We start from the raw sequence: 647,900 nt of genomic DNA, 5'->3' as shown, positions 1-647,900 counted from the left end.
GCACTCACCCCAGCCGAAGGCGTCAGCAGAGCCTCGATGTCTCTGCGTCGGAACTTCAGCCGTCCGGACGGGTAGCGCACGCATGCGACCCATCCTTCGCGCGCCCAGCGGCGCAGCGTCTGTGCGGTGAAGTCTGCTTCTGGGAACGCTTCTACGACCTCTGACGCGGTCAATAGCACGTCATCATGATCGTGTCGTGAAGTTACGGTCATATCGCTATCGTCGCGCGCGACGATCAGAGTGTCAACAACTACTTGTAACGTGTCGCTACGTTCGTTATGCTCTTTGCATGAGCAGTCAGAGCCCTACCGTCCCGGCCCTCTCTGGGTTTGACGGTGCCGTGGGATTTACGGTGCAACAGCACCTGTTTGCGCATGGGATTACGCGTGCGCGTCTGGGTGAACTCCTTGGCATCCCTGGACCTAGCGTGTCCAACCGGTTGCGTGGCAAGGTCCGCTGGACCGCTGGTGATCTCGCCATCACTGCGGCAGCCTGCGGAGTCGACGTCGCCGACCTGTACCCGACCCGTACGGCGGACGGGTGGCAGCCAGCGCCGTACGTGCCCGCCAAGGTACCCCCTGTGGGGCTCGAACCCACGACCTTCGGATTAAAAGTCCGCAGCTCTGACCAGCTGAGCTAAGGGGGCGTGCCGCAAGCGGCGGGCCCTAGCATAGCCATACTCGCGCCCCTTCGCCTTACCACCAAGCTGGCGCTGCTGACTGTGCGACTCGACGTCGTCGCCCGCGCCCGCCATAAAACCCTGCAATTGCGCGAATCGGCGCTCCTGGCAGCCTCCGCCAGGCCGCACGCACGCCGTCAACAGTGAGAAAAGCCGCCCCGCCGTCGCTCAGGCGAGCACGCTTTAATGGCCCTATGCGCCAGTTCCACCGTCCCGCCCGCCTGAACCCCGAGCTCGCGGAGTCCATTGAAGGCGCAGCCGACATCGCCGCCACCTCTGAACTCGCCCACCGCACCGCCCAGCTCCTCATCGGTGCCGACGCCGCCCCCGCGCCCACCAACACTGCTTCCACCACCAACCCCACCCCTAATAACGCCGACCACGAGCCCCTGGCCGTGACCCGCGCTGGGGTCGTCGCCGTCGCCTCCCAGGGCGTGGATGAGGTGGCCGAACTCTGGGCCGACAGCCCAGCTGGCACCCTCCCCGGCACCCTGTGGCGCCTATTCCTGCTGCGCGAGTGGATCCGCCGCGACCCAAAACTCGTCGCCTCCCGCTACGCCACCACCATCGACCTGCGCAACCAACCCGCCGACTCCCCAGCCCTCGCCCGCCTAGACGCCGCCATCTGCGAAGCCCACCGCGTCCCCGCCCCCGAGCAACTCCGCGAGCGCATCGACGCCCTCATGCGCGGCGAAGCCAATGGCGTGCAGGCCGTCGGCCCCGTCTGCCTGCTGGCTGCCGGATTCTTGCGCGCGCTCGCCGCCGGTTCCCAAGACACTTGGATTGAAGACGACGCCGATGAGCTGGCCGACCGCGTCACCCGCCGCGACTCCGCCCTGCTAGCCACCGCTGCTGAGCTTGCCGACGCCGCCCGCCGTGTGCAGGTCGGGGCGCTCAACTAGGCGGGTCACGTGCCAACTGCCCGGTCACCTAGGCCAGCCGGGCTTAAGTCTGGTGTTGGCGGGGAAGACTGGTCTCCGTGGACGCTCCCCGGGTCAGCCTGCTTTGAGGCCGGTTCGCAAGGACTTTCGTCTCCACTGGCCCCCAAAACTTCACCTGGACGTGCCACGATTGGAGTATGACGAGCTCCGACGCCAACACCACGCCCAACTTGCCTGAACCTTCGGGCACTGCCGAACCAGCGGCCCAGCGGCCTGGCGTCGCCGGTGACTGGCTGGGCGCATACAAACGGGCGGTTGCGCAGGTGCGTTCGCCGCGCAGCACAGCGGCCAGTGCGGCCAGTGTGCCGCCCGCTGCGCAGGCTGCCGAAGCTCTGGCTGCCGCCCAGAGTGCGGCGACAGCGAAGACCGTCAAGCTTCTCCCCGAGGAACTCCAAGCCTCCGGGAAGTCGGAGGCGGCAGCGCCCGCCACCCCAGAGAGCGAGACCCTGCAGGGCGAGACCCCGCAGAACCAGCCGCCGCAGAGCGTCACCCCGCAGGGCGAGGTCTTGCAGAGCGAAGCCTTGGACGCCGTCGCCGCCGGAGCCGGAGTGCTAAAAGGGGACATAAGCGTGGTTGATCCTGAGGCCGACCCAGCCACCATTGAGGTGGAGCCCGCTGGCACCCCCGCCTTCACTGAGCCGCTCGCCGAGGAGCCCGTGGTGGAGGAGCACATTATTGAGTCCTTCGACCCGCGCGACTTCACCGATGACTCGGGTCCGCAGTACGAGGACGAGGACTTTGCAGAGCCCAAGGAGGAGGGTGAGCCCAACCGCGAGGTGGCCGCCCCCTCCCCGGTCGCCAGCCTGGGCACTCCCACACCCCCTAGCGGCATTCCCGCTAACAGCGACCGCCCACGGCCCACCCTGCTGGACGGCCCCCTGGATGACGAGCCTTTCAACCCGCGTTTGGCCTTTTCTGGCGGCGGCGCGCTGGTCGTTCCCGGCCGCCCCGTGGTTTTCAGCCGGGCCGCTGCTCGCGCGCAGCTCACTGCCGCCGACGGCGCCGCCAGCATCGATGACGTCTTGGCTGCCGCCAGCGCCGGGCAAGACATTCGGGACCCACAAGCACAGGCCCCCGCCGCCGCCCGCCCCAGCTTTGCCCTGGCTGAGGGGGTAGCTGCCGAGTCGACTGAGAACTCCGACGCCGCAGGCCCGGACGGCGCCCAGGCGAGCGCCGAGGTTGAGGCCGCAGGACCGGCGGGCTTTGTGCCCCGCATTGAGGAGAGCCAATACCTGGCCGAGCTGGCCCCTGAGGCCGACGCAGAGGTTGAGGAGACTGGAGTTACCGGCGCGGCGGCGGAGTCCGCTGCCTCCCTGAGGGAGACCCCTGCGACCGCCCTCGCGTCGGAGGCCGAAGCTGAGAGCGTCACGGCCGAGGGGGAGACGCCGGTGGAGGTTGAGTCCACCGCTCAGGCCGAGGGCGCAGCTCTGGCCGCTGGGCTGGCTGAGCCCACTGAGCCTGCGGCGGCGATGTCTGCTGCGCTGGTCGAGCCCACCGGGCCTGCCGCGCAGCTTGAGGCGGTTGGGCCTATGGCTGCCGAGGCCACTGAAAACACAGAGTCCACCGACTCCGCTGTGCAGGCCGAGGGCACCACGCCGACTAAGGACGCCGCACCTGCGCGAAACGGTCAGGCTAAGGGCGCCGAGGACGCCCAGCCCACTCGGCCTACTGCTTCCGGCGTCTGTACTGCCGCGCCGACCGAGGACATGGCGCTTGCCGCCACGCCCGGCGTCGCCACCTCACCGGAGACCGTTTCCACCGCAACTGCGCACACCGCACCCGGCGCCACTACATCTGCCGCCACGCCCGGCGTCGCCACCCCGCCGTCGCTGCCGCCGCTGGAGTCCTTCAAACAGCGCTTCACCGACCGTGAGCTCACCTGGATGGACTTCAACGAGCGCGTCCTAGAGCAAGCCGAAGACCCCGACCTGCCACTGCTGGAGCGTGCCTGGTTCGCCGCAATCTTCTCCTCCAACCTGGACGAGTTCTATATGGTGCGCGTAGCCGGGCTGAAGCGGCGCATTGCCGCAGGCATCACCCCCGTACGCGCCTCCGGCCTCAACGGCCACCAGGTCCTGGCCCGCCTGACGGAACGCGCCCAAGAACTCACCGCCCGCCAGGCTGCCCTAGTACGCGACGAGATCCGCCCCGCCCTGGCCAGCCACGGCATCAAGATCATCGGTTGGGAAGACCTAGATATTGAGCTCAGCGACCGCCTAACCCGCTACTTCCGCAACCAGATCTACCCCGTGCTCACGCCCCTGGCGGTAGACCCCTCCCACCCCTTCCCCTACATCTCCGGCCTCTCCCTAAACCTGGCCGTAATCGTGCGCAACCCCCAGAGCGGCAAAGAGCACTTCGCGCGCGTGAAAGTTCCCCAGTCTCTGCCTCGCCTCATCCCCGTGCCCGTCCCGGAGGGCGTAAAGGATCTGGAAGGGCAGGCCTTTATCCCCCTGGAGGTGGTGATTGCGCAGCACCTAGACCACCTCTTCCCTGGCATGGAGGTGATTGAACACCACACCTTCCGCGTCACCCGCAACGAAAACCTGGAAGTGGAGGAGGACGATGCCGAGAACCTCCTAAAGGCCATGGAGAAGGAACTGGAGCGACGCCGCTTCGGTGCCGTGGTCCGCGTGGAGGTAGAGGACACCATCAGTTCCTTCGCCCGCCGCTATCTGGTGCGCGCCCTAGGCCTGAATGACTCAGATGTATTCGCCCTGCCCGCCCCCCTGGACCTCAAATGCCTGAATATCCTGCACGACCTGGACGCCCCTGAACTGAAGTACCCGCGCTTCGTGCCGGTCACCGCCTCAGGCCTGGCCGCCCATGAGTCCGCCAGCGCCGGGGATATCTTCGCGGAGGTGCGTGAGCACGACGTCTTGTTGCACCACCCCTACGACTCCTTCTCCACCTCCGTGCAGGAGTTCATTGCGCAAGCCGCCGCCGACCCCGCCGTCCTAGCCATCAAGCAGACCCTCTACCGCACCAGTGGTGACTCGCCGATCGTTGACGCCCTCATCGAGGCCGCCGACGCCGGCAAGCAGGTGGTCGCAATCGTGGAGATCAAGGCCCGCTTTGACGAGGAAAACAACATCGGCTGGGCCCGCAAACTGGAACGCTCCGGGGTGCACGTCGTCTACGGCATGGTGGGCCTAAAAACGCACTGCAAGCTGAGCCTGGTGGTGCGCCAGGAGGAGGATGGGCTGCGCCGCTACTGCCACGTTGGCACCGGCAACTACCACCCCAAAACCGCCCGCGGCTACGAGGACCTAGGCCTGCTCACCGCTGACCGTCATGTGGCTCAAGACCTGACCACGCTGTTCAACCAGCTCTCCGGCTACGCCCCACGCGCCCGCTTCCGCCGCCTGCTAGTGGCGCCGCGCTCCCTGCGCGACGGCCTGCTGGAGCTGATCGAGCAGGAGATTGCCAATAAGCAGGCTGGCAAGGACGCCTGGGTACGCATCAAGGTCAACTCCATCATTGACGAGCGCCTAATCGACGCCCTCTACCGCGCCAGCCGCGCCGGAGTGCCTGTGGATATTGTGGTGCGCGGTATTTGTGGGATCCGTGCCGGAGTACCAGGCCTGAGCGAGAACATCAAAGTTCGCTCCATCCTGGGTCGCTACCTGGAGCACTCCCGCATTTACGCCTTTTGCAACGACGGCGACACCACCCTCTATATCGGCTCCGCAGACCTCATGCACCGCAATTTGGATCGCCGCGTGGAGGCCCTGGTGCGCATTACCGATCCCACCATGTTGCGGGAACTGGAATGGCTGGTCACCCATGCAGCCTCCGACGCCGTCTCCTCCTGGCACCTGGAGCCCGACGGCTCCTGGAAGCGCGTCTCCCATGACGCCGCAGGCCAACCTCTGGAGGACATCCAGATGACCCTCATGTCGCAGGCCCGCCGCCGCGTCGCCGACGCTCGCTGAGCCCACCTTGTCAAACAAACACAACGGAGGAGGCGCCACCCCGGTGGCCGAAGCCGCTCCGGTAGCCGAGCTGCCAGGCGGTGGCCAGTTGCTGCGCGCTCGCTCCGTCGTCGCCCCAGTGTCGCGCAGCAAGCAGTTGGTGCTGGCTGCCGGAGCGCTGGTGTGGCGGGAGACCGCTGACGAGCTAGAGGTGCTGCTAGTGCACCGCCCCCGCTACCAGGACTGGTCCTTCCCCAAAGGCAAGCTGGATAAGCGTGAGTCCCTGCGCAGCTGTGCTGTGCGGGAGGTGGCTGAGGAAACCGGAATACAGATCGTCCTAGGCCCGCCCCTGGACACCGCCCGCTACCCGCTGGCTGATGGGCGCCGCAAAGAAGTCCGCTACTGGGCTGCCCAAGAGCTCCCCGCTGGCCACCCGGCGCGGCAGGCCCGTGCGGCTTTCAAACCGGCCTCCACCAAGGAGATCGACGGCGTCGAGTGGATGGGTGTCAAGGAGGCCCGGGCGCGGCTCAGCCACCCAGCCGACCGGGAGCTCCTGGGACAGCTAGTAGATCTGTGGGAGGACTCCAAGTTGGCTACGCGCGCCCTGGTGCTGGTACGCCACGCCCGGGCCGTCAAACGTCCCGTGTGGAACCGGCCCAAGAAACGCGCGGTGAAGGAGGCGCAGGAGCGTGAACCCACCCGCCCACTGACTGAGCAGGGCGTGGAGCGGGCCCGCGCCCTAGTGCCGGTGTTGGCGGCCTACGGCGTCGCCCGCGTAATCACCAGCCCTTGGCGGCGTTGCCTGGACACGGTGGAACCTTATGCGCAGGCCGCTGGGCTGGAAGCTGAGCTGCAGGAGCAGCTGACCGAACAGGCGCATGCGGCAGCCCCGGAGGCGGTGGGCGCCTTGCTGGAGGAGCTTGTCGACGGCGCGGGGCAGGCAGTGGCGGTCTGCCTGCATCGGCCGAGTTTGCCGACCGTGATGGAAGTGGTGGCTGAGCACGCTCCGGGGCGGCTGCTGCGGGTGGTGCCGGACCTGGACCCGTGGTTGAAAACCGGTGAGGTGATGGTGCTGCATCTGGCCCGCAGTGCCCGGGGGCGGATGCGGGCCGTGGCGATTGAGAAACAGCGCCCGGTGCTCCCAGAGTCCCGCTGAGGACCCGGCGCCGCTGCTTTCCCCGTGGAACCTGCGTTTTTGCGCCAGGGCTGTGCTGCCACCGCGCCCTGCGTGCGAAAACGCCACTTTGGAGGGGGCAGGGGGCTGCGCGGGGAGAAGGTTGAGGACGTCGGGCCGGAGAGCGCCAGTCGGCGCGAATGCCGCTCGCGGCGGCTTTATTTGGAGCCCGGGGCCCGTCACGACCCGACGTCGTCGCCAATTGTACGGCCCGCCGGTTGTGCTTGCGCCCCGGCCCCACCTGAGGCTGCTCCGCCCGCCAACAGCGCCTACGCTATGGAGCTGCGTGCAGACGCTTAATTCCCCTAATCCCCAGGCGGGTCCAGCCGGTAACCCACGTTGCGCACAGTGCCAATTAGGTCGTGATCCATCTCCAGTTTGGCGCGCAGACGCCGAATGTGGACGTCCACTGTGCGCGCCCCACCGATGTAGTCCTCACCCCACACCTCGTCCAGCAGCGTCTCGCGGGTGAGCACGTGCCCCTGGTGCAACACCAGGTACTTCAGCAGCTCAAACTCCTTATAAGTCAGGTCAATGACCTGACCGCGCAACCGCGCCGTGTAGGCATTCACGTCAATCACCAGGTCCCCGACCTCCAGGCGGTTGCCATTGGCGGCAGGCGGCTCAGTGACGACGGCGGGGCGCAGCAGGCGCAGGCGCGCAGCAAGCTCAGCAGGCCCGGCCCCAGACATGATGAAATCCGCTGCACCCCAGTCCATTTGCACAGCCGCCGCGCCGCCGTCGTCAAGCACCAGCAGGATTGGGGGGCACTCGATGGGGCCGGCGAGCAGCTGGCACAGGGCACGGGCGCGGGCTAGGTCCTGGCGGGCGTCCACCAGCACGACGTCGGCCTCCTCCGTGGCGGTGTAAGAGGCGGGAATTGGGGGCAGACAGGTGACGGGGGAGTCCAGGAAGGAGGCCGCAGGTAGGACTGAGGAGGTGTCGGCATCACGGGTGAGCATGATGATGCGCACGGCCGCTCCTTTGTCTATTCCTGGCCGGTCCAAGCGGTATATGGACCAGTGAACCACAATCGTTGCGTCAGCGTATGCGACGATGCGGCATGTGGACATGAAGCAGCCGACCCCAGCCGAGCCCGACGCCGCCAAGCCCCCGGCCTCTGCGGCCCGCCCGGTCTCAGCGGCGCGCCCGGACCCTGCGGCTCGCCAGGACCCTGCGGCTCGCGGCGCCGCTGCGGCCAGTTCGGTCCGCCTGGTACGGAAAGCCGGTGCGGCAAGTGCGTCTAGCGCAGCGAGTGCCTCTAGTGCAGCGAGTGCGGCCTCTAAGGTAGGTGCTGCGCGCCCGGCCAGTGACGCCTCGCGCCCAGCCAGTGGCGCCCCTGCGGTCGGCGAGGTGCGGCCGGTTAGGTCATCTCGCCGGGTTAGCTCACCCCGCGATCCCAAGCCCGCTCGCTTAGTTACCGCAGCGGACCACGGCACCCGGCGCGGTGCCGCCCGCGCCCCCGAGCCGGGAATCGTGGACCCTGCCTGGACTCGGCTGGCCTTCGCCGGGATCGCCCCCATGCTTTTGGCGGCTACTTCCGCCCTGCCCGGGTGGGTCCGTTCGGGCCTGGTAATCCTGCTGGTGCTGCTGGCCGCACAGGGCTGGTCTGCGCTTACCCGCACCCGCCACGACCTGCGCTCGGTGATTCTGCTGGCGGGCACTGGCGGGGTGGCCGTCATCGCGGTGACCTTCACTGGGGACTTCGGTATAGCGGGGCTGGTTATGGCCCTGTCGGTGCTGGCGGCCTTCGTGGCGCAGATGACCAGGGGGAATGGCCGGGAGGAGCTGGTGGAGGACCTGTCCGCGAATGTGACCGGCTGCCTGATTATGACGCTTGGAGCTGGCTGGGCCGCCTTAGCTGAGGGGCTGGCCGACCCCTCTGTGATCGTGCCCTGCGCCATCTGCCTCCTGCTGGGTGCGCTGCTGACTTTGCTGGAGGTGCGCGCCGTGGTGTTGGAAATCCTGACCGTGGTGGTGCCAACCATCGCAGCTGCCGTTATGGGCGGTGTGCTGGCAGTTACCGGCTTCTTTGGACCGGCGCATGTGGCGACGGCGGAGGCAATGCAGACCGCGGCGGCCTGCCTGGTGGTGGGCTTTACCGCGGGGATTCTTATGGCAGCTGCCAATCGCATCCTGTGGACGCACCGTTGGGTTCCAGGCGGGCGGGCTGCGGTTGCTAGCGCGGTGGTGCCGGTGCTGGTCACAGGTGCCCCGGCTTATGCGATTGCCCGGCTCATGGGCTCCTTCATCGCTGGCTGAGGCCGGATAGTGCTTTTGGGGCGCTGCGAGCACCGATGGCGCCGGGAGACTGGCGGGTGCGCGGCGTCGTCGTTGAATGTGCGGTGAGTTCTGGGCGGGTGCGTGGCAGATCAGGCTGGTGCCCGGGGCAACGCAGGGGTTGGCGTTGGTTCGTGTCAGTGCCTGCCGATAGCCTGAGCGCATGGCCTTCACTCTTGACACGGAACTGCCCCCGGAGATCTACCCACTTGCCTGGCTGATCGGCACCTGGCGGGGCTATGGCATCCTCACTTACGGGGAGGCGGTGCCCGAGCAGGCCGTATACCAGGAGATGGTCTTTGATCACGACGGCGGCCCCTATATGCGCCAAAGCACCACTATCTGGACGGTGGATGCCAGCCGCTCAGAGAATCTGGACTTTGAGATGCCGGGCCTGGAGGGAGCGGGCAAACTGGCGCGCGCCCAGATTTGGTCCACGGAGACGGCCTATTGGCGGCCCGTCGGGCAGAAGCAGCCCGACCCAGATGACGCGGACACCAAGACGCCCATCACCTCTCTGGAACTCGTGAGCACTGACCCGGCTGGGCATGTGGCCGTGTGGGAGGGCTGGATTCAGGGGCCGCGCGCGCAGGTGGGCACGCAGGCTGTGGGCCGTACCCGCACTGCTGCGGAGGTGCGCGAGATGACCCGTATGTTCGGGTTGGTGGCTGGGGACCTGATGTGGACCCAGGATTTGGCGGCCTTCGGCACGGAGGAGTTGAGCACCTACGCTTCTGGGCGCCTGGGACGGGTGGAGACTGCCGAGGCAGGTGCCAGCAACTGGGCTAGCAGGGGGAAGGCCTCTGGGGCTGAACCTGCTGACAGGACGGCCGCGGGAACCAGGGCGGGAACAACTGCCGGGGCGGGCAACGCCCCCACCGCCTGATGCGCCGCTCAGCTCTGCTGGACTGGCCCGGGGCCATAGCCGCCCCCAATGCCGAGGGCCTGGCTGACGCCGCCGTCCCGACGCATTTTGGCTCCCCGCTGCGCGAGCAGGCGGCGCTGCTGGAGGGGCGCGCAGTGACCGCTTTGGCTTGCGACGTCGTCGCTGTGAGCGGCCCTGACCGCCTCAGCTGGCTGACCACCTTGAGCAGTCAAGTGCACACTGCGCTCCACCCCGAGCACCCGGGCGTAGAAGCGCTGATCCTGGACGCCCAGGGGCGGATTCGCCACGCCTACGCCGCCCTAGATGACGGCACCGCCACCTACCTGCTCACCGACGCTGGGCGCGGACCGGGCCTGGCAGATTTCCTGGACTCCATGCGCTTCATGCTGCGCGTGGAGGTCCTGCCCCGCGAGGACTTAGCCGTCCTGGGGTCCATGGGCCAGGGGCGGCAGGCGCTCGAGTCGGCGGCGCTTGTGGTCGGTGCTTTGGTCGGCACCTGGCAGGACCCCTGGCCGGGTGTGGTTGAGGGGGGCACTGCCTACGACGTCGGCCTGGGCAGTCCCGAGCGGCCCTTCAAACACCCCGGCGAGGGTTGGGCTGCTGGGCTTGTGCTGGTGCGCGCGGACGCTGTGCTTGAGGTGGCTCAGGCTTTCCTGCATGGGGCTGGAACAGCGCCCAGTGCTGCGAGCGCTGGCGTGGCGGCAGAGGCTGAGCGTGGTGAGGCGTGTACTGGGGTGTCTGCTGCCGGTGGTACCGCGGCTGCTGGGATGCCGGCGGTACCGCAGCCCACGACACCTTCCACTGGCAGGCGTGGTTTGGCGGGAGCCTTAGCCTGGGAAGCGCTGCGCCTTGAGGCGGGGCGGCCTCGGCTGGCCCAAGAAGTGGACGAGCGGGCCATCCCCAATGAGCTTGACTGGCTGCGCACAGCCGTGCACCTCTCCAAGGGCTGCTACCCCGGGCAGGAGACGGTGGCTCGCACCCTGAATCTGGGGCGGCCACCGCGCCGCCTGAGCATCCTGCAACTCGACGGCCTGGGGGGCGAGCTACCTGCTGCGGGGGCCACTGTCCGCTTGGGGGAGCGGACAGTTGGGGTGGTCACCAGCGTGGCGCAGCACCACGAACTGGGGCCCATCGCCCTAGCCCTGCTGCGTCGCAACACACCCCTGGAGGCCGAGTTGCTGGTGGAGGTGGCGCCGGCTGGCGCGGAAGCGGGCGGTGCGAAGGACGGTGGGGCTGCTAGGGATGAGCCCGTGCCGGGGGTGGCTGTGGGGCTCGTGGTTGCTGCTGCGCAGGAGCCACTGGTTTCGGTGGAGGGCAAGGCCAGAGTTTCCCCACAGGAGCGCCCGGGTGCGGGACTGCGCCCGGTAGCCGCCACCCGCCCGGGCCTGTTGCGCTGAGCGGCTTTGAGTGGCCTGCGGGGCAGGAGAAACCCCGGGCGGTTGCGGACTTTCCGGGGGCTTGACTCAGTTGGCTTGCCACAAGCAGTCAGTGGGGGCGTGGGTGTGGTCCCTGCCAGGCACACGGTCACGACCTATAGAGTGAGCGCGTGAGCATCCTCAACCTCATTGCCTACTGGGTCGCTGTAGCAGTCGGCTATATCTGGTCCGGCGTAAGCCTGGCCGCGATTGGCCTGGGCCTGTGGGCGCTGATTGACGCCGCGATGCGCCCCGCCGCGCACTTTGTGGCAGCGGATAAGCGCACTAAAACCTTCTGGGTGGCGGTCACCGCGGCAGGTTTGGCGGTGTGTGCCCTGACCGGTTTCAGCTCCATGTTTGGGCTGTTTGGCTGTGTGGCCTCCGCCGTCTACCTCACTGACGTGCGCCCCGCCCTAAAGTTCTATGCCCCGGTGAAGGTGCGCGGCTCGATCCGCCCGATTCGTCGCGACGGGCAGTCCCGCCCCGACGACCGCGGCTGGCGGCGCTAATGCGCGCAGTGCTGCAGCGGGTTAACCACGCCGCCGTCCTGGTCGCTGGGGAGGTGGTGGGGGAGATCACCCGCCCGGGGCTGCTAGCCCTGGTGGGCGCCACGCACGATGACGGCCCCGAGCAGGTGGCCACGGTGGCCCGCAAGATTGCTGAGCTGCGTCTCTTTGACGGCCCGGGGCCCGACGGGGACCAGCCGGGGCATGAAGCAAGTGTCACTGATCTGGGGGCGCCGGTTTTGGTGGTCTCCCAGTTCACGCTTTATGCCGATGTGCGCAAGGGGCGTCGTCCCTCCTGGAACCAGGCGGCTCCGGGCCCAGTGGCGGAACCGCTGGTGGAGGCAGTGGTGGCGGCGCTACGTGAGCGGGGCCTGGAAGTGGCGACGGGGCGCTTCGGCGCCGAAATGCGCATTGCCATGGAGGCCGACGGCCCGGTCACGATCCTGGTGGAAGCTTAATCTGTCCCAAAATGCAGCACTTTGAGCTGCCCGGCTCGGACCTCCCGCAGTAAAACGTTGGAATTGCAAGGCCTCGTCAGCCAGATCAACGTGCGCGAGCTTCAAAGTGCTGCATTTCGTGCCACTTTCCTCAACTGCCTGGAGCGGCTGGCCGGTCTGGACATCCACAATGCGCAGCGGATTGAACCCCGCTGGCAGCACCTCAAGACTGGCGATCAGGTCTTCCTGGCCCCGGAGGTGGCGCTCGGTGTGGCCCGCATGGAACCCGACCATTGCCTGGTCCTCTCCTCTGAGGGCGGACAGACAGCCCCCGCAGCCACCATGGACTTCGACTTCAGCTGGGCTTTTGTGCTCGCACCCAGCGCTGAAACTGGCTGCCGACTGCTGGTACGTGAGCGCTACCAACCCCGCAGTCGCCTGGCGGCAGCATCGGTGTGGGCCGCCCGGCCGGTGGCGCGGCTGATGAGTCATGGCATGCTGCGGGGCCTGTGCCAGCGCGCAGAAAACCCCCAATAGACCTGAGTTTCCAAGGCTCAACCCGGGCTCACGCCCACTGCGAACAGCGGCATGGTCCAAACAAGCTCCCGGTTAGCCTAGGCAGCACGTGCTTAGCGGGTGCTTGGGCTTCCCAGGCCCCTCCCCACACCCCACGGACCGCACGTGCCAAGGAGAAACCAGTGTTTGAACGCTTTACCGACCGCGCCCGCCGAGTTGTCGTCCTGGCCCAGGACGAGGCGCGCGCGCTCAGCCACAACTACATCGGCACGGAGCACCTCCTTCTTGGCTTGATCCACGAGGGTGAGGGCGTGGCCGCCAAGGCCCTGGAGTCGATGGATATCTCCCTGGACGCCACTCGCGCCCAGGTCATTGAGATCATTGGCGAAGGCCAGTCCGCCCCCACCGGACACATCCCCTTCACCCCGCGCGCCAAGAAAGTCCTAGAGCTTTCTCTGCGCGAAGCCCTGCAGCTGTCCCACAACTACATCGGCACCGAGCACATCTTGCTGGGCCTGCTGCGCGAGGGTGAGGGCGTGGCCGCTCAGGTTCTGACCAACCTGGGCGCGGACCTGTCCTCCGTCCGCCAGACCGTTATGCAGATGCTTTCCGGCTACGAAGGCAAAGAGACCGTCAACGCCGGTGGCCCTTCCAAAGAAGGCACACCCTCCGGCTCGGCAATTCTGGACCAGTTTGGCCGCAACCTCACCGCCGCAGCCCGTGAGGGCAAACTGGACCCGGTGATTGGCCGCTTTGAGGAGCGGGAGCGGGTTATGCAGATCCTGTCCCGCCGCACCAAGAACAACCCGGTGCTGATTGGTGAGCCTGGCGTCGGTAAGACCGCCGTCGTCGAGGGACTGGCTCAGGCGATTGTCCACGGCGATGTTCCGGAGACCCTGCGTGACAAGCACCTGTATTCCCTGGATATGGGCTCCCTGGTGGCGGGCTCCCGCTACCGCGGTGACTTTGAGGAGCGCCTCAAGAAGGTGCTCAAGGAGGTGCGCACTCGCGGTGACATCATCCTGTTCATCGACGAGATCCACACCCTGGTAGGCGCCGGGGCCGCCGAGGGCGCCGTGGACGCCGCCTCCATTCTCAAGCCCATGCTGGCGCGCGGTGAACTGCAGACCATCGGTGCGACCACCCTGGATGAGTACCGCAAGATTGAGAAGGACGCCGCCTTGGAACGCCGCTTCCAGCCGGTGACCGTCAACCAGCCCACCATTGAGGAGACCATTGCGATCCTCAAGGGGCTGCGTGACCGCTATGAGGCATTCCACCGCGTCGTCATCACCGACGAGGCCATCGACTCCGCCGCTAAGCTCGCGGACCGCTACATCAATGACCGCTTCCTGCCGGATAAGGCCATTGACCTGATCGATGAGGCGGGTGCCCGGCTACGCATCCGCCGCATGACCGCCCCGCCGGAGCTGCGCGAAATCGACGACCAGATCGCCGCCGTCAAGCGGGAGAAGGAATCCGCGATTGACGATCAGGACTTTGAGCGCGCCGCTGCCCTACGTGACGACGAGCATCGCCTGAACGAGCAGCGTGCCGCCAAGGAGAAAGCTTGGAAGGACGGGGATCTGGACCAGGTCGCCGAGGTGGACGAGAACCTGATCGCTGAGGTTTTGGCCATGAGCACCGGCATCCCGGTGGTCAAGCTGACTGAGGCTGAGTCCGCCAAGCTGCTCAATATGGAGGTTGAGCTCCACAAACGCATTATTGGGCAGGACAAGGCCATTGAGGCGCTGTCCAAGTCCATCCGCCGCACCCGCGCAGGCTTGAAGGACCCCAAGCGCCCAGGCGGCTCCTTTATCTTCGCTGGCCCCACCGGTGTGGGTAAGACGGAGTTGGCTAAGGCTCTCGCAGAGTTCCTTTTCGACGACGAGGCCGCGCTTATCCAGATGGATATGTCCGAGTTCGCGGAGAAGCACACTGTTTCCCGGCTCTTCGGGGCGCCCCCCGGCTACGTGGGCTATGACGAGGGTGGCCAGTTGACCGAGAAGGTACGCCGTCGTCCCTTCTCCGTGGTCCTCTTTGATGAGGTGGAGAAGGCCCACCCGGATATCTTCAACTCGCTGTTGCAGATCCTGGAGGACGGGCACCTGTCTGATGCGCAGGGCCGCGTGGTGGACTTCAAGAACACCGTCATCATCATGACGACGAACCTCGGTTCTAAGGACATCGGCAAGTCTGTGGCCACTGGTTTCCAGTCCACCCAGGGTGGGACCATGGACTACGAGGAGATGAAGAACCACGTCAACCGTGAGCTCAAGCAGCAGTTCCGCCCGGAGTTCCTCAACCGTGTGGACGAACTGATCGTCTTCCCGCAGCTGACCAAGCCGGAGGTGCGCCAGATCGTCGACCTGATGATCGCGCGCCTGGACCAGCGCCTGGCAGAGCAGGAAATGACCATCGCCCTGACCGACGCCGCCAAAGAGCTGCTGGCCGAACGCGGCTTTGACCCGGTGCTGGGCGCCCGCCCATTGCGCCGTGCCATCCAGCGCGACATTGAGGATGCCCTGAGCGAGAAGATTCTCTTCGGGGAGATCGAGCGGGGCCAGAAGGTCACGGTCGACGCTCAGGGTGAGGGCCTGCTCGGGGAGTTCATCTTCAAAGGCGAGCCCTGGACGGACCGCATGAAGGCTGATGACGCTGCGGTTGCTGCCGCTGAGGCCGCGGTCGCCGCCGTAGACGAGGCCCAGGGGGGCAGTGGCGGCAGTGCCGACGGCGGGGCTGGTGCGGCTGAAGGCACTGGTGACGTCCAGGCCGCCGCGGCGGAGGTAACTGAGCCGGCGGCACCTGCTGAGCCCGCAGCGTCCATTGAGCCTGCCACCGGCCTACCTGAGGGCGGTGCGCAGCCGGGCGCCTGAGCGACCTCAAGCTGATTAGGGCTAGAGGGGCTGACCCAAACGGGTCAGCCCCTCACCTTTGCCCTTGGAGATGGGACCTCCGACACATACAGTGGGTCATGTGCGCCTGCGCGGCGCCGTTCTGCCTGTTCCACACGAACACCGAACAGAAAGAGGCAAAGATGCCCAAGTACGTGTACCGCTTCAGCGAGGGAGACAAGGACCAGAAGGACCTCCTGGGTGGCAAGGGAGCCAACCTGGCCGAGATGACCAGGCTCGGCTTGCCCGTCCCGCCCGGCTTCACCATCACCACGGACGCCTGCCGCGCCTACCTGGCTTCCGGCTCCGTGCCTGATGAGCTAGCCGTGCAAGTCACCACCGCGATGCGGCAGGTAGAGGAAGAACTTGGCCGCCAGCTCGGCGCCGCCAGCGACCCGCTGCTGGTTTCCGTGCGCTCCGGTGCCAAGTTCTCCATGCCCGGCATGATGGAAACCGTCTTGAACATCGGCCTGAACGATGAGTCCGTCAAGGGTCTAGCCGCCGCCTCCGGTGATGAGCGCTTCGCCTGGGACTCCTACCGCCGCCTGATCCAGATGTTCGGCAAGACCGTGCTGGATATCGACGGCGACCACTTCTCCACAGCCCTAGAAGCCAAGAAGGCTGCCCGGGGCGTCTCCATGGACTATGAGATCCCCGTGGACGCCCTCCAGGAACTGGTGGAGGAATACAAGGCCATCGTCAAGGAGCACGCTGGCATTGACTTCCCGCAGGACCCCCGCGCCCAGCTGGACCTAGCCACTGAGGCCGTTTTCCGCTCCTGGAACACTGAGCGCGCCCACATCTACCGGCGTCGCGAGAAGATCCCGCACGACCTGGGCACCGCCGTAAACGTCTGCACCATGGTCTTTGGGAACATGGGGGAGACCTCCGGCACAGGCGTGTGCTTCACCCGCGACCCCTCCACCGGCCGCTCCGGCGTCTACGGCGACTACCTGGTCAACGCCCAGGGCGAGGACGTGGTGGCCGGTATCCGCAACACCCTGTCCCTCGCGGACCTGGAAAGCCTGGACAAGACCAGCTACGACGAGCTACGCGCCACCATGCACCGCCTGGAAACCCACTACCGGGACCTGTGCGACATTGAGTTCACCATCGAGCGCGGCAAACTCTGGCTCCTGCAGACCCGCGTCGGCAAGCGCACCGCCGCCGCCGCTTTCCGCGTGGCCACCCAGCTGGTGGACGAACGCCTCATCACCATGGACGAGGCCCTCACCCGCGTCACCGGCGACCAACTCAACCAGCTCATGTTCCCCCAGTTCGGCCAGTCCGCAGGCCGTGACCTGCTGACCCGCGCCATGCCCGCCTCCCCGGGCGCCGCCGTCGGCCACATCGCCTTTGACAATGAGGAGGCCACCCGCCGCGCCGCCGCTGGAGAATCCGTGATCCTGGTGCGCCGCGAGACCAACCCCGACGACCTGCCCGGCATGGTGGCCGCCGCCGGCGTGCTTACAGCGCGTGGCGGCAAGACCAGCCATGCAGCCGTCGTCGCCCGCGGCATGGGCAAGACCTGCGTATGTGGCGCCGACAAGCTGGAGGTGGATGCCGCTGCCAAGACCGTGCGTGTGGCCGGCCGCGAGGAGGTCCTCACCTCCGACTCAGTCATTGCCATCGACGGGCAGACCGGTGAGGTCTTCCTGGGTGAGGTGCCGGTGGTGGACTCCCCGGTTATGACCTACCTGCGTGCTGGCCTGGAGGAGGCCCTCGCCACTGCTGCCGACGACGACACCCGCGAGCTAGTCACTGCCGTGGACCGCCTCATTAAGCACGCCGACGAACGCCGTCGCCTGCGCGTGCGCGCCAACGCTGACACCCCCGACGACGCCCGCCACGCCATCCACCGCGGCGCTGAGGGCATCGGCCTGTGCCGCACCGAGCACATGTTCTTGGGTGAACGCAAGCAGTTCGTGCAGAACCTGATCCTCGCCAGTTCCGCCGCCGAGCAGGAGGCTGCCCTGGATGCCCTGCTGCCACTGCAAAAGGGCGACTTTGTGCAGATGTTCGAGACCATGGATGGAAAGCCCATGACCATCCGGCTCATCGACCCGCCGCTGCACGAGTTCCTCCCCGACCTCACCGAACTCAGCGTCAAGGTGGCGGTGGACCGGGAACGCGGCCAGCTGGACCCGGCTGACGAAGCCCTACTCGCGGTGGTGCGCAAGAGCCACGAGTCCAACCCGATGCTGGGTCTGCGCGGCGTCCGCCTGCTGCTGACCCTGCGGGGGCTGATCGAACTGCAGGTGCGGGCCATCGCCGAGGCCGCCGTCGAGCGGCTTAAGGCTGGCGGGGACCCACGCCCGGAGATCATGATCCCGCTGATCGGTTCCGTACGTGAACTGCAGATTGCCCGCGAGCGCGCTGAGAAGGTGCTTGTGGAGGTGGGGCAGGAGGCTGGCCTGGAGCTGGACTTCCCGATCGGCTGCATGATTGAGCTGCCGCGCGCTGCCATCACCAGTGGCCATGTGGCGGAGGAGGCAGATTTCTTCTCCTTCGGCACCAACGACCTGACTCAGACCACCTGGGGCTTCTCGCGCGACGACGTGGAGGCCTCCTTCGTCAGTGACTATGTGGATGAGGCAATTTTTGGGACCTCACCCTTTGAGTCGATTGACGTCGACGGCGTAGGCGGCATGGTCCGCCTTGGGGTTGAAGGTGGTCGGCGTACCAAGCCCGATATGAAGATGGGGGTTTGTGGGGAGCATGGTGGTGATCCTGACTCGATTGCCTTCTTCCATCAGGTGGGCCTGACCTACGTGTCCTGCTCGCCCTTCCGGGTGCCGGTGGCCCGGTTGGAGGCTGGCCGCGCCGCCATCATGCAGGGCGAGAGCTGAGCCTGCTGGAATCTGGCGGAGCGACGGCGTAGAGCGCGCCCTCCTCCCGCTGGGCTGAATGAGCTGCGCGGGGCCGGTGGACCGACCACTGGCCCCGCGCGCTGCCTGGGCCTGGGGCGCGCTGCTTGGGTCTGGGGCGCACCGCGGCGCGCCGCTGGGACGGCGGTAAAAAAGCGCAAGGTGGCGCAATGTGCCCGCAATTACTGCACATTTGTGAGCAGAGGTGCATTGCGGGGGCTGAGCCTCGGCAGGTGCTTAGGGGCTCGACGTGAGAGTATGGGCAGGTCACCCTTAGGCCCGCCGAGCTCCCCAGGCAGCCCTAGGTGAAACCGCAGACTAGGAGGACGTGGAAATGGCTTTGTTCGAGCTCCACGACGGAGGCTTGGCTCCAGCGCGTCTCGGACACGAGGCTGGAGAGGCTGCCCGTCGTGAGGCCCTGGACCAGGTGCGCCATCACATTGTGGAGATCCTCTCCGCCCCGCTATTTCCTGTCTGTTGGAACGACGCCGGAACCGTCCTGACAGCCCTTGACCCAGCCGGGCAGGTGGTGGCGGTGGAGGTCATTGAGGAGCTTGACCCTTCCGTGATTGTCGCCTCTATGGCGCATCTGGCCACCGTGGCTTCTGCTGGCTGGGCGGACCTAGCTAAGCGTTACCCCGGCGGTTTGCAGACCTTCCGGGAAGACTGGAACGAGTTCCGCGAGTCCATGCCCGGGCGGGTGGAACCGGGGCCGCGTCTGATCATCGTGGCCACCCGGATTACTGACTCGGTGCGTTCTTCCCTGGCGGTTCTGGCCACTTCAGGGGTGGAGTTGCGGCTGCTGTCCGTGCGGGAGTTCTCTTCCGGGCGGCGGTTGGTGGACCTGCAGCGGGTGGAGCCGCAGGTCTTCTCCCAGTCGGCGCGACTGTTGGCCTCCCGTCGGGCTGCGCGCCCGGTGATCGCCGGGGACACCTCCGTGGTGAATGAAGAGCCAGAGGCGCAGGGGGACAACGTCGTCGCCTCAACTCAATCGACGCCGACGCCGACGCCTGACACTGCGCAGACGCCCGTTACCCCCGCCCAGGGGATCCAGGGCGGTGGCCAGGCTGCGGCGCCTGCCTCCAGCCTGCCTGCGCCGGTCAAGTCAGCGCGGGTGGCGCCCAATCCCCCCGCAGACCAGTCCCCTGACGAGGACATCGAGATCACGCTGGACGCCCCCACTGTCTCAAATGTGGGCGGAACTACGGGTGTTTCCGCGGACTCCCCCGAGGCTGCCCAGCCTGCGCCACCAACCGCGCCTTCGCACGGTGACGCCCCCACTCCGGTGGAGGGCTTCACCCGCATGAGCGAGACGGAAGCCACGGCTGCCCTGCAAATAGTTGGCACCGTGCTCGAACGGGACACAGCCATTGTCTGGCAGCGTCTGCGCCGGGGCATCTTCCACGAGGCGACGCTCTCCCCGCAAGGCGTCATTACCCTGGCTGATGGGCGCACTTTCACCGACCCCAGTGCTGCCGCCGATGCCGCTCAAGGCACCCAGGATGCTGACGGCTGGCATGTGTGGCGCTTCGGGGTGCGTGGTCCGAGTCTGCGCGAAGCCCTCGATGAGGTCACAAAAACACAGGGCACTGAGCAGCAGGCCACCGACGGCGCGGCTGGCGCTGCCGACAGTAGGCGCAGTCGTCGCGAGCAGCGCTGAGCTACCGCCCACTTTGCTCGCCGACTGTTCGCGAATCTTGCTTGACCACTAGTAGGGCGTGCGGGACGGTGCTCGGCGGGCGCTGCGGCGTGGGTTCGGGCAGGTGCCCAGGCCTGGGCGCAAGCGTCAGACGCCCGCCAGGAAGCCGGAGAGGATGCGGCTCATCTGCTCGGATTCGATCAGGAAACCGTCGTGCCCATACAGGGAGTGCACGGTGGCGCGCTGCGCCCCGGGAATGCAGTGCTCTAGCTGGTCGGCCTGAGGTGTTAGGAAGAGGCGGTCAGAGTCCACGTCCACCACCAAGGTGCGCGCCGTGACTCGTCCCAAAGCCGCCTGGGTGCCGCCGCGCCCAATGCCGACATCGTGAACCATCATGGAGTGGGTGACGATCAGGTAGGTGTTGGCGTCAAAGCGGCCCAGGAGCTTGCCCGCGTGATAGTCCAAGTAAGACTCAACCTGGTAGCGGCCACCCACGGCTGGGTCTTCACTGCCCTGGTGGGCCCGGCCAAAGCGTGCGTCCAGCTCGGCTGCAGAGCGGTAAGTGGTGTGGGCGATGGCGCGAGCCAAGCCCAGTCCGCGGATAGGGCCGGTGGGGTGAGAGTAGTAATCCCCTCCCTGGAAGGCCGCGTCCCCGACGATGGCGAGCTCCTGCAAGTGGCACCAGGCCAGCTGGTCTGCGGTGGTGGAAGCGCCGGTGGCTACCAGCACTAGGTTGCGGACTCGCTCAGGGTAAGTCACGGCCCACTCAATGGCGCGGTGTCCGCCTAGGGAAGCGCCAATTACGACGGCGAAGGCCTCAATCCCCAGGGCGTCAGCCAGGAGTCGCTCGGCTTCCACTTGGTCGCGGGTGGTCAGCCAGGGGAAGCGGGAGCCCCAGGGGCGCCCGTCGGGGGCGGTGGAGGAGGGGCCGGTGGTGCCCTGGCAGCCGCCCAGGATATTGGCGGCCACCACGAAGAAGCGTTCAGTGTCCACAGCCTTGCCGGGGCCTACGACGTCGGCCCACCAGCCGGGGGTGGGGTGGCCGGGTCCAGCTTCACCGGTGACGTGGGAGTCGCCGGTCAGGGCATGTAGGACTAGGACGGCGTTGTCGCGGGCAGGGCTGAGTTCACCCCAGGTTTCGAAGGCGAGCACAGTGTCGGGCAGGGTCTCTCCGGAAGCCAGTGGGAGGTCGCCGATCTCTAGGAATTGGCGTTCGCCGGGGTCTGCGCCAGGGCGCCAAGCGCCGGTGGGGCTGCCCGCTGCCCGTTGCCTGAGTTTTAGGGAGGCGGAGGAGACAGCGGGCACGGGGGCGTCTGGGCTGCTCGTCATGCTCAAGATTCTGACGTAAACGCCCGTTTGTGACGAGTTCGCCCGCACTGCAGGCGTTTACGTCACAAACGGGCGAATTGGTCAGCTTTGGGTGCCATGGCTAAAGCTGGGGTGCCGTCTCCCACTCCTTAGAGCTTGGCGACGGCGTCGAGGGCCTGCTCCAGATCCGCGAGGATGTCATCAATATGCTCGATGCCGATGCTCAGGCGCACTGTCCCAGGGGTGATCCCGGCCCGGGCTAGGCCGGCGTCGTCAAGCTGGGAGTGCGTGGTGCTGGCCGGATGCACGCACAGGGAACGCACGTCGCCAATATTCGCCAGGTTAGAAAAGAGCGTGAGGTGATCCATGAAGGCCTCCCCGGCCTCACGCCCGCCAGCCAAGTCAAAGGCAAAGACGCTGCCAGCCCCACGCGGGCAGTACTTGCGGTGCAACTGGTAGTAGGGGCTGGACTCCAGGCCGGAGTAGCGCACCTCAGCCACCTCCGGGCGCGCCTCCAACCAGCGAGCCACCGCCAGGGTGTTGTCCACGTGCCGCTCCATGCGCAAGGAGAGGGTCTCCACGCCCTGGGCCACCAGGAAAGCATTCATAGGGGAGGCGGCAAAGCCCATATCCCGCTGGCCCTCGGTGACGGCTTTCAGGATGAAGGCCAAGTTGGCGCCCAGCGCCCCGCCTACACCAAGGTCACGGGCATATACGAGCCCGTTGTAGGAGGGAGTGGGAGTGTTGAAGCCGGAGAATCGTTCAGGATACTTAGCAAAGTCAAAGTTTCCGGCGTCTACGATCGCGCCCAGCACGGAAGAACCGTGCCCGCCCAAGAACTTGGTGGCGGACTCCACCACAATATCCGCGCCCCATTCAATGGGGCGGATCAGGTACGGGGAAGCCATGGTGTTGTCCACTACCAGGGGGATGCCTTGGGCGTGGGCGGTGGCCGCGATGGGCTCAATATCCAGGATGTCGCCCTTGGGGTTGGGAATGGACTCGCCAAAGAAGCAGATAGTGCGCTCATCGGCCAGGGCTGCCCAGGCGGCGGGGTCGCTGGGCTCCGTCACAAAACGGGTCTCAATGCCCAGGCGCGGCAGTGTGTAGGTGAGCAGGTTGGTGGTGCCGCCATACAGGGAAGGGGAGGCCACGATATTGGAGCCTTGCCCGCCCAGAGTCAGGAAGGTCAGGGTCTCGGCGGCCAGGCCAGAGGCCACCAGCAGCGCCCCCACGCCTCCCTCTAGCGCGGCGATGCGCTGGGCCACGATCTGGTTGGTGGGGTTGTCCAGCCGCGTGTAGATGGGGCCTAGGGATTTGAGGGCAAAGCGGTCGGCGGCCTCCTGGGCGTCGGGGAAGACGAAGGAGGTGGACTGGTAGATCGGGATGGCGCGGGCGCCGGTGTCGGCGTCGGGGATATGACCGGCTTGGACTTGCTTGGTCTCAAAGCGCCAGCCGGTGGGGTTGGCGGCGGTGGGCAGGGTGGGGGCGGCGTCGTGGTTTTCAGGCATGCCTGGACGATAACTGGCGGGGTGCGGCGTGGAGGAGGGCTGCCCGCGTAGTGGGCGGTTCGACCATAACGACGACGGCGCCGGGCTGCCGGTGGGTGTGATCGCCGCGCGACCACGCCGTCATCAAAATGACGCCTGTGACTAATGTGAAAGGTGTTCCCTCATGATGTTCCTGTTGTTAGCGTGACCTCGTGATTTCATCCGACTCATTGGCATTAATTAAACGCCGGTACGGTCTGAGGGCAGCCGCCGTCGCGCTCGTGCTGGCGCTCGCGGGAGCACTCAGCCCAGCCGCCGGAGCCGATGAAGTCACCGAAGCCCAGGTTCAACAAGCCAAATCTGCCGAGCAGACCACCACCGCCTCCATCGGTGCACTCGAAGCCTCCCTGGCCCAGCTCACCGCTGACACCCAAGCCGCCGAGCTTCAAGCCGAGCGCGCCAATCAGGACTACCTGCGCAGCCACGACGACCTCAGCACCGCCCAGTCCACGGCCGCCAGCGCCACCCAAGCAGCAGACCAGGCCGCTCAAGCCACCAAAGAGGCTCGCGGCGCTCTGGCCGACGTCGTCGTTGCCACCTATCAGCAGGGCTCCGACCCCCTACAGTTCCTAGCTCCCTACTTTGGCGCCTCCACTTTCACAGAGGTTGCCGAAGCCAAGGCGCACCTGGACCGGATGGCGGAAAACACCGATGCCGAACTGCAACAGGTAGAGGCAATGCAGACCGTTGCCAACACCATGCGCGCCGTCGCTAACCGCCAGCAGGCAGCCCAGCAGACTGCCGCCACTCAGGCCGACACCGCCAAAACTCAGGCAGACACCGCCGCCCAGACCGCACGCACCGCCGTCCAGCTAGCGCAAGGGCGCCGAAGCGAATTGATTGCGCAGCTTGCCGCCCAGCGCCACACCACCGTGGAACTGGAGACCCAGCGGCAAGACCAGCTTCAGGCCACTCGCCAACAGGCTCAGGAAGAGGCTGCGCGCCGCAGCCTGGAAGCTGGGGCGGTGCAGGACGCGGCAGGTCAAGCAGCGCAGCAGAGCGCCAGCAGCCCGGCCCTGGCGAACTCGCAGGCAAATGCGGCAGCCGCACCCCAACCGGCAACAGGAGCCGCCGAAGCCACCGGAGCCCCGGCGCCCACCGCAGAACCGCCGAGTTGGAACCCGCCTGCGCCTAGAAACCCCGCGCCAGCGCCAGCGCCAGCGCCCGCTCCGGCACCAGCGCCCGCTTCGGCGTCGGGATCAGGACTAGGGGCGCAGGCCGTGCAGATCGCCTTGCAATACCAGGGGGTGCCCTACGTTTGGGGTGGTGCCTCAGATTCGGGCGTGGACTGCTCGGGCCTGATGATGGTGGTGTGGGCCAAGCTTGGCATCAAATTGCCGCATTTTGCCGCCTACCAGTACAACCGAGGCACCAAAGTGCCTGTCAGCCAGGTGCAACCCGGCGACATGCTCTTCTTCTCCTACGGCGGCACAGCCGACATCCACCACGTCGCCATGTACGTCGGCAACGGCCAGATGATCGACGCGCCCCGGCCCGGCCAGTCAGTACGGGTCGGGCCGATGCGCTACAGCCAGCTCATGCCCTACGCCGTCCGCCTATGAGCTAGCCCCAGCGGGCCTGCCTCAGTGGCCCTCGTGCTTGAGGCGCTCAGCCTCACGCTCGTAGGAGCGGCGGATCTCCTCCTCAGCTTCCTCGCGGCCCACCCAGTGGGCGCCCTCAACGCTCTTGCCGGGCTCTAGATCCTTGTACACCTCAAAGAAGTGCTGGATTTCCAGACGGTGGAACTCGGAGACATCCTCGATGTCTGTACGCCAGGAGGCGCGCTGATCCGCGGCGGGCACGCACAAGACCTTGTCATCCCCGCCTTTCTCATCACGCATGCGGAACATGCCCAGGGCGCGGCAGCGGATCAGGCAGCCCGGGAAGGTGGGCTCCTCCAGCAGCACCAGCGCGTCCAGCGGGTCACCGTCCTCACCCAAGGTGCCGTCGATGTAGCCGTAGTCGTCGGGGTAGCGCGTGGAGGTGAAGAGCATGCGGTCCAGGCGGATGCGCCCCGACTCGTGGTCGACCTCGTACTTGTTGCGGTTCCCCTTGGGGATCTCAATGGTGACGTCGAACTCCACGGATGCTCCTTGTCTTGTGCCGTGCATATGCAGGTGGGCGGTGCCCGGGGTTGCCGCCGACGCGGAGCGCCGAAACAGCCAGAAGGCTGGGCCGGAGTCCCCACCGCCGGGCGGCGTGGCGGTTGCGTATGGCACTAGTGTGGACTACGAGCGCCGTTCGCGGGAGCAGCTGGCTGAACCGGCACGGCGGCGACGGCGTCGTGCCACCGGGTAAATCCGCCGTCGCAGCCGCCCAGACCGCCATCAAACCGCCATGACGCCGCCCGGCCCGCGGGACCCGCCTACCTGCGCGCCGTCACCAAGCTGCGGGCGACCAACACCGGGAGGGACCATGCGCCAGCGCACCGTCAGGGCCTTGACTGCCGCTAGTGTGGTGGTCGCTGTCGGCTTCTACGGGCTGGCTGACGCCCTAGACCTGGTGCCCGGTCCCCTGACTGCCGCCGGTGAGCGCCTTGAGGCCGCACCTTTCCCCGCCTTCACGCCTCCCGCTGCTGACCCCCAGCCAGCCGCGGGAGTGACCGACGCGCCCTTGCCGGAAGCCGATGCCGTTGCCGCACTGGGTCGCACCCTGGCTGCCGACCCCAAGCTCTCCGGCGCCCACGCGGGGCTGAGCGTTATCGACGTCTCCACTGGCAAAGAGTTGGTCAACCAGTCTGCTGCCACCGCGATGTCCCCGGCCTCCTCCATCAAACTGCTCACCGCCTGGGCGGCCTTGTCGCTTATGGGCGGCGACCACCGCCTGGAAACCAAGACCACCCTGTCTGGCACCACCGTCACCCTGGTGGGCGGAGGTGATGTGCTGCTTGCTGAAGACCAGGGCGATCCGACCGCCACCGCGGGGCACGCAGGCCTAGGCGACCTGGCGCGCGCCACTGCAGAACAGCTCAAGGCGCAGGGCCTTACCACCGTCAGCGTGGCCCTGGACGACACGCTTTTCACTGGCCCGGACTGGAGTCCCGAGTGGGAGGCGGCGCGCACTGTCTACGTCACCAAGGTCCACCCGATCATGGTGAATATCAGCGCCCGCCCCTACGGCGGCTATCCCGCTGACCCCGGCCTGCAGGCCGGGCAGACTTTTGCCAAGCAGCTGGCCGCCGCCGGAATCACCGTGCAGGGGGAAACCACCCGCGCCGCCTCGCCCGCAAACGCCAGCCAACTTGCCTCGGTCAGCTCCGCACCCCTGGCTGATGTGCTGAGCATTTCTCTCAAGAAGTCCGAGAACACCATGACGGAGGTCGAGGCGCGGCTAGTGGCCCTGGCCAAGGGGGAGGAGCCGACCTTCGCCGGGGGCATGCGGGCGGTGCTGGCGCAGCTCAAGGAGCAGGGCTTTGACCTTTCCAGCGTCACCATGAAGGACGCCTGCGGGCTGGCCAAAGGCAACCGGGTCTCGCCGCTGCTGCTGGCGCAGATGGTGGCGCGCGGCGCCGGGGGTGAAGGTGGCACCGTAGGGCGCTCACTCGTGGCTGATCTGCCCGTGGCGGGCTTGGAAGGCACTTTGCACAACCGGTATCTGGAGACCGGGGCCGCCGGGGTGGTGCGTGCGAAGACTGGATCGCTGGAGGAAGCCATGTCCTTCAGTGGGATCGTGGTCACCAAGAGCGGGCGGTTATTAGCCTTTGCAGTGATTATCGAGGGTTTTAAGAATGAGGACTTCATGACTGTCCGCTCCGCAATGGATGAGGACCTAGTCATTCCGCTGGCGGCACTGTGACGGTGCCAAAACTGTCCTGAAATGCAGCACTTTGAAGCTGGGCTCTGGAATCGGCCCAAGCAAATCGTTGCAATGACGCCAAGCGATGGAGGCCGCAGAGCCTGCCGCCGGTCAAAGTACTGCATTCTGTGCCAGTTGCCAGCTGTGGCAGGCTTGGGCTGACGCCGGGTGGCGTCCCAACCAGAAGGAGAGCGGCAGGATGCAGGCAGCAGACATGGGTGACGACCTCCAGCAGGTGCTGATCACTGAGGAGCAGATCGGGCACCGCCTGGACGAGATGGCCCAGCAGATCGACGCGGATTATGAGGGCAAGGATGTCCTCCTGGTAGGCGTGCTTAAAGGCGCTGTTTACGTCATGGCGGATCTCTCTCGCCGCCTGCGCCGCTCCGCCCCCATGGACTGGATGGCTGTGTCCTCCTATGGTTCCGGCACCAAGTCCTCCGGTGTGGTGCGCATCCTCAAAGATCTGGACGCTGACCTCACTGGCCGCCACGTCCTGATCGTGGAGGACATCATCGATTCCGGCCTGACCCTGTCCTGGCTGCTGGGCAACCTCTCGAGCCGCGGCGCCGCGAGCGTGGAGATCGCCACGCTGCTGCGCAAACCGGAGGCCATGAAGGTGGAGGTGGATGTGCGCTACGTGGGCTTTGATATCCCCACGGAGTTCGTGGTCGGCTACGGCTTGGACTACGCCGAGCGCTACCGCAACCTGCCCTTCATCGGCACGCTGGCCCCCCACGTTTACGAGCACTGACAACGCCGTGGGCGCGGCGCAGGGCGGATGGGGCCTTGCGCCGTTCAGTGGGCGACCAGGTCTAGTTCCTGACAGGCTTTGCGGTATGCCGGATTACTGGCCTCGATCCGGACAACACCGGCAGAACACCACTCGGTGCCGTCGAAGATGGCCCAGCACTCATGCTCCCCGCCACATCGGACCGTTTGGGGTGGCGTGCATCCAGGTCTCACTGGGTTTGGAATGACCGTGCGGCTGCGAGGGTCTCCTTGAAGCGGTCAGCTGCCAGGGCCTCGCAGGGGGAGTCGTCGCCGAGCTCAGGGTTGGCGCCCATGAACCAGGCGCGCACGGTGTGTGGCGAGTCCGTATCCACGAGTTCGAGGTAAATGCGGTAGGCCTCGCGCATACGTCGCTCGTTGGCCTCGCGCGGGCTGGAGGAGGTGCCCTTGGCCCAGCGTGCGACGGTCTCTGGGGAGACGCTGACGATCAGGGCCACCAATCCGGAACCTAGAGCGTCAACCAGGGTGTTGGTGACGGTACGCCAGTCAGTTGTAGTGGTTCTCCGGTGGGCACTACGAGCCTGCACAAGTGATGATGCCGCCATGAAGTCAATGATATGTCGCCTAAATGCCGGTTTCAATGCCGGTCTGTGTCGCTGAAGAAGATGTTTCATGGGGCGCCCACCGTCTAAGGCCCTTGTTCGCGTCAACTGCCTTCGGTCGCCTTGAATACCTAAGCTAGAGAAAAGCCCGAGGTAAGAGCGAAGGCGCTCGGCAAGCTCAGCGCCCCCGCCTCACTCCCCGGTGTTCCGGTGCCGGGTCATGAGTCCAACCACCCTGACCAACCCCGCCCCGCAGTACCACCCCGCCCCATTTGACTATCAGTTAGCTTGGATGCGACACCCTGCCCGCCGAGAGGAGCACCTCGTGCGCAGCCCTATTTTTGATCAGTCCCACGCCGAGCAGCAGAGCCAGGAACGCTGGACCCTCCAGTCCAAGAAGATGCTTCGCGTCCTCCTTGGCCCGGAGGTCGTAGCCGCCCAGGGCGCGATGGTCGCCTATCAAGGCAACATTGACTTCAGCTACAAGGGCGCTGGCTCCCTGGGCGGCATGCTTAAGAAGGCGGTCTCTGGTGAGGGCGGCAACCTCATGCGTGTCGCCGGTCAGGGGGAGGTGTTTTTTGCGCGTTCTGCCCAGCAGATTTTCCTGCTGCAGCTCGAGGGGGATGCCATCACCATCAACACCCGCTCCCTGTTGGCTTTTGACGCCACTCTCCAGTACGACATCCGCATGATGAGTAATGCTGGATTCCTCGCTGGTGGCTTGTTCAACCTGCTTTTGCAGGGGTTTGGGGTAGCTGCGATCTCCTCCGATGGCACACCGATGGTTTTGGACTGCTCCCAGCAGCCGACTTTCGTGGATCCACAGGCGGCGGTGTGTTGGTCGGCCAATTTGCAGCCGCAGATCAAGTCGACTTTCAAGATGGGTTCGCTCATTGGTCGCGGTTCTGGCGAGTCCTTCCAGCTGGGCTTCCACGGGCCGGGCTTTGTGGTGGTTCAGCCCTCTGAAGGCATTCCGGTGGTCGGCCCTTCCTGAGCTGCTGCTTGACGACGGCGGAGCCCGGCAGTGGTCTCAGCGCAGTGCTTACCCAGGGCCTCCGAGCGGGTCTTCCGCTAGCCCGCGCTGCCGCTCCCGGCCCATCACCGGTGGGCCTTAATGAGACTCACACATTGAGACCTTCCTGTGACTTCCGCATATTCCCGCCACGCCGGGCGCGAAAACTACTCCCTGTGGCAGCGCACGCCCCCCGGCGTCGACTAGCGTTCACTGGCAGGAAGCCAGAAGGGACACAGGACACCACTATGAAGAACGAGAAGCCCTCGCAGGACTCCCGTCGCAAGGAGCCCGGTAAGGACCGCCCAGATCTACGCAAACGGCGTGGCCCCCTGGGAAGTCCACTTTTCTGGCTCCTCCCAGTGATCCTGATCGCCACCCTCACCTGGCTGCTGGTCGGTTCCCTGGGCGGCTTCCGCGCCATCGACACCTCCGACGGTCTGGCCCTCCTCAAGGAGAACAAGACCATCGAGTCGGTCACCGTGGTGGATGGCAATCAGGCCGTGGAGCTCACCCTCACCGAGCCATACACCGCCAAGCCCAAGAAGGAAGGGCAGACCGAGCAGGTCCTAGGCAAGAAGGTCAAGTTCTCCTACTCCTTGGCTCAGGCCAAGCAGGTAGATGAGCTGATTCAGGCCGCCAACCCCACCGGTGGCTTCAACACCGTGGTGCCCACCAACTCCTGGTGGGGCTCCATGCTGCAGCTCTTGATTCCCACGGTTTTGCTGGTGGGTCTGATGTGGTGGATGTTCCGCTCCATGCAGGGAGGCCGCTCCGGCGCGCTGGGCTTTGGCAAGTCCAAAGCCAAGGTGGGTTCCAAGGAGATGCCTGACGTTACCTTCGACGACGTCGCTGGCGAAGACGAGGCCGTGGAAGAGTTGGAGGAGATCCGCGAGTTCCTCTCCGAGCCCAATAAGTTCCTGGCCGTGGGCGCCAAGATCCCTAAGGGCGTGCTGCTTTACGGCCCGCCCGGCACCGGTAAGACTCTTCTGGCTAAGGCTGTGGCCGGTGAGGCGGGTGTGCCCTTCTATTCCATGAGCGGTTCAGAGTTCGTGGAGATGTTCGTGGGTGTGGGTGCCTCGCGTGTGCGTGACCTGTTCGAACAGGCCAAGGAGAACGCCCCCGCGATTATCTTTGTGGATGAGATCGACGCCGTTGGTCGTCACCGTGGCTCCGGTATGGGCGGTGGGCACGACGAGCGCGAGCAGACCCTCAACCAGCTCCTGGTGGAGATGGACGGCTTCGACGCCACCACCAATGTCATTCTTATCGCCGCCACCAACCGTCCCGACGTGCTGGACCCGGCCCTGCTGCGCCCCGGCCGCTTCGACCGGCAGGTGGCCGTGGAGGCCCCGGATATGAATGGTCGCGCCGCCATTTTGCGAGTGCATGCCAAGGGCAAGCCCATGACCAATGACGTGGACTTGGACCTAGTGGCCAAGCGCACCCCCGGCTTCACTGGCGCGGACCTGGCCAACGTCCTGAACGAAGCCGCCCTGCTGACCGCCCGCTCCAACGCCCAGTTGATTGACAACCGCGCCCTGGACGAGGCCATTGACCGCGTGATCGCTGGCCCACAGAAGCGCACTCGGGTCATGAACGAGCACGAGAAAGCCGTCACCGCCTACCACGAGGCAGGCCATGCCCTGTGCGCCGCCGCCGGGGCCTACTCGGATCCGGTCACTAAGGTGACGATTCTGCCGCGCGGCAAAGCCCTGGGTTACACCATGGTCATGCCTGCGGATGACAAGTACTCCACCACTCGCAACGAGCTGCTGGACCAACTGGTCTACGCCATGGGTGGGCGCGTGGCTGAGGAACTCGTTTTCCGCGACCCCACCACCGGTGCCTCCAATGACATTGAGAAGGCCACCGCCACCGCTCGCAAGATGGTCATGGACTTTGGCATGAGCCGCTCCGTGGGCGCCGTCAAGCTGGGCACCACCGAGAATGAGACGGTGCTTGGCCTCTCCGCCACCAACCGGGACTTCTCCGAGCAGGTTGCGGCCACAGTTGACGCTGAGGTCCGCGAACTGATCGACGTCGCTCACCGTGAGGCTTGGGAGATTCTCACCCGCAACCGCGCGGTGCTGGAGGAGCTCGCCACGCAGCTGCTCGCCAAGGAAACCCTGCTGGAGAAGGAACTGGAGCGCATTTTCGCTACTGTCGTCAAGCAGCCAGAGCGGCCTCTGTGGCACTCCGACGACGCCCTGGTGCTGGACCCGGCGCTGGCTGCCGGTGACTACTTTGCTGGTTCCCGCACCCCGCGCCGGGCGCCTAAGCCGACGGCGGCGGAGGAGGTATACGGCCTGCCTGCTGGCGGTGCTAACGTGCAGCCGGAGCAGGTATGAGCGACGGCGTCGCCGGGCAGGAGCCTGAAGGGAGTAGGCCCGTGACTGCCGCTGTGCCCACCTGCCCCCCGCGCCCTTATGACGCTGAGGGGGTGCGGCGTGCGGTGCGCGACCTGCTGGTCGCCGTCGGGGAGGATCCGGACCGTGATGGTCTGCGCGAGACCCCTGACCGCATGGCACGCGCCTATGCAGAGATGTTCTCCGGGCTGGCGGAAGATCCCGGTGAGCATTTAGAGCGGGTTTTTGACGTCGGGCACGAGGAGATGATCCTGGTGCGTGACATCCCTCTGTATTCCGTATGTGAGCACCATCTGTTGCCCTTTCACGGGGTGGCGCATGTCGCCTATATCCCGAATGAAGAGGGGCGCGTAACGGGATTGAGCAAAATTGCGCGCATGGTGGATGGTTACGCGCGTCGCCCGCAGGTGCAGGAGCGGCTTACCGCGCAGGTGGCTGACGCGGTGGTGGAGCATTTGGGGGCGCGGGGTGTGCTGGCGGTGGTTGAAGCCGAGCACCTGTGCATGTCTATGCGGGGCGTGCGCAAGCCTGGCTCCAATACGGTTACCAGTGCGGTGCGCGGCCAGATGCGTAAGGCGGCAACCCGTTCGGAGGCCATGAGCCTGATCTTGGGTCGCCGGTCCTGAACCGCTAGCGGCCGCGGCGACTAGAGCGCGGTTGCGGTACTTGCAGCTTTGGGACGGCTCGGAGCATGAAAGCATCGAAGTCGGGCACCGTAAAAGCTGCGTACCCATGCTGTGGTGTATACAGGAGTCCCATGTCTATGAGTTGGGAACGGATAGGAGCTACCTGAGGCGATTCGCGTCCCATGAGAGCGGCAACGTCGGCGGCTTTCTGTGGCTCCGGTCCAAGCTCGGCCATTGCCCGCATATAGGCTATTTGCAGCGGAGTGGCGCGGTCGAGGCGGACTTTGAAGAACGAATTGTCGAGTTTAACTTCGTAGGCTTCGCGGGCAGCGAGGATATCGGCTCGCTCAATGCGGGCGTCTTTTGCGATGATCCAGGCTTGGTAGCCGAGTTCCTGGAGGAAATAGGGATATCCGTGGGTGATGCTTACCGCAAGAGCGGCAGCATCCTCGGTGAAAACTACCCCCTCGGCGTGTGCAGGCTCGATGAGGGCCCGTCGCGCATCCGCGGGGCCGAGCGAGTCGATGCGCGGGAAAGTAAAGAGCCGCTCGGCGTAAGACTTAGCATCCCCCGCGAGTTCGGCGATCTGTGGCAGTCCGGCACCGACCAAGGTGATGGGAAGGTTTTTCTGCACCGCCTTGTGCACGGCTTGGATTAAGGACTCGAGCTGGCTGGTCGTGAGGAACTGAACCTCATCAATTAGCAGGACGATACCGGTCTTTTTCTCCTTCGCCACCGCCCCGACGGCCAGGAATATGTCTGTGAGGTCCAGACCTAGGTCTCCGTGGTCGCCGTAGCCATCCGAGGGTGGAACATCCCAGCTGACTGAGAAAGTTCCCTCCTGGTTCATAGACAGGGCGAAGGAACTCAGGACTGCAGCTGCATGGCGTGCCCGGTCGGTCCAGCGCTGGCGTGGTGAGAGGTGGAGTAAGGCGGTGCGAAACTTGGAAAAGATCGCTTGGCGGAAGGCGTGCTCGTCATGTTTGGAGGCTTCAAGGTCAATGACCTCCCAGCCAGCATCTTCTGCGAGGTTGCTGAATTTGTTTAGCAGGACGGTCTTGCCGACTCCGCGCAGGCCGGTGATGATCATGGACTGCTCGGTCCGTCCTCGGCGCAGGCGTTCAAGCAGCACAATGAAGGCTTCTGTCTGGCCGTCTCGTCCGATGAGGGCCTCTGGGGTAGCGCCCGCGTTCGGGGTGTATGGGTTGTGTACGTTGTCCACAGGACGAGTTTAATTACTTTACTCGGCTTTATCTACGGCTAATAAAGTTGGCTGCGGTAGAGCGCGCCCCGGTGTGCGCCGGAAATCGACCGGCAGCCGGGAGTCCTGGCTGTGCGCTAGGCGCGGAACGGTACGCCGTCGTTACGGTCCACCAGCCTGTTAGTCCGTTAGCCTGTGGTTGTGTCAACGAATGTCATAGCCGCACCGACGCCGCTGCCCGCACAGCTGACCCAAGCCAGCGCAGCCGGACGCACCCTGCTCATGGGCATTCTGAATGTCACCCCAGATTCTTTCTCTGATGGTGGCCGCTGGGCGACGCCGCCGGCCGCCCTGGCACACGGGCTTGAATTAGCTGAGCAGGGCGCGGACATTATCGACGTCGGCGGTGAGTCCACGCGGCCCGGTTCCCAACGCGTCACCCCCGCTGAAGAGACGGCCCGTGTGGAGCAGGTCGTGCGTGGTCTGGCAGACGCTGGCCTGGTGGTCTCTATTGACACGATTCACGCGGAGACAGCCCTCGCCGCAGTCAAGGCCGGTGCCCTGATTATCAACGACGTCTCTGGTGGCTTGGCCGATCCACAGATGCACCAAGTGGTGGCGCAAACCGGCGTCGTCTACATCTGCCAGCACTGGCGTGGCACCCCCGAGACCATGGATCAGCTCACCGACTACCCGGGCGGCGTCGTCGCAGGAGTGGAGGCAGAGCTCAACCAGCGGCTGGCTGAGCTCGACGCAGCCGGGGTCGCCCGCAGCCAAGTGGTCCTTGACCCCGGTCTAGGCTTCGCCAAGACCCACCCGCAGTCTTGGGAACTGCTTGCCGCCACCGCTCGCCTCCAAAGGGATCTGGGCCTGCCGGTGCTGATCGGCGCTTCCCGCAAACGCTTCCTGGCCGCTGCCCTGAAGGCGGCTGGGACTGGTGCTCCGACGGAGCCGACGGCGCGTGACGCCGTCACCGCCGCCACCACTGCCCTGGCTGCCGCCGTTGGCGCCTGGGCCGTCCGCGTTCACGACGTTCCGTCCAACCTGGACGCGGTACGAACCTCCGCTCTTTGGAAGGAGCACAGCTGATGAGTGTCAACCTCTCCGGAGCCGCTGACAGGATCTGCTTGAAGGGCCTGTCCGCGCGCGGGCGCCATGGGGTCCTGCCGATGGAGCGTGAAGAAGCACAGCTCTTTGTGGTGGACCTAACCATGGGCTTGGGGCCGCAAGGCGTGCGCGCCGCTGGTACCAGCGACCAGTTGGCGGACTCAGTTGACTACTCCGCCGTGGCCAGCGCCGTCATCACCGTGATCGAGGGGCCCAGCGTCAACCTGATCGAGACGCTAGCTGCCCGCGTGGCTGATGTGGTGCTGAGCTTCCCGCAAGTGCGCTCCGTGGAGGTCACGGTGCACAAGCCTGAGGCGCCCCTGGACGTAGCTTTTGACGACGTCGCCGTGACCATCACTCGCGGTGAACTGGCGGTCCAGCTGGCGCCGACCCCGGCCACCGCGGCTGCCGAGGCATCTGCCAGGCCTAGCGCTGTGCCTGCTGCGGCGCCCGCCTCCGAGTCGGACTACGCCCCGCCCGCCGCTGGCGCGGCTGCGGTTGGTGCAGCTGGGGCTGCCGAGGCCTTTGCTGCCGCACAGAGCCCGGCACCAGTTGCAGACGCCGTAGCCCCGGCCTTCCCGGAGCCGTCCGCTCCCGCTGCTGAGGCGGAGATGCCAGCCTTTGACGCCAGTACCAGCCCCTTTGACAGTGCCGCTGCTGCCGAGGCGCCAATAGACCCCGAGTTAGCCGCCGCGCTGGCCGCACCGGCCCCGGCCCCCTTTGACGTGAGCAGCTTCGAGTCTGAGCCTGCTGACTCGGCCACCGAAGCTGAGTACGAGGTGCCTGGCGTGCAGGCGCCCGAGTTCCCAGATGCCGCTGCTGGCAAGGCCGAGATTCCCGGCGGCCACTTTGGTGCCGATATGGCTGGCGCCGCCGCCCACGCCGTCGGGGGCGCAGCTGATGACGCCGCCGGCCTGGGTGCGGATCTGCTTAGCGCCGCAGGGGCCGGTGCACTCGGGGCAGGTGCTCTGGGGGCTGGGGCGGCTGCCGCTGAAGGTATGGCTGCGGCTGCCGCTGGCAGCGCTGCCACGGGTGCCGCCGCAGAAGGCGTCGACGCCCTAATCGCTGACGCCCATGCTGCTGAAGCCGCTCTGGCGCGGGACTTCGGCGAGGCTACGGACTACGCCCCCGGCCTGGAGCCCGTCCCAGGTGGCGACCCCGCCATGGGCCTGGACCCCGCCATGGGGGGCGCGGTCGCCGCTGAGGGCTTTGCCGCTGACGCTGAGGCGGCCGCAGAGGGCTTTGCGCCTACCGGGACGCCTTCCTTGGGCATGCCAGCCGCCGCCGTCGCCGCCGATGCCGCCGCGGCTGCTGAAGTGCCGGCTGCTCAGGTTGACCAGGCAGCGCCCGCAGCTCCGGTCGACCCGCTGCGGACCCGCCCGGCCCAGCCCACTGCCTTCGTCCTAGCCTTGGGAGGCAACGTCGGCGCGGTGCTGCCCAATCTGCGCAAGGCTGTCGCCAGCCTGCGCGACACCGTGGGCCTGGAGATCATGCAGGTGGCGCCGCTGGCCCGTACCGCCGCCGTCACCGACCCGGGCTCCGGCCCCCAGCCCGACTACCTGAACACAGTGGTCCTAGGCATGACAGTGCTCTCGCCCATGGAACTGCTGGAGGTGGTCCGCAGCCTAGAGGCAGACGCTGGCCGTGTCCGCACGCAGGTTCACGGCCCGCGCACCCTGGACCTTGACATCATCGACTACGTCGGCGTCGTCTCCTCCGATCCTGAGCTAACCATCCCGCACCCGCGCGCCATGCAGCGGGCCTTCGTGCTGGCGCCCTGGGCGGAGGTAGATGACCTCGCGGAGATCGGCGGCCAGTCAGTGGCCATGCTCGCGGAGAACGCCCCCGACCGCGACGGCGTGCGTTGGCTCGCCCTGGACTGGGAGGAATCCGACAGCCTCCCGGCCCTGCCCACCGGCCAGTACGTGGCGCCGCCGCTGGTGGCCGACGAGGTTCTCTCCAGCGGCTCCGCCAACGAGGCACCGGTGGCCCCCGCTCCGGCCCCCCTACCGGAGGACGAGGCGGCAGCCCAGGCCGCCGTGCTGGCCGCCAATCCAGGAAACGGCCTGATCGAGGAGGTGCCTGCGGCGGGCACCCCGATGGCCTCCGCCCCTGAGCTGGCTGACGCCCCCGAAGATGCTGATGAAGCTGGCTGGGGTGCTCCTGTCGCTTGGAAGGACGTCCTGGGCGGCAACCAGGGAGCGGAATGACCCGTACGCGGTGGACCAGTGTCCTCGCCTGCTTCCTCGGTTCGGGAGTAGTTGCTTGGACACTGCTTGACCTAGTGCTGCTTTACCAGGGGTGGGTGCCTGCACTCACCGCCTGGGGGGCGGTGCTGGCGGTGCTCGTGGCCGCCGTCGTGCTTTGGCGCGGCCTGGCCGTGCGGCGCCTGCGGGCACGCGAACGCACCTGGATCACGCCGATCGGCGCCGCCTGGACCGCGGTCGCCGCCCAAGCCTCCGCAATCGTGGGCGCCGTGGTCGGGGGCGTCTACGCCGCCGAGCTGGTGATCGCCCTGAGCGCCGACGACTCCCCGGCCATGAGCTCACTGGCCTGGACCTCCGGCATCTGCCTGATTGCCTGCCTCCTGTGGTGCGGCGTGGGCTTACTGGTGGAGTTTTGGTGCGCGATTCGTGAAGGTGACGACGACGATCCCGGTGCAGGCGCACCTGGCAGTGAGTCCCCCGACGCTGCGCGCGGCGCTGCCCGCACGGCGTCGCCGCCGCGCAAGCAGCGCTGAACTCCGGCCAGCGGCGACGGCGTGACCGGTGCAGTTCAGGACGCCGAACCCTTCTGCAGGAGGATGCTCGGGCCGCTGCGCACCGCGAAGATTAGCCAGAGAATCCTTAGGAGAGCGCATGACACCCACCTCGGCCAACCCCAGCCGCAGCGCCGACCCCTTCGCGCCAGAAGCGGTCACCTTCCACCCCATCTCCCCACGCTTAGCCACCGCCCGCCTAATCCCCGCAGTGGTGCTGGACCTGGCCTGCATCGTGGGCTTTGCCGTGGCCGGCGTGCTGGTGAACCCCTGGTTCTACGCGGGTGCTGTACTCGGTGCGCTGAGCTTACTGTGGGAGCTGTGGCTGATCCCCCGCCAGGTGCGAGCCATGGGTTACGCCCTAGCCGACGACCACCTGCTGTGGCGCAAAGGCATTATGTTCCGCCGTATCTGCGTGATCCCCTACGGGCGCATGCAGTTTGTGGACACCTCCCAGGGGCCGCTGGCCCGCTACCTGGGCATCGCGGAAGTCAAGTTGCACACCGCTTCTGCCTCCACTGACGCCACCATCAACGGGCTCCCAGTAGCGGAGGCCGAACACCTGCGCCAGCTGCTGTCCGAGCGCGGCGAACAGCGAATGGCCGGACTGTGAACGGCGGGCTTATAAGCGGCGGGGCTGAGCCGTCGGCCCGCAAAGGTCGAGGTGATGTGCAAGAGCGGCGCATCGCCCTGCCCACCGACGTCCAATGGCACCGAGTCCACCCGATTACGCCCCTGCTAGAAGGCTGGAAGTTCATCACCGCGATCTTCGCCTTGATCGTGTTCCAGAACATCCAGGCGGCCTCCAAGGTCTACGAGGCTATACAGGACAGCGACTCGAATACCTTCTCGCGAAGTCTGCCTTGGGTGGCGGTGGGTGCCCTGGCCGTTTTCGTCACGCTGGCCCTGAGCCTCTGGCTGTCCTGGCGGATGCGTTCCTACGCCGTAGACCGCGACGCCGTCTACCTGCGCACCGGCGTGTTCAACAAGCAACTGCGTACTGCCCGCCTACCTCGCATCCAGTCCGTCGACGTAGTCCACCCCCTGCTGGGACGCATCTTCGGTCTGGGGCGGCTCACCGTGGAGGTAGCTGGGGGCGCAGACTCCCACGTAATCATCGGTTTCTTGCGCAGCCGCGAACTTACTGCCCTGCGCGACCAGATCCTGTCACTGGCAGCCGGCCAGGAGCTGCGCGGCGACGCCGTCGTCGGCACTGCTGGCGCCAGCAGGCCAGATGCGGGAGCGCTTCCACAGAAACCACTGCTCAGTGACGGCGCAGCTGCGGTGCCGGCAGGCGCCGCGGCGGGCAGCAGTGTGGCTGCGCCGCGCGGTTTTGAGGATGCTTTGGGGGCGCAGCGGCTGCGCACGGGGCTGGTGGAATCTAATGAGCACTACCTCTACGAGGTGAACACCAAGGTCCTGATCCTCTCCATGCTGCGCTCCGGGGCGACGGTATCTGTGTTGATCCTGATTGCGGTCAGCCTGGGCTTCACCGTGGCCGGGTTTGTCTTTGGGGAAGGAAGCGGTGCCGCAGCCGCTGGACTGTCTGCGCTGCTGCCGGCCCTAGCTGCCCCCCTGGCGCTCGGCGGCTACGTCTGGTCCCTTTTTGACAAGGGCTGGCGCTTCCGGGCCGCCGCCACCCCGGCGGGAATCCGTATGCGTTTCGGCTTGACTTCCGAGACCTCCTCCACGCTGCCGCCCGGGCGTGTACACGGCGTCAAGCTTTCCCAGGGGCCGTTTTGGCGGGGGCCGGACTGGTGGCGGGTGGAGACCAGTGTCGCCGGGAGGCAGGCCGCGGAGCCCAGTAGCAGCGGGGTGGAGTACACGGGGGTGAACGTGTTGCTGCCGGTGGGGGAGCGGGATACTGCCCTGCGCGCGCTATGGCTGGTGGTGCCCAAGTTGGGGGTCCCCGATCCTGACGCCTTCCTGGCTGAAGCTCTCGGTGATGGGCTTACGCACCCTGCCTCCGGAGGTGCTGACGGCGTCGGCGCTGGTGCATCAGCCCCTCGCTTTATGGGCATCTCCCCGCGGGGGCGCATATTCTCTCCGATCGCTTGGCGACGCGAGGGAATTGCCCTGACGGACACCTGTGTGGTGCTGCGTCTGGGGCGTTTTTGGCGGCGCACCAGCGTGATTCCCTTTGAACGCATTCAGTCCTTGCGGGTCGCTCAGGGGCCTTTTGCACGTCGGCGTGGTCTGGCGGCGATTCACCTGGACATGGTGGACGCTGTAATGGTCCGCTCGCTAAGCAATCTGAGCCTGGCCGACGCCGCTCTCCTGGCCCAGGTGATCTCCGAGCGGGCGCTGATCCGCCGCAGCGAGGAGCAGCTGGACCGCTGGCTGGCCCGAGCCACCGCCTAAGCTCAGGAGAGCCAGCGGCGCAGCGACTGCTTCGCGCTGAGAGCGCCGCGCCGCGAGATCACCCCTGCCACGCCACCTCACTGGGCCACCACGCCGCATGGCCGCTCGCCTTCGCCACTGAGAACGCTGCTGCCCCCGGGATAGGGTCAAGCCATGAGTGCAGGCAACTCTTCCCGCCCGGGGCGCCTCGGCGTCGGCATCATCTCAGCTGGGCGCGTTGGCGCCGTCCTGGGTTCAGCCTTGCGGGCCGCCGGGCACCAAGTGGTTGGCGTGCACGCCGTCTCAGCTGCAAGTCAGGAGCGCGCCGAAGTTCTGCTGCCAGGCGTGCCACTGCTGGAAGTCCCCGAGATCCTGCGCCGCGCAGAACTGGTTTTACTGGCTGTCCCCGACGACGCCCTCGGGCCGCTAATTCAAGGCGCCGCAGACCTCGGCCATTGGCAGGCCGGACAACTGGTGGTGCATACCTCAGGCCGCTACGGCACCGCCGTCCTAGAGCCTGCGCGTCAAGCCGGAGCTATTCCTCTGGCGATCCACCCCGCTATGACCTTTGGTGGCTTTTCTACCGACGTCGCCCGCCTGGTCGGCTGCCCCATGGCCGTCACCGCACCCGCGGCGGTGCTGCCAATCGCTCAGGCACTTGCGGTGGAGCTGGGGGGCGAGCCTTTTGTGCTGGAAGAATCAGCCCGCCCTGCCTATCACGCGGCCCTGGCGCACGGCGCTAACCACTTGGTGACGCTGGTGGGGCAGGCGGTGCGAGTGCTGGCCGCCGTGGGAGTTGAAGACGGCGCCGCTACCTTGCGCCCGCTGCTTGCGGCAGCGCTGGAGCGGGCCCTGTCTGAGGGCGAGGCGGGGCTGACCGGCCCAGTCTCGCGCGGCGACGCCGGGACGGTGGCCGCACATCTAGAGGCTTTGCAGGAATTGCGCGACGCTGAAGGGCAGGCGCTGGGCGACGTCGTCGCCACCTATCGGGTGCTGGCTGCAGCGACGGCGCAGCGCTGTGAGGCGAGCGGGCGGATCAGCGGTGAGCAGGCCCAGGCGGTGCGCGAGGTCTTGGAGGAGCCTGACTCGCGCGACTGAGAGCCTGGCCGGTGCAGCACAGTCAACGGGGGAGGTTTTGGCTCTGCCTGCTTGAGTTGAGCTTGCCGTAAAGCAGGTCGGGGCGCTCGCGGCGATGCCTGCTTGAATTGAGCAAGCCGGGACGTTCGCGGCGATGCCTGCTTGAGTTGAACGCGCCGCCAAGCAAAGGCGGGCGGTTTCGGCGGTGCCAGTGGGCGGACTAATTTGGCTGTATGACCACCGAGTCCAACCAGCCCACCGCCCCTGCAACCGCCGCGACCTCCCCGGCAACCCCTGCAGCCTCTGCCGACGCCGCCAGCGCCGCCCGTGCGGCCCGCAAGGCCGCCGCTCTCCCGCCTGCGGCCCTCCCTCCCGCCGCCACGCTGGCCCGCAGCCGCGCTGAGCTAGCCGCCGCCCTCAGTACTGACACCGCCCCACGGGCCGTCGTCATGACCATGGGTGCCCTTCACCAGGGGCACTTCGACCTGGTTGCGGAGGCAGCCCGCCGCGTCGGTGACCAGGGCACCGTCGTCGTCACGATTTTTGTCAACCCGCTGCAATTTGCTGCCGGGGAGGACTTGGAGGCCTACCCCCGCACCTTAGAGGCCGACGTCGCCGGCCTAACCGCCACCCTCACCGCTCCCGACGGCGCCTTGCGCGTGGGCCGCCTGGTGGTCTTTGCCCCCACCCCGGAGGTCATGTACCCAGACGGCGACCCCGCCGTGCGTATCGACCCCGGCCCGATCGCCACCGTCCTGGAGGGCAAGACCCGCCCCACGCACTTTGGTGGCGTGTGTCAGGTGGTCCTAAGCCTCATGCACCTGACCAGCCCGCAGTGGGCACTGTTTGGCCGCAAGGACGCCCAGCAACTCGCCATTGTGCGCGCCATGGTCCGCGACCTCTCCGTCCCCCTGGAGATCGTGCCGGTAGAGATCCGCCGCGAGCGGGACGGCCTGGCCATGAGCTCGCGCAACGCCTACCTTTCCGCTACCGAACGCCAACAGGCGCTCGCTCTCTCCCAGGCGCTTGCGGTTGGACTTGAGGCTGCTGCTAAGGGGGCCGACGCCGTCGCCGTGCGTGCTGCCGCGCTTAAGCATCTGCAGGCTGCCCCCGGCGTGGAGGTCGACTATGTGGCGCTGGTAGACCCGGATTCCTTTGTGGATCTGGCTGGCGCTGGCCTCGGACTGCCCGCCGACGCCGCTGCCCCCGTGCCGGCTGTTGGCTTGTTGGCTCTGGCCGCCAAGGTCGGCAAGACCCGCCTGATCGACAACGCCATCGTCAAGCTCAGCTGAGGCCCAGCCCGTCTTCTCCTTTTCGGACAACCAAACGCCAAACGGACAACCTACGACCAGGTGCATGGTTGTCCGTTTGGCGTTTGGTTGTCCGAACGAGGGTGGGGCGGGGGGCGAGGCGAGGGCAGCCTGTCTGCTCTGCCACTTTCCCGCGCCGCCACTTCAATGCTCCGAGCTCCCGGCCATAGGCTGGAGTCGATGAGCACCCGCCTGCGGACGATGATGACGTCCAAGATTCACCGCGCCACCGTGACCCAAGCTGACCTGGACTACGTCGGCTCCATCACCGTGGACGCAGAGCTGCTAGACGCCGCCGGCTTCCTGCCCGGCGAGCGCGTAGACATCTGCGACTGCACCAACGGCAACCGCCTGTCCACCTACGTGATCCCCGGCAAGCGCGGCGCCGGCGAGATCTGCATCAACGGCGCCGCCGCCCACCTGGTGCAGCCTGGCGACGTCGTTATCCTCATCGGCTACTCACAGCTGGATGACGCCAGCGCGCGCAGCTACCTGCCACAGGTGGTCTTTGTGGACGCGGAAAACCACATCGTGGAGCGTGGCACTGAACCCGGGCAGGTGCCCGAAGACTCGGAGGTCGCCCGCCTGCAGGGCCTCAAATCCTCCGGCACTAAGCTGACTGAAGCTCGCCGCTGACCAGGTAGGGGCCTCGCCCCGGTAGGATCAGCTCGTGACTGACGCGCAGAACCAGCCCGAGAACACTCCCCTCCCTGCCGAGGCAAAGGCCGCCGCCCCCCAGGCTGAGCAGTCCGGCAAGCCCAAGCAGACTGACCAGGCCCCTAAAGCACCCAAGGCTGACCCCGGCCCCGGCGAGCAGTTCGAGGTCCGCGCCGCCAAACGCGAGCGCCTGCGCGCGGAAGGCTGGGAGCCCTACCCTGTCCAACTGCCTATCACCACCACCATCGCCAAGGTCCGCGCCGCCTACTCCCACCTGGAAGCGGGCGAGGAGACGCAGGAGGAAGTAGGCCTGGCTGGCCGGGTGGTCTTCCTGCGCAACAGCGGCAAGCTCTGCTTTGTGACGCTGCAGGACGGCGCGGGCGCCACCATTCAGGCCATGCTCTCCGCCAAGTCCCTGCCCGGCCAGGGGCACACCAGCCTGGCAGCCTTCAAAGCGGACGTAGACCTAGGGGATCACCTCTTTGTCCACGGCCGCGTGATCTCCTCGCGCCGCGGTGAGCTTTCTGTCTTCGCGGAGACTGCCCTGGTAGACGGCGCCGACCCGGCTGCGCTGCCCGAGCTCGGTGACGACGCCGTCGCCACCCCCGCTTGGCGCATTGCCTCTAAGGCGCTGCGGCCCCTGCCCAAAACCTGGACCAATGAGGCAGGCGAGGCCGTCACCCTGTCTGAGGACAACCGGGTGCGCCGCCGTGAACTGGATTTGCTGACGCGCCCGGCGGCCCGCGACATGGTGCGCACGCGTGCCGCCGTGGTCCGCTCCCTGCGGGAGAACTTCCACCGCCGCGAGTACGTGGAGTTGGAGACCCCCATGTTGCAGGTCATCCACGGTGGTGCCGCCGCACGCCCCTTCACCACCCATATGAACGCCTTTGACCTGGACCTCTACCTGCGCATCGCCACGGAGATCTACCTCAAGCGCGCGGTGGTGGGCGGTGTGGACCGCGTCTTTGAGATCAACCGGAACTTCCGCAACGAAGGCGCCGACTCCTCCCACTCCCCAGAGTTCACCGCCCTGGAGGCCTATGAGGCCTACTCGGACTACAACGGCATGGCGGACCTGACCCGCAATCTAGTGCAGCAGGCCGCCCGCGATGCCTTCGGTCTGGAGGAGGGCCAGGAGGTCGTCACCCTGGCTGACGGCACTGAATACGACCTGTCCGGCCAGTGGCGCAAGATTGACCTCTACACCGCGGTCTCTGAGGGCGTGGGGGAGGAGATCACCGTGGAGACTCCACGGGAGAAGCTCGTCAAGCTGGCGGAAAAGCTGGATCTGGAGGTGGATGACTACGCCGTCGCCGGGAAGATCGTGGAGGACATCTTTGAGGTCACGGTGGGCGATGACCTGTGGGAGCCGACCTTTGTATATGACTTCCCGGAGGACACCTCCCCGCTGACCCGCTACCACCGCTCAAAGCCGGGCCTGACTGAGAAGTGGGACCTGTACATTCGTGGTTTCGAGACTGCCACTGCCTACTCTGAGTTGGCTGACCCGGTGGTGCAGCGTCAGCGTTTTGAGGCGCAGGCTTTGGCTGCCGCTAACGGTGACCCGGAGGCCATGGTGCTGGATGAGGACTTCCTGGTGGCCATGGAGCAGGGCTTCCCGCCCTGTGGCGGCATGGGCATGGGCATTGATCGACTGCTGATGGCCCTGACCGGCCAGGGCATTCGCGAGACCATCACCTTCCCGCTGGTCAGGCGTTCCTAAGTGCGTCGGCGGGCGCACTGGTCAGTCTCGCCTCACCCGACCCGCCTCATGGGCAGGTGCCTGTAGCAGTAAGAGGCACCTGCCCATGAGCTGGAAGCTCACTCGCACCGCCCCGGGTATTCATGACGAGGCCGAGGCGGTCAGCTGGCGGTGATCAGCGGGAGACGGCGTCTGCTGCGGCCTTGACCTGCGGGCGCACCGGCACCAGCCGGGTCAGCTGGGTGACATGGCGCGGCTCGAGTTCCTCAAGGCTGGAGACGCCCAGGAGCCTCATGGTGCGCACGAGTTCCTCGCGCAGGATCGCGATGGTCCGGTCCACGCCGGCGCGACCACCGGCCATGAGCCCGTAGAGGTAGGCGCGTCCAATGAGGGAGAACTTGGCGCCCAGTGCCGTGGCGGCCACGATGTCGGCGCCGTTCATGATCCCGGTGTCGATCATGACTGTGGCGTCGTCTCCGACCTCCCGCACCAGCTCGGGCAGCAGGCGGAAGGGCACCGGGGCCCGGTCCAGTTGGCGCCCGCCGTGGTTGGACAGGATGATGCCGTCCACGCCCAGGTCCAGCAGTCGCTTGGCGTCGGGGATGTTCTGGACGCCCTTGATGACGATGTTGCCGTTCCACATTCCCCGGATGACCTCAAGGTCCTCGTAGCTGATGGTGGGGTCCATGGCGGAGTTGAGCAGCTCGCCCACGGTGCCGCCCGTCGAGCTGAGTGAGGCGAACTCGAGTTTGGGTGTGGTCAGGAAGTCGAACCACCACCAGGGGCGGGGGATGGCGTTGAGGACGGTTCCCGCCGTGATTTGGGGCGGGATGGAGAAGCCGTTGCGCTTGTCGCGCAGGCGAGCGCCGGCCACGGGGGTGTCTACCGTGAACATGAGGGTGTCGAAGTCGGCCGCTGCGGCGCGTTCGACCAGCCCGTAGGAGATCTCGCGCTGACGCATGACGTAGAGCTGGAACCAGTTGCGGCCGTGGGGGTTGGCGGCGCGCACGTCCTCAATGGAGGTGGTGCCCAGGGTTGAGAGGGTGAAGGGGATGCCGACGGCTCCGGCGGCGCCGGCCCCGGCTATCTCCCCTTCGGTTTGCATCAGTCGCGTGAAGCCGGTGGGGGCGATGCCGAAGGGCATGGCCGAGGGGCCGCCGAGGATCTGGCAGGAGGTGTCGACGTCGACCGCCGGCCGCAGGATGTCGGGGTGGAACTCCACGTCGCGGAAGGCCTGGCGGGCGCGTCGCAGTGAGATTTCGCCCTCGGCGGCGCCGTCGGTGTAGTCGAAGGCGGCGGCGGGGGTGCGCCGCTTGGCGATGGCACGCAGGTCCCAGATGGTTTGGGCGGCAGTGAGGCGACGGCGGCGGGCGTTGAAGTCGGGTGTCTTGAAGTGGAGGAGCTCGAAGATTTCAGACGGATTGGGGAGCTGACGTTTGACCATAGTGACCGATTTCGTTGTTGACGGACAGTGCTGAAGTGGGCTGGGAGTACGTATGGAGGGCAGTCCCGGATGCCCGCACTGAGACTAAGGTCAGGCATACCTAAGTGCAAGATGGTGTATAGCCCGAGACTGATCCGTCCCTACGCCGCCGCGCTTGCGGCGCAAGAACCAGCGCGTGGGGCCCAGCGCTCGGGTCTCAGGCGCAGGCCTTGGCCTCATACTCGGCCAGCGTCCGGGCGACGTCGTCCAGGAAGGCGTTGACTTCATTGGGCTCGTAGCCGGTGTGGAACATGGTGCGTTGGAAGCCGAGTTTGCGCACGTCAGTGGAGGTGAGCATCCCAAAGGGACCGCCCACCCAGGTGCCTGTCTCGCGGGCGCGCAGGGTCAGGGTGATCTTGTCCCGCACGGTGTCCACCTGCTCGCGGTCGTAACCCTCCTGGAGCTTTACGGTGGTGAAGGCCAGGTGGCTGACGTCCTCTGCGGTCAGTGGGCGGCCCTCGGTGGAGCCGGCGGCGCTGGCGGTGGCGCGGGCCTCGTAGTGCTGCAGGGTGCGCACTACCTCGTCTAGGAAATCGTCGATTTGCTCCACGGAGTAGCCCTCCTCGTCCACCGCGGTGGTCACTGGGAAGACGACGTCGTTGACATCCTGGGCCCGCAGAATGGCCTGTCCGGTGTCACCGCTGGCGCCGACTTCCCAGGCTCGCAGCGTGTTGGCGATCTGGTCCAGGTAGGTGTCCACGGAGTGGATGTCGTAGCCGTCAACCAGCTCAGTGGCGGGGAACCGCGATTCTGTCACTTGGGTGGAGGTCAGCAGCATGTCAGGGTCCTCGATGTGGTGCTGTGGTGGTGCGGCCGCCAGGGGGCGGGCACCGGGGATTTCGCGCGGTGGCACCAACCGGTGCGCCCAGGCCGTATGACCTCAGGCTGCAGGGGCAGGTGCGCGAGGCGTTTCAATTATCCGGTGCAGGTCCGGTGATTCAAGATCTAGTTTCAGGTCCAGGATCGACGCCGATCCCGGGACAGGGCGGTGGCGGACATCAACCTAGCCCTGGGGCTGTGGGCTGCCATCCACCTTGAACAGCAAAGAGGCTAGCAGCCCTCTAGTGTCTAAGGCGCGTGCTGGCGCGAGAGTGCGGGCCGCAGCGCCACCACGCAGGCCTAGCAAAGAGCCGCACAGCGGCGGGCCTACAAGTCTCCCAAAGACGCCTCGCCCCGCCGACTTATGCAGCCGACGGGGCGAGGTGCTAATCAGTGACGCTACGGCTTTTCCGCAGTGCCACTAGCAAAGTGGCGCTCAGTGCGCGATGACCACCCTGAGGTTTCGCGGGCCGTGCACACCGTTGACGCGCACCAGCTCGATGTCACTGGTGGCGGAACCACCGGCGATCCAGGTGGTGGGGCGAGTGGGGTTCTGACCCAGCACGTCCACCGCCTCCGGGACGGTGGGCATGATCATCTCCCGCTCCAGGACCACCACATGCGTGTCTGGAACCAGGGTGATGGCGCGGCGGCCCTGGTCCGGTTCGCCATCTAGGCAGATGGTGCCGGACAGGGCGATGCCCACCCGCGAGCAGGTCACGACGGCGTCGATCGTGTCCAGTTCCAAGGTGGGGATCGGCGTCTCCCGGGAGTCCTCGTGGACGGTGCGGCCCGCGCGCGCGGCGGCCTGCTTGTAGGCCTCCGGCAGGCCGGTGGGCACTACGACGCTCTTGGCGCCAGCCTCATCCAAGAAGGCAGCGATAGCGTCGGCTACCTCGGCCTCCTTGACGGCCTGGGTCACTTTCGCGGAGTAGTCCTCCAGCTTCTCCACCATATCGGCGACGACGGGCTCGGAGCCGGGCGCGTGCTCACCCTTGCGGATGTAGTCGCGTGGAATCTCCCGGACGGGACGGCCCTCCTGAGAGCGGGCGATGGCGTCACGGGCACGAGTGAGGATTGTGGTCTTGGCATCCATCTCAGGCCTCCGGCTGGTCGTTGGTGCGGGTGGTCATGCCCTCAGCGCTGGCCAGTGGCAAGCCACGGGCAGGAGCGTCGGTACGGGGGGCGTTGGCATCCGAACCCGGGTGGGTGCGGTGCCACCACTGGCGGAAGGTCTCCTTGGGGGTGACCGGGATGTCGCGCGCAGCCGTCCAGCCCTTGATAACCGGTGCGGGTATATGGCCGATCCGGCCCTTCTTCCTACCTACCAGGCGGGTGGCCTTAGCCCCTTGCGCCAGGGCGCCCCAAAGCAGCTTGTTGCTCATGGCAGGGCTGGTGGCGCTCATGGCTAGGTCCCACACATCCGGGATTAGCCGCCGCTTAACGTCCACGCTGCGGGCGCGCAGGTGGATAAGAATCGTGGGGATGTCGATCTTGACGGGGCAGACCTCACCGCAAGCCCCACACAGTGAAGAGGCGAAGGGCAGGGTGTGCACCGGATCCTTGTCCGCCAGGCCCTGCGTGAGCTGGGGCGTGAGGATTGCGCCAATGGGGCCGGGGTACACCGAGCCGTAGGCGTGACCGGAGGTGTGCTGGTACACGGGGCAGATATTCATGCAGGAGCCGCAGCGGATGCAGGCCAGGGCCTGGCGGCCGATCGGGTCCGTGAGGACCTTGGTGCGGCCATTGTCCATGAGGATTAGGTGGAACTCCTTGGGGCCGTCACCAGGGGTGACGCCGGTCCACATGGAGGTGTAGGGGTTCATGCGCTCGCCGGTGGCGGAGCGCGGCAGCAGCTGGGCGAAGATCTCCGCGTCCTGGTAGCGGGGCACCAGCTTCTCGATACCCATCAGGGTGATGAGCGTATCCGGCAGGGTCAGGCACATGCGGCCGTTGCCCTCAGACTCAAAGATGGATACGGTGCCGGTTTCGGCAATACCCATATTGGTGCCGGAGATGGCCACCGGGGCGTGCAGGAACTTCTTGCGCAGGTGGGCGCGGGCGGCACCGGCCAGTTCTTCGGGTTTGTCGGAGAGGTCCTTGGGGGCGTCATCCATGCGGTCCAGGAAGATGCCGCGGACCTCGGAGCGGTTGCGGTGGATCGCGGGAACCACGATGTGGGAGGGCATGTCGTCGGCCAGCTGAACGATCATCTCGGCCAGGTCGGTCTCGTGGGCGGTGATGCCCTCGGACTTCAGGTGCTCGTTGAGGTTGGTTTCCTGGGTGGCCATGGATTTGACCTTGACGACGTCGTCGCAGCCCTTGGACTTCAGGATTTCCGTGACGATCGCGTTGGCCTCGGCGGCGTCGCGTGCCCAGTGAACGATGCCACCGTGGGCGGTGACATTGCGTTCAAACTGCTCTAGAAGCTCGGGGAGGCGGGAGGCCACCTCGAATTTGACGGCCTCGGCGGCGTCGCGGAGCTGCTCCCAGTCGGGCATCTCATCCACGCGCTGCTGGCGCTTGCCACGGATCGTGCGGGTGGCGTGGCCCAGGTTGCGGCGCATCTGAGTGTTGGCCAGGGTTTTGCGCGCCCCCTCCTGGAAGGTGGGGCCCCAGCGCAGGGTGTCTTCCGGGATGGTGACGTTGGTGCGCCAACCGCCGGTGTGGACCTCGTTCGGGTCGGCTGCCTGAGGCATGCCGAGGTATGTCTGCGTCATCGTGACACCACCTGTGAGCTAGCGGGGGCGAAGGAGATATTGCCGGCAAAAGGCGCGTCCTTGGTGCAGGCCAGGATCTCGGCCAGGTGCATCACGCGCACACCGGACTTAAGGCGGGACAGGCCGCCGCCAATGTTCATCAGGCAGGAGTAGTCGCCGGTGCACAGCACCTCAGCGCGGGTGCTAAGCACATTGGAGACCTTGTCCGCAAGCATGGCGGTGGAAACATCCGAGTTCTTCACGGAGAAGGTGCCGCCGAAGCCGCAGCAGACGTTCTGCTCAGGCAGCTCAATGTAGGTCAGGCCCTCCACCGCTTTGAGCAGGCGGTAGGGGCGGTCCCCAACCTTGGCTACGCGCATGGAGTGGCAGGTGGGGTGGTAGGTGACGGTGTGGGGGAAGTAGGCGCCGACGTCCTCCAGGCCGAGCACATCCACCAGCAGCTCGGATAGGTCGTAGGTGTGGGCGCCGATGCGCTCAACTTGCTTGGCTAGATCGTCGTCGCCAACGTGCTTGGCTACGATCTCCTGCTCGTGGCGCGCAGCTCCGGTGCAGGAGCCGGAGGGGACCACGATGGCGTCCCACTCGCCGTCGAGGACTGGGGCGAAGGTTTTGATGTGATTGCGGGTGATGGCTGCTGCCTGTTTGAAGTAGCCGGTGTTCGCGTGCATCTGACCGCAGCACACCTGCCCCTCAGGGAAGACGACTTCGTGTCCGAGTCGCTCCAGAATGCTTACGGTTGCTTGCGCTGCCTGCGGGAACATGGTGTCGGCTAGGCAGGTCGCGAAGAGTGCAATGCGCACGGTTACCTCCACGGCGTCGTTGACGGGTCGGGCTCAGAATATTGACGCCGTAGACCGCTTTCGTACGGGCGCCTGCGCCACAGCGCGCTCACTAGGACGAAAGGCCGTGATGGTGCGGAAAAGTCTTGCGACGGTGGGAGATATGTGGGCGTCTGGGAAGCTAGAAAGTCCGGCTGCCGCAGAGGTATTGCGCAAGCCTCGGCTTGGGTTTTGTTACTGAGGCCCGGCAGAGGCTAGACCCAGGCCGTGGTGAGGTCCTGCCTGGCGGTAAAAGCGCAGGTGGGTTCGCCCCATGAAGAAAGTGGCGCCGGAGAGCCCAAAGGCCCACCGGCGCCACTGTCCTACCTGGCTTAAGGCACCAGCGCAGAAATGCCTACGGCATATAGCTGCCCAACCATCCCTGCGAGGCGATGAACACCAGCGTGCACAGCACCAGCAGCAGGCCGATGGAGTATGGCGCAGCCTTCTTCAGGATCTCCGCATCCGTGCCGGGCGCGTTCACCGCGGTGGCCGCGATTGCCAGGTTCTGCGGGGAGACGATCTTGCCGATACCGCCACCAATCGTGTTGGCAGCCAGCAGGATCTGCGGGTCCAGCCCAGCGCCTGCTGCGGCGGTGGCCTGCAGGTTGGCGAAGAGCGCACCAGCGGAGGTAGCCGAGCCCGCCACGGCCGTGCCCACATAACCGAGCATCGGAGACAAGAAGCCGAAGGCGGCGCCCGTGGTGGCCAGGGCTGCGCCGATGGAGGTGGTCTGGCCGGAGAAGTTCATGACGTAGGCCAGGGCCATCACCATGGAGATGGTCAGGATCGCCAGCCGCAGGTTGTAGATGGTCTTGGGCAGCACCGCGAACATCTTGCCCACGCTGGTCTGGTAGCGCCCGCCGGAGGAGTTCAGGCCATAGACGATCGCCACGATGATGGCGGTGACGAAGATCCAGGTACCCGGGTTGGACAGGATCTGCAAGTTGTAGATCGCGGAACCTGAGGGCTCGCCTTTGGCGTTTAGCAGGTCACCGTAGACGCCCGGCCATTTGATCTTGATATCTGTGGCGGACAGAGCCTTGGACAAGCTCTTGAACAGCTTGGTGATCGCGATAATCACCACCACGAGCACATAGGGCAGCAGGGCCAAGGCCACGCGCTGGCCGTTGGGCTTGTCTTCAGCGGCAACTTCAGTGCGGTACTCCTCCGGGGTGGTGGGGGTCCACACGAGCAGGAACACGTAACAGGCGGCCAAGCCCAGCAAGGAGGCGACGACGGCGGTGAGCTCGTAGGAAATCTCGGGGATGAAGAAGTGGCCGGCGGCGGTGGCAAAGCCAGAAACCAGGGCGAGGGGCCAAAGCTGCTTGATGCCGCGAGAGCCGTCCAGGATGAACAGCAGAATCAGCGGGATAAAGGTGGCGATGATCCAGGAGATATGCCCCATATTCTGTGCCACCAGGGTGGGATCCTGGCCACCGAGTTTGCCTGCCGTCGTCGTCGGGATAGCTATGGCGCCAAAGCCCACGTTGATGGCATTACCCACGATGGTGACGATGGCGGCCTTTACCGGCGGCAGGCCCAGGGCGACCAGCATGGCGCAGGTAATAGCCACCGGAGCGCCGAAGCCCGCTAGGCCCTCCATCAGGCCGCAGAAGGAGAAGGCCACGATCAGGGCCTGGGCGCGCTGGTCACCCTTGCCGATGGTGTTGAAAACGGCCTTGAGGTCCTGGCTGCGCCCAGAGGTCTCCGTGAGGTTGTAGAGCCACACGGCCGCGATGATGATGTAGATGATCGGCACGAAGCCCAGGGCCAGGCCCTGGGTGCCGGACATGATCGTCATCCCGGCAGGCATCTTGAAGGCGAATATCGCGATCAGCGCTGACAGCGCAAAGGAGATGATCGCGCACCAATGCGTCTTCACCTTGAAGGCGCCCATGAGGACGAAGAACACCACCAGTGGCAGCAGGCCGACGGCGGCGGTGGCAAAGACATTGCCGCCCACTGACGTCGTCGACGGGGTAAAGGTGGCCGAAGGAAGGGCCTGGTGAAGGCCCGACAAGGCTGCAAGAGTCATAACTGCTCCGTGGATAGGGCTAGGCGGGGGCATCGTCGCTGCCGCCAGTTGCCCGCACATACTGGCACAGACGTGACCATGGTTACGACCCATCTCAGGACTAAAGTCTTCCTATATACCCCGGGGGGTATAAGCTTGGGGTGGTCAGGTGCCTATCCGGGCACCGCAATCTGACCCAGCATCAACTGTGAGATGGAGAGTCATATGTGCCGTCCCGTCACCTGCAAGCAATGCGGAAAGACCACCTGGGCTGGCTGCGGCCAGCACGTCGACCGCGTCAAAGCCTCCGTGCCCAAGGGCCAGTGGTGCACCTGTGACCGCAACGCCCCCAAAGTGGATGCTAACTCCGCAGCCTCCGGTGGTTTCCTGTCCCGCCTGCTCGGAGGTCGCTGAGCCATGACCGCCGCCGCAGAGTTAGCCAACTCGGCCTCCGTCCCCAGCCGCCGCGTAGTCGTCATTGGTGGCGTGGCTGCCGGAATGAGCGCCGCCACCCGCCTGCGTCGCTTGGATGAGCGCGCCCAGATCACCGTCCTGGAGCGCGGCGAGCATGTCTCCTTTGCCAACTGCGGCCTGCCGTATTTCGTGGGTGGGGTCATTCCCCAGCGCGAGGACCTGCTGCTGCAGACCCCCGAATCCTTGGCTGCCCGCTTCAACCTGGACGTGCGCGTGCGCACCGAAGCCCTGGCCATCGACCGCAGCGCCCGCACCGTCCAGCTGCGCACCACCAGTCCCGACGGCACCACCACCGAGGCCGAACTACCCTACGACGCCCTAGTCCTCGCCCCCGGCGCCCAGCCCTTCGTGCCCCCAATCCCCGGCATTGAGCGGGCCCTGAGCCTGCGCGACGTGCGCGACGCCGACGCCCTCGCTGCCGCCGTCGCCACCGGGGGAGTCGACGGCGGCCCCGCCCGCAGTGCCGTCGTCCTAGGGGCCGGTTTCATTGGCCTAGAAATGGCCGAGAACCTCCACCACCGCGGCCTAGCCGTCACCCTCGTGGAGCTCGCCGAGCACGTCCTGCCGCCACTAGACCCAGAGATGGCCGCCCCCGTAGCCGCCCGCCTAACCGGCGTCGGCATTGACGTGCGCACCGCCACCTCTATTTCCCAACTCACCGAGCGCGAAGCTCAGCTCACTGACGGCACTACCGTGCCCGCAGACATCGTGGTGGCCGCCGTCGGCGTGCGCCCCGACACCGAACTCGCCCGCGCCGCCGGGCTGGAAGTCAATGAGCGCGGCGGGATCGTCGTCGACGCCCAGCAACGCAGCTCCGACCCCCATATCTGGGCCGCCGGAGACGCCGCCGTCAAAACCGGAGCCATCGACGGCGCCCCAACCCTGGTGCCCCTGGCACAGGTAGCCAACCGCCACGGTCGCTTAGTGGCCGACTCCATCATGGGCCGCCCCGTGCAGGCCCTACCCACCATCGCCACCGCCATCGTGGGTGTGCTGGGACTGCAGGTAGCCATGACCGGCTGGTCTGAAACCCGCGCCCGCGCCGCCGGCCTTGACGTCGTCGTCATCCACAACCACCCCGCCGACCACGCCGGCTACTACCCCGGGGCCAAAGGCATGAGCCTCAAACTCGTGGCGGAAGCGGGCAGTGGGCGCATCCTCGGCGCCCAAGGCCTGGGGGAATCTGGCGTGGACAAGCGCATAGACATCATCTCCACGGCCATCCGTGCCGGCCTGAGCGCCACCGACCTAGCCGACCTGGAGACCACCTACGCACCGTCCTTCGGCGCGGCCAAAGACCCTGTGCATATGCTCGGGCTGATCGCTGACAATGTGCTCTCCGGCCTCACCGACACCTTGCAGTGGCATGAACTCGACGCCGCCGTCGCCCAGGGAGCCACCGTGGTGGATGTGCGCAGCGCCGCCGAATACCAGCGCGGGCACATCCCCGGCGCCGTCAATATCAGTGTGGACGGCCTGCGGGAACACCTAGACCAGCTCCCCGAAGGCCCCCTGGTGGTGTCCTGCCAGGTTGGCTTGCGCGGGCACGTGGCCGCCAGAGTGCTCAGCCAGCTGGGTCGCCAAGTGCGCAATCTCGACGGCGGCTACCGCACCTGGTCAGCTGTGAACGGCACCGGTGTGGTCGGCGCCGAGCCCGGCCAGTCAGAGCTGGGTTGAGCCGTGGCCGTCAACCTTGATCCGGCAGAGTTACGCCCCACTATCACGCGCCTCAAGCGCGCCCGCGGGCAACTCGACGCCGTAATCCGCATGTTGGAAGAGGGGCGAGATTGCGAAGAGGTGGTTACGCAGATCGCGGCAGTTTCTAAGGCTGTGGACCGGGCGGGTTTCACGGTGATCGCCACCGGCATGCGCGCCTGCCTGTCTGCGGAACCGAAGGATCAAAGCTTGGACGTCAGCCGCCTGGAGAAGATGTTTCTCGCCCTGTCCTAAGGTTTGCTGGCGCCCGCCAAAGTGAAATTTTCGCGCGGGGGCTGCGGTGTTAACGCAGCCCCCGCGCGAAAACGCAGGTTTAGAAGAGATATACCTCAGCAGTTAGTGCCTCAGCGCACGTCCTCGTCTACCCAGTCGAAGGTCCGGGTCACTGCCTTCTTCCACAGGCGGTAGGTGCGGTCACGCTCGGCGGTGTCCATCGACGGCGTCCAGCGCTTCCCCTCCTGCCAGTTGGCGACGACGTCGTCAGTGCCCTTCCAGAAGCCCACCGCCATACCGGCGGCGTAGGCCGCACCCAGGGCGGTGGTCTCAATGACCTTAGGCCGCACCACGTCCACGCCGCACAGATCCGCCTGGAACTGCATGACCAGATCGTCGTGCGTCATACCGCCGTCGACCTTGAGCTCCTTGAGCGGCACACCGGAGTCGGCGTTCATCGCGTCCAGCACCTCAGCGGACTGGAAGGCGGTGGACTCCTCCACGGCACGGGCGATATGTCCCTTGTTGACGTAACGGGTTAGGCCCACGATGGCGCCACGGGCGTCGTCGCGCCAATAGGGGGCGAACAGTCCCGAGAAGGCCGGGACGAAGTACACCCCGCCGTTGTCCTGGACGGTTGCAGCCAACTCGCCAATATCCGAGGACTTGACGATCATGCCCAGGTTGTCGCGCAGCCACTGCACCAGAGAGCCGGCCACAGCGATCGAGCCCTCCAGGGCGTACACGGGAGCCTGGTCGCCGATCTTGTAGGCCACAGTGGTGAGCAGGCCGTTGTCTGAGAACACCGGGGCGGTGCCGGTGTTCATCAGCATGAAGCAGCCGGTGCCGTAAGTGTTCTTGGCCATGCCCTTCTCAAAACAGGCCTGCCCGAAGGTCGCGGCCTGCTGGTCGCCCAGAATGCCGGAGATCGGAGTGTCGATCAGCAGACTGTTCTTGTGGCCGTAACCGTAGACCTCCGAGGAAGACTTGATTTCCGGCAGCATGGAAATGGGCACCCCGAAGGCCTCACAGACGTCCTCCCGCCACTGCAGCGTGCGGATATCCATCAGCATGGTGCGCGAAGCGTTGGTGACGTCCGTGGCGTGCACGCCGCCGTCGACACCACCGGTCAGGTTCCACAAGACCCAGGAGTCCGTGTTGCCGAAGTACAGGTCCCCGGCCTCTGCTCGCTCGCGGGCGCCGGGAACATTGTCCAGAATCCAGCGGATCTTGGTGCCGGAGAAGTAGGGGGACAGGCCTAGGCCGCAGATGTCGCGGAAGCGGTTGGGGCCGACCTCGCCCTCCAGCTCGCGGCAAATCGGGGCGGTACGGGTGTCCTGCCAGACAATCGCGTTGTAGACCGGCTCGCCGGTGTGCTTGTCCCACACGACGGTGGTCTCGCGCTGGTTGGTGATACCGACGGCGGCCAGGGCGTGGCGGTTGATATCTGCCTTCTGGAGGGCCTCGGCGACGACGGAGCGCACGGACTCCCAGATCTCCTGCGGGTCGTGCTCCACCCAGCCGGGGTTGGGGAAGATCTGGGTGAACTCCTTCTGCCCAATGGAGACGATCTCACCGGCATGGTTGAAAATAATCGCGCGAGAAGAGGTGGTGCCCTGGTCGATTGCCAGGACGTAATGCTTTTCAGACATGGATGGGTCCTTTCACATCATTGTGGCTGGATAGCGGGGCTCACGGTCTGGACGCGAGCCATGGTTCTGGCTGGGCCGGTCTGCTCAGTACAGGCCAGCCATATTCGGGATGAGCAGGCCAGCGATTACGGCGCCGACCAGCGGGCCCACCACCGGCACCCAGGCGTAGCCCCAGTCCGACTCGCCCTTGCCCTTGATGGGGAGGAAGGCGTGGGCAATGCGGGGACCGAGGTCACGGGCCGGGTTAATGGCGTAGCCGGTGGGGCCACCCAGGGACAGACCGATGGCGACGATTACGAAGGCGACCGCCAGCGGGCCGATCTGGGAGGGGGACTTGCCGTTGTAAAGCACCCAGGCGATCAGGGCGAAGGTGCCGATGGCCTCAGTTACTACGTTCCAACCGTAGGAGCGGATGGCCGGGCCGGTGGCAAAGCAGCCGAGCTTGGAGGCGGCAGGGGCTTCCTCGTCGAAGTGCTTCTTGTATGCCAGCCAGGCGCCGACGGCTCCCAGGATCGCGCCCAGCATCTGGGCAATGCAGTAGACCAGCACGTTGGTGGCGGTGGCGGGTACCCCGCTGGCCAGGTCCTTCCCTGCTACTGCGAGCCCCAGGGTTACCGCCGGGTTGAGGTGGCCACCGGTGGCGTAGGCGGCGTAGACGCCCATGAAGACCGCCAGACCCCAGCCGAAGGTGATGACGATCCAGCCGGATGCGTTCGCCTTGGATTTGGGGAGGGTGACGGCGGCACATACGCCGGCACCAAAGAGGATCAGGATGAAGGTTCCGAAGAACTCAGACAGGAAGATCTGGGTCAGGCTCATTACAAGCTCACTTTCTACACGCCTTTGTGCGTGATGCTCGTGGGGGTGCCGAGGGCTGGTCCCTGCTTGACCTGAGGTGGGTTCCGGCTGGGAGTCCGACGGCAGCCCTGAAAGTACGTGATGCAAGTTGCTCTAGTGGGCATTTCGAGTGGCTTTGCGGCCTTGCGGTGGCGCAATAGAGCAGGTGTCACATCAGGACTTAATACTGTAATAACGAGAAGGTGTCACCGGTAAACCTTCGGGGTGTCAGGAAAAAGTGCGGGGTGTTGCCGCCAGGTGTGAACCTTTGCCCAAGTGGGGTGCACGATTTCCAGACAGCGTGTAGTTCTTGTTAGGCAGCAAAGGCGCAGCACTAGGCGCCGACCGCTTTCCCCACATCGCGGCTACCCAGGAGGTCCGGTTTGAAAACCATGGATGCTGATCTAGTGGTGGTCGGTGGTGGAGCTACCGGCGTCGGCGCCGCCCGCGATGCGGCTATGCGCGGCCTAAAAGTGGTGCTGCTTGAGCGAGCCGACCTAGCCCAAGGCACCTCTGGCCGCTTCCACGGGCTGCTGCACTCAGGCGGCCGCTACGTGGTCTCCGACCCCATCTCGGCCCGCGAATGCGCTGAAGAAAACCTCATCATGAGCCGCATCCACGCCGATGCCATCGAGCGCACCGGCGGGCTCTTTGTGGTCACCCCCGAGGATGACCTGGACTTCTCCGACCGTTTCCTGGCCGGAGCCGGCGATGCGGGAGTGGCCTGCGAGGAAATCAGCATTGCTGAAGCCCTGCGCATGGAGCCGCGCCTCAACCCGGGGATCAAACGGGCCTTCGCCGTCAATGACGCCTCCGTAGACGGCTGGAAGATGGTCTGGGGCGCCGCCCGCTCCGCGCAGGAGCACGGCGTAAGCATCCTGACCTACCACAAGGTCACCGACGTCGTCGTGGAGGGCAACGGCGACGAGCGGCACGTCACGGCGGTGCGCGCCAGAGGCGTCAAAACCGGCGAGGAACTGACCATTAACTGCCCCATGGTTATCAACGCCGCCGGGCCCTGGGGCGGCCAGCTCGCAGAGATGATCGGCTCCCAAAGCGTGGAGATCGTGGCCGGGGCGGGCGTCATGGTGGCGGTCAACCACCGGCTGGTCAACCACGTCATCAACCGCTGCGTCAAACCTGCCGACGGCGACATCATCGTCCCCAACCACACCATCAGCGTGATTGGCACCACCGACCGGCGGGTTCCCGACCCCGATCAAATCCTCATCTCCCGTGAAGAAGTCGGCCAGATGCTAGACAAGGGCGACGTGCTGCTCCCCGGCTTCCGGCACAGCCGCGTCCTGCGGGCCTGGGCCGGGGCGCGCCCGCTCGTGCTGGACAAGAGCGTCGCCGGCGACGACACCCGCAATATGAGCCGCGGCATGACCGTCATCAGCCACAAACAGGCCGACGGCGTCGCCGGCATGCTCACCGTGGCTGGCGGCAAGCTCACCACCTACCGCCTTATGGCTAAGAAGGCCGTGGACGCCGCCTGCGCTGAACTGGGAGTAACCACCCCCTGCCTGACGGAAACCGAGTCCGTCCCCGGCTCCAAAGAGGGGCGCAACTATGTGCTCACCAAGCGCCTCGCCGCTGCTGAGGCCAAGCGTGGGGAAGAGCAGACCATCTGCGAATGCGAACTGGTGCCCCGCAAAGCCATCACCGCGCTTATGGAGGAGCAGCCGGACGCCTCCTTCGATGACCTGCGCCGCCAGCTGCGCATCGGCATGGGCCCCTGCCAAGGCGGATTCTGTGCCGCCCGGGTGGCCGGGCTGCACACCTCTTGCGAGCGGCAAGACTCCGCAGGCGCCACCGAGATGCTGCGCAGCTTCCTGCGCCACCGTTGGCTAGGCATCTGGCCGGTGCTGCAAGGCCAGCAGCTGCGCGAGGCGGCGCTGGACTTCTGGATGCTGCAAGGCACCCTCGCCGTACAGGACCTGCCCGTCGCCGCCACCCTGCCAGCCCCCGTGGCCACCTCCATCGAGGGCGTGGAGGACGGCGTGGCCCTGCCCGAAGAATTGGAACTAGCCACACAGGCACTGGCCGGTCCACCGGTGGTAGCCGCAGAAAGCGGACTGCCAGCCCTAGTGAAGGTTGTTGAGACGCAGGAGGTTCGCGCATGAGCAGCGACGTCGTCGTCATTGGGGCCGGAATTGCCGGCTACGCTGCCGCCCTGCGCCTGCGGCGGGCCGGGGCCAGCGTCACCCTGGTCAGCAAAGGCGTGGGCGGACTGCCTCTGTCCACCGGAAACCTGGACGTACTTGGACGCCTAGGCGGCGCCGCTGGCCCCACTGGGCCGGGAGCAGATGCCACCGAGGCTGAGCGCTGGGAACGGCGCGCAGTAACCCACCCCTACGCCACCATCGCTGATGGCAGCCTGCTGCCTGAGGGGCACCCCTACCACCGCATCGGCGTCGAGCACACGGCCGCCGGAATCACCGGACTGTGCGAGCTGGTAGGCCCCGAGCTGCTGCCCGCCCCGACAGTGGCCGAGGGCCTCACCAGCGCGGAGGGCCCCGCCAACAAGTGGCTGCCCACTGCCGTTGGCGCAATCCGCCCCAGCCTGGTGCTTCAGCCCTCCATGGCTGCCTCCGCACTGCGCGACGGCGGGCAATACCTGGTGGTGGGGCTATCCCGCCTCAAAGACCTGACCGCCCAACTGGTGGCCGGGAACCTCAACCGCAGCGAACTGCCAGGCGGGGGGCGCGTACAGGCCCGAGCCCTAACCATTGACTTTGAGGCCCGCCCCGGTGAGGCGGATACCAATGCCGTCGGCCACGCCCGCGCCCTGGACACCGCTGCCGGCCGGGAGCAACTGCTCCGCCTGCTGGACGGGCAAGTACGCCCCGGAGAGACGGTGTTGCTGCCCGCCGTGCTTGGTCTGGAGCAGCCTGGCGTCCAGCGAGAGCTGGAGGAGCGCCTGGGGACGCCCGTCGGGGAGATTCCCCTGGTGCCGCCCTCCGTTCCCGGCCTGCGCCTAGAGCACCGCCTAGAGCAGCTGGCTATGACCGAGCGCGTGCGCGTAGTGATGGGTGGGCGGGTGGTCTCCAGTCGGGTGGAGCACGGGCGGCTGGTGGCTGTCACCAGTGCCGCCTCCGGGCGCCCCCGAGAGCACCGTGCGGCAGCCTTTGTGCTAGCGGCCGGGGGCTTCGAGTCCGGGGCACTAGCCATGGACTCCTACGGGAATGTCACGGAGACGATTCTCGGCCTGCCGCTGGCCGGAGTGGTCCCCGAGGGGGCCGAGAACCTGCGCCGTCTGATCCACCGCGACTACTGGGGCATGCCTCAGGGGATTTTCCGGGTGGGCGTGGCGGTAGACCAGCAGATGCGGCCCCTGGGAGCTGATGGGGAGCCCGCCATGGAAGGCGTGTACGCCGCCGGAAGTGTTCTGGCCGGGGCGGTCCGCTGGGCTGAAATGTCCGGCGAGGGCATCGCCCTGGGCTCAGCCCATGCCGCCGCTGACGCCGTCCTGGCCTCTCTGGGCCAGGAGCACCAGTCCACCGCCAACTCGGCCCCCGCGCCCGCACTAGAGCACAACGAGGAGCACTGATGTTCAACCTGGACACCCTGGCCAAGCGCTGGGACCTGCCTCTTCCCGGCGCCGGTGGCCGCGAGGTGCGCTCCGGCTCCGCCGCCCTGGAGACCGCCGGGCACAACCTAGCCCGCGCCAGCCTGGACTGCTGCATTAAGTGCACCATCTGCGAGACCATGTGCCCGGTTATGGCCGTCACAGAACTCTTCCCCGGCCCCAAATTTGTGGGCCCCCAGGCGGAGCGCTACCGCAACGGCGCCACCGTGGACCACTCCATCGACTACTGCTCCTCCTGCGGCACTTGCACCCGGGTATGCCCCCAGGGCGTCAAGGTGGCTGAGCTCAACAACCAGGCCCGTGCCGTCATGCGCGCCCAGACCGGCGCCGTGCCCCTGCGCGACCGCATGATTACCCAGACCACCCTTATGGGCAAAGCTATGACCCCGGTGGCGCCCATTGCTAACGCCGCCCTGGACAACCGGCTCGTGCGGGTAGCCATGGAGAAAACCATCGGCGTGCACCGCGATGCCCCCATGCCCAAAGCCGAGCGCCACTCCCTGTGCCACTGGCTTAAGCACCGCCGCAAGCTCACTGACACCGCCGTGCCCGCGGGATCACGCGGCCCAATTGTCTTCTTCCACGGCTGCGCTGGCGGCTACTTCGAGGTGGAGACCTCCAAGCGCGCCATTGAGGTGCTGGAGCATATTGGCTACGACGTCGTGGTGCCGCCGCAGGGCTGCTGCGGGCTAGCCGCCCAATCTAATGGCCTGTACGGGCAAGCTAGCGCCTCGGTGGTGCGCCTGTGCGAACAGCTGCGCGCGGCGGGCAAAGACCTGACGATTGTCTCTTCGGCAGGCTCCTGCGCCGGAATGCTCAAGCATGAGGCGCACGAGATCATGGGCGTGGAGGCGGAGGCGCTGGCGGACGTGTCCGCACGCACCGTCGAACTTTCGGAACTGCTGCGGGACTTGGACGAGGCTGGGCAGCTGCCGCATACCTTCCGGCGCATCGAGGCGACCGTGGCCTATCACCCACCCTGCCAGCTGCGCGGGCAGAACATGGGGCTGCCCGCCATCGAGGTCATGGAGCTGGTGCCAGGATTCCAGGTGGTGGAATCCGGCAAGGCCTGCTGCGGTATGGCTGGCACCTATGGGCTCAAGAAGGAGAAGTACCAGGTGGCGCAGGCAGTGGGGGAGCCTCTGTTTGAGCTGGTGCGTGAGGTCAACCCGGCCTTGGCTGTCTGTGACACCGAGACCTGCCGTTGGCAGATCCAGAAGTCTTCTGGGGTGCGCACCGTCCACCCCATCTGGGTGATTCACGCTGGCTATGGCCTGTCCCGTCTGCCGGGCCTGGAGGAGGACTGAGCGACTGCGGGGCCGCGCGCTTGCGGGGGGGGCCGTGCGGTCCGAGCGCTTGCCTTTGCGGCAGGCTGCTGTGGCGCGTCGTCCCAGCGGTTTGCTGCGCCAGTTTGCACCTGCGTGCTGTGGGAACGGCTGCGGCGGGCACGCAGGCTTTCCGGGAAAGTGTGTCCGCTCCACCACCTATATGCGATCATGGTCAGCAGTCCTGAACAGACGTGCAAAGCATAGGGGGTGGGTGTGATGCCTGTTGAGCCACCCAGGAACCGCGCGCAGTGCTACGAGGCTGCCTCCATGTACTACGTCCAAGGCGAGACCATGGAGGTCATTGCCCGTCACCTTGGGACGTCTCGCTCCACCGTCTCTCGACTGTTGGCTCGTGCCCGCGAGGAAGGCATCGTTCGCATCACCCTGGCTGAGCCTGGCGGGCGCGGCAGCTTAGAGTCTGAGCTGCGCGAAGCCTTTGGCGTGGATGTGCGCATCGTGCCGGTGCGGGAGGGCACCACAGAGATTCACCGCCTGGAACAGGTGGCAGCGGTAGCCGCCCGCAGACTGATCGAATTGGCTCCCACCGACGGGGTGATTGGCACCGCCTGGGGCACCACCATGAGCGAAGTCTGCGCCGCCCTGCCAGCAAATGCCGTGCCCGGCCTAACCGTAGTCCAGCTCAACGGTGCTTCAGATCCCGACGGCGTCGGCCCTAGCGCCGGAGAGGTATTGGCTGCTTTCCATGAGCGGCTGGGTGCACGCACCGTGGCTTTCCCGGTGCCAGCTTTCTTCGACCACGCCTCAACCCGGGAGGCCATGTGGTCAGAACGCTCCGTGCGCCGCGTGCTGATGCTGGCCCAGAAGGCGGATTTGGCGGTCTTTGGGGTGGGGACGGCGCCCGTGCCAGGCCGAGTCCACGGCGCCACCCTGCCCAGTCAGGTCTACGCCGGAGGGCATTTGACTGACGCAGATCGGCTACTGCTGCAGCATGAGGATGTGGTGGGTGACGTTTGCACCGTGATGCTGCGGGCGGACGGTTCCTGGCGGGATATTCCTTTGAACCGGCGCGCCACCGGGCCCACGCCTGAGCAGCTAGCCAAAGTGCCCCGGCGTCTCTGCGTGGTGGCCGGCACTGGCAAGGCTCGGGCGCTGCTGGCAGCTTTGCGCGCCCGGGTGGCTACCGACCTGGTGGTGGATGAGGCGACGGCGCGGGCGATTATTGCGCTGCCCGATTATCGCCAGGGGCGGACCCGCCGCAGCCGTTGAGACCGCGCCAGATAAGCGGTGGTGGGGCCACCTGGTGGTGCAGGTAGGGGCCTGGAGACCCGGCGCTAGGTCGGGCGCTGCTGGTGGGGCGGCCAGCGGGGGAGCGGTGGAAGTCGCGGTGATGGATCTGTGCATTTGTCCTGGGCCGTGCCTCCCGGGTGGGGCCAGCACGGGCCGGTACAGTGCAGAGCATGGCAGCGGGCAGTGGGAGGCAGGGCAGGGGGCCCGACTGGGTCCCTATCCAGCGTGGCGCCCAACAAGCCCGAGCCCGCAAGGCTGCAGCCCGCGCCGCTGGCGAGCCGGAGACCTCCGGTCCCTCTCGCTTGGAACGTGTGGCCGCTGCCGGTCGGAGCCGTGGACTGATCGGCAGAATTAAGCCGAAAGCTGCCGCGAAGGGGGCCGCTAAGGGGACTGCGCAGGCCGCTCCAAAGACCGCAGCTCAGGGTCCGAGCAGGGGTGCAGGTGGCACCGTTGCTGGTGGAAGTCAGCCGCGCAGCGGCGCAGCACCTAAAACTCCAGCGCGCTCCGGTACTACTCGCATCGTTAAGGGCAAGCAGGTTCGGCCCGCCGCCAGCGGTGCTCGGGCAGGGGCGGCTGGTACCAGAGCTGGTGAGCCTACGGCAGCGGGCCCTCAGCAAAGGCCGGGCGGTACCCGGGTCAACTCAAGGAATGGCGCGGCTCGGGGCGCAGCCGGAGGAACGTCTAGCGGTGCCTCAGCAGCTCAGCGCCGAACTGGCGCGGCAGAGCAGCGCGGGGCTGGGGCTGCAGGACAGCGGGCCGCAGGCAGGCCAGCTGCGGGCTCCCCGGGGGCTCGGGCGCAGGCCGGAGGTGCCTCGGGCGCAGCTTCCGCCGGAGCTCGTGGCCGCGGCACTTCAGCTCAAAGCCAGGCAGGTGCTGCCCGCGGTGGTCGGGGGCAGGTGCGCCGGGGCGCCGGAGCTTCGCAAACTGGGGCTCGCCAGCCCCGATCGACGGCGCAGGCCCGTCTAGGTGATGAGCGAGCCAGATCTGCCGGCGGTGGGGGGCGCCGTCAAGCCCAGAGCGCCAGGCCAGCGCCGCAGCACCGCCCCGGGCAGTCGCAGCGGGGCTTAGCGGCACGTCCACGGCGGGTCCTCTCCGCGCAGGAGAAGCGCTATCTCAAGCATGCCGGGATTGCAGTGCTGGTGGTGCTAGTGGCGGTCGGCCTGATTGCGGGACTCATTGAAGGCACCAAGGCGCTGCGGGAACAGATTCACCAGCAGAACGCAGAGGCGGCTGCTTTAGCGCAAAAGACCGTTTATCCAGCCCCCTCCAACTGCAAGCTGGAGAATCTGGACGTTAAAGCCACTATGCCGGACACGGTTTCTGCTGGGGCGGGTTTGACGGTGAGCTTGGAACTGAGAAACCGGGGCAGTGAGGCGTGCCTGCTGGATACTTCCAAGGCCTCCTTGAACATGCTGGTGACCACTGGCGGTCAGACCGTGTGGGACTCCAAAACCTGCCCGGCAGGTGACCCGGGTGGGGTGCTCCTGCTGCCAGGCACGGATACGGCCAAAGTGGACCCGGGAGCTTCAAAGACCCCGGCGGCAGCAGGCTTAGCTGCGGACACCACGGTATCCATGAAATGGGATGGAAAGACCGCAGCCTCCGACTGTGCAGCGGATAAAGCGACCGTCTCCACCGCCGGCACCTACCACCTGAGCATGAGCCTGGACGGTGCCGACCTGCTGGGGGATAAGGTCTTCGTGGTCCGCTGAAGCCAGCGCGTGGCAGCGCAGCACCTGAGGCGGCTGGCGCCTTGACCACGGAGTTACCCCCGGGGCAGGGCGGCGCCCATCGCCTCACCCACGTGACTGACCGGCAGGAAGGTCATGCCTTTAACCGGACGCAATTCCTTACTGCCTGCCAGCGGCACGATCGCTCGGTCAAAACCCAGCCGCGCCGCCTCCGCCAGCCGCCGCTGAATACCCACCGTGGCCCGCACCTCCCCGGTCAACCCGACCTCCCCAAAAGCCACCAAGCCTGGGGGAGTAGGTAGGTTCCGGGCAGCACTAACCACCGCAATAGCCACCGCCAAATCCGTGGCAGGCTCCACCGCCCGGGCCCCGCCAACCGTAGAGACATACACATCCGCCGTCGAGGTATTCACACGCAAGCGTGCAGCCAACACCGCCAAAGACATAGCCACTCGCGAGTGATCCACCCCCGAGGTGGTACGCCGCGGCGAAGCTGCGCCCGTGGTGGCAACAAGCGCCTGCACCTCCACCGGCATAGGGCGCCGCCCCTCCAAAGTGACGGTGGCGCAGGTGCCAGGCACCTCACTGCGGGCAGCAGACAGGAACAGGCCCGAGGGATCAGCCAGGCCCACAATGCCGCGCTCACCTAGGTCAAAGCAGCCAACCTCATCAGTGGGCCCGTAGCGATTCTTCACCGCGCGCAGCAGCCTCAGGCGAGCATGACGATCCCCCTCAAATTGGCAGACCACATCCACCAGATGCTCCAGCACCCGGGGGCCCGCAATCCCGCCGTCCTTAGTCACATGCCCCACCAATAACACCGGGATACTGCGGGCCTTGGCCACCGCAATCAGGGCTGAGGTCACTGCCCGCACCTGCGTGACACCCCCGGCACTGCCCTCTACCTGAGCGGAGGCAATGGTCTGCACTGAGTCCACCACCAGCAAAGAGGGATTAGCAGCCTCCACATGACCCAACAGCACCCCCAGCTCAGTCTCAGCGGCGAGCAAGAGAGCCGGGTCAATGGCGCCGATACGCTCTGCCCGCAGCCGCACCTGGCTGGCGGACTCCTCCCCGGTCACATACAGCACCGGCCCGACCTCTTGCTGGTGAGAAACCGCCGCAGCTTTGGCAGCTACATCCAGCAACAGCGTGGACTTGCCGACCCCAGGCTCCCCAGCTAACAGCACCACCGCCCCAGGCACGATGCCTCCACCGAGCACCCGGTCCAGCTCACCGACGCCGGTGGAACGCGCCTGCGCTGCCTCCGCACTGACCTGCCCAATCGGGAGCGCCGCCGCCAGCGGTCGCACCGTGGTGGCCTGGGCCAAGGCGGCGCCGTCGGCAGCTGCGGTGGCAGCCGCGCCGGGCTCGTGGAACTCCTCCAAGGTGCCCCACTCCTTGCACTCACGGCACTGGCCAAGCCATTTGGGGCTGGACCAGCCGCACTCTGAGCACAGATAACTGAGCCGGGCCCTAGCGGCTCTGCCGCCGGGCTTGCCGCCAGACCCAGATCTGCTGCCAGGCCTGCTGCCGGGGCCGGTACTAGCTGAGGTGCGGGTGGGGCTTACTGCTGGAGACATGCCCCCAAGCTATTTCAGACCACTGACACGAATCCCGGCACACCGCACAGACATTTGCTAAGCCGCCAGAACGCTGCCCTGCCGCAGGCCGCACCCGTCCCACGCCTGTGGGTCAGCGCCCAGCGGCCTCCAATGCCGCCTGCGCCACGCTCGCCACCTTTTCAGCCGTGAAACCGTAGCGCTCAAAGAGCTCCGCAGCAGGCGCCGAAGCCCCAAAGTGATCCAGGGACACGATGGCGCCGTCGTCGCCCACGTATTCACGCCAACCCAGGCCGATGCCCGCCTCCACACTGACCTTTACAGCCTCACGCGGCAACACAGCGGCGCGGTAGGCCTCATCCTGCTCAGCGAACCACTCCAAGCAAGGGGCAGAGACCACGCGCGTGGGCACCCCCTGGGCCTGCAGAAGCTCGCGCGCCCCCAAGGCCACAGCCAACTCAGAGCCAGTAGCCACCAGCACCAGGCGCGGCACGCTAGCACCCGGCAGGCCAGCGCCCGCCGGGCCGCCAGCTGCACCTGCAACCGTGCCTTCCACGGCGCCTACGCCGTCGCCCCCCGTGGCCTCAGCCACCACATAGGCCCCCTTGTGCACGCCCGCGCGCGCGGCGGCAGGCTCCACCACCACTGGCAGGTTTTGGCGCGTCAGGATCATGCCCGCTGGGCCACCGCGACGCCGCAGCACCTCTGCCCAGGCAGCCACCGTCTCATTGGCGTCACCGGGGCGCACCACATCCAGCCCCGGGATAGCCCGCAGACTGGCCAAATGCTCCACCGGCTGGTGGGTGGGGCCGTCCTCACCCACACCAATCGAGTCATGCGACCACACAAAGATAGAAGGCACTCGCATCAGCGCCGCCAAGCGCACAGGCGCGCGCATATAGTCCGCGAACACCAAGAAAGTTCCGCCGTAGGGGCGAGTCAGGCCCTCCAGGGCGATGCCGTTGAGGATCGAACCCATCGCGTGCTCGCGCACCCCAAAGTGGAGAGTCCGCCCGTAGGGGCCATCACCCTCCCGCTGCGCCAACTCAGTGGGCAGGAAAGAAGGCTCCCCCGCCATAGTGGTGTTGTTGGAACCGCCCAGATCTGCGGAACCACCCCACAGTTCAGGCATAACGGGAGCCAAAGCAGCCAGGGTTTTGCCGGAGACCGAGCGGGTTGCCAGGCTCGTACCCAATTCAAAAGTCGGCAGGGCCGCGTCGAAGCCCTCGGGCAGCTCCCCGGCCCGCAGGCGCTCCAGCAAGGTGGCCCGCTCAGGATTGGCGCTGCGCCAGGCCGCAAAACGGGCATCCCAGTCCGCCCGGAGAACAGCAGCGCGCTCAGCGGCGTGGCTCCGCTGGGCGGCCAGCAAGCCCTCGGGCACCGCGAAGCTCTGCTCCGGATCCAAACCCAGCTCGCGTTTAAGCCCTGCGACCTCCTCCGCACCCAGCTTGGCACCATGAGAAGCAGCGCTACCAGCTTTGGTGGGGCAAGGCCAGGCGATGATCGTGTGCAGCCTAATCAGGCTGGGACGCTTAGTCTCGGCCCGGGCAGCCACCAACGCCTCGTGCAGAGCCTGCAGATCCTCGGCGTAGCCCCCGGGCCCCCGACGCCAGTCGACGTCGAGAACCTGCCAGCCGTAGGCCGCAAACTCGGCGCTGGTGTCCGCCGTGTAGGCAATATTGGTGGAGCCCTCAATGGAAATGTCGTTGTCGTCGTAAATGGCGATCAGGTTGCCCAGCTGCTGGGTGCCGGCCAGGGAAGCAGCCTCCGCAGTCACGCCCTCCTGCATACAGCCGTCACCCAAGATCGTGTACACAAAGTGGTCAAAAACCGACTCACCGGGGGCCGCCTGCGGATCCAGGAGACCATGCTGGCGGCGTGCAGCTATAGCCATGCCTACGGCGTTGGAGAAGCCAGCGCCGAGCGGGCCCGTCGTCGTCTCCACCCCGGCGGTGTGACCGTACTCAGGGTGGGCCGGCAGGGGGGAACCCCACTGGCGCAGGGTCTTGAAGTCATCCGGCTCCAGACCAAAGCCCGCCATAAGCAGCGCACAGTACTGCAGCAAGGAGGCGTGCCCGATAGACAGGATGAAACGGTCGCGCCCCAGCCAAGCCGGGTCCGCCGGATCCACGCGCAGCTCGTGCTGGTAGAGCAGATGAGCCACAGCTGCCAGAGAGATAGCGGCGCCCGGGTGGCCCGAGCCAGCCTTCTCGACGGCGTCGGCAGTCAGGGCCTTGGCGGTAGCAATCGCTTGAAGGTCGAGATCCGTGAGCTTCAGGGCCTCGGTGGGCATAGCGTCTCCTTTACGGCGGCACTGCGGGCCGCCTGGGGTGGGTGCCTCCGAATTGTGCCTCGCTGCTGAGGGGGCGGCAAGATTGCTCCCCGCCCCAAACAGGACGACGGCGTCGGCGGTCCGCCCGGTGCCCAAGCGTGACGTAGCGTTGGGGTCAAGCGCACCAGGAGGACACCATGCTTAACGGAGAACTCATCACCCTGACAGCCGGCGACTACCAGGCGGAAGTGGCTTCCTGCGGCGGCATGCTGGTCTCTCTGAGCCGCCAGGGCCGCGACCTCATCGTGCCTTTCGACGCCGAGGCCACTCTGCCCTCCGGCTGGCAAGGCAAGACCATGCTGCCTTGGCCCAATCGCATCGCCGGGTCCACCTACACCCGCGGTGGGCGCACCTTCCAGGTGGCCTGCAATGAGCCCGAGCGGGGCGCCGCCAACCACGGCCTGGTCTCCTGGACCGACTGGGAAGTCACAGAAGTATCTGCCGACGCCGCCAGCTTTGAGACCCTACTGCCCGCCTCCTATGGCTACCCCTGGGCCCTGTTGGTCACCACCACTTATAGGCTGCACCCCGTCTCGGGCCTATCCGTAACCACCCAGGCGATCTGTGTGGGGGCGGCGCTGGCGACCGTAGACGCAGTGGGTGCCCCGGAGGACCTGGCCACCGGGGCGCTCGCGGCTGCGCCCTATGGGGTTGCGGCCCACCCGTACCTGAGCCGGGGGGTGAAGATTGACGACTGCGTGTTGACCCTGCCCGGTGCCAAGGTGTTGGAGACGGATGCGCAGCTGACCCCCACTGAGCTGCGGGATGTGGCGGGCACGGAGCAAGACTGGCGTGCGGGTAAGCGGATCGGCGCCACTCTGGCGGATAACGCCTTCACCGGGCTGCCGCAGGGCGTGTGGGAGATTCGCCTGGCTTGCGCCGCAGGCGGCCCCGCCGTCGTGCTGTCAGCCGATACCCCCTGGGCGCAGATTTACACGGCTGACCATATGGGCCGTCGGGGCCTGGCGGTAGAGCCCATGACCTGCCCGGCGAATGCCTTTAACACCGGTGAAAGTCTGATTGAGCTGGAGCTTGGCGCCGAGCACACCCTGGCCTGGAACCTGCGCGAGGAAGACTGAACCGAGCGGGCCCGCCGCAGCCAATTCGCCCGTTTGTGACGAAAACGCCCGCAGTGCAGGCGTTTTCGTCACAAACAGGCGTTCTCGACAGAAAGGGGTGCCGTCGCCAGTGCTAGTTGCGGTTAGCGAAGCGCTCCAGCAAGGTGGCGTCACCGCCGACCACCAGCACGTCGTCAGCGCTGACCAGGGTGTCTGCTTTGGCGTACTCGAAGGGCTCCCCAGGGCTCATCAGACCGAATACCGTCACCCCGTAGCGGGAGCGGATCTTGGCGTCACCAATGGTGAAGCCGTGTAGCTCAGCTGGCGGGTGCATCTTCACAATCGTGAAGCCGCCCTTTTCCATCTCGATGTAGTCCAGCATGCGTCCCGAGACCAGGTGCGCGGCGCGCTGGCCGGCGTCAAACTCCGGGTAGACGACGTGATGCGCCCCGATGCGCCGCAAAATGCGCCCGTGGGAGCGGCTGGTGGCTTTGGCCCAAATCTGTGGGGTGCCCAGGTCCACCAGGTTTCCGGTGATGAGCACGGAGGCCTCCAGCGAGGAGGACAGGCCCACAACGGCGGTGCCGAACTCGGTGGCGCCTAGCTGCTCTAGGGCTTCCATATCGGTGGCGTCAGCCTCCACCAGGGGGATGCGTCCGGACCATTGGCGGACGATGGCCGGGTCATGCTCCACCGCCAGCACCTCGCGGCCCAGGCGGTCCAAGGTGGCGGCCATGGCGGAGCCGAAACGGCCTAGCCCGATCACAAGGGTCGAGTCGTTGTAAACGCTCGGGTCTGGCATGAGGGCTCCTCGTTTGGTGGTGGATGGGCTGGTGGTGGGCTGTCGGCTGAGCTTTGTTGGCGACGCCGTCGGTCTGGCCGTGGTGGCCGTGATGGCTGGTGTGCCAGCGCCACTGCGGTGCCGCCACGACCGCGTGCGACGGTTTGCTGTAGGGCGGCCTGCTGCCAGGCGGCGGGCCGCTTGGCAACGGCCTACACGGTAGCGGTTTAACCGATCATTGGGCGCCCCTCGGGCATCCGGATCACGCGCCGCCGCTCGCGCAGGGCCAGGGCAGAGGCCATAGTCATGGTGCCCACACGCCCGATGTACATCAGGGCTACCAGCACATATTTGGCGGAGTCGGGCAGGGTGGGGGTCACCCCAGTGGACAGTCCCACGGTGGCGAAGGCACTGATGGTCTCAAACAGGATGTGGTCCAAGTCCAGGTCGGTGAGCTGGAGGAGCAGGAGGGTGGCTGCGCCTACCGCCGTCGCCCCAATGAAGACCACGGCAACGCATAGGCGTACGGTGGATAGGCCAATGCGGCGCCCGTAGGCCTCAATATCCTGGTCGCCGCGCGCCTCCGCAATAATCGCCAGCACCAGCACCGCAAAGGTGGTCACCTTGATGCCGCCAGCAGTGGAGGCTGAGCCGCCGCCAATGAACATGAGGAAGTCCTGCAGGAACCAGGTGGTCTCGTACATCTCCGAGGTCGGCGTGGTGGCCAGGCCGGAGGAGCGGGCGTTGACTGAACTGACCAGGGAGGAGAGCACTTTTCCGTGCAGTGGCATTGTGCCGAGGGTCCGGGGGTTATTCCATTCCAGTGCCCCGACGCTGACGGCGGCTACCAGGCTTAGCAGGGAATAGGTGGCCAGCGTGAGTTTGGTGTGCAGGGTCCAGGCGCGGGGGCGGTGGCGACGGCGCACGATGTCCAGGATCACAGGGAAGCCCACCGCCCCTAGGAAGGTGCCGATGACGATCGGCATGCACATCCACCAGTCGGTGGCGTGCGGCTCCAGCCCCTCCGGCATGATGACGAATCCGGCGTTGTTGAAGATGGACAGCGCCATGAACACGGAGTACCAGGAGGCTTCGGATACTGGGAGTCCCAGAGTCAGGAATCGGGGCAGCAGGGCGGCGGTCAGGAGGATTTCTACGCCTAGGGAGGTGCCGATGACGGCGCGCAGTAGGGAACCGACGTCGCCCAGGGAAGACTGGGTCTCGGAGGCGGTGAGCATGCGCTGCGTCAGGCCCACGTGGCGGGAGACGGCTAGGGACAGCAGTGAGGCCAGGGTCATGACGCCTAGGCCGCCGATGGCGGAGCCCACGATGATGCTGGCCTGCCCGAAAGTGGACCAGTAGGTGGCAGTGTCCACGGTGGTTAGGCCGGTGACACAGACGGCGGAGGTGGCTTGGAACAGGGCCTCCACGAAGGGTGCGGCATGTCCGCTGGCGGTGGCGATTGGCAGGCAGAGCAGGCCGGTGATGCAGGCGATGATCGTGGCGAAGACCAGCAGGGCTAGGCGGGCGGGGGAGGTGCGGGCGGCCCGGTTCACGTAGCCGCGCGGGTTGAGTTTGGCGACGGCGGCGCGCCAGCCGGTCGGTACAGCTGCGCGTGCGACCAGCCGAGAGCCTTGGCTGTCATTGCCATCTCGGTTGGTGGAAGGCGTCAGCTCTTCTGTCGTGGCGGGCACGCGCCTATTGTGGTCCATCGGCGCAAGTACCTGGGCCTGGTGGGGTGGCACTTGGGTGGCGGAGGGCGACGACGTCGGTGCGATTGCGCAGGATGTGCACTATGTGACAAAAAAGTACCTGTGTGGTGTGCGTGACTGGGCTATATTGGCACGGTGTCAGGAAGTTGACCGCCGGTCGACTGTCCTGGCCGCTCAAGTTCGCATCTATTCGCCCATGACGACGGGAAATCTGCCCATGCCTTCGGGTCTGCCTACTTCAGCAGCCGGCGCCGGCGCCGCTCCTGCCTTCTACACCGTGGCCGAGGTGGCCGCGATTCTGCGCGTCTCCAAGATGACCGTGTACCGCATGGTTCACTCCGGTGAACTGGTGGCTATGCAGGTCGGGCGCTCTTTCCGGGTGCCGCAGCGCGCCATCGAGGAGTACCTGTCTGCTGGACTAGGTGACTGGGGACACGAGGATCAGGCAGTCGCCGGCTCCTGAGAACCGTTAGAATCGCCCGGTCACTGTGTGGCCGGTGCTTGCGTGCGCCAGCGCGCCGCCGGTTGACACCCCGATAAGACCACGGCCGGACCGGCACGGGCCAACCGGGCGCTAGCTCACCACGACTACGAGGAGATCTCATGGGATCCGTCATCAAGAAGCGCCGCAAGCGCATGGCCAAGAAGAAGCACCGCAAGCTTCTGCGCAAGACCCGTCACCAGCGCCGTAACAAGAAGTGACGCGCGCACTCGCGTGATTGCAGGGCCCCGAGCAGAGCCAAGTCTCCAGCCGGGGCCCTTCGCATGCCCCAGCGCAAGCCAGCGCACCTGTCGCATGCCCCAGCGCAGGCCAGCTCACCCGTGCCGCCTGGCTACCCCGCCCCCGGTGCTGTCTGACTCGGCCCCTGCGGTTCCCCGCCGCAGCCGAAGCAAAGCGCAGTAGCCGCGGGGATGACCGCCTGACGCCGTCGCCCCGATATCCTGGCAGCAGCACCAACCCCACCAACAGGAACCCAGATGACCCAGTCTCCCCGCCAGCAGCCAGATGCCCATCCCCAGGCTTCCAGCAGCCTGCCGGCCCACGCCGACGCCGCCTCCTGTGAACTGCCCATGACGGAGGGCCCCGCCGCCCCCGCCACCTGGCCCCCCGCCGTCGAGGCCCTAGCCCACCCACTGGGCAGCAGCCCCGCCCCCACCACCCTGGCTGAACTCACCACCTTGCGCGTGGGTGGGCCGGTGCGCGAATACCTGGAGGCCAGCACCGAGGCGGAAATCATCGACGCCGTGCGGGGCGTCGACGCGGCGGGCACCCCCGTCCTCGTCATCGGTGGGGGCTCCAATATTCTGGCTGCGGACGCAGGCTTTGACGGCCTGGTCATCCGCGACGCCCGCACGCAGGTGCGCCTCCTGTCCGACGACCGCTGCGGCGGCGTCGAAGTGCAGGCCACCGCTGGCACCACCTGGGACGAGCTGGTGCGTGAAGCCGTAGCCAGCCAATGGGGCGGATTCGCACCGCTCTCCGGCATCCCCGGCACCGTGGGCGCCGCCCCGGTGCAAAACATTGGGGCCTACGGCGCTGAGGTCGCCGAGCTGATCGCCTTTGTGCGCGCCTGGGACCGTGCGCTGAACCAGCCGGTTCACCTGCCTTTGAGCGAGCTGGCCCTCAGCTACCGTGACTCCGCCCTTAAACGCTCCCTGACCGACGCCAGCGTGGGTGGCGGGCGCATCTGGGGGCCCACTGGCCGCTGGGTGGTGCTACAGGTGGTCTTCGCCGTCCGGCAGGCCACGCTTTCCGCCCCCATCGCCTACAAGCAGCTGGCACAGGCGCTCGGCGTGGAGCTGGGGGAGCGCGCGCCCATGCGCGAGGTGCGTGAGGCAGTGTTGGCGCTGCGCCGTTCAAAGGGCATGGTGCTGGACTCCGCCGACCACGACACCTGGAGCGCCGGCTCCTTCTTCACCAACCCCATCCTGACTGCCGCCGAAGCTGCGGCCCTGCCCGCCGAAGCCCCCCGCTTCCCCGTGGCAGACCACTCCCGCACCACCAGCGCCAGCGGCGTGCCCCGGATGGAGGGACTGGTGAAGACCTCCGCCGCCTGGCTAATCGACCACGCAGGCTTCAGCAGAGGCTGGGCTCTTAACGGCGACGCCGGGGCCGGGGGAACTGGCTCTCAGGCTGCCGCGCCCGCCGGGGCTGGCGCTGGGCCCACCGGGGGTAAGGCCGGGCCTGCCGCCAGCCTGTCCACCAAGCATGTGCTGGCCCTAACTAACCGTGGTGGTGCCACCGCCGCCGAACTGGCCGCCCTGCGCGACGCCGTCGTTGCCGGGGTGCGCGAGAGCTACGGCGTCACCCTGGTGCCCGAGCCCGTGCACGTCGGCTGGTGAGCGCCACCAGCCTGGAGCCCGGGGGCGTCGAGTCGGCGGGCGCCACCCCGATCCCGCACCTGGGCGCCGATATGCAGGCCATTACCGACACGCAGACCAGCGCTGAGGCGACCTCAGCCAAGGCCAAGACTCCGCCTAACGGCGAAACCACCGCAGCCGATGCTGCGCCACTGTTTGATCGGGAGGCGCCGGTTAGTTTCGAGCCCACAGCCAGCGGCGAGCCCATCCAAGCCAACCGCCGGGTGCAGCCCTCCGCTGCCTCCCAACTTGCGCCCGCAGTAGTGCTGATTGTGGTGGCTGCTGCCTGGGGCGCCTCTTTCCCCCTCACCAAGGACCTGCTGGTGCGCATGCCCGTGTTGGACTTCTTGGGCCTGCGCTTCGCGATTGCCGGTGCGGTGGGGGCGGTGGTTTTGGCCCCGCAGCTGTGGCGTGCCGACTGGGGCACCTGGTGGCGAGGCGTGGCCCTGGGCGCCGTCTACGCCCTCTCCCAAATCCTTCAGACCTATGGACTGGACCGCGCTTCGGCGTCGGTATCTGGCTTTCTGACCGCCCTGTACGTGGTGGGCACACCGGTGGTGGCCTGGTTGCTGTGGCGGGTGCGGCTGGCCCGCTCGACGCTGCTCGCGGTGCTGCTGGCGTTCGCGGGGGCTGCGGTGCTCGGTCTGGCGGGTTTGCATGTCGGTGCGGGTGAGTTGCTGCTGGTCAGCGGCGCCGTCGGCTATTCCTTCCACGTGGTGTTGCTGGGGCGGTGGAGCGTGGGGCGCAATGCGCTGGCGCTGGGCGCTATCCAGATGATTGCGCTGGCCGTGATTCATGCGCCGCTTGCCTTGGAAGGCGGGCTGGTGCTGCCGCAGGGGGCCCGACAGTGGGGCGTCATGGTGTTCCTGGCAGTGATCGGTGGGCTCGTGGCACTGCTGGGGCAAACCTGGGCGCAGGCGCGCATGGATGCGGCGCGGGCGGCAGTCATCATGGCCATGGAACCGGTGTTCTCCGCAGTTTTTGCAGTGCTATTGGTTGGGGAACTGGTGACCTTGCGGCTGCTGGTGGGTGGCTCGTTGATCTTTGCCGGCTCGGTGGTGGCGGAGCTCGAGCCTTTGCTGCGACGACGTCGATTGGTTGCGGTACTGCGCAAGTCCTAGCCGCCGCTCGGTCCAGTGCTGCCTCAGGCCTCGACGTCGAAAACGCCCGTTCGTGACCAAAACGCCCGCAGTGCGGGCGAACTCGTCACAAACGGGCGTTTTCGACACAAACGGGCGCTCCCGCCCTATGAACCAGAGCTAGCCAGCCAGTCATCCACCTCAGCCAGCCACCGTGCCTTGGACCCTTCACTAGCCAAGGAAGCCCGGATCGAGCCACGCGCCAACTCAGCCAGTGCCGCGTCATCCATACCCTGCGCCCGTGCGATCTCGTACTGGTCCACCAGCCGCGACTGGAACAACAGCGGGTCGTCCGCCCCCAAAGCCACCTGCGCCCCGTGCGCCAGCAGGGTCCCGAGTGGCACATCACCAGGCTCGCGGTACACCCCCAGGCAGACATTGGAAGCCGGGCACACCTCCAGACTGATTCCCGCTGCCGCCACCGCCTCTAACAGCGCCGGGTCCTCACTGAGCCGCACCCCATGCCCCAGGCGCGTCGGCCCCAAAGCCGACACCACCTCCCGCACATGCTTCGGCCCCAGCAACTCCCCGCCATGGGGCAGCGAAGCCAGCCCGGCGCGCCGCGCAATCGCGAAGGCCGGTCCCCAAGACGCCGTGTCCCCAGCCCGCTCGTCGTTGGACAGCCCAAAGCCCACCACCTGGCCTGCACCGTCGCCCGCATGCCGCACCGCCAGCCGCGCCAGCGTCCGCGCATCCAAGGGGTGCCGCATGCGGGATGCCGCCACCACCACCGCCACCTCCACGCCAGTGAGCACAGTGGCCTGCTTAGCGGCATCCAGAATGATCTCCAGCGCCGGAGTTATCCCACCCACATAGGGCGCATACGACGTCGGGTCCACCTGAATCTCCAGGCGCCGAGAGCCCTCAGCAGCGTCATCCAAGGCAGCCTCCAGCACCAGACGGCGCATCACCTCCTCGCTGCGGACGAGCGCGCGGGCGGTGTCATAGGAGCGTTGGAAACGAAACCAGCCGCGGTGGTCGGCGGGTACGTGCAGTGGGTCGCCGTCGATAAACGAGGAGGGCAGCCGGGTGCGCGTGGCGGAAGCCAACTCCACCAGCGTGTCCAGGCGCATCGAACCCGTGAAGTGCAGGTGCAGGTGCGCCTTGGGCAGCTTGGCTAGGTTGCGCATGGGCGGGATTGTGCCACGTCACCCGCCGGTCAATTCGCCAAGCGCGTACTCGCGCCAATCCGCGGGCTGCACGGGGATGAGAGCCCATGCATGTGCCGCGCATTTGCCTGCACGTAGGGCAGACTGGTGCCCATGGACAACGCACTGGCCGGTCGGGAGGCTGAAGACGTCTCCCTGCTCACGGGACCACGTGCGGCATCAGTGCTGGCGGCGGCCCTCGCCCCTTCCCGCCAGACCCTCGTCTCCTGGCGGGTGCACTCCGTGCATCACCGCCCCGGCGCCGGCGTTTCCGTGGGCTACACGGCCCTGGTGGACTTTCCGGAGGGTTACCGCGCCACCGAATACCTATTTGCAACGACGGCGCGCCTGTCCAACCCGAACTCACCCCATTTGGTGCGGGTGGCCCCCACCGGCGGCTCGGGTCCCACCATCCACGTGTGGCGCCACCCGGCCGACCCGGAATTGCCCGCCCTGACGGTGGCTTGTACCCCGTCGGCTCTGGGGCAGCGCCTGGGGGCCCAGGTGAGTGTGGAGGTGGTGGTCTACCGACCCACCCGCCGGGCTGTCCTGCGCGTCACCTACCCGGACCACTCCACGGCCTATGCCAAGGTGCTGCGCCCCTCCCAAGCGCGTCCTTTCGTGCAGCGGCACCGACTCCTGGAGATCGCCAAGGTTCCGGCGCCACGCATCCTGCGGGAGGATCAGGACGGTTTCGTGCTGATCTCCACCGGTCTGGGCTCGCCCCTCTCCGGCTTGCTGGCAGCTGGCATGGATGAGGCCAAAGCCACCCGGGTGTTTGGGGCCCTCACCAAATTGTTGGATTCCCTGCCCGCTGACGCCGTCCAGCTGCCGCGGCGACCCGCCTGGTCTGAGCGGGTGCGCCACTACGCGCATGCCGCTGCCACCGTCCTGCCGCAGTGCGCGGCCCGCACGCGGGCGGTGGCCGACGGCGTCGTGGAACTCATGGCGCGCACGGATCCGGGGCCGGTGGTGCCGGTGCACGGTGACTTCTATGAGGCGAATGTGCTGATGGACGGGGAGCAGGTGGCCTGCCTGCTGGACGTTGACTCCCTGGGGCCGGGGCATCGCGTGGATGACCTAGCTTGCCTGCTGGGGCACGTCAGCATACTGGACCACTTGGCGCCCGCCTCCTACCCCTACCTGCGCCCGGCTGTTGATACCTGGACGCGCCTGGCAGACCTGCAAGCGGATCCGGTGGCTTTGCGCGCGCGTTGCGCGGGCGTGGTGCTTTCCTTGGTGGCTGGGGCCCGCCGTGAGGACGGTGGTGCCTGGCGGGCCGACGCCGAAGGTCGCTTGGCACGCGCCGAGCTGTGGCTGGCTGAGGCTCGCGAGATCGATACGCGCCGTGCCCCTCACTCCGCGCCGGTGGTCTGAGCAGCGCTCTGCGCCGGGGTTCTGCGCGGCGGTCCAAGCTGGCGCTTTAAGCAGCGCTCTGGGCCGGGCCAGCCGCCCTGCTGCGCGGGTGAACAGTAAAACCATTGGCGGTTAGCTACCCCGCTGAACCGGCAGCATTCGCGCTATAAATGCGTCACCCGCCGGGGTCGGTTAGCCTCGGCGGGTGACGTCGTCGTGAGCGGCTCAGCGCAGCTCAGCTAGGAGTTGCTGCATGCGGCTCACACCCTCGGTGATGGCCTCGTCGCTGGTTGCGTAGGACAGGCGCAAGTATCCGGAGCGCCCGAAGGCCTCACCAGGCACCACTGCAACCTCAACGTGTTCGAGAATCGCGTCAGCCAGGGTGATGGAAGAGTCGATCACCCGGCCGCGCAGAGTCTTGCCCACCAGTCCCTCAATGCTCGGGTAGGCGTAGAAGGCGCCCTGCGGCCTCGGCACCACCAAGTGCTCAATGCTGGAGAGCATCTCCACCATTAGCTTGCGGCGCCGGTCAAAGGCCTCCCGCATCTGGGCGACGGCGGACAGGTCACCACTGACGGCGGCCAGCGCCGCCCGCTGGGAGACGTTGGCGACGTTGCTGGTCATATGCGACTGGAGATTGGTGGCGGCCTTGAGGACATCTGAGGGGCCCAACATCCAGCCCACCCGCCAACCGGTCATGGCGTAGGTCTTGGCTACTCCGTTCAGCACCACGGTCTGGTCTGCCAGCTCAGGCACCAGCTTGACGATGTGGGCAGGCTCGGCACCGTCGTAGAGCAGGTGTTCGTAGATTTCGTCAGAGATCACCCAGATGCCATGTTCTAGGGCCCACTGGCCGATGGCGGTCAGCTCGGCGGGTGTGTAGACGGAGCCGGTGGGGTTGGAGGGGGAGCAGAGCAGCAACGCTTTGGTGCGTTCGGTGCGGGCGGCCTCCAACTGCTCCAGCGTGACCTTGTAGTCCTGGTCTGCGCCGGCAAAGACCTCCACGGGGGTGCCGCCAGCCAGGCGGACGCACTCTGGGTAGGTGACCCAGTAGGGGGCGGGCAGGATGACCTCGTCACCTGGGTCTACCAGGGCGACAAAAGCCGCGAACACGGCTTGTTTGCCACCGTTGGTGACGATGATGTCATCCGGGCAGACCTCATAGCCGGAGTCCCGCAGGGTCTTGGCGGCGATGGCCTCGCGCAGGGCTGGCAGGCCCTTGGCGGGGGTGTACTTGTGGTTGACCGGGTCCTTGGCGGCGGCTACGGCGGCTTCGACAATGTAATCGGGGGTCGCGAAATCTGGCTCACCAGCGCCAAAGCCAATGACCGGGCGGCCGGCGGCCTTAAGCGCTTTGGCTTTGGAATCGACAACCAGGGTGGCGGAAGGGGCGATTGCGGCTAGCCGGGCTGAAACTCGCTTCTTTGGTGTGCTCACGGCCCCATGCTCCCATGGTGCGCTGTCATCTGCCTGACTTGTGGCACAAAATGCAGCACTTTGAGCTTGTCCACCTCTCCGCCGACTCATCGAGTCGTTGGAATCATGCGGTTTTACGCTGGTCAGCCCGGCAGCAGCTGCTCAAAGTGCTGCAAACTGTGCCACTTCTGTGGCGTCCAGGATGTTGCGCACAAAGCGAAGGCGGGTAGCGAGGTCAACGTCGGGCACCTGGCACTTTGCGCCGATATAGGCGGCCGGGGCGGCTTGTGCCAGCGCGGCGGGGCTGCCAGCAGCGCTCAGAACCGCTGCCTCAGTAGCCAGGGCGGCCACTGTGCACTCGCGCACCTGGGCGGCTCCCATCGCAGAGCCAGGCTCATCCACGTCTAATGGCAGGTGTCCGTCCATCCAGGCCTTGGCGTACTGCGTATCTGCTGGACCGGCGCCAGAGAACATGACGCCCTCCAAGAGCCCAGCCGCCCGCACCTGGCGCACGTGCTGGGCCGCCACGGCGGCATCCCGCGCTTCCAGGGCAGAACGGCCCCAGTTCAAGGTCATGCGAATCTCGGGGCGGCCCAGCTCGGCCAGCACCGCCAACTCATCGTCCAAGCTCATGAGGCGCTTTTCGCCGCGGTCAGGGGCTACGAAGGCATCGCAGTGCTCCACTAGCAGCGGGGCCCCGCCCCAGTCGTAGTCCACGATTTCTGCCAGGGATTCGCCGAAGGCCTCGGGGCAGTGGGCTACGCCATGCTCGCCGGAGGGGGCGGAGTGGATTTCCACACCGGCCACTACGTCACGCCCGCAGGCTTCGCGCAGGGCTTCCACCGCGTCGCGCAGCTCGCGGGTGAAGGCTAGAGCGGCAGTGCGGCCCTCCGCGGAGGTGGAGGCCAGGCCGAAGGTGCCGGTGTCCCAGACGCGCACCATGGTGCCGCCCACGCCGGTGACGATATTGCGGTCCCAGTGGGGAGCTAGCTGGGCCGCCAACCAGGGGAGGTCGCCCAGGCCATGCACGTAGGGGATTTCTAGGCCACGGACGCCGGGTATCTGGGCGAGGAGCCGGTAGTACTCCTCCTGCTCCGCCTGGTCTGCTGGCAGTGATGCGTAGGCGCCGATGAGACCGTAGGTCATATCTGCTCGTCTCTCCTCGTTGAGCTCGTCCCGGCAGGACGTCTGATGTCTCGATACTAGCCCTCACCAGCGGGACGTGTCGCAGGCCACCTCAGGATATTTCGCGATCAGGGGGGCCTTGTGCGAGTATTGAGTCTCGCTGAAGGGCAGTGGCGCAATTGGTAGCGCACCGGTCTCCAAAACCGGCGGTTGTGGGTTCGAGTCCCGCCTGCCCTGCTGAGACGGCGGATCTGCCGGGAGGTCCCGTCGGTTTCGTCTTCTCGCCCTAATGGGTAGTGAACGAACCGCCGAGCCTGAGGACCGTGATTATGAGCGAGAGCGCCGCTGTTGAGCAGCGTAAGAAGCGTGGCCTATTCGCCCGTATTGCGCTGTTCCTGCGCCAGGTGGTTGATGAGCTCAAGAAGGTCGTCTGGCCGACCCGCAATGAGTTGAGCACCTATTTCATCGTGGTGGTCGTCTTCATCCTGGCGATTATGGCTTTCACCGGTGCGCTCGACTTCGTCTTCAACCAGATTGTCAACTGGGTCTTTGTCTGACCCGGCACGGGTGAGCCGAGTTCATGAGCGCCGCCCCGCCCATCACCAAGCCATTTAGCTGAAAGCAGGTACATCGTGTCTGAGGAGATCGTGTCCGAGGAGCCCGTAACCGAGGCCGCCGACGCCGCTGAGGACTCCGCCGCCGCTGACACCACCCCCGTCGTCGACCCGCTGGAGGCCTTCCGCAAGGAGATGTCCGGCCTGCCCGGCGAGTGGTACGTCCTGCACACCTACTCCGGCTATGAGCGCCGCGTGGCCACGGATATCCGCACCCGCGCGGAAAACTTCGAGATTGAGGACTATGTCTTCGACGCCGTCGTCCCGATGGAAACTGTCATCGAGATTAAGAACGGCAACAAGAAAAAGGAGGTCTCGCGGGTCCGCATTCCTGGCTACGTGTTTGTGCGCATGGACCTGGATGACCCGGAGACTTCTGACCGCGTGTGGCGCACCATCAAGGACACTCCGGCTGTCACCGGCTTTGTAGGTGACCGCTACAACCCCGTCCCGCTGACCTTTGAGGAGGCGGTCTCTCAGCTCGGCCCCACCCCGGAGGAGGTGGCTGCCAAGCAGGCCGAGGCTGCCAATGCTGCCCCGGAGGAGGGTGCCAAGACGCAGGTGGCTGCCGGCGGCCAGGTTTACGAGGTGGCCTTCGAGGTGGGCGAGTCTGTGATTGTCACGGATGGTCCCTTCGAGTCTCTGCCCGCCACGATTGCGGAGATTCACCCCGAGACGCAGAAGGTGCAGGTGCTTATCTCGCTGTTTGGCCGTGACACTCCTGCCGAGCTTTCTTTCAGTCAGGTCGCCAAGATCTGAAGCGCGTAGCAGTGCTGTGACGCCCGCCGCAGCTGGCCTTGAGTCAGCTCGGCGGGCGTCCTGCATCACAGCGTTTTGGCCTGTGATCCCGCGCACCGCGGTCGTTAGTAGGGCTTGGCTGGGGCTAGGATTGGCGTTCGTGCGTGTGCCTTGGCGCTTCGCCTGGGTGTGCGCGCAACCGTTGCACGGCAGGCGTGCAGCGTTTCCGGACAAGAAAGAGATCCATCCACCATGGCTCCCAAGAAGAAGGTCGCCGGGCTCATCAAGCTCCAGATCCAGGCCGGCGCAGCCAACCCCGCCCCGCCGATCGGCCCCGCGCTCGGTCAGCATGGCGTCAACATCATGGAGTTCTGCAAGGCCTACAACGCGGCCACAGAGTCTCAGCGCGGCAACGTCATCCCCGTTGAGATCACGGTCTACGAGGACCGCTCCTTCACCTTCGTCACCAAGACGCCCCCGGCCGCGGAGATGATCAAGAAGGCCGCTGGCGTGCCCAAGGGTTCCGCCACTCCTCACACCGCCAAGGTTGGTTCGCTGACCATGGACCAGGTAAAGGAGATCGCCCAGACCAAGATGGCCGACCTCAACGCCAATGACATTGACGCCGCCGCGAAGATCATCGCTGGCACCGCCCGCTCCATGGGCATCACCGTCGAGGCCTGAGCCTCAACCCCCACAGACAAACCCCCGTGGAAGGGCCTGCGCGGCCCGTTCACCACGACTGCAAGGAGAAGCAGATGACCAAGCGCAGCAAGGCCTACCGCGCCGCCGCTGAGAAGATCCAGTCCGGGATCATCTACACCCCGGCCGAGGCCGTCCACCTGGCCAAGGAAACCACCGTTACGAAGTTCGACTCCACTGTGGACGTCGTCTTCCGCCTCGGTGTGGACCCCCGCAAGGCCGACCAGATGGTGCGTGGCACCGTGTCCCTGCCGCACGGTACTGGTAAGACCGCCCGCGTCATCGTCTTTGCCCAGGGTGAGCGTGCCGAGCAGGCCCTCGCTGCTGGCGCTGACGAGGTCGGCGGCGACGAGCTCATTGAGAAGGTCGCCAAGGGCTACACGGACTTTGACGCCGCCGTCGCCACCCCGGACCTCATGGGCAAGGTTGGCCGCCTGGGCCGCGTGCTCGGTCCCCGTGGCCTCATGCCCAACCCCAAGACGGGCACCGTGACCATGGACGTGGCCAAGGCCGTCACCGACATTAAGGGTGGCCGCATCGAGTTCCGTGTGGACCGTGCCGCCAACCTGAACTTCATCATCGGCAAGACCTCCTTCACTGAGGAGCAGCTGGTGGAGAACCTGCGCGCCGCCCTGGATGAGGTCCTGCGCCTCAAGCCGGCCACCTCCAAGGGCCGCTACATCCTGAAGGCCACCATGGCCACCACCATGGGCCCCGGCATTCCGATGGATGTCACTAAGGCCTGAGCACGAACTGCGTCGTTGAGTCGACGCCGTCGCTGCCCCTGACGCCGACTGCCTCATGCGGGTGGTCGGCGTCAGGCGCTTTTGGCACCTCGACGGCGTGGCCGGGCGCTACCACCGCGCCGCGCCTTATGCCGAGTTCCTGGGCCATACCGGCAGGCAGCTCTAACACGGCGTGGGCCTTAAAACGGGGCATGCCGATGCTTCCGGGGCGCATCCGCCCCACGTCTATCACGGTGCCGTTTCTGGTGACGTGAACGACGTCGATCGGGTAGCTCATGCCGATGCAGTGCACGGCATTGCAGGCGGTGATCCAGACGCCACCGGAGAGGCCTTTGGTGCCGCGCAGTCCTTGCAGGCGTTCTTGTCGCCGACGGGCTAGCCACAGGGGCAGGCCGGTGGGGCGGCCATTGACTAGCAGGAGGGTGGGCGCGGGCCATTCCGCCCAGACCGGGACCGTGTTGCTCACCTGCTAAGCGTCCGCGGCGGGGCGCAATGTTACAAGGGTCAATTCAGTCAGCATTTCGGTGGGACCAGTTGGGGGAGTCTCCAATTGCGCGATGGTGCGGGCGGCGGGTCGGGCCTCGCGCTTGCTTGCGCCCCACTACCCGGGGAGAACCTGGGCAGGCGGGCGGGTCTGCCCGGTGACGATGCCCTGATCAACAATTACCCTAGGGCTGCGGGGCCATGAATGCTGGGCCGGACAGTGCTGTTTGCGGGCCTTGTTCCAGGTCCGCATACCTGCGTCAAAGCCCCGTTATTCTCTAGCAAATGGACCGAAAGCTCTGCCCTGGGCGGTAGGTTCAGTGCAGCCCCAACTTAAGACCGGTTATCGATCACCCGGAGCAAGCAATGACCACTTCTGCCTCCTCTCCCTCTTCTGGGGCGCTGCGGCGCCTTGGCAGTGCCTACCTTCTGCTGGAGCGGATCGGCACTGGCGCCCAGGGTGAGGTCTGGCGGGCAAAGCATAGCCCGGAAGCCACTGGAACCTGGGACCCGGTTGAGGAGGAGACCAGCGCCCCTCACGTCGATGAGGAACTGGCGGCCAAGATCCTGCGCGCGGAGATCGCCTCCCAGCCGGGTGTGCTGGAGCGTTTTCTGGCGGAGCGGGCCACCCTCATGCGGGTGCGCTCCCGGTCAGTGGTGGCAGTGCGTGACCTGGTGGTTGAGGGCGGCACCTTTGCGATTGTCATGGACCTGGTTGACGGCGGTGACCTGCGCGGCTACCTGACGAAGGTCGGCAACCTGCCGCCCTCGGAGGTGGCCCGGATTGGTGCCTTGATCGCAGATGGTCTGGCTGCCGTGCATGAGGGCGGGGTGCTGCACCGGGACATCAAGCCGGCCAACGTGCTGTTGGAACGCCACGGTGAGGGTGAGCCAGTCATTCCCCGCCTGGCTGACTTTGGGGTGGCGCGGATTTGTGAGGCGGTGGGTGCCACCACCTCCACCAGTGCCATTGGCACGCCGCTCTACATGGCCCCGGAGGTGCTTACCGGCAAGGTGCCTCCCATGACCGCAGATGTCTACTCGCTGGGCACCATGCTCTATGAGCTAGCCTGCGGCGTGGCACCGTTTGTTGGCAGCACGCCGCAGGTTCTGGCCAGCCATGCGCGGCGCAGTCCTGGCCGCCCAGAAGGCATCCCGGAAGCGCTCTGGGAGCTGCTGGAGTTGATGCAGTCCAAGCAGGCCGCTGAGCGCCCCTCTGCTGCGGAGGCGGCGGAGCGCCTGCGCGCTCTGGAGCCCTCCCTGCGTGGCCTGCCTGCAGCTCCTCGCCTGAGCAAACCTCCGGCCAATCGCCCCGCAGCGCGGCCTTTTGAGTGGGATGATCCCGGGGAGAAGCCGGACTCTAAAGCTGGCAGCGCCGCAAAGGGGGGCCGGTCTGGTGCCGCGGCAAATGGCTACGGCGTCCAGCCTTCAGCGAACTCCCCGCAGGGGCTCTACGGGCAGGTGCCTGCGCAGGCGCCGGTGGGTTATGGCCTGGCTGTGGCTGGCACAGCCGGTACGCAGCTGCTGGCGGGAGGTGCGACCACTTCTGTGCTGGCACCTCCCGGTGCGGGCGGCCCTGTTCCGGCTGCCTTCACATATGGGGGTGGGTCTGCGCCCGCCAGCTTGGTACCTCAGGCGCCCAAGCCGCGCCGCCGGAAGTTGGTGGCCGCTGGCGTGGCTGCCTCCCTAGCTTTGCTTGGCTTGGGGGGAGGCGGCTTGTGGTGGTATCTGAGCAGCGATACGGGGGCCACCTTTAGTGCTGTGCCTTTGCAGGCCACCGTGCAGGAGCGGCAGCGGATAGCTGACGTTTCCGATAAACGAATGTCTCGGGATAACCGGATGCTGGCGACGCGCAGCGGCAGTGAGTGGTCCCTGCGTGACCTCAACAGCTCCAACCATGCTCCGGTTTGGACGGGTGAATGTTGGGAAGGCTATTTCTTCAACAATGAGATCTTCCTTTGTAAGAACGCCAATAACGACCGCAAGTTTATTGGGATTGACGGTCAGCCCAAGCAGATCAACCTGGCGAAGGAAGCCGATGTCTTGGGCAATATTGGTGAGCTAGCGATCATTCGCGAAGGCAACTATGAAGGCTCGCTGCTAGCTATGGACTCTTCCGGCAAGCAAAAATGGCGCGTGGACGGTGGATACACCAAGGCAGAAATCACCTCGAAGTTCATCTTGACCTATGAGAGTGGCTCCAAGCGGATGCAGGTCCTGAGTGCCGCTGACGGCACGATTCTTCTGTCGCATCCGGTGGAACGGCAGCCTGATTGGGATAAGCCCCAACCTGGCGGCATTGATATCAATATTGGCGACGCAGGTTTCCTAGTTCAGGGCAATCCCGCAGTGGTTTACGACGCCAAGGGCAAGTCCTTGGGGCAGGTCGCTTCAGCAGCGGGCGCTCCCACCAAGTGGGGGGTTCCGGAGCCCACTGAGGCGGCAGAGTTTAAGCGGGCGCTTGAGTCAGTGCCGGAGAGCTCTGACCGCTATGAGCGGCAGTTGCTGGCCAAGGGCACGGATTCGGCAGTGCTGGCTCTGGACACGAATGCCTGCGCTGCGAAACTGGTAGGTCAGGAGGTCAGCTTTGCGGCGCCCACCCGCACTGAGGGTGAGCCTTGTGCGCTGCATCCTGCGGGGCTGATTGACAGCGGCGCTGGCATCTTGTTCACCATGGGGGAGCCCTCGTCTAACTCCAAGGCCGTGGGCGACCAGGTGGTTGCCTATAACCGTAAGACCGGTGAGCAGACTTGGCAGGTAAAAGGCAGCCTGCTGCATGTGTTGCCACCACAGCCTGGAGCTAAGGGTGACCAGGCTGGGGCGCCTCGCCTATTAGTGCAAGAGGGTGGAAATTACGGAGACCTGGTGATTTACGCGGTGATTGGCAACTGAATGACCGCCGTCGAACTGCCGCGAACCCGCCCTCGCGCTTTTGTGCGCGCCCGTGGTTTGCTGAGTTAAGGAGCGATCCAAAGTGAGCACTGTTTCTCGTCGCAGGATCATGTTGGCGACCTTTGCCGCAGCTGGTCTGCCCGTGCTGGCAGCCTGTGGCAAGGCCGACGGAAAAGGCGGTGGCAGTGCGACGGCGTCGCCCGCTGCAGGCGGTGCGAGCCCAGGCGCTGCAGCGGCCATCAAGCTCCGCACTGCCTTAAATGGTGCTTCCTGGGACGTGACGGTGGGACCAGCGGCGGTGCGCGATGGCCTTACTGTGCTGCGAGTGGCCTATAGCCCGGTTGCTGGGGAGGATCACAAGCTGGGCTTCGGTCAGTTTAGCGGTGGGGACACCGGGAACCTGGGCGGCTTCAGGCTCCTTTCTTTGGCTAATGACGTGATGTACCCCGTGATTGGCGGTGACGCTTCGCCCTTATTTGACGGAGTGAAAGCGGGGGAGTGGATCGAGCTGTACCCGGTGTTTAGTGCCTTGCCGGAGACGATTAACAGCGTGGAGGTGCTGCTGCCACATTCTGGCGTGGTGCTTGGGGTGCCGGTGGTGGGGCCCGGCCAGGCTGGCTTTGACCTGGATAAAGCGCTTGAAAACGCAGACGCTGACCGCACGGCTGAGGGCACCAACCGGATCGTTACCAGCTCAGTGGTCTCGGATGGCTCTGCGGATACGAAGGAGGATGAGGGAGTCACCACGGTTACCATCAACGGTGACGTCACCTTTGATTCTGGCTCCGCCACTTTGTCCGCCCAGGCTGACGCCATCTTGGCTTCTGTGGTGCAGCAACTGCAGCGCTTCCCCTCTGGTGGCAGCATGCAGGTGACTGGGCACACCGACGACGTGCTCGACGACGCCTCCAATCAGACTCTTTCCGAACAGCGGGCCAAAGCGGTGGCTGACCGCCTGGGGCAACTGACCAGCTTGAATGCTTGGCAGCAAACCGTGGCGGGTAAGGGAGAGTCGCAGCCGCGCGTGCCAAATGACTCTGATGAGAACCGGCAGGCAAACCGAAGAGTTGAAGTGGTTTTAACTCCTACCAACCCCAAGGAGGGGCAGGAGGCCAAGCCCACAGCTCCGCCGTCTTTAGCTCCGGGGCAGATGCCGACTGCCAAAGGCCCGGTAGGCGCCGGCAAGGACGGCGTGGACGTGCAGTATCAGGGCCAGACCATTCACGTTTGGATGGAGAAGGTCATCCGCACCCAGGGCTACCTGGTGGGAGAGGTGCTTATGCGCTCCACCGCTGATGTGGAGTTCCCCTACGGCGCTTTCAACCTGCCGCGGGCCTTCAAAGCAGTTGACTGGTACCAGGACAGCTTTCGGGTGGACAACCTGACCTTGCTCAAGGGCAACACTTATTTGCCGGTGGCGGGTTACCTGGTGGGCGGTGAGGACGCCAAGCCCTTGGCGGATGTGATGCGGGTGGAGCTTAAGGGCGGTGGAGAGCCCTTGCACCTGCCTGCTGTCTGGCCGGATACAGGGGAGGACAAGGTGGTGCTGGACCTGCCTGCAGGCGATGAGAGTGAAAGCTCTACGCCGGTGCTGACCTTGCGGCTGACTGATATTCCGGTGGAGCAGGGCTGAGGCCTGAGGGCGGCGGGCTGCGCTAGCGCGGGCTGGCAGGCCGCGCACGCTTGCGCCTAGCGCTTGACGTGACCGATCGCACCGCTGCTTGGCGGGCCTTTGGCTTGCGTCGGGTGCTGGCTGGCGGGTTAGGGTTGCACCGCCAAAGACCGCAGGTCCCCCCTTGATCGGGGCCAAGTCCGACGTCGTCGGAGCCAGCGCAGGTGAGTTTTAGGAGATCCTTCCGCTTTGCGGACTGCGAGCCCCGTGCCCACCGGCGCGGGGCTCTGTTCATTCGGGGCCCGCGGATGACCACGGAAGGAGGGCCCATGGCAAGGCCTGACAAGGAAGCAGCGGTTGCTGAGATTGCGGACAGGTTCCGCGGTGCCAGCGCTGTCCTGCTGACTGAGTACCGGGGGATGAGCGTCGCCCAGCTCAAGGAGCTGCGTCGTTCCCTTGCCGGTAACGCCGAGTACGCCGTGGTGAAGAACACGCTTGCTGCGATCGCTGCCCGCCAGACTGGGCTGGAGGCTTTCGCGGAGGACCTCAAGGGCCCCACGGCTCTGGCTTTCGTCACCGGTGAGCCGGTTGAGGCTGCCAAGGCGCTGCGTGACTTCGCCAAGGAGAACCAGCAGCTCGTTATCAAGGGTGGCTTCATGGACGGCAAGGTCCTGGCCCCGGTTGATGTTGAGAAGCTGGCTTCGCTCGAGACCCGCGAGGTGCTGCTGGCCAAGGCTGCGGGCGCTATGAAGGCGTCCCTGTCCAAGGCTGCTTACCTCTTCGTTGCGCCTGCCTCCAAGGCGGTCCGCACTGTCGACGCCCTGCGCGAGAAGCAGGAGCAGGCGGCCTGAGCGCCACCCGCGTCAAACCCCAACAACTCACCCTGTGCTGAGATTCAGACAGTGCAGGCCCCCATTTCCAGGAAGGAACGCCCATCATGGCGAAGCTGACCACTGACGAGCTCATTGAGGCTTTCAAGGAGCTCACCCTCATCGAGCTGTCCGAGTTCGTGAAGGCCTTCGAGGAGACCTTCGACGTTACCGCTGCTGCCCCGGCCGCCGTTGCCGTTGCTGCTGCCCCCGGCGCGGCCGGTGAGGCCGCCGCCGCTGAGGAGAAGGACGAGTTCGACGTCATCCTCGAGGCCGCTGGCGACAAGAAGATCCAGGTCATCAAGGAGGTGCGCGCCCTGACCTCCCTCGGTCTGAAGGAGGCCAAGGAGCTCGTCGACGGCGCTCCCAAGCCCGTCCTCGAGGGCGCCAACAAGGAGACCGCCGAGAAGGCCAAGGCTCAGCTCGAGGGCGCTGGCGCCACCGTCACCCTCAAGTGAGTCATTTCCCGACGCCGTTGGCTGGCTCCTAGGAGCGGCTTGACGGTAAGGGAGCTAGCTCAAACCTCGCCCCGCTCACCTCTGGTGGGCGGGGCGAGGTGCGCTTTGGGCAGTCGTCTTGGAGCGCAGCCCCAGGCGGACCGCAGCTGGCTGTAACGGATTGGATGCGGGGGTAACGGAGCAATTGTGGTCAGCCTGCGGGTTGAACGCTGGTCGATTGAGGTACATTCCCGGTAATGTCAGGGTTGATGCTCCCTACCCTGACCAAGGAGACCTCTATGAGGATGCGCCTCAATCCCAAAATGCATCGAATCGGTAACGGTTCGCATATGGCTAAGTTGAACCGATTCGGGAGGGGGCTAGGCCTAGCCTTCCTTGCTGGTGCTCTAGCACTTGGCGCCCCGACTGTCGCAGTTGCGGAAGAGCCAGGCGCGAGCAGTAACGGCAGTGACTGCCCTGGGGGCACCTTCTGCATTGACTCCACGAACAAGACTGTGGTGAACAACGTGGGGGAGTGGAACCTGGGTGACGGGCAGACCGGCCTGCTGGCGATGGTTCCGGGCGATAGGATTCGCGGCGATTTCTCAGTGATGAACACGGGCGGTCAGCCAGCAAAAGTCGTGGTGACCATGTCTTGGGCGAATGACCGCTGCGTAGGAGCCTCCTTCGCGAATGACCCCTTCCTGACGAGTCTGCCGCATCCCGGTGGGACTACTAGGTTCTACTCGCCGGGGATGAAAATTAACACCACCTACAGTGGTGGCAGCCTGGCTACGGACAGCCTGCGATGCAACGGCGCTGAAGAGACCGGCGTACTCACGGTAGCGCCCGGAGAAAAAATCGACTTTAGTGCGCTAATCGACTTCCCTTTTATGGCTAACGGGAATGACACCCAAAGGGAAAAGGTGTCTATAGCCTTCGGGATTAAGTTTGAAACCGAAGAGCCGGTAGAGGTGTCTGTGCCGACGCCTGAGGTTGACGATCCTTGTGGCCCTGATAACGCCAGGTGGCGGGTGCCTGCTGACACTGAGCAGTTGGCTTGGACACTTGGCGCTGATGGCTCCTTGAGTGTGGCTACTAAGCCCGGTTACGTGTTTAGCACGGGCGAGGCCAGTCATTCCTTTGGTAAGGCTCCGGATTCCGGTGAGGCTTGCCCGGAGCCCACTCCCACGCCTACGGCCACGACGCCAGCCCCGACACCGACTGCCGCGCCGACCACTCCGGCTCCCACACCGACGGCTGCGCCCACGACTCCGGCTCCCACGCCAACGGTCGCACCCACGACTCCGGCTCCCACGCCAACGGTCGCACCCACGACTCCGGCCCCGACGCCCACGGTCGCACCGACCACTCCGGCACCCACACCGACGGTCGCACCCACGACTCCGGCCCCCACACCGACGGCTGCGCCCACGACTCCGGCTCCCACGCCCACGGACACGCCCGTGCCGCCGGTCGAGACTGATACGCCCGTGCCGCCGGTCGAGACCCCGGAGCCTGCGCCAAGTCCAACGCCGCTTAAGCCGAGCAGCGCTCCGAGCAGCCCGGCAACCCAGCAGGCACCCGACCCGCAGGTCAGTGCGCAGCCGACCCCCGCAGTGCCCGCTCCGGCTGCACCCGGCAAGAACCTGCCGAGTCGGCCCGGAGGCAAGGGCCTGTCTGCAACCGGTGTGAACCTCACCGCTGCGGCTGTGGGAATCGGCGGGCTGGTAATCGCCGGAGGCTTGCTCCTCCTAGTCCGCCGCCGCAACCGTCGGGGCTGAGAACACACCAGCGCCCTGACAGCAAGCTAAACCCGATGCTTTCGGCCGCCTCCTAAGGGCAGCCGGATAGCAAGGGAACTAGCTCAAGCCTCGCCCTGGCCACCACCCGTGGCCAGGGCGAGGCGCTGTCTAGGAGCCGATTGCAAACTGCAGGCCGAGAAGATCCGCATATGACTGCACCTGAGAGATTGCGGGTATAACGAAGCAATTGCGGTCCCATGTACTACGGAACAATGGTTGAATGCGGACATTCCCTCATGGCGTCAACGGAGGCGCCGCCCCTCCCTGCCCCAGGAGGCTGTCATGCTGACGCAGCAAAGCCGGTTTTTGCGACGCCATAGCAACGATTCTGTGAACCCCAAGTCACGTTTCATCATGCTGCTGGCCGCACCCCTGCTGCTCGGTGGGCTAGTACTTGGCTCCGTGGCCGCAGCTCAAGGAGGCCCCCAGGGGCCCTGCACATCCGGCCAGCTCTGCGTGAACGCCAACACCGACCCCGGCAGCATCACGGACCTAGTTGAAGACATAACGCTTGAGAACCTGGCGCCTCAGTGCGAGGGCGCTGCCACAGATGCAGTCCTCCCCGGCGCCCTGGCAGCCGACGAGGTCACCCACACCACCTTCGAACTGCGCAACACCGGTGACCAGCCAGTTGACGTGGGCCTAACGCTCGGCTGGCAGAACACCCGGGTGCAAGGCGCGGCAATAGACCTCAATGCCGACCCCATCCTGGCAGGCAGAATCATCCCCACAGGCACCTATAGCTCCCCGGGAATGGCTGGTTACCTCCTGCTCGCCGACGACGTCGGCCACCGGCCCGTGCTGGTGGCTGAGAGCCTGCGTGGTAGCGGCACACGCACGCAGGACCCGCTGATGCGTTTAGCGCCGCACTCCACCACCCAGATCGTCCTAGCGGTGGGCTTCAACTGTGCAGCCAACAGGAATGACACCCAGGCTGAAAAGGTGGCCGTCAACCTCGGCGTCAAGGCCGCTGCCGCCGTGACGCCCACACCACCGGCAACCGCGCAACCAACGCCCGGCGCGCCCACACCACCGGCAACCGCGCAGCCGACCCCCGGCGCCCCCGCGCCGTCGGCGAGCACCCAGCCGACCCCCGCGGCCTCTGCTCCAGCAACCCCCGGCAAGAACGCGCCGAGCCAGCCCGGAGGCAAGGGCCTGTCCTCAACCGGCGTGAACCTCACCGCTGCGGCTGTGGGCGTCAGCGGACTGGTAGTCACGGGAGGCCTGCTGCTCCTGGTCCGCCGTCGCAACCGCCGTGGCTGAGGCCGGGGCGCCGTGGCTGCGCGAAAGCTCCGCAGTATCCACGACTGTGGTGGGAATCGCAACCACTGGCACGCCTACGAGATAGACCTGCACATAGGCCCCGTGTAGGCTAGCGCTTCGCGTGCATTGTGTGGATTGCTATCTAGTGACGGCCCAGCCAACGCTCAGAAACGCGCCACCTCACGCACTCTAAGCCCCGCTCTTGAGGGAAGGGAAACTGTTGGCTGCCTCGCGCACCTTTGCACCCACTGCAGAAGAAATCGCCGCCCGTACCGCGTCTCGGCGAATCAATTTCGCGAAGATCCCGGAGCCTATGCAGGCTCCAAACCTACTCGCCCTCCAGACTGAGTCCTTTGACTGGCTCATGGGCAATGAGAAGTGGCGGACCCGGACGGAGGCTGCCAACGCTGCCCACCCCGGCTCGCTGCCTGAGACCTCCGGTCTAGAGGAGATCTTTGACGAGATCTCCCCAATCGAGGACTTCGCCGAGACCATGGCGCTCTCCTTCCACGACCACCGCTTCGAGGAGGCCAAGTACACGGCCGAGGAGTGCAAGGAGAAGGACCTCACCTACGCCGCCCCGCTCTACGTGCAGGCGGACTTTGAGAACTTCCAGACCGGCGAGATCAAGTCGCAGACCGTATTCATGGGTGACTTCCCGCTCATGACTGAGCGCGGCACCTTTATTATCAACGGCACCGAGCGCGTCGTCGTCTCCCAGCTGGTCCGCTCCCCGGGCGTCTACTTTGAGCGCACCACCGAGAAGACCACCGACAAATTCCTCTACAACGCCAAGTTCATCCCCTCGCGCGGTGCCTGGCTGGAGTTCGAGGTAGACAAATCCGACCGCGTCGCCGTGCGCATCGACCGCAAGCGCAAGCAGGACATCACCATCTTCCTGCTGGCCCTGGGCATGGACGAGGCCGAGATCCGCGAAACCTTCAAGGACTACCCGGCCCTGCTCGTCTCCCTGGACGAGGACCGCAAGGTCACCACTCAGGACGAGGCCCTGCTGGACATCTACAAGAAGATTCGCCCCGGTGAGCCGCCGAGCGTTGAAGCGGGCCGCGCCCTCCTGGAGAACTTCTACTTCAACCCCAAGCGCTATGACCTGGCCAAGGTTGGCCGCTACAAGATCAACAAGAAGCTTGGTCTGGACGCCAAACTAGACGAGTCCGTCCTGCGCATCGCCGACGTCGTCTCCGCCATCAAATACCTGCTCGCCCTGCACTCTGGCGCGCCCACCGTTGAGGGCATGCGGGCCGGCGAGATCATCGACGTCGCCGTCGAGTACGACGACATCGACCACCTGGGCAACCGCCGTATTCGCGCCGTGGGTGAGCTCATCCAGGCTCAGGTGCGCACCGGTATGGGCCGTATGGAGCGTCAGGTGCGCGAGCGCATGACCACCCAGGACGTGGAGGCCATCACCCCCAACACCCTGATCAACATTCGGCCCGTCACGGCCGCGATCAAGGAGTTCTTCGGCACCTCCCAGCTGTCCCAGTTCATGGACCAGAACAACCCGCTGGCCGGCATGACGCACAAGCGCCGCCTCTCGGCCCTGGGCCCCGGCGGTCTGTCCCGTGAGCGCGCCTCCATGGACGTGCGTGACGTCCACACCTCCCACTACGGGCGCATGTGCCCCATCGAGTCCCCTGAAGGCCCCAACATTGGTCTGATCGGCTCGCTGGCCACCTTCGCGCGCATCAACCCCTTCGGCTTCATCGAGACCCCCTACCGCGTGGTCAAGAACGGCAAGATCACCGATGAGGTCCACTACCTGACCGCCGACGACGAGGACCGCCACACCATCGCGCAGGCGAATGTGGTCCTCACCGAGGATGGCCGCCACTTCGCTGAAGACCACGTCCTGTGCCGCGTCACCGGCGGTGAGCCCGCCCTGGTGGCCGCCAGCCAGGTGGACCTCATGGACGTGTCCCCGCGCCAGATGGTGTCCGTCGGCACCTCGCTGATCCCCTTCCTGGAGCACGACGACGCTAACCGCGCGCTGATGGGCGCCAATATGCAGCGCCAGGCCGTGCCCCTGCTGCGCCCCGACGCCCCACTGGTGGGCACCGGCATGGAGCGGCGCACCGCCGTCGACGCCGGTGACGTGCTCGTGGCCACCAAGGCTGGTGTGGTCAGTGAGGTTTGCGGTGACTTCGTGCGAGTCGCCAACGACGACGCCACCGAGACCGTCTACAAGGTCGCAAAGTTCTGCCGCTCCAACCAGGGCAACTGCTACAACCAGCGCGTGGTCGCCTCTGAGGGCGAGCGCGTGGAAGTTGGCACCGTCCTGGCGGACGGCCCGGCCACCAACGAGGGCGACCTGGCCCTAGGTCAGAACCTCCTGGTTGCCTTCATGACCTGGGAAGGCCTGAACTACGAGGACGCCATCATCGTGTCCCAGCGCGTGGTGGCCGAGGATCTGCTGACCTCCATCCACATCATGGAGCACGACGTCGACGCCCGCGACACCAAGCTGGGCGCCGAGGAGATCACCCGCGACATCCCCAATGTCTCCGAGGAGACCCTGGCCAACCTGGACGAGCGCGGCATTATCCGCATCGGCGCCGAGGTCCGCTCCGGCGACATCCTGGTCGGCAAGGTCACCCCCAAGGGCGAGACCGAGCTGACCAGCGAGGAGCGCCTGCTGCGCGCCATCTTCGGTGAGAAGGCCCGCGAGGTGCGTGACACCTCCCTGCGCGTGCCCCACGGCGAGTACGGCATCGTCACCGGCGTGCGAGAGATCGACGCCTCCAGTGAGGACGCTGAGCTGCCCGCCGGCGTGAACCGCATGGTGCGTGTTTTCATCGCCCAGCGCCGCAAGATCACCGTGGGTGACAAGCTCTCCGGCCGCCACGGCAACAAGGGTGTTATCTCCAAGATCAACCCGATTGAGGACATGCCCTTCCTGGCTGACGGCACCCCGGTGGATGTCATCCTCAACCCGCTGGGTGTGCCCAGCCGTATGAACGTCGGCCAGGTGCTTGAACTGCACCTGGGCTGGGTGGCCTCCCGCGGTTGGGACGCCACCAAGGCCCGTGAGTCTGGCGAGGACTGGGCCCTGCGCCTGCCCGAGAACGGCGTGAAGGCGGAGCCCCGCACTCCGGTGGCCTCCCCGGTGTTCGACGGTGTGCGTGACGACGAGCTCATGGGTCTGCTGGACTCCACCATCCCGAATGCTGACGGCTTCGAACTGGTGCAGCCCAACGGCAAAGCCCGCCTCTTCGATGGCCGCTCCGGTGAGCCTTTCCCGTACCCGATCTCGGTCGGCTACATGTACATCCTCAAGCTCCACCACCTGGTGGATGACAAGATCCACGCCCGCTCCACCGGCCCCTACTCCATGATTACGCAGCAGCCGCTGGGTGGTAAGGCACAGTTCGGTGGCCAGCGCTTTGGTGAGATGGAGGTGTGGGCTCTGGAGGCCTACGGCGCCGCCCACGCCCTCCAGGAGATCCTCACCGTTAAGTCCGACGACGTGAATGGCCGCGTGAAGGTTTACGAGGCCATCGTCAAGGGCGAGGACATCCCCGAGCCAGGCATCCCCGAGTCCTTCAAGGTGCTTATGAAGGAGATGCAGTCACTGTGCTTGAACGTGGAGGCGCTGGACGCTGAGGGCAACACCATTGCCCTTGACGACAACGACGACGACCGCCGCGTCGGCGAGGAGTTGGGCTTCGACCTGGGCCGCCGCCCCGGAGCCCCCGCCTCGATAGACGAGATCTGACACCCAGGGGCTGGCCGGTTGAGGAGCCCAAACTCCTCCCGGCAAGCCCCCACGGGCCCGCCTGCACCCTGGAAACGTGCAGACGACGCCCCCAAGAACCAACCGATTCAATGACCAATCGGAAGTAGGAACTGTGCTCGACGCCAACGTCTTCGATCGCATCCAGCTGGGCCTGGCCACCTCCTCGGACATCAAGAGCTGGTCCCACGGCCAGGTCAAGAAGCCTGAGACCATCAACTACCGCACCCTCAAGCCCGAGAAGGACGGCCTCTTCTGCGAGAAGATCTTCGGCCCCACCCGGGACTGGGAATGCTCCTGCGGCAAGTACAAGCGCGTGCGCTACAAGGGCATCGTCTGCGAGCGCTGTGGCGTGGAGGTCACCCGCTCCAAGGTGCGCCGTGAGCGCATGGCCCACATTGAGCTGGCCGCCCCCGTCACCCACATCTGGTATTTCAAGGGCGTGCCCTCCCGCCTGGGCTACCTGCTGAACGTGGCCCCCAAGGACCTGGAGAAGGTCATCTACTTCGCAGCCTATATGGTCACTGAGGTAGATGAGGAAGGCCGCCACGACGACCTGCCCTCACTGCGCAACGAGTTTGAGGTCAAGAAGCAGCACGTCGAGCAGGCTGGCCTGGCCGACGTCGAGGCCCGCCAGCAGCGCCTTGAGTCTGAGCTCGCCCAGCTGGAGGCTGAGGGCGCAGAGCAGTCTCAGCGCGAGAAGCTCCGCAAGGCCGCCGAGCGTGACATGGCTGCCCTGCGCCGCAAGTCCACCAAGACCCTGGAACACATGGACAAGGTCTGGGACCGCTTCGTGGGCCTCAAGGTCGGTGACCTGGAGGGCGACGAGGTCCTCTACCGCGACATGCAGGCCGACTACGGCATCTACTTCAAGGGCGCCATGGGCGCGGAGGCCATTCAGGCCCGCCTGCGCAGCTTCGACCTGGAGGCTGAGGCCCAGTCCTTGGCCGAGGTGGTGGAGAACGGCACCGGCCAGCGCAAGGTCCGCGCCATCAAGCGTCTCAAGGTCATCAACGCCTTCCGCATGACCGGCACCGCCCCGGAGTCCATGGTCTTGGACTTCATCCCGGTGATCCCCCCGGACCTGCGCCCCATGGTGCAACTGGACGGTGGCCGCTTCGCGACCTCCGACCTCAACGACCTGTACCGCCGCGTCATCAACCGCAACAACCGCCTGGACCGACTCAAGAAGCTCGGCGCCCCGACGATCATTGTCAACAACGAGAAGCGCATGCTGCAGGACGCTGTGGACGCGCTCTTCGACAACGGTCGCCGTGGCCGCCCGGTTACCGGTGTGGGCAACCGTCCGCTTAAGTCCCTGTCCGACATGCTTAAGGGCAAGCAGGGCCGCTTCCGCCAGAACCTCCTGGGTAAGCGCGTGGACTACTCCGGCCGTTCCGTGATTGTGGTCGGCCCCCAGCTCAAGCTGCACCAGTGCGGTCTGCCCAGCCAGATGGCCCTGGAGCTCTTCAAGCCCTTCGTCATGAAGCGCCTAGTGGAGCTCAAGGAAGCGCAGAACGTCAAGGCCGCTAAGCGCATGGTTGAGCGCGCCAACCCCAAGGTTTGGGACGTGCTGGCTGAGGTCATCCGGGAGCACCCCGTGCTGCTTAACCGCGCCCCCACCCTGCACCGCCTGGGTATTCAGGCCTTCGAGCCCCAGCTGATTGAGGGCAAGGCCATCCAGCTGCACCCGCTGGTGTGTGGTGCCTTCAACGCTGACTTCGACGGCGACCAGATGGCGGTGCACCTGCCCCTGGGGGCGGAGGCACAGGCTGAGGCCCGCGTGCTGATGCTCTCCAGCAACAACATCCTCAAGCCTTCTGACGGTCGCCCCGTGACCATGCCCTCTCAGGACATGATCATCGGCACCTACTACCTGACCCAGGAGCCTGACCCCGCCGTCGCCGTGGAGAAGGACCAGCAGGGCCACGAGATCGTGCCTTCTTTCTCCTCTTTCGCAGAGGCCGTGATGGCCTACGACTTCGGCAAGCTCCAGGTCAACGCCACCTGTGACATCCGCTTCGAGGAGGGCATTTGCGCCCCCGAGGGCTGGCAGGCCCCGGAGGGTTGGGAAGAGGGTGAGCCGATCACCCTGCGCACCTCCCTGGGCCGCGCGCTGTTCAACACGGCACTGCCCGAGACCTTCCCCTACGTGAACTACACGGTGGATAAGAAGCAGCTGGGGAATATCATCAACACCTTGGCCGAGTCCTATCCACGCGTGGATGTGGCCGCGTCCCTGGACGCTCTCAAGGCCAACGGCTTCCACTGGTCCACTTGGTCCGGCATCACCGTGGCCTTCGCCGACGTCGTCTCCCCGGAGGCCAAGGCGGAGATCCTCGCTCGCCACGAGGCTGAGGCCGCTGAGGTTGAAGACCAGTTCGACATGGGTGCTCTCACCGAGGAGGACCGCTACTCCTCGCTGATCGACATTTGGACCAAGGCCACCAATGAGGTTGCTGAGGCCATGCGGGAGAGCTTCCCGGAGCGCAACACCGTCTATCAGATGGTGGTTTCTGGGGCTCGTGGTAACTGGGACCAGATCCGCCAGCTCGCCGGTATGCGTGGCCTGGTGGCTGACCCCAAGCAGCGCCTCATTGAGCGCCCCATTAAGTCGAACTACCGCGAGGGCCTGTCCGTCCTTGAGTACTTCATCGCTACCCACGGCGCCCGCAAGGGTCTGGCTGACACGGCTCTGCGTACCGCCGACTCCGGCTACCTGACCCGGCGTCTGGTGGATGTCTCCCAGGATGTGATTGTCCGCGAGGAGGACTGTGGCACCCGCAAGGGGCTGAACAAGCGGATCTTCTCCTGGAAGGAGATCGACGGCGAGCGCCTCAAGGAGCCCAGCGACATCCTGGGGACCACGGTCTTTGGCACCACCTTGGCTCGCGACGCCGTGGACGCTGACGGCCAGGTCATCATCAAGGCTGGCTCTGACCTGGGTGATGAGCAGATCCAGGCGGCCATTGCCGCCGGCATTGAGGAGCTCGTCTGCCGGTCCGTGCTGACCTGCGAGTCTGCCGTCGGCACCTGCGCCGCCTGCTATGGCCGCTCCCTGGCCTCCGGCAAGCGCGTGGACATTGGTGAGGCCGTCGGTATCATCGCCGCCCAGTCCATTGGTGAGCCCGGCACGCAGCTGACCATGCGTACCTTCCACACCGGTGGTGCTGCTGGTGCCGCCGACATCACCCAGGGTCTGCCCCGTGTGCAGGAGCTCTTCGAGGCCCGCACCCCCAAGGGTGAGGCGGCCGTCGCGGAGGCTGCTGGCCGCGTCAAGATTGAGGACGACGTCGACGGCAAGCGCATCGTCATCACTCGTGACGACGGCGAGGAGGACCTGGTGGTTCCGGTCTCGCGGCGGCAGAAGCTCCTGGTGGAGGACCGCTGCTCGGTGGAGCCCGGCCAGCCGCTCACCGAAGGCCCGATCGACCCCAAGAAGATGCTGCGCCTGCGCAGCGTGGGCGCCACACAGCGCCAGCTGGTGGACGAGGTGCAGGGCGTGTACCGCTCCCAGGGCGTGGACATCCACTCCAAGCACATTGAGGTTATTGTGCGCCAGATGCTGCGCCGCGTAACCGTGCTGGACCCGGGTGACACCACCCTCCTGCAGGGTGACCTGGTGGATGTCATGCACTACCGCAAGGAGAACCGTCGCGTGATGGCTGAGGGTGGCAAGACCGCCTCTGCCCGCACCGAACTCATGGGAATCACCAAGGCCTCCCTGGCCACTGACTCCTGGCTCTCCGCCGCCTCCTTCCAGGAGACCACGCGGGTGCTCACTGAGGCCGCCATGAATGGCAAGTCAGACCCGCTGTTGGGCCTGAAGGAGAACGTCATCCTGGGTAAGCTCATCCCCGCTGGCACGGGCCTAGCCCGCTACGCCGACATCGAGGTGGAGCCCACCGAGGAGGCCAAGGCCGAGGCCTTCAGCCGCACCAGCGCCTCTCTGGGCTTTGGCCTGGCGGAGTCCGTGGCTTTGGATGACTTCCAGTTCGGTGGCGACTTCCGGGCGGACTTCTCTGACGACTTCCGCACCGGATTCTCTAACCAGGACTACCAGTTCTGAGCTGATTTTGGGTCGCCTGGGCTGATTGCCAGGCGGCATTGAATCACCACACCGGGGCCGGGCAGCTTCCAGCAGGAAGCTGCCCGGACTTAGTGCATGGGGTTCTTTACCCATTGTCTGGTTTCTGGGTTGTCAAAGACTGGTATCGGTTAGATCATGTTGCTGGCCCCGCCGTCACCCAGTTCCCCAGGTGCGGGTTCAGTCCTGACAGGAGCTGTTTTATGAGCTTTATGCCGCTGCGACGTATTGCCGCCAGTGTGGCGGGGACGCTATCGGCGGGAGCCGTCGTCATGGCTCTGCTGCACCCCGGCGTGGTGATCCGCGAGATTGATCTGCACGACGGCGGAGTCTGGGTCACCAACCAGAACCTGCGCGCTGTGGGCCACCTCAACTACCCGGCGCATGTCATCGACGGCGGGCTGCGCGCCGCCTCGGCCAAATTCGACGTCTCCCAGGAAGCTGGCACCGTCTATGTAGCCGACCACGAATCCGGCGCCTTCACCCAAGTGGACGTGGCTAAGAACGTCCTGCTCTCCCCAGTGCAAAACGCCGACAATATGCAGCTTGGTGGAGACCGCCTGGGAATCGCAGACCCCACCAGCGGCTCAATCTGGGTCATGCCAGCCTCGCAACAGAGCACTTTTGAGCCTACCGTCACTGAACCGATTCTCCGGGACGAGAAGGGCGCCGTCCTCGCCATGGGCTTGGAGGGCACCGCCCACATCGTCTCCCCAGAGACCAAGCGAATCACCACCATCACCCCGGCAGGCAGCCAGCAGGACCAAACCACCACCGCGCTACCGGAGTTGGGAGCCAACGCGGACCTACAGGTATCCGCAGTCGGCAAACAGACGGTGGTCCTGGATCGCGCTTCGGGAACCCTTATACGCCAAGACGGCTCCACCGCGAAGCTGAATGGCACCGAACTGCAGCTGCAGGTGCCCGGACCCGACTCTGAGGAAGTCCTCGTGGCTTCTTCTGAGGCGCTGCTGCGCGTGGACCGAGCGGGCAAGGTCACGCCGGTGCCCAAGCACAGCCCCGGCGGCAAACCCGCGCGGCCAGCCCGGATGCGCTCCTGCGTCTACTCCGCCTGGAGCGGCCAAGGCGGTTACCTGCGCGACTGCACCAATGACGCCGACGACCGCAACGAGGACCGGGCAGACCTCAATGCAGCGGACACCGCCGTCTTCCGCATGAACCGCGGAGTAATCGTCCTGAACAACACCCAAGACGGTGGTATCTGGCTGCCTGACGAGGACATGGTCAAGGTCGACAACTGGGACCAGATCAACTCTGATCTCAAGAAGGACGATGAGAAGCAGGACGACACTACCCGCACCGACCAGGAGTCCCCAGCTGAGCGGCGCGATGAAAACACCCCACCTGACGCCATCGACGACGAGTTCGGGGTGCGCCCAGGGCGTTCAGTTAGCCTGCCAGTGATCAGCAATGACACCGATCCTGACGGCGATGTGCTCGTCGCTAAGCCCATTACCCAACCGGAACTCGGTGAAGTGGTGCAGGTACGTGACGGCGCTGCCCTGCAGGCGCGCATCAAAGCGGAGGCCACCGGCACCAGCAGCTTTGTTTATGAGCTTTCCGACGGCGGCAGCACTGATACCGCCAACGTCACGTTGACCGTGCATCCATGGGAGGTAAACGAGGGCCCCAAGCAGACCCGTATCTCCACCATGATCCTGGGGCAGGGGGCCCGCGGTACTACCAATGTTTCCGGGGACTGGATCGATCCTGACGGTGACGCCGTCTATCTGGAATCGGTGGCCTTTCCCGCTGGGCTGGATGTGAGCTGGCGCGCGGATGGCACCGTGACCGTGCATGACCTGGGTCAAGGCACCGGGATCAAAGAACTCACCGTTACCTACTCTGATGGCAAAAAGACCACTGAAGGGCAACTGCGGATTGACGTGCGCGGTGCAGAGAACATCGCCCCCGTGGCCAACGGTGACCACCTGGTGGTGGCACAAGGCCAGACCGCACAACTCGACCCCCGGGCAAATGACACCGACGCCAACGGGGACACCCTGCGGGTCGCTTCCATCTCCCAACCCACCACTGGCATTAGCGCCAGCCTGGACCCAGACCTCTCAATTGTCTCCGTGACCGGGCAAACCGTGGGCACCTACTACCTGGAATACAAAGTCACCGATGGCCCGGCAGCTACCACCGGCTTCATTCGCGTGGACGTGGTGGCTGCCGATTCTCAGGGCCTGCCGGTGGCGCAGGATGACGTGACCACTTTGCCCGCCGGAGGTGAGGCCCTAGTAGACGTGTTGGCCAATGACTCCGATCCAGCCGGTGGCGTGCTGGTGGCGCAGTCTGTGCACCTTCCTGAGGGCTCCCCGCTGGTGGTGGCGCTGCTAGAGCACCACATCCTGCGAATCACCGCACCGGGTGGCTTGACGTCTACCCAACAACTTACCTACACGGTGGCTAATGGTGCAGGTACCTCGGTGGGCCAAGTCATGGTCATTCCGGCCCCACCGGTGTCTGCAACAGAACCCCCGGTGCTCACGGACGACAACCTGGTGGTGCGCGTGGGCGACGTCGGATCTGTGAACGTTCTGGATAACGACCGTTCCCCAGCCGGTCTCAAGCTAACCGTTGACGACAAGCTTCAACACACCTTCGCTGCAGCAACTGCCAGCCCCTTCGTATCCGACGGCGTAGTCCGGGTGCGGGCCGGTGACAAGCCCGGCACCGGAACCCTGGTTTACACGGTGCACGACGCTGCTGGGAATATCGCCTCCGCGCAGGTCACGGTGAGCGTTGTGGCCTTGGATGAGGACACGAATACGGCGCCTCATCCCAAGGACGTCACTGGCTGGGCCGTGGCGGGACAGACCGTGAAGATTCCCGTGCCCCTGACCGGTATTGACTCTGAGGGTGACTCCGTGACCCTGGTAGGAGTGTCCTCCTCACCAAAGTTAGGCACCGTGGAGGTAGATGAAAACAGCCTGAAGTACACGGCAGGCCAGAAGTCCTCGGGCACAGACGTGTTCACCTACACGGTTAAGGACAGGCTGGGGAAGAGCGCCACCGCTACGGTGCGCGTGGGTGTAGCTGCTGCTGCCACCACCAACCAGCGTCCAGTAGCCGTTCCTGACCAGGTAAACGTGCGGCCCGGGAAGAACGTGAGCGTGCCAGTTTTGGGCAACGACGTGGACCCAGACGGCGATCCTCTGGAATTGGTGCCAGGCCTAGTCTCTTCCTCCGACCCCACACTGGTGGTGGAGCCGCGCGGCAAGAGCATCGTCCTAACCACTCCGGCGGCTGAAGGGACCTACACCGTCCAGTACGGCCTGACCGATTCCCGCTCTGAGCCAGTGACCGGCTTGTTGACAGTTGTGGTCTCTGCCGATGCGCCATTGCTTGCCCCCATTGCGAGGGATGACATTGTGGCGACCGCAGACACCGCAAATTCCAGTGCTGTCAGCGTGAACGTGCTGGACAACGACAGCGATCCTGACGGCGACGTCCACTCCGACGAGCTGACCACCACGGATGAAGGTGTGAGCGTCAGTGGTGGCACCTTGACCATCCCGGTCAACGAGACCGCACGGTATGTGCTTTACACCTTGACTGATCCAGATGGCTTGACTGCCTCCGCCGTCGTCTTTGTTCCCGGCTCCAAAGTCAGTGGGCCTGAGATCAATGCGACCAAAGCCCAGGAGTTGCAGGTTAAAGCTGGGGAGAGCGTAAGTATTCCGCTGGCGGACTACGTGATCACCCGTGAGGGCCACTCCGTGCAACTGACGGACGCCGCCAAGGTTTCTGCCTCGCTGGGCTGGGACGGCACTCCGCTGGTCAAGGACGCCACTACCTTGAGCTTTGGGGCGGCCAAGGACTACTCCGGCCCCAGCTCAGTAACCTTTGAAGTCACTGATGGCAAGGACCTCAATGACTCTGATGGGCGAGTAGCCAGCCTAACCCTGCCAATTACCGTGCTGCCAGCAGGCAACCAAGCGCCCACTATCACTCCCACCAATATTGAGGTGGCTGCAGGCGACGCCGCTGTGACGGTGGATGTGAGCAAATGGGTGACTGATCCTGACGGTGAAGAGCCCTCCTCCATGACCTACTCAATCGAGCCCTCACTCAACGGTGCTAGTGCCTCGCTAAGTGGCACCACCTTGTCTGTGAATGCCGATGCCACCACCAAGCAAGGCTCAGCGGGCCAAGTAAATGTCACGGTCAAGGACGCTGGTGGTGCCACCGCCACGGGCACCGCTCAAGTTTCTGTGGTGGCTTCTACTAAGGAACGGATCCAGGTCTCGCCGATCTCAGTGACCACCAACGCCGGTAAGACCGTCAGCGTGGACTTAGCCCAGTCCGCTTCCAACCCCTTCCCGGATACGCCGCTACATGTTGTGGGCACTCCTACGGCTTCAGACGCTGGCAGTGTGACCGTGGAGGGCACCAAGCTGGGCATCACGCCACCGGCGGGAACCAATGGCACCACCACCGTCGCTTTCCGCTTGGGGGACAAGACCAACGATCCCGCACGTGAAGTGGAAGGCAGCGTGCAGGTGACGGTTAAGGACAAGCCCGCCGCGCCCACTGCGGTCACCGCCTCCTCTGCGGCCGCGGGCACAGCCACAGTCACCTGGTCCGCTGGCGCAGCGAATGGCGACCCGATCAGCGGCTTCACGGTCTTTGATGAGACTCAGGGCGATTCCAAAGCCTGCGGGCAGGTCACCACCTGTCTGATCGAGAGCCGTAAGAACGGTGTGGACCACACCTTCCACGTCGTCGCCACGAACGGGGTGGGGGACTCTCCCGCCTCCGCAAGTGCCACCACCAATATTGATGTGGTGCCGGGGGTGGTTACCGCCCCCACTGGCACGCCCGGAGACAACCAAGCCACCTTCAACTGGACCGCCCCAGAAAATGAGGGCTCGGCGATCAGCGGCTACACCGTGTACCTCTCCGGCCCCGACGGCGTGAAAGAACAGACGGTCACCACCACCTCCGCCACCTTCACTGGGCTGAGGAACGGCGCCGCCTACACCGCCACCGTGACCGCCACCAACAAGAAGGGCACCAGCAAGATTTCCGGCGCCTCCAAGGCAGTGACCCCCTATGGCCGTCCTGAAGCTGTGCCTCAGCTGCAGGCACAGGCTGCTTCACTAGGGACCGGTGGCAGCAGTGACCGGGTGAATGTCTCCTGGACTGCTGCGGGCGGCAATGGGCGGGATATTGCCTATTACACGCTGAGCTGGCCGGGCGGCTCCAAACGGGTGGAGAGTGCTACCTCCACGACAATCGAGTCTGTGAACACCTCCAACAGTCAGGTGGTTTTCAAGATCACCGCTACCAATGACACTGCGGCACCCGCGACACACACCTCGGCTGAAACCAGCACCTCCGCCTGGGTGGTGGGCCTGCCGCCGACTCCCAGCGGCAGCGGACTGCAAGCCACCGGGCAGGGCGCATCCATCAATCTGACCGCCACCGCCAAGGAGGGCAATGGCTGGAGTGCCTCCGACCTGACGGTCCAGTGGTCGGCGAACGGCAGCGAATGGAAGGGGATGAATGACCTGACCGGCAACGGGCTGGCCATCGGCAGTGCCGCTTCCATCTCCGTGCGGGCTTGCGGCACCAAGACTGGCTCCACCGTCTGCTCCCAGGCCGCCACAGTCGGCTCGGTCACCCCCTATGAGCCGCCCACCTCCCCGGCAGTGAGCTGCGCTGCAGGCGCTGTGGGGCAGGTACGGTGCAGTTGGAGCGGGGCGAAGGACGGAGGCGCCACCTCCGAACTGGAGGTTGACGCCAACGGCTCCATTGAGCGGATCGGCCTGCAGGACTCCGGGGAGAGAACCTTCAACGTGGGTGAGGGCGGGACCGGCAAGCTCTGCGTCTACGCGGTACGGCCGGGGCAGAACGTAGCGGCCTCCGAGCTCGGGTCCGGCTCCAGGTGCGCCAGCGCCACCGCCCCCAGCTACCCGAGGAAGGTCGGCACCTTCAAAGGTGCATACATGACCTGTAGCTTTGGCGCCTGCAGCGGACGCAAGGCCTGGAGGGTCGGGGTGGACCTGCAGGGCTGGCCCCCCAATACCAACGTGACCTGCAGTGGCGACTGGGCCGGGCATCAGGAGAGCACCACCGTGCCCGTGGACGGCAACGGCAACTATCACGGCGAGCCCAACTGGGACGGCTACTGGAAGGGCAGACTCATGAGCATGGACTCCTCGGACTTCGTGGGTGAGAACTGGTTCACCTGCAGATAGTCCTGCCCTCTCCCACCCTGATAACCGAGCTAATAGAGAGACCAAGCAATATGCCTATGACCCAGGAGAACGCGACCTGGTTCGCTGACACCTTCTCCCGTATTGTTGACAATGTTGGTTTGGCGTTGCTGGGCAAGACGGATATCATCCGTTTGGCGCTGACCACCATGCTGGCTGAAGGCCACCTGCTGTTGGAAGACGCCCCCGGCACCGGTAAAACCGCCTTAGCCCGCGCTTTGGCGGCCACGGTGCAGGGGAGTCATTCGCGTATCCAGTTCACCCCTGACCTGCTGCCCTCAGACATCACGGGTGTGACCATTTATGACCAAAAGACCGGCTCTTGGGACTTCCACCCCGGTCCGGTGTTTGCCTCCATTGTGTTGGCTGATGAGATTAACCGGGCTTCGCCTAAGACCCAGTCAGCGCTGCTGGAGGTCATGGAGGAGTCCAAGGTGACCGTCGATGGGGTGCGCCATGAGGCGGGCCGGCCGTTCATGGTGATCGCTACGCAGAACCCGGTGGAGCAGGCCGGTACTTACAAGCTCCCCGAAGCCCAGTTGGACCGCTTCTTAATGAAAACCTCCATCGGCTACCCGGAAGAAGAAGCTTTCATTGAGGTGCTCGCAGGTTCAGCCGCCCCGGACCGCTCCAAGCAGCTAGGGGCAGTGATCGCCTCCCACGCCGTCGCCTCCATGGCGGACCTAGCTGCCGAGAATCACGTGGAGCGTTCCGTGCTGGCCTATATTGCGCAGCTCGCCCGTGCCACCCGCGAATCCGCCCAGACTCGCATTGGCGTGTCCACCCGCGGCGCCATCGGCATGACTCGGGCCGCCAAAGTCTGGGCTGCCGCCCAAGGCCGCCCCTATGTCCTGCCCTCAGACGTCAAAGACCTGGCTGAGGTGGTCTGGGCGCACCGCCTGGTTATGGACCCCGACGCCGAGTTCGCCGGCAACACCGCCCGTGACGTCGTAGCTCAGGCCATCGCTGAGGTGCCGGCCCCACAGAACCGCGCCTGAACCGGAGCCCCCAGGAACCGCCGGAGCCATGGCCAAGCAGAGCAACAACCATCCCACGCCGCCACGCCGCATACGCGTAGCGCGGCTCAACTGGCTTTCCCAGTTCAAGACGGTGGCACGCAGTCGCCTGAACGTGTTGAGGAGTCGCCTAGCGCAGCAAGTTGCTGCGCTTAGGCAGACAGCAGCGGCCAACCCCGTGGCCGGTCCGGTGCTGCGCTGGCTGGAGCGCGTGGGTGACGTAATCACCCCTCTGGGACGTTGGAGCCTGCTAGCCCTGTTGCTCGCCTTGCCCACGGCCCTTGCCTGCCACTGGCAGGAAGCCTGGGCCCTTTCCCTGGTGCTTGCCACCATGCTGCTGCTAGCTCTGCCCACCGTGATCGGCAGACGCTCCTACGACGTCGGTGTGTCCCTGGCTGCCAACCGGGTCATCGTGGGGGAGGCGGCATTCGGTGAGGTGCGTCTGAGCAATCCCTCCTCGCGCGGCGTTGGCAGTGCCAGCGTGGAGCTGCCGGTGGGCACCGGTCTGGCGGTGTTCAATGTGCCCCGGCTGGCGGGCAAGACCAGCCACCAAGAGGTCTTCACTATCCCCACGCGCCGACGCGGCGTAATCGTCGTCGGCCCAGTGACTTCAGTGCGCGGTGACCCCCTCGGTCTACTGCGCCGAAAGCAGCGTTGGAATGAGCCGGTGGAGCTTTTTGTTCACCCTCGCACCACCACTATCGACGCCGAGGCCATCGGCTTCATCCGAGATAATGAGGGCGCCGTAACCCAGGAGCTGTCCTCCTCCGACGTCGCCTTCCACGCCCTGCGTGACTACACACCAGGTGATGACCGCCGCAACGTCCACTGGCGCTCCACCGCCCGCACCGGCCGCCTCATGGTGCGCCAATTCGAGGAAACCCGCCGCGCCCATCTGCTGGTGGTGCTAGACCTCGATACCGAGGCCTGGCGCAGCGCAGATGAGTTTGAGACTGGCGTGTCTTGCGCCGCCTCCCTGGTGCTTGCCGCCTACCGCGCCGGTCGTGAAGTGAGCCTGGTGACCCAGGCGGGCATGCCTGTGGCGCCCAATGCCATGCGAGCTTTGGACGCCATCACCCGGTTGGAGCAGCTCCGCACCACCAACGACCTCAGTGTTCTGGCGCGCCAGGCCTCCAGAGATGTACCGCAGGCCTCGGTGGTCACCTTGGTCACTGGCGCCGCTTTACCTGCGGTCCAACTGCACCGGGCTCACTGCGAACTGCCCTCTACTGCCTACTCCATTGGGCTACGGATCGAGAAGGACGCAGCGCTTAGCTCCACGCAGGTTGGCGGGCTGCGCTTGTTCACACTTGGTGCCTTGGAGGCCCTGCCTCAGACCATGCGGAGGGCGGCCCTATGACTGCTACGACGCCACCCCTGCGGGAGCCACGCACCCGGCGCATTCACCTCGGTGACTTGGCAGTGGTTACCTGCCTGCTGTTGCTGGCGGGAGCTACTCACGGCCCGGTCTTCGGGGATCACAGTGGTTATCTGGCCGCCACCGGCGGGGTGCTGCTGGGCGCATTAGTAGCTGTTGCGGCGGCGGTTTGGCGCTGGAACCTCCTGGAGACCAGCTTGGGCGTAGTGGTGGTCTACCTGCTCGGTGGAGGCCCGCTGGCTCTGCCCACCACCACGAGCAACCGGGTACTGCCCACTTTGGCCACCCTGCAAGGCCTGGTGGTTGGGGCAACCCAGGCTTGGAAGGACCTGCTAACACTTACCCCACCGGCGGCCACCTTTGCTGGCCCTGCAATCGTGCCCTTCATGTCTGGGCTCCTGGGCTCCGTAGTGGCCATAACTATCGCCCTGCGCAGCCGGCGTCAGGGCTGGGCGCTCGTGCCAGTCGTAGCGCTGGCCCTGATCGGAGTCGCTTGGGGTTCCCAAAACGCCCCCTGGGGCCGGTACCTCGGCACGGCCGCCGCTGTTACCGCCCTGTTGTGGGGTGCCTGGTTGGCGCAGCGACGTCGTAGCGCCGCCGCTGCCGGCATCACCAGTGCAGGAGCGACTGCGGCTACCGCCACCTCAAGGCTGCGCAAGGCCCGGGCCACCGCTGGCGGCGTCGTAGTACTGGCCCTTGCAGCTGGAGTCGGGGCGATGGGGGCAGCGCAGTTGGACCCACAAGGGCACCGGGCGGTGCTGCGTGACCACGTCACCCCGCCGTTGGATTTAAGTAGCTACGCCTCGCCCCTGACCAGCTACCGCTACTGGATGGACGACAAGAAGGACGCCGTCCTGTTCACCGTGGAGGGCTTGCAGAAGGATCAGCGCCTTCGCCTGGCCACCCTGGACACCTACGACGGCGTGGTTATGCGGGTGGGGGACACCGGCAGTGGCGAGGGTTTCCACCGCGTCGGCTCCACCGTTTCTGATGATCCCCTGCCCGACGGCGCCGAGATCACCACCCTGAGCATCGCGGTTAAGGACTACACCGGTTACTGGATCCCGGGCGGTGGCGAATTGCGCAAGCTAGAGGTCACTTCTCCGGGAGCCGCCACGATCAAAGACACCCTCTACTACTCCTCCAAGTTACAGACGGCTCTGACCACCCGCGGGCTCACAAAGGGGGACACCTACACGGTGGAGGCGGTCATGCCAAAGGTGTGGAGCGATTCGCAGCTCACGGGGAAATCTTTCAGCCAGTACGCCGCTCCCGCTGACAAGGAGATTCCTGAGCAAGTGGGCCAGCGCCTGCCGGAGTTCTTAGGTGAGGCCAAAGGTGGAGTGGAGGCCATCCGGGCCATGGCCCAGGCCTTCTCCACCAAGGGTTTCTACTCGGATGGCTCAGACAACCTCTCTTTGGCCAGTCACTCGGCAGCTCGCCTGTCCAAGTTCCTGGACCCGGCTCGGCTCATGGTTGGTGACGATGAGCAGTACGCCGTCGCTATGGCACTGATGGCCCGTCAAGCTGGGTACCCGGCCCGCGTGGTGCTGGGCTTCTACCCGGACAGCTACACCCCAGGGCCCGTAGAGATGACCGGTACCAATGCCCACGCCTGGGTGGAGGTGTCCTTCTCTGGCACCGGCTGGGTGGCCTTTGACCCCACCCCGCCACGTGACAAGAAGCCTCAGACGGAGCTGCCGGAGCCTAAACCCAACCCCCGGCCGCAGGTGATCCAGCCGCCTGTGCCGCCCCAGCATCCTGCGGACCTTAACCCTGATATCGACGACGACCAGCAGGACGAGAAAAAGGAGCCTTATAACTGGTGGCCCTGGGTTCTGCTGGGGCTGAAGGTGGTTGGCGGGACGCTCCTAGTGCTGGCGCCATTCTTGACAGTCATGGCCATTAAGGCTTGGCGACGTCGACGTCGCCGCCGGGCAAAGGAGCCCCTAGCGCGGGTCACCGGAGCTTGGGATGAACTAGTGGATCAGGCCCGAGACCTGCGCCTGAATGTGCCGCTCACCGTGCCGCGCGCTGAGCAAGCCAGCGCCATGGCGGCCTTGAATGGGGAGGCGCTGAAGCCCACTTTCCGGCCAGTGGCCAAGCCCGGCAGTATGGAGGCGCTAGCACAAAATGTAGACGGCGCCGTCTTTTCTGGTGTTGCACCAGCCCCTGCGGAGGCTGAAAACTCCTGGCAGACCATGGAGCAGGTGCTGCGGGGCATGCGTAAGCAGACCACCAGACGTCGTCGCCTTCGTGCGCGGGTCTCCCTGACCTCCTTGCGGCACAGTTCTGGGCGCGGCGTTCAGACGCGGCCTCAAAAGTTGGCTGCGAAGTCCGTGTCTCAGCGCCGTCAGCCTGGCAGTATGGCCGCCAAGAAGAGCAATGCAGGCAAATCCAATAGCTCAAGGTTTGGAGACAAGTGATGGCACGCCGCAAGAGCGCCGCTCCCACGCCTTTGGACGGTACGGTGGCCGCCAGCCCCGGTAAGCGCCTGGGGGCTTTGCTGCTTGACGGCCTGATTATGACCATCGTGCTGGGGGCGGTTACCGCGGCGGCTTGGGCGGGCATCATTCGGCAGTTGTTAGCTGGTACCAAGCCCGAGCGGGTGGACGCTACGCTTTTGCCGGTGCCCGGGCTGGTGGCGTTGGCCTTGTCTTTGGCCTACATCATCTGGCTTTGGTTTAAGGGACAGACTCCTGGCTATGCCCTGCTGGCCACGCGCATGGTCAACCGAGACACTGCCGGGTCCCCCTGTGGGCGCAGCCTCATCTGGTACATACTGGCGGGCCTGATCGGCTCAGCGACGCTGGGTATTGCCACGCTTGTAATCCTGCTGCGTCCCGATGGCCAGGGGCGCAACTGGTATGACCGCACCGCTGGGGTGGTAGTTCTGGACCTGCGTGCTGGCAGGGATCCGCTGGCCAAGAAACTGCCCGAGGCGGAACCTGCGGCCAAGGATGTCGATCCAGACGAGGCCTTGGGGGCAACTATCACGGTACAAGCCCCCGGCATGATCCGGGGCATCCCAATGCCAGCTTCCCAGACGGCTCCCGCTCCGACAGATTCGCCTATGTTCGCGCCTACCAGCAGTGTGACGCCAATGCCCGATAGTTCTGCTACGCCAGGTGCAAGCACCTCTGCGGGAGCGGGCTTGGCAGCTACGGAAGGGATCATCACTGCGGTGCCTTGGAGCACTGGCGGCGAGTCACCGGTGGCTACACCAGAACCGACGGCGCCTGCGGCTGCTGCGGCAGCTCCTGCCGTGACCAGCGCTCCATCGGTTCCTGCGCCAAGCGCGGCACCGAGCACAACTCCTGGCCCGACGGTAGCCCCGCTGCAGCTAGTACTTCGCGTAGACACCGGCCAACAGTTGGTCCTGGGGGAGGGGCGTACCGTCTTGGGCCGTGAGCCGGAGGCACGCGGTCAGTGGGCCGGTGCGGTGACTATGGCGGTGAGTGACCCAGAGCTGAGTATTTCCAAGAGCCACCTGGGAGTGCTGCTTACCGCTGAGAGCGTGACTTTGCTGGACCTGGGTTCAACTAATGGAAGCAAGATGCTCATGCCAGACGGAGCTGAGCTCGAACTTGACCCCAAGGAGGCTGCTCTCCTGTTGGAGGGGGCCATGATCCGCATGGGCGAGCGCCTCATTGCGGTGGAGAGGTGAACACTGTGAACCCTGACCACAGTCAGACGGAGCCCGCTGCTCAGCCGCTTCTGAAAGTTAGGTGGGGGGCGGTGACCAACACTGGTCTTGTGCGGGAGCACAACGAGGACTCCTTTTTGGCGGCCTCTCCGGTGTTCTTGGTAGCTGACGGCATGGGTGGTCACCGCTTTGGCGATCAGGCTTCCAAGCTGGCGTTGTCTGCTTTTGCGTCCCTGGTGGGGCAGGACTTTGTTAGTGCCGGCGAATTGGAGCAGGCCCTGGCTAAGGCGGCTATCTCCGTCGATACCCTAGGGCGGGATTCGGTGGCCCCGGGCTCCACACTGACCGGTTTGGTCCTGTCAACGCAGGGGCAGCGCCCTTGCCTGCGGGTGGTCAATATTGGTGACTCCCGTACCTATCAGCTCTCCCGTGGTGTGCTCTCGCAGGTTACTAAGGACCACTCGCGGGTGCAGGAACTCATTGATGCGGGTTTTATCAGTGTGGAGGCTGCGCGCAATCATCCAGACCGCAGTGTCATCACTCGGGCATTGGGGGCTGGTTCTGGTCCGGTGGTCTGTGTGGACCAGGTGTTGCTGCCAGCCAGCCAGGGTGACCGTTATCTGGTGTGCTCGGATGGTCTCAGTGGCCTGGTGCGGGACGCCGCTTTGGCGGCGGTTCTCAGTGAGCAGGATTCCCCACAGGATGCGGCTGAAAGACTCCTGGTATTGGCGCTTGAAGCCGGCGGTCATGACAACATCACCGTGCTTGTCGTCGACGTCGTGGAAGCCACTCCCAGCTGGGGGACTGAGTTCACGGATGAGAACACCATCCCTAACCAGCGCCCGGATGGGGACACCGTGCCTCGTGAAGCTGTGCTGGCCTTCCTACCTGAGGAGCAACCATGAGTGTGGCGCGCTGGTGGGCAGGTGAGGTCAAGGTTGCCGTCAGCGGTACGGGGGCCTTAGCTTTCGACGGCGCAGGCAAGCTCTTGGAACCGCTGTGGCAGAAACTTGACGCCGGGGCCGGTCTGTCCGAGCTACTGCGGCAACTGGTGCTGGCCTACGACGGCTCAGTGCTGGCCCTGCCGGACTTCCTGCTGGTGGTTGCTCAAGACTGTGGGTGGCGGGCGGTGGCGCGGGGGCGGTTCCGGTTACTGGATGCCAGCGGCACGGTGTTGCTGCACGCGCCTAGCCCGGTCGCCTGGGAAGAAGCGCAGGTGCCCACAGGTACAGAGCTGGTCCTGGACCTGGCTGGCTCAGCTAGCCCGGAGTCAGGGTGGCCGCTGCGCTCAGGCATAGTCCTAGCCAGTCGCCTCAGTCTGAGCGTTGAGAACGCTAACGCTGAAAGCCTCCTTGGGGACTCGCCGGTGAAGGCAGCTGAGGCAGCAGCGGCTGCGGAGGCCGCCGCAGTAGCTGAGCCCGAGCCGTCGGCACCTTCCGGACCAGAGAAGGTGCCCGCACCACAGCAGGAATCTGAGCCGCTTGAACCGGTCGCACCCGCCTCAGAGGCAGATGGATCCAACAGCCAAGGCGCCGCCCCTGGAACTGCGCCTGTACCGGCCACAGCACCAGCGGCAAGCGCCGCTGAGGAGCCGCAGGAGCAGGGGGAGGAACCGAACTCCTCACAGACCCTTGGGCCGGAGCACCTAGACCTTATCGGTGCCGATGAATCCCCAGCCTTTGAACCGCCACCAGAGGAGTTCAGCGCCTACGCCCACCACTACGGAGACCACACCATCGCTGTGAACGTAGCTGAGGCGGCAATACGTACCCCTGACTCAGAGACCGGCATCGTCACCGCAGTGCCTAAAGCTGGCCAGCCAACTCCGACTGCCAGCATCCCCACTGCTGCGGCGCCAGCCGCACCAGTTTCGGCAGCAAGCACTCCACCGCTCGCAACTGCTGCCAATGCGAATCAGCCTGCTTCGCAAGCGTCACCGCCAGCGGAGCCGGTCGTAGTGGACGACGTCGATTGGTTGCATGACGGGCGCACCGTGGCAGCCGCCAAACTGCGTCGCTCCCGCTCGGGCAGCCAGGGGGAGGAGCCAAACCAGCAGGTGGCGGATATTCAGGGGACCGTGCTCGCGGTGCTGTGCCCAGCAGAGCATCCCAACGCCGTCACGGCCCTGACTTGTAGGGTTTGCGGACTGCCGGTGAGCGGCCCCAGCTTGAGGGTCCCGCGGCCAGTTCTGGGACGCCTGCGCACTTCCTCGCAGGAGGAGGTTCTGCTTAGTTCCGACGTCGTCATTGGGCGCGCCCCGCAGGCAACGCCCAGGCCCGGCGAAGAAATGCCCCAGCTGCTCGCAGTGGCCTGCCCAGAAAAAGCCGTCTCCAAGACCCACTGCGCGGTGCGCATCGACGGCTGGGAATTGCTTGTGGAGGACCTTGGGTCCACCAATGGGACCTTCTTGCTGCGTCGCGGAGAGGCTCCCCGCCGTGTCACCCGAGGCACGCCAGAGCCCCTGCTGATTGGGGACGTGCTGGACCTGGCGGACTCAGTAACCATCACGGTGGAGGCCCTCGATGCTTGAGCGTTCTCGCCCAATTCCCCCGGAGATCCCCGGAGCCTCCTATATGCGCTTCCTGGGGGCCGGAGGTTTTGCCGACGTCTTCCTCTACCGTCAGGAAGCTCCGTCACGAGACGTGGCGGTGAAAGTAATCCGGGCCGAGGCGCTACTTGAAGCCAAAGACCGTTTCAAGCGCGAGACCGACATCATGGCGTTGCTGTCCTCCCACCCCTCCGTAGTCTCCGTGTACGACGCCGGACAGACCAAGGACCAGCGCGGCTACATAGTCATGGAGTACTGCCCGCCACCACATCTGGGGCAGCTCTGTAAACAGGAACCGCCTTCCCTAGACCGGGTACTCAAATACGCGATTCAGATCGGCTCCGCTGTGGAGACCATCCACCGCAGCGGTTACCTACACCGGGATATCAAGCCCGCCAATATCCTCATGACCAGCTTTAACCGGCCGGTGCTCACTGACTTTGGCATCGCCGTACCCATTGAAGCACAGGTGGTCGAAGACGACTTTGGTGGCGCCTCCCCACCCTGGGCGCCCTATGAGCAGCAACTCGGTGATGAAGCCCTGACCCCTTCAGCGGACGTATACGCCCTGGGCGCCACCGTCTACACCATGATTACCGGGCATGCCCCGCATGTGGACCAGAGCGCCGGGGCCTCTAATGAACGCACCGACATGCTGCGCCGCGCCCAAATGGGGCTGATCTCCCCGATTACGCGCGCAGACGTGCCCGACCAGCTGCGCCGGGTCCTGCGCACGGCCATGGCCCCACAGCCCGCTGATCGCTACCAAACTGCCTTGGCCTTAGTCCGAGACCTGCAAAAGATCCAGCGGGACCAGAACCTGACCGTCACTGAAGCTGATGTCATGGAGCAAGCGCTGCCAGACACCGGTGGCGCCGGGGAAGCCGACCACACGATCCTGCGGCCAGTAACTGCTATTGACCCCTACCAAGGCACCCAAGATGCCTTGGTGGCCGATGCCACCCGCTTCAAGCCGCGCATTATCATCCCGCTGGCTGAGGTGGCGGAACAGACCAGCGCCGACACGATGCTCGGTAGCCCCGGCCAGCCGCTAACCAACTCAGGCGGGCCACTGGTCCAAACTGGCGGCGCAGGCCTCCTAGCTCCCTCCGGGGAGACCACCGGCTCGCGTTCTAAGACCGATGACTTCCGGCGCGAGACGACGGCGTCGCCGGTGCCAGCTGCCCCTGTCCAGAGCAAAGCTGAAGCAGCCCGGGACACTGAGGACGGCACCCCAACGCAGGACCCTGGCGAGGCACCTCCCTCCCGGCGGCTGGTCCTGGGCATCGTGGCCGCAGCTGTGCTGGCACTAGCGCTTGGAGGCATCGGAGTGTGGTCCTCACAGCGCAACGAGGGCGGCAGCAAAAAGGTCTCCGCCACCGCCACCCCGGAAATCGACGTCGTTGGACCAGGTGGGGAGGTGGCGCAGGACGTCGGAGTCACCAACCTCCAGTTGGCGGTAAACGGCAAGCAGGTGACTGCCACCTGGGACTACGAGAGCGCCGCTGGCGTCACCTTCTTGTACTCGGTGGTTGATCCCGCCAATCAACGTCAGCTCAAAGAAACCAAGGAACACACCGCCACCGTTGACGCCATACCCGGTCGGACCTGTGTCGAGGTAGTGGTGCGCGCCGCTTCCGGCTCCTCCTCCGCCCCCACAACTAAGTGCCAGGAGACACCATGAGTGAGATTCCGTCCCAAACGGGCACACCAGCGGAGCAAGCAGACGAAGTCGGGCAGGCCGCGCCCCTCGTCGTCGACTTCTGCGGAGAGGTGTACCGAGTGCAGCCGGGGGAAGTCTTCCGGGTTGGCCGCGAAGGCGACCTGGCCATCGACGACAACCCTTTCTTGCACCGGCGCTTCCTGGTGCTGGAGCATGCCCACGGCTTGTGGTGGCTATCAAATGTTGGCTCTCGCCTAGCCGCTTCAGTGGCCGAATCAACCGGCTCTTCCGTATCTCATGTGGCCCCCGGATCACGAGTACCACTGGTCTTTCCGGCCATGACCATCGTGTTCTCCGCCGGAGCCACCACCTATGAGATTCTCCTGAAGGTGCCTTGCCCGGCCTATGACGCCAATATGGCTGCCAACGGCAGCACTGACATGGAAACCACTATTGGCGCCGTCAACCTCACCGCCAGCCAGCATCTGCTGATCCTGGCCTTAGCCGAACCTTGGCTGCGGCGGGTCGGCTCTGGACCGGTGGACCTGCCCCGAAATGTGGACGCCGCCGCCCGCCTAGGCTGGAGTCTGACCCGCTTTAACCGCAAGCTGGACAACGTTTGCGACAAGCTAGACCGAGTCGGCATCAAAGGCCTACGTGGGGGCCCTCAAGCCCACGCCTCATTTCGGCGCGTCGCCCTGGTGGACTATGCGCTCGCGGCCCGGCTGGTCACGGCTGAGGATCTACCCCTGCTGGACGCCTCTGCTGCGGCCAGCAAGGAGAACAAATGAAGCTCCGTCTGACTGTCACAGCTCCCTCCGGCGTGGCCCGGAACCTCCAGGTGACGGCAGACGCTACCGCCACGATTGGTGACGTCGCCGCTGGTCTTGCGGGGGCCGGTCCCTCCCGGGCTAGCGCCCCGGTTGACCCACGCTCGGTGACCTTGGAGGTATTGGAAGCTGGCGGCCCCGTATCCACCACCGGGCGGGCTGGTGCCTCTATTGGCGGTGGTGTGCAGGGGCGTCTGCTTGACCCAGCTCTGCACCTTGATGAGTCCGGCCTGCGTTCGGGTGCCATCGTGACGGTTCGCTCCGTCGGGGCGGCCCGGCGTGAGAAAGCACAGGAGGGGGCGGTTGTCACTATCTTGAGTGGCCCGCATGCGGGCGAGTCCTACCCGGTGCCAGTTGGGGCCACTGAAATTGGCCGCTCTTCCCGCTGTGACATTACCTTGGGCAAGGACCCGCTTATTTCCAAGCACCACCTGCGCCTTACCGTAGGGGCAACAGTGGAGGTCAGTGACCTGGGCTCTGCCAATGGGGTGCTGGTGGGGGAGCTAAAGGTCCAGCGCCAAGGCATCTCCAATACGGATGTGGTCACCATTGGCGGCACCACTTTGCGGGTCTCCCGGGTGGTGGCAGCCTCGGAGATTCCCGGCAGCGCTGACACCACGGACCTAGGGCATAACCGCTCCCCGCGCGTGGTGCCGCGCACGCCTGCGATCACCATTGAGTTGCCGAATGCGCCGCGCCCCAAGGACAAGGTGCGGTTCCCGATTCTGGCCATGATGGCTCCCCTGGTCATGGGCACCGCCATGTACTTGATGAGCCGCAATCCTTTGAGTCTGATTTTTGTGGCCCTGAGCCCAATCATCATGATCGGCAACTGGATTGACCAGCGCATTCGGAATAAACGGGCCTACAAACATGAGGTGGAGGTCTTTTCCGAGGCTATTGAGCAGGCTGGTGAGGACCTGGAGGAAGCGCATGAGCGCGAGCGGGCTGCCAGGCTTGCGCAGTATCCCTCCACAGAAGAGGTCATGGCGGATGCCTTGCTGATGGGGCCGATGCTGTGGTCACGCCGCCCCGAGCACCCTGAGTTTTTGCAACTGCGGTTGGGCTTGGGCTCAGATGTGCCGCGCACGGAACTCGATGGCGGCAACGACGCCGACGCAGTGCCGGTGCACAAGGAGATGATTCGGGAAGTGCAGGCTCGCAACGAGCTCATCTCTGAGGTCCCGATTGTCACCAACCTGCGGGAGGACGGCTCTGTGGGCTTGGCTGGCCGCCGGGACCTGCTGGACGGCGTCGCCCAGGCGGTCCTGGCGCAATTAGTGCTGTTGCACTCTCCAGCCGAGTTGGCGCTGGTATGTCTGACTGACAGCCGTGGCAAGGGGCGTTGGGGCTGGTTGGAGTGGCTGCCGCACACCGCCTCGCCGCACTCACCCATTGGCTCCATGCAACTGGCCTGCGACCCGAGCACCGGCACAGCTTTGCTGGCCCGCCTGGAGGAGCTGATCTCTATCCGTGGTGGCTCCGGCACGCCCGGCCTGCGCGGCCCGGCGGAGCATGAAGATGACTCCGGTGACGAGCCCACCGTGCCAGCCGTCGTTGTGTTGGTCGATGGTGCAGGAGTGGACCGGGCGCGCCTAAACCGCGTGGTGGAGCAGGGACCGGACGTGGGTGTGCACATTATCTGGGTGGCGGATCATGTTAAGGATTTGCCGGCAGCCTGCCGCACCTTTGTGGACGTGCAGCCTGAAGGCACCACCGTCGGCTTCGTGCGCCGCTCGCGTTCCAGCAACGACGTCGTGCCCGAGCACCTGAGTTTGGAGCGCAGCCGGGGCCTGGGCCGCGTGCTGGCTCCGATTGTGGACGCGGGCGTGCCCGTGGACGACGAGTCTGACCTGCCGCGCGCCATCTCCTTTGTGACCCTGACGGGGGAGGAGTTGGCGGACTCGCCGGAGGCTCAGGTGATGCGGTGGAAGGCCAACCATTCGGTGATTGACCGCAGCGGCACCTTCCCGCTCAAACACCCGGTTTCCCTATCTGCTCTGGTGGGGCAGGGGGCGGAGGGTCCCATTTCTTTGGACCTGCGGGTACATGGGCCGCACGCTCTGGTGGGTGGCACGACCGGTGCCGGCAAGTCAGAGTTTCTGCAGTCCTGGGTGCTGGGCATGGCTCAGGCCCTATCCCCGGACCGGGTGACTTTCTTATTTGTGGACTACAAGGGCGGTTCTGCTTTTGCTCGCTGCACGGACCTGCCACACGCCGTCGGCATCGTGACGGACCTGTCTCCCGCAATGGTGCGGCGCGCACTTACCTCTTTGCGTGCAGAGCTGCGTTACCGCGAGCACCTGCTGAACGCCAAGGGGGCTAAGGACCTGGTCACCTTGGAGAAAAGCGGTGACCCGGAGTGCCCACCTAGCCTGGTGATTGTGGTGGACGAGTTTGCCGCACTGGTTAGTGAGGTGCCGGAGTTCGTCGACGGCGTGGTGGATGTGGCTCAGCGTGGCCGCTCTTTGGGGCTTCACCTAATCCTGGCAACGCAGCGGCCTGCGGGTGTCATTAAGGACAATTTGCGCGCCAATACGAACCTGCGTGTGGCCTTGCGCATGGCAGATGAGTCAGATTCACAGGACGTGTTGGGGGTCAAAAGCGCTGCGCATTTCCCCCCGGAGATTCCGGGGCGTGGGGCTGCGAAAACCGGGCCAGGGAGGATCAAGCAGTTCCAGTCTGCCTACCCGGGGGCGCGCACAAGCTCAGAGGTGCCGGTGGCGCAGGTGTCCGTGGAGGAGCTGACCTTTGGGGTGCCACGGCCTTGGCAGGTGCCTCGCCACGAGAACCGTGCGGAGGACATTGCCCAGGACATTGACCGCGTGGTGGACACCTTGGCTAAGGCAGCGGACCTGGCTGGGCTGCCGCTGCCCCGCAAGCCTTGGCTGCCGGAGCTGGCCACCAGCTACGACTTGAATCACCTTTCTCAGCGGCGTGACACGGAACTGCTGCTGGGAGTGGTGGATGACCCGGATAACCAGGCGCAGCACTCGGAGTACTACCGCCCGGATGTTGACGGCAATATTGTCTTCTACGGTGCTGGCGGTTCGGGAAAATCAACGGCTTTGCGCACCTTGGCGGTGGCCGCGGCGATCACCCCTAAGTCGGGTCCGGTGGAGGTGTATGGCATCGACGCCGCAGGCGGATCGCTGCAGATGTTGGAGGCATTGCCACATGTGGGGGCAATCGTGGACTCTGACGACTCTGAGCGAGTGCAGCGACTCCTGAAGCTACTCACGCAGATCGTGGATGAGCGCGCTGACCGTTACTCTGCAGCGCACGCGGGCACGATCACCGACTACCGCGAGATCAGCGGCAATATGGCCGAGCCGCGCATCCTGCTGCTGGTGGACGGTATTGGGGCCTGGCGTGGTGAGCTGGAGAAGACTGTGGACGGCATGGCAATCCTGGACGTCTTTGGGCGGCTGCTGGTGGATGGCCGCGCTGTGGGTGTGCATGTGGCGGGCACGGCGGAGCGTCCGCAGGCAGTGACCTCTGCGATGGCCAGTTCTTTCCTCCGCAAGGTAGTGCTGCGTCAGAGTGACGAAGACGGGTATATGTATTTCGGACTGCCTAAGGATGTGCTTAATCCGAATAGCCCGCCAGGGCGAGCCATGCAGGCGGATAACCCGCAGGAGATGCAACTGGCGATCTTAGGCCAGTCCCCGGATGTGCTGGCACAAGCCCGCGAGTTGGAGACTTTTGGCAAATATCTAGAGTCGCGTGGACGGCAGCGGCCACCGGGAATCAAGCGTTTGCCTGCAGATTTGACGGCGAAGGATCTGCATCCGGTGGTGGCGGGCCGCCCGGTGATTGGTATGTCTTCGGATACGCTGGCTCCGCATCCTTTCGAAGCGGTGGGCGTGATGCTGGTGGCGGGTCCTCCGCAGTCTGGCACCACCAATGCGGTGCGTTGGATGGCCACGGCCGTCAAGGGCTGGGATGCCGACGCCGTACGTGTGCATATCGCCTCGCGGCGTTCGCCACTGGCAGGCCTGGAAGACCTTTGGGACCTGTCTGTTTCCGGTGAGGAGCGAATTAAGGAGGCCTTGGAGCGGATTGTGCCGACGCTTGAGCAGGAGGCCCGTCCAGGTCATCCAACGGTGGCTTTGTTCATTGAGGGTTATCCCGAGTTCCTGCAGGGGCCATTGGAAGCCAAGCTCATCGACGCTGTTAAGAAGGCCAAGCGCAACGGACATTTGGTGGTGGCGGAAGGGGAGACCTCGGGCTGGAACTCCTCCTGGCCGCTGCTGCAGGAGATTCGCAGTGCACGCACAGGTTTGCTGCTGCAACCAGACTCTGCTGACGGCGACATGATCCTGCGGACCTCCATCCCCAAGGTGCGGCGCGGGGAAATGCCGATCGGGCGTGGCTACTGGGTGCAGGCCTCTAAAGCCACCAAGGTGCAAGTGCCGCTGATGGAGGCTTAGTCGCAGGATCTGGCCGATGGGGGACGATCCCCATAGTCCGGTGAAGGTCTCAGCCATACGATCGCTTCAGATGCCGGAGCACTGGCTTCGGTCCCCATACCCCGCGTCCCGGCGGTCTGCCGCCTTAATCGCTAGTCCGAGGAGGAAAGAGCATGGCTGGTCCTGATTTGAAGGTAACGGATGCTGACTTTGAGAACGCCATCGAAGGCCTAGCTCGTACGAAGAGCGGCTTTGAGGGCATGAAGTCGGTGGGTGATGAGCTTGCCAAGGCAGTTGGGCACCCAGGCCTGGCTAGCGCCTGCACAGATTTCATCTCTCAATGGTCGGTAAACCGTGATCGGATCCAGCGGGCCATTGACGCGCACCTGAAATTGCTCCGCACCACTAAGGAAGCCTTCGACAAGGTTGAGCAAGAGTCCACCCAAAAGCCAACGGAGAAGGAAACCAACCATCCAAAACCAAAAGATGGTGAACAGCCGAAGCCGGGCGAAGACGGTGGAACTGGCCAGTCCGCTCCGTCGGGTGGCGGCGGCGGTGGCACTGGTGGTGGCGGCGGTACTCCGACCGTTTCCTCTGCGGGCGGCGGCGCTATTCTCGGAGGAACTGAAACTGGTTCCGCTAAGGGAGTGAACCAGGTCAGTGGTGGAGGCGGAGGTGCCAGTCTGGGCGGGACTCAGACGGAGGAGCACCCGGACGCCAACCAGGTTGGTAACGCAGGAACCAAGGCAGACCTAGGCAAAGACCTGCCCCCTGGGACCAAAGACGCCAAGGTTGTTGACGGTACCGGCGACGGCGGTCACCTGGGCGATGCCACTACAGACCCCCACAAGGATCCCAACCGCATTGATGACACCCCAGCTAATGCGGCGATCCAGAAGGAACTCAAGGAAAAGGGTCTGCCGGTTTTCGCCGTCGATGGTCAAGTGCAGCGGCCTCTGGGCAAGGTCGATGGGATCGGCACCTTGCTGGGCTCCCAAGACGAGCCACCGACGATTTCCGCTGTGGTTGATTCCAAGGGCAAAGTGGTGGATATCGCTGACCTTAAGCCGGAGTATGACGAGAAGGGCAACCTCATTGGCTTGAATCAGGTTCCGGTTAAGCCCGGTGACCTGACTGGTTCGCAGGCTGGGCTTAAGGGGGAGGATGGGAAGCTCCCGGGCATCGTGGACGGCTCCGCCCCGAAAGCACCGGCATTAGACAGCCGTACCCAGGAGGCGATGAACAAGGTCAAGGAGCTCTTTGGTGACCTGGTGGATGTGGCGCTCAGTGGCGGTGCGGGCGGCGGTGACCCCACGCTGACCGTTGCTGGGGTTTCCGGTATCGGATTAGCGGCGCTCGCCACGTTGGCTACTTTGAGCCGTTCCGGCGGCACAGATCCTTCTACAGGGGTGAACCTCGCGGACGGTCGAGGCAGTTTGCGTGACTCATTCGGTGATATTGCACCGGAGAACCGAGATGGTTTCGGTCAGCGCCAGGCAACTGACCGAAAGAACCTCATCGACACCTTGTTGAAGGACCTAGACCCAGAGTTAGGGCCTCAAGCACAAAGACCCGAGTCTTCAGGCTCAGAGTTGCGTGAAGCTTTGGCTGGAGCTGGCAAAGATGACAGTAGTAAAGGCCCAGGCTTAGGCACTGGCCTTCCTCTACCTGACGATCTTCCCAGCAAGGCAGGAGAAGAGCTAAGGGCGTCCTTGGCTGCCAGTCCAGGCTCAAAGGGCGATCTTGGAGGCGCGCTGCCCGCTGGAAGCAGTGCGGGACTCGGAGATGCCCTGGGGGTACCGACGGGCAGCACTTCCTCCGGCGGCCCTCTGGACCTGGGAGGTCCGCTGCCCGGAGGCTCCACCCATCAACCTGGAGTGGAGGGACCCAATGGCGCCTCCTCCACCACCGCGGACGCCAGTGCTGCCGTGGCAAAGGAAGAGGTCTCGAAGGAGCGCCGGAATGCTCACATGATGGGCGGCATGGGTATGGCAGCAGGCATGAGTGCTGCCGGTGGCCGGGGTGGCCTGACAGGGGCCGAGGAAGCCCGACGAAACGATGAGGCGCGGCGTTTGCGTGATCGTCTCATGAGCTCGAAGGAGAACAACTGATGACGCGTCCTACTGACTGGTCCCCAATCGGATACGACAGGGACCCAGTGCCCGGTGATCCCTTGACAGTAGCGGGCTCTGCTAAGACCTTTCATGACATTGCCGATGAGATCAGCAAAGCTGAATCTCACCTGCGCAATATCTCCATCAATGGCCAGGGAGAGGCGATCCACAAGATACGACAGAAATGTGATGAGCTAGCGGAAAAGATCAAAAAGGCTCGGACGATCTGTGGTGGGGTGGACGACGCTCTAAATCCCTATGTTGAGGTTCTAGAGGACGCACAAGAGATTTCTCTACAAGAGCTGAATAATGCGCGTATCCACCGGGCCGAAGGTGAAAACGCTCTCCGTCGCCGTGAGATGGTGCGAGAGCAGTACAACGCTTCCCAGGATCCGCAGCAACGCAATGAGTTACGTGCTGAGTTTATGAAGTACGATGGTAAACTCAAGTACGAATACGAGCAGGTGGGTGCCGCTAGGCGCAGGCTGCAAGACGCGATAGATGATCGGAACCGCGCCGCTCAGACGGCGGCGGGCAAACTGCAAGAACTCGTCAATCGAAGTGGCTTGAAGGACTCCTGGTGGGATAAGATCTGTGGTCTTGCTCGTGCCATCGCTGACATATGTGAAAAGATTCTGCCTTTCCTAAATGCGTTGGGGACTATTCTCGCAGTAATCGGATTGATTGTGATGATCTTTGTGCCAGGGGGGCAGATAGCCTTAATAGTTGCAATAGCGGCCTTAACAGTATCAGTGATGACCATGGCGGCTCAAGCTGCTGTGGATGGCAGGGATGTGGCGGACGGTAAGAAGACCTGGGGGGAGTTTTTTACCAAGCTCGCTGTAAATGGTATAGACGTGGCCCTGGCTGCCTTTGGGGTGAAGGGGGCTGCTGCGGCAGCTAAGGCCGCGAAGGCTGCCAAGGCTGCTGACGGTGCTTCTAAGACCGCGTCTGCCAAGTCTGCCTTGGAGCAGGCTTGGGAAAAGAGTACTGGATTGGGTAAGCAAACGGCCAAGGAAGCGGCTAAAAAAGCTGCCGAGGAGGCCGCCAAGGAAGGGGCTACCGAAGCGACCAAACAGGCTGCTAAGGAAGCTGCCAAGAAAGTGACTACTAACCGTATCAAGGACGGTTTGGGGGTGGCGAAGGACGCGCTCAAAGGTGATGTTCCCAGCATTGTGGCCAAGCCTATCCTCGAAAAAGCTAGCAAGTTCTCTAACACCATGAGTTACGACGCGCTGCGGAAGCTTGGTTTTACGGGTGAGGGTGGAGCCACAGTGCTGCGCCTTTCGGACCAGGTAACCAAGACCCTTTACAAGGATCTCACTGGGCTAGGGGTGGACGTGTTCTCGAATAAATATGATCCGAGCAAGGATTACTTCCTGCCGCAGCGTGTTTGGAGTGCTGGTAAGGTGCTCATCGGGCAAGGTGGGAAGAAATGATCCTCGATTTGCCGAATAGAAAGGCTCTGTGATGCGTGAGATCGAGTATGTGCTGCCTGATAATTGGGTTGCGCTGGATCTGTCTGGGTCCCTTGGCCTCCAGGTAGATCAGGTCACCAGGCGGATGTTTGCCGGTGCTCCCACAGAGGCGGAGCGTGCGAGGCGAACAGTGGCTGCCCAGATTCGTAGCAGCCTAGAGCATGCTAAGAGCAATGGGGCCTTGCAGTTTCTAATGGAAGTAGATCCTGTGGCCGGGGTTCGCACCGGCACCTCTTTGACACTGATGCCTTTCCCTGAGAATTGTGATGATCCCATGGAGACCCTGGTGGCGGTAGCGTCCACCACTCCGGGGGCCGTAGTACTAGAGTCGGGCGACCTGGTGGCTTTGCGAACCATGGTGACCGAAGATGCGACGCAGGACCTTCTTGACTCGGTAAATGAGTCATCCCGACAGGTGTCAGAGCTGGCTGATCAGAACCTGGATAATCTAAGTGCTCAGCGGCGCACCTTGACCTATTACGTGGGGCACCCTGACCAGAAGCAGGACTGGATGGTTTTCGTGGGGCAGATCATGTCCAACTCATCCCCGGAGGCACAGGAGATCGCTGACGCGCTGGTGCGCATGTGCGACGCAATCGTGAGTTCGGTGAGGTTCGCATGAAATACGTGATGCAACTAGGAGCCGACTGGCTTCAGCTTCCTACGCCGGCGCTCGCCGCTGACCCTGCCTCTATGGCGTCCTGGCTTAGCGCGGAATGCTCAGACCTGGTCTACACCGAGGCGAAAGACCTAGCTGGATTTCGCGATATCGCGGCCAGCGCCGCCCAGGCTCCGCGTGATCCAGACGCGGTAACTAGACTGTTATTCGTGCCGCTGCTGCGCCTGGTCCCGGTAGTCCTAGACCTACTGGAGTTCGAGGCAGAAGGGGAGGAATCGGAGACCTTGCCTTCGCTAATCCTCGTGGGAAAGAATGAGCGTGGTCCGCATGTCTATGACACAGTGCAGGCCGAGGGTGGGCGCACGATTTATCGGGCTGTCGGTGCGATGAAGACCGCGGATACAGAGGTAGATGGCAGCTTGCCGCTTTTCGCGATGCATGCGATGCGCCTGGGGCCGGTGGATTTGGTTACTCGCACCTGGGTGGGTGACTCCTTCGATTCTCTAGCAGAGGTAATCCCCGCGGTTGAAGATTTGTTGACCACCATCGACGTCGAACCCTAGAGCTTTGTAATCCTGCCACATGGTGCTCAATCCCCATTGAGAGGGAAGGGCAGTCCGGGCAGACTCCATTCCAACAACAAACCACACCCAAGGAGCGGGCACCCCGCCCGATCCACCACCTGAAAGGAAGCCAAAATGGCCAACATTAACGTGACCTACGATGAGATGGACCAGCAGGCCAGCCGCCTTGAGCAGGCTCGCGACTCCATCACCAACCAGCTGCACCAGTCCCAGAACCAGGTCCAGAGCCTGGTCTCCTCCGGATTCGTTACCGACTCCGCCTCCGGGGCCTTCGAGACCACGGTGAACGACTTCGTCCAGAGCGCCAACCGCACCATCGAGACCCTGGGCACCCTGGCCGGCAACCTGCGTAACATGGCCAACGCCTACCGCGAGACCGACCAGCAGATCGCCAGCCAGATGGGCTGACCTGCAGCAACTGCGGCGGCGGCCGACCCCACTGAACGGGGCGGCCGCCGCTGTGTTTTGTCCACCCTCCACTGAGGCACCAGGCTCATAGGACGCTTCGTGGTGCTGGGGCATGGGCGGTCACCGTTTTGGCGATCAGGCTTCCAAGTTGGCGCTTGAGGCTGGCGGTTATGACAACATAACCGTGCTTGTCGTCGACGTCGTGGAGGTCTGCAAGGCCTGAGCCGACTGAAACACTTGGACCTAGCCGCGTGGGTGACCCGCTTGTCCCACGCATCCCCTGAGAATAAGGAAATCAAGCCGAACGCCATGACTGAGATCCCTGAAAACCACCAATGGCCCCTGGGCGGTAGCGTCCCTCCGCCCGTCGTCGATCCGGCCGCGCCGGCATATGATCCAGCGGCTCCTGCTGCCCCGGTGCCGCCTGTGGCTGTACCCGTGATGCCAGCGCAGCCGACAGCTATGCCCCAAGCCGCGCAGGCAGCTATAGCCCAACCGCCCGCCCAGCCGATAGCCCCACCGGCAGCCCCTGCATTCCCCGCAGACCACCCGGTGAACCTAGCCTTCCGCCCCTTCGCCACAACAGCAGCACAGCTGACCACCCTGTTCACCTTCTTAACCGTTCTAGGCGGCGCGATGCTCAGCGGCATCCTGCTGTGCGCTGGTGCATCGTCGGCTAAAAACGCTCCGGGCTTCTCTGACCTGCTGCCGGTGGCCATCGGCATGACGCTCTCAGGAAAGCTCAACACCAAGCAGCAAGCCTTCTTCATCCAGGCTGACGCCAACCTGACTCTTCTAGCAATGGGAACCCTCGGACTGATCGGAGCCGGGATCTTCCTGCTCACCCGCCGTCGTCGGCAGGTGGACGGCTCGCTGGCGCCCTTGAGCGCTGTGGCAATGCGCAGCGGTGCCGAGGCCTTGGCCATCTCCCTGGTTAGCGCGATTCTGCTGGGCCTCCTGAAGTCCTCCGTCAAGAGTGGCGACACCAACATGGAGCTTGCGGGCTCCTTCTTTGGCATCTTCGCGATGGTGTTGCTGCTGGTCTTCCTGGCGCAGTTCCTGGGCCGTGCCGGGGATCTGCTGTTCTCGCGCCTGCCCGCACCTGCTGCCACTCCTCTGCGTGAGCTTGGCGCCATGCTCTGGTCTGTCGGCGTCGTGCTGGCGCCCGTGGCTTTAGTAGGCGATGCTATTTTCCTTATCTCTCAGGACGCCGCTGGCACCATCGCCTTCCTCCCGGTCTACCTGGGCAATCTGATGACGGCGCTGGTGGCGCTAGGGTCATTCGGTGCGCTACGTGTGAACACCAACTCCCTTTCCAATATGTTTGGCGGCGACAACGGTGGCAAGGACATCAGCAAGGCACAGTTCGTCTGGAACCTCATGGGAGGCTGGTCGGTGCTGCTCTTCCTGGTGATGCTGGTCCTGCTGGTGGTCATCGCCGTGCGCGTGGGCACCCGCCGTCAGCGTCTTGCCGTCCCAGACCTGAGCCGCACCTGGCAGCTGCCAGCGCTCGCCTGGGTGGTGGCCCTAGTGTTCATGCACCTGCTTGCGCCCGCGCACCTGGACATCTCCGGGCTGGGACAAGAGCACTCCATGGGAGTCAGCATTACCTGGTGGTCCTCCATGACCTTCGCGCTCCTCATGGCGCTAGCCTCGGTGGCAGCTGAGTACCTCCCAACCTTCCTATACAACACCTCCCCGACGCTGCTGCGCCTGTGCGCAGGCTCAGCTGCCCTTGGCGCATGGGTTCAGGGGACAACGATGGCGCCGGGAGCGGCGCCGACTGGTGGGTTCCCGGTGGCCGCGCAGACCGGTGGTTTCCCGACGACGCCGGGAGTGGCGCCGACCGGTGGGTTCCCAGCAGATGCGCAGGCCGGTGGGTTCCCGGTAGCTGCGCAGACCGGTGGTTTCCCGACGACGCCGGGGGTGGCGCCGACTGGTGGGTTCCCGGGAGCGGCGCCGACCGGTGGGTTCCCGGTGGCTGCGCAGACCGGTGGTTTCCCGACGACGCCCAGTGCCGCAGTCACGCAGCCGGTCACCGCGCCTCTGCCCGAGCCCAAACCCATGGACCCAGCCACCCGCAAGCGCGTCAAACGCATTGGCCTGAGCGCGCTGGTGCTAGGTCTGCTTCTGGCCGGAGCCTTCGGCACCATCACCTACATGAACTCCAAGCGCACTCCGGAGGTGGCAGTGCGGGCCTACCTCCAGCTGATCGCAGACGGCAAGGCCAGCGAGGCCAACGCCGTCGTCGATCCAGGAGTGCCGAACCAACAACGCCTCTTGCTGACCGACGCCGCCTTGCAAGGAGCCAGCAGCCGCATCGTTGTCAACGACGTGAAGCCTTCAAAGATTGAGTCCAAGGACCACCTGGTCACCGCCTCCGTGAGCCTGGACGGCAAGCTCTCAGAATTTGACCTCGAGGTCACTGAAGGCCCCAAGGAGTACGGTTTCCTGCGCACCTGGAAGATCCAGACTCCTGCGATCACCAAATTCAACCTGACCTCTGATGAGGTCAACCAGATCGTAGTGTCAGGTGTGCCGATCGACTTCCCGACCGTTACGGAGCCCGGAAACCTTCAGGTAGTGGAGCAGTACGCTTACTTCGGCATCTACAGCCTGGCCCTGCCGTCGAAGACCGCCACCTATCTTGAGCCGGAGGTGACCAGCTTGAGGTCTGAGCCCAGAGTGCAGACTGGCAAGTTGGCAGGAGAGCCCGTCCACGTGACAACCAAGGGCAACGCCAAGCTTGAGGAGCTCGTGCTTAAGGCCGTGAACGACCAGGCTGCAGCTTGTGTGACCACCCAGCACAACCAGGACAAGCAATGCCCCTACGAACTCCGTCAGACCAAGATGGAGAGCATGTCGGTCCATTCCAAGGCCACCAAGGTCACGATCACCAAAGGCACAAGCTTCACCAGCGGCTCCATTACCTTCAAGTACAAACCGGCGCCCACCACCTGGACGCCCAAGCCCAAGGAGGATAAGGTCAAGTATTTGATGACCGGTGAGATCAAGTTCCCTGCCGATGGTGGTGAACCCGTGGTGGAGGTCAACAAGTCCCAAGCTTCCTGGGGCGATTGACGCACAAGGGCCCCAATGAGTTGGCCGTGGTCCCCAGCACAGCAGAGGACCACGGCCAACTGCTAGCCTGGCATAGAGTCTCCGGGTCGAATATCGCCTGGGGCTCGTTTGTAAGCATGCGTGAGGGCTTAGCCCACCGCCAAAGGAATCCATCCCCAGGGAAGCCATGAGCTCGCAAAACACCCTTAAGTCCTTTGAGGCGCGCGATCCGGCCACCTCCGTGCAGCGGCTTTACGAGATTGCCGCAGCCTCCCCCGAGCTCCACCTTGACGTGCTGTTCAACCCCAGTTGCACCTCTGGGCTCCGCTCCTGGATCGCGCAGGCCAACCCGCAAGCTCTGGCAACTTGGCAGGCGGCACACCTAGGGGCCAGCGCCTCCAGCCCCGCGGCGGCTCCTGCCCAGACAACCCCGCCGGTGGCCGCGCCCACTGCGGATCTAGCGACAGCCGAGACCGCCGACCTCGCATCCGCCGTCTACAACGGGCCTACTGCGGGCTCACCGGCCTTTGCAGCTACCCCCGCTGCGTATTCCACGGCCTGGTCCGGCGCCACCGCCTACGCCCCCATGCCGGATCCAACGCAGCCCTCACCCCACACTGCGGTGCTGCCAGCAATGGACCCGCTGACGGTGCCCACCGCCGAGGCGTCCAGCATGGGTGGTTGGGAAATGTTGCCCGCCGCTGCCTGGACAGCGGCGCCTAGCAGCGGGCTCGGCGGCGTCGTCACCACCGTCAATCCTCAACCCGTGCCGCCACAGCAAAACGGCTCTGCTTGGCGGTGGGTCGCGATTGCGGCTGTGCTGCTGCTGGTGGCTGGGGGAGGCGTCCTGCTGGGCAGCAAACTGCGCGGCGGCGACGACGCCAAGGCAGCCAACCAGCAGGCAGCTGATGCTCCGGCCACCCACCAGGCAGCCACGGAACAGGCGGCGCCCCAGCAGGCCGCCACCAAGGAACCTGCAAGCGCCTCACCCACACCCACCCCAAGCAGCACGCCATCGGGGCGGAAAGTCCGGCCAGCCCCGGACAACGCCTACCATGCGGCACTGTTCGACACCCCGACCCAGAACATCTCCTGCGAACTCAGCGACTACGCCGCCTCATGCTCTATCGCCGAGCGCTCATATGCCCAGAGCGGTCAGCCTGACTGCGCCGGCAGACTGTTCTCAATCTCTGTTGGCAACGAGTCCCCAGCACTGGTTTGCGAGCAGTCATTCTTGGGTTCGCCGGGCCAGTTCGTGCAGCGGGTTTCCGCCAACCAGTTCGCCGCATCCAAGAACTACGCCTGCCTGGTGGAGAACTCCGGCGTCTCCTGCTGGAACCAGTGGACGGGGCATGGCTTCAAGATTGCCCGCGAGGGCTATGAGACCTTCTGATTTAGCGCAGGCCGCTGTTAACTAGGCTATATTGCCTCTAGTTTCTCCCCATTCCCAGCAATTACATCGCGTGGAGGCCAGCATGCTTATCCAAGACCCTAAAGAAGCTCGCCGTTTGGCAAAGGACCCGGCTACCCCTGCGGAGTTGCTGGACCAGTTGGCCGATAACTTCCCAGAGCTGTACGTCGAGTTGATTCACAACCCGAGCTGTCCGCCAGCGACGCGGAACTGGATCTTGAGTCAGAACGATCGGATCAGGAAGCAGTGGGAGGAGGAGCAGGCCAGTCATGAGTCGCCCGGGCAGCCGGTGCCGCGCACCCGTAAGTGGGTGCTCTTAATTGGAGCCTTGCTCATCGTGGCAGTGATCTTATTCGGCGCGCGTTCCTGCTTCCTAGCGGCTTCTAACGCGTTCTCTGGCTCTTCGCATAAAAAGGCAAAATCTGTTCCTGTCGAGACCACGCCTGCGCTAGCAAGTCCTGCGCCAGAAGGTGCCAAGCGTGCAAGACTTATTGACACGCCCTCGCAGAACATTTCTTGTGAATTCCATGAACACGATGTCTCTTGCTCGATTCTCGAGCGACTGTACGCCGAAAACGGTCAAGAGGACTGTGACAGTCAACATTTCTCCATCACCGTGGGAGACGCTGCTCCACAGCTAGCTTGCGCACAGCAGTTCCTTGGCGTACCCGGCCAGCAAGTGACTCGGATTGACTACGGTTCCAGTGCCAAGAATGGTGTCTTCGCCTGTACTTCGCAGACCACGGGATTGACCTGCTGGAACCAGCAGACCGGCCACGGTTTCACCATCTCCCGAGAGCGGTACAGCACCTTCTGACCGCTGCCGGTACCGGTTAAGCTCAGTTTCATGTGAAGGATGCAGGCATCGCGTATCCTGCCGGATGTGTAACCCTCGCCTCACGGCACCGACGCTGTGGTCAGGCCAGCCATGACCACTGGAAGGCACAGATGTTTCCCCCAGGTCCCAGTCAGCATGAGGGTTCCCCGTTCGCTGCCAATGGCTCGTCGGGGCGATCTGGCAGTGCTTACGCATACAGTTCCCCAGGTTGGCAGGACACTGCTCGGCAGCTCGCTCCAGGTTCCGCGGCTCCCACCGCCTCTCCTTTTGCGTCTGCCGCGACGACGCCGTCGCCCTTCCAAGCCGCCCTACCGGCCCCCTACCCTTCCCAACAGACCTCGCCCACCCCGCAGCCGCTGCCGGTGCAGCCGCCATCTGGTCTGGTACCGGCTAAGGTGAAGCAGCGCTCCCGTACGGTGCTGGCGGGTGCCTTGCTGACCATCTGCGCGGTAGTCCTCCTGGCCTGGTCCTCCTACCAGTTGCTTGCCTCTATTCGTATCTTCGCGGTCCTACTTGGGGAATCTGGTCTATTGAACGGTGGAGCTCTGGGAGGCTTCGCACTCGGCGCTCTCCTTGCGCTAGTTGGCTCGGTGACCGCCCTAGTTGGCTTAGTGCGCTCCCGTCCCAGGCTGGTGCCAGCATTGCTGTTCATCGCTGCGATGGTGCTCCCTGCCGTAGCCGCTGCCGAGGGAACTCATCAAGGTGCCCAAGCGCTAGGAGCCCAGACCGTGGCCAGCGTTGACGACTACGCTGCCCGCATTGAGCCGCAGGACGTAAATAAGGTCTATGACGCCCTAGAGGCTTTCGGGATCAAGGTGCCGGGTCGCGAACAGGTCATAGAGGGCTTAAACAAGCTCAAGGGAACTAACAACCCAGCCGCCCCCACACCAACAACTACCCCATAGGCCTACCAGTGCACTGCCAAAGTGCCTAAGCCCCTACAGCCATCCACCTAGACGCAGACGGAAAAACACAGGACGAGAATCCCATGAGTACGCCAGGTTCCTCCCTTCCCCCGATCGGCCCGTGGGGTGCTGCACCAACCGGCAATCCCGGTTCCACAGAGCCCACGTCAGGTGGCCTGGGTGGTTCGTTCCCGACGCTGCAGCCCGCTGTGCCGCAGCCCAGCGCGCCCGCCCCGGCACCTGGCATCTCAACCACTGCCTCCCCTTCACCCTTTCCGGCACCAGTAGCGACAGCGGCAACAGGGGATCTTTGGGGCGGTACCACGAGTTCTAGCGTCCGCGCCTTCACTACGGTTACCGCCCCCACAGGCTTGCTGTACGGCTCGTTGGCGGCTTCCATCGGCGGCCTGGTGCTGGCTGGACTGTTTGAGGAAATCAGCATTAGCGTTCTGGCTTGGGCACTAGCGGCTCTGGTAGGCCTCGGACTAACCGCCGTGTTCCTGGTGCGCAACGCGCGGCGCCAGGCAGCGCCCGGATACTTAAGCAACAGTTGGCACAACTGGTTATACCGGGCTGCGGTGGTCGTGGCTCTGCTGGCGGTCGTGGCAGCAGCAGCGCGCATTGCCCTGTACGTCGGAAGGATGTGAGGCAAGTGCGACACCTTGTTAACGGCACGGGCACCCAGCCCACCGCGGTGTCTCAGAGTGCTATACGGCGTACCCGCCGCCAGGCACGCCGTCGCCTCCTGGGACTCCTTTCTGCCACCTGCATCATGGCCAGCAGCCTGCTTGTGTGGAGTCCCCAATCGCAGGCTGATGAGCAAAAGTCCAATGCCCAGTCAGGCCTAGCCGAGTTCGGTGCCTGTCTGGCAGGCCAGGGCCAGGGGTCCCTGCTCCTGCTCATGGACCAGTCCGGTTCCTTGAACACCACCGACCCGCACAAGAGCCGAGTGACTTCAGCTAAGTACCTCACTGGGAGGCTCAACGAGTTCACCAAGCGGACCGGATTTAAGCTTGACGTGCGGGTGGCTGGCTTTGCCGCCAACTACGCCCCGCAGGGGGACTGGGCCACGCTTAGCGACTCCACCCGTCCCACCGTCGAGTCCGCAATTACCACTGTCGGTGACGATATCAAGGACTATGACACCGACTATTGGACAGCACTGGAAGGGGCCCGGCAGGACCTCTCAGATCACGCGGCCGGTGGTTGCAAGGCCATCACCTGGTTCTCTGATGGCGCCTTCGACCTAGACCTTCGCGACACCGATGCCGCCAAAGACAAGTTCGGCACCACCAAGCCATATGCGCCCGGCGCCTCCCTAACCACTGAGGCCGGGGTGACCGCCGCTGAGCAGCAGGGGACCCAGGACCTATGCCGCTCCACCGGTCTAGCGGACCAGTTGCGCTCCTCAAACATCACCCTCCTGGGCGTTGGTCTATCTACCGGTGGAGCAGACTTTGGCTTGATGCGTCGGGTCGTTTCCGGAGGCGGCGTACAGGCTGCCGAGACTGGCGTGGAGGCCTGCGGTGGCGTCAGCAAACCTCGCGGCTCCTTCTATGAAGTGGCTGACATCGACTCTCTACTACTCGCTTTCGACTCCATCTCGGCCCCCGGGTCACAGGTGTCGCAGAGCCAGGTCAAGATCTGCCAGGGCAAGGTCTGCGAAGAAGGTGAGACGAGCTTCGTGCTGGACGGCACGTTACCTGAAGTGCACGTTCTAGCTACCGCCGATGTTGCAGGCTTGGAAGCACAACTGATCGCACCCGGTGCGAGCTCTCCGCTGGTTCTGCCCTCAGAGACCAAAGGAGCACAGAACCAGCAGGGGGTGCGCTCTGAGTGGCTGACAGATAAGACGCTGCAGATTGACTTAGCGGCTAAAGACGTCACCACTTGGGACGGCCAGTGGCGCCTAGCCTTCGTAGACAAAAAGTCTGGCTCTCAGGGCCAAGAAGTGCATATCAATACCCACTTGTCTTCGCCGCTGACCCTAGCTTGGAAAAACCTTGCAGAGGTGACGCTCAGGCAAGGTGAGAAGACAGAGAATGCGCAGATTGCGTTGCTGGAGCGTTCTGGCGGCGCTGCGCTGGAAGCTTCCCGAGTGAAGGGCTCAGTGACCTACGCCGTCGTGCTGGAAGACTCGCAAGGCACGCAACACAAACTGCTTGAGTCCACGGACTTGTCCCAGCTCAGTCAACCGCAAAGCTTCCAGGTGCCAGCCGAGGCCGCGCTAGGTAAGGGCGCAGTGATCACCTCGGCCACTGTTACCACAGCTGCAGTTAAGGCGAACGGCAAGACTATTGAGGGCACCACCCTGGCCCCCACCCTCGCGTCTGTGCCCGTCACCGTGAACCCCCCACTGGATTTCCCGGTGCTGGGTCAAAAGGTAGACTTTGGCAGGCTGGAGAAACAGAACCAAGCCAGTATGGACCTATCAGTCACGGGGCCTGGCTGCGTGTGGCTGGAGGCCAAGGACGTCACCTTGACAGGCGCCCCGGCTGAGGCTGGCACCATCACCGTCAGCGCGCAGGCCAGTAGCCCAGACACCTGCGTGAGCGTGGATGAGGCTGCTACTGGCAGCCTGCCCCTGACGCTGAGCACTACCAACCACGCCAACGGCGCTGTCACCGGTGCGCTCAAGGTGACGGTGGCGCCAAAGGATCATCCGGAGCGGGCGCAGCAGGTGGAGGTCCCCTTCACGGCTGACATGCGGCGTCCCCTGAACGTCGGTACGGCTTGGTCCACTTTCGTGCTGGTGCTGTTGGCCGGAGTTGCTATCCCCGTGGTACTGCTCTACCTCTTCCGTTTCCTGGCGGGTCGCGTTCCTGCAGGTTCACTGGTCAGCGGTGTGAAGGTAGTGGAGGTGCCTGAGCCAGGCCACGCTGCCAGCATCAGCTTCCAGCCGCAGGAGTTGCAAAGTGGCTCTGTGGCTAAAGCTTCTCGCCAGATCGATGTAAACGGTTACCGCCTGCAAGTACGTCTTGGCTGGTCGCCCACCTCTGTGCCGCGCGTGCGCTTGGTGTCGCCTGAGGCCCTGACTGTCTGTGGCGGCCCTGACGGCTCCAGCACTGGCCGGGACACGCTCCCGCTGGCAGTGCGCGGCAGCTGGATGGCTATTGCTGATCAGCTTGATTCACCTAAACGGGTGAGCCTGCTGGTGCTCTCGGCCTATGGCGACCAGGAGGCCATCGACCGCATCACTGCCGATGCCGCAGAACGCCTTGGTCGGGCCGTAGCGGACGCCTTCCCACAGCCGAATTCGCCAGAGCAGACGGGCAGCCCTGAAGGTCCTACTAACCCCTTTGGCTCCGCTGGCGGCGCCTCCTCGGGCGCAGCTATCCCTGCTGGTAACCCCTTCGCTGCGGGTACGAGTGCCCCGACCCCGAACCCATTCGCTGCGGGCAGCGGCCCCATGCCTAGCCCCTTCGCTGGGGGTGGCACCTCCGGCTGGCCCACTGGCCCAAACCAGACAAACTGACCAAAACACGCAGGCCACAGGTCGCGACGTCGTTAAGGCGGCGGAAAGGAATAAGCGCAGATGTACAAGGTTCTCGTAATTGGATGTGGCGGCTCAGGTGCTAAGACCTTGGCGTACATGATGGATCAGTTGCGTGCTGACCTAGCGGTCCATGGGATTAAGGAGATCCCAGGTTGCTGGCAATTCCTCAACGTGGACACCCCGCTGCAGGAGGAAGAGGGCAAGGCCGTCGGATCTGTAAGCAAACAGGGCGGCGCCTACGTCGCTTGCGGTGTGGCCTCAGGCGATTACGCCGTCGTTGACCAGTATCTCACCGAGCACCTGCAACGCAGTGCCCCAGACGGGCTGCGGCAATTGGCTTCCTGGATGCCCCGAGCACCACGCGACGTCGCCTTCCCCGTCACCGTGGGTGCCGGCCAGTTCCGGGGTATCGGCCGCCTGCTAATGCTGACCAAGATCAGTGATGTCTCCCGGGCGGTGCAGGCCGCCATGGCTCGCATGGCCTCACCCGAGTCCCAGGCGCAAGCAGCCAGAGTCGCTGCCGCGGTGCCTGGCGTCGGCTCGGCCCCAGATACCGCTGCGCCTCCCATGGTTCTGGTGGTTTCCTCCATGGCAGGTGGCTCTGGTGCCTCCATGACCCTGGATGTTTGCCGCCTGGTAGCGGGTGCTAACACCACCCCAGCTATCGACCCGCAAAACATCTCCGTATTCCTCTACACCGCCGAAGCCTTCAACTCCGTGCCCACCCACCTGCGCGCAGGCATGCCCGGCAACACCCTGGCCATGCTGGGGGAGATTGTGGCTGCCCAGGCGGGTGCCGCAGGCACCACCGCCAGTCAGGACGAGGCCCTCTATGCTTCTCTGGGCCTTAACAACCGCGCGCCGCGGGCCTTCAAGCGCGTTACCCCTATAGGTTTGAAGGCCGGTGGCACTGGCGCAGTTTTCGGCGACGGCACCTCAGAAGGCGTATTCCGGGGCATAGGGCGCGGCCTAGCCCGGTACATTTCCTCACCGGCCTTCCGTGACTTCGTAAGCTATGACATCGCGAATATGGTCGTGGTCCCCAACCGTGAGCTGGTGGGCTGGGGCGTAGACCCTACTGATACCGCCTGGTCCTCCTTCGGCTATGCCTCCCTGTCCACCGGTCGTGACCGCTACGCCGAATACGCCGCCCAACGCATTGCCCGCCGCGCTGTGGACCACGCGCTGGATGGCTTCAAACTCCCAGGGGACACCACCGGTGACACTCAGCGCCTGGCCGATCTGTGGGCCAACCGCGCGTCCCTGGAACTGTCCCGCCTGGGCCTGCCACAACCCGCCAGCGGAACTGTTTTAGCTGGCAGTCAGGCGGTGGACCAGGCCACAGTCTCCTGGATCCTTTCCGAGCAGAGCAGCGCCACCGTCAACGAGCGCACCCTGCGTGAGCGCGCCCGCGAGGTGGTCAACGCCCTGTTTAGCCGCAAGATGACCACTATGGGAGGCATCACCCCGGCTGACTGGGCTGACACCAACGAACGCTGGCTTATGAGTCAAGCACCCCAGGTCACCGCGGAACTCAGCCGCATCGCCTCGGTCATGGCCCTTACCTTGGCCCAGGAGCTGGCCCAGCACCTAGCTGAAAACACCCGCCTGGACGTGGCCGAGCTGGGTATTCCTTTCGCCCTGACCGTCCTGACCCATCTGCGCCAAAGTGGCGGCGTGCTGCTCATGCTGGCAGACCATCTCCAGGTCATTGGCGCTGCTGAGCGCACCCAGCCGCTGGCCGCACCCGCAGGCATGATGCAGCGGGTCCGCGCCATGGGTAAGGGCACTCTTGGCTCTGAGGGCTTGCAAGGTCTAGAGAACGAGATGCAGGCCTCGCTGAGCGAGCAGGTCTTCTTCTGGCTGGCCGCCCAGGTGGCGCAGGATCTGGCCCCTGTGGTGCGGGATCTGGCTGCCTCCGGCGTCAAGCCCCTGGAAAACGTCCTTAACGATGCGCGCAAGGTATTGGAGTCCGCTCGCGCTGATAAGCGCAGTGCCTTCGGGGTGGCGGACGTAGCCACTGACCTCTATGCAGCTTGGCCAGAGGAGGCTCAGCCGGGTCAAGGGCAGACCGCTGTGGTGCCCCGGCGCTTCGCCACCGCGCACAATGAGGTGGTGCTCATGGAGGTGGGCACCTACGCGAACAGCTTCTCCATGCATGTCAAGGATGCTGCCCCCGCTGGTGCCCGAGATGAGGTGGCCAAGGCCTACCAGGCAGTGGTGCAGGAGGTTATCACCGGCGTGTGGGAGCAGGGCGCTGGTGATCCCGCTCCCGCAGACCTGCTGACGGTCGCCACTTCCTGGGTGCCTCAGGGCCTACCTGGCGCCACTCAAGGCAGCCTGCCCACTCCCGCTCGCTACGAGCTGCGCCTGCGTCCCGCAGATCTGTTGGGCCGGGCTCGCGCCTTCGTCAGTCGCCGAGGAGAGGCCTTCGAGGCCTTTACTTCCCAGTCCCTGCGTGGCTATTTGAATGATGAGACCGTTGGGGAGCACGAGCGTGAGCAGCGCGCCAAAGCTATTTTGGCGGGGCTGGGGCGCGCCCTGGAGATGGCTCGCCCGCTGGTGGAGATTGACGAGCAGGTCTACGCCCGGTTGCACAACGGGGACTTCCCCCGCCTGACCTTCAATTTCTCTACTATCCCCTTCCGCAACCAGGTGGTGGCTGCGGAGTTCCTAGAGCAACTGCGCCACTCAGACACCTTTGATACCGACCTGGTGACAGCTAGCTTTGAGCGCAACCTTGGGGACGACGACGTCGCGCGTGTGGACGTCTTTGGCTCTTACCCGCGCACCCTGCCAGTGGCTTACTCCGGGCTACTCAAATCCGTGGCGGAGGTGTGGGATGCGGCCTCCAGTTCCGCCGGAGCACGTCAGTCCTTCTGGCAGTTCCGCCGCGCCCGCCCCCTGCCCGGTGGCCTACCCGTGGGCGATGACGAGCGCCGCGCCATGGTGCGCGGTTGGTGGGCTGCGACCCTGGCCGGAGGCATTGCACGTGACCCGTGGAGCCAGGTTGACGACCAGCACCCTGTGCGCATCTGGGACCGGGAGAACCGGGAATGGGCGGAGTTCCCAGCTCCCATGCTCACTCCGCCGTCGCAGATGATTTCTCCTAACGCCTGGCTACCTGCTGTGTTGGAGTCCTCGCTGCTCGCCTACCTGCGGGTGGGCCGCGACGGCCTAGCAGCCTTCCGCCCCTGGGCGGTGCTGCGGCGCTGGGCTGACGACGGCGCCAACGGCCATCAGGAACGCTTTGGCTCCGCCACACCGGTAGAGACCATGCTCGCCACCCTGCTTAGCGACGGCGCCGTAGACGGCCTCACCCCAGTGGTAAACCTGTCGGTCACCACCTCCGCCGAGGAGCGCAGAACCACCCTGCTGGCCTTCGTGGACGCTGTCTGCCAAGACCTAGAGACCAACTACCTACCCGGTCCCGGCAAAGCAGACGAACCGGGTCACTGGACCAACTTCCGCCGTCGTGAATTAGTAGCCACCGCCCCCCTCAGCATTGACCTAGCTCAGGAGATGCTCACCGAGCTAAAAGCTGTGCGTGAGGTCTTGGCCAAGATCACCCCCGCAGGCGCCCCCGCTGCTGCAACCAACCTCGGTGGGATGGAGTACTGAAATGCACCAAAACCAGCCGTCCCAGAACACCGAGGTGCGGGATACCGCCGTCGTCTTCATCGCTCCTCCCAGCCAGCGGCCCCTGCTGGCAGCCTTGACTGATCTCTCTGCTTCGGGAGTGCTTGCCCCCTTCCACTGGATTGAGTCGGTGCCAGAGCCCAGGGATAATCGCTCATTCCATGACCCCAGCACGGTCGCCGTGGTGCAGGGGCGCAGCACTGTCACCAGCTTTGCCCCGGTGGCCAACCGCTACGGCCTGACGCGGGTACGTCTGCTGGTGGTAGTGCCTGTTGGACACCCCTCCCAGGATGCTCTCAGCGCCAACGCAGAGTTGCACTTCCAAGGCCTGGGTATCGCCGGAGGTGCCGTGCGCGAATGCGTGCGAGTGCTGGTGCCCTGGAGCGATCAGCCCCTGCCTGCTGAACTCGGGCACCAGGGCTGGAACAACGTCATGCTCTCCCCAGAATCCACTGCGGACCCCGCCTACAGTGCCAATGGCTGGTGGCAACACCCCGAGTTAGTAGCAGGCGCCGCCGCCGTCGGCCTAGCCGCCCAAGCCGGAATCTGCGGCGCCGTTGAGCGTGCTCCCCAAGAGAACTCTCCGGCGAGTGGTTCCACTTATGTGGAGGTCGCCCGCAGCTTCGTGCGTGTCACAGACGCCCACGCCGTAGAAGACCTGCTACGCGGCCAGGTCACCAAGGTCGGCGCCACCTACCCGCAGCCGATCCGTGGTGAGACTCAGCAGTGGATCAACGCCTTCCCAGACCCGGCTGGGCGCGTTATGGCCGCCGCGCAGACCTGGCATCAGCGCCACACGGCCACCTTGCGCCGCCCCATGGCGGAGCTGCCCGCGTCCGGCGCTGAACGCTCGGTGGGAGCCTGGAAAGCCATCACCTTGTTCTTCTCCTTCCTAGCTAAGGCAATTATGGGAGCGCCCAGTGACTGGCTGCGCTCGCGGGTACGTGCCATGAAGACGACGGTGGCGCGCTCAGTGGCGCAGACCGTCTTTGGTGAGGGCTCGCAAGTGCGGGTGGTTGTGGGCGGAGTTGACGACACGGGACAACCCGTGGGCTGGCGAGAGCTGGCTACCGCCGCTGCCAATGCCAGCGCCACTATGCCTGCTGATTTCCCCAGCTCTGGGCAACACGGTGCCAGGGACTTCGGTGCCTTGTGGAAGGACCTGCTGGACGGCTCGATCTCTTTGCTGTCTGGCTCCAACTGCGAAAGTCTGGGCATTGCAGCCTACGAAGGCTACGTGCCCCAACGCGGTCTGGTGGCCCCCTCCGCCGCTGAGAACTCATATGTTTTGCAGCAGAATCTAGGTGCTTTGCCGGCGGGCACTGCCATTGCCCCCTGGGATGCGCTGGAGGTCGAGCATATCGACCGCGCCTTGCGGCGCGCAGCAGCAGGCTCTGACGCGCAGGCGCAGTCCGCGCGAGAGCAGCTGGGGCGCCTAGAACAGTGGCGCCGCACTTGTGAAGCCAGCTTTATCCCCTTGCTAGGACGTTCTCTGGCCACCACCTTTGAAGCCACTCGCGCAGACATTGCCTTCCTGAGCGCTCAGCTCCAAGAGCTCGTATCTCAGGACCTGGGCCCGGAAACTGAGCGCAAGCAGCGCCGCCTGGCCAAGATCCTGCGCTTGATGCTGCTGGCGCTGCTGGTGGTCGTGGGTGTGCCACTGGTACTGACACTTCTGGGAAGCATCGGCTGGATGCTTATGGCCATCATCTCTGTGGTTGCAATCATTGTCTGGCTGGTGGCCTCGGTTATCACCTTTGTGAAGCGGCAACGAGAAGTATTCCAGTTGCTCTTTAGGGCCGAGGACCAGGAACAGCGGGTACCTCTGCTCACCGCAAACCTGCGCCTAGCGGTGGAGGACCTGGCCGCGCAGGGGGCCGCCTACAGCCAGTTCGAGCAATGGGCCACGATCACCACCACCTTTATTTCTGACCCCTTGGGGGAGCGGGCCACGCAGCGTACCGACCGCGAGCATGAGACCGTGCTGCCTGCAGCTTTGCAGCGGGTCAAGGTTGAAGCTGAGCCGGGCCACGTGGCCGACGTCGCTGCGGAGCTACGCGGACGGGTTTTCCGGGTCGGTTGGCTCAATGACGCCTGGGAGGCCATGTACCGCACCGTCAAGGAAGACCTCACCCCGGAGCAAAGGACCCGCTTCAACAACCGCCAACTGGACTTGCTGACGGAACAGGGCACCCCGGGCTCAGCAATCAGCAACTGGGCTCAGGCACTCGCACTTAAGGGCGTGCGTTCCTCTGCTGGTGCGGAGCACTGGACCCGGTGCTTGGAAGTGTTGGCTAGCCGCTCTGGTATTGAACTAGAGCTGGAGGCGGTGTTGCCGGGCCAGGGACGCCGTCGCCTGCCTGATTACCGCCGTGATTTAGAGTCCGCACAGCCGCGGTCTGTCGTGCCTGATGTCCTGGGCGCGGGAGCGCGCTCGGGCGGTAGGGCACTGACCACCTCGGCTGGGCACTGGTTCGCTGAGTCTAATGAGGGCTTGAGCCAGACCCTGGTGCTGGTGGCATCCACTCAACCCGTGCCAGCCGCTGACTTTTTCTACCCTGAGCCAGCAGGCAATATGCCGAGCTTCCGATTGGAAGAGCCTGAATATAGTGGTTACGGTTCAGCACAGCCGCCAAGCTCCGCCCCGGATGCGGAAAGCTCCGCCCCCAGCTCGCCTTTTGGCAACCTTGAGTACTGAGTCGCCTGTGTTCAGCCTCCTGCCCTAACCATCCCGTGTCCTCGAAGGAACAGATCAATGCCAGTCAGCCTGCGTGATTTCATGAACGCGATGACCCAGTGGGCCAGCGACGTCGCCAGTGAGGAGGCTCGTGCGGAGCTGCCGCCCTCGTCTTGGATGAAGGTGCGCGCTGCTGGCACGGAAGTGCCTGGCGGCACCGTGTTCTCCCCTGCGGTTATTGTGCAGATGGTGTTGGCGGGGCGCATAGAACTCTACGAGACGGTGGCGGCGCCATTGGCACAGTGGCTAAACCAGCGGTTTGGACCCGCGGACTCCGACGGCGTCGCGGCGCAGGCGGGGGCCCAGGCTCTGCCAGGGCAGGATCCAGCCATCACTCAGCAGGCTGCCCCAGAGATTGCCGCTGCAGCCGCCTCAACGGATCGTCCGGCTGTAACGGGGGCACCTTCGGTTCAGTCCGATGCCGATTTCTCAGCCTCTACGCCAGCTGCCGGAGCTGCATCCTCAGCCGAGCCGTCTACAGCGACGGTGCCCCCGGCCTCCGCGCCAGCGTCCACGGCGGCGTCATCCAGCAGTTATCCGGCCCCCATGGAGGAGCCGCAAGAGACCTTCCAGTTCCCCACCTACGACTTTTCGCGCGACGACCTGGACTCCGCTGAGGCGGAGGGGCAGCACATTCCGGTGACCGTGGAACGCTTTGAGGACCGTTTGCGCTATACCTGGCCAGACCCGGGCGAAGGCGAGGTCTATCGCGTCATCGTCTCCGACATGGAGGACCCGTACAGCCCCGACGACTTTGAGGAGGTAGCTGCAACCCGCAGCACTCAAGCCTGGGATTCCACTCCCACTACCACGGCGGTGCGCTTCGTGACGGTCTGGGCGTACCAGTGCATTGGCGATTCCTTAGGGCAGTGCCGCCGGGTTGCCTCCAAGGTGGTTGTGCACGATCTGCAGGACTGGGAATTGAACATGGAGCAGGAGACCGGCTCTGTGGTGGGCAGCTGGGTGCCGCCGGTGGCCCCTGCGGGACTCACCGCCAAGGTCTTGGCTGCCCGCCTACCGCTGGACCAGCCGCCCGGACGCTTCATCCGCAACGCCTCCTGGCTCAGCTACGAGATTCCCAACAATGGCTCCGGCTTCCGGGACTCGGAGGTGGTGGGTGGCAAGAAGTACAACTATGTGGCCGCCGTCGAGGTGACCTCTAATGGCCAGGTACACAGCTCCAAACCGGTGTTGCGCTCGATTGTGCCGGAGGTGGTTGTAGAACGGATTGCTGACCTGACGGCGGTCGAAGTGCCTGACCCAGATGGGCTGCGCCCCTCCACCCTCACTGTCAGCTGGAGCCAAGACCCAAACACCAAAGTGGCTTTGTACCGCACACAGAAACCCGTGTCGGCAGAGGCTCGTTCGCGTGACGAAATCCCCGTGACGAGTCTGGCTGATGCGAACCTCACGGAGGACTCACGGATCAGCACTAAGCTCGCGCAGTTGGCAGAGATCCCTGGTTCCACTAGGTGCCAGTTAACGCTCACTGACGTGCCTTGGCCCGATGGGGAGGACTGGGACGCGGTGTATCTCACCCCGGTCACGCTGCGTTCAGAGGATCTGGCAGTGATCGGCACGCCGCTGCGGCTCAAGCGGGCAGGTGGGGTGCGCAACCTGACCTTGGTACGCCGTCTTAGCTGGGACCTGGTCACCTTCACCTGGCCTGGTGATGCGGCCTCGGTGGAGCTGCGGCACACCCTGCCCGGGCAGACGATGGACCCTGCCACTCCGCCAGTGTTAACCGTCGATAAGGAGCTGTACCGGGACCGTGGCGGCTTTGTACTCTCGCCGGCGCTGCCACCCCAAGGTGGTGCCTTACACCTGAACTCTCTGACTTATCTGGAGGGCAAACAGATCCCCTCGCCGGTGGCCTCCGTGGTGGTGCCTCCGCGTTGGGTCTATGCGTACCAGCTCGATTGGCCTGGCGAGGTATTTGGTCTCAAAGGCTTTGGGCGCGCGGCTGCGGCGGTGCTCCGGCAGACCTATGTGGAGGTGCAGGTGCGGGCCCTACAAGGCTTCACTGACCCTAGGGGGGCCGTCAGCATGGTGCTGCTCCACAACCCTGAGCGCTTGCCATTGAGCCCCGAGGACGGCGAGGCCGTGCCCTTGTACACAGAACGTCCCACCAAGGATGGCGGCCAGCAGACAGTTATATTGGTGGCGCTGCCAGGTGATCAGGGAGCGGTGAATTTGTGGTTTGACCACGCGAAGCTGTCCCCAGGCTATTTGCGCTTAATGATCAACTCCTCGTCCACCTCCCAAATCAATCCTGAATATGGACAGCTGGCCCTGGAGCACTACGCACTGGTGGATCCAGATCTGAACAGCCTGACCAAACGGCGGTGAGGTGATGAGTATCGACTCGGGCCAGGCTGCCGCATCCCGCCAGGGAACTAGAGCGGCAGAGCAGCTCCTTTACTCCAATGTGGACCGGGTGGTTGACGGCCGATCCACCTCCGGGTGGCAGACCATGGAGGTCTCTTCCGGGCTGGATGAGGCTGCTAGCAAGCTCCTGCTCAATCTGGTGGAGCCTATCCTCAACCCGCCCCGCGCCTTGCCTGGCTTTCCCACCCCGGAAGAGGTGGCGACGGCGGAAAGGCGGATGGCGCAAACCCCTTTGGGAATCGGCACGGCCCTGGTGCATACCGCGCCTGCGGGCGTGGACACCACTGGCCGGCCCAATACGATCAGCCACGTGTTGCTCCTGCCGGAGCAGCCTGCGCCCACAGTGCCGACGGCGGCGCTGTGGCGTTCCGCTGGCTGGGTGGTGCCTTTTGGGCCGGAGCAGGTGCGGGAGGCGAGCCTGCCTGATCCCGCCGCCATAGTGCCTGGCATGGCGGTCACTGAGGATACGGTGGCGGCTTTCATCGCTGCTGCGCCACGGGGGCCCGTCCTCGCAGCGCTCGCTGACGCTCTGGAAGAGCGGCTGATTCAGCGCCTGGCAGGTGCGGACTGCTCAGTGCAGCCGACGTCGGTGGTGGCGGTGGCTTGCGATTCCACCGATGAGGCCGCCCTTTGGGTGGCTTGCCTGCAGCTGACCTGCGCGCCTGCGACCACCGGGCGGCTGGGCTTTTCCACGCTGGAGCGAATCGCGGGCTCTAGAGACCTGGAGCGGGTGGCTGGCAAAGGTCTGGACTTGGTGTTCATGCCTAGATCTGACCTAGAGGCTGCGGGTCGTGCCAAGGCGCTAGTCATTGACCCGGCGGCACCCCCTACGGAGTTACCTCGTACGGGATGGGGCCGCTTGGTCTATGCCGTCGCCCAAAACTTGGGTTCCTGGATGGCTGGCACGCAGGCGCAGCGGGATATCCTCAGCTTACTTAGCGACCACCGCACCTTGTCTCCCGGTTGGCCCCTGGCGGTGGCAGAGTGCTGCGATCCGGGGCTGCTGGGTGACATAGCGGGCACCGGCTTAGACGAGTCCATCGAGCATGAACTCGTGGTTTGTTGGCCCGCAGAGCTAAGCAATCAGCCATATCTGGCCCAGGTAATCTCAGCTCGCGTGCTGGGTTCCTCCACCCAGGATCCCGCGCGTTGGTGGAAACGCCTGGAGGCGATCCCAGATAACCAGAGGCTGAACACTGTGGTCGCGGGGTTGGTCTCTAAGTACCTAGAGACCGCTGCTCTTTCCCGTGAATGGCTCTTGGACCCGCAGCGGCAGCCTGACCCGGGCACTCATCGCTTCTTGCGCACCTGGAGCGCGGCCCCAGAGAACGCCTCCGCGTTATCCGGCCTGCTTAGAACCATGCTGCGCACGGTGGAGTCCCAGGGACCGGATCTGCTGCTCCGATTGGTACTTGCTGATCGGCTGATTCGCGACGGTATCCAGCTGCCGGGCGATTACGTGGACGAACTCTTGCAAGGCGTGTGCGCGCTGTTGATTCAGCCGCGTGGCAGGGACTTGGAACGGCTGTTGGCGACGCCGATCAGCCAGTCGACCCGTGCGCTGCTCGCACAGCGGGTGGATGTGATGCTTCAGGCGGAGGCGGTAGCAGCAGCACCTTGGACACTTCCCGCTCATTTACCCGGTCCTCTGGTCTGGGCTGCACAAGACCTTGACCACCTTGGTCCTTGGCTCGGCGGGGAACTGGCAGCTGCGGTGGTTTGCGGCAATCTGGGTGCACGTGCGCTGCCGGAGGGCACCGACGCCGTCGCGGCGCTGATAGACGGTGCCGCCCGCTCGGGACTGCAGCTGCGCTGTACTCCAGAGTTAGTCGAACAGCTGGCGTATCAGCTCACGCCAGAACAGGCACGGCGCCTCCCAGATGGCATGCTTGACCGCGATGAACTGCTCACTGCAGTCGCGCTGGCTCATCCTGATAATGACGCATCGCAGGAGCTGGCGACTTGGTTCCTGCAGCGCCGACGCCACCCGGTTCAGCAGCTTGTATCGGTTCGGATGCAAGGGTTCTCCGTCCATACGGCTCGTTGTGTGGTGACTATGTTCAGTCGCTTCCACCTGCTGGGACTACCGCCGGCTTCCGCGCAGGTCCTGTGCCAAAACGTGCTGGAGGCATTGTCACAGCTAGTTATGGAGGCAAATGGGCCTCGGCGGAGCTCTTTGGGTCGTGCCCGGGACAAGGCATTGGCGGGCCTGCTGCTAAGCGTGTGGCAGCAGCACCCGGTTTCCCAGGTGCCTGCGTGGGTCACACCGGAGCTATTGGCTGGCCTGCCGAGCAGGCTGCAGGAAGACCCGACCTTGGTGTCCCCCGTAAACGCGGCAGAGGTGGAAGCTTGGCTGCAGATGCCCACTGCGCTTTTGTTTTGGTGCTCGAATAAGGACAGGACGCCGGATGAATGGGCGGCCCATGTGGACCATCATCTGCAGACCTTTGACGCCGCAGAAAGAGCCTCTGTGCCCGCACTAGTGGGGCGTGACGATGCGGCGCTAGCAGTCTGCCGAGCTTGTCTGGCCACGCAAAACCAGGACGATCAAGGTGCCTTGGCTGAACGCTTGGTCCAACTGGTAGGTAATCCGCCAGGCTTCAGCAAGTGGTTCAACAAGAGTGTCTTAGCTCCCGCAAACGGGCCGGTATCAGGGCTGCGACGGCTCTTCGGTTCGCGCGGATCATCCACCGGAAAGGAATCCCATGCCTGAAATCCTCAGAAGCGGAGAATGGGAGCGCCAGGTCCTCCCTGAGCTTGGTGCGCTGGAATTGAACTTGCTGGCGCAACGCACCCCAGCACAGTTGGAGGTGTTGGGCACTGCCACCAAGCCCAAGTACTTGGGTGGGGGGCGTAGTACTGTGGCTTTCCCCGTCAAGTCAGTGCTGGCTGGCACTCCGGTGACGGTGCGGGGTATCGCTACCGGTGGGCATCCTTTCGGCGTCGGTGAGACCGTGGACCTAGTGATCTCGGCTGGTGGTGGCCAACAGTCTTGGGTGTTGCGTGGCTTGGATATTGCGGGTCAAGTTGAAAGCGCGTTGGTGCGTTTGGAACGTACTCCGCAGGGCTTGGTCCTCACCCCGGGGGAGGGCGGGAACGCCACTTTGGGCCTGGGCGGTTGGTGCGTGCGCCGTCGTCAGGAGTCGGGGCAGGCTTTTGTTCCCACGATCACCGAACTGGGCCTGGACACTTCCGTATCCATGCGCCCTCACGCCGGTCGTTTGGCTGCTTTACAGCGCTTCATGGAGGAGATGGCGCAGACGGCGGGGGTGCCTGCTCCAACAGTGCGTCGGCTCCCCGTGGGGGGTGCTGAGGCTCAGGGGGTGGGTGCGGTGGATTACCAACGGGGTGGCAGTGAGCGGCCAGTGCTATTGACGGACGCCCCACCCACTTTGGGAGACACAGAATGCCTACTATTTGGTCCTGCTGAGCTGCTTACCGCTTTGCCCACCCCCGGCGCTTTGGCGCTTACAGAGGCGGCCTGGGTTGAGCTGGAGCGGGAGGATCGTGCCTTCGGTACTGCCACGCTTGACGTGCTCACCCCTTTGCTTGACTGGCTTACCCGCCCCACCTCAGAGATCGGAGCCACCCGATGAAATCCGCTTGCCCCTATTGCTTTACGCGTCTTGGCGTTAAAGAGGTGGTTTATCGGTGCACTTCTGGTACCTGTCAGATGGAGCCGGACCGGGCTGCTACTGAGCTTGCGGGCTATGACGTGGCCACCACGCGTATGTTCCGGCAGGTGATCTCGGAGTCGGTGCCTGCTTTGCCTAGCATGATCCCGTGTCGGGTCTGTAACTCAGCCTGTACACAGGAGGTCTGCCCCACTTGCCATCAGGACTTACCGCCACGCTGGCGTGACCGGCGGGTGTTTACCATGGCCGTCACAGGTGCGCGTGGTGCGGGTAAGTCCGTTTATATTGCGGTGGCGGTGGAGATGTTGAGCCGCTACGCCAAGGTTCGGGGCTGGACCGTTAGCCCGGAGACCACCGGCACACAAGAGGTGTACGCCGAGCGTTATTACAAGCCGTTGTTCAAAGAGAACAAAGTCATGGATGGTACCCCGCCTCTCTCCGGCGGTGGTGCGTACCAGCGGGACCCGATGATCTGGACGGTTGCTGGCTTGCCGGAGGGACCGCTGGAGATTGTTATGCGGGATGCAGCTGGTGAGGATCTGGAGAAACTAGCGGGAGCTCGCCCAGACTATTCTTTCATTGATCGGGCAGATCTGGCTATCTTCCTATTTGACCCTATGCTGCTTGACTCTGTGAGTCAGGTGCTGACGGGGATTATTCCGGATGTGGACGATACTCGTCTGGGAGACAAGCCCAGTGAAGTTCTGCCCAAGGTATTGGCTCAGACCCACTCCGGCGTCACCAATTTCGCCTTGGTCATTTCCAAGTTCGACGCTATGCAACAGCTGCCGCAGGCCAAGAATCCCCTTGCGGCGGTGTTCGCCAACCCGGCGGCGCATTTTAACCAGGACGCTACGATGCAGCGCGCGGCTCTGCCTCCCGCGCAGGCGGCGGTGGAATTCGAGGCTGACTCTGTGTTCTTGGATGCGGAAGTGCGCTCTATGTTTGAGCGGATCAATGAGCGGTCCGTGACGCTTTTCGCAGATCAGGCTTTACATGACAGGCGGATCGCCCAGCTGCGGCATTTTGTGTCCTCCGCGGTGGGTGAGTGCCCAATTCACGCCAATCAGCTGACTGAGCGCGGCATTTCTCCCTTCCGTGTGCTTGACCCGATCCTGTGGGGGCTAGGCCTCAAAGGTATCCAGTTCTAAGTCGCCCCGCAGGCTAATAGTTCCAGGGTGGCGGAGCCCACGCCCGTTTAGGCCCCTTCGCCCTGGCGGGGCGGCGCCGTCGCCGTGTAGCCTCTGCTGCGGTGCCCGCTGACCGGGTGCCGTTCTCCAATCCGTTCCCAGCGGCCCCGGCGCTTCTATGCGCGCCGACGTCGTGACGCGGGTCTGCCGCGGCGGGAACCGACGGGTCTCCATGACTGGAGGCTCCGGGCGTGGGCCGTGCGAGCGGACCTGCGGGCCGGCCGCCCCTTGAGGTGATGCGCGTCGCGGACCGGGGGACGGCCCGGGTGGCAGGCAGCAGTTTTGTTCGATGCACTGAAGATGGAGAATCAGTAGTGCCCACCATTCAGCAGCTGGTCCGCAAGGGCCGCTCAACCAAGCGTTCGACGTCCAAGACGCCGGCGCTGAAGGCCAGCCCGCAGCGTCGTGGCGTGTGCACCCGCGTGTACACCACCACGCCAAAGAAGCCGAACTCCGCTCTCCGTAAGGTTGCCCGTGTCCGCCTGTCCACAGGTATTGAGGTCACGGCTTATATCCCCGGTGAGGGCCACAACCTCCAGGAGCACTCGATCGTGCTCGTTCGTGGTGGTCGTGTGAAGGACCTTCCCGGTGTCCGTTACCACATCGTGCGCGGCTCCCTCGACACCCAGGGTGTTAAGGGCCGCCAGCAGGCACGCTCCAAGTACGGCGCCAAGAAGGAGAAGAAGTAATGCCACGTAAGGGTCCCGCACCCAAGCGGCCGCTCGCCGTCGATCCCGTCTACGGCTCCCCGGTCGTCACCCAGCTGGTGAACCGCGTCCTGCTTGACGGCAAGAAGTCCACCGCTGAGCGCATCGTTTACGGCGCCCTGGAGGGCGTGCGCTCCAAGACGGACCAGGACCCGGTCTCCGTGCTCAAGCGCGCCCTGGACAACATTCGCCCTGCGCTGGAGGTCCGCTCCCGCCGCGTCGGTGGTGCCACCTACCAGGTGCCGGTCGAGGTTCGGCCTGGCCGCGCCACCACCCTGGCGCTGCGCTGGCTCGTGGACTACTCCCGGCAGCGCCGCGAGAACACCATGACTGAGCGTCTCACGAACGAGATTCTGGACGCCTCCAACGGTCTTGGTGCTGCGGTTAAGCGTCGCGAGGACATGCACCGCATGGCTGAGTCCAACAAGGCCTTCGCTCACTACCGCTGGTAATTCCAGCTGCACGTCGGTCGGGGCTCGCCCCCGGCGGGAACCGGCCGACGTCGTCAAGACTCACCTCACTAAAGAAGGACACCACCAGTGGCACTTGACGTGCTGACAGACCTCATCAAGGTCCGCAACATCGGCATCATGGCCCACATTGATGCCGGTAAAACCACCGTGACTGAGCGCATCCTGTTCTACACGGGCATTAACTACAAGCTCGGCGAGACGCATGATGGCGCCTCGACGATGGACTGGATGGAGCAGGAGCAGGAGCGCGGTATCACCATTACCTCCGCGGCCACCACCTGCTTCTGGAAGAAGAACCAGATCAACATCATTGACACCCCTGGCCACGTGGACTTCACGGTTGAGGTTGAGCGCTCCCTGCGTGTGCTCGACGGCGCCGTCGCGGTCTTTGACGGTAAGGAGGGTGTGGAGCCGCAGTCGGAGACGGTGTGGCGCCAGGCGGACAAGTACAACGTTCCGCGTATCTGCTACATCAACAAGATGGACAAGCTGGGCGCGAACTTCGACTTCTCCGTCCAGACCATCCGTGACCGCCTCCACGCCACCCCGATCGTGATTAACTTCCCGATCGGTGCGGAGAACGAGTTCTCCGGCCTGGTTGACGTCCTAGAGATGCGGGCCATCCGCTTCCCGGAGAAGGACGCTGACGGTCAGGACACTCGCGGCTCCGTCGTCGAGTACGAGGAGATTCCCGCTGAGCTCCAGGCCAAGGCTGAGGAGCTGCGCGCTGAGCTGGTTGAGACGGTCGCTGAGGCCGATGACGAGCTCATGGAGAAGTACCTGGAAGGTGAGGAGCTCACGGTCGCCGAGCTGAAGGCCGGCATCCGCAAGCTCACCACCGCTGGCAAGGCCTTCCCGGTTCTGGCTGGCTCCGCCTTCAAGAACAAGGGCATTCAGCCGGTGCTGGACGCGGTGCTGGACTTCCTGCCTTCACCGCTGGACGTGCCGGATGTTGAGGGCACCCTGCCCAACGATGAGGAGCAGACCGTCACCCGCAAGGCTGACGAGAACGAGCCCTTCTCCGCCCTGGCTTTCAAGGTGGCCACGCACCCCTTCTACGGCAAGCTCGTGTATGTGCGCGTGTACTCCGGCAAGGTGGCGCAGGGCGAGCAGGTCCTCAACGCCACTAAGGGCAAGAAGGAGCGCATCGGCAAGCTGTTCCAGATGCACTCCAACAAGGAGAACCCGGTGGAGTCGGCTCACGCCGGCCACATTTACGCTTTCATCGGCCTGAAGGATGTCACCACCGGTGACACCCTGTGCGCCCAGAGCGCTCCGGTGATCCTGGAGTCCATGACCTTCCCGGACCCGGTGATCCACGTGGCCATCGAGCCCAAGACCAAGGGTGACCAGGAGAAGCTGGGTGTGGCCATCCAGAAGCTCTCCGAGGAGGACCCAACCTTCACGGTTGAGCTTGATGAGGAGACCGGCCAGACCGTCATCGGCGGTATGGGTGAGCTGCACCTGGACGTCTTTGTTGACCGTATGCGCCGTGAGTTCAAGGTGGAGGCCAACGTCGGTAACCCGATGGTCGCCTACCGTGAGACCATCCGCAAGAAGGTGGACAAGGTCGAGTACACCCACAAGAAGCAGACCGGTGGTTCCGGTCAGTTCGCGAAGGTGCTTATGTCCTTCGAGCCCCTTGAGGTCACTGAGGCCGAGGAAGGTGAGGAGAAGAAGCACTACGAGTTCGTCAACGCCGTCACTGGTGGTCGCGTGCCGCGCGAGTACATCCCTAGCGTCGACGCGGGCGTTAAGGACGCCATGCTGACCGGTGTCCTGGCTGGCTACCCGATGGTGGACGTTAAGGCCACCCTCATTGACGGTGGCTACCACGAGGTCGACTCCTCTGAGATGGCCTTCAAGATTGCTGGCTCGATGGCGTTCAAGGAGGGTGCGAAGAAGGCCTCTCCGGTCCTCCTTGAGCCCGTGATGGCCGTGGAGGTCCGTACTCCTGAGGAGTACATGGGCGACGTCATTGGTGACCTGAACTCTCGTCGCGGCATGATCCAGTCCATGGAGGACGCCGTGGGTGTGAAGGTTGTCCGCGCCGCTGTGCCGCTGTCCGAGATGTTCGGCTACGTCGGTGACCTGCGTTCTAAGACGCAGGGCCGCGCCGTTTACTCGATGACCTTTGACTCTTACGCGGAGGTTCCTAAGAACGTCGCGGACGAGATCATCGCCAAGGCCAAGGGCGCCTGAGCCCAGCCGTGGTGGGGGAGGGGCCGGTGTGCCCGACCCCTCCCTACCTTGGCGGCCATGGTGTTACGCCTAACGCCGCCGTTCCAGTAAGATTTCCAAAAAACCACCGTAGACACGCTTTGCGTCGGACTCGCTAACATGGGTGAGTCGATACACGACGAAGAGCACTACCCGAGTCCCAGGAGGACACAAGTGGCCAAGGCCAAGTTCGAGCGGACCAAGCCGCACGTCAACATCGGAACGATCGGTCACGTCGACCACGGCAAGACGACGCTGACCGCTGCGATCTCCAAGGTTCTGCACGACGAGTACCCGGAGCTGAACCCCTTCACCCCCTTCGACGAGATCGACAAGGCTCCTGAGGAGCGGCAGCGCGGTATCACGATCAACATCGCGCACGTCGAGTACCAGACTGACAAGCGTCACTACGCCCACGTGGACGCCCCCGGTCACGCCGACTACATCAAGAACATGATCACTGGTGCGGCCCAGATGGATGGCGCCATCCTGGTGGTTGCCGCCACCGACGGCCCTATGGCCCAGACCCGCGAGCACGTGCTGCTTGCCCGTCAGGTCGGCGTGCCGGTCCTGCTGGTCGCCCTGAACAAGTGCGACATGGTTGAGGACGAGGAGCTGCTTGAGCTCGTCGAGATGGAGGTCCGCGAGCTGCTGTCCTCCCAGGAGTACGACGGCGACAACGCCCCCGTGGTGCGCGTCTCCGCTTTCAAGGCTCTGGAGGGTGACGCTGAGTGGACCTCGAAGATCAAGGAGCTCATGGACGCGGTTGACGAGTACATCCCGACTCCTGAGCGTGACATGGACAAGCCCTTCCTCATGCCGATTGAGGATGTTTTCACGATCACTGGTCGTGGCACTGTCGTTACCGGTCGTGTGGAGCGCGGCAAGCTGCCGATCAACTCTGAGGTTGAGATCCTCGGTATCCGTGAGGCTCAGAAGACCACCGTTACCGGTATCGAGATGTTCCACAAGCAGATGGACGAGGCTTGGGCTGGCGAGAACTGTGGTCTGCTGCTGCGCGGCACCAAGCGTGAGGATGTTGAGCGTGGCCAGGTTGTGGCCAAGCCCGGCTCCATCACCCCGCACACCGAGTTCGAGGGCCACGTTTACATCCTGACCAAGGATGAGGGTGGCCGCCACAACCCCTTCTACTCGAACTACCGTCCGCAGTTCTACTTCCGGACCACCGACGTCACCGGCGTCATCACCCTCCCCGAGGGCACCGAGATGGTCATGCCTGGCGACACCACTGAGATGTCCGTCCAGCTGATCCAGCCCATCGCCATGGAGGAGGGCCTCGGCTTCGCTATCCGTGAGGGTGGCCGTACCGTTGGCTCCGGTCGCGTCACCAAGATCATCAAGTGATGATCTGAGGCTTTAGGTCAGGCGCTTAGCGCCGATCCTGCGGGTGTCCCCCGTCTGGCAAGTCCAGGCGGGGGACACTTGTATTTATGTTGCGTTGTCCTCGTATCGGGTTCTCACGCTCTGTCCCAAGCTACGTGTTTTCACACGTAAGGCGTGGTAGTGCTGTCACCTGGGTACAAAAATGTAGATCTGAAAGGGGTAACAAAGTAGCCCCTTGGGTTGCAAGCAGGTATCGAGCATCCCTTTGAGCTGGGTTGATTGTTAGGGTGATCAAAGCGCCTTGTTGCCAATATTCCCACGTGGTGCGCGCAAGGCATCCCAATCTATCCAAGGAGACTCCCCATGACTCGCATTTTTAGCGCAGGTGCACGGTCGCGAGGACTGAAGGCCCTGCTGGCTGTGGGTGCCCTCTGTGTGGCCCTGGTTCCCTCGCTTGAGGCAGTACCGGCTACGGCAAGACCGGTTCAAGCTGTGCCTGCGGCAGTAACGTACCCGCTTGCTCTGCGACAGGGGGAGAAGCTGTCATGTACGGGGGGTGACTACTACACTCTGGACAAGAAGGGGAATGTATACAAAGTACCCTCAACTGCGGGTGAGCCTAGGTATCACGGTGCGGATGGCAACATAGCATTCAAATTCATGAGTGATAGCGGCGAGTCTGATTTCAATGGACTGGCCATTGGCTCTGACGGCGCAGAGGCATGGGCTTTAAACAGGGCAGATAGCGAGACTCACACCAGGATTGGTATCTACAAGTGGGATGCGGCCAGCGGTACTACTAAGATTGTCCACTACGGTAGTCTCCCCTCGGGCAAATATGGTACTGCCAAGATTAACAACCTGGTAGCAGGGGGCATTAACCCTAAGGGCCCTGACGCCAAATATTACTTTGGTGGGTTTATCGATGACGGTTATGGCACTTACTTTGCTACTTACCGCTATGACGGTGGACGCATTATTCTGGTTGGCTACGTGAAGGTGCTGGATGTGTCCAGTAACAAGGGGAACGGCGATCTGGTGTTCTCTGCTTCTGGGGACATGTTCGTGCTTTGGAATGATGGTGACGGTAAGACCCTGGTCGTTCCTGTGCGGCGTGAAGATCTAGCATCTTCCGCTGGAGATCTTATTCCACATGGTAATATCCGCACCCTGAAAACTGGCGAGGGCAGGTATAACGGTTTGGCCTTTGACTCTGATGGTCGCCTCTTTATCCAGTATGGAAAAGACAGCAAGACCAAGAATTACTCTATTGATCCTGATGATGGTGCGACCCTGAGTGACAAGGTCTCCATCGGTATCTCGAATGGAACCGACCTGGCCTCTTGCGCCTCTCCACCCACGCTCTATGTGGAGAAAAACGTCGTAGGCCGCGAGAAGCCGGGTGACCAGTTCAAGATTTCGGTTGAAGGTAAGAACAGGGGTGTGCTGGCCTCAGAGAGCACTTCCGGCAGTGGTACTGGCACACAAGCCTCTGTCGGCGTGTTCATTCTCTACAAGCCGCGCACTTACACCATCAAGGAGACTGCGGCTGGTGGTGCACGTCTGTCCGACTACAATACGACCTTGACCTGCATTGACGAGGTCACGCGTGAGAACCTGGCGGTGTCCAGGGTCTCGGACACGGAGTACACCTTCACGCAGAAGGACGGCTCGAATCATGACGCCATCTGCACCCTGCGTAACGAGCCCAAGCCCAAGACCGGCTCGGTGACCTGGAATAAGGTTGACGCGGGCGGACGTGCGCTTACCGGCTCGGCCTGGCAGATCATCCCCGATGCCGCCGGGCAGGCGACCATTTACGTCACTGACAACAGCGGCCGCGACAAGGACCCGGATGTGGCGGAATTCAGGGTCGATGACCTGCCACTGGGCGGCTATACCCTGCACGAAAGCACGGTGCCCGAAGGCTACGTGGGTGCCTCTGACAAGCACTTCACCATCACCTCAGCTCACGCCACGGCCCCGAACAGCTTGGGGAGCATCACGAACACCCCCATCAAGGGAGTCATCACCTGGACCAAGACCAAGCCGGACGGCTCAGCGCTGGGAGGCTCCACCTGGAGCCTAACCCCCACCAACCCGGTTGGTGCCGTGCGCCAGATCACGGACTGCACCGCTGCGCCCTGCGTCCCTGCCAACGGCGACCGTGACCAGCGGCCCGGCTACTTCAGGCTGGGGGACATGACCTACGGCACTTACAAGCTGACCGAGGCCAGCGCGCCAACCGGCTACGTCAAGAGCACGGAGACCAAGACCGTTAAGGTCACCACTAACGGCGCGACCGTGGACGCCGGCGCCGTCGTCAACCAGCCCATTGCGGGCAGTGCGACCTGGAGCAAGACCGGCATGGACCACAGGCCCTTGGGTGGGTCGGTGTGGGAGCTCGTCCCAGGGCCTGGCGGGGCCGCCAAGCTGGAGGTGACGGACTGCGTCGAGTCGGCTCCGGCACGGTGCACCGGCGCGGACAAGGACCCGGCGGAGGGCGGATTCAGGGTCACCGGCCTGGACTGGGGCCGTTACCTGCTGCATGAGAAGACTCCGCCGCCCGGCTACGCGGCGGGGGCGGACCGGCCCTTCGAGGTCAACGCGGGCAACGCCTCGGTCCCGGTCGTCCTGGGAGAGCAGGTCAACAAGCGCCTGCCCCGGCTCTCCTGGACTAAGACCGACGCCGCTGGGATGCCTGCGGGCGGCTCCGTGTGGACGCTGACCGGTCCGGCTGGGGCGGCGTCGGCCGCAGTGAAGGTTGAGGACTGCGTCCAGGCCAGTGCCGACATGTGCCCCGGCCCGGACCGGGACCACACCGCCGGAGGCTTCCTGCTCCAAGACCTTGCGCTCGGTGACTACACCCTCACGGAAGACACCGCCCCCACCGGCCTGGTTGCGGACCAGACGCCGCACCCGCTGAAGCTGAAGGACACTGACCTGGAGGGAACCGTCCAGGCGGGCTCCTTCAAGAACGAGCCCATCAAGGGAACCGTCACCTGGACCAAGGTGAATGCGGGCCGCAGGCCCCTGGGTGAGTCCACCTGGACCCTGACACCCACCAATCCTGCCGGTCCAGCGCGCACGATCACGGACTGCGTGCTTGCGCCTTGTGCGACTGCCACTGGTGACCGCGACGAGCGCCCCGGGTACTTCAGGCTGGAGGGCGTGGTCTACGGCACCTACACGCTGGTTGAGGATCAGGCGCCGAAGGGCTATGTAAAGAGTGCGGACACCAAGACGGTGCAGGTTTCCACCAACGGGCAGGTCGTGGCCGTCGGGGAGGTGGTCAACCAGGCGCTGCCGCAGGTGGCTTGGACCAAGACCAAGCCGGATGGCACCGCTTTGGGTGGCTCCACCTGGTCCTGGAAGCCCACCTCGCCGGCTGGTGAGGCCGTGGAGGTGGGGGACTGCGAAGCGAGCAGTGCTGACCAGTGCAAGGGCGCGGATAAGGATCCGGCTGCGGGAGCCTTCCTGCTCAAGGGCGTGACTCCGGGGGAGTACGTGTTGACGGAGACCGGGCAGCCTGAGGGTTATGTGCTTGACGCGACGCCGCATGCGGTCACCGTGGCGGGAACTGACATCGGTAAGACCGTGACGGCTGGCGCTTTTGTGAACCAGGAGGCCAAGGGGTCTGTGACCTGGTCCAAGGTGGATGCTGACAATGGCGAGGCCCTGGGCGGATCTGCCTGGAACCTGACGGGCCCGGGTGCGGGCGCTGCCGCGCAGGTTGTTGAGGACTGCGTGGCGGATGACGCCGCAGCCTGCACGGGCCTGGACAAGGACCCGGTGGCGGGTGGCTTCAAGGTGGAGGAACTGGGTCTGGGGGAGTACAAGCTGGTGGAGAAGGTCGCTCCGGCGGGGTACCGGCTGGACTCCAAGACTGAGCACCCATTCAGCGTCACGGCTAAGGCCCCCGCCTATGCCTTTGACAAGCCTTTCGAGAATACCAAGACCGCTGTCCCGGTGTTGCCGCTGACTGGTGGCATGGGTGCCGACACCTTCCTAATGGGCGGTGGTGCCTTCGGTGGGCTGGCTTTGGTTGGTGCCTTCTTACGACGCCGTCGCTCGGCCTGAGGTGCGGACGCGGTCCCAGCTGGGGCTTGGTGTCGTGTAGGCGGGCGTGGCCTGTGCCTTAATGGCATTAGGTGTCGTCAAGGTGGCCCTTCGGTTACGAGGCTGCATCATCCCGCCTTTTCTAGAACCGCGGTTGTTAGGGTCTTCTAAGAACCTTGTTGTGACTCGCTCCCAATAAGGGGGTGGGTTGCTGCCACCGCATGTTGTCCAGGGAGGATCGCAATATGACTCGCTCGATCGGGCTGAGAGCTCACCTATCAGGCCTGAAGGTGCGCCTGCTGCTCGTAGGGCTAGCGCTGTCGCTGCCGCTTGCTGGCTTGTGGGGCGGAGCTGTACCGGCGGTGGTCTTGGGGACTCCGGCGTTCGCGGCCAATGAGGCATTTTCCTGCCAGTCCGGGAACTTCTATTCCCTTTCAGATACTGGGGATGTCTATAAAATTGACTCTGGTGGTAATCTGACGCCCATCTCTAGCGTCCCAGACAGTAATCGGGCGAATGATCACGGGAGCAACAAGAAGAAAAGGCTTGCAAATGCTCTAGGGATCGGCAGAGGGGGGCAAACCGCCTATGCGCTATGGCGACACAGTGACGACAAGGCGTCTGATCTCTACTCTTTCGAGGTGGGGAAAGGGTGGAAATTCCTGCAGACCTTCAACTACTCAAATACGCCGGTGTCGATGGTTGCGGGCGGGGTACAGTTCTCCACCGGCGACTTCTACTTTGGTGGATTTTATAAAGATGGAACTAGGAAATTCCGTCTCTATCGTTACCTGAGTAGAACGGGTGCCGTGGAGTTCGTTGGGCAGTTTAATACGGGTATCCCCGTTGATGGAACGGCTAATGGTGACCTCGCCTTCGACTCGGCGGGAAACCTGTACATCGTCCGACACAAGGGTGGTTCTGAGGCGGTCGTGTACACAGTTGCTAAGGAGGATCTGGAGGCTGCCAACGGCGGGAATCTCAGATTCTCGGAGAATGGTCTCGGGGTACTTGATAATAAGAAGGGCATCAATGGAGCGGCGTTCCGTAGCGACGGTTCTATTGTTTTGGGTGACAGTGCTGTGGCAAAGGCCTATGATCCTGCCGACTTTACTCAGGTAGACTTTGGTTATGAGCCAAAATTAAGCAGTTCATCTGATTTAGCTTCCTGTTCTTCCCCGGCCACCTTTATTTTGAAGAAAGACATTGTTTCTAGGATTAATGATGTTGATCAGTTTAAACTAAAAGTGTCCAAGCAGGGCAGCAATGCTATCGCAACCGGCACTACTTCCGGTCAGACGACGGGGCTGCAGGACAGTCCCTCAGCAACTGCTGGAATCTTCCCGGTAAAGAACAATCAGAAGCTCAACTTCTCTGAAGAGATGGCTAGCGGTTCCCGGTCTAAACTGAGTGAATATCAGACTACTTGGGCTTGTTATGCAGATGGTTCCAAGGTCCCGTTTGAGCAGGGTGTAGGCCAGTCCGGCTCTGTCAATCTTCCCAACACGCTAAGCGTGGTCGTTGAGTGTGTCTTGAAGAATGGTCCACAGGTCAAGGCTGGTTCCGTGACTTGGAAGAAGACTGCGGCAGACACTGGAAAAGAACTGTCTGGCTCTGAGTGGGAACTGCGTCCGAGTGACGGCAGCGCAGTAATCAAGGTTGTAGATAATGGCTCCGGGGATACCAACAACACGCCCGGCGTGCTGAAAGTGGAGAATGTGCCGCTTGGGAACTACAAGCTGGTGGAAACCAAGGCGCCAGAAGGCTACGTGGCCGGTGAGCCCCAAACCATCCAGGTGAAAGAAGCGCATGCGGCGACGCCATTCGACCTCAAGAACATCGATAATACCCGTATCAAGGGGTCCGTTACCTGGGTCAAAGTGGATCGGGATCGCAAGCCCTTGGGGGGCTCCTCCTGGACTCTCACATCTGTTGCTAATGCTGCGGCGCGCTTGATCGATGACTGTCAGGCCAAGCCCTGCGGATCTAGTGGCGATCAGGATGAGCGTCCTGGCTACTTCAAGCTGGAGCAGGTGGAGTACGGCACCTATACGCTGACTGAGACCACCGCACCTAATGGCTACGTCAAGAGCGAGGAAGCCAAGACGGTTGAGGTGACTAAGAATGGCGTGACTGTTGAGGTTGGTCAGGTCGTCAACCAGGCGCTGCCGCAGGTGGCTTGGACCAAGACCAAGCCGGACAATAGCCTTCTCGGCGGCTCCACCTGGTCGTGGCAGCCAAGTAAACCCGGGCAGCAGGCCATTACCGTAACCGACTGTGTGGCTACTGAGGCTAAGGAATGCAAGGATCATGACAAAGACCCTAATGCCGGTAAGTTCCTGCTGACAGCGGTGGAGATTGGCACTTATACGCTTACTGAATCGGCGGCACCCGAGGGTTACGTGAAGGATTCGAATCCGAAAACGGTCACGGTAGCAACTACTGATGTAGGCAAGACCGTTAACGCCGGCTCCTTCGTGAACCAGGAGGCCAAGGGTTTGGTGACCTGGAAAAAGGTTGATGCCGCTAACAACAAGCCTCTGGGTGGTTCCTCATGGACGCTGACCGGCCCCGCCGCAGGCACAAGCGCAGGAGCTGCACAGCTTGTTGATGACTGCGTTGCTTCGGACCCCAAAGACTGCATTGGCCCTGACAAGGACCCGGAACCAGGCCAGTTTAAGGTCGAGGGTCTGTCTTTGGGAAAATACACCCTAGTAGAGAAGGCCGCTCCCGCCGGGTACCGCTTAGACGCTAAAGAGCACCCATTCACCTTGGATGCCGTCCATCCGGCCTTCGAATTCAAGGAAGCTTTTGGTAACCATAAGATCACGGTGCCGGTGCTGCCACTGACCGGCGGGATGGGGGCAGACACCTTCCTGATCGGTGGCAGCGTGTTCGCAGGTCTGGCACTAATCGGGGCCATGCTGCGACGACGTAGGGCGGACTGAGTGCCCCGGGGTATTTCCTGGCCAGATCTGCAATTACCTACCGAGGGTCGATTTGTGCTTCCGCCTGGTGCAGGAATGCAATTTCGGGCGGCCAGCGGAGATGGATACGCAATCGTTAACTGGCCTGGAACCTGAGGCCTTATCGAAATCGCGTGTCAAGTGAAACGTTAGCAATAGCCAATAGAGTTGAAGAGTCTACAGGGCTACCGGAGTGATCCGGGGCCCGTCACCCCAGATTCCCATCCCAAACCAGTAGGAGTTCCCGTGCTTACTCGCAAGAGCCAGCCATACCCCGGGTGCAGCAGTGCTCCGGTGGTGGGGGTGCTCACGGTGGCCGGATGGGGGCGTGGGGGAGCGGACGTCTTCGACGCTGTCGCCGGAGTTGTGAGGAGGTCTGGCTCGCAGATCTATCAGTAAGCAACAGCTCGCTCCCAGCGAGTCAGGTTGCACCTGAGCTCGGGGGTGGGCGAGTGGCCGGGAGGCCGCCGCGTTCCGCAGTGAGCACCTCCTCATTCCCTAAGCCTATCCGCTTTGACATCACCCAGCACGGTGCATTCCGTGCACGATGAAAGGAAAAGTACGAAATGCGTACTACTACTCGCCTAGCTGCGGTCCGCGCCGCCGCGGCCGCCGGCGCACTGGCCGTTGGCCTCGCCGGCCTGGGCCTGGGCGCCACGGCCTACGCCGACCAGGCGAACATTAACGACCAGACTCCGACTTCGCTGACGATTCACAAGCATGTCAAGCCTGGTGCGGGCGACACTACCAAAGGTCGTGTAGACGGCACTACCGCTCCTACGCAGAAGCCTGTGAGCGGCGTGGTGTTCAAGGCTTACAAGATCAAGCTGGATCTTGTGAATGAGGCTGACATGGCGCAATTGAACGCCAACTGGAAGACGCTGAACGACTGGGCAGTCGCTCACCCGAACCTCGCTGCCTCTGTTTGTGATCCCGCAAACCTTGCTGCCAAGACGCTTGATGGGTTGACTCTTGCGGACGATGCAGCTGTCGAGTTCGTGACGGAAGCCAACGGCCAGGTAAAGAAGAACCTGGACAAGGGCGCATACCTGCTCTGTGAGACTGACACCACTAACGCGGCTGTTGACGGCAAAAAGGTCAATATCGTTGATAAGGCGCTGCCTTTCGTTGTCACTCTTCCCTATGCTGACGCTACCGATGGGGCGGCGGCAAGCAAATGGGTGTATTACGTGCATGCCTTCCCGAAGAACACGCCAGTTGACAAGCCTGTAAAGAATGTCAAGGTTCTTGATGGCTCTCACGGTCTCGGTACCGGTAGTCAGATCGAGTATACGATTGACGCGGTCGTGCCGACCATCGCTGGGGATAGCGAGAACTTCAAGTACCTGAACATCTACGACAAGTTCGCCCAGGGTACTACAGACATCAGTGTTAGTTCCGTGCAGGTGGGGGAGATTGGTCCGGATGGTGCCTTCGCTGGCGCTGATGTTCCAGGCGACAAGTACACCAAGACGGATGATTCTCTGAACCGTTTCGCGCAGGTCCACTTCAATACCGTTGAGGGTCTTCAGTATCTTGAGACCATCGGTGGTAAGACCATTCGAGTGACTTTCAGGGCCAAGATCAGCGAACTACCTACTGATGGCAAGATTGAGAACACCGGTAATTACATCGTTGACACTGAGTCTGACCCCAGCAACCCGGGCAAGCCTCCGGTGCCGCCGACTCCGAACAACCCGCCGGTGACCCCGCCGACCAACCCGGACGAGGACCCCAAGCTTCCTCCGACCACCACTAACAACCCCACCAACAAGGTTGTCTCCAACTGGGGTGAGTTGAAGGTTATCAAGCGGGATGCTGCTAATAACAAGCAGCTCCAGGGGGCTACCTTCGAGGTCTACGACGCTACTCCGGAAACCGCATTCCTGCCTGACTGCTCTAATGCTGTCAAGACTGGCAATGCCATCAGCGTGGAAGGCAAGACGACCTTCAAGTCTGACGCCACGGGCACTCTCCGTATCCCCGGTCTATTCATTGACTCGAAGGCAAGTGCTGGTGCTGACGTCACTGAGCCTGATCACACCACCCGATGCTACGTCCTGGTGGAAACTGCTGCCCCTGCCGGTTATGTACTGCCTTCCGGTGATGCCGCTATGACAAAGGTCAAGGTGAGCTCCGGTGAAGTTAAGCCGGATGCGGTGCTCATGGATGTCAAGAACACCAAGTCCAATGTGCCTCAGCTGCCTCTGACCGGTGCTTCCGGCCAGGTGCTGATGATGGCCGGTGGCGCCGCCCTGGTCCTGCTCGCCGGTGGCACCGTGGCGGTGGCCCGTCGTCGTCAGGCCGAGGACTGATCTCAGCGCCTAGGCGCTGACAACCTCAAGGTCAACTGACCCGCGTGGCGGGCAGGCTCCCCGTGAGCCTGCCCGCCACGTCGTCGTCGCCTCTCATCCTCCAAGCGAGCGATTCGACGCTCAGGGTGCGGTCCCAGTGCCGAGGCTGTGTGGAAATGCAACATTGGACCGGCAGGGCAAGTAACCGTAATCGCAATGGCAGATCGCCGAGACTTCCCTGTGATTTCCCACTAGTAAAGTCAATCCAGATAACCCACCTATCAGGCTCGCGCTTGTGTGTGTGAATCGAGGAGGGGATGTTGAATGCCATCCTCACCGAACAGACTTCCTGTGGCCGGTGCTCCAACACTCGGACCAGGATCGACTCGGCGCCATCAGGGCCGAGTCACCCCAACAAGATCCCAACTGAGAGATGGAGAAACCGTGAGCTCACTCATGATCCGTCGCAGCATCGGCCTGACCGCCGCCGCGACGCTCGCCGCGGGAGCGCTAGTCGCTCCTGCGCTGGCCGCACCGAATGCATCCAACGTGGACGGCAACCACGCTTCCACCCTGACCGTGCACAAGTGCGAGCAGACCGACAACAACGGTGTGACCCCGGGTAACGGGAATGCTGAGCCTCCGGCCGACTGCAAAGCCCTTGACGGTGTTGAATTCACCATTACTGAGCTTGACTATGATCTGACTACGCAGAAGGGTTGGGTGGACCTAGCCAAGGCCAACGGTGACGTCAATACGGCCTTGACCCAGAACATTGACGGCGACAACGACCACAAGACCGGCACCAAGGTGTCCATCACTACCGCTAACGGCGGTGTGGCCCAGTTCTCCGACGCGCAGACCACCGCCGGCAAGGCCTACCTGGTCTCCGAAACCAAGACCCCCGCCGGCGTCATCCCCGCAGCCGACTTCATCGTCACCCTGCCCATGACCAACCCGGGCAACACCAGCAGCTGGAACTACGACGTCCACGTCTACCCCAAGAACACCATCAACGGCGTCAAGAAGGAGGTAGAGGACTCCGGTCAGAAGTCCGGCTCCGGCAACGCCCTGACCTACACCATCACCACCTCCATCCCCAAGGTCGGAGACGAGGGCATCAAAAAATACCAGGTCATCGATGTTCTTGACCCGCGCGTCCAGACTGGGCTGACCCCCGAGCAGCTCAACCCCCAGGTCACCATTGAAAACCTGCCTGCCGGGGCCGCTGCGCTTGAAGCAAATGACTACCAGATCGTGGTCAAACCATCAACTCTGCCTAACGACAAGCACAACTACCTGACAGTGGACTTCACCGCAACAGGTCTGAAGAAGCTGGCTGATGCCCGCGCCAAGGGCACCGGCGAGACCAAGGTCAAGATCGTGCTCACTGCCACCTTCCCTGAGGGCACCGACCTCAACGGTGGCATCAGCAACACCGCCTCCCTAATTCCCAACGACTCCCCGAACTACAACTGGGACAAGGACAACCCCAACCCCGGCGGTGATCCGAATAAGCCAACCGTGCCCGGCACCAACACCGACCCGGTGGTCTCCAAGTACGGCCAGGTTGAGTTGACCAAGACCGGCACCGACAACCTGGCCGCCGCCAAGTACAACGGCGCCCAGTTCCAGATCTACGAGTGCTCCGTGTCCGCAGATGACGCTGCGCTGGCTGCAGACAAGGTGGTTTCCAAGAGCGCTGACGGCAAGCCCGTCCTCCTGAAGGACGTGGATGCTGACCTTAAGGGTGCTCCACTGACAATCGCCAACGAGTCCACTTTTGAAACCGGTAAGGCAACCGCGCTGCAGGTTGCGTCCGGTAAGGCAGCTGTGGACGGCAAGGTGGTCATCGGCTCCCTGCGCGCCAACGACTGGGAGAACGGCAAGGCCAAGACGCTCGACAAGAGCAACTGGTACTGCCTGGTGGAGACCAAGGCCCCCACCGGCTACTCCCTGGCCCCCGACCCGATCCCCTTCCGCGTACTGGGGACTGAGGCGGACCAGAAGATCGACACCAAGGTCACCGTCACCGACGTTCCGGCCAACGCTGGCCTGCACCTGCCGCTGACCGGTGCCAACGGCGTCGTGGTGCTCACCACCATCGGCGGCCTGCTGGTGCTGGGCGGCGCTGGGGTGGCCTACTACAACCACCGTCGCCGCAACCAGGACTGAGCCCAGGCACAGTCTGAACGCGCCACCCTCCATCCCAGGAGAGGCCGACTAGCACGACGGCTGTGGGGGAGGCAGGAGCCTCCTGCCTCCCCCACGCAGCCCCGCCAACAGACCCCAAACCCTGCCCTGCTCCAAAATCCCTGAACCCGATCCCTAAACCAAGCAACCCGAGGACGCGCCCTGTGAACCCAGAGCCCAGCAGCCCCATCGACCCCAGCCTCCGGCCCTCCGGTGGACAGGTCGCCAGCGTCCCCACCCCAAGTGGGTCGGCTTCAGCCAATTCCGCTCGGAGTGCCAAGACCGCGCCCCACCTGCCCAGGCGGATCCTCCGTAGCTTCCGCCGCGGTTTCGGGCGACTTGCTGGCGCGCGGGACTCAAAGCGCCGCCGCAGGCTGCGCGTGGCCGCACCCCTGCTGTTAGTGCTACTCGGCGTGCTAGTGCTGCTTTACCCGGTGATCGCCACCCAGCACAACAACGCCGACCAGCAGCGCCTGGCCTCCATGTACTCCGCCCGCCTGGAATCCATGGGACCTGACGTGCTGACCCAGAAGATCAGCGCCGCCGAGGCCTACAACGAACACCTGGAGGCCTCCCCAATCCTTGACCCCTGGCTGGACTCACAGCGCCCCGACACTCCCCGCTACCAGGAGTACCTGAGCCAGCTGGACCTGGATGAGGTCATGGGGCGCGTAACCATTCCGTCCATCCATGCGGACCTGCCCATTTACCACGGCACTCAGCCCTCTACGCTAGCCAAAGGCATCGGGCATCTGTTCGGCACCTCGCTGCCGGTGGGCGGCACCTCCACCCACTCTGTGCTTACCGGCCACACGGGCCTGGGCACTGCCACCATCTTCGACAACCTGGTAGATGTGAAACAGGGCGACGCATTCTATGTGGCAGTGGCCGGGCGCACCCTTAAATACCAGGTGGTGAACATTCAGGTAGTGCTCCCCACTGAGACCAATTCCCTAAATGAAGTGGCAGGACGCGACCTAATTACTCTCATTACCTGCACGCCCTATGGCGTGAATTCCCACCGCCTGCTGGTCACCGGTGAACGCGTCCCGATGGACCCGGCCGCAGCCGCCCAAGATGCCTCCAAGGCACTGCCTGCCCCCATGCAAACCTGGCAGATCGCCATTATCTGGGTGGTTGTGGGCGTGCTGCTGGTGGTAGCGGCAGTGCTGATCTGGGCCTTCCTAGCCGCCCGACGCCGCAGGCGCAAGCAGGTAGCAGAGACTGGTCCGCAGGGCGACGGCGGTGGGGGCGACGGCGGCCTTGACCCCAGGCCCGGCCCACCCGGATCCCCACTTAACGGCGGCGCCCTGGAGAACCGCGAGGAAATTGTGCGCCTAGAGGAGTTGGGTGACGCCGGTCCCCCTCCCAACATTGTGAAACACGATCGCGAGGTCACGGCAATCAGAACGTGACCGTTTATCCAGGCGCCCTTCATAGGCTGTTTTGCAGAAACTGAAGGCAATTTTGTTCGCCTAATAATTACCTGATATTGGAGTTTTGACATGTCCTCCCACAGACCTTTCCGCGCGCTCAAGCGTGTGCATGGTGTGGCGTTAGCTTTAGGACTGAGCACAGCAATGCTGCTGAGCTCGGGCGTGACTGCGCCCGTGGCGCAGGCGGCGCCAGGAGACTTGCCCGCCGTATTCGCCACCGGTGGCACTGGGCGTTACCGGGACATCATCCAGTGGCTGCAGTGGGGTGATTACGATACGCAGTTCAAGGGCAAGGCAAAGCCCGATGTGCCCGTGCTCGACTACGGGGAGACCAAGACTTACAACAATGTGCGCGAGATAGCCCCCGGCACCAAGCTCCGCACTACCTGCACCCTCAGCAACCTGCAGCACCTAGGCCACAAGCCCTTCCGTGACCAACGCAATGATCCGTTGACAGAAGCGCAAGCGAAGGGACCCTTGGTGGCCACTATCCCCGGCGGCTGGGCGGGCGACGTGCTGGACAACCTCTACAACGTGGGCGGACCGGGCAGCTGGAGCAATGGGGAGCAAACCTGGTCCGAGGGAATGACCTATCCGAAGGACTACGTCAACCGCAACCGTATGGTCATCGGCCTGGGCAATGGCTACGCCTACAACGGCATGAACGCTAAGAACAGTGACAAGCCATGGGGCACCCCGGGAACGGACCCCTCTCCCACAGGCTTTTCCTCCAGGCTGAGCTTTGACTACTCCTGCTCCGCGTCACTAGAGACCCCGACTGGAACGCGCAATGTCCCGGTCCAGGGCTTGGTATTTGCTGATGCTGAGGCCTCCTCCAAGCGTTCTGGCAGAATCATCGATGGAGCGCTCTTCGACGAATGGGGTGACGAGTGGGTTCAGGCCTCAACCACGCAAAACGTAACTTGGCGTGTGCTGGACCGCCTGCGCTCTGCGAACTGTGGCGGGGTCACCTCCAATGCGGAGATCAGCAACAATGGCAAGACCCTGAGGCTTATGCCCACCGGCGACGAGTGTGTGTATCAAGAGCCTGGCAAATACACCTCCCCTAACGGCATCGGCGGACCTAGCGCCGTCATGCTGATGGAGGGCGCCACCTCCGCGACTATCTCTCTGCAGGGCGCGGGGTACTCGGCTGTTGCTCTGGGATTAGTGCTGGCCACGGACTTTGGTGACGCCCCCGAGTCTTACGGCAATGCCGGCTCCCTATACGAGCCCGCCTGGCGCGACGGTGCCATTGCCAGCACCACCGACGTCTTCTCCAACAACCTGAGCCTGGCGAGCATGCACGTGAGCCAAGGCACCCCCAGCCTGGGCAAGGAAATCGACGCCGAGCCCTACCAGCAGTATTCCAATGACGCCCTAGGTGACGACATTGACGACCTTTGGTGGTCCGACGACGAAGACGCCATCTCCGGTGAGGTGCGTATCCCGGCGGCACCCGGCCTCACCTGGTCCAAGGAAGTGACCTGCAACGGCGAGGGAGAACTCTACGGTTGGATCGACTGGGACCGAAACGGCAAGTTTGAGGACGCCGAACGCTCCGGATGGACTGACACCAACCACGACGGAAAGCTCCAAGCCGGTGAGCGAGGAGTCGGGCCAGCCTGCTCCGGTGGCAAAGCCACGCTGACTTGGACCATTCCAGAGAACGTGAGCATCGACCAGGCCAATCCGGCGGCTGACGTCAAAACCTTCATGCGCCTGCGCATAACCAATGACCGCGATGCTTCAGGTAAACCCATTGAACCTGCTGCCACCGGTATCACCGGCCACGGTGAGGTGGAAGACTACGCGGTAACCCTCTACACCGAGGCCCTGCTCAAGCTGGTCAAGCAGGTGGACAACAGCGCCGGATACGCGCCCACGCCGCTCAAGCCCGAGCAGTGGACCCTTACCGCCACCCAGAACGGCCAGACCCGCCAAGGCGACGGCGTCTTGGAATCCGCCGCAGTTAAGCCCGGCACGGTTACCTTCTCCGAGGCCGGTAAAACCGCTGAGGCGCGCGAGGGCTACATCTTGACTGACACCGTCTGCGCCAAGCACCCGCAGATGAACACCGCCATGACTTCCGTGCTGAGTGCCGACAAGAAGTCGATTGAACTAAAGAACCGTGAATGGGTGGTCTGCACCCTGATCAACAAGCCCAAGCCCGCCGTCGTGGAATGGAGCAAGGTTGACGCGGCCGGCACCAAGCTTCCTGGTTCCATATGGAAACTGACCGGTCCCAGCCATCCGAGTGGGCTCAACATTAGTGATTGTATCGCTGGAAACTGTGCTGGATCACAGGACAAGGACCCAACTCCCGGACACTTCCGTGTAGAGGTCAATAAGTGGGGCGACTACGCCGTTCAGGAGACCGCTCCCCCCACCGGCTACACCAAGTCGAACACCACCTTCTCCATCAGCACGACTGACGCCACCCACCTCACGGGTACGCCCAAGTCGGCCACAGGAGTTACCGGCGACGGCATCATTAACCAACCTGCTCCCGGCACCCTCGGCTGGAAGAAGGTAGACACCGTCGGTGCCACCATCGCCAGCGCGCCCTCGGCCTGGACCCTTACCGGCCCTCAGGTACCCGCGAACACAATCGTTCAAGACTGCACGGCCGCTAACTGCGCCACGGGCAACTACAAAGACACCAACCCCGCCGTCGGCGAATTCAACGTCACCGTGCCCAAGTGGGGCGAATACAAGATCACCGAGCAAAGCGCACCCGCTGGCTACATTGCCGCAACCGGTGACTTTGCCTTCGACACCATCGACAAAGACCACCTCAGCGTGGGCCTCAAGACCGTCGCAGGCGTGAACAACGGCGGCGTGGTCAACCAGAGCCAAACGGGCTCCGTAACCTGGAACAAAGTGGACGCCGCCAACAAGCAGCCACTATCTGGCTCCAGTTGGAACCTGACCGGTCCCACCGGAGGCACTTCCGCAACCCAAGTAATCGAAGACTGCGTGGTTGCAGACGCCACCGGCTGTGCCAACAAGCTAGACAAGGACCCGGTTGGCGGCACCTTACGAGTAGAAGGCCTAGCCCTTGGTGCCTACACCCTCACGGAGCAGGCTGCCCCAGCGGGATACAAACTGGACTCCAAGACCACCCACAACTTTGAACTGAAGCCCAGCGAGCTGAACTTCACCTTCAAAGACCCATTCACCAACGAGAAGACCTCCGTTCCCACACTGCCCCTAACCGGTGGCCTGGGCGCTGACCTGTTCATTATTGGTGGTGGCATTCTGGGGGTCGCAGCCATGGGCTTTGGGATCATGCGACGCCGTCGCCAGCAGCACGCAACTGTGACGGTGCGGTGAACCAAGAATGGGAACAACCGCACGGCCTGCGACCCCACTGGCGGTAACACCGCCAGGGCCCACCGCGCCCACACCACAGTGGCTTCCCGTCACAAATGAAGCCGGACAACACATACTCGTGGCCCCCAAACGGGCCTCAGTTCCACAGCCCCGCAAATGGCGCCTGTCCTGGTTGGCAGTGATTACCGCCGTCCTGGCCATTGCTGGGATCCTGCTTTTCAGCTATCCGACAGCAGCCGCCTGGATTAGCCAGTACAATCAGTCCAAAATTGTCACTGACTATGCGGCGCAGGTGACCCAGGCCAGACCGGCCGCCGCTGAGCAACTGGCCCGCGCCCACGAGTACAACCAGGCGCTGTCCGTTGGTGCAGTCCTGGAAGCCAACACCAACGTCCCCACCGGTGACGGCACCAGTTCCGACCAGTCGCTCAACTACGACAAGATGCTGGACGCCAACGGCGGAGGCCTAATGGCCCGGCTTCGCATTAATAAGATCGACCTTGACTTGCCGATCTATCACGGCACCAGTGAGGAAACTCTGCTGGCCGGTCTGGGACACCTGGAAGGTACCTCCCTGCCGGTTGGCGGGCCCAGCACTCGCACCGTAGTCACCGGACACCGGGGGCTAGCTAACGCCACCATGTTCACCAACCTGGACAAGGTGGAGGTGGGGGACACCTTCACCATGGAGGTATTCGGCGAGGTACTCACTTACCGGGTCTTTGATAAGAAGGTAGTTGAGCCCGAGGAGACCGAGTCCCTGCGCGCAGTGGAAGGCAAGGACCTGGCCACCTTGGTGACCTGCACACCCCTGGGCATTAACACGCACCGCATCCTGATCACGGGGGAGCGGATTACCCCCACCCCGGCCAAGGATGTGGAAGCCAAAGGTAAGGCACCGGATATTCCTGGCTTCCCTTGGTGGATCGTGTTGGACCTGGCAGGTATCACGCTGGTGTGCGTGTATGTGTGGCGAGCTGGCTACCCGCCCAAGCGTCGCTGTCGCCGTCGGTGAGCCCCCGTGCCCTGCGGCCCCCGAGCCCTCCCAAACGACTCTTACGCACTGAGGCGACGGTGCCACCGCGCCCTGAGTGCGATGTAGTAATTTCGGTGATTTACGTAGGGTTTAGGAGAGTCGCCAAGCTGATGCAGGGGTGTTACTGAAACGTGCGCGGGAGCTAGCGTCCCTACTGTTAGATTCCGATTAACTTCTGCACTTTTAGCATCTGAACGTATCGACGAACGGTTTCATGTATGACGACTCCAGCCCCGCACCCGAGTGAAGCTGCCCCGGTTGCACCCCACAGGTGCAAAGCGCGCAACCCCTGGGGGGTCCGCCGCACCATCGCGGCCATGGCCACGGTCCTGACCCTCGCCCTGGGCGGCGCAGTGCTCGCGCCTTTTGTCATCCCCAGCGCCGAGGCCGCCGGCCCGCTCGTCGTGCCTTTGGGTGACACCTCTGTGGTGCTAAAAAACGTTGAAGCCTCCCACAGGCCGGACAAGCCTTGCTTTCACTACTACGGAGCCGGGAGAGAAACCAATAGCTCCACCGGGATTGTGACAGGCAGTTCTGGCAAGTACGCCGCTGTCAGTTATGGTCAGCCCGAAGCAGACAAGTGCCCAAATAGCTATGGCACAGATCCTATGCAGGGACGCCAAAGCTCCATGTCCCTAAAACCGTCTAAAACAACCACCGTCAACGCTGGCGAACCCTTCCTACTGGGCACCATGCGTCACAACAATCAGCCAATCTTCTCCGGCAACAACACCAGTAAACCTGCAGTATACAGTGGCTCTTTCGAGATCAAGACAGCTGGTACAATCAACTCTGACTTCCCCTGGGCGGAGGAGGATACAGTCAATGACTGTACGGCAGAGCTAGATCAATACGGCCATATGGTCATCGGCTCCAACGGTGGAGGGCACAAGGAACGTGATACGCGAGTTAAAACCAAGTATGCTTTCAACCAGAACCATCAGGTGGGGCGTGTAGGTGGGCAGTATATCTACGACTACAACGGGAAGCCCCTCTACAAGTCCTCCGCTGGTGACTACTACTTCTACTCCGACGACGACAAGGTGACCCTGCACGACGCTTGGGGGCAAGCCTGCTCTGACGACTACCTCAGCATCAGATCAGACCGCTCCCAAACCACCTGGCGTGACCCCGCCACCGGTATCGAGTACCAGCTCAAGATTTGGGGCTTTACCTTCAACGGTGAAAACGAGCAGTGTTCAACCGAGCTAGCGGAAAACGCCTACGTCAACGAGTTCTTCGTGACCCCTGAGAAAAGGACTTCTTATGGCTGCCTCTATGGCTCCATCGAGCAGCTGCGGCCAATCACTTTTCAGACTGACGCCAAAGCAGATGAATCCGTCCGTAACCAATTGGGCAACCCGCCTCGCTTCGACTACAGCAACACCTCAGCACCTGGGTCCTACGGCAAGGAGCACTGGGGTAAAAAACTGGACAGCCTGACCCCCACCAGCTGGGGAGAGGCTGGACGCTCCGCTCAGTCCCAGGTCTACACCCTCCTAGCCCCCAACGACTTGGCCTCAGCCACCCAGGACGCACAAACAAAGCAGGCCAAGGTGCAGGCAGACGGCACCGTCACCATCTCCGGCTGGTACCTCAACGGCATCGACTGCCTATTCACCCACCCGCCCCACGACCCGCTCCTCATGAACGCCAAGCACGGCGGCGGACGCCTGGACCGCTCAAACAACGTTGACCTCACCAACCGCTCCCTGCGCCTGGACCAGAGCGAGCTCGCCGTCAACTTCCAGCAAGCAGCCGTGAACTGCACCTGGCACAACGAGTACATCCTGGCCACTGGCCAGCTTACTCTCAAAAACATAGTCGATTCCGGCAGTGCTTCCCCCACTGAATGGACCCTCACCGCCACCCCCAAAGAAGCCGGACTGTTTGGCCAGAAGATCATCACTGGCGCCGCCAACACCGCTTCAGTCACCAGTCAGAAAACCACAGGAGGCACCTACGTGCTCTCCACCACCGGCGGTCCCAACGGATACGTCCAAAACGGGGACTGGACCTGCACCGGAGCCACCGTCCGCAAGGACAACGGAACCACCTACGCCGTTCTCGGTGAGGGCGCCAACGCCACCTGCACCATCCACCACAAAACCGACACCACCCCAGTAAACGCCACCAAGACCGTTACCGGGGCCACCGACGCCGCCAAACCCACCGAGTACCAACTCTCCTACTCCTGCACCCCGCCCGGAGGCGGACCAGCCGAGACCGGCACAGCCAAGGCCCCCGCCAACGGCACCCCCGTGAACCTCGCCGCCATGAAGGTCGGCGCCACCTGCACCGTCACCGAGCAGCAGCTCACCGACGCCCACCTGAGCACCCCGGCCGCCGACTCCGGAACCCTCACCTGGGGCGCCCCCGCCTTCGCCGTCACCGTCGGCAGGAACGGTGCGAACCAGCCCGTGGCCACCAAACCGGTAGCGGCAGCAGGCGGCAACGGGCCGGGAGTGGAGTTCACCGTCCCCGACACCACCAACGGAGACCTCTCCGTCACCGTCACCAACACCGTCATCCCGCACGCCGGCGTGACCAAGAGCTTCGAGTCCGTGGCCAAGGCCGCCGCCCAAGTGGGCGGGAAGGACACCTTCGACCAGACCTACAAGGTCACCGTCAAGAACCCCTCCACCGCCGCGCCGCTGACCTACACCCTCACGGACACCGTGCAGCTCCCGGCGGGCACCACCGTGAACACCACCACCATCACCCGCGACGACGGCACCGTCGTAGCCGTGCCCGCAGGCACCACCAGCTGGACCATCAGCGACGTCACCCTGCCCGCCGCAGGCACCCACACCTACACGGCGGTCATGAACGTCTCCGCACCCGACCCCGGCCTCCCCGGCCTGGCGGCAGGCGAGACCTGCGACGCCAACGCCGCCACCAACGGCAAGGCCGTGTTCAACACCGCCGGCCTGACCACCAAGGGCGACGCCAACGCCGTCGCCGCCAAGGCCTGCGGCTCCGTGCCCGCCAACCCCAAGTTCTCCGTGAGGAAAGAAGCCGGCGCCGTAACCCGCTCCCTGGACGGAAGCGGATACACCGCCGCCTACACGGTCACCGTCACCAACCACTCCCACGTGGACTCCACCATCATCAACGACGTGCGCGACCAGCTCGGCCTGCCCGCCTCCGCCAAGGTCACTAAGGCGGAGGTGCGCGAGAACGGCAACCTGGTCAAGACCATCACCGGGGCCGAGCTCACCGACCCCAAGGGCTTCGTGCTGGCCGCAGCGGGCTCCGGGCAGCCTCTCGCCCAAGCCCCTGCCGGACAGGCCGACGGCGGCACCCGCGTGCTCGGGGTGCAGGTCCACTTCACCGTGGACCCCTACGCCCCCGGCTTCACCACCGAGGACTACACCTGCGGCAAGACCCGCGCCGACGGCAAACCCGCCGGCCTGGTGAACACCGCCATCATGGCAGGGGACGTCGACGGCACCGACAACGACACCGCCTGCCTGTCCACCACCGCCCTACTGCACTTCAACAAGACGGTCACCACCCGCCCCGGCCCCGGCTCCACCTTCGACGTCGGCTACACCATCACCGTGGAGAACCAGGGCGCCCTGCCCGGCGCCACCGGCACAATCACCGACCGGCCCGCCTTCGCACCCGGCCTGGTGGTCAACAAGGTGACCGTCTCCAAGGACGGGAGCCCCGCCCAGGAAGTGACCGCCGCGAACGGCTCCTACCGGCTGGACAACGGTGAAACCATTCACTCAGGCCGGACCCTCACCTGGGTGGTCACCATGAACGTCACCGTGGACCCCTCCAACCCGAACTACGACGAGTCCGCGCTGGCCTGCAAGACCAACAACGGCGGCGAGTTCGAAGACGGCCACGGCCTGCTCAACAAGCTCATCACCGACCCCGGCAAGGACGTGGCCACCGGCCCCAATCACAACAAGGCCTGCGTGGACGTGGACGCGAACGCCGGCAAGCGCGGCTTCATGGTCATCAAGACCGGCTCTCAGGGGAACCTGGACGGAGCCGCCTTCGACCTGTACTCCACGGACCCCTCAGCTGCGGGGGCCACTCCGGTGCCCCTGGCCGTGACCCCCACGGGGACCAAGGGCGAGTTCAACGTGGCTCCCCAGCTCATCAACCGTGAATACTGGCTGGTGGAGAAAGTGGCCCCGGCCGGGCACACCCTGCTCGCGAACCCCGTGCACGTGAAGGTCACGGCCACCGGTATCCAGGTGCTCAACGGCAACAAGCTGGGTGTCTCCACGGCGACGGCGTCGGCGGTGGCGGACCCGGCGGTGGCGGACACCCTCACCATCAAGGACATTGAGGCGGCACGTCTGCCCCTGTCGGGTGGGGCCGGGTTCCTGCCGCATGTGCTGGCGGCTGCGGTACTGCTGGGAGGGTCCGGCGTGCTGGCTCTGCGCGCCTGGCGGCAAAGCCAGAAGGCCGCCTGAGGGGGACGCCTATTGCCCGCAGCATTCAATCCCCGCCCTTTAGTACTTCCATTGAAAGAAGCGCCAATGAAAATCGCTGTTCGTAGCCTTACCAGGCACGCAGCTGTAGGCATCGGGGCCGCCGCGCTAGCTGCCGCTGGCCTAGGCCTGATCCCCACAACCGCCGCAGCCGAGGGCAGTGCCCTAGGCAATATCAACCACGACGCCGTCGGCTCTCTGGTAATCCACAAGCACGTCAGCGGCAGCCAGGACCGGGCAGGCACCCCCGACGGCAAGACCGAAGTCAAGGCTGAAGGAGTTCAAGGGGTCGTATTCACCGCCTTCCCAATCACCAGCCTGGACCTGCGTACCTCGGCTGCCTGGGACGCTCTCAAGGGCCTTGAGGTGCCGTCCAGCGCCTGCGGCGCAGGCTCCAAGAACCCCGCCCTGAAGCTGCCTGGCGGGCAGGACGCCGTATTCGGGCAGGGGCAAGACTCGCCAGCGACGGACAACCTTGGCCAGGCGACCATCGCCAAACTGCCCGTAGCCGCCTACCTGGTGTGCGAGACCGCCACGCCCGCAAATGTGGTGCAGAAGAGCCTGCCCTTCGTAGCGACCGTCCCCTTCCCCGGCCAAGACGGCCCCTGGATCTACGACGTCAACGTCTACCCCAAGAACCGCCTCGCGGACGCACCCACCAAGACCGTCCGCGTCTCCAACCACGGTCTGGATAACGACGGCCAGCTGAACTACGAGGTGGGCCAGACCATCCCGGTGCTGGACCCCGGATTCAGCTTTAGTCAGTTCATAGTCGTGGACATCATGGGGGAGGGGCAGCCCTACGACTCCGTCACGGTCTCCGACGTGAAGGTTGGGGAAGACACCTTTGCCCGGGACGTGGACTACAAGGTGACCGTCCAGGACGGCAAAATCTACGTGTCCCTGACCAAAAAAGGGCTGACGGAAATCAAGCAGCGCCAGGGCAAGCGACTGGTCGTAACCCTGGTGACCAAGGCAATCCGGGTTGGCGAGGTATCCAACTCGGCTGAGACCCACGTGGACACCCGGCCCGGCGAGAACCCGCCCGACGAGCCTCCCCTGACCCCGCCCCCCGGTGAGGTACCGCAGCCCGCCAAGAAAGTCTTCTCCTCCTGGGGTGGTCTAGCAGCAACCAAGCAGGACAAGGAGGGCGGCAAGAGCCTCGCTGGCGCCAAGTTTGAGGTCTACAACGCCAAGGCCGCCTACGGAAACACCTGCACCCAGGAAACCGACGGCGAGGCCCTGACCGTTGCTGGCGAGAAAACCTTTACCAGCGACGCCGACGGCGTCGTGAGGATCGCGGGACTCTTTGTTGACAAGGGCGAGGCCTCCAAAGCAGCAGGCGCTGCCGAATACGGCGAGAGCGTCTGGGAACACGACAACCACCACCGCTGCTACGTCCTCAAAGAGATTGAAGCGCCGCGGGGATACAAGCTGCCTAGCGGGCGCGACGCACTCACCCCAGTCAAAGTGACTCCCGGTGAGGCGAATAACGCCGCGGAGATCGTCATCCAGAACCAGAAGCGTCCCCGCAACCCTCTGGCCATCACCGGTTTAGCCGGTCAGCTAGTGACTGCCGCAGGTGTCGGCCTTCTGGGCCTAGCCGTAGGACTGGCCATAGTCAGGCGCAGGCGTGAGGACGCTGCCGCCGCCTGAGGCCCAACTCTGCTTTTTCGTGTGAGCGGTGTGGTGTAGCGCCGCACCGCTCACACGAAAACGCGCGCCTGCACCTGAATAAGTCACCCGCCGACGGCATTAGCGGTGACTGGCCCTCCTAGATAACAAATAACCCTGATATAGGACAGCACCAGCAAAATGAGTACTACACAGTTCATATACCGCAGTAAACCCAGAAAACAGCACCGCCTAAGTGTCTTTCTCATTGTCCTTATGACCCAAGCTCTGCTGCTTGGAATCCTCACCGCCCTGCCCCACAGTCCAGTAACTCCGCCCGCAGTTGCCGCCCGCTGAGTTGGCACGATCTCCAACCTGTCCTGAAAGCAGGGAGATCTTAAGAATGGCCTCTTCTACAGCCAGAGCAACGGCTTTGCGCAGCTTCAGTTCTCGTGGAAGAGTGACAAGGATGCGCGTGAGGGAAGCACCTTCACCTTTACTATTCCCTCGGAACTGGTGGTTTACCTGGGTTCGGACAAGTTCTCCCTATACGACGGCAACGAAGAACGGCTCTTCCCAATCAACGGTGTAGGTGTCGTTTGAACCCGTCGGCTTCCAGGAGGCTGCGGGCGATGTAGTGGGTGAGGTTGCGCAAGCCCGGGGCGATGCCGCGCAGGTGTTCCAGGCGGCCGTTGATCGCTTCTGTGGGGCCGTTGGATGTGCCAGGGCGGTCGAAGAACGCGAGCACGTCGTCGGCGCGTCGAGCCAGGGTGCATCCCAGGCGGGCGACCTCGGGCAGCCCGGCCGGGACACCGGTGGCGATGGTGTCGATGAGCGCGGTCATGGTGGCCTTCCCGGTCGCTCGGTCGGGGTCGCGGTAGGCGGCGATCATCCGCTGATAGACGCTCCAGGTGACCTCGACCGCGGTGTGACGCTCATCGGCGAACAAGTCCTGCAGGCGCGTCTTCGCCCGGTCGGTGAGCAGGTCGGCGCCGGTGTGCAGGCTGCGACGGGCCCGGTACAGCGGGTCGCCGGCGCGGCCACGGCGGCCGAAGATGTCCTGCTGGGTGCGACGTCGGCACTCGTCCAGGACATCGGCGGCTAGGTGGACCACGTGGAAGGGGTCCATCACCGTCACCGCCTGTGGGACCTCCTCGACGGCAGCGGTCTTGAAACCCGTGAATCCGTCCATGGCGATGGCCTCGATGCCATCGCGCCAGGCCTGGTCGCGCTGGCCCAGCCAGGTCTTGAACACGGCCTTGGACCGGCCCTCGATCATGTCGAGCAGCCGAGCGGTCCCGGTCCCGTCGCGTACACCGGTGAGGTCGATGATGACGGTGACGTACTTGTCGCCCTTGCGGGTGTGACGCCACACGTGCTCGTCCACGCCGATGACTTTCACGCCCTCGAAGCGGGTGTTGTCGCTGATCAGGACCCTGCGACCCTCGGCCAGGACGGCGGTGTTCGCGGTGTCCCACGCCACCCCGAGCGCCTCGGCGATGCCAGACATGGACAGGTGGGCGACGACGAGCCCTTCCAGCGCCCACGCCAACGCGGTACGGGTGAGCTTGGACCGCGGGGCCGCCGCGCAGGAGAGGTCCTGGCGCCACACCTGCCCGCACCCGGTGCAGCGGTAGCAGCGCAGCCGCACCCGCAGGATCGTGGGGCGCCACCCCAGCGGCGCGTGGGCGAGTTCACGCACGGTGCTGTCCCGCACCCGCCCCTGGCACCCACACCGGCGACACCACCGATCCTGCGCGACGACACGGCAGGCCAGCACCGCCCGATCCTGGTCCACGCGTTGCCCGACGGCCTGCAGGCCCAGGTCATCCAGCCCGGCGAAGGTGGTCACGTCGGGGGTAGTGAAGGTAGCGTCGCGCATGTCGAGGTCTTCCAGATCAGCGGTGTAGGAACCTTCATCTTCGGCAGGCCTCGACCCCTACCCCAGCACCGACGCACCCACCCCCACCGCCCCCGCCGCGGCTCGACCTACACCCTCAACTGAGAAAAGCCAGTTATCTCGGTGGAGTATGCTGTTAATTACTGAAAGCGATAGGAGGAGCAGTGAAGAGAATTGTTGACTGTCATGGCTTGAGCAAGACCTACCGGGCAGGAACGATTGCGCTTGATGGTCTCGATTTTTCCGTGGAAAAGGGTGCTATCCATGGGCTGGTGGGTAGGAATGGTGCTGGTAAGACTACGTTGATGAAGTGCCTATTTAATCTGATTCGCCCCACATCCGGCACCGTTAGCGTGTTCGGTCACCCTGCTGGGCAGATGGCTCACAATGTGGGTGGGTTGATTGAGATGCCGGCTTTCTACAAGCATCTTAGTGGAAGGCAAAATTTGGCCCTATTTGCCGGATATTTCGGTGTGGACGATGCTGAATGCGGGCGCATTCTCGAACTTGTCGGGCTAGCCAATCGAGCTGGAGATAAAGCCTCGCGGTACTCTCTTGGCATGAAGCAGCGGCTTGGAATAGCTATTGCCCTTTTGGGTAAGCCCGAATTGCTGATTCTTGATGAGCCTGTAAATGGTCTGGATCCTCTGGCGATTACGGAAATCAGAGATTTGATGAGGACCCTTCGGGAGTCTGGAACTACAATTTTACTTTCCAGCCATCTGCTTGGCGAGATTGAGCAAGTTTGCGACGCCGTCACCGTCCTGGAGGCTGGCAAACTTGTGGCTACTGGCACGCCAGGGCAGCTTCGTCAACAGTTCAACGGCCAGGCTCCATTCGAGTTGCAGGTGGGGGATCTAGCTAAGGCTTCGCAGCTGTTGACTGGCATGGGCATCAAGGTTGAGGTTGACGGATCAAGTCTTCTGGCCTATCTGCCGGAGGGTGTGACTGCATCAGATTTGGTCAAGGTCCTAGTTAAGGGGGACATCGAGGTCAGGTCCGTCAAACGACGGGACTCCTTAGAGGCCGCCTATCTGTCGATGACTCGGAAGGAGCAGTGAAATGAGTGCTGTTAGTGTTCAGAAAAGCTCGTCAACAGGCTTGTGGCAGATCGTTCGCACAGATATGAAAGCGGCGAGTCTTAAGCCGGCAATTCGGATAGCCGTGCTCATCTGGGTTTTGCAGATCGTGATTTTTGCTTATGTAATTCCGTACATCCTCTACCACACTGCGACCGATGCAATCGGGCTTGAAGCTGCTGAAGCTCTACGGGCAGGCCTCGACTTATCGGTGTTGGGTGAATACGTGACTGCTTCTGTACCTCTATATGGTATTCCTGTTGGCGTGGTCGTGGGAGCCATCCTGGTCTGCAGCGACTACGAGTTAAAGACCTTGGGTGTGCTTTTGGCGAGAATCCCCAAGCGCTGGTGGCTTGGAGTTAGCCGCTTGGTCACCATGGCGGTCGTCTCCTTGATTATGGCTTTGTATTCTTTTATTGCAGCAGCTATTTGCTCCACTATTTTCACTGCTATTCAAGGCACGGGGTTCGGCTTTGATTTCGGCGGAACGATGTTGGGTCTTGGTGCCACAACTCTCGGGCTCTTCTCATATGCAGTTTTGGGGTCTCTGTTCGGGTATCTGACCAGGTCGATCCTAGGTGCTGTGATGCTCGGTCTTGGCTGGACCTTCGGTATTGAAACGCTTGGTATTGGAATGTTGGCCGGATCTTCCAACTTCTTCAAAGTCCTGCACGGGTTCACCTTGACTGGGAATATTGGTTCACTTCCGACCGCGTTGGACAGAACTGAAGTGCTTAGCGCTCTGTCTTCGCCCGGGGTGAACGCGCTGCATTCAGGCTCAGTAGCATTGCTTTTCATAATTTGCTGGCTGGTGGTTTGCGCGTCTTTGGGCACCTTTCTGCTGTGCAGAAGAGACGTATCCTAGCAAATAACTCCCACTTCTGAGTCTGCCCCCTTAAGCGATACTCGCTAACGGAAAGCAAAAACCACACCCCTGAGTGCTAAGAACTACTCGGACTATGGTTTGAGGGCTTTTCTCAGTTGAGGGTGTAGGTCGAGCCGCGGCGGGGGCGGTGGGGGTGGGTGCGTCGGTGCTGGGGTAGGGGTCGAGGCCTGCCGAAGATGAAGGTTCCTACACCGCTGATCTGGAAGACCTCGACATGCGCGACGCTACCTTCACTACCCCCGACGTGACCACCTTCGCCGGGCTGGATGACCTGGGCCTGCAGGCCGTCGGGCAACGCGTGGACCAGGATCGGGCGGTGCTGGCCTGCCGTGTCGTCGCGCAGGATCGGTGGTGTCGCCGGTGTGGGTGCCAGGGGCGGGTGCGGGACAGCACCGTGCGTGAACTCGCCCACGCGCCGCTGGGGTGGCGCCCCACGATCCTGCGGGTGCGGCTGCGCTGCTACCGCTGCACCGGGTGCGGGCAGGTGTGGCGCCAGGACCTCTCCTGCGCGGCGGCCCCGCGGTCCAAGCTCACCCGTACCGCGTTGGCGTGGGCGCTGGAAGGGCTCGTCGTCGCCCACCTGTCCATGTCTGGCATCGCCGAGGCGCTCGGGGTGGCGTGGGACACCGCGAACACCGCCGTCCTGGCCGAGGGTCGCAGGGTCCTGATCAGCGACAACACCCGCTTCGAGGGCGTGAAAGTCATCGGCGTGGACGAGCACGTGTGGCGTCACACCCGCAAGGGCGACAAGTACGTCACCGTCATCATCGACCTCACCGGTGTACGCGACGGGACCGGGACCGCTCGGCTGCTCGACATGATCGAGGGCCGGTCCAAGGCCGTGTTCAAGACCTGGCTGGGCCAGCGCGACCAGGCCTGGCGCGATGGCATCGAGGCCATCGCCATGGACGGATTCACGGGTTTCAAGACCGCTGCCGTCGAGGAGGTCCCACAGGCGGTGACGGTGATGGACCCCTTCCACGTGGTCCACCTAGCCGCCGATGTCCTGGACGAGTGCCGACGTCGCACCCAGCAGGACATCTTCGGCCGCCGTGGCCGCGCCGGCGACCCGCTGTACCGGGCCCGTCGCAGCCTGCACACCGGCGCCGACCTGCTCACCGACCGGGCGAAGACGCGCCTGCAGGACTTGTTCGCCGATGAGCGTCACACCGCGGTCGAGGTCACCTGGAGCGTCTATCAGCGGATGATCGCCGCCTACCGCGACCCCGACCGAGCGACCGGGAAGGCCACCATGACCGCGCTCATCGACACCATCGCCACCGGTGTCCCGGCCGGGCTGCCCGAGGTCGCCCGCCTGGGATGCACCCTGGCTCGACGCGCCGACGACGTGCTCGCGTTCTTCGACCGCCCTGGCACATCCAACGGCCCCACAGAAGCGATCAACGGCCGCCTGGAACACCTGCGCGGCATCGCCCCGGGCTTGCGCAACCTCACCCACTACATCGCCCGCAGCCTCCTGGAAGCCGACGGGTTCAAACGACACCTACACCGTTGATTGGGAAGAGCCCGAAGAAGTGGCCAAAGGTGTGTTTAACGGAAACGTCGGCACCTTCACCCTTACCAGCTACGCCAATACCCACTCAGATATCAAGGGCACGGCCCATATGAGCGTAGGCTGGGCTGAGTCGACCCCCAAGGATCGCAAATACGACCTGGCCTTTGATAGCTGCCGCGGGCGTGTAGGTACACTTAAAGGCCACCTGCTGCCAGACCCACCTTCAGGAGATTTTCAGCGGAGTTTCAAGACGACGGGCTTCATCTGGGAAGAGCAGAACTTGGTCATGTGGGATATTTTTGTCGCCACACCCCTTAAGGGTGACCACCGCCAGCCCGTAGTAATTAAGGACCCCGGAGGGGTTGGTTACTCCCTGTCTTGCCAGGGTGTGAGATTGGTAGATAGAACTCCTGGCCCGACCTACAAGTTGAACTTAGAAGGCAAGGCGCTTAGCTCTGACCGCTTTAGCTGTGAGTCAGACGGCGCCAAAGGCATCATCCTGAAGCTCAAGCCTGATGTCTTCGGTCGGTATATCTATTTCAAAGAGTCCCTGATGTTCTCCTTCTCAGGCCCGGTCCAGCCCTCCTACAAGGATATGGAGAAGCTGCAGAACACCGCTCGTATCACCGATGGCCCTGAGGGCAACGAGACCCTCTCCAATCACGCCACCGTTCCCGGGGCTGGTGGCCAGGGATCTGGCAAGCAGACCAGCTTCACGATCACCAAGGCGGTGGCCGGAGATGCGCCCGCCCTCGGCGGCAAATACACCTTCGAATACAAGTGCCCAAGGGGACGGCTTCACCGCGCTGGAGCCGATCGCAGCGGGCAGCACCACCACAGCCGCCCCCACCCGCACCACAAGCACCTGCACGATCCGGGAGAAAGACCTGCCTGCAGGGGTACAGGTCTCCTACTCCCTAGTGAATACGGGTTCTGGCGCCCAGCTCACCGACGCGGGCAACGGCACCGCCACGCTCAAGTTCGCCGACAACAGCACGAAGGTCGAGGTGAAGGCCACAAATACCTTCACCAAGCCCAGCTTCGCCGTCGAGAAGACGGGCACCGATGGTCCCGCCGAGATCACCTCTAATACCAACAGCCTGGTGCGCAACTACCAGGTGAAGGTAACCAACAAAGGCAAGGCGGAGGCCACCTCCCCGGCAGTCACCGACACCCCAGGCCGGCCGGAGGGCTTCACCATCTCCAAAGTGTTGGTTGACGATGTCCAGGTACCTGCAGCGGGCTCCTCCTACCAGGTCACCGCCGGCGACAAGCTTGCGCCAAATGCCTCCCAGACCCACAAAGTGCAGGTCACCTACGCCGTCGTTCCTTCCAAGATCACTGAGGCCGGGATGGCTGCTCTCGGTCAGTGCGCCGCCACCGGCCCCGCCCCGGACCCCGCCAAAGGCATCTACAACGTGGTCAAAATGGAAGGCGACGTGGACGGCATCGACAACAACGACGCCTGCACCACCGCCACCGACAAGCGCGGCACCCTCACCTGGAACAAAGTGGACACCAATGGCGGCAAGCTCGCCGCCTCCAGCTGGACCCTGACTGGCCCCAAGGAGCCTGCGGCGGGCGTCGTCGTCGCCGACTGTGTCAAGGGGCCCTGCGCCTCGGGGCCTTTTAAGGACGAGGACCCGGCTGAGGGGCAGTTCAAGGTGAGCGGGCTCGCGCCGGGTCAATACTCGATCCAGGAGAAGGACGCTCCCAGAGGGTTCAAGCCCTTGGAAGGAACCCTGGACTTCGAGGAGATCACTGCCGCCAAACCGGACGCGGTCCTGAAGGCAGCAGAAGGGAAGGTCCGGGAGAACGGCGTCATCAACCACCGCCAGGAAGGGTCAGTCACCTGGAACAAGGTGGACGCCGCCAACCGCAAGCCCCTGTCAAGCTCAGTCTGGGAACTCAGCGGGCCGCAGGTGCCGGCTGACACCAAGGTGAGCGACTGTGTGGCCGCCCCGTGTGAGGTCGGCGCTTATAAGGACGCCGACCCTCAGCCGGGGGCCTTCCGGCTCACCGGCCTGGGGCTGGGGGAGTACCGCCTAGTGGAGGCCGCCGCCCCCGCTGGCTACAAGCTGGACAAGACGCCGCGGCCCTTTGAACTCAGCGCCGCCAAGCCCGATTACCAGTTTGCTGAGGCCTTCACCAATGAGAAGACGGCCGTGCCCTTCCTGCCGCTTACCGGTGGGCTGGGTGCAGACAGCTTCCTTATTGGCGGAGGTAGCTTGGCGGTGACTGCGCTGGCCTTCGGCCTCTGGGTGCGACGGCGTTGTGAGGGTGCTGCCACGGCCTGAAACGCCCGAGCCTGTGCGATCGCGTGAGCGGTGCGGGGATACCGCGCCGCTCACGCGGTTTTGTAAGAGGCTTTGTGAGAGGGGGCGGGCGCATGGGGGCCTGGGGGCTTGGGCGCTTGGGGCGCTGGGGCTTGGGGGCGCTGACTGGGGTAGGCAAGCTTGAAAAATGGTGTTACCATAATGCTCGTGCAGTTCGAGTTCTCCTCCGCCGCAGACAAACAGGGAATCCCGCGCACGGACGCTGTGTATGCCGTGCTACATCATGCGGGTTATGCGGTACTTCCGCCTCGGCGCTCAGGTGACAAGAGCTTTATGTTCGTTGGTCTGCCCCATATGCGGGCTCTGCGTTACATTGAAGTAGGCGTCACAATCACATACCGAGGCACCTACAAGATCTTTCACGCCATGGAAGTCACCGACTGTACCGTCACCTGGTCCCGTCGGCCTGATGCCAGAGTCCGCAGTAACGAAGGAAACCAAGGAGACGACATGGTGGCTCAAAGAGATGACGAGGACACCTATTACGACGCCTACGATGAAGACATCGTCGCGGGGCGGGTCAAGCCGCTGCGGAGCTTTCACCGACATGACGCCGGCACTCGCGTAAGCGATGACGAGCTAGAAACGATCTTCCGGGGGCGTCCCAACCTTGGTGAGGTCCGGGCAACCGGCGCCGGGCGGTCTCCAGCCCGCCATGTGCGCTTCAGCCCTGCCACAGATGAAGCCCTGACCAAGTACGTCCAGGCGCGGAGCACAACCGCCAGCGCGGTTATTCGCAAAGCTGTGGAGGAGTACCTGAGGCGAGAAACCCAAGTGGTCGCCTGATCTCAGGTCCATTCGGACAACCTTCTGCCGTTCGGACAACCTTTCGCGCGGTCGTAGGTTGTCTAAAGGGCGGAAGGTTGTCCAAAGACTGTCGTGTTCGCCGGACAGGTTCTACGCCGTGTGTGCTCCGCGGGTTGCGTGGGTCTGCCGTTTGCGCAGGTAGTGGGGGCCTGCAACCGCGTCAGCCGTAGCCCGGTCAGCACGCGCTGCCGTCCGGGGCCTGACAAGAGTGTGTTTGTGGGGCATAATGGTAGGGAGCCACCCGGCTGTAACCCGGATGGCTCCCCGAGGTAGGCGGCTCAGTCGAACCACTTACCGAGGGCATCCAAAAGGACACTGACGGCCCGGATAAGGCGAGCGCTGGAGTTAATGATTGCGCTCACTTTCCGGGCCGTTTCCTTGTCCTGTTGGACTTTCTTGCCCTTGCCCTTGGGTTTGGACATGGCCCTCACCTCCTCCCTGGCTCCTTTCCTCCCCGGCTGGACACTGGGTGATCCGGGGGAAGGTGCCGAAGAAGGCAGCCCAATCGTAACCAAAGGCCTAACGAACATCTTTGGGTCCAGTGGACAACCTTTACCTGTTTGGACAACCGAACGCCCTTTGGACAACCTTTCGCGCGGTCGTGGGTTGTCCGAACGGCAGAAGGTTGTCCGAACGGGGGAAGGTTGTCCGAACTCTGTGGGGGACTTGTCGTGTGGGGCTGCTGTGAGGCTCTAAGGGGAGCGCGGCTGGCAGGCGGGCCCCAGGCAGGTATGCGCAACATGCCCGAGCGCGGGCGGGCCCCAGGCAGGCAGGCGCGACACGCCCAGGCGCGAGCGGCACCCCCCGAGCAGACACACGCGACACGCCCGAGCGCGGGTGTCGGGTGGGCGGTCTCACAGCTTTGCGGCTAACACCCCACCGCCCCCCGCTGATACCGTTGGCTGGCCGAAGCGGAGCAGTCCGCCGAAGCCACCTCCCGGGGTCGTCCTGGGAACCAGTCTGACGGACCCGGTTACCGCCGGGTTTCCGTGTGTCCGGACCGGCCACATCCACCTTCACAGCGGAGCTTGAGTACGTCGCCTCTCGCGACACGCCCGAGCGCGTGGACCGGTCATCGAAAGTAAGAGAGGTTAGGCGCCATGGCGGGACAGAAGATCCGCATCCGGCTCAAGTCCTACGACCACGAGGTCATTGACTCCTCCGCGCGCAAGATCGTTGACACGGTCACTCGCGCCGGTGCGACGGTCGTGGGTCCGGTGCCGCTGCCGACCGAGAAGAACGTGTTCTGCGTCATCCGGTCGCCCCACAAGTACAAGGACAGCCGCGAGCACTTTGAGATGCGCACCCACAAGCGGCTGATTGACATCGTTGACCCGACGCCGAAGGCCGTCGACTCGCTCATGCGTCTCGACCTGCCCGCCGACGTCAACATCGAGATCAAGCTCTGAGGTTCCACGACATGACTACGCACACCACGCCGGCGCCCGCCGCGCCCACCAAGGCGCTGCTTGGCACCAAGCTCGGCATGACGCAGGTCTGGGACGAGAACGGGGTCCTGCGCCCCGTCACCGTTGTCCGCGTCGACAAGAACGTCATCACCCAGATCCGCACCATCGAGACCGATGGCTACGAGGCCCTCCAGCTGGCCTACGGCGAGATCGACGAGCGCAAGCTCACCAAGCCCCTCAAGGGCCACTTCGCCAAGTCCGGTGCCGCCCCCCGCCGCCACGTCGCGGAGGTTCGCACCTCCCTCACCGGCGAGTACGAGGCCGGCCAGGAACTCGGCGCCGACGTCTTTGAGACCGGCCAGCTGGTCGACGTCACCGGCACCACCAAGGGCAAGGGCTTCGCGGGCGTTATGAAGCGTCACGGCTTCGCCGGCGTCTCCGCCTCCCACGGTGCCCACCGCAACCACCGCAAGCCCGGCTCCGTCGGCGCCTGCGCCACCCCCGGACGCATCTTCAAGGGCCTGCGCATGGCTGGCCACATGGGTCACGTCCAGCGCACGGTCCAGAACCTCAAGGTCCGTGGCGTCGACGCCGAGAAGGGCTACCTCCTCGTCAACGGTGCCATCCCCGGCCCCAAGGGCTCTGTGGTCGTCGTCCGCACTGCCGTGAAGGGAGCCTGAGCCCATGTCCGAGGCACTGACCGTCGACGTCGTCGACTCCAAGGGCAAGAAGACCGGCACCGCCGAGCTTCCCGCCGAGATCTTTGACGTTCCCACCAACATCCCGCTGATGCACCAGGTCGTCGTGGCCCAGCTCGCCGCGGCCCGCCAGGGCACCCACGCCACCAAGACCCGCGGCATGGTCCGCGGCGGTGGCAAGAAGCCCTACCGCCAGAAGGGAACCGGCCGCGCCCGCCAGGGCTCCACCCGCGCCCCCCAGTTCGCTGGCGGTGGCACGGTGCACGGCCCCCAGCCGCGCGACTACACCCAGCGCACTCCCAAGAAGATGAAGGCCGCCGCCCTGCGCAGCGCCCTGTCGGACCGCGCCCGCAACGCCCGCGTCCACGTCATCACGGAGTTCCTCACCCAGGACAAGCCCTCCACCAAGTCGGCCCTGTCCGCCCTGCGCAACCTCACTGAGCGCAAAGCCCTGGTGGTCGTAGACCGCGAGGACCTGCTGAGCGCCCTGAGCCTGCGCAACCTGCCTGACGTCCTTGTGACCTGGGCCGACCAGCTCAACACCTACGACGTCCTCCTCAGCGATGACGTCATCTTCACCGCCGAGGCCCTGGACAACTTCCTGGGCAAGCGCGAGGAGGAGGAGTCCAAGTGAGCCTTGAGAAGAGCAAGAACCCCCGCGACGTAATCGTCGCGCCGGTGGTCTCCGAGAAGTCCTACGCCTGCATGGACCGTGGCCAGTACACGTTCATTGTCGCGCCGGGAACCAACAAGACCGAGATCAAGCAGGCCATTGAGGCCATCTTTGACGTCAAGGTCGCCTCGGTGAACACCTCCAACCGCCAGGGCAAGGTGCGTCGCACCCGGACCGGACTGGGGAAGTCGAAGGACACCAAGCGCGCGATTGTCACGCTGCGCGAAGGCTCCATCGACATCTTCGGCGACGCCGAGTGACGCGGAAGGTAGATCGAGATGGGAATCCGTAAGTACAAGCCGACGACGCCGGGTCGCCGCGGCTCCTCCGTGGCCGACTTCGTCGAGATCACGCGCAGCGAGCCCGAGAAGTCCCTCGTCCGTCCGCTGAGCAAGTCCGGTGGCCGCAACAACAGCGGCCGCGTCACCACCCGCCACAAGGGCGGCGGTCACAAGCGTGCCTACCGTGTGATCGACTTCCGTCGCCACGACAAGGACGGCGTGCCCGCCAAGGTCGCTCACATCGAGTACGACCCCAACCGCACCGCCCGCATCGCACTGCTGCACTACGCCGACGGCGAGAAGCGCTACATCATCGCGCCGAACAAGCTCGGCCAGGGTGACGTAGTGGAGTCCGGCCCCAAGGCCGACATCAAGCCCGGCAACAACCTGCCGCTGCGCAACATCCCCACCGGTACCGTCGTGCACGCCGTCGAGCTGCGCCCCGGTGGCGGCGCCAAGATCGCCCGCTCCGCCGGAACCTCGGTGCAGCTGGTGGCCAAGGAGGGCAAGTACGCGCAGCTGCGCATGCCCTCCGGCGAGATCCGCAACGTCGAGGCCGCCTGCCGGGCGACCGTCGGCGAGGTCGGCAACGCCGAGCAGTCCAACATCAACTGGGGTAAGGCTGGCCGCATGCGCTGGAAGGGCGTCCGCCCGACCGTCCGCGGTGTCGTCATGAACCCGGTTGACCACCCGCACGGTGGTGGTGAGGGCCGCACCTCCGGTGGTCGCCACCCCGTCTCTCCGTGGGGCAAGCCCGAGGGCCGTACCCGTCGTCCGAACAAGTCCAGCGACCGCCTCATCGTGCGTCGTCGTCGGACCGGCAAGAAGCGCTGATAGGAGCCTGATATGCCGCGCAGTCTGAAGAAGGGTCCCTTCGTCGACGACCACCTCATGAAGAAGGTGGACGCCCAGAACGAGAAGGGCACCAAGAACGTCATCAAGACCTGGTCCCGTCGTTCGGTTATCACGCCGGACTTCCTCGGACACACCTTCGCCGTCCACGACGGTCGTAAGCACGTCCCGGTCTTCGTCACCGAGTCCATGGTGGGCCACAAGCTCGGCGAGTTCGCCCCGACCCGCACCTTCCGCGGGCACGTCAAGGACGACCGCAAGTCGCGTCGCTGACGCCGTCGGAAGTTAAGAGAGGCAAAGAAGAATGGAAGCCAAGGCGCAGGCCAAGTTCGTGCGCTGCACGCCGATGAAGGCGCGTCGAGTGATCGACGTCGTCCGCGGCAAGCGCGCGGTTGAGGCTGTCAACGTCCTCCGTTTCGCCCCGCAGGCTGCTGCCGTGCCGGTGCGCAAGGTCGTCGAGTCCGCTATTGCTAACGCCCGTGTAAAGGCGGAGAAGGCTGGCGAGCGTTTCGACGAGAACGAGCTGTACATCGTGACCGCGTTCGCTGACGAGGGCCCCACCCTCAAGCGTTTCCGTCCGCGTGCCCAGGGGCGCGCTGGCCGGATCCTCAAGCGGACCAGCCACATCACCGTAATCGTCGGTGAGAAGGCCGACACCAAGAAGAAGGAAGGAGCCCGGTAATGGGGCAGAAGGTCAACCCGACCGGGTTCCGCCTGGGCATCACCACGGACCACCGCTCGCGCTGGTTCGCGGACTCCACGAAGCCCGGTCAGCGTTACCGCGACTTCGTCAAGGAGGACGTCCAGATCCGCCGTCTCATGGAGGACGGCATGGAGCGGGCCGGTATCTCCAAGGTAGACATCGAGCGCACCCGTGACCGCGTCCGCGTGGACCTCCACACGGCCCGCCCGGGCATCGTCATCGGGCGCCGTGGCGCCGAGGCCGAGCGCCTGCGTGGCTCCCTGGAAAAGCTCACCGGCAAGCAGGTCCAGCTGAACATCCTTGAGGTCAAGAACCCGGAGATGGACGCCCAGCTGGTAGCCCAGGGCATCGCCGAGCAGCTCGCCTCCCGTGTGTCCTTCCGGCGCGCCATGCGCAAGGGCATGCAGTCCGCCATCCGCGCTGGCGCCAAGGGCATCCGGGTGCAGTGCTCCGGCCGCCTGGGCGGCGCTGAGATGAGCCGCTCCGAGTTCTACCGTGAGGGCCGCGTGCCGCTGCACACCCTGCGGGCGAATATCGACTACGGCTTCTACGAGGCCAAGACCACCTTCGGACGTCTCGGCGTCAAGGTGTGGATCTACAAGGGCGACCTGACCGAGCGCGAGTTCGCTCGCCAGCAGGCCGAGGCCGGCCAGCGTGGCCGTGGCGGCCGTAGCGACCGCCGTGGTGGCGCCCGCCGCGGTGAGCGCCCGGCGCGTCAGAGCAACGAGCAGCAGGCCGAGCAGACGCCGGCCGCCGAGAACGCTGCCGCTTCCCAAGGATCGGAGGCCTGAGCCCCATGCTCATCCCCCGCCGGACGAAGTTCCGCAAGCAGCACCGCCCGCACCGTTCGGGCCTGTCCAAGGGCGGCAACCAGATCGCCTTCGGTGACTACGCCATCCAGGCTCTTGAGCCCGCGTACATCACCAACCGGCAGATCGAGGCGGCCCGTATCGCCATGACCCGCCACATCAAGCGTGGCGGAAAGGTCTGGATCAACATCTTCCCGGACCGCCCGCTCACCAAGAAGCCCGCCGAAACCCGTATGGGTTCCGGTAAGGGTGCCCCCGAGTGGTGGATCGCCAACGTCAAGCCCGGACGCATCCTGTTCGAGCTGGGCGGCGTGGACGAGGCCCTGGCCCGTGAGGCCATGCGTCGCGCCATGCACAAGCTTCCGATGAAGACCCGTTTCGTAACTCGTGAGGGTGGTGACGTCTGATGGCTATCGGTTCTAAGGATCTGACCCCAACCGACCTGGACGCCATGGACAACGAGCGCCTCGCTGAGGAGCTCTCCAAGGCTAAGTCCGAGCTGTTCAACCTGCGGTTCGCCGCAGCCACGGGCCAGCTGGAGGACCACGGCCGCCTCAAGGCCGTGCGTCGTGACATCGCCCGGATTTACACGATCGTGCGCGAGCGTGAGCTCGGCATCCGTACCGCTCCGAGCACGGAGGAGTCCAAGTGAGCGAGAAGAGCACCCAGGACGTCGTCGCCGAGACTGAGCGCCCCCAGCGCAAGGTCCGCCGCGGCTACGTCGTGTCCGACAAGATGCAGAAGACCATCGTCGTGGAGATCGAGGAGCGCTACAAGCACTCCCTCTACGGCAAGGTGCTGCGCCGTTCCAAGAAGGTCAAGGTCCACGACGAGGCGGAGACCGCCCACGTCGGCGACCTGGTCGAGATTATGGAGACCCGCCCGCTCAGTGCCACCAAGCGCTGGCGCCTGGTCACCATCATCGAGAAGGCCAAGTGACCTGAACTGGTCCTGACCGGGTTTAGACCCGGAATGCTGATGCCGCAGCCGCCCCTTGGGGTTGGCTGCGGCATCAGTGTTTGCGCTGGGCTAGCCGTGGTGCCTGGCTGAGCAGGGCCGTAACGCTTAGCTGAGCTAGCCGACGCCGTCGTCGTGACTTGAAAACCGGTGAGCAAAGGCACAGGCCGGAGCGGGATACCGCGGTTCTCGGGGCTGGCGGCCTGCACTAGGCTATGAGAGTTGCGCGCACCCGGAGTGCGCCCGTCAGAGACCTCGCACGCATGCGTGCCTGTGTCTGGTGGGAGTGACCGGGACCCTCTCAGCCCTGTGGCTGCTTGGGGTGCGTGACTTCAGAAGGAACGTTCGGCCAGGCTCGGCACGCCCGAGAACCGGCTCGACGACAGGAGAACACTCAATGATCCAGCAGGAGTCGCGACTTAAGGTCGCCGACAACACCGGTGCCAAGGAGATCCTTTGCATCCGTGTGCTCGGTGGCTCTGGTCGGCGCTATGCGGGTATCGGCGACACGATCGTCGCTACCGTCAAAGACGCCATCCCTGGCGGCAACGTCAAGAAGGGCGACGTCGTCAAGGCGGTCGTCGTGCGCACTCGCAAGGAGCGCCGTCGTCCCGATGGCTCGTACATCCGCTTCGACGAGAACGCCGCCGTCATCCTCAAGAACGACGGCGAGCCGCGCGGCACGCGCATCTTCGGTCCCGTCGGCCGTGAGCTTCGCGAAAAGAAGTTCATGCGCATCGTCTCACTCGCCCCGGAGGTGATCTGACCATGGCACGCATCAAGAAGGGCGACCAGGTGATCGTCATCGCGGGCAAGGACAAGGGCAAGACCGGCCGTGTCCTCGAAGTCCTCACGGACTCCGACCGCGTCGTGGTTGAGGGCGTCCAGCGCGTCACCAAGCACACCAAGGTTGGCCAGTCCGCTCAGGGCGCTCGCACCGGCGGCATCGAGACCGTAGAGGCCCCGATCCACGCCTCCAACGTCATGCCCGTTGACCCCAAGACCAAGAAGCGCACCCGCGTGGGCTTCCGCGTCGAGGAGGGCCAGCGCCCCAACGGCCGCAAGCGCACCGTCCGCGTGCGTTACGCCAAGAAGTCCGGGGAGGACCTGTGACCATGACTGAGAACACCACCCCCCGCCTCAAGGCCAAGTACCAGGACACCATTGCCCCCGCGCTGGGCAAGGAGTTCGGGCACAGCAACGTCATGGAGGTCGGCCGCATCGTCAAAGTTGTGGTCAACATGGGCGTCGGCGAAGCCGCGCACGACTCCAAGATGATTGAGGGCGCCGTCCGCGACCTGGCTGCGATCACCGGCCAGAAGCCGCAGATCACCAAGGCCCGCAAGTCCATCGCCCAGTTCAAGCTGCGTGAGGGACAGCCCATCGGCGCCCACGTCACCCTCCGCGGTGCACGCATGTGGGAGTTCCTGGACCGCCTCATCTCGATCTCGCTTCCGCGCATCCGCGACTTCCGCGGCCTGTCCCCGAAGCAGTTCGACGGCAACGGCAACTACACCTTCGGTCTCACGGAGCAGTCCGTGTTCCACGAGATCGACGTCGACTCGATTGACCGCGTCCGCGGTATGGACATCACCGTGGTGACCACGGCCAAGACCGACGAGGAGGCTCGCTCGCTGCTCAAGCAGCTCGGCTTCCCCTTCAAGGAGAAGTGACATGGCGAAGACCTCTCTGATCCAGAAGGCCAACCGCAAGCCGAAGTTCGGCGTACGGGCCTACACGCGCTGCCAGCGTTGCGGCCGGCCGCACTCGGTGTACCGCAAGTTCGGCCTGTGCCGTATCTGCCTGCGGGAGATGGCCCTCCGTGGCGAGCTCCCCGGCATCTCGAAGAGCAGCTGGTAAGGAACTACGTCGCAGGTCCGTTGAGGAAACCACGACGAGGAAGGGCTGAGGCCCACTCATGACTATGACAGACCCCATCGCAGACATGCTGACCCGTCTGCGTAACGCAAACCAGGCCTACCACGACACCGTCTCGATGCCGTCGAGCAAGCTCAAGGTCAACATCGCCAAGATGCTGAAGACCGAGGGCTACATCGCGGACTTCGACGTGACGGACGCGGAGGTCGGCAAGACGCTCACCCTGACCCTCAAGTACGGCTCGAACCGCCGCCGCGCCATCCAGGGCGTACAGCGGATCTCCAAGCCTGGTCTGCGCGTCTACGCCAAGTCCACCAACCTGCCTAAGGTCCTCGGCGGCCTGGGCGTGGCGATCCTGTCCACGTCCTCCGGCCTCCTGACCGACAAGCAGGCTGAATCCAAAGGCGTGGGCGGCGAAGTCCTCGCCTACGTCTGGTGAGATAAGGAACGGAGGAACACCATGTCTCGTATTGGACGGCTTCCCGTTCCGGTTCCCGCCGGAGTGGACGTCACCATTGAGGGCAACGACGTGACCGTGAAGGGCCCCAAGGGCACCCTCAAGCGCACGATTTCTGAGCCCCTGTCCGTCACCCGCCAGGAGGACGGCTCCATCCTCGTGACTCGGCCCGACGACGAGCGCAACTCGCGCTCTCTGCACGGCCTGTCCCGCACCCTGATCAACAACATGGTTGTGGGCGTCACCGAGGGCTACACCAAGCGCCTAGAGATCGTCGGCACCGGTTACCGCGCACAGCAGAAGGGCACCGGCGTTGAGCTGTCCCTCGGCTTCTCGCACACCGTGGTCGTTGAGGCTCCTGAGGGCATCACCCTCAAGGTCGACGGCAACCTGAAGATCGATGTCTCTGGCATCTCCAAGGAGCAGGTCGGCGAGGTCGCTGCGAATATCCGCAAGATCCGCCCGCCGGAGCCCTATAAGGGCAAGGGTGTGCGCTACTCCGGCGAGAACGTGCGCCGCAAGGTCGGAAAGGCTGGTAAGTGACCATGGCTTACTCGATCAAGAGGGGCAAGTCCAAGGCGATTGCCCGCAAGATCCGTCACCAGCGCGTGCGCAAGCACGTCAACGGCACGCCCGAGCGTCCCCGCCTGGTTGTCTTCCGCTCCAACCGTCACATGGTGGCGCAGGTTATCGACGACACCGTGGGCCACACCCTGTGCGCTGCCTCCACCCTGGAGGCTGCGGCCAAGGGCGTAGAGGGCCACAAGGTGGGCGCGGCGCACAAGGTCGGCGAGCTGATCGCCGAGCGCGCCAAGGCGCTGGGCATTGAGGCGGTCGTCTTCGACCGCGGTGGCAACAAGTACCACGGTCGTGTAGCGGCTGTGGCTGAGGGCGCCCGTGAGGGCGGGCTCGCTCTGTGAGCCCTGAGACGACGAGAGAACAGAGGAGAATCTGATGGCTGCTGAGCAGCGAAACAGGTCCGCGTCGTCCACCGACTCGGCCACCAGCAACGAGCGGGGCGAGGGCCGCGGCCGTCGCGACCGCAACAATGACCGTCGCGACCGCAACAACGCTCGCGAAAAGTCCGACCAGTACATCGAGCGCGTAGTCACCATTAACCGCGTCTCGAAGGTGGTCAAGGGTGGTCGCCGCTTCACCTTCACGGCGCTGGTCGTCGTCGGTGACGGCGAAGGCACCGTGGGTGTCGGCTACGGCAAGGCGAAGGAGGTTCCCGCCGCGATCGCCAAAGCCGTGGAGTTCGCGAAGAAGAACTTCTTCCACGTGCCGATGATCCGCCGCACCATCCCCCACGTCATCCAGGGTGAGGACTCCGCCGGAGTCGTCCTCCTGCGCCCGGCCTCCCCGGGTACTGGGGTTATCGCCGGTGGTCCGGTGCGCGCCGTCATGGACGCCGCCGGTATCCACGACATCCTGTCCAAGTCGCTCGGCTCCTCGAACGCGATCAACATCGTGCACGCCACGATTGCCGCGCTCAAGCAGCTTGAGCAGCCCGAGGCTGTTGCCGCCCGTCGTGGCCTGCCGCTTGAGGACATCGCCCCGCAGGCTCTGCTGCGGGCGCGTGCCGAGGGCGAGGCTGAGAAGCGCGCAGCCGCCGAGAAGAAGGAGGCCGAGCTGGCCGCCGAAGGAGTGGGTGAGTGATGGCTGAGTCCAAGCCCAAGCAGCTGAAGGTCACGCAGGTTCGTTCTGGCATCGGGGGCACCCACAACCAGCGCGAAACCCTCAAGACTCTCGGCCTGCGCAAGATCCGCCAGTCCGTCGTCCGCGAGGACTCGCCCACCCTCCAGGGGCAGATCCGCACGGTGGCGCACCTCGTGACCGTTGAGGAGGCCTGAGATGGCTGACACCAAGAAGACGGAGGAGACGACCCGCGTCGTCAAGCTCCACCACCTGCGTCCCGCCCGGGAGCTAAGAAGGCCAAGACCCGCGTGGGTCGCGGTGAGGCTTCCAAGGGTAAGACCGCCGGCCGCGGTACCAAGGGCACCAAGGCCCGCTACCAGGTGAAGGCAGGTTTTGAGGGCGGCCAGATGCCGCTGCACATGCGCCTGCCCAAGCTGCGTGGCTTCCGCAACCCCAACCGGGTTGAGTTCCAGCCGGTGAACGTTGGCCGCATCGCCGAGCTCTTCCCCAAGGGCGGCAAGGTCACCGTTGAGGACCTAGTCGAGAAGGGCGCCGTGCGCGGTGGCCAGCTCGTCAAGGTGCTCGGCACCGGTGACGTGAAGGTCAAGCTGGAGATCGTCGCCGACGCTTGGTCTGGCTCCGCCAAGGAGAAGATCGAGGCCGCCGGAGGCTCCATCACCGCTCGTTGAGCCTTGGCTCACGTCCGGTAGACGGCGTCTCGACCGTCTAAACCTGCAAAACCGCGCGAGCGGTGCGGTAACCCCGCATCGCTCGCGCGGTTTCGTGTCTTCAAACAGCTTGGCCAGCAGCGGCGACGTCGTCGTTATGTGATCTGCTTGGAGCCTCGCGAGTTCATCAATACGGCACAGTCGGGGTAGGGTAGCGGCGGCGTGACGTGCGCCTTTTCCCGACTGCCGCAAGCATGCGCAAAACACCGCATGCGGTCGGCAGTACAGCCCAACAGCAGACCACAGGAGTCCGAGTGCTCAGCGCTTTTGTGCAGGCGTTCAAAACGCCCGACCTGAGGAAGAAGCTCCTCTTCACCCTTAGCATCATGGCGTTGTTCCGCCTCGGCTCAGTCGTCCCCACCCCGGGCGTCTCCCTGAAGAACGTCAAGACCTGCATAGGCCAGGCTGAAGATTCTGGGCTGGTCAACCTCATCAATATTTTCTCCGGTGGTGCGCTGCTCCAGCTGAGCGTTTTTGCGCTGGGCATCATGCCCTACATCACCGCCTCCATCATCATCCAGCTGCTGCGCGTGGTGATCCCCCGCTTTGAGGAGCTGCACAAGGAGGGGCAGGCCGGTAACGCCAAACTAACCGAGTACACGCGCTACCTGACCATCGCCCTGGGCTTGCTGCAGTCCTCCACCATCGTGGCCACCGCCACCAGCACCGGCCCCAACGCCCTGTTTGGCGCCTGTAAGGTGCCCGTGGTCCCCAACGCCACCCCGATGACCATGATCCTGATGATCATCACTATGACCGCAGGCACCGGCCTGATCATGTGGCTGGGAGAGATCATCACCGAGCACGGCATCGGCAACGGCATGTCCCTGCTGATCTTCACTTCGATCATCGCCCAGTTCCCCGCCAATATGATCTCCATCGCCGGAGGCAACGGCGGCATCTCCAAGTTCCTGATCGTTGTAGCCGTGGTGCTGGTAGCCACACTCGCCGTCGTCTACGTGGAGCAAGCCACTCGCCGCATCCCGGTGCAGTACGCCAAGCGGATGATCGGGCGCCGCCAGTACGGCGGCTCCACCACCTACATCCCGATCAAGATCAACACCGCCGGCGTTATCCCCGTCATCTTCGCCTCCTCCATCCTGGCCATGCCACAGCTGATCACGCAGTTCGTGGACGGCAACCACAGCTGGACCAACTGGATCGCCAACAATCTGCGGCAGACAGACACGGTCTACCTGGTGGCCTACGCGGTTCTGATCCTGTTCTTCGCCTTCTTCTACACCGCCATCACCTTCAACCCGGAGGAGATCGCAGACAATATGAAGAAGTACGGGGGCTTCATCCCAGGTATCCGCGCCGGAGAGCCCACCGTCCGCTACCTCAGCTACGTCATCAACCGCGTGACAACCGCCGGCTCGCTGTACCTGGTGATCCTGGCCATGATCCCGACCCTGGCCGTCATCTGGCTGGGCCTGTCGCAGGCGCTGCCCTTTGGTGGAACCACGATCTTGATTATGGTTGGCGTTGGTTTGCAGACCGTTAAGGAGATCAACTCCCAGCTGCAGCAGCGCCACTACGAAGGATTCCTCTCATGACCGCACGCATGGTTCTACTCGGCCCTCCCGGGGCTGGCAAGGGCACCCAGGCCGCCCGTATCTCAGAGCGTCTAAGCATTCCCGCGATCTCCACCGGAGACATCTTCCGCGCCAACGTCGCCGGTGCCACCCCGCTGGGCGTGCAGGCCAAGGCCTATATGGACAAGGGCGAATACGTCCCGGACGCCGTCACCAACGCCATGGTCAAGGACCGCATCGCCCAGGACGACGCCGCGGCGGGCTTCCTGCTGGACGGCTACCCGCGCACCGAGGCCCAGGTTCACGAGCTGGACCAGATGCTCGCGGATGCCGGTCAAGCTCTGGACGTGGTTCTGGAGATCACCGCGGACCCTGAAGCCGTGGTGGAGCGCCTCCTCAAACGGGCCACCGAGCAGAACCGGGCCGATGACACCGAGCCCGTCATCCGCCGCCGCCTAGAGGTCTACGCTGAGCAGACCGAGCCGCTGGCTGCCCTCTACGAAGCCAAAGGACTGCTGGTGCGCGTGGATGGCATGGGCGAGATCGACCAGGTCACTGAGCGCATTATGAAGGCCCTGGCAAAGGCTGGGGTAAGCGCCTGAGCACACTGATGGCGGGTCGTTCGCATGGCGGGCGGCCCGTCGTCGTTGTTACTACGAATCCTCCGGCAGGCATTAGCTGAGCGCCCTGAGGAGTACCTGTCCAATAAGACCAACCCTGAAGGAAAAACTGTGCTGGGACGCGAGCAGATTCAGATCAAGACGCCGGAGCAGGTGCGCAAGATGCGCAAAGCTGGGCTCGTCGTCGCCGACATTCACAAAGCCCTGCGCGAGGCCGTGGCCGCCGGAGTGACCACCGCTGAGCTCGACGCCGTCAGCGCCGCCACCATTGAGGCCGCGGGCGCTCGCTCCAACTTCCTGGGCTACTACGACTACCCAGCCACCGTCTGCATTTCCGTCAACGATGAGGTGGTGCACGGCATCCCCGGCCCCCGAGTGCTCCAAAAGGGCGACCTGGTCACCTTTGACTGCGGCGCCTACCTAACCGACCCGGATGGCACGCAGTGGCATGGTGACGCCGCCTTCACCACTGTGGTGGGTGGGCAGTACGCCAACAATTCGGACCGGATTTTAGACACTGCCACCCGGGCCGCCCTGTGGGATGCAATCGCGGCGATTGCCCGCGCCGTCAGCGGGGAGGCCAAGGGGCGTGCTGCCTGCCTGAATGCGGTGGGCGACGCCGTAGAAGCGCGGGTGGAACAGGTGGCTCAGGAGGAAGGCGTGGAGCTGGGAATCCTGGAGGACTACGTGGGGCACGGCATTGGCACCGCCATGCATATGCCGCCCGACGTGCTCAACTACTCCGTCAAGCGCAAGGGTCCCAAACTGCGCCCGGGCATGGTGCTGGCAGTGGAGCCTATGCTTACGGCTGGCAGTGGGAAAGTGCGGGAGCTTCCCGATGGTTGGACGGTAGTAACTGCCGATGGGTCGCGCGCGGCTCAGTGGGAACACACGGTGGCGATTGTGCCCGGGGGAGTGTGGGTGCTCACCGCTCCAGACGGCGGGGTGGAGGGTTTAGCGCCCTATGGCATTGAGCCCAAGCCCTGCTGAGTGCTGCGGTGGGGCTAGGGCCTGGGTCCTGTCGGGCTAACCGGGCTGTAGCGGCCAGACAAGTTTGCGGCTTTTGTGGTCGATCAAGGACCGGCTCAGCTTGTGTCTCGGATCGCTTGCGCGGTAGGTTTACCCCAGTGAACGGCTATGATCGTTCGCACCCCATTCCCATCATAAGGTCGCAAGGAGGCAACCTATGTCCCGCACTTCCCGCGCTCTGATCGCCGGTGGCGCCGCTCTGGCGCTCCTGGCTGGCTCTGGCGCTACCTTCGCTCGCTGGTACGACGAGAAGCCGGTCACCACCGGCACGGTTAACACCGGTAGCCTGCGCATCCTGGACTCAGACAAGCCTGACGTCTGGCTCATCAACACCCAGACCGAGGGCACCGACGCTGAGCCTTCGGCCACCTTCGACCCCGCCAAGGACAAGCTGGTTCCGGGTGACGTCGTGACCCTGACCAAGCACGTCAAGGTGGAGATCGTCGGTAAGAACCTGGTGGCCACCTTTGCTGCGCAGAACTCCGCTGGCACTCTGCCCAAGGGCCTGACCGCCAGCTACGAGACCGACTGCGCTGACGGCGCCAACCTATCCTTCCTGACCGAGGCGCAGAACGGCAAGGAGTGCACCGTCAAGGCCACCTTCGTTTACCACAAGGGCGGCAAGGACGAGGTCGGCGGTGAGAACTCTGGTTCCGCCCTGCCGGAGAACCTGCCCACCGGTCCGACTCATGGTGAAGGCTGGCACAAGCCCTCCGATGGTGAGCAGAACCGGGCTATCCCCTTGGGCGACATCAAGCTGGTGCTCGAGCAGCACGACCGCCCCGGCGCGCCGATCCCCGCGCCCTGAGCCATTCCTTTGAACAACGACTGATCTAAGTCCCTCGGGCCGACGCTCCTGTGAGCGTCGGCCCGAGGCTCGTCTGTAGCCCCGGCAGGCTGAATTGCGGCGCGGCACCTGCGTCAAAGCAGATGCCATTCTGGGGTTGGTGCAGTTCCAGGTATCTTCCATGCTGGGCCGTGAGCCACAGGCGGACAGGCCCATGCCGCAATCACAAGGAGGTGCCCATGCCTGCATCAGCAGGTGATGAGGAGAACCTCCTGCCCTATTACTGGTCCGGTCCTAGGTTGTCCGAAAGTGCACCAAAGCAGCGATTGCGCAGTGCTGCCAGGTGGAGTGGGGTAGGTTCCCCTCGGCGTTACCAGGTCACGCGCGCCAACCGCAGGCACGAGGCGCCAGTGCACAGAGACGCGCTGCACGGCACTGCCACTTCCCTCCGCCCCGCGCCAGCGCCCGGCAAGGCGGCTGCGTCCAGTGCTCCTGCCCCGCGCAGCCTGGCCACCCACGCCACTGAGGGACCACAGTGGCGAAAGGTGGTGCCACTGCCGGGGCGGCCCGAACCCCGCCGTCGGCTACCCCGACCTAAACCCACGGGACCGCTGGCGCTGCTTGTCTCCACGATTGAAATCCTGCTGGGGCTGACGGTGATCGCGGTGATCGGCGCAGTCTCCCTGGTGCCTGCCTTCATGGGCTGGGTGCCTTTGACCGTCCTGACCGGCTCCATGAGTCCCGGTATCCCCCCGGGTTCCCTAATCGCGGTGCGGTCAGTGAGTTTGGAAGAGGCCAGTCACCTACCGCTTGGCACGGTGGTTACCTATCTACCTGAAGCAGGCTCGGATGTGCTGATCACTCACCGCATCGTGGGTCTTCAGGCTGCTGAGGACGGCACCTCCAACTACCGCATCCAGGGCGATGCCAATGGAGCACCAGACCCCGGGTGGATTAAACCCAAGCAGATTCGCGGAATCCTGCGTTACCACCTGCCCTTTTTAGGGCGTGTGTTGGTGTTTTTGGACCCCTCTGCGAAGGCCGCTTGGCGCACGGTTGCAGCTGGGGGACTAGGCCTATACGCCCTGTGGGAGGGCGCCGGAATCCTGGTGGAACGACGGCGACTACGGCGTCGGGAGCAGCGCAGTGTGGCAGGAACCACCGCCTGAGCGCCCCAGTGCAGATGGTGGTGCAGCCAAGCCCTGGCATAGAGTTAGCAGCCGGACGTCTGTCCTTGCTTCGGCGCGCCTGCGCGCTGGTCACTGACCAGCCGGGGGAGTGGCGGGGCAGGTGGACGATCCCCCGGCGGCGTCGTCGCCGGGAAACTCGAGCGAGAAAGTACCGAGAAGGAACATGGCCAAAAAGGACGGCGTCATCGAGGTCGAAGGATCGGTCGTCGAGGCCCTCCCCAACGCGATGTTCCGGGTGGAGCTGAGCAACGGGCACGTAGTGCTCGCGCATATCTCCGGAAAGATGCGGCAGCACTACATCCGTATCCTGCCTGAGGACCGCGTGGTTGTGGAGCTCAGCCCCTACGACCTCACCCGCGGTCGCATCGTCTATCGGTACAAGTGACAAGCCAGTCCCACAGGGCTGGTGGAGGAACATCATGAAGGTCAAGCCGAGCGTCAAGAAGATCTGTGACAGCTGCAAGGTGATTCGTCGCCACAACCGCGTCATGGTCATCTGCACGAACCCGCGGCACAAGCAGCGCCAGGGCTGAACCCCGAGCCTGCAGGCCACCTAGCCAGTGGCCACAACTCAAGCATCCACCCCAGTGAGCCCCGCGCTCACAACCCCCGGTTCTCGGAGGCCGGGGCCGTCTAAAAATAAGGCGGAGGGAGTGGGTGACGACCTCCGGGAGCACACAGGAGAACCACCACCGTGGCACGTATTTCCGGTGTCGACCTCCCCCGTGAGAAGCGGGTCGAGATCGCACTCACCTACATTTTTGGTATCGGCCGCACCCGCGCGGACGAGACCCTCAAGGCAACGGGCGTCAACCCTGACACCCGCGTCAAGGACCTCACCGAGGACGAGCTGGTCAAGCTCCGCACCCACATCGACGCCAACTACCAGGTCGAGGGTGACCTCCGCCGTGAGGTTCAGGCTGACATCCGCCGCAAGGTTGAGATCGGCTGCTACCAGGGCCTGCGCCACCGCCGCCACCTGCCGGTGCACGGCCAGCGCACCAAGACCAATGCGCGCACCCGCAAGGGCCCCAAGCGCACCGTGGCCGGCAAGAAGAAGGCCAAGTAAGCAGTAATCCAGGCGCCGGGCACCTAGCCCCGGCACGGACCGACGACCTCACCACAAGAAGGAAAAATGCCTCCCAAGACTCGCACCGCCGTGCGCAAGCCGCGTCGCAAGGACCGGAAGAACGTCACCCACGGCCACGCCTACATCAAGTCCACCTTCAACAACACCATCGTGTCCCTCACGGACCCGAATGGCGCCGTAATCTCCTGGGCCTCCTCTGGCCAGGTCGGCTTCAAGGGCTCCCGCAAGTCCACCCCCTACGCCGCCCAGCTCGCGGCTGAGGCTGCCGCCCGCCGCGCCCAGGAGCACGGCATGAAGAAGGTTGACGTATTCGTCAAGGGCCCCGGCCCAGGCCGTGAAACCGCGATCCGCTCCCTCCAGGCCGCAGGCCTTGAGGTCGGCTCCATCACGGACGTCACCCCCCAGGCGCACAACGGCTGCCGCCCCACCAAGCGTCGCCACGTCTGAACGACCCAGCCTCGACGGCGTAGCCCGGCCCCGCGCCGAGCTACGCCGTCGGGACAGATACTGCACCGGCGCCTCCCACCGGGAGCCCGCCGGGCCGCCACCCGCATTACGGCGGGGTCGGGGCGGCCAACCTGGACCGGCGTCATATAGCGGGCGCCGAGACGAAAGGAAACCCGAGTGCTGATTGCACAGCGACCCACGCTCACCGAGGAGGTCGTCGAGGAGGACCGTCGCTCACGGTTCATCATCGAGCCCCTGGAGCCCGGCTTCGGCTACACCCTGGGCAACTCCCTGCGCCGCACACTGCTGTCCTCGATTCCCGGCGCCGCCGTCACCTCCATTCGGATCGACGGCGTGCCCCACGAGTTCCGCACCATCGCGGGCGTGAAGGAAGACGTCACCCAGATCATCCTGAACATCAAGGAGATCGTCCTCTCCTCGGAGAATGACGAGCCCGTGGTCATGTACCTGCGCAAGTCCGGCCCCGCCGTCGTGACTGCTGGTGACATCACCCCGCCCGCCGGCGTGGAGATCTACAACCCCGAGCTGGTCATCGCCACCCTCAACGAGAAGGGCAAGCTGGAGATCGAGCTGACTGTGGAGCGTGGCCGCGGCTACGTTTCCGCCAGCCAGAACAAGGACCCCAACGCGGAGATCTCCCGGATCCCAGTTGACTCCATCTACTCCCCGGTTAAGAAGGTTTCCTACGCCGTAGAGGCCACCCGTGTGGAGCAGCGCACCGACTTCGACCGCCTGGTCGTGGACGTGGAGACCAAGTCCTCCATGACCCCGCGTGACGCCCTCGCCTCCGCCGGTAAGACCCTGGTTGAGCTCTTCGGCTTGGCCCGGGAGCTCAATGTGGAGGCAGAAGGCATTGAGGTTGGCCCCTCCCCGATGGACCAGGCCCTGCAGCAGGACCTGGCCCTCATGATCGACGAGCTGGACCTGCAGGCCCGCTCCTCCAACGCCCTCAAGCGCGAGGGCATCCACACCGTAGGCGAGTTGGTGGCCCGCAGCGAGGCTGACCTGCTTGACATCCGTAACTTCGGCGCCAAGTCCATCTCCGAGATCAAGGAGAAGCTGGCAACCCTGGGACTTTCCCTTAAGGGCTCACCGATCGACTACATCGCGGATGACGCCTACGCAAACCCCACCTTCAGCGACGAGCAGGCCTGAGCGCCGCCTCGCATAAACCAAGGAGACAACAATGCCTCGTCCCACTAAGGGTCCCCGCCTGGGCGGCTCCGCCCAGCACGAGCGCCACCTGCTCGCCAACCTGGCTCGTCAGCTTTTCCTGCACGAGTCCATCACGACGACGGAGGCTCGGGCTCGCCGCCTGCGCCCCTATGCCGAGAAGCTCATCTCCAAGGGCAAGCGGGGCGATCTGCACGCCCGCCGCACCGTGCTCCGTAAGATCACGGACAAAGAGGCCGTTTACCGCCTCTTCGAGGTGATTGCCCCCAAGCTTGAGGGCCGCGAGGGCGGTTACACCCGCATCATTAAGACGGCTCCTCGCAAGGGCGACAACGCCCCCATGGCCGTGATCTCCCTGGTGCTGGAACCGGTTGCCAAGAAGGAGATCGTGGACGACGCCGTCGCCACCGCCAAGAAGGCTGCCGCCAAGGCCACCGAGAAGGCTGCGGAGAAGAAGGCCGCTAAGGACGCCGAGAAGGCTGACAAGGCTGCCAAGACCGCCGACAAGGCTGACAAGACCGCCGACAAGACTGAGAAGGCTGACAGCCAGATTGCCGCCCTGGCTGCCCCGGCTGAGGTCAAGGAGTATCAGGGCGCCGTGCGCGTTGCCGAGGGCACCGCAGCTGCACCTGACGCCGACCACCAGATCAAGGGCAACGAGGACTCCATGAAGTACCACGTGCCTGGATCGCGCTGGTACGAGGCCACCATTGCTGAGGTTTGGTTCGCCACCGTTGAGGACGCCGAGGCCGCTGGCTTCGTGCCTGCCGGTGGTGCCGCCGCGCAGCAGGTAGCCAACTGAAACTGAGCCTACTCAGCTAAACCGTCTGGGCTGACTCTCCACCAGGGGAGTCAGCTCAGACGGCCTTAACGCAGACCGTTTAGCACCCGCCCAAGGTCGTCGATGGCCCGGGCAACCACACCTGGGGCATCCAAGGCCACCAAGTGGCCGGCACTGCGCACATGGCGGATTCGCAGGTTGGAGAAGGCATGGTAGGTGTGCCGCACCTCCGCCGCACTGGCCGCCGGGGCTGCCTCCAACAGGATGGTAGGCACCGCAACTGCTGCAACATCGCTTTGCCTGAGGGCAATCAATTCATCCAGCTGCCCCGAGTATGCGAAGAACTCAGCCGCCCGGGCAGCCAGGGCAGTTGGCGGCACCCAGGCCTGCTCCCAAGTCTCCTGGTCAAGCGCCTCAGGACGCCGTAGCTCGTGGCGCACCGCCGTTAGCAGCAAGCCAGATACCGCCTGCCGGACAGGCGAGAGGCGCAGCAGGGTCCGGGTGGCGCTCTGGCAGGCGGCGGCCAACAGCGGTACCCCAGTGCCGGGCAGGCGGCAGGCCGCCATCGGGCGTGGCAGCTTTAGGGCCACCGCCAGTGAGGGGTCCACCAAAACCAGGCCGGCAACGAGCTCGGGCCGCAGCCGAATCACCGCCTCAGCTGCAAAGGCTGCCATCGAGTGGGCGACCAGGAGCAGCGGCAGACCAGCGGCCTCAGGCTGGGCTCGCAAGGAATCGAGGGCGTCAATCAGCTCCTGAGTCTGCTCGCGTAGCAGCGGCACCTTTGCAGAACTGGCCGTCTCCTGGGCCCTGCGGTCCACTGCCACCACCAGGTCTTGAGGCAGCAGCGCAGGCACCTCCTGCCAGAACTCTGCGGGCAGCGCCGCCCCGGGTAGAAGCACCACGAGCATGCGTGCCGGCGCGCCACCTGCAGGGCCGGTGGTAAGCAACCGCAGGCCGCCAAAGCGGCTATCGTCGGCAGCTGGCTCGCTGTTCATAGCTACTCCTTGCAGGGACCCAGGCGAGTAATTATCACCACGAAAAGCGCGTCGTAAACCAGGGTTGCACAGATCTGCGGCCACAGCTGGGCACCTGGGAGTAGAAACTCAAACAGCACCACCAGCACATCGGCAACCACCACTAAGGCCGTTGCCGCCGCAGCCAAGCGGGTAGTTCGGGTCCAGCCCTGTGTAAGCCGCAGCCCCAAGAAAACCGCAGCGAGCATGGTTATAAAACCGGCGCCCGCCAGAACCGAGGAGACCTCATGGAGCCGGGTGGCTAGGGTCGCCGACTTCTGGCAGCTGGCGCTTGCCGCTAGCGAGCAAGGCAGATTCAAAATGGCGTCCAGGAAGGTGGCACCGCCAGCCAAAATGCTTCCGATGACCAGCCCAGGTGCCCAACGGCTCAGCCAGCACCGCCAACGACGTCGCCCCAGCACCGCCACCGCAATCAGGAGAGCACCAGCCAACATGTCCCCACCCCGGAATAGCCACTGCCAGGGCTGATCCTGGGCAGCCAGTTCCGACAGGTAGCCCGGGCGCATCCGCCCCACCCACAGCCAGGGGCCCAGCAGCCAGGCGTTGTAGGGCACCAACACCAGTGCTATGAGCAGACGCCGATAGGTCACCGAGATCGGCGGAACTGGCCTAGTTGCGGGGTCCTTGCCAACCGCCAAATCCTCTGGCGCCACTGTCCGCATGCAGTGCTCCCATCACTGATTTGGCCGGACCAACGGGAATGCGATGGTCTCTCGGATCGTGGCATTGGTGAGCATCATGACCAGGCGATCCAGTCCGACGCCGAGGCCGCCGGTGGGCGGCATGCCCTGCTCTAGAGCCGCCAAGAAGGACTCATCCAACTCCATAGCCTCCGGGTCCCCGCCAGCCGCAGCCAGGGACTGCGCCGTCAAACGCTGCCGCTGGATCACTGGGTCAACCAGCTCAGAGTAGGCGGTGCCCACCTCAGAGCCGAAGATAATCAGATCCCAGCGCTCCGCCAGCATTGGGTCACGCCGGTGTTGGCGGGTCAAAGGAGAGGTCTGTGCAGGGAAGTCCGAGAAGAAGGTCGGCCCCACAGTGGTGTCCTCAGCCAGGTGCTCGTACAGCTCCTGCACCAAAGCGCCCCAACCCCAAGATGGGGCGCAGCTCAGGCCCAGGTGCTCAGCGTGACGGCACAGCTCCTCTACGGAGGTGCCCGTGTCCACCGGCACGCCCAGCCCCTCTGACACGGCGTCGCAGACGCTCACTGTGCGCCACGGCTTAGCCAGGTCAATCTCGTGCTCCACACCCTTAACGGTGCCGCGCACAACCGTGGTCCCCAGGGCCGCCCGAGCAGCAGCCACCACCAGGTCCTGGACGACTCCCTTCATCCCCTCATAGTCGGAGTAGGCCTGATAGGCCTCCAACATGGTGAACTCCGGGTTGTGGGTAGCATCCGCACCCTCGTTGCGGAAGTTTCGCCCGATCTCGAAGACCCGGTCCAGCCCTCCGACCATCAGACGCTTGAGGTAGAGCTCCGGGGCGATACGCAGGTAGAGGTCTAGGTCGTAGGCGTTGATATGGGTACGGAAGGGACGGGCGTTGGCTCCACCATGCACCAACTGGAGCATCGGCGTCTCTACCTCCAGGAAGCCACGCTCCAACAGGGAGGAGCGGACCGCCTGCACCGCCTGCGAGCGAGCTGCCACCATGTGGCGCTGCTCCGGGCTGGTGATCAGGGTCAGGTGGCGCAAGCGCACCCGAGCCTCTGGATCCTGGATGCCGCGACGCTTGTCCGGCAGGGGCCGCAGAGCCTTTGAAGTCATGGTCCAGGAAGTAACCAGCAGGCTGGCGGTACCGGTGCGGGAGGCACCCGCACTACCGGTGAAGGCCACCTGGTCACCAGCACGCACCAACTCCTGGAAGGAACGCAACGCCTCAGCGCCGGTGCCCTCACGGTCCAAGATGACCTGCAGGTCGCCGCTCCAGTCCCGCAGGTCCGCGAATACGACGCCGCCATGGTCACGCAGGGCCACGACGCGCCCAGCCACGGTGCACTCAGTTGCACTTTGCAGCGCCTCCCGGCAGGAGGCGGTTACGGCGACACTGGCTGGGTAGGGCTCCAAGCCGCGGCGCAACATGCGGTCCCGGACCGTAATTCGAGCCTTAACCTCGCGGGGTACCTTCCGCTCCGGCTCGGAGCTGGCAGCCCGGAAGGTCAAAGCGGCCATCTCCCGGGCCAGGGACTCATCTAGCCGCGGCTGGGGTGTATCAGGTTGGCCCAAAGGACCCCCCAGGTGCACAAAGCCCTCCGCGACGCCCATGGCAAGCGCCACCTGTGGCAGAGAGCCAGAGTCCTCGTAGCAGATGAGGCGCGGCACCCATTCGGGGTTGTACTTCGCGTTGGAGCGGTACAGGGACTCAAGCTGCCACCAGCGGGAGGCCAACAGGAGAATCCGGCGCCAAGCGCGCTGAATTGGGCCAGCACCGATGCGCGCCCCGGCGTCGAAAGCACTGCGGAAGACCGCGAAGTTCAGGGATACGCGGACCACGCCGAGCGTACTGGCTTCAGCCATGACGGCGGAGACCATGAGTTCGGTGACGCCGTGGTCGGCCTGCGGGTGGCGCCGCATGACGTTGAGACTCAGACCGTCAGCGCCCCAGGGCACAAAGGACAAGAGCGCCGCTACCTGGCCCCGCTCGTCCCCTTCCGGGAAGAGCGCTTCCACAATGACTGATTCGGCGTCAGATAGGTCATCTGGGGAGCGCCCCAGCGCCATGGAGAAGCCTCGCTCCGGCTCGCCGTCGAGCCAACGGGTGGCCATCTCACCTAGGGCGGTGAGCTCAGCGGTGGGCACAGCGCGTTGACGACGCACCCGGGTCTGGTATCCGGCAGCCGTGACGTGGCGGACCGCCTGGCGCACTTCAGGAAGCTCGTTGAGCCGGAACAGGGAGGGACGCAGCACCGCCTCATCACCAATGTGCAGCGTGTGGAGGCCAGCTTGCACCCAGGCCTGGGCACCGGCCTCAGATGCACCAATCACTGCGGGGGTCAGGCCATAGGAGGCAGCGTGAGTTAGGAAGGCACTGGCGGTGGCCGTCCAGGTGGAGGAGGGGCCTAGCGGATCCCCAGAGACCAGGGCGACGCCGGTGCCCGTGCGGTAGGCGACGCCGCCGTGCTCAGTCAAGAAAGCCGTCTTGTCCCGGCGGGTCGCAAAATAACCTAGGGAATCAGAGGGGTTTTGGGCGAGCAGGGTGCGGACGCGCCGCTCGTCATCGGTGCTCATGCGGGTGGCGAGCTGCTGGGAACGCATGAGGATGCACAAGCCCACAAGCAACGAGAGGGTCAACCCCAGGCCCAGAAGGCTGTCCAGCCACCCGGGCGCCTGCGCCAAGGTCTCCGCGAGGTTGCCGGTGAGCGAGTCTGCGCTGCCACTGAAAAGGTTGGAGGGGTGCAGGGCCACTGCGACAGCCAAGAAGACGAGCGTGACCACGCCCGCTGAAGTCAGGGCCACCAGGACCGCGCGGCGCATATTTCCGGGGCGCATGCGGACGGTGTAGGCCTGCCGTTCGCGCAGCAGGAGGACCAAAAGGAGTACGAGCACGCCCGTGTTGACGGCCAAGAGCTCTAAACTGTGGACCTCGTCTTCCAGCTCAGGGCGCAGGGTGATGGCAACCAGCACAGTCCCAAACAGAGACAGGTTGAAGAGGACCAAGATGAGGGCACCGCGCCAGGCATTGCGCACCCGACGGCGTAGCCCATCCGCCAGAATCAGGATCACCACAGCCGTGAGCCAATCCAGCACGAACAGCGGGATAAACCAGGTGACGATGAAGTCCAGCGGCCGATCCAGGGGCGGGAGGGAACCAAAGACGGTGGCCAGCAGGGAAACCAGGCCGATCGCCAGGAAGACCCGGGGCATCAATATGGTCTTGCGGCTGGCGCCGGGACGGGGAGGACGTTTCATAGTTGGACTGTGCACTTTGCTTGGGGGGATGCGGATCGGCCTGGAGTAGGAGATGGTCCCCACCCCGGGCAGGAGGAGCTGTGGGAACAGCCCGCTTGGAGAACTAAGGGTAGTGGGCTTGGACAGTTGCTAATGGCACTGCGGTAGTTGGGCCAGCTTAGGGACGAGACATATCCCAGCAACGGGCACCCCCCGTCATACCAGCCTCATTGGGCACCACCACGACGTCGTCGCCAATAAGCGTCAGTTGTGCGGCAATAATGCGGCGCGAGTTGCCGCCACCCAGGTAGAGCCGATCCCACAGGTACATGGGGCGCAGTGCCTCAATCACCCGCCGCACGCGACGCGACCAGTGGGCGTCCCCCAGCCGGAGGCGCTCATGCTCACCGATGTAGTCGTCATAGCTCAGGCCCCAGCGGATCGGCCCCTGGGAGATTTCCACGTGGGGGGCCAGTGCGCCATTGTCAAAGACGGCGTTGCCCAGGCCGGTCCCCAGGGTCACGATCATCTCGTAGCCGCGGCCAGTAACCACGCCCGCACCCGCCACCTCGGCGTCGTTGAGCACCAATACCGGCAACTCCAGCGCCCGAGTCAGGGCTGCGCCCATGTCGAAACGCCGCCAGGCCCGTTCTAGCTCAGGAAGCACGCGGGAGCGAGGCCCGTCCTTAGTGATGTAGTGCGGGGTGGCAACCACCACGCCGTGACGGATCATTCCCGGCATGCCCACAGTCACCCGCTCCGCGCGGGGCAGGTGGGAAGCCAGCGCCGTAATGGTCTCCACCAGCAGCTCCGGGGGGAGTGGGTAGGGCGTGGGGGTGCGTACGGCGTCGGAAATGATGGTGCCTTCGTTATCCAGCACGGAGGCTTTGATGCCTCCGCCGCCGCAGTCCACGGACAAGGTGGTTGGGTTGCTCACAGCACGAAGGTACCCGCTGTAGGTGGTGGACAGGATCAAGGGGGTGCGGTGGCATGGTTGACGTATGAAACCCAGCGGCCTTCCCGCCAGTCAGAGCCCTACGCCCGCTTCGGTGCGGGTGCGCTTGGACCTAGCCTATGACGGCACGGCCTTCTCCGGCTGGGCGGCTCAGCCAGGCCTGCGCACGGTTGAAGGGGAGCTGACTGCGGCCCTGGAGACCGTTCTCCGCGTACCGGTGCGCCTGACCGTGGCTGGCCGCACCGACGCCGGAGTGCACGCTGCCGCCCAGGTGGCGCACCTAGATGTACCGATGGCGGCCTGGGCGAGCCTGCCGGGGCGCTCCAGCCGCAGCCCGCAGGAAGCACTGCTGAGCCGGGTCCACGGCCTGCTGGCTCACCGGGTGCAGCAGGCCGGGCGGGGAACACCGCAGGGGCCGCCGGCCCAGCGGCAGCCACAGCTGCCCGCACGCGAAGTGCGCGGCGTCAGCGACGTCGTGGTCCACGGGGTCCAACCGGTGCCAGCGGCTTTTGACGCGCGCTTCAGTGCCCTGGAACGCCGCTACACCTACCGGATCAGTGACGACCCCCAACTGTGGGATCCCGCCCAACGGCGGCGCGTGCTGTGGGTAGACCGGCCCCTCGACGTGGAAGCCATGCGCACCAGCGCCCTGCCCCTGTTGGGGGAACACGACTTCCTGTCCTTTTGCAAGCCCCGCGCAGGCGCTACCACGGTGCGCACCCTCAAGCGTCTGGAATGGCGGCGGGAGGAGGCGGGGCCGGAGGCCGGACTGGTCATGCTAAGCGTGGTGGCTGACGCCTTCTGCCACTCAATGGTGCGCTCCCTGGTGGGGGCCGGGCTGGCTGTAGGACAGGGGCGCCGAAGTGCTGCCTGGCCGGAGCAGTTGCTGGCGGCGCGCTCCCGGCAGGAGGCTGCCCCGGTAGCGCCCCCGCACGGGCTCACCCTTGAGGCCGTGAGCTACCCGCCAGAGGAGTTGCTGGCAGAACAGGCCGCCCGGGCGCGGGTTGTGCGCGCCACCTGCTGCTGAACAGGCGCGTCACCGTGGCAGGATTCACGGTGCAGCATGGGCTTAGGGCTTTGACCCTAGTCCGGGTAAGCCGGTAGTGTGTGAAACCGTCGTGAAGCACATATCTGCTGACTCTTGGTGCCATCCCACTCGCCCAGAACAGCCCGTGCTCCGATCACTCACCTGACCATGGTGGTCTCGCTGTGCCGTGACGCTTCAACTCGGCATCTGCGTGCCCACCCGCCAAAGAGAAACGAAGGCAACGCCCGTGCGCACGTATTCACCGAAGCCCGGCGACGTCGAGAAGAACTGGTACGTCATCGACGCCACCGACGTCGTCCTAGGTCGCCTGGCGGCCCAGGCCGCAACCCTGCTCCGTGGGAAGCACAAGCCCCAGTTCGCGCCTCACGCGGACTGCGGCGACTACGTCATCATCATCAACGCTGACAAGGTCGCCCTCACCAACGGCAAGGCAGACAAGAAGTTTGCTTACCGCCACTCCGGTCACCCGGGTGGCCTCACCGCCGTCCCCTACCGAGAGCTGCTCGCCACGCGCCCCGAGCGCGCCGTCGAGAAGGCCATCAAGGGCATGGTGCCGCACACCAAGCTTGGCCGCGCCCAGCTCAAGAAGCTGAAGGTTTACGCGGGCGCCGAGCACCCGCACGCCTCGCAGAACCCGCAGGCTTTCGAGATCACCCAGGTCGCCCAGTAAGCGCCCGGCACCCGCGACAAGCAAAGGACATATTGTGGCTGAGACCACTGTCGAAATCGACGCGCTGGACGAGGAGAACGCCCCCTCCAGCTTCACCACCGAGACCGAGGCCGCCCAGCAGGGGCGCGGCCAGTCCATCACCGCTCCCGGCAACGGCCTGGGTCGCCGTAAGGAGGCGGTCGCTCGCGTCCGCCTGATCCCCGGCACTGGCAAGTGGACGCTCAACGGTCGCGCCCTGGAGGACTACTTCCCCAACAAGCTGCACCAGCAGCTGGTGCGCGCCCCGTTCACGCTGCTTGACTTGGAGGGACGCTTCGACGTCGTAGCCCGCATCAACGGCGGCGGCATCTCGGGCCAGGCCGGAGCCCTGCGTCTGGGCATCGCCCGCGCCCTAAACGAGATTGACCGCGAGGCCAACCGCCCGGCGCTGAAGAAGGCCGGTTTCCTGACCCGCGACGCTCGCATCGTTGAGCGCAAGAAGGCCGGTCTGCACAAGGCCCGCCGCGCCCCGCAGTACTCCAAGCGCTGACCTCCGGGCCAGCCGCTGGGACTGCCAGCTGCAACCCGACGCCCCGCCCTGCTGTTACCAACAGCAACGGCGGGGCGTCGTCGTGCCGTCTAAAATAAACTAATTACCTCGACTAGCACCGGGAACACCCCCAGGAGGAACTCATGGCACGACTCTTCGGCACCGACGGCGTTCGGGGCCTGGCAAATGACCTGCTCACCCCCTCACTCGCCGTCCAGCTCGGAGAGGCTGCAGCACGTGTCCTCACCACTGAGTCCACCACCTCCCGTACCGGCCGCCCCCGTGCCGTCGTCGGCCGCGACACCCGCGCCAGTGGCGAGTTCCTAGACCACGCCATTAGCTCCGGCCTGGCCTCCTCGGGTGTGGACGTGACTCGCGTCGGCGTGCTGCCCACCCCCGCTATCGCCCACCTGACCGCCACCCAGGACATTGACCTAGGCGTCATGATCTCCGCCTCCCACAACCCCTTCCAAGACAACGGCATCAAGTTCTTTGCCCGCGGTGGCTACAAGCTGGAAGACTCCGTGGAGGATGAGATCGAAGGCCTGCTCGGCAAGATCACCGGCCTGCCCACGGGCGCCGGCGTGGGCCGCGTAATCAAGGGTGAGACCGTCGCCGACCAGAACTACATCAACCACCTGGTTGACTCCGTAGCCACTGACCTCACCGGCCTGCGCATCGTCGTCGATGCCTCCAACGGCGCCGCCTCCACCGTTGGTCCAGCCGCGCTGCGGGCCGCCGGCGCCGAGGTGATCGTCATCAATGCCTCCCCGGATGGCCTCAATATCAACGACGCCTGCGGTTCCACCCACCCGGAGCGCCTCCAAACCTATGTGTGCAATGTGGGCGCGGATATGGGGGTGGCCTACGACGGCGACGCCGACCGCTGCCTGGCCGTGGACGCCGCGGGCAAGCTCGTGGACGGCGACCAGATCATGGGCATGCTGGCCGTGGGCATGAAGGCCGACGGCACGCTGGGCTCCGACACCCTGGTAGTCACGGTCATGAGCAACCTGGGCTTGATCCTGGCCATGAAGGAGCACGGCATCCGCACCATCCAGACCGGCGTGGGTGACCGCTACGTGCTGGAGAAGATGCTCGCCGGAGGGTACACGCTGGGTGGGGAGCAGTCCGGTCACGTGATCGACACCATCCACGCCACCACTGGCGACGGCGTACTCACGTCTTTGCGCGTGGCCGCCCGCGTCAAGCGCAGTGGCAAGTCCCTGGCGGAGCTGGCCGACATCGTGCAGCGCCTCCCGCAGACCCTCATCAACGTCAAGGGCGTAGACAAGGGCGCTGCTGGCACTAACGCTGCCGTGCAGAAAGCCGTGGCGGAGGCAGAGACGCGGCTGGGGGAGACCGGCCGCGTGCTGCTGCGTCCCTCCGGCACTGAGCCGCTGGTGCGCGTGATGGTGGAGGCTGCGACTCAGGCGGAGGCCGACGCCGTCGCCGGTGGCCTGGCCGAGGTGGTCAAGGAGCAGCTCTCGCTCTGAGCCGGTCTGCGCTCTAGGCATGCAAATCTGCTTTTGGTGCTGGTGGTGTGGGTGCACCACCAGCGCCAAAACCCAGGTCTTGCGGGGTGGGGGCGGAGCCTGGACCTTTACCTCAGGACTTGCGCAGCAGGACCCGGCTCATATGGTGATCGCCGTCCTTGCGCAGCACGAGTGTGGCGCGGCCCCGCGTCGGCTCAATGTTCTTGCGCAAGTTAGCCAGGTTCACGGACTCCCAAACCTCATTGGCAGCCATCATGGCGACGTCGTCAGGGATCGCGGCGTAGCGCCGGAAATATGAATCCGGTTCCCGGAAGGCCGTCCGCTTAAGCGTGAGGAAACGGTCCAAGTACCAGCGCCGAATATCCTCCGGGTCCGCATCCACATAGATCGAAAAATCGATGAAGTCACTGACCGCCAAAGCTGAGGCTGGCTCACCCTCCGCCTGCAAGCGACCGCGCGGCGCCGGCTGCAGCACATTCAAGCCCTCCAACACCAGCACATCTGGACGCTCCACCACCACCTGCTCACCGGGCACGACGTCGTAAACCGAGTGCGAGTACACCGGCGCCTTGACCCGCGCTGCCCCGGACTTCACGGAAGCCACAAAATCCAGCAGGGCCCGCCGGTCATAGGACTCCGGGAAACCCTTGCGGGCGGTCAGCCCTCGCGCCTCCAACACGGCGTTGGGCAGCAGGAAACCGTCCGTGGTCACCAAATCCACGCGTGGCGTCGCCGCAAAACGGGAGAGCAGGTGGGCAATCAGCCGGGCGGTGGTGGATTTGCCTACCGCCACAGAGCCCGCCACCGCCACCACAAAAGGCGTGGGAGTCTCCTTTACCCCAAGGAACTCGGCGGTCTGCTGGGCGCGCTCGCGGGTAGTGGAAATGTACTTCTGCAACAGGGCCGTCAGAGGCCGGTAGACCACATCCACCTCAGCCAGATCAATCGGATCCCCCAAGCCCCGCAGCTTCTCCACATCCGCCTGAGTTAGTGGCAGCGGAGAAGTGGAAGCCAACTGGCGCCACTGGTCGCGCCGCAGCTCGATATAAGGGGAGGGAGAGCCCGGGCCCGGTAAGGACGGGCCGGGGTTAACGGTGGTGGCAGGGTTACTGGTCACGGGGGCAGTCTTACCTATTTGCTTGGACTTGCTGGCGGATTTGGCTGCAGAGTGCGTTGCCGCACGCCACCGCGGAAAGGTCTGACAAATGACTTGGCGTGGAGCAGTTGAATGCGCGGTTCGCCCATGGTTCGATCACGCTTATGTGTGGAATCGTTGGCTATGCAGGCCCCCTGAACCTCAGCAACACGGGCACTGAACGCCCCCTGGAAGTCCTCATGGACGGGCTCAGCCGCCTGGAGTACCGCGGCTACGACTCTGCCGGAGTAGCCCTGGTCAGCCCCGCCGGGCTAGAGGTCGTGAAAGCCGCAGGAAAACTAGAGGGCCTGCGCGCCAGCCTGCAACAGACCCCACCTGCGCCCGCCACCGTTGGCATTGGGCACACCCGCTGGGCCACCCACGGTGGGCCCACCACCGCCAACGCCCACCCACACCGCGCCGGAAACCTCGCCATCGTCCACAACGGCATCATCGAGAACTTCCGCCCTCTGCGCGCAGAAGTGGAGGCCGCCGGAGGCACACTGTTGTCCGACACCGATACAGAGGTCGTCGCCCAGCTTCTGGACTTGGAGTTCAGCCAGCGCCTGCAGGCCGCTGGTTATCAGTGTGCAGATAGCACTGGCGAGGGCCTCGCCCCCACCCTCGCTGCAAATGCTGGCGGCAGCTGGCAAAACGACGCTGGCCTCGCCCCCACTGCCGAGCAGGCGCAAAGCCTCCTAGTGGAGACCATGCGCGCCGTCACCAGCCGCCTAGAAGGCACCTTCGCGCTGCTGGCGGTCACGCCCCTGGCCCCCGGCGCCATTGTGGCTGCTCGCCGCTCCAGCCCCCTGGTGATCGGCCTGGGGGAGGGAGAGAACTTCCTGGGCTCAGACGTGGCCGCCTTCGTAGCCTTCACCAAGCGCGCCGCAGAGGTAGACGACAACCAGGTACTGCTCCTGACCGGCGACGCCGTCACCGTGTGGGACGCCGCGGGCCAGCAGGTCCAGCCCCGCACCTGGGAGGTCTCCTGGGACGCTTCCGCCGCCGTCAAAGGCGGCTACGACACCTTCATGGACAAGGAAATACACGAGCAGCCCACCGCCGTGGCTGACACCCTGCGTGGGCGCGTGGACGAGCGCGGTGAACTCACCCTGGACGAAATGCGCATTGACCCCGCACTGCTGCGCAGCATCGACAAAATCATTGTGATCGCCTGCGGGACCGCCGCCTACGCCGGTCACGTTGCCAAATACGCCATCGAACACTGGTGCCGCGTGCCGGTGGAGATCGAGCTGGCCCACGAGTTCCGCTACCGCGACCCCATCGTCTCCGAAAAAACCCTAACCGTGGCCATCTCCCAGTCCGGGGAAACCATGGACACCATCCAAGCGGTCCGCCACGCCCGCGAGCAGGGCTCCAAAGTGCTAGCCATCGTCAACACCTACGGTTCCACCATCGCCCGCGAGGCCGACGCCGTGCTCTACACCCACGCCGGTCCAGAGGTAGCAGTGGCCTCCACCAAAGCCTTCCTGGCGCAGATCACCGCCTGCTACCTGCTGGGCCTCTACCTAGCCCAGCAGCGCGGCAACAAATGGCCCGATGAGGTGGCCGAATACCTGGAGCAGCTAGGCCGCATGCCGGAGAAAATCCAACGCGTGCTTGACGAGCAAGCAGAGCGAGTCAAAGCCCTGGGAGCAGAGCTGGCGGATAAGCAGTCCTTCCTCTTCCTGGGGCGGCATGTGGGCTTCCCAGTGGCCCTGGAGGGGGCCCTAAAGCTCAAGGAACTGGCATATGTGCACGCGGAAGGCTTTGCCGCCGGGGAACTCAAACACGGTCCAATCGCCCTAGTGGAGGAAGGCCTGCCGGTGTTCATCATTGTTCCCACCCCGCGCCGTCCCGTCCTGCACGACAAGGTCATCTCCAATATCCAGGAGGTGCGCGCTCGCGGCGCCCGCACCATCATCATCGCGGAGGAAGATGACGCGGCAGTGGACGCCTTTGCCGACGACGTCCTCCGCATCCCGGCTACGCCCACGCTTATGTGGCCGCTGCTCACGGTGGTGCCGCTGCAGGTCTTTGCTGCCGCCCTGGCCACCGCCAAAGGCCTGGACGTAGACCAGCCCCGCAATCTAGCCAAATCCGTAACCGTGGAGTAGTCCTTGGCTGCCTGTGATCCGGGGCTCCCGGTGGTTCCTGCGGTGGATGGCGCTGGCGCGAGCGGCAGTTAGTCCTCAGCGACGACGTAGGCCAGCGCTGCGCCGCCGTCATGCGCCAAAGACAGGTGCCAACGGCGGATGCCTAAATCGGCTGCCAACTGCGCCACCGCTCCGTGCAACTGCAACAGCGGTGCACAGCCGGGGGCGGTGCTTACCTCAATATCGGTTAAACGCCAGCTATGCGGTTCGGTGGGTATCGCCCTGGGTAGCCCGGCGGGTAGCCCCATGACGGAGGCGCCTGAAGGTGCTGCCGCTGGGTTCGCAGCGACCGCTCCCAGCGACGCCGCCGCGAGCGCTGAGCCCAGGGCCTTGAGCACTGCCTCTTTGGCGGCCAGCCGGGCCGCCAGTGACTCCGCGCGGTGCGCACACAGCTCGCGCTCGCGGGCAGTGAAGAGCCGCGCCGCTAGGGCGGGCAGGCGCATGAGCCGGGCTTGCAGCCTTGCCACCTCCACAAGGTCAGTTCCAATCGCCACTATCACCCGCACAGTGTGCCTGAAGCAGCAGGTCCAGCGCCCGCTGCCACTTCCACTGCGGCCAAGTGGGGGAGACACTGGCGCCATGATCCCAGAGACCACCAGCCCCGCAGACCGGCAATTAGCTGCCCTGCTGCGCGTCCCCGGGGCCCAGGATCACAAGTACACCCGCGGTGTCTTGGGAGTTTGGGCAGGTTCGCAGAGCTATCCCGGGGCAGCTGTGCTCACCTGCGCGGCGGCTGTGCGCAGTGGGGTGGGGATGGTGAGGTTGTTGGCGCCTGAGCGGGTGGTCAACCTGGTGCTGGCAAGCCGCCCGGAAGTCGTGTCGGCACCGGGGCGCTGCCAAGCAGTGGTGATCGGCCCGGGCACCGACCCCGCCGATGCGGCCCGGGCCGCTGAGCTTCAGCAGGCCTTGGCTCTGGCGCTGGGGGAGGAGAAGGTGCCGGTCCCCGCAGTAATCGACGCCGGTGCGTTGCCGCTGCTGGCCGCAGGCTTACGCGCAGGCGGCCGCTGCAATGCCTGGCAGGTGCTTACGCCTCACGCGGGGGAAGCCGCAGCCCTCCTGAGCAACCTGGGACAGGCAAGCAGTCGCGACGAGGTCGAGCAGCAGGCTAAGGCTGCCGCCCTGGAGCTAAGTGCTTTAACTGGTGCCACAGTGCTGCTCAAAGGCACCCCAACCCTGGTGGCTAACCAGGCAGAAGGGGTAATTCTCAGCTTGGATTCCGGGCCCGGCTGGTTAGCCACCGCTGGCAGCGGCGACGTCTTGGCCGGCGTTTTGGGGGCACTGCTGGCCTCAGCCAGCGTGGCCCATGAAGGGGTTGAGAACCTTGGTCATACCTCAGGCGCCGATTTTGCTTGCAGTGATTTGGGCGAAGGCAGCAGGGCTGCTGAACCTCCCACCAAACCGCTACCTGAACGTTATGAAACAGCACTAAAGCCGGCAGTCCTTGCAATTCCAACAAAGGATTGTCATAAGCCGGATTGCCGGGCACAGACGCCATTTAGCAATGCGGGAAGCTCGGCTGCCCTGCTTGCGGCGCTGGCGGTGCGCATTCACGCCCGGTCGGCTGAGATTGCAGCCCAAAGCAGCAATACTTCCCCCGGTCACCCAATCGCCGCCCTCGATCTAGTGCATTGCCTGCCCCAGGTATTGGGAGCCCTGCTAGTGGAGATGCAACAATCAAGGCCGTGATCCCCGAGCAAGCCCGCAGCGCCAGCGCGCCTAGTCAAGTTCACCCGAACTCGACTGTGGGTAGCTTGCCGGGAGCTGCCTCCGCCCAGGCTGTGGTGGACCTGGACGCGATTGCCCACAATGCGCGGGTCTTGGCGCAGGCTGCGGGCACCCCCTGGATGGCGGTGGTTAAGGCTGAGGCCTATGGCCATGGCATTTTCCCGGTTGCCACTACTTGCCTGAAGGCTGGCGCCACCTGGCTGGGCGTGGCCCAACTCGCAGAGGCCCTGCACCTACGTGAACTCCTAGACGCCGACGGCGTCGCCAGACCCACCGGCGCCACCCCCACCCCTGCGGCGCCCCGCCTCCTGAGCTGGATCATGCCGGTATTGAGTGCGGCAGAAGCTGCCGCCGCTGGCTCCCCAATTCGCCGCGCCCTGGACGCTGAGCTCGACCTCTCCGCCTCCACCCTCAGCCAGTTGGAAGCCATCGTGACCGCAGCTCAGGCTCAAGGCCAGGTGGCGCGAATCCATCTGAAGGTGGACACCGGCATGTCTCGCGCCGGTGCGATGCTCGCTGAGCTAGCCCCGCTGGCCCGGGCGGCTAGCCAAGCTCAAGCGGCGGGAGTAGTTCAGGTGGTGGGCCTGTGGAGCCACCTATCCCGCGCCGATGAGCCCAACAGTGGCTCTACTGAGGAGCATCTGCGTCGCTTCCAGGCAGGTGAAGGCATGCTCGCGGAGACAGGCTTGCACCCGCAGGTGCGTCACCTGGCCGCCACCGGCGGGCTGCTGTGGCATCCGGTTGCCCGCCTGGACTTAGTGCGCGTGGGTATCGGCTTGTACGGCTTGAGTCCTGACCCCGCCGTCGCCAGCAGCGCGGAATTGGGGCTGCGGCCCGCTATGCGGCTGGAATCCCGGCTCTTGCAGGTAAAGCGCATCCCCGCGGGGCAGGCGGTTTCCTACGGCGGCATTTGGGTCGCTCCCACAGACCGCTGGGTGGGCCTGGTGCCCGTGGGCTACGCCGACGGCATCCCCCGGGCTGCGGCTTCCCAGGGACCCGTGTGGGCTGCTGGGCGGCGCACCCAGGTGATCGGCAAGGTTTGCATGGACCAGCTTGTCATCGACCTGGGGCCCGCAGAGGCAAACCAAGGCGCTGCACTTGAACCGCCCGCACAGGCCGGAGATCCCGTGGTCCTCTGGGGAGATCCCGCCAGGCTGCCAGGCGTGCCAACAGCTGACGACTGGGCCACCGCCTGCGGCACCATTAACTACGAGATCGTGACCCGCCTAGGTGCGCGCATCCCGCGCGTCTACACCTGTGAAGCCACTGAGGAGGAGCAGGCATGACTGGCCGCCCCCAAGCAGCTGCCGCTGAGATCACCGTGGAAACCACCGGCCCGGACTCCACTTGCGAGCTCGGGGCCCGCCTAGCGTCCCTGCTGCGCGCCGGAGACCTGGTCATGCTCTCCGGTGGACTAGGCGCTGGCAAAACCACTCTGGCCCAAGGAATCGGCGCCGCCATGCAGGTGCGTGGCCGCGTCTCCTCACCCACCTTCATCATTGCGCGCGTGCACCCCGCCCTGGCTGAGGGCCCAGACCTGATTCACGTGGATGCCTACCGCCTGAGCAGCCTGGAAGAAGTCGACGCCCTAGACCTGGACTCCTCGCTGGCTGATTCAGTGACCCTGGTCGAGTGGGGCGAAGACAAGGTGGAGGCCCTGTCCCAAGACCGCCTGGAGGTGACCGTCACCCGGCCCCACGGCGCCGTCGCCACCCTTGCGGAGGAGAGTGACGCCGCCGTCACCGACCTGGCAGCTGTGGATGACTGCCGTCGCAGCGTGCAGTTGCGCGCTATTGGTGAGCGTTGGGACGGCGTCGATCTGTCCGTGCTCCTAGATCAGAGGAGTTGACCGCCCCCTATGACTCCCCGCTCCCCATTCTCCCCACGAGGCGCTGCCTGCCTCCGGCCTACTGCCGCGGTGTTGCTCGCGGCCTTGCTCCTACTAGGGCTAGTTATGCCGACCTCGGCCGCTACAGCGGTGGCGCCTGTGCCGCTGCCGGAGGCAGTGGCGGCATGGATGCGCGCCGAAGCGCCCCAGGTAGTCTCCAATGCCACGCCCGGTGGGGTGGCATCCGGGGCTCTCACTTTTGGCGACGTCGTAAAGGTATCGGCGTGGGATGAGGGCTTCCTGCGCGGTGAGGCTCAAGGTGATGGCCTCAAGGATTCTGCGCACTGGGCTGCCACAGTGCAGGTGCTGGGCCAAACGGTGGGCGCGATTCATATGTGGAGCAGCGCTGAGAACTCCGCCACAAGCGGCCCAACAGCCGCAGGCACCGCCGGAGCCCGGGGCGGAGCCGCCTCCGCTGCCGCCACCGCCGCCACTACGGCGGCCACCAGGGCAGCCTCTGGAATTAGCCAGGTGATAGACGGCGAATACGTCAATGATCCAATGCTGGGTGACGCCTTGGCGCGATACTCCGGCCAGGAGAGCAATGGCGAGGCCAGCATTCAGTGGGTGATCGTCCACGACCCGGTGGACCGCTCCTGGTTCGCCGTGAACCACGGTGTGGTGCGGCCCCTGGGGCAGACCAGCACCTCCGTGCTGGCAGGTGAACTGCCCGTGGCCGTGTACTCGCAAATCGTCCGCGAACGTCGAGCTGAGGTGCCCGTGCAGGACAAGCCAGCATGGAACGGCTGGCTTCCTGGCAACCAGATGATTTGGTTGGCACTTGGCGGGTTCGTAGCACTAGCCCTGGTGGTTGTAATCACCGTGCGCCACGAACGCCAAGCATTTCCCGACTGATCGGGCCGCCGGACCTAGCTGGGCCAGGCGGCGTCACAGCGGTGCAGGAGATAAACCCGCCAAGGCCTAGGCTGGGGCCGTGCGCATAGTCTCCATCGACTCCTCCCTAGGAACCCAGCTGCTCGCCTGCGAGGCCGAGCTAGAGCAAGCGGCCAACGGCAGCAAACTGCGCGTCCTGGCGCGCCAAGAACAGTCCGACTCACGCCACCATGCGGAGTCGCTAGGCCCCATGCTGGCCAGTGTCCTGAACCAGCCAGAGGTCGCTGCGCAGCCGCTGGAAGCGGTAATTGCCGCTACCGGACCGGCTCCATTCACGGGCTTGCGCGCTGGCCTGGTGGCCGCCAGGGTGCTCGGACGCACGCGGGGCGTGCCGGTGCACGGGGTGCCAAGCCTCGACGCCGTGGCCCGCCTAGCGCTGGACCAGCTGCCAGAGGGAGCCACGGTGCTGGTGGCCACCGATGCGCGCCGCAAGGAGGTTTATGCCGCCCGCTATCGGGCAGCTGGGGCCGACGACGTCGAGCGGCTTGAGGATTTTCTGGTGGCGGCCCCCCAGCGGGCGCTGGAGCTGGGGGAGGCCGACGCCGTCGCTGGCTCCGGGGTGACGCTCCACCCAGAGCTCGCTCAGGGGCGCGAAGTGCTGGCGCCGGTCTCCGGTGACGCACTGACCCAGGTGCGGGTGGCGCTGGCTCGTCTAGCTCAGGCGCCCGCAGGCACGGTGCTGGACACAGAACCGCTGTACCTGCGGCACGCGGACGTACAGCTGCCCACCACCCGTAAGCGGGCCCTATGAGCAACTGGCGGCTGCGGCCCATGACACCTGCGGATCTGCCGCAGGTGGCGCAGTTGGAGCAGGAACTCTTCGGCGCGGAGGCCTGGAGTGAGCAGCTGCTGGCAGCTGACCTAGAGGCAGCCGCTGGCACTCAGGGGCCGGCGGATCGCAGTTACCTGGTGGCAGAGGTCGCGTCTTCTGCGGGGCCTGCCGGGCAGGATGCCATTAAGCAAGGCGCCGGCGAGCAGGTAGCTGTCGAGCAAGGCGCCGGCGAGCAGCCCGGAGAACTGATCGGCTATGCGGGCCTTTGGTACGGCGATGGCCGAGGTGACGCGGACCTGCTGACCATCGCGACTGTGCCCGCCTGGCGCCGCAAAGGGATTGGAAGTGCCTTGCTTGACGCCGCCGTCGAGATTGCGCGGCAAGCAGGCTGCAAGCACCTCCTGCTGGAGGTGCGCGAGTCCAACACCGGAGCACAGCGGCTGTACGAGTCCCGTGGTTTCAAAGGGCTAGGCCGACGGCGGAAGTACTACCTGCAGCCAGTTGAGGATGCGTTGGTCATGCGCTTGACGCTAGCTAAGAGCTCTAGGAATTGGCCCACAGCGGCATTACGAAATGGAGCAGAGGTCTGACCTATGCTGACGGCGCTGGAGCGCCTGTCAGAACCAACAAGCCCCGGAAGATTCGGCGTCAGCAATGGGAAACATGGCGGTCAAGGGCCGCAGGTCCGTTTCGTGCAGACAGGCGCGCACAGCAAGGCGCAGCGCTCCGGTTAACCTTCCGCCGTGGCCAAGACACTGACATCCAATAAGAAGAGGACCGCGTTCACCACGACGGTCTTCATGAAGCGCATGATGGCGATCTCCGGATTCGTCTTCCTATTCTTCGTTGCCTTCCACGCCTACGGAAACCTGCACTACTTCCAGGGCGAGGTCGAGTACGACCACTACGCAGTCTTCCTGCGCACCCTGCTGTCCCCGATCCTCCCCTACAGCGGATTCCTCTGGATCCTGCGCGTCGCGCTGCTGCTGTGCCTGGCTGCCCACGTCGGCAGCGCCTACCACCTGTGGGCGCGCAACAAGCGGGCGCGCGGCACCTCCAAGTACGCCGTGAAGGTCTCCAAGGCGGACTCCTACGCCTCCCGCTACGCCATGCGCACCATGCGCTGGGGCGGCACCTACCTGCTCCTGTTCATCATCCTCCACATCCTGCAGTTCACCACCCTGACCTTCACCCCGGGCAAGGAGTACGTGCACGGTCGCGCCTACTTCAACATGTACTGGGCATTCCAGCTGTGGTGGGTCTACCTGATCTACGTCCTAGCCCTCGTGGCCCTGTGCCTGCACCTGTGGCACGGTATTTGGTCAGCTTTGCAGACCCTGGGGGCCATCCGTAAGAACACCATCCCCGGTGTCCGCATCGTCGCCTTCCTGGTGGCTTTCGCGGTGTTCGCCTCCTTCATTGCGGTTCCCACTGCGATTCTGTTCGGCATGGTGGACGCCCCCATGCCCGACGCCACCTACTACCCGCAGCTGTGTGAGGCGGTCGGCTCTGCTGCCGAGCACGTCTCCCACTGCGCTGCGATGACCCACTGATCGAGAGCGAGTGAATGATGACTGAACTCATCGATGGCCTCTATAAGCTGGGCGACAAGGTCGCTGACACTAAAGCCCCCCACGACGTGCCCATCGCCCGCCGCTGGGAGCAGCGCAAGTTCAACGCGAAGCTGGTGAACCCCTCCAACCGCCGCAAGCTGGATGTGATCGTCGTCGGCTCCGGTCTGGCTGGTGGCGCTGCCGCCGCCTCCCTGGGCGAGCAGGGCTACAACGTGAAGTGTTTCTTCTACCAGGACTCCGCCCGCCGCGCCCACTCCATCGCCGCCCAGGGTGGTATCAACGCCGCGAAGAACTACCGCAACGACGGCGACTCCACTTACCGGCTCTTCTACGACACCGTCAAGGGTGGCGACTACCGCGCCCGCGAGGACAATGTCTACCGCCTGGCTGAAGTCAGCGCGAATATCATCGACCAGTGCGTGGCCCAGGGCGTGCCCTTCGCCCGCGAGTACGGCGGCCTGCTGGACAACCGCTCCTTCGGCGGCGTGCAGGTATCCCGTACCTTCTACGCCCGCGGCCAGACCGGCCAGCAGTTGCTGATTGGCGCCTACCAGGCCCTGGAGCGCCAGGTTGCGGCCGGCACCGTTGAGGAGTTCCGCCGTCACGAGATGGTTGAACTGATCCTCGTAGATGGCCGTGCCCGCGGCATCATTGCCCGCGACATGGTCACCGGTGAGTTGGAGACCCACTTGGCCGACGCCGTCATCCTGTGCACTGGCGGTTACGGAAACGTCTTCTTCCTGTCCACCAACGCCATGGGCTGCAACGGCACCGCGATCTGGCGGGCCCACCGCAAGGGCGCGTACTTCGCGAACCCCTGCTACACGCAGATCCACCCCACCTGCATCCCGCAGTCGGGCGACTTCCAGTCCAAGCTCACCCTGATGAGTGAGTCGCTGCGCAATGACGGGCGCATCTGGGTGCCCAAGAAGGCTGAGGACTGCGAGAAGGACCCGCGCACCATCGCCGAGGAGGACCGCGACTACTACCTGGAGCGCATCTACCCGGCCTTCGGAAACCTGGTGCCCCGTGACATCGCTTCGCGCCAGGCGAAGAACATGTGTGACGAGGGCCGCGGCGTCGGCCCCGCCATCAAGGAGCGGGACTCGGACGGCAATGAGCGCATGATGCGTCGGGGCGTCTACCTGGACTTCTCCGAGGCCATCGGCCGCCTGGGCAAGGACGCCGTCTCCGCCCGCTACGGCAACCTGTTCGAGATGTACCAGCGCATTACCGGCGACGACCCCTACGAGGTCCCGATGCGCATCTACCCGGCCGTGCACTACACGATGGGCGGGCTGTGGGTTGACTACGACCTGGAGTCCAATGTCCCGGGCCTGTACGTGGGTGGCGAGGCGAACTTCTCCGACCACGGCGCCAACCGCCTGGGTGCTTCCGCCCTTATGCAGGGCCTGGCCGACGGCTACTTCGTGCTACCGGATACGCTCAACGACTACCTGGCTGACATGCTGCGCCTGGGCAAGGTTGACCCCAATGCGCCGGAAATCGCAGAGGCTGAGGCCGCTGTCCAGGACCGCATCAACCGCCTGATGGCACTGCGCGGTACCCGCTCCGTGGACGACTTCCACATGGCTCTAGGCCGCATCATGTGGGAGTACTGCGGTATGGAGCGCCGTGACTCCGGCCTGCGCAAGGCGATCAAGATGATTCGCGAGCTCAAGGCCGAGTTCTGGCGTGACGGCCGCGTCACCGGTGAGCCGATGGAGCTCAACCAGTCGCTGGAGAAGGCAGGCCGTCTGCTTGACTTCTTCGAGCTGGCCGAGCTCATGTGCATCGACGCGCTGCACCGCCGCGAGTCCTGTGGTGGTCACTTCCGCGCCGAATCCCAGACCCCCGAGGGTGAGGCCCTGCGTCACGACGACGAGTTCCTCTACGTCGCGGCCTGGGAGTGGGGCGGCGAGGACCAGCCCCCGATCCTCCACAAGGAGGACCTCATCTACAACGACATCGAGCTCAAGCAGCGGAGTTACAAGTGAACATCAAGCTGAAGATCTGGCGCCAGAAGAACAAGAACACCAAGGGCCACTTCGAGGAGTACTCGATGTCCGGCGTCGAGGAGCACATGAGCTTCCTCGAGGTCCTGGACCTGCTCAACGAGCAGCTCTTCCAGGCCGGTCAGGAGCCGGTGGCATTCGACTCCGACTGCCGCGAGGGCATCTGCGGTCAGTGCGGTGTGGTCATCAACGGGCAGGCTCACGGGCCGATCCGCTCCACCACCTGCCAGCTGCATATGCGTCACCTGGCGGAGGACCCCTCCTTCAAGGACGGCTCCACCATCACGATCGAGCCCTGGCGCTCCACCGGCTTCCCGGTGCTGCGTGACCTCATCGTGGACCGCTCCGCCCTGGACCGCATCGTCCAGGCCGGTGGCTTCATCTCTGTGAACACGGGGGCTGCCCCGGACGCCCACGCGGCTCCGGTGCAGAAGGACAAGGCCGACGCCGCCTTCGAAGCTGCTGCCTGCATCGGCTGCGGCGCCTGCGTGGCCGCCTGCCCGAACGCCTCCGCCATGCTGTTCACCGGCGCGAAAGTCTCGCACCTGGGCCTGCTGCCGCAGGGCCAGCCCGAGCGCCTCAACCGAGTGGTCAATATGCTCAACCAGCACGACGAGGAAGGCTTCGGTGCCTGCACCAATATTGGTGAATGCGCCGCTGTTTGCCCCAAGTCCGTGCCACTGGAGGTCATCTCGCGCCTCAACCGCGACCTTGGTCGCGCCCTGTGGAAGGGCACCGTGGCGCATTCCTGACAGCAAAGGGCATGAGCCCGCTGCCAAGCAAAAGTTGGGGCGGTCACCGCTTGGTGGCCGCCCCAGCGGCGTCCGGGGCAGGGCAGTTTCAGGGAGTTGGCGCGCTGGGGGAGCTTTGGCCACTGGCCGGGCTGGAACCACTGCGGGCACTGCCAGCACTGCGGGCACTGGCGGCACTGTGGGAGCTAGTCGCGCTGCCGGCGCTGGCCCCGCTGCGGGCACTGCCAGCACTGCGCGCACTGCTGGTGCTGTAGGCACTGGCCGAGCTGGCACTGCGCGAGGCACTGTAGGCACTCTCAGCGGTGTCAGCGGAGCGCGGCACATGCGTGGCGACGCCGTCGATAATGATGCCGATCTTGCGGTGCAGCCAACCCAGCTCAGTCCAGTGGTGGCTGTTGTCCTGCGGATCCGGACTAACCGTCTCAAGCACTGACGCCGGCTTATCAGCGGCCTCTGCGGCTGCGGTCTCCCGCATGATTTCCACCTGCATATGGGTGGCCACCACCGTGTCCGCAATGAAATCCACCATCACCATGGCTTCCTCAGCAGGTAGACCACCCGCCTCCAAAGCGGCGCTAGAAGAAGCGATCGCGGGGGCAAAGGCCTGATAGGCCCACGGCGTCGACATAAGCACCCGAGCTAAACCTGGAGTTTCATCCAGCAACTGCCACATGAGTTCCCCAAAGAGCTGCGCCCCTTCCTCCCAGGGACCAGCCAGCGCATCAAAGTCCGCCAAAGAGTTCATGGCGATCCGCTCCAAGCAGGCTCGCAGCAGATCATCACGCGAGGCGATCACCCGGTACAGGGAAGAAGGCGTAACCCCCAGCTTCCCGGCCACACCCACCAGCGTGAAATCTGTGAGCCCTAGGGACAGCGCAGAATCCACGACCTCCGCCCGGGTCAGGCTGTGCCGAGTGCCGGTCTTGCGGTCTTTTCGCGCCATAAGTTCAATTTACCGGCGCCCCAATCACTTACCGCGCTTTGCAACCCGGGGAGTCGGCGCCCTCATCATGTGAGCCCGCTCAAAGCCAGCGCGGTCATCCCAGGCAGCGGGTGGGACGGGGAGCGCAGAGCGCTAGGCTGAATGCCGTGAGTGAAGCACTAATCCTTGGCATTGAGTCCACCTGTGATGAGACCGGCGTGGCTCTGGTGCACGGGGGCAGGCTGCTGGGAGACACCGTGGCCACCTCCATGGATGAATACGCCCGCTTTGGGGGGATCATCCCGGAGATCGCCTCCCGCGCCCATCTGCAGGCATTCCTGCCCACTCTCGACTCTGCTTTGGCCCAGGCCAGCGTGACTTTAGAACAGGTGGATGCCATAGCGGTATGTGCAGGCCCAGGCCTGATCGGTTCCCTAACCGTGGGCATTACTGCCGCCAAGACCCTGGCAGCTTCACTGGGTAAGCCCATCTACGGGGTCAACCACGTGATCGGCCACCTAGCCGTGGATGAACTGGTGGATGGCCCTCTGCCGGAGAGATTTATCGGCCTGATCGTCTCGGGTGGGCATTCCAATATTCTGTCCGTGGGGGATATCGCTCGCGACGTCGTCGAACTGGGCGGCACCCTAGACGACGCCGCTGGGGAGGCCTTTGACAAGGTGGGCCGACTGCTGGACCTGCCTTACCCGGGCGGCCCCCACGTGGACCGGCTCTCCCAGGCCGGAAACCTACAAGCCATCCGCTTCCCGCGCGGACTGGCAGCAGGCAAAGACAAAGAGCGTCACAAATACGACTTCTCCTTCTCCGGTTTGAAAACCGCCGTGGCCCGCTATGTGGAGGCCCTGCAAGACGCAGGTAAGGAAGTGCCCGCAGCTGACGTCTGCGCCGCCTTCTCCGAAGCCGTCAACGACTCACTAACCGCCAAAGCCGTACGCGCCTGCCAGGACACCGGCTGCAACACCCTAGTGGTGGGGGGTGGCTTCTCCGCCAATTCCCGCCTGCGTTCCCTGGCTGCTGAGCGCTGCGAGGCTGCCGGGATCACCCTGCGCCTGCCCCCACTGCGCTACTGCACGGATAACGGCGCCCAGATTGCCGCCATGGGAGCTGCTGCGCTGCGCTCGGGCGTGGCGCCCAGCCCCCTGGACTTCGCCCCTGACTCCGGCATGCCACTGGACCTGCCCGTCATCCACTGAGGCTTGTCACTGGCGGCGGCTCAGAGACGCCACCGATACCGCAGGCGCAGCAGCCATCGTTGCAATTGCAGTCAATCCTGCTGTGTGTTCAGCGGGTTGCAGGCGTCTATGCCGCCGCGGGTGACAGAACCCGCCGCTAGGCCGACTCCACCACCAGCACCAGGCCCTTGCGGGCAGCGCCAACGCGGGTGAGCACCCAGCTTTCAGTCGGCCCGTTCGCGCCACCGGGCAGACGCAGACTCGCTCGCAGCTGCTCGGGCACCACCTCCACCCCGCGCTTCTTGATATCCAGCCGTCCCAGCCCCAGTTGGCGGGCCCGCGCCTTGAGGGACTTCAGGTGCAGCGGCAGGACCTCGCGGATCCGCCAGGCCTGCAGGAAAGGCGTCAGCCGCTCCGGCAGGGGAGCGCTCCCGGTCAGGTAGGCGATCCTGTCACTCACCGGCTGCGCCTGGGCCTGCTGGCCCAGATGCGCCACCAAGCCCGCCCTAATCGCAGCCCCGTCAGGCTCAAATAGATACTCACCCAGGTGGGCGGGGGAGGCGATGGGCTCTGCCTGTGTGGGGGCCGCCGCAGGGTCTGTGCACTCGGGGTCGCGCAATATATGCGTGCTCGCAGTGTCTGGCTGGCCGTTTTGTCCTGCACCGGCCAGCACTAGCGCACTGCGACCGGGCCCCTCAAGTGCCAGCGGGCCGCACCACAAGCCGGCCTCTACGACGTCGCCCCCGACGCTGACCCACTGTGCATGGCAGTCAGATGGGATGGCGGCATGGTCCAAGCCCGGAGCCACCTTCACGCCGACGGCGGCCACTTGCTCCCGCAATGCCAGCACCTGGGATAGGGGCGGCGCCCACTGCTCAGGATTAGTGATGCGCTTGCCGCCCTGGCGCCTAGCCGGGTCTGCGAATACTGCGTCCACGCCTGCTGCGGCCAGATCCACCGTCAAAGCATCCGCACAGATCGCCTGTGCGTGGGGGAAGGGCATCAGGTTGACGGTGGCTAGGGCCGCAGTGGCCTCATCGCGCTCAACTGCCAGCACCGGCAGGTCCAAACCTGCGAAGGCAACGGATTCCCCGCCGATCCCACAGCCCAGATCGGCGACTTTTTTCACGCCCGCCTGCAAGTAGCGCTGGGCGTGGTGGGCGGCGACGGCGAGCCGGGTGGCTTGCTCCAGGCCATCAGGCGTGAAGAGCATCTTGGAAGCAAAAGGTCCGAATTTGCTTTGAGCGCGAGCCCGCAGCCGTTGCTGGGTCAGCGCTGCCGTGACCAGCTCGGGGGAGTAGCCTTGGGCGCGCAGGGATTCACCCAGGCGCAGCGCGCTGGCCTCGTCATAGGGCGGCAGTGAGTCCAAAAGGGCCCAGCCTTGCGGCGTGAGCAGGGGGGCGAGGGCAGTGGCATCCATCGCTGGCATCATTTCACGGCGGTACGGTTCGTGCTGTGACCACCAGCCCAAGCACTGCGCCCCGCCCGGACGAGAGCAGCGCCCCCAGCGGGAATCGGCGCGCCGCCGGCAATGTGCAGAGCCGGCCCGGCACCCGCCGACTGAGCAAAGCGCTGGGCGTGCTGCTGCTTTGCGGGGCCTTGGTGCTAGCTGGCGTGAATCTCTGGGGATTCTTGGGTTCGGCGGGGCGCATTAGTGAGCTTGGGGCTGCGGATGACACGCGCAGCGCTCCGGTGGCGATTGTGCTGGGGGCAGCGGTGCGCCCCAATGGGACGCCGTCGCCCTGGCTGGCTTATCGGCTGGACGCGGCTGCGCAGCTGTACCGGCAGGGCCGCGTGGAGGCGATTCTGGTCTCGGGGGACAACCGAGCAGTCGACTATGACGAGCCCACCACTATGGCGCGCTACCTGCGGAAGGTAGGGGTGCCGGAGCAGGCCATTGCGTTGGATTACGCGGGCGTTGACACGCGCGCCACCTGTATCCGCGCTAAGCAAGTCTTTGGGGTTGAGTCGGCACTGCTGGTGACTCAGGACTTCCACCTGGGTCGGGCCGTGACGCTGTGCCGCCGCGCCGGGGTGGATGCCTACGGCGTCGCCGATACGCGGGCGCAGGCGAACCGAGCGCAGTGGGTATGGTCTTGGCTGCGGGAGCGCTTGGCGCTGGTGAAGGCGGCCTATGAGGAGCTGCGTGGGGAACCGCCGCTGCTGGGACCACATGAGGTGAGTGTGGAAGAGGCGGTGGCTTGGACGCGGGCGCAGCGCGGCTGAGCTGAGCAGTGGGCGACGTCTAGGCGTGCCAACTAACTCGGCCACAGCGGGCCCGTAGCGCGCCAGGGTGCACGCCTTAGGCGAACCCGACCCCCGGGATTGGCACTCGCGTTGACTGAGTGCTAACCGCGTCGTAGATTTTTCATTAGACGCAGGAGTGCGGGAACCAACCGTAAGCCTGCGGCTTGTGCCCTGTGGCTCTGACTGACCCCCGCGACGGCAGCCGGAAGCTGAGGGGCGCGATCCCAACAGTCGTTACACACGCTAACTAGCGAGAAGGGGAGGTCCGAAGTGTCGGTCTCCATCAAGCCGCTCGAGGACCGCGTCGTCGTCCAGACGGTCGAGGCAGAGCAGACCACCGCATCCGGTCTCGTCATCCCGGGCACCGCCCAGGAGAAGCCCCAGGAGGGCAAGGTCGTGGCCGTGGGCCCCGGCCGCGTTGACGACAACGGCAACCGTGTCCCGGTGGACGTCGCCGAGGGTGACCTGGTCATCTACTCGAAGTACGGTGGCACCGAGGTGAAGTACCTGGGTGAGGAGTACCTCATCCTGTCGGCGCGCGACATTCTCGCCGTCGTCACCAAGTGAAAGCAGAGGGGCAGTTCCAACAGAACTGATCCCCGCAGACAGTCGCCCCGGCCCGGTTGGGCTGGGGCGACTGTGCGTATGGGCTGGGTGGCAAACTCAGGCGGCAGACTCGGCCACGGCGGGGCGAGCGCTGTAACGGTTGGCGGACTGGTCGGCCAAGGCGGCCCGGCGGTCCTCCTCACTCATACCGCCCCAGACGCCGTAGGGCTCGTTGACGCGCAGCGCGTGCTCGCGGCACTGCTCTATTACCGGGCAGTTAGCGCACAGTTGCTTGGCCTGAATATCTCGGTTGCGGCGGGCGGAGCCGCGCTCGCCCTCCGGGTGAAAGAACATCGAAGCGTCAGCACTCCGGCAGGCGCCGCGAACCTGCCACTCCCACAGTTCTGCCACGGGTCCGGGAAGTTGGGCGATCGCCAGCATCGGGATTCCTTTCGTGTGGGGCACCGCAGCGCGCCCCAAGGGTGGGGAGAGGAGAATGACGCAAGCGTAATTCAAGTAACAGCCTAATATCAATGCAGTTACGAACCTGTATGGGTCACGTCTTGTCAGGAGGACGTGGGGGCAGTCCCGTGCTGCTGGTCACTATTTCAATAGTCCTGGAGTGGAATCCTGCCCGCGCCAATGGAGGCGGTTGTCTCTTGGCCGCGGTTAGGCGGCAGTGGCGGCGCACCATACGATGGGCCTGTGAGTGACGCGATCAGCAACCCAGACCTGTACGCCCCCACCGGACTTACCTACGACGACGTGCTCCTGCTGCCCAGGCTCACCGACGTCATCCCCTCAGAAGTAGATACCTCCTCCCGCCTGACCAAGCGCATAACCCTCAAGGTGCCGCTGCTGTCCGCCGCCATGGACACCGTCACGGAATCTGAGATGGCGATCGCCATGGCCCGCCAGGGCGGCATCGGCATCCTGCACCGCAATCTCTCCATTGAGGAGCAGGCCCAACAGGTTCGCCGCGTCAAGCGCTCCGAGTCCGGCATGGTCTCCGACCCGGTCACCGTGGGCCCGGAGGCCACCATTGCCCAACTGGATGAACTGTGCGGCCACTACAAGGTCTCCGGCCTGCCCGTCGTGGACGATTCCAGCAACCTAATCGGCATCATCACCAACCGCGACCTGCGCTTCGTGCCGCCGGAGCAGTGGTCCACCATGACGGTGCGCGAATGCATGACCCCGCGCGAGCGCCTGGTCACCGGCAAGGTGGGCATTTCCCGTGAGGACGCCAAGGCGCTCCTGGCTCAGCACCGTGTGGAGAAGCTACCGATCGTTGACGACGCCGGGCACCTAACCGGTCTGATCACCGTCAAGGACTTTGTTAAGACAGAGCAGTACCCCAGTGCCACCAAGGATTCCCAGGGGCGCCTGGTGGTTGGTGCCGCCGTCGGCTACTGGGGCGACACCTGGGAGCGTGCGGGCGCCCTGGCTGAAGCCGGGGTGGATGTGATCGTGGTGGACACCGCGAACGGTGGCGCCAAGCTGGCCCTGGAGATGATCTCCCGCATTAAGACTGACCCAGCTTTTGCTGGCATTGAGGTGATTGGTGGGAATGTGGCCACCCGTGAGGGCGCGCAGGCGCTCATTGACGCCGGGGTCGACGCCGTGAAGGTGGGGGTGGGCCCGGGCTCCATCTGCACCACCCGCGTAGTTGCTGGCGTAGGCGTACCCCAGGTCACCGCCGTCTACGAGGCTGCCCGAGCCTGCACACCCGCCGGAGTGCCGCTGATCGCCGACGGTGGCCTGCAGTACTCCGGGGACATTGCCAAGGCCATTGTGGCGGGCGCCAGCACAGTGATGCTGGGCTCACTGCTGGCCGGCTGCACCGAATCCCCCGGTGACCTGGTGTTTGTCAACGGCAAGCAGTGGAAGCGATACCGGGGGATGGGATCCCTGGGAGCTATGAGCTCGCGCGGCCGCAAGTCCTACTCCAAGGACCGCTACTTCCAGGCGGATGTCTCCTCAGACTCCAAGATCGTGCCCGAGGGCATTGAGGGGCAGGTCCCCTTCTCCGGCTCGCTGGGGGACGTGGTTTACCAGCTGGTGGGTGGGCTGCACCAGTCCATGTTCTACGTGGGGGCGCGCACCATTGAGGAGCTCAAGGCCAATGGGCAGTTCGTGCGCCTGACTGCGGCCGGCCTCAAGGAGTCTCACCCGCACGATGTGCAGATGACTGTGGAAGCCCCCAACTACTCGGGCCGGGGCTGAGCCTCAAAGCCAGCGCTTAGACGGCCTCGCCCTAGCCTGCACCGGCTGGGGCGAGGCCGTCGTCGTAAAAATTGCGGGCCTAGGGCTTAGAGGTTTTCTGGCAAGGGCCAGGCGGGATCGACGTCGGGCTGGCGGCCCTTGGACTCCAACCAGCGATTGAAGGACTCCGCCCAGGTGCGGTGGGCTTGCGCCTGCCAAGAGACCAGTTCCTCCAGCCGGAGACGACGCAAACTCTGGTGCTTGCGCGCCATCGCCTCCAGCACATCCAAAGTGGCGGCCACATCCACCTCAGCGGTGTGTAGCTCCTCCGGCACGCTTACGCCATAGACCACCGCCAGGTCCGCCAAAGTCCGCTTGCCCTTGCGCCAACGGTCCAGCGCACGGTCTAGCACCAGCGGGTCAGCCACCGGGCCTAGCTCGCGGCCCAAGCGCTCGCGCAGGGTGGGCAGGCCGTGGCGGGCGAGCTCAGATTCCATGATCGTCAGGTCAAAGTAAGTATTGAAGGCGATTACCGGAATGTCTTGCTCCATAGCTGAGACCAAGCGCTCGGCCACCTCCTGCAGCACCTCAATGACTGGGCGTCCCTCGGTCTGCGCCTGTTCAGTGGTGATGCCGTGAATCGCCGAGGCCGAGGCGGGAATCTCCACGCCTGGGTTAGCCAGCCAGGTGCTTACTGTTTCCGCGCGTGTGCCGTCAGCTTGCAAGGGGCCCCGCTCTATTAGGGCGGCTGTCACCAGGCGGTCAGAGAGGGCGTAAACACCAGTGGTTTCCGTGTCGAAGCCAAGCAGAGGGCCGTCGACCCAGGAAGCAGAGGTACCGGAAGGCTGCGCGTCAATGCTCATGGCCTTGAGTCTGCCATCGACCCCTGACAGCTTTCCAAGGAATGGCCCGCATGCCGCCGGCAGGACCTGAGAACAAGGACTTGCTAGGGCTGCAGGGGGAGGGTGAGCGCATACCATCAGCCCATGAGCGGTGAGATTGAGATTGGGCGTTCCAAGCGTGCGCGCCGGGCCTACTCCTTTGACGATATTGCGCTGGTGCCGGCTCGGCGCACCCGTGACACTGAGGAGGTCCGCGTCGGCTGGCAGCTAGATGCCTACCACGTGGATTTGCCCGTCATGGGGGCCCCTGCCGACTCCGTAATGAGCCCCGAGAACGCCATCATTGTTGGCCGTCTGGGCGGTATCGGGGTGTTAGACCTGGAAGGCCTGTGGACTCGTTACGAGGACCCCGCCCCGGCCCTGGAACGCATCCGCGACGCCCGTCCCGAGCAAGCCACCCGCGTGCTCCAGGAGGTGTACTCCGCCCCCATCCAGCCGGAACTCATTACCGCTCGCCTGCAGCAGGTGCGTGAGGCGGGCGTCGTCGTCGCTGGGCGCTTAAGCCCCGCCCAGACCCAACGCCACTGGCGCACCGTGGTGGAGGCGGGAGTGGAACTCTTTGTTATTCGCGGCTCTGTGGTTTCAGCCGAGCATGTTTCTGGCTCCACTGAGCCGCTTAACCTCAAACGCTTCACCTATGAGCTGGACGTGCCGGTGGTGGTTGGCGGCGTCACCACCTACACCGCCGCACTCCACCTCATGCGTTCGGGAGCTGCCGCGGTCCTCGTTGGTCAGGGCGGTGGAGCCTCCTCCTCCATACGCCAGGTACTGGGGCTGCATATGCCCATGGCTACCGCTGTGGCTGACGTCGCCGCTGCCCGCCGCGACTTCCTGGACGAGTCCGGGGGCCGCTATGTGCATGTGGTGGCCGACGGTTCGGTGGGCAACTCTGGCGACGTCGTAAAAGCTATCGCCTGCGGGGCCGACGCCGTCATGCTCGGCGCCGCCCTGGCCCGCGCCAGCGAGGCGCCCGGTGGCGGCTACCACTGGGGCGCCGAAGCCCGCCACGCCAGCCTCCCTCGCGGCTACCGCTCCTACGTGGGCACCGTGGGCACTATGGCGGAGATTCTTACCGGCCCCTCAGACCGGGCTGATGGCACCTTGAACTTAATGGGGGCTCTGCGGCGTACCCTGGCCACCACCGGCTACTCGGACGTGAAGGAGCTGCAGCGCGTGGAAGTGGTGCTGGCTCCCTATGAGGGCACTCGCCCGCATGCCTGAGTGCCGCTTTGGCCCCGCAAGTCATCTCTCAGGCATGCCCGGCACCGGCTACCTTCCGGTAGGGTTAGGCCTGAAAGTTCAATGATGTCCACGAGGCGTCCGGCCCCGTGACAACAGTGGATCGACAACCCGCCGTCCCACACCAGACTCACAAGGAGCAGAACATGGCTCAGGTCAACGCCACCATCGCCTCCAAGGTCGGCCTCCACGCCCGCCCTGCCGCCACCTTCGTCAAGGCCGTTGCCGAGAAGGGCATCAAGGTCACCATTGCCAAGGAGGGCGGCGCTCCGGTTGACGCTTCCTCCATCCTGGGCATCATGACCCTGGGTGCTGGCTTCGGCGACGTCGTCACCCTTTCCTCTGAAGACGCAGGCTGCGAGAAGGGTCTGGAGGAGCTCAAGGCTCTGCTGGAAACCGACCTGGACGCCTGATCCCAGGCCACAAGCGCTAATAGCAAAGGCCGAGGGGCGTGCACCATAGGGTGCGCGCCCCTCGCTGCATCTAGCCTTCAAGGAATGGGGTAGTTGAGGAATCCCCTAGATGTCGGGCATAACAAAGGCGCTCCACCTGACTGTAAGATCTTTAGTGGCAGTACTAGGGGCGTGGCCGCTGCATATCCAGTAGCAGAGGAGAAGGCATGACGACTGTCCAGGTTGATGTCGCACCCGCCCTGCTGCGCTGGGCCGTGAGACGGGCACGTTGGGACGAAGAGACTGCTACCAGTCGCGAGCCCAAGCTCGACGCCTGGATCAACGGGACCTCGCGTCCGACCCTAAAGCAGTTGGAGAAGTTTGCTGCCAAGACCCATACTCCTTTCGGGATGCTCTTCCTGCCTGAGCCTCCGGTCGAGGACATCCCCATCCCAGATATGCGGACCATCCATGACGCTGGAGTGTGCGAGCCGTCGGCCAACCTGCTTGAGACGATCTACCTCTGTCAAAGGCGCCAAGACTGGTATCGCGAGGATGCTTTGGAATCGGGGGCAAGCACGCTCGGCTTTGTAGGGTCCGCAACGTTATCGACTCCGACGGCCGCTGCCGCAAAGCGCATCCGTGACGCGCTAAAGCTGGACGAACGGTCTGTGACCGGCTGGGCCGATGCCATGACCGATCTCATCAAGCGAGCCGAGGCCATCGGTGTCCTGGTTATGGTTAACGGAATCGTTGGCTCGAACACGCATCGCAAGCTCGATCCAGAGGAGTTTCGGGGCTTCGCTCTCGCCGATGACATCGCTCCGCTGGTCTTTGTCAACGGGGCAGACACTAAGGCGGCACAGCTTTTCACGCTCGTCCATGAACTTGCCCACCTGTGGCTAGGGCACAGTGCCTTGTCTGACATTGCCAGCATTGCAGGTAGCGAAAAGCAGGAAGAGCACTGGTGCAATGAGGTGGCTGCTGAGGTGCTCGTACCCTTGGACTCGCTCCGATCGGAGTGGACAGGGACCCTAGGAGAGGATGAACTGAATAGGCTGGCTTCTCACTACAAGGTCAGTACTCTCGTCGTGCTCGCCAGGCTCCGGGACGCCGGGAAGCTTTCTTGGGATGAGTATCTGCTCCGGTATGACGCTGAGCGTCACCGAGTCAGGGAGCTCATACGGCCTTCGATGGGCACAAGGGGCGGGAACCACTACAACAATCAGATCCGGCGGCTCGGGCGACCTTTCACCCGGGCAGTGGTGTTCTCCGCCTTGGAAGGACGGACGACATACCGGGACGCATATCGGCTACTTGGGACGACGACACACTCGACCTTTGAAGGCTTGGCGGAAAAAGTAGGAGTGGCGTGATGTACCTCGTTGACGCCAACGTCCTTATCGAGGCGAAAAACCGCTACTACGCCTTCGACATAGCGCCTGGGTTCTGGGATTGGCTTAGCCAGGCATATGGCGAGGGCAGAGTGTTTAGCATCGACGCCGTCCGCAAGGAGATCCTCCAGGGGGAGGATGAGCTCAGTCAGTGGGCGAAGATACATCGTGAGTTCTTCCATCCACTAGACCAGAAGACCACACCGTTTTTCTCTAAACTCTCCATCTGGACGCAGTCCCAAAACTTCACACCTGCAGCACGTGATGCCTTTACTGCAGAGGCTGCGGACTATCTCCTTGTTGCCTTTGCGGCAGCCCACGCATGCACGGTAGTTACCCATGAAACTGCCGGATCGGGCTCTCGCAAACGAGTGAAGATCCCGGACGCCTGTAAGGCCCTTGACGTCAAGTGTGTCAACACCTTTGAAATGCTTCGCCGTACCGGAGTCAGCCTTGCGTTGGCCTGATACCCACAGAACCCAGTAAAGGGGCCGCGGTTTGTCAGACCGTTAACTGCTCGCAAGCCTGCTGGGGTATTCGGTCAGAAGCTCGTCTGGACCAGCGCCAGTCCACAGCGCCCTTTGTGTCTCAGCGCGCTCTTGGCTCAGGTTATTGCTCTAGCGGCGGTGAGTAGTGCCTCTAGGCGAAGAAACCGTGCTTGCGGAGGTGGTCGTCCGTGTTACCCAGGGCGACACTCGCGATGACGCGGTCGAAGACCTCTACGGTGGTCATCGTGCCCGCTTCTTCGTAAGGTTTGCGGCCCGCAGCCGTCCGATGTCGCTGCTGAGCGGATCAATTGCCTCGACGGCCTGATCGAGCGTGCCGAGGGCGCGCAGAACCTGCATCACGCTGCCAAAACGCACCCCGGGATCGCCTGTCTCGATCTTGCGCAGGGTATCGCGTGTGATATCGGCCCGCTCAGCGACCTGCTGGGCGGTTAGCCCCAGCACCATGCGCCAACCGCGCACATGCTCGCCAAAGCTTTTGAGTTGCCTGTCGAGCTTGTATCCGGCCATGGCACCTCCACTCTCCTGTGGCGACAATATACGCCATATCGCGAAGATGCGGCGAAATTTGTCGTCATTGAGTTTTCGGAGCTACAAGGCTGCTTCGAGCGGCAGCGGCGAGCAGCCAGCCGGGCATCGGGGCCAAGGAGCCCGCGCGGGAATGCCACATTATGGGCATGCAGCTGGTCGGTATGATCCAGGACCATGACGATTATTGCGGCGGCAGATGGCTCCGCCCTAGGCAACCCAGGCCCCGCCGGTTGGGCCTGGTACGTGGATGAGAACTGTTGGGCAGCTGGAGGTTGGCCTGAGTCCACCAATAACCGCGGGGAACTAACCGCTGTCCTGGAACTATTGCAGGCCACCGCTCACACGGGAGAAGACCTCCTGATCCAAGCGGACTCGCAGTACGTCATCAACTCCCTGACCAAATGGCGTCATGGCTGGAAAAAACGCGGCTGGCGCAAAGCTGACGGCAAGCCCGTCCTCAACGATGACCTAATGAAGCAGCTTGACGCTGCCCTGGCCGGACGCGTGGTGCATTTTGAGTGGGTTCGCGGGCATGTGGGGCACCCCATGAATGAGGCCGCAGACACTCGCGCGCGCGGCGCCGCCACCGCCTACCAGCGCGGCCTGGCCGTGCCCAGCGGCCCCGGCTGGACGCGTGGAGGAGGCGGAAGCACCGACCCCAGCCCTAGGAAGGCGACGACGGCGTCGACTCCCGCCAGTCCGGCTAGCAGCCGGCAAGCAGTGGTGCCAGGGGCGACGGCGGCCCGCCGCGCCCAACTACGAGCGCAACAAGAAGCGGCAGGCACGGCGTCGCCACCCCAAGTGGACACGCTGTTCTAAGGGCGCTGTAAAAACGACCGTGTTCCTGTGCCCGCACAGGGAAGGCACAGGAACACGGCCAGTAGGAGCACCAGCAGGAGCAGCTCAGATGAGGGTGAGAGCCTGGCGGGCGATAGCCAGCTCCTCATTGGTGGGCAGCACCGTGACAACCACCGCAGAGTCCGGCGTGGAGATAGTCACCGGGTCGCTGGAGTGCGTGCCATTGGCCGCCTCATCCACCTTGATCCCCAGGAAGGACAGGCGCTCGCACAGTTCGGCACGCAGCCGCTTGTCATTCTCACCAATGCCAGCGGTGAAAGTGATGGCGTCCAGGCCACCCATTACGGCGGTGTAGGCACCCACATACTTCACCAGACGGTGCAGGTAGATATTCATGGCGTCGCGCGCCTGCTGGTCACCGGCGTCGATCAGCTTCCAGACCTCACGCATATCCTGCTGGCCGGTCAGACCCTTCATGCCAGACTCGCGGTTAAACAGGTGGTCGATCTCGTCCACGTTCATGCCGGCCACGCGCACCAGGTGGAAGACAGCAGCCGGGTCGATATCGCCGGTGCGGCCACCCATAACCAGGCCCTCCAGCGGGGTAAGCCCCATGGAAGTGTCGACGGCGTGGCCTCCCACCACGGCGGAAACGGAGGCGCCGTTGCCCAGGTGCAGGACGATCTGCTTGAGGTCATCGCGGCCCAGACGCTTGGAGATCTCCTGGGAGACGAACTGGTGACTGGTGCCGTGCGCGCCGTAACGCCGGATGGAGTACTTGTCCGCGATCTCGCGGTTCAGGCCGTAGCGGGCGGCTTCTTCCGGCAGGTCCTGGAAGAAAGCGGTGTCAAAAACCACCACCTGCGGGATATCCGCCATGAGCTTGCGAGCCACTTCGATGCCCTTGAGGTGGGCGGGGTTGTGCAGCGGGCCTAGCGGCACCAGCTCCTCGATTTTGGCGACGACGTCGTCATTGACCAGGGCCGGGCCGGAGAAGTAACGACCACCCTGCACGACCCGGTGGCCCACCGCCACGATATTCGCCTCAGAGAGCTTGGGGCCCTGCTCCTCGAAGAGACGCAGCACCTCAGACAGGCCGAAGCCATGGTCCGGGACGGGCAGTTCCAGGTAGGTCTTCTCGGTGCCGTGCTTGTGGGTGATCGCGCCGATCGTGTCGCCGATGCGCTCCACCAGGCCGGAGGCCAGGCCCGCACCCGAGTCAGGGTCCACGAGCTGGTACTTAATGGAGGAGGAACCGGAGTTGATGACAAGGACAGTACGTGTGCTCACGCGCTTGGTCTTTCTGCTCTGAGGTGTTCTACGTGTGTTTGAAATTAGTGGCGGGGTTAGCGCCACAGTTAGGCAGCGCCAACCCCGATAGGGCTCAGTTCTGAGCCTGGACGGCGGTGATAGCCACCGTGTTGATGATGTCTTCCACCAGTGCGCCGCGGGAAAGGTCGTTTACCGGCTTGTTTAGGCCCTGCAGCACGGGGCCGACGGCGATGGCGCCGCTGGAACGCTGCACTGCCTTGTAACCGATATTTCCGGAGGACAGGTCCGGGAAGATGAAGACGGTGGCTTTGCCGGCCACTGCCGAGTCGGGGGCCTTCTTGGCAGCAACGGTCGGGTCGATTGCGGCGTCGTACTGGATGGGGCCCTCCACCGCGAGCTCGGGAGCTTTGGTGCGGACGAGCTGCGTGGCCTCACGGACCTTGTCCACATCAGCGCCCTGGCCGGAAGTCCCGGTAGAGAAGGAGAGCATCGCTACGCGCGGCTCCACACCGAACTGGCGGGCAGTTTCAGCGGAAGAGATTGCGATATCAGCGAGTTGCTCGGCGGTGGGCTCAGGGTTGACCGCACAGTCGCCGTAGACCAGTACCCGGTCCTCCAGCAGCATGAGGAACACGGAAGAGACGATGGAGGTGCCCGGCTTGGTCTTGATGATCTGGAAAGATGGGACAATCGTGTGGGCGGTGGTGTGGGCCGCGCCAGAGACCATGCCGTCGGCGTCACCCATATGCACCATCATCGTGCCGAAGTAGGACACATCCTGGACCTTCTCACGGGCCTCCTCCAGCGTGACGCCCTTCTTGGCGCGCAGGCGGGCGAACTCCACGGCGTACTTCTCCAGCAGCTCCGGGTCGGAGGGGGAGACGACGCGAGCATCAGCAATATTCAGGCCCAGCTCGGCAGCACGTGAACGAACCGTGGTCTCCTCACCAAGTAGGACCAGCTGAGCGATGCCGCGGCGCAGGATGGCGTCAGCGGCCTGCAGGACGCGGTCGTCGTCGGGCTCCGGCAAAACGATCGTGGCGGGGCGGGCCTTGGCATGCTCCACCAGCTCGGCTTGGAACATGATGGGGGTGACCACCTTGGAGGGCTCCACTTCCAGGGCCGCCATAAGGGAGGCGACGTCGGCTTCCTGTTCGAAGGCGGTGATGGCCACATCCAGCTTGTGCTTGGAAGCAGTGGCCAGGTAGCCCTTGACAGAACCGGCGGCTGAGGCGGCGGCAAAAGTGTCCAGCGGTGAGGTGATGATGGGCAGAGTGAGGTTTAGGCCCTTGATGATGCTCAGGGCGTGTGGAGGCACGTCGAAGCCACCGTTTAGCACTAGGCCGGAGAGCGTGGGGAAGGTGGAGGAGGCCTGGGCCGCTGCCAGGGAGATCAGGACGGCGGTCCGATCGGCCGGCACGATGACGAGCTGCCCCTCTTTGAGGTGGTCCAGGAGGTGGGAGACATCCATAGCACCGATGAGCACGGACTCCGCTTCGCGTTCCAGCAGGGCCGGGTCACCTGAGATGAGGGTGCCGTCAACCGCGGTGAGGACCTCCCCGACTGCAGGGGCAGAGAGCAAGGGGACCTCGGGGAGAGTGGAGGTGGTGACGCCTGCGATGCCCCCCAGGGCTGTAGCAATGGCCTGGCGGGACTCCAGGGGGCAGCGGTTGGCTAGGACAGCGGCGGTGTGGCCCAGGTTGTCAGAAATCTCCGCCATGGAGACCTCGACGCTGGCGCGCACATCCTCTGGGGTGCCGACGCCGGAGACCACCAGGAGCATGGGGGCCCCAATATTGGCGGCGACCTTGGCGTTGAAGGACAGCTCGGGGTTGCCAGCGACGTCGGTGAAGTCTGAGCCGTCGATAACGACCACGTCATGCTCGCGCGCCACGGCACGGTAAGCCTCGACGATCTTGGGCAGTGCCTCTTCAGGATTGGCGTGGAACTCGTCCCAGGTCACACCTAGGCACTGCTCAGCGGGCAGGGAGGAGCCGGAGCGGGCTAGAAGTAGGTCCAGGAAGCCGTGCTCCGTGCGTGAGTTTACGAAAGGCCGGAAGACACCCACCTTGGCTACGACTTTGGCCAGTACGGTGACCAGGCCTAGGGCCACGGTCGACTTTCCGGTTCCGGCGTTAGGAGAGGCGATGTAGATGCTTCGCGCCACAGTGTGCTTCCTTCTTTTGGCTTCCGGTTTAGGCGGCAGTGCGGGTGCCGGGATCCTCCGGCGGTCCGCATGCCAAGTCTGCCCCCGCAAAGGCAATGGGACCTACGTCTTGAGACATTGACCCTGTGGCAACACGCACATCTAGCTGCCTTGAGGGGATGCTCGGAGGGCACCTGTGGCGGCTTGCTGCCCGGTGGCTCAGGCTGCTGGAGCCATCGTGGAGGAGCGGATTACCAAAGTGGGCTCAAGCATTACGTGCCTATGGGGTGCGCGCCCGCCAGCCACCTGCGAGACCAGTTCCAAGCCTTGCTCAACCAGGGCAGGCACGTTCTGCCGCACAGTCGTTAGTCCCAGGGCCTCACCGGTGGAGCTGCCGCCGCTGCCAGCGTCGTCAAAGCCTGTAACGGAGACCTCCTCCGGCACACGCAGTCCCGCTGAACGTAGCACATGCGTGGCCGCCAGGGCACAGGAGTCATTGGCCGCGAGCAGCACAGTGGGGCGCTGAGGCAGTTTCAGGAAGGCGTGGGCGGCCTGTACGCCCGCCAATCCGTCATAGCTGCCGACCTCCAACTCCACGGCGTCGATTTTGCAGGCGGCAGCGGCTGCAAGCGTGGCTTTGGCTCGCACCTCGCCACTGCGGCGCCCTGCCACCCGCATCACGGCGATCCGCTGGTGGCCCAGTGCCGCCAGGTGGGCCACCAAGCTGCGCATGCCAGCGGCGTCGTCAGTGTGCACAGAGGAGGCGATGTTTTCTGCCATATAGGGTGCGTAGGCACCGATAAAGGCGGCAGGCATGCGCGTCAGCAGGGCTGCCGCCGAGGCATCCACCGGAGCAGAGGAGATCAGGAAGACTGAGCTGACGCGTTGATCCTCAAGGGTGCGCAGAGCGCGAGCCAGCGGCACCATGGGTGAACTCATAGTCAGCACCAAGTCGTGGCCGCGGGACACTACCGCCTCATGGGCGGTCTCCAGCACCTGGGCGGTGAAGGGGTCGTGCCCATCAAAGACCACGCCCACCAGCCCCTCCGTGCCCGCCCGCAGACGCCGGGCGTTTAGGTCCGGGGTGTAACCGAGTTCGGTGGCGGCCGCGAAGACTTTGGCCCGGTTAGCAGGTGAGGCGCCCGGCTTGCCGCGCATGACCAGTGAGACCAGTGCCCGGGAGACGCCAGCGCGACGGGCTACATCCACCATCCTGACGCGGCCAGGTACGGAGGCCCGTCTTGTTTGCTCCGGGCTCTGCGTGGAAGGCAGTGCGCTTGGGGCGTTGGGCCGTGAGGTGGGTCGCTCGTCAGCGGAGTGCTGTAAGGACGACATTTTTACAGACTAACTGGGGGAGGATGCTAAAGCGGTTCAACCTGAGCAGGACCAGCCGATGCGCCGAGGGCCTATTGGCGGAGGGCCTGAGCGCCCCGGCGGGTGCTCAGGCCCTCCGCTATGACCAGGGCTGGCGCTGCAACTCAGCCGAGCTTGACCGGTTGGCCGGTGTGGGCCGACTCGGTGGCAGCTTCCGCCAGAGCAAGGGCAGCGATTGCGTCCGTCATCGTGGTTGGCGTGGGCTGGCCCTGCTCCACGGCCTCAATGAAAGCAGACAGTTCCAGCCGGTAGGCCTCCGCGTAACGCTCCAGGAAGAAGTCCAGGTAGGGTTCCTGGGCGTCTGTGACCTCCGCATTGGATAGGCGCACTGTGGTGGCCCGAATGTTCTCTGCGAATAGGGTGCCCTCGGAGCCGGAGGCCTCTAGGCGCTGGTCGTAGCCGGAGGCGCAGTGGCGGTTGTTGATAATCGTGGCCACTGCACCGCTGGCCGCACGCAGGGTGACGACGGCGGCGTCGAAGTCACCGGCCTCCTTGATGGCGGGGTCCAGGTTCTGGCCGACGGAGTGCACCTCAGTGACATCCCCCAGGAAGAAGCGGGCCATGTCAAAGTCGTGGATAGTCATATCGCGGAAAATGCCGCCAGAGACCTTCACATACTCCACGGGCGGAGCCGCCGGGTCCCGGGAGATGATTGTCAACTGCTCAAGCTGGCCGATTTTGCCTGCTTTCATGGCGGCGTGCACCGCGTTGAAAGAGGGGTCAAAGCGCCGGTTGAAGCCGAACATGACCGGGGTGGTCACGGCATCCAGCTCAGCTTGGGCGGCTTGGACATCCTGCATATCCAAGGCGATGGGCTTCTCACACAGCACGGCTTTGCCAGCTTTGGCAGCAGCTAGCAGGTGGGGGATGTGCAATGGTGTGGGTGAGCCGACGACGACGGCGTCCACCTGTGCGTCAGCAAATACCTCCTCCGCGTCCTTGCAGGCGCGGGCGCCGTACTGGCTGGCGAGGGTCTGAGCGGCGTCGCCCATGGGGTCGCAGACGAGCGTGAGCTTGGCGCCCGGGTGGGCAGCTACGGTTTTGGCGTGTACCTGGCCGATGCGGCCGGCGCCGATGATGGCGATGTTGAGCATTGCTTGGATTCCTGTCTGTGGGTGGGGCGCTCAGGGCTGGGGCATGATGACGTCGCGTACCAGGGCGTCCAGGTCGGCGTCGGCCTGGAGGAAGCCCCGCAGGGTGCGCACGGTGGCACCAAAGGTGTCGAAGTCCTCCACGCTCAGGCCCCCGGGCTCGTAGGCGCGGCGGAACTCGGGGATGGATTCGAGGGTCTGCATGATCTCAGGGGCTACGGGCACGTCGATCTTGGGGACCACCTTGTAGTCAGAGTCATTGATGAGCTTTTGCCACTTGAAGGGTGGGGAGACCACTAGGTCGCCACCAACTAGCTCAGACCAGTGCATGACATTGCGGAATGCTGCAGACAGCAGGCGGGCGCGGATACCCCGGGCCTGGAGCTCCTGGTAGGCGCGCTTCATGGCGGCCACACCCGCCCACTCCAGGTGGCCTGGGTCCAGGAACAGGTTGTCCCGCTTGGCCACGATCTTGATCCAGTCGTCCAGGCGGCCACCCATGAGGGTGATGACCGGGCCCATGGTGGAAATGTCCTGGCCTTCTGCTTCGCGGCGCTTGAGTCCCCGCTCAATGGCCTCACCGGCGGCGAGCACCTGAGAGACGGTGAAGGAGACGGTTACGTTGACTGATACACCCCGGTAGGTGGCGTCTTCAATGGCGGCGATGCCGGTCTTGGTGGCGGGGATCTTGACGACGATATTCGGGGCCAGCTTGGAGAACTCCTCGGCCTGGTCGGCCAGGGCCTTGGCGCTGCGGGCTAGGCGCGGGTCAGTCTGCACTGAGAGGCGGCCGTTGCGGCCCTGGTGCTCCGCGAAAATGTCTTCGTATAGCTTGGCGCCCTCAATTGAGAGCTCGCGTACCACCTGCCAGCCGATCTCCGATTCGGTGGCCTCCGGCATCTCCTCAGCGAGCTCTGCGATGCGCGGCAGCCAGCGCTCCTTCTTCTGGTTGATGCAGGTGAAGGCGATGGCGGGGTTGCAAGTGGCGCCTACGCCGCCGTAGGAGATGGACTGGCGCAGCTCGTCTGGGTCCGCGGAGTCGTTCCACAGGGCTGTCGGCGTGGTGCGGGAGGCCTCTAGTAGGGGGCCGGGGGTGTACTCAATGCTCATCAGCGTGCTCCTGAGTCAGGTCATCCGGTTGGCCTCGTTGCCGCCCGGTCCTGGTCTCAATTGAATCCGCAGCACCCGCCCCTGTCAACTAATTGTCTGGACAAAGTCTATTTGCTTGTGGTGGTGTCAGGCTTTGTTAGGGACTCAGCGTCCGGGGGCAGAGTGGGTGCGAGGCCTTCCGTATTGCGGTCGGCGAGCTGCCGCGTGGTGGGTTGCCGCCATGTCTTTGATAGAACTCAGCACTTGCTGGGATGAGAGCGTCTTGGGCTGCTCCGGGTCCAGTTGGGGCGCTTGCCGTGGGGATTTTTGCTGGGACAGGTCAGATAAGTCTGGGCTCCGGTATGTGCGCGTGTTTCCGTTCCTGTCCACGTGTTCCACCAGGGTGTGTGGGCCCTGTATCCGGTGTACCACCAAGAGGTCAGCCTGCGTGAAGCTCTTTGTGTGTGCAGCGAGCTTGTGGGTGATGCGGGCATTCTGCGTGCACCGGCATACCTCACCATCTTGGGTCTCTTGAAACATGCTCGCCACCGCGTTTCGGGGCGTGAATCGAGCTCTGGAGTCCCCGACAGAACGCGGCCTCGCCCATCTCTGAAAAGCTCCCTGCTCACACGCCTCTCGTGGCGTGTCAGCGGCCACGACTACCACCTGCCCATACCGGGCAGCCTCAAGCTCGCGCAATAGGCGCGGCCCCTGACCCCAGGTTGGGGAATCCATCCACTGCAAGGTCCCCTCGATCTTGATGTCAAACTTGCGCTCAATTAGGTCGATCCGTACCAGGTCGGCGGTGTTGGTTGACATCTGGTGGACCAAGGTCGCCAGCTCTCCTCGAGCCAAGGGTTTTCCGTCGGCTAGGACGCCAGGGGTTTGTGTTTTTACCAACCTGTCCCAGTGTGCTCCAGCCTGCTCCAACAGCATCGGGTCTACCTCAAGCCCTGCAACTCGGTGTCCCAGCAGCACCTGCTTGATATCGTCAGCATCTACGGTGGTGAAACCATGTTCGTCCAGACCCAGGCGCTCAGCTTTTTGCCTGCCAAGCGCTTGCCCAGCGAGCTCGACCGCTCGTGACTTACCAGCCCCTGGTGCCCCGGCCATAATGATCGCCCGTCCATACCGTGAGCCACTAGCCTTAGCCCGCGCCAAGTAAGCGGCCCGTACCGCTTCCTGCAGGTCGTACCAGAAAGTCCGGTGTTCAGGCCGCCGTGGCAGACAACAGCTTTCTGACAGACGATGGACCGTCTTAGACACTTGCTCCCCGGTGCGCCTGAGCACCCGTTCATCTTTGCTTGGATCAGGCATCCCGAGGTTGGCAGGGTTAGGGTGCCCAGAGTTCAGGGCTGTCATAAGGTTCGTCTGTAAGGGTGGGCAGGGTCTCGGCAACCTCGTAAAGCTCGTCGTACTCCTCTGCTGAGATGAATCTGTCGAAACGGAGACTCTCGATATCGTCCCAACTGCCACTCTCGTAACCGTCATAGCCACGCACCTGCCCAAAGGTGTAGGGCCAGGACCGCAGCCGCTCCATCATTTCCTCGGTGCTTATCTGACCTGCGGCGCGCCGCCAACCCAGTTCTTTAGCCGTCACTGGACGGATCTCCTCGCCGCTCTCCAGGTGTTGCTGGACCCCAAGCACAAACCGCAGCTCGGTGCCGACACGTAGCGCCACTTCCTGGGGTGGCAGTCCCTGCTCCAGCAGATCCCTACTAAGGCGATCCTGGTCAATCGGTGTTAACAGCTCAATAGCCCATTCTCGCAAGTCTTCACCATCGCGACCTAACAGAACTAAGCCCTCCTGTGGAACTCGGCTCCTGGTCTCTGGAGCACCATCCATCACGACCTCCCAACTAAATCTGAGGACCCTGCCCCATAAGGTGCTTCCAATGAGTATGTTGCCTCAACAGCCCTTATCCGCATAGGTCTTAGCTCAGACAGCAAAGAGGGTGGTCTCAAAGGAGTAGCGCGAGGCCCGGTAGATATGGGAGCCGAACTCGATCACCCTGCCAGCGGCGTCGTAAGAAGTGCGCTGAGCGGTTAGCAGAGCGGCCCGGCGATGATCGGCCAGTGCCTCGGCCTCCTTCTTAGTGGCATTCCGAGCGCCAATGACCTGCTTGGCGGTCTGCGGCACCGTGCCCCGTTCGCGCAGCAGTTCATATAGACCCTTCTGCGCCAACTCAGCCTCGGTGGGGGCTAGGTCGGCTGGCAGGAGGTTGCGCATCAAGGCAATCGGCTCGCCATCAGCTAGGCGCAGGCGCTCAAGCACCACGATGGCCTCACTGGGCGTGGTCTCCAACTGCTCTGCTTCTTCCGGTGAAGCGGGGCGCTGCTCATAAGTGAGGATCTGGGTGGCCACCTGGTGGCCCGCAGTGGTCAGATCGGAGAGCAAACTGGATAGTTGCATTGGCCGGTGTACGTGGGGGGAAGTCACCACTGTGCCAGCCCCACGACGCCGGGATACCAGACCGCGGTCTGCCAAGGACTGCAAGGCCTGGCGAGTGGTGGGGCGAGACACCTGCAGGCGCCGCGCCATGGACACCTCGTCCTCCATGCGCGTGCCGGGCTGGAGTGTGCCATCCAAGATGAGTTGTGCCAGAGGCTCGGAGATCTGTTGATGCAGGGGAGTGGGGGAGCTGCGGTCGATAGTCACCTCAGGCTGGAATGGGTCTAACTCCTCAGGGTGGCCCTGTGGGGCGGGGGAGGTGCTTGACATGACGCGGCTCCTACTCGTGCTTCTTTCACATCATAGGTGGCTTGGCCCACTTTGGCGGGGTCAGAAGGTAAGACGTATGGGGGATTCTTGGCGAGGTCGGTTCGACAGAACGCCCGGAGTCGTAGCAAGCAAATCGCGATTATGTTCGGACAATGGTTGACGCTGGCGGCACCCTGGGGCACGCTTTCCCTGTGAGGGCGGCCACGCCCAAGTCGCCGCCCGGCCAGCTGCCAGGCACACCACCCGCCCCAAAGACGTGGAAGGGACACAGATGAGCAACTTCAGGCAACAGCTGGACGTCCTGACAATCGGACGCTGCGGCATCGACGTGTACCCACTCCAGACCGGAGTGGGACTGGAACTGGTGGAGACCTTCGGCAAGTTCCTAGGGGGCAGCCCTACCAATGTGGCGGTGGCCGCAGCCAGGTATCGCCACCGCGCCGCCGTCGTCACCGGAGTAGGAGAAGACCCCTTTGGACGCTTCGTGCGCACCGAGATGCGACGGCTCGGCGTCTACGACGACTACGTGGTCACCAAGCCAGAGTTTTCCACTCCGGTCACCTTCTGCGAGATCTTCCCCCCAGACCGATTCCCCCTCTATTTTTACCGCGAACCCTCCGCCCCCGACCTGGAGCTCACCGCCGCAGACCTTCCCCTAGACGCCGTGTGCAGCGCCCGCATCTTCTGGACCTCGGCTACTGGCTTGAGCAAAGAGCCTTCGCGCGCCGCCCACCACACCGCCCTGGACGCTCGCGCCCGTCAGCAATACACGGTGATGGACCTGGATTATCGCGCTAACTTCTGGGACTCTGAGGCAGAGGCCCACCGGCAAGTCAGTGCTGCCCTACCCAAAGTAAATGTGGCTATCGGCAACCGCGAGGAGTGCCGCATCGCCGTCGGAGAATCAGATCCGGAGCGGGCCGCCGACGCCCTCCTAGAGGCGGGCGTAGAGCTGGCGATCGTCAAACAAGGTATGGAAGGCACGCTGGCCAAAACCCGTACCGAACGCATCGCCATGCCCGTAACCCCCGCCCAAACCCTCAACGGCCTAGGGGCTGGCGATGCCTTCGGCGGCGCCATCTGCCACGGCCTACTCTCTGGCTGGTCCCTGGAGAAGACCATTTACGCCGCCTCCACCGCCGGTGCGATCGTCGCCTCCCGCCTAGAGTGCTCCACCGCCATGCCCGCCGAACCAGAGTTGCTGGCCGAGATGCGCAAATTCCGTGACCAGTGCGCCCCTGGACTCAAGGACCTGTGATGGCAGCTGCAGCACCAAGCCTGATTGAACAGCTCTGCCTGATCCGCGCCCACGAGCCCGAGCGGGTAGCCCAGGCACTGGCAGAGCGGCCCGCCGGGCCGCCGATAACCGCGCTAGACCGGCTCATGGTGGTCGCCTGCGACCACAGTGCTCGCGGAGCCTTAGCCGCTGGCGGGGACCCAGTGGCCATGGGCTCTCGCGAAGAGTTGTTGCGCCGCTGCGTAACCGCGCTGGCGCGTCCCGGGGTCAACGGCTTCTTGGGCACTGCCGACCTAGTTGAGGACCTGACCTTGCTGGGAGCCTTGGACGGCAAAGTGGTCTTTGGCTCCATGAATCGAGGTGGCCTGGCCGGTGCCAGCTTTGAGCTAGATGACCGCATGACTGCCTACGACGTCGACGGCCTGGCTGCCGCCCGGCTGGACGGCGGCAAAATGCTGCTGCGCCTGGGCTATGACGACCCCCGCACCGCAGACACCATGGAGGCCTGCGCGCACGCCGTCGACGCCCTGGCACAGCAGGGCCTGACCGCCATGATCGAGCCCTTCGTCTCCCGCCGCTGGGACGGCAAAGTCGTCAACGACCTCAATCCCGACGCCGTCATCACCGCCATTTGTGTGGCTGCCGGACTGGGGCGCACCAGCGCCCACACCTGGCTGAAGATTCCGGCGGTTGCTGACATGGAGCGCGTGGTGGGGGCCTCTACCTTGCCCACCCTCATCCTGGGCGGTGCCGTGCGCGCCAACGCGGAGGCCGCCCGCCGCAGCTGGGCTCAGGCTCTGGCCCTGCCCAATGTTCGGGGGCTGGTGATCGGCCGCTCCCTCCTATTCCCACCCGACGACGACGTCGCCGGGGCCGTTGACAAGACCGTAGGACTGTTCTCATGACACTGCCTTCACACGTCCGCGCCGGCAGCACCGGCCACGACTCCCTCACTGTTGACATCACCCCTGAGCAGGCCGGCTGGTCCTATAGCGGCCTGCGGGTGGCTGTGCTGGCGCCCGGCCAGACGCTCACCCTGGAATCAGGAGAGGCCGAACTGCTGGTCCTGCCCCTGGCTGGAGCTTGCACCGTGGAAGTCGGTGGCCAGGCCTACGAGCTCGCTGGCCGGGAAAGCGTCTTCAAACAGATCACGGACTACCTCTACGTGCCCCGCGCCAGTACCTTCACCATCACCTCAGCTGCCGGGGGACGCTTTGCCCTGCCCAGCGCAGTGGCTGAGGCGGACCTGCCGGTGCGCTACTTCCCCCGCGAGCAGGTGGGCGTATCCATCCGGGGTGCCGGGGACTGCTCCCGTCAGGTCAATAACTACGCCCTGAACAACGACGTGCTCACCTCCCACCTGTTGGTCACCGAGGTGCTCACTCCCGGCGGCAACTGGTCCTCCTACCCTGCGCATAAGCACGAGCAAAAGACTGAGACGGAGCGCGAATTAGAGGAGATCTACTACTTCGAGATCGCCAGCTCGCCGGAGGGTGGCCCGGGCTTTGGGCTGCATCGCACCTACGCTTCCAACCCGGAGCAGCCCATTGATGTGTGCGTGGAGGTTCGCGACGGCGACGTCGCCCTGGTGCCCTACGGCTACCACGGCCCCTGTGTGGCCGCCCCCGGCTACGACATGTACTACCTCAACGTCATGGCCGGGCCAGAAACAGACTTGGTCTGGCTGGCCCCTGACGACCCCGCCCACCACTGGCTGCGCGCCAGCTGGGAGAGCCAAGAGACCGACCCTCGCCTACCCATGGCCCACTGACACCCGCAAACGACTTAAGGAGAAGCAATCGTGAGCAACGAGGCCTACGCAGGCACCATCCGTCTGACGGTCGCCCAGGCGACCATCCGCTTCCTTTCCAACCAATATTCCGAGCGCGACGGCGTAGAGCAGCGACTCATCGAGGGTGCCTTCGGCATCTTCGGGCACGGCAATGTGGCCGGCATCGGGCAGGCCCTCCTGCAAAACGAGGTCGCCCCCGTTGCGGGTGAGAATCCGATGCCCTACATCATGCCGCGCAATGAGCAGGGTGCCGTCCACGCCGCTGCAGCCTTCGCCAAGGTCCGCAACCGCCTATCCACCTATATGGTCACCGCTTCCATCGGTCCTGGCTCCCTGAATATGGTCACCGGCGCCGCCTTGGCCACCACCAACCGCGTCCCCGTGCTGATCTTCCCCTCCGATGTCTTTGCTAACCGCGTCCCGGACCCGGTGCTCCAGCAGCTCGAAGACCCCACGGATATGGACGTCACCGTCAACGACTGCTTCCGACCGGTTTCCCGTTACTTTGACCGCATCAACCGGCCCGAGCAGCTCATTCCCTCCCTGCTGGCCGCCATGCGAGTCTTGACCGACCCAGCCGAGACCGGCGCCGTCGTCATTGCTATGCCGCAGGATGTGCAGGCGGAAGCTCACGACTGGCCCATCGAGTTCTTCCGCAAGCGCGTGTGGCATGTGCGCCGTCCCCTGGCTGAACCAGCCGCCCTGGAGCGGGCCGTTGCCCTAATCAAAGCAGCCAAGCGCCCCATGGTCATTTCCGGCGGTGGCACCATCTATTCTGAGGCTTCCGCGCAACTACGCGCCTTCGCCACCGCCACTGGTATTCCCGTGGCGGATACGCAGGCAGGTAAAGGCGCCATCAACTTTGATCACCCCTGCGCCATTGGGGGAGTGGGTTCCACCGGCGGTGACTCCGGCAACCACATCGCTGACAAAGCGGATTTGGTGATCGGCATCGGCACCCGCTACTCCGACTTCACCACCGCCTCCAAGACCCAGTTCAAGGACCCCGAGGTCAAGTTCATCAACATCAATGTGCGGGCTTTCGACGCCGCCAAGCAGAGCGCGGAGATGGTGGTGGCCGACGCCCGCGAGGCTCTGGAGGCACTCACCAGCGCCTTGGAGGGCTATCACGTAAGCCCGGAGTACAGCGCAGAGATCGCCGCTGAACGCGAGGCCTGGTTTGCCGCCACAAACAAGTGCTACCACCTGGGCCACGGGCCCCTGCCCGCCCAAACAGAAGTTTTTGGTGCCCTGAATGAGCTGCTGGGAGATGAGGACATTCTCATCAATGCGGCCGGCTCTATGCCCGGCGACCTACAGGCCCTATGGCAGGCCAAAACCCCTGTGCAATACCACGTGGAGTATGCCTTCTCCTGCATGGGCTACGAGATTCCAGCAGGTCTGGGTTGCAAACTGGCTCGCCCGGAGTCAGAAGTGGTGGCAATCGTGGGGGACGGCACCTACCAGATGCTCCCCATGGAGCTGGCCACCGTGGTGCAGGAGAACATCAAAGTCATCTACGTGCTGCTGCAAAACTACGGTTTTGCCTCCATTGGGGCACTGTCTGAGTCGCGCGGCTCGCAGCGCTTCGGCACCAAGTTCCGTCAGCGTGGACAGGGCGGTCACCTGCAGGACGAGGCCAAGGTGCCGGGCGTGGACATTGCCGCCAACGCTGAGTCTTGGGGCCTGAAGGTCTACCGGGTTTCCTCCATCGCGGAGTTCAAAGAGGCCTACGCCGCCGCCCACGCGGGTGAGCGCGCCTCCATGATCCACATTGAGACCGACCTGTACGGCCCCAACCCGCCCGGCTCCTCCTGGTGGGATGTGGCGGTCTCCGGCGTCTCTCGCCTGGAGTCCACCCAGCAGGCCTATGAGCGCTACCTGGAGGAGCGCAAACCGCAGCGGCACTACCTGTAACGGCGCCCCCGGTGCTGCACTGGGCTTGAGTGGCTGGATGCTGCTCTCCTACCTGGCAACGGTCCTCTCATCGTACCGCAGGCACCTCCTGTGGGTGACTGCAGGCCAGAAGCGGGCGGATGCTCACTACCGTGCACTGACCGAGTATGAGGTTGACGAGTGCGACGTCCTCGACTCCCTGATCACTCAGGGAGTAGAAATCGACCTCGATGACGGCGTTCTCGTCAGCCGCCTGCGCTTCGGCCATGCCCTCCAGATGGTGGCCTCCCTAGAAAGGAAGTGCACCGACGCCACCACCCGGCTCACCCGCTCCCTCACCTTGGAAAAGTCATGATCACCTTCTTCGAGTCAGGAAACGAGCTGATACTGCACTACTACACTGACTACTGGCCGATAGAGTGGGTTGATAGTCGCTTAAAAGAGGTAGGACGAGTCCATTTCAAGAGAGTATTTCAAGCCGGTCGTGATGACGTCTTCGAGGATCTGGGTGACGCGAACGATGAAGAAGTTGATTTTGACGAGGAGGAGGTCGGCGGCTTCAAAGACTTCCGCATTGGTGTAGTCGACGGGGACTATTGGCGAGTCCGAGCGGATGTATTAGACCTCGAATATGGTCTGCTTCTTTCGTGCTCTATGGCGCTGACGTAGGATGTGTTCGTCGCTGAACGAGATATCTCTGTGTTTCGTAAAATTGAACGCGTATCGCGATGTCAGGGCGGTGGTTGGTGGTGAACGCTCTGATGTTTTCTGGAAGAGAATTTTCGGGTGCTCCTCAAACAGTTTCTCACCTCGGTAGAGTGTAGACTGTATGCGGAATCTAGGGTGGGTAAGATCATCAAGGAGTATTACGAGAAGGCCGGTGAGGTGGAGGGGAGGCTCCAGCGGCATCTGGCGGCTAAGAGTTCTCTCCGTTCCTCTGGGTAGCGTGTCCCGCTCACTATCGGTGAGATTGAGCTCGAGAAATTTGAGTTCATCCGCGGGTGATTCGCTGAAATGTTAGCGGATGCTGAGGTGTACTCCGAGTATGAATGGTAGAATGAGGTGGTGCGGCTGTTCTGTCTGATCTTTCCCAGGTATGTGTGTGCTGGAAGGCGTGAAAATCAGAGAGAGATTCTCGCGTCCAAGTAAAAATGTCCGCCGCTAAGTGGGCATGGTGTTCGTAGGCTCTAGTGGCACGATTGACATCCTTGAGATCAAGAAGCCTTTTGCTGACTGTCTCTTGTCTCGAGGGCGCTACCGTGACAACTATGTGCCCAAGAGAGAGTTGGCAGGAGCCGTTGTCCAGTGTGAGAAGTAGCTGTTCTACCTCAACTGCGGTGGAGCCAGTTCAGAGAAGGTGGTTCAGCGAAGACTTGACGCTGAACTGACGAAGGTCCCTCAAGTCAGGATTGTTAACCCGAGGGCGTATATCCTGGCCGGTCGTGATGACAATTTAACGGCTGAGCAAAGGTTTGACTTTGAGTTCACTCGCAGAGGTGGTATAGGTGTCGTAGACATGATCACTTATGATGACTTATTGCGACATCATGGACACCATGATTGACGCCCCCCGTGAACGTGTAGTGGGCTCGCAGGGGTACGACGATGCGTGTACCATGGTGCGACATGACCGGCTACCTCAGCCTCGGTCCGGATGGCCGGATCATGGATCGGGAAGAGCAAGACCCTGGAGTTTAAGCAGGATCTATCTTCTCCCGGAGGGGCGCTGCGGACTATCGCTGCCTTCGCGAACTCGGCGGGCGGGCGCCTCGTCGTCGGTGTCGAAGACGACGGCACCGTCGTCGGCGTCACCGACCCTCTAGTCGAGGAAGAACGCGTCGCCAGCCTCATCAGCGACAGCATCTCACCCCAGCTCGTCCCCGCCATCGACCTCGTCACGCTCGGCGGCAGGACCGTCCTCGTCGTCGATGTGCCGCTGAGCACCCGCCGCCCCCACTACCTCACCCGACAGGGGCCGGAGGCCGGTGTTTATGTGCGACTGGGCTCCACCACCCGCCAAGCCGATCCGGCTTTGGTGGCCGAGCTTGAACGCAACGCCCGCGGCATCGCCTTCGAGGACCTGCCCGAGCCTCGCGCCAGCCTCGCCGACCTTAACCTTGCCTCACTGGCCGACCTACGCGGACGGTCGACAGCTGTCGACGACCTCCTCGCGCTCGGACTCGCAGTGCGGCAGGGTGACGCCATTGTCCCCACGAACGCAGGCATCCTTGCTGCCTGCCCGGACCCCACCCGCTTCCTGCCCTCGGCCTGGGTTCAGTGTGGACGCCTGCGCGGCCCCCATGGCACTGACATCTTCGATCAGACGGAGATCCACGGTCCCATGCCCCTGGCCGTGGACCAGGCCATGAGCTTCCTCCTCAAGCACGCCTACAAGACCGCGGTCTTCGGTGAGGTCCGCCGCCGCGACGTCTACTCCATTCCCGTCGAACCTGTCCGCGAGGTCATCGTCAATGCCCTTGTTCACGCCTCCTACGCCGAGCGCGGCACGCCCATCCGGATCGGCTTCTACGACGACCGCATCCAGGTAGACAGTCCAGGCCTGCTGCTGCCCGGCATGACCGTGGAGACCATGCGCCGGGTCTCGCGGCTGCGCAACCCGGCGCTAGCGCGCATCTTCCGTGAGGCCGGGATCATGGAGCAGTGGGGCACCGGTGTCCAGCGGGTCTTCACACAGGTCGCTGAGGCCGGTCTGCCTGAGCCGGTGATCGAGGAGGTCCAGGACCGGGTACGGGTGACGATCTACGTGCCCAGCCACGACCCCGGGCAGGTCAGTGAGCATGTGAGCAAGTCACGCGAGAAAGTCGAGTCACTAAGTCAGAGCAGGAAGTCACTAAGTCAAGACACTAAGTCGGCGTCCGAAGACACCAAGTCGACGCGCCCGCCCAAGACCTCAGGCCGCCGAGTGAGTAAGTCGAATGAGCAAGTGAGTAAGTCGAGTGAGCAAGTCATGGTGATCCTCACCGCTGCTGACACTCCCCGATCTCGTTCTGAGCTGCTGGCCACCATTGGGCTTGCCGACGCCTATGGGAACTACCGACGCCATCTGCTCCCCCTCATCGAGTCCGGGCTCGTGGAGCGGACGATCCCCGACAAGCCCAACAGCCGCCTCCAGCGCTACCGTCTTACCGACACTGGTCGCGCCTACCTCGACAGCTTTTCTGGAGACGCCCAATGAGCCCTTTGTCCACCATAAAGCACCAGCTGCGTGAGCGCTTCGCCCGCCCTGGTCAGGCTGGGGGCCTCGTCCCATGGTCCGATCCGGAAGCCCTATGAGCGCTACCTGGAGGAGCGCAAACCGCAGCGGCACTACCTCTAAGGCCAGAGTGCCCCAAGGCAAGGTAGCTGGTGTTCTGTGTGAGAGCGCCAGCCACCTTCGTCTGGAAAATGTACTGACAAAAGCATCGCTTTTGGGGCTTTGAGGGGTTAGGGTTATGCCTGGCCGCGACGTCGGGGCCCAAAGTCCCGGATGTCGCTCCCACAGGCTGTACGCCACCACGAGACTCAGGAGTCAATGACGATGAAGACGATCTCCCACTGGATCAATGGTCAGTACTACGAGGGCACTCCCGGCGGCCGTTTTGCCGTCGAGAACCCCGGCACCGGAGAGGTGGAGGCGGAGCTGCTGGAGGCCTCCGACGCAGACCTAGACCACGCTATCGCCGTGGCCCGCGAAGCTCAGAAGCGGTGGGCCAAGGTCTCCCTGGCCAAGCGCACGGCCATTATGTTTAAGATGCGCCAGCTGGTCTTGGATCACCAGGATGAGATGGCCCGCATGATTGTGGAGGAGCACGGCAAGAACTACTCCGACGCCATCGGCGAGATTCAGCGCGGCCGCGAGACCCTGGACTTCGCCACCGCCATCAACCTGGCCCTCAAAGGGGAGTATTCCTTTGATATCTCCACCGGTGTGGACATCCACACCCTGCGCCAGCCAGTAGGTGTGGTCGCAGGCATCTGCCCCTTTAACTTCCCGGCCATGGTGCCCATGTGGATGCACCCCATCGCTATCGCCACCGGCAACGCCTTTATCCTCAAGCCTGCCTCCGCCACCCCCTCGGCCTCCCTGCTGACCGCCGAGCTTTACAAGGAAGCTGGCCTGCCCGACGGCGTCTTCAATGTGGTTTCCGGCAACCGCAAGATGGTTTCCCGCCTACTGGAGCACCCCGGCATCGACGCCATCTCCTTCGTGGGTTCGACCCCCGTGGCCCATATCGTGCAGGACACTGGAGTCACCCACGGCAAGCGCGTGCAGGCCCTCGGTGGGGCCAATAACCACGCCATCGTTATGCCTGACGCGGACCTGGACTTTGCTGCCCAGCACATTTCCGCCGCCGCATTCGGGGCTGCCGGTGAGCGCTGCATGGCCCTGCCGGTAGTGGTGGCAGTCGGAGGCTGTGGTCCCGAGCTAGCCAAGAAGGTCAAAGCCCATGCGGAGAAGATCAAGGTCGGCTACGGCATGGACGAGGGCGTGGAGATGGGGCCGGTTATCAACGCCAAAGCCAAAGAGTTCATCACCTCACTGATCGACGACGCCGAGGCCAAGGGGGCACAGGTGGTCCTAGATGGCCGCAAGCTGGTCATCCCGGGGCATGAGCAGGGGCACTTCCTAGGCCCCACCGTGGTGGACAAGGTCCCGCTGGACTCCGCCCTCTACTACGAGGAGGTCTTCGGCCCGGTGCTGGCCATCGTGCATGCGGACAACTATGAGGAGGCCATCAAACAGGTCAACTCCTCACCCTTCGGCAATGGCTCAGCGATCTTCACTAACGACGGCGGGGTGGCGCGCCGCTTCACCCTGGACGTGGAGGCCGGCATGGTGGGCGTCAACGTCCCCATCCCGACGCCGGTGGCCTACTACTCCTTCGGCGGTTGGAAGGAATCCCTGCTGGGGGACACCCACATCCACGGGCCGGAGGGTGTGCGCTTCTACACCCGCGCCAAGGCGATTACCAGCCGCTGGCCCTCTGAGAAGAGCTATGCGGCCACGATGTCCTTCCAGCGGGAGGAGTGAGCCTGCCGGGCTCGGCCTGCCGCGAGGCGCGTGGGGGCAAAGCAGCTCCAGGTGTCTCGTGGCGGGCCGTCAGACCCATCGCGTCGCTGGCTCCCTGATTTCTTAATCTCAACTAAATGGTGCTATTGCATGCAAATGTGCGTCTCGGGGAGCGCTCCAGGTAACAAAATGTCCTGACTTCGAGAAAGTAATTGTCGGGACAAACTCCTTCATGTAATCTGCAACATATCCGGCGGCACAAGGTCGTGCCGCCCCATCCTTTCGTTGAAGCGGACGTCAAAGAAGACGGCTAGCCCAAGGAGCAACATATGGTCACAAACAGCGGGGGCACTGTACGCATAGCCCTGTTTGGGGTCGGGCGCATCGGCGTCGGGCACGCGGTAGCCCTAGCGGCCATCCCCGAGGTCAGGCTGACCGTCTGCGACGCCGACCCTGCGCGCGCCACCCAGGTCGCCCAGGAACTGGGCGCTGCGCATGACAAAGCGGTGGTCACCTCCACCGCCCAGGAAGTATTCGCTCACCCCGAGTCCTACGACGGTGTCGTCATTGCCACCCCCACCGCCACACACGAGGAACTCGTGCTGAGCTGCGCCCACGCCGGCCTGCCCTTCTTCTGTGAGAAGCCTGTGGCGATGGACCTAGAGGGCACTCGCCGCTGCATTGAGGCCGTGCATGCCGCCGGCATCGCCTCTCAGATCGGCTTCCAGCGCCGCTTCGACCCTGCCTACCAAGAGGCCCGCCGCCGCGTAAATGCGGGAGAACTGGGGGAGGTCCACCGCATTCATATGCTCACCTGCGACCAAAACCCGCCGCCAGAATCCTTTGTGGCGCACTCCGGGGGCATCTGGCGCGACTGCCTAATCCACGACATTGACGCACTCCGTTGGGTCACCGGCCACGAGGTGGAGGAGGTCTTCGCCTTCGGCGCGGTGCGCGGGGCGGATTACTTTGCCACCCACGACGACGTCGATGAGGGCGTTGCACTCCTGCGTCTGGACGACGAGACCCTGGTGACCGCGCACACTTCCCGCAACAACGGCCAGGGATACGACGTGCGCATGGAGATCTCCGGCACACTGGCCAACGCCACCGTGGGCTTGGAGCCCAAGTTGCCTCTGGTAAGTGTTGAACCCGGAGTCACCTTCCCGGACGACGAGCCCTGGGTGGACTTCATCGCTAGGTTCAAGGACTGCTACGAGACTGAGCTGCGCGCCTTCGTGGAGGTTGCAGCCGGACGAGCCACCAGCCCTTGCACTATCGACGACGCCTTAGAGGCACTGCACGTCGCCCTGGCCATCGGTCAGGCACGCCAAACCGGACGCCCCGTCAAGGTATCCGAGATCCGCGGGAACTAACCCCAACACCACAGAAAGGAGGGGGCTAGGCATGGCAAATGACACCACCAAAATGCCTCTGCTAGAGGCCACAGGGATCACCAAACGGTTCCCGGGCGTGCTGGCACTGGACGACGTCCAATTTATGCTCCGCCCCGGCGAGGTCCACTCGCTGGTGGGTGAGAACGGCGCCGGTAAGTCCACGCTTATGAAGGTCCTGGGAGGGATCCACAAGCCTGACGCAGGCAGCCTGAAGCTGTACGGCCGGGAGACCAACATCGATGGTCCGCTGGATGCCCAGTCCAAGGGCATCTCGATCATCCACCAGGAACTAAACCTGATGCCCGACCTCACGGTTGCGCAGAATATTTTCTTCGGCCGCGAGCAGCACAAAGGCATACGCTTCAACCTTTCTCCCCGCAAGATGCGCCAGGAGACAGACGCTTTGCTCCAGCGGGTGGGGCTGCAGTTGGACCCAGAGGCCCGCGTCGGTGACCTGACCGTGGCCACCCAGCAGATGGTGGAGATCGCCAAGGCCCTGTCCTTCGACGCCAAGATCCTGATCATGGACGAGCCCACCGCAGCGCTAACTGAGCGCGAGACTGAGGCCCTGTTCAAGGTGATGGAGGACTTCGTCAAGCCGGACACCGCGATTGTCTACATCTCCCACCGCATGAACGAGATCAAGCGCGTCTCAGACACCATCACCGTTATGCGCGACGGCCAATGGGTCTCCACCGACCCGGCAGCGGACCTAAGCATTGACGACATCATTGAGAAAATGGTGGGACGGCGCATCGAGTCAAATATCCGCCCCAAAGCCGGTGACTCGAATGCAGATGTCGTCCTCAAGGTCGAAGGCCTGAGCACCAAGAAGCTCCTCAAGGACGTCAGCTTCGAGCTGCGCCGCGGCGAGATTCTGGGCTTCGCGGGGCTGGTCGGCGCCGGCCGCACCGAGACTGCCCGCGCACTGATCGGCGCTGACCCCAAGACCGCGGGCCGAGTTGAAATCGAGGGCCGTGAGGTCAACATCAAGTCCCCGGAGGACGCCGTAAAGCACTCAGTGGCCTACCTTTCCGAGGACCGCAAGCGCTACGGCCTGCTGCTGGACAAGGACCTAGTGCTCAACACCGCCTTGCCGTCCTACCGCATCTGGTCACGAGGCATCATCGTGGACGACTCCAAGGCCGAAGGCACTGCTGCTAACTACATAAGTCGCCTGCGAGTAAAGACGCCGTCCGCACACCAGCGCGCCAAGAACCTCTCTGGTGGCAACCAGCAGAAGGTCGTAATCGGCAAGTGGCTGGCCCGCGACTGCGACATCCTCATCTTTGATGAGCCGACCCGTGGCATCGACGTCGGTGCCAAGGATGAGATCTACGACCTGCTTAATCAGCTGGCTGCCCAAGGCAAGTCCATCATCGTCATCTCCTCTGAAATCCCCGAGGTGCTCCGCCTCGCTCAGAGAATCGTCGTCATGTGGGAGGGCCGGGTAACCGGCACCATCAACAATGACGAGGCCACCCAAAACTCAATCATGGCGCTGGCCACCGGCCAGACCCCCACAAAGACCAAGGAGTCAGCGTGAGCATCACAGCATCCCTTAAGTCGCGCGAAGACGCGGACACTCAGTCCAATGACAGGCAGAGTGGAGGCCTGCAGCGCTTCCTGAAACAGAATGCTTCGCAGGTCCTGGTGGTGGTCTCCGAGTTGGTGCTGATTGCGGTCTTCTCGATCGCCAGCCCCTACTTCTTCCAGATTTCCAACTTCTCTGCTCTGCTGCTAGACGCCTCCGTCTACGTGCTGTTGGCCCTGGGACTGACCTTCGTCATCGCCACCGGTGGTATCGACCTGACCCCCGGCTTCGGCATCGCCTTTACCTCGGTGTGCTTGGCGGTTGCCATGAAATGGGCAGCAGCGCAAGGCATGGGCACTGCGCTGGTCATTGTGATTGGTGTGGTTGTGGGCCTATTGGCCGGGGCTCTGATGGGCACGATCAACGGCTTCCTGGTGGCCTACCTGCGCATGCAGCCCATGATCGCCACCCTGGCCATGATGCTTATCGCCTGGGGTGCAGCCCTGGTAATCTCCGGCACCTCCGCCATCCCGCTGTCTGACTTCCACGCCTTCCTCACACTCGGTCAGGGGCGCACCTTCGGTATCACTAACGCCATGTTCCTGGTGGTGATCGCCGTGATTGTGGCGGCCTACCTGCTCAACCGCACCCTGATTGGCCGCTACGCCCTGGCCATGGGTTCCAATGAGGAGGCGACTCGCCTCTCTGGTGTGAACGTCAAGCGTTGGAAGCTCTACGTCTACACCCTGGGCGGCACCTTCACTGGCCTCGCCGGCATCCTCATGGCCTCCCGCCTGGCCTCCGGCAAGCCCGACGTCGGCCAGTCCTATGAGATGTACGCTATCGCTGCAGCTGTTTTGGGCGGTGCTTCCCTAATGGGTGGCAAGGCTTCAGTGTTTGGCTCGGCGGTTGGCGCCCTGGTGATTGCCACTATCCGCAACGGCGCCGTGCTTATGGGCATCCCCGACCAGTGGCAGAAGGTGCTGCTGGGTGTGGTGGTGCTGGGGGCCGTCTACCTGGACACCCGCCGTACTGACAAATAAGCCCTGACAAGTGACCGGCGCAGCCGCAACAGTCTCCCGGGGAACCTGCCCCGACCTGATTAGCAATCCATCCACCTGATCGAGGTCAGCCTCTAAGCTGAGGCCCCTCACCACACCAAGGAGAGAACAATGAAGTTCAAGAAGGCGCTGGGAGTCGCGGCGGTGCTCGCGATCTCCACTACTGGCCTGGCCGCCTGTGGCGGCGGTGCTGGCGGCTCTGACAGCAAGACCATCGCCGTCGTGGCCAAGGGCTATGCCAGCCCATTCTGGGCGGCGGTGCGCTCTGGAGCCGAGCAGGCCGGAAAGGACCTGGGCTACACCGTCACCTTCAACGGTCCGGACACTGAGACGGATGTGCCCCGCCAGAACGACCAGCTCAACCAGGCTCTGGTGAAGAAGCCTGCGGCTTTAGTCTTTGCTGCCCTGGACTCTGACGCGCAGGGGACAGTGCTTAAGCAGTTCCAGGACGCCTCCGTGCCGGTGGTGGCTTTCGACTCTGGCGTGCCAGGCTCGGATATTCCTAAGACCACTGTGGCCACGGACAATAAGGCCGCTGCGGCAGAGGGTGCCAAGCATATGGCTGACCTGATCGGCAAGAAGGGCAAGGTTGCGATCGTCTGCCACTCGCAGACCTCCGTGACCGGTCAGGACCGGGAGAAGGGCTTCAAGGAGTGGGTGAAGCAGAACGCCCCAGAGGTTGAGGTCGTAGACACCCAGTACAACAACTCTGACCAGGCGGTAGCCCAGCAGCAGTCCTCCGCGATCCTCCAGGCCCACCCAGACCTGGTAGGTATCTTCGCCACTGACGACGACGGTGCAGTGGCTGCCGCCCAGGCCACGGAGACCGCTGGCATGACCAACACCGTGAAGATCGTCGGCTTTGACTCCGGCAAGCCGCAGATGGACCTGATCAACAAGGGCACGATCACCGGATCGGTTACGCAGAACCCCTACCAGATGGGCTACGAGGCCGTTAAGGCAGCGACCAAGGTGGTTAAGGGTGAGACGCTCGACAAGTTCATCGACTCCGGTTACTACTGGTACGACAAGAACAACATGAGCGACGAGAACATCAAGAAGGCCGTCTACGAGTGACAGGCGCTTGAACTCCACTTGCTGATGCCGCGGCCCTGAGCTGCGGACTAGCTAGCAACGGTTGCCCCTGCTCCGGATTGTTCCGGGGGAGGGGCAACCGGCGTTTAGGGGCATGCTGGTGGGGGTGCGGTTGCCGCGCGCTTCTGAGATTTCAGTGCTGCCTAGCGAAAATCCAGGCTATATGTCCTAACAAATATGGAGGTGGTGGCGTTAAAATTGCTTGACCGTGCGGGTGCAAAGGGGCCCCGCCAGAAAGGTGCACGCCAATGACCCAGGAAGCTGTTCAGATCCCGCCCACAATGCGCGCCGCCGTCCTGCGTGACCCCTCTCGGGGTCTGGAGGTGGAGACTCTGCGCACCCCCAAACCACGCTTCGGGGAAGTGCTCATAAAGGTAGCCGCCTGCGGCCTGTGCCACTCTGACCTGCACGTAATCGGCGGAGCCATTGCCTTCCCGCTGCCTGCCGTGCTTGGCCATGAGGTCACCGGCACCGTCGTGGAGCTAGGAGCTGGCAACGAGCACTCTGGCCTGAAGGTGGGCCAGCATGTGGCCGGCGGATTCCTTATGCCCTGCGGCCAGTGCCCCGCCTGCGCTGCCGGGCAAGATGAACTCTGCGGGCCATTCTTTGACCTGAACCGCCTCAAAGGCGTCCTTTACGACGGTGAAACTCGTCTAGCCACCCCTGACGGTGAACTGGTCTATATGTACTCCATGGGCGGTCTGGCCGAGTACGCCGTCGTGCCCGCCACTTCCCTGGCGCCGGTACCTGACTCCGTAGACCTAGTCCCCGCAGCCATCCTCGGCTGCGCCGCCATGACCGGTTTTGGTGCGGTGCGACGCGGCGCCGACCTGCGCTACGGGGAGAGTGTGGCCGTGGTTGCCGTCGGTGGGGTGGGCACCAATATCGTCCAGATCGCCCGCGTCTTTGGGGCCAGCCAGGTAATCGCCATCGACGTCGACGATGAGAAACTCGCCCCCATGGCAGGCTACGGGGCCACCGCCACCATCAACTCCGCCACCCAAGACGCCCGTGCGGAGGTGCTCAAGCTTACCGGCGGCCGCGGCGTCGACGTCGCCTTTGAAGCGCTGGGCATCCCCGCCACCTGGACCACCGCTCTGGACGTCCTGGCCGACGGCGGCCGCATGGTTCCCATCGGGTTGGGGGCGGGCGTGCAAACCGCCGGGGTGGAGATCAACCGCACTGTGCGCCGTTCCCAGAAGGTCCTTGGCTCCTATGGGGCCCGCACCCGCCAAGACCTGCCCGCAGTGGTGGACCTGGCTGCCCGCGGGGTCATCAACTACCGCGACGTCGTCTCTCGCCGCTACCGGCTAGAAGAGGCTGGTCAGGGCTACCAGGCACTGCGGGACCGGCAGATTCAGGGCCGTGCCGTGGTGGATCTGAGTTTGTGAGCAGCTGACCGAAAGCATCGGCGCCCACCACCTAGAGAGAAGAGGTGGTGGGCGCCGAACTGTGCCGCTAGGGCACTAAGGGAGGGGAGTTCAGGCGGTGAAGAGCTGGGACTCGATGTACTCCCGGGCCTTGACCGCGTACTCGTGCGGGTTTGCTACGGCTGGGTCCTGCTCAGCCTCCACCAAAATCCACTTGTCGTAGCCGTGCTCCACCAGGAATTTGTACGGCTGCGTGAAGTCAATGCAACCATCGCCAGGAACCGTGAACATGCCGTTCATGAAGGAGTCCAGGAAGGAGCGCTCAGCCGCCTGGGACTCCGCCATCTTTTCTGGGCGCACGTCCTTGAAATGCACGTGCTTCACCCGATCAATCGTGGCTTCCAGCAAGCCCATGACGTCGCCGTCGCCCACATAGGCGTGGCCAGTGTCAAAGAGCAGGCCCACCTTGGCGGGGTCGGTGAGCTCCATCAGGCGGATGGTTTCCGCCTTGGTCTGCACCACCGTGCCCAGGTGATGGTGATATACGAGCTCTAGGCCGTGCTCTAGTGCAATCTCCCCCAGGCGGTTTAGTCCCTCCGCCAGCACCGGCCACTCCTCTTCCTTCAGGACCGGCTTGTTGGTGAAGATGCAGACGTCACGCTTTCCTTGCATGGAACCGGTTTGCTCTGAGACGACTACGCGCGTGGCCCCCAGGAACTGCAGGTACTCACAGGTGGCCGTGAACTCCGGGATCACCGCCTCGACGCCGTCGCGCACAATGAAGGAGGAGAACCACTGCGCCACGATCTTGATGCCACGTGCTTCCGCCCGCTCCTTGACCACCTCGCGGGCCGGGAAGAATCCGGCGCATTCGGTGCCGCGGTAGCCGACGTCGGCTAGGTCCAGCAGCATGTCTTCAAGCGTGTTGTAGGCACCGACCTCTGGGATGTCGTCGTTGCGCCAAGTGATCGGGTGCATGCCCCAGGTGATGCCGTGGGGGTCGGTGATGGCGGTTGCCGGGTCCAGCCGGAAGGTCATGACAGTCTCCTAGGGTGGGTGGGGCCCGGTCCATCCCGAGCCTCTTTGCTCGTCCAGGAGAGTTTAATTGTCAGGACTAATATGGTCTAGCGTTTGAGAGGACAAATGTGGGGTGGGCTGCCGGGAGTGTTGCTGGGTGTGTTTGGTTTCGCTGGCTGGTGAGTGCGGCTGGCCAATGAGCCCGGTGGTTTGGCTGGGGCTGGCGCCGAGAGTGGGCGCTGTCTCAATTCTGGGTCTAGTCCAGGTCAAAGAGCTGGATCGCGCGGCTGCCCCCAAAGAACAGGGCGCCCAACAGGCCGGCGGTGCCTGCAAAAGTGAGGGCGGAGGTGGTGGTCAGCAGACCTGCTGCCGTCACTGCCAGGGAAATAGCGCTGATCGCCAGTACTGTCAGGAGTAGCTGCCGGATTGCGCCTGCGGGCAGTTCGGTGGCGGGGTTGAAGGCGTCGCGCTCAGAGAAGTCGATGGAGTCGAACACCGACTGGGCGGTAACCAGGGGGGTGTTGGTGGTGGTCATCTGTGCTTGCTCCTGCGCTCGCGGCAAGAGCGGCGGGCCGCGTCCTGCACGGCTCCGTACCAGGACGTCTGACGTCCTGCTTTGACGTGTCAAACCTTAGGAATGGTTGTGCCTTCCTGTCCAGTTCGGGGCCTGTGAACTACCTCCTGAGACGGCGCTCACTTGCGCGGTGACTTTTTGTCGAGAACGCCTGTTTGTGCTGAGAACGCCCGTTTGCGTCGAGAACGCCTGCACTGCGGGCGTTTTGGTCACGATTGGGCGTTTTGGGTGCGAAGGGGTGAACTAGGCTGAAGTGGTTTGCGCGCAGGCCACCCCCGGCTCCGTGCTCGTCGTCGACTTTGGGGCATTCGGGCAGGTTTGTTTCTGACTCGACCTGTTTGCCTATGCGGGCAGGCTATTGCCTCGCCGGTGTTTGTCGGCGAGACAAGCCCCGCTTGTGTTTAGGCTGGCTTGGCTAACTGGCTTACTCGTTGAGGTGAGATCTTAAGAGCGCGGCTAATCTCGCGCTGGCTCATACCTCCGGTACGCAGAATAGCGATCGCACGGCGTCGCTGTGCACCGGCGGCCTCAAGAGCTTCTCTTGCACGCAACTCGTCTTTCTCGGCTGCGGCGAGCATGATCATCGCTTCCTTGGGGAGGTGAACGTTTACTTTGACGGCGACATCGGCCTCATCAATATCAAGGAATGCAGATACAAGAGACCTGGCCACCTCGTCTGCCTCGTCAAGGCGACGTACTTGTCCGGCGATCCCTAAACTCTCAATGGTGAGCACCCACCAGCGGTCCTCGTGGGTGGCCTCTACTTCGTAGGTCTTTTCAGTCATCTCTCGTCTCTCCTCTCCTATTGCCAGTTGTCTGGAATTGCGGGCAGTTGCTTTGCTACCTGACGCAGGACGCCTGCAGAAACCTCGCGATGATGCGCGATTGTCACATTGGCAGGTCCGCCAGGTGGGCCCCATACTTCGTGGTCACCTTTAGCTGTACGTAGTAGGACCCAACCTTGTGCGCGCAGTACCTTCACCACATCTCGGTACTTCTGGGCCTTCATGGCAGCGAGTCTAGGGGGCCCTAGACGTGGAAGCAAGTGGATTGGGGGTGAGGCGCTAGTTCAATGCGGTGACGCTGATATATGTAATGTGATCTGAAATGTCTAATTGAATGGTCATGCATAAAGTGTCCAGCATATGGGGGAGATCATAATGCTCTTGTCGAGAACGCCTGTTTGTGCTGAGAACGCCCATCTGTGCCGAGAACGCCTGCACTGCGGGCGTTTTGGTCACGAGCGGGCGTTTTGGGTGCGAAGGGGTGAACTAGGCTGAAGTGGGGTGCGCGCCGGGGAGCCTGTCTGCGCCGCCCGCTATCCTGGGCTGGTGACAAGCCCAGACACGCCCACCGCCCCCGCGCAGGCCACTCCCGGCCCCGTGCTCGTCGTCGACTTTGGGGCCCAGTACGCCCAACTGATCGCCCGCCGAGTGCGCGAAGCCTCCGTCTACTCGGAGATCGTCCCGCACACCATGCCGGTTGCGCAGATGCTCGCTAAGCAGCCTGCCGCCATCATCCTGTCCGGTGGCCCCTCCTCCGTATACGAGAACGGCGCCCCCAGCATCGACCCCGCTGTTTTCAACGCCGGTGTGCCCGTGCTGGGCATCTGCTACGGCTTCCAAACCATGGCGCAGGCGCTGGGTGGACAGGTGGGGCAGACCGGCACCCGCGAGTACGGACACACGGAGGCCGCCGTCAATGACGACTCCTGCCTGTTCGCAGGCACCCCTGTGGAGCAGGCCGTATGGATGAGCCATGGCGACGCCGTCCAGGCCGCCCCCGCAGGCTTCACCGTCACCGCCTCCACCTCCCAGACTCCGGTGGCCGCCTTTGAGGACCGGGGCCGCCGCCTCTTCGGCCTGCAATGGCACCCCGAAGTGCTCCACTCTCAACACGGTCAGGCCGCCCTAGAGAACTTCCTGCACGTAGGTGCAGGCATTCCCGCCACCTGGACGCCCGGCAACATTATCGAGGAGCAAGTAGAGGCGATCCGCGCACAGGTTGGCGACGCCCACGTCATCTGCGGTCTGTCCGGCGGCGTCGATTCTTCCGTGGCCGCTGCGCTCGTCCACCGGGCCATTGGCGACCAGCTCACCTGCATCTTTGTGGACCACGGGCTCCTGCGCGCCGGCGAACGCGAGCAGGTCGAACAGGACTACGCCAAGGGCATGGGCATCCGCGTCATCACCGTAGACGAGTCTGAGCGCTTCCTCACCGCCCTGGCTGGAGTCACCGAGCCGGAAACCAAGCGCAAAATTATTGGCCGCGAGTTCATCCGCTCCTTCGAGGCGGCCCAGCGTCAAGTCATCAAGCTGGTCGGCGCTGCGGGCGGCGAGATTAAGTTCTTGGTGCAAGGCACGCTCTACCCCGACGTCGTAGAGTCCGGCGGTGGAGAAGGTGCAGCCAATATCAAGAGCCACCACAATGTGGGCGGCCTGCCCGAGGACCTCAACTTCTCTCTGGTGGAGCCTTTGCGTGCGCTCTTCAAGGACGAGGTCCGGGCCATTGGCCGTGAACTGGGTGTGCCGGAGAAGATTGTGGCCCGCCAGCCCTTCCCCGGCCCAGGCCTCGGTATCCGCGTGATTGGTGAAGTCACCCGCGAGAACCTAGAGGTGCTGCGCGCCGCCGATCTAATCGCCCGTGAGGAACTCACCGCCGCTGGCCTGGACGAGGAGATCTGGCAGTGTCCCGTAGTGCTGCTGGCCGGTGTGCGCTCCGTGGGAGTGCAGGGAGACGGGCGCACTTACGGGCACCCCATCGTGCTGCGGCCGGTGAGTTCTGAGGACGCTATGACGGCTGACTGGACCCGCCTGCCCTATGACGTGCTGGCCCGCATCTCCACACGCATCACCAACTCGGTGCCTGAGGTAAACCGCGTCGTGCTCGACTGCACTAGCAAGCCGCCGGGCACCATCGAGTGGGAGTGAATGGGCTGCAACACAGCAGGAGGAGGCCTCATGGCGCAGGAGTCGACGCCGCCTGAACAGCGCCCCGGCACCCTACTCAGCTACGTGCGCCGTCGCCTGGAAACCTTCTCCCAGCGCGGCCTCTGCCCCGTGGACAGCCTGGTCCTGTCCTGCCTGGCCTACACTCAGGTGCCGCCAGAGGCCGAGCTGGCCGGACTGCGTCTTCGCGACTGGGAGGGCGTGCCGCTGCGCGAGCTCTACCGCGCCGAGTACTTCCAGCAGTACTACGCCGGACTGCTAATCGAGCCCTATGGCTTGCGCCTGCTCGCTGCCGCAGCTGCCAGCCCCCGCTTCCGCGACCTACTGGTCCGCGGCTACCGCGAGCACACAGACCATCAGGCGCAAGAGCAATTCGCTGCCGTCACTTTCCAGGTGGAGCCCGGGTTGCACTTCGTGGCCTACCGTGGCACCGACGCCTCCCTGGTGGGTTGGAAGGAGTCCTTCAACCTGTCCTTCTGCTGCCCCGTGCCCGCCCAATCTGACGCCGCCGCTTACCTGGAAGAAGTAGCTCAGCAAGTGGATGGGGAGCTGGTAGTCGGCGGCCACTCCAAGGGCGGGAACCTGGCTGTCTACGCCGCCGCCTGCGCCCCAGGGGCGATCCAAGAGCGGATCAAGCAGGTCTTCTCCCACGACGGGCCCGGTTTTCTGCCCGAGTTTCTAGAGACCGATGCTTACGCGCGGGTGGCCGAGAAGACCAGCAAAACCGTTCCGCAGGCCTCCGTCGTGGGCCTGCTCCTGGAAGACCGAGAACGCCATCAGGTGGTGCGTTCTAAAAATGCCCTCATCTGGCAGCACGACCCCTTCTCCTGGGTGGTGGAGGGCTGTGACTTCGCTTATCTGGACTCGCTAGCCCCCTCGGCTCGCCTGGTGAGCTCCACAGTGAGTGCCTGGCTGCGCAGCCGAAGCGCTGAGGAGCGCGAGCGCTTCATTAACACTCTCTACGCCGTCCTTGAAACGGCCGGGGCGCAAAGCACCCAGGACCTGCGCGAGGGGAGCTGGCGCAACGCCCCCGCCGTCGCCCGAGCCTTCGCTGGCCTGGACCCTGAGACTCGCAGCTTCACCTTGCAGACCCTGGCGGCGCTGCTACCACTGGGCATTAAGGCAGTGCCGGGACTGGGGAAGTCGGCGACTGGCTCTCCGGCGTAACTGCCACCGGCTGGGTCACCTAGCTTGACCGCCCCTGGCATTCAACCGCGTGGTTGTGTCCATTGGGCGACGACGTGGGCGCTACGCGGTGCTGCTTACGTCCAAACCACGCAACGGAACCGGTCCAAACCACGCAACGGAACCGGTCCAAACCACGCAATGAGGTAGACTCTTCGTTGAAATTGCAGGGACCATCAATGGAGGTCTTCCGTGAGCTATATGCCTAGAGTTGTGGACGCGCTGTTGGCGGACACGCTCTCCAGTAGTGGTGCAGTGCATGTCAAAGGGCCGAAGTGGTGCGGTAAGACGGCCTCAGCGCTGCAGCAAGCCGGAAGCGTCGTCTACCTGCAGGACCCGGATCGCTCAGCTTCTTATCTGGCTTTGGCTGATGCGAAGCCCTCTGCCCTGCTCGATGGACCGGTGCCCCGTCTAATAGACGAGTGTCAGATGGCTCCACAACTATGGGATGCAGTCCGTTATGCGGTAGATCGTCGGGGAAACATGGGGCAGTTCATCCTGACGGGCTCATCAACGCCTACGGTCCAAGGGCAGCACTCCGGTGTGGGGCGGATTGCTCCCATAGTCATGAGGACCATGAGCCTGTCAGAGTCCGAGGAATCTACTAAAGAGGTTTCCTTGAACAGGCTCTTTGATGGAGACCTCAACATTGCGGGTCTAGCAAACCTGGATGTTGAAGACCTAGCACGGATCACCTGCCGAGGTGGCTGGCCGGCGGCGGTCACCGCTGCTAGCCAGGCGCAGGCGGGCAAACAGGTCCGCAATTATGTGGAAGGCCTGATCGACTCAGACGTCTCCCGCATGGATGGGGTGTCCAGAAATGCAACCAAGATGCGCGCACTTTTGCGAGCTTATGCCCGCCACGTTTCCTCAATGGCCTCACAGGCGACCATTGCGGCCGATCTTGCCGTCAACGACTCCGGTATGGCCATCAACACTGTGAGTGACTACCTTGACGCGCTTAGCCGCGCCTACGTAATTGATGAGCTACCAGCCTGGAACCCCGCGCTGCGTTCTAAAACTGCCATCCGCACCACCCCCACTCGGCACTTCACCGACCCTTCCATAGGTGCTGCGGTGATGCGCTGGACGGCTGACAGCCTCCTTCAGGACTTCGAGACCTTCGGGCTGCAGTTTGAATCGCTCTGCCTGCGCGACCTACGAGTCTATGCGGAGGCGCTTGACGGGGCCGTTTACCACTACCGGGACAAGACCGGCTTAGAAGCGGATGCCGTAATAGTCCTGGCCGATGGTCGGTGGGCGCCTATGGAGGTCAAACTCGGCGAGCGCCAGGTTGATCAGGCTGCCACGAACCTGTTGCGCTTGCGCGACCGTGTGGACGACGGTCGCATGGGAAAGCCAGCATTCCTCGCCGTTCTAACAGGGGGGACAGCGGCGTACCGCCGAGACGACGGCGTGCTGGTTATCCCCCTTGCCTGTCTGACCGCCTGAATTCTAAGTCGCTATGAAAATAGCCAGGAACTAGCACCTGCGGGTTAGCGAAGCCGGGGAGGTGCTCCATTGCTAGAGAGCCTCCCCGGCATTCGGACTAAGGTGCCAACTCCGTCGTCCTCACAGAGACGCGCGCGCTCGGGTCCGCCCCACCATCAGGGCCACACAGCCAAGCGCCACCGCGAAGAGCGCACACAGCCCACAGTTAACCAACAGGGGCCGCAGGGTAGCCGCGTCCAGTGACAGCGACTCATAGGCGCCCTGGATCGCCGCCGTCGACCAGTAGGCAGGGGTGAACTTAGAGACGGCCACCACCCCGGCGGGCAGGAGGCTAGTGGGCACCCACGCCCCGCCCAGGAAGGAGAACACCATGCCACCGATATTGGCGATGGCATCGGTCCAGTTCTGACTTACTCCTATCCGTCCCATCAGGAAACCTAGCGCCACACCTACCAGCGTGTAGGCCCCCAGTGACAGTCCCACAATGCCCAGCAGTGGCCCCACTTTGGACAATAACGGCAGCCCAAAGACCACCAGCCCCAGCCCATAGATCCACAGCCAGCCCACCACGCCAATCACTAGGCAGGCACCCAGCAACCCCAGCGCCCGCGAACGGGAGGCCTCCGGCGAAGCCAAAGTGCGCGAGCGCACCGCACGTTGATTCAAGGAGGCCATCAGTGTTGCAATGATGACGGAGGTGAAGGCCAATAGGGGATAGGTAGACATCTTCGCGTAGATGACCAGCCCCTCAGGGATCGCACCCGACTGGTTCTTAATGAGTTGCGCCGTAGCCGTCTCTTGAATGTTGCGGTCTGCAGCCGCCACGGCCTGCTCCGGCGTCATAACGCCTGCTGCCAGATAGCCATAGACCTGGTTCAAGTAAATATTAGTGCGCTGATCCATCAGTTGCCCGTCCCCGGAACTTGCGGCAATTGCCGCCTGCAGCTCCGGCAGGGCAGCGCCTGTGGCAGCAGCTTGAGTCAGGCTCTGGCCATAGTTGGCGGACACCACCAGAATGTACTCAGCCCGCTCCTGAGCTATGGCGTCCTGCATAGACGGGCGGTCTTCAGCTACCTGCACTGGCTCACCGGTGGACTCCAGGTAGTGGCGCAGCCCTTGAGAGATGACCGAACCGTCATGGTCAATCACGGCCACCTGGGCATGCTCTTCACTGAGCGTTCCGGAATCCTTAGTGCCCATCGCCAAACCGGTCCACAGGCCGATCTGACTCAGCAGTAACAGGTAAATCAATACATAGAGCCAGTGTCCTGCCACAATCCGCAGCGAGGTCCTAAAGGTGGTCATGACTCATCCTCCTCATGCGCAGCAGGGCAATTGCCAGGAACAGGGCTGACATGCCTATCAGGGCGGCACAATTCCGCAGGAAGGGCCCCAGGGAGTCGTAGTAGAGCAAGCTGTAGAAACCATGCGTGGACTGCCACAGAGGGTTTAGCCAGGACAACACCGGCACGTTGTTCTCAACCGCGTCAGCCAGCCTCTGCGCCCCCGTCCCATACAGGCCCGTGAACAGAGAAAGCAAAGTGACGATGCCGGATACCGCTCCGGCCGGGAAACGAGGCACAGTGCCCAAAGCGGCCCCAGCAGCGCAGGCCATAAGCCCGCTGACCAGGATCACCGCTGGGGCCAAGTAGGCGCGTGGCCCAAAGCTGACCTGGGCCACCTGCTGCATGAACAAGAAAGCGATCCCCATGGAAGCCGTAATGCTGAGCCAGGCCGCCCCCAACACCCCGCCCAGCACTTGCCAGCGGGGAATGCCCGCCATGACGCGCCGCGCCCCCAACTGTCCAGAAGACGCCATCACCTCGCTGACCTTGGTGACAGACAACAGCATGCCCGTTCCGGCGGTAAAAGCCAGCAGGGAGAAGTAGTAGCGAGTAGTCGAACCTACGCCGTCTGGAGTGACCTGCAGTTCGGAAGTAAAGACCCGTTGCTCCGCCAGAGCTGCCAGCTGCTCCGGGCTGGCGCCAGCCGCTAGGAGTTCACGTTGCTGGGCCATAGTCTGCTGGTAGGCGTCAATGGTGCGACGCAGCACCACCGAAGTGATGGAGTTGTTGCCCTTGACAGTCAGGTGAAGGGCTGGCTTGCCGTCCTCCACAGCCAGATAGCCGATCGTCTGTTCGGCTCTGGCGGCTGCCTCCGCCTCTGAGGCTGTCGGGTAAGTGGTCACCTTGGCGTAGTGGTGGTTGCTGTTCGCGTCAGCCAGGCCATCGACCAGCTGCTCTAGGCCGGGGGCGCTCTGGTAGGCAGCGTCCTGCACCACCCCAAGGGGAACGGCCTTGATGTTTATAGCCTCTTCGATCCCGGCAAACATGTTCATGAAGATCACGGTCAAGATCAGCGGGAAAGCCAGAGTCCATACCAACAGGTCTTTTGCCCGCACTAGGCGACGCAGCTCATTAATAAATACGGAGCCCATGGCTCACACCTCATCCCGCAGGTCACGTCCGGTGATTTCCAGGAAGACCTCATTGAGGGTCGGCGGCTCGGAAGTGATGCGCCCCGGGGCCACGTCGGCAGCAGCTAGGACACCTAGCACGTCAGCTAGGTTGTGGGCCCCCGCATGGCACTCCACACGCAGCTCACTGTCTTCAAGCTCTACGGCGCGCACATTGCTCAGGGCCCGCAGCTGGTCTACGACGTCGTCGCCTGACGCCTGCCCAACCACTTCAATACGGATGCGCTCACCGGTGCCGATCATGGCCTTGAGTTCGTCCGGGGTGCCGGTGGCCACCTCTTTGCCGCGGTCCATGATGACCACTCGATCGCAAAGCTCCTCCACTTCCTCCATGTAATGGCTGGTGTAGATGATGGTGACGCCCTGCCGGTTGAGTCGCTTGATGCCTTCCAGAATGGAGGAGCGCGACTGTGGGTCCACGGCCACGGTCGGCTCATCCAGGATGATCAACTCCGGCTCATGGGCGATGCCGCAGGCAATATTCAGACGACGCAGCAGGCCACCGGAGAGTTTCTTGGGGCGGAACTTGGTGAACTTTTCTAAGCCCACAAAGGCAATGGCTTTATCCACCAGTTCACGGCGCCGCGCGCGGTCAGTGACGTAGAGAGCACAGAAAGCCTCCACATTCTCGCGCACCGTCAACTCTTCAAAGACCGCAACCTCCTGGGGCACGATTCCAATGCGGCGCTTGAGTTCGTAGGCGGTGGCGGTCATTGGCTTGCCGAAAACCCGCACCTCGCCTTTGTCATAGCTCAGCAGTTGGAGAATGCAGTTGATCGTGGTGGTCTTACCCGAGCCATTAGGGCCCAGCAAGCCCAGCACTTCACCTTTGCTGATGCGCAGGTTTAGGCCGTCTACGGCCACCAACTCACCGTAGCGCTTTACCAGTGAGTCAACGACGACGGCCTGGCGCGCCTCGGTCGCTTCCGGTGTCATGGCGTCTCCCTTCTGATGCCTGGGCCTCAATGCTCTCCGGGTCTGACCAGCGGCAGAAGTGCCCGCAGTCATGAACTCCAGGCAGGCCCCATGACAGAAGTCATTGCTGCGGCAGCTGACCGGCCTAGCGGATAATCGGCGTGTGAAGGCTCTGGTGGACAAGGCAGTAGTGCTGGCAGTGTGCCTGGTTCTGCTGCTGGTGGGCCTAGGAACTCACAGTGCCAACGCCGTCACCGCCACCAGCTTGGCCTGGCTGCTTGGCGCTGTGGCGCTGTCTGGCCTGTGCGGCGCATTAGACCGGCCTCGCCCGCTGATCGCGCTACCTGCGACCTATCTGCTGGCCGCCTGCTTAAGCCCTTTCTCCCTGGCCGGACTACCGCTAATCGCTTATGACCTGGGGCGAGGCCTGTTAACCACATCTGTACGCCACCGCGCCCTGGCCTTGGTGGCAGCCCTGCCCTTAGCGCTGCGCATCCTGGGGTTTTGGGGTGGAGGCGGGGGTGTGACCGCGAGTAGCGTGCTGCCCGTAGTCGTCGCCGTGATGGCGGGGATGCTGGCCGCCAGCACCGCCCGCCAGGAGCAGGCCCAGATAGAGCGCCACAGACTGCACGATGACCTCAGCGCCAAAGTCCGCGCCCTGGATACCTCCCGGGCTCGACTGCAGGAAGCTCAAGACTTGGAGACCCGCGCCGCCGCCCTGGCTGAACGCACACGCATCGCCCGGGAGATTCACGACGGCGTCGGCCATCAACTCACTCGCCTGCTGTTCCAGGTGCGGGCCCTGCAAGTCATACACCGGGACGAAGCCAAGGTGCTAACAGACCTGGCAGCGGTGGACGCCACCGTGGGCGAGACCCTGGACTCTATGCGCCGCAGCGTCCATCAATTGGCCGATGAGGGCGAGGAACTAGCCACCGCTCTAGGCATGCTTGGTGCACGCTCCGGCCTCGCACAGGTCAGCGTGGACTGTGCCATTGCCCAGCCACCCGCCGAGGTCTCTCGCTGCCTGGTGGCTGTGGCCCGTGAAGCCCTGACCAATGCCGCCAGGCACGGACAGGCCCGCAGCGCGCGCGTCACGGTGGTGGACTTCCCAGCTTTTTGGCGGCTGACGGTGGACAACGACGGCCTGGTACCGCAAGAAGCGGAGTTGGCTGGCGGTGAGGGCCTCGGTTTGCGTTCGATGCGCGAGCGGGCGGAGGCTCTGGGAGGATCATTGCGTTTTAACACCGGGTCCCGCTTCAAGGTCCTGGTAACCATCCCGAAGGAGCACAGATGAAGGTGCTGGTGGTGGACGACGATGCCCTGGTCGCCCAGTCCCTAGCCACGATCCTGTCCGTGGAGCCAGATATTGAGGTGGTGGGCACCGGAAGCAGCGGCCCCGAAGCTGTGGAACTCTACGGCCAGCTACACCCCGACGTGCTGTTGCTGGATATTCAGATGCCCGGCGGGGACGGGCTGGCTGCTGCCGAGCAGGTACTTAGGGCGCAGCCAGAGGCCCGCGTGGTCTTCCTAACTACCTTTTCCGACGACGAATACATCGTGCGGGCCCTGCGCATGGGGGCCCGCGGCTACCTGATTAAGCAAGACATCGCCCAGATAGCTCCAGCCCTGCGTGGCGTTATGGCTGGCGTCAGTGTGCTGGAAGGGCAGGTGCTGGAGCGGGGCGTGCTGCCACGCGGTAGCCATGGTGCCACGGGGAAAGCCAGTGACGGAGAGGCAGAAGCGGCCAGTGAGGCCAGCCGGGCCCAGCGGCGTCGGCAAGTCTTTGGGACGCTTACTGACCGCGAGTTTGAGGTGGTGGAGGCCGTGGCCGAGGGTCTGGACAACGCGGAGGTGGCATCCCGCCTGTGCATGAGTGAGGGCACGGTGCGCAACCACATCAGTGCCATGCTGGCCAAACTCGGCCTACGCAACCGCACCCAGTTGGCCGTCAGGTACTACCGAGGCGAGTCTTGAAGTGGCTGGTCTGCTAGATCCCGGCGGATTAAAGACTAAATCGACGCAGGAAAGGGGCTGCTTGACATGTTGAGCCCGATGCCGGGCCGGAGCGTGATCACCCTGCTCCAGGCCTACGAATCACCACTTGGCCCTATGACACTGGCTGCTGCAGTGGAGGAGAAGGGTGGATTGCCTGGTGAGGCGCAGCTGGCCGACGGCGTGCTGGTAGGCACCTGGTTTGACGGGCAGCGCCACGATCGGGCCGGAATCGGTGGTGACGCGCTCACCGTTTCCGCTGCTGACCTGCCAGAACCCCCGGTGCTAGCCTCCGCCCGCGCCTGGCTGGACCGCTATTTCAGCGGCGCTGAGCCGGGCGAACCGCCTGCGCTCGCGGCCCAAGGCACGGCTTTCCAGAAGCAAGTCTGGAGCCTGCTGCGCCAGATTCCGCGTGGGCAAACCTGCACTTACGGCCAGCTATCCGAGGCGGTAGCTGCTGCCACGGGCAGAGCCTGCTCGGCCCGGGCCGTCGGCGGGGCGGTGGGGCGCAATCCCTTGAGCGTCTTTGTGCCCTGCCACCGAGTGCTCGGCGCCGGCGGGAGCCTCACCGGCTACGCGGGCGGCACCGAACGCAAAACCGCCTTGCTGCGCCTGGAAGGCTGGCACCCAACTGCTTGCTGAAGGGGACTGCGCCGCGTAGCCTGAACCCATCAGGTGTCATGACACCACCCCTGTGAGGAAGGACCACCATGGCGCTCCCCAAACCCCAGCCCACCCCCTGGCAAAACAGCACCGAACTGGACCTCGAACGGGCCGCGCTCATCGTCGTCGACGTGCTAGGCGGCTGCAACGGTGTACCAGAGAACTTGCAGGAGATGGCCGACAACTCGGTCCGCTTAGCCAAAGCGGCGCGCTCCGCCGGCGTGCCAGTTATTTTCACTGACGACAACCACATCCCTGACACAGACCTGGAGTTCACCCTCTGGGGCGCCCACTCCGTGCGCGGCACCGAGGACTCCAAACCGCTGGACGCCTTCGCCGTCACCGACGCCGACTACGTGATCCCCAAGCGCCGCTACTCCGCCTTCTTCTCCACTGACCTAGACATCACCCTGCGTGAACTGGGCCGAGACACACTGATCGTCGTCGGCGCAGACACCAATATTTGCGTGCTGCACACCCTGGCCAGCGCCTACTACCTGGGCTACCGCACCATCGTGCCTGCAGACGCCACCGCCACCTTCCTGGTAGGCACCCAGGAGGATGGCCTGGCCTACTTCTCCCGCGTATTTGACACCCGCGTAGTCACCACCGACGACGTCGTCACCGCGCTCAGCTGAACTCCAGCTGCGCTGGCGGGTGCGGGTATGGTGCCAGCAGACGCCGTCGCCGGGCGGCCTAGCCTAAGGAGGAACCGTGCCCACTCCCGACCAGCTTGCCACCAGCCAGACCGTCGCCTTGATGATCGCCCCCGGGCTGGAAGAGGTGGAGGCTCTGGCTGTCATGGACGTGCTCTACCGCGGCGGTGTGCGCGTGGATCTGCTCTCCATCACCGACTCCCTAGAAGTCACCAGCTCCCACAAACTCACTTTCCGCTGTGACGCCCTGGCGGCGGACACTGACCTGAGCACCTACACCCTGGTGATGCTGCCCGGTGGCCTGCCTGGCACCTCCAATCTCCAGGCCTGCGAGCAGGTCACCACAGAAGTCACCCGCCGGGTGCAGGCCGGAGAGCTAGTCGCGGCGATCTGCGCGGCGCCGTCGATCCTGGCGGAGTTGGGGCTGCTGCGTGGCCGCCAAGCCACCGCCAACCCGGGCTTCATGCCGGCCCTGGAAGCAGGCGGCGCCGCCATTAGCCAGGCGCCGGTGGTGGTTGACGGCGCGGTGCTCACCAGCCGTGGCATGGGCACCGCCATCGAGCTGGGTTTGGAGATCCTGCGCCAGCTTCGCGGTGAGGAGGCCGTGCACCAGGTACAGGCGGGCATCGTCTACCAGGCTTAAGTGCGGGGCTAACCAAAACGCCCATTTCCGACGACGTCGCCCGTTCTTGCCGAAAACGCCTGCACTACGGGCGTTTTCAGCAAGAACGGGCGAATTGGTGATGAAAGGGGACTAGCGAGGCGCTGGAACTAGGCGGCCTCGTCCTTGCGGCGGGGCAGTAGAGCTAGCACTAGCAGGAGCACCCCCAGGCCACCGATCACGCCGATCGAGATCTTGGTCAAGTCCAGGGGCATCCCCACACCGATGGCGATTAGCAGCACGCCGAGCACTGCCAGGAATACCCCCCAAGTCACGGTCCCAGAGCGCATTGTGGTCGACACGGGCACCGGGGCGAGCTGGGTAGGCCGGTTGGCGGACCAGACGCCGTCGCTGACGGAGGCCGCCGGTGAAGCCTTAGGGTTCTTTTCATCTACGGTGGTGGGGTCCGCGAAAGCGCTGAAGGGGCTGGGCGGATCGGCGGTGGTAGCGCTTTTGTCTGGTGTCTGGGGGAGTGGGCTGGTGGACAGGCTGGAGGTGTCCTCCGGAGTGAGGGCGGAGGGGCTGGCTGGGGTGGTGTTCATGGTTAGGTTCCTGTCTGCATGTGGTCTTCAGGTGCTTCGTTGTTAGTTCAGCCCGCGGCGGGGCTGGGAGTAGGGCTAGGTGATTCGACGGCGGGGCTAGGGGTAGCGCTAGCACTGGGAGCCGCGCTAGGAGTGGCGTCGGGCTGAGCCTGGTTGGCAGCTTTGAGGGTTTCAGCCACGCACTGCTTGTAGACCTCGTACTGGTTGCTCTGCAGGAAGAAAGTGTTGTCATTCAAACCTAGAACGGGCTTGTCCACACCGACGCCGTCACGTGAGTCTGTTAGTGCCTGGTCAATGCACTTCTGGGACTGCTGGGCTTTGATAGCGGGATGCTTGGTGCCAGGCACGGGCAGACTCTCGCTGGTTTCCCCTAGATCGTTGTACCAGCGCTGCACCACCCAGGTGCCGTCTTCCAGCACCTGTCCCTGCCAGGTGGTAGTGGCCGGGGTGGTTTCGGTGACCCTAAGCTCACCGATTCCGACCTCTACCTTGAGGTTTAGGCGCGGGCTAGGTGCTGGTGAGCTGAGCAAGACGTCGTCAATGACGCCGTTGGCCTCATAGAAATAGGTGCTGCTCGGTGAACCATCCGAGTTATGGAAGGTGGACACGCTTGCACCAGCCCATCCCTCCGAAGCGCTGATCGGAGTACCGTTTGCGCGCCATTGGGAACTGGTGGAGGCCTGCAGGTTACCAATGCCGACAGAGCCCTCCACCTGCATGGCACGGCCCGCCGGGACCATCACCTCGACCTTGCCAACGCCTAGCTCCAGAGTAAGACTGCTGGGAGCGGCGTCGGCAGGCATGTCGGAGAGGTCAACCAGCACTCGGCCCACTCCAAGCTCGTGGGAGGAGCCGTTCCTGGTGGCAATATCTGCCCAGGTGATGGTGCGGGTATCAGATACTTTGCCGCCATCAAGCGCTCGCAGAGCGCTAATTGGGGCGGTTCCGCCAAACACTAGCGCCGGAATCAAAGCAAAGAGGCTGAGCCCGCCCAGGGCGCTGAGCCAGCCGCCGTGCCGCCCCCTAAAGCCACTGAAGGCGATCCCCAGGCCGAGGATGACGGCCAAGGCACCAAGGCCCACCAGCGGTAGCGCGACTCTGGTGCCGCCCACGTGTGCGGCCCAGCTGCAGCCAGCGATCACCAGCAGCCCCAAGCCCAGCGCGAGCAGACTGACGGTGCGTCCAGGACCCAGCACTCGCGGGCGCGGCGGGCGGACAGGGCGTGGCGGGTGAACAGGGCGTGGCGGCACGCTCCGCTGGCTAGGGCGCTGGTAGGGCGACGCCGGGGCTGGGCTGGCCGGTCCGGCGTAGGGTGCGGCCGCGTAGGCAGCAGTGGGGTAACTGGGTGCAGCAGCACCGCCCAGGGGGACAGCCGGAGCGCTGGGCATGGGGGCCATCGGCTCGGTGGCACCGCGCCTAGCGCCAGTAGCAGCGTCAGCTTCGGGGGTGCCCGCAGCCTCGGACATGGGGGCAGCCGGAGCGCCAGTGGGCGGCGGGTAGCTGCCAGGCATGCCAGGCGCACCAGCCGGAGGAACAGGGCTGCCCGTAGCAGCACTGCCGGGCATAGGGGCGTTGGGGGTCTGCCCCGGCCTGGCGCCGTTGGGGGTGCGGGGGCGGCTCAGCCAAGCCACCAGCACCCAGATGCCAAGCCCCAACAGGAATACAGGCACCAGTCCGAAGAAGAACCACGGTCCCGTGCCATTCAGGTACCAATTCGGGAAGAAACCTTTGTCTGTGGAGAAGCCACCTATGAATGTCCCGGCGCAGGCTCCGGCAAAGCCAGCGCTCACATCACCCTGCAGAGCAGCCTCCAAGTGGATGCGGCCGTCCTCCTCCTCGGGCAGCAGCCCCCAGGCCAGGGAGTACAGGAGCAGGCCCAGGCCCAGGAACAAGGTACCTACAACTACCAGCACCCGTACCAGCACGGGGTCTAGGTCAAAGCGCCGCGCCAGACCGGAGCAGACACCACCGACCCAGCGCTCGCGGCCCCGGAACAGGCCGGTGCGGCGGATCGAGTCAAAGAAGGACCCCAGCGGCGCGCTGCTTGGCGGGTAGGGGCTGCCCGGTGCAGTGGGCCCGCCCGGCGCATAAGCCCCATTCAGAGGCTGCTGGCCGCCGGGGTAGGCGCCGCCGTCGTTCCTGGGCGACTGCGCCCAGTTCTCAGGCTGCGAATAGTCAGGCGCAGGACTAGCGGCGGCCTGACCCGGAGCCTGCGGCTCATCCGGGCCGGGAACTGGCTGGGAAGGGAAGTTGTTGTCCATGCCTCAATGCTCCGGGGAGGGCACTCCTCGCTGCCATCAGGGGACACCCCGAGCCGTCCCTGAACCCCTCTGGCTATCTCCCTGATTTCTGCCCGCAGCACCTTCAGGGGCTCGCTGTGCCATGCCACGATTAGGGCATGACGACGACGCGGCCCCCTGGGGATACTCCTCCCGCCACCTGGCGGCCCGGCGCCCCAGTCTCCGCCCCCGGCAGCCCCGAGGCAGCGGCACCACCAGGCGGTCCGATTGCTCGCCCCCAGCCGGATTACTACGGCGGCCAGTACTCCCGCCCCTTTGCCTATCCGCGAGTCTCAGCTCGCCTGCCTCTGCGGCGCACGCCCAGGCAGGTGAGCACTCCCCCGCTCGCCCCAGCCCGGCCTGGCCGCTGGTTCATGGGGGTTTGTGCCGGTGTCGCCGCCCACCTAGAACTGCCTGTGGTTGCCATTCGGTTGCTAGTGGCTGCGACTGCTTTAATGGGGGGAGCCGGTCTGCTCCTTTACGCCCTGCTGTGGGTTTATATGCCAGCAGGCGACCCCTGGGCTGAAGCTGCCGGAAAGGTGCCTGCAGCCCAAGCCCGACTGGCCACCCGCCTAACTGAGCAGCTCTCCCAACCTGCCCAACTCAGCCCCCGTTCACGCACCCTCCTAGGCGGAGCCGCCCTAGTAGCAGCCGCTCTCCTCCTGGCCCTGTGGCGGGCGGGGCACCTCAATGGCGTATCCGACCTGGTGCCCCTGGCGCTCCTAGCTGCAGGTGTGGCCCTGGCCTGGGCTCAAGCTGGGACCCTCACAGGCCCCTCCCGGGACCTGGGTTCCTTGCTGCGACTGCTGGGGGGAGTGGCTCTGGCCGCCGTCGGCATTCTGGTGTGGCTTAGCCGCGACCTGCCCTCTGCCAACCTCATGTCTGGGGTGGTGGTGGGCGGTGCCCTGGTTCTAGGTATCGGCTTGATCCTGGTGCCTTTGCTGCTGCGCACCAGCCGGGCACTTACCGACACCCGTGCCGCTGAAGCTCGGGCTGCCGAGCGGGCAGATATTGCCGCCCATCTCCACGATTCGGTGCTCCAGACCCTGACCCTGATTCGCAAGCGCGCAGACGAGCCTGAGACCGTCGCCCGCCTGGCGCGTGCCCAAGAGCGCGAGCTGCGCGCCTGGCTCTACACCGACCGCCCGGAGGCAGGCACCTCCGTATCTGATGCCTTCAAGGACTTGGCTGGTGAGGTGGAGGACCGCTACGGACTTGGGATTGACGTCGTCACCGTGGGGGATCGTGCCCCGGATCAGGCCACTGAGGTGGTGGTGGCCGCCGCCCGCGAGGCCCTGTCTAATGCTGTGCGCCACGGCCATCCCCCCGTCAGCCTCTACGTGGAGACCAATGTGGAAGGCATTGAGGTTTTCATCCGAGACCACGGGGAGGGCTTTGAGCTGCAGGAGGTTGCTGCCGATCGCCACGGCGTGCGCGAGTCCATCATTGGCCGCATGGAGCGCCACGGTGGCAGCGCTTGCGTGCACCGCCTAGCCCACGGCACCGAGATTCGCCTGACCTTGCCCACCATCCGGAAGGACACCCATGACTGACCGCCCCAGCCCGTCCACCGCCAAGGCAGAACCACCAGCCTTGCGGGTCCTAGTGGTGGATGACCATGCCCTGGCCCGCGCCGGGGTCCGCACCGAACTGGCTAGCCACGCCCCAGACTTGCAGGTGGTGGCGGAGGCCGACGACGTCGAAGGCGCCATCGCCGCCGTGCATGCGCTTATCCCGGATGTGGTGCTGCTGGACGTGCACCTGCCCGGAGGCAACGGAGGCGGCGGTGCGGAGGTGGTTGCCGCCTGCCATGACGTGCCCAGCAGTCGCTTCCTGGCCCTATCTGTCTCCGACGCTGCCGAAGACGTGGTTTCCGTGATCCGAGCGGGGGCGCGCGGCTATGTCACTAAGGCGATTGGGGCCGAGGATCTAGCCCAGGCAGTGCGCCGGGTGGCTGCCGGAGACGCCGCCTTCTCTCCCCGTCTGGCAGGCTTTGTGCTGGACGCCTTTGGTACGGGGGGCGGTGAGGTGGCAGTGGCGGATACGGAACTGGACCGCCTCTCTAGCCGAGAGCGGGAGGTTATGCGCCTGATTGCGCGGGGGTACACCTACAAGGAGTGCGCCTCCGAACTCTTTATCTCTGTCAAGACCGTTGAGACCCACGTTTCTGCGGTGCTGCGCAAACTCCAGCTGTCTAACCGCAATGAACTCACCCGCTGGGCTGCAGCCCGCCGAATTGTTTGAGTGGACCGTAGATCTGAATGACCTGTGAATCTGAAATGCCTGTGAACCCAGCCTGCTCTAGTTCCGCTGCCTCCTCAGCCACGCCTTGCGTTCGGGTGACGCCACTGGCCCAGTTGCAAGCCTCCGACTTGCCCGGCAGTCCCGCCGGAGCTCTGCGCGTCCCCGCACTCCTAGCCCTGCTTGACGGCACGCTCCTGCTGGTCCACGACCACCGCCCGCCCGTGGCCGCAAGCGGCTGGCAGCGCAGTGGTGGCGCCTTGCCTGGCGACCTGCCCAACCCCAACACCCTGTGGCTGCGCCGCTCCACCGACGCCGGAGCCACCTGGAGCGCCCCGCAGCAGCTCACGCCCGGCCCTGGCTGCAGCCAGGTGCGAGGCCTGTCAGACCCCTCCCTGCTGCTTGGGTCCGACGGCACAATCCACCTATTCGCTGCCGCCGCCACCGACGTCGGGCTGTTCGGGGCGCACTGCCCGACCCGCCCGGCGGTTCCTAATGCTCCTGCCGAGCCCGGCACCCTGCGACTCTTGCACGCTTACAGCCGTGACGCCGGCGCCAGCTGGAATTGGCGGGACCTGAGTGACCTGTGCCTGCCTGGCCCCGGCCAGCCGACTGGGCTGGTGGCTTTCCCTGTCTCTGGGCACGGCCTGAGCCTCACCGGCCCCTGCCAACCCGGTCGCCTGCTGCAACCGCTGGTTACGGCTTTGCCACCTGGGCCAGATGGCAGTCGCCCCGTGCGCGCCCGCGCCCTCCTCTCAGACGATGCCGGCGCCAGCTGGTTCTTGGGCCAAGAGGTACCGCCTCCGGCACAGTCCGCCACCAAGAGCTTGGCTGGGGGAGCAGCCACCAGCGGCGTGGACGAGTGGGCCGTGGCCGAACTGGCGGACGGCACGCTGGTGCTTTCGGCGCGCGATGGCGGTTATGGCGGCACCCGTCTGCAAGCCCATTCCAGCGACGGCGGCCAAAGCTGGAGCCTGCCTGAGGCAGCAACTGAACTGCCGGATCCCGGCTGTAATGCCGCCCTGCTGGCACTGCCCGGCACGCGCGCACTGCTGTGCACCCATGCCAGTGACCCCCGCTCCCGTCAACAAGGACGTCTCAGCCTGAGCCTCGACGGTGGCACCACCTGGCGGCCACTAGCCGCACTGACCGGAGCGCAGGAGCCCTTCGGCTACTCCGAGGCCTGTCTCCTGCCCACCGCTGCAGCTCACCGCACGGCAGCGGGCTACACAGAGCTAGCTGACCGCCCAGAGTTAAGCGACCACACAAAGCTGGCGGCGCCCTGGGGGCAGACCCGCCTCGTCGTCGTCGCTGAACAGCCTTATAACGCCCAGGACGCCGGCCTCCAGGTGTTCGCCGTCGACCTGTGAGAAAGCCGCCGTGACCACTCTTAGCCAAAGGTCCACAGCTGGGCCCTCAGCATCTCATAGACGGCAGCTGCGGCCACGCCAATGGGGTTCTCACGGAACGCCAAGGCCTTCGTGGCAGTATGCGCCCGTGAGCACCTTGCGACCGGAGACCAGCCAGCCCAGCCGGGCGCCGGAGACCCCGCCATCTCCAGTGGTAGGGCTGGAGCAGGCTGTCGCTCACCTGCGCGGCTCCGGGCTACTCATCCTGCCCACCGACACCGTCTACGGGATTGGCGCCACAGCTAGTGACGCCGACGCCGTCACCGCCCTCCTAGCCGCCAAGGGACGCGGACGCCAAATGCCTCCGCCTGTGCTCGTGGCTAGCGCCGCGCAGCTCGACGGCGTAGTTGCCCAGGTGCCTGCTGCCGCCACCGCCCTAATGCAGGCCTTTTGGCCCGGCGCCCTGACCCTCGTGCTCGACGCTCACCCGCAACTTGGCTGGGAACTGGGCGAGACCGGCGGCACCATCGCCGTGCGGATGCCGAACCACCCGCTGGCCCTAGCCTTGCTGGAGCGCACCGGCCCGCTGGCAGTCACCAGCGCCAACCGCACCGGCGAGTCCCCCGCCACCGACGCCGCTGGCGCCACCGCCGCCTTCCCTGGTCGCGTCACCCGTGCGGATGCCGCCAGCGCCACCACCGCTGACATCCTCTTACTCGACGGCGGCCCCACCCCTGGTCCGCTTCCTTCCACCATCGTGTCCCTAGCTGGGGAACAGGCTCAAACGCCCGTCTTCCTGCGCGACGGCGTGCTAAGCCGCCAGCAGGTGCTCGCCGTCGTCAACGCAGCCACGAGCGCTGCCACCAGTGCCACCAGGGAGGTGCCCGCACCGTGAGGGTCTATCTGCTGGTCTTGGCCGTGGCCGCTGCCTGCACCTACCTGGCCGTGCCGATCGTGCGGCATATTGCCCTAATGGCCAATGCCATGGCCCCTGTGCGCAGCCGTGACGTGCACAAAGCTCCCATCCCCCGCCTGGGCGGGGTAGCTATGTTCCTGGGATTCGCCACGGCCATCGCGGTGGCCGACAATATCCCCTTCCTGGAGTCTGTCATCGGTCGCAGCGCCTGGGCGGTGGTGGCTGGGGCCGGACTGGTCTGCGCCCTCGGAGTGGTGGATGACCTGTGGGAACTTGACTGGATGACCAAACTCGTGGGGCAGGTGTTGGCCGCCGGAATTATGGCCTGGCAGGGGGTTCAGCTAATTACCTTCCCCGTGGGTGGGGTAACCATTGGTTCCTCTCGTCTGTCCTTGATCTCCACCGTCCTGGTGGTGGTGGCAGTGATCAATGCCGTCAACTTTGTGGACGGTCTGGATGGCTTAGCAGCTGGGCTGATCGGCATTGGCGCAGTGGCTTTCTTCCTCTACACCTACGTGCTTACCCGCCAGCTGTCCGCCGGGTCTTACGCCTCTTTGGCAGCCACGGTGGTGGCCGCGCTGATCGGCGTTTGCGTAGGATTTTTGCCGCATAACTACCACCCGGCCTCCATCTTCATGGGGGACTCCGGTTCTATGCAGTTGGGCCTAATCTCTGCGGCCGGCACGATTATCGTCACCGGTCAAATTGACCCCGGTGCCCTGGGCGGCTCCCGGGCTTTGCCGGTTTTCTTGCCGGTGCTGCTGCCCTTCGCGGTGCTGCTGCTGCCGCTGACGGATATGACCATGGCGGTTTTCCGACGGATGGGTAAGGGGCTGAGCCCTTTCCACCCTGACCGCATGCATATGCACCACCGGCTCCTTGATGCGGGGCACTCCCACCGGCGGGCGGTGTTGACCATGTACATTTGGGCAGCCGCCGTCTCCTTCCCGGTGGCAGCCATGGCTTTCTTCCCTACAGACAAGGTGTTAATCGGCTTTGTAGTGGCCTTGGCGCTGGCGCTGCTGGCCACTTTGGACCTCATGCCGGGGGTGCGCGTGGCGGTGTCGCGCCACACCGGCGGGGTGGAACGTCACCGGGCCTCTAAGCGCACTGAGCGCAAGCAGGATTCGGCGCAGGTGCCGGGTGACCAGGACGACTGATAGGGAGCAGGACTGAGTGAGGGAGTCGCGATGAGTGTGGAGACCAGTTCCCAGGTGTTTCGCCGAGCTGCCCGCAATGTGTTGGTGGTCGGCGTGGCGGTTACCGTCCTGAGTTTGGGCGCGGGCCTGGCGGTAGGCGGCAAAGTTCTGGCTGGGGCCGCTTGGGGTGCAGGCGCTTGCGTGGCCTTGACGACGGCGTCGGTGGTTTCTTTGGCGCTGCCATGGCACCGTTGGCCGCTGCTGGCAGGTGCAGGGGTGATGGTCTCCATGTTTGCCAAGTTCCTGGTGGCGGGAGTGCTGCTGGCCATTATGTCGGCCCGGCAGGGCAGCTACTCGCCAGCTTGGTTCTTTGCGACCTTCGCTGCTGCAGTGCTGGGGGTCACTTTGGCGGAGGTGGTCACGCTGGCGCGAGGCAGGACGCTGGTGGTAGGTCCCTGAGCTTGCCGCCGACGTCGTATTGATCGGTCAACTGGTTGGGAGCACCGATCTGGGTAGGTTAGGCTGTGCCCATTGCCGCCTTTCCCCTGCGGCAGCTCATCCGAAGGAGGTCAGGTGCTCACGAGCGCGTCCCTCGTCGCCGTGAAGACGGCGGCGATTGTCCCTGCTGCGGCTGAGTACGACGGCTTCCACCCACCGTCGCTTGACGACTTCTACCCGGCCGCCCTGTTCCTGGCTGGAACCCCCTTTGAGATCAACCGGATCATGCTGGTGCGCATTGTTATGACGCTTCTGCTGGTCCTGGTCTTTGGGATCGGTGCTGCTCGCGCCAAGGTAGTGCCCGGTCGCTTCCAGAACGCCCTGGAGTTGATGCTGGGCTTCGTGCGCAAGAACGTCTCCGAGGAGATCCTCGGGCCGGTCTACGGCAAGAAATTCGCGCCCCTGCTCACCACCATCTTCCTAGGTGTGTTCTTCCTGAATATCTCCGGCATCATCCCGGGGCTGCAGATCGCCTCCACCGGTGTGGTGGGCATGCCCCTGGTATTCGCCCTGGTTTCATATATCGCCTTCATCTATGCCGGGTTGCGGGAGAACGGGGTAGTTGGCTATTTCAAGGGCACGGTGATGCCTTCAGGTGTGCCGGGTTTCTTGGCGCCTCTAATCATCCCGATTGAGTTCCTGTCCAACTTGGTGATGCGTCCGCTGACCCTGACCATCCGACTCATGGCCAATATGATCTCAGGGCACCTGCTGCTGGCCCTGTGTTTCGTGGCCACCAATGCCCTGTTTTTCTATGCTTCGGCGCAGCTCAAAGCACTGGGGACGGTAACCCTGCTGCTCGGGCTGGCCTTCGTGCTCTTCGAGGCCTTCGTGGCCGCCCTACAGGCTTATATCTTTGCCCTCCTGACCGCCGTCTACATTGATTCTTCGGTCCATATGCACTGAGCAAATGGACCGCTTGGCTCTGGTAATCCCCGCAGCCAAGCAGTAAACCTCCACACCCCAGCAGACGCCGCAACTGCGACGCCAACACACCAAGGAGAAACCCCATGACCGGCTCCATCGCCACGATCGGCTACGCCCTCGCCACCCTCGGCCCCTCCATCGGCATTGGCCTGCTCGTCGCCAAGACCCAGGAGGGCACTGCCCGTCAGCCTGAGGTTGCCGGCGCCCTGCGCACCAATATGTTCATCGGTGCGGCCCTGATCGAGGCTCTGGGTCTGCTCGGCTTCGCCGCGGGCTTCGTCTTCTGAGGCCGTGACCACAATGACCCTGAGCGCCGCACTGCCCATGGTGCTGGCCGCCGCCGACCACCAGGAGGGCGGAGCGCCAGAGGGCATCTGGCTCTTCGTCCCGCATGTGGCTGACCTCCTTTGGGGCACAGTCTGCTTCGCCGTCATCGCCCTGGTCCTGATTAAATACGCCCTGCCGCGCTTCAACGCGGTTATGGATGAGCGCACCGCCAAGATCGAGGAGGGCCTAGCCCTCACCGAACAGGCCAAGCAGGGGCAAGCGGAGGCTGAAGCCAAGGCCACCAGCCTGGTTGAGGACGCGCGTATCGAGGCTGCTCGCATCCGCGAGAACGCTCAGACTGAGGCCAAACAGATTATTGCTGAGGCCCGCGCTGCCGCCGCCACGGAGGCTGGCAAGGCGCTGTCGGCGGCGCAGCGGCAGATTCAGGCAGATAAGCAGGCCGCCCAGATCTCCCTGCGTTCCGACGTCGGCATGCTGGCTGCGGGCCTGGCGGAGAAGATCGTTGGGGAGCAGTTGCGTGACACCGAGCTGTCCTCTCGGGTGATCGACCGCTTCCTCAACGACCTGGAGGCCCAGTCGGTGCAGTTCAGCGCCGCCGACGTCGCCGCCGCCACCGGATCCCAGGGGCCGCAGTGAACACCGGCAGTGCCGCCACCCAGGCCCAGGCCACCCAGGCCTGGGAGCCCGTCTTACAGCAGGCCGGGGAGCAGGCACTTGAGCTGGGGGAGCAGATCCTCGCGGTGGCCCACCAGATCGCCGCTAACTCGCTGCGTGGCTCACTGACCGACCCGGGCCGCAGCCCGCAGGCCAAGGCCGCCTTGGCTCAGCGCCTCTTTGCCGGGTGCGTTGACGGCCGGGTAGTCGAGTTGCTGGCTGCGCTGGTGCGTGGCCGCTGGTCTAAGCCCTCCGATCTGGTACATGCCCTGCACGATCTGGGTATCCAGGCCATCCTGGCTGGAGCTCGGGCCGGTGGGCGCCTAGACGCGGTGGAGCATGAGGTCTTCTCGGTCTACAACCTGCTGGTTGGCAACCGGGACCTGCGCCTGGCTCTAGAGCCTTCCAATCACACCACTCAGGACGCACGGGTGGCGCTGGCTTACAAGGTGTTGGGCACCAGCCTGTCCTCCTCCGCGATGAGTCTGGTCACCTGGTGCGTGCGCCACGAGACTGAGGGCGGGGTGCCCCGCAACCTGCGGCGTGTCGCTGAGTTAGCAGCTGGGCTGCAAAACCGCACCATCGCTGATGTAACCAGCGCCATCCCGCTCAGCACAGAGCAGGAGGCTCGTCTGGAGCGCATCCTTGAGCAGCGCCTAGGCACCGACGTCGAACTTAACCTAATCGTTGATCCCGAGGTCTTTGGGGGCGTGCGTGTGCGCGTGCGTGACCTGATTATCGACTCCACCGTGCGCAGTTCCCTGGCGGGTGTGCGCACCCAGCTGGTCGGCTGAGCCCGGCCCCACCACCACCAAACTTCACCTGCACGCCCGCAGGAACCCACAAGAAGGAAAGAGACATGGCTGAGCTGACCATCAGGCCGGAGGACATCCGCTCCGCCCTGGATGAGTTCGTCGACTCCTACGAGCCTGCCAAGGTGGCCGCCGAGGAGGTCGGCCACGTCGTATTCGCCGCTGACGGCATCGCCCACGTTGAAGGTTTGCCCGGCGCCATGGCCAACGAGATCCTCACCTTTGAGGATGGCACCGCCGGACTGGCCATGAACCTGGACGAGCGGCAGATCGGTGTGGTCGTCCTGGGCAACTTTGACGCCATTGAAGAGGGGCAGACCGTTCGCCGCACCGGCGAGGTGCTCTCTGTGCCCGTCGGTGACGGCTACCTGGGCCGCGTGGTGGACCCCCTGGGGCGGCCCATCGACGGCTTGGGCCCCATCGCCTCTGAGGGACGCCGTGCCTTGGAACTGCAGGCCCCGGGCGTCATGATGCGCAAATCCGTGCACGAGCCGCTGCAGACCGGGCTGAAGGCCATTGACTCGATGATCCCCGTGGGTCGTGGTCAGCGTCAGCTCATCATCGGTGACCGCAAAACCGGCAAAACCGCCATCGCCCTGGACACGATCCTCAACCAGAAGACCGCTTGGGAGACCGGTGACCCCAAGCAGCAGGTGCGCTGCATTTACGTTGCCACCGGCCAGAAGGGCTCCACCATCGCCTCCGTGCGCCGCACCCTGGAGGAGTCTGGCGCCCTGGAGTACACCACCATTGTGGCTTCCCCCGCCTCTGACCCCGCCGGCTTCAAATACCTGTCCCCCTACACCGGCTCCGCCATCGGCCAGCACTGGATGTACGCCGGCAAGCACGTCCTGATTGTCTTTGACGACCTATCCAAGCAGGCCGAGGCCTACCGCGCAGTCTCCCTGCTGCTGCGCCGTCCGCCGGGCCGCGAGGCCTACCCCGGTGACGTCTTCTACCTGCACTCGCGTCTGCTGGAACGCTGCGCCAAACTCTCCGATGACCTAGGTGGCGGCTCCATGACCGGTCTGCCACTTATCGAGACCAAGGCCAACGACGTCTCCGCCTATATCCCCACCAACGTCATCTCCATCACCGACGGCCAGATCTTCCTGCAGTCAGACCTATTCAACGCTGACCAACGTCCGGCCGTGGACGTGGGTATCTCCGTGTCCCGCGTGGGCGGTTCCGCGCAGATCAAGGCCATGAAGCAGGTTGCTGGCACGCTCAAGATCACCTTGGCGCAGTACCGCTCCATGCAGGCCTTCGCCATGTTCGCCTCTGACCTAGACGCCGCCACCCGCCAGCAGCTCACCCGCGGTGAGCGCCTCATGGAGCTGCTCAAGCAGCCCCAGTTCACCCCCTACCCGGTGGAGGAGCAGGTCGCCAGCGTCTGGACCGGCACCAACGGTTACCTGGATGACATTGACGTGGCTGAGGTGCTGCCCTTTGAGTCCGCCCTGCTGGACCACCTGCGTCGCAACTCCACCGTGCTGGCCACCATCCGCGAGACCGGCAAGCTGGAGGAGGACACCGAGGCACAGTTGCGTGCCGACGTCGAAGCATTCCGCGCCAGCTACCTCTCCGGTGGCCGCATGCTGGGCGCACAGGTCGCCGCTGACGAGGATGAACCCGAGGCTGAGCGCACAAGCGAGCAGATCGTCCTCAAGAGGGGCTGACAGTGTCCGGTAAGCAGCGCGTCTACAAGCAGCGGATCCGTTCCACGGCGACCCTTCAAAAGGTTTTCCGTGCGATGGAGCTCATCGCTGCTTCCCGTATCGGGCAGGCGCGGAATAAGGCCCAGGGCGCGTCCCCTTATGACCACGCCCTGACCCAGGCGGTTGCCGCCGTCGGCACCTACTCACACCTGGACCACCCCATCACAAGGGAGCGCACGGACACCAAACGGGTGGCCGTGCTGGTGGTCACCTCAGACCGGGGTATGGCAGGCGCCTACTCAGCCTCAATCCTGCGCGAGTCCGAGCGGCTCCTGGAGCAGTTGGTGGAGGAGGGGCACGAGCCCGTGCTCTTCACCTTCGGCCGCCGCGCCCAGGCCTTCTATGCCTTTAGGGGCCGCCCCGTGGAGTACTCCTGGATAGGGGAGTCCGACCGGCCTTCAGACAAGGTGATCGACGAAGTCTCTGCGCTACTGCTCGACTACTTCCTGTCCCCACCGGAAGCCGGGGGAGTGGCTGAAGTACATATCGTCTTCACTCGCTTCAAAACCATGGTCACGCAGGTCCCTGAGGTGCGCCGCATGCTCCCGCTGACTGTGGTAGACGTCGATGGGCCCGGTGAACTCAACCGGGCAGATATTGCTGCCGGGCATGAGGCCGAGCTCCCCGAACTCTCCGGCGCACAGCCCCTCTACGAGTTTGAGCCCTCCGCGGAGGCCGTGCTGGGCGCTCTGCTGCCCCGCTACGTCGCCTCCCGCATTCGCAACGCGCTCCTACAGTCTGCGGCCTCCGAGCTGGCTAGCCGCCAGCAGGCTATGCATACGGCCACGGATAACGCCGAGGAGCTCATCAGGAATTACACCCGTCTGGCCAATGCTGCGCGCCAGGGCGAGATCACCCAGGAGATCACGGAGATCGTCTCGGGTGCCGACGCCCTAGGCGCAGGCTGAGACCAACTGCCAAAGCCGCCGCCACCGCACGCACCGAAAGAACGAACCATGACCGACACCCCCAGCACCACTTCCACCGGGCGGATCACCCGGATCATCGGTCCTGTCGTGGACATCGAGTTCCCGCCGGACGCGATCCCGGCCATGTACAACGCCCTGAAAACCACCGTGGACCTGACCGGCCAGGGTGAGGGTGATGGCACCACCGAGATGACCCTGGAGGTGGCACAGCACCTGGGTGACAATATTGTCCGCTCTATCGCGCTGAAGCCCACTGACGGCCTAGTGCGCGGCGCCGTCGTTCGGGACACTGGCGCCCCCATCTCTGTGCCCGTTGGCGACGTCACCAAGGGCCACGTGTTCAACGTGACCGGCGAGGTCCTCAACCTCGCCCCCGGAGAGACTCTTGAAGTCAAGGAACGCTGGCCCATCCACCGCCAGCCTCCGGCCTTCGATGAGCTTGAATCCAAGGAGCAGATGTTCGAGACCGGCATTAAGGTCATCGACCTGCTCACCCCCTACATCCAGGGTGGCAAGATCGGCCTATTCGGTGGTGCCGGTGTGGGCAAGACCGTCCTCATCCAGGAGATGATTCAGCGCGTGGCACAGGACCACGGCGGTGTGTCCGTCTTCGCAGGCGTAGGTGAGCGCACCCGTGAAGGCAATGACCTGATCGTGGAGATGGATGAGGCTGGCGTCTTTGACAAGACCGCCTTGGTCTTTGGCCAGATGGACGAGCCGCCGGGCACACGTCTGCGCGTGGCGCTGTCCGCGCTGACCATGGCCGAGTACTTCCGCGACGTGCAGCACCAGGACGTGCTGCTGTTCATCGACAATATTTTCCGTTTCACTCAGGCCGGTTCTGAGGTCTCCACGCTGCTGGGCCGGATGCCTTCCGCGGTGGGTTACCAGCCCAACCTGGCTGATGAGATGGGCCAGCTTCAGGAGCGCATCACCTCCGCCGGGGGCCACTCCATCACCTCCCTGCAGGCCATTTACGTGCCCGCGGACGACTACACCGACCCGGCCCCGGCCACCACTTTCGCGCACCTGGACGCCACCACGGAACTCTCCCGTGAGATCGCCTCACGCGGTATCTACCCGGCTGTGGACCCGCTGGCCTCCACCTCTCGCCTGCTGGCACCTCAGTACGTGGGGCAGGAGCATTACGACGTCGCCACCCGCGTGAAGTCCATCCTCCAGAAGAACAAGGAGCTGCAGGACATTATCGCGATCCTCGGTGTGGACGAGCTTTCCGAGGAGGACAAGGTCACGGTGGCTCGCGCCCGCCGCATTGAGCAGTTCCTGAGCCAAAACACCTACATGGCAGAGAAGTTCACCGGTGTGCCCGGCTCTACCGTGCCGCTAACTGAGACCATTGAGGCCTTCAAGCGGATCTGTGACGGCCAGTACGACTCCTTCCCGGAGCAGGCGTTCTTTAACATCGGTGGCATTGAGGACCTTGAGCGCAAGGCCGCTGAGATGATGAAGGCCTGATGAGGTCGGCAGCAGGCAAGGGGGAGGTACACGCATGGCACTGAGTGTCGAAGCGGTCTCACGCAGTGGGGCTGGCTCCTGGATGGGGCAGGCTGAGCGCGTCTCCGTGCCGCTGATCGACGGCGAGATGGGCGTGCTGCCTGGACGAGCCCCGGTGCTGGCACTGCTGGGCCGCGGCAAGGTACGGATTACACCGGTCGACGGCGCCGCCGAGGTGATTATCGCGGTAAACGGTGGCTTCTGCTCCGTGGACCATGACGTGGTTACCGTGGCTGCTGACCTCTCCGGTGAAGAGGCCGAGTCTGCGGCAGCCATTGGGGTGGACCAGATGCTGGCTGAGGCCGAGGAGCTGATGCCGGCTGGGGACGGCTTCGAGGACTGACCATGGGGCTGGGGGGCTGGGACTGGGCGGCCATTGTGGCTGGCGTAATACTCTTGGGTTCCCTGGCCTTCCTGTGGCGGCTGCGCTTACTAGCCAGCCGTGTGGGCTCCTTTGAATGCGGCCTGTCCCACCCGGGCAAAGGCGGCTGGTTCTCCGGTATTGGAAGCTTTGGGGGCGAGGAGCTGGTCTGGCACCGGCTCATGTCCATCCGCCTGCGACCGCACTATCGCTTCCAGCGCGAGGACTTGGAGATCGTGGGGGTGCACCCACGCTCCATCAGTGGCCGCGTGGTGGACGTGACCTGCACTTATCGCAGTGAGCACGTGAATCTGGCGATGCCCTCGGAGTCATACAACGCGCTGGTCTCCTGGATGGAAGCTGCCGCCCCCAAGCAGTCCGAACTGTACTGAGCCCCGCCAGCACCGCTGAGGGACGCTAATAAAGCCAAAGGACGGCGCCCGCCGACCGGATGAACCGGTGTGGCGGGCGCCGTCGTCGCTAAGTGGCTGTCGGGATCAGGCGATGGGCTGCGCCTCGATATGCCAAACCTCGCGGGCGTAGTCGCTGATGGTGCGGTCGGAGGAGAAACGGCCGGAGCGAGTGATATTCACCCAGGCTTTGCGCTGCCAGGCGCGCTGGTCGGCGTAGTCGGCCGCCATAGCGTCCTTGGTCTCCCGGTAGGCCGCGAAGTCACCCAGCACGTAGTACACGTCCGCCGGCTCATAGGAGGCCTCTAGGAGACTGCGGCGTAGGTCCGCGAAGCCACCGGTGCCGTGGTCATCCAGGGTGCCGTCAATGAGGGCGTCCAGGGCGCGACGCAGGCCGGGGACCGTCTCGTAGGCGGTGCGCGGGTCGTAGCTCTGGCGCAGGGTAGGCAGTTCGTCTTCCGTGGCGCCAAAGATGTAGGCGTTGTCATCACCCACGGCATCCAGGATCTCCACATTCGCGCCGTCCAGGGTGCCCAGCGTGAGCGCGCCGTTCATCATGAACTTCATATTGGAGGTGCCGGAGGCTTCCTTACCCGCCATGGAGATCTGCTCGGAGACGTCTGCGGCGGGGATGATGTGCTCGGCGGGGGAGACGTTGTAGTTGTGGATGAAGACGACCTTGAGGGTCTGGGAGACCACCGGGTCATTGTTGACTAGCTCGCCAATAGTATTGATGAGCTTGATGACGGCCTTGGCGCGCACGTAGCCGGGGGCAGCCTTAGCACCAAAGATGAAGACCCGCTTAGGCACCACCAGGGTCGGGTCTTCCTTCATGCGGAAGTACAGGTCCAGCACGTACAGGGCGTTGAGGAGCTGGCGCTTGTACTCGTGCAGGCGCTTGATCTGCACATCAAAGACGGCGTCAGGGTCAATCTCCACGCCTTCGCGTTCTTTAACCCAGGCCGCAAAGTCAACCTTATTGGCGCGCTTTACTTCTGCCAGGCGTGCGTAGACGGATTCGTCGACGGCGTCGGTGTGCTGCGCCAGGACGGAGAGGTCCGTTACCCAGGCGTCAGAACCGGTGACCTCGTCCAGCAGGGCGGATAGGCGCGGGTTGCACTGGCGGAGCCAACGGCGAGGGGTGACGCCATTGGTCTTGTTGTTGAAGCGCTCAGGCCAGATGGCGTGCCATTCACCCAGGGTCTCGCGCTTGATGATCTCCGTGTGCAGGGCGGCCACACCGTTGATGGAGTAGGAGGCGTAGCAGGCAATCCAGGCCATGCGCACGGTGTTACCGGAGACCGGAGCCATGTACTCGATGGTTTCAGGCTTGATGCCACGCTCAGCCAGGTCTAGACGGAAGCGGCGGTCGATCTCCCGGACGATCTCCGTGATGCGCGGGAAGAGGCGGTCAAAGATGGATACGTCCCAGGTCTCCAGGGCCTCGGCCAGCACCGTGTGGTTGGTGTAGGCGAAGGTCTTGGTGACGATCTCCCAGGCGGCCTCCCAACCAAGCTTGTGCTCGTCCATGAGCAGGCGCATGAGCTCGGGGATGGCCAGCACCGGGTGGGTGTCATTGAGCTGGACGGCGTTGTACTTGGCGAAGTCACTGAGGTCCTCGCCGTGGTGGGAGATGTAGTTGTCCACGATCTCCTGCAGGGAGGCCGAGCAGAAGAAGTACTGCTGGCGTACGCGCAGGAGCTTGCCTTCGAAGGTGGTGTCGTTGGGGTAGAGGACCCGGGAGATGTCGTTGGTGCGCTCGCGGTCCACAATGGCCTCGGTGAAGCGCTGAGAGTTGAAGGCGTCGTAGTCGAACTCCTGGACCGGCTCGGCGCGCCATAGGCGCAGGGTGCCGACGTTGTGGGTGCCGTAGCCGGTGATCGGCATGTCGTGGGGGACAGCCTTGACGGTTAGGTCGTTGTAGCGGACCAGGCGGGTGGCTTCCTCGCGGCGGATGACGAAGGGGTAGCCCTCTTCCATCCAGGGATCGGGCTGCTCGGTCTGGAAGCCGTCGGAGAAGAGCTGCTTGAACAGGCCGTAGCGGTAGAGGATGCCGTAGCCGGTGACCGGCAACTCCAGGGTGGCGCAGGAGTCCAGGAAGCAGGCGGCCAGGCGGCCGAGGCCGCCGTTGCCCAGGGCGGCGTCGGGCTCCTGTTCCAGCACGGTGGATAGGTCTTGCCCGAAGGCAGACACGGCCTGGCGGGCTTCTTCAACCAGGCCCAGGTTGGTCAGGTTGTTGAGCAGGGCGCGGCCCATGAGGAACTCGGCGGAGAAGTAGTGCTCCTGGCGGCCAGCCCGGTACTTCTCGCTGGTGGCGTGCCAGTCGTCGGCGATCCGCGAGACGATGGCGGAGGACAGGCCTTGCCAGACCTCCATGTGGGTGGAAGCGGTGGCGGGGCGGCCTGAGACCGCACGTACCTGGGAGGGCACGGTGCTAGCCAGGTTCTGCGTCATTCTTCATTCCTTATGTCAAGTGTTGGAGCGGTGCTAGCCGAGAGTTGCACTGATCTTGCAGATCTTACATCGTGATTGCGGGCGAAGGCTGGTGTGGCCTGTCCGGATGAGCCATGTGAACCGGGGGCCCTGCCCAAAAGATAGCGCCCAAGGTGTTGAGGATGGGGCTGAGGGTTGTGGCTTGCCAGGATTAGGTGGCGACTGTGTAGTATCCCGATGCGTTTTCGAAGGTAAGGCAAACCTAAGGCGCAATGCGTCACAATCTGATTTCACTCACCGGGGCAGGCGACCCTGTCTCGGTGTGGGTGAGGAGGGCACGGACCGCTTCCGCACCCTCCTCGGAGCCAGTGGCGCAGACGCTTGCCTTGCCATGAGTAAGACGCACATCCCAGTTAGAACAACCATTGGCAATGGCCAATTTTACAGGATAGGTATGGCCACTCACCCATTGTTCCCAGGACGTCTGGCGGGGGTGACGGGACTCGCGGCTGGCGCCGCGCTGCTACTCGTCGCCGGACCTGCGTCGGCGTCTGTCATCCCTGACAACTACTCCTCAGACCCCTCCCTCAACACCTGCATCAGCAAAGCTGTGGATTCCCAAGGAGGTGAAGCAAAAGATCTCAAAACCCCGGTCTGTGCCGAAGATGAACAGATCGCCGTGCGGGACGGGCTGAATGAGCTACCTGCCCAAGCCCCGGCACCCCCAGTTGCACCGGCAGCACCGGCAGGAGCTCTTGCCCATTGGTATGGCTCTTTGAATGCAGCTGCAGGAGCCTCGCTGTCACAGCACGCCTGTGACGTCACAGGCGATGGGCGTCAAGACATCATTACCAGCGCCTGGCTGCACACTCAGGATAAATACGGCAGGACCGGCGCGCTCTACATCATCCCTAACGGGGCTAAGACCGGAGATCTTGACGACCCTGCAACGGGTGCGATCAAAGTAGAAGGACCACGACGTGCAAACGCGATGGCCGGCATAAACGTGTCCTGCGTGGGAGACGTTAACGGCGACGGCGTAGGCGACATTGGCGTGTCCGACCAGCTTGGGCAGCGCGGTTACGTTGTCTTTGGTTCCGCTGCTGCCTGGCCGAAGCACCTTGATGAGCTTGGTGAGCGCGGGTTTGTCATCGAGGCCACCGGCGACCGACCTACCGGGACTGGCTATGTTGTAACCGGTGCGGGCGACCTAAACAGTGACGGCCTGGCAGATGTTGCCGTCGTCTCGCTGGCTGGTGGGCCGACTCGCGGGGGTGAGGTCACAGTGGTTAGTGGCCGATCCTCAAGCGCGACGGTCAATATCGCTGACGACAGCCAAGTCTTGCTGCGTGTAGTAGGAACACCTGAACAACGCGTATCTGCTTTCACTCCAGCAGGAGACGTGGATGGTGACGGCATCAGCGACTTCCTCTTTGGTGGCTATGTCGCCAAGGCTAATGGTGCTGCCGACGTCGCAACCGGTATGGGGTGGCTCGTCTCCGGTACAGAACGTGGCACGGTTGACCTCACCAAGTCCTTCAAGGGCTTTACCGTCAACGGACCCCTGCGCGGCAAAGATCGGCTAGGTATCTCTGTGGCTGCGCTAGGCGATATCAACGGTGACGGGTTCGCGGATATCCTCTTTGGGGCTGAGCCCCGTACTCGTGATGGTGGAGCAGCAGTAGTTCTCGGCTCAGCCTCCCGCGAGACTGTTAGCACTGACCCTGAGGCCAAATTACCCGTCATCGACAAGGAGGGCAGCCGTGGCTGGTGGCTCTACGACTCTCGTGGTGCCAAAGGCCTGGGGTACAGCATTAGCGCGGTAAAGGCAGCGAAAGGCAGCACGGGAACAATTCTCCTGGGCGCCTACGAGGATGCCAAAGCGCTTGCTATTGATACTTCTGCGCTTACAGGCAGCGCCGATGTGACGGTGCTCCATGCCAAGGGTGGGCGAGTTGACTTAGCTGCCTTGGATGCAGCACTGCTCACCTCTCTTCAAGGTGACGGCAACCGTCTTGGACGTGCGGTCGGAGTGCTCCATGATTTCAACGAACACAAGGGCAAGTTCATGCTTGCCGGGGCGGATAACACTCAGGGGCGCGGCAGCATCGTGCTGGCCAAGCTACCCGCCACACATTCCTTGGCACAGCAGCCGGCACCGGAGCGTCCGGAGGATGGCGGCCAGCAGGCCCCACCGTCTTCCAAGCCGGATAACGGGCAGGAGCAGAATCCGCCTACATCCGGGCCATCTGCAAGTGCTCCGGCGCAGCCACAGCCAGGTGACTTGGGAACCCCTGGTACGCAGGGACAGAACCAAGCAGCTGGGCCAGCAGGTACCAAGCCGTCTGGGGGAGTCCTATCTGCTACAGGTGTGTCGGCCGGAACGGCAGCAGTGACAGTAGCGGTGCTGCTTCTCGTCGGGGGAGTAACCATGGCTTTAGTCCGCGCACGCCGTAGGGCTGATAGCTGATTCCTCAGTCAATACTGGCTGCAAAACGCCAGTAGGGCTGTGGCGAGTCCACAAGCCGAGGGTGTTGCGGCAGGTTGCTTAACCTGCCGCAACACCCTCGGGTCTGCCGCTAACTGAGCGGCAAACATGAGCTTATTACTATTGAGGTGTTGTTTATAGTGACTTATCTGATTTGAGAGTGTGGTTAGGGATTCTAGGGTGGAGCTATGAGGGTGTTCGACGCGTCGATTTAGGGCTTCAGTGAGGCTAATAGTGATGCCGGACTGGGTTGAAGAAATTCAAGATAACGCTCGCGAGGTGTTTCAGGGTGTGGCTAAGCATGTTTCACGTAAAATAGTTGGCAGGATTTGGAGCTTGGAAAAGTTGAGGGCAAAACCTATACAACGGCTCTGTCGCAAATCCTGATGAGCAGCACAGCGGCCATCTACACTCTCATTTGCTACGGGTCTATTGACGCGTTGACGGTGTGTTGCTATACTTGTAAAAGTCTAAGCCCTATCTCCCGTACGTCGGTCGTATCGACAGTAGACATCTAATCTATGTGGGCTGGAGATTATATAGACTCAGTGAGGAGTTATCATATATGACGAATTGACCTGGGATCTGATGGATCTCAGTTCTTATCAGGCTGGCACCTCGAAGATCTTCGCTGCTAATGCAGCGGCGAAATGTTGCTGCAGCTCGAAGTTCTGTTGCTGCACCTCTAAGCTTTGTTGTTGCTGCTGTTGGTGATTGCTGACAGAGTCGTCTCTGCACTGTCTGTGGTTTCCGCACCGATTTTACCCTTCTCGTCGCTCACTTATTGTAAGACTTACGGAGATGCCTATGCCTGATATCACTGTCCCGATAGCTGTAGCCCCTATCCCAGAGTTCCCGCAGATAGCCCCGTGGTATGAGTGTGCGATCGAACGAGACCGGCTTACTCTCCGATATAGTGATAGGGCTGTGGTGTTCCAAGGCCGAGCCGCCTCTGAGTTCTTGCCTACCTTGTTCGACGAACTCGATGGGAAGTGCACCGTGGACGAGATAAGTCAGGTCATTGGTCCCGCGGTGCGACCGGCTTTGGATAACGCTTTGAGTCAGCTTGCTAAGCATGGTCTGCTGGTTCAGGGGCCCGGGCCGGGCTTACCGGAGAATCCGTGGCGCGAACGTGCCGCCACTGCTCTATCTGAGGCCATTGCGAACTCTGTCAACCCCACTGATGTTGCTCAGTTATTGTCTCGTACTCATGCGACCGTTATCGGTGACGGAGCTGTGGCATCCGAGATCGCCCGCCTGTTCATCCGCTCAGGTGTGGCTACAGTTCGCGCTGTCGCGGAGGACGAAGCTGTTGCCGAGTTGGATCATATGGATCTTTCTACCGATTTGCAGCACTTAGTGGTAGTGGCTCCTGGGGGCGTCCACGCACAGGTTCTCGAAAATGTAAATCGGTGGTCCTTACGCTCTGAAATACCATGGACCCAGGTATTACCATATGACGGTACGTACGCCGTTATTGGCCCTACATTCCTCCCCACGGAAACTGGCTGCTATCACTGCTTCCGGCTTCGACGACGCTCTCAACTTGATTTTCTTTCGGAGCAGAGAACCGTCGACGCTGCGGCAGATGCTGGTCTCGTACATCCCATTTCGACATGGAGTGGGGCCGGGCAAGATGCTGCTGTTGCAGGTCTTGCAGTCCATCTCATACTATGGTCCATACTGCCTGTGGCGTTTACTGTTTCTCCACTTGCAGGCCGCTCTTACACACTGAGCTGGGGAGTCAGCGGAATGTCACTTACCGAGCATCGGCTGTTCCGCGTTCCCCGCTGTCGCGACTGCAGTCGGGTGCGTGATTTAGGCGTCCCGCAGCCGTGGTTCGAAGTTGACACCGTGTCGGAGACCAGTTCTTTCCTGCCTCGACACTTGGTCGATGCGGACCAGAAATGTACTTGCGACAGTGCCTGTGATTCGGCCGACCATGCCCGTAAGGGATCTTTTATTCCTGTCTCGAGCCTGGACGTGAAGCACTCCGAGGGTGGAGCATGACCGTGATCGCTAAGCAGGACGTGATGGCGCGACGCCAGGCGATGTTCAGAGGTCCCTGGGTAGATCGTGAGCCGTCCTGCCGGGTACTCGAAGAACTCGCCTCCCCATTCCTTGGGATCGCTACGGATATTGTTGAACTCACATATGACGCTGACGATGTACGCAGCTTCTACGTAGGGGCAGGTGCTTCTGACACGAATGAAACGCTCGGCCATCCGGCCAACAGTGCCAACGGAGGGGGCTCGTTCGACCGCCTTCAGGCTCGTGCATCCGCTATCGGTGAGACGGTGGAGCGCTGCAGTGCCGCCTACCTGCCTACCGAACGCCTTGTCGAGGCCACGTTTGAGCAACTAACCATGCCTGCCGTTGATCCAACCGACATGGCGTTGTTTTCGGCCGAGCAATATGTCGATTCAGCATTTCAGTTTACGCCGTTCGCTCGCAACACCCGGACCCGATGGGTCGACGGGGTTGATTTGATAAGGGCTACCCCGGCGTTGGTCCCAGCCCAGGTTGTTTTCCTCAACAGTCGGCGTAGTCACGGTGAGCCTGCCTTGACCTATTCGACATCAAATGGACTGGCATGTGGGCCGAATCGGCGTGAGGCGATCGTGAGCAGTCTTCTGGAACTCGTCGAGCGTGATGCTCTCATGGTCACGTGGCATGCAGGTCTGTCTATGCCCCTGATCGACATCTCTGCTGATCCTGAACTTGACCGCCTGTGTCGTCGTCACTTCACTCCGACTGGTATCAGCTATGCCGCCGTTGACCTCACAGAGCATCTTGGTGTCCCAACCGCCCTCGGAATCGTTCGCAATCTGTACTCTGACTGGGGAGCTTTAGCACTGGGCGCTGCGGCGCGACCCACATTGGCCGAGGCCGCCATCGAAGCGCTCTTAGAGGCATTCCAGACCCGCACCTGGTGCAAAGCTCAGCAGCGTACCTCGGAGAGGATCACTGACGATGTGCCGTATGGAACCGCGATCAATGGGTTTGATGATCACGTCCGATACTACGGGGAGCGAGATCGCGCCGCTTTGGCTTCCTTCCTTTGGGCTTCTGAAGACTGGGTAGACCCGCGTACCGCGCCGGTGCTGCCTGCCTCAACGCCCGCCGAACTAATCGAGGCAGTGTTAGGCCGACTTGAAGCTCAAGGTGTCGACGTTTACGCAGTCGATGTCACCTCGCCTGATATTGTCGAAGCTGGGCTTTCAGTCGTAAAGACCTACTCACCTCAACTTCAGCCACTCGATGCGGGTTGGAACCGACGATTCCTCGGCGGACGCCGCATCTACGAGAGGCCCCTCGAGCTGGGCTACACCGATCGAGTTTTGGGTCCGGACGACCTGACCCCTTTCCCCCATCCGTTCCCCTGAGGAAGTTCGATTGTGCATACTCCTAACATTACAGATGTGATCTTTGGCGCCTCCGAATTGCCGCTACTAGACCCAGCAGAGGACTTTATTGAGGCGAGTAAACTACATCGACACCTCGGTCCAATGGAGGTCCCGGGTATCTATATGCTCGAGTCATCCCCCTGGCTCGTGGAAGGGACGTCCCGCGCGGGAAAGCAGTTCAGACATCTGCCGAGCTTCCAATTGCCTGACCCAGGCGCATATCGAGACAGCATTACGCTCGGAGATGCTCTTGCTTCCCGTCGCACTCCCATCGGCGAGTTTGCTTCGGGCACGCCCGCGACCGATGTCGAACTTTCGTGGTGGTGTTGGGCTGCCGACGGTTACGTTAGACACGTCAGCGCCTTCCACACCGGTCACACCGCTCCATCGGGGGGTGCGCTGCGCCCCCGGGACCTTTACGTCAGTCTCCGGGATGGCATCGGGCCAAGCGCTGGCCTCTATTATTACGAGCCACAGTCGCATACGCTTTTTCAGGTAGGCACTGCTACCCCGACAGAGCTTGGTTCTGCAACGCCAGAGGAGAAACTGTTCAAGAACGTTGATGCTGTCTTCATTATCTCCGCATTCCCCCTGCGCTCTCGGTTTAAGTATGGGATCCGTGCTACACGATTCGCTCTGATGGAGGCAGGTCACGTCGCTCAAAATCTTCTACTTGGTGTCCTGGCTACTGGCCATGTTGCTCTGCCGATGGGTGGATTTTTTGACGATGAGCTCGCTGACCTCTTGGGGTTGGACGGTGTGCATGAGTTTCCCGTCTATGCGCTTTTAGTAGGGCGCCCAGAAGACGTTGTCGCACTGCACGATGCAAAGGGCGAGGTATCTTGAATCAGAAGAAAGAATTAGTTGCGCCCGATGTTGATGCACAAATAGCTATTGAGGCACTCGACTTACACAAGGCCTATGGCCTCACTCGTGCACTAGACGGCTTGAGCCTCAACATCAATAGTGGAACCATCACTGCTTTACTCGGACCTAACGGGGCTGGTAAAACGACGTTCATGGAGACAATCTGCGGCATGCGAGCGCCGGACTCCGGCAGTATCCGTGTATTCGGTCTCGATCCAGTACGGCATCACCGCGATCTTGCTCTCATCCTTGGTGTTCAGGTTCAGGAATTCAGTCTGCAGGCCACGGTGAAGGTGAGGGAGTCGCTTACCTTCTTCGCGTCTCTATACCCGAATCCGATCCTCGTGGATGAAGCTCTGCATCGGTTCGGGCTCGCGGAAAAGGCAGATGTTCGATTTCCTCGTCTCTCGGGCGGACAGAAGCGTCGGCTCAGCATTGCGCGTGCTCTGATCGGGAACCCGTCCGTGGTGGTTTTGGATGAGCCGACCGCCGGTCTAGATCCGCAGGGCCAGGAGTTTTTACGCGATGAAATCCGGCGATTGCGAGATGAAGGGCGCACGGTGGTCTTATCCACACACGATGTAGATGAGGCAGAGGAACTGGCTGATGAGATTGTCATCATCGACCGCGGCACGGTCATTGCTCAGGGTACCGCTCAGTCCATCCGCTCACGGTCCGGTTACGGGCACCGGCTGTTGATTCGGACTACCTCTCCTCAGCAATTGGCCGACTACCTCGCACCGTCTCCCAGCCTGCCTCGGGTGGATTCCGTTGTGGTTTTTACCGACACTCCGGAGGAACTTCGCCGCCAGCTGGAGGGCCGCGCGAAAGTTATTGATGAGAGGCCAGCATCACTAGAGGATATATTCCTAATTCTCACCGGGAGAGGGCTACGAGAATGACTTCTCAGCAGACTAAATTGATTCGTATTACGCCGGAAAATTCAGAGCGTCGGCCATCCTCATTGCGGCTAGCTCTCGCTGTCGCGCGCCTTGAAATGACTAGCTATACTCGGTCTCCTGTAGGTTTTTTGTTTGCACTCCTAGCTCCGAGCGTGATCTTCCTGATTGCTGTCACATTCTGGTATCCAGAGGAATTTCGAGCAGCAGCCGTACCGGATGTCGCCGCGTTGTCCGTCCTCTCAACTGGCTTATTCTCTATTGGAGTGGCGATCACAGAGCAGCGTAAAGAAGGCACTCTCAAGACCTACTTAGCCTCACCATTGTCTAAGACAACCTATCTTGCCGGGCAGATCATCGACAGGGTTTTAGTGCTCTTCATCGGCAATTTTGTCATGATGTTGGTTGCAGGCTTAAGTTATAACTTATGGCCATCAGGCTCTCCTGTGCTCATAGCATCGGCGTTTCTCCTCGTAATTGCCACTATGCTAGCTCTAGGATTTACGCTCAGTAGCCGCATGCGGAGCGTAGAGACCGCCGGACTATCCTCCACCGTCCTGTTCGGCGTCGGCATGATCGCTGCCGGTTTCTTTCCTCTGGAAGGCAAGGTGCCGGGTTGGGTCCTCACCAGCATGGAGTATTTGCCCTTCTGGCCGATGGTTGGTGTGCTACGGTCTAGTTGGTTCAACAAACTCGATGGACTCGAGACATATTTTTTAGTTCTCATTGTTTGGTTTTTGATCTTGTTTTTGGCGTCGATCTTATTCTTCCGGTGGACCCCGGATGACCAGTGACTTGACCCACTTCGTCTCCGGGGCTGGACTAGCTGTAGCTGCACTATGGTGGGTCTTATGGTCGCTTGTGGCTATGCACTTGAACCGCACTACAGTGTCGTCTCACAAATTATGGGCTTTTTCCTATGAGCTTTGTCTTATAGTAGCTTCGGCTGTTGTGATTCTTATATGGTTACTGATCGGTCTGCCGGGCAATAGCTTGTTTCTAGGGTGCCTTTCCTGGCAATATGCGGTAGGTCTCGGGCTTACACTCGGAGTCCTCTGGTGGATTATTCTCGCCAGACGAGATCAACGGGCTAGCTTAATTGCACATTGTAGGGCTCCTTCCCTATGTGATGCGGCAGTGTCTAGCCTCTATGCACTAGACGCAATGGGTGAGGAAATCGTATTCCGAGGCTTACTTCTGGGCGGACTCACGGGCCTTGGCCTGGGGCCCGGGTGGGCTGTGGCGATCTCTGCCCTCGCCTTTGGAGTGATGCATGTCTTCGTTCTTGGACCCGCAGGTGTGCCTGGCCATATTGTGTTTGGGTTGTTCCTGGGAACGGCGTTTTTGCTCGGCGGTCTACTGGCGTCGATTATTGCCCATGTTGTTTACAACATACTGGTCATCGCATCGCGCGATAATGTGCATATTGCTCAAGACTATCTTTTGAATGACAAACCTACTCTAGGAAAGGATCATTAGTGAAAAACTATGACGCCACAACTTTCGGTAGCTTCGTTGCTGACATCTACGAACAGTTCTATGCCGATCAGACCGAACCGACGGCGAACAAAGTCGACCTGCTTGCCGAGCTAGCCAGAGGTGGTTCAGCACTTGACGTCGGTTGTGGTACCGGCCGAATGGCGCTAGCATTAGCAGAACGAGGCATATCCGTTATCGGTGTGGACTCCTCTCCAGACATGCTTGATGTCCTTCGCGCGCATGATCACCGCGATCTTGTGTCAGCCCGGCTGTGTGACGTCACAAGAGAACCGATCGAAGGTCGATACCGCCTGGCATACCTATTGTTCGAGGTGCTCCTCATGGTGGGTGATTGTGACGCCCAACGGTCGACTCTCGACAACATCGTTGGTGTCTTGGAGCCAGGGGCACACGTGCTCATCGAGATGTCCGTCTTCAATATAGGAGAATGGGCAAAGTTCGTGGACGGTGCTGTGCGGGTCTCTGACATGCAACCCGGACGGGTTGTCATCGGCACCTCTCGCTATGACCATTCCACCAATCGACTTGACTATCAGGACGTACTCATCAGCTCCGACGGGATACGGCTCATTCCGCTAACTATGTACCCGCTCTCTCCCGCTGAGCTCGATACTATGGCTCGAGGTGCAGGTCTTGAGATGGTTGCTACTTGGTCCGACTGGGATCGACGTCCCTATTTCTCCGGCTCCCCGACAATGATCAGTGTTTACCGCTTACCCTAATAATCGTACCTGTAGCTGAGCAGACCGAACAGATGAAGTGCGTTGACTGTTTTGACTCTGGGAGGCCATCTTTGTATTAAGAAGATCAAGACTTTCGAGCTACCACTGACAGAAACATGGGCAAGTGGACGTAGGTACTGAGATACCAGGCCATTTCAATCTCATTGCAGACACGACCATCTCAAGAAATTCGTGGGCTAACCAGCTGTACTATAACATTTTTCAGGACTCATACGTGATCCAGCGGACACATCAGCCTTCTGTATGTATGAACAGAGATATGCCGCCTCGCTCTCACAAGGCCTGACACACCGATTCGATTACTTGGCTCTGTTGGCATGCCTCATTAAGTGGCTGTTAGAGAAACGGTGTATGTGGCTCTATCGGCTGTGAGCGCAGGAGGAGTCATGATGATCGGAGATAAATAACAGCCGCAGTTCATCGGCCAAAGTGGCTCTTCGTGTTTTGGGGTGCGTAGCTGACCGCGGAGCCCGGTTCGGGGTGGGACAACATGTTGGGGGTCCTGGCCGGTACAAGATGGGAGTTACTACGCTTGCATCTGACCGAACCAGGACCCTACTGTGCAGCCTAGTGGCAACCTCGTCGCAGACACCATCTGCCGCACGGCGGAAATCGGTTTGACGATCACCGGAGCCGCCGACGCCGCAACCTTCACCATCATCGACGCCGCCCCGGTCGCTGTCGAGGGGCACTGCCCCGACTGCACCCAAGGCGGGAAACTGCGTGATCACACTGTCTGCCGACTGGTTGACCTGCCGGTCGTGGGGTTTTTCACCCGCCTGCACCTTCGTGTCCCCCGATTCACCTGCACCAATCAACAATGTCCCAGGAAAATCTTCCAAGCCTCCCTCAACTGCGCCAATGACGGGGCCAAGCTCACCCACCGGGTGACCGGCTGGATCCTCCAGCGACTGGCCATCGACCGGATGAGCGTGGCCGCCACCGCCAAGGCCCTCTAGGTGGGTTGGGAACTGGTCAATCAGGTCGCTGTGGACGCCTGCCGACAGCTCGTCTACGACAACCCCTCCCATCTGGACGGGGTGCGCATCCTCGGGGTGGATGAGCACGTGTGGAAGCACACCCGAAAGCCAGGCCAGCCGTCCAACCTGGTGACGATCCTGGTCGACCTCACCCCGCTGGCCGATGGCCGTGGGCCGGCCCGAGTACTGGATATCCGCCCAGGCCGCAGCGCGGACGTGCTGCGCACGTGGCTGCAGGAACGCGACCCTGGTTTTTGCAGCCAGGTGCAGGTGGTGACCATGGACGGCTTCACCGGCTAGGCCACCGCCGTCGACCAGGTACTGCCCCAGGCGAGGAAGGTGATGGATCCGTTCCACGTCGTGCATCTGGCAGCGGACAAGCTCACTGGCTGCCGCCAGAGGCTCCAACGTGAGACCACGGGGCGTCGTGGACGCAAGGATGATCTGCTGTACAAGCACCGGCGGACCTTGCTGACCAGGAGGAACTACCTCACCGAGCGGCAGAACAGGCGGTTGGACCTGTTGTGGGCCACCGATGACGAATACGTGGCACTCGAGGTCACGTGGATGTTCTACCAGGACATGATCCAGGCCTACGGGCACCCGAAGAAATCGGAGGGCAAGAAGTTGATGGAACGGATCATCAACACCCTGCGTATGGGCGTGCCGAAAGGGTTGGAGGAGCTGGCCCAGCTGGGTCGGACGTTGTGGCGTCGGCGCGAGGATGTGCTGGCTTACTTCGACATCGGGGCGTCCAACGGGCCGGTCGAGGCCATCAATGGCCGGCTAGAGCATCTACGGGAAACCGCCCTGGGGTTGCGCAACCTCGACCACTACATCTTGCGGTGCCTGATTCACTCCGGGCAGCTGCACACCCGGATCAACGCACTCTAAATCGTGAAGAGCCCCTTTATCCTGCTGACGGTGGCGCCACCTGCAGCAGTTAATGCATCGCACTTTTTAGAGGTGTATGCTGCGGTCCCAGCGCCAACACCATGAGCAGCCTCCTTTGAGTGGGAAGCGCCTTCAAGAAGCTTGGCCAGAGAATTCCTCACTTCGGTCTCGTCTACCCCATTTCCATACAGGTTCACCAAATGATGAGGGTCATCGTCGCTCTTGATCCCGGTCCTATTTGCCACGTGAATGACTTCTGGTGCGCAGTTGCCCAGGAGGGTGCCGGTGTTGCGTGCGGCTTCCGGGGTCTTGGGGAAGTCCTGGGCTGCGATGATGTTGAGTCCGTTGGCTGTGGCCCAGGAGGCGCGCTCGTCCTTGTCGTTGCCGGGCGCTGGAGTGGCGCGTTCGGAGGAGGCGGCAGCAAACACGGCTGTTAGTCCGGTCATGGCGTTTCGCCCCCAGCTGCGGGTGCGCAGCATCTCCATGCGCTCCAGCAGGGCTGGGATCATCTGTTGGTGGCGGTCACTGCGGGGTTGGGGTGGGCTGCACGGTTGGGAAGGTGCTGGGATAGATGCTGGCCGCGTACCTGAGCAGAGCGACCACGACCGTTTTGCCCTCCTGCTCGGTGACCGCAGGGGTTGAGCTTTGCAGCAATTCAACTTGAAGGGTTCTGCCGTCAGGTGCGAACCACGCAGCGTCCGCCTCCAAGGGATGGTAGACGCTTAGTGGCAGGAAGTAGGCGTGACCGTCCAGTCCCAGGTCAAGCTGCTCAAAGCCTGGTCGCTGCGACCACTTCTCCCGGGTCTGCGCCTCAGACAACAGTCCAGTCCGCCCCTGGGGCAGGTACGGACTGGGATTGTATGAGATCCGCATAGACCCAATTCCCTCAAGGTCAAAGTAACAGACATGATACACATCGAAGTACTCCGGGGCTGTGGCCCCTGATCGACCGGTGGAGGTGATGCGATGGCCTGATACAGCCTCTAGACCAGCCTTTTGCAGACCCCAGCACAAGGCCTCAGGAACGGGATTGTCTGGGCGCTGCTCCCACCAAGTGCACCCGGGTGTCATAAGTACAATCACTGCTGCCACTAGTGTCGCCAGTAAGCGCGCCTCGGCTCGGCTGCCTGTGGAGGTCACCAGTCCTCACCTCCGTTACTCTTCATGAATTCCTCAGCAGTATCGTACGTGCTGCCGCAAGGACTTGAGCCGACTTTTCTCAGCGTGTTGGATATGTCTTTTGATACACCAGAGCTATTCATCCAGGAGTTGAAGTCCTGAAGTGTCTTGTCGTCGCTGATTGAGATCTTCCCTTTCGTGTCATCATAGAAGGACGCATCATTTGGGGGATCTACCATGCCAGCCGCGATCATATTATTCATGTAGGCGGCGCGTAACGACTCTGCTGGGCCTGAAGGGCCATTGTCGTAGAGTCCTGTGCGGCTAGTTGGTGGCCCGCTAAGAGTGAGTCCTGCGTTAATCAGTGTGAAGCCAACGCCGGCCACAGGAACGGCAGACAATGCTTGTGTGGCCGCAAGGGCGCCATTGTAGCGCTGTTGAGCCGCGGAATCATTCTTGTCGATGGCCTCCATCAGGGTCAGGACGTCTGCTGCGCGGTCGTAGTAGTAGCTAATTTCAGCAAGCTCATGACCTGGATTGCTGGTTGCGTGAGTGGAGCCCTTGGCTGCGGCATAGGCAGTCACCCCTTGGGTAACCATAGGTGCCGCGTTTGATGAGCTTGAGGAATTGTACAGCAGTTTAGCCAGTGAGTGCTTTATCTTTTCCTGGTCGCCCCCATTGGCGTCCAATGGCACCAAGTTGCTCGGGTCGTCTTTATCACATGGTGTCAGGTTCTCCTTGTGGACCACCTCCAGCACCTCCTGAGCGCAGTTGCCCAGGAGGGTGCCGGTGTTGCGTGCGGCTTCCGGGGTCTTGGGGAAGTCCTGGGCTGCGATGATGTTGAGTCCGTTGGCTGTGGCCCAGGAGGCGCGCTCGTCCTTGTCGTTGCCGGGCGCTGGAGTGGCGCGTTCGGAGGAGGCGGCAGCAAACACGGCTGTTAGTCCGGTCATGGCGTTTCGCCCCCAGCTGCGGGTGCGCAGCATCTCCATACGCTCCAGAGCCCTGTGGGAAGGGGTCCAATGGTCGTCGCGGTTCTCGGCGCCGTCCATCGCCAGTCCCTCGGGGTCTGGCGGGGCCAGGTAGTCGTTAGCCGCCTGGGGGTTGTACCCCATCGCGTGCAGCACCGCCGCCAAGGGGTCTTTGGTGTAACCCGCCAATAGACCCGGTCTGCGCCTGATTTGGTTGCCCTCACCGATATAAGGGTCAGATGGGGATTCTGAAACCGCGGGGATGTCCTCCACCTTGTCGGCCAGGCCCACCAGGAAGTCGGTGCCGAAGACGATGTGCTCACCGGTGGCGGGATCGGTCGCAGTGAGAATCGCGTCCATAACCGTCGTGCGCCCACCTGAAGAGCCGGCGCGAACCGCCTGATCGATATCACTGCTCAAAGAGTATGCAGCAGAGTCGGAAGCATCTTTCCAGACCCGGGAAAAACGCCACAACATCTTCTGCCGGGATGCCGCATCCAAACCACCGTCCGCCGGGGCCTCCAGCATGCTGTCCACCCCGTAGGCCTTGCAGAACGCCGTCGCGTACACCGGGTCACCCTCGTGGGTCGCCATATCCTGGTACACCTGATCGGCGGATCGTGAAGAACTCCCGTTCTTCAAATCCGCAGCATCCCGACGAGCCTTATTGACCTTATCGACCTGATTATACTTGGTGGCATTGTCTGCAGTGTCATTCTCCCCGTCCGGGATATAATACTGAATCCAACCCTCAGGTGTCTTAGTGGTGATCCCGCCCTCGTTAGCAGCCTTAGCCGCCGCCAGACGCCTCTTCAATTCATCAATACGTGAATCCAACACGCTAAGAGCATTGACCACTGTCACAGGCATGTACAACAAGGTCACCGACCAGCCCTGCCTGTCGCGACAAGACACCACAGACTTGCGCTCACGCTCAGCATTGTCCCTATAGTCATTGAGACCGTCAATCAACTTCTGAACCGCGTCCGGATCCAAAGCTACATACGCCACTGTCGGCTCATCCTCTTGACTTAGCGCGCGGGTCGGTGGGTTCTACCTTCTCAGGCTCCTTGTCGATCAGGCCGTCCAACCAAACACCCTCACTCTCAAAACCACCATCAACTGACTTAACCGCCGCCTGCAAACCCGTCGCCAGCTGGTCTGCCAGGGGTGAACGCCAAACCGACTCCTGTCCCCCAAGCCCACTGGTGAGCTTCGCCGCGTTGGTCTGCACCCCAGCATCCGCGGCTCCCGTGCCAAGGACAAGCTCAGCCTAAGAGACCTGACGGCGCACATCCTCCAGATCCTCACGCTTACGATTAGTCCACCGCACCGACCCGGCCTGGGACGACGAGCTCTGAGCCGGGTAGGGGTTATAGCCACCATAATCAGACAAGCAGGGACGAAAACCACGATAAGACCGCACAAAACCTCCAGGGACCGGGCACCAGCCAGCCCGCGACCCAAGGCAGCCGCAAGCCAGTTCAAACACTGGAACATTACACGAAAATGAGTCACTCCTGGGGTGGTTGGGCTGCTGGATGGTCCGGCCCGGGGCGGGCCGGACCAAGGGCTTCATCCAGCAGGGTATGAGGGGCGACAATATGCGGCACGGTGATCGTGGCAAAGCCGTTCGAGAATACCGCGACAGGTCCCCTCGAAGGACCACATGGCTAACGCGTACCACGGACTCAACCGCTCCGCGCGACCAGGATGGGCCACCCCGAACCCACTACGCCCCTTAAGGAACCGTCACGGCCAAGCGCCAGCCCAAGACCCCGCCCAAGGACCGGGGGGGGGGAGCTCTGCCGGACCCGTAGCGTGAAAGGGCTCAAAGAGGTGCTTGAGGACTTCGAGCTTGAAGCCGTTGATGGGCGTTGTGACAACCGCACCGCCTGGATGAAGGACTGCACGCCGATCGAGCTGACGGGAGAGCTCGAGCGCCGCGCGTTGGACGCACTGCTGATCAATGCCGGTCTCACCCTCCTGGAGAGGGTGCTGGAAACCGCACAGGTGCTCATAGGCTCCCGCCTCAGGCTCCGCCGCCACGGTACAGGCCGAACTGATCCGGGTGGCTGGGAACGTTTGCAGCCGGGGGCTTGGCACGCGTCTTCCTCGCCTCGCAGGTCCGAGCAAGCTCGACCCGACTCGGCTCAGTCGCGCGTGTGCAGCCGGGGGCTTGGCACGCGTCTTCCTCGCCTCGCAGGTCCGAGCAAGCTCGACCCGACTCGGCTCAGTCGCGCGTGGGACGCAGGAAAACCGCGCCCATCGGGGGCACCCGCAGCCGCACCGAGGCCGGGCGACCGTTCCACGGCAACTCCTCCGCTTCCACACGCCCCAGATTGCCCACACCAGAACCACCGTACTCGGGGGCATCGGTGTTAATGACCTCATCCCAAGCACCCGCGAAAGGCAGACCCACACGGTAGCCCTCATGCGGGGTGCCCGCAAAGTTCACGATCGCCACGATCAGGTCATTGCGCCCATCCGGACCAGTGCCCTTGCGCAGGTAGGACAGGACGTTATGGTCGCCGTCGCCGGCCTCGATCCACTCAAAACCACGGTGAGAGAAATCATCAGCCCACAAGGCGGGGGAAGAGGCGTAGAGCTGGTTCAGGTCCTTGACCAGGTGCAGCAGGCCCTGGTGACCCGGGTCGTCCAGAATCCACCAATCCAGGGAGTTGTCCGCATTCCATTCGGCACCCTGACCGAACTCCTGCCCCATGAACAACAGCTGCTTACCTGGGTGAGACCACTGGTAGGCGTACAGGGCACGCAATCCCGCCAACTCCTGCCAGGCATCACCGGGCATCTTGGACAGCAGGGAACCCTTGCCGTGCACGACCTCATCATGGCTCAACGGCAGGATGAACTGCTCCGAGAAGGCATAGACCAGTGAGAAGGTCAGCTCACCATGGTGGTAGCGCCGGTTGATGGGCTGCTCCGCCAAGTAGCGCAGGGTGTCATTCATCCAGCCCATATTCCACTTCAGGCCGAAGCCCAGGCCGCCGTACTCAGTGGGAGCGGTGACTCCCGGCCAGGCGGTGGACTCCTCCGCGATCATCACCGTGCCGGGATGCTTGCGGTAAGCCGTGGCAGTGGCCTCCTGCAGGAAGCTGATCGCCTCCAGGTTCTCGCGGCCACCGTACTGGTTGGGGCGCCACTGCCCGTCCTGGCGCGAGTAGTCCAGGTACAGCATGGAGGCGACGGCGTCCACGCGCAGCCCGTCCAGGTGGAACTCCTCCAACCAGTACAGGGCATTGGCCACCAGGAAGTTGCGCACCTCATTGCGTCCGAAGTTGAAGATGTAGGTGCCCCAGTCCGGATGCTCACCACGCTGCGGATCCGGGTCCTCATACAAAGCAGTGCCGTCAAAGCGGGCCAGGGCCCACTCGTCCTTGGGGAAGTGGGCCGGCACCCAATCCAGGATCACGCCGATGCCCGCCTGATGCAGCTGATCTACCAGGTAGCGGAAGTCATCTGGAGTGCCGAAGCGCGCCGTGGGAGCGTAGTAGCCAGTCACCTGGTAACCCCAGGAGCCGCCAAAGGGATGCTCAGCCACAGGCATGAACTCCACATGCGTGAAGCCCGCCTCCTTGACATACGGCACTAGCTCTTCAGCCAGCCCCCGGTAGCCCAGGCCCTGACGCCAAGAGCCAATGTGCACCTCGTAGATGCTCATGGGACCCGAGTGCGGGTCTTTCTCACTGCGGGCCTCCATCCACTCGGCGTCGCCCCACTGGTGGAAGCGGTCCGTGACCACGGAGGCAGTGGCCGGAGGCACCTCAGTGGCGCGGGCCAGCGGGTCGGCCTTCTGGTGCCAGGAGCCGTCCGCATTGCAGATCTCGAACTTGTAGCGGGCGCCAACACCCACACCCGGCAGGAACAGCTCCCACACCCCGGAGGCGCCCAGGGAGCGCATGGCGGAGGCCGTGCCATCCCAATAGTTAAAGTCACCGACCACGCGCACCGCACGGGCGTTAGGGGCCCATACGGCGAAGGCCGTGCCCTCAACCTCGCCCATAGGGCCTGAGAAGTGCTTGAGATGGGCACCTAAGGCCTCCCACAATTCCTCGTGGCGGCCCTCCGAGATGAGGTAAGTGTCCATCTCCCCAAGAGTGGGCAGGAAGCGGTAGGGGTCGTCCACCGTGGTGGTTTCTTCCCCGTAAGTCACCGCAATCCGATAGTCGGGGACCTGCGTGCCCGGCAGCACCGCCGCCCAGACGCCGTCCTGTTCGTGCACCGCCGGGAAGGTGCCGTCCTGGGTGACCACGGCGACGGCGTCGGCCAGATGACGCACGGTGCGGATGGTGATACTGCCGTCGCCCAGGTGCGCACCTAGCACCTCGTGCGGGTTGTGATAGCGCGCGTACGCGACGTCCGCAAGGACCCAGGGGTCAACGTGAACGGGTGCAGGGATCGGGTCTGGCGAGGTCGCTTCAGTCATGTGTCCAACTGTTCCATGATCGGGCCCCCACGGGGGCGGATTTGGGTGCTTACAGAGTTGCGGGTCAGGGCAGAGCAGAGGCCCGGAAGGGTGAATCAGGCAGTTGGTCCTGGCTCGGCTGGCAGCAGGCGCTCCAAACCAGCCACGGGGATACCCAACCAGGTGGGGCGGTTACGGGCTTCGTAAACCGCCTCATACAGAGCCTTATCCAGTTCCAAGGCAGTCAGGAGGAGCGGGCTGGCACCGGTGGGCACAGCAGCGACTGCCGCCTTCCCCCCGGCGTCCACCCCAGCGGAGGTGCTTGTCAGTCCCTCCATGAAGGCTTGGCGCACCACCGGCAGCCAGTCCGCATGGGAGGCCTGCCCCATGGCGGCCGCATAATCGAAGGAACGCAGCATGCCTGCCACATCACGCAGCGGTTGATCCCGCTCCAGGCGCTGTGTCAGTGGCCGCAGTGGCTCCCCCTCAAAGTCAAGCACGTACCAGCGCTCCGGCGTCTGCTGGGTGGGGTGGGCCAGCAACACTTGGCCCAGGTGGTAGTCACCGTGCACCCGCGTGGCCTCAGGCAGGCGGTTCAGCGCCGCTAACTGCGCATAGACGCCGTCTACCCGCGCGGCGATGCCCGGCAGCCGCTCAGCCAGCTCCGGCACCTCCTTAAGCGCCCAGCGGGCACGCTCCTGCAAGCGCTCAGCTAGCACCACGGGAGCCGGCCCGGCCTGGGTGCCCAAGGCTTGGGCCAAATGCTCGTGCATCTCCGCCGTAGTGACCCCCAGGTCCCGCGCCAGGGCGGTGGCGCGCTCGCGGGAGACCGAACCTGGCCCGGCGTCTTGGGCCGCTAAGGCGCAGAACAGCTCAAAGCCATCGTCTGCCACCGGCACAAAGGCGCAGGCCACCGCAGCATCGGCCTCTAAGCCGCCAGGAAGTGGCAGCGCCGACCAAGCCACTGGACGGCGTACGCGGTCCCAACCGGAGCGGGCCAGGGCTACCGGCACCTCCACATCAGGGTTGCGGCCTGCCTCCAGCACCCGGATCACCTTGACGATCAGGTCACCAGTGGCGGCGTCCTCCGGACCCCCGTCAGGCTCACCGGAGCGGGGGGCTGGCATAACTACCGAGGTGTTGGACTGCTCCCCAGTGGTGACGCGCAGGCGCTCCGCCCGCTGGGCGATGGCCTGGGCGCCCTGCGGCCCCAGCACCGTGTCCGCCTCCAGGGCAGCATGAGCCCAGGCGCGCCAGTAGGCCGGGTGATGGGCTCCCTCTACAAGGGCCACAGCCGGGGGCCGGCCGCTAGCTGCACCATCTGCAGCGCCGACGGCGTCGGCGGGCAGGAGGGTGCCCACATTGCCATCTGCTTCACCGGGCACCGCCAACTCCGTCAGAGCGGAGGCGGCGTCCAGCACAAGCGGCACGTGCAGGAACACCGCCGGGGCGGCTGGGTCATCACCGCGAGGCACGGCCAGCACCAGCTCGCGCACCCCGTCGGCCAAATCCACACAAGTAGCCACCTTGAGCTGGCCCGGCTCGGGTGCCGCCGCCCCCTTGATCGGGAACCAGCGGCGCGCGCGCAGCCACGGATCCAGAGCAGCCAGCAGGGCCTGGTCCTCTGGCCAGTCCGTCAGGGTCACAGTGCCTCCACACAGAACACGTGCGCCGCCTGCCCCGCAAAGGGATCTAGGCGCACAAAGCCGCAGGCGGACCACTCAAAGGAAGCGTCCGTAAGCTCATCGGTGACCCGCATGACTAGCTGGGAACCGTCCCGGCCTCCCAGCCCCAGCTGCTCTAGGTTCAGATACACCTGGCCTTCGTGAGCCGCCCAGGGGTCCAGGTTCACGATGGTCAGCACGACGTCGTCCTTGCCCGTGGGGCTGTGGGCGGCTTCTACTCGCTTGGAGTAGGCGATCAGTTGGTCATCGCTGGTGCCGTGGAACCAAACATCCCGCAGCTGCTGCAAGGCCGGGTGGGCTTTGCGGGCAGCGTTGAGGCGCGTCAGCAGTTCCTCAATTCCGTTGCCCTTGGCGGCCTCAAAATCGCGGGGCTTGAGTTCGTATTTCTCATTGTCGATCTGCTCCTCGTAGCCCGGGCGGGGCACGGACTCGGCCAGCTCGTAACCGGAGTAGATACCCCAGGTGGGGGAGAGGGTTGCGGCCAGCGCGGCCCGCAGCTTGAAGGCCGGCACCTTCCCATGCGTCATGAAGGGGGTCAGGATGTCGTGCGTGGTGGGCCAGAAGGCTGGACGCAGCACATGCGCCGTCTCCTGAGATAGCTCCACCGTGTAATCCGTGAGCTCCTGCTTGGTGTTGCGCCAAGCGAAGTAGGTGTAGGACTGCTGGAAGCCGATCTTGCCTAGGGTGCGCATCATGGCGGGCCGGGTGAAGGCTTCGGCCAAGAACAGCACCTCCGGGTGGTTGCGATGCACCTGTCCCAGCAGCCGCTGCCAGAAGGTCAGTGGCTTGGTGTGCGGGTTGTCCACCCGGAAGATCGTCACGCCCCGCTCGATCCAGGTCTCAATGACCTCATGCACAGCCTCGTAGATGCCCTCTGGGTCGTTATCGAAGTTCAGGGGGTAAATGTCCTGGTACTTCTTGGGCGGGTTTTCCGCGAAGGCGATGCTGCCATCAGCTAGGACCGTGAACCACTCGGGGTGCTCCTTGACCCACGGGTGGTCGGGGGAGCACTGCAGAGCTAGGTCTAGGGCAACTTCCATGCCGAGTTCACGGGAACGAGTCACCAGGGCCGCAAAGTCCTCCACGGTGCCGAGCTCTGGGTGGATCGCCTCATGCCCACCGGCAGCTGAGCCGATGCCATAAGGCGAGCCTGGGTCTTCCGGGCGGGCCGTAAGAGTGTTGTTCCGGCCCTTGCGGTTGGTGGTGCCGATCGGGGAGATAGGCGTCAGGTACAGCACGTCGAAGCCCATGGCCGCGATACGGTCCAGTTGCTCGGTGGCGCTGCGCAGCGTGCCCGTGTGCCAATGACCGTGCTCATCCACCCCAGAGCCCAGGGAACGGGGGAAGATCTCGTACCAAGAGCCGTACAGGGCTGTACGGCGATCCACCTGCAGTGGGTAGGCGCGCGAAGGCGAGACAAAATCACGCAGCGGTAAGCGCTCCAGGGCTGCGTGCACCTCTGAGCTGGTGGCGGCGCTCAGGCGCTCTGACTCAGAACGTGACTCGTCGCGCACCGCCACCACGGCAGCCTCCAGCAGAGCCACGTCAGCTGAGGGGCGGCCCGGCACTGCGGCGGCGCGCTGCAGCACCCGAGCGCCCTCCTCCAACATTAGGGCGACGTCGATTCCCGCCGGCACCTTGATTTGGGCTGCATGCTCCCAGGTGGCGTAGGGGTCGGACCAGCCCTCCACACGGAAGGACCAATCCCCTGGGGCATCTGCTGCCAAGCGGGCCTCGTAGCGATCCAGGCCGGGGCTCACCTCGTACATGCGGGCGCTGGGCCGGTGGTGCCGTCGGGGCGGATCAGCACGGCGGTGGCCCCAAAGCAGTCGTGGCCTTCACGGAAGACGGTGGCACGGATCGGGAAGACCTCTCCGGGCACCGCCTTGACGGGCCAGCGGCCGTCCTCAATCACCGGGAAGACCTCGGTGACGGGGATGCGTCCCACTGGGTGCTCGGGGTGGTATGCGCGCGGGCGCAGCGGCGGCGGCACGGTCTCCTCGGTGGGGCGCTGCGCGGGGGCCGAGTAGGTGGCCATCAGGGTGCTTGAGGCTGTGCTCCAAGGAGTGGAGGCAGAGATGGTCGGGGCAGCTGGGACCACCATGACCGTGGGGGTGGGTGGGACGGTGGCCGTGTCCGGCACCATCTGGGCCGGGGCTAGGCGCTCTGCCTCCTCTGGCGAGGTGATCGGCAGGGGAGAATCGGCTTGCGGCCTGGCTGGGGAGGCGGCAGAACTGCCGCTTTCCGGGTAGGGAGCTGCCGCGGGTGAGGCGGAGGGCGACGGCGTCGACCGTGACGGCGTGGCCGGGGGCACCACGGCTGGCGATGGCGCTGAGGGGGTGGAGGGTGCGCTAGCTGTCAAGTGTCGACTCGCCAGCGGCCAGGTGTTTAAAGGCATCTTGGGAGTGGCGACGGCGGCCGCCCCAGCCTCCACCGACTCTGCTGCCGGTGCAGCTCCCGCCGCACGGGCTTGCGCCGCCAGCTCGGCAGACGTGGGCGGCGGAGGCGGGGGCAGAGGGGCTGCCGACTCCGGCGCGAAGACGATCGCTGGCCTGTCTTGAACCGGCGACGTCGTCGCCTCCGGGGCAGAAGCTGTTACTGCGGCTGGGGGCTCTGACGGCAGGGGTGCTGGTGCCTGAGGCACCGGCGGCACCGCCCGCTTCGCAGAAGGCTTGTAGTCAGGAGAGGCGTGGCGCGGTCGCTTGAAAGGTGTCACAGGCTAAGACTACGGAAGAAAGCGGCGTGAGTCACATAAGCCGACTCTGGGCCTGGGCTGAATTGCTGCAGGCTGACACGGCCAGACCTACTAGCTCTTCGTCCAAGCGGTCAGTAGTCCATGTGCATGGCGGTGCGCACCGCATTCAGGGTTTCATTGGCCACCGCATTAGCCTTCTCATTGCCTGCCCGCAGAACCGCCAGCAGATGATCCTCACTGGCCATAAGCTCGCTACGGCGCGCCCGAATCGGGGCGAAGAACTCGTTCACCGCCTCCGTGGTCACTGCTTTGAGCTGCCCGGCGCCGCCGTCGCCAATCCGCTCCGCAATCTCCTGGGGACTGCCCGCCCCACACAAGGAAGCCAAGAGCAGCAGGTTGGAAACCTCCGGGCGGCCCGCCGGATCGTAGGTGATGACCCGGTCAGAGTCGGTCTTAGCTTTCTTAAGCGCCTTCGCGGTCTCATCTGCCGTCATCCGCAGCTCAATCGTATTGCCGCGCGACTTGCTCATCTTCTCCCCATCCAGGCCCAACAGCAGCGTGGCCTCACCCAGCAGGGCTTCCGGACGGCGGAACACCGCACGCTTTTTATCCGCCCGCCCGTAACGCTTGTCAAAACGCTGAGCGATCAGACGAGCCTGCTCCAAGTGCGGCAGCTGGTCCTTGCCCACCGGCACCAGGTTGGCCTGGCAGAACAAAATATCCGCCGCTTGGTGCACGGGGTAGGTCAGCAACAAGCCACTCATAGCGCGCCCATCCGTGGCCTCCAATTCCGCCTTAACCGTGGGATTGCGGTGCAACTCAGCCTCAGTTACCAAGGACAGGAAGGGCAGCATCAGCTGGTTCAGGGCTGGAATCGCCGAATGCGTGAAGATCGTGGAGCGCTCCGGATCCACGCCCACCGCCAGAGTATCCGCCACCAGAGACAAGACGCGCTCGCGGATCGGGCCTAGCGCGTCCCGGTCAGTAATCACCTGGTAGTCCGCCACCAGAATCCAGGTGTCCACCCCCCGGTTCTGGATGGCAGCCCAAGAGTTCATGGTGCCGAAGAAGTGCCCCAGGTGCATATTGCCGGTGGGGCGTACGCCTGTGAGCATGCGGTAGCGGCCCGGGTTGATGTCTAGGTCGGCCTCAATCTCCTTACTGCGTGCCACGGAGCGAGCTAGTGAAGCCTCGTTGGTGGCATTGGCCAAGGACTCCTCGGCGCTGTTGGGGGCAGAGGTGGCAGGAGAGAGGGGCTGTGTCATAGGGGCCATCCTAGGTCCCCGAGCCCCACTGGCCTGAATGCTGAGGAGCGGCGCCTCTCGGTGCAGTAGCTACAGTGAGGCTGCCGCCAGCGCCCCGAAATGCAGATTTGCAGGGGTCGTCAGCAACAAACCGCTAGGCAGGACTGTGCTCACCGGATAGGTAAATACGCACCGTTAGGGCATCCACTGCGGTCGTGTCCCCTGGTCGGTCATGGCGGCAACCCACAAAGGGCGGCAGCGGGGCGCTACCGGCATCGCGCACTACCGACGCCGTCGCCCGCGGACGGCGCACCCGATGCGCCAAAGCAAAGGCTGAGGAATGTGGGCGAGGCACCGGCCAATTCGAGTCCCACACCAGGTGATAGTCGGCCCCCCGGCCCTGTGGCAGCGTGAAATCCACCTGGTCTAGAGCGCCGTTAATCAGCACCAACAGGTCCTGGTCGCCCACCGGCGCCCCCGAGCGCAGCATCTGCACGCAACGGCAGTAGGGGTCATGCCACGACTCAAGTGACATTTCTGCGCCATCCGAGCGGTACCAGGACAGGTCCGGGATCGTGTCCCCAGGGGCAGGGCTGCCGGTGGCGTAGGTCGCGGGCCGCAGCACCGGATGATGCGCACGCAGACCAATCAGGAAGCGAGTGGTGGCAATCAGATCCCGCTGCCAGGCCTCCAGGCGCCAATCCACCCAGCTGAGCTCGGAATCCTGGCAATAGCAGTTGTTATTGCCCTGCTGGGTGCGGCCCAACTCGTCCCCGCCCAGCAGCATCGGGGTACCTGCGGAGACGAACATCGTGGCCAAGATATTGCGCGCTGAACGACGCCGGAGCACCTCCAGCGGGCCCACATCCAAGCCCTCCTGGGCTAGCCCCTCAAAGCCGTGATTCCAGGAGCGGTTGTCATCGGTGCCGTCGCGGTTGTCCTCGCCGTTGGCCAGATTGTGTTTATGGTCGTAAACCGTCAGGTCACGCAAAGTGAAACCGTCGTGGGCGGTCACAAAGTTCACGGAGGCCAGCGGGCCCCGTCCCCCAGACAAATCCCCGTGGCCAAACAAATCCGCAGATCCTGATAAGCGCGTGGCCAGGTCCCGCAGGTCTGCGCCGGGCCGCCCCTTGGAGATCTCAGCCGCGTCAGCTAGCCAAAAGGAGCGCACTGTGCCCCGATAGCGGTCATTCCAGTCCTGGAAGTGGGAAGGGAACTCTCCGGTGCGCCAGCCGCCGGGTCCCATATCCCAGGGCTCAGCGATCAGAATCTTGCCGGCAAGGATCGGGTCCGTCACCATGCCCACCAGCAGCGGGTGGTGGGATCGAAACTCCATGCCCTCCCGGCCCAGAGTGCTGGCCAGGTCAAAGCGGAAGCCATCCACGCCCATGTCCCCAGCCCAATAGCGCAGGGAGTCCAGGGCTAGCTGAACCGCTCGCGTGTTGCGGAAGTCCACGGTGTTACCGGTGCCAGTGACGTCGTAGTACTGGCCGTGGTGGAAAGGCGCGTGCAGGTAGTAGCCACGGTCATCCAGGCCACGTAGAGAAAGCGTGGGACCCTCAATACCGCCTTCACAGGTGTGGTTGTAGACCACATCCATAATGACCTCAAGGCCAGCCTCGTGCAGCATGGAGATCATGCCGCGCACCTCCGCCAGCACCGCCTGGGCGCCAGCGGCGCGCGCAGACGCCGTCGCGTAGGAAGGCTCCGGCGCGAACCAAGACAGCGTGGAATAACCCCAGTAGTTGCGCTTGCCTTGCAGCTGCAAGAAGGGCTCGGAGAAGGCCGCGTGGATCGGCAGCAACTCAATAGTGGTTACCCCCAGGGAACGCAGATGCGCCACCGTGGCGGGATGCGCCAGACCAGCGTAGGTGCCGCGCAACTCCTCCGGGACCCCCGGCAGGTTGAGGGTGAGGCCTTTGACATGGGCTTCGTAGACCACCCGTTGCTCGCGCGGGATCTGCGGGCCGGGCACCACCGGGAACTGCTCGCCGACCACAACGCCGAACACCATTGAGTCACGTGAGTCAAGGGGGGAAGGGGCGGCAGGCACAAAGGTGGTGGCTAGGTTCTCATCCACCTCATGGCTAAAAAGCGCGGGCTCAAGTTTGGCCTCGCCGTGAAGGGCGCGGGCGTAAGGGTCTAGCACCAGCTTCTGGGGATTGTGCAGCAGGCCTTCGCTGGGGTTCCAGGGGCCGTAGACGCGATAGCCATAGCACTGCCCTGCGCCTACCCCCTCTACATGTGCGCTCCACGTGCCTAGCCGCGGCCCCAACATGCCGACGCGCTTTTCAGAGACGACGGCGCCGCTGCCATCCACCTCCAGCAGGCACAGGTCCACGGCCGTTGCGCGGGGCGCCGCGACCACAAAGTCGGTGCCGCCCGGAACTGGCGTCGCTCCAAGGATGTGAGGGTGGTGCACATCCGTATAGGCAGGCTGTGCCGGTGCCATGGTGGGCTCAGACATGCCAGCAATTGTGATGAATCCGCGTCAGGAACGCCACTTCCGGCCCGCTGTCGTGACCGACCGCTCAACTTCGAGCCTTTTTGCCTGTGGCAGGCTTGGCCTCATGAAGATCGTCGTTGCAGTCAAGCACGTGCCCGATGTGCAGTCCGAACGCCGTCTTGAGGACGGAATCCTGGTGCGCGGTGAGGAGGATGTGCTCAACGAACTTGACGAGAACGCCGTCGAGGCCGCCGTATCTCTGGCTGAAGAACTGGATGGCGAGGTGGTGGCCCTGACCATGGGGCCACTGGATGCTGAAGATGGCCTGCGGCGCGCCTTGCAGATGGGCGCCGACTCCGGGGTGCTCGTGACTGATGACGCCCTGGCTGGCGCTGACGTGCCGACCACTGCCCGCGTGCTCGCCGCCGCCATTGAGCGCATCGGGGAAGTGGACCTGGTAATCACCGGTATGTCCGCTCTGGACTCCATGACTTCCCTGCTACCTGGCGCCCTCGCTGCCTCCCTGCGGCTGCCGGCCCTCACCCTGGCCAACCGCTTAGAGCTGGCCGACGGCGAGGTCACCATTACCCGCACCCTGGGCACGGTCACCGAAACTCTGGCCGCCCCGCTGCCAGCACTGGTTTCCGTCACCGACCAAGCCAACGAACCCCGCTACCCGAACTTCGCTGCCATGCGCGCCGCCAAGAAGAAGCCCGTGGAGCAGTGGGACCTGTCCGAGCTGGGCCTGAGTGGCCTGGCGCCACGGGTCGCCGTCGTCGATGCGCAAGCCCGCCCGCAGCGCGAGGCCGGCACCATCGTCACCGACGCCGGGCAGGCTGGTGCACAGCTCGCCGCCTGGCTCGTGGAAAACCAGCTGGTCTGAGCCACCCCGCTCCCAGCCACACCAACCCAACCCGGCAAGAAAGCCCCAATATGCTTGACACCCCCATCCTTGTGCTCGTCGACTTGGCAGAAGGCTCCGAACCCACCGCTGCTAGCGCGGAGCTGCTCACCACTGCCCGTTCCCTGACCAGCGGCGGCGTCACCGCCCTAGCCCTGGCCCCCGTCACCGACCCCACGGCCCTGGCCGCTTTTGGGGCCACCCGCCTGCTGGTCGCCGAGCTGGGTGAGCCTGCCTGCTTGGCCGGGCTGGCCGCCGACGCCGTCGTAGCCGCAGTGCGCGAGACCGGCCCCGCTGCCGTGCTAGTCACCTCCGACTACCGAGGCAAAGAGATTGCCGGTCGGGCTGCCGTGTTGCTCGGCTCCGCTTGTGTTTCCGACGTCGCCGACATCAAAGCCGTTGACGACTCCCTGCACGCCTCCAAGCTGGTCCTTTCCGGCTCCTGGGACACCACCCTGACGGTGTCCGCCACCAACAGCGTGCCGGTCCTAGCCGTACGCCCCGGCTCCGTGGAGCCCACCGCTTGCCTGGACGCTGCCTCCCTCAGCGCCGAGCCTTTGGCTTTTGAGCCGACGGCGGAGGCCGCAGCTGTGCGCCTGATCTCCCGTGAGATCTCCCAGGCCGCTGGCCCGGAGCTGGCTAGCGCCCGCACCGTGGTGGTTATGGGACGTGGTACTGACGGCGACCTGGAACTCGTGCGTTCTATTGCCGAGCCTTTGGGGGCCGCCATTGGTGCCACTCGGGTGGCCTGCGATGAGGGTTGGATTGACCGCAGCGCCCAAGTGGGGCAGACCGGTGCCTCAATTTCCCCGCGTTTGTACCTGTCTCTAGGGGTTTCAGGCGCCGTACACCACACCAGCGGTATCCAGGGCGCCGGAACCATCGTGGCCATCGACGCGGACTCCGAGGCCCCAATCTTTGAGTTGGCTGACTTCGGCGTGGTGGGGGATGTTGCTGAGGTGGTGCCCCAACTGGTGGCCGAGCTGGAGCGGCTGCGCAGCTGAATCTGCTGACGCTGAATCTGCTGACGCTGCTCTGGCGCAGGGTGGCTGGGACTGGCCAATGCGGCCTGCCTGGCCTCCGCAGTCGATCTTAGATTAGCCTTACCTCGAATCTTGAAGCGATCCGAGGACCTATTCGTGAGCGACTCCGCCCCCGCCCCTATGGCCTACCCCGCCATCGCCTCCCGCCGCATGGCCCGACGCCTGCTGGCAGGCGCCGGAACCGCCGCCATAGCCCCTTATCAGCTGGCGCCCGAGCTGCCGCCCCTGATGGTGATGCATGCCCTGGATGACGGTGGCCGAGTGATTGTGGCTGCGCTGCCTGCCGCCGAACATCCGCTCGCTGCCGTGCCCTGTGGGGAAGCTACTGCGGTGCGCATGGATGTGGAACTGGAGTCGGCTGAGGCGGGGGTGCGTGTGGCCACCGCCAGCTGCCACCTGCTTGGAAATCTCACCTGGCTGGACGACGTCGCCGCCACCCAGCTGCTGGCAGGCAGCTCAGCCGCCTGTCACTGCCCACTAACTGGAGACAGTCCCTTGGTCGCGCTGGCCGAGCTTGCTGGCGCAGCGGGGGGCAGGCTCGGGGTGGTGCTTACCGACCGCGTCACTGTCCACGACCCGATGGGGGTGGGTGGCCACAGTATTGCGCAGGTACTGGATCCTGCCAGCGATGGCGCAGGTGCCCTCCTGTGGTCTCAGGAAGCCACTGCCAGCGCCCAGGAAGAAGTCTGTGCCCTGGGGCAGATCGCCCTGGACCTGTTGGTCTCGGGGGTGAGGTGTGGGCATATTCCTGGCTTCATCTGCTCGGTGCGCCCCTCTTTTGGGCTATGTGCCAAACTCGAAGGGCGAGTGCTCTGCGTGGATGTGTCCCCCTATGGGGTGACACTTATGCGCCTAGGTGCCCTAGAGACTGAGACGGTTCAACTCTTGCTGCCCCCGGGCACCAAACATCCGGCTCAAGTCGGGCAGCATCTGGGTGTATTAGCCTCAGAGGCCGTAGTTGCGGGTTTGTTGGGCGCTTAGAGTTTCAGACTTTGCTCAGATAGCAAACGAGCGGTGGTCCTTGCCGGACCACCGCTCGCTGTTCAGGCCGGGCAGCTTATGTGCCCAGGGGCTTTAAGGGAGGCTCAACGGGCCTCGTAGGTGAGGCAGGAGGCCGTGTCGGCCCCGATCTTGACGGCCTCAGCAGTGCACAGCAGATCTGTGTTGTGCACACACTCCAGGCGCTTGCATGCACCAACCTTGCCCTGGGCGACGGGCAGACCGCCACGGGCGTCAAGAGTGACGAAAGTGGCGCAGGACGGGGTGGTCTCGCCGCTGATAGTGATAGCCAGGGCGGTGCAGCCGTCGTGGTTGTAGGCGCAGGTGGTGGTGGCGCAGGACTTGATCTCGGTGGCGGTCTTCATGGTGGGCTTCCTTTCGGGGGACCGGGTCTCGTTTGCGTCGGTCGTTTCCTAAATCAAGGTAGGGGTTTTGGGGCGGGTGAGGAAGCCGGGGTGCAACTAGCTGTATGGCGAAGAAAAACATGTTGATATTGCAGGGAAAAATCATTGTGGCGTTTTGGTTGTGGGGGTAACGAAGGAATTACGCAAGGCTGTCTTGAGCCTGTTTGTTGTTTCGTAATTCATGCAGGAGGGGGCTAGAGGGGGTGCCGGCGGGTGGCGTCTGTGTTACTGTATTAGTGCAGTAATACAGGTGGTCTGATGAGTCCGCCTGCGCTGCGCTCATGAGCCCACCCGTCCACCTATCCCAGGAGGCCAGATGCAGATCGCAGATACACGACCGATCTGGATCCAGCTGGTCGACGACTTCCGGCAACGGATTGTCAGCGGCCAGTGGCCAGCAGGCAGCCGAATCCCCAGCGTGCGCGAGCTCGCCGTGGACACCGGCGTCAACCCCAACACGGTCCAGCGCGCGCTAGGAGAGCTGGACCGCACCGGCCTGACCTGCGCTGAACGCACCGCCGGGCGCTACGTCACTGCGAAGGCCTCAGTTCTTGACGCCGCCCGCCGCGAACTCGCGGTCAGTGCCACCGACACCTACATCGCCGCCGTGGCCATGCTCGGCATGGACCTTAACCAAGCGTGCCAAGCCCTTGAACAGCGCTGGCCCACGGCAGCACCCAAAGCCACAGGAGAAACCTCATGAGCCCCAACCCCGCCATGACTCAAGCTGACCCAGCCCCAGAAAGCGTGGCCCACCAGGCTCCGGCCCACCAGGGCGCTGGGCCGGAGCCCGGCAGCATTCCCGCCATCGACGGCGCTCCCGCCCTGGTGGAGATCCACCGCCTTAGTAAGAGCTACCGTGGCCTTCCCGCCCTAAGCGACCTCAGCTTGACCCTGCCCGCAGGCCGCATCACCGGCCTCATGGGCGCCAATGGCTGTGGCAAGACCACCTTGCTCAAAATCCTCGCCGGCGTACTAGCCGACTACGAGGGCACCGTGCATGTTGCCGGGCAGGCCCCCGGCCCGGAGTCCAAAGCCGCCGTCTCCTTCCTGCCAGACGCCAGCTTCCTGGACCCGCGACTCAATGCCGCGCGGGCTATCGCCCAATTCACCCGGCTATTCGCCGACTTCGACGCCGCCAAGGCCCGCCGCCTAGTGGAGTTCTTCGATCTGCCCACCGAGCGCAGCGTCAAAGAGATGAGCAAAGGCATGGGGGAGAAGCTGCGCATCGCCTTGGCTATGAGCCGCCGGGCCCGCGTCTACCTGCTCGATGAGCCCATCTCCGGCGTTGACCCAGCTGCCCGAGAGGTCATCCTCAACGGCATCCTCCGGGACTTCGACCCCGAAGCCCTCATGTTGATCTCCACCCACCTCATTGCCGACGTCGAGCCAATCATCGACTCCGCCGTCTTCCTTAAAGAAGGTCGCTTGCTGTTGGCGGGCGACGCCGACGACCTGCGTGAGACCCATGGCATGGGCCTGGACGCCCTGTTCCGGAAGGAGTACCGCTGATGCTGCGCACACTATTCATTGAAGAAGCCCGCACCCAACTGGCCCGCAACGCTGCCGTCCTGGGACTGTGCGCTCTGGTCTTCGCTGGCTTCCTGGGGCTGTGGTGGCTGCTTGCAGACGTCCCCGCCCTAGCTGCCCTCCTACAGACCGGCGCCATGGTGGCCCTGGTAGCTATGCCACTGGTGGTCATGTCTCACCTAGGGGCAGAGTACTGGCAGTCCATGTACGGGGACCGGGGTTACCTCACCCAGATGATCCCGGTGCGCGGCAGGACGCACTTTGCTGCCAAACTCAGCTACGCCTGCCTGGTGGCTTTGGTCGTCGCTGTGTTGACACAGCTGGGCATATTCGCCTGGATGGCGGTTATGGCGCACGCCCAAGGGGTGGCGCTAAGTGAGATATTCGCGTTTTTGCGTGAGCTCTGGGAGACGTTAGGTGCAGGCAAGACCGCAGTGCTGGTGGGCATTGTGACCGTGGGATTGCTGGCCTCGATCATTGAGATAGCTGCCGTGATGAGCATTGGTGCACAGTCGCGCTACAGTCACCTGGGCTTTGGTGCGCCTCTGCTGGGATTCGTGGCGCTGTATGTGGTCAACCAGCTGCTGGGCCTGGCTGCCGTGGCGCTGATTCCGCTGAGCGTTGACGTCGCCACCGGAGACCTCACCGCCAAATGGATGCTGCCGCAGCTAGTGCAGGCGATCCGCACCGGAACTCAACCAACCCTGATCGGAGTGGGCTCCACACTGGTGGGACCGCTGCTGGCCGCCGGGCTGTCCTGGTGGGCGGTGCGCGCCATTGAACGGCATACCTCGCTGCGCTAATAGCTGGCTTAGCCGGGCAGGTATGGGTACCTGCCCGGCTAAGCCGCTTCAGGAAACAGTGGCCTGAGCCAAGACCTGCTGGCCTGCGGCTCCGCCGTAAACCACCACGCTCTGGCCGGCCGCCAAACCTCGCAGGGGTTCATGCAGCACCGCCCGCAGCGTCCCTGCCGCTGGATCCACCGTGACATCCGCAGGCACCGGCCGACCATGTGCCCGCACCTGTACTGCCACGCCTTTCCAACCGCTTCGCTGCCGGTCCGCTCCCTGCGGAACTGCTCCAGCGACGCCGTCGGCGCCGTCGACCGCCTCTGGCTCAGCTAGCAGCACCAGGCCATCGCCTGCGACAATCTCCCGCCGCAGCAACTCCTCGGGACCCACCACCACCTCATTGCTATCCGGGCGCGTCTCCAGCACATAACGTGGCCGCCCATCCTGGGCCGGCTGCCCCAAGCCCAAGCCCTTGCGCTGCCCCACAGTGAAACCAAAGTAGCCCTCATGTGTGCCCAGCACTTCTCCCTCAGGGGAGACCAGCTTCCCCTGGTGCACGCCCAAGGAGCGGGTGAGGAAACCGCGAGTATCGCCGTCGGCAACAAAACAAATGTCATAGGAGTCTGGCTTATCTGCCACCGGCAGGCCCCGCTGCTGCGCCTCAGCCCGCACCGCCGCCTTAGAGGGAGCATCTCCTAGCGGGAACAGCGCCCGCGCTAGGCCCTCCCGACCAGAAACGGCCAGCACATAGGACTGGTCCTTGCTGGTGTCCACCGCGCGTCGCAACACCAGGTTGCCCGTATCCCCTGGGTGTCCGGCAGAGGCTCCACCACTGAGACGCGCGTAATGCCCGGTGGCAACCGCGTCAAAACCCAAGGTCAGGGCCCGTTCCAGCAAAGCGTCAAACTTCACGCGCTCATTGCAGCGCACACAAGGGTTAGGGGTGCGCCCAGCACGGTACTCAGCTAAGAAATCCGCCACCACCCGCGCCTCGAAATCTTCGGACAGATCCCACACATAGAAGGGGATGCCCAGAATCTCTGCGGCCCAACGCGCGTCGGAGGCATCCTCGATAGAGCAACACCCGCGTGAGCCATTGCGAGTGGTAGGTCGGTTGCGGGTTAGGGCCATATGGACCCCCACCACCTCATGTCCGGCCTCCAGGGCGCGGGCGGCAGCTACGGCGGAGTCCACGCCCCCGGACAGGGCGGCTAATACGCGCATGCCAACTCCCCTTCGCCTAAACCAAAGTGCAGCGTCCCATCTTCACATATCCGCGCTCCGACGGCGCAGCCAGGCAACCAGACAGCCAGGCCACCGGCGTCCGCAGGCTCAACGCAGCTTGCGCGCAGTTTCCAAGGCCCTAGGCAGGATCGCCAATAGCCGTTCCACATCCGCCAGTGAGGTCGTAGGCCCAAAAGAGCAGCGCAAAGTCGCCCGCGCAGCCGCCTCACCCAGCCCCATCGCCAGCAGTACGTGGCTGGGGCGTGACACGCCTGCATGACAGGCTGATCCGGCCGAGGCATCCACCCCAGCTAGATCCAAAGCCATGAGCAAAGCCTCACCATCGGCGTCGTCAAACCAAAAATGCGCCGTGCTGGGCAGCTGTGCTACCGCTTTACGCACGGTCGCGTGAGCACCAGGCAGCGCCAGCACGCCTGTTATGAGCCGCTCCCGCAGCGCTGTCAAACGCACGCTCTCCGCCTGCCGCTCAGCCAGCGCCAATTCCACCGCCAGCGCCAGCGCCCGCGCCCCCAGCACATCTTGCGTGCCAGAGCGCAGCGCCCGCTCCTGCCGCCCCCCACCCGAGGGCGCCCGCAGCACCAAGTCACGGCGTGCCACCAATGCCCCAATGCCAACCGGCGCCCCCAGCTTGTGGCCGCTCAAGCTCATCGCATCCAGACCCCAGCCATGGAAGTCCACCGGCATACGACCAAGCGCCGCCACCACATCCGAGTGCACCGGCACATAACCGGGGCGCCCCGGAGTGGACTGCCCGCTGAGCGCCCGCAGCTGAGCGACCAAACCCGCCAGGTCCTGCACCACACCAGTTTCATTGTTGGCTGCCATGAGGCTCACCAAGGCAACCCCACCAGAGGCCAGCGCCTGCTCCAGGGAGGTAGTCACCACCAGGCCATCAGCATCTACCTCCAGCAGACGCAGTTGCACCCCCAGCTCAGCCTGGGCTACACGGGCACTGTCTAACACCGCCGGGTGCTCAATCGGGGAGACCACCAGGGCGGGCGGGCTAGCTTGGCTTGACGGTCTCGGCTGGCCCGGCTGTTTCCTTCGGCCCGCTTGGTTTTCCGGTCTTGTGTGGTTCGCCTGGCTAGTTAGCCCTGCCGACTCCGCGCGGCCCGCGAGCGCCCGCCCAATCACTACCAGTGTGGCCGCCTCAGTGCCGCCACTGGTGAAAATCACCTCGTGCGGATGCACGCCTAGCGCCGTCGCCAAGCGGGCCCGAGCTTCTGAGAGCAGGGCGCCTGCACGCCTGCCCGCCGCGTGCAGAGCTGAAGGATTGGCCCCGGGCAGACCGTCGCGCAGGTCTTGGGTCAGCTGCTCAGCCACCTCTGGGCGCACCGGGCTGGTGGCGGCATGGTCAAGGTAGGTGCGCATGCTGACACCCTAAATGACGCGGCCCGCGGGCCCGCACGCCTGCTGGTAGCTCTCCGGTGACGACGGCGGTGTTAAGGCCACTGGTGCTATCGGGCCTGGGAAAGGTGCCATGGTGGTGCCATGAGCAGCACCGCCGATGCACAACCCAAGCAGGCGCCGAGCCCAGCTTCGCTACGGCCAGCCTCGCCCTCGCCAAGCTGGTTCAGATCCCTGTCCCGCCATGTGACTGACCGCGACGCGACCCGCCGCGATCAGCCTGGTTTGCTCGCTGCGCTAGCCGCCGATTCCGATACCCGAGTGCTGCTGGTGGATGCACGCGGGCGCGTGGCCCTGGCGGCTCAGGCTGGAATTGCGGAGCTGCCCGACGACGGCCTGACGCCGTCTGTTCCCACAGACGCCGACCGGGCCGTATGGCACCAGGGGCCTGCTGCCTCAAGTGGTCCCGGCAGGACGGGCGGATCCGGTGAGCTAGGCGACCTCGGCGGGACGGGCGCTCCCAGCGGCGCAGCTAACCCCCGCAAGCCGCTTAAGCCCGATCACCCCGGCGGCGCCTCTGCAGCCGAGCCACGTCTGGCAACACTGACCGTGGCCGACCTGCCCGCCACGCTGCGCGAGGAGTTGATCCGGGCTGCGCAAGAGCCCAAGCCAGCAGACTCCCGCCTCCAACTCATCTACCTGGGGCAAGAGCCTGGCCCCTGTGGCCCTAAGGCCGGTCAGCGGCCAGCTGCCTGGCTCGGCGTCGTCGTTCCGGCAGAAACCGCCGCCGATGCTACCGCCCTGGCTGCGGGCATCACTCCCGGCACCCCCGCCAGTCCGGTGCCACAAGACGCCGAGGGGGCCGCCCTCCAGGATGCAGGGCTGCTGAAACTGCTGGCCCGCTACCCGCTGACGGCCCTGCGCGCCATTGGGGCTGAATTAGATGCTCACGACGCTGGGCTCGCCACCCCTGCCACAGCCCTAGCCACTTGGCATGCCCGCACCAGCTTCTGCCCCGCCTGTGGCGGCAAACTCGTCCCGGTCCAGGCTGGTTGGGCCCGGGCCTGCCAGGCCTGCGGTGGCCTCCACTTCCCGCGCACCGATCCTGCCGTCATCATGGCCGTCACCGACGTCGCCGACCGCCTCCTGCTGGTCCACGGCGCCACCTGGTCGGCGCGGCGCTACTCCGTTGTGGCTGGCTTTGTGGAGGCCGGTGAAAGCGCAGAGCAGGCGGTTTACCGGGAGGTTTGGGAGGAGACGGGCCTGCGGGTCACCAGCGTGGAACCTTTTGCCACCCAACCTTGGCCTTTCCCGCGCTCGCTCATGCTTGGTTACCGGGCGCGGCTGGCGGCGGGGGAGACCCAGCCGAGGCCGGACGGCCAGGAGGTGACCGAGGCGCTGTGGTTCTCCCGCTGCGAACTGGTGGCAGCCCTACAAGCGGGGCGGATTGGCTTGCCAGGGCCGACGTCAATCGCTCGCGCGCTGATTGAGGACTGGCTGGGCGCCGCCCCACACTGCCACTAACAAGCGCAGAAACGCAGCAGTCGAGGTACCTCACTGCAGCCCGAGTGCGGACCGGAAGCAATAACCAACTTCAGTGTCAGCGCTCCGTGGCAGGCTGTGCTCTGATGCCAGCCAGACCCGCCCCCGCCGCCAAGCCCGGCCGCCGCGCCCCCGGCCCCGAGGAACTCCTCGACGCCCTAGACGCCGACCAGCGGCAGGTGGCCGAGCACCTAGAGGGCGCCGTCAGTGTCCTGGCAGGCCCGGGCTCCGGCAAAACCCGTGCCATCACCTACCGCATTGCCTACGGCGCACAGGTGGGCGCCTATCAGCCCAGTCAAATCCTGGCCCTGTCTTTCACCAAACGGGCCGCCGGGGAGATGCGCTCCCGCCTGGCCTCCCTGGGGGTACCGGGCGTGCAGGCCCGCACCTTTCACTCTGCCGCTCTGCGCCAACTGCGTCATTTCTGGCCCACCGCCGTCGGCGGCTATCTCCCTGAGTTGCTCCCCGGCAAGTTTCCGCTGGTAGCCACTGCTGCCCAACGCCTGGGCATCAGCGTGGATAAGACGGCCCTGCGTGACCTGGCCGCGGAGGTTGAATGGGCCAAAGTCACCCTCACCCTGCCTGAGGACTATGAACAGGTGGCTCAGGCTGCCGGGCGCGTGGGCGTGGCCGATCAACCTCCGGCCCGCATTGCCCAATTGCTCTCCGCCTATGAGGAAGCTAAGTCCGAACGCGGCGTGCTTGACTTTGAAGACACGATGCTGGTGCTAATCGGCATCCTGCTGGACCGCCAAGACATTGCGGAGACGGTGCGCGGCCAATACAAGCACTTCGTGGTGGACGAGTACCAGGATGTCTCTCCGCTCCAGCAGCGCCTGCTGGACGTCTGGCTGGGGCGCCGTCGTCAGCTATGTGTGGTGGGGGATGTCTCCCAAACCATCTACTCCTTTACCGGCGCCACCCCCCGCTTCCTGCGCGAATTCCCCCACCGTTACGCGGGCGCCCGCGTCCTGACCCTTAGCCGCGACTATCGCTCCACCCCACAGGTGGTGGCCATGGCCAACCAGGTGCTGGCCACCCCCATTCGCCCCGGTGGCCCGCGTGGGCTGCCACCGGGGGCCGTGCACCTGGTTTCTCAGCGCCCCTCCGGCCCGGCGCCCCGCTTCCTGGAATATGCCGACGACGTCGCCGAGGCCGAGGCAGTGGCCCAGCAGGTCCTGCGACTGCAGCGCTCCGGGGTGCCACTGTCAGAGATCGCCGTCCTATACCGCACCCATGCCCAGTCCCCAGCCCTGGAACAGGCCCTGAGCGAAGCGAATATCAGTCACGTGGTGCGGGGTGGGGCGCCCTTTTTCCGCCGCGAGGAAGTCAAACAGGCCATGGCTTTCCTGCGGGCCGCCCCGCGCACGGAAGCAGACCGGCTCACCGGTGAGCTACTTGCTGACGTCAAAACCGTCCTAACCCACTGCGGCTGGTCACAGACCGCCCCCGCCGTGGAGGGCGCCGCCCGCGAGCGCTGGGCCTCCCTGGACGCCCTAGTGGCTCTGGCGGAAGAAGAATCCAGCCGGGAAGGGGCGAGCCTGGAGAGCTTTGTGGGGGAGCTGCTGGAACGCGCCCAGAACGAGTACGAGCCCCGGGTGGAATCCGTGACTCTCTCCCCGCTGCATACCGCCAAGGGTCTGGAATGGGATGCGGTCATCATTGTGGGGCTGTCTGATGGGTTGCTGCCCCTGCGGCAGGCCCGCAGCACTGAGGAGCTGGAGGAGGAACGGCGTCTGTTGTACGTGGGCGTTACCCGCCCCCGTGACCACCTCATCTTGTCTTATGCGCGCGCCCGTAACCCGGGTGGCCGCTCCTGCCGGCAGGTTTCTCGCTTCCTGCGCGGTACCTGGCCGGAGGAAGTGCCTGAGCCCAGCCCCTCCCAGCTGCGCAAGGCTCGCGCCCAAGCCTTCCAAGAGGAGGCTGACGCCGCCACCTTGGCCCTGTTCAGCGCCCTCAAGGAGTGGCGCAAAGAAACCGCCACACAAGCCAGCTTGCCCGCCTACACCGTTTTCCCGGATGTCACCCTCCGGGAGATCGCCATTACCCGGCCTGCCAGCCGCCAAGAACTCGCCCAGGTCAAGGGCGTGGGCGGGGTGAAGCTGGAGCGCTACGGGCAGGCAGTGCTGGGCATCGTTGCCGCCCAGCGGAGCTAGGGCTAGCCAGGGTTCGCCAGACCACGCTTAGCTTCGTTAGGGCTGTGGTTGGCACCCTGTCACGGTCAGCGAGTCGTTAGCACCGACGCTAAGCCTCGCCAGCATGGCGGTTGGCGCTGGCGGCCAGGCAACCGCAGTCCGGGTGCGGTTCCCAGCGCCGCTCCAACCCCAGTGGGTCCACCGCGGTTAGTTCAACGCTCGTGCCCCACCAGGCCTTGCCTCGGCCGGTTAAGGCATCCAGCACCATTCGGGCTGCCAGTGCTGCTGCCTGCTCCGCCAACAAAGATTCGACTGCGGGACGCGGCGAGGCCTGCAGCTGCAAAGTGAGCTCAGGCCAGCTCGGGTCTGCTTCCTGGCGCCATTGCTCTAAACACATGCCACACGGCGTTTGGCCCGGCACCACCACCGGCCCCAGTTCCAGGCCAGTTTCCCGCACCGTGACCAGGAGATGCGGCAGGTCTTCTTGCAACAGGCGCCGCTCCTGTACCAGATCAGTGGCCCCAATGGACAAACTCACCGTTAAATCCGGGCGCGTGTCCAGGGGTGCATGCTGCACCAGTGCCGGGTGACGCTGACGCAGCGCCTGCGACGTCGCCCGGTCCCGATGCACCAGCACAGTGCCCACACCAGCGGTTGCCAGATGGCAGGCCAGGGAAAGGACTAGCGGATCCGGCTGGCCGGGCTTGGCCTCCGGCAAAGCCGTCGGCGCTAGCGTGAGCATTGGGGGCTGCGGCTCCGCTGACCGCAGCAGACTTGCCTGAGTGCGGGCTGCTGATCCCAATACCCCCACGATGGCGCGGGCCAGGCGGCGACTGCGCGCTCGCGCATCAAAGACCAAGCCGTCCCAGTACACCTCGTCCGCGTTAACCGGCGTTGGCACCTGATCTGGCGCTAGGACGCCACCGGAAATGAGCGCCTGCGCCAAACGCTTCGCTTCCTTACGTGGCAGCCCAAACCTGCTCGCCATCGCCATAAGGTCTATTGGCTTCGCGCTGTAGGAGAGCTGCTCCAACAGGAGCTGATCGCGGGGCTGCAAATTTGATAAGACGACGGCGCGTCCCGGCGTGGACCCGATCTGAGTAACTCCCGGCTCCCGCCACAGCACGGGAGCACCGGCGCGCAGATGCATGATGACCTCCTTGTCGCAGGCTCAGGGAAAGCGCCTACGACTAGAAGCCTGGCAGCCTAAGGCAGGCCGTGGGCGAGGAGAGTCAAATCTGTGGATAACTCAGTTTGCTGCTCTGACCCAGTCTTTCAGCCTTGTGCCAGCACGGCCTGGCAGGTCTTGAGCCCAGCGGTCTGCCCCTGGCCCACTGCCGTTACGGCTTCCACCGCCTCATGCAGATTGCTGACGGCCACCACCTGCATTCCTTCAGGTTCTTCTCCCACCACTTCCTTGCAGTTGGCCGCTGGTGCCAGGAAGACCTTGGCTCCGTCCCGGGCTGCCCCGCGCATCTTCTGCGCGATGCCGCCAATCGGCCCCACGTTTCCGGAGATATCAATGGTGCCGGTGCCCGCCACGTCCTGGCCTGTGAGCATGGTGCCAGGGGTCAGCTTGTCCACGATCCCCAGCGCAAACATCATCCCTGCACTGGGGCCACCCACGTCCTGTAGCGCGAATTTGGCGTCCACCTCCGAGTCGGCCTTGGCGTGAAGGAACACCCCCAAGACTGAGCCCTGGCGTCCTGAGCCCTGGGGTGCCTGGGTGTTTAGTTCAACGGTGCTGGGCTGCCCGTCTCGCTCGATCCCCAGCACGGCTTTGCTTCCTACCGGAGTCTTGGCTAGCAGGTCACGTAGCTGGCTGAAGGTCGTGATCTTGGTGGTGGTGCCCTCCAAGGTGATCTCGCGCAGCACATCGCCGTCTTTGAAAAGCCCCTGCGTCTGCTCAGAAGCGCCGCCTTTGATAGTCAAAGTCATCGTGGTGGCCGCCCCTGACTCCATGAGTGCCGCCACCACGGCAGCATCTTGGGAACTGGTCATCTGGGCCTGAGACTGCTGGTCAATTTCCTTGCGGCTGAGTTTGGCGGGGCAGACCTGTTCCCGGTCCACGATCTTCTGGTCGGAGGAGAACCAGGCGCCAATGACGTCGAAGGCGGTGATTGGGTGCCCGGGGCAGCCGCTGACGGATACGGTGGTCATGCGCATCTTGCCGGAGGTGGCGTAGGTGGGGGCGCCAGAGACCGTGATTAGGTCGGTGCCAGCCTGCTCGGAGCTGCCCTCGGTGCGGGAGAGCACATCCCAGGTGGGGCCGGGACTCTCAATGACCTTTCCTTGGGGCAGTTGCACCAGCCAAAACACGGCGAGGGCCAAGACCATCACGAGCACCACAAGCCTGCCCACATTCTGCCGCCGCTGGTTTGCGCGCTCAGTTGTACTGAACTCGTAACCCGCAGCTGGGGCGGCGGCTGGCAGTGGGGGCGTGGGGTCCACTTGGGCTGGATTGCGGGGCATGACGTCGTCGGGCTGGTTCACAGGTGCCATCATGGCCTGTGAGCCTGGGAGCTGCCCAGGGGAGTAGACCCCCTGTTTCACCGAGCGCGCATACGGTTGGCCCAGAGCGAGGTCGCTGCAACCGGACCGCCTGGCGTGGCAATATCAATCCGGTATGCACCCGGGCGAGGGCCACACAACGGCCCGCACTAAGGAGGAGCTGTGGCCCCCACTAATGAGGACCCCTTTGAGCAGCTGCAAAGCCTGCTGGCTTCTATGCTCGGTGAGCAGGGTGCTGCCGACGCCGTCGCCGCCCTGCGAGCCTCCGGCATGGATGCTGAGCAACTCACCCAAATGGGAGGCATGCAGGAGCTCTCCCAGATGAGCCCCAGCCAGATTCTGGCCATGCGTGCACAGCTCCAGGAAATGTTCTCCGCCCAGTCTGGGGAGCCCATCAACTGGAAGATCGGCAAGGATCTAGCCCTGCAGCAGGCTCGCGCGGGCGGAGACCTGCCAGTTACGGCGGCTGAGGCGGAGGAGATCCGGCAGGCCCTAATCGTGGCGGATCTGTGGCTGGACTCCTGCACGGATTTTCTGCCAGCACCGGGGCTACGCGAAGCCTGGAGCCGTAGCGACTGGGTGGAGCGCACTCTCCCCGTGTGGCAGGAGGTGTGTGCGCCGGTAGCTGCCGCCGCCACGGAAGCCCTGACCAAGGCCCTCATAAACCAGATCAATGAGCTGCCCGCACAGCTGGGTGAACAAAGCATGCAACTGGGCGCGATTGGCTCCATGATGCGGATGATGGCCGGGACTGCTTTTGCTCTCCAAATGGGCCAGGCCATCGGGCAGCTGGCCACCGAGTCGGTCTCCTCCACCGATGTCGGCCTGCCCCTTTGCAAGCAGCCTGGCACCGCCTTGGTGTCAGCCTCCGTGAAGGCCTTCGCGGAGGGACTAGACGTGCCTGAAGCTGAAGTACGCATGTACCTGGCCGTGCGCGAGGCGGCTGCGGCGCGCCTGTATGCGCATGTGCCTTGGCTGCGCGGGCAGCTGCTGGCGGCTGTCGACGCCTACGCCCGCGAGATTCGCATTGACCACCACGCTGTGGAAGAGGCCGTCTCCCAGGTGGACCCCAACGATCCGCAGGCCCTGCAGCAGGCCCTGCGCTCGGGCATGTTCGCGCCCCAAGAGACTGCCGCCCAACAGGCGGCACTGACGCGCTTGGAGACCTTGCTGGCCGTGGTGGAGGGATGGGTGGAGGTGGTCACCTTCCACGCGGTGGTGGCCCAGCTGCCGCATGCCCCACAGCTCCAGGAAATGGTGCGACGCCGTCGCGCACAGGGCGGGCCAGCGGAGCAGGTTTTCGCACGGCTGATCGGCTTGGCCTTCCGGCCGCGCCGTGCCCGTGACGCCACGCTGCTGTGGGGGCTGCTGAGCACACAGGTTAGCGTCAGTGAGCGCGACGCCTTCTGGAGCCATCCCGACGTCGCCCCTGGTCCTAGAGACCTGGACCTGCCAGGGGACTTCCTGGAGTTGCGGCGCGCCGCCCAAGACCGGGAATCCCAGCTGGACGCAGACCTAGCCTCCCTGCTGGACGGCACCCTAGGTTACGAAGGCGACGCCGAGGAACACTGACGAGGGGCGCAGAGCACCCGGCGCAGTGGCCGGTGGAAGCGCCTGCTGCCTGCATTTAGGCGAAGGTGCCGCGCAAGCCTTCAACGAGTTGAGGCACCAGGTTCTCGCCCTGCAGCAGTTGGCTCTGCCCACGTGTGCGCATCACGCACCAGTTCTCACCACTGCGCATAGCGGCAGCCAAAATCCGCACATCCTGGCGCTCCTGGTGGGCGGCCAAGAAGTCCTGGCGCTCCTGCGGGTCAGTGATGGCCAATGCCTGGGCATCCACCTCCGCGGGCACCACCGTGGACTCAGTGCAGATGGCGGCACCTTCAATATGCTCTGGCCAAGTGAGTTGGCCAAGCAACTCATCCAGGGTGGAGGCTACCGGCAGCTCCTCTTGCAGCACCGCGGTCAGCGCCTCTGGGTTGGCCTGTGCCTCTTCGCAGGCCTCCTGTGGCAGTAGTTTGGCGACGTCAGGGTCGGACTCCAACATGGTCAGCGTGCGCGCCAGGGCAAAGACCAGCACAGGGCGGTCCCAGCCAAGCTGGTCAATATGTGCCTCGATCTCCACTAAGGTGCCCGCCAGGGCCTCCTGCCGGCTTTGGGGCTGGGCGGTGCCGCGCCGGGTGGGGGCGTCAGTGCTGGCATCGGGGCTGTTGGCGACAGAATCAGTCATGAACTAATCATCGCATTGCATGGGCGCTTTTCCCTATGGGGGCGGGTGTGGGAGCATGGGGATAGCAGCATGAAATTACGCCTGGCTACGGAAGATGGAGCGTCCACGTGACTAACCGCCCCGACGACGAGTCCCCCAAGCAAGAACCCGGCGAGCCCACGCCCGATGACGCTCAGGGTAACGACCAGCCCAAGGGCACCGGCCCCACCAGCCGCGATGACGCTGACCGTGCCGACGCGGCCCGTGACGCTACGGCTCGCGACTCCGCAGACCGCCTCCGCCCCCAATCGCATCCAAGGGACCGTCTCGCTGCCGCTCGCAGCGCAGAGGAGTTCCTGGCGGCTGCCGATGAGATCTTCTCCGGGCTGAGTGGCAAGCGTCCCGGCACAGGCCAGGCAGGCGGTTCCGCCCAGGCCCACAGCTCACAACCCCGGGCAGCCAAAGGCGCAGGCCAGCCACCGCGCAGCGGCCGTGGTGGCAGTGGCAGCGCGGACAGAAACCCGCGCTTGCCCGGCCCACTGGCTATGACCGTAGGGATTCTCGGCGGTGTGGCGATCCTCCTGGGTTTCCTGGCTGAGACCTGGACCGAAGTGCTGTGGTTCAACCAGGTTGGCTTCTCCAGGGTGCTCTGGACGCGTTGGGGCGCCAAGGCAGGCCTGTTGCTGTTGGGCATGGTCACCATGGCTGCCGCCCTCGGCCTGACCATGCGCTTGGCACATCGCGCCCGCGTAGACGACCCTACGGACGAAGCTAGTCGCAACCTGGCGGCCTACCGTGATGCGATTGAGCCGCTATGGCGCCTGGTCGTTTGGGTTGTGCCACTGGGGGTGGGAGCGCTAGCCAGCCTGTGGAACCTGGTGCCGCACTGGGACCGGGTGCTTTTGGCTCTACACTCGCAATCCTTTGGCGTCCAGGACCCGCAGTTCGGTATGGACGTGTCTTTCTACGTATTCCAACTACCGCTGCTGCGGCTGGTGCTTAACTTCCTGACCCATATGGTGGTCCTGGCGGGGATCGCCAGCGTAGTAGTCCACTACCTCTACGGCGGCATCTCCCTGACCCGAAAGCCGCATGTGACGCGGCCAGCGCGCCTCCACCTCACCGTGCTGCTGGCCATCTACTCGCTGGTGCGCGGTGCCTCCTACTGGCTGGGACGCTATGAGTCCCTGGCTTCCACCAACTCCAAATTCGACGGCGCCTCCTACACGGATGTCAACGCCGTGCTGCCCGCTCTGGCGATTCTCGCGGCCATCGCTGTGGTGATCTCCGGACTGTTCATCTACTCGCTGCGCACCGAATCCTGGCGCCTGCCGATCATCGGCGTGGTGGTAACCGTGGCCTCCGCCCTGGTGGTTGGTTGGGCCTACCCCGCCGTCGTCCAGCAGTTTGTGGTGGAACCCAACGCCCAGGCGGAAGAAGCCCCCTATATTCAACGCAATATTGACGCCACGCTGCGCGCCTACGGCCTGGATCAGGTAGAGACCCAGCCTTACGACGCCCGCACCACCGTGGAGGCCGGGCAGCTCAAAGCGGATGCGGAATCCACCACCTCCATCCGCCTGCTGGACCCCAATGTCATCGCCCCCACCTTCCAGCAGCTTCAGCAGCAAAAGCAGTACTACTCCTTCACTTCCTCCATGAACGTGGACCGCTACAAGGTGAATGGTGTCAATCGAGACACGGTGGTGGCGGTGCGTGAACTCAACCTGGAAGGCCTGGATGCCCAGCAGCAAACCTGGGTGAACACCCGCACCGTGTACACGCACGGCTTCGGCGTCGTGGCCGCCCACGGCAACACCGCCACCTCCGACGGCTCCCCCTCCTTCTGGGAAGGCGGCATCCCCTCACGCGGTGACCTAGGCGAGTACGAGCCACGGATCTACTTTGGCCGCCAATCACCCAGCTACTCAATCGTCGGAGGGGCCGACGGCGCACTCAACGAACTTGATTATCCCGACGACGCTTCCAATGGCCAGGTGAACACCAGCTTTGCTGGAAACGGCGGCCCGGACGTCGGCAATCTATGGAACAAGCTGCTGTACGCCATCAAGTTCCGCGAGGTGAACATCCTGTTCTCAGGACAGGTCAGGAAAGGCTCCCAGATCCTCTACGACCGAGACCCCGCCCGGCGCGTGGCCAAGGTGGCACCGTGGCTGACGCTGGACGCCAACCCATACCCGGCAGTGGTGGACCATGACGACAACCCCGCCACACCCAAACGCGTGGTGTGGGTGGTGGACGGTTACACCACCTCCAACGAATACCCCTACTCACAGCATGAGTCCCTGGCAGAGGCCGTCACAGATTCCAAGGGGCGCACCTCACTGCTGCGAGCACCCGCCCAGTCCAACTATGTGCGCAACTCGGTTAAAGCCGTGGTGGACGCCTACAACGGCTCCGTCAAGCTTTACCAGTGGGATGAGCAGGACCCGGTCCTCAAGGCCTGGGAACAGATCTTCCCCGGCTCGGTGACTCCCATGAGCGAGATGAGCGCGGACCTGATGGCTCATATGCGCTACCCAGAGGACCTATTCAAGGTCCAGCGGGACATTATGGCCCGCTACCACGTGAAGGATGCAGCCGAGTTCTACTCCGGCGGTGACTTCTGGAAGGTGCCGGATGACCCGACTCGCGATGGCGACTCACCCCAATCTCCCTACTACCTGACCCTGCAGATGCCAGGCCAGGAGCGGGCCAGCTTCTCCCTGTCCAGCGCCTACATCATCGGCGGCAACACAGACCGCAATGTGCTCACCGGCTTCCTGGCAGTGGACTCAGAGACCGCCTCCGGGCAAAAAGGCCAGCGTGCCCCCGGCTACGGCAAACTGCGGATGCTGGAACTGCCACGCTCTTCGAATGTGTCCGGCCCAGGCCAGGTGCAGAACAAGTTCAACACGGACCCGGTGGCCAGCCCGGTGCTCACCCTGATCGGCCAGCAGGGAAGCCAGGTCATCAAAGGCAATCTGCTCACGCTGCCGGTAGGCGGTGGCTTGCTCTACGTGCAGCCGGTGTACGTGCAGTCTTCCGGGGAGACGCATTTCCCACTGCTGCGCAAGGTGCTGGTGCTATTTGGTGACAAGGTGGGCTTCGCCGATACGCTCTCCAGCGCCCTAGACCAGGTCTTTGGCGGCAACTCTGGAGCCACCACGGGCGACCAAGTGGTCGACGGCGACTCCGGCGCGGCCAATGACACCTCCAAGCCTGGCGCGGGGCAAGGCGATGCTGGCGCAGGCACGGCGACGCCGCAGCCTTCAGCGGAGGCCTCCGCAACTGCAACGCCAACCGCACCTGCCGCTGGGGCGCCCGCAACCGGGGGCACTAGTGACCCGAAGGCAGACTTGGACAAGGCGCTGCAAGACGCCAAGACCGCCATCACCGATTCAGACACTGCTATGAAGGCGGGTGACTGGGCCAAGTATGGCGAGGCACAAAAGCGTCTGAACGAGGCCATCACCAAGGCAGTGGAGGCCGAGGGGCGTCTGCCCAAGTGACCTAAACAGCTGCTGATGGTGGCCTCCTGAGCTCACGCGGATCAGGAGGCCACCACCATTTGCAGGTCGCTTGCCTTAGTAACTGGTTCCCGCGAGGCTCAGGTTTCTTAGCGGGCGCCAGGCACAGGCCACCTGGCAGGCCAGAACAGTGCTCGGTAGGTCCGCTTCAGCCGCGACGACGCCGTAGCACCAACAGGAAGGCCCCCGAAGCACCCAGAGCAGCGCCCCCGGTCAGCAGCGAGGCCAGTTCCGGTCCCGAGCAAGAACACAGGGCCTTGGCAGCCTTTGTGCTCAGCGCAGCCAAGGTGCCGGGGCGCAGAGACTGCGCGAGGCTGGTCGCACTCGCCGAGCGGGCTTGAACGGAGCGACTTTGGGCAGGGCCCGTGTGGGCGCGCGCCTGAGCTGCACTGAGCTCAGTGTCCGCCCCCAGCCGGCTATGAGCCTTCGTTCCAGCTGCCGCAGAGCGCCGTAAGGGCAGCGGCTCAGCCCCGGCAGGCAGGGAGCTACCCGGGCTGGTGGCAGCTCCCTGAACCTCAGGGGCCGGAGCTTCCTCATCCTCGCTGCGCGTCCCGCCTCCGGTTTCAGCGCCCGTCCCGCCAGTTGTCTGGTCAGCTGGGCCCTCCGTGGTGCCGCCAGCGTCACCGTTAGTGTCACCGTCGGTGCCCTCGCCAGGGTTTTCTCCGCCGCCATCCTGGGGATCCGCAGGCAGAAGGCTTTCCGGAGACTGTGCAGAGGCGGTGGCCGGGGCGCTCGCGGAGGTTTGCGGTGAGGCTGCGGCGGCGTCAGTAGCTTGCGCCGTTGCGGTCGGGCTGGCCGTGGGGCTGGCAATTGAGCCACCTGCAGGCTGAGGGCTGGACGAAGGGACCGCTGTGGGGGTGGCCCCGCTGCTGGCAGCGGACGCCGAGCTGGGGTGGGTGCTGGCGGGTCCCGAGGGGGTGGCAGAGGCCGTGGCGCTGGCAGAAGCTGTGGCGCGGTGGCCCGGTCGTGGCTCTGGTGGCAGCAGGGGTGGGCGCACTGGGGGAGCGAGCTGCAGGCTCGCCGTGGGTTCGGCCGTAGCCTCGTCGTCGTTGGCAGGGCTTGGCTGGGGCGGGAGGTAGGGCGTGGGGGCTGATTGTGGCGTGGGTGCAGGCACCTGCGTGGAGGGAGCTGCAGTGGTTGGGGCTGGGCGCGGCGTGGGAACCGCCTGTGCCGCCGGGCTGGGCTGCGGCGTCGGCGTGGTGGCGTGAGCAGAGGGGCTGGCTGAAGCACTAGGCGCGGGCGACGTCGTCGCCGAGGGGCTGGGAGCAGCGGTGGGCGTGGCGCTGCCTGTCTGGGCGGCAGCGGGAGTGACCGTGCTGGCCTGGCTAGCTGGGGTGCTCGGTGGGGTCGTGGGGAGGCTGGCCGGGTCCACGGCTGGGAAGGTGTAGACGGCTGAGTCCGTGGCCTGCCGGTTCTTGGCTAGCACCAGGACCTGCTTGGCGGACACGGTCATGGTGGCCTGACTGTTTGAGCTGGCCACAGCTTCCCCCAAGCGGCCCCAACTGCGCAGGTCTTGCAGCGCAGAGGTATGCACCTCCACGGTGTTGCTGGCGCCAGAAGCGGTCATGAGGTAGGCGACGCCGTCGCTGACCACTAGCTGCAGCAGGCTGGTGCTGCCGGACAGGCCTTTTGCTGGCAGGTCCTGCAGGACTTTGCCGGTGGCGTCGAGCAGGGTCAACTGGGCGACGCCGGGGGCTGCCGAACGGACCAGGAGGCTGCGTTCCTGGACTCCTTCACCCCAGGTGGCCGCTGCGTGGGCGCGAGTTAGGCCAGGTTTGCTGCTAGTTACTGTCCAGCTGGTCCCTTCCAGGCGCAGTACTTGGGAAGAGTTATCGTCCAGGTGCCCGGCCACAACCGTGGGGGCGGCGCCAGTTAGGGTGAGTGCCGGAGAGACCAAGTGGCCAGGTAGCGCGGGGCCCACCGGCTCCAGGGCGGAACTGGGGTTTAAACGCAGTACTTGGCTATTTTCGCCGTCGGAACCGACCAATGCGTGGAGGGTGGAGCCAAGCGTCTGCAGGACCGGATGGCTGGTGGAGCTGAGGCTGGGATGCTCAGCCACTTGGGTCCATTGGCTGCCGTCGTGGGTCCACAGCACCACCCGAGTGGCGCCCTCGGTGTTGTCTGGCACCAGGAGGTAGAGCTGTTCGCCGAGCCAGGCCAGCGCGGGGGAGCCCCACTGTTTGCCTGCCTCCAGCTCGGGGCCGCCCAGGGAGGCCCAGGTGCCGTCGCTCTGGGTGGCGACGGCCAGGCTGCCGTCGGGCCTGCGGACGGTTACAGCAGCAACGCCCTTGGGGGAGGTGGCGCTGGCTGGCTGGGTGAGGGCATCGACCCTGAGCTCGGCGGCTTGGGGGATAGGGGCCGTCTTCCAGGGGCGGTGGGTGGTGCTGTCGGGTACCTCCAGCGTGAAAGTGATGGAGTCTGCTGACTGCTCGGTGACCTGCACAAGCAGGCCAGTGTTACGGCCTTGGGAGTCGACGATGGCGCCGTCGTCGAGAGTGGCAGAAGGGGCGGCGGAGCCCAGGCGTGAGCGGATGCCGTGGTAGCTGCCACCGACGGCGAAGCGCCCAGTGGGTGCGGTCAGGGCAGCCTCGTTTAGGTGGCCGTCGGCGCTGTGCTGGCTGGTGGCGCCGGGGCGGAAGACGTAGAGGTAGTCGCGGTGGCTACCGTCCGGGGAGGTGATATTGGAGTGCTCGGCGACCGCTGGATTAACGCGGTAGACCAGGAGGCCGGAGCGGGGGATCTGGCGGTCCATGGGGGCTGGTCCAGGCTGGTATTCGCCTTTTTGCCGGTACTCCAGGATGAAGGACTCGCCGTTTGCCTGCCCGGGGGCGATGCGTACGGCCGCGGGGCCAGCAGTGGAGCCAGGGGCGTGCAGGGTGATGGTTTGTGTGCCGGGGGTGGTGGGCAGGCTGTTGATGGTGGTCCAGCCCAGGTCTTCGCGGCTTTGTGCCAGGGGGTATTGGTTGGCGGCTTTGGCCATGGGATCCCAGAGGCCGACCGGTCCGGAGTTTTGCTCACGGCTGGCTTCGTTTCGGTAGAGCGGCTGGAGGCCGAGGGTGCTGAGGTAGGCCTGCTTGATGGTGCTGGGGTTCAGCCCCAGGGTGTAGTCGGGGGAGTCTGCGGTGGTGTGGCGGGCGGGGATGAGGTTGTAGTGGTCGATGCTCAGGTCATCGACGGTAGCTTCCGAGTTGAGACGGGCGTGGTGTGGCCAGAGCAGGGGGGAAGAGGCGGAGATGGGTTCGGTGGTGGGGACCTGGACTAGCACGGAGAGGTTGTCGATTTTGCCGTCCTCGTTGGTGTCCCACTGCTTGGAGTCGGGGGTATTTAGCTCGTCTAAGGCAGTGGCGACGTCCTTGAGCAGTTGAGTGTCCGGGGCTGGCTGCTTGGTCTCATATTCGGCGCGGGTGCAGGGGAGGTCTATGTAGGTGACGTGGGCGCTGGGGCCGGAGGTGCCGGGGGCGTCTTGGGGGAAGAAGGAGGAGACCTTGCGCTGGTTGGCCGAGGCGTGGCGGATATAGGCGTCCAGTGTGAGGGTGGAGGCAAAGTAGGGCTCGTGTTGGTCTGCGTACTCGGATTTGAGCTGGAACCAGCGGCTGAGGTCTGGGCGCACGGGATGCTTGGCGTTGAGGCCGGTTTCTCCGTCACCGATGGTGTCTGCCTTGAACCTGGCGACGACGACGACATTCGCCTCACCGGTGTCCGTGGCAGTGGCTGCCGCTGCAGTGGTGGGGGCCTGAACCGCAGGTAGCACTGCCAGGGAAAGCGTTGAGAGCAGAACGATTGTTCGTGAGCTCTGGTGCAAGGTTTTGCTCCTGTAGTGAGATGACTTCGGGAGCATATCCGATAAGCAACGCCGTATCTAACGAGGATCAATTAGGTTGATTTCATGGGTGCTGCTTGTCTGTTGGGTGGTAGCCGGGTGAGGGATTGGCTTGCTTTCAACAACTAATCGGCTGGCGGTTGGTATTGGCGGGGGTGTGTAGGCGGGGATTCCTGCTGATTGCTGCGTTTTTTGGTGGGCTCAGGATGGTTTCGATTGGGTGACCGCTCGGATACGCAGCAGGGGGCGTCGTCTGGCAGTGCGGCGCCAGGGCTGCGCCGCGCCCTATCTGCCCCGCTCCTCACTCGTTCGGACAACCTTCTGCCATTTGGACAACCTTTCGCGCGGTCGTAGGTTGTCCGGAAGGCGTTTGGTTGTCCGAACGGGGGAGGGTGGTCCGTTGCCGGGCAGGTGTCACGCTGTGGGTTCCTGCGCCTTATGTGCCTGGGAAGCACAAGAGCTCGGCCCCTGCTGGGACCGGGCTCCGTGCCGCTTCGGCGTCAGTGGCGGGGACAGGATTCGAACCTGCGACCTCCGGGTTGCGGCTGCTTGTCCACGGCCTCACGGTCCGCGTCGAGCACGTAGATGTCCTCGTGCGAGTCCGGCTCAGGCAAGCGTTGCAGACATCGCAAGTCATGTTGTCAACACTTGCGATGCAAGCACCGCCAGCAAGCTTGCAGGGCGGCGAGGGAGCCCCAGGGCGCCTCGACGAGCTAGGGGCACTCGAGACCGAGGTCGTGCTGCTCCAGGAGCGCCTCGGCGACGCCGTCCACCTCGCAGACGTCCCATACGAGGACTGGCCCTGGGCACTAGAGGCCCTGCGCGGCTAAGCGGAGCAAAGAGCAACGGATCCCCACATCATCATCACCACGAAGGAGACCATGTGATTCTCGCGATCGCGAACCAGAAAGGCGGGGTCGGCAAGACCTCGACAACCGTCAACCTTGCGGCCACGCTCGTCGCGCGCGGCCAGACGGTCCTCGTCGTCGACGCCGACCCTCAGGCCAACGCCACCACTATCCTCGACGCCGCACCGGGCCCCGGCGAGCCCACGCTCGCCGACGTGCTTGCCGCCGTCGCCTCGGGAGCCGCCAGCACTGGCGCCGCAGCAGCAGCCATCCGCCGCGCAGGACCCTCCTGGCCCGGTGTTGACGTCCTTCCCGCTGCACGCTCCCTCGCCAGCAGGGAGGCCGACCTTGCCCCTGGCCGCGAGCACCGCCTGGCTACTGCCCTCGCTGGCGTCACCGAGCACTGGGGTGCGGTACTGGTCGACTGCCCTCCAGCACTCGGGCTGCTGACCCTCAACGCGCTGGTCGTGGCCGACAAGGTCCTCATCGTCACCGAGCCGCGCGCGTCCTCCGTCGACGGCGTCGCCGAGATCGCGGAGACCATCGGAAACGTGCGCCGCTACTACAACCCGCACCTGGACCTCGCTGGCATCCTTATCAACAGGTACAGGGCTGACCGGCGGGACCGCGCAGCATGGCGCAGCGAGCTGCTAGGCACATACGGCAGCCTCGTCCTCGACCACCCGCTCCCAGAACGGGAGGTCGTGGCCACCGCAGCCACCAACCGTGTCCCAGTCCCCCGCGCGGAGGCGCGCGACTACGCCGCGGCCCTCGACGCCGTCGCCGACGTCCTCACCAGGAAGGAGAACTGATGAAGCCTGCACCCAGGGCCAAGAAGCCCGCCGTCGACCTGGAGGGCCTACGGGCCGCCACCGGCGTGCAGGTCCCGCTTGCCAGCCACCCGGACCCCTCCGTCCCCGACAACGCTGCTAACACCAGCAACGCTGCTAGCGCTGGCAGCGGGGCGGTGCTGCGTCCGATGACGGTGCGTGTGCCCAGTGAGCTGCTCGACAGGGCGCGCTCTGCGTGGCGCAACGCCGCTGCCGAGCCTGGCGGTGACTACCCCAGCTTCCAGGCCTGGGTCACCCAGGCGCTCACCAGGGCGGTAGAGGCCTCGGAACGAGACCACAACCACGGCCGCCCGTGGAAGCCGACACCCACAGGCACTATCCCCACAGGACGGACCGCACGCTGATATCGCTTGCAACGCCTACAATGCTTGCAACGCCCGCATCGCAAGCATTCTCGGCCGCGCACGCCCCGGGCAGGTCAGGCCGTGGCGTCGCGGAGCATCTGGCGCTGGGGCACTCATGTGCGCAAGACTGGTGCCGGTAGCGGTCTAGGCGTGTCATAGCAACGGGAGGGGGCATCCATGGTTTTCCAAGGGACTATCTTGAGCGTCGGCGAGCTCATCGAGCGTGCCAAGGCGGAGCCTGCCCGCCAGGGCCCTGCTAAGCCCGGAGATGACCGCCTCCTGCACACCGCAGCCAGTGACGCCGCCGAAGGTGCGAGCCTGCTGCGACTGGGTGGCAGCCTCACTGACGTGTGGCGCTTCAGTGTCATCCAGGCCTTGGACGACTACACCTCCACGCTCCGGCGCGGGGGGAGGGGACTGGGGGCGAGGTTCTTCGCCGCTGAGCCTGCCCCTACCGGCGCAGCCGAGGTCGACGCCGCCTTCGCCGCGCTGGCGGAGTATCTGGCTGAGCGCGACGGCTGGCAGCCGCCCGCCTGGGCCGACCAGCCCTGGCGGGTCACCAGCAACTGGTACCCCGACGTCATCTCCTGGGAGCGTGACGAGGCCCGCCGCACGAGCCCGCGGGCCTTCCGCCGTCGGGGTATCTACATCACGCCTAGAGGGCTGGAGAGGGCATGAGCAACCACGGCCCCGAGCTCGACGCCACCACGATTAACGGGCTGCTGGGCGCTCTCTCGGCCCGCCTCGCCGAACGCGGAGAGAGCGCCCAGCTCTTCGTGGTCGGTGGGGCGGCCATGGCCCTGGCTTATGACCGTGCCCGCTCCACCCGTGACCTGGACGCCGCCTTCGAGCCCAGCCCCGTGGTGAGGGAGGTCGCTGCGGCAATCGCAGCCGAGAACGGGCTGGAGGAGGACTGGCTCAACGACGCTGCTAAGGGATTCATGCCCGGTGCTGACGCTGGTGCCCGCACCGTCTACGAGTCCGAGAACCTCCTGGTCCAGGTGCCCTCGCCCCAGTACCTGCTCGCCATGAAGGTCCACGCCGGCCGCACTGAAAAGGACATTGAAGACGCCGTTCTCCTCTACCGTATCGCCGGTTACACCAGTGCTGACCAGGTGATCGACCTCCTTGAACGCACCTACCCGCCCCGTCTCCTCCTGCCACGCCACCAGTACATCGCTGCTGACGTCGCCCAGCGGGCCACGCAGCTCGACCGCACCCGCCGCCTCCTCGACATCGTCACCCCACCACGGACAGCGGCCCGTACCTCACATTCCGAGACGCCACGCCGCCCTGAGCCACCCTCCAGGCAGCGCGGGCTGACCCTTTGAAAGAGCGCCGTAGGACCAGGGCCAGGCGGCGAGGCGTGTCCCCAGACTCTTAGCCGCCGCCTACAAGGGGCACCACGATCGTGGGACATGAGCACAACACCTCCGGTCCCTGACACCTGGGACGAGCCGATCCGCCACTTCGAGGTCACCATGCGCGCCGCTGGACGACGCGAGGCCTCCATCCAGACGCGCTTGCGCCACGCGCGGTACCTCGCCCGTACCATCGACTCCTCTCCCAACGACGTCGACAGCCGGTGCCTGCTGGAGTGGGCAGCACGCCAGCACTGGGCGCCCGAGACCCGGCACGCCTACTACGTCACCTTCCGCCAGCTCTTCGAAGTCGTCGGATCCGACGCAGCAGAGGGCCTGCCTGCTGTCAGTCGGCCTGTCCCACCGCCGCACCCCACGCCCGAGGCCGTCTATCGCCTTGCTCTGACGAAAGCTGACGAGCGCACGCGCACCATACTCATCCTGGCCTGCTCGCTCGGACTGCGTCGCTCCGAGATCGTACAGGTCCACAGGGAAGACCTTTTGGAGGACCTGGTCGGCACCAGCCTGCGCGTGCACGCCAAAGGCGGCCATGACCGCGTCGTCTTCCTCACCAGCGAGCTCGCCAGCCTAATCCGCACTACGACCTCACGCAACAGTGAGGGCTGGCTGCTGTCCAGCCGCGAAGGCGGACACATCTCCCCCCGCTGGGCCTCCAAGCTCGCCAGCCGCGTCCTACCACCCGGCTGGAGCCTGCACAGCCTCCGTCACCGCTTCGCCACCAAGGCTTACGGCGTCGATCGGGACATCCTTGCCGTTCAGAGGCTCCTGGGGCACTCCTCCGTGGCCACAACCCAGCGCTACGTCGCCCCACCCGACGACGCCATGCGCCGTGCCGTCGCGCAGGCAGCCTAAGGAACTACCTGGCCTTGCATGCAGGCACCTGAGGCCTGACAAGAGTGTGTTTGTGGGGCATAATGGTAGGGAGCCACCCGGTTGCATCCTGGGTGGCTCCCCGAGGTAGGCGGCTCAGTCGAACCACTTACCGAGGGCATCCAAAAGGACACTGACGGCCCGGATAAGGCGAGCGCTAGAGTTGACCAGTGCGCTCACTTTCCGGGCCGTTTCCTTGTCCTGTTGGACTTTCTTGCCCTTACCCTTGCCCTTGGGCTTGGGATTGGACATGGCCCTCACCTCCTCCCTGGCTCCTTTCCTCCCCGGCCGGACACTGGGTGATCCGGGGGAAGGTGCCGAAGAAGGCTCACCCAGCCTAGCGGGAGCGGTTGGCTGCTCTTTGAGCCTGGGACGTGAGTGCACCTCTGATGGCGCTGGGTGCTGTTCAGAATGGACCCCTTTAGGACACCCCACCCAATCACCGCGACACGCCGAGCACAGCGCGTCCAAAACCCGCGTCCAAAACACCTCCCGTGGCGACGACATCGCACGGGGAAGCGTCATGATGGGGTAGTGACCACCATCGGCTACGCGCGTGTCTCTACCCCTGATCAGTGTCTAGATCTTCAGCTCGACGCTCTGGTGGGGGCCGGGTGCACCCGCGTGCACACCGACACCGCCTCCGGCGCCCTGGCCGCCCGCCCGGGCTTGGAAGCAGCCCTGGCCAACCTCAATGCCGGCGACACCCTGGTGGTGTGGCGCCTGGACCGCCTGGGGCGATCCCTGCCCCACCTAGTGGCCACAGTCGAGGAGCTCCACGCCAGGGCAGTGGCCCTGCGCAGCCTGCATGAGGCCATCGACACCACTACCGCCACAGGCCGCCTCATGCTTAACGTTTTCGCGGCCCTGGCTGCCTTCGAGCGTGACCTGGTCGCTGAGAGAACCGCTGCGGGGCTGGCGGCTGCCCGCCGCCGGGGCACCACCCTGGGCCGGCCCAGCGTGTGGAGCCAGGACAAGGCCGAGGCCGCAAGCGTCATGCTGGCCGGCGGGGCCAGCGTCGCGGCCGTCGCCCGCGCATTGGGGGTCTCACGCGCCAGCGTCTACCGTCACGCCCAGCCATAACACGGGCTCACTATCGGAAGGTTGACGGGCGCGGGGCTACCTCAACCTCCCCAAGTGGAGTACAATAGTAGTACAAACAGATGACAAGCGGAGGTCGAGTGATGGAATTGAACACGCGTATCCAGGTGCGCACCAACAGTGAGCTTAAGGAACGGGCGACGAGAACTTTGGACCGGATGGGGATTGACATGCCCACTGCGATCAACATGTTCCTCAACCAGGTGGTCCATGACCAGGAATTGCCTTTCCAGCCTCATCTGACCCCTTACGCTGACGCGATCTTGGAGGCCGAGGCAGAAGAGACGATCACGGTCCGTGACCTTGACGAGCTGATGGACGTCATCAACCGTGCCTGAGCGCCAGATCGCTTACCGGCCCGCTTTCCTGCGCGACGTTAAGCGCCTCAAGCGTAAGCATTACGACATGGAAGCGCTTAAGACTGCGATCCAGGCTGTAGCTGAACGCCGCACCGACTGGCTTAAGCAGCACCGTGACCACCAGCTCACCGGCAACCTTTCCTCTTACCGTGAGTTGCACATCATGGCCGACTGGCTTGTCCTGTACGCCATCAACGAAGACGGCACCCTTGTCCTTGCTCGCACAGGCAGCCATGATCAACTCCTTTAGGACTAGGTGACTGGTTCTTTCAGGCAGTTGGGCAGTGCCTGGATCTACGGCTAGCGCTTGCCGATGGGGCGAGGGTGGCCGCAAGGTTGACGGTGGGGGAGGTCTTTACCTCTCCACCCAATAACGTCCCCGCAGCCGGAAAAAGGGACATCACCTCAAGGGGACTCCGCGTTGGGCCATGAACGGGACGGGGTCTGTGGGGACACCGTCCCGGCGGACCTCGAAGTGGAGGTGGCATGCTGTTGAGCGGCCGGTGGAGCCGACCACAGCGATCCGTTGGCCCGCAGTGACGGTGTCACCAACGCCTCATCCGCACTCATCCGCGACAGCTCACGACCCCGCCGGATCGCAGTAGCCAACTGCTTGGGAGCGGCCTGCCACAACGAACGCCCCAAAGTCTCCACCACCGGACCAACCCAGCCAGACTCCATTGCCTGCTCAATCAACTCCCGCAAGCCTTCATCGTCGTCTACACCCACAGCCTCACCCTCCGAGGCAAAGTCCGGCACCTCGAAGACCATCACCGCCTCACCAACCGGGCGAACCACCGGAGCTGGAACCAGCGAGACCAAGTTCGCGGCCTGATGACCCCCACAACGGTGACGACGACGCACCAACACCCCGTCATCCTCCAACTCAGCCAAAGCCCGCTTAACCGAGCGCTCAGGTCGCATCGACTCCTGAACCAGCCAGTCCACCGACACGATCATCTCCCTGCGCCAATCCGCCAACCCAGCCAAAACCTTGATCACCGCAGCCTGTGTCGCGCTCAAACCCACCAGCGAGCGAGCCCACACCCTCCACGGACGCGGACCATCCTCAGCCACCGCAGGGATCCGCGCCCTCCTGGCGCCGGCATAAACACTCATCACAAACACCTCTTCAGGAACTCATAGGGAAAACGGGGAATCAACAGCCCTAAAGCGGGGCTTCAAGCAGCACCAGTGGCTCCCTCGCCACCAGAGCGCAGCCGCTCACCAGCAGCCCGCGCCAGCTCTACCCTGCTCGCGCCAGGCATCTCAAGAGCCACCTGGGCCAAAGCCCGCTCAAACACCAGATCACGGTGCCGTGGGCGTGGACCTGGTCTAGCTAGCTCGTCACTACGCCGACGAGCTAGCGCGTGGAGCTCGTCCTCACTCAGCCCCAGCTCACCCACACCGGGCGCCAGAGCAGGGTCCGCGTTGCGTTCCAGGCGTGAGGCAACCAACGACGACATCCGGCCCACCTTGGGCGGCAGCGGCTGATCCATCACCCGCCGGAGCTGGGACGGGGACCAGCCCGCCCCCAGACGCTCACGCAGCAGACCCACCACCATGGCCAGCCCTGCTGGGTCCAGTGCCCGCATCGACTCCGGCAAACACCGCCCCACCAGCACCAGGTCCTCAGCCGAGCCCCCCGACCAGGCCGCCCAGCAGCACCAGCCCCGGGACCAGCCGCGCCAGCGGCCAAGCCCCCCACACAGGCCTCGTCGATCTGCCCCGACCTGACCGAACCCAACCGGCCCTCATCCACACGATGCTCGGCCGGTGAGGTACAGGACTGGTCTGGTTTGGTTTGGTGGTTCTTACTGGTGGTTCTTATATGCAACCGGACATCAGTGTCCGGTTGCAGGAGGACATCAGTGTCCGGTTGCCGCAATACCGCCACTATCCAAGGCCTGTGCATTTTTATGCACTCCCTGGTCCTCGCAACCGGACAAATTGTCCTGTTGCTCTGATTCCAAGGAAAACCCAACGTTGAGGTAGTACAGGTTGGAACGGCGCCCATGCGTGGAAGAGCGCGCCTCGACGCGCAGTAACCCCATGCCCTCCAAACGGTTGAGGATCCGTCGCACGTTGCGGTCAGTCTGCCTGCTCTTGCGCGCCAAGAAAGCCTGCGACGGCCAACAAAACCCGTCATCATCGGCAGCGTCAGCCAACGCCAAGAGAACCAAGGTCTCCGACGGCCCAAGGTCCTCAAGGGTCCACACCCAGTTCATCGCCAAAATACTCATCTCGCACCACCTCGGTTCGTGTCAGTGGTTGACTGGACAGTGGGTGGGTGGGAGAACGCCCTGCCAGACGCCCTCCCACCCGGGGCTCGCGACACTTCACCGTCGCTAGGCCCACAGGGGCGGGCAAACCATTTACCCAAACCCGTGAGGTGACGACGGACCGACCGCCGCACCCCAAGCAAGGAGTAGTCCCTATGGCAACTTTCAAGCTGAGCGCCGACAACCGGGAATGGCTCGTGGACGACAAGCACCTGCAAGACACCTACGCCATGCTTGACGAGATCCAACGGCGGGGCCACGGTGTCTTGTGGCTTCTCGATCTCGAAGGAGAAGAGACCTTCCTCTACCTCAGTAGGCACACCCCTGTTGCCATCACGTTCAACAGCTACGCAATGAGCGTGGCCATACGCGACAACCTCCCAGTCGAGTACAGACAGCATCCTGAGGACCAACAACCACTGGAACCCGGCCCCCGCCAGAGCGAACCAATCGTCTCCGAAGCCTGAATCCGGCTCACGAGTCACTGCTACTCCCACACTGCGCCCGTACCCGGCAGAGTGGGAGTAGCAGCGCCGAGCGCTCATACGCACTGGTGCCACCGCCAAGGAATCCGCTTCCTCAACTGACACCACACGCTCCGCCCCACCGCCAGCACTCATTACCGACCACCACCAGCAAGAGACTCCGACGATGGCCACGACAACACCGGCTGCCCCGGCAGCACGTCATAGCTAGTTCGAGTTGGAGGGTGCGTGGGAGCGTGGGCAGGCTGCATTAGGGAATCCAGGTCTGAACGTCGGATCAGGTAGCGGTCATTCGGCAATACGCGCGCTGGAAGGGCACCGTTCCTGATCCAGCGTCTAACTGAGTCAACACTCGTGTTTGGCAGGAGAGTCGCAACCTGGGAGGGCGTCATCCAAGCGCCATCTGCATCGGCTTGCATGTAGTGCATATTCGAGGACATGAGAAAACTCTAGAGTGCATGAGAAGTAACGTCAATACATCTATTGCATGTAGTGCATGTAGTGCATGTAGTGCGTTAACGTTGAGTCATGAGGACGACACCGCCCACACGGGCCGCCTACAACGAAGCGTTAGGGCTGACGGTCAATCAGATACTTTTTGAGCGACGGATTACCAGGAAGGATTTGGGTGAACACTTCGGTGTCGGGCAGTCCGTAATCAGCCGGAAGTTACGTGGGCAGGTCTCTTGGACCGCAGAGGAGCTCTCGATTATGGCCTCGCTCTTTGGGCTGACGCTCGATGCTTTCGCGCCGACTCGTGCGGTTGACGGGTCGTGGGTCCCTGCGCCTTATGTGCCTGGGAAGCACAAGAGCTCGGCCCCTGTTGGGACCGAGCTCCGTGCTGCCGCTTCGGCGTCAGTGGCGGGGACAGGATTCGAACCTGCGACCTCCGGGTTATGAGCCCGGCGAGCTACCGAACTGCTCCACCCCGCGGCGATGGCTAGAACTCTAGACTGCCGCTCCCGTCAACTCCAAACCCCGCGCGCGTGCCTTTCCTCACCGGCATGTGACCGGCCTGACGGCGTCGCCGCAGCCGCTGACCTCACAGACCAAAGCCCACGCGGCGCGGCTCGACTTCGCCTAACTCCACATAGGCGAGGGAACCAGCGGGCACAAACACTTTGCGGCCCTTGTCGTCAGTCATCACAATGTCGCCGGTGGCCGCGCCGCTGAGGCGAGAAAGAACCTCGTCCTGGGAGTCGGAAGTCTCCAGGGTGAGTTCGCGGGTGGAGTGCTTGATGCCGATGGTGACCTTCACGGTGCCTCCTTCTGTGCGCCGCGCCGTGCTTGTAGACGCCGCGCGTGTCATGGGTTCCGAGACCAGCCTAAGGTCTTGGCGGCTGCATGCTGACCGCCCTCACCCTAGCTAGGCCCGGTTTCGCAGCGCGCGGACGCTAAAGCTGCAAGCTTTGGTGGCTTGGGTATCAGGCGACGCCGTCGCCCCGCAAAGGCATAGCCGAGCTTGTTCCAGTTCTTACGGGCTGTGCACGCGATAGTGTCACAGGTCCGTGGTGTCATGGAGTCATGTCCATCCAGACCGTCGCGCCCACCGTTGGGCTGCTTCCGCCCCAGCCCTTGGAGCCTTTGCCTGCGCTGGACAAGGCAGGCAGTCAGGTGCTGCAGAGTGTCAAGAGTGGGGGGAACCTGGTGGTCTTGGGGGCCGCTGGCACCGGCAAGACCACCGTGGCACTGCACGCCCTGGCCGACGCCGTCGCCGTCGGGAGGGAAGCGGTGCTGCTGTCTCCCACCCGCGCCCGAGCGGACCGCCTACGTGAACGTGCGGCAACGGCGCTAGACCAAGCCGGGCCTGGCTCAGGCAAAGTGCGGGTGCGCACCCCTACGCGCCTAGCCCTGGACATCTTGACCATCTACCTGACGCGGCGCCCCAACCCTCTGCCTCCACCTGTTCTGCTCGCCGGTCCGGAGGAGGACGCAGCTTTAGCTGAAATCCTGGGGACTGTCACCTGGCCAGACCTGCCGCCGGAGGCGATCGAGTCCCGCGCCTTCCGCAACGAGCTGCGCAATATCCTCGCCCGCGCTGGCGAGCTTGGCGTCGGTGCAGAAGAGCTGGCTGAGTTGGGCCGGGTACTGGATGTGCCTATCTGGGCGCCAGTCTCTGCTCTGCTGCGGACCTGGGACGCGCAAGGACGGGCCTCCGCCAGCAGACGCTCAGAAGTCCGCAAGGTGGACCCGGCTCGCTTGCAAGACCGGGCGGCCGAGGCTCTGCGCGACTGGCACCTGGAGGACATTCTGGAAGCTGCGCCGGTGCCAGAGCTGGTGATTGTGGATGACTACCAGGACTGCACTGCCGCCACCGCCAGGCTCCTGAGCCAACTCACTCAACCTGACGCCCAAGGGCACCGCTCCCAGATGCTCGTCTTGGGTGACCCAGATGTGGCCGTGGAAACCTTCCGCGGAGGAGCTCCCAGTCTCTTAGCCGAGGCCCAGTCAGACAGCACGCTTGCCGCACAGCGACTGGTGTTGACCACCCGTCACCGCGGCAACGAGGCCCTATTGGGCGTGTGGCAAGACCAGGCCGCTCGCGTGCCGGTCACCGGTAAACCTGACTACCGGCAGGCCCCAATCCAGTCTGCAAGCGGGCAGCAACCAGGCGAGCCCCTGCAAACTGCCCCCATGACTGGCGCGTCGCAGGCCCCTGGTGCCGCGAAGCTGGCCGCTAGCATCAACGGCGGTAAACGCTCCGGTGAGCAGGCCCCCGGCGCCATGGCGTCGGCACTCACCAGGCCAACATCCATCAGGCCAGCGCCCACAGGAGTGGAGGCCGTACTTGCATCTTCCCCAGTTCAGGAAGCTGCCCAGGTCGCCCGGGTCCTGCGGACTGAGCATGTGCACCACTTGACGCCTTGGGGACAGATGGCGGTGGTAGTCCGCTCCACCGGCATACTTCAGGCCGTTGCTGGGGAACTTCGACGCCGAGGCGTGCCCTTGGCCGCCGTCACCCCTGCCGTCCTGTTGCGCGCTGAACCCGCTGCCGCAGCTCTCCTGGCCGTCGCGCGGGCGGCTTTGGAGGATCAGCTCGGCAAGCCAGGCAGCACGCTTCCGGAGCACGGCAGCATCATGACCCTGCTGAGCAGCCCCCTGGTGGGCCTGTCACAGCTGGACTTGCGGCGTCTACGGCGTCACCTCAGAGATGGCCAAGCGGCGGAATCCAGCCCTGATCAGTACCTGCTTGAACTCGTGGGCGACGACTCAAAGGCCGCAGAACTTGCCCGTGACTTGGATGGCACTGCGCTGCGCAGCCAAGCCGAGTTGCTCGCTCGCGCCGCCAGGATCGTGGCGGCTGTGCGTCGCCAGCTGGGGACTGCCGTTCAAGATTCGGGTGCTGACGGATCAGCCCAGGGGAGTGGGCCTGATGTGGAGTCACTCCTGTGGGCCGCATGGGATGCCTCCGGCTGTGCGCAGTGTTGGCAAGCCACTGCTCTCGGCCTGCCTGAACCTCAGCCCGCCCAGCCCAACAGTGCTGCTGGCCCGCCCAGCACCTCCAGTGATTTCAAGCCAAGCCCTCGGCTTGCTTCGCCAGCTCAACCCAGTTCATCCCGCCCTGCCCAAGTGGACGAACTGCTGCAAGAAGCCGCCGAGCACAATCTGGACGTCGTCACCGCGCTGTTCAAACGCGCTGAGATTTGGGCTGAGCGCCACCCCGGTGCCCCCGCCAGGGACTTCCTGGCAGAGCTCTCCGCCGAGGTCCTGCCCTCTGACTCCGTGGCCCCACACGGCATCCGCCCCGAAGGAGTACAGGTCCTCACCCCTGCCAGTGCAGCCGGAGGCGAATGGGAGCTGGTCGTAGTCATGGGCTTGTGCCGGGACTCCTGGCCGGACCTGCGTTTGCGCGACTCCCTAACCCGCTCCGGGCTCCTAGTCGACGCCGTCACTGGGCGCCTGCCGCTCGGCCCCGATGGCTTCCCTAAAGCCGAGCTAGAGCCGACAAGCGCTCCCGCCCAGGTGCGCGGTGATGAAAGGCGCATGCTGCTGGCTGCCCTCACCCGGGCCCGCCGTCGCCTCCTGGTCACCGCCGTCGCCGACTCGGATAACGCGCCTTCCGCATTCATCATGGAAATCGCCCAAGCCGCCGGAACCCCTGTGCTGGATGCTGACGGTGAGCCGATCATCCAACCCGACGTCGGCGACCTGACCCTGAGTGGCCTGGTCTCTGAACTACGCCAAGCACTCGTTGCCGGAAACCTGCCAGAGGCCAAGCAATCGGCTCGTGAGCACGCTGGCGCCGCGGCGCGCCTCCTAGCCGAACTAGCGCAACAGGGTGTCACCGGCGCTGATCCTGGGAAATGGCTCGGGGTGAACGCCCCTTCAACCATGGCCCCCCTGGTAGCACCGGGACAGCCCGTACAAGTCAGCCCCTCAGACGTAGAATCCCTCACCGCCTGCCCCCTGCGCTGGTTCTTGCAACGCAATGGCGCTGGCGCGCCCCCCTCCGCCGCTCAACAACTCGGAAACCTGGTGCACCAAGTAGCGGAAGAGGCAGAACTGCAGGACCTCGGGCGGCAGCAACTACTAGACCGCTTCGAATCCTTGCTACCCAGCCTCGGCTACCCCGAAACCTGGCTCGGGCAGGTCGCCAAAGCACAAGCCCGCGCCATCGCGCAGCGCCTAGCCACCTACCTGGACTCCACGCCTGGCAAGGCCAAAGTAGAAGCACGCGTGCGCGCGGAGATGCTCCTGTCCCCACCCGCCGGGCAAGACGGACCAACTGTTCCAGTGCTGATCACCGGAAAAATCGACCGCCTTGAAGCCCAGCCCGGAGAAAGCCCAGCCCCCCAAGGAAAAGTCCGCCTCATCGACCTCAAGACCGGCCAACGCGCCTACGCTGACCCCAGCCACCACCCCCAGCTGGCCACCTACCGGCTGGCTCTAGAAGCCAATGGCTATGAAGTCGACGGCGCCGCCCTAGTCCTGCTCGGAAAAGAACCTCCCAAACGCGACGGCGGAGCCCCAGTCCTAGCGCCAACTGGGGCAGCCCTGGCCCCCAACCCAGACCCCGAAACCGGGGAGGACTGGGCCCGCGCCCTGCTGCGCCAAGCCGCGATTGCGGCCAGCGGCTCCAGCCTGGAAGCCCGCACCGGAGAGCAATGCCGCAACTGCACGGTTAAGGACTCCTGTCCCATCCAGCCCGAAGGCCGCAGGACCATCGCATGAACACCCCTAACACCAGCCCCACCGCCCCAGGCCGTGAACTCAGCCCAGAGGGCCTCGCCCAGGCGCTTGGCATGCATGCGCCCACACCGGAACAATCCCGCGTAATCGCCCATCCGCTTTCACCGCTGCTAGTAGTGGCCGGCGCCGGTTCCGGCAAAACCGCCACCATGAGTCAGCGCGTTGTCTATCTGGTGGCTTCCGGCCAAGTCCGCCCAGACCAGGTGCTGGGCCTGACCTTCACCCGCAAAGCCACCGCAGAACTAGATCAACGCGTGGGCACACGGCTGTCTCAACTCGCCGCCTCCGGCCTGACGCCAGCAGTCGCGGAGGCTTCCGAGCCCACTATCTCCACCTACAACGCCTTCGCCGGCAGCATTGTGCATGAGCACGGGCTGCGCGTCGGCGTCGCCCCAGACTCCACCCTCATCACCGAGGCACGCGCCTGGCAGATAGCCAACCGACTCGTAGAATCCTGCACCGAGCCGCTGCCGGTTGAGAAAGCCAACTCCGCCACCAGCCTGCTGCTCCGACTAGACGGCGCCCTGTCCGAAAACCTGCTGACCGCCCCAGCCGCGGCAGAGCAACTAGCGGATTTAGAGGAGTTCTTCACCGGCCTGGTCAAAATCCGGGGCCTGAAAAGCCTGGTCGGCAAAACTCCAGAGAAACTCGCCACCCGACGGCAGATTCTCGCCCTGGTGCAGGACTACCGGGATTACAAGCGCAGGCATGCACTGCTCGACTTTGGCGACCAGATCGCACTGGCCTGCCAGATCTGTGAGACCGTTCCCGAGGTCGCCAGCAGGCTGCGCAGCCAGTACCCAGCGGTGCTACTCGACGAGTTCCAAGACACCTCAGTAGCCCAACTGCGCCTACTCTCCGCCCTTTTCGCAGGTCAAGGCGTCACCGCAGTAGGCGACCCGAATCAAGCAATCTACGGCTGGCGCGGCGCCAGCGCCGGAGCCCTGGACACCTTCCACCAGCGCTTCAACCCAGCTGGCACCGCCGCTGCGCAGGCCGGCGCAGACCCCCACCTGCACACCCCCGTGCTGCCCCTGTCTACCGCCTGGCGCAATGACCGCCGCATTTTGGCCGCCGCTAACCAAACCTCCAGCCCACTGCGCAACCACCAGCCCCAAGCTGGAGACCCCGTCACCGCGCATATTCCTGTGGCAGCACTCGCTGAGCGCCCAGCAGCCACTGGACTTGAAGCTGGGCTAGTCCTCGGAGCCTTCCTGCAGGACCCCCTCCAGGAGGCAGAACACATTGCCGCCTTCATGGAGGAGCACTGGACACCAAGCGCCGAGATGGCGGTCCTGTGCCGCACCCGTGACCAATTCACCCCGGTGGCCCAGGCCCTAGAAGCCCACGGCCTGCCCTATGAAGTGGTGGGATTGGGCGGAATGCTGAGCGTCCCAGAAGTCGCAGACATCCGCTCCCTGCTGACCATCGCGCTCGACCCCGAACGCGGCGACCGGCTTATGCGCCTGCTGACCGGCAGGAGCGTCGGAGTCGCCGACCTCAAAGCCCTGAGCCGCCTGGCCCGCCAGCTCGTGCGCAAACCCGCTCGCCCAGCCCCAAGCACTCCAAAGTCCCTAAACACCCCAAACGCTCTAGATGGCGCCCCACTTGCTGCAGACGGTGCACAAGCTGTCAGCCCCAACAGCACCCCTAATCCCGACGACGGCCAAGACCAGCCACTCCTCGCCGAAGCTTTAGAACTACTCACCAGACAAGTCGACCAAGCCCCCGGCACCGCGCAATTTGACGGAAACCAGCCGCAGGCTGCAGGCCTTAGCGAAGCCGGACGTAAACTCGCCGTCGACCTGGGGCGGGCTATCAGGCGCGCCCGGGCCGCCACGAACCTCGCCCTGCCAGACCAAGTAGTGCTCGCTGAACGGGCTCTTGGCCTAGACATTGAGGTGGCAGCTCGGGTGGGCGACCCGCTTGGACGCCGTGCCCTAGATGCCTTCCGCGCCACCGCTGAACAGTTCTCAGCTGAGATGGAGGCCCCCACTCTGGCCGACTTCCTGGCCTGGCTGGACACCGCGGAAGAACGCGAATCTGGCTTTGCCGCACCAGAGCTTGAACCCGAGCCCGGAGCTATCCAGATCCTCACCATCCACGCCGCCAAGGGCCTGGAATGGGACACCGTCAGCGTCTGTGGTCTCAATGAGCAGGTTTTCCCCTCCTACCGCAGCACCCCAACTCAAGACGGCACACTCAGCACCTCCGGCTGGATGACCAGCGCTGAAGAATTCCCACACCCACTGCGCGCCGACGCCGAAACCCTGCCGCCCTTTGAACTAGGCCTGCTGGAGCCAGGCAGCACAGACAAAGACACAGCCAAAGAGCTACTGACCCAATACCAGGCGGCTCTGGGCAGACACCTTTTGGCTGAAGAACGCCGACTGGCCTACGTCGCCTTTACCCGGGCTCGCCACCACCTACTGCTGACCGGCTCCCACCTGGCTAAAAGTGCCAGCAAGCCCCGCCCCATGTCCCGCTTCCTAGCCGAGCTTCTGCGGCGCGGCCTGGTGGAGCCCTACGCAGACGGCTGGACCGAGCTCGATCCAGAGGCCCTCAACCCCCTCAGCGCCACGCAAAGCACGGGCCTGTGGCCCCACGAAAGTATCCCGGGCAGTCGAGAAGCTCTGCTGCACCAGGCTCGGCAGCGCGCAGCCCAGGCTGTCAATACCGCCCGGGCCGCTGGCTCGCATGAACCGCAGCCTGCCAGCACCGACGCCGTCGTAAACCGCTGGCGCCAGGAAGCGGCACTGTTGCTGGCTGAACGCAGCCGCCAAGAAGACGCCTGGCCCGCCGTACACCTGCCCGCCCACCTGGCTGCCACCAAGATTGATGACCTGCGCCAGGATCGCGCCCAGTTCGCTTTGGCGCTACGACGCCCCCTGCCACCGCGGCCCAGTCCCAGCAGCCGTTTGGGAACCGTCTTTCACGACGCCGTCGCTCAGCATCTGGCAGCCCAAGCTGGGCTCATTAGCCTGCAGGAGGCCGGCGTCCCCGAGACCCTTGCTGCGGCCGACCGGCGCAAGATCCAGGAGTGGCTGCAAGTGGCCAGCTCACTGCCCTTGCTGGCTGGCTACCAACTAGAACAGACCGAGACTGAGCTTGAGCTAACCCTGGCGGGCGTGATCGTGCGTTGCCGTATGGACGCGGTCTTTAAGCGCGGGGAGCAGGACTGGCTGATTGTCGACTGGAAAACCGGTACTCAAGCCGTGCCCATCGAACAGCTCAGCATTTACGTCCACGCCTGGGCCCGCGCCATGGGTGTGGAGCCCGCAACTGTGCGGGCCGCATATGTTTACGTGGCGCAAAAAGACCCGGCCAAACAGGTCCAAGAACTCACAGCGGAGCAACTTCTGCCGCTGACGGAACTCTTAAGCGCACTCCGCCTAGACCCAGAGCTTTGAGGCCCATTCATTCCACTGGGGCGGAGGTGAGAATGTCTTCGTCAGCCAGATCATCAATCAAGCCAATGGTGCTCGCAGAAAGCCTGGGTGACATTGACACGGACGGTCTCGACGCTTTGGCCGGAGCAGCTGCTTTCGACGACGCAGCCGGTTTATGTGCTTTGGCCGGAGCAGCTGGTTTGGATGAGGCGGCTGGTTTCGACGCTCCTGTCGGTTTCGACGTCCCTGTCTGCTTCGATGCCCCTGCCGACTTAGCCGGTTTGGCCAGCGCCGCCGGAGAGAGCTGCGATAGCTGCTCCGTGGCGGGAGCTTGGCTGAATGCGGGTTGGTGTGAAGCCACCCCAATCGGTTCGGTCGGCGGGGCGACCTGATGCAACTGCTCAGTGCGGTCAGCATCTGCAGACGTCTGCGGGGCAGATTTCTCCTGCTCCTCCAAGCCCACTTCAGCCACGTCTAGAGTCATATCGTCCGGGGAGGCCACCCGGGCAGCTGCCACCGGAGCTAGGCGCGGCTCAACCTCCTCCACCAGCGGCTCATCACCCACCTGCTCCAACAGGTCCCCCAGCATGGTGACTGCGTCCTGAATGACGGTGTCGTTATTTGAGTGCACGCCGTGCATAAGCCAACGGACCAGCCCCAGCTCACTGACCAGCTCCGCGCGGTCCCGCAGGTGTTTGTCCACCCCCTCCGAGCGGGCAATGTCGTAGCCGTTCTCAATTGAATCCAAGCAATCAAGCGGGACTGAGGCATAGATCCAAGCGAGATCTTCAGCCGGGTCACCCACATGCGCCTGCGCGAAGCCACGCATGCCAACCACACCGCCGCCAGCAACCAGCACATTCTCCTCCGCGAGGTCACCGTGCACCACCACGGGGCGGAATCGCCACAAGGCAGCATGGCGCAAAGCTTGGCGCCACCGGCTCAGCAGAGGAGCGGGAAGGTGACCGGTGCGCTCGGCCACGTCCAGCAACTTGGCCCAGCGCAGGCGCACATCGTCAGCCGTATAGACCGGCAACCCGGCCTCATTGATCACCGAGACCGGCATTTCGTGTAGTTCCCCAAGGGCGCGGCCCAGGCCGGAGGAGAGCCCAGGGCCGGGGTGCAGGCCGTTGAGATCAATTGGGGATCCGGGCAGATGAGTGCGCACCTGAATATGCGTGCCGCTTAGGCGCAGAGCCCCGGCCACCCGCGCTACTTGGAAAGTCAGGCGACCGTCGTCTGCGATCCGGCCAATGCTGCGCAGCACTCCGGCCTCCGCTTCCAGGGCCGCACCAGTGGCGTCATCGTGCGGCTCCAGCACTTCCCAGGTGCGCCCCGCGGTGTCCACCACTCCCACCACCCGCAGTTCCTGGGAATCGGACTGGGGGGTAGTCAGGCGGGACGGGTTCAGGCCGGGAACAGCAACGGAGGCAAGTGCTGCCAAGGAAAGTGCGGAGCGCCGCCGATTGGTTGGCGCAATAGCACGCACAGAACCCGCCGTCGGGGCTTCATTGGCTGACGGCGTGGAGGAGTCGGACATGTGACCACCGTATGCGAGTGCGGGCCTGGATTGCCAGAGCCACGATCGGCTGATCTGCCCCCGGGTCTAATCTCAAGGAATGAGTGTTGGGGCGGCGCCAAAATCTGGCTGGCTGTTGGCGCCCATGAACTCCTCCACCACCATCTTCGCGGCTTACCTCAAGAAGTTATCCACAGATTGGACAGATAGTTCCCATGAGACCTTCAGGGCCCCTAGCCTTAGGGCTATCTCATCTTGCTGCGTGGTGAGCACCAACCAGGTTCCTGAAACCGCAGCCCGCGCAGAGAAGCGCGAGTCCCTGAAAACTGATCCCTGAACAAACTGCCTGAGAGGTTACCTTGGACGCTGCCGCGATCCTGAGCGCGGAGGTGCGTGAGCTGGTGCGGCGCCGCGGCGTCGACCCACTTCACGATGTCAACGCCTTCGAATCCCTCGTCTCCGAGGCCGGAGCGGACTACCTAAGTCGTGCCGACGCCGGCCTGGTACCCCCAATGACGGATTACGACGCCGCTACCCAAGCAGCCTTTGACGCCCTCGCTGGCGCTGGCTCCTTGCAGCGCTATCTGGTTGACGACGCCGTTGAGGAGATTTGGGTAAATGGAGATGACCGCGTCTTTGTGGCTCGCAATGGCCGCTCTGAACTGACCACCACCATCCTTGAACCCGGTGAGCTCCGCGTGCTGGTGGAGCGGATGCTGCGGGTCTCCGGGCGCCGCCTGGACCTGTCCAGTCCCTTTGTGGATGCCCAACTGCCCACGGGTGAACGCCTGCACGTGGTCATACCGCCGATCACCTCAGGCAATTGGGCTCTGAATATTCGCAAGCACACCACCCGCTCCGCGCGCACTGCGGATCTGGTCCGCTTGGGCTCCCTGTCCAGTCAGGCTGCTGCTTTCCTGGATGCTTCCGTCCGCGCCGGTCTGAATCTGGTGGTCTCTGGCGCTACCCAGGCGGGCAAGACCACCATGGTGCGCGCTTTAGCTGGGGCCATCCCCGCCAGTCAGCGCGTTATCACCTGCGAGGAAGTCTTTGAACTCTCCCTGGCCGCGCGCGACTGCGTAGCCATGCAGACGCGCGCCGCCAATCTGGAGGGCGTCGGTGAGATTACCTTGCGCCGCCTGGTCAAAGAGGCTCTGCGTATGCGCCCTGACCGCCTTCTAATTGGCGAGGTGCGCGAGGCTGAGGCCTTGGACCTGCTGATTGCTATGAACTCGGGCATCCCCTCCATGTCTACGCTCCACGCCAACTCTGCGCGTGAAGCGGTCATCAAACTCTGCACTCTGCCACTGCTGGCAGGGGAGAACGTCAGCTCTGCTTTTATTGTGCCCACCGTCGCCACTGCCGTGGATCTCGTGGTCCACCTGGATATCGACGCCGAAGGCCGCCGCAGCGTCCGGGAGATCGCCGCCGTACCCGGGCGGGTGGAGGAGGGCGTGATCGAGCTGGCGGATGTCTTCCGCCGTGACCAGCAGGGGCAGCTCGTGCGTGGCCCCGGCCAGCCGCCCCGTCCGGAGCGATATGCCCGGGCTGGAGTGGACCTGCCCGCACTCCTGGCAGTTGCACAGCCACCGGTGGGTGGCGCCGTGCCGCCACTAGTAGCCACGGCGCCAGCAGCGGGGGTGTGGCGCTGATGGGGCTTGTCGCTGGGGTTTTGGCCGGATGCGGATTGTTGCTCATCTGGCTGGCCTTTACTACTGAGCCGCCGACTTGGCGCTCAGAGCGTTCGCGTCGCCTGGCTGACCTGCTGGTTCAGGCAGGCGTTGGCCGCACCAGCCCCACCGCCTTCCTCCTGGGTTCCCTGCTGCTCGGCGCTTTTGTGGGTCTGTTCTTCCTGGGTTTCACTCGCGCTTGGCCGGTGGCCTTGGCCTTTGGGAGCATCGCAGCTCTGGCACCGTTTTGGGCGGTGGCGGCGCGGGCGCGCTCACGCCGTACTAGTCTGCGCGAGGTCTGGCCGGAGGCGGTTGACACGCTGGTCTCTGGGGTGCGTGCGGGAATGAGCCTGCCAGAGGCTATTGCTGCCCTGGGGCAGAAGGGGCCGGAGGCTGTGCGGGCTGAGTTCGCAGCTTTCGCGGCGGACTACACCGCCACCGCCCGCTTTGACCTATGCCTTGACCGCCTCAAGGACCGCTTCGCTGACCCGGTGGCCGACCGCATCGTGGAGGCCTTGCGCTTGGCTTATGAAGTGGGCGGCGTGGAACTTGGCAATCTGCTGCGGGCCCTGTCCCGCATGTTGCGTGAAGACCTGCGCACCCGCGGTGAGTTGGAGGCGCGCCAGTCTTGGACGGTGAATGGTGCCAAGGTGGCGGTGGCTGCTCCCTGGTTGGTTTTAGCGCTCCTGTCTACTCGTCCGCAGGCGGCCGCTGCCTACGCCACCGGTACTGGGGCCATGGTGCTGGGTATTGGCGCCGTCGCCTCCGCCGTGGCCTATTGGCTCATGCTCCGCCTGGGGCGCCTGCCGGAGGAAGAGCGGGTGCTGCGATGAGACTTGGAGCGATTTGTGGTGCCGGGGTGGCCTTGGGGCTGCTCTTCTTGCTGACTGCCTGGCGGGCCAGCAGACCGCGGCTGGTGGATCGTGTGGCGCCATATATGCGCTTCCGGCGAGGCAGTCAGGCGGTGGTAGTCCAGGCCCCCGCTCGCACCGTCTCCGGCGCACTGCTCGGATCACTGGGCGCAGCCGGGAGTTTCTTCGAGTCCATCGGTTCCTCTGACGCCTCAGTGCGGCGGCGCTTGCGTCGCAGCGGCAGCACGCTCACCGTGGAGGAAGTGCGACTGCAACAGGTTCTGTGGGCTGCCGGTGGCATCGTCGCGGTGGTGGCCCTGGGGCTGCTGGCTCGCACTTTCAGGCCGGTGAACCTGGCAGCGGTGGGGGTTTTGGCCATGGTGGCTGCGGTGGCTGGAGCGGCCGCACGCGACTGGTGGCTGGCTCGGCAGGTGGAGCGCAGGCACCGCGCGATTGAGGCAGAGTTGCCCGACGTCGTCGAGTTGCTGGCGCTGGTCGTGGGGGCCGGGCAGGGGCCGGTTGCCGCCATGGAGAGGATCGTTTCGCTGGGTCGCGGCGCACTGATCGACGAGTTTGCGCGGGCCCTGGCAGACGTGCGCGCTGGCACCACCCTGTCTGCCGCCATGGGGAGCATGGCTGAGCGGGTGGGCGCCGCCAGCGTCACTCGTCTGGCCGACGCCGTCGCCGCCGCCCTAGAACGCGGCACCCCCTTGGCGGAAGTACTCCGCGCCCAGGCCGCCGACTCACGCGAGGCCTCCCGGCGGCGCTTAATTGAAGAAGGCGGACGCCGAGAGATCGCTCAGATGGTGCCGGTGGTCTTCCTGATCCTGCCAATCACTGTGGTCTTTGCGCTTTTCCCCGGCTTGCTGGTCCTGCGCCTGGGCTTGTGAAGCCAGGAAACCTGCCACGCATCGTCTCGAACCTGTCCCTGAGAACCGCTTCCTAAGGAGGAGCAAGATGAAACTCCCAAACCACCAGGCTTTGGCCGTCCGCTGGCGCCGGTTTCTGGCCACTGAGCGCGGTGATGTGCCCGGCTGGGTGCTGGTGACCCTGATGACTGCAGGCTTAGTCGTGGCGCTCTGGGCGGTAGCTAGCCCAACCCTGACCCGGGTATTCACGCAGGCGATCAATAAGGTCACCGGTGGTATCTGAGCTGCGTAAGCGCCATCCGGAGGCTGGCTCCGCCCCCGTGGACTTCGCCCTCGTTTCCGTGCTGGTGGTGGCGCTCGGCCTAGCCGTGCTACAACTGGCCTTAGGCCTACACGTCCGCAATGTGCTTACCGACGCCGCTGGAGAGGGCGCTCGCCGTGCAGCCCTGCTGGGTGGGACCGAGGCTGAAGCCCAGGAGCGCGTCTCCGAGCTGGTGTCTCAAGCACTAACTGCGGATTACCTGCAGGAGGTGCAGGTGACTCGCACCAGTCGCAACGGACTAGCAGTAGTTCAGGTAACTGCTACCGCTCCGCTTCCAGTCATTGGATTGCTTGGCCCCGGAGGCACCCTGCGAGTAACCGCGCATGCGGTGGACGAGGCGGCGCTTACCAATGACCACCCACCCCAGGAGAAGCCATGACTAGGCTCCGCCGCAAGCTGCATGCGCTCAGACGGCTCCTGAGCCTGGAAGTGGGCAATGCCTCCGTGGAGTTCCTGGGCTGGAGCCTGGCCGTGTTGATTCCAGTCGTCTACCTGGTGGTGGTGCTGGCGCAGGTGCAGGCAGCGAGCTTTGCCACCTCCGCCGCTGCCCAGTCCGCCACCCGCCTGCTCCTAACCCATCCGGGCGCCGAAGGGGTGGCCCTAGCACGCAGCTCAGTTGCCCTCACGCTCACAGATCAGCGCATCGACGCCGCGCAGGCCGCTAATGCCCTCACGCTGGAGTGCTCACAGCCGGACTGTGCTGGGGGAGAGGCGGTGGCTCGGGTTGCGGTAGGCGTGGACCTGCCATTGCTGAGTTCAGTTGGCTTGGGTCGCGACGTCGTCATGATTCAGGCCACCCGGCGGGTCACGCTGCCTGCCAAGGAGGCCCAGCCATGAATCGGCGGGCACAGCAGCTACGGCGTCTGCTCCACAAGGCTCATGCGCAGGCAAAGCAGGAGGAGGGGCAGGTGATGCTCCTGGGGATCGGCATTATCGCGGTGGTGCTGGCGCTGGTGTTGGTGGTGGCCTCCGCCACCGCCGTCTACCTGGACCTCAAAAGACTCACTGGCCTGGCGGACCTCGCCGCTGCCAGTGCTGCCGCCAATGTGGATCAGCCGCAGTACTTCCGCACCGGCGCTAATGCGGACCATCCCCTGGACGACGCCGGCGTCAAGCAGGCGGTGCGCCGCTACCTAGCGCAGAGTTCCCCAGAGGGCGGCCTAAGCAATGTGGAACTAGTTAGCGCCACCAGTCCAGACGGCGTCAGTGTGCTGGTGCAGCTGCGCGGATACTCCAAACCACCGTTTCTGCCCTGGGGAGTTATCAGTGCGGAAGGATTTACCCTGCGCGCCCAGGCCTCTGCCCGAGTGGTCAGCCGCCGCGGCTAAAGCCGGATCGCCTTGGCGCTGCCTCAGTTCTGTGGCAGCGAGGCCGTCGCCAGAGCTGTGCGGCGCTGCCGCCGGTCCTGGCGCCAAACGGAGACTGCCTGGACGCGTGCATGGGCCAGCTGTGCGATGTAGGCGCGCTTGACGGTCAGCAGGATATTCGCCCCCACCAACAGGTAGAAGACGTTAGCGACGGCACTGGGCCAGGCGCCGGTGTGTGCGCAGTTGACCAGTAGCAGCACTGAGGCGGAGAGATTGAGCGCCTGGTAGCGCAGTGAGTCTCCGGCTAGACGGCCATTGGAGACCAGCAGGTAAGCGAGCAAGAACTCGGCGGCGCCGATCCAGCCGCCAACCGCAATGAGCACATCCACCACGTCATTCACGGGCCGCATCCTGAACCCTCAGCAAGCTAAAGATCAATTGCATCCAATTTCAGATGGGATGTAGCAATACTGAACTACTCTGGTGGGGTGAATATCTCCGCCCACCGCATCAACGTGCTCCTAGCAGTGCAGCGCGCCGGAGGCGTTGTGGCAGCTGCGGATCAGCTGCATCTGACTCCCTCTGCCGTCAGTCAGCAGATCAAGTTGCTGGAGAAAGAAGTCGGCGTGCGTGTGCTTGATCGCACACCCGCTGGCGCCACACTTACCCAGGCTGGCCGGGTCTTGGCGGAGGCTGCCGAGAGAATCGAGGCCGAGCTCGCCACCGCCCGCCGCGAGTTGGCGGCGGTCGACTCCCAGGCCCCCGCAGGTACCGTCCGCATCGGTTCATTCTCCACCGCCATCCGGGCCCTCCTGCTGCCGCTGCTGGCAGACCTGGAAGCCGCCTACCCCGGCGTCGAACTGGTGATTGAGGAGGTGGAGGAGCGTGCCGCCCTGACCCGTCTGCGGCACGGCGAGTTGGACTTGGCGCTCCTTGAGCGTGACGAGCACACCCTGCCCCCGGCGCCTAGGGCGATGGCGGATGTGCCGCTGCTGGACGAGTCTTGGCTGGTGGTGGTGCCTCCGGGCAGCCCCGCGCCCACGAACCTGGTCGACCTAGCTGGAGCCACTTGGATCAACTTGGATCCCGATACCGCAGGCGCCTCCGCGCTTAATCGTCTGGCCCAGCAGATCGGTGGTCCCTTGGAGAGTCGTCACGTAGCCTATGACTATGACGTGGTGCTGGCTATGGTCAGTGAGGGACTCGGGCATGCGCTGCTGCCGGAGTTGGCGGTGCACTCTGGTTTTGTTCCCGACGGCGTGGTGGTTGCTCGCCTGCCAGGCTTGGGGAGTCGGCAACTCGTTGCTCGGCATCGGGCCACCCGTTCTGAGCCCTCACAGGCCGTCAAAACAGTCATGGAAGCTCTGCTGGCGCGGGTAGAATCGCTTGAGTTGGGGCGCTAACTACCCCAACTGCGGTGCCGCCCTGCCGCAGCCAAACCCCTCGACACTCCGCTGACCGCTTGACAGAAAGCGGGTGCCCGGAAGACACTATTTGTCAAGCGTCAAAGCGGAAATTGACATTCGTTCACCCCGGCGGATGTCACCAGTTCTGACGAGCGGCACAGCGCCGCACCTGTTCAAGGGCGAACAACCAATCGGAGGAAGCACGATATGAAGACTATCCCCAGGATTCTTGTGGCCGTGAGCGTGACCTCACTCGCCCTTGCCGGCTGCGTGGGCTGTGGCTCAAACAGTGGTGACTCGAAGGGCGGTGCCAAGGCTGGCTCGAACTTCAAGGCTTGCGCTATTTCTGACGCCGGCGGTTGGGACGACAAGTCCTTCAACGAGTCCGCCTTCCAGGGCCTCAAATCCGCTGAGAAGAACCTCGGTATCAAGACCAACACCGCTGAGTCCAACTCCGACGCTGACTTCCAGCCCAATGTTGAAGCCATGGTCTCAGATGGCTGCAACCTCCTTATCGGCGTGGGCTTCAAGCTTGAGCAGGCGCTCCACAAGAGCGCTGACGCCAACAAGGACCTGCACTACGCCTTGGTTGACTCCGGCTTCACCGGCCCCGACTCCAAGCCGATGACCATAGCTAACGGTCGCCCCCTGCTGTTCAACGCCGCTGAGGCTGCCTACCTGGCTGGTTACGTCGCCGCTGGAATGACCAAGAGCAATAAGGTCGCCACCTTCGGCGGTATCTCCTTGCCCTCCGTCAACATCTTCATGGACGGCTTTGCCGACGGCGTCGCTGCCTATAACCAGGCCCACGGCACCAGTGTTGAGCTACTCGGCTGGGACAAGGCCACCCAGAATGGCGCCTTCACCAACAGCTTCGATGACCAGGCCCTGGGCAAGCAGCAGGCTCAGCAGTTCATTGACCAGGGTGCCGACATCATCATGCCGGTGGCGGGTCCGGTGGGCCTCGGGGCTGCCGCTGCCGCCAAAGCTGATGGTGACACCTACATCATCGGAGTGGACTCTGACTGGTACGAGGCCAACCCCGACTACAAGGAGATCATCCTCACCTCGGTGAAGAAGGAGATCGGCGCTTCCGTGGAGCAGGCCATTAAGGACTCTGTGGACGGCAAGTTCTCCTCTGAGTCCTACGTTGGTTCGCTGGCCAACGGCGGCGTGTCCATCGCCCCGTTCCACGATTTCGACTCCAAGGTTCCCCAGGAACTCAAGGATGAGGTCACCAAGCTCACCGAGCAGATCAAGAAGGGTGAGCTGAAGGTCGAGTCCAAGAACACCCCCAACTGACGTCCTGCTGAGGGTGCGGCGGAGCGCTGCTGCGCCGCACCCTCAGCTTTCATCAGGGCCCACCTCGGCGAAAGCCAGGCCGGGTGAGCGGAAAGTCTGGCAGCTGTGAAACTTGAACTCAGGGGCATTACCAAACGCTTCGGGCCCCTCGTAGCAAATAACCACATTGACCTCACCGTCGAGGAAGGCCATATTCACGCCCTCCTAGGGGAAAACGGTGCAGGTAAATCCACCTTGATGAACGTCCTTTACGGGCTCCACCAGCCTGACGAGGGAGAGATTCTCCTCGACGGCGTGCCGGTGGTCTTCAATGGCCCAGGCGACGCGGTTGCCGCAGGTATTGGCATGGTGCACCAGCACTTCATGCTGATCCCCGTGTTCACGGTGGCCGAGTCCATCGCACTGGGATACGAGCCGTTAGGCAAAGCCGGACTTATCGACGTCGCCAAGGCCCGCAAGACTGTTCGTGAAGTCTCCGCGCGATTCGGCTTTGATCTGGACCCAGACGCCCTTATCGAAGACCTGCCAGTTGGCGCCCAGCAGCGGGTAGAGATCGTCAAGGCCCTGTCCCGTGACGCCAAGGTCCTCATCCTTGACGAGCCCACCGCCGTCCTCACCCCGCAGGAGACGGATGAACTCATGGGGATCATGCGTCAGCTCGCCGACGCTGGCACCTCCATCGTTTTCATCACCCACAAGCTCCGCGAGGTGCGCGCCGTCGCGGACGACATCACGGTGATCCGCCGCGGTGCAGTTGTGGGCACGGCTTCACCCCAAGACAGTGAGGCAGACCTAGCCAATAAGATGGTTGGTCGCTCCATCATGATGCGCGTCCAGAAGGAACCCGCCAAGCCCAGTGGTGGCGGCCTAGCCTTTAGGGATGTTTCCCTGCTTTCCTCCACCGGCTCAGTGCTCTTGGATCACATTGATTTCCAGGTTGAGCGCGGTGAGATCGTTGCTATAGCAGGTGTGCAGGGCAACGGCCAGACCGAGCTCGCGGAAGTCATTTTGGGCTTGCGCACCCCTAACTCCGGCAGCATCAACCTGGAGGGCATGGATATCACCCGTACCAGCCCTGGCAAGTCCCTGCGCGCCGGAATTGGCTTCATCCCTGAGGATCGCAGCACTGACGGCATCATCGCCTCCTTCTCCATCTCCGAGAACCTGGTGCTGGACCAGTTCAAAGAGCCGCAGTTCTCCAAGGGGGCCGTGCTCAAGCTAAAGGCCATTGAGCGCAATGCCCACGCCAAGAAGGAGGAGTACGACATCCGCCTTACGCAGGTGGAGGACCCAATCTCCTCACTGTCTGGTGGAAACCAGCAGAAGGTCGTGGTGGCCCGCGAGATTTCCAAGGATCTGAACTTGCTGGTAGCCAACCAGCCCACACGTGGTGTGGATGTGGGCTCCATTGAGTTCATCCACAAACGCATTGTCGCCGTGCGCGACCAGGGCACTCCGGTACTCCTGATCTCCTCTGAGTTGGATGAGGTCATCTCTCTGGCTGACCGGATCGCAGTGATGTACCGCGGGCAGATTGTGGGCATTGTGCCCGCAGATACCTCCCGTGAAGCGCTGGGCCTCATGATGGCTGGTGTCCCCAAGGAAGAGGCGCTGGCCTCCCAGGAAACGACGACGGATGCCGCCAGCAAGTTGCGGCCTAGTGAGGAGGCTGCCCGATGAGCACAGCAAAGCAGCAGTCAAAGGGCATGATCGTCCTGCGTCACCTGCTGAGCGCTAAGTGGTTTGTCTCAGTGCTGGCCGTGGTGGTGGCTTTTGCCCTGGGCGCGGTGCTGATCGTGATGGCAGGAGCCTCCGTGGGGGAGGCCTACTTCGCCATGTTCCGCGGCGCGATCTTTGACCCCACCGCCGCCACCACCCAGCGGCAGATCAAACCCATAACGGACTCCCTGTTCTATGCGACTCCGCTAATTATCGGCGGCTTGGGTTTGGCCTTCGGCTTCCGGGCGGGCCTGTTCAACATCGGTGGCCAAGGGCAGGTGATCTTCGGGGCGCTAGCCGCCGCCTGGATCGGCCTGGCCAGTGGCTTCCCGCCGATCGTGCACACCATGTTGGCCCTATTCGCAGCCATGCTTGCCGGTGCAGCATATGCGGGCATCGCCGGTGTCCTTAAGGCCCGCACGGGAGCTAACGAGGTGATCGTAACGATCATGCTCAACTCCATTGCATTCTTGGCGCTGGGCTACACCCTGTCCAAGGAGTCCTGGCAGGTACCGGGATCCCATCAGCCACAAACCCCCAACCTGGCCGACACTGCGGTCTACTCCCACCTGCTGCCCTCGCCCTTCAAACTGCATTCGGGCATCCTCGTGGCGGTTATTGCCGTGGTGATCTTCTGGTGGCTGATTGACCGCTCCACCATTGGCATGCAGGTGCGTGCTGTGGGAGCCAATCCCGCAGCTGCCCGCACCGCCGGTATCCCCGTTGGTTGGGTCACTACCTTGACCATGGCTATCTCTGGCGCATTCATGGGAGTCGCCGGTGCGAATGAAGCCTTGGGCACCATTGGTTATGTCTCTCGTGACGTGGCGGGTTCCATCGGCTTTGACGCCATCACCGTGGCTCTGTTGGGGCGCAACAAACCCTTAGGCACGCTTGCCTCCGGTCTCCTGTTCGGGGCTTTCAAGGCGGGTGGTTACACCATGCAGGCCAAGGGTGTGCCCATCGACATGATTCTGATCCTGCAGTCCGTGATCGTGCTGCTGATTGCGGCACCCGCGCTGGTCCGCTGGATATTCCACCTGCCCAGGCCTAGCCGCCTGAGCTTGCGTGAGGAGCTGGCGGCCATCGGCGGCGGAGGCAACGTCGTCGCCACCGAGGCAGTGGCTGAGGCTACAGCCATGGCTGACAGTGAGGTTAAGACCGAGGACGCTTCGGTGGAGACGAAGGGAGAGGCCCGATGAGCGCGCAGACCGCTCCGGCCCAGGTACAGGCCAAGCGTGCCTGGAAAATGCCGGTCAGCTACCTCCTGGCCACACTGCTGCTGGCTTATATGGCCTGGACCGCCAAGGGAGACGTCACCGTCCGCCTGAAAGACAAGGCTCAGAGCCTGTCTATCCCGGACATCGTGAAGCCCGGTGCCCCCATCCTCCTAGGCTTGCTCGTAGTCGTAGCCCTGGTGGCCGCCTGGAGTTGGTTTGCCACCTTGACCCGACGCCGGGAGTCCCGCCTGGTTGCCGTGGGGACCATGAGCCTGGCGGCACTGGCCACAGTATTGGGCTTCCTAGTCTTCGCGGGCACAGGTTCTTCCGGCGTGCTGACCCTTACCTCAGTGCTGGTATCCACCATCGCGATCTCTACCCCACTGATCTTTGGGGCCCTTTCCGGCGTGGTCTCAGAGCACGTCGGCGTGGTCAACATCGCCATTGAGGGTGACCTCTTGGTGGGTGCTTTTGCTGGCGTCATGACGGCTTCCCTCTTCCAAAGCTCCTATCTGGGACTGGTAGCCGCACCAATTGCAGGTGCCCTGCTTGGTTGCTTGCTGGCGCTGTTCTCCGTCAAGTACGGCGTGGACCAGATCATTGTGGGTGTGGTGCTCAATGTGCTGGCTTTGGGCTTGACCACCTTCTTCTACGGCACCCTTATGAAGCACTCGCCGCAGACTTTGAACACCAACCAGTTCTCTCTCACACCAATCAAGATTCCCGGCTTGGTGGAGATTCCGGTAATTGGGCCGGTGTTCTTCAACCAGACGCTGCTCGTATATCTCATGTACGCAGCCGTGGCCTTCCTGAGCATCTACCTGTACCGCTCCCGTTGGGGCCTGCGGCTGCGGGCCTGCGGTGAACACCCGCGCGCTGCAGACACGGTGGGTATCAACGTCAACCGCACCCGTGCCCTCAACACGATTCTGGGCTCCGCCTTCGCGGGCCTGGGCGGCGCCTTCTTTACCCTTGGCCAGGGCCTGTCCTTCACGGACAACATCTCCTCAGGCAACGGGTATATCGCGCTGGCAGCCATGATCCTGGGCAAATGGAACCCGCTGGGTGCCATGGGCGCGGCCATCATGTTCGGCTTCGCGGAGGCGGTGGCACAGATGCTGCCCAACGTCGCGCCGCGGATTCCCTCCGACCTGGTCGCGATGATCCCCTACGTGGTCACCGTGATCGCGGTGGCTGGCTTTGTGGGCCGGTCCCGGCCTCCGGCAGCGGAGAACATCCCCTACGTCAAGTGAGGTTGAGGAGTCAGGCATGCAGATCCCCTGGGAGGAGCTAACCGCCACCGCCGTGGCGGCAATGCGCAAGGCCTATTGCCCATACAGCGGCTACCCGGTGGGCGCCGCCGGACTGACCGAGGACGGTCGCGTGGTCTCAGGCTGCAACGTGGAGAACGCCTCCTACGGCTGCGTCCTGTGCGCTGAGTGCGGCATGGTGAGCCAACTCGCCATGACCGGCGGAGGCCGCCTGGTAGCTGTGGCTTGTGTCAATGGCAATGAGGAACCAGTGGTGCCCTGTGGTCGCTGCCGCCAACTGATCTTTGAACATGGTGGGAACCAGTGTCAGGTGCTCATGCCCTCCGGGGTCATGCCCATGAGTCAGGTGATGCCAGGGGGCTTCGGCCCCACCGAGCTGGAGGCGGTTCCCACCAGCGCCTACAGCAACCACTAAATCGCACCCAATAGAACTGTGGGCCCAGCGCCCTGGAAAGAGAGGCAGCAAATGGAACAGTTCGACGTCGTCGACGTTATCCGCACCAAGCGGGACGGAGGCAGGCTCTCCTCGGAGCAGATCGCCTGGACCATTGACGCCTACACCCGCGGCGCCGTTAAGGACGAGCAGATGGCTGCACTGGCCATGGCGGTATTCCTGCGCGGCATGGAACGCGATGAGATCGCCGAGTGGACCCAGGCCATGATCGACTCCGGTGAGCGCATGGACTTCTCCGGCATTGGCCGCCCCACCGCGGATAAGCACTCCACCGGAGGGGTAGGGGACAAGATCACGCTGCCCCTGGCACCGCTGGTGGCCAGCTTTGGGGTGGCTGTGCCGCAGCTGTCTGGGCGGGGCCTGGGCCACACCGGCGGCACCTTGGACAAGCTGGAGGCTATCACCGGTTGGCGTGCCTCGTTGAGCAATGAGGAGATCATGCACCAGCTAGGCCAGGGCTGCGGCGCGGTGATCTGTGCGGCCGGAGCTGGCCTGGCACCGGCAGACAAGAAGCTCTACGCACTGCGGGATATCACCTCCACAGTCGACTGCATTCCGCTAATCGCCTCCTCCATCATGTCCAAGAAGATCGCTGAGGGCACTGACTGCCTGGTCTTGGACGTGAAGGTCGGCTCGGGTGCCTTTATGAAGGACCTAGACCAGGCCCGGGCGCTGGCCCGCACCATGGTTGACCTGGGCAAGGACGCTGGCGTGCGTACCTTCGCTTTCCTCACCGACATGTCCACCCCCCTGGGGCTGAAGATCGGCAATGCCCTGGAGGTGGAGGAGTCCGTGGAGGTGCTGGCGGGAGGGGGCCCAGCCGACGTCGTCGAATTAACCCTGGCGCTAGCCCGCAAGATGCTGGAAATGGCCGGGCAACCCGACGCCGACGTGGAGGCGGCACTTAAGGATGGACGCGCCATGGACACCTGGCGGGCCATGATCCGTGAGCAAGGTGGCGATCCGGAGGCCACCTTGCCCACCTCCAAGCTCACGCACCAGGTAACCGCTGCTCAGGACGGCGTGCTAGAGCGCCTAGACGCGCTCGCGGTAGGCGTAGCTTCCTGGCGTCTGGGGGCGGGGCGCGCCGTCAAGGAGGACCCGGTGCAGGCTGGTGCGGGCATTGAAATCCACGCCAAGCCCGGCCAAACGGTTCGCCAGGGGCAGCCCCTGCTGACCCTGCACACTGACGATGAATGGCGCATTGCCCGCGCCCTGGAGTCACTGGAAGGTGGCGTGACCATCGGCAGTGCTGCGCCGGCGAGCGGCTCCGTCCTGCTGGATCAGGTGGAGTAGCTGGCTCGGTAGCGGGTGCTCATAGGCAAGCACCACCAATGAGGCCAGGGAGAACGACGTAGGGAAAACAGATGGACAAGCGCGACGAGCAGGCTCTGACAGCAGTCCGACTGTATTTCGAGCGTGGCCTCAGTCAGGCAGAGGTAGCTACTGCCATGGGCTTATCCCGCCCTACCGTCGCCAAGCTCATTCAGCACGGCAAGGACGCCGGATACGTCACGGTCGTTATCAACGACCCTCGCGAGACCTCCTCTGAATTGGCCCGCAAGCTCCAGGAGCGCTTTGGCCTGGAGGAGGTTCGCGTGGTGCACGCCCCCATCTCCAATGACGCCGAGTTGCTGGAGGGCTTGGGGCGCGTGGGGGCGGAGCTAGTAAATGACATAGTCAAGGACGGCATGAGCGTAGGGGTTTCCTGGGGGCGCACGATGAGCGCAATTGCTGCGCAGCTGCGGCACACCACCCGCCGGGATGTGCGCATTGTCCAACTCAAAGGCGGATGCTCCTACTCCGAGCAGGCCAATGACGACTATGAGGTCATGCGGGCTTTTTGCGACGCCTTCAACGCCGCCGCGCTCTACCTGCCTCTGCCGGTGGTCTTTCAGGACGTCACCACTTTGCGCATTGTGGAGCGTGACCCTCATATTGCTGCGATTCTCCAGGCGGGGCGCAACACCGACGCCGTGGTCTTCACGGTGGGGGCCGTCAACCAGGAGAGCCTGCTGCACAGTCACAACCAGCTGAGCCAAGCCGATCGCAAGGCCTTGCTGGGGCACGCCGTCGGGGATGCCTGCTCCCGTTTTTTCACCGCCGACGGCGCCGTAGCCGCCCCGGAGGTTGACGAGCGCACCGTCGGCACCACCCTGGCAGACCTTGCTTCCAGGCCGGTGCGGGCGCTGATAGCTGGTGGGCAGGGCAAGGCTCGGGCGCTTAGCACCGCCCTGCAGATGGGCCTGGCCACGCATCTAGTAGTGGACCAGAAGCTCACTCTGACGCTGCTCAACGAGGAGGCCCCGGCCACCTGAGAGGAGGGCGCGTCAGAGCGCAACCCACCACCAATAGGAACAAATGTAAAAATAGAAAATAACAAAGCGCTACCATGGGAGTAGAGCTCCCGGCAGCGCCACCGCTCAGCCAAGCAGATGAACCACCCAGCACAGAAGGAATGACGATGAAGTCCACACCGCACATCAACCCCCAGGCCCCCATCGCTGAGACGATCCTCCTGCCAGGCGACCCCCTGCGCGCCAAATTCATCGCCGAGACCTACCTGGAAGACGCCAAGCAGTTCAACTCCGTGCGCAATATGCTCGGCTTCACCGGCACCTACCAGGGCACCCAGGTATCCGTAATGGGCTCCGGCATGGGCATCCCCTCCATCTCCCTGTACGCCTGGGAACTCATCCACGTCTACGGCTGCAAGAAGCTCATCCGCGTGGGCACCTGCGGCGCCATGCAGGAAGGCATCAACCTTTACGACGTCGTCATTGGCCAGGCCGCCTGCACCAACTCCGCCTTCATAGACCAGTACAACCTCCCCGGCACCTACGCCCCGATAGCCTCCTACCGCCTGATCGAGGCCGTACGCGAGCGGGCCAAGGCCAATGGCGTGACCACACACGTCGGCAATGTCCTGTCTTCTGACGTCTTCTACCACGCCGACCCCACCTTCAGTGAGCGCTGGCAGAAGATGGGAATCCTGGCCGTAGAGATGGAATCCGCGGGCCTGTACGCCACTGCCGCTCACGCCGGAGTTGAGGCTCTGGGTATCTTCACCGTCTCTGACTCCCTGGTAACCGGCGCGGAGACCACCGCCGCTGAGCGCCAGAGCGCCTTTACCCAGATGATGGAGCTCGCGCTTCCACTGGCAGCAATCTGAACCAAGGAGTCAAAGCAATGAAGAAACAAGAAGTTGCCCGTCTGATCGACCACACCCTTTTGAAGCCGGAAGGCACGGCGGCGGATGTTACCGCCTTGGTGGCTGAGGGGGCTGCCCTAGGCACCTGCTCGGTCTGCGTTTCACCCTCAATGCTGCCGCTTGAGACCCCAGAGGGCTTGCTGACCGCCTGCGTGGTGGGTTTCCCCTCCGGGGCGGTCAAGCCCGAGGTTAAGGCCTTTGAAGCCGCTCAGGCCGTAAAAGACGGCGTAGACGAGGTGGATATGGTCATCAATTTGGCTCTCGCCAAGGAGGGCCGTGCCGCCGAGCTGCAAGCTGAGATTAAGGCCGTGCGTGACGCCGTTCCCGCGCCGCGCATCCTGAAGGTAATCATTGAGTCGGCTGCGCTGAGTGACGAGGAGATCGTCATGGCCTGCCAGGCCGCTCAGGCCGCAGGCGCAGACTTCGTGAAAACCTCCACCGGCTTCCACCCCGCCGGAGGCGCCTCTACCCACGCGGTTGCTCTTATGCGCGCCACCGTGGGGGAGGGCATGGGCGTTAAGGCCTCCGGAGGCATCCGCGACGCCGCCACCGCCGTCGCCATGATTGAGGCTGGCGCCAACCGCCTGGGCGTCTCCGCTACCAAGGCCATCCTGGCCGGGCTGGAGGACTGAGATGAGCCAACAGGAGCTACTGGAGCGCGCCCAAACCTGGGCGGCCCACGACCCCGACCCGCGTACCGCCAAAGCCCTACAGACTGCCGTGGAAGCAGCGCAGTCAGGGGAGGCGGCGGCGCTGGAAGAAATCCGCGCCGCCATGGCCGGGCCACTGGAGTTCGGCACCGCTGGGCTGCGCGGCCAGATCGGCCCGGGCGAGTCCCGCATGAACCTAGCGGTGGTCATCAAGGCGACGGCGGGGCTATGCGCCTTCCTAAAGGCCAGCACCAGCCGGGTGCCGCGCGTGGTTATCGGCTGCGACGCTCGCCACGGCTCCGTGGACTTTGCGCGCGCCGCCGCCCGGGTGATCTCGGCAGCGGGCTGCCACGCCCTAGCCCTGCCCGTCATGAACCCGACGCCGCTGACTTCCTTCGCGGTGCGCCACCTGGATGCTGACGCCGGCATTATGGTCACCGCCTCCCACAACCCCGCCCAGGACAACGGCTACAAGGTCTACCTGGGTGGTTCGGTGGTTACCGACGCCGGGCAGGGCGCCCAAATCGTGCCGCCATACGACGGGCAGATCGCCGCAGCTATCGCCGCCACTCCGCCAGCCGACCAGGTGCCCCAGGATGAGTCCAGCATCGAGCAGGTGGACCCACGCCAGGCCTATATTGCTGCCGCCACCAAGCTCGCCTCCGCTGGCCCACAGAAGGCTGACCTCAAGATCACCCTGACCGCCATGCACGGCGTGGGCGCCAAGCTCACCGAGCAGGTGCTGCACGAGGCGGGCTTCCCACAGGTGCAGATGGTGGCGGAGCAAGCCGAGCCGGACCCGGACTTCCCAACCGTCTCCTTCCCCAACCCGGAAGAGCCCGGCGCACTGGACCTGGCCATGGCTCAGGCCAGCGCCAATGGTTCAGACCTGATTATCGCCGTGGACCCCGACGCCGATCGCTGCGCCCTGGCCATCCCTGAAGCCAGTGCCCCCCAGGGTTGGCGTCAGCTTTCCGGCGATGAGATCGGCTCACTGCTGGGGGAGTACCTAGCGGCCCGCGCCCCCAAGGGCGCTGTGCTGGCCAACTCCATCGTCTCAAGCCGCTTGTTGGAGCGCATTGCCATTGGGCACGGCCTGGAGTACCAGCACACACTGACTGGCTTTAAGTGGATTGCCCGCACGCCCAGGCTGGCTTTCGGCTACGAGGAAGCCATTGGCTTCTGCCCGGACCCCGCCCAAGCGCGTGACAAGGACGGCATCGCCACTGCCGTGGTGGCTGCCTCCCTGTTTGCTGGGCTCAAGCAGCAGGGACGCACTGGCGCGGACGAACTGGAGCGCCTAGCCCGCGAATACGGGCTATACCAGACCATGCCGCTGACCTTCCGGGTGGAGAAGCTAGAACTCATCGCGCAAGGCATGGAGCAGCTGCGGCAGCGCCCACCGGCGGTGCTTGCTGGCTCACCGGTCAGCTCCGTCACCGACCTCTCCCAGGGCTGGGATGGGCTGCCCGGGACCAACGCCATCATGGTGCTCACTGAGGCCAATGACCGCGTAATTGCGCGCCCTTCCGGCACTGAGCCCAAGCTCAAGTGCTACCTGGAGGTGGTGCTGCCCGTCACCGAGGGCGCCCCCGTGCCCTGGGAGCAGGCCCGGGAGCGGCTAGAGCAGATCAAGCAGGAGTTCGCTGCCGCCATCGGCATCTGAGTTTTGCTTCAGGCAGGCCGCCCGGGAGCCCACACCAGCAGGTGGTGGCTCCCGGGCGGTTCTGTCTGCTGGAGCCTGGCGACGGCGTCGGTGTGTCCGGCGCCAAGGCCCTGAGGCCACAGTCCGCCTGGCCCGGCGGGTATGCTCGGCCTGTGGCCACTGACTTTCCCGCAGAGATCGAACGACTCCGACACACCTATGCCTCCATCGCGGCGGTGACGGACCCTGAGGCCCTGCGCGCGCGCATTGCCGAGCTCTCCGAGCAGGCCGCTGCCCCTGACCTGTGGGATGACCCCGATGCCGCCCAGGTGGTCACCTCCGCCCTGTCCCACGCCCAGGCTGATCTCAAGCGGGTGGAGGACCTTGGCGGGCGCATTGACGACCTAGAGGCCATGGTGGAGATGGCCGCTGAGGAGGAAGGCGACGACGCCGCCGAGCTCCTGGCAGAAGCTGACGCGGACCTTGACGCCATCTCCAAAGACCTGTCGGACCTGGAGATTCGCACGCTGCTGAGCGGCGAATACGACCAGCGCGACGCCGTCGTCTCCATCCGCTCCGGTGCCGGTGGCGTAGATGCGGCAGACTTCGCGGAGATGCTGCTGCGCATGTACCTGCGCTGGGCGGAGCGCCACGACTACGCCGTCAAAGTGCTAGACACCTCCTACGCGGAGGAGGCAGGCTTGAAATCTGTGACCTTCGAGGTGCACGCTCCCTACGCCTACGGCACCCTCAGCGTCGAGGGCGGCACACACCGCCTGGTGCGCATCAGCCCCTTCGACAACCAAGGCCGCCGCCAGACCTCCTTCGCGGCCGTTGAGGTTATCCCGCTGATTGAGTCCACGGACCACATTGACATCCCGGAGACCGACATCCGCACCGACGTCTTCCGCTCTTCTGGGCCCGGCGGACAGTCCGTGAACACGACTGACTCCGCCGTACGCATCACCCACCTGCCCACCGGCCTGGTGGTCTCCATGCAGGATGAGAAGTCCCAGATCCAGAACCGCGCCGCCGCCATGCGCGTGCTCCAGTCCCGCCTGCTGCTACTCAAACAGCAGGAGGAGGACGCCAAGAAGAAGGAGCTGGCCGGAGATGTAAAGGCATCCTGGGGCGACCAGATGCGCAACTACGTGCTCAACCCCTACCAGATGGTCAAAGACCTGCGCACCAGCTATGAGGTGGGCAACCCGGACTCAGTCTTCGACGGCGATATTGACGGCTTCATCGACGCCGGGATCCGCTGGCGCAAGCAGCAGGAGCAGGCCGAAGACTGAGGCCTTTGCGAGCCACTGCGACGATCCCCGGATCCCGCCATCGCCCGTGCCAGGGCTACGCCCTAGTCACCCGCAATATCAAGGACCTTGAGCGCACGGGCGCCACGCTAATCAATCCCGGGACCGACTGAGCCCTCAGCACCGGCATGGTGCAGAGGGCTCAATCGCCTCGGCAACTCGAGCAAGCTCGGCTGCCCTCGGCTCAATCGCGTGTGCTCGGCCTACGGCCTACAACACCACTCAATCGCCTCGGCAACTCGAGCAAGCTCGGCTGCCCTCGGCTCAATCGCGTGTGCTCGGCCTACGGCCTACAACACCACTCAATCGCCTCGGCAACTCGAGCAAGCTCGGCTGCCCTCGGCTCAATCGCGTGTGAGCTTGCGGTAGGTGACGCGGTGGGGGCGGGCGGCCTCCGCGCCTAGGCGCTTGATCTTGTTCTCCTCGTAAGAGGCGAAGTTCCCCTCGAACCAGTACCACTTGGCCGGGTTCTCGTCGTCGCCCTCCCACGCGAGGATATGGGTGGCCACGCGGTCCAGGAACCAGCGGTCGTGAGTGATGACCACGGAACAGCCCGCAAAGTTCAGCAGCGCGTTCTCCAAGGAGCCGAGGGTCTCAGTGTCTAGGTCGTTGGTGGGCTCGTCCAACAGAATCAGGTTACCGCCCTGCTTAAGCGTCAGCGCCAAGTTCAAGCGGTTGCGCTCACCACCGGAAAGCACCCCCGCAGGCTTCTGCTGGTCCGGGCCCTTAAAACCGAAAGCCGCCACATAGGCGCGTGAAGGCATCTCCACCTGGCCCACCTTGATGTAGTCCAAGCCGTCAGAGACGACCTCCCACAAGGTCTTGTCCGGGTCAATCCCCGCGCGAGTCTGGTCCACGTAGGAAAGCTTGACCGTCTTGCCGATCTTTAGCTCCCCTGAGTCCAGCGGCTCCAGGCCCACAATCGTCTTGAACAGCGTGGTCTTACCAACGCCGTTGGGCCCCACAATTCCCACAATGCCGTTGCGCGGCAGCGTGAAAGACAGGTCGTCAATCAGGGTGCGGCCATCAAAACCCTTGCTCAGGTGACTGGCCTCCAGCACCACATTGCCCAGGCGCGGGGCTGGCGGGATCTGAATCTCCTCAAAGTCGAGCTTGCGGGTCCGCTCGGCCTCCGCCGCCATTTCCTCATAGCGGGCCAGACGGGCCTTGGACTTAGTCTGGCGGCCCTTTGCGGAGGAACGCACCCACTCCAGCTCCTCCTTGAGGCGTTTGGCAAGCTTGGCGTCCTTCTTCCCCTGGACCTCCAGGCGCTTCTCCTTGGTCTCCAGGTAAGTGGAGTAGTTGCCCTCGTAGGGGTACAGGTGGCCCCGGTCCACTTCCGCGATCCACTGGGCCACGTGGTCCAGGAAGTAGCGGTCGTGGGTGACGGCAATAACCGCACCCTTGTAGGTGCTCAGGTGCTGCTCAAGCCAAAGCACGGACTCGGCATCTAGGTGGTTGGTGGGCTCGTCAAGGAGCAGCAGGTCAGGGGCCTCTAGGAGCAGCTTGCACAGGGCCACGCGGCGGCGCTCACCACCAGAGAGGTTCTTGACCTCCGCCTCCGGCGGCGGGCAGCGTAGCGCGTCCATGGCCTGCTCCAGCTGAGAGTCCAGGTCCCAAGCATTGGCAGCATCCAGCTCGTCCTGAAGCTTGCCCATCTCCTCCATGAGGGCATCAAAGTCGGCGTCGGGATCGGCCATGGCGGCAGAGATCTCGTTGAAGCGGTCCAATTTGCCTTTGATCTCAGCCACGCCCTCCTCAACGTTGCCCAGCACAGTCTTCTCCTCGTTGAGTGGCGGCTCCTGTAACAGGATGCCGACGCTGTAACCAGGGGTCAGACGAGCCTCCCCGTTGGAGGGCTGGTCCAAGCCCGCCATGATCTTGAGGATGGAGGACTTACCAGCGCCGTTGGGACCGACCATGCCGATCTTCGCCCCGGGGAAGAAGGACATGGTGACGTCGTCCAGGATTACCTTGTCACCGTGGGCCTTGCGGGCCTTGATCATGGAGTAGATGTACTCAGCCACTTCTGCTGTGCGCCTTTCATAGGAGGTGCGGATGCTGTTGCGCAGCGATGGCGGGGCTTGCCGCTCCGGCGTCACTGCGCACTGCCGCCCAGCCTACGGGAGTCCCCAGGCACGCGCGAAGCTGCGCCAAGACCTAGGCTCCCTCGCCATCCATGCGGACCGTCCAGCGCCCACTGCCGGAATGCCCTGCGTCAGGCATACGGATCATGCCTTCCTGCGCAATCGTGGAGACCAAACGCCCCGCAGAGTCAAAAACCTGGGCCCGCGCCATAGCCCGCCCACCCTGAGAGGTAGGCGAGTCCTGCACAAACAGCAGCCAGTCAGCCACATTGACATCCCGATGGAACCACTGGGCATGGTCGAGAGTCGCCAGGCTCATGCCCTCACTGCGCCAACACAAGCCTTGGCTGCGCAGCGCTGGTTCCAGCATCACCTGGTCGCATACATAAGCCAGCAGCGCCCGGTGCACCGTCTGACTCGTCTCTACTGGCACTTTTCCGCGCGCCCGCATCCAAAGGTGCTGGCGCCCGTCCCGCTCCGGTGCAGGCTGCAAGTACAGCGTGCCCTCCACATGCCGCAAGTCAAAAGCCGCCGTGCGACCCAGATACTTGGCCACCGGGTGGTCCATCGTGCGGAACAGTTCGAGGGCGCTGGGCACCTCATCTGGGCTAGGGACCGACGGCGCAGGCAACTGCACCACCAAGCCTGACTGCAACTCCTGGAAGGAGGTGACCATAGTCAGGATTGGTCTGCCACCCTGCATCGCCGTAGTGCGCCGCTGCGAGAAGGAACGGCCGTCATGCATCCGTTCCACCGCAAAACCAACCTGTCGATCAGGTTTGCCGCCACGCATGAAATAAGCGTGCACGGAGTGCGGTAAGCGCTCACCATCGCCGTCGTCAACCATGGTGGCAGCAGCAGCCAGCAGCCCTTGCGCCACCACCTGACCACCATAAATGCGGCCAGATAACTGCGGCAAACAATTGCCGGTGAAAGCGTCTTCCCCCTCAGCGGCGCTGAGCGCCAGCACACGGGTGACCGCGCCAAGCGGCTCCTCAGTGGCTAGGGGAACTGGATAAGGCGCCGTCACAGGCCCAGTTCCTCCAGAATGGGCAGCTGGGCGCGCACTGCATCCCTCGCGGCCTCGGCGGTGGCAGCAGTCAGCGCCAAGCTGGCCAAGTCCTGGCACTCAGCCAGAGTCACGGATTTGAGCACGGCGTCCACATCTGGCAGGGCCCGCGCCGTCATAGACAAGCTGGCCACGCCGCAGCCCACCAGGACCGCCGCCAGGGCCGGGTCCGCCGCAGCCTCACCACACACACCCACCGGACGGCCCTTGGGGGCAGCACCATCGCAGGCCTGCTTAATCAAGCGCAGCACTGCCGGCTGCCAGGCAGTGGATAGATCCGCCAGGGAGGACAACAGTCGATCAGCCGCCATCACGTACTGAGTGAGGTCATTCGTGCCCACCGAGGCAAAGTCGGCGTACTCGAACATCTGGTCCGCCATGATCGCAGCCGAGGGCACCTCAATCATCATGCCGGCAGTGGACAGACCATGGGCCCGCGCGGCCTCAGTGAAAGCCTTGGCCTCGTCAACCGTGGAAATCATGGGAGCCATGACCCACACCTTTGCCTCAGTCGCAGCCTGAGCCTGCGCTAGAGCCTCCAACTGGTTCTCCAGCACCTCCGGGTCACGACGGGTCGTGCGGTAGGCGCGCACACCCAACGCCGGGTTGGCCTCAGTCGCGTCAGTCAGGAAGGGCAGGGGCTTGTCCGCGCCGGCATCCAGGGTGCGCACCACCACTTTCTTGCCTGGGAAGGCCGCCAAAACCTCCGTGTATGCAGCTACCTGCTGCTCCACCGTGGGCTCAGTGGGCTGGTCCAGGAAGCAGAACTCCGTGCGGAACAGGCCAACCCCCATGGCATTGGCCTCCGCAGCTGAGCGGGCGGCAGCACCATCGCCCACATTCGCCAGCAGCTGGACCTCATGCCCATCCTTCGTGGCGCCGTCGCCATTGAACTCGCGCACCCGGCTGGCCAACTCTCTGGCATGGCGCAACTCTTCCTCAGAGGGCTCAAGGGTGATAAAGCCCTTGGTGCCATCCACCAAGACAATCGTGCCCTCCAACAGCTGGTCGGTCACGGCAGTGCCAGCGCCCACGATTGCGGGCATGCCCAAAGACCGCGCCAGGATCGCCGTGTGGGAGGTCGGGCCGCCCTCACTGGTCACAAAAGCCACGACCTTCTCCGGGTCTAGCAGAGCCGTGTCAGCCGGAGCTAGGTCCTCAGCCACCAGTACAAAAGGCTCAGGCATGCTGGGGATGCCGGGCATGGGGGAGTCAGTCAGGACTGCAACAATCCGGTCGCGCACGTCAGCGACATCCCGAGTGCGCTCCGCCATATAGCCACCCAGGGATTCCAACATGGCGGATAGGGTGCCTGCGGCCTCCCACACGGCCCGTTCTGGCACTAGGCGGCGCTCACGCACCATGGCCTGGGCGGAGGAGGTCAGCGTAGGGTCTGCGGCCATCTGCGCCGTCATCTCCAGCAGTGCTCGGCCTTCACCCTTGGCTTCAGCGGCGGAAAGCTCCAGGCGCTTCTTGACGGCCAGGGCCGCATCCGCGATCCGCTCGCACTCGCGGTCTAGGTCTCGGGCGGCGTCGAGCACCTCAATCTCTGGCTCAGGGACGCCTGGCGCCATGCGGGCAACAGGTCCGGCCACCAGGCCTGGGCTCACGCCGATGCCGGAAAGCTGGGTGCGGGTCTGGTCGGAGGTGGCCATCGGTGCTCCTTGGGTCGGCTGGCTAGCGCGTATTAACGAACTTCGGCCCATTGTGCCCTGAGACGTGGGACACGGTGGCGGTTCTGCGCTGAGGATAACTACCGATTCCGGCCCCCGCGACTGCGTGGAATGACCCAAGCGGCGGGCAGCAAGGACCTGAAAGCTTTGCATTATTGTCTGTCTGAATGTTGGGGTGCGGCGTGCAATCCATTGCAGGGCGCGGCATGCTTGAGTCTGGTACGGCGGCCCCGTCCGTCACCCGCCCTTCCCGTCCACCGAGCGCGCACCGCGCGCGAGAGCAATGAGGCCTCATACGCGATGTCCCAGCCCAACGTATCTGCCCAAGCCCCCAGTGAAAGCCTGATCCGCCTAGCCGACCTGCACGGCGTATCCACCGAGTACTGGGACTACCACGGCAACCTAGCCTCACCCTCAAGACAGACCCTGGAGGCCGTGCTTGGGGCCCTAGGCATCGCCGCCACCACTGAGGAGGAAATCGCGGCCTCCCTCACCGACGCCGACCTGGCCCCCTGGCGCCAGGCCCTACCCGCCTGCATCGTGACCCGCCGCGGCAAGGCCGAGACCGTGCGCGTGCACGTGCCCGACGGCGCCGATGTCTCCGTCCACGTGGAGCTGGAAGAAGGCGGCGAGCGCTGGCTCAAGCAGACCGACGACTGGACGCGGGCCCGTGTAGTCGACGGCGTGCTAACCGGTCGCGCCGCCTTTGACCTCCCTACCGATCTGCCCCTGGGCTGGCACACCCTGGTAGCGGAGATCCGCGCCAAGGGGGCTGAGCCCGCCCGCACGGTCACTGCGCCACTAGCCATCACCCCGGACCATCTGGAACTGCCGCAGGCGCTGGGGGAGCGCGGTTGGGGCGTTATGGCGCAGCTCTACTCGGTGCGCTCGCGAGCCTCCTGGGGAATTGGCGACGCCGACGACCTCACGGAACTGGCCGGCTTCCTGGGGGACGAGGGCGCAGACTTCCTGCTCATCAACCCGCTGCACGCAGCTGAGCCTGCCGGGCCAATGACGGCGTCGCCATATCTGCCGGTCACTCGCCGCTTCGTGAACCCGATCTACATTCGCCCAGAAAATATTCTAGAAGTTGCTCGCTTATCTGGCCCGCGCCGCTCCTTGGTGCAGTGGGCTCAGCAAGAAGTGCGTGACCGCAACCTAGAGACCACCCCCATTGACCGCGACGAGGTGTGGAAGGCCAAGCGGGAAGCCCTGGAAGTCATTTTCTCTGCTGGCCGCTCCCGCGCCCGCCAACGGGACTTTGAGCGCTTCCGGGCGGAGCAGGGGGATGGGCTGGAGCGTTTTGCACTCTGGTGCGCGCTGACGGAAAAGTACGGGGATATGGCCACCTGGCCCGCCAACCTCAAAGACGCTAGCTCGGCGCATGTGGCCAACGAGGCCCGCAGTCTGGCTGACCGAATTGAGTTCTACGCCTGGATGCAGTGGGTTATCGACGAGCAGCTTGAACGCGCGCAGCAGCAAGCACTGGCCGCAGGCATGGCGCTGGGCATCATGGATGACCTGGCAGTGGGAGTGCACCCGCGTGGCGCCGATGTCTGGTCCATGCCTGATGCCTTTGCTGCTGGTATTCACGTTGGTGCTCCGCCGGATATGTACAACCAGCTGGGGCAGAACTGGTCCCAGCCGCCGTGGAGCCCCAAGTACCTTGCGGAGAGCGCCTTTAGGCCCCTGCGGGAGATGGTGCGCACGGTTCTGCGTCATGCCGGAGCCTTGCGGGTGGACCATGTGATTGGGCTGTTCCGCCTGTGGTGGATTCCCGAAGGCATGGGCGCCGACCAGGGTGCCTACGTCCGTTACGACCACGAGGCGATGGTGGGAGTGCTGCTGCTGGAAGCGCACCGGGCTGGCGCCGTCGTCATTGGTGAAGACCTGGGCACCGTGGAGCCGTGGGCTCGCGAGTACCTGACTGCCCGGGGAGTCTTGGGCACTTCAGTGCTCTGGTTTGAGAAGCAGGGGGACGGCTGGCCGCTGCAGCCTGAGGCCTACCGGCGTCTAGCTCTGTCTACGGTGAACACGCACGACTTGCCGCCTACTGCCGGCTACCTGGCGGACGAGCATGTGGAGTTGCGTCAGCGCCTGGGCTTGCTTACGGACCCTGTGGAGCAGGTGCGGGCGGAGGCTCGTGTCGAGCGCGACCGCATGATTGCGCGCCTGCGAGAGCACGGCCTGCTAGGCGAGGAGCCAACTGAGCGGGAGATTGTGGAGGCCCTGCATCGCTATGTGGTGCGCACGCCGTCAGCGTTGATTGGCGTCTCTCTGGTCGACGGCGTAGGCGAGCGGCGCACCCAGAACCAGCCTGGCACAGACAAGGAGTACCCGAACTGGCGGATTCCGCTGGCGGATGGCTCGGGTGAGGCAGTCTTGGTGGAGGACCTCCCCAACTCTGTGCGCCTTGGCAGCCTGCTGGCAGCGGTGCGGGACGAGTTGGCGCAGCGGCAGCTCTGAGGGCCGCGGCAGGGCTGAACGCGGTGGAATAAGACGCGGCGGCCCAAGGCGCAGCTGAACGAGGCATGGCCACGCAAGGCGCGGCTAAGCAAGGCGCGGCAAATCCGGCACAACTAGTTCAGCGCAGCAAGCGCAGCAGAGCGGCCCGTTCCCTTAGGGGGAGCGGGCCGCTCTGCTGCCGGATGGTGGTGCTTAGCGCGGGGCTGCACGGCACATTGCTGCCGGGCAGCCCTGAGTCACTTGATGGTCAGCACCCTGTCTCCAGGGGTGACGGCGGAGCCAAGCTCTGGGAGAGTTAGGTCGGCTTCTTCGGTTTCCAAGGCGATGATCGGGACAATGGGATTGCGCCCACCTGCCTCAATCTGTGCGGGGTTCCAGGTGACCATAGGGTCGCCAGCCTTGACCTGATCGCCTTCCTTGGCCAGGACTTTGAAGCCCTCGCCAGCGAGTTGGACCGTGTCTAGGCCTAGGTGTACTAGCACGCCCTTGGAGTCGTCGGAGACGATCACGAAGGCGTGGGGGTGGACCTTTACGACCCGCCCGCTGATAGGGGCTACTGCGGTGAGCTCGCCGTCGCGTTCCGGGTCGACGGCGATGCCAGGGCCCACAAACTTGCCGGAAAAGACCGGATCGGGGACCTCCTCAATCGCGACCAGCTTGCCCGCTAGGGGAGCGGTTACGGTGAGGGTCAACGCAGGTCCTCGATGTCCTCCGCAATGGTGTCGGCGTTGGGGCCGACGATGACCTGGACGGTGTCGCCCACCTTGAGCACGCCGTGCGCACCAGCAGCCTTGAGGCCCGCCTCGTCTAGGAGGCTGATGTCCTCTAGCTCGCAGCGCAGTCGGGTGATGCAGGGCTCGATCTCATTGATATTGTCGAATCCGCCGAGGGCGTCGACGATCTGCTGAGCCTGGGACATAGATGCCTCCTGTTGTGGCCGGCGGTGCCGGGGGATTTTGGCTGCGGTGGGCCACGTTGCCCGGCAGAGCGTCAGTGGTCCATACCAGTCGAAATAGTACTCGCCGGCGCCTGGCTGTCCAGCGATTATTGCTTGCTGTGCTGCGGCGGGGCCAAGAGTTCCGCTATATCTGTGGAGAGCAGGTCGGCATTGGGGCCCACAATCACCTGCGCCACGCGGCCAATTACTGAGACGCCGTGCGTCCCCGCGCGGCGCAAGGCGGTGCGGTCCACGCGGGACGGCTCTAGTACTTCCACACGCAGGCGGGTGGTGCAGGGTTCCAGCGAGTCGATATTCTCCGCGCCGCCGAGGGCGGCAACAATGGCCCGAACGTCAGGCTTCACGATGCGGCTCCTTTGGATCTGGGGGTGGGACGGGAGACGGCGGGGGCAGGGACAGCGACCGGGACCCACAGGGCGTAGCGGTCTGCGCGGTAGATGGAATGCGAGTAGTCGATGACGGTGTGCTCGTGGAAGGTGCGGCGGGTGATGGCAAGCGTTGGTGCTCCCTCGCGTACGCTCAGCAGCGTAGCCTCCTCGATCGTAGCGGCGTGGGCTTCGATTAGGTCTTCACCCCAGGCTGGTGGCAGCCCGGCGCCAGTAAGGCGCTCATAGACGGAGAAGTTCAGGGCGCCGTCCAGCAGATCGGGCAGAGCGTCGGCGGGGATCCAGTTCTCCTCGATGGCCATAGGGGTTGAATCGGCGGTGAGCAGACGTCGGAGGTGGTGGACAGCGGTGCCGGGCACGCGCTCAAGTTGCTCAGCGACGGCGTTGGAAGCAGGGATGGTCTCGGCCAGCAGGAAGACCGAGCCGGGCTCCATGCCGCGACGTCGCATCTCTTGGGTGAAGGAGGTCAGCCGCACCTGTAGGTCAACCTTTGGCTGGGCCACAAAGGTTCCTTTGCCTTGATGCCGCTCCAGCACGCCGTCGACCACCAGGGTGTCAATGGCTTGGCGGACGGTCATTCGGGAGACGCGGAAGAGCTTGCAGAGCTCGCGCTCCGAGGGGATGGGGCTGCCTGGGCTCAGGTTTGAACGCACCTCGCTGAGAAGGTGGTCTCGCACCTGGACGTACTTGGCTCTTGAAGGTGGCATGGCTATGAGAATCTAAGGAGTGATTGTCTGGTGGCCTGGGGCTTGACCTCATTGTCGCAACTGGTCAGGACCGTGGTCCTATTGTGCAGCACGATCTGACAGAACGTGCACGAAACACCTCCGTCTCACTTGACAATTGACGCAATTGTGCGTTTTTCTAGCACCACTGGTCCAGACCTCTACCACTCTGGCCCGGCGTCGTCGCCCAGCAGGGCGGCTTCCCTTGAGCGCAGCAAAGTCGCTGCGTGAACCCAATCTGGAGAAAAACGTGACTACAAAGAAGTCGGGTGGCGCCTTTGCCGTCGCCCAGCGGCTTGGTCGCTCGCTCATGTTGCCGATCGCCACGCTGCCTGCAGCGGGTCTGCTGCTGCGTCTGGGCCAAGCTGACATGCTCGGTGCTGACGGCCTTTCCAAGAGCCTGACTTGGATGCAGCCAGTAGCCGACCTGATCAACGCCGCCGGTGGTGCCGTCTTTGACAACCTGCCTCTTATCTTCGCGGTGGGCGTCGCCGTCGGCTTTGCCAAGAAGGGTGACGGCTCCACCGGTGTAGCTGGCCTCTTTGGCTACCTGGTCTACAAGCACGTGCTGTGGGTGATGGCTCCGCTGGTTCTCGGCAAGCCTGCTGCCCCCGATGCCAAGGCGCTCGAGTGCCTCCACAATCTCGACCCGGCTAAGGAGACCATCGCTCAGGTTGGGCCCTGGAACCAGGGCGTCAATGTTTGCGGCCTGGCCACTCAAACCCCCATCAACTACGGCGTGCTCGGCGGTATCGTCATGGGTATCGTCGCTGCTCTGCTTTGGCAGAAGTTCTACCGTGTGAAGCTGCCTGACTGGCTGGCTTTCTTCGGTGGCCGTCGCTTCGTGCCGATCATTACCTCCGTGGTCGCCATCGTCGTCGCCATCTTCATGGCTTTCCTCTACCCCGCCTTCGACTGGGTCATCAACAAGCAGCTGGGTGGCTGGCTCATGGAGGCCGGTGCTCAGGGTGGCTTTGGTGGCGCCATCGCAGCCTTCGTCTTTGGTACCGCTAACCGTCTGCTCATCCCCTTCGGCCTGCACCACCTGCTGAACTCCATCCCGTGGTTCCAGCTCGGTGACTGCAAGAACGCCGCTGGTGAGACTCTCCACGGTGACCTCACCTGCTTCTTCAACGGTGTTGGCGGCAGCAACGCCTGGTCTGGTGGCTTCATGACCGGCTTCTTCCCGATCATGATGTTTGCCCTCCCGGCGGCGGCCCTAGCCATGTGGCGCACGGCCAAGCCGGAGAAGCGCAAGGCTACTGGCGCCCTGATGGTTTCCACCGCTCTAACCGCTCTTCTCACTGGTGTAACCGAGCCCCTTGAGTACGCCTTCGCCTACGCAGCCTTCCCGCTGTACGTGGTGCACGCGCTCCTCACCGGCTCCTCCCTGGCCATCACCAATGGCTTGGGTGTGAAGGACGGCTTCTCCTTCTCCGCTGGTGCTATCGACTACTTCATCAACTGGGGCAAGTCCTCCGAGTTGTCGACTTCAGCGCTCCCCGGCCCGGTCATGATCGTCATCCTGGGTCTGATCTACGCTGCGATCTACTACTTCCTGTTCCGCTTCCTCATCACGAAGCTCAACTTCAAGACTCCGGGCCGCGAGGACGATGACACTGACGCCTTCGCTGCTGCTCAGGAGGCCGCGGCGAAGTCCACCGGCAAGAAGGTCGCTGAGGCTGGTGCCGGCAAGGATGGGAAGACCGGAAAGGTCTCCAAGCGCTAAGTCGCTCAGTCAGAGGCGCCTAAGCTCGAGGTGCTGACACAGTGGGTCCCGGTCACCTAGATGGTGGCCGGGACCCCTTGTGTGTCTGTACTAGCGCCGTGTGCCGATCCAGTGCCCGCGCGTCAATGCAGGGCACCACCCCCACATTCGGACAACCTTCCTCTGTTCGGACAACGCTCGCCCGTTCGGACAACCATTGCAGCGGTCGTAGGTTGTCCGAACGGCTTTACGTTGTCCGAATGGGATTTGGTTGTCCGAATGAGAAGGCGGCGGGGAGGGGGTGGTTAGCCCTGGGGCGCGGTTTCCTGGGCTCGGGCTACGCGCAGCACGTCGTCGAGGTTCTCAGAGACGATGCGACGCAAGGCTGCTGGCGCAGCAGCATGCGAGTCCAGCCAGCCACGCAGCACGCCTTCGGCGTCGACCCCCGGCAGCCCCACCGGCAAGCAACTCCACAGGGAAGCTAGCAAGTTCTCCGCCATGTGGAAGGTCCGGGACTCCCAGATGCCGTCCACAACCTCCGCATAAGCCCCTACGAAAGGCACCAACAGCGCAGGGTTGCGCGAGCAAGCTCCAAAGCCCCGCAGCATCTTCACCTGGGTCTCATTGGGAATGCTTGCATCCTCCACGAGCGCCTTCCAAGCAGCGACCTTTGCCTGACCAGTGGGAATCGCAGCGCGGGCCTGGGCAGCGCGCTCAAGGCCAGTGGTGGTGACGTCACGCTCCGCCTCAGCAGCAATCTGCTCCTCGCCAGCCTGCCCGGCAGCCACCAGGCCAATCAGCAGCTCCCAACGCAGGTCCTGGTCCACCACTAGGCCCGTGGGCACAACAGCCCCCGCAAGCATCCCGGCGACGGCGTCGAGCTGCGAGCTGGTCACTGCCGTATGTGCCAGGGCCCGGGCCAACTGCAGCTGCTTGTCAGAGCCCGGCTGCGCAGCCGCCAGCAGCATCTGCAGCGAGTCAGCCGTAGCCACAAAGGCACCCGCACGCTCCGGGTGCGGCAGATAAGCACCCAAGCAGGTGGATACCTGTGCTAGTAGCGTCTGGATTACTCCCGAGTGCTCCTCCACGCTCAGGGCCTCCAGCGCAGCCGGCAGGTAGTCAGTGGCTGCCAGCTCGCCATCCCGAACCATGTCCCAGGCTGAAGCCAACATTAGGGAGCGGGGCAAAGAACCTGCGAATGCCGCAATGTGTTCCAGCCCCTGGCTGAGGGATACCTCGTCCAATCGGACCTTCGCATAAGTAAGATCCTCGTCGTTTAGCAGCAGCACGGCTGGGCGCTGCTTGCCCACCAGCTCGGGCACCGGCGTGGACGCGCCATCGACGTCGATCTCCACCCGAGCGGTGCGAGCCAGGGCGCCGTCCACCAGGTCGTAGCAGCCGATGGCTAGGCGGTGGGGGCGGGGGGTCGCGGGAGAACCCTCCGGAATCTCCTGCTGCACCGTCAGGCTGGTGATAATGCCAGCCTCGTCCACCTCCAGTTTGGGGCGCAGCACGGTCACCCCGGCTTCCTGCAGCCAGACTTTGGTCCAGGCACTCAGGTCCCGGCCACTGGTGACCTCAAGCTCAGTGAGCAGATCCGCCAGGGTGGCGTTGGCGTAGGCGTGCTTGTCCAGGTAGCGGGCGATGCCCTTGAAGAAGTTGTCCCGGCCTACATAAGCCACCAGGGCGGAGAGCACAGAGGCGCCCTTGGCGTAGGTGATGCCGTCGAAGTTCACTTCTACGTCGTGCAGGTCGTTGATCTGCGCAGCGATGGGGTGCGTGGAGGAAAGCTGGTCCTGGTTGTAGGCCCAGGCTTTCTCCGCGGCTTGGAAGGTGGTCCAGGCCTCAGTGAAGCGGGTGGCTTCAGCCGTGGCCAGGGTGGAGGTGTACTCGGCAAAGGACTCGTTGAGCCACAGGTCGTTCCACCACTTCATGGTGACCAGGTCCCCGAACCACATATGGGCCAGCTCATGCAGAATCGTCACTGCACGCCGCTCCACCCGGGCTGCTACGGGCCGAGAGCGGAAAATATAGTCGTCGCGGTGAGTGACGCAGCCCGCATTCTCCATGGCGCCAGCGTTGAACTCGGGCACGAAGATCTGGTCGTACTTCTCAAAGGCATAGGGCGTGGCGAAGAGCTCCTCGTAGAAGGCAAATCCCCGCTTGGTCAGGTCTAAAATCTCCTCGGAGTCCATGTGCTCGGCCAGGGAAGCGCGGCAGTAGGTGCCCAGGGGAACTACGCGACCGTCAGAGGCGGTGTAGCTGTCCGTCTGGCCCACGTAAGGCCCCGCGACGATCGCCGTGATGTAGGTGCTGATCGGCTTGGTGGGGGCGAAGGCAAAGCGGCTGGCAGGGGCGCCGTCGGTGCCGGTGACGGCCTGGGCTGCGGGGGTGGGGGAGTTGGAGAAGACAGTCCAGCCCGCCGGGGCGGTCACGGTGAAGGTGAAGGCCGCCTTGAGATCCGGCTGCTCGAAGCAGGGGTAGACGCGGCGGGCGTCAGGCACCTCAAACTGTGTGTAGAGGTAGGTCTGGCCGTCGGCTGGGTCGGTGAAGCGGTGTAGGCCCTCGCCGGTGTGCATATAGGCGCAGTCGGCCTCCACCTTGAGTTCATTGTCAGCGGCTAGGCCGGTCAGGCAGATGCGGGAGTCGGCGTAGACCTCGGCGGGATCTAGTGCCTGGCCATTCAGGGAGATGGTGTGAATGCTGGGGGCAATTAGGTCCACAAAAGTGCTGGAACCTGGTGTTGCTTTGAAGCGCAGGGTGGTGGTGGAGCCGAACACCTCCTCGCCCCGAGTGAGGTCTAGAACGACGTCGTAGGCCTGCGTGGTGACGACGGCGGCGCGGTCGGCCGCCTCGGTGCGGGTCAGGTTCTGACCAGGCATCTGAGCTCCTTTTAGTTTTCGAGGTTGGCGGGGGCGGAAGTCCACCGCGGTCCGTTCCGGGGCGTCGCAGCGCCGAGGTCGGAGAACTGGCGCCATCTTCTCACCAGGGCTGGCAGTGCCAAAACGTGGGCGCTTAGGTGCAGGGGAAGGCGGCGTCGCTCAGCTTGCTGGAGTGCAAGTACCTTTGGTGTAACCGAGCTCGCTGAGGACGCGGTAGGTGTCTTCGGTGGGCAGGGCGATGAAGGTGTTGTTGACGATGGGGCCAGGCACATCGACGACATCGACCTGCTCGCTGGCGGAGGCCGCGCGTGCGAGCCGCAGCAGCTCCAGCAGGCCCAGGTCTTCGTCTAAACCTGTGTTTCCTGCGATTTGGTGGGCTAAGGAGTGGGCGGCAAGGGGGGACTTAGCTTTGTTGCGGGCCGCCGTCATCGCCTGACGCATAACCGTACCGCCGGATTGGGTACGCCGTTTGGCGCCTTCCTCCTCAGACAAAGCTACCCAGGTGCCATCGCGTAGCACTTCTGGGTGCCGGGAGCGGACCAGGGCTAGGGCGGTGACGCCGTCAAGGTGGGCTGGGCCTGCTTGTTCGAGGTTGAGTCCGGTGTAGGCGTCGCGCACGGGTTCGGGGATATCAAGGTCCACTCCGCCTAGGGAGTCGATGATCTTGGCAAACTGGGCCATATTCACGCTGATTAGGTGACTGATGGGCACGCCCAGGTTGGCGCAGAGCAGGTCGGCGGTGTGCTGTGGGCCTTGGAGGTAACTCGTGGTTAGGCGTTCTTGTTCAAGGAAGTTGGCGCCAATGGTGAGGTCTCTGGGTAACAGGGCAACTGAGAGTTTGCCGTCTTGGAATCGCAGCAGGGCGATGACGTCGGCGCGGCTGCCTTCCCCCGCCTGTTCCACAGTGCCGAAGGGGCCTTGGTCACCAGGAATGTGCTCGCGCGAGTCTGTGCCGACCACGAGCCAGGTCTCCGGGGCACTGCCGGTGACCGTGGGGGGCTGAAGATTAAAGCGCTCGGGGCGGGCCATTAGCACCCCGAAGTCCACGCCTGCTGCGAGCAGAGCCAGGACCAGGATGGTGCAGAGCGTGCTCAGGATGCGGTGTTTGCGGTAGAACGCCCCCACCCGGGTGCGAACGCCAGGCTTGGCGGCTTGCACCCGGGTGGGGGCGTCGGTGGCCTCAGTGGCGGATTCTTCTTCCTTCACAGGCCATTAGTGTAGGGATCAGGCGTGGCGACGCTTGAGGGCGACGGCGCCAACTCCGGTCAGGCCCAGGGCGAAGATTGCCAGGGCGGGAGCCTCGATACCGGTCTTGGCCAGCTCCTTCTTGGGAGTGATCTGGGCGGCGTTCTTGGCCGGAGCCTGCTCCTGGGGCAGGGGCTTGGGAGCCTCGGACGGAGCCGGGGCGGGGGTGGTGGTGCTGCCAGCCTTCGTAGCACTGACGAACTGGTTGCCCTCAGCCTTGAAAACGCTGTCGAAGAATGCGCCCTCGCCGTTGGATCCACTGATCTTCAGCACGTAGTAGCCATCCGCCATAGCAGTCGGGGCGCCAACGTTGGTGGCAACGGCACCATTTGCGTCAGAGGTAGCCTTGCCAACCTCGATGCCGGTCGCGTCCTTGGCGACCTTGCCGTCCTTGTCAGAGGGGAAGAAGGCCAAGGTGACCTGAGTGTTGGGGTTGAAGCCGGTCGCGTTGACCTCGAAGTTCGTGTAAGCACCCTCGCCGGTGGCCTGCACCGTGCCGCCAATCGGGGTCAGGACGAAAGCAGCGGCCTCAACGTCAGACTTCTGACCGCCGTAGAACATGCACTGCGCGAATACGTACCACGGGTCAGTCTTAGCGTCACCCTTGGACTCATTGACAGCCTTGGTCATGTCCGCGGCTACACTCCACTTGCCCTCAGCGTCGGCCATGGCCTGACCGCCGGGAGCAAGGTGATCCTCGTTGGGGCCAATGGCGAGCAAAATGGTGCCAGGCTTGCCGTCCTTAATGCAGCCCGCGCCGGTGAAGGTGTGGGTGCCGGTAGGCGAGACATTGCCAACGGCGTCGATGGTGACGGTGACTTTGCTGTTCTCAGCGGCGGTGTTGCTGCCCTCAGCAGCAGCAGGGGCGGCGATGCCGAGAGCGAGTACGGCAGCGGCGGTCAGAGCGAGGGGGCGTCCAAGACGCATATTGTCCTCCAGGTTTTCATCAGGGAAGGCTTGGGATGCCTTTGACCCCGCAATTCTTTCCTAGTCACAATTCGGATACAAGTGTTGCTTTTGACTCTGGATCGCTGCTAAGTAGGTTGTTAAGAATCGCTCAGGTCACATCAGTCACAGACGTAACAGGTGTCGCCTCGATTTGTGGGAAACTCACAACTGAGGTGCATATTTCTATAGAAAAACTGGTGGGGGGTGGGGACTTATCCCCACCCCCCACCAGCTCGGCAGTGCCTCACCAGATCGTGACGCGCTCCTGCGGAGCTAACCAAAGCGCATCCCCGGGAACCAGCTCGAAGGCCTCATAAAAGGCATCCACGTTCCGCACGATCCCATTGCAGCGGAACTCAGCGGGGGAGTGCGGATCGACCGTCAACAGCAACTCTGCGTAGTCGTCCCGGTTCTTTCCACGCCAGATCCTTGCCCAGGAGAAGAAGAAGCGCTGCAGCGCGCTCAGTCCATCCACCGCTGGCACCGCCGCCACATCGTCGATACCCGCCCGGGCCAGCGCCAGCCGGTAAGCCTTCAAGGCGATCCCCAAACCGCCCAAGTCCCCGATGTTCTCCCCAATAGTCAAAGAGCCATTGACATGCGGCGCCTCCTCACCAGCCGCAGCCGCCCGGGCTGCCAACGCAGCAGGTACATAGGCGTCGTACTGCGCGATCAGCGCCTGAGTCCGAGACTTAAAAGCCTCACGGTCGGCCTCGGTCCACCAGTCAGTCACCTTGCCGGTGCCGTCAAAAGTGGAACCTTGGTCATCAAAACCGTGCCCAATCTCGTGCCCGATCACCGCCCCGATACCCGCGTAGTTGACGGCGTCGTCAGCCTCCGGAGAGAAGAAAGGCGGCTGCAAAATGGCCGCCGGAAAGACGATCTCATTCATGGTCGGGTTGTAGTAGGCATTCACCGTTTGCGGCGTCATATGCCACTCATCGCGATCCACCGGACCTCCCAGACGCCCCAGCTCACGCGCCAGCTCCGCCGCCTCCACACTGTGGACGCTCGCCAAGAGGTCACCCGGCGTCACCTTCACCGCTGAATAGTCCCGGAAGCGCTGCGGGTAACCTATTTTGGGCGTGAACATGGACAGCTTCTCCAGCGCCCGCGCCCGCGTGGCCGCGCTCATCCACTCCAACTCACTGATCGACTGGCGATAAGCCTCAAGCAGGTCTGCCACCAGGGCCTCCATCGCCTGCTTGTGCGAAGCCGGGAAATGCCGCTCCACGTAGATCCGTCCCACGGCCTCGCCCAGGCAGGACTCCACCAGCCCAACGCCCCGCTTCCAACGCGGCCGCAGCTCGTCGGTGCCCTGCAGCCGCTTGCCGTAGAAGGCGAAGTTCTCCTCCACGAAAGCCCGGGAGAGCAAAGTTGCCCGACCGTGCACCACATGCCAGACCGCCCAAGCCCGCAGATCCTCCAGCCTGGTCTCCTCCCACACCTGGGACATGTGCTCCAGGTAGTCAGGCTGACCCACGATCAACTCGTCAAGGAAGACGCCCCTGCCGGTGCCTGCTGCCCGCGCGGCCTCCTCCACGCCGGAGCGCCACTGCGCCCAGGGGAAGCCGGAGGCAGTGGCCTCGGCCCAGGTCATGGGGTTGTTCATCTGCTCAATGTCACGCAGCCGCACTCGGTCCCAGTGCCCCGCCGCCAACGCCGTCTCCACCGCCATGATGCGCTGCGCCACCGCGGTGGCCGCGTCGACGTCGTCGGCCTCACCAGAAGCCAAGGCGTCAACCACTTTCGCAAGGCGCAGCATCGCGGCGATATGCGCCACGTAGGCCTCACGCAGTTCCGCCTGCGATTCCTCCCGGTAATAGGACTCATCCGGCAGTGCCAAGCCCGCCTGGCCCATCCAAGTGGTGTAGCGGTCCGGATCGTTCAGATCCACCTCCACGCCCACACCGATCGGGCCCGTGAAACCAATGCCCACCCGGGCACCTAATAGCTGCGCCAGCTCTTCCTTGGAAGCAGCCTCCAGCACCGGAGCCAGTTCAGGCTGCAGCGGGGCGGCGCCCAGGGCCTCGGCCCGCTCCTCATCCATGAAGGCGGCATACAGTGCCCCAATCTTTCCGGCATCACTGTCCAGCGCTGCGACGCCGTCGCTTACCTGCTGCGCGCATTCCTCTACGATGCTGCGGCAGGCCAGTTCTGCCGCGTCACGCAGGTCCGTGAAGGAACCAGTGGCGGGCCGGTCAGCGGGGATCTTTGCCGTCGCCAACCAGGCGCCGTTGACATGCCGGAATAGATCATCTTGTGGGCGCACGGAGGGGTCCTGTGCGGCGGTCTCCAGGACTCCGGCCAGGACCGGGGCAGATGGTTTGGGGGAAGCAGCGGAAGGGCTAGGAACAGTCATGGGCATACGCTAACCGAAGCCACTTGGGTGCCACTGCGGCGGTACGGCACAATCAGGCCATGCGCATCCATATCGCCACAGACCACGCTGGATTCGAACTAAAGAACCGCCTTGCCGAGCACCTGCGGGCCGCCGGGCATGAGGTTATTGACCACGGCGCCCACGAGTACGACGCCCTCGACGACTACCCTGCTTTCTGTATCGACTGCGGTCAGGCAGTGGTGGCTGACCCGGGCAGCCTGGGCGTGGTGATTGGTGGCTCCGGCAACGGTGAGCAGATCGCCGCCAATAAGGTCGACGGCGTGCGCGCAGCCCTGGTCTGGAACGAGGAGACCGCGCGCCTAGCCCGCGAGCACAACAACGCCAATATCATCTCCATCGGCTTCCGCCAGCATGAACTCAGCTACTGCTTCCAGCTGGTGGACGTATTCATTGCCGAGCCCTTTAGTGGCGACGAGCGGCACCTGCGCCGCATTGGGCAGATCAGCGCCTTCGAGGCGGAGCGCGACTGAGCCTTGCCAGAAGGTCACACCATCCACCGGCTCGCGGGGGCCCTCCGGGAGCTATGGGGCGGGCAAAGGCTGCGCGCTAGCTCGCCGCAGGGGCGTTTTGCTGAGGGCGCCGCGCGGCTTAATGGGCAGGTGCTGCTCGATGCCCGCGCGCATGGAAAGCACCTGTTTGTGCCCTTCGGTCCGGCGGCGGATATGCCGGTTGCGGACCCAGCGGTGCTTTGGCTGCGCATCCACCTGGGGCTATATGGCTCCTGGACTTTTGACGGCGACGCCGCTTTCATTGCCCCGCATGCCATCGGGGCGCCCCGGCGTCGGGTAGGAGAACGCGGCGAGCAAGCCTTGCCTGGCGGCGCCGAGGCCAGCTCAGGGGCGCCAGAGGTCGGCGAGTGGCAGGCTCCTGCGCCGCGCGGCACTGTGCGATTGCGACTAGTGGGTGAGCATGGCTGCGCCGACCTGACCGGTCCTGCCGCCTGTGAGCTGCTTGACGCTGCCGGTGTGGACGCTGTGCGCCGTCGCCTGGGACCGGACCCGCTGCGCCGCGACGGTGACCGAGAAGTGTTCGTGGCCAATGTGCGGCGACGGCGTCGCAGCATTGGCGAGTTGCTCATGGACCAGTCTGTGCTAGCCGGGGCAGGCAATATCTATCGGGCTGAGACGCTGCTGCGCTGTGGTGTAAATCCCTTCCGGCACGGCAATGCGGTCAGTGAACGGCGACTGCGCCAGATTTGGGATGACCTGGTGCCGCTAATGGAGCACGGGGTGGAGACCGGGCTAATCACCACCGTGGACGCGGCAGATATGCCTGACCCCTTGCCTGCAGAAGATCAGGAAGCCGGGCGCTGGTACGTGTACCACCGCGACGGGCGGCCCTGCCTCAAATGTGGGGCGCGAGTGCAGCGTGCTGAGTTGGCTGGGCGGACCCTGTTCTGGTGCCCGCGTTGCCAAGCGCATTGAGTCCGGCTGCCCACATCTAAAGCTGGCGTATTCGCCCCCATAGGGCGGTGGTGGCGCCGCAGCAGCGTTGAAAGAACGCCACTTTGGGCGGTGCGGCGGCCAGTGGGCGCGGATATGTCTAAGCTTAGACACGTGATTGACAGTGCAACCGTCGCCGCAGCCACTGAGGCAGTAACGCTCAGCGTGTCAGCAACCCGCGCTAAGCCTTCCCTCCATGCCAGCCCATGGTCTAAGGCCACTGCTGGGCTGCTCAGTCGCGACCTGCACCTGACCGTTCCCCTGGACCGCTCCGGCAATCGGGACACCCTTCCGGACGGCAGCCCCACCATCACCGTCTATGCCCGCGAAATCACCCTGGCCGAAGCGGGCGGCCAGAACGACCCCCTGGCCAAGCCTCCACTCCTTTTCCTCCAAGGCGGCCCGGGCTGCGAGTCCCCTCGCCCCAGCGCGGACGCGGGCCTGGGCTGGCTGGGTGCCATCCTGGAACATCACCGCGTCATCCTCTTGGACCAGCGCGGCACCGGACGCTCCACTCCTGTAGACCGTCCTGACGCCGGTGGCAACGCCGCCGGAACAGCGCGCCTGCTCACCCACTTCCGGGCAGACGAGATCGTTGAGGACTGTGAGGACCTGCGCAAAGCCCTTGGCATTGAGCGTTGGAGTTTGCTGGGACAGTCATTCGGTGGCTTCTGCGTCACCCGTTACCTCTCCACCCACGCCGACGCCGTCGAAACTGCTTATCTCACCGGCGGCCTGCCGGCAGTCGGCGCCAGCATCGATCAGGTCTACGAACTCACCTGGGCGCGCATGGCCGCCCGCTCCGCCGAGCACTACCGCCGCTACCCACAGGACCGCGACCGCCTAGCCGCCCTTATGGAACGCGCCAAGCGGGGCGAACTGCACACCACCAACGGCGACGCCGTCGGCCCGCAGCGCCTGCGCAGCCTCGGCTCCCTCCTGGGGGCCTCCGGCGGCATGGATACCCTCCGCCACCTGCTAGAGCGCGACCCCCACACCTGGGCCTTCCGCACCGACCTAGCCGCCTGCCTCGCCTTCAACCCACGCAACCCGCTCTACGCCGTCATTCACGAGTCCTGTTGGGCCGACGGCGGCAGCACCCACTGGGCCGCAGAACGCACACGGCCAACCGTCTTCGACGACGACCCAACGCTCCTCTCCGGTGAACACCTCAGCCGCGCCTGCCTGGAAGAAGACTCAGCTCTGCGTCCCTGGCTGCCGGTAGCCGAGCTCTTGGCGGAGGTCGAATGGCCCCGGCTCTACGACGAGTCTGCTTTAACCGGCACTACCACCCCTGGCGCTGCGGCTGTCTATATCAACGATGTCTACGTGCCCTTCACTACTTCCATGTCCACTGCCGCGCTGATCCCCGGTCTGCGCACCTGGGTCACTAGCGAGTACGAGCACGACGGCTCACGAGCTAGTGGTGGCGCGGTTTTTAAGCGCTTGCGTGAGCTTGCAGGAGGGACGGTGGCTCGATGAGTCCTGTCTGCTTAGATGTAGGCGGTGGGGTCTAGCAGGAGTTCAGGGTCCGTGTTGCGGTTGCGGGCCCGCGCAGGCACACCCACCCCCACGTGGTCCGCCGGCAGGTTCTTAACCAGGACTGCGTTGGCTCCCACCGTGGCGCCGTCGGCAACAGTGACTGGGCCCAGTACCTTGGCACCCGCCCCAATCTGCACGCGGTTGCCGATAGTGGGGTGGCGCTTGCCGGGACTCATGGATACGCCGCCCAGGGTTACGCCGTGGAATAGCAGCACGTCGTCGCCAACTTCCGCGGTCTCCCCAATCACCACGCCCATGCCATGGTCAATGAAGCAGCGGCGCCCAATCACCGCAGCCGGATGAATCTCCACACCGGTGAAGTTACGCGCCGCCTGGGACAGAGCCCGGGCCGCAAACCGGTGCCCCTTGTGCCACAACTTGTGCGCTGCCCGGTGCGCCCACAGGGCGTGCACGCCGGGATAAAGCAGCGCCACCTCAGCGTTAGAGCGGGCGGCAGGGTCACGGCGTCGGGCAGTGGCCAGGTCCTCACGAATCAGATCGAGGACGGAGTGGTCAGAATTGTGCATGGCTTCTCCTGCGGGGCGGCGCCGTATTCTGGCTGTTTCAGTGTGCGGCGTGCCTGCCGCGCAACCAGCTGAGGCAACACCGGCGGTGACGATCCTGTTCCCGGGAACGCCACCGCCGGTTTGCGAGCTATAGCTCAGTTCAGGTACTCGGCGAAGAGCGCCGTGGACAAGTACCGCTCGCCCGTGTCAGGCAGCAGCGTCACAATGGTCTTGCCCGCGAACTCGGGGCGCTTAGCCAGCTGGGAAGCTCCAGCCAGGGCCGCGCCAGAGGAGATGCCAACCAACAGGCCTTCCTCCTTCGCGGCGCGGCGGGCGTATTCGATGGCGAGGTCACCCTCGATATGCAGCAGTTCATCCCAGATCTGCTGGTCCAGCACCTCCGGGACCACATTGGGGCCCAAGCCCTGGATCTTGTGCGGAGCGGCCTGGCCCGTGGACAGCAGCGGGGACTCAGCGGGTTCAATGCCAAAGATCTTGATGCCAGGCACCTTCTCCCGCAGCACCTGGCCCACGCCGGTAAGTGTGCCGCCGGTGCCAATGCCGGACACGAAGACGTCCAGCTTGCCCCCGGTGGCCTCCAGGATCTCCAAAGCGGTGGTGGCGCGGTGGGCGGCGGGGTTGGCGGGGTTGGCGAACTGAGAGGCAAGCACCGAGTTGGGGGTGACCGCGTGGATTTCCTCCGCCTTCTTTACGGCCCCGGCCACACCCCCCTCGGTGGTGAGCACTAGCTCGGCGCCGAAGGCCCGCATGATGGCGCGGCGCTCCTTGGACATGGTCTCCGGCATGGTGATGATGACGCGGTAGCCCAGGGCCGCACCAATCATGGCCAGGCCAACGCCGGTGTTGCCGCTGGTGGCCTCAATGATGGTGCCGCCGGGCTGGAGGGTGCCGGAAGTCTCGGCGGCGCGGATGATGGACAGGGCGATGCGGTCCTTGACGCTTCCCGCAGGTTCGAAGGCCTCTACTTTGGCTAGGACGGTGGCGGGGGCGCCGTCGGTAACGCGGTTGATGCGGACAATTGGGGTGGAGCCGACGAGTTCGGTGATGTTGTTGGCAACGGTCATGGTGTCTCCTGGGTTTTCGTTGGAGTGGCTGGTCTGGAGCGCCTGAGTTCTGAGACACCGACAAATGGGTGCCGAGAACTGGCGGCGGTGAGGGGTGCGCACGTGGGTTAGGGCTGCGTGCTAGCCCGAGCGCCGGGCATGCGCGTGAGAGCGCACGGATTCGAGGCCTGGCGCCCCGTCAACACGTACAGCACGAGCAGGACATCTCACGCATGGCCTTGGTGGTCATGGGGTCCTCCTCTCGTGCTTTGCGGGGGGGCTTCGCGTCTTGTGTCGCCCCGCTTGGCTGAACGTTAAACCAGCGGGCGGTGGTGCAGTCAAGCCAGGCTTAGTTGCGTTCGCTGTGGGAGTGGAGTGGCACGAAATGCAGCACTTTGGATGCTGCTCCTGCAGAGCCCTGCGAGAAATCCTTGGAACTGCGTCAATGGCCTGCGAGTTTGCTGAGCGCAGGGATGCAAAGTGCTGCAGTTTGGGACACTTTTGTGTGGTGACTGAGTCTGGGCGGGCTCAGACGGGCGCTTCCACCACCCGGCTGCCAGTCGCTCGGGCACTGAGCTGCCCTTGGCTTAGTTCTGCCAGGAGTGCATGCAGCTCGGCTGGCTCGGGTTCTGCCGTGGTCACAGTGACAAGGGCTTCGGTGGGTCCCCATAAGGTTTCCTCCACAGTCAAACCCGCCAGTTGCGGCATTGCTGAATGGGCGCGGAGATCAGCCTCAAGCCTTCCTGCTTGCGCCACGGGAACAACCACCTCCCACAAATGCCGGGTCTCCAACTGCACGCGGCTGGCGGCAGACAGCGCCTGGGCAGTGGCCTGGGAGTATGCCCGCGCTAGACCGCCAGTGCCTAGCAGCGTGCCGCCGAAATAGCGGGTGACCACCACGGTCACTTCACTCAGTCCGGACCCACGCAGTACCTCCAGCATGGGGGTGCCTGCCGTGCCGGAGGGCTCACCGTCGTCACTTGAGCGCTCGATTGGCCGGGCGCCGTCCGCGCCGTTGACCACGAAGGCGGAGCAGTGGTGGCGGGCATCGGGGTACTTGGCGCGCACGGAGGCGATGAAAGCGCGGGCCTCGGCCTCAGCGCTGGTGCGCGCGGCGCGGCCCAGGAAATGCGAGCGTTTTATCTCCAAGTCAATCTCGGGCTGCTCGCCGCGGGCTAGCGTGAGGAGGGCTTCTGGCATGGGGGCATGTTCTCATCTGCGGGACGGTCGTAGGTCAAAGCGGCTGCCGTTGGTGTGGTCGGCTGGTTCGGTGCGGCGGTGCAGGTAGACTCTGGTGCCTGCCGACGGGACTGATCTCACATGTCTACACCGTCCTCTGGCTGGAACCGGAGGGTGAAGACTCGTTAGGGTGTCCCTCGGTCCAGTTTCACGGATCGCGCGATCCATAGACTTTTGAGAGGAGCGGGCTCATGGCAGTGCCGAAGCGGAAGATGTCCCGCAGCAACACCCGTAAGCGTCGTTCGCAGTGGAAGGCTGAGCTCACCGAGCTCAACACCATCCGCGTTGCCGGTCGCGAGGTCACCATCCCTCGTCGTCTGGCCAAGGCCTACAAGATGGGCTTGCTCGCTGACTGATTGCGAACACAAGCGGCGCGGGCTTAGTCTCAGCGCCAATGCGGGTGTAGCTCAATGGTAGAGCCTCTGCCTTCCAAGCAGATTGCGCGGGTTCGATTCCCGTCACCCGCTCCAAGATTTTTCGTTGGAGTGGCGTCGTTTCCGGGGTCGGCAGCGGCTCTCTGGCGTGAGAGGCGTGTTCGTGCGGCCCAGCGTGGTCTCTAACCGCGACTGGTGGCAGTCGAGTTGGCCCAACAGTGCAGTGCCCTGGGCAGCCATTGGCTGGTATCCCAGGGCACTGTCGCGCTCGGCCCGGCAGGCCGAGAAAGCACCGATCAGCTGAGGATCTCGTCCACGCGGGCCTGGACCTGGTCGTACAGGTCGCCCAGAGCCGCCCTGCGGTCCTCGCCATTGCCGTAATCGCCACGGATGACGGCGTGCGCCAGAGCCTCGATATCAGGTGTTTCGGCGGGCGCGGCCTCCTCAACGACCGGAGCGCCATCGGTGGCGGGAGCGGACGGGACGGTCTCCTCAACTGCGGCGGCGGGCTGAGGGATCAGGGCTTCCATCGGGATGACCGCGGGAGCCTGAGGGGCGGTGGCCTCCGCAGCGGCAGGCACATTGCTGGCCGCGGCGGCGACGGTGTCGGCAATAGGGTCTTCGGAGACCATGGCTGTCTTCCTTCCTCAGGGGGTGGTCACTGCACCATGACCAGCGGCAGGATACCGTGGTACTGCGGAAGCTGCACCGCCGTCCCTCAAGGTGCCCGCAGTGGCGGGGCGCTGCTTCCGTATCCACATCCGGCGCACGAGGACGTTGCTCCTCCGCCCTGGTGCGGGACGGTGAATCCGCTCGTGCGGGATGCGCCGCGCGTGGGCAGAGGGCGGGCTCGCATACGCTGGCGCGTCGGTGAGGACGACCGTCGGGGCCTGTGGGCGGCAGCGTGATCTAGGGATCACCGGTGCGGCCTTGGCACGGACCTCTGGCGTGCTACCTTTGCGGTGCTACCGGCGCCGGTTGATCCGGAACTGGTGGCAGATGCGGCGCAAGCCGCAACGGGGTATAGCGCAGCTTGGTAGCGCGCCTGCTTTGGGAGCAGGAGATCGTGGGTTCAAATCCCGCTACCCCGACCATAGGGCAGCAGCACCGGTCGCCCGCCTAGGCGAACTCGATGTTCAGCGCAACTGCTGCGGAGTCGGCTGCAGAAACCGTGAACCACGTCCCTTCGTAGGAATAATGCTTCTGGCCGCAAGATTGCTGGTCCGGTCATACGCTGGGGTTATGCCTTCTTATCGCAGCATCCTGGTGATTGGTTCTATGCGGCCGGGCGCTCGGCCTGAAGCGATTGAGGCAGCCGCCCGCGCCGCCGTCGCCCAAAGCACCACTTTGGAAGCCTTCCAGGTTGACGTCATGCGCGGTGAACCTCGCGTCACCGTACGTTTCACTGCTAGCGACGACGCCGACGCCCACCCCGTCCACGAGCGCATCGTCACCCAGGTCCGTGAGCAGGCTGCTGTGCCGCGAGCGGTGCTGGCCAAGGTGGTAGGCGGCCGCAGCGTCCCGGTTTACTGAGCGCATACCGCCCGGTGCCAGCAGAGCCGACCCACGCCAACAGTTGTCACGCCACCGCCGCTTGCCGCCCGCCAAGCAAAACCAAGCTCACAGGCCCACCCCGCTGTTGTGCCCGGGCTCATTTTCCGACTCACCCCACTGGTGCCCTAAGATGGCACGGATTGACGCCGCCCAGGGGCGTCCGCGAGAAGACCAGCCCTTCTCGTGCACAACACAAGCATCAAAGCATTCGGAGTAGACCCCCGTGAAGAGCACTGTCGAGAACCTTGACCCCACGCGCCTCAAGCTGACCGTGGAGGTCCCCTACGAGGAGCTCAAGCCCAGCCTCGACGCCGCCTACAAGGAGATCGGCTCCCAGATCCAGGTTCCTGGCTTCCGTCGCGGCAAGGTGCCCGCCCGCGTCGTGGACCAGCGCGTTGGCCGCGCCGCCGTCATTCAGGAAGCCATTAACCACAAGATGCCCGACTTCTACCGTGACGCCATGGTGGAGACCGGTCGCATCCCCATGCTCCAGCCGGAGATCGAGGTCACCGAGCTTCCCGCCGTCACTGGCCCCAACGGTGGCCAGCTGGGCTTCACCGTAGAGGTCGTCGTCCGCCCCGAGATCGAACTGCCCTCCTTCGACGGACTTGAGCTCACGGTTGACGCCGTCGAGGTCACCGACGCCGACGTGGACACCGAGCTGGACAATCTGCGCGCCCGCTTCGGCTCCCTCAAGACCATCTCCCGCAAGGCCAAGACCGGCGACTTCGTCACCATTGACCTCAAGGCCGTAATCGACGGCGAAGAGGTTGACTCCGTCTCCGGCATCTCCTACGAGATCGGCAAGGGCAATATGCTCAAGGGCCTAGACACCGCTCTGCGTGGCCTGAAGTCCGAAGAGTCCGCCACCTTCACCACCACCCTGGCCGGGGGCGAGCATGAGGGTGAAGAGGCAGAGGTCACCGTCACTGCCACCGCCGTCAAGGAGCGCGAGCTGCCCGCCGCCGACGACGAGTTCGCGCAGATGGCCTCCGAGTTCGACACCATCGACGAGCTGCGCGAGGACCTCAAACGGCAGGTTACCGAGCGCAAGACCGGTGAGCAGGCCGTCGCCGCCCGCGACGCCCTCCTGGACCAGCTCCGCAAGGACGTCAAATGCGAGGTGCCCGAGGCCGCCGTCGACCACGAGGTCAAGCAGCACCTGGCCGCCGAGGGTAAGGCCGACGACGAGGAGCACGGCAAGGAGATCCGCGAGGAGGTCGCCAAGAACCTGCGCGACCAGGTCATCCTCGACGTCCTGGCCGAGTCCCTGGAGGTCGGTGTGGGCCAGGAAGAGCTCATTGAGTTCCTGATTCAGACCGCCCAGCAGTACGGCATGGAGCCCAGCCAGTTCATGCAGGGTGCCCAGCAGGCAGGGCAGATCCCGGCCTTCGTCTCCGAGATTGCCCGCAACAAGTCCCTGGCCATGGCGCTGCGCCACGTGACCGTCAAGGACTCCAAGGGCGAGGCTATTGACCTGACCGAGTTCATCGGCTCCGACGAGGCTGACGCCGCCGCCCTGGTCTCCCAGGTTGAGAAGGCTGCGGGCTCCGCTAGCTCCGCCTCCAGCGCCAGTTCCGCCTCCGCTTCCAGCGCCGAGTGAACTGAAAGTTTTGCACCTCAGGCCTTAGACGCTTGAGCCCTACGCGGCGGGCTATCCCAACACGGGGCAGCCCGCCGCGTCACCTACTCCGGGCCGCTAGGGGCCCGCCAAAGCCACCACTCCCTGGGCCGTAAGCGAAAAGCCGCCCTGACGGGCATATAGGCCCTCCTGGCCGGGTTAGCGTTGGCATGCAACAAAGAAGAGAGGACTGACGTGAGCGAGTTGACTGCGCGGACCACGCCTGTGGCCGAGACCCCCGGTGCTGGCCTGGGCCTGACCGACTCCATTTACAACCGCCTCCTCAAGGAGCGGATCATCTGGCTCGGCTCTGAGGTGCGGGACGACAACGCCAACGCCATCTGCGCCCAGATGCTGTTGCTCGCCGCCGAGGACCCTGAGCGGGATATTTACCTGTACATCAACAGCCCCGGCGGCTCGGTGACCGCAGGCATGGCCATCTACGACACCATGGAGTACGTCCAGCCCGACGTCGTCACCGTGGCCACTGGTATGGCCGCCTCCATGGGCCAGTTCCTGCTGAGCGCCGGCGCTAAAGGCAAGCGCTACATCACCCCCCACGCCCGCGTGCTCATGCACCAGCCCTCCGGCGGCGCTGGCGGTTCAGCTACCGACATCCGCATTAACGCCGACCTGATCATCAAAATGAAGCAGGAGCTGGCGGAGATCACCGCGGACAAGACCGGACACAGCGTCGAGGAGATCATTCACGACTCGGACCGCGACCACTGGTTCAGCGCCAGCGAAGCTCTCGAGTACGGCTTCGTGGACCACATCGTGTCCTCCGCCCGTGAGATCCAGCAGAACGGAGAGAACTGATATGACCAGCTCCCGCCCCTACTTCGACGCCGTCGCCCGCCAGATGATTGGCGCAGGCATCAACCCCGCAGCCTTGCCCTCGGCTCGCTATGTGATGCCCCAGTTTGAGGAGCGCACCGCCTACGGTTTCAAGCGGCAGGACGCCTACTCCAAACTCTTTGAGGACCGCATTGTCTTCATGGGGGTGCAGGTGGATGACACCAGCGCCGACGACGTTATGGCGCAGCTGCTCGTCCTGGAGTCCCAGGACCCTGACGGGCTGATCACCATGTACATCAACAGCCCTGGCGGTTCCTTCACGGCGCTGACGGCGATCTACGACACCATGCAGTACATCAAGCCGCAGATTCAGACCGTCTGCCTGGGGCAGGCTGCCTCCGCGGCTGCCGTCATTCTGGCTGCGGGCTCGCCGGGCCGCCGTCTGGCCCTGCCCAACGCTCGCGTGCTGATTCACCAGCCTGCCATGGAAGGCATCCAGGGGCAGGCCTCCGATATTGAGATCGTGGCCGATGAGATCGACCGTATGCGCGGCTGGCTGGAGCAAACCCTGGCCGCCCACACCGGGCAGGACGCCGCCAAGGTTCACCAGGACCTGGAGCGGGACAAGATTTTGACGGCGCAGGCCGCCAAGGAGTACGGGATCGTGGACCAGGTGCTTGCTTCACGCAAGGCCCCCGCCTCCCCGCATTCTGCCTAAGGGCTGATATCCAGGTTCCCGGCGCGTCCGGGGGCCCGTTGGCCGCCCAACGCATAGGCTGACCGGGCTCCCCGGCTCCCTCGGGGTGTAACCTGCCCAAAACAAGCTAGGGGAACTACGTGGCACGCAACGCCGAGAGTGTCGACCTACTCAAATGCTCTTTCTGCGGCAAGAGCCAGAAGCAGGTTAAGAAGCTCATCGCTGGCCCCGGCGTCTACATCTGCGACGAATGCATCGAGCTGTGCAATGAGATCGTCGAGGAGGAGGGCGCTGAGGGCGGCGCCGGCGTGCCCTTGGAACTGCCCAAGCCCCAGGAAATCTTCGACTTCCTAAACCAGTACGTGATTGGCCAAGAAGGCGCCAAGCGCGCTATGAGCGTGGCCGTGTACAACCATTACAAGCGCGTGCAGGTGCGTGAGCGCTCCGTGGCTGAGGGGGAGGGCCTCGAACTCGGCAAGTCCAACATCCTGCTGCTCGGCCCCACCGGCACCGGCAAAACCCACCTGGCTCGTACCCTGGCCAAGCTCCTAGACGTGCCCTTCGCCATTGTGGACGCCACCGCTTTAACTGAGGCCGGTTACGTGGGTGAGGACGTGGAGAATATTCTCCTCAAGCTCATCCAGGCCGCTGACGGAGATATCAAGCGGGCTGAGAAGGGCATCATCTACATTGACGAGATCGACAAGATTGGCCGCAAGGCTGAGAACCCGTCGATCACCCGGGACGTCTCTGGTGAGGGCGTCCAGCAGGCTTTGCTGAAGATCATCGAGGGCACTACCGCTTCAGTGCCTCCGGGGGGCGGACGCAAGCACCCCCACCAGGACTTCCTGGAAATCGATACCACCAATATTCTGTTCATCGCCGCCGGTGCTTTTGCAGGCATTGAGGAGATTGTTCGCCAGCGTGAACGCAAGGAGGCCGGCACCCAGCTAGTGGGCTTCGGCGCCACCCTGGCCAAGGACAGCGCTAAGGACGTCTTCAACTCCCCGGTGCGCCCCGAGGACCTGCACAAGTTTGGTCTGATCCCCGAGTTCATCGGGCGTTTGCCGGTAATCGCCACCGTGCAGGACCTGGGTATCCCCGAACTCGTGCGCGTGATGACCGAGCCTAAGAATGCTCTGGTCTCCCAGTATGAGTACCTGTTTAGCCTCGATGGCGTGGAGCTGGTCTTCACTCCAGAGGCGGTGCGTGCAATTGCCGAGCTGGCTCTGGCCCGCAAGACCGGCGCCCGTGGCCTGACCTCCATCGTGGAGGAAGTTTTGGGACAGGCTATGTTTGAGGTGCCTTCAATGCCAGAGGTTGGCCGTGTTGTGGTTGACGCCGACGCCGTGGCTGGCAAGCGCACTCCTCGTTATGAGACGGGCTCGGGTGCCGCTAAGCCCAAGATCGGCCGGAGCCGCACCGCATGAGCGACCCTGCGTCCGCAGTGGGCTCAGTTCCGCAGGCCCGCAGTGAGCAGGTGGAGCGGGGCATGCCCGGGGTGCCACCAGAGCTTGCTCACTACCGCGCCACCATCGACAACCTGGATGCCGCCCTGGTGCACCTGCTCGCTGAGCGCTTCCGCTGCACCCAGCAGGTGGGCAGGCTCAAGGCGCGCTTGGACCTGCCTGCGGCCGACCCGGCCCGGGAGGAGCGTCAGATCGCTAGGCTGCGTGCCCTGGCAACGGACTCCGGTCTGGACCCGGTCTTCGCCGAGAAGTTCTTCGCCTTCATCGTCGCCGAGGTCATCCGCCACCACGAGGCCATCCGCGACGGCCAATCTGACGCCGTCGGGCAGGCCTGAACTCACTGAGGAGCTGTGACGGGCTGCTCGTAGAGCGCCTCTATTTCTGTGGCGTAGTGCTTGGCAGCCTCCGCCCGACGCACCTTCAGCGACGGCGTCAGCAGCCCGTTGGCCACCGTGAAGTCAGTGGGCAGCACCTTGAAAGTGCGGATGGACTCCGCCCGGGACACCGCCTCATTGGCGCGCGCCACCGCCCGCTCTAAGGCCGCGCGCACGCGAGGATCCTCCGCAGCATCTACCGCGTCCATTTGCTCTAGGCCATGGCTGGACAGCCACAGCGGCAGCATCTCCGCGTCCAGGGTCACCAGCGCTCCAATGCAGGGTCGGTTGTCACCGACCACCAGTACCTGGGATACCAGCGGGTGACCGCGCAGCCGGTCCTCCAACACCGCCGGAGCAACATTCTTGCCGCCCGCAGTCACAATCAACTCCTTCTTGCGGCCCGTGATTCGCAGGAAGCCCTGCTCATCGAAGGAGCCGACGTCCCCGGAGCGCAGCCAGCCGTCCTCAGTCAACACCTCCGCCGTCGCCTCCGGATTGTTGTGATAGCCCCGGAAGACCCCAATGCCCTTGATGAGGATCTCGCCATCGTCGTCAATGCGGATGGTGGTGCCCGGCAGCGGACTGCCCACGGTACCGATCGCGGTGGCCTGCGGGAGCGTCACCGAGCAGGGGGCAGAGGTCTCCGTCAGGCCGTAGCCCTCCAGTACGGTCACCCCGGCGCCGCGGAAGAAGTGCCCCAGGCGCTCACCCAGCGGTCCGCCCCCGGAGACCACGTGCCGCACCCTACCGCCCAGGATATTGCGCAGCGTGCGGTACACCAGGCGGTCAAAAGCCGCGTGCTGGGCACGCAGCCCCCGCGATGGCCCCTGCGGGGTGTCCAGGGCGCGCGAGTAGGCGATAGCGGTCTTGGCTGACAGGCGGAAGAGCTTCTGCTTGGTGCCTTGAGCCTGGGCATCAGCGGCGTTGTAAATCTTCTCAAAGACGCGGGGCACTGCGGGTACGAAAGTCGGCTGGAAGGTGGCCAGATCCGTCACCAGATTCTTCACGTCTGGGGCGTGGCCCAGGACGCCGTAGGGGGAGCAGATGACCGCTAACTCCACGAAGCGGCCCAGCACATGGGCCAATGGCAGGAAAAGAAGCGCTCGGGCGTCCTTGGCCTCCAGTACCTCAGGAACCAACTGGCAGCCGTTCATGGCCAGGCCGATCAGGTTGCCGTGGCTCAGCTCAGCGCCCTTGGGACGACCGGTGGTGCCGGAGGTGTAGACAATGGTGGCCAGCGCGTCCTTGGTGAGTGCCGCGGTGCGCTGGTCCAGCTCGTTGGGGGACACGTCCTTGCCAGCTAGCACCAGTTCGGTGATCGCCTCACGTGCCAGGCAGAGAACCTGCAACCCTGCCAGGTCAGGGTTCTGGGCCTTGAGGGCACCCACCATGAGCTCCATGGCCTCATGCTCAACCACCACTAGATGCACGTCGGCGTCAGTGAGGATCCATTCGGCCTGCTCGGCGGAGGAGGTCTCGTAGATGGGCACCACCACCAGCCCGGCCTCCCAGGCGGCGAAGTCCAGCAGGGTCCACTCGTAACAGGTGTGCGCCATGATGGCCACCGCGTCGCCCGGTTGCAGGCCTTTGGCGACGAGTCCGGCTGCAACCTCGCGGACGCGGTCCCGGAAAGCGGCGGCGCTCATCTCTCGCCAGGAGCGTCCCAGGGAAGACTTTTGGGAGATTAGGGCTCCCTGTGGGTTGCGCTGCACGCGCTGAGCGAGGGCCCAGGGCGCAGTCATTCCGGCGTGCATGGGCTCAGCCAAAGCGGTTGAGAACTCGCGGGCGCTGGTGGTCGGCGGCTCGTAGGGCTGTGGGGTGGCCGCCTGCTCCTCCTGGGTGGGGTGGGGGACGGCGTTAGGGGTGTCCAGGGCAGGCGAGTCACTCATGGTCCAAGCATGGCCTGTGGCGGGCCTGGAAACCTCCCAGACACGGCCAGGGATAACGAATGCCGCTTAGCGATTCTCCACTAAGCGGCATTGCGTTAGACGATTAACAGGCCGTCAGTCCTGTGGGCCAGCCTTGACTGACTTGTAGATGTCATCAACGACGTCGGAAAAGCGCTCTAGTACGGCCTTGCGTTTCACTTTCAGAGACGGCGTCAGCAGGCCATTTGCCTCCGTAAAGTCGCTGCTGAGCACGCGGTATGAGCGGATCGACTCGGCCCGAGAAACCGCCCGGTTAGTACGAGCCACCGCCTGATCCAGCTTGGCCAGCACCTGCGGGTGGGTGGAAGCCGTGGCCACGTCCATCTCCGGCAAGCCGTGATTACTCAACCACTGCGGCAGCATCTCCGCGTCCAAGGTAATCAGCGCCGAAATGAAGGGCTTCTGGTCACCCACGACGAGCACCTGGGAGACCAACGGGTGGCCACGCAAGCGGTCCTCCAGCACAGCCGGAGCCACGTTCTTGCCCCCAGCCGTAACAATCAGCTCCTTCTTGCGGCCGGTGATGGCAATCCAGCCGTCGTCGTCGATAGTGCCGATGTCACCGGTGCGGAACCAACCGTCCTCAGTGAAGGCCTCTGCATTGGCCTGAGGATTGTTTCGGTAGCGGGGGAAGACGCCGATCCCGCGCACCTCGATCTCCCCGTCCTGGCTCACGCGGACCTGGTTGCCGCACACCGGCGGACCCACCGTGCCGATTTTGTTCATCCGGGGCAGGTTCACGGAGGTGGGGCCGATGGTTTCGGTCAGGCCGTAGCCCTCCAAGATGATCAGGCCCACGCCCCGGTAGAAATGCCCCAAACGCTCACCCAGGGGGCCGCCGCCAGAGATGGCGTACTTGGCATTGGGGCCGAGTAGCGCGCGCAACTTTCGGTACACCAGGCGATCAGCCAGTTGGTGGCCGGCGGCCAGGGACTTGGATGGTCCCTCCGGCGTGTCCAGGGCACGGGAATACTGAATCGCAACTTTCGCAGCCCAGCGGAAAGTGCGCAGGCGCAGGCCATTGCCCGCCTTGGCGTCCGCCGCGTTGTAGATCTTCTCCAGCACGCGCGGCACCGCCAGCACGTAGGTCGGGGCGAAGGCCTTGAGGTCCGGCAGCAGCGTCTTAGGATCGGAATGACCCAAGACGCCGTTGCCCGCCAGGGCCAGCAGTTGCAAAAAGCGGGCGTAAGAGTGTGCCAGCGGCAAGAAGAGCAGCAGGCGGGCATCCTTGGTCCACAGCAGCTCCGGGATCCACCGGACGCCATTCCAGGCGAGGCCGGCGGCGTTGCGGTGGGTGAGCTCAACGCCCTTGGGCTTACCGGTGGTGCCGGAGGTATAGATGACGGAGTAAAGGTCATCAGTGGTTACGGAGTCAGTGCGGGCATCCAACTGCGCGCGGGTGACCTGCTGGCCTGCCTCCGCTAGCCGGTGCAAGGCGTCACGCGCCAGGATCAGCACCGGGACCTCCTGGAACTGCGGGTCGGCCTTGCAAACGGCATTGACGGCGCCGCGCACCAGTTCACCTAGGGCGGCAGAGTCGGTGATAACTAGCCGAACATCGGAGTCCTTGATGATCCATTCCACCTGCTCGGCAGAGTCAGTCTCATAGATCGGCACACTCACCAAGCCGGCGCGAGCGATAGCCAGGTCCAGCAGCGTCCACTCGTAGGAGGTGCGTGCCATAAGAGCCACGGACTGGCCCTTCTCTAGGCCCATCCCCATCAGCCCAGAGGCTGTGCGCGCCACTTCCTCCGCGAAGTAACGGGCGGTCACCTTCTGCCAGCCGCGACCCAGATGAGTCTTGCGTTCGATGATGATCGAGTCGGGGTCGCGCTTGACGCGGTCTGCCAGCACCCAAGGCACAGTGCAGTGCTGTGGTGGTTCCTGCGTTAAGGGACTGGAGGCGATCCCGCCGGTCATGGTCACCAGGCTGGGGGGCTCGGTGGTTCCCTGAGTTTTGCGCGATAGGAGTGGACTCACGCGGATATTCTTTCAGTGTTGCTTAAATAATGTGCTGGGCTGGTTTCGAGAGATAGCTCCGCACCCCTTGTAGGAAGCCACAAGCTAGCAAGGGCTTGGCGGTGGGCTTTCGCTAGATCAAAGGAGTGTCAGCTGCCTAATAAAGCGTGGTGCGCTTCCCGGGTAGGAAGCACACCACGCCTGGCAAAGAGCGCTGACTCAGGCCTTAGCGGGCTTGGCCGGGGGCTCACCCAACACGTGCTCGATGACCGTGACTGACACCTGCGCTTCGTCGTCGCCAGCTGGGACAGCAGCCACCAGCTTCAGCGGGCCCGTGACCTTCGCGGCCTCCATCAAGTCGGCGCGCACCGCCTCCACGGCAGCTTCCAGGCCCTCAGCCAGAGCCAGGGTCACGGACTCAAGCGGCGTCTTCTGGCTCACCTTGGCCTCCGACTTGAGCTTGCGCAAGGCCGCCAGCGCAGCTCCCGCGTGCCCAATGAGCGCCGGATCGGCGTCACCAGCAGCAGCCCGCAGACCGGCAGCCGTGGGCCAGGGGGCGCGGTGCACGGAACCGGTGCGGTACCAACTCCACACCTCCTCAGTCACGAAAGGCAGGAAGGGGGCGAATAAGCGCACAAAAGTGTCCACCGCCAGCGCCAGCGTGGTGCGGGCCGAATGGATGGCGGCAGCGTCATGGTTGCCGTCAAAGTCATTCGCGCGGTCTTTAACTAGCTCGATGTAGTCATCGCAGAAGGTCCAGAAGAAGGACTCCGCCACTTCCAGGGCGCGGGCGTGCTCAAAGCCTTCAAAGGCCTTAGTAGCAGCGTCGACGACGTCGGCCAGCGCAGCCAGCACCGCCCGGTCCACCGGCTCGCTAACCTCAGAAACGTCCAGGCTCGGGGCCGGAACCGCTGCCAGCGTGGCCTCGTCCGCGTCCCACGGCACCCCCATAGACAGGGCAAACTTGGAGGCATTCAGCACCTTGATTGCCAGGCGGCGGCCCACCTTGATTTGAGCCTCATCAAAGGTGGCGTCCAAGCCCAGGCGAGCAGAGGCGGCCCAGTAGCGCACTGCGTCAGAGCCGTATTTCTCCAGCAGAGCCATGGGAGTAACCACATTGCCCTTGGATTTGCTCATCTTCTTGTGGTCCGGGTCCAGAATCCAGCCGGAAATACCCGCGTGCGCCCATGGCAGCGCACCGAACTCCAGGTTGGCGCGCACCACCGTGGAGAACAGCCAAGTACGGATGATGTCCTGGCCCTGGGGGCGCAGGTCCATCGGGTAGGTGCGGGCGAATAGGTCCTCGTCGTCCAGCCAACCGCAGGCCAGCTGGGGGGACAGGGAGGAGGTTGCCCAGGTGTCCATGATGTCCAGTTCGCCGACGAAACCGCCGGGCACGCCCCGCTGCTCCTCGGTGTAACCGGCTGGGGTGTCGCTGGAGGGGTCCACTGGCAGGGCCGCCTCATCCGGGGTGATTACGGCGTCGTAGTTGACTTCGCCATTGGCGCCGACCTGGTACCAGACGGGGAAGGGCACGCCAAAGAAACGCTGGCGGGAGATCAACCAGTCGTTGTTAAGTCCCTTGACCCAGTTCTCGTAGCGCACGCGCATGAAGTCAGGGTGGAACTGGAGGGCTTGGCCACGGCCAATGAGCTCCTCATTTAGGTCTGTGCCGGAGGCGAGGTTGGTCCAGGGCTTGCCGCCGTTGCGGATGTACCACTGGCGGGAGGTGACGATCTCCAAGGGCTTGTCGCCTTTTTCAAAGAAGTTAGTCTGGCGGAGCGTCTTGACCGGCTCGCCGCGCATCTCTCCGGAGGCGGCCAGTTCCTTGACCAGCACCTCCCGGGCGGAGAAGGTGGTCTTGCCAGCCATCTGGGCGTAGACCTCACGGCCCTTGGCTGCAGTGATCCACTCGGGGGTTTCAGCTTCCAGGCGGCCATCCTTGCGCAGCACCGCCCGCAGCGGCAGCTTGAGGTCGCGCCACCAGTCAATATCCGTGGTGTCACCAAAGGTGCAGCACATGGCGATGCCCGCACCCTTGTCCATCTCCGCGGCTGGGTGCGGCAGGACCGGCACCTCGACGCCGAAGACCGGGGAAGCGATCGCAGTGCCGAAAAGTGGCTTGAAGCGCTCGTCATCCGGGTGAGCTACCAGGGCGACGCAGGCGGGCAGCAACTCGGGGCGGGTGGTCTCAATGCAGATGTCTAACTCGCCCTCGATGGGAGCGCCAGCGGCCTTGGCGGCAGCGGCGGCAGCGGCGTCGACCACGTGGAAAGCCAAACGGTGGTAGAAGCCTGGGTATTCGCGGGATTCCAACTCGGCCTGGGCAACCGCCGTCTGGAAGGTGACGTCCCACAGGCCAGGGGCGGCGGCCTGGTAGGCCTCGCCCCGCGCCAGGTTGCGCAGGAAAGCTGCCTGAGCCACCTTGCGGGCACGCGCACCAATAGTCTGGTAGGTCTGCTTCCAGTCCACGCTTAGGCCCAGGTAGCGCCACAGCTCCTCGAACTGGGCCTCGTCCTGCACGGTCAGGCGTTCGCACAGCTCCACGAAGTTGCGGCGTGAGACCGGCACCTGGTCCTTGGCCTTAATCGACTTGCCTTCACCGCCTTCGAAGGGGGGCTGGAAGTCGGGGTCGTAGGGCAGGGTGGGGTCGCAGCGCACGCCGTAGTAGTTCTGGACCCGGCGTTCGGTAGGCAGACCGTTGTCATCCCAGCCCATCGGGTAGAAGACCGCCTTGCCGCGCATGCGCTGGTAGCGGGCTACCGTGTCCGTGTGGGTGTAGGAGAAGACGTGGCCCACGTGCAGGGAGCCGGAAGCGGTGGGCGGCGGGGTGTCGATGGAGAAGGTCTGTGCACGCTCAGCGCTGCGGTCGTAGGCGTAGAGCCCCTGCTCCTCCCAGCGCTGGCCCCAGGTGGCCTCCAGTCCGTCAGTGCTGACCCGCGCGGGCACGCGGGGACTGCGGACAGCGGAGGGCAGGAGGCGAGGAGAGGAGGCGAATCCAGACATGGGCCCGATTCTGTCATGCGCCGGACGCGCCTCCGCCAGCGGGCCGGGAGGAGGGCCTGTGAGGTGGAATACGGAGCCGGGGCGTCACAACGGGAATTGCGGCGGTGGTCGCCCCCTTTGCGCCTATTCGGCATAGACGACGATAATGTTTACAGGTTAGCCTCGCCTAAGTGGATCGCGTTGTGGGCCCGGACCACGACGACGTAATCCATGAGGTCCATGGCCCCCTTCCCCGCACCATCTGCGCACACCCTACTCAATGCAAAGGCCAACCATGACGGTCACCGTAAGTGATCTGATCCGCCCCGCCCACAAGGAGATGGTCATCTCCGGCCTGCTCACGGCGGCCAGTGCCATCGCCTCCATCGTGCCCTACGCGGCCCTGCACCATATGGCGCAGATTTGGCTGGGGGAGTCCACAGCCCACGGGTGGGCCGCGAAGCCTTGGGCCTGGGCGGTAATCGCCGTAGTCGCGCTACTGGTGGCACAGCTGCTCTACCTCGCGGGGTTGGGAACCACCCATCTGGCAGAGGCCCACCTCCGCCACCACCTGCGCAAGCGGGTTGTCGATGCCCTCAGCCACCTCCCACTGGGCCGTGTGGCCGAGCTCCCCCATGGCACGATCCGCAAGATGGTCTGCGACGACACCGCCTCCATCCACACCCTGGTGGCCCACGTGCCCGGAGACGCGACCACCGCCGTCGTCAGCACTATCGCCGGCCTGTCCTATCTGCTGTGGGTCGACTGGCGCCTGACCCTGGCCCTCGCGGGCGTGTGGGTGGTGGGCATCGGAGGCATCTCCGTGTTGAGCATGCGGGGCCTGGGCGGAATCACCGAGCGTTTCGGGGTAGCTCAAACCGCACTGGCCTCCGCCACCGTCGAGATGCTCGAGGGCATCAAGGAGATCAAGAGCTTCCAGGCCACCGACACCACCCGCACCAGCTTCGGCACCACTCGGCGGCACTTCTCGGACATCTCCTACGAGTGGGTCTCCGCTTCCGGCAAGTCCATGAGCCTCATGGGTGCGCTACTGCGGCCCGCCACCGTATTCGCCACCGTGGCCCCGCTGGCCTTCTGGTTCACCAGCCAGGGCTGGAGCGAGTTGTCCGCCACGCTCCCCTTCTTCCTGCTGGCTCCGGGGCTGCCCGAGGGGATGCTCACCCTCATCTACCTGATGCAGCACATCTACGAATCGCAGATGGCCGCCAAGTCCACCGCGGACCTGCTCTCCCAGGCCCCCATGCCCCAGGGCGGCCTGACCGAAGGGGAGGGCCCCGCACCCGGGCGCGTGGAAGTGGCCGACGTCACCTTCGGCTACGAGGAGGGAGTACCGGTCCTCAAGAACCTGTCCTTTACCGCTGAACCCGGTACCGTGACCGCCCTGGTAGGCCCCTCCGGGGGCGGCAAATCCACCCTGGCCCGGCTGATCGCACGCTTCTACGACGTCGACTCCGGGGCCGTGCGCATCAGCGGGGTGGACGTGCGTGAGGCCACCTTCGCCTGGCTGTTGTCCCGCGTGGCCGTAGTGCTCCAAGAGGCGGCTCTTTCCCACGACACAGTGGCCGAGAACATCGCCCTGGGGCGCCCAGGCGCCACCCGGGAGCAGATCGAGAAGGCCGCTCGCGCCGCCTGCATCCACGAGCGCATCACCCGCCTGCCCCAGGGCTACGACACCGTGCTCGGGCAGCAGGGCGGCTTCCTGTCAGGTGGGGAGCGCCAACGCGTAGCCCTGGCCCGCGCCTACCTCCAGGACGCCCCCATTCTGGTGCTCGACGAGGCCACCGCCCAGGCGGATCCCGCCTCCGAGCGCGACATCCACGCCGCCCTGTCCGAGCTGGCCCGGGGCCGCACCGTAATCGTCATAGCCCACCGCCTGGCCACCATCCGCGACGCCGACCAGATCCTCGTCGTCGCTGACGGGCATATCGCTGAACGCGGCACCCACCCTGAACTCATGGAGCTGGACGGGCGCTACGCCGCCATGTGGCGCAGCCAGGATCTCAGTGCTGAAGTGGCTGCCCTGGCGGACACCGGGGAAGGTGAATGAGATATGTGGAAGATACTGCTGCGTCTGGTGAACGCCCGGGAGATGCGCCGAATCCTGGTCTGGTTCATGGCCTCCGCCGTGCTGCAGGGCCTGACCCTGGCGCTGATGATTCCCTTCTTACGGGCCTTCTACACCAATGGACCGGGGCTGGGCGGCTGGCTCACGGCCATCGTGATACTGGGGCTGGTCACTATGGTGGTCGACACCACCGCCATGTTCCGCTCCTACCGGGTGAGCGTGTTCGAGATCTGCGACACGATGATCGACCGCGTGGCCGAGCATGTGCTGGCCCTGCCCCTGGGATGGTTCAACGCCCAGCGGGAGGCCGCCGTCGTCAACGCCACTTCCAAAGAGGTCAACACCCTCTCCCACCTGACCTCAATGGTCATCCCCAACCTGTGCAACGCCTTCCTGGTACCGCTGGTGATGCTGGTGGCCACCGTCTTCGTGGACCCCGCCGTGGCCCTGGTAATGGCCGTGACCGCGATCATCCTCTACCTGCTGTGGCGGCGCATGGCAGTGGCCACGCACCGCGCCAATGAGCTGGAGGACCAGGCCGCCGCGGCCGCCGCCGGGCGCCTGGTGGAGTTCGCCCGGCTGCAGGCCGTGCTGCGCGCCAGCGGGGCCACGGAGCGGGGCTGGGAGCCGGTGCGCACCACCCTGGAGGCCGACGCCGCCGCCACCCTGGCCGGTCTGCGCATCAAGGGACGGCCGGCACAGGTATTCAACCTGGTGGTCAACCTGGCCTTCGCCTGCGCCATGGCCCTGGCTCTGAGCAGTATCGGCGGACAGCGGCTGGACGTCTTCGGCTATCTGGCCGTGATGACGGTGGTCTCCCGTATGCTCATGCCCCTGACCAAGGCCGCCATGTACTCCGCTGAGGCGGACAACGCCCGTGTGGCCCTGACCGCCATGAGCCAGATCCTCGACGCCCAACCCCTGCCCGAGCCGGAAGCGTCCCAGCGGGCCCAAGTGCAGGGCACGCGCATCGAGTTGGTGGACGTGGACTTCGCCTACGACGCCGACCGGCCGGTGCTGGGAGGTGTGAGCCTGACCGCCGAGCAGGGCAGGGTCACCGCACTGGTGGGGCCCTCAGGAGCTGGCAAGTCCACGATCCTGCGCCTGGTGATGCGCTTTTTGGACGTGGACCGCGGGCGGGTGCTGATCGGCGGAGCCGACGTGCGCGATCTGCCCTCCAACCAAGTCATGGATCTGACCTCCATGGTCTTCCAGGACGTGTACCTCTTCGACACCACCATCCGTGAGAACTTGCGGGTGGCCCGGCCCGAGGCCACTGACGCCGAGCTGGAGGCCGCCGCGAAGCGGGCCCGCCTGGACCAGGTGATCGCGGCCCTACCGCACGGTTGGGACACCAGAGTGGGGCCGGGCGGATTGAGCCTGTCCGGCGGTGAACGCCAGCGGGTGGCGATCGCCCGCGCCTTCATCAAGGACGCCCCCATCCTGTTGCTCGACGAGATCACCTCCGCCCTGGACGGGGAGAACGAGTCCGCGATCACCGAGGTGGTGCGCGAACTGTCCCAGGGGCGCACGGTGCTGGTGGTGGCGCATCGGCTCTCCACGATCCGGCGGGCCGATGAAGTGGTGTTCCTACAGCCTGCGCAGGGCGGGGCGCGGGTGGTGCAGCGCGGTACACCGGCGGAACTTGCGGCCGTGCCAGGCCCCTACCGGGACTTCATCGAGGCGGCGACGGCGTCCTCGCGCTGGCATCTGGCGCGAGCCTGAAGGGCGCAACGACCTGCGGGATCAGGCGCCCAGGTCGCGATCGCGTTCGACGACGGACTGAAAGGCTTGCGCCACAGCGGCCGCAAAACCCGCCTGCTCCAATGCCAGAATGCCGGCAACCGTGGTGCCCCCCGGCGAGCAGACGGCGTCCAGCAGGTCCGCAGGGGTGCGGCCGACCCCAGCGGCAGTCTGAGCCGGTGCCTGCGCCTGCACCATCCGCGCCGCGCCCAGCACCGCCTGGCAGACGATAGCAACTGCCTGCGCCTTGGGAATCCCCGCCATGACTCCCGCGCGAGCAAGATCGTCAATGAAATGGAACACGAAGGCGGGGGAGGAGCCGGCCAATCCGATGAACGCGGAAAAATGCCCCTCCTCCAGGATCACGGTGCGCCCCACCGCATTCATGAGGGCGAGAACTGCATCTACGTCCGCCTGGGTGGCGAGTAGGTTCGCGGTTACTGCTGTCATCGACTCGCCGACGGCGGCAGCCAAGTTCGGCATGACGCGCACCATGCGCGTGCCGTTGGGAGTCAGGGACTCCAATCGCGCCAGCGCGAGCCCCGCAGCCAGGGATACCAGCAGGGGAGTGTGTTCGCCCAGCTCCTGGTGGACCTGTTTTAACACGCCCGGCACGACTTGCGGTTTGACCCCCAGAACCAGGACCTCACTGCGGCGCACCAGCGCGGAAACGTCGGTGAGCACCTCGACACGGGGGTCCGCAAGCTGTGCGGCCAGTTCGGCTGCTGAGTCGTGGGGGCTCGTGAGCAGGATCGTGGCGGCGTCCTCGCCACGGGTCAGGCCTGCCGCGACCGCTCCGCGCACAATCGCGCCCACCATGTTGCCCGCGCCGATGAAGCCGTAAACCGTCATGTGGTCAGCGTAGCCGGGGTTGATGCAGGTGGTGCGTTGGGGAGCGGCTCCCGTGCGCGCGTGCGAGGGGCAGCAGTGAGGCTGAGGGGAAAGACATGCCAAGCGATCGTCTATCGCGCCCAAGCCGGTTCCCGGTGGGCTGCCACCAGTGGTGCATCCCCGCTGAGCATGACTGCATGATACGGGTATGACCATCGACACGGCGCCCACTCAAACCACCAGTACGCCAGTCCTCGACTCGTCCGGCCCCGGCGGTACGACTCCGAACTCAGGACGCCGTGCCCTGGTCACGGGGGCCTCCACCGGCATTGGGGCAGCTACCGTGCGGCTCCTGCGCTCCCACGGCTGGCAGGTCGTCGCCACCGCTCGCCGCACCGAGCGGCTCCAGGCCCTCGCCGCCGAGACCGGCTGCCAGTGGGTCGCCGCCGACCTCCAGGACCAGAACGACGTCGACCGTCTGGCCGCCCAGGTCCTGGCCGACGGGCCCATCGACGCCGTCGTCAACAACGCTGGTGGTGCCATCGGCGTCGACCCCGTGGCCGAGGGCAGGCCCGAGGACTGGCTGACCATGTACGAGCGCAACGCCCTGGCGGCCCTGCGCATCACGCGCGCCTTCCTACCGGGCCTGCGTCAGCGCGGCGGTGATGTCTTATTTCTCACCTCGACGGCGGCGCACGGCACCTACCCTGGGGGCGCCGGTTATGTGGCAGCCAAGTATGCCGAACGAGTCATCGCCGAGACCCTGCGGCTCGAGCTGGTGGGCGAGCCCGTCCGAATCATTGAGATCGCCCCCGGCATGGTCGCCACTGAAGAATTCTCCCTCAACCGCTTAGGTGGTGACGCCAAGAAAGCGGCCGCCGTCTACGCCGGGGTCGAGCATCCGCTTGTGGCCGAGGACGTCGCGGAATGCATCGTTTGGGCTCTCGAACGGCCGCCCCACGTCAACATCGACTCGATGACCGTGCGCCCCCGGGCGCAGGCCAGCAACACGCTCATCGCGCGCAGCTGAGCCAGCGGCGGCCGGATCATCCCGCTGCCAGTCGGCCGGAGCCCAAGCCGGAGGCGCCGCCCGCAGGGCCACGATCACGGCCTGTTACACTCCCGCCAACAGGCACTGACCCGGCCGGCGCACCCAGCACACGTTGTGGCGCCCGGGCATCACCGGCGAGCCTCCCGGAAGAACCGGCGCTGTGGCGCCCCATTAGAACCGGGCGGGCGGGGCCCGCACAGCCCCTAATGAGCGGCCCCGCGCCGTCCTCGCCACCAGGCGTTGACACGCGGAGCAAGCGAGGTGGTACCGCGGCGCGGCGCCAGGGACCCCGCCAGGGGGATCGGGCCCGCTGTCGTCCTCGTGACCCCCGAACAGTCACGAGCAACACGCGAGGCGGACCCGATGGCCGACACCACCGACCACACTCCCGGCACCCACACCGGTGCCTCCTTCTACCCCCTGCACCGTCCCGGCCAGCAGGTCGACCCCGCGCCCTCCTTCCCGGCGATCGAGGAGGACATACTGGCCTACTGGCAGGACGACCGCACCTTCCAGGCCTCCATCGACTCCCGCCCCGCCTACGACGCCGATGGCCGCACCAACGAGTTCGTATTCTACGACGGCCCTCCCTTCGCCAACGGCCTGCCCCACTACGGCCACCTGCTGACCGGCTACGTCAAGGACGCCGTCGGCCGCTACCAGACCCAACAGGGCCGCCGCGTCGAGCGCCGCTTCGGCTGGGACACCCACGGACTGCCCGCCGAGCTGGAGGCCCAGCGGCTCCTGGGCATCGATGACGTCTCCGAGATCACCCGCCCCGGCGGCATAGGGATCGAGAAGTTCAATGAGGAGTGCCGCACCTCCGTGCTGCGCTACACCAAGGAGTGGGAGGACTACGTCACCCGCCAGGCCCGCTGGGTGGACTTCGAGGGCGACTACAAGACCCTGGACCCCACCTACATGGAGTCCGTCATCTGGGCCTTCAAAACCCTCTACGACAAGGGCCTGGCCTACCAGGGCTACCGCGTCCTGCCCTACTGCTGGCATGATCGCACCCCTCTGAGCAACCACGAGCTCAAAATGGACGATGACGTCTACCAGGATCGCCAGGACAACACCGTCACCGTCGGCATGCGCCTGACCGAGCCGCTCCTGCCCGGCGCCCACAGTCCGGAACTGATCCTCATCTGGACCACCACCCCCTGGACCCTGCCCTCCAACCTGGCTGTGGCCGCCGGGCCGGACATCGACTACGTGGTGGTGCGCGTGGCCGCGGACCTGGACTCCCCACTGGCCGGACAGGACGTGGTCCTGGGAGAGGCCCGCCTGGAGGCCTACACCAAGGAACTCGGCGAGGAGCCGGAGGTTCTGGCTCGTCTCAAGGGCTCCGAGCTGGTGGGCCGCCGCTACCACCCGATCTTCGACTACTTTAACGACGCCGCCCACCGCGAGGAGGGTGCCGCCCCAGGCCCCCAGGGTTGGAGCATCATCGGCGGTGACTACGTCACCACTGAGGACGGTACCGGCCTGGTGCATATCGCCCCCGCCTTCGGTGAGGACGACATGTTCGTCTGCATGGAAGCCGGGATTAACCCCGTCCTGCCCGTGGACGAGGGCGGCTGCTTCACCACTGAGGTGCCCGACTACCAGGGCCTGCAGGTCTTCGAGGCCAATAAGCCGATCACTGCGGATCTGCGTGACGGCAGCGGCCCGCTCGCCCGCGTGGACGCCGCCCATCGCGCGGTCCTGGTGCAGCAGAAGAGCTACGTGCACAGCTACCCGCACTGCTGGCGCTGCCGCGAGCCGTTGATCTACAAGGCCGTCTCCTCCTGGTTCGTCAAGGTGACCGCCATCCGCGACCGCATGGTGGAACTCAACCGGCAGATCGAGTGGACCCCCGCCCACATCAAGGACGGCATCTTCGGCAATTGGCTGGCCGGGGCACGCGACTGGTCCATCTCCCGCAACCGCTTCTGGGGTGCCCCCATCCCCGTGTGGCGCTCTGACGATCCCGCCTACCCGCGTGAGGACGTCTACGGCTCCTTCGAGGAGCTGGAGCGGGACTTCGGGGTGAAGGTGAAGGACCTGCACCGGCCCTTCATCGACACCCTGGTGCGCCCCAACCCGGATGACCCCACCGGCAAGTCCATGATGCGCCGCATCCCCGACGTCCTGGACTGCTGGTTCGAGTCCGGCTCCATGCCCTACGCCCAGGTGCACTACCCCTTCGAGAACGTCGAATGGTTCGAGTCCCACAACCCCGGCGACTTCATCGTGGAGTACATCGGCCAGACCCGCGGCTGGTTCTACACGCTGCACGTGCTGGCCACCGCCCTGTTCGACCGGCCCGCCTTCCGCACCTGCGTCTCCCACGGCATCCTCCTGGGCGACGACGGCGCCAAGATGAGCAAGTCCCTGCGCAACTACCCCGACGTCAACATGGTCTTCGATCGCGATGGCGCCGACGCCATGCGCTGGTTCCTGCTGTCCAGCCCCGTGGTGCGCGGCGGGAACCTGGCCGTAACCGGCCGCGCCGTCCGCGACACGGTGCGCCAGGTCCTGCTGCCCCTGTGGAATACCTGGTACTTCTTCGCCCTCTACGCCGGGCAGGCGGCAGACGGCCGGGGCTACGTCACTAAGGGCGTGAACCTGGAGGACGCGAGCCTGTTCGGGGCGCGCGGCAGCCTGCACGTCATGGACCGCTACATCCTGGCCCGTGCCAAGGACCTGGCGGCCACCGTGGCCGCCCAGATGGACGCCTACGACGTCACCGGCGCCACCGCCACCATCCGTGACTTCATCGACGTACTCACCAACTGGTACCTGCGCACCTCCCGCTCGCGCTTCACCGACGCCGACTCGGAAACCTGCCGCCCGGCCTTCGACACCCTGGCCACGGTGCTGCGGGTGCTCACCCAGGTGATGGCGCCGCTGGCCCCACTGGTCTCCGAGGAGATCTACCGGGGGCTGACCGGTGAGCGCTCCGTGCACCTGACCGACTGGCCGGTGCTGCCCGCCCACGTGGCCGATGCCGCCTTGGTGACCGCCATGGATGAGGCCCGCGACGCCGTCTCCGCCGTGCTCGGCTTGCGCAAGGCCGAGAAACTGCGGGTGCGCCAGCCCTTGCGCACCCTGACGGTGGCCACCACCGACCCGGCAGGATTGGCCCCCTTCCGCGCCCTCATCGGCGAGGAGGTCAATGTCAAGGAGGTGCGCGTCCTGGACGCCGCCGACGCCGGCTACCAGGTCAGCCAGCAACTCACCCTCAACCCGCGTGCCTTCACTCCGGAGGTCCGCAAGCTCACCTCCAAGCTCTTCGCCGCCGTCAAGGCGGGAGAGTGGGTTCTCACCGAGGACGGTGACGTGCGCTTCGACGGCGTGCTGCTGGAGGGCACCCCCGTGGTCCTGGAGGCAGAGGATTCAGCCTTCACCCTGAGCAGTCGCATCGAGTTGGAGGACGACTCCCTGGCCGCCACCATGCTCGACTCCGGGGCTTTCGTGGTGCTGGACACGGCTTTGGACGAGGAATTGGAGGCGGAGGGCTGGGCCCGCGATCTGGTGCGCCTGGTCATGGATGAGCGCAAGGCGGCGGGCATGCAGATTGGTGAGCCGGTCTCTCTGACCCTGACCGTGCCAGTGGACAAGGGGGCCTGGACCGGCGCCTACCTGGACCTGCTCAAGTCAGAGACCAGCTGCGTGTCCACCACCGTGGTGGCCGACCCGGAGGCCGAGGCGCCCAGCGCCAAGGTCACCAAGGGCTGAACGGTGCCTGCACGCGCCTGCGTGTGGCTGACCCCGCCGTAGGCGCAGCGGCGACAGCGGCGAGGTTCCCAGCGGTGATGACCGGAGGGAACCTCGCCGTGCACGTCATGGGGGGGGCACAGTCCGGGGGGCGCCCATGCCCGTCTCAGCGCTTGCGCTGGTCGAGGAGGAGGAACACGACGGTCGCCACGACCAGGATGGAGGACACTGCTCCGAGCGGTGTGGCTCTTCTTGGGGGTGCGGTTCATAATCGGTCACCGACTTATTTCACACAGCAGACGGGAACAGCGGCAGGGGTGACGTACACCTTGATACCCCTTCCTCATGAATTACAGAGACCGTAGATGCCGCCTGTTATGACGAGTGCAGAGGCGATTGTCCTAGCGCCGACCGCGCCGATACCAGTCCAGCTCTGTAGGGGTGGGCGCTTGGGGACCCGCTGCGCATGGTCTGATCTTTTCGGTTTGAGAAATGATTGGCCGCAAGTCCGCGCAGAGTGAACTGCGCCACTATGTTGGCACTTGCTCCCACAAGGCCTCCAGCACCTCAATGAGCGCCCCCGCCTCTTGCTCATTTGCAGGCAGAGGCAGGCGCCGGGCAGGTTTGGCCCCCGGGTAGGGCTCCTCCAGCGGGGCGTCCGGCACCGCCTCACGCACGGCGGGCACGTCCTTGAGCAGCAGGCGCTCGTCGTAGACGCCGCCGACCACCCGCTCACGCCAATACAGCACGTACTCACCCATCATGGCGCGGGCGCGAGCCCCCGGCCCCAGCAGCTCTGTGAGCGATGCGATGGTCTGCTTAGAGGTCGCCATGGCTCAAGGTTAGCTGCGGCATCGTTAGGCTGGGCGCGGTCCAGCAACAGGGGAGCAGCAGATGAGCAGCGAGCAGAAGCACCAGGCCAAGCAGCCCAGCCAGCAGATGGATGGTAACCACCCTGGGGCTGCCTTCGGCATCCCGGCAGGCGCCAGCGGTGAGGAGGTCGTGGACGCCATCTTCACCCCAGGCGGTGCCGACGGCGGGGTGGACCCCGAACTGCTGCCCTACCTGGAAGCCGCCGACTCCCAGGAGGGACTGTCCATCGCTGAAGTCCGTGAGGCGGGGCGCACCGCTGCCGAGCGTGAGGAGGAGGCCGAGGCGGAACGCTTGGCCGCCCTGCGCGCGCTCGTAGCCCACAATATGATCCCTGGCGGGGACCTGGCCCGGCTAGACGAGCTGCTAGCTGAGGTAGATGCCGACGACTCCGACGACTGGAACCAGTGGGAGAACATCCTGCCCGACTCCGCCACATCCGCCGCCAGCAGCGCTTCAGCCAGCAGCGCCGAGGAGGCTGAAGCCAGCCCCAACGCTGACGACGTCGTCGCTGCTGAAGAGCGCGGGGGAGAGGCTCACACTGCCGCCCTACTGGAGGCCCGCCGCGCCGCCGTCGTCTCCCAACGCATGCGTGAAGTAGAGGCCGAAATCCTCTCCCGCGCCCCCGAGCACAAGGTCCAGCCCTCCCTCGAACGCGTGGAGGCCGTACTAGACATCATTGGGAACCCTGAGCGCAGCTACCGCGTCGTACACATCACCGGCACCAATGGCAAGACCTCCACTGCCCGCATGGTGGAACGCCTAGTGGCCACCACCGGACTGCGCACCGGCCGCTTCACCAGCCCCCACCTGGCCACCATCCGTGAACGCATCAGCCTGGATGGTGAGCCCATCAGCGAAGCGGGCTTCATTGCTGCCTGGGAGGATGTGGCCCCCTATATCGCCATGGTTGACGAGCAGTCCCTGACCAAGGGTGGGCCCCGCCTGAGCTTCTTTGAGGTGCTCACCGTGATGGCCCTGGCGGCCTTTGCTGACTATCCGGTGGATGTGGCCATCGTGGAGGTCGGCATGGGTGGGCTCTGGGACGCGACCAATGTGGTCCAGTCCCAAGTGGAGGTCATCACCCCCATCGGCCTGGACCACACCAAGTGGCTGGGTGACACCCTTGAGGCGATCGCCACGGAGAAGGCCGGGATAATCAAGGACGGCGCCACCCTGGTCACCTCCCTGCAGCCAGCCGCGGCGCTCGGCCCCATCACCCGGGCCGCCCGGGAGCACGGCGTCATCTGGCGTCGTGAAGTGGACCCCGACTTGGAGCCGGGTTCCCCCGAGGCCGGAGAGCTGGAGGTGGTGGACCGTGAACTCGCCGTGGGCGGCCAGCTGGTCACCCTGCGCACCGCCGCCGGCATCTACGAGGATGTATTCGTTCCCCTGCACGGCGAGTACCAGGCGCACAACGCCCTGCTGGCCCTGGCCGCCACCGAGGCGCTGCTCGGAGGGCGGCTGCTGCCCGCACGGATCGTGGAGGAGGGCTTCGCCTCCGTCACTAGCCCCGGCCGCCTGGAGGTGGTGCGCTCCTCGCCCACGGTCCTGGTGGACGCCGGGCACAACCCCCATGGGATCGCGGCGCTGCGCCAGGCCGTGGAGGAGGTCTTCGGCTTCAAGCACCTGGCCCTGGTCTATGGCGCCATGGCGGACAAGGATATTGAGGGTGTGCTCGCCGTCCTGGAGCCGATCTGTGAGACCGTGGTCTGCGTGCCCATCGATTCGCCGCGCGCCGCCACGCCGGAGGATCTGGCAGTGGTAGCACGGGAGGTCTTCGGTACCGAGCGTGTGCAGTTGGCGCAGACCCTGGCCCAGGGCGTGGAGCGGGCCCAGGAGAGCGCCGAGGCACATGACGACCCGCTGCCCACCTCCGGCGTGCTCATTTGCGGCTCAGTGGTGCTGGCCGCCCAGGCCCGTGCTCTGTTCGGCCGGGCCTGAGCCGGGCGGCACTGCACTTCGATCTTCCGACCGGAGCGCCAAGTTGCTACATTGCGATGCACCCGGGCGCCTTGGAGCGCCATGACGCCAACCGCTGCAGCCCCGGAGCCGCACGGTGCGAGAAAGGACCGCCACCAATGACGACGCTTCCCTCCCGCACACTGATCCTCATCAAGCCCGACGCCGTGCGCCGCAGCCTGACGGGGGAAGTGCTTCGCCGCTTCGAGGCTAAGGGCTACAAACTGGTGGCTCTCCGCCTGGTGCAGGCCAGCAAGGAGATGCTTGCTGAGCACTACGCTGAGCACGTCTCTAAGCCCTTTTACCCTGGCGTGGAGCAGTACATGTCCTCCGGCCCGCTGGTAGCTCTCGTACTTGAAGGCCTGCGGGTGGTGGAAGGCTCGCGCAGCCTCATGGGCACCACCGACCCAACCACCGCTGCCCCCGGCACGATCCGCGGCGACCTGGGGCGCGACTGGGACGGGGAGACCATGGAGAATCTGGTCCACGGCTCTGACTGCGAAGAGTCGGCTGCGCGCGAAATCGCTATCTGGTTCCCCGAGCTCGCCGGCTGAAAAACGCCAGATCGGCCGCCTCGCCACCGGTAAATGGCAGAAGCGACCGATCTGGGAGCCAAGCTCTCTGAAGCAGCTTAGGCTGCGGAAGACTTGCGGCCTAGCACCTCACGCAGCGGCACCCGCGCGCCGGTGCGTGTGACTGCCCGGGTGTAGATCCGCGCAGCCAGCCACACCAGTGCCGGCAGGGCGGCTAGCGCAATCACCAGGGCCAGGGCCTGCTCGGCCCAGCTGGAGATTCCGAAGACCAGCCGAGTCGGCATCATGAAGGGCGAGAAGAAGGGGAGGTATGACAAAACCTTCCAGTGCAGGGCCTGCGGGTTGTTCATGACCATGAAGATCGACGCCATGTACGGGGCCATGCACAGTGCGATCAGAGGCATCACGGTGGCCGAGACGTCCTCCTGACGGCTCACCAGCGAGCCCGCCGCACCGAACAGGGCCGCGAAGGTCAGGAAACCAAGCACCAACCACACCAGGAGCATTACCAGGGCCGTGTCAAAGTTGAGTTCGACCTTAGGCAATACATTCAGGAGCTTCGCGGTAGTCAGGCCAACGGCAGCCGTCACCCCGTAGGACAAGACCACCCCAGCGCCGGTGCCCAGAATCTTCCCAGCCAACAGGGATGTGGGGCGCACGCAAGCCAACAGGATCTCCACGATGCGGCTGGACTTCTCTTCCACCACACCCATGGCGATGTACTGCCCCCCACCCATAAGGGTTAAGAGCAGGAGGGCATCCACCGCCAGCAAAATGCCGTAGCGCACGCCAAAGTCCGCACTATCAGTGCTCGGTGGGTCCAGGGCCTCCACCGCGGGGGCAGCTTCAGCCAGGGAACTTGCAACGGTGGAGGCGTCCCCACCTAGGGAGGAGATCTTCTCCGCCAGGGCATGCTGTTGCAGCAAGGCCGTCAAACCGGAGACCACTGCCGTATCCGCCTTTTCACAGACCGTCACCTTGGCCTTGGCGGAGTCCAGTGAGAGCACCATGTCGGGCCGGTGGGTGCCCTCAGGCGCGTCTGCGCACAAGCTGTCCTTGCTGGGGGGCGTGGCCTCAACCAACTCAACCGGCTGCCCGTTCGCAGCGTGCAGCTGCTTTAGGCCCGGGCTCAAAGCCGCCACGGTCTGCTGATCGGCGCCGATCACGCCCAGGCGGTAGGGCTCGTCTTTGTCACCGCTGAGCCAGGCGTAGCCAACGATGCTGGCAACGACCGCCAGGAGCATTAGCCCATTGGCGATTAGGGAACTCTTGCGCAGCATTTGGACGCGGAACTCGCGGCCAGCTACGAGCATGATCTCGCTAGCTCGGGAGATATTGGTGGAGCTGGAGTTGGGGGTGGTCATGCGCGCTTCTCCTCGTGCTCGTCTGCCTGCGGGGCCGCCAACGCGTCCCGGAAGATGTCTGTCAGCGGGCGGCGTACCGGACCCAACTCACGTATCGTGCCCAGGCGCTGGGCGGCCGCCAGCAGCGCCTGCTCGTCGGTGCCGCCCGCGGTGAGGGTGAGGCGTCCGGCCCGGTCAGTGTGGGACTCCAGGCCAGGTAGGGACCCGGACAGCTCTGTCAGCAGCTGCTCCACCTGTACCTGGTCTGCCTGCGGCTGTACCACCACGCGCCAGCGCTGTTGCGCACTGGCCTGCAGCTCCTCGATGGTCCCGTCTGCCACCAGGCTGCCGGCGCGGATGATGACCACCCGGTCGCAGAGGCGCTCGACGACGTCGAGCTGGTGAGAGGAGAAAAGCGTAGGCACGCCAGCTGCCGCACGCTCCTGCAGTACCTCGCTCATCACGTCCACCGCCACCGGGTCTAGGCCAGAGAAAGGCTCATCCAGCACCAGCAGCTCGGGAGAACCGACCAGGGCAGCAGCCAGCTGTACTCGCTGCTGGTTACCCAGGGAGAGCTTCTGCACCTCGTCATCTTTGCGGTGCGCGATGTCCAAGCGCCCCATCCACTCCTGGGCCGCAGCTTCAGCCTGGCTCTTGCTGGCGCCGTGGAGGCGGGCCAGATAGCGCAGCTGCTCCCCGACCTTCATCTTGGGGTAGAGGCCGCGTTCCTCTGGCATGTAGCCGATGCGGCGGCGGAGGCCGGCATCTACGGGGTTGCCATCCCAGATCACCTCACCAGAGTCGGTGGCGAGCACCCCCATGACGATGCGCATGGTCGTGGATTTGCCTGCACCGTTGGCACCCACGAAGCCGACGATCTCGCCGTCGTTGAGGTGTAGGGAGAGGTCGTCTAGGGCCTGTACGGCCCCAAATCTTTTGGAGAGGTGACGGATGTCGAGCACGGTGGCTCCTTCTGTGGGGAAGGGTTAACGAAGAAAAGGGTGGTTGACCTTGGACATTTTTGTCAATCAAGCTTGTCATTAATCTACCGGTTCCAGCGTCTCGCTCAGTGCTTTCTGCAGCATCATCCGCAGGTAGGAAACGAGGCCCTAGAACCTACGGTTATCGTGGCGGCGTGCCCAACGACCATGAGCCTGACCCGCAGACCCACCCTCTGCGGCGCTCGCCGCTGTTGAGTGCTGCGCTACTAGGCGCCACAGGTTTTATTGCACTGCTGGCCCTGGCCATGTTTCTACCAATCCCGGCATTGGATTACTCCCTCATGCTCGGCACCTGGGGCCTGGCCGCCACCATCCTGATAGCCGCCATGCTGCTGGTGTCCATCCTGGCCCTGCGCAAGCACCCCAGTCACGCCCGACGCCTAGCGGCAGCACTGGCCGCAGCCTCCCTGGTGGCCACCGGCGTCGTGGCCAGCGCACAACTGCGCCAAGCCCAGCAACTGGGCGCCAGCATCAACTGGTGGCAGGCCAGCGGGATAGGCCAGTGGGGCTCCCTGCCCGACGAGGAACCCACCTTCATGGAGGACGCCGCCTCGGGGCAGAAACTCCAAGCCGGCGTCTGGCTGCCCCACGACCCCGCCACCGGGCGGAAACTCAGCGCCCAGCAAGTGCAGGTCGCTCACCCCGACGGCGTGCCCGTCGTCGTGCTGCTCCATGGCGGCGGCTGGCACACCGGTAACCGACGCAATCCCATGACCAAAGGACAAGCGACCTGGCTAGCTCAGCAAGGCTATCTGGCAATCGCCCTGGACTATCCCCTGTCCCTGACTAACCTGCCCACCTGGCAATTGGCGGAATCTCGCTCCGCCCTGGGACTGGCCTGGGTAGGCCGTGAAGCCGCCAACTGGGGCGGGGACGTTAAGCGCTTAGCTTTGGTGGGGGACTCCTCAGGTGGACATTTGGCTTTGGAACTGGCCGCACGCCAGGTGCTCGGCACCATGGAGGAGATTTGCCCGGAGCCAGTGCCGCAGATCCGCGCTCTGTCCCTGACCTACCCCGTGGCAGACCCGGTGGGATTTCATGACAACTCGGACCTCATTATGGCGCCCTACGTCTCCTGGCGGGCCGCCATCTATGTGGGCGGCAGCCCCACCCAGCAGCCGGAACGCTTTGCTGAGATCAGCCCCATCAACAAGGTGCATGAGCTCCAGCGCCGGGGGCTGGGGGCCCAATTGCCGCCGGTGCTCATGGTGCACGGCGAGCGCGATCACGTGGTCCCGGTGGACGGCACGCAGCGGCTCCACCAAGCACTTATCGACGCCGGGGCCCGCAGTCAGCTCGTGGAGATTCCCTACGCGGATCACGTCTTCGACCTCAACCCTGGCTCAGTGCCCTCCCAACTGTGGCGCCACCTCACCATTGAATTGCTGAACCGTTCCGGGATGGGCACCTAAGGGAGTCACTTGGCACAGCCTCCGCACGGAGTACCTCGCTGGCTACTATCGTGGGGTCCGTGCACCTGAAGACGTTGACGATAAAGGGCTTCAAGTCCTTCGCCTCGTCAACCACCCTGCGCCTGGAGCCCGGAATCACCGCCGTGGTGGGCCCCAATGGCTCGGGCAAATCCAATGTGGTGGATGCCCTGACCTGGGTCATGGGGGAGCAGGGCGCCAAGAACCTGCGCGGCGGTTCCATGGCGGATGTGATCTTCGCGGGTGCGGGTTCCCGCCCGGCCCTGGGCCGCGCCGAAGTCTCTCTGACCATCGACAACACTGACGGCGCCCTGCCCATCGACTACACCGAAGTCACCATCACCCGCACCCTCTTCCGGGGCGGTGGCTCCGAGTACCAAATCAACGGCACCCCCTGCCGGCTCCTGGACGTGCAAGAACTCCTCTCCGACACCGGCCTGGGCCGCCAGATGCACGTGATCGTGGGCCAAGGCCAACTGGACGCCGTCTTGTCTGCCACGCCTGAGGAACGCCGCGGCTTCATTGAGGAGGCCGCAGGCGTCCTTAAACACCGCCGCCGCAAGGAGCGGGCGCTGCGCAAACTCGATTCCATGGCCGCAGACCTCACCCGCGTCACCGATCTGGCGACCGAGCTGCGCCGCCAGCTAGGACCCCTGGCGCGGCAGGCCGCCGTCGCCCGCCGCGCCCGCAGCATCCAGGTTGAGGTCCGTGACGCTACCGCCCGCCTCCTAGCCGATGACGTCGCCCAAGCCCAATCCCTCTTGGAAGCCGGCCAAGCGGACGCCGGAGACCTGGCCCGCCGCCGCGCCGCCGCCGCAGAGGCTGAGCGGCAGGCCCGCGCACAGTTGGCCGAGCTGGCCGCCACCGACGCCACCAGTGGCCGCCGTCTGGCTCGTGCCACCACCACCTGGGAGGAGCTTTCCGGTGAAGCCCGTGCCCTGACCTCACTGTCTGAGGTGGCGGGGGAGCGGGTGCGGCTGCTCACCCAAACTCGCCACGCGGTCCAGGGCACTGACCCTGAGGAATTGGACCGACGGGCGCAGAACGCCGCCACGGAAGAAGCTGAGCTAGCCGACGCCGTAGAGGCCGCGCGTTCCACACTTGCAGACGCCAATCGGGAGCGCGTGGATGCTGAGGCCGCCGACTCTGCCGCCGAAGCTGCCCTCTCCTCCCTGCAACGCCGTCAGGCTGAGCACCGGGAGCGCATAGCTCGGACGGGTGGCCGCGTAGCCTCCGCCCGCTCCCGCCACGAGGCCGCCCAAGCCGCTTTGGAACAAGCCCGCAAGTCGCTGGAGGCAGCCAGTGGGCGCGCCCAAACGGCAGCCCAAGCGCTGCTGGAAGCGGGGGGAGAACGCGGGACGGAGGCGGAACAGGCCGCCGACGCCGTGGAGCTAACGCCAGAACAGGCTCAGGCCGCTCAAGCCCAAGCTGTCCACGATGAGGCCACTGCTGCCCTCGCGTCTGCCCGTGACGCCGTCGCCTCCGCCAATGAAGCCCGCCGCGAAGCCGCCGCCGACGTGGCCACCTGGACCGCCCGCCGCGACACCCTGGCCCTGTCCCTGCGCAGCAAGGACGGCACTGGGGCCCTGATTGAAGCTGCCCCGAGCGGGATGCTCGGCCCCCTGGCGGAACAGCTGCGCATCAAACGCGGTTGGGAGAACGCCGTAGCTGCTCTGCTAGGTGAACTCGCCGGGGCCGCCTTGATTTCCGACGCCGACGCCGCCGGCAACGCCCTAGAACTCGCCCGCGAGCAGGACGCCGGGCAAGTCCGTCTCGTGCTGGCCACCGGCGAGGTACCTGGACTTGAAAGCTCCGCCGTAGAAGCGTTGGCGCAGAATATCGCCGACGCCGCGCCCACGGCCCTGCCAGCTCGGGAACTCGTGACTGTTACCAAGTCTGCTGTGGCCAAGGCTCCGGCGCTGGCAGCCTTGCTGGATCGGCTGTTGGGCGGGGCCGTCGTCGTCACCGATCTGGCCGCCGCCAACGCCCTGCGCCAAGCCGTGCCCGCAGCAGTGGTGGCCACTCAGGCGGGCGACGTGCTGGCCCCCGGTTGGGTGACCGGGGCTGGGCGCGGTGCCTCCTCTATTTTGGAACTGACCGCCGCCCACGAGGAGGCCGTGGCGGAGGCAGAGTCCGCTGCCGCAGCAGAGACCGAGGCCGCTGCCGCCGTCGAGGCTGCCCGCGCGGCGGAAGACGAAGCCCGCCAAGGCCTGTCTGAAGCTCTAGCACAGCTGCGTCGCGCCGACGCCGAGGCCGCTCGCGCTGCCGAAGAAGTAGCCCGCCTCGCTTCCGCTGCCCGCGCCGCCAGCGAGGAGGAGGGCCGGGCCAAGCGAGTCCTGGAACGCGCGGAACAAGAACTCACCACCCGCACTGCGGAGCTGTCCGCCGCTTCCGCTGCCTTGAGCGCGTTGGAGGAGCCTGCCGGGCAGGCCGAGGACGAAGAGGCTGTATTGGCTAAGGCCCGTCAAGCCCGGGAGGCAGCCGCAGCCGCCGCTACCCAGGCTCGGGCCGCCGAAACCGAAGCCCGACTCACCCTGCGCACCGCCGAGGAGCGGGAACGTTCCAGTCGGGGTCGCGCGCAGTCACTGCGTTCAGCCGCCCGCCGGGAACGTGAGGCCCGGGCGCAAGCGGAGCGGGCAGAGGCGCGGCGTCTGGCAAGGCTGCGCGTCGCCACCCACGTGCGTGACCAGGCTGCCTTGGCCGCCCAAGCCGCCGCGCAGTCAGTGACCGCGGCCCTAGCTGAGCGACGCCGTCTGGATGAAGAACGCAGTCAAACCACCGTGGCAATTAACGCGGTCCGCGAGCAGATTGACCAGCATTCGCGTGAATTGGCTTCCCTGACGGATGCTGCCCACCGTGAGGAAGTGGCCCGCGCTGAGCAGCGCATGCGCCTGGAAGCCTTGGGGGAGCGGGCCCTGGCTGAACTCGGCATGAACCTGGAAGACCTAGTCGAGGAGTACGGGCCGCATATGCCGGTGCCCGAGGCGCTCGCGGAGGAGGTAGAAGCGGCTGCAGCAGACCAGGCAGCTGAGGGCGAGCAGACCGGTGAGAATAACCAGTCTGGCGGCGCAGACAGCGACGCTGGCGCCGCGCCGCAGGATGAGACCGGCGGCGCGGCGGCCCCGGCGTCGTCCCGTGGCGGGCGGCCATTCGTACGCGCCGAGCAGGAGAAGCGACTCGCCCGCGCCCAACGCGACCTGGCCAAGCTAGGAAAGGTAAATCCTTTGGCGCTGGAGGAGCACGCGGCCTTGGAGCAGCGCCACCAGTTCCTGGCCACGCAACTGGATGACCTCAAGCGCTCGCGAGCGGATCTGCTGCGTATCGTGGAAGAGATTGATGCCCGCGTCTTAGAGGTGTTTAGCGCCGCCTTCGCGGATACCGCCGTCCAGTTCGCCGGGGTTTTTGATCGGCTCTTCCCAGGTGGGGAGGGCCGCCTGGTGCTCACAGACCCCAATGACCTGCTCACCACAGGCATTGAAATTGAGGCGCGCCCGGCGGGTAAGAAGGTCAAGCGTTTGTCCCTGCTTAGCGGTGGCGAGCGGTCCTTGGCGGCAGTGGCCTTGCTGGTGGCGATTTTCAAGGCTCGGCCCTCGCCCTTCTACGTGATGGACGAGGTGGAGGCAGCCTTGGATGACACCAATCTGGGCCGTTTGCTGGAGATCTTCACCGAGCTGCGCGAATCCAGCCAGCTCATCATCATCACGCATCAAAAGCGCACCATGGAGGTGGCGGATGCCCTCTATGGCATCACTATGCGCGAGGGTGTAACCAAGGCCGTGAGCCAGCGACTCGCGCAAACTAAAGCCGCCACCACGGGTACCTGAGCGCCAGCCGGGTGCTCGTATGAGGCATGTCATACCCTCGCGGTTGCAGGTCGGTTTTTAGCGGATCATCATTGAGCTATGACTTCGGTCCTGCTCCCTGGTTTCCTGTTTCTCCTGCTCGGGCTGGTCATTCCGGCCACCCTGCTGGCTGGGCGCCGCCCAGTGCGCACCTGGGGCCGCTGGGCCAAAGAGCTCGTAGGCATCTTCCGTGAGCGCGACGAGGAACCTGTCCGCGTCGTCTCCCAGGAGGTCACGCTCGCTGAGCTCATGGTGCGCGACTCCACCCCCGCCTATATGGGCACAGACGCTTTTTCCGGGCTGGTGGACGCCGTCGACCGCGTATTGGACCAGGCGGAGAGCGCGAGCACCCACCGCTGGACTCCAACCCGGTTGCGCCGCCAAGCCGGGGCTGCTTCCGCTAACTGAGCCTTTGAGGGTGCCGCCGGCAACCGAGAGTTGAGAGCGCTTCCGCTCACTGAGAGCTGACCCGCCGAAGCACCGCATTTTCCGTCAGGCCCCAGAGCGTCAGGCATGATTAACGCATGTCTATGGACCCGATCTACGTCGTTCTTGCCGTACTGGCCGTGCTCGTGCTGGCCGGAGGACTGTGGTACCTGGCCTCCCGCCGCTCTGGCTCCGAGCTGCCCCCAGAGATCACCACCCGCAAGCCCACCGCGGCAGAGGAAATCACCAGCGCCCCCGAGACACCGTCGGCCACCCTGGACCTGCCCGAGTCCATACCCGGGCGCATGCAGCGCCTGCGCGCACGCCTGGCTGGCTCCGGCGGTTTTGGCCGCGCCGTGCTTTCAGTGCTTTCTCGCGGCGACCTGGCTGAGTCGGACTGGGAGGAGATCGAGGACACCCTCCTCACCTCCGATCTGGGCCTAGAGGTCACCACTTCGCTGATGGACCAGCTCCGTACCCAGGCCAAGGTGCTGGACACTAAAGACCCCAATGCCGTGCGCAACGTTCTGCGCTCTGAGCTGCTCAACCTGGTAGACCCCACCATGGATCGCTCCCTGAACCTCACCAAGCCCGCCCCCGCTGCAGGCTTCACCGAGGGCGCCCCGGCCGCCGCTGTGCTCATGGTGGGTGTTAACGGCACTGGCAAGACCACCACCTGCGGCAAACTCGCCCGCGTGCTCGTTGCTCAAGACAAGCGCGTCGTCATGGGAGCCGCTGACACCTTCCGGGCCGCCGCCGCCGAGCAACTCACCACCTGGGGCGACCGCGTGGGCGTGCCCGTCATCCGCTCTGATCGGGAGGGCGCAGACCCCGCCGCGGTGGCATTCGACGCCGCCAAGGCCGCTGCCGCCCAGGGGGCCGACGTCGTCCTCGTGGACACTGCCGGGCGCTTGCAGAACAAGGCCGGGCTCATGGATGAGCTTGGCAAAATCAAGCGAGTTATGGAGAAGATCGCCCCCGTCGGTGAGATCCTCCTAGTCCTAGACGCCACCACCGGCCAGAACGGCATGCGCCAAGCTCAGGTCTTCTCTGAGGCCGTGGGCGTTACCGGCATCGTTTTGACCAAGTTGGATGGCACCGCCAAGGGCGGCATTGTGGTCACCGTGCAGCAGGAACTCGGTGTGCCCGTGAAATTCGTGGGCCTAGGGGAGGGCGCTGACGATCTGGCGCCCTTCGACCCCGAGGGCTTCGTCGACGCCCTGCTGGGCTGAGGCAACACCGCCTGTAATGACCTCGCCAGGCCTGGGGCAGCACCGGACCGCTATCCTGGCGCCAGCCATGCCCACGGCGGAGCCCGCCTCCGCCGTCGGGTGCACACACCACACACGGCGCCTTGGCGCCCCAGGAAGGACACCGCGTGTTCGGCAACCTCTCCGACCGGCTTACCGCCTCGTTCCAGTCTCTGCGTGGCAAGGGGCGGCTGACCGAAGCCGATATTGACGCCACTGTCACCGATATTCGCCGCGCCCTGCTGGAGGCCGACGTCGCCCTGCCGGTGGTCCGCTCCTTCACCAGCGCCGTGCGTGAAAAAGCCAAGGATGCGGTCCGCTCCAAGGCCCTGAACCCCGGCCAGCAGGTCGTCAAGATTGTCAACGATGAGCTGATCGAGGTGCTCGGTGGCGCCACCCGCGAGCTCAACTGGGCGGATCGTGGCCCCACCATCATCATGCTCGCCGGTCTGCAAGGTGCCGGTAAGACCACCCTGGCTGGAAAGCTCGGCTACTGGCTCAAAGGTGAGAAAAAGCGCGTCCTGTTGGTTGCCTCCGACCTGCAGCGCCCCAACGCCGTCACCCAGCTGGGCGTTGTGGCTGAACGCGCAGGTGTAGACATCTGGGCTCCCGAGCCCGGCAACGGCGTCGGCGATCTGGTGGAGGTGGCCCGCACCGGTGTGGAGCAGGGCCGCACGCACGGTTACGACGTCGTGGTGGTGGACACCGCTGGCCGCCTGGGCGTTGACGCCGAGATGATGGACCAGGCGATCCGCATCCGCGACGCCGTCCGCCCCCACGAGATTCTCTTTGTCCTAGACGCCATGGTTGGTCAGGACGCCGTCAACACCTCGGTGGCCTTCCGCGACGGCGTCGGCTTCACCGGCGTGGTCTTGTCCAAACTCGACGGCGACGCCCGCGGTGGTGCGGCTCTGTCCGTGCGAGGGGTCACTGGCGCACCGGTCCTCTTCTCCTCCACCGGCGAGGGCCTCAAAGACTTTGAGCGCTTCCACGCCGACCGAATGGCCTCCCGCATCCTGGATATGGGTGACCTGCTCACCCTCATTGAGCAGGCTCAGAAAGCTTTTGACGAGAAAGAGGCGGAGGACGCTGCCGCCAAGCTCGCCTCTGGGGCCTTCACTCTGGACGACTTCCTGAACCAGCTGCGCCAGATCCGCAAGATGGGCTCTATGAAGAAGCTGCTGGGCATGATGCCGGGCATGGGGCAGATGCGTGAGGCCCTGGACGCCTTTGACGAGCGCGAGGTGGACCGCGTGGAGGCGATTGTCTGCTCCATGACCCCCGCCGAGCGGCGCGACATAGGCATCCTCAACGGTTCGCGGCGCGCCCGCATTGCCAAGGGCTCGGGCACCACCGTGCAGGCCGTTAACGAGCTGGTGGAGCGCTTCGGTCAGGCCAAGAAGATGATGGAAGCTATGGCTTCCGGTGGCCTGGACGGCAATGGCATGACCGGCATGGGATCCCTGCCTTCCATGGGTAAGCGTGCCAAAGCCCGTCAGGCCCCCAAAGCCAAGAAGGGCAAGGGCGGCAAGAAGGGACGCTCCGGCAACCCCGCAAAGGCCGCTGCTCAGGCGCGCGCCGCTCGCGAGGGCGGCGCCGTAGAGGTGGCGGAGGCACCGCAGCAGGCTGCGGGATCAGCCTTTGGCCTGGGTACCCAGCCTGGACCTAGTGGCTACGGCATCATGCCGAGCCAGGACGCTGGGATCGGTCAGGATACGCTGGCGGGCCTGCCGGAGGACCTGCGCCGCCACCTGGGGATCTGAGCTAAGGCTGGGCTGGGCTGGGGGCTGGGCTGGGGTCGAGCTGGAGGCAGAGGCTCGGTGGGCGACGGCCACGCTGGCCTTGGCAGTATTGGCTGCAGGCTGCCTTAGCCTGAGCTCATGAGAGGCACAGAAAGCCCTGTCGGCGCCGGGACTAAGCCGGTGCCTGTGCTTACCGCCGAGGCCGGTGCAGGCCTCGACGGCTTTCGCCTGCCGGGCGGGCTGGTGGACGTGCACTGTCACCTGGGACTGGGGGCGGAAGGCGCCGTAGACCGAACCAGGACTTTGGCTCAGGCCCGTGCTGCCCGCAGCGCCGGAGTGCTGCTAGTGCGCGACTGTGGCGCACCCACTGACACGCATTGGCTGACTGATGACGCCGCACAAGCCGAGCGAGTTGCGGCTGGGGCGGCACCGGGGGAACTGCTGCCCGGCGTGTTGCGCGCTGGACGGCACCTGGCCCGGCCTCGCCGCTATCTGCGCGGCTTCGCTGAGGAGCTTGAGAACCCGAGCCTGTTGCCGGAGGCGGTGGCGCGGCAGGCTCGCGCCGGGGACGGCTGGGTGAAGCTGGTGGGGGACTGGATTGACCGCTCTGCCGGGGCGGACGCCGACATCGTTCCCCTTTGGCCCGCTGAGGTGCTGCGTGACGCCGTTGCTGCTGCGCATGAGAACGGGGCGCGGGTAACCGTACACACTTTTGCCCACGCAACTTTGGCGCCGCTGTTGGAGGCGGGGGTGGATTGCCTGGAGCATGCTACGGGAGCTGGGCCCGAGGAGATCGCGCAGATTGCTGCGCAGGGCGTGGCGGTTACGCCGACCCTGCTGCAGGTGGATCATTTCCCTGGCTTTGCCGCGCAGGCCGGTGCGAGATATCCGCGTTATGCCGCCACGGTGACGGCTTTGCATGCGGGGCATGAGGTGCAAGTGGCGGCTATGCATGAGGCGGGGGTCCGGTTGCTGCCGGGTTCGGATGCAGGCGGCAGCCTGCCTCATGACACGCTGCCGCGCGAGTTGTTGGCCTGGCGTCGGGTGGGTCTGGCGGACGCGGAGATTTTGCGATTGGCGACGACGTCGGCTCGTGAGTTTCTGGGGGTGCCCTTGGGGGAGGGGGAGCCAATGGTGCTTTACGACGCTGACCCGGCGACCGACCTAGCGCAGCTTTTGCAGCCCCGCGCCATAGTTTCAGCCGCTTAGCTTGGCAGCGGCCTGCCCGCTTTGTGTTGTGAACGCCTGTTTGTGTTGTGAACGCCTGTGGTGTGGGCGTTTTGGTCATGGGGTGGGGTTTTGGTTGTGGGGTGGGGTTTTGGTTTGGTTGTCCACAGGTGGGTTTTGGGGGTGGTGTGGGCGGTAGTCTGGTTTTGGTTCCCACTGGTTGTGGTCTTCGCCCTGATGGCCTGGCTGGGTGGGTGCTTGGGTTCTGTGATGGTGCTGGCTCTTTTTTCCTCGCCCTGAGAGGTGGTTTTGTGATGAGTTGGATGGTGCGCGAGTTTGGCGACGGCGTAGGTCGCGGCGCTGAGGGTGGTTTGGCCGTGGTGGGGCGTGCTGCTGGCCGGAGGTTAGGCAGGTTGGGGTGTTTGGTGTTGTGTGTGGGGTTGGGGGTTGGTGCTTGTCAGGGGCGGGGTGGGGCGGTGGCTAGTCCTACGGTTGATATTCCTAGGTTGGCTGCGTCTTATGCGGCTCAGGATCGGGCTCGGGCTTCGGCTTCTGCTGCGGCTGCTGGGGTGAGTTTGGGGGCGAGTCCTAGTGCGTCGGCGTCGGCGACTTTGTCTGTGGAGGCGGCTGCTTCTCGGCAGAAGGCTTTGGGGACGGTTGTGCCGGAGCGTTTGGAGGGGATGGATGACAATACTCCTCAGGGGGCGGCCCGAAGTGGCCGGTATTTCTTGCAGTTATATACCTACGCCTTCGCCACTGGTGATACCTCGCAGCTCGAGGCCATGAGTGATGACGAGTGCGTCTTTTGCAACTCGGTGATTGATAACGCCAAGAGGCTGCACGCGCAAGGTGGTTGGGCCGACCACTGGGAATATGAAATCAAGGCTGTGCGCTACGCCGACCCGGCTGAAGGACATATCTACTCACTGGTCGAACTTGATCTGGGTGACCCTGGGACGCTTCAGTACAAGGCTGACGGTTCCAGCCGTCAGACCGAACGTGCGGAACCTTTGACGCTGAAACTTTCAGTATACCGAGTCGACGGTCAGTGGGTCGTGCACGAGGGGTACCACAGCAAATGATCACATCAGTTCTAATCCCCATAGTCTTGTTGGGAGCGACATCTCCCGCACCTCCAGAACCTGCTACTGAGATTCAGTCTTGGGCGGAGCAATCATCGATTGATCTGGCTGCCAATTATCGGGAAACGGTTGAAGTTGTCGACACTTCAGGGGATTCTTCGTCCACCGTGCTGGAACAACAACGATACGGAGACCGAGGTACATACGTCGGTCCGGCTCGGCCGCTTTCTGTTACTGAGTTGTGGAATCGGGTGGTGGCGGGGCGTTGTGCTGGGGCGGATGATGCGGAGATCTATTTTCAGGTTTATGTGTCTTGTTTGCCTGCTGGGCAGCCCGCTCCCCAGGTGCCTGTTGTGCGTGCGCCTGGGGGTCCGCGTACGGTTAGTGTTACTCGGTCTCAGGTGAGCAAGCTTTTGGCTAAGGGTTCTGGTATTACTCGTCAGCCGCCTAGTGCTCGGACTCGTTTGGATATGCCGGTGATTGCTTACACTAGTGCTAGTCCGCAGGTTCTTAACACCACGATCTTGGGTACGCCTGTAACTATCACTGCGACGCCGGTGTCTTATGCCTGGGATTGGGGGGATGGGACTACTACGCGTGGCACTGATCCTGGTGCGCCGTATCCGGATCACACGGTCTTTCATTATTATGATCAGCCGGCTAAGGACTTGAAGATCACGGTGACTACGACCTGGTCGGCGACTTTCACGACCCCCGGGCAGGGGTCTAGGCCGGTTCAAGGCAGTATCACTACTACTAACACCACTACTCCTTTCGAGGTGCGTGCTTATACCGCTGTGCTCACTGACCAGGCCGAAGAAGCCCAGGGCCACTAACCCCGCCCCGTCCCCCCGCCCGCCCCATAACCCACCCTGCCCTGCCCCATAACCCGCCCGCCCCATAACCCACCCTGCCCTGCCCCATAACCCGCCCTGCTGACACCCCTGGCTTTCGGACAACCAAACGCCGTTTGGACAACCATGCACCCGGTCACAGGTTGTCCGAACGGCAGAAAGTTGTCCGAACGAGGGCGGAGGAGCGCTCACACACGCCCCCATCCACAACCCGCCCAACTAAACCCACTACCTCAGCCTGTGGACGGCAAAGTATGCACCTAGCCACACGTTGTATCCTCGCGCTCGCCTCCCACTTCCCGACGGACGGACACCACCGTGCAAGCAGCACCAACCGCCCAGGGCGCCTACAACGCCGTCGCCCCCACCGCCTTGGTGGACACACTCGCCGACTTTGAGAGCTTCGTTTCCGGCAACATTCTGATCTGGGTGCTGATCGGCACCGGCCTGATGCTTACGCTCGCAACTCGTTTCGTGCAGCTGCGGCTCTTCGCCCGTTCCGTGCATCTGGTGCTCCGCTCCCGCCATCAGCGCGGCTCACTGTCCTCCTTCCAGGCCTTCGTGATCGGCCTAGGTGGGCGCGTCGGCACCGGAAATATTGCCGGTGTGGCCCTAGCCGTCACCCTCGGCGGCCCGGGCGCCCTGTTCTGGATGTGGGTGGTGGCCCTCCTCGGCATGGCCACCTCCTTCGCCGAGTCCAGCCTGGCGCAAGTATTCAAGGTCCGCTCCGCTGACGGCATTTTCCGCGGCGGTCCGGCCTACTACATGCAGCGCGGCATCGGACACGGCTGGTTAGGACGCGGCATGGGGCTCCTCTTCGCCGTCATGCTGGTCTTTTCCTACGGCCTGATCTTCCCGATGGTCCAATCCAACACCATCGCCTTGACCCTGCGTGACGCCCACGGAGCCTCCGTTAACGCCACCGCAATCATCCTGATGCTCATCACCGCCCCCATCCTCCTAGCGGGCATGCGAGTCGTGGCGCGGGTAACCGAATGGCTGGTGCCGCTTATGGCCGCGGCCTACCTGATCGTGGTGGCAGTAGTTATCGTGGTCTCACTGCCTGCGGTCCCTGGCGTATTCGCGGATATCTTCAGCGGCGCCTTTCAACTAGAGGCCGGTCTGGCAGGCACAGGCGGCGGCTTATTCGCCACTTTCCTCAACGGCACCAAGCGTGGGCTGTTCTCCAACGAGGCTGGCCAGGGCTCCTCCCCGAACGGAGCCGCTACCGCCGACGTCGCGCACCCCGTCACCCAAGGCCTGATTCAGTCCCTGGGCGTCTTCATCGACACCATCGTCATCTGCACCGCCACCGGCCTAACGGTCTTGCTGGCCTCCCCACAGGTCTACACCCCCGGAGTTGAGCCCACTTGGGCTGAAACCACCATGGTCCAGCACGCCCTGGCCGACGCCCTGCCAGGCAACTGGGTCATCTGGTTCATGAGCTTTTTGGTCTTCACCTTCGCCTACTCCTCGGTGCTGGGCTACTCCACTTTCGCAGAGGTCAATATCTCCTACCTGGGTGGCGGCAAGTACTCCAGCCTGGTGTTGCGCATCGCCATGACGGCGGCCACCGGCCTGGGCGCCATCGTTGAACTGAAACTCGCTTGGGTTATGGCCGACGTCGCCCTGGCACTGATGACCATCCTCAACCTGGTGGCGGTGCTCTGGCTCACCCGCTGGGTGCTATCCACCCTGCGTGACTACGACCTGCAGCGGGCCGACGGCGTCGCTGAACCAGCCTTCGTGGCCGAGGGCAACCAGTTGTTGCCAGGCAAACTTGAGGGGGATATCTGGACGAAGGAGCGAGCCGTCAAGCGCGTCGCCAGCCTAGATGAGGCTTGAACGGCGCAGCCACGGCCCGAGTAAGCCACTCAGATCCAGCCGTTGGACTCGGCGGTACGCGCTGCCTCCGTCCGGTTGCGCGCATGAGTTTTGCTGATGGCGCCGGACAAGTAGTTGCGGACGGTACCCTCACCCAGATGCAGCACCTGCGCGATCTCGCACACATCCGCCCCATCACGGGCCGCCCGCAACACTTCACGTTCTCGGGGAGTTAATGGGTTAGGCCCCAGGATCACAGACTCTTGTGCCAGCGTCGGATCAATCACCCGACCGCCTGCGTGCACCGTGCGGATCGCTGCCGCAAGCTGCTCCGGCGGAGTGTCCTTGACAATGAATCCTGCCGCCCCCGCCTCTAGCGCCCGCGATAGATAACCGGGGCGCCCAAAGGTCGTGACAATCAGGCTCCGGCACGCCAGCCCGGACTCTGTCAAGCGCGCCGCCGCAGTCAAGCCGTCCACCTGTGGCATGTCAATGTCCAGCAGCACTACATCCACCGCGTGTTCCCGCACCGCTTCCACCAGACCAAGGCCACTGCCCAGCTGTGCTACTACTTCCAGGTCTTCCTCCAGTCCCAGCAGCGTGGCTAAGGCGCCACGAACCAGGGCTTGGTCATCGGCAATCAGCACTCGAATCGGGTGCTCTCCCGCGTGCTCTGAACTCATAGTCGCACCTCCAAACAGCATCCTGGACGCGCCGGATCGGCGCCAGCGCCGTCAACCGGGCTGGTGATCACCACCTGGCCGTCACTGGCGGTGACCCGCTCCCGCAGCCCACGCAGGCCATTACTTTCAGCGCCGCTAGACCCAGCAGGCAGGCCGACGCCGTCGTCTACCACGCGCAGCAAGCCCGGCCCCAGCCATACCTGCACGCGGCTGGCAGCAGCATGCCGAATCACATTAGTGGTGGCCTCACGCAGGGCCCAAGCCAGGGTCTGCCTCTGCTCGGCAGGCACCGCCGCGGCGGCCCCTTTGAAAACCGCCTCCACGCCAGCAGCCGCGAAAGCCGTGCGGGAAGCCTCCAACTGGCTCGCTAGGTCTGGCGTGCGCAGCCGCGTCACGGTGGCGCGCACATCAGCCAGGGCGGAGCGGGACAGCTCGATGATCTCCGTAAGTTCCGCCTCCGCTTGGTCCGGCTGCCCGCGGACCAAGCGCTGGGCCACCTCGGCCTTGAGCGTAAGAACCGTTAAGGTGTGGCCGAGGATGTCATGCACATCCCGGCCGATCTCCTCTCGCTGTTCGGAGGTCGCGAGTTCCACTTCCTTGACCCGCCTCCGCTCAGTGACATCAGCCGTAATGCGCCCCAGGGAAACCGCCGTGCTTGAACCCGCACAGCCGAGCGCCATCCACAGGTGATTCCAGCCTGGAGCGAATAGCGCTGTGACCGTCACCGCCATTGCGCATAGCACTAGCGTGCCGGTGACTCCGGTGCGCAGCGGCGTGGCAAATAGCAAGATCGCTGCCAGATAAGGCAGGTAGAACACCGCTGTCCACCGCAGCAGAGGCAGGCTTGGCAATGCCACCGCGACCAGCAGGGCCAGCCGCCCAGCCACGGGTTGCAACTGCTGTTTAAGAGTTGCGCCAACCGGGACTTCTAGCCAACTTTTCATAGTGGAAACGCTCCACACGTCAGCCACCCCGAAGGCGATGAGACTAGCTATGGTCACTCCCTTGATTGCGAGGGAGGCATCGGAGACCCAGGTCAAGTACAGGGGCGCCAGCAGTAGGATCACCCAGATGGAGTTGGCCCAGTCAATCCGCCGGTACCAGGGCTTGGCATAACTGCTAAGAGCTGCGTCCTCAAGGCTGTGGGCTGCACTGCTGGGGCTAGCGGGATTCACGACCTCCTGCCCCCGCTCAGTGGCGTGTGGTCACATGCCGGCGGGCAGCCAAGCAGGTGAGGGCAAAGATGCTGGTCCACACCAGAATATTAGCTACCGGCAGCCAAAGGTCCTCGTGGACAGTGCCGGTGGTGGTGGCGACGACGTCGCCCTGCAGCGCGCGGGTGGCCAGGCTGCCCGCGCCGTACAGCGGCGTGAACCGGGCGAAAGTGAACAAGGTGCCGCTTAGTGGCATGAACAGGTTACCTAAGAATGCAAAGACGCTGATCGAGGCGCCCGCGATGCCTACAGCCGCCTGGGCAGGAACCCACATGCCCACCGCCAGCCCACAACAAGCGAAGGGCACAGCCACCAGCAAGGACAGGAAATAGCTGGCAGCCCAAATCAGGGGCGTATCCATTCTGGCGCCGGTGAACGCACCCGCCGTGAAGATCACGGTCACGGGGAATACGGAGACGATCAGGGCGGTCAGCAGTTTGGTGATGATGTAGGCGCGCAGGCCCCCGGCGGTCAGGGCCACTTGGCGGCCCCAGCCGCTAGCCTGCTCGACGGCGGCCCCCGCGGCGGTGCAGGTAGCGGCCATGGCCACGGAGAAGGCAGACATATTGATCATGGTGGCGGCGGCCACGTTGCCGTGCCCAGCGTTGTAGTCGGCGTAATCCTGAGCCGCGCCCCAGAACAGGTACATGCCCAGCGGCATGATGAGCGTGAAGAACAACATATCCGGGCGCCGCAGGGTATTCAGAGTGTCGATGCGGGCGTATACCCACGGTCGCGGGCGGCGGGTGGTGCAAGCTTCAGCCTGGTGAGGGCTGACAGTCGGGTTGGTGGGGTGGGCGGTGGCGGTGCTCATCTGGGGTTCCTACAGGTGGTGAGTAATGCGGGCTGGATGGGATCAGGCGGCTTTGACAGCTGGTGCAGTGGTGGTTCCGGCGGCATCGTCGTCGGTGACTAGCTCGGAAAAGACCTGTTCCAGGCTCAGAGCACTGATTCCCAGGTGGGTGGCGGGGGTTTGGGTTAGCAGCAGGCGGGCGACGTCATCGGAAGCCTTGGTGCGTATTTCTAGGTGGCTGCCGTGCACGGAGACGCTTAGGAGGCTGCCTGCTGTGGGTGCCAGCACGTGACGCAATGCGGCCTCACCATTAAGCCCCGGCCAGGTGGCGGTGACGGTGGTGCCTTCACCCAGGGCGCGGACCTCGTCCACCGAGCCGGAAGCCACTAGGCGGCCGTGGTCAATTATGAGGATTCGGTCGGCAAAATCCGCGGCCTCCTGCAGGTAATGGGTGGCAAAGAGGATTGCGCGGCCCTGGGCGGTATGGCCGCGCATGGTCTCCCAGAAGGCGGCGCGGGCTTTCGGGTCCATGCCTGCGGTGGGCTCGTCCAACACCAGCAGCTCGGGTTGGGGCAGTAGAGCTAGGGCTAGGCGGAGCCGCTGGAGTTCACCCCCGGAGCACTTGCCGACCTTGCGTTTGAGGATGCTGCCCAGGTTGGCTTGGGCGATTACGGCTTGCACATCTGGTACCCGCCGCTGCAAGGAGGCGACGACGTCCAGGGTTTGGCGCACGGTGTAGTCAGGAAGCATTGAACCGGTCTGCAGCACCGCGCCCACGCGGCCTTCGGACACTGCCTCACGCGGGGTGGTGCCGAGTACTCGCAAGGTGCCGGAGTCGGGGGTCGAGAAGCCGAGGATCGCGTCGATGGTGGTGGATTTGCCAGCGCCGTTAGGGCCCAGAAAAGCGACGACCTCACCGGGCTGGACCTCCAGGTCCAGCTGGTTCACGGCGACCAGTTGGCCAAAAGTCTTGGTCATCTTGCTGACGGCGATGACGGGGGCGGTCTGGGGCAGGGTGGTGGGGGTGGTGCCTTGGTTCGTGCTCATGACTCAAGGCTCCGCCGGCTAGGCTTGGGCCGGTACTGAGGCGCGTCATCGCTTCCGTATGACAGATGTCAGTGCCTGAGTGATGAAACTAGCTTCGCAGCAAGTCTGCGGAGCGCCTGTGCTGGCGGGTGGACGCGGCCACCGCGGTTGTGGGCGATCTCGCAGCGGCAAACCGCCTGATCGGGGCTGTGCTGGTGGCGTACGCTCGCGACGTTCTGGCAGAATCACCTGCTGCACTCGTCTGCGTGCGGCCCCTCTCCCGGGCGTGGACGCGTCTCGGCGCGAGCCGGACAACGTTGCTTGACCCCACCGGGGTCTGGCAAGCGCCAAAACACTAGAACCAGGAGTTCAACCAAGTGGCAGTCAAGATTCGCCTCAAGCGCATGGGCAAGAAGTTCCAGCCTTTCTACCGCGTCGTCGTGCTCGACGGCCGCAAGCGCCGGGACGGCCGCGTCATTGAGGAAATCGGCATTTACGACCCGATGCAGGAGCCCTCGCTCATCCGCATCGACTCTGAGCGCGCTCAGTACTGGCTCGGCGTTGGCGCCCAGCCCTCTGACACGGTCTTCAACCTGCTCAAGATCACGGGCATCTACCAGGCCTTCAAGGGCCTCAAGGCGCCCGAGGGCAAGCTGAAGGTCAAGGAGGGCGACGCCGCTGCTGCCGCCGAGGCCGCCATTAAGGCCGCCGCCGCGGACGCCGAGAAGCGCAAGGCCGCCGCCTCCGAGGCCAAGGCCAAGGCTGAGAAGGAGGCTGCTGAGGCAGCTGCCGCCGAGGCCAAGGCAGCTGAGGAGACCGCCTCCGAGGAGGCCGCAGAGGCCCCCGCCGAGGAGGCCTGAGATGCTCGCTGACGCGCTCGAGCACCTCGTGCGGGGCATCGTCGACAACCCCGACGACGTCACCTCCAGGTCGCTGCGCCGCGGCGACCTGCTGGAGGTGCGGGTAAACCCCGAGGACCTTGGCCGCGTCATCGGCCGGTCAGGGCGCACAGCCCGGTGCTTGCGCACCGTGGTCAACGCCTTGGCTGACAGTCCGGTCCGCGTCGACGTCGTCGACACCGACCGCCGCTGAAGCAACGCAGAGCGCTGCCCGGCTCCACCAGCATGGAGCCGGGCAGCGCTGCGTTTTAACCAGCCCTAGAACCAGGACTGAGCCGGATAGAAGGTGCCGATGAGGACACAAATAGGCAGTTCCTGTAATTCCATAACTTGCCTTCAGTCTCTGCTGGGATGTGAGGACATCGAGTTTCGGAGCCTCTGGGGGAGGGATGTTGCGGGTGTTGGTGTGGGTTGGCTGGTAGTGTGCAGTCAGTGGTTGCTGGGCTGGTTGTGTGTCTGGTGGTTGCTGGGTTTGGTTGTTCTGGGTGAGTTTTTGGGAGGCGTGTGATGAGTCGCGATAGTGTTCCGTTGATCCCTGATCCTTGGGACATCATCCCGGTGCCTGAGCCGCAGAGTTTGGCTGAGATGGATGCTAAGACTGACAGGCTGATCGACCGGGGTCTGTTAGGGCCTGAGGGGGCGAATCTGCGGCCTATGGGGGTGGGGGAGGCGGTTAGTGGTGAGCATATTGAGCGGTTTGCTCCGGTGTTGCCGCGCTCGATTATTCACACTTGGCAGCGCTTTGGGTTTGAGGGTTTTAGCGGTGGGGCATTTTGGATCACTGATCCTTTGAAGTGGGCTCCGGTGGTCCAGGACTGGTTAGATCCGGTCATGGAGCGTTTGCCGTTCACAGACACTTGGCATTGCCTGGCCCGCAACGCTATGGGCACCATGTTCCTATGGGGAGAAAACACCGGTAGCAGCCTGGATATCGACCCTGTCTACCATGAGGTGATTGTTGACCAACTCGCGCGACGCACTTTCACCCAACCCGGTGCGCCTCAACGAGCAGGCAACGCCTTCTTCAGAGGTACCGCGTATCTTTATGCGCCTGCCCCAGACGACGAGGGTGGGCGCCCTTTGCCGTCTCAGGCTTTGGAGCGTTTAGGGCCTTTGGGGGTTGATGAGGTTTATGGTTTTGTTCTGCCTGTGGTGTTGGGTGGGTCTTTGAGTGTAGACAATCTGCGTATCGTGAATGCTTTTACCTATCTGAGTCTGCAAGCTCAGCAAGACGAGATCGCTATCAGTGACCCTGTTGGAGGTGCTTGGGAGCAAATCGCCCCTATTATCGGTGCTGAGCCCACTACCGGCCCATGAACCCAAATCCGGTGTCACTGCCCGAGGACTACGGTTTTACTCACAGTATCAGGGGTGAAGACCCCGGGGCGGTCGCCAAACAGTACACCGCAGCTCAAACACTAACTGGGCTCACCCAGGTGGTGCGCAGCGTGTACTTCAACGGTCGCTCAGCGCAGCTGCAAACCATGGGTCAGGAGTTTGAGTTCCAGCTCGATGGTCAATACAGCGTCTTAGCCCAGATACCGGCGGACAAGTACGTCCAAGCCCGTGAAGTGTTCAAACACCAAGGCAGGCAAGGCGCTGCTGCCACCCAACGAGCCCGCACCGACCTCGAGAACAGACTCACTCGCTACCGCAAGAAGCTCGAAGACAAGCCTTCAGAGGCTGAGGCTAGGCGGTGGGCGCGTGAGGTTATGAAGCAAGTAGCGATCTTGCATAACCCTGATCAGATTCTTGGCGGCGAGCCTTCCCCCGCTCTGGATCGTGGGGGTGCGCCTATTCCTGGTGATCGTGCGGTTAACTCCTCACTGGGTGCACAAAACCGCTCCAATGCGGCCCTTATTGATGCAGCTGCCCACAAGCAGATCGCTTCTGGTTACGGGCACCTACCCATGCACTTCCAAGTAGTGCTAACTAATCGACGCCAAAACGTTGAACGCCTACGCGCAAAACAGCCACCCCCACCCCTGAAACACCCAACCCAACCCACTCACAACACACCACCCCAACCACCCACACTCACCACTGCCGCCAAGATCCGCCACACCCTAAGCATCCAAACCCCCAAACCACCACCCACCCACACACAACACAACCCCCACACCAAACAAGAAATCCTCAAAGCCCTCACCCACACAACCCACAAACACACCCACCCCACCCACACCACACACCACAAAAAACCCAAACTCTAAACAATCAACACACCAGAAACTGCCAAACCGGTGTTTAAATGCCTCCTATAGCCCTAGAACCAGGACTGAGCCGGATAGAAGGTGCCGGCATCGCAGGCCAAACCCCAGCTGGTCACGGCCAAGCCGTTAAGCCAACCTGCGGTGCTGCGCAGGCTGCCCAGGGACTCCCCAGAACCTAAGGAGAGCATTTCCAAGGACGTGGGGCGGTTGTTCGCACTCTGCGGCATCGTGTAAGCGACGTCGCCAAATGCAGCCGTTGCGTAAGGCACCTGCCGACCATTGCCATCCAAACGCAGCAGCGGGGCTGGCTGACCGGGGCGCAACACCTCCACCAGGTCACTGCAATGCAGCACCAAATCCCGCGAATCAGAAGTGATCCTTGGCCAGGCGGAGCCCAAGAACCCAGCATGGGTCGGGTCTGCCTGGAGACTCACCGTCTGGTCAGTCTCCAAATTAGTGGCTAGCACCTGCTTGCCGTCGCCGTAGTAGCACCAACCGTCACGCACCAGCACCAGACTGCTCGTATTGGCCTGGGAAGCGCCAGTCCCCAACATGAAGGCCAGGTCGCCACCGCCTCGCAAAGCACGGGCCACCACTGCCTGCCCAAGCGAAGTCACCGTGTAACTGCTCGGCTGCTCCAAGAGTTCATGCACATCCAACTCCACCGCCAAGTCCTCCGCCCGCAGGCGCATCGCAATGAAGTCAGCGGACCCAAACCCACTGCCCGCGACCAGCAAAGAACCGCGATCTGGGGAGAATGAGAGCGCGAAGTCCAACGGGGGAGTAGTTGCAGCCGACAGGAGCTGCACGGAGAAAGAACTGCTTAGACGGGCTACAGACTCAAGGCGACCATCGGCCAGGCGGACGCGCAGCAGGCTCACAGGGCACTCCCGCTCCTGCGCGCCCCGGCCCCGGCCTACCTCCGCTAAAACCATCTCTACGCCCACCACCAAATAGGCATGCTCCGAGCCCAACAATGCAGCTGCGGCATGCAACCGCGGCACTGTGTTACCAGCCGGGGGACGGTAGCTACTCATAGCCGAGGTGTACTGGGAAGCATCCAGCGAGACCCGGCTGGTAGTGAAGCCCTGCGGCCCACCGGGCAGAATTGCGGTGGACACTCCGGTCGCCAGGTCCACGATCACAGGACAAAGCCCTTGCGCAGCAACACCGACCGCCTGGCTGCTCCATGCCGAGCCAACTAGATACTGGTCATGCACAGCCAGGATCTCCGCGCCCTGCCACAGAGGGTTAGAGCCAAAGCTGCTGGGCACCGCACTGCTCGACGGTGGCTTAGGCGCCGGGACGGTCGTCTCCAAGATGGGGCTTGCCGAGTTGGTGGGGCTGACCGAGGCTGCCTGCGTGGCCCCACTGCACGACGTCAGCCCTGCGGCAGCCACAGCTGCGGCAGCGGTGATGAACATGCGGCGGTCCATTGGCTCTCCAGGGTGCTTGCGGCTCCAGAGACTGATGCCGAGTAGCTTTGCAATCAGTCTGCCAATGGTGACTAACAACGGCAACGCGAACAGGTGTCAGTCCGGCGGCAGCTCACACAAGAAGCGATATCGGCGCGCTGCTAGCAAGCTGCCAGAGCCAGCAAAAGCAGGCCCGAGCACCTCCGCCCACCTCCGCCAGGTAGGTTTAGCCCGTGTTGCTGACTGTTGCCGTAATCGGCCCCGCCCACGCCCTCAAGGGCGAAATCCGCCTGGAAATCCGCACCGATGACCCAGCTGGACGCCTCGCTCCCGGATCGGTGCTGCCAGTCCAAGCACCCAAAGGCCAATCCGCCCCCAAGCAACTCACCGTAGCTCGCCTCCGTCACGATGGTGCACGCTGGTTCGCTACCTTCGTGGAGGCCACCGACCGCACTGCCGCCGAAGCCTTGCGCGGACTACGCCTCCTAGTGGAGACAGACGAGGACGACCCCACAGACCCAGACGACGACGCCTGGTACGCCCATGAGCTCACAGGTCTCAAAGCCCACCTGCTATCCACTGACGCCGCCGGGCAGCCCACCCCCGGCACTCTCCTAGGAGAAGTCACCGGCCTGGAACCCGGCGTCGCCCAAGACCGTCTACTCGTGCGCACCCCCGCAGGAGAGACTGTGGCCGTGCCCTTTGTGGAGGCCCTGGTGCCACTGATTGACCCTGAGGCTGGATGGGTTCTGCTCGACCCACCCGGTGGGCTTTTCCCGCGCCTAGGGGATCCTGAGGAGGTCCGACCTTGAGCCTGCGCCTCGACGTCGTCACCATCTTCCCCGACTACCTGCGCGTGCTTGACCTATCCCTGATTGGCAAGGCCGCCACCACCGGGCTGATAGACCTGCGGATTCACGACCTGCGCGACTGGGCTCATGACCGCCATCGCACCGTGGATGACACACCGCTCGGCGGAGGCGCCGGCATGGTGATGAAAGCCGATGTGTGGGGCCAGGCCCTCGACGCTGTCCTAGGAGAAACAGCTCAGTCTGGCCAGCGGCAGGTCCTAGTGGTGCCTACTCCCGCCGGTGAGGTCTTCACCCAGCGCACTGCTGAGGATCTGGCTCAAGCAGACCAGATTGTCTTTGCCTGTGGGCGCTACGAGGGCATCGACGCGCGCGTGGCTGAGCACTACCGCAGCACCGGCTTGGAGGTGCGCGAGCTGTCTATCGGTGACTACGTGCTCAACGGGGGAGAGGTAGCCACCTTGGTAATGGTGGAGGCCATCTCCCGCCTGCAGCCCGGTGTGCTCGGCAACCCCGAATCCGTGGTGGAGGAGTCACATTCCAGCGCCGGACTGCTGGAGTATCCCGTTTACACCCGGCCCGTGCAATGGCGGGGTCAGGACCTGGCAGTGAGCGAGCCGGTGCTGCTCTCCGGGGACCATGCGCGCATCGCCCGCACCCGCCGCAACCAAGCCATCGTCCGCACCGCTGCCCGCCGCCCCGACCTGATTCGAGCATTGGAACCCAGCAGCCTGGACGCCGCTGACCGCGCCGTCCTAGCCAGTCACGGCTGGGCGGTGCCCGCCAATAGTCCACACCCAGTGCCTGTGCAACTGCGCCCGGCCACCGCCGCTGACCTCGGTGCCTTGGCTGCACTAGCCGCCCGCACCTTCCCTGACGCCTGCCCCTCGCAGCTCACCCCGGAGCAGATTTCCAACCATATCGCCACGAAGCTAACTCCAGAGCATTTCGCCGCCTGGCTAGCTGAGCCACGTGCCCGGCTCACCGTCGCCGTGCTCCCTGAGCGTTTTGCAGCCACTGCTGGTGAGGAGCCGCTGCCTGCGGGCGCCCTGGTCGGATACAGCTTGCTGCTGCTTGAGCAGCCAGGTCCCGACGGCCTCTTGCCGCTCGGCTTGGACCCGCGCCCCACCTGCCTCAAGGTGACAGAGGTGGCTCTGCTTGCTGAGCTTTCCAAGGTCTATGTGGAGCCCTCCCTGCGCGGCTCTGGAATCAGTTCGGCCCTGCTGGAACAAGCAATTACCGACGCCGTAGCTGCCGGTGTCAGCCAGCTCTGGCTGGGCACCCATACGGGCAACAAGCGCGCCCAAAAGGCCTATAAACGGGCCGGATTCAAACGCAGCGGTGCTCGCTCCTACCACGTGGGTGGGCAGGAATGCCGCGACGTCGTCATGAGCTGTGATTTGGGGACGCAGAGCGCCGTGAGGTGAGGCACTTCGCCTGCTCCTCTACTGCCGGTTGCTGGAAGCCTGTGGCAGACTGGGCGGGCCCGCAGGCCTGGGAATGCGTCTGCCACTGGGGACCTATCCACAGCAGGACCAGCGGGCGTCAGCACAGGTGCCAGCCCCAGTAGGCGCGGGCACCACTTAGCAAGTGCTCCTGACCAGTGGCAGAAGTGCGTGGAGAGATCCAATGAACCTGATCGACGAGATCAATGCCGCGTCGCTGCGCGACGACATCCCCAGCTTCCGTGCCGGTGACACCCTCAAGGTGCACGTCAAGGTCGTTGAGGGTAACCGCTCCCGTGTCCAGGTCTTCCAGGGCATCGTCATCGCTCGTCAGGGTGGTGGCGTCGGTGAGACCTTCACGATCCGCAAGGTCTCCTTCGGCTGTGGCGTCGAGCGCACCTTCCCGCTGCACACCCCCTCCATCGAGAAGATTGAGGTTGTCACCCGTGGTGACGTGCGCCGCGCGAAGCTGTACTACTTGCGCAACCTGCGTGGCAAGGCCGCAAGGATCAAGGAACGCCGCGAGGCCTGAGTTCCACACGGCTAGCAGGTGGCGCCTGGCCTGCGGGCTGGGCGCCACCACCAGCCAAATCCCTTAAAACCAGCCCGGAGTTCCCGGGCCCCTGCCGCCAGGAGGAAACCAGCGTGAGCCAGCCGAAGGAGGGTCAACCATTGAAGACTGACCACCTGCTGGCTGATGCTGAGACAGCACCCCAGGACCCAGAACTGGACCCCCCGCTGCCCCCCTCCATCCCCCCACGCAAGTCGTCCAAGGATGAGGCCGAAAACGGGCACAAAGCCCACGGCTCAACCCTGCTGGTGGTCGTGGTCATCCTGATTCTGGCGGCCCTGTTCAAGAGCTTCGTAGTGCAGACCTACGAGATCCCCTCCTCCTCCATGGAAAACACCCTGGCCGTGGGGGACCGCGTGGCCGTAACCATGTACAACGCCAGCAATATCAAGCGCGGGGACATAGTGGTCTTTGTGGATCCGGGCGGCTGGCTCACCGGCTACAAGGAGCCCACCGGCGTTAAGAAGGTCCTGCGCGATGTTCTGGAGTTCACTCGCCTGCTGCCTGCCCACTCAGGGCATCACCTAATCAAGCGCGTGATCGGCATGCCCGGTGACCACGTGATCTCTGATGGCAAAGGCTCCCTGAGCGTCAACGGCGTTGAGATCTCCGAGGGTTACATCAAGCCGGGCGTCTCCGCCTCAGATATTGCCTTTGATGTGACGGTGCCCGCAGGCTACGTCTGGCTTATGGGCGACAACCGTTCCAATTCCTTGGATTCCCGCCTGCACCAGGACGACGCTAACCACGGATTTGTGCCCCTGGACAATGTGGTGGGAGTGGCCCGCTACCTCTTCCTGCCAGTTAGCCGCTGGGCGGTTCTAGACGAGGAACACCAAGCCTTTAGTCGCGTGCCTGAGCCCACCACTCTGCCTAGCCACCTGCCTCCAAGCCATCCGGCCACTGCGCCAGCCAGCCCGGCCACCGCGCCAGCTAACTAAGGCGCCGGGGGACCGCATGAGCCCGGCCATCCGCCCAAACCGGCAAGTAGAAACAGAACTCCTGGCTGCCCATGAACTGGTTGGTGGCCTGGACGAGGTGGGGCGTGGTTCTCTAGCTGGTCCCGTAACCGTGGGGTTGGCGGTCGTTTCCCACAGCACAGTCAACGAGTTCCCTGCCGGATTGGCGGATTCCAAGCAGCTCACGGCTCGACGTCGCCAGGCACTTGTGCAGCCCTGCCAGGATTGGCTGGCTGATTACGCCATCGCCCATGCCAGCCCGGCGGAGATTGATGCTTTAGGCATTGTCGGGGCCCTGCGTTTGGCAGGCCGTCGGGCCTTGGCGCAGTTGGCCTCCCGGGGACACCTGCCGAGCGTCATCATTCTCGACGGCGTGGCGGACTGGCTCACCGCCCCGGAGGCAAAGCTATGCAGCGGCATTCACGCCCCCGCCGGGGCCGAGGACAGCGCCGCAGAGTTGCCCGCCGTCTTGCCCCCCGAGGCTGTGCCGCCGGTGCGCCTGGAAGTAAAAGGCGACGCCCGCTGCGCCGTCGTCGCCGCAGCCTCAGTGCTGGCCAAGGTGCAGCGCGACGCCATCATGACGGCCCTAGACGACCCTGGCTACGGCTGGGCCTCCAACAAGGGCTACGCCTCCGCGGCCCACCAGCAGGGGCTGGCGCGCCTGGGAGCCTCTGCGCAACACCGCCGCTCCTGGAGACTGCCTGGGCTGAATGCCTAAGGTCGCGGGATGGTCAGGGTGGGCGCGTCGCAAATGACTGGCGGAGATGCGGCAGGCATTATGAGAGCGTGGGTGCAGAAGATCTGGAGAAGTACGAGAACAACCTAGAGCTGGAGCTCTACCGGGAGTATCGGGATGTGGTGTCCCTGTTCTCCTATGTGGTGGAGACCGAGCGCCGCTTCTATCTGGCCAACTCTGTGGACGTGCAGGTGCGCACCAATGGAGGAGAGGTTTTCTTCGAGCTTGCCCTTGAGGACGCCTGGGTTTGGGACATTTACCGGGCTTCGCGCTTTGTTAAATCCGTACACGTGGTCACCTTCAAAGACGTGAATGTGGAGGAGCTAACCAAGCCGGAGATGGAACTGCCCTGAGCCGCCTGAGCGGGGCTGGAGCTGGTCTGCGGACGGTGGCCGGTCCTGCGCTCCACAGCCCGCCGCCGTGCAGGTGCAGTCGCCAGAGCTGTTGCTAACTGCTGAGCAGCTTCGAGCCTAGCCAATTCTGGATGGGTGAAACCCGCAACAGCGCAGCAAAGGCCAGCCCACGGTGTTGGGAATCCAGCTACTCAAGCTGCCAGCCCTGGCACGCGCTTAGCTACCAGAGCTGCAGCCAGTCCCGCCGATCCGCGGGCCGCACTGGGGCGTGAAGGTGAGGAGCTCACCGCCGCTCGCCTAGAGGCTGAAGGCTGGCAGATTCTGGACCGAAACTGGCGTCCGGGGCCCGGAGAGGCAGGGCAGGCACCTTTGCGCGGCGAGCTTGACCTCATCGCCCAAGACCCCGACGGCGCCCTGGTGATCGTGGAGGTTAAAACCAGGCGCAGTGAACGCTACGGCCCACCTGCAGCCGCCGTCGGGCCTGGCAAAGTCCGTCGCCTGCGGTTGCTAGCCATCGCCTGGGTGCACAGCCATGACTGCGCCGCCTGCGGACCCCTGCGCCTAGACGTCGTCTCCGTGCTGCTCCCAGTCAGCGGTGCGCCCAGGCTGCGCCACCACCGGGGAGTGGGGCTCTGATGGGACTGGCACGCACCTTGGCCGTGGCCCTCACCGGCCTGGATGGGCACCTGGTAGACGTGGAAGCGCATGCCGTCAGTGGCCTGCCTGGCTTCACCCTGGTGGGCCTGCCCGACGCCGCCTTGCGCGAGTCCAAGGACCGCGTCCGCGCGGCCCTAAGCACCTGCGGGGTGCCCTGGGGTGAGCACCGCCTGACCGTGAACTTATCCCCGGCAGATTTACGCAAGACCGGCACCGGCTTTGACCTGGCTTTGGCCATGGCCGTCTTCGGTGCCCTGCGCCTGATCCCACCCAAGGCAACGGCCCGCCTGAGCCGGGTGGTGATGATTGGTGAACTAGGGCTAGATGGCAGCGTCCATCCGGTACGCGGGGTTCTTCCCGCGGTTGCCGCCGCTGTGGCTGCTGGGGTGGAGCAGGTGGTGGTAGCTGCGGGCTGTGAGGCCGAGGCCAGTTTGGTGCGAGGTGCCCAGGTGCGCGGAGTGCGGCATGTGGGGGAGCTGGTGCTGGAACTCGGCGGGAAACTCAAAGAGCCAGTGCGACGCGCCTTAGAACAGCTAATTGCTTCTGGGCCGGCGGGTGAGCGGTTCCGCGCCCAGGCGCCGGTGCCAGCGCCAGTGCCAGACCTGGCGGAGGTGGTGGGACAGATCGAGGCTAGGCGCGCTCTGGAGGTGGCCGCCGCCGGAGGTCACCACCTGCTAATGGTGGGGCCACCCGGTGCTGGAAAAACCATGCTCGCTGAACGCCTGCCCGGCATCCTGCCGCCCCTGGAACACGACGACGCCGTCACCGTCACCTCAATCCACTCCCTAGCAGCCACCTTCAACCCAGAGCACGGACTGCTGGCTGCCCCACCCCTGCGCGCCCCACACCACACCGCCACTAGAGCGGCTGTGGTGGGTGGCGGCTCCGGCACACCCCGCCCCGGAGACGTAGCTCTGGCACACCGCGGCGTGCTCTTCTTGGACGAGGCACCCGAGTTCGCCTCCGGGGTGCTGGACTGCCTGCGCCAGCCCCTGGAATCCGGCACGGTGACTATTGACCGAGTGGGCGGCAGAGCCACCTACCCGGCTGCCTTCCAACTCGTCTTGGCCGCCAACCCCTGCCCATGCGGGAAAGCGGGCGGGCGCGGGCTGGAATGCACCTGCACCTCGCTGCAACGCCGACGCTACTTCTCCCGCCTCTCCGGCCCCTTACTGGACCGGGTAGATATCCAGGTGGAAGTGGGGCCAGTGCTCGCCGCTGAGCTGGTGGCCCCTGAACCCGGTGAATCCAGCGCTGTGGTGGCCGCGCGGGTGCTCGCAGCGCGACGGCGCACGGCCACGCGCCTCGCGGGCACCCCCTGGCGCCTAAACGCCCAAGTACCCGGAGCCTGGCTACGCAGCCCCGACTCCGGCACCGATCCACGCCTAGTGACGCGGCTCATGGAGGCCTTGGAACGCGGCACCCTCTCATTGCGGGGCGTGGACCGGGTGCTGCGCCTGGCCTGGACCCTGGCTGACCTAGACGGCGTCGCAACCCCTACCCCCACACAACTAGGCGCAGCCCTAGCCCTGCGCACCCGAGGAGGCAACCATGCCCGCTAAACCACTCATCAACTTTGACCCCGGTCACTCGGTGCTCGCTCATGCTGCCTGGTCACGGCTAACCGAACCCACCGACCCGGCCGCCGTCGCCTTACTCAGTGGCCTAGGAGCAGTGGAGGCCCTGGACTGGCTGCTCCACCAGGCACTTGACGCCGACGGCGCCCCGCGCGACACCCCTAGCCCGCCACCGGGCAGCCCCCAAGGCGCACGCGCCAGTGCAGCCTGGGCCCAAGCCACCTCCCGCTGGGCTCCACGCCTACGCACCCTGGAACCCGAACGAGACCTGGAGGTGCTTGAGCAGCTCGGCGGCAGCCTGGTGCTGCCAGGAGACGTCTGGTGGCCGCCCGGGCTAAACGAGCTTGAAGCCCCGCCCATATGCCTGTGGGTGCGTGGAGACCCGGCCCTCCTGGTCTCCCAAGCTGATACGGAGCAGGAGGCGCCAGAGCCCGGACCCCAAATGGCTGCCGCCCAGGTACCGCGTCACCGGGAGCAGTTGGTGCCTGCCGGCCCCGGGCGCGGTCACGCCCTCGCCCTAGTGGGGGCCAGAGCAGCTACCAGCTACGGGGAAGGCGTGGCCATGGAACTGGGCGCAGGCCTGGCCGCACGCGGCTGCGTCGTCGTCTCAGGTGGCGCCTTTGGCATTGATGCCGCCGCCCACCGGGGCGCCTTAAGCGGAGGCCGCACCGTCTCCGTTTCCGCTGGAGGGGTAGACCGCCTCTACCCGGCGGGAAACAGCCAAGTGTTGAGCCGGATCGTGGAGGAGGGCGCCCTGGTGGCCGAGGTACCGCCCGGATGTGCACCAGCTCGTCACCGCTTCCTGACGCGCAACCGGTTAATCGCCGCCATGACCGAAGCCACCGTGGTGGTTGAGGCTGCCTGGCGCTCCGGCGCACTGTCCACCGCGCACCAGGCCCAAGGCTTGGGACGACCCGTGGGCGCTGTGCCAGGCCCGGTCACCGCCATGAGCTCGGTGGGTTGCCACCGCCTCCTGCGCGCCGGGGCCACCTGCGTGACTGACGCCGAGGAGGCCCTGGAACTTGTGGCGCCACTAGGCACCGTAGATGCAGACCTAGCCAAGGAGAGCGCGCAAGCGGCGCGTGAGCCCGGGCTATTGGATGGCCTGGAGCCCGACTGCGCGGCCGTGTTGGACGCCATGCCAGCTCGGGGCGCGGCGGCATTGGAACGTCTGGCGCGCGTGGCGGGACTAGGGGAAGCTCAGACCAGTGCTGCCCTGGGCCTGCTGGAACTGGACGGTCGGGTGGAGCGTGACGGCACGCGCTGGCGGCGGCGTCGCCCCGTCACCAAGGCGTCCTAACCTGGTTGCATGACATCCCCGGGGCCAGCACACAAACCAGCAGTTCAGGCCGCTGCCGGCCTGCACTCGGGTGGCCTGGCTGAGGAGGCACGCGCAGCTGGCACCTGGGGAGTATCCGGCCCAGGCAGTCGCGCCGCAGATGGCCGCTGCGCAGAAGGCTCGGCCACGGGCAGCCCGCCTGCTGATAGCCGCGCTGCGCTACTGGACAGCTGGAAGCGGCATCTGCTGCTGCAACGTGGCCTGTCCGAACACACCGTGCGCGCTTATCTAGGGGACCTGACTGAACTACTTGGGTTCCTAGGCCTTGGTGCGGATGACGGCGAGCCGGTCAACTCAGCCCTGCGCACCCTAGATTTGGCAGACCTGCGCGCCTGGCTGGCCCAGCAAGCCGGCGACGGCGCCGCCCGCGCCTCCCTGGCCCGCCGCAGTGCCGCCATCCGCACCTTCTCCACCTGGGCCCACCGCCAAGGCCTGCTAGACACCGACGTGGCCGCTCGCCTGCGCAGCCCCCGCCCCGACAACCGCCTCCCCGCCGTGCTCTCAGCTGCCCAAGCCAAGGTCCTGCTGGAGGGGGCGCAGCAGGCAGTCGCAGAGGTGCAGCAGGCAGCGCAGGCCGGTGACCTCCAGCCCGCCGAGGCCGAACGCAAGCAGGCGCTCGCGGCCCGGGACCTAGCCATCCTGGAATTGCTGTACGCCACCGCAGTGCGCGTCTCAGAGCTAACCGGATTGGACCTAAACGACCTCAACCGACGCGAAGGCACCGTGCGCGTCCTAGGCAAGGGGAACAAAGAACGCACCGTGCCATACGGCCAGCCCGCCTCCCGCGCTTTGGAGGAGTACCTGCGCCTGCGCCCAGCCCTGCTGGCAACCAGGCAGGACGCCCTGTTCTTGGGGGCTCGCGGTGGCCGCATGGACTCCCGCGCCGTGCGCACCCTGGTCCACCAGGCTGCCCAGCGCGCAGGGGTACCAGACCTAGGGCCGCACGGGCTGCGCCACAGTGCCGCCACGCATGTGCTGGGGGGAGGAGCAGATTTGCGCACCGTCCAGGAGATGCTGGGGCACGCCTCTTTGGCCACCACCCAGCGCTACACCCATGTGACACCGGAGCGACTGCGCAGCGTCTACGCCCAGGCCTTCCCACGCGCATAGTCCCCTAAATGGGCGGCATACCAAGCCCCTTGCGGAACCACATCTACGCATGCGGCTTATGTCCATCCCGTGCGGCAGATGCGGGCGCCGTTAAAGGACTTCTTGATTAGTGTTTTTAACTGGTCAACATCCCTGATCACCTCTCGGTCCTGCTCACAAAGAAGTGAGCAGGACCGATACCGTTTTCCGGCCCCAGCAGTGCTCTCATAAGCCTCATCTCAGTGGCTTTAGGCGGATCACTGCCGGTCGCAGCAGTCGCAAGGGATCCACGTAGCTGCGTCGCCCCGTGCGAGCGCCCCAGTGCAGCGCATCCACGCCATCTGCCCGATGCCCGGCTAGCAAAGTCCCCAGTACCTGCCCGCGCGTCACTGGCTGCCCGGCCTCCACCTGGGCCGCCACCGGTTCATAGGTGGTGCGGATCCCATCCGCATGGTCCACCGAGACCACCGGTCTGCCCGCCACCATTCCCACAAAGGCCACAACGCCGTCGCCCGCGCAACGCACCGGCGAGCCCGCCGCCAGGGCTAAGTCCACCCCGCGATGCCCGGCACCCCAGACCACCGCCGGCGGGTCAAAACGCTGCAGCACCGGCGCGGGCCCCGGCGTCGGCCAGTCATAGCGTGACCGCACAGACGGCGCTGCCTGCACTACAGCAGGCGTTGCAGCCAGTTGGGGAGTAACCGCCGACGGCGCAGCCGCTGCAGGGAGTGCTGCCAGGAGCACAGCTAGCGCTAAACCAGAGGCCGCAGCATGCCAGCGCAGAGTCAGCTCTTGGGGGATAACAGGCAGGTACGGAGGCATAAATCAATGCTCCCGACGCAAACGGCCCCCACTGTCTTTAGTCACTGCTGGTGAGCAATATCCTGCATGGGGTCGCCCTGTGCAGCGCCCGAATCGCAGGCACCGGGTTCGCGCTACCCCGGTCACGGCCCCGCCCAACCCCACTCCTGCCCCTCCCAGTGACCAGTTCCATCCGTCATTCCGCCGATCCGCGGAGGTTTGAGCAGCCCGGCCTGTGGTAGCCTCACGCCTGCAGTTGTCTCAGATCTGCCTGCGGGTGGAGAAGAACGCTGACTTCGCGTGCTCGCTCCCGTCCTTTCGGGCGTCACAGTCATGGTCCCGCAACTGGCCCAAGCCAGGACCGGGTGGCTGTGCGTCGCGAGCACTAGGCCCCCGCTACCGTCCCCGTGACGGCATGGGGAATAACCACCCAAACCCGGGGTGCCGTGCGGTCTTAGACCGCCCGGAGTAACACCCCACGATATGACTGTGCGCCGAGCAACCTCTCGGCTCACACGGAAGGACCATCATGGCCGTCGTCACCATGCGCCAGCTGCTTGAGAGCGGTGTCCACTTCGGGCACCAGACCCGCCGCTGGAACCCCAAGATGAAGCGCTTCATTCTCACCGAGCGCAACGGCATCTACGTCATCGACCTGCAGCAGTCCGTTGAGGGCATCAACACCGCCTACGACTTCGTCAAGGAGACCGTCGCCCGCGGCGGCAACATCCTGTTCGTCGGCACCAAGAAGCAGGCCCAGGCCGCCGTGGCCGAGCAGGCCCAGCGCGTCGGCATGCCCTTCGTCAACCAGCGCTGGCTGGGCGGCATGCTCACCAACTTCTCCACCGTGCGCGCCCGCCTGGACCGCATGAAGGAGCTTGAGCAGCTTGACTTCGACGACGTGGCCGGCTCCGGCCACACCAAGAAGGAACTGCTGATGATGCGCCGCGAGAAGGACAAGCTGGTCAAGACCCTCGGTGGTATCCGTGACATGGCCAAGCTGCCCTCCGCCGTGTGGGTGGTTGACACCAAGAAAGAGCACCTGGCCATCGCCGAGGCCCACAAGCTCCGCATCCCCGTCATCGCCATCCTGGACACCAACTGCGACCCCGACGAGGTCACCTACGGCATCCCGGGCAACGACGATGCCATCCGCGCTGTCGAGCTGCTGACCCGCGTGATCGCTGACGCCGCCGCCGACGGTCTGCTCTCCCGCTCTGCTGGTCGCGGCCGCACCGGTGAGGAGGCCGAGGTCCCCGCTGAGCCGCTGCCTGAGTGGGAGGCTGAGCTCCTGGCTGGCGCTGAGACCCCCGCGGTTGAGGCCCCCGCTGCCGAGGCTCCTGCCGCTGAGGCCCCCGCTGCTGAGGCCGAGCAGGCCTGAGCTAGCAGACCACCAGACTGAAGCTGAGAATCCAGGAGAATCACATGGCGAACTACACCACCGCTGACATCAAGGCCCTGCGCGAGAAGACCGGCGCTGGCATGCTCGACGTCAAGAAGGCCCTCGACGAGGCCAATGGCGACACCGAGAAGGCCATCGAGATCATCCGCGTCAAGGGTCTGAAGGGCATCGCCAAGCGCGAGGGCCGCTCCGCCTCCGCCGGCCTGATCGCCGCCAAGGTTGTTGACGCTGCCGAGGGCCAGGTTGGCGTCCTCGTGGAGATCAACGCCGAGACCGACTTCGTGGCCAAGAACGAGAAGTTCATTGACTTCGCAAACCAGGTCCTGGCCGCCGCCGTCGAGTCCGGCGCCGAGTCCGCTGAGGCCCTGGCCGAGGTCAAGGTCGGCTCCGAGACCGTCAAGGACCTCACCGACGGCATGCAGGCCATCATCGGCGAGAAGATCGTCGTCCGCCGCGTCGGCCGCCTGGCCGCCCCGAAGGTCGAGCTTTACCTGCACCGCACCAACCCCGACCTGCCTGCGCAGGTGGCTGTGCTGCTGGGCACCGACGTCAAGGCCGCCGAGGTGGCTCACGACGTCGCCATGCACGTGGCCGCCTACTCCCCGCTGTACCTCACCCGTGAGGACGCCCCTGCCGACGTCGTCGAGAAGGAGCGTGCAATTGCGGAGGAGACCACCCGCGCTGAGGGCAAGCCCGAGGCTGCGATCGCCAAGATCGTCGAGGGTCGCCTGGGTGGCTACTTCAAGGAGAACTGCCTGGTTGAGCAGGCCTTCGCCAAGGACCCCAAGACCACGGTCGGCAAGGTCGTTGAGGCCACCGGCGGCGCCGTCACCGGCTTCCTGCGCTTCCGCGTGGGCGCCTGAGCAGCAGCTGCACTGACCGGAACCCCCGTGAGCCGCGAGCCCACGGGGGTTCCGTGCACCCTACCCACAGCTTCAACTGGCCAGGCGGGTGCCCCGGAAACAGGTAGGCTCACCCCAGGCCCGCGTGCGCCTGCCAGACCCCGGCGGCCTGCAGCAGCGCCGGTCAAGCGACAGCTAGGAGAAAGAACCCCATGACTGACCAGTCCCCGGCCACCCCCGCCACCTCCCAGGACCGTCCCCGCCGCGTCCTGCTCAAGCTTTCCGGTGAGGTCTTTGGTGGGGGACAGGTGGGGCTGGACCCGGACGTTGTCTCAGATGCCGCCAAGCAGATCGCTCAGGCAGTCGCCCAGGGCGTGCAGGTCAGCGTGGTGGTTGGCGGCGGCAACTTCTTCCGTGGCGCCGAGCTGTCCCAGCGTGGCATGGCCCGCGCCCGCGCTGACTACATGGGCATGCTCGGCACCGTCATGAACGCCCTAGCTCTGCAAGACTTCATTGAGAAGGCTGGGGTGCCCGCCCGCGTTCAATCCGCCATCGCCATGACCCAGGTGGCCGAGCCCTACATCCCCCTCAAAGCCATCCGTCACATGGAGAAGGGGCGCGTAGTGGTCTTCGGAGCGGGTGCCGGACTGCCCTATTTCTCCACAGACACCGTCTCCGCGCAGCGCGCCCTAGAAACCCACTGTGACGAGTTGCTGGTTGGTAAGAACGGCGTCGACGGCGTTTACACGGCGGATCCGCGCAAGGATCCTAATGCTGAGTTGCTGACCCACCTGACCTACGAGCGGGCCCTGGCTGACGGCTTGAAGGTGGTGGATGCCGCCGCCTTCTCGCTGTGCCGGGACAACGGCCTGACCATGCGGGTCTTCGGTATGGGCGAGGGTGGCAATATCACCCGGGCCCTGCTAGGTGAGAAGATCGGCACATTGGTCACCAGCGACTGACCCTCCCGCCACCCAGCCAAGCACCCACAGAAAAAAGGAATCACGATGATCGACGACGTCATGCTCGAGGCCGAGGAGAAGATGGAGGCCGCTCTGGAGGCCGCCAAGCGTGAGATGGCCTCCATCCGCACCGGTCGCGCCAATCCCGCCATGTTCAACTCCATCATGGTGGACTACTACGGCGCCCCCACCCCCCTGCAGCAGCTCGCTAGTCTGACGATCCCCGAGGCCCGCACCGTAATCGTCAGCCCCTTTGACCGCTCCGCCATGAAGGCCATCACCACCGCTATCCGCGAGTCTGACCTGGGCGTTAACCCCACCGACGACGGCACTGTCATCCGTGTTTCTCTGCCCGCCCTCACTGAGGAACGCCGCAAGGACTACGTCAAGCTCGCCCGCAACCGCGCTGAGGACTCGCGCGTGCAGGTACGTGGTATCCGCGGCAAGTCCAAGAAGGAGCTGGAGGCCATTAAGAAGGACGGCGAAGCCGGTGAGGACGAGGTCAAGCGCGCTGAGACTGAGCTCGACGCCCTGACCAAGCGCTTCGTAGAGAAGATCGATGCCGCCCTGTCCGCCAAGGAGGCTGAGCTGCTTGAGGTGTGAGTGGGTGCTGCCCGCCCACCCGTCACCTCCCCGACCCGCACACCATGAGCCAAACTGAACCAGATTTTCTAACCCGGCTGCTGAACCCGCCGCCCACCCAAAACGCCCGCCCCCTGCCAGCCACAGGACGGGCTGGTCGCAACCTCCCCGCCGCGCTCGGGGTGTCGGCGGTGCTGATCTCAGTGCTGCTGGCATCGCTGCTGCTCAACAAGGCCCTGTTTGTAGTAGTGACAGTGCTTGCGATCTGTGCGGCGTTGTGGGAGCTAGCTGGGGCTTTTGCGGTGCACCGCATCCGTCTGCCGCTGGGACCGCTGTGGCTGGGAACCTTGGGGATTGCCGTAACCGCCTGGGATGTGGGAGCTGAGGCTGCTTTCGGCGCCTATATCGCGACCGTCGGGGCCTGCAGCCTGTGGACTTTCCTGGAGCAGGTGGAGGCAGAAACCGGCACCATGCTGGAGCGCCCGGATGTCGGCGTGCCGCGCACCTACGCCCACGACGATCACCGTCGCTCCCGCTCGGTAGCTACCTTCGCTGCCGTCTTTGCCGCCACCTATCTGCCTTTCCTAGCGGGTTTCGCAGTGCTGCTGTGCAGGCAGCACGACGGCGTCGGCAAGGTACTGCTGCTTATGGGGCTGGCTGTCGCTAATGACACCGGAGGCTGGCTGGCGGGCATCACCCTGGGGCGTCACCCCATGGCGCCGTCAGTCTCCCCAAAGAAGTCCTGGGAAGGCCTGGGTGGCTCCATGGCTGCAGCCATCGCCGGAGGGATCCTGGGGGTCTACCTGCTCGGGGGCGATTGGTGGGCTGGAGCTTTGCTAGGTGCAGGAATCGTCATCGTGTCTACCTTGGGTGACCTGGGGGAGTCCCTTATCAAACGTGACCTGGGACTGAAGGATATGGGCACGCTTCTGCCGGGCCACGGTGGTCTCCTGGATCGCCTGGACTCAATCCTGGTGGCCGCCCCGGTCGTCTACCTCTTCAGCCTGATCCTGCTGCCCTGAACCGAGCCAGTTCAGCTGCGGCCAGGATTCCCTTTGATGACCGCACTGTTAGCTCCGGGCCTGACGCAGCACTAAAAGGAGGATTCCGAGGCTAGCAACTACCTGAATGATTGGCATCCAGGGCACCTGCACCCCAAGCAGCAACATAAGTGTCGGCAAGGCGATTACGATGGCCGCATCTGGCCCCGCCAGCAGCGAATCGATCGTGCCTTGCGACACCACCCCAAAGGGGGTGGGGATGATGATGGACCAGTCCGCCGGGGCGCGCATACCTGAACGCACCGCCACCGCGCCCCAGCCGATTCCGGCAGCCAGCAGTAAGACCAACAGATCTAGCGCCTTGGCCTTAGGGGCCGGCACCGCAGACCAGAAACTCAGCCCTACCAACAGGTGCCAGGGCATCAGGAAGGCGGCTGGTATGAGCATATGACCCAGGCGCACCCACACCGGGGAGGTAGGCCACAGTTCATCCACCCCCGGGTCAAAGCAAGCGCGCCGCGCCGGGTCAGCTAGCACCAGCACCGTCAACCAACACAGCAACAGCCAGGCCAACAACCACCACAGGGGCCGCAAGGCTACCCAGGGTAGCGCTGTGGCAAGCACCGCGCTGCCGCCGGTGGCAGCCAGACGCCACGGCTGTCGGCGTAACAACAGCCAATCCGCCTGCGCCACCCCCAGTGTGCAGCGCAAAGCGGTGGGCAGGGGCACGGCCAGGCGCGACAAGCCCATGCCTGCCGGTCGACTAGGGGCTTTGAGCCGAGGCGCCAGAACTCTGCCTATCTCCCGGCTATCTAGAGCCAAGCCCGCTACTCGCAGGCTGAAAGCCTGACGGCTGGCAGCCAGCAGTGAACCGTCATCCACCTGTTCCGCGCGCTCCATCACGTAGCGCCAAGCTATTGATGCTGCCAGCAGCGCCAGCAGTCCCACACCACCCAGGCAGTAGGCACTCCACCACGCATGCGGACCAGCAACAGCACACAACAGGCAGATGGTCGCAGTTGCCACCAGCCCAAGGCGTATCCGAACCGTGCCCTGCCCATGAGCCCGTCCCTGCGCCTGGGCCGTCACCAATTGCAGCACCACCAGGAAAACCGTCCCAGTGCTCAGCAGGCTCAGCGACACGGCCATGGCCCAACCGCCACTAAGGGCCATAGCAGTCACCACGCTTGCCGCCACCGCCAGGGCACAGAGCAGCAGGCCCAGCCGCAGCGCAGTGGCAGCCAGCAGATTCCTGCGGGCGCCTGGCAGAGGCAGCCACCAGACGGTTTGTTCAAGCCGCAGGAACAGGGGGCCCAGACGGCGCAAAGCGCCACAGGAACCGGCAGCAATAACCAGGAAAGCAGCCGCCGTAAGCCACAGGGGGTCAGGGCTGAAGCCCAACTTCCAGGCCGCTGGAGCCGAATCCTGCGTGCCTGCAGTTGCCGAAGACAGACGAGGTATCACGATGGCCGCGGCTACCAGTGCGGCCAGCAGCGCCGTGTAGATATCCGTGAGGTCTTCACTGACTGTACGGCTTAGGCGCCGTCGCCGAAGCTGCGTTCGCCGCGTCCACTGGCGGACCTCCTCCAAGCTGACTGCGGCACCGAAATGAGGGGGATGCTGTGAGGTGGCAGCGGCACGAGACAAGCCACTCACCGCCGTCCCTCCTCAACCGCACGCACACCCTCAGCCGTGCTCAGCGGCACCGTCTGCTCACCCACCAGCAAGACGCTGGTAGCCACAGACTCCACCAACATGGGGTCGTGGCTGACCAGCAGCACTGCTCCACCAGCCTCACACTCAGCCACCAGACGCTCAGCCAAGGCCAGACGCATCGAGTGATCCAGACGCTGCTCTGGCTCATCCAGCACCAGCAGACTGCGAGGTCGCACCAGCACCGAGGCCAACACCAGACGGCGTCGCTGCCCGGAAGACAGTCGCTCCGGCAGCGCCTCAGCCAAAGCCTCCAAGCCCAGCTCCACCAAGGCCTCATCCACTATGGGGCCAGCGTTCCGCAGGCCATGCCCGAGGCAAACCAACTCCAGGTGCTCGCGCACGCTCAAGGCGGGGAAGAAAGCCTCCTCACCCAGATCCCGCGCTACGGCGGCGCGCAGCCAGCCCGAGCTCGGCCGGGGCGGCAAGCCCAAGAGCTGCACCTGGCCGCCTAGTGGCTTGAGCAGCCCGCAGCAAGTGCGAGCCAAGGTGGACTTCCCAGCACCATTAATCCCAACCAGCGCCAGCGCTTCCCCCGGGTCCAGGGTGAAAGTGGCCGGAGCGCACACCGGCTGATCTGAGTAACCAACCAGCAGCTCCTCAGCCTGAAGCACATGCTCGCCGGGCTCTAACTGTGCCGGAACTGGTAGCACCCGAGAATCACTCACGCCGCAATGCAAGCGCAGGGACTTAGGACTGTCATCGTTCTGCAGACCGATAAGTGCCCACTGACCTCACCCCCACAGAGGCGCCGATTTTGCTAGCCAAAGCCTGCCGGAGGTGTGTTGTTATTGATACCAAGGCAGAAAACCCGCGTCATGTAGAGGCAGACAGGCCTGCTTTGGCAGATTTGGGGTGGTCCGTGCGACAGTTGGGGCGGCGCAGTGGTGGCCGATCCGGGTAACCTCGTCTTGCACCCCCGTGCACCGCCCCACGCTCCCGGAAGGACAGCCCCCGTGACCCGCCCACCTATGACCCGCGGCAGCGGCAACCGGCCTCAGCCGGTCGTGCCACGCCGCGATTCGGCGCGCCGCGCCGTCGAGGTCCAGGTGCTGCCCACGGATCAGCCACCAGAGGGAGCCACCAGCCCAGACGCCCGTCCCCGCCTGTCCTTCGCGGTGCCGCCAGCCAAAGGCAAAGCCCCCCGCCACCTAGCAGACCTGGACCTGGCGGGGCGGAAAGCCGCCCTAAAGGAAGCTGGCCTGCAAGCCTTCCGCGCCGACCAGCTCTCCCGCCACTACTTCACGCATTTCACCCGTGAAGCCGAGCAGATGACTGACCTCCCCGCCAGCCAACGCGAGGCCATGTGCGCTGAGATCCTGCCGGAGCTCATCCACGAGGTGCGCGCCCTGCGTGCTGACGGTGGCCGCACCATCAAGCACCTGTGGGAATTGCACGACGGCGTCCGTGTGGAGTCCGTGCTCATGCGCTACCAGGACCGCACCACCCTGTGCGTCTCCTCCCAGGCAGGCTGCGGCATGGCCTGCCCCTTCTGTGCCACCGGGCAGATGGGGCTAACCCGCAACCTGTCCACCGCAGAGATCGTGGAGCAGGTGCGTCACGCCGCACTGGTCTCTGCCGCGGGGGAACTGGTCGGTGGTCCCGCCCGCCTGAGCAACGTCGTCTTCATGGGCATGGGCGAGCCCATGGTCAACTACAAGAATGTGGTGGCGGCCCTGCATCGGCTGATTGATCCCGCCCCGGAAGGCTTTGGGCTTTCCGCCCGGGCAATCACAGTCTCCACCGTGGGGCTGGTGCCCCTGATTAAAAAGCTGGCGGGGGAGGGGCTGCCAGTGACCCTGGCGGTTTCCCTGCACGCCCCCGACGACGAGTTGCGGGACGCCCTGATTCCCGTGAACTCCAAGTGGAAGGTTGGTGAGCTGTTGGACGCAGCCCACGAGTACTTCCGCGCAACCGGTCGGCGGGTGTCCATTGAATACGCCCTGATCAAGGACATGAACGACCACGCCTGGCGTGCTCAGCTCCTCGCAGATGAGTTGAACCGCCGCGGCCACGGGTGGGCCCACGTCAACCCCATCCCGTTGAATCCCACCCCCGGGTCAATCTGGACCTGCTCTGAGACAGCTGTGCAGGAGCGCTTCGTGCAGACCCTCAGGGACGCTGGGATCACGACGACGGTGCGCGACACCCGCGGCAGCGATATCGAGGGCGCCTGCGGTCAACTCGCCACCGAGGTACTGAATCAGGAGAAGGCAAGGACAGTCGTATGAGCCAAGACATGTTCCCCAGGACGAAGTTCCGGCGCCTGGGCTACCGGCCGGAGCAGGTCGATGGCTACTTCACCACCGCCCACGAGATCTACGAGGCCGGTGAGCTCGAAGAGATGGACTCCGAAGGCGTGCGCACCGTGGCCTTCTCCGTGGTGCCCGGCGGATACGACCCGGTGGCGGTGGACTCCGCCCTGGACCGCCTGGAAGCCGCCTTCCTGCAGCGCCGCCGCGCCGACTTTGTGGCAGAACACGGCCGCAAGGCCTGGATGGACCGCGTAGCCCAACTAGCCACCACCCTCTACCCGCGCCTGCTGCGCCCCGCCGGGAAGCGCTTTGCCCCGGCGCGCGGCAAGGGCTACTTGGTTTCAGAGGTGGATGACTTCATGGACCGCGTGGCCGCCTACTTCGACTCCGCTGCCTCCCTATCTTCCGCCGAGGCCCGCACCATCACCTTCCGGGCGGGGCGCGGCCACAAGGGCTACGACGAGCAGAGCGTGGACCGCTACCTTGCGCGCGTCGTCGAGGTGCTTCTCAGCGTCGAGTGAGATCCTCCCACCCGTGAGCACAACCCCCCATAACCCCCACGCCGGGCAAGCAACCGGCCCCGGCTCCCTGGTGATCCTGGGGTCCACCGGTTCTATCGGCACCCAGGCCCTAGAGGTCCTAAACCGGCTCGCCCAGGACGACCTAGCGCCCCAGGTGGTAGGTCTGGCCGCTGGAGGCAGTCGCGCCGAACTGATTGCGCAGCAGGCCCACAGCTACCAGGTCCCCTTCTTGGCCCTGGCTGATCCCGCAGCTAAGGCGCCTGTAGAGGCTGCCCTCAAGGCTCTGGCGGAGCGCAGCGGCCAGCCCAGCCCGGTCAAACAGGTGCTGAGCGGTCCGGGCGCCGCCACCGAGCTGGTTTCTGTCACCGGGGTGGGCCCAGGCGACACCGTCCTCAACGGCATCACCGGCTCCGTGGGCCTCCTACCCACTCTGGCCGCCCTGCGCTCCGGGGCCTGCCTAGCTCTGGCCAACAAAGAGTCACTGGTGGTTGGTGGCGCCCTAGTCAAAGCTGCCTTGCATCACCCCGGCCAGGTAGTGCCGGTGGACTCCGAGCACTCCGCCATCGCCCAGGCGCTCCTTTCGGGCAAGCACCAACGCGGCCTAAGTAGCCCCGTCGTCACTGGGGATACCGAGGTACGCCGTTTGGTCCTGACCGCTTCCGGTGGCCCCTTCCGCGGCCGCCACCTAGAAGAACTCGCTGAGGTCACCGCTGCCCAAGCCCTGGCTCACCCCACCTGGGCCATGGGGCCAGTGGTCACCGTCAACTCCTCCACCCTCATCAACAAAGGACTGGAGTTGATTGAGGCGCATCTGCTCTTTGACATCCCCCCGGAGGACATCGCCGTCGTCGTCCACCCCCAGTCCGTGATCCACTCGATGGTGGAGTTCCGCGACGGCGCCACCATAGCTCAAGTCAGCCCACCGGATATGCGCCTGCCCATCGCCCTGGGCCTGACCTGGCCGCGCCGCCCTGACCTATCCGGCCTGGTCACCCCCAATGACTGGTCTAAGCCTCTGTCCTGGGACTTTGAACCATTAGATAACGCCACCTTTCCCGCCGTCGGCTTGGCACGCCACGCCGTGGCCACCTCCGCCACCCACCCGGCAGTGCTCAACGCCGCCAATGAGCAGGCCGTGGCCGCCTTCCTGGATGGGCGGCTGCGCTGGGTGGATATCGTCAAGGTGGACGCGGCTGTCGTAGAGTCGCACCCGGGCCAGTCCAATCCCACACTGGAGGACGTGCTGGCTGCGGAGACCTGGGCGCGTGCACAGGCCGATGCGCTGATTTCCAAACTGAACTGACAGGAGCAGGCACCACATGAATTTGTACTACCTGCTGGGCATCCTGATCCTAGTGATCGGCCTGGCTGTCTCTGTGGCGCTGCACGAGTTGGGGCATATGATCCCCGCCAAGCTCTTTGGCGTGAAAGTCTCTGAGTACTTCATTGGCTTTGGTCCCAAAATCTGGTCCATCAAGCGCGGCGAGACCGAGTACGGGGTTAAAGCCCTGTGGCTTGGCGGATATGTGCGACTCCTAGGCATGCTGCCCCCGGCCCCGCCGGGTCGCCCAGATAAGCCCGGTTCTCTGGTGGCTGACTCTCGTAAGCAGGCCCTGTCTGAGCTGGGCCCGGAGGAGCAACACCGTGCCTTTTACCGCCTGAGCGTCCCTAAGAAGCTGGTGGTGATGGCTGGAGGCATTCTCACTAACCTGGCCCTGGGCATCATTGTGCTCAGCTTCGCTGTGGGGGTTATTGGCGTGCCTGGGCACACCAACACCCTCAGCTCGGTTAGCGAGTGCCTGAAGGCTGATCTGGCCGGCACCTCTGCCTGCTCCTCCGCTGACCCCATCTCCCCGGCAGCAGTTGCAGGTTTCCAGGTGGGGGATCAGGTGCTCTCTTGGGGGGGCCAGAGCGTTAGCAACTGGGCGCAGGTGCAGGAAGCCATCAAGGCTGGCGGGCTTGAGCCCACCCAGGTGGTGGTGCGCCGCGGCGGGGCTGAGCAGACCCTCACCGTCACGGCCACGCAGGTGCAGCGTCCCGTTCTTGACAAGTCCGGAAAGCCGATGGTTGACGCCTCCGGCAAGCCGGTTACTGAGCCACGACCCTATGTGGGAATCGGGCCGAGCCTTGGCAATATCCCCCAGCCTGCATCGGCGCTGCCCAGCACGATAGGCCAGGCGGTGGGCGGGACCCTTAAAGCCATCTTCTCCCTGCCGGTGGGTCTCTACCACGCGGTGGCCGCAGGCCTGGGGCTAGAGCAGCGCTCTACCGACGGCGTCATCGGACTGGTGGGTATTGGTCGCATTGCCGGTGAAGCAGCCAGCGCCGGCACCACCACCGGACCTACGGCTATCCCACTGTCTGTACGTGCCTTCTACATGCTTTCCCTGCTGGGCTCCCTGAATCTGGCCCTGTTCGCTTTTAACCTGATTCCGCTGTTGCCTCTCGACGGCGGGCATGTGGCTGGTGCCCTGTGGGAGGGCGTGCGACGGCGTCTGGCCCTGGCCCAGGGGCGGCCTGACCCCGGCCCGGTAGACACTGCGAAGATGCTGCCGGTGGGGCAAGTAGTTTTTGGCCTGCTGATCATCATGACCTTGGTGTTGGTGTGGGTAGACGTGGTGGCGCCGGTCTAAGGGGCGCTGCCAGCAGTGCCATACTGTGCCGGTGACTGAAGCGATCTCCCTTGGAATCCCCACCACGCGCGAGGAGCGTCCCGTCCTGGCGCCACGCAAGCCCACCCGCAAGGTGAAGGTTGGTGACCTCCACGTCGGCGGCGACGCACCGATCACGGTGCAGTCCATGACCACCACCAAGACCCATGACATCGGCGCCACCCTCCAGCAGATCGCAGAACTCACCGCCGCTGGCTGTGACATCGTGCGCGTGGCCTGCCCCACGGACAAGGACGCCGAGGCCCTGCCCATCATCGCCAAGCAGTCCCGCATCCCCGTGATCGCGGATATTCACTTCAAACCCAAGTACGTCTTCCAGGCCATCGCAGCCGGCTGCGGGGCCGTGCGCGTCAACCCCGGCAATATCCGCAAATTCGACGACCAGGTGGCCGACATCTGCAAGGCTGCCTCCGACGCTGGCGTCTCCCTACGCATTGGCGTCAACGCTGGCAGCCTAGACCCGCGCCTGCTCAAGAAGTACGGCAAAGCTACTCCGGAGGCCCTGGTGGAATCCGCCGTCTGGGAAGCCAGCCTGTTTGAGGAGTGTGGCTTCCACGACTTCAAGATCTCCGTGAAGCACCACGACGTCGTCACCATGGTGCAGGCCTACCGCCTCCTAGCAGAGAAAGGCGACTGGCCCCTGCACCTTGGCGTCACGGAGGCTGGCCCTGCCTTCCAGGGCACCATCAAGTCCTGCGCGGCCTTTGGCACTCTGCTGGCTGAGGGCATCGGAGACACCATCCGCGTGTCCCTGTCCGCCCCGCCGGTTGAGGAAGTCAAAGTAGGTACCAAACTCTTGGAGTTCATGGGGCTGCGCGAACGCAAGCTGGAGATCGTCTCCTGCCCCTCCTGTGGCCGCGCCCAGGTGGACGTATGGACCCTGGCCGCCCAGGTGGAAGAGGGCCTTAAAGACATTGAGGCGCCCTTGCGCGTCGCCGTCATGGGCTGCGTCGTGAACGGCCCCGGAGAAGCCCGCGAGGCGGATCTGGGCTGCGCCTCCGGCAACGGCAAAGGCCAGATCTTTGTGCGGGGGCAGGTCGTCCAGACTGTCCCCGAAGACCAAGTGGTGGAAACCCTCCTCAAGCACGCCCAAGAGATGGCGGAGAAACTGCGGGCGGAGTCCGGTGAGGCGGCCCTGGCCGGTTCCCACCCCGTGGTCCTCACTCCCGGCGCCTGAGGCGCACGGGGCGGATAGAGGATGCGGCGATGGGATTCCGCGAACGCCGCCTGACCGCCGTCGGCCCTGAACAAGCCTCAGGAATCCTGCGCCTGTGCGGGCAAGACCCAGTCATGGGCCTGCCCCTAGCGCAGCAGATCATGCGTTGGCGCCAGTGGGGGCGCGGCGACGTGGTGGTGCTGGGGCGCCCAGCAGCACCACGGGCAGCAGCCTGGGCCACCAACTCCCTAATGCCCTTTGGCCTGGCTACCCGCCCGGAACTTGGGCACACTGCCCTAAATAAAGCTGAGCTGCGCACGCTGGCTGAGCATGCGCGCCCACGATTAAGCCGCCGGGGCTCCGTAATGGGCCCGGATGTCGACGTGCAGACGGTGTGGCCGCAGCTACAGGACGCCGGTATGCGGGCCCTCGCAGAACGTTGGAATCAGCCGCTGCTGCTGGCACCTGAGCCGGTCGAGCTACGCACCTTGCTAGATCAACTCCTGCGCGAGCGTCCCAACTTGGCCCCGGTGGCCGCCGCCCTGCGACCGGCCGCCCCGGGGGAGGAGGAGATCGTCCTGCCCGCCTCAGTGGAGATGTTCATCCATGAGGTGGGCTATGACCCCCTGACCAGCGGCGGGGCCTACGCCCGGCACGTTGGTGAACTGGTGCGCATGGGCCGCAGCTACATAGTCCTCGACGACGGCGCCGGCCAGCCGGTTCCGCCCGGCACCCCCGGCGCCCAGGTGGCCTTTAAAGCCGACCTGGGTTGCCTGTGGCAACGGCCGCCAGACTGGTGGCGCGGAGGAGTTGGGCAGGTCACCGGCGTGTGGACTCGCCCTGACCTGCGGGGCCGGGGCATTGCCGCCGTCGCCTTAGCTCGGATGGTGGAGCGAGTGCGCGCGGAGCACCTGGATGGCTGGGGGCAAGTGAGCCTATACGCCAACGCCTTCAACACCGCTGCGCTAGGCCTCTACGACCGGCTGGGTTTCACCCGGCACGGCACCTTTGCCACCGTGCTGCTCTAGCGGCCCACCCCTAGAGCCCATCCAAGTTTGCGGTTTCCCACCTTGCGGGGCACTGCGGCCACAGCAGTCGCGCAAGGCGCAGCTCTTGCCGGGCGCGGTTGCTGGGCCTTATCGCCTCACGGCGACGACGGCGCCGCGCGCACCCGTAGGCAGCTCAACCACCACCGCATCGCCGTCGGATAGATGATGGCCTCGGCGGGTCTCCCCCTCACCATTAACCGTCACATCCCCAGACTGGATAGCCACACGCGCCTCCGCGCCATCCTCCACCAGTCCTGCCAGTTTGAGGAACTGCCCCAGTTTGATCGCCCCACTGACCTCAATGACTGGCAGGGAAGGCTGACGCTGTTGCTTGGTGCTCACCTGCACATCATGGCAGGCGCGCAGGCCGGTGCGCTAAGCACGTAGGATCATCCCCGTGCTTCAGCGAATGTCTAACGCCTTTATCCGTACCCTCCGCGAGGACCCGGCCGACGCCGAGGTCGCCTCCCACAAGCTGCTGGTGCGCGCCGCCTACATCCGCCGCGCCGCCCCCGGTATCTACACCTGGTTGCCTCTGGGCCTAGCGACCCTGCGCAAAATCGAGGGAATTGTGCGTGAGGAGATGAACCGCATGGGTGCCCAGGAGGTCCACTTCCCAGCCCTCCTGCCCGCCGAGCCCTATAAGGCCACCAAGCGTTGGGACGAGTACGGCCCCACCCTGTTTAAACTCGCGGACCGCAAGGGCGGGGACTATCTGCTGGCCCCCACCCACGAGGAGATGTTCACTCTCCTGGTAAAGGACATGTACTCCTCCTACAAGGACCTACCCCTGTCCATCTACCAGATTCAGACCAAGTACCGTGACGAGGCCCGCCCCCGCGCCGGCGTGATCCGCGGCCGCGAGTTCGTCATGAAAGACTCCTACTCCTTTGACATGGACGAGGCGGGCCTGGAGGCCTCCTACCAGGCTCACCGTGCTGCCTATGAGCGCATCTTTACTCGCCTGGGCCTGGAGTACCTGCCCGTAAACGCTATGGCCGGTGCCATGGGAGGCTCACACTCCGAAGAGTTCCTCCACCCTTCACCCATCGGTGAGGACACCTTTGTGCGTTCCGCCGGTGGCTACGCTGCCAATGCGGAGGCCGTAACCACGCCTGTGCCTCCCGCCGTGGACGCCTCCAATGAGCCCGCCGCCCAGGTGGTAGACACCCCGGATTGCCCTACCATCGACTCCCTGGTGGCCTTGCTTAATGAGCGCTTCCCTCGTGAGGACCGCCCCTGGACCGCCGCCGACACGCTCAAAAACATCGTCGTTACCCTCACCCACCCGGACGGTTCCAAAGAGCTGCTGGTGGTGGGTGTGCCCGGTGACCGCGACGTAGATATGAAGCGCCTGGAGGCCGCCGTCGCCCCCGCTGAGGTGGAGATGGCCGCCGACGAGGACTTCGCTCCTCATCCTGAGCTGGTGCGCGGCTACATCGGCCCCACCGCCATTGGTCCGAACGCCCCCGCTCGCCGCGTGGAGCAGGACGAGCAGGGCCAGGAGATCCTCACTGGCTCTGTCCGCTACCTGCTGGACCCCCGCATTGTGGATGGCACTAGCTGGGTTGCCGGCGCCAATGCCCCGCAGCAGCACGTGCTGCATCTAGTTAAGGGCCGCGATTTTGAGGCAGATGGCACCGTTGAGGCCGCCGAGGTGCGGGCCGGTGACCCCGCCCCCGATGGTTCCGGCCCCCTGGAACTCGCTCGCGGCATTGAGGTGGGCCATATCTTTGCTTTGGGCCGCAAGTACTCAGAGTCTCTGGGACTGACCGTCTTGGATGAGAACGGTAAGTCCCGCGTGGTCACCATGGGTTCCTACGGCATCGGCGTCTCCCGTGTGATGGCCGCCTTGGCGGAGGCTTATCACGACGACGCCGGTCTGGCCTGGCCTATCCAGGTGGCTCCCTTCCACGTGCAAGTGCTAGCCACCGGCAAGGAGAACGCCGTCTTTGACGCTGCCGTGGCCTTGGCTGCTGCTTTGGACGCGGAGGGCTTTGAGGTCCTGTACGACGACCGCCGGAAGGTCTCTGCGGGAGTCAAATTCGCTGACGCCGAGCTGCTGGGCGTGCCCTACACCGTGGTGGTGGGCCGTGACCTGGCCAAGGAGGGCACTGTGGAACTCCGTGACCGCCGCAGCGGTGAGCGTCGCAGCATTCCTGTGGCTGAGGCCGCCCAGGAACTGGCAACAGTGCTGCGCAGCGCCCTAGCTAAGGCCGCCGCACTCGCCTGAGCCTTACCTGGTGGCCTGAGCCCGCCTCAGGCCACCAGGCCGGGCCAGGGGTCCTCGCTGGGCGTGGCGCCCCAGCGGTGGGCCCGTAGGGCTGCGTCAACCGCGCCCTCAATTGCCTGGGCGCGGGCAGGTCCTTCGAGCGCGCCCACTGCCTTGATTTCTGCCACCATGAGGGCCAGCTCGACCTCCCGCGCCCACGCCTGATCTTGCGCCTCATCAGCCGCCACCTGGGGCGGTGCATAGGCAGCTTCGCGCGGGTCCTCGCCGCCCAGGGCGATTGATGCACGCACCACAGTGTCTGCGAATTGCGCGTCGGCGATCGCGCGTTCCCGCACAGCATCAACGGTGCGGGCTGCGACCGTCTGCAGCGTGAAGCGGGCTGAGTCGTAGGCCAGCAGCAACTCCTTAGGCAGCGGCGCGCTGAGCTTGGTGGCGTCCCGTCCCTTCTCCTCCCGTGCATCGGGGCTCAAGCGCTGTAGCCAGAGGGTCCAGGAGACCGCTAGGGAGGCATAACTGCGCGCTACCTCCGGCGTGCCAGCCTGTTCACAAGAGTTGCGTGCTAAGTCCACGCCGTCGCCCAGGTAGCCCACCAGCGTCTCAATCCCCGCGTCCGGCGCGGCGGTAGGCGGGGGAGCGGCAGTGGGGAAGTTGGAGGGGATAGCGGTTGCGGTGGGCCAGGGCTGCCAAATCCCGCCCAGGTTTTGCTCCTGACTCGCAGCCCAGTTAGTGATTTTCCCAGCTAGCTGGTGCACTGGCTCATTGCCGGTCTGGGCAGCGGTCGCCGCCGTCACAGAGAGCAGATGGGCATGGCGGGCCAAAGCGTCACGGAGTGCTTCTGCCGGATCGGGGGTGGGGACCACAGCGACCGGCTTGGCTCCGAGCCGGATCTCACACCCGGCAATCCCTAGGGCCGCAGTAGCCGCCAAGGCAGAGAGCAGTGCGCGTCGGCTGAGGCCTTGCGGCTGCTGGGGTACTGGCCAGGTTTGCCGGCTACCAGGGCTGTGCTGGGGAGCGGTGCAATGGGGAGATGGCATCACGCAGTGATCCTCCCACGCCGGGGCGCGGCAGGTAGCATGTTCCGCATCTGGCTGCGCTCGACGTCAGCCCGGCACATGCCCTGCGGGGCCCAACACACGAAGGCAGGCTCCTCATGGCGGAAAACCTGGCTCAGACTCTTACCGAGCTGCTCGCCCCCGTCCTCGCCGAGGCAGGGCTCTTCCTAGAAAACGTGGAGACCACCCGCGCCGGCAAGTACTCCACAGTGCGCGTCATCGTTGATCTGCCTGATGGCCCAGGGGATATTGACCTGGACACGATCGCTGAAGCCACCACCGCCGTCTCGCAGACCCTTGATACCGCCGACCCTGTCAAAGGCCAATACACCTTGGAAGTCTCCAGCCCTGGAGCCGAGCGCAAGCTGAGCACCCCCAGGCACTTCCGTCGCGCACAGGGCCGCACCGTCCAGCTGCAGCTTGACGACGGCGAGCAGCTCATCGGAGTGCTCAAAGAGGCGCAAGCAGACAGCCTGAACCTGGAGGTAGACGGAGCCAGCCGCGCAGTGCCAAGCGCTCAGATCAAAGCGGCCAAAGTCGTCGTCGTGTTTTGAACGACGCCAAAGACAAACCAGGTACCAACCCCAGCGGCCCCTGCCGCCTGAAGCAGACGTATAGACGAGAGGAAGAGGAGACCATGGATATCAACATGCCTGAGCTGCGTGGTGCAGCAGATGAGCTGGGAATCGACCTGGACAATCTGCTGCCCGCCATTGAGGATGCGATCCTCCTGGCCTACCTCAAGCAGCCGGGCGCCATCCGCGGCTCCCACGTGGAGATCGACCGCAAGAGTGGGCATATGTCCGTTATGGCCCCCGAGGTAGACGAGTACGACCAGCCCAACGGTGAGTACTTTGACGACACCCCGGACGGCTTTGGACGCATCGCGCAGACCACCGCCCGCTCCGTCATCGTCCAGCGCATCCAGGATCGGCGTGACTTTGAGGTTCTCGGGGCCTTCAAGGACAAGACCGGGGAACTGATCTCCGGCGTTGTGGAGCAGGGGCGTGACTCGCGCCTCTGCTACGTGCGCCTAGACGAGGAGCACGAGGCAGTTATGCCTCCCCATGAGCAGGTGCCCGGCGAGCACTACCGCCACGGCGAGCGCATCCGCGCCTACGTCACCGAGATTAACCGCGGCCTCAAAGGCGCCCAGATTATTCTCTCGCGCACCCACCCGGGGCTAGTGCGCAAGCTCTTCGAGCGGGAGGTTCCGGAGATCACCAGTGGCGACGTGGAGATCGTCTCCATCGCGCGCGAGGCCGGGCACCGCACCAAGGTGGCCGTGCGCTCCCGCGTCAAAGGGGTCAACGCTAAGGGCGCCTGCATTGGCCCCATGGGGCAGCGGGTGCGTGCTGTCATGGCTGAACTGGGTGGGGAAAAGATCGACATCGTTGACTACTCCGAGCAGCCCGCCCGCTTCGTAGCCAATGCTTTGTCTCCGGCGCGCGTGGCTTCCGTCAGCATCATTTCGGAGAAAGACCAGACGGCCCGGGTCATCGTGCCGGACTTCCAGCTTTCCCTGGCCATCGGCAAGGAGGGGCAGAACGCCCGTCTGGCCGCACGCCTAACTGGTTGGAAGATCGATATTCACTCCGACGCCGAGTTTGGGCAGACCACCCCGGGACGCGGCTCGCGTGCTGACGCGGACGTGACTGTTTCCTCAGAGCTGGCCGAGGAGGGCTGAGCCCTCTGCCCGGTACACTCTGGCAGGGCTAGTGCATTCTCCCGCCCCGAGGGAGCGGCACTAGCCTAGGTACAGGCACATGAGGCAGGTGGGTGAGGTGACGACGGTGACGGCAACGTCCCACGTCCCAGAGCGCACCTGCATCGGCTGCCGGAGCCGGGCCCCTAGAGCCCAACTCCTGCGCCTAACAGTGGCTGACGGCACGGTCACTGTTGACGAGCGCGCCTGTACCCCCGGTCGTGGCGCCTGGATCCATCGTGATTCTGCATGCCTCGACCTTGCCGAGCGCAGGCGTGCCTTCGGGCGCGCCCTGCGGGTGGAAGGCCCCCTTGACCTGGGGTCGGTTCACCAGTGGTTCAGCCGCTTCCTCGCGGCCGGGCCCGCCGTCGCCCCAACCGGCGATGGGACCACCGATTGCAAAGGCGGGTAGGAAGCCGATGGGCACCCGATGAGTACCCAGCGATGAGCTGCCTCTACTAGCGCCCACCCTGTTCGGGGTGGGCAACCGGACAGGAGAATTGTGGCTAAACCACGCGTTCATGAGCTCGCTAAAGAGCTCGACCCCTCAGGCAAGAAGATCACCTCAAAGATGATCCTGGCCTGGCTCAAAGACGAGGGGGAATTCGTCAAAGCGGCTTCCTCAGCCGTTGAACCCCCGGTGGCACGCCGGGTACGTGAGCACTTTAGCGCCCAGGCCGCGGAGGTGGCTAAGGCGGCTGAGGCCGCCAAGGTGACTGAGCCGGCCCAGCCGGCTGCCGCCCCTAAGGCCAAGCCGACTGCCAAGCCCGCAGCCCCTGCGGCTCCGGCAGCTCCCGCAGCTGAGAAGCCTGCACCCGCACCCGCAGCTGAGAAGCCAGCTGCTCCGGCAGCAGCTCCAGCAGCGCCTTCAGCTTCACCCAGCCCGGCGGCTGCTGCTCCCAGCGCCCCCACGCCGGGGCCCCGACCGGCCCCCGCAGCCCCCAAGGCTCCGGCAGCCCCCGCCGAGGCTGCTGCGGCCCCAGCGCCCCAGCGGCCTGCCAGCCCCACGCCCGGCCCGCGTCCGGGTGGTTCTGGTGGCCCGCGCCCGGGCAATAATCCCTTCGCTTCCTCTCAGGGCATGCCGCGCCCGGGCGGCTCTGGCGGTCGCTCCGGCCAGCAGCGTCAGGGCGGTCCGCGTCCGGGTGGTTCTGGTGGCCCGCGCCCGGGCAATAATCCCTTCGCTTCCTCTCAGGGCATGCCGCGCCCCGGCGGCTCCGGTGGCCCACGTCCGCAAGGCGGTCCACGCCCTGGTGGCGGCGCCCCGCGTCCCGGTGGCGCTGGTGGTCCACGCCCGCAGGGTGCGCCGCGTCCCGGAGGTCCGCGTCCTAACCCGGGCATGATGCCGGGCCACAGCTCGGTTGGTCGCCCTGGCGGCGCTGGGCGTCCCGGTGGTGGCGGTCGCCCTGGTGGTGGCGGTCGTCCCGGTGGTGCTGGGCGTCCCGGTGGCGGCGGTCGTCCCGGTGGCGGCGGTGCTGGCGGTGGCTTCGGTGGCGGTGGTCCCCGTGGGGGCCGCGGCGGACGTGGCTCCACCCAGGGTGCTTTCGGGCGCGGTGGCGGTCGTTCTGGAGGCCGCAAGTCCAAGCGCGCGAAACGGCAAGAATTTGAGCAGCAGGGTGCCCCGAGTATCGGCGGCGTCGTCGTCCCTCGGGGCGATGGCTCCACGCCGGTGCGCGTGCGCCAGGGCGCCACACTCACCGACTTCGCGGAGAAGATAGGCGCCAACCCTGCAGCTTTGGTTACCGTCCTGTTCCACCTGGGGGAGATGGTTACAGCCACCCAGTCAGTTGACGAGGACACCTTCAAACTGCTGGGCGCCGAGCTGGGATATGACGTCCAGATCATCTCTGCTGAAGACGAGGATCGTGAGCTCCTAGAGTCCTTCGACATCGACCTGGATGCTGAGGAGGCCAGCTTTGACGACGCTGACCTGCTGCCCCGGCCTCCGGTGGTCACCGTCATGGGACACGTGGACCACGGTAAAACCAAGCTGCTGGACGCCATCCGCTCCACCGACGTCGTTGCCGACGAGGCCGGTGGCATCACCCAGTCCATCGGTGCCTACCAGGTGCGCGTCACGCTGAACGGCGAGACTCGCCCCATCACCTTCATCGACACCCCCGGTCACGAGGCCTTCACGGCCATGCGTGCGCGTGGCGCCGAGGTCACGGATATCGCGATCCTGGTGGTTGCTGCCGACGACGGCGTCATGCCGCAGACCATTGAGGCGCTTAACCACGCCCAGGCTGCGAATGTGCCGATTGTGGTCGCCGTCAACAAGATCGATAAGGAGGGCGCCAACTCGGACAAGATCCGGGGCCAGCTCACCGAGTACGGTCTGGTGCCCGAGGAGTACGGCGGTGACACGATGTTCGTGGACATTTCCGCAAAGCAGCGCCTGCATATTGACGAGCTGCTGGAGGCGGTGCTGCTCACCGCTGACGCCGCCCTAGACCTGCGCGCCAACCCCAGCTCTGACGCCCGCGGTGTAACCATCGAAGCCAAGTTGGACAAGGGCCGCGGCGCGGTCACCACCATCTTGGTGGAGCGCGGGACCCTGCGCGTCGGCGATCCGATTGTGGCTGGCAGCGCTTACGGGCGCGTGCGCGCCATGTTCGACGAGCACGGCCACAACCTGCAGGAGGCCGGTCCGGCCCGCCCCGCCCTGGTCCTCGGACTCACCTCCGTGCCCAGCGCGGGTGACTCCTTCATTGTGGCGCCCGATGACCGCACCGCCCGCCAGATCGCTGACAAGCGTGAGGCGGCTGAGCGTGCTGCCCTGCTGGCTAAGCGCCGCAAGCGTGTCTCCTTGGAGAACCTCACCGACGTCCTCAAGGAAGGCAAGGTTGACACCCTCAACCTCATCCTCAAGGGTGACAGCTCGGGTGCGGTCGAGGCGCTGGAGGACTCCCTGCTCAAGATCGACGTGGGCGAGGAAGTTGCACTGCGCATCATCCACCGTGGCGTGGGTGCCATCACGCAGAACGACGTCAACCTGGCTACGGTCGACTCGGCTGTCATCATCGGCTTCAACGTCCGCCCGGCGGAGCGTGTGGCCGAGCTGGCGGACCGCGAGGGCGTGGATATGAAGTTCTACTCCGTCATTTACTCGGCAATCGAGGACGTGGAGGCTTCCCTCAAGGGCATGTTGAAGCCGATTTACGAGGAGGTGGAGCTGGGCACGGCGGAGATCCGCCAGGTCTTCCGCTCCTCCAAGTTCGGCTCTATTGCCGGTTCGATCGTCCGCTCCGGCACGATCAAGCGTGGCACCAAGGCGCGCCTGGTGCGCGACGGCGTGGTCCTCAACGGCGACCTGTCTATCGCAACCCTGCGCCGCGAGAAGGACGACGTCACTGAGGTCCGTGAGGGCTACGAGTGCGGTATCAACCTGGGCTTCAACGACATCGCCGAGGGCGACGTCATCGAGACCTGGGAGATGCGCGAGAAGGCTCGCGACTGACGCGCCCCATATCGGCCTAGCTCAGCTGGGTAAGGCGACGGCGGGGCCGCTCACCACACGGTGGGTGGCCCCACCGACATCTGCCAGTTGATTTCAAATGGCTTGGCAAACCAATCCGAGGGAATCGTGCCCGCTTGTGAGGGGGCGCTTATACGACGTCGTAGCCGATTTGTGGCGCCAGTTCGCAGAGCAGCGCGTGCACGGTGGGGTCGTCCAGAGGGGCGGTCTCTGCCGGAAAGGGCGGGATCGAGTCCGCAGCCGTCGAAAACAGCACGGTCATGAGCCCCCCGGTCATGGTGGAGCGCACGCGCAGACCGTCAAGGCTGGGACGCTGCTCCCAGATTGCGCGCGACCAAGCACGGCAGGTCGCGCGGCTGGCACTGTCCAGGCTGACAGAGGCACCGTTGCGCAGCGCCCAGTTGGTGCTGAGATCTAGTAACTGCAGTGGTCGAGTGGGATACCAAACCTGCAACACCGGGGCATCGCTGCGGGTGTCGATCAGACGGGTATTGGCGAAGACCTCCGCCGCACAGCTAAGCAGCTCATCAGCCGTGTAGAGGACGCCGACGCCGGGATGCTCCCCAGGGGGCGGTGGTTGCGGGTCCCAACGGCAGTGGGAGATCGGGCCCCAAGTGCGCAGCTGGCCCCAGGGGAGAGCGTAGGGGCTGGAGGAGAAGGTGATCCGCGCCAGGGGCGAGTCGCCCAGCTGGGTGAAGTCGCCAGGCTCGAAGGTCAGCGGCTGTGGAGGAACTCTGGGGTTCTTGGGGCGAGGGCTCAACGATGGTCAGCCTCGTCCAGGAGCCGTACCACCTCGCTGGGATCTCCACCCTGCCGGAGCCAATCGACCGGGCTTAGACCGTCAAGCAGCTCTGGGTCGGCAGTGGTCATGCGGGCTGCCACAGTGGCAGGGGCAAGGCCTGGTCGGAGCTGAGGGACGACGCTGCTGAGCCCAGGAAGTGGACGCCCTTCAATGAATTGCCAGGTGGGGAAACGCAGGGCGCGACCAGTGTGGTAGGCGTAGAGCTTGTGGCCAGCGGCCCGGGTGATGGAGGAGGGGTCCTTGTGTAGCAGTGCCGCTACCTCCTTGGTGGACAGGGACCGGGCCAGCTGAGTCGCGGCCGCGCGGGCCCGCTGCTGGGCGGAGAGCTGCTCGGCGTAGCTGCGGTCCGCGATGATTTGCTGAGCCTGCGCACGGTGAGCTCCGATTGGTGTGGAACGGCGCAGGAAACTGCTCATGCCTGCGGAAAGCGGGGCTGCTCCGGCCCGCGCCCGCCCAGAGGCCTCCCGTCGCAGTAGCTCTGCAAGCTCCTCTTCAGTTAAGGACAGGTCAGCCAGGACCTCATCTAGTACCGTCATGCAAGCATGATAGTGCATGCTATTTGCAGGTGGATGCGATGTGGATGCGCAGACTGTGAGAGCGCCTGCTTCAGCGGCTGTGGTCGGCGCTGTCACTGGCGCTGCCTTTGGTACCACTGCCACTGCGGCTGCGCGGTAGCGAACGCAGCTGAGCCAAGAGATCCACCACAAACACCAGCACTGCCAGCCACACCAGCCCCATCGCAATCCAACGCGCGCTGCTGATCTCCTCCCCAAAAACCAGCCAAGCCAACAAGAACTGCATAATCGGTGCGATGTACTGACTCAGTCCCACCACGCTCAGCGGCACCCGTGCTGTCCCCGCCGCAAAAAGCAGCAGCGGCAAGGCCGTCACCGGCCCGGCCACCACCAGCAGCCCCCCAAGCCAGGTGCTCGCGCCAGGTTGCTGATAAGCCGCCGTGCCAGTGACCTGAAGCCAGCCCAGGTACCCCAGCGCAGCAGGCATAACCACCAGAGACTCCACCGTGAGGCCGCTGAGGGCATCCACCTGGCCGCCTACCCGCTTCTTCACCAGTCCATAGAAACCAAAGGTCAAGGCCAGTCCCAGCGAGACCCACGGCACCGTGCCCTGCCAGGCCACCATCACCGCGACCCCCGCCGTCGCCAAGCCAATCGCGGCCAGCTGTGAGGGTCGCAGACGCTCACCCAATACCAGGGCCGCTAAGGCCACTGTCACCAATGGATTCATGAAGTAGCCCAAGGCCGCATCAGCTGTGCGTCCAGCATTCACGCCGTAGACATAGATCAACCAGTTCACACTCACCAGCACGCCGGCGGTTGCCAGTGCGCCCAATAGCCGCGGCGTCGCCAGTACTCGGCGCAGTTGCCGCCAGCGCCTGCCAAAGGCCACCAACAACAGGCAGGTGACCAGGGTCCAGACGATCCGATGCCCAATGATCTCCACCGGACCGGCGGCTGCCAGCAGCTTGAAGTAAAGCGGGAAGAACCCCCACAACAGGTAGCAGCCCAGCACCATCGCCAGGCCCGAGCCGTCCTGCTGATGCTGCAGTGCGAGGCGGCTTGACGACGGCGCCAGCGAGGAGGCGCTGCCTCTCGCTGCGGGCGGCTCAACGGTGCTCATAAAACTCCTCGCGGCTAGGACCTATCGATGCTACCGGGGTGGCTAAGCAAGCTGTTAGTCCGGTCAAAAGCTGGGAGACTGGGACCGCTCTGGAAGACAAAGCCAATCGAACAGTGGCAATGACGGCAGATCTCACGGCAGCGAGGTTCGCGCCAGGGCAAGAATCTGCGAGAATGCGAGCCGCCCCGCACCCGCGCGGCACCAGCACACCACTGTTACACCACCCGGCTGGCCCAGCGCCAAGCACCCCTGGCTGAAGGAGACCCCCATGGCTGACGCCGCCCGCGCCCGCAAGGTCGCTGACCGGATCCACCAGACCGTCGCCCGGCTCCTGGAACGCCGCATCAAAGACCCCCGCCTAGGCTTCGTGACCATCACCGATGTGCGTGTTACCGGCGACCTGCAGCAGGCCACGATCTTCTACACCGTCTACGGCTCCGACAAAGACCGCCGCGACTCCGAGGCTGCCCTGCGCTCCGCCTCCGGACTAATCCGCTCTGAAGTGGGCAAGGCCCTAGGCATCCGCCTCACACCTTCACTCTCCTTCCAGCTGGATGCCCTGCCCACCCAAGCCCGCACTTTCGAGGACACTTTGGCCCTGGCCCGCCAACGTGACGCCGAGATAGCCAAATCCTCCCAGGGCGCCCAGTACGCCGGAGACGCGGACCCCTACCGCCACGACGAGGAGACCGCCAGCTCCTACATTGACGCTTCTAAAGACTGGGATAAGGAAGACCTCCGCGCCGCAGAAGCAGACAACCTAGACCGAGCTGACGGCGCCGAAACAGAGCCCGAATACGAGGATGACGAGGACCCCAAGGCGTGAACCCCACCCGCCCGCGCACACCACGCGGCGTCGCCACCGCCCCTGACGGCCTGCTCCTAGTGGATAAAGCCGCGGGTATGACCAGCCACGACGTCGTCGGCGCCGCCCGCGCCCTGGCTGCCACGCGCAAAGTGGGGCATGCTGGCACGCTGGATCCGCTGGCCACCGGCCTGCTGGTCCTCGGCATCGGCAAAGCCACCCGCTTTCTCACCTACCTGGTGGGAGCTGACAAGACCTATACCGCCACCGTCCGCCTAGGCCAGGAGACCCTCACTGAGGACGCAGCAGGGGAGATCACAGCCACGCAAGGCTGCCCGCCCCCACCGCAGTGGTCCGCCCCCGGTTTCAGTAACCGGCTAGATACAGCGCTCGCGGCCCTTAGCGGCCAGATCATGCAAGTGCCCTCCGCCGTTTCCGCCATCAAAGTGGACGGTGTGCGCTCCTACAAGCGCGTGCGCGAAGGGGAGGCTGTGGCTCTGCCAGCGCGGCCCGTAACTATCCATGCTCTGGAACTACTGGCCCCACCTCGCCCCGCCACCGCTGGGGATGGCACCGCCGTCGTGGACCTGGACTTACAGGTGGCCTGCTCCTCCGGGACCTATGTGCGCGCACTTGCCCGAGACCTGGGGCAAGCTCTTGGCACGGGGGCGCATTTGACGGCGCTGCGGCGCACCCAGGTGGGGCCATTCAGCCTTGCGGAGGCCCGCAGCCTGGACCAGCTCAGCCAGGAGGTCACCAGTTGCGCCAAGGCGGCGGAAGCTGGGGGAGAGGCCAAGCCGTTGCGCACCCTGCCTCTGGTGGAAGTGGCCCGTCGCTGCTTCTCTAGCCTGGAGTTAAGCGATTCGGATGCCCGGGCACTGGGATTTGGGCAAAGCCTGCCTGGTGCCGTCATCCAGCGGGTTAACTGGCTAGATGAGGCGATTACCTCCAAAGCTGCAGTCTGCGCTGAGGCCAGTGACGCAGCTGACGCAGACAGCACTGTCGACTCTCGATCTTCCCAGGTGGTGGCCGGGTTCGCCCCGGAGGGGCAGCTCGTGGCACTGTTGGCGCGCAAGGGCAGTGCGTTGCGCCCAGTACTCGTGCTGGAGCCAGCCGGCCCCACCACCAATAAGCAAAAGAGCTAAGGAAAACCGTGCAGGTCTGGTACGGCCCCGAGCAGGTCCCCGCGTCCCTGAGCTCTCCCAATGGCCATGGCAGCGTCGTAACCATCGGCATTTTCGACGGCGTGCACCGCGGTCACCAAGCCATTCTTCAGCGGGTAGTGGCCCGCGCCCAAGGGGGCAGTACCCAAAACCTTCAGGCTCAGGACGTCCAAGCTGGGGCTGCCCGTACCCACGCCGCCCAGGTCCAGGGCACTGCCACCGCTTTGCCGGAGGCTGCGGCTTCGCTGCCTGCTACCAATGCACCAGCCGCCGCCATCGACCGCCCCCTCGCCGTCGCCATCACCTTTGACCCCCACCCGGCCACCGTCCACCGGCCCGAGAACAGCGTGCCCCTAATCGCCTCGCTGACAGACCGCCTGGACTCGCTGGAAGCTGCGGGGCTGGACGCCGTGCTAATCGTCCACTACACCCTGGATTTCGCTGCCCAAAGCCCCGAGGACTTCATCCGCACCTGGGTGGAAGGCTTGCTCGGTGCTCGCGCCGTAGTGGTGGGCGACGACGTACGCTTTGGCACCGACAACAGCGGCGACGCCCAACGCCTCCAGCAGATTGGGCAAGCCGACGGCCTGGAAGTAGAAATCGTGGCAGATGTGCTCGCCCCCAATGGCCGCCGCTGGTCCTCCACCTGGGTGCGTGAGCTCTTGCAGGCCGGTGAAGTGGCGGGGGCAGCTGAGGTACTTGGGAGGCCACATCGCTTGCGCGGCACGGTGGTGCACGGGCTGCGCCGTGGCCGCGAACTCGGCTTCCCCACCGCCAATCTAGAAGCCGCCAGCGCCGGTGTGGTTCCCCCAGATGGGATCTACGCAGGCTGGCTTCTGCGCTCCCTGCCCGCTAGCCGCACCGAGCCACTGCCCGCAGCGATCTCGATTGGCACCAACCCCACTTTCGACGACGTCCCCTCCCGCACTGTGGAGGCGCATGTGCTGGGGCGCAGTGACCTGAACTTGTATGGGCAGGAAGTGGCTATCGAGCTGGTGGAGAAGCTACGGCCCATGCTGGCCTTTGCGGGGCTGGAGCCGCTGCTCGTGCAGATGCGCGAGGACGTTGTGCGCACCGCCCAGATTCTGGGGGTGCCCGTGCCGGAGCCCATCGATCCGGCGGCGGTCACCGCCTGAGTTAGGAACAGAGCGGCCTGCCGGCGGACCTATAGGTGTCTGGTTGCACAGGCAGCAGGTTGGAGTAGGGCGGGGGCTGGCTGCTAAGGTTTTCAGGCCGTCCACCGGCCACGGAAGCGTAATGCCCGGGAGAATATGCCCCGGAGCTCCGTGCAACGAGACCAAGGAGTCCAGATGTCGATTTCCGCCGAGCGCAAGCAGCAGCTCATCGCCGAGTACGCCACTCACGAGGGTGACACGGGCTCCCCCGAGGTGCAGGTTGCGGTCCTCTCCGAGCGCATCTCCAACCTGACCGAGCACTTCAAGTCCCACACCCATGACCACCACTCCCGCCGTGGCCTCTACCTGCTCATCGGTAAGCGCCGCCGCCTGCTCGACTACCTCATGCAGGAGGACATTGAGCGTTACCGTGCGCTGATTGCCCGCCTCGGCATCCGCCGCTGAGACTCGCTCAGCCCAGACACTTTGCACAGCTGGCCCCGCCACCAACTAGGTGGCGGGGCCAGCCGCATCTCTCGGGGGATCCCCGCCGCTGAGCGCCCAGGTAAGCAACCGCATTGCTCCCAGCTCTGCAGCCCAGACCGCTGACTTTTGGCGCGGCCCAGATCACGCTTTCGCCTGCACGCCCCCACCTCCCGCTGCACGTCTCACAGGTTAGGATGGTTGGGTCCATAGCCTGTGTGCTTCAACTGGAACCACACAGCTGGACCGCAGCCGAGGAATTTGCTCCTCGGTGCGTGGCCAGACCCGTCGGTTTTCGGTGGTGGCCTCCGGAACCATGCCCCGTATGGCATGCGCTCCGTGGGCCTCAATCGAAGGCCACGGCTCGGCCCATGAACCTTCGAGAAAGAGACTCAACGCAGATGTTCGACGACACCGAGGTCACCGCCGCACAGGCCGTGATCGACAACGGCTCCTTTGGGAAGCGCGTTGTCCGCTTCGAGACTGGTCGGCTGGCCAAGCAGGCCGCCGGAAGCGCTATGGCCTACCTGGACGGCGAGACCGCCATCCTCTCGGCCACCACCGTGGGTAAGCACCCCAAAGACCAGTTTGACTTCTTCCCCCTCACCGTTGACGTTGAGGAGCGCCAGTACGCGGCGGGCCGCATCCCCGGCTCCTTCTTCCGCCGCGAGGGCCGGGCCGGCACCTCCGCCATCCTGGCTTGCCGCCTGATCGACCGCCCCCTGCGCCCCTCCTTCGTTAAGGGCCTGCGCAACGAGGTCCAGGTAGTGGAGACCGTCCTGGCCATCCATCCCGACGACGCCTATGACGTCCTGGCCATCAACGCCGCCTCCATGTCCACACAGATCGCGGGCCTGCCCTTCGCCGGACCTGTCGCAGGCACGCGCCTGGCCCTGATCGACGGCCAGTGGGTGGCCTTCCCCCGCTACTCCGAACTGGAGCGCGCCACTTTCAACATGGTGGTGGCCGGCCGTGTCTTGGAGGACGGCGACGTCGCCATCATGATGGTTGAGGCCGGAGCCACCGAGAACGCCTGGGAGCTCATCCAGAACGGCGCCACCGCCCCCACCGAGACCGTCGTGGCTGAGGCCCTGGAGGCCGCCAAGCCGCATATCAAGGCACTGTGCGAGGCTCAGCTGGAGGTGGCTAAGCACGCCTCTAAGCCGACCGCAGAGTTCCCCCTATACCTGGACTACTCCGACGAGCAGTACGACGCCGTCGAGAAGGCCGCCCAGGCCCACGACCTCACCGCCGCCATCGCCACCGAAGGCAAGCACGCCCGCGATGAGGCTATCGACGCTGTGCGCGACCAGGTCCTAGCCGACCTCGCTGAGCAGTTCAGCACCGAAGAGGACATCAAGGCCCTCAAGGCTGCCTTCAAATCCGTCACCAAGAAGCTCGTCCGCCACCGCACCCTTACCGAGGGCGTGCGCATGGATGGCCGTGGTCTCAAGGACATCCGCACCCTGGGCGCCGAGGTTGAGGTGCTGCCTCGCGTGCACGGCTCCGCCATCTTTGAACGTGGCGAAACCCAGATTCTGGGCGTCACCACCCTCAATATGCTGCGAATGGAGCAGCAGATCGACGACCTCTCGCCGATCACCCACAAGCGCTACATGCACCAGTACGTCTTCCCGCCCTTCTCCACCGGTGAGACCGGACGCGTTGGCGCCCCCAAGCGCCGCGAGATCGGCCACGGGGCACTGGCTGAGCGGGCACTCGTGCCCGTGATTCCTAGCCGCGAAGAGTTCCCCTACGCGATCCGCCAGGTCTCTGAGGCTCTGGGCTCCAACGGCTCCACCTCCATGGGTTCCGTCTGCGCCTCCACGCTGTCCATGCTCAACGCCGGTGTGCCGCTGCGCGCACCGGTCGCGGGCATCGCCATGGGACTCATGCACGAGAAGATCGACGGCGAGACCAAGTGGGCCACCCTCACTGACATCCTCGGCTCTGAGGACGCCTTCGGGGATATGGACTTCAAAGTCGCCGGTACTCGCGACTTCATCACCGCCCTCCAGCTGGACACCAAGCTCGACGGCCTGCCCTCCGAGGTGCTCGCCGGAGCGCTCGGCCAGGCCCGTGACGCCCGCCTGTTCATTCTGGACGTCCTCAACCAGGCCATCGACGGCCCCGACGAGATGGCCCCCACGGCCCCGCGCGTGCTGACCGTCCGCATCCCGGTTGACAAGATCGGTGAGGTCATTGGCCCCAAGGGCAAGATGATCAACCAGATCCAGGAGGACACTGGCGCTGACCTGACCGTTGAAGACGACGGCACCGTCTACATCGGCGCCTCCGACGGCCCCTCCGCTGAGGCTGCCCGCGACGCCGTCAACGCCATCGCCAACCCCCAGATGCCGGAAATCGGTGAGCGCTTCGTGGGCACGGTTGTCAAGACCACCACCTTTGGCGCCTTCGTTTCCCTGTCCCCGGGCAAGGACGGTCTGCTCCACATTTCGCAGATCCGCCGCCTGGTGGGCGGTAAGCGCGTGGAGAACGTCGAGGATGTGCTGGCCGTGGGCGACAAGGTCCAGGTTGAGCTCGCTGAGATCGACCAGCGCGGCAAACTCTCCCTGCACGCGGTGCTCTCCGACGAGCAGCTGGCCGCCGAGCAGGAGGCTAAGGCTGCCCGCGCCAGCGAAGACGGTGAGGACCGTCCCCGCCGTGAGCGCCGTCCGCGCCGTGAGCGCAGCGAGGGTGAAGATGGCGAGGAGCGCCGTGAGCGCCGTCCACGTCGTCGCCGCACCCGCACCCAGGCGGAGTCCTCCGAGGAGGAGTGAGCTTGGTTGACGTTGCAGGCCTTAAGTAGCCAGAGCGTCAAGTAGCCGCGGGGGCCGGTACCAGCAGGTACCGGCCCCCGCAGTGTTTGCCGACGTAGTGTTTGCCACCGCAACTAAGTAGGGAGGCAAACCAGTTAGGCTTAGCCGGTGACCAATTCGCAGACCAACACTTCCAGCGTCGCCTTAGCCCCCACCGGCACCACTGACAACGCCACTAGCTACACCGAGATGGAGCTAACTCGTGGTCCGGCTGGAGCTCCGGGCACCGAGCTAAACCTGCTAGACGGTGGCGCCACGCTGCGCCGTTCTATCCTCCCCGGCGGGGTCCGGGTCATTACTGAGCACGTACCTGGCCTGCGTTCTGCATCCATTGGTTTGTGGTTCGGTGTTGGCAGCCGCGACGAGCAGCCCGGCCAGGAAGGTTCCACCCACTTCCTAGAGCACCTGCTTTTCAAAGGCACTGCTAAGCGGGACGCCCATGACATCGCCGAGTCCTTTGACATGATCGGTGGCGAGTCAAACGCCGCCACCGATAAAGAACACACCTCTTATTACGCGCGCGTTCAGGGACATGACACCATGACCGCCCTAGACGTGGTCACCGATATGGTCACCTCCTCGCTGCTCAAACCTGAACAGGTGGAAACCGAGCGCGGCGTCATCATCTCTGAGCTCGCCTCCGCTGCAGACGACCCCTTGGACGTGGCCCAGGAAGCCTTCGCTAAGGCGGCTTTCGGAGCGGAGGCACCGCTGGGGCGGCCTATTGGCGGCACCCCGGAGGTCATTGCCGCCGTCCCACGTGACGCCATCTGGGAGCACTATCAGCGCACCTATGCTGCCGACACCCTGGTGGTGGCTGCCGCCGGGGCCGTGAACCATGAGGAGGTCTGCGAACGCGTCCTAGCGGATCTAGCTGCGGCAGGCTGGGATGACTCTGCTAGCGCCAGTCCACGGCCTCGCCGCTTTGAAACCGAGCCCTTCCAGCCGCTGCAGGTCCAGGACCTAACCGTGCCTCGTGAGACCGAGCAGGCTCAGCTCTATCTACTCTGTCAGGGCATTGCCCTGCGCGATGAGCGCCGCTGGGCCATGAGCGTGCTCGCCACCATCTTGGGTGGCGGCATGTCCTCGCGACTTTTCCAGGAGGTCCGTGAACGGCGCGGCCTGGCCTACGCCACCTACGCCTTTGACATTGCCTACGTTGGGGCGGGGGCTTTTGGCATGTATGCGGGCTGCGCGCCGCAGGATGTTGATGAAGTGTGCGCAGTCATGGTGGGTGAGTTTGAAAAGCTGGCCGAGCAGGGCGTGACCGATCATGAGCTGGCTCGGGCACGCGGCCAGTTGACGGGCGCGATGGTGCTAGGTGGGGAAGACTCGCTGGCCCGCATGGGACGGCTGGGGCGCGGCGAGGTGTGCACTGGCCGCCTGCGCTCCATGGACGAGAACCTACGGTTGCTGGAGGCCGTCACAGCCGAGGACGTGTGCGCCGTCGCTGCCTGGCTAGCCGAGCAGAGGCGCGCCCGGGTTCTGGTGGGCCCGGCTGCCCACTGAGACACTTCTAGCAGGACAAAATGGCACAAGAGCAGCGGTGAGGCCCTCACTTGAGTGCGCAAAGCTCACTGTCTAGGGGCTTAAGGGCCTTAAGGTGGCGCCATGACGATTCGCGTAGCAGTTATCGGCGCCGCCGGGCGCATGGGATCCACCGTCTGCCAGGCCGTCCAAGCGGCCGAAGGGCTTGAGTTCGTGGCGCGCCTCGACGCCGGTGACGAGCTCAAAGCCGAGACCCTGGGCGGCGCCCAGGTGGCCGTTGACTTCACCGTCCCCTCCGTTACCGAGGCGAATGTCCATGCCCTGATTGACGCTGGGCTCGACGTCGTCGTTGGCACCACCGGTTGGGATGAGGACTCATATGGCCGCGTGCGTGAGCACCTGGCCCGTCCCGAGGCCGCCGGGCGCAGTGTGCTGATCGCCCCGAATTTCGCCCTCTCCGCCGTGCTTTCCATGCGCTTTGCTGCGCTGGCCGCCCCCTATTTCGAATCCGTGGAGGTTATTGAACTCCACCACCCCAACAAGGTGGATGCCCCTTCCGGCACCGCTAATGCAACTGCTCAGGCCATCTCTCAGGCGCGTGCCGCCGCAGGTCGCCCAGCTTCCCCGGATGCCACCGAGTCCGATCCCCTGGGCACTCGTGGTGGGCTGGTCGACGACGTGCGCGTGCACGCTGTGCGCCTGCGTGGCCTGACAGCGCATGAGGAGGTGCTGCTTGGCAATCCCGGTGAACAGCTCACCATTCGCACGGACTGTTTTGACCGTGAGAGCTTCATGCCCGGCGTGGTCTTGGCTGTGCGCAAGGTGGGGGAGCGTGAGGGCTTGACCATTGGCTTGGAGGAGCTGCTTGAGCTTTGAAGGCCAGGCAGGCTCCCCGGGACCGCTAGAACCTGGGGAGCTGAGCCGCGATGGTGCTGGTTGCGACTGGCTTTATAAGGCTGCCGCCCAGCATTCCTCGGTCACCCCGGTGCCAACCGGTAGTTGCCGGTGTGCGCCGGTGGGGGCTAAGCCGGCAGCGCTAAGCGTGCGGGCCAGGGATTCATCCCCACGGACCACCCAAATCACCAGTATGCGTGCCCCAGCTGCGCGCGCATGGTCTGCGCAGGCAGCCAAAAGCCTGGAGCCATGCCCCCGGCGCTGCTGCTGGGGCCGCACCCCCAGCGCCGTCACTTCAACCGCCTTGTCACCCCCGGCCCGGACAGTTCCGGCAGCATCCAACTCGGGGGAAGGGGCCACGGCTGCCAGCCCCACCACGGCCTCAGCCTCAGTAGCCACCAGCACGTGATGCTCGGGGCTGGGTGGCGCGCTCACCGCCGTCTGCCAACCGCGCTCAAGCACGGGAACGCTAACTGCTTCCCGCACCTCAGCTGGCAGGGGGCCGTCGTGCCCAGCTGTGAGGGAAGCCAACATGGACTCCGCGTGCGCCAAGGCCAAGCCGGGCAGGTCCGCGCTGCGAGCCGGACGCACAAAGCCCGGAACCGGTGCACAGCTACGGCTATTCGTCGGGGCCGCAACAGGCGCTGGGAACACCGAGGTAGCGGGGTTTGCTGGGGTCACAGGGGGCTCAGAGGGCTCGCTCATGAGCTGAGCCTAAAGCCCGATACTTGGATAGCTGTGGCGCACTCGACCCCGGCAGTTATCCTCAACACATGAACGCATTGCCCTCCCGCTCATTTGGTTCTGTCGGCGTCGCCATGGTCACGCCTTTCAAACCCACCGGGGAGATCGACGTCGAGGCCGCACAGGCCCTGGCGGTTTCCCTGGTGGAAGATGGCGCAGACATGATCCTCCTGGCGGGCACCACCGGCGAGGCTCCCACCACCCACCTGCCTGAGAAGCAGACGCTGCTGCGGGAGGTTAAGGATGCTCTGGCCGGGCGGGCTTTCCTTATGGCGGGCGCTGGTTCCAATGACACTGCACACGCGGTGCGCATCGGGGTCGGCTCCCAGGAGGCTGGGGCTGAGGGCCTGTTAATCAACGCGCCTTACTACAACCGCCCCAGCCAGGAGGGCGTCTACCAGCACATCATGGCGATTGTTGAGGCCACTGATCTGCCCGTCATGATTTACGACATCCCGGGCCGCACTGGTGTCAAAATTGAGGATGCCACCCTGGATCGCTTGGCGGCTCACGAACGCGTGCTGGCTGTTAAGGACGCCACCGGTGACGTTGAGCAGGGCTTTGAGCGCATGGAACGCACTGGCCTGGAGTACTACTCCGGCGACGACGGTTTGAACTTCGCCTGGCTCACCCATGGTGCCAGCGGTGTCGTCTCGGTGGTGGCTCATGCGGATGCGCACTCCTGGCGGGAAATGATTCAGGAGGTCGACGCCGGTGACCTCGTGGGAGCCCGAGCCGTAGCGCAGCGCATGCGACCCCTGGTGCGAGCGATTATGGGTGGGGGGCAGGGCGCCGTCATGGCTAAGGAAGCGCTGCTGCTGCAAGGACGCTTGCCCAGTGCCACTTTGCGCCTGCCCCTGGTCCGTGCCAGTGAGGCGGAGGTGGCTGCGCTGCGCGAGACTCTGGGGGCCTGCGGTCTTCTGTGACTTTCACTAATGGGTTTGGTTGGCATTAGCGGCAATTGACCGTTAGCATTCGATTGTACCCGAGCAAAGTCGCTCAGGAACGATCACGTGGGTGCTTTATCTCCCCAGTTTGAGCGCCAAGCGTGATGCCTGTCAAAGCAGATAGGAATCCCATGCAACTGAAAAACCCAGTGAGGTTGCTGACTGCCGCAGCCCTGGCGCTCACCGCTATCGTCCCCGCTGCGGGACTCAGCGTGGCCCAGGCCGAGACGGTCAGCCTGCCCGGCACCATTCCCAGCTTGTCCACCTGGAACGGGGACAACTCCGGAGTCTGGACCAAGACCGCCAATACTCTGCTGGTGGGTGCGGAGAACGTCGCCACCACGCGCGAACTCTTCTCCAAGGAGGTGGGGCTGACTGTCGCCCCCGCCAACCACACAGCCGACGCTGACGACATCGAGCTGCGCATCGATGCCTCCCGCACCGATCTGCAGACCGAGGGTTACGAACTCAAGATCACCGCTGACAAGGGCATCACCATTACCGGTGGCTCTTGGCAGGGCGTCTTCTACGGCACCCGCACCTTGGGGCAGATGCTGCGTCAGCAGGCTAGCCTGCCCACCGGCAGCGCTATCGACATCCCCAAGTACAAAGAACGCGGCATCACCGCTTGCGCCTGCCAGATCAATATCCAGCCTGACTGGATTGACCGGCTCCTCACCGATATGGCGGACCTGAAACTCAATCACCTCCTGTTGGAGATGAAGCTCAAGTCCGACAGATTCCCCAATGCCAACACCTGGTCCTACTACACGCGTGAGGATGTCTCTCGCCTGGTGGAAAAGGCCGCAAAGCTCGGCATTGAGGTTATTCCGGAGATCAACTCTCCGGGGCACATGGGTATCTGGCTGGAGAACTTCCCCCAGTACCAGCTTGTGGACATGTTCGGTGAACGCCACCCAGAGATGCTGGATATCTCCAACCCCGAGGCCGTGCAGTACTACCTGAGCCTAGTTGACGAGTACAAGGGCGTTTTCAAGACCCCGTACTGGCACGTGGGCGGCGACGAGTACATGATCAACACCAAGAAGGCCTACTACCCTCGTCTTGCCAAGTGGGCGCAGGAGACCTACGGTCCTGGAGCCACCATCGACGACGCTTTCATTGGCTTTATCAACAAGGTCAATGAGCATGTCAAGAAATCAGGTGGCCACCTGCGCATGTGGAACGACGGTGTGATTGACACCTCGGTGGTCACCCTTAACCAGGACATCATCGTTGAGTTCTGGTACTCGAAAGGTAAGACTGCTAAGCAGCTGGTTGATTCCGGCGCACAGGTTATGAACGCGAATGATGCCCTGTACTGGTCGCGTTCTAACCCCTCCTACAAGATGAATCCCGAGAAGCTCTGGAACCAGAACTGGTCAGTAGCTAATTTCCCGGGACGGTATGAGCCCCTGGACCCGAATAACCCGCTGATCCTGGGCGCCAAGGCCTCCATCTGGCCTGACAGCTCTATCTACCAGACGGAGAACGAGGTCGAGGAAGAGATCGTGGACGGCACCCGTTTCATCGCGCAGATGACCTGGACCGCCTCTCATGACAATATGTCCTGGACCGACTTCAAGGGCCGGATTGACAAGCTTGGCCGTAACCCCCTGTGGAACAACCTCGGTGACCGCACGCCGGTTGAGAATGGCACTTACACCATCAAGGTGGGGGAGAAGGAACTAGCTGGCACCGCGGACGGCGTCGTGGCGGACGGGGTTGCCTCCGACGCCTGGACCCTAACCGCCACGCCGGACCACTACTACCAGCTGCGTTCCGACGCCACCGGCAAATGCTTGGCCCTTAGCGAGGGCACCAAGCACCTTGATGTGGTCACGGAGGTAGGGGCCAAGCCCTCGCTGGATAAGTGTGCTGACTCGCAGCTCGCTTGGAATGCTCCGGGCGCTGATCACACCTCTAATGCCCGCAACACCCAGAAATGGCAGTTGATCGCCAAGAACGGCAGCTACGTTCTGCGCAATGCGCTGACCAACCAGGACCTGTCCCTGGCCACCGGCAGCGAGCAACACGTCGACCTGACCACGGTGGAGAACGGTCTGTCACACGGCGCCCCACTGACCGCGGGCACCGTGGTCCAGCTCCCGTCTGATATGTCGACCACCACTTTCACGCTGACACCCGGTGCTTCCAAGCCGGCCGTCTCCGTGACCACCACCGCGGGACCAGCCTTGCCAGGCCAGCCCGTGACGGCCACCATTACCGTTTCCAACCGGACCGCGGCCGCCGTTGAGGGGCTAGCCCTGCAGCTAGGCGAGCTGCCCGGATGGAAGGCCACGATTACTAAGGCGCTTGCCACCACCGTTCCGGTAGGCGAAAGCGTGGAAGCCACCGTGATGCTTGAGCCCGTCACCGCCGTTGGGACCGCCTCACTGCCGGTGACTGTCACCTGGACCGGTGGGCAGCAGCAGGTCACCATTGACACTGCCGCGACCTGCGGCGTGCTGGTTACCCCCACCCCGGTGGACACCGACTCCCAGGAGCTCAAGGGTGAAGGCCCGATCAACGGTCGCCTAGCTGCTGCTTTCGACGGCAATCCCGATACCTTCTGGCACACCCAGTGGGAGGGCTCTGAGCCCGGCTTCCCACACTGGGTCACCATGAAGCTGGATGCCAAGAAGCGCCTCTGCGGCCTGCAGTACACCCCCCGCACCGGCAACGGTTCTGGCGTGTCCAACGGCTGGCTGGCTGACTACAAGGTATACGTCTCTGACGATGGCAAGACCTGGGGTGAGCCGGTAGCTACCGGTCGGCTTAAGAGCCAGGCGGAGCCGCAGACCATCGCCTTCGACGCCCAGGGGCAGTACGTGAAGCTTGAGGGACTTTCCTCGGTTAACGATCGTCCCAATATGAGTGCTGCGGAGATTGGTCTGCGTGCCGGTGAAATCACGACGCCGGAGCCTTCGCCGACGCCGACTACTTCGCCGTCGGTGGAGCCCACCACGGCCCCGACGACGCAGCCGGAGCCGGAGGGCTCGAAGCCGGCTTATGTGTCTAAGGTGGAGAGTGGTGCTCTTGGCAGGGTGCTGAAGGGTGATTGGGATGGTGATGGCACGGTGACTTATGCGGTGCGTGTGGGTACGCGGGTGGTGTTCTATAACGAGAACCGTAGTGATGCTCCGGTTTATGCTTCGGTTTCTTTGGGGCGGGCCGCTGATGAGTTGTTGGTGGGTGATTGGGATGGTGATGGTAAGGACACTTTGGCTTTGCGTCGTGGTACCACGGTGTTGGCCCAGACTCGTTTGACTAGCAGTGCCACTACCAAGGTGATGGTTGAGGGGATCACTGCTGGCTCGAAGCTCGCTGTGCGTAAGGAGTCGGGTAAGGCGGATGTGATTGTGGTGGTCAAGTGAATTGACCACTTGAGCTGAGGGCCTTCTGGCTGCTTGGTATTGGTTGGGCCTGGTGACCTCCCCATACGGGGAGACACCAGGCCCAGCCCCCTTTATTTCTGGATAGGCTCTGAATCCGGGCGCGGCAAACCGCCATCTGGGCCCTACCCGCCCAGGCCGGTGCTAGATTCGCGGCGTGCGGATTCTCATCGTCTCGGACTGTTACGCGCCCCGCCTCGGAGGCATTGAGACCCAGGTGCGAGACCTCGCCCGCAAGCTACTCGCAATAGGGCATGAGCCCATCGTCGTGACCGCCACCCCAGAGGGAACTGGCCGCGGACACAGCATAGAAGACCCGGACGGCTTTAAAGTTCACCGCATAACCGCCCCCATTCCCGGTGAGCTGCCAGTCCACCCGCGTGCCGGACGCGAGCTCTTCCAACTCATGACCTCCCTGCGCCCCGACGTGGTGCATGTGCACGTCGGCATCATCTCGCCCTTCGCTTGGTCCGGACTGGAAGCTGCCATCCGTCGCGGCCTGCCTGTGGCCGCCACCTTCCACTGTGTGCTTGGCCCCTGGGCGGCGGCGGGGGCTCTGGCTGGCCCGCTGAGCCCCGTGGCCCACTGGCGCCGGGCCGGGGTGGACCTTACCGCCGTATCCACCATGCTGGCCCAGGAAGTCTCCCGGGCCGGGGGAGGGCAGGCAGTCACCGTCCTACCCAACGGCATCACCATCGAGGACTGGCGCCTGCGGCAAAGCCCTCGCCTAGTGGGACCGGGCCAACCCATCCGCGTGGTGGCTTCCCTGCGCTGGATCGCCCGCAAATGCCCCATGGAGGTGCTTGAGGCCTTTAGCCGCGCCATCGAGATCACCGGCTGTGAGACGGCCACTCTGGACGTCTACGGGGACGGTCCCCTGCGCGAAAAAATGCACGCCACCGTTGCTGCCTCACCCCTGGCAGAGCGCATCAACCTGGTAGGCCGCGTGGAACGCAGCCGCCTGGCACAAGACTTCCAAGCCGCCGATATCTACCTGCAGACTTCCCCCGCCGATTCCTTTGGCATTGCCGCTCTGGAAGGCCGCTGCGCGGGGCTAGCCGTAGTCGGCGTCGCCGCTTCTGGCCTTGCTGACTTCATCAGCGACGGACAAGACGGTTATTTGGCCGACGGCGTTGCCGGACTCGCCCAAGCGCTGGCCCGCCTGCTCACAGACCTGGATGACCTCAACCGCATCAAGGCGCATAACCTGGCAGTGGACCCACTGCCCGTGTGGTCAAGCGCCGTGCAACTCAATGTGCAGGCCTATGAACGGGCCCGCGCCACTGCGCGAGGCCGCTACGAGCGGCGGCGAGCCTGAGGCGGACCGGTGGCACTAAGGCTCTCGGGCCTCGCCTGGGCATAGGCCGCGCGCGGTCACTACAAGAAACCGCGCGCGGCTTAGCCTCAGTAGCCAGCTGTGCGGCGCTGCCTCATTCGGCGGCGAGCAGGATTTCCGAGAGTCGCTTGCCCGCGGCCACCAACACCGGACCGTGCACGCGCCCAGGTTGACGTCCCATGCGCTCAATCGGCCCGGAAATGGAGATCGCCGCAATCACCTTGCCGGAGGAACCCCGCACCGGTGCGGACACGGAGGCCACACCCGGCTCACGCTCTCCCACGGACTGGGCCCAGCCTCGGCGGCGTACAGCAGAGAGCATGGTGGCATTGAAGCGTGCCCGCTGCAGGCCTCGGTGCAGTCGGTCCGGATCTTCCCAGGCCAGTAACACTTGGGCGGCTGAGCCCGCCAGCATGGGCATGGTGGCACCTACTGGAATGGAGTCGCGCAAGCCAATCGGGCGCTCAGCATTAGCTACGCAGACCCGCACATCTCCTTGACGGCGGTAGAGCTGCGCAGACTCGTGGGTCTTGTCCCGCAGGGCGGTCAGCACCGGCCCGGCAGCGGCCAGTAGGTGGTCCTCACCGGCGGCGGAGGCCAATTCGGTAAGGCGTGGCCCCAGCATGAAGCGGCCCTGGGAATCGCGCGTCACCAGCCGGTGATACTCCAAGGCGACGGCGATGCGATGGGCGGTGGGGCGCGCCAGGTGGGTGGCTGAGACCAACTGGGCCAGCGTGGCTGGGCCTGACTCCAGGGCGCTCATGACCATGGCGGCTTTGTCGATTACGCCGACGCCGCTGCTGTCCCGCTCAAAAACATCGTCCATAATCTGATACTGCCATTCCGAGGTGTGAGACTTCAAGTACTGTGGCTCAGGCCGTCAGGGCAGTTGCCCTGAGCCCCAAGAGCCGCCAGCGCCGTCGTCCCCAAAGACGCCACCTGACTGCCGGAAGCGGGCACGGCAAGACCGAGAGTCAAGACGGAAGGGCAAGCAATGGGCTGCACGCTCGCGGAGAAGGTCTGGCGCGACCACATCGTGCGCAAGGGTACGGAGGGCGCCCCCGACCTGCTCTACATAGACCTGCACCTCCTCCACGAGGTCACCAGCCCCCAGGCCTTCGAGGGCCTGCGGCTGGCCGGACGGCAGGTGCGCCGCACCGACCTGACCATTGCTACCGAGGACCACAACACCCCCACCCTCGACATCGATCTGCCCATCGCGGACACCACCAGCCGCACTCAGATCGAGACCCTGCGGAGGAACTGCGCCGAGTTCGGGGTCCGCCTGCATTCCCTGGGTGACGCCGACCAGGGCATCGTCCACGCCGTCGGCCCTCAGCTGGGACTGACCCAGCCCGGCATGACCGTCGTCTGCGGCGACTCCCACACCTCCACCCATGGCGCCTTCGGGGCCCTTGCCTTCGGCATCGGCACCAGCCAGGTCGAACACGTGCTGGCCACCCAAACCCTGCCCATCGCCCCCTTTAAGACCATGAGCGTCCTAATCGACGGCGAGCTGCCCGCCGGCACTGGCGCCAAAGACATCATCCTGGCCATCATCGCCAAAATCGGCACCAACGGCGCCCAGGGGCACGTCATCGAATACCGCGGCCGCGCTATCGAACAGCTCTCGATGGAGGCCCGCATGACCATCTGCAATATGAGCATTGAGGCTGGGGCCCGCGCTGGCATGATCGCCCCCGACCAAACCACCTTCGACTACCTCAAAGGCCGCCCCCACGCCCCAGCGGGCCAGGATTGGGAGGAGGCCGTGGCCTGCTGGAGAGCCCTGCGTACCGACGCCGATGCCACCTTTGACACCGAGGTGGTCCTAGTCGCCTCCGAGATTCAGCCCTTCGTCACCTGGGGCACCAACCCCGGCCAGGGCCTGCCCCTGTCAGCCACCGTCCCGGACCCCGCCAAGATTGCCGACGAGTCCGAGCGGCGCGCCGCCGAGCGCGCCCTGGAGTACATGGACTTGGTTCCCGGCACGCCCCTGCGCGATATTCGGGTGGACACGGTATTCCTGGGATCATGCACCAATGGGCGCATTGAGGATCTGCGTGCCGCCGCCGCCGTCGTAAAGGGCCGCACTAAGGCCCCCGGTGTGCGCATGCTGGTGGTGCCCGCATCCGCCCGCATCCGCCTGCAAGCTGAGGCTGAGGGCCTGGACCAGGTATTCAAAGACTTCGGTGCCGAGTGGCGCAACGCCGGCTGCTCCATGTGCCTGGGGATGAACCCGGACCGGCTGACGCCCGGGGAACGCTCCGCCTCAACCTCGAACCGCAACTTCGAGGGCCGCCAAGGCAAGGGGGGACGCACCCATTTGGTCTCCCCAGAAGTCGCCGCTGCCACCGCGGTGCGTGGCACCCTGTCCGCCCCCGCTGACCTGGCCGACGCGCATGCCGCCTGAGCCGAACCTGGAGCAAAAGACATGGAAAAGTTCATTCGCCACACCGGCGTCGCCGCCCCGCTGCGCCGCAGCGCCGTAGACACCGACCAGATCATCCCCGCCGTATACCTAAAACGCATCACCCGCACCGGCTTCGAAGACGCCCTCTTCGCTGCCTGGCGGTCGAGCGAGGCGGACTTTGTGCTCAATCAAGAGGCCTATAAGAGTGCCAGCATCCTAGTGACCGGTCCCGACTTCGGCACCGGATCATCGCGCGAGCACGCCGTCTGGGCCCTCAAGGACTACGGCTTCAAAGTGGTGCTGGCCCCCAGATTCGCGGATATCTTCCGCGGCAACGCAGGCAAACAGGGCCTAGTTGCGGGCGTTATCAGCCAGGAGGATGCCGAGCAGCTGTGGAAGCTCCTGGAAGCTGAGCCAGGCACCGAGGTAACCGTCGACCTCGAACAGCGCACCGTGGCAGCCGCTGGTTTCCGCACCACCTTCGCCATTGATGACTACGTGCGTTGGTGCCTCATGGAGGGACTAGACGATATCTCCCTGACCCTGCAACACGAAGCAGAGATCGCTGCCTATGAAGCTGCCCGCCCAGGCTGGAAGCCCCGCACCCTGCCAGCCAAGCACCTGCCCGCAGCCGAAGTGCTATCCGCACGCGCCGCAGACTTCTAAGCAAAACCTGCTTGAGCGCGCCCGTCAGACCCAAGCACCATATGCTTTGACAACGCGCACCAGGCCTGGTGCGTGGCCGGAGGGGCGGTCCTTGCTAGGGTCCTTCTGGTGTCCCTAAGACGCCCGTTAGGACCAGTCCCACGGGCGATGTAGCACGGAGGTAGGCATGGCTGACGGCAACGACGGTCTGCTGCAGGTAGAGGGCGGACGCCCCCTGCGCGGAGAGATCACGGTTCGTGGTGCCAAAAACCTCGTGCCCAAAGCCATGGTTGCGGCCCTATCGGGAGAGACCCCCTCAGTGCTGCGCAACGTCCCCCTGATCCGTGACGTTGAAGTTGTCTCTGGGTTGCTGCGCCTGCACGGCGTCGCCATCGACTACGACCAAGCACAAGGCATCCTCCACCTGGACCCCTCCAAGGTCGAGAGCGCCCATATGGCCGATATCGACGCCCACGCCGGTTCCTCACGCATCCCAATTCTCTTCTGCGGCCCGCTCCTGCACCGCCTGGGAGAGGCTTTTATCCCCGACCTCGGTGGCTGCCGCATTGGCGACCGCCCCATCGATTTCCACCTGGATATCCTGCGCAGATTCGGTGCCACCGTGGAGAAGCTTGAAGGCGGCATCCGCATGAGTGCCCCAAATGGCCTGCGCGGCACCGCAATCGACCTGCCCTATCCGAGCGTCGGGGCCACTGAACAGACCCTGCTGACAGCCGTGCGCGCCGATGGCTTGACCGAACTGCGCGGCGCCGCCATTGAGCCCGAAATCATGGACCTGGTGGATATTTTGCAGAAGATGGGGGCGATCATCTCCGTTGACACGGACCGCACCATCCATATTGAGGGCGTGGGCTGCCTAGAGGGCTATAACCACTTGGCGCTGACTGACCGCATTGAGGCCGCCTCCTGGGCCTCCGCAGCGCTGGTCACCCGCGGTGACATCTTTGTGCGCGGCGCCCACCAGTCAGATATGACCACCTTCCTCAACACCTACCGCAAGGTGGGAGGCGCCTTCGACGTAACCGACCACGGCATCCGCTTCTACCATCCCGGCGGTGACCTCAAGAGCATCGTGGTGGAAACCAATGTCCACCCCGGCTTCATGACCGACTGGCAACAGCCCCTAGTTGTTGCCCTCACTCAGGCCAAAGGCCTGTCAATTGTGCACGAGACCGTCTACGAGAACCGCTTCGGCTTCACGCAGGCCCTGCGGCAGATGGGGGCCACCATCCAGGTGTACCGCGAGTGCCTAGGGGGAACCGCCTGCCGTTTCGGGCAGCGCAACTTCTACCACTCCGCCGTTATCTCCGGCCCCACCCCACTAAAGGGCGCAGATATTGTGGTGCCAGATCTACGCGGCGGCTTCTCCCACCTGATTGCGGCACTCGCCGCTGAAGGCACCAGCCGGGTCTCTGGCATCAACCTGATCGACCGCGGCTACGAGCACTTCATGGACAAGCTGATGGGTCTCGACGCCGCTGTAACCCGTCTGTCCTGAGCCGTTCCTGGGCCCTCCCGGAGAGAAACAGAGTCCTACCGTGACCCAGCGCCGCATGACCCCGTTCTACCGCTTCGCCTCACGGGGCGCGATCATTCCCTTCCTTAAACTCGTCTCGCGTCACCACGTGCGCGGCACCGAGAACATCCCCCAGGAAGGCGGCTTCATAGCCGTTTGCAACCACCTGTCAGACCTGGACTCCCTAACCGCCATGCGCTGCCTGGTGGACGCCGGAGTACCGGCCTACTCCCTGGCAAAGTCCACGATCTTTGAAGTACCAGTGCTGGGGCACGTCTTTAAAGCCGGCGGGCAGATTCCCGTCTACCGCGGCACAGATAAAGCCGGAAACTCCCTGATTGAGGCGGAGCGGCGGCTCCTAGCCGGGGACGTCATCATGATCTTCCCTGAAGGCACTCTCTCCCGCGACCCGCTCAAATGGCCCATGACCGGCAAAACCGGTGCCGCCCGCCTAGCCATGGCCACCGGTGTGCCCATCCTGCCCATGGGCCAGTGGGGGGCGCAGGACATCCTTGACTCCTTTGGTGGTGGCTTCCACCCCTTCCCGCGCAAAGACGTGCGGGTCATTATCGAGAAACCCTTCACCCTCGACGCGTACGGCTCAGACACCAGTGATCATGAGGCGGTGCGTGCAGCCACCGCGGAGATCATGCGCCGTATCACCAAAATCGTCGAGGAACTGCGCGGTGAAAAAGCTCCCCGCCCCTACGACATGCACTACGACGGCGACCCCGGCAAAGACCACCGCGGTGTGCGCAAGCCCGACCCGGTGCCTGAAGAACAGACAGGCCCCACAACCCCGGCAGACCCTTCTGCGAACACAGCTGTAGATCAGTCGCCTAGCTCCCCTGAGACTCCGGCGGGGGAGCAGGGGTGATGCCATTGCAGGCCGACGGCGTCGGTAGGAAGGGCAGTTTGGGTAGTCACGGTGCGGGCACAGCCACCCGCGCCGCCGTGATCGGCTCCGGCGCCTGGGGCACCACCTTTGCCTCGCTGCTAGGTGAAGGCGGCACCCGCACCACCATCTGGGCGCGCCGCCAAGAGCTGGCCGAGGAGATCAACCAAGGCACAAATGAACGCTATGTGCCGGGCCACCGCCTGCCAGCCTGCGTCAGGGCCACCACCGATATGCTCGCGGCCGTCAAAGGCGCCGACCTAGTGGTGGTTGCCGTACCCAGCCAGTCTGCCCGCCAGATCCTGGAACCCCTCCACGGGCAGCTGGAGCCTTCAGCTCTGGCCGTGTCTCTGATGAAGGGCATTGAGCTCGGCACCGGGGCACGCATGAGCCAGGTGTTACAGCAGGCCCTCGACCTGCCTCCACAGCGGGTCGTGGTCATTTCCGGGCCCAACCTGGCGGATGAGATCGCTGCCGGGCAGCCGACCGCCACCGTCGTCGCCGCTCAAGGACCCCGCGCCCCAGAGGTGGCAGCCGCAGTCGGCGCCCTCTGCGCCACGGCCACCTTCCGGCCCTACACCAACACGGATTTGCTCGGGGTAGAGCTATGTGGCGCCGTCAAAAACGTGATTGCCCTGGCCGTTGGCGTGGCCACCGGACGCGGGCTAGGGGACAACACCAAGGCCACCATCATCACCCGCGGACTAGTGGAGATCACCCGGCTGGGGCTGAAACTAGGTGCCCGCCCAGACACCTTCTCGGGGCTAGCTGGCATGGGTGACCTGGTGGCTACCTGCTCCTCACCCCTGTCCCGCAACCAGACCTTCGGGCGGCACCTGGGCGAGGGTATGAGCGTGGCCGAAGCCGCGCAAGCCTCACGCGGCGTGGCTGAAGGCGCCAAATCTGCGCGCGCGGTGCTGGAACTGGCCACGGCCCACGGCGTCGAGATGCCGATTACTGCTGCAGTGGCCGCGATTGTTGAGGAACGGCTCAGCGTCGCGGAAGCCACCGAAGCGCTGCTGTCACGCCCCCGCAAGGCGGAGGGCATCCACGCCTGAGGCAGTCCCCGCCCCGGCGTTTAGCCAGCAGCTTGGGGATGCGCCACATCCACCACCAGGCGCGTTGGAGAGCTCAGCGTGAAGACCCGATATTGGCGGCTGTATGCGCCAATCACCAGCTGAAACTGCCCCTCGAATACTGGGTCCAGATAAGTCGAGCCAATCGCTTTGCCGCCAAGGCTCAGCTCAGTGGGGCCCTGATAGGCCACCTGCTGCTCCGGCATGATCGGCATGGTTACCCCGGTGCCGCGTAGCAGCAGCCGGTTCGCACCCTCGACGTTAATAGGTTCGCCCTTGCCCTGGGTATGGGCTGCCTCCACCCACTCCACTGCCCAACCGGGTGTGCCAGTGCCGGAGAACTGCAGCACCACTCGATCAAAGCCCGGGTGCTGCCCCGCACGCCAAGCCGTGATTACCAGGTCAGAGTCCCCACCGTAGGCCTGAGTGCTGGAATCACTCAGCCAAGCCATGGCAGCCGCCGCTGCCTCCTCCTGGGGTGCCAAAGTCTGCGGGCCTGGGCTGGGGGTGGCTGAGGTATCTGCTGAGGCCGCTGGCTGCGGTGAGGCTGGGGCAGTTGCGGTGGCAGCACCCGTAGTTTCGGCAGGCGAAGCGCTGGGGGAAGTGCCCGCTGAGGGCTGCGTCCCACAGGCGACGAGCAGCCCGCAGAGGGCTAGCGGACCGACGGTTAGTACTTGGCGGCGGGAGATGGTTGTCATGTCGGCCTCCGGACACAGGTGCTTGTGATCCCAGGTTAAGGCCCAGCGCGGTAGCGTGGCCCCCATGGTTAGCACCAATGACGTCACGTCTTCCCCTGTTTCCCCTGCCCCTGCTGCCCAGACCAGTACCGGCGCCGAGAAGTCTCGCCCGCGTGTCGCCGTCGTCTTCGGAGGCCGCAGCGGCGAGCACACCATCTCCTGCGCCACCGCTGCCGGAGTGCTCCGCGCCATTGATCGCGAGCGCTACGACGTGCTACCCATCGGCATTACCCGCTCCGGCAAATGGGTGCGCGTAGCCGACGACCCCGTCGCCCTAGAACTGAACGACTCCCGCCCACCCGTGGAAATCACCACCGGGGGGCTTGGGCGCGGCGAATTGGCCGTAAAGCTTGGTGGCGGCCCCCTCACTGCCATCCTGCCCACCGGCCCCGAGACGCTCGGCACCGTAGATGTGGTGCTGCCCCTGCTGCACGGGCCCTACGGTGAGGACGGCACCATCCAAGGCCTGCTGGAAATGCTCGGCCTGCCCTACGTCGGCTGCGGCGTCCTAGCTAGCGCCGTCGGCATGGACAAACAGGTCACCAAAGTGCTCCTTGGGGCTGCTGGAATCGAGACCGCCCCGCACGTCGTCGTAGGGGCGCACCGTTGGCACCGTGAGCGTGACGCCGTGCTGGCCGAATGCGAACAGCTCTCCTTCCCGCTGTTCGTCAAGCCTGCCCGCGCTGGCTCCTCCCTGGGCATCACGCGCGTCGACGCCGGGGGAGATCTGCATGCTGCGATCGAGGCCGCCCGCCAGGTAGACCCCAAAGTGCTGGTGGAATCCGGCATCGTGGGCCGCGAGGTGGAGGTGGCCGTGCTGGCCGGGCGTGGCGACGACGCCCCCCGCGTAGCGGAGCCTGGAGAAATCGTCATGGACGCCGCCCACGGGGCCGGAGAGTTCTACGACTACGAGACCAAGTACCTGGCCCACGAGGCCGTGCAGATGGTCTGCCCCGCCCGCACCACCCCCCAGGAGCGTGAGCTGCTGATGAGCACCGCCGCCCGCGCCTTCGAGGCCCTGGGCGGGGAGGGGCTGATGCGTGTGGACTTCTTCTTGACCGCTGATGGATGCGCCCTGGTCAACGAGGTCAACACCATGCCTGGCTTCACGCCATTTTCCATGTACCCCTATATGTGGCAGGTATCCGGGCTGGGATATACAGAACTAGTTAGCGAGCTCATTGAACTGGCGCTGGCCCGCTCCACCGACGTCAACCGCTGAGGCCAGCGTGCCACCGCTCGACGACGCCTGCCTGGTGGGAGAGGTGGGTGAGGAGGCGCTGCTGGCCGCCTTCACCCCGCTGCTGCCTACCGGGGGGCACGCCCTGGTGGGCAACGGTGACGACTGCGCGGTGCTGGCCGCCCCCGACGGGCGCTACTGCGTGAGCACGGACCTGCTGGTGGAGGGCCACCACTTTGGCCGTGCCTGGTCCACCCCCGAGCAGGTCGGGGCCCGCGCCGCAGCCCAGAACCTGGCTGACGTGGCCGCCATGGGGGCGGTGCCCACCGCCCTGGTGGTGGGCCTGGTGCTGCCCCCCAGCACCACCGTGGGCTGGGTGCGGGGCCTGGCCCGGGGGCTGGGGGCGGCCTGCCGTGCCTGTGGCGCCGGGGTGGTGGGGGGCGACCTCAGCGCCGGGGAGCAGCTGGTGGTCAGCGTGACCGTGCACGGTGACCTGCAGGGTCGTGCCCCGCTGCTGCGTGACGGCGCCCGCCCCGGGGACCTGCTGGTCCACGCCGGGGACCTGGGGCGGTCCGCGGCCGGGCTAGCGCTGCTGCGTGCCGGGATCAGCGGCCCCGAGCAGCTGGGACCGCAGGCTAGCCCGCCGGTGCGGGAGGCGGTGGCGTGGGCGCTCGCGGGCTTCCGTAGCCCTGCCCCGCCGCTGGGCCTGGGGCCTGCCCTGGCGCGGGCGGGGGCGCGGGCCATGATGGACGTCTCCGACTCCCTGCTGCGTGACGCCGGCCGCCTGGCCCGGGCCAGCGGGGTGCGCCTGGACCTGGACGACCCCGGGGATGAGGGCAGCTGGCTGGCGGGCTGCCGCCGCCGTCTGGAGGTGCTGGTGCCGCTGCTGCAGGCCCCGGGACCAGGGGCGCTCACGGCGGCGGTGGCCCGTACCGCAGCCGCCTGGGTGCTTACGGGAGGGGAGGACCACGGTCTGCTGGCGGCCGTGCCCGCAGGCAGCCAGGAGGCTCTGCCCGCAGGCGTGCGGGTGCTGGGCCGGGTGCTGGAGCATGCGCCGGGTACGCCCTCGGTGACGGTCGGCGGCGAGCCCTGGCAGGGGGCGGTGGGCTGGGACCACTTCGAGGCCTGACCAGACAGGTGTGGCAGCGCCTGCCCTGAGCCTGCCGCGGCCAGGGCGCACTGGGGCAGCCGGGACCGGTCAGCAGGTCAGCCAGGACCGGTCAGTGGGGCGGCGGCGCCGTCGAGCTGCGCACAACCAGCTTGGTCGGGATCGTGACGCGCCGGGCCCCGTCCTTGGGCCCCTCCTCGATCTGCTCCATGATCAGCTCCACCATGGTCGCACCGGCGCGGTGGAAGTCGAGCTGGACCGTGGTCAGCGGGGGAGAGGTGTAGGCCCCCAGGGACAGCCCGTCAAAACCGACCACCGACACGTCCTGGGGGACCCGGCGGCCGCGCTGCTGCAGCGCGCAGACCAGCCCGAGGGCGACCTCGTCATTGGCGCAGAAGACGGCGGTCACCTGCGGGTCCTCAGCCAGCAGGCAGCCGGCGCGGTAGCCGTCCGTGGCCTCCCAGCCGCCGGGCAGCGGCGGGGGCACCGGCAGCCCGTGCTGCTCGAGCCTGCGGGCCCAGGCGGTCTGGCGCAGCCGGGCCGACTGGGAGTCCTCGGGGCCGCAGACGTGCTGCACCTGGCGGTGCCCCAGGCCGACCAGGTGGTCTATAGCGGCCTCCACGCCGCCTGCCTGGTCAGCGGAGGCGGAGGGGTAGTAGCCGACCAGGGCGGAGTCGGAGGAGGCCACGGGCAGTCCTGGCGGGAGCGCCAGGTGCTCCGCCGTCGCCCGGCCGGACTGCACGATCACCAGGCCCTCGACCGGCTGCCGCACGAGGTCGGTCACGGCTGCGTGCATGGCGTCGGCCTCCGGGTGGTTGACCTGGGTGACGGTGACGGCGATCCCCCGGGCCCTGGCGGCGTCCAGGACCCCGCTGAGGGTGTGCGCCTCCCCGGTGCGCTCCACCTGCTGGGTGAGGACGCCGATCACGTGGTAGGAGCCGCTGCGCAGGGCCCGGGCGGCGCGGTTGGGGACGTACCCGAGCTGGCGCATGGCCACCAGGACCTTGTCGCGCGTGCTGGGGCGGACCTTGTCCGAGCCGCGCGAGACCCGCGAGACGGTCTGTGCGGAGACGCCCGCGAGGCGAGCGACGTCGTCGATTGAGGGGGCGCGCCGGGTGACGGGGTCACCTGCCTGTGCAGGATCCATGGCCAGACCCTACCAACGGCGGACAGGGTGGCTGGGGACTGGGGTGTGCGCCACCCCTGCCGCAGCTCAGAATGATGACGTCAACATTCTCCAAGAGGAGAGTCTGAGGTTAGTTTTTCTATTGACACCTGGAAGTGACGGTGACCAAAATGGCGACGTCGCCATTTGGGTGGCATGACTGAGGGCATGGCAGCGCGGCTGTGCGCCAACGCTGCCTCGAGTGTCAGGAGTGCGGACAATGATCGTCCCCCGCTACTACGAGGACCTTTCTGTTCTTCACGAGAACACGCTGCCGCCCCGGGCGTACTACGTCCCGGACTCGGGGGCGGCGCCCAGACCAGTGCCACAGCGCGAGCGTTCCGACCGCTTCCAGCTGCTGACCGGCACCTGGATGATGGCCTACTACCCGTCGGTCCACGAGCTCACGGAGCCCTTCTGGCAGGAGGGTGCGGACCTCTCCGGCTTCCGCGCGCACGAGGTGCCGGGGACCTGGCAGTTCCAGGGGCTGGACGCCCACCAGTACACCAACGTCCGCTACCCCATCCCCCTGGATCCCCCCTTCGTCCCGCAGGACAACCCCGCCGGGGCCTACCTCACCAGCTTCGACTACGTGTCCGACCCCGCCGCCCCGACCACCACGCTCGTCTTCGAGGGGGTGGACTCCTGCTTCTACGTCTGGCTCAACGGCACCTACGTCGGCTACAGCCAGGTGAGCCACGCCACCAGCGAGTTCGACGTCTCCGCCCTGGTCCGGGCGGGCGGCAACCGCCTGGCGGTCCTGGTGCTCAAGTGGTGCGACGGCACCTACCTGGAGGACCAGGACAAGTTCCGCACCACCGGCATCTTCCGCGACGTCTACCTCCTCAAGCGCCCCACGGCCCACGTGCACGACTACGTCGTCACCACCACTGTCGGCCAGCAGCCGGGGGACCGGGCGGTGGTCAGCCTGCGCGCCTCCTTCCGTGGCGGTGAGCCGCAGGTGCGCGCCGTCCTGACCGACGACGCCGGCACCCGGCTGGCGGCGGGCGAGCTCCGGCGCACCGGGGACGACGACGAGCCCCACCCCTGGTCGGTAGAGCTCCCGGTCGACCAGCCGCGCCTGTGGAGCGCGGAGGACCCCTACCTCTACAACCTGGAGATCGTCGCGGCCGACGAGGTCATCCGCGAGCGCGTCGGGGTGCGGACGGTCCGGGCCGCAGGGCCGGTGCTCCTGGTCAACGAGCGGCCGGTCAAGCTGCGGGGCGTCAACCGCCACGACTCGGACCCGCTGACCGGGCCCACGGTCAGCCTGGCGCACATGGAGCGCGACCTGCGTCTCATGCGGGAGCACAACGTCAACGCCGTGCGCAGCGCCCACTACCCGAACGACCCGCGCTTCTACCAGCTCTGCGACGAGTACGGCTTCTACGTCATGAGCGAGGCGGACAACGAGAGCCACGGCACCCAGACGCAGTTCCTGGAGGACAGCTCCTGGCCCAACGTCGTCGAGCACTGGAACGAGCGGATCGCCAACAACCCCGACTGGATCGAGCCGACCCTGGACCGTGTCCGCCTGTGCGTGACCCGTGAGCGCAACCGCCCCTCGATCATCTCCTGGTCCGCCGGCAACGAGTGCGCCTACGGGTGGACCTTTGAGGCGGCCCTCCTGTGGATGAAGACGGTCGACCCCACCCGGGTCACGCACTACGAGTCCGCCTACTACCGCTCCCAGGACCGCCGCTACGACTACTCCAGCATCGACCTCTACTCGCGCATGTACCCGGCGCTGGACGAGATCCGCGAGTACCTGGCCGCTGAGCCGGACAAGCCCCTGGTCCTGGTCGAGTACAGCCACGCCATGGGCAACGGCCCCGGGGACCTGGAGGACTACTGGCAGCTGATCCTGGATGAGCCCAGGATGTGTGGCGGCTTCGTCTGGGAGTGGTGCGACCACGCCGTGCGCGCAGGCACCACGCCGGAAGGCCGGCCGGTCTACCTCTACGGCGGCGACCACGGTGAGACCGTCCATGACGGCAATTTCTGCGTGGACGGCCTGGTGCGCCCGGACCGCGTCCCGCACACCGGCCTCAAGGAGCTGTGGAACGTGCAACGGCCGGTGCGGGTCTGTGGGACCGACCTCCCGGCGGGCACGCTCCGCCTACGCAACCTGCTCGACTTCACCCCCCTGCGCGGCACGGTGGAGCTCACGGCGGTGCTCACGGTGGACGGCGCCGTGGCCGCCACCTGCCCCCTGGGCCTGGAGGAGCCGGTGGAGCCCGGCGCCACCACCACGGTCACCCTGCCCCAGCCCCTGCTCGACGCCGTTCCCGACGCTGGGCGGTGCACGCTCACGGTCGAGTACCGCCTGGCGCGCCCCCTGCCGCTGCTGGAGCCGGGCCACCTGCTCGGCTTCGACGAGCTACCGGTCCCCACCGTGGACCCCCGCCCGGCCGCCGTCCGGGAGGTCCTGGACCGGGAGGCCTGCGGGGTGCCGCCCCGGGCCACGACCAGCAGCACCTGCATCACCGTGACCGGCAGCGGCTTCCGCTACGTGTTCGACCGGCGCTGCGGGATGCTGGCCGAGGCGGAGGTCTCCGGGAACCGGCTGCTGGACGCCCCGGTCAGCCTCAACATCTGGCGGGCCCCCACCGACAACGACCGCCACCTCCAGGTCGAGTGGAAGCGGGCCCGCTACGACCAGGCCTGTACACGCGCCTACTCCTGCCAGGAGACCACCAGCGGCGCCCAGGTCACGGTCGAGGCACAGGTCGCCGTGGTGGCCCCGACGGTCCAGCCGATCCTGCGGGGCACCGTCCGCTGGGTCGTGGACCCCGGCGGCGCCCTGGCCGTCACGGTCACCGCGGCCCGCGAGGACCAGTTCCCCCTCCTGCCCCGGTTCGGACTGCGCCTGTTCCTGCCCCGCGAGCTGGACGCCGTCAGCTACACGGGCCTGGGACCCCAGGAGGGCTACGTAGACAAGCACCGGGCCTGCCGCTACGGCACCTACTCAGGAACCGTCGCGGAGCTGGTGGAGCGCTACACGCGCCCCCAGGAGAGCGGCTCACGCACAGGCTGCGACCACCTGGAGGTCTCCAGCGAGCAGCTGAGCCTGCGGGTGCTCTCCCCGACCCCGTTCAGCTTCAACGCCTCGCCGTACACGCAGGAGCAGCTGGCCGCCACCGCGCACGACCACGAGCTCGTCGAGAGCGGCAGCACCGTGCTGTGCCTGGACGCCGCCCAGTCCGGCGTCGGCTCCGCCAGCTGCGGCCCGGCCCTGCAGGAGCAGTACCGCCTCGCAGCCAAGAACCTGTCGGCCTCCTTCGTCCTGGTCGCCGACCCCCACTGACCCCAACCACGCCTCAACGAGGAGAAGATCCCTATGAACGACAAGAAGTACCTGAAGTGGTACAACAAGCTCGGATACGGCACCGGAGACATCGCCGGGAACGTCGTCTACGCCTTCCTGGCGTTCTTCGTCATGATCTACCTGACCGACACCCAGGGGATGAGCGCCGGGGTCGTCGGCACCCTGATGATGCTCTCCAAGCTGTTCGACGGCTTCTCGGACTTCATATTCGGGGTCCTGATGGACAAGACGCGCTCGCGGATGGGCAAGGCCCGGCCCTGGATGTTCTGGGGCTTCTTCGGGTGCGCCGCCATGATCATCGCGATATTCGCGATCCCCGTCAGCCTGGGGGACACCGCCAAGTACGCCTGGTTCTTCGTGGCCTACTCCCTGCTGAACGCGGGCTTCTACACGGCGAACAACATCGCCTACGGCGCGCTGACGGCGCTCATCACGAAGAACGCCAACGAGCGGGTGCAGATGGGCTCGATCCGCTTCGTCTTCGCCTTCGGCACGAGCCTGGCGATCCAGGCTGCCACAGTCGGTGCCGTGGACGCGCTGGGAGGCGGGGCGGAGGGCTGGCGGGCGGTCGCCGTCATCTACGCCCTGATAGGGCTCTTCTGGAACAGCGTGGCGGTCTTCTCCGTGCGGGAGCTCACTCCTGAGGAGCTGGCCGACGCCGGGGCCGGCGCGGTCGAGGACCGGATCCCGCTCAAGGAGTCGCTGCAGCTGCTGCGCGCCAACAGGTACTACATGCTCCTGGTGGTCATGTTCATCATCATGCAGCTCTTCGGGGCGCTCAACGGTATGGGCATCTACTTCATGACCTACGTCCTGCACGACCCGAAGCTGCTGGGGGCCTTCGCCTGGGCCTCCAACGTCCCGCAGATGCTCGGCCTGCTCGTGCTGCCCTTTATCGTGGCCAAGGTCGGGAACATGCGGCGCGTGGACCTGTGGGGCTACGTGGTCGCGATCGCCGCCCGCGTCGGCATCATCGTGGGCGGGTACATGCTGAACGTCCCGGTGATGCTCTTCTTCACGGCGGTGGCCATGCTGGGCACCTCCGCGCTGCAGGGCACGCTGACGGCGCTGATCGCGGAGGCCAGTGAGTACACCTACCTGCGCTCCGGCAAGCGGGTGGACGGGCTCATGTTCTCCTGCACCTCGCTGGGCACCAAGCTCGGCGGGGGACTGGGAACCGCCATGTCCGGCTGGCTCCTGAGCGCCGCCGGGTACGTGAGCTCCACCTCCGGGCAGACGGTCGAGCAGCCGCACTCCGTGATCACCATGCTGCAGGTCTCCTACCTCTGGCTGCCGACCGCCGCCTTCCTGGTGGTCATGGGGCTCCTGTGGTTCATCGACGTCGAGCAGGTCAACGAGCGGCTCCGCGGTGAGGCGGCCGCCTCGGTGGAGCATGCGGCGCAGGCCTGACCGTCAGGCGCTGGGCGCCCCCGGCCCTAGGTGGCGCCGCGGGGGCGCCCAGCAGCAGCAAGCAGCAGCAGAAGGCCGCCGTCACCACGGGGGCGACGACGGCCTGGCTGAGCCGGAGGGCTGGTGCCGCAACTCAGGCGTTGCGGGTAACCTTCCCGGCCTTGAGGCAGGACGTGCACACGTTCAGGCGCTTGGGGGCGCCCTTCACGATCGCACGCACGCGCTGGATGTTCGGGTTCCAACGGCGGCTGGTCCGCACGTGGGAGTGCGAGACGCTCTTGCCGAAGATGGGGCCCTTGCCGCAGACGTCGCACACAGCAGCCACGGTTCACTCCTGAAATCTTCTTGCGGAGCGCGGAGCCTGCAGGCCCTGCGCCAGGTCTACCGCCCGACGGTACGCGCCGCGGGCAACCCCGCAACCATAGCCGAAGCGCCCTACCGGCCCCAAACCTGGCAGGCGTGGGGTGAGGCACAACCAGGCCTGCCAGGTAACCTTTGCCAAGGCGGACAGCCCAGACCCGCCACCTGGACCAGGGCAGCAGAGTCTGCCAAACCAGGCCACTGTAAATATTCAGGGCAGGAGGGAGACGCCGTGCCTGACACCACCCCCACTCCTGCCATTGCCCTGAGCGCTCCCGTGCTGACTCGTTGGCTGCGTCTAGCCCAGGCTGTAGCTGAGGCCAGTCAGGACCTAGTGGACTGCCTGAACGTCTTTCCTGTCCCTGACGCTGACACCGGCACCAATTTCTTGCTGACCATCCGGGCCGCCGCTGATGCTCTGGCCCTGCTGCCGCAGCGGCCCGACGTCGCCCAGACGGCCCGTGCCGCCGCAGACGGTGCGGTGCGCGGCGCCCGCGGCAACTCCGGCCTGCTGCTTTCTCAAGCCCTGGCAGCTTTGGCTGACGTATCCGCTCAGGCCCCAGATCCCAGGGGCTTGCGGCCAGTGGAACTGGTGCACGCTTACGAGCGCATGGCCAAAGACACTCGCGCCGCCGTCTCGCGCCCAGTGGATGGCACCCTGCTAACCGTGGCGCAAGATGCCGCCATCGCCGCGCGCGGCGCCCTCCAGGACCCTAAAGCCACCCCCAGCCTCGCCTCTGTGGCTGCTGCTGCCGCCTTGGGTGCTCAAGAGTCAGTGGTGGAGACTGCAGGCCTGGGGCATGGTCCGGTGGATGCCGGCGGCGCCGCCCTAATGCTCCTATTCACAGCCCTGAGCGACGCCGTAGCTGCCGGCCCTGGACACCCGGGAGGCGAAACCCCACAGGCTGCCGCCGCCACCGCCGCCCCCCTTACCGACGTCGCTCATCAGATGCTCCTAGAGCTAGCCGCCGGAGGCATCACCCACGGCGCCGAACAAGTGGAGGGAAGCTCCACAGGTGAGTTCGAGGTCATGTACCTGCTGGAAGCCACCGCCGCCCAGGCTGCCGAACTGCGCAGCACTCTGGAACAGATCGGTGACAGTGTGGGCGTAGTCGGCACCCCAGACGCCCTAGGCGTGGGCCTGTTCCAGGTACATGTGCACACTGACACCCCCCGGGCTGCCCTGCCCCGCAGTGGATCAGTCCGCCAGGTCTGCGTGCACCACCTGCACCGCACCGCCCTGGTGCAGGATGCTCCCACCGCCGAACCGCCCCTTCCCCGTGGGCACCGCAATCCTGGAGCCTCAGTGGTCTCTTTTGAGCGCCTCGCGGCCCACCGTCGCAAGGCGGGGGAAGCCGCTGGCCCGGCTCCTCGCAGCACCGCCCGCCCCGGCATCGGGGTAATCGCCTGCACACGCGCCCCCGGTCTGATTGAACAGCTGGCGCGCACCGGCGCTGTGGTGGTCTTGAACCCGCAGCGGGAGGGCATTGTGCGGGCCGCCGGTGACCTGGGCACCAGTCAGGTCCTAGTGCTGCCCTGCGACGCTGCCTCTGCCACCCAGGCGCATGAAGCTGCTCGCCACCTACAGGCGCGCTCCGCCGTCTCCTGCGTGGCTGGGCCCGGTGGGGAGCGCAGCCGCGGCACACTGCCAGCCGCGGGCAGCCCCGCCCTCCAGCTCCTCGTCTGCGACACCAACGACGAGGCCGGCGTGCTGGCAGCCGCCGTCACCGTGGCAGGGCATGTCAACACTGACACTCTGGGGGAGGCCACTGCACGGGCCGCTTCCGCTGCCGCCGCTGTGCGCACGATTGCCTTGTCTGGGGAGCAGGCCGAGCCGGATGCGGTTGCTGCCGCCTTGGCTAACGCGCTGCGTCACGGCGTCGAATTGGTGACCGTCATTTTGGGGCGCGATGCCGCCCCTGATATTGGCGCCACCGTGAACAGCGCCGTCAGTTCCTCCGCGTACGGGCACGGCTTTTATGACGTGGAGGTTGTGATCCATGCGGGCGGGCAACCGGCCCCCGACGTCCTGATCGCCGTTGAGTAACGGGCTGGCAGATACCCCCGGGCGCGGTGACCGGAGCGCTGCTCCGCGCGGGGCCGTGCCCCTGTTGGAACGGCCTTTGGAGCGGGTGCTTGGCTCCGCCACTGCTAAGCACTTGGCTGCTCTGGGGCTAAACACCGGGGCGGACCTGCTGCGCCACCTGCCGCGTCGCTATGAGTCTTGGGGGGAGCTGACCGACCTGCGCACCCTGCTTGCAGGTGAGACTGCCACTATTCAGGCCCAGGTCTTGCGCGCTTCCTCCCGCCGTACCCGCTCCGGCCGTCCACCGGCGCTGCTGGAGGCGGTGGTCACCGACGGCGTCTCCCAGATGGATGTGGTGCTTTTTGGGGCTGCCGGGATGATGCGCTCCTACGCTGACCGTCTGCCAGCTGGTGCCACGGTGCTTATGAGCGGCAAGGTGGGACTGCGTCATGGTCGCCACCAGCTCACCGGTGCACGCTTCCAGGTGCTTGATGAACTCGACGACGCCGAGCGTGAGGCCTTGCTGGTCCGCCCTATCCCCGTCTATCCGGCTAGTGAAGCCTTGCCCTCCTGGCGTGTGGCCAAGGCGGTCCGCATCCTCCTGGATCAACTAGCGCCCGGGGAGGTGCCCGAGCCGCTGCCGGAGCAGATTCGCTTCAGTGCCGGCTTAGTCGACGTGTTAACCGCCTACCAGTGGGCGCACCACCCGGCAGATGAGCAGCAATGGCGGGCCGCACGCAAGCGCCTGCGTCACGAGGAGGCCTTCGTCTTGCAGGCGGCGCTAGCTCAACAGCGCCTGCGCCACCAAAGTGAGAAAGCTGCCGTGGCCTGGCCGATTCCCGCCGCCACTGGCTCTCTGCGCGCGGACCTGGACGCCGCGCTGCCTTACACCTTGACCTCTGGGCAGCGGCGCGTGGGGGAGGAGCTGGCATTGGCTTTGGCCTCCACCACCCCCATGCAGCGGCTGCTGCAAGGAGATGTGGGTTCGGGTAAAACCCTGGTGGCTCTGCGCGCAATGCTGCAAGTGGTTGGGGGTGGGGGGCAAGCGGCCTTGCTAGCACCAACGGAGGTTTTGGCCGCCCAACATGCGGCCTCTCTGCGCGCCCTGCTGGGGCCCCTGGCTGAGGGCGGCATGCTCGGTGGTGCTGAGCGGGCAACTCGCGTGCTGCTGCTGACCGGTTCAACGTCAGCGCCGCAACGCCGCCAACTGCTGGCCGATCTCGCTGCCGGTGAGCCGGTGATCGTGGTGGGCACACATGCGCTGCTCTCTGAGACTGTGCAACTGCCCCGTCTGGGCCTAGTGGTGGTGGATGAGCAGCACCGCTTTGGTGTGGCGCAGCGCGATGCTTTGCGTGAACGCGGGGGAGTGCTGGATCCGGCCACAGGGGAACGCGCGGTGCCCCACCTGTTGGTTATGACCGCCACCCCTATCCCGCGCACCATCGCCATGACGGTATTTGGAGACCTAGAGTCCAGCATTCTGGACGAGTTGCCAGCTGGGCGCGCGCCGGTGGCCACGCACCTGGTGCCCTGGGAGCGTGAGTCCTGGGTGGAGCGGGTTTGGCAGCGTGCGGCCCAGGAGGTAGCCGCGGGCGGGCGCGTATATGTGGTTTGCCCACGTATTGACGCTGACGACGACGGCACTCAAGACGACGGCGAGGTCCCATTAAAGCTGACGGCACCTGGTGAGGCTGAGGCCGACTCCCGGCCATTGGCCTCTGTCACCGAATGGCAGCAGCGCCTAGCTGCTGAGCCCGCCTTGGCAGGTGTGGGTGTGGGGGTGCTCACTGGCCGCATGGGGCCAGCCGAGAAGGAGGCAGCCATGGGGGCTTTCGCCTCTGGGGACAAGCCTCTGCTGCTGGCCACCACCGTGGTGGAAGTGGGGGTGGATGTGCCTGAGGCCACCATGATGGTCATCTTGGATGCGGAGCGTTTTGGGCTGTCTCAGCTGCATCAGCTGCGGGGCCGGGTGGGGCGCGGCAGCAAAGCTGGTATCTGCATGGCGATCACCGGTGCCCAGGTGGGCACCACCGCCTATCACCGCTTGCGGGCTTTTGCGAGCACGACCGATGGCTTCGCCCTGGCGGAGGCTGACCTGGAGCTGCGCAGTGAGGGCGACGTGCTGGGGGCCGCTCAGTCCGGTCGGGCTAGTGGCTTGAGCCTGCTGCGGGTGCGCCGGGACGCGGCGCTGATTGCACGCGCCCGGCAGGAGGCTAGCGACGTCGTCGCCGCTGACCCCTGGTTACGCAGGCATAGGGCGCTCGCGGTGGCTATTGCTGATCGACTCGATGAGGAATCCCAGGCCTACCTGGAGCGCTCCTGAGCGGGGAGGTTCTTTAGGCGGCACTACTGACCTTCAAAGGCTTACCAGCAGCTATTATCGCGTGATAAAGTGGGTGTATCCACGCAAAGTCGCGTGGTCCCTGACGAAAGCGATAGCCATGTCCACCACAGACGTCGGCGCGTACGAGATCGACCCCCAGCGCGCTAGGTTCATCAAGAAGCACTCCTCGACCCTGATCGCCTTCGGTGAGTTCATCGATGGCTACGACCTCACCGTGATTGGTGTGGCGATGGTCTTCCTGACCAAGAACTTCGCCTTAACCGCCGCAGACAAGGGCCTGTTGGTCGCCGTCTCTTTTATTGGCACGGCCATAGGTCTGGTTGTCTTCGGAGACCTATCAGACCGGATTGGACGCAAACGCGTCTTCGCCTTCAACCTATGGGTTTTTATCCTTACAGCTATCGGCGCCGCCCTCATCACCCAGGTATGGATGCTGTGGGTTATGCGCTTCCTGATTGGTGTAGCCATCGGGATGGATCTATCTACCTCAGCCGCCTTCCTGGCAGAAATCGCCCCTAAGGCACGGCGTGGCCGTATCACGGGCTCTCTGCTCAACCTTATGATCGTGCTCGGCGCGATTTTCTCCGTACTGCTGGCTCTAGTGCTCTATGCCGTGGTTCCCGAAGCGCACCAGGAATGGATCTGGAGAGGCATGTTCCTCTTCGCCGCTGTGCCGGCCTTCATCGTGCTCATGCTGCGCCGTCGGCTCCCCGAATCTCCCCGCTGGCTCATCCAAAACGGCCAGGAGCAAAAAGCCTGGGCCATCATCCGGGCACTAGGTCTGTCTGAGGAGATCACCGAAGCCAAGCCCAAGAAATCCAACCGTGAATACCGCACCCTCTTCCATGGTGAGGCGCGTCGTCGCGTCCTGGTGTGCACGGCCTTCTTCATGCTCAACTCCACCGCAGGGCCGGTGGTCTCCTTTATGGGGCCGATCATCTTCGCGCAGGCTGGTGTACCCAAATCCAACAACCTGCTGGTCACTTTGGCTGCCAACTCGGTAGCAGCCATCGCCCTGCTGGTGGGAGCCCTGTTCATCGACAAGGTCAACCGGCGGGCCCTGGGACTGGCAACCTCCGCAGTCCTCACTGTGGCCGCTGCGGTGCTCGGACTATTTGGCGGAGTCTCCCAAGTCTTCCTCTTTGGGGCCTTCATCATCTGGAGCTTCACCACCTACTTTGGGCCCGGCATGCTCTCCGTCGTCTGGTCGGTGGAGGCCTACCCCACGGAGCTGCGAGGCTTTGGAGCAGGCTTCACACAATCAATGGCGCGAGTTATGTCCGCCACCGTGGTTTTCCTCATCCCGATCCTGGTTGCCAAGTACGGCTACTACGGGATCGCTCCCTTCTCGCTGGTCTACCTGCTTATGTTCCTCCTAGTTCTAGCCAACCCCTGGCTAGCCTCGACTTCTGACCACTTGGAGTCGGTCACTGGGCAGGAAACCGCCGCTGCAGGCACCGGGCACTGAACGTCATGCAGCCCAGCAAGCGCCCAAGCCTCCACCAAGGCCAGTGCATTGCCTCTGGTGGAGGTTTGGGCGGCTCTTCACTGGCTCTGCCTGGGGCGCGTGGTTTTCCGCAGGCTCGCGCCGGTCGGCAGCGTGGTCAACAAAGAGTCGGAGCGGGGGCTACTACACCCCTCGATAACTGCCGCGGTGGCGAGCGCCCCCAGCTGCCCCACCGGCCACTTCACGGAGGACAGGCCCAGCAATGCGGCAGGGCCACTCTCAACGTCCCCAAAGCTGAAAACTTGGACGTCACGTGGGACCTCCAGCCCACGCTCCTGGAGGATCTCAAGGGCGCAGGCACCAAGCTGGTCATTGCCGGTAAACACCAGATCAGCACGCTGCTCCACAACGGCATGCATGCACTGCCGAGCGTCTTGGGCCAGCCAGCCTGGCGCGGTGAGTACCTGCGCTTGGGGGAATCGTTCCAGGAAAGGTTTTACCCGGTCCGACCACTGGCCTGGCCCCAGGAGTATGACCGGGCGCCTGACACTGTCAATGTCGATCTGCTCAAGCATCTCCCGCACCCCGCGGGCCTCATCGATTCCCAGGCTAGCACAGCCGGGACCGGGCACGGCCTCACCGCCAGTGCGGATCCAGGCCGTGGGCACCTCCGAGCGGCCGAGGAGCTCTGCAGCAGGTTCCATCGACGGGTCGGCACGGCACACCGCCCCGGCGAGTTCCACCTCGCGGAGTGTCTCCTCGACTATCTCGCAGGGGTGAGCAGAGATAGGTACCGGCAGGACGAAGTGCCCTCGTGCACGGGCCGCATCTATGCAGCCGGTAAGGACCTCATTGAACACAGGCAACCGCAGAGATACCGGCAGGTCCGGGAAGAACAAAGCCACCACCTTGCTCGACTGGTACCGGAAGGTTCGCGCCGCCGCCCGCGGGACGTAACCGACGGTCCTGGCAGCCTGCCGGACCCGCTCAGCGGTGCGGGGCGAGAAGCCCAGTTCCTCGGCCCTGCCGTTCATGACATGCGATACGGTCGCCACAGACACTCCTGCTGCTTTGGCCACGTCTGCCCTTGTCGCCCGTGCCACGCCTGACCTTTCCCAGCTGTCCGTTTACCGTCATCGTACCCACGCTACTAAGACCAGACTCGGAGCCACGAATATGTCCATGACCGAGAACAACCAGACGGGCCAGACCCGACCTTCCTTCCTCGTCGTGCTCACTGATGACCAAGGGCCCTGGGCGACTAGTCGCCACTGGCCTGAGCTCATCACCCCCACCCTTGATGAGATCACCGAGCACGCCACAGTCTTTGAGAACTACTACTGCGCCTCGCCCGTGTGCTCTCCGGCGCGCGCCTCCCTCATGACCGGGTACATGCCCTCTGCTCATGGCGTTCACGACTGGCTGGTGGGAGGCCGACACCCTGACGACCGTGAGCAAACCTTCCTGGAGGGAATGGCGACCCTGCCAGAGGTCCTGCATGAAGCAGGCTATGTCACCGCCATGTCTGGCAAGTGGCATGTGGGCACCTCGCAGCAATCTGCCCCCGGCTTCGACCTGTGGTACGCCCACCGCTACGGTGGCGGCCCCTACTACAACGCCCCTATCTGGGACTCTGACGGGCAGGAAGCTGAGGAACCTCGCTACTTCACCGACGCCGTCGCCGAAGAAGCCTGCCAGATGCTCGCTGAAATCGCCTCGCGTGCCAAGCCTGACGGCGCCGCCCCGCCCTTCTACCTGCAGGTCAATTTCACTGCGCCGCATTCGCCCTGGCTCAACAATCATCCGGCGGAGTTGACCGATCTGTACGCGGACACACAGTTCCCCTCGGTGCCTCGAGAAGAGCCTCACCCTTGGACTAAGACCTATGACGATTTTGCTGCGGCCTTCGCAGATCCGGTCCCGAGTCTGCGGGGCTACGCAGCTTCCCTAACCGGGGTGGACCGGGCTGTGCGCACACTGCTCGACGCGCTGGAGCAGCACTGCCTTGCTGAGGACACGGTGATTGTCTATATGGCAGACAATGGTTTTAGTTGTGGGCACCATGGCCTGTGGGGCAAGGGCAACGGGACTTATCCCTTGAACTTTTGGGAAAACTCAGTGCGGGTCCCTTGTCTGATCTCCTTGCCGGGGCAGAAGGAGAGCCGAGTGGTGGAGCAGTGCGTATCTGCCTGCAGTTTTTTTGACACACTCTGTGAGTTGGCCGGGGTAAGCGTGGAACCAGACCCGCTGCGTGGGGCAGGCTCGGTGGCTGGGCTGCTGCGGGGCGAGGCGGAGGCGGAGGAAGCTGTGGTGGTTTATGACGAATACGGTGGCGGCCGCATGATCCGCAAGGGGGCCTACAAGTTCATTGACCGCTATGACGGGCCGCGTGAACTCTATGACTTGGTGACAGATCCTCAAGAACGGGAAAACCTGGTGGATCTGCCGTCCCGGGCCGCCCTGGTGCGTGAGCTCTCCGATGAGTTGCACGAGTGGTTCCGCGACCACGAGACTGACACTGAGCGTGCCTATCACCGAGACGTGCGCGGTCGGGGGCAGGTGCACCCGCCCCGAGATGGTTACGACGACGCCCGCACCTATGTGCTGGGGGAGAAGTCGATGGACGGCGTAGACAAGATGGTCGGCTGACCACATGCCGGTGAACCCGCCCAGCCTGGGCGGTGCCCGGCAACGTCGGACACCGCCCATGACCGTCATCGCCAAGCCAACAGGTGCCGGCTGCAACCTGGACTGCCAATACTGCTTTTTCCTGAGCAAAGAGTTGTTGTACGACGTCCCGCGCCAACTCATGAGCGAGGAAACGCTGCGGCTCTACATTCAGCGTTTCCTAGAGGCCAGCCCTGACGGCGAGGTGACGATGCTGTGGCAAGGGGGTGAGCCCACCCTGCGCGGCCTGGACTTCTTCCGCAAAGTAGTTGAACTATGCGAGGAGCTGCGGCGTCCAGCCCAGCAGGTGGGGCACGCCTTGCAAACCAACGGCACTCTAATTGATGAGCGCTGGGCACAGTTCTTGCGCCAAGAGGACTTTCTGGTGGGAGTCTCGGTGGATGGCCCGCAGGAACTCCATGACGTCTACCGGGTGAACCGTGCTGGACGTGGCACCCATGAGCTAGTGGTGCGTGGCTGGGAGCACTTGCAACGCGCCGGGGTGAGGTGCAATGTGCTGTGCACGGTTCACGCCGCCAATCAGGACCACGGCGTGGAGGTCTATCGCTACCTACGCGACAGTCTGGGGGCGCACTTCATCCAATTCATTCCCATCGTAGAGCGGGTTTCCCAGCGCAATCTGGAGGCCGCGGAGGCTGGTTGGAGGGGGCAGGACGGCACCCGCCTGTTGTACCGCCAGGTGGGGCGGAGCACGACCTCACGTTCAGTGCTCCCTGAGCGCTACGGGAACTTCCTATCTGCAGTATTTGATGAGTGGGTAGTCCGTGATGTAGGGACCGTGTTTGTGCAGGACTTTGATGCCGCTCTGTCCTCCCTATTTGGCATCTACTCCAGCTGTGTCCACGCTCCACAGTGCGGCAATAACCTCGCCTTGGAGTTCAATGGCGATGTCTATACCTGTGACCACTGGGTGGAACCGGATTGGCTTCTGGGCAGCATTGAGCACGCGCCGTTTGACGAACTTGTGGACAGCTTGCGGATGCGTCGCTTCGCTCGTAAAAAGCAGTGGGAACTGACCAAGCAGTGCTGCCGCTGCCCGTTCCTACGTCTGTGCTGGGGTGGATGCCCCAAAGATAGATTTACTAATTCTATCGACGGTGAGCCGGGGCACAGCTATCTGTGTGCGGGATATTCGCGTTTCTACGCCCACGCGCTGGCGGACCTGGGGGCGATGGCGCAGCTGGTACGGGCAAACCGGGCTCCCGCACAGGTGATGGACCCGGCAGTGCGCTCAGCCTTGCGTGGCTGAGGCTAGAAAGGGCGGTTTTGTGGAGCTGATGACGGCGGTTGCTGCCGGGCTACTGATCGGGGTGGTTGTGGGGGCCCTCGGAGCTGGCGGAGGCATTCTTTCAGTGCCGGTCCTGACCCATGTGCTAGGCCAGTCAGCGCATGACGCCGCAGCTGGAAGCCTAGTGATAGTGACCCTTACGGCTTTGGCGGCTTTGTGGCCCGCTATGCGCGACCACCGGGTGTGCTGGCGTGACGGCTTGCTATTTGGGGCACTGAGCACGCTTGGTTCGGTTATTGCTACGCGGATCTCGGTGCGCCTTGACGGAGTTTTGCTCATGGTGCTGTTCAGCGCCATGCTGCTGGTGATCGGCCTGCTCATGCTGTGGCGGGGCTGCGTGACGGCACGTATGCCCCGGCAGGAGCATGAGGAACAGCGGCGACGAGGAGCGGGCGTTATCGTGCTGGCGGCAAGCGCTTGCGGGCTCTTAACTGGTTTCTTCGGTGTGGGTGGAGGCTTCATAGTGGTCCCGATGCTGGTGTTGGCTCTGGGCTTCAGGATCAAGGAGGCCTCTGGTACCTCACTGGTGGTCATGATCATGGCGGCTGCGGCAGGGCTGACTGCACGGGTGGGCACGCCAGTGAGCATTGACTGGCCAGTAGTGCTGGTTTTCGCTGTGGCTTCAATGTGTGGTGGGCTGGTGGGCGGGCCTATAACACGCCGGGTCTCGTCCTCCACGCTGACAACGGCCTTCGGAGTGCTGCTCCTAGCTGTGAGTGTTGCCAGCCTCTTGCCTGTGCTGGGGCAATTATCAGCTCGATGAGGAGCCCCAGGTCTGCCTGGAGCGCTCCTGAGGGGGGCGTGGATGGCGGTGGCGCTGCGCGCTTCCGGTGATTATGTCCGCTACTGCCTTCTGTCTCTATTTTGTAGGTAGACGAAGAGAGTTAGAATAGCGCCAACAATTATCGCAGATGGCCAGCTGGCATTAAACTTGCCTCCATTTGAACTTTCTAAGTTAAGCATCGTTACTACAGCAAAAGTAACTGCTCCACCAATGATGCCAATCAGGAGGGCTTTAGCTACGGACCCTATGTAGCGCATTAGGCCGCGTCGTCGCCGGGGTCGGTCTCAGCGAACCAGATACGCGTCTCGCCGTAGCGTTTCTCGCTGAAGCGGCGCAGGCCCTCGGGCCAATTAGGCTCAGGGGAGCGGGCGGAACGCTCCACCACGACCACTGCGCCATCGGCCAGCCAGGGGTCCTCCTCACGCACCAGTGGCTCCAATATGCCCGCTAGCTCCGCCTCCGGCAGGTCATAGGGAGGATCCAGCAGCACCAAATCCACCCCGGCGCCAGCCACCCCCGCCAGAAAAGCCGCCGCCTTAGCGGTTACCACCCGCACCCCACGCAGTCCCAAAGCCCTCACATTGGTCTCACAGACCTGCGTGGCCGCGCGAGCAGAATCCACCAGAGTCACATCCGTAGCCCCCCGGCTGGCAGCCTCCAAGCCCAAGGCCCCAGAGCCCGCGCACAAATCCAATACGCGCGCCCCAGCCACCACGCCATAGTGCTCCAGGCGACCAAACAGAGCCTCGCGCACCCGCTCAGAGGTCGGGCGAGTACCGGTGCGAGGAACCTCAATGCGTCGCCCGCCCACGTCGCCCGCCACGATCCTGGTCATGCGCAGAGCCTACGGCAGCACCCCCGCAGCCGGTAACCAGCCGATGGTCTAAACCTCAGCCATGATGCGCCACAGAACGCCCCACTTCACGAGCGTTGGACTCCGCCGTCATCATCCGCAAAATCTCCGAAATCCGCAGCCCCTGCGTGGGCACCTGAGCAGGATCAGCGAACATCAACTCGCCCAGCACGTTCTGCACATACTCCATATCCTTATCGCCCCGGCCAGACAAGTTCACCAGAATATTGACCGGCTCAGCCAACTCCTGCCCCTCCAACTCCTCCGCCATACGCAGCGCATGCGCCAAGGCGTGCGAAGACTCCAAAGCCGGAATGATCCCCTCATAGCGGGCCAGCAGCCGGAAAGCTTGCAGCGCCGCATTGTCATCGGCACCCACATAAGTGGCTCGGCCAGTGTCCATGAGGTACGCATGCTCCGGCCCGACGCCGGGGTAGTCCAAGCCCGCAGACACGGAGAAAGACTCCCCCAGGTCGCCGTCAGAAGAACGCAAAACATAGGAGCGTGAGCCATGCAGCACACCCACCACACCCCGGTTCAGCGGGGCCCCATGGCGGGAAGTATCCAGACCCTCACCCGCCGGCTCCACACCAATCAGCCCCACCTCCGCGTTGCCCGGCTCATCCTTGAGATACTCCGCAAAAGCCCCAATAGCGTTAGAACCCCCGCCCACAGCCGCCACCACGTAATCCGGCAGTCGCCCGGTGCGCTCCAACATCTGGGCGCGCGACTCCCGAGAAATCACCGACTGAAACTCCCTAACCAGAGTGGGGAAGGGGTGCGGGCCACAAGCCGAGCCCAATAGGTAGTGAGTGGTGGAAAGGTTCTCCACCCAGTCACCCAAGGCAATGTCGATTGCGTTGGACATGGAGCCGCCGTCCTCATTGGTCACCGGCACCACGGTGGCCCCCATCAGGCGCATCCGGCGCACATTGGGTTGTTGGCGGGCCACATCGGTCGCCCCCATATAGATCGTGCACTGCATGCCCATTAGGGCAGCCACCATGGCGGTGGCAGTGCCGTGCTGTCCCGCGCCAGTCTCAGCCACCAGGCGAGTCTTGCCCATGCGCTTAGCGATCAGAGCCTGCGCCAACACCTGGTTGCCTTTATGGGCGCCGCCGTGGACCAAGTCCTCACGCTTTAGGAAGATGCGGGCCTGGCCACGTCCGTGACCGGCTAAGGGCAGGTTGGCGCATTCAGTGATGGGGGTGGGGCGGCCCAAATATTCGCTCTGCAGGCGGTCCAACTCGGCCAGGAAGTCCGGGTCGGCGACGGCGTCCACGTAGGCCCGCTCCAGCTCATCGAGCACTGGTAGGAGGCGGTCGGGCACGTATTGGCCACCGTACTGGCCGAAGTACGCGCTGATCAGAGTGTCACGGAGTTTGAGCTCGGGGGCGTCAGTGGTCTGGTTGCTCATGGGAGGGACTTTCGAGTGGATTCCCTTGACTGCGGGCCCGCCGGATAAACAACCGGCCCGCTGCCTCGGGATGAGGTGCGAGCCGGAACAGGTGGTTATGACGACTTGATACTGGCTCGCCTTCAGGCGGGCCACCAGCTGCAAGTCGTCTTGAACACGCTGCCGATACTAGGCCGCCTCCGCGCCCGGAGGCAAGCAGATGCTTGTCAGCAGCGTAAAGATGGCCGCAGGGTGCACGATGCCTGGCTGCGCAGATTCGAATCTGCTTTGAGGACTTCCAAGGAAGATTTCGGCACCCACCACCAAGACAAATCGGGTCTTCGGTCAACTCACGCTAAGCCAGTACTCGCACCGCCCACTCGACCTGTCCTCAGCGAAGCGGTTACCAGCCCTCCCGGATACATACCCGGGCAACATCAGCGCGTGGCTGCGGCGTCGGCAACCAAGTACAGACCTCCCGGCGCGCGTCCCCGCAGGCTCGTGAGCGCCCGCTACGGTGAAGCCATGAGCTTGGCTGTGTACCCCGGGAGCTTTGATCCGATCACCTTGGGACACGTGGATATCGTCCGCCGCGCCCTGGGCTCCTTTGACCAAGTGGTGCTAGCAATCGGCCAAAACACCGCCAAAACCGGGCATCAGCTCTTCGACGTCGAAACTCGCTTGCGCCTGGCTCGCGAGAGCCTGGCGGGCATCGAAGGCGCCAGCGTAGACCTGACTCCCGGACTGCTCGCCTCATACTGCGAACAGGTGGGTGCCCGGGCCATAATCAAAGGGCTGCGCTCTGGCACAGACCTGGACGCCGAGGCCCCAATGGCCCTGCTCAACCGTGAGATCGGCGGCCCGGAGACCCTGTTTCTGGCGGCATCGCCCACCTACGCACACGTCTCCTCCAGCCTGGTCAAAGACGCAGTCCGCTTCGGGGCGGATATAACCAAATTTGTCACCCCCACCGTGGCCGCAGCTCTGCGCTCAGCCCTCGGAGGGAACTAAACCCTGACGGCCCGCCTGGTGCCACCAAACCATCAGCCCACTGCACGACGATAGGAAGCCACCGATGCCCACCAGCGCGACCTCCGGTGAAGACCTCATCCAGATCCTCGACGAGCTGGAGGAACTGCTCGTTACCGCACGCAATATGCCTATGAGTTCCTCCGCCCTGGTCAACCGCGACCAGGCCCTTGAGCTGGTTGAAAAAGCTCGCCGTGCCGTACCAACCTCAGTGCGCCGCGCCGGTGCAGTCCTAGCTGACGCAGACTCCGTGCTGGCCCAAGGGCGAGCCGACTCAGACAAAATCCTGCGCCGTGCCCACGAGGAGGCCGAGCGGTTGGTCTCCGCGGAGAACATCACCCGCCTGGCTGTGGAACGCGCAGATGAGATCGTCGCCGCCGCCGAGGCCAAAGCCACGGAACTGCGTCAAGGTGCGGACCAATACGCTGAACGCTCCCTAGCAGGCCTATACGAGGAAGTGGGACGGATCGCCGAGCAAATCCGCTCAGGACGTGAGGTCCTCGCCGCCCGCATGGCCGAACCGGTTACACAGCCTGCCCAAGAGGCCAAGCCGCAGACCGGCCAACCCCGCCGTCGCCCCGGCTGGTCAGTAGACCCTGCCAGCGCCTGAGCGCCACCTCACCCGCCCCCGGGACGCCAGCAGGTTCACGGCCCCGCCCACGCGCGGTAGCCTGCTCGCGCCAGCCGCATGCGCCAAACCAGCAGGAGGAATACCGTGGACGGACTCGTCATCGACATTGTCGACCTGCCGCGCCAGATCGGTTCATTCAAAGACGTCCACCTAGAGCTGCCAGCTCCCGAGGGACTAGGCACGGAGATTATCGGCGCCCAGCCAGGCACCCCACTCAAGGTGGACGCAGCCCTAACCTCCACTGAAGACGGCGTACTGGTGCGGGCCTCCGCCCGCGCCCATATCCACGGCGAATGCGTGCGCTGCCTGGCAGATATAGACGAAGACCAAAACCTCAGCTTTGACGAGCTCTACCTCCTACCTGAAGTAGCTGCCAGCCAGCACCAGGAGGACGAGGACGAAGGCGAGGAAATCTTCGTCCTGGGGGAGTTCACTTTGGACCTGGAGCCCGCCCTGCGCGACGCCCTAGTCGGCTCCCTGCCCTTCCAGCCCCTATGCGACCCCGACTGCCCCGGCCTGTGCCAAGACTGCGGTGAGCGCCTGGCAGACCTTCCCGAAGACCACCAGCACGAATCCCTCGACCCCCGATGGGCGGCACTAAGCGGCCTGCTGCAGGAAGTCCCCAGAGCTGCCCAGCAGCCCGCCAACCCGGAGGAGCAGGCCTAATGGCCCGAAACCGCCGCGACGCTCCACCCGCACGCGAAGACGTACAGACTCTCGTCCATCGCTGGGGGGAACACATTGACCCTGAGCTGCTGGACCTCGCCCTGGCACACCGCTCCTGGGCCAATGAGCAAGGCGGCCTGCCCACCAACGAGCGCCTTGAGTTCCTAGGGGACTCCGTGCTCGGCATTATTGTCACCGAAAGGCTCTACCGCAGTCACCCGGACCTGCCCGAGGGACAGCTTGCCCGCATGCGCGCCGCCACCGTCTCTGAGCTGGCGCTGGCCGAGGTGGCCCGCGACCTGGGCCTTGGGGAGTTCATCAAGCTGGGGCGCGGAGAAGCTATGTACGGTGGCCGGGACAAGGACTCGATCCTGTCCGACACTGTTGAAGCCCTCATTGGCGCCACCTACCTAACTAAGGGCATGGAACCAACGCGCGTGGTCGTAGAACGGCTGGTCTCACGCTTCCTTGCCACCGCCCGCACGCGCGGCGCTGGATTGGATTGGAAAACCAGCCTGCAGGAACTCTCCGCCGCCCACAGCCTCGGCAACCCCAGCTATCAGGTAAGCGGTTCCGGCCCCGACCACCAGCGCGTCTTCACCGCCCAAGCTCTTGTCGCCGAACAAGTGCGTGGCCGAGGAACCGGCAGCTCCAAGAAAATCGCTGAGCATGAGGCAGCCGAAGCCGCCTACGCCTCGCTCCTAGCCGAGTTTGGCGACGGCGGACTGAACCTACCCGGCGTCAACGAGGCACTGCGCGCCGACCTACTCGCCCAACAGGGCAAAGGCCATGCCTGAACTGCCCGAAGTAGAGTCCGTCCGCCAAGGCTTAGCCCGGCACCTGACTGGCCGTACCGTCCAGCGTGTAGAAGTGCTGGACCCTCGGCCCCTGCGCCGCCAGGAGGGCGGAGCCGAGGCCTTCACCAAGCAACTCACCGGCCGCAGCTTCACCGGGGCGGCCCGCCGCGGGAAGTTCCTTTGGCTGCCCTTGGACGATGGCCGTGCCCTACGCGCCCACCTAGGTATGTCTGGGCAACTACTCGTGCGCGGCACCTCCGCTCAAGCCCAACCTGACGCTACCGTGCTGCAGCACCCCGAGGAGCAGCCGGGGGAGCGGCCTGTAGACCTGACCGCCACCAAAGCCCCCACCCTGGTCCGCGACCTCAGCCTGCAACCCAAGCACCTGCGGGTCCGCCTACACCTGGAGCCGCTGGCGGGCGACGCTCGCACTGGCGCCTCCCTGGACCTGGTGGACCAGCGCATGTTCGGTGGCCTGATCGTTGACGAACTAGTGCCCACCGAGGACGGTCTGCCCGGTGGCCAGGGGGAGGAGCGGGCCGTACTGCCAGCCAGTGCCACCCACATCGCCCGCGACCTGCTTGACCCGCACTTGGATATGGCCGACGCCGTCGCCCGGCTGCGCCGCTCAGGCCGTGGCGTGAAAACTCTCCTGCTGGACCAGGGCCTGGTCTCCGGCGTCGGCAATATCTATGCCGATGAAGGACTGTGGGCTGCCTGCTTGCATGGGCGGCGGCGCGGCAGCGCCCTGAGCAAGAAGGCCGCCGAGCGGCTCCTAGAGGAGACAGCTGTGGTTATGCGCCGCTCTTTAGAAGTCGGCGGCACGAGCTTTGATGCCCTGTATGTGGATGCGGAAGGCGCCCCCGGCTTCTTTGCCCGCAGTTTGGCCGTGTATGGACGCTCCGGGCAGGAGTGCCGCCGCTGTGGCGCGGTGCTGCGTTCAGAAGTAGTGGGCGGCAGAAGCCATGTTTTCTGCCCCCAGTGCCAGACGCGACCGCGCGGCTGAAGTATTGGTGCCTTGAGCTGCCATGGTGCAGCCTTGTTTTTCAATGATTTCGTCCGCGCACTGATAGGCTCCGGAGCATGTCCACAAGTGCAGTCTCTGAGATGGTCCGGGTCATGATCGTCGACGACCATGAGATCGTCCGACGCGGCATTGCGGAGATCATTGACCGCGCCGACGGACTCGACGTCGTAGCGGAGGCCGGTTCACGCACGGAAGCCCTGCGCCGGGCCGAGCTAATGCGCCCCGACGTCGTGCTGGTGGACTTGCAATTGCCCGACGGCACCGGCATCGAGCTTATGCGCGAGCTCCGGGAGGCCGTGCCCGAGGCCCTGCCCATCGTCCTGACCTCCTTTGACGACGACGAAGCCCTGGCCGAGGCACTTGAAGTTGGCGCCCGCGCCTACCTGCTCAAAACAGTGCACGGCGCAGAAATCAGCGAGGTGGTCAAAGCCGTAGCTGCTGGCCGCGTGCTGCTAGACGAGCGGACCGTCACACGTCGCCGCGCCGACCACGACGACCCCACCTCGGATCTAACCAACGCTGAGCGCAAGGTGCTTGAGCTCATTGGTGACGGCCTTTCCAACCGGGAGATCGGCGAACGCCTAGGCGTGGCTGAGAAGACTGTCAAGAACCACATCACCTCGCTGCTAGCCAAGATGGGTCTGCAGCGCCGCACCCAGGTGGCCGCCTGGGTGGCTGGGCAGCGGGCCTCCGGCTGGCGCAACTAGTTTTCTGCCGGGCCGCGTCAAAGGCACACGCCAGGTGAAGCAAGTGCCACGCCTCGCCCCATCTGAGCGTGCTCGGGGCCCAATCACAAAACTGCCGCCGTGCCTGCGTGCTCTCTCCGCCATATTCGCTGTGCCGGAACGGCGTGTGACGCCAGGATCCACGCCGACGCCGTCGTCCCGCACCACAATCTCCACCACCGGTTGCCCCACATAAGGCTCTGAGTCGCCAGAAGCCTGCCCCTTGCCCGCAAAGGGCAAGCACCCACCAGAATCAAGCGCGCCAACCTCGGCACCACCGGTGCCCGGCAACCCCTCGAGCTTCACATCCACCGTCACTGAGGAAGCGCGGGCATGGCGGGCCACATTGCTTAGACCCTCGCGCACCACAGCCACCATGTCATCGCCAATATCCTCGGCGATCGCTGCGTCAATTGCGGTGATGAGCTGATCCTCAGTGCCGCGTTCCGCATGAGACAGACCGACGCCGTCGACACTCAAAAGCAGCGAGGGCGCAAAACCCAAGGAAGTGCGGGCCAAGGAAGCCTCCCGCCGCAGCCGCTCCACCAAGCTCACATCCTCGTCCCGGTCCCGCAGGGAACGCACAATGGAACGGATCTGGCGCACGGAGTCATCCACTGCGCTCAGCGCACTATCCAACACCTCAGCCACCCTCTGACAGTCCAGCTTCTCACCGGAGCGCAGGCGGTCCCGCGCAGCTGAAATCTGCATGCCGGTGGCGAATAGCTGCTGGATAGCCAGGTCATGCAAGTCCCGACCGATCTGAGCGCGCTGGTCCAGCAAGGTAGCCATTTCTTCAGCGTGCTGGGCGTCTGCCAGTTCAAAGGCCATGGTGGCCTGCCCTGCCACGAGCTCGGCGATCTCCAGATCCTGCGCGGTGAAAGGCGGCTCCCCGAGGTCACGCAGCAGCAGTATCACCCCGACGCCTCGGCCACGGTGGATCATGGGGGCGTACAGGGCCGGGCCAAATTGGGCTAGCACCGGGACCAGCAGGTCATGGTCCTGGGCGGCCTGTGCCAGCGATTCAACGATGGTCCCGGTCTGGTGCCTGAGGGTGGTGATAGCCCGGCCCTCGGGCGGGAAGAAGGTGCCAAGCAACTCATTGGCGTGTTTGCCTTCCGCTATCTCACAGACCCAGGTCTCGCCGATGCTGGGCAGAATGAGTGCGGAAGCATCGGCCCGCGCCACCTCCCGCACTCGCTTGGCGATGAGGGTAAGGGCGTCGTCCTCTTCCGCCCCGGACAGGAGGGTTTGGGTGAGCTCCTGGGAGACTGCCATCCACTTCTCACGGTCACGAGATTCGCGGTAAAGGCGCGCATTTTCGACGGCGACGGCGGCGGCGTCGGCGAGCATGAGCACGGTGGTTACATCGGTCTCGGTGAAGCCACCGGGCTTGTCGCCCAGGTAGAGGCGCCCGTAAACCTGGGAGTGCAGACGCAGTGGCGCTGACAGGAGACAGCCCGGGCTTTCTCCCTCAATTTGGCCGGTAAAGGCTTGGGCTACGGATAGATCGTTGTTTACCACCACGCCTGCGCCAGCCGGGCCAATGGGCTGCGCCTGGGAAGCGTGACCTGCCAGTGCCTCCGGGCTTAGCGTTGGTTCTCCCATGCTCACGGGGGCATTGGGGTCGGTATCCGCCTTGTTGAGGACGGTGATGGTCCCCCATTCGGCTCCGGTCAGCGAGCAGGCGGAGTCCGCCAGGCGCCGGAGGGCGTCGGGCACGCGCAGGGAGCTGGTGAGACGCAGGGCTGCTTTGACCAGCTCTGTGGCGCTTAGAGGTGGGCTGTCTAGTGCAGAGTTAGTTGGACTGTGCTGATCTGAGTGGATCGCATAAGCCAGGCGGGAGCCAGGTGTGGAAACAGACGACTTAGGTGTCGATGGCGTGGGCTGTGGCTCATTCACGGTTCTTATCCTCTTGGGTGAGGGACCAGCGGTAGTTCTCTGAACGTTGCTGCAGCTCAGCGTGGGTACCCCGATCAAGCACTCTAGCTGGGCTGGCGGGCTCGCTGGTGTTGTGGCCAAGAATCAGCACTTCGTCTGCTGCATTGAGAGCACTTAGCCGGTGCGTCACCAAGAGTATGCCGCGGAGCTGGGAGTCAGCACCGGCCTCCGTCGTGCCAGCGTTTAGCAAATCGGTAACCAGCGCGTCAGCGGTGGCGGGGTCCAAATGTTCGGCTGGCTCATCCAGCAGCAGCAGGGAAGCGGGGGAGGCTAGGGCGCGGGCAAGCAGCAGACGGCGTCGCTCACCCCCAGAAACATCCCGGGCATCCGCACCCAAAACAGTGTCCAAACCCTTAGGCAGAGCCGCCAGCCAGGGGCCCAGCCCAGCACGCTCCAGCAAGGCGCGCGCCTCCTGGGGGCTGAGCGTCCCGTTGGCCACCCGCAGATTCTCCAGCACAGTGGTGGAGAAGATATGGGCGTCTTCCGCAGTCATGACTACCCGATTGGAGACTTCCTCACGTGCAGCCCCCCAGGGCTCGCCGTCGTCAAGCAACAGACTGCCAGCCTTAGGCTCCAACAGGCCTGCCAGGGTGAGCAGCAGAGTGGTTTTTCCGATGCCGGAGGGGCCAACTATGGCCAGCCGCCGTCCAGGATGCAGGTCCAGGTCAATGCCTTCAGCCACTGCCGGTCCAGCAGGCCAGCCCACAGCCAGCCCGCGCGCCCGCAGTACGGGGCCATTGCTTGCAGGCTGCGCCAAGCTATGGGTTTGGGGCACGCGGGCAGCAGAGTCTTCAGCAGATTCCACCAATTCCACCACTCGCTGTGCCGCTCCCGCCGAACGCACCAGCTGCACAGTGGCGGGGCCTAAGGCCGCGTTAGCCTCGAAGGCAGCCAAAGGCACTAAAACGGTTACCGCCAGCATCACTGGGGCGAGGCTGCCATTCGTCACGGCTGGAACTCCCAGAATGATGCTGCCGACCACAGCAATAGCCATACCGGCTTGATCCAGTATCGCAGCCCAAGCAGCTGGCCGGGCGGCCAGGTCCCGGCTACGGGCCAGCCGGGCCTCAGCCCCAGCCAATGCCCCCATGACTCCGTCTAAGCTATCCGCCACAGCCAACTCGCTGCCGCCATCAAGCACGGTGAGAGCCAGTGCCGAGACTTCCTTTGACTCCTCCTGGCGGGCTAGCTCAGCACGGCGGGCAGCCTGCATAGTGGCCAGCGGGCCCCCCAAGCCAGAGAGCAAAAGCCCCAAGGCCAGCACTAGGGCGGAGGCCGGGTGGATCACGGCCACAAGCACCGTTGTTGCTATCCCCAGGCAGCCCGCCACCCACATGGGCAGATAGGAGCGGACTAAAAGGTCCCCTACGGCGTCGACGTCACTGCCTACCCGCGCTAGCACATCACCACGCCGTAGACCAGCCACAGTGTCTGTGCGTGAGACGGAGAGAATCTCGTACAGGCGGGTGCGCAGAGAGGTCATGCCGCGTAGGGCAACGTCATGAGAGACCAAACGTTCGCAGTAGCGCGCGATGGGACGGGAGACCCCAAAGAAGCGCACCGCCACCGGGGCCACACCTAGGGCCACTACCTCTGGAGTCTGGGAGGCGCGGGCTATCAACCAGGCGGCCACCGCTGAAAGCCCGACGGCGCAGACCAGGCCAAATACGCCCAGGGCTACAGACATAGCGAAGCGACGCCGGTCCAGGTCCACCAATTCAAGGGCTCGGTGCAAGGCCTGCCGCTCCCTGGCGTTTAAGAGCAAGATGGTTTTCTCATTTGAGGTGCTCATGCGGTGGTCACCACCTTGGCCTTCGAGCTGGCGGCAGGGAAGTTGCTGTCCTGGGAGTTTGCCTCAGCTGAGTCTGCGTCGGCAGCAGCCAGGCCAAGGCTGGTGGCGGTTAGGGATGGGTCTGGTTGCGAACTGACCTGGATAACCTGATCTGCAATGGCTACCAGGGCTGCGCGGTGTGCAATCACCACGACGGTGCGGCCAGCCTGTCGCAGGGTACGCACCGCCTGCACTACATGGGCTTCACTGGCAGCATCCAGGTGGGCCGTGGGCTCGTCAAGCACCACAAGTGGGGTGCGAGCTAGGAGCGCACGGGTTAAAGCCAGGCGTTGGCGCTGTCCCACCGATAGGCCTTGGCCACCCTGGCCCAGGCGAGTGTTCCAACCAGCGGGCAACTGTTCCACAACCTCATCAAAGCCAGTGTTGCGCGCAGCCTCCAGGAGTTCTGCAGTGGCCGCTGTAGATGCCGGCTCTGCCATGCCTGCAGCGCTTTTTGCCGCATAGGGGCTTGCGACGACGTCGCCGGTGGTGCTTGCGGTCTCTAGGACATTGGCCAGCACCGTGCCCGGGACAATGGCGGGGCGTTGTGGTACCCAGGTGATTTGCCCCCACCAGGAAACGGGGTCTACCTGGGCCAGTTCAAGGCTTTCCACGTTACCCGCAGTCCCTGGGGCTGTTTCGGATTGGGGGCACGGCAGCAGCCGGATGGTGCCTGACCCGGCAGGCAAGAGTGACAGCAGCACTTGTGCAGTGGTGGTTTTGCCAGCTCCTGAAGCGCCGGTGAGGGCCACCAGAGTGCCTGGCTGGATTATGGCGCTGAGGTCTGCGGGGGCCCAAGCACCGCGTGCAGCCACACTCAGGTGCTCAATGCTGATGGCAGTGCGAGAAAGATCTGGGGCTGGCTGGGCACCGCGCTCAGGGCGGGGCGTGTCCAATACTTTGAACACTGCCTCTGCGGCGGCCACGCCGTTAGCTGAGGCATGGAAATGGAAGCCGACCTGCCGCAGAGGCTGATAGACCTCCGGGGCAATCATGATGACCAGTAGGGCAGTGCCTAGGTCCATGTATCCATAGAGCAGCCGAAAACCGGTTTCTACCGCGATGATCGCAACGGAGAGGGTAGTGATGAACTCCAGCACTGCTCCTGACAGGAATGCGATTCGCAGCGTGGACATGGTGGTGGCCGTATATGCCTCACCCAAGGCGCGTACGCGCTTGCCAGGGCCATGTTCGCGGCCCAAGGCTTTGAGAGTAGGTAGCCCCGCCAAGAGATCCAGCACTTGCCCGCCTAATTGCTCCATGGTTTTGAGTCGTTCAGCTGAGTGCTTGGCGGTCATCCGCCCCAGCATGATCATGAAGATGGGGATTAGGGGGATCGTGAGCACCACGGCAATGGTTGAGGGCCAGTCCTGGGTGAGCATGACGGCCACAGTGGCGGGCGTGACCGTGGCAGCCAGTAACAGCTGGGGCAGGTAGCGGGTGAAATAGGGCTCCAGATCTTCTAGCCCCCGAGTGAGCAGGGTGGCGGTGTCTACAGAATTTTGTGCTTGCCAGCGTGGCCCCAGCGCCACGGCATGCCGCAGCACCTGGGCGCGCAGGTCGGTAATGGTGGCGGTAGCAGCCCGATGGGCGCGCGATTCCTGCACATGTAGCACTACCAACCGTAGGCAGAAGACCAGGGCGAGGCCCGCCACCAGCGGGGTGATGTCACTCCAACTGGCCTTGCCATCGATTACGGGGGAGATAGACCGGGAGATTAGAACGGCTTGAGCTACCACTAAGGCGGCGGTGAGCGTGCCGGTGATCGCTGTGAGGATGATGTAATGACGGGCTGCGCGGGCGTAGCGCATGAGCCTGGGGTCCAGTGGCTTCACAATCCCAAGGATAGGGGACTGGGGCTTATGTCCCATCCGACCTGCCCGCCGCAGCGGATCAGCGCCGCCTGCTCTAGGTCTGCCAGCACTGCCCGCCCCTGGTCCAGAGATGCTTGAGGGCTGTGCCACCCAGGTGGTGGCACAGCCCTCAACCGTTGTGCAGCAGCTCAGTGCATGGCTGTAGCAGGCTGCTTGGAATCCCGGATCTTGGTGGGGTGCAGTCCCCCAACTGTGGGATCGATCTTTTCTGCGTGGATGCGCGCGGAGAAGACCTTGTAGCCCCAGATGGTGTAGGCCAGCACCATCGGCACGAAGATCACTGCCACGACGGTCATGATCTTCAGTGTTATGTCAGCAGAAGCTGCCTGCTGGATGGTCAGTGAGTAGGCCGAGTTGATGGAGGACTTCATGACATTCGGGGCCATGGCGGCGAAAACGAACACGACAGCGAAGGCGATTCCGCCAAAGTGCAGCCAGAAGGCGGGCTTCTCCTTACCCTGCAGTGTCAACAGCAGGGAGCCAATTAGAGACAGCGCCGCCAGCACGAGTGGTAGCCAGGCCAGAGCGTTAGGCGAGTAGGCCAGCTGCGCCCACAGCGCCCATACGGCTGTAACCGCGGTGGAGGCTAGAGCAGATTTCTGAGCAAAAGTCTTGGCCCGGTCAGACAGCTCGCCCGCCGTCTTCAGCGCTACGAACAGCGCGCCGTGCGTGAGGAACAGCAGGCAAGTCACCACTCCACCCAACACAGTGAAGGGCGTCAGCAAGCTGAAGAAGCCGCCGGTGAGCTGGTGAGAAGCGCCAGCCAAGAGCGTGTCAGCAGGCACTTTTTCAGGGCTGATGACGCCTCCAGTGGCGGTCTCCACAACCTCAATCTTCATGCCCTGGACCAGGTTGGCGAAGGCAGCGCCCCAAAGGATAGAGGGGAGCCAGGCTGAAACTATGTGTGCCCAGTCCCAACGGTCCCGCCAGGTCTGGCAGTTGATTTTGCCACGCCACTCCAAGGCGCAGATACGCACGATCAGGCACAGCAGGATCAGGAACAAGACCAGGTAAGCACCTGAGAAAAGGGTGCCGTACCACTCTGGGAAGGCGGCGAAGGTGGCGCCGCCAGCGGTGAGCAGCCAGACCTCGTTGCCGTCCCAGTGGGGACCAATGGTGGAGAGCATGGCGCGGCGCTCACGCTCATCCCGGCCCAAGATGCGCAGCAGCATGCCGACGCCAAAGTCGAAGCCCTCAAGGGTGAGGTAGCCGATCCATAGGACCGCGATCAAGATGAACCAGAGAATGGAGAATGTCATGTCTTGTACTTCCTCTCGGCTCAGTACTCGAAGGAAAGGACGTGCTTCTCGGACTTGCCTGTGGCCTTGTCCTTAGTCACCGAGGCGTGCGCACCTTCACGGATGTAACGGCGCAGCAGCATGAACCAGACCACGCCAAGCGCGGCGTATAGGAGCGTAAACAGCACCATGGAGGCGAGCACGGTGGGGGAGGAGACAACGGTGGAGACACCGTCAGCGGTGCGCATATAGACCTGCGACATGGGGTCCGCCAGGTTGGGGGCCACGACCCAGGGCTGACGGCCAATCTCCGTGAAAATCCAGCCGAAGGTGGCTGCCAAGAAGGGAAGTGGCAAGGTCCATAGAGCGAGCTTGCCTAGTCTGGGGCTGGTGATAATCCTGCCCTTGCGAATCATCCACAGACCAACCGAGCCAATAGCTAGTGAGATCATGCCTAGACCGATCATTAGGCGGAAGCTCCAGAAGGTGGTCATCTCGTCAGGCGTGTAGTCCTTGCCAGCGCCATAGCGCTGCTCGTACATGGCTTGTGCATCTTTGAGTCCCATAACCTTGGCACTGGGGTCATTGGTGGCCATGAAGGAGTAGATGCCGGGAATAGTGATGAGGTGCATGGCAGAGCCGTCCTCACACTTACCAAAGGCGGCAACGGTGAAACCGGCCCTTTCCTGTCCTTCACAGAGCAGCTCAGCCGCAGCCATTTTAGCGGGCTGTTGCTCGACGACTACCTGCCCCTGGGTGTGGCCGGTGACAACGGCCAGCAGTCCAGCCACGATTACGGTGACGGCGCCGAAGTGAGCCATCCGTCGCCACAGCCCGTGAGCTTCTTGCTCCTGCTTGGCTGCAGCGGCCTTAACCATCCACCACACGGAGACGCCGAAGATGACCGTGCCAGCAACTAGGAAGGAGGTGCTCAGCACGTGCAGGACCGTGGTGATGAGAAGCTCGCTGGTGAGCACTTCGATGAAGCCACCAAAGCCGTCAAGTTCAGCACGGCCAGTGGTGGGGTTGATGACAGCGCCAACGGGGTGCTGCATCCAAGAGTTTGCCGCCAGGATGAAGAAAGCAGAGATATTGGTGCCCAGGGCCACCATCCACATGCTCAGGTTATGGAGCTTGGGGGACAGTCGGTCCCAGCCAAAGATCCACAGGCCCAGGAAGGTGGACTCCATGAAGAAGGCCAGCAGGGCTTCGAAGGCTAGTGGTGCGCCGAAGATATTGCCGACAAAGCGGGAGTACTCGGACCAGTTCATGCCGAACTGGAACTCCTGGACGATGCCGGTGGCGACGCCGAGGGCGAAGTTAATCAGGAGGATGTTCCCAAAGAACTTAGTGGCCCGCAGCCACTGCTCGTTCTTGGTCCGCAGCCAGCGGAGCTCCATCAAGGCGACCAGCGGGGATAGGCCGATGGTCAGAGGCACGAGGATGAAGTGGTAGACGGTGGTGAGGCCGAACTGCCACCGAGCAAGGTCGAGGGAGTCCAACGCCATTGGGGCGAGCGCCATCGATGCCCCTTTCAAGAGTGCTTATGGGATAAATAACCGGGTTCGGGACGATGGTCCCGAATCCCGGCAAGTATAGGGTTTTCCTGACTGCTTGTCTCCGTTGTGTATGCGGCATGTGCCTCGATCGGGTAACGGATCAAGGTCCCATGGTTGCTACGGCGCAGCGCAGATGGAAACACAGTCGCTGCCTGGCGTCATCAGAGCTCGGCTTATGCGATACTCAGCATGGCGTTGCGGCCCCCCGTACCGGGCTGCCGCGTCCGAGCCAGTCCGACGATCCCGTCGGGGACCTTGCGCCGCTTAAGCGTCGCCGCAGTCCCCGGTTGCGCAGACGCCGTCCCGGCCCGTCGCTCCATCAAGGGAGCGCACCCACAGACTTTCCGCCCCAAGGGGCGAACAACCGCATCAGATCCCCGCAGGTACGGCGGTGGTGACGGTGCCCGGAGAGTGCCCTGAAGCATGGCCCGCAAGATTGAGAAGGACGCCGCCGTCGCGACCGAGGCCCCGGAGGCTGCAGCTGAGGAGACCACCCCAGCGGCCCCGAGCAGACGCCGTCGGAAGGTGACCGCTGCCCAAACCACTCCTAAGAAGAGTGCGCCCGCCCGCGGCAAGAAACTCCCAGAGGAAGCTGCTGGCGACGCACAGGAGACCGACGCCCCCACCTCTGCGCCTGCCGCTGAACAGACTGAAGTCCCAGCGGTCAAGAAGCCGGCTCGCCGCAGCCGCAAGAAAGCTGCGGCTAAAGCCGAGGAGGCACCCGCCGAGCCGGTGGACGCTGCAGACCAAACTGAGACAGGATCAGCTGTTAAGGAACCAGTTGCTGAGAACTATGCCGAGGCGCAGCAGACTGCAGAGGTCCCTGCAGCGCCTAAGCGCCGCCGTCGCAAAGTCACCGCCGCTACCCAGGCCCCGGAAGCTGCTCCCGCCCCTGAACCGGTAACCGCCGCGCAGCCGGTGCTGGAGGAAGATGAGTTGCTGGAAGAGGCAGCGGAGGCGGAGACCCCGGAGGAGGACACCGACGACGCCGCGCAGCCTGAGGAGGAGCCGCGCCTGCCCGCCGCCTCCCTCCTATTCCAAGCCCCCGACCCCGCCCGTGCTAAGCGCCGCCGTCGCAAGGTGACCGCCGCCACCCAGGCCCCCGAGACGGCTCCCTTAGCTACGCAGCCAGAGCTGGAAGCCCCAGCGAAGGCAGACTCTGAAGTTAGCGCCACCGCGGTGGAGACTGAGGAGGCTTCGGCTCCGGCTAAGCGCCGCCGTCGCAAAGTCACCGCCGCCGCCCAGGCCCCCGAGGCGGCTCCGGTAGCCGCGCAGCCCGAGCGCGCCGTGAGCGACGATGCCCCTGAAGATGCAGAGACCGAAGACTCCCTAGAGGAAGCTGCGGAGGAGGCCGCCGAGGAGACAGGCCGCACCGGACGCAAGCGTCGCCGCGGTGGCCGCGGCCGCCGCTCCCGCACCCGCTCAGACGAGGCCACCGAGCTCTCCGCCGAAGAAGCTGAAGACGAGCCCGCGGCGGAGCCCGAGCCCAGCGAGGAGGAGGACACCGAGCCCAGCGAAGGCTCCTCCCGCCGTCGGCGCCGCCGTCGCACCCGCACCCGCTCAGAGCGCTCCGAATCCCGCGACCTGCGCGATGAGATCGCCGCCCCCAAGGGCTCTACCCGCCTGGAGGCCAAGCGTCAGCGCCGCCGCGAAGGCCGCGCCGCCGGACGCCGTCGCCCCATCGTCACCGAGTCTGAGTTCCTGGCTCGCCGTGAGTCCGTGGACCGGCAGATGATCGTGCGCGAGCAGGATGGCCTAAACCAGATCGCTGTTCTAGAGGACGGGCTGCTGGTGGAGCACTACGTGGCCCGCCATACGCAGACCTCCATGGTCGGCAACGTGTATATCGGCCGCGTGCAAAACGTCCTGCCTTCCATGGAGGCTGCCTTCGTAGACCTAGGCAAGGGCCGCAATGCTGTGCTCTACGCCGGTGAGGTCAACTGGGATGCCGCCGGGATGGAAGGCAAGCCCCGCCGCATCGAGGAAGCGCTCTCCAGCGGCGACACCGTGCTAGTGCAGGTCACCAAGGACCCCATCGGTCACAAGGGCGCCCGGCTGACCAGCCAGGTCACCCTTGCCGGCCGCTATCTGGTGCTAATCCCCGGTGGCACTATGACCGGCATCTCCCGCAAGCTCCCCGACACCGAGCGCTCCCGCCTTAAGAAGATCCTCAGGAAAGTCGTTCCGGACGACGCCGGCGTCATTGTGCGCACTGCCGCCGAGGGCGCTAGCGAGGAGCAGCTTGCGGCGGATGTCCAGCGCCTAGTCAAGCAGTGGGAGTCGATCGACAAGAAGGCCAAGCAGGTGCTTTCTGGCTCCGGCAAGGCTCCAGTCCTGCTCAAGGGTGAACCTGAGTTGGCCGTGCGCGTGGTCCGTGACGTCTTCAACGAGGACTTCAAGACGCTTATCGTCTCTGGCGCCGAAGCCTGGGCGACCATCAGCGAGTACGTTACTGAGCTTTCCCCAGACCTGGCTGACCGGCTGGTCCACTGGGTGGAGCGAGATGACGTCTTTACCGCCCACCGAGTGGATGAGCAGCTGGCCAAGGGCTTTGACCGCAAGGTCTGGCTACCCAGCGGCGGCACCCTCGTCATTGACCGCACCGAAGCCATGACCGTTATTGACGTCAACACTGGACGTTTTACCGGTGGCGCTGGCGGCACCCTAGAGGAGACGGTCACCCGCAACAATCTTGAGGCCGCTGAGGAGATTGTCCGCCAGTTGCGCCTGCGCGATATCGGCGGCATGGTGGTGATCGACTTCGTGGATATGGTGCTGGAAGCCAACCGAGATCTGGTGCTCCGCCGCTTGGTGGAGTGCCTGAGTCGGGACCGCACCCGCCACCAGGTCACCGAGGTCACCAGCCTCGGCCTGGTCCAGATGACCCGCAAGCGCGTGGGACAGGGCCTGGTGGAGGCCTTCTCCACTCCCTGTGACTGCTGTGGCGGGCGAGGCTTTATCGTCCACGAAGACCCGGTGGAGAACCAACAGGTTGATATGTCCGCCTCCGCTGCCCGTAGTTCTGGGCGTGGGCGTGGCCGCAAGGGCCAGGAGGAGACGCCTGCCAGCAGTCGCAAACGCTCCGGCGCGGATAAGACCGTTGAGGTCCTCGAACCGGTAGACGACGCCGCCCGCGCAGCTACCCGCGATGCTCTCGCACAGATTGCTGCCGCAGCCGAGCAGGCCCATAAGGAACGCTAAAGGGTAGCTCCTGGCGCCGCCTGTAAGCCCCAAGGGCCCGCAGGTGGCGCCAGAGCAACTGCACCAGGGGTAGGACACTAAGCGCCGGGGCACCCAGTGCGCCTTAGGGCTGCAGCGCTTGAGCCGGAGAGAACCGCCGCCCCACCCACCGGGCTAGGAGCCCATGCCGCGGGGCCAGCAGCCAGGCCAGAGCGAAGCCCACCGTGAGCACCAAGACGATGGTGGCGCCGGTGGGCACGTCCACGGACCATGACAGGTACAAGCCAAATACCCCGGCCCCAGCCCCGATAACCGGGGCGAGCACCAGCATGCTCCCCAGCCGGTCAGTCAGCAGCCGGGCGGTGGCCGCCGGGGTCACCAGCAGCGCCAACACCAGCACATTCCCAATGGTCTGCACGGAAATCACCACTGCCAGAGATACCGCCACGTAGAGCAGCACATCCAAAGCCAGCACCGGCAGCCCGGCAGCGCGCGCAGTTTCTCGGTCCAGACTCACAGCCACCAGTGGCCGGTGAAACAGCGCCAGCGCCCCCAGCACCAGGGCACCCCCGCCCAGCGCCACTGGGATATCGGAGGCTGGCACCCCCGTGATGGACCCAAACAAGAAGCCCTGCAAACTGCCGGCATAACCGGGGGCACGGGCGATTATCACCACGCCCAACGCAAAGGCCCCCACAAACAGCACCCCGATCACAGAGTCTTCTTTTAGGCGCCGATTCTGGCTTAGCAAGGCGACCAGCACGGCTGTGGCCACCCCAGCCACCGCCCCGCCTAATACCAGGGAGCCCGATACCAGGAAGGCCACTGCCAGGCCGGGGAAGACGGAGTGAGCCACGGCGTCGCCAATAAAAGCCATGCCGCGCAAAACCACATGCACCCCAACCACCCCACATACCAGGGCACAGACCACCGCCATGAGCAGGGCGCGCGGTAAGAAGGACAGCACCGGGTTGAACAGGTCGTTGATGAAGTCAATAGGGGTCAGCACGCGGCCACTCCTAGGGCGGTGAGCAGGGGGTTATCGGGGCGTACCGAGAAGGTGCGGATCCAGGTCTCGGCAGCGGATACCTCAGCAGGGGTGCCGACGGCGATTACGGTCCGATTTACCAGGCAGAGGCGGTCACATTGGGCGCGTGCGCCAATGAGATCGTGGGTGGTCATAAGCACGGCGCAGCCCTCTGCTGCCAGGTCTTTGAACAGGTCCATCAGCAGCTCCTGAGTGGGCATGTCCAGGCCTGTAAAAGGCTCATCCAGCAGCAATACGGCAGGCTTCAGGGCTAGCGCCCGGGCAACCAGCACTCGTTGACGTTGGCCACCGGAGAGCTCACCCACGGGACGCGCCCCCAAGCTGTCCATGCCTACACGCAGTAAGGCGCGTTCCACCGCCACATGGTGCTCCTTGCGGGGGCGTCGCAGCAGTCCAAGGCGCACGGTGACAGCGCCCAATACGGCGTCGCGCACGCTGATCGGGAAGTCCCAGGCGAACTCATGACGCTGGGGCACATACCCGATCTGCCCAGCGACCTGCACCGTTCCACCCCGCTTGGGCGTAAGTCCCAGGACAGCGCGCAGCAGGGTGGTTTTGCCAGCGCCATTAGGGCCGATTAAGCCCACCAGTTCACCGGGATGGACCGCCAGGTCGACGTCGTGAAGGACCTGCCGCCCACCTAAGTCCACGGCTAGGTTGGTGACGGCGAGCGCAGGCTGGCTCATGCTTGGGGCTCCCCGGTGGTGGTGGCAGAGCCGAGAGCGGGTGCGGTGAGCTCCGCGAGGGCTGCAGGGTCTGGCTCGGGTGTCGGGGCGGAGGCGTGCACCTCCGCGATGGCGGCAGCTCGCTCAGCGGCAGACCGCCGGCGGGACTGAGCCAGCACCCAAAGCAGTGCCGCCACCAGGGCTAGTGCGAGGGAGCCAATCACGTACCACAGGTACTGACTGCCTGCGGCGCTTCCGGAAGCAGGGCTGCTGCCTGCAGGGGTGGAGGTTGCCGGAGTTGTCCCAGCTTTAGCTGCCTCTGGCCCGGCCAGCTCCTTGGAACCGACCTCGGCGGCCCAGGGGACTGCGGCTTTCAGTGCGTCGTCGCTAGAGGTCTGGCTGCCCACGGCGAAGCGCAGAGTGGAGGTGGCTTGCACGGTCCTGCCGTCGACGGTCTGAGCTTCAAAGCTGAGCCGGGCCAGGTAGATGCCGGGCTGGGTGAACACCCAGTTGGCGTGCACATGCGTATTGACATCCACCCAGACGTCCTGCGGCTGCTCCTTTTGCCCATCAACCAACAGCAGCGGCTCCCCAAAGGTGCCGTTCTGCAGGAACATCCAAGACTTGCCAGGGCCGGTGACTGGCCCAATGCGCATGGTGGCGCCGCGGTCCACCAGCTTGGTGACGCCGGGGTCCTGCGTATTCCAACCTAACCAAACCACATCTGGGCTCTGCGTCTGGGGGACCACGTACCAGCGCTCCCCGGCTTGGCCGCCCATAAAGGAGTAGGCCGGCTCAGTGGGGGCGTCCAGGAGGGCTGAGTCAGTTACCTGCAGGACGGTCTGGTCTAGATCGCGCCACACGGGTGTGGCTCCAGAGTCATCGCGGGCTTGCACGGTCCACTTGCCCTCCACCACCCGTGGGCCGACATCCACATGACCGGCTTTGACGGTGGTGGGCTCAGCGGAGCTTGACTCGTCGGCGGTGACAGTCTGCTGGAGAGCGGGGTCGGTGGCGTCGTCACCGGGGGCAGCTAAGGCGGCGGGGCCACCGGCCAGCAGTGGGGCCAGCAGGGCGGTGAATAGCAGCCAGCTGGGGCGACGGCGTCGGGTGGAGCGGCTAAATGAGCGGCCAGCTACGGAGGTGGGGTGAGCAAAGCGGGCAAGGCGGAGCGGCATGTAATTCCAATCGGGTAGGGGAGGGGCCCGGAGGGCCTAAGGGAGAGGGGGTAGCAGTCAGGAACTTGCTGGCGCACCCCCGAGGCATTGGGCCAGTGAGCGGGCATTGAAACGCATCATCTCCACATAGGTAGGTGCGCCGGAGTCCAAGGTGTCCCCGTATAGCGGGCAAACCCGCACGCCCGCGTCCTGTGCAGTGCTGCGCAGGGTGGAGCGGGTCCGGGCCAAGTTGGGCTCCAGGAATACGGCGGGGATTGCCAGATCTCGCAAAGTAGTGGAAAGGCGCACCCGGTCAGCCACTGAAGGTTCCACACTGGGGTTGGGGGCCACGAAGCCAGAGACCTCTAATCCGTAAGCCTTAGCCAGGTAGCCGTAGGCATCGTTGGTGGTGACCAGACGGCGTCGCTCCGCGGGGATCGTGGCAATGGTGGCGGCAACCTGCGCGTCTAGGGCATCAAGCTCACTGAGGTAGGCGGCGGCCCTGGCGCGGTAGGTGCTGGCGCCAGCAGGGTCCACCTGCTCCAGAGCATCGCGAATCACACGGACATAGGCAGCGGCATTGTGCACGTCATGCCACAGGTGGGGGTCGATTTCTCCATGCACATGCTTGCCGAGCACCGCCTGGGGTAGCACGTACACCGGGGCGCCCGGCTCCCCCAGGAAGCGGAAGCCGCTGGCCCCCGGCACCTGAGTGACAGTGCGTGGGGGCACTTCAATAACCGTGCTATCCAGGCTCTTGGTTTCCATGCCTCCGGCGCCACTGGCGGCGTCCACTGCTAAGTTCACGCCTCCGGCGTCCAGGTCCACGGTGATATCGGCGTGCCCGGCGGAGAGGACTTCGCGCCCCTCGGCAGTGGCGAGCTCTTGGGCACTGACCCCTACGGCGAAGACCGCCGTGGCGGGCTTTAGCTGCACCGGAGTAGCTGCTGGGGTGGGGCGGAGACGGGCCTGGAAAGTGACCCGATAGATTCCCGGCAGAGTGAAGGCCCAGCTCATGTGTTGGTGCGCGTTGGCAGGCAGGACTGTGGTGTCGGCGGCGTAGCCATCCCCGGCGTCGAAGCCATCGGTGGAAGAGAAGCCGATCTCCGGCTGGCCGAAAGAAGTGGTCAGGTAGGCGGCGGCTTGGCCGGGGCCCTCAACGCCGGTGGCAGTTAGGTCAATGGTTGAGGCCCGGGTGGCGCCGTGTTGCTTGCCGTCTCCGGCTACCCGCATGCCCAGCCAGACGGTGTCCAGGCTGCGGTCTTCCACCAGGGGCAGGATGGTGGCGCCGTGTTTGGCGGCGGCTTCTGCCACAGACACGGAGGTGGAAGCCGCTGGCAGGTTGGCGTCCAGGGTGCGGATGATGGCGTGCTCCTCCAATAGCAGGTAGTTGGAGAAGGCTAGATCTGCGTAGGCGACGTCGCGTACCGAACGCAGGGAAGGTTCCCAAGAGTGGGGGTCAGCACCGTCGGGAACCATTTGGGAGACGGTGGCCCGTTCCCCTGCCACCTGTCTGACCAGGTCGGCGAGGATTCCGGTGGTGGTGACTACCCGTAGCTCGCCGTCGGCGTTGGGGGCTAGAGGGTGCACTCCAAAGCGGCATCCGGCGACCGCCAGGGCGGTGACGGCAAGGACCGTCACCGCCCTGGCCAGGCGCTTTGCTGGTATCACGCCTGCGCCCTGTCCCGACGGCGTCGCAGGGCGGCTAGCACTACGCCTGCGGACACTGCCACGAGGGAGGCCCCCAGCAGGGAGGGTGTGCTGACCCCGGTGGAGGCCAGGTTGCAAGCCTTGCCATCGGGGGTGCGGCCCACGGTCTCCTTGATCATCGGACGGCCATTCGGCCCCTTCTCCCCAGTCACCTGCAGACCACTGTTGCCGGTGGCACTGCCGCTCTTGGCGCTGGCTGCAGCGGAGATGAAGGACAGCTCCTCCGGGGCTTTGAGCTTGGCTGCGTCCCCGAGGGCAAAGGTGAGGGTGGTCGGGTCTACCCAGGTGGCGGGCTGCTTGCGGTCATCCTTCACCCGGGCCACCAGGGCACCGCTTTCAGCCACCGGGCCTAGGTCAAAGTGCCCGTCAGTGGCGTCACCGCTGGCGCCCGGACCCACCACAAAGCTCAGGGTGGTGGAGGCCTTGGGCGTGGTGATGGTGGAGCCGGAGCTGGGGGTTACGGACATTTCCAGGCCCACCTTGTAGGTGCCGGGGGCGGTGAAGACCCAGTTGGGGTGGGCGTGGGTGTTCTTGGGCAGCGTGTAGGAGTCACCCACCTTGTCAAAGACGTGCGCGCCCACGCCGGAGCCGAGTTTGCCGGACATGAACACGGCCACGTTGCCCGGGCCGTCCACCGAGGTCAGGGTGTAGACCACCTCGCCGCTAGAACCGTTTACCACTGACTCGTGCTGCGAGTTCAGACCTAGCCAAGGCACACCGGAGATCTGACTGGCTGGAATCATCCACACGTCCTGGCCGGCGACGGAGCTACCTGCGGGAGCCGCGCTAGCACCGGCGCTGGGGGTGGCGGCGTTCGTACCAGCGGAAGCGCCCAGGGCCTTGGCCTCTTCGGCGGTGGCCTCACGGGTCACGATGGTAGGAAGGCATACGGCTGCGCGAGCAAGGCCCGCACCGGAGTGACTGCCATAGGAGCCAGCGTTGTGGCCCACCAGGCCCGCGGGGTTGCCTGCGGCTGAGCCGCCAGTGCTGCCGGAGGTGCCGGTGGAGCTGGTGGCGCCGTTCTGCTGGCCCTGCTCCGGCTTAGCTGGAGCCTTAGTCGCAGGTGCCTGATTCTGGCTGCCACCAGCTTGGCCTGGGTCGGTCATATGCCCGTCGCAAGGGACCTTGCCGACGTCGAGGTGGTACACGCGTTGCAAGGTTGCCTGGGAGGTGCCGTCGGCCTTCTTGGCATGTGCGGTGACTCGTAGCGTGTAGCGGCCCGAGTGGGAGAAGACCCAGTTCACGTGTTTGTGGGCCGGGGTGGGCTGGCTGATGGTGGAACCAGCAGCCTTGAGCTCATAGCCGCCGTCGGTCAGCACGGACTCGGCCTTGCCCAAGGAGGTCAGGAAGGCGTGGATGCTCGCCTCTTTGGGGCCGGTCCAGGACACGTCAAAGGTGGCTGCACCGTAGCCGCCCAGGGCGGCCTCGGTGGTGTCCCAGCCGGGCCAGATCAGAGTGTCCTGGTCCTGGCCGCTCTGGTCCAGGATGTACCCGCGCGCGGGCAGGCCGGGGACGGCGCTGCGGGAAGCCTCAGGGAGTTCGCCCAGAGCGGCCTCTTTGATCTGCATTAGGACGGTGGCCGGATCATGCAGAACTGCTTGGCCGGGCTTGGTGACCGTTTCCTTGAGCTGGAGGCTCAGAGAGCCGGCTGCGTCAGAGGACAGGTTGAGCATGTCGATATGCCCGTGATCCAGGACGGTTTTGACTCCTGCGGGCAGGCACTGTGAAGCATCCTCGGCCTTTGGGCTCGGGCTGGGCGCGGGGGTCGGGGCACCGGGCTGGGGTCCTTCAGGAGTCTGAGGCTTTTTAGAGCTGTCATCCTGGGGCGCCTTAGCAGCGGCGACCGTGACTTTGGTGGCCACGCTGCGGCTGCCGGAGCGGGCGGTGATGGTGCGCTCGCCGGCCTGTGCGGCGGTGGGGGTCCAGGCGGTGGTGGCGCCTTCAGGAGTGGCGGTTACGGTGGCCAACAGTTCGGTGTCGATCAGCAATTCCACTGCGGCCCCGGGGGTGAATCCCTTGGCGGTGATGGTGGCGGGGTGGCCGACTGCGGGGGTGTCACTGACCGCTACGGACAAGGTGGCGGGGTCTTGCGGCTGCTTGGGCGCAGGGGTCTCTGGGGCCTTGGGGGACGGCGTCGGCGTAGGTTGGGGCTGTGGGGTATTGCCCTCTTCGGGTTTGTGAGGGGTGGGCTGGCTGGGGTTTTTGCCATGTTCCTGTGGGGGAGTGGCGCCAGGTGGCGGGGTGGTGGTTTCGGCGAGCTGGTCCTCAGCCGTCGCTTCCGTTCCTACCTGGAAGGTGTAGGTGACGGCGGGGGAAGGCGCCGTTTTAACGCCGTCGGCACTCACAGCCTGATGAGCTAAGCGCACGTGGTAGGTGCCGGGCATGGTAAACAGCCACCTCGCGGCGGTGGGCTGCGCCGCCAGGGCGCTCAAGGCCATGCCGGTGCCCAACTCATAGACAGGCTTGCCGGGATCTGCGGGGGCGGGGGCGGCCAGCAGGGGCTCGGGCTCGTAGTCCTCATTGAGTCCGTGCACATAGACGTGGGCGCCTACCGGCCCGCGTACGGACTCCACCTGGGAGATAATTCTGCCGAAGCGGGGGGAGAGTTTGCTGCCATCCCAGCCGATGGAGAAGGTGCTGAGGTCATCACGGTCACCCCCCAGGAAATAGCCCTTCTCCACGTCCTTAATCCCAAAGGGGTTGACCTTGGGGCCGGTTGCGGGAAGTTTGAAGATCGTGCTGCCCGGGTCTAGCTGTGACTCTCCCCGCTCAGTGGTGTGGACCGTTGTGGTGCTTAGGGCTGCGGGGGAAGCGTCATCTGCAGTGAGTCGGAACAGGTCGACGCGGCCGGAGTCGACGACGGCTGGCTCGGCCGCGTAGGCGGGGGCGGTTAGCCCTGGGGTGCCTACTAGCGCTAAGGCAAAGGTGAAGATGGCGGCGACCAGCCGCATGAGGCGGGCGGGCGGACGGGCGATGGGCGGGGCTAAACGGGCAGGGCTGAGGGATAGGGGCATGGGAACACACCTAATCGGATCGGGAATCATTATCATGTCTAGTAGTAGGACATCTCGGTCGGGAATGCAAGTTTCGGTGGGGCGAATATCGCGTCAGGGGGATTTGACGGCGGACCCTCGCTGCTCCTAAGTTATCGGGAACGACTACCGTTATCGTCATCTAGGAAGCGTCTTATGCGCCACCTCCCCACAAATACCCCCACCGGGCCTGCCTTTACCGCAGCCCTGCGACACCTTCGCCGTCCCAGCGCCACCGGTTCTACGACTCGCAAAAGAGCACTGCGGGTTCTGCTACCTGCCGCTTTGGTAACTGCGCTGGCCCTCGGCTCAGGCTCCACCCCTCCAGCGACAGCCAGCCCGGATAAGGACCGTGCGGTTATCACGCAAACCCACGTGGATGCGCCCGTGGCCTCCTACGATGCCGCGGCTGGCGCCCTGACTGTCCGTGGCGGAGGTCAAGACCTTGACCAGATAGTCCTGTGGGCAGGGGCGACCACCTCCACCGGCTATGACCGGGTACCCAAACACCTATACCGCGTCGGCTGGCAGGAGGCGCTGTCTTTCTTGGGGCCGCCCGGAACCATCTACAGCGTTGCCCCACAGGATCCCGGCCCCGGTCAGGACCCCATCTACGCAGGCATTGACTCCGACTACGCCATCGGCGAGGCGGCGCACGACCTCGCCTTTGAAGAGCGGCTGTACACCCTGGACCTGGTGGGCTTGCGCGGTCCGGGACGCATGGAGGTCTTCACAGAAGCCGGAGGCGAGGTGAACCGCATTTTCTCCAGCACGGACACCCGGTTCCGCTCAGTCTTCTTCCCACGGCACAGTCACATGAACACCGCCTTCTCCAAGCCTGGACGCTATGAGGTTGTTTACCGCACCACGGCGCGCACCCAGGATGGCACCCTGGTGCCTTCTAAAGACCGCACCCTCGTTTGGCAGATGGGCGGTACCTTCCCGAATGAAACCACCGTGAAGGATGTGCGCCAGGCCTTCTCCGCCACTAGCACTCGGCTGCAAGGAGCCTCGCTCAGCCTTTCCCCTGCTGGTGACGATCTGAACACCAGGTTTAGCTTCGACGCCGGAGACCCGACAGCCACCGGTGCGCTAGTGATCCTCATCGACGGCTACCACCTGACCGAAGTGCCGGTTGTTGGCGGACGAGCCACCACCACCGAGGCCCTGGGCTCAGAATCCAGCACCTACCAGGCTGTGTTCATTCCCACTGGGGCCACAGGCGCCTGGGCTTCCCAGACCACTGACTACACCACCGGGCAGGAAACCTTGCGCGTCACTGCCGGTGCAGACGAAATCCTGGCACCCAAGATCTCTGGGCAGTGGGTTAGCGCCCCTGACACAGTCGCCGTCAGCCAGAACCGCGTGGAGGTCACACTTGACCCAAGCTTTGGGGTACGTCTCAATGGCCTGGACCCAGCGCTCAAGCTCGGCTACAAGGTGGAGACCTTCAGTGACAGTAAGGGGCGCAAGGCGCCCTCATGTGGTGTCGAAGGCTCAGCCAGCGGGCAGGCGCAGGCGGAACATCCCAAGGACCTATCCGTATGCCAAGATGCCAAACTCATTCGGGTCAGCCTCTACCCCCACCCGTACTCGAACCTCGGATCCGTGGTCCAAGACCTGAAAGTGGACTCCCTGACCGCGCCCGTCACCATGGCGGTGACCATGCCCCAACGCACCGGAGGGGTACAAAACGTCCCAGACCAGGACAGTGCTGAGTCGCCCACCCCACCCGCGCCCCACGGCCCGGATGACCAGCCAGGCGAGGTCCCGGGCGGGCAAGACAATCCGGGTCAAGGTGACAAGCCCGCCCCCCGCCCCCCGCTGCCCGAAGCCACGCCCCCACAGGCAGGCCAGTTGAGCAAGGAGCCAGTGGTCTTTGACTCTGGGCACTTGGACCTGCGCCTAGCTGAGGTGGCAGGCAAACCAGCACTGGCCATCGGTGCGGACGCTGACCGGCGTACCGGTCTGCTGCACGACCCGGCGGCGGTAACCCTGGAGGTGGGCAAGCGCTACCGCTGGACCCGCAGCGCCAAGGAATCCGATCCCTCCTACGACGTCATTGGCAAGGTCGGGCAGACCGTCTACTTGCTGCCAGCCGTGCAGGACAGTGGCAGCCTGTGGCCCGGGTTGAGCGCGGAACATATTGACCTGACGCCCTATGGAGGTGGCGCTGAACTAGAGGTAAGCCTGGAGCAAGGCCCCACCGGAGGTAAAGCGCTGTTCAGCCGCGGCGGAGGACTGGCCGCGGGCTTTGGCACGCCCTTAATCGACACCTCCCAGACCGGCCCCTCGCTCGTTCCTCTGCCTCAGGGTGCGCACCTGCACGGGGCCTGGGTATTCACCCAAGAAGGCACTTACCGCCTGCGTGTTCGCGCACTGCGCGCAGATAACCACGAAGCCCTCGCGGGGCCCACCACCCTCACCTTCCAGGTCGGCCCGAACAGCTCTGCGCCAGAGGGTCCGCAGCCAGCTCCAGACACAGACCCGAATGCGCCAACTCCTGGCCTGAGGGTGTCTGCCAGCACGGTTATGGCGGGTGAACAGATCACTTTCACCGCCACAGGCCTGGATAAGAACGCCCAGCAAGAAGCTGTTTTCGAGGTCCGCTCCCGGCTGCAGGAAGTGCCAGCAACCATTGCCGACGGCGTGGCTAAGGCCACCTGGACCGTGCCTGAAGACTTCCCGGCGGGCAATCACACAGTCAGCCTTAAGGGGCATCCGGAACTCGGACAGGCCAGCTTTGCGGTCTCGGCCCGTCCAGCCGGTGCCGCCCCCAGCAAGCCTGACGGTAACGGTGCCAGCGCAACAACGACGCCCTCAACCGCTGCAGCCAACGGCACCGCCCCAGGCAGCACCGCCGCGGGCGGCACCGCTACGGATGGCGCAGCTAGCGGCGCCGTGAGCACCGGCTCAGGCGGCACCGCTGGTGGCTCCGGAGGTGGCCTAGCTAGCACTGGCGTGCCCCTAGGGCTCCTGGTCCCAGCCTGCGCACTGGTGGCCGGTGGCGTGGCGCTACGACGTCGTCGCTAAGAAAGGTGGGCGGGTGCGGCCAGGTGGATTACGCCAGCCGCACCCGCTCCGGCACGATGAAGCCATCGTGCGAAAGAACACAGGTCCGCGCCGCCATCCGGCTTGGATACCAGTGAGGTGAGCACGTAAAGTGGTTCGCCGGTGCTTAGAGCACCTTTGCCAAGGAGATCGTGGCCCCATCCTTAGGGAACGGACAGCCCGGTCTGAAGATTTCGACAGAGATGAGCAACAAGTGGTCTACGCGATCGTCAAGGCCGGCGGCCGTCAGGAGAAGGTCTCCGTCGGCGACGTCGTGGTTGTCGACAAGCTTGCCGGTGAGATCGGCGACGAGGTCACCCTCGCCCCCGTCATGCTGGTGGACGGCGACAAGGTGACCACCGGCGCTGCCCTAGCCAAGTCCTCCGTCAAGGCCGAGATCGTCGGCGACGAGAAGGGCCCCAAGATCAACATCCTCAAGTTCAAGAACAAGACCGGCTTCCGCAAGCGCCAAGGACACCGCGCCAAGCTGACTGCCATCAAGGTCACCGCGATCAACTGACCGCCCAACGGTCCTGAACGCCTCAAGAGAAAGAAGCCTGAGATGGCACACAAGAAGGGTCTTGGTTCCTCCCGCAACGGTCGCGACTCCAACGCGCAGCGCCTCGGCGTTAAGCGTTACGGCGGCCAGTTCGTCAAGGCTGGCGAGATTATCGTCCGCCAGCGCGGCACCCACTTCCACCCCGGAAACAACGTGGGCCGTGGCAACGACGACACACTGTTCGCCACCGCTGCCGGCAACGTTGAGTTCGGCACCCACCGTGGTCGCCGGGTCGTTAACGTGACGCTCGCTGAGGCCTGAGCCTCAACCACCACAGACAATCGCGAGGGCGGATGGCTTTGGCCGTCCGCCCTCGCGGCATAAGCACCGCCCCGCCGCCGAAAAACGCCTAAAGCGCAGCCACCGCCCCACGCCGATCACCAGGAGACCAAATGCCTACCTTCATTGACCGTGTGGTGCTGCACGCCTTCGGTGGCGACGGTGGCGACGGCTGCACCTCCATCCACCGCGAAAAGTTCAAGCCCCTGGCTGGCCCCGACGGTGGCGACGGCGGCCACGGCGGCTCCGTAATCCTAGAGGTCGACCCGGCCGTCACCACCCTGCTCAGCTACCACCGCTCACCGCATCGGCGCGCTGGAAAAGGCAGCCCCGGCATGGGGGACTGGCGCCGCGGCACTGACGGCGAGGATTTGGTGCTGCCAGTGCCCGAAGGCACCGTCGTCAAGGACGAGGACGGGCAGGTGATTGCTGACCTGCTGGGCGCAGGTACCCGCGTCACTGTTGCCGAGGGGGGCACCGGCGGACGCGGCAACTTCTCCCTGGCCTCCTCCCGCCGCCGTGCCCCCGGCTTCCACCTGCTCGGTGAACCCGGCCAGGTGCGTGACGTGGTGCTGGAGCTCAAAACCATCGCCGACGTTGCCCTAGTGGGCTACCCCAGCGCCGGAAAATCCTCCCTGATCGCTGCCCTATCCGCCGCCCGCCCCAAGATCGCCGACTACCCCTTCACGACCCTGGTGCCCAACCTGGGGGTGGTGGAGGCAGGGGAGACCCGCTACACCATCGCGGATGTGCCCGGTTTGATTCCAGGCGCTAGCCAGGGTAAAGGCCTGGGCCTGGAGTTCCTGCGCCACATTGAGCGCTGTGCTGTGATCGCCCACGTGATTGACTGCGCCACCCTGGAGCCGGGACGTGATCCGCTCTCAGACCTGGACACCATTGAGTCGGAGTTGGCTGCCTACGCCGCAGGCCTGGGAGATAAAGAGTCTGATCCCGCCCACACCGGCCGCGTGCCCCTGATGGAGCGGCCCCGCGTGGTGGTGCTGAACAAGGTAGATGTGCCTGATGCCGCCGAGCTTGCGGAGTTCGTGCGCGCTGAGGTGGAGGAACGCGGCCTGCCGGTCTTCATTGTTTCGGCTGTCTCCCATGCGGGGCTCCGCCCCCTGTCCTTCGCCCTGGCCAGCCGGGTGGAGCAAGCCCGCGCAGCCGCGCCCGCCACCGCCAATCAGGCGGAGGCTGAACGCCCCGTGCTCCGCCCCGCCGCGGTGGGACGCCGCAAGCCTGAACCTGTGGCTACGGTGATGCGCATCCAGCACCCCAGTGAGGGGCAGGTCTACCAGGTCCGGGGTGACAAGCCTGAGCGCTGGGTGCGCCAGACTGACTTCTCCAACAATGAGGCCATCGGTTATTTGGCTGACCGCCTGGCAACCGCCGGCGTAGAGGATGAACTGGTAAAGGCCGGGGCTCACGCCGGTGACCCCGTGCTGATTGGCGCGGTGGAGGGTGGTGTGCTCTTCACCTGGGAGCCGACCCTGACCACCGGCCCCGAGTTGCTGGGTGCTCGCGGCACCGACGACCGCATCGACCCGATCCACCGCCGCACCAATGTGCAGCGCCGCGCCGAATACCACGAGCTTATGGATGCCAAGGAAGCAGCTCGCGCAGAGCTGCGAGCTGAGCGCGAGGAAGGCCTGTGGACCGATGTCGGCAGCTGGTCGCCTGAGGGCGCAGGCGCTGAGGACTAGGCATGTCTCGCCCTCAGCGCCTCACCCCGGGTGCCCGCATAGTGCTCAAAGTCGGTTCCTCCTCCCTGACCCGGCCTGATGGCGGCCTGGAACTAAACCGGATTGACGTCTTCGCCTCTCTGATTGCCTCCCTTAAAAGGCGCGGCCACGACGTCGTGCTGGTCTCTTCTGGAGCCGTGGCTGCCGGACTGGTGCCTTTAGGTCTGGAGACCCGCCCCAGCGAGCTACGCCTGCTGCAAGCGGCTGCGAGCGTGGGGCAGGGCCGCCTGGTGGGCCGGTGGGAAGCCGCCATGAGCGCCTACGGGGTGGTTACGGCCCAGGTGCTGCTCACCGGGCAGGATGTGGCCGTGCGCTCCCACTACCGCACCGTGCGCTCCACCTTTGACGCCCTGCTAGCCATGGGGGCTGTGCCGGTGGTCAATGAAAACGACGCCGTAAATACCGCAGAGTTCTCCCTAGGGGACAACGACCGCCTGGCCGCTTTGGTCTCCCACCTGGTCAGTGCGGACCTGCTGGTGCTCTTCACGGATGTGGATGGCATGTGGACGGCCCGCCCCGGCACCCCCGGCGCCGCGCCGGTGCGTTTGGTAACGGATGTAACCGAGCTGGCGGGGGTGGATGTGACTGGCACCGGCTCGACCCTGGGAACTGGCGGTATGCGTTCCAAGGTGCAGGCTGCCACCATCGCCTGTGCTTCCGGCACCGCCACCATGGTTGCCAGCGCCGACGACGCCCTAGAGGTCCTTGGTGGGGAGGCCCTGCCCGCTGAGCTGGGCACCTGGTTTGCCGCCACCGGGCCGCACCGTTCTAGTCGGCGTTTGTGGATGGCGCATGCCGCTCAAGTTGAGGGGCGTCTAAGCGTGGATGCTGGGGCAGCACACGCCGTCACCGCGGGCAAAAAATCCCTGCTACTGCCCGGAGTGGTGGGGGTTTCTGGAGACTTTGAGTCCGGGTCGGTGGTTGAGGTCTTGGGACCAACTGGTTTGCTGGGGCGGGGCGTGTGCCGCTACTCGGCGGTAGAGCTGAGCGAGGTGCTGGATGCGCGCTCTAGTGGTGCCGCCACGCCAGATCACGTGGCTCCTGTAGTACACCGTGACGACTGGGCTGAGCTGCCCCGCACAGCCGGGGCTTGAACAACCGTAGCGTGGCGGATTCAGGCCCGGAGATGATGGCGCCATTAGCAAGGAGGCACCTTGGCTGGTTCTTTCTCCCCTCAGACCATCCCCAGTCTGACTGGCTGGCAGGCAGCCGCGGGCACCTGGGAACGCCAGCCTGACACCCAGCTGGTGGGGGCGATCACGGGGCATACCGGGGCTCAGATTCTGGCTGCCGAGACGGGGCTAGAGCTGGCCGGCGCCGTCGCAAGACCACAGGATATTGAACTGCGTCTGGATTCCGCCCGGACCGAGCTCGGCAAGGAAGGCTACGAGCTGCAAATCGGCGTTGGGGGAGTGCAGCTTACCGCTGCCACTGAGGTGGGCTTGTTTTACGCCACCCGCACCCTGAGCCAACTGCTGCGCCAGGGCCCCACCCTGCCTTATGGGCGAGCTGTGGATCGGCCCCGCTATGAGGAACGCGGCGTGACCCTGTGCGGCGGCCAGGTGGGTATCCAAATGGACTGGGTGGAGCGGCTACTCACGGAGATGGCTGATCTAAAGCTCAATCACCTCCTGTTGGAGTTGAAGCTCAAACCGGCCAAGCATCCCGAGTCCGCCGCCTGGCATTACTACACCCGCGCGCAGATCCGGCAACTTTGCCACCCGGCCCGGGAACGCCATATTGACCTCATTCCAGAAATCAACTCGCCTGGGCACCTGGGTATCTGGTTGGAGCAGCACCCAGAGCTGCAACTCGTGGACCGTCACGGCCAAGGGCATCCAGAGATGCTAGACATCTCCAAGCCACAGGCCGTCCACTACTACCTAGAGCTAGTGGATGAGTACCTGGAAGCATTCGATACCCCTTGGTTCCATATGGGAGCCGATGAGTACCTGATCGGCACCAGAGCCAGCGAGTTCCCGGCCTTAACTGCCTGGGCGCAAGTCACCTACGGTGCTCAGGCCACCATTGACGACGCCTTCACCGCCTTCATTAACACCGTGGCTGACCACGTGCGTGCCGCAGGGAAGCGCCTGCGCATCTGGAACGACGGCGTCATTGATACCCAGGTGGTGCGCCTGGACCCTAGTGTCGTCGTCGAGTTTTGGTACGGGCAGGGCATCAGTGCCGCCGCTTTGGCCCAGCGAGGGACTCGGATTCTCAACGCCACGGAGTTGCTGTACTGGTCGCGTTCAGCCGAGTTCTACCGGGTTGACTGCCGAGCCCTGTGGGAGAGCGATTGGCAGGTGGGGCAGTTGCCTGGCACTGCGCTCAAGCCCGAGCACCCGGCGCTTCTGGGCGCGAAGCTGTCTATCTGGCCGGACCTGGCTTATTTGCGCACTGAGGGTGAGGTGGAGCAGCAGGTGCGTGACTCGCTGCGCTTGGTGTCCCAACTGACCTGGCCGGTGGGCACGATGGCATGGATTGGGAGGGCTTCAAGGCGCGGATCGACGCCGTGGACCGCAGCCCCCTGTGGAAGCAGCCGCCAGGGCCCGGTGCCGGTCTGTACCGGATCAGCAACGCTGACGGTCAGGTGCTCAGCACAACTAATAGCGCTGATAACGACGGCGTCCAGCTGGTGCTGCTTGCTCTTGACGCCGCCCAGGAGGATGACACTTGGCGGCTGCTACCCACCCCGGAGGGCTACTACCAACTGGTCTCCACCCGGAGCGGTCTGGCCCTGACGCCATTGGACACGCCGACGGCGCGGGCTGGCTCGGCCTATACGAGATTAGTACTTCCGAGGATGGCCAAGCCTGGAGTGAACCCGTGGCTAGCGGTCTCGCCCAGATGACCGATCAGCCTCAGACCTTCTTGGTAGGGGCCTCCTGCAGGTACCTGCGGCTGCGCGGTCTGTCATCGTCTACCGGTGGCGGCACCATGAGCGCAGCCCGGATTCAGCTACGGGTCCTGCCGACTGGGCCATCTGCTGCCCCGTCCGCGAATATCTGCAGCCAGGACGCAACACCTCACGGGGAATTGCCCTAGAGTTCAGGCCTATCAGTTCCCAGGAGCGCATCATGACCCAGGATCACCTTAACGACGCCGCAACTTCCCAAGCGAAAGCCCCCACTGCCGAGGCTCTGGTGCGTCAGACCGCCACCGCTGCCCGCCTAGCACAACGCAGCTTTGCGAACGCCACCCGGGCCCGCAAGGACCAAGCCTTAGAAACCATGGCCGTTGCCCTGGAGGCCTCCGCCGCCCAGGTGCTTGCCGCTAACGCCTTAGACCTAGAACACGCGCGGCAAAGCGGCATGAAGCCAGGGTTGCTGGATCGCCTAGCCCTGGATGAGTCCCGAATCCACGCCATGGCTGATTCTCTGCGCGAAGTTGCTGCCCTGCCGGACCCGGTGGGCGCCATTGTGGCAGGCCGCACGCTCCCCAATGGACTGCGGGTGCGTCAACAGCGCGTGCCCTTGGGCGTCGTCGGCATGATTTACGAGGCCCGGCCCAATGTGACCGTGGAGGTCGCCGCCCTGACCATTAAGTCCGGCAACGCCGTCGTGCTGCGAGGTGGCAGCGCAGCCCAAGCCTCCAATGCCGCCATCGTGGCGGTGCTGCGCAGTGCCCTGGTCTCATGCGGCCTGCCTGCCGAACTCATCTCCACTGTGGATGAGGCTGGCCGCGAGGGTGCCCATGCCCTTATGCATGCCCGTGGTCTGATCGATGTGCTAGTGCCCCGCGGTGGGGCCGGACTAATTGCCACCGTGGTGGAAGAGTCCAAGGTGCCGGTGATCGAGACCGGCTCCGGCAACTGCCATATCTATGTGGATTCCTCCGCTGACCAGGGCAAGGCGGTGGAGATCATTGTCAACGCCAAGATTCAGCGGGTTGGCGTATGCAATGCCGCCGAAACTCTCCTAGTCCACCATCATGCCGCCGGGCATTTCCTGCCACTTGTTGCCCCGGCCCTGTGGGAACGCGGCGTCACACTCCACGCCGACGAGGCCACCCGCTCCGTGCTGGCCCCCTATGCCGCTAAGAGTCAGCAGGACGATCTGCTGGTGCCCGCCACCGCAGAGGACTGGGACACCGAATACGGTTCCCTGGACCTAGCGGTGCGCGTGGTGGACACGCTGGAAGAGGCGATTAACCACATTCGCCTGCACACCACCGGTCACACTGAGGCCGTTCTGGCGCAGGACGTGCGCGTTATCAACACTTTTATCGCTGGCATGGACAGCGCCGCCGTCATGGTCAACGCCTCCACTCGCTTCACCGACGGCGGTCAGCTGGGCCTGGGAGCAGAACTCGGCATCTCCACACAGAAGCTTCACGCCCGCGGTCCCATGGGCCTAAGTGCCCTAACCTCCACCACCTGGGTGGTGGAAGGTGAAGGTCACATACGCCCTTGAAACTGGTCCCAAAGCGGCCCAGAAATGACCGTTAGACTTATACCATGCCCTCCATCCCTGTCCAGGGCGCAGCTGCGCTCGTCACTACCACTAGCGCTGTAGTAATCGGCGTTTCTGCCCTGCTGCTGGCCGGGAGCAGTTTGAACGCTGCCGAAGCACCCACCGTCACCCCCAGTCCGACACCGTCGGCCTCACCCACACCTACCCCACAGAGTTCGCCGCAGCCCTCGGCAACAAGCACTCCAAGCCCAGAAGTGTCCACGACCCCCCTAGCTACGCCTGAACCGACAGCACCACCACAGCCTGAATCGCCACCGGTGGAGGCCCCACCACCCGCAGGAGACCGCCAGCCAGCACCTCGTATTACAGAGATCCCGCTGCCTCCCGACTGGCAATTCCCCACGCTGCCCCCCTTACCGCCCAACGATGCAGAAGAGCCACTCGTACCACCCGTACTTGAGGACGAATACCCACCAGCGGACCTGCCCGACGACGACGAATACGAGGAATACGACTACTAGACCTGCCCAATCGGGAGCAGTACCTCCGGGCCAGTTGAGGCCGCCCCACAAGCACTTAAACACCGGCGTGGCCAGATAGCTGCATTGGTGCCTGGCCACGCCGTCGTCAGCGCTGCAATAAGCGCCGTCAGTCCACATCCACCCACTTAGAGCCCATCGGCTCCAAGGTGATCTCCCACTTGCGCCCATCACCGAGCACCGTGGTAGTGGCTTGCTCGTAGGCATTGTTGGTCACCAGGAAACGCTTGTGCCCCGGGTACCAAGCCACCTCAGTGTTCGGATTGCTGCAGAACCACTGCTCCAGCAGGTCCTCCCGCTGAGCTGCCCAGTACAGGGCCCGCTGCAGAGTACGAGAGTTGACCGCCGAATAGGGCAGACCCGAGAAGTACACAGCCCGCCCCTTGCCAAAGTCATTGACCGCAATCTTCACGGTGCCAGCCTCATAGGCCAGCACCTGCGTGCGCTGAGAGAGCGCGAATACATCCCCGCCAGCGCCCTCGCCGTCGTCGAAAGACTCCTGCAGATCCGCGGTGACTAGATGCTCGTCCACAATATTTGGGTAGCGATCCGTGGATAGGGTCAGCTGGCGCTCGCGGTCCACCCCCAGCACGTCAGACAGCTGCAGGTAGGCGCCGCCCTGCTGGTAGGCGGAGGGCTCACCCACGCCAATGAAACCGTGCCCCTGGGCCACCCAAGCGCGGATGGTTTCTGCCAGGCGGCCATCAGCCCAGGCTTCAGCCCCCGAGTAGGAGGTGCCGGCGGCGCCAGCGTTAATAAGCACCCCCACCTCTTCAGGCACACCTGCCTCCAGCACCTCATCGAAGGACAGGAAGCGCACCTTGAAGGGCAGACCGGCCAAGGACTCAATTACGCCCACATAGGAGTAGACGGCCTTGTACCACAGGGCGTGGGCCACCATATGGGTCTGCCAGCTGCGCAGGGAACCCCAAGCGTTGAGGATGCCTACGGTGAAGGGGGCGTTCTGGGGCAGCTCGCCGCCGCTGAACTCGTGGATGTCCCGGAACTCTTGGCAGATCGCGGTGATCCGCTCAATGAACTCAGGGAACTCCAAGGCCAAAGAGACATAGCCGCCATAGCCCATGCGATCCAAAGGATGCCGGATGATGGCGCGCCGGGAGGTTAGCCAGGAATCATTGGCTTCACCCACCGGGTCTCCGCCGTCGTGGTTGAAGACATCCGGGAAGAAATAGGGCAGGAAGCGGACCTCCGTGTATTTCACGCCTGGGATATCGGAGATCAGGCGGGTGGTGGCGGCCGAGCCAGCAGAACCGACGACGGCGTCCAGACCGATGGAAGGGAAGTAGGGGCCGTAGGGCTCGGTGCCCATCCAGTTGTCGCCCAGGAACATCATGGCCTCGCGGCCAGCCTCATGGGCGATATCCACTAGGCCCTTGGCGCGCTGGGAGACAAAGCGGGACTGGAAGTCGATCCAGTCGCGGAAGTGCTGGGTGGGCATACGGAATGGGGAGTTGTAGTACCCCGCGTCCACGAAGTCCTCAGCGCGCAGTTCGTAGCCGTATTCAGCCTCGAAGGCGTCAATGGCCTCGGGGGAGACGGAAGCGGAGTAACCAAACCAGTCCACGAACTTCTCCTTGCCTTCAGTGTTGAAGGCGATGGTGAAGTGGTAGAAGAAGGTGGTGAAGCGGACTACGTCAACCTCGGGGTGTTTGGTCAGCCACTCGCTGAGAGCTTCTTTTGCATGCTCCCAGACGCCGTTTTTGCGCACGTCGTAGGGGCGTTCTTTGACGCGCGTGGGGTCGGTCTCGCCCCAACCGTTGGTGATGTAGTTGTACATCTGGGTGGTGTCCCAGATCTGGTCGGCCAGGAAGCCCACCGTGTACTCGTGCCAGGCGGTGGGCGCAGCGATGGTCAGGATGCCGGTGCTTTGGTCCACGCTCCAGCCGGATACGGATACCACCTGGCCGCTGGTGCGGTCAATGACCTCCCAAAATTTCTCCACACGCTCATAACAGGGCTTGAACTGTTCCCGGAAGTAGCCGTCTAGGACGTCAATCTGCAGCGGCTCACTGCTCATAGCGGTGACGCGCGCGCTCATTAGGTACTGGTTGACCAGGGTGTCAGGGTGTGCCAAGGCCCACTCCTGGTCGCCGCGGGCGGGAAAGTAGGTGGAGTAGACCTTGTCCACTAGTTCGTAGGCGATCTCAGGCAGCCAGGTGCCGTCAGAGTTGCGGACGGCGTCGGCGCCTAGAGCCTGAGCGAGTTCGCGGATCTGGTCGTCGATGCCCTCCTGGATGGGCATGGTTACGCGGCCGGTGGTACGGGTCATAAGGGCTTTTCCTCGGTTTGAGTCTTGTGGGGAGTTACGGACTAGGGACTAGACGAGTTGGACTGGGATGCCTACCTCACGCAGCATGGAGATCTGCTTGGGGCTGGCGCCTTCGTCGGTGATGACCAGTGAGAGCCGGTCCGGGGTGCAGATGCGTGCGAAGGCGGTGGCGCCAAGCTTGGAGTGGTCACAGACCACTACCACCTTGCGGGCGGCACGCACCAGCGCGGCGTTGACGGCCGCCTCACCCTCGTGGTCAGCGAAGGCGCCACGCTCATCGAGTGCATCAACACCTAGGAACAGCGTGTCAACGCTGATTGAAGGCAGGATCAGTTCACTGAGTGGTCCGGTGAGTTCATAGGAGCGTGCGCGCGCCACACCGCCGGTGACCACCACGCGCACGCGCTGGCGCACGGTGAGTTCTGAGGCGATGTTGACGGCGTTGGTGACCACTGTGATTGGCAGGTCAGAGCTGCTGGCCGGCTCTGGAGGCAGGACGGCGAGTTCACGGGCGACCTCTGTGGTGGTGGTGCCACCGTTTAAGCCAATCGTGTCGCCGGGGTGCACCATGGCCGCAGCTGCCCGGGCGATGCGTGTTTTCTCGTCAGCCATGCGCGTGGTGCGGTAGCGCAGCGGCAGTTCCGAGGAGGTGGGGTTGGCACTGGCGCCGCCGCGGGTGCGGGTGACCAGCTGCTGGTTTGCAAGCAAGTCCAGGTCCCGGCGGGCGGTGGCGGCGGAGATACCTAGGCGCTGGATGATGTCGTCGATGTGTACGGTACCCTCCTCGACGATCATGCCCAGGATCGTCGAGAGGCGCTCGTGGCGGGTCATTGGTCCTCCAAACGGGTGGGACGCCCAGGTGGTCAACAGCTCGCGCCGTCCGGCGTCAGAAGGCTTGCACCAACGTCAGCGTAGGTGCGTGGTTCCATGGGGCTGCGCTCACTATAGATCACGAAGTATGGAATTGTCGTGCAGATTCGATGGAAAGTGATGGTTTTGCTGGTAGTATCGTCGCATTCGCTCAGCATGCGTCGTGGCGTGTGCGAGTTTCTGATACCACGCCACGTCCCCAAGACCCTACTGATCGCTTATATGCAATGGAGGCATCGTGGCCAACAAGACGACGGCAGAGATCTTCACCCAGCCTGACACCTGGACGCGAGCAGTGGCGCTGGCTGCTACCTCCCAGGGCCTACCTGTCAGTGGCGAGCGCATCGCCGTGATCGGTTGTGGCACTTCTTGGTTCATGGCGCAGTCTTACTGCGTGCTGCGTGAACAGCTTGGGCAGGGCGTTTCTGACGCCTTCACCTCCTCGCTCTACCCGCTTGCCCGTGACTACGACCGTGTGGTCCTGCTGTCCCGCTCCGGCACCACCACGGAGATGGTGGATATCGCTAAAGAGCTTGAGGGGCGTGGTGTGCCCACGGTGCTGGTCACCGCAGTTGGCGAGGGTCCCATCGCCCCCCACGTCACCAGTGAGATTGTCCTGGACTTCGCCGATGAGGAGTCCGTGGTCCAGACCCGCTTTGCCACCAGTGCGCTGACGCTTTTCCGTGCTTCACTGGGTGAGGACCTAAGCGCGGCAATCGCGGACTGCCGCCAGGCTCTGGACTTTGAGGTGCCCGCCTCTTGGGTGAGCGCCGATCAAGTCTCCTTCCTGGGTGACGGTTGGTGCTGGGGCCTGGCAAATGAGGCTGGACTGAAGTGGCGTGAAGCCTCCCAATCCTGGACGGAGAGCTACCCGGCCATGGAGTATCGCCACGGGCCTATCGCCATCGCTCAGCCCGGACGCCTCACCTGGGTATTTGGCGAGGCTCCGGCCGGCATGGCCCAGCAGGTGGCGGACACTGGCGCTGAGTTCCTCACCTTTGACCTAGACCCGGTTGCTGCGCTGGTTTTGGCACAGCGTGTGGCGGTGCTGCGCGCTGAGGATCGCAAGCTGGACCCCGACAATCCGCGTCATCTCACCCGCGCAGTGATCCTTCCTGACGGCGGGCACTGACCATGAGCCCGCGTTTCGCTATCGGTGTTGACGTCGGTGGAACCGCTATCAAGACGGTTCTGGCTGACGCCACTGGCCGCGCGGTATTCCAACGAGAGGTGCCCACGCCCGAGGGTGTTGAAGCGCTGCTGAAAGCCGTGGCCAAGGCTGTTGCCGCCATTGAGATGCAAGTCAGTGTTGGCCAGGTGAGCGGCGGTGACACCGTGGTGACTCCCGTTGACATCTGCCGCACCGTGGGTGTGGATGTGCCAGGAATCGTTGACGAAAGCAAGGGCATTGCGGTCTTGTCAGTCAACCTTGGTTGGCAGGACGTTCCCATGGCGCAGTTGCTGGAGGAGGCTCTTGGCCGCCCGGTGAGCCTGGGGCATGACGTGCGCTCTGGAGCCTGGGCGGAAGCCCGCTGGGGAGCGGGTAGCGACAACTGCATGTACCTCGCACTGGGGACCGGCATCGCCGCCGTGTTCATCGTTGATGGCCACCCAGTGGTCTCTGGTGGCTGGGCCGGGGAGATCGGCCAGGCGCTGGTGCCGGACCCGGACCATCCGGGACAGCTGGAGCGCTTCGAGGCCGTTGCTAGCGCAGGAGCTTTAGCTAAGCGGCTGGCAGATACTCGTGCTCCCAAGGATCGCGACGACGTCGTTGCTGCTGGGGCGCTGGGGGTGCAGATGGCCCTGGAAGTTGGTGATCCCCTGGCTCAGCGCGTCTGGGACACCGCCTTGGATGCACAGGCAGAGGTGATTGCCCGCGCCGTGTGCATGCTGGGCCCGCTGGACGTCATCATCGGTGGTGGCCTTATGAAGGCGGGGGAGAAGCTGTTGTTTGAGCCTCTGACCGAGCGGGTCTCCAAGCTGTTGACTGTCAGCCCCGTGCCACGAATTGTGCCCGCCGCGCTTGGCGCCTGGGCGCAGGCTCTCGGCAGCGCAGGCCGAGTCTTGACGGCTGAGGGCTGAACCCGGCATTGATTTAGGTGCCCACGAGCGCCTCACAACTGCAAGATAATCCTGGAAGGAGAGCAAATGCTCGCCGATATTCGCAAACTAGCTGCCGACGCCGCCCATGAGGGAAAGGGACTTGGCGCCTTCAATATCGTCATGTTGGAGCAGGCCGAGGTTTTTGCTGACGCCGCTGAGGCTGCTGGGCTGCCACTGGTGATCCAGATCAGCCAGAACGCGGTGAAGTACCACGGTGGACGTTTAGCCCCCATTGCCAAGGCAGCGCTGGCGGTCGCTGAGGCTGCCAAGGTGCCGATGGTGGTGCACTTGGATCATGCCGAGGACCTGGACCTCTGCCGTCAAGCTGTAGACCTGGGTATCACTTCCATCATGTACGACGGCTCCCACCTGCCTGATGATGTCAATCGCGCCACTACGGCGGAGATCACCGCCTGGTGCCACGAACGGGGGGCTTCAGTGGAGGCGGAGCTTGGTGAGGTTGGTGGCAAGAATGGCGTGCATGATCCCTCCGCGCGCACCAGCCCTGAGGATGCCGCGCAGTTCGTGGCGGATACTGGGGTGGACCTGCTGGCGGTCGCCGTAGGCTCTTCTCATGCGATGACTACCCGTGGGGCAGTGCTGGACACTGAACTGATTGCCGCGATTAAGGCAGCTGTGCCGGTTCCTCTGGTGCTGCATGGCTCTTCTGGCGTGTCAGATGAGGGGATGCGTGCGGCAATAGAGTCGGGCATGACCAAGATCAACGTCTCAACGCACCTGAACGTGGTCTTTACCGCTGCGGTACGGGAGTTCCTGGCTGCCAATGAGCAGGTTGTGGACCCGCGCAAGTATGTGCAGGCAGGCAATGTTCCGGTCCGGGCTGAGGTGGAGCGCCTGCTGCGCTGGTACGCGGGGGAGTGAGGACTAAGGCCAGCAGCCAGCAAATCGACGGCGCGTTGGTGACCTGAATACCGCATAAGACGGGGCTCGCGTGGCAGGATGGGAGCGTCCATGTCCCTTGCTTGCTCGTCTCAGTTCGTCCCTGGAAGGGGGCGTGCGAGGGAGCTGCACCTTCAGGAGGCCCTCTTGAGCGATAAACGGCGTGCGCCGCGCATCGGCATCATGGGTGGCACTTTTGACCCTATCCATCACGGGCACTTGGTTGCGGCCAGTGAGGTTCAGGATGTGTTTGGGCTGGATGAGGTCATCTTCGTGCCGACGTGGGCCCAGCCTTTCAAGAAGGACAGGCGGGTCTCGGAGGCGGAGCACCGCTACCTGATGACGGTGATCGCGACTGCCTCCAACCCTCGCTTCACGGTGTCCCGGGTGGATATTGATCGTGGCGGTACGACGTACACGATTGACACGCTGCATGACATTGCGCGCGAGTACCCCGGCGCGGAGTTGTTCTTCATCACTGGTGCGGACGCGCTGGCACAGATTCTGACTTGGAAGGACGCTGAGGAGCTGTTTTCCCTGGCGCAGATGGTTGGAGTTACTCGGCCAGGCCACGTGTTGGACGGCACTGGGTTGCCGCGGGAGCGGGTGTCTTTGGTGGAGGTGCCGGCCATGGCGATCTCTTCCACAGACTGCCGCACGCGGATCTCTAAAGGCGGTCCAGTCTGGTATTTGGTTCCAGACGGCGTGGTGCAGTACATCCGTAAGTACGGCCTCTACCGGGGGATTGTGCGCAAAGCATCGCCGACGTCGATGACCGCGCGGGTGGCCCGAGGGCAGTCGCTGAGGAAGGAGAACGAGGTTGGACGCTGATAGCAACGCTATTTCGTCGGAACGCAGGCGAGGCGGGAGTCGTCGCGCTATGCGGGACGCCGAGCGTGTAGCTGAGCGGGAGGCCTACCTCACGGGGCAACAGCCGCTGCTGACGCGCCGTGAGATGAAGCGCCTGCGCGAAGAGTCAGAGGCGCTGCAGGCAGCCATCGACTCCGGCGAGATCACCCTCGAGCAGGCCAAGGCCCTGCAGAACCCGCTGGCGGAACAGCCAGACATTGACGTTCCAGTGCTGCACGCTACCGGCTCCCATGCGGCGCTCTCCGAGGAAATGCTGGCAAAGCTCGACGCCGAGGCCTCCGAGAAAGCCAAGGAAGAGGCAGCGGACAAGCCTGAAGACGATGCCAGTGATTCTGCGGAGGCTGCGGAGCCAGCGGAGGGCCAGGCTGAGAACTCCGCGGGCGGCGAGGAGCAGGCCGAGGCTGCTGCAGAGTCGGCTGATGAGGCTGTTGAGGGGCCTGAGCTTGCTGCTGCGGACAAGGACCAGAACGCGGACGAGCAGGTGAGCGGCGAGGCCTCTGAGGCGGACGAGGCGGAGAAGTCTGCTGAGGACGATGACTCGGATAACCCTGCAGAAGACCAGGAGCAGGAGCCAGCGGCCTCAGCTGAGGAAGCAGACCAGGTAGCTTCGAGCAAGGATGCCGACGAGGACTCGGAGCAGCCCAAAGACGCTGATGACTCTGCTTCAGCAGACGGCGACGACGAGGCCGAGCGCAAAGCTGCCGAGGAGAAGGCCGCCGCAGAGAAGGCTGAAGCCGAGCGCAAAGCTGCTGAAGAGAAGGCGGCTGCAGAGAAGGCTGAAGCCGAGCGCAAAGCTGCCGAAGAAAAGGCGGCAGCGGAAAAGGCTGAAGCCGAGCGCAAGGCTGCTGAAGAGAAGGCCGCCGCAGAGAAGGCTGAGGCCGAGGGCAGCAGTCCCGAGGATGACAAGAAGGTTCCTAAACGGCGGCCAATCGTACGCGTGCCCGGGGTGGCCCAGGGCGTGCGTTCCGTTAACCAGGACACTGGAGAGCTTGAGGCCATTAAGCCGGTCGAGGGTGAGGACTATGAGCCAGGGGAGGCACCCCATTGGAAGTCCTTGCGTCGTGCGGACTTCAAGGTCCGTGATGGCGGTTTCGCCGTCGAAGATGAGGGCCCCAAGCTAGCGCCTACCGCCTCCAGCGCTGATCAGCCCGACGAGGTGCCGGAAATGAAGCCGGACCTTAGCGGGCAGAAGCCAAGTGGCATGGCAGATGATGCTGACCAGCGCACCTGGCAGGACATCACGGCAATTCCGGGCCTGCAGGAAGAACTCAACAAGGACTCAGGCAGCTCCGAGATGATGCGCTACCTACTGCTGGGGCTCCTGGCTCTGGTGATAGTCCTGGTCGTGGGTGCCTTAGTCTGGGCCTTCATCGCCAAGAGCAGTGACTCGGCCGCCCTGGTCACCCAGTGGGCCCCACTGCTTGTTTGAACCGACCTCACCGAGGAGACCAGTGACTGCTACCGCACGTGCTATCGAGCTGACTCAGGCTGCCGCCCAGGCCGCGGCTGAGAAAAAGGCCGAGGAGATCATCGCGCTTGACGTCTCAGATCGTCTGGCGCTCACAGATGTCTTCCTGGTGCTTTCTGGCCGTACGGACAGGCAGGTGCGCGCCATTGTCGACGCCGTAGAAGAGGCCCTGCTAAAGGCCGGTGCCAAGCGCAAGCTCCGTGAGGGGCTGGAGGAGGCTCACTGGGTGCTGCTCGATTACGACGACGTCGTGGTCCATGTGCAGCAGAGCGAGGACCGTGAGTTCTACGCCTTGGAGCGCTTGTGGAAGGACTGCCCGCTGGTGCCGCTGCCTGAGGACTTGAAGCAGGTGGCCGCCGAAGCTGCTGAGCAAGCCTGATGCCTGCCTTGCACACAGGCCACAATGGGGTGCCACGGTGACTGACCTATTGCTGTGGCGCCACGGCCAGACCGACTACAACGCCCAGGCTCGCGTCCAGGGACAGGTGGATATTCCCCTGAATGAGACTGGCTGGGAGCAAGCCCGTCAGGCGGCCCCTGGGCTGGCTGCGTTGCAACCAGCGCGTATTGTCTCTTCTCCGCTGGAGCGCGCCCGGCAGACGGCCTCTACGCTTGCTGAGCTTACTGGCCTGAGCGTCAGCCTGGACGAGGGACTGATGGAGCGTGGTTTTGGGCAGTGGGAGGGGCTCAATCGGGCTCAGATGACCGAGGCCTGGCCTGAGCAATACGCAGCTTGGCGGCGCGGCGAGGACCCGCAGGGAGTGGGTGTTGAGACCCGCGATCACACTGCCATTCGGGTGGGACGGGCTCTGCTGCGGGTCGTGGAACTAGCGGAGGAGGCTGGGGAGGACCTGGTGGTTGCTGTGGCTCATGGCAGTGCTCTGACCCTGGGGGTGACGTATCTGCTTGGCTTGGACCCTAGTGCCTGGTTTGGGTTGCGTGGACTGGATAACTGCCATTACGCGCGGTTGCGGCGTTCGGACCGTGAGCCCAGCTGGCATATGGTGGCTTGGAACCTTAACTGAGCCTGCCGGGCTGGGGGAGTGGGAAGCCTGCCACGCCGTCCTTGCCTGGTGAGAAAGCGCACGCGCGGGTGATTTGCCAGGGGGCGCGGGGCTTCGTAGAGTTATCGCCGTCGCCCTTGTGGTGACGCCCAAACTTTGGGGCTATGGCGCAGTTGGTAGCGCGCTTCCATGGCATGGAAGAGGTCGGGGGTTCGAATCCCCCTAGCTCCACGATCCTGAAGGCGCAGGCCGGAAGGTATCCCCAGATACGGGGCTATGGCGCAGTTGGTAGCGCGCTTCCATGGCATGGAAGAGGTCGGGGGTTCGAATCCCCCTAGCTCCACCAAACGAACAAGGCTCGAACTGCTGTCATCCTCGACAGTTTCAGGTTCGGGCCTTGTTGTTTTAGTTGTCTGGGTGTAACTCATGGCGAGTAGATTGTCGCCTCGCTGAGACGACAATTGCGCTCAGCTTGCTCAATGGGCCTGCTTGTCGTCAAAAGTAGTAGAGTTGAAGCCTTCTGACAGGTGGGACAGCGCTGTCAGAAGCAGGAGTGCCTAAGGTTCTGTTTATAGACATTTTATATTGCTGGGGTTCGGGTTTTTCGGTGTGGTAGTGCGGAAAGCGGTCTCTTAGGGCGTGATGGTAACTATGAGGTCGGACAGCAAGTGTTGTTGACGGGCTGGTTTTTCGGTTTGCGGCTCGGGAAAGTCCCGGTTTTAGACGGTGGTGTTGAGTTCAGCCCAGACGCGGTCTTGTTCTCGTTTTGAGGGCGGGGATTGGGACGGCGAAGGTGTAGTGGGCTTGCATGAGTCTGTCTTGCTTTCCTTCCAGTCGGTCGAACTCATGGTGGAGCGGGTCCGTTGAAGGTTTGGTTGTCATCTTTTCAGTACAATCCCTCTCAGAGATTATACATTCTTGGAATCAACTAAACCTTCTGCAGATCCAACCTCGCTCGTGGCTAACGAGCAACCGAGTGGCCAACAGGACCAGGAGGAAGTCGAAAACACCATGACTCATTGCAGGACTCCTTGTACAAGCGCATGGAGTCATCGACGTTGAAATGCGAGTAGCGCTCGACAAGTGAGAGGAACTGATCGAAACGCGCACCGATGTCGTACTCGACTGTGCGCTGACCGAAAGCATGTCGTGGACGAAGGACCTGGGGGCGTGGGCGAACGCCCGAAGACGAGCGGCGATCTGTGCCAGGATGCCCGCGTAGTCGCCGCGATACTGAAATCGCTGTCGCATCACCGATGACGCACCGCTTGGAGCACCACCTGGGGCGGACGCATACAAGGATCGACGCCGCATGGGCTTGCGCTACGCTCGACCAAGCACGAGTGGCGGCCGCAGCCCGGGACGGGCCCATTTGGTTCAGAGCCCGTCAAGAAGCGGCACTGTATGGCCACTGGCAGCTCCAAGGCGCGGACGGTCGAATCTCGGCGCGGCCAAGTATCCGTGGTGCGACAAGCCAGTAGACTTGAACCCACATGATGACACGGCTGAAGGAGGCGGGACGATGGCGCGTGCTGATCTACTCCTAGACCTTGTCGAGGCCGAACGCCGCGGTGATCGGGAACGCTTCAAGGTGCTGGTTGAGTCGGTCATAGCCGAAGAACGCGCCAACCAGCATCATCTTCTCGCTGATCGGCTCTCGCAACTCATCACGACGACGGGGCAGGGACCCGTCCGTGACGACCGGGCAGCGGCCATCCGCGATCTCGTGCATGAGGTCGTACCGAACCGTCGGCTACATGAACTCGAACTTGCGCCAGTCCCGCAACGAGTCGTTACCGAACTGATCGAAGAGCAGAAGCGCGCCGAGCTTCTGCGTAGCTACGGTATTGAGCCGCGCAACCGCCTTCTGCTTTCCGGCCCTCCTGGAAACGGCAAGACGAGTGTGGCCGAAGCAATCGCGGCAGAGCTGATGCTTCCCTTCTATGTGGTCCGCTACGAAGGTGTGATGTCGAGCTTCCTCGGCGAAACGGCCGCACGGCTTGACAGCGCCTTTGACTTCGCGCGGACTCGCCGGTGCGTGCTGTTCTTCGACGAACTGGACACCATCGCCAAAGAACGAGCGGACGAGCATGAGACTGGCGAAATCAAGCGAGTGGTGTCGACGCTGCTGCTCCAAATAGACAGGCTGCCACCCCATGTGATCTTCGTTGGCGCAACAAACCACAGCGAGCTGCTGGATCGGGCGGCATGGAGACGGTTCCAGATTCGGACGGAGTTGGGGGCGCCTAGCCGCACACAGGCAACAAGATTCCTTGAACGTCTTGCTGAGCGCCTCGGCGGTGACCTCGGTTTCGCCCCTCGGACCCTCGCCGACAAGTTGGCCGGCGCGAGCTTCGCTGAGTTGGAAGAGTTTGCACTTGATGTGCGCCGCCGTGCGGTACTGGAGCTTCCGGATGACAACATCCGCCGGATCGTGAAGGAACGGCTTGAACACCGCCGAGGTCAGGTGGCGGGGTGAGCGTTGAGCCTAGACCGCTCCTGGCGTTCGGGCCGGCGGGAATTACGGTGCGGCCAAAGCAAGCCCCGCATGATCTTCCCCGTCTGTCAACGCCGGGCGCTGGGCGACAAGGTAAACGCCTGACTCCTCAGTTCAAGGACTTGGTCGCGGCTTTCGAAGCCGAACGTGCCCGTCTGAGCGTAGACACTCCAGACGAGATCGACCCCGCACTCGTGGTCGTGTTTGATTTGGCAGGCAGTGTCAAGGACTTCCGAAACGCGATCAACCGGATCGATGGCCTGGAGTTTCTGTCGGAGTTTCTCGGGGATCAATGCGACCCCGACGACGATTTCTATATGACGGAGCGTGAAGTTGGTCGGACCGACAAGCGCGTCGCGCACTCGCTGTACCTGGTCATGTCCAACACCAAGGCGATCAACGAACTACTCCGGCTCTTCGCTCAATGGCAGGCTGACCCGTCCGCGCCCTTCGAGCATGGGCTCGGCAAGTTCAAGACAGCCTTCCAGCAACTGACGGCGATACGTCGGTGGGGTGCTGAGGACCGCATCCGTGAGACTGGTCTACGAGAGCGCTGGGAGGAGACTCTCGGCATGGTCGGTCAGTCAGTCAGCACCGTCCTCGTCGAAGTCGAGCTCTGGTACAGGCGTGATGCCGCCCGGCGTGCGGCTGCCGAGGCACACGTTGAGGAAGTCATCACTTCGAGCGCCGGGCGAGTCTTGGATCGCTCGCAGATAGGAGAGATCGAGTATCACGCGCTCCTGGCTGAACTGCCAATCCAGCAGGTCCAGTCCGTGCTGACCAACGGAGCTTCAGCCATTCGGCTCCTCACGACTGATGAGGTCATGTTTGTCAGCCCCTTCACCCCGATGAGTGTTATGCCGGGGACTCTTGAGCCAGTTGCTCAAACCAAAGTTGCTCGCAGCGACAGAATCGAAGGCAAGCCTCGGATCGCGCTGCTCGACGGGTTGCCGTTCACCAACCACGACGCGCTCCATGGTCGGCTCTGGATCGATGACCCCGATGGGATCGGTGAAAACTACCCGGTCGCGGCTCGCCACCACGGAACAGCCATGGCGTCACTCATCATTCACGGCGACCTCACTGATGGCGGTCCACCGCTTGATCGTCCGCTCTACGTACGACCGATCCTGCAGCCCCACGAGGTCATTTCTGGGCGCGAGCAGGTAGTCCCAAATCGTCTGCTCACCGACGTCCTTCACCGCGCAATCAGGCGGATTGTGAAAGGCGAAGGGAACCAACCTGCCGCAGCGCCCAGCGTCCGTGTTGTGAACCTGTCCATTGGCGCGCAGACGCGGGCGCTCACGCGCAGGATGAGCCCCGTCGGGCGCCTGCTGGACTGGCTTGCCTACTCGTATAATTTGCTGTTCGTCGTCAGCGCGGGCAACCACACCGAGGGGTTCACGATCCCCGTCGATGCTGTGCCCGACACCGACGCCGCTCGCCTGGCTGCAATGCGGGCCGGCTTCGCGACGGCGGTGCTTCGCGGAATACTTCCGCCTGGCGACGCACTGAACGCCCTGACTGTTGGTGCCACGCACTCAGACGGCCTTGGTGAGATCGAGGTTCCGGATACGGTATGGGACATTACTCACCCGGACGCTCCCGCACACTATGGGGCTGTTGGGCCCGGCGTCGATCGGTCGGTCAAGCCAGACCTTCATCACTCCGGAGGCCGTGCCCTCTACATGCGCCCCATCGTTCTGCCCGGTCATACTGAGGTTGCCATCGGCCTGGCCAATACCGCCGCGACGGGACCTGGTCTGCAGGTGGCTGCTCCGGGACGAGGCGGTGCTACCAACAGGACGGTGTTCACGAACGGCACCAGTAACGCGACCGCTCTCGTCACGCGTGAAGCCAGTAGGCTGTTCGACCTCCTTGAGTCCGGCAACCGCGACCCCGAAGACGCACCGCTTCCTGATCCGCAATACCACCCGCTGCTCGTGCGCGCCCTCCTCGCACATGCAAGCAGCTGGGGAGCATGGGAGAAGAGCCTGCGCGCCGATCTAGGCCTCAATGGCCAAGATGCTCGGCGACAGCTAACAGCTCTGCTCGGCTACGGTCGCCTCGACCTCAGCAGGCTCGGCGAAGCCGCATCCAACCGAGCCGTCCTCGTTGCTGGTGGTCACATTGCACGGAACGAGCGCCATACTTACGAATTCCCATTGCCCCCTTCACTTCAAGCGAAAGCGGATTGGCACCGCTTCACAATTACCCTGGCCTTCATGGCTCCAACGGTCGGCCAGCTCACTCGATACCGCGGCGCCAAGGTTTACTTCAGCACGCCAGACAAGACTTTGGCGGGTGGAGACCGAACCGATGCAGAGCACAACGCCGTGCGGCGTGGCAGCCTTCAACACGAGATCATTCAGGGTACCCACTCGATGCGTTTCATGGATGGCGATGCCTTCCCGATCCACGTCGAGTGCATGGACGATGCCCAAAGACTTCGTGCTGGTAACACCATCCGATATGCGCTGGTCGTGTCAGTAGAGACTGCTGAACAGACATCGAACACGATCCATGGTGAAGTTCGTGAAAGACTGCGGCTCCGGGCACGCGAGCGTGCCCGTGATCGCATCCGCCCGTAGCGCAGTCTGAGACAGCGGCCTACAGCTGCCGCATTTCCCGAGCGCCGTTGATTGTGCGTTCAGGTACCAATAGAGATGCAGAACTTCCACGCTCGACGTCGCGGGTCTCCAAAGCAGCATCGGTGATGACGGTGCAGTCCTTGTCGCGCACCAGGCGATGCGGCCCTGCACTTGTTGCGCTGGTTACCGGACCTGGCACCGCTCTAACAATCCGCCCTAGCTCTTAGGTACGCCACAATGAGCATCAACAGCGTTGTGGTCCGGCACTGTGTCAGTGTGCTCGGCAAGCCAAAATTACTCGCGTGCTCCCGGCTCGTCCGGGGTTAAACGGCTGAGGCTTGTCATCGTCTGACCCTCTCACTCCTACACGAAATACGCGCGGCGAGATGGGAGAGTAGTGACCTGTGTAAATATCTCAGGATAGATTGATTGGTGCCTCATATGAGGGTCTGCGGATGGTGAGGTGTGCCCGAGGTCGTTGGTGTGAGGTGGCACCCTGGTGGTACTTCTTGACAATCCGGTCCCCGCCGCGGTGTTTCGACACGAGTTTCAGGCTGGGCAGGAAGTAGCTGCTGAACGCGTCGTCGAGTTCGCAGAACTGACTTAAAAGGTGGAGTTCTGCGGAGTGTTATAGCGGTAGTAGCCAACCAGCTCCCGGACCTTGGTCCAGTTCCTCTGCTCGACATCGCAGTCGTCGTTCTTCTTGCCCGCCCGGGGCTGGATGAAGGCGATCTGTCGGGTTTGGCAGTCGTGGAGCAGGTGATGGTTGACGAACTGTTACGTTGTCGGACTCGATGCCCTGGAAGGGGAAGAGAAAGTGACCAGCGGCGTGATCGGTCGCCTCAACAACTCGCCGGCAGGGGCGCTCTGGAACCGACCGGTTGACCGTCCACCAGGAGGCTATGCTGGTCATGGTCAGCGTGTAACGATACTCACCGGAGGCGATATCGCCGTCGTGGGCGACCAGATCTATCTGCACGAACCCTGGTGTGTCGTTGTCCCAGTTGGCGAAGGTGTGGATCGGAATCTGGTGTTTCAACAACGATCCGGGCTTGGTGTAGGTAGGGTTCCGCAACGTCATCTTCGAACGTTCTCCCGCTAGCATCCGGTCGATCGTGGCGGCTGATATCTGCGCCAATAGCTCGGTTTGGGCATCCGACACGGTGATCTCACCCTCGGCGCGCAGCAGGGCGGACATCAGATCATTGCCGTAGACACGGGGACGGGCGTGCATGGGCGGACAGGTTTCACCACAGGAACCTCATAACGCCGCCCGGGGCCAGCCCAACAACTTGTCCAACTCGTTCAAGATACGGGTCTTGCCCGCCCGATCAGCGCTCCGGTACGCCAAAGCCATCTTCTTCGCCGTACCCTGCCGCGGGCTCATCGTTAACTCCATGATCGATCATTCCCAGCCGCAGACCCTCGCATGAGGCAACAAGCCCAGCACCCAAAGAAATCAGGTGAGGCGCTGAACCTGCCCAGGCAGAGGTTTTAGACGAATCACCTCGAGGGCATGACGGCTTCCACTGGGGCGGGTGAGATTCTTGCATTTTTCAGAATGGGCCAAGGTCGGCGCACCCGCTGATCTCCCGCTCGCACTCCAGCTGACCCCTGCCAATCTTCTTCACGCCCTGCCGCGGAACACGCCTCCTGGCTGCGAGGTGTGGGATAACCTGCACCCGGAGCCCCACCCACGTACCAAGGAGGACAAGATGGCTCAGCTCGCTTGCGGAATCGACATCGGCGGCTCAGGCGTCAAAGGCGCCCTTGTAGACCTAGAGACCGGCGAGTTCGCTAGCGAGCGCGTCCGCATTGACACGCCCCAACCCGCCACCCCCGACGCCGTCGCCCAGGTCTGCAAGCAGATCGTCGACCAGCTCCAGGTCGGCCCGGAAACACCCATCGGCATCGACTTCCCCGCCCCCATCGTCCACGGCGTCGTCCCCTTCATCGCCAACCTAGACGAGTCCTGGGCTGGCACGGATGTCAACGCCCTCATGATCAAGCACCTCGGCCGCGGCGTCACCGCCCTCAACGACGCAGACGCCGCCGGTCTGGCAGAGGTCGCCTTCGGGGCCGCCAAAGGCGTTGCAGGCACCGTCATCGTCACCACCCTGGGCACCGGAATCGGCTCCGCCGTCATCGTGGACGGCAAACTCGTGCCAAACACCGAACTCGGCCACCTAGAAATTGACGGCGCTGACGCCGAATCCCAAGCCTCCTCCGGCCAGAAAACCCTCCAAGACCTATCCTGGAAAAAATGGGCCAAGCGCCTGCAACGCTACTACTCCCACGTGGAGATGCTGTTCAGCCCCGACCTGTTCGTAGTCGGCGGGGGAGTCTCCAAGAAACACGACAAATTCCTGCCCCTGCTAGACCTCAAAACCAAGATCGTCCCCGCCGCCCTATTCAACACCGCAGGCATAGTCGGTGCCGCCTGGCAGGCCAGCCGTGAACAGGACCAGCAGGCATGAGCATCCTCGTCCCAGTAACCGCAGACGGTCAGGTAGAGGCCCGTTTCGGGCGCACCCCACTAGTAGCCATCGTCCAAATGCAAGACGGCGCCATAGTCAACTGGACAGAACACGCCGTCGGCTGGGACACCGCCCACGACTCCGGCACTGAGGGCGCCCACCATGCCCGCATCGTCCGCTTCCTACGTGAACAAGAAGTGGACACCGTGGTAGCCACCCACATGGGTATGGGCATGCAGCGCGTCACCGGCCGCATGGGCATCCGCCTACTAGCCACCGACGGCGGCCCCGCCCGCCAAGCCGTCCTGGAGGCCTTGGCCACGCCCCGGGAACTACCAAAACCAACCGGTCTGCCAATCGTTCCACCAGCAGAAGACGCTGGGCCTCAGCATTAGGCCACAGCACTAAGCCTCGGCACCAAGCGGCAGCCCTTAAACGACTGCACCCCACTCCGTCATCCCAAGATGTGGACTCTTGTCGGCCGCAGGGCGGTCGGGTTCTAGCGTTGGCGCGACCCCAGGTTAGGACCGCCAGCAGGTGGCCCGGCCACACCGCTTAGACCGGAGGCCCATATGTCATCCGCTTCAGCGTCCCAAACCACCACCGAGACCGAGGTGGACGGGCCCGACCGCGAACAGTGGGGAAGCCAACTCGGCTTCCTCCTTGCCGCCATCGGCTCCGCCATCGGTCTGGGCAATATCTGGCGCTTCCCGGGAGTCACCTACGCCAACGGCGGCGGCGCCTTCATGATCCCCTACATCGTGGCGCTGCTCTCCGCAGGAATCCCGATCCTCCTGCTCGACTACGCCCTAGGGCACCGCTACCGCGGCTCCGCCCCCGCCGTCTTCCGCCGTCTGAGCCGCAAACTCGAATGGCTCGGCTGGTGGCAGGTCTTCGTGTCCTTCATCATCATGACCTACTACGCGGTCATCATCGCCTGGTCCCTGCGCTACGTCCTGTACTCCACCAATGTGGCTTGGAAGAACAATGCCGAGGGCGCCAAAGACTTCTTCTTCAACAAATTCGTCCACCTATCTGAAACGGTCACCTACAGTCCCACCCCCGTGTGGAACGTATTCGTGCCACTAGCCATAGTCTGGGCCATCGTCATCTTCGTGATCGCTAGAGGCGTCACCGACGGCGTAGAAAAAGCCAACAAAGTCTTCCTGCCACTGCTCGTAATCCTGTTCCTCATCCTGGTGCTGCGCGCCCTCATGCTCCCTGGCGCCACCGATGGACTCAATGCCCTGTGGACCCCCAATTTCACTGCACTCAAAGACCCCCAGGTATGGATCTCCGCTTACGCCCAGGTCTTCTACTCCCTGTCCGTGGCCTTCGGCATCATGCTGACTTACGCCTCCTACCTACGCCGACGCTCCAACCTGGTGGGCACCGGCATGGTGGCGGCCTTCGCCAACTCCTCCTTTGAAGTGCTCGCAGGCTTCGGCGTATTCGCCACCCTAGGCTTCATGGCCCACCAACAGGGCGTGGGCGTGGGCGAACTCGAAGGGCTCACCGGCATCTCCCTGTCCTTCGTGACCTTCCCAACCGTCATCTCCCAAATGCCCGGAGGCGCATTCTTCGGCATCCTCTTCTTCCTGTCCCTGACCCTGGCGGGCGTCACCTCACTCATCTCCCTAGTGCAGGTGGTCGCAGCCGGAATCGGCGAGAAATTCAACTTGGCCCCGCGCACCGCCTCCGTCGCCGTCGGGATTCCGGCCGCCGCCATCTCCTTGCTGGTTTTCGGCACCACCACCGGCATTTACTCGCTCGACGTCGTGGACGCCTACATCAACCAAATCGGTGTGGTCTCCTCCGCGATCCTCATGTGCTTCATCGTCTCTCTGGCCCTGCGCAAGCTCCCGCTGCTGCAGCGCCACCTCAACACCGTCTCTGAGACCGGCAAGTCCATTGGACTGTGGTGGCAGGCGCTCGTCGGCTACATCGTCCCGGCTGTGCTCACCTATATGCTCGCTGACGCCCTCATCAAGTTCATCACCGAGCAATACGACGCCAAGTCTTACAGTCGCGGCTTTGAACTCGCCTTCGGCTGGGGCGCCATCGCCTTCGCCGTAATCGGCGTGGTGGTGATGACCCTGATCCCCTGGAAAACCCCAGTGGATGACTTTGAGCCGCTTGAACTCGACGCCCCACAATCCGGCAAGGAGGTGAAGTGACATGACTGGACAAGCCATCGCCCTCATGCTGGTTGCCGTGATCATCATCTGGGGTGGCCTAGCCGCCTCCGTCACCGCACTAGTCCTGCGTGGTCGCCGCGAACAACGCGAAGCTCGCGCCATCGCACACGCCCGCGCCCACGAACACCTACACGCTGCCAGCCACCAGGACTGAGGCAAACGCCCCGCCCAAGGCAGACACGCAGGAGCCCGGTACCAATTTCTCGGTGCCGGGCTCCTGCGCGAGAATGCCCCTATGACCGACACCAACTCTCAGCCAGGCAGCATCCCCGCCAAGCCGCCACGACTGGTCGCCTTCGACCTAGATGACACCCTGGCGCCCTCCAAATCCGCTATGCCCGCCCCCATGGCCAAGGCACTGCGAGCACTGCTAGATGTGGTGCCGGTCTGCGTTATCTCCGGCGGCCAGATCGGCCAGTTCCGTGAGCAAGTCATTGCCAACCTGGGTGCCGATGACGCTGAACTCTCCCGCCTCCATCTCATGCCCACCTGCGGCACCCGCTACTACACGCACCAGCCAGCTAGCAGTGACGGCGCAGACGGTTGGGAACTGGTCTACGCCAACAACCTCAGCGAAAGCCAAAAACAGACGGCCCGGACAGCAGTAGAGGAACAGGCCCGCCGTCTAGGACTGTGGGAAGAGGAAACCTGGGGCCCAGTACTAGAGGACCGCGGCTCCCAGATCACCTTCTCCGCCCTCGGACAACAGGCCCCCCTAGAAGCCAAACGCGCCTGGGACCCCACCGGAGAGAAAAAAGCCCGCCTGCGCGACGCCGTCGCCGCCCTACTACCTGAGCTGGAGGTCCGTTCCGGCGGTTCCACCAGTGTGGACATCACCCTCAAAGGCGTGGACAAAGCCTATGGCATGCGCAAACTTTCAGAGGTGACGGGAATCGCCTTAGATGAGATGCTGTTTGTAGGAGACCGCCTAGACCCAGAAGGCAATGACTACCCAGTCAAAGCCTTGGGCGTGCCTTGCCACGCGGTCACCGGCTGGGAGGAAACTGCCCAGTACGTCACCGAGCTCGCTGAGCAGATAGCCCGCAGCGGACAGGACTGAGCCCCGTGGAACAGCAGGACAACCCCAGCAAACAACCCTTCAGGTTGCGACGGTGGTGGCTGTCCCGCTCAGTGCGCTTCCGCAAGGCCGTGCGCACCAGTGGCCTCCTATTCGCGGTAGCCCTGGTGTCTTTAGCCCTCGGAATCAGTACCGCTAAGGCAGAAAGCCCAGTTGGACCACACACCGCCTCCTGGCGCACCACCCTCAACTCCACCCTCACCATGGACTTGGGGCCATTAGGCTCCGCCTCCTACCCCTCTCCAGCCGGCCCCTTCGGCGTCGAAGTGCGGCTAGGGGAGGTGCCCGCACAGCTTGGAGTAACCAACCTCGAATCCGCCTCCCTAACCGAGCTGTTATCAGGCGACGCCGCCTCCTACGGCACCCTGCTATCCAACCCCGAGCTGACCGTGCTAGCAGGACTGGAAGCGCTCCTAGGCGATGGCCTGCGCCGGGCCGGAGCCATCGGTGCCTGCATTTTGTGCCTAATTGCTGCGGGGCGGCTGTTGACCCGCGGGCACCTGCGCGACTCGGCCAGCAAGCTCCTGACCCAACCAGCCCCGGTGGTCCTGGCGGTCTCCACCGTGGTTCTGGGAGGCGGCTCGATCCTGGTCCCAGCGCTGAGCAGCCACGAATACCAGGGGCAGCGCCTTGAGGTACTGGCGGGGACGGACTTTGCGGATGCGCGCATATCTGGTCGCGTAGCCGATATCGTGCAAACCTACGGCGGCCAGATTCACAGCAAGATTGAATCCAACTCCGCCTTCTATGAACAAGCGCAGGCCAACCTGCGTACCGCGTGGGAACAGGCCGAAAAACAGACCAAACCAGCCTTCCTGCAAGGTTCGGGCCTCACAGTGGCCATCATGACCACAGACCTACACTGCAACCTGGACGTCATTGCCTTCACCGGGGTGCTGCATGAGCTAGCCGGTGCGAAAATCCACCTCGACGACGGCGACCTCACCATGAGCGGCACCAGCCCAGAAAATATCTGTGGCAACGCCCTAGACAAAGCCGTGCCCAAAGGCGTTAAAAAGGCCTACACCCGAGGCAACCATGACTCCGAGACCACCGAAAAGCACATGGCTTCCTTGGGGTGGACCGTCAGTGATGGAACCGTCCAAGAAGTCGACGGGCTGCGCGTGCTGGGCGACGCCGACGTCTACCGCACCACCACTTCAGGAACCACTCAGGTAGGGGAGGAGGACTCCACGGCCCTGGGTGAGCGCCTTGCGGCCACCTCCTGCAAACCTGGCGCTGACGTGGACCTAGTGCTAATCCATGAGCCCTACACCTTTGAACCGCTGGTGCGTCAAGGCTGCGCCCCTCTGCTCCTAGCTGGCCATGTGCACAAAGAGCATGGACTCAGCGCCACCATCTCCACCAATAGCCGCACCGGGACTGTGGCCCAATTGATCTCCGGCGCAGGCAAAGGTGGAACATCCCTCGGGGCGGTTACAGAAGACGCCTTCATGCATCTACTGGCCTTTGACTCGAAGGGCACACTGCTGGCTTGGCGCACAGTCACCCTGCACCCAGACGCTTCCGTGACAGTGTCTAACTGGGAAAAACCGCCGACGGCCGCCCAAGCCAAGCCCCACCCGACAGCCACGCCCAACGCTGGCAGCACTCCCACGAGTAGCGCCACCAGTAGTGCCACGCCAACCGCAGCCGGAAACCACAGCACCCCAAGCGCTAGCCCTGCTGATACGCCAAGCGTGGCGCTCGCGCCTAGCAGCTCAGCGACGCCGTCGCCCGGAAATAGCCGCTAGGTGCTGCAGGGCGCTTGGCCACAGGCGCAGACACATCAGCACCACCGCCCTACCTTGGGGCACAATTGGAGCCTGCCAGCTGCGACAGTTCGCACAAGGGGAAGGAAACCGGATGGCGCATGTGCCCAGCGAGGCCGAAATTGAGGCCATGAGCGAGGAAGAACTCCAGGCTTACCTCGCCTCAGCGCATGACCTGCAGACGGAGCCGGCCGTGCCCGAATACGGCACCAACGACGTCGACGCCCCCACCTCCGGGGCGCTGGCCCGTGGCGGCGCCCCCCGCTCCTACGCCATTCTCTTGATCGTTTGCGGGCTGACGGGGCTTGCCGCGAGTTGGGAACTCATGCTCGCCCAGCTCACCCAGTTGCAGACCCCGGCCGCTGATCTCTCCTGCGATATCAACCCCCTGGTCTCCTGCGGCGCTTCCCTGAATGTCTGGCAAGGCAATCTGCTGGGAGTACCTAACTCCTTCCTTGGGGCTATGGCTTTCACTGCCATCATTATGATTGGGGCGCTGCTGGCCTGTGGGGTGCGGCTACCGCGTTGGGTTTGGTGGGCATTGTCAGCCGGATGCGTGGGGGCTGCCGCTTTTGTGGCCTGGTTCCTGGGAGTCTCAGTAATTACCTTCTCTAAGCTCTGCCCCTACTGCATGGTGATTTGGGCATCCGTGATTCCGATCGTTTGGCATACCTGGGCACGCGCCGCCGTCGGCGGACATCTGCCACTAGGGCGGCAGAGCGCCGCGGCTTTGCTGCGTCTGCGCTGGTGGCTGGTGGGTGCTAGCTATGCGTTGATCCTCGGGATCATTGTGGTGGCCTTTTGGGACCTGTGGCGCATAGTCCTGCGCTGAGATTTACGGGTACGAAGATGGCAAATAAGGCAGCGGTACAACGGGGTGGTGTGAAAGCGCTGGACTCCCAAGTAACCCAGGACTATCTCAAAGCCGTGTGGGCTGCGAGTGAATGGGGCGGGCCTGGCGCCTCAGTTACGAGGCTGGCCAGCCGTCTGGGCGTGGCCGCCTCCACCGCCTCTGAAAACGTCTCCCGGCTGGTTGAAGCTGGTCTGCTGGAGCATGAGCCCTATAGGGCGGTGACTTTGACGCAGGCGGGTCGCGAACTCGCGGTTGGGCAGATCCGCCGGCACCGCCTCCTGGAAACCTACCTGGTGCAAAGGCTCGGTTTTGGTTGGGACGAGGTCCATGAGGAGGCGGAAGTGCTGGAGCATGCCATCTCTGAGCGGCTGCTTGAGCGGCTGGACCTGGCGCTGGGAAGGCCCACACGCGATCCGCATGGTGACCCGATCCCTCGGGCGGATGGCACGATCACCGAGCCGCGGCTGCGCGCGGTGGAGAGCCTGCAGGTGGGGGAGAGCGGCGTGGTGGCGCGCATTGCGGACGACCCGCAGCTGCTGGCGGCACTGGACGCGGCGGGAATTGGGCTAGATGACCGGGTGCGGCTTGAATCATGGGGGACTGTGCCTGAGCAGGAGCGTCCCAGCCGGACGGCCCGGAGTTCTGATCGGCGCAGGCGGGAGCAGCGCGAGGAAGACCAGGTCCTGGCGGGCCGGGTGCGGGCGGTGGTCATCACGAAGGTTGAGGAGTGTGGAGACGGCGGGCCGGGTGCGCCGGAAGCAGCCGGGCGAGCTGCGGCTGGAGAAGACCGAGGGGCTGCCGTGACTGTCCCCGTGGACAGCCTGTGGCTGCTGGCCTAAGCGTCTAGGCTGGGCGCATGAGCGTCTTCACCAAGATCATCGCCGGGGAGATTCCGGGGCGTTTTGTTTGGGCCGACGAGGTATGCGTCTCCTTCGCCACGATTGAGCCGCAGACTGCGGGGCATGTTCTGGTGGTACCGCGGGCAGAAGTGGAGAGCCTGATCGACGCCGACGAGTCCACCGTGGCCCACCTGGCCGTGGTTTCGCAGCGCATCGCCGCTACCCAACTGCGGGTCTTCGAGGCTGTGCGCCCCGGGTTGATGGTGGTGGGGTTGGACGTGCCGCATCTGCATATTCATGTGCTGCCGCTGCACAGTTCGGCCGATGTGGCTTTGTCTGCCGCTCGGGCCGTGCCGGGTAAGGAACTGGATGCGGCGATGGAGCGGCTGCGTGCCGGATTGGTAGAGGACGGCTGGGGAGAATTCGTGCCGCCGAATATGGGGGCGGCAGCGCTCACTGCTTCTAAGTGAGGTTTTGGCGCCGGGGTGCCTAGAGGCCTGGGTGCCTGTTTGTGCCGGATTCGCCTCGCTTTGTGTTGTGAACGCCTGTGGTGTGGGCGTTTTGGTCATGGGGTGGGGTTTTGGTTGTGGGGTGGGGTTTTGGTTTGGTTGTCCACAGGTGGGTTTTGGGGGTGGTGTGGGCGGTAGTCTGGTTTTGGTTCCCACTGGTTGTGGTCTTCGCCCTGGTGGCCTGGCTGGGTGGGTGCTTGGGTTCTGTGATGGTGCTGGCTCTTTTTTCCTCGCCCTGAGAGGTGGTTTTGTGATGAGTTGGATGGTGCGCGAGTTTGGTGACGGCGTAGGTCGCGGCGCTGAGGGTGGTTTGGCCGTGGTGGGGCGTGCTGCTGGCCGGAGGTTAGGCAGGTTGGGGTGTTTGGTGTTGTGTGTGGGGTTGGGGGTTGGTGCTTGTCAGGGGCGGGGTGGGGCGGTGGCTAGTCCTACGGTTGATATTCCTAGGTTGGCTGCGTCTTATGCGGCTCAGGATCGGGCTCGGGCTTCGGCTTCTGCTGCGGCTGCTGGGGTGAGTTTGGGGGCGAGTCCTAGTGCGTCGGCGTCGGCGACTTTGTCTGTGGAGGCGGCTGCTTCTCGGCAGAAGGCTTTGGGGACGGTTGTGCCGGAGCGTTTGGAGGGGATGGATGACAATACTCCTCAGGGGGCGGCTAAGAGTGCTCAGTATTTTTTGAAGTTGTATACCTATGCTTTTGCTACTGGTGATACCTCGCAGCTTGCGGCCATGAGTGATGACGAGTGCGTGTTCTGCAACTCGGTGATCGGTAACGTCAAGCAGGTTCATGATCCAGGTGGTTGGGCCGACCACTGGGACTTCGAGATTGAGTCTACAAGGTACGGAAAGCCTGAAAATGGTGAGGATTACTTGATTATCGAGTTCACCTTAACTAATCCGGGCACGCTCCTGTATCAAGCAGACGGAACCTCAAAACAGACAGACGCTGAGGCGAATCAAACACTTCGTATATCCCTGGCCTATGCATCTGGGCGGTGGACTGTGCGAGGAGGAGGAAACGTCAAATGAGTCTGGTGCGTGCCTGCCTGCTAGTCGCTGTTGTCTTACCGTTATCTCCTGCAGTCAGGATGTCAGAAATCGACTTTGATGTGCAAGCGTCTGATGATTCGATCACCTCGGCGGGGGCCTTTGTTGAAGTGATTGAAGAAGGAGGAGGGTCGACTGAGGCGCTTTCACTAAATGCACAGCAACCTGATTCTTCCCGGGAAGAAGATGTTTCATGGCATCCGCTTACCTTTACTGAGTTGTGGAATCAGGTGGTGGCGGGGCGTTGTGCTAGGGTGGATGATGCGGAGATCTATTTTCAGGTTTATGTGTCTTGTTTGCCTGATGGGCAGCCCGCTCCCCAGGTGCCTGTTGTGCGTGCGCCTGGGGGTCCGCGTACGGTTAGTGTTACTCGGTCTCAGGTGAGCAAGCTTTTGGCTAAGGGTTCTGGTATTACTCGTCAGCCGCCTAGTGCTCGGACTCGTTTGGATATGCCGGTGATTGCTTACACTAGTGCTAGTCCGCAGGTTCTTAACACCACGATCTTGGGTACGCCTGTAACTATTACTGCTACGCCGGTGTCTTATGCCTGGGATTGGGGGGATGGGACTACTACGCGTGGCACTGATCCTGGTGCGCCGTATCCGGATCACACGGTCTTTCATTATTATGATCAGCCGGCTAAGGACTTGAAGATCACGGTGACTACGACCTGGTCGGCTACTTTCACTACCCCCGGGCAGGGGTCTAGGCCGGTTCAAGGCAGTATCACTACTACTAACACCACTACTCCTTTCGAGGTGCGTGCTTATACCGCTGTGCTCACTGACCAGGCCGAAGAAGCCCAAGGCCACTAACCCCGCCCCGTCCCAGGACTCGCCCCGCCCCACAGCCCCCGTCCCGCCTCGCAACCCGCCCTGCTGACACCCCCTGGCTTTCGGACAACCAAACGCCGTTTGGACAACCATGCACCCGGTCACAGGTTGTCCGAACGGCGGAAGGTTGTCCGAACGAGGGGTAGGAGCGCTCACACACGCCCCCATCCACACGCCCATCCACAACACACCCCACCGGATCCACTCGGGCGTGATCCGTGCCTCGCGCCCGCAAGGCGGACGCACCCCAGTCCAGACAGTCACCCGCACTAGGCTGGGCCAGGAACTGGCGCCACGCAGCGCGCCCGCCAAACCCCAGGCGGTCGCGCTCCGACGCCCCGGCATCTCAAGCCACGAGCACGGAAGAGAGCACCTCGGATGACGCAGGACGCAAAGGCCACCCCCAGCGCCGAGAACCCCACCCCCTACCGCTACACAGCGGCCCTCGCGGACTCCATCGAGACCGCCTGGCAAGACCGCTGGGAAGCCGAAGGCACCTTCAACTCCGACAACCCCGTCGGCGCGCTCGCAGGCCCCGAGGCCACCAAGGAAAAGTTCTTCCTCCTGGACATGTTCCCCTACCCCTCCGGCAAAGGCCTGCACGTAGGTCACCCCCTGGGGTACATCGCCACCGACGTCGTCGCCCGCTTCACTCGCATGACCGGCAAGAACGTCCTGTACACCATGGGCTACGACGCCTTCGGCCTGCCCGCCGAGCAGTACGCCGTCCAAACCGGCCAGCACCCGCGCGTCTCCACCGAGGCCAATATCGCCAATATGCGCCGCCAACTGCGCCGCCTCGGCCTCTCCCACGACCCGCGCCGCTCCATCCAAACCATCGACGTGGACTACGTGCGCTGGACCCAATGGATCTTCCTGCAGGTCTTCAACTCCTGGTTCGACCCCACCGCCAAGCGCCGCGATGGCCGCGGCCTCGGCGCCGCCCGCCCCATTAGCGAACTAGAAGCCAAACTTGCTTCCGGTGAGATGGCTGTCCCCGCTGGCCGCAGCTGGGCTGAGCTAAGCGCTGGCGAGCGTGCCGACGTCGTCGACTCCTTCCGCCTGGCCTACGTCTCCAACGCCCCCGTCAACTGGTGCCCCGGCCTAGGAACCGTGCTCGCCAACGAGGAAGTCACCAGCGAAGGCCGCTCCGAGCGCGGCAACTACCCCGTGTTCAAACGCAACCTGCGTCAATGGATGATGCGTATCACCGCCTACGGTGACCGACTAGCCGAAGACCTAGACACCGTGGACTGGCCCGAGAAGGTCCGTTCCATGCAGCGCAACTGGATTGGCCGCTCCGAGGGCGCCGAAGTCACCTTCCCCGTCGACGGCGCAGAAGCAGCTGGCAGCAGCGTCACTGACCTGACCGTCTACACCACCCGGCCAGACACACTTTTCGGCGCCACCTTCATGGTTGTGGCCCCCGAACACCCCCTCCTCGGCTCCCTTGAGACCACGGATCCCGCCGCCCTCACGGTTCCCGCCACCTGGCCTGAAGGCACGCGCGAAGCCTGGAAGGACGGCCACGCCACGCCCGCCGACGCCGTCGCCGCCTACCGAGCCTATGCCGCCGCCGCCACCGAAGCTGAGCGCACCGACGAAGGCCGCACCAAAACCGGCGTCTTCACCGGCCTGTTCGGCATCAACCCCGTCAACGGCAAACGCGTGCCAATCTTCGTGGCTGACTACGTCCTCATGGGCTATGGCACCGGCGCCATCATGGCAGTGCCCGCCCACGACGACCGCGACTGGGCCTTCGCCACCAAATACGACCTGGACATTATTCAAACCATCGGCCCCGCCAGCGATCCCCGCAGCATTGACCTGACCGCCGGAGCTTTCACCGGCGACGGCGTAGCCGTGGACTCTGCCAACGATGAAATCAGCCTTGACGGCCTAAGCAAGGACGAGGCCAAGGCCGCTATGACCGCCTGGCTTGAGTCCAAAGGCACCGGCCGTGGCGCCGTCACCTACCGCCTGCGCGACTGGCTCTTCAGCCGCCAACGCTACTGGGGCGAGCCCTTCCCCGTGGTCTGGGACGAGGAGGGGCGCGTCCACGCCCTGCCTGAGTCCATGCTGCCCGTCGAGCTGCCAGAGGTCACCGACTACTCGCCACGCTCCTACGACCCAGACGACGCCGACTCCTCACCCGAGCCGCCACTGGGCAAGGCCGAGGAATGGGTCAATGTGGAACTGGACCTGGGCGACGGTCCCAAGCAGTATCGCCGCGAAACCAACACCATGCCCCAATGGGCGGGCTCTTGCTGGTACGAGATGCGCTACGTGGACCCCACAGACGACAAACAACTCATTGACCCCGCCAACGAGTCCTACTGGATGGGCCCACGCCCCGAGGCTGGCAACGTCTCCGGTGGCACGGACCTGTACGTCGGCGGCGTGGAGCATGCGGTGCTGCACCTGCTGTACTCCCGCTTCTGGCACAAAGTGCTCTTTGACCGCGGTTTTGTCTCCTCCTCCGAGCCCTACCACCGCCTCTTCAACCAGGGCTACGTGCAGGCCTACGCTTTCAAAGACAGCCGCGGCCAGTACGTGCCCGCAGACGAGGTAGTGGAAGAAACCGGCCCCGACGGCGAGCCCACATTCACCTGGCAAGGCCAAAACGTCAAGCGCGAGTACGGCAAAATGGGCAAGAGCCTGAAAAACATCGTCACCCCAGACGATATGTACGAGGCCTACGGCGCAGACACCTTCCGCGTCTACGAGATGAGCATGGGGCCGCTGGACCAAGACCGCCCCTGGGACACGCGCGCCGTGGCCGGCTCCCAGCGCTTCCTGCAGCGCCTCTGGCGCAATGTGGTGGACGAAGCCACCGGTGAACTCACCGTGGTTGACGATCCTGCCGACGACGAAACTCGCCGCCTGATCGCCCGCACCATTGTGGGCGTGCGCGAGGACTATGAGGGCCTGCGGCTAAACACCGCCATCGCCAAGCTCATTGTGCTCAACAACCACCTCACCGGCCTGGACCGGGTGCCGCGTGAGGCCGTGGAGGCGTTGGTGCTTATGGCCTCGCCGGTGGCACCGCATATCACCGAGGAGATCTGGTCCAAGCTGGGACACCCGGGCTCCCTGGCTCGCGAGCCCTTCCCCGTGGTGACGGACGAGTCTTTGCTGGCGGCCGAGAAAGTCACCTGCGTAGTGCAGGTCAAGGGCAAAGTCCGCGACCGTCTGGAGGTGGACCCGGCCATTGATCCGGCCGCGCTGGAGCAGCTGGCGCTGACCGCCCCCGGGGTCCTGCGGGCCCTGGACGGGCGTGGTGTGCGCAAAGTGATTGTGCGCGCCCCTAATTTGGTGTCGATCGTCCCAGAGTGACCCAGGCGTCCCAGAGTGACCTGGGGCGGACTTGCCACTGGAACTGTTGGAGGCCCGCCAAACCGGCGGGCCTCCAAGTGTCCAATCAGGCGCCTTTAGTGCCTGCAGCCGGTGAACCAGGGACGCTGGCTGACCGGATTAGGCGACTGTCACCGGCCGCGCAGGATATTCCCCAAGATTGAGCGAGTGATCTGACGACCAACAGAGCCGATCGTCTTCTCAATCTCGCGGTGACGGCGCTCAGCAGCCCGCTCAGCTTCCCGCCGATCACGCTCAGCCTGGCGCTCGGCCTCACGCTGCAGTCGCGCCGCCTCCTTCTCCTGCTCACGACGCTGCCGCTCAGCTTCCTTCTCCAGGGCAGCAGCCTGGCGCTCAGCCTCCTTCTTGGCAGCCTTCTCAGCTTCGGCAGCGGCCTTAGCCTCGGCAGCAGCCTGGGCTTCAGCTTCCTTAGCGGCCTGCTGTGCCGCCTGCTCGTCAACCAGGCGCTTGGCTAGGAGTTCAAAAGCAGACTCGTTGTCCACCGCGGTGGAGTACTTGTCTCGCAAAGGCGAAGAGTGCAGCAGTTGGGAAATCGTGGCGGGCTGGGCGGGACCCATCACCGCAGCCGGAGCATTGACGACGACGGCGGTCACCGGCGCCGGGCGGCCCTTCTTGTCCAATACGGAGACCACAGCCTGGCCAGTGCCCAGGCTGGTGAGCACCTTGGTCAGGTCTAGGGGAGAGGTCGGGAAGGTCGACACTGCCTTCTTCAAGTTGGCGGCGTCGGCTGGAGTGTGTGCGCGCAATGCGTGCTGGATGCGCGAGCCCAGCTGCGCCAGGACGGCGTCGGGAACATCCGTGGGGGACTGGGTGATGAAGACAATGCCCACGCCCTTAGAACGGATCAAGCGCACCGTACGAGTAACCGCCTCCAGGAAGGCCGCAGTGGCGCCGTTGAACAATAGGTGGGCCTCGTCAAAGAAGAACACCATGGTGGGCTTATCGGGGTCACCGACCTCCGGCAAAACCTCAAAGAGCTCACCCAGCAGCCACATGAGGAAAGTAGAGAAGATGACGCCCTGGGACTGAATGTCTTGGAGCTCCAAGGAGCTGATAAAGCCGCGGCCATCCGAGGCGACACGCAGCAAATCCTTGACGTTCAAGGCAGGCTCACCAAAGAAAGCGGTGCCGCCAGCAGCCTCCAGGGCGGCCACCTCACGCAGAATAACGCCAGCGGTGGCTGCGGAGACGCCACCGATTACGCGCAACTCCTCCTTGCCCTGTTCCGTGTTAGTCAAGTAGTCGACGACGGAACGCAGGTCCTTAAGGTCAATCAGCGCCAGACCTTGCTGATCAGCCCAGTGGAACACCAGCTGCAGCGCCGAGGACTGCGTGTCGTTCAGATTCAGGACGCGGCCCAGCAGAATCGGGCCGAACTCAGTCACAGTGGTGCGAATGGGCGTGCCCTGTGCCCCCTGGCCAGTGGGACTGTCTGAGCCACCAAGGGTGAACAACTCCACCGGGAAGCCCTGGCCCTTCCAGTCCTGACCGGTGGTGGCGGTGCGGGCAGTTAGCTTCTCGGAAGACTGACCGGGCTCGGCCAAACCGGTGAGGTCACCCTTGATATCTGAGAGGAACACGGGCACGCCAACGCTGGACAGCCCCTCAGCCAACAACTGCAGGGTACGGGTCTTACCGGTTCCTGTAGCGCCAGCCACCAGCGCGTGCCGGTTTAGCAGACCCAGCGGAATACCCACCTGTAGACCGGCCACAGGCGCCGGGTCCTGGCCTGGAGCGGGCGCCTGCGTCATCTCCAGGTAGGTGCCCACCGGCAGCATGGCGTCACCAAAGTCGTAGCCAGCGCGGACCGTCTCCGCGTAGCCACTGGCAGACGTCGGGGCTGGAGCGGCAGGGGCCTCAGCCTTTGCAGCGGGAGCTTCAGCCTGGGCTGGTTCAGCCGGTGGGGCCTGAGTAGAGGCGGCCGCAGTTGGGGCCGGCTCAGTGGCCGCCTCCGCCTCCGCTACAGGCACCGCAGCTGCCTGCTCCTTGGGGTCCGTGGGCTGCGCGGCTACTTCCTTGACAGCGGCTTCCGCAGCTGGGGCTGCAACCTGATCTTCAGCGGGGGCGCCACCACATGCAGCCAAAGCCGCATCGAGCGCGGCCTGCGCGGCAGCAGCCTTGGCGGCAGCCGCTTCTGCTGCAGCCTGAGCAGCCTCGGCTTTGAGGCGGGCGATTTCGGTGGCGTTATTGGCGTCAGTCATGGCCACATCGTAAAGGAGCAAGCTCAGATTGTGATCTAAGCGGTGGAAGCGTCGGGCTTAGTTCCGTCTCTTCGCCTTCAGATTGCGCGGCACTTCGCGTCATGGACGCCCACTACGCTGGAAGCTATGACCCTCGCCGTCGTCACTGACTCCACTGCCTGTCTGCCACCTGCACTGGCACAAGAAGCTGGTATTACGGTTGTGCAGGTCCCGGTGCATGACGGCACCAGTTCACGCCCCGCCGTCGCCGCACTGCAGGAGGCCTACCAGGAAGCGCTGCAGCATGCCGACGAAGTGCTGGCGGTGCACCTTGCCTCAGCCCTGTCTGGCACCGTAGACAATGCCCGCCTAGCTGCCGCAGCTCTAGGTGAAGACGCCAACCGCCTGCTGGTGCTGGACTCCGGCAGCTCCGGGGCTGGACTTGGCTTTGCTGCCTTGGCGGCCACAGCTGCCACCAGTGCCCGGCAAGCACGCGCGCTGGCCCGGGAGAGCGCCGCCCGCTCCACGGTGTTGCTGCTAGCTGGCGACCTGGGGCGCCTAAGCCAAGGCGGACGCCTAGACCGAGGAACCGCACGGATGGGTTGCACCCTGGGGGTTCGCCCCATCCTGCAGGTCACAGGCGAAGGCATCCGTGCCGTTGAGTCGGTGCGGGGCGCTGCCCGCGCCAGACGCCACCTGCTGGCCCGCGCCTTGCGCGCTGCAGGAGTGCCAGACGGTAGGCCACATCCCCCGGCCGTGCCCGTGCGGGTGGCCGTGCATCACTCAGACGCAGAGGCAGATGCCGTCGCGCTGTTAGCGGAGTTTGAGGCGGCGCTAGCTGAGGGAGGCGCAGAGGTCGCCACGTCCTGGTGCGCCTCAGTGGATGCCGCCACTGCGGTGCACGTGGGTGCAGGCACGCTAGGGATCGTAGTGGCGCCGGTAGTAGGCAAGTGCTGAGGTAGGACTGAGGGGCTTTGGCCCGGCATTTTTGGATAGGGGGGCGGGAGCGGCGTTGTTTCCGCGCGCCTCTGAGGCTCTGCGTCCCTGCGCTCCAGGGGGTGCCTCTCCGACGGGGGAGCGCTGGGAGAGCGCCCTGTCTGAGTCCCAGCGCTCCACAGGGGTGCCTTATGCCGGTGGCATTGACTTACGAGCCCGTAGCCTGCTTTCAAAGAGTCGGCGGCACTTAGCTTGCCTATATGACAGGCAGACGGGTCAAAGGCCGCGAGCGCAGACTCGAGGAACTGGTTCGCCGCGCCTACACCACTGAACCACTGCCCACAGTTCACCACCCCCGCCGCCTTGCTCTGGCGCCCAGAGCTGCCATGGCTGCAGGCTGCGCCCTCATCACTTTGGCAATCGTGCTGGCGGTAGCGGCTGTGTTGCGCTCACCGACGCCGTCGCCACTGACACTAAGCCCACCAGGCGCCACCAGCACCCTGAAAACCGGAGCTAGCGGCCCCAGCGCAACGAAAAGTGCTGCTGAACCCGCCAACCCGACACTACCCGCTCCCAGTGGGCCCAAGGCCGGAGAGGTGACCGTACACGTCACCGGCGCCGTCTCTAGCCCCGGCGTCATCCGCCTGCCCACTGGTGCGCGCGTAGCCGACGCCGTCGAGGCCGCTGGCGGCGCCACCACCGAGGCAGACACACAAGCCCTAAACCTCGCCCGAGTGCTGACCGACGGCGAACAGGTGCGAGTTCCCAAGCCGGGGGAGTCACCACCACCAGGCGCTGCGGGTAATGGCACAGGTGACGGTGGCTCCAGCGGGGGCACAAGCAGCAATGGCGACGGCGGCGCGGGCTCTGGGAGGCGGGTAAATGTCAACACCGCTGACGCCACCGCCCTAGAGGCCCTGCCAGGTATAGGCCCCACCCTGGCTAAACGCATCGTCGCCTACCGCAAAGAGCACGGCCCCTTCGCCGCCGTCGACGACCTCACCGACGTTCCCGGCATCGGCCCCGCCGTATTGGAAGGACTACGCCAGGAGGCAACCGTGTGACTGCCAGCGACCACCTGCCTACCGCCGCGCCCACCAACGCCGCAACCAGCACCGCGGATACTGCTAACCCAGCGCCGCCCAAACCCCAAAAACAACAAGCGCTGGCCTCAAGCAGTGACGCTCCCGCCGCACTAGACCTGCGCCTGGCTCCACCCGCGCTCGCGGCCTGGGGCACCGCCTGGGTGGCGGTGACCGCCACCGGTCCTGGCGCCTGGATCAAACTTGCGCTGGCTTGCCTAGCTGCCAGTCTGACTGCCCTAATCCTGTTGCAACTGACAGCTCGCTTCCGGCCACCGCGTCACCGCCACGACCCCCGCCCCGGCACTGAGAAGCTACCCACTGCCTCCATGGGCTCCGTCTCCGCCAGTCTGCTGCTTACCGCGGTGGCGGTGGTCGCCACGCTGCTCGTCACCAGTGCACAGCTAGCCGCGCGTCAAGCTGATCCACTCACGCAGGCAGCCGCAGCCGGGCAGCCTGTAACCGTGGTCGCCACGCTTACCCAAGCGCCACGGCCGGTTATCGGCGGGCACGGCAGCGTGTTCACCGAGCTACAGCTCCAATCCGTGGACGGCCGCCCCAGTTGCTTGACCGCCCGCGTCATTGCTCGGGGCTCCTGGGCACGGCTGCGCATGGGAGAACAAATCCGCCTGCGCACCACCCTCAAACCGACCCAGCCGGGAGAGCGTGCCGCCGTCTTCATCACCGGCGCCCAGGCGCGCGCCCTCGCACCGCCAAGCGGACTCACAGGCGCGGTAGAAGGCCTGCGCGCCCAAATACGTCGCGTCCTAGAGGACCTGCGCCCGCCAGGTCCGGCGCCACCGGAGGGCAGCCGAGAACTAGTGCTCGGTCTGGCACTTGGTGACGACTCTGCCCTGCCTGTTACTTTACGTGAGGACTTACGCACGGTCTCCCTGACCCACTTAACCGCCGTATCTGGGCAGCATGTGGCAATCGTCCTGGGGCTAGTGCTCCCCGCCCTGGGGGTGCTGCCACGGCGGATACGGGCACTGGTGGGCCTTTTGGTTCTAGCCGTGCTGGTGGTGCTAGTACGACCCGGAGGCTCAGTATTGCGCGCCGCCACTATGGGCACGGTGCTCCTGCTGGGCGTGGCGTTGGGACGCCGTTCTGTGGCTCTGCCAGCCCTGTTTACAGGGGTGCTGGTGCTGCTACTCCTGGACCCTTGGCAGGCGCGAGATTACGGCTTTGCCCTGTCTGTGGTGGCGACCGCGGCGATCCTGTTGGGAGCGCGGCCTTTAGAAGCCTGGCTGAGTCGACTGCTGCCGCCGTGGCTGGCGCTAGCCCTGGCTATCCCACTGGTAGCTCAGCTGGCCTGTGCTCCACTGTTGGTGCTGCTGCGACCCACCTGGAGTCCCTGGGCTGTGCTTGCCAATGTGCTGGCGGCGCCACCGGTGGCTGTGGCTACCGTCAGTGGGCTGGTGGCTTCCCTGCTGGCGCCAGTATTGCCCTCCTTGGCTGGGCTATTGGCCTTGCCTGCTCTGGCGGGTTGCGCGTGGATTGTGGCGGTGGCTCGTTGGACGGCGGCTCTGCCTGGTGCCAGCCTGCCTTGGCCTGCCGGACTTCCCGGGGCTTTATTGCTGTTGGGATTTGAGGCGGCGGGGGTGTTGGCCGCACGCCGCTGGTGGGCTTGGCGTCGGGCTCGCCGACGGCGTCGCCAGGCCCGGTTGTGGGAGGGTTGATGCGCTGCAGGTGGTGGAGAGCGGAGGGTGTCAGTGCCTCGTGGCAGGCTTGGGGCATGGCTGCACGCACCCGCCCCGCCCGCTCCACCCCGGCTGGACCCAGCTGGGACCAGGTGCAGCTCGCCCCTATCGTTCTGATCCGGGGCGGAGAAGGCCTGCTTGCGGATCGCGCCGTAAGCCGCCTGCTCGCTCAAGCCCGCCAGGCCGACCCCGCCACAGAGGTCACGCGCGTGGATGCGGCCGCCTACGAGCCCCACCAGCTTGACGCGCTGGTCTCGCCGTCGCTGTTTGGTGAGCCGCGCCTAGTGCACATCCCCGCTCTGGAGCAGATGAACGATGCCCTCTTGGCGGACCTGCTCAGCTACCTGCCCCGCGCGGACCCGGAAGTGCATGTCATCCTGCGCCATAACGGCGGGCAGCGCGGCAAGAAACTCCTGGAGGCTCTCACTGCCTCCCCATACCCGGTGGTTACCTGCGAGCCCATCAAGTCGCCCAAAGACAAAGCTGCCCTGGTCACCGCTGACGTGCGCCGTGCCGGACGCAGCATTGAGCCAGCGGCTGTAGGCGCCCTGGTGGACGCCCTGGGCAACGACCTGCGAGAACTCTGCGCCGCCACCGACCAGCTCATAGCCGATACCGCAGGCCAGATCACCGCGGCCCAGGTACGCACCTACTATGCCGGGCGCATTGAAGCCACCGGTTTCTCTGTGGCTGACGCCGCTGCCGCCGGAAACGTATCTCTGGCCATAACCTCACTGCGCCACGCCGTCGCCACCGGCACTGACCCCGTGCTAGTGGTCTCTGCCCTGGCCATGAAAATCCGCCAGCTTGCCCGCGTGGCCACCCTCTCCGGGCGCGCCGGGACCCCCGGTCGCAACCTAGGCATGGCTCCCTGGCAGGTCGACCGGGCCCGCAAAGAGCTCTCCGGTTGGAACGACGATGCTCTGGCCTCCGCAATAGTCGCGATAGCTAAGGCCGATGTCGCCGTAAAGGGTGGCAGCCGGGACCCGGTGTACGCCGTCGAACGCGCGGTGCTGGACATCTGCTCTGCCCGGCGGCGCGCCGTCAATTCCCGCCGTCGTTAAACGACGAGCTGTCGAGGTATTAGCGTTGCCTCCGTGAATTTGGCACCCGCACGCATGCAGATAGTGGGTTCCGCTTTGGCGGCTGCAGGGCGAAGCTTGCTGGCCCACCCTGCCAGAATCGTCCCCAGTGCCTACCTGGTTGGCTGGGTGCTTGGGACCATACTGCTGCGGATGCCCTGGTGCGCCAACAACCAAGACACCACCTGGTGGCAGGCCGCCTTCACCTCCATGTCCGCCCTGTGCATCACAGGTCTGGCCGTAGTAGACACCGCTTCCCACTGGAGCACCCTCGGACAGGCTGTAATCCTCTTGCTCATACAGGTGGGCGGCTTCGGCATCATGACCCTGACCTCTATGGTCATTTTTTCCGTGACCAACCGAGTCAGCCCCAAGGTAGCCCGGATCACCCAGGAAGAGACCCGCTCCAGCCTGAAGGACATCCGCCGCCTGCCCGCCAGAATCCTCTGGTTCTCCCTGGCCTGTGAGGGACTACTCACCTTCCTGCTCACGGTGCGCTTCCTGTGGCGAGGTCTGCCTACGCCCTCGGCCCTCTACCACGGCCTATTCCACTCAATCTCCGCCTTCAACAACGCCGGCTTTGCGCTTTACCCAGACAATCTGGTCAGCTTCAACCAGGACCCTTGGATCATGGTGCCGATCTGCGTCGCGATTGTGGTGGGCGGTATTGGCTTCCCTGTATGGACTGAACTAGCTGACCGGCGGCTGGGGCGTCGCAAAGGCCGCCTACTGTCTGTACACCTGCGCATGACCCTGTGGACCTACGCCATACTGCTGGCGGTGGGATTCCTAGCTTTTATTGCTTTTGAGTGGAACAACCCGCACACCATCGGCAACCAGCCTCTGTCAGGAAAACTGCTTGGCGCGCTCGGCGGGGCAGTATTCCCACGCACCGCCGGATTCAACTCCATTGACTACGGCGAGGCGACTGGCTCCACGCTGCTGTTAACCGACGCCCTCATGATTATTGGTGGTGGCACCGCCGGTACAGCAGGTGGCCTCAAAGTCACCACCGTGGCCGTGCTGCTACTAACCGTGGTCGCGGAGATCAGGGGAGAAGGCGCCACTGTGGTGGGCGGTAGACGAGTCTCCATGGAGTGCGTGCGCAGTGCTCTCGCCGTCGCCGTCTTGGGAACTGTCATTGTGTTCACAGCAGTGCTGTTAATGGCCTCCCGTGAGCCCTTTACCTCGGACGCTTTAGCCTTTGAAGCCTTCTCCGCCTTCGGCACCGTAGGCCTGTCTACTGGCGTCACCCCGCATATCAGTCACCTGTCTTGGGGCGTGCTCATGATCCTCATGTACCTGGGCCGGGTGGGACCGGTGTCAGCGGCAGCGGCCTTGGCCACTCGCACCAGGAGACGACGCTTCGCCTATCCGCCAGAAGACCCGCTGGTCGGCTAGGCAAGGCCTCTGCGTTTTAACGCTTCCGGTATAGGGATTTGGTGGCGTAAACCGGCTCGTTGGTGACCTGCACCCCTAGAGAACGGAAGATGCCTTCATCCACACTGCCCAGGATGGTGGATGTGTGCACATCACAGTTCCTCAGGGAGGCAATCTGTTCCAGGGTGCGGGCCGCATTCTCATCGGTGGCCGCGGACACTGCCAGAGCGATCAGCACCTCATCAGTGTGCAGGCGCGGGTTACGCGAGCCGAGGTGTGTGGTCTTCAGCGTCTGGATTGGCTCAATGGATGATTTGGCCAGCAGATCCACCTGGGGATCAATCCCGGCCAGGTGTTTCAAAGCGTTGAGCAGCATCGCCGAACAGGCGCCCAACAAGGCAGAAGTCTTGCCCTGCACAATCGTGCCGTCCGGCAGCTCAATTGAAGCGGCAGGCGCCCCGGTGGCCGTGGCCAGTTGCAAGGTGGGGGTTACCACGGGCCGGTCCTCAGGGCGAATCCCCAGCTTGGTCATCAGCAAGGCGATCCGCTCAGACTGGAGGGGCTCAGCCATCTCCTTCTTCTCGGTGACCAGCGCCTTGTAGTAGCGGCGGATCACCTCCTGCTTGGAGGCTTCCTGGCAGGCGTCGTCGTCACAAATGGAGTAGCCCGCCATATTCACGCCCATATCGGTGGGGGACTGGTAGGGGCATTCGCCCAGAATCTGCTCAAAGAGCTGCTTGAGCACGGGGAAGATTTCCACATCGCGGTTGTAGTTGACGGTCTGCACGCCGTGTGCGGCCAGGTGGAAAGGGTCAATCATATTGACGTCGTCTAGGTCCGCAGTGGCTGCTTCGTAGGCGATGTTTACCGGGTGGTTCAGGGGCAGGTTCCAGATCGGGAAGGTCTCCCATTTGGCGTAGCCGGATGCGCGGCCACGCTGGTGGTCGTGGTACATCTGCGACAGGCAGGTAGCCATTTTGCCGGAGCCTGGCCCTGGGGCCGTCACTACGACGAGTGGGCGGCTGGTCTCCACATACTCGTTCTTGCCGTAGCCCTCCAGTGAGACGATGCGGGCCACATCATTGGGGTAGCCGGGAATCGTGAAGTGCCGGTACACACGGATACCAAGCGCCTCTAATTTGCGCTTGAACTCCTTAGCCTGGGGGATGTCGTCGCTCCACTGGGTGATGACCACCGCACCCAGTTGCAGCCCATATTCGCCGAAGGCATCGATGTGGCGGAGCACCTCGTCTTCGTAGGTGGTGCCTAGGTCCGCCCGCACTTTATTGCGTGCGAAGTCCTTGGCGTTGACCGCTACCAGAATCTCTACGTCCTCCGCCAACTTGGCTAGGGCAGTGATCTTATTGTCTGGTGCGAAGCCAGGCAGGACGCGGGCGGCGTGCATATCGTCAACTAGCTTGCCCCCGAACTCTAGGTAGAGCGTGCCTCCGAACTGTGCGCGGCGCTCCGCGATGTGCTCCGACTGGAGGGTTAGATACTTTTGGGTGTCGAATCCGATGCGGTGCATGGTTCTCCTAGGCGCTAGGTGGAGGTTCAATAGCTGAGGCAAATGGAAGGGAATAGGTTTAGGGGGAGAAGCCGTTGTGGTGGCCCAGGTGCCACAAAACAAAGCGACGGCGCCGCGTCCCGGTGAGGGGAAGCGGCGCCGTCGGTTCGCATTTGAGGTCTGCTCAGAGTGCTTCGACCTGTTTGGCTAGCTTCGACTTGCGGTTGGCTGCCTGGTTCTTGTGGATGATGCCCTTGGAGGCGGCCTTGTCGAGCTTGCGAGCGGCCTTCTTCAGGTGTTCAGAAGCGAGCTCCTTGTCGCCCGCGGCAATGGCCTCGCGCACTCGGCGGACGTAGGTCTTGAGCTCGGACTTGACTGACTGGTTGCGCAGGCGGGCCTTCTCGTTGGTCTTGATGCGCTTGATCTGGGACTTGATGTTCGCCACGGTTGGTGAAGCTTTCTTGTTCGAGATTGGTCAATGGCCGGAGAGAGGGTTCGCGCCACAGGTCAAGAGGTGGTGGAGACACCTGGCGAGCCCGGTCGCTGGACCCCGCAGCCGGCCAGGCCAGAGGTCCAAGAGGTGACTCTAGCACCGTGGTCGGCCACAGTCGGAGGGGAGGGGTGAATGACGGCGTGAGCTTGGTCGCGGTCCTGGTGGGTGGGGGCCCAGATCGGGGCCGCCAGGCTCAGGCCCAGTGCTGGCGCAGCGCCCGGGTCGCGGCCTCAAAGGTGGTGCGCGGCATGGTGGCCCCCTCCCGGCGCACAGCCCCAGGATCCACCAGCAGCAGCCGGTCCAGGCGCATCTCTGAGCGCCGCCCGCGCGAATCCCAGGGGCCAGAGCCGACGTCGAACCAATACCGCCCCCAAGAGGCCTCCTGGGCGGCGTCACGGTCGTGGTCCTTACTGGTCAACTGGGCGACGACGAGCTGGGCCTCGTGACGGCTCAACACCAGCACCGGCCGGTCCTTGCCCTGGCTGGGGTCCTCCTCATAAGGCACCCAGGTCCACACGACCTCGCCCGGGTCCGCGTCGCCGTCAGGGGCTGGGGAATAGGTAAAGGCAGGCAGTCCGAGAGCCGCGACGTCGTAGACCGTCACTCCCGCATGAGCCCCCTCCTGCGGGCTGATGCGGGCCTTGGCTCGGGGCTCGCTGCCCGCGCCGTCACGTCTGGAGCCGCCTCGGGAGGAGGGCGCAGAGGAGGCAGGAGACTCTTTGCGGGAGCTGGAGCCGGAAGGCTTGGTCCCAGCTCCCGGGCCGGTGAGGTCGCGCAGCTTGTCACGCAACAGGTCAGTGGCGACGTCCTTGGTGCTGCGCCCCAGGAAGGACAGGATCCGGTCAAACAGAGACATGCCCAGAGCCTAACCGGATCCGCCCCGCCTGGGCTTGTCAAGTTGTCTGTGTAAGCGGGTTCTACAGGTGGGGGTTGATGCGGTCGGGGTAGGTCAGTGAGAGCTGTTCGAGGGCTTGTTTCCAGTTGGTGGTGGCGGTTCCTTCGATGAGCTGTGGGGGAGCTTTGCGGTCCTTTGGGGTGGGTGGTGTTTCTCGGACAGGGGAGGATTTTCGTCTTCCTTTGATTCGATAGGATGGAGCTATGTCAAGGGTGAAGTACTCTGATGAGTTTAAGGAGTAGGTGGTGCGCGAGGTGGTCGACAAAGAACGGTCGATCGCGTCGGTGGACGTCTCCTAGGCCTGGTGCCCCAGACGGTGGGCAACTGGGTCGCGAAGTATAAGAAGGAGCACGGCAGTGCCGAGGAAAGACAAGCAGCCGCAGAATCTGCTGAGATAGCCAGACTACGAGCACAGAACCGCGAACCGTGGCAGGAGAACGAGTTCCTGAAAAAAGCGGCGGCCTTCTTCGCGAAAAAACAGCAGTGAGCAAGAACTATGAGCTCATTAATCGCGAGGAAGGCAGCTACCCCATCTCCTCGATGTGCCGCTGGGCGAGGGCGTCACGATCGGGCTACTACTCCTGGAGAGACCGCCCCCACTCCCGCAGGGATATAAGGAGAAAAGAGCTGGTGGATCTAGTCAGGGCCGAGTTCAAGGCCTCTGACGGCACCTACGGTTATCGGCGCATCACCGCCCGCCTGGGACGCCGGGGGCGTGAACGTAGGCTGTGACACTGTGCGCCTTCTCATGCGCCGAGCCGGCCTGGTAGCCGCGCAGCCGCGCCGAAAGGCCCGTACCACCACCCCAGCTGCAGACCTGGGGGTCAGGCCCGACCTAGTGGGGCGCGACTTCACCGCTAAGACCCCGGGAGCCAAGTGGGTGGGAGACATAACCTATATCCGCACCTGGGTGGGATACGTCTACCTGGACACTGTCCTGGACTGCGCCACGAAGAAGGTCGTGGGCTATCCATGTCCGATCACGTGCGCACCTCCCTGGTGTGCGAGGCCATTGATATGGCCGTGCGTAACTGCCCCACCGTCAAGGGCAAGACGATCTTTCACTCTGATAGGGGCTCTCAATACACCTCCCAGCAGTTCTCGGCACACCTGAACAGGTATGGCATCCGGGCCTCGGTGGGTCGTACCGGAGTGTGCTGGGACAACGCCTGGGCGGAGTCCTTCAACGTCACGCTCAAGAACGATAGAGTGCACCCGATGGTCTACCCCACCCGCAAGAAAGCCATGAACGATACTACCTCATGGGTAGAACTGCCCTACAATCACACCCGGCTGCACTCAGCACTGGGATACCGCACACCCAACGAGGTCGAGCACGAGCTCCTGGAATACCGGAAAGCAGCCTGACCTACACAACAACCACAGCCCGAAAAACACCCAGCACTACACTGAGCCTGAACCGTCCTGGGTTTTGTTCCTAGGTGGTGACTCGTAAATTGGGCGTGTTGGCACGGTGGGTGTGCCAGTAGTGGTCTTCGATTTCTTGCGGGGTACGGTATCCCAGTTCGGAGTGGAGGTGGGTGGTGTTCCGCCAGTGGACCCAGTATAGGGTGGCCCATTCGACTTCGGCTAATCCTTTCCAGGTTTGGGAGTAGATCAGTTCACTCTTGTGCAGGCCATTGATTGTCTCGGCCAGAGCGTTGGCGTAGGAATCTCCAACGCTCCCAGTGGATTCATCAATACCTGCATCGCGCAAGCGCTCATGATAGGCAATGGAGACGTACTGGCTGCCATGGTCACCGTGATGCACAAGATCCTTCAGGACTCCTTTGGTGATAGCAATCGCATGATTCAGAGCTTCCAAGGGAAGGGCTTCGGTGGTGAGGCGGGTCTTGGTTGTCCAACCAACGATCTTCCTGGAGTACACGTCCGTGACAAATGCGGTGTACACGAACCCAGACTGGGTGCGCACATAGGTAATATCAGCAACCCACAACCCCGGTTAGGTCCTGGAGCGCGGAAGTTGCGTTGAACCAAATCGGGACGCACATCGGGTGTTTTCGCAGGCCGGGTGGTGATGGGCTTCCTGCCTCGAACCACGCCACGCAGGCCAGCAGTGTGCATGAGACGGGCGACCTGATCGCGGCCAATATCGTGGCCTGCTCGTTTCATGGCGTGCCACATCTTACGCACCCCATACACGCTGTAGTTGTCCCGGTGAATGTCGATCATGATGGGGAGCAGTTCACAGTCACGTAACGAACGCTGGGAGGGCAGTAGCTTCTTGGCTGCGCGGTAGCCACGGGCAGTCATGAACCCACCTTCGCGGTGATGGGCCAACGTGTAGCAGATGAACTCCAACCCAAAACGATCGCTATACTGGCCGATGAACGCGATCATTTCTTGGCTCGGGGGCCGAGTTCGGATGCGAAAAAAGCCGAAGCAGTCTTGAGCAGTTCATTAACCCGGCGTAACTCAGCATTCTCCCGTCTCAAACGCTTCACCTCAGCTCCTAGGGGACCATCGGCATGATCCTGATTCAACGCTGGGTCGTGATACCAGCGCCTCATACTCTCAGGCGCAATCCCAAACTTCTCAGCGATCATACGGATCGCTTTGGTCAACGACATCGTCTCATCAGCAGCCAAACAATCATTCACCAAACGAACAGTGCGCTGCTTAAACTCCAAATCAAATTGCTTCGGCACAAGAACCATCCTTTCAGGTATCACCCCGAAACAAAACCCGGGACGCTTCAAGGGGACCGCAACAGGGTGCGCACGCTCAAGCCCTCCACGCCAATCTCGGCCAGGACCTGGGAGACCTGCTCCTTGCTGGTGGGCTCGACCAGGCGTGCTCAAGAACCTCCAGTAGCAGGGTGCTGCGCTGGCCTGTCACGATGGCCCCGGTGCTGCTTGTGGTGGGTGCTGGGAACAGGTCGAGGGTCTGCTGGCCGGGGTGCAGGCGCTGACGGCCGATCTCCACCAGCGCGGCGAGCTCGGCGTCGTTGTGTGCCGAGACCAGGTGGGCCAGGACCTTGTCGCGCCTGCTTTCCTTGACCTCTATCTGCACAGCCACGGCACCGCAGGCCGTGCGCACCTTGCGCAGGTACGAGCTCATGGCACGAGGGTACGCACCAGGCCAGCTAGTGTGCCAACGGCGCCGACGCTCCACGCCATCGCAACGGAAAATCCCCGCCGGGGCACCACAACCAAAACAATATCAGGAGTCAGGTCCTGCAGGGCCAGGCCGTTGAAACTGTTGCGGCTCCGGGGTCGGTGGCGGACTCGATGATCTGCCCGCGCCGCGCCTCAGCGGTGAGTCGGACGCGCTTCGTAGTCGTGGGGCTCATGACGGGGATCCTAGAGTGTGCCCCCAAAGGCGGAGGCGATGGTGGTGCGAGGACAGCGAAACTGGGCCCGTACGGTCGGGTCAAGATCGGGCTTTCAAACTGGGAGGGACCCTGACGGGATCCCCACACTGGAAGCTGCCAACAATGGTTCCTCAGCCGTCGAGCCCGCTAACGAGATCACGACAGTCGAACTTCTGCCACTCGGACCTGGCCCGCAATAGAACCAGTGCGCCTGCCGCGGAGATCGCACCCGCTGCGACGAGAGTTGGCACCCTACCAAGGAGGTGCGAGGAGGCAGCCCCTGCGAAGACCGCGCCTATCGGATCGACGCCCCAGGTAATGGAGCGAACGACACCTGCGACGCCGGCCTGCCTATGCGCGGGGACAACTCTCTGACGAAACGCCCGCCCTACCACGAGTGAGCACACAGCAGAAAACTCCAGAACTGCCAAGCCGGCCGAAAGAATGACCGCACCTCGGGTACCCGGCGTCAGCGCACTCAGGCAGACGATACAGACACCTAGCACGGAGAACAACTGCGCGCCAAAACATGTCAGCCAGCTTCCAAACATCGTCTCCAGCCTTGGGACTACGGCGGGGCTCGCGACACCCAGCAGCACGCCGGGAACCGATAGCAGTCCCACCTGCCAGACGGCAATACGGACGTCATGAAGCGCGAAAGGCACGAGAAGTGTTGTCGTGATCGCGAGACTGAAATTGAATAGTGCAGCACTGACCGTCAGTGAGACGATTGGGGTGTAGGTCCTCCAGATCCTCACGTTCTTTCTCACATCATCGATGTGGCTACCAGGCGCCTCTGCAATAGGACTTCCATTTGCGAGAGATGCGCTTCCTTTAGGGAGTTCAAATATGCTGCGGTCCCTATATAGTAGAAGTGCAGCCGAACTGAACAGATAGCTCACACCATTCAGTGCGAACACCCACACCCCCCCCCAAGGGCGCTCAAGATCCATCCGGCGACTACTTCGCCCGCCGCCCTAGTTGCCGTAGAACCCGCCTCAATGTACGAATTGACTCGGGTAAGCTCGTCGTCTCTGACCATTCGCGGAACAACTGCCGTGATTAGCGAGTCATAAAACACCGACAGGCACGATACGGCGAACGCCAAAATGACGAGGGCCCAGAGAGACAACGTGTGTGTAAGTGCTAGATACACGAGGACAACCATAAGGGCGGCCCTGGTTGCATTGGTCGCATGAAGTGCCCAATACGCCGGTGCTCGATCGGCGAATGCCCCTAAACTGGCGGCAAGGAGTCCGGGACCCGACATCATAAACGCCATAGCCCATCCGAGCTCATAGTCGCTGACGTGCATGACGCTGACTGCGATAATTGGTATCGAAAAGATGTATGCGGCCGTACCCAGGTCGGATACCGAATCGCCAATCCAGATCTTGAGAAACTGTCGCATGGTTCCCTATTCTTCGAAATCTGTCCGGCCTAACACCTTATGCAAGACCTCTGGAGCATAATCGCCGTTATCGTATGGGTCGGGGTGCCCGGCGGCCACAACAAATAACGGATATCTCTCAGGATACCTATCTACGGGGAACAACCGGTCCAGGTCGGCCGTTCTAGCCTTCCGGGGTGCCCTACCGTGCCCCGCCGGTGCGCTGCGCCACCACCCCCAGCAGCCCCCAGCAGGCGGCCCCACAGCCCAGAGCCCCCAGCAGCACCGGCAGGATCCCGGCCGCGTCCAGGTTCCCGGAGGTGCTGACCGCCGAGGAGTCCAGGGTCAGGCAGACCGTCACCAGGGAGGTGGGCCACAGCTTGGCCAGCGGGCTACCGCTGACCACCAGGCCCATGCCCACCACCACACCCAGGAAGCACACCGCCACCGGCGCGGCGAAGGAGCGCATACGCATGCTCAGCAGGGACTGGAAGGCCAGCAAGGGTTGCGCGGCCAGGACCACCAGCAGGCACTCCGCCACGAAGGACGCAGGCACCACCGGCCCCAGCTTCAGCACGGCCCCTACCACCCAGGTCAACGCCAGCACCACCAGCTGCATGGCCGCCAGCGGCAGGCTGGCTACCAGGGTCTTGGCCGCAGTCACCCGCCAGGGCGCGTGCCCTGTGGTGCGCATCGCGTTCCAGCTCGTGCCCCGGTGCTCCGGCCGCCAGACGGTGGCCGCCAGCAGGGATACACCCATGGCACAGAAGAACAGGCTGTAGAAGACCAGCACCTGGGAGGTGTAGGACTGCCAGCCAGCGCTCAAGGTCTCCTGGTTGGCCAGGTAGTTCACCGTGCCGGACACCACCGCCAGCACCGGCAGCAGCACCACCACCAGCCACACCGAGGAGCGGCGCAGCTTCAACAGCTCAGCAAGTAACAGGCTCATGGTCCTCACCTCTCGATCCGGTCCAGCCGCCGGGTAGCGGCAGCGAACAGCACGGCAGCCAGCAGCAGGAAGCCCAGCACCCAGCCCCACGGCGGGGTCACGTACTCGGTCCCCGTCCGGCCCGTGCCCGATATGCGGGCGCAGCACACCATCGCGTAGTAGCCCCAGGGCACCAGGCGGGCCACCCACTGGGGCGCCAGCAGCATGTAGACGGCGACGAAGGCCCCCAGCAGCCCCACGCCCACACCCACCAGCTGGTTCTCCCGCACCGCCGCCAGCCACACGTGGAAGGCGCAGAACACCAGGTCCACCAGGATCAGGCCCACCGTGTAGGACACCCAGGGGCCTGCCTGCCAGGGCACGCTCACCCCCGTCAGCCGGGCCACCAGCACCAGGCCCACGCTCTGGGCCACCACCGTGGGCACCACCACCAGGGCCAGGGCGGCCAGCTTGGCCCGGCACAGCGCCCCGGGGGTGTGCCCGGCGGTCGCGAACAGGGTCCAGCCCGCGCCGGAGTGCTCGATGTCGGTCTGACGGCTGGCCAGCACCGACACCAGCACCGGCCCGGTGATCGCCGCCATCATGCCGTAGCCCAGCAGCAGCCCCTCCCACAGGTGCTCTGCGGGGTCGGAGAAGCCGGGGCGGGCGGAGGCGGCGAACAGGTTCATGGAGGACAGGGCCACCGTGGCCCCGGCGAGCAGCGCCGCCACCGGCAGCGTGCGCAGGCGCCGCATCTTGGCCAGCTCCAGGCGCACTGCCGCCAGCGGGGAGGCCGCCAACGACGCCGCCAGCGGGGCTGCCGCCCGCGGGTCCCGCGCTCTCGGGGTCCTCACTTGCGGGGACGGCGCCACCGGGACCGCCTTGGTCTTGGTCTGCGCGCTCATCACAGCACCCCCGCCCCACCGGTGAGGTCCATGAACACGTCCTCCAGGCTCTGGGCCTCACGACGCAGCTCATGCACCTCCACCCCGGCGGCCACCAGGCGCCGGTTGAGCTCGGCGGCCTCCTGCGGGCCCAGGCCACTGACCCGGACGCCCTGCGGCGTGCGCACCACCCCCACCGGGCCAACAGCCGCACCCGCAGGCGCTGCCGCCACCCCGGTGCTGGCCGACGCCGTCGTCCCTGCCGTGGTTGCGGAGGCCTGCGCCGTCGTCGCCGCCGGAGCGGCAGCCCGCGGGCCGAGCCCAGCCAGCAGCCGCGCGTCAACCGCCTCCGGCGTGGGGGTGACCACCAGCAGGTCCGGCACGCTGCGGCGCACCAGCTCAGCCCGCGTGCCCTGGAACACCATGCGCCCCGCCGAGAGGACACCCAGCACGGAGGCCATCTTGTCGATCTCGTCCAGCAGGTGGCTGGAGACCATGACCGTGACCCCCTCTCTAGCCAGGTGGACCAGCAGGCTGCGCACCTCCTCGATACCGGCCGGGTCCAGGCCGTTGGTCGGCTCGTCCAGCACCAGCAGCTCCGGCTCCCGCGCCAGGGCCATCGCGATGCCGAGCCGCTGCTTCATGCCCAGGGAGTAGGCCCGCACCAGCCGGTCCTTGTGCTCGGTGAGCCGCACCAGCGCCAGCGCCCGGGCCACCTGCGCCTCAGACAGGCCCAGCATCCGCTGCACCACCCGCATGTTCTCCGCGCCGGTGAGGTGCCCGTAGCCGGGAGGCTGCTCGATCATGGAGCCGGTACGCGCCATGACCTGCCCCAGGTTCCGCCGCTCCAGCCGGGTGCCGAACAAGGTGGCGGTGCCCGCAGTGGGAGTCAGCAGCCCCAGCAGCATCTTCATGGTGGTGGACTTGCCCGAGCCGTTGGGCCCCAGGAATCCGTACACGCAGCCGCGCGGCACGGCCAGGTCCAGGCGGTCCACGACCGTGCGGGCAGCCTGCCCCTTGCCGAAGGTCTTGGTCAGGCCCTGGGTGGAGACCACCAGCTCAGTCCCCGCCGTGGAGGGCACCGGGGCACCAGGGTGACCAGGTTCGGCGACGGCGGGCAGGCGGTCTCCTGCCGGGGTGCTGGGGGCGCGCAGCGGCGCGGTGGCAATGTGTGTGCTCATATGGCCCAGGTTGCCGTCCGCAGGCGGGCAAGTCGTCAGACCACGGCCTGAACCTGCGGCCCCCGGCGCGCACCAGCCTCATACCGGGGTATGACGAGACCCGGCGTCCCAGCCGCTACGTTCATAACATGAGCCAGCAACCCCAGACGGCAACCCGTCAGGACGAGCCACCACGGCCCGCCCCCGCCGCCCCAGGCACCAGCGACGGCGTCGGTGCTGGCGGTTCCGCCGGTGCCAGCAGTGCCAATGGCAACGGCGGTGCCAGTGGTCCCAGCGGTTCCAGTGGTTCCGGTACCGCCAGCGGGTCGAACAGCGCCAGTGGAGACAACGGTGCCAGCACTGCTAGTGCGGCCAGTGCTCTCGGAGGTACCAGTACTTCCGGTACTGCCAATGGTCCCAGCGGTTCCGGCGCGGCCTTGGCCCGCAGGGCGCGGCTGCGGGACCTGCCCCGACCCGGCTGGCTCGACGTCCTGGCCGCCGCCCTGACCGGCTACGTCGCCGTCTGGAACAACCCTGACGGAACAAGGGGCCTGCTGCCCGTGCTCCACCAGTGCCCGGAGGCGTGCCTGGAGGTGGTCTGGGCGGCTGTCGTGCTGCTGTGCTGCTGTGGAATCCTGCTGCGGCGCGTGGTGCCTCTCTCCGCGGTCCTGGTGCTGACCGGCGCGCTGGGCACCCACCTGCTGCTCTTCGGTGAGGCCAGCCTGGCGGCCCTGATCTCCTGCCTGGTGCTCGCCGAGACCTGCACCAGCCGCCTGGCGCGCCCCTGGTCCGGGCTGTTGCTGGCCACCTGCTACCTCGGGGCCACAGTCAGCGTGCTGTGGATCGGCTACCTGGGCGGGGAGAAGCAACTGGAGCCGGTGCGGGCCCTGACCCTGGTGGCCATGGCCAGCACCGTCCTCACCGTGGCCGCCCTGACGGGGCTGCTGCGGCGGCGCTCGCGGGAGAAGGTGGAGCAGGCTCTGGAGCGGGCGGCGGTGCTGGCCGCCCAGCAGGACGCCGAGCGGCGCCTGGCGGTGGTACGGGAGCGCCAGCGCATCGCCCGCGACGTGCACGACCTGCTAGGCCACTCCCTGTCAGTGATCGGCATACAGGCGGCGGGGGCCCGGGCGGTCCTGCCCAGCGACCCGGCGGCGGTGGACCAGGCGCTCGCGGTGATCGGGGAGACCAGCCGCAACGCCGTCGACGAGGTGCGTGCCCTGGTGGACGTGCTGCGGGCCGACGAGGACCTGCCTGGCCCTGCTGAGGCCTCCACCCTGCCGGGGGAGACGGGGAAGCCGGGGGAGCCGGGGGAGCCGGGCAGGGCGGCCCTGGCTAGTCGGGGCGACGACGGCGCCAGCGGGCCGCTCCCGGCGGACGGGCCACGCCCTGCAGGTGGTTCGGGGGGTACGGGTGGTCTGCCGCCTGCGGGTGGTCCTGGGGCTGCTGGCGCTCTGGCTCCGGCAGCGGCTCAGGCTGGTGGGGGAGCTGGGGCCGCGGTGGGGCCGGTTGAGCAGACCGGGGCCGGTGGGCGGCTGCCGGGGCTGGAGGGGCTGCCCGCGCTGCTGGCCGGGGCCCGCCGGGCCGGGCTACCGGTGCGCAGCAGCCTGGAGCAGTGCGCTGACACCAGCCAGCCGGTGGCGGAGGCCGTCTACCGGCTGGTGCAGGAGTCCCTGACCAATGTGCTGCGCCACGCCGACGGTGCGCAGACCCACGTCACCGTGCGGGTGGGGGAGCAGGAGGTGGAGGCCGTCGTGACCAACGAGGCCGCCCCACGGGCGTGCCCTGCCCAGGACGGCACGGGCCGTGAGGGCACAGGGCTGGCGGCCATGCGTGAGCGCGTCACTAACCTGGGCGGCCAGGTGCAGGCGGGGCCGACGTCGTCCGGCGGCTGGCAGGTGCGTGCCCGCCTGCCCCGGACGGGGGGCCAGGCCACTGGGGCGCAGGGTGAGCAGCTGGCGGCAGACGCCGTGCGGCCTGGGACGGATAGCCTGCAGGCCGGGACGGAGGAGGGAGCGCCGTGAGCGAGGTGATCCGGCTGGGGCTGGCTGACGACGAGCCCCTGCTGACCGCAGGCCTGGCCATGCTGCTGAACGCCCAGACCGGTATGGAGGTGCTCTGGCAGGCGGCAGACGGTCAGGAGGCCCTGGAGCGCTGCCGTTCCCACCCGGTGGACGTGCTGCTCCTGGACGTGCAGATGCCCGGCCTGGACGGGCTGGAGACCACCCGGCGTCTGGTGGAGCAGGGCCTGCCGGGGCGGGTGGTGATCCTGACGACCTTCGACACCGACGGCTACGTGCTGGGGGCCATTGAGGCGGGGGCGGCGGGCTTCCTGCTCAAGAACACCCCGCCCGAGCAGCTGGTGGCAGCCGTGCGCACCGTGCACCGAGGCGACTCGGTGATCTCCCCAGGCCCGACCCGCCGCCTGCTCTCCGCCCTCCGGCAGGGCGCTGCTCCCTGGGTGGCAGATGGTGTCGGGGACGCTGCGTCGGGAGGGACGGCGGGCCAGGCGGTGGCTGCGGCCTCTGGGGCGGTGGCGGGCTCGGGGTCGGTGCTGCCGGGGGAGCTCACTGAGCGGGAGCTGGAGGTGCTGAGGCTGGTGGCCCTGGGCCTGACCAACCAGGAGGTCTGTGACCGCCTGTGGCTGAGCATGGCGACGGTCAAGACGCACGTCTCCCACCTGCTGTCCAAGACCGGTGCCCGTGACCGGGTGCAGCTGGTGCTGCTGGCGCTGCGCAGCGGGGTGGTCAGCCTGGAGGAGGTCCTGAGCTCCCCCTAACCCCCCACTTTCTTACCGCGAGACCGGGACATATGTACCGCGAGTTCGGTAAGGGTGGCCTTAGTTGTGGGTATCTCGGGTGGGTTTGGTGGCTGTTGGTGGCTTCATCGACGACGGCGGGCGTAGGCGCTGGGGATGCTCAAGATTGACGGTCGCCGCGACGTCGTCGCCACTGGTGCTGGAGCGCGACCCACCCCAGTTATCCACAGGACTTACCGGTCTCGTGAGCCATATGTCCCGGTCTCGCGGTACCGATGTCCCGGTCTCGCGAGACGGGGAAGGGCGCCACGTGCGAGTTGGACGAGCAGGGCTCCCGTGCCCCGGAGCGAGCGTCTCAGGCCACGCTGTCCGGGACCTGCATAGTGGTAACCCGCCGGGCCTGGAAGCGCCGGAAGGCCCACACGATCAGCCCTATCAGAACCAGCAGCCCCAGGGCCCACAGCCCTCCGCGCTCGGCCCACACCCGGAACACCGCGAGGCCCACGGTGGCGTAGAGGACCGCCCAGATGACTGACCCCAGGGCGACGGCAGGCAGGTAGAGCCGCAGAGGCATACGGGTCACCCCCGCCCAGACCTGCACGCAGGTCTGCGCACCGACCGTCAGGAAGCTCAGGGTCACGGCCACCGGCCCCCAGCGCTCGGCTATGGCAGCCGAGCTGATGTAGGTGCGTGACTCCAGCAGCCTGGCCCAGCGCGTGCGGGAGGTGCCTGCGGTGATGCCTCGGCCGACCCAGTAGCTGCCGTTGGCGCGGCCCATGACTATCACCCACAGGGCGGCAACGGCCCACCCCCACGGCAGCTCCAGGATGCGGTCGATCATAAGGTGACCCTAAGTCATCAGGGACCCGGCTGCCCAGCGGCTTCGCCGTATTGCTGCTCACGTGCGCGTGCCTGTGCCTCGGCTGGTCTTGCACAACGACGGCGGGGCCGGCGTCCGCTCGTGCCGAGGCTCCTCGGGCCAGCACCTGCTCAGATCGAACCTCCCTCAGGCTAAGGCATGCCCAAGCCGGTGCTTGCTCCCGCCCAACCTGGAGCAGGCTAGATCCCGCGCAAGACGGTACCCGCTCAGGCCAGGGCCAGCCCAGGGTGGCGGCCGATACTGCCGGTACCCGCTGCCCAGTCCGGGTTCGGCCAGCCCTCGTCAGCCCGACGCCCGCTCGGGACGGACACGGCTCACACCAGCAGGTTCGCTGGCACCTGCCGCCTCGTGGGAGACTTGCCTCAGACCATGTCCGCACCACAGAAGGGCCTTCGTGTCTCCCGTCGCCACGCCTGAGCAGCTCGCCTCGGTCCAGCCCCTCCACACCCCCCAGGCCCAGCTGCGCAACTTCTCGATCATCGCGCACATCGACCACGGCAAGTCCACGCTGGCTGACCGCATGCTGCAGGCCACCGGCGTCGTCGCCGCCCGGGACATGCGCGCCCAGTACCTGGACCGCATGGACATTGAGCGGGAGCGCGGGATCACGATCAAGTCCCAGGCGGTCCGCATGCCCTGGACCGTGACCGGTGAGGACGGTGCCCCCCGCACCTACGCCCTGAACATGATCGACACCCCCGGGCACGTGGACTTCTCCTACGAGGTCAACCGCTCCCTGGCGGCCTGCGAGGGGGCCGTCCTGCTGGTGGACGCCGCCCAGGGCGTGCAGGCCCAGACCCTGGCCAACCTCTACATGGCGATCGAGGGCGACCTGCACATCATCCCGGTGCTCAACAAGATCGACCTGCCCGCGGCCGAGCCGGAGAGGTACGCCGCCGAGATCGCCTCCATCATCGGCTGCGACGTCGACGAGGTGCTGCAGGTCTCCGGCAAGACCGGCCAGGGGGTCCCAGAGCTCCTGGACCGTATCGTGCAGACCGTCCCCCCGCCGTCGGGTGATCCGGACGGGCCCGCCCGGGCCATGATCTTCGACTCCGTCTACGACACCTACCGGGGCGTGGTCACCTACGTGCGGGTCGTGGACGGCACCCTCAAGGCCCGGGAGCGCATCGAGATGCTCTCCACCGGGGCGGTGCACGACCTGCTGGAGATCGGCGTCATCAGCCCCGAGCCGGTGGTCACCAAGGGGATCGGCGCCGGGGAGGTCGGCTACCTGATCACCGGCGTGAAGGACGTGCGCCAGTCCAAGGTGGGTGACACGGTCACCTCCGCGGCCGCCCCCGCCGCCGAGCCCCTTGCCGGCTACCAAGACCCCAAACCCATGGTTTTCTCCGGCCTGTTCCCCGTGGATGGTTCGGACTTCCCGAACCTGCGAGACGCCTTGGACAAACTCAAGCTCAATGACGCTGCCCTGACCTATGAGCCGGAGACCTCTGTGGCCCTGGGATTCGGTTTCCGCTGCGGTTACCTGGGCCTGCTGCACCTGGAGATCATCCGCGAGCGCCTAGAGCGCGAGTTCAATCTGGACATTATCTCGACGGCGCCGTCGGTGGTCTATGAGGTGACCACCGAGGATAAGAACGTCCATACGGTGACCAACCCCTCCGAGTTCCCCTCGGGCAAAGTGTCAGATGTGCGTGAGCCGATCGTGCGTGCCACTATCTTGACCCCCAGTGAGTTCGTGGGCACGGTGATGGAGTTGTGCCAGTCGCGGCGAGGCAATATGCAGGGGATGGACTACCTCTCAGAGTCACGTGTAGAGATGCACTACACCCTGCCCTTGGCGGAGATCGTCTTTGACTTCTTTGACGCCTTGAAGTCGCGCACGCGCGGTTACGCTTCCCTGGATTATGAGCTTGACGGCGAGCAGAGCGCCGACCTGGTAAAAGTGGACATCCTGCTCAACAGTGAGAAGGTCGACGCTTTCAGCGCGATCGTCCACAAGGACTCCGCGTACAGCTACGGCGTCATGATGACCAAGCGGCTTAAAGAACTCATCCCGCGCCAGCAGTTTGAGGTGCCGGTGCAAGCTGCTGTGGGGGCGCGCATTATTGCCCGCGAAACCATCCGCGCCTTGCGTAAGGACATGCTTGCCAAGTGTTACGGCGGTGATATCACCCGTAAACGCAAGCTGCTGGAGAAGCAGAAGGAGGGCAAGAAACGCATGAAGGCTATTGGTCGCGTGGACGTCCCCCAGGAAGCTTTTGTGGCGGCCCTGGGGGCGGATACCCCCACCGGCAAGGACAAGTGAGGCTGCCATGAGCAGCCAGCAAGTCCACGCCCCGCGCTCTCACGCGATTCGCTCCCGGGTGCGTTCCTTCTCCCGGGCCGGTGGGCGCCTGAGCAGTTCCCAGACGGCGGCGCTGGCAGCGCATGGCTCGCATTATCTGGTGGAAGTGCCGCGCGCGGACGCTGTGCGCACAGTGCACCATGACTTCCGCCTGGACCCGGAGGCAGTCTTCGGGCATCCCGGGGAAGTGCGGCCGCTGGTGGTTGAGGTTGGCAGCGGCGGCGGAGAGGCGATACTCGCGCATGCGCAGGCTCACCCCGGTGTGGATCACCTGGCGGTGGAGGTGTGGGAGACGGCGATTGCCAAGATCGTGCGAGGAGCCGCCAAAGCCGGGTTGGAGAATGTGCGAGTAGTTCCGGCGGATGCCTCACAGTTGCTGGCCACGGCCCTGCCGGTGGGCTGCGCGAGCGAGGTATGGGTGTTCTTTCCCGACCCGTGGCGCAAGCCGCGGCATCGCAAGCGCCGCCTAGTGGATGCGGGCTTTGCACGCTCGGTGGCACGGGTGCTGCGCAGTGGGGGCGTGTGGCGGCTGGCCACTGACTGGGCGGATTACGCCTTCCAGATGCGCGACGTCCTGGAAGCCGCGGCGGCCCTGCCCACGGGTTTGGAGGCTGACGCCAGCCTGCCACTGCTAGCTTTCCCCGATGCTGGGAAGCGCCCAGAACTGGGGGCGCAGACGGCGCAGCCAGGCTCTTTAGGCAATGGCCTGGACCCGGGTTCCCCGGCGGGGATAAAGGGTGGCTGGTCGCAGCGTTTTCCCGGCCGGGTCATGACGCGCTTTGAGCAGCGGGGGATTGACGCGGGACGCACAATTCGTGACCTGACGGCGGTGCGCACGGATGCGGCGTGGGTGCCGCGTGCCGTGCCGGTGCACGCTGGCATGGCATGAGCCCGGCTCAGCCGGAGGGTGAGCCCCTGGGGGGCTCGGGGGCGCTACCCGAGCAGGTGGTAGCCGCTGACGGCCAAGCACGGCCCTTTAGCGTGTACTTGCACGTGCCTTACTGCCGGGTGCGCTGCGGCTACTGCGACTTCAACACCTACACGAACTTGTCCATGGGGGCTGGGGCTTCCCTGGGGGACTATGTGGACACCTTGGCTGGCGAGTTGCGTCTAGCCCGCTTAGCTATGGATACGGCGGGGCTGCCGCAGCGGATTGCGCAGACGGTGTTCCTAGGCGGAGGCACTCCCACGATGCTGCCTGCAGCTGATCTGGCGCGGATGCTGGAACTGGTGCGCCAGACCTGGGGCTTGGCCAAGGACGTGGAGGTGACGACAGAAGCTAATCCGGAGACGGTGGATGAGCGCTATCTGGCGACGCTGGCGGCAGCTGGTTTCACCCGGGTTTCCTTTGGGATGCAGTCGGCGGTGCCGGAGGTGCTGGCGGTGCTGGACCGTACGCACCGGCCCGAGCGGGTGCCGCAGGTGATCCAGTGGGCGCGCCGAGCGGGACTGTCTACCAGCGTGGACCTGATCTATGGGGCGCCGGGGGAGTCTATGGCGGATTGGCGGCGTTCCCTGGAGGTAGCTGTGGAGATGGAACCGGAACATATCAGCGCCTACGGCCTGGTGATTGAGGAAGGCACCAAGATGCGGGCGCAGGTGCTACGCGGTGAGCTGCAGTTGCCAGCTGACGACGACGAAGCTGCCAAATACGAGCTGGCTGATCAGATGCTGGCTGAGGCCGGCTACGAGTGGTACGAGATTTCCAACTGGGCGCGGCCAGGCCAGGAGTGCCGGCACAATGAGGCCTATTGGCGCGACTGGGATTGGTGGGGGGCTGGTCCGGGAGCACATTCCCATCTAGGGGAGGTGCGGTTTTGGAATGTGAAACACCCGGTCGCGTGGGCCGGGCAAGTGGTGGCTGACAGGCTGCCAGTGGCCGGGCATGAGGTGGTGGAGCCGGAGAGCCGTCGTCTGGAACAGGTGATGCTGGGGATCCGGCTGCGTGAAGGCTTGGCACTTGCTGACCTGGTGCGTGGCGCAGAGCCGACGACGGCCACCGGGGCACCAAAGCGATTGGTGCCCACGGTGGCTCAACTCGTCTCCGAAGGCCTGGTGGAGGCCAAGGCTGCGCTGGCCGGGCGGATTGTGCTCACCCTGCACGGTCGACTCCTGGCAGATGCAGTCACGCGCAGCTTGGTCGGCTAAGCGCAGCCTTTACTTATCCCCTGCGAAGTAGTCCGCACACAGGCGCATCATCCGCACCATGACCTCGTGCCGACGCGAATGCAGGTTCCAGATGGTGTCCTCACCCAGCACCGCAAGCTGCGGGTCAAGTCCTTCCACAGCTTCACGGTCCTCAGCCCAGGTGTGGTGGTAGCCCTCCATAAGCGGTTCCAGTGACGCAGCCATGGACTCCAGGTCTGCCGCTGCAGTCTCTGCTGCATCGACATGCGCTGCCGCTACCTCGTACAGGGATTCCAACACCTTCAGCCGCTCCAGCGCGGCGTCTGCTTCATTGCTCATGCAATGACTTTAGCCGCGCTGGAGGTGGGCTGTCAGGCGATACTGCGGGTGCACCGGGCTTGAGGCCCGCATGGAGGTGGGGATAGGTATCCCGTGGTCAGCCAAGCCCGATGGTGTCCGGGTCTTTAGGGCCGACGCCAGGGCGTACCACCAGGGACTTGGTGGAACTGGTCAGGCCCGGAACCTCGACTTTGGTGGTGGCAGTGCTGGTCAGGCGGTCCTGGGTTAGCACGGTGGTGCCACGCCAGAGCGCTAGAGTATCTTTGCCATCCCCATCCCAGTCACCCACTAGCAGCTTGTCGTTGGCGCGGCCGATAGAGATAGAGGCATACACCGGGGCCTCGCTGCGGTTCTCGTTGTAGAAGACCACGCGGGTCCCCACGCGCACGGCCCAGGTGACTGTGCCGTCCCCATCCCAGTCACCGTAGAGACTGAAGCCTGTGCCAGCTGCTTCTGCAGAGGCCACATAGGCAGGCTTCACCCCGGAGGGGGCAGGGGTCTGCGGTCCTGGGCTGGGTGCCAAGGTGGTGGGTGCGGCCGTGCTTGAGGCAGAAGGGAGCGGTGAAGGACCCAGCGGTGTCTCAGAAGGCGATGGCTGCGCCGTCGGCTCTGAGGAAGGCGGCGTGGAAGGTACAGCCGAAGGGGATGCAGTAGGCGTTCCTGGTGCGGGGGCGGCATCCACCACTCGCTTCATAGTCAGCTCGGCGCCAGTGGCCCAGTTGCCGGTCCAGGCCTGGGCAGTGGAGACCAGTTTGACGCAGCGGGCCGAGGCTCCGCCCAGGGCTACGGTCTTGGCGCTGCGGGACTTGGGCCAAGATCCGGAAGTCACCTTGGTGAACGGGGTGCAGGCTTCATCTGCGGCTGCCCAGATTTCATATTCCTTGATCAAGCCGTTGTCCGTGTTTTGACGCGGGGTCCAGGTCAGCGATTCGACCTTTTCCACCTTGCCCAGGTCAACCGTCACCTGGTGCGGCGGCTGCGGGTTGGAGCTGGACCAGTCCGAGTGCCAGTAAGTGCTGGGGTCGCCGTCCAGGAGATTGGCCGCAGCACCGTTCTCAGAGCCTGTCTCTTGGGAGGAAACCTCCTTGATTTTCATCTGGGATTGGGCGATCACGGCTGGGTCAGTAACCTCCAGCGCCACGCGGGCGCTGGTGCGGGCACTGCCGGAACTCAACACAGCCTCCAGGGAGGCAGGGCCTGCTGTGCATTTGGGGGCAGTTACCGTGAAGGTGTAGGTGCCCGCAGCGCTGATGCTTTGGGCGCCTTCCGCTACGCTCCAGCCCTCCGGGGCGCGCAGTTCCAAGGTTGAGTCTGCCGGGATTGTGCCCGCTACCGTCACGTTGACGGTGGTGGAGCTGCCCCACTCCAGGACAGATTGGGCAGCCTTGGCCTTTACCGAGGCAGTCGGCACGACCACATAGACGTGCCCGGCAGTCATATTCAGGCTCCAGGCGCCGGTGGCGGCGTCCTTAGTGGGGGTGACGACGGCGTCGGCGGTGGTGTCTACCACAGCGCTCAAGCCGTCCAGCAGGTCGGCCTGCAATAGGCGCGCGCCATCGGTGGCGGCCTGGAGGCGAAGTTGGGTGGCTACGCCGTCTTGCCAGGTGGCACCTACGGTAAGGCCATGGTGTCCACGCAAGCCGTCCACTGAGCCTTTGGCCCAGGCTGAGGGCAGGGCAGGCAACAGCCGGGTCACGCCATTCTTTGACTGCAGCAGCATTTGGGCTACACCAGCGGTGGCACCGAAGTTACCGTCAATCTGGAAGGGTGGGTGGGCGTCCCAGAGGTTCGCATAGGTGGACTGTTTGAGGAGCTGTTCCAGCATCAGATGCGAGTGGTCGCCGTCGGCCAGGTTGGCCCAGAAGTTGATCTTCCAGGCCTTAGACCAGCCGGTGCCGCCGTCGCCGCGGTCCTTCAGACTCTGGCGGGCGGCGTCAGCGAAAGCCTTAGTGCTCGGCTTGGTTAGGGGGTCGATCGCCGTGCCCGGGTAAAGGGCGTAGAGCTGAGAGACGTGGCGGTGCGTAGGCTCATCTCCGCCCCATCCAGGTGTGTAGTCCCAGTCCTGGATCCACTCCTGGAGCTGACCGCGTGAGCCCACCCGCAGGCCCGGCTGCAGTTTGGCCAGCGTGTCAGTGACCTGTTGGATGAAGGCGGCGTCAGCCTCACCAGTGGCCTTGGCGGCCGCAAGGGTGGTGGTGAACAGTTCGGTGACGATCTGCTGGCTCATGGCTGCGCCGGCGGAGTACTTGCCGTGCTCAGGGGAGTAGGAAGGAGAGACCACCAGGGTGCCGTCACCGGCGTCGACCAGCATATTTAGCCAGAAGCGACTGGCGCCCTTGAGCAATGGATAGCCGTGTTCACACAGATGAGAGAGGTCGCCGGTGTACTGGTAGTTCTGCCAGTAGGTGTTGGCCACCCAGGCGGCAGCCTCAGGGAACCAGGAGGCTGTGGGCCAGTCATAGACGCCGGTGTAGCCATAAGGGGTGGTCTCGTTAAATACCACCCAGCCGGAGGTGGCGGGGTCATAGCCAAAGAGCTTTTGGGCGCTGACCTCACCGGGAGCCACCAGGCTGCTCACATAGCGCTCGTAGGGCTGTGCGAGTTCGCCCAGGCCGGTGGCGTAGGCAGGCCAGTAGTTCATCTGCAGGTTGATATTGACGTGGTAGTCGGCGCTCCACGGTGGGTTGGGCTGGGCCCAGACTCCCTGCAAGTTGGCAGGTAGGGGCGAGTTATCGCGGCTGGAGGCGATCAGCAAGTAGCGGCCAAACTGCGTGTAGAGGGTCTCCAGGGCGCGGCCAGCCTCCGTGCGGCCCTGATAGGAGGCCAATGCCTGGTCAGTGTGGCCAGCGACGGCGCCCGCGTCCAGATCCAGCTTCATGCGGGAGAACAGCGCTGAGTAGTCAGCCTCGTGGGCGGTGCGGACCGCCTCCCAGCCTGCGGCAGCGGCAGCCGTCACCCGGGGGATGGTGATGCTTGCCGGATCTACCCCACTGCGGTAGTTCTGGCTGTAGGAATCGGAGTAGTCAGTGGCGCCGGACCAGTAGAGCGTCACGGAGGTGGCGTCCTGAACACTGATGGTGGCGCCCTTGGCTGATACCTGGCCGCCGTCTGCTGTTACTTGGGTGCGGGCGTCAAAGCTCAGGCCGTTGGTCAAGGAACCGGTGTAGGCCAGGGTGTGATCTGTGGCGATGGTGGACACCTGGGCGGCCTCGGAACCGAGCTGGTCGGTGTAGCCCACCGTCAGGTTTACCGCGCCGGTGGCGGGGGAACCGTCTTGGTTGGTGGCCGTGATCCGGACAGCGATCACATTGCCGGGGTAGGAGGCCAGGTATTCACGCTTGTAGGTCACCCCGCCCACGGTGTAAGTGGTGGTGGCCATGGCGTGGTCTAGATCCAGGGTGCGCTCGTAGCCGGTGTAGCCCTCTGTGCCAGCCATGGTTAGCTCTAACCGCCCGAAGGCCAGATAGGAGCCGTAGCCCTGCTTGGGCCTGCCCAACTGTTTGATAGACCAGTCATTCTCAGCTGAGTCAGTAGCTGCGATTCTGTCCTGAACGGCCTTGAGACCAGCCCGGGCATCGTGGTTGCCGTAGTCATAGCCACCCGGGCTGCCGGGCCCACCTGACCACAGCTACTTCTCGTTCATCTGGATGGAGTCTTGCCCTACGCCCCCAAAGATCGAAGCGCCCATGGCACCGTTGCCGATCGGCAGGGAGCGGGACTGCCAGTCGTTGGCAGGTGTGCTGTAGCGCAGCACCATCTGGTCCTGCGCGGTGGTATCGGCTTCAATCGCGGCTGGGTCCAAGGCTGGGGCAGCGGCTGCGGGCGCTGGGCCTGGGACCAGGATGGCCGGCAGCGCCAGGCTGGCGGCAGCCAGAAGGGCTAGGAGTGGGCGACGGCGACGGCGCTGGGGGCGCGCAGCCAGGTTTAGCGTGGATTTGCTCATCGTTGAGTCCTCCGGAACGGGCTTCGCATGCGGCTTGCTTCCACCTTAACGATGAGTGGTTATGCTGCCAATAGATATCATGCGCTCATTTTGATGCATTTTCTTGAGCGTTTTTGTCTTTTTGTGGGCAGCTATGTTTGAGGCTGGTAGGTGAGGCTGCGCGGGCCGAGGACTGCGAAACGGTGTGGGCTCAGCCCGAGCTGGGTCGTATGCCGGGCAGAGGACAGGCGCCTGAGGGGCTTTGCCGTATGGTGGACCTGATTTGTTTAAACCTAGGAGACTTGCGCATGCACCTGCACTGGTGGTCCACTCTGCCCTTCGTCGCGATGCTCGCCTCTATCGCTGTCCTGCCACTGGTGCCAGCCACCTCCCACTGGTGGGAGCGGCGCTCCAGCCAGCTTGCCATTGCCCTGGTGCTGGGCCTGCCGGTGGCCGTGTGGATGAACTTTGCTTTGGGCTGGGAAGCGGTTTTCGCTGCCGTGGTCGAGTACGGCCAGTTCATCTCCCTGCTGCTAGCGCTGTTCGTGGTCTCCGGGGGAATCTTCCTCAAAGGCGATATTGAAGCGACCCCGCGCAACAACACCATCTTCCTGGCCGTAGGTGGGCTGCTGGCCAGCTTCGTGGGCACCACCGGTGCCGCCATGCTGCTGATCCGGCCGCTGCTCAACACCAACCAGGAGCGGCGCTACCGGGTGCACACCGTGCTCTACACCATCTTCATAGTCGCCAACTGCGGTGGCCTCCTTACCCCCCTAGGTGACCCGCCCCTCTTCCTAGGTTTCCTGCGGGGCGTGCCCTTCACCTGGACCTTCCACCTGGCCCCCGAGTGGCTATTTGTCAACGCCATGCTGCTTATCAGCTACTACGGCCTGGACACCTGGTACCACGGGCGCGAGCCTTCCGCGGCGGTGCGCAAAGACCGCGCCGACATCGAGCCTTTGGGGCTGCGCGGGGCCAGCAACTTGATCTGGTTTGCCGTGATTATCGCCGCCGTAGCCTTCGCCCCCTCCATCGACGTCGAAGCCATTGAGCACGGCACCGCTGGAGGACTGGACTGGGTGCCGCTGCGCGAAATGATCATGCTGACTGCTGCCGCCTGCTCCTACTTCCTGGGAGACAAGCGGGCGCGATTCGAAGACAACCAGTTCGAGTGGGGGCCGATCGCCGAGGTGGCAACACTGTTCATCGGCATCTTCCTGACCATGATCCCCGCCCTGCACTTCCTCGACGAGGTGGCGGGCTCTCTGCCGCTGAACCGCATCACCTTCTTCGTGTTCACCGGAGGACTGTCCTCAGTGCTAGACAACGCTCCAACCTACGCCAGCTTCTTTGAACTGGCCGGACAGGTGGCGCACCCCGGTGGTGCCATGGTGGCTGGAGTGCCCGAGTACTACCTGGTCCCGATCTCCCTGGGAGCCGTGTTCTGTGGCGCCATCACCTACATCGGCAACGGCCCGAACTTCATGGTGAAATCCGTGGCTGAGGCTGGTGGCGTGGAGATGCCCTCATTTGGTGGCTACGTCGGTCAGACCGTCACCCACCTGGTGCCCATCCTGGCTGCCATGGTCTGCATTTTCATTGCCGAGAGCTGGTGGGCCTTGTTGGTGGGCCTCGCACTTGCCGGGGTAGTGCTGGCCAATAGTGTGCGGCTGATGATTAAGGGCCGCCGCCTCGCCATCGTGGACGCTTAAACCCACCGAGAGTGGGTGCCTGCCTTCGCGATGGCGGCGCCGTCCCTAGATAACTCAGCGGGTAAGTGCCTTAGCAGGTGCCTGGAGCCGTAACGAAGTCAATGAGTTCTTCCATACGTCCCAGCAGGCTCGGCTCAAGGTCCTTATAAGAGCGGACCGTGGCTAAAATCCGCTGCCAGCCCTGCGCAATATCCGCCTGATCCGCGTGCGGCCAGCCCAGGGCCTCCAGGGTGCCGTGTTTGATATCTGTGCCACGCGGCACCACCGGCCAAGCTCGCAAACCCATCCGCTCTGGGCGCACCGCCTGCCACACGTCAATGTAAGGGTGCCCCAACACCAGTACGTTCTCCCCGCCCGGCATGGACATCACCCGCTCCGCGATCCGTGATTCCTTGGAGCCCGGTACTAAATGATCCACCAGCACCCCCGCTCGCCGCTGTGGCCCCGGCTGGAACTCGGCCATGACCTCCTCCAGGTTGTCTACGCCGTCGAGCAGCAGCACCACAACGCCCTCATGGCGCAGGTCATCACCCCAGACCTTCTCCACCAGCTCGGCGTCGTGCTTGCCCTCTACCCAGATGCGTGAGGCTCGCGCCACCCGCGCCTGCTCACCCGCAACCGCATAAGAACCAGATGCCGTGAGTTTGCGTCCGGCTGCGCTCACCGGGCCGGTGGGGGCCTTGGGTTGGGGCAGCGGCGGGTCTACCACCACGGGCCGCCCCTCCAACCAAAAACCCGGCCCCAGGGGGAAACCGCGCCGCACCCCGCGCCGGTCTTCCAAAACCACCAGGTGCCGCCCCCCGGATTTCTCCACGGCGACGGCGGCACCCACGAAGCCCGTCTCCCGGTCTTCCAACACCATGCCGCGCTGCAAGGGCACGTGCACTGACTCGGGTTGGATCGCGCTAGGGCCCACGCGGTGCGGGTTGGTGGTCAGCACATCTGCGCCATAGCGGTCGTTTTCCGACGGCGGGGTGGGTCTGCGCGCAGGCTGGGCGCCACGCCTACCGCTAGCACGCCCCGGCGCAGCCGGATTCTGGGCTTGCTGCGCTGCGGCCTGCTCTCGCAGGGCCAGACGGCGGGCTGTGGTAGAGCCAGGGACAGGGCGGGAGTATGGGGCTGGCGTGTTCACTTTGGGCACGCTAGGTGAAGGTCACGCGCCAGGCTGGTTGGGCACGCCGAGCCTCGGCGTAGGATGGCACTCAAGCCTGGCGAGTGCTAATGCCGGTGGTGACCCCAGGAGCCGCCAGCCCAGCCCCGCGAATACCGGCACGAAGGAAGGAGCAGCCATGAACGACGAGCGTCGTCTCAAGGTCCTCTCCGCCATCGTCACCGACTATGTGCGCACCCGTGAGCCCGTCGGTTCACGTGCCCTCGTGGAGCGCTACCGCCTGGGCGTATCCCCAGCCACCATCCGCAATGACATGGCCGCCCTGGAAGACGAGGGCTACATCCACCAGCCTCACACCAGTGCCGGGCGCGTCCCCACCCAAAAGGGCTACCGGCTCTTCGTGGACCGCATCGCCGCCGTCAAGCCCCTGTCCGCCCCCGAGCGAGCCGCCATCACCCGGCTGCTTTCAGGGGCTTTGGACCTGGAAGAGGTGGTGGTGCGCACCGTGCGCGTCCTAGCGCAGTTGACCGGGCAACTCGCAATAGTCGAGTACCCCAGCCTGCGCCGCACCGCCCTGCGCCACCTGGAACTCGTCGCCCTGGGCCCCAACTGTCTCCTGCTGGTCATCATCACCGACACTGGCCGCGTGGAGCAGCGCACTGTGAGCCTGCCCGGTGGCGAACTCGTGGATCCCCTGGTCTTGGACCGCCTGCGCACCCGCATCAACCAGCTGATGGCCGGTCACCTGGCGGAAGACGTCGTCCCGGCGCTCACGGTTCTGGCTGAGCAGGCCCCTCCTCAGGAGCGCGTCATCCTGGCCGCCGTCGCCGGAGAACTGGTGGCTGCCCTGCACCCGGAAGCAGAGGAGCGCCTAGCGGTGGCAGGCACCGCCAATCTGGCTCGCGCCAACCTGGACTTTTCCACCCTGGGACCCTTACTAGACGCCGTTGAAGAGCAGGTGGTGCTGCTGCGCCTCTTCTCAGTTATGGATGCCTCCACCGGCAATAACGACGCCGCCGAAGGGCCGCGCGTGACCATCGGCGAGGAAAACCATGAAGACGCCCTGGCAGAGGCCAGTGTCGTCACCACCACCTATGGCCCTGGCAGCGGCGACGCCGTCGCCCACCTAGGAGTTATCGGCCCCACCCGCATGGACTATCCGGCAACTATTGCCGCCGTCAACGCCGTCGCCCTCTACCTATCCCGGTTCCTATCCGGACCCCGGCAGTAAAACCGGGCCAGCCTTAAACCTCCCCTGTAAACCCAAAGGAAGACCACGTGAGCGATTACTACGAGATCCTTGGCGTCCCCCGCAATGCCACCGCCGAGGAGATCAAGAAGGCCTACCGCAAGAAGGCCCGCTCCCTGCACCCAGATATTGCCGGTCCCGGGCACGAGGAAGAGTTCAAACAGGTCTCCGTGGCCTACGAAACCCTCTCCGACGCTGACAAGCGCCAGATGTACGACCTAGGGGGAGAAGACGCCCTGCGGGGCGGCGGCAGCTTTGGCGGCTTTGGGGGCTTCTCTGCCTCTGACCTGGGGGACCTGGGCGGCATCTTCCAGTCCATGTTTGGCGGCGGTGCCTCGCGCGGCCCCGCCTCCCGTGCCCGCCGCGGACAGGACGGTGTGGTGGCTCTGGAAGTTAGCCTGCAGGACGTGACTTTTGGAGCCACCAAACCTGTGACCGTGAGCTCCTACGTAGCTTGCGACACCTGCAAGGGCTCTTGCTGCTTGCCAGGTACCGAGCCTGTCACCTGCTCAGGCTGCAATGGCTCTGGTTCCGTGCAACGAGTGGTCAACTCTCTGTTCGGGCAGGCCGTCACCTCCGCCCGCTGCCCCCAATGCGGTGGCTTTGGCACGATCATCGCCAGTCCCTGTAAGGACTGCTCCGGTGAGGGGCGCAAGCACGTGCGTCGTGAGGTACAGGTGAAGGTGCCGATCGGCGTGTCCACCGGTACGCGCCTGCGCATGGACGGCCAGGGGGAGGCCGGCCCCGGAGGCGGCCCCAACGGAGACCTCTACGTGGAGTTCCACGAGATTGACCACCCCACCTTGCGCCGCGAAGGTGATGACCTGCTAACGGAGCTGCGCATCCCCATGACGGCTGCGGCCCTGGGGGGCACCTTCACCGTGGAAACCCTGGATGGGGAGCGTGAATTAGAGGTTAAGGCCGGTACTCAGAACGGCCAGGAGAAGGTTATGGACGGCCTGGGGGCGGGGCGGCTGCGGCGTCGTGGGCGTGGAGACCTGCGCATCAGCATTGTGGTGGAGACGCCTACCCGCTTGGACGAGGAGCAGCGCGAACTGCTGCGCCGCCTAGCCGAACTGCGTGGCGAGACCGAGCAGGTGGCTAAAGACACCAGCCTTAAGAAGAAATTCGGCGACTGGATCAACGGGCGCTGAGGGAGCGCCGGGGCGAGGCACGCACGGGCGGCGCTAAGCCAGCCCGCATAGCAGCCCGCTGCTAGTGGGCCTGCGGGTAGCGGCGTGCGCCGAAGATCGCCTGTCCCACCCGGACACAGGTTGAGCCTTCAGCCACAGCTGCCTCTAGGTCACCGCTCATACCCATGGACAAGCGTCCTGCACCCACAGTGCCAGCATCCAGCGCCTGGTCGCGCAGCTCCCGCAGCAGGCGGAAGCAGGCGCGGACGCGGGCATCAGCCTCAGTGTTCGCAGCAATCGTCATCAGGCCCACCACGCGCAGGGAGGCATAAGCAGCTAAGGCTTTCAGGAAGCTTGGCACCTCCGTGGGGGCAAGGCCAGACTTTGACTGCTCAGCAGAGGTATTCACCTGCACATAAACCTCCAGGCTTCGCCCGGCCGCCTGCAGACGCCGATCCAGTGCCTCCGCCAAACGCAAGGAATCCAAGGACTGCAGCTCGGAAGCAAAAGTGGCCACCTCGCGCGCCTTATTGGTCTGGAGATGGCCAATCAGGGACCAGGTGATAACTAGATCCGCCATGGCCTCAGCCTTGGCCCGAGCCTCCTGCACCTTGTTCTCCGCCATGCGGGTGACCCCGGCAGCTGCAGCCAAGCGCAAGGTGGCCTCAGGCACCGTCTTGGTCACCGGCAGCACCGCAATCTCACTCGGCTCCCGCCCAGCCGCAGTGGCTGCCGCAGCCACTCGCGCCTGCACCGCCGCGAGACGGGCACGCACCTCCTCCACACTGGCGACCGGGGGCAGCGGAGACTGTGCTGAAGCAGCTGCAGGATTCAGGAAGGTCATGACGTGACGCTAGCACTGGCGTCGGCCAAGAGCTGCGGTGCTCAGATGCTAGGCGACGGCGTAGGCCCGCTGGGCTCAATAAGGGTGGCCCACCGGTAGCCTGGGCTGGTGACCGCTCCCGTGTTCATTTTGACCCCCCAGACCCTTGAACCTGCCGGGGCTGGCGTCTCCGCAAGCCGCGGTGCCCGGCTCACCCTCACTGGCGCTGAGGCTCGCCACGCCGTCACCGTGCGGCGCCTGCGCGCAGGTGAACGAGTCGACCTGGTGGACGGCGCAGGCCTGCGTCTGATCTGTGAGGTAGAGGAAGCAGGCGTTCAGGGACGCAAGGACCAGCTGGGTGTGCGCGTGGTGGAGCGGGTGGAGGAAGCGCCCACCGCCTTGCGCTTGACGCTGGTTCAGGCCTTAGCCAAAGGTGACCGTGACGAGCAGGCCGTAGAGACCGCCACGGAAGTTGGTGTGGACCTAGTCCTGCCTTGGCAAGCTGAACGTTGTGTTTCCGTATGGAAAGGGCTTAAGGCCGCCAAAGGGCGGGAGCGCTGGCGCAGCACCGTGCAGGAGGCCGCCAAGCAGGCTCGCCGCGCCTGGGTGCCAACAGTGGAGGAGCCGCACAACACCAAGCAGCTGTGCAGCTGGGTGGCTGAAGTAGTCCAGGCCGGGGGAGTGGTGTTGGTGCTGCACGAGGAGGCCACGGCGCCCATTAGCAGCGCCCCCTTGCCAGTCCTGCCTGCCGCGCCTCCGCAGCCCGGTGGGGCGGCGTCGCCGGTGTTGGCAGTGGTCGTTGGGCCTGAGGGTGGGATTAGCGCCGCAGAGACCGCCGCCTTGGAGACGGCTGGGGCGGTCACGGTGCGGCTGGGACCGCATGTGATGCGCACGGCCTCGGCGGGGCCGGCAGCGCTTGCGGTGCTAGCGCAGCGAGCCGGGTTGTGGGGCTGACCGTTAGCGGCGCCTGCGTAGGCCGCGCCGTCAGCGTCAGTGGTGGGGCCCTGAGCGGTTACCGCTGGTCGTCGTCAAAATCGAAGCCGACGGCGTCGGCCTGTGTTACGAGCCGAGTGATTGCCTCACTGTCGGTCAGGTAACGCATTAGGCGGGTGGCTAGCTCCTCGGCGTCGGCGCGATCTCCGTAGGCGTAGAACATGGTGCCCTCGGGGTCGGTTTGG

At 64.6% G+C, this 647,900-nt stretch carries 527 protein-coding genes, 7 tRNA genes and 9 pseudogenes (1 of these 543 cut by a window edge); 385 read left to right on the top strand and 158 right to left on the bottom strand.

What is annotated here, in order from left to right; all coding sequences use genetic code 11:
* Nucleotides 1–212 (bottom strand): MerR family transcriptional regulator (locus tag DR039_RS11470; protein ID WP_229116753.1); only part of this gene is annotated, 212 nt, incomplete at its 3' end.
* Between the two features lie 360 nt (nucleotides 213–572).
* A tRNA-Lys gene (locus DR039_RS03435) sits at nucleotides 573–646 on the bottom strand.
* Nucleotides 647–873: 227 nt separating this feature from the next.
* Here DR039_RS03435 and DR039_RS03430 point away from each other — a divergent pair.
* The 3 genes from DR039_RS03430 (at nucleotide 874) to DR039_RS03420 (ending at nucleotide 6,690) form a co-directional block, all read left to right on the top strand.
* The gene (locus DR039_RS03430) at nucleotides 874–1,581 is read left to right on the top strand and encodes a hypothetical protein (RefSeq protein WP_111835960.1); all 708 of its coding nucleotides are present in this window, start codon (nucleotides 874–876) and stop codon (nucleotides 1,579–1,581) included.
* A gap of 1,508 nt (nucleotides 1,582–3,089) precedes the next feature.
* The gene (locus DR039_RS03425) at nucleotides 3,090–5,555 is read left to right on the top strand and encodes an RNA degradosome polyphosphate kinase (protein WP_407641268.1); all 2,466 of its coding nucleotides are present in this window, start codon (nucleotides 3,090–3,092) and stop codon (nucleotides 5,553–5,555) included.
* A gap of 91 nt (nucleotides 5,556–5,646) precedes the next feature.
* Nucleotides 5,647–6,690 carry an NUDIX hydrolase gene (locus DR039_RS03420; protein WP_407641267.1) on the top strand — a complete coding sequence of 348 codons (1,044 nt, stop codon included), beginning with the start codon at nucleotides 5,647–5,649 and terminating at the stop codon, nucleotides 6,688–6,690.
* A gap of 323 nt (nucleotides 6,691–7,013) precedes the next feature.
* On the opposite strand, the gene DR039_RS03415 is transcribed toward DR039_RS03420, so the two are convergent.
* The gene (locus tag DR039_RS03415; RefSeq protein WP_111835959.1) at nucleotides 7,014–7,682 is read right to left on the bottom strand and encodes a winged helix-turn-helix transcriptional regulator; all 669 of its coding nucleotides are present in this window, start codon (nucleotides 7,680–7,682) and stop codon (nucleotides 7,014–7,016) included.
* 97 nt (nucleotides 7,683–7,779) lie between these two features.
* Between DR039_RS03415 and DR039_RS11465 the strand changes: the two genes are divergently transcribed.
* The 9 genes from DR039_RS11465 (at nucleotide 7,780) to DR039_RS03370 (ending at nucleotide 20,169) form a co-directional block, all read left to right on the top strand.
* Nucleotides 7,780–8,970 carry a tellurium resistance protein TerC gene (locus tag DR039_RS11465; RefSeq protein ID WP_229116752.1) on the top strand — a complete coding sequence of 397 codons (1,191 nt, stop codon included), beginning with the start codon at nucleotides 7,780–7,782 and terminating at the stop codon, nucleotides 8,968–8,970.
* A gap of 181 nt (nucleotides 8,971–9,151) precedes the next feature.
* On the top strand, nucleotides 9,152–9,874 hold the full coding sequence (locus tag DR039_RS03405) for an FABP family protein (RefSeq protein ID WP_111835958.1): 723 nt from the start codon (nucleotides 9,152–9,154) through the stop codon (nucleotides 9,872–9,874).
* A complete protein-coding gene (gene ygfZ / locus DR039_RS03400; protein WP_111835957.1) occupies nucleotides 9,874–11,271 on the top strand; it encodes a CAF17-like 4Fe-4S cluster assembly/insertion protein YgfZ in 1,398 nt (465 codons plus the stop codon). The genes DR039_RS03405 and ygfZ overlap by 1 nt, the downstream gene beginning before the upstream one ends.
* A gap of 149 nt (nucleotides 11,272–11,420) precedes the next feature.
* Nucleotides 11,421–11,798: a DUF2516 family protein gene (locus DR039_RS03395; protein WP_111835956.1), complete on the top strand. Its 378-nt coding sequence runs from the start codon at nucleotides 11,421–11,423 to the stop codon at nucleotides 11,796–11,798.
* On the top strand, nucleotides 11,798–12,253 hold the full coding sequence (gene dtd, locus DR039_RS03390) for a D-aminoacyl-tRNA deacylase (RefSeq protein ID WP_111835955.1): 456 nt from the start codon (nucleotides 11,798–11,800) through the stop codon (nucleotides 12,251–12,253). The genes DR039_RS03395 and dtd overlap by 1 nt, the downstream gene beginning before the upstream one ends.
* A gap of 63 nt (nucleotides 12,254–12,316) precedes the next feature.
* Entirely contained in the window at nucleotides 12,317–12,769 is a 453-nt protein-coding gene (locus tag DR039_RS03385) for a hypothetical protein (RefSeq protein ID WP_126622323.1), read from the top strand.
* A gap of 161 nt (nucleotides 12,770–12,930) precedes the next feature.
* The gene (locus tag DR039_RS03380) at nucleotides 12,931–15,624 is read left to right on the top strand and encodes an ATP-dependent Clp protease ATP-binding subunit (RefSeq protein WP_170166919.1); all 2,694 of its coding nucleotides are present in this window, start codon (nucleotides 12,931–12,933) and stop codon (nucleotides 15,622–15,624) included.
* 161 nt (nucleotides 15,625–15,785) lie between these two features.
* Nucleotides 15,786–18,491: a pyruvate, phosphate dikinase gene (gene ppdK, locus DR039_RS03375; RefSeq protein WP_111836028.1), complete on the top strand. Its 2,706-nt coding sequence runs from the start codon at nucleotides 15,786–15,788 to the stop codon at nucleotides 18,489–18,491.
* Between the two features lie 352 nt (nucleotides 18,492–18,843).
* A complete protein-coding gene (locus tag DR039_RS03370) occupies nucleotides 18,844–20,169 on the top strand; it encodes a restriction system modified-DNA reader domain-containing protein (protein WP_111835953.1) in 1,326 nt (441 codons plus the stop codon).
* 126 nt (nucleotides 20,170–20,295) lie between these two features.
* On the opposite strand, the gene metX is transcribed toward DR039_RS03370, so the two are convergent.
* Entirely contained in the window at nucleotides 20,296–21,477 is a 1,182-nt protein-coding gene (gene metX, locus DR039_RS03365) for a homoserine O-acetyltransferase MetX (RefSeq protein WP_111835952.1), read from the bottom strand.
* A 128-nt stretch (nucleotides 21,478–21,605) separates the two neighbouring features.
* A complete protein-coding gene (locus DR039_RS03360) occupies nucleotides 21,606–22,967 on the bottom strand; it encodes an O-acetylhomoserine aminocarboxypropyltransferase/cysteine synthase family protein (RefSeq protein ID WP_111835951.1) in 1,362 nt (453 codons plus the stop codon).
* Nucleotides 22,968–23,158: 191 nt separating this feature from the next.
* Between DR039_RS03360 and DR039_RS03355 the strand changes: the two genes are divergently transcribed.
* Nucleotides 23,159–24,568, top strand: coding sequence for a C40 family peptidase (locus tag DR039_RS03355; protein WP_126622321.1), 1,410 nt, complete (start codon nucleotides 23,159–23,161; stop codon nucleotides 24,566–24,568).
* Between the two features lie 21 nt (nucleotides 24,569–24,589).
* On the opposite strand, the gene DR039_RS03350 is transcribed toward DR039_RS03355, so the two are convergent.
* Complete coding sequence (locus tag DR039_RS03350; protein ID WP_111835949.1) at nucleotides 24,590–25,090, bottom strand: inorganic diphosphatase; 501 nt, start codon at nucleotides 25,088–25,090, stop codon at nucleotides 24,590–24,592.
* A 331-nt stretch (nucleotides 25,091–25,421) separates the two neighbouring features.
* Between DR039_RS03350 and dacB the strand changes: the two genes are divergently transcribed.
* Together dacB and hpt are read left to right on the top strand one after the other, a co-directional pair.
* Nucleotides 25,422–26,801 (top strand): D-alanyl-D-alanine carboxypeptidase/D-alanyl-D-alanine endopeptidase, encoded by a 1,380-nt coding sequence (gene dacB, locus DR039_RS03345; RefSeq protein WP_111835948.1) that lies wholly within the window; start codon nucleotides 25,422–25,424, stop codon nucleotides 26,799–26,801.
* 199 nt (nucleotides 26,802–27,000) lie between these two features.
* Complete coding sequence (hpt, locus tag DR039_RS03340; RefSeq protein WP_111835947.1) at nucleotides 27,001–27,555, top strand: hypoxanthine phosphoribosyltransferase; 555 nt, start codon at nucleotides 27,001–27,003, stop codon at nucleotides 27,553–27,555.
* A gap of 208 nt (nucleotides 27,556–27,763) precedes the next feature.
* Here hpt and DR039_RS03335 read toward each other — a convergent pair whose 3' ends face one another.
* Complete coding sequence (locus DR039_RS03335; RefSeq protein ID WP_126622319.1) at nucleotides 27,764–28,138, bottom strand: hypothetical protein; 375 nt, start codon at nucleotides 28,136–28,138, stop codon at nucleotides 27,764–27,766.
* A 217-nt stretch (nucleotides 28,139–28,355) separates the two neighbouring features.
* On the opposite strand from DR039_RS03335, the gene DR039_RS03330 reads away from it, so the two are divergent.
* From DR039_RS03330 to folE, 3 genes are all read left to right on the top strand, one after another.
* On the top strand, nucleotides 28,356–29,129 hold the full coding sequence (locus tag DR039_RS03330; protein WP_229116751.1) for an AIM24 family protein: 774 nt from the start codon (nucleotides 28,356–28,358) through the stop codon (nucleotides 29,127–29,129).
* Between the two features lie 266 nt (nucleotides 29,130–29,395).
* Nucleotides 29,396–31,498, top strand: coding sequence for an ATP-dependent zinc metalloprotease FtsH (gene ftsH, locus DR039_RS03325; RefSeq protein WP_111835944.1), 2,103 nt, complete (start codon nucleotides 29,396–29,398; stop codon nucleotides 31,496–31,498).
* Nucleotides 31,495–32,142 carry a GTP cyclohydrolase I FolE gene (gene folE, locus DR039_RS03320; protein WP_111835943.1) on the top strand — a complete coding sequence of 216 codons (648 nt, stop codon included), beginning with the start codon at nucleotides 31,495–31,497 and terminating at the stop codon, nucleotides 32,140–32,142. Before ftsH ends, folE begins: the two co-directional genes overlap by 4 nt.
* 4 nt (nucleotides 32,143–32,146) lie before the next feature.
* Here folE and DR039_RS03315 read toward each other — a convergent pair whose 3' ends face one another.
* Nucleotides 32,147–33,364, bottom strand: a complete 1,218-nt coding sequence (locus DR039_RS03315; protein WP_111835942.1) for an ATP-binding protein — start codon at nucleotides 33,362–33,364, stop codon at nucleotides 32,147–32,149.
* Nucleotides 33,365–33,544: 180 nt separating this feature from the next.
* On the opposite strand from DR039_RS03315, the gene folP reads away from it, so the two are divergent.
* The 9 genes from folP to DR039_RS03270 all read left to right on the top strand — a co-directional run bounded on the left by folP (nucleotide 33,545) and on the right by DR039_RS03270 (nucleotide 44,318).
* Nucleotides 33,545–34,432, top strand: coding sequence for a dihydropteroate synthase (gene folP, locus DR039_RS03310; RefSeq protein WP_229116750.1), 888 nt, complete (start codon nucleotides 33,545–33,547; stop codon nucleotides 34,430–34,432).
* Nucleotides 34,432–36,660 carry a 2-amino-4-hydroxy-6-hydroxymethyldihydropteridine diphosphokinase gene (gene folK / locus DR039_RS03305; RefSeq protein WP_111835941.1) on the top strand — a complete coding sequence of 743 codons (2,229 nt, stop codon included), beginning with the start codon at nucleotides 34,432–34,434 and terminating at the stop codon, nucleotides 36,658–36,660. The genes folP and folK overlap by 1 nt, the downstream gene beginning before the upstream one ends.
* Nucleotides 36,657–37,190, top strand: coding sequence for a DUF3180 domain-containing protein (locus DR039_RS03300; protein ID WP_111835940.1), 534 nt, complete (start codon nucleotides 36,657–36,659; stop codon nucleotides 37,188–37,190). The genes folK and DR039_RS03300 overlap by 4 nt, the downstream gene beginning before the upstream one ends.
* Nucleotides 37,191–37,308: 118 nt before the next feature.
* Nucleotides 37,309–37,821 (top strand): PH domain-containing protein, encoded by a 513-nt coding sequence (locus DR039_RS03295; RefSeq protein WP_111835939.1) that lies wholly within the window; start codon nucleotides 37,309–37,311, stop codon nucleotides 37,819–37,821.
* A gap of 56 nt (nucleotides 37,822–37,877) precedes the next feature.
* The gene (locus DR039_RS03290; protein ID WP_111835938.1) at nucleotides 37,878–39,569 is read left to right on the top strand and encodes a PH domain-containing protein; all 1,692 of its coding nucleotides are present in this window, start codon (nucleotides 37,878–37,880) and stop codon (nucleotides 39,567–39,569) included.
* A 153-nt stretch (nucleotides 39,570–39,722) separates the two neighbouring features.
* Complete coding sequence (locus tag DR039_RS03285) at nucleotides 39,723–40,646, top strand: Rossmann-like and DUF2520 domain-containing protein (RefSeq protein WP_111835937.1); 924 nt, start codon at nucleotides 39,723–39,725, stop codon at nucleotides 40,644–40,646.
* Between the two features lie 212 nt (nucleotides 40,647–40,858).
* The gene (panC, locus tag DR039_RS03280) at nucleotides 40,859–41,917 is read left to right on the top strand and encodes a pantoate--beta-alanine ligase (protein ID WP_111835936.1); all 1,059 of its coding nucleotides are present in this window, start codon (nucleotides 40,859–40,861) and stop codon (nucleotides 41,915–41,917) included.
* 198 nt (nucleotides 41,918–42,115) lie between these two features.
* Entirely contained in the window at nucleotides 42,116–42,571 is a 456-nt protein-coding gene (gene panD / locus DR039_RS03275) for an aspartate 1-decarboxylase (RefSeq protein ID WP_111835935.1), read from the top strand.
* 34 nt (nucleotides 42,572–42,605) lie between these two features.
* Nucleotides 42,606–44,318, top strand: coding sequence for a lysine--tRNA ligase (locus tag DR039_RS03270; RefSeq protein WP_111835934.1), 1,713 nt, complete (start codon nucleotides 42,606–42,608; stop codon nucleotides 44,316–44,318).
* A gap of 154 nt (nucleotides 44,319–44,472) precedes the next feature.
* On the opposite strand, the gene DR039_RS03265 is transcribed toward DR039_RS03270, so the two are convergent.
* The 6 genes from DR039_RS03265 to DR039_RS03240 form a co-directional block, all read right to left on the bottom strand.
* Nucleotides 44,473–45,741, bottom strand: coding sequence for an alpha-hydroxy acid oxidase (locus DR039_RS03265; protein ID WP_111835933.1), 1,269 nt, complete (start codon nucleotides 45,739–45,741; stop codon nucleotides 44,473–44,475).
* A 196-nt stretch (nucleotides 45,742–45,937) separates the two neighbouring features.
* Nucleotides 45,938–46,558 (bottom strand): DivIVA domain-containing protein, encoded by a 621-nt coding sequence (locus DR039_RS03260; RefSeq protein WP_111835932.1) that lies wholly within the window; start codon nucleotides 46,556–46,558, stop codon nucleotides 45,938–45,940.
* A 477-nt stretch (nucleotides 46,559–47,035) separates the two neighbouring features.
* Nucleotides 47,036–47,695 (bottom strand): LutC/YkgG family protein, encoded by a 660-nt coding sequence (locus DR039_RS03255; RefSeq protein WP_111835931.1) that lies wholly within the window; start codon nucleotides 47,693–47,695, stop codon nucleotides 47,036–47,038.
* Between the two features lies 1 nt (nucleotide 47,696).
* The gene (locus tag DR039_RS03250) at nucleotides 47,697–49,319 is read right to left on the bottom strand and encodes a LutB/LldF family L-lactate oxidation iron-sulfur protein (RefSeq protein ID WP_111835930.1); all 1,623 of its coding nucleotides are present in this window, start codon (nucleotides 49,317–49,319) and stop codon (nucleotides 47,697–47,699) included.
* Nucleotides 49,316–50,119 (bottom strand): (Fe-S)-binding protein, encoded by an 804-nt coding sequence (locus tag DR039_RS03245; protein ID WP_111835929.1) that lies wholly within the window; start codon nucleotides 50,117–50,119, stop codon nucleotides 49,316–49,318. The genes DR039_RS03250 and DR039_RS03245 overlap by 4 nt, the downstream gene beginning before the upstream one ends.
* A gap of 373 nt (nucleotides 50,120–50,492) precedes the next feature.
* Nucleotides 50,493–52,175, bottom strand: a complete 1,683-nt coding sequence (locus DR039_RS03240; RefSeq protein WP_111835928.1) for an L-lactate permease — start codon at nucleotides 52,173–52,175, stop codon at nucleotides 50,493–50,495.
* A 204-nt stretch (nucleotides 52,176–52,379) separates the two neighbouring features.
* Between DR039_RS03240 and DR039_RS03235 the strand changes: the two genes are divergently transcribed.
* The 3 genes from DR039_RS03235 to DR039_RS03225 are packed head-to-tail and all read left to right on the top strand — an operon-like array spanning nucleotide 52,380 to nucleotide 54,578.
* The gene (locus DR039_RS03235) at nucleotides 52,380–52,568 is read left to right on the top strand and encodes a hypothetical protein (RefSeq protein WP_111835927.1); all 189 of its coding nucleotides are present in this window, start codon (nucleotides 52,380–52,382) and stop codon (nucleotides 52,566–52,568) included.
* A 3-nt stretch (nucleotides 52,569–52,571) separates the two neighbouring features.
* The gene (locus DR039_RS03230) at nucleotides 52,572–54,305 is read left to right on the top strand and encodes an FAD-dependent oxidoreductase (RefSeq protein ID WP_111835926.1); all 1,734 of its coding nucleotides are present in this window, start codon (nucleotides 52,572–52,574) and stop codon (nucleotides 54,303–54,305) included.
* 3 nt (nucleotides 54,306–54,308) lie between these two features.
* Nucleotides 54,309–54,578 carry a metal-sensitive transcriptional regulator gene (locus DR039_RS03225; RefSeq protein ID WP_111835925.1) on the top strand — a complete coding sequence of 90 codons (270 nt, stop codon included), beginning with the start codon at nucleotides 54,309–54,311 and terminating at the stop codon, nucleotides 54,576–54,578.
* A gap of 110 nt (nucleotides 54,579–54,688) precedes the next feature.
* Here the strand turns inward: DR039_RS03225 and glpK are convergent, their stop codons facing one another.
* Together glpK and DR039_RS03215 are read right to left on the bottom strand one after the other, a co-directional pair.
* Nucleotides 54,689–56,209: a glycerol kinase GlpK gene (gene glpK, locus DR039_RS03220; RefSeq protein WP_111835924.1), complete on the bottom strand. Its 1,521-nt coding sequence runs from the start codon at nucleotides 56,207–56,209 to the stop codon at nucleotides 54,689–54,691.
* A gap of 84 nt (nucleotides 56,210–56,293) precedes the next feature.
* Nucleotides 56,294–57,028: an MIP/aquaporin family protein gene (locus tag DR039_RS03215; RefSeq protein ID WP_111835923.1), complete on the bottom strand. Its 735-nt coding sequence runs from the start codon at nucleotides 57,026–57,028 to the stop codon at nucleotides 56,294–56,296.
* A 401-nt stretch (nucleotides 57,029–57,429) separates the two neighbouring features.
* On the opposite strand from DR039_RS03215, the gene glpA reads away from it, so the two are divergent.
* The 5 genes from glpA to DR039_RS11055 all read left to right on the top strand — a co-directional run bounded on the left by glpA (nucleotide 57,430) and on the right by DR039_RS11055 (nucleotide 64,926).
* Nucleotides 57,430–59,172 (top strand): anaerobic glycerol-3-phosphate dehydrogenase subunit GlpA, encoded by a 1,743-nt coding sequence (gene glpA, locus DR039_RS03210; protein ID WP_111835922.1) that lies wholly within the window; start codon nucleotides 57,430–57,432, stop codon nucleotides 59,170–59,172.
* Nucleotides 59,169–60,599 carry a glycerol-3-phosphate dehydrogenase subunit GlpB gene (glpB, locus tag DR039_RS03205; protein WP_111835921.1) on the top strand — a complete coding sequence of 477 codons (1,431 nt, stop codon included), beginning with the start codon at nucleotides 59,169–59,171 and terminating at the stop codon, nucleotides 60,597–60,599. The genes glpA and glpB overlap by 4 nt, the downstream gene beginning before the upstream one ends.
* Nucleotides 60,599–61,945 (top strand): anaerobic glycerol-3-phosphate dehydrogenase subunit C, encoded by a 1,347-nt coding sequence (locus DR039_RS03200; protein ID WP_111835920.1) that lies wholly within the window; start codon nucleotides 60,599–60,601, stop codon nucleotides 61,943–61,945. Before glpB ends, DR039_RS03200 begins: the two co-directional genes overlap by 1 nt.
* Before the next feature lie 237 nt (nucleotides 61,946–62,182).
* Entirely contained in the window at nucleotides 62,183–63,193 is a 1,011-nt protein-coding gene (locus DR039_RS03195) for a sugar-binding transcriptional regulator (RefSeq protein WP_111836026.1), read from the top strand.
* Between the two features lie 191 nt (nucleotides 63,194–63,384).
* The gene (locus DR039_RS11055; RefSeq protein ID WP_126622317.1) at nucleotides 63,385–64,926 is read left to right on the top strand and encodes a hypothetical protein; all 1,542 of its coding nucleotides are present in this window, start codon (nucleotides 63,385–63,387) and stop codon (nucleotides 64,924–64,926) included.
* A gap of 53 nt (nucleotides 64,927–64,979) precedes the next feature.
* Here the strand turns inward: DR039_RS11055 and radA are convergent, their stop codons facing one another.
* Together radA and DR039_RS03175 are read right to left on the bottom strand one after the other, a co-directional pair.
* Complete coding sequence (gene radA / locus DR039_RS03180) at nucleotides 64,980–66,488, bottom strand: DNA repair protein RadA (RefSeq protein WP_111835917.1); 1,509 nt, start codon at nucleotides 66,486–66,488, stop codon at nucleotides 64,980–64,982.
* Between the two features lie 112 nt (nucleotides 66,489–66,600).
* Nucleotides 66,601–68,760, bottom strand: a complete 2,160-nt coding sequence (locus DR039_RS03175) for a transketolase family protein (RefSeq protein WP_111835916.1) — start codon at nucleotides 68,758–68,760, stop codon at nucleotides 66,601–66,603.
* A 176-nt stretch (nucleotides 68,761–68,936) separates the two neighbouring features.
* On the opposite strand from DR039_RS03175, the gene DR039_RS03170 reads away from it, so the two are divergent.
* Nucleotides 68,937–69,878, top strand: coding sequence for an aldose-1-epimerase (locus tag DR039_RS03170; RefSeq protein WP_111835915.1), 942 nt, complete (start codon nucleotides 68,937–68,939; stop codon nucleotides 69,876–69,878).
* Nucleotides 69,879–69,990: 112 nt separating this feature from the next.
* On the opposite strand, the gene DR039_RS03165 is transcribed toward DR039_RS03170, so the two are convergent.
* Nucleotides 69,991–70,659 carry a potassium channel family protein gene (locus DR039_RS03165; protein ID WP_111835914.1) on the bottom strand — a complete coding sequence of 223 codons (669 nt, stop codon included), beginning with the start codon at nucleotides 70,657–70,659 and terminating at the stop codon, nucleotides 69,991–69,993.
* Nucleotides 70,660–70,865: 206 nt separating this feature from the next.
* The gene (locus DR039_RS03160) at nucleotides 70,866–72,350 is read right to left on the bottom strand and encodes a TrkH family potassium uptake protein (RefSeq protein ID WP_111835913.1); all 1,485 of its coding nucleotides are present in this window, start codon (nucleotides 72,348–72,350) and stop codon (nucleotides 70,866–70,868) included.
* 217 nt (nucleotides 72,351–72,567) lie between these two features.
* On the opposite strand from DR039_RS03160, the gene DR039_RS03155 reads away from it, so the two are divergent.
* From DR039_RS03155 to DR039_RS03140, 4 genes are all read left to right on the top strand, one after another.
* Nucleotides 72,568–72,813, top strand: a complete 246-nt coding sequence (locus DR039_RS03155; RefSeq protein WP_111836025.1) for a helix-turn-helix domain-containing protein — start codon at nucleotides 72,568–72,570, stop codon at nucleotides 72,811–72,813.
* 140 nt (nucleotides 72,814–72,953) lie between these two features.
* On the top strand, nucleotides 72,954–73,052 hold the full coding sequence (locus tag DR039_RS03150) for a 30S ribosomal protein bS22 (RefSeq protein ID WP_003792170.1): 99 nt from the start codon (nucleotides 72,954–72,956) through the stop codon (nucleotides 73,050–73,052).
* A 276-nt stretch (nucleotides 73,053–73,328) separates the two neighbouring features.
* Nucleotides 73,329–74,693, top strand: coding sequence for a UDP-N-acetylmuramate dehydrogenase (locus tag DR039_RS03145; RefSeq protein WP_111835912.1), 1,365 nt, complete (start codon nucleotides 73,329–73,331; stop codon nucleotides 74,691–74,693).
* The gene (locus DR039_RS03140) at nucleotides 74,690–75,832 is read left to right on the top strand and encodes a DMT family transporter (protein ID WP_111835911.1); all 1,143 of its coding nucleotides are present in this window, start codon (nucleotides 74,690–74,692) and stop codon (nucleotides 75,830–75,832) included. Before DR039_RS03145 ends, DR039_RS03140 begins: the two co-directional genes overlap by 4 nt.
* A 125-nt stretch (nucleotides 75,833–75,957) precedes the next feature.
* On the opposite strand, the gene DR039_RS03135 is transcribed toward DR039_RS03140, so the two are convergent.
* A complete protein-coding gene (locus DR039_RS03135; protein WP_111835910.1) occupies nucleotides 75,958–76,980 on the bottom strand; it encodes an adenosine deaminase in 1,023 nt (340 codons plus the stop codon).
* A gap of 132 nt (nucleotides 76,981–77,112) precedes the next feature.
* Here DR039_RS03135 and DR039_RS03130 point away from each other — a divergent pair, with 132 nt between their 5' ends.
* The gene (locus DR039_RS03130) at nucleotides 77,113–78,375 is read left to right on the top strand and encodes a phosphotransferase (RefSeq protein ID WP_111835909.1); all 1,263 of its coding nucleotides are present in this window, start codon (nucleotides 77,113–77,115) and stop codon (nucleotides 78,373–78,375) included.
* A gap of 204 nt (nucleotides 78,376–78,579) precedes the next feature.
* Here DR039_RS03130 and DR039_RS03125 read toward each other — a convergent pair whose 3' ends face one another.
* A complete protein-coding gene (locus tag DR039_RS03125) occupies nucleotides 78,580–79,791 on the bottom strand; it encodes a pyridoxal phosphate-dependent aminotransferase (RefSeq protein WP_229116749.1) in 1,212 nt (403 codons plus the stop codon).
* A gap of 141 nt (nucleotides 79,792–79,932) precedes the next feature.
* A complete protein-coding gene (locus DR039_RS03120; RefSeq protein WP_111835907.1) occupies nucleotides 79,933–80,916 on the bottom strand; it encodes a DUF4862 family protein in 984 nt (327 codons plus the stop codon).
* 143 nt (nucleotides 80,917–81,059) lie between these two features.
* On the opposite strand from DR039_RS03120, the gene DR039_RS03115 reads away from it, so the two are divergent.
* From DR039_RS03115 to rplA, 5 genes are all read left to right on the top strand, one after another.
* Nucleotides 81,060–81,132 (top strand) — tRNA-Trp (locus tag DR039_RS03115).
* 92 nt (nucleotides 81,133–81,224) lie between these two features.
* Entirely contained in the window at nucleotides 81,225–81,452 is a 228-nt protein-coding gene (secE, locus tag DR039_RS03110; RefSeq protein WP_111835906.1) for a preprotein translocase subunit SecE, read from the top strand.
* Between the two features lie 75 nt (nucleotides 81,453–81,527).
* A complete protein-coding gene (gene nusG / locus DR039_RS03105) occupies nucleotides 81,528–82,268 on the top strand; it encodes a transcription termination/antitermination protein NusG (RefSeq protein ID WP_407641261.1) in 741 nt (246 codons plus the stop codon).
* A 231-nt stretch (nucleotides 82,269–82,499) separates the two neighbouring features.
* The gene (gene rplK / locus DR039_RS03100) at nucleotides 82,500–82,931 is read left to right on the top strand and encodes a 50S ribosomal protein L11 (RefSeq protein ID WP_111835904.1); all 432 of its coding nucleotides are present in this window, start codon (nucleotides 82,500–82,502) and stop codon (nucleotides 82,929–82,931) included.
* 74 nt (nucleotides 82,932–83,005) lie between these two features.
* Nucleotides 83,006–83,695 (top strand): 50S ribosomal protein L1, encoded by a 690-nt coding sequence (rplA, locus tag DR039_RS03095; RefSeq protein WP_111835903.1) that lies wholly within the window; start codon nucleotides 83,006–83,008, stop codon nucleotides 83,693–83,695.
* Here rplA and DR039_RS03090 read toward each other — a convergent pair.
* On the bottom strand, nucleotides 83,685–84,161 hold the full coding sequence (locus DR039_RS03090) for a DUF192 domain-containing protein (protein ID WP_111835902.1): 477 nt from the start codon (nucleotides 84,159–84,161) through the stop codon (nucleotides 83,685–83,687). The genes rplA and DR039_RS03090 overlap by 11 nt on opposite strands.
* 383 nt (nucleotides 84,162–84,544) lie before the next feature.
* Between DR039_RS03090 and DR039_RS03085 the strand changes: the two genes are divergently transcribed.
* The 51 genes from DR039_RS03085 to DR039_RS11210 all read left to right on the top strand — a co-directional run bounded on the left by DR039_RS03085 (nucleotide 84,545) and on the right by DR039_RS11210 (nucleotide 179,629).
* Nucleotides 84,545–87,070: a serine/threonine-protein kinase gene (locus tag DR039_RS03085; protein WP_111835901.1), complete on the top strand. Its 2,526-nt coding sequence runs from the start codon at nucleotides 84,545–84,547 to the stop codon at nucleotides 87,068–87,070.
* 82 nt (nucleotides 87,071–87,152) lie between these two features.
* Nucleotides 87,153–88,703 (top strand): OmpA family protein, encoded by a 1,551-nt coding sequence (locus DR039_RS03080; RefSeq protein ID WP_126622315.1) that lies wholly within the window; start codon nucleotides 87,153–87,155, stop codon nucleotides 88,701–88,703.
* Between the two features lie 308 nt (nucleotides 88,704–89,011).
* Entirely contained in the window at nucleotides 89,012–89,533 is a 522-nt protein-coding gene (rplJ, locus tag DR039_RS03075; RefSeq protein WP_111835899.1) for a 50S ribosomal protein L10, read from the top strand.
* Nucleotides 89,534–89,619: 86 nt separating this feature from the next.
* A complete protein-coding gene (gene rplL / locus DR039_RS03070) occupies nucleotides 89,620–90,009 on the top strand; it encodes a 50S ribosomal protein L7/L12 (protein WP_111835898.1) in 390 nt (129 codons plus the stop codon).
* 1,150 nt (nucleotides 90,010–91,159) lie between these two features.
* Entirely contained in the window at nucleotides 91,160–91,474 is a 315-nt protein-coding gene (locus tag DR039_RS03065) for a hypothetical protein (protein WP_170166918.1), read from the top strand.
* Nucleotides 91,455–91,772 carry an LPXTG cell wall anchor domain-containing protein gene (locus DR039_RS11220; protein ID WP_170166917.1) on the top strand — a complete coding sequence of 106 codons (318 nt, stop codon included), beginning with the start codon at nucleotides 91,455–91,457 and terminating at the stop codon, nucleotides 91,770–91,772. The genes DR039_RS03065 and DR039_RS11220 overlap by 20 nt, the downstream gene beginning before the upstream one ends.
* Before the next feature lie 351 nt (nucleotides 91,773–92,123).
* On the top strand, nucleotides 92,124–93,056 hold the full coding sequence (locus DR039_RS03060; RefSeq protein WP_126622313.1) for a RodZ family helix-turn-helix domain-containing protein: 933 nt from the start codon (nucleotides 92,124–92,126) through the stop codon (nucleotides 93,054–93,056).
* 220 nt (nucleotides 93,057–93,276) lie between these two features.
* Nucleotides 93,277–96,792 (top strand): DNA-directed RNA polymerase subunit beta, encoded by a 3,516-nt coding sequence (rpoB, locus tag DR039_RS03055; RefSeq protein WP_111835896.1) that lies wholly within the window; start codon nucleotides 93,277–93,279, stop codon nucleotides 96,790–96,792.
* Between the two features lie 133 nt (nucleotides 96,793–96,925).
* Nucleotides 96,926–100,879: a DNA-directed RNA polymerase subunit beta' gene (locus DR039_RS03050; RefSeq protein WP_111835895.1), complete on the top strand. Its 3,954-nt coding sequence runs from the start codon at nucleotides 96,926–96,928 to the stop codon at nucleotides 100,877–100,879.
* Between the two features lie 221 nt (nucleotides 100,880–101,100).
* Nucleotides 101,101–107,127: an Ig-like domain-containing protein gene (locus tag DR039_RS03045; RefSeq protein WP_111835894.1), complete on the top strand. Its 6,027-nt coding sequence runs from the start codon at nucleotides 101,101–101,103 to the stop codon at nucleotides 107,125–107,127.
* A gap of 50 nt (nucleotides 107,128–107,177) precedes the next feature.
* The gene (locus DR039_RS03040) at nucleotides 107,178–108,143 is read left to right on the top strand and encodes an AAA family ATPase (RefSeq protein WP_111835893.1); all 966 of its coding nucleotides are present in this window, start codon (nucleotides 107,178–107,180) and stop codon (nucleotides 108,141–108,143) included.
* Between the two features lie 28 nt (nucleotides 108,144–108,171).
* Nucleotides 108,172–109,521: a DUF58 domain-containing protein gene (locus tag DR039_RS03035; RefSeq protein ID WP_111835892.1), complete on the top strand. Its 1,350-nt coding sequence runs from the start codon at nucleotides 108,172–108,174 to the stop codon at nucleotides 109,519–109,521.
* On the top strand, nucleotides 109,518–111,965 hold the full coding sequence (locus DR039_RS03030; protein WP_111835891.1) for a transglutaminase family protein: 2,448 nt from the start codon (nucleotides 109,518–109,520) through the stop codon (nucleotides 111,963–111,965). The genes DR039_RS03035 and DR039_RS03030 overlap by 4 nt, the downstream gene beginning before the upstream one ends.
* Nucleotides 111,965–113,206 carry an RDD family protein gene (locus tag DR039_RS03025; RefSeq protein WP_111835890.1) on the top strand — a complete coding sequence of 414 codons (1,242 nt, stop codon included), beginning with the start codon at nucleotides 111,965–111,967 and terminating at the stop codon, nucleotides 113,204–113,206. Before DR039_RS03030 ends, DR039_RS03025 begins: the two co-directional genes overlap by 1 nt.
* A gap of 71 nt (nucleotides 113,207–113,277) precedes the next feature.
* Nucleotides 113,278–114,090 (top strand): PP2C family protein-serine/threonine phosphatase, encoded by an 813-nt coding sequence (locus DR039_RS03020; protein ID WP_170166916.1) that lies wholly within the window; start codon nucleotides 113,278–113,280, stop codon nucleotides 114,088–114,090.
* Nucleotides 114,087–115,715, top strand: a complete 1,629-nt coding sequence (locus DR039_RS03015; protein WP_111835888.1) for an FHA domain-containing protein — start codon at nucleotides 114,087–114,089, stop codon at nucleotides 115,713–115,715. Before DR039_RS03020 ends, DR039_RS03015 begins: the two co-directional genes overlap by 4 nt.
* Nucleotides 115,708–117,417, top strand: coding sequence for a serine/threonine-protein kinase (locus DR039_RS03010; RefSeq protein WP_111835887.1), 1,710 nt, complete (start codon nucleotides 115,708–115,710; stop codon nucleotides 117,415–117,417). Before DR039_RS03015 ends, DR039_RS03010 begins: the two co-directional genes overlap by 8 nt.
* A complete protein-coding gene (locus DR039_RS03005) occupies nucleotides 117,414–118,187 on the top strand; it encodes an FHA domain-containing protein (protein ID WP_229116748.1) in 774 nt (257 codons plus the stop codon). The genes DR039_RS03010 and DR039_RS03005 overlap by 4 nt, the downstream gene beginning before the upstream one ends.
* Nucleotides 118,184–122,659: an FtsK/SpoIIIE domain-containing protein gene (locus tag DR039_RS03000; protein WP_111835886.1), complete on the top strand. Its 4,476-nt coding sequence runs from the start codon at nucleotides 118,184–118,186 to the stop codon at nucleotides 122,657–122,659. Before DR039_RS03005 ends, DR039_RS03000 begins: the two co-directional genes overlap by 4 nt.
* Before the next feature lie 152 nt (nucleotides 122,660–122,811).
* A complete protein-coding gene (locus DR039_RS02995; RefSeq protein WP_111835885.1) occupies nucleotides 122,812–124,749 on the top strand; it encodes a hypothetical protein in 1,938 nt (645 codons plus the stop codon).
* Nucleotides 124,749–126,191, top strand: coding sequence for an AAA family ATPase (locus DR039_RS02990; protein ID WP_111835884.1), 1,443 nt, complete (start codon nucleotides 124,749–124,751; stop codon nucleotides 126,189–126,191). Before DR039_RS02995 ends, DR039_RS02990 begins: the two co-directional genes overlap by 1 nt.
* Nucleotides 126,192–126,222: 31 nt before the next feature.
* Nucleotides 126,223–126,852, top strand: a complete 630-nt coding sequence (locus DR039_RS02985; RefSeq protein ID WP_126622311.1) for a hypothetical protein — start codon at nucleotides 126,223–126,225, stop codon at nucleotides 126,850–126,852.
* Nucleotides 126,849–127,412 carry a hypothetical protein gene (locus DR039_RS02980; protein ID WP_111835882.1) on the top strand — a complete coding sequence of 188 codons (564 nt, stop codon included), beginning with the start codon at nucleotides 126,849–126,851 and terminating at the stop codon, nucleotides 127,410–127,412. Before DR039_RS02985 ends, DR039_RS02980 begins: the two co-directional genes overlap by 4 nt.
* A 135-nt stretch (nucleotides 127,413–127,547) precedes the next feature.
* On the top strand, nucleotides 127,548–127,841 hold the full coding sequence (locus tag DR039_RS02975) for a WXG100 family type VII secretion target (protein WP_111835881.1): 294 nt from the start codon (nucleotides 127,548–127,550) through the stop codon (nucleotides 127,839–127,841).
* 309 nt (nucleotides 127,842–128,150) lie between these two features.
* Entirely contained in the window at nucleotides 128,151–130,922 is a 2,772-nt protein-coding gene (locus DR039_RS11360; RefSeq protein ID WP_174887823.1) for a hypothetical protein, read from the top strand.
* A gap of 166 nt (nucleotides 130,923–131,088) precedes the next feature.
* Entirely contained in the window at nucleotides 131,089–132,294 is a 1,206-nt protein-coding gene (locus DR039_RS02965) for a variant leucine-rich repeat-containing protein (RefSeq protein WP_111835880.1), read from the top strand.
* A gap of 82 nt (nucleotides 132,295–132,376) precedes the next feature.
* Nucleotides 132,377–133,129 carry a variant leucine-rich repeat-containing protein gene (locus DR039_RS02960; protein ID WP_111835879.1) on the top strand — a complete coding sequence of 251 codons (753 nt, stop codon included), beginning with the start codon at nucleotides 132,377–132,379 and terminating at the stop codon, nucleotides 133,127–133,129.
* A gap of 383 nt (nucleotides 133,130–133,512) precedes the next feature.
* The gene (locus tag DR039_RS02955; protein ID WP_126622308.1) at nucleotides 133,513–134,055 is read left to right on the top strand and encodes a hypothetical protein; all 543 of its coding nucleotides are present in this window, start codon (nucleotides 133,513–133,515) and stop codon (nucleotides 134,053–134,055) included.
* Between the two features lie 83 nt (nucleotides 134,056–134,138).
* Nucleotides 134,139–134,702, top strand: coding sequence for a hypothetical protein (locus DR039_RS11050; RefSeq protein WP_126622306.1), 564 nt, complete (start codon nucleotides 134,139–134,141; stop codon nucleotides 134,700–134,702).
* 5 nt (nucleotides 134,703–134,707) lie between these two features.
* Nucleotides 134,708–137,530, top strand: coding sequence for a VWA domain-containing protein (locus tag DR039_RS02945; RefSeq protein ID WP_111835876.1), 2,823 nt, complete (start codon nucleotides 134,708–134,710; stop codon nucleotides 137,528–137,530).
* A gap of 60 nt (nucleotides 137,531–137,590) precedes the next feature.
* On the top strand, nucleotides 137,591–141,172 hold the full coding sequence (locus DR039_RS02940; RefSeq protein WP_111835875.1) for a tubulin-like doman-containing protein: 3,582 nt from the start codon (nucleotides 137,591–137,593) through the stop codon (nucleotides 141,170–141,172).
* A gap of 1 nt (nucleotide 141,173) precedes the next feature.
* Nucleotides 141,174–143,888: a hypothetical protein gene (locus DR039_RS02935; RefSeq protein ID WP_111835874.1), complete on the top strand. Its 2,715-nt coding sequence runs from the start codon at nucleotides 141,174–141,176 to the stop codon at nucleotides 143,886–143,888.
* Between the two features lie 57 nt (nucleotides 143,889–143,945).
* The gene (locus DR039_RS02930) at nucleotides 143,946–146,276 is read left to right on the top strand and encodes a hypothetical protein (RefSeq protein WP_111835873.1); all 2,331 of its coding nucleotides are present in this window, start codon (nucleotides 143,946–143,948) and stop codon (nucleotides 146,274–146,276) included.
* A gap of 4 nt (nucleotides 146,277–146,280) precedes the next feature.
* The gene (locus DR039_RS02925) at nucleotides 146,281–149,028 is read left to right on the top strand and encodes a GAP1-N2 domain-containing protein (protein ID WP_126622304.1); all 2,748 of its coding nucleotides are present in this window, start codon (nucleotides 146,281–146,283) and stop codon (nucleotides 149,026–149,028) included.
* Nucleotides 149,021–149,911 (top strand): hypothetical protein, encoded by an 891-nt coding sequence (locus DR039_RS02920; RefSeq protein WP_111835871.1) that lies wholly within the window; start codon nucleotides 149,021–149,023, stop codon nucleotides 149,909–149,911. Before DR039_RS02925 ends, DR039_RS02920 begins: the two co-directional genes overlap by 8 nt.
* Nucleotides 149,912–150,192: 281 nt before the next feature.
* Entirely contained in the window at nucleotides 150,193–151,101 is a 909-nt protein-coding gene (locus tag DR039_RS02915) for a hypothetical protein (protein WP_229116747.1), read from the top strand.
* Nucleotides 151,102–151,454: 353 nt separating this feature from the next.
* Nucleotides 151,455–151,829, top strand: a complete 375-nt coding sequence (gene rpsL, locus DR039_RS02910) for a 30S ribosomal protein S12 (RefSeq protein ID WP_111835869.1) — start codon at nucleotides 151,455–151,457, stop codon at nucleotides 151,827–151,829.
* A complete protein-coding gene (gene rpsG / locus DR039_RS02905; RefSeq protein WP_111835868.1) occupies nucleotides 151,829–152,299 on the top strand; it encodes a 30S ribosomal protein S7 in 471 nt (156 codons plus the stop codon). Before rpsL ends, rpsG begins: the two co-directional genes overlap by 1 nt.
* 87 nt (nucleotides 152,300–152,386) lie before the next feature.
* On the top strand, nucleotides 152,387–154,522 hold the full coding sequence (gene fusA / locus DR039_RS02900; RefSeq protein ID WP_111835867.1) for an elongation factor G: 2,136 nt from the start codon (nucleotides 152,387–152,389) through the stop codon (nucleotides 154,520–154,522).
* Nucleotides 154,523–154,714: 192 nt separating this feature from the next.
* A complete protein-coding gene (gene tuf / locus DR039_RS02895) occupies nucleotides 154,715–155,905 on the top strand; it encodes an elongation factor Tu (RefSeq protein WP_111835866.1) in 1,191 nt (396 codons plus the stop codon).
* Between the two features lie 639 nt (nucleotides 155,906–156,544).
* A complete protein-coding gene (locus DR039_RS02890) occupies nucleotides 156,545–159,964 on the top strand; it encodes a SpaA isopeptide-forming pilin-related protein (RefSeq protein WP_111835865.1) in 3,420 nt (1,139 codons plus the stop codon).
* 224 nt (nucleotides 159,965–160,188) lie between these two features.
* Complete coding sequence (locus DR039_RS02885; RefSeq protein WP_126622302.1) at nucleotides 160,189–162,891, top strand: MSCRAMM family protein; 2,703 nt, start codon at nucleotides 160,189–160,191, stop codon at nucleotides 162,889–162,891.
* A gap of 264 nt (nucleotides 162,892–163,155) precedes the next feature.
* Nucleotides 163,156–163,308, top strand: coding sequence for a hypothetical protein (locus DR039_RS11215; RefSeq protein ID WP_172458343.1), 153 nt, complete (start codon nucleotides 163,156–163,158; stop codon nucleotides 163,306–163,308).
* Between the two features lie 167 nt (nucleotides 163,309–163,475).
* On the top strand, nucleotides 163,476–165,224 hold the full coding sequence (locus DR039_RS02880; RefSeq protein WP_111835863.1) for a SpaH/EbpB family LPXTG-anchored major pilin: 1,749 nt from the start codon (nucleotides 163,476–163,478) through the stop codon (nucleotides 165,222–165,224).
* A 423-nt stretch (nucleotides 165,225–165,647) separates the two neighbouring features.
* Nucleotides 165,648–167,378 carry a SpaH/EbpB family LPXTG-anchored major pilin gene (locus tag DR039_RS02875; RefSeq protein WP_111835862.1) on the top strand — a complete coding sequence of 577 codons (1,731 nt, stop codon included), beginning with the start codon at nucleotides 165,648–165,650 and terminating at the stop codon, nucleotides 167,376–167,378.
* Nucleotides 167,379–167,560: 182 nt separating this feature from the next.
* Nucleotides 167,561–168,811: a class C sortase gene (locus tag DR039_RS02870; protein WP_318268891.1), complete on the top strand. Its 1,251-nt coding sequence runs from the start codon at nucleotides 167,561–167,563 to the stop codon at nucleotides 168,809–168,811.
* 90 nt (nucleotides 168,812–168,901) lie between these two features.
* Nucleotides 168,902–172,168 (top strand): CshA/CshB family fibrillar adhesin-related protein, encoded by a 3,267-nt coding sequence (locus tag DR039_RS02865; protein WP_172458342.1) that lies wholly within the window; start codon nucleotides 168,902–168,904, stop codon nucleotides 172,166–172,168.
* Nucleotides 172,169–172,286: 118 nt separating this feature from the next.
* A complete protein-coding gene (locus DR039_RS02860) occupies nucleotides 172,287–173,183 on the top strand; it encodes a class C sortase (RefSeq protein WP_229116746.1) in 897 nt (298 codons plus the stop codon).
* 338 nt (nucleotides 173,184–173,521) lie between these two features.
* Nucleotides 173,522–177,640, top strand: coding sequence for a DUF5979 domain-containing protein (locus DR039_RS11635; protein ID WP_126622300.1), 4,119 nt, complete (start codon nucleotides 173,522–173,524; stop codon nucleotides 177,638–177,640).
* Nucleotides 177,641–177,706: 66 nt separating this feature from the next.
* The gene (locus tag DR039_RS02850; RefSeq protein ID WP_111835858.1) at nucleotides 177,707–179,314 is read left to right on the top strand and encodes a SpaH/EbpB family LPXTG-anchored major pilin; all 1,608 of its coding nucleotides are present in this window, start codon (nucleotides 177,707–177,709) and stop codon (nucleotides 179,312–179,314) included.
* 159 nt (nucleotides 179,315–179,473) lie between these two features.
* A complete protein-coding gene (locus DR039_RS11210) occupies nucleotides 179,474–179,629 on the top strand; it encodes a hypothetical protein (RefSeq protein WP_170166915.1) in 156 nt (51 codons plus the stop codon).
* Nucleotides 179,630–179,852: 223 nt separating this feature from the next.
* Here DR039_RS11210 and DR039_RS02845 read toward each other — a convergent pair whose 3' ends face one another.
* On the bottom strand, nucleotides 179,853–181,154 hold the full coding sequence (locus DR039_RS02845) for an ISL3 family transposase (protein WP_111835855.1): 1,302 nt from the start codon (nucleotides 181,152–181,154) through the stop codon (nucleotides 179,853–179,855).
* Between the two features lie 209 nt (nucleotides 181,155–181,363).
* On the opposite strand from DR039_RS02845, the gene DR039_RS02840 reads away from it, so the two are divergent.
* The 5 genes from DR039_RS02840 (at nucleotide 181,364) to DR039_RS11450 (ending at nucleotide 187,775) form a co-directional block, all read left to right on the top strand.
* A complete protein-coding gene (locus DR039_RS02840) occupies nucleotides 181,364–182,233 on the top strand; it encodes an ABC transporter ATP-binding protein (RefSeq protein WP_170166914.1) in 870 nt (289 codons plus the stop codon).
* 1 nt (nucleotide 182,234) lies between these two features.
* On the top strand, nucleotides 182,235–183,116 hold the full coding sequence (locus tag DR039_RS02835) for a hypothetical protein (RefSeq protein ID WP_111835856.1): 882 nt from the start codon (nucleotides 182,235–182,237) through the stop codon (nucleotides 183,114–183,116).
* 235 nt (nucleotides 183,117–183,351) lie between these two features.
* Nucleotides 183,352–184,653 carry an ISL3 family transposase gene (locus tag DR039_RS02830; protein WP_111835855.1) on the top strand — a complete coding sequence of 434 codons (1,302 nt, stop codon included), beginning with the start codon at nucleotides 183,352–183,354 and terminating at the stop codon, nucleotides 184,651–184,653.
* 740 nt (nucleotides 184,654–185,393) lie between these two features.
* Entirely contained in the window at nucleotides 185,394–186,950 is a 1,557-nt protein-coding gene (locus DR039_RS02825) for an MSCRAMM family protein (RefSeq protein ID WP_111835854.1), read from the top strand.
* Nucleotides 186,951–187,136: 186 nt separating this feature from the next.
* Complete coding sequence (locus DR039_RS11450) at nucleotides 187,137–187,775, top strand: ribbon-helix-helix domain-containing protein (protein WP_229116745.1); 639 nt, start codon at nucleotides 187,137–187,139, stop codon at nucleotides 187,773–187,775.
* 299 nt (nucleotides 187,776–188,074) lie between these two features.
* Here the strand turns inward: DR039_RS11450 and DR039_RS11205 are convergent, their stop codons facing one another.
* Complete coding sequence (locus DR039_RS11205) at nucleotides 188,075–188,218, bottom strand: hypothetical protein (protein ID WP_170166913.1); 144 nt, start codon at nucleotides 188,216–188,218, stop codon at nucleotides 188,075–188,077.
* 678 nt (nucleotides 188,219–188,896) lie between these two features.
* Between DR039_RS11205 and rpsJ the strand changes: the two genes are divergently transcribed.
* From rpsJ to rplQ, 32 genes and pseudogenes are all read left to right on the top strand, one after another.
* Nucleotides 188,897–189,205, top strand: a complete 309-nt coding sequence (gene rpsJ / locus DR039_RS02810) for a 30S ribosomal protein S10 (protein WP_006946210.1) — start codon at nucleotides 188,897–188,899, stop codon at nucleotides 189,203–189,205.
* Between the two features lie 11 nt (nucleotides 189,206–189,216).
* A complete protein-coding gene (gene rplC, locus DR039_RS02805) occupies nucleotides 189,217–189,885 on the top strand; it encodes a 50S ribosomal protein L3 (protein WP_111835852.1) in 669 nt (222 codons plus the stop codon).
* A gap of 4 nt (nucleotides 189,886–189,889) precedes the next feature.
* Nucleotides 189,890–190,537 (top strand): 50S ribosomal protein L4, encoded by a 648-nt coding sequence (rplD, locus tag DR039_RS02800; RefSeq protein ID WP_111835851.1) that lies wholly within the window; start codon nucleotides 189,890–189,892, stop codon nucleotides 190,535–190,537.
* Nucleotides 190,534–190,836, top strand: a complete 303-nt coding sequence (gene rplW / locus DR039_RS02795) for a 50S ribosomal protein L23 (protein ID WP_111835850.1) — start codon at nucleotides 190,534–190,536, stop codon at nucleotides 190,834–190,836. Before rplD ends, rplW begins: the two co-directional genes overlap by 4 nt.
* 18 nt (nucleotides 190,837–190,854) lie before the next feature.
* Complete coding sequence (rplB, locus tag DR039_RS02790; protein WP_111835849.1) at nucleotides 190,855–191,691, top strand: 50S ribosomal protein L2; 837 nt, start codon at nucleotides 190,855–190,857, stop codon at nucleotides 191,689–191,691.
* 12 nt (nucleotides 191,692–191,703) lie between these two features.
* Nucleotides 191,704–191,982 (top strand): 30S ribosomal protein S19, encoded by a 279-nt coding sequence (gene rpsS, locus DR039_RS02785; RefSeq protein WP_006548387.1) that lies wholly within the window; start codon nucleotides 191,704–191,706, stop codon nucleotides 191,980–191,982.
* A 31-nt stretch (nucleotides 191,983–192,013) separates the two neighbouring features.
* Nucleotides 192,014–192,391: a 50S ribosomal protein L22 gene (gene rplV, locus DR039_RS02780; RefSeq protein WP_111835848.1), complete on the top strand. Its 378-nt coding sequence runs from the start codon at nucleotides 192,014–192,016 to the stop codon at nucleotides 192,389–192,391.
* A complete protein-coding gene (gene rpsC, locus DR039_RS02775; protein ID WP_111835847.1) occupies nucleotides 192,391–193,203 on the top strand; it encodes a 30S ribosomal protein S3 in 813 nt (270 codons plus the stop codon). The genes rplV and rpsC overlap by 1 nt, the downstream gene beginning before the upstream one ends.
* Before the next feature lie 5 nt (nucleotides 193,204–193,208).
* Nucleotides 193,209–193,628, top strand: a complete 420-nt coding sequence (gene rplP / locus DR039_RS02770; protein ID WP_111835846.1) for a 50S ribosomal protein L16 — start codon at nucleotides 193,209–193,211, stop codon at nucleotides 193,626–193,628.
* Entirely contained in the window at nucleotides 193,628–193,873 is a 246-nt protein-coding gene (gene rpmC, locus DR039_RS02765; RefSeq protein WP_111835845.1) for a 50S ribosomal protein L29, read from the top strand. The genes rplP and rpmC overlap by 1 nt, the downstream gene beginning before the upstream one ends.
* Nucleotides 193,870–194,160, top strand: a complete 291-nt coding sequence (gene rpsQ, locus DR039_RS02760; RefSeq protein WP_111835844.1) for a 30S ribosomal protein S17 — start codon at nucleotides 193,870–193,872, stop codon at nucleotides 194,158–194,160. The genes rpmC and rpsQ overlap by 4 nt, the downstream gene beginning before the upstream one ends.
* Nucleotides 194,161–194,575: 415 nt before the next feature.
* Entirely contained in the window at nucleotides 194,576–194,944 is a 369-nt protein-coding gene (gene rplN, locus DR039_RS02755) for a 50S ribosomal protein L14 (protein ID WP_005987242.1), read from the top strand.
* A 2-nt stretch (nucleotides 194,945–194,946) separates the two neighbouring features.
* Nucleotides 194,947–195,291 carry a 50S ribosomal protein L24 gene (rplX, locus tag DR039_RS02750; RefSeq protein ID WP_111835843.1) on the top strand — a complete coding sequence of 115 codons (345 nt, stop codon included), beginning with the start codon at nucleotides 194,947–194,949 and terminating at the stop codon, nucleotides 195,289–195,291.
* 2 nt (nucleotides 195,292–195,293) lie between these two features.
* Complete coding sequence (gene rplE / locus DR039_RS02745; RefSeq protein WP_111835842.1) at nucleotides 195,294–195,851, top strand: 50S ribosomal protein L5; 558 nt, start codon at nucleotides 195,294–195,296, stop codon at nucleotides 195,849–195,851.
* 1 nt (nucleotide 195,852) lies between these two features.
* Nucleotides 195,853–196,038 (top strand): type Z 30S ribosomal protein S14, encoded by a 186-nt coding sequence (locus DR039_RS02740; RefSeq protein ID WP_111835841.1) that lies wholly within the window; start codon nucleotides 195,853–195,855, stop codon nucleotides 196,036–196,038.
* Nucleotides 196,039–196,096: 58 nt separating this feature from the next.
* Nucleotides 196,097–196,495 carry a 30S ribosomal protein S8 gene (gene rpsH, locus DR039_RS02735; RefSeq protein WP_111835840.1) on the top strand — a complete coding sequence of 133 codons (399 nt, stop codon included), beginning with the start codon at nucleotides 196,097–196,099 and terminating at the stop codon, nucleotides 196,493–196,495.
* 21 nt (nucleotides 196,496–196,516) lie between these two features.
* Nucleotides 196,517–197,056 (top strand): 50S ribosomal protein L6, encoded by a 540-nt coding sequence (rplF, locus tag DR039_RS02730; RefSeq protein ID WP_111835839.1) that lies wholly within the window; start codon nucleotides 196,517–196,519, stop codon nucleotides 197,054–197,056.
* A 2-nt stretch (nucleotides 197,057–197,058) separates the two neighbouring features.
* A complete protein-coding gene (gene rplR, locus DR039_RS02725; protein ID WP_111836022.1) occupies nucleotides 197,059–197,433 on the top strand; it encodes a 50S ribosomal protein L18 in 375 nt (124 codons plus the stop codon).
* A gap of 34 nt (nucleotides 197,434–197,467) precedes the next feature.
* Nucleotides 197,468–198,172 carry a 30S ribosomal protein S5 gene (gene rpsE / locus DR039_RS02720; protein ID WP_111835838.1) on the top strand — a complete coding sequence of 235 codons (705 nt, stop codon included), beginning with the start codon at nucleotides 197,468–197,470 and terminating at the stop codon, nucleotides 198,170–198,172.
* Nucleotides 198,172–198,366 (top strand): 50S ribosomal protein L30, encoded by a 195-nt coding sequence (gene rpmD / locus DR039_RS02715; protein WP_111835837.1) that lies wholly within the window; start codon nucleotides 198,172–198,174, stop codon nucleotides 198,364–198,366. Before rpsE ends, rpmD begins: the two co-directional genes overlap by 1 nt.
* Nucleotide 198,367: 1 nt before the next feature.
* A pseudogene (rplO, locus tag DR039_RS02710) lies at nucleotides 198,368–198,840 on the top strand (50S ribosomal protein L15).
* Nucleotides 198,841–199,133: 293 nt separating this feature from the next.
* The gene (gene secY, locus DR039_RS02705) at nucleotides 199,134–200,435 is read left to right on the top strand and encodes a preprotein translocase subunit SecY (protein ID WP_111835836.1); all 1,302 of its coding nucleotides are present in this window, start codon (nucleotides 199,134–199,136) and stop codon (nucleotides 200,433–200,435) included.
* Nucleotides 200,432–201,016, top strand: coding sequence for an adenylate kinase (locus DR039_RS02700; protein WP_197719031.1), 585 nt, complete (start codon nucleotides 200,432–200,434; stop codon nucleotides 201,014–201,016). Before secY ends, DR039_RS02700 begins: the two co-directional genes overlap by 4 nt.
* Nucleotides 201,017–201,145: 129 nt before the next feature.
* Nucleotides 201,146–202,024 carry a type I methionyl aminopeptidase gene (map, locus tag DR039_RS02695; protein ID WP_111835835.1) on the top strand — a complete coding sequence of 293 codons (879 nt, stop codon included), beginning with the start codon at nucleotides 201,146–201,148 and terminating at the stop codon, nucleotides 202,022–202,024.
* Between the two features lie 196 nt (nucleotides 202,025–202,220).
* Nucleotides 202,221–202,871, top strand: a complete 651-nt coding sequence (locus tag DR039_RS02690; protein ID WP_111835834.1) for an alternate-type signal peptide domain-containing protein — start codon at nucleotides 202,221–202,223, stop codon at nucleotides 202,869–202,871.
* Between the two features lie 218 nt (nucleotides 202,872–203,089).
* Nucleotides 203,090–204,019 (top strand): signal peptidase I, encoded by a 930-nt coding sequence (locus DR039_RS02685; protein WP_170166912.1) that lies wholly within the window; start codon nucleotides 203,090–203,092, stop codon nucleotides 204,017–204,019.
* Nucleotides 204,020–204,203: 184 nt separating this feature from the next.
* On the top strand, nucleotides 204,204–204,425 hold the full coding sequence (gene infA, locus DR039_RS02680; RefSeq protein ID WP_111835832.1) for a translation initiation factor IF-1: 222 nt from the start codon (nucleotides 204,204–204,206) through the stop codon (nucleotides 204,423–204,425).
* A 34-nt stretch (nucleotides 204,426–204,459) separates the two neighbouring features.
* The gene (rpmJ, locus tag DR039_RS02675; RefSeq protein ID WP_111835831.1) at nucleotides 204,460–204,573 is read left to right on the top strand and encodes a 50S ribosomal protein L36; all 114 of its coding nucleotides are present in this window, start codon (nucleotides 204,460–204,462) and stop codon (nucleotides 204,571–204,573) included.
* 161 nt (nucleotides 204,574–204,734) lie between these two features.
* Nucleotides 204,735–205,109: a 30S ribosomal protein S13 gene (gene rpsM / locus DR039_RS02670; RefSeq protein WP_111835830.1), complete on the top strand. Its 375-nt coding sequence runs from the start codon at nucleotides 204,735–204,737 to the stop codon at nucleotides 205,107–205,109.
* Between the two features lie 66 nt (nucleotides 205,110–205,175).
* A complete protein-coding gene (rpsK, locus tag DR039_RS02665; protein WP_111835829.1) occupies nucleotides 205,176–205,577 on the top strand; it encodes a 30S ribosomal protein S11 in 402 nt (133 codons plus the stop codon).
* A gap of 177 nt (nucleotides 205,578–205,754) precedes the next feature.
* On the top strand, nucleotides 205,755–206,753 hold the full coding sequence (locus tag DR039_RS02660; RefSeq protein WP_111835828.1) for a DNA-directed RNA polymerase subunit alpha: 999 nt from the start codon (nucleotides 205,755–205,757) through the stop codon (nucleotides 206,751–206,753).
* A gap of 31 nt (nucleotides 206,754–206,784) precedes the next feature.
* Nucleotides 206,785–207,573: a 50S ribosomal protein L17, sunset domain variant gene (gene rplQ, locus DR039_RS02655; RefSeq protein WP_111835827.1), complete on the top strand. Its 789-nt coding sequence runs from the start codon at nucleotides 206,785–206,787 to the stop codon at nucleotides 207,571–207,573.
* A 65-nt stretch (nucleotides 207,574–207,638) separates the two neighbouring features.
* On the opposite strand, the gene DR039_RS02650 is transcribed toward rplQ, so the two are convergent.
* From DR039_RS02650 to DR039_RS02635, 4 genes are all read right to left on the bottom strand, one after another.
* Nucleotides 207,639–208,547 (bottom strand): alpha/beta hydrolase, encoded by a 909-nt coding sequence (locus DR039_RS02650; protein WP_111835826.1) that lies wholly within the window; start codon nucleotides 208,545–208,547, stop codon nucleotides 207,639–207,641.
* A gap of 2 nt (nucleotides 208,548–208,549) precedes the next feature.
* Entirely contained in the window at nucleotides 208,550–209,248 is a 699-nt protein-coding gene (locus DR039_RS02645; protein ID WP_111835825.1) for a DUF998 domain-containing protein, read from the bottom strand.
* Nucleotides 209,249–209,260: 12 nt separating this feature from the next.
* Complete coding sequence (lysX, locus tag DR039_RS02640) at nucleotides 209,261–212,494, bottom strand: bifunctional lysylphosphatidylglycerol synthetase/lysine--tRNA ligase LysX (protein WP_229116744.1); 3,234 nt, start codon at nucleotides 212,492–212,494, stop codon at nucleotides 209,261–209,263.
* A gap of 157 nt (nucleotides 212,495–212,651) precedes the next feature.
* Complete coding sequence (locus DR039_RS02635; protein WP_111835824.1) at nucleotides 212,652–213,410, bottom strand: ROK family protein; 759 nt, start codon at nucleotides 213,408–213,410, stop codon at nucleotides 212,652–212,654.
* 64 nt (nucleotides 213,411–213,474) lie between these two features.
* On the opposite strand from DR039_RS02635, the gene DR039_RS02630 reads away from it, so the two are divergent.
* From DR039_RS02630 to glmM, 4 genes are all read left to right on the top strand, one after another.
* Nucleotides 213,475–214,455, top strand: a complete 981-nt coding sequence (locus DR039_RS02630; protein ID WP_111835823.1) for a tRNA pseudouridine synthase A — start codon at nucleotides 213,475–213,477, stop codon at nucleotides 214,453–214,455.
* Between the two features lie 247 nt (nucleotides 214,456–214,702).
* On the top strand, nucleotides 214,703–215,146 hold the full coding sequence (gene rplM, locus DR039_RS02625) for a 50S ribosomal protein L13 (RefSeq protein ID WP_111835822.1): 444 nt from the start codon (nucleotides 214,703–214,705) through the stop codon (nucleotides 215,144–215,146).
* A gap of 34 nt (nucleotides 215,147–215,180) precedes the next feature.
* A complete protein-coding gene (gene rpsI / locus DR039_RS02620; protein ID WP_111835821.1) occupies nucleotides 215,181–215,675 on the top strand; it encodes a 30S ribosomal protein S9 in 495 nt (164 codons plus the stop codon).
* Between the two features lie 143 nt (nucleotides 215,676–215,818).
* Complete coding sequence (glmM, locus tag DR039_RS02615) at nucleotides 215,819–217,171, top strand: phosphoglucosamine mutase (RefSeq protein ID WP_111835820.1); 1,353 nt, start codon at nucleotides 215,819–215,821, stop codon at nucleotides 217,169–217,171.
* A gap of 112 nt (nucleotides 217,172–217,283) precedes the next feature.
* Here the strand turns inward: glmM and coaA are convergent, their stop codons facing one another.
* A complete protein-coding gene (gene coaA / locus DR039_RS02610) occupies nucleotides 217,284–218,288 on the bottom strand; it encodes a type I pantothenate kinase (RefSeq protein ID WP_111835819.1) in 1,005 nt (334 codons plus the stop codon).
* A gap of 143 nt (nucleotides 218,289–218,431) precedes the next feature.
* On the opposite strand from coaA, the gene glmS reads away from it, so the two are divergent.
* Nucleotides 218,432–220,423: a glutamine--fructose-6-phosphate transaminase (isomerizing) gene (gene glmS / locus DR039_RS02605; protein WP_111835818.1), complete on the top strand. Its 1,992-nt coding sequence runs from the start codon at nucleotides 218,432–218,434 to the stop codon at nucleotides 220,421–220,423.
* Nucleotides 220,424–220,491: 68 nt separating this feature from the next.
* Here glmS and DR039_RS02600 read toward each other — a convergent pair whose 3' ends face one another.
* Nucleotides 220,492–221,043 (bottom strand): holo-ACP synthase, encoded by a 552-nt coding sequence (locus DR039_RS02600; protein WP_267489818.1) that lies wholly within the window; start codon nucleotides 221,041–221,043, stop codon nucleotides 220,492–220,494.
* On the opposite strand from DR039_RS02600, the gene DR039_RS02595 reads away from it, so the two are divergent.
* The 9 genes from DR039_RS02595 (at nucleotide 221,042) to DR039_RS02555 (ending at nucleotide 230,082) form a co-directional block, all read left to right on the top strand.
* Complete coding sequence (locus DR039_RS02595) at nucleotides 221,042–222,148, top strand: ADP-dependent NAD(P)H-hydrate dehydratase (protein ID WP_318268890.1); 1,107 nt, start codon at nucleotides 221,042–221,044, stop codon at nucleotides 222,146–222,148. The genes DR039_RS02600 and DR039_RS02595 overlap by 2 nt on opposite strands.
* A gap of 56 nt (nucleotides 222,149–222,204) precedes the next feature.
* On the top strand, nucleotides 222,205–223,473 hold the full coding sequence (alr, locus tag DR039_RS02590; protein WP_229116765.1) for an alanine racemase: 1,269 nt from the start codon (nucleotides 222,205–222,207) through the stop codon (nucleotides 223,471–223,473).
* Nucleotides 223,470–224,036 carry a tRNA (adenosine(37)-N6)-threonylcarbamoyltransferase complex ATPase subunit type 1 TsaE gene (gene tsaE / locus DR039_RS02585; protein WP_111835816.1) on the top strand — a complete coding sequence of 189 codons (567 nt, stop codon included), beginning with the start codon at nucleotides 223,470–223,472 and terminating at the stop codon, nucleotides 224,034–224,036. The genes alr and tsaE overlap by 4 nt, the downstream gene beginning before the upstream one ends.
* Before the next feature lie 9 nt (nucleotides 224,037–224,045).
* Nucleotides 224,046–224,930 carry a hypothetical protein gene (locus tag DR039_RS02580; RefSeq protein WP_148668919.1) on the top strand — a complete coding sequence of 295 codons (885 nt, stop codon included), beginning with the start codon at nucleotides 224,046–224,048 and terminating at the stop codon, nucleotides 224,928–224,930.
* A gap of 79 nt (nucleotides 224,931–225,009) precedes the next feature.
* Complete coding sequence (gene tsaB, locus DR039_RS02575; protein WP_111835814.1) at nucleotides 225,010–225,720, top strand: tRNA (adenosine(37)-N6)-threonylcarbamoyltransferase complex dimerization subunit type 1 TsaB; 711 nt, start codon at nucleotides 225,010–225,012, stop codon at nucleotides 225,718–225,720.
* Complete coding sequence (rimI, locus tag DR039_RS02570) at nucleotides 225,717–226,331, top strand: ribosomal protein S18-alanine N-acetyltransferase (protein WP_229116742.1); 615 nt, start codon at nucleotides 225,717–225,719, stop codon at nucleotides 226,329–226,331. The genes tsaB and rimI overlap by 4 nt, the downstream gene beginning before the upstream one ends.
* Before the next feature lie 210 nt (nucleotides 226,332–226,541).
* Nucleotides 226,542–227,294, top strand: a complete 753-nt coding sequence (locus tag DR039_RS02565) for a succinate dehydrogenase cytochrome b subunit (RefSeq protein WP_111835812.1) — start codon at nucleotides 226,542–226,544, stop codon at nucleotides 227,292–227,294.
* A 17-nt stretch (nucleotides 227,295–227,311) separates the two neighbouring features.
* Complete coding sequence (locus DR039_RS02560) at nucleotides 227,312–229,312, top strand: fumarate reductase/succinate dehydrogenase flavoprotein subunit (RefSeq protein ID WP_111835811.1); 2,001 nt, start codon at nucleotides 227,312–227,314, stop codon at nucleotides 229,310–229,312.
* Nucleotides 229,309–230,082: a succinate dehydrogenase/fumarate reductase iron-sulfur subunit gene (locus tag DR039_RS02555; protein ID WP_111835810.1), complete on the top strand. Its 774-nt coding sequence runs from the start codon at nucleotides 229,309–229,311 to the stop codon at nucleotides 230,080–230,082. Before DR039_RS02560 ends, DR039_RS02555 begins: the two co-directional genes overlap by 4 nt.
* Nucleotides 230,083–230,170: 88 nt before the next feature.
* On the opposite strand, the gene DR039_RS02550 is transcribed toward DR039_RS02555, so the two are convergent.
* The gene (locus tag DR039_RS02550) at nucleotides 230,171–231,025 is read right to left on the bottom strand and encodes a TetR/AcrR family transcriptional regulator (protein ID WP_111835809.1); all 855 of its coding nucleotides are present in this window, start codon (nucleotides 231,023–231,025) and stop codon (nucleotides 230,171–230,173) included.
* Between the two features lie 146 nt (nucleotides 231,026–231,171).
* On the opposite strand from DR039_RS02550, the gene tsaD reads away from it, so the two are divergent.
* Complete coding sequence (gene tsaD, locus DR039_RS02545; RefSeq protein ID WP_111835808.1) at nucleotides 231,172–232,218, top strand: tRNA (adenosine(37)-N6)-threonylcarbamoyltransferase complex transferase subunit TsaD; 1,047 nt, start codon at nucleotides 231,172–231,174, stop codon at nucleotides 232,216–232,218.
* 136 nt (nucleotides 232,219–232,354) lie between these two features.
* On the opposite strand, the gene DR039_RS02540 is transcribed toward tsaD, so the two are convergent.
* Complete coding sequence (locus DR039_RS02540) at nucleotides 232,355–233,617, bottom strand: class I SAM-dependent methyltransferase (RefSeq protein WP_170166911.1); 1,263 nt, start codon at nucleotides 233,615–233,617, stop codon at nucleotides 232,355–232,357.
* A 35-nt stretch (nucleotides 233,618–233,652) separates the two neighbouring features.
* Between DR039_RS02540 and DR039_RS02535 the strand changes: the two genes are divergently transcribed.
* Both DR039_RS02535 and groES read left to right on the top strand, forming a co-directional pair.
* On the top strand, nucleotides 233,653–234,423 hold the full coding sequence (locus DR039_RS02535; protein ID WP_229116741.1) for a SanA/YdcF family protein: 771 nt from the start codon (nucleotides 233,653–233,655) through the stop codon (nucleotides 234,421–234,423).
* A gap of 291 nt (nucleotides 234,424–234,714) precedes the next feature.
* A complete protein-coding gene (groES, locus tag DR039_RS02530; protein ID WP_111835807.1) occupies nucleotides 234,715–235,011 on the top strand; it encodes a co-chaperone GroES in 297 nt (98 codons plus the stop codon).
* Nucleotides 235,012–235,107: 96 nt separating this feature from the next.
* Here the strand turns inward: groES and DR039_RS02525 are convergent, their stop codons facing one another.
* The gene (locus tag DR039_RS02525; protein WP_111835806.1) at nucleotides 235,108–235,431 is read right to left on the bottom strand and encodes a WhiB family transcriptional regulator; all 324 of its coding nucleotides are present in this window, start codon (nucleotides 235,429–235,431) and stop codon (nucleotides 235,108–235,110) included.
* 264 nt (nucleotides 235,432–235,695) lie between these two features.
* Here DR039_RS02525 and guaB point away from each other — a divergent pair, with 264 nt between their 5' ends.
* The gene (guaB, locus tag DR039_RS02520) at nucleotides 235,696–237,216 is read left to right on the top strand and encodes an IMP dehydrogenase (protein ID WP_111835805.1); all 1,521 of its coding nucleotides are present in this window, start codon (nucleotides 235,696–235,698) and stop codon (nucleotides 237,214–237,216) included.
* Nucleotides 237,217–237,302: 86 nt separating this feature from the next.
* On the opposite strand, the gene DR039_RS02515 is transcribed toward guaB, so the two are convergent.
* Nucleotides 237,303–238,058: an exonuclease domain-containing protein gene (locus tag DR039_RS02515; protein WP_111835804.1), complete on the bottom strand. Its 756-nt coding sequence runs from the start codon at nucleotides 238,056–238,058 to the stop codon at nucleotides 237,303–237,305.
* Nucleotides 238,059–238,181: 123 nt separating this feature from the next.
* Here DR039_RS02515 and DR039_RS02510 point away from each other — a divergent pair, with 123 nt between their 5' ends.
* From DR039_RS02510 to DR039_RS02495, 4 genes are all read left to right on the top strand, one after another.
* Entirely contained in the window at nucleotides 238,182–239,318 is a 1,137-nt protein-coding gene (locus DR039_RS02510) for a GuaB3 family IMP dehydrogenase-related protein (protein ID WP_111835803.1), read from the top strand.
* A gap of 164 nt (nucleotides 239,319–239,482) precedes the next feature.
* Nucleotides 239,483–239,749, top strand: coding sequence for an HPr family phosphocarrier protein (locus DR039_RS02505; RefSeq protein ID WP_111835802.1), 267 nt, complete (start codon nucleotides 239,483–239,485; stop codon nucleotides 239,747–239,749).
* Nucleotides 239,750–239,955: 206 nt separating this feature from the next.
* Nucleotides 239,956–241,104, top strand: coding sequence for an ImmA/IrrE family metallo-endopeptidase (locus tag DR039_RS02500; RefSeq protein ID WP_111835801.1), 1,149 nt, complete (start codon nucleotides 239,956–239,958; stop codon nucleotides 241,102–241,104).
* Nucleotides 241,104–241,589: a DUF4411 family protein gene (locus DR039_RS02495; protein WP_111835800.1), complete on the top strand. Its 486-nt coding sequence runs from the start codon at nucleotides 241,104–241,106 to the stop codon at nucleotides 241,587–241,589. Before DR039_RS02500 ends, DR039_RS02495 begins: the two co-directional genes overlap by 1 nt.
* Nucleotides 241,590–241,761: 172 nt before the next feature.
* Here DR039_RS02495 and DR039_RS11445 read toward each other — a convergent pair whose 3' ends face one another.
* Nucleotides 241,762–241,854, bottom strand: coding sequence for a HipA domain-containing protein (locus DR039_RS11445; protein WP_229116740.1), 93 nt, complete (start codon nucleotides 241,852–241,854; stop codon nucleotides 241,762–241,764).
* The gene (locus DR039_RS02490; RefSeq protein ID WP_111835799.1) at nucleotides 241,851–242,138 is read right to left on the bottom strand and encodes a helix-turn-helix domain-containing protein; all 288 of its coding nucleotides are present in this window, start codon (nucleotides 242,136–242,138) and stop codon (nucleotides 241,851–241,853) included. The genes DR039_RS11445 and DR039_RS02490 overlap by 4 nt, the downstream gene beginning before the upstream one ends.
* 195 nt (nucleotides 242,139–242,333) lie before the next feature.
* Here DR039_RS02490 and DR039_RS02485 point away from each other — a divergent pair, with 195 nt between their 5' ends.
* Nucleotides 242,334–242,978 (top strand): ribonuclease H family protein, encoded by a 645-nt coding sequence (locus DR039_RS02485; RefSeq protein WP_111835798.1) that lies wholly within the window; start codon nucleotides 242,334–242,336, stop codon nucleotides 242,976–242,978.
* An 84-nt stretch (nucleotides 242,979–243,062) separates the two neighbouring features.
* On the opposite strand, the gene DR039_RS02480 is transcribed toward DR039_RS02485, so the two are convergent.
* The 5 genes from DR039_RS02480 to DR039_RS02460 all read right to left on the bottom strand — a co-directional run bounded on the left by DR039_RS02480 (nucleotide 243,063) and on the right by DR039_RS02460 (nucleotide 249,950).
* The gene (locus tag DR039_RS02480; protein ID WP_111835797.1) at nucleotides 243,063–244,247 is read right to left on the bottom strand and encodes an acetate/propionate family kinase; all 1,185 of its coding nucleotides are present in this window, start codon (nucleotides 244,245–244,247) and stop codon (nucleotides 243,063–243,065) included.
* A gap of 94 nt (nucleotides 244,248–244,341) precedes the next feature.
* A complete protein-coding gene (pta, locus tag DR039_RS02475; RefSeq protein ID WP_111835796.1) occupies nucleotides 244,342–246,396 on the bottom strand; it encodes a phosphate acetyltransferase in 2,055 nt (684 codons plus the stop codon).
* A 198-nt stretch (nucleotides 246,397–246,594) separates the two neighbouring features.
* Nucleotides 246,595–247,710 (bottom strand): LacI family DNA-binding transcriptional regulator, encoded by a 1,116-nt coding sequence (locus DR039_RS02470; RefSeq protein ID WP_111835795.1) that lies wholly within the window; start codon nucleotides 247,708–247,710, stop codon nucleotides 246,595–246,597.
* Nucleotides 247,711–247,853: 143 nt separating this feature from the next.
* Nucleotides 247,854–248,843 carry an inositol 2-dehydrogenase gene (gene iolG, locus DR039_RS02465; protein WP_111835794.1) on the bottom strand — a complete coding sequence of 330 codons (990 nt, stop codon included), beginning with the start codon at nucleotides 248,841–248,843 and terminating at the stop codon, nucleotides 247,854–247,856.
* Nucleotides 248,844–248,873: 30 nt separating this feature from the next.
* Entirely contained in the window at nucleotides 248,874–249,950 is a 1,077-nt protein-coding gene (locus DR039_RS02460) for a transaldolase family protein (RefSeq protein ID WP_111835793.1), read from the bottom strand.
* An 888-nt stretch (nucleotides 249,951–250,838) separates the two neighbouring features.
* On the opposite strand from DR039_RS02460, the gene DR039_RS11200 reads away from it, so the two are divergent.
* On the top strand, nucleotides 250,839–251,015 hold the full coding sequence (locus tag DR039_RS11200; RefSeq protein ID WP_170166910.1) for a hypothetical protein: 177 nt from the start codon (nucleotides 250,839–250,841) through the stop codon (nucleotides 251,013–251,015).
* Between the two features lie 247 nt (nucleotides 251,016–251,262).
* On the opposite strand, the gene DR039_RS02450 is transcribed toward DR039_RS11200, so the two are convergent.
* A complete protein-coding gene (locus DR039_RS02450; RefSeq protein ID WP_126622292.1) occupies nucleotides 251,263–251,775 on the bottom strand; it encodes a hypothetical protein in 513 nt (170 codons plus the stop codon).
* A 93-nt stretch (nucleotides 251,776–251,868) separates the two neighbouring features.
* The gene (locus DR039_RS02445) at nucleotides 251,869–252,651 is read right to left on the bottom strand and encodes a GntR family transcriptional regulator (protein WP_111835790.1); all 783 of its coding nucleotides are present in this window, start codon (nucleotides 252,649–252,651) and stop codon (nucleotides 251,869–251,871) included.
* A 271-nt stretch (nucleotides 252,652–252,922) separates the two neighbouring features.
* Between DR039_RS02445 and iolC the strand changes: the two genes are divergently transcribed.
* The 14 genes and pseudogenes from iolC (at nucleotide 252,923) to DR039_RS02370 (ending at nucleotide 269,065) form a co-directional block, all read left to right on the top strand.
* Nucleotides 252,923–253,909 carry a 5-dehydro-2-deoxygluconokinase gene (iolC, locus tag DR039_RS02440; RefSeq protein ID WP_111835789.1) on the top strand — a complete coding sequence of 329 codons (987 nt, stop codon included), beginning with the start codon at nucleotides 252,923–252,925 and terminating at the stop codon, nucleotides 253,907–253,909.
* Nucleotides 253,909–254,793: a Cgl0159 family (beta/alpha)8-fold protein gene (locus DR039_RS02435; protein ID WP_111835788.1), complete on the top strand. Its 885-nt coding sequence runs from the start codon at nucleotides 253,909–253,911 to the stop codon at nucleotides 254,791–254,793. Before iolC ends, DR039_RS02435 begins: the two co-directional genes overlap by 1 nt.
* On the top strand, nucleotides 254,790–255,659 hold the full coding sequence (gene iolB, locus DR039_RS02430; protein ID WP_111835787.1) for a 5-deoxy-glucuronate isomerase: 870 nt from the start codon (nucleotides 254,790–254,792) through the stop codon (nucleotides 255,657–255,659). Before DR039_RS02435 ends, iolB begins: the two co-directional genes overlap by 4 nt.
* A 30-nt stretch (nucleotides 255,660–255,689) precedes the next feature.
* Entirely contained in the window at nucleotides 255,690–257,597 is a 1,908-nt protein-coding gene (gene iolD, locus DR039_RS02425; RefSeq protein ID WP_111835786.1) for a 3D-(3,5/4)-trihydroxycyclohexane-1,2-dione acylhydrolase (decyclizing), read from the top strand.
* Nucleotides 257,598–257,634: 37 nt separating this feature from the next.
* Nucleotides 257,635–257,931, top strand: coding sequence for a hypothetical protein (locus DR039_RS02420; RefSeq protein ID WP_111835785.1), 297 nt, complete (start codon nucleotides 257,635–257,637; stop codon nucleotides 257,929–257,931).
* The gene (locus DR039_RS02415) at nucleotides 257,928–258,245 is read left to right on the top strand and encodes a hypothetical protein (protein ID WP_111835784.1); all 318 of its coding nucleotides are present in this window, start codon (nucleotides 257,928–257,930) and stop codon (nucleotides 258,243–258,245) included. Before DR039_RS02420 ends, DR039_RS02415 begins: the two co-directional genes overlap by 4 nt.
* Before the next feature lie 502 nt (nucleotides 258,246–258,747).
* Nucleotides 258,748–259,140, top strand: a pseudogene (locus tag DR039_RS11745) (Shedu immune nuclease family protein).
* Between the two features lie 90 nt (nucleotides 259,141–259,230).
* A complete protein-coding gene (locus DR039_RS02400) occupies nucleotides 259,231–260,772 on the top strand; it encodes an AlbA family DNA-binding domain-containing protein (protein WP_111835781.1) in 1,542 nt (513 codons plus the stop codon).
* Between the two features lie 342 nt (nucleotides 260,773–261,114).
* Nucleotides 261,115–262,608 carry a CoA-acylating methylmalonate-semialdehyde dehydrogenase gene (locus DR039_RS02395; protein WP_111835780.1) on the top strand — a complete coding sequence of 498 codons (1,494 nt, stop codon included), beginning with the start codon at nucleotides 261,115–261,117 and terminating at the stop codon, nucleotides 262,606–262,608.
* A 308-nt stretch (nucleotides 262,609–262,916) separates the two neighbouring features.
* The gene (locus tag DR039_RS02390; RefSeq protein WP_111835779.1) at nucleotides 262,917–263,963 is read left to right on the top strand and encodes a Gfo/Idh/MocA family protein; all 1,047 of its coding nucleotides are present in this window, start codon (nucleotides 262,917–262,919) and stop codon (nucleotides 263,961–263,963) included.
* Nucleotides 263,964–263,994: 31 nt separating this feature from the next.
* Nucleotides 263,995–265,530: a sugar ABC transporter ATP-binding protein gene (locus tag DR039_RS02385; RefSeq protein WP_111835778.1), complete on the top strand. Its 1,536-nt coding sequence runs from the start codon at nucleotides 263,995–263,997 to the stop codon at nucleotides 265,528–265,530.
* On the top strand, nucleotides 265,527–266,561 hold the full coding sequence (locus DR039_RS02380; protein WP_111835777.1) for an ABC transporter permease: 1,035 nt from the start codon (nucleotides 265,527–265,529) through the stop codon (nucleotides 266,559–266,561). Before DR039_RS02385 ends, DR039_RS02380 begins: the two co-directional genes overlap by 4 nt.
* A gap of 129 nt (nucleotides 266,562–266,690) precedes the next feature.
* Nucleotides 266,691–267,656, top strand: coding sequence for an ABC transporter substrate-binding protein (locus tag DR039_RS02375; RefSeq protein ID WP_111835776.1), 966 nt, complete (start codon nucleotides 266,691–266,693; stop codon nucleotides 267,654–267,656).
* A gap of 266 nt (nucleotides 267,657–267,922) precedes the next feature.
* The gene (locus DR039_RS02370) at nucleotides 267,923–269,065 is read left to right on the top strand and encodes a zinc-binding dehydrogenase (RefSeq protein WP_111835775.1); all 1,143 of its coding nucleotides are present in this window, start codon (nucleotides 267,923–267,925) and stop codon (nucleotides 269,063–269,065) included.
* A 90-nt stretch (nucleotides 269,066–269,155) separates the two neighbouring features.
* On the opposite strand, the gene iolE is transcribed toward DR039_RS02370, so the two are convergent.
* From iolE to DR039_RS02350, 4 genes are all read right to left on the bottom strand, one after another.
* On the bottom strand, nucleotides 269,156–270,082 hold the full coding sequence (gene iolE / locus DR039_RS02365; RefSeq protein ID WP_111835774.1) for a myo-inosose-2 dehydratase: 927 nt from the start codon (nucleotides 270,080–270,082) through the stop codon (nucleotides 269,156–269,158).
* A gap of 235 nt (nucleotides 270,083–270,317) precedes the next feature.
* A complete protein-coding gene (locus tag DR039_RS02360) occupies nucleotides 270,318–270,596 on the bottom strand; it encodes a hypothetical protein (RefSeq protein WP_111835773.1) in 279 nt (92 codons plus the stop codon).
* 440 nt (nucleotides 270,597–271,036) lie between these two features.
* Complete coding sequence (locus DR039_RS02355) at nucleotides 271,037–271,420, bottom strand: MarR family transcriptional regulator (protein WP_111835772.1); 384 nt, start codon at nucleotides 271,418–271,420, stop codon at nucleotides 271,037–271,039.
* Between the two features lie 17 nt (nucleotides 271,421–271,437).
* Nucleotides 271,438–271,644, bottom strand: coding sequence for a type II toxin-antitoxin system HicA family toxin (locus DR039_RS02350; RefSeq protein WP_111835771.1), 207 nt, complete (start codon nucleotides 271,642–271,644; stop codon nucleotides 271,438–271,440).
* Between the two features lie 322 nt (nucleotides 271,645–271,966).
* On the opposite strand from DR039_RS02350, the gene guaA reads away from it, so the two are divergent.
* The 3 genes from guaA to DR039_RS02335 all read left to right on the top strand — a co-directional run bounded on the left by guaA (nucleotide 271,967) and on the right by DR039_RS02335 (nucleotide 276,220).
* The gene (gene guaA, locus DR039_RS02345; RefSeq protein ID WP_111836015.1) at nucleotides 271,967–273,565 is read left to right on the top strand and encodes a glutamine-hydrolyzing GMP synthase; all 1,599 of its coding nucleotides are present in this window, start codon (nucleotides 271,967–271,969) and stop codon (nucleotides 273,563–273,565) included.
* 30 nt (nucleotides 273,566–273,595) lie between these two features.
* Nucleotides 273,596–274,750, top strand: a complete 1,155-nt coding sequence (locus tag DR039_RS02340; RefSeq protein WP_170166907.1) for a DUF2974 domain-containing protein — start codon at nucleotides 273,596–273,598, stop codon at nucleotides 274,748–274,750.
* 219 nt (nucleotides 274,751–274,969) lie between these two features.
* Nucleotides 274,970–276,220: an ATP-binding protein gene (locus DR039_RS02335; RefSeq protein WP_111836014.1), complete on the top strand. Its 1,251-nt coding sequence runs from the start codon at nucleotides 274,970–274,972 to the stop codon at nucleotides 276,218–276,220.
* Between the two features lie 120 nt (nucleotides 276,221–276,340).
* Here DR039_RS02335 and DR039_RS02330 read toward each other — a convergent pair whose 3' ends face one another.
* Genes DR039_RS02330 through DR039_RS02320 form a run of 3 tightly spaced genes read right to left on the bottom strand, consistent with a single transcriptional unit; the run spans nucleotide 276,341 to nucleotide 279,632 of the window.
* Nucleotides 276,341–277,525, bottom strand: a complete 1,185-nt coding sequence (locus DR039_RS02330; protein WP_111835769.1) for an ABC transporter permease — start codon at nucleotides 277,523–277,525, stop codon at nucleotides 276,341–276,343.
* The gene (locus DR039_RS02325; RefSeq protein ID WP_111835768.1) at nucleotides 277,512–278,657 is read right to left on the bottom strand and encodes an ABC transporter permease; all 1,146 of its coding nucleotides are present in this window, start codon (nucleotides 278,655–278,657) and stop codon (nucleotides 277,512–277,514) included. Before DR039_RS02325 ends, DR039_RS02330 begins: the two co-directional genes overlap by 14 nt.
* Nucleotides 278,658–278,660: 3 nt before the next feature.
* Nucleotides 278,661–279,632 (bottom strand): ABC transporter ATP-binding protein, encoded by a 972-nt coding sequence (locus DR039_RS02320; RefSeq protein WP_111835767.1) that lies wholly within the window; start codon nucleotides 279,630–279,632, stop codon nucleotides 278,661–278,663.
* A gap of 142 nt (nucleotides 279,633–279,774) precedes the next feature.
* Here DR039_RS02320 and DR039_RS02315 point away from each other — a divergent pair, with 142 nt between their 5' ends.
* The 5 genes from DR039_RS02315 (at nucleotide 279,775) to DR039_RS02295 (ending at nucleotide 283,568) form a co-directional block, all read left to right on the top strand.
* Nucleotides 279,775–280,908, top strand: coding sequence for a sensor histidine kinase (locus tag DR039_RS02315; RefSeq protein WP_111836013.1), 1,134 nt, complete (start codon nucleotides 279,775–279,777; stop codon nucleotides 280,906–280,908).
* A complete protein-coding gene (locus DR039_RS02310; protein WP_111835766.1) occupies nucleotides 280,905–281,588 on the top strand; it encodes a response regulator transcription factor in 684 nt (227 codons plus the stop codon). The genes DR039_RS02315 and DR039_RS02310 overlap by 4 nt, the downstream gene beginning before the upstream one ends.
* 93 nt (nucleotides 281,589–281,681) lie before the next feature.
* Nucleotides 281,682–282,248, top strand: coding sequence for a methylated-DNA--[protein]-cysteine S-methyltransferase (locus tag DR039_RS02305; RefSeq protein ID WP_229116739.1), 567 nt, complete (start codon nucleotides 281,682–281,684; stop codon nucleotides 282,246–282,248).
* A 68-nt stretch (nucleotides 282,249–282,316) separates the two neighbouring features.
* Nucleotides 282,317–282,907, top strand: a complete 591-nt coding sequence (locus DR039_RS02300; protein WP_111835764.1) for an isochorismatase family cysteine hydrolase — start codon at nucleotides 282,317–282,319, stop codon at nucleotides 282,905–282,907.
* Between the two features lie 76 nt (nucleotides 282,908–282,983).
* Nucleotides 282,984–283,568 carry a DJ-1 family glyoxalase III gene (locus DR039_RS02295; protein WP_111835763.1) on the top strand — a complete coding sequence of 195 codons (585 nt, stop codon included), beginning with the start codon at nucleotides 282,984–282,986 and terminating at the stop codon, nucleotides 283,566–283,568.
* Between the two features lie 128 nt (nucleotides 283,569–283,696).
* Here DR039_RS02295 and DR039_RS02290 read toward each other — a convergent pair whose 3' ends face one another.
* On the bottom strand, nucleotides 283,697–284,128 hold the full coding sequence (locus DR039_RS02290) for a hypothetical protein (RefSeq protein WP_111835762.1): 432 nt from the start codon (nucleotides 284,126–284,128) through the stop codon (nucleotides 283,697–283,699).
* 47 nt (nucleotides 284,129–284,175) lie between these two features.
* Nucleotides 284,176–286,389 (bottom strand): PspC domain-containing protein, encoded by a 2,214-nt coding sequence (locus DR039_RS02285; RefSeq protein WP_111835761.1) that lies wholly within the window; start codon nucleotides 286,387–286,389, stop codon nucleotides 284,176–284,178.
* 137 nt (nucleotides 286,390–286,526) lie between these two features.
* On the opposite strand from DR039_RS02285, the gene DR039_RS02280 reads away from it, so the two are divergent.
* The 15 genes from DR039_RS02280 (at nucleotide 286,527) to DR039_RS02210 (ending at nucleotide 300,146) form a co-directional block, all read left to right on the top strand.
* Nucleotides 286,527–287,960 (top strand): ATP-binding protein, encoded by a 1,434-nt coding sequence (locus DR039_RS02280; RefSeq protein ID WP_111835760.1) that lies wholly within the window; start codon nucleotides 286,527–286,529, stop codon nucleotides 287,958–287,960.
* Nucleotides 287,953–288,651, top strand: a complete 699-nt coding sequence (locus DR039_RS02275) for a LuxR C-terminal-related transcriptional regulator (RefSeq protein WP_111835759.1) — start codon at nucleotides 287,953–287,955, stop codon at nucleotides 288,649–288,651. Before DR039_RS02280 ends, DR039_RS02275 begins: the two co-directional genes overlap by 8 nt.
* 35 nt (nucleotides 288,652–288,686) lie before the next feature.
* Entirely contained in the window at nucleotides 288,687–290,018 is a 1,332-nt protein-coding gene (locus DR039_RS02270) for an exo-alpha-sialidase (protein WP_111835758.1), read from the top strand.
* Between the two features lie 136 nt (nucleotides 290,019–290,154).
* Nucleotides 290,155–290,892 carry an L-threonylcarbamoyladenylate synthase gene (locus DR039_RS02265; RefSeq protein WP_111836012.1) on the top strand — a complete coding sequence of 246 codons (738 nt, stop codon included), beginning with the start codon at nucleotides 290,155–290,157 and terminating at the stop codon, nucleotides 290,890–290,892.
* Entirely contained in the window at nucleotides 290,889–292,073 is a 1,185-nt protein-coding gene (locus DR039_RS02260) for an MraY family glycosyltransferase (protein WP_111835757.1), read from the top strand. The genes DR039_RS02265 and DR039_RS02260 overlap by 4 nt, the downstream gene beginning before the upstream one ends.
* A gap of 30 nt (nucleotides 292,074–292,103) precedes the next feature.
* Complete coding sequence (locus tag DR039_RS02255) at nucleotides 292,104–292,511, top strand: hypothetical protein (RefSeq protein WP_111835756.1); 408 nt, start codon at nucleotides 292,104–292,106, stop codon at nucleotides 292,509–292,511.
* Between the two features lie 114 nt (nucleotides 292,512–292,625).
* Complete coding sequence (gene atpB / locus DR039_RS02250; protein ID WP_111835755.1) at nucleotides 292,626–293,456, top strand: F0F1 ATP synthase subunit A; 831 nt, start codon at nucleotides 292,626–292,628, stop codon at nucleotides 293,454–293,456.
* A 104-nt stretch (nucleotides 293,457–293,560) separates the two neighbouring features.
* Nucleotides 293,561–293,764, top strand: a complete 204-nt coding sequence (gene atpE, locus DR039_RS02245) for an ATP synthase F0 subunit C (RefSeq protein WP_111835754.1) — start codon at nucleotides 293,561–293,563, stop codon at nucleotides 293,762–293,764.
* Nucleotides 293,765–293,777: 13 nt separating this feature from the next.
* On the top strand, nucleotides 293,778–294,401 hold the full coding sequence (locus DR039_RS02240; protein ID WP_111835753.1) for a F0F1 ATP synthase subunit B: 624 nt from the start codon (nucleotides 293,778–293,780) through the stop codon (nucleotides 294,399–294,401).
* Complete coding sequence (atpH, locus tag DR039_RS02235; RefSeq protein WP_111835752.1) at nucleotides 294,398–295,213, top strand: ATP synthase F1 subunit delta; 816 nt, start codon at nucleotides 294,398–294,400, stop codon at nucleotides 295,211–295,213. Before DR039_RS02240 ends, atpH begins: the two co-directional genes overlap by 4 nt.
* A gap of 65 nt (nucleotides 295,214–295,278) precedes the next feature.
* On the top strand, nucleotides 295,279–296,910 hold the full coding sequence (atpA, locus tag DR039_RS02230) for a F0F1 ATP synthase subunit alpha (RefSeq protein ID WP_111835751.1): 1,632 nt from the start codon (nucleotides 295,279–295,281) through the stop codon (nucleotides 296,908–296,910).
* Between the two features lie 2 nt (nucleotides 296,911–296,912).
* Nucleotides 296,913–297,857, top strand: coding sequence for a F0F1 ATP synthase subunit gamma (locus DR039_RS02225; RefSeq protein WP_111835750.1), 945 nt, complete (start codon nucleotides 296,913–296,915; stop codon nucleotides 297,855–297,857).
* A 48-nt stretch (nucleotides 297,858–297,905) separates the two neighbouring features.
* Entirely contained in the window at nucleotides 297,906–299,354 is a 1,449-nt protein-coding gene (atpD, locus tag DR039_RS02220) for a F0F1 ATP synthase subunit beta (protein ID WP_111835749.1), read from the top strand.
* 34 nt (nucleotides 299,355–299,388) lie between these two features.
* Complete coding sequence (locus DR039_RS02215) at nucleotides 299,389–299,736, top strand: F0F1 ATP synthase subunit epsilon (RefSeq protein ID WP_111835748.1); 348 nt, start codon at nucleotides 299,389–299,391, stop codon at nucleotides 299,734–299,736.
* Nucleotides 299,737–299,738: 2 nt separating this feature from the next.
* Nucleotides 299,739–300,146 (top strand): DUF2550 family protein, encoded by a 408-nt coding sequence (locus tag DR039_RS02210; protein WP_111835747.1) that lies wholly within the window; start codon nucleotides 299,739–299,741, stop codon nucleotides 300,144–300,146.
* A gap of 105 nt (nucleotides 300,147–300,251) precedes the next feature.
* Here the strand turns inward: DR039_RS02210 and DR039_RS02205 are convergent, their stop codons facing one another.
* A complete protein-coding gene (locus DR039_RS02205) occupies nucleotides 300,252–302,618 on the bottom strand; it encodes a glycogen/starch/alpha-glucan phosphorylase (protein ID WP_111835746.1) in 2,367 nt (788 codons plus the stop codon).
* A gap of 433 nt (nucleotides 302,619–303,051) precedes the next feature.
* Between DR039_RS02205 and DR039_RS02200 the strand changes: the two genes are divergently transcribed.
* The 9 genes and pseudogenes from DR039_RS02200 (at nucleotide 303,052) to DR039_RS02160 (ending at nucleotide 314,375) form a co-directional block, all read left to right on the top strand.
* Complete coding sequence (locus DR039_RS02200; protein ID WP_170166905.1) at nucleotides 303,052–305,067, top strand: FG-GAP repeat protein; 2,016 nt, start codon at nucleotides 303,052–303,054, stop codon at nucleotides 305,065–305,067.
* Nucleotides 305,068–305,886: 819 nt separating this feature from the next.
* Nucleotides 305,887–307,095, top strand: a complete 1,209-nt coding sequence (locus DR039_RS11740; RefSeq protein ID WP_111835744.1) for a TOMM precursor leader peptide-binding protein — start codon at nucleotides 305,887–305,889, stop codon at nucleotides 307,093–307,095.
* Nucleotides 307,092–308,471 (top strand): YcaO-like family protein, encoded by a 1,380-nt coding sequence (locus DR039_RS02190; protein ID WP_111835743.1) that lies wholly within the window; start codon nucleotides 307,092–307,094, stop codon nucleotides 308,469–308,471. Before DR039_RS11740 ends, DR039_RS02190 begins: the two co-directional genes overlap by 4 nt.
* A 123-nt stretch (nucleotides 308,472–308,594) precedes the next feature.
* Nucleotides 308,595–309,338 carry a SagB/ThcOx family dehydrogenase gene (locus tag DR039_RS11735; RefSeq protein WP_407641266.1) on the top strand — a complete coding sequence of 248 codons (744 nt, stop codon included), beginning with the start codon at nucleotides 308,595–308,597 and terminating at the stop codon, nucleotides 309,336–309,338.
* Nucleotides 309,335–310,261: an ABC transporter ATP-binding protein gene (locus DR039_RS02180; protein ID WP_170166903.1), complete on the top strand. Its 927-nt coding sequence runs from the start codon at nucleotides 309,335–309,337 to the stop codon at nucleotides 310,259–310,261. Before DR039_RS11735 ends, DR039_RS02180 begins: the two co-directional genes overlap by 4 nt.
* The gene (locus DR039_RS02175; protein ID WP_111835740.1) at nucleotides 310,258–311,052 is read left to right on the top strand and encodes an ABC transporter permease; all 795 of its coding nucleotides are present in this window, start codon (nucleotides 310,258–310,260) and stop codon (nucleotides 311,050–311,052) included. The genes DR039_RS02180 and DR039_RS02175 overlap by 4 nt, the downstream gene beginning before the upstream one ends.
* The gene (locus tag DR039_RS11630) at nucleotides 311,042–311,737 is read left to right on the top strand and encodes a CPBP family intramembrane glutamic endopeptidase (RefSeq protein WP_111835739.1); all 696 of its coding nucleotides are present in this window, start codon (nucleotides 311,042–311,044) and stop codon (nucleotides 311,735–311,737) included. Before DR039_RS02175 ends, DR039_RS11630 begins: the two co-directional genes overlap by 11 nt.
* Nucleotides 311,737–312,480: a class I SAM-dependent DNA methyltransferase gene (locus tag DR039_RS02165; RefSeq protein WP_111835738.1), complete on the top strand. Its 744-nt coding sequence runs from the start codon at nucleotides 311,737–311,739 to the stop codon at nucleotides 312,478–312,480. Before DR039_RS11630 ends, DR039_RS02165 begins: the two co-directional genes overlap by 1 nt.
* Nucleotides 312,481–313,061: 581 nt before the next feature.
* Nucleotides 313,062–314,375, top strand: a pseudogene (locus DR039_RS02160) (ISL3 family transposase).
* On the opposite strand, the gene DR039_RS02155 reads toward DR039_RS02160, so the two are convergent.
* The 9 genes and pseudogenes from DR039_RS02155 to glgX form a co-directional block, all read right to left on the bottom strand.
* Nucleotides 314,372–314,884 carry a DUF6571 family protein gene (locus DR039_RS02155; protein WP_111835737.1) on the bottom strand — a complete coding sequence of 171 codons (513 nt, stop codon included), beginning with the start codon at nucleotides 314,882–314,884 and terminating at the stop codon, nucleotides 314,372–314,374. The pseudogene DR039_RS02160 and the gene DR039_RS02155 sit on opposite strands and share 4 nt — an antisense overlap.
* A 13-nt stretch (nucleotides 314,885–314,897) precedes the next feature.
* The gene (locus DR039_RS11035; RefSeq protein ID WP_126622284.1) at nucleotides 314,898–315,248 is read right to left on the bottom strand and encodes a hypothetical protein; all 351 of its coding nucleotides are present in this window, start codon (nucleotides 315,246–315,248) and stop codon (nucleotides 314,898–314,900) included.
* 263 nt (nucleotides 315,249–315,511) lie between these two features.
* Nucleotides 315,512–317,473 carry a DUF6571 family protein gene (locus DR039_RS02145; RefSeq protein ID WP_111835735.1) on the bottom strand — a complete coding sequence of 654 codons (1,962 nt, stop codon included), beginning with the start codon at nucleotides 317,471–317,473 and terminating at the stop codon, nucleotides 315,512–315,514.
* Between the two features lie 7 nt (nucleotides 317,474–317,480).
* On the bottom strand, nucleotides 317,481–317,696 hold the full coding sequence (locus DR039_RS02140) for a hypothetical protein (protein ID WP_111835734.1): 216 nt from the start codon (nucleotides 317,694–317,696) through the stop codon (nucleotides 317,481–317,483).
* Nucleotides 317,697–318,695: 999 nt separating this feature from the next.
* Nucleotides 318,696–320,909 (bottom strand): 1,4-alpha-glucan branching protein GlgB, encoded by a 2,214-nt coding sequence (gene glgB, locus DR039_RS02130; RefSeq protein ID WP_111835732.1) that lies wholly within the window; start codon nucleotides 320,907–320,909, stop codon nucleotides 318,696–318,698.
* A 95-nt stretch (nucleotides 320,910–321,004) separates the two neighbouring features.
* Nucleotides 321,005–322,534 (bottom strand): phosphotransferase, encoded by a 1,530-nt coding sequence (locus DR039_RS02125; RefSeq protein WP_229116738.1) that lies wholly within the window; start codon nucleotides 322,532–322,534, stop codon nucleotides 321,005–321,007.
* Nucleotides 322,531–324,611, bottom strand: a pseudogene (locus DR039_RS02120) (alpha-1,4-glucan--maltose-1-phosphate maltosyltransferase). Before DR039_RS02120 ends, DR039_RS02125 begins: the two are co-directional and overlap by 4 nt.
* 788 nt (nucleotides 324,612–325,399) lie before the next feature.
* Nucleotides 325,400–326,533 (bottom strand): tryptophan--tRNA ligase, encoded by a 1,134-nt coding sequence (trpS, locus tag DR039_RS02110; RefSeq protein WP_111835730.1) that lies wholly within the window; start codon nucleotides 326,531–326,533, stop codon nucleotides 325,400–325,402.
* Nucleotides 326,534–326,666: 133 nt separating this feature from the next.
* Nucleotides 326,667–328,979, bottom strand: a complete 2,313-nt coding sequence (gene glgX / locus DR039_RS02105) for a glycogen debranching protein GlgX (RefSeq protein ID WP_111835729.1) — start codon at nucleotides 328,977–328,979, stop codon at nucleotides 326,667–326,669.
* 103 nt (nucleotides 328,980–329,082) lie between these two features.
* Here glgX and DR039_RS02100 point away from each other — a divergent pair, with 103 nt between their 5' ends.
* The 3 genes from DR039_RS02100 to DR039_RS02090 all read left to right on the top strand — a co-directional run bounded on the left by DR039_RS02100 (nucleotide 329,083) and on the right by DR039_RS02090 (nucleotide 331,883).
* Entirely contained in the window at nucleotides 329,083–329,841 is a 759-nt protein-coding gene (locus DR039_RS02100) for an electron transfer flavoprotein subunit beta/FixA family protein (protein WP_111835728.1), read from the top strand.
* 50 nt (nucleotides 329,842–329,891) lie between these two features.
* Nucleotides 329,892–330,863, top strand: coding sequence for an electron transfer flavoprotein subunit alpha/FixB family protein (locus DR039_RS02095; protein ID WP_111835727.1), 972 nt, complete (start codon nucleotides 329,892–329,894; stop codon nucleotides 330,861–330,863).
* Nucleotides 330,864–330,998: 135 nt separating this feature from the next.
* Nucleotides 330,999–331,883, top strand: a complete 885-nt coding sequence (locus DR039_RS02090; RefSeq protein ID WP_229116737.1) for a hypothetical protein — start codon at nucleotides 330,999–331,001, stop codon at nucleotides 331,881–331,883.
* A 104-nt stretch (nucleotides 331,884–331,987) separates the two neighbouring features.
* Here the strand turns inward: DR039_RS02090 and DR039_RS02085 are convergent, their stop codons facing one another.
* Nucleotides 331,988–332,266 carry a DUF1540 domain-containing protein gene (locus tag DR039_RS02085; protein ID WP_111835726.1) on the bottom strand — a complete coding sequence of 93 codons (279 nt, stop codon included), beginning with the start codon at nucleotides 332,264–332,266 and terminating at the stop codon, nucleotides 331,988–331,990.
* A 355-nt stretch (nucleotides 332,267–332,621) separates the two neighbouring features.
* On the opposite strand from DR039_RS02085, the gene DR039_RS02080 reads away from it, so the two are divergent.
* Genes DR039_RS02080 through DR039_RS02070 form a run of 3 tightly spaced genes read left to right on the top strand, consistent with a single transcriptional unit; the run spans nucleotide 332,622 to nucleotide 334,638 of the window.
* On the top strand, nucleotides 332,622–333,008 hold the full coding sequence (locus DR039_RS02080) for a GntR family transcriptional regulator (protein ID WP_111835725.1): 387 nt from the start codon (nucleotides 332,622–332,624) through the stop codon (nucleotides 333,006–333,008).
* On the top strand, nucleotides 333,005–333,817 hold the full coding sequence (locus DR039_RS02075; RefSeq protein ID WP_229116736.1) for an ABC transporter ATP-binding protein: 813 nt from the start codon (nucleotides 333,005–333,007) through the stop codon (nucleotides 333,815–333,817). The genes DR039_RS02080 and DR039_RS02075 overlap by 4 nt, the downstream gene beginning before the upstream one ends.
* Nucleotides 333,817–334,638, top strand: coding sequence for a hypothetical protein (locus DR039_RS02070; RefSeq protein WP_111835724.1), 822 nt, complete (start codon nucleotides 333,817–333,819; stop codon nucleotides 334,636–334,638). The genes DR039_RS02075 and DR039_RS02070 overlap by 1 nt, the downstream gene beginning before the upstream one ends.
* Before the next feature lie 48 nt (nucleotides 334,639–334,686).
* On the opposite strand, the gene mnmA is transcribed toward DR039_RS02070, so the two are convergent.
* Both mnmA and DR039_RS02060 read right to left on the bottom strand, forming a co-directional pair.
* Nucleotides 334,687–335,850: a tRNA 2-thiouridine(34) synthase MnmA gene (gene mnmA / locus DR039_RS02065; protein ID WP_111835723.1), complete on the bottom strand. Its 1,164-nt coding sequence runs from the start codon at nucleotides 335,848–335,850 to the stop codon at nucleotides 334,687–334,689.
* Between the two features lie 108 nt (nucleotides 335,851–335,958).
* Entirely contained in the window at nucleotides 335,959–337,242 is a 1,284-nt protein-coding gene (locus DR039_RS02060; protein WP_111835722.1) for a cysteine desulfurase family protein, read from the bottom strand.
* Nucleotides 337,243–337,362: 120 nt separating this feature from the next.
* Here DR039_RS02060 and nudC point away from each other — a divergent pair, with 120 nt between their 5' ends.
* Entirely contained in the window at nucleotides 337,363–338,742 is a 1,380-nt protein-coding gene (gene nudC, locus DR039_RS02055) for an NAD(+) diphosphatase (RefSeq protein WP_111835721.1), read from the top strand.
* Between the two features lie 104 nt (nucleotides 338,743–338,846).
* A complete protein-coding gene (locus DR039_RS02050; protein ID WP_111835720.1) occupies nucleotides 338,847–340,916 on the top strand; it encodes an ATP-dependent helicase in 2,070 nt (689 codons plus the stop codon).
* Between the two features lie 88 nt (nucleotides 340,917–341,004).
* Here DR039_RS02050 and DR039_RS02045 read toward each other — a convergent pair whose 3' ends face one another.
* Together DR039_RS02045 and DR039_RS02040 are read right to left on the bottom strand one after the other, a co-directional pair.
* On the bottom strand, nucleotides 341,005–342,045 hold the full coding sequence (locus DR039_RS02045; protein WP_111835719.1) for a hypothetical protein: 1,041 nt from the start codon (nucleotides 342,043–342,045) through the stop codon (nucleotides 341,005–341,007).
* Nucleotides 342,046–342,170: 125 nt separating this feature from the next.
* The gene (locus DR039_RS02040) at nucleotides 342,171–343,397 is read right to left on the bottom strand and encodes a YlbL family protein (protein WP_407641265.1); all 1,227 of its coding nucleotides are present in this window, start codon (nucleotides 343,395–343,397) and stop codon (nucleotides 342,171–342,173) included.
* A 225-nt stretch (nucleotides 343,398–343,622) separates the two neighbouring features.
* Between DR039_RS02040 and DR039_RS02035 the strand changes: the two genes are divergently transcribed.
* Nucleotides 343,623–344,978, top strand: coding sequence for a zinc-dependent metalloprotease (locus DR039_RS02035; protein ID WP_111836008.1), 1,356 nt, complete (start codon nucleotides 343,623–343,625; stop codon nucleotides 344,976–344,978).
* A gap of 55 nt (nucleotides 344,979–345,033) precedes the next feature.
* On the opposite strand, the gene DR039_RS02030 is transcribed toward DR039_RS02035, so the two are convergent.
* A complete protein-coding gene (locus tag DR039_RS02030) occupies nucleotides 345,034–345,636 on the bottom strand; it encodes a PPA1309 family protein (RefSeq protein ID WP_111835717.1) in 603 nt (200 codons plus the stop codon).
* Nucleotides 345,637–345,743: 107 nt separating this feature from the next.
* Between DR039_RS02030 and DR039_RS02025 the strand changes: the two genes are divergently transcribed.
* Nucleotides 345,744–349,127 carry a UPF0182 family membrane protein gene (locus DR039_RS02025; RefSeq protein ID WP_407641260.1) on the top strand — a complete coding sequence of 1,128 codons (3,384 nt, stop codon included), beginning with the start codon at nucleotides 345,744–345,746 and terminating at the stop codon, nucleotides 349,125–349,127.
* A 166-nt stretch (nucleotides 349,128–349,293) separates the two neighbouring features.
* Here the strand turns inward: DR039_RS02025 and DR039_RS02020 are convergent, their stop codons facing one another.
* On the bottom strand, nucleotides 349,294–352,947 hold the full coding sequence (locus DR039_RS02020; RefSeq protein ID WP_111835716.1) for a hypothetical protein: 3,654 nt from the start codon (nucleotides 352,945–352,947) through the stop codon (nucleotides 349,294–349,296).
* Nucleotides 352,948–353,618: 671 nt separating this feature from the next.
* Between DR039_RS02020 and DR039_RS11190 the strand changes: the two genes are divergently transcribed.
* From DR039_RS11190 to DR039_RS01990, 6 genes are all read left to right on the top strand, one after another.
* Entirely contained in the window at nucleotides 353,619–353,795 is a 177-nt protein-coding gene (locus DR039_RS11190; RefSeq protein ID WP_170166899.1) for a hypothetical protein, read from the top strand.
* Between the two features lie 53 nt (nucleotides 353,796–353,848).
* Nucleotides 353,849–354,625 (top strand): ParA family protein, encoded by a 777-nt coding sequence (locus tag DR039_RS02010; protein ID WP_111835714.1) that lies wholly within the window; start codon nucleotides 353,849–353,851, stop codon nucleotides 354,623–354,625.
* Nucleotides 354,625–355,008, top strand: a complete 384-nt coding sequence (locus DR039_RS02005) for a hypothetical protein (protein ID WP_111835713.1) — start codon at nucleotides 354,625–354,627, stop codon at nucleotides 355,006–355,008. The genes DR039_RS02010 and DR039_RS02005 overlap by 1 nt, the downstream gene beginning before the upstream one ends.
* A 198-nt stretch (nucleotides 355,009–355,206) precedes the next feature.
* The gene (locus DR039_RS02000; RefSeq protein ID WP_197719030.1) at nucleotides 355,207–355,686 is read left to right on the top strand and encodes a hypothetical protein; all 480 of its coding nucleotides are present in this window, start codon (nucleotides 355,207–355,209) and stop codon (nucleotides 355,684–355,686) included.
* On the top strand, nucleotides 355,683–356,339 hold the full coding sequence (locus DR039_RS01995; RefSeq protein WP_174887822.1) for a DUF6036 family nucleotidyltransferase: 657 nt from the start codon (nucleotides 355,683–355,685) through the stop codon (nucleotides 356,337–356,339). The genes DR039_RS02000 and DR039_RS01995 overlap by 4 nt, the downstream gene beginning before the upstream one ends.
* A gap of 87 nt (nucleotides 356,340–356,426) precedes the next feature.
* A complete protein-coding gene (locus DR039_RS01990) occupies nucleotides 356,427–357,242 on the top strand; it encodes a tyrosine-type recombinase/integrase (protein ID WP_111835711.1) in 816 nt (271 codons plus the stop codon).
* Nucleotides 357,243–357,356: 114 nt separating this feature from the next.
* On the opposite strand, the gene DR039_RS11185 is transcribed toward DR039_RS01990, so the two are convergent.
* Nucleotides 357,357–357,512 carry a hypothetical protein gene (locus tag DR039_RS11185; protein ID WP_170166898.1) on the bottom strand — a complete coding sequence of 52 codons (156 nt, stop codon included), beginning with the start codon at nucleotides 357,510–357,512 and terminating at the stop codon, nucleotides 357,357–357,359.
* Nucleotides 357,513–357,794: 282 nt separating this feature from the next.
* Between DR039_RS11185 and DR039_RS01985 the strand changes: the two genes are divergently transcribed.
* From DR039_RS01985 to DR039_RS01975, 3 genes are all read left to right on the top strand, one after another.
* Nucleotides 357,795–358,343 (top strand): recombinase family protein, encoded by a 549-nt coding sequence (locus DR039_RS01985; RefSeq protein ID WP_229116735.1) that lies wholly within the window; start codon nucleotides 357,795–357,797, stop codon nucleotides 358,341–358,343.
* A gap of 101 nt (nucleotides 358,344–358,444) precedes the next feature.
* Nucleotides 358,445–358,699: a type II toxin-antitoxin system RelB/DinJ family antitoxin gene (locus DR039_RS01980; RefSeq protein WP_197719029.1), complete on the top strand. Its 255-nt coding sequence runs from the start codon at nucleotides 358,445–358,447 to the stop codon at nucleotides 358,697–358,699.
* Entirely contained in the window at nucleotides 358,692–358,970 is a 279-nt protein-coding gene (locus DR039_RS01975; RefSeq protein WP_111835708.1) for a type II toxin-antitoxin system RelE/ParE family toxin, read from the top strand. The genes DR039_RS01980 and DR039_RS01975 overlap by 8 nt, the downstream gene beginning before the upstream one ends.
* 150 nt (nucleotides 358,971–359,120) lie before the next feature.
* Here DR039_RS01975 and DR039_RS01970 read toward each other — a convergent pair whose 3' ends face one another.
* The 3 genes from DR039_RS01970 to DR039_RS01955 all read right to left on the bottom strand — a co-directional run bounded on the left by DR039_RS01970 (nucleotide 359,121) and on the right by DR039_RS01955 (nucleotide 360,963).
* The gene (locus DR039_RS01970; RefSeq protein WP_229116734.1) at nucleotides 359,121–359,237 is read right to left on the bottom strand and encodes a M23 family metallopeptidase; all 117 of its coding nucleotides are present in this window, start codon (nucleotides 359,235–359,237) and stop codon (nucleotides 359,121–359,123) included.
* A 664-nt stretch (nucleotides 359,238–359,901) separates the two neighbouring features.
* Nucleotides 359,902–360,327 (bottom strand): hypothetical protein, encoded by a 426-nt coding sequence (locus DR039_RS01960; protein ID WP_126622282.1) that lies wholly within the window; start codon nucleotides 360,325–360,327, stop codon nucleotides 359,902–359,904.
* Between the two features lie 261 nt (nucleotides 360,328–360,588).
* Nucleotides 360,589–360,963, bottom strand: a complete 375-nt coding sequence (locus DR039_RS01955; RefSeq protein WP_111835704.1) for a helix-turn-helix domain-containing protein — start codon at nucleotides 360,961–360,963, stop codon at nucleotides 360,589–360,591.
* Between the two features lie 194 nt (nucleotides 360,964–361,157).
* On the opposite strand from DR039_RS01955, the gene DR039_RS01950 reads away from it, so the two are divergent.
* Nucleotides 361,158–361,469: a hypothetical protein gene (locus DR039_RS01950; protein WP_111835703.1), complete on the top strand. Its 312-nt coding sequence runs from the start codon at nucleotides 361,158–361,160 to the stop codon at nucleotides 361,467–361,469.
* A 152-nt stretch (nucleotides 361,470–361,621) separates the two neighbouring features.
* Here the strand turns inward: DR039_RS01950 and DR039_RS11730 are convergent, their stop codons facing one another.
* The 3 genes from DR039_RS11730 to DR039_RS01935 all read right to left on the bottom strand — a co-directional run bounded on the left by DR039_RS11730 (nucleotide 361,622) and on the right by DR039_RS01935 (nucleotide 362,745).
* The gene (locus tag DR039_RS11730; RefSeq protein ID WP_407641264.1) at nucleotides 361,622–361,879 is read right to left on the bottom strand and encodes a helix-turn-helix domain-containing protein; all 258 of its coding nucleotides are present in this window, start codon (nucleotides 361,877–361,879) and stop codon (nucleotides 361,622–361,624) included.
* Between the two features lie 467 nt (nucleotides 361,880–362,346).
* A tRNA-Met gene (locus tag DR039_RS01940) sits at nucleotides 362,347–362,420 on the bottom strand.
* A 109-nt stretch (nucleotides 362,421–362,529) separates the two neighbouring features.
* Nucleotides 362,530–362,745, bottom strand: coding sequence for a DUF3107 domain-containing protein (locus DR039_RS01935; RefSeq protein ID WP_111835701.1), 216 nt, complete (start codon nucleotides 362,743–362,745; stop codon nucleotides 362,530–362,532).
* Between the two features lie 266 nt (nucleotides 362,746–363,011).
* Between DR039_RS01935 and DR039_RS01930 the strand changes: the two genes are divergently transcribed.
* Together DR039_RS01930 and DR039_RS01925 are read left to right on the top strand one after the other, a co-directional pair.
* On the top strand, nucleotides 363,012–366,659 hold the full coding sequence (locus tag DR039_RS01930) for a UrvD/REP family ATP-dependent DNA helicase (RefSeq protein WP_111835700.1): 3,648 nt from the start codon (nucleotides 363,012–363,014) through the stop codon (nucleotides 366,657–366,659).
* The gene (locus DR039_RS01925) at nucleotides 366,656–370,087 is read left to right on the top strand and encodes an ATP-dependent DNA helicase (protein ID WP_111835699.1); all 3,432 of its coding nucleotides are present in this window, start codon (nucleotides 366,656–366,658) and stop codon (nucleotides 370,085–370,087) included. The genes DR039_RS01930 and DR039_RS01925 overlap by 4 nt, the downstream gene beginning before the upstream one ends.
* Nucleotides 370,088–370,094: 7 nt before the next feature.
* Here DR039_RS01925 and DR039_RS01920 read toward each other — a convergent pair whose 3' ends face one another.
* Entirely contained in the window at nucleotides 370,095–371,606 is a 1,512-nt protein-coding gene (locus tag DR039_RS01920; protein ID WP_111835698.1) for a phosphotransferase, read from the bottom strand.
* Between the two features lie 338 nt (nucleotides 371,607–371,944).
* Here DR039_RS01920 and DR039_RS01910 point away from each other — a divergent pair, with 338 nt between their 5' ends.
* The 7 genes from DR039_RS01910 to DR039_RS01880 all read left to right on the top strand — a co-directional run bounded on the left by DR039_RS01910 (nucleotide 371,945) and on the right by DR039_RS01880 (nucleotide 376,625).
* Nucleotides 371,945–373,237 carry a CpaF family protein gene (locus tag DR039_RS01910; protein ID WP_111835696.1) on the top strand — a complete coding sequence of 431 codons (1,293 nt, stop codon included), beginning with the start codon at nucleotides 371,945–371,947 and terminating at the stop codon, nucleotides 373,235–373,237.
* Nucleotides 373,237–374,088 carry a type II secretion system F family protein gene (locus DR039_RS01905; RefSeq protein ID WP_111836006.1) on the top strand — a complete coding sequence of 284 codons (852 nt, stop codon included), beginning with the start codon at nucleotides 373,237–373,239 and terminating at the stop codon, nucleotides 374,086–374,088. The genes DR039_RS01910 and DR039_RS01905 overlap by 1 nt, the downstream gene beginning before the upstream one ends.
* Complete coding sequence (locus tag DR039_RS01900) at nucleotides 374,085–374,996, top strand: type II secretion system F family protein (RefSeq protein ID WP_111835695.1); 912 nt, start codon at nucleotides 374,085–374,087, stop codon at nucleotides 374,994–374,996. The genes DR039_RS01905 and DR039_RS01900 overlap by 4 nt, the downstream gene beginning before the upstream one ends.
* 67 nt (nucleotides 374,997–375,063) lie before the next feature.
* The gene (locus DR039_RS01895) at nucleotides 375,064–375,258 is read left to right on the top strand and encodes a hypothetical protein (protein WP_111835694.1); all 195 of its coding nucleotides are present in this window, start codon (nucleotides 375,064–375,066) and stop codon (nucleotides 375,256–375,258) included.
* On the top strand, nucleotides 375,248–375,676 hold the full coding sequence (locus DR039_RS01890) for a TadE/TadG family type IV pilus assembly protein (protein WP_229116733.1): 429 nt from the start codon (nucleotides 375,248–375,250) through the stop codon (nucleotides 375,674–375,676). The genes DR039_RS01895 and DR039_RS01890 overlap by 11 nt, the downstream gene beginning before the upstream one ends.
* Nucleotides 375,673–376,134 (top strand): peptidase T4, encoded by a 462-nt coding sequence (locus DR039_RS01885; protein WP_111835693.1) that lies wholly within the window; start codon nucleotides 375,673–375,675, stop codon nucleotides 376,132–376,134. Before DR039_RS01890 ends, DR039_RS01885 begins: the two co-directional genes overlap by 4 nt.
* Entirely contained in the window at nucleotides 376,131–376,625 is a 495-nt protein-coding gene (locus tag DR039_RS01880) for a glycosyltransferase (RefSeq protein WP_111835692.1), read from the top strand. Before DR039_RS01885 ends, DR039_RS01880 begins: the two co-directional genes overlap by 4 nt.
* Before the next feature lie 23 nt (nucleotides 376,626–376,648).
* Here DR039_RS01880 and DR039_RS01875 read toward each other — a convergent pair whose 3' ends face one another.
* Complete coding sequence (locus tag DR039_RS01875; protein WP_229116732.1) at nucleotides 376,649–377,005, bottom strand: CBU_0592 family membrane protein; 357 nt, start codon at nucleotides 377,003–377,005, stop codon at nucleotides 376,649–376,651.
* An 87-nt stretch (nucleotides 377,006–377,092) separates the two neighbouring features.
* On the opposite strand from DR039_RS01875, the gene DR039_RS01870 reads away from it, so the two are divergent.
* The 12 genes from DR039_RS01870 to prfB all read left to right on the top strand — a co-directional run bounded on the left by DR039_RS01870 (nucleotide 377,093) and on the right by prfB (nucleotide 390,777).
* Nucleotides 377,093–378,007: a LysR family transcriptional regulator gene (locus DR039_RS01870; protein ID WP_111835691.1), complete on the top strand. Its 915-nt coding sequence runs from the start codon at nucleotides 377,093–377,095 to the stop codon at nucleotides 378,005–378,007.
* A 210-nt stretch (nucleotides 378,008–378,217) separates the two neighbouring features.
* A complete protein-coding gene (locus DR039_RS01865; RefSeq protein WP_111835690.1) occupies nucleotides 378,218–379,312 on the top strand; it encodes a BMP family lipoprotein in 1,095 nt (364 codons plus the stop codon).
* A gap of 105 nt (nucleotides 379,313–379,417) precedes the next feature.
* Nucleotides 379,418–380,992, top strand: a complete 1,575-nt coding sequence (locus DR039_RS01860; protein ID WP_111835689.1) for an ABC transporter ATP-binding protein — start codon at nucleotides 379,418–379,420, stop codon at nucleotides 380,990–380,992.
* Nucleotides 380,989–382,233: an ABC transporter permease gene (locus DR039_RS01855; protein ID WP_111835688.1), complete on the top strand. Its 1,245-nt coding sequence runs from the start codon at nucleotides 380,989–380,991 to the stop codon at nucleotides 382,231–382,233. Before DR039_RS01860 ends, DR039_RS01855 begins: the two co-directional genes overlap by 4 nt.
* Nucleotides 382,230–383,504 carry an ABC transporter permease gene (locus DR039_RS01850; RefSeq protein WP_111835687.1) on the top strand — a complete coding sequence of 425 codons (1,275 nt, stop codon included), beginning with the start codon at nucleotides 382,230–382,232 and terminating at the stop codon, nucleotides 383,502–383,504. The genes DR039_RS01855 and DR039_RS01850 overlap by 4 nt, the downstream gene beginning before the upstream one ends.
* Before the next feature lie 16 nt (nucleotides 383,505–383,520).
* Nucleotides 383,521–383,937 (top strand): cytidine deaminase, encoded by a 417-nt coding sequence (locus DR039_RS01845; protein ID WP_111835686.1) that lies wholly within the window; start codon nucleotides 383,521–383,523, stop codon nucleotides 383,935–383,937.
* Between the two features lie 51 nt (nucleotides 383,938–383,988).
* A complete protein-coding gene (locus DR039_RS01840) occupies nucleotides 383,989–385,272 on the top strand; it encodes a thymidine phosphorylase (RefSeq protein WP_111835685.1) in 1,284 nt (427 codons plus the stop codon).
* Nucleotides 385,273–385,343: 71 nt separating this feature from the next.
* The gene (locus tag DR039_RS01835) at nucleotides 385,344–386,294 is read left to right on the top strand and encodes a sugar-binding transcriptional regulator (protein ID WP_111835684.1); all 951 of its coding nucleotides are present in this window, start codon (nucleotides 385,344–385,346) and stop codon (nucleotides 386,292–386,294) included.
* Between the two features lie 146 nt (nucleotides 386,295–386,440).
* Complete coding sequence (deoD, locus tag DR039_RS01830; protein WP_111835683.1) at nucleotides 386,441–387,148, top strand: purine-nucleoside phosphorylase; 708 nt, start codon at nucleotides 386,441–386,443, stop codon at nucleotides 387,146–387,148.
* A 17-nt stretch (nucleotides 387,149–387,165) separates the two neighbouring features.
* Entirely contained in the window at nucleotides 387,166–387,819 is a 654-nt protein-coding gene (gene deoC / locus DR039_RS01825) for a deoxyribose-phosphate aldolase (RefSeq protein WP_111835682.1), read from the top strand.
* 1 nt (nucleotide 387,820) lies between these two features.
* Entirely contained in the window at nucleotides 387,821–389,503 is a 1,683-nt protein-coding gene (locus tag DR039_RS01820; RefSeq protein ID WP_111835681.1) for a phospho-sugar mutase, read from the top strand.
* 152 nt (nucleotides 389,504–389,655) lie between these two features.
* Nucleotides 389,656–390,777, top strand: a complete 1,122-nt coding sequence (prfB, locus tag DR039_RS01815) for a peptide chain release factor 2 (protein WP_111836004.1) — start codon at nucleotides 389,656–389,658, stop codon at nucleotides 390,775–390,777.
* A gap of 362 nt (nucleotides 390,778–391,139) precedes the next feature.
* Here prfB and ettA read toward each other — a convergent pair whose 3' ends face one another.
* From ettA to ptsP, 3 genes are all read right to left on the bottom strand, one after another.
* Entirely contained in the window at nucleotides 391,140–392,822 is a 1,683-nt protein-coding gene (ettA, locus tag DR039_RS01810) for an energy-dependent translational throttle protein EttA (protein WP_111836003.1), read from the bottom strand.
* Nucleotides 392,823–392,955: 133 nt separating this feature from the next.
* A complete protein-coding gene (locus tag DR039_RS01805; RefSeq protein ID WP_111835680.1) occupies nucleotides 392,956–393,912 on the bottom strand; it encodes an acyl-CoA thioesterase in 957 nt (318 codons plus the stop codon).
* On the bottom strand, nucleotides 393,909–395,606 hold the full coding sequence (ptsP, locus tag DR039_RS01800; protein WP_111835679.1) for a phosphoenolpyruvate--protein phosphotransferase: 1,698 nt from the start codon (nucleotides 395,604–395,606) through the stop codon (nucleotides 393,909–393,911). The genes DR039_RS01805 and ptsP overlap by 4 nt, the downstream gene beginning before the upstream one ends.
* Nucleotides 395,607–395,924: 318 nt before the next feature.
* Between ptsP and malQ the strand changes: the two genes are divergently transcribed.
* On the top strand, nucleotides 395,925–398,090 hold the full coding sequence (gene malQ / locus DR039_RS01795; RefSeq protein WP_111835678.1) for a 4-alpha-glucanotransferase: 2,166 nt from the start codon (nucleotides 395,925–395,927) through the stop codon (nucleotides 398,088–398,090).
* Between the two features lie 236 nt (nucleotides 398,091–398,326).
* Here the strand turns inward: malQ and DR039_RS01790 are convergent, their stop codons facing one another.
* The 4 genes from DR039_RS01790 to DR039_RS01775 all read right to left on the bottom strand — a co-directional run bounded on the left by DR039_RS01790 (nucleotide 398,327) and on the right by DR039_RS01775 (nucleotide 400,141).
* Nucleotides 398,327–398,782 carry a PTS sugar transporter subunit IIA gene (locus DR039_RS01790; protein ID WP_111835677.1) on the bottom strand — a complete coding sequence of 152 codons (456 nt, stop codon included), beginning with the start codon at nucleotides 398,780–398,782 and terminating at the stop codon, nucleotides 398,327–398,329.
* Nucleotides 398,779–399,009 (bottom strand): glucose PTS transporter subunit EIIB, encoded by a 231-nt coding sequence (locus DR039_RS01785; RefSeq protein WP_111835676.1) that lies wholly within the window; start codon nucleotides 399,007–399,009, stop codon nucleotides 398,779–398,781. Before DR039_RS01785 ends, DR039_RS01790 begins: the two co-directional genes overlap by 4 nt.
* A 125-nt stretch (nucleotides 399,010–399,134) precedes the next feature.
* Nucleotides 399,135–399,392 carry a PTS transporter subunit EIIB gene (locus tag DR039_RS01780; protein WP_111835675.1) on the bottom strand — a complete coding sequence of 86 codons (258 nt, stop codon included), beginning with the start codon at nucleotides 399,390–399,392 and terminating at the stop codon, nucleotides 399,135–399,137.
* Entirely contained in the window at nucleotides 399,389–400,141 is a 753-nt protein-coding gene (locus DR039_RS01775; protein ID WP_111835674.1) for a GntR family transcriptional regulator, read from the bottom strand. Before DR039_RS01775 ends, DR039_RS01780 begins: the two co-directional genes overlap by 4 nt.
* Before the next feature lie 328 nt (nucleotides 400,142–400,469).
* Between DR039_RS01775 and DR039_RS01770 the strand changes: the two genes are divergently transcribed.
* On the top strand, nucleotides 400,470–401,888 hold the full coding sequence (locus tag DR039_RS01770; RefSeq protein WP_111836002.1) for a PTS transporter subunit EIIC: 1,419 nt from the start codon (nucleotides 400,470–400,472) through the stop codon (nucleotides 401,886–401,888).
* Nucleotides 401,889–402,172: 284 nt separating this feature from the next.
* Here DR039_RS01770 and pepN read toward each other — a convergent pair whose 3' ends face one another.
* The 4 genes from pepN to DR039_RS01750 all read right to left on the bottom strand — a co-directional run bounded on the left by pepN (nucleotide 402,173) and on the right by DR039_RS01750 (nucleotide 409,304).
* A complete protein-coding gene (pepN, locus tag DR039_RS01765) occupies nucleotides 402,173–404,749 on the bottom strand; it encodes an aminopeptidase N (RefSeq protein WP_111835673.1) in 2,577 nt (858 codons plus the stop codon).
* Between the two features lie 159 nt (nucleotides 404,750–404,908).
* Nucleotides 404,909–405,955, bottom strand: a complete 1,047-nt coding sequence (locus DR039_RS01760) for an LCP family protein (protein ID WP_111835672.1) — start codon at nucleotides 405,953–405,955, stop codon at nucleotides 404,909–404,911.
* Between the two features lie 18 nt (nucleotides 405,956–405,973).
* Nucleotides 405,974–406,921, bottom strand: a complete 948-nt coding sequence (locus DR039_RS01755; RefSeq protein WP_111835671.1) for a hypothetical protein — start codon at nucleotides 406,919–406,921, stop codon at nucleotides 405,974–405,976.
* A gap of 265 nt (nucleotides 406,922–407,186) precedes the next feature.
* Nucleotides 407,187–409,304 (bottom strand): M13 family metallopeptidase, encoded by a 2,118-nt coding sequence (locus tag DR039_RS01750; protein ID WP_111835670.1) that lies wholly within the window; start codon nucleotides 409,302–409,304, stop codon nucleotides 407,187–407,189.
* Nucleotides 409,305–409,363: 59 nt separating this feature from the next.
* Between DR039_RS01750 and DR039_RS01745 the strand changes: the two genes are divergently transcribed.
* The 3 genes from DR039_RS01745 (at nucleotide 409,364) to DR039_RS01735 (ending at nucleotide 412,270) form a co-directional block, all read left to right on the top strand.
* Nucleotides 409,364–409,816 carry a ribose-5-phosphate isomerase gene (locus DR039_RS01745; protein WP_111836001.1) on the top strand — a complete coding sequence of 151 codons (453 nt, stop codon included), beginning with the start codon at nucleotides 409,364–409,366 and terminating at the stop codon, nucleotides 409,814–409,816.
* Nucleotides 409,817–409,819: 3 nt separating this feature from the next.
* On the top strand, nucleotides 409,820–410,770 hold the full coding sequence (locus DR039_RS01740; protein ID WP_111835669.1) for an Fpg/Nei family DNA glycosylase: 951 nt from the start codon (nucleotides 409,820–409,822) through the stop codon (nucleotides 410,768–410,770).
* A 183-nt stretch (nucleotides 410,771–410,953) separates the two neighbouring features.
* Nucleotides 410,954–412,270: an alpha/beta fold hydrolase gene (locus DR039_RS01735; RefSeq protein ID WP_229116762.1), complete on the top strand. Its 1,317-nt coding sequence runs from the start codon at nucleotides 410,954–410,956 to the stop codon at nucleotides 412,268–412,270.
* Nucleotides 412,271–412,281: 11 nt separating this feature from the next.
* Here DR039_RS01735 and epsC read toward each other — a convergent pair whose 3' ends face one another.
* The 3 genes from epsC to DR039_RS01720 form a co-directional block, all read right to left on the bottom strand.
* Nucleotides 412,282–412,857, bottom strand: a complete 576-nt coding sequence (gene epsC / locus DR039_RS01730) for a serine O-acetyltransferase EpsC (RefSeq protein WP_111835668.1) — start codon at nucleotides 412,855–412,857, stop codon at nucleotides 412,282–412,284.
* 134 nt (nucleotides 412,858–412,991) lie between these two features.
* Nucleotides 412,992–413,921 carry a cysteine synthase A gene (gene cysK, locus DR039_RS01725; RefSeq protein WP_111835667.1) on the bottom strand — a complete coding sequence of 310 codons (930 nt, stop codon included), beginning with the start codon at nucleotides 413,919–413,921 and terminating at the stop codon, nucleotides 412,992–412,994.
* Between the two features lie 507 nt (nucleotides 413,922–414,428).
* Nucleotides 414,429–415,100 (bottom strand): IMPACT family protein, encoded by a 672-nt coding sequence (locus DR039_RS01720; RefSeq protein ID WP_111835666.1) that lies wholly within the window; start codon nucleotides 415,098–415,100, stop codon nucleotides 414,429–414,431.
* Between the two features lie 230 nt (nucleotides 415,101–415,330).
* Between DR039_RS01720 and rpmF the strand changes: the two genes are divergently transcribed.
* Entirely contained in the window at nucleotides 415,331–415,495 is a 165-nt protein-coding gene (gene rpmF, locus DR039_RS01715; RefSeq protein WP_111835665.1) for a 50S ribosomal protein L32, read from the top strand.
* 40 nt (nucleotides 415,496–415,535) lie between these two features.
* A tRNA-Gly gene (locus DR039_RS01710) sits at nucleotides 415,536–415,609 on the top strand.
* A gap of 200 nt (nucleotides 415,610–415,809) precedes the next feature.
* Here DR039_RS01710 and DR039_RS11845 read toward each other — a convergent pair.
* The gene (locus DR039_RS11845; protein ID WP_111835664.1) at nucleotides 415,810–416,145 is read right to left on the bottom strand and encodes a hypothetical protein; all 336 of its coding nucleotides are present in this window, start codon (nucleotides 416,143–416,145) and stop codon (nucleotides 415,810–415,812) included.
* Nucleotides 416,146–416,530: 385 nt separating this feature from the next.
* Here DR039_RS11845 and DR039_RS01700 point away from each other — a divergent pair.
* From DR039_RS01700 to DR039_RS01670, 7 genes are all read left to right on the top strand, one after another.
* A tRNA-Pro gene (locus DR039_RS01700) sits at nucleotides 416,531–416,607 on the top strand.
* A 148-nt stretch (nucleotides 416,608–416,755) separates the two neighbouring features.
* Nucleotides 416,756–417,046 (top strand): FMN-dependent dehydrogenase, encoded by a 291-nt coding sequence (locus DR039_RS01695; RefSeq protein WP_126622280.1) that lies wholly within the window; start codon nucleotides 416,756–416,758, stop codon nucleotides 417,044–417,046.
* A 244-nt stretch (nucleotides 417,047–417,290) separates the two neighbouring features.
* Nucleotides 417,291–418,670: a trigger factor gene (gene tig / locus DR039_RS01690; protein ID WP_111835662.1), complete on the top strand. Its 1,380-nt coding sequence runs from the start codon at nucleotides 417,291–417,293 to the stop codon at nucleotides 418,668–418,670.
* Nucleotides 418,671–418,883: 213 nt separating this feature from the next.
* Entirely contained in the window at nucleotides 418,884–419,507 is a 624-nt protein-coding gene (locus DR039_RS01685) for an ATP-dependent Clp protease proteolytic subunit (protein WP_111835661.1), read from the top strand.
* 1 nt (nucleotide 419,508) lies between these two features.
* The gene (locus DR039_RS01680; protein WP_111835660.1) at nucleotides 419,509–420,204 is read left to right on the top strand and encodes an ATP-dependent Clp protease proteolytic subunit; all 696 of its coding nucleotides are present in this window, start codon (nucleotides 419,509–419,511) and stop codon (nucleotides 420,202–420,204) included.
* Nucleotides 420,205–420,323: 119 nt separating this feature from the next.
* Nucleotides 420,324–421,613 (top strand): ATP-dependent Clp protease ATP-binding subunit ClpX, encoded by a 1,290-nt coding sequence (gene clpX / locus DR039_RS01675; protein WP_111835659.1) that lies wholly within the window; start codon nucleotides 420,324–420,326, stop codon nucleotides 421,611–421,613.
* A 62-nt stretch (nucleotides 421,614–421,675) separates the two neighbouring features.
* Entirely contained in the window at nucleotides 421,676–421,987 is a 312-nt protein-coding gene (locus DR039_RS01670) for a chorismate mutase (RefSeq protein ID WP_229116760.1), read from the top strand.
* A 2-nt stretch (nucleotides 421,988–421,989) separates the two neighbouring features.
* Here DR039_RS01670 and DR039_RS01665 read toward each other — a convergent pair whose 3' ends face one another.
* From DR039_RS01665 to valS, 3 genes are all read right to left on the bottom strand, one after another.
* On the bottom strand, nucleotides 421,990–423,918 hold the full coding sequence (locus DR039_RS01665) for an AMP-dependent synthetase/ligase (protein ID WP_111835657.1): 1,929 nt from the start codon (nucleotides 423,916–423,918) through the stop codon (nucleotides 421,990–421,992).
* Between the two features lie 114 nt (nucleotides 423,919–424,032).
* On the bottom strand, nucleotides 424,033–425,937 hold the full coding sequence (locus tag DR039_RS01660) for an AMP-dependent synthetase/ligase (protein ID WP_407641258.1): 1,905 nt from the start codon (nucleotides 425,935–425,937) through the stop codon (nucleotides 424,033–424,035).
* A 198-nt stretch (nucleotides 425,938–426,135) separates the two neighbouring features.
* Nucleotides 426,136–428,922, bottom strand: a complete 2,787-nt coding sequence (valS, locus tag DR039_RS01655; RefSeq protein ID WP_111835656.1) for a valine--tRNA ligase — start codon at nucleotides 428,920–428,922, stop codon at nucleotides 426,136–426,138.
* A 274-nt stretch (nucleotides 428,923–429,196) separates the two neighbouring features.
* On the opposite strand from valS, the gene DR039_RS01650 reads away from it, so the two are divergent.
* Complete coding sequence (locus tag DR039_RS01650) at nucleotides 429,197–430,969, top strand: ABC transporter ATP-binding protein (RefSeq protein ID WP_111835655.1); 1,773 nt, start codon at nucleotides 429,197–429,199, stop codon at nucleotides 430,967–430,969.
* 3 nt (nucleotides 430,970–430,972) lie between these two features.
* Entirely contained in the window at nucleotides 430,973–432,712 is a 1,740-nt protein-coding gene (locus DR039_RS01645; RefSeq protein ID WP_111835654.1) for an ABC transporter ATP-binding protein, read from the top strand.
* Between the two features lie 21 nt (nucleotides 432,713–432,733).
* On the opposite strand, the gene proC is transcribed toward DR039_RS01645, so the two are convergent.
* A complete protein-coding gene (gene proC, locus DR039_RS01640) occupies nucleotides 432,734–433,582 on the bottom strand; it encodes a pyrroline-5-carboxylate reductase (RefSeq protein ID WP_111835653.1) in 849 nt (282 codons plus the stop codon).
* A gap of 187 nt (nucleotides 433,583–433,769) precedes the next feature.
* On the opposite strand from proC, the gene DR039_RS01635 reads away from it, so the two are divergent.
* Together DR039_RS01635 and ileS are read left to right on the top strand one after the other, a co-directional pair.
* On the top strand, nucleotides 433,770–434,591 hold the full coding sequence (locus DR039_RS01635; protein ID WP_111835652.1) for an SDR family oxidoreductase: 822 nt from the start codon (nucleotides 433,770–433,772) through the stop codon (nucleotides 434,589–434,591).
* 384 nt (nucleotides 434,592–434,975) lie between these two features.
* Nucleotides 434,976–438,335 carry an isoleucine--tRNA ligase gene (gene ileS, locus DR039_RS01630; protein ID WP_111835651.1) on the top strand — a complete coding sequence of 1,120 codons (3,360 nt, stop codon included), beginning with the start codon at nucleotides 434,976–434,978 and terminating at the stop codon, nucleotides 438,333–438,335.
* A 509-nt stretch (nucleotides 438,336–438,844) separates the two neighbouring features.
* Here ileS and DR039_RS01625 read toward each other — a convergent pair.
* Nucleotides 438,845–439,147 carry a hypothetical protein gene (locus DR039_RS01625; protein WP_111835650.1) on the bottom strand — a complete coding sequence of 101 codons (303 nt, stop codon included), beginning with the start codon at nucleotides 439,145–439,147 and terminating at the stop codon, nucleotides 438,845–438,847.
* Nucleotides 439,148–439,253: 106 nt separating this feature from the next.
* Between DR039_RS01625 and DR039_RS01620 the strand changes: the two genes are divergently transcribed.
* Nucleotides 439,254–441,128 carry a bifunctional folylpolyglutamate synthase/dihydrofolate synthase gene (locus DR039_RS01620; RefSeq protein WP_111835998.1) on the top strand — a complete coding sequence of 625 codons (1,875 nt, stop codon included), beginning with the start codon at nucleotides 439,254–439,256 and terminating at the stop codon, nucleotides 441,126–441,128.
* A gap of 137 nt (nucleotides 441,129–441,265) precedes the next feature.
* The gene (ndk, locus tag DR039_RS01615) at nucleotides 441,266–441,700 is read left to right on the top strand and encodes a nucleoside-diphosphate kinase (RefSeq protein WP_111835649.1); all 435 of its coding nucleotides are present in this window, start codon (nucleotides 441,266–441,268) and stop codon (nucleotides 441,698–441,700) included.
* A 77-nt stretch (nucleotides 441,701–441,777) separates the two neighbouring features.
* On the opposite strand, the gene DR039_RS01610 is transcribed toward ndk, so the two are convergent.
* Together DR039_RS01610 and DR039_RS01605 are read right to left on the bottom strand one after the other, a co-directional pair.
* A complete protein-coding gene (locus tag DR039_RS01610; RefSeq protein ID WP_111835648.1) occupies nucleotides 441,778–443,043 on the bottom strand; it encodes an ABC transporter permease in 1,266 nt (421 codons plus the stop codon).
* Nucleotides 443,040–443,984, bottom strand: a complete 945-nt coding sequence (locus DR039_RS01605; protein ID WP_111835647.1) for an ABC transporter ATP-binding protein — start codon at nucleotides 443,982–443,984, stop codon at nucleotides 443,040–443,042. Before DR039_RS01605 ends, DR039_RS01610 begins: the two co-directional genes overlap by 4 nt.
* Before the next feature lie 173 nt (nucleotides 443,985–444,157).
* Here DR039_RS01605 and DR039_RS01600 point away from each other — a divergent pair, with 173 nt between their 5' ends.
* From DR039_RS01600 to DR039_RS01575, 6 genes are all read left to right on the top strand, one after another.
* Nucleotides 444,158–445,435 (top strand): alpha/beta hydrolase, encoded by a 1,278-nt coding sequence (locus DR039_RS01600; protein WP_111835646.1) that lies wholly within the window; start codon nucleotides 444,158–444,160, stop codon nucleotides 445,433–445,435.
* Nucleotides 445,436–445,494: 59 nt separating this feature from the next.
* Entirely contained in the window at nucleotides 445,495–449,277 is a 3,783-nt protein-coding gene (gene smc, locus DR039_RS01595; RefSeq protein ID WP_111835997.1) for a chromosome segregation protein SMC, read from the top strand.
* Nucleotides 449,278–449,355: 78 nt separating this feature from the next.
* Nucleotides 449,356–449,703 (top strand): hypothetical protein, encoded by a 348-nt coding sequence (locus tag DR039_RS01590; protein WP_111835645.1) that lies wholly within the window; start codon nucleotides 449,356–449,358, stop codon nucleotides 449,701–449,703.
* Nucleotides 449,704–449,825: 122 nt separating this feature from the next.
* Entirely contained in the window at nucleotides 449,826–450,953 is a 1,128-nt protein-coding gene (gene ftsY, locus DR039_RS01585; protein ID WP_111835996.1) for a signal recognition particle-docking protein FtsY, read from the top strand.
* A gap of 146 nt (nucleotides 450,954–451,099) precedes the next feature.
* Entirely contained in the window at nucleotides 451,100–452,734 is a 1,635-nt protein-coding gene (gene ffh, locus DR039_RS01580) for a signal recognition particle protein (protein WP_111835644.1), read from the top strand.
* 117 nt (nucleotides 452,735–452,851) lie between these two features.
* Nucleotides 452,852–453,922 (top strand): amidohydrolase family protein, encoded by a 1,071-nt coding sequence (locus tag DR039_RS01575; protein WP_111835643.1) that lies wholly within the window; start codon nucleotides 452,852–452,854, stop codon nucleotides 453,920–453,922.
* A 484-nt stretch (nucleotides 453,923–454,406) separates the two neighbouring features.
* On the opposite strand, the gene DR039_RS11180 is transcribed toward DR039_RS01575, so the two are convergent.
* Complete coding sequence (locus DR039_RS11180; protein ID WP_170166893.1) at nucleotides 454,407–454,571, bottom strand: hypothetical protein; 165 nt, start codon at nucleotides 454,569–454,571, stop codon at nucleotides 454,407–454,409.
* Here DR039_RS11180 and DR039_RS01570 point away from each other — a divergent pair.
* From DR039_RS01570 to DR039_RS01560, 3 genes are all read left to right on the top strand, one after another.
* Nucleotides 454,561–454,962, top strand: a complete 402-nt coding sequence (locus DR039_RS01570; protein WP_111835642.1) for a DUF6318 family protein — start codon at nucleotides 454,561–454,563, stop codon at nucleotides 454,960–454,962. The genes DR039_RS11180 and DR039_RS01570 overlap by 11 nt on opposite strands.
* 401 nt (nucleotides 454,963–455,363) lie before the next feature.
* Complete coding sequence (locus DR039_RS01565; protein WP_229116722.1) at nucleotides 455,364–455,798, top strand: hypothetical protein; 435 nt, start codon at nucleotides 455,364–455,366, stop codon at nucleotides 455,796–455,798.
* A 336-nt stretch (nucleotides 455,799–456,134) separates the two neighbouring features.
* Complete coding sequence (locus DR039_RS01560; protein WP_111835641.1) at nucleotides 456,135–457,661, top strand: alanine/glycine:cation symporter family protein; 1,527 nt, start codon at nucleotides 456,135–456,137, stop codon at nucleotides 457,659–457,661.
* Between the two features lie 29 nt (nucleotides 457,662–457,690).
* On the opposite strand, the gene DR039_RS01555 is transcribed toward DR039_RS01560, so the two are convergent.
* From DR039_RS01555 to DR039_RS01540, 4 genes are read right to left on the bottom strand one after another with little or no spacing between them, the layout of a single operon-like run.
* Entirely contained in the window at nucleotides 457,691–458,323 is a 633-nt protein-coding gene (locus tag DR039_RS01555; protein ID WP_111835640.1) for a response regulator transcription factor, read from the bottom strand.
* Entirely contained in the window at nucleotides 458,320–459,498 is a 1,179-nt protein-coding gene (locus DR039_RS01550; RefSeq protein WP_111835639.1) for a sensor histidine kinase, read from the bottom strand. The genes DR039_RS01555 and DR039_RS01550 overlap by 4 nt, the downstream gene beginning before the upstream one ends.
* Before the next feature lie 16 nt (nucleotides 459,499–459,514).
* Nucleotides 459,515–460,351, bottom strand: coding sequence for an ABC transporter (locus DR039_RS01545; RefSeq protein WP_111835638.1), 837 nt, complete (start codon nucleotides 460,349–460,351; stop codon nucleotides 459,515–459,517).
* 42 nt (nucleotides 460,352–460,393) lie between these two features.
* Nucleotides 460,394–461,377 (bottom strand): ABC transporter ATP-binding protein, encoded by a 984-nt coding sequence (locus DR039_RS01540; protein ID WP_111835637.1) that lies wholly within the window; start codon nucleotides 461,375–461,377, stop codon nucleotides 460,394–460,396.
* Between the two features lie 356 nt (nucleotides 461,378–461,733).
* Here DR039_RS01540 and rpsP point away from each other — a divergent pair, with 356 nt between their 5' ends.
* The 4 genes from rpsP to DR039_RS01520 all read left to right on the top strand — a co-directional run bounded on the left by rpsP (nucleotide 461,734) and on the right by DR039_RS01520 (nucleotide 464,468).
* Nucleotides 461,734–462,216 (top strand): 30S ribosomal protein S16, encoded by a 483-nt coding sequence (rpsP, locus tag DR039_RS01535; RefSeq protein WP_111835636.1) that lies wholly within the window; start codon nucleotides 461,734–461,736, stop codon nucleotides 462,214–462,216.
* Between the two features lies 1 nt (nucleotide 462,217).
* Nucleotides 462,218–462,448, top strand: coding sequence for an RNA-binding protein (locus DR039_RS01530; RefSeq protein ID WP_111835635.1), 231 nt, complete (start codon nucleotides 462,218–462,220; stop codon nucleotides 462,446–462,448).
* Between the two features lie 314 nt (nucleotides 462,449–462,762).
* On the top strand, nucleotides 462,763–463,572 hold the full coding sequence (locus DR039_RS01525; protein WP_111835634.1) for a GAD-like domain-containing protein: 810 nt from the start codon (nucleotides 462,763–462,765) through the stop codon (nucleotides 463,570–463,572).
* On the top strand, nucleotides 463,569–464,468 hold the full coding sequence (locus tag DR039_RS01520) for a polymorphic toxin type 15 domain-containing protein (protein WP_111835633.1): 900 nt from the start codon (nucleotides 463,569–463,571) through the stop codon (nucleotides 464,466–464,468). Before DR039_RS01525 ends, DR039_RS01520 begins: the two co-directional genes overlap by 4 nt.
* A 53-nt stretch (nucleotides 464,469–464,521) precedes the next feature.
* Here the strand turns inward: DR039_RS01520 and DR039_RS01515 are convergent, their stop codons facing one another.
* Nucleotides 464,522–465,904 (bottom strand): hypothetical protein, encoded by a 1,383-nt coding sequence (locus DR039_RS01515; protein WP_111835632.1) that lies wholly within the window; start codon nucleotides 465,902–465,904, stop codon nucleotides 464,522–464,524.
* 212 nt (nucleotides 465,905–466,116) lie between these two features.
* On the opposite strand from DR039_RS01515, the gene rimM reads away from it, so the two are divergent.
* The 10 genes from rimM to DR039_RS01465 all read left to right on the top strand — a co-directional run bounded on the left by rimM (nucleotide 466,117) and on the right by DR039_RS01465 (nucleotide 475,439).
* Nucleotides 466,117–466,695 (top strand): ribosome maturation factor RimM, encoded by a 579-nt coding sequence (rimM, locus tag DR039_RS01510; RefSeq protein ID WP_111835631.1) that lies wholly within the window; start codon nucleotides 466,117–466,119, stop codon nucleotides 466,693–466,695.
* Between the two features lie 2 nt (nucleotides 466,696–466,697).
* Nucleotides 466,698–468,119, top strand: a complete 1,422-nt coding sequence (trmD, locus tag DR039_RS01505; RefSeq protein WP_111835995.1) for a tRNA (guanosine(37)-N1)-methyltransferase TrmD — start codon at nucleotides 466,698–466,700, stop codon at nucleotides 468,117–468,119.
* Nucleotides 468,120–468,321: 202 nt separating this feature from the next.
* Nucleotides 468,322–468,669 carry a 50S ribosomal protein L19 gene (gene rplS / locus DR039_RS01500; protein ID WP_111835630.1) on the top strand — a complete coding sequence of 116 codons (348 nt, stop codon included), beginning with the start codon at nucleotides 468,322–468,324 and terminating at the stop codon, nucleotides 468,667–468,669.
* Between the two features lie 113 nt (nucleotides 468,670–468,782).
* Entirely contained in the window at nucleotides 468,783–469,649 is an 867-nt protein-coding gene (gene lepB, locus DR039_RS01495; protein WP_111835629.1) for a signal peptidase I, read from the top strand.
* Nucleotides 469,650–469,665: 16 nt separating this feature from the next.
* Entirely contained in the window at nucleotides 469,666–470,385 is a 720-nt protein-coding gene (locus DR039_RS01490; RefSeq protein ID WP_111835628.1) for a ribonuclease HII, read from the top strand.
* A gap of 68 nt (nucleotides 470,386–470,453) precedes the next feature.
* The gene (locus DR039_RS01485; protein WP_111835627.1) at nucleotides 470,454–470,756 is read left to right on the top strand and encodes a DUF2469 domain-containing protein; all 303 of its coding nucleotides are present in this window, start codon (nucleotides 470,454–470,456) and stop codon (nucleotides 470,754–470,756) included.
* 135 nt (nucleotides 470,757–470,891) lie between these two features.
* Nucleotides 470,892–471,392: a YraN family protein gene (locus DR039_RS01480; protein ID WP_111835626.1), complete on the top strand. Its 501-nt coding sequence runs from the start codon at nucleotides 470,892–470,894 to the stop codon at nucleotides 471,390–471,392.
* Nucleotides 471,392–472,975, top strand: coding sequence for a YifB family Mg chelatase-like AAA ATPase (locus DR039_RS01475; RefSeq protein ID WP_111835625.1), 1,584 nt, complete (start codon nucleotides 471,392–471,394; stop codon nucleotides 472,973–472,975). Before DR039_RS01480 ends, DR039_RS01475 begins: the two co-directional genes overlap by 1 nt.
* Nucleotides 472,965–474,290 (top strand): DNA-processing protein DprA, encoded by a 1,326-nt coding sequence (locus DR039_RS01470; RefSeq protein WP_111835624.1) that lies wholly within the window; start codon nucleotides 472,965–472,967, stop codon nucleotides 474,288–474,290. The genes DR039_RS01475 and DR039_RS01470 overlap by 11 nt, the downstream gene beginning before the upstream one ends.
* Nucleotides 474,291–474,299: 9 nt before the next feature.
* On the top strand, nucleotides 474,300–475,439 hold the full coding sequence (locus tag DR039_RS01465; protein WP_111835623.1) for a tyrosine recombinase XerC: 1,140 nt from the start codon (nucleotides 474,300–474,302) through the stop codon (nucleotides 475,437–475,439).
* A gap of 213 nt (nucleotides 475,440–475,652) precedes the next feature.
* Here DR039_RS01465 and DR039_RS01460 read toward each other — a convergent pair whose 3' ends face one another.
* Nucleotides 475,653–476,240 (bottom strand): M23 family metallopeptidase, encoded by a 588-nt coding sequence (locus DR039_RS01460; RefSeq protein WP_111835622.1) that lies wholly within the window; start codon nucleotides 476,238–476,240, stop codon nucleotides 475,653–475,655.
* Nucleotides 476,241–476,748: 508 nt separating this feature from the next.
* Between DR039_RS01460 and rpsB the strand changes: the two genes are divergently transcribed.
* The 5 genes from rpsB to DR039_RS01435 all read left to right on the top strand — a co-directional run bounded on the left by rpsB (nucleotide 476,749) and on the right by DR039_RS01435 (nucleotide 481,029).
* Nucleotides 476,749–477,600, top strand: coding sequence for a 30S ribosomal protein S2 (rpsB, locus tag DR039_RS01455; protein WP_111835621.1), 852 nt, complete (start codon nucleotides 476,749–476,751; stop codon nucleotides 477,598–477,600).
* A gap of 44 nt (nucleotides 477,601–477,644) precedes the next feature.
* The gene (gene tsf, locus DR039_RS01450; RefSeq protein WP_111835620.1) at nucleotides 477,645–478,484 is read left to right on the top strand and encodes a translation elongation factor Ts; all 840 of its coding nucleotides are present in this window, start codon (nucleotides 477,645–477,647) and stop codon (nucleotides 478,482–478,484) included.
* A 191-nt stretch (nucleotides 478,485–478,675) separates the two neighbouring features.
* Entirely contained in the window at nucleotides 478,676–479,425 is a 750-nt protein-coding gene (gene pyrH, locus DR039_RS01445; RefSeq protein ID WP_111835619.1) for a UMP kinase, read from the top strand.
* Nucleotides 479,426–479,470: 45 nt separating this feature from the next.
* Entirely contained in the window at nucleotides 479,471–480,028 is a 558-nt protein-coding gene (gene frr / locus DR039_RS01440) for a ribosome recycling factor (protein ID WP_111835618.1), read from the top strand.
* A gap of 44 nt (nucleotides 480,029–480,072) precedes the next feature.
* A complete protein-coding gene (locus DR039_RS01435; RefSeq protein ID WP_111835994.1) occupies nucleotides 480,073–481,029 on the top strand; it encodes a phosphatidate cytidylyltransferase in 957 nt (318 codons plus the stop codon).
* 48 nt (nucleotides 481,030–481,077) lie between these two features.
* On the opposite strand, the gene DR039_RS01430 is transcribed toward DR039_RS01435, so the two are convergent.
* A complete protein-coding gene (locus tag DR039_RS01430) occupies nucleotides 481,078–482,664 on the bottom strand; it encodes a DUF6297 family protein (RefSeq protein ID WP_111835617.1) in 1,587 nt (528 codons plus the stop codon).
* Nucleotides 482,661–483,389, bottom strand: coding sequence for an ABC transporter ATP-binding protein (locus tag DR039_RS01425; protein WP_111835616.1), 729 nt, complete (start codon nucleotides 483,387–483,389; stop codon nucleotides 482,661–482,663). The genes DR039_RS01430 and DR039_RS01425 overlap by 4 nt, the downstream gene beginning before the upstream one ends.
* Nucleotides 483,390–483,692: 303 nt before the next feature.
* On the opposite strand from DR039_RS01425, the gene rlmN reads away from it, so the two are divergent.
* From rlmN to DR039_RS01395, 6 genes are read left to right on the top strand one after another with little or no spacing between them, the layout of a single operon-like run.
* Entirely contained in the window at nucleotides 483,693–484,952 is a 1,260-nt protein-coding gene (gene rlmN / locus DR039_RS01420) for a 23S rRNA (adenine(2503)-C(2))-methyltransferase RlmN (RefSeq protein ID WP_111835615.1), read from the top strand.
* Nucleotides 484,949–485,497 (top strand): DivIVA domain-containing protein, encoded by a 549-nt coding sequence (locus tag DR039_RS01415; RefSeq protein WP_229116730.1) that lies wholly within the window; start codon nucleotides 484,949–484,951, stop codon nucleotides 485,495–485,497. Before rlmN ends, DR039_RS01415 begins: the two co-directional genes overlap by 4 nt.
* A gap of 13 nt (nucleotides 485,498–485,510) precedes the next feature.
* Nucleotides 485,511–486,800 (top strand): 1-deoxy-D-xylulose-5-phosphate reductoisomerase, encoded by a 1,290-nt coding sequence (gene dxr / locus DR039_RS01410; protein WP_229116729.1) that lies wholly within the window; start codon nucleotides 485,511–485,513, stop codon nucleotides 486,798–486,800.
* Nucleotides 486,801–486,816: 16 nt separating this feature from the next.
* Nucleotides 486,817–488,130: a M50 family metallopeptidase gene (locus tag DR039_RS01405; RefSeq protein WP_111835613.1), complete on the top strand. Its 1,314-nt coding sequence runs from the start codon at nucleotides 486,817–486,819 to the stop codon at nucleotides 488,128–488,130.
* Between the two features lie 31 nt (nucleotides 488,131–488,161).
* The gene (gene ispG, locus DR039_RS01400) at nucleotides 488,162–489,346 is read left to right on the top strand and encodes a flavodoxin-dependent (E)-4-hydroxy-3-methylbut-2-enyl-diphosphate synthase (protein WP_111835992.1); all 1,185 of its coding nucleotides are present in this window, start codon (nucleotides 488,162–488,164) and stop codon (nucleotides 489,344–489,346) included.
* Nucleotides 489,347–489,375: 29 nt separating this feature from the next.
* Nucleotides 489,376–490,353 carry a GNAT family N-acetyltransferase gene (locus DR039_RS01395; protein ID WP_111835612.1) on the top strand — a complete coding sequence of 326 codons (978 nt, stop codon included), beginning with the start codon at nucleotides 489,376–489,378 and terminating at the stop codon, nucleotides 490,351–490,353.
* Between the two features lie 108 nt (nucleotides 490,354–490,461).
* Here the strand turns inward: DR039_RS01395 and DR039_RS01390 are convergent, their stop codons facing one another.
* Entirely contained in the window at nucleotides 490,462–490,716 is a 255-nt protein-coding gene (locus DR039_RS01390) for an RNA-binding S4 domain-containing protein (protein ID WP_111835611.1), read from the bottom strand.
* 55 nt (nucleotides 490,717–490,771) lie between these two features.
* On the opposite strand from DR039_RS01390, the gene DR039_RS01385 reads away from it, so the two are divergent.
* Entirely contained in the window at nucleotides 490,772–492,607 is a 1,836-nt protein-coding gene (locus DR039_RS01385; protein WP_111835610.1) for a proline--tRNA ligase, read from the top strand.
* A gap of 26 nt (nucleotides 492,608–492,633) precedes the next feature.
* On the opposite strand, the gene DR039_RS01380 is transcribed toward DR039_RS01385, so the two are convergent.
* Nucleotides 492,634–493,467, bottom strand: a complete 834-nt coding sequence (locus DR039_RS01380) for a ferritin family protein (protein WP_170166896.1) — start codon at nucleotides 493,465–493,467, stop codon at nucleotides 492,634–492,636.
* A 290-nt stretch (nucleotides 493,468–493,757) separates the two neighbouring features.
* On the opposite strand from DR039_RS01380, the gene DR039_RS01375 reads away from it, so the two are divergent.
* From DR039_RS01375 to infB, 4 genes are all read left to right on the top strand, one after another.
* Entirely contained in the window at nucleotides 493,758–494,213 is a 456-nt protein-coding gene (locus DR039_RS01375) for a ribosome maturation factor RimP (RefSeq protein ID WP_111835608.1), read from the top strand.
* A gap of 83 nt (nucleotides 494,214–494,296) precedes the next feature.
* Entirely contained in the window at nucleotides 494,297–495,346 is a 1,050-nt protein-coding gene (gene nusA, locus DR039_RS01370) for a transcription termination factor NusA (RefSeq protein WP_111835607.1), read from the top strand.
* Between the two features lie 106 nt (nucleotides 495,347–495,452).
* Nucleotides 495,453–495,776, top strand: coding sequence for a YlxR family protein (locus DR039_RS01365; RefSeq protein WP_229116728.1), 324 nt, complete (start codon nucleotides 495,453–495,455; stop codon nucleotides 495,774–495,776).
* Between the two features lie 90 nt (nucleotides 495,777–495,866).
* Nucleotides 495,867–498,821, top strand: a complete 2,955-nt coding sequence (gene infB, locus DR039_RS01360) for a translation initiation factor IF-2 (protein WP_111835605.1) — start codon at nucleotides 495,867–495,869, stop codon at nucleotides 498,819–498,821.
* 148 nt (nucleotides 498,822–498,969) lie between these two features.
* On the opposite strand, the gene DR039_RS01355 is transcribed toward infB, so the two are convergent.
* The 3 genes from DR039_RS01355 to rarD all read right to left on the bottom strand — a co-directional run bounded on the left by DR039_RS01355 (nucleotide 498,970) and on the right by rarD (nucleotide 501,279).
* Entirely contained in the window at nucleotides 498,970–499,599 is a 630-nt protein-coding gene (locus tag DR039_RS01355; protein WP_229116727.1) for an RES family NAD+ phosphorylase, read from the bottom strand.
* The gene (locus DR039_RS01350; protein WP_111835604.1) at nucleotides 499,596–500,177 is read right to left on the bottom strand and encodes a hypothetical protein; all 582 of its coding nucleotides are present in this window, start codon (nucleotides 500,175–500,177) and stop codon (nucleotides 499,596–499,598) included. Before DR039_RS01350 ends, DR039_RS01355 begins: the two co-directional genes overlap by 4 nt.
* 70 nt (nucleotides 500,178–500,247) lie before the next feature.
* Nucleotides 500,248–501,279 carry an EamA family transporter RarD gene (gene rarD, locus DR039_RS01345; RefSeq protein ID WP_111835603.1) on the bottom strand — a complete coding sequence of 344 codons (1,032 nt, stop codon included), beginning with the start codon at nucleotides 501,277–501,279 and terminating at the stop codon, nucleotides 500,248–500,250.
* A 268-nt stretch (nucleotides 501,280–501,547) separates the two neighbouring features.
* On the opposite strand from rarD, the gene rbfA reads away from it, so the two are divergent.
* From rbfA to dapB, 7 genes are all read left to right on the top strand, one after another.
* On the top strand, nucleotides 501,548–502,105 hold the full coding sequence (gene rbfA, locus DR039_RS01340; RefSeq protein WP_111835602.1) for a 30S ribosome-binding factor RbfA: 558 nt from the start codon (nucleotides 501,548–501,550) through the stop codon (nucleotides 502,103–502,105).
* Nucleotides 502,102–503,229 (top strand): tRNA pseudouridine(55) synthase TruB, encoded by a 1,128-nt coding sequence (gene truB, locus DR039_RS01335; RefSeq protein WP_111835601.1) that lies wholly within the window; start codon nucleotides 502,102–502,104, stop codon nucleotides 503,227–503,229. The genes rbfA and truB overlap by 4 nt, the downstream gene beginning before the upstream one ends.
* Before the next feature lie 8 nt (nucleotides 503,230–503,237).
* On the top strand, nucleotides 503,238–504,383 hold the full coding sequence (locus DR039_RS01330) for a bifunctional riboflavin kinase/FAD synthetase (RefSeq protein WP_111835600.1): 1,146 nt from the start codon (nucleotides 503,238–503,240) through the stop codon (nucleotides 504,381–504,383).
* Between the two features lie 174 nt (nucleotides 504,384–504,557).
* Nucleotides 504,558–504,827 (top strand): 30S ribosomal protein S15, encoded by a 270-nt coding sequence (gene rpsO / locus DR039_RS01325; protein ID WP_111835599.1) that lies wholly within the window; start codon nucleotides 504,558–504,560, stop codon nucleotides 504,825–504,827.
* A 419-nt stretch (nucleotides 504,828–505,246) separates the two neighbouring features.
* Nucleotides 505,247–507,625, top strand: a complete 2,379-nt coding sequence (locus DR039_RS01320) for a polyribonucleotide nucleotidyltransferase (protein ID WP_111835598.1) — start codon at nucleotides 505,247–505,249, stop codon at nucleotides 507,623–507,625.
* A gap of 228 nt (nucleotides 507,626–507,853) precedes the next feature.
* The gene (locus tag DR039_RS01315; RefSeq protein ID WP_172458347.1) at nucleotides 507,854–509,173 is read left to right on the top strand and encodes a M16 family metallopeptidase; all 1,320 of its coding nucleotides are present in this window, start codon (nucleotides 507,854–507,856) and stop codon (nucleotides 509,171–509,173) included.
* A 102-nt stretch (nucleotides 509,174–509,275) separates the two neighbouring features.
* Complete coding sequence (gene dapB, locus DR039_RS01310) at nucleotides 509,276–510,028, top strand: 4-hydroxy-tetrahydrodipicolinate reductase (protein ID WP_111835596.1); 753 nt, start codon at nucleotides 509,276–509,278, stop codon at nucleotides 510,026–510,028.
* 72 nt (nucleotides 510,029–510,100) lie between these two features.
* Here dapB and DR039_RS01305 read toward each other — a convergent pair whose 3' ends face one another.
* Nucleotides 510,101–510,751: a GNAT family N-acetyltransferase gene (locus DR039_RS01305; RefSeq protein ID WP_111835595.1), complete on the bottom strand. Its 651-nt coding sequence runs from the start codon at nucleotides 510,749–510,751 to the stop codon at nucleotides 510,101–510,103.
* A gap of 68 nt (nucleotides 510,752–510,819) precedes the next feature.
* Here DR039_RS01305 and dapA point away from each other — a divergent pair, with 68 nt between their 5' ends.
* The 3 genes from dapA (at nucleotide 510,820) to DR039_RS01290 (ending at nucleotide 516,450) form a co-directional block, all read left to right on the top strand.
* Nucleotides 510,820–511,716: a 4-hydroxy-tetrahydrodipicolinate synthase gene (gene dapA, locus DR039_RS01300; RefSeq protein ID WP_111835594.1), complete on the top strand. Its 897-nt coding sequence runs from the start codon at nucleotides 510,820–510,822 to the stop codon at nucleotides 511,714–511,716.
* Between the two features lie 152 nt (nucleotides 511,717–511,868).
* Nucleotides 511,869–515,114 (top strand): family 20 glycosylhydrolase, encoded by a 3,246-nt coding sequence (locus tag DR039_RS01295; protein WP_170166895.1) that lies wholly within the window; start codon nucleotides 511,869–511,871, stop codon nucleotides 515,112–515,114.
* Nucleotides 515,115–515,289: 175 nt separating this feature from the next.
* Nucleotides 515,290–516,450 carry a glycosyltransferase family 4 protein gene (locus DR039_RS01290; protein WP_111835592.1) on the top strand — a complete coding sequence of 387 codons (1,161 nt, stop codon included), beginning with the start codon at nucleotides 515,290–515,292 and terminating at the stop codon, nucleotides 516,448–516,450.
* 112 nt (nucleotides 516,451–516,562) lie between these two features.
* On the opposite strand, the gene DR039_RS01285 is transcribed toward DR039_RS01290, so the two are convergent.
* Nucleotides 516,563–517,294 (bottom strand): IclR family transcriptional regulator, encoded by a 732-nt coding sequence (locus DR039_RS01285; RefSeq protein ID WP_111835591.1) that lies wholly within the window; start codon nucleotides 517,292–517,294, stop codon nucleotides 516,563–516,565.
* A gap of 168 nt (nucleotides 517,295–517,462) precedes the next feature.
* Between DR039_RS01285 and leuC the strand changes: the two genes are divergently transcribed.
* From leuC to DR039_RS01260, 5 genes are all read left to right on the top strand, one after another.
* On the top strand, nucleotides 517,463–518,881 hold the full coding sequence (gene leuC / locus DR039_RS01280) for a 3-isopropylmalate dehydratase large subunit (RefSeq protein ID WP_111835590.1): 1,419 nt from the start codon (nucleotides 517,463–517,465) through the stop codon (nucleotides 518,879–518,881).
* A gap of 21 nt (nucleotides 518,882–518,902) precedes the next feature.
* A complete protein-coding gene (gene leuD, locus DR039_RS01275) occupies nucleotides 518,903–519,547 on the top strand; it encodes a 3-isopropylmalate dehydratase small subunit (RefSeq protein WP_111835589.1) in 645 nt (214 codons plus the stop codon).
* A gap of 166 nt (nucleotides 519,548–519,713) precedes the next feature.
* The gene (murA, locus tag DR039_RS01270) at nucleotides 519,714–521,045 is read left to right on the top strand and encodes a UDP-N-acetylglucosamine 1-carboxyvinyltransferase (protein WP_111835588.1); all 1,332 of its coding nucleotides are present in this window, start codon (nucleotides 519,714–519,716) and stop codon (nucleotides 521,043–521,045) included.
* A gap of 55 nt (nucleotides 521,046–521,100) precedes the next feature.
* Nucleotides 521,101–521,940: a lysophospholipid acyltransferase family protein gene (locus DR039_RS01265; RefSeq protein WP_111835990.1), complete on the top strand. Its 840-nt coding sequence runs from the start codon at nucleotides 521,101–521,103 to the stop codon at nucleotides 521,938–521,940.
* Nucleotides 521,940–523,016, top strand: coding sequence for an NAD(P)H-dependent glycerol-3-phosphate dehydrogenase (locus DR039_RS01260; RefSeq protein WP_111835587.1), 1,077 nt, complete (start codon nucleotides 521,940–521,942; stop codon nucleotides 523,014–523,016). Before DR039_RS01265 ends, DR039_RS01260 begins: the two co-directional genes overlap by 1 nt.
* Nucleotides 523,017–523,036: 20 nt before the next feature.
* On the opposite strand, the gene DR039_RS01255 is transcribed toward DR039_RS01260, so the two are convergent.
* Nucleotides 523,037–523,732, bottom strand: coding sequence for an AMIN-like domain-containing (lipo)protein (locus DR039_RS01255; protein WP_126622276.1), 696 nt, complete (start codon nucleotides 523,730–523,732; stop codon nucleotides 523,037–523,039).
* A 64-nt stretch (nucleotides 523,733–523,796) separates the two neighbouring features.
* Between DR039_RS01255 and DR039_RS01250 the strand changes: the two genes are divergently transcribed.
* A complete protein-coding gene (locus DR039_RS01250) occupies nucleotides 523,797–524,993 on the top strand; it encodes a D-alanine--D-alanine ligase family protein (RefSeq protein WP_111835989.1) in 1,197 nt (398 codons plus the stop codon).
* 7 nt (nucleotides 524,994–525,000) lie between these two features.
* Complete coding sequence (locus DR039_RS01245) at nucleotides 525,001–526,080, top strand: thiamine-phosphate kinase (protein ID WP_229116726.1); 1,080 nt, start codon at nucleotides 525,001–525,003, stop codon at nucleotides 526,078–526,080.
* A 91-nt stretch (nucleotides 526,081–526,171) separates the two neighbouring features.
* Here the strand turns inward: DR039_RS01245 and DR039_RS01240 are convergent, their stop codons facing one another.
* Entirely contained in the window at nucleotides 526,172–527,206 is a 1,035-nt protein-coding gene (locus tag DR039_RS01240) for a LacI family DNA-binding transcriptional regulator (protein ID WP_197719067.1), read from the bottom strand.
* 238 nt (nucleotides 527,207–527,444) lie between these two features.
* Between DR039_RS01240 and DR039_RS01235 the strand changes: the two genes are divergently transcribed.
* Together DR039_RS01235 and DR039_RS01230 are read left to right on the top strand one after the other, a co-directional pair.
* Complete coding sequence (locus DR039_RS01235; RefSeq protein ID WP_111835585.1) at nucleotides 527,445–530,531, top strand: glycoside hydrolase family 2 TIM barrel-domain containing protein; 3,087 nt, start codon at nucleotides 527,445–527,447, stop codon at nucleotides 530,529–530,531.
* A gap of 33 nt (nucleotides 530,532–530,564) precedes the next feature.
* Nucleotides 530,565–531,962 carry an MFS transporter gene (locus DR039_RS01230; RefSeq protein WP_111835584.1) on the top strand — a complete coding sequence of 466 codons (1,398 nt, stop codon included), beginning with the start codon at nucleotides 530,565–530,567 and terminating at the stop codon, nucleotides 531,960–531,962.
* A gap of 133 nt (nucleotides 531,963–532,095) precedes the next feature.
* On the opposite strand, the gene rpmB is transcribed toward DR039_RS01230, so the two are convergent.
* Nucleotides 532,096–532,287, bottom strand: a complete 192-nt coding sequence (gene rpmB, locus DR039_RS01225) for a 50S ribosomal protein L28 (protein WP_111835583.1) — start codon at nucleotides 532,285–532,287, stop codon at nucleotides 532,096–532,098.
* A 267-nt stretch (nucleotides 532,288–532,554) separates the two neighbouring features.
* Here rpmB and DR039_RS01220 point away from each other — a divergent pair, with 267 nt between their 5' ends.
* The 3 genes from DR039_RS01220 to DR039_RS01210 all read left to right on the top strand — a co-directional run bounded on the left by DR039_RS01220 (nucleotide 532,555) and on the right by DR039_RS01210 (nucleotide 538,160).
* Complete coding sequence (locus DR039_RS01220) at nucleotides 532,555–534,369, top strand: DAK2 domain-containing protein (RefSeq protein WP_111835582.1); 1,815 nt, start codon at nucleotides 532,555–532,557, stop codon at nucleotides 534,367–534,369.
* 55 nt (nucleotides 534,370–534,424) lie between these two features.
* The gene (locus DR039_RS01215; protein ID WP_407641263.1) at nucleotides 534,425–536,671 is read left to right on the top strand and encodes an ATP-dependent DNA helicase RecG; all 2,247 of its coding nucleotides are present in this window, start codon (nucleotides 534,425–534,427) and stop codon (nucleotides 536,669–536,671) included.
* A 118-nt stretch (nucleotides 536,672–536,789) separates the two neighbouring features.
* Nucleotides 536,790–538,160, top strand: coding sequence for an MFS transporter (locus DR039_RS01210; RefSeq protein ID WP_111835580.1), 1,371 nt, complete (start codon nucleotides 536,790–536,792; stop codon nucleotides 538,158–538,160).
* A 77-nt stretch (nucleotides 538,161–538,237) separates the two neighbouring features.
* Here the strand turns inward: DR039_RS01210 and DR039_RS01205 are convergent, their stop codons facing one another.
* Entirely contained in the window at nucleotides 538,238–539,218 is a 981-nt protein-coding gene (locus tag DR039_RS01205; RefSeq protein ID WP_267489817.1) for a LacI family DNA-binding transcriptional regulator, read from the bottom strand.
* 97 nt (nucleotides 539,219–539,315) lie between these two features.
* Here DR039_RS01205 and DR039_RS01200 point away from each other — a divergent pair, with 97 nt between their 5' ends.
* From DR039_RS01200 to DR039_RS01190, 3 genes are read left to right on the top strand one after another with little or no spacing between them, the layout of a single operon-like run.
* Nucleotides 539,316–540,788, top strand: a complete 1,473-nt coding sequence (locus DR039_RS01200; protein WP_229116725.1) for a sulfatase-like hydrolase/transferase — start codon at nucleotides 539,316–539,318, stop codon at nucleotides 540,786–540,788.
* Between the two features lie 58 nt (nucleotides 540,789–540,846).
* Nucleotides 540,847–542,076, top strand: a complete 1,230-nt coding sequence (locus tag DR039_RS01195) for an anaerobic sulfatase maturase (protein ID WP_407641257.1) — start codon at nucleotides 540,847–540,849, stop codon at nucleotides 542,074–542,076.
* Complete coding sequence (locus DR039_RS01190) at nucleotides 542,069–542,878, top strand: sulfite exporter TauE/SafE family protein (RefSeq protein WP_229116724.1); 810 nt, start codon at nucleotides 542,069–542,071, stop codon at nucleotides 542,876–542,878. The genes DR039_RS01195 and DR039_RS01190 overlap by 8 nt, the downstream gene beginning before the upstream one ends.
* A 277-nt stretch (nucleotides 542,879–543,155) precedes the next feature.
* On the opposite strand, the gene rsmD is transcribed toward DR039_RS01190, so the two are convergent.
* A complete protein-coding gene (rsmD, locus tag DR039_RS01185) occupies nucleotides 543,156–543,734 on the bottom strand; it encodes a 16S rRNA (guanine(966)-N(2))-methyltransferase RsmD (protein ID WP_111835577.1) in 579 nt (192 codons plus the stop codon).
* Nucleotides 543,735–543,789: 55 nt separating this feature from the next.
* Complete coding sequence (trpB, locus tag DR039_RS01180; RefSeq protein WP_111835576.1) at nucleotides 543,790–545,169, bottom strand: tryptophan synthase subunit beta; 1,380 nt, start codon at nucleotides 545,167–545,169, stop codon at nucleotides 543,790–543,792.
* 504 nt (nucleotides 545,170–545,673) lie between these two features.
* Here trpB and coaD point away from each other — a divergent pair.
* From coaD to DR039_RS01150, 6 genes are all read left to right on the top strand, one after another.
* A complete protein-coding gene (gene coaD, locus DR039_RS01175) occupies nucleotides 545,674–546,159 on the top strand; it encodes a pantetheine-phosphate adenylyltransferase (RefSeq protein ID WP_172458340.1) in 486 nt (161 codons plus the stop codon).
* A gap of 64 nt (nucleotides 546,160–546,223) precedes the next feature.
* Nucleotides 546,224–546,787, top strand: coding sequence for an ATPase (locus DR039_RS01170; RefSeq protein WP_111835575.1), 564 nt, complete (start codon nucleotides 546,224–546,226; stop codon nucleotides 546,785–546,787).
* A gap of 105 nt (nucleotides 546,788–546,892) precedes the next feature.
* Complete coding sequence (locus DR039_RS01165) at nucleotides 546,893–547,474, top strand: YceD family protein (RefSeq protein ID WP_172458339.1); 582 nt, start codon at nucleotides 546,893–546,895, stop codon at nucleotides 547,472–547,474.
* Nucleotides 547,474–548,271, top strand: coding sequence for a ribonuclease III (rnc, locus tag DR039_RS01160; protein WP_111835573.1), 798 nt, complete (start codon nucleotides 547,474–547,476; stop codon nucleotides 548,269–548,271). The genes DR039_RS01165 and rnc overlap by 1 nt, the downstream gene beginning before the upstream one ends.
* Nucleotides 548,264–549,277, top strand: coding sequence for a bifunctional DNA-formamidopyrimidine glycosylase/DNA-(apurinic or apyrimidinic site) lyase (gene mutM, locus DR039_RS01155; protein WP_111835572.1), 1,014 nt, complete (start codon nucleotides 548,264–548,266; stop codon nucleotides 549,275–549,277). The genes rnc and mutM overlap by 8 nt, the downstream gene beginning before the upstream one ends.
* Nucleotides 549,278–549,354: 77 nt before the next feature.
* Nucleotides 549,355–550,005, top strand: a complete 651-nt coding sequence (locus DR039_RS01150; protein WP_111835571.1) for a response regulator — start codon at nucleotides 549,355–549,357, stop codon at nucleotides 550,003–550,005.
* Here the strand turns inward: DR039_RS01150 and DR039_RS01145 are convergent.
* From DR039_RS01145 to DR039_RS01125, 5 genes are all read right to left on the bottom strand, one after another.
* The gene (locus DR039_RS01145) at nucleotides 549,925–551,934 is read right to left on the bottom strand and encodes a sensor histidine kinase (protein ID WP_456318604.1); all 2,010 of its coding nucleotides are present in this window, start codon (nucleotides 551,932–551,934) and stop codon (nucleotides 549,925–549,927) included. The two genes, DR039_RS01150 and DR039_RS01145, sit on opposite strands and share 81 nt — an antisense overlap.
* Nucleotides 551,918–553,756, bottom strand: a complete 1,839-nt coding sequence (gene cydC / locus DR039_RS01140; RefSeq protein WP_111835570.1) for a thiol reductant ABC exporter subunit CydC — start codon at nucleotides 553,754–553,756, stop codon at nucleotides 551,918–551,920. Before cydC ends, DR039_RS01145 begins: the two co-directional genes overlap by 17 nt.
* Nucleotides 553,753–555,630 carry a thiol reductant ABC exporter subunit CydD gene (cydD, locus tag DR039_RS01135; protein WP_197719066.1) on the bottom strand — a complete coding sequence of 626 codons (1,878 nt, stop codon included), beginning with the start codon at nucleotides 555,628–555,630 and terminating at the stop codon, nucleotides 553,753–553,755. The genes cydC and cydD overlap by 4 nt, the downstream gene beginning before the upstream one ends.
* Before the next feature lie 167 nt (nucleotides 555,631–555,797).
* Complete coding sequence (gene cydB / locus DR039_RS01130) at nucleotides 555,798–556,928, bottom strand: cytochrome d ubiquinol oxidase subunit II (RefSeq protein ID WP_111835569.1); 1,131 nt, start codon at nucleotides 556,926–556,928, stop codon at nucleotides 555,798–555,800.
* A 20-nt stretch (nucleotides 556,929–556,948) separates the two neighbouring features.
* Nucleotides 556,949–558,430: a cytochrome ubiquinol oxidase subunit I gene (locus DR039_RS01125; protein ID WP_111835568.1), complete on the bottom strand. Its 1,482-nt coding sequence runs from the start codon at nucleotides 558,428–558,430 to the stop codon at nucleotides 556,949–556,951.
* 1,050 nt (nucleotides 558,431–559,480) lie between these two features.
* Here DR039_RS01125 and DR039_RS01120 point away from each other — a divergent pair.
* Complete coding sequence (locus tag DR039_RS01120) at nucleotides 559,481–561,667, top strand: Rne/Rng family ribonuclease (RefSeq protein ID WP_456318603.1); 2,187 nt, start codon at nucleotides 559,481–559,483, stop codon at nucleotides 561,665–561,667.
* A gap of 103 nt (nucleotides 561,668–561,770) precedes the next feature.
* Here the strand turns inward: DR039_RS01120 and DR039_RS01115 are convergent, their stop codons facing one another.
* Genes DR039_RS01115 through DR039_RS01095 form a run of 5 tightly spaced genes read right to left on the bottom strand, consistent with a single transcriptional unit; the run spans nucleotide 561,771 to nucleotide 569,240 of the window.
* Entirely contained in the window at nucleotides 561,771–562,655 is an 885-nt protein-coding gene (locus tag DR039_RS01115; RefSeq protein ID WP_197719065.1) for an anchored repeat-type ABC transporter permease subunit, read from the bottom strand.
* Nucleotides 562,649–563,380 (bottom strand): anchored repeat-type ABC transporter ATP-binding subunit, encoded by a 732-nt coding sequence (locus DR039_RS01110; RefSeq protein ID WP_111835566.1) that lies wholly within the window; start codon nucleotides 563,378–563,380, stop codon nucleotides 562,649–562,651. The genes DR039_RS01115 and DR039_RS01110 overlap by 7 nt, the downstream gene beginning before the upstream one ends.
* Nucleotides 563,377–564,537, bottom strand: a complete 1,161-nt coding sequence (locus tag DR039_RS01105; protein WP_111835565.1) for a choice-of-anchor M domain-containing protein — start codon at nucleotides 564,535–564,537, stop codon at nucleotides 563,377–563,379. Before DR039_RS01105 ends, DR039_RS01110 begins: the two co-directional genes overlap by 4 nt.
* Nucleotides 564,538–564,594: 57 nt before the next feature.
* Complete coding sequence (locus tag DR039_RS01100; RefSeq protein WP_172458338.1) at nucleotides 564,595–566,187, bottom strand: anchored repeat ABC transporter, substrate-binding protein; 1,593 nt, start codon at nucleotides 566,185–566,187, stop codon at nucleotides 564,595–564,597.
* Nucleotides 566,184–569,240: a choice-of-anchor M domain-containing protein gene (locus DR039_RS01095; protein ID WP_111835564.1), complete on the bottom strand. Its 3,057-nt coding sequence runs from the start codon at nucleotides 569,238–569,240 to the stop codon at nucleotides 566,184–566,186. The genes DR039_RS01100 and DR039_RS01095 overlap by 4 nt, the downstream gene beginning before the upstream one ends.
* Before the next feature lie 174 nt (nucleotides 569,241–569,414).
* Here DR039_RS01095 and DR039_RS01090 point away from each other — a divergent pair, with 174 nt between their 5' ends.
* The 9 genes and pseudogenes from DR039_RS01090 (at nucleotide 569,415) to DR039_RS11030 (ending at nucleotide 579,825) form a co-directional block, all read left to right on the top strand.
* Nucleotides 569,415–572,291 carry a choice-of-anchor M domain-containing protein gene (locus DR039_RS01090; RefSeq protein ID WP_111835563.1) on the top strand — a complete coding sequence of 959 codons (2,877 nt, stop codon included), beginning with the start codon at nucleotides 569,415–569,417 and terminating at the stop codon, nucleotides 572,289–572,291.
* Between the two features lie 232 nt (nucleotides 572,292–572,523).
* Complete coding sequence (gene rplU, locus DR039_RS01085; RefSeq protein WP_111835562.1) at nucleotides 572,524–572,829, top strand: 50S ribosomal protein L21; 306 nt, start codon at nucleotides 572,524–572,526, stop codon at nucleotides 572,827–572,829.
* A gap of 42 nt (nucleotides 572,830–572,871) precedes the next feature.
* Nucleotides 572,872–573,129 (top strand): 50S ribosomal protein L27, encoded by a 258-nt coding sequence (gene rpmA / locus DR039_RS01080; RefSeq protein ID WP_111835561.1) that lies wholly within the window; start codon nucleotides 572,872–572,874, stop codon nucleotides 573,127–573,129.
* 131 nt (nucleotides 573,130–573,260) lie between these two features.
* Entirely contained in the window at nucleotides 573,261–574,850 is a 1,590-nt protein-coding gene (gene obgE / locus DR039_RS01075; protein WP_111835560.1) for a GTPase ObgE, read from the top strand.
* Between the two features lie 2 nt (nucleotides 574,851–574,852).
* Nucleotides 574,853–575,983 (top strand): glutamate 5-kinase, encoded by a 1,131-nt coding sequence (proB, locus tag DR039_RS01070; RefSeq protein ID WP_111835559.1) that lies wholly within the window; start codon nucleotides 574,853–574,855, stop codon nucleotides 575,981–575,983.
* A 60-nt stretch (nucleotides 575,984–576,043) separates the two neighbouring features.
* Nucleotides 576,044–577,126, top strand: a pseudogene (locus tag DR039_RS01065) (family 20 glycosylhydrolase); the annotation flags it as partial.
* Nucleotides 577,127–577,368: 242 nt separating this feature from the next.
* A complete protein-coding gene (locus DR039_RS11720; protein ID WP_111835557.1) occupies nucleotides 577,369–577,743 on the top strand; it encodes an RICIN domain-containing protein in 375 nt (124 codons plus the stop codon).
* Nucleotides 577,744–577,969: 226 nt separating this feature from the next.
* Nucleotides 577,970–579,304, top strand: a complete 1,335-nt coding sequence (locus DR039_RS01055; protein WP_111835556.1) for a glutamate-5-semialdehyde dehydrogenase — start codon at nucleotides 577,970–577,972, stop codon at nucleotides 579,302–579,304.
* Nucleotides 579,305–579,348: 44 nt separating this feature from the next.
* Entirely contained in the window at nucleotides 579,349–579,825 is a 477-nt protein-coding gene (locus tag DR039_RS11030; RefSeq protein WP_126622274.1) for a hypothetical protein, read from the top strand.
* Nucleotides 579,826–579,952: 127 nt separating this feature from the next.
* Here the strand turns inward: DR039_RS11030 and gnpA are convergent, their stop codons facing one another.
* Nucleotides 579,953–582,133, bottom strand: a complete 2,181-nt coding sequence (gene gnpA / locus DR039_RS01045) for a 1,3-beta-galactosyl-N-acetylhexosamine phosphorylase (RefSeq protein WP_111835554.1) — start codon at nucleotides 582,131–582,133, stop codon at nucleotides 579,953–579,955.
* Nucleotides 582,134–582,181: 48 nt separating this feature from the next.
* A complete protein-coding gene (locus DR039_RS01040) occupies nucleotides 582,182–582,964 on the bottom strand; it encodes a DeoR/GlpR family DNA-binding transcription regulator (protein ID WP_111835553.1) in 783 nt (260 codons plus the stop codon).
* A 277-nt stretch (nucleotides 582,965–583,241) separates the two neighbouring features.
* On the opposite strand from DR039_RS01040, the gene DR039_RS01035 reads away from it, so the two are divergent.
* From DR039_RS01035 to DR039_RS00985, 11 genes are all read left to right on the top strand, one after another.
* On the top strand, nucleotides 583,242–584,135 hold the full coding sequence (locus tag DR039_RS01035) for an SIS domain-containing protein (RefSeq protein ID WP_111835552.1): 894 nt from the start codon (nucleotides 583,242–583,244) through the stop codon (nucleotides 584,133–584,135).
* Between the two features lie 2 nt (nucleotides 584,136–584,137).
* A complete protein-coding gene (locus DR039_RS01030; RefSeq protein WP_111835551.1) occupies nucleotides 584,138–585,085 on the top strand; it encodes an ROK family protein in 948 nt (315 codons plus the stop codon).
* A 66-nt stretch (nucleotides 585,086–585,151) separates the two neighbouring features.
* Nucleotides 585,152–585,988 carry a class II fructose-bisphosphate aldolase gene (locus tag DR039_RS01025; RefSeq protein ID WP_111835550.1) on the top strand — a complete coding sequence of 279 codons (837 nt, stop codon included), beginning with the start codon at nucleotides 585,152–585,154 and terminating at the stop codon, nucleotides 585,986–585,988.
* A gap of 165 nt (nucleotides 585,989–586,153) precedes the next feature.
* Nucleotides 586,154–586,837, top strand: a complete 684-nt coding sequence (nadD, locus tag DR039_RS01020; RefSeq protein ID WP_267489816.1) for a nicotinate-nucleotide adenylyltransferase — start codon at nucleotides 586,154–586,156, stop codon at nucleotides 586,835–586,837.
* Nucleotides 586,838–586,886: 49 nt separating this feature from the next.
* The gene (locus DR039_RS01015; RefSeq protein WP_111835548.1) at nucleotides 586,887–588,305 is read left to right on the top strand and encodes a hypothetical protein; all 1,419 of its coding nucleotides are present in this window, start codon (nucleotides 586,887–586,889) and stop codon (nucleotides 588,303–588,305) included.
* Between the two features lie 22 nt (nucleotides 588,306–588,327).
* On the top strand, nucleotides 588,328–588,723 hold the full coding sequence (gene rsfS, locus DR039_RS01010; protein WP_111835547.1) for a ribosome silencing factor: 396 nt from the start codon (nucleotides 588,328–588,330) through the stop codon (nucleotides 588,721–588,723).
* Nucleotides 588,724–588,760: 37 nt separating this feature from the next.
* Nucleotides 588,761–589,369, top strand: a complete 609-nt coding sequence (locus tag DR039_RS01005; RefSeq protein ID WP_111835546.1) for a histidine phosphatase family protein — start codon at nucleotides 588,761–588,763, stop codon at nucleotides 589,367–589,369.
* A gap of 137 nt (nucleotides 589,370–589,506) precedes the next feature.
* Nucleotides 589,507–589,579 (top strand) — tRNA-Ala (locus DR039_RS01000).
* A 39-nt stretch (nucleotides 589,580–589,618) separates the two neighbouring features.
* A tRNA-Ala gene (locus tag DR039_RS00995) sits at nucleotides 589,619–589,694 on the top strand.
* A gap of 1,176 nt (nucleotides 589,695–590,870) precedes the next feature.
* Nucleotides 590,871–591,827: an AAA family ATPase gene (locus tag DR039_RS00990; RefSeq protein WP_111835545.1), complete on the top strand. Its 957-nt coding sequence runs from the start codon at nucleotides 590,871–590,873 to the stop codon at nucleotides 591,825–591,827.
* Nucleotides 591,824–594,436, top strand: coding sequence for a S8 family peptidase (locus DR039_RS00985; protein ID WP_111835544.1), 2,613 nt, complete (start codon nucleotides 591,824–591,826; stop codon nucleotides 594,434–594,436). The genes DR039_RS00990 and DR039_RS00985 overlap by 4 nt, the downstream gene beginning before the upstream one ends.
* A gap of 628 nt (nucleotides 594,437–595,064) precedes the next feature.
* Here the strand turns inward: DR039_RS00985 and DR039_RS00975 are convergent.
* Nucleotides 595,065–595,670, bottom strand: a complete 606-nt coding sequence (locus DR039_RS00975; RefSeq protein WP_111835542.1) for a hypothetical protein — start codon at nucleotides 595,668–595,670, stop codon at nucleotides 595,065–595,067.
* Between the two features lie 27 nt (nucleotides 595,671–595,697).
* Nucleotides 595,698–595,823 (bottom strand): hypothetical protein, encoded by a 126-nt coding sequence (locus tag DR039_RS11625; RefSeq protein ID WP_267489815.1) that lies wholly within the window; start codon nucleotides 595,821–595,823, stop codon nucleotides 595,698–595,700.
* A gap of 328 nt (nucleotides 595,824–596,151) precedes the next feature.
* Between DR039_RS11625 and ppgK the strand changes: the two genes are divergently transcribed.
* From ppgK to DR039_RS00930, 9 genes are all read left to right on the top strand, one after another.
* Nucleotides 596,152–596,913 carry a polyphosphate--glucose phosphotransferase gene (ppgK, locus tag DR039_RS00970; RefSeq protein ID WP_111835541.1) on the top strand — a complete coding sequence of 254 codons (762 nt, stop codon included), beginning with the start codon at nucleotides 596,152–596,154 and terminating at the stop codon, nucleotides 596,911–596,913.
* The gene (locus DR039_RS00965; RefSeq protein WP_111835540.1) at nucleotides 596,910–597,308 is read left to right on the top strand and encodes a NifB/NifX family molybdenum-iron cluster-binding protein; all 399 of its coding nucleotides are present in this window, start codon (nucleotides 596,910–596,912) and stop codon (nucleotides 597,306–597,308) included. Before ppgK ends, DR039_RS00965 begins: the two co-directional genes overlap by 4 nt.
* 177 nt (nucleotides 597,309–597,485) lie before the next feature.
* Nucleotides 597,486–599,090 carry a sodium-dependent transporter gene (locus DR039_RS00960; protein WP_111835539.1) on the top strand — a complete coding sequence of 535 codons (1,605 nt, stop codon included), beginning with the start codon at nucleotides 597,486–597,488 and terminating at the stop codon, nucleotides 599,088–599,090.
* 1 nt (nucleotide 599,091) lies between these two features.
* Entirely contained in the window at nucleotides 599,092–599,265 is a 174-nt protein-coding gene (locus DR039_RS00955) for a methionine/alanine import family NSS transporter small subunit (protein WP_111835538.1), read from the top strand.
* 81 nt (nucleotides 599,266–599,346) lie between these two features.
* Nucleotides 599,347–600,171, top strand: coding sequence for an HAD-IIB family hydrolase (locus tag DR039_RS00950; protein ID WP_111835537.1), 825 nt, complete (start codon nucleotides 599,347–599,349; stop codon nucleotides 600,169–600,171).
* 5 nt (nucleotides 600,172–600,176) lie between these two features.
* On the top strand, nucleotides 600,177–601,943 hold the full coding sequence (locus tag DR039_RS00945; protein WP_174887821.1) for a metallophosphoesterase family protein: 1,767 nt from the start codon (nucleotides 600,177–600,179) through the stop codon (nucleotides 601,941–601,943).
* A gap of 112 nt (nucleotides 601,944–602,055) precedes the next feature.
* Complete coding sequence (locus DR039_RS00940; RefSeq protein WP_111835536.1) at nucleotides 602,056–602,793, top strand: vitamin K epoxide reductase family protein; 738 nt, start codon at nucleotides 602,056–602,058, stop codon at nucleotides 602,791–602,793.
* Nucleotides 602,794–602,810: 17 nt separating this feature from the next.
* The gene (locus DR039_RS00935; RefSeq protein ID WP_111835535.1) at nucleotides 602,811–603,653 is read left to right on the top strand and encodes a metal-dependent transcriptional regulator; all 843 of its coding nucleotides are present in this window, start codon (nucleotides 602,811–602,813) and stop codon (nucleotides 603,651–603,653) included.
* Between the two features lie 17 nt (nucleotides 603,654–603,670).
* A complete protein-coding gene (locus DR039_RS00930; protein ID WP_111835534.1) occupies nucleotides 603,671–604,123 on the top strand; it encodes an HIT family protein in 453 nt (150 codons plus the stop codon).
* A 504-nt stretch (nucleotides 604,124–604,627) separates the two neighbouring features.
* On the opposite strand, the gene DR039_RS11175 is transcribed toward DR039_RS00930, so the two are convergent.
* A complete protein-coding gene (locus DR039_RS11175) occupies nucleotides 604,628–604,792 on the bottom strand; it encodes a hypothetical protein (RefSeq protein ID WP_170166893.1) in 165 nt (54 codons plus the stop codon).
* Here DR039_RS11175 and DR039_RS00925 point away from each other — a divergent pair.
* The 3 genes from DR039_RS00925 (at nucleotide 604,782) to DR039_RS00915 (ending at nucleotide 609,370) form a co-directional block, all read left to right on the top strand.
* Nucleotides 604,782–605,183 carry a DUF6318 family protein gene (locus tag DR039_RS00925; RefSeq protein WP_111835533.1) on the top strand — a complete coding sequence of 134 codons (402 nt, stop codon included), beginning with the start codon at nucleotides 604,782–604,784 and terminating at the stop codon, nucleotides 605,181–605,183. The genes DR039_RS11175 and DR039_RS00925 overlap by 11 nt on opposite strands.
* Before the next feature lie 398 nt (nucleotides 605,184–605,581).
* Complete coding sequence (locus tag DR039_RS00920; protein WP_229116722.1) at nucleotides 605,582–606,016, top strand: hypothetical protein; 435 nt, start codon at nucleotides 605,582–605,584, stop codon at nucleotides 606,014–606,016.
* Nucleotides 606,017–606,412: 396 nt separating this feature from the next.
* Nucleotides 606,413–609,370: a leucine--tRNA ligase gene (locus DR039_RS00915; RefSeq protein WP_111835531.1), complete on the top strand. Its 2,958-nt coding sequence runs from the start codon at nucleotides 606,413–606,415 to the stop codon at nucleotides 609,368–609,370.
* Between the two features lie 149 nt (nucleotides 609,371–609,519).
* Here DR039_RS00915 and DR039_RS00910 read toward each other — a convergent pair whose 3' ends face one another.
* Complete coding sequence (locus DR039_RS00910) at nucleotides 609,520–611,610, bottom strand: helicase HerA-like domain-containing protein (protein ID WP_111835530.1); 2,091 nt, start codon at nucleotides 611,608–611,610, stop codon at nucleotides 609,520–609,522.
* 126 nt (nucleotides 611,611–611,736) lie between these two features.
* Between DR039_RS00910 and DR039_RS00905 the strand changes: the two genes are divergently transcribed.
* The 5 genes from DR039_RS00905 (at nucleotide 611,737) to DR039_RS00885 (ending at nucleotide 617,790) form a co-directional block, all read left to right on the top strand.
* Nucleotides 611,737–612,546 (top strand): DegV family protein, encoded by an 810-nt coding sequence (locus DR039_RS00905; RefSeq protein WP_111835529.1) that lies wholly within the window; start codon nucleotides 611,737–611,739, stop codon nucleotides 612,544–612,546.
* 239 nt (nucleotides 612,547–612,785) lie between these two features.
* Nucleotides 612,786–613,589: a ComEA family DNA-binding protein gene (locus tag DR039_RS00900; protein WP_111835528.1), complete on the top strand. Its 804-nt coding sequence runs from the start codon at nucleotides 612,786–612,788 to the stop codon at nucleotides 613,587–613,589.
* Entirely contained in the window at nucleotides 613,586–615,286 is a 1,701-nt protein-coding gene (locus tag DR039_RS00895) for a ComEC/Rec2 family competence protein (protein WP_111835527.1), read from the top strand. The genes DR039_RS00900 and DR039_RS00895 overlap by 4 nt, the downstream gene beginning before the upstream one ends.
* A gap of 56 nt (nucleotides 615,287–615,342) precedes the next feature.
* On the top strand, nucleotides 615,343–616,371 hold the full coding sequence (gene holA / locus DR039_RS00890; RefSeq protein WP_111835526.1) for a DNA polymerase III subunit delta: 1,029 nt from the start codon (nucleotides 615,343–615,345) through the stop codon (nucleotides 616,369–616,371).
* 33 nt (nucleotides 616,372–616,404) lie between these two features.
* Nucleotides 616,405–617,790, top strand: coding sequence for a TrkH family potassium uptake protein (locus DR039_RS00885; RefSeq protein ID WP_126622270.1), 1,386 nt, complete (start codon nucleotides 616,405–616,407; stop codon nucleotides 617,788–617,790).
* 16 nt (nucleotides 617,791–617,806) lie between these two features.
* Here the strand turns inward: DR039_RS00885 and DR039_RS00880 are convergent, their stop codons facing one another.
* The 3 genes from DR039_RS00880 to DR039_RS00870 all read right to left on the bottom strand — a co-directional run bounded on the left by DR039_RS00880 (nucleotide 617,807) and on the right by DR039_RS00870 (nucleotide 620,625).
* Nucleotides 617,807–619,297 (bottom strand): DUF1846 domain-containing protein, encoded by a 1,491-nt coding sequence (locus DR039_RS00880; RefSeq protein ID WP_111835524.1) that lies wholly within the window; start codon nucleotides 619,295–619,297, stop codon nucleotides 617,807–617,809.
* Between the two features lie 163 nt (nucleotides 619,298–619,460).
* Complete coding sequence (rpsT, locus tag DR039_RS00875) at nucleotides 619,461–619,721, bottom strand: 30S ribosomal protein S20 (protein ID WP_111835523.1); 261 nt, start codon at nucleotides 619,719–619,721, stop codon at nucleotides 619,461–619,463.
* A gap of 241 nt (nucleotides 619,722–619,962) precedes the next feature.
* Complete coding sequence (locus DR039_RS00870) at nucleotides 619,963–620,625, bottom strand: type II toxin-antitoxin system PemK/MazF family toxin (RefSeq protein ID WP_111835522.1); 663 nt, start codon at nucleotides 620,623–620,625, stop codon at nucleotides 619,963–619,965.
* A 316-nt stretch (nucleotides 620,626–620,941) separates the two neighbouring features.
* Between DR039_RS00870 and DR039_RS00860 the strand changes: the two are divergent.
* The 3 genes and pseudogenes from DR039_RS00860 to DR039_RS00855 form a co-directional block, all read left to right on the top strand.
* Nucleotides 620,942–621,151, top strand: a pseudogene (locus tag DR039_RS00860) (transposase); the annotation flags it as partial.
* Nucleotides 621,148–621,396: an IS3 family transposase gene (locus tag DR039_RS11025; RefSeq protein ID WP_126622268.1), complete on the top strand. Its 249-nt coding sequence runs from the start codon at nucleotides 621,148–621,150 to the stop codon at nucleotides 621,394–621,396. The pseudogene DR039_RS00860 and the gene DR039_RS11025, both read left to right, overlap by 4 nt.
* Before the next feature lie 240 nt (nucleotides 621,397–621,636).
* The gene (locus tag DR039_RS00855; RefSeq protein WP_111835519.1) at nucleotides 621,637–622,032 is read left to right on the top strand and encodes an integrase core domain-containing protein; all 396 of its coding nucleotides are present in this window, start codon (nucleotides 621,637–621,639) and stop codon (nucleotides 622,030–622,032) included.
* Between the two features lie 70 nt (nucleotides 622,033–622,102).
* Here the strand turns inward: DR039_RS00855 and DR039_RS00850 are convergent.
* The 8 genes and pseudogenes from DR039_RS00850 to DR039_RS00820 form a co-directional block, all read right to left on the bottom strand.
* Nucleotides 622,103–623,333, bottom strand: a pseudogene (locus DR039_RS00850) (IS3 family transposase).
* Nucleotides 623,334–623,386: 53 nt separating this feature from the next.
* Nucleotides 623,387–623,745 (bottom strand): annotated as a pseudogene (locus tag DR039_RS00845) (IS1634 family transposase); the annotation flags it as partial.
* Nucleotides 623,746–623,854: 109 nt separating this feature from the next.
* Complete coding sequence (locus DR039_RS11620; RefSeq protein WP_267489814.1) at nucleotides 623,855–623,977, bottom strand: hypothetical protein; 123 nt, start codon at nucleotides 623,975–623,977, stop codon at nucleotides 623,855–623,857.
* A gap of 152 nt (nucleotides 623,978–624,129) precedes the next feature.
* Nucleotides 624,130–624,951, bottom strand: a complete 822-nt coding sequence (locus DR039_RS00840; RefSeq protein ID WP_170166838.1) for an MFS transporter — start codon at nucleotides 624,949–624,951, stop codon at nucleotides 624,130–624,132.
* Nucleotides 624,906–625,409 (bottom strand): MFS transporter, encoded by a 504-nt coding sequence (locus tag DR039_RS11715; RefSeq protein ID WP_111835516.1) that lies wholly within the window; start codon nucleotides 625,407–625,409, stop codon nucleotides 624,906–624,908. Before DR039_RS11715 ends, DR039_RS00840 begins: the two co-directional genes overlap by 46 nt.
* A gap of 181 nt (nucleotides 625,410–625,590) precedes the next feature.
* Nucleotides 625,591–626,337, bottom strand: a complete 747-nt coding sequence (locus DR039_RS00830; protein WP_111835515.1) for an ABC transporter permease — start codon at nucleotides 626,335–626,337, stop codon at nucleotides 625,591–625,593.
* Nucleotides 626,338–626,342: 5 nt separating this feature from the next.
* Nucleotides 626,343–627,221: an ABC transporter permease gene (locus tag DR039_RS00825; RefSeq protein WP_111835514.1), complete on the bottom strand. Its 879-nt coding sequence runs from the start codon at nucleotides 627,219–627,221 to the stop codon at nucleotides 626,343–626,345.
* The gene (locus DR039_RS00820; protein WP_111835513.1) at nucleotides 627,221–628,381 is read right to left on the bottom strand and encodes an ABC transporter ATP-binding protein; all 1,161 of its coding nucleotides are present in this window, start codon (nucleotides 628,379–628,381) and stop codon (nucleotides 627,221–627,223) included. The genes DR039_RS00825 and DR039_RS00820 overlap by 1 nt, the downstream gene beginning before the upstream one ends.
* Nucleotides 628,382–628,509: 128 nt before the next feature.
* On the opposite strand from DR039_RS00820, the gene DR039_RS00815 reads away from it, so the two are divergent.
* Both DR039_RS00815 and DR039_RS00810 read left to right on the top strand, forming a co-directional pair.
* Nucleotides 628,510–630,381 carry an ATP-binding protein gene (locus DR039_RS00815; RefSeq protein ID WP_111835512.1) on the top strand — a complete coding sequence of 624 codons (1,872 nt, stop codon included), beginning with the start codon at nucleotides 628,510–628,512 and terminating at the stop codon, nucleotides 630,379–630,381.
* A gap of 5 nt (nucleotides 630,382–630,386) precedes the next feature.
* A complete protein-coding gene (locus DR039_RS00810) occupies nucleotides 630,387–631,136 on the top strand; it encodes a response regulator (protein ID WP_111835979.1) in 750 nt (249 codons plus the stop codon).
* A gap of 334 nt (nucleotides 631,137–631,470) precedes the next feature.
* Here the strand turns inward: DR039_RS00810 and DR039_RS00805 are convergent, their stop codons facing one another.
* The gene (locus tag DR039_RS00805) at nucleotides 631,471–631,956 is read right to left on the bottom strand and encodes a DedA family protein (RefSeq protein WP_111835511.1); all 486 of its coding nucleotides are present in this window, start codon (nucleotides 631,954–631,956) and stop codon (nucleotides 631,471–631,473) included.
* Between the two features lie 433 nt (nucleotides 631,957–632,389).
* Between DR039_RS00805 and lepA the strand changes: the two genes are divergently transcribed.
* The 3 genes from lepA to hemW are packed head-to-tail and all read left to right on the top strand — an operon-like array spanning nucleotide 632,390 to nucleotide 636,454.
* Complete coding sequence (lepA, locus tag DR039_RS00800; protein ID WP_111835510.1) at nucleotides 632,390–634,267, top strand: translation elongation factor 4; 1,878 nt, start codon at nucleotides 632,390–632,392, stop codon at nucleotides 634,265–634,267.
* A gap of 7 nt (nucleotides 634,268–634,274) precedes the next feature.
* Complete coding sequence (gene trmB / locus DR039_RS00795) at nucleotides 634,275–635,195, top strand: tRNA (guanosine(46)-N7)-methyltransferase TrmB (RefSeq protein ID WP_111835509.1); 921 nt, start codon at nucleotides 634,275–634,277, stop codon at nucleotides 635,193–635,195.
* On the top strand, nucleotides 635,192–636,454 hold the full coding sequence (hemW, locus tag DR039_RS00790) for a radical SAM family heme chaperone HemW (protein ID WP_111835508.1): 1,263 nt from the start codon (nucleotides 635,192–635,194) through the stop codon (nucleotides 636,452–636,454). Before trmB ends, hemW begins: the two co-directional genes overlap by 4 nt.
* A 9-nt stretch (nucleotides 636,455–636,463) precedes the next feature.
* Here hemW and DR039_RS00785 read toward each other — a convergent pair whose 3' ends face one another.
* The 3 genes and pseudogenes from DR039_RS00785 to DR039_RS11680 form a co-directional block, all read right to left on the bottom strand.
* On the bottom strand, nucleotides 636,464–636,772 hold the full coding sequence (locus DR039_RS00785; protein WP_111835507.1) for a DUF4298 domain-containing protein: 309 nt from the start codon (nucleotides 636,770–636,772) through the stop codon (nucleotides 636,464–636,466).
* Between the two features lie 97 nt (nucleotides 636,773–636,869).
* Entirely contained in the window at nucleotides 636,870–638,210 is a 1,341-nt protein-coding gene (locus tag DR039_RS11435) for a discoidin domain-containing protein (protein ID WP_407641262.1), read from the bottom strand.
* Nucleotides 638,196–640,529: pseudogene (locus DR039_RS11680) on the bottom strand (glycoside hydrolase family 95 protein); the annotation flags it as partial. The gene DR039_RS11435 and the pseudogene DR039_RS11680, both read right to left, overlap by 15 nt.
* Before the next feature lie 473 nt (nucleotides 640,530–641,002).
* On the opposite strand from DR039_RS11680, the gene DR039_RS00770 reads away from it, so the two are divergent.
* Nucleotides 641,003–642,406, top strand: coding sequence for a sodium:proton antiporter (locus tag DR039_RS00770; RefSeq protein ID WP_111835978.1), 1,404 nt, complete (start codon nucleotides 641,003–641,005; stop codon nucleotides 642,404–642,406).
* Nucleotides 642,407–642,476: 70 nt separating this feature from the next.
* Here the strand turns inward: DR039_RS00770 and DR039_RS00765 are convergent, their stop codons facing one another.
* Nucleotides 642,477–643,538, bottom strand: coding sequence for a DUF3097 domain-containing protein (locus DR039_RS00765; RefSeq protein ID WP_170166891.1), 1,062 nt, complete (start codon nucleotides 643,536–643,538; stop codon nucleotides 642,477–642,479).
* Between the two features lie 157 nt (nucleotides 643,539–643,695).
* Here DR039_RS00765 and hrcA point away from each other — a divergent pair, with 157 nt between their 5' ends.
* Nucleotides 643,696–644,748 carry a heat-inducible transcriptional repressor HrcA gene (gene hrcA / locus DR039_RS00760; RefSeq protein ID WP_111835503.1) on the top strand — a complete coding sequence of 351 codons (1,053 nt, stop codon included), beginning with the start codon at nucleotides 643,696–643,698 and terminating at the stop codon, nucleotides 644,746–644,748.
* Nucleotides 644,749–644,795: 47 nt separating this feature from the next.
* On the top strand, nucleotides 644,796–645,920 hold the full coding sequence (dnaJ, locus tag DR039_RS00755; RefSeq protein ID WP_111835502.1) for a molecular chaperone DnaJ: 1,125 nt from the start codon (nucleotides 644,796–644,798) through the stop codon (nucleotides 645,918–645,920).
* Between the two features lie 61 nt (nucleotides 645,921–645,981).
* Here dnaJ and DR039_RS00750 read toward each other — a convergent pair whose 3' ends face one another.
* Nucleotides 645,982–646,743, bottom strand: coding sequence for a YggS family pyridoxal phosphate-dependent enzyme (locus tag DR039_RS00750; protein ID WP_111835501.1), 762 nt, complete (start codon nucleotides 646,741–646,743; stop codon nucleotides 645,982–645,984).
* Between the two features lie 108 nt (nucleotides 646,744–646,851).
* Here DR039_RS00750 and DR039_RS00745 point away from each other — a divergent pair, with 108 nt between their 5' ends.
* Nucleotides 646,852–647,676 carry a 16S rRNA (uracil(1498)-N(3))-methyltransferase gene (locus tag DR039_RS00745; protein ID WP_111835500.1) on the top strand — a complete coding sequence of 275 codons (825 nt, stop codon included), beginning with the start codon at nucleotides 646,852–646,854 and terminating at the stop codon, nucleotides 647,674–647,676.
* A 58-nt stretch (nucleotides 647,677–647,734) separates the two neighbouring features.
* Here the strand turns inward: DR039_RS00745 and DR039_RS00740 are convergent, their stop codons facing one another.
* Nucleotides 647,735–647,900, bottom strand: partial view of an Imm51 family immunity protein gene (locus DR039_RS00740; RefSeq protein WP_111835499.1) — the end only. Its footprint extends 194 nt past the window's final position; 166 of the gene's 360 nt are visible here — the last part of the coding sequence; its start codon lies beyond the right edge, outside the window — the gene reads right to left on this strand; it ends in the stop codon at nucleotides 647,735–647,737.

Source organism: Actinomyces bovis, assembly GCF_900444995.1.
Taxonomy (GTDB): Bacteria; Actinomycetota; Actinomycetes; order Actinomycetales; family Actinomycetaceae; genus Actinomyces; species Actinomyces bovis.
Note: the sequence above shows the minus strand (reverse complement) of the source record. Positions and strands in the feature narration are given on the sequence as shown.

Excerpts from the sequence above, each read along its gene's own strand:
- ndk (WP_111835649.1), top strand. The coding sequence starts at position 441,266 with ATGACGACGCTTCCCTCCCGCACACTGATCCTCATCAAGCCCGACGCC.
- DR039_RS02890 (WP_111835865.1), top strand. The coding sequence starts at position 156,545 with ATGAGTGATAGCGGCGAGTCTGATTTCAATGGACTGGCCATTGGCTCT.
- DR039_RS01295 (WP_170166895.1), top strand. The coding sequence starts at position 511,869 with ATGCAACTGAAAAACCCAGTGAGGTTGCTGACTGCCGCAGCCCTGGCG.
- hrcA (WP_111835503.1), top strand. The coding sequence starts at position 643,696 with ATGAACGACGAGCGTCGTCTCAAGGTCCTCTCCGCCATCGTCACCGAC.
- DR039_RS03135 (WP_111835910.1), bottom strand. The coding sequence starts at position 76,980 with ATGCGCAACCTAGCCAAGCTGCCCAAGGCGCACCTGCACCTGCACTTC.
- DR039_RS03240 (WP_111835928.1), bottom strand. The coding sequence starts at position 52,175 with ATGACTCTTGCAGCCTTGTCGGGCCTTCACCAGGCCCTTCCTTCGGCC.
- DR039_RS03235 (WP_111835927.1), top strand. The coding sequence starts at position 52,380 with ATGTGCCGTCCCGTCACCTGCAAGCAATGCGGAAAGACCACCTGGGCT.
- DR039_RS02885 (WP_126622302.1), top strand. The coding sequence starts at position 160,189 with ATGACTCGCTCGATCGGGCTGAGAGCTCACCTATCAGGCCTGAAGGTG.
- DR039_RS03260 (WP_111835932.1), bottom strand. The coding sequence starts at position 46,558 with ATGCTGCTGACCTCCACCCAAGTGACAGAATCGCGGTTCCCCGCCACT.
- DR039_RS02990 (WP_111835884.1), top strand. The coding sequence starts at position 124,749 with ATGACGCGTCCTACTGACTGGTCCCCAATCGGATACGACAGGGACCCA.
- DR039_RS01720 (WP_111835666.1), bottom strand. The coding sequence starts at position 415,100 with ATGCCAGAAGCCCTCCTCACGCTAGCCCGCGGCGAGCAGCCCGAGATT.
- rpsO (WP_111835599.1), top strand. The coding sequence starts at position 504,558 with ATGTCGATTTCCGCCGAGCGCAAGCAGCAGCTCATCGCCGAGTACGCC.
- DR039_RS02525 (WP_111835806.1), bottom strand. The coding sequence starts at position 235,431 with ATGCTGGCGATCGCCCAACTTCCCGGACCCGTGGCAGAACTGTGGGAG.
- DR039_RS02350 (WP_111835771.1), bottom strand. The coding sequence starts at position 271,644 with ATGAAGGCCCAGAAGTACCGAGATGTGGTGAAGGTACTGCGCGCACAA.
- DR039_RS01645 (WP_111835654.1), top strand. The coding sequence starts at position 430,973 with ATGTGGAAGATACTGCTGCGTCTGGTGAACGCCCGGGAGATGCGCCGA.
- DR039_RS02985 (WP_126622311.1), top strand. The coding sequence starts at position 126,223 with ATGCGTGAGATCGAGTATGTGCTGCCTGATAATTGGGTTGCGCTGGAT.
- DR039_RS01015 (WP_111835548.1), top strand. The coding sequence starts at position 586,887 with ATGCGGGACGCCGAGCGTGTAGCTGAGCGGGAGGCCTACCTCACGGGG.
- rpsH (WP_111835840.1), top strand. The coding sequence starts at position 196,097 with ATGACTATGACAGACCCCATCGCAGACATGCTGACCCGTCTGCGTAAC.
- DR039_RS00870 (WP_111835522.1), bottom strand. The coding sequence starts at position 620,625 with ATGTCTCTGTTTGACCGGATCCTGTCCTTCCTGGGGCGCAGCACCAAG.
- rarD (WP_111835603.1), bottom strand. The coding sequence starts at position 501,279 with ATGAGCACCGTTGAGCCGCCCGCAGCGAGAGGCAGCGCCTCCTCGCTG.
- DR039_RS02645 (WP_111835825.1), bottom strand. The coding sequence starts at position 209,248 with ATGCGGACAGTGGCGCCAGAGGATTTGGCGGTTGGCAAGGACCCCGCA.
- iolB (WP_111835787.1), top strand. The coding sequence starts at position 254,790 with ATGACACTGCCTTCACACGTCCGCGCCGGCAGCACCGGCCACGACTCC.
- DR039_RS02650 (WP_111835826.1), bottom strand. The coding sequence starts at position 208,547 with ATGAACAGCGAGCCAGCTGCCGACGATAGCCGCTTTGGCGGCCTGCGG.
- rplS (WP_111835630.1), top strand. The coding sequence starts at position 468,322 with ATGAACCTGATCGACGAGATCAATGCCGCGTCGCTGCGCGACGACATC.
- DR039_RS02075 (WP_229116736.1), top strand. The coding sequence starts at position 333,005 with ATGAGCCCCAACCCCGCCATGACTCAAGCTGACCCAGCCCCAGAAAGC.
- ileS (WP_111835651.1), top strand. The coding sequence starts at position 434,976 with ATGGCCGACACCACCGACCACACTCCCGGCACCCACACCGGTGCCTCC.
- DR039_RS02925 (WP_126622304.1), top strand. The coding sequence starts at position 146,281 with ATGAGTATCGACTCGGGCCAGGCTGCCGCATCCCGCCAGGGAACTAGA.
- lysX (WP_229116744.1), bottom strand. The coding sequence starts at position 212,494 with ATGAAACGTCCTCCCCGTCCCGGCGCCAGCCGCAAGACCATATTGATG.
- DR039_RS03030 (WP_111835891.1), top strand. The coding sequence starts at position 109,518 with ATGACTGCTACGACGCCACCCCTGCGGGAGCCACGCACCCGGCGCATT.
- dapA (WP_111835594.1), top strand. The coding sequence starts at position 510,820 with ATGAACGCATTGCCCTCCCGCTCATTTGGTTCTGTCGGCGTCGCCATG.
- DR039_RS02445 (WP_111835790.1), bottom strand. The coding sequence starts at position 252,651 with ATGTCAAGCACCTCCCCCGCCCCACAGGGCCACCCTGAGGAGTTAGAC.
- DR039_RS03370 (WP_111835953.1), top strand. The coding sequence starts at position 18,844 with ATGGCTTTGTTCGAGCTCCACGACGGAGGCTTGGCTCCAGCGCGTCTC.
- DR039_RS01665 (WP_111835657.1), bottom strand. The coding sequence starts at position 423,918 with ATGAGTGACTCGCCTGCCCTGGACACCCCTAACGCCGTCCCCCACCCC.
- DR039_RS02935 (WP_111835874.1), top strand. The coding sequence starts at position 141,174 with ATGCACCAAAACCAGCCGTCCCAGAACACCGAGGTGCGGGATACCGCC.
- DR039_RS02050 (WP_111835720.1), top strand. The coding sequence starts at position 338,847 with ATGCCAGCCAGACCCGCCCCCGCCGCCAAGCCCGGCCGCCGCGCCCCC.
- obgE (WP_111835560.1), top strand. The coding sequence starts at position 573,261 with ATGCCTACCTTCATTGACCGTGTGGTGCTGCACGCCTTCGGTGGCGAC.
- DR039_RS01320 (WP_111835598.1), top strand. The coding sequence starts at position 505,247 with ATGTTCGACGACACCGAGGTCACCGCCGCACAGGCCGTGATCGACAAC.
- DR039_RS02275 (WP_111835759.1), top strand. The coding sequence starts at position 287,953 with ATGACTGACCGCCCCAGCCCGTCCACCGCCAAGGCAGAACCACCAGCC.
- DR039_RS02470 (WP_111835795.1), bottom strand. The coding sequence starts at position 247,710 with ATGTCGTCCTTACAGCACTCCGCTGACGAGCGACCCACCTCACGGCCC.
- gnpA (WP_111835554.1), bottom strand. The coding sequence starts at position 582,133 with ATGACCCGTACCACCGGCCGCGTAACCATGCCCATCCAGGAGGGCATC.
- glmM (WP_111835820.1), top strand. The coding sequence starts at position 215,819 with ATGGCACGACTCTTCGGCACCGACGGCGTTCGGGGCCTGGCAAATGAC.
- rpmJ (WP_111835831.1), top strand. The coding sequence starts at position 204,460 with ATGAAGGTCAAGCCGAGCGTCAAGAAGATCTGTGACAGCTGCAAGGTG.
- DR039_RS11630 (WP_111835739.1), top strand. The coding sequence starts at position 311,042 with ATGACCAGTGACTTGACCCACTTCGTCTCCGGGGCTGGACTAGCTGTA.
- DR039_RS00990 (WP_111835545.1), top strand. The coding sequence starts at position 590,871 with ATGGCGCGTGCTGATCTACTCCTAGACCTTGTCGAGGCCGAACGCCGC.
- DR039_RS11205 (WP_170166913.1), bottom strand. The coding sequence starts at position 188,218 with ATGTCCAAACCCAAGGGCAAGGGCAAGAAAGTCCAACAGGACAAGGAA.
- DR039_RS11635 (WP_126622300.1), top strand. The coding sequence starts at position 173,522 with ATGGCCACGGTCCTGACCCTCGCCCTGGGCGGCGCAGTGCTCGCGCCT.
- DR039_RS02560 (WP_111835811.1), top strand. The coding sequence starts at position 227,312 with ATGACTGAACTCATCGATGGCCTCTATAAGCTGGGCGACAAGGTCGCT.
- DR039_RS03005 (WP_229116748.1), top strand. The coding sequence starts at position 117,414 with ATGAGTGAGATTCCGTCCCAAACGGGCACACCAGCGGAGCAAGCAGAC.
- DR039_RS02320 (WP_111835767.1), bottom strand. The coding sequence starts at position 279,632 with ATGACACCGGAAGCGACCGAGGCGCGCCAGGCCGTCGTCGTTGACTCA.
- DR039_RS02095 (WP_111835727.1), top strand. The coding sequence starts at position 329,892 with ATGCTTGACACCCCCATCCTTGTGCTCGTCGACTTGGCAGAAGGCTCC.
- infA (WP_111835832.1), top strand. The coding sequence starts at position 204,204 with ATGGCCAAAAAGGACGGCGTCATCGAGGTCGAAGGATCGGTCGTCGAG.
- DR039_RS01845 (WP_111835686.1), top strand. The coding sequence starts at position 383,521 with ATGCAGATCCCCTGGGAGGAGCTAACCGCCACCGCCGTGGCGGCAATG.
- DR039_RS02965 (WP_111835880.1), top strand. The coding sequence starts at position 131,089 with ATGAGCTCGCAAAACACCCTTAAGTCCTTTGAGGCGCGCGATCCGGCC.
- DR039_RS02600 (WP_267489818.1), bottom strand. The coding sequence starts at position 221,043 with ATGGCGCCAGTGTCTCCCCCACTTGGCCGCAGTGGAAGTGGCAGCGGG.
- DR039_RS11735 (WP_407641266.1), top strand. The coding sequence starts at position 308,595 with ATGGAGGTCCCGGGTATCTATATGCTCGAGTCATCCCCCTGGCTCGTG.
- DR039_RS02630 (WP_111835823.1), top strand. The coding sequence starts at position 213,475 with ATGAAACCCAGCGGCCTTCCCGCCAGTCAGAGCCCTACGCCCGCTTCG.
- DR039_RS02865 (WP_172458342.1), top strand. The coding sequence starts at position 168,902 with ATGTCCTCCCACAGACCTTTCCGCGCGCTCAAGCGTGTGCATGGTGTG.
- DR039_RS01995 (WP_174887822.1), top strand. The coding sequence starts at position 355,683 with ATGAGCAACCACGGCCCCGAGCTCGACGCCACCACGATTAACGGGCTG.
- valS (WP_111835656.1), bottom strand. The coding sequence starts at position 428,922 with ATGTCTGGATTCGCCTCCTCTCCTCGCCTCCTGCCCTCCGCTGTCCGC.
- DR039_RS03215 (WP_111835923.1), bottom strand. The coding sequence starts at position 57,028 with ATGAGCCTGACCCAGATCTTCCTGTCTGAGTTCTTCGGAACCTTCATC.
- ftsY (WP_111835996.1), top strand. The coding sequence starts at position 449,826 with ATGGACCCGATCTACGTCGTTCTTGCCGTACTGGCCGTGCTCGTGCTG.
- DR039_RS02880 (WP_111835863.1), top strand. The coding sequence starts at position 163,476 with ATGCGTACTACTACTCGCCTAGCTGCGGTCCGCGCCGCCGCGGCCGCC.
- DR039_RS00900 (WP_111835528.1), top strand. The coding sequence starts at position 612,786 with ATGACAGGCAGACGGGTCAAAGGCCGCGAGCGCAGACTCGAGGAACTG.
- DR039_RS01255 (WP_126622276.1), bottom strand. The coding sequence starts at position 523,732 with ATGACAACCATCTCCCGCCGCCAAGTACTAACCGTCGGTCCGCTAGCC.
- DR039_RS01490 (WP_111835628.1), top strand. The coding sequence starts at position 469,666 with ATGAGCCCGGCCATCCGCCCAAACCGGCAAGTAGAAACAGAACTCCTG.
- rplQ (WP_111835827.1), top strand. The coding sequence starts at position 206,785 with ATGCCTCGTCCCACTAAGGGTCCCCGCCTGGGCGGCTCCGCCCAGCAC.
- ppdK (WP_111836028.1), top strand. The coding sequence starts at position 15,786 with ATGCCCAAGTACGTGTACCGCTTCAGCGAGGGAGACAAGGACCAGAAG.
- DR039_RS01265 (WP_111835990.1), top strand. The coding sequence starts at position 521,101 with ATGACCCCGTTCTACCGCTTCGCCTCACGGGGCGCGATCATTCCCTTC.
- DR039_RS00950 (WP_111835537.1), top strand. The coding sequence starts at position 599,347 with ATGACCGACACCAACTCTCAGCCAGGCAGCATCCCCGCCAAGCCGCCA.
- DR039_RS01980 (WP_197719029.1), top strand. The coding sequence starts at position 358,445 with ATGGAATTGAACACGCGTATCCAGGTGCGCACCAACAGTGAGCTTAAG.
- DR039_RS00915 (WP_111835531.1), top strand. The coding sequence starts at position 606,413 with ATGACGCAGGACGCAAAGGCCACCCCCAGCGCCGAGAACCCCACCCCC.
- DR039_RS02375 (WP_111835776.1), top strand. The coding sequence starts at position 266,691 with ATGAAGTTCAAGAAGGCGCTGGGAGTCGCGGCGGTGCTCGCGATCTCC.
- DR039_RS03045 (WP_111835894.1), top strand. The coding sequence starts at position 101,101 with ATGAGCTTTATGCCGCTGCGACGTATTGCCGCCAGTGTGGCGGGGACG.
- DR039_RS03200 (WP_111835920.1), top strand. The coding sequence starts at position 60,599 with ATGTTCAACCTGGACACCCTGGCCAAGCGCTGGGACCTGCCTCTTCCC.
- dtd (WP_111835955.1), top strand. The coding sequence starts at position 11,798 with ATGCGCGCAGTGCTGCAGCGGGTTAACCACGCCGCCGTCCTGGTCGCT.
- DR039_RS02515 (WP_111835804.1), bottom strand. The coding sequence starts at position 238,058 with ATGAGCATTGACGCGCAGCCTTCCGGTACCTCTGCTTCCTGGGTCGAC.
- DR039_RS02490 (WP_111835799.1), bottom strand. The coding sequence starts at position 242,138 with ATGGCCGGATACAAGCTCGACAGGCAACTCAAAAGCTTTGGCGAGCAT.
- DR039_RS02495 (WP_111835800.1), top strand. The coding sequence starts at position 241,104 with ATGTACCTCGTTGACGCCAACGTCCTTATCGAGGCGAAAAACCGCTAC.
- deoD (WP_111835683.1), top strand. The coding sequence starts at position 386,441 with ATGAAGTCCACACCGCACATCAACCCCCAGGCCCCCATCGCTGAGACG.
- ptsP (WP_111835679.1), bottom strand. The coding sequence starts at position 395,606 with ATGGCCACCTCCGACCAGACCCGCACCCAGCTTTCCGGCATCGGCGTG.
- DR039_RS02030 (WP_111835717.1), bottom strand. The coding sequence starts at position 345,636 with ATGACTGATTCTGTCGCCAACAGCCCCGATGCCAGCACTGACGCCCCC.
- DR039_RS02825 (WP_111835854.1), top strand. The coding sequence starts at position 185,394 with ATGCGCCCGCCCTCGGCGGCAAATACACCTTCGAATACAAGTGCCCAA.
- DR039_RS01570 (WP_111835642.1), top strand. The coding sequence starts at position 454,561 with ATGGATGACAATACTCCTCAGGGGGCGGCCCGAAGTGGCCGGTATTTC.
- DR039_RS01990 (WP_111835711.1), top strand. The coding sequence starts at position 356,427 with ATGAGCACAACACCTCCGGTCCCTGACACCTGGGACGAGCCGATCCGC.
- DR039_RS02370 (WP_111835775.1), top strand. The coding sequence starts at position 267,923 with ATGACCCAGGAAGCTGTTCAGATCCCGCCCACAATGCGCGCCGCCGTC.
- rpmD (WP_111835837.1), top strand. The coding sequence starts at position 198,172 with ATGGCTGAGTCCAAGCCCAAGCAGCTGAAGGTCACGCAGGTTCGTTCT.
- hemW (WP_111835508.1), top strand. The coding sequence starts at position 635,192 with ATGAGCCCGGCTCAGCCGGAGGGTGAGCCCCTGGGGGGCTCGGGGGCG.
- DR039_RS03085 (WP_111835901.1), top strand. The coding sequence starts at position 84,545 with ATGACCACTTCTGCCTCCTCTCCCTCTTCTGGGGCGCTGCGGCGCCTT.
- DR039_RS01695 (WP_126622280.1), top strand. The coding sequence starts at position 416,756 with ATGCCTTCTTATCGCAGCATCCTGGTGATTGGTTCTATGCGGCCGGGC.
- DR039_RS02690 (WP_111835834.1), top strand. The coding sequence starts at position 202,221 with ATGTCCCGCACTTCCCGCGCTCTGATCGCCGGTGGCGCCGCTCTGGCG.
- DR039_RS01775 (WP_111835674.1), bottom strand. The coding sequence starts at position 400,141 with ATGCCACCTTCAAGAGCCAAGTACGTCCAGGTGCGAGACCACCTTCTC.
- dacB (WP_111835948.1), top strand. The coding sequence starts at position 25,422 with ATGCGCCAGCGCACCGTCAGGGCCTTGACTGCCGCTAGTGTGGTGGTC.
- rplF (WP_111835839.1), top strand. The coding sequence starts at position 196,517 with ATGTCTCGTATTGGACGGCTTCCCGTTCCGGTTCCCGCCGGAGTGGAC.
- DR039_RS02510 (WP_111835803.1), top strand. The coding sequence starts at position 238,182 with ATGAGCGGTGAGATTGAGATTGGGCGTTCCAAGCGTGCGCGCCGGGCC.
- atpD (WP_111835749.1), top strand. The coding sequence starts at position 297,906 with ATGACCGACACCCCCAGCACCACTTCCACCGGGCGGATCACCCGGATC.
- leuD (WP_111835589.1), top strand. The coding sequence starts at position 518,903 with ATGGAAAAGTTCATTCGCCACACCGGCGTCGCCGCCCCGCTGCGCCGC.
- DR039_RS02960 (WP_111835879.1), top strand. The coding sequence starts at position 132,377 with ATGCTTATCCAAGACCCTAAAGAAGCTCGCCGTTTGGCAAAGGACCCG.
- DR039_RS01610 (WP_111835648.1), bottom strand. The coding sequence starts at position 443,043 with ATGACCACCCCCAACTCCAGCTCCACCAATATCTCCCGAGCTAGCGAG.
- rplB (WP_111835849.1), top strand. The coding sequence starts at position 190,855 with ATGGGAATCCGTAAGTACAAGCCGACGACGCCGGGTCGCCGCGGCTCC.
- tsf (WP_111835620.1), top strand. The coding sequence starts at position 477,645 with ATGGCGAACTACACCACCGCTGACATCAAGGCCCTGCGCGAGAAGACC.
- DR039_RS00880 (WP_111835524.1), bottom strand. The coding sequence starts at position 619,297 with ATGCACCGCATCGGATTCGACACCCAAAAGTATCTAACCCTCCAGTCG.
- DR039_RS02255 (WP_111835756.1), top strand. The coding sequence starts at position 292,104 with ATGAGTGTGGAGACCAGTTCCCAGGTGTTTCGCCGAGCTGCCCGCAAT.
- hpt (WP_111835947.1), top strand. The coding sequence starts at position 27,001 with ATGCAGGCAGCAGACATGGGTGACGACCTCCAGCAGGTGCTGATCACT.
- rpmC (WP_111835845.1), top strand. The coding sequence starts at position 193,628 with ATGGCTATCGGTTCTAAGGATCTGACCCCAACCGACCTGGACGCCATG.
- DR039_RS03230 (WP_111835926.1), top strand. The coding sequence starts at position 52,572 with ATGACCGCCGCCGCAGAGTTAGCCAACTCGGCCTCCGTCCCCAGCCGC.
- DR039_RS00830 (WP_111835515.1), bottom strand. The coding sequence starts at position 626,337 with ATGAGCCTGTTACTTGCTGAGCTGTTGAAGCTGCGCCGCTCCTCGGTG.
- DR039_RS02420 (WP_111835785.1), top strand. The coding sequence starts at position 257,635 with ATGCTGCTCTCCTACCTGGCAACGGTCCTCTCATCGTACCGCAGGCAC.
- DR039_RS02740 (WP_111835841.1), top strand. The coding sequence starts at position 195,853 with ATGGCGAAGACCTCTCTGATCCAGAAGGCCAACCGCAAGCCGAAGTTC.
- rsmD (WP_111835577.1), bottom strand. The coding sequence starts at position 543,734 with ATGACCAGGATCGTGGCGGGCGACGTGGGCGGGCGACGCATTGAGGTT.
- glmS (WP_111835818.1), top strand. The coding sequence starts at position 218,432 with ATGTGTGGAATCGTTGGCTATGCAGGCCCCCTGAACCTCAGCAACACG.
- DR039_RS02215 (WP_111835748.1), top strand. The coding sequence starts at position 299,389 with ATGGCACTGAGTGTCGAAGCGGTCTCACGCAGTGGGGCTGGCTCCTGG.
- DR039_RS02915 (WP_229116747.1), top strand. The coding sequence starts at position 150,193 with ATGGCCGTCACAGGTGCGCGTGGTGCGGGTAAGTCCGTTTATATTGCG.
- DR039_RS02940 (WP_111835875.1), top strand. The coding sequence starts at position 137,591 with ATGTACAAGGTTCTCGTAATTGGATGTGGCGGCTCAGGTGCTAAGACC.
- DR039_RS03150 (WP_003792170.1), top strand. The coding sequence starts at position 72,954 with ATGGGATCCGTCATCAAGAAGCGCCGCAAGCGCATGGCCAAGAAGAAG.
- proB (WP_111835559.1), top strand. The coding sequence starts at position 574,853 with ATGTCTCGCCCTCAGCGCCTCACCCCGGGTGCCCGCATAGTGCTCAAA.
- DR039_RS11360 (WP_174887823.1), top strand. The coding sequence starts at position 128,151 with ATGACTGAGATCCCTGAAAACCACCAATGGCCCCTGGGCGGTAGCGTC.
- DR039_RS02435 (WP_111835788.1), top strand. The coding sequence starts at position 253,909 with ATGGCAGCTGCAGCACCAAGCCTGATTGAACAGCTCTGCCTGATCCGC.
- DR039_RS02980 (WP_111835882.1), top strand. The coding sequence starts at position 126,849 with ATGAAATACGTGATGCAACTAGGAGCCGACTGGCTTCAGCTTCCTACG.
- DR039_RS01235 (WP_111835585.1), top strand. The coding sequence starts at position 527,445 with ATGATCGTCCCCCGCTACTACGAGGACCTTTCTGTTCTTCACGAGAAC.
- DR039_RS01150 (WP_111835571.1), top strand. The coding sequence starts at position 549,355 with ATGTCCACAAGTGCAGTCTCTGAGATGGTCCGGGTCATGATCGTCGAC.
- rplX (WP_111835843.1), top strand. The coding sequence starts at position 194,947 with ATGGCACGCATCAAGAAGGGCGACCAGGTGATCGTCATCGCGGGCAAG.
- iolE (WP_111835774.1), bottom strand. The coding sequence starts at position 270,082 with ATGACCTTCCGGCTGGACCCGGCAACCGCCATCACCGACCCCCACGGC.
- DR039_RS03405 (WP_111835958.1), top strand. The coding sequence starts at position 9,152 with ATGGCCTTCACTCTTGACACGGAACTGCCCCCGGAGATCTACCCACTT.
- DR039_RS02975 (WP_111835881.1), top strand. The coding sequence starts at position 127,548 with ATGGCCAACATTAACGTGACCTACGATGAGATGGACCAGCAGGCCAGC.
- cysK (WP_111835667.1), bottom strand. The coding sequence starts at position 413,921 with ATGACCGTTGCCAACAACATCACCGAACTCGTCGGCTCCACCCCAATT.
- DR039_RS01305 (WP_111835595.1), bottom strand. The coding sequence starts at position 510,751 with ATGAGCGAGCCCTCTGAGCCCCCTGTGACCCCAGCAAACCCCGCTACC.
- rpmA (WP_111835561.1), top strand. The coding sequence starts at position 572,872 with ATGGCACACAAGAAGGGTCTTGGTTCCTCCCGCAACGGTCGCGACTCC.
- DR039_RS02845 (WP_111835855.1), bottom strand. The coding sequence starts at position 181,154 with ATGCGCGACGCTACCTTCACTACCCCCGACGTGACCACCTTCGCCGGG.
- DR039_RS01200 (WP_229116725.1), top strand. The coding sequence starts at position 539,316 with ATGTCCATGACCGAGAACAACCAGACGGGCCAGACCCGACCTTCCTTC.
- DR039_RS03360 (WP_111835951.1), bottom strand. The coding sequence starts at position 22,967 with ATGCCTGAAAACCACGACGCCGCCCCCACCCTGCCCACCGCCGCCAAC.
- atpA (WP_111835751.1), top strand. The coding sequence starts at position 295,279 with ATGGCTGAGCTGACCATCAGGCCGGAGGACATCCGCTCCGCCCTGGAT.
- DR039_RS01090 (WP_111835563.1), top strand. The coding sequence starts at position 569,415 with ATGCGCCACCTCCCCACAAATACCCCCACCGGGCCTGCCTTTACCGCA.
- DR039_RS03160 (WP_111835913.1), bottom strand. The coding sequence starts at position 72,350 with ATGGACCACAATAGGCGCGTGCCCGCCACGACAGAAGAGCTGACGCCT.
- DR039_RS02390 (WP_111835779.1), top strand. The coding sequence starts at position 262,917 with ATGGTCACAAACAGCGGGGGCACTGTACGCATAGCCCTGTTTGGGGTC.
- rplD (WP_111835851.1), top strand. The coding sequence starts at position 189,890 with ATGTCCGAGGCACTGACCGTCGACGTCGTCGACTCCAAGGGCAAGAAG.
- DR039_RS03335 (WP_126622319.1), bottom strand. The coding sequence starts at position 28,138 with ATGGCGGCATCATCACTTGTGCAGGCTCGTAGTGCCCACCGGAGAACC.
- DR039_RS01850 (WP_111835687.1), top strand. The coding sequence starts at position 382,230 with ATGAGCGCGCAGACCGCTCCGGCCCAGGTACAGGCCAAGCGTGCCTGG.
- DR039_RS03265 (WP_111835933.1), bottom strand. The coding sequence starts at position 45,741 with ATGGTCAAACGTCAGCTCCCCAATCCGTCTGAAATCTTCGAGCTCCTC.
- DR039_RS02330 (WP_111835769.1), bottom strand. The coding sequence starts at position 277,525 with ATGACCACCTTTAGGACCTCGCTGCGGATTGTGGCAGGACACTGGCTC.
- DR039_RS02080 (WP_111835725.1), top strand. The coding sequence starts at position 332,622 with ATGCAGATCGCAGATACACGACCGATCTGGATCCAGCTGGTCGACGAC.
- DR039_RS01170 (WP_111835575.1), top strand. The coding sequence starts at position 546,224 with ATGCCCACCAGCGCGACCTCCGGTGAAGACCTCATCCAGATCCTCGAC.
- DR039_RS11730 (WP_407641264.1), bottom strand. The coding sequence starts at position 361,879 with ATGACGCCCTCCCAGGTTGCGACTCTCCTGCCAAACACGAGTGTTGAC.
- DR039_RS01885 (WP_111835693.1), top strand. The coding sequence starts at position 375,673 with ATGACTAGGCTCCGCCGCAAGCTGCATGCGCTCAGACGGCTCCTGAGC.
- rpsK (WP_111835829.1), top strand. The coding sequence starts at position 205,176 with ATGCCTCCCAAGACTCGCACCGCCGTGCGCAAGCCGCGTCGCAAGGAC.
- DR039_RS01435 (WP_111835994.1), top strand. The coding sequence starts at position 480,073 with ATGAGCCAAACTGAACCAGATTTTCTAACCCGGCTGCTGAACCCGCCG.
- DR039_RS02920 (WP_111835871.1), top strand. The coding sequence starts at position 149,021 with ATGCCTGAAATCCTCAGAAGCGGAGAATGGGAGCGCCAGGTCCTCCCT.
- DR039_RS00940 (WP_111835536.1), top strand. The coding sequence starts at position 602,056 with ATGGCGCATGTGCCCAGCGAGGCCGAAATTGAGGCCATGAGCGAGGAA.
- iolC (WP_111835789.1), top strand. The coding sequence starts at position 252,923 with ATGAGCAACTTCAGGCAACAGCTGGACGTCCTGACAATCGGACGCTGC.
- iolG (WP_111835794.1), bottom strand. The coding sequence starts at position 248,843 with ATGCTCAACATCGCCATCATCGGCGCCGGCCGCATCGGCCAGGTACAC.
- rpsJ (WP_006946210.1), top strand. The coding sequence starts at position 188,897 with ATGGCGGGACAGAAGATCCGCATCCGGCTCAAGTCCTACGACCACGAG.
- DR039_RS02540 (WP_170166911.1), bottom strand. The coding sequence starts at position 233,617 with ATGGATGCCACTGCCCTCGCCCCCCTGCTCACGCCGCAAGGCTGGGCC.
- DR039_RS02270 (WP_111835758.1), top strand. The coding sequence starts at position 288,687 with ATGCCTGTGAACCCAGCCTGCTCTAGTTCCGCTGCCTCCTCAGCCACG.
- DR039_RS02040 (WP_407641265.1), bottom strand. The coding sequence starts at position 343,397 with ATGGCACCTGTGAACCAGCCCGACGACGTCATGCCCCGCAATCCAGCC.
- rpsG (WP_111835868.1), top strand. The coding sequence starts at position 151,829 with ATGCCACGTAAGGGTCCCGCACCCAAGCGGCCGCTCGCCGTCGATCCC.
- DR039_RS00855 (WP_111835519.1), top strand. The coding sequence starts at position 621,637 with ATGTCCGATCACGTGCGCACCTCCCTGGTGTGCGAGGCCATTGATATG.
- DR039_RS02300 (WP_111835764.1), top strand. The coding sequence starts at position 282,317 with ATGGCGCTCCCCAAACCCCAGCCCACCCCCTGGCAAAACAGCACCGAA.
- DR039_RS02005 (WP_111835713.1), top strand. The coding sequence starts at position 354,625 with ATGAAGCCTGCACCCAGGGCCAAGAAGCCCGCCGTCGACCTGGAGGGC.
- DR039_RS01925 (WP_111835699.1), top strand. The coding sequence starts at position 366,656 with ATGAACACCCCTAACACCAGCCCCACCGCCCCAGGCCGTGAACTCAGC.
- DR039_RS01260 (WP_111835587.1), top strand. The coding sequence starts at position 521,940 with ATGCCATTGCAGGCCGACGGCGTCGGTAGGAAGGGCAGTTTGGGTAGT.
- rnc (WP_111835573.1), top strand. The coding sequence starts at position 547,474 with ATGGCCCGAAACCGCCGCGACGCTCCACCCGCACGCGAAGACGTACAG.
- DR039_RS01555 (WP_111835640.1), bottom strand. The coding sequence starts at position 458,323 with ATGAGTTCAGAGCACGCGGGAGAGCACCCGATTCGAGTGCTGATTGCC.
- DR039_RS01105 (WP_111835565.1), bottom strand. The coding sequence starts at position 564,537 with ATGCCGCTCCGCCTTGCCCGCTTTGCTCACCCCACCTCCGTAGCTGGC.
- DR039_RS02240 (WP_111835753.1), top strand. The coding sequence starts at position 293,778 with ATGACCCTGAGCGCCGCACTGCCCATGGTGCTGGCCGCCGCCGACCAC.
- atpE (WP_111835754.1), top strand. The coding sequence starts at position 293,561 with ATGACCGGCTCCATCGCCACGATCGGCTACGCCCTCGCCACCCTCGGC.
- DR039_RS01840 (WP_111835685.1), top strand. The coding sequence starts at position 383,989 with ATGGAACAGTTCGACGTCGTCGACGTTATCCGCACCAAGCGGGACGGA.
- DR039_RS00975 (WP_111835542.1), bottom strand. The coding sequence starts at position 595,670 with ATGCACGCCCGTCCCCGTGTCTACGGCAATGATCTGATGTCCGCCCTG.
- DR039_RS01210 (WP_111835580.1), top strand. The coding sequence starts at position 536,790 with ATGTCCACCACAGACGTCGGCGCGTACGAGATCGACCCCCAGCGCGCT.
- DR039_RS02565 (WP_111835812.1), top strand. The coding sequence starts at position 226,542 with ATGAAGCGCATGATGGCGATCTCCGGATTCGTCTTCCTATTCTTCGTT.
- rplJ (WP_111835899.1), top strand. The coding sequence starts at position 89,012 with ATGGCAAGGCCTGACAAGGAAGCAGCGGTTGCTGAGATTGCGGACAGG.
- glpK (WP_111835924.1), bottom strand. The coding sequence starts at position 56,209 with ATGTCTGAAAAGCATTACGTCCTGGCAATCGACCAGGGCACCACCTCT.
- DR039_RS02045 (WP_111835719.1), bottom strand. The coding sequence starts at position 342,045 with ATGCATCTGCGCGCCGGTGCTCCCGTGCTGTGGCGGGAGCCGGGAGTT.
- DR039_RS00905 (WP_111835529.1), top strand. The coding sequence starts at position 611,737 with ATGACCCTCGCCGTCGTCACTGACTCCACTGCCTGTCTGCCACCTGCA.
- DR039_RS01525 (WP_111835634.1), top strand. The coding sequence starts at position 462,763 with ATGAGTCGCGATAGTGTTCCGTTGATCCCTGATCCTTGGGACATCATC.
- DR039_RS01125 (WP_111835568.1), bottom strand. The coding sequence starts at position 558,430 with ATGGCGCTCGCCCCAATGGCGTTGGACTCCCTCGACCTTGCTCGGTGG.
- DR039_RS01285 (WP_111835591.1), bottom strand. The coding sequence starts at position 517,294 with ATGGACGATGTTTTTGAGCGGGACAGCAGCGGCGTCGGCGTAATCGAC.
- DR039_RS00910 (WP_111835530.1), bottom strand. The coding sequence starts at position 611,610 with ATGACTGACGCCAATAACGCCACCGAAATCGCCCGCCTCAAAGCCGAG.
- DR039_RS00955 (WP_111835538.1), top strand. The coding sequence starts at position 599,092 with ATGACTGGACAAGCCATCGCCCTCATGCTGGTTGCCGTGATCATCATC.
- DR039_RS01755 (WP_111835671.1), bottom strand. The coding sequence starts at position 406,921 with ATGCGTCTTGGACGCCCCCTCGCTCTGACCGCCGCTGCCGTACTCGCT.
- DR039_RS02310 (WP_111835766.1), top strand. The coding sequence starts at position 280,905 with ATGAAGGTGCTGGTGGTGGACGACGATGCCCTGGTCGCCCAGTCCCTA.
- DR039_RS00840 (WP_170166838.1), bottom strand. The coding sequence starts at position 624,951 with ATGGATCTTGAGCGCCCTTGGGGGGGGGTGTGGGTGTTCGCACTGAAT.
- DR039_RS02325 (WP_111835768.1), bottom strand. The coding sequence starts at position 278,657 with ATGGGCTCCGTATTTATTAATGAGCTGCGTCGCCTAGTGCGGGCAAAA.
- ppgK (WP_111835541.1), top strand. The coding sequence starts at position 596,152 with ATGGCTCAGCTCGCTTGCGGAATCGACATCGGCGGCTCAGGCGTCAAA.
- DR039_RS11435 (WP_407641262.1), bottom strand. The coding sequence starts at position 638,210 with ATGACTGCCGGGCACGTCTATGTGGTCGTGCCGACTGCCTCGGTAAAG.
- DR039_RS03430 (WP_111835960.1), top strand. The coding sequence starts at position 874 with ATGCGCCAGTTCCACCGTCCCGCCCGCCTGAACCCCGAGCTCGCGGAG.
- DR039_RS01855 (WP_111835688.1), top strand. The coding sequence starts at position 380,989 with ATGAGCACAGCAAAGCAGCAGTCAAAGGGCATGATCGTCCTGCGTCAC.
- DR039_RS11625 (WP_267489815.1), bottom strand. The coding sequence starts at position 595,823 with ATGAGCCCGCGGCAGGGTACGGCGAAGAAGATGGCTTTGGCGTACCGG.
- DR039_RS01865 (WP_111835690.1), top strand. The coding sequence starts at position 378,218 with ATGAAGACTATCCCCAGGATTCTTGTGGCCGTGAGCGTGACCTCACTC.
- DR039_RS03155 (WP_111836025.1), top strand. The coding sequence starts at position 72,568 with ATGCCTTCGGGTCTGCCTACTTCAGCAGCCGGCGCCGGCGCCGCTCCT.
- DR039_RS11185 (WP_170166898.1), bottom strand. The coding sequence starts at position 357,512 with ATGTCCAATCCCAAGCCCAAGGGCAAGGGTAAGGGCAAGAAAGTCCAA.
- rplV (WP_111835848.1), top strand. The coding sequence starts at position 192,014 with ATGGAAGCCAAGGCGCAGGCCAAGTTCGTGCGCTGCACGCCGATGAAG.
- DR039_RS02155 (WP_111835737.1), bottom strand. The coding sequence starts at position 314,884 with ATGATCCCAGCCCTGCTGGAGCGCATGGAGATGCTGCGCACCCGCAGC.
- DR039_RS02415 (WP_111835784.1), top strand. The coding sequence starts at position 257,928 with ATGATCACCTTCTTCGAGTCAGGAAACGAGCTGATACTGCACTACTAC.
- rpsE (WP_111835838.1), top strand. The coding sequence starts at position 197,468 with ATGGCTGCTGAGCAGCGAAACAGGTCCGCGTCGTCCACCGACTCGGCC.
- DR039_RS11055 (WP_126622317.1), top strand. The coding sequence starts at position 63,385 with ATGGCAGCGGGCAGTGGGAGGCAGGGCAGGGGGCCCGACTGGGTCCCT.
- DR039_RS11445 (WP_229116740.1), bottom strand. The coding sequence starts at position 241,854 with ATGACCACCGTAGAGGTCTTCGACCGCGTCATCGCGAGTGTCGCCCTG.
- murA (WP_111835588.1), top strand. The coding sequence starts at position 519,714 with ATGGCTGACGGCAACGACGGTCTGCTGCAGGTAGAGGGCGGACGCCCC.
- DR039_RS02685 (WP_170166912.1), top strand. The coding sequence starts at position 203,090 with ATGCCTGCATCAGCAGGTGATGAGGAGAACCTCCTGCCCTATTACTGG.
- panD (WP_111835935.1), top strand. The coding sequence starts at position 42,116 with ATGAGCACCCGCCTGCGGACGATGATGACGTCCAAGATTCACCGCGCC.
- rlmN (WP_111835615.1), top strand. The coding sequence starts at position 483,693 with ATGACCCGCGGCAGCGGCAACCGGCCTCAGCCGGTCGTGCCACGCCGC.
- DR039_RS00785 (WP_111835507.1), bottom strand. The coding sequence starts at position 636,772 with ATGAGCAATGAAGCAGACGCCGCGCTGGAGCGGCTGAAGGTGTTGGAA.
- DR039_RS01395 (WP_111835612.1), top strand. The coding sequence starts at position 489,376 with ATGGGATTCCGCGAACGCCGCCTGACCGCCGTCGGCCCTGAACAAGCC.
- rpsC (WP_111835847.1), top strand. The coding sequence starts at position 192,391 with ATGGGGCAGAAGGTCAACCCGACCGGGTTCCGCCTGGGCATCACCACG.
- rimI (WP_229116742.1), top strand. The coding sequence starts at position 225,717 with ATGAGCAACTGGCGGCTGCGGCCCATGACACCTGCGGATCTGCCGCAG.
- DR039_RS02285 (WP_111835761.1), bottom strand. The coding sequence starts at position 286,389 with ATGGACAACAACTTCCCTTCCCAGCCAGTTCCCGGCCCGGATGAGCCG.
- DR039_RS01475 (WP_111835625.1), top strand. The coding sequence starts at position 471,392 with ATGGGACTGGCACGCACCTTGGCCGTGGCCCTCACCGGCCTGGATGGG.
- DR039_RS02395 (WP_111835780.1), top strand. The coding sequence starts at position 261,115 with ATGAAGACGATCTCCCACTGGATCAATGGTCAGTACTACGAGGGCACT.
- DR039_RS11720 (WP_111835557.1), top strand. The coding sequence starts at position 577,369 with ATGGATTGGGAGGGCTTCAAGGCGCGGATCGACGCCGTGGACCGCAGC.
- DR039_RS02485 (WP_111835798.1), top strand. The coding sequence starts at position 242,334 with ATGACGATTATTGCGGCGGCAGATGGCTCCGCCCTAGGCAACCCAGGC.
- DR039_RS01785 (WP_111835676.1), bottom strand. The coding sequence starts at position 399,009 with ATGTCCCAGGCTCAGCAGATCGTCGACGCCCTCGGCGGATTCGACAAT.
- glgB (WP_111835732.1), bottom strand. The coding sequence starts at position 320,909 with ATGACTGAAGCGACCTCGCCAGACCCGATCCCTGCACCCGTTCACGTT.
- cydC (WP_111835570.1), bottom strand. The coding sequence starts at position 553,756 with ATGAGCACCTCAAATGAGAAAACCATCTTGCTCTTAAACGCCAGGGAG.
- DR039_RS01955 (WP_111835704.1), bottom strand. The coding sequence starts at position 360,963 with ATGAGTATTTTGGCGATGAACTGGGTGTGGACCCTTGAGGACCTTGGG.
- tsaE (WP_111835816.1), top strand. The coding sequence starts at position 223,470 with ATGACTGGCCGCCCCCAAGCAGCTGCCGCTGAGATCACCGTGGAAACC.
- rpsS (WP_006548387.1), top strand. The coding sequence starts at position 191,704 with ATGCCGCGCAGTCTGAAGAAGGGTCCCTTCGTCGACGACCACCTCATG.
- rplN (WP_005987242.1), top strand. The coding sequence starts at position 194,576 with ATGATCCAGCAGGAGTCGCGACTTAAGGTCGCCGACAACACCGGTGCC.
- DR039_RS00750 (WP_111835501.1), bottom strand. The coding sequence starts at position 646,743 with ATGACCTTCCTGAATCCTGCAGCTGCTTCAGCACAGTCTCCGCTGCCC.
- DR039_RS02580 (WP_148668919.1), top strand. The coding sequence starts at position 224,046 with ATGACTCCCCGCTCCCCATTCTCCCCACGAGGCGCTGCCTGCCTCCGG.
- DR039_RS00815 (WP_111835512.1), top strand. The coding sequence starts at position 628,510 with ATGAGCCAGCAACCCCAGACGGCAACCCGTCAGGACGAGCCACCACGG.
- DR039_RS01030 (WP_111835551.1), top strand. The coding sequence starts at position 584,138 with ATGAGCCCGCGTTTCGCTATCGGTGTTGACGTCGGTGGAACCGCTATC.
- DR039_RS02930 (WP_111835873.1), top strand. The coding sequence starts at position 143,946 with ATGCCAGTCAGCCTGCGTGATTTCATGAACGCGATGACCCAGTGGGCC.
- DR039_RS02190 (WP_111835743.1), top strand. The coding sequence starts at position 307,092 with ATGACCGTGATCGCTAAGCAGGACGTGATGGCGCGACGCCAGGCGATG.
- DR039_RS02205 (WP_111835746.1), bottom strand. The coding sequence starts at position 302,618 with ATGACGCAGAACCTGGCTAGCACCGTGCCCTCCCAGGTACGTGCGGTC.
- dapB (WP_111835596.1), top strand. The coding sequence starts at position 509,276 with ATGACGATTCGCGTAGCAGTTATCGGCGCCGCCGGGCGCATGGGATCC.
- DR039_RS11620 (WP_267489814.1), bottom strand. The coding sequence starts at position 623,977 with ATGAGCCCCACGACTACGAAGCGCGTCCGACTCACCGCTGAGGCGCGG.
- DR039_RS03120 (WP_111835907.1), bottom strand. The coding sequence starts at position 80,916 with ATGACCTACGGTCTCATCGGCGCCTACGCATCACTGCCAGCAGACCAG.
- DR039_RS01670 (WP_229116760.1), top strand. The coding sequence starts at position 421,676 with ATGCCCGGGGTGCCACCAGAGCTTGCTCACTACCGCGCCACCATCGAC.
- rplL (WP_111835898.1), top strand. The coding sequence starts at position 89,620 with ATGGCGAAGCTGACCACTGACGAGCTCATTGAGGCTTTCAAGGAGCTC.
- rplC (WP_111835852.1), top strand. The coding sequence starts at position 189,217 with ATGACTACGCACACCACGCCGGCGCCCGCCGCGCCCACCAAGGCGCTG.
- DR039_RS03000 (WP_111835886.1), top strand. The coding sequence starts at position 118,184 with ATGAAGCTCCGTCTGACTGTCACAGCTCCCTCCGGCGTGGCCCGGAAC.
- DR039_RS01905 (WP_111836006.1), top strand. The coding sequence starts at position 373,237 with ATGGGGCTTGTCGCTGGGGTTTTGGCCGGATGCGGATTGTTGCTCATC.
- DR039_RS01920 (WP_111835698.1), bottom strand. The coding sequence starts at position 371,606 with ATGTCCGACTCCTCCACGCCGTCAGCCAATGAAGCCCCGACGGCGGGT.
- deoC (WP_111835682.1), top strand. The coding sequence starts at position 387,166 with ATGAAGAAACAAGAAGTTGCCCGTCTGATCGACCACACCCTTTTGAAG.
- DR039_RS02035 (WP_111836008.1), top strand. The coding sequence starts at position 343,623 with ATGCTCGGTGAGCAGGGTGCTGCCGACGCCGTCGCCGCCCTGCGAGCC.
- holA (WP_111835526.1), top strand. The coding sequence starts at position 615,343 with ATGGCTGCACGCACCCGCCCCGCCCGCTCCACCCCGGCTGGACCCAGC.
- DR039_RS02550 (WP_111835809.1), bottom strand. The coding sequence starts at position 231,025 with ATGGCGCGAAAAGACCGCAAGACCGGCACTCGGCACAGCCTGACCCGG.
- DR039_RS01315 (WP_172458347.1), top strand. The coding sequence starts at position 507,854 with ATGGAGCTAACTCGTGGTCCGGCTGGAGCTCCGGGCACCGAGCTAAAC.
- DR039_RS01350 (WP_111835604.1), bottom strand. The coding sequence starts at position 500,177 with ATGACGGTACTAGATGAGGTCCTGGCTGACCTGTCCTTAACTGAAGAG.
- DR039_RS02700 (WP_197719031.1), top strand. The coding sequence starts at position 200,432 with ATGACCGCACGCATGGTTCTACTCGGCCCTCCCGGGGCTGGCAAGGGC.
- DR039_RS11190 (WP_170166899.1), top strand. The coding sequence starts at position 353,619 with ATGCAAGCACCGCCAGCAAGCTTGCAGGGCGGCGAGGGAGCCCCAGGG.
- DR039_RS11715 (WP_111835516.1), bottom strand. The coding sequence starts at position 625,409 with ATGCGACAGTTTCTCAAGATCTGGATTGGCGATTCGGTATCCGACCTG.
- DR039_RS02835 (WP_111835856.1), top strand. The coding sequence starts at position 182,235 with ATGAGTGCTGTTAGTGTTCAGAAAAGCTCGTCAACAGGCTTGTGGCAG.
- nudC (WP_111835721.1), top strand. The coding sequence starts at position 337,363 with ATGAGCAGCACCGCCGATGCACAACCCAAGCAGGCGCCGAGCCCAGCT.
- DR039_RS03250 (WP_111835930.1), bottom strand. The coding sequence starts at position 49,319 with ATGACGCAGACATACCTCGGCATGCCTCAGGCAGCCGACCCGAACGAG.
- DR039_RS02830 (WP_111835855.1), top strand. The coding sequence starts at position 183,352 with ATGCGCGACGCTACCTTCACTACCCCCGACGTGACCACCTTCGCCGGG.
- DR039_RS11740 (WP_111835744.1), top strand. The coding sequence starts at position 305,887 with ATGCCTATGCCTGATATCACTGTCCCGATAGCTGTAGCCCCTATCCCA.
- DR039_RS01770 (WP_111836002.1), top strand. The coding sequence starts at position 400,470 with ATGTTGCCGATCGCCACGCTGCCTGCAGCGGGTCTGCTGCTGCGTCTG.
- DR039_RS01680 (WP_111835660.1), top strand. The coding sequence starts at position 419,509 with ATGACCAGCTCCCGCCCCTACTTCGACGCCGTCGCCCGCCAGATGATT.
- DR039_RS01575 (WP_111835643.1), top strand. The coding sequence starts at position 452,852 with ATGAGAGGCACAGAAAGCCCTGTCGGCGCCGGGACTAAGCCGGTGCCT.
- DR039_RS02500 (WP_111835801.1), top strand. The coding sequence starts at position 239,956 with ATGACGACTGTCCAGGTTGATGTCGCACCCGCCCTGCTGCGCTGGGCC.
- DR039_RS02060 (WP_111835722.1), bottom strand. The coding sequence starts at position 337,242 with ATGCGCACCTACCTTGACCATGCCGCCACCAGCCCGGTGCGCCCAGAG.
- folE (WP_111835943.1), top strand. The coding sequence starts at position 31,495 with ATGAGCGACGGCGTCGCCGGGCAGGAGCCTGAAGGGAGTAGGCCCGTG.
- DR039_RS03255 (WP_111835931.1), bottom strand. The coding sequence starts at position 47,695 with ATGGATGCCAAGACCACAATCCTCACTCGTGCCCGTGACGCCATCGCC.
- DR039_RS03195 (WP_111836026.1), top strand. The coding sequence starts at position 62,183 with ATGCCTGTTGAGCCACCCAGGAACCGCGCGCAGTGCTACGAGGCTGCC.
- cydB (WP_111835569.1), bottom strand. The coding sequence starts at position 556,928 with ATGACATTCTCCATTCTCTGGTTCATCTTGATCGCGGTCCTATGGATC.
- mutM (WP_111835572.1), top strand. The coding sequence starts at position 548,264 with ATGCCTGAACTGCCCGAAGTAGAGTCCGTCCGCCAAGGCTTAGCCCGG.
- ygfZ (WP_111835957.1), top strand. The coding sequence starts at position 9,874 with ATGCGCCGCTCAGCTCTGCTGGACTGGCCCGGGGCCATAGCCGCCCCC.
- DR039_RS01820 (WP_111835681.1), top strand. The coding sequence starts at position 387,821 with ATGAGCCAACAGGAGCTACTGGAGCGCGCCCAAACCTGGGCGGCCCAC.
- DR039_RS01465 (WP_111835623.1), top strand. The coding sequence starts at position 474,300 with ATGACATCCCCGGGGCCAGCACACAAACCAGCAGTTCAGGCCGCTGCC.
- DR039_RS01040 (WP_111835553.1), bottom strand. The coding sequence starts at position 582,964 with ATGACCCGCCACGAGCGCCTCTCGACGATCCTGGGCATGATCGTCGAG.
- DR039_RS02595 (WP_318268890.1), top strand. The coding sequence starts at position 221,042 with ATGATCCCAGAGACCACCAGCCCCGCAGACCGGCAATTAGCTGCCCTG.
- DR039_RS01055 (WP_111835556.1), top strand. The coding sequence starts at position 577,970 with ATGACCCAGGATCACCTTAACGACGCCGCAACTTCCCAAGCGAAAGCC.
- DR039_RS00965 (WP_111835540.1), top strand. The coding sequence starts at position 596,910 with ATGAGCATCCTCGTCCCAGTAACCGCAGACGGTCAGGTAGAGGCCCGT.
- DR039_RS03145 (WP_111835912.1), top strand. The coding sequence starts at position 73,329 with ATGACCCAGTCTCCCCGCCAGCAGCCAGATGCCCATCCCCAGGCTTCC.
- DR039_RS00805 (WP_111835511.1), bottom strand. The coding sequence starts at position 631,956 with ATGATCGACCGCATCCTGGAGCTGCCGTGGGGGTGGGCCGTTGCCGCC.
- DR039_RS01095 (WP_111835564.1), bottom strand. The coding sequence starts at position 569,240 with ATGCCCCTATCCCTCAGCCCTGCCCGTTTAGCCCCGCCCATCGCCCGT.
- DR039_RS02450 (WP_126622292.1), bottom strand. The coding sequence starts at position 251,775 with ATGGATGGTGCTCCAGAGACCAGGAGCCGAGTTCCACAGGAGGGCTTA.
- leuC (WP_111835590.1), top strand. The coding sequence starts at position 517,463 with ATGGGCTGCACGCTCGCGGAGAAGGTCTGGCGCGACCACATCGTGCGC.
- DR039_RS01110 (WP_111835566.1), bottom strand. The coding sequence starts at position 563,380 with ATGAGCCAGCCTGCGCTCGCCGTCACCAACCTAGCCGTGGACTTAGGT.
- DR039_RS02850 (WP_111835858.1), top strand. The coding sequence starts at position 177,707 with ATGAAAATCGCTGTTCGTAGCCTTACCAGGCACGCAGCTGTAGGCATC.
- DR039_RS01240 (WP_197719067.1), bottom strand. The coding sequence starts at position 527,206 with ATGGATCCTGCACAGGCAGGTGACCCCGTCACCCGGCGCGCCCCCTCA.
- rplR (WP_111836022.1), top strand. The coding sequence starts at position 197,059 with ATGGCTTACTCGATCAAGAGGGGCAAGTCCAAGGCGATTGCCCGCAAG.
- frr (WP_111835618.1), top strand. The coding sequence starts at position 479,471 with ATGATCGACGACGTCATGCTCGAGGCCGAGGAGAAGATGGAGGCCGCT.
- DR039_RS01745 (WP_111836001.1), top strand. The coding sequence starts at position 409,364 with ATGCGCATCCATATCGCCACAGACCACGCTGGATTCGAACTAAAGAAC.
- DR039_RS03285 (WP_111835937.1), top strand. The coding sequence starts at position 39,723 with ATGAGTGCAGGCAACTCTTCCCGCCCGGGGCGCCTCGGCGTCGGCATC.
- DR039_RS02505 (WP_111835802.1), top strand. The coding sequence starts at position 239,483 with ATGGCTCAGGTCAACGCCACCATCGCCTCCAAGGTCGGCCTCCACGCC.
- DR039_RS01460 (WP_111835622.1), bottom strand. The coding sequence starts at position 476,240 with ATGCCTCCGTACCTGCCTGTTATCCCCCAAGAGCTGACTCTGCGCTGG.
- DR039_RS00935 (WP_111835535.1), top strand. The coding sequence starts at position 602,811 with ATGGCAAATAAGGCAGCGGTACAACGGGGTGGTGTGAAAGCGCTGGAC.
- metX (WP_111835952.1), bottom strand. The coding sequence starts at position 21,477 with ATGACGAGCAGCCCAGACGCCCCCGTGCCCGCTGTCTCCTCCGCCTCC.
- DR039_RS02355 (WP_111835772.1), bottom strand. The coding sequence starts at position 271,420 with ATGACTGAAAAGACCTACGAAGTAGAGGCCACCCACGAGGACCGCTGG.
- DR039_RS02385 (WP_111835778.1), top strand. The coding sequence starts at position 263,995 with ATGGCAAATGACACCACCAAAATGCCTCTGCTAGAGGCCACAGGGATC.
- epsC (WP_111835668.1), bottom strand. The coding sequence starts at position 412,857 with ATGCACAATTCTGACCACTCCGTCCTCGATCTGATTCGTGAGGACCTG.
- DR039_RS02200 (WP_170166905.1), top strand. The coding sequence starts at position 303,052 with ATGGCCACTCACCCATTGTTCCCAGGACGTCTGGCGGGGGTGACGGGA.
- DR039_RS01520 (WP_111835633.1), top strand. The coding sequence starts at position 463,569 with ATGAACCCAAATCCGGTGTCACTGCCCGAGGACTACGGTTTTACTCAC.
- rplP (WP_111835846.1), top strand. The coding sequence starts at position 193,209 with ATGCTCATCCCCCGCCGGACGAAGTTCCGCAAGCAGCACCGCCCGCAC.
- folK (WP_111835941.1), top strand. The coding sequence starts at position 34,432 with ATGAGTGTCAACCTCTCCGGAGCCGCTGACAGGATCTGCTTGAAGGGC.
- DR039_RS03010 (WP_111835887.1), top strand. The coding sequence starts at position 115,708 with ATGCTTGAGCGTTCTCGCCCAATTCCCCCGGAGATCCCCGGAGCCTCC.
- DR039_RS00820 (WP_111835513.1), bottom strand. The coding sequence starts at position 628,381 with ATGAGCACACACATTGCCACCGCGCCGCTGCGCGCCCCCAGCACCCCG.
- trpB (WP_111835576.1), bottom strand. The coding sequence starts at position 545,169 with ATGAGCAACCAGACCACTGACGCCCCCGAGCTCAAACTCCGTGACACT.
- rplE (WP_111835842.1), top strand. The coding sequence starts at position 195,294 with ATGACTGAGAACACCACCCCCCGCCTCAAGGCCAAGTACCAGGACACC.
- pepN (WP_111835673.1), bottom strand. The coding sequence starts at position 404,749 with ATGCCTGGTCAGAACCTGACCCGCACCGAGGCGGCCGACCGCGCCGCC.
- DR039_RS00960 (WP_111835539.1), top strand. The coding sequence starts at position 597,486 with ATGTCATCCGCTTCAGCGTCCCAAACCACCACCGAGACCGAGGTGGAC.
- DR039_RS00770 (WP_111835978.1), top strand. The coding sequence starts at position 641,003 with ATGCACCTGCACTGGTGGTCCACTCTGCCCTTCGTCGCGATGCTCGCC.
- rbfA (WP_111835602.1), top strand. The coding sequence starts at position 501,548 with ATGGCTGACGCCGCCCGCGCCCGCAAGGTCGCTGACCGGATCCACCAG.
- DR039_RS02280 (WP_111835760.1), top strand. The coding sequence starts at position 286,527 with ATGACGACGACGCGGCCCCCTGGGGATACTCCTCCCGCCACCTGGCGG.
- DR039_RS02070 (WP_111835724.1), top strand. The coding sequence starts at position 333,817 with ATGCTGCGCACACTATTCATTGAAGAAGCCCGCACCCAACTGGCCCGC.
- DR039_RS03035 (WP_111835892.1), top strand. The coding sequence starts at position 108,172 with ATGGCCAAGCAGAGCAACAACCATCCCACGCCGCCACGCCGCATACGC.
- DR039_RS03130 (WP_111835909.1), top strand. The coding sequence starts at position 77,113 with ATGGACAACGCACTGGCCGGTCGGGAGGCTGAAGACGTCTCCCTGCTC.
- DR039_RS03025 (WP_111835890.1), top strand. The coding sequence starts at position 111,965 with ATGGCACGCCGCAAGAGCGCCGCTCCCACGCCTTTGGACGGTACGGTG.
- DR039_RS02290 (WP_111835762.1), bottom strand. The coding sequence starts at position 284,128 with ATGAACACCACCCCAGCCAGCCCCTCCGCCCTCACTCCGGAGGACACC.
- DR039_RS01750 (WP_111835670.1), bottom strand. The coding sequence starts at position 409,304 with ATGACTGTTCCTAGCCCTTCCGCTGCTTCCCCCAAACCATCTGCCCCG.
- DR039_RS01530 (WP_111835635.1), top strand. The coding sequence starts at position 462,218 with ATGCTCGCTGACGCGCTCGAGCACCTCGTGCGGGGCATCGTCGACAAC.
- glgX (WP_111835729.1), bottom strand. The coding sequence starts at position 328,979 with ATGTCTGAGCCCACCATGGCACCGGCACAGCCTGCCTATACGGATGTG.
- DR039_RS00930 (WP_111835534.1), top strand. The coding sequence starts at position 603,671 with ATGAGCGTCTTCACCAAGATCATCGCCGGGGAGATTCCGGGGCGTTTT.
- DR039_RS01195 (WP_407641257.1), top strand. The coding sequence starts at position 540,847 with ATGACCGTCATCGCCAAGCCAACAGGTGCCGGCTGCAACCTGGACTGC.
- DR039_RS11465 (WP_229116752.1), top strand. The coding sequence starts at position 7,780 with ATGAAGCAGCCGACCCCAGCCGAGCCCGACGCCGCCAAGCCCCCGGCC.
- DR039_RS11210 (WP_170166915.1), top strand. The coding sequence starts at position 179,474 with ATGAGTACTACACAGTTCATATACCGCAGTAAACCCAGAAAACAGCAC.
- rpmF (WP_111835665.1), top strand. The coding sequence starts at position 415,331 with ATGGCAGTGCCGAAGCGGAAGATGTCCCGCAGCAACACCCGTAAGCGT.
- DR039_RS00825 (WP_111835514.1), bottom strand. The coding sequence starts at position 627,221 with ATGAGCGCGCAGACCAAGACCAAGGCGGTCCCGGTGGCGCCGTCCCCG.
- DR039_RS03295 (WP_111835939.1), top strand. The coding sequence starts at position 37,309 with ATGACACCCACCTCGGCCAACCCCAGCCGCAGCGCCGACCCCTTCGCG.
- DR039_RS00925 (WP_111835533.1), top strand. The coding sequence starts at position 604,782 with ATGGATGACAATACTCCTCAGGGGGCGGCTAAGAGTGCTCAGTATTTT.
- DR039_RS03165 (WP_111835914.1), bottom strand. The coding sequence starts at position 70,659 with ATGCCAGACCCGAGCGTTTACAACGACTCGACCCTTGTGATCGGGCTA.
- DR039_RS11030 (WP_126622274.1), top strand. The coding sequence starts at position 579,349 with ATGCCCTCCATCCCTGTCCAGGGCGCAGCTGCGCTCGTCACTACCACT.
- DR039_RS02175 (WP_111835740.1), top strand. The coding sequence starts at position 310,258 with ATGACTTCTCAGCAGACTAAATTGATTCGTATTACGCCGGAAAATTCA.
- DR039_RS02400 (WP_111835781.1), top strand. The coding sequence starts at position 259,231 with ATGGCCGGATCATGGATCGGGAAGAGCAAGACCCTGGAGTTTAAGCAG.
- trpS (WP_111835730.1), bottom strand. The coding sequence starts at position 326,533 with ATGACACAGCCCCTCTCTCCTGCCACCTCTGCCCCCAACAGCGCCGAG.
- DR039_RS01470 (WP_111835624.1), top strand. The coding sequence starts at position 472,965 with ATGCCCGCTAAACCACTCATCAACTTTGACCCCGGTCACTCGGTGCTC.
- DR039_RS03015 (WP_111835888.1), top strand. The coding sequence starts at position 114,087 with ATGAGTGTGGCGCGCTGGTGGGCAGGTGAGGTCAAGGTTGCCGTCAGC.
- DR039_RS01620 (WP_111835998.1), top strand. The coding sequence starts at position 439,254 with ATGGATGGTAACCACCCTGGGGCTGCCTTCGGCATCCCGGCAGGCGCC.
- DR039_RS02210 (WP_111835747.1), top strand. The coding sequence starts at position 299,739 with ATGGGGCTGGGGGGCTGGGACTGGGCGGCCATTGTGGCTGGCGTAATA.
- panC (WP_111835936.1), top strand. The coding sequence starts at position 40,859 with ATGACCACCGAGTCCAACCAGCCCACCGCCCCTGCAACCGCCGCGACC.
- DR039_RS01540 (WP_111835637.1), bottom strand. The coding sequence starts at position 461,377 with ATGAGCACGAACCAAGGCACCACCCCCACCACCCTGCCCCAGACCGCC.
- malQ (WP_111835678.1), top strand. The coding sequence starts at position 395,925 with ATGTCCCAGCCCAACGTATCTGCCCAAGCCCCCAGTGAAAGCCTGATC.
- radA (WP_111835917.1), bottom strand. The coding sequence starts at position 66,488 with ATGTCTCCAGCAGTAAGCCCCACCCGCACCTCAGCTAGTACCGGCCCC.
- rpsB (WP_111835621.1), top strand. The coding sequence starts at position 476,749 with ATGGCCGTCGTCACCATGCGCCAGCTGCTTGAGAGCGGTGTCCACTTC.
- coaD (WP_172458340.1), top strand. The coding sequence starts at position 545,674 with ATGAGCTTGGCTGTGTACCCCGGGAGCTTTGATCCGATCACCTTGGGA.
- mnmA (WP_111835723.1), bottom strand. The coding sequence starts at position 335,850 with ATGCGCGTATTAGCCGCCCTGTCCGGGGGCGTGGACTCCGCCGTAGCT.
- DR039_RS02995 (WP_111835885.1), top strand. The coding sequence starts at position 122,812 with ATGGCTGGTCCTGATTTGAAGGTAACGGATGCTGACTTTGAGAACGCC.
- pyrH (WP_111835619.1), top strand. The coding sequence starts at position 478,676 with ATGACTGACCAGTCCCCGGCCACCCCCGCCACCTCCCAGGACCGTCCC.
- rplK (WP_111835904.1), top strand. The coding sequence starts at position 82,500 with ATGGCTCCCAAGAAGAAGGTCGCCGGGCTCATCAAGCTCCAGATCCAG.
- rplA (WP_111835903.1), top strand. The coding sequence starts at position 83,006 with ATGACCAAGCGCAGCAAGGCCTACCGCGCCGCCGCTGAGAAGATCCAG.
- DR039_RS03170 (WP_111835915.1), top strand. The coding sequence starts at position 68,937 with ATGCTTAACGGAGAACTCATCACCCTGACAGCCGGCGACTACCAGGCG.
- DR039_RS01895 (WP_111835694.1), top strand. The coding sequence starts at position 375,064 with ATGAAACTCCCAAACCACCAGGCTTTGGCCGTCCGCTGGCGCCGGTTT.
- DR039_RS01375 (WP_111835608.1), top strand. The coding sequence starts at position 493,758 with ATGGCGGAAAACCTGGCTCAGACTCTTACCGAGCTGCTCGCCCCCGTC.
- DR039_RS11035 (WP_126622284.1), bottom strand. The coding sequence starts at position 315,248 with ATGCGGATCTCATACAATCCCAGTCCGTACCTGCCCCAGGGGCGGACT.
- DR039_RS01625 (WP_111835650.1), bottom strand. The coding sequence starts at position 439,147 with ATGGCGACCTCTAAGCAGACCATCGCATCGCTCACAGAGCTGCTGGGG.
- DR039_RS11845 (WP_111835664.1), bottom strand. The coding sequence starts at position 416,145 with ATGGTCTCCGAAGACCCTATTGCCGACACCGTCGCCGCCGCGGCCAGC.
- glpB (WP_111835921.1), top strand. The coding sequence starts at position 59,169 with ATGAGCAGCGACGTCGTCGTCATTGGGGCCGGAATTGCCGGCTACGCT.
- secE (WP_111835906.1), top strand. The coding sequence starts at position 81,225 with ATGAGCGAGAGCGCCGCTGTTGAGCAGCGTAAGAAGCGTGGCCTATTC.
- DR039_RS01025 (WP_111835550.1), top strand. The coding sequence starts at position 585,152 with ATGCTCGCCGATATTCGCAAACTAGCTGCCGACGCCGCCCATGAGGGA.
- proC (WP_111835653.1), bottom strand. The coding sequence starts at position 433,582 with ATGACGGTTTACGGCTTCATCGGCGCGGGCAACATGGTGGGCGCGATT.
- DR039_RS03040 (WP_111835893.1), top strand. The coding sequence starts at position 107,178 with ATGCCTATGACCCAGGAGAACGCGACCTGGTTCGCTGACACCTTCTCC.
- DR039_RS01415 (WP_229116730.1), top strand. The coding sequence starts at position 484,949 with ATGAGCCAAGACATGTTCCCCAGGACGAAGTTCCGGCGCCTGGGCTAC.
- DR039_RS01590 (WP_111835645.1), top strand. The coding sequence starts at position 449,356 with ATGACTTCGGTCCTGCTCCCTGGTTTCCTGTTTCTCCTGCTCGGGCTG.
- DR039_RS11050 (WP_126622306.1), top strand. The coding sequence starts at position 134,139 with ATGAGTACGCCAGGTTCCTCCCTTCCCCCGATCGGCCCGTGGGGTGCT.
- DR039_RS02340 (WP_170166907.1), top strand. The coding sequence starts at position 273,596 with ATGGCGCAGGAGTCGACGCCGCCTGAACAGCGCCCCGGCACCCTACTC.
- DR039_RS01250 (WP_111835989.1), top strand. The coding sequence starts at position 523,797 with ATGGTTAGCACCAATGACGTCACGTCTTCCCCTGTTTCCCCTGCCCCT.
- DR039_RS02460 (WP_111835793.1), bottom strand. The coding sequence starts at position 249,950 with ATGAGCATTGAGTACACCCCCGGCCCCCTACTAGAGGCCTCCCGCACC.
- DR039_RS01880 (WP_111835692.1), top strand. The coding sequence starts at position 376,131 with ATGAATCGGCGGGCACAGCAGCTACGGCGTCTGCTCCACAAGGCTCAT.
- DR039_RS01835 (WP_111835684.1), top strand. The coding sequence starts at position 385,344 with ATGGACAAGCGCGACGAGCAGGCTCTGACAGCAGTCCGACTGTATTTC.
- DR039_RS01930 (WP_111835700.1), top strand. The coding sequence starts at position 363,012 with ATGTCCATCCAGACCGTCGCGCCCACCGTTGGGCTGCTTCCGCCCCAG.
- DR039_RS03175 (WP_111835916.1), bottom strand. The coding sequence starts at position 68,760 with ATGCCCACCGAGGCCCTGAAGCTCACGGATCTCGACCTTCAAGCGATT.
- DR039_RS03425 (WP_407641268.1), top strand. The coding sequence starts at position 3,090 with ATGTCTGCTGCGCTGGTCGAGCCCACCGGGCCTGCCGCGCAGCTTGAG.
- DR039_RS01230 (WP_111835584.1), top strand. The coding sequence starts at position 530,565 with ATGAACGACAAGAAGTACCTGAAGTGGTACAACAAGCTCGGATACGGC.
- DR039_RS03300 (WP_111835940.1), top strand. The coding sequence starts at position 36,657 with ATGACCCGTACGCGGTGGACCAGTGTCCTCGCCTGCTTCCTCGGTTCG.
- trmB (WP_111835509.1), top strand. The coding sequence starts at position 634,275 with ATGAGCAGCCAGCAAGTCCACGCCCCGCGCTCTCACGCGATTCGCTCC.
- DR039_RS02085 (WP_111835726.1), bottom strand. The coding sequence starts at position 332,266 with ATGAAGACCGCCACCGAGATCAAGTCCTGCGCCACCACCACCTGCGCC.
- ftsH (WP_111835944.1), top strand. The coding sequence starts at position 29,396 with ATGAAGAACGAGAAGCCCTCGCAGGACTCCCGTCGCAAGGAGCCCGGT.
- DR039_RS01635 (WP_111835652.1), top strand. The coding sequence starts at position 433,770 with ATGACCATCGACACGGCGCCCACTCAAACCACCAGTACGCCAGTCCTC.
- DR039_RS01950 (WP_111835703.1), top strand. The coding sequence starts at position 361,158 with ATGGCAACTTTCAAGCTGAGCGCCGACAACCGGGAATGGCTCGTGGAC.
- DR039_RS01900 (WP_111835695.1), top strand. The coding sequence starts at position 374,085 with ATGAGACTTGGAGCGATTTGTGGTGCCGGGGTGGCCTTGGGGCTGCTC.
- DR039_RS01515 (WP_111835632.1), bottom strand. The coding sequence starts at position 465,904 with ATGGACCGCCGCATGTTCATCACCGCTGCCGCAGCTGTGGCTGCCGCA.
- DR039_RS01405 (WP_111835613.1), top strand. The coding sequence starts at position 486,817 with ATGAATTTGTACTACCTGCTGGGCATCCTGATCCTAGTGATCGGCCTG.
- DR039_RS01545 (WP_111835638.1), bottom strand. The coding sequence starts at position 460,351 with ATGAGCACCGCCACCGCCCACCCCACCAACCCGACTGTCAGCCCTCAC.
- DR039_RS01650 (WP_111835655.1), top strand. The coding sequence starts at position 429,197 with ATGACGGTCACCGTAAGTGATCTGATCCGCCCCGCCCACAAGGAGATG.
- DR039_RS03330 (WP_229116751.1), top strand. The coding sequence starts at position 28,356 with ATGAGTCCAACCACCCTGACCAACCCCGCCCCGCAGTACCACCCCGCC.
- DR039_RS02335 (WP_111836014.1), top strand. The coding sequence starts at position 274,970 with ATGCCTAGAGTTGTGGACGCGCTGTTGGCGGACACGCTCTCCAGTAGT.
- DR039_RS02360 (WP_111835773.1), bottom strand. The coding sequence starts at position 270,596 with ATGACCACCACCAACACCCCCCTGGTTACCGCCCAGTCGGTGTTCGAC.
- nusA (WP_111835607.1), top strand. The coding sequence starts at position 494,297 with ATGGATATCAACATGCCTGAGCTGCGTGGTGCAGCAGATGAGCTGGGA.
- DR039_RS02100 (WP_111835728.1), top strand. The coding sequence starts at position 329,083 with ATGAAGATCGTCGTTGCAGTCAAGCACGTGCCCGATGTGCAGTCCGAA.